General features: G+C 63.8%; 786 protein-coding genes, 10 tRNA genes, 9 rRNA genes, 1 other RNA gene, 6 pseudogenes and 1 riboswitch (2 of these 813 only partly in view). Of the genes and pseudogenes, 347 read left to right on the top strand and 465 right to left on the bottom strand.

Annotated features, from left to right (window positions below; translation table 11 throughout):
- Both ACEN9F_RS26135 and ACEN9F_RS26130 read left to right on the top strand, forming a co-directional pair.
- Positions 1 to 268 carry the final stretch of a CaiB/BaiF CoA transferase family protein gene (locus ACEN9F_RS26135; RefSeq protein WP_413424806.1) on the top strand. 962 nt of this gene lie to the left of the window's left edge, so only the last 268 of its 1230 coding nucleotides appear in the window; the start codon falls outside the window, past its left edge; the stop codon is at positions 266 to 268.
- A complete protein-coding gene (locus tag ACEN9F_RS26130) occupies positions 268 to 708 on the top strand; it encodes a GNAT family N-acetyltransferase (RefSeq protein WP_413424804.1) in 441 nt (146 codons plus the stop codon). Before ACEN9F_RS26135 ends, ACEN9F_RS26130 begins: the two co-directional genes overlap by 1 nt.
- 101 nt (positions 709 to 809) lie before the next feature.
- Here the strand turns inward: ACEN9F_RS26130 and ACEN9F_RS26125 are convergent, their stop codons facing one another.
- Positions 810 to 1697 (bottom strand): LysR family transcriptional regulator, encoded by an 888-nt coding sequence (locus ACEN9F_RS26125; protein ID WP_413424802.1) that lies wholly within the window; start codon positions 1695 to 1697, stop codon positions 810 to 812.
- Positions 1698 to 1813: 116 nt separating this feature from the next.
- Here ACEN9F_RS26125 and ACEN9F_RS26120 point away from each other — a divergent pair, with 116 nt between their 5' ends.
- Positions 1814 to 2875 carry an NAD(P)-dependent alcohol dehydrogenase gene (locus ACEN9F_RS26120; RefSeq protein WP_413424800.1) on the top strand — a complete coding sequence of 354 codons (1062 nt, stop codon included), beginning with the start codon at positions 1814 to 1816 and terminating at the stop codon, positions 2873 to 2875.
- 64 nt (positions 2876 to 2939) lie between these two features.
- On the opposite strand, the gene ACEN9F_RS26115 is transcribed toward ACEN9F_RS26120, so the two are convergent.
- Complete coding sequence (locus tag ACEN9F_RS26115) at positions 2940 to 3266, bottom strand: hypothetical protein (protein ID WP_413424798.1); 327 nt, start codon at positions 3264 to 3266, stop codon at positions 2940 to 2942.
- Between the two features lie 353 nt (positions 3267 to 3619).
- Here ACEN9F_RS26115 and ACEN9F_RS26110 point away from each other — a divergent pair, with 353 nt between their 5' ends.
- Positions 3620 to 6826 (top strand): EAL domain-containing protein, encoded by a 3207-nt coding sequence (locus tag ACEN9F_RS26110; protein WP_413424796.1) that lies wholly within the window; start codon positions 3620 to 3622, stop codon positions 6824 to 6826.
- Between the two features lie 3 nt (positions 6827 to 6829).
- On the opposite strand, the gene ACEN9F_RS26105 is transcribed toward ACEN9F_RS26110, so the two are convergent.
- The gene (locus ACEN9F_RS26105) at positions 6830 to 8053 is read right to left on the bottom strand and encodes an MFS transporter (RefSeq protein WP_413424794.1); all 1224 of its coding nucleotides are present in this window, start codon (positions 8051 to 8053) and stop codon (positions 6830 to 6832) included.
- Positions 8054 to 8158: 105 nt separating this feature from the next.
- Here ACEN9F_RS26105 and ACEN9F_RS26100 point away from each other — a divergent pair, with 105 nt between their 5' ends.
- A complete protein-coding gene (locus ACEN9F_RS26100) occupies positions 8159 to 9052 on the top strand; it encodes a LysR substrate-binding domain-containing protein (protein WP_413424792.1) in 894 nt (297 codons plus the stop codon).
- Here the strand turns inward: ACEN9F_RS26100 and ACEN9F_RS26095 are convergent.
- Genes ACEN9F_RS26095 through ACEN9F_RS26080 form a run of 4 tightly spaced genes read right to left on the bottom strand, consistent with a single transcriptional unit; the run spans position 9049 to position 11539 of the window.
- Complete coding sequence (locus tag ACEN9F_RS26095) at positions 9049 to 9921, bottom strand: hypothetical protein (protein WP_413424790.1); 873 nt, start codon at positions 9919 to 9921, stop codon at positions 9049 to 9051. The genes ACEN9F_RS26100 and ACEN9F_RS26095 overlap by 4 nt on opposite strands.
- Positions 9922 to 9935: 14 nt before the next feature.
- A complete protein-coding gene (locus ACEN9F_RS26090) occupies positions 9936 to 10715 on the bottom strand; it encodes a hypothetical protein (protein WP_413424788.1) in 780 nt (259 codons plus the stop codon).
- Positions 10716 to 10718: 3 nt separating this feature from the next.
- Complete coding sequence (locus ACEN9F_RS26085; protein ID WP_413424786.1) at positions 10719 to 11219, bottom strand: hypothetical protein; 501 nt, start codon at positions 11217 to 11219, stop codon at positions 10719 to 10721.
- Positions 11220 to 11245: 26 nt separating this feature from the next.
- Complete coding sequence (locus ACEN9F_RS26080; protein WP_413424784.1) at positions 11246 to 11539, bottom strand: DnaJ domain-containing protein; 294 nt, start codon at positions 11537 to 11539, stop codon at positions 11246 to 11248.
- 167 nt (positions 11540 to 11706) lie between these two features.
- On the opposite strand from ACEN9F_RS26080, the gene ACEN9F_RS26075 reads away from it, so the two are divergent.
- The 4 genes from ACEN9F_RS26075 to ACEN9F_RS26060 all read left to right on the top strand — a co-directional run bounded on the left by ACEN9F_RS26075 (position 11707) and on the right by ACEN9F_RS26060 (position 16565).
- Positions 11707 to 13473, top strand: a complete 1767-nt coding sequence (locus ACEN9F_RS26075; protein ID WP_413424782.1) for a glutamine--tRNA ligase/YqeY domain fusion protein — start codon at positions 11707 to 11709, stop codon at positions 13471 to 13473.
- 170 nt (positions 13474 to 13643) lie between these two features.
- Positions 13644 to 15485: a CHASE domain-containing protein gene (locus tag ACEN9F_RS26070; RefSeq protein ID WP_413424780.1), complete on the top strand. Its 1842-nt coding sequence runs from the start codon at positions 13644 to 13646 to the stop codon at positions 15483 to 15485.
- A gap of 138 nt (positions 15486 to 15623) precedes the next feature.
- Positions 15624 to 16298 (top strand): glycine-rich domain-containing protein, encoded by a 675-nt coding sequence (locus ACEN9F_RS26065; RefSeq protein ID WP_413424778.1) that lies wholly within the window; start codon positions 15624 to 15626, stop codon positions 16296 to 16298.
- Between the two features lie 66 nt (positions 16299 to 16364).
- A complete protein-coding gene (locus tag ACEN9F_RS26060) occupies positions 16365 to 16565 on the top strand; it encodes a hypothetical protein (RefSeq protein ID WP_413424776.1) in 201 nt (66 codons plus the stop codon).
- 69 nt (positions 16566 to 16634) lie between these two features.
- Here ACEN9F_RS26060 and ACEN9F_RS26055 read toward each other — a convergent pair whose 3' ends face one another.
- The 3 genes from ACEN9F_RS26055 to ACEN9F_RS26045 all read right to left on the bottom strand — a co-directional run bounded on the left by ACEN9F_RS26055 (position 16635) and on the right by ACEN9F_RS26045 (position 18530).
- Positions 16635 to 16874 (bottom strand): hypothetical protein, encoded by a 240-nt coding sequence (locus tag ACEN9F_RS26055; protein ID WP_008445950.1) that lies wholly within the window; start codon positions 16872 to 16874, stop codon positions 16635 to 16637.
- 259 nt (positions 16875 to 17133) lie between these two features.
- Positions 17134 to 17397 carry a hypothetical protein gene (locus ACEN9F_RS26050; protein ID WP_413424773.1) on the bottom strand — a complete coding sequence of 88 codons (264 nt, stop codon included), beginning with the start codon at positions 17395 to 17397 and terminating at the stop codon, positions 17134 to 17136.
- 248 nt (positions 17398 to 17645) lie between these two features.
- Positions 17646 to 18530 carry an SDR family oxidoreductase gene (locus tag ACEN9F_RS26045; RefSeq protein WP_413424771.1) on the bottom strand — a complete coding sequence of 295 codons (885 nt, stop codon included), beginning with the start codon at positions 18528 to 18530 and terminating at the stop codon, positions 17646 to 17648.
- Between the two features lie 12 nt (positions 18531 to 18542).
- Here ACEN9F_RS26045 and ACEN9F_RS26040 point away from each other — a divergent pair, with 12 nt between their 5' ends.
- The 4 genes from ACEN9F_RS26040 (at position 18543) to ACEN9F_RS26025 (ending at position 21949) form a co-directional block, all read left to right on the top strand.
- Positions 18543 to 19568: a CDP-6-deoxy-delta-3,4-glucoseen reductase gene (locus tag ACEN9F_RS26040; protein ID WP_413424769.1), complete on the top strand. Its 1026-nt coding sequence runs from the start codon at positions 18543 to 18545 to the stop codon at positions 19566 to 19568.
- Between the two features lie 62 nt (positions 19569 to 19630).
- On the top strand, positions 19631 to 20878 hold the full coding sequence (locus tag ACEN9F_RS26035) for an MFS transporter (RefSeq protein WP_413424767.1): 1248 nt from the start codon (positions 19631 to 19633) through the stop codon (positions 20876 to 20878).
- Positions 20875 to 21516, top strand: coding sequence for a DUF1345 domain-containing protein (locus ACEN9F_RS26030; RefSeq protein WP_413424765.1), 642 nt, complete (start codon positions 20875 to 20877; stop codon positions 21514 to 21516). The genes ACEN9F_RS26035 and ACEN9F_RS26030 overlap by 4 nt, the downstream gene beginning before the upstream one ends.
- 70 nt (positions 21517 to 21586) lie before the next feature.
- On the top strand, positions 21587 to 21949 hold the full coding sequence (locus tag ACEN9F_RS26025; RefSeq protein ID WP_413424763.1) for an HPF/RaiA family ribosome-associated protein: 363 nt from the start codon (positions 21587 to 21589) through the stop codon (positions 21947 to 21949).
- Between the two features lie 16 nt (positions 21950 to 21965).
- On the opposite strand, the gene ACEN9F_RS26020 is transcribed toward ACEN9F_RS26025, so the two are convergent.
- On the bottom strand, positions 21966 to 22745 hold the full coding sequence (locus tag ACEN9F_RS26020; RefSeq protein WP_413424761.1) for a helical backbone metal receptor: 780 nt from the start codon (positions 22743 to 22745) through the stop codon (positions 21966 to 21968).
- A 164-nt stretch (positions 22746 to 22909) separates the two neighbouring features.
- On the opposite strand from ACEN9F_RS26020, the gene ACEN9F_RS26015 reads away from it, so the two are divergent.
- Positions 22910 to 23896 carry a GGDEF domain-containing protein gene (locus ACEN9F_RS26015; RefSeq protein WP_413424759.1) on the top strand — a complete coding sequence of 329 codons (987 nt, stop codon included), beginning with the start codon at positions 22910 to 22912 and terminating at the stop codon, positions 23894 to 23896.
- Here the strand turns inward: ACEN9F_RS26015 and ACEN9F_RS26010 are convergent.
- Positions 23886 to 24449: a DUF5610 domain-containing protein gene (locus ACEN9F_RS26010; protein ID WP_413424758.1), complete on the bottom strand. Its 564-nt coding sequence runs from the start codon at positions 24447 to 24449 to the stop codon at positions 23886 to 23888. The genes ACEN9F_RS26015 and ACEN9F_RS26010 overlap by 11 nt on opposite strands.
- Positions 24450 to 24525: 76 nt before the next feature.
- Between ACEN9F_RS26010 and sbcB the strand changes: the two genes are divergently transcribed.
- Positions 24526 to 25968 carry an exodeoxyribonuclease I gene (gene sbcB, locus ACEN9F_RS26005; protein ID WP_413424756.1) on the top strand — a complete coding sequence of 481 codons (1443 nt, stop codon included), beginning with the start codon at positions 24526 to 24528 and terminating at the stop codon, positions 25966 to 25968.
- Positions 25969 to 25977: 9 nt separating this feature from the next.
- Here the strand turns inward: sbcB and pyrF are convergent, their stop codons facing one another.
- On the bottom strand, positions 25978 to 26799 hold the full coding sequence (gene pyrF / locus ACEN9F_RS26000; protein WP_413424754.1) for an orotidine-5'-phosphate decarboxylase: 822 nt from the start codon (positions 26797 to 26799) through the stop codon (positions 25978 to 25980).
- A 94-nt stretch (positions 26800 to 26893) separates the two neighbouring features.
- Between pyrF and ACEN9F_RS25995 the strand changes: the two genes are divergently transcribed.
- The 3 genes from ACEN9F_RS25995 to ACEN9F_RS25985 all read left to right on the top strand — a co-directional run bounded on the left by ACEN9F_RS25995 (position 26894) and on the right by ACEN9F_RS25985 (position 29180).
- Positions 26894 to 27655, top strand: a complete 762-nt coding sequence (locus ACEN9F_RS25995) for an SDR family NAD(P)-dependent oxidoreductase (protein WP_413424752.1) — start codon at positions 26894 to 26896, stop codon at positions 27653 to 27655.
- Positions 27656 to 27970: 315 nt separating this feature from the next.
- Positions 27971 to 28363 carry a VanZ family protein gene (locus ACEN9F_RS25990; RefSeq protein ID WP_413424750.1) on the top strand — a complete coding sequence of 131 codons (393 nt, stop codon included), beginning with the start codon at positions 27971 to 27973 and terminating at the stop codon, positions 28361 to 28363.
- Positions 28364 to 28727: 364 nt separating this feature from the next.
- Positions 28728 to 29180 carry a hypothetical protein gene (locus ACEN9F_RS25985; protein WP_413424748.1) on the top strand — a complete coding sequence of 151 codons (453 nt, stop codon included), beginning with the start codon at positions 28728 to 28730 and terminating at the stop codon, positions 29178 to 29180.
- Positions 29181 to 29185: 5 nt separating this feature from the next.
- Here the strand turns inward: ACEN9F_RS25985 and ACEN9F_RS25980 are convergent, their stop codons facing one another.
- Positions 29186 to 30097, bottom strand: coding sequence for a TraB/GumN family protein (locus ACEN9F_RS25980; protein ID WP_413424746.1), 912 nt, complete (start codon positions 30095 to 30097; stop codon positions 29186 to 29188).
- A 226-nt stretch (positions 30098 to 30323) separates the two neighbouring features.
- Positions 30324 to 31091 (bottom strand): substrate-binding periplasmic protein, encoded by a 768-nt coding sequence (locus ACEN9F_RS25975; protein WP_413424744.1) that lies wholly within the window; start codon positions 31089 to 31091, stop codon positions 30324 to 30326.
- A gap of 72 nt (positions 31092 to 31163) precedes the next feature.
- Between ACEN9F_RS25975 and ACEN9F_RS25970 the strand changes: the two genes are divergently transcribed.
- A complete protein-coding gene (locus ACEN9F_RS25970) occupies positions 31164 to 32171 on the top strand; it encodes an LLM class flavin-dependent oxidoreductase (protein ID WP_413424742.1) in 1008 nt (335 codons plus the stop codon).
- Positions 32172 to 32284: 113 nt separating this feature from the next.
- Positions 32285 to 33433: an MFS transporter gene (locus ACEN9F_RS25965; protein ID WP_413427182.1), complete on the top strand. Its 1149-nt coding sequence runs from the start codon at positions 32285 to 32287 to the stop codon at positions 33431 to 33433.
- Positions 33434 to 33502: 69 nt separating this feature from the next.
- Here the strand turns inward: ACEN9F_RS25965 and ACEN9F_RS25960 are convergent, their stop codons facing one another.
- Genes ACEN9F_RS25960 through ACEN9F_RS25945 form a run of 4 tightly spaced genes read right to left on the bottom strand, consistent with a single transcriptional unit; the run spans position 33503 to position 36166 of the window.
- Positions 33503 to 33967, bottom strand: coding sequence for a hypothetical protein (locus tag ACEN9F_RS25960; protein WP_413424740.1), 465 nt, complete (start codon positions 33965 to 33967; stop codon positions 33503 to 33505).
- On the bottom strand, positions 33967 to 34812 hold the full coding sequence (locus ACEN9F_RS25955; protein ID WP_413424738.1) for a hypothetical protein: 846 nt from the start codon (positions 34810 to 34812) through the stop codon (positions 33967 to 33969). The genes ACEN9F_RS25960 and ACEN9F_RS25955 overlap by 1 nt, the downstream gene beginning before the upstream one ends.
- Positions 34812 to 35606 carry a hypothetical protein gene (locus ACEN9F_RS25950; RefSeq protein WP_413424736.1) on the bottom strand — a complete coding sequence of 265 codons (795 nt, stop codon included), beginning with the start codon at positions 35604 to 35606 and terminating at the stop codon, positions 34812 to 34814. The genes ACEN9F_RS25955 and ACEN9F_RS25950 overlap by 1 nt, the downstream gene beginning before the upstream one ends.
- A 47-nt stretch (positions 35607 to 35653) precedes the next feature.
- Complete coding sequence (locus ACEN9F_RS25945) at positions 35654 to 36166, bottom strand: DUF6160 family protein (protein WP_413424734.1); 513 nt, start codon at positions 36164 to 36166, stop codon at positions 35654 to 35656.
- Between the two features lie 520 nt (positions 36167 to 36686).
- On the opposite strand from ACEN9F_RS25945, the gene ACEN9F_RS25940 reads away from it, so the two are divergent.
- Genes ACEN9F_RS25940 through ACEN9F_RS25915 form a run of 6 tightly spaced genes read left to right on the top strand, consistent with a single transcriptional unit; the run spans position 36687 to position 42376 of the window.
- Entirely contained in the window at positions 36687 to 37454 is a 768-nt protein-coding gene (locus ACEN9F_RS25940) for a C39 family peptidase (RefSeq protein WP_413424732.1), read from the top strand.
- A gap of 37 nt (positions 37455 to 37491) precedes the next feature.
- Complete coding sequence (locus ACEN9F_RS25935) at positions 37492 to 38502, top strand: transporter (protein ID WP_413424730.1); 1011 nt, start codon at positions 37492 to 37494, stop codon at positions 38500 to 38502.
- A gap of 1 nt (position 38503) precedes the next feature.
- Positions 38504 to 40117 carry an OmpP1/FadL family transporter gene (locus ACEN9F_RS25930; protein ID WP_413424728.1) on the top strand — a complete coding sequence of 538 codons (1614 nt, stop codon included), beginning with the start codon at positions 38504 to 38506 and terminating at the stop codon, positions 40115 to 40117.
- Positions 40118 to 40136: 19 nt separating this feature from the next.
- A complete protein-coding gene (locus ACEN9F_RS25925) occupies positions 40137 to 40685 on the top strand; it encodes a DUF2059 domain-containing protein (protein WP_413424726.1) in 549 nt (182 codons plus the stop codon).
- The gene (locus ACEN9F_RS25920) at positions 40682 to 41686 is read left to right on the top strand and encodes an AraC family transcriptional regulator (protein ID WP_413424724.1); all 1005 of its coding nucleotides are present in this window, start codon (positions 40682 to 40684) and stop codon (positions 41684 to 41686) included. Before ACEN9F_RS25925 ends, ACEN9F_RS25920 begins: the two co-directional genes overlap by 4 nt.
- A 15-nt stretch (positions 41687 to 41701) precedes the next feature.
- Positions 41702 to 42376, top strand: coding sequence for a hypothetical protein (locus tag ACEN9F_RS25915; protein ID WP_413424722.1), 675 nt, complete (start codon positions 41702 to 41704; stop codon positions 42374 to 42376).
- A gap of 10 nt (positions 42377 to 42386) precedes the next feature.
- Here ACEN9F_RS25915 and ACEN9F_RS25910 read toward each other — a convergent pair whose 3' ends face one another.
- Together ACEN9F_RS25910 and ACEN9F_RS25905 are read right to left on the bottom strand one after the other, a co-directional pair.
- Positions 42387 to 43358 carry a hypothetical protein gene (locus ACEN9F_RS25910; protein ID WP_413424720.1) on the bottom strand — a complete coding sequence of 324 codons (972 nt, stop codon included), beginning with the start codon at positions 43356 to 43358 and terminating at the stop codon, positions 42387 to 42389.
- Between the two features lie 150 nt (positions 43359 to 43508).
- Positions 43509 to 45149 (bottom strand): M28 family peptidase, encoded by a 1641-nt coding sequence (locus ACEN9F_RS25905; RefSeq protein WP_413424718.1) that lies wholly within the window; start codon positions 45147 to 45149, stop codon positions 43509 to 43511.
- 132 nt (positions 45150 to 45281) lie between these two features.
- On the opposite strand from ACEN9F_RS25905, the gene gluQRS reads away from it, so the two are divergent.
- Entirely contained in the window at positions 45282 to 46181 is a 900-nt protein-coding gene (gene gluQRS / locus ACEN9F_RS25900; protein ID WP_413424716.1) for a tRNA glutamyl-Q(34) synthetase GluQRS, read from the top strand.
- A 42-nt stretch (positions 46182 to 46223) separates the two neighbouring features.
- Positions 46224 to 47723: a CHAD domain-containing protein gene (locus ACEN9F_RS25895; protein WP_413424714.1), complete on the top strand. Its 1500-nt coding sequence runs from the start codon at positions 46224 to 46226 to the stop codon at positions 47721 to 47723.
- A 16-nt stretch (positions 47724 to 47739) separates the two neighbouring features.
- Here ACEN9F_RS25895 and ACEN9F_RS25890 read toward each other — a convergent pair whose 3' ends face one another.
- The 3 genes from ACEN9F_RS25890 to ACEN9F_RS25880 form a co-directional block, all read right to left on the bottom strand.
- Positions 47740 to 48138, bottom strand: a complete 399-nt coding sequence (locus tag ACEN9F_RS25890) for a hypothetical protein (protein ID WP_413424712.1) — start codon at positions 48136 to 48138, stop codon at positions 47740 to 47742.
- A 44-nt stretch (positions 48139 to 48182) separates the two neighbouring features.
- Complete coding sequence (locus ACEN9F_RS25885; RefSeq protein ID WP_413424710.1) at positions 48183 to 48782, bottom strand: LysE family translocator; 600 nt, start codon at positions 48780 to 48782, stop codon at positions 48183 to 48185.
- Between the two features lie 116 nt (positions 48783 to 48898).
- On the bottom strand, positions 48899 to 49852 hold the full coding sequence (locus ACEN9F_RS25880) for a LysR family transcriptional regulator (RefSeq protein ID WP_413424708.1): 954 nt from the start codon (positions 49850 to 49852) through the stop codon (positions 48899 to 48901).
- A 99-nt stretch (positions 49853 to 49951) separates the two neighbouring features.
- Between ACEN9F_RS25880 and ACEN9F_RS25875 the strand changes: the two genes are divergently transcribed.
- The 5 genes from ACEN9F_RS25875 to ACEN9F_RS25855 are packed head-to-tail and all read left to right on the top strand — an operon-like array spanning position 49952 to position 55071.
- Positions 49952 to 50653 (top strand): HAD family hydrolase, encoded by a 702-nt coding sequence (locus ACEN9F_RS25875; RefSeq protein ID WP_413424707.1) that lies wholly within the window; start codon positions 49952 to 49954, stop codon positions 50651 to 50653.
- A 47-nt stretch (positions 50654 to 50700) separates the two neighbouring features.
- Positions 50701 to 51972 (top strand): NAD(P)/FAD-dependent oxidoreductase, encoded by a 1272-nt coding sequence (locus ACEN9F_RS25870; protein WP_413424705.1) that lies wholly within the window; start codon positions 50701 to 50703, stop codon positions 51970 to 51972.
- A gap of 19 nt (positions 51973 to 51991) precedes the next feature.
- Complete coding sequence (locus ACEN9F_RS25865) at positions 51992 to 53524, top strand: hypothetical protein (protein WP_413424703.1); 1533 nt, start codon at positions 51992 to 51994, stop codon at positions 53522 to 53524.
- 6 nt (positions 53525 to 53530) lie between these two features.
- Positions 53531 to 54073: a DinB family protein gene (locus tag ACEN9F_RS25860; protein ID WP_413424701.1), complete on the top strand. Its 543-nt coding sequence runs from the start codon at positions 53531 to 53533 to the stop codon at positions 54071 to 54073.
- Positions 54070 to 55071, top strand: coding sequence for a 2-hydroxyacid dehydrogenase (locus ACEN9F_RS25855; protein WP_413424699.1), 1002 nt, complete (start codon positions 54070 to 54072; stop codon positions 55069 to 55071). The genes ACEN9F_RS25860 and ACEN9F_RS25855 overlap by 4 nt, the downstream gene beginning before the upstream one ends.
- On the opposite strand, the gene ACEN9F_RS25850 is transcribed toward ACEN9F_RS25855, so the two are convergent.
- Together ACEN9F_RS25850 and ACEN9F_RS25845 are read right to left on the bottom strand one after the other, a co-directional pair.
- Complete coding sequence (locus ACEN9F_RS25850) at positions 55061 to 57019, bottom strand: ATP-binding protein (RefSeq protein ID WP_413424697.1); 1959 nt, start codon at positions 57017 to 57019, stop codon at positions 55061 to 55063. The two genes, ACEN9F_RS25855 and ACEN9F_RS25850, sit on opposite strands and share 11 nt — an antisense overlap.
- Positions 57016 to 57582 carry a YfiR family protein gene (locus ACEN9F_RS25845; RefSeq protein WP_413424695.1) on the bottom strand — a complete coding sequence of 189 codons (567 nt, stop codon included), beginning with the start codon at positions 57580 to 57582 and terminating at the stop codon, positions 57016 to 57018. The genes ACEN9F_RS25850 and ACEN9F_RS25845 overlap by 4 nt, the downstream gene beginning before the upstream one ends.
- A 217-nt stretch (positions 57583 to 57799) precedes the next feature.
- On the opposite strand from ACEN9F_RS25845, the gene ACEN9F_RS25840 reads away from it, so the two are divergent.
- From ACEN9F_RS25840 to ACEN9F_RS25820, 5 genes are all read left to right on the top strand, one after another.
- Positions 57800 to 59950, top strand: a complete 2151-nt coding sequence (locus ACEN9F_RS25840; protein WP_413424693.1) for a TonB-dependent receptor plug domain-containing protein — start codon at positions 57800 to 57802, stop codon at positions 59948 to 59950.
- Positions 59934 to 61235, top strand: coding sequence for an ABC transporter substrate-binding protein (locus ACEN9F_RS25835; RefSeq protein WP_413424691.1), 1302 nt, complete (start codon positions 59934 to 59936; stop codon positions 61233 to 61235). Before ACEN9F_RS25840 ends, ACEN9F_RS25835 begins: the two co-directional genes overlap by 17 nt.
- A gap of 180 nt (positions 61236 to 61415) precedes the next feature.
- Positions 61416 to 62222, top strand: a complete 807-nt coding sequence (locus ACEN9F_RS25830; protein WP_413424689.1) for a hypothetical protein — start codon at positions 61416 to 61418, stop codon at positions 62220 to 62222.
- Positions 62223 to 62257: 35 nt separating this feature from the next.
- The gene (locus tag ACEN9F_RS25825; RefSeq protein WP_413424687.1) at positions 62258 to 63196 is read left to right on the top strand and encodes a hypothetical protein; all 939 of its coding nucleotides are present in this window, start codon (positions 62258 to 62260) and stop codon (positions 63194 to 63196) included.
- 164 nt (positions 63197 to 63360) lie between these two features.
- Positions 63361 to 64749 carry a DUF3422 family protein gene (locus ACEN9F_RS25820; protein ID WP_413424685.1) on the top strand — a complete coding sequence of 463 codons (1389 nt, stop codon included), beginning with the start codon at positions 63361 to 63363 and terminating at the stop codon, positions 64747 to 64749.
- On the opposite strand, the gene ACEN9F_RS25815 is transcribed toward ACEN9F_RS25820, so the two are convergent.
- Positions 64734 to 65576 carry an alpha/beta hydrolase gene (locus tag ACEN9F_RS25815; RefSeq protein WP_413424683.1) on the bottom strand — a complete coding sequence of 281 codons (843 nt, stop codon included), beginning with the start codon at positions 65574 to 65576 and terminating at the stop codon, positions 64734 to 64736. The genes ACEN9F_RS25820 and ACEN9F_RS25815 overlap by 16 nt on opposite strands.
- 162 nt (positions 65577 to 65738) lie before the next feature.
- Here ACEN9F_RS25815 and ACEN9F_RS25810 point away from each other — a divergent pair, with 162 nt between their 5' ends.
- Genes ACEN9F_RS25810 through ACEN9F_RS25800 form a run of 3 tightly spaced genes read left to right on the top strand, consistent with a single transcriptional unit; the run spans position 65739 to position 68705 of the window.
- On the top strand, positions 65739 to 66512 hold the full coding sequence (locus ACEN9F_RS25810) for an alpha/beta fold hydrolase (protein ID WP_413424681.1): 774 nt from the start codon (positions 65739 to 65741) through the stop codon (positions 66510 to 66512).
- A gap of 31 nt (positions 66513 to 66543) precedes the next feature.
- Entirely contained in the window at positions 66544 to 67560 is a 1017-nt protein-coding gene (locus ACEN9F_RS25805; RefSeq protein WP_413424679.1) for an acetamidase/formamidase family protein, read from the top strand.
- Positions 67557 to 68705: a M23 family metallopeptidase gene (locus tag ACEN9F_RS25800; protein WP_413424677.1), complete on the top strand. Its 1149-nt coding sequence runs from the start codon at positions 67557 to 67559 to the stop codon at positions 68703 to 68705. Before ACEN9F_RS25805 ends, ACEN9F_RS25800 begins: the two co-directional genes overlap by 4 nt.
- Here ACEN9F_RS25800 and ACEN9F_RS25795 read toward each other — a convergent pair.
- Positions 68692 to 69084 carry a MerR family transcriptional regulator gene (locus ACEN9F_RS25795; protein WP_413424675.1) on the bottom strand — a complete coding sequence of 131 codons (393 nt, stop codon included), beginning with the start codon at positions 69082 to 69084 and terminating at the stop codon, positions 68692 to 68694. The genes ACEN9F_RS25800 and ACEN9F_RS25795 overlap by 14 nt on opposite strands.
- Positions 69085 to 69151: 67 nt before the next feature.
- Between ACEN9F_RS25795 and ACEN9F_RS25790 the strand changes: the two genes are divergently transcribed.
- Entirely contained in the window at positions 69152 to 70387 is a 1236-nt protein-coding gene (locus ACEN9F_RS25790; protein ID WP_413424673.1) for an NADH:flavin oxidoreductase/NADH oxidase family protein, read from the top strand.
- Between the two features lie 8 nt (positions 70388 to 70395).
- Here the strand turns inward: ACEN9F_RS25790 and ACEN9F_RS25785 are convergent, their stop codons facing one another.
- The 15 genes and pseudogenes from ACEN9F_RS25785 to ACEN9F_RS25715 form a co-directional block, all read right to left on the bottom strand.
- Positions 70396 to 73164, bottom strand: coding sequence for a glycoside hydrolase family 2 TIM barrel-domain containing protein (locus tag ACEN9F_RS25785; RefSeq protein WP_413424671.1), 2769 nt, complete (start codon positions 73162 to 73164; stop codon positions 70396 to 70398).
- Entirely contained in the window at positions 73164 to 75494 is a 2331-nt protein-coding gene (locus ACEN9F_RS25780; RefSeq protein ID WP_413424669.1) for a glycosyl hydrolase family 95 catalytic domain-containing protein, read from the bottom strand. The genes ACEN9F_RS25785 and ACEN9F_RS25780 overlap by 1 nt, the downstream gene beginning before the upstream one ends.
- On the bottom strand, positions 75491 to 77050 hold the full coding sequence (locus tag ACEN9F_RS25775; RefSeq protein ID WP_413424667.1) for a GH39 family glycosyl hydrolase: 1560 nt from the start codon (positions 77048 to 77050) through the stop codon (positions 75491 to 75493). The genes ACEN9F_RS25780 and ACEN9F_RS25775 overlap by 4 nt, the downstream gene beginning before the upstream one ends.
- 2 nt (positions 77051 to 77052) lie before the next feature.
- Positions 77053 to 79932 (bottom strand): TIM-barrel domain-containing protein, encoded by a 2880-nt coding sequence (locus tag ACEN9F_RS25770; RefSeq protein ID WP_413424665.1) that lies wholly within the window; start codon positions 79930 to 79932, stop codon positions 77053 to 77055.
- A 22-nt stretch (positions 79933 to 79954) separates the two neighbouring features.
- Entirely contained in the window at positions 79955 to 81556 is a 1602-nt protein-coding gene (locus ACEN9F_RS25765; protein WP_413424663.1) for a DUF5597 domain-containing protein, read from the bottom strand.
- Between the two features lie 62 nt (positions 81557 to 81618).
- Positions 81619 to 84618: a TonB-dependent receptor gene (locus tag ACEN9F_RS25760; protein WP_413424661.1), complete on the bottom strand. Its 3000-nt coding sequence runs from the start codon at positions 84616 to 84618 to the stop codon at positions 81619 to 81621.
- A 355-nt stretch (positions 84619 to 84973) separates the two neighbouring features.
- Positions 84974 to 86116 (bottom strand): sugar ABC transporter permease, encoded by a 1143-nt coding sequence (locus tag ACEN9F_RS25755; RefSeq protein ID WP_413424659.1) that lies wholly within the window; start codon positions 86114 to 86116, stop codon positions 84974 to 84976.
- A complete protein-coding gene (xylG, locus tag ACEN9F_RS25750) occupies positions 86103 to 87632 on the bottom strand; it encodes a D-xylose ABC transporter ATP-binding protein (protein WP_413424657.1) in 1530 nt (509 codons plus the stop codon). Before xylG ends, ACEN9F_RS25755 begins: the two co-directional genes overlap by 14 nt.
- A 56-nt stretch (positions 87633 to 87688) precedes the next feature.
- Entirely contained in the window at positions 87689 to 88693 is a 1005-nt protein-coding gene (gene xylF, locus ACEN9F_RS25745) for a D-xylose ABC transporter substrate-binding protein (protein WP_413424655.1), read from the bottom strand.
- A 51-nt stretch (positions 88694 to 88744) separates the two neighbouring features.
- Positions 88745 to 90517, bottom strand: coding sequence for an IlvD/Edd family dehydratase (locus tag ACEN9F_RS25740; RefSeq protein ID WP_413424653.1), 1773 nt, complete (start codon positions 90515 to 90517; stop codon positions 88745 to 88747).
- A pseudogene (locus ACEN9F_RS25735) lies at positions 90514 to 91224 on the bottom strand (SDR family NAD(P)-dependent oxidoreductase); the annotation flags it as partial. The pseudogene ACEN9F_RS25735 and the gene ACEN9F_RS25740, both read right to left, overlap by 4 nt.
- 108 nt (positions 91225 to 91332) lie before the next feature.
- Positions 91333 to 92496 (bottom strand): annotated as a pseudogene (locus tag ACEN9F_RS25730) (fumarylacetoacetate hydrolase family protein); the annotation flags it as partial.
- 101 nt (positions 92497 to 92597) lie between these two features.
- Positions 92598 to 93827, bottom strand: coding sequence for a XylR family transcriptional regulator (locus ACEN9F_RS25725; protein WP_413427180.1), 1230 nt, complete (start codon positions 93825 to 93827; stop codon positions 92598 to 92600).
- A gap of 174 nt (positions 93828 to 94001) precedes the next feature.
- On the bottom strand, positions 94002 to 95885 hold the full coding sequence (locus ACEN9F_RS25720) for an exo-alpha-sialidase (RefSeq protein ID WP_413424652.1): 1884 nt from the start codon (positions 95883 to 95885) through the stop codon (positions 94002 to 94004).
- Positions 95885 to 97336 carry a GDSL-type esterase/lipase family protein gene (locus ACEN9F_RS25715; RefSeq protein WP_413424650.1) on the bottom strand — a complete coding sequence of 484 codons (1452 nt, stop codon included), beginning with the start codon at positions 97334 to 97336 and terminating at the stop codon, positions 95885 to 95887. Before ACEN9F_RS25715 ends, ACEN9F_RS25720 begins: the two co-directional genes overlap by 1 nt.
- Positions 97337 to 97573: 237 nt before the next feature.
- On the opposite strand from ACEN9F_RS25715, the gene ACEN9F_RS25710 reads away from it, so the two are divergent.
- From ACEN9F_RS25710 to ACEN9F_RS25695, 4 genes are read left to right on the top strand one after another with little or no spacing between them, the layout of a single operon-like run.
- Positions 97574 to 98608, top strand: coding sequence for a polysaccharide deacetylase family protein (locus ACEN9F_RS25710; protein WP_413424648.1), 1035 nt, complete (start codon positions 97574 to 97576; stop codon positions 98606 to 98608).
- Positions 98605 to 99165 carry a hypothetical protein gene (locus ACEN9F_RS25705; protein WP_413424646.1) on the top strand — a complete coding sequence of 187 codons (561 nt, stop codon included), beginning with the start codon at positions 98605 to 98607 and terminating at the stop codon, positions 99163 to 99165. Before ACEN9F_RS25710 ends, ACEN9F_RS25705 begins: the two co-directional genes overlap by 4 nt.
- Entirely contained in the window at positions 99162 to 100280 is a 1119-nt protein-coding gene (locus ACEN9F_RS25700) for an acyltransferase family protein (RefSeq protein WP_413424644.1), read from the top strand. The genes ACEN9F_RS25705 and ACEN9F_RS25700 overlap by 4 nt, the downstream gene beginning before the upstream one ends.
- Position 100281: 1 nt before the next feature.
- Positions 100282 to 101487: a hypothetical protein gene (locus ACEN9F_RS25695; RefSeq protein ID WP_413424642.1), complete on the top strand. Its 1206-nt coding sequence runs from the start codon at positions 100282 to 100284 to the stop codon at positions 101485 to 101487.
- On the opposite strand, the gene ACEN9F_RS25690 is transcribed toward ACEN9F_RS25695, so the two are convergent.
- Positions 101418 to 103262 (bottom strand): putative bifunctional diguanylate cyclase/phosphodiesterase, encoded by a 1845-nt coding sequence (locus ACEN9F_RS25690; protein WP_413424640.1) that lies wholly within the window; start codon positions 103260 to 103262, stop codon positions 101418 to 101420. The two genes, ACEN9F_RS25695 and ACEN9F_RS25690, sit on opposite strands and share 70 nt — an antisense overlap.
- 255 nt (positions 103263 to 103517) lie before the next feature.
- On the opposite strand from ACEN9F_RS25690, the gene ACEN9F_RS25685 reads away from it, so the two are divergent.
- The 5 genes from ACEN9F_RS25685 (at position 103518) to ACEN9F_RS25665 (ending at position 105785) form a co-directional block, all read left to right on the top strand.
- Positions 103518 to 103676: an mRNA interferase gene (locus tag ACEN9F_RS25685; protein ID WP_413424638.1), complete on the top strand. Its 159-nt coding sequence runs from the start codon at positions 103518 to 103520 to the stop codon at positions 103674 to 103676.
- Positions 103677 to 103707: 31 nt separating this feature from the next.
- Positions 103708 to 104124, top strand: a complete 417-nt coding sequence (locus ACEN9F_RS25680; RefSeq protein ID WP_413427178.1) for a type II toxin-antitoxin system HicB family antitoxin — start codon at positions 103708 to 103710, stop codon at positions 104122 to 104124.
- Between the two features lie 154 nt (positions 104125 to 104278).
- Entirely contained in the window at positions 104279 to 104734 is a 456-nt protein-coding gene (locus tag ACEN9F_RS25675; RefSeq protein ID WP_413424636.1) for a carboxymuconolactone decarboxylase family protein, read from the top strand.
- A gap of 162 nt (positions 104735 to 104896) precedes the next feature.
- A complete protein-coding gene (locus ACEN9F_RS25670) occupies positions 104897 to 105409 on the top strand; it encodes a PEP-CTERM sorting domain-containing protein (RefSeq protein ID WP_413424634.1) in 513 nt (170 codons plus the stop codon).
- 91 nt (positions 105410 to 105500) lie between these two features.
- Positions 105501 to 105785 (top strand): hypothetical protein, encoded by a 285-nt coding sequence (locus tag ACEN9F_RS25665; RefSeq protein ID WP_413424632.1) that lies wholly within the window; start codon positions 105501 to 105503, stop codon positions 105783 to 105785.
- A 57-nt stretch (positions 105786 to 105842) separates the two neighbouring features.
- Here ACEN9F_RS25665 and ACEN9F_RS25660 read toward each other — a convergent pair whose 3' ends face one another.
- Positions 105843 to 106244: a hypothetical protein gene (locus ACEN9F_RS25660; protein ID WP_413424630.1), complete on the bottom strand. Its 402-nt coding sequence runs from the start codon at positions 106242 to 106244 to the stop codon at positions 105843 to 105845.
- 156 nt (positions 106245 to 106400) lie between these two features.
- Here ACEN9F_RS25660 and udk point away from each other — a divergent pair, with 156 nt between their 5' ends.
- The gene (gene udk / locus ACEN9F_RS25655; RefSeq protein ID WP_413424628.1) at positions 106401 to 107042 is read left to right on the top strand and encodes a uridine kinase; all 642 of its coding nucleotides are present in this window, start codon (positions 106401 to 106403) and stop codon (positions 107040 to 107042) included.
- Positions 107043 to 107389: 347 nt separating this feature from the next.
- Here the strand turns inward: udk and ACEN9F_RS25650 are convergent.
- Positions 107390 to 107480 (bottom strand) — tRNA-Ser (locus ACEN9F_RS25650).
- Between the two features lie 212 nt (positions 107481 to 107692).
- On the opposite strand from ACEN9F_RS25650, the gene ACEN9F_RS25645 reads away from it, so the two are divergent.
- Entirely contained in the window at positions 107693 to 108037 is a 345-nt protein-coding gene (locus tag ACEN9F_RS25645) for a YciI family protein (RefSeq protein ID WP_413424626.1), read from the top strand.
- 88 nt (positions 108038 to 108125) lie between these two features.
- Here ACEN9F_RS25645 and acs read toward each other — a convergent pair whose 3' ends face one another.
- Positions 108126 to 110114: an acetate--CoA ligase gene (gene acs / locus ACEN9F_RS25640; RefSeq protein ID WP_413424624.1), complete on the bottom strand. Its 1989-nt coding sequence runs from the start codon at positions 110112 to 110114 to the stop codon at positions 108126 to 108128.
- 222 nt (positions 110115 to 110336) lie between these two features.
- On the opposite strand from acs, the gene ACEN9F_RS25635 reads away from it, so the two are divergent.
- The 4 genes from ACEN9F_RS25635 (at position 110337) to ACEN9F_RS25620 (ending at position 113492) form a co-directional block, all read left to right on the top strand.
- Positions 110337 to 110927 (top strand): TIGR00645 family protein, encoded by a 591-nt coding sequence (locus ACEN9F_RS25635; RefSeq protein ID WP_413424622.1) that lies wholly within the window; start codon positions 110337 to 110339, stop codon positions 110925 to 110927.
- A 16-nt stretch (positions 110928 to 110943) separates the two neighbouring features.
- Positions 110944 to 112473 carry a fumarate hydratase gene (locus tag ACEN9F_RS25630; RefSeq protein ID WP_413424620.1) on the top strand — a complete coding sequence of 510 codons (1530 nt, stop codon included), beginning with the start codon at positions 110944 to 110946 and terminating at the stop codon, positions 112471 to 112473.
- Entirely contained in the window at positions 112473 to 113312 is an 840-nt protein-coding gene (gene murI / locus ACEN9F_RS25625) for a glutamate racemase (RefSeq protein WP_413424618.1), read from the top strand. The genes ACEN9F_RS25630 and murI overlap by 1 nt, the downstream gene beginning before the upstream one ends.
- Positions 113313 to 113416: 104 nt before the next feature.
- Positions 113417 to 113492 (top strand) — tRNA-His (locus ACEN9F_RS25620).
- Positions 113493 to 113563: 71 nt separating this feature from the next.
- On the opposite strand, the gene ACEN9F_RS25615 is transcribed toward ACEN9F_RS25620, so the two are convergent.
- From ACEN9F_RS25615 to ACEN9F_RS25605, 3 genes are all read right to left on the bottom strand, one after another.
- Entirely contained in the window at positions 113564 to 114292 is a 729-nt protein-coding gene (locus ACEN9F_RS25615) for an HAD family hydrolase (RefSeq protein ID WP_413424616.1), read from the bottom strand.
- Positions 114293 to 114368: 76 nt separating this feature from the next.
- Positions 114369 to 115094 (bottom strand): NAD(P)H-dependent oxidoreductase, encoded by a 726-nt coding sequence (locus ACEN9F_RS25610; protein WP_413424614.1) that lies wholly within the window; start codon positions 115092 to 115094, stop codon positions 114369 to 114371.
- A gap of 143 nt (positions 115095 to 115237) precedes the next feature.
- Positions 115238 to 115951, bottom strand: a complete 714-nt coding sequence (locus tag ACEN9F_RS25605) for a helix-turn-helix transcriptional regulator (protein ID WP_413424612.1) — start codon at positions 115949 to 115951, stop codon at positions 115238 to 115240.
- 407 nt (positions 115952 to 116358) lie between these two features.
- On the opposite strand from ACEN9F_RS25605, the gene ACEN9F_RS25600 reads away from it, so the two are divergent.
- The 12 genes from ACEN9F_RS25600 to ACEN9F_RS25545 all read left to right on the top strand — a co-directional run bounded on the left by ACEN9F_RS25600 (position 116359) and on the right by ACEN9F_RS25545 (position 126972).
- Positions 116359 to 116595, top strand: coding sequence for a hypothetical protein (locus ACEN9F_RS25600; RefSeq protein WP_413424610.1), 237 nt, complete (start codon positions 116359 to 116361; stop codon positions 116593 to 116595).
- Positions 116585 to 117286: an SDR family NAD(P)-dependent oxidoreductase gene (locus ACEN9F_RS25595; protein WP_413424608.1), complete on the top strand. Its 702-nt coding sequence runs from the start codon at positions 116585 to 116587 to the stop codon at positions 117284 to 117286. Before ACEN9F_RS25600 ends, ACEN9F_RS25595 begins: the two co-directional genes overlap by 11 nt.
- The gene (locus ACEN9F_RS25590) at positions 117283 to 118629 is read left to right on the top strand and encodes a class I adenylate-forming enzyme family protein (RefSeq protein ID WP_413424606.1); all 1347 of its coding nucleotides are present in this window, start codon (positions 117283 to 117285) and stop codon (positions 118627 to 118629) included. Before ACEN9F_RS25595 ends, ACEN9F_RS25590 begins: the two co-directional genes overlap by 4 nt.
- A 9-nt stretch (positions 118630 to 118638) precedes the next feature.
- Positions 118639 to 118887, top strand: a complete 249-nt coding sequence (locus ACEN9F_RS25585) for an acyl carrier protein (protein WP_413424604.1) — start codon at positions 118639 to 118641, stop codon at positions 118885 to 118887.
- Positions 118884 to 119909: a 3-oxoacyl-ACP synthase III family protein gene (locus ACEN9F_RS25580; protein ID WP_413424602.1), complete on the top strand. Its 1026-nt coding sequence runs from the start codon at positions 118884 to 118886 to the stop codon at positions 119907 to 119909. The genes ACEN9F_RS25585 and ACEN9F_RS25580 overlap by 4 nt, the downstream gene beginning before the upstream one ends.
- Before the next feature lie 30 nt (positions 119910 to 119939).
- Positions 119940 to 121922, top strand: coding sequence for an acyltransferase family protein (locus tag ACEN9F_RS25575; protein ID WP_413424600.1), 1983 nt, complete (start codon positions 119940 to 119942; stop codon positions 121920 to 121922).
- A 12-nt stretch (positions 121923 to 121934) separates the two neighbouring features.
- On the top strand, positions 121935 to 123470 hold the full coding sequence (locus tag ACEN9F_RS25570) for an FAD-dependent monooxygenase (protein WP_413424598.1): 1536 nt from the start codon (positions 121935 to 121937) through the stop codon (positions 123468 to 123470).
- 27 nt (positions 123471 to 123497) lie between these two features.
- On the top strand, positions 123498 to 124550 hold the full coding sequence (locus ACEN9F_RS25565) for an AfsA-related hotdog domain-containing protein (RefSeq protein ID WP_413424596.1): 1053 nt from the start codon (positions 123498 to 123500) through the stop codon (positions 124548 to 124550).
- Positions 124537 to 124824: a YciI family protein gene (locus tag ACEN9F_RS25560; RefSeq protein WP_413424594.1), complete on the top strand. Its 288-nt coding sequence runs from the start codon at positions 124537 to 124539 to the stop codon at positions 124822 to 124824. The genes ACEN9F_RS25565 and ACEN9F_RS25560 overlap by 14 nt, the downstream gene beginning before the upstream one ends.
- A 20-nt stretch (positions 124825 to 124844) precedes the next feature.
- A complete protein-coding gene (gene dapB, locus ACEN9F_RS25555; protein ID WP_413424592.1) occupies positions 124845 to 125681 on the top strand; it encodes a 4-hydroxy-tetrahydrodipicolinate reductase in 837 nt (278 codons plus the stop codon).
- A 100-nt stretch (positions 125682 to 125781) separates the two neighbouring features.
- Positions 125782 to 126411: an acyl-homoserine-lactone synthase gene (locus ACEN9F_RS25550; RefSeq protein WP_413424590.1), complete on the top strand. Its 630-nt coding sequence runs from the start codon at positions 125782 to 125784 to the stop codon at positions 126409 to 126411.
- Positions 126412 to 126522: 111 nt separating this feature from the next.
- Positions 126523 to 126972: a hypothetical protein gene (locus ACEN9F_RS25545; protein WP_413424588.1), complete on the top strand. Its 450-nt coding sequence runs from the start codon at positions 126523 to 126525 to the stop codon at positions 126970 to 126972.
- A 321-nt stretch (positions 126973 to 127293) separates the two neighbouring features.
- On the opposite strand, the gene ACEN9F_RS25540 is transcribed toward ACEN9F_RS25545, so the two are convergent.
- The 8 genes from ACEN9F_RS25540 to ACEN9F_RS25505 all read right to left on the bottom strand — a co-directional run bounded on the left by ACEN9F_RS25540 (position 127294) and on the right by ACEN9F_RS25505 (position 133290).
- Positions 127294 to 127671 (bottom strand): hypothetical protein, encoded by a 378-nt coding sequence (locus ACEN9F_RS25540; protein WP_413424587.1) that lies wholly within the window; start codon positions 127669 to 127671, stop codon positions 127294 to 127296.
- A 145-nt stretch (positions 127672 to 127816) separates the two neighbouring features.
- A complete protein-coding gene (locus ACEN9F_RS25535) occupies positions 127817 to 128164 on the bottom strand; it encodes an energy transducer TonB (RefSeq protein ID WP_413424585.1) in 348 nt (115 codons plus the stop codon).
- A 74-nt stretch (positions 128165 to 128238) separates the two neighbouring features.
- Positions 128239 to 128568, bottom strand: coding sequence for an energy transducer TonB (locus tag ACEN9F_RS25530; RefSeq protein WP_413424583.1), 330 nt, complete (start codon positions 128566 to 128568; stop codon positions 128239 to 128241).
- Between the two features lie 102 nt (positions 128569 to 128670).
- Entirely contained in the window at positions 128671 to 130413 is a 1743-nt protein-coding gene (locus ACEN9F_RS25525; RefSeq protein ID WP_413424581.1) for a methyl-accepting chemotaxis protein, read from the bottom strand.
- A 333-nt stretch (positions 130414 to 130746) separates the two neighbouring features.
- Positions 130747 to 131772: a tRNA dihydrouridine(20/20a) synthase DusA gene (gene dusA, locus ACEN9F_RS25520; RefSeq protein WP_413424580.1), complete on the bottom strand. Its 1026-nt coding sequence runs from the start codon at positions 131770 to 131772 to the stop codon at positions 130747 to 130749.
- A 55-nt stretch (positions 131773 to 131827) separates the two neighbouring features.
- On the bottom strand, positions 131828 to 132382 hold the full coding sequence (locus ACEN9F_RS25515) for a hypothetical protein (protein ID WP_413424578.1): 555 nt from the start codon (positions 132380 to 132382) through the stop codon (positions 131828 to 131830).
- Positions 132383 to 132670 (bottom strand): hypothetical protein, encoded by a 288-nt coding sequence (locus ACEN9F_RS25510; RefSeq protein WP_413424576.1) that lies wholly within the window; start codon positions 132668 to 132670, stop codon positions 132383 to 132385. It lies immediately after the preceding gene.
- A gap of 23 nt (positions 132671 to 132693) precedes the next feature.
- On the bottom strand, positions 132694 to 133290 hold the full coding sequence (locus ACEN9F_RS25505; protein WP_413424574.1) for a helix-turn-helix domain-containing protein: 597 nt from the start codon (positions 133288 to 133290) through the stop codon (positions 132694 to 132696).
- Positions 133291 to 133334: 44 nt separating this feature from the next.
- Between ACEN9F_RS25505 and ACEN9F_RS25500 the strand changes: the two genes are divergently transcribed.
- Positions 133335 to 133787, top strand: coding sequence for a GNAT family N-acetyltransferase (locus ACEN9F_RS25500; protein ID WP_413424572.1), 453 nt, complete (start codon positions 133335 to 133337; stop codon positions 133785 to 133787).
- Here the strand turns inward: ACEN9F_RS25500 and ACEN9F_RS25495 are convergent, their stop codons facing one another.
- From ACEN9F_RS25495 to ACEN9F_RS25425, 15 genes are all read right to left on the bottom strand, one after another.
- Positions 133788 to 136028, bottom strand: coding sequence for a DUF3141 domain-containing protein (locus ACEN9F_RS25495; RefSeq protein ID WP_413424570.1), 2241 nt, complete (start codon positions 136026 to 136028; stop codon positions 133788 to 133790).
- A gap of 127 nt (positions 136029 to 136155) precedes the next feature.
- Positions 136156 to 137988, bottom strand: coding sequence for a translational GTPase TypA (typA, locus tag ACEN9F_RS25490; protein WP_413424568.1), 1833 nt, complete (start codon positions 137986 to 137988; stop codon positions 136156 to 136158).
- A gap of 218 nt (positions 137989 to 138206) precedes the next feature.
- Positions 138207 to 139130: a tRNA pseudouridine(55) synthase TruB gene (gene truB, locus ACEN9F_RS25485; protein WP_413424566.1), complete on the bottom strand. Its 924-nt coding sequence runs from the start codon at positions 139128 to 139130 to the stop codon at positions 138207 to 138209.
- A gap of 18 nt (positions 139131 to 139148) precedes the next feature.
- Complete coding sequence (gene rbfA / locus ACEN9F_RS25480; RefSeq protein ID WP_413424564.1) at positions 139149 to 139565, bottom strand: 30S ribosome-binding factor RbfA; 417 nt, start codon at positions 139563 to 139565, stop codon at positions 139149 to 139151.
- A gap of 87 nt (positions 139566 to 139652) precedes the next feature.
- Positions 139653 to 142520: a translation initiation factor IF-2 gene (gene infB / locus ACEN9F_RS25475; RefSeq protein ID WP_413424562.1), complete on the bottom strand. Its 2868-nt coding sequence runs from the start codon at positions 142518 to 142520 to the stop codon at positions 139653 to 139655.
- 46 nt (positions 142521 to 142566) lie between these two features.
- Positions 142567 to 144132, bottom strand: a complete 1566-nt coding sequence (gene nusA / locus ACEN9F_RS25470) for a transcription termination factor NusA (RefSeq protein ID WP_413424560.1) — start codon at positions 144130 to 144132, stop codon at positions 142567 to 142569.
- Positions 144129 to 144617 carry a ribosome maturation factor RimP gene (gene rimP / locus ACEN9F_RS25465; RefSeq protein ID WP_413424558.1) on the bottom strand — a complete coding sequence of 163 codons (489 nt, stop codon included), beginning with the start codon at positions 144615 to 144617 and terminating at the stop codon, positions 144129 to 144131. Before rimP ends, nusA begins: the two co-directional genes overlap by 4 nt.
- Before the next feature lie 246 nt (positions 144618 to 144863).
- Positions 144864 to 147104 (bottom strand): pseudouridine synthase, encoded by a 2241-nt coding sequence (locus tag ACEN9F_RS25460; protein ID WP_413424556.1) that lies wholly within the window; start codon positions 147102 to 147104, stop codon positions 144864 to 144866.
- Positions 147091 to 147882, bottom strand: a complete 792-nt coding sequence (gene scpB / locus ACEN9F_RS25455; RefSeq protein WP_413424555.1) for an SMC-Scp complex subunit ScpB — start codon at positions 147880 to 147882, stop codon at positions 147091 to 147093. Before scpB ends, ACEN9F_RS25460 begins: the two co-directional genes overlap by 14 nt.
- Before the next feature lie 278 nt (positions 147883 to 148160).
- A complete protein-coding gene (locus tag ACEN9F_RS25450; protein WP_413424553.1) occupies positions 148161 to 149186 on the bottom strand; it encodes a glucokinase in 1026 nt (341 codons plus the stop codon).
- A gap of 208 nt (positions 149187 to 149394) precedes the next feature.
- Complete coding sequence (locus ACEN9F_RS25445) at positions 149395 to 150351, bottom strand: VTT domain-containing protein (RefSeq protein WP_413424551.1); 957 nt, start codon at positions 150349 to 150351, stop codon at positions 149395 to 149397.
- Positions 150352 to 150376: 25 nt separating this feature from the next.
- Positions 150377 to 152104: an ABC transporter ATP-binding protein gene (locus ACEN9F_RS25440; RefSeq protein WP_413427176.1), complete on the bottom strand. Its 1728-nt coding sequence runs from the start codon at positions 152102 to 152104 to the stop codon at positions 150377 to 150379.
- Positions 152104 to 153174: an ABC transporter permease gene (locus ACEN9F_RS25435; protein WP_413424549.1), complete on the bottom strand. Its 1071-nt coding sequence runs from the start codon at positions 153172 to 153174 to the stop codon at positions 152104 to 152106. The genes ACEN9F_RS25440 and ACEN9F_RS25435 overlap by 1 nt, the downstream gene beginning before the upstream one ends.
- On the bottom strand, positions 153171 to 154109 hold the full coding sequence (locus tag ACEN9F_RS25430; protein WP_413424547.1) for an ABC transporter permease: 939 nt from the start codon (positions 154107 to 154109) through the stop codon (positions 153171 to 153173). Before ACEN9F_RS25430 ends, ACEN9F_RS25435 begins: the two co-directional genes overlap by 4 nt.
- Positions 154110 to 155909: an ABC transporter substrate-binding protein gene (locus tag ACEN9F_RS25425; protein WP_413424545.1), complete on the bottom strand. Its 1800-nt coding sequence runs from the start codon at positions 155907 to 155909 to the stop codon at positions 154110 to 154112.
- A gap of 440 nt (positions 155910 to 156349) precedes the next feature.
- Here ACEN9F_RS25425 and ACEN9F_RS25420 point away from each other — a divergent pair, with 440 nt between their 5' ends.
- From ACEN9F_RS25420 to ACEN9F_RS25405, 4 genes are all read left to right on the top strand, one after another.
- A complete protein-coding gene (locus ACEN9F_RS25420; protein WP_413424543.1) occupies positions 156350 to 159145 on the top strand; it encodes a TonB-dependent receptor in 2796 nt (931 codons plus the stop codon).
- Positions 159146 to 159347: 202 nt separating this feature from the next.
- A complete protein-coding gene (locus ACEN9F_RS25415; RefSeq protein ID WP_413424542.1) occupies positions 159348 to 162146 on the top strand; it encodes a TonB-dependent receptor in 2799 nt (932 codons plus the stop codon).
- A gap of 485 nt (positions 162147 to 162631) precedes the next feature.
- On the top strand, positions 162632 to 165472 hold the full coding sequence (locus ACEN9F_RS25410) for a TonB-dependent receptor domain-containing protein (protein ID WP_413424540.1): 2841 nt from the start codon (positions 162632 to 162634) through the stop codon (positions 165470 to 165472).
- A gap of 243 nt (positions 165473 to 165715) precedes the next feature.
- A complete protein-coding gene (locus ACEN9F_RS25405; RefSeq protein WP_413424538.1) occupies positions 165716 to 168382 on the top strand; it encodes a TonB-dependent receptor in 2667 nt (888 codons plus the stop codon).
- A gap of 60 nt (positions 168383 to 168442) precedes the next feature.
- Here ACEN9F_RS25405 and ACEN9F_RS25400 read toward each other — a convergent pair whose 3' ends face one another.
- Together ACEN9F_RS25400 and aroG are read right to left on the bottom strand one after the other, a co-directional pair.
- A complete protein-coding gene (locus ACEN9F_RS25400; RefSeq protein WP_413424536.1) occupies positions 168443 to 171349 on the bottom strand; it encodes a TonB-dependent receptor plug domain-containing protein in 2907 nt (968 codons plus the stop codon).
- A 271-nt stretch (positions 171350 to 171620) separates the two neighbouring features.
- A complete protein-coding gene (gene aroG, locus ACEN9F_RS25395; RefSeq protein ID WP_413424534.1) occupies positions 171621 to 172700 on the bottom strand; it encodes a 3-deoxy-7-phosphoheptulonate synthase AroG in 1080 nt (359 codons plus the stop codon).
- A 552-nt stretch (positions 172701 to 173252) separates the two neighbouring features.
- Between aroG and ACEN9F_RS25390 the strand changes: the two genes are divergently transcribed.
- Positions 173253 to 175898 carry a TonB-dependent receptor gene (locus tag ACEN9F_RS25390; RefSeq protein ID WP_413424532.1) on the top strand — a complete coding sequence of 882 codons (2646 nt, stop codon included), beginning with the start codon at positions 173253 to 173255 and terminating at the stop codon, positions 175896 to 175898.
- A gap of 97 nt (positions 175899 to 175995) precedes the next feature.
- On the opposite strand, the gene tldD is transcribed toward ACEN9F_RS25390, so the two are convergent.
- The 3 genes from tldD to ACEN9F_RS25375 are packed head-to-tail and all read right to left on the bottom strand — an operon-like array spanning position 175996 to position 182481.
- Positions 175996 to 177456 (bottom strand): metalloprotease TldD, encoded by a 1461-nt coding sequence (gene tldD / locus ACEN9F_RS25385; protein WP_413424530.1) that lies wholly within the window; start codon positions 177454 to 177456, stop codon positions 175996 to 175998.
- Positions 177457 to 177480: 24 nt separating this feature from the next.
- Positions 177481 to 178281: a carbon-nitrogen hydrolase family protein gene (locus tag ACEN9F_RS25380; protein WP_413424528.1), complete on the bottom strand. Its 801-nt coding sequence runs from the start codon at positions 178279 to 178281 to the stop codon at positions 177481 to 177483.
- A gap of 15 nt (positions 178282 to 178296) precedes the next feature.
- Positions 178297 to 182481 carry a YhdP family protein gene (locus ACEN9F_RS25375; RefSeq protein ID WP_413424526.1) on the bottom strand — a complete coding sequence of 1395 codons (4185 nt, stop codon included), beginning with the start codon at positions 182479 to 182481 and terminating at the stop codon, positions 178297 to 178299.
- A gap of 172 nt (positions 182482 to 182653) precedes the next feature.
- Here ACEN9F_RS25375 and glnE point away from each other — a divergent pair, with 172 nt between their 5' ends.
- The 4 genes from glnE to ACEN9F_RS25355 all read left to right on the top strand — a co-directional run bounded on the left by glnE (position 182654) and on the right by ACEN9F_RS25355 (position 192163).
- Complete coding sequence (gene glnE, locus ACEN9F_RS25370) at positions 182654 to 185413, top strand: bifunctional [glutamate--ammonia ligase]-adenylyl-L-tyrosine phosphorylase/[glutamate--ammonia-ligase] adenylyltransferase (protein ID WP_413424524.1); 2760 nt, start codon at positions 182654 to 182656, stop codon at positions 185411 to 185413.
- Positions 185414 to 185534: 121 nt separating this feature from the next.
- A complete protein-coding gene (locus ACEN9F_RS25365) occupies positions 185535 to 185996 on the top strand; it encodes a cache domain-containing protein (protein WP_413424522.1) in 462 nt (153 codons plus the stop codon).
- A 189-nt stretch (positions 185997 to 186185) separates the two neighbouring features.
- On the top strand, positions 186186 to 189104 hold the full coding sequence (locus ACEN9F_RS25360) for a TonB-dependent receptor domain-containing protein (RefSeq protein WP_413424520.1): 2919 nt from the start codon (positions 186186 to 186188) through the stop codon (positions 189102 to 189104).
- A 167-nt stretch (positions 189105 to 189271) separates the two neighbouring features.
- A complete protein-coding gene (locus tag ACEN9F_RS25355) occupies positions 189272 to 192163 on the top strand; it encodes a TonB-dependent receptor plug domain-containing protein (protein ID WP_413424518.1) in 2892 nt (963 codons plus the stop codon).
- Between the two features lie 99 nt (positions 192164 to 192262).
- Here the strand turns inward: ACEN9F_RS25355 and gap are convergent, their stop codons facing one another.
- Together gap and tkt are read right to left on the bottom strand one after the other, a co-directional pair.
- Positions 192263 to 193273, bottom strand: coding sequence for a type I glyceraldehyde-3-phosphate dehydrogenase (gene gap, locus ACEN9F_RS25350; RefSeq protein WP_020705225.1), 1011 nt, complete (start codon positions 193271 to 193273; stop codon positions 192263 to 192265).
- Between the two features lie 48 nt (positions 193274 to 193321).
- Positions 193322 to 195316: a transketolase gene (tkt, locus tag ACEN9F_RS25345; RefSeq protein ID WP_413424516.1), complete on the bottom strand. Its 1995-nt coding sequence runs from the start codon at positions 195314 to 195316 to the stop codon at positions 193322 to 193324.
- Positions 195317 to 195447: 131 nt separating this feature from the next.
- On the opposite strand from tkt, the gene ACEN9F_RS25340 reads away from it, so the two are divergent.
- From ACEN9F_RS25340 to ACEN9F_RS25330, 3 genes are all read left to right on the top strand, one after another.
- A complete protein-coding gene (locus tag ACEN9F_RS25340; RefSeq protein ID WP_413424514.1) occupies positions 195448 to 196173 on the top strand; it encodes a 16S rRNA (uracil(1498)-N(3))-methyltransferase in 726 nt (241 codons plus the stop codon).
- A gap of 161 nt (positions 196174 to 196334) precedes the next feature.
- Complete coding sequence (locus tag ACEN9F_RS25335; RefSeq protein ID WP_413424512.1) at positions 196335 to 197630, top strand: aspartyl/asparaginyl beta-hydroxylase domain-containing protein; 1296 nt, start codon at positions 196335 to 196337, stop codon at positions 197628 to 197630.
- A gap of 3 nt (positions 197631 to 197633) precedes the next feature.
- Entirely contained in the window at positions 197634 to 198755 is a 1122-nt protein-coding gene (locus ACEN9F_RS25330) for an aspartyl/asparaginyl beta-hydroxylase domain-containing protein (RefSeq protein WP_413424510.1), read from the top strand.
- Between the two features lie 83 nt (positions 198756 to 198838).
- Here the strand turns inward: ACEN9F_RS25330 and ACEN9F_RS25325 are convergent, their stop codons facing one another.
- Together ACEN9F_RS25325 and ACEN9F_RS25320 are read right to left on the bottom strand one after the other, a co-directional pair.
- Complete coding sequence (locus tag ACEN9F_RS25325) at positions 198839 to 201757, bottom strand: TonB-dependent receptor domain-containing protein (protein ID WP_413424508.1); 2919 nt, start codon at positions 201755 to 201757, stop codon at positions 198839 to 198841.
- 465 nt (positions 201758 to 202222) lie between these two features.
- The gene (locus ACEN9F_RS25320) at positions 202223 to 202384 is read right to left on the bottom strand and encodes a hypothetical protein (RefSeq protein WP_413424506.1); all 162 of its coding nucleotides are present in this window, start codon (positions 202382 to 202384) and stop codon (positions 202223 to 202225) included.
- A 675-nt stretch (positions 202385 to 203059) separates the two neighbouring features.
- On the opposite strand from ACEN9F_RS25320, the gene ACEN9F_RS25315 reads away from it, so the two are divergent.
- Positions 203060 to 204706 carry an NAD(P)/FAD-dependent oxidoreductase gene (locus ACEN9F_RS25315; protein WP_413424504.1) on the top strand — a complete coding sequence of 549 codons (1647 nt, stop codon included), beginning with the start codon at positions 203060 to 203062 and terminating at the stop codon, positions 204704 to 204706.
- Positions 204707 to 205069: 363 nt separating this feature from the next.
- The gene (locus tag ACEN9F_RS25310) at positions 205070 to 207775 is read left to right on the top strand and encodes a TonB-dependent receptor (protein ID WP_413424502.1); all 2706 of its coding nucleotides are present in this window, start codon (positions 205070 to 205072) and stop codon (positions 207773 to 207775) included.
- A 47-nt stretch (positions 207776 to 207822) separates the two neighbouring features.
- Here the strand turns inward: ACEN9F_RS25310 and corA are convergent, their stop codons facing one another.
- Together corA and ACEN9F_RS25300 are read right to left on the bottom strand one after the other, a co-directional pair.
- Positions 207823 to 208791, bottom strand: coding sequence for a magnesium/cobalt transporter CorA (corA, locus tag ACEN9F_RS25305; protein WP_413424500.1), 969 nt, complete (start codon positions 208789 to 208791; stop codon positions 207823 to 207825).
- Between the two features lie 70 nt (positions 208792 to 208861).
- The gene (locus ACEN9F_RS25300) at positions 208862 to 209647 is read right to left on the bottom strand and encodes an SDR family NAD(P)-dependent oxidoreductase (RefSeq protein ID WP_413424498.1); all 786 of its coding nucleotides are present in this window, start codon (positions 209645 to 209647) and stop codon (positions 208862 to 208864) included.
- A 90-nt stretch (positions 209648 to 209737) separates the two neighbouring features.
- Here ACEN9F_RS25300 and ACEN9F_RS25295 point away from each other — a divergent pair, with 90 nt between their 5' ends.
- Positions 209738 to 210682, top strand: a complete 945-nt coding sequence (locus tag ACEN9F_RS25295) for a GlxA family transcriptional regulator (RefSeq protein WP_413424496.1) — start codon at positions 209738 to 209740, stop codon at positions 210680 to 210682.
- On the opposite strand, the gene ntrC is transcribed toward ACEN9F_RS25295, so the two are convergent.
- The 4 genes from ntrC to glnA form a co-directional block, all read right to left on the bottom strand.
- Positions 210679 to 212184 carry a nitrogen regulation protein NR(I) gene (gene ntrC / locus ACEN9F_RS25290; protein ID WP_413424494.1) on the bottom strand — a complete coding sequence of 502 codons (1506 nt, stop codon included), beginning with the start codon at positions 212182 to 212184 and terminating at the stop codon, positions 210679 to 210681. The two genes, ACEN9F_RS25295 and ntrC, sit on opposite strands and share 4 nt — an antisense overlap.
- A 69-nt stretch (positions 212185 to 212253) precedes the next feature.
- Positions 212254 to 213366 carry a nitrogen regulation protein NR(II) gene (gene glnL, locus ACEN9F_RS25285; RefSeq protein WP_413424492.1) on the bottom strand — a complete coding sequence of 371 codons (1113 nt, stop codon included), beginning with the start codon at positions 213364 to 213366 and terminating at the stop codon, positions 212254 to 212256.
- 10 nt (positions 213367 to 213376) lie between these two features.
- Positions 213377 to 213865, bottom strand: coding sequence for a DUF4124 domain-containing protein (locus tag ACEN9F_RS25280; protein ID WP_413424491.1), 489 nt, complete (start codon positions 213863 to 213865; stop codon positions 213377 to 213379).
- A gap of 125 nt (positions 213866 to 213990) precedes the next feature.
- Entirely contained in the window at positions 213991 to 215406 is a 1416-nt protein-coding gene (gene glnA / locus ACEN9F_RS25275) for a type I glutamate--ammonia ligase (RefSeq protein ID WP_008445691.1), read from the bottom strand.
- A gap of 313 nt (positions 215407 to 215719) precedes the next feature.
- Between glnA and ACEN9F_RS25270 the strand changes: the two genes are divergently transcribed.
- Positions 215720 to 216178, top strand: a complete 459-nt coding sequence (locus tag ACEN9F_RS25270; protein WP_413424489.1) for a rhodanese-like domain-containing protein — start codon at positions 215720 to 215722, stop codon at positions 216176 to 216178.
- A 4-nt stretch (positions 216179 to 216182) separates the two neighbouring features.
- On the opposite strand, the gene ACEN9F_RS25265 is transcribed toward ACEN9F_RS25270, so the two are convergent.
- The 7 genes from ACEN9F_RS25265 to ACEN9F_RS25235 all read right to left on the bottom strand — a co-directional run bounded on the left by ACEN9F_RS25265 (position 216183) and on the right by ACEN9F_RS25235 (position 225782).
- A complete protein-coding gene (locus ACEN9F_RS25265; protein WP_413424487.1) occupies positions 216183 to 217547 on the bottom strand; it encodes a TAXI family TRAP transporter solute-binding subunit in 1365 nt (454 codons plus the stop codon).
- A gap of 109 nt (positions 217548 to 217656) precedes the next feature.
- Positions 217657 to 220779, bottom strand: a complete 3123-nt coding sequence (locus ACEN9F_RS25260) for a transglycosylase domain-containing protein (protein ID WP_413427174.1) — start codon at positions 220777 to 220779, stop codon at positions 217657 to 217659.
- Positions 220780 to 221161: 382 nt separating this feature from the next.
- On the bottom strand, positions 221162 to 221950 hold the full coding sequence (locus tag ACEN9F_RS25255; RefSeq protein ID WP_413424485.1) for a competence/damage-inducible protein A: 789 nt from the start codon (positions 221948 to 221950) through the stop codon (positions 221162 to 221164).
- Positions 221951 to 221966: 16 nt separating this feature from the next.
- Positions 221967 to 222797, bottom strand: a complete 831-nt coding sequence (locus ACEN9F_RS25250; RefSeq protein ID WP_413424483.1) for an EI24 domain-containing protein — start codon at positions 222795 to 222797, stop codon at positions 221967 to 221969.
- The gene (locus ACEN9F_RS25245; RefSeq protein ID WP_413424482.1) at positions 222797 to 223792 is read right to left on the bottom strand and encodes a sterol desaturase family protein; all 996 of its coding nucleotides are present in this window, start codon (positions 223790 to 223792) and stop codon (positions 222797 to 222799) included. Before ACEN9F_RS25245 ends, ACEN9F_RS25250 begins: the two co-directional genes overlap by 1 nt.
- Positions 223789 to 224814, bottom strand: a complete 1026-nt coding sequence (locus tag ACEN9F_RS25240) for a polysaccharide deacetylase family protein (protein WP_413424480.1) — start codon at positions 224812 to 224814, stop codon at positions 223789 to 223791. Before ACEN9F_RS25240 ends, ACEN9F_RS25245 begins: the two co-directional genes overlap by 4 nt.
- The gene (locus tag ACEN9F_RS25235; RefSeq protein ID WP_413424478.1) at positions 224814 to 225782 is read right to left on the bottom strand and encodes a cytochrome D1 domain-containing protein; all 969 of its coding nucleotides are present in this window, start codon (positions 225780 to 225782) and stop codon (positions 224814 to 224816) included. Before ACEN9F_RS25235 ends, ACEN9F_RS25240 begins: the two co-directional genes overlap by 1 nt.
- Positions 225783 to 225921: 139 nt before the next feature.
- On the opposite strand from ACEN9F_RS25235, the gene ACEN9F_RS25230 reads away from it, so the two are divergent.
- The gene (locus ACEN9F_RS25230; protein WP_413424476.1) at positions 225922 to 226278 is read left to right on the top strand and encodes an FKBP-type peptidyl-prolyl cis-trans isomerase; all 357 of its coding nucleotides are present in this window, start codon (positions 225922 to 225924) and stop codon (positions 226276 to 226278) included.
- A 6-nt stretch (positions 226279 to 226284) separates the two neighbouring features.
- Here the strand turns inward: ACEN9F_RS25230 and ACEN9F_RS25225 are convergent, their stop codons facing one another.
- A complete protein-coding gene (locus ACEN9F_RS25225) occupies positions 226285 to 227052 on the bottom strand; it encodes a hypothetical protein (RefSeq protein WP_413424474.1) in 768 nt (255 codons plus the stop codon).
- Between the two features lie 203 nt (positions 227053 to 227255).
- On the opposite strand from ACEN9F_RS25225, the gene ACEN9F_RS25220 reads away from it, so the two are divergent.
- Positions 227256 to 227543, top strand: a complete 288-nt coding sequence (locus tag ACEN9F_RS25220; RefSeq protein ID WP_166105444.1) for an HU family DNA-binding protein — start codon at positions 227256 to 227258, stop codon at positions 227541 to 227543.
- Positions 227544 to 227709: 166 nt separating this feature from the next.
- On the top strand, positions 227710 to 227961 hold the full coding sequence (locus ACEN9F_RS25215; RefSeq protein WP_413424472.1) for an acyl-CoA-binding protein: 252 nt from the start codon (positions 227710 to 227712) through the stop codon (positions 227959 to 227961).
- 18 nt (positions 227962 to 227979) lie between these two features.
- On the opposite strand, the gene ACEN9F_RS25210 is transcribed toward ACEN9F_RS25215, so the two are convergent.
- From ACEN9F_RS25210 to ACEN9F_RS25200, 3 genes are all read right to left on the bottom strand, one after another.
- Positions 227980 to 228759, bottom strand: coding sequence for a lectin-like domain-containing protein (locus tag ACEN9F_RS25210; protein WP_413424470.1), 780 nt, complete (start codon positions 228757 to 228759; stop codon positions 227980 to 227982).
- Between the two features lie 116 nt (positions 228760 to 228875).
- On the bottom strand, positions 228876 to 229154 hold the full coding sequence (locus ACEN9F_RS25205) for a polyhydroxyalkanoic acid system family protein (RefSeq protein ID WP_413424469.1): 279 nt from the start codon (positions 229152 to 229154) through the stop codon (positions 228876 to 228878).
- Positions 229155 to 229203: 49 nt separating this feature from the next.
- On the bottom strand, positions 229204 to 230394 hold the full coding sequence (locus tag ACEN9F_RS25200) for a citrate transporter (protein WP_413424467.1): 1191 nt from the start codon (positions 230392 to 230394) through the stop codon (positions 229204 to 229206).
- Between the two features lie 216 nt (positions 230395 to 230610).
- On the opposite strand from ACEN9F_RS25200, the gene fdxA reads away from it, so the two are divergent.
- The 11 genes and pseudogenes from fdxA (at position 230611) to ampC (ending at position 240730) form a co-directional block, all read left to right on the top strand.
- The gene (fdxA, locus tag ACEN9F_RS25195) at positions 230611 to 230934 is read left to right on the top strand and encodes a ferredoxin FdxA (protein WP_413424466.1); all 324 of its coding nucleotides are present in this window, start codon (positions 230611 to 230613) and stop codon (positions 230932 to 230934) included.
- Positions 230935 to 231050: 116 nt separating this feature from the next.
- Positions 231051 to 232118, top strand: a complete 1068-nt coding sequence (locus tag ACEN9F_RS25190) for an NAD(P)/FAD-dependent oxidoreductase (RefSeq protein ID WP_413424464.1) — start codon at positions 231051 to 231053, stop codon at positions 232116 to 232118.
- 240 nt (positions 232119 to 232358) lie between these two features.
- Positions 232359 to 233594, top strand: coding sequence for a polyhydroxyalkanoate depolymerase (locus ACEN9F_RS25185; RefSeq protein ID WP_413424462.1), 1236 nt, complete (start codon positions 232359 to 232361; stop codon positions 233592 to 233594).
- A gap of 83 nt (positions 233595 to 233677) precedes the next feature.
- Complete coding sequence (locus ACEN9F_RS25180) at positions 233678 to 234106, top strand: MarR family winged helix-turn-helix transcriptional regulator (RefSeq protein WP_413424461.1); 429 nt, start codon at positions 233678 to 233680, stop codon at positions 234104 to 234106.
- A complete protein-coding gene (locus ACEN9F_RS25175; protein ID WP_413424459.1) occupies positions 234093 to 235862 on the top strand; it encodes a chloride channel protein in 1770 nt (589 codons plus the stop codon). The genes ACEN9F_RS25180 and ACEN9F_RS25175 overlap by 14 nt, the downstream gene beginning before the upstream one ends.
- 34 nt (positions 235863 to 235896) lie before the next feature.
- Positions 235897 to 236643, top strand: coding sequence for an electron transport complex subunit RsxB (gene rsxB, locus ACEN9F_RS25170; protein ID WP_413424457.1), 747 nt, complete (start codon positions 235897 to 235899; stop codon positions 236641 to 236643).
- The gene (nth, locus tag ACEN9F_RS25165; protein ID WP_413424455.1) at positions 236640 to 237287 is read left to right on the top strand and encodes an endonuclease III; all 648 of its coding nucleotides are present in this window, start codon (positions 236640 to 236642) and stop codon (positions 237285 to 237287) included. Before rsxB ends, nth begins: the two co-directional genes overlap by 4 nt.
- A gap of 89 nt (positions 237288 to 237376) precedes the next feature.
- Entirely contained in the window at positions 237377 to 237760 is a 384-nt protein-coding gene (locus ACEN9F_RS25160) for a BlaI/MecI/CopY family transcriptional regulator (protein ID WP_413424453.1), read from the top strand.
- A pseudogene (locus tag ACEN9F_RS25155) lies at positions 237757 to 238662 on the top strand (M56 family metallopeptidase); the annotation flags it as partial. The gene ACEN9F_RS25160 and the pseudogene ACEN9F_RS25155, both read left to right, overlap by 4 nt.
- Before the next feature lie 111 nt (positions 238663 to 238773).
- Entirely contained in the window at positions 238774 to 239538 is a 765-nt protein-coding gene (gene blaOXA / locus ACEN9F_RS25150) for a class D beta-lactamase (protein ID WP_413427172.1), read from the top strand.
- A 58-nt stretch (positions 239539 to 239596) separates the two neighbouring features.
- Complete coding sequence (gene ampC, locus ACEN9F_RS25145) at positions 239597 to 240730, top strand: class C beta-lactamase (RefSeq protein ID WP_413424451.1); 1134 nt, start codon at positions 239597 to 239599, stop codon at positions 240728 to 240730.
- Positions 240731 to 240757: 27 nt separating this feature from the next.
- Here ampC and proB read toward each other — a convergent pair whose 3' ends face one another.
- The 4 genes from proB to rplU all read right to left on the bottom strand — a co-directional run bounded on the left by proB (position 240758) and on the right by rplU (position 243886).
- Positions 240758 to 241876 carry a glutamate 5-kinase gene (gene proB / locus ACEN9F_RS25140; protein WP_413424449.1) on the bottom strand — a complete coding sequence of 373 codons (1119 nt, stop codon included), beginning with the start codon at positions 241874 to 241876 and terminating at the stop codon, positions 240758 to 240760.
- 177 nt (positions 241877 to 242053) lie between these two features.
- Entirely contained in the window at positions 242054 to 243163 is a 1110-nt protein-coding gene (gene obgE, locus ACEN9F_RS25135; RefSeq protein ID WP_413424447.1) for a GTPase ObgE, read from the bottom strand.
- A 114-nt stretch (positions 243164 to 243277) separates the two neighbouring features.
- On the bottom strand, positions 243278 to 243535 hold the full coding sequence (gene rpmA, locus ACEN9F_RS25130) for a 50S ribosomal protein L27 (protein ID WP_008445659.1): 258 nt from the start codon (positions 243533 to 243535) through the stop codon (positions 243278 to 243280).
- Positions 243536 to 243574: 39 nt separating this feature from the next.
- Positions 243575 to 243886, bottom strand: coding sequence for a 50S ribosomal protein L21 (gene rplU / locus ACEN9F_RS25125; RefSeq protein ID WP_008445658.1), 312 nt, complete (start codon positions 243884 to 243886; stop codon positions 243575 to 243577).
- Positions 243887 to 244159: 273 nt separating this feature from the next.
- On the opposite strand from rplU, the gene ispB reads away from it, so the two are divergent.
- Complete coding sequence (gene ispB / locus ACEN9F_RS25120) at positions 244160 to 245149, top strand: octaprenyl diphosphate synthase (RefSeq protein WP_413424445.1); 990 nt, start codon at positions 244160 to 244162, stop codon at positions 245147 to 245149.
- Positions 245150 to 245276: 127 nt separating this feature from the next.
- Positions 245277 to 246203, top strand: coding sequence for a TIGR03571 family LLM class oxidoreductase (locus ACEN9F_RS25115; RefSeq protein ID WP_413427170.1), 927 nt, complete (start codon positions 245277 to 245279; stop codon positions 246201 to 246203).
- 85 nt (positions 246204 to 246288) lie between these two features.
- Here ACEN9F_RS25115 and ACEN9F_RS25110 read toward each other — a convergent pair whose 3' ends face one another.
- Genes ACEN9F_RS25110 through ACEN9F_RS25100 form a run of 3 tightly spaced genes read right to left on the bottom strand, consistent with a single transcriptional unit; the run spans position 246289 to position 249714 of the window.
- The gene (locus ACEN9F_RS25110; RefSeq protein ID WP_413424443.1) at positions 246289 to 246987 is read right to left on the bottom strand and encodes a DUF6445 family protein; all 699 of its coding nucleotides are present in this window, start codon (positions 246985 to 246987) and stop codon (positions 246289 to 246291) included.
- Positions 246988 to 247335, bottom strand: a complete 348-nt coding sequence (gene arsC, locus ACEN9F_RS25105; RefSeq protein ID WP_413424441.1) for an arsenate reductase (glutaredoxin) — start codon at positions 247333 to 247335, stop codon at positions 246988 to 246990. It lies immediately after the preceding gene.
- 39 nt (positions 247336 to 247374) lie between these two features.
- A complete protein-coding gene (locus ACEN9F_RS25100) occupies positions 247375 to 249714 on the bottom strand; it encodes a TonB-dependent receptor (RefSeq protein WP_413424439.1) in 2340 nt (779 codons plus the stop codon).
- 240 nt (positions 249715 to 249954) lie between these two features.
- Between ACEN9F_RS25100 and ACEN9F_RS25095 the strand changes: the two genes are divergently transcribed.
- Entirely contained in the window at positions 249955 to 251148 is a 1194-nt protein-coding gene (locus tag ACEN9F_RS25095; protein WP_413424437.1) for a benzoate/H(+) symporter BenE family transporter, read from the top strand.
- 21 nt (positions 251149 to 251169) lie between these two features.
- Positions 251170 to 252504 (top strand): MFS transporter, encoded by a 1335-nt coding sequence (locus tag ACEN9F_RS25090; RefSeq protein WP_413424435.1) that lies wholly within the window; start codon positions 251170 to 251172, stop codon positions 252502 to 252504.
- Here ACEN9F_RS25090 and ACEN9F_RS25085 read toward each other — a convergent pair.
- Positions 252501 to 253244: a Fic family protein gene (locus tag ACEN9F_RS25085; RefSeq protein ID WP_413424433.1), complete on the bottom strand. Its 744-nt coding sequence runs from the start codon at positions 253242 to 253244 to the stop codon at positions 252501 to 252503. The two genes, ACEN9F_RS25090 and ACEN9F_RS25085, sit on opposite strands and share 4 nt — an antisense overlap.
- A 95-nt stretch (positions 253245 to 253339) precedes the next feature.
- Here ACEN9F_RS25085 and ACEN9F_RS25080 point away from each other — a divergent pair, with 95 nt between their 5' ends.
- The 4 genes from ACEN9F_RS25080 (at position 253340) to ACEN9F_RS25065 (ending at position 257510) form a co-directional block, all read left to right on the top strand.
- A complete protein-coding gene (locus ACEN9F_RS25080) occupies positions 253340 to 255622 on the top strand; it encodes a heme-degrading domain-containing protein (RefSeq protein ID WP_413424431.1) in 2283 nt (760 codons plus the stop codon).
- A 19-nt stretch (positions 255623 to 255641) separates the two neighbouring features.
- Positions 255642 to 256640, top strand: coding sequence for a Gfo/Idh/MocA family protein (locus tag ACEN9F_RS25075; protein WP_413424429.1), 999 nt, complete (start codon positions 255642 to 255644; stop codon positions 256638 to 256640).
- A gap of 61 nt (positions 256641 to 256701) precedes the next feature.
- A tRNA-Pro gene (locus tag ACEN9F_RS25070) sits at positions 256702 to 256778 on the top strand.
- A gap of 243 nt (positions 256779 to 257021) precedes the next feature.
- The gene (locus ACEN9F_RS25065; RefSeq protein ID WP_413424427.1) at positions 257022 to 257510 is read left to right on the top strand and encodes a VOC family protein; all 489 of its coding nucleotides are present in this window, start codon (positions 257022 to 257024) and stop codon (positions 257508 to 257510) included.
- Between the two features lie 50 nt (positions 257511 to 257560).
- Here ACEN9F_RS25065 and ACEN9F_RS25060 read toward each other — a convergent pair whose 3' ends face one another.
- From ACEN9F_RS25060 to ACEN9F_RS25050, 3 genes are all read right to left on the bottom strand, one after another.
- Positions 257561 to 259411: a DUF4157 domain-containing protein gene (locus ACEN9F_RS25060; RefSeq protein ID WP_413424425.1), complete on the bottom strand. Its 1851-nt coding sequence runs from the start codon at positions 259409 to 259411 to the stop codon at positions 257561 to 257563.
- Between the two features lie 168 nt (positions 259412 to 259579).
- Positions 259580 to 266062 carry a HAMP domain-containing protein gene (locus ACEN9F_RS25055; RefSeq protein WP_413427168.1) on the bottom strand — a complete coding sequence of 2161 codons (6483 nt, stop codon included), beginning with the start codon at positions 266060 to 266062 and terminating at the stop codon, positions 259580 to 259582.
- A gap of 101 nt (positions 266063 to 266163) precedes the next feature.
- On the bottom strand, positions 266164 to 268398 hold the full coding sequence (locus tag ACEN9F_RS25050) for an EAL domain-containing protein (protein ID WP_413424423.1): 2235 nt from the start codon (positions 268396 to 268398) through the stop codon (positions 266164 to 266166).
- Between the two features lie 359 nt (positions 268399 to 268757).
- Here ACEN9F_RS25050 and ACEN9F_RS25045 point away from each other — a divergent pair, with 359 nt between their 5' ends.
- Both ACEN9F_RS25045 and ACEN9F_RS25040 read left to right on the top strand, forming a co-directional pair.
- Positions 268758 to 269708 (top strand): 5'/3'-nucleotidase SurE, encoded by a 951-nt coding sequence (locus tag ACEN9F_RS25045; protein ID WP_413424421.1) that lies wholly within the window; start codon positions 268758 to 268760, stop codon positions 269706 to 269708.
- 8 nt (positions 269709 to 269716) lie between these two features.
- The gene (locus ACEN9F_RS25040; protein WP_413424419.1) at positions 269717 to 270364 is read left to right on the top strand and encodes a hypothetical protein; all 648 of its coding nucleotides are present in this window, start codon (positions 269717 to 269719) and stop codon (positions 270362 to 270364) included.
- Here ACEN9F_RS25040 and ACEN9F_RS25035 read toward each other — a convergent pair.
- Entirely contained in the window at positions 270352 to 271584 is a 1233-nt protein-coding gene (locus tag ACEN9F_RS25035) for a hypothetical protein (protein ID WP_413424417.1), read from the bottom strand. The two genes, ACEN9F_RS25040 and ACEN9F_RS25035, sit on opposite strands and share 13 nt — an antisense overlap.
- Before the next feature lie 191 nt (positions 271585 to 271775).
- Between ACEN9F_RS25035 and ACEN9F_RS25030 the strand changes: the two genes are divergently transcribed.
- Positions 271776 to 271913 carry a hypothetical protein gene (locus tag ACEN9F_RS25030; RefSeq protein ID WP_413424415.1) on the top strand — a complete coding sequence of 46 codons (138 nt, stop codon included), beginning with the start codon at positions 271776 to 271778 and terminating at the stop codon, positions 271911 to 271913.
- A gap of 69 nt (positions 271914 to 271982) precedes the next feature.
- On the opposite strand, the gene ACEN9F_RS25025 is transcribed toward ACEN9F_RS25030, so the two are convergent.
- A complete protein-coding gene (locus tag ACEN9F_RS25025; protein WP_413424413.1) occupies positions 271983 to 272867 on the bottom strand; it encodes a helix-turn-helix domain-containing protein in 885 nt (294 codons plus the stop codon).
- 238 nt (positions 272868 to 273105) lie between these two features.
- On the opposite strand from ACEN9F_RS25025, the gene ACEN9F_RS25020 reads away from it, so the two are divergent.
- The 14 genes from ACEN9F_RS25020 to ACEN9F_RS24955 all read left to right on the top strand — a co-directional run bounded on the left by ACEN9F_RS25020 (position 273106) and on the right by ACEN9F_RS24955 (position 290194).
- A complete protein-coding gene (locus ACEN9F_RS25020; RefSeq protein WP_413424411.1) occupies positions 273106 to 274080 on the top strand; it encodes an ABC transporter substrate-binding protein in 975 nt (324 codons plus the stop codon).
- A gap of 13 nt (positions 274081 to 274093) precedes the next feature.
- Complete coding sequence (locus ACEN9F_RS25015; protein ID WP_413424409.1) at positions 274094 to 275119, top strand: amidohydrolase family protein; 1026 nt, start codon at positions 274094 to 274096, stop codon at positions 275117 to 275119.
- Positions 275120 to 275135: 16 nt separating this feature from the next.
- Positions 275136 to 275984, top strand: a complete 849-nt coding sequence (locus ACEN9F_RS25010) for an amidohydrolase family protein (RefSeq protein WP_413424407.1) — start codon at positions 275136 to 275138, stop codon at positions 275982 to 275984.
- A gap of 27 nt (positions 275985 to 276011) precedes the next feature.
- Complete coding sequence (locus tag ACEN9F_RS25005; RefSeq protein WP_413424405.1) at positions 276012 to 277316, top strand: MFS transporter; 1305 nt, start codon at positions 276012 to 276014, stop codon at positions 277314 to 277316.
- A gap of 31 nt (positions 277317 to 277347) precedes the next feature.
- Positions 277348 to 278334 carry a protocatechuate 3,4-dioxygenase gene (locus ACEN9F_RS25000; protein WP_413424403.1) on the top strand — a complete coding sequence of 329 codons (987 nt, stop codon included), beginning with the start codon at positions 277348 to 277350 and terminating at the stop codon, positions 278332 to 278334.
- Positions 278335 to 278360: 26 nt separating this feature from the next.
- A complete protein-coding gene (locus tag ACEN9F_RS24995) occupies positions 278361 to 279218 on the top strand; it encodes an HpcH/HpaI aldolase family protein (protein WP_413424401.1) in 858 nt (285 codons plus the stop codon).
- A 1-nt stretch (position 279219) separates the two neighbouring features.
- Entirely contained in the window at positions 279220 to 280764 is a 1545-nt protein-coding gene (locus tag ACEN9F_RS24990; protein WP_413424399.1) for an acetolactate synthase large subunit, read from the top strand.
- Positions 280765 to 280785: 21 nt separating this feature from the next.
- Positions 280786 to 281679, top strand: a complete 894-nt coding sequence (locus ACEN9F_RS24985; protein ID WP_413424397.1) for a phosphate ABC transporter substrate-binding protein — start codon at positions 280786 to 280788, stop codon at positions 281677 to 281679.
- A gap of 65 nt (positions 281680 to 281744) precedes the next feature.
- The gene (locus tag ACEN9F_RS24980) at positions 281745 to 282842 is read left to right on the top strand and encodes a porin (protein ID WP_413424395.1); all 1098 of its coding nucleotides are present in this window, start codon (positions 281745 to 281747) and stop codon (positions 282840 to 282842) included.
- A gap of 105 nt (positions 282843 to 282947) precedes the next feature.
- Entirely contained in the window at positions 282948 to 284534 is a 1587-nt protein-coding gene (locus ACEN9F_RS24975; protein ID WP_413424393.1) for a DUF1302 domain-containing protein, read from the top strand.
- A gap of 26 nt (positions 284535 to 284560) precedes the next feature.
- Positions 284561 to 285916 (top strand): DUF1329 domain-containing protein, encoded by a 1356-nt coding sequence (locus tag ACEN9F_RS24970; RefSeq protein WP_413424391.1) that lies wholly within the window; start codon positions 284561 to 284563, stop codon positions 285914 to 285916.
- Positions 285917 to 285918: 2 nt separating this feature from the next.
- Positions 285919 to 287064: a WD40/YVTN/BNR-like repeat-containing protein gene (locus tag ACEN9F_RS24965; RefSeq protein ID WP_413424389.1), complete on the top strand. Its 1146-nt coding sequence runs from the start codon at positions 285919 to 285921 to the stop codon at positions 287062 to 287064.
- Positions 287061 to 289466, top strand: coding sequence for an efflux RND transporter permease subunit (locus tag ACEN9F_RS24960; RefSeq protein WP_413424387.1), 2406 nt, complete (start codon positions 287061 to 287063; stop codon positions 289464 to 289466). The genes ACEN9F_RS24965 and ACEN9F_RS24960 overlap by 4 nt, the downstream gene beginning before the upstream one ends.
- Positions 289467 to 289846: 380 nt before the next feature.
- Entirely contained in the window at positions 289847 to 290194 is a 348-nt protein-coding gene (locus tag ACEN9F_RS24955) for a YggL family protein (RefSeq protein WP_413424385.1), read from the top strand.
- Positions 290195 to 290300: 106 nt separating this feature from the next.
- On the opposite strand, the gene ACEN9F_RS24950 is transcribed toward ACEN9F_RS24955, so the two are convergent.
- Positions 290301 to 291026: a hypothetical protein gene (locus ACEN9F_RS24950; RefSeq protein WP_413424383.1), complete on the bottom strand. Its 726-nt coding sequence runs from the start codon at positions 291024 to 291026 to the stop codon at positions 290301 to 290303.
- Between the two features lie 151 nt (positions 291027 to 291177).
- A complete protein-coding gene (locus ACEN9F_RS24945; protein WP_413424381.1) occupies positions 291178 to 293052 on the bottom strand; it encodes a hypothetical protein in 1875 nt (624 codons plus the stop codon).
- Between the two features lie 214 nt (positions 293053 to 293266).
- Here ACEN9F_RS24945 and ACEN9F_RS24940 point away from each other — a divergent pair, with 214 nt between their 5' ends.
- The 3 genes from ACEN9F_RS24940 to ACEN9F_RS24930 are packed head-to-tail and all read left to right on the top strand — an operon-like array spanning position 293267 to position 297167.
- On the top strand, positions 293267 to 294829 hold the full coding sequence (locus tag ACEN9F_RS24940) for a methyl-accepting chemotaxis protein (RefSeq protein WP_413424379.1): 1563 nt from the start codon (positions 293267 to 293269) through the stop codon (positions 294827 to 294829).
- Positions 294826 to 296058 carry an MFS transporter gene (locus ACEN9F_RS24935; RefSeq protein ID WP_413424377.1) on the top strand — a complete coding sequence of 411 codons (1233 nt, stop codon included), beginning with the start codon at positions 294826 to 294828 and terminating at the stop codon, positions 296056 to 296058. Before ACEN9F_RS24940 ends, ACEN9F_RS24935 begins: the two co-directional genes overlap by 4 nt.
- Complete coding sequence (locus tag ACEN9F_RS24930; protein ID WP_413424375.1) at positions 296055 to 297167, top strand: lactonase family protein; 1113 nt, start codon at positions 296055 to 296057, stop codon at positions 297165 to 297167. Before ACEN9F_RS24935 ends, ACEN9F_RS24930 begins: the two co-directional genes overlap by 4 nt.
- A gap of 36 nt (positions 297168 to 297203) precedes the next feature.
- Here ACEN9F_RS24930 and ACEN9F_RS24925 read toward each other — a convergent pair whose 3' ends face one another.
- Positions 297204 to 298094 carry a LysR family transcriptional regulator gene (locus ACEN9F_RS24925; RefSeq protein ID WP_413424373.1) on the bottom strand — a complete coding sequence of 297 codons (891 nt, stop codon included), beginning with the start codon at positions 298092 to 298094 and terminating at the stop codon, positions 297204 to 297206.
- Positions 298095 to 298198: 104 nt separating this feature from the next.
- Between ACEN9F_RS24925 and ACEN9F_RS24920 the strand changes: the two genes are divergently transcribed.
- Both ACEN9F_RS24920 and ACEN9F_RS24915 read left to right on the top strand, forming a co-directional pair.
- A complete protein-coding gene (locus ACEN9F_RS24920; protein WP_413424371.1) occupies positions 298199 to 299020 on the top strand; it encodes a pirin family protein in 822 nt (273 codons plus the stop codon).
- Between the two features lie 11 nt (positions 299021 to 299031).
- Entirely contained in the window at positions 299032 to 299415 is a 384-nt protein-coding gene (locus ACEN9F_RS24915; RefSeq protein WP_413424369.1) for a DoxX family protein, read from the top strand.
- A 6-nt stretch (positions 299416 to 299421) separates the two neighbouring features.
- On the opposite strand, the gene ACEN9F_RS24910 is transcribed toward ACEN9F_RS24915, so the two are convergent.
- From ACEN9F_RS24910 to ACEN9F_RS24895, 4 genes are all read right to left on the bottom strand, one after another.
- Complete coding sequence (locus ACEN9F_RS24910) at positions 299422 to 300234, bottom strand: isocitrate lyase/PEP mutase family protein (protein ID WP_413424367.1); 813 nt, start codon at positions 300232 to 300234, stop codon at positions 299422 to 299424.
- A complete protein-coding gene (locus ACEN9F_RS24905; protein WP_413424365.1) occupies positions 300231 to 301214 on the bottom strand; it encodes a sensor domain-containing diguanylate cyclase in 984 nt (327 codons plus the stop codon). The genes ACEN9F_RS24910 and ACEN9F_RS24905 overlap by 4 nt, the downstream gene beginning before the upstream one ends.
- Positions 301215 to 301275: 61 nt before the next feature.
- Positions 301276 to 303648 (bottom strand): DNA polymerase II, encoded by a 2373-nt coding sequence (locus ACEN9F_RS24900; RefSeq protein WP_413424363.1) that lies wholly within the window; start codon positions 303646 to 303648, stop codon positions 301276 to 301278.
- A gap of 79 nt (positions 303649 to 303727) precedes the next feature.
- Positions 303728 to 304336, bottom strand: coding sequence for a hypothetical protein (locus tag ACEN9F_RS24895; protein ID WP_413424361.1), 609 nt, complete (start codon positions 304334 to 304336; stop codon positions 303728 to 303730).
- Positions 304337 to 304512: 176 nt separating this feature from the next.
- On the opposite strand from ACEN9F_RS24895, the gene ACEN9F_RS24890 reads away from it, so the two are divergent.
- Both ACEN9F_RS24890 and ACEN9F_RS24885 read left to right on the top strand, forming a co-directional pair.
- Positions 304513 to 305208 carry a response regulator gene (locus ACEN9F_RS24890; protein WP_413424359.1) on the top strand — a complete coding sequence of 232 codons (696 nt, stop codon included), beginning with the start codon at positions 304513 to 304515 and terminating at the stop codon, positions 305206 to 305208.
- A gap of 2 nt (positions 305209 to 305210) precedes the next feature.
- On the top strand, positions 305211 to 307145 hold the full coding sequence (locus tag ACEN9F_RS24885) for an ATP-binding protein (RefSeq protein ID WP_413424357.1): 1935 nt from the start codon (positions 305211 to 305213) through the stop codon (positions 307143 to 307145).
- A 109-nt stretch (positions 307146 to 307254) separates the two neighbouring features.
- Here the strand turns inward: ACEN9F_RS24885 and ACEN9F_RS24880 are convergent, their stop codons facing one another.
- The 4 genes from ACEN9F_RS24880 to ACEN9F_RS24865 all read right to left on the bottom strand — a co-directional run bounded on the left by ACEN9F_RS24880 (position 307255) and on the right by ACEN9F_RS24865 (position 313126).
- The gene (locus ACEN9F_RS24880; protein ID WP_413424355.1) at positions 307255 to 309756 is read right to left on the bottom strand and encodes a TonB-dependent receptor; all 2502 of its coding nucleotides are present in this window, start codon (positions 309754 to 309756) and stop codon (positions 307255 to 307257) included.
- Between the two features lie 327 nt (positions 309757 to 310083).
- Complete coding sequence (locus ACEN9F_RS24875) at positions 310084 to 311148, bottom strand: LacI family DNA-binding transcriptional regulator (RefSeq protein ID WP_413424353.1); 1065 nt, start codon at positions 311146 to 311148, stop codon at positions 310084 to 310086.
- A 34-nt stretch (positions 311149 to 311182) separates the two neighbouring features.
- Positions 311183 to 312397 carry an acyl-CoA dehydrogenase family protein gene (locus ACEN9F_RS24870; protein ID WP_413424351.1) on the bottom strand — a complete coding sequence of 405 codons (1215 nt, stop codon included), beginning with the start codon at positions 312395 to 312397 and terminating at the stop codon, positions 311183 to 311185.
- Positions 312398 to 312421: 24 nt separating this feature from the next.
- Positions 312422 to 313126, bottom strand: a complete 705-nt coding sequence (locus ACEN9F_RS24865) for a histidine phosphatase family protein (protein WP_413424349.1) — start codon at positions 313124 to 313126, stop codon at positions 312422 to 312424.
- A gap of 91 nt (positions 313127 to 313217) precedes the next feature.
- Here ACEN9F_RS24865 and ACEN9F_RS24860 point away from each other — a divergent pair, with 91 nt between their 5' ends.
- Complete coding sequence (locus ACEN9F_RS24860) at positions 313218 to 314126, top strand: LysR family transcriptional regulator (RefSeq protein ID WP_413424347.1); 909 nt, start codon at positions 313218 to 313220, stop codon at positions 314124 to 314126.
- On the opposite strand, the gene ACEN9F_RS24855 is transcribed toward ACEN9F_RS24860, so the two are convergent.
- Together ACEN9F_RS24855 and ACEN9F_RS24850 are read right to left on the bottom strand one after the other, a co-directional pair.
- Positions 314123 to 314314 (bottom strand): hypothetical protein, encoded by a 192-nt coding sequence (locus ACEN9F_RS24855; protein ID WP_413424345.1) that lies wholly within the window; start codon positions 314312 to 314314, stop codon positions 314123 to 314125. The genes ACEN9F_RS24860 and ACEN9F_RS24855 overlap by 4 nt on opposite strands.
- 143 nt (positions 314315 to 314457) lie before the next feature.
- Complete coding sequence (locus ACEN9F_RS24850) at positions 314458 to 315015, bottom strand: TetR/AcrR family transcriptional regulator (RefSeq protein WP_413424343.1); 558 nt, start codon at positions 315013 to 315015, stop codon at positions 314458 to 314460.
- 101 nt (positions 315016 to 315116) lie between these two features.
- Here ACEN9F_RS24850 and ACEN9F_RS24845 point away from each other — a divergent pair, with 101 nt between their 5' ends.
- The 9 genes from ACEN9F_RS24845 to ACEN9F_RS24805 all read left to right on the top strand — a co-directional run bounded on the left by ACEN9F_RS24845 (position 315117) and on the right by ACEN9F_RS24805 (position 323886).
- A complete protein-coding gene (locus ACEN9F_RS24845; protein WP_413424341.1) occupies positions 315117 to 316556 on the top strand; it encodes an amidase in 1440 nt (479 codons plus the stop codon).
- A 134-nt stretch (positions 316557 to 316690) separates the two neighbouring features.
- Complete coding sequence (locus tag ACEN9F_RS24840) at positions 316691 to 317434, top strand: GntR family transcriptional regulator (RefSeq protein ID WP_413424339.1); 744 nt, start codon at positions 316691 to 316693, stop codon at positions 317432 to 317434.
- Between the two features lie 8 nt (positions 317435 to 317442).
- Positions 317443 to 319185: a fumarate reductase/succinate dehydrogenase flavoprotein subunit gene (locus ACEN9F_RS24835; RefSeq protein WP_413424337.1), complete on the top strand. Its 1743-nt coding sequence runs from the start codon at positions 317443 to 317445 to the stop codon at positions 319183 to 319185.
- Between the two features lie 10 nt (positions 319186 to 319195).
- Positions 319196 to 319429, top strand: a complete 234-nt coding sequence (locus ACEN9F_RS24830; RefSeq protein WP_413424335.1) for a ferredoxin family protein — start codon at positions 319196 to 319198, stop codon at positions 319427 to 319429.
- Between the two features lie 47 nt (positions 319430 to 319476).
- Positions 319477 to 320895, top strand: coding sequence for an ABC transporter substrate-binding protein (locus tag ACEN9F_RS24825; protein WP_413424333.1), 1419 nt, complete (start codon positions 319477 to 319479; stop codon positions 320893 to 320895).
- 10 nt (positions 320896 to 320905) lie between these two features.
- Complete coding sequence (locus tag ACEN9F_RS24820; protein ID WP_413424331.1) at positions 320906 to 321706, top strand: ABC transporter permease; 801 nt, start codon at positions 320906 to 320908, stop codon at positions 321704 to 321706.
- Positions 321703 to 322554, top strand: coding sequence for an ABC transporter ATP-binding protein (locus tag ACEN9F_RS24815; protein WP_413424329.1), 852 nt, complete (start codon positions 321703 to 321705; stop codon positions 322552 to 322554). The genes ACEN9F_RS24820 and ACEN9F_RS24815 overlap by 4 nt, the downstream gene beginning before the upstream one ends.
- A 7-nt stretch (positions 322555 to 322561) precedes the next feature.
- Complete coding sequence (locus ACEN9F_RS24810; protein WP_413424327.1) at positions 322562 to 323536, top strand: HEAT repeat domain-containing protein; 975 nt, start codon at positions 322562 to 322564, stop codon at positions 323534 to 323536.
- Positions 323533 to 323886, top strand: coding sequence for a DUF971 domain-containing protein (locus tag ACEN9F_RS24805; protein ID WP_413424325.1), 354 nt, complete (start codon positions 323533 to 323535; stop codon positions 323884 to 323886). Before ACEN9F_RS24810 ends, ACEN9F_RS24805 begins: the two co-directional genes overlap by 4 nt.
- A 42-nt stretch (positions 323887 to 323928) precedes the next feature.
- Here ACEN9F_RS24805 and ACEN9F_RS24800 read toward each other — a convergent pair whose 3' ends face one another.
- Genes ACEN9F_RS24800 through ACEN9F_RS24790 form a run of 3 tightly spaced genes read right to left on the bottom strand, consistent with a single transcriptional unit; the run spans position 323929 to position 327399 of the window.
- The gene (locus ACEN9F_RS24800) at positions 323929 to 324522 is read right to left on the bottom strand and encodes a membrane integrity-associated transporter subunit PqiC (protein WP_413424323.1); all 594 of its coding nucleotides are present in this window, start codon (positions 324520 to 324522) and stop codon (positions 323929 to 323931) included.
- Positions 324519 to 326141, bottom strand: a complete 1623-nt coding sequence (locus tag ACEN9F_RS24795; protein WP_413424321.1) for an intermembrane transport protein PqiB — start codon at positions 326139 to 326141, stop codon at positions 324519 to 324521. Before ACEN9F_RS24795 ends, ACEN9F_RS24800 begins: the two co-directional genes overlap by 4 nt.
- Positions 326134 to 327399 (bottom strand): paraquat-inducible protein A, encoded by a 1266-nt coding sequence (locus ACEN9F_RS24790; RefSeq protein ID WP_413424319.1) that lies wholly within the window; start codon positions 327397 to 327399, stop codon positions 326134 to 326136. Before ACEN9F_RS24790 ends, ACEN9F_RS24795 begins: the two co-directional genes overlap by 8 nt.
- A 127-nt stretch (positions 327400 to 327526) precedes the next feature.
- Between ACEN9F_RS24790 and ACEN9F_RS24785 the strand changes: the two genes are divergently transcribed.
- Positions 327527 to 328228, top strand: coding sequence for a substrate-binding periplasmic protein (locus ACEN9F_RS24785; RefSeq protein ID WP_413424317.1), 702 nt, complete (start codon positions 327527 to 327529; stop codon positions 328226 to 328228).
- On the opposite strand, the gene ACEN9F_RS24780 is transcribed toward ACEN9F_RS24785, so the two are convergent.
- Genes ACEN9F_RS24780 through ACEN9F_RS24770 form a run of 3 tightly spaced genes read right to left on the bottom strand, consistent with a single transcriptional unit; the run spans position 328229 to position 331147 of the window.
- Positions 328229 to 328672, bottom strand: coding sequence for a thioesterase family protein (locus ACEN9F_RS24780; RefSeq protein ID WP_413424315.1), 444 nt, complete (start codon positions 328670 to 328672; stop codon positions 328229 to 328231).
- Between the two features lie 16 nt (positions 328673 to 328688).
- Positions 328689 to 329918: a M20/M25/M40 family metallo-hydrolase gene (locus ACEN9F_RS24775; protein ID WP_413424313.1), complete on the bottom strand. Its 1230-nt coding sequence runs from the start codon at positions 329916 to 329918 to the stop codon at positions 328689 to 328691.
- An 11-nt stretch (positions 329919 to 329929) separates the two neighbouring features.
- On the bottom strand, positions 329930 to 331147 hold the full coding sequence (locus ACEN9F_RS24770; protein ID WP_413424311.1) for a urate hydroxylase PuuD: 1218 nt from the start codon (positions 331145 to 331147) through the stop codon (positions 329930 to 329932).
- 123 nt (positions 331148 to 331270) lie between these two features.
- On the opposite strand from ACEN9F_RS24770, the gene ACEN9F_RS24765 reads away from it, so the two are divergent.
- Positions 331271 to 332209, top strand: a complete 939-nt coding sequence (locus ACEN9F_RS24765; RefSeq protein WP_413424309.1) for a LysR substrate-binding domain-containing protein — start codon at positions 331271 to 331273, stop codon at positions 332207 to 332209.
- Positions 332210 to 332289: 80 nt separating this feature from the next.
- Positions 332290 to 334056 (top strand): allantoate amidohydrolase, encoded by a 1767-nt coding sequence (locus tag ACEN9F_RS24760; RefSeq protein WP_413424307.1) that lies wholly within the window; start codon positions 332290 to 332292, stop codon positions 334054 to 334056.
- On the opposite strand, the gene ACEN9F_RS24755 is transcribed toward ACEN9F_RS24760, so the two are convergent.
- The 10 genes from ACEN9F_RS24755 to ACEN9F_RS24710 all read right to left on the bottom strand — a co-directional run bounded on the left by ACEN9F_RS24755 (position 334057) and on the right by ACEN9F_RS24710 (position 348034).
- Positions 334057 to 335409 carry a tetratricopeptide repeat protein gene (locus ACEN9F_RS24755; RefSeq protein ID WP_413424305.1) on the bottom strand — a complete coding sequence of 451 codons (1353 nt, stop codon included), beginning with the start codon at positions 335407 to 335409 and terminating at the stop codon, positions 334057 to 334059.
- 4 nt (positions 335410 to 335413) lie between these two features.
- Positions 335414 to 337099 (bottom strand): putative bifunctional diguanylate cyclase/phosphodiesterase, encoded by a 1686-nt coding sequence (locus tag ACEN9F_RS24750; RefSeq protein ID WP_413424303.1) that lies wholly within the window; start codon positions 337097 to 337099, stop codon positions 335414 to 335416.
- Positions 337100 to 337165: 66 nt separating this feature from the next.
- Entirely contained in the window at positions 337166 to 338401 is a 1236-nt protein-coding gene (locus tag ACEN9F_RS24745; protein WP_413424301.1) for a Zn-dependent hydrolase, read from the bottom strand.
- A gap of 17 nt (positions 338402 to 338418) precedes the next feature.
- Positions 338419 to 339813, bottom strand: coding sequence for a dihydropyrimidinase (hydA, locus tag ACEN9F_RS24740; protein WP_413424299.1), 1395 nt, complete (start codon positions 339811 to 339813; stop codon positions 338419 to 338421).
- Positions 339814 to 339830: 17 nt separating this feature from the next.
- Positions 339831 to 341315, bottom strand: coding sequence for an NCS1 family nucleobase:cation symporter-1 (locus tag ACEN9F_RS24735; RefSeq protein ID WP_413424297.1), 1485 nt, complete (start codon positions 341313 to 341315; stop codon positions 339831 to 339833).
- A 51-nt stretch (positions 341316 to 341366) separates the two neighbouring features.
- Entirely contained in the window at positions 341367 to 342662 is a 1296-nt protein-coding gene (gene preA / locus ACEN9F_RS24730; RefSeq protein WP_413424295.1) for an NAD-dependent dihydropyrimidine dehydrogenase subunit PreA, read from the bottom strand.
- Positions 342662 to 344035: an NAD(P)-dependent oxidoreductase gene (locus ACEN9F_RS24725; protein WP_413424293.1), complete on the bottom strand. Its 1374-nt coding sequence runs from the start codon at positions 344033 to 344035 to the stop codon at positions 342662 to 342664. The genes preA and ACEN9F_RS24725 overlap by 1 nt, the downstream gene beginning before the upstream one ends.
- Before the next feature lie 27 nt (positions 344036 to 344062).
- A complete protein-coding gene (locus ACEN9F_RS24720) occupies positions 344063 to 345565 on the bottom strand; it encodes a CoA-acylating methylmalonate-semialdehyde dehydrogenase (RefSeq protein WP_413424291.1) in 1503 nt (500 codons plus the stop codon).
- Positions 345566 to 345585: 20 nt separating this feature from the next.
- On the bottom strand, positions 345586 to 346701 hold the full coding sequence (ald, locus tag ACEN9F_RS24715) for an alanine dehydrogenase (protein ID WP_413424289.1): 1116 nt from the start codon (positions 346699 to 346701) through the stop codon (positions 345586 to 345588).
- Between the two features lie 16 nt (positions 346702 to 346717).
- Entirely contained in the window at positions 346718 to 348034 is a 1317-nt protein-coding gene (locus tag ACEN9F_RS24710) for an aspartate aminotransferase family protein (protein WP_413424287.1), read from the bottom strand.
- Between the two features lie 179 nt (positions 348035 to 348213).
- On the opposite strand from ACEN9F_RS24710, the gene ACEN9F_RS24705 reads away from it, so the two are divergent.
- Together ACEN9F_RS24705 and ACEN9F_RS24700 are read left to right on the top strand one after the other, a co-directional pair.
- Positions 348214 to 349689 (top strand): PLP-dependent aminotransferase family protein, encoded by a 1476-nt coding sequence (locus ACEN9F_RS24705; RefSeq protein ID WP_413424285.1) that lies wholly within the window; start codon positions 348214 to 348216, stop codon positions 349687 to 349689.
- Positions 349671 to 350351, top strand: coding sequence for a TetR family transcriptional regulator C-terminal domain-containing protein (locus tag ACEN9F_RS24700; RefSeq protein ID WP_413424283.1), 681 nt, complete (start codon positions 349671 to 349673; stop codon positions 350349 to 350351). Before ACEN9F_RS24705 ends, ACEN9F_RS24700 begins: the two co-directional genes overlap by 19 nt.
- On the opposite strand, the gene ACEN9F_RS24695 is transcribed toward ACEN9F_RS24700, so the two are convergent.
- Entirely contained in the window at positions 350314 to 351252 is a 939-nt protein-coding gene (locus ACEN9F_RS24695) for a choice-of-anchor A family protein (RefSeq protein ID WP_413424281.1), read from the bottom strand. The two genes, ACEN9F_RS24700 and ACEN9F_RS24695, sit on opposite strands and share 38 nt — an antisense overlap.
- 103 nt (positions 351253 to 351355) lie before the next feature.
- Between ACEN9F_RS24695 and ACEN9F_RS24690 the strand changes: the two genes are divergently transcribed.
- From ACEN9F_RS24690 to ACEN9F_RS24670, 5 genes are all read left to right on the top strand, one after another.
- Entirely contained in the window at positions 351356 to 351922 is a 567-nt protein-coding gene (locus ACEN9F_RS24690) for a GNAT family N-acetyltransferase (RefSeq protein WP_413424279.1), read from the top strand.
- A 103-nt stretch (positions 351923 to 352025) separates the two neighbouring features.
- On the top strand, positions 352026 to 352292 hold the full coding sequence (locus tag ACEN9F_RS24685) for a hypothetical protein (RefSeq protein WP_413424277.1): 267 nt from the start codon (positions 352026 to 352028) through the stop codon (positions 352290 to 352292).
- A complete protein-coding gene (locus tag ACEN9F_RS24680; protein WP_413424275.1) occupies positions 352289 to 353218 on the top strand; it encodes a sensor histidine kinase in 930 nt (309 codons plus the stop codon). The genes ACEN9F_RS24685 and ACEN9F_RS24680 overlap by 4 nt, the downstream gene beginning before the upstream one ends.
- Entirely contained in the window at positions 353215 to 354000 is a 786-nt protein-coding gene (locus tag ACEN9F_RS24675; protein ID WP_413424273.1) for a LytR/AlgR family response regulator transcription factor, read from the top strand. Before ACEN9F_RS24680 ends, ACEN9F_RS24675 begins: the two co-directional genes overlap by 4 nt.
- A gap of 106 nt (positions 354001 to 354106) precedes the next feature.
- A complete protein-coding gene (locus ACEN9F_RS24670) occupies positions 354107 to 354532 on the top strand; it encodes a VOC family protein (RefSeq protein WP_413424271.1) in 426 nt (141 codons plus the stop codon).
- Positions 354533 to 354537: 5 nt separating this feature from the next.
- Here the strand turns inward: ACEN9F_RS24670 and ACEN9F_RS24665 are convergent, their stop codons facing one another.
- The 3 genes from ACEN9F_RS24665 to ACEN9F_RS24655 are packed head-to-tail and all read right to left on the bottom strand — an operon-like array spanning position 354538 to position 356472.
- Complete coding sequence (locus tag ACEN9F_RS24665) at positions 354538 to 355281, bottom strand: molybdopterin-dependent oxidoreductase (RefSeq protein WP_413424269.1); 744 nt, start codon at positions 355279 to 355281, stop codon at positions 354538 to 354540.
- Entirely contained in the window at positions 355278 to 355856 is a 579-nt protein-coding gene (locus tag ACEN9F_RS24660; protein WP_413424267.1) for a cytochrome b/b6 domain-containing protein, read from the bottom strand. The genes ACEN9F_RS24665 and ACEN9F_RS24660 overlap by 4 nt, the downstream gene beginning before the upstream one ends.
- Positions 355857 to 355869: 13 nt before the next feature.
- Entirely contained in the window at positions 355870 to 356472 is a 603-nt protein-coding gene (locus ACEN9F_RS24655) for a hypothetical protein (RefSeq protein ID WP_413424265.1), read from the bottom strand.
- A gap of 123 nt (positions 356473 to 356595) precedes the next feature.
- On the opposite strand from ACEN9F_RS24655, the gene ACEN9F_RS24650 reads away from it, so the two are divergent.
- Positions 356596 to 358050, top strand: a complete 1455-nt coding sequence (locus tag ACEN9F_RS24650) for an HD domain-containing phosphohydrolase (protein ID WP_413424263.1) — start codon at positions 356596 to 356598, stop codon at positions 358048 to 358050.
- A gap of 1 nt (position 358051) precedes the next feature.
- On the opposite strand, the gene ACEN9F_RS24645 is transcribed toward ACEN9F_RS24650, so the two are convergent.
- From ACEN9F_RS24645 to ACEN9F_RS24610, 8 genes are all read right to left on the bottom strand, one after another.
- The gene (locus ACEN9F_RS24645) at positions 358052 to 359272 is read right to left on the bottom strand and encodes a nucleoside deaminase (protein WP_413424261.1); all 1221 of its coding nucleotides are present in this window, start codon (positions 359270 to 359272) and stop codon (positions 358052 to 358054) included.
- Positions 359273 to 359277: 5 nt separating this feature from the next.
- A complete protein-coding gene (locus tag ACEN9F_RS24640) occupies positions 359278 to 359715 on the bottom strand; it encodes a cytidine deaminase (protein WP_413427167.1) in 438 nt (145 codons plus the stop codon).
- Positions 359716 to 359736: 21 nt separating this feature from the next.
- On the bottom strand, positions 359737 to 361059 hold the full coding sequence (deoA, locus tag ACEN9F_RS24635) for a thymidine phosphorylase (RefSeq protein ID WP_413424259.1): 1323 nt from the start codon (positions 361057 to 361059) through the stop codon (positions 359737 to 359739).
- 81 nt (positions 361060 to 361140) lie between these two features.
- Positions 361141 to 363525: an aldehyde dehydrogenase family protein gene (locus tag ACEN9F_RS24630; RefSeq protein ID WP_413424257.1), complete on the bottom strand. Its 2385-nt coding sequence runs from the start codon at positions 363523 to 363525 to the stop codon at positions 361141 to 361143.
- 14 nt (positions 363526 to 363539) lie between these two features.
- On the bottom strand, positions 363540 to 364502 hold the full coding sequence (deoC, locus tag ACEN9F_RS24625) for a deoxyribose-phosphate aldolase (protein ID WP_413424255.1): 963 nt from the start codon (positions 364500 to 364502) through the stop codon (positions 363540 to 363542).
- Positions 364499 to 365692 (bottom strand): phosphopentomutase, encoded by a 1194-nt coding sequence (locus ACEN9F_RS24620; RefSeq protein ID WP_413424253.1) that lies wholly within the window; start codon positions 365690 to 365692, stop codon positions 364499 to 364501. Before ACEN9F_RS24620 ends, deoC begins: the two co-directional genes overlap by 4 nt.
- A 91-nt stretch (positions 365693 to 365783) precedes the next feature.
- On the bottom strand, positions 365784 to 366623 hold the full coding sequence (xapA, locus tag ACEN9F_RS24615; protein WP_413424251.1) for a xanthosine phosphorylase: 840 nt from the start codon (positions 366621 to 366623) through the stop codon (positions 365784 to 365786).
- A complete protein-coding gene (locus tag ACEN9F_RS24610; protein ID WP_413424249.1) occupies positions 366616 to 366837 on the bottom strand; it encodes a hypothetical protein in 222 nt (73 codons plus the stop codon). The genes xapA and ACEN9F_RS24610 overlap by 8 nt, the downstream gene beginning before the upstream one ends.
- A gap of 10 nt (positions 366838 to 366847) precedes the next feature.
- On the opposite strand from ACEN9F_RS24610, the gene ACEN9F_RS24605 reads away from it, so the two are divergent.
- From ACEN9F_RS24605 to ACEN9F_RS24595, 3 genes are read left to right on the top strand one after another with little or no spacing between them, the layout of a single operon-like run.
- Positions 366848 to 367990 carry a carbohydrate kinase gene (locus tag ACEN9F_RS24605; RefSeq protein ID WP_413424247.1) on the top strand — a complete coding sequence of 381 codons (1143 nt, stop codon included), beginning with the start codon at positions 366848 to 366850 and terminating at the stop codon, positions 367988 to 367990.
- Positions 367991 to 367995: 5 nt separating this feature from the next.
- Entirely contained in the window at positions 367996 to 368919 is a 924-nt protein-coding gene (locus tag ACEN9F_RS24600; RefSeq protein ID WP_413424245.1) for a pseudouridine-5'-phosphate glycosidase, read from the top strand.
- Positions 368920 to 368937: 18 nt separating this feature from the next.
- Positions 368938 to 369846 carry a LysR family transcriptional regulator gene (locus tag ACEN9F_RS24595; RefSeq protein ID WP_413424243.1) on the top strand — a complete coding sequence of 303 codons (909 nt, stop codon included), beginning with the start codon at positions 368938 to 368940 and terminating at the stop codon, positions 369844 to 369846.
- A gap of 6 nt (positions 369847 to 369852) precedes the next feature.
- Here the strand turns inward: ACEN9F_RS24595 and pcp are convergent, their stop codons facing one another.
- The 4 genes from pcp to ACEN9F_RS24575 form a co-directional block, all read right to left on the bottom strand.
- Positions 369853 to 370503, bottom strand: a complete 651-nt coding sequence (gene pcp, locus ACEN9F_RS24590; RefSeq protein WP_413424241.1) for a pyroglutamyl-peptidase I — start codon at positions 370501 to 370503, stop codon at positions 369853 to 369855.
- A 53-nt stretch (positions 370504 to 370556) separates the two neighbouring features.
- Complete coding sequence (locus ACEN9F_RS24585) at positions 370557 to 371513, bottom strand: DUF979 domain-containing protein (RefSeq protein ID WP_413424239.1); 957 nt, start codon at positions 371511 to 371513, stop codon at positions 370557 to 370559.
- Positions 371510 to 372211 carry a DUF969 domain-containing protein gene (locus ACEN9F_RS24580; RefSeq protein ID WP_413424237.1) on the bottom strand — a complete coding sequence of 234 codons (702 nt, stop codon included), beginning with the start codon at positions 372209 to 372211 and terminating at the stop codon, positions 371510 to 371512. Before ACEN9F_RS24580 ends, ACEN9F_RS24585 begins: the two co-directional genes overlap by 4 nt.
- Before the next feature lie 71 nt (positions 372212 to 372282).
- Positions 372283 to 374634 carry a TonB-dependent receptor gene (locus ACEN9F_RS24575; RefSeq protein WP_413424235.1) on the bottom strand — a complete coding sequence of 784 codons (2352 nt, stop codon included), beginning with the start codon at positions 374632 to 374634 and terminating at the stop codon, positions 372283 to 372285.
- A gap of 466 nt (positions 374635 to 375100) precedes the next feature.
- Between ACEN9F_RS24575 and tal the strand changes: the two genes are divergently transcribed.
- The 5 genes from tal (at position 375101) to ACEN9F_RS24550 (ending at position 380967) form a co-directional block, all read left to right on the top strand.
- Positions 375101 to 376189 (top strand): transaldolase, encoded by a 1089-nt coding sequence (gene tal, locus ACEN9F_RS24570; protein WP_413424233.1) that lies wholly within the window; start codon positions 375101 to 375103, stop codon positions 376187 to 376189.
- A 110-nt stretch (positions 376190 to 376299) separates the two neighbouring features.
- Complete coding sequence (locus ACEN9F_RS24565) at positions 376300 to 377295, top strand: BMP family lipoprotein (protein ID WP_413424231.1); 996 nt, start codon at positions 376300 to 376302, stop codon at positions 377293 to 377295.
- 87 nt (positions 377296 to 377382) lie between these two features.
- The gene (locus ACEN9F_RS24560) at positions 377383 to 378912 is read left to right on the top strand and encodes an ABC transporter ATP-binding protein (RefSeq protein ID WP_413424229.1); all 1530 of its coding nucleotides are present in this window, start codon (positions 377383 to 377385) and stop codon (positions 378910 to 378912) included.
- A complete protein-coding gene (locus ACEN9F_RS24555) occupies positions 378909 to 379988 on the top strand; it encodes an ABC transporter permease (protein WP_413424227.1) in 1080 nt (359 codons plus the stop codon). The genes ACEN9F_RS24560 and ACEN9F_RS24555 overlap by 4 nt, the downstream gene beginning before the upstream one ends.
- A 7-nt stretch (positions 379989 to 379995) precedes the next feature.
- Positions 379996 to 380967 (top strand): ABC transporter permease, encoded by a 972-nt coding sequence (locus ACEN9F_RS24550; protein ID WP_413424225.1) that lies wholly within the window; start codon positions 379996 to 379998, stop codon positions 380965 to 380967.
- A gap of 15 nt (positions 380968 to 380982) precedes the next feature.
- On the opposite strand, the gene ACEN9F_RS24545 is transcribed toward ACEN9F_RS24550, so the two are convergent.
- Both ACEN9F_RS24545 and ACEN9F_RS24540 read right to left on the bottom strand, forming a co-directional pair.
- Positions 380983 to 381342, bottom strand: a complete 360-nt coding sequence (locus tag ACEN9F_RS24545) for a c-type cytochrome (protein ID WP_413424223.1) — start codon at positions 381340 to 381342, stop codon at positions 380983 to 380985.
- Positions 381339 to 381914, bottom strand: a complete 576-nt coding sequence (locus tag ACEN9F_RS24540) for an NUDIX domain-containing protein (RefSeq protein WP_413424221.1) — start codon at positions 381912 to 381914, stop codon at positions 381339 to 381341. Before ACEN9F_RS24540 ends, ACEN9F_RS24545 begins: the two co-directional genes overlap by 4 nt.
- A 73-nt stretch (positions 381915 to 381987) precedes the next feature.
- Between ACEN9F_RS24540 and ACEN9F_RS24535 the strand changes: the two genes are divergently transcribed.
- Both ACEN9F_RS24535 and ACEN9F_RS24530 read left to right on the top strand, forming a co-directional pair.
- Positions 381988 to 382764: a DeoR/GlpR family DNA-binding transcription regulator gene (locus ACEN9F_RS24535; RefSeq protein WP_413424219.1), complete on the top strand. Its 777-nt coding sequence runs from the start codon at positions 381988 to 381990 to the stop codon at positions 382762 to 382764.
- Positions 382765 to 382845: 81 nt separating this feature from the next.
- Positions 382846 to 383718: a substrate-binding periplasmic protein gene (locus ACEN9F_RS24530; protein ID WP_413424218.1), complete on the top strand. Its 873-nt coding sequence runs from the start codon at positions 382846 to 382848 to the stop codon at positions 383716 to 383718.
- An 11-nt stretch (positions 383719 to 383729) separates the two neighbouring features.
- Here the strand turns inward: ACEN9F_RS24530 and ACEN9F_RS24525 are convergent, their stop codons facing one another.
- From ACEN9F_RS24525 to puuE, 10 genes are all read right to left on the bottom strand, one after another.
- Complete coding sequence (locus ACEN9F_RS24525; protein WP_413424216.1) at positions 383730 to 384797, bottom strand: S1/P1 nuclease; 1068 nt, start codon at positions 384795 to 384797, stop codon at positions 383730 to 383732.
- A complete protein-coding gene (locus ACEN9F_RS24520) occupies positions 384794 to 386029 on the bottom strand; it encodes a phospholipase D-like domain-containing protein (protein ID WP_413424214.1) in 1236 nt (411 codons plus the stop codon). The genes ACEN9F_RS24525 and ACEN9F_RS24520 overlap by 4 nt, the downstream gene beginning before the upstream one ends.
- Positions 386030 to 386046: 17 nt before the next feature.
- On the bottom strand, positions 386047 to 387747 hold the full coding sequence (locus ACEN9F_RS24515; protein ID WP_413424212.1) for a bifunctional metallophosphatase/5'-nucleotidase: 1701 nt from the start codon (positions 387745 to 387747) through the stop codon (positions 386047 to 386049).
- 157 nt (positions 387748 to 387904) lie between these two features.
- The gene (locus ACEN9F_RS24510) at positions 387905 to 391342 is read right to left on the bottom strand and encodes a carboxypeptidase regulatory-like domain-containing protein (protein WP_413424210.1); all 3438 of its coding nucleotides are present in this window, start codon (positions 391340 to 391342) and stop codon (positions 387905 to 387907) included.
- Positions 391343 to 391982: 640 nt separating this feature from the next.
- Complete coding sequence (locus ACEN9F_RS24505) at positions 391983 to 393461, bottom strand: adenosine deaminase (RefSeq protein ID WP_413424208.1); 1479 nt, start codon at positions 393459 to 393461, stop codon at positions 391983 to 391985.
- 30 nt (positions 393462 to 393491) lie between these two features.
- Complete coding sequence (gene guaD, locus ACEN9F_RS24500; protein ID WP_413424206.1) at positions 393492 to 394799, bottom strand: guanine deaminase; 1308 nt, start codon at positions 394797 to 394799, stop codon at positions 393492 to 393494.
- 29 nt (positions 394800 to 394828) lie between these two features.
- Positions 394829 to 395875: a xanthine dehydrogenase accessory protein XdhC gene (xdhC, locus tag ACEN9F_RS24495; RefSeq protein WP_413424205.1), complete on the bottom strand. Its 1047-nt coding sequence runs from the start codon at positions 395873 to 395875 to the stop codon at positions 394829 to 394831.
- Positions 395876 to 398209 carry a xanthine dehydrogenase molybdopterin binding subunit gene (xdhB, locus tag ACEN9F_RS24490; RefSeq protein ID WP_413424203.1) on the bottom strand — a complete coding sequence of 778 codons (2334 nt, stop codon included), beginning with the start codon at positions 398207 to 398209 and terminating at the stop codon, positions 395876 to 395878.
- 11 nt (positions 398210 to 398220) lie between these two features.
- Positions 398221 to 399690: a xanthine dehydrogenase small subunit gene (xdhA, locus tag ACEN9F_RS24485; RefSeq protein WP_413427165.1), complete on the bottom strand. Its 1470-nt coding sequence runs from the start codon at positions 399688 to 399690 to the stop codon at positions 398221 to 398223.
- Between the two features lie 7 nt (positions 399691 to 399697).
- A complete protein-coding gene (puuE, locus tag ACEN9F_RS24480; RefSeq protein WP_413424202.1) occupies positions 399698 to 400651 on the bottom strand; it encodes an allantoinase PuuE in 954 nt (317 codons plus the stop codon).
- A gap of 110 nt (positions 400652 to 400761) precedes the next feature.
- Here puuE and uraH point away from each other — a divergent pair, with 110 nt between their 5' ends.
- The 6 genes from uraH (at position 400762) to ACEN9F_RS24450 (ending at position 408890) form a co-directional block, all read left to right on the top strand.
- Positions 400762 to 401112, top strand: coding sequence for a hydroxyisourate hydrolase (uraH, locus tag ACEN9F_RS24475; RefSeq protein ID WP_413424200.1), 351 nt, complete (start codon positions 400762 to 400764; stop codon positions 401110 to 401112).
- Positions 401113 to 401135: 23 nt separating this feature from the next.
- Positions 401136 to 402635 carry a tetratricopeptide repeat protein gene (locus tag ACEN9F_RS24470; RefSeq protein ID WP_413424198.1) on the top strand — a complete coding sequence of 500 codons (1500 nt, stop codon included), beginning with the start codon at positions 401136 to 401138 and terminating at the stop codon, positions 402633 to 402635.
- Between the two features lie 141 nt (positions 402636 to 402776).
- Positions 402777 to 404384, top strand: coding sequence for a methyl-accepting chemotaxis protein (locus tag ACEN9F_RS24465; RefSeq protein ID WP_413424196.1), 1608 nt, complete (start codon positions 402777 to 402779; stop codon positions 404382 to 404384).
- 107 nt (positions 404385 to 404491) lie between these two features.
- On the top strand, positions 404492 to 405781 hold the full coding sequence (locus ACEN9F_RS24460) for an HlyC/CorC family transporter (protein WP_413424194.1): 1290 nt from the start codon (positions 404492 to 404494) through the stop codon (positions 405779 to 405781).
- Positions 405782 to 405916: 135 nt separating this feature from the next.
- Positions 405917 to 407656, top strand: a complete 1740-nt coding sequence (gene pilB, locus ACEN9F_RS24455) for a type IV-A pilus assembly ATPase PilB (RefSeq protein ID WP_413424192.1) — start codon at positions 405917 to 405919, stop codon at positions 407654 to 407656.
- 10 nt (positions 407657 to 407666) lie between these two features.
- Positions 407667 to 408890: a type II secretion system F family protein gene (locus tag ACEN9F_RS24450; protein ID WP_413424191.1), complete on the top strand. Its 1224-nt coding sequence runs from the start codon at positions 407667 to 407669 to the stop codon at positions 408888 to 408890.
- Between the two features lie 18 nt (positions 408891 to 408908).
- On the opposite strand, the gene ACEN9F_RS24445 is transcribed toward ACEN9F_RS24450, so the two are convergent.
- Positions 408909 to 409712, bottom strand: coding sequence for a sensor histidine kinase (locus ACEN9F_RS24445; RefSeq protein WP_413424189.1), 804 nt, complete (start codon positions 409710 to 409712; stop codon positions 408909 to 408911).
- A 160-nt stretch (positions 409713 to 409872) separates the two neighbouring features.
- On the opposite strand from ACEN9F_RS24445, the gene ACEN9F_RS24440 reads away from it, so the two are divergent.
- The 4 genes from ACEN9F_RS24440 to yacG all read left to right on the top strand — a co-directional run bounded on the left by ACEN9F_RS24440 (position 409873) and on the right by yacG (position 412395).
- Positions 409873 to 410742: a prepilin peptidase gene (locus tag ACEN9F_RS24440; RefSeq protein ID WP_413424187.1), complete on the top strand. Its 870-nt coding sequence runs from the start codon at positions 409873 to 409875 to the stop codon at positions 410740 to 410742.
- A 7-nt stretch (positions 410743 to 410749) separates the two neighbouring features.
- Positions 410750 to 411391 carry a dephospho-CoA kinase gene (gene coaE / locus ACEN9F_RS24435; RefSeq protein WP_413424185.1) on the top strand — a complete coding sequence of 214 codons (642 nt, stop codon included), beginning with the start codon at positions 410750 to 410752 and terminating at the stop codon, positions 411389 to 411391.
- A 65-nt stretch (positions 411392 to 411456) separates the two neighbouring features.
- Positions 411457 to 412212, top strand: coding sequence for a cell division protein ZapD (gene zapD, locus ACEN9F_RS24430; protein ID WP_413424183.1), 756 nt, complete (start codon positions 411457 to 411459; stop codon positions 412210 to 412212).
- Positions 412213 to 412221: 9 nt separating this feature from the next.
- Positions 412222 to 412395, top strand: a complete 174-nt coding sequence (yacG, locus tag ACEN9F_RS24425) for a DNA gyrase inhibitor YacG (protein ID WP_413424181.1) — start codon at positions 412222 to 412224, stop codon at positions 412393 to 412395.
- A gap of 10 nt (positions 412396 to 412405) precedes the next feature.
- Here the strand turns inward: yacG and mutT are convergent, their stop codons facing one another.
- From mutT to argJ, 3 genes are read right to left on the bottom strand one after another with little or no spacing between them, the layout of a single operon-like run.
- Complete coding sequence (mutT, locus tag ACEN9F_RS24420; RefSeq protein WP_413424179.1) at positions 412406 to 412813, bottom strand: 8-oxo-dGTP diphosphatase MutT; 408 nt, start codon at positions 412811 to 412813, stop codon at positions 412406 to 412408.
- Positions 412810 to 413682 carry an ATP-binding protein gene (locus ACEN9F_RS24415; protein ID WP_413424177.1) on the bottom strand — a complete coding sequence of 291 codons (873 nt, stop codon included), beginning with the start codon at positions 413680 to 413682 and terminating at the stop codon, positions 412810 to 412812. Before ACEN9F_RS24415 ends, mutT begins: the two co-directional genes overlap by 4 nt.
- A gap of 1 nt (position 413683) precedes the next feature.
- A complete protein-coding gene (gene argJ / locus ACEN9F_RS24410; RefSeq protein WP_413424175.1) occupies positions 413684 to 414922 on the bottom strand; it encodes a bifunctional glutamate N-acetyltransferase/amino-acid acetyltransferase ArgJ in 1239 nt (412 codons plus the stop codon).
- A gap of 345 nt (positions 414923 to 415267) precedes the next feature.
- Between argJ and ACEN9F_RS24405 the strand changes: the two genes are divergently transcribed.
- From ACEN9F_RS24405 to ACEN9F_RS24395, 3 genes are all read left to right on the top strand, one after another.
- Positions 415268 to 416485, top strand: coding sequence for a porin (locus tag ACEN9F_RS24405; protein WP_413424173.1), 1218 nt, complete (start codon positions 415268 to 415270; stop codon positions 416483 to 416485).
- A gap of 13 nt (positions 416486 to 416498) precedes the next feature.
- Positions 416499 to 416918 carry a hypothetical protein gene (locus ACEN9F_RS24400; RefSeq protein WP_413424171.1) on the top strand — a complete coding sequence of 140 codons (420 nt, stop codon included), beginning with the start codon at positions 416499 to 416501 and terminating at the stop codon, positions 416916 to 416918.
- Between the two features lie 82 nt (positions 416919 to 417000).
- Positions 417001 to 418995, top strand: coding sequence for an ATP-binding protein (locus ACEN9F_RS24395; protein ID WP_413424169.1), 1995 nt, complete (start codon positions 417001 to 417003; stop codon positions 418993 to 418995).
- 48 nt (positions 418996 to 419043) lie between these two features.
- Here ACEN9F_RS24395 and secA read toward each other — a convergent pair whose 3' ends face one another.
- On the bottom strand, positions 419044 to 421827 hold the full coding sequence (gene secA / locus ACEN9F_RS24390; protein WP_413424167.1) for a preprotein translocase subunit SecA: 2784 nt from the start codon (positions 421825 to 421827) through the stop codon (positions 419044 to 419046).
- A 223-nt stretch (positions 421828 to 422050) separates the two neighbouring features.
- On the opposite strand from secA, the gene ACEN9F_RS24385 reads away from it, so the two are divergent.
- On the top strand, positions 422051 to 422539 hold the full coding sequence (locus ACEN9F_RS24385; protein WP_413424165.1) for a hypothetical protein: 489 nt from the start codon (positions 422051 to 422053) through the stop codon (positions 422537 to 422539).
- Here the strand turns inward: ACEN9F_RS24385 and lpxC are convergent.
- From lpxC to ACEN9F_RS24370, 3 genes are all read right to left on the bottom strand, one after another.
- Entirely contained in the window at positions 422536 to 423471 is a 936-nt protein-coding gene (lpxC, locus tag ACEN9F_RS24380; protein ID WP_413424163.1) for a UDP-3-O-acyl-N-acetylglucosamine deacetylase, read from the bottom strand. The two genes, ACEN9F_RS24385 and lpxC, sit on opposite strands and share 4 nt — an antisense overlap.
- A 23-nt stretch (positions 423472 to 423494) precedes the next feature.
- A complete protein-coding gene (locus ACEN9F_RS24375) occupies positions 423495 to 424337 on the bottom strand; it encodes a DMT family transporter (protein WP_413427163.1) in 843 nt (280 codons plus the stop codon).
- Between the two features lie 179 nt (positions 424338 to 424516).
- A complete protein-coding gene (locus ACEN9F_RS24370; protein ID WP_413424161.1) occupies positions 424517 to 425290 on the bottom strand; it encodes a helix-turn-helix transcriptional regulator in 774 nt (257 codons plus the stop codon).
- Between the two features lie 91 nt (positions 425291 to 425381).
- Here ACEN9F_RS24370 and ACEN9F_RS24365 point away from each other — a divergent pair, with 91 nt between their 5' ends.
- Positions 425382 to 426158, top strand: coding sequence for a class I SAM-dependent methyltransferase (locus ACEN9F_RS24365; protein ID WP_413424159.1), 777 nt, complete (start codon positions 425382 to 425384; stop codon positions 426156 to 426158).
- A gap of 74 nt (positions 426159 to 426232) precedes the next feature.
- Here the strand turns inward: ACEN9F_RS24365 and ACEN9F_RS24360 are convergent, their stop codons facing one another.
- Positions 426233 to 427231, bottom strand: a complete 999-nt coding sequence (locus tag ACEN9F_RS24360; protein WP_413424157.1) for an acetoacetate decarboxylase (ADC) — start codon at positions 427229 to 427231, stop codon at positions 426233 to 426235.
- Between the two features lie 314 nt (positions 427232 to 427545).
- Here ACEN9F_RS24360 and ACEN9F_RS24355 point away from each other — a divergent pair, with 314 nt between their 5' ends.
- Together ACEN9F_RS24355 and ACEN9F_RS24350 are read left to right on the top strand one after the other, a co-directional pair.
- A complete protein-coding gene (locus ACEN9F_RS24355; protein WP_413424155.1) occupies positions 427546 to 428370 on the top strand; it encodes a type 1 glutamine amidotransferase domain-containing protein in 825 nt (274 codons plus the stop codon).
- Positions 428367 to 428807, top strand: a complete 441-nt coding sequence (locus ACEN9F_RS24350; protein ID WP_413424153.1) for a MerR family transcriptional regulator — start codon at positions 428367 to 428369, stop codon at positions 428805 to 428807. Before ACEN9F_RS24355 ends, ACEN9F_RS24350 begins: the two co-directional genes overlap by 4 nt.
- A gap of 77 nt (positions 428808 to 428884) precedes the next feature.
- Here ACEN9F_RS24350 and ACEN9F_RS24345 read toward each other — a convergent pair whose 3' ends face one another.
- The 18 genes from ACEN9F_RS24345 to rnpB form a co-directional block, all read right to left on the bottom strand.
- Positions 428885 to 429388, bottom strand: a complete 504-nt coding sequence (locus ACEN9F_RS24345) for a peroxiredoxin (RefSeq protein WP_413424152.1) — start codon at positions 429386 to 429388, stop codon at positions 428885 to 428887.
- A gap of 83 nt (positions 429389 to 429471) precedes the next feature.
- Positions 429472 to 430698 carry a cell division protein FtsZ gene (gene ftsZ / locus ACEN9F_RS24340; RefSeq protein WP_413424150.1) on the bottom strand — a complete coding sequence of 409 codons (1227 nt, stop codon included), beginning with the start codon at positions 430696 to 430698 and terminating at the stop codon, positions 429472 to 429474.
- A gap of 111 nt (positions 430699 to 430809) precedes the next feature.
- On the bottom strand, positions 430810 to 432042 hold the full coding sequence (gene ftsA, locus ACEN9F_RS24335; protein ID WP_008445439.1) for a cell division protein FtsA: 1233 nt from the start codon (positions 432040 to 432042) through the stop codon (positions 430810 to 430812).
- 10 nt (positions 432043 to 432052) lie between these two features.
- Positions 432053 to 432862, bottom strand: coding sequence for a cell division protein FtsQ/DivIB (locus ACEN9F_RS24330; protein WP_413424147.1), 810 nt, complete (start codon positions 432860 to 432862; stop codon positions 432053 to 432055).
- 7 nt (positions 432863 to 432869) lie between these two features.
- The gene (locus ACEN9F_RS24325) at positions 432870 to 433829 is read right to left on the bottom strand and encodes a D-alanine--D-alanine ligase (protein ID WP_413424145.1); all 960 of its coding nucleotides are present in this window, start codon (positions 433827 to 433829) and stop codon (positions 432870 to 432872) included.
- A 2-nt stretch (positions 433830 to 433831) separates the two neighbouring features.
- The gene (murC, locus tag ACEN9F_RS24320; RefSeq protein WP_413424143.1) at positions 433832 to 435223 is read right to left on the bottom strand and encodes a UDP-N-acetylmuramate--L-alanine ligase; all 1392 of its coding nucleotides are present in this window, start codon (positions 435221 to 435223) and stop codon (positions 433832 to 433834) included.
- Positions 435220 to 436299 (bottom strand): undecaprenyldiphospho-muramoylpentapeptide beta-N-acetylglucosaminyltransferase, encoded by a 1080-nt coding sequence (gene murG / locus ACEN9F_RS24315; protein WP_413424141.1) that lies wholly within the window; start codon positions 436297 to 436299, stop codon positions 435220 to 435222. Before murG ends, murC begins: the two co-directional genes overlap by 4 nt.
- Complete coding sequence (gene ftsW, locus ACEN9F_RS24310; RefSeq protein WP_413424139.1) at positions 436296 to 437516, bottom strand: putative lipid II flippase FtsW; 1221 nt, start codon at positions 437514 to 437516, stop codon at positions 436296 to 436298. Before ftsW ends, murG begins: the two co-directional genes overlap by 4 nt.
- Positions 437516 to 439048 (bottom strand): UDP-N-acetylmuramoyl-L-alanine--D-glutamate ligase, encoded by a 1533-nt coding sequence (murD, locus tag ACEN9F_RS24305; protein WP_413424137.1) that lies wholly within the window; start codon positions 439046 to 439048, stop codon positions 437516 to 437518. The genes ftsW and murD overlap by 1 nt, the downstream gene beginning before the upstream one ends.
- Positions 439049 to 440218 carry a phospho-N-acetylmuramoyl-pentapeptide-transferase gene (gene mraY / locus ACEN9F_RS24300; protein ID WP_413424135.1) on the bottom strand — a complete coding sequence of 390 codons (1170 nt, stop codon included), beginning with the start codon at positions 440216 to 440218 and terminating at the stop codon, positions 439049 to 439051.
- Positions 440219 to 440220: 2 nt separating this feature from the next.
- A complete protein-coding gene (locus ACEN9F_RS24295) occupies positions 440221 to 441636 on the bottom strand; it encodes a UDP-N-acetylmuramoyl-tripeptide--D-alanyl-D-alanine ligase (RefSeq protein ID WP_413424133.1) in 1416 nt (471 codons plus the stop codon).
- Positions 441636 to 443195, bottom strand: a complete 1560-nt coding sequence (locus tag ACEN9F_RS24290; protein ID WP_413424131.1) for a UDP-N-acetylmuramoyl-L-alanyl-D-glutamate--2,6-diaminopimelate ligase — start codon at positions 443193 to 443195, stop codon at positions 441636 to 441638. The genes ACEN9F_RS24295 and ACEN9F_RS24290 overlap by 1 nt, the downstream gene beginning before the upstream one ends.
- A complete protein-coding gene (locus tag ACEN9F_RS24285; RefSeq protein WP_413424129.1) occupies positions 443192 to 444967 on the bottom strand; it encodes a peptidoglycan D,D-transpeptidase FtsI family protein in 1776 nt (591 codons plus the stop codon). The genes ACEN9F_RS24290 and ACEN9F_RS24285 overlap by 4 nt, the downstream gene beginning before the upstream one ends.
- Positions 444964 to 445239 carry a cell division protein FtsL gene (gene ftsL, locus ACEN9F_RS24280; RefSeq protein WP_413424127.1) on the bottom strand — a complete coding sequence of 92 codons (276 nt, stop codon included), beginning with the start codon at positions 445237 to 445239 and terminating at the stop codon, positions 444964 to 444966. The genes ACEN9F_RS24285 and ftsL overlap by 4 nt, the downstream gene beginning before the upstream one ends.
- Positions 445236 to 446198: a 16S rRNA (cytosine(1402)-N(4))-methyltransferase RsmH gene (rsmH, locus tag ACEN9F_RS24275; protein WP_413424125.1), complete on the bottom strand. Its 963-nt coding sequence runs from the start codon at positions 446196 to 446198 to the stop codon at positions 445236 to 445238. The genes ftsL and rsmH overlap by 4 nt, the downstream gene beginning before the upstream one ends.
- A gap of 9 nt (positions 446199 to 446207) precedes the next feature.
- Positions 446208 to 446636 carry a division/cell wall cluster transcriptional repressor MraZ gene (mraZ, locus tag ACEN9F_RS24270; protein ID WP_413424123.1) on the bottom strand — a complete coding sequence of 143 codons (429 nt, stop codon included), beginning with the start codon at positions 446634 to 446636 and terminating at the stop codon, positions 446208 to 446210.
- Between the two features lie 670 nt (positions 446637 to 447306).
- Positions 447307 to 448791 (bottom strand): glycerol kinase GlpK, encoded by a 1485-nt coding sequence (gene glpK, locus ACEN9F_RS24265; protein WP_413424121.1) that lies wholly within the window; start codon positions 448789 to 448791, stop codon positions 447307 to 447309.
- Positions 448792 to 448856: 65 nt separating this feature from the next.
- Positions 448857 to 449200: RNase P RNA component class A (gene rnpB, locus ACEN9F_RS24260), an RNA gene on the bottom strand.
- A 122-nt stretch (positions 449201 to 449322) separates the two neighbouring features.
- Between rnpB and ACEN9F_RS24255 the strand changes: the two genes are divergently transcribed.
- Positions 449323 to 451026 carry a thiamine pyrophosphate-binding protein gene (locus tag ACEN9F_RS24255; RefSeq protein WP_413424119.1) on the top strand — a complete coding sequence of 568 codons (1704 nt, stop codon included), beginning with the start codon at positions 449323 to 449325 and terminating at the stop codon, positions 451024 to 451026.
- Between the two features lie 18 nt (positions 451027 to 451044).
- Here the strand turns inward: ACEN9F_RS24255 and ACEN9F_RS24250 are convergent, their stop codons facing one another.
- The 10 genes from ACEN9F_RS24250 to ACEN9F_RS24205 form a co-directional block, all read right to left on the bottom strand.
- Positions 451045 to 451578 carry a hypothetical protein gene (locus ACEN9F_RS24250; RefSeq protein WP_413424117.1) on the bottom strand — a complete coding sequence of 178 codons (534 nt, stop codon included), beginning with the start codon at positions 451576 to 451578 and terminating at the stop codon, positions 451045 to 451047.
- A gap of 84 nt (positions 451579 to 451662) precedes the next feature.
- Entirely contained in the window at positions 451663 to 452745 is a 1083-nt protein-coding gene (locus ACEN9F_RS24245; RefSeq protein WP_413424115.1) for a porin, read from the bottom strand.
- A 735-nt stretch (positions 452746 to 453480) separates the two neighbouring features.
- A complete protein-coding gene (locus ACEN9F_RS24240) occupies positions 453481 to 453915 on the bottom strand; it encodes a nuclear transport factor 2 family protein (protein WP_413424113.1) in 435 nt (144 codons plus the stop codon).
- Positions 453912 to 454697, bottom strand: coding sequence for an SDR family NAD(P)-dependent oxidoreductase (locus ACEN9F_RS24235; RefSeq protein ID WP_413424111.1), 786 nt, complete (start codon positions 454695 to 454697; stop codon positions 453912 to 453914). Before ACEN9F_RS24235 ends, ACEN9F_RS24240 begins: the two co-directional genes overlap by 4 nt.
- Positions 454694 to 455251 (bottom strand): DUF3833 domain-containing protein, encoded by a 558-nt coding sequence (locus tag ACEN9F_RS24230; RefSeq protein ID WP_413424109.1) that lies wholly within the window; start codon positions 455249 to 455251, stop codon positions 454694 to 454696. Before ACEN9F_RS24230 ends, ACEN9F_RS24235 begins: the two co-directional genes overlap by 4 nt.
- 12 nt (positions 455252 to 455263) lie before the next feature.
- Positions 455264 to 456517 carry an MFS transporter gene (locus ACEN9F_RS24225; protein ID WP_413424107.1) on the bottom strand — a complete coding sequence of 418 codons (1254 nt, stop codon included), beginning with the start codon at positions 456515 to 456517 and terminating at the stop codon, positions 455264 to 455266.
- Positions 456514 to 457047, bottom strand: a complete 534-nt coding sequence (locus tag ACEN9F_RS24220) for a chalcone isomerase family protein (protein WP_413424105.1) — start codon at positions 457045 to 457047, stop codon at positions 456514 to 456516. The genes ACEN9F_RS24225 and ACEN9F_RS24220 overlap by 4 nt, the downstream gene beginning before the upstream one ends.
- Positions 457048 to 457050: 3 nt before the next feature.
- Complete coding sequence (locus ACEN9F_RS24215) at positions 457051 to 458283, bottom strand: class I SAM-dependent methyltransferase (protein ID WP_413424103.1); 1233 nt, start codon at positions 458281 to 458283, stop codon at positions 457051 to 457053.
- Positions 458280 to 459071: a DUF1365 domain-containing protein gene (locus tag ACEN9F_RS24210; protein WP_413424101.1), complete on the bottom strand. Its 792-nt coding sequence runs from the start codon at positions 459069 to 459071 to the stop codon at positions 458280 to 458282. Before ACEN9F_RS24210 ends, ACEN9F_RS24215 begins: the two co-directional genes overlap by 4 nt.
- Positions 459061 to 460332, bottom strand: coding sequence for an NAD(P)/FAD-dependent oxidoreductase (locus tag ACEN9F_RS24205; protein ID WP_413424099.1), 1272 nt, complete (start codon positions 460330 to 460332; stop codon positions 459061 to 459063). Before ACEN9F_RS24205 ends, ACEN9F_RS24210 begins: the two co-directional genes overlap by 11 nt.
- Positions 460333 to 460605: 273 nt before the next feature.
- Between ACEN9F_RS24205 and ACEN9F_RS24200 the strand changes: the two genes are divergently transcribed.
- The 5 genes from ACEN9F_RS24200 (at position 460606) to rpoH (ending at position 465420) form a co-directional block, all read left to right on the top strand.
- Complete coding sequence (locus tag ACEN9F_RS24200; RefSeq protein WP_413424097.1) at positions 460606 to 461553, top strand: MerR family transcriptional regulator; 948 nt, start codon at positions 460606 to 460608, stop codon at positions 461551 to 461553.
- A 92-nt stretch (positions 461554 to 461645) separates the two neighbouring features.
- Entirely contained in the window at positions 461646 to 462668 is a 1023-nt protein-coding gene (gene ftsY / locus ACEN9F_RS24195; RefSeq protein ID WP_413424095.1) for a signal recognition particle-docking protein FtsY, read from the top strand.
- 7 nt (positions 462669 to 462675) lie between these two features.
- Positions 462676 to 463332, top strand: coding sequence for a cell division ATP-binding protein FtsE (gene ftsE / locus ACEN9F_RS24190; RefSeq protein ID WP_413424093.1), 657 nt, complete (start codon positions 462676 to 462678; stop codon positions 463330 to 463332).
- Positions 463329 to 464249, top strand: a complete 921-nt coding sequence (gene ftsX, locus ACEN9F_RS24185) for a permease-like cell division protein FtsX (protein WP_413424091.1) — start codon at positions 463329 to 463331, stop codon at positions 464247 to 464249. The genes ftsE and ftsX overlap by 4 nt, the downstream gene beginning before the upstream one ends.
- Before the next feature lie 271 nt (positions 464250 to 464520).
- Positions 464521 to 465420 (top strand): RNA polymerase sigma factor RpoH, encoded by a 900-nt coding sequence (rpoH, locus tag ACEN9F_RS24180; RefSeq protein ID WP_413424089.1) that lies wholly within the window; start codon positions 464521 to 464523, stop codon positions 465418 to 465420.
- Positions 465421 to 465501: 81 nt separating this feature from the next.
- Here rpoH and ACEN9F_RS24175 read toward each other — a convergent pair whose 3' ends face one another.
- The gene (locus ACEN9F_RS24175) at positions 465502 to 465765 is read right to left on the bottom strand and encodes a hypothetical protein (RefSeq protein ID WP_413424087.1); all 264 of its coding nucleotides are present in this window, start codon (positions 465763 to 465765) and stop codon (positions 465502 to 465504) included.
- 149 nt (positions 465766 to 465914) lie between these two features.
- Here ACEN9F_RS24175 and ACEN9F_RS24170 point away from each other — a divergent pair, with 149 nt between their 5' ends.
- The 6 genes from ACEN9F_RS24170 to ACEN9F_RS24145 all read left to right on the top strand — a co-directional run bounded on the left by ACEN9F_RS24170 (position 465915) and on the right by ACEN9F_RS24145 (position 473165).
- Complete coding sequence (locus tag ACEN9F_RS24170) at positions 465915 to 466412, top strand: hypothetical protein (RefSeq protein ID WP_413424085.1); 498 nt, start codon at positions 465915 to 465917, stop codon at positions 466410 to 466412.
- Positions 466413 to 466429: 17 nt separating this feature from the next.
- A complete protein-coding gene (gene ggt, locus ACEN9F_RS24165; protein WP_413424083.1) occupies positions 466430 to 468172 on the top strand; it encodes a gamma-glutamyltransferase in 1743 nt (580 codons plus the stop codon).
- A 56-nt stretch (positions 468173 to 468228) separates the two neighbouring features.
- Positions 468229 to 468903 carry a signal peptidase I gene (lepB, locus tag ACEN9F_RS24160; protein ID WP_413424081.1) on the top strand — a complete coding sequence of 225 codons (675 nt, stop codon included), beginning with the start codon at positions 468229 to 468231 and terminating at the stop codon, positions 468901 to 468903.
- Positions 468904 to 468966: 63 nt separating this feature from the next.
- On the top strand, positions 468967 to 469707 hold the full coding sequence (locus ACEN9F_RS24155) for an ABC transporter ATP-binding protein (RefSeq protein ID WP_413424079.1): 741 nt from the start codon (positions 468967 to 468969) through the stop codon (positions 469705 to 469707).
- The gene (locus tag ACEN9F_RS24150; protein ID WP_413424077.1) at positions 469704 to 472064 is read left to right on the top strand and encodes a CPBP family intramembrane glutamic endopeptidase; all 2361 of its coding nucleotides are present in this window, start codon (positions 469704 to 469706) and stop codon (positions 472062 to 472064) included. The genes ACEN9F_RS24155 and ACEN9F_RS24150 overlap by 4 nt, the downstream gene beginning before the upstream one ends.
- A 90-nt stretch (positions 472065 to 472154) precedes the next feature.
- Entirely contained in the window at positions 472155 to 473165 is a 1011-nt protein-coding gene (locus tag ACEN9F_RS24145) for a GlxA family transcriptional regulator (RefSeq protein WP_413424075.1), read from the top strand.
- Here ACEN9F_RS24145 and ACEN9F_RS24140 read toward each other — a convergent pair.
- Both ACEN9F_RS24140 and garD read right to left on the bottom strand, forming a co-directional pair.
- The gene (locus tag ACEN9F_RS24140) at positions 473153 to 473959 is read right to left on the bottom strand and encodes an NAD-dependent epimerase/dehydratase family protein (protein WP_413424073.1); all 807 of its coding nucleotides are present in this window, start codon (positions 473957 to 473959) and stop codon (positions 473153 to 473155) included. The genes ACEN9F_RS24145 and ACEN9F_RS24140 overlap by 13 nt on opposite strands.
- A gap of 20 nt (positions 473960 to 473979) precedes the next feature.
- A complete protein-coding gene (garD, locus tag ACEN9F_RS24135; RefSeq protein ID WP_413424071.1) occupies positions 473980 to 475542 on the bottom strand; it encodes a galactarate dehydratase in 1563 nt (520 codons plus the stop codon).
- Positions 475543 to 475863: 321 nt separating this feature from the next.
- Here garD and ACEN9F_RS24130 point away from each other — a divergent pair, with 321 nt between their 5' ends.
- The 6 genes from ACEN9F_RS24130 to ACEN9F_RS24105 all read left to right on the top strand — a co-directional run bounded on the left by ACEN9F_RS24130 (position 475864) and on the right by ACEN9F_RS24105 (position 486397).
- Positions 475864 to 476568, top strand: a complete 705-nt coding sequence (locus ACEN9F_RS24130; protein ID WP_413424069.1) for a FadR/GntR family transcriptional regulator — start codon at positions 475864 to 475866, stop codon at positions 476566 to 476568.
- A gap of 228 nt (positions 476569 to 476796) precedes the next feature.
- Positions 476797 to 479523 carry a TonB-dependent receptor plug domain-containing protein gene (locus ACEN9F_RS24125; RefSeq protein ID WP_413424067.1) on the top strand — a complete coding sequence of 909 codons (2727 nt, stop codon included), beginning with the start codon at positions 476797 to 476799 and terminating at the stop codon, positions 479521 to 479523.
- Positions 479524 to 479613: 90 nt separating this feature from the next.
- Complete coding sequence (locus tag ACEN9F_RS24120) at positions 479614 to 480414, top strand: rhamnogalacturonan acetylesterase (protein WP_413424066.1); 801 nt, start codon at positions 479614 to 479616, stop codon at positions 480412 to 480414.
- Positions 480411 to 483023: a pectinesterase family protein gene (locus ACEN9F_RS24115; RefSeq protein WP_413424064.1), complete on the top strand. Its 2613-nt coding sequence runs from the start codon at positions 480411 to 480413 to the stop codon at positions 483021 to 483023. Before ACEN9F_RS24120 ends, ACEN9F_RS24115 begins: the two co-directional genes overlap by 4 nt.
- 10 nt (positions 483024 to 483033) lie before the next feature.
- Positions 483034 to 484872, top strand: coding sequence for a glycoside hydrolase family 28 protein (locus tag ACEN9F_RS24110; RefSeq protein WP_413424062.1), 1839 nt, complete (start codon positions 483034 to 483036; stop codon positions 484870 to 484872).
- A 1-nt stretch (position 484873) separates the two neighbouring features.
- On the top strand, positions 484874 to 486397 hold the full coding sequence (locus ACEN9F_RS24105; RefSeq protein ID WP_413424060.1) for a pectinesterase family protein: 1524 nt from the start codon (positions 484874 to 484876) through the stop codon (positions 486395 to 486397).
- On the opposite strand, the gene ACEN9F_RS24100 is transcribed toward ACEN9F_RS24105, so the two are convergent.
- Positions 486363 to 487757 (bottom strand): serine hydrolase domain-containing protein, encoded by a 1395-nt coding sequence (locus tag ACEN9F_RS24100; protein WP_413424058.1) that lies wholly within the window; start codon positions 487755 to 487757, stop codon positions 486363 to 486365. The two genes, ACEN9F_RS24105 and ACEN9F_RS24100, sit on opposite strands and share 35 nt — an antisense overlap.
- Positions 487758 to 487872: 115 nt before the next feature.
- On the opposite strand from ACEN9F_RS24100, the gene ACEN9F_RS24095 reads away from it, so the two are divergent.
- Positions 487873 to 488358, top strand: a complete 486-nt coding sequence (locus ACEN9F_RS24095; protein WP_413424056.1) for a hypothetical protein — start codon at positions 487873 to 487875, stop codon at positions 488356 to 488358.
- 4 nt (positions 488359 to 488362) lie between these two features.
- Here ACEN9F_RS24095 and ACEN9F_RS24090 read toward each other — a convergent pair whose 3' ends face one another.
- The 7 genes from ACEN9F_RS24090 to ACEN9F_RS24060 form a co-directional block, all read right to left on the bottom strand.
- Complete coding sequence (locus ACEN9F_RS24090) at positions 488363 to 489949, bottom strand: glycoside hydrolase 43 family protein (protein WP_413424054.1); 1587 nt, start codon at positions 489947 to 489949, stop codon at positions 488363 to 488365.
- Positions 489950 to 489960: 11 nt separating this feature from the next.
- Positions 489961 to 490839, bottom strand: coding sequence for an SMP-30/gluconolactonase/LRE family protein (locus ACEN9F_RS24085; protein WP_413424052.1), 879 nt, complete (start codon positions 490837 to 490839; stop codon positions 489961 to 489963).
- Entirely contained in the window at positions 490827 to 492401 is a 1575-nt protein-coding gene (locus tag ACEN9F_RS24080; RefSeq protein ID WP_413424050.1) for an aldehyde dehydrogenase (NADP(+)), read from the bottom strand. The genes ACEN9F_RS24085 and ACEN9F_RS24080 overlap by 13 nt, the downstream gene beginning before the upstream one ends.
- A gap of 73 nt (positions 492402 to 492474) precedes the next feature.
- The gene (gene kdgD / locus ACEN9F_RS24075) at positions 492475 to 493386 is read right to left on the bottom strand and encodes a 5-dehydro-4-deoxyglucarate dehydratase (RefSeq protein WP_413424048.1); all 912 of its coding nucleotides are present in this window, start codon (positions 493384 to 493386) and stop codon (positions 492475 to 492477) included.
- Between the two features lie 147 nt (positions 493387 to 493533).
- The gene (locus ACEN9F_RS24070) at positions 493534 to 494304 is read right to left on the bottom strand and encodes a FadR/GntR family transcriptional regulator (protein WP_413424046.1); all 771 of its coding nucleotides are present in this window, start codon (positions 494302 to 494304) and stop codon (positions 493534 to 493536) included.
- A 144-nt stretch (positions 494305 to 494448) separates the two neighbouring features.
- Positions 494449 to 495267: an HDOD domain-containing protein gene (locus ACEN9F_RS24065; protein WP_413424045.1), complete on the bottom strand. Its 819-nt coding sequence runs from the start codon at positions 495265 to 495267 to the stop codon at positions 494449 to 494451.
- Positions 495268 to 495282: 15 nt separating this feature from the next.
- Positions 495283 to 496692: an MFS transporter gene (locus ACEN9F_RS24060; protein ID WP_413424043.1), complete on the bottom strand. Its 1410-nt coding sequence runs from the start codon at positions 496690 to 496692 to the stop codon at positions 495283 to 495285.
- A gap of 236 nt (positions 496693 to 496928) precedes the next feature.
- On the opposite strand from ACEN9F_RS24060, the gene ACEN9F_RS24055 reads away from it, so the two are divergent.
- Positions 496929 to 498248, top strand: coding sequence for a porin (locus ACEN9F_RS24055; RefSeq protein WP_413424041.1), 1320 nt, complete (start codon positions 496929 to 496931; stop codon positions 498246 to 498248).
- 61 nt (positions 498249 to 498309) lie between these two features.
- Here ACEN9F_RS24055 and ACEN9F_RS24050 read toward each other — a convergent pair whose 3' ends face one another.
- From ACEN9F_RS24050 to ACEN9F_RS24035, 4 genes are all read right to left on the bottom strand, one after another.
- On the bottom strand, positions 498310 to 498891 hold the full coding sequence (locus ACEN9F_RS24050; RefSeq protein WP_413424039.1) for a TerD family protein: 582 nt from the start codon (positions 498889 to 498891) through the stop codon (positions 498310 to 498312).
- Between the two features lie 18 nt (positions 498892 to 498909).
- On the bottom strand, positions 498910 to 499608 hold the full coding sequence (locus tag ACEN9F_RS24045; RefSeq protein ID WP_413424037.1) for a TIGR00266 family protein: 699 nt from the start codon (positions 499606 to 499608) through the stop codon (positions 498910 to 498912).
- 23 nt (positions 499609 to 499631) lie between these two features.
- The gene (locus ACEN9F_RS24040) at positions 499632 to 500207 is read right to left on the bottom strand and encodes a TerD family protein (protein WP_413424035.1); all 576 of its coding nucleotides are present in this window, start codon (positions 500205 to 500207) and stop codon (positions 499632 to 499634) included.
- Between the two features lie 92 nt (positions 500208 to 500299).
- A complete protein-coding gene (locus ACEN9F_RS24035) occupies positions 500300 to 501349 on the bottom strand; it encodes a DUF475 domain-containing protein (RefSeq protein WP_413424033.1) in 1050 nt (349 codons plus the stop codon).
- 124 nt (positions 501350 to 501473) lie between these two features.
- Here ACEN9F_RS24035 and nhaR point away from each other — a divergent pair, with 124 nt between their 5' ends.
- The 3 genes from nhaR (at position 501474) to ACEN9F_RS24020 (ending at position 504667) form a co-directional block, all read left to right on the top strand.
- The gene (gene nhaR, locus ACEN9F_RS24030; protein ID WP_413424032.1) at positions 501474 to 502391 is read left to right on the top strand and encodes a transcriptional activator NhaR; all 918 of its coding nucleotides are present in this window, start codon (positions 501474 to 501476) and stop codon (positions 502389 to 502391) included.
- Positions 502392 to 502487: 96 nt separating this feature from the next.
- The gene (locus ACEN9F_RS24025) at positions 502488 to 503825 is read left to right on the top strand and encodes a hemolysin family protein (protein ID WP_413424030.1); all 1338 of its coding nucleotides are present in this window, start codon (positions 502488 to 502490) and stop codon (positions 503823 to 503825) included.
- Between the two features lie 32 nt (positions 503826 to 503857).
- Complete coding sequence (locus ACEN9F_RS24020) at positions 503858 to 504667, top strand: substrate-binding periplasmic protein (protein ID WP_413424028.1); 810 nt, start codon at positions 503858 to 503860, stop codon at positions 504665 to 504667.
- 8 nt (positions 504668 to 504675) lie between these two features.
- Here the strand turns inward: ACEN9F_RS24020 and ACEN9F_RS24015 are convergent, their stop codons facing one another.
- Genes ACEN9F_RS24015 through ACEN9F_RS23990 form a run of 6 tightly spaced genes read right to left on the bottom strand, consistent with a single transcriptional unit; the run spans position 504676 to position 509718 of the window.
- Positions 504676 to 505713 (bottom strand): AI-2E family transporter, encoded by a 1038-nt coding sequence (locus ACEN9F_RS24015; protein WP_413424026.1) that lies wholly within the window; start codon positions 505711 to 505713, stop codon positions 504676 to 504678.
- Between the two features lie 11 nt (positions 505714 to 505724).
- A complete protein-coding gene (locus tag ACEN9F_RS24010) occupies positions 505725 to 506309 on the bottom strand; it encodes an SCO family protein (RefSeq protein WP_413424024.1) in 585 nt (194 codons plus the stop codon).
- Complete coding sequence (cyoE, locus tag ACEN9F_RS24005) at positions 506306 to 507199, bottom strand: heme o synthase (protein WP_413424022.1); 894 nt, start codon at positions 507197 to 507199, stop codon at positions 506306 to 506308. Before cyoE ends, ACEN9F_RS24010 begins: the two co-directional genes overlap by 4 nt.
- Positions 507196 to 508380, bottom strand: coding sequence for a COX15/CtaA family protein (locus ACEN9F_RS24000; RefSeq protein WP_413424020.1), 1185 nt, complete (start codon positions 508378 to 508380; stop codon positions 507196 to 507198). The genes cyoE and ACEN9F_RS24000 overlap by 4 nt, the downstream gene beginning before the upstream one ends.
- Positions 508381 to 508382: 2 nt before the next feature.
- Positions 508383 to 509015 (bottom strand): SCO family protein, encoded by a 633-nt coding sequence (locus tag ACEN9F_RS23995; RefSeq protein ID WP_413424018.1) that lies wholly within the window; start codon positions 509013 to 509015, stop codon positions 508383 to 508385.
- Complete coding sequence (locus ACEN9F_RS23990) at positions 508984 to 509718, bottom strand: SURF1 family protein (protein ID WP_413424016.1); 735 nt, start codon at positions 509716 to 509718, stop codon at positions 508984 to 508986. The genes ACEN9F_RS23995 and ACEN9F_RS23990 overlap by 32 nt, the downstream gene beginning before the upstream one ends.
- A 38-nt stretch (positions 509719 to 509756) precedes the next feature.
- On the opposite strand from ACEN9F_RS23990, the gene ACEN9F_RS23985 reads away from it, so the two are divergent.
- Positions 509757 to 509963: a twin transmembrane helix small protein gene (locus tag ACEN9F_RS23985; RefSeq protein ID WP_413424014.1), complete on the top strand. Its 207-nt coding sequence runs from the start codon at positions 509757 to 509759 to the stop codon at positions 509961 to 509963.
- A gap of 77 nt (positions 509964 to 510040) precedes the next feature.
- Here the strand turns inward: ACEN9F_RS23985 and ACEN9F_RS23980 are convergent, their stop codons facing one another.
- From ACEN9F_RS23980 to ACEN9F_RS23955, 6 genes are all read right to left on the bottom strand, one after another.
- On the bottom strand, positions 510041 to 510901 hold the full coding sequence (locus ACEN9F_RS23980; RefSeq protein WP_413424012.1) for a cytochrome c oxidase subunit 3: 861 nt from the start codon (positions 510899 to 510901) through the stop codon (positions 510041 to 510043).
- Between the two features lie 15 nt (positions 510902 to 510916).
- Complete coding sequence (locus ACEN9F_RS23975) at positions 510917 to 511132, bottom strand: DUF2970 domain-containing protein (RefSeq protein ID WP_413424010.1); 216 nt, start codon at positions 511130 to 511132, stop codon at positions 510917 to 510919.
- Positions 511119 to 511703: a cytochrome c oxidase assembly protein gene (locus ACEN9F_RS23970; protein WP_413424008.1), complete on the bottom strand. Its 585-nt coding sequence runs from the start codon at positions 511701 to 511703 to the stop codon at positions 511119 to 511121. The genes ACEN9F_RS23975 and ACEN9F_RS23970 overlap by 14 nt, the downstream gene beginning before the upstream one ends.
- Positions 511704 to 511814: 111 nt before the next feature.
- Positions 511815 to 513410, bottom strand: a complete 1596-nt coding sequence (ctaD, locus tag ACEN9F_RS23965) for a cytochrome c oxidase subunit I (RefSeq protein ID WP_413424006.1) — start codon at positions 513408 to 513410, stop codon at positions 511815 to 511817.
- Positions 513411 to 513425: 15 nt separating this feature from the next.
- Complete coding sequence (coxB, locus tag ACEN9F_RS23960) at positions 513426 to 514643, bottom strand: cytochrome c oxidase subunit II (protein ID WP_413424005.1); 1218 nt, start codon at positions 514641 to 514643, stop codon at positions 513426 to 513428.
- 401 nt (positions 514644 to 515044) lie between these two features.
- Positions 515045 to 515971, bottom strand: coding sequence for a methyltransferase domain-containing protein (locus ACEN9F_RS23955; RefSeq protein WP_413424003.1), 927 nt, complete (start codon positions 515969 to 515971; stop codon positions 515045 to 515047).
- Between the two features lie 94 nt (positions 515972 to 516065).
- Between ACEN9F_RS23955 and ACEN9F_RS23950 the strand changes: the two genes are divergently transcribed.
- A complete protein-coding gene (locus ACEN9F_RS23950; protein WP_413424002.1) occupies positions 516066 to 516860 on the top strand; it encodes a phosphoribosyltransferase family protein in 795 nt (264 codons plus the stop codon).
- An 18-nt stretch (positions 516861 to 516878) separates the two neighbouring features.
- Positions 516879 to 517349, top strand: a complete 471-nt coding sequence (gene trmL / locus ACEN9F_RS23945; protein WP_413424001.1) for a tRNA (uridine(34)/cytosine(34)/5-carboxymethylaminomethyluridine(34)-2'-O)-methyltransferase TrmL — start codon at positions 516879 to 516881, stop codon at positions 517347 to 517349.
- A gap of 72 nt (positions 517350 to 517421) precedes the next feature.
- Here trmL and ACEN9F_RS23940 read toward each other — a convergent pair.
- The 13 genes and pseudogenes from ACEN9F_RS23940 to ACEN9F_RS23880 all read right to left on the bottom strand — a co-directional run.
- Positions 517422 to 517730 (bottom strand): annotated as a pseudogene (locus ACEN9F_RS23940) (AraC family transcriptional regulator); the annotation flags it as partial.
- Between the two features lie 53 nt (positions 517731 to 517783).
- Positions 517784 to 518686 (bottom strand): hypothetical protein, encoded by a 903-nt coding sequence (locus ACEN9F_RS23935; RefSeq protein WP_413423999.1) that lies wholly within the window; start codon positions 518684 to 518686, stop codon positions 517784 to 517786.
- A gap of 141 nt (positions 518687 to 518827) precedes the next feature.
- On the bottom strand, positions 518828 to 519793 hold the full coding sequence (locus ACEN9F_RS23930; RefSeq protein WP_413423998.1) for a DMT family transporter: 966 nt from the start codon (positions 519791 to 519793) through the stop codon (positions 518828 to 518830).
- Between the two features lie 63 nt (positions 519794 to 519856).
- The gene (locus ACEN9F_RS23925) at positions 519857 to 520615 is read right to left on the bottom strand and encodes a helix-turn-helix domain-containing protein (RefSeq protein WP_413423997.1); all 759 of its coding nucleotides are present in this window, start codon (positions 520613 to 520615) and stop codon (positions 519857 to 519859) included.
- A 19-nt stretch (positions 520616 to 520634) separates the two neighbouring features.
- Complete coding sequence (locus tag ACEN9F_RS23920) at positions 520635 to 520949, bottom strand: cytochrome C oxidase subunit IV family protein (RefSeq protein ID WP_413423995.1); 315 nt, start codon at positions 520947 to 520949, stop codon at positions 520635 to 520637.
- Between the two features lie 9 nt (positions 520950 to 520958).
- On the bottom strand, positions 520959 to 521618 hold the full coding sequence (locus tag ACEN9F_RS23915; protein ID WP_413423993.1) for a heme-copper oxidase subunit III family protein: 660 nt from the start codon (positions 521616 to 521618) through the stop codon (positions 520959 to 520961).
- Between the two features lie 11 nt (positions 521619 to 521629).
- Complete coding sequence (locus tag ACEN9F_RS23910) at positions 521630 to 522172, bottom strand: bb3-type cytochrome oxidase subunit III (protein WP_413423991.1); 543 nt, start codon at positions 522170 to 522172, stop codon at positions 521630 to 521632.
- Positions 522165 to 523895 (bottom strand): cytochrome c oxidase subunit I, encoded by a 1731-nt coding sequence (locus ACEN9F_RS23905; protein WP_413423989.1) that lies wholly within the window; start codon positions 523893 to 523895, stop codon positions 522165 to 522167. Before ACEN9F_RS23905 ends, ACEN9F_RS23910 begins: the two co-directional genes overlap by 8 nt.
- 12 nt (positions 523896 to 523907) lie before the next feature.
- A complete protein-coding gene (locus tag ACEN9F_RS23900; protein WP_413423987.1) occupies positions 523908 to 524993 on the bottom strand; it encodes a c-type cytochrome in 1086 nt (361 codons plus the stop codon).
- A gap of 14 nt (positions 524994 to 525007) precedes the next feature.
- Positions 525008 to 525511, bottom strand: coding sequence for a hypothetical protein (locus ACEN9F_RS23895; protein WP_413423985.1), 504 nt, complete (start codon positions 525509 to 525511; stop codon positions 525008 to 525010).
- Positions 525512 to 525615: 104 nt separating this feature from the next.
- The gene (locus tag ACEN9F_RS23890; protein WP_413423983.1) at positions 525616 to 525900 is read right to left on the bottom strand and encodes a hypothetical protein; all 285 of its coding nucleotides are present in this window, start codon (positions 525898 to 525900) and stop codon (positions 525616 to 525618) included.
- Positions 525897 to 526382, bottom strand: a complete 486-nt coding sequence (gene rfaE2, locus ACEN9F_RS23885) for a D-glycero-beta-D-manno-heptose 1-phosphate adenylyltransferase (protein WP_413423981.1) — start codon at positions 526380 to 526382, stop codon at positions 525897 to 525899. The genes ACEN9F_RS23890 and rfaE2 overlap by 4 nt, the downstream gene beginning before the upstream one ends.
- A gap of 14 nt (positions 526383 to 526396) precedes the next feature.
- Positions 526397 to 527581: a PilT/PilU family type 4a pilus ATPase gene (locus tag ACEN9F_RS23880; protein ID WP_413423979.1), complete on the bottom strand. Its 1185-nt coding sequence runs from the start codon at positions 527579 to 527581 to the stop codon at positions 526397 to 526399.
- A gap of 109 nt (positions 527582 to 527690) precedes the next feature.
- Between ACEN9F_RS23880 and ACEN9F_RS23875 the strand changes: the two genes are divergently transcribed.
- The 3 genes from ACEN9F_RS23875 (at position 527691) to ACEN9F_RS23865 (ending at position 529976) form a co-directional block, all read left to right on the top strand.
- Positions 527691 to 528629, top strand: coding sequence for a hydrogen peroxide-inducible genes activator (locus ACEN9F_RS23875; RefSeq protein ID WP_413423977.1), 939 nt, complete (start codon positions 527691 to 527693; stop codon positions 528627 to 528629).
- A gap of 52 nt (positions 528630 to 528681) precedes the next feature.
- On the top strand, positions 528682 to 529536 hold the full coding sequence (ubiA, locus tag ACEN9F_RS23870) for a 4-hydroxybenzoate octaprenyltransferase (RefSeq protein WP_413423975.1): 855 nt from the start codon (positions 528682 to 528684) through the stop codon (positions 529534 to 529536).
- Positions 529537 to 529622: 86 nt separating this feature from the next.
- A complete protein-coding gene (locus ACEN9F_RS23865; protein WP_413423973.1) occupies positions 529623 to 529976 on the top strand; it encodes a DUF883 family protein in 354 nt (117 codons plus the stop codon).
- Positions 529977 to 529998: 22 nt separating this feature from the next.
- Here the strand turns inward: ACEN9F_RS23865 and ACEN9F_RS23860 are convergent, their stop codons facing one another.
- Positions 529999 to 530544, bottom strand: a complete 546-nt coding sequence (locus tag ACEN9F_RS23860) for a TetR/AcrR family transcriptional regulator (protein WP_413423971.1) — start codon at positions 530542 to 530544, stop codon at positions 529999 to 530001.
- Between the two features lie 124 nt (positions 530545 to 530668).
- On the opposite strand from ACEN9F_RS23860, the gene ACEN9F_RS23855 reads away from it, so the two are divergent.
- A complete protein-coding gene (locus ACEN9F_RS23855; RefSeq protein WP_413423969.1) occupies positions 530669 to 531388 on the top strand; it encodes a hypothetical protein in 720 nt (239 codons plus the stop codon).
- Here the strand turns inward: ACEN9F_RS23855 and ACEN9F_RS23850 are convergent.
- Positions 531361 to 532377 (bottom strand): GlxA family transcriptional regulator, encoded by a 1017-nt coding sequence (locus ACEN9F_RS23850; RefSeq protein ID WP_413423967.1) that lies wholly within the window; start codon positions 532375 to 532377, stop codon positions 531361 to 531363. The genes ACEN9F_RS23855 and ACEN9F_RS23850 overlap by 28 nt on opposite strands.
- A gap of 126 nt (positions 532378 to 532503) precedes the next feature.
- Here ACEN9F_RS23850 and ACEN9F_RS23845 point away from each other — a divergent pair, with 126 nt between their 5' ends.
- Together ACEN9F_RS23845 and ACEN9F_RS23840 are read left to right on the top strand one after the other, a co-directional pair.
- Positions 532504 to 533751: a parallel beta-helix domain-containing protein gene (locus tag ACEN9F_RS23845; protein WP_413423965.1), complete on the top strand. Its 1248-nt coding sequence runs from the start codon at positions 532504 to 532506 to the stop codon at positions 533749 to 533751.
- A 31-nt stretch (positions 533752 to 533782) separates the two neighbouring features.
- Positions 533783 to 534961 carry an SO2930 family diheme c-type cytochrome gene (locus ACEN9F_RS23840; RefSeq protein ID WP_413423963.1) on the top strand — a complete coding sequence of 393 codons (1179 nt, stop codon included), beginning with the start codon at positions 533783 to 533785 and terminating at the stop codon, positions 534959 to 534961.
- Positions 534962 to 534964: 3 nt separating this feature from the next.
- On the opposite strand, the gene proC is transcribed toward ACEN9F_RS23840, so the two are convergent.
- A complete protein-coding gene (proC, locus tag ACEN9F_RS23835; protein WP_413423961.1) occupies positions 534965 to 535789 on the bottom strand; it encodes a pyrroline-5-carboxylate reductase in 825 nt (274 codons plus the stop codon).
- 10 nt (positions 535790 to 535799) lie between these two features.
- Positions 535800 to 536498 (bottom strand): YggS family pyridoxal phosphate-dependent enzyme, encoded by a 699-nt coding sequence (locus tag ACEN9F_RS23830; protein WP_413423959.1) that lies wholly within the window; start codon positions 536496 to 536498, stop codon positions 535800 to 535802.
- 73 nt (positions 536499 to 536571) lie between these two features.
- On the opposite strand from ACEN9F_RS23830, the gene ACEN9F_RS23825 reads away from it, so the two are divergent.
- The 4 genes from ACEN9F_RS23825 (at position 536572) to ACEN9F_RS23810 (ending at position 541936) form a co-directional block, all read left to right on the top strand.
- Positions 536572 to 537615 (top strand): type IV pilus twitching motility protein PilT, encoded by a 1044-nt coding sequence (locus ACEN9F_RS23825; protein ID WP_413423957.1) that lies wholly within the window; start codon positions 536572 to 536574, stop codon positions 537613 to 537615.
- 32 nt (positions 537616 to 537647) lie between these two features.
- Complete coding sequence (locus ACEN9F_RS23820; protein WP_413423955.1) at positions 537648 to 538784, top strand: PilT/PilU family type 4a pilus ATPase; 1137 nt, start codon at positions 537648 to 537650, stop codon at positions 538782 to 538784.
- A complete protein-coding gene (locus ACEN9F_RS23815) occupies positions 538784 to 539272 on the top strand; it encodes a glutathione peroxidase (RefSeq protein ID WP_413423953.1) in 489 nt (162 codons plus the stop codon). Before ACEN9F_RS23820 ends, ACEN9F_RS23815 begins: the two co-directional genes overlap by 1 nt.
- A gap of 159 nt (positions 539273 to 539431) precedes the next feature.
- Positions 539432 to 541936, top strand: a complete 2505-nt coding sequence (locus ACEN9F_RS23810; RefSeq protein ID WP_413423951.1) for a putative bifunctional diguanylate cyclase/phosphodiesterase — start codon at positions 539432 to 539434, stop codon at positions 541934 to 541936.
- On the opposite strand, the gene ACEN9F_RS23805 is transcribed toward ACEN9F_RS23810, so the two are convergent.
- From ACEN9F_RS23805 to ACEN9F_RS23790, 4 genes are all read right to left on the bottom strand, one after another.
- Positions 541937 to 542713 (bottom strand): mechanosensitive ion channel family protein, encoded by a 777-nt coding sequence (locus ACEN9F_RS23805; protein WP_413423949.1) that lies wholly within the window; start codon positions 542711 to 542713, stop codon positions 541937 to 541939.
- A 97-nt stretch (positions 542714 to 542810) separates the two neighbouring features.
- Positions 542811 to 544067: a glycolate oxidase subunit GlcF gene (glcF, locus tag ACEN9F_RS23800; protein ID WP_413423947.1), complete on the bottom strand. Its 1257-nt coding sequence runs from the start codon at positions 544065 to 544067 to the stop codon at positions 542811 to 542813.
- Between the two features lie 19 nt (positions 544068 to 544086).
- Positions 544087 to 545166, bottom strand: coding sequence for a glycolate oxidase subunit GlcE (glcE, locus tag ACEN9F_RS23795; protein ID WP_413423945.1), 1080 nt, complete (start codon positions 545164 to 545166; stop codon positions 544087 to 544089).
- Position 545167: 1 nt separating this feature from the next.
- Positions 545168 to 546667, bottom strand: a complete 1500-nt coding sequence (locus ACEN9F_RS23790; protein WP_413423943.1) for an FAD-linked oxidase C-terminal domain-containing protein — start codon at positions 546665 to 546667, stop codon at positions 545168 to 545170.
- Between the two features lie 128 nt (positions 546668 to 546795).
- Here ACEN9F_RS23790 and ACEN9F_RS23785 point away from each other — a divergent pair, with 128 nt between their 5' ends.
- Together ACEN9F_RS23785 and ACEN9F_RS23780 are read left to right on the top strand one after the other, a co-directional pair.
- The gene (locus ACEN9F_RS23785) at positions 546796 to 547353 is read left to right on the top strand and encodes a suppressor of fused domain protein (RefSeq protein WP_413423941.1); all 558 of its coding nucleotides are present in this window, start codon (positions 546796 to 546798) and stop codon (positions 547351 to 547353) included.
- Positions 547354 to 547370: 17 nt separating this feature from the next.
- On the top strand, positions 547371 to 547925 hold the full coding sequence (locus tag ACEN9F_RS23780) for a cob(I)yrinic acid a,c-diamide adenosyltransferase (RefSeq protein WP_176654740.1): 555 nt from the start codon (positions 547371 to 547373) through the stop codon (positions 547923 to 547925).
- Here the strand turns inward: ACEN9F_RS23780 and ACEN9F_RS23775 are convergent.
- Together ACEN9F_RS23775 and ACEN9F_RS23770 are read right to left on the bottom strand one after the other, a co-directional pair.
- Positions 547922 to 548671 carry a M48 family metalloprotease gene (locus tag ACEN9F_RS23775; protein WP_413423939.1) on the bottom strand — a complete coding sequence of 250 codons (750 nt, stop codon included), beginning with the start codon at positions 548669 to 548671 and terminating at the stop codon, positions 547922 to 547924. The two genes, ACEN9F_RS23780 and ACEN9F_RS23775, sit on opposite strands and share 4 nt — an antisense overlap.
- Before the next feature lie 69 nt (positions 548672 to 548740).
- Positions 548741 to 549652, bottom strand: a complete 912-nt coding sequence (locus tag ACEN9F_RS23770; protein ID WP_413423937.1) for a LysR substrate-binding domain-containing protein — start codon at positions 549650 to 549652, stop codon at positions 548741 to 548743.
- Positions 549653 to 549757: 105 nt separating this feature from the next.
- Between ACEN9F_RS23770 and ACEN9F_RS23765 the strand changes: the two genes are divergently transcribed.
- Positions 549758 to 551020, top strand: a complete 1263-nt coding sequence (locus tag ACEN9F_RS23765) for an SGNH/GDSL hydrolase family protein (protein WP_413423935.1) — start codon at positions 549758 to 549760, stop codon at positions 551018 to 551020.
- Here the strand turns inward: ACEN9F_RS23765 and dxs are convergent.
- From dxs to ACEN9F_RS23750, 3 genes are read right to left on the bottom strand one after another with little or no spacing between them, the layout of a single operon-like run.
- Positions 551007 to 552881 (bottom strand): 1-deoxy-D-xylulose-5-phosphate synthase, encoded by a 1875-nt coding sequence (dxs, locus tag ACEN9F_RS23760; RefSeq protein ID WP_413423933.1) that lies wholly within the window; start codon positions 552879 to 552881, stop codon positions 551007 to 551009. The genes ACEN9F_RS23765 and dxs overlap by 14 nt on opposite strands.
- The gene (locus ACEN9F_RS23755) at positions 552882 to 553772 is read right to left on the bottom strand and encodes a polyprenyl synthetase family protein (RefSeq protein ID WP_413423931.1); all 891 of its coding nucleotides are present in this window, start codon (positions 553770 to 553772) and stop codon (positions 552882 to 552884) included.
- Positions 553769 to 554026 (bottom strand): exodeoxyribonuclease VII small subunit, encoded by a 258-nt coding sequence (locus ACEN9F_RS23750; protein ID WP_413423929.1) that lies wholly within the window; start codon positions 554024 to 554026, stop codon positions 553769 to 553771. Before ACEN9F_RS23750 ends, ACEN9F_RS23755 begins: the two co-directional genes overlap by 4 nt.
- Before the next feature lie 332 nt (positions 554027 to 554358).
- Here ACEN9F_RS23750 and ACEN9F_RS23745 point away from each other — a divergent pair, with 332 nt between their 5' ends.
- Genes ACEN9F_RS23745 through ACEN9F_RS23735 form a run of 3 tightly spaced genes read left to right on the top strand, consistent with a single transcriptional unit; the run spans position 554359 to position 557258 of the window.
- Positions 554359 to 555459, top strand: coding sequence for an aromatic ring-hydroxylating oxygenase subunit alpha (locus tag ACEN9F_RS23745; RefSeq protein ID WP_413423927.1), 1101 nt, complete (start codon positions 554359 to 554361; stop codon positions 555457 to 555459).
- A 15-nt stretch (positions 555460 to 555474) separates the two neighbouring features.
- A complete protein-coding gene (locus ACEN9F_RS23740; protein ID WP_413423925.1) occupies positions 555475 to 556398 on the top strand; it encodes a DMT family transporter in 924 nt (307 codons plus the stop codon).
- An 11-nt stretch (positions 556399 to 556409) separates the two neighbouring features.
- Entirely contained in the window at positions 556410 to 557258 is an 849-nt protein-coding gene (locus ACEN9F_RS23735; protein WP_413423923.1) for a sulfurtransferase, read from the top strand.
- Positions 557259 to 557327: 69 nt separating this feature from the next.
- Here ACEN9F_RS23735 and ACEN9F_RS23730 read toward each other — a convergent pair whose 3' ends face one another.
- From ACEN9F_RS23730 to polA, 3 genes are all read right to left on the bottom strand, one after another.
- Positions 557328 to 558086, bottom strand: a complete 759-nt coding sequence (locus ACEN9F_RS23730) for a ZIP family metal transporter (RefSeq protein ID WP_413427161.1) — start codon at positions 558084 to 558086, stop codon at positions 557328 to 557330.
- Positions 558087 to 558200: 114 nt separating this feature from the next.
- Positions 558201 to 559085, bottom strand: a complete 885-nt coding sequence (locus ACEN9F_RS23725) for a dienelactone hydrolase family protein (RefSeq protein WP_413423921.1) — start codon at positions 559083 to 559085, stop codon at positions 558201 to 558203.
- Between the two features lie 79 nt (positions 559086 to 559164).
- Positions 559165 to 561927 carry a DNA polymerase I gene (gene polA, locus ACEN9F_RS23720; protein WP_413423919.1) on the bottom strand — a complete coding sequence of 921 codons (2763 nt, stop codon included), beginning with the start codon at positions 561925 to 561927 and terminating at the stop codon, positions 559165 to 559167.
- Between the two features lie 232 nt (positions 561928 to 562159).
- Between polA and ACEN9F_RS23715 the strand changes: the two genes are divergently transcribed.
- The 3 genes from ACEN9F_RS23715 to ACEN9F_RS23705 all read left to right on the top strand — a co-directional run bounded on the left by ACEN9F_RS23715 (position 562160) and on the right by ACEN9F_RS23705 (position 564387).
- Positions 562160 to 562564 carry a hypothetical protein gene (locus ACEN9F_RS23715; RefSeq protein WP_413423917.1) on the top strand — a complete coding sequence of 135 codons (405 nt, stop codon included), beginning with the start codon at positions 562160 to 562162 and terminating at the stop codon, positions 562562 to 562564.
- Between the two features lie 81 nt (positions 562565 to 562645).
- Positions 562646 to 563602, top strand: coding sequence for a homoserine kinase (locus tag ACEN9F_RS23710; RefSeq protein WP_413423915.1), 957 nt, complete (start codon positions 562646 to 562648; stop codon positions 563600 to 563602).
- A complete protein-coding gene (locus ACEN9F_RS23705) occupies positions 563602 to 564387 on the top strand; it encodes a BPSS1780 family membrane protein (protein ID WP_413423913.1) in 786 nt (261 codons plus the stop codon). Before ACEN9F_RS23710 ends, ACEN9F_RS23705 begins: the two co-directional genes overlap by 1 nt.
- A 3-nt stretch (positions 564388 to 564390) precedes the next feature.
- On the opposite strand, the gene ACEN9F_RS23700 is transcribed toward ACEN9F_RS23705, so the two are convergent.
- From ACEN9F_RS23700 to thiC, 11 genes are all read right to left on the bottom strand, one after another.
- Positions 564391 to 566691 carry a UvrD-helicase domain-containing protein gene (locus ACEN9F_RS23700; protein WP_413423911.1) on the bottom strand — a complete coding sequence of 767 codons (2301 nt, stop codon included), beginning with the start codon at positions 566689 to 566691 and terminating at the stop codon, positions 564391 to 564393.
- Between the two features lie 123 nt (positions 566692 to 566814).
- The gene (locus tag ACEN9F_RS23695) at positions 566815 to 568974 is read right to left on the bottom strand and encodes a M56 family metallopeptidase (protein ID WP_413423909.1); all 2160 of its coding nucleotides are present in this window, start codon (positions 568972 to 568974) and stop codon (positions 566815 to 566817) included.
- A gap of 138 nt (positions 568975 to 569112) precedes the next feature.
- Positions 569113 to 569295, bottom strand: coding sequence for a hypothetical protein (locus ACEN9F_RS23690; protein WP_413423907.1), 183 nt, complete (start codon positions 569293 to 569295; stop codon positions 569113 to 569115).
- 129 nt (positions 569296 to 569424) lie between these two features.
- Positions 569425 to 570531 carry an S-(hydroxymethyl)glutathione dehydrogenase/class III alcohol dehydrogenase gene (locus ACEN9F_RS23685; protein WP_413423905.1) on the bottom strand — a complete coding sequence of 369 codons (1107 nt, stop codon included), beginning with the start codon at positions 570529 to 570531 and terminating at the stop codon, positions 569425 to 569427.
- A 102-nt stretch (positions 570532 to 570633) separates the two neighbouring features.
- On the bottom strand, positions 570634 to 571089 hold the full coding sequence (locus ACEN9F_RS23680) for a response regulator (protein WP_413423904.1): 456 nt from the start codon (positions 571087 to 571089) through the stop codon (positions 570634 to 570636).
- Between the two features lie 204 nt (positions 571090 to 571293).
- The gene (locus tag ACEN9F_RS23675) at positions 571294 to 571923 is read right to left on the bottom strand and encodes an ANTAR domain-containing response regulator (RefSeq protein ID WP_413423902.1); all 630 of its coding nucleotides are present in this window, start codon (positions 571921 to 571923) and stop codon (positions 571294 to 571296) included.
- Positions 571924 to 571985: 62 nt separating this feature from the next.
- Positions 571986 to 572627: a thiamine phosphate synthase gene (gene thiE, locus ACEN9F_RS23670; protein WP_413423900.1), complete on the bottom strand. Its 642-nt coding sequence runs from the start codon at positions 572625 to 572627 to the stop codon at positions 571986 to 571988.
- 20 nt (positions 572628 to 572647) lie between these two features.
- Positions 572648 to 573451: a bifunctional hydroxymethylpyrimidine kinase/phosphomethylpyrimidine kinase gene (thiD, locus tag ACEN9F_RS23665; protein WP_413423898.1), complete on the bottom strand. Its 804-nt coding sequence runs from the start codon at positions 573449 to 573451 to the stop codon at positions 572648 to 572650.
- Positions 573448 to 574233, bottom strand: coding sequence for a thiazole synthase (locus ACEN9F_RS23660; RefSeq protein ID WP_413423896.1), 786 nt, complete (start codon positions 574231 to 574233; stop codon positions 573448 to 573450). Before ACEN9F_RS23660 ends, thiD begins: the two co-directional genes overlap by 4 nt.
- A 27-nt stretch (positions 574234 to 574260) precedes the next feature.
- Positions 574261 to 574464 carry a sulfur carrier protein ThiS gene (thiS, locus tag ACEN9F_RS23655; protein WP_413423895.1) on the bottom strand — a complete coding sequence of 68 codons (204 nt, stop codon included), beginning with the start codon at positions 574462 to 574464 and terminating at the stop codon, positions 574261 to 574263.
- 7 nt (positions 574465 to 574471) lie between these two features.
- Entirely contained in the window at positions 574472 to 576388 is a 1917-nt protein-coding gene (thiC, locus tag ACEN9F_RS23650) for a phosphomethylpyrimidine synthase ThiC (RefSeq protein WP_413423893.1), read from the bottom strand.
- Between the two features lie 73 nt (positions 576389 to 576461).
- Positions 576462 to 576567: riboswitch (TPP riboswitch) on the bottom strand.
- Between the two features lie 553 nt (positions 576568 to 577120).
- Between thiC and ACEN9F_RS23645 the strand changes: the two genes are divergently transcribed.
- On the top strand, positions 577121 to 577459 hold the full coding sequence (locus ACEN9F_RS23645) for a hypothetical protein (protein ID WP_413423891.1): 339 nt from the start codon (positions 577121 to 577123) through the stop codon (positions 577457 to 577459).
- Between the two features lie 46 nt (positions 577460 to 577505).
- On the opposite strand, the gene ACEN9F_RS23640 is transcribed toward ACEN9F_RS23645, so the two are convergent.
- Together ACEN9F_RS23640 and ACEN9F_RS23635 are read right to left on the bottom strand one after the other, a co-directional pair.
- The gene (locus tag ACEN9F_RS23640) at positions 577506 to 577991 is read right to left on the bottom strand and encodes an N-acetyltransferase family protein (protein WP_413423889.1); all 486 of its coding nucleotides are present in this window, start codon (positions 577989 to 577991) and stop codon (positions 577506 to 577508) included.
- Between the two features lies 1 nt (position 577992).
- Complete coding sequence (locus tag ACEN9F_RS23635; RefSeq protein WP_413423887.1) at positions 577993 to 578808, bottom strand: crotonase/enoyl-CoA hydratase family protein; 816 nt, start codon at positions 578806 to 578808, stop codon at positions 577993 to 577995.
- Positions 578809 to 578927: 119 nt separating this feature from the next.
- Here ACEN9F_RS23635 and ACEN9F_RS23630 point away from each other — a divergent pair, with 119 nt between their 5' ends.
- Positions 578928 to 581723, top strand: coding sequence for a valine--tRNA ligase (locus ACEN9F_RS23630; protein ID WP_413423885.1), 2796 nt, complete (start codon positions 578928 to 578930; stop codon positions 581721 to 581723).
- Between the two features lie 102 nt (positions 581724 to 581825).
- Here the strand turns inward: ACEN9F_RS23630 and ACEN9F_RS23625 are convergent, their stop codons facing one another.
- Both ACEN9F_RS23625 and ACEN9F_RS23620 read right to left on the bottom strand, forming a co-directional pair.
- Positions 581826 to 582791, bottom strand: coding sequence for a threo-3-hydroxy-L-aspartate ammonia-lyase (locus ACEN9F_RS23625; protein WP_413423883.1), 966 nt, complete (start codon positions 582789 to 582791; stop codon positions 581826 to 581828).
- Between the two features lie 18 nt (positions 582792 to 582809).
- Entirely contained in the window at positions 582810 to 583436 is a 627-nt protein-coding gene (locus tag ACEN9F_RS23620) for a transcriptional regulator (protein ID WP_413423881.1), read from the bottom strand.
- Positions 583437 to 583545: 109 nt separating this feature from the next.
- On the opposite strand from ACEN9F_RS23620, the gene ACEN9F_RS23615 reads away from it, so the two are divergent.
- From ACEN9F_RS23615 to ACEN9F_RS23605, 3 genes are all read left to right on the top strand, one after another.
- Positions 583546 to 583986 carry a DUF2147 domain-containing protein gene (locus ACEN9F_RS23615; protein WP_413423879.1) on the top strand — a complete coding sequence of 147 codons (441 nt, stop codon included), beginning with the start codon at positions 583546 to 583548 and terminating at the stop codon, positions 583984 to 583986.
- Between the two features lie 171 nt (positions 583987 to 584157).
- Positions 584158 to 585672 carry an ice-binding family protein gene (locus ACEN9F_RS23610; protein ID WP_413423877.1) on the top strand — a complete coding sequence of 505 codons (1515 nt, stop codon included), beginning with the start codon at positions 584158 to 584160 and terminating at the stop codon, positions 585670 to 585672.
- Between the two features lie 25 nt (positions 585673 to 585697).
- Positions 585698 to 586843, top strand: coding sequence for an OmpA family protein (locus ACEN9F_RS23605; protein ID WP_413423875.1), 1146 nt, complete (start codon positions 585698 to 585700; stop codon positions 586841 to 586843).
- A gap of 4 nt (positions 586844 to 586847) precedes the next feature.
- Here ACEN9F_RS23605 and ACEN9F_RS23600 read toward each other — a convergent pair whose 3' ends face one another.
- Positions 586848 to 587609: a ThuA domain-containing protein gene (locus ACEN9F_RS23600; protein WP_413423874.1), complete on the bottom strand. Its 762-nt coding sequence runs from the start codon at positions 587607 to 587609 to the stop codon at positions 586848 to 586850.
- Positions 587610 to 587679: 70 nt separating this feature from the next.
- On the opposite strand from ACEN9F_RS23600, the gene ACEN9F_RS23595 reads away from it, so the two are divergent.
- Positions 587680 to 588051, top strand: coding sequence for a YbaN family protein (locus ACEN9F_RS23595; protein WP_413423872.1), 372 nt, complete (start codon positions 587680 to 587682; stop codon positions 588049 to 588051).
- On the opposite strand, the gene ACEN9F_RS23590 is transcribed toward ACEN9F_RS23595, so the two are convergent.
- The 13 genes from ACEN9F_RS23590 to tyrS all read right to left on the bottom strand — a co-directional run bounded on the left by ACEN9F_RS23590 (position 588052) and on the right by tyrS (position 598924).
- Positions 588052 to 588819, bottom strand: coding sequence for an SDR family oxidoreductase (locus ACEN9F_RS23590; RefSeq protein ID WP_413423870.1), 768 nt, complete (start codon positions 588817 to 588819; stop codon positions 588052 to 588054).
- 109 nt (positions 588820 to 588928) lie between these two features.
- Positions 588929 to 589867: a LysR family transcriptional regulator gene (locus ACEN9F_RS23585; protein ID WP_413423868.1), complete on the bottom strand. Its 939-nt coding sequence runs from the start codon at positions 589865 to 589867 to the stop codon at positions 588929 to 588931.
- The gene (locus tag ACEN9F_RS23580; protein ID WP_413423866.1) at positions 589860 to 590327 is read right to left on the bottom strand and encodes a YaiI/YqxD family protein; all 468 of its coding nucleotides are present in this window, start codon (positions 590325 to 590327) and stop codon (positions 589860 to 589862) included. Before ACEN9F_RS23580 ends, ACEN9F_RS23585 begins: the two co-directional genes overlap by 8 nt.
- On the bottom strand, positions 590327 to 591385 hold the full coding sequence (gene ruvB / locus ACEN9F_RS23575) for a Holliday junction branch migration DNA helicase RuvB (protein WP_413423864.1): 1059 nt from the start codon (positions 591383 to 591385) through the stop codon (positions 590327 to 590329). Before ruvB ends, ACEN9F_RS23580 begins: the two co-directional genes overlap by 1 nt.
- Positions 591386 to 591395: 10 nt before the next feature.
- Positions 591396 to 591974: a Holliday junction branch migration protein RuvA gene (ruvA, locus tag ACEN9F_RS23570; RefSeq protein WP_413423861.1), complete on the bottom strand. Its 579-nt coding sequence runs from the start codon at positions 591972 to 591974 to the stop codon at positions 591396 to 591398.
- Between the two features lie 40 nt (positions 591975 to 592014).
- Positions 592015 to 592575 carry a crossover junction endodeoxyribonuclease RuvC gene (gene ruvC, locus ACEN9F_RS23565; protein WP_413423859.1) on the bottom strand — a complete coding sequence of 187 codons (561 nt, stop codon included), beginning with the start codon at positions 592573 to 592575 and terminating at the stop codon, positions 592015 to 592017.
- Positions 592576 to 592730: 155 nt separating this feature from the next.
- The gene (gene purH, locus ACEN9F_RS23560) at positions 592731 to 594317 is read right to left on the bottom strand and encodes a bifunctional phosphoribosylaminoimidazolecarboxamide formyltransferase/IMP cyclohydrolase (protein WP_413423857.1); all 1587 of its coding nucleotides are present in this window, start codon (positions 594315 to 594317) and stop codon (positions 592731 to 592733) included.
- 93 nt (positions 594318 to 594410) lie between these two features.
- Complete coding sequence (locus ACEN9F_RS23555) at positions 594411 to 594644, bottom strand: helix-turn-helix domain-containing protein (protein WP_008445162.1); 234 nt, start codon at positions 594642 to 594644, stop codon at positions 594411 to 594413.
- A gap of 99 nt (positions 594645 to 594743) precedes the next feature.
- On the bottom strand, positions 594744 to 595769 hold the full coding sequence (gene dusB / locus ACEN9F_RS23550) for a tRNA dihydrouridine synthase DusB (protein WP_413423853.1): 1026 nt from the start codon (positions 595767 to 595769) through the stop codon (positions 594744 to 594746).
- Between the two features lie 146 nt (positions 595770 to 595915).
- Entirely contained in the window at positions 595916 to 596566 is a 651-nt protein-coding gene (locus ACEN9F_RS23545; protein ID WP_413423851.1) for a histidine phosphatase family protein, read from the bottom strand.
- On the bottom strand, positions 596563 to 597222 hold the full coding sequence (locus ACEN9F_RS23540; RefSeq protein WP_413423849.1) for a YbhB/YbcL family Raf kinase inhibitor-like protein: 660 nt from the start codon (positions 597220 to 597222) through the stop codon (positions 596563 to 596565). Before ACEN9F_RS23540 ends, ACEN9F_RS23545 begins: the two co-directional genes overlap by 4 nt.
- A gap of 5 nt (positions 597223 to 597227) precedes the next feature.
- Complete coding sequence (dtd, locus tag ACEN9F_RS23535; RefSeq protein ID WP_413423847.1) at positions 597228 to 597674, bottom strand: D-aminoacyl-tRNA deacylase; 447 nt, start codon at positions 597672 to 597674, stop codon at positions 597228 to 597230.
- On the bottom strand, positions 597671 to 598924 hold the full coding sequence (gene tyrS, locus ACEN9F_RS23530) for a tyrosine--tRNA ligase (RefSeq protein WP_413423845.1): 1254 nt from the start codon (positions 598922 to 598924) through the stop codon (positions 597671 to 597673). Before tyrS ends, dtd begins: the two co-directional genes overlap by 4 nt.
- A gap of 157 nt (positions 598925 to 599081) precedes the next feature.
- Between tyrS and ACEN9F_RS23525 the strand changes: the two genes are divergently transcribed.
- On the top strand, positions 599082 to 600467 hold the full coding sequence (locus tag ACEN9F_RS23525) for a peptidoglycan DD-metalloendopeptidase family protein (protein WP_413423843.1): 1386 nt from the start codon (positions 599082 to 599084) through the stop codon (positions 600465 to 600467).
- A gap of 134 nt (positions 600468 to 600601) precedes the next feature.
- Positions 600602 to 601699: an anhydro-N-acetylmuramic acid kinase gene (locus ACEN9F_RS23520; RefSeq protein WP_413423841.1), complete on the top strand. Its 1098-nt coding sequence runs from the start codon at positions 600602 to 600604 to the stop codon at positions 601697 to 601699.
- 64 nt (positions 601700 to 601763) lie between these two features.
- Here the strand turns inward: ACEN9F_RS23520 and erpA are convergent, their stop codons facing one another.
- The 6 genes from erpA to ACEN9F_RS23490 all read right to left on the bottom strand — a co-directional run bounded on the left by erpA (position 601764) and on the right by ACEN9F_RS23490 (position 606964).
- Positions 601764 to 602126 carry an iron-sulfur cluster insertion protein ErpA gene (gene erpA, locus ACEN9F_RS23515; protein ID WP_008445143.1) on the bottom strand — a complete coding sequence of 121 codons (363 nt, stop codon included), beginning with the start codon at positions 602124 to 602126 and terminating at the stop codon, positions 601764 to 601766.
- 52 nt (positions 602127 to 602178) lie between these two features.
- The gene (locus tag ACEN9F_RS23510) at positions 602179 to 602550 is read right to left on the bottom strand and encodes a bactofilin family protein (protein WP_413423839.1); all 372 of its coding nucleotides are present in this window, start codon (positions 602548 to 602550) and stop codon (positions 602179 to 602181) included.
- 70 nt (positions 602551 to 602620) lie between these two features.
- Positions 602621 to 603658 (bottom strand): N-acetyl-gamma-glutamyl-phosphate reductase, encoded by a 1038-nt coding sequence (gene argC, locus ACEN9F_RS23505; protein WP_413423837.1) that lies wholly within the window; start codon positions 603656 to 603658, stop codon positions 602621 to 602623.
- A gap of 159 nt (positions 603659 to 603817) precedes the next feature.
- Complete coding sequence (gene rpsI / locus ACEN9F_RS23500; protein WP_008445137.1) at positions 603818 to 604210, bottom strand: 30S ribosomal protein S9; 393 nt, start codon at positions 604208 to 604210, stop codon at positions 603818 to 603820.
- A 9-nt stretch (positions 604211 to 604219) separates the two neighbouring features.
- A complete protein-coding gene (gene rplM, locus ACEN9F_RS23495) occupies positions 604220 to 604648 on the bottom strand; it encodes a 50S ribosomal protein L13 (protein ID WP_056157909.1) in 429 nt (142 codons plus the stop codon).
- A gap of 129 nt (positions 604649 to 604777) precedes the next feature.
- Positions 604778 to 606964 (bottom strand): NHL repeat-containing protein, encoded by a 2187-nt coding sequence (locus tag ACEN9F_RS23490; RefSeq protein ID WP_413423834.1) that lies wholly within the window; start codon positions 606962 to 606964, stop codon positions 604778 to 604780.
- A 143-nt stretch (positions 606965 to 607107) separates the two neighbouring features.
- Between ACEN9F_RS23490 and ACEN9F_RS23485 the strand changes: the two genes are divergently transcribed.
- Positions 607108 to 607533 carry an OsmC family protein gene (locus ACEN9F_RS23485; RefSeq protein WP_413427159.1) on the top strand — a complete coding sequence of 142 codons (426 nt, stop codon included), beginning with the start codon at positions 607108 to 607110 and terminating at the stop codon, positions 607531 to 607533.
- A gap of 62 nt (positions 607534 to 607595) precedes the next feature.
- On the opposite strand, the gene coq7 is transcribed toward ACEN9F_RS23485, so the two are convergent.
- Together coq7 and ACEN9F_RS23475 are read right to left on the bottom strand one after the other, a co-directional pair.
- The gene (gene coq7 / locus ACEN9F_RS23480) at positions 607596 to 608237 is read right to left on the bottom strand and encodes a 2-polyprenyl-3-methyl-6-methoxy-1,4-benzoquinone monooxygenase (protein ID WP_413423832.1); all 642 of its coding nucleotides are present in this window, start codon (positions 608235 to 608237) and stop codon (positions 607596 to 607598) included.
- Between the two features lie 48 nt (positions 608238 to 608285).
- Positions 608286 to 608720 carry a hypothetical protein gene (locus ACEN9F_RS23475; protein ID WP_413423830.1) on the bottom strand — a complete coding sequence of 145 codons (435 nt, stop codon included), beginning with the start codon at positions 608718 to 608720 and terminating at the stop codon, positions 608286 to 608288.
- Positions 608721 to 608841: 121 nt separating this feature from the next.
- Between ACEN9F_RS23475 and ACEN9F_RS23470 the strand changes: the two genes are divergently transcribed.
- The 4 genes from ACEN9F_RS23470 to ACEN9F_RS23455 all read left to right on the top strand — a co-directional run bounded on the left by ACEN9F_RS23470 (position 608842) and on the right by ACEN9F_RS23455 (position 615502).
- Positions 608842 to 609621, top strand: coding sequence for an ATP-binding cassette domain-containing protein (locus ACEN9F_RS23470; protein ID WP_413423828.1), 780 nt, complete (start codon positions 608842 to 608844; stop codon positions 609619 to 609621).
- A gap of 3 nt (positions 609622 to 609624) precedes the next feature.
- Entirely contained in the window at positions 609625 to 610821 is a 1197-nt protein-coding gene (locus ACEN9F_RS23465) for an ABC transporter permease subunit (RefSeq protein ID WP_413423826.1), read from the top strand.
- 195 nt (positions 610822 to 611016) lie between these two features.
- Positions 611017 to 611910 carry an ABC transporter ATP-binding protein gene (locus ACEN9F_RS23460; protein ID WP_413423824.1) on the top strand — a complete coding sequence of 298 codons (894 nt, stop codon included), beginning with the start codon at positions 611017 to 611019 and terminating at the stop codon, positions 611908 to 611910.
- Between the two features lie 10 nt (positions 611911 to 611920).
- Positions 611921 to 615502 carry a M1 family aminopeptidase gene (locus tag ACEN9F_RS23455; protein WP_413423822.1) on the top strand — a complete coding sequence of 1194 codons (3582 nt, stop codon included), beginning with the start codon at positions 611921 to 611923 and terminating at the stop codon, positions 615500 to 615502.
- Between the two features lie 45 nt (positions 615503 to 615547).
- Here ACEN9F_RS23455 and ACEN9F_RS23450 read toward each other — a convergent pair whose 3' ends face one another.
- The 3 genes from ACEN9F_RS23450 to ACEN9F_RS23440 all read right to left on the bottom strand — a co-directional run bounded on the left by ACEN9F_RS23450 (position 615548) and on the right by ACEN9F_RS23440 (position 618706).
- Positions 615548 to 617137, bottom strand: coding sequence for a methyl-accepting chemotaxis protein (locus ACEN9F_RS23450; RefSeq protein WP_413423820.1), 1590 nt, complete (start codon positions 617135 to 617137; stop codon positions 615548 to 615550).
- 139 nt (positions 617138 to 617276) lie between these two features.
- Complete coding sequence (locus ACEN9F_RS23445; protein ID WP_413423818.1) at positions 617277 to 617756, bottom strand: hypothetical protein; 480 nt, start codon at positions 617754 to 617756, stop codon at positions 617277 to 617279.
- Positions 617757 to 617776: 20 nt separating this feature from the next.
- Entirely contained in the window at positions 617777 to 618706 is a 930-nt protein-coding gene (locus tag ACEN9F_RS23440; RefSeq protein WP_413423816.1) for a LysR family transcriptional regulator, read from the bottom strand.
- Positions 618707 to 618780: 74 nt separating this feature from the next.
- Between ACEN9F_RS23440 and ACEN9F_RS23435 the strand changes: the two genes are divergently transcribed.
- The 3 genes from ACEN9F_RS23435 to ACEN9F_RS23425 are packed head-to-tail and all read left to right on the top strand — an operon-like array spanning position 618781 to position 621066.
- Complete coding sequence (locus ACEN9F_RS23435; RefSeq protein WP_413423814.1) at positions 618781 to 619806, top strand: NADP-dependent oxidoreductase; 1026 nt, start codon at positions 618781 to 618783, stop codon at positions 619804 to 619806.
- On the top strand, positions 619803 to 620471 hold the full coding sequence (locus tag ACEN9F_RS23430) for a hypothetical protein (RefSeq protein ID WP_413423812.1): 669 nt from the start codon (positions 619803 to 619805) through the stop codon (positions 620469 to 620471). The genes ACEN9F_RS23435 and ACEN9F_RS23430 overlap by 4 nt, the downstream gene beginning before the upstream one ends.
- Before the next feature lies 1 nt (position 620472).
- On the top strand, positions 620473 to 621066 hold the full coding sequence (locus ACEN9F_RS23425; protein WP_413423811.1) for a hypothetical protein: 594 nt from the start codon (positions 620473 to 620475) through the stop codon (positions 621064 to 621066).
- A 4-nt stretch (positions 621067 to 621070) separates the two neighbouring features.
- On the opposite strand, the gene ACEN9F_RS23420 is transcribed toward ACEN9F_RS23425, so the two are convergent.
- The 5 genes from ACEN9F_RS23420 to ACEN9F_RS23400 form a co-directional block, all read right to left on the bottom strand.
- A complete protein-coding gene (locus ACEN9F_RS23420) occupies positions 621071 to 621577 on the bottom strand; it encodes an O-acetyl-ADP-ribose deacetylase (protein WP_413423809.1) in 507 nt (168 codons plus the stop codon).
- Positions 621578 to 621656: 79 nt separating this feature from the next.
- On the bottom strand, positions 621657 to 624332 hold the full coding sequence (locus ACEN9F_RS23415; protein WP_413423807.1) for a DNA topoisomerase III: 2676 nt from the start codon (positions 624330 to 624332) through the stop codon (positions 621657 to 621659).
- Positions 624333 to 624569: 237 nt separating this feature from the next.
- Positions 624570 to 625034, bottom strand: coding sequence for a DUF494 family protein (locus ACEN9F_RS23410; protein ID WP_413423805.1), 465 nt, complete (start codon positions 625032 to 625034; stop codon positions 624570 to 624572).
- 76 nt (positions 625035 to 625110) lie between these two features.
- Positions 625111 to 626229 (bottom strand): DNA-processing protein DprA, encoded by a 1119-nt coding sequence (dprA, locus tag ACEN9F_RS23405; RefSeq protein WP_413423803.1) that lies wholly within the window; start codon positions 626227 to 626229, stop codon positions 625111 to 625113.
- 8 nt (positions 626230 to 626237) lie between these two features.
- Positions 626238 to 627344, bottom strand: a complete 1107-nt coding sequence (locus tag ACEN9F_RS23400; protein WP_413423801.1) for a LysM peptidoglycan-binding domain-containing protein — start codon at positions 627342 to 627344, stop codon at positions 626238 to 626240.
- A 208-nt stretch (positions 627345 to 627552) separates the two neighbouring features.
- Between ACEN9F_RS23400 and def the strand changes: the two genes are divergently transcribed.
- Positions 627553 to 628095: a peptide deformylase gene (gene def, locus ACEN9F_RS23395; RefSeq protein WP_413423799.1), complete on the top strand. Its 543-nt coding sequence runs from the start codon at positions 627553 to 627555 to the stop codon at positions 628093 to 628095.
- A gap of 150 nt (positions 628096 to 628245) precedes the next feature.
- Positions 628246 to 629202 carry a methionyl-tRNA formyltransferase gene (gene fmt, locus ACEN9F_RS23390; RefSeq protein WP_413423797.1) on the top strand — a complete coding sequence of 319 codons (957 nt, stop codon included), beginning with the start codon at positions 628246 to 628248 and terminating at the stop codon, positions 629200 to 629202.
- On the opposite strand, the gene ACEN9F_RS23385 is transcribed toward fmt, so the two are convergent.
- Entirely contained in the window at positions 629165 to 630118 is a 954-nt protein-coding gene (locus tag ACEN9F_RS23385; protein WP_413423795.1) for a LysR substrate-binding domain-containing protein, read from the bottom strand. The two genes, fmt and ACEN9F_RS23385, sit on opposite strands and share 38 nt — an antisense overlap.
- 106 nt (positions 630119 to 630224) lie before the next feature.
- Here ACEN9F_RS23385 and ACEN9F_RS23380 point away from each other — a divergent pair, with 106 nt between their 5' ends.
- Complete coding sequence (locus ACEN9F_RS23380; protein ID WP_413423793.1) at positions 630225 to 631043, top strand: CmcJ/NvfI family oxidoreductase; 819 nt, start codon at positions 630225 to 630227, stop codon at positions 631041 to 631043.
- Positions 631040 to 631627: a 2-hydroxychromene-2-carboxylate isomerase gene (locus tag ACEN9F_RS23375; RefSeq protein WP_413423791.1), complete on the top strand. Its 588-nt coding sequence runs from the start codon at positions 631040 to 631042 to the stop codon at positions 631625 to 631627. The genes ACEN9F_RS23380 and ACEN9F_RS23375 overlap by 4 nt, the downstream gene beginning before the upstream one ends.
- Here ACEN9F_RS23375 and ACEN9F_RS23370 read toward each other — a convergent pair.
- Positions 631624 to 632517, bottom strand: coding sequence for a DUF2145 domain-containing protein (locus ACEN9F_RS23370; RefSeq protein WP_413423789.1), 894 nt, complete (start codon positions 632515 to 632517; stop codon positions 631624 to 631626). The two genes, ACEN9F_RS23375 and ACEN9F_RS23370, sit on opposite strands and share 4 nt — an antisense overlap.
- Positions 632514 to 632963 carry a hypothetical protein gene (locus ACEN9F_RS23365; RefSeq protein ID WP_413423787.1) on the bottom strand — a complete coding sequence of 150 codons (450 nt, stop codon included), beginning with the start codon at positions 632961 to 632963 and terminating at the stop codon, positions 632514 to 632516. The genes ACEN9F_RS23370 and ACEN9F_RS23365 overlap by 4 nt, the downstream gene beginning before the upstream one ends.
- Positions 632964 to 633105: 142 nt before the next feature.
- Between ACEN9F_RS23365 and ACEN9F_RS23360 the strand changes: the two genes are divergently transcribed.
- Entirely contained in the window at positions 633106 to 635118 is a 2013-nt protein-coding gene (locus ACEN9F_RS23360; RefSeq protein ID WP_413427157.1) for a methyl-accepting chemotaxis protein, read from the top strand.
- Here ACEN9F_RS23360 and ACEN9F_RS23355 read toward each other — a convergent pair.
- A complete protein-coding gene (locus ACEN9F_RS23355; RefSeq protein WP_413423785.1) occupies positions 635106 to 635768 on the bottom strand; it encodes a DUF3313 domain-containing protein in 663 nt (220 codons plus the stop codon). The genes ACEN9F_RS23360 and ACEN9F_RS23355 overlap by 13 nt on opposite strands.
- A 142-nt stretch (positions 635769 to 635910) precedes the next feature.
- On the opposite strand from ACEN9F_RS23355, the gene ACEN9F_RS23350 reads away from it, so the two are divergent.
- From ACEN9F_RS23350 to ACEN9F_RS23340, 3 genes are all read left to right on the top strand, one after another.
- Positions 635911 to 636531, top strand: coding sequence for a TetR/AcrR family transcriptional regulator C-terminal domain-containing protein (locus tag ACEN9F_RS23350; RefSeq protein ID WP_413423783.1), 621 nt, complete (start codon positions 635911 to 635913; stop codon positions 636529 to 636531).
- Positions 636532 to 636790: 259 nt separating this feature from the next.
- Positions 636791 to 640564, top strand: coding sequence for a methionine synthase (gene metH / locus ACEN9F_RS23345; RefSeq protein ID WP_413427155.1), 3774 nt, complete (start codon positions 636791 to 636793; stop codon positions 640562 to 640564).
- Positions 640565 to 640642: 78 nt separating this feature from the next.
- Positions 640643 to 641020 carry an SPW repeat protein gene (locus tag ACEN9F_RS23340; RefSeq protein WP_413423781.1) on the top strand — a complete coding sequence of 126 codons (378 nt, stop codon included), beginning with the start codon at positions 640643 to 640645 and terminating at the stop codon, positions 641018 to 641020.
- A 38-nt stretch (positions 641021 to 641058) separates the two neighbouring features.
- Here the strand turns inward: ACEN9F_RS23340 and ACEN9F_RS23335 are convergent, their stop codons facing one another.
- From ACEN9F_RS23335 to rsmB, 8 genes are all read right to left on the bottom strand, one after another.
- The gene (locus tag ACEN9F_RS23335; RefSeq protein WP_413423779.1) at positions 641059 to 642339 is read right to left on the bottom strand and encodes an EAL and HDOD domain-containing protein; all 1281 of its coding nucleotides are present in this window, start codon (positions 642337 to 642339) and stop codon (positions 641059 to 641061) included.
- An 82-nt stretch (positions 642340 to 642421) separates the two neighbouring features.
- Positions 642422 to 643195, bottom strand: a complete 774-nt coding sequence (locus tag ACEN9F_RS23330; RefSeq protein ID WP_413423777.1) for a class II glutamine amidotransferase — start codon at positions 643193 to 643195, stop codon at positions 642422 to 642424.
- 39 nt (positions 643196 to 643234) lie between these two features.
- Positions 643235 to 643492 (bottom strand): DUF3567 domain-containing protein, encoded by a 258-nt coding sequence (locus tag ACEN9F_RS23325; RefSeq protein WP_166108452.1) that lies wholly within the window; start codon positions 643490 to 643492, stop codon positions 643235 to 643237.
- A gap of 112 nt (positions 643493 to 643604) precedes the next feature.
- Positions 643605 to 644027 carry a GTPase gene (locus ACEN9F_RS23320; protein WP_413423775.1) on the bottom strand — a complete coding sequence of 141 codons (423 nt, stop codon included), beginning with the start codon at positions 644025 to 644027 and terminating at the stop codon, positions 643605 to 643607.
- Positions 644028 to 644031: 4 nt separating this feature from the next.
- Positions 644032 to 644745 (bottom strand): response regulator, encoded by a 714-nt coding sequence (locus tag ACEN9F_RS23315; RefSeq protein ID WP_413423773.1) that lies wholly within the window; start codon positions 644743 to 644745, stop codon positions 644032 to 644034.
- A 52-nt stretch (positions 644746 to 644797) separates the two neighbouring features.
- Positions 644798 to 647104, bottom strand: a complete 2307-nt coding sequence (locus ACEN9F_RS23310) for an ATP-binding protein (protein ID WP_413423771.1) — start codon at positions 647102 to 647104, stop codon at positions 644798 to 644800.
- Positions 647105 to 647740: a DUF4390 domain-containing protein gene (locus tag ACEN9F_RS23305; RefSeq protein WP_413423769.1), complete on the bottom strand. Its 636-nt coding sequence runs from the start codon at positions 647738 to 647740 to the stop codon at positions 647105 to 647107.
- Entirely contained in the window at positions 647733 to 649136 is a 1404-nt protein-coding gene (rsmB, locus tag ACEN9F_RS23300; RefSeq protein ID WP_413423767.1) for a 16S rRNA (cytosine(967)-C(5))-methyltransferase RsmB, read from the bottom strand. The genes ACEN9F_RS23305 and rsmB overlap by 8 nt, the downstream gene beginning before the upstream one ends.
- Positions 649137 to 649356: 220 nt before the next feature.
- Here rsmB and argS point away from each other — a divergent pair, with 220 nt between their 5' ends.
- From argS to ACEN9F_RS23265, 7 genes are read left to right on the top strand one after another with little or no spacing between them, the layout of a single operon-like run.
- The gene (gene argS, locus ACEN9F_RS23295; RefSeq protein ID WP_413423765.1) at positions 649357 to 651066 is read left to right on the top strand and encodes an arginine--tRNA ligase; all 1710 of its coding nucleotides are present in this window, start codon (positions 649357 to 649359) and stop codon (positions 651064 to 651066) included.
- 21 nt (positions 651067 to 651087) lie between these two features.
- Positions 651088 to 651780 carry an SPOR domain-containing protein gene (locus tag ACEN9F_RS23290; RefSeq protein ID WP_413423763.1) on the top strand — a complete coding sequence of 231 codons (693 nt, stop codon included), beginning with the start codon at positions 651088 to 651090 and terminating at the stop codon, positions 651778 to 651780.
- 27 nt (positions 651781 to 651807) lie between these two features.
- Positions 651808 to 652485, top strand: coding sequence for a thiol:disulfide interchange protein DsbA/DsbL (locus ACEN9F_RS23285; protein WP_413423761.1), 678 nt, complete (start codon positions 651808 to 651810; stop codon positions 652483 to 652485).
- 28 nt (positions 652486 to 652513) lie between these two features.
- A complete protein-coding gene (locus tag ACEN9F_RS23280) occupies positions 652514 to 653296 on the top strand; it encodes an SDR family oxidoreductase (protein WP_413423759.1) in 783 nt (260 codons plus the stop codon).
- On the top strand, positions 653293 to 654099 hold the full coding sequence (locus ACEN9F_RS23275; RefSeq protein WP_413423757.1) for a biotin--[acetyl-CoA-carboxylase] ligase: 807 nt from the start codon (positions 653293 to 653295) through the stop codon (positions 654097 to 654099). Before ACEN9F_RS23280 ends, ACEN9F_RS23275 begins: the two co-directional genes overlap by 4 nt.
- On the top strand, positions 654096 to 654860 hold the full coding sequence (locus tag ACEN9F_RS23270; RefSeq protein WP_413423755.1) for a type III pantothenate kinase: 765 nt from the start codon (positions 654096 to 654098) through the stop codon (positions 654858 to 654860). The genes ACEN9F_RS23275 and ACEN9F_RS23270 overlap by 4 nt, the downstream gene beginning before the upstream one ends.
- Positions 654861 to 654872: 12 nt before the next feature.
- On the top strand, positions 654873 to 655562 hold the full coding sequence (locus tag ACEN9F_RS23265) for an SPOR domain-containing protein (RefSeq protein ID WP_413423752.1): 690 nt from the start codon (positions 654873 to 654875) through the stop codon (positions 655560 to 655562).
- A gap of 24 nt (positions 655563 to 655586) precedes the next feature.
- On the opposite strand, the gene ACEN9F_RS23260 is transcribed toward ACEN9F_RS23265, so the two are convergent.
- From ACEN9F_RS23260 to ACEN9F_RS23225, 8 genes are all read right to left on the bottom strand, one after another.
- Positions 655587 to 656711, bottom strand: a complete 1125-nt coding sequence (locus ACEN9F_RS23260; RefSeq protein WP_413423750.1) for a septal ring lytic transglycosylase RlpA family protein — start codon at positions 656709 to 656711, stop codon at positions 655587 to 655589.
- 10 nt (positions 656712 to 656721) lie between these two features.
- Positions 656722 to 658701 (bottom strand): penicillin-binding protein 2, encoded by a 1980-nt coding sequence (gene mrdA / locus ACEN9F_RS23255; RefSeq protein ID WP_413423748.1) that lies wholly within the window; start codon positions 658699 to 658701, stop codon positions 656722 to 656724.
- Positions 658701 to 659825 carry a rod shape-determining protein RodA gene (gene rodA, locus ACEN9F_RS23250; protein ID WP_413423746.1) on the bottom strand — a complete coding sequence of 375 codons (1125 nt, stop codon included), beginning with the start codon at positions 659823 to 659825 and terminating at the stop codon, positions 658701 to 658703. Before rodA (ACEN9F_RS23250) ends, mrdA (ACEN9F_RS23255) begins: the two co-directional genes overlap by 1 nt.
- Entirely contained in the window at positions 659825 to 660937 is a 1113-nt protein-coding gene (gene rodA / locus ACEN9F_RS23245; RefSeq protein ID WP_413423744.1) for a rod shape-determining protein RodA, read from the bottom strand. The genes rodA (ACEN9F_RS23250) and rodA (ACEN9F_RS23245) overlap by 1 nt, the downstream gene beginning before the upstream one ends.
- Before the next feature lie 13 nt (positions 660938 to 660950).
- Positions 660951 to 663008: a penicillin-binding protein 2 gene (gene mrdA / locus ACEN9F_RS23240; protein ID WP_413423742.1), complete on the bottom strand. Its 2058-nt coding sequence runs from the start codon at positions 663006 to 663008 to the stop codon at positions 660951 to 660953.
- A gap of 15 nt (positions 663009 to 663023) precedes the next feature.
- Entirely contained in the window at positions 663024 to 663536 is a 513-nt protein-coding gene (gene mreD, locus ACEN9F_RS23235; RefSeq protein ID WP_413423740.1) for a rod shape-determining protein MreD, read from the bottom strand.
- Positions 663533 to 664663 (bottom strand): rod shape-determining protein MreC, encoded by a 1131-nt coding sequence (mreC, locus tag ACEN9F_RS23230; protein WP_413423738.1) that lies wholly within the window; start codon positions 664661 to 664663, stop codon positions 663533 to 663535. The genes mreD and mreC overlap by 4 nt, the downstream gene beginning before the upstream one ends.
- 92 nt (positions 664664 to 664755) lie before the next feature.
- Entirely contained in the window at positions 664756 to 665799 is a 1044-nt protein-coding gene (locus ACEN9F_RS23225; protein ID WP_008445008.1) for a rod shape-determining protein, read from the bottom strand.
- A 272-nt stretch (positions 665800 to 666071) separates the two neighbouring features.
- On the opposite strand from ACEN9F_RS23225, the gene gatC reads away from it, so the two are divergent.
- The 8 genes from gatC (at position 666072) to ACEN9F_RS23185 (ending at position 673179) form a co-directional block, all read left to right on the top strand.
- A complete protein-coding gene (gene gatC / locus ACEN9F_RS23220) occupies positions 666072 to 666374 on the top strand; it encodes an Asp-tRNA(Asn)/Glu-tRNA(Gln) amidotransferase subunit GatC (RefSeq protein WP_209725246.1) in 303 nt (100 codons plus the stop codon).
- A gap of 107 nt (positions 666375 to 666481) precedes the next feature.
- Complete coding sequence (gene gatA / locus ACEN9F_RS23215) at positions 666482 to 667954, top strand: Asp-tRNA(Asn)/Glu-tRNA(Gln) amidotransferase subunit GatA (protein WP_413423736.1); 1473 nt, start codon at positions 666482 to 666484, stop codon at positions 667952 to 667954.
- 26 nt (positions 667955 to 667980) lie between these two features.
- Entirely contained in the window at positions 667981 to 669441 is a 1461-nt protein-coding gene (gene gatB / locus ACEN9F_RS23210; protein ID WP_413423734.1) for an Asp-tRNA(Asn)/Glu-tRNA(Gln) amidotransferase subunit GatB, read from the top strand.
- A 114-nt stretch (positions 669442 to 669555) separates the two neighbouring features.
- On the top strand, positions 669556 to 670167 hold the full coding sequence (locus tag ACEN9F_RS23205; protein WP_413423732.1) for a hypothetical protein: 612 nt from the start codon (positions 669556 to 669558) through the stop codon (positions 670165 to 670167).
- 162 nt (positions 670168 to 670329) lie between these two features.
- Positions 670330 to 670794: an N-acetyltransferase family protein gene (locus ACEN9F_RS23200; protein WP_413423730.1), complete on the top strand. Its 465-nt coding sequence runs from the start codon at positions 670330 to 670332 to the stop codon at positions 670792 to 670794.
- Positions 670795 to 670917: 123 nt separating this feature from the next.
- Positions 670918 to 671289 (top strand): BlaI/MecI/CopY family transcriptional regulator, encoded by a 372-nt coding sequence (locus tag ACEN9F_RS23195; RefSeq protein ID WP_413423728.1) that lies wholly within the window; start codon positions 670918 to 670920, stop codon positions 671287 to 671289.
- Positions 671286 to 672578 (top strand): M56 family metallopeptidase, encoded by a 1293-nt coding sequence (locus tag ACEN9F_RS23190; protein ID WP_413423726.1) that lies wholly within the window; start codon positions 671286 to 671288, stop codon positions 672576 to 672578. Before ACEN9F_RS23195 ends, ACEN9F_RS23190 begins: the two co-directional genes overlap by 4 nt.
- 97 nt (positions 672579 to 672675) lie before the next feature.
- Positions 672676 to 673179 carry a TlpA disulfide reductase family protein gene (locus ACEN9F_RS23185; RefSeq protein WP_413423724.1) on the top strand — a complete coding sequence of 168 codons (504 nt, stop codon included), beginning with the start codon at positions 672676 to 672678 and terminating at the stop codon, positions 673177 to 673179.
- Between the two features lie 27 nt (positions 673180 to 673206).
- Here the strand turns inward: ACEN9F_RS23185 and ACEN9F_RS23180 are convergent, their stop codons facing one another.
- The 3 genes from ACEN9F_RS23180 to pyrE form a co-directional block, all read right to left on the bottom strand.
- Positions 673207 to 674064, bottom strand: coding sequence for an alpha/beta fold hydrolase (locus tag ACEN9F_RS23180; RefSeq protein WP_413423722.1), 858 nt, complete (start codon positions 674062 to 674064; stop codon positions 673207 to 673209).
- The gene (locus ACEN9F_RS23175; protein WP_413423720.1) at positions 674064 to 674435 is read right to left on the bottom strand and encodes a hypothetical protein; all 372 of its coding nucleotides are present in this window, start codon (positions 674433 to 674435) and stop codon (positions 674064 to 674066) included. The genes ACEN9F_RS23180 and ACEN9F_RS23175 overlap by 1 nt, the downstream gene beginning before the upstream one ends.
- A gap of 84 nt (positions 674436 to 674519) precedes the next feature.
- Positions 674520 to 675185, bottom strand: coding sequence for an orotate phosphoribosyltransferase (gene pyrE / locus ACEN9F_RS23170; RefSeq protein ID WP_413427153.1), 666 nt, complete (start codon positions 675183 to 675185; stop codon positions 674520 to 674522).
- Between the two features lie 96 nt (positions 675186 to 675281).
- Between pyrE and ACEN9F_RS23165 the strand changes: the two genes are divergently transcribed.
- On the top strand, positions 675282 to 676052 hold the full coding sequence (locus tag ACEN9F_RS23165; protein ID WP_413423718.1) for an exodeoxyribonuclease III: 771 nt from the start codon (positions 675282 to 675284) through the stop codon (positions 676050 to 676052).
- Positions 676053 to 676187: 135 nt separating this feature from the next.
- Positions 676188 to 678920 carry a beta strand repeat-containing protein gene (locus ACEN9F_RS23160; protein WP_413423716.1) on the top strand — a complete coding sequence of 911 codons (2733 nt, stop codon included), beginning with the start codon at positions 676188 to 676190 and terminating at the stop codon, positions 678918 to 678920.
- A 6-nt stretch (positions 678921 to 678926) separates the two neighbouring features.
- Here ACEN9F_RS23160 and ACEN9F_RS23155 read toward each other — a convergent pair whose 3' ends face one another.
- The 13 genes from ACEN9F_RS23155 to ACEN9F_RS23095 form a co-directional block, all read right to left on the bottom strand.
- Entirely contained in the window at positions 678927 to 679814 is an 888-nt protein-coding gene (locus ACEN9F_RS23155; RefSeq protein ID WP_413423714.1) for a pseudouridine synthase, read from the bottom strand.
- On the bottom strand, positions 679814 to 680686 hold the full coding sequence (locus ACEN9F_RS23150) for a M48 family metallopeptidase (RefSeq protein WP_413423712.1): 873 nt from the start codon (positions 680684 to 680686) through the stop codon (positions 679814 to 679816). The genes ACEN9F_RS23155 and ACEN9F_RS23150 overlap by 1 nt, the downstream gene beginning before the upstream one ends.
- Positions 680673 to 681932, bottom strand: a complete 1260-nt coding sequence (locus tag ACEN9F_RS23145) for an AmpG family muropeptide MFS transporter (RefSeq protein ID WP_413423710.1) — start codon at positions 681930 to 681932, stop codon at positions 680673 to 680675. Before ACEN9F_RS23145 ends, ACEN9F_RS23150 begins: the two co-directional genes overlap by 14 nt.
- Positions 681932 to 682555 carry a methionine biosynthesis protein MetW gene (gene metW, locus ACEN9F_RS23140; protein ID WP_413423708.1) on the bottom strand — a complete coding sequence of 208 codons (624 nt, stop codon included), beginning with the start codon at positions 682553 to 682555 and terminating at the stop codon, positions 681932 to 681934. Before metW ends, ACEN9F_RS23145 begins: the two co-directional genes overlap by 1 nt.
- Entirely contained in the window at positions 682552 to 683724 is a 1173-nt protein-coding gene (gene metX, locus ACEN9F_RS23135) for a homoserine O-succinyltransferase MetX (RefSeq protein ID WP_413423706.1), read from the bottom strand. The genes metW and metX overlap by 4 nt, the downstream gene beginning before the upstream one ends.
- 80 nt (positions 683725 to 683804) lie before the next feature.
- A complete protein-coding gene (gene ptsP, locus ACEN9F_RS23130) occupies positions 683805 to 685550 on the bottom strand; it encodes a phosphoenolpyruvate--protein phosphotransferase (RefSeq protein ID WP_413423704.1) in 1746 nt (581 codons plus the stop codon).
- 44 nt (positions 685551 to 685594) lie between these two features.
- Positions 685595 to 685864 carry an HPr family phosphocarrier protein gene (locus ACEN9F_RS23125; RefSeq protein ID WP_008444930.1) on the bottom strand — a complete coding sequence of 90 codons (270 nt, stop codon included), beginning with the start codon at positions 685862 to 685864 and terminating at the stop codon, positions 685595 to 685597.
- Positions 685865 to 685946: 82 nt separating this feature from the next.
- Entirely contained in the window at positions 685947 to 686354 is a 408-nt protein-coding gene (locus ACEN9F_RS23120) for a PTS sugar transporter subunit IIA (RefSeq protein WP_413423702.1), read from the bottom strand.
- A 69-nt stretch (positions 686355 to 686423) separates the two neighbouring features.
- Positions 686424 to 687374 carry a glutathione synthase gene (gene gshB, locus ACEN9F_RS23115; RefSeq protein WP_413423700.1) on the bottom strand — a complete coding sequence of 317 codons (951 nt, stop codon included), beginning with the start codon at positions 687372 to 687374 and terminating at the stop codon, positions 686424 to 686426.
- Between the two features lie 97 nt (positions 687375 to 687471).
- Complete coding sequence (gshA, locus tag ACEN9F_RS23110) at positions 687472 to 688773, bottom strand: glutamate--cysteine ligase (protein WP_413423698.1); 1302 nt, start codon at positions 688771 to 688773, stop codon at positions 687472 to 687474.
- Positions 688774 to 688966: 193 nt separating this feature from the next.
- Entirely contained in the window at positions 688967 to 690514 is a 1548-nt protein-coding gene (locus ACEN9F_RS23105) for an ammonium transporter (RefSeq protein WP_413423696.1), read from the bottom strand.
- Positions 690515 to 690525: 11 nt separating this feature from the next.
- Complete coding sequence (locus tag ACEN9F_RS23100) at positions 690526 to 690864, bottom strand: P-II family nitrogen regulator (RefSeq protein ID WP_008444920.1); 339 nt, start codon at positions 690862 to 690864, stop codon at positions 690526 to 690528.
- A gap of 11 nt (positions 690865 to 690875) precedes the next feature.
- A complete protein-coding gene (locus ACEN9F_RS23095; protein ID WP_413427151.1) occupies positions 690876 to 691625 on the bottom strand; it encodes a TorF family putative porin in 750 nt (249 codons plus the stop codon).
- 284 nt (positions 691626 to 691909) lie between these two features.
- Here ACEN9F_RS23095 and ACEN9F_RS23090 point away from each other — a divergent pair, with 284 nt between their 5' ends.
- The 6 genes from ACEN9F_RS23090 to ACEN9F_RS23065 all read left to right on the top strand — a co-directional run bounded on the left by ACEN9F_RS23090 (position 691910) and on the right by ACEN9F_RS23065 (position 697679).
- Positions 691910 to 692158, top strand: a complete 249-nt coding sequence (locus ACEN9F_RS23090) for an accessory factor UbiK family protein (protein ID WP_413423694.1) — start codon at positions 691910 to 691912, stop codon at positions 692156 to 692158.
- A gap of 96 nt (positions 692159 to 692254) precedes the next feature.
- On the top strand, positions 692255 to 693769 hold the full coding sequence (locus ACEN9F_RS23085; RefSeq protein ID WP_413423692.1) for a YifB family Mg chelatase-like AAA ATPase: 1515 nt from the start codon (positions 692255 to 692257) through the stop codon (positions 693767 to 693769).
- A gap of 70 nt (positions 693770 to 693839) precedes the next feature.
- Complete coding sequence (locus ACEN9F_RS23080; RefSeq protein ID WP_413423690.1) at positions 693840 to 694886, top strand: chemotaxis protein CheB; 1047 nt, start codon at positions 693840 to 693842, stop codon at positions 694884 to 694886.
- A 70-nt stretch (positions 694887 to 694956) separates the two neighbouring features.
- Positions 694957 to 696663, top strand: a complete 1707-nt coding sequence (locus ACEN9F_RS23075; protein ID WP_413423688.1) for a M1 family metallopeptidase — start codon at positions 694957 to 694959, stop codon at positions 696661 to 696663.
- Positions 696663 to 697160, top strand: a complete 498-nt coding sequence (locus ACEN9F_RS23070; protein WP_413427149.1) for a hypothetical protein — start codon at positions 696663 to 696665, stop codon at positions 697158 to 697160. The genes ACEN9F_RS23075 and ACEN9F_RS23070 overlap by 1 nt, the downstream gene beginning before the upstream one ends.
- Positions 697161 to 697337: 177 nt before the next feature.
- Entirely contained in the window at positions 697338 to 697679 is a 342-nt protein-coding gene (locus ACEN9F_RS23065) for a DUF1840 domain-containing protein (protein WP_413423686.1), read from the top strand.
- Between the two features lie 9 nt (positions 697680 to 697688).
- On the opposite strand, the gene ACEN9F_RS23060 is transcribed toward ACEN9F_RS23065, so the two are convergent.
- The 6 genes from ACEN9F_RS23060 to ACEN9F_RS23035 all read right to left on the bottom strand — a co-directional run bounded on the left by ACEN9F_RS23060 (position 697689) and on the right by ACEN9F_RS23035 (position 706794).
- On the bottom strand, positions 697689 to 701597 hold the full coding sequence (locus tag ACEN9F_RS23060) for a two-component regulator propeller domain-containing protein (protein ID WP_413423684.1): 3909 nt from the start codon (positions 701595 to 701597) through the stop codon (positions 697689 to 697691).
- A gap of 94 nt (positions 701598 to 701691) precedes the next feature.
- Positions 701692 to 701804, bottom strand: a 5S ribosomal RNA gene (gene rrf / locus ACEN9F_RS23055).
- Between the two features lie 125 nt (positions 701805 to 701929).
- A 23S ribosomal RNA gene (locus ACEN9F_RS23050) occupies positions 701930 to 704802 on the bottom strand.
- A gap of 204 nt (positions 704803 to 705006) precedes the next feature.
- Positions 705007 to 705082, bottom strand: a tRNA-Ala gene (locus tag ACEN9F_RS23045).
- A gap of 25 nt (positions 705083 to 705107) precedes the next feature.
- Positions 705108 to 705184, bottom strand: a tRNA-Ile gene (locus ACEN9F_RS23040).
- Positions 705185 to 705265: 81 nt separating this feature from the next.
- Positions 705266 to 706794, bottom strand: a 16S ribosomal RNA gene (locus ACEN9F_RS23035).
- The 16S, 23S and 5S rRNA genes sit together here with 2 tRNA genes alongside, the layout of an rRNA operon.
- A gap of 589 nt (positions 706795 to 707383) precedes the next feature.
- Here ACEN9F_RS23035 and ACEN9F_RS23030 point away from each other — a divergent pair.
- Positions 707384 to 709282, top strand: coding sequence for a sigma-54-dependent Fis family transcriptional regulator (locus ACEN9F_RS23030; RefSeq protein ID WP_413423682.1), 1899 nt, complete (start codon positions 707384 to 707386; stop codon positions 709280 to 709282).
- 8 nt (positions 709283 to 709290) lie between these two features.
- Here ACEN9F_RS23030 and ACEN9F_RS23025 read toward each other — a convergent pair whose 3' ends face one another.
- From ACEN9F_RS23025 to ACEN9F_RS22995, 7 genes are all read right to left on the bottom strand, one after another.
- Complete coding sequence (locus ACEN9F_RS23025; protein ID WP_413423680.1) at positions 709291 to 710274, bottom strand: FAD:protein FMN transferase; 984 nt, start codon at positions 710272 to 710274, stop codon at positions 709291 to 709293.
- Positions 710271 to 712418, bottom strand: coding sequence for a 4Fe-4S binding protein (locus tag ACEN9F_RS23020; protein WP_413423678.1), 2148 nt, complete (start codon positions 712416 to 712418; stop codon positions 710271 to 710273). Before ACEN9F_RS23020 ends, ACEN9F_RS23025 begins: the two co-directional genes overlap by 4 nt.
- Positions 712418 to 713572: a porin gene (locus ACEN9F_RS23015; RefSeq protein WP_413423676.1), complete on the bottom strand. Its 1155-nt coding sequence runs from the start codon at positions 713570 to 713572 to the stop codon at positions 712418 to 712420. The genes ACEN9F_RS23020 and ACEN9F_RS23015 overlap by 1 nt, the downstream gene beginning before the upstream one ends.
- A gap of 204 nt (positions 713573 to 713776) precedes the next feature.
- Complete coding sequence (locus tag ACEN9F_RS23010) at positions 713777 to 715519, bottom strand: PQQ-dependent methanol/ethanol family dehydrogenase (protein ID WP_413423674.1); 1743 nt, start codon at positions 715517 to 715519, stop codon at positions 713777 to 713779.
- A 43-nt stretch (positions 715520 to 715562) separates the two neighbouring features.
- On the bottom strand, positions 715563 to 715934 hold the full coding sequence (locus ACEN9F_RS23005) for a DUF779 domain-containing protein (RefSeq protein ID WP_413423672.1): 372 nt from the start codon (positions 715932 to 715934) through the stop codon (positions 715563 to 715565).
- Positions 715935 to 715936: 2 nt separating this feature from the next.
- Positions 715937 to 717457 (bottom strand): aldehyde dehydrogenase, encoded by a 1521-nt coding sequence (gene adh, locus ACEN9F_RS23000; RefSeq protein ID WP_413423670.1) that lies wholly within the window; start codon positions 717455 to 717457, stop codon positions 715937 to 715939.
- Positions 717458 to 717668: 211 nt separating this feature from the next.
- Positions 717669 to 718610 (bottom strand): beta-propeller fold lactonase family protein, encoded by a 942-nt coding sequence (locus ACEN9F_RS22995; protein WP_413423668.1) that lies wholly within the window; start codon positions 718608 to 718610, stop codon positions 717669 to 717671.
- Positions 718611 to 718725: 115 nt separating this feature from the next.
- Between ACEN9F_RS22995 and ACEN9F_RS22990 the strand changes: the two genes are divergently transcribed.
- Positions 718726 to 720837 carry a TonB-dependent receptor family protein gene (locus tag ACEN9F_RS22990; RefSeq protein WP_413423666.1) on the top strand — a complete coding sequence of 704 codons (2112 nt, stop codon included), beginning with the start codon at positions 718726 to 718728 and terminating at the stop codon, positions 720835 to 720837.
- 9 nt (positions 720838 to 720846) lie between these two features.
- Here ACEN9F_RS22990 and ACEN9F_RS22985 read toward each other — a convergent pair whose 3' ends face one another.
- From ACEN9F_RS22985 to ACEN9F_RS22960, 6 genes are all read right to left on the bottom strand, one after another.
- Entirely contained in the window at positions 720847 to 723063 is a 2217-nt protein-coding gene (locus tag ACEN9F_RS22985; RefSeq protein WP_413423664.1) for a TonB-dependent receptor, read from the bottom strand.
- On the bottom strand, positions 723060 to 723890 hold the full coding sequence (locus ACEN9F_RS22980; protein WP_413423662.1) for a substrate-binding periplasmic protein: 831 nt from the start codon (positions 723888 to 723890) through the stop codon (positions 723060 to 723062). Before ACEN9F_RS22980 ends, ACEN9F_RS22985 begins: the two co-directional genes overlap by 4 nt.
- A 13-nt stretch (positions 723891 to 723903) precedes the next feature.
- Positions 723904 to 724380: a cytochrome c-550 PedF gene (gene pedF / locus ACEN9F_RS22975; protein ID WP_413423660.1), complete on the bottom strand. Its 477-nt coding sequence runs from the start codon at positions 724378 to 724380 to the stop codon at positions 723904 to 723906.
- A 122-nt stretch (positions 724381 to 724502) separates the two neighbouring features.
- The gene (locus ACEN9F_RS22970) at positions 724503 to 724829 is read right to left on the bottom strand and encodes a hypothetical protein (RefSeq protein ID WP_413423658.1); all 327 of its coding nucleotides are present in this window, start codon (positions 724827 to 724829) and stop codon (positions 724503 to 724505) included.
- A 16-nt stretch (positions 724830 to 724845) separates the two neighbouring features.
- Positions 724846 to 725922 carry a hypothetical protein gene (locus ACEN9F_RS22965; RefSeq protein WP_413423656.1) on the bottom strand — a complete coding sequence of 359 codons (1077 nt, stop codon included), beginning with the start codon at positions 725920 to 725922 and terminating at the stop codon, positions 724846 to 724848.
- Between the two features lie 2 nt (positions 725923 to 725924).
- Positions 725925 to 727103: an SPFH domain-containing protein gene (locus tag ACEN9F_RS22960; protein ID WP_413423654.1), complete on the bottom strand. Its 1179-nt coding sequence runs from the start codon at positions 727101 to 727103 to the stop codon at positions 725925 to 725927.
- 194 nt (positions 727104 to 727297) lie between these two features.
- On the opposite strand from ACEN9F_RS22960, the gene ACEN9F_RS22955 reads away from it, so the two are divergent.
- Both ACEN9F_RS22955 and ACEN9F_RS22950 read left to right on the top strand, forming a co-directional pair.
- On the top strand, positions 727298 to 728002 hold the full coding sequence (locus ACEN9F_RS22955; protein WP_413423652.1) for a response regulator transcription factor: 705 nt from the start codon (positions 727298 to 727300) through the stop codon (positions 728000 to 728002).
- Positions 727999 to 730074, top strand: coding sequence for a sensor histidine kinase (locus tag ACEN9F_RS22950; RefSeq protein WP_413423650.1), 2076 nt, complete (start codon positions 727999 to 728001; stop codon positions 730072 to 730074). Before ACEN9F_RS22955 ends, ACEN9F_RS22950 begins: the two co-directional genes overlap by 4 nt.
- Positions 730075 to 730133: 59 nt before the next feature.
- On the opposite strand, the gene rrf (ACEN9F_RS22945) is transcribed toward ACEN9F_RS22950, so the two are convergent.
- From rrf (ACEN9F_RS22945) to ACEN9F_RS22920, 6 genes are all read right to left on the bottom strand, one after another.
- Positions 730134 to 730246, bottom strand: a 5S ribosomal RNA gene (rrf, locus tag ACEN9F_RS22945).
- Positions 730247 to 730372: 126 nt separating this feature from the next.
- Positions 730373 to 733245 (bottom strand): 23S ribosomal RNA (locus ACEN9F_RS22940).
- A gap of 204 nt (positions 733246 to 733449) precedes the next feature.
- Positions 733450 to 733525: transfer RNA gene (locus ACEN9F_RS22935), tRNA-Ala, on the bottom strand.
- Positions 733526 to 733537: 12 nt separating this feature from the next.
- Positions 733538 to 733614, bottom strand: a tRNA-Ile gene (locus tag ACEN9F_RS22930).
- 82 nt (positions 733615 to 733696) lie between these two features.
- Positions 733697 to 735225, bottom strand: a 16S ribosomal RNA gene (locus tag ACEN9F_RS22925).
- 339 nt (positions 735226 to 735564) lie between these two features.
- Positions 735565 to 736764: a YbfB/YjiJ family MFS transporter gene (locus tag ACEN9F_RS22920; protein WP_413423648.1), complete on the bottom strand. Its 1200-nt coding sequence runs from the start codon at positions 736762 to 736764 to the stop codon at positions 735565 to 735567.
- A gap of 85 nt (positions 736765 to 736849) precedes the next feature.
- On the opposite strand from ACEN9F_RS22920, the gene ACEN9F_RS22915 reads away from it, so the two are divergent.
- Positions 736850 to 737458, top strand: a complete 609-nt coding sequence (locus tag ACEN9F_RS22915) for a TetR/AcrR family transcriptional regulator (protein WP_413423646.1) — start codon at positions 736850 to 736852, stop codon at positions 737456 to 737458.
- Between the two features lie 3 nt (positions 737459 to 737461).
- Here the strand turns inward: ACEN9F_RS22915 and ACEN9F_RS22910 are convergent, their stop codons facing one another.
- A complete protein-coding gene (locus ACEN9F_RS22910; protein ID WP_413423644.1) occupies positions 737462 to 737746 on the bottom strand; it encodes an SDR family NAD(P)-dependent oxidoreductase in 285 nt (94 codons plus the stop codon).
- A 187-nt stretch (positions 737747 to 737933) separates the two neighbouring features.
- Between ACEN9F_RS22910 and ACEN9F_RS22905 the strand changes: the two genes are divergently transcribed.
- Together ACEN9F_RS22905 and ACEN9F_RS22900 are read left to right on the top strand one after the other, a co-directional pair.
- Complete coding sequence (locus ACEN9F_RS22905) at positions 737934 to 738830, top strand: AraC family transcriptional regulator (RefSeq protein WP_413427147.1); 897 nt, start codon at positions 737934 to 737936, stop codon at positions 738828 to 738830.
- An 89-nt stretch (positions 738831 to 738919) separates the two neighbouring features.
- On the top strand, positions 738920 to 739441 hold the full coding sequence (locus ACEN9F_RS22900; RefSeq protein WP_413423642.1) for an outer membrane beta-barrel protein: 522 nt from the start codon (positions 738920 to 738922) through the stop codon (positions 739439 to 739441).
- 1 nt (position 739442) lies between these two features.
- On the opposite strand, the gene ACEN9F_RS22895 is transcribed toward ACEN9F_RS22900, so the two are convergent.
- The 8 genes from ACEN9F_RS22895 to ACEN9F_RS22860 form a co-directional block, all read right to left on the bottom strand.
- Positions 739443 to 740894, bottom strand: a complete 1452-nt coding sequence (locus ACEN9F_RS22895; RefSeq protein WP_413423640.1) for a GTPase domain-containing protein — start codon at positions 740892 to 740894, stop codon at positions 739443 to 739445.
- On the bottom strand, positions 740891 to 742303 hold the full coding sequence (locus ACEN9F_RS22890; RefSeq protein ID WP_413423638.1) for a DUF2868 domain-containing protein: 1413 nt from the start codon (positions 742301 to 742303) through the stop codon (positions 740891 to 740893). Before ACEN9F_RS22890 ends, ACEN9F_RS22895 begins: the two co-directional genes overlap by 4 nt.
- A 95-nt stretch (positions 742304 to 742398) precedes the next feature.
- Positions 742399 to 742511: ribosomal RNA gene (rrf, locus tag ACEN9F_RS22885) — 5S ribosomal RNA — on the bottom strand.
- A gap of 125 nt (positions 742512 to 742636) precedes the next feature.
- Positions 742637 to 745509 (bottom strand): 23S ribosomal RNA (locus tag ACEN9F_RS22880).
- A 204-nt stretch (positions 745510 to 745713) separates the two neighbouring features.
- A tRNA-Ala gene (locus ACEN9F_RS22875) sits at positions 745714 to 745789 on the bottom strand.
- Positions 745790 to 745814: 25 nt separating this feature from the next.
- Positions 745815 to 745891: transfer RNA gene (locus ACEN9F_RS22870), tRNA-Ile, on the bottom strand.
- 82 nt (positions 745892 to 745973) lie between these two features.
- Positions 745974 to 747502 (bottom strand): 16S ribosomal RNA (locus ACEN9F_RS22865).
- A 358-nt stretch (positions 747503 to 747860) separates the two neighbouring features.
- Positions 747861 to 748637 (bottom strand): enoyl-CoA hydratase, encoded by a 777-nt coding sequence (locus tag ACEN9F_RS22860; protein WP_413423636.1) that lies wholly within the window; start codon positions 748635 to 748637, stop codon positions 747861 to 747863.
- Between the two features lie 151 nt (positions 748638 to 748788).
- On the opposite strand from ACEN9F_RS22860, the gene ACEN9F_RS22855 reads away from it, so the two are divergent.
- Positions 748789 to 750027 carry an MFS transporter gene (locus ACEN9F_RS22855; protein ID WP_413423634.1) on the top strand — a complete coding sequence of 413 codons (1239 nt, stop codon included), beginning with the start codon at positions 748789 to 748791 and terminating at the stop codon, positions 750025 to 750027.
- Between the two features lie 63 nt (positions 750028 to 750090).
- Positions 750091 to 750528 (top strand): universal stress protein, encoded by a 438-nt coding sequence (locus ACEN9F_RS22850; protein ID WP_413423632.1) that lies wholly within the window; start codon positions 750091 to 750093, stop codon positions 750526 to 750528.
- A 1-nt stretch (position 750529) separates the two neighbouring features.
- Here ACEN9F_RS22850 and ACEN9F_RS22845 read toward each other — a convergent pair whose 3' ends face one another.
- Both ACEN9F_RS22845 and apaG read right to left on the bottom strand, forming a co-directional pair.
- Positions 750530 to 751744, bottom strand: coding sequence for a murein transglycosylase A (locus tag ACEN9F_RS22845; RefSeq protein WP_413423630.1), 1215 nt, complete (start codon positions 751742 to 751744; stop codon positions 750530 to 750532).
- Between the two features lie 158 nt (positions 751745 to 751902).
- On the bottom strand, positions 751903 to 752277 hold the full coding sequence (gene apaG, locus ACEN9F_RS22840) for a Co2+/Mg2+ efflux protein ApaG (protein WP_413423628.1): 375 nt from the start codon (positions 752275 to 752277) through the stop codon (positions 751903 to 751905).
- 192 nt (positions 752278 to 752469) lie between these two features.
- On the opposite strand from apaG, the gene rpe reads away from it, so the two are divergent.
- The 7 genes from rpe to trpC all read left to right on the top strand — a co-directional run bounded on the left by rpe (position 752470) and on the right by trpC (position 758727).
- Positions 752470 to 753138 carry a ribulose-phosphate 3-epimerase gene (gene rpe, locus ACEN9F_RS22835; RefSeq protein ID WP_413423626.1) on the top strand — a complete coding sequence of 223 codons (669 nt, stop codon included), beginning with the start codon at positions 752470 to 752472 and terminating at the stop codon, positions 753136 to 753138.
- A complete protein-coding gene (locus ACEN9F_RS22830; RefSeq protein WP_413423624.1) occupies positions 753138 to 753824 on the top strand; it encodes a phosphoglycolate phosphatase in 687 nt (228 codons plus the stop codon). The genes rpe and ACEN9F_RS22830 overlap by 1 nt, the downstream gene beginning before the upstream one ends.
- Positions 753825 to 754037: 213 nt before the next feature.
- Entirely contained in the window at positions 754038 to 755534 is a 1497-nt protein-coding gene (trpE, locus tag ACEN9F_RS22825; protein WP_413423622.1) for an anthranilate synthase component I, read from the top strand.
- Position 755535: 1 nt separating this feature from the next.
- Positions 755536 to 756099 (top strand): anthranilate synthase component II, encoded by a 564-nt coding sequence (locus ACEN9F_RS22820; protein WP_090326971.1) that lies wholly within the window; start codon positions 755536 to 755538, stop codon positions 756097 to 756099.
- A gap of 17 nt (positions 756100 to 756116) precedes the next feature.
- A complete protein-coding gene (gene trpD / locus ACEN9F_RS22815; protein ID WP_413423620.1) occupies positions 756117 to 757154 on the top strand; it encodes an anthranilate phosphoribosyltransferase in 1038 nt (345 codons plus the stop codon).
- A 96-nt stretch (positions 757155 to 757250) separates the two neighbouring features.
- Entirely contained in the window at positions 757251 to 757910 is a 660-nt protein-coding gene (locus ACEN9F_RS22810) for a LysE family translocator (protein WP_413423618.1), read from the top strand.
- Positions 757911 to 757926: 16 nt separating this feature from the next.
- On the top strand, positions 757927 to 758727 hold the full coding sequence (gene trpC / locus ACEN9F_RS22805) for an indole-3-glycerol phosphate synthase TrpC (protein ID WP_413423616.1): 801 nt from the start codon (positions 757927 to 757929) through the stop codon (positions 758725 to 758727).
- A gap of 6 nt (positions 758728 to 758733) precedes the next feature.
- On the opposite strand, the gene ACEN9F_RS22800 is transcribed toward trpC, so the two are convergent.
- The 7 genes from ACEN9F_RS22800 to ACEN9F_RS22770 all read right to left on the bottom strand — a co-directional run bounded on the left by ACEN9F_RS22800 (position 758734) and on the right by ACEN9F_RS22770 (position 767255).
- Entirely contained in the window at positions 758734 to 759882 is a 1149-nt protein-coding gene (locus ACEN9F_RS22800) for a GGDEF domain-containing protein (protein ID WP_413423614.1), read from the bottom strand.
- Between the two features lie 240 nt (positions 759883 to 760122).
- Entirely contained in the window at positions 760123 to 761943 is a 1821-nt protein-coding gene (locus ACEN9F_RS22795; RefSeq protein ID WP_413423612.1) for a M61 family metallopeptidase, read from the bottom strand.
- A 13-nt stretch (positions 761944 to 761956) separates the two neighbouring features.
- Positions 761957 to 762535 carry a nucleotidyltransferase family protein gene (locus tag ACEN9F_RS22790; protein ID WP_413423610.1) on the bottom strand — a complete coding sequence of 193 codons (579 nt, stop codon included), beginning with the start codon at positions 762533 to 762535 and terminating at the stop codon, positions 761957 to 761959.
- A gap of 5 nt (positions 762536 to 762540) precedes the next feature.
- Positions 762541 to 764763 carry a molybdopterin cofactor-binding domain-containing protein gene (locus ACEN9F_RS22785; RefSeq protein ID WP_413423608.1) on the bottom strand — a complete coding sequence of 741 codons (2223 nt, stop codon included), beginning with the start codon at positions 764761 to 764763 and terminating at the stop codon, positions 762541 to 762543.
- Positions 764764 to 764773: 10 nt separating this feature from the next.
- Complete coding sequence (locus ACEN9F_RS22780; RefSeq protein WP_413423606.1) at positions 764774 to 765232, bottom strand: (2Fe-2S)-binding protein; 459 nt, start codon at positions 765230 to 765232, stop codon at positions 764774 to 764776.
- A 43-nt stretch (positions 765233 to 765275) separates the two neighbouring features.
- On the bottom strand, positions 765276 to 766004 hold the full coding sequence (locus ACEN9F_RS22775; RefSeq protein WP_413423604.1) for a DsbC family protein: 729 nt from the start codon (positions 766002 to 766004) through the stop codon (positions 765276 to 765278).
- Between the two features lie 30 nt (positions 766005 to 766034).
- On the bottom strand, positions 766035 to 767255 hold the full coding sequence (locus tag ACEN9F_RS22770) for an FAD-dependent monooxygenase (protein WP_413423602.1): 1221 nt from the start codon (positions 767253 to 767255) through the stop codon (positions 766035 to 766037).
- Positions 767256 to 767332: 77 nt separating this feature from the next.
- On the opposite strand from ACEN9F_RS22770, the gene ACEN9F_RS22765 reads away from it, so the two are divergent.
- Positions 767333 to 767408 (top strand) — tRNA-Phe (locus ACEN9F_RS22765).
- 370 nt (positions 767409 to 767778) lie between these two features.
- Here the strand turns inward: ACEN9F_RS22765 and ACEN9F_RS22760 are convergent.
- From ACEN9F_RS22760 to ACEN9F_RS22750, 3 genes are all read right to left on the bottom strand, one after another.
- Entirely contained in the window at positions 767779 to 769632 is a 1854-nt protein-coding gene (locus ACEN9F_RS22760) for an ATP-binding protein (RefSeq protein WP_413423600.1), read from the bottom strand.
- The gene (locus ACEN9F_RS22755; protein WP_413423598.1) at positions 769632 to 770804 is read right to left on the bottom strand and encodes an SIR2 family protein; all 1173 of its coding nucleotides are present in this window, start codon (positions 770802 to 770804) and stop codon (positions 769632 to 769634) included. Before ACEN9F_RS22755 ends, ACEN9F_RS22760 begins: the two co-directional genes overlap by 1 nt.
- A gap of 137 nt (positions 770805 to 770941) precedes the next feature.
- The gene (locus ACEN9F_RS22750) at positions 770942 to 771229 is read right to left on the bottom strand and encodes a hypothetical protein (protein ID WP_413423596.1); all 288 of its coding nucleotides are present in this window, start codon (positions 771227 to 771229) and stop codon (positions 770942 to 770944) included.
- Positions 771230 to 771424: 195 nt separating this feature from the next.
- On the opposite strand from ACEN9F_RS22750, the gene ACEN9F_RS22745 reads away from it, so the two are divergent.
- The 17 genes from ACEN9F_RS22745 to ACEN9F_RS22665 all read left to right on the top strand — a co-directional run bounded on the left by ACEN9F_RS22745 (position 771425) and on the right by ACEN9F_RS22665 (position 791338).
- Positions 771425 to 771613 (top strand): hypothetical protein, encoded by a 189-nt coding sequence (locus ACEN9F_RS22745; RefSeq protein WP_413423594.1) that lies wholly within the window; start codon positions 771425 to 771427, stop codon positions 771611 to 771613.
- A gap of 13 nt (positions 771614 to 771626) precedes the next feature.
- On the top strand, positions 771627 to 773444 hold the full coding sequence (locus ACEN9F_RS22740) for a site-specific DNA-methyltransferase (RefSeq protein ID WP_413423592.1): 1818 nt from the start codon (positions 771627 to 771629) through the stop codon (positions 773442 to 773444).
- Entirely contained in the window at positions 773435 to 776062 is a 2628-nt protein-coding gene (locus ACEN9F_RS22735) for a DEAD/DEAH box helicase (protein WP_413423590.1), read from the top strand. Before ACEN9F_RS22740 ends, ACEN9F_RS22735 begins: the two co-directional genes overlap by 10 nt.
- Before the next feature lie 177 nt (positions 776063 to 776239).
- Positions 776240 to 776797: a hypothetical protein gene (locus ACEN9F_RS22730; RefSeq protein ID WP_413423588.1), complete on the top strand. Its 558-nt coding sequence runs from the start codon at positions 776240 to 776242 to the stop codon at positions 776795 to 776797.
- A 94-nt stretch (positions 776798 to 776891) separates the two neighbouring features.
- Positions 776892 to 777047 (top strand): hypothetical protein, encoded by a 156-nt coding sequence (locus ACEN9F_RS22725; RefSeq protein WP_413423586.1) that lies wholly within the window; start codon positions 776892 to 776894, stop codon positions 777045 to 777047.
- Between the two features lie 24 nt (positions 777048 to 777071).
- The gene (locus ACEN9F_RS22720; protein ID WP_413423584.1) at positions 777072 to 777623 is read left to right on the top strand and encodes a hypothetical protein; all 552 of its coding nucleotides are present in this window, start codon (positions 777072 to 777074) and stop codon (positions 777621 to 777623) included.
- Between the two features lie 6 nt (positions 777624 to 777629).
- A complete protein-coding gene (locus ACEN9F_RS22715; protein ID WP_413423582.1) occupies positions 777630 to 778799 on the top strand; it encodes a hypothetical protein in 1170 nt (389 codons plus the stop codon).
- Between the two features lie 8 nt (positions 778800 to 778807).
- Positions 778808 to 779533 (top strand): hypothetical protein, encoded by a 726-nt coding sequence (locus ACEN9F_RS22710; RefSeq protein ID WP_413423580.1) that lies wholly within the window; start codon positions 778808 to 778810, stop codon positions 779531 to 779533.
- Positions 779534 to 779723: 190 nt separating this feature from the next.
- Positions 779724 to 780026, top strand: a complete 303-nt coding sequence (locus tag ACEN9F_RS22705) for a type I restriction endonuclease subunit M (RefSeq protein WP_413423578.1) — start codon at positions 779724 to 779726, stop codon at positions 780024 to 780026.
- Between the two features lie 702 nt (positions 780027 to 780728).
- Positions 780729 to 781898, top strand: a complete 1170-nt coding sequence (locus ACEN9F_RS22700; protein ID WP_413423576.1) for a tyrosine-type recombinase/integrase — start codon at positions 780729 to 780731, stop codon at positions 781896 to 781898.
- Positions 781899 to 782132: 234 nt separating this feature from the next.
- Entirely contained in the window at positions 782133 to 782810 is a 678-nt protein-coding gene (locus tag ACEN9F_RS22695; RefSeq protein ID WP_413423574.1) for a hypothetical protein, read from the top strand.
- Between the two features lie 28 nt (positions 782811 to 782838).
- On the top strand, positions 782839 to 784311 hold the full coding sequence (locus ACEN9F_RS22690; RefSeq protein ID WP_413423572.1) for a hypothetical protein: 1473 nt from the start codon (positions 782839 to 782841) through the stop codon (positions 784309 to 784311).
- Between the two features lie 79 nt (positions 784312 to 784390).
- Entirely contained in the window at positions 784391 to 785062 is a 672-nt protein-coding gene (locus ACEN9F_RS22685; protein ID WP_413423570.1) for a hypothetical protein, read from the top strand.
- 546 nt (positions 785063 to 785608) lie between these two features.
- Complete coding sequence (istA, locus tag ACEN9F_RS22680; protein WP_413423563.1) at positions 785609 to 787126, top strand: IS21 family transposase; 1518 nt, start codon at positions 785609 to 785611, stop codon at positions 787124 to 787126.
- Entirely contained in the window at positions 787126 to 787902 is a 777-nt protein-coding gene (istB, locus tag ACEN9F_RS22675; RefSeq protein WP_413423565.1) for an IS21-like element helper ATPase IstB, read from the top strand. The genes istA (ACEN9F_RS22680) and istB (ACEN9F_RS22675) overlap by 1 nt, the downstream gene beginning before the upstream one ends.
- Before the next feature lie 1243 nt (positions 787903 to 789145).
- The gene (locus ACEN9F_RS22670; RefSeq protein WP_413423569.1) at positions 789146 to 790423 is read left to right on the top strand and encodes a hypothetical protein; all 1278 of its coding nucleotides are present in this window, start codon (positions 789146 to 789148) and stop codon (positions 790421 to 790423) included.
- Positions 790424 to 790480: 57 nt separating this feature from the next.
- On the top strand, positions 790481 to 791338 hold the full coding sequence (locus tag ACEN9F_RS22665; protein ID WP_413423567.1) for a DNA adenine methylase: 858 nt from the start codon (positions 790481 to 790483) through the stop codon (positions 791336 to 791338).
- A 208-nt stretch (positions 791339 to 791546) separates the two neighbouring features.
- Here the strand turns inward: ACEN9F_RS22665 and istB (ACEN9F_RS22660) are convergent, their stop codons facing one another.
- The 7 genes and pseudogenes from istB (ACEN9F_RS22660) to ACEN9F_RS22630 all read right to left on the bottom strand — a co-directional run bounded on the left by istB (ACEN9F_RS22660) (position 791547) and on the right by ACEN9F_RS22630 (position 797661).
- Positions 791547 to 792323, bottom strand: a complete 777-nt coding sequence (istB, locus tag ACEN9F_RS22660) for an IS21-like element helper ATPase IstB (protein WP_413423565.1) — start codon at positions 792321 to 792323, stop codon at positions 791547 to 791549.
- Positions 792323 to 793840, bottom strand: a complete 1518-nt coding sequence (gene istA / locus ACEN9F_RS22655; protein WP_413423563.1) for an IS21 family transposase — start codon at positions 793838 to 793840, stop codon at positions 792323 to 792325. The genes istB (ACEN9F_RS22660) and istA (ACEN9F_RS22655) overlap by 1 nt, the downstream gene beginning before the upstream one ends.
- 99 nt (positions 793841 to 793939) lie before the next feature.
- On the bottom strand, positions 793940 to 794272 hold the full coding sequence (locus ACEN9F_RS22650; protein WP_413423561.1) for a hypothetical protein: 333 nt from the start codon (positions 794270 to 794272) through the stop codon (positions 793940 to 793942).
- Positions 794273 to 794422: 150 nt separating this feature from the next.
- A pseudogene (locus ACEN9F_RS22645) lies at positions 794423 to 794749 on the bottom strand (helix-turn-helix domain-containing protein); the annotation flags it as partial.
- A gap of 65 nt (positions 794750 to 794814) precedes the next feature.
- Positions 794815 to 796278, bottom strand: coding sequence for a hypothetical protein (locus tag ACEN9F_RS22640; protein WP_413423559.1), 1464 nt, complete (start codon positions 796276 to 796278; stop codon positions 794815 to 794817).
- A 29-nt stretch (positions 796279 to 796307) separates the two neighbouring features.
- Complete coding sequence (locus ACEN9F_RS22635; RefSeq protein ID WP_413423557.1) at positions 796308 to 796973, bottom strand: hypothetical protein; 666 nt, start codon at positions 796971 to 796973, stop codon at positions 796308 to 796310.
- A gap of 16 nt (positions 796974 to 796989) precedes the next feature.
- Complete coding sequence (locus ACEN9F_RS22630; protein ID WP_413423555.1) at positions 796990 to 797661, bottom strand: hypothetical protein; 672 nt, start codon at positions 797659 to 797661, stop codon at positions 796990 to 796992.
- Positions 797662 to 797767: 106 nt separating this feature from the next.
- Here ACEN9F_RS22630 and ACEN9F_RS22625 point away from each other — a divergent pair.
- A pseudogene (locus ACEN9F_RS22625) lies at positions 797768 to 797902 on the top strand (helix-turn-helix domain-containing protein); the annotation flags it as partial.
- A 33-nt stretch (positions 797903 to 797935) separates the two neighbouring features.
- Here the strand turns inward: ACEN9F_RS22625 and ACEN9F_RS22620 are convergent.
- Complete coding sequence (locus ACEN9F_RS22620) at positions 797936 to 799879, bottom strand: hypothetical protein (protein WP_413423553.1); 1944 nt, start codon at positions 799877 to 799879, stop codon at positions 797936 to 797938.
- A 93-nt stretch (positions 799880 to 799972) separates the two neighbouring features.
- Positions 799973 to 800674 carry a DNA-binding protein gene (locus ACEN9F_RS22615; RefSeq protein WP_413423551.1) on the bottom strand — a complete coding sequence of 234 codons (702 nt, stop codon included), beginning with the start codon at positions 800672 to 800674 and terminating at the stop codon, positions 799973 to 799975.
- Between the two features lie 419 nt (positions 800675 to 801093).
- On the opposite strand from ACEN9F_RS22615, the gene rnk reads away from it, so the two are divergent.
- Together rnk and ACEN9F_RS22605 are read left to right on the top strand one after the other, a co-directional pair.
- Positions 801094 to 801498, top strand: coding sequence for a nucleoside diphosphate kinase regulator (rnk, locus tag ACEN9F_RS22610; RefSeq protein ID WP_413423549.1), 405 nt, complete (start codon positions 801094 to 801096; stop codon positions 801496 to 801498).
- 49 nt (positions 801499 to 801547) lie between these two features.
- Positions 801548 to 801862 carry a hypothetical protein gene (locus ACEN9F_RS22605; protein WP_413423547.1) on the top strand — a complete coding sequence of 105 codons (315 nt, stop codon included), beginning with the start codon at positions 801548 to 801550 and terminating at the stop codon, positions 801860 to 801862.
- Positions 801863 to 801875: 13 nt separating this feature from the next.
- On the opposite strand, the gene ACEN9F_RS22600 is transcribed toward ACEN9F_RS22605, so the two are convergent.
- The 4 genes from ACEN9F_RS22600 to ACEN9F_RS22585 form a co-directional block, all read right to left on the bottom strand.
- Positions 801876 to 803522 carry a DUF5597 domain-containing protein gene (locus tag ACEN9F_RS22600; protein ID WP_413423545.1) on the bottom strand — a complete coding sequence of 549 codons (1647 nt, stop codon included), beginning with the start codon at positions 803520 to 803522 and terminating at the stop codon, positions 801876 to 801878.
- A gap of 77 nt (positions 803523 to 803599) precedes the next feature.
- The gene (locus ACEN9F_RS22595; protein WP_413423543.1) at positions 803600 to 806674 is read right to left on the bottom strand and encodes a TonB-dependent receptor; all 3075 of its coding nucleotides are present in this window, start codon (positions 806672 to 806674) and stop codon (positions 803600 to 803602) included.
- 282 nt (positions 806675 to 806956) lie between these two features.
- Positions 806957 to 808498, bottom strand: coding sequence for a S10 family peptidase (locus ACEN9F_RS22590; RefSeq protein ID WP_413423541.1), 1542 nt, complete (start codon positions 808496 to 808498; stop codon positions 806957 to 806959).
- Positions 808499 to 808570: 72 nt separating this feature from the next.
- Entirely contained in the window at positions 808571 to 809866 is a 1296-nt protein-coding gene (locus tag ACEN9F_RS22585) for a BNR repeat-containing protein (protein ID WP_413423539.1), read from the bottom strand.
- A gap of 159 nt (positions 809867 to 810025) precedes the next feature.
- On the opposite strand from ACEN9F_RS22585, the gene ACEN9F_RS22580 reads away from it, so the two are divergent.
- Positions 810026 to 810484 carry a hypothetical protein gene (locus tag ACEN9F_RS22580; RefSeq protein ID WP_413423537.1) on the top strand — a complete coding sequence of 153 codons (459 nt, stop codon included), beginning with the start codon at positions 810026 to 810028 and terminating at the stop codon, positions 810482 to 810484.
- 12 nt (positions 810485 to 810496) lie between these two features.
- Here ACEN9F_RS22580 and ACEN9F_RS22575 read toward each other — a convergent pair whose 3' ends face one another.
- Genes ACEN9F_RS22575 through ACEN9F_RS22565 form a run of 3 tightly spaced genes read right to left on the bottom strand, consistent with a single transcriptional unit; the run spans position 810497 to position 813707 of the window.
- Positions 810497 to 811720 carry an ABC transporter permease gene (locus ACEN9F_RS22575; protein ID WP_413423535.1) on the bottom strand — a complete coding sequence of 408 codons (1224 nt, stop codon included), beginning with the start codon at positions 811718 to 811720 and terminating at the stop codon, positions 810497 to 810499.
- A gap of 5 nt (positions 811721 to 811725) precedes the next feature.
- Positions 811726 to 812481, bottom strand: coding sequence for an ABC transporter ATP-binding protein (locus ACEN9F_RS22570; RefSeq protein ID WP_413423533.1), 756 nt, complete (start codon positions 812479 to 812481; stop codon positions 811726 to 811728).
- Positions 812478 to 813707 (bottom strand): efflux RND transporter periplasmic adaptor subunit, encoded by a 1230-nt coding sequence (locus ACEN9F_RS22565; RefSeq protein WP_413423531.1) that lies wholly within the window; start codon positions 813705 to 813707, stop codon positions 812478 to 812480. The genes ACEN9F_RS22570 and ACEN9F_RS22565 overlap by 4 nt, the downstream gene beginning before the upstream one ends.
- Before the next feature lie 246 nt (positions 813708 to 813953).
- Here ACEN9F_RS22565 and ACEN9F_RS22560 point away from each other — a divergent pair, with 246 nt between their 5' ends.
- From ACEN9F_RS22560 to ACEN9F_RS22545, 4 genes are all read left to right on the top strand, one after another.
- On the top strand, positions 813954 to 814652 hold the full coding sequence (locus tag ACEN9F_RS22560; RefSeq protein ID WP_413423529.1) for a dienelactone hydrolase family protein: 699 nt from the start codon (positions 813954 to 813956) through the stop codon (positions 814650 to 814652).
- Positions 814653 to 814675: 23 nt separating this feature from the next.
- Entirely contained in the window at positions 814676 to 815635 is a 960-nt protein-coding gene (locus tag ACEN9F_RS22555) for an alpha/beta fold hydrolase (RefSeq protein ID WP_413423527.1), read from the top strand.
- 113 nt (positions 815636 to 815748) lie between these two features.
- Positions 815749 to 819174: an MHYT domain-containing protein gene (locus ACEN9F_RS22550; RefSeq protein ID WP_413423525.1), complete on the top strand. Its 3426-nt coding sequence runs from the start codon at positions 815749 to 815751 to the stop codon at positions 819172 to 819174.
- Positions 819171 to 820169 (top strand): two-component system response regulator, encoded by a 999-nt coding sequence (locus tag ACEN9F_RS22545; protein ID WP_413423523.1) that lies wholly within the window; start codon positions 819171 to 819173, stop codon positions 820167 to 820169. The genes ACEN9F_RS22550 and ACEN9F_RS22545 overlap by 4 nt, the downstream gene beginning before the upstream one ends.
- A gap of 6 nt (positions 820170 to 820175) precedes the next feature.
- Here the strand turns inward: ACEN9F_RS22545 and ACEN9F_RS22540 are convergent, their stop codons facing one another.
- The 8 genes from ACEN9F_RS22540 to ACEN9F_RS22505 all read right to left on the bottom strand — a co-directional run bounded on the left by ACEN9F_RS22540 (position 820176) and on the right by ACEN9F_RS22505 (position 830601).
- The gene (locus tag ACEN9F_RS22540) at positions 820176 to 821396 is read right to left on the bottom strand and encodes an aminotransferase class I/II-fold pyridoxal phosphate-dependent enzyme (protein WP_413423521.1); all 1221 of its coding nucleotides are present in this window, start codon (positions 821394 to 821396) and stop codon (positions 820176 to 820178) included.
- 103 nt (positions 821397 to 821499) lie between these two features.
- Entirely contained in the window at positions 821500 to 822864 is a 1365-nt protein-coding gene (locus tag ACEN9F_RS22535) for an ATP-binding protein (RefSeq protein WP_413427145.1), read from the bottom strand.
- Position 822865: 1 nt separating this feature from the next.
- A complete protein-coding gene (locus ACEN9F_RS22530; RefSeq protein WP_413427143.1) occupies positions 822866 to 823585 on the bottom strand; it encodes a winged helix-turn-helix domain-containing protein in 720 nt (239 codons plus the stop codon).
- Between the two features lie 171 nt (positions 823586 to 823756).
- Positions 823757 to 824911 carry a glycosyltransferase family 4 protein gene (locus ACEN9F_RS22525; protein ID WP_413423519.1) on the bottom strand — a complete coding sequence of 385 codons (1155 nt, stop codon included), beginning with the start codon at positions 824909 to 824911 and terminating at the stop codon, positions 823757 to 823759.
- 9 nt (positions 824912 to 824920) lie between these two features.
- Positions 824921 to 826087 (bottom strand): glycosyltransferase family 4 protein, encoded by a 1167-nt coding sequence (locus tag ACEN9F_RS22520; protein WP_413423517.1) that lies wholly within the window; start codon positions 826085 to 826087, stop codon positions 824921 to 824923.
- The gene (locus tag ACEN9F_RS22515) at positions 826084 to 827004 is read right to left on the bottom strand and encodes a GDP-mannose 4,6-dehydratase (protein WP_413423515.1); all 921 of its coding nucleotides are present in this window, start codon (positions 827002 to 827004) and stop codon (positions 826084 to 826086) included. The genes ACEN9F_RS22520 and ACEN9F_RS22515 overlap by 4 nt, the downstream gene beginning before the upstream one ends.
- A 13-nt stretch (positions 827005 to 827017) precedes the next feature.
- Positions 827018 to 828061: a GDP-mannose 4,6-dehydratase gene (gene gmd / locus ACEN9F_RS22510; RefSeq protein WP_413423513.1), complete on the bottom strand. Its 1044-nt coding sequence runs from the start codon at positions 828059 to 828061 to the stop codon at positions 827018 to 827020.
- 221 nt (positions 828062 to 828282) lie between these two features.
- Positions 828283 to 830601: an NADP-dependent malic enzyme gene (locus ACEN9F_RS22505; protein ID WP_413423511.1), complete on the bottom strand. Its 2319-nt coding sequence runs from the start codon at positions 830599 to 830601 to the stop codon at positions 828283 to 828285.
- A 287-nt stretch (positions 830602 to 830888) separates the two neighbouring features.
- Between ACEN9F_RS22505 and thiL the strand changes: the two genes are divergently transcribed.
- On the top strand, positions 830889 to 831863 hold the full coding sequence (gene thiL / locus ACEN9F_RS22500; protein WP_413423509.1) for a thiamine-phosphate kinase: 975 nt from the start codon (positions 830889 to 830891) through the stop codon (positions 831861 to 831863).
- On the opposite strand, the gene ACEN9F_RS22495 is transcribed toward thiL, so the two are convergent.
- Positions 831848 to 834466 (bottom strand): EAL domain-containing protein, encoded by a 2619-nt coding sequence (locus ACEN9F_RS22495; RefSeq protein WP_413423507.1) that lies wholly within the window; start codon positions 834464 to 834466, stop codon positions 831848 to 831850. The two genes, thiL and ACEN9F_RS22495, sit on opposite strands and share 16 nt — an antisense overlap.
- Positions 834467 to 834753: 287 nt before the next feature.
- On the opposite strand from ACEN9F_RS22495, the gene ACEN9F_RS22490 reads away from it, so the two are divergent.
- The 3 genes from ACEN9F_RS22490 (at position 834754) to ACEN9F_RS22480 (ending at position 836655) form a co-directional block, all read left to right on the top strand.
- The gene (locus ACEN9F_RS22490; protein ID WP_413423505.1) at positions 834754 to 835248 is read left to right on the top strand and encodes a CinA family protein; all 495 of its coding nucleotides are present in this window, start codon (positions 834754 to 834756) and stop codon (positions 835246 to 835248) included.
- A 72-nt stretch (positions 835249 to 835320) separates the two neighbouring features.
- On the top strand, positions 835321 to 836061 hold the full coding sequence (locus tag ACEN9F_RS22485) for a hypothetical protein (protein WP_413423503.1): 741 nt from the start codon (positions 835321 to 835323) through the stop codon (positions 836059 to 836061).
- 6 nt (positions 836062 to 836067) lie between these two features.
- Positions 836068 to 836655, top strand: a complete 588-nt coding sequence (locus ACEN9F_RS22480; protein ID WP_413423501.1) for a hypothetical protein — start codon at positions 836068 to 836070, stop codon at positions 836653 to 836655.
- 1 nt (position 836656) lies between these two features.
- Here the strand turns inward: ACEN9F_RS22480 and ACEN9F_RS22475 are convergent, their stop codons facing one another.
- Positions 836657 to 837550: a LysR family transcriptional regulator gene (locus ACEN9F_RS22475; RefSeq protein WP_413423499.1), complete on the bottom strand. Its 894-nt coding sequence runs from the start codon at positions 837548 to 837550 to the stop codon at positions 836657 to 836659.
- Positions 837551 to 837639: 89 nt separating this feature from the next.
- On the opposite strand from ACEN9F_RS22475, the gene ACEN9F_RS22470 reads away from it, so the two are divergent.
- The 3 genes from ACEN9F_RS22470 to ACEN9F_RS22460 are packed head-to-tail and all read left to right on the top strand — an operon-like array spanning position 837640 to position 840000.
- On the top strand, positions 837640 to 838626 hold the full coding sequence (locus tag ACEN9F_RS22470; RefSeq protein ID WP_413423497.1) for a zinc-binding dehydrogenase: 987 nt from the start codon (positions 837640 to 837642) through the stop codon (positions 838624 to 838626).
- Between the two features lie 49 nt (positions 838627 to 838675).
- Positions 838676 to 839002, top strand: coding sequence for an ArsR/SmtB family transcription factor (locus ACEN9F_RS22465; protein ID WP_413423495.1), 327 nt, complete (start codon positions 838676 to 838678; stop codon positions 839000 to 839002).
- Positions 838999 to 840000 (top strand): cation diffusion facilitator family transporter, encoded by a 1002-nt coding sequence (locus ACEN9F_RS22460; protein WP_413423493.1) that lies wholly within the window; start codon positions 838999 to 839001, stop codon positions 839998 to 840000. The genes ACEN9F_RS22465 and ACEN9F_RS22460 overlap by 4 nt, the downstream gene beginning before the upstream one ends.
- Positions 840001 to 840021: 21 nt before the next feature.
- Here ACEN9F_RS22460 and cysK read toward each other — a convergent pair whose 3' ends face one another.
- From cysK to tcdA, 3 genes are all read right to left on the bottom strand, one after another.
- A complete protein-coding gene (gene cysK / locus ACEN9F_RS22455) occupies positions 840022 to 840954 on the bottom strand; it encodes a cysteine synthase A (protein WP_413423491.1) in 933 nt (310 codons plus the stop codon).
- Between the two features lie 43 nt (positions 840955 to 840997).
- Positions 840998 to 841486, bottom strand: a complete 489-nt coding sequence (locus ACEN9F_RS22450) for an FKBP-type peptidyl-prolyl cis-trans isomerase (protein ID WP_413423489.1) — start codon at positions 841484 to 841486, stop codon at positions 840998 to 841000.
- Positions 841487 to 841577: 91 nt separating this feature from the next.
- Complete coding sequence (gene tcdA, locus ACEN9F_RS22445; RefSeq protein ID WP_413423487.1) at positions 841578 to 842420, bottom strand: tRNA cyclic N6-threonylcarbamoyladenosine(37) synthase TcdA; 843 nt, start codon at positions 842418 to 842420, stop codon at positions 841578 to 841580.
- Between the two features lie 73 nt (positions 842421 to 842493).
- On the opposite strand from tcdA, the gene pdxH reads away from it, so the two are divergent.
- Together pdxH and ACEN9F_RS22435 are read left to right on the top strand one after the other, a co-directional pair.
- A complete protein-coding gene (pdxH, locus tag ACEN9F_RS22440) occupies positions 842494 to 843741 on the top strand; it encodes a pyridoxamine 5'-phosphate oxidase (RefSeq protein WP_413423485.1) in 1248 nt (415 codons plus the stop codon).
- A gap of 72 nt (positions 843742 to 843813) precedes the next feature.
- A complete protein-coding gene (locus ACEN9F_RS22435; RefSeq protein WP_413423483.1) occupies positions 843814 to 845157 on the top strand; it encodes a class I SAM-dependent methyltransferase in 1344 nt (447 codons plus the stop codon).
- On the opposite strand, the gene ACEN9F_RS22430 is transcribed toward ACEN9F_RS22435, so the two are convergent.
- From ACEN9F_RS22430 to msrA, 3 genes are read right to left on the bottom strand one after another with little or no spacing between them, the layout of a single operon-like run.
- Complete coding sequence (locus tag ACEN9F_RS22430; protein WP_413423481.1) at positions 845088 to 847319, bottom strand: ATP-binding protein; 2232 nt, start codon at positions 847317 to 847319, stop codon at positions 845088 to 845090. The two genes, ACEN9F_RS22435 and ACEN9F_RS22430, sit on opposite strands and share 70 nt — an antisense overlap.
- A 1-nt stretch (position 847320) precedes the next feature.
- Positions 847321 to 848364: an HD domain-containing phosphohydrolase gene (locus ACEN9F_RS22425; RefSeq protein WP_413423479.1), complete on the bottom strand. Its 1044-nt coding sequence runs from the start codon at positions 848362 to 848364 to the stop codon at positions 847321 to 847323.
- 16 nt (positions 848365 to 848380) lie between these two features.
- Positions 848381 to 848908: a peptide-methionine (S)-S-oxide reductase MsrA gene (msrA, locus tag ACEN9F_RS22420; RefSeq protein ID WP_413423477.1), complete on the bottom strand. Its 528-nt coding sequence runs from the start codon at positions 848906 to 848908 to the stop codon at positions 848381 to 848383.
- Between the two features lie 109 nt (positions 848909 to 849017).
- Between msrA and ACEN9F_RS22415 the strand changes: the two genes are divergently transcribed.
- Positions 849018 to 849521 carry a flavin reductase family protein gene (locus ACEN9F_RS22415; RefSeq protein ID WP_413423475.1) on the top strand — a complete coding sequence of 168 codons (504 nt, stop codon included), beginning with the start codon at positions 849018 to 849020 and terminating at the stop codon, positions 849519 to 849521.
- 88 nt (positions 849522 to 849609) lie between these two features.
- Complete coding sequence (locus ACEN9F_RS22410) at positions 849610 to 850794, top strand: acyl-CoA dehydrogenase (protein ID WP_413423474.1); 1185 nt, start codon at positions 849610 to 849612, stop codon at positions 850792 to 850794.
- 78 nt (positions 850795 to 850872) lie between these two features.
- Here ACEN9F_RS22410 and ACEN9F_RS22405 read toward each other — a convergent pair whose 3' ends face one another.
- The 12 genes from ACEN9F_RS22405 to ACEN9F_RS22350 all read right to left on the bottom strand — a co-directional run bounded on the left by ACEN9F_RS22405 (position 850873) and on the right by ACEN9F_RS22350 (position 863742).
- Positions 850873 to 851553, bottom strand: coding sequence for an OmpW/AlkL family protein (locus ACEN9F_RS22405; RefSeq protein ID WP_413423472.1), 681 nt, complete (start codon positions 851551 to 851553; stop codon positions 850873 to 850875).
- Between the two features lie 75 nt (positions 851554 to 851628).
- Positions 851629 to 853005: an SGNH/GDSL hydrolase family protein gene (locus ACEN9F_RS22400; protein WP_413423470.1), complete on the bottom strand. Its 1377-nt coding sequence runs from the start codon at positions 853003 to 853005 to the stop codon at positions 851629 to 851631.
- 174 nt (positions 853006 to 853179) lie between these two features.
- Positions 853180 to 854718 carry an alpha/beta hydrolase family protein gene (locus ACEN9F_RS22395; RefSeq protein ID WP_413423468.1) on the bottom strand — a complete coding sequence of 513 codons (1539 nt, stop codon included), beginning with the start codon at positions 854716 to 854718 and terminating at the stop codon, positions 853180 to 853182.
- 105 nt (positions 854719 to 854823) lie between these two features.
- Entirely contained in the window at positions 854824 to 855888 is a 1065-nt protein-coding gene (locus ACEN9F_RS22390) for an L-threonylcarbamoyladenylate synthase (protein ID WP_413423466.1), read from the bottom strand.
- Positions 855885 to 857078, bottom strand: coding sequence for a 5-(carboxyamino)imidazole ribonucleotide synthase (locus tag ACEN9F_RS22385; protein ID WP_413423464.1), 1194 nt, complete (start codon positions 857076 to 857078; stop codon positions 855885 to 855887). Before ACEN9F_RS22385 ends, ACEN9F_RS22390 begins: the two co-directional genes overlap by 4 nt.
- Entirely contained in the window at positions 857079 to 857579 is a 501-nt protein-coding gene (purE, locus tag ACEN9F_RS22380) for a 5-(carboxyamino)imidazole ribonucleotide mutase (RefSeq protein ID WP_413423462.1), read from the bottom strand.
- Position 857580: 1 nt separating this feature from the next.
- On the bottom strand, positions 857581 to 858474 hold the full coding sequence (locus ACEN9F_RS22375; RefSeq protein ID WP_413423460.1) for a phosphoribosylaminoimidazolesuccinocarboxamide synthase: 894 nt from the start codon (positions 858472 to 858474) through the stop codon (positions 857581 to 857583).
- Between the two features lie 109 nt (positions 858475 to 858583).
- Positions 858584 to 859648 (bottom strand): class II fructose-bisphosphate aldolase, encoded by a 1065-nt coding sequence (gene fba / locus ACEN9F_RS22370; RefSeq protein ID WP_413423459.1) that lies wholly within the window; start codon positions 859646 to 859648, stop codon positions 858584 to 858586.
- Between the two features lie 80 nt (positions 859649 to 859728).
- A complete protein-coding gene (gene pyk, locus ACEN9F_RS22365) occupies positions 859729 to 861177 on the bottom strand; it encodes a pyruvate kinase (RefSeq protein ID WP_413423457.1) in 1449 nt (482 codons plus the stop codon).
- A 199-nt stretch (positions 861178 to 861376) separates the two neighbouring features.
- Positions 861377 to 862594, bottom strand: coding sequence for a phosphoglycerate kinase (locus ACEN9F_RS22360; protein ID WP_413423455.1), 1218 nt, complete (start codon positions 862592 to 862594; stop codon positions 861377 to 861379).
- Positions 862595 to 862658: 64 nt separating this feature from the next.
- Positions 862659 to 862994 (bottom strand): AzlD domain-containing protein, encoded by a 336-nt coding sequence (locus ACEN9F_RS22355; protein WP_413423453.1) that lies wholly within the window; start codon positions 862992 to 862994, stop codon positions 862659 to 862661.
- A complete protein-coding gene (locus tag ACEN9F_RS22350; protein WP_413423451.1) occupies positions 862987 to 863742 on the bottom strand; it encodes an AzlC family ABC transporter permease in 756 nt (251 codons plus the stop codon). The genes ACEN9F_RS22355 and ACEN9F_RS22350 overlap by 8 nt, the downstream gene beginning before the upstream one ends.
- Before the next feature lie 137 nt (positions 863743 to 863879).
- Between ACEN9F_RS22350 and ACEN9F_RS22345 the strand changes: the two genes are divergently transcribed.
- From ACEN9F_RS22345 to ACEN9F_RS22330, 4 genes are read left to right on the top strand one after another with little or no spacing between them, the layout of a single operon-like run.
- Positions 863880 to 864086 carry a zinc-finger domain-containing protein gene (locus tag ACEN9F_RS22345; RefSeq protein WP_413423449.1) on the top strand — a complete coding sequence of 69 codons (207 nt, stop codon included), beginning with the start codon at positions 863880 to 863882 and terminating at the stop codon, positions 864084 to 864086.
- Between the two features lie 32 nt (positions 864087 to 864118).
- Positions 864119 to 864547, top strand: a complete 429-nt coding sequence (locus ACEN9F_RS22340; protein ID WP_413423447.1) for a YybH family protein — start codon at positions 864119 to 864121, stop codon at positions 864545 to 864547.
- 16 nt (positions 864548 to 864563) lie between these two features.
- Positions 864564 to 865547: a YheT family hydrolase gene (locus tag ACEN9F_RS22335; protein WP_413423445.1), complete on the top strand. Its 984-nt coding sequence runs from the start codon at positions 864564 to 864566 to the stop codon at positions 865545 to 865547.
- Positions 865540 to 866127: a DUF2946 family protein gene (locus tag ACEN9F_RS22330; RefSeq protein ID WP_413423443.1), complete on the top strand. Its 588-nt coding sequence runs from the start codon at positions 865540 to 865542 to the stop codon at positions 866125 to 866127. The genes ACEN9F_RS22335 and ACEN9F_RS22330 overlap by 8 nt, the downstream gene beginning before the upstream one ends.
- On the opposite strand, the gene ACEN9F_RS22325 is transcribed toward ACEN9F_RS22330, so the two are convergent.
- Positions 866099 to 867769 carry a M48 family metalloprotease gene (locus tag ACEN9F_RS22325; protein ID WP_413423441.1) on the bottom strand — a complete coding sequence of 557 codons (1671 nt, stop codon included), beginning with the start codon at positions 867767 to 867769 and terminating at the stop codon, positions 866099 to 866101. The genes ACEN9F_RS22330 and ACEN9F_RS22325 overlap by 29 nt on opposite strands.
- A gap of 129 nt (positions 867770 to 867898) precedes the next feature.
- Here ACEN9F_RS22325 and moaC point away from each other — a divergent pair, with 129 nt between their 5' ends.
- Entirely contained in the window at positions 867899 to 868405 is a 507-nt protein-coding gene (gene moaC, locus ACEN9F_RS22320; RefSeq protein ID WP_413423440.1) for a cyclic pyranopterin monophosphate synthase MoaC, read from the top strand.
- A gap of 668 nt (positions 868406 to 869073) precedes the next feature.
- Positions 869074 to 869784: a flagellar brake protein gene (locus tag ACEN9F_RS22315; RefSeq protein WP_413423438.1), complete on the top strand. Its 711-nt coding sequence runs from the start codon at positions 869074 to 869076 to the stop codon at positions 869782 to 869784.
- A 68-nt stretch (positions 869785 to 869852) separates the two neighbouring features.
- Here the strand turns inward: ACEN9F_RS22315 and ACEN9F_RS22310 are convergent, their stop codons facing one another.
- The 9 genes from ACEN9F_RS22310 to recA all read right to left on the bottom strand — a co-directional run bounded on the left by ACEN9F_RS22310 (position 869853) and on the right by recA (position 878115).
- Positions 869853 to 870326, bottom strand: coding sequence for a pilin (locus ACEN9F_RS22310; RefSeq protein ID WP_413423436.1), 474 nt, complete (start codon positions 870324 to 870326; stop codon positions 869853 to 869855).
- A gap of 242 nt (positions 870327 to 870568) precedes the next feature.
- Positions 870569 to 871042, bottom strand: coding sequence for a pilin (locus tag ACEN9F_RS22305; protein WP_413423434.1), 474 nt, complete (start codon positions 871040 to 871042; stop codon positions 870569 to 870571).
- Positions 871043 to 871209: 167 nt separating this feature from the next.
- Positions 871210 to 871785: an FHA domain-containing protein gene (locus ACEN9F_RS22300; protein WP_413423432.1), complete on the bottom strand. Its 576-nt coding sequence runs from the start codon at positions 871783 to 871785 to the stop codon at positions 871210 to 871212.
- Positions 871786 to 871892: 107 nt separating this feature from the next.
- Positions 871893 to 872774 carry a succinate--CoA ligase subunit alpha gene (gene sucD, locus ACEN9F_RS22295; RefSeq protein WP_116992124.1) on the bottom strand — a complete coding sequence of 294 codons (882 nt, stop codon included), beginning with the start codon at positions 872772 to 872774 and terminating at the stop codon, positions 871893 to 871895.
- Positions 872775 to 872787: 13 nt separating this feature from the next.
- Positions 872788 to 873957 (bottom strand): ADP-forming succinate--CoA ligase subunit beta, encoded by a 1170-nt coding sequence (gene sucC / locus ACEN9F_RS22290; protein ID WP_413423430.1) that lies wholly within the window; start codon positions 873955 to 873957, stop codon positions 872788 to 872790.
- Positions 873958 to 874047: 90 nt separating this feature from the next.
- Complete coding sequence (locus ACEN9F_RS22285) at positions 874048 to 874632, bottom strand: DUF2889 domain-containing protein (protein WP_413423428.1); 585 nt, start codon at positions 874630 to 874632, stop codon at positions 874048 to 874050.
- Between the two features lie 195 nt (positions 874633 to 874827).
- Positions 874828 to 876417: a phosphoethanolamine transferase gene (locus ACEN9F_RS22280; RefSeq protein WP_413423426.1), complete on the bottom strand. Its 1590-nt coding sequence runs from the start codon at positions 876415 to 876417 to the stop codon at positions 874828 to 874830.
- A 1-nt stretch (position 876418) separates the two neighbouring features.
- On the bottom strand, positions 876419 to 876871 hold the full coding sequence (gene recX, locus ACEN9F_RS22275) for a recombination regulator RecX (RefSeq protein WP_413423424.1): 453 nt from the start codon (positions 876869 to 876871) through the stop codon (positions 876419 to 876421).
- Positions 876872 to 877005: 134 nt separating this feature from the next.
- Complete coding sequence (gene recA / locus ACEN9F_RS22270) at positions 877006 to 878115, bottom strand: recombinase RecA (protein ID WP_413423422.1); 1110 nt, start codon at positions 878113 to 878115, stop codon at positions 877006 to 877008.
- A 174-nt stretch (positions 878116 to 878289) separates the two neighbouring features.
- Between recA and ACEN9F_RS22265 the strand changes: the two genes are divergently transcribed.
- From ACEN9F_RS22265 to ACEN9F_RS22230, 8 genes are all read left to right on the top strand, one after another.
- Positions 878290 to 879000: a response regulator gene (locus ACEN9F_RS22265; RefSeq protein WP_413423420.1), complete on the top strand. Its 711-nt coding sequence runs from the start codon at positions 878290 to 878292 to the stop codon at positions 878998 to 879000.
- Entirely contained in the window at positions 878997 to 880568 is a 1572-nt protein-coding gene (locus tag ACEN9F_RS22260; protein WP_413423418.1) for a sensor histidine kinase N-terminal domain-containing protein, read from the top strand. The genes ACEN9F_RS22265 and ACEN9F_RS22260 overlap by 4 nt, the downstream gene beginning before the upstream one ends.
- Positions 880561 to 880830, top strand: a complete 270-nt coding sequence (locus ACEN9F_RS22255) for a DUF4212 domain-containing protein (RefSeq protein ID WP_413423416.1) — start codon at positions 880561 to 880563, stop codon at positions 880828 to 880830. Before ACEN9F_RS22260 ends, ACEN9F_RS22255 begins: the two co-directional genes overlap by 8 nt.
- A 41-nt stretch (positions 880831 to 880871) precedes the next feature.
- Complete coding sequence (locus tag ACEN9F_RS22250; protein WP_413427141.1) at positions 880872 to 882878, top strand: sodium:solute symporter family protein; 2007 nt, start codon at positions 880872 to 880874, stop codon at positions 882876 to 882878.
- Positions 882879 to 882952: 74 nt separating this feature from the next.
- On the top strand, positions 882953 to 884941 hold the full coding sequence (locus ACEN9F_RS22245) for an alpha/beta hydrolase family protein (protein WP_413423414.1): 1989 nt from the start codon (positions 882953 to 882955) through the stop codon (positions 884939 to 884941).
- A gap of 72 nt (positions 884942 to 885013) precedes the next feature.
- On the top strand, positions 885014 to 887023 hold the full coding sequence (locus tag ACEN9F_RS22240) for an alpha/beta hydrolase family protein (protein ID WP_413423412.1): 2010 nt from the start codon (positions 885014 to 885016) through the stop codon (positions 887021 to 887023).
- Positions 887024 to 887085: 62 nt separating this feature from the next.
- The gene (locus ACEN9F_RS22235; RefSeq protein WP_413423410.1) at positions 887086 to 888300 is read left to right on the top strand and encodes a 6-phosphofructokinase; all 1215 of its coding nucleotides are present in this window, start codon (positions 887086 to 887088) and stop codon (positions 888298 to 888300) included.
- Positions 888301 to 888382: 82 nt separating this feature from the next.
- The gene (locus ACEN9F_RS22230; RefSeq protein WP_413423409.1) at positions 888383 to 888640 is read left to right on the top strand and encodes a hypothetical protein; all 258 of its coding nucleotides are present in this window, start codon (positions 888383 to 888385) and stop codon (positions 888638 to 888640) included.
- A 111-nt stretch (positions 888641 to 888751) separates the two neighbouring features.
- Here ACEN9F_RS22230 and ACEN9F_RS22225 read toward each other — a convergent pair whose 3' ends face one another.
- The 5 genes from ACEN9F_RS22225 to purM all read right to left on the bottom strand — a co-directional run bounded on the left by ACEN9F_RS22225 (position 888752) and on the right by purM (position 892909).
- Positions 888752 to 889957 carry an ectonucleotide pyrophosphatase/phosphodiesterase gene (locus tag ACEN9F_RS22225; RefSeq protein WP_413423407.1) on the bottom strand — a complete coding sequence of 402 codons (1206 nt, stop codon included), beginning with the start codon at positions 889955 to 889957 and terminating at the stop codon, positions 888752 to 888754.
- A 77-nt stretch (positions 889958 to 890034) separates the two neighbouring features.
- The gene (locus ACEN9F_RS22220; RefSeq protein WP_413423405.1) at positions 890035 to 890412 is read right to left on the bottom strand and encodes a nuclear transport factor 2 family protein; all 378 of its coding nucleotides are present in this window, start codon (positions 890410 to 890412) and stop codon (positions 890035 to 890037) included.
- A gap of 30 nt (positions 890413 to 890442) precedes the next feature.
- Complete coding sequence (locus ACEN9F_RS22215) at positions 890443 to 890997, bottom strand: flavodoxin family protein (protein ID WP_413423403.1); 555 nt, start codon at positions 890995 to 890997, stop codon at positions 890443 to 890445.
- Positions 890998 to 891046: 49 nt separating this feature from the next.
- Complete coding sequence (locus ACEN9F_RS22210; RefSeq protein ID WP_413423401.1) at positions 891047 to 891697, bottom strand: DsbA family protein; 651 nt, start codon at positions 891695 to 891697, stop codon at positions 891047 to 891049.
- Between the two features lie 168 nt (positions 891698 to 891865).
- Complete coding sequence (purM, locus tag ACEN9F_RS22205) at positions 891866 to 892909, bottom strand: phosphoribosylformylglycinamidine cyclo-ligase (protein ID WP_413423399.1); 1044 nt, start codon at positions 892907 to 892909, stop codon at positions 891866 to 891868.
- A 171-nt stretch (positions 892910 to 893080) separates the two neighbouring features.
- On the opposite strand from purM, the gene ACEN9F_RS22200 reads away from it, so the two are divergent.
- The 6 genes from ACEN9F_RS22200 (at position 893081) to panB (ending at position 898442) form a co-directional block, all read left to right on the top strand.
- Complete coding sequence (locus ACEN9F_RS22200; RefSeq protein ID WP_413423398.1) at positions 893081 to 894163, top strand: AI-2E family transporter; 1083 nt, start codon at positions 893081 to 893083, stop codon at positions 894161 to 894163.
- 48 nt (positions 894164 to 894211) lie between these two features.
- Complete coding sequence (gene hda / locus ACEN9F_RS22195; RefSeq protein WP_413423396.1) at positions 894212 to 894898, top strand: DnaA regulatory inactivator Hda; 687 nt, start codon at positions 894212 to 894214, stop codon at positions 894896 to 894898.
- A complete protein-coding gene (locus ACEN9F_RS22190) occupies positions 894898 to 895569 on the top strand; it encodes an HAD family hydrolase (protein ID WP_413427139.1) in 672 nt (223 codons plus the stop codon). Before hda ends, ACEN9F_RS22190 begins: the two co-directional genes overlap by 1 nt.
- The gene (gene pcnB, locus ACEN9F_RS22185; protein ID WP_413423394.1) at positions 895562 to 896953 is read left to right on the top strand and encodes a polynucleotide adenylyltransferase PcnB; all 1392 of its coding nucleotides are present in this window, start codon (positions 895562 to 895564) and stop codon (positions 896951 to 896953) included. Before ACEN9F_RS22190 ends, pcnB begins: the two co-directional genes overlap by 8 nt.
- Before the next feature lie 26 nt (positions 896954 to 896979).
- The gene (folK, locus tag ACEN9F_RS22180; RefSeq protein ID WP_413423392.1) at positions 896980 to 897495 is read left to right on the top strand and encodes a 2-amino-4-hydroxy-6-hydroxymethyldihydropteridine diphosphokinase; all 516 of its coding nucleotides are present in this window, start codon (positions 896980 to 896982) and stop codon (positions 897493 to 897495) included.
- Between the two features lie 68 nt (positions 897496 to 897563).
- A complete protein-coding gene (gene panB / locus ACEN9F_RS22175) occupies positions 897564 to 898442 on the top strand; it encodes a 3-methyl-2-oxobutanoate hydroxymethyltransferase (protein ID WP_413423390.1) in 879 nt (292 codons plus the stop codon).
- Here the strand turns inward: panB and ACEN9F_RS22170 are convergent.
- The 9 genes from ACEN9F_RS22170 to ACEN9F_RS22130 all read right to left on the bottom strand — a co-directional run bounded on the left by ACEN9F_RS22170 (position 898402) and on the right by ACEN9F_RS22130 (position 909157).
- Positions 898402 to 898932 (bottom strand): PIN domain-containing protein, encoded by a 531-nt coding sequence (locus ACEN9F_RS22170; protein ID WP_413423388.1) that lies wholly within the window; start codon positions 898930 to 898932, stop codon positions 898402 to 898404. The two genes, panB and ACEN9F_RS22170, sit on opposite strands and share 41 nt — an antisense overlap.
- On the bottom strand, positions 898913 to 899980 hold the full coding sequence (locus tag ACEN9F_RS22165) for a helix-turn-helix domain-containing protein (protein WP_413423386.1): 1068 nt from the start codon (positions 899978 to 899980) through the stop codon (positions 898913 to 898915). Before ACEN9F_RS22165 ends, ACEN9F_RS22170 begins: the two co-directional genes overlap by 20 nt.
- Before the next feature lie 81 nt (positions 899981 to 900061).
- Positions 900062 to 901423, bottom strand: a complete 1362-nt coding sequence (locus tag ACEN9F_RS22160; RefSeq protein ID WP_413423384.1) for an aspartate aminotransferase family protein — start codon at positions 901421 to 901423, stop codon at positions 900062 to 900064.
- A gap of 2 nt (positions 901424 to 901425) precedes the next feature.
- Positions 901426 to 902763 carry a glutamine synthetase family protein gene (locus ACEN9F_RS22155; RefSeq protein WP_413423382.1) on the bottom strand — a complete coding sequence of 446 codons (1338 nt, stop codon included), beginning with the start codon at positions 902761 to 902763 and terminating at the stop codon, positions 901426 to 901428.
- Positions 902764 to 902772: 9 nt separating this feature from the next.
- Positions 902773 to 904128 (bottom strand): type III glutamate--ammonia ligase, encoded by a 1356-nt coding sequence (gene glnT, locus ACEN9F_RS22150; RefSeq protein WP_413423380.1) that lies wholly within the window; start codon positions 904126 to 904128, stop codon positions 902773 to 902775.
- Positions 904110 to 905597 carry an aldehyde dehydrogenase gene (locus ACEN9F_RS22145; protein WP_413427137.1) on the bottom strand — a complete coding sequence of 496 codons (1488 nt, stop codon included), beginning with the start codon at positions 905595 to 905597 and terminating at the stop codon, positions 904110 to 904112. The genes glnT and ACEN9F_RS22145 overlap by 19 nt, the downstream gene beginning before the upstream one ends.
- A 10-nt stretch (positions 905598 to 905607) precedes the next feature.
- The gene (locus ACEN9F_RS22140; RefSeq protein ID WP_413423378.1) at positions 905608 to 907002 is read right to left on the bottom strand and encodes an aspartate aminotransferase family protein; all 1395 of its coding nucleotides are present in this window, start codon (positions 907000 to 907002) and stop codon (positions 905608 to 905610) included.
- Positions 907003 to 907013: 11 nt separating this feature from the next.
- Complete coding sequence (locus tag ACEN9F_RS22135; RefSeq protein ID WP_413423376.1) at positions 907014 to 908384, bottom strand: glutamine synthetase family protein; 1371 nt, start codon at positions 908382 to 908384, stop codon at positions 907014 to 907016.
- A gap of 20 nt (positions 908385 to 908404) precedes the next feature.
- Positions 908405 to 909157, bottom strand: coding sequence for a gamma-glutamyl-gamma-aminobutyrate hydrolase family protein (locus ACEN9F_RS22130; protein WP_413423374.1), 753 nt, complete (start codon positions 909155 to 909157; stop codon positions 908405 to 908407).
- 94 nt (positions 909158 to 909251) lie between these two features.
- Between ACEN9F_RS22130 and ACEN9F_RS22125 the strand changes: the two genes are divergently transcribed.
- Together ACEN9F_RS22125 and ACEN9F_RS22120 are read left to right on the top strand one after the other, a co-directional pair.
- Positions 909252 to 910742 (top strand): PLP-dependent aminotransferase family protein, encoded by a 1491-nt coding sequence (locus ACEN9F_RS22125; protein WP_413423372.1) that lies wholly within the window; start codon positions 909252 to 909254, stop codon positions 910740 to 910742.
- Positions 910739 to 911884 carry an MFS transporter gene (locus tag ACEN9F_RS22120; protein ID WP_413423370.1) on the top strand — a complete coding sequence of 382 codons (1146 nt, stop codon included), beginning with the start codon at positions 910739 to 910741 and terminating at the stop codon, positions 911882 to 911884. Before ACEN9F_RS22125 ends, ACEN9F_RS22120 begins: the two co-directional genes overlap by 4 nt.
- Here ACEN9F_RS22120 and ACEN9F_RS22115 read toward each other — a convergent pair.
- From ACEN9F_RS22115 to nirB, 8 genes are all read right to left on the bottom strand, one after another.
- Positions 911881 to 912672, bottom strand: a complete 792-nt coding sequence (locus ACEN9F_RS22115; RefSeq protein ID WP_413427135.1) for an ABC transporter permease — start codon at positions 912670 to 912672, stop codon at positions 911881 to 911883. The two genes, ACEN9F_RS22120 and ACEN9F_RS22115, sit on opposite strands and share 4 nt — an antisense overlap.
- Positions 912673 to 912722: 50 nt before the next feature.
- Positions 912723 to 913634: an ABC transporter permease subunit gene (locus ACEN9F_RS22110; protein ID WP_413423368.1), complete on the bottom strand. Its 912-nt coding sequence runs from the start codon at positions 913632 to 913634 to the stop codon at positions 912723 to 912725.
- Between the two features lie 14 nt (positions 913635 to 913648).
- Positions 913649 to 914776 (bottom strand): ABC transporter ATP-binding protein, encoded by a 1128-nt coding sequence (locus tag ACEN9F_RS22105; protein ID WP_413423367.1) that lies wholly within the window; start codon positions 914774 to 914776, stop codon positions 913649 to 913651.
- Between the two features lie 114 nt (positions 914777 to 914890).
- Positions 914891 to 916261, bottom strand: coding sequence for a glutamine synthetase family protein (locus ACEN9F_RS22100; RefSeq protein WP_413423365.1), 1371 nt, complete (start codon positions 916259 to 916261; stop codon positions 914891 to 914893).
- Positions 916262 to 916312: 51 nt separating this feature from the next.
- Positions 916313 to 919036, bottom strand: a complete 2724-nt coding sequence (locus ACEN9F_RS22095; RefSeq protein ID WP_413423363.1) for a molybdopterin-dependent oxidoreductase — start codon at positions 919034 to 919036, stop codon at positions 916313 to 916315.
- Positions 919037 to 919053: 17 nt separating this feature from the next.
- On the bottom strand, positions 919054 to 920268 hold the full coding sequence (locus tag ACEN9F_RS22090) for an NAD(P)/FAD-dependent oxidoreductase (protein ID WP_413423361.1): 1215 nt from the start codon (positions 920266 to 920268) through the stop codon (positions 919054 to 919056).
- Complete coding sequence (gene nirD / locus ACEN9F_RS22085; RefSeq protein WP_413423360.1) at positions 920265 to 920612, bottom strand: nitrite reductase small subunit NirD; 348 nt, start codon at positions 920610 to 920612, stop codon at positions 920265 to 920267. Before nirD ends, ACEN9F_RS22090 begins: the two co-directional genes overlap by 4 nt.
- Before the next feature lie 10 nt (positions 920613 to 920622).
- Positions 920623 to 922746 carry the 3' portion of a nitrite reductase large subunit NirB gene (gene nirB / locus ACEN9F_RS22080; RefSeq protein WP_413423358.1) on the bottom strand. Its footprint extends 408 nt past the window's final position, so 2124 of the gene's 2532 nt are visible here — the last part of the coding sequence; its start codon lies off the right edge, out of view; its stop codon occupies positions 920623 to 920625.

Here is a 922746-nt window from a genome sequence, read left to right as displayed (position 1 = left end):
GGTCGGCGTGCCCTGCGGTCCGATCAACAACCTCGACGACGTCTACAAGAATCCGCAAGTGCTGGCGCGCGAGCTGGTGATGGAAGTGCCGCATCCGACGGCCGGCAAGGTCAAGCTGGTGCGCAGCCCGATGAAGATGTCAGGCTCGCCGACCGGCAACGCGGTCGCCCCGCCGCTGCTGGGCCAGCACACCACGGAAATCTTGCGCGGCCTGCTGGGCCGCAGCGACGACGAGATCGCCGCCTTGCACGCCAAGGGAGTACTGTAGTGGTCACGCTGGAAGACATCACCGCCAGGAATTTCGAAGCGTTCATGGACATGGAGCTGCCCGAGCACCAGCGCGGCTTCCTGGCCAGCAACGCCTTCTCGATCGCGCAAGCCAAGTTCTACGCCGACTACATCCCGCGCGGCATCTACAGCGACGGCCTGCCGGCCGGCTTCCTGCTGTACGACCGCGCGTCGAACGACAACCCGGGCGAATACGGCATCTACCGTTTCATGGTGGACTACGCGCAGCAAGGCAAAGGCATCGGCCGCCAGGCGATGACGCTGCTGCTGGAAGAGTTGAAGGCCAAGCCCGACGTCCAGCTGATCACGATCTGCTACAAGCCCGACAACGCCTCGGCCCGCCGGTTCTACAAAAGCTTCGGCTTCAAGGAAACCGGCCTGGACGAAATCGGCGAAATGATCGCCGTCATCGAACCCTAAAACCGGTGTCAGTGCCGACATTCGGACAAATCGCAAAAATACGGAACTTCTCAGTTTTAAAAAGTTCCCTAATGTCCGAATGTCGGCACTGACACCGAAGTTTAGGCAGTGCGCGCCATGTCGATGAAGGCGCGCAGGGCGGACGACATTTGCCGCTGGCGCGGATAGTACATCATCAGCCCGTTCGTCGGCGGACACCAGTCTTCCAGCACGCGCACCAGCTTGCCTTCGGCGATCAGCGACACTAGCTTGTGCTCGGGCAGGAAGGTCAGCGCGACGCCGTCGACCGCCGCCCGCGTCGCCAGCTGCGAATCGCCCACCGACAGCCGCCCCGGCACGTCCACCTCCAGCGCCACGCCATCCTTGGCCAACTCCCATTTGTAGACGCTCCCGCTCGGGAAACGATAGCGCACGCAGTTGTGCCGCGCCAGGTCGTCGGGGTGGCGCGGCACGCCATGCCGCTTGAGATACGCCGGCGAGCCCACCACCACAAAGCGCTGCGCCGGCCACACCGGCACCGCGATCATGTCCTCCGGCACATGCTCCGCATAGCGTATGCCGACGTCGAACCCGCGGCCGACGATATCGACCATGCCGTCGTCGCTGACGATATCAAGACTGATGTCGGGATAGGCGTCGAGGTAGCGCTGGATCAACGGCCCGATCACCATCACCGCCGCGTCGCGCGAGCTGTTGATGCGCAACGTGCCGGCCGGCGAGGCGCGGAACAGATTCATCTCCTCCAGCGCCATGCCGACGTCGCCGAGCGCCGGCTGCAACCGTTCCAGCAGATGCTTGCCCGCCTCGGTCAGCGCCACACTGCGCGTGGTGCGGTTGAACAGGCCGACGCCCAGGCGGTCCTCCAGCGTGCGCACCGCATAACTGACGGCGGACGCCGACAACGCCAGCTCGGAAGCGGCCTTGCGGAAACTGCCGTGACGCGCCACGGCGGCGAACACGGCCAGATGGGAGAGATTGTCGAGTTGCATCGATTATGCCAATTTCCTGTTCAATACATGCAGGCATACCCGCTTGTTTCCTACACATCCCGGCAATTATAGTGCAGACAAGGGCGACAATCGTTCGCCACAACAAAGGAGTTTCCATGTTCCATGCACACGGCTATGCCGCGCACGATCCACATTCCCCGCTGGTCCCCTTCACCTTCGAGCGCCGCGCGCCGAACCTCAACGATGTGGTGATCGAGATTCTCTACACCGGCGTCTGCCATTCCGATCTGCACCAGGCCCACAACGACTGGGGCGGCTCGCTGTACCCGATGGTGCCGGGCCACGAAATCATCGGCCGCGTCACGCAGGTCGGCGGCGGCGTGCACAAGTTCAAGGTCGGCGACCTGGCCGGCGTCGGCTGCATGGTCGACTCCTGCCGCCATTGCGAGGCGTGCAAGGAAGACCTGGAGGTCTATTGCGAGGAAGGTGTGACCGTCACCTACAACGGCAAGGAACGCGGCAGCGGGCAACCGACGTTCGGCGGCTACTCCGACCTCATCGTGGTCGACGAGCATTTCGTGGTCAAGGTCTCGCCCAAGCTGGACCTCAAAGCCGTGGCGCCGCTGCTGTGCGCCGGCATCACCACCTACTCGCCGCTGCGCCACTGGAAAGTCGGGCCGGGCCAGAAGGTCGGCGTGATCGGGCTGGGCGGACTGGGTCACATGGGCGTCAAGTTCGCCAAGGCGCTGGGCGCGACCGTGGTGATGATCACCACCTCGCCGGACAAGGGCAAGGATGCGCAACGCCTGGGCGCGGACCAGGTGCTGGTCTCCACCGATCCGGCGGCGATGAAGGCGCACGGCAACAGCTTCGACTTCCTGCTCAACACCATTCCGGTGTCGCACGACATCAATCCGTATCTGGCGCTGCTGCGGCGCGACCGCACGATGGCGATGGTCGGCGTGCTGACGGAGCTGGACCCGCCGCCCAACGGCGTCAGCCTGATCATGGGCCGCAAATCGGTGGCCGGCTCGGCCATCGGCGGCATGAAGGAAACCCAGGAAATGATGGACTTCTGCGCCGAGCACGGCATCGTCAGCGACGTCGAGATGATCGCCATCCAGGACATCAACCGGGCCTATGAGCGACTGGTGAAAAACGACGTCAAATACCGCTTCGTGATCGACATGGCCACGCTGAAAAACGAGGTGTACTAAATTTTTCGGCCGGGCAACAACGCTGTTTTGCATCGAGTCCGGCCGCGATGCCACTCCCTACCGGCTAGCCCACATCCCGCTTCAGCTCCTGGATCTGGCAGTGCATCTGCATGACCGCGTTTTTCAGTTGCGCGGACAGGTGGGGGACGTTCAGGCAGACTTGCCGCGCGCGCTCGGCCAGGCGCTCCATGTCGCTGACCAGCTTGGCGATGCGCGGCGCGTCCTGCGACAGCAAGACCGCCCGCGCCGTGTCGGCATGGCGGTCCAGCCGCTGGATGCTGTCGCGCAGCTCGCCGGGCATGTCGCGCTCGACCGAACAGGCTTGCGCCGCCATGCCGATGGCCTGCTCAAGCAAGTGGCCGCGATGCTGTATATCGTTTATCTGTTGCATGATGAGGTCTCCTCTGTCGTTCCAGGCACAGGCGTGCCAGTGCGGATTCGACAGCGGGAAAGCTCATCAGTTTCAGGCGACCGCCACCCTACTGACGCAGATCAGATCTGCGGCGATTTAACCACGCCGCCACGACAAAACCGACAACCCTCATCGCTCTTGTCCAGGACGCATTTATTCATGAGCTAGCCGTGTGGCCCATCTTTCAAGCGTTCTGTTAGTATGGATCAACACCATCTCCGCACTGGTAAAACAGAGATATGGATAGTCCCCAGCATTCCGCACGCAGGTACGCCACAGGAGCTCAGCCGGATGCTGAGGAGTACGCCACGCAACGAAAAGAGGCTACGGACATGGAAGTCTCCGCCTTCGATCAGATCTTCGCCGGCAGTCCCTATTTCGTCTTTTCCATCGACGAAGCCGGCCGCCTGCTGGCCATGAATCCGCACGCCCAAACCGCGCTCGGCCCGCTGATCGGGCACACGCCGGCGGCCGCGCTGTACGCCACCTGGGCGCTGCCGATGCTGCAAAACGAAGCCCTGCCCATCGCCCGCATGCGCGGCTACTGGCGCGGCGAAGTCGAGCTGATCGGCGCCGACGGCGGCAGCCACCTGGTCACGCAGAACATCGAATGGCGCGCCGCCGACCAGCCGCCGTGCTTCCTGTGCCAATCCTACCGGCTCGACGACTACGACGTGTTTGAATCGCGGCTGCGCTTCAAGCGCCTGTTCGAAGCGCATCCGCAACCGATGTGGGTGTACGATCTGGAAACGTTGCGATTTATCGTGGTCAACGCCGCCGCCATCGCCAGCTACGGCTATACCGAGGCCGAGTTTCTCGACATGACCATCCGCGACATCCGCCCGCCGCAACAGCTCGACCGGCTGGCCGCCAACCTGGCGACGGCGCCGGCGCGCGGCCCGGAGCAAGCCGGCAGCTGGACCCACATCAAGCGCGACGGCAGCCAGATCGAGGTGGAGATCTCCTCGCACTCGGTGACCATCGCCGGCCGGCCGGCGCGGCTAGTGGTGGCGCACGACATCACCGAGCGCCTGGCGCTGGAGGCGGCGCTGCACGCATCGCGCGAGCTCAAGCAACTGGTCATCAACCACATCCCGCACCAGATCTTCTGGAAGGGACTGGACGGCGCCTATATCGGCTGCAACAGCGTGTTTGCGGAATTTGCCGGCCTGGCCGCCAACAGCCAGGTGGTCGGCAAGCACGACGAGGATTTCCCGTGGGCCCACAACGCCGCCGCCATCCACGCGGACGACCGCCGCATCATCGCCAGCGGCCAGCCCCAGCTGAACCTCGAAGACCACATGACCCTGGCCGACGGCTCGCTGCACTGGTACCTGATCAACAAGCTGCCGCTGCACGACCGGCACGGCAGCATCGTCGGCGTGCTGGGCACGATCGAGGACATCACCGAACGCAAGCAGGCCGAACTGACGCTGCAGCTGCGCGGCCGCGCGCTGGAGGCCAGCATCAACGCCATCGTCATCACCGCGCACTCCCCCGATGGCGAGCTGATCGAATATGCCAATCCCGCCTTCGCCCGCCTGTTCGGCCATCCGCCCGCCGCCGTGCAGGGGCGCAGCCTGGAGATGCTGCTGGGCCAGGACCAGCAGGACGAGGACCGGCGCGCGCTGGCGGCCGCGATGCAATCGCAGCAGGAAGTGACGCTGCTGCTGCGCACCGCCCACCGCGACGGCGCCCAACTGTGGACCCAGCTGCACGTGGCGCCGGTGCGCGGCGCCGCCGGCGGCATCGACCACCATGTCTGCGTGCTGACCGACATGACCTCCACCATCGACTACCAGGCCCAGCTGGAGCACCAGGCCAGCCACGACGCGCTGACCGGCCTGCCCAACCGCGCGCTGCTGGGCGACCGCATGACGCAGGCGATCAGCTATGCCCAGCACTACGGCCACGGCCTGTGGCTGGTGTTCATCGACCTCGACAATTTCAAGCTGGTCAACGACAGCCTGGGCCACCAGTCCGGCGACGAGCTGCTGTGCACCGTCGCCAACCGGCTGCGCGCCTGCATCGGCGACAGCGACACCGTGGCGCGGCTGGGCGGCGACGAATTCCTGCTGCTGTTGCCGGACGCCGGCGACCGTCCCATGGCCGGCCTGCTGCAGCGCGTGCAGGACGCGGTGGCGGCGCCGGTGGCGCTGGGCCAGCAGCTGTTCACCGTCACCTGCAGCATCGGCGTCAGCGTCTACCCGGCCGACGGCGCCGAGCCGCAGCAATTGCTCAAGCATGCCGACATCGCCATGTACCGCGCCAAGGAGGCGGGCCGCAACCAGGTGCAGTTCTACGAATCGGCGATGCACGCCCGCATCGCCGAGCGCGCGATGATCGAGGCCGAACTGCGGCACGCGCTGGCGCGCCAGGAACTAAGCCTGGCCTACCAGCCCAAGATCGACCTGCGCAGCGGCGCGGTGGTCGGCATGGAGGCGCTGCTGCGCTGGACCCATCCGGCCATGGGCATGGTGTCGCCGGCGCGCTTCATCGGCGTGGCGGAAGAGACCGGACTGATCGTCGCCATCGGCCGCTGGGTGCTGCGCACCGCCTGCGCGCAAAACGCCGCCTGGCAGGCGGACGGGCTGACGCCGCTGCGGGTGGCGGTCAACCTGTCGGCGCGCCAGTTCCGCGATCCGGCGCTGGCCGGCGAAATCCGCGCCGCCCTGAGCGACAGCGGCCTCGATGCGCAATACCTGGAACTGGAGTTGACCGAGAGCTTGATGATGCACAACGTCAACGACGCCGTGGCCACGGTGGAAAGTCTCAAGCAGCTCGACATCGCGCTCTCGATCGACGATTTCGGCACCGGCTATTCCAGCCTGGCCTATCTGAAGCAATTCCCGGTCGACTACCTGAAGATCGACCAGTCCTTCGTGCGCGAGATGCTGACCGAGCCCAAGGTGGCCGCCATCGTGCGCTCGGTGATCGCGCTCGGCCACAGCCTGGGCTTCAAGATCATCGCCGAGGGCGTGGAGACGGAAGCGCAGCTGGCCTATCTGCGGCGCTACCAGTGCGACGAGATGCAGGGCTATTACTTCAGCCGCCCGCTGGCGCCGGACGCCTTTGCCGGGCTGCTGCGCGAGGAGCGCAGCCTGCCGCCGCCCGCCAGCGCGTCGGAGCCGCAGCGCACCCTGCTGCTGCTGGACGACGAGCCCAGCATCCTGGCGGCGCTGAACCGCCTGTTCCGCGCCGACGGCTACCGCGTGCTGCGCGCCAACACCGCCGCGCAAGCCTTCGACCTGCTGGCCATGCACCAGGTGCACGTGGTCATCAGCGACCAGCGCATGCCGGTCATGAACGGCACCGAGTTCCTCAGCCGCGTCAAGGATCTCTATCCCGGCACCGTCCGCATCATCCTGTCCGGCTATACGGAGCTCGATTCGGTGCTCAACGCCATCAACCGCGGCGAGGTCTACCGCTTCTACACCAAGCCCTGGGACGACCAGACGCTGCGCGACAACATCCGCGAAGCCTTCCAATACCATCAGCTGATCCACGGCCGCGCGCAGGAAGCCGTGCCGCCGGAATAGCCATCAGCGCTCGGCCGGCGCCAGCGGCGCCAGGCCGCGCAGCCGCAGCGCCACCAGCAAGGCCAGCGCCAGCGCCGCGCCCAGCACCATCACCACGCCCGGCCAGGCCGCGCGGCCCCACATGATGCCGGTGGCCGAGCCGACCACGCTCGATCCCAGATAATAGAAGAACAGATACAGCGCCGACGCCAGCGACTTGTTGCTGGTCGCGCGCCGCCCCACCCAGCTGCTGGCCACCGAGTGCGTGGCGAAAAAGCCGTAGGTGAACAGCGCCACGCCGGCGACGATCAGCGGCAGCCAGTTCGACAAGGTCAGCAGCAGGCCGGACAGCATGATGGTCATCACCACCCACAGCACATGGCGGCGGCCGAAGCGGTCCGCCAGCCGCCCCGCCCACACCGAGCTGTAGATCCCCAGCAGGTAGAGGAAGGACACCGCGCCGACCAGGCTCTGGCTCAGGCCGAACGGCGCGCCCAGCAAGCGGTACGCGATGTAGTTGTACAGGCTGACGAACGCGCCCATCAGCAGGAACGCCAGCGCGAACAGCCACGGCAGGCCGGCGTCGGACAGGTGCTGCCTGAAGCCTCCCGGCAGCGCGCGCCAGCCGCCGCTGGCCGGCACGAAATGGCGCGATACCGGCAGGCTGCGCCAGAACTCCCACGCCGCCAGCAGCCCGGCCACGCCGACCGCGCCCAGCGCCAGCCGCCACGAGAAATGGTCGCTCAACACCGAAGTGATCACGCGCCCCGCCATGCCGCCGAAGGCGCTGCCGCTGATGTACAAGCCCATCGACAAGCCCAGCGAAGTCGGTTCGATCTCCTCGCCCAGGTAGGCCATGGCGATGGCCGGCATGCCGCCCAGCGCGACGCCGAGCAAGGCGCGCATGGCCAGCAATTGCGGATAGCTGTGCGCGAACGCGCACAGGATGGTCATCAGCGCCGAGATCGCCATCGCCGCCACCATCAGCGGCTTGCGGCCCAGCCGCTCCGACAGCGCGCTCGACGCCACCAGCGACACCGCCAGCGCGCCGGTCGACACCGACAGCACCATGCTGCTCTGCGCCGCGCTCAGCGCGAATTCGTGCGACAGCAACGGCATCAGCGGCTGCACGCAGTACAACAGGGCGAAAGCGGAAAAGCCGCCAAAGAACAGCGCGCGGTTGCTGCGCTTGAATTCAGGGCTGCCGGCGGCGATGCGGGGCGCCGGCATGGCGGTGGCGAGTGACATGGTGTGCGTCCAGTGAGAGATACGATGACTTCATCATAGGATTGCGCCGAATCACTGTCCAATATATATTTAAGCCGTTAGTCATACTTTAAAAAGATAACTAAAATGGAATTACGCCATCTGCGCTACTTTGTCGCGGTCGCCGAAGAGCTGAGTTTTACCCGCGCCGCCGAGCGCCTGCACATCGGCCAGCCGCCGCTGAGCCACCAGATCCAGATGCTGGAAGCCGAAGTGGGCGCTCAGCTGCTGGAGCGCAGCAAGCGCTGGGTGCGCCTGACGGAAGCGGGCAAACTGTTCCTGGACGACGCCCGCCGCGTGCTGTCGCTGTCCGAGCAGGCGATGCAGACCGCGCGCCGGGCCGAGCGCGGCGAAGCCGGCGAATTGCGCGTCGGCTTCACCTTCTCCACCCCGCTGACGCCGCTGTTCGCGACCGTCATCAACCGCTACCGCCAGCGCTATCCGGGCGTGACCCTGACCTTGCGGGAGATGTCGACCCTGGGCCAGATCGACGCCATCGCCAACCGGGAACTGGACCTGGGGCTGGTGCGGCCGCCGGAGTCGACCTTGCCCGACGCGGTGGAGTTGACGATCTTGCGGCGCGATCCGCTGGTGCTGGTGCTGCCGGTCGACCATCCGCTGGCGGCACAGGAGTCGGTCGCGGTGCGCGACCTGGAAGGCCAGCCGCTGGTGATGTACCCGGAGAGCGCGGGCACCGGCATCCATCCGCAGATTTTCCGGCTGTTCCGCGAGGCCGGCTTCAAGCCGACCATTGCCATGGAGGCCGGCGAGGCCTCCACCATCATCGGCCTGATCGCGGCCGGCTGCGGCATCTCGCTGTTGCCCAGCTCGTTCGACATCATCCGCATGAGCGGCGTCTGCTACCGTCCGCTGGCCGATGCCGAGGCCACCACCGCGCTGTTCCTGGCCAGGCGCAAGGATGGGATTTCACCGCTGGTCGCGGCCTTCGTCGCCGTGGCGACGGAAGCCGCGGCAGCCTAGGAGTAATCCGCGTCCAGCTCGGAGCCGGCGTAGTTCTCCAGTTCCGCGAACAGCGTTTTCATCGCCGTGCGGCCCTTGATGTTCTGGATCACCGTGCAGCTGGCGCGATAGCTGGCGATGCGCTCCAGCAGCACCGGATGGTGCTGCACCGGCACCTTGGCCAGCAGCGCGGCCCAGCCCTCCTCGTAGTCCGGCTTGTTCTTGCGCACCGACTTGACGAAGCGCTCGAACTCCTTTTGCCCGGTGCGCGCGACGATGCGGCCGCCGCCCTCGATGGCGAAGATGATGGCCAGCGCGATCACGCCTTCGGCGTTGAGGTCGGCGTCGCTGACCGGGCCTTCGGTATTGTGGCGGCGCAGCCAGCCGGCCAGCCGCACCACGGCCTGCACTTCCTTGCGCTGCTTGAACTGCACCGCGTAGCGCGCGCTGCCGTCCCAGTTCTGGTTCGGATCGGTCTGGCAGATGTCGATGAACTTGTCGCGCAGCCGGCGCGCCGCGTACACCGGATCGGTATCGTACTCGCCGACCAGCGCATCCTCCGGCAAGGCCGACAGCTCCTTGATCATGCGGAAGCCGATCTGGAACACGTGCTCGGCGCCCTCGTCGATCAGCAAGTCCAGCGCCGCCAGGTCGTCCTGGTTCGGCAGCGCGTGGTCCAGCCCCAGCGACACGCCGCCCACCGTCAGCTGCAGCGCTTTCTGGATGCCCTCGGCGGTGCGGTCGTTGGTGAATTTCTCGGCCACCATGGCCGTGATGCCGGTCAGTTCATCGGCCAGCGCATAGGCGGCGTCATCGTCCGGATGGGCCACCAGTTGCTGGATGGCGCGCGTCAGGCGCGGCAGGTTCTCTACGACTAATGCTGGAAGCATGTATCAGACTTCCATCAAGAGAAGATGCCGCCGCCGACGCTGCGGCGCGTCGCCGACCTGGCGCTGCGGGTCGATGGCACCTGCTTGCGCAGGCGGTACAGCAATTCCTTGGTCGAGCGCTGCAGGAAGGCCGGCTCGTCGTCCGGGTCGTCGCTGAACTCGGCGTCGGCCAGGTCGGCGCTGTGGCGGAATTCCGGGAACAGCTCGAACAGCGCGCGGTCCCAGCCGTCTTCCGACGCCTGCGCCAGCGCGATCGCCAGCGGCACCACGTCGTTGTCGGACGAGGTCTGGCCGGTCAGGTACGGGCCCTTGGAGATGATCTCGCCGGCCACTTCCAGGATTTCCTTCGGCGCCATCGAGAACAGGATGGCGAACGCGGTCGCGCCGTGGTCGGTCGCCGAGGCGGCCGCCAGCAGCTCGTGGCGGCGCTCTTCGTCGTCGGTCGAGAACACCACGCCGTGGATGTGGGCGAACAGCGATTCGGCGATGCGCTCCGGATCGTCCTCGATCAGGTCGTCCGGCCAGGTCGCGGCGAAGAAGGCCAGGCTGTCGGCCCAGGCCTTGGCCGGCACCAGCAGCGTCGCCAGCGACATCTTGCCGCCGTCGAAGCCGGCCAGGTGCAGCGCCGTCACTTGCGGCGGGATGTTGTTCAACACTTCCACCACCGCCAGGTCGCCGTACTGGTCGGCCGCCTCGGCGAAGGCTTGCTCGGCGTGGCCCAGCGAGCCGGCCAGCACCAGTTCGGTCACTTGCTTGCTGAGCGCCGGCAGATTGCTTTTGCTGTCGTCGGACATGGTTTAATCCTCCTTGTCGAACATTTGGGCGAAGTCGTCGGTCGCGTTGTCTTCGTCCTCGATATCGTCGCCGTCGTCGTTGGCCGACAGTTGTTCCAACGATTGATCGTCATCGTCCCACTTGCGCGGATTCTTGTAGAGGAAGGCGGTGATGATCGCCTGGCGCGCCAGGTCCGGCAGGTTTTCTTCCAGCGCGGCGTACATGCGGGCCGCCTCTTCGCCCTTGCACGAGGCCATCGAGAACACCCGTCCGGCGTCGCCGAACTCGTAGTCCTCGGCCTCGGCCAGCAAGCCCTTCGGGTTGCTGAACTCGATGTGGTCGACCAGCGCGAAGGCCAGCATGTTGACATCCTCGATGCCGCCGCCGCTGGCATATTCGGACACCAGCGCGGCTATCATGCGCTGGTAGTTCTTGTGATCCGGCGGATCGCCCAGGATGCCCTCGATCTGGCCTTCAAGCTCACGCGATTGATAGGCGAATTCAGGGTGTACTTTTCTAGACATTGCTTGCTTTCTGTTGGATGGCCGGCTCAGGCCGGTGGCAGCACGGTGCCATGCAGGTTGAACACCGAACGCCACAACTGGTAGGCTTCCGCTTCCGTATCGAGGATGATGCGGTGGTTCACGCTCTGGTTGTATTCCTCGCGCTTGACCGGATCGGACAGGATTTCGTAGGCCTTGGTGATGCTCTTGAAGCGCGCCTCCGCGCCCGGCGCCTGGTTGCGGTCCGGGTGGAAACGCATCGCCAGCGAGCGGTAAACCTTCTTGATTTCGTCGTCGGTGGCGTTAGGCGCGATACCCAGTGTGTTGTAATAATTTTCCATTTGGGAAACTCCGGGCCGTGTTGCCGAAACAATTAAAGATGAATTATACCCGTGTGGCCGCCCCAAATTCCGCAGAGCCCGCCGCAATGCAGCATTTCCCCCTCAGTCCGCAGGAGGGATACGGTAAAATGCCCCTTACTCGAACTTTTGCAAAGCCAACTTTTCAGATGAGCAACGACAAAAACAGCCCAGCGCCCGTCCTGACCTCCAATTTCCTGCGCGCCATCGTCGAATCCGACCTGGCCGCCGGCACCCACGTCCGCGAGGGCATGCCGAGCGTGATCACCCGCTTCCCGCCGGAGCCGAACGGCTACCTGCACGTGGGCCACGCCAAATCGATCTGCCTGAACTTCGGCCTGGCGCGCGACTACCAGGGCCGCTGCAACCTGCGCTTCGACGACACCAACCCGGCCAAGGAAGAGCAGGAATACGTCGACACCATCATCGACAGCGTCAAGTGGCTGGGCTTTCATTACGACTATCCGAAGGCCGGCGGCGGCGTCGAGCATCACCTGCACTACGCCAGCGACTACTTCGACCAGCTGTACGCGATGGCCGAGTACCTGATCGAGCAAGGTTTCGCCTACGTCGACAGCCAGTCGGCCGACGACATGGCGGCCAACCGCGGCAATTTCAACACCCCGGGCAAGAACTCGCCGTTCCGCGACCGTCCGGCCGCCGAATCGCTGCAGCTCTTCCGCGACATGAAGGCCGGCAAATACGCCGACGGCGAGCACATCCTGCGCGCCAGGATCAGCGACGACGCCATGGCCTCGCCGAACATGAATATGCGCGACCCGGCCATCTACCGCATCCGCCACGCCCACCACGTGCGCACCGGCGACGCCTGGTGCATCTACCCGATGTACGACTACACGCACCCGATCTCGGACGCGCTGGAAAACATCACCCACTCGATCTGCACGCTGGAGTTCCAGGACCACCGCCCGTTCTACGACTGGCTGCTGGAAACCCTGTCGGCGGGCGGCTTCTTCAAGCTGCCGGTGCCGCGCCAGTACGAGTTCTCGCGCCTGAACCTGACCTATGTGATCACCAGCAAGCGCAAGCTGCGCCAGCTGGTCGACGAAAAGATCGTCGACGGCTGGGACGATCCGCGCATGCCGACCATCGTCGGCCTGCGCCGCCGCGGCTACACGCCGGAAGCGATCCAGTTGTTCTGCGAGCGCATCGGCGTCACCAAGTCGGACGGCTGGATCGACATGAGCACGCTCGAAGGCTGCCTGCGCGAAGACCTGGATCCGAAGGCGCCGCGCGCCACCGCCGTGCTGCGTCCGCTCAAGCTGATCATCGACAACTACCCTGAAGGCCAGAGCGAGGAATGCACCTCGCCGGTCCATCCGCACCACCCGGAGATGGGCGTGCGCACCTTCCCGATCACGCGCGAGCTGTGGATCGAGGAAGAGGACTTCATGGAAGTGCCGAGCAAGGGCTATTTCCGCTACTACCCGCCGGTCGACGACAAGCCGGGCAGCCGCGTGCGCCTGCGCCACGGCTACGTGACCGAATGCACCGGTGTCGACAAGGATGACAACGGCAAGGTGGTCGCCGTGCACGTCAACTACTTCCCGGACTCCAAGTCGGGCACGCCGGGTTCGGACAACTACAAGGTCAAGGGCAACATCCACTGGGTCTCCGCCGCCACCGCGCTGGAAGCCGAGGTGCGCCTGTACGACCGCCTGTTCACCGACGCCCAGCCCGACGCCGGCGGCAAGGATTTCATCTCGCTGCTGAACCCGAACGCCAAGGAAGTGGTGAGCGCCTACCTCGAGCCGGGCATGAGCGCGGCGCAGCCCGACCAGCGCTTCCAGTTCGAGCGCCACGGCTATTTCGTCGCCGACCGCGTCGACTCCACGCCAGGCAAACCGGTGTTCAACCGCATCGTCACGCTGAAGGACAGCTGGGTCGCCAAGTAGGCGCGGCGCGCCTGGAAAACCGGTGCCGGCCCTTGTGGTAAGCACCGGTTTTTTTTATTATCGAGACGTCCAGGACAGGTAGCAATTTTATAAAATTACTTGACTTGCATGTACAAACTTTCCTATATTCAAAAGTCCTAATCCACAGGAGTTGCTTCAAGCAATTAGCCATGGCGGCATTCCTCATCCAAAAACAGCTGTTCTCCCCGTCCAAGCCGGTGTGGTGGGCGGGGGTGATGTTGTCGCTGGGGATAGGCGCGCTGTTTTACGTCGCCGCCTACCGGACCATCGAGCACGATGCCGGTGAGCGCTTTTTGCAACAAGCCCGCAACGCCCAATACAATATCAATTCGCGCATCAACGCCTATACCGACGTGCTGCGCGGCACCGCCAGCTTCTTTCGCGCCGCCGAGCATGTCGAACGCGCCGCCTTTCACCGCTATGTCGACGGGCTGGACATCCAGCACCAGTTCCCGGCGCTGGACAACATCAACTACGCGCAGTACGTGACCGACGCCGGGCGCGAAGCCTTCGAGCACAAGACGCGCCACAGCGGCGACGGCCAGCCGCAGGGCTATCCGGACTTCGGCATCAGCCCGCCCGAGCGCCGCGATGAATACTGGGTGTTGACGATGATCGAGCCCCTGCCCGAGTTCCGCGAAAAAATCGGCCGCGACATCGGCTACCGCGCGCCGGTGGCGCGCGCGCTGGCGCAGGGGCGCGACACGGGCGAGCTGAGCGCATCGGGCATGCCGATCGACAGCGTGCACCAGCCGCAGGGCGCCGGACTGGCGCTGCGGCTGCCGATCTACCGTTCCGACCTGCCGACCGACAGCGTGGCGCAGCGCCGCGCCGCCTACCTCGGCTCGGTGGGCATCGGCTTCAGCGTACCGCGCCTGACGCAGGCGGCGCTGGAGCAGATGCAGGTGCGCGATGTGCGCCTGGTGCTGTACGACAGCGGCGACAGTACCCTGGGGCTGGCCTCGCAATCCCGCATGCAGTTGTTCGACAGCAAGCCAGGCAGCGCCGTGCTGCGGCCGGCGGAGATGTTCAACATCGTGCTGCCGATCCACTTCAACAGCCGCCGCTGGAGCGCCCATTTCAGCGCGCCCAAGGCAATGTGGTACAGCCGCTTCGACACCTGGCTGCCGTGGCTGGCGCTGCTGTGCGGCTTCGTCGGCTCGCTGCTGTTCTACCTGCTGTTCCACACGCTGTCGTCGTCGCGCATGCGGGCCATCAAGATGGCCAAGGCGATGACCAAGGAATTGCGCGACAGCCAGGCCAAGCTGCAGCAGTCGCACCACAAGCTGCGCCGCCTGGCCGCGCACGCGGACCAGATCAAGGAACAGGAACGCAAGCGCATCGCGCGCGAAATCCACGACGACCTGGGCCAGAATCTGCTGGTACTGCGGATCGAGGCCGACATGCTGGCCACCCGCACCCGCCACCGCCATCCGCGCCTGCACGCGCGCGCGCGCAGCACGCTGAGCCAGATCGACAGCACCATCAAGAGCGTGCGCCACATCATCAACGACCTGCGTCCCAACGTGCTGGACCTGGGCTTGAACGCGGCGGTCGAATGGCAGATCGCCCAGTTCCGCCAGCGCTCCGGCATGGTGTGCGAGTTGATCGAGCACCAGCAGGACATCCGCATCGACGACCATTGCGCCACCGCCTTCTTCCGCGTGCTGCAGGAGTCGCTCAGCAACATCGTGCAGCACGCCCACGCCAGCCTGGTGCGGGTCGAGCTGAGCCAGGCCGGCGGCATGCTCAGCATGACCATCAGCGACAACGGCGTCGGCACCCGCGACAGCAGCCGCAACAAGGTCGGCTCGTTCGGTCTGATCGGCATCGAGGAGCGCATCAGTCTGCTCGGCGGCCATTGCTCGATCACGGGCAGCCCCAACGCCGGCACCACGGTGATGATCTCGGTGCCGGTGGACTACGTGCCGCCCGACCCCAAGGGCGGCAGCCACGATAGCGCCCAGCTGTCGGCAAATGCCACGGCCTGATGTCGGGATTACGGAGGGGCAGGTAGGAATTTCCTTACATTTATTGATCAACATCAAGGAACCTAGCTGTGCCGTGGGCAAAATTGAGAACGTGCCAAGATTTCTCAACCCTGCCTCAATACCGCAAAGGAAATCCCGATGAATGCTCAAGACCTGCACGCCATTGCCGTCCTGGACCTGGAACCGATCAAAGTCAAGCTGATGCACGAGGAATCCGGCGAGGGCTGGACGCTGGAACGCGCCAACGCGGTGGAGTTCGAATACCGCCGCTTCCTGATCCTGATGAAGAAATTTCCCGATGAGCAGACCGCGCCGCTGGTCGACGTCGACACCTTCTGGCACTACCATATCCTGGACACGATGAAGTACGCCGCCGATTGCGAAGCCGTGTTCGGCCATTTCCTGCACCACTTCCCCTACATCGGCCTGCGCGGCGAGGATGACGAAGCGGCCCACGTGCGGGTCGGCATGCGCATGAAGGAACTGTACGAAGACACTTTCGGCGAGGCTTATGTGCGCGCCGCGCCGGCCGCCCATTCCGGCGTCGTGCCCGGAAATTCCTCGGCCCGCTTCGCCCACTCGGGCGTGGCGGCGGCATCGTTCGCCCAGCCGGAGGTGGTGGGCGTCTCGGCGTTTGCGCATTCGGGTGCGATCGGCGCGGCGGCCAGGATCGCCCATTCCGGCGTGGCGGCGGCCTCGTTTGCCCATTCGGGCAAGATCAGCGCCAGCCTCACTCAGGCGAACACGGCCATCGCAGCGGCACAGCAATCGCGTTTTTACAGCCAGCGGCCGCGCCTGACCCAGCCCGCTTGAGCGCGCGCTGGCGACATGCTCAAAAAAGTGGCATACTCGGGAATCTACAGATGATGGGAGTTCATCATGGCCGTCAATACCGTCGCCCCGAGCAATGCCACCATACAAGCAACGCCGCCTCGCCAGCCTGAGCCGGTGAAGGCGGTCGATAAGCCTGCCGAGCAGGTCACGCCGCCGGCGCCGCCCCCGCCGCCGCAAGCGGCGACCGCCCCGAGCGTCAATACCAGCGGCCAGCGCATCGGCACCACGATCAGCACCTCCGCCTGAACCAGGCCCGCTTAAAAAAACGGCGCGTTACCGAAAGGTACGCGCCGTTTTCTATTGGGCTCGCCGATATCAGGCAGCCATCAGTTCGCGCAGTTCGCGAATGCTGAAATCGCTGATCTCATGCATGCGAATCAGGATGGTCGCGCCGATCGGCAGCGTATTGTGGCGGATCTTGCTGATCACCGGCGGAGCAACTTCCAGCGCGCGCGACAGGGCCGCATCGTTTTTCAGTTGCAGTTTCTCGATGATCGCATCCAGCACGCGGTTCGGGTTGTAGGTAGGCGACGCAGTGATTTCTTTGATAGACATAATGTTTAGGTAGGTTCTTGGCCGTCTTTGGCAAAAAAACGACACATGGGTAAGAAAAATTTTTAGCTCAATTACCAGTGAAGCACTACAAAACACAGACATTTATGCCGGTTTTTAGTGCCAAGCCGAGATAATACACGTTTCCGTTAACGAACGGCTAACTCGTCAGACATTTCTGTGAGATTTAGAGAGATTTTACCCCTATTTCTTGTGCTAGGAAGATATTTCTTGTAAAAAAAAGTATAAAAGCTGGTAAAGATCAGTTTGGACGGCTGATGCCGGCGGCAAGGAAACACCATTCAACGGCCAGCAAAGTGGCCAGTTGGGCGATCGTGCCTGGGAAGAACAAGGTGGTGGAAGAGAGATGGTCGATGTTGCCGAAGCCGCCGTCAGGGCTGCAATGCCAGCCCAGCTGGCGGCGGATTTCTTCCGGCATCGGGGGCGGGCAGCGGTCGAAGGCGCGCTGGCGCTGGTGCATATAGGCGCGAACCTGTTCCTTGGTCGGATGCAAAGTGGCTAGCATACGCGCGCTCCTTCGTGAAGAATGGCTAACAATATCGCATCATGCGACGACTTGATTGATATGCATCATGCAAGTCATCTTATAAGTCTGACACAGAAAGCCGACACCAAGCTTACACTGGTTTAAGTTTCGCTACTATTTACATAGCTTTACACGGGTTAGCGCTTGCTTTCTGGCTTGCCCGCGCTAGTAAATGCCGTTTTGGCATCTTTACGCATAATAGGTGCTTAAAGATGTAAGGCGACATTCTAACGCAGCGCGTGTAGCGTATCGGCCACGGTGGCGTAGCGCAGGCGCACGCCCAGCTCGCGCTTGATGCGGCCGTTGCTCAGCCGGCGCGACTCCGACATAAACGATAGCAAGGCCGGCGTCACCACCTGTTGCAATTCCGCACGCGGCAGGCGCGGCGGACGCGGCAACTGGAAAGCATCGGCCACCACGTCGAAATACTGCGCCATCTTCATATCGCTGTCATCCACCGCGTGGTAGATACGGTTAGGCAACGCACGAAACAGCGCGCGGGCGATGATGGCGGCCAGGTCGTCGGCGTGGATGTGGTTGGTGTACACGTCGTCGGCCTCGATCAGCGCCGGCGTGCCCAGCCGCAGCCGCTTGAGCGGCAGCCGGTCGGCGCCGTAAATGCCCGGCACGCGCAGGATGGACAGCGAGGACTGCGCCCGCCGCGCCCAGCGGCGCAACACCCGTTCGGCATCGACCCGGCGCAGCGCGCGCGCGTTGCGCGGCGCCACCGGGCGGCTCTCGTCGAACAGCGCGCCGCCGCAATCGCCGTAGACGCCGGTGGTACTGACATAAACCAGACGGCCGTGCTCAGGTAAAATGGCGGTCAGGTTGCGCGTGCGGCTGTCCAGCACCCCGTCGGCCGGGGGCGGCGCCAGGTGCACCACGGCTTGCGCCAGCCCGCACAGGCGGCGCAAGGTGGCGGGCTGGTCCAGGTCGGCCACCAGCGGCACGGCGCCCAGCGCGCGCAATTCGGCGCAGCGCGACGGCTGGCTGGTGGTGGCGAACACGCGGAAATGCCGGGTCAGCAGCGGCAGCAGCCGCATGCCGACATCGCCGCAGCCGACGATCAGCAGGCGCGGCCGGCGGAATTTTTGTCTATTTAGGTTTCTCATCAGAAGGATTGTATGACGTTTCAAATTACTGTACAGCCTAGCGGCCACCAATTCAGCTGCGAGGAAGACGAAACCGTGCTGTCGGCGGCCATGCGCGCCGGTGTCGGCCTGCCCTACGGCTGCAAGAATGGCGCCTGCAGCTCCTGCCGCGGCAAGGTGGTCTCGGGCTCGGTGACGCACAAGCCGCACCAGGAGCGCGCGCTGAGCAAGGAAGATGAAGCCAAGGGCTACTCGCTGTTCTGCTGCGCCGTCGCCAGGGAAGACCTGGTGATCGAGGCGCGCGAAGTGGCCGGCAGCGACGACTATCCGATCCGCAAAATGCCGTCGCGCGTGGCGACACTGGAAAAGGTCGCGCCGGACGTGGTCGTCATGACCCTGCAACTGCCGGCCAATGAAACGCTGAAATTCCGCGCCGGCCAGTACATCGAATTCATGCTGCGCGACGGCAAGCGCCGCAGCTACAGCCTGGCCTCGCCGCCGGACCAGGACCAGCCGCTGGCGCTGCACATCCGCCACATGCCGGGCGGCCTGTTCACCGACCAGGTGTTCAGCACCCTGAAGGAACGCGACATCCTGCGCTTCGAAGGCCCGATGGGCACCTTCTTCGTGCGCGAGGACAGCGACAAGCCGATGGTGCTGCTGGCTTCCGGCACCGGCTTCGCGCCGATCAAGGCCATCGTCGAGCACCTGCGCGCGCAAAACTCCACCCGCCCGATGACGCTGTACTGGGGCGGCCGCCGTCCGCAGGACTTGTACATGGACGCGCTGTGCCGCCAGTGGGAAGCGATCCTGCCGAACTTCACCTACGTTCCCGTGGTCTCGGCCCCGCTGCCGGAAGACCACTGGAGCGGCCGCACCGGCTTCGTCCACGCCGCCGTCATGGCCGACCTGCCGGACCTGTCCGGCCACCAGGTCTACGCCTGCGGCGCGCCTATCGTGGTGGAATCGGCCAAGCGCGATTTCACCGCCATCTGTAGTTTGCCCGAGGACGAATTCTACGCCGACGCCTTCACCACAGAAGCCGACATCAACAAGTAATTCCATCCACCGGGAGCGGACAGGGATGCGGAGTCCCAGGCCTCCGCTCCCTGAAAGCGCCAATGTCCGACAGTAGCTCCTCCAACGGTTTCAGCGTCCTGCGCCACCGTAACTTCACCCTGTATCTCACCGCCCGCACGCTCGCCACCCTGGCCGTGCAAATGCAAAACGTCGCGATCGGCTGGCAAGTCTATTCGATGACGCACAACCTGTTCGACCTCGGCCTGATCGGCCTGGCGCAGTTCGCGCCCTTCCTGTTGCTGATCCTGATCGCCGGCCACGCCGCCGACCGCTACGACCGCCGCAACCTGATCGCCCTCGCGCTCGGCGCGCAACTGCTGTGCGGCCTGATGCTGCTGGGCTTCACCTACACCGGGCTGAGCGCCGTGTGGCCGGTGTTTGCCGTGCTGGTGCTGTACGGCAGCGCGCGCGCCTTCATGGGGCCGGCCACGCAGGCCATCCTGGTCAACCTGGTGCCGCAGGAAAGCTTCAGCAAGGCCGTCGCGCTCAGTTCGTCCAGCTTCCATGTCGCCGTCATCCTCGGGCCGACGCTGGGCGGCCTGTTCTACCTGGCCGGGCCGAAAACGGTGTATATGATTTCCACCGCGCTGCTGGTCACCGCCGTGGTGCTGATGTGCCCGGTCAAATCGGTCAAGCAGGCCAGCGCCAGCGGCCCCGCCTCCTGGCACACGGTGCTGGAAGGCTTGCGCTTCGTCTGGTCCAAGCCGGTGGTGCTGGGCGCGATCTCGCTCGACCTGTTCGCCGTGCTGTTCGGCGGCGCCACCGCGCTGCTGCCGGCGCTGGCGCACGACGTGCTGCACATCGGCCCGAGCGGCCTCGGCATGCTGCGCACCGCGCCCGGCGCCGGCGCCGCGCTGTGCTCGATCGCGCTGGCTTTCTTCCCGATCACGCGCCGGGTCGGCCTGTGGATGCTGGGCGGCGTCGCCGTGTTCGGCCTCGGCACGCTGGTGCTGGGCGCCACCTCCACCTTCCTGGTCGCGCTGGTGGCCTTGTTCGTGATGGGCGCCGGCGACATGATCAGCGTCTACGTGCGGCACCTGCTGGTGCAGTACGAAACGCCGGACGCAATCCGCGGCCGCGTCAGCGCGGTCAACTCGGTGTTCATCGGCGCCTCCAACGAACTGGGCGAATTTGAATCGGGCATCACCGCCGGCTGGATGGGCCTGACCCGCGCGGTGCTGTTCGGCGGCGCGGCGACCCTGGCTGTAACGGGCGCATGGGCGGTGCTGTTTCCGGTATTGTCGCGCATGGACCGCTTCCCGCACGACCTCATCGAAGATAAAAAATGAAACTGCCCCTGCCCGGCATCATCCACAGCCGCCCCCACCTGAGCGTGGCCGTCGTGCTGGGCGCGCTGGCCGCGCCCTTGCTGCCGGCGGACTGGCCGTGGCTGTCGCGCCTGCTGACCGCGTGGGACGTGGTGGTGTGGAGCTACCTGGCGATGATGACGGTGATGATGCTGCGCGCCGACCACCACGACATCCGCCGCGCCGCCCGCAAGCAGGACGAGAAAGGCCCGGTGATCCTGAGCACGCTGTCGCTGGCGGTGATGGTCAGCCTGGCCGCCATCGTCTCGCAGTTGTCGGGGGGCGGCAAGGCCATGCACTACGGCTTCGTGGCGCTGACCCTGGTCGGCTCGTGGTTCATGGTCGGCATCATGTTCTGCTCGCACTACGCGCACCTGTACTACGAAAACGAGACCGCCGAGCCGCCGCTGGGTTTCCCGGACCGCAGCCTGCAGCCGAACTACTGGGATTTCCTGTACTTCTCGTTCACCATCTGCGTCGCGGTGCAAACCTCGGACGTGGTCGTGCGCAGCCGCAGCCTGCGCAAGGTGGTGCTGGGCCAGTCGGTGCTGTGCTTCTTCTACAACCTGGCCATCCTCGGCCTGTCGATCAATATTGCCGCATCGCTCATCAACGGTTAAGTTCTTAACGAGAACCTAAGGCGAAAAGGAGTAATATTGATCTGCAGTTCAACAAAAGAGGAGCAAGCGTATGCAAATCAATATCAATGCCGACAAAACCATCGATCGCCATGCCAGCCTTGACCAGCATGTGCAATCCGTCGTGAGCAATGCCCTCCACCGCTTCGGCGAACAGATCACCAGCGTAGAAGTCCACCTGAGCGACAACCTGGGCCAGAAATCGGCCGACGGCGACAATCGCTGCCTGATGGAAGCGCGCCTGACCGGCTACAAACCGATCGCCGTCAGCGATCACGCGGCCACGCTGCACCAGGCCATAGGCGGTTCCGCCGATAAACTCAAACGCGCCATCGACAGCGCACTGGGACGCCTGCACGACAGCAAGCGCCACGCCAACGGCGCCGTGCCGGTCGAAGACGACGACGAGGAATAAGCCAGGCTCGCGGGGGCTAGCGCCGCGCCAGCTCCCGCAAGTACCGCAATCCCTGCAGCGACCTGCTGCCATACCACGACATCATCTCCCCATCGACCAGCAGCACCGGCTTGCCGATCTGCTTTTCCAGGGCGTCCGCATGCGCTTCCGTAAACCGGTAAGGCTCGCTCGACAGCAAGACGCCGTCGACGCCGGCGATCAGTCCGGACGACCACTCGAAGCGCGGATAGCGCACCTCGCCCAGCGCCGGCACGCTCCAGCCGATTTCCTCCAGCATGCGGGCGATATAGGTATCGCGCGAAATCGTCATCCACGGATCCTGCCAGATGCAGTACAACATGGTTTGCGGCGGTCCCTTGGGCGCGGCCCGCAGCAGCGCGTACTCGGCCTCGAAGGCGGCGCACCACGCCTCGGCCTGCGGTTCGCGGCAGAACACGCCGCCCATCAGCCGCGCCAGCGCCAGGTTGTCGCGCGGGCGGACCGGGTGCGTGACGACGATGTGGGGAATGAACTCCGCCAGCAGGTCGACGGTCGGCTTTTCGTTCTCGTCGATATTGACCACCAGATGGGTCGGCGCCAGCTTGCGGATTTTCTCGATATTCACATCCTTGGTGCCGCCGACCTTGGGAATCGCCTGCACCACCTCCGCCGGATGGATGCAGAAGCCGGTGCGGCCGGCGATCTGCGCGGCCAGCCCCAGCTCGCACAGCAGCTCGGTGATCGACGGCACCAGCGTCACGATCCTCGCCTGCGGATCGGCGGCGTGCACGGTGCCCAGCGCGTCGGTGTAAGCCATGGTTGTTTCCGTTCGGTTGCGAAGCCGGTATTGAAGCACTGGAAGCGATGCAACGCAACAACTGCCTGTGCGAAATTTACACGCTTGTCCCGGACAAGCCCCAAGGGTTTCGGCTATGATAAAGAAAGAACTATTACTTGCTTTTTGGCATCCGGAAGACCACCTTGAAACAGATCAGCACTTTTGGCTCATCGAGCTACCAGATCAGCGATTTACAGCTGCTGCGCAACTCGGATGACGATGCCGCCATCGCCAGGCTGCTGGCGAACTGCCCCGTCATGCAGCTGGATGCCGATGAAGCGGTGACCGAATCCAGCCGCGCGCGCCTGTACATCGTGCTGCGCGGCGCGCTGTCGGTGGCCGCCGACACCCGCACCGGCATGGCCGACGGCACGGTCAGCAAGATCCTGCCGGGCGAGAGCGTCGGCGAGCAGTCGGTGCTGGACGAGGAAGCTAACCTGTCGAGCATCACCGCGCTGGAGCACAGCGAGCTGCTGGTGATCGAGGCCGACCTGGTGTGGAAACTGATCGACGAGTCGAACGTGCTGGCGCGCAACCTGCTGCGCCTGCTGTCCTTCCGCATCCGCGCCGCCAACGCGCAGCTGCGCCGGCGCCAGAAGCTGGGCGAGTTCTACCGCCAGCTGTCGATGATCGACGGCCTGACCGGCCTGTACAACCGCGCCTGGCTTAACGACCTGATGCCGACCATGGTCAGCACCGCGCACAGCTCGCACGCGCCGCTGGCGTTGATCATGATCGATCTCGACCACTTCAAGAAGTTCAACGATACCCATGGCCACCTGGCCGGCGACCAGGCCCTGCGCGCGGCGGCCCAGGTCTTGAGCGGCGCGCTGCGGCCGACCGATTTCGCGGTGCGCTACGGTGGCGAGGAAATGATGGTGCTGCTGCCGGACACCAGCGAGAAGGTGGCGGTGGCGGTGGCCGAGCGCCTGTGCGAACGCATGCAGCAAGCCACGGTGTTTGCCGACATGCGCCAGCCGCTGCCGCACATCACGGCCTCGTTCGGCGTCGCGACCTTGCAGGCGCAGCAGACCGAACAGGACCTGGTCGCGGCCGCCGACGCCGCGCTGTACCGCGCCAAGGAACAGGGCCGCAACCGCGTGGCCCTGCAGGAAGCGCTCAGCTCGTAGCGGCCGCCGCGGCCTCTTCCGCCGGCTTGGGCTGGTGCGCGGCGATGAAGTCCGCATAACCCTGCTGCACCAGGTCGTAGGTCTTGTCGATATTGCCGGCGATGTCGCCGTTCAGCACTTTCAGGCCGTCGAGCACCTGGCGCGCCTCCTTGAAGCCCTGGTCGACGCCCTTTTTCAGCGTCTCGATGAACTTGTTGAGCACCTCGCCCTCGTCCTCGCCCTGATGCTGCTGTTTGAACGCATCGTAAAATGCGGTCGACAGCGATACAATGCGGCTCGCGGTGCCTTGCGGCGTATTGTCCTGCGACGCGGCGTTCTGGATGGCGTTATCGCCGAAATCATCCTTGAGCGCCTCATTGATGCCGGTCAGCGCGGTTTTCAGCACGACCGACAGCGGTTCGTTGGAAGAATTCAACGATACCGTCAAGGAAGCTTGTACGATAGACACATTGAGCTGCGCCTTGGCCTTGGCGGCGGCCGACATCACGCTATCGTCCTTGGGCTGGACAGGCGCGGCCGTATTGCCCGATGTTGCCGATACTGGAGTCGCCATGATGTTGCTCCTGGTGGATGTATCTAGGAATTATCGGCAGTTTTACGAATAACTGTAGCACCCATGACTGCGCCCTATGACAACACAGACTTTTCTCTGGCACGACTACGAAACCTTTGGCGCCCAGGCGCGCCGCGACCGCCCGGCACAATTTGCCGCGATCCGCACCGACGCCAACCTGAACGAGATCGGCGATCCGATCATGGTTTATTGCAAACCAGCCAACGATTTCCTGCCGGATCCGCAATCCTGCCTGATCACCGGCATCACCCCGCAGCAATGCCTGGAATGGGGCGTGCCGGAGCACAAGTTCGCCAACACCATCGAGCAGGCGTTTTCCAAGCCGGGCACGATCGGCGTCGGCTACAACACCATCCGCTTCGACGACGAGATCACCCGCTTCATGTTCTGGCGTAACCTGATCGATCCGTACGCGCGCGAATGGCAAAACCAGTGCGGCCGCTGGGACCTGCTGGACGTGGTGCGCATGACCTACGCGCTGCGCCCGGAAGGCATCGAATGGCCGCTGCGCGAAGACGGCAAGCCGAGCTTCAAGCTGGAGCACCTGGCCAAGGCCAACGGCCTGCTGCACGAGGCGGCGCACGATGCGCTGTCCGACGTCCGCGCCACCATCGCGCTGGCGCGCCTGATCAAGGAAAAGCAGCCCAAGCTGTTCGACTTCTGCTTCGCGCTGCACAAGAAGGACCGCGTGGCCGACGAGATCGGCATGCACCTGGCGCCGGGCCTGCGCGCGCCGTTCCTGCACGTGTCGGGCATGTTCCCGGCCGAACGCGGCTGCATCGCGCTGGTCTGGCCGCTGGCCACACACCCGACCAACAAGAACGAGGTGATCGTCTGGGATTGCACCTACGATCCGACCGAGCTGTTCACGCTGGACGCCGACACCATCCGCACCCGCATCTTCAGCCGCGCCGACGCGCTGCCGGAAGGCATGACGCGGCTGCCGGTCAAGAGCGTGCACCTGAACAAGTCGCCGATGCTGGTGTCCAACCTGAAGACGCTGTCGCCGGCCATGGCCGCCAGGTGGGGCATCGACCTCGAGCAAGGCAAGGCCTACGCCGCGCTGGCCGCGGCGGGCCGCAACATGGACGTGGTGTGGGAACAGGTGTTCCACCGCCCGGCCGGCGCCGAGCTGGATGTGGACGAGGATTTGTACAACGGTTTCGTCGGCAAGGAAGACCGCCGCCTGCTGGAGTCGCTGCGCAAGGAAACCCCGGCCAGGCTGGCCACGGCCTCGCCGTCGTTCGACGATCCGCGCCTGCTGGAACTGCTGTTCCGCTACCGCGCGCGCAATTTCCCGGAGACCTTATCGGAAGGCGAGATGGAGCATTGGGAGCAGCACCGCGCGGCGCGCTTCTACGAAGGCGCGGGCGGTGCGCGCAGCATCGACCAGTTCTTCGGCGAGATCGACCACCTGCAACAGGATGTCGATGAGCGCGCCGAACACATCCTGGCCGAGCTGTACGAATATGTGGAGCTGATCGCTCCAGCCCACTAAGAGGCTGGCTTAGCCGCGATGCTGATTGATGGCGTCGCGGGTCTCCAGCGCAACGCGGCGCGCGGCGCTGGCGAAGTCTTCGCCGCCCTGCGGCGTCGCGTACAGGATCGCGCGCGACGAGTTGATCATCATGCCGGTGCCGGCAGCCGTCTTGCCCGACTTGACGGTGGCCGCGATGTCGCCGCCCTGCGCGCCGATGCCCGGCACCAGCAGCGGCATGTCGCCGACGATCGCGCGCACCTGCGCCAGCTCTTCCGGGAAGGTCGCACCGACCACCAGCGCGCACTGGCCGTTGGCGTTCCACTTCTCCGCCACCAGGCGCGCCACGTGCTGATACAGCGGCTGGCCGTCGACGTTGAGGAACTGCAGGTCCGAACCGCCGGCGTTGGACGTGCGGCACAGCACGATGATGCCGCGGTCGCTCCACTCCATGTACGGCTCCACCGAATCCGAACCCATGTAGGGGCTGACGGTCACCGCGTCGGCGCCGTAGCGGTCGTAGGCTTCGCGCGCATACTGGCGCGCGGTGGCGCCGATGTCGCCGCGCTTGGCGTCCATGATCACCGGAATGTGCGGATAATGCTCGCGCGCATAGGCGCAGATCTTTTCCAGCTGGTCTTCCGCGCCCAGGGCGGCGAAGTAGGCGATCTGCGGCTTGAACGAGCACGCCAGGTCGGCCGTGGCGTCGATGATCTCGCGGCAGAAGTGGTAGATGCCTTGCGGGTCGTTCTGGAACTGGGCCGGCAGCTTGGCCATGTCCGGGTCCAGGCCCACGCACAGCAGGGAGTCGTTGGCCGTCCATGCGGCAGATAATTTGTTGATGAAAGTCACGACGCACCCTTAAAGATTATTGCAAACCCTCTATTGTAACGCGCCCGCGGCGGGCTGTTAAAATTTGCCCTCTCTCCTCAGAAAGCGTATTCCCATGAAATTATCCCAAAAAGTCGCCATCGTGACCGGCGCCACCCAAGGCATAGGCTTGGCCTGCGCCCAACGCCTGGTCGCCGAAGGCGCCAAGGTCATGCTGGTCGACATCAAGCCGGAAGGCGCCGAAGCGGCCACCGCGCTGGGCGAGCAGGCGCGCTTCTTCGCCGCCGACGTCAGCCAGAAGGCCGACGTCGATGCGCTGGTGGCCGCCACCATGGCCGCCTTCGGCCGCATCGACATCCTGATCAACAACGCCGGCGTCACCCACGCCGCCAACTTCCTCGACGTCACCGAGGACGACTTCGACCGCGTCATGCGCATCAACCTGAAATCGATGTTCCTGTGCGGCCAGGCCGTCGCGCGCGAAATGGTCAAGCAGCGGAGCGGCTGCATCATCAATATGTCGAGCGTCAACGCCGAACTGGCGATCCCGAACCAGGTGCCGTATGTGGTGTCCAAGGGCGCGATCAACCAGCTGACCAAGGTGATGTCGCTCAACCTGGTCGAGCACGGCATCCGCGTCAACGGCATCGGTCCCGGCACGATCCTGACCGAACTGGCCAAGAAAGCCGTGATGTCCAGCCCGGAATCGCGCAACACCATTTTGTCGCGCACGCCGATGGGCCGCTGCGGCGAGCCGGAGGAAGTAGCGTCGATCGCGGCCTTCCTCGCCAGCGACGACGCCAGCTACATGACCGGCCAGACGCTGTATGTGGACGGCGGCCGTTTGGCCCTGAACTACACGGTTCCGGTCAAATAATCCGCCTTTTTGGAGAGTTATGCGCCCGCCTGATGTCTGGTATCTGAAAGAACAATTAGACACATATCTGGCGACGCCGCATAATGCACCTGTCTCCACTATTCTCCTCCAAGAAAATAGTTTTAAGCCCGCTTTAACCAGCGGGCTTTTTTTTTGCCGCTGATTTTTTTGCGCGCTGTCATAGCCGCGTCATATTGATTCCCTATACTGATTACATCTTGAGTACATGCAACCGATAGGCATGACTGAAGAAAGGTGCACCGGGCTCCCGGTGCACCACTCCCTCTTTTCTGCGGTGCATGGTATTGTCTGGTCATGATCAAGCAATTACTCCTCACCTCCTCTCATTCCCGCTTGCGCTACTGGACCGCCATCGTCCTGTACCTGATGATCCTGGTACTCGGTTCGATCCCCGGTGCGCGCCAGGACATCGGCAACGTCGCTTCCGGCCTGATCCTGCACTCGCTGGCCTACGCCGGCCTGACTTTTTTGATTTTCACCGGCGGCAAGGGCAGCGTGCCGCAACGCGCTGGCAAGGCCGTACTCACCATTGCATTGATGGGCGCGCTGGACGAGATGGTGCAAAGCCTGTTCCCCTATCGCCACGGCGCGGTGTCCGACTGGCTGGTCGATTGCAATGCCGCATTGCTGACCGCCGGCTTCATGTGGGCCTTGTGGACCCGCTTCCGCATCCAGCCGTCAAACTGACGCTACTTGCAGGCTCCTCCCGGGCCTCGCCTACCGCCAATGTCACGTCCGAGCGCATCTGCTGCAGTTGCTCGGCTTTGGCCACGCGTACCAGACCATGCAGTGCATGAAAAAACAAATGCCTGCGGCGGGGGTCCGCCCCGTCTCCGCAGGTTGAATTTATTATCTCTTCTATAATTATGTCTGTCTCGCGTGTCAACATATCGGTCTCCTCCAAAGTGATACCCAACAATTATTGCGTGTGAGTAGCATCTTTCAATTGATGTATATCAATTACAGCCGCAAGCCGGGGGAACAAATTGGGATAACGTCTCTCTGAATGAAATGACTAGTCATTTTGATTAAATTGACGGGGAGACAAAACATGAACGCAAATAAACAATGGGCTGCGGCCTTGTGCGTGATCGCCATGGCGGGATGCGCATCGGACCGGATGGACAGCGATACATCCGCCAACGGTTATTCATCCAGCACCACCAGCCCAAGCGGCAGCGGTACGGCGGCCGGCGGCAATCCGGTCACGCCCATGACCAGCAGCATGGCGCCAACCAGCGGCGGCGGCATGAACGCCAGCAGCGCGCAAGCCTCCTACGGCGTGGTGCAGGCGATCGACCAGATGCAGCGCCAGGATGTCGGTGTCGGCGCGGTGGGCGCGGCGGCGGCCGGCGGCAGCACCGGCATGCCGACCGACAAGGTGTACCGCGTCACCGTCCGCATGGACGATGGCAGCAGCCAGATGGTGGTGGTGGAATCGATGCCGAGCTACAAGATCGGCGACCGCGTCCGCTACAGCGACGGCGCGGTGATGGCCTATTAGTAGCGCTAGTAGAGCTGCTCGACCTGGTAGCCGCGCCGCTTCAGCAGCTGCGGCAAGCCATCGTCGCCCACCAGATGCAGCAGGCCGACGCCGACAAAGGCCACCTGGTCCTGCTGCATGATGCGCTCGATGTTGGCGGCCATCTCGGGATTGCGCTTGCCCAGCAGCACACGGTTCATGAAGCCGGCGGAAATGGAATCGCCGGTGGTGGCGGCCTGCCATGCGGCATGGATGCCGGGCTGGTCGGCCGCGCTCCAGGCATCGATCAGCGCCTGCGAGCGTTTCAGCGAATCGCCGTCGGCCAGGTCGGCCAGGTTTTCCAGCAGGTATTGCTCCTGCTGGCGTTCGTCCAGGCTGTCGAACAGGCTGAGCTGGTAATCGGCGCTTTCCAGCTCGCGCACGGTCTTGTCCTGCTTCTGCGCGGCGGCCAGCAGCGCGTATTCCACCGCCTGGCTGCGCTGGAAGCCGTGCAGATCCAGCTCGGTGCCGACCAGCAGGTTGGCGACCAGCCACGGCTTGTAGTGCTGTACCGATTGCAGCGACATGCCGGCCCGCGCCAGCGCCTGCACGGTTTTCTGCAAGGTGGCGGGGCTGAGGTGGTTCTGGATGCTGTCGCCCTCCGGATAGCGGCCGTGGCGCGCCAGCGCCAGCTGGAATGCCGTGTTCTCGCGGATATCCAGCTCGATCACCAGCGCCTTGGAATCGAGCAGCGCCCGCGACACCACCGGATCCAGCGGATAAACGCCATCGCGGCCCACATGGATGGTGCCGAACAGGTAACTGGTCTTGCCCTCGTGCGTCACGCGGTACAACTGGCCGCGATGCTGGATCGTGGTCGCCTCGCTCAGGCCGGCGGCAAACACCGCCTGGCAGCAGCTGATCAACAAGGCAAATAAAATGGCAAGTTTCGATGGCATGCGAAATCCCGGCGACGGTGTCGGATGCCATCGCAATAATATTAATAATGGAATAATGAGAAAGCAGGACAGTACGCCCTACCGTTTCCAATAGTAAATCAGGAAAACGCGGTGGAAAAACTATTTTTAAATACCGATGAGAATGTCGGCAAAATAAACACAGTTAAATAACAGGTCAACAATTAAAATACTGACGAAATACAAATATATTATCGACTTAACACAGTTATTTTATGCGCGCCTGGTAGCTGGAGATAATACGGGACAGTCCGCCATCCTTCGCCACCTCGCCGATCGCCTTGTTGACCTCGGCGACGCCGACCCGCCCCTGCCCGGAAACGGCGCACTGCGCCATATAGGTTTTCACCACCAGCGGCGGGTAGAGCGACAGTTTGTCGCCGACCTTCAGATAATAATCGAGCGTGCTCTGCTGGGTAATTGCATGATGCAAGCGACCGGCCGCCATCTTGCGCAGATTGGCGGACGAGGAGTGGCCGTCGTCACGCACAAAGCCGGCCCCCATCGCGCGCTCCAGTTCCGGATGGTAATACCCCAGCACCGTCGCCACCGGCTGGCCGCTCAGGTCTTTCAGGCTGCGCGGCTGCGCCACCGAGGTATCGGTCACCACCACCTCGGTCATCGGGAAAAAGCCGCGGCTCCACTGGAACTTGCCCGGCAGCCAGGGCGGCAGGTACAGGCAGATCAGATCGGCCTGGCCCTGTTCCAGCGCCAGCGCGATGCGCTTGCGCGGCAAGGGCAGGAACTGTACCTCGCGCCCCAGCTTGCCGGCCAACGCGGCGCCCAGGTCCTTGTGGATGCCGTCGACCAGATGGTCGTCGCGGAAATCCGCCATCGGCATCTCGGTGCCGGTATCGACCAGCACCACCAGCGGCGGCGTCACGGCGGCGGCCGGCCCCAGTGCCAGCGCCAGCGCGGCGGCAGCCAGCCCGCCGCCAGCGCGCTTCGGCCAATCTGTGTATGCTTGTCTACCCATATGGAAAGATTATACCCACACCCTCTCCATGGGCTTCGTTGATTAATATTCTAGCGGCCTGATATACCACCCATGATTCCATTTTCCATACTCGACCTTTCCCCGATCGCCGAAGGCAGCAACCCTTCCGCCTCGTTCCGCAACACGCTCGACCTGGCCCAGCACGGTGAACGCTGGGGCTACCAGCGCTACTGGCTGGCCGAGCACCACGGCATGCCGGGCATCGCCAGCGCGGCCACCGCCGTCGTCATGGCCCACGTGGCCGGCGGCACCTCGACCATCCGCGTCGGCGCCGGCGGCATCATGCTGCCCAACCACGCGCCGCTGGTGATCGCCGAGCAGTTCGGCACGCTGGAAGCGCTGTATCCCGGCCGCATCGACCTGGGCCTGGGCCGCGCGCCCGGCTCCGATCAGACCACCGCGCGCGCGCTGCGCCGCAACCTGGAAAGCGACGCCGACGCCTTCCCGCAGGACGTGCTGGAATTGCAAGACTATATGTCCGACGCGCCACGCCAGCGCGTGCTGGCCGTGCCCGGCAAAGGCGCCAAGGTGCCGCTGTGGATTTTGGGTTCGAGCACCTTCGGCGCGCAACTGGCCGCCCACCTGGGCCTGCCGTTCGCGTTCGCCTCGCACTTCGCGCCGCAGATGATGATGCAGGCGATCTCCCTGTACCGCAGCAACTTCCAGCCGTCGGCGCAGCTGGACAAGCCGCACGTCATGCTGGGCTTCAACGTGTTCGCCGCCGACACCGACGAAGAAGCGCAATTCCGCGCGACGTCGATGCAGCAAGCCTTCGTCAACCTGCGCACCGGCAAGCCGTCGCGCTTGCCGCCGCCGCGGGCCGGCTATCTGCAGGCGCTGCCGCCGCCGGAGCGCGCCATGCTCGACTCCGTGCTCTCCTGCACCGCGATGGGCTCGCCGGAAACGGTCGGCCGCCAGTTGCAGGACTTCATCGCCCGCACCGGCGCCGACGAGTTGATGATCACCTCGCAGATCTTCGAGCACGCGCAGCGCCTGCGCTCCTACGAGATCACGGCCGAAGTGCGGCAATCGCTGACCCGCGCGCAAGCCGGGCTGTAGGCAAAAACCGGCCACGCCCAGCAGCAATTTGCCAGGACCGGTAGAATTGCCGCCTGCAAATTGAAGGAGTTGACGTGAGCCAGTCCCACGCCCAGCAAGATATATCCCCCGGCATGGTTTGGCTGTTCGCTGTCGCGACCGGTCTCATCGTCGCCAACCTGTACTACGCGCAAACATTGATCGGCCCGATCAGCCTGGCCACCGGACTCGATCCCGGCGCGGCCGGCCTGATCGTCACGCTGACGCAGATCGGCTACTGCCTCGGCCTGCTGTTCATCGTGCCGCTGGGCGACCTGCTGGAAAACCGCCGCCTGATCTTCATCGCGCTGCTGACCACCGCCGTTGCCCTGGTGGCCGCGTCCGCCACCAGCAACGCCAGCCTGTTCCTGTTTGCCGCCTTCTGCATCGGCCTCGGTTCGGTCGCGGCGCAGATCGTCGTGCCGTTCGCCGCGCATATGTCCAGGCCAGAGACGCGCGGCAAGACGGTCGGCAAGGTCATGAGCGGCCTGCTGATGGGCATTATGCTGGCGCGTCCCGTGTCCAGCCTGATCGCCGACGCCTTCGGCTGGCATGCGATTTTCATCATCTCGGCGGTCTCGACCACCGCGCTGGCCTTCCTGCTGCGCGCCCGGCTGCCGCAACGCCAGCCCGAAGCGGGCATGCACTATTTCGCGCTGCTGGGTTCGATGTGGCATCTGCTCAAGACCACGCCCGTCCTGCGCCGCCGCGCGGCCTACCAGGCCTGCATGTTCGGCGCCTTCAGCCTGTTCTGGACGTGCGTCTCGCTGGAGCTGACGGGGCCGCACTTCAACCTGAGCCAGTCCGGCGTGGCGATCTTCGCGCTGGTCGGTGTGGCCGGCGCGATCGCCTCGCCGATCGCCGGCCACCGCGCCGACCAGGGCAAGAGCCGCTCGACCACCTTCATCGCGCTGGTCCTCGGCGTGCTGGCGTTTTCCATGCCGCTGCTGGTCCACTCGACACAGCTGGTGAACCTGGGCGTGCTGGTGGCGACCTCGATCGTGCTGGACATGGGCGTCTCCGCCAACCTGGTGACGGGCCAGCGCGCCATCTTCGCGCTGCCGCCGGAAATCCGCAGCCGCTTGAACGGGCTGTACATGGCCTTGTTCTTCATGGGCGGCGCGCTGGGCTCGTCGCTGGGCGGCTGGATGTTTGCGGCGCACGGCTGGACCGGCGTGCTGTGGACCGGCCTGGCCTTCCCGCTGACCGCGCTGTGCGTGTTCGCTACCGAGCCGCGCAAATAGCCGCTCGTTCCCGCCATGGGGCGCACGCCGGGACGCCCGGCACGGATTCCCGCCCGCGCGGGAATGACGTCAGTGGCCCCACAGCCGGACCTGGCCCTGCAGCGACACCGTGCCGTTGATATTGATGCTGCCCAGGTTGCCGGTCACCGGCGCGGCCGGATCCATCTGCACGCTCAGCGACTCGAAGCCGAGATTGGTGTAATGCACATAGCCCGGCAAGCCGATGGCGATATAGTCGCCGCCGCCGTCGCTGCGGTTTTGCACGCCGAGCGTGACGGCAAACATATCCACCGTGCCGCGCACATTCTTGAACACGATGTAGCGGTTCACGCCATCGCCCTTGAAGCCCAGCGACAGACGGCTGTCGCTGACCGCGCCCACCAGCGTCGGATCGTTCAGCACTACGTGGGCGGCAAAGCTGATGCCGTCGCCGCCGCTGACCTGGGACAGCTCGCCGTCGTCGAGCGCGCGCAACGAACCGGCCTGCGCCGTGCCCGCCATCAACGCCAGCAGCAAAAAGAGCGCGCGCGCCATCAGTATTTGAACTTGATATCAAGGTACTGGATCTGGATCGATCCGATGCGCGACGATCCCAGGTCGACCGTCGGCTGGCCGGGACTCACGAACGAAATATTATCGACCACGATGCCGCCCGCCGGCGCCACGCCGTTGCCGTAGCGCGGATCCGGCCAGTCGATGCCGATGTGCAGGCGCGGGCCCAGCTCATCGGTCAGGGCATTGATCACCGCGGGCTGCGACGCCACGTTGGCGATCACCCACGGCGTATTGTTGAAGACGCCGCTGCCGTCGACGCCGCCGATGTGCACGCCGTTCAGCACCATCGCCTCGCTGGCGTCGTCGCGGCCGCGCGGCCGGAACGACAGCTGGCCGATATCCATGCGCAGCGCCGCGCCGAAGGCGATGCCGTCGTTGACCTGCGGCGTGGTGAACTGCAAGCCGCCGCCATACAACACCATGTCCTTGAGCACCACGCTGCCCTGCTCGCGCACCACGCCGTCCGCGCCCACGCCCCAGTCGTAGGCCAGCTGCCAGCGCTGGTCCGCGTTGGTATTCACCGGAAACGCGATGTTGATGACGTCGGCCAGCCCCGGCGCGCCGGGCACGATATCCAGGCGGTAGGGATCGGAAAACGGCAGCGGATTGTCGCTGCGCGAGGCGTGGAACTTTTCCACATACAGGCTGGCGCCGCCCGGCGTGGTGTAGCTGACGCGCGCGTCGCCGCTCATCGCGAAGCCGTTCAGGTCGAAGCTGACGCCGTCGCGCCCGCGCACCGACGACAAGGCGGCATCGCTCAGCGGCTCCATCGCCGCGGCGGAGATGGCCGTCAACATCAGCAGCGCACCGCACGCGCGCCGCATCAGCGCACCTTGGGCAGGTTGGCCGGCACCAGGCCGTTGGTGGTGAGCGCCTGCAGCTTGTCGCGCCAGTTCAGCCAGACCCCGGCCTGCGCCGCATCGGAGGCCGGCAGGCCGGTCGCGGTCGGGAACTGCACGCCGGTCTTCAGCAGCGAGATCCAGAAGTCGCGGCTGGCGCCGGCGGCGTCGCCGGCCGTCACGCCGCCCAGTTGCGACAGCGACAGGCAAGGCGCGGTGCACGCGCCGTCCCAGCGCTTGCCGCCCAGCGTATCGGTGTGCGTATCGAGCACGATCGCGCCGCCGTCGGCGCCGGTGCCGCTCACCTTCAGCGAGCCGGACAGGGTATTGATCTTCAAGCCGACATCGCCGCTGATGGCGTCGAAGCCAAAGCGCATGCCGATCACTTCGCGCGACGCGCCGTCGGCGGCGTTGCGGTACACAAATTCGAAATAGGGATTGCCGATATGGACCAGCCGCTGCGCATCGGTGCCGTCGCTGCGGCCGAACTGCAGCAGGCCGATGTCGAGGTCGGCGCCGCTGCCGTTGCGCGCCGCATAGGTATATTCGCCCAGGCGCATATTGCGCAGGTTGGCGCTCAGCGTGATGTCGGCGTCCAGCGCCACCTTGCTGAAGTCGTAGCCGCCAAGGCTGGTATTGGTCAGCGTCACCAGGCCCTGTCCGCGCGTATTGGACAGTTCCTCTTCGCTCAGGGGCTGCATCTGCGCCGACGCCGATTGCGTGCAGCAGGCCAAAGCCGTGCACAGAACCAGCGCGCGCCAGTGGTTGGGGATTTTCATGATGGCGGAAGCAACAGCCGCCGAAGCGGCTGTTGCAGCTCAGCTGATTAGTGAGCGTAGATCCAGACTTGGGTACCGCGCATATCGATCTGGTTCATGGCGACCGAACCGAACGATGCTGCGTTGTTGCCCATCTTGATCGCGTCGACCGACACGTTCAGGAATTTGCCGGCTGCCACTTGCACATCGGCCGGGATGGCGATCTGCACGACGTCGCCGCCGGTGACCGGGTTGTAGAAGGTGCCTGGGTTGGTCACGCCAGCGGCGCCGGCAGCGGCCAGGAAGGAATTTTTCGACAGGATGTCGATGCTGGCGGCGATCAGGCCGTTGACCTTGATGCCGTTGAACGACACCGAACCGCCACCCAGGCCGTTCGCATCCAGCGCGTCGGTATCGGTGTAGACGAAGGAATCGATCTTGACGTTCAGGTTGGCGACGATGGACACGCCGTCCTGGCCGCTGACGGTGCTCAGTTCAGCGTCCTGGATCGGGGTCATGGCCGATGCCGAGAATGCCAGGGTTGCCAGGGCTGCTGCGATTGCGGTTTTGACGATTTGCATGGTTTTTATCTCCGGGTTTAGGTTTTAAATTTTTGTTTGCTCACAGCCGCCGGCCTGGTCCTAGGCTCCGGGTAGGAGCCGCGGAACGCAGTATCCGCCGCCGTGAAAATCTTAATATTTGACTATTAATTGAGTTCATCATAAGAGTCGGTCCGGCCACCGGTCCATCATTTCGCGCTGACCGCGAAAGCCAACGACTTGGCCTTGAGAGCCATACAGAGTGAGGGCGCAGCGGGGGCGCCGTGGTGCGCTTGTTGTTCGCGTTAGCATAAGTTGCGGGCCAAAATCTAGAGTCACATTTCTAAAAAAGAAGGTGCCGCGCGGCGGCAAACCATGCGTTAATAAATTACAAAAATGCAAAGACGAGTTGTCGCCTTAATAAAGCACGACCGTTCTAATCTAGAATATTGGAGACCAGACATGCAACCGACATCGGGGCGCCCGACGCCCTTGGGCGCAGCCTACGCCCACGCTTTTATTCCCGCATTTTCCCGCGCGCGCCCGCGCGAAAGCTGAGCCCATGCTGATGCTGCTGCTGGGTGTAGTGGCCGCCATCATCGGCGGCGCCGGTGTCATGTCCCGACACGAACCGCAGGACCGGCCCAAGGGCCAGTTCGAGATGCCGCAAGCGCTGCTGGGCGGCGCAGGCTATGTGCAATCGGTCGCGATGGAGCCGTTTTCCGAGCTCAAGTACAAACACATCGTGCGCCAGGCCTTCGACTACAGCTGCGGCTCGGCCGCGCTGGTGACCATCCTCAACTACCACCTCGGCGTCCAGGTCAACGAGCAGCAGGCCATGGAGGGCATGCTGGACAAGGGCGAGAAGGACAAGATCATCGAGCGGCGCGGCTTCTCGCTGCTCGACATGAAGCGCTATGTCGGCTCGCTGGGCCTGTCCGGCGCCGGCTTCAAGGCCGAGATCAAGGACTTGATGACGCTGGACGAACCGGCCATCGTGCCGATCGACTACGCCGGCGCCAAGCACTTCGTGGTGTTGCGCGGCATCCGCGACGGCGTGGTCTACATCGCCGATCCGTCGGCCGGCAACCTGGTGTTCTCGGTCGAGGAATTCGCCCGCTGGTGGGACAAGAACACGCTGTTCATCATCTCCCCGGCCCAGGGCCGGAAGCCGGTCGGCCAGCTGGCGCTGACGGACCAGGAGCTGGGCGTGACCGACATGGACCGCGTCACCGGCAAAGGCTTGCAAGGCCCGATGAGCAACGCCGCCATGCTGCTCAACCGCGCAGTCAACTCGGGCGCCGCCGGCACTTGGATGCACCGCAATTAAATCCCCGCAGCGCCCACACTCTCACAAGGAAGCCGATATGTCGTTTCGCACCATGACTTTTGCCGTAGCCGCTGCGCTGGCCACGTTGCCCGCCGTCGCCCAACAATCCACCGCGCCCGCCAGCGCCGATGCCGCGGCGGCGCGCGACGCGCTGGCCAAGAAGGAAGGCGAAGGCGACCAGAGCGCGCTGCTCAAGCAGACCCTGACCGCCGTCGACAAGCAGTATTCGATGATACGCCGCAACCAGTTCTCGCTGAACTACGACCTGAGCTACAGCTATGTCGGCGAAGAGCGCATCGTCACCGACATCGCCAACGGCAGCGCCACGCTGTTCAACATCCAGAACAACAACTCGCACACGGTGACCAACACCTTCTCCGGCGACTACGGCGTGCTCGACAACCTGACCGGCAACGTCACGCTGCCGCTGATCTCGCGCTACGCCGACACCGGCCAGGCCGACGGCATGTCCAACTCGCTGGGCGACATCGGCGTCGGCGCGCGCTGGCAACCGTTCGAGGCGCGCCGCGACCGCCCCAGCCTGACCGTCGTCAGCAACCTGCGCCTGCCGACCGGCCGCAGCCCGTACAAGATCATCGCCGGCAGCGGCGTCGCCACCGGCAGCGGCGTCAGCGCCTTCACGGCCGGCCTCAACGTCAACAAGATCGTCGATCCGGTGGCGCTGTTCGGCTCGCTCAACTTCACCGTCAGCGCGCCGGCCAAGGACCTGTGGCAAGTCAACGGCACCCGCATCCTGACGCGCGTGCAGCCCGGCTCCTCGGTCGGCTTCGGGCTGGGCTTCGCCTACGCGCTGTCGTACGGCATCTCGACCACGGTCTCCTTCCAGGAAGCGATCTCGGCCGGCTCCAAGCTGCGCTTCGCCGACGGCCTGGAAGCCAAGACCCACATGCAGACCTCCGGCATCCTCAACCTGGGCCTGGGCTACCGCGTCTCGCCCAAGACCACGGTCAACTTGTCGGTGGGCATCGGCTTGACGCCGGATTCGCCCAACCTGGTGGTGGGCCTGAACCTGCCGCTGAGTTTCTGACATGACCGCGCCCGGCACGTACACCCCGCGCGGGATCGCGTTCGCGGCGGCCTTGCTGTGCTCGCACGCGGCGCAGGCCGCGCTGACCGAGAACCTGACCACCAGCGTGGTGGCGATGGCCATGGGTAACGCGGTGACGGCCGATCCGCCGGGCATCTCGTCGATCCACTTCAACCCGGCCGGACTGGCCCGCATGACCGGCGACAGCGAAAGCATCCACAACTTCGTCGCCTCGATCCGCACCTCGGCCAGCTTCACGCCGGGACCGGGCTTCGACGTCGGCGGCTGGCGCGACGATCCGCTGTCCAACACCTCGACCGGCCCGGTGCGCCAGGTGATGTACGTGCCCGGCTACGGCATGCCCGGCTGGCGCCTGCCGGCCGTGGCCGTGCCCGGCATCGGCATGTCGTGGAACAAGCCCGGCTCGCCGTGGACCTTCGCCACCGACGCCTATATGTCGCAGGCGATGAGCCTGGACCGCACCACCGATCCCAACGATCCCGGCCAGTACCAGGGCCGGCAGCTGCAGATCCAGCGCCTGGTGTACGCCTCGCCGGCGCTCGGCTACAAATACTCGGACACGCTGCGCTTCGGCGTCGCCGTGCCGATCGCGCACGCGGCCTTCGTGGTCGACACCAATATGCGCTTCCCGAATGAATTGCTGGGCGTGTTCGGCCAGCTGCAAAAAGGCTGGTGCCCGGAGGACGGCGGCAACATCATCGACGTGTTCGGCTTCGGCGTGTGCGGCGGCGGCAAGGACGGCATGGTCAACCCGTTCAAGAAAGCCGCCAACATGCGGCTGGAACTGACCGCGCCGGTCGACCCGACCATCAACCTCGGCGTGCTGTGGGAACCGCGGCCGTGGTTCGCGCTGGGCGCGGTCTACCAGGGCGGCTCGAAGACGCACTACACCGGCAGCTATGTCTTCAAGACCGAGCCGATGCTGCGCAACTTCGTGCGCGGCATGAACGCCAGCCTGCTGGGACCGATCGCCGGCGCGGTGCTGGGCTTCCCGACCTCGATCCCGGCCGAGCAAAAAGGCAATATGAGCGCGACCATCCCCTTCCCCGCGCACATGCAGGTGGGCATCAAGCTGCGCCCCATCAAGTATGTGCAGCTGAACGTGGACGCCAGCTACGCCCGCTGGAGCGAATGGGATTCGCTGCGCTTCCAGTTCGACCAGAGCATCAAGCTGCTGGAGGTGGCGCGGCTGTACGGCATCCCCGATTCCGGCAAGCTGGTGATCCCGCGCAACTACAAGAACGTGGTCAACTTCGCCTACGGCCTGCAGCTGTATCCGATGGAACGGCTGCAGATCCGGCTCGGCTACGAGCCGCGCAAGACCTCGGTGCCCGAAAACAAGATCGACCTGCTGGCGCCGCTGCCGAACACCAAGCTGCTGAGCGCCGGCATCGGCTTCAAGCTGAACAAGGACACCGACATCAACATCACCGGATCCTATATGTCGGGCCGGTTCATCACGCCGGCCAACACCGACTGCAATATGAACTGCAACACCTTCCTCAACGTGATCTACAACCCCTACGCGGGGCAGGACGTCAAGGGCGACATCCACGTCCGCTATTTTGGCTTTGAAATCAACAAGCGTTTCTGATTTTTTGGAGGAGCAAACCATGAAGACATCCCACATCAAACGCGGCCTGCTGGTGCTGGCCCTGGGCGCGGCCTGCGGCGGCGCCCTCGCCGCCCCGGTAGCGCCGGCCAAGCAGGCGCTGGTCGACCAGGTGCTCAAGCTGTGGAACATCGACAGCATCGGCCAATCGATGCTGCAGGTGCCGGTAGCCGACGCCGTGCAGCAGGCGCGCGCCATGCTGCAGGGCCGCGCCCCGGCCGACAAGCGCGACGCGGCGATGGCCGACATCGTCGGCGAGGCCAAGCAGTTCATGACGGACGCCACGCCGATCACGCGCAGCAGCGCCGACAAGCTGATCCCGGCCACCATCGCCCCGCTGCTGGCCGAGCGCTACAGCGAAGAAGAGCTGCGCCAGCTGATCGCCATCCTCGAATCGCCGGTCAAGAAAAAGTTCGAGGCCATGCTGCCGGAAATGCAAAAGAAGCTGGGCGAAAGCGTGGCCGCCGACACCCGCGCCGTCATCGATCCCAAGCTGCAGGGCCTGAAGGAAAAAATCGGCCTGCGTCTGCGCGCCGCGGTCACGCCATGACCTACTCCTCCGCCCTGCATCTGGTGCGCGGCGTGAAATCGCGCCTGGCGCAATCCGGCGTGGAAGCCGAAGCGCTGTTCGCGCAGGCCGGCCTGGACGAAGGGGACGGCCTGGCGTGCGACGCGCTGACGCTGTCCGACAAACTCAGCCACCTGTGGGAACTGGTGGTGGAGAAATCCGGCGACCCGCTGATCGGGCTGAAGATCTCGGCGCCGCACCGGCTCGGCTGGCTGGGCGTGATGGGCCACATCATGCTGGTCTCGCCGACGGTGCAAAGCTCGATCGAGCGCTACCAGGGCAACACGCGCGTCGGCCTGGTGCTGCCGGGCGCGCGGCGCGACGTGCCGCAGCAGCGCTACGACTTCGTCTGGTGCGTGCTGCTGCGCTCCCTGCGCTGCGCCGCCGGGCGCGACGACATCGCCCCGGTGGTGGTCGAATACACCTTCCCGGAGCCGGCCAACGCCCACGTCTACGCGGAAACCTTCGGCTGCCCGGTGAAGTTCGACATGCCGTACAACGTCATGGAGTTTTCCGACACCGACCTGGTGATGGCCCTGCCGGCCTCGCCGCCGCTGGTCTCGGGCGGCGGCGAGCGCGTGCTGGCCAGCCTGGCGCGCGCCGAACCGCCGACCTTCAGCGCCAAGGTGCAATGCCTGCTGGCCAGCCTGCTGCCGAAAGGGCCGCCGCACCGCGACGACATCGCCGCGCAGATGATGATGAGCGAGCGCACCTTGCAGCGCCGGCTGGCCGAGGAAGGCACCAGCTTCACCAACCTGGTCGACGACACGCGGCGCGAGCTGGCCCGGCAATCGCTCAGCGCCGGCGAGCTGTCGCTGAAGATGCTCAGTTTCCAGCTGGGCTTCTCGGAGCCGAGCGCGTTCTACCGCGCGTGCAAGCGCTGGTTCGGCATGGCGCCGTCGGACATCCAGCACCTGGCGCACCAGCCGGGGCCGGGGCCGGAAGCGCTGCAGGCGCCCACCACGCCGCGCAAATCGGCCTAATCAATGGAGAACCTCATGGGATGGTTATCGAGTCATCAGAACAAATCGATGCTGGGTCAGCTGCTGGTCAGGCAGAAGCTGATTACGGAAGAGCAGCTGGCCAGCGCGATCGAACTGCAGCGCAGGACCGGGCAGCGGCTGGGCGATATCTTCGCCGAGCTCAACCTCATCACGCAGCAGAACATCGAAGACGCGCTGCGCAAGCAGCGGCGCCTGCGGATGGCGGCGGCGATCGCCACCTCGCTGCTGGCGCCGTTGGAAACCTACGCGGCGCAAGCCCTGCCGATGGCGGCGGCCAGCGCCCCGGCGGCGCGCGCGCTGCGGGCATTGAGCGAAGAGGAACTGGGCGACACCTCGGCGCAAGGCCTGAGCGACGACCTGGTCAACGCCGTCAAGCAGGCCAGGGGCAGCGGCGTGGAAGTGGTGGGCGAGATGAGCAAGCTGCTCAATCCGGTGCTGGGCTTCCTGGAAGCCGACACCACGATGAAAAACGTCGTCTACGATCCCAGCAAGGCGGCGGCGACGATCAACAAGGACGGCTCCCTGACCTTGAGCCTACCGTCATCGATAGGCGAAATCGCCTTCAACAACATCCGCATCAAAGGCACGGAAGGCTCCAGCTTCGGCAGCATCTCGATCAAGGGCATCGACCTGACGGGCACCTCGATCACCCTCGGCTTCCATCACTAAGCCGATTTTGTTATTCGAGCTGGATGCTGGTGGGTGCGTCGCGGTCGGTGGTGAGCCAGCCGTCGGCGTAGTTGAGCTCCGTCACCTGTATTGAACTGCGCCTGTTGTCCGGCTGGCCCGGATGGACGAAGTAAAACAGGAAGGCGCGGTCGCCGCTGACGATCACTTCGGGATGATGGCCGCCGTTCTGGTCGTCAACCCCGGTGCCGGGCACGGCCAGCAGACTGTCCGGCTGGCGCATCCAGGTCAGCGCATCGTCGGAACGGAAGGCGCCCAGGCCGGCGTTGCCGAGCAAATCAGTCAGCAACCAGTAGTGCCCCTTCCAACGGAAAGCCAACGGCGCCTCGCCGCGAGCGCGCGGCAGATGGGCCGAGCCCTTGTCGGTCCAATGATAAAGATCCGGGCTATCGGCGTAGAAGATGGTTTTGCCGGCGCGCTCATTGTTGTACCACATGCGCCAAGTGCCGTCCGGCAAGCGCAGCACGGCGGGATCGATGACCTTGTCGCTGGCCAGCGCCAACGTGCTCTCGTACTTCCACGTCTTCAGATCGGCGCTGCTCAGGTGCACGATCGCGCGCGGATGCGCCCAATCGGCAAAGACGCCCGGAACGACGGTCACGTACAGATGAAAGAGGCTGCGATCGGCGATCACGGCAGGCGCCCAGAAGGTCGGCGTGCCGGCGGTATTCGGCACCTCGCGTGGAAATTCAACCACGCCGCGATACGCCCAATGCGCCCCATCGATGGACTCGGCGATGCCGATCGGCGTGCCATGCACCCAGGTCACGCCATCCAGCCCCGCCACATTCGCGCGCCGGTTGGTATAGAACATCAGCCACTTCTTATCCAGGGGGCTGTAGATGATGGAAGGATCCGCCGCGCCATCAAATACCGGATCGCGGTACAGCGGCTTGGGCGCGACGACATCCGCCTGCGCGGACACCGCCAGCAGCAACGAAAAAAGGAAGGAGAGATAGCGCATATCAAAAATATACCCTACCTCATCCCTCCCAAATGTTCATTTACATGACTGTTTAACTCCGGGGTCAGGTCCGGAACCTGGACACGGACTCGACCCTAGAGTTCACCTACAGCAGAGCTCCTGTCCGGTTGCCGGACCTGACCCCGGAGTTTAGTTGCGGGGCTTGGCGAAGGCGTCTCCTTTCTTCCATTCCGGCAGCTTGGCGCCGTTGGCGATCAGGCGGCCCAGGTTGAGCGTGTATTGCGCCGTCTGCACCATGCCCGACAGGTCCCAGCTCGGATCGTATTCGTCGCTGGCCTGGTGGTAGCGCTTGCCGTACGCCTTGGCCTTGGCTTTCGAGCCTTCCGGATCCTTGATGTAGTCGCGGCCCGATTCGATCGAGAACGCCGGCACGCCGTTCTTGGCGAAGTTGAAGTGGTCGCTGCGGAAGTAGCCGCCCGCCAGGTCCGGTTCCGCTTCGGCGATGTGCATGCCCATCGCCTTGGCCGCCGTCGCCGCCAGCTTGCCCAGCTCGGTGCGCTCGCTGCCTTCGGTGCCGATGTCGCGCGTGGCGCCGACGAAGTTCAAGCTGTCCAGGTTGAGGTTGGCGGCGGTTTTCGCCAGCGGCCACAGCGGCGCCGATGCGTACGCCGCGCTGCCCAGCAGGCCCTGCTCTTCCGCCGCGACCCACAGGAACATCTGGCTGCGCTTGGCCGGCGCGCGCCTGGCTTCCTGCGCCATCGCCAGCAACGCCGCCGAGCCGGAGGCGTTGTCCACCGCGCCGTTGAAGATGGTGTCGCCGCTGTCGCCCTGCTTGCCCAGATGGTCCCAGTGCGCGCTGTAGATGACGACTTCGTCCTTCAGCTTGGGATCGGTGCCCGGCACCACGGCGGCGACGTTGAATTGCTCGACCTTGCGCACGGCGGCTTTCATTTCGCCGTTCAGCTTGGCGGCCAGCGCGACCGGCTTGAAGTCCTTGCTTTCGGCGGCGGTGCGCAGCGCGTCCAGGTCCTGGCCGGCGGCCTTGAACAGGGCGCGCGCGGTGTCGTCGGTCATCCAGCCTTGCAGCTCGGTGCCCAGCGTGCCCGGCGAGCCCTGCGGGCTCGCCGCCAGCTGGAAGCGCTCGACGCCCGACCAGCTGTTCTGGATCACGCTCCAGCCGTACGATGCGCTCGGCGTGGTGTGAATCAGCAGCACGCCTGCCGCGCCCTGACGCTTGGCTTCTTCAAATTTGTAGGTCCAGCGGCCGTAGTAGGTCAAGCCCTTGCCGTTGAAGCGGTTCGGCTGCGCGGCGGTCGGTGCCGGGTCGTTGACCATCATGACCAGGATCTTGCCCTTGAGGTCCATGCCCTTGTAATCGTTCCACTGCTCGTCCGGCGCGGTGATGCCGTAGCCGACGAAGACCAGGTCGGCATTGAAGCTGTGCGCGGCGGTCGCATCGCCCGGCGCGAACACCCAGTCCTTACCGAAGCTGATGTCCAGCGCCTGGCCGCCCGCTTCCAGCTTGAGCGTGCTGTCGGCCGGCTGCGTCTTGACGCCGGCGATTTGCACCGACTGGCGGAAACTATTGCCGTTGCCCGGCTTCAGGCCCAGCGCCAGCGCCTGGGTTTCCAGGTAGGCGACGGTGAGGTCGGCGCCGCGCTGGCCGGTGCCGCGGCCTTCCAGCAGATCGCTGGACAGGAAGGCGAGGTGGGCGCGCAACGGGGCTTCCTGCACGGCGGTCTTGCCTGCGTCTGCAGCATGGGCCGGGAATGCCAGCGCCAGGCTTATGGCCAGGGCGGAGGCGACAAAGGATGGGGTCATTTTTTGCATGATTTCCTGAGGGCGTTATGGGTGGTGCGGTCTGCTTGTTTTGCCGCGCGCACATTGTATGCGATTTGCCCCGCCTATCAGCCGCCGCCCATTGCGCAGTGCAGCAAAGGCCGGGCGCGCTAGAATAGCGGCATGACTGAACGCATTCCCTACATCGGCCGCTTCGCGCCCTCGCCTACCGGCCCTTTGCACACCGGCTCGCTGGTGGCGGCGATGGCCAGCTATCTTGACGCCAAGGTACACGACGGCCAGTGGCTGGTGCGCATCGAAGACGTCGACGGCGACCGCAACGTGGCCGGCGCCGACGCGCACATCCTGGCTTCGCTGCAGCGCTGCGGCATGCGCTGGGATGGCGAGGTGACCTGGCAAAGCCGCCGCACCGGCCTCTACGAGCAAGCCTTGCGGCAGCTGGGCGAGCTGGTCTATCCCTGCGGCTGCTCGCGCAAGGAGATCGCCGATTCGCAACTGAGCCTGACCGGCAAGCAGGCGCAGGCGTTGATCTATCCCGGCACCTGCCGCCACGGCCTGGCGCCCGGCAAGAGCGCGCGCGCCCTGCGCTTGAAGGTGCCGCAGTCGCCGCACTGCGTGCTGGCGTTCGACGACCGCTGGGCCGGGCGCGTCAGCCAGGACCTGACCGATGAAGTGGGCGATTTCGTCATCAAGCGCGCCGACGGCTTCTGGGCCTATCAGCTGGCGGTGGTGGTGGATGACGGCGCGCAAGGCATCACCGACATCGTGCGCGGCGCCGACCTGCTCGACTCCACGCCGCGCCAGCTCTACCTGCAGCAAGTACTTGGCCTGCCGCAACCGACCTATCTGCACGTGCCGGTGGTGGTCAACGAGCTGGGCGAAAAACTGTCCAAGCAAACCGGCGCGCAGGCATTCGACAACGGCGCCGCTCCGCAACAGTTGCTGCATGACGCCATGCTGCCCGCCGCCCGTTTCCTCGGCCTCGATGTGCGCGCGGAAACCATCGATGCGTTCTGGCGCGCCGCCACGCCGGCGTGGGCGCAACGGCTGCTGCGGCTTTGATGCCGTGCGCTGCGCACATCGGCTTTTCTCTACACTGATCGCATGGAAGTCGAACTCAAACTCTTGCTCTCGCCGGCGGACAACGACACGCTGCTGCGCCTTCCGCTGATCGCCTCCCGCGCCAGCGCGCCGGTCCGCGCGCAGCAATTGTCGGCCCGCTACTTCGATACGCCGGACCTGCACCTGCTGCGCCACGGCGCGGGCCTGCGCGTGCGCAAGGTCGATGGCGTCTGGATACAGACCATGAAGGCCGGCGGCAGCGTGCAAAGCGGTTTGCACAGCCGCAACGAATGGGAAGGCCCGGTGGACCGTCCCTGGCCGCGCCTGGGACGGCTGCGCAAGCTGATCGACGGCGAGGCCCAGTGGCGGGACATGCTGGATGCGCCGGAGCTGAAGGAGCGGCTGGAACCGTTGTTCGTGGTGGAAGTGGAACGCCACACCTGGGACCTCGAAATCGACGGCGGCAAGATCGAGCTGGTGCTCGATCACGGCCACATCGACCGTCACGGCCACCAGGTGCCGGTCAATGAAATCGAGCTGGAGCTCAAGGATGGCAATCCCGCCAGCCTGTACGCTTTCGCGCTGCTGCTGCACGAGCAGATTCCCCTGCGCCTCAACAACATCAACAAGGCCGAGCGCGGCTACATGCTGGTGCGCCAGACCGGCACCGTGGCATACCGCGCCAAGACGCTGGAACTGCCCGCCGACGCCAGCGTGGGCGACGCCATGCTGGCCGTGCTGGGCAACTGCCTGCAGCAAATCCAGCGCAACGAGGACGCCGTCATCAAGGGCGACGACGCCGAGACGCTGCACCAGATGCGGGTGGGCGTGCGGCGGCTGCGTTCAGCGCTGAAGCTGTTCGAGTCGATCGCGCCCTGCCCGCCCGCGCTGCAGGAAGACATCCGCTGGCTGGGCACGGAACTGGGCGCGGCGCGCGACTGGGATGTGATGCTGACGTCCACGCTGGCCCGCGTGCAGGCCAGCCCCGGCGGCAAGCACGGCTTGCTGGACCTGCAGGCGCTGGCGCTCGAGTCCGCGCGCGCCAAGCGGCGCGAGGCGGCGCAAGCCTTGCTGTCGCCGCGCTACACGCATCTGATGCTGACGCTGGGCTCGTGGATGCTGCAAGCGGCGCCGGGACTCAAGGGCTCGGCCGCCAAGTTCTCGCGCCAGACCATGCAGCATCTGCACAAGTCGCTGCTCAAGCGCGCCAACCGCATGGACGACAACGATCCGGCCGGCGTGCACCGCACCCGCATCGCGGCCAAGCGAGGCCGCTACGCGCTGGAATTTTTCCATTCGTTCTATCGCGCCCAAGGCGCGCGCACTTATCTGAGAACACTGGCCGCCACGCAGGACGAACTGGGGCAGCACAACGACCTGGTGGTGGCCGACCGCTTGCTGCAGGAACTGGTGCAACAGCATCCGCAGGCGGAAGCCGCGATCCAGTTCGCGCGGGGCTATCTGCTTTCGCAGCAGGCAACGCAGCCGGCCGACCTTGCTGCGATCCGCACCGGCCTGCACGCGCTGCGGCTGCCGCACTGAGGCGCGCGCTGATCGATCAGCGCGCGGCCGGCGCTGGCTGGGAGATCACGGCCCAGGTCAGCGTGCCGGGGCATTTGGCTTGCTGCACCGCCTGCAGCGTTTCATCGGCTTCGGTGCTGGCTTGCGCGTAGGCCTTGCGGCCGGCGATCTTGAAATGCAGCGCAGGGTCGGCCGAGCTGGCGGTCTTGGACAGCGTCGGCAGGAAGCCGCGCTCGGCCATGATCTTGCGGCAGGCATCCATGCCGGTCAGCTCGCTCGATTCGATCTCGATGCTGAAGACCCAGCTTTCCACATAACCGCGCGCGGCGCGTGCCGGCTCCGGCAACATCAGGTTCGACGGCAAGGTGGCGGCGCCGGCGGCGGCGGCCAGCAGGGACGCGCTCAGCACCAGCGTGCGCGCAATTCGATGAAGCATGGGCATTGGGGACTTCCTTAAGATCCGGTATAGCCCCTATGGTATCAGTTCATCAGCAACGGATACAGCGTGGCGACCAGCAGCAGCGCCATGACCACGTTGAAGATGCGCACCGAGCGCGGATCCTGCAGCACGCGCCGCATCGCCACGCCGAACAGCGCCCAGGCGCCGACGCAGAAAATGCCGATCACGCCGAACACGCCCGACAGCAGTGCCACGTCCGCCACCTTGAAGCCCTGCGGCAGGTAGGTGGTCAGCGCGCCGAGCGCCATCACCCAGCCCTTGGGATTAATCCATTGGAAGGCAGCCGCGCCGACAAAGCCCATCGGCTTGGACAGGCTGGCCTGCTCCGCGCTCATCGGCGCGGCATGGGCCAGTTTCCAGGCCAGCCACAGCAGGTAGATCGCACCGGCGTACTTGAGGATCACCTGCAGCAAAGGGAACTGTTCGAATACCGCGTGCAAGCCCAGCCCGGTGGTAAAGATCATGAAGGAAAAGCCGCAGCAGATGCCGAACAAGTGCGGCAGCGAGCGCGCGAAGCCGTAATTCAGACCGGAGGCCAGCATCATGGCGTTGTTCGGGCCGGGCGTGATGGAACTGACGGCGGCAAAGGCACACAAAGGGAGCAGCAAATCGAGCGACATGGGTTTATCCGGTGAAGAGCACGAACATCCATTGTAGAAGCAAGTGTACTGAAGTGTACCAGTACACTCATCAAAACACTTTGTACAGGTGTATTGGTCAAACCACCGTTACTGGATCAGGTGCGCTTGCGCTGACGCCCCAGCAGCTTGTAGAAGCTTTCCAGTTCGCGCCGCACCAGGTCCTGGCCGTTCTCGATGACGAAGTCCTGGAACGCCGCCGCCACCTTCGGGATCGGCTGCTCGGACAGGTGCATGATGTGCCAGTCCGCTTCCACCGGGTTTTCCTGCATCGGCAGGATCGCCAGCAGGCCTGCTTCGAATTCCAGCCCGCAGGCGTGCACCGACAAGAATCCCAGTCCCAGTCCGGCCGACACCATGCGCTTGATCGCCTCGTTGCTCGATACCTCGGAGCCGAATTCGGCCGGGTGGCCGGCCTCGCGCAACAGCTTTTCGACCGCCGTGCGCGTGCCCGAGCCGCGCTCGCGCACCAGCAGGTTGGCCGCCATCACGTCGTTGAGCGTGATCTTTTTCTTCTTCATCAGCGGATGCGCGGGACTGGCGACGAACGCCATCGGGTGACGCGCGAATTTGGCGGCGTTGGTGCGCAGCTCGCGCGGCGGCGTGCCCATGATGGCCAGCTCGATCTCGTGCCGCGCCAGCATGTTGACGATCTCCGCGCGATTGCCCACTTGCAATTTCAAGCGCACGTCCGGCCGCTCCATCGTGAACGGCACCAGCAGCGGCGGCAGCAAGTGCTCCGCCGTGGTGACCGCGCCGATGCGTAGCGTGCCGCTGGTGACGCCCTGCAGCGCCGCCAGCTCGTCGCCGGCCTGCTCCCACAGTCGCAAGATGCGCTCGGAGAACTCCACCATCACCTCGCCCGCCGCCGTCAGCTGGATGTTGCGCCCCACCTTGCGTGTCAGCGCGATGCCGGCGATCTCCTCCAGTGTGCGGATTTGCAACGATACGGCGGGCTGCGTGAGGTGCATCGCATCGGCCGCGCGCGACACGCTCTCGTGGCGCGCGACCAATACCAGCGACTGTAGCTGGCGGAAACTGGCGTGATACATAAGGATTCCTTATCGATTATCGAATATCTTTAATTTTTCTTTCGTTCATTCTACCTCTATATTCATAATTATCTGACATCGTTTTAGCGAGAGACCGACATGAGCATCGACGTGATCTTCCTGGGCCTGGACGGCGTACTGTTCGACACCGAGGCGCTGCACCTGGCCGCCTGCAACGCGGCGTTCGCCAACGCCGGCCTGTCGATACGCTGGACCCTGCCGGCGCTGCGCGCCGCCGCCGCCACGCACGGATACGCCCGCGCCATCGGTTCGGCCATCGCTTGCGAGCTGCTGTCGCGCGACAAGCAGCGCGTCGCCGACCTGTTCGCCGACAAGCACCGCCAGTTCCACCAGGCGATCCTGGCCCGGCCGCCGCAGGCGCTGCCCGCCGCGCTGACCCTGATCGACGATGCGCTCAACGCCGGCTGCAAGATCTGCATCCTGACCGACATGCCGGCACCCGCCGCCTCCGCGTTGCTGGAGCGCTGCTTCGGCGCCGATGTCAACAGCCTGTTCGCCGTGGTCACCGGCGGCGCCAGCTTCGACGGTCCGGCCGGTACCGGCCCTTATGCCCGCGCGCTGAACGCCATGGGCGTATCGCCGCACGACGCCATCGCCATCGACACCGCCGTACCGGGCCTGCGCGCCGCCGGGGAAGCCGGCTTGTGGACCGTCTCGGTCGCGCCATACGGCGCCGACGTGGTACGTCCGCGCCAGTTCATCACCTTCGACGCGCTGCGCGATCTGCAAGCCAGCCCGTACACGCCGGATCAGCAAAGCCCCAAGGATCTCGCGGCATAGATCCGGCGGGGGCGGCACCCCGTTTTTTTACTACCTGGAGGCGCATCATGGAAACCATCGTCATCGTAGGAGGCGGTGCGGGAGGACTCGAACTCGCCACCCGTCTTGGAGATACCCTCGGCTACGCCAAGCGCGCCCGCATCGTGTTGGTGGATCGCTGGCCCGGCCACTTCTGGAAGCCGCTGCTGCATACGGTCGCTTCCGGCAAGTGCGATCCGCAAGTGACGCAGCTGTCCTTCAGCGCGCAAGCCGTCGATCACTGCTTTGAATTCGTGCAGGGCGAAGTGCTGTGCGTGGACCGCGTTGAGCAATCCATCTCGCTCGCCCCGCGCAACGGCGGCGACGGTGCCTGCCGCGTCATCGGCTACGACAAGCTGGTACTGGCGCTGGGTTCCGTGACCAACTTCTACGGCGTGCCCGGCGCCGCCGAACATGCGCTAACGCTGGACAGCGTCGCCGACGCCGAGGCCTTCCGCCAGCGCTTCATTGAAACCTGCATCCGCGCCGGCGAGCAGAAGACGCAGGCGCACGTGGTGATCGCCGGCGGCGGCGCCACCGGCGTAGAACTGGCGGCGGAACTGAGCAACAGCGCCCGCGCGCTGGCCGCCTACCGCGTGCACACGCTGGACCCGGAGCGCGATATCCGCATCAGCGTCGTCGAGCGCGGACAATATCTGCTGCCGCAGTTGCATCCGCAACAGTCGCAGCGGGCCGCGCGCCATCTGCGCTCGCTCGGCATCGAGGTGCTGACCGCCACCACCGTCGCCAGCGTCGAACCCGGCGCGGTGATCGATGCAAGCGGCAACGAACACCCGGCCGACCTGACCTTGTGGGCGGCAGGCGTCGAAGCGCCGCAGCTGTGCGCCACGCTGGGCCTGACGATCAACCACCTGAAGCAGATCGTGGTCGATTCCAGCCTGCGCTCGGCCAACGACGGCCGCATCTACGCCTTCGGCGACTGTGCCAGCTATACCTGCCCGGTCAAGGGCGTGGCGCCGCCGCGCGCGCAAGTCGCGCACCAGCAGGCGATGTTCCTGGCCGACCTGCTGGCGCGCAAGGCCGGCACGCCGCCGCCGGACTTCCGCTATCACGACTACGGTTCGCTGGTCTCGCTCGGACCGCAGGCCGCGGTTGGCGTGCTGACCGGCGCCGTCACCGGCAAGAGCATCCGCGTCAGCGGCGGCGCGGCGCGGGTGCTGTACCGGCTGATGTACCAGAAGCACCTGCTGCAGCTGCACGGCATCGCCCGCATGAGCATCCAGACGCTGGCGGACTGGCTGCGCGCGAGGGTGCTGCCGCCGGTGCGCCTGCATCGGTAAACCGCTCTATAATGAGGTGATGACAACCATCACCTCATTGAACAGGACCACCCCGGCCGCCTCTTCCTCTGCGGCGGCCGGGACGTCCACCGCCCTCTCCACGCCCTCCGGCGCGGCGCAGCCTGGCGCATCGACAGTCGTCTCTCTGGGCGCCGGCGGCGGCGCCCAAACCACCGACCGCCCGCTGGTCTGGGAGAACCGCATCCGCAGCACCTCCAGTACGCTGATGGCGCGGAACTACACCAATCAGCCGCTGGCGGGCAGGCTCAAGGGCGTGGGCGCGGAGCTGCTGAAACAAGTGGCCTACGACGGCGAAGATTTTTCGCAATCGGTCGGGCAGGCGCCGGCTGGCGTGCAAGCTGATACCTACGATATGCTGGTAATGCCGACGCAGGTAACGCAGCACGGCATGGGCGATAACCAGGTCAAGCTCAGTATCACGACGCGCAGCGGCGTGAAGGTCGAACTGTCGCTGGATGCCGGCGACGGCGGCATCGCGGTCGAGGCCCACAGCGACGGCAAACTGAATGAATCGGAGCGCAAGGCGCTGGGCAAGCTGGCCGACGCATTCCAGAAATCGATCGACGGCCTGACCGAAGACCCGCCGCGCATCGACTTGGCCGGACTGACGCAATTCGATAGCGCGGCCCTGTCGTCGGTGGACCTGAAGGGCCAGGTCAAGGTGAACGCGAAGGATACGCAGCAACTGGAATTCCACGCCGACAGCAAGCAAAGAACGGTCAGCTTTACCGGCCCCGCCGGCAGCGCGAAGATCGGCGTCGACCTGAGCCAGCCCGCCAGTTGGGGCAGCAAGGACCAGCAGGCCAAGGCGCTGGGCCGCTACCTGCAGCAAGTCGACCAGGCGGGCTTGCGCGGCCAGGGCAACGGCACCATGCTCGGCATGTTCAAGGATGCGTTCACCGATATGAACAGCGATTACGGCGCGCCGGTCGTGGCGCCGCGCGGCATCACGCTGACCGACCAAGACCGCGCGATGACGACCGGGCTGGCCGACTTCACTGCATCGATGTCGCAAACCGAAGTGGCGTCCAATCCGGCGCGCGTCACCGAAAAAGACACTTTCGCCTACGAGCTGTCGCAGAAGACCGCGATCGCCGGCCATACCCAGTTGGACCGCTCGATCTCGCAGCAGCAGCAATCGCACCTGAAGGCGCAATATCATCAGCCGGTCAAGGCGGGGGCGCTGCTGGCACTGGACCTGAGTCCGCAATCGCAGAACTACAAGTACGTCACCATCGACGACCGGGCCAGCAGCAATACCAACATCGCGTATGACGAGGGTGTGCTGGCAAAAGCCTCGCTGGAGATGGAGGCCAACCGTTCCTCGCGCGTGCTGACCTACTCGTTGGGCAAGCTGAAGGACGATCAGACCACGCCGTCCGGCAAGGCGATGTCGAACGATTTGCTCACCACGCTGGAGCCGGAGCGCATCGGCTTGCCGGTCTTGAGCGACGCCGAGCGCGCGCAGACGCTGGCGCGGTTGAACGACCGGATCTTCCTGCAATCGAACCCAGACGCGATAGCGAAATAGACGCGCATGAACACACCTGAATATATCGTCCTGATGGCGGAATATAACGCCGCCATGAACCGCAAGGTGTACGACGCCGCCGCCACGCTGCCGCACGCGGAACTGATCGCCGACCGCAAGGCCTTCTTCGGCTCCATCCTCGGTACGCTGAACCATCTGCTGGCGGGCGACACGATCTGGCTCAAGCGCTTCGCCGCGCATCCCGCCGGTTTCCCCGCGCTGCAGGTGATGCACGACGTACCGCTGCCGGCCGGCGGCTTGACCCACAGCTTCGGCGAAGACCTGGCCGCCCTGCGGCAGCATCGCTTGCACCGCGACGGCGTCATCTCGCAATGGGCGGCGCAGATCCGCGCGGACGACCTGCTGCTGCCGCTGGAGTACCACAGCACCAGGGGCGACGTGTACCGCAAGGACCTGGGCGCGGTGATCACGCACTTCTTCAATCACCAGACCCACCACCGAGGCCAGGTCAGTACCCTGTTGACGCAGGCCGGCGTGGACATCGGCGTCACCGACCTGCTGCTGTGGGTTCCGGACGAAATGGCATGAAGATCGCCGTCTACAGCGCCCAGCCCTACGACCGCCGCTTCCTCGACGAGGCCAGGCTGGCGCAGGCGGGCGCCGTCGACGCCGTGTACTTCTCGGACCGCCTGACGCTGGACACCGCGCCGCTGGCGCAGGGCTGCGAGGCGGTCTGCGTGTTCGTCAACGACCTGCTGGACGCGCCGGTGCTGGACGCGTTGCATGCGCTGGGCGTGCGCGCCGTGCTGCTGCGCTGCGCCGGCTTCAACAACGTCGACCTGGCGGCCGGCGCGCGCCTCGGCATGTTCATGGCGCGCGTGCCCGCCTACGCGCCCGAGGCGGTGGCAGAACACGCGCTGGCGCTGGTCATGACGCTGAACCGCCACACGCACCGCGCCTATGCGCGCGTCCGCGAAGGCAACTTCGCGCTGGACGGCCTGCTTGGCATGACCTTGCACGGCAAGACCGTCGGCGTGGTCGGCGCCGGCAAGATCGGCGCCGCAGCCGCGCGCATCTTCCATGGCCTGGGCTGCAAGGTGCTGGTCAGCGATCCGGCACCGGCGCCGCAGCTGGAAGACTACGCCGAGCGGGCCAGCCTCGATGCGCTGCTGGCCGAATCGGACATCGTCACCCTGCACTGCCCGTTGATGGACGCCACCCGCCACATGATCAACGCCGCCAGCCTGGCGCGCATGAAGCGCGGCGCCATGCTGGTCAACACCTCGCGCGGCGGCTTGATCGACACCGCCGCCGTGATCGAGGCGCTCAAGTCCGGACAACTGGGCGCGCTGGCGATCGACGTCTACGAGCAGGAGAGCGCGCTGTTCTTCCACGACCATTCCAGCGACATCATCGCCGACGACGTGTTCCAGCGCCTGATGACCTTCCCCAACGTACTGGTCACCGGCCACCAGGGCTTCTTCACCATCGAGGCGATGCGCGAGATCGCCGCCGTCACCTTCGACAATCTCGGCTGCTTCATGCGGGGCGCGCCTTGCGCCAATACGCTGCCCGTCAGCTCTTGAGCGGCAGCGTCAGGATGAAGCGCGTGCCGACACCCAGTTCGCTCTCGACTTCTATCTTGCCGCGCAAGACGCCGTAGACGATGTTGTAGACGATGTTGAGTCCCAGCCCCGAACCGCCGCGTCCCAGCTTGGTGGTGAAGAAGGGATCGTAGATGCGTCCCATGTTTTCGGGCGCGATGCCGGCGCCGTTGTCGGCGACGACGATGCTTACCCGCTCGCCGTCGATGGTGCTGGCGCTGATGACGATCTCGCCGTTGCTGCGGCCTTCGAAGGCGTGGGTCAGGCCGTTGTTGATCAGGTTGATCAGCACCTGGCCGAACGGCCCCGGATAGCTGGTCATCATGATCGTCGCGGGTATCTCCTGGCGGACAGCGATGCCGCTCTTTTTAAAGGTCGGCACCAGCACCAGCAGGATTTCATTGGCCAGGTCGGACAGCAGGAATTCGCGGCAATGCGAGGTGGTGCGGTCCACCGCCACCTGCTTGAAGCTGGACACCAGGTCCACCGCGCGGTGCAGGTTGCGCAGCACGATCTCGCCGCCGCTGCTGACGTCGTCGACGAACTGCTGCAGCGTCGAGCGCTTGATGCCTTCGGCGGTCGCGCGGCTAAAGCTGCGGGTCTGGTCGATCAGCGTGCTGACCGCCAGCAGGCTGTTGCCGATCGGCGTGTTGAGTTCGTGCGCCACGCCCGCGACCAGCGCTCCCAGCGCCGCCAGCTTCTCGCTGCGCACCAGCTCATCCTGCGCGTGCTGCAGCGTCTCCAGCGAACCCGCCAGTTCCTTGTTGGCCTCCACCATCTGGCCGGTGCGCAGCTGCACCAGTTCCTCCAGCCGGTCGCGATACTGGATCAGCTCCACCTCGCTCCTCTTGCGGTCCGTGATATCGGTCGAGATGCCGCCCATCGCCCATACCTTCCCGGTCTCGTCGCGCAGGCAGAACTTCTCCGAGATGTAGGTACGCAGCGTGCCGGTCGCATCGGGCACGTCCTCCTCGTAGATGTACGATTGACGCGACGCCAGCGCATTCAGGTCGCCGTCGCGGATCACGCGCACCGTCTGCTCGTCGAAGATATCGGCGTCGGTATGGCCCAGCGGATCGGGCGATCCGGCCGGCAGCACCTTGCGCAGCCGTTCGTTGACCAGCAGGTAGCGCCCTTCCAGGTCCTTGACGTAGATGACGGCCGAGGACTTGTCGGCGATATTGGTCAACAGCGACTGGCTCACCCGCAGTTGCGAGTCGCGCGCGGCGATGGTCGCCAGCATGGTGTTGAGCGCCTCCGACAACCGCCCCACCTCGTCCCGCGAGCCGACCGCCGCGCGCACGTCGTAGCGCTGCTCGCGGGTGACCTTGTCGGCCACGCGCGACAGCGCCAGCAAGGGCCGCGTCACCAGCCGCCGCAGGCCGATCGCCTGCAGCAGGCCGCCGATCGCCAGCGCCAGCATCACCACCGCCAGCACCAGGCCGTACTGGCCGAGGCGCGCCGCCAGCGGCTGCAGGGCGCACTCCACCTGCAGGTAGCCGACCACCTCGTGCTGGAAGCGCACCGGCGCCAGCATCGTCAGCAGGTCACCACGATACAGGTGGCCGGGCGCCGCCATGTCCTCCGGCCACACGCAGTTCACCGTGCCGCTGCGGCCGTAGCTGGCGAAAGGCTGGTGCAGCGTATCGAACAGGCAGGCGCTGCGGATGTCCGGCGTGGCGCGCAGCGCGTCCAGCGTGCGGGTGGCCGCGCGGCGGTCGCCGAAGTTCAGGTCCACGTCCAGGTTCAGCGACACCAGTTCCATGCGGCCGGCCAGGTCCTGCACCAGCCGCGAACGCACCACGCTAAAGTCGTAGGTGGCCAGCACGATCAATGCCGCCAGCAGCGAGGCCAGCGAGGTCGCCAGCGACACCATCAGCAGCTTGCGCTGCAGCGCCATGTCGTTCCAGTATTCGCGCAGCGCGCTCATTTACCCTCCCCGCCGACGACACGCTCGGCCAGCGCCAGCATGCGCGGATGCAGGACGACCCCGGCATGCCGGGCCGCTGTCAGGTTGACTTCAAAGCGGATGCTGCCGTCCACCGGCACCAGGTTGATGATGCCGCCGTCGGCCAGGAAGCCGGCGGAGTCGCCGATGGTGAGGACGGCCTGGTCGCGCAGGCGCGTCAGCCAAGCGTTCTGGCGCGCGCGTTCCGGCACGGCGATATACAGGGCGTGACAGGACTCCATCTCATCGACGCGGCTGACGGTGCGCAGTTCCAGCGGATGGCTGCCGGCGGTGCGGCTTTGCAGCTGGCGTCCGATCTCCGCCGCGCCAGGGCCGGCCAGGCACAGCACCAGCGGCGCGCGCGGATCGGTCAGCGCGGGCCAGCTGGCGTAGCGGGCGAAATTGAGGATGTAGGCGGCTTTGATCTGCTGCTCGGGAATCGCCTCTCCGGCGCCGGAAGGGACGGCCGGGACGACCATCAGCGCCGCGAGCAGGCAGGCCCGCGCGGCGAACTCGATGCGTCTCCAAGCGCCCAGTAGTCTCATCGTGCACGCTTCCCTTTCAACGTTGTAGCCGCATGGACGCACGGCTTGAACGCCCACCGATTCTATCCGAATCGCCCCGCCGGCCGGCTTTTTTCGCTTGCCGGGGACGGGTTGTTCTGTAAACACAACGCAAGCAAATCCGACAAGCTCCGAAGCTTGTGATCGTGTCGGAATTAGGGAATACTTTGTTAAATAGTGCAGCAAAAGGGGCATCCTCTTGATAGACCGCACCGAGCAGCCGGGCGTCGCTACGCCGGCATCGCCCCGCCTTGCGGGACTGCGGCGCAGTCCCGCGCGCGCAGCCGCGTGCATGCTGCTGTCGTTGGCGGCGGCCGCGGCACCCGCCGCACCCGCTACTCCGGCAGGCGCCGGAGACGATGACAACCTGTTCGATCTCAGTCTGGACCAGCTGCGCAACGTCAAGGTGCTGACCGCCACCAAGACCGCCACGCCGCTGCACGCCACACCCGCCGTGGTCACGCTGGTCACCGCCGACGACATCGCCCGCTACGGCTATCAGACGCTGGCCGAGGCGCTGTCCCACGTGGCCGGCTTTATCGAAAGCGACGACCGCCTCAATCACAACTTCGGCGTGCGCGGCATCAACGCCGGCGCGCAGTCGGCCAGCCGCGCCATCAAGATCCTGCTGGACGGCCAGCCCATCGCCTTCCGCAGCACGCAGCAGCAGTTGATCGGGCTGGAGTTCATCCCGATGAACATGGTCGAGCGCATCGAGATCGTGCGCGGGCCGGTATCGGTGCTGTACGGCGCCGATGCGCTGCTGGGCGCCGTCAACGTCATCACGCGGCGCGACGGCACCGAGCAGCGCATCGCGCTGGCGCATGAATGGTCGGGCGGCGGACGCGATGTCAACCTGCTGGCCGCCAGCGGCAGCGTGCAGTTCGGCGCGCCGGCGGCGCCGGCCTGGCTGGCCTGGGGATTGCAGGCGGCCGACGCCGACCGCAGCGGCCTTCCCCTGCCGCGCATCTCGCCCGACTACCGGCGCTACGCGGCGCTGGGCGCGGCACCGACAGACGACGCCGCGCCGCGCAGCGCCTACCTGCGCATGGGCTGGAACGATGCGCGGGATGAATTGCAGGCCAGCGCCTTCTGGCAGAAGCAGGACAGCGACAACGTCTTCGCCAGCCTCAATCCGCTGCTGCGGCCACCCAGCCACGTCGAGCTGCAGCAGGGCTTTGTGCGCCTGAACGCCAGCCGCCGCCTCAACGAAGAACACACGCTGCGCGCCGCCGCCAGCTACGGCCAGGGACAGCCGGGCGACGGCGACCGCGTGCGGACCGGCGCCGCCGACTACTACCTGCTGCGCGACTTCGGCTACAAGGCGCTCGACGGCAGCGTCGAATGGCTATGGCAGCCGAGCGTCGAGAGCAGCCTGCTGCTCGGCGCCGACGCGCTGCGCGACCGCGAAACGCTGGAATCCTTCCAGCGTCACAGCATCGCCGACGGCGGTAATTTCCAACTCAGCCAACCGGGAAGCAAGACCCTGCGCAACACCGGCCTGTATGCGCAGTGGCAGTTCCCGCTGCTGGCGCAATGGCAGGCCATCATCGGCGGCCGCCACGACCGCCATTCCGTCTACGGCAAGCAGGGATCGCTGCGCGCCGGCGTGGTCGGCACGCTGCCCGGCGGCTGGGGCTTGAAGGCGCTCAGCGGCACCGCCTTCCAGGCGCCGTCGGCCGAGCTGCTGTACCGCAGCGCCGTGCAGCCGGGCGACATCAAGGGCAATCCCGACCTGACGCCGCAAAAGACCCGCACCGTCGAACTGCAACTGAGCACGCCGCCGGCGCCGAACTGGAACGCCGCGCTCACCGCCTACCACACCAAGGTGCGCGGCCTGGTCACGCTGGAGCAGGCCTTCTTCAACCTGGTGGCGCGCAACAGCAGCGACAGCACCGTCAACGGCGTGGAGCTGGAACTACGCTACCAGCGCGACTGGTTCAACGCCTACGCCAACCTGAGTCGCGCCAACACCAACCGCGGCGTCAACCGCTACACGCTGGCGCCGCTGGCCCAGCGCAGCGACGGCGAGCTGTTCCCCTCCAACAGCGCCAATGCCGGCGCCAGCGCCAGCCTGCTCGGGCAGAAGCTGCTGCTCACCGCCGATGTGCGCTACGTCGGCGCACGCCCCGCCGCCACCGCCAACGTGCTGCTGGCGAATCAGGCCTATCACCTGTCCAGCTATGTCGACACCACGCTGGGCGCGCGCTGGAGCTTCGGCAACCGCGCCAGCCTGCGCCTGCAGGTGCGCGACGCCGGCGACAGCCGCTATGTCGATCCCGGCGTGGGCGGCATCGATTATCCATCGCTGGGCCGCCGCTACGGAGTGCAATATGAATACCGCTACTAAGCGCGCCGCAGCGATGCTGGCGCTGGCCGCGCTGGTTTCCTCCTGCGGCGGGGGCGGCGGCTCGGGCGATGCCGTCACGCCGCTGCCGGTCAATCCGATCAAGGCCATGATCGATCCGGATGCGATCAACATCGCTTCCGTCGGCTGGCGCACCTCGACGCGCGACGCCTTTCTGCTGGCGGCCAGGCAGGTCAACGATGCCGGCGGCGTGTTGGGCAAGCGCCTCAACGCGATCGCGCTGGTGGCGCGCGACAACGCCGAGGCGCAGGAGATGGGCCAGCAACTGCTTGACGCGGGCGTCATCGCGCTCAACGTCTCCACCTCCACCCGCGTACTCAACCTGCTGCCGCAGGCGATCGCCAAAGGCGTGCCGATACTGACCGAGTCCAGCTCCTCGCCGGCGCTGACCACGGTGGCCGACAACGACCTGGTGTTCCGCATCGGCGTCTCCGATGTCGACGCCACGCCGGTACTGGCCAACGTCGCCTGGGACGCCGGCAAGCGCCGCGCGGTGGTACTGGTCAATGAAGGCGACGCCTTCGGCGCCGGCTTGGCCAGCCTGTTCTCGCCGGCCTTCCAGCGACTGGGCGGACAGGTGGTCGCCACCGTCACCATTCCGTTCGGCTTGAAGAGCGGCTTCGCCAGCTACCTGCAGAAGGTCTACGACGCCAAGCCGGACGTGATCCTGAACGGCATCCTGGCCGCCGACATCTCCGCCAATGTGCTGAACGAGGCGCTACCCTTCCAGAGCGGCGCCATGTGGCTGCTGCCCGGCACCGCGGCCGGCAACCAGACGTTTATCGACAACCTGGCCGATCCGGCCAAATTAATCAACGGCGTGAGCGGATCGGCCGCCACCATCGGCGCCTACGGCAACGGCTCCTACCAGAGCTTCCGCGCCAGCTACCTGGCGCAGTACGGCAGCGAGCCGCAGGATTTCACCGCGCCGACCTACGACATCGTCATGGTGATGGCGCTGGCGATCGAGCGCGCGGGCCAGGTCAACGGCAGCAAGGCGCCCACCGGCATCATGGTGCGCGACAGCCTGCGCTCCGTGATGAACGCGCCGGGCGACCGGGTCAGGCCGGAAGAAATCGGCGCGGCGTTGGCCTTGGTCAAAGCCGGCAAGGACGTCGACTATGCGGGCGCCTATGCCGCCATCGACTGGGATGCGCACGGCGACATCACCGGCATGGTGCCCTTCACCGTGTTCAAGCTCGATACGGCGTCCCGCAGCTGGGATGCCAGCCAACAACTCGTCATTGCCGTTCCCGCATCCCGCTGACGCCCTCCCCGCCTTACCCCTCCCGCTGAATTTCCATTGTAGGGATTGCCTCACCCTAAATTAGGGAAGCCCCTATATAGAAACGTTGCAACATACAATATCTTATTTAGGCAACATTTTATTATTATTCGATATTAGCCGCAATCCAATGCGAATCAAATAATTCAGCATTAATCAATTGTGGACAGTACTTATCGAACAAAACCTAAACCTAATGGGAAATATATGAATATCAACGGTAATAGCAAAGTAAAACTAGCTTGCCTGACGGTGGTAATTGCCAGCTCGCTGATCACTTCCAGCGCACGCGCGGTCACGCCTGACAATGGGTTCGCCCTCAGCGGCATCTGGACCCAGGCCAAGCTGCTGAAAGAATATATCGACTGGCGCGCCGCGCTGGGCTGGGGAACCATCGGCACGACCAACGTGCTGATCGCGAAGATCACCGGCGCCTCCGGCGGCGCCATGACCAAACAGGTGTTCACCGATATCTGCGGCACTTCGGCGGCGGGCCTCATGGCCAACTGGAAGCCCGCTTCGGAGCCGACCGCCGCCTCGCACATCAAGTCGGTGGTCAAATCGGCCAGTGTCGTCGGCGCCGCCTCCGCCTGCGGCTGGGTCTCGCAGTTTGCGTTCAACAAAATCAACGGCGAGATCCCGAAAGCGCAAAACTTCATCAACAACACCGCGACGCAAACGGAAAAGAACGCCATCAGCAACACCGCGTCGGAGACGAATAGCCAGCTGCTGGCCATGGAAGCGGCATTGCGGTCGTTGTCAAACGCCTACAACGACCATGCGAGCAATCAACGGGACTTCGATGCAAATTGCAAAGGCTCCAACAGCGGCTCGCAATTCTGCAACGATGTCCGGACCAACTTGAAAAATTCCACCAAAAATTACGATGACGCCCTGGCATCGTTCAACCGCCACGGCTCCCAGCTGTCGAATGACATGGCCAGTTTGAACCGGGAAATCCGCTCCTGATCCCCAGCGCTGAGCGATAGCCGTCCGGAGTTTCATTGACCAATGAAACTCCGGCTTCAATAACCACGTCCGGCAAAGTTATGAAACCCTTTTTTAAATCACGCAGTTTTCTTGGTTTGATCGTTACGGCATTGGCCGTATCGATCGCCTATGCACTGATGGCGCCGAAAACCGCCGTCCCTGTTTTAAATAATACCGCCGCACCAGCGGATACACCGCCGGCCAATGGCGCCGCCGCGCGGAATTCAAGTCCGGGCATGTTCGCGTGGGGCGGCTTGGATAATCAACGTAAAAGCAGTTATGCGGATATGGATCCAAAAGAATTCGCGATGAAAGAATCCGATTATGGCGGGCATCCAGCCTATAACAAGGCAAAGCATTATCTTTCCTGCGCTGATTATATTAATTCGTCGAAGAATATAGCCCAGGACCTGGCCGAGCATAGCCTGATGGATCCTTCCGGGAAATCGGCGGACTTCGCCATGTGGCAAGTCGCATTGAAAGAGGAGGAATGCAAAAGCGTGACCAAGGACGATCTGGCGAAAATCGACGAATTGATGCATGCGGCAGCCAAGGCGGGCGACGCCAAGGCCCAGAGCTATGAGCTGGGCAAGGATGCCAATCAGCTGATCGAGGCGGCGCGCACCCGGTCGCGCGAGCACCCGGACCTGGACGCGGCCGTCAGCGACGAGGAAAAAAACCTGCTGGGCCGGGCGACCGCCCTGGCGGAAAAAGGCGACCAGGAGGCGATCTTTCTGGCGGCCAGGTTGACCGCCACGAATCGTTTCGGACAACAGGATGTCACGGCGTCGGCGGCATGGGCCCTGGTGGGGATGCAGGAAAAGGGGCAGTTGTTCAACGCCACCAGCCGGGTGTTCGAGGACGAACCCTATTCGGCGCTGACGCCGGAACAAAAGCAGACCGCCGCGCAACAGGCGCAGCAGCTGTTTAGCCACTGCTGCGCCAGGCGCTGACGCCCCTCGCAAACCGGCCCGAAGACGCTTCTATTGAGTAATATCAACGTTCCGCATCTCTGGTATGCGGAACGCGTCGTTGTGGCGGCGGTCTTAGCCCGATATACTGCAATGCGTCAATGCAGTTTCAGCAAGCCCGATTGCAGTTTATTCAGAGGAAGGTCATGTCTCTCGTTTACCGCGCCAATGCCGATTTCGCCAAGTTGAACCATCCGATGCGCGTGCCGCTGTCGGCGGAAATCCACTCGCGGCCCTTCCTCCAGTTGCAGGCGCCGGAAAGCCTGACCCACTTCGCGCTCTACGAGCAGCAGGACCAGCCGTCGCAAAAATACCATCGCGGCAGCCAGCACCAGATCCTGCAGCAGCTGTGCATGCACTATGGTGTGGCCGTGCCGCATCCGCAGGCGCGCTACTTCTTCCATGACTTCGGCCGCTTCCGCCTGAAGTGGGAATGCCACACCGAGTTCGCCACCTACACCTTCGTCGAACGCGGCGAGCCGGGGCTGGACTGCCGCGCCTCGTTCGACCGCATGCCGCTGCAGCACGTGCCGCAGGAATGGCTGGCCGGCCTGCACGGCAAGATCATCGTCGCCTCGCACGTCCTGCTGTGCAAGGGCGAGCCGGGCGACGTCGCCTCGGCCGATGCGATCCGCGATCTGTTCCAGGGCAAGTCGCTGGTCGGCAGCAGCGTCGGCAGCGGCGCCGAGGTGTGGACCGATTTCCTGATCCAGCCCGACGGCTTCAGCCGCTTCGTGGTGCGCGACCTGAGCCTGCGCGAGTTCCAGGCCGGCCGCCTGGTCGGGCGCCTGCTGGAGATCGAAACCTATCGCATGATGGCGCTGCTTGGCCTGCCGCAGGCGGAAGCCACGCAGCCGGCGCTGAACGGCATCGAGAACGAGCTGGCCGAGCTGACCGCGACCCTGGTGCAGGCCGACCAGCCGTCGCAGGAAGCGCGCACCACCGACGCCCGCGAAGAACAGAACCTGCTGCACCGTATCACCAGCCTGGCGGCGCGCCTGGAAAAACTATCGGTCAGCAACAGCTACCGCTTCGCCGCCTCGCAGGCGTATTTCAGCCTGGTGCAGGCGCGCATCCACGAACTGCGCGAAGTGCGCATCGCCGGCATGCCGACGCTGGCCGAGTTCATGAGCCGCCGCCTGGCGCCGGCCATGCACACCTGCACCTCGGTGTCGCAACGGCAGGAGGCGCTGTCCAAGCGTATCGCCCGCAGCAACGACCTGCTGCGCACGCGCGTCGGCATCGAGCAGGAACGGCAGAACCGCAAGATCCTGCAATCGCTGGATGCGCGCGCGGCCCAGCAACTGCGCCTGCAACAAGCGGTGGAGGGTCTGTCGGCGGTGGCGATCTCATACTACACGCTGGGACTGATCGGCTACGCGGGCAAGGCCATGAAGGCCAGCAACCTGCCCATCAATCCGGACATCCTGACCGGCATCGCCGTGCCGCTGGTGATCGGCTGCGTATGGCTAGGCCTGCGCAGGCTGCACCACCAGCTGGCCGGGGCCAAGTCCCAGGCTCAGACGGTCGGCTGACTGAAACGGCTCGCCAGGAAACTGGCGATGCGGTGCTGCGTGGATTCCAGATAAGGGATGTTCATGTGGTCGGAATCGGGAACGATTTCGTCCGCATGCAGCTTGCCGAGCTTCTGCACCAGCAGGTCGGTATGCGAATGCGGCACCACGTCGTCGAAGGCGGCGCGCAGCACGTAGGTCGGCGCCAGCAGCTGGTGCGCGTATTTGACCGATTCGAATTTATGCCGCAGCACATACTCCACCGGGATCGCCTTGAACTTGCGCTTGGCGATGGCCAGGATGGAATCGTAGGGCGTGATCAGCACGATGGAGTTGGCGTCGCGCTCCATCGCCACCTGCACCGCCACGCCGGAGCCGAGGCTGCGGCCGACCACCGCGATGCGCTTGGGGTCGACGTGATGGCGCTCGCTGAGCCAGTCGAACAGCATGCGGCCGTCCTCGACGAAATGCTCCTCGGCCGGATCGCCGTGCGAATCGCCGTAGCCGCGGTAGTTCACCGCCAGCACCGCCATGCCGGGGAACAGCTTGCCGGCGTCGCGCGCGACCCAGGACACTTCCTCGGAACGGCCGCCGAAATACACCACGCCCGGATGCGGCCCCTTCACCGGCGGCGTCATCAGCCAGCCGGACAGGCGCGTGCCATCCTTCGAGCGCACCACGATGGGCCGCGTGCGGTGGCCGGTGCTGTAAGGCTTCAATACCTCGCGCTTGCTGCCGAGAGGGTTGAACAGCAAGCGCTTCTGGTTCGCCGCCACCGCTGCGGTCAGCCCCATCCACAGCACGCTGACGATGCCGGCCAAACCCGCGACTTTTTTGGAATTGTTCATAGCTCCTACTTTACTCTTGTCCCACGTTGGCGCCGTGCGCCCACGCACAAAATACCTTTCAACGTGGTATAGACCCTACATCGGGGCGCGTTGCCTGTTTCTCAAGGCGCGGGGGACAACCCGGTATAATCTGCGCTTCGCTTTTTCAATACCAAGCTGACAATGAAACCTGCCGTCGTCCTGCTGCACAGCTCCATGAGTTCCAAGTCCCAATGGCTGACACTGAAAGAACAACTGGGCGAAGATTTCCGCTTTCTGCCGGTGGACCTGCTGGGCTACGGCGCCTCGCCGTTCCCGGCCGACGCCGATGGCGACTATGTGCACACGCTGGCGCATGAGGTGGACGCCGTGATCGCCGCGCTCGCCTCGCGGCTGGAGCCGGGCGAATCCTTCCACCTGGTCGGCCACTCCTTCGGCGGCGCCTGCGCGCTGCACATGGCGCGCCGCATGCCGCAGCGCGTGCTGTCGCTGACGCTGTTCGAGCCGGTGGCCTTCCACCTGCTGCCGGCGCAGGACGCCGCGCGCATCGAGATCGTCAACGTCGTGGCCGGCATCGCCGCCAGCGCCACCGACCGCGACGCCACCCGCATCTTCATCGACTACTGGAACCGCGCCGGCGCCTTCGACGACGCGCCGCAGGCGGCGCAGGACAAGATGATCGCGATGATCGCCAAGGTGCGGCTGGACTTCCAGGCCCTGCTGGGCGAGCCGGCCACGCTGGCCGACCTGTCCGGACTGACGATGCCGGCGCTGGTGATGGCCGGCCAGCGCAGCCCGGCCTCGACCCGCCTGCTGGCCGAACAGCTGGCCGCCGCGCTGCCCAACGCCACCGCCATGCAAACGCGCGGCGGCCACATGGGACCGATCACCCACGCCGACGCCGTCAACCCGGCCATCGCCGCCTTCCTCAGCGGCGCCGAAGTGACCACCGACTAAACCTCCGACCAACCCAACGAAAGTCCACGCCATGCGCCTGACCGTCCTGCTGCCTTGCCTCCTTCTGTGCCACGCCGCCGCGACGGCGGCGGAATACAACCTGCCGGCGCGGCCGGACACCGTGGCCTGGGGTTACTACTCCGGCCAGTCCAAGCCGGTGCTGACGGTGCACAGCGGCGACACGGTACGCATGCAAAGTCTGTCCACCTGCGGCACGCCGGAACGCATGATCGGCAACGGCGTCAAGCCGGAAGACATCCCGCCCTACACCGCCGCCATCTACAACGAGGTGAAGGACAAGGGGCCGGGCGGGCATATCCTCACCGGCCCGGTCGCCATCGCCGAAGCGGAACCGGGCGACGTGCTGGAAGTGCAGATCCTCAAGGTGGACCTGGACGCCAGCTTCGCCTGCAACGGCTTCTCGCTGGGCAAAGGCTTCCTGCCGATGGAGTATCCGTACAGCCGCAGCAAGATCGTGCCGCTGGACCGCGAAAAAATGATCGGCCACTTCGGTCCCGGCATCGAGATCCCGCTGCGCCCCTTCTTCGGCAGCATGGGCGTGGCCCCGGCCGGCGGCAAGATCGACAGCGCGCCGCCGTTCGCCCACGCCGGCAACATGGACAACAAGGAGCTGGTGGCCGGCACCACGCTGTACATCCCGGTGGCCGTCAAGGGTGCGCTGTTCCAGGCCGGCGACGGCCACGCCGCGCAAGGCAACGGCGAAGTGGACATCACCGCGCTGGAGACTTACCTGAGCGGCAGCTTCCGCTTCATCGTCCACAAGAACCGCCGCCTGCTGTGGCCTCGCGCGGAAACGCCGACCCACATCATCACGATGGGATTCAGCCCGGACCTGAAGACCGCGACCGAACACGCGCTGCGCGACATGCTCGACTACCTCGTCACCGAAAAACACCTGAGCCGCGACGACGCCTACATGCTGGCCAGCGTGGCGGTGGACATGGAGATCACGCAGCTGGTCGACGGCAACGTTGGCGCGCATGCCATGCTGCCGAAGAAGGTCTTTACCGCCACCATGGCCAAATGATGCGCCGCGCCCTGCTGCCGCTGCTGCTGTCCATGGCGGGCGGCGCCATGGCCGCGGCCCTGCCCGCACCGGTCGATGTCCACGCGCTGCAGCAACCGCAGGCCGTGCAAGGCACGGACGGCGTACGCCGGCTGTACTATGAACTGGACATCGGCAACTACTACGCCGACACCGGCACGCTCAGGCTCACCGATATCGCCGTGTATGCGGACGACGGCACTACGCCGCTGGCGAACTTCAGCGGCGCCGGCCTGGCTCCCCTGCTGCAGCCTGGCCGGGAACTGGAGGCCGACGACAGCCTGGCGATCAAGGGCGGCCGGCACGCGCTGGTCCTGATCGCCGCGCCGCTGCCGAAGCAGGCCGGTACGCTGCGCCACAAGCTCACGTTCAAGAATGAAAAGGGCGAGCTCCAGACCGCGGACGACATCCCTGTCGCCATCACCGCTGCGCCGCCGGTGGCGATAGGCGCGCCGCTGCACGGCGGCTTGTGGCTGGCCGATGAGGGCCCCGGTCACGCGCAGTCGCACCACTGGGGCAGCGTGGTCGTTCAAAACGGCCGCGCCACCATTCCGCAGCGCTACGCCATCGACTTCTTTGGACTGGACGCCAACGGCCATGCCGTCAAGGCGCCGATAGAGAAACTGGCGGAGACTTCCGTCGGCGATTGGTTCGGCTGGAATACGGAAGTACTGGCGGTAGCCGACGGCGTCGTGCGCGACCTGCGGGATGGCGTGGCCGACCGCAGGCCCTTGTCGCCGCAGCAGGAACCGGAGGAATTGACCACGCGCTCCCTGTACGGCAATTTCGTCGTGCTGGAAATCGCGCCCCATGTCTACGCCCACTACGCCCATCTGCGGAACGGCAGCATCCAGGTCAAGCCGGGACAGCGCGTCAAGCGCGGCGCGGCGCTGGGCCGCCTTGGACTGACCGGCGGCGCAGGCGCGCCGCATCTGCACTTCCATCTGGCGGATAAAGCCAGCTTCGCCGACTCGCAGGGCCTGCCGTTTGTATTCGACACCTACACGCCGCTGGGCCACACGACCGAAAGCGAAGCGCTGAACCAGGCCAGCACCATCCAGCTGACGCAGAAGGCGGTACCGCTGCGGCGGCGCATGCCGGTGAACGGCGACATCATCGGCTTCTAAGCGCCAGGGGGGAGTTGTCCGGACATTCATTCTTTGCCCAGGACTCCCGCAGCTTCTGTTCCGTTGCCAGCAACGACGCGCGCTGCTCCTGCAGCGTCAGCATCATCTTGTCGATTTCAAGCAGCCGCGCGGCCATGTTCTGCATCAGGCCATCCTTCAGGGCATCGCCTTCGAGCGCCAGCACCGCGCGAATGGCATCCAGCGTAAAGCCCAGGCTCTGGCCTATGTCGATCACATGCAGCTGCTCCAGCGTGCCTTCGCCATACTCGCGGTAGCCGTTGGCGCCACGCCTTGCCTTGGGCAGCAGGCCCACCCGCTCATAGTAGCGGATTGCCGATGTGGCAAGACCCGAGCGCTCCGCCAGTTCCCCTATCTTCATTTTGCTTGACCTTGAAGTTGACTTCAAACTTAGCATACCGTATTTCCTTACCGATGACGGAACCGCCATGATGTTCAGCCCACTCACCCTGCCCAACGGCAGCACCATTCCCAACCGCTTGGCCAAGGCCGCGATGGAGGAGAACATGGCCGATGCCGGCCAACTGCCAGGCCCCGCGCTGCATCGCCTGTATCGGCGCTGGGCGGAAGGCGGCGCGGGCCTGATCATCACCGGCAACGTAATGATCGACGGCCGCGCGGTGACCGGTCCGGGCGGCGTGGTGCTGGAGGCGGGAACGCCTCTGGCGCCGTTCAGGCAATGGGCGCAGGCCGCGCGGCAGCACGGCGCGCAGGTTTGGATGCAGATTAACCACCCGGGCCGCCAGGTCATGGCCAACCTGGGCGGCAACGCATGGGCGCCGTCGGCGGTGGCGCTGGAGATGGGCAAGCACAGCAAACTGTTTGCGCAGCCTGTCGCCATGACGGCCGCGCAGATCGCCGAAGTCGTCACCCGCTTCGCCGCGACGGCGCATGCCGCCGAGCAGGCTGGCTTCAACGGCGTGGAGATTCACGCGGCGCACGGCTACCTGATCTCGCAGTTCCTGTCGCCGCTGACCAACCAGCGCAAGGACGAATGGGGCGGCAGCCTGGCCAACCGTGCCCGCCTGCTGCTGGAGGTTGTGCGGTCGGTGCGCGCGCGCGTGTCGCCGGGATTCAGCGTCGCGGTCAAGCTGAACTCCGCCGACTTCCAGCGCGGCGGCTTTTCGGAGGATGACGCGAAGCAGGTCATGCAGCTGCTGAACGAGCAGGCGGTCGACATGATCGAACTGTCCGGCGGCAGCTACGAAAGCCCGGCCATGCAGGGCCGCACCGCCGACGGCCGCACGCTGGCGCGCGAGGCCTACTTCCTGGAGTTTGCCAAGGAATTGGCCGCCGTCGCGCGCATGCCGGTCATGACCACCGGCGGTATTTCGCGTCCGGCGGTGGCCGAGCAGGTGCTGGCCAGCGGCGTCGCCATGGCCGGCATCGCGACGGCGTTGGCCGAGGTGCCGGACCTGCCGCTGCAGTGGCGCGCGGGGCACGCCCCGGCGGCGTTGCCGCCACCGGTCAACTGGAAGGACAAGACGATGGTGGCGATTGCCAGCATGGCGCTGGTGAAGCGCAGGCTGCGTGCGCTGGGCGACGGCGGATCAACGACACAGCGCTACTCGCCGCTGTTCACGCTGATCATGGACCAGCTGCGATCGGGACGGATGGCCAAGCGCTACCGCGCGTGGCTGCAGCAATACCCGCACCAGGCGTAGCCACACGTCTAGTCGCCGACTACGATGTCGATGGTGTTCTCCAGCCAAATGCCCAGGTTGGGCGTGCGCGCTTGCTGCGCCGACGGCCCCAGTTCCGCAGGCGGATGGAACTTGGTGCCGATCGGGAGGATCGCGTTGAGGAAGGAGATGTCGCCCGGCGGGAAATCGACATGCGTAGCCTTCGGCTCGAAGCCCGCGCCGCTGGCTTCCCTGGGCTTGAACATGCCTAGCGCGATATCGTCCGCATGGTTGATGAAGGTGATCGGCAGGTTCTTCGTCGCCAGCTCGGCCCAGTAGACTTTGTCGTGGAAGCCCTTGAACTCGGGGTAGTTCCAGGACAGCCCGGAGACCGTGTCGTTGTAGTCCTTCTGCCAGACATCGAACTCCACCCCTTGCGTACGGTTCTTCCATACGCGATATGGGCCGCGGCCCAGCCAGCGCATCGACTTCACCTCCGCCTCAGGATAGTCGAAGGTCACGCCCAGCGCATCGACGTACTTGCTGCCCTCCATCTGGTAGGCGTAGTTCACGCTCAGCGTGCCGGCGGCGCTCAGGCGCCATGTCACCTTGCGCAAGTTACCGGTGTACTCGGCGGCGACCACGACGTCGCCATTGTCGCTGCTCGCCTGCATGCTCTTCAACGCAGCTTTACCGGCAACCAGGCGCGGGCCGTTCGTCAGCGGCGCGATGACGCCGCCCTTTTTGAGCTCGTGCAGGTAGCCGGTGGTCTTATCGATAGTGACGGCGAGCGGGCCGGCCCGCAACAGATAGCTGTCCGTCTGCTCGGTCAGCGTGGCGGGCACCGGCACGGCCGAAGCAGCGCGCATGCGCCCGGCGACTTGCTGCGGGCTGGCGATCATCCACGACCAGGTATAAATCTGCCGGCCATCGCGATCCGTCGCGGTCAGATACAGCGCATCCTGCTGCGCCCAATTGCGCGGCAGCGCCATGCTGGCTGTCCCGCGCATGCCGGCGGTGACATCGGGCGATTTCACGCTGCCCTGCGCGACCACCGCATGCCCGGCGGCGCGGCCGAACTTTACCAGTTTCCAGTTCAGCTTCACCTGGTTCAGATTGGTGAAGTCGTAGCGGTTCTCCAGCGTGAGCTTGCCGTCGAAGGTGGGCGGCAGCGACGCCATCTCGGACAACGGCAGGTACACCGGCGACCATATCTTCTTGATCGCAAAGAAGCTGCCCTCCTTCTCGCGATACGGCCCGACGATGCCGTCCGGCGCCAGGTTGCCGGCGACGTCGATCTCGCCATTGCGGTCGTCACGCACGATGCCCTCGTCGGCAAAGGCCCAGATAAAGCCGCCTGCGCTGAGCGGGTTGGCCAGCATGGCGTTCCACCAGTCGTTCAGGCTCGCGCCCGCGCCGCCGTCGTACAAGCCATGAAGGAACTCGGTCGGCATGAATACGTCGCGTCCATTGAACAGCGATGTTGCGCAGCAGTTGAAGGTCGGATAGTGCGCCGTATCGATGCCGCCGAAGTTCTCCCACGGGTGGATCACCGGCCGTTTCTGCGCATCCCACTGCGGATACAGCTTATCCAGATTGCGATTGAAGCCGCCCTCGTTGCCGTTGGCCCAGAAGACGATCGATGGGTGATGCTGGTCGCGCTGTACCAGCTCTTTCACCAGCGGCGTGGAGACATCGGTATCGTAGGACTTCTGCCAGCCGGTCAGCTCGTCGATCACGTACAGGCCAAGTTCATCGGCCACGTCGAGGAAATGCGCATCCGGCGGATAGTGCGACATGCGCACCGCGTTCATGTTCATTTCCTTCATCAGCTTCGCGTCCAGATAGCTCAGCTCTTTGCTGCTGGCGCGGCCGGAAGTCGGCCAGATCGTATGCCGGTTCGAGCCCTTCAGGCGCACCTTGGCGCCGTTGACGTAAACGCCGTCGCGCGGACGCAGCTCGATGGTGCGGAAGCCTATGGTCCTGCTGACTTCATGCACCACCTTCTTGCCGTCGACCAGCTGGAACCGAACCTGATAGCGCTGAGGATTCTCGGCCGACCACGGCACGACGCCATCGATATGGCCGCGCAGATGCACCTTGCCATCCACCACATCCGCGCCCATCTCCTTGCCGAGCACCTTGCCTTGCAGCGTAGTGACGCGCGCCGTGACCTTGCCGGAGGCAGCGCCGGCCAGGAAGACATCCGCATCGAAGTCCCCGGTATGGCGCGCATCCAGGCTCACGCGTTCGATATTGGTGTGCGGCTTGGCCTCCAGCCACACAGGCCGGTAGATGCCGCTGAACAGCCAGTAGTCCGAACTGCGCTCGGCGCGATTGACGGATTCGTTGGCGGAATAGCGGTTGACCGTGACCTCCAGCTGGTTGGCCTCACCGGGCTTGAGCAACCGCGAGATATCGTAGCGGAACTCGTAGAATCCGCCCTGGTGCATCGCGCCCGCCGCCTGCCCGTTCACCTTGACCAGCGTGTCCGTCATCGAAGCGCCGAACACGATGTCGACCTGCTTGCCGCGCCAATCGGCGGGCACGCTGAATCGATAGCGATAGATGCCGGTCTTGTCCGGCGCCGGATCCTTCTGCCAGTCGTTGGAATAGCGGTAGGTACCGAAGCCCTCCATCTCCCAATTGGACGGCACCGGTATCGTCTTCCACGCGCCGCTATTGCGGCCACCATCGACGAAGAACTCCCAGTCGACCCGATGATCCTTGTCGGTGCCGCTCAGGTACCGGACCTGCGTCGGCTCCGCAAAACACTGGCTGCCAAGCGCCAGTAAAAGGACACTCAGCAGCCGGCGCATCAGAGCTTCGCTCCGAGGCGTTTGCTTTCGCCAGCCTTCAGGTTCAGCGGCACGACCTTGTCGCCGTAGCGCACCTTGCCGCCGCCCTCGCCCGCCGTGCGGCGTATCGTGGCGGAGGTCAGCTTGCCCTTGGCCCAGGCCAGGTCGACCTCGTAGCCGCCGCGTGCGCGCAGGCCCTTGACCGAGCCGTCCGGCCACGCCGACGGCAGCGCCGGCAGCAGGTGCAGCTCGCCGGTCTGCGACTGCAGCAGCATCTCGCAGATGGCGGCGACGGCGCCGAAATTACCGTCGATCTGGAACGGCGGATGGGCGTCGAACATATTCGGATACGTGCCGCCGGCGTTGTTGGACTCCGTGCCCTGGCCGCTCTGCTGCGCCGCGCGCGCGCCGGGCTTGGCCAGCTGGCCGCGCAGCATCTTATAGGCGTGATCGCCATCCAGCAGGCGCGCCCAGTAGGCCGTCTTCCAGGCCATCGACCAGCCGGTGCCGGCATCGCCGCGACTATCCAGCGAGACGCGCGCGGCGGCCGCCAGTTCAGGCGTCTTGGTCGGCGAGATCTGGCGGCCGGGGAACAGGCCAAACAGGTGCGACACGTGGCGATGGGTATCGCCCGGCTTGTCGAGCACAGGATCCTTCTTCTCTTGCATCCACTCCAGCAGCTGCCCCCAGCTGCCGACGCGCGGCGCCGCCAGCTTGTCGCGCATGGCGGCGATCTGGTCGCGGTACGTCACGTCGCCCAACGCATCCGCCGCTTCCACGGTGTTGTTGAACAGGTCCCAGATGATCTCCTGGTCGTAGGTCACGCCGTCCTCGATCGGGCCGTGCTCCGGCGACCAGCCCAGCGGCGCCACCAGGCGGCCGTCAGGCAGCTGCTTGAGGTAGTCCTGCCAGAAGGCCACGGCCTCCCGCATCACCGGATAGGCCACGCTGCGCAGGTAGGTCTTGTCCTGCGTGTAGGCATAGTGCTCCCAGAAGTGCTGCGCATACCAGGCGTTGCCGGTCTTGTTCCACACATAGCCCATCGCGCCGAAGGGATTGGACTCGGTGCGCACGGTCCAGCCGCGCACTGGCTTGCCGGCGGCGCTGACGAAGGTTTCCTCGCGCTGCACGGCGGTGCCGCTCAGGTCCGGCGGCGCCATCGCCACCGAGGCCGGATCCGCGATCGCCTTGGCCGCCGTGTCGGCGATCAGCTGGCGGTACACCGGCGCCATGCCCTGCACGAAAGCGAAGAATGGCAATGCGTTCTGCGACAGGTTGGCCGGTTCCGCCGGCCAGTAGTTCATCTGGATGTTGATATTGGTGTGGTAGTCCGAATTCCACGGCGGCGTCAGGCTGTTGTTCCACAGTCCTTGCAGATTGGCCGGCAGCGAGTCGCGCGAACTGGAGATCAACAGGTAGCGGCCGTACTGGAAGAACTGCGCCTCCAGCCCAGGATCGTTGCCCTCCGCCGTATAGGTCTCGATGCGCTTGTCGGTGGCCAGCGCGCGGCGTGCCGCCGAAGCCGTGCCGAAGTCCACGCTCATGCGCTTGAACTGCGCGTGAAAATCCTTTTGATGCTCAGCCAGCAGCGCCGGCCACGGACGCCCGGCGGCGCTCACCTGCGCCGTCACGCGCGGCAGTGGATGCTCGCCCTGGAAACGCTTGGCGGCGTCGATCACGTAGCTGGTGCCGGCGCCGAGTATCAGCGTGACGGCGTCGCTGCCGGTAAAGGTGATCTTGTTGCCGTCGATCGCCAGCGTACCGCCTTCATTGAGCACCTGTACCTGGCTGGCATAGTCCATCGCGTTGCTGGATGCCTGTCCCTTGCCTTTCAGCGAGCCGGTGGCGACGATGCGGTTGCCCAGTGCATTGATCTGCGCGTCGTGCATGTCGGTCAGCTCGATGGAGCCGGTGTACTGGCCCCGCTTGTCGGCCGTCAGCCGCACCGCGATCACCTGCGCCGGATAGCTGGCGAAAGCCTCGCGCTTGAACTTGACGCCGCCATGGGTATAGCTGACGGTGTGCAGGCTCTGGCCGATATCGAGCTGGCGCGCGTATGCCGTCGTGCCCTGCTCGTGGCCCGGCAGGTTGATGTACACGTCGCCAAACGGCTGGTACGCGCCCATCGCCTTGTCGTCGCCGGTCCACAGCGTGATGTCGTTGAACTGGAGGCGCTCTCGCGCCAGTTGGCCGAAGATCATCGCGCCGATGCGGCCATTGCCGATCGGGAGCGCCTCCTTCTCCCAGCCCGCAGGCGTATCGGGCGCGGGCTGGGTGTAACGCAGCGTCAGGTCGGTGGCCGCCGACGCGCCGGCAACCGCCAGCAAGGTAATGCACAGTAGGGTTTTCATTTCGGTGTGATCTTGACCAGCACAACATCATTGGCGCGCATTGCCACCTTCACGCTGGCGATACCGGATTTTCCAACGCGGACAACGCTGCTCTGTGGACGATCCTCGGTCTTCGCGTTCAGCGCCGCAAGCTGCTGCGCGGTCAGCGTTTTCGGCAAGCCCATTTCCAGGTATGCGGTATGCGCATCATTTTCCTTGAAGCCGGTACGGTAGATATTGACCGCGTAAGCGCCAGGCTTGAAGCCTTTCAGGTCCAGGCTGACCGGCTTGGACGCACGGGTCGGCTGCACGGTGGTGTAGTAGCCGCGATTGCTCTTGTCCTGCTTGGGCGTCTGGAAGTCCCAAGCCAGCACCTGCACGCCGCGTCCGTCGCGCGCGACATAGCTTTGCTTGTCGGCGGTTTTCAGTTCCGTATCGCCCAGCTGGTTCAGGTACTTGTAGGCGAACCACGAAGGCTTGCGGACGCCCTGTGGATTCATCAGGCCAAAGCCCCCCTCGAACGGCGCGGTCGGCGGCCCCGGTTCCTCGAACAGGTCGCTGTAGGTCCAATAGCTCATGCCCTGCACCAGGCCTTCGGTGGCTTTGAGCTTGCTCAGGATGTAGGCGGCGCTGATGTAGGAGTCGTGCACCGGATCGCGCGGCGTGTAGCTCGTACTCCACTCGGTGAAGTACATCGGCATCGCGCCATGGCCTGCGGCTGCCATCTGCTGCCGGACATTGCGCACGTCGCCGACAATGGCGTCCGGCGATGGCGACAGCTTGGTATCGTCCTTGCCGTTTTCGTCGAGGAAGCCGCCGTCCACGCCATAGGTATGGGTGGTGACGAAATCGACCACCGCGCCGGAGGCCTTGGTATGCGCCAGGAACTCCGGCACCCAGGCCGCGCCGGCGGTGGACGGACCGCCCACCTTCAACGCTGGATCGATATTCTTGATGGTGCGCGACGACAGGTCGAACAAGTCGAAATAGGCTTTCTGGTCGGCCTTCTCCCAGAAACCATCCAGGTTGGGTTCGTTCCACACTTCAAAGAACCAGGTCCGGACTTCCTCCTTGCCGTAGCGCTGCTGCATGTGACGCACGAAGGCGTCCAGCAGACCGGCCCACTTCTTCGGATCGGGATGGGAGGTATTGCCCTTCCAGTAGAAGATGCTCAGGTCCGAGCTGCGCATCGCCAGCGGCGTGAAGCCCAGCTCCACGAAAGGCTTGATGCCGATCTTCAGCAACTGGTCGTACAGGTAATCGATCTTGGTCCAGTCGTACACCGGCTGTCCGTCGACTTCCTTGTAGGTGCCCAGCACGTCGTGGAAGATGGCATGGAAGCGAATGTAGCGGAAGCCCAGTTCGTCCTTGGCGATCTTGAGCTGGGCCAGGCTGTCGTCGCGTATCAGCGTGCCCGGGTAGTCGGAGCCGACGGACAAATCGGCAAAACGGTCGCGCGGCGCCGAAGCGCCGCCGAGATCGACCGGGATATGGCGCAGGTCGGCGGCGCCAACGGTGGCGGCGGCCACCGTGGTGCCTGCCGCGAGCAGCAGGGAGAGTGCGGTTCGCGGCTTCATGCTCAACGCTTCACGGTGAGGGTTTTACCTTCATAGCTGACGACTTTGTCGGCGGCGTCGAAGTTGTCGGAGCTGGACATGCCGGCCTTGATGAAGCGCAGCTTGAACTCGCGCTTCGCAACCATACCCTTGTACTGACCCACACGCTCGCCGATGGTGACGGTGCCGACCTTGTCGTTGTAGCTCAGCGGGATGCGGCTGAACTCACCGCGCAGATAGCCATTGCTGACGCCATCGTCTTCATACAGGCTGAATTTTCCATCGGCGCCGGTGTAGACGTTCAGCGTGATCGGCGCATCCGGTTTCTCGTCCACGTACTGTGTCACAGGCCCCACAGGCAGGATCGCGCCGGCCTTGACCAGCAACGGCATGCGCGTCTCGGCCGCCTTGATGGATGGCTTGGTGCCGCCCTTATGCAGCTCGCCGGTATAGAAGTCATACCAGTCGGCGCCCTTCGGCATGTAGACGCTGCGTTCGCGCGCACCGTAGACATAGACCGGAGCGACCAGCAGGTCATGGCCAAACAGGTATTGGTCGGCGATGTTCTTGACCGCCTCGTCGTGCGGGAAGTCCATCACCAGGCCGCGCATGATGGTGCCCGATTCGTGGTGGGTGGTGGCGGCGGTCGAATAAATGTACGGCATCAGGCGATAGCGCAGCTTGTCGTACCAGACCATCGACTCGCGCATCGGCGAGCCTTCCGGCGAGATGATGTGGATTTCGCGCTTGACCACTTCACCGTGCGAGCGGAACAACGGCGACAGCGCGCCGAACTGGAACCAGCGCAGATTCAGCTCGCGCCATTCCTTCAAATCCTCGGCCGAACCCTGGTTGGTGGTGGTGGCGCGGTTCTCCTGCGCCGAGCCGACATCGCCGACCTGGAAGCGGTTCTCCTGCGCATAGCCGCCGATATCGTGCGTCCAGTTCGGAATGCCCGACATCGACAGGCTGACGCCGGCCGAGATCTGGTCGTACAGGTTGTTCCAGCGGCTGACCACATCGCCGCTCCACAGCGCGGTGGAATTGCGCTGGATGCCGGCAAAGCCGGAACGCGACAGTATGAACTGGCGCTTCTCCGGCTGGTCCTTCTTCAGGCCCTCGTAGAAGCCGCCGGTATGCACCAGGCTATACGGGTTGAAGGTGACTTCACCGCCGCCGTAGACGGTCGGTCCGATCAGCTTCTTGAAATCGGCCGGGCGCGTGTTCGACAACACGTCAGGCTCGGTGTTATCCATCCACCAGGCGTCGAAGCCCAGGTCCACCAGCTTCGGCTTCATCTGGCGATAGTACATCTCGCGCGCGCCCTTGGTGTACGGGTCATAGTGGCTGTTCTTGTAGCCGGGTCCAACCCAGTCAAGATCGCCGTTCTCGACGTTCTTGGTCCACATATAGCCCTTCGACGCCAGCTCCTTGTAGTTGGCGGTGTTGTCGTAGAACTTGCCCCAGATCGAAATCATGATACGGGCGTTGTTCTTGTGGACCTCGTCCACCATGCCCTTCGGATCAGGGAAGCGCGCCTTGTCGAAGTCGTGCGAACCCCAGCCGTCCTGCGGCCAGTAGAACCAGTCCTGCACGATGTTATCGATCGGCCAGCCCTGCTTGCGGTACTCGCGCAACACGCCGAGCAGCTGTTCCTGCGTTTCATAGCGCTGGCGCGACTGCCAGAAACCGTAGGCCCACTTCGGCATCATCGGCGCCTCGCCGGTCAGGTGGCGATAGCCGGCGATGACCTTGTCGATGCTGGTCTCGCCGTTGATGACGTAGTAGTTGATGCTCTGCGCGACTTCCGACGAGAAGGTCAGCGAGTGGCGTTCAGGCGCCGGCAGCGGGTCGTTGTGCGTCATCGCGATCATGCCGCCCGACGGCTTCCACTCCAGGTGCAGCTTGACCGGCTTGCCGGCCTCGAACTTCTGCTCGAAGTTGTGGTACCAGGGATTCCAGCCCTGGCGCCAGACATCCATCACCTGCTTGCCATCGATATCCAGCTTGGCGTAATCCGACGAATACAGCTGCATCTTGTGCACGCCGGTCTTATCGGAAGTCAGCGTCGCATCCCACACCACCTTGACGTCTTTGGCTTTCTTCGGATCGCCCAGCTCCTTCGGCCAGTTCTCGGCCACGTCCTTCAGGTACTGGTAGGCGATGTCTTTTTCCTGGCGCGTCAGCACCAGCTTGCCGTCAACGTAGTAGCGCGCCGTCAGGCCGCCGGCCTTGCCTTCGTCGTCGACCAGCTTCAGGTCGCGGCTCAGGAAGCCGTAAGGCTTGGCGTCGCCGAAGCGCGAGATCGAATTGTTATCCCACAAAACGCCGTAGTTCTTGTCCGAGACGATGAACGGCACGGCGATCACCATATTGTGCTGCATCAGCAGCACGTCCTCGCCGTTCAGGTTCATCTGGCCGTTCTGGTGCTGGCCCAGGCCGTAGTAGGCGTCCTTGGTGCCGTGGTTGAAGCCCTGCTTCACCGCCAGGAAAGGCTTGCCGTCGACGTCGACCGGCGCGATGGATTCAGAGGCCTGGCTCAGGAAGGCCTTGCCGGCCGCATTGAAGAACTGCACCTGGCCGGTGGCCAGCGAGACCGCCGCCGAAATCTTCTTCGCCTTCAGCGTGACCTTGTCCTTGCCGGACGCGCCGACGCTGAAGTTACCGCTAACAGGAGCGGCCACGGTCATGAGCGAGGGAGTCAGCTCCTTGCCCGCCACGTCGGTCTTCACCACGTGGATGATGTTATCGCCCATGACCTCCAGCCGTACTTCCTTGGCCGCGCCGCTGTCCGGCTTGATCACGACGCCGGTGGCGGTCTTCTCGAACGTGCCGGCCAGCGCCTGGCCGGACATCATCACGGCCAGGCACGAAGCCCCATACGCTATCGCTTTAATCTGCATCTTTGTCTCCAGTTTCTTCTATTTAGTAGGTGCCGACTTTAACCTTCAGCACCACAGGCTGCCCGGTCAGGTTCAAACCGTAGTCGGTCTGGTCGCCGTTCCAGTTGCGCTCCATGACCCATTTGCCGGACTTGTCATAATACCCCTCTTCCACGCGCGCCCACATGGTCGGCTTGCCTTCGGCCTGGTCAATCTTCACGCGCGCATGCTGGCCGACGATGATGAATTCATTGTCGGCGATCTGCGCGATGGAGACGCCGCCGTTAGGCTTCTCGGTTCCCGCCGGCAGGTCCTTCACATCCTTGAAATATTCGCGTTCGCCGAACTGCCACTCGCGGAACGAGATGGTCGCCTTCCAGCCCTTCATGTCCACGGTCTGCGGCGCGCGGTCGTCGCCTTCGGCCACGCCGTAGGTGCGGCCTTCAAACGCCCACTTGGACCACTGGCGCTCCATCGGGCGGAACGCCGCGAAGATTTTTCCGAACGGTTCCACCATGGTCTTGTCGGCGGCCTTGTGCCCCAGCGGGAAATTGCTGTAGTCCGAGTAGTCGATGCCGAACGGCGAGAAGTTGATCGCGCCGCGGCCCAGCACCAGGTAGCTGTAGCGCACATAGTCGGCGGCGTTGCCCATCTCCGGCACGGCCAGCGCGTTGTCCGGACGCTGGAACTTGTCCAGCGTGGCGGCGAACTTCTTCGAGTCATGGCTGTAGATGTCCGGCGCCAGGAAATCGATGGCCGGCGCCGCCGCCCGGTAGATCTCGATCACGTCGAAGGTCGGACCGCCGCTGGCGAAGTTCTTGTTCCACGGCTTGATCGGATTTTCCAGCGAGTCGCGGATCGAATTGTTGACGTACATCGGCAGGTTGTAGACCGCGCGGCCGGCCTTGGCGATCTCGCCGATGTAGCTGGCGATCGAATACGCGTGGAAGTACTCGTCGGCGTAGTCGCCGTAGACCTGCTTCCAGGTGCCGCTGGCGGCCAGCGGCACCGGCGACTTCTTATGCTTCAGCACCGCAGCCGGCACCGGCTGGTTGAACTGGGCTTCGGCCTTGGCGCTGTAGTCGCGCGCGTAGCCGTAGGTGCCTACCTCGTTCTCGACCTGCATCATGATCACGGTGCGGTCCACCGAGTCGATCTTCTTGATGTGCTCCATCAGCGCCACGAAGGCCTTCTTGTCGGCCTTGAGCGTCTCTTCGCCTTGCGGCGACAGGCAGTAGATCGGTTTTCCGTCCTTGTCCAGCATGCGCGGGAAGCGCTGGTTATTCAGCTTGACCCACTCCGGCGCGTAATTCGGGCCGGTGTTTTTCCAGGTGCCGAACCACAGCAGCACCAGGCGCACCTTGTTCTTGCGCGCCTCCGCCACCAGCGTATCGACATAGCTGAAATCGAACTTGCCTTCCACCTGCTCGATCTGTTCCCATGCCACCGGGATTTCGAGCGTGTTGGCGTTCATGTCCTTGATCGCCGGCCAGACCTTCTTCAGGGCCAGCGGGTAGTTACTGGAATTCTGCGCCTGCCCGCCGAACATGACGAAAGGCGCGCCGTCCACCATCAAGGCGAAACGGCCATCCTTTTGCACCAGTTCGGGCAGGGGCGCGGCCGCCGCGCCAGCTGAGGCCAACATAAAACCAAACGAAACAACAAGCTGGCGGGCGGTAGTCTTCATGCGTTCAAGCCTTTCTTAGGTTAGAAGTCGTAGCTCAGTTTAGCGACCACGCGGCGGCCGGTCTTGAACCATGCGCGGCCCATCATACCGATATTCTGCTGCATGAGCTGCTTGTAGGTCGAATCTGTCAGGTTCTGCGCTTCCAGCCCCAGAGACACCTTGTCGCTGAACTTGTAGAACACCGACGCATCCAGCTGGCCGTATGCATCCGCCCAGGTAGGCAGCGCCCACGCGACGTTGGTCTGGCCGTAGGTCGGGCTGGCTGGATTGGAGTCCAGGCCGTCACTGCCCTTGGTGCCGTTGACGTTCACGCCTTGCAGCGATTTCGAACGCCAGTTGTAGGCCAGACGCGACGACCATGGACCTTTATCGTACAGCAGTGCGATGTTATACGACTGGCGCGACAGGTTTTCCAGCGGCAGATCGCCGAAGGTCAAGCCGTTGGTGTCACAGCCGTTCAGGTTCAGGTTCAGATTGGCGGCGTTGTCGCCGCCGGTGCAGTACTTCTGCGACACGCCGTTGTACAAATCGCGCTTGCTGTCGACGAAGGTGAAGTTGGCTTGCACACCAAGGCCCGACAATGCGCCCGGCAGCTTGTCAAAGTACTGCTGGAAGGCCAGCTCGATACCGCGGGCATGCCCCTTGGCGCCGTTGACCGGACCGGTCACGGTGAAGTCATGCATCTTGCCGTCGGTATCGGGCAACTGCTTGGTGTACAGCTGCTTGACGATGATATCTTTGAGGCGCTTGTTGAACAGCGCGGCGGTGAACGAGCCGGTCGGCGCGAAATACCACTCCATCGTTACGTCGATCTGCTTGGAGGTGGTCGGACGCAGGTTGGGATTGCCATCGCCGGAACCGGTCAGGCTCACGCTGTTGACGGTGGTGACACCGGCCGCGTTGGTCGAGGTGTCAGCCGTTTCCGACAACGTGGTGTAACCCTGCAGCTGCGTGAAGTCGGGGCGCGACATCGCCGCGGCGGCGGCGAAGCGGAATTGCAGCGTGTCGCTGGCCTTCAGGCGCAGGTTCAGGCTAGGCAGGAAGTTATGATAGCTGTTCTCATAGTCCTTCGCCTCCGCGAACGGCCGGATGTTTGGAATCGGTACGCCAACCTGGGCGCCGCCGGTCGGTGCGGTCGAGCTGAACACCGTGTAGCCGCGCGCGGTCGAATCGGTCTTCACATAGCGCAGGCCGACGTTACCGTCGACTGGATATTTCAGGTTATCCCAGCCGAAACGCAGTTGGCCGTAGAGCGCCTTGGTCTTTTCAGACTGGTCGTTGGTGCCGGCGTAGTTGTCCGCGCCGAAACTCGCCGGCTGCCAAGCGGCGCAGGTGGCGGTAGGATCTTTTTCCTTGCACAGGATGTCGTGGTAGGTGTGCAACTGGGCGTAGCTGCCTGGGAAGCCTTGTGCCAGCGACACGTTCGGGAAGACCACGGAAGGCACGGATACGCCGCCGTTGAAGAAGTTATTGAACGAATGCAGGCTGGTGTTGCCGCTGAAGCGCGGGTCGCCCAGGTAAGCCAGACCCGAAATCTCACCCTGCCATGGCTGGGTGATGGCCGCCCAGTTGTAGTTCGGGTTGGAGTTCTGGGTCACAGCATCGCGATCGGTCAGGCGGACGCCGAAGCGGACGTCGCGCAGCACCGGATGATCGAAGTCGTACTTGACGTCGGTCTTCCATGCGGTTTCATTGGCTTTGCTCTGGTCCAGGTGTTCCATGGTGAACGCCCAGTAGTAGTTCTTTGGATCGGCCAGATAAGCGCGGTCGGCATCGGTGAACAGGATCTTCGGCACGTTGCCGGTCAGGTCCAGCTTCTCGCTCGGCATCGTGACACCGGTGGCAACGGTGGAGTCCAGGCTGTGCGTGGTGGCCTTGATGTGCTGGACGTCGGTGGTGACGGTCCAGTTGTCATGGCGCCAGCGCAGGTTCCACGACAAATCGGTGGTATCGGACTTGCGGTTCGAGGTCCGGGTGTCGTCGCCGAAGTTGATGCCGCCGTCGGTTGGATCGGTCAGGGTGCCGGTCAGCAGCGCGCCCTTGGAATTGAAGGTGGCATCGGGAGAAACCTTGATGTTGTATGGGCTGGACTGGGCGAAGATCGCCTGCTCGTCCCATTGCATCTCGTACTTCGACTTGAAGTAGGTCAGGGAGCTGGCCCAGTCATCCTTCTTCCATTGCAGCGCACCGTAGGCGCCTTCGCGCTTGCGGTTGAATTCCAGCGTGCGCCATTGCGCGCCCTTTGGCACGTAGACGGTTTTGCCGGAGGCGTCTTTCAGCGGGTAGTAAGGCTCGACCTGGAAGGCGTCGGTGCGGGTGCCGCTTTCCGAGTAGGCCAGATCCAGCAAGGCGCCGACTTCACCGATCGGGGTTTTCCAGCGGTTCGACACCAGGCCCGAAGCCGACGGCGAGGTCTTGCCCTTCTTCAGTTCCGACCAGGTACGGTCGGCCGAGACGGATGCCTTGAAACCCTTGTAGTCGAACGGCATGGCGGTGCGCAGGTTGACCAGGCCGCCGACGGCGCCCTCGATCTGTTCCGCCGATGGGTTCTTGTAGATGTCGACGCCCGCCACCAGTTCCGGCGGCACGTCTTCGAAATTCAGCGAGCGGCCGCCGTTGGCCGAGAAGGAATCGCGGCCGTTCAATTCGGAGCGTACATAGCTCAAGCCGCGGATCGAAACGCTCGAACCTTCAACCGAGAAGTGTTCCGGGTCGCCCTTGGCCATGGTGCGGTCGATGGTCACGCCGACCACGCGTTGCAGCACCTCGGTCACCGAACGGTCTGGCAGCTTGCCCATGTCTTCGGCGACGATGGAGTCGACGATTTCATCGGAATTCTGTTTGATCTTTTGGGCCGACTGCAACGCTGCGCGCTGGCCGGTCACGATAACAGCAACCGGCTCCGTAGCAGGTGCATCGGTCTTAGGCGCTGCGGTTGTCTGGGCCGCGGCCACGCCGCTCAGCATCATCGTCATCTGGGCCAGGCCCAAAGCGATTGCCGTTTTTTTAAACTGTTTCATCTATGCTCTCCAAAGTTATACGAATTTTTCATAGCTCTATGGCTATTTGATATTGGTACTTCTCTTTGTCTGTGGTATTGAGGGAAATGCGGGCTGAGTTATCCCGCAGGCGCTGAATAGCGCGGCAATCTGGTCGTCATTGATGTCGTCTCGCTCGCTCTATAATTTTTATCGCTGCTGCCTGCTGGCCAAGTGCCAGTGCGCGCGATTTTTAACCATTGTGCAAGTTAGACTAGTGGCTAGCAATTGCGAAATTCACCAATCGAGCGAATGATAATCAGCAATCGTAGCGTCGGTAATACAGATGCGCGGCCCGCCGGTGCAGGCCGCGTTTGGAAAACGCTTACCCGCGCAATCAGCGGCGGCCGGAGCGGGTGGCCACGTCGACCCAGACGGCCAGCGTCAGGATGCAGCCCTTGACGATCATCTGCCAGTAGGTGTCCACGTCCAGCATCGACATGCCGTTATCCAGGCTGGCCATCACCAGCGCGCCGATCAGGGCGCCGTACACTGTGCCGGAACCGCCGCGCATCGAGGTGCCGCCGATGAAGCAGGCCGCGATCGCATCCAGCTCGCCGGAAGTGCCGGCCGACGGCGAGCCCGCCGCCAGCCGCGCCGTGTTGATCAGGCCCGCCAGCGCACACATCACGCCCATGATCCCGAAGATCCACAGCTTGACCGCCTGCACGTTGACGCCGGACAGCCGGGTCGCCTCCATATTACTGCCCACCGCGTAGATGCGGCGGCCGAACACGGTCTGCGTGGCGACGTAGCTGAAGACGCCCAGCAGCGCCAGCAACAGCAGCACCGGCAGCGGTATCCCTTCGTAGCTGTTCAAGGTGCGCACAAAGGCAAACAGCACCGCGCCGATGGCGGCCAGGCGCACGCCGTCGCGCCACACCGGAGGCACCGGCAAGCCATGGCGGCCCAGGTTCACGCGCTGGCGCCAGGTCAGCACGGCGGCAAGCGCGAACAGGGCGACGCCCAGCGCCACGCCCAGTTGCGGCGACAGGTAGCCCTGCCCCAGTTGCACCATGCCGTCCGATACCGGTGCCACCGTCACGCCATCCGTCACGCCCAGCACGATGCCGCGGTACGCCAGCATGCCGCCCAGGCCGACAATGAACGAGGGGATGCCCTTGTAGGCCGTCAGGTAGCCGTTGAACAGGCCGAGCACCAGGCCGCAGGCCAGCACCACGGCGATGGTGACCGGCAGCGGCATGTGGTGCGTCACGTCCAGCACCGCCGCGATGCCGCCCAATAGCCCGAGCAGCGAGCCGACCGACAGGTCGATCTCGCCGGCGATGATGACGAAGGCCATGCCGCAGGCCACCACGCCGGTCACCGCCATCTGGCGCATCAGGTTGGACAGGTTGCGCGGCGAGATGAAACCGCCCTCCGTCTTCATCGTGAAGAAGGTCCAGATGATGGCGATGGCGATCAGCAGCGCCAGGATTTTATATTGCGTGAACAGCTGTTTAAGTTTATTGGTGTGCACGATCGAGCGCCGCAGCGAGCAGCGTTTCCTGAGTCAGATCCTGGTTGATAAAATCGCCGCGCAGCTGGCCCTCGCCCATCACCAGCACGCGATCGGACACGCCCAACACCTCGGCCAGTTCCGACGACACCATGATGATGGACATGCCCTGGCTGGCCAGTTCGAGCATCAGCTTGTAGATCTCGAACTTGGCGCCGACGTCAACTCCACGCGTCGGCTCATCGAGGATCAGCACCTTGGGCTGCGTCAGCAGCATCTTGGACAGCACGGCCTTCTGCTGGTTGCCGCCGGAGAGCGCGGTGATCGGCAGGAAGGGGCTGGCTGTTTTCAGGCCCAGTCGCGCGATTTCCCCGCTGACGGTCTTCAGCTCGGACTCGCGGTCGATGCGTGTGAAGCGTGCGTAGCGGCCCAGCACCGACAGCGTGATGTTCTGGCCCACGTCCAGGTCGCGCACGATGCCGTGCTGCTTGCGGTCCTCCGGCACCAGCGCCAGGCCGGCGCGGATGGACTTGAGCGGCGTCGCGGTATCGATCTTCGCGCCGTTCAGCAGCACCTCGCATTCCGACTCGCCCTGGTAGGCGCCGAAAATCGCCGACACCAGCTCGGTGCGGCCCGCGCCCACCAGGCCGGCGATGCCGAGGATCTCGCCCTTGCGCAGCTTGAAGGAGACGTTGTCGACCTTCCTGCGTTCCGGCTTCTCGATGTCGTAGCAGGTCACGTTGCGCGCCTCGAACACGACCTCGCCCTGGCTGCGCTCCATCTTCGGATACAGCTGGTTCATTTCGCGGCCGACCATCTGCGAGATGATCTGCCGCACGTCCATCTGCTGCATCGGCGTGGTGGCGATATGCTTGCCGTCGCGGATGACGACGATGGTGTCGCAGATCGCCTCCACCTCGTCCAGCTTGTGCGAGATGTAGACGCAGGCCACGCCCTTGGCCTTCAGGCCGCGAATAATCTCCAGCAGCACCTGGATTTCCGACGCCGTCAGCGACGACGACGGTTCGTCCAGGATCAGCAGGCGCGCGTTCTTGTTCAGCGCCTTGGCGATCTCGATCAGCTGCTGGTGGCCGCCGCCGTAGTTCGACACCGGCAGCACCACGTTGACGTCGTTGAGCTTCAGTTCCTTCAGCAGCGCCTCGGCGCGCTGGTTCATGGCCGGATAATCCATGCGGCCGCCAGGCAGCGTGATCTCATTGCCGAGGAACAGATTCTCCGTCACCGACAACTCAGGCACCAGCATCAGCTCCTGGTGGATGATGACGATGCCGGCCGCCTCGCTTTCGCGGATCGACTGCGCCTTCAGCGGCCGGCCGTCGAGCAGGATCTCGCCATCCCAGGTGCCGTGCGGGTAGACGGCGGACAGCACTTTCATCAGGGTCGACTTGCCGGCGCCGTTCTCGCCGCACAAACCGATGCACTCGCCGGGCCTGACCTGCAGGTCGATCCCGTCGAGCGCAGGAACACCGTCAAATTTTTTGACGATGCCCTTCATTTCTAGCAAATAGCCGGACATTCAAATTCTCGCAGAGAGGGAGAAAACGGGGCCGCGTGCGGGCCCCGTGGGAGGACTTACTTGCCCGCGAGCTGGGCTTTTGTATAGAAGCCGTCAGTGACCACGATGTCGATATTCGCCTTGGTCAGCGGAATCGGCTTCAGGAACATCGCATCGACTTCCTTGAAGCCGTTGTTGTACTTGGCGTTGAAGGCCGGCTTCTCGTTGCGCACCAGCTGGATCGACAGCTTGGCCGCTTCTGAAGCGATCAGCTTGAGCGGCTTGTAGACGGTCAGCGTCTGCGTGCCGCCGATCACGCGCTTGACGGCAGCCAGATCGGAATCCTGCCCCGACACGGCCACTTTGCCGTCCAGCTTTTGCGAAGCCAGCGCCTGGATCGCACCGCCTGCGGTGGCATCGTTCGACGCGACCACGGCATCGATCTTGTTACCGTTGGCCGTCAGCGCATTCTCGACGATGGACATGGCCTCGGACGGGCTCCAGTCCTTGACCCACTGCTTGCCGACCACCTTGATGTCCCCCTTGTCGATCAGCGGCTGCAGCACCTTCAGTTGGCCGTCGCGCAGCATCTTGGCGTTGCTGTCGGTCGGCGCGCCGCCCAGCAGGTAGAAATTACCCTTCGGCTTCACCGCCAGCACGCCCTGCGCCTGCAGCTGGCCGACCATGTTGTTGTCGAAGGAGATATAGGCGTCGATATCGGCGTTAAGGATCAGGCGGTCGTAGGAAACGACTTTGATCTTCGCCTTCTTCGCCTCGCGCACCGCATTGGTCAGCACCGTCGCGTTGTACGGAACGATGACCAGCACGTCCACGCCGCGCGAGATCAGGTTCTCGATCTGGGCGATCTGGCGCTGCTCGCTGGCGTCGGCCGACTGCACGTAGACCTTGGCGCCCTGCTGCTCCGCCGCCGCGACGAAGTAGTCGCGGTCGCGTACCCAGCGCTCCAGGCGCAGGTCGTCGATGGAAAAGCCGATTTTCGGGTTCTTCGCATCGGCCATGGCGTTGCCGCCGGCGCACGCGAACATGACGGCGATGGCCGCCGCACTTAATAATTTCTTCATTCTTTCCGTCTCCTGTGTTTATGCCGAATACATGCCGAGTTCTATGCCCAACTAGTGATTATGGCGCGCTGGATTATCCGCCACTCCCCGATATGGTACAGCCAGTTCCATGCAAGCGCCCGTTTCCATTTGACCAACCGTGCTGCGATAGATCTCCTGCCACGGCGTTTGGCTTGCCGGCACTGGCGGAATGCCGTCTTTCTTGCGGGCTTCCCACTCTGCAGGATCGACCTGCACATCGCATTGACCCGCGTTCAAATCGACGCGAATGCGGTCGCCGGTGCGCAGCCACGCCAGGCCGCCGCCGACCGCACTCTCCGGCGAGGCGTTCAGGATCGACGGGCTGTCCGAGGTACCGGACTGGCGGCCGTCGCCCAAGGTCGGCAACGCGTTGATGCCGCGCCTGACCAGCGCATCGGGCGGCTGCATGTTGACCACTTCCGCCGAACCGGGCCAGCCCACCGGGCCGGCGCCGCGTATCACCAGCATGCAGTCCTCGTCGATGTTCAGCGACGGATCGTTGATGCGAGCGTGGTAATCGCCGGAGCCGTCGAACACGATGGCGCGCGACTCGAAGATATTCTCGCTGCCCGGCGTACTCAGGTAGCGCGCGCGGAAGGCGTCCGAAATCACACTGGTCTTCATGATGGCGAAGTCGAACAGGTTGCCCTTCAGGACGAAGAAGCCGGCGTCTTTTTTCAGCGGCGCGGCGAACGGGAAGATCACTTCACGGTCGCTGGTCTCGCGGTCGACGAGGTTGTCGCGCATGCTGCGGCCGGTGACGGTGGCCCGGTCCGAGCGCAGCATGCCCTGCTGCTCCAGCTCCCACATGATGGCCGGCACGCCGCCGGCGCGGTGAAAACGCTCGCCGAGGAATTTTCCGGCCGGCTGCATGTTCAGCAGCAACGGCACCTTGTGACCGTGTTCCATCCAGTCGCTGGACTTCAGCTCGACGCCTGCGTGGCGCGCCATCGCCATGATGTGCGGCTGCGCGTTGGTCGAACCGCCGATGGCGGCGTTGACCACGATCGCATCCAGGAAAGCGTCGCGGTTCAGGATCGAGGAAGGCTTGATGTCCAGCCGCGCCATCTCGACGATGCGGCGGCCGGTTTCATAGGCCATCTGGCCGCGCTCGCGATACGGCGCGGGGATCGCCGAACAGCCGGTCAGCGACATGCCCAGCGCTTCGGCCAGCGCGTTCATGGTCGACGCCGTGCCCATGGTGTTGCAGTGCCCCGCCGAAGGCGCCGAGGCGGCGGCGATCTGCAGGAACTTGTCGTTGTCGATCTGGCCGGCGGCCAGCTGGCGGCGGCCCTTCCAGATCGCCGCGCCGGAACCGGCCAGCTCGCCCTCGAACCAGCCGTCCAGCATCGGTCCACCGGACAGCACGATGGCGGGAATGTCGACCGTCGATGCCGCCATGATCTGCGCCGGCGTGGTCTTGTCGCAGCCGGTGGTCAGCACCACGGCGTCGATCGGATAGCCGTGCAGGATCTCGACCAGACCCATATACGCCAGGTTTCGGTCGATGGCGGCGGTCGGGCGGCGGCAGTTTTCAAAGATGGGATGCAGCGGGAATTCCATCGCGATGCCGCCGGCGTCGCGGATGCCGTCGCGCACGCGCTTGGCCAGCTCCAGGTGGATCCGGTTGCACGGACTGATGTCGCTGCCTGATTGCGCGATACCGATGATGGGACGGCCGGAGCGCAGCTCTTCCGGCGTGATCCCGTAGTTCATGAAGCGCTCCAGGTAGAGCGCCGTCATGTCGATATGGTCCGGATTATCGAACCAGTCCTGCGAGCGGTAGCGGCGGGTAGTGGTCATGCGCCGTACCAGCCTGCGTCGACAAAGTATTCGCGGCCGGAGCAGCGCGCCGCGCTATCGGACGCCAGGAACAGCGCCAGCGCCGCCACGTCGTCGATCTGCACGCGCTGCGGCAGGCATTGGCCGGCCAGGATGCGCGCTTCCTCTTCCGGCGTATGCCACAGCGCCTCCTGGCGTGGCGTGCGCACGCCGCCAGGGATGATGCAGTTGACGCGGATATTGTCGCGGCCCAGATCGCGCGCCAGGCCGCGCGTCATGCCTTCGATGGCGGCTTTGGCCGTCATGTACAGCGTCAGGTCCGGCAGCGCCAGGTGCCAGGAAATCGAACCGAAGTTCAGGATCACACCGCCGCCCGCTTGCTGCATGCCAGGCGCCACGGCCTGCGCGCAGAAGTATTGGTGGCGCAGGTTGACCGCCATGCGCTGGTCCCAGTATGCCGGTGTGACGTCGGCCAGCGAGTGGCGGTCGTCATTGGCGGCGTTATTGACCAGCACATCGACCGGGCCGATGGCGGCGAACACCGCGGCCACCGCCTCCAGGTTGGTCAGGTCGCAAGGCACGAACACCGGCGGCGTTGGCAACGTCGACAGCGCCGCTTGCAGCTCGCGCGATTCTTTTTCCGCGATATCGAGGAAGGTCACCAGCGCGCCCTGGCGGGCAAAGGCTTCCACCATGCCGCCGCCGATACCGCTACCGCCGCCGGTAACCACCACGCGCTTGCCGGCCAGGCTGGGATAGATCGCCTGCTCAGGCTTGGTGGCCGCCTTGGCCTTGGCGCTAGCAGCGCTGACAGTGGTGGCGCCCTTGCGTGCGCGTTCCAGCAGCGCGCGCACGCCGAAGGTCCACGGCGTGATCTCATCGCTGCGCTGTACATGGTTGACCAGCGCGCCCAGCGACGGCGTGGAAATCGTCACGCGATCGCCCAGGTGATGGGTAAAGCCTGCGCCCGGCGCATCGCGGTCTTTGATCGGCGAGAACATGGTACCGAGGAAGAGCATGAAGCCGTCCGGGTATTGGTGATGCGGGCCGCAGGTTTGGGCCACCAGGTCCAGCGGATCGCGGCTGATCTCGCGCATGCGGCTGACGCCATCCAGGCGGAAGTCGTCGTCCGCGCCTTCGATCAGCATGCTCAGCTCCGCGTTGCGGATGGTATCGATGGTGAAGTGTTCGTCGAACAAGCGGATGAACGGGCCTATGGCGCACGAACCGTTATTGTCCTTGGCCTTGCCCAGCAGGAGCGCGCTGCGGCCCTCGATGTCGCGCAGGTTGACGTCGTTGCCCAGCGTCGCGCCCAGGACATGAGCCTTGCTGTTGACGGCCAGGACGATCTCCGGCTCCGGGTTGTTCCATTTCGACTCCGGGTGCAGGCCGACATCGGCGCCCATGCCGACCGCCGACATCGGCTGCGACTTGGAGAACACTTCGGCGTAGGGGCCGATGCCCACTTCCATATACTGCGACCAGGCTCCGCGCGCGATGAACTGCTGCTTGAGCTGTTCCGCCTCGGGAGAACCGGGCTTGATGGATGACAGGTCGGCGCCGATATCCTTCAGCAGCGCCGCGCGCAGTTCATCGGCGCGGCTGGCGTCTCCGCCCGCCTGTTCTTCGATCACGCGTTCCAGCAGGCTGACGGCGAAGGTCACGCCGCAAGCCTTGATCGCCTGCAGGTCGCAAGGCGCCAGCAGGCGCGGGGCGGCGCCGCTGTCGTCATTGCGCAGCGCGGCGGCCAGCAGATCCTGCACCGTTCCCAGCGAAACGCCCGGAGCGCTGCGCGCCACGTCCAGCGCGTCGCTGCGTTCCAGTAGATCGGACATCGTCGGTGCATGAGCCGAGATATCGACCACTTCGCCGGCGCGTACCGCCACCACGCAAGGTCCGTTGATGTCGCCGTGGCGCCAAACGCGCCCAATCAGCACAGCGCTTGCCACATCAGCGGGCAGCAGCGAATTGATATTAGTTTTCAAGGTTTCTCTCTCCAGGCATCATGCGAATAGCGTGGAAGATTTTCACCTTATTCAGAAGCAGCCGCAATTATGAAACTCACCAATCGCGGTCATGATTTAAGAGGGTGTCAGTGCCTTTACGCGACGTTGCGCAGGTCGCCCAGTTCCGGCGCCGGCACGGCCGAACCGTCGTCGACGCAGCCTTGCATCGCCCGGTCCTGGTAGGCGCGCGGGGTGCAACCCAGCTCGCGCTTGAACACCGCGTGCATGTATTGCACCGACGTGAAGCCGCAGCTCAGTGCGACGTCGGCGATGCTGCGGTCGCCCCGCGCCAGCAGCGACGTCGCGGCGTCGAGCTTGAAGCGCAGGATCACGTCATGCACGCTGCAATTGAGCTCCTGCCTGAAATACGATTCCAGCGACGAGCGCGAGATGCCGACATACTCCGCCACCTGGTGCGTCTTGATGCCCTGGCAGGCGTACTGGCGGATGAAGTGGCGCGCGCGCATCACGTGCGGATGCTTGGGCGCTTCGTGCCGCGTGGACGCCAGCACGTTGATGCCGACCGGCGGCACCAGCACGCGCGTGCCGCTCATGCGCACGCCATGCATCATCTGGTCCAGCAGGTGGGCGGCCGTGCGGCCCATCTGCTGCGCGCCCTGGATCACGGAGCTCAGAGGAATGCGGGTCAGCATGCGCGCCAGCGGATCGTTGTCGATGCCGATCAATGCGACCTGCTCCGGCACGGCGATGCCGGCCATGATGCAGGCCTGCATCAGCTGGCGCGCGCGGGCGTCGGTCACGGCGATGATGCCGACCGGCTTGGGCAAGCTCTCCAGCCACTTGATCTGCTGCCCGACCGCCTCGTCCCACGACGCCGCGCTGGTGCCCAGGCCGCGGTAGATATGCGGCTCCATCTTGTCCTGGCTTAGCAGCGTGCGGAAGGCTTGCTCGCGCTCCTGCGCCCAACGGTTTTCCTGCGCCTCCGGCAGGCTGAACATCGCGAAGTGGCGCAGGCCGGCCTCGATCAAGTGATCGTGGGCCATCTTGATCAGTTTGAAATTGTCGGTCGCCACGTAGGGCACGTGGTCGGGATAGGCGGCCTGGTTCTCGTACGAGCCGCCCACCGCCACCACCGGCACGCGGCTGCGCGTCAAGGCGGCGGCCACCGCCGGATCGTCGAAGTCGGCGATGATGCCGTCGCCTTGCCAGTGCTCGATGCCGGGCAGGCGCAAGCGGAAGTCTTCTTCCAGGAACAGGTCCCAGGAGGCGCGGGTGCTGCTCAGGTACGCGGCGATGCCGGCGATGACTTCGCGGTCAAAGATCTTGTTTGCATTAAACAGCAGCGCAATCCGGTGTGACTTCATCTGCATTTCGACTACCCCGATCCGAAACAAGCTTGTCTTAACAGGCATAAAGTCGCCCATGTAAGATTGTTACACGGTTTACAGATCGTACAGATATGAAAAATTTCACTTCATCCATAACGAATTTGACTAAATTCTTTAAAGAAATTACGTTTTTTACAGCCAAATCAGTATTCAATTAGCAACTGGCTTGCCATAAACGATGCCCCGGCCAGCCGTACTCATGTAGACCACGCCGAAGGTATTCATGTCGCCGACCACGAATTGAGCATCGCCGGGACCGCCATATTGGTGATTATCATCATTGATGCGCACCCAGCTGGCGCCGGTATCGGTCGAACGGAACACGCCACGCACGCCGCCCACCTGGCCCCAGATATAGACCGCCGGGTAATCGGCGCCCGGTGCGGCCTTGCCGAATCCGACCGCCCCCGCGTAGCTGACGTTTTTCAGGTTGACGAAGCTGTTGCCGGAATTGGTGGATCGGGCCAGGCCGCCGTCGTACAGCGCCACCCAGACATCCCCTTCCCGGCCCGGCGCCGCGCGTACCACGCGCGAACCCTTGGTCGAGGCCAGCACGGCGGTGGTCGGCGCGAAGCTGGCGCCGCCGTCGGTGCTGCGCAGCAGGCCGCTGCCGCGCAGCGCGTAGAACTTGCGCGGATTGACCGGGTCCGCCACCGGGCGTGCGCCGTTCAGGCCCAAGACCGTGGTCCAGCTGTCGCCGTCGTCGAGGCTGTAGTAGCTGTCGATCGATTTCTCGGGGCTGTGCACCAGGACCTTGCCGTCGGCGCTGAGCGCCAGCTGGCCCTTGACGCCTTTGATGCTGCCGGCCTTGCGCCAGCTGAGGCCCATATCGCGCGACACATACATGGCGGTGCCGGCACGCGCCAACACCTGCGGGTTTTGCGCGGCAAAGTCCAGGCCCCAGGTCGTGCCCATGGTCGGCTTGTGGATCGGCGCGTATTGCGTCACATCGGTATGGCGGAAGCCGTCATAGTCGCCGATGGCCGAGATCACCGGGCCGCCGGGAATGCTGACCAGGTTCAGCGGCACCGATTCCTCCAGGCCCCTGTCCTCGAACTTCCAGATCGCCGGAGTGGCGTGGATGTCGCTCGACTTGAAGATGCCGTTGCCGGAGACGACCATCACCGTATCGGTATCGAAGGGATCGAACTCGATACTGGCGGTCCAGTGGATGAAGCTGCCCGCGATCCAGCTGACGCCGTTGGCATCGATCTTCACGCCCTGGTCGACGATGCTCTTCCAGCTCTTGCCGCCATCCAGCGTCTCGAAGAACTTGTCGCCGATGGCGCCGCCCGGATTGGAGTAGTAGTCGATGGTGGAGACGATCATGCGCTTGCCGTTGCGCGGATCGACGGTGATGCCGGCGTAGGCGCGGTTCAACGGCGGGGAGACATCGCTCCACTTGCCGGCGGCGATGTCGTATTGCCAGATGCCGCCCTCCTCCATCATCTCCCCCTTGACGGCATGCGGGCCCGCGCCTTGCGCAAACGCCACCACCAGCTTGCCGTCGGCGATGACGGCGCGGTTCGGCATCAGCTTGGCCGGGCCGCCGGCCAGCGCGGTGAAGCTCTTGCCGCCGTCGGCCGACATATACATATTGGGACCGACCGCGCCGTAGCGCGACACGCCGACAAACATCTTGCCGCCGTCCAGCACCAGGAAGCTGATGCCGTTCTTGTTGGGCGTGGCGGTCACGTCCAGGCCGTCGAGGTGGCGCCAGGTCAGGCCTTCGTCCACGCTCTTGAAGATGCCGTTGGCGCGCGTGCCGACGTAAAGGACCTTGCCATCGGCCGGATCGACCTGCAGCTTCTCGCCGGTGCCGCGCCCCATGCCGTTGCCGTGCACCTTAAACTGGCCGGTGACGTCGATCCTGGTGAAGGTCTTGCCGTAGTCGCTGGACTTGAGGATGGTGCTGGCGCCGCCGTTCATGTAGGCGATGCCGGTGGACATATACACCTTGTTGGGCGCTTTCGGATCGATGGCGATCGATTCCACGCCCAGGATGCCGGTCTCCTTATCGGAGACCCAGTCCATCAGGGGGATCCAGCTTTTTTTTTTGCATCCCAGCGATACGCGCCGCCGACATCGGTGCGCGCGTAGATCAGGTCTTTCTCGGTCTTGCTGGTGATGATGCCCGAGACGAAGCCGCTGCCGCCGATCGCCACGTTGTCCCAGGCATAGGCCAGGGACTCGCCGGCCAGCAGCTTTTGCAGCGCAGGCGCCATCGCCTTGGCCCAGATCTCGTAGCCCTTCTCGTTCGGGTGCAGCAGGTCCGGCATGATGTCCTTGGACAGCGTGCCGTCCGGGTCCAGGAAGGACTGGTTGATATTCAGGAAGAAGATCTTCTTGTTGTCGGCGTAGCCGGAGATGATGCCGTTGACCTTCTCGTTAATCTGGCGCAGCTGGTCGTCCGGCTTCTCGCCGCGCGGGAAGATCGCCAGCAGCAGGATCTTGGTATCCGGCAGGCGCTTCTGCAACTCGTCGATATTGCGCTTGATGCCGATGGCCGTGGTCTTCGGATCTTCCTGGCGGTGACCGGTGTTGTTGGTGCCGAACATCAGCACCGCGACCTTGGGCGCGATGCCGTCCACTTCGCCGTGCAGCAAGCGCCACAAGACGTTCTCGGTGCGGTCGCCGCCGAAGCCCAGCGCCAGGCCGTTCAAAGGCTTGTAGTTGCGCTCCCAGACCGGCGCGCCGCTCTTTTCCCAGCCCTCGGTGATCGAATCGCCGATGAACACCACCTGACTGGTCTTGCCCAGCGCCTTGGCCTCTTCCAGTTTCTTCTCGTGGCGCGGGGTCCACCAGTTGATCGACCAGGATTCGTTGAGCTTGTCCGGTGTGACCGAGACGGTCTTGTAGTCCGGGCAGCTGGCGTTCGGCTTGCCGGTCATCTGATACTTGACGTTGGCGATCGACACCTCGCCGCTGCCGCTGCCGTCCAGCGCGAACGGCAGGGTGACGGCGCTGAAGTCGTCGCCTTCGCGCACGAAGCAGCTCATCGAGAACACCAGGTGCTGCCAGCCCTTGCCCGCGATCGCGCGCGCCGGCACCAGGTAGGGAATCGAGCGCTCGCACTTGTCGCCGCAACCCAGCTTGAAGGTAATGCCGCCGTTGGACAGATCCTTGACGTTGACATCCAGCGCCAGCACGCCCTTGGCGGCATACGGCCGCAGATCGACCGGCTTGCCGCCGTCGAGGCGCAGGCTGGAGTACCAGGCATCCTTGAAGCGCAAGGTCAGCGCATCGTTCTTTTTGGATTTGCTGGTCTTGCTGGCGCCGACCACGCTGGCCGGCACCTTCGGCTGGCGGTCGATCGTGACCGAATCGCCGTCCAGCGTCTTGCTGGTCTCGAAATCGGCCACGGTGACGTGCCAGGAATCCAGCGCATGGCCGGCATAGACGTTCAGGTCCTGCGGCGCCGCCGCGAAGGCGGAGGACGAAACAACGGCCAGGGACGCCGCGAGGCGCCAGCTTGTCATTTTCATAGGGAATGTCTCACGTATTTTGTTATAAACACATTCTGCTGCCTAGCCCGTCGCGCCGCAATTACGAAATTCACCAACCCGGCGAACGATTTCGCCGACCGCCGTGCTGTCAAGAGCGAAGCCGTCCGAGCACGATAGTCTGTGATCCTCGTCAACGTTTGCCGATGTCCATCTCCAGCGCACGAAAATAGTAATACATTATCCGCTGATGACTCACCCTGAAAGCGACCTGCCGCCATGCGTACCCGCGTATGCATCACGATCGATACCGAGTTCAGCATCGCCGGTGCGTTTGCCCGTCCAACCCTGTTCCCGGTGGCCGAACCGATGGTGGCCTGCGATGTGGCCGGCCGTTCGGAAGGCCTGGGATTCCTGCTCTCGACCCTCAAGCGCCACGACATCCCCGCCACCTTCTTTGTCGAAGCGCTGAACCGGCACTATTTCAGGCATGACCCGATGGCTCCCATCGCCAGGCGCATCCACGACGACGGCCATGAGGTCCAGTTACATGTGCATCCGTGCTGGTCGGTCTTCCAGCACCAGGACTGGCGCGACCGCGTGCGGGCGGTTCCCCGGCAGGACGATTTCTTCGGACGGGATGAAGCCAATTCGGTGAACCTGATACGCCAGGGCATGGCTGCGTTCAGCGATTGGGGCCTGCCGCAACCGCAGGTCTTCCGCGCCGGCAATCTGCAGCACGACGATACACTCTACAAGGCACTGGCGCAGTGCGATATTCCGTATAGCTCCAATATCGGCCTCGCGGTGTTCGACAGCGGCGATCCACGTTATGCCCTGTATGCCGGACGGCATGAGCGGCACGGCGTGGTGGAATGTCCGGTGCTGAGCTATAGCGATTGGCGCATCGGCAACCGTCCGCACTTGAAAACCCTCAGCATTGCCGGCACAAGTTTTGCCGAGACAAAAAACATGCTGGACCAGGCCAACCGCGCCGGCATTTCCCTGGTCGTCATCCTGAGCCATCCCTTCGAGTACATCCAAAGCCGCGATGAGAATCTCCGGCATGCACGCCGCCATGGCATCGCCCAGGGACGCCTGAACACCTTGTGCCAATACCTCAACCAGAACCGCGACCGCTTCATCCCGAGCGGCATGGCGGCGGCCGCCAGCGAGGCATCCCGTCCGGGCGAGCCGCACAATCCGCTGCTTGAGGGGCGGCGTTTGGAAAGCCTGGCCCGCCTGGCGGTGCAGGTTTCCTATCAATGGTACGGGCAGGCCGCGCTGGCCGCAACGCGCAGGACGCCGCGATGATCACCTTTGTCCAGCGCCGCTTCGGCAGCGCGCGCGGCCTGGTGCGGCTGGCGCTTGCGCTGCTCGAACTGGCCACAGGCAGGCTGACCCCCTTTCGGCTGCGGCGCCCGCAGGATGTGCGGCGGGTCGTGTTCGTCTGCCTCGGCAATATCTGCCGCAGCGCATTCGCCCAGCAGATCGCCATCGGCTACGGCCTGCCGACAGCGTCGCTCGGTTTGTCGACCACCACCGGCGCGGCGTCGCCGGCGGAGGCGGTCGAAGCCGCACAACGCCTGGGCGTCGCCATACATGGCCACCGCGCCACGGACCTGCGCGATTTTGAAATCCTGCCCGGCGATCTGTTGCTGGCGATGGAGGTGCGCCATGCACGCGCGCTGCGCCGGCGACTGCCGGCCCGCAAGGACGTGCAGATCGTGCTGCTGGGTTCGTGGTGCTCGCCGCCGATGCCGCACCTGCACGATCCGTTCACGCTCAGCGCCGACTACTTCGATACCTGCTTCCGGCGGGTGCGCCAGGCGGTCGGCGGTTTGAACCAGACGCTGCGGAATGCCGCATGAAAAAAGAGTTCTCCATCTATCTCGACCTGTGGCGGTTCGTGGCGGCGCTGCTGGTCGTCGTCTATCACTCGAATGTCCGGCTGATCATCACTGAAAAACTGCCCTTCAGCAGCCACGGGCACGCGGCAGTGATCGTCTTTTTCGTCTTGTCCGGCTACGTGATTTCCTACATGACCGCCACGCGCGAAGCCGCGCCGGTCGATTACTGGGCCAGCCGTTTGTCGCGCTTCTACTCGCTGACCATTCCCGCTGTCCTGCTCTGCCCGCTGCTGGATACATGGGGCGAAGCGCTCGCGCCGCAGTTCTACGTCGAAAAGACCACGCACGACCTGGCCTGGCTGCGCATCCTCACCAGCCTGACCTACCTGAACGAGATATGGACGGTGTCCATCATGTCCTTCTCCAACGTGCCGTACTGGTCGCTGTGCTACGAGATGTGGTACTACGTCCTGTTCGCCATTGCGGTCTTCATGCGCGGCAAGGCCCGTCTGTGGCTGGGCGGTACCGTGGCGGCGATGCTCGGTCCCAAGATACTGCTGCTGGCGCCGATCTGGCTGCTCGGTGTCGCGCTGCACCGGCATCCGGCACTGGCGCGGATCCCGCAATGGCTGGGATGGACGCTGTTCCTGGCGTCATGGCCCATGTACGGCCTGTTCTACTACTGCGGGATGACGGAATACGGCAGTCAGCTGCTGCTGAATTTGATCGGGGAAAAATGGCACCACCAGATGGCGTTCTCCAAGTTCTTCATCACCGACTACCTGCTCGCCCTCATCATCGCCGCCAACTTCGTCGGCTTCCGCACGGTTGCCGACAAGTTCAAGGCGCTGTTGCTGCCGTGCGAAAAAATCGTACGCTGGCTGTCGGGCTACACGTTCTCGCTGTACATCCTGCACCAGCCGCTGCTGCAGTTCTACGCCGCCGTGTTCGACGGCGATCCGCACACCTCGCTGTTCTATTCGGAAGTCATGCTCGCCACCTTGCTGAGCATCGTCGTCATCGGGCATTTCACCGAGCACAAACGGCACCATCTGCGCAGGCTGATACGCCGCATGCTCGTCGCGGTCATGGAAACAAGATGGCGGCGGCAAAGCGCGTCCGCCACGGGAGGTTGACATGGACCAGCGTCTGCTGCCGGTGGTAGTGCTCGGCATCGAGACACCGATAGGCCTGGCGATCGTGCGCGAGCTGGGCACGAGAGGCGTCGCCGTCCACGGCATCGCATGGTCGGCGGGCGCGCTCGGCCTCGCCTCGCGCTACCTGCACCGCGGCTTGATCCGTGCCAAAGGGGAAGAGGCGCTGATCCAGCAACTGATCGAGTTGAGTGCCAATGAACTGGGCGACGCCTGCCTGTTCGCGATCGCCGAAAACGATATCACCCTGCTGAACCGCCATCGCGATCGCCTGGCAGGCTACCGGATGATGTTTGCCGATGAAGCGCGGATGAACCGGGTGATCAACAAGGAGCAAACGTATGCGGCGGCGTCCAAGGCCGGCCTGCGGGTCCCGCAAACCAGGCAGATCGCCTCGATGGTGCAAGCCGAGGCGGCAAGCCGTGAACTGCGCTTCCCGGTGGTGCTGAAATGGGCCAATCCATACGACGTGACGCGGAGCCTGTCCGCTGCCGGCCTGCCGCTGGAAAAAGCCCACTATTGCTACACGCGCGAGGAACTGCTCAACTATCTGCGGCCCTATGAAGCGGTCGGCGTCTACCCGATGGTGCAGGAATACTGCGCCGGCTACGGGCTAGGACAGTTCGTCCTGATGAAAGACCGCCAGGCCCACTACCTGTTCCAGCACCAGCGCGTCCACGAATGGCCGCCGGAGGGCGGGTTCTCCAGCCTGTGCGTATCGGTGGGGCTGGACCAGCACCACAAGCTGATGCAGCAATCGATCGCCCTGCTGCAGGAACTGGACTGGGAGGGCATCGCCATGGTCGAATATCGCCACGATCCGGCGACCGGCGAATCCGCGCTCATGGAAATCAACGGCCGCTTCTGGGGCAGCCTGCCGCTGGCCTGGCACGCCGGCGCGCCCTTTCCGTGGCTGACTTATCAGTTGTTCGGCATGGGCAAGGCCTTGCAGCCGCCGCCCTATCGTGCCGGCATACGCTGCCGCTTCATGGCGCCGGAGACCAAGCGCCTGCTGCGGGTATTGTTCCAGCCACAGCGGATCGCCGACAAGAGCATCCGGTTCAAGCGCCTGCCGACCTTGATGGGATACCTGATCGACTTCATCCGGCCGGGCACACGCTACTTTGTGTTTGCGTGGAGAGATCCTGCGCCCTTTTTCAAAGACATCAGGGGTATGGGCCGGGAATAGAAGAAACCCTGCACCTGATCGCAGCCATTGTCGCGCACCTTGTCCAGCTGGGCTTCATCTTCCACACCTTCAGCCACCACCACGCTGCCCAGGTCGCGCCCCAGCTGACACATCGAACGGAACAGCAACAGGCTGGTTTCATCGGTGGCGATATCCTTGATGAAGGAGCGGTCGATCTTGATCTCGTCGAAGGTGACCAGCCGCAGATAGCTCAGCGACGAGAAGCCGGAGCCGAAATCATCCAGCGAGATGCCGACGCCCAGGTTGCGCAACTCGCCGGTGACGGCGACGATCTGCGCCAGGTCGGCGGCAAACACTTCCTCGGTAATCTCGATCACCAGATGGCGCGGATGGACGCCGGTCTCGGCCAGCGAGGCCTGCACCACGTCCAGGAAATGCGGCGCCAGGAACAGCGGCGGCGAGACGTTGGCGGAGATCTTGGTGTCCGGCCCGAGGATCTCGATCAGCTGGGGAATATCCTGGATGATGGCACGCAGCATCATGGCGCCAAAGCTCATCATCCAGCCTTCCTCGTGCACGATGGGGATGAACTCGGCCGGGCCCGGCGGCGGCATCCCGCCATCCTGGCTCTTCATGCGCGCCAGGCCTTCGGCACCATGGATGCGGCCGTCATGCGGATTCACCTTGGTCTGGTAGACCGGATAAAAGCCATCGCCCTCCATCGCCTGATGCACCTTCTGCTTGAGCAGGTTGTAGCTGCGGATCTGGTTGGCCATGTCCGGCGTAAAGGCCAGCGCCGGACCAGGCGGCCCCTTGCGGGCAATGGTCAGCGCGACATCGACATTCTTGACCAGCTCATGGCAGTCGTTGCCGTTGAGCGGCGCGCGCGCAAAGGCACCGGCAAAACGCACGCTGCGCACCTCGCTGTTGGGCTGGTCGTGCGCCTCGGTTTGCAGCCTGGCGAAGAAATGCTGCACGCGCTCGTCCGATGCATCCGGCATCCAGGCGGCGAATTGCGCGCCGGGCAGGCGCGCGATGAAGCAACCGTCGCACAGGCGCTTCAGCACGGCGCTCAGGTCGCACAGCAGTTTATCGCCGGCGATGTTGCCGTTCAGCGCATTGAACAAGCGGAACTTGGTCACGTCGATCACCAGCAGCACGCCCTGCCCGCCGGCGGCCAGATGCTCGTCGATCTTCAAGGCCAGGCTTTGACGGTTGGCCAGGCCGGTCACGCCATCGGTGTAGGCCACGTTGAACAGCTTGGCGTTGACCACTTCCAGCTCGTTGAGTTTTTTGAACAGCTTGGATTTCAAGTCATGGATCGAGCCGCCCAAGGTGGTGCCGAGCAGCGCCAGCGTCATCGCGGAGATCACCCACAACTCGCCGCTGTTGAGGTTGACCAGTTCCTCCTTGCCGAACGTCAGGATCTCGAGGCTGACCGTGGCGGCGATGGCGAACAGCGACAGCAGGCACAGCGCCGGAAAAATCAGCGACCGTATGCCGGACCAGTTGGTGAAGGATACCGTCATGACAGCCGCCAGCACCATCAGCCCATCGGCCGCGACCGGGCTTTGGACGGTGGCGGTCACGCCGACCACCAGGCCGACCATCACGATAAACGCCAGCCGCACGCGGGCCGGGAATTTTTTGCGCAGCAGATATACGCCCGCCAGCAGGAAGGCCGCGCCAAGGTCGGCATACATCGAGACCGGGTAGATCCGCGCCACCAGCAATATGCAGCCGCAAGCAAACGCCACGATGGCGCCGATGGCCGTGATCCGATTGACTGCTGTGTCGCCCAATCCCTCGTACATCGCTATCCCCAGTCAGCTATGCCGCCGCCTCGTACCTCGCTTTAATGTACTTGTTGTCAAATAGAAAATCCAGCGGAATGTCAGACAGTTATTAAAAATTCCGCACGACGGGCATATTGCCTCAATTGAATGCGCCTGATCAAACAGCGCGTCTGAACCGAGTGTACAACGAGAGAATTCGCTTCATAGCCTTGCGGACTAATCTTTTTTGATTAAACTATCCTCGTTGGAGCTGCCATAAAACAAAGCGAGTTTGTGAAATGGCTAAAGGAACAGGGGGTGGAGTTCAAGCAAGGGAGCAGACACTTAAAGCTCTACTACAAAGGGGAAAGAAGTCATCTTCCAAGACATCCGTCAAAAGAGCTGACAACAGGATTGGTCGAAGATGTAAAAAGACAGCTCAAACTAAAATAGTGCGTCGCACTTTTACGCGATAAGGAAATGCATCATGCGATATCCAGCTTCATTTACGGCAGAAGAAGGAAAAATCGTCGTCCGATTCCGAGATATCCCCGAGGCAATCACTCAAGGCGACGACGAGAAGGATGCATTCGAAATGGCAGAAGATGTTCTTCTTTCCTCTATGGACTTTTACTTCGAAGACGGTCGTCGCGTACCGCCGCCATCTGTGGCCCTGCCAGGCGAACGCTATATCACCCTCCCGCTGAGCGTGGCCTCCAAGGTCCTGCTCTTAAATGAAATGCTCATTCAGAAGGTGGGGCCATCAGAGTTAGCCCGCCGCATGGATTCGCGACCGCAGTACGTCAATCGACTTATCGATCTTCACCACAACACCAAGATAGATACCGTGGCCGAGGCAATGGCGGCGCTTGGCAAAAGACTGGAATTGCGAGCCATCTGAGAACTTGATCTTCAGTACCGTTCCCGGCAGACGCATCTTGAAACTGCTTCAACGGCAAACATGGTCCAGTTCGGGAGTCAACTCATGGCCCTTCTCCAATAGGCCAAGATGCGCGAGGATAGAGTCCTCGAACAACTGCTTAAGGACTTTCATCATGACCAATCGTATCGACTACACCAAGGCATCTCCAGACGGCTACAAGGCTTTCGGCAACGTGTATGGCACGCTGCTGAAAGGCAGCCTGCCGAAGGCACTGATCGACCTGGTGTACCTGCGGGTATCGCAAATCAACGGCTGCGCATATTGCATCGACATGCATTCGCGCGACTTGATCAAGTCCGGCCTGACGGTGGACAAGCTGGTGCTGGTACCGGTCTGGCACGACGCCGGCAACGTCTTCACGCAACGCGAACGCGTCGCGCTGGCTTGGGCGGAAACGGTCACGCGCGTATCGGAAACCGGTGTGCCTGATGCCGACTATGAAGCCGCTGCGGCCGAATTCAACGATACCGAACTGTCCGACCTCACCTACGCCATCGGCTTGATGAACGCCTTCAACCGCTTCGGCGTAAGCTTCCGCGTGCGCCCTGCCGCCGCTGTACAGGCGTAAGCCATGGGACTGCTGCGTATCGGATGACTGCTGCCCGGCATCGTCGGCCTGAATAGGGCAAAGGATGGCCTCCAAAAGCAACATCCAAAAATATAATAAAATATTAGCAATAGTAGTGGTAAGATCAACATTAGTTTCCACACCACTACTAAAGGTAATATTGTGCACAAATACCTAACAGCGCTAGCCACCGCGACGCTGCTTTTTTGCTCGACATCCGCAAACGCGCTGATCTACAAATTCAACTTTCTGGCTTCGGGCTTTAATCAGACGTCGCCCGAGAGTTCGATAAGCGGATCTTTCATAATCCGAGCCGATGGGCCGGGCTTGGCGCCCAAGTCAATCAGCGACGTCGAGCTGACAATTGGCGGCTATAGCTATGCACTATCTGATATCAAGTTCTCCAATTACGGCAGCTGGTTCTCCATCGGTGCCGGTACCGACCCAGATGTCCTTTATAGCAACACGAACGACTTTTCCCTCTATTCCCCGAGCACCGGCTCCTATGGGTTCCTGTATACGACTCAGAGTACCGGTGGCGCTTGGTTCGCGCCATCCGTTTCGGTCACTTATACCCAAATCGTGCCTGAGCCAGAAACCTATGCCATGCTGCTCGCCGGCCTGTGCATGTTGGGGTTCGTCGCGCGCCGGCGCGGCGGTACTCCTCTGATTTGAGCCACATCAAGCTTGTTCGTTCTCAACAATTTTCCGACTTGAAAATATGTACACTCAGAATCAATTCTTCTCACAAATGAAAGGACTGATAATGAATGCTCGACTACCCTCTGAATCGATCTACGAGCCGAACAAGCTTCTTGATTTATTGAAAGATTTCCTAGGCTCGAAGAACGATGCCGCATTGTCGCGAACACTGGAAGTCGCCCCACCAGTTATCAGTAAAATCCGCCACCACCGCTTGCCCATCAGTGCCGCGCTTCTCATTCGCATGCATGACGTCACCACGCTGAGCGTCAGCGACTTGCAGGGAATGATGGGGGATCGCCGTGCCAAGTTCCGTCTGTCGCCTGCGCAAGGTCGTCCGAAAAATTAAGGCTTGGCCGGCTGCTTGTTGCGGCCGGCCTGCACCGCCTCCGGCGTGAGGGCTGCCTTAGTGCTTAGGGGAAGGCTCAGAGATTGTGACTGCACCCAGTAGTGACTCACCAGCGACATATTGCGCGCGAAGTTCTTCGAACGTATAGGACTCTTCGTATTTATAGCGAATGCAAGCGGCATTCAATAGGCGCCAAGCACCGCGCGCCGCATTTGCTTTTGCTCCCATGTTAAAGATGCCAATCCAGGCTAACGAGGCGGTTCCGATAAATGCAACGACTCTAATAGATCCCGCCGGAACCGCTTCTGACCCCGTAAAGGTCGCAACAAAAAGGGAGCAAACAACACTTAACGCTCCCAGCATTGCATACAGCCGCATGAGTCTCGCTGCCATACGGTCCCATTCGTCGAGAGCGGCCTTTATCTCCTCAGGTAATGATCGATTTTGCAACGTGGTCATCTACATAGCTCCTGTGTGCGAGTGGTGCTGGTGATGATAGAGCGAAATTGTCGTATCTGCAATGAAGGCTTCCGCGCGGCCTCCATAGTCGGGTCGCGCAACACCTCAACCAGTCGGTCCCCTGTCGGTTCGATCACGCTTCCGGTATCATTCGGCATGAACAAGATTTCTTTCCAACCTTTTATCATTGGTGTCGCAGGCGGTAGTGGCAGTGGCAAGTCAACGGTGTCCCAGCAAGTGCTGGCTTCGTTTGGCGCTGATATGGTCTCGGTGGTGATGCAGGACGATTACTACTGCGACCAAACCCACCTCACCCCTGAAGTCCGCCGCCAGCAGAATTACGACCATCCGCAGGCTTTCGACTGGCCATTGCTGGTACAGCACGTCCAGGCATTGCGCAACGGCGAGGCGATCGAGATGCCGGAGTACGACTTCACGGCCGACAACCGCTCCAACAGGACCATTCCCGTTAAGCCAGCCCCGGTCATCGTGATCGAAGGCCTGTTTGCCTTGTATGACGCCGACTTGCGCGACATGATGTCGCTGAAGATCTTTGTCGACACCGCCTCCGACATTCGCTTCATCCGCCGCATGCAGAGAGATATTACCGAACGTGGCCGTTCGGTGGAAAGCGTCGTCGGCCAGTATCTGGAAACCGTGCGCCCGATGCATAAGCAATTCATCGAGCCAACCAAGCGCTACGCCGATGTCATTATTCCGCATGGCGCTAATGGCCCGGCAGTCGATATGATTACCACCAAGGTGGCGAGCGTTATCGGCCAGTTGAAGCGGTCCTGATTTATCGGGTCGGGTCCTTGGATGTAATCGGCCCAGTCCTGCATCATCCTGCGGCGCTCGGCAAGAAGCTGCGCGCGATCATAGGCGGTGGCGACTTTGCTTGGGGACAAGGCGAGGGATGAGTGTATGGATGGATGAAATATTGCTTGGATGAATTGTGCGCTGCGCGCGGCGCCTCCGGCGCGCCACCGCGAAGCGGTGGCAGATGGGCGATTCGGAGAGGCTCGCCCCAGTAGGGGCGATGCCTTCGAATCCCCCGCGCAGGGCCCGCAGGGGCCCTGCTTCTCTCCGCCAAGGACACAAAAACAAAAACGCCACCCGAAGGTGGCGTTTTGCTTTTGTGTCCTTGGCGGAGAGAGGGGGATTCGAACCCCCGATAGGCTATGAACCTATACACGCTTTCCAGGCGTGCGACTTCAACCACTCATCCACCTCTCCTGCATTCTTCCCCTCTCGGAGAAGGCGCGAATTATAGCAAAGATTCTGGGGAGTACCAAGTTTATTTACCAGCAACCCAACCACAACCCCATTTACCACCCAGACGCAAAATTCCCCACCCAACTTGTCGAATCCCACCCTCGCCGTTCGTCATAGTATTGAAGGCCGCACAACCGGCCCACCAAAACCCCTTAGCCGAGAAAGGAGAAATCATGACCCAATATTTGGTTGCTATTCACCACCCCAACAACTACGACCCTTCCACCGAGGACGAGGCGATGCACCACGATATCGACGTGCTGAACGAAGAGATGGTGGCCGCTGGCGTCAGGATTTTCGTTGGCGGCCTGCGCCCGCCAAGCAGCGCGAAGTCGCTGCGGGCTCAGCCCAATGGCAAGGTGCTGATCACCGACGGCCCGTACCTGGAGACCAAGGAACTCGTGGGCGGCTTCTGGGTACTGGAAGCGGCTGACCTGGAGGAGGCTCTGGAATGGGGCCGCAAGGCCGTCATCGCCTGCCGGGCGCCGGTGGAAGTGCGCCCATTTTACTCAATGTAGAAGTTGAACGATTCGAAGGCTCGCCCCGGTAGAGGCGATGCCTTCGAATCCCGCGATAGGCTATGAACCTATCACGCGTCTTCGTGGATCAGGACGCTTCCTTCAACTGCTCCAGGATCGCTGGATTTTCCAGCGTGGAGACATCCTGGGTAATCGTCTCGCCCTTGGCCAATACGCGCAGCAAGCGCCGCATGATCTTGCCCGAACGCGTCTTCGGCAGATTGTCGCCAAACCGGATCTCTTTCGGCTTGGCGATCGGACCAATCTCCTTGGCCACCCAGTTACGCAACTCCAGCGCAATCTTCTTGGCATCCTCGCCCGTCGGCCGCGCCTGCTTCAGCACGACAAACGCGCAGATCGATTCACCCGTCGTATCGTCCGGCTTGCCGACCACTGCAGCCTCGGCCACCAGCGGATTGGCGACCAGCGCCGATTCGATCTCCATCGTGCCCATGCGGTGACCCGATACGTTCAGCACGTCATCGATACGCCCCGTGATCGTGAAGTAGCCCGTGTCCTTGTTGCGGATCGCGCCATCGCCGGCCAGATACATCTTCCCGCCCAACTCTTCCGGGAAGTAGCTGGTCTTGAAGCGCTCCGGATTGTTCCAGATGGTGCGGATCATCGATGGCCAAGGACGCTTGACCACCAGTATCCCGCCCTGCCCGTTCGGTACATCGACACCGGCCTCATCGACAATCGCGGTCATGATGCCCGGCAGCGGCAGGGTGCACGAACCCGGCACCATCGGCGTCGCGCCCGGCAGCGGGGTGATCATGTGGCCACCGGTTTCGGTCTGCCAGAAGGTGTCGACGATCGGGCATTTTTCGCCGCCGACCTGCGTGTAGTACCACATCCACGCTTCTGGATTGATCGGTTCGCCCACCGTGCCCAACAGGCGCAAGGACGACAGGTCGTAATTCTTTGGATGCACTTTCGGATCCACATCCGATGCCTTGATCAGCGAACGGATCGCCGTCGGCGCGGTGTAGAAGATGCTGACCTTGTGCTTGGCGATGGTGTCCCAGAAGCGGCCGGCGTTCGGGAACGTCGGCACGCCTTCGAATACCACTTGCGTCGCGCCCACCGCCGTCGGGCCGTAGGCGATGTAGCTGTGGCCCGTCACCCAGCCGATGTCGGCCGTGCACCAGTAGACGTCGGACGGCTTGATGTCGAACGACCATTTCATCGTCAGCGCGGCCCACAGCAGGTAGCCGCCGCTCGAGTGCTGCACACCCTTCGGTGTGCCGGTCGAGCCGGACGTGTAGAGAATGAACAGCGGATGCTCGGCGTCGACCCATTCAGGCTCGCATTCGGCCGATTGGTTCGCGACCAGCTCGTGCAGCCAGATGTCGCGGCCTTCCTTGAAGGCGATGTTGCCGCCGGTGCGTTGGTAGACGATGACGTCCTTGATGGTGTCGCAGCCGCCAAGCGCCAGCGCTTCGTCGACGATGGCTTTCAATGGCAGGTGCTTGCCGCCGCGCAGTTGCTCGTCGGCGGTGATGACGGCGACCGCGCCGGCGTCGATGATGCGCTCCTGCAGCGATTTGGCGGAGAAGCCGCCAAACACCACCGAGTGCGTGGCGCCGATGCGCGCGCAGGCTTGCATCGCGGCGACGCCTTCAACCGACATCGACATGTAGATGATGACGCGGTCGCCTTTCTTGACGCCGCGCGATTTCAAACCGTTGGCGAATTTGCAGACTTTTTCGTGCAATTCCTTGTAGCTGACGTTGACCGACTTGCCGTCGTCCGCTTCGAAGATGATGGCGGTCTTGTCGGCGTTGCCGTTCTGCAGATTGCGGTCCAGGCAGTTGTACGAGACGTTCAGGTGGCCGTCTTCAAACCATTTGTAGAACGGTGCGTTGTCTTCGTTCAGCGTGCGCGTGAACGGTTTTTGCCAGACCAGGTTTTCTTTCGCCAGGCGCGCCCAGAAGCCTTCATAGTCGGCCGCCGCTTCGGCGCACAGCGCGTTGTAGGCGTCCATGCCGGCCACGTTGGCCTGCGCGGTGAATTCGGCCGGGGGCGTGAAGATGCGGGATTCCGATGGACCTTGTTGCGTTGTCGTGCTGCTCATACGTGTCTCCAATGTTGTAATCGTTTGCCACTAACATAAACTTTGTCGCTTACTGAGCCCTTACAGACAGCCAGTCCCCGGCGGAGGATGGTGCTCTATACAATTTTACCAATATTTCATCACGTGTATGCGGTAACCACACGGTCATGCGATTGCTGGGCAGCACGTGTAAAATGTCGGCAGTCTCAATAATACCCGCCTCACTAAAGGAGTCCTGCCGTAATGACCGAGCCAAAAGCCAAACTGCGCCCCCTTCCCGCTTTTATCTTCATGACGCGCTGGCTGCAGTTGCCGCTCTACCTGGGCTTGATCCTGGCGCAGTGCGTCTATGTGTTCCATTTCTGGGTCGAGCTGAAAGACTTGATCGGCGCCGCCCTCGGCAACGAGGCCGCGCTGCAACACATCTTCCAGGCCGTGGCCGTGCCCGGCACGCCGCTGCCGGACAAGCTCAATGAAACCACCATCATGCTGGTGGTGCTGGGCCTGATCGACGTGGTGATGATCTCCAACCTGCTGGTGATGGTGATCATCGGCGGCTACGAGACCTTTATCTCCCGCATGAACCTCGATACCCACCCGGACCAGCCGGAGTGGCTGTCGCACGTGAACGCTTCCGTGCTGAAGACCAAGCTGGCGATGGCGATCATCGGCATTTCATCCATCCATCTGCTGAAGACCTTTATCAACGCCGGTGTCTATACCGAGAAAACGCTGATCGCACAGACCGCAATCCACGTGGTGTTCCTGCTGTCGGCCCTGGCGATTTCCTACACCGACCGCATCACCACGATGACCCACAACGAATCCCATTAACCCCCGCGAGAACATCATGACCATCATAAAGCAAGAAGACCTGATCGAATCCGTTGCCGCCGCGCTCCAATACATCAGCTATTACCATCCTGCCGACTATATCGAGCATCTGGCGCGCGCCTATGACGCAGAGCAGAGCCCGGCCGCGAAAGACGCGATCGCGCAGATCCTGACCAATTCGCGCATGTGCGCGGAAGGCAAGCGTCCGATCTGCCAGGATACCGGTATCGTCAACGTCTTCCTGAAGATCGGCATGGGTGTGCGCTTCGAGGGCTTCTCCGGCACCGTGACCGATGCCGTCAACGAAGGTGTGCGCCGCGCGTATAACTTCGACGACAACAAGCTGCGCGCGTCCATCGTGGCCGATCCGCATTTCGACCGCAAGAACACCAAGGACAATACGCCGGCCGTGGTCCACATGGAACTGGTCGAGGGCAATACCGTCGACGTCAAGGTCGCGGCCAAGGGTGGTGGTTCGGAAAACAAGTCGAAGATGATCATGATGAATCCTTCAGATTCGCTGATCGACTGGGTCATGAAGACCGTGCCGACCATGGGCGCCGGCTGGTGCCCGCCGGGCATGCTGGGTATCGGCATCGGCGGCACCGCCGAGAAGGCGATGCTGATGGCGAAGGAAGTGCTGATGGAAGACATCGATATGTTCGAGCTGAAGCAGCGCGGCCCGCAGAACAAGCTGGAAGAGCTGCGGATCGAACTGTGCGACAAGATCAATTCGCTGGGCATCGGCGCACAAGGCCTGGGCGGCCTGACGACCGTGCTGGACGTGAAGATCATGATGCACCCGACCCACGCGGCCTCGAAGCCGGTGGCGATGATTCCCAACTGCGCAGCAACGCGCCACGGCCACTTCGTGCTGGACGGTTCGGGCCCTGCCTACATGACCCCGCCTCCGCTGTCGACCTGGCCTGATGTCAGCTGGGCGCCGGATACCGAGAAGTCCAAGCGCGTCGACCTGAACACGCTGACCAAGGAAGAAGTCGCTTCGTGGAAGCCGGGCCAGACCCTGCTGCTGAACGGCAAGATGCTGACCGGCCGCGACGCCGCGCACAAGCGCATCCAGGACATGCTGGCCAAGGGCGAAGCGCTGCCGGTCGATTTCAAGAACCGCGTGATCTACTACGTCGGCCCGGTCGATCCGGTGCGCGACGAAGTGGTCGGCCCGGCCGGCCCGACGACCGCGACTCGCATGGACAAGTTCACCGACATGATGCTGGAACAGACCGGCCTGATCGCGATGATCGGCAAGGCCGAGCGCGGCCCGGTGGCGATCGAGTCGATCAAGAAGCACAAGTCGGCTTACCTGATGGCCGTCGGCGGTTCCGCTTACCTGGTGTCGAAGGCCATCAAGGGCGCCAAGGTGCTGGGCTTTGCCGACATGGGCATGGAGGCGATCTATGAGTTCGACGTGGTCGACATGCCTGTGACCGTGGCGGTCGACGCCGCCGGCACCTCGGTGCACAACACCGGCCCGGCGGAATGGAAGGCCCGCATCGAGCAGCTGAACGTGCCTGTCGTGACTGCCTGATGCAAATAGCCCGCTCTCCCGATTCGCCCATCGGCGTCTTTGATTCCGGTGTGGGCGGGCTGTCGGTGCTGCGCCATATCCGCGCGCAGCTGCCGCACGAACACCTGATGTACTTTGCCGATTCCGGCCATGCGCCCTATGGCGACAAGACGGAACAATTCGTCGTCGACCGCGCGCTGGCCGTGACGGACTTTTTATTGGCCCACGGCGCCAAGGCGCTGGTGGTGGCCTGCAATACCGCCACCGTGGCCGCCATCAAGGCGGTGCGGGCGCGCTATCCGGAGTTGCCGGTGGTCGGCGTCGAGCCGGGCCTGAAGCCGGCTGCGGCGGCCACGCGCAACGGCAAGGTCGGCGTGCTGGCGACGGCGCGCACGCTCAAGGGCGAGAAATTCCTGCAGTTGCGCGAGCAGATCAGCGCGGCCAGCAAGGCCGAGTTCCTGCTGCAGCCGGCGGTCGGCCTGGTCGACCAGATCGAGCTGGGCGACTTGGAGGCGCCGGCCATCGCCGCCATGCTGGAGCAATACATCGCGCCGCTGCTGGACCAGGGCGCCGATACGCTGGTGCTGGGCTGCACCCATTACCCCTTCGTCCAGAACGGCATCGAGCGCGTGCTGCGCGAGCACGCACGGCAGGACGTGGTGCTGATCGATACCGGCGACGCCGTGGCGCGCCAGCTGGGCCGTTTGCTGGAGGGCGCCGGCCTGCTGCGTCCAACGTCGCTGGGCGGCGCTGCGGCCGCCACGCTGCGCGGCTATACGACGGCCGAGGTCGGCGCGCTGGCGCCGGCCTTCGCCAATCTGCTGGGCCTGCATCCGGCGGTGGAAAAAGTGAATGTTTAAGCAATTTGGAAGTTTTTCGGCATTTAGATTTGCAGGATTCAAAACAGCCTTGTATAATTCGGCACCTGTTCAGCGATAAGCTGAATATGTGAGGTAAATCAGTGGTGGCTGTAGCTCAGTTGGTAGAGTCCAGGATTGTGATTCCTGTTGTCGTGGGTTCGAGCCCCATCAGCCACCCCACCGAATTCGCAGCAAAATAAAAGGGTTACAAGCGCATGCTTGTAACCCTTTTGTCTTTTGCGGTCCGCGCTTTATGCGGTGGCGAAGTCATGGCGGGGCGCCGCGCGCCTGGCCGGCCACAGCGTTCCGCGCTGCAGCGCCTCGTCTATCTCCAGCAGCATCGGCAAGTCGATCTCTTCCAGCGTATCGACGATGTGCGTTACGCCGGCAGCTTGCATTTGCTCGCGCTGGAACATGGCGCCGGCCACGCCGATGAAGCCGCTGCCCAGCGCCTGCGCCACCTCGCCCACCCTGTTCAGATCGTCGATAAAGAGGATTTCATCGTAGTCGCAGTGGAAGAAACGGCTGGCGATCTCCTTCATGCCCGGACGGAACGGCCCCATGTTGACGTAGGGGAGCTCCGGATCCAGAAAATGCCGCACCGGCTCGCAATGGCGGTCGAACACCACGTCCCTGGCGCTGCCGCCGTAGGTCGTGACTCTTGCGCCGGTGGCGTGCAGCAGGCGCAGGAACGGCTCGGCCCCGGGCTGAAGCCGAACCGGATGCGATCGCGCGTAATCGGCTTGTTCGGCGAGGAAGGCCTCTATCGTCTCTTGCGCGGACCAGGGAAGATTGCATGCCAGCGACATGATATGGCCGCCGGCCACATGCGGCGAGCCGAATACCAGCCGCTCCAGCGCCGACGTGTAGACGCCGCCGTGCTTTTCAACGAATCGCTGGATGGCGCCGCTATATACATCATTGAGCAACACCCCGTTGGTATCGATTGCAATATTCTTAATCTTGCGAAAATTCGCCATGCTGGACGCTTTCTGAAAAAAAAGCCGCGCCTCCCGCTCACTGGCGAAAGGCACGGCCTGATAGGTGGCTGGTGGCTTACTTGACCGCTTCGAGCTCCGGTGCGCGCAGGCGGAACGTTTCCGGATCGTAGTCATGCAGGCTGGCAAAGCTCAATGGCGGCGTCTGCAGCAAGTCCTTCAGGCGCTTCTCGTAGTCGCGCAGATATTGCTCGCGCGCTTCCGGCGTGATGCTGGCCGGCGCCCAGCTGATAAACGGCGGCAGCACGTCAAAACCGGTCAGGCGCAGCACGCCGTGCTGGATCGGGAACAGCAACGTATCGATGTCGCCGTTGATGCCGTCCGGGCCGTACATCGAGGCGCCGCCGCCGGTGGTCAGCGAAATCATCGCCCGCTTGCCGGCAAACTTGCCGTTGTCGTACCAGGCGCCGCCGCCATACACCGCGCCGAGCGCGAAGACGCGGTCCACCCAGCCCTTCATAATGGCCGGCATCGAGAACCAGGATAAAGGGAATTGCAGAATCAGAATATCGCAGGCAAACAGTTTGTCGATCTCCTGCTGAATTTCCGGAACAAAGCCGTTATTTTCGCTGGCAAATGCCTCTTCCGCCTGCTGCTTAAAATAAGCGGCATCGACCGATGCTTTGAAATTCCCGCGGCCGGATTTAGCTTCCCAATCCATCGCATATAAATCCGACACGGTCACCTGATGGCCGCTTTTGGTCAAATAACTCACTGCGGTTTGCGTCAATGCACCATTAAAGCTTTGCGGTTCCGGATGCGCATGCACGATCAATATATTCATAAGATTCTCGATAGGCTATCAAAAAAGGATTAAGGTTCGGCTGCCAGTAAGGAAACAGCGCGGCACAGCGGCACGAGTGAATGTAAATCAGTGCAGGCAAATAGGGCAGCTGTCAAACTTGACAGCTGCCGGCCGGCGCCCCCTCAAAACAGCATGCCCAGCGTCGCCGCCTTCACGGCGGCGTGGATCTTGTTCGAGGCGCCCAGCTTGAACACGATGTTGTTGATATGAAAGCAAATCGTCCGTTCCGAGATCGACAGGATTTGTGCTATCTCATAGGCGGTCTTGCCCTCCGCAGTCCAGCGCAGCACTTCCTTTTCCCTGGCCGTCACGGCCACGCTGGTCTCCGGGCTCAGCTTCGGGGCCAGCAGCTTGGCCATGGCGGCATGCGCATAATGCGTCAGCCACGCCATCTTGGCCCGGTGCTTCGACAGCTCCGCTTCGTTCAGCGGCTCCGCGCTGCGGGACAAGGTCAGCAAGCCGACGCCGCCGCTGGCGTCGCGCGAAGCCTGCGCCCAGCCCACCGACAGGCCGTGCGCGCGCGCCTCTTCCCACATGGCCCGGGCCGGCTCGAACAGCCGGTCCGACCACACCACCGGCAAGGTCGAGCGCATCGCGTGCCGCACGGTCGGATCGACATCGATATACGAACACTCCTGGTAGCGCCGCTGCCATTCGGTGGGATAGTTGCTGTACAGCGCCACACTGGGACGGGAAATCGGCACCGGCATGCGCACCCCGTAGGCGCAGTGTTCAAATCCCATCTCGGCGCCAATCTTGGCAATGCGGACAAAAAGTTCCTGCTCCTCACCCGCGCTCAACAATGCATCTATGGACTCCTCTTGCAAAGTATTCATTTTGGATTTCAATGTGAGTTATTGGAACGGCAATAGTATATGAAAATTAAATTTTATGTATCCCTACTTTGGATAGTTAAAATTCAGCTGAAAGGACTTTTTTTTATAATTAATTCTGCCGCCGACCGGGACAAGGGCGGCAAGTGGCTGCGGCGCAAAGCAACGGCAATCAATATTTCGCGAAAAATATTTTAGTGCCTGTATTCGGCATCCGCATGGCGGCACATCGCCCGCACTGTCAAATTTAACAGCTTCCGGCAATCCATATTTCAACGGTACATTCCATTGCGATAGGCAGCAATTAACCGTAACGTCCCAATCTATTCAAGGATCAGCCCATGTGTGACGCAATCGCTTCCATTATATTCAGGTCCATCGCGGATATTACCCCGCTATTATCCGACCCCGTGAATTGCTCGGCAGGAAACCAGACCGCCCTATTCGGCGAGCATGGCCAGCTCGATTCGATGTCGCTGGTCTCGCTGATTGTCGCGATCGAAGAAAAACTGGAATCGGAAATGGGCGTCGCAGTCACGCTGGCGAGCGACCGCGCCATGTCCTCCCGGCGCAGCCCGTTCGCCACCGTGGCCAGCCTGACCGGCTTTATCCAGGAACTGATGCTGGAAGAACAACATGCCGAATAAACCGGTCACGCTCATCACCGGCACCCGCAAGGGCATCGGCAAATTCCTGGCCGAACACTATGTCGGCCTGGGCCACACCGTGATCGGCTGCAGCAGGACCGAGGTCGACTGGAGCCTGCCCGGCTACCATCACTACCTGGCCGACGTGGCGGACGAGAAGGCGGTCAAGGCGATCTTCACCGCCATCCGCAAGGAGCACGGCCGGCTCGACCACCTGATCAACAACGCCGGCATCGCCAGCATGAACCACGCGATGCTCACGCCGCTGTCGACGGTGCACGAGATCCTCGGCACCAACGTGGTCGGCACCTTCCTGTTCTGCCGCGAGGCGGCCAAGCTGATGTCGGCGCAGAAATACGGCCGCATCATCAATTTCACCACGGTCGCCACGCCGCTGAAGCTGGAGGGCGAAGCCATCTACGCGACCTCGAAGGCCGCCGTCAAGTCCATGACCGAGGTGCTGGCGCGCGAGCTGGCGGCGTTCGACATCACCGTCAACGCGGTCGGTCCGACGCCGATCGAGACCGACCTGATCCGCTCCGTGCCCAGGGACAAGATGCAGCGCCTGCTGGCGCGCCAGGCGATTCCCCGTTTCGGCGAAATGGCCGACGTCGCCAACGTCGTCGACTTCTTCCTGTCGCCGTCGAGCAGCTTCGTCACCGGCCAGAATATCTATCTGGGTGGCGTATGACGCCGATCGACGACCTGCTGTGCCGCTTCGACGACGCCCCCGGGCGCCCCGCCATCGTGTGGCGCGACCAGACCACCACCTACGGCGAGTTGCGGGCCCATGTGGAACAGTCCGGGCGCCAGTTGCAGGCGCTGGGTTGCGCCGGCGCGGTGGTTTGCCTGGCCGCCGATTTTTCGCCGGCCGCGATCGGCCTGCTGATCGCGCTCTGGCGCAGCAACAACACGGTGGCGCTGATGACCAACCGCAACGCCGAGCAAGGCCAGGAACTGGCCGCCCTGACGCAGGCGCAGTGGCTGGTCGAATGCGACGGCGACGGCCCCGCGCGCTGGCAGCGCCGGCCGGCGACGGCCACCCATCCGCTGCTGCGGCAGCTGACGCAGGAGGGCGAGCCGGGCCTGGTGATCTTCTCTTCCGGCACCACCGGCCAGCCCAAGGCCAGCGTGCACCGCGTGCTGCCGCTGCTGCGGCGGCACACCCGGCCCAAGCGCTGCCTGACCAGCATCGCTTTCCTGCTGTTCGACCATATCGGCGGGCTCAACGCGCTGTGCTACGTGCTGTTCAACGGCGGCAAGCTGGTGATTCCGGCGTCGCGCCAGCCGTTCGACGTGGCGCGCGCGATCGCCGCCCACCGGGTGCAGGCACTGACCACCTCGCCCACCTTCATCAATTTTCTGCTGCTCAGCGGCGCCGCGCGGCAGCACGACCTGCGCTCGCTGGAGGTGATCAACTACAGCTCGGAGCCGATGCCCGACAGCGCGCTGCAGGCGCTGCACCGGCTGCTGCCGGACACCCGCCTGTCGCAAAGTTACGGCCTGACGGAAACCGGCGTGATCCCGGCCCGCTCGGAATCGTCGCGCTCGACCCGGTTGGCGCTGGGCGACGCCGGCTGCCAGGTCAGGATCGTCGACGGCATGTTGGAAATCAAGAGCAACACGACCATGCTCGGCTATATCAACGCGGCCAGCCCGTTCACCGACGACGGCTATTTCAAGACCGGCGACATGGCGGTGCGCGACGGCGAGTTCTACCGGATCCTGGGGCGGCGCTCCGACCTGATCAACGTCGGCGGGCAGAAGGTGTTTCCCAGCGAAATAGAGAACGTGCTGCGCACGCTGCCCAACGTGGCCGACGTCGTGGTCGGCCATGAAAAGCACGCCATCGCGGGCAACCTGATCAAGGCCACCTTCACGCTGTCCAGTCCGGAGCCGCTGGACCAGTTCAAGGCCCGGCTCTACCAGCGCTGCGGCGAGTTGCTGGAACCGTTCCAGATTCCGCGCAAGGTGCTGCTGGCCACCGCCCCGCTGCATACCGAGCGCTTCAAAAAAGACCGCAAACTAGCATAGGAGCATCATATGAACCTGGAACCCCTGTCCCGCGAACTGGCGGCGCTGCTGGAGATCGACGTGCAGGCGCTGCAGCCCGAAGTGCTGCTTGACGAGTTCGCCAACTGGGACTCGCTGACCAAGATCTCGCTGCTGGTTGCGATCCGCGACCTGTACGGCGTGACGGTCGACGCCGAAGCGCTGGCGCGGCTGCAGACCGTCGGCGACCTGCAGCGCCTGCTGGAGCGCGAACCGCAGGACGCGGCGGTCGCGCCATGAACGTCGGCATCCCCGGCGTGCGGCTGAGCGCGGTGACCGCCGCGCTGCCGGCCACCGCCATGCCGTTGTCCGCGCTGGCGGACCAGTTCGGCGAGCGCGAGGTGCGGCGCATCATGCACAGCACCGGCGTCGAGACGGTGCGCCTGGCCGGCCGGCTGCGCACCGGCGACCTGTGCGCGGCCGCCGCCGCGCACCTGCTGGCGGCCACCGGCGTCGACCCGGCCGGCATCGACGCCGTGGTGGTGGTCACGCAAACCCCGGACCAGCTGATGCCCGGCGTCGCGGTCGGCCTGCAGCACCGGCTGGGACTGCCCTCGGGCTGCGTCGCCTTCGACATCAACTATGGCTGCTCGGGCTATGTCTACGGCCTGTACCAGGCGGCCATGCTGGTGCGCGCGGGCGGCTGCCGGCGCGTGCTGCTGTGCACTGGCGACGTCACGAGCAAGCTGCTCAATCCGGGCGACCGCCATGTCCGCATGGTGTTCGGCGACGCCGCCAGCGCCTCGCTGATCGAGGCCGGCGACGGCGGGTTCGACTTCGCCATCCGCACCGACGGCGGGGGCGGCCGCCACCTGCACACGCCGCTGGCCTATGCCGACCAGGCGTGCGGCGGCGTCGGCCACCTGCGGATGGATGGCGCGGAAATCATGAACTTCGCGCTCGACGGCGTGCCGCGGCTGATCGCCGAGCTGCTGGCGTTCTGCCGCATCGAACAGCCGGCGGTGTCGCTGATCGCGCTGCACCAGGCCAACAGCTTCATGCTCAACTATCTGCGCAAGCTGATCGGCGCCCCGCGGGACATCGTGCCCATCAACGTCCAACACTATGGCAACACCGGGCCGTCCAGCATCCCGCTGCTGCTGTCGACCATGGACGGCGCTGGCCGCGCCGGCGACAACGCCGTGCTGTGCGGCTTCGGCGTCGGCCTGTCGCTGGCGGCGGCCAGGCTGGACCTGGCCGCCACCCGCTTCCTCCTCCCCGTCGATGTGCCGGAGCGCGCCGCCGCGCCGCAACCGGCCTGACGCACGCCCAACCGGAACAAGGAAAAAACCATGCTTGCAGACGCTCGTCGCGGCGACATCGACGGACTGCGCGGAATCGCGGTCCTGTCGGTGATGCTGTTCCACTTCAACCCGGCCTGGCTGCCTGGCGGCTTCGCCGGCGTCGACGTGTTTTTTGTCATTTCAGCCTACCTGATCACGCGCATCCTCGATGCCGAGATGACGGCCGGGCAGTTCTCCTGGACGCATTTTTACCGGCGCCGCATCAAGCGCATCTTCCCGGCGTTCATCCTGGTGTTCGGCGTCACGGCGCTGCTGGCCAGCCAGCTCAACTCGATGCTGCTCGACAATGGGAAATATGCGCTGGTCTCGCTGTACAACCAGCACACCAGCGACTACTTCACGCAGGACACGCAAAAGAACTTCTTCCTGCATTTCTGGTCGCTGTCGATCGAGGAACAGTTTTACTTCATCTGGCCGCCGCTGCTGGCCTGCGCCTTCGCGCTCAAGCGGCGGCTGCCGCCGGGCCGTCTGGCGCCGCTGCTGCTGCCGGCGCTCACCGTCGCCATCGCCGCGCCGTGCTTCGTCCTCGGCCAGCACTGGGTCGACACCCCGGGCGTCGGCGACGGCGCCTACTTCTTTTCGCTGCCGCGCTTCGGCGAACTGGCGATCGGCGCGCTGGCCGCCGTGCTGCCGCGCCGCCAGCTGCCGCCGCGGCTGGCCAATGCGCTGACCGGCGCCGGCGCGGCCGGCCTCGCCCTGTGCTTCGTCTACCTGCGCGGCGACCGCTATCCGGGCCTGGCGGCGCTGGCGCCCTGCGTCTGCAGCGCCATGCTGCTGTACTGCCACCAAGCCACCTGGGCGGCGCGGGCGCTGGGCCTGCCGTGGCTGAAGGCGACCGGCCTGGTGTCGTATTCGCTCTACCTGTGGCACTGGCCAGTGTTGTCGGCGTCGCGCTTCATCCTCGGCGACAACGACCTGCCGCCGGCATGGATGATGGCCGACCTCGCCGTCATCGTGGCGCTGACGGCGCTGACCTACCGCTACGTCGAACGGCCGCTGCTGCGCACCAGCGCCGGCTTCCGGCCGCTGCTGGCGGGCTATGCCGCGCTGTCGGCCGGCGCCATGGCGTCGGTGCTGATGCTGACCGGGGTGGCCGAGCTGGGCATTCCGCCGGTGCTGGGCGCGCAATACACCAACGCCACCGTCAACGGCCAGAACCAGCACCTGACCGAGGGCTGGGTGGCGCCGTGCTGGGAAACGGTGAGCCGCGGCATGTCGCGCGACGCGGTGGACCGGGCCTGCGCCATCGGCGCGTCGGCCGGCCCGGCGGTGCTGATGGTGGGCGACTCGCACGGCGCCGCGCTCGGCGGCTTCATCGACACGCTGGCCAAGCGGGAAGGCTTTTCGGTGACGTCGTACGAAGTGGGCGCCTGCCAGATCGCCGAATGGGGACTGGCCGCCAGGGCGCCGGGCATCGTGCGCACCGCCGAGCGCGACGAGCAGTGCCGCCGGCTGCTCGACTACATCGAGCGCCACCACGAACGCTACCAGGCCATCTTCGTCGTCAACGCCTTCAACCTGTTCTACGGCGACTACAACCTGTTCTCGAAGACGGCCGAGGCGCCGGCGCGGCTGCGCGACCAGGCGCTGCGCCGCATCGCCGGCGCCACCCCGGTCTACTTCTTCTACGACAGCCCCGTCATCGACCGCTCGATGCAGCACGCGCCGCTGCTGGCGTGGCTGGGCGTGCAGGTCGGCGCCAACGCCGTGGCCCAGGGCAACCGCGGCAATGCGCTGATGGAGCAGATGGTGCGCGGCATGCCCGGCGCCCACTGGATCGACCTGTCGCGCGCTTATCGCGAGCTGACGCGCGAGCGCTTCGTCTACCAGGGCCGGCCAGTGTATGTCGACACCAACCACCTGAACGGCCACGGCGCGCGGGCGCTGGCCGACATCTTCATCCGCCAGGGCGGCTGCGCCCTATGCCAGGGCCAGCCGGCCGGCGCCCACCTGGCGCAGAGCGCCAAATAAGGAGCGACCAGCATGTCCATTTCCGATCCAAGCTGCAACGTCGTGATCGTCGGCGCCGGGCCCGTGGGCCTGCTGCTGGGCTACCTGCTCAGGAAGAACGGCGTCTCGGTGCAGATCCTCGAGAAGCACGGCGCGCGCTCGGCGCAATCGAAGGCGTCGTCGATGAACGCGTACTCGCTGGCGATCCTGCACGCGGCCGGCATCGTGTCGCCGTTCCTGTCGGCCGGCAAGCCGGTGCGCGACCTGCTGCTGTACTGGAAGAACCGCCGCCTGATGCGCGTCAACTACCGCCGCCTGCCGTCCCGGTACAACTACATCCTCGGGCTGTCGCAGCCGGAAACCGAGGCGCTGCTCGAGCAAAGCTTCGTCGCCGCCGGCGGCGTGATCCGGCGCGGCACCGAGCTGCTCGGCTTCGACCAGGACGCGCACGGCGTCACCGTGCACCACGCCGGCGGCGCGCCGCTGGCGTGCGACTATCTGGTCGGCTGCGACGGCGCGCGCAGCACCGTGCGCCAACTGCTCGGGCTGGAATTTTCCGGCGCCGACATGGGCGTCAAGTTCTTCATGTTCGACGGCAAGATCCGCTGGCATGGCGACCTCGGCAAGGTGCACTATTTCGTGCGCGACCACAGCCTGTTCCTGATCATCCCGCAAGCGAACGGCAACCACCGCGTGATCATCAAGTCCGAAGGCGAGCATGTCTGGCCGGCCGGCGCCGGCGACCTGCCGTTCTACCAGCGGATGGTCGAGCTGTACGGCCCCGAGGGCGTGCGGGTCGACGCCGTCTACTGGGAATCGGAATCGCGGTTTTACAACCGCCAGTCCAGCCGCTACCACGCCGGCCGGGTCTACCTGGCCGGCGACGCCTGCCATCTGTTCAGCCCGGTCGGCGGACTCGGCATGAACACCGGCTTCCAGGACGCGCTGAACCTGGCGTGGAAAATGGCGGGCGTGCTCAAGGGCCGCTACCGCGACAACATCCTGCAGTCGTACACCGATGAAAGGCGCGCCATTTCGCAGCAGCTCATCGCCAGCACCGACCTGACCACCAGGCTGATCTTGCGGCTCGAACGCGACGAGCACGGACCGTTGCAGGGCTGGCTGCCGAAGATGGTCAACCGCGGCAAGATCGCCCGCGACTACCCGCTCAACTTCTCCGGACTGGCGCAGCGCTATCAGCCCGGGCCCCTGGTGCCGGGCAAGGGGCCGCTGGTCGGCCGGCTGATCCCCTTCTTCGACATCGACGACGGCGGCCCGCTGCGCTGCAGCTACGACCTGATCGACTGCGCCGGCTACGTGCTGCTGTCGGCGGCGCCGTGGCCGGCCGCGCTGCAGGCGCGCCTGCGGCGCTTCGGCTTTGTCCGCGCGCTCGCGCTGGCGCGCGGCGCGATCGGCGCAGTCGCCGCGCGCCAGCTGTTCGGCGACGGCGGCGACGCCGTGCTGATGCGGCCGGACGGCGTGGTCTGCCTGCAGGGCCCGGCCGCCGCGCCGGCTGCCTTCATCGCCCACCTCGAACAGCTTGCGCTGACCGGCGCCCCCGGCGGCTAAGCGCCGCCTCCACCGATAGGAAGCCCTATGAACCTGATTGAAATCCCTCCCAAGCTGCTGCACAAGGATTCCGCCGACGATGTCCTGATCAGCAACTACCGGCCGGCGCTGCCGCTCCGGCTCGACCCGGACCAGCTCGCCGCCAGCGCCGCCCCCTGGCCGGCGCTGTACGGCGCCGGCGACGGCCGGCAGGGATGCCTGGCCGGCGCCGACGGCGCCCGGGCGCCGGCCGACGACGCCTGGCAAGCGGTGCGCGGCGCGCCCTACCAGTGGGCCGAGCGGGTGCTGCCGGCGGCGCTGGCGCGCGCCGAGGTCGACCGCTTCTGCCAGGCGCTGCGGCCGCGGCGGCGCTCCAGTTCCTACCTGCTGATCAACCGCGCCGATCACTACTTCTTCTACCGCAAGACCCATGAGCACGTGCCCGGCGTCATGCTGATCGAGGCGCAGCGCCAGGCCGTGTACCACCACCTGTACGCGTCCAGCGCCTATGTCAAGGGCGAGATCACGGTCAGCCTGAACCAGCTGGACGCCCGCTTCCACATGCATGCCGAGCTGATGTATCCGATCGAACTGGTGGTCGACGAGCTGGACGTACCGGCCGGCGACCGGCCGCGCAAGCTGCACTACCGCGTGGCCTTCTATCAGCGCGGCGCGCTGCTGGCGGAGATCGACACCAGGGCCACCGTGATCGCCATGCCGCGCTTTGAAAAGCTGCGCGACATCTTCCTGTCGGCCGACGACAGTTATGCGCCGCTGGACGCCGCCCGCCTCGCCTGCGTGCTGACCGACGCCGCCGGCGCGGCGCACCCGGCCACGCTGCGCCGGCTGTCGCGCCAGGGCTGCGTGACCGCGCCGATCGCCGTCGACCCCGCGCAGGTGCGCTCGATCACCGTCACGGGCGCCGGCGGCGCCGGCTTCTCGGCGCAGGTCGCGTGCGGCGGCGCGCACGACGCGGACGCGGCGTGGACATTTCCCGGCCTGGCGCCGGGCAGCCTCGTCGCGATCGGCGATCTGATCAAGCGCGCGTTCGTCGTCGCATCCCCACCACCACCACCCAAGGAGCATCATGTTTCTGATTAATTCCGTCTACGTGAAAGACCAGGCCCTGGCCGAACCGCACCAGCACAGCCACGTGGCCTGGGCCAGCAAATACATCGCGGCCGGGGTGTTCCTGCTGGCCGGCCCGAAGCGCGACCAGTCCGGCGGCCTGATCCTGGCGCGCGGCGTCGACCGCGCCGGCTTGCTCGGCATCCTGGCCGAGGACTCGTATCTGAGCGAGGGCATCGTCGCGTATGATGTGACCGATTTCACCCCCGTGCTGACGCGGCAGGAATTGGCCATGCTGAAGGAATGACCGGGCGATCGAGGAAACAGATGAGCAAACAGACGATGCGGCTGGTGGTCGCCGGCGCCGCGGGCCGCATGGGCCGCATGCTGATCCGGCAGATTGTGGAGACCGACGGCCTCGGCCTGCACGCGGCGCTGGTGCGCCCCGGCTCGCCGTGGCTGGGGCAGGATGCCGGCACGCTGGCGGGCCTGGCGCCGGCCGGGGTGCCGGCCAGCGACGACGTCGCCGCCGCGTTGGCCGGCGCCGACTGCATTCTGGATTTCAGCACGCCGGCGGCGGCGGCGCGACTGGCCGCCGCCCCCGGCCGTTGCAGCGTCGCCCACGTGATCGGCACGACCGGTTTTACGCCGGAGCAGGAGCGGCGCCTGGCGCGGGCCGCGCAAGCCACCGCCCTGGTGGTGTCGGGCAATATGAGCCCGAGTGTCATCCTGCTCGGCTTCCTGGCCGGGCAGGCCGCGCGCGCCTTGCCGGCCGCGGACTGGGACATCGAAATCCTCGAAATGCACCACAAGCACAAGGTCGATGCGCCGTCCGGCACGGCGCTGCTGCTGGGCGAGGCGGCGGCCCGGGGCCGCGGGCAAGACCTGCGGACGCAGGCGGTGCTGGCGCGCGAGGGCCAGACCGGGGCGCGCCGCGCCGGCGCCATCGGCTTCGCCACGCTGCGCGGCGGCTCGGTGGTCGGCGAGCACACGGTGCTGTTCGCCGGCGACGGTGAAACGCTGGCGCTGTCCCATAGCGCGTCGGACCGGCTCGGTTTCGTGCGCGGCGCGCTCCAGGCCGCGCACTGGACCCGCGGCCGCCCTCCCGGCCGCTATTCCATGCTCGACGTGCTGGGGCTGCCGCAGGCGCCCGCCGGCGGCTGACGTCCTCAAGAAATCCTGTTTGTCGCCTGTCAGACTTGACAGTTACTTACGCCCGCAAAGACGGGTGTAATGGCTGCGGTCCATTACTTCGGAGCACGACATGCAGACATTGATTGGGAAATCATCCGAATTCGCCCCCGGTTTGGAGGGCGCGATCGCCGCCTACCGCTATAAGATTTTCATCGAGCGCCTGGGATGGCAGTTGCCGGTGGAGCACGGCATGGAGCGCGACCAGTTCGACCATGCGGAAACGCTGTATGTGGTGGCGCGCGGCCCGCAGGGCGATATATGCGGTTGTGCCCGCTTGCTGCCGACCACCGCGCCCTACCTGCTGAGCGAAGTGTTTGCCCATCTCATGGGCGACCAGGCCGTGCCGCGCACCGCCGACGTCTGGGAGCTGTCGCGCTTTGCCGCCGCCAGCCTGGCGCAGAGCTCATCGGCCGAAGCGGCAGCCAACACCCGCCGCCTGCTGGCCGCCGCCGTCCAGGCCGCATGGATCAACGGCGCCAAGCGCCTGATCACCGTATCGCCGATGGGCATCGAGCGCTTGCTGCAACGCATGGGCGTCAACAGCCGCCGGGCCGGGCCGCCGTCGCTGGCGGACGGCAAGCGCATCTTCGGCTGCTGGATCGAGATCGATGAACAAACGCTGCGCGCGTTGGGCATCGTCGCCCGCAAGCCGGCCCACCCGCGGCCCCGGCCCGAGCCGGCCCGGTGCGTGGCGGCCTAGCCGTTACAATATTTTCTCTGCCGCTGTTGCCCGACAGAACTGGATTAAGGCTACAATGACAATCTCCTTGCATGCTCATGCACACCGCTTCTCCCGAATATTTAGATTGTCATGTCCGAAGAAAAAACCCTCCACGAAGTCAGCACCTACAGCAAAGATACGCCTGTAGGCCGCCCCGATAACGATGGCCGCGCCGCGGTCTTCGTCCCGTCCGAGCTGTTCGACGAAAGCAAGAACGCCGCCATCCGCAAGGGCGCCGGCATCGTCGGCTACGGCAATCCGGACGGTTCGCTGACCGTGTACTTCGAGGCCAACCGCTTCGACGACAGCAGCCTGCACAAGTGGGAAAACAAGGCCCGCAAAGCCTACGACCGCATGGTGGCGGGCGCGCCGACCGTGTCCAAGGCCAAGATCAACGCCAATATGCTGGACCAGGTCGGCATCATCGACGGCGTCGGCATCCACCTGAAAGCGCACGAGCGCGTCCAGCAGTGGCTGGAAGTGTCGAACGCGCTCGATACCGCGCCGGCCGCCGCCGTGACGCTGTGGAAAACCAAGTAAAAGTTGGCAAAAAGATAGAGACGAGCATTTGTCCTACATTTTGTCGGACATTTCGCTGATGCCTGACAGCGGGCGGGTGGATTATTCTGGACGCATACCTAGTCCAACTTAAGATCCACTTAATCAGGAGCCTGTCATGGCACGCTATCTTCATATCGCATTCGGCGCCTTGCTGATCGGTCTGGCCGGCGCATCGGCTTACGAGCTGTGCTCGGAGAATATGCTGAACCAGGCTTCCATCTACGTCTTGCGCTAAGGCGCCACCCCATAAAAAAATCCCGCCGGCCGAAAGGCTGGGCGGGATTTTTTACGTCGCGACCATCAACGGCGGTGGTAGCCGCCGCGGCCACCCCAGCCGCGATAGCCGCGGTTGCTGAACACGAAGTCCAGGCCGATCGACACCGGCGGATAGTAGTAGGACGGCGCCGGCGCGTAATACACGGGCGCCGGGGCGTAATAGACCGGCTGGGCGACATAGGTCGTGGTGTAGGCGGGCTCGGTGGTGTAGACCACGCGCGAACTCTGCGCCGGCAACTCTTCGGTCCACGTGCCGGACTGCGCGCCGCCGCTTGCCGGCCCCACGGTATGCCACTGATAAGGATCCTGGACCCGGGTGGTCGTCGCGTAGTAACCCGGCGGGTAGGCGGCGCAACCTGTCAAAGCCGCTAGCGCGGCGACTGCAGCAATGATAGTTTTCATGGCAAATCTCCTTGTTCCAGATCGTACTATATAAGGAAGTTTGATGGCGCAGGAGCCCCATTACAGCTTGTTACACTCGGTGTAACAGGCGAAAAAAAAGGAACCGCATGCGATTCCTTTTTGCTGTGCCACTTATGCGGAAAACTTAGTCCAGTTTCCAGGCGTAATCGACCTTGGTCCAGGTTTCGGCCGGGGCGCCGTCCTTGGTGCCCGGCTTGAACTTGCAAGCGCTCAGGGCTTTGACCGCGGCCTTGTCCAGATTCTTGAAACCGCTGCTCTTGTCGACCTTGGAGTCGGCCACCGAGCCGTCGGCCTTGACCAGGAAGGACATCGATACCGTGCCCTGCTCCTCGTTCATCAGCGACGCTTTTGGATATTCTGCCTTGCAGGTTTTAGCATCAAAACTGGCCGGCACTTCAGCGGCAAACACTGCCGGTGCGCTCGAGACGAGCACTGCTGCGATCACACTCAACCAACGCTTATTTGTAGACATCTGATTTCCCCAAGTGTTTGAATCCGGCACTCAGGCCAAGCGCACTGCCCGGCCCGCCTTGATGCTGCGTGGTCTTACAGCTTCCAGCTATAGTCGACTTTGGTCCAGGTCTGGGCCACGGAGCCGTCCTTGGTGCCCGGCTTGAACTTGCAGGCGCTCAGGGCTTTGATTGCAGCCTTGTCCAGGTTCTTGAAACCGCTCGATTTGTCGATCTTGGACTCCACGACGTTGCCGTCGGCGGCCACCAGGAAGGACATGGTCACATCGCCCTGCTCTTCATTGATCAGCGATGCTTTAGGGTATTCGGCCTTGCAGTTACGCGAGTCCAGCGAGGCTGGCACTTCACCGGCGAAAGCGGCGGTCGAAGCGGACAGGATGACGGCAGCGAAAACAAACTTATTCATAATGCAATTTCCCAACTAAATTATTATTAAAGACTGGTTTATCGAATCCCACAGCGGGCCTATGTGCCGCGCAAAAGCGCGACGGCAGACTGCGGCAAAGTTTTAGAACTCTTCCCACTCATCGCTGCTGGCGGTGCTGGCTGCCGAGGCGACTTTCTTCGGTTTGGCTGCCGGTGCAGGCGCTGGCGAGGACGCCAGTTTCTTCACTGGAGCGCGGGCAACGATCGGCTTGACCACTGCCTTGGCGATAGGCGGCGGCGCTGCAACGACGCGCTCCTCGCCTTCCACCAGCTTGAAGATGCTGACCACGCGGGACAACTCGGCGGCCTGGTCTTGCAAGCTTTGTGCTGCGGCGGCGGCTTCTTCCACCAGCGCGGCATTCTGTTGGGTCATGCTGTCCATCTCGATGATGGAAACGTTGACCTGTTCGATACCAGCGCTCTGTTCCTGGCTGGCGTTGGCGATTTCACTCATGATGTCGGTCACGCGGCGGACCGAGGCAACCACCTCGTCCATCGTCACGCCGGCCTGGCCGACCAGCTTGGTGCCGGCGCCGACTTTTTCGACCGAGTCATCGATCAGCATCTTGATTTCTTTTGCCGCACCGGCCGAACGCTGGGCCAGGTTGCGCACTTCCGACGCCACCACGGCGAAGCCGCGGCCTTGTTCGCCGGCGCGGGCCGCTTCAACCGCGGCGTTCAGCGCCAGGATGTTGGTCTGGAAGGCGATGCCATCGATCACGCCGATGATGTCGACAATCTTCTTGGCCGAGGCGTCGATCGAGCTCATGGTGTTGACCACTTCCGACACCACTTTGCCGCCCTTGATGGCGACGTCCGATGCGGCCGACGCCAGCTGGTTGGCTTCACGCGCGTTGTCGGCGTTCTGCTTCACGGTCGAGGTCAGCTCTTCCATGGCCGAGGCGGTTTTTTCCAGCGAGCTGGCTTGCATTTCGGTACGCGACGACAGGTCGATATTGCCGGCGGCGATTTCACGCGAGGCGGTGCCGATGGTTTCGGTGCCGGTGCGCACTTGGCCGACGATGTCCACCAGGCTGTCGCGCATTTCGCGCATCTCGGACAGCAGGCTGTCCTTGTCGTTGCTGCTGGTCTCGATCGATACCGACAGGTCGCCGTTGGCGATGCTGCCGGCGATCGACGCGGTGTAGTCAGGCTCGCCGCCCAGCTGCTTCAGCAGGCCGCGGGTGATGACCACGGCGGCAACCACCGAGATACCGACGGCCAGCAGGCCCAAGATGATCATGAAGCTGCGCGCGCTGGAGAAGCCGGCGGCGGCGTCAACCTGCACTTGTGCATTCAGCTTGTCTTCCAGCGTCGCCAGTTGGTCCAGCGCCGCCATCCATTTTTTCTGTGCCGGACGAATTTCCTTGATCAGCACCTTGGTCGCTTCTTCGGCCTTGTTGGCCAGCCACAGTTCCGACGCCTTGGCGATCGCCGGCATGGCGATGGCTTCCTGCTCCTTGATGGTGGCCAGCAGGGCCTTCTCTTCAGGCAGGGCTTCGACCGCGAACTGCGAGCTCAGTTTGTTCTGCGCATCGGCGTACTTGCCGCCCAGTTCCTTGATGCGGTTCATTTCCGGTTCCATGTCGCCGGCATCGGCCATCAGGGTCAGCATGCGCAGCGAAGTGATGCGCTCGCCGACGTTGGCGCGCATGTCGACCACCAGGCGCGACACGACGTTGTTGACGCTGATCACGTGGTCCAGGCGATCCTGGATCTGCGCCATGCGGAAGATGCCGACCGTGGTCACGGCAACCAGGAACAACAGCACCAGTGCGAATCCGAGGCCCAGGCGCGTACCGACTTTCATTTTTGCTAAATTCATTTCGTCTTCTTCTTAAGTGACACTGTTGATAGAAGTTGCCCTGGATGGCCTCGTCTTGTGAACGACACGCTCCACCTGGCCCTTGCTGCTAAGTAATAAGATGTGACAGTAGCAAACAATGACTGCGAATGCAAAATTTGCGGCTCCACCGGCTGCTTGCATGTAGTTTTACCGCAATATACAGACGAAAGAAGGTGGATATGTGTGTATATTCAGGAATTATAGATGTAAATTTTGCTTCAAAGCAAGCAAAACCTGCCTCAAAAATACGCAAACGAACTTTCTGCGTGGAAATACCAACAGTCCCGTCGTTTGTTTGCCAGAAAGGCTAGATCAAGCGGCAATGCGCAGTCGTGCCGCCGCTTCGAGGAGGAGATTGGCGTCGCCGGCGGCGAGCTTTTTGGAGTCGGACAAGACCTGGCGGAAGGCGCGGGCGCCCGGCAAACCGGTCATCAGGCCGAGCATGTGGCGGGTGATGGAGTTCAGCTTCAAACCGAGGGCGCCGTAGCGCGCCAATTCGGCCTGGATATAGGGAATCATGGCTTCCAGCACCTGCTCGCGGGTCTTCGGTGCGCTGCCGTCGCCATAGTAGCGCTGGTCGAAGTTGGCCATCACAAACGGGTTGTGATACGCCTCGCGGCCCAGCATGACGCCGTCCAGATGCTTCAGGTGCTCGTCGATTTCGGCCTCGGTCTTGATGCCGCCGTTGATAATGATTTCGAAGTCAGGGAAGTCTTTCTTCAACTGATAGGCGAAATCGTACTTCAGCGGCGGGATTTCGCGGTTTTCCTTGGGTGACAGGCCCTTAAGGATGGCGTTGCGGGCATGCACGATGAACGTCGTGCAGCCGGCCTCGGCCACGGTACCGACGAAATCGCGGACGAAGTCGTAACTTTCGGTCTTGTCGATGCCGATGCGGTGCTTGACGGTGACGTCGATCTGCACCGCGTCGCGCATGGCCTTGACGCAGTCGGCCACCAGTTGCGGCTCGGCCATCAGGCAGGCGCCGAACGCGCCCTTCTGCACGCGCTCGGACGGGCAGCCGCAGTTCAGGTTGATCTCGTCGTAGCCCCACTTCTCGCCCAGCCTGGCGCTGGTGGCCAGGTCGGCCGGATCGCTGCCGCCCAGTTGCAGGGCGACCGGATGCTCTTCCTCGTTGAAGCGCAGGTGGCGCTCGACGTCGCCATACACCAGCGCGCCGGTGGTGACCATCTCCGTGTACAGCCAGGTGTGCTTGCTGATCTCACGGTGGAACACGCGGCAGTGGCGGTCGGTCCAGTCCATCATCGGCGCGACGGACAGGCGGCGGCCCGGCACTACGGCGGCTTGGTCGGTGGTCGGCAGGTTGATGATGGTCATGGCGGCAACTAAAGGAATCGGATGGGGGCCGTCATTATACAGCGAAACAATCGACTCAATTGGCTGAGGCTGGCGCCCGGCTTGGATCAGCGACCGTTTGTTTCTTAGCATCCGATGGCTCAGACGCCGCAACACCAGACACCTTGCCGATATGCCCGTTCAGTTGATCCAACGCCCGATACCCGGTTACTGCCGCTGCGATAAGAAGAATAGTGACGAAGTTTACGGTGAGGTTGCCCAACGAGTCAGCGACCCAACCTTTCCAGGTACGGCGCTCATCTTGTTTGCCGCGAATGTCCGATAACTGCCGTCCGATGGATGTATTAATGAAAGCGGCTTCAAGCTCGGAATACTTCGTTTCCAACGACGAGGTCAGAAAAGCATTACTCAGTAGTTCCGCCCTTTGCATGTACATTTCGATCATCGCTGGCGCGCTTGCGGCCCGGTAGAACTGCTCCATATCCGCTGCGGTCGGAGGAGCCTGTGTCTCATGCTGAATTTTGGACATCACCTCGAATTCGTGCTGCTTGTAAGCCGTATAAGCAAGCGCCGCCAAGACATCTTCAGGATCTTGAACAAGTATTTCGTACATTGTAGGTTGGCTTGCCATTTAAACCTTCTCGTTGACCATTTTGAAGGCTGCCTTGAACGCACTGCGAAAATCCTCACGACCAAATTCTTTCTGTACGAATTCTTTACTGAACGCTCGCGCCATAGCCTGATGTTCTTCGTTTGAAATCACGACCAAATTTTCTGCAGTATTACCTTCAATTAATTTTTCGCGCGGCAGGACATGCTCAATGTGAGTATGAATGAGGTTTTCCTGCGACTTCAAGAGCGCAGTTGCACGGCGATTGATATTTCTCAAATCTTGAGAGGTGAAATTACCCAGTTTCATCACGTCCTCCTACCAATGCCAACTCAAGAAAAATACGGCTGTGCAGCCAATGTAAACGGCAGTGTAACTAAGGCTACCAGATAACGTGCGTACCGGGTACCAGGATTGGCATAGCTGATCGGCTGGTCCTCGCGGATCGCCAGACAATCGCCGGGCGCCAGCTTCCAGCTGCCCTCGCCCGCCGTGATCTCCATCTCGCCCTCCAGCAGCCAGACTTGCTGGTAGACGTCGGACTCGCGCCGCACCTGGTCGTAGGCGACCCGCTGGCCCGGCGGGAAAATCACTTCCACCAGCTGCATCGGCGAGCGCGCGGCCGGCGACAGTTGCCGCCGCACATAGCCGGAAGCCGGATCGGTCCACACCGGCTGCGAGGCGGCCGGACTGAACGGCGACGGCGGTTCCGGCGCATCCTCGCCCGCTTCGAACAGCGACGCCAGGGTCACGCCCAGGGCGCCGGCCAGCTTGTCGAGCACGGTGGCGGTGGCGCTGCTTTCGCCACGCTCGATCAGGGAAATATTGGAGCGGCTGACGCCGCTGTGCTCGGCCAAGGCGGTCAGCGACAGTCCGCGCGCTTCGCGCAGGGCCAGCACGCGGCTGGCAATGAGTTTGTTAATATCCATAAAATCCATTATACTGGATTTAATCATCCAACAAACTGACCGCCATGCATATCTCCTTTGAATCCCCAGACCAGCCCGAAATCATCGCCCTGATCGCCGACCTCGACGCCTACCAGCTGACCCTGTATCCGCCGGAGTCCGTGTATGCGCTGGATTTGCACACGCTGCTGCAGCCGCACGTCAAATTCGCCGTGGCACGCGACAGCGCGGGCACGGTGGCCGGCTGCGGCGCCGTTGTGCTGACGCCGGAGTATGGCGAGATCAAGCGCATGTATGTGCAGCCGTCCTGCCGCGGCCAAGGCGCCGCCAAGCGCCTGCTGGACAAGCTGGAAGAAGCGGCGCGCGGCGCCGGCGTGGCGCGCATGGTGCTGGAAACCGGCCCGGCCCAGCCGGAAGCGCTGGGCCTGTACGAGCGCCACGGCTTCACCCGCTGCGCGCCCTACGGCGACTACGGCGACGATCCGCTCAGCGTCTTCATGCAGAAGCCGCTGGCCTGATCAGCCTTCCTTTTTCTTCTTGCGCACCACCGCCAGCTTGGGCGCCTGCGGCCCGAACATGGCGGCCACGCGCTCCAGCCGTACCGCGCCGTCGCCGCTCAGCGTGCCGGTGGCGCCAGCCACCTGGCGCACGATGCCCAGCGCCGACGCACGCGCTTCCGGCTCGTCCGGCAGCAGCAGCGGCAGGTCGCGCATCGCCGCCTCCTCGTCCACCTGCAGCATCAGGTACTGCTCGCGCAGCAGGGTCTTGAACAAGGTCACGCTCATCGCCTTGTCGTCCGAGGTGCGCAGCTTGAGCTGGCGTATCGTCGCAAAGGCGCGCTCGTCCGCCGCGCTCATCTCCGGGCTGCGGTAAATGTACAGCAGGCCGCGGATGATGGCCTCGGTCACGCCGCCCTCCGCCGTCTTCAGCGCCAGCGCGGCGCGGTGCGCGGTGCTGGCCGCCTCGCGCGCGATGTCGCGGCCGATGCGGCGCGGACGGCCGCCCTCGGTATTCAAGCCCACCAGCGCCTGCAATACCGGCGAGCCGTAGACGTTGAGGAACAGCTGCTCGGTGGCCTGGTCGCGCGCGTCGCGGTAGCGGTCCAGCGCATCGACGATCTGCTGCGACATCGCTTCCTGCATCTGCATGAAGACATTGTCCTGGGCCACCGGGCGGCGCTCGGCGCGCACCCGCTCCGCCATCTGCGGGATCGTGTTCAGCAGCGGGTTCTTGCTGGAAAACGCCGTGTAGCGCATGCGCAGCGGATGCGACTCGCGCAGCTTCTCGGCGCTGGCCTCGGTCACCATGCTTTTCACGATCGGGCTGGCGAAGGTGCGGTACAGGCCCTGGTTGATTTCCGACAGGCGCGCGACGGTGGCGAAGCGGCGCTCGTCCTCGGCGTCGTTGCCGCCCAGCGCGCGCAGCGATTCCAGGCTGCGGCGCTCGAAGCGCATCACGTAGTCGCCGCCCATCATGTCGCCGGCGGCGATTTCCGCCTGCAGCATTTCCTCGTCCTTGTCGAGGAACACCGCCTCGTACAGGCCGGGCGGCATGATGTCGATCATGTCCATCGCCGCCGTGAATTCCTCGTGCTCCTTGTTGGCCACCGAGGCGGAGACGAAGATGCCCAGGTGGCCTATGCTCTGGTGCATCGAGTAGATGATGGTCTGGCCGCCGGCCACCAGCGCGGCGTCGCTCTCGTACAGGTCCAGCACCCAGCCCAGCGCCTGCTGCGGCGGCGTGATGTCGTCGCCCCACGAGCAGAACACCACGATCGGCGACTTGATGTTGCGCAGGTCGATGCGGTGGCCGTCGCTGTCCAGCAAGGCGGCGTCGCTCAGGCGGTTGCCGACGAACAGCGAGTCGGCGATGTACTGCATCTCGCCGGCGTTCAGCAGCACCGGGTTGCCCCACCATTTTTCAAATTCCAGGAAGCGATGCGCTTCCGTGTCGATCTTCGAATAGACGTTGTAGTTCTTGCTCCACAGCGTGTTGGACGGATTCATTTTTTCAAAATTCTCGACCAGCTGCGCGCCGTCGAAAATGCCGTTGCCGAGATCGCCGGCCAGCGCCGTCATCCATGTTCCGCCGAGCACGCCGCCCAGGTAGCGCATGGGATTCTTGCCGCGCACGCCGGCCCAGTACGACAGCGGCGCGCCGGCCAACACCAGCGGGCCGACCAGGTCTGGGTGCAGCGCGCTGGTCATCATGATTTGCCAGCCGGCCTGGCAGTTGCCGATCAGCGCCGGCTTGCCGTCGGCCAGCGGATGCAGCTCGGCCACCTTGGCGATGAACCTGGCTTCGGCGCGGCACACGTCCTCGATGGTCTGGCCGGGCACCGGATGCGGCAGGAAGCCGACGAAATAACAGGGATGGCCGGCTTTCAGCACCACGCCGATTTCACTGTCCTGCTTCATGCCGCCGATGCCGGGGCCATGGCCGGCGCGCGGATCGAAGACAATGAAGGGGCGCTTGGTCGGATCGGGCGCGATGCCGTCCGGCGGCGCGATGTAGCACAGGCCGTAGTTGACGGGACGCTCCAGGTGGCGGCCGTCCATGACGACGTCGAAGGCGAAGCTCAGCACGTGCGGCGCGGTCTGCTCGGCGCGGTGGTTGCGCTCGTCGCCGCGCTGGCGCAGCACGTCCATGAACAGGATCGAGCGCTGGGCGGCGTCGACCCAGTAGTCGGTGGCTTGCTGGGCCAGGGTGAAGGGATTGCCGGGCCAGTTCAGCCAGGGATTGGTCTTGTCGTCGCTCACCGCTATCCTCCATGCGTTTATGCTGCCATGCACCAAAGTACCCCAGCGGCAAGGAAAAGGCAAACGAAACGTATGAATGTAAAAAAGCCGCCTCGAAAGGCGGCTTCTCTAGTCTCGCGGCAAGCTATTACGCGTCGCGGGAAGCTTTTTTACGCTCGTGCTCTTTCAGGAAGCGCTTGCGCAGGCGGATCGATTTCGGGGTGATTTCCACCAGTTCGTCGTCGTCGATGAATTCAACCGCGTATTCCAGCGACATCTGGATAGGCGGCACCAGGCGCACGGCTTCGTCGGTACCCGACGAACGCACGTTGGTCAGCTGCTTGCCCTTGATCGGGTTGACGACCAGATCGTTGTCGCGCGAGTGGATACCGATGATCATGCCTTCGTACACCGGGTCGTTGTGGACCACGAACATACGGCCGCGATCTTGCAGTTTCCAGATGGCGTAGGCAACGGCGGCGCCGTCGTCCTGCGAGATCAGCACGCCGTTGCGACGGCCGCCCAGTTCGCCTTTGGTGTTGTCGACCGGCGCGTAAGCGTCGAACACGTGGCTCATCAGGCCGGTGCCGCGGGTCAGGGTCATGAACTCGCCCTGGAAGCCGATCAGGCCACGCGCAGGAATACGGTATTCCAGACGCACACGGCCCTTGCCGTCCGATTCCATGTTCTGCAGGTCGCCACGACGACGGCCCAGTTCTTCCATCACGCCGCCCTGGTTGGCTTCTTCGACGTCAACCGACAGTTGTTCGAACGGCTCGTGGCGCACGCCATCGACCATCTTGAACACCACGCGCGGACGCGATACGGCCAGCTCGAAACCTTCGCGACGCATGTTTTCGATCAGGATGGTCAGGTGCAGCTCGCCGCGGCCCGACACTTCGAAGATCGTGTCGTCGTCGGTTTGTGCAACGCGCAGCGCGACGTTGGCTTTCAGTTCCTTGTCCAGGCGGTCGCGCAGCTGGCGCGAGGTCACGAACTTGCCTTCGCGGCCGGCCAGTGGCGAGTTGTTGACCATGAAGTTCATGGTCAGGGTAGGCTCGTCGACGGTCAGCATCGGCAGCGCTTCAGGAGTATCCAGTGCGCACAGCGTCGAACCGATGCCGATTTCATCGATACCGTTGATCAGGCAGATGTCGCCGGCAACAGCTTCGTCCACCAGCACGCGTTCCAGGCCCTTGAAGTTCAGCACCTGATTGATGCGGCCTTTGATCGGGGTGGCGCCTGGGCCATTGATGACCAGAACGTCCTGGCCAACCTTGACGGTGCCGCGGTTGACGCGGCCGATGCCGATCTTGCCGACGTAGGACGAGTAGTCCAGCGACGTGATTTGCATCTGCAGCGGGCCTTCTGGATTGTCGTCGCGCACAGGAACGTGTTCCAGGATGGCGTCGAACAGCGGCTTCATGTCGCCCGAGCGCACCTCTTCGGTCAGGCCGGCGTAGCCGTTCAGGCCCGAAGCGTAAACGATAGGGAAGTCCAGCTGCTCATCGGTCGCGCCCAGTTTGTCGAACAGCTCGAAGGTCTGGTTGATCGCCCAGTCAGGACGCGCGCCCGGACGGTCGACCTTGTTGACCACAACGATAGGCTTCAGGCCCAGCGCCAGTGCCTTGCGGGTCACGAAGCGGGTCTGTGGCATCGGGCCTTCCTGGGCATCGATCAGCAGCAGAACCGAGTCCACCATCGACAGCACGCGCTCGACTTCGCCGCCGAAGTCGGCGTGGCCTGGGGTGTCGACGATGTTGATGTGGGTGCCTTCGTACTCGACAGCGCAGTTCTTCGACAGAATCGTAATGCCGCGCTCTTTTTCGAGGTCGTTCGAGTCCATGACACGGGTATCGACCGCTTGGTTTTCACGGAAGGTGCCGGACTGACGCAGCAGTTGGTCCACGAGGGTAGTTTTACCGTGGTCAACGTGAGCGATGATGGCGATGTTGCGAATAGCGCGTTTTGTAGTAGACATGATGGTTTTATATGCTGAAAAACTGCGGGTACGTACAAACTGTACGGGAAGCCGGCTAGTATAGCATGTTGCGTTGCAACTATCTCGCCGGTTTCCTGAATATTTTCAAAGAGTTGCTTATCCCCCATGGTGTCAGTGCCGACATTCGGACATCGGGGAACTTTTTCAACTCCAACAAGTTCCCAAATGTCCGAATGTCGGCACTGACACCGACCGGGTTATTCGGCGACGAAGGCGATCAGCCGCTCCGGCGCCAGGATGCTGTATTCGCCGAGGATGGCGGTGCCCAGCAGCTTGTCGTCCAGGTAGACGCGCACCCTGCCCTGCTCCGCCGGTACCGAGACCGGCTCCTTGCCCAGCGCCAGGCGCTGGCCGTTGAGGAAGCGCTTGGCCAGCTCGGCGTTCAGTCGCACGGCCGGGAAGCTGGCCAGCAGCGCATCGACCGGAGCGAGCAGGCTCAACGGTTCGGCGTGCGCGCCCAGCGCTTCCAGCGTGATCATGTTTTCCATCGTCAGCGGACCGACCTGGGTGCGGCGCAGCGCGTTCAGGTGGGCGCCGCAGCCGAGCGCTTCGCCGATGTCCTGGCCCAGCACGCGGATGTAGGTGCCCTTGCTGCAGGTGACCGACAGCTTGAGGAACGGCGCCTCGTACGCAACCAGCTCCAGCTTGTGGATGACGACGTTGCGCGCTTCGCGCTCCAGCGTGATGCCGGCGCGGGCGTATTCGTACAGCGGCTTGCCGTCGCGCTTCAGGGCCGAGTACATCGGCGGTACCTGGGCGATCGGGCCGCGGAATTTTTCCAGCACCGCGTGGATCTGCTCCAGCGTGACATTGACCTCGCGCGTCTCCACCACTTCGCCTTCGGTGTCGCCGGTGTCGGTGGTCTGGCCCAGGTGCACGGTGGTGTCGTAGGTCTTGTCGGATTCCAGCAAGTCCTGCGAGAACTTGGTGGCTTCACCAAAGCACAGCGGCAACAAACCGGTGGCGAACGGATCCAGCGTGCCCGTGTGGCCCGCCTTCTTGGCGTTCAGCACGCGCTTGGCCTTGATCAGTGCATCGTTGGACGAGAAGCCGACCGGCTTGTCGAGCAGCAGCACGCCGTCGACCAGGTCGCGGACTTTTTTAGGATGATTTTGCTTCATAGGTGCAGCCGCAACGGCTTATTCTTCAGCCTTGCCTTCTGCGGGCGCGTCGCCTTCGTCGTCCAGCGAACGGGTGCTGTTGGCCTGGTCGATCAGCAGCGACAACTCCATGCCGCGCGCGGTCGAGGTGTCGTGCACGAAGTGCAGCGCCGGCAGCGTGTGGATGTGCAAGCGCTTGCCCAGCTGGCCGCGCATGTAGCCGGCCGCCGCGCTCAAGCCGTCGATGGTGTTCTTGACCTGCTCCTTGCTGTCTTTCAGCATGGTGAAGAAGATCTTGGCGTGGGCGTAGTCCGGCGTGACATGGACTTCGGTGATGGTGATCATGCCGACGCGCGGGTCTTTCAACTCGTAGGCGATGATTTCGGACAGGTCGCGCTGGATCTGGTCGGCGACGCGCTGACCGCGCTGTGGAATGTTTTTGCTATGTTTTGCCATGATACGTACTGCTTTCCCTAAAACGGCAAGTGGACGGGAGCTGATGCCCCCGTCCACTTTACCAGATACTGCTCTGATCGCCTGCGATTACAGCGTACGGGCGATTTCCTGAACTTCGAACACTTCCAGGGAGTCGCCCACCTGGATGTCGTTGTAGTTCTTCAGCGACAGGCCGCACTCCAGGCCGGCGCGTACATCTTTGGCGTCGTCCTTGAAGCGTTTGAGCGAGTCGATCTCGCCGGTCCACACCACGATGTTGTTGCGCAGCAGGCGTACCGAGGACGAACGCTTGACCACGCCATCGGTGACCAGGCAACCGGCGATGGCGCCGACTTTCGAGACCAGGATGACCTGGCGAATCTCGACCTGACCGATGACGGTCTCGCGCTTCTCTGGCGCCAACATGCCCGACAACGCCGATTTGATCTCGTCGATCGCATCGTAAATGATGTTGTAGTAGCGGATGTCCACGCCGTTCGACTCGGCCAGCTTGCGCGCCTGTGCATCGGCACGGGCGTTGAAGCCGATGATGACCGCTTTCGAAGCGACCGCCAGGTTGACGTCCGATTCGGTGATGCCGCCGACCGCCGCGTGCACGATCTGTACGCGCACTTCCGAGGTCGACAGTTTCTGCAGCGACGACACCAGCGCTTCCTGCGAACCCTGCACGTCGGTCTTGATGATCAGCGGCAGGTTTTTGACTTCGCCTTCGGCCATCTGGTCGAACATGTTTTCCAGCTTCGCGGCTTGCTGCTTGGCCAGTTTGACGTCGCGGAACTTACCTTGACGGAACAGACCGATTTCGCGGGCTTTACGCTCGTCCGCCATGACCATGACTTCTTCGCCGGCTTGCGGCACTTCGGTCAGGCCCTGGATTTCGACCGGGATCGATGGACCGGCTTCGTTGATCGGCTTGCCGTTCTCGTCCAGCATCGCGCGCACGCGGCCGAAGGAGGAGCCCGCCAAGATCACGTCGCCGCGCTTCAGCGTACCGGACTGCACCAGGATCGTCGCGACCGGGCCCTTGCCCTTGTCCAGACGGCCCTCGACCACCAGGCCACGGGCCGGCGAATCGATCGGCGCCTTCAGTTCCAGCACCTCGGCCTGCAGCAGCACTTGCTCCAGCAGCGCGTCGATGCCTTCGCCGGTCTTGGCCGATACCGGCACGAATGGCGATTCGCCACCGTATTCTTCCGGCACCACTTGTTCCGCAACCAGTTCCTGCGTCACACGGTCGACGTTGCCGCCCGGTTTGTCGATCTTGTTGATCGCCACCACCAGAGGCACGCCGGCCGCTTTCGCGTGGGCGATCGCTTCCTTCGTTTGCGGCATCACGCCATCGTCCGCCGCCACCACCAGGATGACGATGTCGGTCGCTTTCGCACCGCGGGCACGCATCGCCGTAAAGGCTTCGTGACCCGGCGTATCCAGGAAGGTGATGGTGCCGCGTGGCGTATCCACGTGGTAGGCGCCGATGTGCTGGGTAATGCCGCCGGCTTCGCCCGACGCCACTTTGGCGCGGCGGATGTAATCCAGCAGCGAGGTTTTACCGTGGTCGACGTGACCCATGACGGTCACCACCGGTGCGCGCGCCACGGCTTCGAAGTGAGCGTGCTCACCCTGGTCCGCCAGCAGCGCTTCCGGATCGTCCATCTCGGCGGCGAAGGCCTTGTGGCCCATTTCCTCGACCAGAATCATGGCCGTTTCCTGGTCCAGCACCTGGTTGATGGTGCACATCTGGCCCAGTTTCATCAATTGCTTGATGACTTCGGAAGCCTTGACGGACATCTTGTGCGCCAGCTCGGCCACGGTGATGGTTTCCGGCACGTAGACGTCTTTGACGACGGCTTCGGTCGGCGCCTGGAAATTGGTTTCGCGGTCATCCGAGTGCGAGCCACGACGGCCGCCACCCTTGCCGCCGCTACGCCAGCCGTCACGGCCACCGGTCGAACCGGTGTTGCCGCGGCCTTTGTTGGCTGCGCCAGGTGCGCCGCGTTTCTTGGCGTCGTCCTGCCAGGTCGACGAGACATTGGCCGACTTGATCGATTTCTTGTCCGCGGTGACCGGCTTCTTGTCGCCCGGCTTGTCGCCTGGCTTGGCGACGGCGCCGGTGGCTGGCTTGTGCAGCGTGCCTTCGGCAACCTTGGCCTTGACCGGCGCAGGCGCCGGCTCAGGGGCTTTGATGGCGCGGCGCGGCGCGTTCATCATGGCCTTGATCTGGGCCACTTCGTCGGCGACAGCCTTGCGTGCCAGCTCGGTGGCGGCCGCTTTTTCGGCGGCTTCCTTGGCGGCGACAGCCGCTTTCTTCTTGGCTTCCTCGGCGGCGGCTTTTTTCTTTTCCTCGGCGGCCGAGTCGGCGACCGGGGCGGTGCCGGCAGCGACAGCGGTCGCGGCGGCGGCGGCCTTGACGGCGGCCTTCTTGGCTTCGGCGTCGGCTTCCTTCTTGGCTTCGGCTTCGGCGGCGGCGGTGGCTTTGGCCTGCGCTTCCTTCTCCGATTCCAGCTTGGCCAGGCGTTCCTGCTTCTCGCGCAGTTCCGCTTCCTGACGTGCGATCAGTTCTGCTTGCTTACGGGCTTCCTCTTCGCGGCGAGCGACTTCAGCCGGATCGACCACCGGGGCGGCAGGCGCCGCCGGCGCGGTCGCGACCGGCTCGTCGCGCTGGACGAAGGTACGCACCTTCTTCACAGCGACCTGAATCGTGCGGGCCTTGCCATTGGCGTCGGCCTGCTTGATTTCAGTGGTTTCTTTGCGCGTCAGCGTGATCTTCTTCTTTTCAGTATCAGCCGATGCGCCGTGGGTACGGCGCAGGTGATCCAGCAGCTTATCCTTATCATCTTTCGACAATGGATCTGACGTCGAACTTTTCTCGACGCCGGCAGAACGCAGCTGCGTCAGCAGCAAATCTGCAGGCATCTTCAGTTCGGTGGCAAATTGGGCTACGTTGTTACTCGCCATTCAGTCCTCTTTTCTATGTGTCGCGGAGATGATAAAGATACTCAAATTAAGCCTTTGCGGATTCGGCAAGACTCCATGCCTTGGCTTGCAAGCCTTTGGCACGATCGTCGTACTTTGAGTCAACCAACTTCATCTCTTCGTCGGTCACATCGTCAAATTCACTCTTAATCAGTTCTCGTGCACGGTCGGCGGACAGGGCCAGGATGGCGCCAAATTCGTCGTAGGCCAGTGCAGCAAATGCTTCTACAGTCTTGATACCAGCCAGGCCCAGCTTGCCGGCGGTGACACGGTCCATGCCTTCCAGACCGACCAGCGCCTCATCCATGCCTTCCAGGCCTTCTTCCGAAGCGATCGCTTCGGTGACCAGGGCGTCACGGGCGCGGGTGCGCAGTTCGTTGACGGTATCTTCGTCGAACGATTCGATTTCCAGCATTTCGGAGATCGGCACGTAAGCGATTTCTTCCAGGCTGGCAAAGCCCTCTTCCACCAGGATGTCGGCGACTTCCTGGTCGACGTCCAGTTTTTCCATGAACAGTGCGCGCACCGCCGCGGTTTCCTGGGCTGCCTTGTCGGCCGATTCCTCGGCCGTCATGATGTTGATCTTCCAGCCGGTCAGGTCGGAAGCCAGGCGCACGTTCTGGCCGGAGCGGCCGATGGCGATCGCCAGGTTTTCCTCGTCGACCACGACGTCCATCGCGTGCTTCTCTTCGTCGACCATGATCGACGACACGTTGGCCGGGGCCAGCGCGCCGATGACGAATTGCGCCGGGTCTTCGGACCACAGCACGATGTCGACGCGTTCGCCGCCCAGCTCGCCGGTCACGGCCTGCACGCGCGAACCGCGCATGCCGACGCAGGTGCCGATCGGGTCGATGCGCTTGTCGGCCGTGTAGACGGCGATCTTGGCGCGGACGCCGGCGTCGCGCGCCGCCGATTTGATTTCCAGCATGCCTTGCTCGATTTCCGGCACTTCCAGTTCGAACAGCTTCATGATGAAGTCCGGCGCGGTACGCGACAGGATCACTTGCGGGCCGCGCATATTGCGGTCGATGCGCAGGATGAAGGCGCGGACGCGGTCGCCGATACGCAGGTTCTCTTTCGGGATCATCTGGTCGCGCGGCAGGCGGGCTTCGATCTTGCCGGATTCGACGATCGCATCGCCGCGTTCCATGCGCTTGATGGTGCCGGTCACGAGGGCGTCGCCGCGTTCCAGGAAGTCCACCAGGATCTGTTCACGCTCGGCGTCGCGCACGCGCTGCAGGACCACCTGTTTGGTGTCTTGCGCGAAGCGGCGGCCGAATTCGACGGATTCGATAGGCTCTTCGATGTGGTCGTCCACTTCGATGTCGGCGATCTGCTCTTTGGCTTCGAAGTGCAGGATTTCCTGGTCCGGCAGTTGCAGGCCAGCCTCGTCGGGCACGACGTGCCAGCGGCGGAAGGATTCGAATTCACCCGACTCGCGGTCGATCGAAACGCGAATATCGACTTCACCTTCATAGCGTTTCTTCGTGGCTTGCGCCAACGCGAATTCAAGCGCGCCGAATACGACATCTTTATCGACGTTTTTCTCACGCGCCAGCGCGTCTACCAATAACAAAACTTCGCGACTCATGCTTTGCGTCCCTTAAAAACCACCTGCGGCACCAAGCGTGCCTTATCCATATCGGCGAGCGTAAACTCCAACAGCGCCGGACCATCATTGCTTTCAAATTCCAACGACAAATTCTCGCCCTGGGGTTCCTGCAAAATCCCCTGGAACGATTTCCGGTTGTTCGTACCCGGCATGGCGGTGCGCAGTTTGACGATAGCCTCGCTACCGGCAAAACGCACGAAATCTTCCAGCTTGCGCACGGGGCGATCCAGCCCTGGCGACGAAATCTCGAGACGCTCGTAGTTCACGTTCTCGACCGTCAGCACGTGCGACAACTGGTGGCTGACCGTAGCGCAATCCTCTACGGTGATCGGGCCTTTTTCTTCCGCGTCGGCTGCGCTGAAATCGATAAACACGCGCAGCAGTCCGCGCTCGGCCCGTTCGACATCAACCAGCTCATAGCCCAGACCGGCGACGGTCTTTTCAATTAAATCCGGCAGCTGCAAGAAATTCTCCAATTCAAGGCCTGTTTCTATTCTAGAAAAACAGACCACTCAAAACGGTTCAACAAAAAAAAAATGGGCATCTGCCCATCTTCTTGTAATACCAGCCAGATGAAAGCGTCCTGAAGGGAATACCCTCGGAAGAACTTTTACTAGGCTGGTTATTATAACCTTATATGAACTTCGCTGCAATCGACATACCACGAAAAGCAGCGTAACAACAGTTCAAATGAAGCGACAAGAGGCGATTTAACCCTTGCGGCGGCGCGGCATGCCATGATCGATGGCGCCACCGCGCGGCGGCTGGTTGCGGCGCGGCGCACCGGCGTTGCCGAAACCGAAAGTCGTTTGCAGCGGATCCGGCTGGCGCGGACCGCGGCTCGGGCCCTTGGCCTGCTGGCCCTGGCCACCACCCTGGCCGCCCTGGCCTTGGCCGCCTTGCGGACGACCCTGCCCTTGCGGACGGCCGCCCTGGCCCTGCGGACGCGCCGGGCCTTCGCCCAGCGGACGCCCGCCGGCATAGCCGCCGATACCGGTAGGACGGCCGCCTGGACGGCCGGAACCCTGGGCTGCGCCGCCAGGACGGCCCTTGCCGCCGGCGCCGGCGCCTGGACGACCTTGTCCGCCGCCGTTACCACCCGGACGCCCCTGCCCACCGCCAAAACCACCCTGGCCGCGGCCATTGCCGCGTGGCGACTTGGCGAACGGCATGGCGTTGTCATTGCTGACATCGGCGCGGTTGAAGTTCGGCTCGTCGCTGTCGTCTTCGTCATCGTCGTCGAAATCGCGCTCGTCGCGGCGCTCGTTGCCGCGCTCGGCCTGCTGGCCGCGCTGCGGACGCTTTTCCGGGCCCTTGTTCTGGGCCGGCTTGGCCGCTTGCGGCGCCGGCTTGCCGCCACGCGCAGGCGCAGCGCCATCGGCGCCGCCTTTTTTCTCGACACCGTAGGCGGCCATCAGGTCGCGCACGGTGTTTTCTTCCATCTCTTCCCAGCGGCCGCGCTTCAGGCTGCTCGGCAGGGTCATGGCGCCATAGCGGGTACGGATCAGGCGCGACACGGTCAGGCCGATCGCTTCGAACATGCGGCGCACTTCGCGGTTACGGCCTTCGCCGATGATCACGCGATACCACTTGTTGATGCCTTCGCCGCCGCCGTCGGCGATCTTGGAGAACTGCGCCAGGCCGTCTTCCAGCTCGACGCCGGCCAGCAGCTTCTGGCGCATGCCTTCTTCCAGCACGCCCAGCGTGCGTACCGCGTATTCGCGGTCGATGCTGTAGCGCGGGTGCATCAGGCGGTTGGCCAGGTCACCGGAGGTGGTGAACAGCAGCAGGCCTTCGGTGTTGAAGTCGAGGCGGCCGATGGCCAGCCATTTGCCGGCCTTCATGGTCGGCAGGCGGTCGAACACCGATGGACGGCCATCCGGGTCGTCGTGGCTGACGATCTCGCCGGCCGGCTTGTGGTACACCAGCACGCGCGGCGGCTTCTTGCTCACGCGGCGCTGGATCAGCTTGCCGTTGATGCGGACCGCATCGGTCGGCAGGATGCGCTGGCCGATGTGGGCCGGCTCGCCATTGACCGACACGCGGCCGGCAACGATCAAGTCTTCCATGTCGCGGCGCGAACCGAGACCGGCTTCGGCCAGCACCTTGTGCAGCTTGGGCGCGTCGTCGTCCGAGGTCAGGTCGCGGCGCACGGCTTTCGGCGCGTGACGGCCCTTGCCGCCTTCTTCGCTGTCGAACGCGTCCGAAGTGACGAAGGAGAATGCCGCGTCGGCATCGTTCAGCTTGGCGCCGTTGGCGTTCTGGCCACCCTGGCCGTTGCGCGGCTTGCCGTTCTTGCCCTTGCCGTTCTTACCGTTGCGCTGCTGGCCGTCGGCGCGCGGACCGCGCTCGTGGCGTGGCTTGCCGTCTTTCGGCCAGGCGCCCTCTTCGGCTGGAGCGGCTTCGCCTTCGGCGGCCACCACAGGTTCCGGACGCGGCTTCAATGCTTCGCGCGCGGCGCGGATTTCACGCATCTGGCGTGGACCGCGCGGACCGCGTGGGCCACGCTCGCCGGCTTCGGCCTGAACCGGAGCGGCTGGCGCCGCATCGGCTGCTTGTGCAACGGCCTGCGCGGCTGGCGCGCCGACCGCGTCGGTGGCAGGTGCGGGTGCGGCTTTCCTGGCGCGCGGCGCCTTGACGACGGCGTCGGCCGGCGCGGCCGGGGCGGCATCGGCAGCGGCTTCCACGGTCTTGGCGGCCGGCTTGGCGCGCGTTTTTTTCACCGGGGCAGGAGCATCGCCGGCATCGGCGGCGACGGCGCCCGGCGCTTGCGCCTTGCCGTCGGCTTCAGCCTTGGGCTTGCGCTTGGCCTTGGCGGCAGGCGCATCGCCGGCGGCCGCGGCAACGGCCGCATCGGCTTCGATCTGGGCTTTGGTGCGGCGTTTAGGCTTGGCGGCGACTTCGGCCGGCACTGCGTCGTTGACTGTCTCTGGGGTATTAGGATTGTTCATTGTTCATTTCTTGGTTGTGCTCAGCGTCAACCGTTAAATCTGGCGCAGGGTCGTGAGTAGTAAGTGCTTCTTGGCCGGCTTCCGGGCTAGTCGTGGCTTCTTGTGCTTCGGCCACTGGCAACTCGCTATCCGTACCATCTTGTTGTTGCTCGGCGCTGCTCAGCGCCGCTTTATCAAAGTTTTCCTGCAAGGCCGCTTCCAGCGCTTCCATGTCCGGACCGCCGCCCTGCATATCGCTGATTTGCTGCAACGGCGGCAGCTGGGACAGCGAATTCAAGCCCAAATCATCCAAAAACTGCTTGGTGGTGCCCAGCAAAGCCGGGCGGCCGACGACGTCGCGGTAACCGATGGCGTCTACCCAGCCGCGGTCTTCCAGCATCTTGATCGTCTGCGAATTGACGGCTACGCCGCGTATCTCTTCGATATCGCCCCGCGTCACCGGCTGACGGTAGGCAATGATCGCCAGCGTTTCCAGCGTCGCCCGCGAATACTTGGGGGGCTTCTCCGGGCTCATCCGGTCGAGATACAACTTCATCTCGGGACGGCTCTGGAAGCGCCAGCCGGTCGACAGGCTGATCACCTCCACGCCCTTGCCGCTCCAGTCCAGCCTTAATTCTTCCAGCAGTTCCTTGATCGTATCGGAACCCACTCCGGGGCCGCGCGGCCGGTCTTGATCGTCCAGTTCGACAAACAGCTTTTTCAGGCTGTGTATCGACAAGGGCTCACGAGCGCATAGCAAGGCGGTTTCGAGGACTCTTTTAGCCTCAGCTGTATCCATAGCAATCTTGTGGTTGCATTTTCATGCAAGAAAGAAATCAATCACATTCAGTGAGGCACGGCCGGCACCAATGATGCCGCCTGCTAGAGTACTCGCTGAAGCTGCTTTTCCGAGCCAGGGCGCACCTGGCGGGAGAGAGGGACATGCCGGCAGCAGCCGAAGCCGCTGCTTTCTACGTGAAACGTGGGCAGGAAGCCAGACGTTTCATCCAACCAGCCGAATTGTACCTGATAAAAAGGTAAAACGCGCATTTCGAGGTCATCGAAATGTAACTAGGCTTACGCCGAGGCAAGTCTCTCGGACAAGATTGCCGATACACCAACAAATGCCGGGTATTCGGCGGTGATCACCCAGGTCGGCACGGCGGCCAGGTATTTGTTGAAGCGGCCCTTGGACTCGAAGCGGGCGCGGAAGCCGGAGCGGTCGAAACGCGCGCCCAGTTTCGGCACGATGCCGCCGCCGATATAAATGCCACCCTGCGCGCCCAGCGTGATGGCGATATTCGCGGCGATGGTGCCCAGCATGCAGCAGAACGCCTCGATGGCTTCGTCGCACAGCGTGCATTCGCCGGCCAGCGCGCGGCGCGAGATGTCGGCGGCGCTCAGCTGCTCGGCCGGCATGTCGGTATAGTCGGCCAGTGCGCGGTAAATCAGTTCGATGCCGGCGCCGGACAGCAGGCGCTCGGCGGAGACATGCTCGAATTCTTTCCATGCGAATTGCAGGATCGCGACTTCGGTCGGGGTGGCCGGCGAGAAGGTCACGTGGCCGCCCTCGCTCAGCAGCGCGGTCCAGCCGTCCTTGCCCGGAATCAGGCCGGAGACGCCGAGGCCGGTGCCGGCGCCGATCAGGCCCAGCGGGGTGCCGGGCACGCCGACGCCGCCGCCCACCTGGTGTTTTTGCGTTGCCGACAGCTGCGGCAGCGAGCTGGCCAGCGCGGTGAAGTCGTTGACCACCACCAGGGTGTCGAAGTTGACTTCGCGGCGCAGCGCCTCGATCGAGAATTCCCAGTGGTGGTTGGTCATGCGCACCATGTCGCCGGTGACCGGGTTGGCGATCGCAATCGCGCCATTCCGGATGCCGGTGACGCCGGCCTGGGCAACGGCCGGCGACGCCAGATACGCGACCAAGGCGGCGGCCAGGGTCGGATATGCGGCGCACGCCAGTACTTCGATCGCCTCAATCTGGCCCGGAGCAGTTTCCAGCGCGAAACGCGCGTTGGTACCGCCGATGTCCGCCAGCAGACGCGGGCCACCAGGGAAAACGGTGGTCAGGGAGGGAGGCGTTTGAAGGGACTGAGCTGTCATGATAGATCGAAAATAGTTGAGGCCTAAGCTTAAGGTATTTTCACTATGAGAGGCAAGCGAAGTTTGTAGTTTTAGTACACTTGATTCCGGTTTGCCACACAAAACTACATTGCGGGATATTTTTTACGTAGTATGACTACCGGTCACTTTTATGGAATCGGTTCCACAAAGAACCTCGAAAAACCGCCCTGTGAGGGGCGGTTCGGGCTTACGCGGACGCGGTGCTGTCGTGGGTAACCGCTTCGCGCGCGCCGAAAGCGGCATTCCAGGCGTCGAGTCCGCCGTGCAGCGGCTTGGCGCTCTTATAGCCGTGGCTGATCAACTGCTTGGCCACATGGGCGGCGGTGACGTCGTTGGGGCAGCTGCAATACACGATGATGTGGCGGCCCTTGTCCAGCGCGGCGATGATCTCGGGCACCGTTTCGCCGCCGTTGAACAGCAGCGCGCCCGGAATCGCCGGCTCCAGCATCTGCGCCGTCACGCTGCGCGCGTCGACCAGCACCGGCTCCTTGCCCTGCTCCAGCAACTGTTTCAGGTCGTCGATGGTGATGCGCTCGATTTCCACCGACTGGCGGAAACGCTTGCGCTCCACATATTTAAACGCCACGAACAGCACCAGCAGCACGCCCAGCACGATCAGCGCGGTGGTACCCATGGTGCCGAGGATCTCCAGCACCTGGTCGACGCTGGTGTGGAAGAAGGCGCCGATGGCGATGCCGGTACCGCTCCACAGCAAGCCGCCCAGCACGCTGAAACCGAGGAAGGTCGAGGTGCGCGTGCCCATCGCGCCGGCCAGCGGCGGCGCGATGGTGTTGAAACCAGGAATGAATTTGGCGACGATCAGCGCCTTCGGGCCCCAGCGGTTGAAATTGTCTTCGGTCTGGCTGACGCAATAATCCGGCGACAGCGAGATCTTGCACAGCAGCTTGAGGATGCGCTTGCCGTAGTGGCGCCCGGCGCGGAACCAGAAACCGTCGCTGATCAGGCAGGCGAGCACGCTCACCGCCAGCACGGCCGGCCAGCTGGTGTCGCCGTCGACCGACAAGGCGCCGGCGACGATCAGGATCGGGAAGGCAGGAATGGGCAAGCCGATCTGCTCGACCAGCACGATCGCAAACACGATCAGCACGCCATATTCTTGCAACAGGAGGATTAAGTTCGCCATATAGATATCTTATCTTAAAAACCGCTTAACCGTGCCGCGGTATTGCCGCCAACAGCGCCCGCGTGTAGGCGTGCTGCGGGTTGCGGTACAACTGGTCGGAATCGGCCATTTCCACCACGGCGCCCTGGTGCATCACCATCACCTGGTCGGCGATGTATTTCACCACCGACAAATCGTGCGAGATGAAGATGTATGACAGGCCGAACTCGTCCTGTAAATCCTGCAAAAGGTTGAGTACCTGCGCCTGCACCGACACGTCCAGCGCAGAGACGGACTCGTCGCAGACCAGGATTTCCGGCTTCATCGTCAGGCAGCGGGCGATGGCGATGCGCTGCCGCTGGCCGCCCGAGAATTCATGCGGATAGCGCTGGAAGGCAGATGCGGGCAAGCCGACTTTTTCCAAGAGTAAATATGCGGCGGCGGTGCGCTCGCGGTCGTCGGCGCCGATGCGGTGGATGCGCATCGGCTCCAGCAGGATGTCGCCGACGGTGAAGCGCGGGTTCAGCGAGGCGTAGGGATTCTGGAAGATGATCTGGATGCGGTGCTTGTAGGCCTGGAATTCGCGCGCGCTCATGCCGATCAGGTCGCGCCCCTCGAACATGGCGGTGCCGCCGCTGGCCTGGTGCAGCCGCAGCAGCGTCAGGCCGACCGTGGTCTTGCCGGAGCCGGACTCGCCCACCACGCCCAGCGTCTTGCCACGCGCCAGCGTGAACGAGACATCCTTGACGGCCTTGAACTCGCGCTTGCCGAACCAGCCTTCGCGCACATGGAAGCTCTTGCTCAGCTTGTTCACCACCAGCACCGGCTGGTCGTCGGGGCTGCTGCCGCGCTGACGCTCCAGCGGATGCAAGGGCGTCACGCCCTGCCCTTCGGCGATGTCGCCGCCGGCGTGGCGGTGCGCGTCCGGCGCGGCCATGTAGTCGGCGATCACCGGCAGGCGCCAGGGGCGCGCGTCCAGCGTCGGCCGGCAGTGCAGCAGCGCCTTGGTGTAGCTGTCGGCCGGCTGGCCGAAGACTTGCGCCGCCGTGCCCGCCTCGCGCACTTCGCCGTGGCGCATGACGATCACATGGTCGGCGATCTCGGCCACCAGTCCCAGGTCGTGGGTGATGAACAGCACGGCCATCGCGTGCCGCTTCTGCAGGCGCGCGATCAGTTCCATGATCTGCTTCTGGATCGTCACGTCCAGCGCGGTGGTCGGCTCGTCGGCGATCAGCAGCTTGGGTTCGCAGGCGATCGCCATCGCGATCATCACGCGCTGCTGCTGGCCGCCCGACATCTGGCTCGGGTAGGCGTCGATCTTAGTGGCCGGATCGGGAATGCCGACCTCCTCCAGCAGCTCCAGCGTGCGGCGGCGCGCCTGCGCCGCGCTCATCCTCATATGCAGCCGCAGCACCTCGGCGATCTGCGCGCCCACCGTGAAGACCGGATTGAGCGACGACATCGGCTCCTGGAAAATCATCGCCACGTCCTTGCCGCACATGGCGCGCCGCTCGGCGGCCGACATCGTCAGCAGCTCGCGGCCGTCGAAGCGGATGCTGCTGGCCGGATCGATGACCGTGCTGTCCGGCGGCAGCAGGCCCATCACCGCCAGCGAGCTGACCGACTTGCCGCTGCCCGATTCGCCCACCAGCGCCACCGTGGCGTTGCGCGGCACGCCGAAGGAAATGCCCTTGACGGCTTCGGCCGTGGTCTTGCGGTCGAGCCGGAAGGCGATGCGCAGGTCGCTGACTTCCAGCAGATTATCTTGGGTCATCATTTCACCTTCGGATCGAGTGCGTCGCGCAGCGCGTCGGTGAACAGCGAGAACGCCGTCACCAGCAGCGCCATGGCGATGGCGGCGGCGGTCAGCTGCCACCAGCGGCCGAGTATCAATTCGTTCTGCGCTTCGTTGAGCATGCTGCCCCACGAAACCACGCCGACCGGCACGCCGAAGCCGAGGAAGCTGAGGATCACCTCGGCCTTGATGAAGCCCACCACCAGGATGGACATCTGCACCAGCGCGACGTGGCTGACGTTGGGGAAGATGTGCGAGAACATGCGGCGCCAGTGCGAGGCGCCGATGGCGTCGGCGGCCAGCACGTATTCGCGCGCCTTGTGCTTGATGTATTCGGCGCGGATCAGGCGGTAGGGGCCGGTCCAGCCGGTCAGGCCGAGGATCAGCACGATGGTCAGCACGCCCTTCTGCTGCAGCACGGCGGCCACGGTCAAGATCATCAGCACCGACGGAACCGCCGTGAAGATGCTGTAGAACCAGTTGAAGAAGTCGTCCACCACGCCGCCGCAATAGCCGGACAGCGCGCCGAACAAGGTGCCCAGGCCCACCGCCAGCAAGGCCGCCACCAGTCCGACCACGATGGAGGTTTCGCCGCCCTTGATGGTTTTCTTGATGATGTCGTGGCCCCACTTGTCGGCGCCGAAGGGCAAGGTGGCGCGCCGGCTGGCGCCCGCCGCCGCTGCGCCCGAAGCGCCCAGCTGCGCCAGGTCCTCGGCCAGCGGGTCGGCCACGCCGTACATCTCGGTCGCCGGCGCCCGCAGCGCGCGGATATCGTCGGCCAGCGGATCGAAGGGGTTGTCGGGCAAGGGCTGTGCCTGGGCGGGAACGGCAGGCTGCACGGCGGCGCCCGGCGCAGCGCCGACAAAGCTTGGCGGCGCATAGCTGACGCCGACCTCGCCCTCCCAATCGGCGACGATCAGGCCGGTCGCCGACAGCACCAGCATCAGCAGGAACGCCGCCACCACCGCCAGCGACGCCATCGCCACGCGGTCGGCGCGCAAACGGCGCCAGGCCAGCCACCACAAGCCGACGGAAACAGGCGCCGTCATTTGAGCTGCACCCGTGGATCGACCGCCTGGTACATCAAGTCGGTCAGCAGGTTGAACAGCATGGTCGCCGCCGCCACGTACACGGTAATCGCTTTAATCACTGGAAAATCGCTCCGTTCCACCGCCAGTATCACTTCACGCCCGATGCCCGGAATGCCGAAGAAGCGCTCCAGCAGGAACGCGCCGATCAGCAGCGCCGGCAGGTTGGACATCACATAGGTAATGATGGGGATCGCCGCATTGCGCAGCACGTGCACCCACATCACGCGCCGCTCGCCCAGGCCCTTGGCGCGCGCGGTGCGCACATAGTCCTGCCCGGCCTCGTCCAGCACGAAGCTGCGGAACAACCGCAAGGTCGGCGCGATCGACACCGCCAGCCCGATCACGATCGGCAAGGTCGAGTAGCGCAGCAGGTTTTCCCAAAAACGCTCGCCCCAGCCCTGCACCGGGAACCAGCCCAGCTTGTATGCCAGGCCGTACTGGAACACGATGATGTAGACCAGGATGCTGACCGACATGCCGACCGTGCAGGCGATCATCACCACGCGGTCGGTCAGCGAGCCGCGCACGAAGGCGACGGCCAGCGCCAGCGCGATGCCGATCACCGTCTCCAGCACGGTCAGCGGGATCAGCACCGTCAGCGATGGCCCCAGCCGCGTGGCGATGATGTTGGACACCGGCTCGCCGGTCGCCCAGCTCAGGCCGAAATCGAAGGTGGCGATCTGCTTGATGAAGATCCATAGCTGCACGTAATAAGGCTGGTCCACGCCCAGCTGGTGGCGGATGTTGGCGATGCTCTCGGCATTGGCCATCTTGCCGGCCAGGATGTAGGCGGGATCGCCGCCGACCCAGTTAAACAACACAAACACCAGCAGCACCACGCCCAGCATGGTCGGCAGCATTTGCCACAAGCGGCGCACAATGTATGCAAACATTTATTTCTGATCCTTGCGATCGGTGTCGCGCTCGATGTCGATATATTTCCATTCCTGATGCAGGGTGGGATGCTTTTTATACCCGAGTACGCCCGGTTGCGCCAGCATATTGCGATAGCGCGAGTAGGCCGGCATCGACCCGCCCAGCACCTCGATCCGGCGCGCCATCTTGCGGTACAGCGCGTCGCGCTCCGGACCCGGCGGCATGCGGTGGCTGGCCTCGAACCACTGGTCGAATTGCGGATCCCGGAAGCAGCCGTTGTTGTTCTGGCCGATGTTGCCGCCGTAGAACAGCTGCATGAAGTTGTCGCCGTCCGGATAGTCGGCCAGCCACTGGTAGGTGCGCGCCTGGATCTTGCACAGCGTCTCGGCTTTCTGGATATCGCTGAAGATCATGCGCTGGTTGTCCATGCGGATGCCGAGCCGGTGATAGGTCTTGCGCCACAGCTCGGCCATCAGCACCCCGGCCGCTTCGTTGCGCGAGGTGTAGGTGATCACCAGCGGTTTGCCGTCCGGCAGCCTGCGCCAGCCGTCGGCGCCTTTCTTGTAGCCGTAACGGTCCAGCAGCTTGTTGGCCAGCACCGGATCGTAGCGCAGCAGGGGCTGGTAATTGGGATCATGCCCGACCACGCCCGACGGAATCGGGAAATGCAGGCGCTGCGCTTCGCCGTTCAGCACCAGGCGGATTTCCTCGTCGACGTCGTGCGCCATCGCGATGGCCCGGCGCAGCGCGATCTTCTCCTTGCTGAAGCCGCCCAGCAGCGGATCCTGCATATTCCAGTAGTAATAGCTCAGCTCGGGATCGACGCTGCGCGACAGCTGCACGCCGCGCGCCGCCAGCTCGGGCCGCAGCCTGCCGTCCACCAGCGCCTTGGGCGCCAGCGGCCCGTCCAGCCAGAACACGTCGGCCTCGCCGCTGGTGAAGGACAGCCAGCGCGACTGGTCCTCCAGCTGCACGCTGATCTCGATGCGGCCGATCTGCGGTATCTTCTTGCCCTTCATCTGGCGGACGATGCGCTCGTCGCCTTCGGTGCTGGGCTGGAAATCCCACACTTCGCCGCGGTGGCCGCTATTCTCCTCCAGCACGATGCGGCTGCCGCGTATCCACTGCCCCAGTTTGTAGACGCCGGTGCCGACCGGATGCCCGGCCACCTCGCCCTTGCTGTCACCGTATTTCTCCACCACTTCGCGCGCCACCGCCGCCAGCGGCTCGTAGGCCAGGATCATGCCCAGGTTGAAATCGGTATGCGTCAGGTGGATGCGCAGCGTGTACGGATCGACCTGCTCCAGGCCGGCCACCGGCTGGTCGTAGTCGAAGCGGCCGGTGTTTTTGGCCCGCTCCGCCAGCGCGTCGAGGCCGACGACCTTGCCCTCCAACAGCCAGGTGTTCGGCGACGCCAGTTTGGGGTCGAACAGCCGCTTCCACGAATAGACGTAATCGGCCACGGTCAGCTCGCGCGGCTTGCCGCCGAAGGCTGGATCGGGCGTGAACAGGATGCCCGGCTTCAGGCGGATCAGATAGCGCTTGCCGTCGGCCGACACCTCCGGCAGCGCCGCCGCCGTCCCGGGGGCCAGCTTGACCGGGCGCGCCAGGTAGTCGTAGGTGTACAGCGTTTCGAAGATCGCTTCGGTGATGTGGCCGGTATACAAGTCCCGCCCCAGCGCCGGATCGAAACTGGCCTCGGCGGCCGGCAGGATATAGCGCAACGTTTTGACCGCCTCCGCCGCCGGCGCGATCGCCGTCCAGCCTGCGGCAACCGTCGCGATGGTCACCGCGGCGGCCCATTTAAAGCCCTGCATAACACGTCCTCAAGCCGCAAAAGTGGCTTAACAATACAGCACTTTTTCCACGGCAGGAATGGCAATTCCACCCGCCCCGTTTCGGTGCGCTCGGCCGTGTCCAGCACTTTTTATGCGGCGACGCACAAAACGATTCGTTCATAAATATTACCGAGCGGGGCTGCACACCGCATAGCGTCGATGCCGGCGGCAAACTTAAATTCTGAATAATTCGTGCATTGCAGCATTTGATTGCTTAAAGCAATGTAAATTTTACACAAATCGTTGTTTTTACACGTCACAAATTTCAGTTTTGTTTGACAAGCAACTTCTTTCAATGTTTATATGCGCCCCTTCCGAAAATACTTTATTTGTAGATATTTCGGAAACATATGGACTGGTCCGCGGCGTTCGCTCCGCGGCCAGCCTGAAGTTCTTGTTTTTCTTTGGAGTTTTTGTTCATGATGATGGAAACGGTTTTATCCCGCTCCGTGCGCCTGATGTTCTCGGGCAGCGTAGCAGCAGTCAGCATTCTGGCCATGCCAGCCTTCGCACAAGACGCCGCCGCCCCGGGCGCCGCGATCCAGCGCGTGGAAATCACGGGTTCGAGCATCAAGCGCGCATCCGCCGAGACCGCCTCCCCGGTCCAGATGATCACCCGTGACGAGCTGATGAAGTCCGGCAAGACCACCGTGGCCGAGTTCCTGCAGACCCTGACCGTCGACGGCGCCGGCTCCCTGCCGACCGGTTTCGGCAGCGGTTTCGCCGCCGGTTCGACCGCGATCTCGCTGCGCGGCCTGGGCGCGACCTCCACCCTGGTGCTGCTGAACGGCCGCCGCATGGCGCCGTTCGCGCGCGCCGACGACGGCCAGAAGAGCTTCACCGACCTGTCGACCATCCCGATGCAACTGGTCGAGCGCATCGAAGTGCTGAAGGACGGCGCTTCGTCGACCTACGGCGCCGACGCGATCGCCGGCGTGGTCAACATCATCCTGCGCAAGGACTTCGAAGGCGTCACCATCAAGGCCGACACCGGCACCTCGCGCTACAGCGACATGAACCAGAACAACCTGGCCGTCACCGTCGGCAAGGGCAACCTGGACGAAGACAAGTACAACGTCGTCTTCAACGTCGAGTACAAGCAGTCCGACGCGCTGGCCGCCTCCGACCGCAAGGACCGCGGCTGGATCGGCCACGGCGACATCCGTCCTTGGGGCTACCTGCAGAACACCCAGTACATGGGCGGCTTCATCACCCCTGGCGCCTCCTCGCCAACCCCGACCGGCGCGCTGCGCGATCCGAAGACCGGCAACTACACCTCGCTGGGCGGCTGCGGGCAGTTCTCGCAAACCGTCAAGCAGGACGCCGCCGGCGGCTGCCTGTGGTCGCAAGACCAGTTCCGCGGCATGCAACCGGAAGTGGAATCGCTGAACCTGTACACCCGCGGCACGCTGCAGGTGAACTCCGACCTGCAGGTGTACACCGAACTGGGCTACTCGAAGCGCAACAGCTCGTTCATGCTGGCGCCGGTAACGGCCACGCCCAACGTGACCTTCCCGGCCACCGCGGCCAACCCGCAGGGCATCATCCTGTACAGCAACGACCTGCTGATGGCCGGTTCGCACCCGCAAAACATCTACGGCGTCAACACCCGCCTGCGCTACTCGATGTTCGACCTGGGCCCGAGCAACCACATCGCCAACAACGACTTCAGCCGCATCGTGCTGGGCGCCAAGGGCAGCAACTACGGCTGGGACTGGGATGCGGGCTTCACCCACTCCGAATCCAAGCTGTACCTGGAATGGACCAACCAGCTGAACATGAACGTGCTGAAGTCCGCGCTGGGCGATCCGACCAGCAAGTACTTCCCGTACTACATCGGCGCCGAAGCCTACAAGAACCCGGCTTCGCTGTACGCCGCGCTGCGCGTGAACGCGTCGTCGAACTCGACCACCCAGCTGGACATCGTCGACTTCAAGGCCTCGCGTGAACTGTTCGCCCTGCCAGGCGGCAACATGGGCCTGGCGATCGGCGGCGAACACCGCCGCGAAAAGCTGGACAACCCGTCGCTGACCGGTTCCGAAGACGGCTCGACCAACCTGTCCTACGTGGCCGCCAAGGGCGACACCCGCGTCTCGGCCGTGTACGCCGAAGTGCTGGCGCCGGTGCTGAAGACGGTTGAACTGTCGGGCGCGCTGCGTTACGACCACTACGCCAACTTCAATTCGACCACCCCGAAACTGGGCGCGAAATGGACCCCGATCAAGAGCTTCGCGGTGCGCGGCACGTACACCGAGGGTTTCCGCGCGCCAGGCGTGGCCGAATCGAACCTGAGCAGCCAGTCGACCGGCACCTCGTCGGTGGTGGACCCGGTCCGCTGCCCGAACAACAAGCCGGCGGCCGGCGGCGCCACCTCGCTCGATTGCAACATCCAGATCGGCGCGGTCAAGGTCGGCAATCCCAACCTGTCGCCGGAGAAGTCGAAGGGCTACACCCTGGGCCTGGTATGGGATCCGCTGAACGACACCAACCTGTCGCTGGACGCATGGAAAATCCGCCGCACCAACGAGATCAACCCGCTGTCCTACGTTGAAGCGGCGGCCCTGCCGACCGCCATCCGCGCCGACAACAACCTGGTGGTCGACGGCGTCGTGATTCCCGGCACCGGCACCCTGCTGATCTCCAAGGCGCCTTACCAGAACTCCAGCTACACCGAAGTCAAGGGTGTCGACCTGGACGTCAAGCAGCGCCTGCGCCTGGGCGCCTACGGCAAGGCCACCATCAACCTGGTGTGGTCGCACGTGGCCTCGTGGGTGCGCGCCGACAAGAACCAGGTGTTCCAGTTCGCCGGCACGCACGGCAACTGCGATACCTCGGATTGCGCCGGTACGCCGAAGGACAAGATCAACCTGATCACGTCCTGGGACAAGGGCGACTGGAACCTCTCCGGTACCGTCAACTACCGTTCGGACATGAAGAACATCCGTTACGAAGGCGCGCCATGCGCGGTGCTGTTCGCCAACGGCCAGCCTTCGCCGAACGGCGCTTGCCGCCTGCCATCGTTCACCACGCTGGACATGTCGACCCGCTACACCTGGAGCAAATCGCTGCAGCTGTTCGCCTCGATGAACAACGTGCTGGACCGCATCGCACCGCTGGATGCGCTGACCTACGGCGGCATGAGCTTCAATCCGATGGATGCCAGCGGCGCCACCGGCCGTTATGTCAAAGTTGGCCTGCAGTACAAGTTTGACTAAATATAATTAGTTGGCAAGCAAGAAGGGCAGCGGGAAATCGCTGCCCTTTTTTCATTCTTGGCATAAACCTATTCATTCTTTACATAAAGCCGCATAAAATTTGACAAGAGTGGCCTTAAAGTGGTCTCATGTCGGCCCTTGTGAGAATTGGTGAGAATCCAGCTCATGAGGACATGACCACTAATAGAGAGCACATAGCAACATGATCAAAGAAACAATCCTGTCCCGTTCGCTGCGCGTGATGTTTGCCGGCGGACTGGCCATGACCCTGGGCCATGCCTACGCCCAGGAAGCCACCGAACCCGCGATGCAGCGTGTCGAGATCACCGGCTCCAGCATCAAGCGCATCGCCGCCGAATCCTCGCTGCCGGTGCAATCGTTCAGCCAGAAAGACATCAAGAAGTCCGGCGTCACCACGGTCACCGACTTCATCCAGCAACTGCCTGCGATGCAGGGTTTCTCGGTCGCGGCCGACTCGGTCGGCGGCGGCGGCGGTGGCGTCACCACCGCATCGATCCACGACATCGGCGCCTCCTACACGCTGGTGCTGCTGAACGGCCGCCGCATCGCGCCGTCCAACTCGGGCACCGTGATCGACCTGAACTCGATCCCGCTGTCGGCCATCGAGCGCGTCGAAGTGCTGACCGACGGCGCCTCGGCGCTGTACGGCGCCGACGCCATCGCCGGCGTGGTCAACTTCATCCTGAAGAAAGGCGCAGCCCCGTGGGAAATCAACGCCAAGTACAGCGCGCCTGAGCAACAAGGCGGCCGCTCCAATTCGATCAGCCTGAGCAAGGGCTTCGGCGACCTGGAGGAAGACGGCTACAGCGTGTTCGTCTCGCTCAGCCACGACGAGCAAAAGCAGCTGAAGGCATCGGACCGCGATTTCGCCAAGACCGGCATGATCAACTTCACGGATCCGAAGACCGGCAAGGCGCTGCAGTTCCTCAACGGCTCCTCGCGCGCCATCCCGGCCAACGCGGCCGTCAAGTACAACGACGCCAGCGGCAAGTCGCAGACCGCCAACCTGAACCCGTACGCGCTGATCAACGGCAAGTGCGCGCCGGTCAACGTCGACGCCTTCGGCGACGGCCAGTGCTACTACGATTACACCTCGACCATCGAGATCAATCCGGAATCGAGCCGCGACTCGTTGTTCAGCTCGGGCAGCATCAAGCTGGGCGGCACCGGCTTCAAGGCCTTCTTCGACGCCGCCTACACCGAAGCGAAGATCACCGCCCGCATCGCGCCCTACCCGGCCGACTTCTCGCTGTCGACCGACAGCGCCTTGTACAACAAATACCTGTCGCCCTACCTGACGCCGGAACAGCGCGCCGGCGTGACCTCGGTGGCCGTCAAGTACCGCCTGTATGAAATGGGCGACCGCGGCTACGAATACGGCACCAAGGCCACCCACCTGGTGGCCGGCGTCGACGGCAGCGCCTACGGCTGGGACCTCAACTCGGCCCTGACCTGGTCGCGCAACAAGCAGGAGCAGAAGTACCTGGGCGGCTTCCCGCTGGCCGACAAGTTCGACGCCCTGCTCAACAGCGGCAACTTCGATCCGTTCGCCTACGCCCAGGGCGACATGCCGCAAGCGATGCGCGACGCGCTGAACGCCACCGGCTTCAACGGCCTGTACAACACGCAAACCGTGGTCATGAAGGGCGCCGACGCGCGCGCTTCGCGCCCGGCGTTCGAACTGCCGGGCGGCAGCGCGATGATCGGCGTCGGCGTCGACTACCGCGTCACCAGCTTCAAGACCAACCAGGAAGACGTCGCCAGCAAGGCGCAGATCCTGTTCGACAGCCCGGTGTTCGACAACAGCTACGAGCGCGCCAACGGCGGCGCCTATGCCGAGTTGATGATGCCAATCAGCAAAAAGCTGGAAGTGACCGCTTCCGGCCGCTACGACACCATCGGCGCGGTCAAGGACAAGCTGGCCGGCCACGATGTCGGCGATTCGGCCAGCGCCGGCACCTACAAGGTATCGGCCAAGTACGCGGCGGCCAGGAACCTGATGCTGCGCGCGGCGACCGGTTCCGGCTTCCGCGCGGCCAGCATGACGGAAATCGCCGGCCCGCTGGAAGAGTTCGGCGTCACCGGCGGCACCTACAACTGCCCGCTGACCGCCGCCAACGGCCTGGCCGGCCACCCGCTGGCCAAGTACTGCGAAAGCGGCCGCGGCCAGTTCGAAGTGTTCCAGGGCGGCAACCCGGACCTGAAGCCGGAGAAATCCAGGCAATGGTCGATCGGCGCCGTGTGGGAGCCGACCAGCACCACCAGCGTCGCGCTGGACCTGTGGAACGTCGAGATCCGCGACCAGGTGAACTCGGTGTCGGAAGGCCTGATCTTCCAGAACCCGGCCAAGTACGCCAACCTGTTCACCACCAAGCACATCGCGTCGACCGGCCTGGATGTGCTGGCGATCAAGCTGCTGCCGATTAACATCGGCAAGGTGGAAAACCGCGGCGTCGACTACGACTTCACCCAGAAGATCAAGCTGCTCGACGGCCGCCTGACCAACCGCCTGGCCGGCACCTACCTGCTGCGCTCGCGCTACACCACGCCGGGCACCGATGACCAGTGGGAAACCAGCCTGAACCAATACGGTTCGAACGACAAGGTCAGCTTCCGCAACATCATCAAGGCCAGCACCTCGTGGGACAACGCCCGGTGGACCCACACGCTGACGGCCAACTACCGCAACGGCTACACCGACAAGCATCAGAACGCCGATGACTGCGCGGTGACCACGGCCGATGCGGCGCAGGCATGCTACGACATCACGCTGGAAGTGCCGAGCTACACCACCTTCGACCTGCAGACGGCCTACCGTCCGCTGAAGAACGTGGAGATCACGGCCGGCGCGGTCAACCTGTTCGACCGCAACCCGCCTTTCTCGCTGCGCAACACCGGTTCGCACCAGATCGGCTACAACCCGTCCTACTCCAGCGCCCTGGGCCGCACCTTCTATCTGAGCGGTTCCTACAAGTTCTGATCGACCGGCGATAGCGAATAGCTAAAGCCCCCGAACCCGGATCCGCCAGCAGGCGCATCCGGGTTTTTTACTACCTGAATCTTTATTTCCATAGAGCATTTCACCTGTCGCAAAAATGTAACGCCATGTATCTCTATTAACGCAGGTTCATAAATATTGTCATGCACCACAATGTTGCAAGGCAACGACGCCCCGCCAATACATTCGCTTCTTTTTTGATAGTAAATCAAGGTTTCAACCGATTTCGATGCCGTGCGCACCAAATTAGAGCGTTTTTTCGATCAAATTTGAGGCATTGTTGACTCGGATAAAACAATAACATTTAACTATTTTCAGTGATCTTTGCACATTGACAGTAATTAACGCCGGGTGATCTGATGGGCAGATGAAAAGAACGTTCATGTTTTTTTCAACGGCAGCGGTATCGCCGATAAAAAATAACTAAATCACACCCGTGTTCATCGTTTTAAATTGGGAGCTAAATAATGATGGTTGAAACAGTATTGTCGCGATCGGTACGCCTGATCTGCGCCAGTGGCCTGGCGCTGGGCATGCACGCCGCCGTGGCACAAACCGCGGACGCGCCTATCCAGCGCGTGGAAATTACCGGTTCGAGCATTAAGCGCATTACCGCTGAAGGCGCGTTGCCGGTACAGACCCTGTCCAAGGCACAGATCGAGCAATCCGGCGCCTCCAGCGTGGCCGACCTGATCGCCACGCTGCCGTCGATGCAAGGTTTCACCACCTCGTCGATGTCGGTCAACGGCGGCGGCGGCGGTCTGCAAACCGCCTCGATCCACGCCATCGGCGAAGGCTACACGCTGGTGCTGCTGAACGGCCGCCGCCTGGCGCCAGCCACCTCCGGCTCCACCGTCAACCTGGCCAGCATTCCGCTGGCGGCGGTCGAGCGCGTCGAGATCCTGACCGACGGCGCCAACACCCTGTACGGTTCGGACGCGATCGCCGGCGTGGTCAACTTCATCCTGAAGAAAAACCAGACCGACGCCATCATCGATGCCTCGTACAGCCAGCCAAACAGCAGCGGCGGCCAGACCTCGACCGCCTCGATCTCCAAGGGCTGGGGCGACCTCGACAAGGACGGCTACAACATCTTGCTGTCGGCTTCCCACGATGAAACCAAGGCTTCCTGGGCCAAGGACAGCGATTTCTCCAAGAGCGGCGTGATTCCGTTCTACGATAACGGCAAGGCTTACAGCCTGTACCAGCTGAGCTCGAACTCGATTCCGGGCACCGCCACCGTCAAGTACACCAAGGCCGACGGTTCCGCCTCCAGCGCGGCCTTCAGCCCGAATCTGTTCGCCACCGGCGCCTGCAACGGTGCCAACCTGTTCAAGGTCGGCAACCGCTGCCTGTACGACTATGCGGCAACCGTGCAAAACACCCCGGGCCTGAAGCGCGACAGCGGCTTCGGCTCGTTGAACATCAAGATCAACGACAACACCAACTTCTTTGCCGAAGGTCTGATTTCGTCGTTCAGCAACACCGCGCAATACGCCGCGCCAGCCCAGCCGCTGGGCGTGCCGCTGAGCAGCGCGCTGTACGCCAAGTCGATCGCGCCATACCTGACCCGCCTGGGCATCCCGGCGTCGGCAACGGTCAATAGCGTGACGATGAACCTGCGCCTGGTGGACGCCGGCGGCCGCGCCGACGAATACAAAACCGTCGCCAAGCACCTGGCCTTCGGCGTCGACGGCTCGTTCAAGGGCTTCGACTACCGTGCAGCCTACACCCACTCGGAAAACAAGCAGACCGACACCGCCGCCGGCGGCTACATGAGCCTGGACGCCTTCGACGCGCTGGTCACCGCCGGCAAGTTCGATCCGTTCGCGCCACCGGGCACCTCGCAGGCAGTGCTGGCTCCGGCCGTGCTGCACAACCAGTTCAGCGAAACCAAGTCCAGCATCGACATGATCCAGGCCAGCGCTTCGACCGAGCTGTTCAAGATGCCGGCCGGCGTAGCCCAACTGGCGGTCGGCGCCGACTTCACCAAGCAGAAGTATTCGGAAGCCCCGGATGCCTACTCGCAAGGCCAGAACAAGCAGCAGCCCACCTTCACCGACGCCATCGTCGGTGGTGGCGCCGGCGCCCTGCCGATCGACGCCAGTCGTAAAAACTGGGGTGCGTACGGCGAGTTGCTGCTGCCTGTCCTGAAGAATATGGACCTGACCGCGTCGACCCGCTACGACGATTTCAGCGCCGTCACCAACGACAAGAACTTCGACGCTGACGGCAACCTGATCGGCTCCGGCAAACAGGGCGAGACCGCCAGCAAGGCCACCTACAAACTGGCGCTGCGCTGGAACCCGGTCGAATCGCTGCTGATCCGCGGCTCCTACGGCACCGGCTTCAAGGCGCCGACCATGGTCAACATCGTCAAGCCGCTGGTCAACGGTGGTTCGTCGGCCTTCCACGCTTGCCCGATCACCTCGGCCAGCGATCCACGCTTCAAGCTGTGCAACCCTGGCTCGTCGGAATACGGCCTGCTGTCCGGTGGTAACGCCGCCGTCGGCGCCGGCGCGCTGAAGCCGGAAGAATCGAAACAAGCGACGCTGGGCTTCCGTCTGGAACCCATGCCTAGCCTGTCGATCGGTTTCGACCTGTGGGACGTCAAGCTGACCAACCAGATCCAGACCCTGTCGGAAGACCTGGTGTTCAACAACCCGGCCGTCTACGACAGCCTGCTGCGCGTCTACTACGATCCGATCCAGAAGCAGAACGTACTGGTTGCGGCGCTGACCCCGTTCAACCTGGCCAGCTCGCACTACCAGGGTATCGACTGGGATCACACCTACAAGACCACGACCCCGTTCGGCAAGCTGAACGTGCAGTGGACCGGTACCTACATGACCAAGGCGGAACAGGAAACCCCAGGCACCGGCCTGGAGAAGAACATCGGCCGCTTCAACTCGTACTCGGACGTGACCTTCCGTTGGATTTCGAAGCTGACCGCGTCGCTGCGCACCAATATGTTCATCCACTCGCTGACGGCCAACTACCATTCGGGCTACATCGACCAGGTGTACAACGAAGACGACACCGTCGTGCGTGAAGTGCTGGCCGACGGCACCCTGGGCGACTACGTGCCGTTCTCGCGCAAGGTCAGCTCGTACACCACCTTCGACTGGCAGACCAAGGCGCAGCTGAGCAAGCAGTTCACGCTGACCGCCGGCATCAAGAACCTGGCCGACATCGCCCCGCCGTTCACCATCCGCAACGCCGGTGGTGGTAACCAGGCTGGCTACGATGGCCGCTATACCGACCCGCTGGGCCGCACCTTCTACCTGACCGGCAACTACAAGTTCTAATCAGGTCGATCCCGTGAAAGGGCCCTTCGGGGCCCTTTTTTTCGTCTATACATCTAGACATCTTTAACTTACCGTTGTTTTATATTAACAGCTAAGGTTTCATTATTGACACCGCCTCCTGCATAGTGAAATTATCAAGGCCCTGACCAAACCACTTTAACCAATGGTCACGAGCGCCTGTCGACTTCCTACCGGGAAGTTGGTTAATAACAATATTGATGTTCGTTTTGGGAGTTGAGAGCAATGATGAAAGAAACTATCCTGTCCTGTTCCATGCGCCGGATCTACGCCGGCGGCTTGCTGGGCCTGGGGCTGATCGCGCCGCTGGCGCAGGCACAAACCGAGGCGCCGATGCAGCGCGTCGAAGTGACGGGTTCCTCGATTAAACGCCTGGTGTCGGAAACCGCCAACCCGCTGACCGTGTTCAAGTCCGACGACTTCGTCAAGCAGGGCCTGACCACCGCCCAGGAAGTGCTGGACCGCATCCCGTCGAACAGCTCCAGTTTCAGTTCCGGCAACGTGGTCGGCGGCAACAGCTCCGGCCTGCCGACCGGCGGCCAGGCCAGCGCCGACTTGCGCGGCCTGGGCGGCGACAAGACCCTGGTGCTGCTGAACGGCCGCCGCCTGGCCAACCACCCGTACGACGGCGCCAGCGTCGACCTGAACATGATCCCGGTGGCGGCGCTGGAACGCGTCGAAGTGCTGCGCGACGGCGCCTCGGCGATCTACGGTACCGACGCCATCGGCGGCGTGATCAACTTCATCACCAAGCGCTCGGTGCAGACCACCACCATCACCGCCGAAGCGGTGCTGCCGCGCGCGGTCGGCGCCGACGAAAAGCGCGTCAACCTGTCGACCGGCTTCGGCAACCTGGACGAAGACGGCTACAACGTGTTCGGCGTGTTCGACTACCACAAGCTCGACATCCTGACCTCGCAGCAGCGCGAGTTCTCCAAGACCGGCGTGATTCCGTCGCGCGGCCTGAACCTGACCTCCGGCACCACCTTCCCGGGCAACTACTTCGATCCGACCTCGGGCGCCACCGGCAATCCCGGCTTCGCCACCGGCTGCGACGCGCCGAACTCGGTGCCGCGCGCCAGCAACGGCACCTGCCGCCAGGACTACACGCGCCAGATCGACGACCTGCCCGAGCAAAAGCAGACCGCCTTCTTCAGCAAGGCCACCTTCAAGATCAACAACGACCACCAGGCCTCGATCGAGTACCTGCACGCGGAAAACGACGTGGTGTCGCACACCGCGCCGCCGCCGCAGACCGGCCTGATCCTGCCGAAGTCGAGCAAATACTATCCGGGCAATGCGGGCGGCGTGCCGGCCATGCCTGGCCTGTCGGGCGACCCGCTGTCGGTCAACTGGCGTCCGACCGAAGCGGGCATGCGCACCATCAACTCCAAGGGCTCGGCCGACCGCCTGGCCTTCGCCGTCGAAGGCCTGTTCAAGAACTGGGACTACAAGACCGGCTTCACGCTGTCGGAAAGCCGCTCGGCTGAATACTTCACCGGCGGCTACGTGAACGACGCCAGCTTCGCCGCCGGCGTGGCCAACGGCATCCTGAATCCGTTCGGCCTGCAGGACGCGGCCGGCAAGAGCTACCTGGACAGCACCGCGCTGCGCGGCCAGGTGCAGAAGGGCAAGACCCGCAACACCGGCATCGACGCCAAGGCCAGCCGCGAGCTGATGGACCTGGGCGGCGGCAAGCTGGCGGTGGCGGTGGGCGGCGAACTGCGCCGCGAGGAAGCGGACTTCTACGTCAACCGCGACATCGCCGGCCAAGCCGCCTCGTCCGGCCTGTCCGGTTCGCAATCGACCGACGGCGCCCGCACCATCAAGGCGGTGTTCGGCGAATTGAACATGCCGCTGATCAAGGACCTGGAAGTGCAGCTGGCCGTCCGCTACGATGACTACAGCGACGTCGGCCACACCACCAATCCGAAACTGGGCGTGCGCTACCAGCCGACCAAGCAGGTGCTGCTGCGCGGCTCGGCCTCGACCGGCTTCCGCGCGCCGACGCTGTTCGAGAAAAACGCGCCGCGTTCGAAGAACGATACCAACAACTCGTACAACGATCCGGTGCTGTGCCCGGGCGGCGTGCTGTCGTCGAACCCGATCGCCAACCCGCTGCGCGACTGCGACCTGCAGCAGTTCAAGCTGCAAGGCGGCAATCCCGACCTGAGCCCGGAAAAATCCAAGACCTTCTCGGTCGGCATCGTGCTGGAACCCATCCCGCAAGCGACGCTGGCCCTGGACTACTGGAACATCAAGCTCAAGGACAAGATCAACGCGCTGCCGGAAGAAGCCATCTACGGCGACTACGCCAAGTACCAGGCGCGCTTCCTGCGCAACCCGGACGGCTCGCCGTACGCGATCCTGGACTTGAAGGAAAACCTGGGCAAGGTCAACACCGACGGCGTCGACCTGAGCCTGACGCTGCGTTCGGGCGCCACCGATGCCGGCTCGTTCACGCTGACCCTGGACGGCACCTATGTCCACAAGTATGAGTACCAGGACGAGCGCGACGGTCCGTTCACCCAGAACGTCGGCCGCTACGCCGCCAACAATCCGGTGTTCCGCTGGAAGCACAACCTGGCGCTGAACTGGCGCCTGGGCAACTGGGCGGCGACGCTGGCGCAATCGTTCAAGTCCGGCTACACCGACCAGAACCTGGACATCGAAGACAAGTACCTGAACAAAGTGCCTTCGTATGCGCTGTGGAATATGTCGGGCAGCTACACCGGCATCAAGGGCGTGACCCTGACCGCCGGCGTCAAGAACCTGCTGGACAAGGACCCACCGTTCTCGAACCAGGGCACGCTGTTCCAGAAAGGCTACGATCCACGCTACACGGATCCGGTCGGCCGCTCGCTGTACCTGCGCGGCAGCTACAGCTTCTAAGTTTGACGCACGAAAAAAATCCCGGCTTTGCCGGGATTTTTTTTTGGTACAGAGACAGGATCAGAACTTGTAGTTGCCGGTGATGTAGAACGAACGGCCGGCTGGGTCGGCGTAACGGCCGTCGTAGCCGATCTGGTTGCCGCCACCGGCGTTCTGCAAGGTGAACGGCGGGCTGCGATCCAGCAGGTTCTTGATGCCGGCGGTCAGCGCGAATTTGCCGAAGTCATACTTGCCCTGCCAGTCGACCGTGGTGTACGACGGCGTCCACAGACCGGCGAACGCCACCGTGTCGCCGACGCTGCCGTCCGGATTCACGGCAAACACCGCCGTATCCTCCGGGTAGGACTGGTCGTGGTAGCCGGACTTGTAGTGCGCGGTCAGGGTATTGGTCAGCTTGCCGTTGGTCAGGCTCAGGCTGACGTTGCTCTGCACGCGGAACACCACGCCGTTGTCCTGGCCGAACATGCCCAGATCGGAATACACCGTGCCGCCCGCCTGGGTGGTGTAGTTCTGCTTGAGCATGTAGGTGCCGTTCCAGGCCGCGCGGAGATCGCCGATGGCGGTCTTGTTGCGGTAGCTGAAGTCCCAGTCGATGCCGCGGTAGTTCGCCACGCCGCCGTTGATCGGCGCCAGCAGGTAGGCAATCGTGGTGTAGCCGGCTGGATCGGGATACGGGTTCACGAACAGGTTTTTATACTGCTGCGGATTCTTGAAGCCTTCCTGCTCCGGCACGCCGGCCGACAACACCTGATTGCGGATCTGCACGTTCCACAGGTCCAGGCCCAGCGACAGGCCGCGCAGCGGTTCGATGCGGCCGCCCAGGGTCCATTGCTTGGATTTCTCAGGCTGCAGACCGGCCGAGCCGCTCTGGCCGTTCGGACCGGTCAGCAGGTCGTACTGGGCCTGGCCGACCTGGCAGCCCGGCGAGCCGGGGAACGGGCAGGCATAGCTGCCGGCGGTGCTGCCGTTGAAGGTGTTGGCGCCGGCGATGTCGTTCAGGTTGGGCGCCTTGAAGCCGGTGCCGTAGGCGGCGCGCAGCAGCACGGTGTCGACCGGCGTCCATTTCATGCTCAGCTTGTAGGTGCCGGCGCTGGAGCTGTTGCCGATGTCGCCGCTGGCGAGACGCGGAATCAGACCGCTGGCGTCAGGCACGCTGGCAAAGATGTAATTGCTGTTGACCTTGTCGTAGCTGTCGTAGCGGCCGGACACGGTGGCCTCCAGGGTCTTGGTCACCGGCAGCAACACCTCGGAGAAGATACCCCAGTTGTCGCGCTTGGCGTCGAACGGCACCTGGCCGTAGCTGCCGCCGACCGGGTAGTTGCCCGATGCCGGCTGGGTCGAGAAGCCCGAGCTCGACAGGATCAACGGGCTGTATTCGATCTGGTAGCTGGTCTTGGAATAATCGCCGCCGACCGAAATGATCGATGTACCACCCGGCAGCGAGAACAGATCGTGCTGCGCGCCGGCGTGCACCGTGTTCAACTTGGAGGTGGTGGTCGAGAAGTTGACGCCGTTCAGCAGGGTTGGCCTGAGCAGTTCGGCGCCGACGCCGGTGACCGGGTCGTATTTGCCGGCCGCGACCAGCGCTTCCAGCTTCTCGAAGTCGGCATAGCCGCCGGCCGCGTTGTCCTTGATCTTGCTTTGCGACAGGATCAGGCTGGCGTTATAGGCCCAACCGAAGGCGTTGCCGTCGATGCCGGTGGCGAAGTGGGTGGCATCGGTCTTGTACTCGTCGGCGCGGCCGCCGATCAGCACCGAGCGGTAGCCCAGCGTGGCGTTGCCGGTCGGGTTTTCCAGGCCGTTGGCGTCCAGGTAGGACTGCACGTATTTCGCGTACAGCGCCGGGAAGCGGGTGGTGGCGTTCACGCCCATCGGCTGCGCCGATGGCGCATATTGCGCCGTCATCGAGTAGGTCGACAGGATCAGCTCGGCCCAGGCCGTGGTGTTTTCGTTGACCTTGAACGTGCCCTTCAGCAGGCCGCTGTCATGGCGGCTGCCCGGCACGTCTTCCACCGTGGAGGCGTAGTTGAAGCGGCACTGCGCGCCCAACGGGCCGGCCAGCGCGCTGCCGCAATTGCCGTTGGCGGCCAGGTAAGGATTGATCGCGTAGCCGGTCGGGTCGGCGGCCGAACCTTTCGGACGGGCGTTGAAGGTGATGTTGGCCGGTTCGGTATTGCCGGTGCGCTGGTCGAAGTAGTATTGCTTGCCGCCGCTGTTGAACTTGAAGAACGCGCCCTTGGCCGAGAAGTCGCGCTGCAGCGCGGTGATGCGGCTCAGTTCCTCATGGCTGTACGACGCCAGCAGGTTCCAGCCGTCGCTGTCCAGGTCGCCCCAGCCCTTGGTGATGCCGGCGCTGCTCCATTTGCCGCCGTTCGCCTTCGGCTGGCCGTAGGTGGCGTAGACTTCGCCTTTGGTCGAGTTCTTCTTCAGGATGAAGTTGACCACGCCGGCGATCGCGTCCGAGCCGTACAGCGCGGAGGCGCCGTCGGTCAGGATCTCGACCCGCTCGACCGCTTCCAGCGGGATGCTGGCGATGTTGACGGCATAGCCGCCACCCTGGCCCGAGCCCACCGCGCTGGGCGCCATGCGCTGGCCGTCGACCAGCACCAGCGTGTATTTGGACGGCAGCGAGTGCAGCGCGGCGGTGGTGAGGCCGGCGCCGCCGCCGTTGACCGAGCTCGACGATGGCACAAAGCCCTGCATCGACGCCTGCATCTGTATCAGTTCCGTGGCGGAGGTAGCGCCGCTGGCCTTGATATCGGCAGCGGTCAGCGTCTGCACCGGCAGCGAGCCCTCCTTCTGGATGCGCTTGATCGACGAACCCGTGATCTCGACGCGCTGGATGGGCTGGCTGTCGGCCGCTGCCTCTTGCGCTATTGCCGGCAAGGCCAGCAGGCCCAGGCTGGCGGCAACGCCACCCGAGAACATCAGGCGCAGCGAACGGGACAGCATTTTTTCTTGCATCATGTTTCAACCTCCGTGTTGAATTATTTTTGAATACACCGGCCCAACGTCCATTGCCCGGATGGCAGCGGATCGCTGTTCTTTTGATTAAATTGGTGTTGTCTCTAGGAAGGTGTTCATCGACACCGGCCATGCTGTCTATAAAAGCATGTGCCGGAATTAAGTGTCAATCGAACTCATGGCAATTTTGGCGCACTTACAACAACCTTACTAGCCTGTTACAAAAAAAACGGCCCCAATCCGCCATTGGGGCCGTCGTGCCGGGAATAAACGCTTATTTCGACGCGGCTTCGGCGGCCTGCGTCGCCAGGCGGCGCTGGCGCACGGCGGCGGCCAGGCCTTGCAATACTTGCACGCTGCTATCCCAGTCGATGCAGCCGTCGGTGACGGACTGGCCGTAGGTCAGTTCCTTGCCCGGCACCAGGTCCTGGCGGCCGGCCACCAGGTGCGACTCCACCATCACGCCGACGATGCGGTTGTCGCCGCCGGCCACCTGGCGGCCGATGTCGGCGCACACCGGCACCTGGTTTTCCGGCTTCTTCGAACTGTTGGCGTGCGAGGCGTCGATCATCAGGCGCGCCGCCAGGCCCTGGCCGGCGATCGCCTTGCAGGCCTCTTCCACGCTGGCGGCGTCATAGTTCGGCGCTTTGCCGCCGCGCAAGATGATGTGGCAATCCTCGTTGCCGTTGGTCGACACGATGGCCGAGTGGCCGCCCTTGGTCACCGACAGGAAGTGGTGCGGCTGCGAGGCGGCCTTGATCGCTTCCACCGCGATCTTGACGTTGCCGTCGGTGCCGTTCTTGAAACCGACCGGACAGGACAGGCCGGAAGCCAGCTCGCGGTGCACCTGCGACTCGGTGGTGCGGGCGCCGATCGCGCCCCAGCTGATCAGGTCGGCGATGTACTGCGGACTGATCACGTCGAGGAACTCGGTGCCGGCCGGCAGGCCCAGCTCGTTGATGTCGCGCAGCAGCTCGCGCGCCATGCGCAGGCCGTCGTTGATGCGGAAGCTGTTGTCCATGTACGGGTCGTTGATCATGCCCTTCCAGCCCACCGTGGTGCGCGGCTTTTCGAAGTAGACGCGCATGACGATTTCCAGGTCGCCGGCCAGTTCGCGGCGCAGGTGGATCAGGCGGTTGGCGTATTCCATGGCCGCCTTCGGATCGTGGATCGAGCACGGGCCGATCACCACCATCAGGCGGTCGTCCTGGCCGTGCAGGATGCGGTGCAGCGCCACGCGCGCATTGGCGGCAGTCTGTTCGGCCGCTTCCGTGCAAGCAAACTCGCGGATCAGGTGGGACGGTGGCGTCAATTCCTTCATCTCGCGGATGCGCAAATCATCGGTACGGGGCATGCTGTTCTCCAAAATGATCAAAAAGTAGGGGTAAAAAAAAACCGCCTCGGGGAGGCGGTTTTTTCAGGATTCGCTGGAACTCGTTTTTTGCTTCTACGTGCACCGGCCGCTACTCCACCGCCTTTGGGTTGGAATTGCTAAAGTAAAAATAGCCGGTAAAGAAGAAGTGGGTCATCAACGTGGTTCCGTAAGTGTTGGATTGACTATAACGCCATTGTTCAAGGCTTGGCAAGCCTTTTCTTAGCGGCATGTCCGCCGTCCCTACACAACTTTACACCTGCGCGGATGGCCTTAACATCTTATCCATTGTGACCAATTGTAATCGCCCTTTCCGGGCTGGACGGGGCCCGCGCGCCGCTGCGCACATCCACGCAAAAAACCATCTTAACAGGTGTGATTGTTTGCCACTGTTGGGAAACCGCACTCTTATATTTTGATCATTGTCGATCCCCCATAGCGAATGTTTTGATGGCCCACCTCGGATGTTCCAAGAGTACATGCGAGGACACACGATGAAAACCACCCATCCCAATATAAGCAGGAGTTACAAAAATGATGATTGAAAGAGCGCTCTCCCGGTCCTTGCGCGTGATGTTCGCCGGCGGCCTGGCGGTCGGCATGCATGCCGCCATGGCCCAGTCCGGCGGCGACGACGCCCCGATCCAGCGCGTGGAAGTCACCGGTTCCAGCATCAAGCGGCTGGCCTCGGAAACCGCGCTGCCGATCACCACGATCAAGGCCTCGGACTTTGAAAAGCAGGGCCTGACCACCGCCGCCGAAGTGATGAACACCATCTCGATGAACCAGAGCTCGACCGGCAGCAGCCAGTCGGTCGGTTCCGGCACCGGCGGCATCGCCACCGCCGACCTGCGCGGCCTGGGCAGCAACAAGACCCTGGTCCTGCTCAACGGCCGCCGCATCGCCAGCCACCCGTTCAACGGCTCGTCGGTCGACCTCAACGTCATTCCGCTGTCGGCGCTGGAACGGGTCGAAGTGCTGCGCGACGGCGCCTCGGCCATCTACGGCACCGACGCCATCGGCGGCGTGATCAACTTCATCACCAAGCGCTCGGTGACCGGCGCCACCGTCAGCGTCGAGCGCTTCCAGCCGCAGGCCAGCGGCGCCGGCGCCGAATCGCGGCTCAACCTGTCGGGCGGCCTGGGCGACCTGGACAAGGACGGCTACAACTTCTTCGGCGTGGTCGACCTGCACAAGCAGACCGCGCTGGCCGCCGCCGACCGCGACTTCGCCAGCACCAGCGTGCGTCCGGACAAGGGCATCAACAACAGCAGCGGCACCTCGCAGCCGGGCAACTTCTACTCCGACAACGGCATCACCGGCAACCCCTACTACGCCGGCGGCTGCGTCGGCAAAGGCCTGGTGGCCAACGCCGCCAACGGCACCTGCCGCACCGACACCATCACCTACATCCAGGCGATTCCGAAGACGCAGCAGGAATCCTTCCTGGGCAAGGCCAGCTTCAAGCTGAGCGAGGACAACGTCGCCACCATCGAATACCTGCACAGCCGCAGCACCAACACCAGCAGCATCGCGCCGTCGCCGCTGACCGGCCTGACGATGACCTCGGCCAGTCCCTACTACCCCGGCGGCAGCGCCGGCGTGCCGGCCGTGTCCGGCCTGACCGGCGAAGACCTGACCATCAACTGGCGCACCGTGGCCGCGGGCAACCGCATGGGCTACGACACCTCGATCTCCGACCGCCTGGTGCTGGCCTCGGAAGGCCTGGTGGCCGGCTGGGACTACAACGTCGGCCTGACCTACGGCATCAGCAAGGCCAGCAGCGCCTTCATCGGCGGCTACACCAACGACGCGCTGATGAAGGCCGGCGTGCTGAGCGGCATCCTCAATCCCTTCGGCCAGCAATCGGCCGAGGGCACGGCCTACATCGACGCCGCGCAGCTGCGCGGCGAATACCTGGCCGCCAAGATGACCAGCATCGGCGTGGACGCCAAGGTCAGCCGCGAGATCTGGCAATTGCCGGCGGGCGGCGTCGGCTTCGCGCTCGGCACCGAATTCCGTCACGACAAGGCCAGCTACGACGTCAACACCGCGCTGGCCTCGCAGGCGTCGAGCTCCGGCTACGCCGACGCGCAAGACCAGGCCGGCCAGCGCAACATCGCCGCGCTGTACTCCGAGGTGAGCGTGCCGCTGGCCAAGGACCTGGAACTGTCGGCGGCCGCGCGCTACGATCACTACAACGACGTCGGCGGCAGCTTCAACCCGAAGCTCGGCCTGCGCTGGCAACCGGTCAAGCAACTGATGCTGCGCACCTCGTACAACACCGGCTTCCGCGCGCCGACGCTGTACGACCTGCACGGTCCCGCGACGTCCACCTTCACCAGCAACTCGTATGACGATCCGGTGCTGTGCCCGGGCGGCGTGGCCGTCAGCGGCGCCAATCCCAACGTCGCCTGCAACCAGCAGCAATACATCCGCAGCGGCGGCAATCTCGACCTGAAGCCGGAGAAATCCAAGACCTTCGCGCTCGGCCTGGTGTTCGAGCCGAGCAGCGCGGTCAGCGTCTCGCTGGACTACTTCAACATCAAGATCCGCGACAAGATCGGCACCGTCTCGGAATCGACGATCTTTGAAAACTACGAAAAATACGCCAGCTACTTCGTATACTCGGCCGACGGCAAGACGCTGCAGTACGTCAACGCGGTACTGGACAACCTGGGCGAAGTGAAGACCTCGGGCATCGACGCCAGCCTGCGCTGGAAGCTGCCGCGCACCGCGGCGGGCGACTTCACGTTCCAGTTCGACGGCACCTGGGTGCACAGCTACAAGTACCAGAACGAAACGGGGGGCGAGTTTATTGAAAACGTCGGCGTGTATGGCGACTCGTCGCCGGTATTCCGCTGGAAGCACAACGCCGCGGTCAACTGGAAAAAAGGTGTGTGGAGCGCCAGCTTCGCCAACAAATACCTGAGCGGCTACGTGGACGAAAACGACGTCGCCGATGCGTACTACCACAAGGTGCGGGCGTACTCGACGTACTCGCTGTCGACCAGCTACGCGGGCTTCAAGAACACCGACCTGACGGTCGGCATCAAGAACCTGTTCGACAGCGCGCCGCCGTACACCAACCAGGGCACGACGTTCCAGAGCGGCTACGATCCACGCTACACGGATCCGCTGGGCCGCACCTTCTACGTCAAGGCCAGCTACAAGTTCTAAACCAACTCCGGGGTCAGGTCCAGAACGCGGACACAAACTCTGCTGTAGGTGCTTATAAAGCAGAGCCCGTGTCCGCGTTCTGGACCTGACCCCGGAGTTAGGCGGTGCCGCCGACGGTGACGCCGTCGAGGCGCAGCGTCGGCTGGCCGACGCCGACCGGCACGCTCTGGCCTTCCTTGCCGCAGACGCCGATGCCCGGGTCGAGGCGCATGTCGTTGCCGACCATCGAGACGCGGTTCAATACCTCGGGGCCGTTGCCGATCAGCGTGGCGCCCTTGACCGGATAGGTGACCTTGCCGTCTTCGATCATGTAGGCTTCGCTGGCCGAGAAGACGAACTTGCCGTTGGTGATGTCGACCTGGCCGCCGCCGAAATTGACCGCGTACAAACCATTCTTCACCGACGCCAAGATCTCCGCCGGGTCCTTGTCGCCGCCCAGCATGTAGGTGTTGGTCATGCGCGGCATCGGCAGGTGCGCGAACGATTCGCGCCGCGCGTTGCCCGTCACCGGCATCTTCATCAGGCGCGCGTTCATCGTGTCCTGGATGTAGCCCTTCAGGATGCCGTCTTCGATCAGCGTGGTGCACTGGGTCGGATTGCCTTCGTCGTCGATGTTGAGCGAGCCGCGGCGGTCGGCCAGCGTGCCGTCGTCCACCACCGTCACGCCCTTGGCGGCGACGCGCTCGCCGATGCGGCCCGAGAAGGTCGACGAGCCCTTGCGGTTGAAGTCGCCCTCCAGGCCGTGGCCGATCGCTTCGTGCAGCAGGATGCCCGGCCAGCCCGGTCCCAGCACCACCGTCATCGGCCCCGCCGGCGCCGGACGCGCGTCCAGATTGACCAGCGCCGAGCTGACCGCTTCGCTCGCATACTGCTCCAGCAGCGCGTCGCTGAAGTAGCCATAGTCGTAGCGCCCGCCGCCGCCCGACGAGCCGACTTCGCGGCGGCCGTTCTGCTCGACGATCACCGTCAGCGAGACCCGCACCAGCGGCCGGATGTCGGCCGCCAGCACGCCGTCGCTGCGCACCACCAGCACCACGTCGTATTCGCCGGCCAGGCTGGCCATGACCTGCACCACGCGCGGGTCCTTGGCGCGCGCCATCTTTTCGATGCGCTCCAGCAGCTTGACCTTGGCGGTCGCGTCCAGCGAGGCCAGCGGATCGTTGGGCAGGTACAGCGAGCGGCCGCCGGTGTGCGTCATCGCGCCGGCGACCTTGATCTTGCCGGCGCCGGCGCGCGCGATGGTGCGCGTCGCGGCGGCCGCGTCCAGCAGCGCCGCTTCCGAGATGTCGTCCGAATACGCGAACGCGGTCTTGTCGCCGGAGATGGCGCGCACGCCGACGCCCTGGTCGATCGAGAAGCTGCCGGTCTTGACGATGCCCTCTTCCAGGCTCCAGCCTTCGTTCTTGGTGAACTGGAAGTACAAGTCGGCGTAATCAACCTTGTGCGTGAACATCGTGCCCAGCGTCTTGAGCAGCTTGGCTTCGTCCAGCCCGAACGGCGTCAGCAGGATGTCGCGCGCCACGGCCAGGGTGGACAGGTTGGGTTCAAATGGTTTCATGATGATGTTTTCTATGGGGATGAGTTACATGGTGCGGTGCTTGAGCGCAGGCAGGCTCTGGCGCACGCCGTCCATGAACACCGGATCGATGTCGCCGTGCACCACGCCCTCGCCTTCGGCCAGCACGCTCTTGACCGTGCCCCACGGGTCGATCAGCATGCTGTGGCCCCAGGTGCGGCGGCCGTTCGGATGGATGCCGCCCTGCGCCGCCGCCAGCACGTAGCACTGGTTTTCGATGGCGCGCGCGCGCAGCAGGATTTCCCAGTGCGCCATGCCGGTGGTGTAGGTAAACGCGGCCGGCACCACGATCAGCGCGACCGGGCCCATGGCGCGGAACAGTTCCGGGAAGCGCAGGTCGTAGCAGACCGACATGCCGACCTTGCCGAACGGCGCTTCGATCACGCCGACGTTCTTGCCCGGCACGATGGTCTTCGATTCATTGTAGGACTCGGTGCCCTTGCTGAAGCCGAACAGGTGGATCTTGTCGTAGCGGCCCACGTGCTCGCCCCGGGCGTTGTACACCAGCGTGGTGTTGACGACTTTTTCCGGATCGTCGGAGGCCAGCGGCAGGGTGCCGCCGATCAGCCAGATCTCCAGCTCGCGCGCCAGCGCCGACATGAAGTCCTGGATCGGCCCCTGGCCCAGCGGCTCGGCCACGGCGACCTTGTCGGTGTCGCTGAGGCCCATGATGGCCCAGTATTCCGGCAGCAGCACCAGCTTGGCGCCGGTGCCGGCCGCTTCGGTGACCAGGCGGCGCGCGGTGGCGATGTTGTCCGTCACGGACGGCGAGGAAATCATTTGTACTGCGGCGACTGTGTTGTTCATGGCATTCCCGTTCAATTAATTCATGCCCTTGGGCCCGGCAGGCGGCTCGGCCTTGGCGGCGTCCAGCTTGGCGACCACCGGCGCCTTCCACGGCCCGGTCACCTGCATATGATAGGTCAGTGCCTTCATCACCGGCGCACTGAGGAACAGCTGGGCCAGGAAGCTGCCCAGCCCGATCACCGGGTTGACCGCCAGCGCATACACCAGCGGCGCCGTGCCGAGATTGACCTCCGGTATCACCACCACATGCAGGTTGGTGGTTTCGTTGGCGATGTCGGCGGTGCCGTCCATTAATACGGTCGCGGCCACGCCGTGCATTTTCAAGTTCTCGGTCTTGACGATGCCGCGGTTGATGGCGGCGTTGGCGGTGATGCCGTCGAACGCCAGGCCTTCCGAGAAGACGTCGTGGAAATCCAGCTTGAGCAAGCGCGGCAAGGCTTGCAGGCTGAGCACGCCAAGCAGCTTGGCCGCGCCCGGATCCTGCTTCAGGAACTGGCCTTTTTCCACGTTCATCTTGATGTCGCCCGACAGGCTGGGCAGGTCCAGCGAATACGGCAAGCCCTTCCAGGCGATGTCGCCGTTGAGCGTGCCCTTGCCGCCCTTGACCGTGCCGACGAAGCCGAAGCGCTCCAGCAGCTTGCCGGCGTCGGCGATGTCGAGGTTGAAGTTCAGGCTGGTGTCGTGCGCGCCATCCTTGCTGACCCACTTGCCTGTGCCCTTGAGCTCGCCGTCGGCATTGGCCAGCGACAGCTTGCTGACGCGCCATTCGCGGGCGTTGGCCAGCTGCACATTGTTGGCCTGCAGCTCCAGCCGGCCCAGCGGCTTGTTGAACAGTTCGAAACGGTCGACCACCACGTCCAGCGCCGGGATGGTGGTGGCCGCGCTCTTGCCGTCGAGCAGGTCGACGACGTCGTTCGACGCCGATTCCGGGATCACCAGCGACGACAGGCGCGCCGTCACCTTCCCCAGGCCCTGGCCGGTGGACGGCTCGCTCCACGTCAGGTAGCCGTTGGCCTGGCTGGAGTCGATGCTGGCCTGCCAGACCGACTTCTGGCGGGTGACGCCGACCACCACGTTTTCCAGCTTGCGGTCGCCGATCACCAGTTCGCTGGCGCGCGCGGCCAGGGCGTCCGGCAGCACGTACTGGCCGATGTCCACCGCGTCCGGCGACGCCGGCCCGCTCTCGCCCTTGCCGGCGACGGCGCTGCCGAAGTCCAGCCAGTTGTCGACGTTGAGCGCGCGCAGGCTGATGTTGAAGGCCATGCCGCTGTCCGGTTCCGGCGCCGGCGCGTTGACGCCGATGCCGCCGCGCACCAGCTTCCAGTGCGCCTTGCCGATTTTCTGGCGCTGGTAGCGCGCCGCGATATTGTTGCCGAGGCCGATGCGGATCTCGTCATGCAGCGCGCCGGCGGCGTCGGCGGCCAGGCCGCTGGTCAGCACGAAGCGCACCGGCATCGCATCGGCCGCCGCCTTCTGCACCGGGGCCGGCAGGTCGAGGCCGAGCCCGGCCAGGCTGGAGTCGACCGCCACCACCACCTGGTGGTCGCGCACCGTCACCGTGCCGTTGTAGCGCGTGGCGCCGGAGAAGTGATCGGCCAGGCGCTGCATGGCCGGCATCTGGTAGGTCTTGCGGAAACCGTCGGCGGTGACCATGCCGCCCAGCTTGACGACGATGGCGTTGTCCTTCTGCGTGCCGCCGGTGATCGATACCGGGCCGCCGAGGAAGCTGCCGGACAGCTGGTTCAGGTTGACGCCGCGCTCATTGAATTCGATCTTGCCCTGCGACGATTGCACCACCGGCAAATCGTTCATCAGCGTGATGTCGTTGTTTTGCAGTTGCAGCGTGCCCTGTACCTTGGCGTCGATGATGTGGGACAGCGGCAGCCGCAGGCTGAGCGCCAGCCTGGCGTTGCCGGTGGCCTGGGTTTCGTCGGTGAAGTGCGAGATCCATTCCAGCACCGGGCTGGCCGCCACGTACTTGAGGAATTCCTGCATCGGCGCGGCGGCGTTGCCGTCGATTTCCAGCATCGAGTCGTGGACGGTCAGGTCGGGGATCACCGCCTTGACGCCGGTCAGCGCGGCGCCGCCGGTGGTGGCGGTGTCGCCGCGGATTTCCATGCGGGCGCGCTCGAACACGAAGCTGCCCTTGATGTGCTCGGCCTGCGGCCACAGCGGCAGCGGCTTGCCGTCCTTGCCCAGTTCCTTGCCGTCGAGGTGGTAGTGGCCCGGCGAGTAATTCAACTTGCCTTCGGTCAGCTTGCCGGCCACGCGGAATTCGCCGTGCGCCTTGCCGGCGTCGTGGAAGGGGAAGTGCGCCAGGTCGCCGCGCAGGCGCACCGTGACGTCGCTGGCGACGCCGCCTTCCAGCGCGCCGGTCAGCCAGGCGGTCAGCTCGTGCGGGGTCTGCATCGGCAGGTAGCGGCCGATGCGGTTGACCTGGAAGCCGTTGAGCGTGCCGGTCAGGTCGGCCTTGCCCGGCCCCTTGCCGGCCAGCGGCATGCTGTGCGTGCCTTGCAGCGTGCCGCTCAGGCCCTCCTGCAGGAAGTCCATCGAATCGATCTGCAGCAGCAATTGATTGTTGGCCTCGAACGACCAGCGCGCCTTCAGGTTCAGGCGGTCGAACGGCATGGCCGGTTCGCTGAAGTAGTCCGGCATCTGCAGCACCAGCTGTTCCGAGGCCAGGTTGAAGCTGCCGCCCTTGTCGGTGGCGTCGATCGAGCCGGTCAGGTTGTCGAAGCCGGGTATCGCCGGCAGCGCCACGGTGGCCGGCGTCCTGGCGGTCTTGGGCTGCGCCGGGCGCGCCGGCTGCGGCTTCAGGCCCAGGCCGACCAGGTCGCCCTTGACGCGGTAGGATTGCAAGGCCGGGAAAGCGCCCTGCCATTCGGCGGAGAAATTGCGCAGCAGGCCGCTCGGCGCCATGTCGGCCAGCAGCGCGCGCTGGTGTTCCTTCAGCGGCAGGCGCTCGGCCAGCCCGGCCAGGGTGCGCAGGTCCAGCTGCGGCGCGCGGATCTCGAAGGTCTCGGGCTTGGCGCCGGCGGCGGCGACATAGCGTTCCGACAGCGAGGTCGGCGCCATCGTCAGGCCGTCGCGGGTGGTCAGCGTCAGGTTGCTCAGTTCGATGCTGTGGCCGCGCGCGCCGAAACCGGCCAGCGCGCCTTTCTTCTTCGGCGCCGCCACCGGGCTGACGTCTTCGCGGGCGGCGATGCGGCCGCTCAGCTGCTGCAAGTCCAGCAGCGGCAATTCCTTGCCCAGCACGGCGGAGACGTCGGCCAGGCCGACATCGGCGGTGAACCCGGTCAGGCGCGACTGGTCGAGGCCGACCCAGGCGCGCAGCGAGCCGCTGCCGCTGTTGAGCTCAAACGGATAGTCGACCCAGGGCTTCCATGCGGCCAGGTCGGTGCCGCGGATATCGGCGTAGACCTCGCCCTTCCACATCGACACGTTCGAGATGCGGCTGCCGAAGGCGGGATGGGTGAAGTCGGCGCGCAGGTCGAGCGGCGCGGCCAGCGCGGCAGGCGGCGTCGCCTTGATGGCGAACTGGTGGTGCAGCCACTGGTTGCGCAGCGCGACGTTGACGTTGTCCAGCGCCAGCGGCGCCGCCCCGCGCAGCTTGTCGGTCCATTGCAGCCGGCCTTCGCGGATGACGATCTCGCGCTGCAACAGCAGCCATTCCAGGCCCTTGCCGTCGCTCGGCTTGTTCAGGTCGATATACACGCCGGCCGCGTACAGCCGGCCGTCGGCCTCGCGCAGCACGTCGAGGTCGGGACGGGACAGCTCCAGCGTATGGAAACGGACGTCGGCCGCCACCACGCTCCACCACGACAGCGTGGCCGACACGCTCGGCAGGCTCAGCGCCTGGCGGCCCTGCTTGTCGTGCAGCACGACGTCGCCCAGGAACAGATTGGGACGGAAACCGTTCCAGGAGGCGTAGATGCGGGAAATGGTGACCGGGTTGCCGACCGCGCGGCTGGCGGCGCGCTCGATATCGCCCTTGTAGTGGTCGATGTTCGGCAGCACCGCGTAGCGCAGCGTCAAGAACAGGATGGTGAAGGCGAAATACAACAGCAGCAACAGCTTGACCGTGAAGCCCAGCACATGGTGGGTGGCCAGGTTGCAGATGCGATAGGCGGCACGAAGCCGGTGCCAGCGCGCGGCCAATGGCCCCTCGCCTGTCACGGTCTCCTCATCTTGTTTTTGCATCAATAAGCTAATAAATCAGGCCATGCGTCAAATAAATCGCTAAACTCGGTTTTCAAGCTGTTCTGCCTGCGGAGCAATTCTACCCCATAGGATGGTCCAAACAGCGCCGGAATGGCTCGATTGCGCCGGATTTACAAGCTTTACACGCCGTTACGAGGAAAACATACTACCCATGACCGCACCGTCCGTCCCCCCTTCCGCCTCGCGTTTTTACCAGCGCTGGCTGGCCGCCGCGCCCGACCGCGCCGCCAAGGCCGATGAATTGGCACAATTATCGCTTGCCCAGCTCGACCTGGCCGGCTATCTGGCAAAAGAATCGCGGGCAGTGCCGGATGGCGCTCCGCCGCTGCCGCTGGTGCGCTCCATGCGCCGGCTGCGCAACCTGCTGGTCTGCGGCCTGATACGGCGCGACCTGGCGGGCAAGGCCAACCTGGCCGAAGTGGTGGAAACCATGACCCGCTTCGCCGACTTCGCCATCCAGCGGCATATGGCCGAGCTGCACGCGGAAATGGTGGCGGCCCACGGCACCCCGGTCGGCCGCGATTCCGGCCAGCCGCAGGAGCTGATGGTGCTGGCCATGGGCAAGCAGGGCGGCGGCGAGCTGAACGTCTCGTCCGACATCGACCTGATCTTCGTCTATCCCGAGGATGGCGACACCGCCGCCGGCCCCGGACAGCGCAGCCTGTCCAACCATGAATTCTTCATCCGCCTGGGCAAGAAACTGATCGCCGCGCTGGCCGAGATCACCGAGGACGGCTACACCTTCCGGGTCGACATGGCGCTGCGGCCGAACGGCGGCTCCGGGCCGCTGGCCGCCAGCCTCAGCATGGTGGAGCAATATTTGATCGTCCAGGGACGCGAGTGGGAGCGCTACGCCTGGGTAAAGGCGCGCGCCGTCACCGGGCGCGCCGAGGATATCGCCGCGCTGGATGCGATTGTGCGGCCCTTCGTGTTCCGCCGCTACCTGGACTTTGGCGTGATTGACGCCATCCGCAATATGCATGCGCAAATCCGCGCCGAGGTCAACCGCCAGGAGCGGCTGCACCCGGACCGCAGCAACAACGTCAAGCTGGGGCGCGGCGGGATCCGCGAGATCGAGTTCCTGGCCCAGGTGTTCCAGCTGATCCGCGGCGGCCGCGACGCCGCCCTGCGCGACCGCTCGACCCGCACCACGCTGCGCATTATCGCCGAGAAAAACCTGCTAAGCCACGCCATCGTCTATCAACTGCTGGCTTCCTACACCTTCCTGCGCAACCTCGAGCACCGCCTGCAGTACCTCGACGACGCCCAGACCCACACCCTGCCGGCCAACGACGCCGACCGCCTGACGGTGGCGCGGATGATGGGCCTGGCCGACGTGCCGACGCTGCTGGCCCAGCTGGAAGCGCACCGCCAATTCGTCGCCGGCCAGTTCGATGAAATGTTTTCCGACAAGACCAACGGCGGCGAACACGACATCAATCCGCAATCCAGCAACGAATGCGCCGATCCGGACAACCGCGAAGCCATGGTGGCGCGCTTTGCCGCGCTCGGCTTCGACGACCCGGAAGGCGCGGCCAAGCGCCTGATCGCCACCTGGCAGGCGCCGCGCCTGCAGTCGCTGCCGGAGGCCAGCCGCAACCGCCTGCTGGGACTGGTCAACGCGGCGCTGCCGCTGATCATCCAGGCATCCAACGAATCGAGCGGCGGCAACCAGCAAGCCACGCTGGGCCGGCTGCTGGATTTCCTGGAAGCGATCGCGCGCCGTTCCGCCTACCTGTCGCTGCTGACCGAGTATCCGCACACGCTGGCGCGCGTGATCCGCATGGTGCACGCCAGCGGCTGGGCCGCGCAATTCCTCAGCCAGCACCCGATCCTGCTGGACGAGCTGCTGGACGACCGCGTCCGCAACGCCGTGTTTGACCCGGTGGCGCTGGCCGCCGACCTGGAACGGCAGCTGGGCGCGGCGCCCGGCGACACCGAGCGCCAGATGGACATCCTGCGCGAGATCCACCACGCCCAGCTGTTCCACCTGCTGGCGCAGGACCTGGCCGGCGACCTGACGGTGGAAAAGCTGGCCGACCACCTGTCGGCGCTGGCCGACACCATCGTCGCCGCCGCCATCACGGCGGTGTGGCGGACGGTGGCCACGCGCCACCGCGAGGTGCCGCAATTCGCCGTCATCGCGTACGGCAAGCTGGGCGGCAAGGAGCTGGGCTATGTGTCCGACCTCGACGTGATCTTCCTGTACGACGACGCCGACCAGGAGGCGCCGGCCCAGTACGCCAAGCTGGCGCAGCGCTTCATTACCTGGATGACATCGCACACCTCGGCCGGCATCCTGTTCGACATCGACACCGCGCTGCGCCCGGACGGCGCCAGCGGCATGCTGGTGTCGACCGTGTCGGCGTTCGAGAAATACCAGAGCAACTCGGCCTGGGTGTGGGAACACCAGGCGCTGACCCGCGCCCGCTTCTGCGCCGGCGACGCCGCCATCGGCCAGCGTTTCGAGCAGATCCGCGAGGCGGTGCTGCGCAAGGAACGCCCGGCCGACGGCCCGCTCAAGCAGGAAGTGCTGGCCATGCGCAAGCGCATGTATGACGCCAAGCCCAACCATACCGAGCTGTTCGACCTGAAACAGGATCCGGGCGGCATGATCGACATCGAGTTCATCGTCCAGTTCCTGGTCCTGCAGCACGCGGCGGCCTGGCCCCAGTTGACGGCCAACGCCGGCAATATCGCCCTGCTCAAGCTGTGCGGCGAGCTGGGCCTGATCGACGCCGGACTGGCCGCCCGCGTCGGCGACGCCTACCGCCAGTTGCGCAAACTGCAACACCAGCTGCGCCTGCAAGGCCAGGACCTGGCGCGCGTCGATCCGGCGCTGGTGGCCGCGCATGCGGCGCAAGTGTCGGCCTTATGGACCAGTATCTTCGGCGTTGACGTTGCTTCTTAACAACAGTGTATTTTTTGAATCTCTGTCTTTGGGAACAGCAGGAATCAAGTGCAGTACTATTGTTATCCATAATCAAAAGAGCGCACCGCGCCATCGTTATCCAACTTAACCAGGAGGTGATATGAAAGCATTATTCGGCGCCGCGGCTTTAAGCCTGAGCTTGTTTGCTATGTCGTCAACCGTATGGGCGGCGGATAAGGGCAGCAAGGAAGAAGCTGTCGCGATGGTCAAGAAAGCGGTCGCACTGATTAAATCCGATGGCAAGGAAAAAGCCTTTGCCGCCATTTCCGATCCGGCCAATACGACTTTCCATGATCGCGATTTATATATTTATGTCTACGATTTAAATGGCGTGGCAGTTGCTCATGGTAACAATCCTAAAATGGTGGGCAAGCCCTTAATCGGCCTCAAGGATAATGAAGGCAAGCCCATGATTAAAGAAATGGTGGACGTGGCGAAAACCAAGGGCAGCGGCTGGGTGGATTTTAAATGGCCCAATCCCGTGACCAAGGCGGTCGAATCCAAATCCGGCTATGTCGAAAAGATCGATGATCTGCTGGTGGGCTCGGGCATCTACAAATAAGCCAGGCTCCGCCCTCCAGGCCGGGATGCGTCCCGGCTTTTTTTCGTCCCTGCCCTTGGCGCATGCCAGAAATTAGCATGTAAATGCTAAAAAAAAGCGTGAACCGACGTGGAACTCTCGGGCTACCTCTTCTGTCTATTCACGGTGACAAACCGGTAATCCATGAATAAACATACCAAGGAGTGGATAATGATGAGAGAAACCTCGCTGGCCCGCACGATACGCATGATCTGCATCGGCGGCATGGCCTGCGGCTTACCCGCCGCGATGGCCCAGGAAACTTCTGAACCCGTACAGAAAGTGCTGATAACCGGCTCCCGCATTGCCTCACCGGCGGCGGAATCGCCATCGCCGTTGCAAATATTAAGCGCGGCCGATATTGCCGCGTCGGGTGCTACTAATCTGCAAGATTTACTGCAAAAAAACCCCACCATGGGCACGCCGACTTTAAGCCGGGGCAATTCCAATTTCCTGACCTCGAGCGGCGGGGTTTCCACCGTTAATCTGCGCAATCTCGGCGATTCGCGCACGCTGGTATTGGTCAATGGCCGCCGCTTTGTTTCCGGGGTACCCGGCGATAGCGCGGTCGACCTGAATACCATTCCGACGGATTTTATCGACAGGGTGGAATTATTAACCGGCGGCGCATCGGCCACCTATGGTTCGGATGCCGTGGCGGGGGTGGTAAATATTATCTTGAAGAAAAACTTTAATGGCGTGCTGCTGGATGCGCAAACGGGCAAGAGCAACGAGAACGACGACTTCAAGAAGAAACTGGCGCTCACCTTCGGCGTCACCAGCGGCGACGGCGCCAGCAACATCATGGGCCATTTCGGCTATTCGAAACAGGGAGCGGTCTACTCGCGCGACCGCGCCTTCGCGGCCATCGACCAGACTTCCGCCATCACCCAGGGCCATCCGGAACTGGCTTTCGTGCCGCGCATCCCCAACTTTTCCGGCTATGCGCCGCAGGGCCGCTTCTTCGGCGACAGCGAGGATTTCACCTATGATGCAAATAACAATATTATTCCATGGAACCAGAACGGCGCGCCCGGCACCGGCGCCGGCGCCACCGGCTTCAACCGTTCGGCCTACCGGCTGATCGCCGTGCCGACCGAGCGCTACCTGTTCGCCACCAACGGCAACTGGGCCTTCAGGGACAATCTCAGCGCCTTTTTCGAGGGCACGTATGCCTCGACCAAGGTCGATACCCATATCGAGCCCTTCGCGCTCGGCTCGGATCAGGTCTACGCCAGCGGCCAGGTGCCGGCCGCCTCGCTGGTCAACGGCGTGCTGGTCAGGAATCCGCTGGTGCCCGCCTACCTGTACGACCGCATCAGCGATACCGACGGCGACGGCGTGCCGGACTATTTCTTCACCCGCCGGCTGTCGGAATTCGGTCCCAGGCAGGCCACCGTGGACCGCGACACCTTCCGCCTGGCGACCGGCCTGAAGGGCAACTTCCGGGACTGGAACTATGAAACCTACATCGCCTACGGCAAGACCAAGGAGGCGCAGAATTCCAGCGGCCAGGTCAACGTGATGAGTTTGCGCAACGCGCTGGAAGCCATCCCCGGCGCCGGCGGCACGCCGGTCTGCCGCGACGCCAACGCCGTGGCCGAAGGCTGCGTGCCGATCAGCCTGTTCGGCTACAACAGCATCACGCCGGCCGCGCTCAAGTATGTGACCGCCCCCGGTTCGCTGCAGACCGCCATCACGCAAAAACTGGCGGGCGGCTCGGTCACCGGCGAGGTGCCGGGCCTGGCGGCCGGCCGCATCGGCATCGCCGCCGGCTTCGAGTGGCGCGACGAGGATTCCAGCGCGATTCCCGATCCGCTGACGCAGTCCGGCCTGAACGCCGGCAACGCCCTGCCCCCGACGTTCGGCAACTTCACCGTGCGCGAAGCGTTCGTCGAGGCCCGCGTGCCGCTGCTCAAGGAGCGCCCCTTCGCACGCGAGCTGAGCTTCCTCGGCACCTTCCGCCACGGCGACTATTCGACGGTCGGCAGCACCAACAGCTGGAACGCCGGGCTGGAGTGGGCGATCACCTCCGACTTCAAGCTGCGCGGCACGCGCGCGCAATCGACCCGCGCCCCCAATATCAACGAGCTGTACCAGGCCCCCAGCCAGGACTTCCCCACCGGCCTGGTCGATCCCTGCGAGGGCATCCTGATCAGCGACGCCAGCCCGCTGGGCGTCAACTGCCGCAACGCGCCCGGCGTCGCCGCCAACATGACCGCCAACGGCGGCGTCTTCACGCTGAACCAGGCCGACCAGCAGGGCATCAGCGGCTACAACCGCGGCAATCCCGACCTGAAGGCGGAAAAAGGCCGCTCGACCACGATCGGGCTGGTGGTCACGCCGCGCTCGGTGCCGATGCTGCGCCGCTTCACCTTCACGGCCGATTACTTCAACATCAAGATCGCCGACGCCATCGTGCCCACCGACCGCCAGTACGCGCTGGACCAGTGCTACAACCAGGGCAATCCGGCCTTCTGCGCTTTCATCACGCGGCGGCCGGCGCAGGTGGGCAACCTCAGCGCCGGCTCGATCCAGTACAGCGACGTCGCCGTCGCCAACAGCGGCGGCTTCGGCACCGAGGGCGTGGACCTGACGGCGTCGTGGTCCGGCCAGGCCGGGCCGGGCAACCTCAGCGGCCACCTGGCCTACACCTGGCTGCGCGACCTGTGGCAGAAGGCCACGCCGGAGGCGGAAAAAAATACCGACACCGGGGAAATCACGGCCGGCAACGTCAATGCGCCGCGCAACCGCGCCTCGTTGAGCCTGGCGTACAAATGGCGCGATCTCGGCCTCAACTGGACCGCCACCTACACCGGGCCGGTGGCGCTGGACGACCAGTTCCTGAAGAGCCTGAGCATCGCGCCCGGCACGGTCGGGGTCGGCTCGCGCACCTACAACGACTTCCAGTTGACCTACGACCTGCGCAAGTCGGCGCAGCTCTACCTGGGCATCGACAACGCCTTCAACAGCAAGCCGCCGCCCATCATCAGCGGCCTGCCCGGCAACGTCACCGGCACCGAAACCGACACCTCGACCTACGACGCCATCGGCCGGCGCTACTACCTCGGGCTGCGGCTGACGCTGTAGCGCCGATACAATACGTTACCGATACAGTGTTGTTTTTACATGCTTTCCCCATGTAATTATTGGCAATTTTTCCGATCTGCTAAATATAATCAAAGTGCGTTCACAAGATCTGTAACGCAAATAAATGCCCATGGGTAATTATATAAAAGCACAATCGGGAGCTAGAGTTGAAAAAAATCGCACTGAAACAGGGCGTTATCGCGGTCGCGTTAACGCTCGCATCGTCCCACGTGGTACTGGCGCAAGACACCGACGCGGCGGGTAAGCCGCTGGAAAAAGTCGTCATCACCGGTTCCAACCTGAAACGCATCGACACCGAAACGGCGACCCCGGTCCAGATCCTGCGCCGCGAGGACATCAACCGCCTCGGCGTCAATTCGGTGCGCGACATGATCGACACCCTGACCTCGGCCACCAGCAGCCTGTCCGACATCGGCGGCTCGAACTCCTTCGCCAGCGGCGCCTCGTCGGCCTCGCTGCGCAACCTCGGCAAGCAATCGACGCTGATCCTGCTGAACTCGCGCCGCGTCGCGCCGTATGCGCTGGCCGACTACAACGAAGTGTTCACCAACCTCGACGCGCTGCCGCTGGACGCCATCGACCGCATCGAGGTGCTGCGCAACGGCGGCTCGGCCGTCTACGGCTCGGACGCGGTGGCCGGCGTGATCAACATCATCACCCGCAACGACTTCCAGGGCGTGCAAGTGCGCGCCAACTACCAGCAATCGGTGGCCAACGAACAGTTCAACACCAAGACCGCCAGCATCACCGCCGGCTTCGGCGACTACGGCAAGGATGGCTACAATGTGCTGGCCAACGTCGAGGTGTTCCGGCGCGGCAGCGTGATCTGGCGCGACGTGCTCGACGACATGAATCCGGCCTACGGCAACAAGTTCACGGCGGTGGCGCCGAAGAGCGGCGCCATGTTCGGCAACCGCGGCGCGCCGTCCACCTTCAGCTATCCGGGCAACTTCATCGGCCAGGGCCCGGTCCCGGGCTGCACCACGCTCAACGCCGCCGGCCAGTGCGTGTACGACCGCTTCGCCCGCTTCGAAGCCGTCCCCAAGGCCGACCGCGTCAACGCGCTGGTGTCCGGCAAGCTCAACCTGGGCAACGGCACCGAAGGCTATGCCGAAGCGCTGTACTCCAAGACCAAGACCGACTACATCACCGCCGCCGGCACCTACGGCTCGACCAACCCGGACACCATCTGGGGCAATCCGGGCACCGGCCAGGGCAAGCTGTTCGGCTACCGCTTCCTGTCGCCGGACTCGCCGCTCAACACCACCGGCGAGCCGCTGGAACTGCGCTACCGCTATGCCGACGCGCCGGCCGGCAATCCGAACGACAGCGACCAGTACCGCGTGCTGACCGGCCTGCGCGGCCAGCTGGGCGGCAAGTACGACTGGGATACCGCGATCGGCGTCATGGGCAGCAAGACCAAGTCGCGCAGCTACGGCACGATCAGCGACAGCGGCTTCAAGGCCGTCATCGGCGACTACACCAAGACGCTGGCCGGCAATGCGGATTGCGAAGCGAATTTCCCCGGCTATTGCGAATACACGGCCGCCGATCCGAATTTCTTCAACCACGGCTACAAACTGGGCCAGGTCAACTCGCCTGAGGTCCTCAAGCAGCTGTTCCCGGAACAGGGCTACGACGGCAAGATCACCCAGTACTTCATCGACGGCAAGATCACCGGCGAAGTCGGCGCCATCGGCGTGGCGGTGGGCGGCGAGGTGCGTCACGAGAAATTCAACATCACGCCGACCGCCAACCTGCTGAGCGGCGACATCGTCGGCTACGGCGTGGCCACGGCGGACGCCAGCCGCACCACCGAGGCCATCTTCTCCGAGGTCAACCTGCCCGTGACCAGGCAGCTGGAACTGGTCGGCGCCGCCCGCATCGACAAGATGCCGGGCTTCAAGGCCCACGCCTCGCCCAAGGTCGCGGCCCGCTTCGAAGCCACGCCCGCGCTGCTGTTCCGCGCCACGTACGAAGGCGGCTTCCGCGCGCCCAACCTGACCGAGAGCGCGCAGTCGAGCAAGTTCGCGTTCGACAACGGCGTGACCGATCCGAAGCGCTGCAACCAGGCCCAGGCGCTGGCCGGCGACCTGCGCACGGCGGCCAACGCGCTGCCGTCCAGCGATCCCAACCAGGCGCTGCAACTGGCGCGCGCCGACACCGTCGAGCAGAACGAGTGCTCGGGCGGCGTGGCCAGCATCGTGCGCAACAATCCGAACCTGAAGCCGGAAACCACGCGCAGCGCCACGGTCGGTTTCGTCATCGAGCCGGTCAAGGGCACCAGCCTGTCGCTGGACTACTGGCACATCGAACGCAAGGATGAAATCGGCCTGAAGTCGACCAACGACCTGCTGGCGGCGGAAGCCGACCAGGCGCCGGGCGTGGTCAATCGCCAGCCGCTGTCGCAGGACAAGAGCTTCACCGCGGCCGAACAGGCCAAGTACGGCGTGACCGCCGGGCCGCTGGCCTCGACCTCGGGACGGTTCGAGAACGTCTCGCGCACCAAGACCAGCGGCGTCGACCTGGGCGGCAGCTCGCGCTTCGACACCCGCTATGGCCGCCTGGACCTCGGCGCCAACGCCACCTACCTGCTGGACCTGAAGAACTTCAGCTCGACGCTGAACGACTACGGCGACAACCTGGCCGGCCGCTACGGCTATTCGAAGATGGTGGCCAACATCAGCGCGACGCTGCAGACCGGCAAGATCAGCAACAACCTGCGCCTGGTCTACAACAGCAAAACCTCGCTGAACACCGACTACTTCGACGACAGCTACACCTCGGAAGGCTGCACCGCCAAGAAGTGGAACGCTGACGAGTGCCAGGTCAAGGCCTACAAGCGGCTGGACTACAACCTGGCCTACAGCGGCATCAAGGACCTGACGCTGTCGCTGTACGTGCGCAACCTGACCAACCGCCGTCCGCCGGTGGACCTGCGTGCCTTCAACAGCGACGGTGGCGGCGTGATTCCGCAAAGTACCGAAGACGTCCAGGGCCGCGTGGTGCGCGTGACCGCGGAATACAAGTTCCGTTAATCGCGAACTCAACGCAATAAAAAACCCCTCATGTGGCCTTGTGGCGGCCTTGGCCGTCACATGCGCACATGAGGGGTTTTTTTTGTCCGGCTAAAACGCTTACTTCGCGGTCATCAGTGCAACGGTGGTGTCCAGCATGCGGTTCGAGAAGCCCCACTCATTGTCGTACCACGACGAGACCTTGACCAGGCGGCCCGACACTTTGGTCAGGGTCGAGTCGAAGTTCGACGAGGCAGGATTGTGGTTGAAGTCGATCGACACCAGCGGTTCGGTCTGGTAGGTCAGCACTTCCTTCAGCGCGCCTTCGGCGGCGGCCTTCATCAGCGCGTTGACTTCGTCCACCGTCGTGTCGCGCTTGGCGATGAACGACAGGTCGACCAGCGACACGTTGATGGTCGGCACGCGGATCGCGAAACCGTCCAGCTTGCCGTTCAGCTCAGGCAGCACCAGGCCGACCGCGGCGGCGGCGCCGGTCTTGGTCGGGATCATGCTCATGGTGGCCGAACGGGCGCGGCGCAGGTCTTCGTGCATCACGTCGCTCAGCACCTGGTCGTTGGTGTAGGCGTGAATCGTCGTCATCAGGCCGGTTTCCACGCCGATGGCGTCGTTCAGCGGCTTGACCAGCGGCGCCAGGCAGTTGGTGGTGCACGAGGCGTTCGAGATCACGGTGTCGGTAGCCTTCAGCACGTGCTGGTTGACGCCGTACACGATGGTGGCGTCGACATCCTTGCCGCCCGGTGCGGAGATGATGACTTTCTTGGCGCCGCCCTTCAAGTGAGCCGAAGCCTTCTCTTTGGTGGTGAAGAAACCGGTGCACTCCAGCACCACGTCCACGCCCAGGTCGCCCCATGGGATTTCCGCCGGGTTGCGCTGTGCGAACACGCGAATCACGTCGCCGTTCACGATCATGTTGTCGCCGTCGACCGTCACGGTGCCAGGGAACTTGCCGTGGGCGGTGTCGTAGCGGGTCAGGTGGGCGTTCGACTTGGCATCGCCCAGGTCGTTGATCGCAACGATCTGGATGTCTTGTTTCTTGCCGCCTTCGTAGAAAGCGCGCAGCACATTGCGGCCGATGCGGCCATAACCATTGATTGCAACTTTGATCGTCATACTTTGCTCCTGATTAGAAATATAGGTAATGCAACAAGCAATTATAGATTAAGCAATGACAGATTTGACTTTCGCCACCACGTTTTCCACCGTGAAGCCGAAGTGCTTGAACAGCACGCCTGCCGGAGCCGATTCACCGAAGGTATCGATGCCGACAACAGCGCCTTCCAGACCAACGTATTTGTACCAGAAATCGGTTACGCCGGCTTCGATTGCCACACGTGGCACGCCTTTGGTCAACACGCTGGCCTTGTAAGCGGCGTCTTGACGGTCAAATACATCGGTCGACGGCATCGACACCACGCGCGCGGCGATGCCTTCGGCCGCCAGCGCGGAGGCGGCGGCCTGGGCCAGTTCGATTTCCGAACCGGTGGCGATCAGCGTCACCTTGGCGTCGGCGGCCTCGGCCAGCACGTAGCCGCCGCGCGCGATGTCGGCGATCTGCTGGGCCGAACGATCCTGGTATGGCAGGTTCTGGCGCGAGAAGATCAGCGTCGACGGACCGGCCTTGCGCTTGACCGCTGCGCCCCATGCCACCATCGATTCGGTGGTGTCGCATGGGCGCCAGTTGTCCAGGTTGGGGATCAGGCGCATCGACGAGATGTGCTCGACCGACTGGTGGGTCGGGCCGTCTTCGCCCAGGCCGATCGAATCGTGGGTGAACACGAAGATCGAGCGCAGCTTCATCAGCGCGGCCATGCGCAGCGCGTTGCGGCTGTAGTCGGAGAAGGTCAGGAAGGTCGCGCCGAACGGGATGTAGCCGCCGTGCAGCGTGATGCCGTTCATGATGGCCGACATGCCGAATTCGCGCACGCCGTAGTTGATATGGTTGCCCGGCTTGCCGGAACGCAGCGCGACGCACTCTTTCCAGTTGGTCAGGTTGGAGCCGGTCAGGTCGGCCGAGCCGCCCAGGAATTCCGGCAGCACCGGCGCCAGCGCCTGGATCGCGTTCTGGCTGGCCTTGCGGGTGGCGATGTTTTCTTTCTTCTCGACCGTGGCGGCGATGCCGGCGGCCAGCGTGGCATCGAACGAGGCCGGCAGGTCGCCCGCCATGCGGCGGCTCAGTTCCGCCGCTTGCGCCGGGAACTCCGCGCTATATTCGGCGAACTTCGCGCTCCATGCGGCTTCCCGCGCGGCGCCGGCGGCTTTCGCATCCCACGCGCCATACACGTCGGCAGGGATCTCGAACGGTGCGGCGCTCCAGCCGATGTATTCGCGGACGGCGGCGACTTCCTTGTCGCCCAGCGCGGCGCCGTGCACCTTGTCGCCACCCTGCAGGTTGGGCGAACCCTTGCCGATGACGGTCTTGCAGCAGATCAGGGTCGGCTTGCTGGCGCTCTTGGCAGCGGCGATCGCGGCGGCGACGGCAGCGACGTCGTGGCCGTCGACGGCGCGGATCACGTTCCAGCCGTAGGCTTCGAAGCGGGCCGGGGTGTCGTCGGTGAACCAGCCTTCGACCTTGCCGTCGATGGAGATGCCGTTGTCGTCGTACAGCGCGATCAGCTTGTTCAGGCCCAGGGTGCCGGCCAGCGCGCACACTTCGTGCGAAATGCCTTCCATCAGGCAGCCATCGCCGACGAAAGCGTAGGTGTAGTGGTTGACGATGTCAAAGCCTGGCTGGTTGAATTCGCTCGCCAGCAGGTACTCGGACAGCGCCATGCCGACCGCGTTGGCGATGCCCTGGCCCAGCGGACCGGTGGTGGTTTCCACGCCCGGGGTGACGTCGACTTCCGGGTGGCCCGGGGTCTTCGAGTGCATCTGGCGGAACGACTTGATGTCGTCCATGGTCACGGCATAGCCGCTCAGGTGCAGCAGCGCGTAGTGCAGCATCGAACCGTGGCCGTTGGACAGCAGGAAGCGGTCGCGGTTCACCCATTTCGGATTGGCCGGGTTGTGGCTGTAATGGCCATTCCACAGCGCAACGGCGATCTCGGCCATGCCCATCGGCATGCCTGGGTGGCCGGAATTGGCCTTCTGGACGGCGTCCATTGCCAGCGCGCGGATCGCGTTAGCCATTTGGGTGGTTGGGAGCGTAGAAGTCATCGTAGGTCTATCACGAAAGTATGGAAACTGGGCGCAAGTGGCAAGGGCCGGCGTTTGCTGAGCCCATTATTTTACCAGACCGGGGCATGCACCATTTAAAATTGCATGACTTAACTGACCGGATACCGCGCATGCCCCGCTTCTTTTGCCCCCAGCCCCTGGCCATCGGCCAGATCATCACCCTGCCCGAACCGGTCGCCCACCATATACAAGTGCTGCGCCTGGCGCCGGGCGAGTTGATCACGGTGTTCAACGGCGACGGCGGCGAGTACAGCGCGACGCTGACGCAGATCGAGCGGCGCAGCGTCAGCGCCGAGATCAAGGCGCACCACGCGCGCGAGGTCGAGCTGCCGTTCGCCGTGACGCTGGCGCAAGCCCTGCCCGAGGGCAGCAAGATGGACTGGATCATCGAAAAAGCCATCGAACTGGGCGTGACCGGCTTCCAGCCGCTGGCGGCGCAGCGCTGCGTGGTGCGGCTGTCGGCCGAGCGCGCGGAAAAGAAGATGGGCCACTGGCAGGGCATCATCGAATCGGCCTCCGAGCAGAGCGGCCGCAACCGGCTGGCCCGGCTGGCCCCGCTGCAGGACTATAAGCAGTGGATCACCCAGCAGGACATGCACCGCCGCATCATCCTGACGCCGCGCGCCCAGCAGTCCTTGCCGGACTGGGCGCGCCACCAGGGCCCGCAGGCGGTGACGCTGGTGATCGGCCCCGAGGGCGGCCTGACCGAGGCCGAGGAAAACGAAGCGCTGCGCCATGGTGCGTTGGCGCTCGCAATTGGGCCGCGCATCCTGCGCACCGAGACCGCCGCCCTGGCCGCCGTCGCGGCGCTGAGCGGCCTATGGGGCGGGATGTAATAAAATATGTAACGGTTTGTATCTGCAATGTAACAAAATATTTCTTCGTGTACAACTATTGATGTAGTTTCATGCTTGCATGCATTTTGCTAGGAAGAGGGAACGCTATAATTTTTTTCATAGCCCGCCCTTTCCTAACATCACATCAATAGTAGACATAAATGCAAAATTCTAGCGTGGCGCCATCGGAACTGGCGATTCTGGAGACTGCGGCTGTCCAGGCCGCCCAAGCCGGCAAGGAAGACGACGCGGGCCGCATGTGGGCCCGCATCCTGGAACTCAATCCGCAACATGCGCCGGCGCTCGGCTGGCTGGGCAAGCGCGCCTTCCGCTACGGCGACCACGCCACCGCGCGCCGCGCCTTCGAGCGCCTGGTGCGGGCCGACCGGGACGATCCGCAAAACTGGATCAGCCTGGCGCTGGCCTGCCAGGCGCAGAAAGACGAAGCGGCGGAGGAAACCGCCATCCACAACGCCCTGGTGGCCGACCCGTCCCATATGGTGGCGCTGATCCTGCGCGCCAACCTGCTCGAGCGCCAGGGCAAGACCCACCAATCGGCCTCGGTGTACGGCGCCGTCGCGCAGGTGGCGCCGCCGCTGGCCCAGCTGGAGCCGGGCATGCGCGACGCGGTCGAGCACGCGTTCCAGTATTTCGACAACTATCAGGCCGGCTTCGGCCGCTTCATCGATAACTTCCTCGACCAGCAGTACCAGCAACACCGTGGCGAAGACTTGCGGCGCTTCCGGGAATCGATCGACATCATGGTCGGCCGCAAGCGCCGCTACGATTCGCAGTCGATGCTGTACCACTATCCGGGTTTGTTGCCGCGAGCGTTCTTCCCGCGCGCCGAGTTCCCGTGGCTGGACGCGATCGAGGCCGGCACCGACGCCATCCGCGACGAATTCCTGCACGTGCTGCGCACCGAGGATGGCTTCACGCCCTACCTGACCCATGCGGACGATGTGCCGCACAACCAGTTCGCCGAACTGAACAACTCGCCGCGCTGGAGCGCCTTCCACCTGCACAAGGACGGCAAGCCGGTGCCTGAAAACGCCGCCAGATGCCCGGCGACGATGGCGCTGCTGGGCGGCGCGCCGCAGCCGGACCAGCCCGGCCGCACGCCGACCGCGATGTTCTCGTTGCTCAAGCCGAAGACGCGGATACCGGCCCACGTCGGCGTCAGCAACACGCGCCTGGTGACGCACCTGCCGCTGATCGTGCCGCCGGACTGCGGTTTCCGCGTCGGCAACGAAACGCGCAGCTGGCAGCCGGGCCAAGCCTGGGTATTCGATGATACCATCGAGCATGAAGCGTGGAACGACAGCGACCAGTTGCGCGTGGTGCTCATTTTCGACATCTGGCACCCGCAGCTGACGCTGGCCGAACGCGCCATGATCACGGAAATGACCCGCGCCATCCACGCCTTCAAAAGCGCCGATGGCGGTTTCGACCTTTAGGCAATGACTACACACAATCCGAACGCGGCGGCGGCACGCACCCACTTTGAACAACTGACCCGCGGGGGCCAAGGCGGGCCGCAAGCCTGGTTCGGATTGTCGCAAGCGTGCCAGGCGCTGGGCGACATCAAGGCGGCGCTGGCCGCCATCGAGCACGCGCTGGACGCCCAGCCGGACAATCTTCAACTATTGCTGATCAAGGGTGACTTGCTGGCGGCGGATGGCAACACCGTCGCCGCCGCGGCGTTCTACCGCACCGTGTTGAAAGCGGCGCCGCCGGACGACGAACTGCCGCCCGTGGTGCGCGCGCACCTGGTGCGCGCCCGCGCCACCTGCGAGCAGTACGCGCGCCAGTTCGAAGGCCAGTTGATGCAGCGGCTGAACCAGGCGGGGCTGGACGACGATGCCGGCAGCGCGCGCTTCAATCACTCGCTGGACCTGCTACTGGGCCGCAAGGAAATCTTCCCGCAGCAGCCGCGCCTGTATTATTTTCCCGGCCTGGCGCCAACGCAATTCTTCGACCGCGCAGCCTTTCCCTGGCTGGACGCGGTCGAGGCGGCCACCGACGACATCCGCGCCGAGCTGCTGCAAGTGCTGCAGGACGACGCCGCCTTCGAACCCTACATCAAGCCCGACCCCAAGCTGCCCGCGCTCAACCGCGGCGGCCTGCACAACAACCGCGACTGGAGCGCCTTCTATTTGTGGCGCAACGGCGAAGCGGTGGCGGAGAATGCCGCGCGCTGCCCGAAAACGCTGGCCGCGCTGGCCGGCGTGCCGATGACCGAAGTGCCGGGACGCGCGCCCACCATCCTGTTCTCGATGATGCGGCCGGGCGCGCACATCCCCCCCCACACCGGCATCCTCAACACCCGCCTGATCTGCCACCTGCCGCTGATCGTACCGCCCGGCTGCTCGCTGCGGGTCGGCAACGAGACGCGCAGCTGGCAGGAAGGCAAGGCCTGGGTATTCGACGACAGCATCGAGCACGAAGCCTGGAACACCAGCGACCAGACGCGCGTGATCCTGCTGTTCGAGACGTGGCGGCCGGAGCTCACTGAAAAAGAGCGGACGCTGGTGAGCACGATGCTGGGCGCCATCGACGCCGGCAGCGACTGGGAAACCTGAGCTAACAGCGCTGAACTAAAAAAAACGGGCAAAAAAAAAGCGGCGGGTGGTGAGACCCGCCGCTTTTTACTGCATGACGCCGATTAGAACTTGGCGGTCAGGTTCATGAACAGCTTACGACCCAGCGCGTCGTACATCGACGGGAAGGTGTTGCCGTTACCCTGGCCGGTGCCATATTTCGACGTGATCGGTGGATCGCGGTCGAACATATTGTTCATGCCGGCGGTCAGGCTGATCTTCTTATTGAAGTAATAAGTGCCTGCCAGATCGAAGTAGTTAGCCGACGCGAAGTGGGATTCGGCAGCCATAGGGGTGCCGTTCAGCTGCGGGTTGCTGCTGGTGGTTTCGATGTCCACGCCTTGGAAGTAGCGCCAGGTCAGAGCCAGGTCGACACTCCATGGGGTGTTCCAGTTGCCACGCAGCTTGTGACGCCATTTCGGACGCGGCTGGCCGCACTTGCCGGCGCCGTTGTACAGGCCTGCGCAATTGTACGAGCCTTCGCCCGGTAGTTCTTCCACTTCATACGACTTCAGCTTGGTGCCGTTCATGGTCAGGCCCATGGTGCCCAGGTCGCCCACGCGCTGGCCGTAGCTGAAGCCCAGGTCGATACCCGAGGTCTTGATCGAACCGATGTTGGTGTTGGTGCCAACAATGTTCGCCTGCGGCAGCAGCCACAGCGTACCCTGCGAGTCGCGATGGACCTGCGAGCAGAACTGCGCATCGCCGGAGTCCAGACACTTGGTCAGCGTGGTTTCCGGGCTGACGATACTGATGGTGTCCTGCACCTTGATGTCGAAGTAGTCGACGGTCACGGTCAGGTTTTTGACCGGGGTGATCACCAGACCCAGGGTGTTCGACTTCGAACGCTCTGGCTTCAGCTGCGTGTTACCACCAGCCAGGTAGTTGTACTGGCCAGCCGGGCTGTCCTGAACGTTGCCGTACTGTGCAGCGGTGACGCCGCTGCGTGCGCATTCCGTCGCGCTGCGGGTCGGCTTGGCGCCCGAGCATGGATCTTCATCCATGTCGAACAGGTTGTTACCGCTAGGGGTATACAGTTCGTTGATGTTAGGTGCGCGGACCGCCTTCTGGTGCGAACCACGAACCTTGACCATCGACACCGGCTGCCATTCCAGGCCGATACCGTAGGTGTTGGCGCTCACGCCGGTGTCGATCTTGGTGTGGCGGAACGACAGGTTGGTCGCCAGCGAATCGGCAAACGGCTTGTTTTCCAGCAGAGGCAGACGCATCTCGCCGAACACGTCCTTGACGACGTAACGGCCATGCACAGGGCTCACAGGGCCGCCGGCGCCGTCCAGGTCGAAGTTTTGCGAAGGACCGTCAGGACGCAGTTCCAGGGCTTCGACGCGACGCTCCACGCCGAAGGACACGCCGACGCCTTGCGAGTTGCCAGGGATCTTGATGCCGTATTCGCCCAGGTCGGCCGCGATGTTGGCGCCTTGGATCTGCTGCTCGGTTTGACCGAACTGCTCGCCTGGAATCTGGATGTAGTCCAGCATTTCCTTGGTCACGCCGCCCACTTTCCAGACATTGTAAGGTACGCAAGCCGGGTCGGTGCCATCGACAAACGAGGCGCAGCGCGCGACGCCGCCGACGTTGACCACGTCCATGGCCTTGGCCGCTTTGGTCTTGGAGAAGTAGTTGTCCGAGCTGCCGGCAAAGCGCACTTTGGAAGTCTGCGCGAAGATGTCGTACTGCCATGGACCGACTTCACCTTTAACGCCGAACAGCATGCGGTAGGAAGTGTTGGTGAACACGGAATCGCGGCCGCCGCCTTCGACGTTACGACGCTGGACAATCACCGAGTTGCTGCTGCCTGGCACGGTGACACCCAGTGCCGCCTTCATCTCAGGGGTCAGGAACGGATTGTCTTCCTTCACGGTGTACACCGCGCCGAACATACCGCCAGGCGCGACCTGCGCATCGCTGCGGTCGTCGTGGAAGGAGAAGTCGGCGTACACGCGCATCTTCTCGCTGAGATCGTAATGGACGTTTGCAGCGACGCCATAACGCTCGTCAGGACGGGTCAGGTAGTTGCTTGGGCCGAAGTTGTAGGCGTCGGTCGCGTCCACGTATGCGCGCGGCACACCGGTGGCGGTGGTGGTGTAGATCTTGCGGCCGTTAGGATTGGTCGCGCTGGCGTTGCTGCCGTTGGTGAAACGGCCGGTGGCGTTGGTGCTGGAACCGCCGCAAGCGAAGCCCGCAGCCGAAACACTCAGCGAGCAAGCGGTGAAATCGCGCTCGGCTTGCAGCAGTGCGTCGTCTTTCTTGTAGCTGAAGAACAGGGTGGCGTTACCTTTGTTGTCGGCGAAGTTACTACCGATCAGCAAGGAAGCGTCTTTTGAACGGCCGTCCAGGCCGATATTGCCCGGCACCGCGTATTGTCCCGGGTTGCCAGCTGCGCGCTTGGCCACCAGGCTGCCCACACCGGCGGTATCTTGCTGACGGTGGTTGTAGCCGCTGCCGTTCACTTCGACCTGAACGCCTTCGAAGCGATCGTTCATGATGAAGTTGACCACACCAGCAACCGCGTCCGCGCCGTACACGGCGCCGGCGCCGCCGGACAGTACTTCAATGCGTTTGATCAGAGGAGCAGGAATCTGGTTCAAGTCGGCTGCCGGCGAGCCTGGGGTACCGGCTGGCAGGCGCTTGCCGTTGACCAGCACCAGGGTGCGGTTGGCGCCCAGGCCACGCAGGTCGACCTGCGCAGTGCCGGTCGCGCCGTTGGAGACGGCGCCGGATTGCGATGCGAACACCTGTGGCAGGTTGTTCAGCAGGCTCTCGACATTGCGCAGACCGTCGATCTTGATGTCTTTCGATCCCAGTACGGTGATCGGGCTGGTGCCCTCGGTGTTCAGCGTCGGGATGCGCGAGCCGGTCACCTCAATTTTTTGCATCGGTTCCGGTGCCGCGTCCTGCGCGGACGCCGCTTGCACACCTAACACAAGACCGCCGACAAACATCACGCGGATCGAGCGAGACAATACTGTTTCCTTGATCATTATATTCAATTCCCTTGGATGTGTTTATTAGACGTTTGAACGTCATCTTTTGGATGACGGCTAAAAACGACCCATTCTTTATTTAAACTAAGCCGGTTTATATAAGGTGGATATAACCTTGTCATAACCGGAAACTTGCTCTTTCACTTTCGTGGTAAAGATCGGCGCAAGGATCATCATCGATGAAATTAAAACCCCAACTTTTCCACTATTCATGAAAACATAGCAACTCGACCATTGTCAATCAATGCGGACACCTCGAACGTCCGCGCGGACGTCCGCTTTTTTTGTCGCACCGGTTTGGAGCATGGACGCGGTGCATCCGCTTCGGAAGAAAATAAATGTCAAACAGGCATCATTTCCGACTGTCGCCTGAGTGCAACAAATTTGCGGTCCATGCACCGGAACCGGGAGAAAAATTTACTAAAGGACACTTTTAGTTTCCAATTAAATATCGAAATTTAGGAAAAAAAACAACAAACACTCGCCTAAGCGAATACCCAAGCGGGCGCGTGGCGGCTGACGACCAGCGCCAGCAAAATTTTCAGCCGTCAAGACGTAACCGGCGAAAATCAACGAAAAACAACTGATCGGCAAAACAAAGAGCATCAAAACCTCCGCTCCACGGTGGGGTTTTATCGCAGATGCGCTTCAAAAAAAGTTCCAAATTGCAATTAACTGTTAGTCTTTGCCGTATTAAATACGGCCGCGATCCACTTTGGTGCGAGTCGCCTTTTAACAACAAACTGATCAAACGCAAGCTCGAATGCAATTTCATATTGGCAACATTCGGCGTTCGACGGGAGTACAGATGCGATCTTCGCCCAACCGTAAAAATTGACGATTATTCGCGACGCACCATTTCCGCCCAATCAATCACCAATTAAACAGGGGAATAATCCGTAGTGAATATGCGTTATTAAGATATGAGTAGAACCTGGGGGCGGATCGAATGGCGCCGATCATGTTGTCGCGAACCGCATTCCAATAGAAACTCCCGCCCGTCGCCCCGCGGCCGCATATTCGGCGCGGCCGCCCGCCGTGACCGCCATCAATCCGATGGTTCGCCGCTGAACTTAATATTTCATAAACAGCATTGCGGCATTTTAAATTTTCCCATGCCGTGTTTTACCGCATTTCAAAAGGCGGACACCCCCGACGTCTAGCTGCGTCCCCCTTAATACAGGTAAAATGTCGCCTTCACGAGTCACGCCGGAGCGCAACGCCGCCCGGCGGCGGCGCCGACCATGACGCCTAACCAGCGTCCACTCAGGAACCCTTGCCATGCTGCGACTGAACGAAGTAAAACTCCCGCTCAACCACACCGAGGACGAGCTGCCCGCCGCCATCCTGGCGCGCCTCGACATCCCCGCCGCCGAGCTGATCGGCTTCACCGTCTTCAAGCGCAGCTACGACGCGCGCAAGAAGTCCGCGATCGTGCTGATCTACTCGCTCGACATCGAGGTCAAGGACGAGGCCGCCCTGCTCAAGCGCCTCAAGCACGACCTGCATCTGATGCCGTCGCCCGACACCTCGTACAAATTTGTCGCCGCCGGCGAGCAGCTCGCCGGCCACGACCACAACCCGCGCCCGGTGGTGATCGGCACCGGCCCGTGCGGCCTGTTCGCCGCGCTGATCCTGGCGCAGATGGGCCTGCGTCCCATCATCCTCGAACGCGGCAAGGAAGTGCGCGAGCGCACCGTCGACACCTTCGGCTTCTGGCGCAAGCGCGAGCTGAATCCGGAATCGAACGTGCAGTTCGGCGAAGGCGGCGCCGGCACCTTCTCGGACGGCAAGCTGTACAGTCAGATCAAGGACCCCAAACATTACGGCCGCAAGGTGCTGACCGAGTTCGTCAAGGCCGGCGCGCCGGAGGAAATCATCTACGTCAGCAAGCCGCACATCGGCACCTTCCGCCTGGTCAAGATGGTCGAGCAGATGCGCGCCAACATCGAGGCCATGGGCGGCGAATACCGCTTTGGAAGCAAGGTGGTCGACATCGAGATCGAGCAGCTCCATGGCGGCGAAGGCGGCGGCCAGGTGCGCGGCCTGACGCTGGAAAGCGGCGAGAAAATCGTCACCAACCACGTGGTGCTGGCGATCGGCCACAGCGCGCGCGACACCTTTGAAATGCTGTACCAGCGCGGCGTCTACATCGAAGCCAAGCCATTCTCGATCGGCTTCCGCGTCGAGCACCCGCAATCGCTGATCGACGCCTGCCGCTTCGGCCCCAACGCCGGCCACCCGATCCTCGGCGCGGCCGACTACAAGCTGGTGCACCACGCCTCCAACGGCCGCGCGGTGTACAGCTTCTGCATGTGCCCGGGCGGCACGGTGGTGGCGGCGGCGTCCGAGCCGGGCCGCGTGGTCACCAACGGCATGAGCCAGTATTCGCGCAACGAACGCAACGCCAACAGCGCCATCGTGGTCAGCATCTCGCCGGAAGTCGACTATCCGGGCCACCCGCTGGCCGGCATCGAGTTCCAGCGCCGCCTGGAAGAGAAGGCGTTCGAACTGGGCGGCGGCACCTACAACGCGCCGGGCCAGCTGATGGGCGATTTCGTCGCCGGCCGCGCCTCGACCGAGTTCGGCGGCGTGGTGCCGTCGTACAAGCCGGGCGTGCACCTGACCGACCTGGCGCAAATCCTGCCTGAGTTCGCCGTGACCGCCTTGCGCGAAGCCTTCCCGGCCTTCGACAAGCAAGTCAAGGGCTACTTCAAGCATGACGCCGTGCTGACCGGGCTGGAAACGCGCACCTCGTCGCCGATCCGCATCAAGCGCCGCGACGACACGCTGCAGAGCCTGAACACGCGCGGCCTGTTCCCGGCCGGCGAGGGCGCCGGCTACGCCGGCGGCATCCTGTCGGCCGGCGTCGACGGCATCAAGGTCGCCGAAGCGGTGGCCCTGTCGATGGCCGCCGACAACGCTTAATCACCACCTTCCCCCTCGGCGGCCGGACCCCCGTTCCGGCCGCCGCCCCGCCTGCTGTTTCGCCTCCTCCCATCCGTTTATTACCTCACATTCAGTACCGTGAATATGGTTTCACAAAGCGTCATCGACTAGCACGTTTTGGCTATAAACTTTTCAAATATTTGTATATTTGTGTAAAAAATGCGTATTTTTAAGCAAAAACCGCATGAAGTGTTGTTTATTTCAATCTTGTTACAGACCGATAATTGACCGAAACCGGCCTCGGGTGGTCTGATGACTCCCCTGAATAATTTTATTTGTGGATTATTCATAGCGTAAGTTTTAATAACAAAGTAGCAAGAAACACCCCAAGGAGTTTGATCAATGATGATGGAAACTGTACTCTCGCGTTCGCTGCGCCTGATGTTCGCGGGCAGCGCCGCACTGATGCTGGCACAACCGGCATTCGCCCAAGACGCGCCCATCCAGCGCGTAGAAATTACCGGTTCGGCAATCAAGCGTATCGACGCTGAGACCGCTGTGCCGGTAACCGTAGTCAAGATGGCCGACCTGAAGAAGGAAGGCATCACCACCGTTGAGCAAGTACTGGCCAACCTGAGCGTGTCGCAAGCCAGCCAGGGCACCAGCCAAGTGGTCGGCCTGAGCACCGGCGGCGCCTCGTTCGCCGACCTGCGTGGTATCGGCGCCAACAAAACCCTGATTCTGCTGAACGGCCGTCGCCTGGCGAACAACGCCCTCGACAGCTCGGCGCCCGACCTGAACATGATCCCGTTCGCCGCGCTGGAGCGCGTCGAGGTATTGCGTGACGGCGGATCGTCGCTGTATGGTTCCGACGCGGTTGGCGGCGTGATCAACTTCATCACCAAGAAAGACTTCCAGGGCGGCACCGTCACCCTCGGCGCGGATAATCCGCAGCACGACGGCGGCTTCGCCAACAACGCCAACATCGGCTACGGCTGGGGCGACCTGGACAAGAACGGCTTCAACATCTTCGCGATGGTGGACCACCAGTCGCAGCACCGCATCGGCGGCACGCAGCGCGACTTCAACACCCGTTATCCAGGCGGCCTGTCCGGTTCGACCAGTCCGGCCAACTACTACCAGGAAACCAGCGCCAACCCGGCCGGCCCTGGCTGCACCACCGGCAGCCACCTGATCTCGGCGGGCGACGGTTCCTGCCTGATGACCACCTCCAGCTTCGTCGACTACATTCCGAAGAGCGAGCGCACCACCGGCCTGGTCAAGGGTACCTTCAAGATCAACGAAAACCATGAGCTGGGCATCGAGCTGCTGTCGACCCAGAGCAAGGTGCAAAGCGCGATCGCCCCGGTGCCGTACGGCGGCCTGTACATCAACCGCCTGCGTCCGGACGGCACGCCTAACCCGTACTACCCGGGCCAGGGCTCGGTCCCTGCCGGCGTGGCGCTGGACCCGGCCTACATGGACGCTTCCGGCGCCTCCGTAGACGGCGTCATGCCAGGCTTCGTACATGCCAAGTGGCGCGACCTGCCGAACGGCGCGCGTGCCGACGAGAACATCAACAAGCAGCAGCGCCTGGTTGTTGAGCTGAAAGGCACCGTCGCAGGCTGGGATTACCAGACCGCGCTGACCTACAACGAGAACAAGGTCAAGGAAAACCTGTTCGGCTACAGTGATGGCGGCATCATCACCAAAGGCGTGCTGGATGGCGTGATCAACGTGTTTGGCGACCAGGATGCCGCCGGCACCGCCCTGCTGAACAGCGCTGCGCTGAACGGCAACCTGATGAACGCCAAGGGCACCAGCAAAGGCGCCGACTTCAAGATGAGCCGCGAAGTAGGCGACTGGCTGAACACCGGCCACCAGGCCGCGCTGGCGATCGGCGCGCAGTACGAACATCAGGAATTCCACAGCGCCGCCAACTACGATTACGCGGCAAAAGTGGTTGCTTCCACCGGTACCGATCCAAACACCTTGAACGAAGGCAAGCGTAACGTTTCCGCGTTCTTCTCGGAACTGAACCTGCCGCTGCTGAAGAACCTGGACGTGACCGCCGCTGTCCGCTACGACAAATACAGCGACTTCGGCCATACCACCAATCCGAAGCTGGCCTTCACCTACCGCCCGGTCGACAGCCTGCTGCTGCGCGGTTCGTACTCGAAGGGCTTCCGTGCGCCGTCGCTGTACGAAATCAACATGGCGAACACCTACACCAACTCCGGCAACACCCTGAACGATCCGGTCAACTGCCCGGGCGGTGTACCGCTGCCAGGCAAGTCGGCCGCGGCCAACTGCAAGCAGCAGTTCCAGGTGCTGAACGGCGGTAACCAGAACCTGGCGCCGGAAAAATCGAAGAACGGCACTGTGGGTATCGTTTGGGAACCGATCAACAACCTGTCGCTGACCGCGGACTACTGGTCGATCCGCATGACCCAGCAGATCGGCACGCTGCAAGACTTCGACGTGCTGACCGACCCGACCACCTTCGGTGCCTACTACCATCGTAATCCGTCGGGCGACCTGGCAACCGATGGTTCGCAGTGCCCTAACCCTGTGACCTGCGGCTACATCGATCTGCGTAACCAGAACCTGGGTGACGTGAACACCAACGGCGTCGACCTGTCGGCCACCTACAAGCTGCGCACCAAGGACTACGGTACCTTCACCTTCGCCGACAACGCCACCTGGGTGCACAAGTATGAGTACCAGAACTTCGTCGGCGATGAAATGCACGAGCGTGTCGGTGTATTCTCCGGCGACGGCGCGGTCTTCCGTTGGCAGAACACCCTGAACGTCAACTGGACGCAGGGCAAGTTCGGCGCAGGTCTGACGGCGCACTACAAGTCGGGCTACCAGGATCAGCCGGTCGAGGACCATCCTGACCACCGCGTCGCGTCGTACAGCACGTTCGACGGCTACGGTTCGTGGGAAGCGATCAAGGGCCTGACCCTGACCGCCGGCGTGCGCAACCTGTTCGACAAAGAGCCGGTACTGTCGTACCAGACCAGCACCTTCCAGGCTGGCTACGATCCACGCTACACGGATCCAACCGGCCGCACCATGTACGTGCGCGCCACCTACAACTTCTAATCTGAAGTTGACATGAAAAACCCCGGCTTGCCGGGGTTTTTTTTCGTTCAGAGCCAGCCGGCCTTCTTGAAGCGCCGGTGCAGATACAGGCACACGCAGACCATCACGCCGACCGCCATCGGATAGCCGAACTTCCAGTCCAGCTCCGGCATGTATTTGAAGTTCATGCCCCACAGGCCGGCAAACGCGGTGACGATCGCGAAGATCGCCGCCCACGCCGCCAGCCGCTTGTTCACTTCGCTCTCCTCGATCGCCACCATCGACAGGTTGACCTGGATCGCCGTGGCGATGGTGTCGCGGATGCCGTCCAGCGACGCGCTGATGCGGTGCAGGTGATCGTGCACGTCGCGGAAGTATTCCTGGGTGTCGGCGCACATCGACGGCACGCGGCCGCCGTGCAAGCGCCCCACCGCCTCCATCAGCGGCGCCACCACGTGGCGCACGATGGTCACCTTGCTCTTCAGCTCATACAGGCGCTGGATATTGTCGCGCTGCTTGCCCTGCGTGAAGATCAAGTCCTCGATTTTTTCCAGCTCAGTCTCCAGCATGTCCAGCACCGGGAAATAGCGGTCCACCACCGCATCCATCAGCGCATACAGCACAAAGGCCGGGCCCAGGCGCAGCATGTGCGGCTCCTTCTCCGCGCGGGCGCGCACGCCGAGGAAGCCCTGCTGGCTGTTGCCGTCGCGCGCGGACAATATATAGTCGCGGCCGACAAAGATATCCACCTCGCCCACCGCCACCTCGCCGTCGCGGCACTCGATGGTCTTGACCACCACGAACAGCGAATCGCCATACTCCTCGATCTTCGGGCGCTGATGGCCGCGGCTGGCGTCTTCCACCGCCAGTTCATGCAGGCCGAACTCCTCCTGCATCACCGCCAGCTCGTCGGGCTGGGCGTCGCGCAGCGCAACCCATACGAAGGTGTCCGGCTTGGCGATATAGTCGCTGATTTCCTCGACCGGGATGTCGTCCAGTTTTTGCCCGTCCTGATAGGCCACACAATTAATCAGCATACGCATTCCATAAAAAAAAGCTCCTGGCTTCGTCAGCCAAGAGCTTACCTCAAACCGGCACCGCCGCAGGTTACGCCGCGGTTAAGTAGCGCGCCGCCGGCCTGGTGTGCGACAGGTTCGGGCCCAGCGCCTTGCGCGCCTCGTCCATGCGGGTGAAATCGGCCACCTCCGGCAGCGACGGCAAGGTCACCAGTTCGCGCTGGTCGAAGCCGGCCAGCGCGGCGTCGACCAGGTCTTCCGGCGTCATCACGATGGCCGCCGGCAGATGGTCGATCGGCACGCCGAAGCGGTCCCAGAACGGCGTGCCGATCGCCCCCGGCAACACGGCCTGCACCTGCACGCCCTTGTCGTTGAGCTCATGATGCAGCGATTGCGTCAGCGCCAGCACGAAAGCCTTGCTGCCGCCGTAGGTGCCGTTCAACAATTCCGGCGCCAGCGCGGCGATCGACGAGATATTGATGATCGCGCCGCCGCCGCGCGCCACCAGGCCGGGCGCCACCGCGCGCGTCAGCCGGGTCAGCGCGGTCACGTTCAGGGTGATCAGGTAGTCCAGCTCTTCCGGCGTGGACTCGACCAGCGTCTTGACCGCGCCCAGGCCGGCGTTATTCACCAGCATGCCGATGCTGCTGTCGCTGGCCAGGCGCTGTTCGACGGCGCGCAGGTCGGCGGTCACGCTCAGGTCGGCGCGCAGGGTGTCGACCTTGCGGCCGGTCGACACCTCCAGCCGGGCCGCCAGCGCGGACAGCTTGGCGGCGTCGCGCGCCACCAGGATCAGGTCATAGCCGCGGCGGGCCAGACGGTCTGCGTAGACGGCGCCGATGCCGGTGGATGCGCCAGTAATCAATGCGGTTTTCATGGTGTGGTCCTTTTCAAGTGAGTTGACAGGACAGAGTGTATGGGCGCAGACTAAGGCCCATGTGACGTAGATACCTCGTTTTGGGACATCATGAAAAAAACCATAGGCTTGCTGCTGTTTCCCGGTTTCCAGATCGTCGACATGGTGGCGGTCACCGTGTTCGAGGTCGCCAACCTGATGCCGGGCGGCCCGTTTTACCAAATGACCATGCTGTCGGAGCACGGCGGCGCGGTGATGAGTTCGGCCGGCGTGCCGGTCGGGACCGAGCGCTTCGGCGATCCCGGCTATGACACGGTCATGGTGGCCGGCACGCTGGAACCGGCGGCGGCATCGTCGCCGGCGCTGATCGCCTTCCTGCGGGCGGCCAGCAAGACGTCGCGCCGCACGGCCAGCATTTGCACCGGCGCCTTCGTGCTGGGCGAGGCCGGGTTGCTGGAAGGCCGGCGCGTGACCACGCACTGGGCCGGCGCGCGCGAGCTGCAGCGCCGCTACCCCAAGGCCAAGGTGGAGGAAGACCGCATCTACATCGAGCACGATCACGTCTGGAGTTCGGCCGGCATGACGGCTTGTATCGACTTGTCGCTGGCCTTGGTGGAGCAGGACCTGGGGGTCGAGGTCGCGCGCTCGGTGGCGCGCAAGATGGTGGTGTATCACCGGCGTACCGGCGGTCAGTCGCAGTTCTCGGCGCTGCTGGAGCTGGAGCCGAAGTCGGACCGGATCCAGACCGCGCTGACCTATGCCAAGCGCAATCTGCGCAAGCCCCTGTCGGTGGATGAGCTGGCCGACGCGGCCAACCTGAGCCGGCGCCAGTTCAGCCGCGCGTTCCGGCTGGAGACCGGGCAATCGCCGGCCAAGGCGGTGGAGACGCTAAGGGTGGAAGCCGCGCGCGTGATGATCGAGGATGGCAATCACGCCATCGACGTGGTCGCGCGCGAAAGCGGTTTCGACGATCCCGAACGCATGCGGCGCGCATTCATCCGGGCTTACGGCGTGCCGCCGCAAGCCGTCAAACGCGCCGCGCGCGCCGCGGCCTAATCGTCCTTCGCGCCGTCGATGCCTAGCTCGGCGATCTTGCGGGTGATGGTGTTGCGGCCTATGCCCAGGCGCACCGCCGCGTCGTTCTTGCGGCCGTGCGTGTGCTTGAGCGCGGTCCTGATCAGCGCCGATTCAAACTGCCGTCCCAGCACCGCCATCACTTCCTGCTGGCCGCCGCTCAACATGCTCGCGGCCTGCATCTCCAGCAAGCCCAGCCACGCATCCGGCGAACCGGCCAGGCTGGCGCCTTCCGCCGCCGGCACCGCCGTCACCGTGCCGTGGTGCTGCAGCGCGCCGTAGCTCTCGGCCGGCGCCGCCGACGCCACCGGCGCGCCGGAACCGCCGCCCTGCTCCTGCGTCAGCTCCAGCGGCAGATCCTTCACCTCCACCGTCTGCCCCGGCGCCATCACCGTGATCCAGTTGCACAGGTTTTCCAGCTGGCGCACATTGCCCGGCAAGTCCAGGCTGCTGAGGAACTGCAAGGTCGCGTCGCTCATGCGCTTCGCTTCCACGCCCAGCTGCTTGGCGCTCTGCACCAGGAAGTGACGCACCAAAATAGGGATATCCTCGCGCCGCTCCCTCAAACTGGGCAGGCGCAAGCGGATCACGTTCAGGCGGTGATACAAGTCCTCGCGGAACAAGCCTTCGCGCACGCGCTGCTCCAGGTTCTGGTGCGTCGCCGTTATCACGCGCACATTGGCCTTCAGCGGCTGATGCCCGCCGACCCGATAGAAGTGGCCGTCCGACAGCACGCGCAGCAAGCGCGTCTGCAGATCGAAGGGCATGTCGCCGATTTCATCGAGGAACAGCGTGCCGTTCTCGGCCTGCTCGAAGCGGCCGCGGCGCGTGGTCTGGGCGCCGGTAAAGGCGCCGCGCTCGTGGCCGAACAGTTCGGACTCCAGCAAGTCCTTCGGGATCGCCGCCGTATTGAGCGCGATGAAAGGCTGCGACGCGCGCGGGCTGTGCTTGTGCAGCGCGCGCGCCACCAACTCCTTGCCCGAACCGGATTCGCCGGTGATCAGCACCGTCACATTCGATTGCGACAGGCGGCCGATGGCGCGGAACACTTCCTGCATCGCCGGCGCCTGGCCGAGGATTTCCGGGGTTTCCGACGGTCCCGATTCGACGCTGGTTTCGCGCAGGCTCTCGTCCAGCGCGCGGCGGATCAGCTCGACGGCCTTGTCGATGTCGAACGGCTTGGCCAGGTATTCGAAGGCGCCGCCCTGGAAGGCCGCGACGGCGGAGTCCAGGTCGGAGAAGGCGGTAATGATAATGACCGGCAGGCCGGGGAAGCGCGACTTCACCAGTTGCAGCAGGTCGAGGCCGGAGTCGCCCGGCATGCGGATGTCGGACACCAGCACCTGCGGCGTCTCGAACTCCAGCGCGGCGATGGCGTCGCGCGCATTGGCAAAACTCTTGGTGGCCAGGTTTTCCCGGGCCAACGCTTTTTCCAGTACCCAGCGGATCGATTCGTCGTCGTCTACTATCCAGATTGGCTTCATGTGTTGTGTGTATCCCGCAATATGGATCGTCAATCAAGGGACTCGGTACCCGCCCCTGCTTGCCACGGCTTATGGCAAAGGCAGCAGAATACGGAAATCCGTAAATCCAGGCCGGCTCTCGCACTCGATCACACCCATGTGCTGTTGCACGAAGGTTTGCGCAAGGGTCAACCCCAGGCCGCTGCCGCCTTCCCGTCCCGATACCAGCGGGTAGAAAATACGGTCACGGATCTGGGGCGCGATACCCGGTCCATTGTCAATGATATGCAAGTCTAATGCCAGCCCGTAACGGACCTTGGCCAGGGTGACTTGACGCGCCACGCGCGTCTTGAAAATGATCTGCGCATCGCCCGCTTCGATGCGCGCGGCGAGCGCTTGCGCCGCGTTGTGGGCGATGTTGAGCACAGTCTGGATCAGCTGCTCCTTGTCGCCGCGGAATTCGGGGATCGAGGCGTCGTAGTCGCGCAGTATCGTCAGGCCGGACGGGAACTCCGCCAGCATCAGGCTGCGCACGCGCTCCAGCACTTCGTGGATGTTGACGTCGCCGACGATGTGCGGCCGGCGGTGCGGCGCCAGCAGGCGGTCGACCAGCGTTTGCAGCCGGTCCGCTTCCTTGATGATGACCTGCGTGTATTCGCGCAGCTGGCCGGCATGCAACGCCGGCAGTTCCATCTCCAGCAATTGCGCGGCGCCGCGGATGCCGCCCAGCGGGTTCTTGATCTCGTGCGCCAGGTTGCGGATCAGTTCCTTGTTGACCTGGCTCTGGTCGAGGATGCGTTCCTCGCGGTCCAGCTTGAGGTGCTGCAGGTGCTCGCGCAGCTCGATCAGCACGTGGCCGGCCGGTTCGTCCAGCGCCGACACGATGCTGTGCACGTGCAGCGGATCGCGGCCGGCCCGCTCCAGCGCCAGGTCCTGGCGCAGGTCGGAAAACTTGTGCTCGCGCGCCTGCGCGCAAATATGGTCCAGCTCGTCGGGGTTGAGGAACTGCGCGCTCAGCTTCTGGCGCGAGAGGGCCTTGAGCGAGCTCTCCAGCAGGTTCTCGGCGGCCGCGTTGGCGTAGGCGATCTGGCCCGCGCCGTCCAGCAGCACCACGGCCGAAGCGAGCAGTTCCAGGCCGGCCAGCGATGGCGGACGGTTGATGGCGGCGGCCGCGCGGGCGGCGATGGTGCTGACCAAACTCATAGTAAACCCGTCATTTGATATTCGCGATCTCACGTTTCAAGGCATCGACATTTTTTTCCGAGCGGCTGATGCTGTCGCGCATGGCGGCCACCCGTTCCTGGTACTTGGCGTAGTTGCGCTCATCGCCGCGCCGTTCCGGCTCGCCGCCGTTGAACTCCTTGCGCAGCTCGGCCAGCTTTTGCAGCTCGGTCTTCAGCTCGTCCTCCAGGATGGCGCGCCGGTCGGCGTCGCGCGAGCGCTGCTCGGCGTTGTCGACGCGCGGAAAATCGCCAGGCGTCGCCACGGGCGCCGCGCTGCGCGCCGGTCCGGCCGCACGCCGCGCCGGCGCCGGCACCACGGTGCCCGGCAAATCCATGGACTTGCAAAAACTGCCGCGATAAACGTCGGTGTATTCGACGCTGCCATTGGGCGGCGTACACTTGTAGATCACGCCCTGGCCGTGGGCCGCGCCGGAGGCGAGCAGCGCCAGCAAAACACTTCGCTTCAAACTAGTTGTCATTCGTAATCCGTGGGTGGAACATTCCATCCCGAATATACAACATCCAAAGAAAAACGCGGGGAAAGCTCTGCTCGCCCCGCGTTTTTTGCTTCACCACAAGCACCGGCAGGGCCGGCGCGTTGCAATTACAGCGAGTAGTACATATCGAACTCGGCAGGGTGAGTCGTCATGCGCATGCGCTGGACGTCCTGCATTTTCAGTTCGATGTAGGCGTCGATCATGGAATCGCTGAACACGCCGCCACGGGTCAGGAACTCGCGGTCTTTGTTCAGGTTGTCCAGCGCTTCTTCCAGCGACGAGCACACGGTTGGGATCAGCGCGTCTTCTTCCGGCGGCAGGTGGTACAGATCTTTCGATGCTGCCTCGCCTGGGTGGATCTTGTTGGCGATACCGTCCAGGCCAGCCATCAGCAGTGCTGCGAAGCACAGGTAGACGTTGGCCAGTGGATCCGGGAAGCGGGTTTCGATACGGCGGCCTTTTGGATTGGCCACGTGTGGAATACGGATCGAAGCCGAACGGTTCTTGGCCGAGTACGCCAGTTTCACCGGGGCTTCGAAGCCTGGAACCAGACGCTTGTACGAGTTGGTGCCTGGGTTGGTGATCGCGTTCAGCGCCTTGGCGTGCTTGATGATGCCGCCGATGTAGTACAGCGCGGTGTCCGACAGGCCGGCATAGCCGTCGCCGGCGAACAGGTTGACGCCGTCTTTCCAGATCGACTGGTGCACGTGCATGCCCGAACCGTTGTCGCCAACGATAGGCTTCGGCATGAAGGTCGCGGTTTTGCCATAGCTGTGGGCGACGTTCCAGACCACGTATTTCAGGTTCTGGGTCCAGTCGGCGCGCTCGACCAGGGTCGAGAACTTGGTGCCGATTTCGTTCTGGCCGGCGCCGGCCACTTCGTGGTGGTGCACTTCAACCGGGATGCCCAGCGATTCCAGGATCAGGCACATTTCCGAACGCATGTCCTGGAAGCTGTCCACTGGTGGCACTGGGAAGTAGCCGCCCTTGACGGTTGGACGGTGGCCGGTGTTGCCGCCTTCCAGCTTCTCGCCGGTGGTCCACGATGCTTCTTCGGAATCGATCTTGACGAAGCAGCCCGACATGTCGATCTTCCAGCGCACGCTGTCGAAGATGAAGAATTCCGGCTCAGGGCCGAAGTAGGCGGTGTCGCCCATGCCCGACGATTTCAGGTAGGCTTCAGCGCGCTTGGCGATGGAGCGCGGGTCGCGGTCGTAGCCCTTGCCGTCGGCAGGCTCGATGACGTCGCACTGCATGAACAGCGTGGTCTCTTCCATGAACGGGTCGATGTTCGCGGTATTTGGATCCGGCAGCAGAATCATGTCCGATGCTTCAATACCCTTCCAGCCGGCGATCGAGGAACCGTCGAATGCGTGACCCGATTCGAACTTGTCGATGTCGAAGTGCGACACAGGCACGGTTACGTGCTGTTCTTTACCACGGGTGTCGGCGAAACGGAAATCAACGAATTTGACTTCGTTTTCCTGGACCATTTTCAGAACTTCTGCGGCTGTCATTGCCATGCGTATCTCCTAAAGGAATGTGTGGAACTCGTGAGGCCTTACTAAGCACTATCTATGCCAGCCCGAAACTCATATCTATATGTCGGCAGCGTCTTTGAATTTGCAGCCAAATGAATCTAAAATCAGCGCACCATTCAATTTGCCTGTTTTTGCAGCAGATCAATACCGCACCAACTGTGTGCGTTTTCCGCATTTTGCACCTTATAAGTGCATTATGGGCGTTTTTCAGAAAATGGCACGGTTTTGGTGCACCACAGTCTCCGGCTCGCACAGGAGGCCTATAATAAACTCAAACTTATTTTTGGAACATCCCATGAGCAAAATTGACGACATTCTCGCCCTTGCCCGCAGCCGGAGCAAGGACTGGCCCTATGCCGGCGCAGTAACGCCGCAGGAAGCGTTTGAATTGCTGAGTGCGGACAACGCCGTCAAGCTGGTCGATGTGCGCACCAATGCCGAGCGTGACTGGGTCGGCCGGGTGGCCATACCGGAAGCCCAACATGGTGCGGTTCAGTGGACCATCTATCCGGGCGGCATCGCCAACCATGAATTCATTGAGCAGCTGAACTCGGTCGCGCGCAAGGACCAGGTGATCCTGTTCCTGTGCCGCTCGGGCGTACGCTCGCGCAACGCCGCCAAGCTGGCGACCGAACATGGCTACCAGCACTGCTACGACATCCTGGAAGGCTTCGAGGGCGACAAGGATGAGCACACCCACCGCAAGAACATCAGCGGCTGGTGCAAGGCCGGCTTGCCGTGGACCGGCGCCTGATCGCCTAGACCGGCACCGCGTCCACGGCGGCGGGCGCCGCCTCGCCCATCAGGAACTGGATACGCTTGCGCACGAACTGGATGTGGCTGCGCAAGCCGTATAAGCCGTCGGCGAACGACAGCGGGATCGAGACCTGGTTGACCAGGTCTTCGATCTCGTTCAAGCGCTTGAGCTGCTCCTCGTAGACCGCCATGCGGTTTTCCGCCGCAGCCTCCTCCACCCTCTGCTCCACCGCGCGCAGCTGGCCGTACCAGCGGTACACGCGCGAGCGGATGCGCCACACGTACAGCGGCGGCACCACCTTGGACAGCGGCAGAATCAGCGCGCCCAGCGCCACCACCACCACCCACATGCGGTCGAAGAAATTGGCCAGCCAGAAGGTCATGTAGCGCTGCAGGAACGGCGGGCCGTTCTTGTAGAACTTGGCCGCTTCCTCGTCGACCGGAATCTCCGTGTACTTGGCCGACGGGAACTGGCCCTGCTGCTGGAACCAGCCGGCGCCGCTATGGATGCCGCTGGCCGCCTGCACGAACAAGTCCATCAGCGCCGGATGCAGGTCGTCGCGCGCCACCAGCGTGGCGGTCGGCGCGATCAACTGATAATCCTCGGCCGGGATATCGCGGCCCAGGTCGACGATGCCCTGCGGCAGCACCACGTGGGTCAGGAACGGCAGCTTGCGCGCGTAGGCCTCGGCCTGGCTGAAGTTGAACAGCTTGATGCCCGGCGTTTGCAGCAGCATCTGGATCAGCGGCGCTTCCGGCGCCGAGGTGAACACCAGGCCGTCGATGCGGCCCTCCAGCAGCTCCACCGTGGCGGGCGTGTTGGCCAGCGAGAAGCGCTCGACTTCGCCCTTCTCGACGCCGTTCAGCTCCAGCACCTGGCGGAACAGGCGCGGCGCGCCGGCGCCCTTGGGGCCGTAATTGATTTTCTTGCCGCGCAGCTGGGTCAGCTGGGTGATCGGCGGCTGGCCCTTGGTCTCGCGCAGGAACAGCCACAGCGGCTCGACGAACAGGCTGCCGAGGGAACTGAGGCCCTCGCGTTCGGCGGCTTCCTCATTGGTGGAGCCGCTTTGCACGAAGGCGATGTCGGCCTTGCCGGCCTTCAGCAGGCGCAGGTTGTCGCCGGAACCGGCCGACGGGATCAGCTCGATCTTGACGCCGTGCCTGGCCAGCGCGGCGGCGTACTTCTTGCCGAACTCCTCATAGGCGCTGTTTTCCTGGCCGGTGGCCAGGCGTACGGTGCGCGGCGGCGCCGGATCGACCAGCCAATAGGCCAGCAGGCAGACGCCGGCGATCAGCAGGATGGTCGGGGCGGCGGCGACAAGCAAGTCCCGCACGGAGAACTGCGTGAACTTGAGGATTTTGGACATGTGATGGCGCATAGGTTTCATGGGCTGATACATTGCCAACAAATGACTAACTATGCAAGGGAAACACGTCCGGCCGGCGCCGACGTCCCCGCCAAGGCGGGGGACGGCGTCAACCGGCGCAGGCCTGCAGCGGCGGTTTCACTATCGCGGGGACCTCGCCCCCGGCTTTCACGACGATCGGCGCGGCCGCGGGCCTGGCCACCAGATTCGGCTCGATCAGCGGCATCAGGTTAGGCGCCAGCACCACCAGCAGCTGCACCGGCAGCGCGCTGGTGAAGTCGTAGTTCTTCGATTCCGGCCCGTGCACATAGGCCGTCATCGAACCGAAGAAGCGCTCGCCGATATTGAACACGAAGGTCGCCGACCGGTTCACATAGCGCGACTCGATCAGGCGCCCGCCGCCGCCATACACGTCGAAGCGCTGGTCGCCGGTGCCGGTCTTGCCGCCCACCGGGATCACCGTGCCGTCCGATTTGACGAACGCCATGCGCGCCCGCTTGGCCGTGCCGTCCGACACCACGCCACGGATCGCATCGGCCACCACGCGCGCCACTTCCGGCGACAGCACCTGCTCGTTGGTCGTCGGCGCCGCCTTGGTCACGATGGTTTCATACGGCGTGCCCTTGGCGAAGTGCAGCGAGGCCACGCGCTGGCTGCTCTTGCGCACGCCGCCGTTGACGATAATCCCCATCATCTCGGCCAGCGCGGCCGGACGGTCGGCCGACGCGCCCAAGGTGGTCGCATACGACGGCACCAGCGATTCGAACGGATAGCCCATCTTCTTCCACTGCTTGTGGATTTCCATGAAGCCTTCCATCTCCAGCAGGCCGACGATGCGCTTATCCTGCGCGTGCTTGCGGTGCGTCTTGAACAGCCATTGATACACTTCCTGGCGCTGCAGCTCGCTGGCCGCCGTCATCTGCGTCAGCGTCGCGCCCGGATGCAGGCGCAGGTAGGCCGCCATCCACAATTCCAGCGGATGCACGCTGGCCAGGTAGCCGCGGTCGGCCAGCGACCATTTGTCGATCGCATACTGGTCGTACAGCTTGGCCACGCGCTCCTCCGGCACTTCGTTCTGCGACGGCAGGTTGTCGTGGATGAAGGTGCTGAACTGTTCCAGCGTCGCCAGCGGATACACGGTGCGATGGATCACCGCCAGCCGCACCGGCGTGCTGCGGATATTGGCCAGCAGGATCTTGTCCAGCTCGGACTCCGGCTTGCCCTTGTACTTGGCGTAGAAGCGCGCCAGGAATTCCTTGCCTTCCTTGTCGGCGAAGCGGGCCAGGTAATCGGCGCGGCGCGGATCGTCGGCGTCGGCCAGCAGCGAGGCCGACGAGCCCGGCGACTGGAACATATAGTACTTGGCGACGTCGCGCATCAGGCGCACGAACACCAGGTTGGTCGAGTGGCGCAGCGCCTCGGTCACGGTCAGGATCTTGGAATTGTCTTCCTTCGAGAAGTTGCCGAAGTGGTGCAGGCCGCCGCCGGTGAAGAAGCCCTCGCCCGGATTGCCCGAGTACTTGCGCTCCATCGCCGCGTTCAGCATCGGCGTCAGTTCGCGCCCGCCCTTCTCGACCGGCAGCGCCTTGAAGTATTCCAGCGCCCACGCCGACAGCTTGTCCTGCGGATCGACCACCACCTTGCCCAGGGCCGCCGCGTCCATGCCGGCATACTTCTTGTTCAGCTGGTCGACGATGTCCAGGTAGGTCACCAGCGTGCGCAGCTTGGCGGTCGAACCCAGGTCCAGCTTGGCGCCTTCGTTGATGTCCAGCGGCTGGTCGAAATTATCGGTCTGCAGGCGCAGCAGGTTGTTCTGCTCGCCCTTCTCCAGCAAGGTGAAGCTGTACACCACGTTGGCCGGATCGCCGTTGCCCAGCATGCCCTTGCCGGTCAGGCCGGCGGCCTTGGCCTTCTCCGGATCGCGCAGGTCGCGCAGCACCTGCGTCACCGCCGTCTGCGCCTGCGCGTCCAGCGTGCTGGTCACGCTCAGGTCGAGGCGGTCCAGGTTGTACATGCGGTTGTCGCCCAGCAGGTTGGCCAGGTGGTTGCGGATCGCGTTCGAGGCCTTGCGCGTGACGAAGGTCATGGCCGGCGCCGACTGCAGGCCGTTGCCGGTGGCCGGATGCAGCTTCTGCAGCAAGGCCATGTCGCGCATGGCCGGCGTGATGGCGCCGTCCTGCGCCAGGATGCGCAGGTGGCTGTTGGCCAGGATTTCCAGGTCGGCGGCGCCGTCGCCCAGGTAGTAGCTCGGGCGGCGCTGCGCGATCATCAGGCTCAGCGCTTCCTTGAAGACCAGCGCGGTGTCGGCGTCCGGCTTGTCCAGCGGGCCGGCCAGCAGGCGGTTGACCTCGGCGAACTCGCGGCCGTACCAGACCCACATGCCGTCGCCGATGCCGTTCACTTCGCCGTAGCCGGGCTTGGCCGACAGCGGCACCGTGTTCAGGTAATCGATGACGATCTTGCGGCGCGCCTTGGTGGTGTCCGGTCCGTCCTGGTAGGAGCGCAGGCTGGCCGAGACCATCTGCTGCAGCTTGTCCTTCATCGAACCGGTGCGGCCTTCCGGCGAGTGGCGGTACTTCTCGATCTGCGTGGCCAGCGTGCTGCCGCCGGCCGCGCGATGGCCGCCCGCGACCGAGCTGACGCTCTTCTCGATGACGGCCTTGCCCAGCCGGTCCCACTCGACGGCGGGATTGCGCTTCGGATATTTGTTGTCCAGCAGCTCGCGGTTTTCAATGAACAGCAGGCTGTTGATCAGCGCCATCGGCGCCTGCTCGAACTTGTTGTAGATCCGTTCCGGATAGCTGGCGGCAAACAGTTCCTGCGCGCGGCAATCGTAGATGGTCAGGCCGGTCTTGGTCTTTTCGCGGTAGGTGGCGAAGATGCCCATGTCGGCCAGCTCCGCCATCTTCGGCGAGATGCGGACCTGCGCGCTGACGTGATAATCGCGCGCGCTCAGCTTGCCCACGTAGTCCGGCAGGCTGGCGTAGCCGAGCCGCTCGTCATACGGGCTGTCGTGCGGGAAGCGGATCGATTTGCTCGGCCCCGCTTCCATGCGGTAGGTCATCTTGCCGGCCAGGTCGCTGAAGAAGCGCGCCTGCATGCTGGAGGTGCGGCTTTCCTGGATGCCCCAGTAGACGGCAAACGATACACCGATCAGCAGCACCAGCAAAAAGGCGTTGCGCGAACGCTTGCTCTTCTTTTTCGGCGTGTCTTCGGGCGGAGGCGGATCCATCTGCGCCTGCGCCAGGTGCGCTTCGGTTTGTTCGGGAGTAGGCGGCGGCACCACGCGAAGGTGGCGCTTGCGGCGATAGCCAAGTGCTGCGGCGCCCGCACGCATTTTGCGTACTGCGCGTACAACGAGACGGGGCCGGCGGAAACGACGATTGCTTAACATATGATTCAGACCGGTCAGCTATTCAGTAAAACGTACGAAGAAGGAGTTTCGTCTTCTAAGTATCATTGCACCACAACACAGCGGTTGTAACCGGAGCAGACGCAGAATAATTTTACTGCGCCGATTATTTTTCGCAAAAAAACAACGGCGTTCTACCGTCAGGCGGAACGCCGCTTTTCAACTTCGCCGACCATTCATGCTGGCATGCATTAACAGTTGCTTAAGCTATGTTGTCGAACTCTACATTGAGTTTTTTCAGCTCGGCGCATAGTTGCGCAAACGCTTCGCTGGTTTGCACCGCTTCGCCCTTCACGCCCAGCTCGATATGGCGGCGCGTGTTGGCGTCGCCGACGCTCGGCAGGCTGAACACCTTGACGCGCGGATACTGCGCTTCGATCGCCACCATCAGCGGCGTCAGCGCCGACTCGGCCGCTTCGTACACCAGCACCGACTGTTCCAGGCGCGGCTCGCGGTTGAACAGGTCGGCGTAGTGGTGGTCCAGCACCCACTCGATCATCGGCCAGGCCATCACCGGGAAGCCCGGCACGAAGTAGTGCTTGTGCAGCGCGAAGCCGGCAATGTTGTTGTACGGATTAGGGATCAGCGCCGCGCCTTCGGCGAACTCGGCCATCTTCAGGCGATGCAGGTTTTCCGGCGACGCCAGGTCGGCCGGCTGGCCGGCGTCCACGCCCATTTGCAGGATGCGCTGCTGGATGTTGAGCTTGCCCTGCGGGTGCATCGCCAGCGGCAGGCCCAGCGCGTCGGCGGCAGCCTGGCGCGTGTGGTCGTCCGGCGTGGCGCCGATGCCGCCGCAGCAAAACACGATGTCGTCGGAAGCGAAGCTGCGCTTGAGCGCGGCCGTGATGCGCAGCGGATCGTCAGGCAGGATCTCGGCCCAGGTCAGCTGCAGGCCGCGCGCCGCCAGCATTTGCACGACCTTGGGAAAGTGCTGGTCGACGCGCCTGCCGGACAGGATTTCGTCGCCAATGATGATGAGTCCGATCGCCATGATTGCCTGCTTTCTGTCAGAGGATGATGTCGTCTTGTGGCAGCGGCACCGCCGCGTCGGCGCGCAGGCGCGCCAGCGCATCGAGGCAGTAATAAGCAAACCACAAACCGGTAAAGATAAAGATCAGCACATACAGCCAGATCGAGGCCGCCGCCAGGAAGGGGAAGAACACCACCGCCATCACGCCGCCCAGCCAGATCGCGCCCGGCAAGGCGCCTGCCGCGCCGGAAACCACGCCGATGATCAGCAAACGCCAGCGATGCCCGGCCAGGATCTGGCGCCGCTCGTCGGCGCTGGCGTAGTCGGCCAGCGCGTCGTAGACCATCACGCGGCAGGTCAGCCAGCCCCACAGCAGCGCCTGCACCAGCACCGCCAGCGGCGGGAAGAAGTACAGCGGCAAGGTCAGGATCCAGCAGCCGATGAACACCGCCATGCCGCCCAGCGCCACGCCGGCGCTGCCCAGCACGCTGCCGCCCTTGCGCTGCTCCAGTTGCGGATAGTGGCGCAGGCCGACATGGCGGCCGATCACCGGCATGGCCACCACGCCGATGAAGATCAGCGCGGTCAGTATCATCAGCGGCAGCAGCATCAGCATCGCGATCAGCGGCACCACCACGGTTTTCAGCGTGCCCAGGCCAAGCGAGGTCAGCAAGCTGCTGCTGTAGCTGAAGCCGTCATGCGCGGCGAACTGCGCATGCAGATAGTCGACCAGCGGCTGCAGGCCGAGATACAGCAGCACCGCCCAGACGCCCAGCGCCAGCAGGAAGGGCACTACGCTCATCAGCAACATCTTGCCATGCCATTGCGACAGGAAGGCGCGCCCCCAGGAACGCAGCACGCCGCCCATCAGACCACGTCCTTGCGCGCGTATTCGACCATGCGCTTGAGCGCCAGCCAGTGCTGCGACCAGAAGCCGCGCCCGTATTCGCGGCCGGGCACGACGACGCCGTGCTCGTCGGTCTGCGGCAACTGGTCGCGGATGCCGGTGGCGACAAACTCCGGCGTGAAGTTGGCGGTGCGGAAGATGATGTCCCACACCGGCAGCAGCACGGCGAAATTGCAGCCGCCCAGCGTGCCCTTGCCGTGCGACTCGTGGCCGGTGCCGATCGAATGGTGCATGCGGTGGTAGCGCGGCGACACCAGCAGCCACTCGCCGATGCGGCCGAAGTGGATGCGCACGTTGGCGTGCTGCAGGCTTTGCAGGATGCGCGAGACCGACACCAGCATCACGTACTGCGACGGCTCGACGCCGATGCCCAGCGCGATGACGCCCATGTAGACGTCGCGCAGCAGGTCGTCCAGCAGATGGTTGCGGTTGTCGCTCCACAGATTCATGTTCTGCTGGCTGTGGTGCAGGCCGTGCAGCGCCCACCACCAGTTGAACTGGTGCGAGGCGCGGTGATACCAGTAATCGAAGAAGTCCAGCACCACGAAATACACCAGGAAGCTGCCCAGCGGGCTGATGCCCGGCCACAGCGATTCCAGGTTGAACGGCTGGAAGCTTTCAAAGCGCAGCATGGCCGCCACGCTGTCCATCAGCGGATCGAGCGTGAAGAAGATCAGCACCGAGAACAGGCCGATGCGGTGCAGCACGGTGTAGATGAAGTCGTTCCAGCGCGCGCGCGGGTCGGTGAACTTGTGCACCGGGATCATCGCCTCCAGCGGACGCAGCACCAGGAACAGCAGCGTCAGTTCGAGGCCGCCGATCAGCAGCCACTCGGTGCCCTCGAAGGCTTCCTCGATGAACTCGCCGAAGCCGAGCTGGAACACCAACGGCTGTATCACCGTCTCGAACAACCAGCCTTGGGCCACGCCCAGCCAGTCAGAAAATAGTTGAATCATGGATGCTTGGATGTCGACTTGAAGGTGGAAAGGTAATCAGGATGCTCGCGCAGCGTGGCGAAGCAATAGCCTTTTTGCTCCAGGCCGCTGATCAGCGGCTCCAGGTTGGCCGGCGCCCACGCGTCCTTGCGCGACCAGATGCCCATGTGGGCCAGGAAGATGTCGCCATCCCGCAGGTCGCGCAGCGACTTTTGCAACAATACCGCATTCGGGTAAGCCGCGCTGGAGAGCTCATCGCCGGAGAAGCCGGCCGGCGCCCAGCCGACGTGGCTGTAGCCGCAGGACTCGGCCGCCGCCAGCGCGCGCGGCGAGGTGCGGCCGGCCGGCGCGCGCCAGATCGGATCGAGGTGCCGGCCGGTCAGTTCGACAAAGCGCCGGTCGACGCGCTGGATCTGGTCGCAATACTGCTTGGGCGTCAGGCTCTCGATCTTGCCGGCCCGCGGGCCGAAGCCGGGCTTGACCTTGAGGCTGCCGCCGGCGCCGTCGCCGGACAGCACGATGTGGTCGAAGGTGTGCGAGCCGATCGCATGGCCTTCGGCCACGCGCGCCTTCCAGTAGGCCGACCATGACGGATCCAGCGAATAATCGCCGCGCACGGTTTTCTCATTGGCCAGGAAGAAGGTGGCCTTGATCTGGTGGCGCTTCAGCGTGTCGGCGATCAGTTCGGCCTGGGACTGACTGCCGGTGTCGAAGGTCAGGTAGATGGTGCCCTTGCAGGCGGCCGGGCGCACCGGCGCGCTCAGCGCGGCCTTGAGCACGGCCGGCGGCGCGGCGCCGGCGGCGGAGGCCGCCGAGGCGCTGCGCACCGCGGCCGCCGAACCTGGCGCGGCGGCGGCGCCGGCGGCCTTGGCTTCGGCCGCGCGGCGGGCCGGCCCATTGAGGTTGCGCGCATCGCTGTTGGCGGCGCGCGCGGCGGCGTTCAGTTCGCGCGCGTCGGCGTTGACCGACCTGGCCGGGTCGGCCGCCTGGGCAGCCGGCGAGACCGCCAGCGCCAACAAGGTCAGGGCGGCGGCGGCATGCATCAGCGCTGGGCGGAGTTAAAGAAGAACACGCCGTGCGGCGAGCGGCCCACCGGTATCATCTTGACGATCTTGCGGGTCGGCAGGTCGATCACGGCGACCTTTTTGATCCAGCGCTGCGTGACCCACATGGTCTTGCCGTCGGCGGTGATTTCCATGCAGTCCGGGCCGCCCGGCACGTTGATCATGCCGACGTTTTCCAATGTCTTCTGATCAATGATGTTAATCGAATTGGAAACACGGTTGGAGACGTAGGTGTAGCGGCCGTCGCCGGCCGAACGGAAGTTGTGCGCGCCCTGGCCGGTCTTGATGCGCTTGATGCTCTTCTGGGTCTTCCAGTCGATCACCTCGACGTAGTCCTTGCCCATGATGCCGACCAGCAGGTACTTGTCGTCGGGCGTCATGGCGATGCCGGCCGGCAGCTTACCGACCGACATGGTCCACTTCACCGTCTGCGTGTTCAGGTCGATGCCGCTGACCTGGTCGCTGCCCTGCTGGGTGATGAACACCATGTTGCTGGCGGCGTTGAAGGCCATGTGGCTGGGCAGCTTGGCCAGCGGAATGCGCTTGGCCAGCGTCATGTTGGCGCCGTCGTACTTGTACAGGTCGACGCGGTCCAGCCGCAGCGAGTTCGACACGAACCACTTCTGGTCCGGCGAGAAGCCGATCTGGTACGGGTCGAGGATGTCCTTGACGGTGCGCTGCACCTGGCCGGACTTCGGATCGAGGAAGATCAGCTCATTGCCGACCGAACTGGCGACGATGAGGGATTTGTTATCCGGCGTCGACATCAGGTGGTGCGGCTCCTTGCCGACCGGGAAGGTGGACAGGTCCTTGTAGGTGGCCTGATCCAGCAACTGGACGGTGGCGTCACGCGAGTTGAGCACAACCACAACGTTGGCCTGCACGCTGCCGATGGCAGACATGGCGCAGACGCAGGAAATGACGATACGGCGGAAACTGCAGGGCATGAAAAAATCGCTTGAAAGAGCAAAACGTTTATTTTACGTGCAAACCGGGCGGCAACAAGACAAATGGCCACAATTATTCATGGCCAGGGACGCCCTGCTACAATTCGGGGCTGTGTTTAACGAATAACGAGGGAATAACATGACCACCATTACCACCGAATCCGGCCTGCAGTACATCGAACTGACCGTGGGCGAAGGCGACGAAGCCAAGGCCGGCCAGAACGTCACCGTCCATTACACCGGCTGGCTGCGCAACGACGACGGCACCAAGGGCCCGAAATTCGATTCGAGCAAGGACCGCAACGACCCATTCGAGTTCGCGCTGGGCGCCGGCATGGTCATCCGCGGCTGGGACGAAGGCGTGCAAGGGATGAAGATCGGCGGCACCCGCCAGCTGATCATCCCGGCCGACCTGGGCTACGGCTCGCGCGGCGCCGGCGGCGTGATCCCGCCCAACGCCACGCTGATCTTCGACGTCGAGCTGCTGGGCGTTTAATTTTCTTTAGCGCTGCCAGTTCCTGCGCAGCGCCTCCAGCTCCGCTCGCGTGTCGAGCATGCCGCCGACGATGCGCTGGTCTATCGCTTCCAGCACCGCCGTCGGCATCTCCGTGCCGGCCATCCGGTACGCGCCCATGGCCGGCTGCGGCCGCGCATTCTGCACCAGCGCCGGTATCCGCCACTCCTCGCTGGCGCGGCAGGCGATCCCCACCAGATCCTGGCTCCCGCCCACCAGCGTAAAGCTGCGGCAGTAGCCGCCCTCGTTCGACAGGAAGCTCAGGCCGACGCGCACATTGCCCTCGGACGGCGCCGCGCCGCCCATCTGCTGGCTCAAGGCGGCATCCAGCTTGCCCTGCGCGACCAGCGTGCCGTTGCGGCTGGCGACCTCGGTCGGCGCCGGCGCCGGTTCGCCGAACCAGTCCGGCTGCCAGCGCGCCAGGCCGAATTTACCGGCCGCCAGGCCGAGCACCATCACCAGCGCCAGCGCGCTCCACTCCAGCCAGCCCCAGGGCCGCTTGACGGCCTTGCGCGCGGCCTGCTGCGTTGCAAGACGCTGCGCCCGCACCGCCGCCAGTTGCACCACGTTGGCCTGCCGCGTCCGCGCGCCGGACGGTTCCTGGTCGGCAAACACCTCGTCGCGCGCGGCCCGCAGGCGCGCCACGCGGCGGGCGATGCTGCTGTCGCGGCGCATGGCGGCTTCGATCGCGAGCCGCGTCGCGTCGTCCAACTCGCCGTCGGCATATGCCATCAGTGTCTCGTCTGAGAAGCTCATAGTCCCGTCCTTGTGCGTTCCATCATAAACCTTTTTGGGGTGGCATGCGGGTTCGCCAAAACCGCGCATCGCCTGTAAACACGGGGCTTTTGATGCACTGCAGCGTGGCGCGGCAGCTACTGTAAGGGCTACTTCGTACAGAAACCATTACATTTGACAATATTTATGCTAATCTGCGCGCTCTAATAACCAAGGAGGTAGTAATGAAAAAAGGCGAATTGATTGCAGAATTTGCGAAACGCACTGAAGTGTCCGCTGCTGCCGCCAACGGTGCAGTGAATACTCTGATCGCCATCATCACCGAGCGTCTGAAAAAAGGCGACACGGTAGGCATCACCGGCTTCGGCACCTTCTCCGTAGCTAAACGCGCCGCTCGTAAAGGCCGCAATCCTGCAACCGGCGAAGCGATCAAGATCGCGGCGTCGAAAACCCCGAAATTCTCGGCTGGCGCTACCCTGAAGGCAGCGGTCAACCCGACGAAGAAGAAGTAATCGCAGGTTAGCTGTGCCCGCGAGGGCACCGGACACGGCGGTTCATGACGGGTCGATGACCCGGCATGAACCGCCGTTCTGTTTTTGAGGATGTCCTCTAGCGGCTTTTGCGGCGGCTGCGGTTATGATGGCGCGTACCCACCCATCACACTCCAGGAGATGCAGCATGAGTTTGCAAGAACAATTTGACCAGGCCCAGGCCGACTCGAAGAACCTGTCCGAGCGTCCGGACAACATGACCCTGCTGAAGATCTACGCGCTGTTCAAGCAGGCGTCGGCGGGCGACGCGACGGGCGACCGTCCGGGCATGACCGACTTCGTCGGCCGCGCCAAGTACGATGCCTGGGATGCGCTGAAAGGCAAGACCCAGGACGAAGCGAAACAGCTGTACATCGATCTGATCGAAGAGCTGAAATAAAAAAAAGCGCCCCGCTTTTTACTTGGCCTTGCGGCGGCGGGCCACGAAGCCCAGCAGGCCGAGGCCGCCCAGCATCATCGCGTACGTATCCGCTTCCGGCACCGCCGAGGTGATCGAGAAGCTGGTGATGCGCTGGTCGGCGTCGGTGCCGCCGGTGCCGCCGGTGAAGCCGACGTACATCGTGTTGCCGAACTTGGTGCTGAGGTTGACATTGGCGCTGTCGCTGACGGTGTAGACGTTGCCGGTGCTGCCGTCGACGAACTGGCCGACCATGGTCAGCTCATGCGTGGTGGCGTTGTAGCTGACGGTCTGCGAGCCGCTCACGTTGTTCGACGCGCCCAGGCTCCAGCCGGCCGGGGTCAGGCCCTGCACCACGCCGTTGGTGCTCAGGCCGTAGTCGTTGTTGGTCCAGCTGCGGATCACCGAGCCGACCGCGCTCGATCCCGAACCGCCGATATTCCAGTAGCCGACATCGCCACCGCCGACGCCGGTGACGTTGTTGCCGACGTTCTGGAACGCCAGCGCGATGCCGTCCGCCATCTTGCCGCTGTCGTTACCCTTCAGCGAGAAGCTGAACGAGGTGCTGAACGACGCGGTGGTCGAGATCCCCTGCGCGACCCAGCCGGCGCCGGCCACGCCGGACGCGTTCGAGGTGGCGCTGGTGTGGGTCAGCTGCAGCTCGCCGCCGACGATCTGCGCGCTGCCGGCCAGGTTCAGCGTCGACAGGTCGATGGTCGCGGCGGACGCCGGAGCGGAGATGGCGGCGGCTACGGCGGCGATGGCGAGCAGATTACGCATGGCGGGGTCCTGAAGATTTGTGAAGTTAAATTAGATAAAAAGCATCGGTCCCGGCAATTATACGCAACCGATACTATTTTGCAATTTAATTTTTCATTAAACAACATTAAGTTCTTTTATGCAACAAACACCTTGCGCATTTTCTCGCTCACCTTGGCCTCGATCTGCGACGAGAAGGCGCTGAACAGGAAGCCCAGCGCGATTTGCAGCTGCGCCTGGTTCGGACGCAGGGTCAGCGAACCGTTGACGCCGCTGCGCTCGAAGCGCAGCACGTCGCCGTCCCAGCGGCAGGCCAGTTCGAATTGTTCGGCCAGCTTATCGGCCACTTGTTGTGCGGCCACGCGGGCCTGCTCCGGCGCCAGGTGATGCTCCTGAACGATGTTGATGTCCGCCATGCGGCTTCCTCTACGGTGTAAACAAAGGCGCCATGATGCCAGTTGCGGCTCAGGCGCGCCAGCCCAGCAAGGCCAGCATGACGAAAAAGCCCACCACATAGGCCAGCGCCACGTGCCAGCCGTGGCGCAGCCATTGCGTCACCGAGCGCGACTCCGGATACATACCCGACAGCGCCACCCCGGCCGACGAGCCGAACCAGATCATCGAGCCGCCGAAGCCCACCGCATACGCCAGGTAGCCCCAGTCGAAGCCCCCCTGGCGCAGGGCCAGCGCGGTCAGCGGGATGTTGTCGAACACGGCCGACACAAAGCCCAGGCCCAGCGTCATCGCCCATGAGGCCGGCGGCAGCGCCTCGACCGGCATCAGCGAGGCCGACCACACCAGCGCCAGCAGGAACAGCGCGCCGCGCGCCGCGCCCGGCAACTCGGCCCAGTCGGGGCGGCGCAGCAGGCCGCTCAGCAGCAGGGCCAGCCAGACCGCCGCGCCCAGGAAGGGAAAGACCGCCGCCAGATCCGGACGGTGCAGGTTCAGCAACAGATTGGCGCCGATCGCCGCCAGCAGCACGAAGGCGACGATGCCCAGCCGCGGCCAGTCGATGCGCACGCCCGGCGGCGCGTCCTTGACGATGGGCGAATATGCCTGCTGCTGGCGCGCGGCCGGAATGGCGCAGACGAACAGCGCCACCACCGCCGCCACATAGGCGTGCAGCACCTGGCCCGGCGCGATGCCGTGCAGCCACATCATGGTGGTGGTGGTGTCGCCGACCACGCTGCCGGCGCCGCCGGCATTGGAGGCGGCGACGATGGCGGCCAGGTAGCCGAGGTGCACGCGGCCGCGGAACACGCTGCGCGCCACGGCGCCGCCGATGATGGCGGCGGCGATGTTGTCGAGGAAGCTGGAAATGACGAACACCAGCACCAGCAGCGCCAGCGGCCCCTTCCAGTCGTTGGGCAGGTAGTGCGGCAGGATGGCCGGCACTTCGCTCTTGTCGAAATGCCTGGCCAGCAGCGCAAAACCCAGCAGCAGCGCCAGCAGGTTGGCCAGCCCCACCCATTCATGGGCGGCGTGCGCGGCCAGGCCGCCCAGGCCGGGGCCCTCGCCGAACGACGAAAACAACAATTTATAGACGGTAATCACCAGCGCGCCCACCAGCGCCGTCAGCATGGTGTTGAGATGGCTGAAGGCCACCATGCCGAGCACGGCGGCGAACAGGAAAAACTCGGTAGGGATCGCGCTCATGCCGTCTCCAGTTGATCTTTGGACATGGATTCTAGCGTATCGCCCCCCTGCCGCAGGGCCTGTCGCCCTTCGCCAACGAATTTGCTTATATGTATTGTATATAAGCGCAATTTGTGAGAAATAGCGAATTACCTTAAAATACAGTGCTTTGCTGAGGTTAGCCGGGCCATCCCACCGCCGCCGACGCTGCAGCACACCAACATTGATAGGACTGTTATGACCCACGTTGTCACCGAATCTTGCATCAGCTGCCGTTACACGGACTGCGTCGATGTTTGCCCGGTAGATTGTTTCCGCCAAGGCCCGAACTTCCTCGCCATCGATCCGGACGAGTGCATCGACTGCGCCGTCTGCGTGGCTGAATGCCCGGTCAACGCGATCTACGCCGAGGAAGATGTGCCGGGCGACCAGCAGCAATTCATCAAGATCAATGTCGATCTCGCCCGCAACTGGCCTTCGATCACCAAGACGGTCGCTCCGCTGCCGGAAGCCGACCAGTTCAAGGACGTCAAAGAAAAACTGCACCTGCTGGTACGCTAAGACGCTCCGTCTGGCCAGGCCGCATCGGGCAGCGCCTACCGCGAGCGCCAGGTTTTGATTGGCCGCCGCGCAGCCTTGTGTTGCCTAACCATTATTGAAATAACAGGAATCCATGTATGAATAGCACTGTCACTCATCCAGGCGTCATCGAAGCCGATGCCGTCATCATCGGCGCCGGCCCGGTCGGCCTGTTCCAGGTCTTCGAACTCGGCCTGCTGGAAATCAAAGCCCACGTGATCGATTCGCTGGGCGCCGTGGGCGGACAGTGCGTTGAACTGTATCCGGACAAGCCGATCTACGACATCCCCGCCGTGCCCTCGTGCACCGGCCAGGAACTGACCGACAACCTGCTCAAGCAGATCGAGCCGTTCGAGCCGACCTTCCACCTGGGCCAGGAAGTGACCAAGGTCGCGCGCCGCGACGACGGCCGTTTCGACGTCGAGACCACCGCCGGCACCCAGTTCATCACCAAGACCATCTTCATCGCGGCCGGCGTCGGTTCGTTCCAGGCGCGCACGATCAAGGTCGACGGCATCGAAGTGTTCGAAGGTTCGCAGCTGCACTACAAGGTCAAGGATCCCTCGCAGTTCGAAGGCAAGAACCTGGTCATCTGCGGCGGCGGCGACTCCGCGCTGGACTGGGCGCTGAACTTCGTCGGCAAGGCCGAATCGGTCGTTTTGCTGCACCGCCGCGAAGACTTCCGCGCCGCGCCGGCCTCGGTCGCCAAGATGAAAGCGCTGTGCGACGACTACGAAATGCAGCTGATCATCGGCCAGGCCACCGGCTACGAAGCCGGCGAAGACGGCAAGCTGTCGCAGCTGAAGGTCACCGGCGCCGACGGCGTCACCCGCCGCGTGCCGCTGGACATGCTGCTGGTGTTCTTCGGCCTGTCGCCGAAGCTGGGCCCGATCGCCGAATGGGGCCTGGACATCGAGCGCCGCCAGCTGAAGGTGCAAAACACCGAGAAGTTCGAGACCAACGTCCCGGGCATCTTCGCCGTCGGCGACATCAACACCTATCCGGGCAAGAAAAAGCTGATCCTGTCGGGCTTCCATGAAGCCGCGCTGGCCGCCTTCGGCGCCGCGCCGTACATCTTCCCGGACAAGAAGATCCACATGCAGTACACCACCACTTCGCCCAAGCTGCACAAGGTGCTGGGCGTGGAAACCCCGGTCTTCGACTAAGAGCGCGATTACAACGGCAAGTGCCTGTCCTACACAAAAGCAGCGGAAACGCTGCTTTTTTTATGTTTTCGGCAGTATTATGATGGCGTCAATGGAGAACTGCGGGCGCATTGTGGATACTACGTACGCTTGCCCGGCGGTACTTTGAAATGCTTTACGACACGAACCATTGTTTTATAATTTGGCTTATGATGTAAGGTATTGGTGCATCGCACCAAGCACTCGACCCGGGACTACACTATGCTCTACCAACTGCACGAAATGCAACGCTCGCTCCTGACGCCCCTGATGCAATGGGCGGACGCGTCGTCCAAGCTGTTCACCAACCCGGTATCGCCGCTGGCCCATACGCCGTTCTCGCAACGGATCGCCGCCGGTTACGAGCTGATGTACCGCTTGGGCAAGGACTATGAAAAGCCGGCGTTTGAAATCGACGACACGCTGGTCAACGGCGAGACGGTCGGCATCATCGAGCAGGTGGTGGTCAACAAGCCCTTCTGCCGCCTGATCCACTTCAAGAAGGATCTGGACGACAAGAAAATCAAGGCGCTGAAACAGCCGACCGTGCTGCTGGTCGCACCGTTGTCCGGCCACCACTCGACGCTGCTGCGCGACACCGTGCGCGGGCTGCTGGTCGATCACGACGTCTACGTCACCGACTGGACCGATGCGCGCATGGTGCCGCTGTCGGAAGGCGCGTTCCACCTGGACGACTATATTTTCTACGTGCAGGACTTCATCCGCCTGCTCGGCCCCGAGTTGCACGTGATCTCCGTCTGCCAGCCGACCGTGCCGGTGCTGGCGGCGATCGCGCTGATGGCCTCCGAAAAAGACCCGAAGCTGCCGAAGACCATGACCATGATGGGCGGCCCGATCGATCCGCGCCGCTCGCCGACGCAGGTCAACAACCTGGCCACCGAAAAGAAATTCTCGTGGTTCGAGAACACCGTGATTTATGCGGTGCCGCCCAACTATCCGGGCTTTGGCCGCAAGGTCTATCCGGGCTTCCTGCAGCACGCCGGCTTCATCGCCATGAACCCGGGCCGCCACGCGCAAAGCCACCGCGAGTTCTACATGCACCTGGTCGAAGGCGATGACGAGCCGGCCGACAGCCACCGCAAGTTCTACGACGAATACAACGCCGTGCTGGACATGCCGGCCGAATACTACCTGGACACGATCAAGACCGTGTTCCAGGACTTCGCGCTGCCGAAGGGCGAATGGGTGGTCGGCGGCAAGCTGGTGCGTCCGCAGGACATCACCACGGTCGCGCTGTTCACCGTCGAAGGCGAGCTGGACGACATCTCCGGCGCCGGCCAGACCCAGGCCGCGCACGACCTGTGCAGCGGCATCCCGGCCGACATGCAGCAAGACTTCGTCGCCCCCGGCGCCGGCCACTACGGCATCTTCTCCGGCCGCCGCTGGCGCGAAATGGTGTGCCCGAAAATCACCGACTTCATCAAGAAACACGGCTGATATACGGCGGGGTCAGGTCCGAATGCCGGACCTGACCCCGTTTTTTTTGCGGCAAAATATATCATGTCATGATATATTTCCGCATGAGCTCGAAAACACCTCCTCCGTTAAACAAGTCGGACTTCAGCGCGCTGTCCGAATTCCGCTACCAGATGCGGCGCTTCGAGCGCTTTTCCGAAGATGTCGTGCAGGCGCAAGGCATCACGCCGCTGCAATACCTGCTGCTGCTGCACATCAAGGGCTATCCGGGCCGCGACTGGGCCACCGTCGGCGAGCTGGCCGAGCGGCTGCAGGCCAAGCCGCACGGCGTGGTGGCGCTGGTCACGCGCTGCGAAGCCGGCGGCCTGGTCGAGCGCCGCGTCAGCGGCACCGACCGCCGCCGCGTGGAAATCCATCTGCTGAAGGACGGCGAAGCCATGCTGCGCAAACTGGCCCAGCTGCACCGCACCGAACTGCTGTCGCTCGACGGCGTCTTCACCATCCCCAAACTGAGCTCCCATGACAACCAATAATTACGACGCCCGCCGCGACTTCGACGGCAACGCCAGGCTGGTCCTGATCGCCAGCATCGCCGCCGTGGTCGGCGCACTGAGCACCGTGACCGCCGACCTGCTGCTGCACGCGATCCGCTTCTTCACCAACCTGTTCTTCTTCCAGAAATTCTCCACCGCCTTCACCTCGCCCGCCACCCATGCGCTGGGCGCCTGGGTGATCGTGGTGCCGGTGATCGGCGGCCTGGTCATCGGCCTGATCGCCCGCTACGGCAGCGAGGCGATCCGCGGCCACGGCATCCCCGAAGCCATCGAGGCCATCCTGTTCAAGAAGAGCACCATGTCGCCGAAGGTGGCGCTGCTCAAGCCGCTGGCCTCGGGCATCGCCATCGGCAGCGGCGGCCCGTTCGGCGCCGAGGGACCGATCATCATGACCGGCGGCGCGGTCGGCTCGCTGATCGCCCAGCACTTCCACCTCAGCGCCGGCGAGCGCAAGGCGCTGCTGGTGGCGGGCGCCGTGGCCGGCATGACGGCGGTGTTCGGCACGCCGATCGCCGCGCTGCTGCTGGCGGTCGAATTGCTGCTGTTCGAACTGCGCCCGCGCAGCCTGGCACCGGTGGCCGTGGCCTGCGCGGTGGCCGGCTTCCTGCGCCCGCTGCTGATCGAGAGCGGGCCGCTGTTCCCGCTGCATACCGCGGTGATGCCGCCGTCGGCGCTGGTGTCCTGCCTGATCGGCGGCCTGCTGTGCGGCGCCCTGGCCTGGCTGCTGTCGACCGCGCTGTACCGCGTCGAAGACGGCTTCCACAAGCTGCCCATCCACTGGATGTGGTGGCCGGCCATCGGCGGCCTGGCGGTCGGCATCGGCGGCTATCTGCAGCCGCGCGCGCTGGGCGTGGGCTACGACGTCATCGCCGACCTGCTCAACAACCACCTGGCCGCCAGCGCCATCGCCAGCCTGCTGGTCGTCAAGGCCGTGATCTGGCTGCTGGCCCTGGGTTCCGGCACCTCCGGCGGCGTGCTGGCGCCGCTGCTGATGCTGGGCGCGGGCCTGGGCGCCCTGCTCGGCCCCTACCTGCCTGGCGGCGAGCCCGCCGTGTGGCCGCTGGTGTTCATGGCCGCCACGCTGGGCGGCATGATGCGCGCGCCGGTCATGGCGGTGGTGTTCGCCTTCGAGCTGACGCACGACGTCAACGCCATGCTGCCGGTGCTGGCCACGTCGACGGTGGCCTACGCCTTCACCGTCATCACCATGCACCGCTCCATCCTGACCGAAAAGATCGCCCGCCGCGGCCATCACATCTACCGCGAATACGGCATCGATCCGATGGAGCGCCACAGCGTGGCCGAGGTGATGACCGCCACCACCACCAGCATCGATGCGCAGGCCTTGATCGCCGACGTGCTGGCCAGCCATTTCGGCGCCGCGCAGCGCCACCGCGCCTTCCCTGTGGTGCGCGACGGCGCGCTGGTCGGCATGCTGGACCGCGCCGGCATCGAAGACAGCGCGCGCGCCGCCGGTGCGCTGCGGATCGGCGACCTGTTCGGCGTCAACCTGCCGATCTTCGCGCTGGCCGACGAAACCTGCCGCGCGCTGGCCACGCGGCTGGCGGTGCATGAGCTGGAACGCCTGCCGGTGGTGAGCGACGCGCAATCGCGCCGCCTGATCGGCATCGTCAGCCGCAGCGACTTGATCAAGCCGGCGTTCAGCCTGCACGCGGAAGAGCTGGAGCGGCAAACCGTGCGCCGCGTATGGCCGGCGAAACCGCGCGCCGAATAAGGTTTTTCGGTCCGGCCGGCGCAGATATCGGATAATGGCGCTTTATTCCGCCGCCGCCTCCGCCGTGCCGACCACCAAATCACTCGCCGACCGCATCGAAGACGTACTGCCGCAGACGCAATGCACCAAGTGCGGCTATGACGGCTGCCGTCCGTACGCGGAAGCGATCGCCGCCGGCGCGGCCGGCATCAACCAGTGCCCGCCGGGCGGCGCCGAAGGCATCGCCCGCCTGTCGTCGGTCACCGGCCACAAGGTCATCCCGCTCAATCCCGTCAACGGCCTGGAACGGCCGCGCGCGGTCGCCTACATCGACGAATCGCTGTGCATCGGCTGCACGCTGTGCATCCAGGCCTGCCCGGTCGACGCCATCATCGGCGCCGCAAAGCTGATGCACACCATCGTGCCGGACCTGTGCACCGGCTGCGACCTGTGCGTCCATCCATGCCCGGTCGATTGCATCGTCATGCACCCGGTCACCGAGACCACCGGCTGGGACGCCTGGCGCCAGGCCGACGCCGACGCCGCGCGCGCGCGGCACGACTTCCGCACCTTCCGCCTCAAGCGCGAGCAGGATGAAAACGACGCCCGCCTCGCCGCCAAGGCCGAAGCCAAGATGGCCGCCGTGCAGGCGCTCGATCCCGCCGACGCCGCCGGTGAAGCGGAAAAGGAACGCAAGCGCGCCATCATCGCCGCCGCGATGGAGCGGGCCCGTTTGAAAAAGGAGGAAGCTGCGCAAGCGGCTTCCGAAACCAAGCCAGACGATGGAAATCCGCCTGAATGAATCCAGCCAAACGCTACGAAATGTTTGTGCGCTTCCGCGCCGCCAATCCCAAGCCAGAAACCGAACTTGAATACACCACGCCGTTTGAGCTGCTGATCGCCGTGCTGCTGTCGGCGCAGGCCACCGACGTCGGCGTCAACAAGGCCACGCGCAAGCTGTATCCGGTGGCGAACACGCCGCAGGCCATACTGGACCTGGGCGAAGAGGAACTGAAGACCTACATCCAGACCATCGGCCTGTACAAGACCAAGGCCAAGAACGTCATCTCGACCTGCCGCATGCTGGTCGAGCTGCACGGCGGCGAAGTGCCGCGCGACCGCGAGTCGCTGGAAGCCCTGCCGGGCGTGGGCCGCAAGACCGCCAACGTGGTGATGAACACCGCCTTCGGCGAACCGACGATGGCGGTGGACACGCACATCTTCCGCGTCTCCAACCGCACCGGCCTGGCGCCGGGCAAGAACGTCGAGATCGTCGAGCAGAAGCTGCTCAAGTTCGTGCCGAAGGAATTCCTGCACGACGCCCACCACTGGCTGATCCTGCACGGCCGCTACACCTGCAAGGCGCGCAAGCCCGAATGCTGGAACTGCATGCAGCTCGACCTGTGCGACTACCGCAGCAAAACGCCCGCGCCCGACGGTATCTAAGCCCTCCGATGTAACGCTCCAGACGCCCGCTTGACCATTATGCGACACATGTCGCATAATGGTGGCATAAGTCACATATGGAGCGTCGCATGGCAATTCCCTCAATCTCCGAACTCACCGTGCTGAAAGCGCTGTGGCGCCAGCAACCGCTCAGCGCCCGCGAAATCCATCGGCAAGTCGAAGCGGAGCTGGGCTGGTCGTACTCTTCCACCCGCAAGACGCTGGAACGCATGCTGGACAAAGGCTCGGTGCGGCAATCCACGGTGCATGGTGTACAGGTGTATGAAGCCGCGCTGGAGAAAGTCAGCACCCTGGCCGCGTTCGCGCACGACTTCGGCAAGCGCGTGATGGAAATGGATGCGCCTTTGCCGGTCAATATGTTCACCGGCAGCAAGCTCGTCGACGGCGACGAACTGGCGCAGCTGGAGCAGTTGCTGCACGACTGGCCGGACGACCACGCCGACGAAAAATGAGTCCGGCCGACCTGTTTATTTTCCGGTTTCTGCTGGCCAGTTGCGGCTGCATGGCGGCCGGACTGGGCGTGTGGTCGGTGACCACGCTGTGCCGTCGCTGGCTGCCTGGCGTCGCCTTGCAGCGTTCCGTCTGGCTGCTGGGCCAGGTCACGATCGTCGCGGTCTTCCTGCTGATCCTGCTGCCGCACAGCGAACGGCTGCGCCTCGTACCGCCGATCGACCTCGCCGAAGTGACGGCAACGCGCGCCGCCGCTCCCACGAGCACCGCCGCACCGGAGAGCACGCCCCTCCCCGCCAACGCCGCCAACGCCGACGCGGCGGTCCGAACCTGGCTGCTTGACGGCGCCCGCGCCTGGCTGCTGGTTTACCTGCTCGGCCTCGCCGCTTCGATCGTCAGGCAGTTGCAGGCGCGGCGGACGCTGAACGGTCTGGCCGCCGCCGGAGGCCGCCTGCCGGAACTGGATCGCCACCACGGCTTCACCGGCACACCGGCGCCAACGCCGGAAGTCATCGAAGTGGATGCGCCGATATCGCCCATGCTGTTCGGCCTCTTCAAGCCTCGCTTGCTGTTGCCGCTGCACCTGCGCGGCTTTGAAGCGACCCAGCAGCAAATGATCGTCGCGCATGAACTGACGCATCTGCGGCGGCGCGACCTGTACTGGATCAGCGCCGGCGTCCTCCTGCAAACACTGCTCTGGTTTAATCCCTTCATGCGGCTGCTGCGCATCCGGCTGTCGTGGGCGCAGGAACTGGGCTGCGACCGCGATGTGCTGCGCGGCCGTCCGGCGGCGCAACGCAAGGCATACGCGGCGGCGCTGGTGGCACAGCTGAAATTACCGCCGTCGCCGGCGGCAAGCGCGCTGGCATTCGGCGGCGCCAACGCCAACACGCTGGCCGGCAGGATCGCGCTGATCCGCGATCCCGCTGCGGCACGCCAAGGCCGCTGGACCCGCGTTGCCGTGATCGGGGGATTGGCGTGCATTCTGGCCGCCAGCCTCGCCTTCCAGCCGGCGCTGACGGCGACGCCGCCCGCCACACTGGCGGCCATCGGCTGCACCGAACTGGCCGACGCCGCCAGCGGCACGCGCCTGCTTCGCGAAGGCCAGTGCGACACGCGCATCACGCCGGCATCGACCTTCAATATCGTGGTCAGCCTGATGGGCTACGACAGCGGCATCCTGGCCGACGAACACACGCCGGCGCTGCCGTTCCAGAAGGGCTACACCGACTGGAACGCGGAATGGCGCGCCACCACCGATCCGGCGAGCTGGCTCAAATATTCGGTCGTCTGGTTCGCCCAGCAGATCACGTCCCGGCTTGGCGCGGCGCGTTTCCAGGGCTACGTCGACAGCTTCAACTACGGCAACCGGGATGTGAGCGGCGACGCCGGCAAGGACAACGGTCTTGCGCTGTCATGGATCAGTTCCTCGCTGAAGATATCGCCGGCCGAACAGGTGGACTTCCTGCGCAAGATGGTGAACCGGCAGCTGCCGGTGTCGGAAAAAGCCTACGACATGACCTTCCGCATCATGCCGTCCGAGACGCTGAAAAACGGCTGGGTAGTCCACGGAAAAACCGGCACCGCCGCGCCGGTCCTGGCGAACGGCAGCGACGACCCCGAGCACCAGTACGGCTGGTACGTAGGCTGGGCAAGCAAGGGACAGCGCACGATTGTTTTCGCCCGCATGATGCTGGACCGCAGGCAGGAAGGCTTTGCCGGCGGCCGGGTCAAGGAAGCCTTCCTGCGCGACCTGGCAACACGGCTGGACGCACTCTAGAAACCACAGTAGAAAAGGATAAATCGTTTTGATCATTTCACCAAAACCCCGCACCTGCATGGCTATCGCCATCCTGTCTTCCTGCTTCTTGCCAGCCGCCGGCCTGGCCGCCGACGACAGCGCCAGGATCCGCGCCATCGTCGACCAGGCGATCCGCCCTGTCATGGCCGAAAACGACGTGCCGGGCATGGCGGTCGCCGTGACGGTCAACGGCCAACCGTTCGTCTTCAACTATGGCGTCGCCTCGCGCGAAAACAACACGCCCGTCAGCGACGCCACGCTGTTCGAGCTGGGTTCCATCAGCAAGACCTTTGCCGCCACGCTGGCCTCGTATGCCCAGGTGCTCGGCAAGCTGTCGCTGGATGACCATCCCGGCAAATACATGCCGCAGTTGAAGGGCAGCGCGATCGACAAGGCCACCGTGCTCAATCTCGGCACTTACACCGCGGGCGGACTGCCGCTGCAATTCCCCGACGAAGTCTCGGACGAGCAGATGGCCAGCTATTTCCAGCACTGGAAACCGAAGGCCGCGCCCGGCGTACAACGGACATATTCCAATCCCAGCCTCGGGCTGTTCGGACACCTGACCAGCCTTGCGCTGAAGACTGGTTTTGACGAAGCGACGGAAACGAATATCCTCTCGCCGCTTGGCATGAAGAACACCTACGTCCACGTGCCGCAAAGCGCCATGGTCAATTATGCGTGGGGATACGACAAAGCGAACAAACCGGGCCGGATGAATCCCGGCGTTCTCGCCGACGGAACCTACGGCATCCGCTCGACGGCGGCCGACATGATCCGCTATGTGCAGGCCAACATCGATCCGGGCAAGCTGGAAGCGCCGCTGCGGCGCGCGGTGGAAGGCACCCATGTCGGCTACTTCAAGGTGGGCGGCATGGTGCAGGGACTCGGCTGGGAGCAGTACCCTTACCCGGTCGCCCTGGAACAGCTACAGGCCGGCAACTCCACAACCATGGCATGGGAAGCCAATCCTGCGCGGAAGCTCACGCCGCCGCGCGTGCCGTCGGGCGCGGCCTTGTTCAACAAGACCGGCTCCACCAGCCGCTTCGGCGCCTATGTGGCGTTCGTGCCGGAGAAGAAAATCGGCATCGTCATCCTGGCCAACAAGAACCTCCCGGGCCCGGACCGCATCAAGGCGGCCCATGCGATCCTGGAGCAACTCGCTCCGTAGTAAAAGCGATGCCGGAACTGACCCCGCCTAGACGAGAACCAGGTTGTCGCGATGTACCAGCTCGCGGCCTTCGACGAAGCCGAGGATCGCTTCGATCTCGCTTGAAGGCTTGCGCATGATGCGGCGCGTTTCGGCGCTGGTGTAGTTCGACAGGCCGCGCGCCACCGGCACGCCGTCCTGGCTTACGCAGGTGATCACCGCGCCGCGTCCGAACTCACCCTTCACATCCACCACGCCGATCGGCAGCAGCGACTTGCCCTCGCCGGTCAGCTTCTGCACCGCGCCCGCATCCAGCACCACCTGTCCCGCCGTGTGCAGATGATCGGCCATCCACTGCTTGCGCGCCGTCAGGTGGCCCGTTTGCGCCACCAGCTCGGTACCGATCGCCTCGCCGTTCGCCAGGCGCGCCAGCACGTCGCTGTCACGTCCCCAGGCGATGATGGTATGCGCGCCCGACTTGGCCGCGCGCTTGGCCGCCAGGATCTTGGTCAGCATGCCGCCGCGGCCGATGTTGGTGCCCGCGCCGCCGGCCATCGCCTCCAGCGCGGGATCGCCCGCGCGGCCCTGCTGGATCAGCACCGCCGCCGGATCCTTGCGCGGATCGGCGCTGTACAGGCCATGCTGGTCGGTCAGGATGATCAGCGCGTCGGCTTCGATCAGGTTGGCCACCAGCGCACCCAAAGTGTCGTTGTCCCCGAACTTGATCTCGTCGGTGACCACCGTGTCGTTCTCGTTGATGATCGGGACCACACCCAGGCGCAGCAAGGTGGTCAGCGTCGAGCGCGCGTTCAGATAGCGTTCACGGTCCGCCAGGTCGGCGTGCGTCAGCAGCACCTGCGCGGTGCCCAGCTGGTGGGCGCGGAAGCTGGTCTCGTAGATCTGCGCGAGGCCCATCTGGCCGACCGCCGCGCAAGCCTGCAGTTCATGGATATCGGTGGGACGCTGCTCGAAGCCCAGGCGCAGCATGCCCTCGGCGATGGCGCCGGACGACACCAGTACCACCTGCTTGCCCAAGGCCCGCAGGCCGGCGATCTGCGCGGCCCAGCGCGCGATGGCGGCGTGATCGAGGCCGCGGCCGTCGTTGGTGACCAGCGAGGAGCCGACCTTGATGATGATGCGATTGGCTTTTTGTATGACGGAATTCATGGGTGCGGGCTTTTAATAAGCGTTCTCAAAACAAGCGGATGAAGTTCGATGCTGTGATTTTGGCGGGCGGATCGCCCTGCTTGCCGCTAACAGTCGCCGGCCCTGCGATGGCAGGACGGGCGCCGAGATGGAAAGGCATAATCAGCTGATAACTGATTATGCCGGTGATGCAGAGGATTAGTCGAGGATTTTGAAGCGTGGATCGTCCGGATCGATGGAGGAGATGCCGCGCGCCTCTTCCGTCATCTGGGTTTCTTCCGCGCGCTGCTCGCTGTGGCGCTTCTCTTCCAGGTGTTTCTGGATGGCGTTGACCAGCTCCTGCGTGCCGTCGTGGCTCAGCGCGGAGATCTCGAACACCGGGCCCTTGAAGCCGAACTTCTTGACGAAGTCCTTGACGCGCTTGACGCGCTCCGCTTCCGGCACCATGTCCAATTTGTTCAGCACCAGCCAGCGCGGCTTGTCGACCAGCGACTCGTCGTACTTTTTCAGTTCGTTGACCAGGGCCTTGGCTTCCTTGACCGGATCGACGTTGGTTTCAAACGGCGCCAGGTCGACGATGTGCAGCAGCAGGCCCGTGCGCTGCAGGTGACGCAGGAACTGGTGGCCCAGGCCCGCGCCTTCGGAAGCGCCTTCGATCAAGCCAGGAATGTCGGCGATCACAAAGCTCTTCTCGTGCGACACGCGGACCACGCCCAGGTTGGGGTGCAGCGTCGTGAACGGGTAGTCGGCGATCTTCGGACGCGCGTTCGATACGGCGGAAATAAAGGTCGACTTGCCGGCGTTCGGCATGCCCAGCAGGCCGACATCGGCCAGCACCTTCAGTTCCAGGCGCAGTTCGCGGCGTTCGCCTTCCTTACCTTCGGTCTTTTGACGCGGGGCACGGTTGGTCGAGGTCTTGAAGTGGATATTGCCCCAGCCGCCCTCGCCGCCCTTGGCCAGCAGTTCCATCTGGCCGTGTTCGGTCAGGTCGGCCATGATTTCGCCCGACGCTTCGTCGATGATCAGCGTGCCGACCGGCATGCGCAGGTGGATGTCGTCCGCGCCCTTGCCGTAGCAATCGGCGCCGCGGCCGGACTCGCCGTCTTTACCGCGGTGCATCTTGGAGAAGCGGAAATCGACCAAGGTGTTGATGTTACGGTCCGCTACGGCCCAGATCGAGCCACCCTTGCCGCCGTCGCCGCCGTCAGGGCCGCCGAACGGGCGGAATTTTTCACGGCAAAACGAGGCGCAACCATTGCCGCCGTCACCACCGATAACTTCAATTTTTGCTTCGTCGATAAACTTCATGATGTACCGCCATAAAACTAAAAAGGCTCCACCGTGGGCAGAGCCTTTCGATTGAAGGCTTGCGCCTTACAAGAATCAGCCGGCGCGACGAGCGCGCCAGGCCGTTAGCGTGATTTACGCTGGAACTACGGTGACGAACTGCTTCGAGCCTTCGCCTTTGACAACGAACTTGACCTTGCCGTCCACCAGAGCGAACAGGGTGTGGTCTTTGCCCATGCCAACGCCTTCGCCGGCGCGCACTGGGGTGCCGCGCTGACGAATGATGATGCCACCAGCATTGATCGATTGACCGCCGTAAACCTTAACGCCGAGGCGTTTTGATTCTGAGTCACGACCATTTCGCGTTGTGCCGCCGCCTTTTTTGTGTGCCATTTAAGACTCCTTGGATACTAATTCTCGGGCAAACGGCGATTAGCCGTTGATCGATACGATTTGGATTTCGGTGTAATTTTGGCGATGGCCTTGATGCTTCTGGTAGTGCTTACGACGACGCATCTTGAAAATCTTCACTTTATCGTGACGACCGTGTGCCACAACAGTAACCAGTACCTTTGCACCCTCAACCAGTGGAGCACCAAATTTGATGCTTTCGCCTTCGCCGACGGCGAGGACCTGATCGATGGTGAGTTCGGAACCAATGTCTGCCGGTATCTGTTCTACTTTAAGTTTTTCGCCAGCGACAACTTTGTATTGTTTGCCACCGGTTTTTATGACCGCGTACATGATTTGAAACCTCATCAAATGTTAAGAAAATTCCTTCCGGCGCCAGCAGAACCGCATGCATGGAAACCGGGGAACCGCTGATTATACATGGGATGGGATTTCGCGTCAAAAACTATTCACAAACGGCCGGTGTCGTGGTATGTCGGCAATCTTCGAGCGGGGCCGTGCTTATTTTATTGGCAATTCAGTTGCCGCAAACAGGGGCCGACGCCCCCTATGGGCGGGGGCATGGCGTATAATCTCGGCACCAATAGTCTACCGCACAGGTTCGCCTTGTCTGCCGCTACCCAAAACGCTCCACAAAACAACATCGCCCACACGATCGCCGCCGACATGGACGCGGTCAACACGGTGATCCGCCGGAAACTGCATTCCGAGGTCAGCCTCGTCAATCAGATCGCTGAATACATCATCAGCGCGGGCGGCAAACGCATCCGCCCGGTCCTGGTGCTGCTGGTGGCCAACGCCTATTCCTACAAGGGAACAGCGCACCACGAACTGGCGGCGGTGGTCGAGTTCATCCACACCGCCACCCTGCTGCACGACGACGTGGTCGACGAATCGTCGCTGCGCCGCGGCCGCGCCACGGCCAACGCGCTGTTCGGCAACGCCGCCTCGGTGCTGGTGGGTGACTTCCTGTATTCGCGCGCCTTCCAGATGATGGTCGGCCTGAACAATATGCGCGTCATGCAGATCCTGTCGGACGCCACCAACGTCATCGCCGAAGGCGAAGTGCTGCAGTTGCTGAACATGCACGACCCGGACGTCAGCCAGGAGCGCTATCTGCAAGTGATCCGCTCCAAGACCGCCAAGCTGTTTGAAGCGGCGGCCGAGCTGGGCGCGCTGGTATCCGGCTGCAACGACACGCAAATCGACGCGGCGGGCGAATACGGCCGCTCGCTGGGTACTGCCTTCCAGCTGATCGACGACGTCCTCGACTACGCCGGCGACGCCAGCGAAATCGGCAAGAACGTCGGCGACGACCTGCGCGAAGGCAAGCCTACGCTGCCGCTGATCTACCTGATGGAAAACGGCACGCCGGAGCAGCGCGAGCTGGTCCGCAGCTGCATCGAGCAGGGCGACGAGCAGCACTTCGACACCATCCTGGCGGCGATCACCAGCAGCGGCGCGCTGGAATACACGCGCCAGCAGGCCGTCACTGCCGCCAAGCGCGCCGCCGAAGCGATCGCCGACCTGCCCGACAGCATCTACAAGGAATCGCTGCTGCAGCTGGCCGACTTCTCGGTCAACCGCACGCACTAAACGAAACGGCGCCGATGGCGCCGTTTTTCATTGCTGCGCCCGGATCAACATTGATTTGTGATTGCACGGATTTTTCTTTGCCGCGACACCGCCTAGACTGCGGTCTTCGATGGATAAAGGATGCATGATGCAATCAGCAATGGAACAACTGAAGCGCGGCGGTTTCTCGATCGGCCTGGAACTGCCGCTGGACAACGACTGGTCTCCCGCCGGCGACCGCGCCCGGCGCGAATCGGGCCGCCTGCCGGGCGAGCCGGACATGGCGCACCACGCGCAGCTCTCGACGCTGGCGGACAAGCTGGGCTTCCGCGCGCTGTGGGTGCGCGACGTGCCGCTCTACGATCCCGCTTTCGGCGACGCCGCGCAGGTGTTCGAAGTGTTCACCTACTTAGGCTATCTGGCCGGCGTGACCAAAGACATCCTGCTCGGCACCGCCGCCGTCGTCTTGCCGCTGCGCGAGCCGGTGCTGACGATGAAATCCGCCGCCACGGTGGAACGCCTGAGCGGCGGCCGCCTGCTGCTGGGCACCGCCAGCGGCGACCGGCCTATCGAATATCCGATCTTCGGCCGCGACTTCGAAGAACGCGGCGCGGCCTTCCGCGAGCAGATCGCCATGCTGCGTGCATCGCGCGATCCCGCCTGGCCGGACGGCATCCGGCTGCTGCCACGTCCCGCGCAACCGATACCGCTGCTGGTGGCCGGCCTGGCCCAGCAAACGCCCCAGTGGGTAGGCCACAACATGGACGGCTGGCTAGCCTATCCCGGCACGCCGGAAGATCACGCGCGCCGCTCCTCGCTATGGCGCGAAGTCGCCGGCGCCGACAAACCGTACATCAGCTTCATCCACCTGGATCTCGACGAAGACCCGGACGCTCCGCTGCGCCGCCACCGCTTCGGCGCCACGGCAGGCCGCCACGGCCTCGTCGCGGAACTGCAAGCGATGAAGGACGCCGGCGTCCACCACATCGGCCTGCACTTCCGCCGCAGCCACCGCCCGGTCGCCGCAGCGATGGAAGAAATAGCCGCCCACGTGCTGCCCCTCTTCCATACCTAAAACTCCGGGGTCAGGTCCAGAACCCGGACACGGGCTCAACTGCTATCGGCCGAGCTCGTGTCCGCGTTCTGGACCTGACCCCGGATTATTTGCGGTAGCGGATGAAGGCGTTGATGGTCAGGCGGCCGCGCGCCGGGTCGGCGTCGAGCAGTTCCGGCGCGTCGATCTGGCCGGAGTGGAAGGTGGTGGCGTCGTAGAAGATGGCGCGGTTCCACCCCGCCGGCACCGTGCAGATCTTTTCGAAGTAGCGGCCGTCGCCGTTGTAGTACGCCGGCTCCGCGCCGATCACTTTGCTGAACGCCGTGTTGTCCATCATCCGCGCCTGGTGCAACAGGAAGTCGATCTCCTCCGGATGCCGCAGCGGACGATAGAAACTGGTCCCGCCCAGGCGCGCATCCTCAAACAGATACAGCACCGAGGCGGCCGCACCCTCGCCCGGCGGACAATCGCGAGCATCGCGGTGGCAGATGCGCTGCTGCGGCATCAACTCCTCCGGCCGCAAGGTCACCATCGACATGCGCGTCGACATGCCCAGCGTCTGTTGCGCATGGAACGCGGGCCGCAGATGCCGCATGAAGAATGCATCCAGCTGCGCATCGAAATCCAGCGGCAACGACTGCTCCATGCCCGGATAGCAGTTGACCGGCGCCGTGGCAAACGCGGCACGCCGCGCCACCGCTTCCGCTACCATCTTGTGCGGCTCCAGCAGCAGGTTGTCGACGACAATGCAATAGCGGCCGTCGCCAATCTCGGCCTGCCGTATCAGCGCATCGGGATTGAACATTTAGAGCAGTTCCAGAACCAGTTCGGAAGGGCGGCACAGGCGCACGCCCTTGCCGGTCACCACGAACGGGCGGTTGATCAGTATCGGATGCGCCATCATCGCATCCAGCAGCGCGTCATCCGACAGCGACGCATCGGCCAGCCCCAGTTCCACGTACAGGTCGCCCTTGTCGCGCATGGCCTGGCGCGCGGTCAGGCCGGCCTTGGCGATCATCGCTTTCAGGGCGGCCCGCGTCGGCGGGTTCTTGACGTAGTCGATGATCTCCGGTTCGACGCCGGTGGCGCGGATCGCCTCCAGGGTTTTGCGCGAGGTGCCGCAGGCGTTGTTGTGATAAATCGTGATTGTCATGACGCTGCCTTTGAAGATATCCAAAGGCAGCATTATCACCTAAAACTTCGCCGCCAGACTCACGCCGATGCTGCGCGGCGCCAGACGGTATCCCTGCACGATGGACGCCACCTGCGGATGCTGGATCACCGTGTCCGTGTCGAAGGCGTTCTTCACGAATACGCTGACGTTGTAGCGATCGAACGACATGCCCGCGCTGAAGTCGGTCGTGTGGTACGACGGACGGTCATGGTCGGTCTGCTCCGGATCCAGCGAGCCTTTGCTGGATCCCACCCACTGCATGCCCGCCATGACGAAGGCGCTCTTGTCGCCGAAGGCCGCGAAGTTGTAGACCGCGTTGATCGCCGCATTATATTTCGGCACGCCCTGGATCTGCGCGCCGGCGATCGCGCCAACCACGCCGTTCTCGATGCCGACGTCGTTGGACAGCTCGGCCTTGACGTAGCCGCCCGATGCGCTCAGGGTCAAGCCAGGCAGCGGCTTGGCCTTGATGTCGAACTCGAAGCCCTTGCTGGTGGCGTCGCCCGCGTTGGCGTTGTAGGTGTAGGCACAGGTCGGCAGGTACACGCCCTGCTGGATGTTCTTCCACTTCACGTAGAACACGTCGGCGTTGATCGACAGGCGATTGTTGAGGAAGCGCGACTTGCTGCCCACTTCATAGCTCCACAGGCTGTCCGGTTTGTAGTCCGGCGGGCCGGCCTCCAGGCCGTTGGATTCCAGGTCCTGGCCGCAGGTGGTCGGCGGGACGAAGATGTTGTTGCCGCCGAGGCGGAAGCCCTTGGCCACGCTGGTGTAGACGGTGTTGGTCGGATTGACTTCCCACGTCACCGCGTACTTCGGCGTGAACGCATGCGACGAGGTGGCGGCGTTGCTGTTGTTGCCGGCGCCGGCCAGGTAGTTGCCGTTGCGCTGTTCCAGCGTGGTGTCGGCCTTGAGGTAGCGCGCGCCGACCGTGGCGTGCACCGCCGGCGAGAAGTAGTAATTGACCTCGCCGAAAATCGACGCCTGCTTCTCGCGATAGTGGAAGGCGCCGGCAAACGAGTTATCGCCCGGGAACTGGCCCGGACGTGCGTCCGGCAGCAAGTCCGGATCGGCGATGTCGAAACCGAACTGCTTGAAGGTGTCGGTCACGCCGAAGATGGGATCGTTCTCGATGATGTTGGTGTGCTGGCGCGAGAAGTAGGTGCCGGCCAGCCAGGTCCACGGCGACACCGCCGCATCATACGGGCGCGAGGCCAGGCGGAATTCCTGCGATACCTGGCGCACCTGGTTGTTCAGGTAGACCGCCGACGGCAGGCCGGCGATCGCCTCGATCAGCTCCGGCGGCGCCTTGCCGCCGTCCTCGGTCGAGGTCAGGAAGGTCGACAGCGAATAGCTGTTGTAGGCCGACCCGTTCTGCGTGCGGTCGAACTTGCGCTCGAAGTAGCTGGTGGCCGAAGTCAGGTCGAAGGCGCCCAGGTCCCAGTTGATGGTCACGCTGGGCGACAGCAGCGTGTCCTTGGACGGTTCGCGCACCTGCTTCTGCGCCTGGTAGTTCGGCAGCTCCAGGTTGAAGGCGGCGATGTCCTTGGCGTCGATCTTCTGGTAGTAGACCGACGGCGTGATGGTCAGCGCGCGGGTCGGCTTCCATTTCAGCGCGGCGCGCAGTTCCTGGTCGCTGATCTTGTTGATGTTATTGGCGAGGACGTTGCCGTCGCCGTCCACCTGGTCGATATAGCCGCCGGTGTGCTGCGCCTGCACGCCGATGCGCAGCGCCAGTTCGTTCGGGATCAGCGGCAGGTTGGCGACGACGTTGGCCGAGTAGTTGGCGCTGCCGCCCTTGGTGTTGGACGCTTCGGTGTAGGTGGTGAATTCGCGCTCCTTCAGATCCGGCTCGTTCGGAATGAACTTGATGGTGCCGCCCATCGAGCTGGCGCCGTACAGGGTCGCCTGCGGACCGCGCAGCACTTCCACGCGGTCGATGTCGAAGAACTTCGGTTCGACGTTGCCCATCGTGTAGACGTTGCCGACGGTGACCGGCGTATCGCCCAGGTACACGCCGACCGTGGCCGCGCCGGCGGTCGAGCTGATGCCGCGGATCTCGATGTTCGAGGTGCCCGGACCGGCGCCGCCGTTGCCGCTGGCGGCGGTGAAGGAGATGTTGGGCACGATGCGCGTCAGGTCGGTGATGTCGCGCACGTGCTCGGCCTGCAGCTGGGCGCCGGTGACGGCGCTGATGCTCATCGCCACCTTGGCCGGATCTTCCTTGCGCTTTTGCGCCGTCACCACCACCACTTCGAGTTCGTCGGTCGGCTTGAACTGCTGCGCGCCCGCAGGCATGGCCAACGCCGCCAACGCGGCGGCGACAGAAGTGCACATTATTTTTTGAGTGATTTTCATGCCTGAGCTTCTCCAGTCAGTGAGGGCCGCCGCCCCAAAATGATGCAATTTTATATATTAGACATCTTAATCTTTTTACCAAGCAAGAAACCTGCCAAATTCGCCGGCGTTGGAATCTAGCCACAGAATAAGCACGGCGACTGCATACCTTTGAGGTATCGGACAGCGACTAAATCGGTGTTGGACGCCCAGGCCGATGCTCCCTACCCTGTAAGCCATAAAACAATATTCAGGGAGATGATGGTGGGCAATACATCAAGCATGGGCATGACGCTGCGCAAGGCCGATTGGTCGGCGTCGGCCGTCGCGGCGGGATTCCTGGCCGTGCTGGTGTCGTATGCCGGGCCGCTGGCGATCTTCTACCAGGCCGCGCAGGCCGGGCACATGTCCAACGCGATGTTCGCCTCGTGGGTGTGGGCGATCTCCATCGGCGCCGCCGTCTCCGGCATCTACCTCAGCTGGAAGCTGAAGATCCCCGTCATCACCGCCTGGTCGGCGCCGGGCACCGCGCTGCTGATCACGCTGTTCCCCGCGCTGTCGATCAACGAAGCGGTCGGCGCCTACATCACCGCCGCCCTGATCCTGCTGGCGATCGGCTTGTCCGGCTACTTCGACCGCGTGATGGCGTGGATTCCGAAAGGCATCGCCAGCGGCATGATGGCCGGCATCCTGCTGCCCTTCGGCCTGAACGCCTTCAAGGCCATCGGCTCGCTGCCGCTGCTCAGCTGCGGCATGATCGCCGCCTACCTGATCTTCAAACGCTACGCGCCGCGCTACAGCATCGTCTTGCTGCTGGCCGCCGGCGCCGCGATGGCCTGGCTCGGCGGGCTGACGCATTTCGCCAACGTGCGCCTGGAGCTGGTCACGCCGCGGTTCATCGCGCCGGCCTGGTCGTGGGCCAGCACCTTCAGCCTCGCGCTGCCGCTGGTGCTGACCACGCTGACCGGCCAGTACCTGCCCGGCATGGCGGTGCTGCGCTCGTCCGGCTACGACAACGGTGTCAAGCCCATCCTGGCCAGCAACAGCCTGGTCTCGCTGGCGGTGGCCTGCTTCGGCGGCATCACCATCGCGATCGCCGCCATCACCGCCGCCATGTGCACCGGGCGCGACGCGCACGAGGATCCGTCCAAACGCTACATCGCCGGCATCGCCAACGGCGTGTTCTACCTGATCGCAGGCTTGTGCGGCGGCTCCATCGTCATGCTGTTCGCGGCCATGCCGAAAGAGCTGATCGCCACCTTGGCCGGCCTGGCGCTGCTGGGCGCGATCATGAACAACCTGGGCGGCGTCGCGGCGGCGGACGACCATCGCGAAGCCGCCCTCATCACATTCCTTGCCACCGCTTCCGGCATGACCTTCCTCGGCCTGGGGTCGGCGTTCTGGGGAATCCTCATCGGCATGCTGTCGTATGCCGTTCTACACACAAAAAAATAAACCTAGAAAGAGACACTCATCATGCGACACATCGACGTCCACAAACTAGCCGACGAGGCCAAGTTCAACCGCTTCCACGGCGGCATCCTGCTGTGGTGCGCGCTCATCATCATCTGCGACGGCTACGACCTCGCGGTGGCCGGCATCGCCCTGCCCTCGATCATGAAAGGCATGGGCGTGACCGCGCAGAACGCCGGCTTCATGGTCAGCTCGGCGCTGTTCGGCATGATGTTCGGCGCCATCTTCCTCGGCACCATCGCCGACAAGATCGGCCGCCGCAAGGCCATCGCCATCTGCATCGGCTTGTTCAGCGTGTTCACGGCGGCGGCGGGGTTCACGTCCGACCCGTACACCTTCAGCGCGATGCGCTTCCTGGCCGGCCTCGGCATCGGCGGCGTGATGCCGAACGTGGTGGCGCAGATGACCGAATATTCGCCCAAGAAAATCCGCGCCACCATGGTCACGCTGATGTTCAGCGGCTATGCGGTGGGCGGCATGGTGGCTGCGCTGCTGGGCAAGGGCCTGATCGAGGCGTATGGCTGGTCGTCGGTGTTCCTGGCGGCGGGACTGCCGGTGCTGATGATCCCCTTCGTGCTGAAAAGCCTGCCGGAATCGATGCCCTTCCTGATCCGCGAGAACCGCCTGGATGAACTCAAGGCCATCGTCGCGCGCATGGAGCCGGGCTACCGCGCGGACCGCGACCACCGCTTCGCTCTGCCATCGAAAGACCAGGCCGCCGGCGCGCCGATCGGCAAGCTGTTCCAGGATGGACGCGGCTTCAGCACGGTGATGTTCTGGGTCGCCTTCTTCATGTGCCTGTTCATGGTGTACGCACTGAGCTCGTGGCTGACCAAGCTGATGGCCAGCGCCGGCTACAGCCTCGGCTCCGCGCTGACGTTCGTGCTGGTGCTGAACTTCGGCGCAGTGATCGGCGCGGTCGGCGGCGGCTGGCTCGCGGACCGCTTCCACATCAAGTACGTGCTGATCGGGATGTACGGGCTGGCGGCGGTGTCGATCACGCTGCTGGGCTACAAAGTCTCCACCGAAGTGCTGTTTATTTTGGTGGGCCTGGCCGGCGCCTCGACCATCGGCACGCAGATCGTCACCTATGCGTATGCGGGCCAGTTCTATCCGATGGCGATCCGCTCGACCGGCATCGGCTGGGCATCCGGCGTCGGCCGCAGCGGCGCGATTCTCGCACCGATCGTGATCGGCACGCTGGTCGGCATGGCGCTGCCGCTGGAGCAGAACTTCATGGCCATCGCGATCCCGGCCGTGATTGCGGTGATCGCGGTATCGCTGATACGCCACGGCCGTTCCGCCTCGGCGTTCGAGCTGCGCGCCGCAACCGCCTAGATGGCCAGCACGAACCAGTAGCGCGCAAACGCCTCGCGCATGCAGTCAATGACAAGGTCGACAAAAGGCGCGGTGTCGCCGTCCATCTGGGCGGCGTCAAGCGCCTTGTAGTACGCCAAGCGCCGCTGCACCGGCAACACGATTGCCGGGTAGCCGGCCTTGATTAATTCCAGGTTCAGCAGCAGGCGCGCGGTACGTCCATTGCCGTCGATGAAGGGATGTATCCCGACGAAGTCCAGATGCAACCGCGCCGCCCGCAGGATGGGATGCATCCGCGCCGATTCCGCGTCGTACCAGCGTATCAGGGCAGCCATCCGCTCGGGAACCAGCAGCATATCCGGCGGCACGTGCCGCGCGCCGACGATGGCCACGTTAGTTTTGCGATAGACGCCGGCATTGGCATCGTCGATCTGCTTCAGCACCAGGCGATGCAGATTGCGGATCTGCCATTCGCTCAGCGGCTCTGCCTCATGCACCACATCCTCAACATAATGAATCGCATCGCGGTGGTTGATCGCCTCGAAATGTTCGCGCATCAGCTTGCCGCCGACCGTGATCCCCTCCAGCACCACCTTGGTTTCGAGCAGCGTCAGCGTATTGCCTTCGATCGCGTTGGAATGATAGGTCCAGTTCAGCACCAGCTCTTCGCGCAGATTGCGCACGGCCGCAGGCGGCAGCGGCCGCAAGGCATCCAGCCGCTGTTTCAGCGCATCGACTTCCTGCAATTTCGTGTCGTCCATGAGGCGATATTACACCCCCATTGCGGCAAAACTCGTAGCGATTCATGTATCATGAAAACGCTTTCATCACTAATTACAATTCCAACGGAGACAATGTGAAGATTTCTGCCCAGCAGACGTGTGGCGGCGCCGACGCCAATCCGACGCTCATCATGCCAACCGGTGTTAGCGCTATCAAAAAAGCCCTGCTCCCCCTGCTCCTGGTCGCAGGCGTCGATGCGGGGGCCGCCATCCGCGTCAACCAGCTCGGCTTTCCACCGCAGGCCGACAAGCTGGCCGTGGTGACGGACAGCGCGGCCACCAGCTTCGAGGTCGTGGCCGCAGACAGCGGCAAGACTGTATTCCAAGGCAACCTCGGCGCGCCAGCGCTGTGGAAGCCGTCGGCCGAGACCGTGCGGTTGGCGGACTTCTCGGCGCTGACCGCGCCCGGCGAGTACCGCATCAAAGTGGGCGGCGCGGCGCTGTCGGATCGCTTCGTCATCCGCGCCGACGCCTACCGCGATCTGAACGCGGCCGCGCTCAAGGCCTACTATATGAACCGCGCCGGCATCCCGCTGGAATCCAAATACGCCGGCGTCTACGCGCGGCCGGCCGGGCACATGGACGACAAGGTGCTGGTGCATGCGTCGGCGGCGTCGAAGCAGCGGCCGGAAGGCAGCGTCATCGCCAGCCCCAAAGGCTGGTACGACGCCGGCGACTACAACAAATACGTGGTCAACTCCGGCATCTCGACCTACACGCTGCTGGCGGCGTTCGAGCATTTCCCCGAATACTTCGGCAAGCAAAACCTCAACATCCCCGAATCGGGCAACGGCCTGCCGGACATCCTCAATGAAGCGCTGTGGAACCTCGACTGGATGCTGACGATGCAGGACCCGAACGACGGCGGCGTCTATCACAAGCTCACCAACAAGAGTTTCGACGGCATGGTGATGCCGGACCAGGCGATGACTGCGCCGCGCTACGTGGTGCAGAAAAGCACCGCCGCCGCGCTCGACTTCGCGGCCACCATGGCCACCGCCAGCCGCGTGCTCAAGGCGTACGAGCAGCAACGTCCCGGCCTGTCGGCGCGCATGATGGCGGCGGCCGAAGCGGCATGGAAGTGGGCTGAAGCCAACCCGGACATACGCTTCAAGAATCCATCCGACGTGAGCACCGGCGAATACGGCGACCAGCATCTGGAGGACGAGTTCGCATGGGCAGCGGCGGAGCTGTACATCGGCACCGGCAAGGACAGCTACTACCGTGCCATGAAACCGGAACAGACGGCCGCCACCACGCCCGCATGGAGCGATGTCCGCGGCCTGGCCTGGATGTCGCTGGCGCAGCACCGCGCGCACCTGACGCCGCTGGCCGACCGCAAGCTGATCGCCAGCCGCATCGACGGCCTGGCCGCCAGCCTGGCGGCAGGCTGGAAGCGATCGGCCTATCGCGTGGCGCTGCAGGAGCCGGACTTCGTCTGGGGCAGCAACGCCGTGGTGCTGAACCAATCGATGATGCTGCTGCAGGGCTACCGCCTGAACGGCAAGGCCGACTACCTGAACGCGGCGCAGTCCGGCCTCGACTATGTCCTCGGCCGCAACGCCACCGCCTACTCCTTCGTCACCGGTTTCGGCGCGCGGCCGTCGCTGCATCCGCACCATCGTCCGTCCGAGGCCGACAAGATAGACGCGCCGGTACCCGGCTTCCTGGTCGGCGGCCCGCAGGCCGGCCAGCAAGACCAGAAAGACTGCCCGGCGCCCTACCCGGCCAAGCTGCCCGCCACGTCTTACCTGGACAATGTCTGCAGCTACGCCAGCAACGAAATAGCGATCAACTGGAACGCGCCGCTGGTGTATGTGTCCGCCGCGCTGGAGCAGCTGACACCGAAGAAAACCGCAACCACCGCAGGAGCCGCCATGGAACAGAAAGTCGACCTCGCCACGCTGGCGCGCCAGGAGCAGCTGCTGCAGTTCGACAGCTTCACCAACGACACCGCGCTGGCACTGGGCCTGCAGGTCGTCGAACTGGCGCGCGCCGCAGGCAAGTCGGTGGCCGTCAACATCACGCGCGACGGCACGATGCTGTTCTACCACGGCATGCCGGGTACCAACGCCGACAACGCCAACTGGATACGGCGCAAGAGCAACCTCGTCAACCGCACCGGGCACAGCTCGTTTTACACGCATACCGAAGTCAAGAACAGCGGCGGCGACTTTGAAGCGCTCCCGGGGCTGGACATGCGCGACTACGCCGCACACGGCGGCTCCTTCCCGCTGGTGCTCAAGGGTAGCGGCCGCATCGGCACCCTCACCGTCAGCGGCCTGCCTGGAGAGCAAGACCACGCGATGGCGGTGGCGGCGCTGAAGGCTTACCTGAAGATCGGCGCCGACCTTTGAACCGCAGACAGGAACCGACATGACAGACATCATCCGCTGGGGCATCCTCGGCACGGGCGGCATCGCGCGCGCCTTCGCCAACGCGCTGAAGGATACGCCGGGCGCCGTACTGGCCGCCGTCGGCTCGCGCAGCGTGGAAAACGCCGCCGCCTTCGGCCGCGAATTCGGCGCTGCGCAAACGCCACCGGCCGCCTACGGCTCCTACCAGGCGCTGGCCGACGCGCCCGGCGTCGACATCATCTACATCGGCACGCCGCATCCGATGCACGCCGAGAACGCCATCCTCGCGCTCAACGGCGGCAAGGCCGTGCTGTGCGAAAAGCCCTTCACCATGAACCGGCGCGAAGCGGAACAGGTAATCGCACTGGCGCGTCAGCGCAAACTGTTCCTGATGGAAGCGATGTGGACCCGCTTCATGCCGGTGCTGGCCGAAGTGCGCCGCATCATCGCCTCGGGCGAGATCGGTGTCGTCAATTCGGTGCACGCCGACTTCAGCTTCGTCGCGCCGACGGACCCGGAACACCGCGTCAACAAGCGCGAGCTGGGCGGCGGCGCGCTGCTCGACCTCGGCATCTATCCCTTGTCGATCGCCTGCGCGCTGCTCGGGCCGGCGGAATCGGTGCAGGCACAGGCTATCCTCAGCGACGGCGGCGTCGACCTGACCACCGGCTTCACGATGAAGCACGCCGGCGGCACGATGTCGATCGCCAGCTGCTCGCTGCGCGCGCGCACGCCGTCCGAGTTGACGGTGTCGGGCACGCTGGGCAGCGTGCGCATGGAGGGCATGTTCCACCTGTCGCAGACGGTGACGGTGAAGCTGGCCGGCGGCGTCACGCGCATGGTGGCCACGCCCTACCTCGGCAACGGCTATGTGCACGAAGCGATCGAAGCGGGACGCTGCCTGCGCGAAGGCCTGCTGGAAAGCCCGGGCATGACGCACGCCGAGTCGCTGGCCCTGATGGGATTGCTCGATACGATACGCGGCCAGATCGGTGTGCGCTATCCGGCCGATTTGTAGCTCCAGCACTCATGCGCCGGTTGAAAACCACGCGAAAATCTGATGTAATTAACACCACAGTCGGGGTGTGGCTCAGCCCGGTAGAGCGCTGCGTTCGGGACGCAGAGGCCGGAGGTTCGAATCCTCTCACCCCGACCACAGAACTCCTTCAAAAACAGCGGGTTATGCGACACGCTGTTTTTGTTTGCCGGTCGATCAGCGGCAAATCAGTGGCAACGCCTATTTGACGATCTCTCGATTGGACAAACTGTGCTTGATTGAAGGGACTTTTGGCCGCAAGAGCGCGCGCGCCCCTCGCCAAATTTGCGTGAGAATGTAAATAGCCGCACCGGCCGGCGATCCATTCCCCTACCAGCCGGCAACCGATAGAGGAGAAAAACAATGAACAAGAACACGATCTGCCTGTGGTACGAGCACGACGCGGAAGAGGCCGCGCACTTTTACGCCCGTACCTTTCCCGACAGCACAGTCGGCGCGGTTTTCCGCGCGCCGTCTGATTTCCCAGGTGGCAAGGCGGACAGCGTGCTGACCGTCGATTTCACCGTCTGCGGCGTGCCTTGCATCGGCCTCAACGGCGGCAGCGCCTTCAAGCACAGCGAGGCCTTCTCCTTTCAGATCGCCACCGATGACCAGGCGGAGACCGACCGCTACTGGAACGCGATCATCAACAACGGCGGCGCCGCGAGCGCATGCGGTTGGTGCAAGGACAAATGGGGCCTGTCGTGGCAGATCACGCCGCGCGTCCTGACCGATGCAATGGCCAAGGGCGGCGACGTAGCCCAGCGTGCGTTCAAGGCGATGATGACGATGCAGAAGATCGATGTCGCCCAGATCGAGGCGGCGGTGCGCGGCGAGGCGGGTGCGGCATGAGGTTCAGACCTGATCCATGTTGAAAAAGCAGGTCGGTTTGAAGCGCGGATTCAAAAGAACTTCGCCTTTAACAAGGCGTTTGCAAAGACCATGATTTCGATCGCAAGGTCGTGCCAATGCGATACCGGCACCGCCTTGCTGATCTGGCGCAATTCGATCGGGACCAGAGGAACCTGGAAGTTCCGGTCCTCCGTGTCCAACTCATCGAACTGACCCATGCTTTCCGAATCTTCAATGAAGGATTCCGTCCCCACGTCGTGCCCGATACCCAGCGTGGAAAGCGCATCGTGTCCGGCACGAATACTTTCTACCCATGTTCTGAGCGTCGGCCCCGGAATAACTTTAGAAAATTCCTGCTTTGCGCCTTTGGGGCCGAACATAAGCGCGTCCTCGGTGATTCCAGAGGCGGCGGCCAGGCTTTCCGCATTGAAAAACGGCCTCACTTGCTCCGGTAGTTCAGCGAACAGCGCACTGAAATTTACCCGGCTCATCATGGGTGCAACGATTTTGGTATAGCCGTACCCGCGGCGGCCCGCAACATTGGCGGTGCGTATATAGCTCGCGGCCAGCCCAATGACGCCCTCAAGCTTGCGCCAGGTCGCCTCGTCGTTGATCTGGGGGCGCGCTTTACGGAATTTCTCCACGAGGTTGACGGTGGCGTCATGGGCGGATACCAGCGGCGGCTCATTGCCGTTCTGCGCCGATGCAAGACTGACCTCCATTGGCTTGTCGGAATGAGCGCCGACGGTCGTTTTCTCGGCCGCCACCAAATGCAACGCCGAGATGATCCGGTCCAAAGGGATGCCTATCGTGGTTTGCGGAGAGGCAGTCATTTCCGTCGCTCTGCCAACGGCGAACATTGAACCAAGAGGCGATTCTTCGTTTTGGGGCATCGCGCCAAGGGGCCTTGTTTCGCTGTCTTTCAAATCCTCTTGCGCCTCAGCAACCTCATCTGGATACTTGGAGTTCAGGAGAGAGCTCAGGCGCTCCGATTCGGCCTCCGGAATCTCCCCTTTTACTTGTGCAAGCGTATTCGCCCAATGGACGATTTCCGCAAGGACCTGATGCACATCTTCGTAATCGTTTAGCGGCGCGGTGACGAATTCAAGGTCGCCAGAGTCGCATTCAATGTGCCAGTTTTCGCTTTGCAGAAGCGGAGTTTTGAATGTCGGCAGGCGGCCGTCGCTTTTTCTTAATTTGATATTGGTTTGAAATTCGAACCCGACACGCCTTTGAACAGGCTGCTGCAGTTGGGAGACGCCGGCATTGCCCGCTTGCCGCGCCGATGCCGATAATTCCGCCGCGTCCATCGAGCTGCCCAGATGATGCGCCTTGGCCCCCATGAGGTCGGCTTCGGATTCGAGGCCTGGATCGTCATTGAGCGGCGCACCGGCGCATTGCGCGCTCGCTTGCACGCGCCCTTGCCTTTGCTGGACTACATGCCAGGCCTCATGCGGCAAATGCCGTTCCTGACCTGGCGCCACATGAATGTCGCTGCCTTGCGCATAAGCGTGGGCATTCAACTGGGCTGGCTTTGCAGAGTTGTAATGCACCTTCACATGATCCATGCTCATGCCGGACAAGGATTCGACCCCGGCTTTAAGCCGGTCCGGCAATCCCGTGTTGTTTGTCTTCGGCGCGGCCCCTTCCTTGAATTGCGTCGTCGTCGACACAAACGCCTCCGTTTGAACGGCGGCCGGCGCGCAGGCATTCATATGCATCTGCATGGTTCCCATTCTCTGCGCGTGCGGACTGGCGTCGACCATGGCTTGCAAACGCCGTTGCGCCACCGCTTCCGCGCGGTTGTCCTCAAACGACGCGAGTGGCGCGCCAACCGATAGGACAGCTTGCAGAGCGGCATTGGCCGGTTGCCGTTTTTCCTGTTGCGCGGATGTGGACATATGGGTTTGCATGAATACGAAAGCCTCATGGGTATCCTGATCATCTTAACTTGTTTGTCATCGGAGCAAGCTCACCAATTATCACTATCCGTCACACGAGCGACTTGGACCAGGCCTTCTTGCGGGGACTGGTCAATGGGAACGCATGGATTCGGGGGATGAAACCGCCTATCGCGCGGTGGCGGGCGGCGCGGGCCCTTTGGGGCGGTCGAAGCCGCCCTGGTCGCCATGCGCCCCGAGCCAGTGCGCCAGTTTCCCCAGCAACTGGTCGGTGTCGACCGGCTTGGAGATGTAGTCCGAGGCGCCGGCGGCGATGCACTTGTCGCGGTCCTCGGCCATGGCCTTGGCGGTCAGGGCGATCACGGGCAGCCGGTCCAGGCGCGGCTCGGCGCGCAGCAGGCGCATGGTGTCGTAGCCGTCCAGGTCCGGCATCATGATGTCCATCAGGACGACGTCGATGCCGCTGTCGCCGTCCAGCAGTTGCAGCGCCTCGCGGCCGTTGTCGGCGGCGATGACATGCATGCCGCAATTTTCCAGTAGCCCGGTCAGCGCGAACAGGTTGCGCGCGTCGTCGTCGACGATCAGCACGCGCTTGCCGCGCAGGCCGCCGAAGGCCGCCGGCGCATTGCCGGCGCCCGCCAGGCCCAGCTTGACGCGCGCCAGGAACTGTTCCACCGCGTGGGTCTGCTGGGCGGCGTCGAGGCCGGCCTCGCCGATCACTGCCGCCTGCAGGCGCGCGGCGCGCGCCAGGCTGTCCGCATCGAGCGCGTACTCGCTGTAGAGCACGGCCGGAATCGAGGCCAGCGCCGGATCGTGGCGTATCTCTTCGAGCAACGTCATGCCGTCGATGTCGGGCAGGCCCAGCTCGATCACGATGCCCTGATAAGAACGGCTGTGCAGGGCCGCCAGCGCTTCGTCGGCGTTGCCGACGGTGTCGAGCAGGCGCCCGGCGCCGGCCAGCAGGGCGACGATGGCGGCGCGCTTGGCCGGGTCGCTGCTGATCAGCAGCAGCGCATGGACCGGCAGCGCCATCTGGCTCGTCATGTCGGCGAACACGGCGGCCAGGCTGTCGAGGTCGGCCGGCTTGGTGGTGTAGCTGGCCACGCCATGGCGCGCCTCCGCGAGCGGCCTGTCGCGCACCGAAATCACGTGCACCGGGATGTCGCGCGTCTGGATGTCGGCGCGCAGGTGGTCGGCCACCTCCCAGCCGTCCAGGTCCGGCAGCCCCAGGTCGAGCGTGATGGCGTCCGGCCGGTAGCGCTGCGCCAGCTTGAAGCCATCCTCGCCGCTGGTCGCCAGCAGGGTGTCGAAGCCGCGCTCCTTGGCCAGATCCTGCAGCGTGCGGGCGAACACCGGGTCGTCCTCGATCACCAGCAGCAGCGGGCTGGAGTCGCTGGCCGGCGTGTGGCCGTCCGCCGCCGACACGGCCGGCAACAGCGGCGCCGGCGCCGCGCGCGCCTCGGGTTGCATCTGCTGCGGCAGGTAGAACACGAACGTGCTGCCGCTGCCAGGCTCGCTTTGCACCACCAGCTCGCCCCCCAACAGGCGCGCGATTTCGCGGCTGATCGCCAGCCCCAGGCCGGTGCCGCCATAGCGCCGCGCGGTGCCGGAATCGGCCTGCTGGAATGCTTCGAAGATCAGCTTCTGCTTGCCCGCCGCGACGCCGATCCCGCTGTCGCTGATGGCGAAGGCGATCACCCGCGGCGCTTCGGCCAGCACGGCGTGGTCGGCGCTCCAGCCGCCGTGGGCCAGCTCGGCCCGGAGCACCACGTGGCCCTTGCTGGTGAACTTGATGGCGTTCGACAGCAGGTTGGCCAGCAACTGCTTGAGGCGCTGGCCATCGGTGCGCAGCAGCGGCGGCAGGTTGGACGCCAGTTCGATGGCGAAGCGCAGCGCCTTGGCTTCGGCCAGGTAGCGGAAGGCCTTGTCCAGTTCGGCCGCCAGCTCGGCCAGCGCCACATCCTCGATCTCCAGCGTGGCGCTGCCCGCCTCGATCTTGGACAGGTCGAGAATGTCGTTGATCAGCCGCAGCAGGTCGCGCCCGGAGCCATGCATCACGCGCACCATCTCCAGCTGCCGGTCCGACAGGTTCTGGTCGCGGTTCTGGCGCAACTGCTCGGCCAGCAGCAGCAGGCTGTTGAGCGGGGTGCGCAACTCGTGCGACATATTCGCCAGGAACTCCGACTTGTACTTGGAGGTCAGCGCCAGCTGCTCGGCTTTTTCCTGCAGGTTGTTGCGGGCTTCCTCGATCTGGCGGTTCTGGCGCTCGACCTCGGCGTTCTGCTCGGACAGCTGCAGCGCCTTGCGTTCCAGCTCGGCGTTGGTTTTTTGCAGTTCGGTCTGCTGCAGCTGGAATTCGCCCTCCAGCAGCTGGGCCTGCTGACGCAGCAGCATCTCGGTGCCGGACGCGGTCTCGATCGAATTGAACACGATCCCCAGCCCCTCGGCCAGCTGGTCGAGGAAGTTCAGGTGGATGGCCTGGAATGGCGCGAACGCGCCCAGCTCGATGACGGCCTTGACCTGGTCCTCGAACAGGATGGGCAGCACCACGATATTGCGCGGGCTGGCCTGGCCCAGGCCGGAGACGATCTGCACGTAGTCGGGCGGCACATTGCCGATCAGCAGGCGCTTCTTCTCGAAGGCGGCCTGGCCCACGACGCCCTCGCCGACCGTCCATTCGTTCGACAGGTTCTTGCGCTCCTGGTAGCCGTAGCTGGCCGTCAGCCGCAGCCGCGCGCCGGCGCCGTGGTCGGCGCCCTGCTGCAGCAGGTACAGCACCGCGTGCTGCGAAGCCACCAGCGGCGCCAGTTCCGACAGCAGCATGCGCGACACCGTGACGATATCGCGCTGCCCCTGCAGCATGCGGGTCAGGCGCGCCAGGTTGGTCTTGAGCCAGTCCTGCTCCGTGTTGCGCTCGGTGGTTTCCTTCAGGTTGCGGATCATCTGGTTCAGGTTGTCCTTCAGGTCCGCCACCTCGCCGCGCGCGGCCACTTGGATCGAGCGCATCAGGTCGCCCTTGGTCACCGCCGTGGCCACCTCGCCGATGGCGCGCACCTGGGTCGACAGGTTGGCCGCCAGTTCGTTGACGTTGTCGACCAGGTCCTTCCAGCTGCCCGCCGCGCCCGGCACCACGGCCTGGCCGCCCAGCCGCCCCTCGACCCCGACCTCGCGCGCCACCCTGGTCACCTGGTCGCTGAAGGTGGCCAGCGTATCGACCATGTCGTTGATGGTCTCGGCCAGCGCCGCCACCTCGCCCTTGGCCGGCACCATCATCTTCTGCTTGAGGTTGCCCACCGCGACGCCGGTCACCACCTTGGCCATGCCGCGCACCTGGTCGGTCAGGTTGTCGGCCATCAGGTTGACGCTGTCGGTCAGGTCCTTCCACACGCCGGACACGCCCTTGACCTGGGCCTGGCCGCCCAGCTTGCCCTCGGTGCCCACCTCGCGCGCCACGCGGGTCACCTCGCCGCCGAAGGCGTTGAGCTGGTCGACCATGATGTTGATGGTGTTTTTCAGTTCCAGGATCTCGCCGCGCACATCCACCGTGATCTTGCGCGACAGGTCGCCGTTGGCCACCGCCGTGGTGACGGCGGCGATGTTGCGCACCTGGCCGGTCAGGTTGCTGGCCATCAGGTTGACGTTGTCGGTCAGGTCCTTCCACACGCCGGCCACGGCCGGCACATAGGCCTGGCCGCCCAGCCGCCCCTCGGTGCCGACCTCGCGCGCCACCCGCGTCACCTCGCCGGCGAAACCGCGCAGCTGATCGACCATGGTGTTGATGGTTTCCTTGAGCTGCAGCACCTCGCCGCGCACGTCGACCGTGATGGTCTTGGACAGGTCGCCGTTGGCCACGGCCGTGGTCACGGTGGCGATGTTGCGCACCTGGTCGGTCAGGTTGCTGGCCATCAGGTTGACGTTGTCGGTCAGGCCGCGCCACACGCCGGACACGCCCTTGACCTGGGCCTGGCCGCCGAGCCGCCCCTCGATGCCGACCTCGCGCGCCACCCGCGTCACCTCGCCGGCGAAGGCGTTGAGCTGGTCGACCATGATGTTGATGGTGTCCTTCAGCTGCAGCACCTCGCCGCGCACGTCGACCGTGATCTTCTGCGACAGGTCGCCGTTGGCCACCGCCGTGGTGACGGCGGCGATGTTGCGCACCTGGCCGGTCAGGTTGCTGGCCATCAGGTTGACGCTGTCGGTCAGGTTCTTCCAGGTGCCCGCCGCCCCCGGCACCTGGGCCTGGCCGCCCAGCCGCCCCTCGGTGCCCACCTCCAGCGCCACCCGGGTCACCTCGCCGGCAAAGCTGTTCAACTGGTCGACCATGATGTTGATGGTGTCCTTCAGCTGCAGCACCTCGCCCTGCACGTCCACCGTGATCTTCTGCGACAGGTCGCCGTTGGCCACCGCCGTGGTCACGGTGGCGATGTTGCGCACCTGCGCGGTGAGGTTGTTGGCCATGCGGTTGACGTTGTCGGTCAGGTCCTTCCACACGCCCGACACCCCGACCACCTCGGCCTGCCCGCCCAGCTTGCCCTCGGTGCCCACTTCGCGCGCCACCCGCGTGACCTCGCCGGCAAAGCTGTTCAGCTGGTCGACCATGGTGTTGATGGTGTCCTTCAGCTGCTGGACTTCGCCGCGCACGTCGACCGTGATCTTCTGCGACAGGTCGCCGTTGGCCACCGCCGTGGTGACGGCGGCGATGCTGCGCACCTGGCCGGTCAGGTTGCTGGCCATCAGGTTGACGCTGTCGGTCAGGTGCTTCCACACACCCGACACCCCGGCCACCTCGGCCTGGCCGCCCAGCCGTCCCTCGGTGCCGACCTCGACCGCCACGCGCGTGACCTCGCCGGAAAAGCTCTTCAGCTGGTCCACCATGACGTTGATCACTTCCTTGATCTGCAGGATCTCGCCCTGCGCCTGCACGGTGATCTTCTGTCCCAGGTCGCCGCTGGCGATGGCCAGCGACACCTTCGAGACGTCGCGCAGCTGCACCGTCAGGTTGCCGGCCATGGCGTTGACGCTGTCGGTCAAGTCCTTCCACACGCCGGACACATCCTTGACCTCGGCCTGGCCGCCCAGCTTGCCTTCCGAGCCGACCTCGCGCGCCACCCGGATCACCTCGCCGGCAAAGCTGTTGAGCTGGTCGACCATGATGTTGATGGTGCTTTTCAGCGCCAGCACCTCGCCCTTGACGTCGGCCGTGATCTTGCGCGACAGGTCGCCGCGCGCCACCGCCGTGGTCACCTCGGCGATATTGCGCACCTGGCCGGTCAGGTTGCTGGCCATGGCGTTGACGCTGTCGGTCAAGTCCTTCCACACCCCGGCCACGTCCTTGACCTCGGCCTGGCCGCCCAGCCGGCCCTCGCTGCCGACCTCGCGTGCCACCCGCGTCACTTCGCCGGCGAAACTGTTGAGCTGGTCGACCATGATGTTGATGGTGTCCTTCAGCTGCAGGATCTCGCCCTTGACGCCCACCGTGATCTTGCGCGACAGGTCGCCGCGCGCCACCGCCGTGGTCACCTCGGCGATGTTGCGCACCTGGCCGGTGAGGTTGTTGGCCATCAGGTTGACGCTCTCGGTCAGCTCCTGCCACACGCCGGCCACGCCGCGCACCTCGGCCTGGCCACCCAGCTTGCCCTCGGTGCCGACCTCGCGCGCGACCCGCGTCACCTCGCCGGCAAAGCTGTTGAGCTGGTCGACCATGATGTTGATGGTGTCCTTCAGGCGCAGGATCTCGCCCTTGACGTCCACTGTGATCTTGCGCGACAGGTCGCCGCGCGCCACCGCCGTGGTGACCTCGGCGATGTTGCGCACCTGGCCGGTGAGGTTGTTGGCCATCAGGTTGACGCTCTCGGTCAAGTCCTTCCACACGCCCGACACGCCGCGCACGTCGGCCTGGCCGCCCAGCTTGCCCTCGGTGCCGACCTCGCGCGCCACCCGCGTCACCTCGCCGGCAAAGCTGTTCAACTGGTCGACCATCAGGTTGATGGTGTCCTTCAGGCGCAGGATCTCGCCCTTGACGTCCACCGTGATCTTGCGCGACAGGTCGCCCTGGGCCACCGCCGTGGTGACCTCGGCGATGTTGCGCACCTGCCCGGTCAGGTTGCTGGCCATCAGGTTGACGTTGTCGGTCAGGTCCTTCCATACCCCGGACGCGCCCTTGACCTGGGCCTGGCCACCCAGCTTGCCCTCGGTGCCGACCTCGCGCGCCACCCGGCTGACCTCGCTGGAAAAGCTGTTCAGCTGGTCGAGCATGGTGTTGATGGTGCGCGCATTGCGCAGGAACTCGCCCTTTAGCGGGCGGCCGTCGATATCCAGTTGCATGTTCTCTGTGAGCGCGCCGCGCGCCACCGCGCCGATCACCCGGCTGACCTCGCGCACCGGCTGCACCAGGCTGTCGATCATGGCGTTGACGGCGTCCACTTCGGCGCCCCACGAGCCGCTGGTCTTGTCGAGCTTCATGCGCTGGCCCAGCTTGCCCTCGTTGCCGACGATCACAGCCATGCGCTCGACCGCGGCCGCCAGCTTTTGGTGGCTGCTGGCGATCTCATTGACCACGTCGGCGACCTTGCCGTCGATGCCGTCCCAGTCGAACGGCAGGCGCGCCGAGAAGTCGCCTTCGCACACGGCCTTGAGGGTATGCAGCAGCATGGCCGGACGCTCGCTGTCGCCGCCCTCCCAGGCGCTGCGGTCGAAGGCGCGGCGCAAGCCCGCCCGGCGCTCGGCGCCGCGCTCCGTCTGCGCCGGGACGTTCATGACGCGGCTCCCCGCTGCTCCGCCGGCGCCAGGCTGAACGGTCCGCGCCGCAGCAGCGCCAGCGCGTCCTCGGCCGGCACCGCCGCGCTGAAATAATTGCCCTGCATCTGATCGCAGCCATGGGCACGCAGGAACGCCACCTGGTCCGCCGTCTCCACCCCTTCGGCGATCACGGTCAGGTGCAGCACGTGGCCGAGGGTGATGATGGCCATCACGATCGCGGCGTCGCTGGGGTTGTTGGCGATGTCGCGCACGAACGAGGCGTCGATCTTCAGCTTGTCGATCGGCAGCCGTTTCAGGTAGGACAACGAGGAATAGCCGGTGCCGAAATCGTCGATCGCCACGCTCATGCCGATGCCGTGCAGCCGGTGCAGGATCTCGATGGCCCGGGCCGGATTGCTCATCACGCCCGACTCGGTCAGTTCCAGTTCGAGCAGGCGCGGATCGACGCTGGCCGCCTGCATCGCCGCCGCCAGGCTGGCCACCAGCGTATCGCGGCGAAACTGCAGCGCCGACACGTTGACCGCGATCGGCACCTGGCCATAGCCGTGCGCGGCCAGGCGGTTCAGCTGCGCCGCCGTCTGCTCGATGGCCCAGGCGCCGATGCGCTCGATGCGCCCGGTTTCCTCGGCCACGGGAATGAACTGCGACGGCGGTATCGGTTCGCCTCCGGCCTGGGGCCAGCGCATCAACGCCTCGAAGCCGCAGATGGCGCCGCTGGCGGCGTCGACCTTGGGCTGGTAGTGCAGCAGGAATTCGTCCATCGCCATGGCCCGCTGCAGCGCGCTGCTCAGCATCAGCTTGCGGCTGGCGGCCTCCTGCATCTGGGCGGCGAAAAAGCAATAGCGCGCGCCGCCGTCGTGCTTGGCGTGATACATGGCGATGTCGGCGTCGCGCAGCAGCGTTTCGACGTCCTCGGCATCGTCGGGGAAAATCGCGATGCCGATGCTGGGCGTGACATGCAGCGCGCTGCCTTCGATGTGGCAGGCCGACGAAACGGTCTCGACGATCTTGGCTGCCACCATGCCGGCATACCCCACATCGTGCAGTCCGAGCAGCATGACAACGAACTCGTCGCCGCCCAGCCGCGCCACGGTGTCGCCGTCGCGCACGCAGCGCGACAGGCGCTCGGCGACATCCTGCAGCAGGCGGTCGCCGGCGGCGTGACCCAGCGTGTCGTTGATTTCCTTGAAGTGATCGAGGTCGATGAACAGCAAGGCCACGGTCGCCGGTGGGCCATCGCGGCGGACCGTGGCCTGGCTCAGGCGGTCCAGCAGCAACAGGCGGTTGGGCAAACCGGTCAGGGCGTCGTGCATCGTCTGCTGTAGCACATAGGCTTCCATCTCCTTGCGCTCGGTGATGTCGCGCGACACCAGGACCAGCTGGCCGTCGGCGCCGGCCAGCCTGGCCTCCGACTCGAAATGGCGCGACGACGAGCCGCCCTGCACCCGGTATTGCAGGTGCTGCTGGGGGGCGGCGGCGCCGATGCCGGCCAGCGCGGTGGCGACCCGTTCGCGGTCGTCGGCGTGCACGATGTCGACGTAGCTGTCGGCCGCCTGGAGCGCCAAGGCGAATTCGCGCTGGTAGCCGGCGCTGGCATACAGCCAGCGGCCGCGCGTATCGAGCACGGCCATGAGATCGCCCGCATACTCGCCGACCAGGCGTTGCAAGTCGGCGCGGTACGGCGGCACGCCTTCGGCAAGCTTGCGCACCGCAGCCACGTTGCGCAAACCGCCACTGAGGCTGCACACATTGTGCTCCAGATGCGCCAGCCCGCTCCCGCTGCGCGCCTTCAGGCGCTGCGCCCGCGCGCGATCGACAAACACCCGCACCTTGGTCCTGAGCACTTCGGGGCTCACCGGCATGAACAGATAGTCGACCGCGCCCAACTCGTAGCCGGTGGTGCGGTCAAGATCGGTGGATCGGTGCGAGGTGAGAAAAATAATCGGCGTCTCGTACGAACGGGGCCGCTGGCGGATCAGCTGCGCCGTCTCGAAACCATCCAGGCCGGCCATCTTAACGTCGAGCAGCACCACCACGAAGTCTTGCCGCAGCAGGCAGAGCAGGGCCTGTTCGCCCGAACTGGCCGTGACCACACTGGCCTCCAGATCCGACAGCGCGGCGCGCAGCGCGAACAAGGTGGCGGGATCATCGTTGACCAGCAGAACGCTGACGTCGCCGTGGAGCGCCGGGTCCGCTTCGCCCGCGCACGCTTGGGGTGCGCAGGCCAACGTCCCGATGCTGCAAAGCTGAAGCTTGTTTCCCCGGTCCATATACCACTACCTGTGTCGCTGCCTACGCGCCGCCGTGGACGCCGGCCGGTTCTCCCGAACCACTCATTTTAGACCACGAAAATGCCCTGTCAGGCAGGCTGGGCGCGAAAAAAAAAGGCTCGGCGAACGGCATCGGACACGTTGCTCATCGTCGCACCAGCCCGGACAGGAGTCAGATTTATTTCGTACATTCGTGTTTTATTTAAACAACTAATGCATTATGTAGCATAATTAATCCGTACTATCGTCATATTCCAGTCATAAACGTTCGCTAAGATCATCGCTTCCAAATACTTCCAAGTTCAACAAAGGAATCCATGAACTATCGCTTGATCATGAGCGCCGGACTCGCCTTGTGCGCCAGTCCCGCCTTCGCACTGAATATCGTCCTGGCCAACGACGACGGTCTCACCAGCAACCTGAAGGCCTTGTACGACGAACTGAAGGCCGCCGGCCATTCCGTCATCGTCTCGGTCCCCTGCTCCGGCCAGAGCGGACGCAGCGCCGCCATCGTCATGTACAGCACCACCACCATCATTTCCGACAACGACAAAACGCAGATCGAAGCGGAAGGCGGCTGCCACAATGGCGCCGCCGCGCTGGGCGCGCCGGCGGTCGGTCCTTTCACCAAGAGCGGCTACACCGGAGGCGATTTCAACTACGTGCACGGCACCCCGGTCATGGCCACGATGTACGGCCTGGATGTGCTGGCGCCGGCCCGCTGGGGCAAGGCGCCGGACCTGGTCCTGTCCGGTCCCAACGAGGGCCAGAACGTCGGCAAGCTGGTCATCAACTCGGGCACGATAGGCAACGCCCAGTTCGCCGCCGGACGCGGTCTTCCCGCCATCGCGCTGAGCGCCGGCACCGACACCGTCGACAACGCCGGACTGGCCAATCCCAAATCCAGGATCGTCGCGCAACTGACCACCAAACTGATCGGCGCGCTGCAAGCCAAGGCCGGCACTTCCGCCCTGCTGCCCGCCGGCGTCGCGCTGAACGTCAATTTCCCCGATGCGCCCGCGGCCAGCGCCAGCTGGGCCTTTGCACGCCAGGGAACCTACGACACCTACAACCTGAAGTTCAACAGCGCCGCCCCCTGGGGCTTGACCGGCTCGGCGCCGGGCGCGGCAACCGCCGACCAGGCCGAGGATGAAGCGCTGGTCTACAAGACCAAGGTTGCCGTCACCGCCATGCAGGTTGGCTACGAACAGCGCCCTGCCGGCCAACAATGGCTGCGCCTGCGCCTGCGCGATCTGTTTGCCCAATGAGCCGCGCCATGAACCGCACTTTCCCAACCTGGACCGGCGCCGCCATCCTGCTGCCGCTGCTGCTCACCGCCTGCGGCAACAGCAACGACGATGCGTCCAAAGTCAAAGTCAGCGTCACCGAGCTGGCCGCCGGCGCCTATATCGTCAGCGCCGGCGACGCCGCCAATCCCGACGCCGGCAAATACTATGCGGCGGCGGACGGCAGCCGGCTGCTGGTGCTCAACAATAACGCGCAGCAGGCCAGCGTCATCTACCGTCGCGACGTCAACGGCGGCTGGCAGGCGACGCCCGCCGCCACCGCGAATACGTCGCTGGAGCTGTTGAACAGCATCGCAACGCCATCGAAGATGATTAATGTCACGGACCTCACCAGGAGCTATACCGTGCGCCTGGCGGCCGGTACGGTGGCGGCATTTTCGGTGAGCGCCGGCGGCGACATCGTGGCGGGCGGCACCAGCTGCAAGCTGTCCGGCAAGCTGGCGGCGACCGCTCTGCCGAACTCGCTCAAGCTCTCGCTCGCCACCGCAGGCTGTGGCGACTTGCCGGCGCAGTCGGACGGCTACCTGGTGGTCGATAGCGACTATGCGCCCGCCGCCTTCCGCCTGCTCGCGTACGGCGGCACCGCGCCGGTGGACTTGTGGGCCTACGCCGAATAGGCCAGCCACTTCGCCGCTGCCGAGAAGGCGGCGGCGACGGATTTGTCGGAAGCCTCTCCGGGCGGCTCGGTGTTGGTCAGGCCGGTGAGGCCCATGGAAACAAGCTGCGCACACAGGGCGTCGATGCCGCGCGCATCGGGCATATATTTTTGGAACACCTTGACCAGGTTGTTGCCGCGCCGGCTGCGCATGTTCGCCGTGTAGGACGCCAGCTCCGGCATGCGGGTGGTGGCGATGGCCACCGCAAAATTGGCCCGCGCCAGGTCGAGCTTCTGGCCGTCGCCCTCGGTGCGCAAGCGCTGCAGCTCCTCCAGGTTGGCGGAGTCCACCGCGGACAGTATGTGGGCAATGATGGATTCCAGGCCCGCGACCACCAGGTCATGCTGCGTCGGAAACCGGTAGCTCAGCGTCGTATGCGGGATGCCCATCTCGGCCGCGATGGCGCGATGCGTCAGCCCGCCGACGCCTTGGGCGGCCAGCCGTATGCCGCAGGTACGCGCGGCCAGCGCATGCCATTCGGGCGAGCGGGCGGAGCCGGTTGAAACAGCGCCGCCGGCATACTGCATTTGCTCCAGCAGCAAGCCAAACAGGACGGCGTCCTCGGCGTCCGGCTCCGGCGCCAGGCCGCCGGCGAACAGGCGGCGCAGGCACAGCCGGCGCAGCATGCGGTAGGACGAGACGCCATGCAAGGCCACGCTGTAGGCCAGTTCCGCAATGATGTAGCCGTGCCACCAGCCGCAGTCCAGCAGCGCCGGCGCCAGCTCCGCCTTCAAGGCAAACCCGTGCCAGAACCGGTTCCGCTCCGCCGCCCAGGCGGCAAAGGCGGGCCGCAGCGATGCGTCCCAGCTACAGGCGTGCAACATTTCCAGGTACAGCAGCGACAGCGCGCGGTGGCGCGTGGCGAGATCTTCAAGAATGGCCTCGGCCAGATCGGCGGCAAGCGGCGGCGACGGAGTTCCGAGCGCCGTCAGCATCTTGCGCCAGTCCGCCAGCAGCAGCGCATCCTGCTCGCAGGCGGCGTGGCAGATGGCGGCAATGACATCGGCCCGCGCGCCGTAATGCGTGCTGAGCACGGTGACCGACACGCCCAGCATTTCCGCCAACGGACGCAGCGTCAGGCCGGCCAGCCCCTCGCTGCCGACGATGCGGCAGGCGGCGTCAAGCAACGCATCGGCGTGCGGCGCTTTTCTAGGCCTTCTTGCGGGGACTTGCTCGGTCAATGGAAGCTCGTGGTGTCAGGGGGACCGCGCCGATTGTAGAGCATTTCAATCACATCCGGGCCGGCGGCAAGGCCTCAGGTCCCGCATGATATTCACATTAAAAATGTCTCATATCGAAATATAAAATTATATTTATATCTTGGATGCCTGTAAGCTTCATTCATCGACATTTCATTGCTGGACAAAATATCATGACCCCTTTTGCCGCCATCCCGAACACCCTGATCATCCCGACCGCCACCGCCGGCCGCCGCTCGTGGAAAAAGATCATCCGCAGCATCTTCGAGCAGCTGGGCAAGCAGTACGCGCACAGCCCCTACATGCTGTAAGCAACACCACAGACAAAAAGGCCGGGGCCCGCCAACGCGGGACCCGGCCTTTTTTCATTTGCGCCAGGATCAGGCGCGGTGCGGCTGCTGCCTGGCGTTGATGCGGAACTGGCTCGGCGTCTGCCCCACTTCCTTGCGGAAGAAGCGCGTGAAGTAGGCCGCGTCCGAAAAGCCCAGCCAGTAGGCGATCTGCTCCATCGACATATCGCCGAAGATCAGGTTGCGCTTGGCTTCGGTGATGATGCGCGCATGGATCATCTTGGTCGGGCTTTGTCCCGTGGCGGCGGCGCAGGCGGCGCGCAGCTGCACCAGCGACACCCCCATCATCGACGCATAGTTCTGCAGCTGCAGATTTTCCCGGAAATGCTGGTCGATCAGCTCGCGGAACCGGTCCGCCAGGCGGATCTCGCTGCGGGTCACGCCGTCGTTGGCCGCCTGGTCCAGCGAGGTGCCGCGCACCAGCATCAGCATCAGCGACGTCAGCAGCGCTTCCGTCGCCACCACGTGGCCGACCGCCTTCGCTTCCAGCTCCTGCGCCAGCTTCGTGATCAGGCCGTGAAACTCCTGCACCGTCTCGTCGCCGAGCGGGATCACCCTGGGCAGCGACCACAGCTGGATGAATTCGTGCAGCTTGCTGTTGATCTGCGTGAGATACGACACTTCCATCGTCACCACCCAGCGGTCCGCGTCGAGCTCGTAGTCCAGCCCGTGCACGCATTCGGCCGGCAGCAGCATCGCGCACGGCCCCTGGAACGGCACGCTGTGCCCCTCCAGGTTCATGACGCCACGGCCGCTGCGCACGAAGTTCACCTGGCCATAGCGGGGATGCGCGTGGGGTTCGGTACGCCAGCGGCCGCGCTCGGTCACGTGGCCGATATTGACGAACCAGTGCTCGTCTTTTTCCTCCGCGGGTTCGACATACAAACGGACCTTGGGCACCGTTGTGAGCGTCACTTTATTGCCCGTCTCGCGTTGATACTTTGTCATCGCACTGTGTGTCATGAAGTCTCCTTTGCAGGGCGCACCGCGTTGGTTTTGAGCGCTGGCCCCGCGCCAACTATAGCTTTGATACGCACATTCGTCCACCGCTCGACAAAAGTGCCAGCGAATCTGATTTTTGTGTAGAGACGTGCAAGCGGCCATCTTCTATTCTTCACTCCATAGTATCGAAACATCCCACAGGAGAATGAAGTTGGCCACCAAAGTACACCTCAAAATCGCCATTGCCGAGCATCCGCACACGGCCGCCATCCGTGACGGCTCGATCCCCATCGAAGGCGTCGATGCCGAATTCGTGACCGTAAAACCACAGATCGGCGCCTTCCGCCGCATGGTGCGCGACGTCGAATTCGACGTGTGCGAGCTGGCGCCGACCACCTACATCATCGCCCGCGCCTACGGTGCGCCGTTCGTCGCGCTGCCGATCTTCGTGGTGCGCCGCTTCCACCACGGCGGCCTGCTGGTGCGCCCGGACGCCGGCATCCATTCGCCGAAAGACCTGGAAGGCAAGAAGGTCGGCGTGCGCGCCTACTCGGTCACCACCGGCGTCTGGAACCGCCAGGTGCTGATCGATGAATTCGGCCTCGATGCGTCGAAAGTCACCTGGGTGGTCGACGACGAGGAACACGTCACCCAGCTCAAGCTGCCGGCCAACGTGATCCACGCCGCCGCCGACACCTCGCTGGCCGACATGATGGCCAAGGGCGAGCTGGTGGCCGGCCTGGAAGGCGCGGCGGGCATCGGCCGCACCGGCGCGCCGACCGGCGGTTGGCAGGAAGTCGAAGCCGACTACCCGGACCTGCTGCCGAACGCGGCCCGGATCGAAGCCGAGTACTACGCCCGCACCGGCGTCTATCCGATGCACGGCACCATCGTCGTCAAGGATGCGGTGCTGGCCGAGCATCCATGGATCGCCAAGTCGATCTACGACGCCTTCGACCAGGCCAAGCAGCAATGGCTGGAGCGCCTCGACGCCGGCCTGGCCACCACCGCCGGCGACAAGAAATACCAGGCGCTGCAAAAGATCGTCGGCCACGATCCGCTGCCCTATGGCCTGAAGGAAAACCTGAAGACCATCGAGACGCTGGAAGCGACCGCCTTCAAGCAGGGCCTGACGCCGCGCCGCATGTCCATCGGCGAGCTGTTCGTCGACCCGAACGCACAATAAATACGGAGACCCCATGATTATCGATTGCCACGGCCACTTCACGACCGTCCCCAAGTCCTTCCGCGACTTTCGCGCCAAGCAGGTGGAATTCGCCAACGATACGGCCAACGGCCCGTCGCGCGATGAAGCCTTCGTCTCCGACGACCAGATCCGCGAAGCCGTCGGCGGCGGCCAACTGAAGCTGCAGCAGGAACGCGGCGGCGACCTGACCCTGTTCTCGCCGATCGCCGGCCTGATGAGCCACCACCTGGGCAACGAGCGCACCAGCCTGGAGTGGGCGGAAATCTCGAACGACCTGGTCTACCGCGTCACCGAAATGTACCCGGACAACTTCGCGCCGGTGTGCCAGTTGCCGCAATCGCCGAAGGCGCCGCCGAAGAACAGCGTGCCGGAACTGCGCCGCTGCGTCGAGGAACTGGGTTTCGTCGGCTGCAACCTGAATCCCGATCCGACCGGCGGCTACTGGACCGGCACCCCGGTCACCGACCGCGAGTGGTATCCGCTGTACGAGGCGCTGTGCGACCTGGACGTGCCGGCGATGATCCACGTGGCAGCCTCGTGCAACCCGTGCTTCCACGGCACCGGCGCGCACTACCTGAACGCCGACACCTCGGTCTTCATGCAGATCCTGCAGTCGGACCTGTTCAAGGACTTCCCCAGCCTGCGCCTGATCATCCCGCATGGCGGCGGCGCCGTGCCTTACCACTGGGGACGCTACCGCGGCATGTCGCTGGAGATGCAGAACCGTCCGCTCGAAGGCTTGCTGGACAACATCTTCTTCGACACTTGCGTCTACCACCAACCGGGCGTAGAACTGTTGACCAAGGTCATCCCCGCCGACAACGTGCTGTTCGGCTCGGAAATGATCGGCGCGGTGCGCGGCAAGGACCCGTCGACCGGCCAGTACTTCGACGACACCAAGCGCTACGTCGACGGCATCGCCTCGCTGACCGACGAAGACCGCTACAAGATTTTCGAGGGCAACGCGCGCCGCGTCTTCCCCCGCCTGGACCAGCGCCTGAAGGCGCAAGGCAAATAACCGGACCGAGACGAACATGACCACCATTGTAGATATTCACCCGCACATTATTTCCGACGACGAGCAACGCTACCCGCCGGCGCCGCTGTTCGGCAAGCGCTCGGACTGGTCGCAGGAACGGCCCAGCACCGTCGAGGCGCTGATCGCCGAGATGGACAAGGCCGGCGTCGCCAAGGCCGCCGTGGTGCACTCCTCGACCACCTACGGCTTCGACAACAGCTACGTGGTCGAAGGCTGCAATCGATACGCCGGCCGCCTGGTCGCCGTCGGCTCGGTCGACGTGCTGCGGGAAGACGCGCCGCAACGCATCCGCGAATGGCAGCAGCGCGGCCTGGCCGGCCTGCGCCTGTTCACCGGCGGCAGCACCAAGGAATTCGACCCGAGCGAGCTGGACGATCCACGCTCGTTCCCGGCCTGGGAACTGTGCGCCGAGCTGGGGCTGACCATGTGCATCCAGACCGGCCCCATCGGCCTGCCGCAGGTGACCGCGCTGGCCCGGCGCTTCCCGACCGTGCCCATCATCCTCGACCACCTGGGCCGTCCGGAAGTGGCCGACGGCGCGCCGTACGCCAAGGCGCAAAGCCTGTTCGACCTGGCGCCGCTGAAGAACATCTACCTGAAGCTGACGCCGCGCATCTTCAACGACGTGAGGAAGGAACAGGCCAGCGCCGCGACCTTCTTCCCGAAAGTGGTGCAAGCCTTCGGCGCCGAACGCCTGGCCTGGGGGTCGAACTACCCGACCTCGCCCGGCGCGCTGTCGGAGATCCTCGCCACCGCGCAGGCCGGCCTGGCCAGCCTGAACGACGAGGAGCGCGCGTGGATCTTCTGCAAGACCGCGCAACAACTCTACCCAGGCCTGGCATAACCAACGTCCTACACAAGAAAGAAAATAATGGAGACTAGTAAACCAGCACTGCCAGGGGCCGCAAGCCGCTGGACCATACTCGGGCTGCTTGCGCTCGGCGTGTTGATTTCCTTCATCGACCGCACCAGCATTTCCTCGGCGCTGGCGGACCATAACTTCGTGCGGGAATTCGCCCTGTCGAGCGTCGACCGCGGCTGGGTCAACGCGGCCTTCTTCTGGTCCTACGGCCTGTTCCAGATCCCGATGGGCGTGGTGGCGGACCGCTACGGCGTCAAGTGGCCGTATGCGATCTGCTTCGCGGCCTGGTGCGTCGCCACCGCACTGATGGGCGCGGTGACCGCCCTGACCAGCCTGGTCGTCATGCGCCTGATCATCGGCGCCGCCGAGGCCATCGTGATTCCGGCCAGCTACCGCTGGATCCGCAACAACTTCGACGAAAGCCAGAACGGCCTGGCGGTCGGCATCCTGGCGATGGGCAACAAATTCGGTCCGGCCATCGGCGCGCCGGTCGGCGCCTGGCTGATCGTCAACTACTCGTGGAACGTGATGTTCATCGCCACCGGCGTCGTCGGCCTGCTGTGGCTGGCGCCCTGGCTGGGACTGGTCCGCAACGACTTTCCCACCCGCGAGCAACTGGCGACGGCCAAGCGCAAGGCCTCCTCGGTGACCTTCGCCAACATCCTGTCCAGCCCGGTCGTCTGGGGCGGCATGATCACCAACTTCTGCTACGGCTACTTCACGTTCTATTGCATGAGCTGGATGCCGGCCTACCTGGTCGAGCAGCGCGGCCTGTCGCTGGCCAAGTCCGGCCTGTACACCTTCTTCAGCTTTGCCGGCATCGCCATCGTGGCGGCCATCGCCGGCTGGGCGGCGGACCGGGTGATCGCCCGCGGCAACGACCCCGTGCTGGTGCGCAAGGCCTTCATCATCGCCGGCTTCATCGGCGGTTGCACCGTGCTGCTGGGCGCCTATGCCGACACGCTGGAGATGGCGCTGTTCTGGAACGTGCTGTCGCTGTCGCTGCTGGGACTGGCCACCGCCAACAACCTGGCGCTGTCGCGCCTGACGCTGATCCCGAAACAGGCGATCGGCGCGGTCACCGGCGTGCAGCAGGTCGCCACCAGCCTGGCCGGCGGCGTCGCGGCCAGCCTGTCGGGATGGCTGCTGCATGTCAGCGGCAGCTACGACCTGCCGATGATGGTGATCTTCGTCTTCCTGCTGATCGGCGCGGCGGCCACGGCCATCCTGTTCCGCCCCCAGTGGTCGCCCAAGGTGACCGAGGAAATCGACGCCAGGAACGGCGCAGCGGCGCCGGACGGCGTCAAGGTTTGACCATAACAACTACATACACTAAGGAACGCAGATGGCAAAAATCGTATTCGGGATGGCGGTACCGCACAGCGGCATGCTCGGCCAGAAGCCTGAGGACTGGCTCAAGAATGGCGAACGCGACCGCAACAATCCGGAGCTGTGGTTCCAGAACCGCACCTGGACCTATCCGGAACTGGAAGCGCACCGCGAGGCGGCGTTTGAAAAATACCTGACCATCGAGGAGCGCACCGAGCGCGCCTCCCGCTGCCGCGTGGCGCTGGACAAGATGGCCGAGGCCTACCGCGCGGCCGACATCGATGTCGCGATCATCCTCGGCAAGGACCAGAAGGAAATCTTCACCCAGTTCTCGCCGTCGATCGCCATCTACACCGGCGAGGAAGTGCACAACGGCCCGCCGCAGCGCGATGTCTATGCGCCGGACCACCACGTGACGCACCCGTGCCATCCAAAGCTGGCGAGCTACCTGATCGACGCCTTCCAGAAAGAAGGCTTCGACCTGACCGACCTGTTCGCCTGGCCGGACAACGTCTGGATGAAGCCGCTGCCAGACTATCCGGTGGCGCCGCACGCCTACAGCTTCGTCTACCACCAGATCATGGACGACAACCCGCCGCCGCACGTGCCGGTCATCATGAACTGCTTCTACCCGCCGACGCAGCCGTCGATGGCGCGCTGCATCGAGTTCGGCCGCATCCTGCGCGACGCCATCACGGCCTGGCCGGAAGACGTGCGCGTCGGCATCTTCGCCTCGGGCGGCCTGTCGCACTTCGTCAACGATGAAGAGTTCGACCACAAGATCATGAAGATGCTGGGCGAGTACGACTACGACGGCCTGGCCGCGGTGCCGGACGGCTACTACCAGTCCGGCACCTCCGAGATCAAGCTCTACGTCAGCGTGATGAAAGCCATGCAGGACACCGGCGCCGAGATGACGGTGGTGGACTACGTGCCGTGCTGGCGCACCGCCGCCGGCACCGGCGAAGGCATGGGCTTCATGTACTGGGACAGCAAGCAATAACACCAACTTTACGCAACGAGGACATCATGAGCAACAACCGCCTGAACGGCATCATCCGCGCCTGGGAACAAGGCAAGCCGGCCTTCACCGCCTTCTCCAAGATCGACAAGCAATCGGCCATCGACATGAGCGATGCGCCATACGACGGCATCGTGTTCGAGATGGAGCACAATCCCTACGACGTCTCGGCGCTGGGCGATTCCCTGCAGTACCTGCTCAACCGCAAGCAGATCGCCAGCTCCGGTTCGCTGGCGCCGCAGGTCACGCCGCTGGCCCGCATCCCGGCCAACGGCGTCGAGATGAACCAGTCGTTCGCCAAGCAGGTGCTGGACCGCGGCGTCTACGGCGTGATCACGCCGCACGTCGCCACCGTCGAGCAGGCCTACAACGCCGTGGCCTCGTGCCGCTACGCCCGTCCGAAGAACGCCCCGCTGTACGAGCCCAAGGGCGCGCGCGGCGACGGCCCGATGAACGCCTCCCGCTACTGGGGCCTGACCCAGCAGGAATACTACGCCAAGGCCGACGTCTGGCCGCTGGCGCCGCAGGGCGAGCTCCTGGTCGGCCTGATGATCGAAAGCACCCAGGCCATCGGCAACCTGGACGACATGCTGGCCAACGTGCCCGGCATCGGCTTCGTGCTGATCGGCGAAGGCGACCTGTCGCAGGAACTCGGCCTGGCGCGCCAGTACGATCACCCGGAAGTGCTGGCCGCGATGGGCCAGATCGTCGCCACCTGCCACAAGCACAACGTCAAGGTCGGCAACCCGCACGTCACCGCCGCCAACTACGAGCGCCTGCTCAAGGAAGGCTACAGCTTCCTGATGTCGGCGCCGCAACGCAGCTACGGCGTGATCGGCAAGGCGCGCGACATGGCGGGGTACTAGGATGAACGGCGCCGAAAGCCTGGTCCACACCCTCACCGACCAGGGTGTCGACATCTGCTTCGCCAATCCGGGCACCTCGGAGATGCACTTCCTGAAGGCGCTGGAGAACCCGCGCATGCGCAGCGTGCTGTGCCTGTTCGAGGGCGTCTGCACCGGCGCCGCCGACGGCTACTACCGCATGAAGGACTCGCCGGCCTCGACCTTGCTGCACCTGGGCCCCGGCCTGGCCAACGGCCTGGCCAACATCCACAACGCCAGGCGCGCCTCGTCGGGCATGGTCAACATCGTCGGCGAGCATTCGGCCTCGCACCTCAGGTACGACCCGCCGCTGACTTCCGACATCGAAGGCCTGGCGCGTCCGCTGAGCCATTGGGTGCGCCGCGTCGAATCGTCGCACACGGTGGCGTGGGACGTGGCGGCCGCCGTGGCCAAGGCCAGCGAGCATCCGGGCCAGATCTCGACCCTGATCCTGCCGGGCGACGCCTCGTGGCAGGAAGCCGGCGCGCCGGTGACGCTGCCGCGTGCGGTGTCCGCCGCCAAGGCGCCCGAAGCTTCCAGCGTCGAGCACGTGGCCAAGGTGCTGCGTTCGGGCGAGCCGGCGCTGGTGATCCTGGCCGGCCGCGCGACGCGCGGCGAAGCGCTGCAACTGGCGGGCAAGATCAAGGCCGCCACCGGCTGCCGCATCGCCACCCAGTTCTTCAGCTCGCGCATCGAGCGCGGCGCCGGGCGCGTCACGCTGGAGCGCATTCCGTATGCGGTGCCGCTGGCGCTCGAATACCTGAAAGGCTTCAAGCACATCATCACGGTCGAGACCACCGAGCCGATCGCCTTCTTCAGCTATCCGGACAAGCCGAGCCTGCTGAAGGCGCCGGGCACCAGCGTGCACACGCTGGTCGATATCGGCGAGGACAGCGTGGCCGGCCTGGACATGCTGGTGCGGGCGCTGGGCGCGGGCAACACCGTCCCCGTGCTGCAGCAACGCGCGGAAGCGGCGCCGCCGACCGGCGCCCTGACGCCCGCCACCATCGCCGCCGCGCTGGCCGCCGCGCTGCCGGAAAACTGCATCCTGGTCGACGAGTCGCTGACCACCGGCCGCGAGACCATGGGGCTGACCGTGGGCGCCGCGCGTCACGACCTGATCAACAACATGGGCGGCTCGATCGGCTACGGCACGCCGGTGGCCACCGGCGCCGCGCTGGCCTGTCCCGACCGCCGCGTGTTCTGCATGGTCGGCGACGGCAGCGCGATGTACACCATCCAGTCGCTGTGGACCCAGGCGCGCGAGGGCCTGAACATCACCACCATCATCTTCGCCAACAACAGCTACGCCATCCTCAAGGCCGAATACGCCAACATGGGCGCCGGCGCGCCCGGCCCGCAGGCGCTGGCCATGATCGACATCGACCGTCCCAGCATCGACTGGCTGGCGATGGCCAAGAGCATGGGCGTGCCGTCGGTGTCGGTCGACACCGCCGAAGGCTTCCACAAGGCGATGCTCGACTCGACACGCGAGCAGGGTCCGACGCTGATCGAGGTTCGCCTGTAACTCATCTCAAGGAAAACAATCATGACTAACACCTATAGCGGTGTGCCTACGCTGCGCACCAACCTTTCCGAATACGCCGTCACCAAGGCGCTGCTGGACGGCCGCGTCAAGTCCGGCCTCGTCAACCTGGACTTCTGCGGTCCGACTCCGGCGCACAACGGCTTCAAGACCATGGTGCGCGAAAACGGCTACGACGCCGGCGAACTGGCCATCGTCACCTTCCTGCAGGCCAAGGCCTACGCCAAGCCCTATGTGATGCTGCCGGCGCCGATCTCGGGCCGCTTCCAGCACCACTGCGCCGGCTTCAACAGCGACTTCGGCCACATCAACCCGAAAGACATCGAGGGCAAGCACGTCGGCGTGCGCACCTATACCCAGACCACCGCGCTGTGGATACGCGGCATCCTGCGCCACGAATACGGCGTCGACCTGGACAAGGTGCACTGGATGACCTTGGGCGACGGCCACCTGGCCGAATACAGCGATCCGGACAATTGCACGCGCCTGCCGAAAGGCTCGTCGATCCCGGACATGATGATGAGCGGCGAACTGGCCGCCGCGCTGCTCGGCGAAGACATGCCGAAGGATCCGCGCGTGCGCACGCTGGTGCCGGATGCGCACGCCGCCGCCAAGGACTGGTTCGCGCGCGAGAACGTGGTGCCGATCAACCATATGTTCGTCGTGCATGAAGAGCTGTCGAAGCAGCGTCCCGACATCGTGCGCGAGCTGTACCGCATGATCGCCGAGAGCCGCGAACTGGCCGAAGGCGTGCCGGCCATCTTCCCGCCGCTGGGGCTGGAAGCCAACCGCAAGGGCCTGCAGCTGGCGATCGACTGGGCGCTGGACCAGAAGATCATTCCGCGCCGGCTGGAAGTCGACGAACTGTTCGACGACGTCACGGGCAGCCTGGGGTAATCCCGCGCCTGTCAAGGCTCACCCGCGACCGTCGAAATGAAATAAAAAAAGCAACGGAGACATTCATGCGACACAGTACGACCATCTGCCTTTTCTCGGCAGCGATGGCGGCCGCCCCTGCGTGGGCGGAAAGCAGCGTTACCATGTACGGCCTGCTGGATGACGGCATCGAGTACGTGCGCGGCACGGCCACCGCCGATGGCAAGACCTCCCATGAATTCCGCGAAGGCTATGGCACGGCGCCTTCGCGGCTGGGGTTTCGCGGCAGCGAGGACCTGGGCGGCGGCTTGAGCGCCATCTTCACGCTCGAATCCGGCATTTCCGTCGACACCGGCACCCTGAGCCAGGGCGGCCGGCTGTTCGGCCGCCAGGGCTATGTCGGCATCAGCGGTGACTTCGGCACGCTGACCGTCGGCCGCCAGTACACCATGCGCTACTACGGCATGCTGGATGCCGACATCTTTGCGGCCAGCCAGCAAGGCCTGGGGTCGCTGGACAGCGGGATTCCAAACGCGCGCGCCGACAATGCCATTTCCTATCGCGGCACGGCGGGCGCCTTCACCGGCGGCGTGAACTTCAGCACCGGCCGCGACGCCGTCAGCGCCAATAATCCGACCGCCACCAACTGTGCGGGCGAGACCGCCATCGCCCGCCAGTGCCGCGAGTGGTCGGCGATGGCCAAGTACGACGGCGGCGGCTGGGGCCTGGTCAGCGCGTACGAGCGGCAATACGGCGGCACGGCCGCCACCTATGGCGGCATGACGTCGCCCGACCTGCGCGACAGCCGCTTTACCGTCAACGCCTACATGAAGCTGGCCGACAGTCGCCTCGGCGCTGGCTGGCTCAGGCGCGTCAACGATGCCGGCAGCACGCCCAGGAGCCAGCTGTACTGGGTGGTGGCCGCCGTGCCGGCGACGCCGCTGCTGATGTGCGACGCCATGCTGGCGATGAACAGGTTCGAGGACTCGCCGAACAAGGCGGTGCTGCTCACCATGCGCGCTGTCTATTCGCTGTCCAGGCGCACCGGCGTCTACCTGTCGGCGTCGTTCATCAACAACAGCGGCACGCTGGCCAGTGCGGTCAGCACCAATTCGCCCGGCACAGGCCCGCTTCCGGGCGGCGCGCAACAGTCGCTGATGATGGGCGTCCGGCACGCATTCTGATCCTCCGGCAAAAGTACCAGTGAATCTGCCTTTTGTGCAAAGACGCGCACCCATGCGTCAAATATTCTTATAACGCTTCCCCAAAACTAAAACTACGGAGACACCATGAACAAGCACGCACGGACCATCGCGTCCACCCTTACCGCGATGGTCGGCACGCTGGCGGTTGCCGGCCATGCCGGCGCGGCTGATCTCAATCCCGGCGGCGACTGGCAGATCCGCTGGGACAACACCATCAAGTACAGCGCCGGCTACCGCCTGACCTCGCCCGACGCCGCGCTGACCACCGGCGCGGCCAAGGTCAACAACGACGACGGCGACCGCAACTTCAGCAAGGGCCTGATCTCGAACCGCGCCGACCTGCTGTCCGAGTTCGACGTCCAGAAAGACGGTTTCGGCCTGCGCCTGAGCGCCGCCGCCTGGTACGACTCGGTGTACAACAGCGGCACCTCCAACACCTCGCCAGCGACCAGCAACAACGTCAATGCCGCCTACAACCAGTTCGCCGGAGAGACCAAGGCCATCGCCGGCCGCAAGGCCGAGATGCTGGACTGGTTCTTGTTCGGCAAAAACCAGATCGGCGACGCGACGCTGTCGTACCGCCTCGGCCAGCACTCGCTGATCTGGGGCACCACGCTGTTCTTCGGCATGAACGGCATCGCCAAGGGCATGGCGCCGATCGACCTGTACAAGCTGTCGATCCCCGGTACTCAGGCCAAGGAAACCACCATCCCCGTGCCGCAGCTGTCGAGCACCCTGCAGCTGACCAACGACACCAGCGTCGAAGCCTACGTCCAGTTCAAGTACCGCCCCACCCGCCTGCATCCGGCCGGCAGCTACCTGAGCTCGACCGACATGCTGGGCGACGGCGCCGAAGCGATCTTCGCCGGTCCGCTCAAGCTCAAGTACGCCGGCATGGTCAAGGGCGACCTGCCGAACAACTTCGGCGTCGCGCTCAACACCCGCAGCGAGCTGCTCGATGCCGACATCGGCCTGTACGCGATCCGCTACAACGACACCTCGACCCAGGTGGTCACGCAGGCCGCCAGCCAGCGCTACTTCCTGGCCGTGCCGAACAACGTGCGTGCCGTCGGCGCCAGCGTCTCGCGCCTGATCGGCAGCGCCAACGTCGGCCTGGAAGCGTCGATGCGCTTCGGCCAGCCGCTGATCGCCAGGCAGGGTACGGTGGCGGTCCCGGCAGGCCAGGGCGCCGCCTGGCTCAACGACAACACGCCTTACCCGACCGGCCGCACCGCGCACCTGAACCTGTCGAGCACCATGATCGGCGGCGCCTCGTCGCTGTGGGACGGCACCAGCCTGGTCGGCGAACTGTCGGCCAACCATCTCAACAGCGCTCAACAGAACGCCGCCAAGGTCGACACCACGCTGAACAAGACCAGCTACGGCGGCCGTGTGATCTTCACCCCGACCTGGTACCAGGTGGCATCGGGCCTGGACCTGAGCCTGCCGCTCAACCTCGGCTGGTCGTTCAAGGGCCGCTCGGTAGTCGACACCGCCTTCCCCTTCTCCGGCAGCCCGGACCATGGCGGCGAAGTCATCGTCGGCGTCACCGGCGTCTACCTGACCAAGTGGACCGCCAACCTGTCCGTCATCAACTACCGGGGCAAGGCCACCTCGCAGCCCTTGCTGGACCGCGACTACGCGCGCTTCAGCCTGCAAACCAGCTTCTGACAAGAATACCAAGGAGACACACGACTATGAAATCGCCATCCTTTAACACCACCAGCGTCGCGCTGGCGATCAGCCTGGCAGTTGGCTGCATGGCCAACGCCTCGGCACAGGCCCCGAACCTGAAATCCGGCGCGCTCACGCCCTACGGCGCCGAACGCGCCGCCAACAAGGACGGCAGCATCCCGGCCTGGGACGGCAAGCCGGTGAATACGCCGGCCGGCGCCAACAACAAGCGTCCCGATCCGTTCGCTGCGGAAAAACCGGTGGTGCAGATCACCGCCGCCAACGCCGCCCAGCATGCCGACAAACTGACCGACGGCACCAAGGCGCTGCTGGCCAAGTGGCCGGGCATGCGCATCGACGTCTACCCGACCCACCGCAGCGCGGTATTCCCGCAAGCCGTCTACGACGCCGTCGCGCAGAACGCCACGCGCGCCAAGCTGACCAACAACGGCGTGACGGTGGAAGGCGCCTATGGCGGCATCCCTTTCCCGGTACCGAAGAACGGCCACGAAGCGCTGTGGAACCACATGCTGAGCTATCGCGGCCAGCTGACCAGCTTCACCGCCGACAAGTACGTGATGACCGCCAACGGCGACCGCGTGCTGACCAACCGCCAGCGCACCAGCCTGGCCTATCCCTACTACGACCTGAAGGGCAAGGCGGAAGCCTTCGGCGGCGAATGGGCGCGCGCCCGCCTGGACATCACGGAGCCGCCGGCCAACTCAGGCCAGGCCATGATGACCATCGACTATGTCGACAACTACACCAAGCCGAAGGACGGCTGGCAATATGTGCCGGGCCAGCGCCGCGTGCGCAAATCGCCTTCGCTGGTGTACGACACGCCGGATGCCTCGGCCGCCGGCCTGGCCAACTTCGACGACGTCAACCTGTTCATCGGCGCGCAGGACCGCTATGACGTCAAACTGGTGGGCAAGCGTGAAATGATCATCCCGTACAACAACAACGGCCTGTTCGCCAAGCCGGTCAACGCCGTCATCGGCAAGGGCACGCTGAACCCGGATGTGGTGCGCTGGGAACTGCACCGCGTGTGGGTGCTGGAAGCGACGCTGCGCGACGGCAAGCGCAACGTCGCCGCCAAGCGCCGCCTCTACCTGGATGAAGACACCTGGCAAGCCGTGCTGGCCGACACCTGGGATGCGCAGGGCAAGCTGTGGAAGACCGGCCAGGCCTTCACGCTGCTGGCCGGCGACGAACCGTCCGCCAGCACGCTGAGCTACACGTGGTTCGACCTGCTCTCCGGCGGCTGGGTCTATGCGGCGGCGATCAACGAAACCGGCGGCGTCTCCTACCAGGACTTCGACAGCAAGCAACTGACGCGCTTCACCTCGGGCTCGCTGGCTAGTGGCGGTGTGCGGTAATCATGAAGTCGTCCATTTGCACAACCATGCTGCGGGCGGCCCTGGCCGCCCTGGCAGTTTCCTCGGGCGGCGCCGTCCTCGCCGCCGGCACGCTGCCTTCCGCATTGCAGCGGCCGGCGCTGACGGTGGCGCGTCCCACGGCCGCCAACCTGCTCGCGGTCGCACGCACCGGCGACCGCCTGGTGGCCGCCGGCGAGCGCGGCCTGATCATCTATTCCGACGACTCCGGCCGGCACTGGGCGCAGGCCAAGGTTCCGGTCAGCGTCACGCTGACCGCCCTGCGCTTCGCCAATGAACGCGAAGGCTGGGCGGTCGGCAACATGGGCGCGGTACTGCGCACCATCGACGGCGGCGCCACCTGGTCGCGCGTATTCGACGGCCAGCTCGCCGCCGCGCTGGCCGAGCAAGCCGCGCAGCAAGCCTGGGACGCGGTCAAGCCCGATCCGCAGAATGCCGACCATCCGCTCAACCTGCTGCTGGCGGACGCCCAGCGCCTGGTCGACGAAGGCGCCGACAAGCCCTTTCTCGATATCACACTGCGCGCCGACGGCTCTGTACTGGTGGTGGGCGCCTACGGCCTGGCCTTCTCCAGCGCGGACGGCGGCCGCAACTGGAAGGCGCACATGAAGGACCTGCCCAATCCCAACGGCGCCACCATCTACGGTGTAGTCAGCCGTCAGCGGGAACAATACCTGTTCGGCGAACAAGGCCTGCTGCTGCGCGCGAACGCGGCGGATGCGCCGTTTACAACGCAGCAATCGCCAACCGGCGGCAGCCTGTTCGGCGCGCTGTCGCTCAAGCAAGGCGCGCTGATGGTGTTCGGCCTGCGCGGCAAGGTGTATCGCAGCGCCCAGGCCGGCGCGCCGTGGACGGAAGTGCAAACCCCGGTCGACGCCTCGCTGATCACCGGCCTGCAACTGGCGGACGACACGGTGCTGCTGCTGGGCGCCGCCGGCCAGATCGTCGCCAGCCACGACCAGGGCCAGACCTTTTCCGCCCTTCCCTTGAAAGTCCGCTTCCCCTTCACCGGCGCCACCGTCGCGCCTGATGGAATGCTGGTGATCGTCGGCACGCGCGGCCTGCTGCGCATGGCGCAACCTGCCGCTGCCGCAGCACCGGCATTCATCACGAAAAACGCCAAGCCATGAACACCACGCAACACGACAATACCCCCTTCGATCCGGAATCCGGCAATCGCCTCGAACGCTTCGTGTTCGGCCACCGCGCCTGGCTGCTCGCGCTGTGCCTGCTGGTGACGGTGCTGCTGGGCTGGCAAGCCAGCCGCATCGTACCGAACGCCAGCTTCGACGGCATGCTGCCGATGAACCATCCCTACCTGCAGAACTACCAGGCCGAACGCAAGAAGCTGGTGTCGCAGGCCAACAGCCTGCGCATCGTGGTCGAGCACAAGGGCAGCGGCAGCATCCTCGACGCCGCCCACCTTGAAACGCTGCGCCACTTCAACGATGACGTATTCCTGCTGCCCGGCGTGGTGCGCGGCCAGCTCAAATCGCTGTGGACGCCATCGACGCGCTGGACCGCCGTCACCGAACGCGGCTTCGAAGGCGGCACCGTCATTCCCGACGACTACGACGGCACGCCGGGCGCGCTGCAAAAAGTGCGCCTGAACATCGAACGTTCGGGCGAGGTAGGCCAGCTGGTGGCGCGCGACTTCCAGTCCAGCGCACTGATCGTCCCGCTGGCAGAACGCGACGAAGCCGGGCGCGAGCTGGACTACGCCGCGTTGTCGCAGCAACTGGAAAAACTGCGCGCCAGGTACAACAGCGACCACATCGAAATCCACATCACCGGCTTCGCCAAGGTCGCCGGCGACCTGCTTGAAGGACTGGTGCAAGTACTGGCCTTCTTCGGCCTGGCCGCGCTGATCTGCGCCGCCATCGTGTTCTGGTACACGCGCTGCATCCGCAGCACGCTGCTGGTGATGGCCTGCTCGCTGATCGCCGTGGTATGGCAGCTGGGCATGCTGCCGCTGCTGGGTTACTCGCTGGACCCGTATGCGGTGCTGGTGCCGTTCCTGGTGTTCGCCATCGGCATGAGTCACGGTGCGCAAAAGATGAACGGCATCATGCAGGACATCGGACGCGGCATGTCGCGCCTGGTGGCGGCGCGCTTCACCTTCCGCCGTTTGTTCATGGCCGGCTTCACCGCGCTGGCCTGCGATGCGGTCGGCTTCGCGGTACTGATGATGCTCGACATCCACTCGATCCGCCGCCTGGCCACGACCGCCAGCCTGGGCGTCGCGATCCTGGTGTTCACCAACCTGATCGTGCTGCCCGTTCTTTTAAGCTACACCGGCGTCAGCGAACGCGCCGCCCGCCGCGCCGCCAGGACCGACAGCGACGCAGGCGACCGCCACACCTTCTGGACCTTGCTGTGCAAGTTCACCGAGCGTCGCTGGGCAGTCTGCACCATCGTCGTCGCGGTCGCGCTGGGCGCCTACGGATTACATGCCAGCCGCATGCTGCAAGTAGGCGACCTCGACGCCGGTGCGCCGGAACTGCGTCCGCAATCGCGCTACAACCTCGACAACGCCTACCTGACCCAGCACTACAGCACCAGCAGCGATGTGCTGGTGGTGATGGTGCGCACGCCGCTACAGGGCGCCATGAAGCTGGACGTGCTGGAGCGGGTCGACGACCTCGAATGGCGCCTGCGCCAGGTCGAAGGTGTCGAGACCACGCAATCGCTAGCCTCGCTGGCGCGGCAGGCGGCGGTGGGCATGAACGAAGGCAATCCACGCTGGTACGAACTGCAGCCGAATCAGGCCGCGCTCAACACCGCCAGCTCGCGCGCGCCGCGCAGCCTGGTCGACGCCGACTTCTCGCTGCTGCAGCTGCAGGTCTACCTGACCGACCACAAGGCGGCCACGCTGCGCCGCGTCGGCGCTGAAGTGGAAGCCTTCGCCAAAGAGAACGACACCGCCGACGTCAAGTTCCTGCTGGCGGCCGGCAACGCCGGCTTCGAAGCGGCCACCAACGAAGTCGTCGAGAAGGCCAATCACGAAATGCTGCTGATGGTCTATGCGGCGGTACTGGCGCTGGCCTATGTCACCTTCCGCTCGTGGCGCGCGGTGGCCTGCGCCATCATCCCGCTGGCGCTGACGTCGGTACTGGCCGAAGCCTTGATGGTATGGCTGGACATCGGCCTGAAAGTGGCCACGCTGCCGGTGGTCGCGCTGGGCGTCGGCATCGGCATCGACTACGCGCTGTACGTGCTCAGTATCATGCTGGCGCAGATGCGCCTGGGGTTGCCTCTGGCGAAGGCCTACCACCAGGCGCTATTGTTCACGGGACGGGTGGTGATGCTGACCGGCGTTACGCTAGCGCTGGGCGTGGCCACCTGGGCGTTCTCGCCGATCAAGTTCCAGGCCGACATGGGCATCCTGCTGGCCTTCATGTTCATCGTCAACATGATCGGTGCGCTGGTGCTGCTGCCGGCCTTGGCCAGCTTTCTGCTGAAGCCGACGCCGCTGGCGCAATCCAGCGCTCATGACCACGCGGGCCCGCAGCCAGCCGACCGCGCCGCCTGATCGTCCAGGTGCAAACTAAAGCGGCGCCCCCCTCCAGGGCAGCCGCCATTTTTGTCCTCAAAGGTCACCCGGCTAAAATGAGAAAGAGCGTTCGGAGATTTTCCCAACACATAGAGGGAAAAATTTCCATCGGGAGCAATTGCAACGTCATTGCGAGCGCACTGGCACAGTTGCTCCTTTCCTGATAAAGATACTCAAAATGTGGCTAGCGGGATTCGGTGGGACAATTGTTGCTCCTTGAAGGGAGAGGATATTGAATTCCTGCGAGTACCAATCTTATCGTCTATTCACAATCCTCGACGCGGCGGCAATCGGGAAAAATTCAAGACTCCACGCCGGCATGCGACAATCCGGGTTTGCAACTTACCGGATAGAAAAATATGAGCCGATCCCTACACCGCGCCAACCAGCGCCAACGCAAGAAAATGCACCTGGGCGAATTCCAGGAACTGGGCTTCATGGTCGACGCCAAGCTGGCTGAAGGCCAGGATGAACCGCAGCGCAACGCATTGCTGTACCGCTTCCTGCTGGAAGCCATCGAAGCCAACGGCCTGGCCTTCGGCGGCGGCATGAGCAGCGACTTCAGCGGCTTTGTCGTCTCCGACAAAGCCTACGGCAAAGTCGAAGAGCGCCACCGGGAGCTGGTACGCGCCTGGCTGGAAAGCCAGAGCGATCTCCAGCAAGTCCAGGTCGGCGAACTGCGCGATGCCTGGTACGGTTGGGGTTAATCGTATTTGGTGTCAGTGCCGACATTCGGACACGGGCTGATGCGTACTTCAGCCGAGCCTGTGTCCGAATGTCGGCACTGACACCCATCCCTGTGTCCGAATGTCGTCACCCCTGCCGTTCCCTATTTGCTCTCACGCGAGAGTATATTTCACCGTAGTACTCCTCCACGGGCTTGAAAGCGGAATTCTTTCTCCGAATCGCTTGAGGGTGCCGGGAGCGGAAGCAGAGAATGTCGCCGATGTTGAATTGCCACAACGCCCGCTTGACTATCGCTTCGCTGTTGGTTCGATCGGGGAACGTCGCTTTGATGACGCTGTCGTAGCTCGCGCCACAGGCAAAGATAATGACGTCCGGCTTTAACAGTTCCACCTCAAATCTCAGCATGTCTTGGGAGATCTTCGTCAGTGCCTCTGAAATCCCCTTTGAGTTGCGGGAATATCCCCTGCCGTGCTCCCAATCCATTCTCATGAGATTGGTCCAGGCTACGGCATCCGCTTGCGCGCCCAACAACTCTTGCGCCGTGCGACGCAACATCTGAAAGAATCGGCCTGGCCAGTTCTGGCCGCTCATCTGCTTCTGATAGCGCGTCATCAACGATGACATCGCGTCCTGGCGTTCGTAATAACTTTCCAGTTTCCCCCACCATCCATTGGTCTCTTTGCCAATAAACATGATTCGGATCGGGGCTTTCAAATACGTGTCAGAGATTGAAACCAGCAGCGGCGCCGACAGTTCGCGAAGGTGATTTTCATCGAACAACGGCTTGGCGTTCGCCAACGTAGTCAAATAGAACTCGTTCAACCTCGCTTGCAATAATTCTCGCTCGCTCAAATTTTCTCCACTGTGACGTCAATTGCGTCAGCCGCAGTCAGAATACCACCTCCATCATTGTCGTACTCGGATATGACTTAGCCTTTTACGTTTGTCGAAAAAAACGGCCGCCACCCGAGAGGTGACGGCCGCTTTCAGCAATCGACTCGTACTAGCCCTGCGGAACGAACAGCGGCATCGAATCCTCCCATCGGCTATCCGTGAGGATACGCTTGTCGCTGCCATCCGCGTTCATCACGTAGATCTGGCCGTATTGCTGGAAAGTCTGCTCATACAACGCCGCTTCGTCGCGGAAGCCGTGCTGCGAACCGCTCCACAGGATGCGGCCGTCCGCGCTCCACACCGCATGGCCGTCGCCCGACTCGTGGTTGGTGCAGCGGAACAGGCCTGTACCGTCGGGCTGTATCGTGTAGATGTCATAGTTGCCGTCTTGGCCCCGGCGCGTAAACACGATGCGCTTGCCGTCCGGCGACCAGCCCGGCAGATTGTCCAGCCCTTCCGTCAGCACGCGCGACTTGCGCGTCTCCAGGTTCAGCACGCGCAGCCCCTTCTCCTTGGCGCTCCAGACCCGATACACCAGCTCCTTGCCGTCCGCCGAGTAGCTCGGGAAGCCCGAGTGCAAGGTGCCGTCCGTCAACTGCTCGGCGCCGGTGCCGTCGCGGCGCACGCGCCATAGCGCCGCCGTCATCGTGTTACGCTCGTTGAACCAGTAGCCGAGGCCGAAGGCTATCCACTCGCCGTCCGGCGACCATGTCGGCTGGAACGCGCCGGCCAGGCCCATGCGTACCTTGGCGTCCGCCAGACCGCGCCCTTCCGATTCGAATACCTTGCGCTTGTCCGAACCGTCGGCCCGCATGATCTGGATCGAGCTGTTGCCCAGTTGCTTGTCGGTGTACACAATCCAGCCATCGCGCGACATCATCGGATAGACGTCGACCGAGCGGTAGTCCCACTCCTTATCCCAGCTGAACAGCGGTTTGAGCAGCGGCCGTACCGGCTTGAAGGCAACCTTTTCATAGATGACCGACTTACCGTCCGCCGTCCAGCTCGGCGAGCGGATGAAGGTTTGCTTGACCGGCGCGCGGCCGGAGGTATAGGCCAGTCCCTCGTTCGGGCCATACTTGATCAGGTAGCCGATTTCCGAGTTGCCGAGGTATTGCGGCTGCAGCTTCAGGTCGGTGCCGGACGTATGCTCGACCCGATCGCCGCCGCTGGCGACATCGACCGACACGATCTGCGAGTACGCCTTGCCGACATAGTTCGGGCGCCGCGCGCCCCAGGTCGCCTCGACCGTCATTTCATAGAACACGATGCGCTTGCCGTCCGGCGACCATTGCGGCGAGCCCAGGCAATAGCCAGGCTTGGACGCGACCTTGCGGAAACCCGTGCCGTCGGGACGGATGATGTAGATGCTGAGCTCCTGCGTATGCTCCCAGCCCTGCCCCTGGTCGTGACCGGTCCATTCGGTGTCGCGATCGCTGGAGAACGCGATCCACTTGCCGTCCGGCGACCACGATGGGCGGAAATAGCAATCCGGCTTGCCATCCTTGCCTTTGACCTCGCCGATGCCGGTCAACTGCTTGAGCCGCCCGCTGGAAATATCCTGCACCCAGATATTGGCGCGATAGCCGTTGCGCGTGGAAACGAAGGCCAGCGTGCGGCCGTCCGGCGACAGCGCCGGCGCGTCGTCCATGGAATCGCTGACGACCAGCGGCTCGATGCCGCTGCCGTCGCGGCGTGCGCGGTAAATGTCGGACTGGCCGTCGGCGCGGCGTTCGGACGTGAACAGCAGCCAGTCCCCAGACTGGCTGGCGTTGTATTCGTAGGCGGTGTCGGCCAGCAACTTGCGCTCGTTACCGCCGTCCAGATTGGCGATATACAGCTCGGATACCGATGGCGCGATGCGATTCATCAGCATCACACCCTTCTTCTTAACAACAGCTTGCGCCCGCGCCACTGCGGCAAGCGGCAACTGCGCCGCCACTGCCGCCGAACCCAACAGGCGAAGGATTTTTCTGCGATCCATGAGTGCTCCTGATAATAGTTTTGAATTTCTTCCACAAATCACTGGCTAGTATGGTTGCAACGCAGAAGCGTGTCATTAAACAAAAGCGCCATTCGCTGGTACTTTTTTATGGCGGACGCACCTTAAAAGTGCCGGTGAATCTAGCTTTTGTACAAAGACGCGGGATCGGCCATCCACTATTCTGGATCCTCAAGCCACATACCAAAAAATATAAATGAGACATCTTTCCTCCATGGGCATCGCCACCCGCCTGTACCTTGTTTCCGGTGTCCTATCGCTGGCCTTCGCGAGCGTGGCGGTATTCGCCTATTTCAATCTGAACCACGTCACCCAGCTGGCGCGGCAAACCGAAAGCGTGCGCGTGCCGCAACTGCAGCGCGTGTCGGCCACCGAACTCGAAGTGACCAAGGTCTTGTTGCTGCTGCGGCATTCCATGCTGACGCACGATGAGAAGGAACTGAAGCGCCAGCTGGACGGCATCGTCGAGAAGCGCGAGCAGGTGAGCAAGTCCATGAGCGACTATCAGCGCAGCCTGCTCACCGACGAGGATCGCTCCCGCTACGCCAGGGTGCCACCGCTGCTTGATACCTTCTGGGCGGTGGCTGCGCAAGACATCAAGCTGATCCAGGCGGGCCAGCGCGACGAAGCCTTCAACTTCCTGGTCTATAAAACCGTGCCGGCCCGCACCGAGCTGCTGAAGGCGCTGCGCGACACCGTCAAGTTCCAGGAGGGCGCGCTGCGCAGCGAGCTGACCGAGGTGGTCGGCGAGGCGCAGCGCACGCTGGTGGTGCTGGTCGCCATGGCGGCGGTCGCCATCGCCGGACTGGGCCTGCTGTCGTGGTACATGGCCAGCGTACTTGGCCGCCGGGTGGCGATCTCGCGCGCCGTGGCCGAGCGCGTGCGCGACGGCGACCTCACGGTCGCGGTGCGTGACGATGCACGCGACGAATTTTCGCCGCTGCTGGCGGCGCTGAACGACATGCAGGGCTCGCTGACGCGGGTGGTCGCCAACGTCCGCAGCAATTCGGAGAACGTCGCGACGGCCAGCGCCAGCATCGCGCAAGGCAGCCAGGCGCTGAGCCAGCGCACCGAGCAGCAGGCCAGCGCGTTGCAACAGACCGCCGCCACCATGGAACAACTGGGCACGACCGTGCGCAACAACGCCGGCAACGCGATGCAGGCCAAGCAGCTTGCGCTGGGCGCCTCCTCGGTCGCGGCCAAGGGCGGCGCAGTGGTCGGCCAGGTGGTCGAGACCATGGAGGCGATCAATGCCTCGTCGAAGAAGGTGGTCGACATCATCAGCGTGATCGACGGCATCGCCTTCCAGACCAATATCCTGGCGCTGAACGCCGCCGTCGAGGCGGCACGGGCCGGCGAACAGGGACGCGGCTTCGCGGTGGTGGCCAGCGAAGTGCGCAGCCTGGCCCAGCGTAGCGCGTCCGCGGCCAAGGAGATCAAGACGCTGATCACCGACAGCGTGGCGCAGGCCGCGCAAGGCACAGCGCTGGTGGGCGAGGCCGGCGCCACCATGGAAGACATCGTCGCCGCGATCAAGCGCGTGGTCGACATCGTGACGGAGATCAGCGAGGCCAGCGCGGAGCAGAGTTCCGGCGTCGGCCAGGTCGGCGAGGCGGTCGCGCAGATGGACCGGGCCACGCAGCAGAACGCCGTGCTGGTGGACGAGAGCGCGGCGGCGGCCGAAAGCCTGAAAGGCCAGGCGGCGCAACTGGTGCAGGCGGTGGCGGTGTTCAAGCAGCGCGCCGGAGCGTTGCGTTGAAGCCTGCCCTGCCCGCCGGCCTGTGGCGCTACCTGGTCGCGCGCTTCTTCGGCGTAATCGGCAACAACATGATCGCGGTGGCGCTGGGCTGGCAGATCTACGACCTCACTTCCAGCGCCTGGTACCTGGGCCTGGTGGGACTGGTGCAGTTCCTGCCGGCGCTGGCACTCACCATCCCGGCCGGGCTGCTGGTCGACTCCGTCGATCGCAGCCAGGTGTTTTCGGCCAGCCTGGCGATGCAGTTTTTCGCGTCGGCGATCCTGGCCTGGGGCGGCAGCGCGGACTGGGTGGGGCATCAAGCGATCCTGGCGGTCTGCGTGCTGATCGGGATCGCCCGTTCGCTGCAGATGCCGGCGCAGCAAGCCATCATTCCGGCGCTGGTGCAAGCCGAAGAGTTGCCACGCGCGCTGGCGGCGAATGCGTCGATGAACAAGGTGGCCATGGTCGGCGGGCCGGCGCTGGGCGGACTGCTCTATGCCGGCGGTCCCGGCCTGGTATACGGCGTGTGCGCGGCGATGTTCCTGGTCTCGGCCATCCTGGCGCTGCTGGTGGCGGCGCCGTCGGCGGTGCGGCAGCGTGAAGCCGTTTCGTGGGGTTCGCTGTTTGCCGGCGTCGGCTTCATCCGCCGCAACAATGTCGTGCTGGGCGCCATGTCGCTCGACCTGTTCGCCTCGCTGCTGGGCGGCAGCACGGCGCTGCTGCCGATGTTTGCCAAGGACATCCTGCACACCGGGCCGTGGGGGCTGGGGCTGCTGCGCGCCGCACCGGCTGTGGGTGGCTTGTTCATGACCGGGCTGATGAACCGCTGGCCCATGGACCACAAAATCGGCCAGCGCATGTATTTCGCGGTATTCATGTACGGCCTGGCCACGGTCGGCTTCTCGTTCTGCACCAGCATGGCGTGGGCCATCGTCATGCTGCTGGCGATCGGAGCGGCCGACATCGTCAGCACCGTGCTGCGCCACACCGTGGTGCAGGTCGAAACCGCCGACGCCCTGCGCGGGCGCGTGGGCGCGGTGCACGCCACCAGCATCTCGGCCAGCAACCAGCTTGGCCAGTTTCGCGCCGGCGTGGCGGCGGAGTGGATCGGACCGGCGGGTGCGGTGCTGGTCGGCGGTGTGGCCACGGTGTTGATTACCTTGTCATGGGCGCGGCTGTTTCCCGATTTATTCAACAAGGACCGCCTGTTCCATCCTAAAATCCCTGTCAACCTTGGAGCGAAGCAATGATGCGTTGGAAAGATATTTTTGCGGTTACCGTCATGATGCTGTCGGCGGGTCTGGCGCAGGCGGACCTCGTCTATGTGGGCACGCAGGGCAAGCAGCTCAACGCCATGCGGTTCGACCCGTCCGACGGCAAGCTGGCGATGATTGGTCCGGTGGCGGAAGGATTGCGGCCCACGTGGACCGTAGCGCATCCGCAGCTGCCGGTACTGTATGCGGTCAACGACGAGAACACCAAAGAAGGCAGCGTCACCGCCTTCGCGGTGAACCGCGCGACGGGCATGCTGACCAGAGTGAACGAAGTTTCCACCGGCGGCAACGGCACCACGTACTTATGGTTTGACGCCCCATCGTCGACGCTGTTGGCCGCGAACTTCGCCGGCGGCTCCGCTTCGAGCATCGCGGTCAACCAGGATGGCAGCGTGGGTCTGCTGGTGTCCACCATCAAAGCCACCGGCTCCGGACCGCACCGGCGCCAGGCGAGCCCGCATGCGCACAGCGTCGCCATCGATCCGTCGGGGCGCTATGCCTTGGTTCCCGACTTAGGCGCCGACCGCGTATTCGTCTACGGTTTCGACCGCGCGACGCGGGCCTTGTCGCCGGACGATGCGGCGGCGCCGCGCTCGTTCGTCGCCCCTGCTGGCAGCGGACCGCGCCACCTCGCCTTCGGCACGAACGGTCGCTACGTATATCTGCTGAATGAACTGACGGCGGAAATTCTCACGCTGCGCTGGGATGCACAGCAAGGACGCTTGACGCAGGTGCAAACGCTGCAAACCAGCAGCCCGGAATTTGCCGGCACGAAGAGCGGCGCCGAGATCGCGGCCAGCGGCGACGGCCGGTTTGTCTACGTCGAAAACCGTGGCGAGGGCGCGCTGCTCGTCTACAGCGTGCATGGCGAAACGGGCGAACTGACGCTGGTGCAGCGCACCTCCTCAGGCAGCGAAACGCCATGGAGCTTCGCCATCCATCCTTCCGGAAAATGGCTGCTGGTCGCGCACCAGCGCAGCGGCAAGGTCAACGTCTTCAGCATCGACCCGGCATCCGGCAAGGTGACCGATACCGGGCAGTCGGTCGACACGCCCACCCCAGTCAGCCTCACCTTCGTGAAGTAAAAAACCCACGGGGTTACAGCGGCGAACTCATCAATTTCAAGCCAGCTTGAGCTGGTTGACGAACCACCTGCCTGCGGGGCCGGGCGGATGGTCTTTCATGTGGATCGCGTGCATCGAGAAGCCCGGCCCCAGCGCGGCGTGCGTCTGCAGTTCGATGCGCACCAGCTTGCCGGTGCGCAGGTCGTCTTCGACCATGTGCAGCGGCATGTAGCCCCAGCCCAGGCCGGCGCGCAGGAAGGCGTGCTTGGCGCCGAGGTCGGCCAGCCGCCAAGTCTGCGACGACATGACGCCGAAGTTGCGGCCCGCCGTCAGCGATGAACGGTCGGTCAACACCAACTGCACGTGCTTGCCAGCGTCCTGCTGCGGTATCCGCCCCTTCAGCGCGGCCAGCGCATGGCCCGGTGCGACCACCGCCACCGCCGCCACGCTGAGCAGGAATTCCGAGGCGCAGCCGGCCGGGATCTCGGGCAGCGAGCCGATGATCGCCACCCGGCAGTTACCCTCCACCAGCGGCTGCACCACCGCGCCCAGCGCTTCAACATACAGCCGCAGCGGCGTCGACGGAAAGGCTTGCTGGAACGCTTGCACCGCCGATGTGAGCGTGGCGATCGGGAACATCACATCGACCGCGACCGCCAGCTCCGGCTCCAGCCCCTCGGCCAGCGTGCGCGCCTTGGCCTTGAAGGCGTCCATGCTGCTGGCCGCCGCGCGCGCCTGCTCCAGCAGCGCCCTGCCCGCCTCCGTCAGTTGCGGATAGCGGCCGGTGCGCTCGAACAGCGCAAAGCCGACCTGCTGCTCCAGATTGGCCAGCGTGGTGCTGACCACGGACTGCGCCCGGCGCAGCTTGCGACCGGCGGCGGAAAAGCTGCCCTCGTCGGCGGCGGCGATAAAGGTCCGCAACTGGTCCATCGACATGGCGTCAAGCATATATCTACTCCTTGGATACTATCCATCGAATTATATAGGCTTCTCAGATGAATCTTAAAATTCTAAGATTCATCCCATGCACTGAACCAAACAAGGAGCAAGCGATGAATCAAGAACAGCGACAACTGGCCTTCCGCACCGTCGGCAGCCGGCGCGGCGGCATCACCCGCCTGGTCAGCCCCGGCGATGTCGGCCAACTGATCAAGCCTTTCGTTTTCCTCGACCGTTTCCAGATGGAAGCCGGACGTGGCGGCAAGATGGGCATGCACCCGCATTCGGGCATCGCCACCGTGACCGTCATCATGGACGGCGCCATCCAGTACAGCGAAACCACCGGCAGCGAAGGCGTGCTGAGTACCGGCGGCGTCGAGTGGATGGCGGCGGGTAACGGCGTCTGGCACGACGGCGGTCCGGTCGAGGGCCAGGGCGTGCACGGTTTCCAGCTGTGGCTGGCCTTGCCGGCGGAAGATGAAAACGGTCCTTCGAACAGCCAGTATCTGGCGGCGCAGCAGGTGCCCGCCAGCGGCCCGGTGCGCGTGATCATCGGCGCCTACGGCGATGCGGCCAGCCCGATCCGGCCGCGCGCTTCGATCAACTACCTGCACGTGAAGCTGGGCGATGGCGAACGCTGGACCTACACGCCGCCCGCAGGCCACGACGTCGCATGGGTAGCGGTCGGCAACGGCGCGCTGCACACCGCCGGCGCGGTGATCGGCCGCGAGGTGGCGGTGTTTGAAGAAGGCCAGTCGGCAATTGAGTTCGTTGCGGAAGGCGCGACGGAGTTCGTGCTGGGATCGGCGGTCAAGCATCCCTACGATCTGGTCACAGGCTATTACTCGGTACACACCAGCGAAGCCGCGCTGGCGCAAGGCGAAAACGAAATCCAGCGCATCGGCAAGCAGCTGCGCTCCGCAAACTTAATTTAAAAGGACCTACCATGCACACCACCGCTCTCCCAACCATCGGCCGTATCCTGCTGGCTGCCATCTTTGTCCTCAGCGGCTTCGGCAAGCTGATGGCGCCCGCCGCGACGATAGGCTATATCGAGTCGTCCGGCCTGCCGTTCGCCACATTGGGACTGGCCATCGCCATCGCGGTGGAACTGGGCGGCGGCCTGCTGCTGGCCGCCGGCTACAAGACCCGCATCGTGGCGGCCGTGCTGGCCGCGTTCTCCATCGTCACCGGCCTGGCCTTCCATCATGCGATCGGCGACCAGAACCAGATGATCCATCTGCTGAAGAACTTCGCGATGGCGGGCGGCTTGCTGCAAGTGGTGGCCTTCGGCGCCGGCGCCTACAGCATCGACACCCGCAAGGCCTGATCCGCCTTACCTGGCAGCCTTGGTGAACAAGGCTTGCAGATCGCCGTAAGGCATGGCGTTGGCGATCAGCGGGCCGGCGCTGCCGGTGTCCAGGAAGTCCTTGGCCATGCCGGCGGCGACCGCCCACAATGCCTGCGGGATGCCGGAGCCGGCGCTCAGGCGCGCCACGCCCAGCTGCCGCAATGCGTCCGCGGATGGCACGCCCGGCCAGTCCATCACGTTGACCGGCAGGCCAGCGCCAGCCACCACCGCCTTGATTTCCTCGACCTTGCAGATGCCCGGCACGAACAGGCTGTCGGCACCGGCTTCCTTGTAGAGCGCGGCGCGCTTCAGCACCTCGGCCACGCGCTCGCCTTCCGGCGCCAGGCCGCGCAGGTAGACATCGGTGCGGGTGTTGATGAAGAGCTCCTTGCCCGATTGCGCCGCCAGCTTCTTGATGGCGGCGATCTTGGCGGCCAGCAATTGCGGCGTGCCGCCGCCGTCTTCGATGTTGATGCCGGCCACGCCGGCGTCGATCAGGCGCAGCGCGTTTTGCGCGACCACGCCGGCATCGTCCGAGTAGCCGTTTTCCAGGTCCACCGTCAGCGGCACCGTCAGTACCCTGGCGATATTGGCGGCCACGCCGATGGCGACCTCGGCCGGCATGTTGTCGCCGTCGGCATAACCCATGGCCCAGGCCACGCCCGCGCTGGTGGTGGCGATGGCCGGTGCGCCCAGGCTTTCAAACAGGCGCGCGCTGCCGGCGTCCCAGGCGTTGGGCAAGTGCAGCAGTTTGCTGCCGTCGTGCAGTTTCTTGAATGCGGTGAAGCTGGTATTCATGTCTCGTCCTTTGATGATTGGTTTTTCATGGCTTGCTTGTTCTTGTACATCTCGGCATCGCCTTGCGCCAGCAACTCGGCGATGGCCAGCGGCTGGTCGGCGCTGAGCTCCACCTGCCCGACGCTGAAGCAGATGTCGTAGCCGCGGCGGTCGGCTTCGTTGCGCTCGTTGATCGCGGCGCGCAGGCGCTGCACCACCAGCGCGGTTTCGTCGCGGCTGGAGTTGATCAGCAAGGCGACGAATTCATCGCCCCCCAGGCGCCCCGGCAGATCGCTGCTGCGCACGACCTTGCGCAGCGTTTCGGCAAACACTTTCAACGCGCGGTCGCCCTCGGCATGGCCGTAATTGTCGTTGATGGCCTTGAAGTGGTTCAGGTCGAAGAACAGCAGCGAGGCCGGCTTGTCCAGCCGCGTGCACAGCTGCAACGCTTGCGGCGCCGATGCCTCGAAGCCGCGCCGGTTCAGCAATGTGGTCATCTCGTCGATGGTGGCCATTTGCACCGCCGCCATTTCCTGCTCGACCATCGCGGCCAGGTCGCGCAGCAAGGCCACGTCTTCGGCGCTGAACTGGCGCGGCTCGAAGTCGACCAGGCACAGCGAGCCGAGCCGTGCGCCGCCAGGCACTTCCAGCGGGCAGCCGGCGTAGAAGCGGATGAATGGCGCACCCGTGACATACGGGTTGTCGAAGAAGCGCAGATCGGTGCGGGTCTCGGGTATCAGCAGCACGCCGTCGCTGACGATGGCGTGCGAACAGAACGACAGTTCGCGCGGCACCGGACCGGACGCCTGGCCGGCGCAGGACAGCGCGAATACCGCATCGTCCGCGACCAGCGTCACCTTGGCCACCGGCACGTCGAACAGGCGCTTGGCGAGCCGCGTCAGGCGGTCGAATCGTTCATCGGGCGGTGCTTCGAGCAGGCCCAGAGAGTGCAGGACGTTGATACGCTGGGCTTCGTTGGCTGGCATCTGCGGTGCTAACATCGTCATCCCCTCGTTGCAAGATTTGATTGCTCGGACTTTGATCGTTCATTATGCGCCAGCTTCAGAACAAACTGGCTTGCGACGTCGTCAGGCTGGAAAAACTGTCGTGCATCGGCAGCAGGATGGAGTCGGCGATCGGCTGCAGCTGCTTGGTCAGGTAGTGCTCGTAGTCGATGTGCGAGCGCATCGCTTCCAGCGGCTCCGGGCCGCCGGTGGTCATCACGTAGCTGATCCAGCCGCCGTTCTGGTAGCGCAGCGGGCGGCTGTGCGCCTGGTTGTACTCATCGGCGAGGCGCGCGGCGCGCACCTGCGGCGGCACGTTGACCTTGTATTCGTCCAGCGGCTGGCGCAGGCGCTTGCGGTACACCAGCAGTTCGTCGAAATCGCCGGACATGGTTTTCTGCGCATACTCGCGCACGAATTCCTGGTAGGGCTGGTCCTTGAAGATGCGCTTGAACAAGCCTTGCTGGAATTGCTGCGCCAGCGGCGTCCAGTCGCTGCGCGCCACTTCCAGCCCGCGATAGATCACTTCCTCTTCGCCCTTGCCGTTGATGGTCAGGCCGGCGTATCGCTTCTTGCTGCCCATGTCGGTGCCGCGGATGGTCGGCATGAAGAACTTCTGGTAGTGCGTGTCGAACTCGATTTCAAGATGGCACTCCAGTCCCAGCTTGTCCTTCAGCATGGTACGCCACCATGCGTTGATCTTGTCCGCCAGGCCCTGGCCGATGTCCAGCGCTTCCTGGTTGGCGTATTCCTTTTTCAGCCAGATGAAGATGGAATCGGTGTCGCCGTAGATGACGTCGTAGCCTTCGGCCTCGACCAGCTCGCGGGTCTGCTTCATCATCTGGTGGCCGCGCAGCGTGACCGAGGACACCAGGCGCGGATTGAAGAAGCGGCACTCGGTCGCGCCCAGCACGCCGCAAAAGGAGTTCATCAGCAGCTTCAGGGCCTGCGACAGCGGCTCGTTTTTCGCGCGCTTGGCGGCGTCGCGCTGCTTCCAGATTTCCGTGGTGATCGCCGGCAAGCAGTGCTTTTCGCGTGAGAACACGGTGCCGTTGACGCCCTCCACCACCGTGGCCGGATCGTCGGCATGCTCGCCCTCGATCAGCCCGACCGGGTCGACCAGGAAAGTACGGATGATGGATGGATACAGGCTCTTGTAATCGAGCACCACCACCGAGTCGTACAGGCCCGGCTTGGAATCCATGACGAAGCCGCCCGGCGAGGCGCCGCCGGAGATGTCGCCGACGTTCGGCGCCACATAGCCTTCGCGGTGCATGCGCGGCAGGTAGTGGTGGCCGAAGGCGGCGATCGAACCGCCCAAGTGGTCGGCCTGCAGCCCCGTCACGGTGGCGCGCTCGATCATGAAGGCCAGCAGGTTGGCCTTGTCGAAGATGCGCGTGACCAGCTCGCAGTCCTTGAGGTTGTAGTGCGCCAGCGCCGGCTTGTCTTCGTGGAAGCGGCGCTCGATCTCGGCCATCTTGTCGTAGACGTCGCCGATGTCCTTGCCCTCGCCCAGCATGGACTGGGCGACGTTCTCCAGGCTGAACGATGGAAACATCCACGACGCCGCCTTGAGCGCGTCGATGCCGTCCAATACGATGCGGCCCACCACCGGCGCGAACATATAGCCCTGCTTGCCCGGATGCTCGCGCCATTCGATGGTCTTGCCTTCGCGGCCCAGCGCCAGCGGGATCTTGTGCTTGTCAGCGTTCTTCTGCAGCACGTGCAAGTCGAACTGCACCACGTTCCAGCCGATCAGCACGTCGGGATCGTGGCGCGCGAACCAGGCGTTGAGCCGCTCGATCAGCTGGCGCGGCGTGGCGCAGTATTCAAGGTCGAAGTCGATCGCCTGCGACGACGCGGCCGGCGGTTCGCCCAGCATGTAGACCTGGCGCTGGCCACAGCCTTCCAGCGCGATCGAGTACAGGTCGCCGTAGGCGCTGGTTTCGATATCCAGCGAGACCATCTTCAGGGCCGGCCGGTAATCAGGCGCCGGCTTGAGCTTGCAGTTGTGGATCAGCGCGCCGCTGGCGTGGCCGCCTTCGATCTGCACGCCGGCGGTGATGAAACGCTCCATCAGGTAGCGCTCGGGCGGGCGGATGTCGGCCTCGTACAGCTTGATGCCGCGCTCGCGCAGCGTGCGCTCCAGCGCCGTCAGCTGCTTGTAGCGCGACGCATAGATGCCGATCACCGGTTGCTGCTCGAACGTCTTGAGTTGCAGCTCGCGCAGTTCGAAGCCGCCGGACGCCGGCAATTGGGCCTCGATGGCGGCGCGCAGCGAGGCCTCGGCGAAGGCCACCGACGTCTGCGCGGTCAGGCGCACCTTGCGGGGACCGTCGTCGGTCGCCAGCCAGAATTCGATCTCCGTCCCGCTGGCTGTGTCGCGCCAGTGGCGGGTCAGGATGAAGCCGTTGTGGGAGGTATGCGTCATGCCGGAATTATACTGTATGCGCATACAGCCTGCACAAAATCGGGGTCAGTTTCGGCATCGATGCCGAAACTGACCCCGATTAAATTGCGGGCGGGGCGGCGGCCAGGAAGGAGGCGCGCAGGGCGGCCGGTCCGGGCGGCGCCGGACGGTGCTCGGGCCGGCCCGGCGTATCCGGCCGCTCGACGTCGAAGGCGACGCCGTCCAGGCTGATTTCCACCGTGCCGCCGTCCTCGTCGCGGCCGGCGAACAGCAGCAGCGCGCCCGGTCCGCGCACGGCGCCACGCATGGTCTGCAGGCCGGACCAGCGATAACTCATCAGCTCGCCGGCCAGCCGGGTGGCGGCCTGCACCAGCGGCAGGCGCTGCTCGTGCGACGGGTCGCCGCCGCTGACCCAGTGCAGATGGGTTTCAATCAGGAGCGAGGTGGCGGCGGCAAACACATAGCGGATGCGGGCCGGGCCGGGGCCGGGCGGCAGCGCCGGCACGGCCAGCTCCAGCCGCAGGTCGCCGCTCAGCGTGTCGACCTCCCGCCTGAGCGCGAACAGCTGGTCCGGATGCTCGGCGGCGATGATCTCCATCACCTTCTCGACATCCATGCCCCAGCGCGCGCGGCCGTAGCCTTTGCAGCGGTAAGGATGTTCTTGCACCAGCCACGAGCGCGGCTGACCGGTCAGCGACAATTCAAACATGGGACGCCGCCGCCGGCGCGTTGCCGGCGGCATAAAAGGGTTATCGACTTGCATCAGCGGTAAGGTGAAGAAAAACTAAAACTAGCTTCATTTTATGTTGCAAGGTAACTGCTTGTATGTAGCACGAAAGTGCTACAACGGCCGTTTGCGGTGCTGATCCATCGTACAATCGCCCCATGAAGCACACTGACCAACAAGACTCCCACCCCATCCATGTCGCCATCGTCGAGGACGATCCCGACTTCAGCAACGCGCTCAGCCTGGTGGTGCAGCAGGCGGCCGACATGCGGCTGGCGGGCAAGGCGGGCACCCAGGCCGAGGGCCTGGCCATGTTGTCCGGTCCGCCGGCCGACGTGCTGCTGGTGGACCTGGGCCTGCCGGACGGCTCCGGCATCGAGGTGATCCGCGCCGCCGCCAGCCTGTGGCCCAGCTGCAGCATCATGGTCAGCACCAACTTCGGCGACGAGACCCACGTGATGCGCTCGATCGAAGCAGGCGCGGCCGGCTACCTGCTGAAGGACAGCTCGCCATCCAAGATGGCCGATGAAATCCGCAGCCTGGCCAACGGCGGCAGCCCGATCAGTCCCATCATCGCGCGCCAGGTGCTGGCGCGTTTCCGCAACAAGCCGGTGACGCCGGCCCACGAGGCACCGGCCGCCCCCGGCGAGGATGCGCCTGCCCTGTTGTCGCAGCGCGAAAAAGAAGTGCTGGACTACATCACCAAGGGCTTCACCGTGCACGAGATCGCCGGCCTGATGGAGCTGTCGCACTTCACCGTGCGCACCTTCGTGCGCCGCATCTACAGCAAGCTCAAGGTCACCTCCAAGGCCGAAGCCATCTTCGAGGCGCGCACCCAGGGCCTGCTGTCCTGACCATGATGGAACGCACCCATCGCCTGTTCGCCAACCTGCTGCTGGTATTCTCGATCGCCGTGCTGGCCGCGGCCGCCTCGCTCTACCTGGGCAACGACGGCGGCGACGGCGCCACCGCCAGCCTGCACCTGACGCAGGCCGGCTGGCAGGAAACCGTCGCTCCCGACTACACGGCGCCGCCGCCCACCCTGGACAGCGGCACGCTGCCGCCCGCGTGGAAGCTGGTGTCGCTGCCGTTCAGCCCCTCCATCGCGCTGCTGCGCCAGGCCGAAGCCGGCGCCGGCGCGCAGGCCGCGCACACGGTGCGCGTGACCTGGCTCAAGGTCGCGGTCGACAACCTGCCGGCAGACGCCCGCCCCCTGGCGCTGTACGGCGTCCGCGTCAAGACCGACGGCACCGTCGCGGTCTACATCAACGGCCGCCTGGCCCACCGCGCGCAGCAGCGCGGGCCGCTGTGGAACAGCACCCGCACGCCGCTCTGGTTCACGCTCGACAACAGCCCCGGCAATCCGCCGGTGCGCGAGATCCTGCTGCGGCTGGAGCACAGCGATGCCTCGCAGACGGCGGCCTCGTCACTGCGGCTGGGCCCGGTCGACACGCTGCGCACGCCCTTCCACGTGCGCCAATGGCTGCAGCAGGAACTGCCGGCCATGTTGAGCGCGGCCTTCATGGCGGTCGGCGTGTTTGCGCTGTTCGTCTGGCTGCGCCGCCAGCACGAGACCGCCTACCTGCTGTTCTTCAACCTGGCCGCCACCGCCTTCCTGCGCGGGCTGCACTACTACGTCGACCTGCCGATCGAGAACGACTGGTTTGCCTGGCTGACCGTCAACGCGCTGTTCTGGCTGGTGCTGTCGGTGCACTTCTTCCTGTGCCAGCTGCACCGCCAGCCGCTGCGGTGGCTGACGCGCGCGCTGGTCGGCGTGACGCTGCTGATCGGCGCGCTGACCTTGCCGGTGCTGGCGGTGCTGCCGAACATGCCGACCGTGACGCCGATGATCTATCCGGTGGCCGCTCTGATGAGCTTGCTGGCCTGCGTGGTCGGCGGCGTCTGCGCCTGGCGCCACTCAAGCGAGGGGCGGCTGGTGGTGTACGGGCTGTTCGCCTGCACCGCGCTGGGTATCAGCGACTGGATGTTGCAGAACAATATCAGCAGCGCCGAGGGCTGGTACCTGGGCGCGTACGCGCCGGCGGTCTGCTTCATCACCTTCGGCATCTTGATGTACCGGCGCTACCTGGACGCGATCGCCGAAGTCGAGCGCGTCAACGCCGGCCTGGCCGAGCGGCTGAAGGTGCGCGAGGCCGAGCTGGACGCCAGCCACCGCCGGCTGCGCGAAATCGAGCTGCGCCAGACCATCAGCGACGAACGCCAGCGGCTGATGCAGGACATGCACGACGGCCTCGGTTCCTCGCTGATCAGCGCGATCCGCTCGGTCGAGCGCGGCAACATCAGCGACGCCCGCGTGTCGCAGATCCTCAAGGATTGCCTGGATGATTTGAAGCTGACCATCGACTCGATGGAACCGGTGGAAGCGGACCTGTTGCTGTTGCTGGCGACCCTGCGCTTCCGGCTGGAGCCGCGCCTCGAAGGCACCGGCGTCAGCCTGTTGTGGGAAGTGCGCGAGCTGCCGACGCTGGCCTGGCTCAATCCGTCGAGCGCGCTGCACATCCTGCGCATCGTCCAGGAAAGCATCGCCAACATTTTGCGCCACACGCGCGCCACCGAAATCCGGGTCGGCACCACCGCCGTCGCCGACGGCGTGCAAGTCCACATCGCCGACAACGGCGGCGGCTTCGACGTCGCCGCCGCGCTGGCCCACGGCAGCGGGCGCGGCCTGCAAAACCAGCAGCGCCGCGCCGCCTCGGTGGACGGCAAGGTCGGCTGGCACAGCGACACCGCCGGCACCCGCTTCACCCTCTGGCTGCCGCTGCAGCGATAAAAAAAATCCGGGGTCAGGTCCGGAATCTGGACACGAACTCAACTAATCAAAGCTTGAGCTCGTGTCCCGGTTCCGGACCTGACCCCGGAGTTGGGGTCTTGCTTGCTGCTTAGAACTTCACATCCAGCTTGACGCTGAAGTAGCGGAACACGTCGCGTGGCGGCACCCAGCTGTTGGCGGTGACTTGCGGCGAGGTCGAGGTCGGGCCGGCGCGGAACGAGGACGGGCCGCTGGCATTCGCGTTAGGAATGTAGAAGCGGTCGAACAGGTTGTTCACGCGGAAGCTGATCTTGTACTTGTCCTGCGGATCGCGGACACCAAAGCCGAGGTCGGTGATGCTGTACGGATCGTTGACGGCGCGCGGATCGTTGTTGATGTTGGTGTAGTACTTGCCCTGGTAGCGCACGTTGAGGTTGACGAAACCTTTGAACGGCATTTGCGGAATCAGGAAGTCGTAGTTGGCACCAATGTTCAGCTTGATCTTCGGCGTCCCCGGGAAGACGCCGCCGTCCAGGTTTTGCACACCGGTGGTCGAGCCTGGCGTGATCGGGAAGCAGGCCGAGTTCTGGCCGGCGATCGAGCCGTTGGCGGCGTACTTGCTGCCCGGCGCGGCGACGTTGGTCGGATCGCTGATGCACGGACCGTTGGACCACTTCTCGATGGTCGGCAAGGTGAACCCCAGCGCCGCGTTGACCGTCAGGTCCTTGGCCACCAGCGCGTTGGCGTCGACTTCGAAACCGTGGGTGCGGATGTGCGGGATCGAGTTCAGCTGGCTATAGATGGTCGGATCGTTCGGCAGCACGTAGGTGACGTTCTGCTGGTAGTTGAAGAAGTCCGAGTTGTAGTACGTGGCCGCCAGCGACATGCGGTTGCCGAACAGGTTGGCCTTGGTGCCGATCTCGAAGCTCTGGCTGGTTTCCGGACGCACCGGGAACGCCGCCACCGCCTTCAGGCCCGACGTCACGTCGTAAGCCGCGCCCTTGCGGCCGGTCGACGCCATGGTGTAGACCATCCATTCCGGCGTGAATTGCTTCTGCAGGCTGACCTTGCCGGTGGTGGCGCGATCGGAGTTGCCGGTGATCTGGAACTGGTCCACGCCCACCGGACCCGGCTTGAAGGAAGCTTCATCCAGCTGGTCGGTGAAATAGTTGCGCTTGTAATGGAAGCCCGAGATTTCCTCGTTGGCGCGCAGGCCGGCCACCAGGGTCCAGGTCGGCACAAACTCCCACGACGCCTGGCCGAACACCGCTTTGTTGGTGTTGTAGATGTCGGTGTAGTAGTTGGTCGGGCTGGACGGCGAGTTGGCGTTGCACGCGGTCGGCGCCACGCAGTAGCCGCGGATGAAGTGGCGGTAGATCTCATTGTGCGCCGCCCACAGGCCCGCCACGTACTTGAAGTTGCCGCTGTCCGGCGAGACGTAGCGGATCTCCTGCGTCTTGGAGCGGATGTCGTAGGTGCCGAACTGGTAGTTGCCGATGGTCGGCACGGTCTGGCCGGCGGCGGCGATGGTCGGCACGTCGGTGAAGTCCTGGTCGCGGAAGTCGTTGGCCAGGTATTTGCTCCACGAGGTGATCGACATCAGCGTGGCGTCGTTCGGCAAGGTCCACGAGACTTTCAGGCCGACGCCGCGGTCGCTGGAGATGACGCCGGTCGGGAAGTCGCGGCGCACGTCGCGGTTGCCCGGATCGTTGACGTTGATGCCCGCCAGCAGCGTGCTGGCCGGCAGTTGCGGATTGCCGTTCAGGTAGACGCCGTTCAGGCCGATCGGGGTCGACACCTGGTTGCCGGCGGCGGCCGAGCCGGTACGCAGGAAGAAGCCGTTGACGGCGGTGACGCCGCGGCTGTTTTCCTGGTAGTTGTAGCGCGGCGACAGGTCGATCGACAGATTGTCGGTCGGGTTCCACTGCAGCTTGGCCATGAAGGTCTTGCCGCCCGAACCGTTGACGTCCTTGCCGTCGGTCAGGTTGTGGAAGTTGCCCGGCATGCTGGTCTTGCCGGCGTACAGGCGCATCGCGAACTGGTCGTTGATGCGGCCGCCGGCCGAGGCGTTGACGCGCCATTCGCCGTCGTCGGTCAGGTAGGTGCTGGCGCGGTACACCATCGGGCCGGCCAGCGGCTTGGTGACGATGCTGACCGCGCCGGCCACGGCCGATTTGCCGAACAGCGTGCTCTGCGGGCCTTTCAGCACCTCGATGCGCGACACGTCGGCCAGGTCCTTGAAGGCCTGGAACTGGGTGGCGATCGGTATGTCGTCGATGATGACGGCGACGTCGGACTCGACGCCGATGCCGACCGAGACGGTGCCGATGCCGCGCATGAAGATGGCGTTGTTGGCGGAGGTGGTGCCGGAGTTCAAGGTCAGCGACGGCATCATGGCCACCACGTCTTCGATCTCGCGGATGTTGGTGCGCTGGATTTCCTGTTCGCTCATGACCGAGATGGCCATTGGAACGCTTTCCAATTTTTCGACGCGTTTATTCGCGGTCACCACCACAGTTTCCAGGGTGCCGGGTTTGCTGGTCGATTCTTCCTGCTGCGCGTGGGCGCTCATGGCGAACAAGGCCAGGGCCAGGGCGGACGCCATAGGCGTCATTTTGATGGTTTTAGTCATGGTCGTCTGCTGCTTGTAATTGTTGTTAAACACTATTGTCCCCTAATGAACAGAGATGAAAACGGCGGTGTTGCGTAGAGCCTCCTAAATTGCAATATTTATAAGTTAAAGCATTACCAAAATTACTGAAAACTACATCAATCTGTGAGGTTTAATGCCAAGTTAAACGGTTTCCGGTACCGGTACCAGTTGTATGATGACCGAGGTTAATCCAAGGCATTTTGGATGTCAATAATTTTTGGAAATGACGGCCATATGATTTGTAACTGACATCAGACGCGCAACAGAACTTACTTTAAAAGCAAGTTTAGCGACCAGGGAAGGACCTCAGGCGCTAGCGCGCTCGACGATGGAAAAGCCGATGTCGATGACGCCGTCGCGCACCTCGCGCTCTTCCGAGCGCTCGACGATGAAGCGCGCCGCGGTGGCGCCGATGCGGGCGCCGTCGATGCGCACCGTGGTCAGCGCCGGATGCAGGTCGCGCGAGAAACTGAGGTCGCCCAGCCCGACCACGGCCAGCTGGCCGGGCACGGCGATGCCCTGGGCCTGGGCCTCGGTCAGCACGCCCAGCGCCACCATGTCGGAGCTGCAGAACAGCGCGTCGATGTCGGGATGGCGCGCCAGCAGCTCGCGCAGGCCGGCGCGGCCCATGCCGACATTGGTCGGCGCCGGCACCAGCCAGCCGGGCACCGCGGTCGCGCCGGGCGTCGTCATGCCGAGCGAGACGGCGGTGTCGGAAAAGGCTTTCATGCGGCGCTGCGCGCGCTGGTCGTTGGCGCTCAAGGTGGCGACGCGGCGCTTGCCGCGCGCGTACAGGTAGCGCGCCACGGCCTCCCCGACTTTCTCATGCGAGAAGCCGACCAGCATGTCGATCGGATTGGGCGTCAGGTCCCAGGTCTCCACCACCGGGATGCCGCTGGTCAGCAGGCGCTGGCGGCCCTGCGGCGAGCGCATGATGCCGGTCAGCACCACGCCGTCGGGACGGCGGCCGATGATGGTCTCCAGCAGTTCATCCTCGCGCGAATCCTCGTAGCCGGACTGGCCCAGCATCAGCTGGTAGCCGTAGGCCGCCAGCGAGGACGTCAGCGATTGCACCATCTCCAGGAACACATTGCCGGAAATGGTGGGGATCACCGCCGCCACCAGCCGGCTCTTGCGCGAGGCCAGGCCGCCGGCCAGCATATTGGGCACATAGCCGGTCTGCTCGACGGCGTTCTTCACGCGCTGCAAGATCTGTTCGGACACCGCCTTCGGCGTGTTCAGCGCGCGCGATGCGGTGATCGGCGCCACTCCGGCCAGCGCCGCCACATCGCGCAGCGTGGTGCCGCCGCTTTTACGGCGGCTGCGGCGCGGCGGTGGCGGGATCAGTTTGTTTGCCGGGGTATCGTCCATGTTGCGATTCTAACACCCGGTTTTATGCGGACAACTATTTGTAGCGGGCCAGCTCCATCTTGCCGATCTGGCTGCGGTGCACCTCGTCCGGGCCGTCGGCCAGGCGCAGCGAACGCGCGCTGGCGTAGGCGTGCGCCAGGAAGGGATCGGCCATGCCGCCGCCGCCCTGCACCTGGATCGCCCAGTCGATCACCTGGCAAGCCATGGCCGGCGCGGCCACCTTGATCATGGCGATTTCCTTGGCGGCGACCTTGTTGCCGACGGTGTCCATCATGTACGCGGCGTTCAGCACCAGCAGGCGCGCCTGGTCGATCATGATGCGCGCTTCGGCGATGCGCTCCAGCGTCACGCCCTGCTCCGCCACCGGCTTGCCGAAGGCGACGCGGCCCAGGCTGCGCCTGCACATCTGCTCCAGCGCGCGCTCGGCCAGGCCGATCAAGCGCATGCAGTGGTGGATGCGGCCCGGTCCCAGGCGGCCCTGGGCGATCTCGAAACCGCGGCCCTCGCCCAGCAGCAGATTGGCGGCCGGCACGCGCACGTTGTCGAAGACGATTTCGGCGTGGCCGTGCGGCGCGTCGTCGAAGCCGAACACCGGCAGGTGGCGCAGGATGTTGACGCCCGGCGTGTCGCGCGGCACCAGTATCATCGACTGCTGCTTGTGGCGGCTGGCGTGGTCCGGATCGCTCTTGCCCATGAAGATGAACACCGCGCAGCGCGGATCGTTGGCGCCGGACGACCACCACTTGCGGCCGTTGATCACATAGTGGTCGCCGTCGCGCACGATGGAGCTGGCGATGTTGGTGGCGTCGGACGAGGCGACATCCGGTTCGGTCATGCCGAAGCAGGAGCGGATACGGCCGTCCAGCAGCGGCTCCAGCCAGTCGCGCTGCTGCCCGGGCGTGCCGTAGCGCGCCAGCACTTCCATGTTGCCGGTGTCCGGCGCCGAGCAGTTGAACACTTCCGGCGCCCAGTGCGCGCGGCCCATGATCTCGCACAGCGGCGCGTATTCCAGGTTGGTCAGGCCGGCGCCGTGCGCGGAGTCCGGCAGGAACAGGTTCCACAGGCCGGCGGCGCGCGCCTTCAGCTTCATCTCTTCCATGATGTTGGTCGGCACCCAGGCGTTGCCGGCGGCGCGGTTGGCCTCGATCTCGGCGTGGAAGGCCGCTTCGTTCGGATAGATATGCTGGTCCATGAAGGCGGTCAGGCGGGCCTGCAGTTCTTTTACTTTCGGGCTGTAGTCGAAATCCATGACGGTGTCCTTTTTGACGCGGGTTTAACGATACGTGACGGCGCCGGGTTGGCCCAGCCATTCCAGGTGCGCGTAGTTGTTCAGGTAGCTCAGGGTGAACTGGCCGGGGCGCTGCAGCAGCTTGGTGACGGCGCAATTGGCCAGCGTCCAGTTCATCTCCATGACCTGGTAGTCCTGCAGGCCGAGCAAGTGCTGCATCAGCGTCGAGATCACACCGCCGGAGGTGAACACGATGGTGGCCTGCTTGCTGCTGTCGGTATCGAGCCGTTCCAGCGCGGCGACGCAGCGGCGGCGGAACTCCGGCCAGGTTTCGTTGTACTCGTCGTCATGCCAGCCGCCCATCCAGCGCTGCATGGCGGCGCGGAACAGGTGCTCCAGCGCGCGCGACGGATCCACATGCTGGGCCAGCAGTTGCTTGAACGCGGCCGCGTCGGCGAACTCCGGGCAGTGGCGCAGCAGCACTTCGTGGTGGTCGAATTCGGCGAAGCCCTGGTCGGTGATCCACTCGGCCTCGGCCAGCTGCGGCTTGGGCAGCTCGGCCAGGCAGGTATCGGCGGTCTGGCGATGACGGACCATGCCGCCGGTCACCACGCGCTGGAAAGACTGGCGGCCGTTGGCATACCACTGCCCCAGCAGGCGCGCCTGCTCGAAACCCAGTGCCGACAGCTGGTCGTAATTGGCGGCACCGAACGAGGCTTGGCCGTGGCGCACCAGATAAATTTGTCCCATATCGCTCTCATTCCCTCATAAACAGGCACCAGCTTACCGGCCAGCCTATAATTCATCAAATGAATAGTTTTAATTCACTCGCATAAATCTCATGCATATATCAAAAGTCGACCTGAACCTGTTCATCGTCTTTGAGGCGATCTACGCCGAAGGCAGCATCACGCGCGCCAGCCTGAAGATGAATTTGACGCAGCCGGCCATCAGCCACGCGCTGAACCGGTTGCGGCAATTGTTCGACGACCCGCTGTTCGAGCGCCAGGGGCATGTGATGGTGCCGACGCCGCTGGCCCGTTCCATCATAGACCCGGTGCGGCAATCGCTGCGCGGCTTTGAAGTCACCTTGAACGGCGTCGAGCGTTTTGACGCGGCCAGCAGCGAGCGCAGTTTCTCGCTCGCGCTGCGCGACGTGCTGGAAGCGAGCGTGCTGCCGCCGCTGATGGCGCGCGTGGCGCAGGACGCGCCGCTGGTGGGCCTGAACACCCTGCAGGTCGGGCGGCGCGAGCTGGAAAGCGAACTGGCGGCCGGCACGCTGGACGCGGCCATCGACATCCTGCTGCCGCTGTCGAACGACATCCATCGCGCGCAACTGGCCGCCGACCAGACGGTGGTGCTGGTGCGGCGCGACCATCCGCTGGCGCGGGGCAAGCTGGATCTCGACGCCTACCTGAAGCTGGAGCACATCCAGACCAGCTCGCGCCGGCGCGGGCCGGGGCTGGAGGATTTCGAGTTAAGCCGGATGGGACTGCAACGCCGCATCCGCCTGCGCTGCCAGCACTACTTCGCCGCCTGCCGCGTGGTCAGCCAGACCGACCTGGCGCTGACGATGCCGGAGCGGCTGGCGCGCGTGGTCAACCAGCAGTTCGGCAACCAGATCCTGCCCTTCCCCCTGCAGATGCCGTCGCTCGACATCTACCTCTACTGGCACGCCAACGTCGACAACGACCCGGCCAGCCTCTGGCTGCGCGGGCAGATCAACCAGGCGATGCAAGACGCGGTCTAGCGCTTCAGCGTCTCGATCAGGTTGCCGACGCGCCGCACGTCATCGATCGCGAAAAATCCATACCTGGTGGTTTGGCGGTCGCCATCGCTGTCCTTGCGGGATTCCCCTCTCAGTATCAAATCGCCCGAGCCATCCTGATGCTCGGTGCGTTCGATGTCGACGAGATCGGACGCCAGATAGGACTGCACCGTGATGGTCTTGGCGCCTTCGATGGAGATCGCACGCTCGCTGGCGATCGTAAACTCCGGGGTCAGGTCCAGAATCCGGACACGGCCTCATCCCTATCGCCGTACAGACGTGTTCGTGTCCTGGTTTTGGACCTGACCCCGGATTACAAAACTGCGTCGACCAGCTTGGGCAGATGCTCGCGCAGGCGTGGGACCGAGCGGTTCTGGGCGGCTGTCTGGGCGCCTTCGAGCAATAGCGTCAGGTGGATCGCCGCCAGTTTGGGCTCCGCTGCGCCGGCCTTGGCGCACAAGGCGCCGAGACGGCGTAGCTGGCGCGCCTTGTGCGCTTCGATCAATTTACGCGCCGGATGGCTTTCGTCCGGCAGCTCGGCGATCGTGTTGATGAATGGGCAGCCGCGGTACGAGGCGCGCGTCACATCGTCCGCGATGAATTCGGCAAAGTCCAGTAACTGCCGGCGCGGATCGTCCGGGTAATCGGCCTCCAGCCGGTCCATCACCGCCGCATACTGCGCCACCAGCTGCTGCACCCATTCCGTGATCAGCGCATCCTTCGATTCGAAATGGCGATACAGGCCCATCTTGGTGGTTTGCGCCGCCTTGGCGATCGCCTCCACACCGACGCCGCGTACGCCCTCGGCGTAGAACAGCTGCGCCGCCGCCTCGGACAGCCGTTCGCGTATCGACAGTTTTACTTCACTCATCCCCGCTCCTGAACTTTCTTGACAAAGATACCGATCGGTATCAGTATACCACCGACAAATGATACCGATCGGTATCATCTATTTTTCGAGGAGTCGGGACAATGAAGCTTTCTGAATACACGCGGTACGACGCGCTGGGACTGGCCGCACTGGTGACCAACAAGGATGTGAGCCAGCCCGAGCTGGAAGCCGCAGCCCTGCAGGCCATGGCCAGGGTCAATCCGGGGATCAACGCCGTGGTCCAGCACTGGTCCTGCGAGGCCGCAGCGCTGCCGAGCGACGGCGCGGTCTTCGACGGTGTGCCGTTCCTAATCAAGGATGTCGCCATCACGATGGCCGGGAAGCCTGTGGAACTGGGCAGCCGCCTGGCGCAGGGACATGTCGCCGCGTCGGACTCCAACCTGATGCGCCACTTCAAGCGCGCGGGGCTGGTGACGCTGGGCCGCACCGCCTCGCCGGAGATGGCCTTCAGCACCACGACGGAATCGCTATTCAATGGCCCGACCCGCAATCCCTGGAACCTGCTTCACAGCGCAGGCGGATCCAGTGGCGGCAGCGCGGCGGCGGTGGCCGCCGGCATCGTGCCGATGGCGCACGCCACCGACGCCGCCGGCTCCATCCGCGTACCCGCGGCATCGACCGGATTGTTCGGCCTTAAACCCACGCGCGGGCGCGTCTCCAACGGGCCGGGAATGGATGAAGTATTCAACGGATTCGGCGCGCAGCTGGGCATCAGCCGCACCGTCCGCGACAGCGCCGCGCTGCTGGACGCGATCAACCTGCCGGATGCCGGTGAGCCCTACTTTACGGCGCCGCCTGCGCAAAGCTTCCTGTCCGAAGTCACGCGCGCACCGGGCAAGCTGCGCATTGGCCTCATGCTGCAGGCGTGGAGTGGACAACGACCTTCCGCCGAAGTCGCGGCGGCCACGCTCGCGGCGGCGGACTTGTGCCGCCAACTTGGCCATCACGTGGAAGAGGCAACGATGGACATCGGCGTGTCGTGGGAAGAGTTCGTGCATGCCAACGCGCAGATCTGGTGCGCCAACCTGGTCGGCTGGATCGACGCGTTTGCCGGCGCCACGGGCCGCAGCGCCGGGCTGGCGACGCTGGAACCGTCCACGCTGGCCTGCTATGAATATGGCAAGCGCGCGCTGGCGCCCACCTTCGCCTGCGCGCTGGACGTGCGCAACCGGATCAGCCGTTCGGTGGCCGCTTTCTACGACAAGTACGATGTGCTGATGACGCCAACCCTGCCCGAGACCGCACAGCGCATCGGCGCCTATACCGAAGGCACGGCGCAGATGGACGGCCTGGAATGGACCGCGCGCGTGTTCCGCCACTCGCCCTACACGCCGCTGTTCAACGTCGCCGGCGTGCCGGCGATGTCGGTGCCGCTGGGCTTCGGCGCGCACGACCTGCCGATCGGCGTACAGTTCGCGGCCGCCTTCGGCCGGGATGGATTGCTGCTGCGCCTCGCCGGACAACTGGAACAAGCCGCCCCCTGGCTTGGCCGCATCCCGCCGGTCTGGGCGGGCCGCTGACGTGAAACTGCCTTAATTTTTCGCATAAGCTAGCGCGGTTTCATTCGTTCACAAGCTGGAAGGCCGTCGATAGACTTGGGCTCATTCGATAGTTCATGACCTGTTATGACAGGTTATGCCTGACCTGTGAGCCCATGAAAAACTTCCGTACCGTCGAGCTGTCCCCCGTCCCCCTCTACACCCAGGTGAAGGAGAACCTGCGCGAGCGCATCCTCGACGGCAGCTACCCCGCGCACGCCAAGCTGCCGGCCGAGAGCGAGCTGAGCACCATCTTCGGCGTCAGCCGCATCACCGTCCGCCAGGCCCTGAGCGACCTGCAAAAGGAAGGCGTGATCTTCAAGATTCCCGGCAAGGGCACCTTCGTGGCCAAGCCCAAGGCCTTCCAGCAGCTGACCCAGCTCGAAGGCTTCGGCGAGGCCATGAGCCGCATGGGCTACGAGATCTACAATCAGGTCACCAGCCACAAGATCATCGCCGCGCCGCCCCACGTGGCGCAGCAGCTCAAGCTGCCACCGGGATCCGACGTCACCGAAATCAAGCGCGTGCGCCACCTGAACCGCGAGCCGGTGTCGCTGGAAGTGACCTACCTGCCGCCGGACATCGGCGAGCGCCTGCTGCGCGAAGACCTGGCCAGCCGCGACATCTTCCTGATCCTGGAAAACGACTACGGCATCGCCCTGGGCCGCGCCGACCTGCAGGTCGACGCCATCCTGGCCGACGAGACGCTGGCCCATGCGCTGCGCGTCGAGCAAGGCAGCGCCGTGCTGCGCATTGAGCGCCTGACGCACCGTGCCGACGGCACCCCGCTCGATTTCGAATACCTGTACTTCCGCGGCGACGCCTTCCAGTACCGCCTGCAAATCAACCGCCGTCCATAGGAGACTCCATGCAAACCCATATCCAGACTGTCGATGTGCTGGTGATCGGCGGCGGCACCGCCGGCCCGATGGCGGCCGCCAAGGCCAAGGAAGCCAATCCGCAGCTGCGCGTGCTGCTGCTGGAAAAAGCCCACGTCAAGCGCAGCGGCGCGATCTCGATGGGCATGGACGGCTTGAACAACGCCATCGTGCCAGGCTTCGCCACGCCGGAGCAGTACGTGAAGGAGATCACCACCGCCAACGACGGCATCGTCAACCAGAAGACCGTGATGGCCTACGCCGAGAACAGCTACGCGATGATCGAGGAGCTGGACCGCTGGGGCGTCAAGTTCGAGAAGGACGAAACCGGCGACTACGCGATGCGCAAGGTGCACCACATGGGCACCTATGTGCTGCCCATGCCCGAAGGCCACGACATCAAGAAGGTGCTGTACCGGCGCCTGAAACGCCAGCGCGTCGAGATCACCAATCGCCTGGTGGCCACGCGCCTGCTGCTGGCCGCCGACGGCAGCATCGCCGGCGCCATGGCTTTCGATTGCCGCACCAGCGACTTCCATGTGATCCGCGCCAAGTCCGTGGTGCTGGCCACCGGCGCCGCCGGCCGGCTTGGCCTGCCGGCCTCCGGCTACCTGTTCGGTACCTATGAGAATCCGACCAACGCCGGCGACGGCTACAGCATGGCCTATCACGCGGGGGCCGAGCTGTCCGGCATCGAGTGCTTCCAGATCAATCCACTGATCAAGGACTACAACGGCCCTGCATGCGCCTACGTGACCGGCCCGTTCGGCGGCTTCACCACCAATAACAAGGGCGAGCGCTTCATCGAGTGCGACTACTGGAGCGGCCAGATGATGCAGGAGTTCTACAACGAACTCCAGGGTGGAAATGGTCCCGTGTTCCTCAAGCTGGATCACCTGGCCGAGGAAACCATCAGTGCCATCGAGACCATCCTGCACACCAACGAGCGGCCAAGCCGCGGCCGCTTCCACGAAGGACGCGGCACCGACTACCGCCACCAGATGGTGGAGATGCACATCTCGGAGATCGGCTTGTGCAGCGGCCACTCCGCCTCCGGCGTCTGGGTCGACGAACGCGCCGCGACCACGGTGCCGGGACTGTACGCGGCCGGCGACCTGGCCTGCGTGCCGCACAACTACATGCTGGGCGCTTTCGTCTACGGCAAGCTGGCCGGCGAATCGGCCGCCGAACGCTGCGCCGCCATCGAACTGGCGGAGCTGGATGGGGCCCAGGTCGAGACCGAGCGCGCCCGCGTATGGGGGCCGCTGAACCGGCCGGACGGCCTGCCGCCGTCGCAGGTGGAGTACAAGCTGCGCCGCATGGTCAACGACTACCTGCAGCCGCCCAAGGTGACGCGCAAGATGGAGATCGGCCTGACCCGCTTTGAAGCCATACAAGGCGACCTCGATCGCCTGTCGGCCACCAATCCGCATGAGCTGATGCGGGCGATGGAAGTGCACGCGATCCGCGATTGCGCCGAGATGGCCGCACGCGCCTCGCTGTACCGCACCGAGAGCCGCTGGGGCCTGTATCACAACCGCGTCGACCACCCGCAGCGCAACGACGCCGAGTGGCTCTGCCACGTGCAGGTCAAGAAGATCGACGGCGCCATGCAGTGCTTCAAGCGTCCGCTGGAGCCCTACCTGATCGCCCTCGACGAAGAGGAAAAACAAGCTTACCAGCGCCTGCGCATCGGCAAGGACGCTGCAACACCGGCCGCACTGGCCGCATAAGGAGAACCGCATGCCCATCGCCTTTACCCCGAGCAGCGTGCCGGTGCGCGTCAACGAAGAGCTGTGCATCGCCGACAAGGGCTGTACCGTCTGCGTCGACGTCTGCCCGCTCGACGTGCTGGCCATCGACTTCAGCAAAGGCAAGGCCTTCATGAAGTTCGACGAATGCTGGTACTGCATGCCCTGCGAAAAAGACTGCCCGACCGGCGCGGTGACGGTCGATATCCCCTACCTGCTGCGATGAAGCCGCCGCGCCGAAAACCGATTTGAGCATAACCACTGGAGAACACCATGACCTTGCAACAGAAACTGATTGCCCTGCTGGCCGGCGTGCTGACGCTGGGCGGCGCCAACGCCGAAACGATCCGCGTCGCCATCGGCACGCAGGACACTACCATCAACTGCGCCACCGGCGGCCTGCTGATCCGCGAACTGAAGCTGCTGGAAAAATACCTGCCGCGCGACGGCAAGTACAAGGATGCGCAGTACGACATCCAGTGGAAGAACTTCACCTCCGGCGCGCCGCTGACCAATGAGATGGTGGCGGGTAAACTCGATCTCGGCTCGATGGCCGACTTCCCCGGCTCCTTCAACGGCGCGGCGTTCGAGAAAGCCGGCAAAAAGAGCCTGTTCATCACTGTGCTGTCGGGCAGCGTGCAAGGCAGCGGCAACGGCATCGTCGTGCCGAAGGCGTCGGCGGTGCAGTCGCTGTCCGAGTTGAAGGGCAAGACCATCTCGGTGCCATTCGCCTCCACAGCGCACGGCATGCTGCTGCGCGCCATCAAGGCCCAGGGCTGGGAGCTGGACAAGGACATCACCGTCGTCACGCAAGCGCCGGAGGTGGCCGGCTCCGCCCTGCAGAGCAACAAGATCGAAGCCCACGCGGACTTCGTGCCGTTCGCCGAGCTGTTCCCGCATCGCGGCTTCGCGCGCAAGATCTTCGACGGCTCGGAGGCCAATGCGCCGACCTTGCACGGCAGCCTGGTCGACGCCGACTACGCGAAGAAGTATCCGGAGATCGTCACCGCCTTCCTGCGCGCCGCCATCGAGGCCGACCGCATCATCGCCGCCGAGCCGGAGAAGTACAGTGAACTGATCGCCAAGGTGACCGGCATCGAAGCCGAAGTCGACTACCTGTTCCACGGTCCGCTCGGCCTGCAGACGCGCGACTTCACGTGGAAGCCGGAATACCGCCAGGCCGTCAAGACCTCGATCGACACGCTGCGCCTGATGAAGCGCACCGAAAATGACCTGGACGTGAACAGCTTCATCGACGACAGCTATATCCGCGCCGCCTTCAAGCAGGCCGGCCAGGATTATGACGCCCGCCTGAAGAACTACGCGCGACTGCCGCTGGTGGCCAAGGATGCAGCGACAGGAAAACCGATCACCGACTTCTCGCGCCTGGTGCAGGTGTGGGTGGCCGGCGAGCCGCTGGTGCGTCACTACGGCACGCCGGAAGCCGCATTCGCCGCCGTGCGCAAGCTGGAGAAGGACGGCAAGAAGATCCGCGTGGTGTATGCGCATGACCGCAACAGCGGCTTGAAACTGTTCGCGGTCGACGCCTGGTTCGTCAACGCCAGGAACGACACCAGCGCCTTCCTCTCGAAAGCCTCGGCGGAGGCCTGGGCCAGGCAGCACGGCGGCAAGGTGTCCGACTACGCCGCGCAGCTCGGCGCGGGCGGCAACAGCCAGCTCGCCAGCAAGTAAGGACACATCCATGAACCGGATCCGTATCGACGGCGGCAACGCGCTGCGCTGGGGCCTGCGGGTGGCGTCGCTGGCGGCCTGCCTGCTGGCCTGGCAATGGGCGGCCGGAGGGCGCATCAACCTCGGCCTGGTCACGTTCCAGAACGTGCCGCCGCCGAGCGAGGTGGCGCAGGCCGCGTGGGCGCTGCTGCACTCGCCGCAGCTGCTGGGCCACCTGAAGGCCAGCCTGGGACGGGTGTTCAGCGGCTTCGCCGTGGCGGCGCTGACCGGCATCGTGCTGGGACTGTGCATCGGCCGCTGGCGGCGCTGGGAAGACCTGCTGATGCCGCCGCTGGAGATGCTGCGGCCGATACCGGCCGTGGCCTGGATACCGCTGGCGATATTGATGTTCCCGTCGTCGGAGATGTCGATGATCTTCATCACCTTCACCGGCGCGCTGTTCCCCATCCTGCTCAACACCGTGCATGGGGTCGAGCAGATCGATCCGCGCCTGGTGGCTTCGGCGCGCAGCCTGGGTGGCGGTTCGTGGGCCGTGTTCACCGAAGTGGTGCTGCCGGGCGCCGCGCCCAGCATCGTCACCGGGCTGTCGATCGGCATGGGCACCGCGTGGTTCTGCCTGGTGACGGCGGAAATGATCTCCGGCCAGTTCGGCATCGGCTATTACACCTGGGCGTCGTACACGATACAGAACTACGCCGACATCGTGGTCGGCATGCTGGTGATCGGCGCGCTGGGCATGGGCAGCAGCGTACTGGTGAAACGCACCGGCCAGGCGCTGATGCCGTGGCATCAACAGGAGCAAAAGGCATGAGGGATTTGAACGAGGGATTGGGCCGCATCGCCATCGATCAGCTGTCGCTGCGCGTCGGCCATGGCGCGCAGGCGTTCGAGGCGGTGCAGGAGATCTCGCTGACGGTGGCGCCGGGCGAATTCGTTTGCCTGCTCGGGCCTTCCGGCTGCGGCAAGTCGACGCTGCTGGGTGCATTGGCGGGCCATCTGCGGCCCAGCAAAGGCGCCATCACGGTCGACGGCGTCGCCGTGGATGGACCGCATGCGGAGCGCGGGCTGGTGTTCCAGCACCACACGCTGTTCCCGTGGCGGCGGGTGATCGACAACGTCGCCTTCGGCCTGAAGATGCAGGGCGTGCCGCGCGCGGAACGACATCGGCGCGCGCTGGAGCTGCTGGCGATGGTGGGGCTGGAGGAATTCGCCCAGCACTATCCGGCGCAGCTGTCGGGCGGCATGAAGCAACGGGTGGAAATCGCCCGGGTGCTGATCAACCATCCGCGCGTGATGCTGATGGACGAGCCGTTCGGCGCGCTCGACGCGCAGACGCGGCTGATGATGCAGCAGTTGCTGCTGCAGCTGTGGGCCCGCATCCGCACCACCATCGTATTCATCACGCACGACATCGACGAGGCGCTATTCCTGGCCGACCGCATCCTGGTCATGAGCCCGCGTCCGGGGCGCATCATCGAGGAGATCGCGGTCGACTTCGCGCGCCCCCGGGATTCCACGCTGGTCACCTCCGAGCATTTCACGCGGCTCAAGCGGCGCTGCCTGCAGCTTCTGCATCCGGCCAATGCTGCCGGCCTGCCGCTGGAACGCTTGTCGCCATTGGGCGCGGACGCGCCGCGCAACCTGCACTTTGCCATTTAAGGACAGCATGAGCACTATCTTTGACGAACTGGCGGAGATCCGCCAGCGGCTGCAACACCCCGACGGCGCGGTGCGCCGCATCGTGATCCTGGAGCTGGCCGACTGGGACGGCGACGAGCATGCACCACTGTTTGTGGAAGCACTGCGCGATCCCGACGCCGCCGTGCGCGCCGAAGCCGCGCGCGCGCTGGAAGCGTTCGAAAGTCCGGAAGGCGTGGCCGGCCTGGTCGCGTTGCTCAGCGATGAGCATGAAGATGTCCGCGAAGCGGCCGCGCGCAGCCTGAGCGAATTGAAGCAGCAAGACTCGGCCGCCGTGCTGCTGCCGCACGCCACACATGGTGACGCGTTTGTGCGCATCGCCGTGCTGCGCGCCGTGCGCGAGCTGCGCGCGGCAGACAGTTTCGCTCCTGCGCTGGGCGCCTTGGCGGATGCCGAACCGACGGTACGGCGCGAGGCGGTCGCCGTGCTCGGCTACCTGAAGCATCCGGCCGCACTGCCGGCGCTGACGGACCTGGTCAGCCTCGACGCCGATGCCGAGGTGCGGCGCGCGGCGGTGGGTGCGGTCGGCTACGCGCGCGGCGATGTGGCATTGGCCGCGCTGCTGGACGGTTTGCGCGACAGCGCCTGGCAGGTGCGGGAGGAAGCGGCGACCACGCTGGGCAAGCTGGGGCTATCTCCGCAAGCGCTGGCGCAGGCCGGCGCGGTCCTGATCGCGGCGCTGGAGGACACCTACTGGCAGGTACGCTTGCGCGCGGCGCGCAGCCTGGGACGCCTGCGCGTCTCGGCGGCGTTGACCGCATTGGTGGAAGTTCTGGCGCATCCGATCAGCAATCTGCGCAAGGAAGCCGCATTGGCGCTGGGCGAATTGGGCCAGGCGGCCGCGCTGCCCGCGTTGCAGGTGGTCGCCGAAGACGCCGACCCGGAAGTGCGCAAGGCCGCCCGCCTGGCGCTGACGCAAATCCAGGCCGCGCAGGAGCGATGATGGAAGACGCCATCTATCCACGCACGGTCGTCAACGACAGGCCGGGCCGCATGCTGGACATCGTCTGGGACGACGGTCCGGCGCAGCGGCTGCCGCACGCGCTGCTGCGCGCGCACTGCAAATGCACGGTGTGCCAGTCGCAACGCCTGCTGGCCGAAGCGGCGCAACTAGCGCCGGCCGTTCCGCCGGCGGACATACGCATCGACGATATCCGCCAGGTCGGTATCTATGGCGTTCAACTGGTCTTCAGCGACGGCCACGAACGCGGCATCTATCCCTGGACCTATCTGCGCACACTCGGCCCGCTTCCGGGGTCAGGTCCAGAATGCGGACACGAACTCAGCCAGTAATGGTTGAGCACGTGTCCGCGTTCTGGACCTGACCCCGGATTTCTAACAGCTTGGGGAGGTGCCGGCGGCGAGGCCCCGGACGGCTTTGGAGATGTCGGCGGCGATGCGGGCGACGGCGCGGCGGTGGCCCGCGACCAGCGCGTCGTAGCCGACGCCGACCGTTTCGTTGGCGGCGCTGCGGCAGGTCAGTACCTTGGCGCTGCCGACCAGCCGCACGCTCCATACCGCGTCGATCAACGCATACTGCCCCGGCGCCGATTCGAAGCGCTGCACGTTGGTGCTGATGCGGTAGACCGGCGCGCTGTCCGGGGTCGGCGTGCGGAATACGTCGATCGTTCCCAGCTCGCCGGAGATCGCCAGCGACAGCGCTTGGCCGATCTCCGACGCCGGCGGCGACGACCAGCGCTCCTGCTCCAGCAGGTCGATGCGCCCGGCGCCGGTACTCACCACCAGCTGGTTGCGCGCGACCTGCTGCGGCACCGTCACCGCCGGCAGTTCGATGTAGTAGGCGGCGCGCGCGGCCGGCGCTTCGGCCACGCCCATGCCGTTACTCAGGCTGTAGAAGCGTTCCGGCGGCGCGCTGGCGCAGCCGGCCAGCACCAGCAACGCAGCAGCTGCCATCAATGCTCGCATCATTTCCGTTCTCCTTTTTTATCCTGCTTGCCGCGTATCAGCGACTCAGGATGACGTTCAAGGTAATCCGACAAGGCGTTCAGCGACTGCATGGTCTGTGTCAGCTGCTGCAGGGCTTCGCGCAGGTCGGACTGCACCGGCGAATCCTTTTGCAGCAGCTGGTTGGCCGTGCTGAAGGTCTGGCGCGCCGCGCCCAGCGTGTCCTTCATCTCCGGCACCACCTGCGCGTCGAGCTGCTTGAACAGCACGTTGGCGCTCTTCAGCGTGTCGCGCAGATTGGTGCCGATCTCCTCGAACGGTACTTTGTCCAGCTTGCGCGCGATGTTGGCCAATTGCGTCTGCAGTTCGTCCAGGCTGTTCGGCACCGTCGGCACCTCCATCGGATACTGCGCGACATCGATCTTGGCCTGCGGCGCGTTCGGGAAGAAGTCCAACGCCACGTATAGCTGCCCGGTGAGCAGGTTCCCGGTGCGCAGCTGGCCGCGCAAGCCGCGCGACACCATCCGCTCCAGCACCAGCGGGCCGGCGTTGCGATCCTGGTCGTTGGCGATGGTCTGCTGGAAGCTGCGGCCCAGGCGCGCCGGATACATGTCCACCGTGACCGGCATGCGGAAGCTCTTCTTGACCGGGTCGAACTCCACGCCTACCGAGCGCACCTCGCCCATGACGATGCCGCGGAAGTCCACCGGCGCGCCCGGCGACAGCCCGCGCAGCGACTGGTCGAAGTACAGCACCGTGGTGATCGGCACACCGTCCGGCTCGCGCAGCGCGCTGGCCTGGTCGGCCGCCAGCAGGAAGTCGCTGTTGGCCGGGGCCACGGTGTCTGGCTTCTGTCCGCTCATCGATTCAAACGCGATGCCGCCCACCAGTACCGCCGCCAGCGATTGCGTATTGATCTTGAAGCCGTTGGAATCGATCCGCACATCGACGCCGCTGGCATGCCACCAGCGCGTGTTCTTGCCGACGTATTGGTCGTAGGGCGCGCTGACAAACACGTTCATCTTCACGCCACGTCCCTTTTCGTCCAGGTCGAAGCCGGTCACCTGGCCCACCTGAATGCGGCGATAGAAGATCGGCGAGCCGACGTCGATCGAGCCGAGGCTGTCGCCATGCAGCGTGTACTTGCTGCCCTTCTCGTCGCCGGCCACCTGCGGCGGCTTTTCCAGGCCGGTGAATTCGTGCTTCTCTTCCTCCGATTTTCCGGCGTCGACGCCGATGTAGGCGCCCGACAGCAAAGTGCCCAGTCCCGACACGCCGCTGGCGCCGATGCGTGGACGCACCACCCAGAAACGGGTGTCGGCGGCGGTAAAGCGTGTCGCCTCCTTGCTCATCTCGATCGTCACCAGCACCTTGGCCAGGTCGCGCGACAGCGAGATGGTGCGCACCAGGCCGATGTCGACGTCCTTGTATTTGACCTTGGTCTTGCCCGGCTCCAGCCCGTCCGCGCTGCGGAAGCTGACCGTCACCGTCGGCCCCTGGTCGATCACCGACTTGGCCACCAGCGCCACGCCGATCAGCGCCGCCAGCAACGGTATCAGCCACACCAGCGACGGCAGCCAGGTGCTGGCCTTTTCCACATTCGGCTCCGGCAGCGGCGGTGCGCCGTTCTCGTTTTCAGACATGCTTCTCTCCATTTGAATCGATGGGATCCCAGATCAGGCGCGGATCGAACTGCATGGACGCGATCATCGTCAGCACCACCACCGCACAAAACGCCAGCGCGCCAGGGCCGGCCGTGATCACCGCCAGCGATTGGAAGCGCACCAGCGCCACCGTCAGCGTGATGACGAAAATATCGAGCATCGACCAACGGCCGACGAATTCCACGATCCTGTACAGCGTGGTGCGCTGCATGGGCCGCCAGCGCGAGCGCCGCTGCGCCGTCAGCGCCAGCAGCGACAGGGCGGCCAGCTTCAGCACCGGCACCACGATGCTGGCGATGAAAATGATCGCCGCCAGCGCCGGCGAGCCGCTGGTCCAGAAGTAGACCACGCCGCTGATAATGGTGTCGTCCTCCTTGCCGAACAGCGAGGAGGTGTACATCACCGGCAACAGGTTGGCGGGAACGTACAGGATGGCCGCAGCCAGCAGGAAGGCCCAGGTGCGGCCGATGCTCTCCGGCCGGCGCTTGTGCAGCCTGGCGCCGCAGCGCTGGCAGTACTGGCGAAGCTTGCCCACGTCCCTCGGCACGACCAGGCCGCAGCTGTGGCAGTCGACCAGCGGCTTGCCGGCCAGCGCCGCGTAGCGGAAGGTCTGCTGCGCCGCCCGGCGCGGCCCCGGCAAATGCTCGCCGATATTCCACAGGATCTTGGGATCGAAGGAGACCACGATGGCCAGCATCAAGGTCAGCGCGCCGAAGGCGAACAGGCCCGGTTGCACCAGCACCTGCGCCAGGCTGGTCATCTTGACGATGGTGATCAGGATGCCGATCATCAGCACCTCGGTCATGCCCCAGCGGCGCGCCAGGCCCACCGCGCGCAGCAAATGGTCGAAGCCGCGCGGGCGATACCCGGCCCGCAGCGCCAGCGTCACGTACAGCAGCGAGCCCAGTTCCACCGCCGGCAGCACCATCGTCAACAGGAATACGATGGCCGCCACCACCTGCATCTGCTCACTCCACAGCACGCGGATGGCGCCGAGCAGCGTGGCGCTGGTGCTGTAGCCGCTCACTTCCAGTTCGACGATGGGGAAGAACTGCGCGATCAGAAAGGTGAAGATGGCGCCCAGCGTGATGGCCGCCATGCGGCTGGCGTCCGAGTGGATGCCGCGATAGAGGATGGAGCGGCAGCGTACGCAGCGCGCCTTTTCACGCGGGCGCACCGGGCGGCGCTGGTGCAGCACGCCGCAGTCATGGCAGCTGATCAAATCATATCGATGCACTGTCTGGCCGTTTGGTCAATAATATCCATATCATACGGCAATCATACGGCAAAGCCGGATCGGCTATCATAGGATGGAAATTCGACATCGGAGACTGCCTATGCCCCGCCGCTGGCCCGCGTTATGGATGGCAGCCGCCCTCGCGGCAGGCCGGCCCGCGTGCGCGCAGGGTCCCGACACGCTGGTCTTCGGCACCACCCACGAAGCCGATAGCACGGTGTTCGGTTATGCAACCGACTATCTGCAACGACTGTGCGCCGAGATCAGCCAGCGCTGCCTGCTGCAAAGCCTGCCGGGACGGCGCAGCGAAGCCATGCTGGCAGACGGCAGCCTCGCCGGCGAGATGGGACGGGTCAAGTCGTACGGCACCAAGCATCCGGAGTATCAGCGGCTCGACGAGCCGTTCGTCTACACGCGCACCTTTATCTTTACCAAGGCGCACAAGCCGGATATCAGCAGTTGGCCGGAACTGGCGCGGCAGGCGCGCACCGTCAGCTACAAGCGCGGCATCTACACTTTCCAGATGCAGCTGCAGGCGCTGCAGCCCGGATTGCAGCCGCACGACGTGCAAAGCGTGCCGGCCTGCCTGCAGATGGTGCTGACGGGACGCGACCAGGCCTGCGTGTTCGACGACGGCAGCCTGAGCGCCGAATCGAAGCGCATGCTGGCGCAGGGCCGCACCGGCAAGCCGCTGGAAGACCTGGGCCTGTACATCTACCTGAGCAGGGATCATGCGGCGCTGGCGCCGATGATGGCGGAAGCCGCGCGGCGCCTGAACGCGCAGGGCTTGCGCGCGCAGCTGCGCCGCAAGCACTTCGATGAGCGCTGACTACTTGATGCTGGTGGCCAGCTCCTGGAAGTCCTCGGTCTTGAACAGCGACTGCCAGGTGGCCAGCAGCGCCGGCGGCGGCGCGATCAGCTTGCGCGCGCCCAGGTCCAGCCAGCCGCCGGTGCTGGTGATGCGCGCGGCCAGCTTGCCGTCAGGGCGGATCACGTCGCTGCGCAGCATCCAGCGGCTGCCGTCTGGCGACAGGCCGGCCACGCCCAAGGTCACGGTGATCTCGTCGAGCAGCATCACTTCCTTGAAGTAGGCGATTTCGTCCTTCATCACCACCGGGCCGATACGCAGGCGCATCAGCTCACTCATCGGAAAGCCGTTCTCGGACAGGAACAGCATGCGGACATCGCCCGCCTTATCCATAAAGGCCGTGTTGCGCATATGGCTGTTGAAATCCATATCGCCCCAGCCGGCCATCAGCTTCTTTTCAAACATGACAAACTCCTGATATCTAAGCCAGGAAGTCTAACAGGGTTGCGGCGATAACTTTGGTAGCTTTCCTCAAATCCTCCAGCGCCAGGCGCTCATCGGCTTTCTTGGCGTTGGACTCTGGCACGGTGCGCGGGCCGGCGCCGTACAGCACCGCCGGTATGCCCTGCTCGCCGTACAGGCGGGCGTCCGCATACAGCGGCGTGCCCTGCGCCGGGATGGTCTCGCCGATGTAGTCCTGCGCATTCTTCTGCAGGCTGGACACCAGCTTCCGCGTACCCGGCAGCTCGCGCAGCGCGTGCGACAGAAGCAAGCGCTTGATGTCGAGCGTGATGCCGGGAATGCCCAGCACCGCGTTCTCGATCAGCGCGCGCACCTGCGCCTCCACCGCCACCGGGTCTTCTTCAGGAATCATGCGGCGGTCCATCTTCAGCACCACCTTGCCCGGCACCACGTTGGTGTTGGTGCCGCCGTCGATGCGGCCCACCAGCATGGTCGGCGAGTCGATGCCGGCGATCCCGGACTTGATCTTCTTCAGTTCCGGCAGTTGGTCGTAGATCGCGTTCAGGATGCGCGTGGCCGCCTGCAGCGCATCGTGGCCGGTCTCCGGCATGGCGCCGTGGCCGGACTTGCCGTTGACGGTGATCTCCAGCTGCAGGCAGGCGTTGTGCGCGGTGACGATGTTGTAGCTGAAACCCGCCGCGATGACGTAGTCAGGCTTGGTCAGCTTCTGCTCCAGCAGCCAGCCCGGCCCCAATAGGCCGCCGAACTCCTCGTCGTAGGTGAAGTGCAGTTCCAGCCCGCCCTTGAGCGGCACGCCCAGCGCCTCCAGCGCGCGGGTGGCGAAGATGTAGGTGGCGAAGTCGCACTTGGAGACGGCGGCGGCGCGGCCGTAGATATAGCCGTTGTCGACGACACCGCCGTAGGGCGGATAAGTCCAGTTGTCGCCCGGCGGCACCACGTCGCCGTGCGCGTTCAGCGCCACGGTCGGGCCGCCCGGCTGGTAGGGTCGGCGCACGATCAGGTTGGTGATGGTCTCCATGCCGTAATCCCGCACCTGCTGCGCCGGCACCGCGTGCTTCTCCGCAGTCCAGCCGTAGGCCTTGACCAGCTCGGCCACCAGCTCCGCGTGCGGCGCGTTGTTTCCGGGGGGCGTATCGGTCGGCACGCGCAACACTTGCTGCAGGAAGGCGACTTCCTCGTCGAAGTGCGCATCGATCCACTGTGCCAGTTGTTCTTTTTGAGTGCTCATATCGTGTTCTCTCATTTGGCGCCGGCTTCAAACCAGGCAGCGAGTTGGGCGCGCTCGGCGTCCGTCATATTGGTCAGGTTCGCCAGCGGCATGGCTTTCAGCTGGACCGCCTGCTTGTAGATTTTTTCCGCGTTCTGGTGGATCTGGTCGGCGCTGTCCAGCGCGACGCCGGCGGGCGCGGTCGCAAATCCCGGTTGGGTCGGATGCGCGGAATGGCAGGACACGCAGCGCTGGTCGATCACCGCTTTAACCTTGGCGAATGCCGCCGCCGGATCGGCCGCGGGCGCCACCGCCACGGGTCGCGCCGGCGCGATCGCCACCGCCACGCCGGCCAGCAGCGCCACGCCGATGGCCGGATAGCGCCACTCCACGCGGCCCTTGTGGCGCAGGTTGAAGAAGTGGCGGATGAAGACGCCGGCCGCCATGATAAACGCCAGCACCAGCCACGCGTGATCGTGGCGGTAGGTCATCGCGTAGTGGTTGCTGATCATGATGAACAGCACCGGCAACGTGAAGTAGTTATTGTGCACGCTGCGCTGTTTGGCCTTCTGGCCGTGCACCGGATCGGGCATGCGGCCGGCCGACATGGCCTCCACCATCTTGCGCTGGCCGGGGATAATCAGCATCAGCACATTGCCGACCATGATGGTGCCGATCAGCGCACCGACGTGGATATAGGCCGCGCGACCGCTCAGCACATGCGTCAGGCCATAGGCCGCCGCGACGATCAGCGCGAACACCACGATGCCGAACCACAGGTCATGCTTGCCCAGCGGGGAGCGGCACAGCAGGTCGTACACGGTCCAGCCGACCACCAGCGTGCCGATGCCGATGCCGATCGCCTGCAGGCTGCCGATGTCGGCCACCGATTTATCGATCATCATCGCCTGGGCGTTGAAGTAGTAGGCGATGGTCAGCAGCGCGATGCCGGACAGCCAGGTCGAATAGGCTTCCCATTTAAACCAGTGCAGTTCCTTGGGCAGCTCGGCCGGCGCCACCAGGTATTTTTGCGGGTTGTAGAAGCCACCGCCGTGCACCGCCCACAGTTCGCCCGACACGCCCTTCTTCGCCAGTTCGGAACCTGCGGCCGGCGGCCGGATCGAGTTGTCCAGCCAGACGAAGTAGAAAGACGCGCCTATCCAGGCGATGCCGGTGATGACGTGCAGCCAGCGCACGATCAGGTTCAGCCACTCAAGGCCGTACGGGATCAGATAGGCGAATAATTCCATGGGTACTTTCAGGTAAAAGGTGTGGCTAATTTACAGAAGATAAACGGATTCGGTTCCGGCTACATGAACATTAGAGTATATTAAACATATCCGATCCCGTATAACAAAGACCAAACGCACCTCATGGCCGCCCTGCCGCAACACCTGGACCTGCACCTGATCCGCATTCTCTACCTGCTGCTGGTGGAAAAAAACGTCTCGCGCGTCGCCCTCAAGCTGAATCAGCCGCAGCCCTCGATCTCCGCCTCGCTGCGCAAGCTGCGCGAGCTGACCGGCGATCCGCTGCTGGTGCGCGGCGCGCGCGGCATGGTGCCGACCCAGCACGGCGAAAGCCTGCTGATCCCGGCCAAGCGCATCCTCGACGAGACGGAAAACCTGTTCCTCAAGAAGTCGCCCTTCGTCCCGCAGGAGGAGGCGCGCACCTTCCACATCGCCGCGCCGGACTACCTGGACAGCCAGTTCCTGCCGAATCTCGTCGCGCTGCTGCGGCGCGGCTCGCCCAATAGCCGCATCAAGATACACGGCCTGGGACCGGGCGTGGACTACGTGCGGCTGTTGTCGGACGGCGACATGGACCTGGTCATCGCCAACTGGGACGAGCCGCCCGAGCACCTGCATATGTCCAAGCTGTTCGAGGATCCGATCATCTGCGTGATGCGCGCCGACTGCCCCTACGCGCTGCGCACCGCCAGCGAGGACATGACGCTGAACGACTATCTGACGCTGCCGCACGTGGCGCCGACCCAGATCCTGCCGGGCTACCACGGCGTCATCGACGATTTCCTGGAGCGCCAGGGCCTGCAGCGCAACGTGATGGTGGAATCGGCCTACTTCGGCCTGATCCCGCACATGCTGACGCAGACCGACCTGGTGCTGACCACCGGCCGCCAGTTCGTGCGCTACTACGAGCGGCAGATGCCGCTGAAGACCTATACGGTGCCGGTCAAGTTCCCGGCGATGCGCTTCTACCAACTGTGGCACGAGCGCGTGCACCAGGCGCCGGAACACAAATGGCTGCGCGAGCAGGTGGCCGCCTCCGCCAAGGCGCTGGTGCAGAAGTAAATAGGCACGTAAGTGCGATCATATAAACTCTACCGCATACCGCGTATATCGCGGTGCTTCTAGCGCGTTATGATGGTGCCATGATGACACTTTCCGAACTCAACAGCTGCGACGCCGCCACCTTCACCGACCGCCTGCGCGGCATCTACGAGCACTCGCCGTGGATACCCGGGCGCGCGGCGGCGCAGCGTCCCTTCGTCAACGCCACCGCGCTGAAGCTGGCCTTGCAGTCGGTGGTCGGCGCCGCCTCGCTGGACGAGCAACTGGGCCTGATCCGCGCGCACCCGGAACTGGCGGGCAAGGCCGCCGTGGCCGGCCAGCTCACCGCCGAATCCACCAGCGAGCAAGCCAGGTCCGGCCTGCACCTGTGCAGCGCCGAGGAATTCGCCGTGCTGCACCAGCTGAACGCCGACTACAACGCCAAATTCGGTTTCCCCTTCATCCTCGCGGTCAAAGGCCCGGACGGACAGGGGCTGACGCGCCGCGCCGTCATCGCCACCTTCACACGCCGCCTGAAGAACCGGCGCGCCGATGAAATCGCCGAATGCCTTCGCCAGATCAAGCGCATCGCCGAGATCCGCCTCAACGACCTGCTGGGCGTGACGCTGGACTTCGGCCCGGCCATCATGCAATGGTGCGAGACCATCGGCGCATGGAGCGATGCCGACAACACGGATGCCGTCGACTTCGACCTGACCTGCGCCTACATGACGCCGGCCCACCGCAAGACCGCCGCCCGGCTGGCGGACTGGATGCGCGAGGCCGGCATGGATGCCCACATCGACGCCGTCGGCAACGTGGTCGGCGTCTACCGCTCGGATGCTCCCGGCGCCAAGACCTTGATGACCGGCTCGCACTACGACACCGTGCGCAACGGCGGCAAGTACGACGGCCGCCTCGGCATCCTGCTGCCGGTCGCCATCGTCCGGCACCTGCACCAGCGCGGCGAGAAGCTGCCCTTCCACTTCGAGATCGTCGGCTTCGCGGAAGAAGAAGGGGTGCGCTTCAAGAGCACCTTCCTGGGCAGTAACGCGGTGACCGGACGTTTCGACCTGTCGCTGCTGGACCAGGTCGACGCCGACGGCGTCAGCATGCGCGAAGCCTTGCTGGCCGCCGGCCATGATGTCGGCGGCATCCCCGCCATCGCGCGCGATCCCGCGCAGCTGCTCGGCTTTGTGGAAGTCCATATCGAGCAAGGCCCGGTGCTGCTGGAACGCGACCTGGCGCTGGGCGTGGTCACGGCGATCGCCGGCAGCTCGCGCTACCTGGTAGAGCTGACCGGCCTGGCCAGCCATGCGGGCACCACGCCGATGACGATGCGCAAGGACGCGGCGGCGGCGGCGGCGGAAATCGTGCTGCTGGTCGAGCAGCGCTGCGCGCAGGGTGAGTCGCTGGTCGGCACGGTCGGCCAGTTGCAGGTGCCCGGCGGCTCGGTCAACGTCATACCAGGAGCGTGCAAGCTGTCGCTCGACATCCGCGCCGCCGACGACGCGGTGCGGCTGGCGGCGGTCAAGGATGTATTGGATGGCATCGCCGCGATCTGCGCCCGCCGCCAGGTGGAATTCGCGCTGCAGCGGATCGTCGACGCGCCGGCCGCCCCGTGCGCGCCGCGCCTGATGCGGCAGTTCGGCGAAGCCATCGCGCGCGCCGGCCTGCCCCGCTTCGATCTGCTGTCGGGAGCCGGTCACGATGCGATGGCCATGGCGGCCATCACCGACGTGGCGATGCTGTTCACCCGCTGCGGCAACGGCGGCATCAGCCACAACCCGCTGGAGACCATGACGGCCGACGACGCCGACATCGCCGCCCGCGTGCTGCTCGATTTCCTGCGCAGCTACAGGAACTGATCAGGCCTGCGCAGGCCGCGACAGCGCCGCCGCCACTTCCGCGATCACCGGCGCCCAGCCGCCGCCGGGCGGCTGGCGGAACAGGCGCATGGATGGATACCACGGACTATCGCAGCGCTCCGCCATCCAGCGCCAGTCGCAGCGATAGTCGGGCAACAGCAGCCAGCACGGCTTGCCCAGCGCGCCGGCCAGATGCGCCACCGCCGTGTCGACGCTGATCACCAGGTCCAGATTCGCGATCACCGCCGCCGTATCGGCAAAGTCGCCCAGTTGCGGGCCAATCGCATGCAGCGACATGCCGGCCGGCGGCTGCAATGCCTCCACCTCGCCCGGCCCTTTCTGCAGGCTGATGAAATGTGCCGGCACGGCGGCCAGCGGCGCCAGCGTCATCAGCGACGGCAGCGAGCGGTCGGCATCGTTTTCGAAATTCGGATTGCCCTTCCACGCCAGGCCGACGCGCAAGCCCTGCCCCGGCAGCACGCCGCGCCAATGCCGCACCAACTCCGGCTCAGCCGACAGATAAGGCAGGGCCGCAGGAATACAGGCCATCCCGGTGCCGAACAAACCAGGCAGGCGCATCGGCCGCGTCCAGTAGTCGCAGGCCGGCAGCGCCTCGCCCAGCGCAAACACCTGGTCGACGCCGGGCAGCGTGGCAAACAAACGCTTGAGCGCCGGATGGCACGCCACCGCGATCCGCGCCGCGCCGCGCGCCTTCAGCATTGCGGCATAACGGCAGAAGTGGATCATGTCGCCATGCCCCGCCTCCATTCCGATGATCAGCGACTTGCCATCCAGCGGCTCGCCTTCCCAGAACGGACAATCGAACGATAGCGGAAAATGATCGAACTGCCAGCGCGCATCGAGCATCTCCCAGCCTTCCTCGAAGCGCGCCTGGCGCAGCAGCAGGTAGCTCAGATTGAAGCGCGCCCGCGCATGCTGGGGGTCCAGCGCCAGCGCCTCCCGATAGCAGGCTTCGCCCTCCGCTTCACGGTGCGTGCACACCAGCATCACACCCAACTGGCTCCAGGCCGACGGCGACTCCGGCGCCAGCTCCACCGCCGTGCGCGCGGCGGCTTCGGCGTCGGAAAAGCGCTTCTCCTTCAACAGCAGCACGCCCAGGTTCTGATACAGCTGCGCGTGATCCGGCATCAGCGAGATCGCCTGCAGATAGTGAAACTCCGCCTCGGCCAAAGCGCCCTGCCGCTCCTTCAGGTAACCGAGATTGGCGCGCGCCGGGCCATGCAACGGCTCCAGCGCCAGCGCCCGCAGATAACAGTCCTCGGCGCCGGCTGCGTCGCCGGCGGCCATGCGGTGATTTCCATCGAGGTAGGCTTGCTGGGGATCGGTATGCATCAATTCAATTGCGCGAGAGGAGCGCCGCCAGCTCCGGTTCCGGCAGCGGCTTGCTGAACAGGTAGCCCTGGTAATACTGGCAGCCTTCGGCGGAGACGAAGGACAACTGGTCCGCCGTCTCCACGCCCTCGGCCAGCACCGACATCTTCAGCGCCTTGCCCAGCGCGACGATGATGCGGACGATGGCGGCGCCATGGCCTTCCTTGAAGGCCTCGCGGATGAAGGAGCGGTCTATCTTCAGCTGGTCCAGCGGCAGCCGGTGCAGGTAGGACAGCGAGGAATAGCCGGTGCCGAAATCGTCCAGCGCGAAGCTGATGCCCGCGTCGCGCAGGCGCTGCATCTTCGTCACCGTGCCTTCCACGTCCTTGAGCAGCAGGCTTTCCGTCAACTCCAGGCGCAGCCGGTCGGGCCGCGCGCCCGTCTCCGCCAACACTTCCAGCACCTGCTCGACAAAGTCGGGCCGGTGGAACTGCGAAGGACTGACATTGATCGCCATCTCCAGCCCCGCCGTGCGCGGGTCGCCGCCCCAGCGTGCCTGCAGGCGGCAGGCTTCCTCCATCACCCAGCGTCCGAGATGGAGGATCATGTTGGTATCCTCGGCCACCGGAATGAATTCCACCGGCGGCACCAGCCCGCGCTGCGGATGATTCCAGCGCACCAGCGCCTCGGCGCCGATCACACGGCCGTCCACGCTCAACTGCGGCTGGTAGTGCAGCAGGAACTCGCCGTGGTTCAGCGCGCGCCGCATGTCCGCCTCCAGCTCCGCCCGGGCGGACACGCGCGCCTGCATCGCCGGATCGAAGAAGGACATGCCGTTGCGGCCCGCCGCCTTGGCCTGGTACATCGCCAGGTCGGCACGCTTCAGCACTTCGTCCACGCTGACGGCACCGCGGCCGAAAACGGTGACGCCGATACTCGGCGTGCTGTAATGCTGGATGCCGGCGATCTCGAACGGCGCGTCGAAAGCCTGCAGCAGTTTGGCCGCGCTGTCCTGTGCCGCCCGCGCCGCCGCGGGCTCGCTGGCGCCGAGATCTTCCAGCAGCACGACGAATTCATCGCCGCCGAAACGGGCCACGGTATCGCAGCTGCGCACCGCGTCGTTCAGGCGGTCCGCCACCATTTGCAGCAGCACGTCGCCCTTGTCGTGCCCGCGCGTGTCGTTGATGCTCTTGAAGTTATCCAGGTCGATGAACATCACGGCGCCCGGTCCGGCGCCGCCATGCGCCAGGCCCAGCGCGTCTTCCAGGCGGTTCAATAGCAGTTGGCGGTTCGGCAGGCCGGTCAGCTTGTCGTAGAAAGCCATGCTGTGGATCTCGGCCTCGATGGCGCGGCGCTCGCTGATGTCGCGGAAGTAGATGGTCAGTCCCTCTTCCGACGGATAGGCGCGAATCTCGGTCCACAGGTTCAGGGGCGCGTAGTGCTCCTCGAACGACACCTGGCTGTTGGTGTCGATGGCCTGATGGTAGGCCCGGTAGTACGGACCGTCGACCGCCTCGGGAAAGACGCTCCACACGTTCTTGCCGATCACGTCGCCGCGCTGCACCTGCAGCAGCCGCTCGGCGTTGCCGTTCATGTAGATGATCCCCCAGTCGTGGCCCAGCATCAGGACCGCGTCCGAGATGCTTTCCAGAGTCGCCGTCAGGCAGGCCGCCTGCAGTGCTTCGGTTTGTGGGGGAGTTGTTTCTTGCATATCGATAGCAGGCCGGGCCTGATCCGGGTTAAATCCGGATCAGTATGCTCCCCGGCCGCCCGGCGGTCAAACTATCCGGGCCCGCTCCAGCATGGCATGCAACAGGACATTGCAGCCCGCTTCCAGGTGCTCGGACTTGGCGTCCTCGATTTCATTGTGACTGATGCCATCCTTGCAAGGGACGAAGATCATGCCGGCCGGCGCCAGGCGCGCGGCGTAGATCGCATCGTGGCCGGCGCCGGAGACCACGTCCATGGTCGAATATCCCAGCTTGGCGGTGGCGTTGCGCACCGCGTCCACGCACTCGGGATGGAACGGGCATGGCGGATAATAGGAAACGCGCTCGATCGAGATCTTCAGGCCCGTATCGACCCGGGTCTTCTCGATAAAGGCCAGCATCTCCTCGTGCATGGTGTTGAGCAGTTCATCGTTCACGTTGCGCAGGTCGATGCTGAATTTGACCTCGCCCGGAATCACGTTGCGGCTGTTCGGGAACACCTGCACCATGCCCACCGTACCGCGTCCATAGGGCGGATAGCGGTTGGCGATGGCCACCACTTCCTGCATGATCCTGGTGGAGACCTGCAGCGCATCCTTGCGCAGGCCCATGGGTGTCGGACCGGCGTGGGCCTCCATGCCGCTGACCACGCAGTCGTACCAGGATAGTCCCATCACCGCCGGCACCACGCCGATCACCTTGTCGGCGTCTTCCAGCACCGGGCCCTGCTCGATATGGGTTTCAAAATAGGCGCCGATAGGATGATCGCCCGGCACCTGGTCGCCCTTGTAGCCGATGCGCGCCAGTTCCTCGCCGACGGTCTTGCCCTCGGTGTCCTTGGCGGCGTAGGCCGTCTCCAGGCTGAAGGCGCCGCAGAACACGCCGGAGCCCATCATCACCGGTACGAAGCGCGACCCTTCCTCGTTGGTCCAGAAGGCGACTTCAATCGGCGCCTCGGTCTTGATCTTCAAATCGTTCAGCGTGCGCACCACTTCCAGCCCGGCCAGCACGCCGTAGTTGCCGTCGAATTTGCCGCCGGTCGGCTGGGTATCGATATGGCTGCCGGTCATCACCGGCGGCAGCGCGTTGTTGGTGCCGTCGCGGCGCATGAAGACATTGCCGATCTGGTCGATCGTGATCGACATGCCGGCGTCCCTGGCCCAGCCGACCACCAGGTCGCGTCCCTGTTTGTCCAGGTCAGTCAGCGCCAGGCGCTTGACGCCGCCCTTGGGGGTCGCGCCGATCCGGGCCAGTTCCATCAGCGCCGCCCACAGGCGGTCGCCATCAATGCGCATATCACTCATTTTAAATCTCCAGTCATTTAACGCGCGGCCGTCGGCTTGAACGCCGGACGGTCGATGTGGCGGCCCGCGCCCTCCACCGCCATCAGCACGCCGCGATGGAACACGACATTGCCGGCGGCCAGCGTGGTGCTCGCGATGCCGCGCACGGTCCGGCCTTCGAATACGTTGAAGCCACCCTTGGCAAACTGCGTCAGCGACGAAATGGTGCGCGTGCCTTCCGGGTCCCAGACTACGATGTCGGCATCGGCGCCGACCGCGATCACGCCCTTGCGCGGATACATATTGAAAATCTGCGCGGCATTGGTCGACGTGACCTTGACGAATTCCGACGGCGTCAGCATGCCGCTGTTGACGCCCGCGTCCCACACCACCGACATGCGGTCTTCCACGCCGCCGCAGCCGTTCGGAATCTTGGTGAAGTCGTCCTTGCCGGCCGCCTTCTGCGCGGCGCAGAACGTGCAGTGATCGGTCGCCGTGGTGTGCAGGTTGCCGCCTTGCAGGCCATGCCACAGCGCGGCCTGGTGGTGCTTGCTGCGGAACGGAGGACTCATCACATGGCCCGCCGCGAACTCCAGGTCGTCGCTCTGATAGACGCTGTCGTCGATGACCAGGTGGCCGGCCAGCGCCTCGCCGTACACGCGCTGGCCGTTGGCACGGGCGCGGGTGATGGCGTCCAGCGATTCGGCACAGGAGACGTGGACGATGTATACCGGCGTATTCAGGACATTGGCGATCGCGATGGCGCGGTTGGCCGCCTCCGCCTCGACTGCCGGAGGACGCGACAGCGGATGCGAGCTCGGTCCGGTCAGTCCCTTCTTCAGCAGGTCCTGCTGCAGCTGATAAACCAGCTCGCCGTTTTCCGCGTGCACGGTCGGAATCGCGCCCAGCTCCAGCGAGCGGCGGAAGCTTTTCACCAGCGTTTCATCATCGGCCATGATGGCGTTCTTGTACGCCATGAAGTGCTTGAAGCTGTTGACGCCATGCTCGCGCACCAGGATTTCCATGTCGCGGTGCACGGTCTCGTCCCACCACGTGATCGCCACGTGGAAGGTGTAGTCGCCGGCCGCCTTCTGCGCCCAGCCGCGCCACTGGTGATAGGCCTCGATCAGGTTCTGCTTCGGCGCGGGAATCACGAAGTCCATGATGGTGGTGGTGCCGCCCGCCAGGCCCGCCGCCGTGCCGGTATAGAAATCGTCCTGCGTCACCGTGCCCATGAACGGCAGGTTCATATGGGTGTGGGGATCTATCCCGCCCGGTATCACATACTGGCCGCCGGCGTCGATCACCTTGGCCGACGGCGGCGCCTCCAGGTTCTCGCCGACGGCGACGATCTTGTCGCCGTAGCACAGCACATCGGCGCGAAAGGCACGGTCGGCATTGACGACGGTGCCGCCGCGGATGATAGTTGTCATGGACATCTCCTGAATCTCTAAGGGTGGGCCGGCGCCCGTACCGCGGGCACTGTTTTGCCCTTCATCATAATCCCATACACCAGCGCCGAAATAGCGATTCCGACAAACCATGCGTAGGTATAAATCGTTTTAAATCCGTCCGCCACGTCCGGGAAGGACGCCGGGAAGGCGGCGTTGAGGAAGCCGGGAATATTCGGCAGTACGCCGATCACAAAGGCGATCAGCGCCGCCATGTTCCAGCCGTTGCCATAAGAGTATTGGCCGTCCTCGCGATACAGCTCGCCGACATTCAACTCGGTCTTGCGCACCATGTAGTAGTCGACGATCAGGATGCCGGCGATGGGGCCGAGCAGCGCCGAGTAGCCGATCAGCCAGGTGAAGATATAGCCCTGGGTCGACTCCAGTATTTTCCAAGGCATCATGACGATCGCGATACCGGCGGTGATGTAGCCGCCGGTCTTGTACGAGATTTGTTTGGGCGCCAGCGACGAGAAGTCGTAGGCCGGGCCAACCAGGTTGGCGGCCAGGTTGACGGAGACGGTATCGATCAGCAGGATCAGCAGCGCCACCAGCACGGCCACGCCGGTCATGCGGCTGGACAGGTCGACCGGGTCCCAGATCGCCTTGCCGTACAAGACCACGGTGGCCGAGGTGACGATCACCGCCATCATCGCCAGCAGGCCCATAGGCACCGGCAGGCCGACCGACTGGCCGATCACCTGGTCGCGCTGCGACTTGGCGAAGCGGGTGAAGTCGGGAATGTTCAGCGCCAGCGTGGCCCAGAAGCCGACCATCGCCGTCAGCGAAGGCCAGAACACGGACCAGAACTGGCCGGCCTTCTTGCCGCCTTCGACAAACTGCGACGGCGCCGACAGCAGGTCGCCGAAACCGCCGGCCTTGTTGTGGACCCATCCGAGCAGCACGAAGCAGATCAGGATCTTCAATGGCGCGGTGTAGGTTTCCAGCTTGCGGATCGCATCCATGCCGTGCACGATGTACCAGAACTGGATGGCCCAGAAGGCCAGGAAACACAGCAGCTGAGCGCCGTTGATGCCGAGGCCGGCGATCTTGCCGCCGCCGATCTCGCCGCCCATCATCACGCCCAGCAGCGTGTAGATCATCGAACCGCCGAACCAGGTCTGGATGCCATACCAGCCGCAGGCGACGATGGCGCGCATCAGCGCGGGCAGCCGTGCGCCGGACGTGCCGAAGGAGGAACGCGCCAGCACCGCGTACGGAATGCCGTACTTGGTGCCGGCATGGCCGATCAGCAGCATCGGCAACAGCACGATCGCGTTGGCGAGAAACACCGTCAGCACCGCCTGGTAGCCGGACATGCCGCCCTCGATCAGACTGGCGGACAGCGTGTAGGCCGGTATGCACATCACCATGCCGACCCACAGCGCGGCGAAGTGATACCAGCGCCAGGTGCGTTGCGCCGCCGTGGTCGGGGCCAGGTCTTCGTTCCAGAGTTGCGTGCTGCCAGAGAGTTCTTTGCTCACGGGGCGTTCTCCAAAGGGTTGATGTACCTTCTATCGCTGCAAGTTCCGTACCTATGCCGTCTCCGTCGCCTTCACGTTTTCCGCGCGCGGATTGCGCGGGTCCTGGGTCCAGTTCATGTATGGCTTGCCGGTATCCTGCGGCACCATCGTGATGCAGCCCTGCACCGGACAAGTGATTTCGCACAGATTACACCCAACGCATTCTTCCTTGATGACTTCATACGTGCGCGTGCCAGTCGCCGCATCGATCAGCTGCGCGATCGACTGGTGCGACGTGTCTTCGCATGCGACGTAACAGCGGCCGCATTTGATGCAGTCGTCCTGGTTGATCTGCGCGATCACCTGGTAGTTCATGTTCAGGTATTTCCAGTCGGTCGTATTCGGCACCGCCTTGCCGACGAACTCGCTGACGCTCGTGTAGCCCTTCTCGTCCATCCAGCGCGACAAGCCGTCCTTCATCTCTTCGACGATGCGGAAGCCATGCAGCATGGCGGCGGTGCAAACCTGCACGCAGCCCGAACCCAGCGCCATGAACTCCGCCGCGTCGCGCCAGTTGCCGATGCCGCCGATGCCGGAAATCGGCAAGCCCCTGGTCTGCGGATCGCGGGCGATTTCCGCCACCATGTTCAGCGCGATCGGCTTGACCGCCGAACCGCAGTAGCCGCCGTGCGTGCTGGCGCCGCCGACGATCGGGAACGCCACCATCTGGTCCAGGTCCAGGTGCGTGATCGAGTTGATGGTGTTGATCAGCGAGACCGCGTCCGCGCCGCCCGCCTTGGCCGCGCGCGCCGGCGCGCGCACGTCGGTGATGTTGGGTGTCAGCTTGACGATCACCGGCAGCTTGCTGTGCGTCTTGCACCAGCGGGTCACCATCTCGACGTACTCTGGAACCTGCCCCACCGCCGCGCCCATGCCGCGCTCCGGCATGCCGTGCGGGCAGCCGAAATTCAGCTCGATGCCGTCGGCCCCGGTCGCTTCCACCAGCGGCAGGATGTCTGCCCACAGCTTCTCTTCGCATGGCAGCATCAGCGAGACGATGATCACCCGGTCCGGCCAATCCTTCTTGACCTGCGTGATCTCTTCAAGGTTGATCGCCAGCGAACGGTCGGTGATCAGCTCGATGTTGTTGAAACCGAGGACTTCGCGGTTCTTGCCGTAGTGCGCCGAATAGCGCGACGACACGTTGACGGCGGCGGGATCCTCGCCCAGCGTCTTCCATACGACGCCGCCCCAGCCGGCTTCAAATGCGCGCACCACGTTGTAGGCCTTGTCGGTCGGCGGCGCGGACGCCAGCCAGAACGGGTTGACCGATTTGATGCCGCAGAATTCTATGCTCAGGTCAGCCATTATGCAGCCTCCACTTTCGGTGCGTTGATGTCTTGATGAATGGCGTGCGCCGCCAGTTTGCCGTGCTGTACCGCCTGCACGGTCAGGTCCTGTCCGGGCGCCACACAGTCGCCGCCGGCGTAGATACGCGGCAGGACTGTGCGGAACTGATCGTCGACGTGGATTTTGTCACCGTCGCGTTTCAGCGTTTTCGCCAGTGGATCACTGATGCTCGTTTCGTCCATGCTCTGGCCGATGGCCTTGAAGATCGCGTCGGCCGCGATCTCGAAGGTCTCACCGGTGCCAGCCAGACGGCCGTTGATGATTGCGGTTTTCTCGAAACGCATGCCGCGCACGCGGCCCGCGTCGTCCAGCAGCACTTGCTGCGGCTGGGCCCAGGTACGCATGCGGACCTGGTTTTCTTTCGCAATGTGTTGTTCGTGTTCGGTCGCGCTCATGGCGTCGAAGCCGCGGCGATAGACCAGCGTGACCTCTTCCGCGCCGAGACGCTGGATCTGCACCGCCATGTCGATCGCCGTATTGCCGGCGCCGATGACGATGGCGCGCGACGGCAGCGGCAGCTGGCTCAGGTCATCGGCCTGGCGCAGCGCGGCGATGTAGTCGACGGCCGCCAGCAGGCCGGGGGCGTCCTCGCCGGTCAGGCCCAGCTGCTTGCTGGCGCCCAGGCCGAGGCCAAGGAACACGGCGTCGTACTGCGCGTGCAGGTCCTTCAGTTGCAGGTTGCCGCCCAAGGTCTGGCCGTGCTTGATTTCTATGCCGCCGATTTGCAGCAGGAAGTCCACTTCCTTCTGCGCGAAGTTGTCGGTCAGCTTGTACCTGGCGATGCCGTATTCATTCAGGCCGCCGGATTTTTCTTTCGCTTCGTAGATGACCACGTCGTTGCCCAGCATCGCCAGGCGGTGCGCGCACGACAGGCCCGCGGGGCCGGCGCCGACCACGGCGATCTTCTTGCCGGTCGATGCAGGGCGCTTGAACGGATGCGCTTCGAGCTTCATGTTGTCGATGGCGTAGCGCTGCAGCAGGCCGATCTTGACCGGCTGGCCTTCCGCATCGTGATTGCGCACGCAGGCGTCCTCGCACAGGATCTCGGTCGGACAGACGCGCGAGCAGCTGCCGCCGAGGATGTTCTGCTTCAGGATGCCGACGGCGGCGCCGTTGACGTTGCCGTCGTGGATATTGCGGATGAAGCTCGCAACGTCGATGTCCGATGGGCAGATGCGCGTGCACGGCGCATCGTAGCAATACAGGCAGCGCGAACTTTCAATCGCGGCCTGGCGCGCATTGAGCGCAGGCGCAAGGTCAGTGAAGTGTTTGGCCAATGATTCATTGGCTTCCTTCGGCTGGGGCATGTATTTCAGGGATTCGATCATCATACGTTTTCCTGGCTGAGAATTTGTCGTTTACTTCATCTGAGGGAATGCAAATTCCGCGCCAGCGCTTGCCGTGTTTGGCCAGCGCTGCATGACCGCCTTGTGGCGTGTATAGAAGCGCACGCCTTCCGGACCATACGCGTGATGGTCGCCGAACAGGCTGCGCTTCCAACCGCCGAAACTATTGAAGGCCATCGGCACCGGCAGCGGCACATTCACGCCCACCATGCCGACCTGGATCTGCCGCACGAATTCGCGCGCCACGCCGCCGTCGCGCGTGTAGATCGCCACGCCGTTGCCGTACTCGTTACGGTTGATCAGCTCTACCGCACTCCCCACATCGGGGGAACGCAGCATGCACAGCACCGGACCGAAAATCTCTTCCTTGTAGATCGTCATATCCGGCGTGACGTGATCGAACAAGGTACCGCCGATGAAGAAGCCTTTCTCGCGTCCGGCCACCACATGATTGCGTCCATCGACCACCAGCTTCGCCCCCTGCTCCACGCCTTCGCCAATCAAGCGCTCTATGCGCTGCTTGGCCGCGCTTGAAACGACCGGCCCCATCTCGGCATCCGACGCCATGCCGTCGCGCACTTTCAGTGCGGCGGTGCGCTTTGCCAGTGCATCGACAATCTTGTCGCCCGCGTCGCCGACCGCGACCACGACGGAAATCGCCATGCAGCGTTCGCCGGCCGAACCGTAGGCGGCGCCCATCAGCGCATCGACCGTCATTTCCATGTCGGCGTCCGGCATCACGACCATGTGATTCTTGGCGCCGCCCAAAGCCTGCACGCGCTTGCCGGCAGCGCAGCCGCGCGAGTAAATGTATTCCGCGATCGGCGTCGAGCCGACGAAGCTCACGGCCTGCACCACCGGGTGATCCAGCAGCGCATCGACCGTGACCTTGTCGCCCTGGATGACATTGAACACGCCGTCCGGCAAACCGGCCTCCTTCAGCAGCCGCGCATGCAGCAGCGACGGCGACGGATCGCGCTCGGAAGGCTTGAGGATAAAGGTGTTGCCGCATGCCAGCGCGACCGGGAACATCCACATCGGCACCATCACCGGGAAGTTGAACGGCGTGATGCCGGCCACCACACCCAGCGCCTGGCGCATCGACCAGGCATCGATGCCGCGCGAAATCTGGTCGGTGAATTCACCCTTCAGCAGCTGCGGAATGCCGACCGCGAATTCCACCATCTCGATGCCGCGCGCCACTTCGCCCTGCGCGTCGGCGAAGGTCTTGCCGTGCTCGCGCGTCAGCATCGCCGCGAATTCGTCGGTGTGCTGCTGGCACAGCTGCAGATACTTGAACAGCACGCGCGCGCGCGTCAGCGGCGGCGTCGCCGCCCACGCCGGGAAAGCCGCCTCCGCCGCGCGCACGGCGGCGTCGACTTCCTCGGTGGTGCCGAGCGCCACGCGGGCCACCGGCTCACCCATCGCGGGATTGAAGACATCGGTGTAACGGCCGCTTTGCGTATCGACTTTGACGCCGTTGATGAAATGGGTGATGGTGTCCAGATTGCTCATGATGTTCTCTCAAAGTGCGTTTAGCCCAGCAGGCTGTCCGCGTCCACATAGGTGTAGCCCAGGCCATGCGCCACCGCTTCATAGGTCACGTGGCCAAGACAGACATTCAAACCGTTCTTCAGGTGCGGATTGGCTTTCAGCGCTTTCTGCCAACCCTTGTCGGCCAGCGCTACCGCATGGCCTATCGTTGCGTTGTTCAGTGCGAAGGTCGACGTGCGGGCGACGGCGCCCGGCATGTTGGCCACGCAGTAGTGCACCACGCCGTCGACCACATAGGTCGGCTTCTCGTGCGTGGTGGCGTGCGACGTTTCAAAGCAGCCGCCCTGGTCGATCGCCACGTCCACCACCACCGCGCCCGGCTTCATGCGCGCGATCATGGCCTTCGTGACCAGCTTGGGCGCGGCGGCGCCCGGCACCAGCACGCCGCCGATCACCAGGTCCGCATCCAGCACCGCTTCCTCGATCGAGTGCGCGTTGGAATACATGGTGGCGATGCGGTTGCCGTACACCAGGTCGAGCTGGCGCAGGCGGTCGATGTTCTTGTCCAGGACCGTCACCCGGGCGCCGATGCCGACCGCCATCTGCAAGGCATTGGTGCCGACCACGCCGGCGCCGATGATGGCGATATGCCCGGGCGCCACGCCCGGCACGCCGCCCAGCAGCAGGCCCATGCCGCCCTTGGATTTCTCCAGGTGCGCGGCCCCGGCCTGGATCGACATGCGCCCCGCCACTTCGCTCATCGGCGCCAGCAGCGGCAGGCCGCCGTTGGCGCCGGTGATGGTTTCGTACGCGAGGCAAACCGCGCCGGACTTCACCAGTGCCTTGGTCTGCTCCGGATCCGGCGCCAGGTGCAGATAGGTGTACAGGATCTGCCCCTTGCGCAGCATCGCGCATTCCTGCGGCTGCGGTTCCTTCACTTTCACGATCATCTCGGCGCGCTCGAAAATCTCGGCCGCGTCTTCGATGATGGTGGCGCCGGACGCGACATACATCGCATCGCTCAAGCCGATGGCGGCGCCGGCGTTTTGTTGTACCAGTACTTGATGACCACGCAAAATGAGTTCCTTGACGCTGGCCGGGGTAAGGCCGACGCGGGACTCCTGGTTTTTGATCTCTTTTGGGACGCCTACCAGCATGGTGTTCTCCTCGGTTTTAACTCAGGTTCTTGAGTACAGTCGTCAGCTTTCCAAAAAGTTCATCGATATGTTTCTTCTCCAGCACCAGCGGCGGCGACAAGGCGATGATGTCGCCCGTCGTGCGGATCAGCAGCCCGTCGGCAAAGGCCTGCTTGAAGGCGGCGAAGGCGCGCGCGCCCGGCTTGCCCGCGATCGGCGCCAGCTCGATGCCGGCGATCAGGCCGATGGTGCGGATGTCGATCACGTGCGGCAGTCCCTTCAGCGAGTGCACGGCGTCGGCCCAGTACTCGGCCATGCCGGCCGCGTGTTCGAGGATCTTCTGTTCCTTGAACACTTCCAGCGTCGCCAGCGATGCCGCGCAGGCGACTGGGTGGCCGGAGTAGGTATAGCCGTGGAACAGTTCAATGCCGGCCGGCGCCTCCATGAAGGCGTCGTGGATGTGCTTCTTGCTGAACACCGCGCCCATCGGAATCACGCCGTTGGTCAGGCCTTTGGCGACGGTCATCATGTCCGGCTCGACGTCGAAGTAGTCGGCCGCGAACGGCGTCGTCAGGCGGCCGAAGCCGGTGATGACTTCGTCGAAGATCAGCAGGATGCCGTGCTTGGTGCACAGTTCGCGCAGGCGCTTCAGGTAGCCCTTCGGCGGTATCAGCACGCCGGTCGAACCGGCGACCGGCTCGACAATCACCGCCGCGATGGTCGAGGCGTCGTGCAGCGCGACGATGCGCTCCAGTTCATCGGCCAGCTCGGTGCCGTACTCCGGCTCGCCGCGCGTGTAGGCGTTCTTCTCAAGATTGTGCGTGTGCGGCAGGTGGTCGACGCCGGGCAGCATCACGCCGTAAGGCTTGCGGTTGCCGGCGATGCCGCCGACCGAGATGCCGCCGAAGCCGACGCCGTGGTAGCCGCGCTCGCGGCCGATCAGGCGGGTGCGGCTCGCCTCGCCGCGCGCCTTGTGGTAGGCCAGCGCGATCTTCAGTGCCGTGTCCACCGCCTCGGAGCCGGAGTTGGTGTAGAACACGTGGCCGAACTTGTGGTTGGTGTACTCCATCAGCTGCTCGGCCAGATCGAAGGCGGCCGGGTGGCCCATCTGGAAGGTCGGCGCGAAGTCCAGCTGGCCGACCATCTCGCGCACGGCGGCGACGATCTTCGGCTGCGCGTGGCCGCACGGCACGCACCACAGGCCGGCGGTGCCGTCCAGGATGCTGTTGCCGTCCACGTCCTTGTAGTACATGCCTTCCGCCGACACCAGCAGCCGGGGGTTGGCCTTGTAGTCGCGGTTATTCGTGAATGGCATCCAGAAGGACGCCATCGATTCAGGTCTGGATTCGTTCATGCACATCTCCCTGTCGGATTTTTAACGAACCGGAAAAAAAATTTACCAGTTGGCAAAATGATGATGCAATAATAGACAGCGCAACAACTATGGCACAGATACACAAATATCAAAACTGTCCAACCGTACTGGCAACAAAAACACTACAGTTTTGCTTTGCGCCGCTTATGGAGTCAAGGATGGAACAAGGGAGTCCTGTGATCGATCAAACCGACTGTCCGCCCAGCCTGGAAGGCTGGCCGGTGCTCGCTATCGAGCGCAGCAGGAAGGGCAGCCTGGTCGACCAGATCGTCGCCGCCATCAGCGCCATGGTGGGCCGGCGGGAGTTGCGCATCGGCACTAAAATGCCGTCGGTGCGGCAGTTCGCCAAGTGTAATGGCATCAGCACCTTTACAGTTGTCGAATCCTACGACCGCCTGGTGACCTTGGGATTGCTGTCCTCGCGCCGCGGTTCCGGCTACTTCGTGGCGCGCCAGGACGTGCCGGCCACGCTGCTGCCGATCGCCCTGCAGGCGACGCCGACCGCCATCGACGCCCTCACCCCCGACCTGTATTCCGGCGTCTCCGACGCGCTGCCGGTGGGCGCCGGCTGGCTGCCGCCCGAGTGGTACGGCGAGGACACCATCCTCGACGCCGTGCGCCACGCGATGCGCATCCCGGCCAACCGCCTGCGCGGCTATGGCCACCCGCTCGGCTTCCCGACGCTGCGCCAGCACATGGCGGCGACGCTGACCGACGAACTGTTCCCGGTCGAGCCGGAGCAGATCCTGCTGACCCACGGCGCCACCCACGCCTTCGACCTGATCCTGCGCACGCTGACCAAGCCGGGCGACACCGTGTTCGTCGAGGATCCCGGCTACAGCAACCTGCTGTCGCTGATACGCCACCACGGCTGCATCGCGGTCGGCATCCCGCGCGGCGAGCAAGGCCTGGATGTCGACGTATTGGCGCAACAGGCGGCGCAGCTGCAGCCCAAGCTCATGTTCGTCAACACGGTGCTGCAAAACCCGCTGGGCACCTCGCTCAGCGCGGCGCAGGCGCACCGCCTGCTCGGCCTGGCCGAGCAGTTCGACTTCTGGCTGGTGGAGGACGACATCTACCGCGAACTGGCGCCGCGCGGCGAAGCCTCGCTGGCGGCGATGGACGGCCTGCGGCGCGTGATCCGCGTCGGCAGCTTCTCCAAGACGCTGTCGCCGGTGCTGCGCGTGGGCTCGATCTGCGCCTCGGCCTCGCTGCTGCCGGAACTGCTGCGCGTGAAGATGCTGGCCGGGCTGACCACCTCCGAGATCAACGAGCGCGCCGTCTACCACGCGATCACCGCCCGCCCCTACAGGCGCATGGTGGAGAAGCTGTCGACGCAGCTGGAAGCGGGCCGCGAACGCGCCATCGACAGCCTGCGCAGCGTCGGCATGGAAGCGCTGGCGCGGCCGCGCGGCGGCATGTTCGTCAGCGCCGGCTGGAGCGCGGCGCCGACCGCCGAATGGAACGGCAAGATCATCGCCGACCAGGCGCTCAAGTCCGGCATCCTGCTGTCGCCGTGCGACTTCTTCATGCTGCGCGCGCCGGAATCGATCTGGTTCCGCTTCAACGTGGCCTACACCGACAACCCGCAACTCCTGACCTTCCTGAGACTCATATGCCGACAGCAAAACTGAACGCAGTGCCTGCGACCAAGATCAAACGGCGCGTCCTCAATCGCGACAAGCTGGAGGCGGAAATCGCCGCCGAAGCGGTGCGCGTGTTTGCCGAATGCGGCTACGAAGGCACTTCGATCGCCACCGTGGCGGAGAACGCCGGACTATCGAAGCAGAACCTGATGTACTACTTCCCCACCAAGCAGGCGCTGTACCAGCGCGTGCTGGACGAGGTGCTGGACGAATGGCTGGAGCGGATGGAGAACCTGGCCGCCGAGGAGCAGGACCCGCGCGAAGTGCTGCGCACCTACGTGCAGGCCAAGCTGAAGTTTTCGCGCGAGCAGCCGTGGGCTTCGCGCGTGTATGCGATGGAAGTGATCAGCGGCGCGCAGCTGTACGGCGCGCAGATCCAGAACCGCGTGGTGCCGCTGGTGCGCAAGGATATCGAGGTGTTCGAGAAGTGGATCAGCGAGGGCAAGATCGCGCCGATCAATGCGACGCACCTGCTGTTTGCGATCTGGGCGATGACGCAGTCCTATGCGGACTTTTCGGCCCAGATGGCGCTGGTGCTGAACCGCAAACAGCTGACCAAGAAAGACTTCGACGATGCCGAGAAGGTCATCGTCGATATGGTGCTGGCGGCGATCAGCGTGCAGCAGCCTGCTTGCGGCGACGGGCGATAAAGCCCACCAGGCCCAGGCCGCCGAGCAGCATGGCGTAGGTGTCGGCTTCCGGCACGGCGGTGACCAGGCCCTGCACTTCGGTCGAAACGAAGGCGTTGGTGGCGTTAATCTGCGTCATCGAGTTCCAGGACTTGACGATCACGGTGCCGTCGATCACGCCCTGGCCGCCGTTCACCGCGGCCTTGGGCGCCAGGATGCTGACGTTGGCGCCGGTGTTGATGTTCAGCGCGGTCGCGTCGACGAAGTTGAACAGCGTGTTGTAGTTGTCGAACGCCTGGTAGCCGCCCTGCAGCAGCGCGGTGCCGCCGGTGACGTTGACGATCAGCGTGGCGCCGGCGGCCATGCCGCTGATGTTGTAGTAGGTGCTGCCGGTCAGCCAGGAAGCGTCGACATCGATGACTTCCACCGACTTGTTGCTGCCGGTGATGTAGATGCCGCCCCATTTCTGTTCGGCGGCGCTGGTCTTGGCGATGGCCGCCAGTTCGGTCGAGGTGTTGGTCAGCCCTGCCGCCAGCTTGCTCATGTCGACCGGCGCGGTGCCGCTCTCGACAGTGTAGCCCGGCGATTTGACGCCTGCGCTCAGCGTGGCGCCGCCGGCGGCATAGATGTCGCCGTTGTAGATGTTGCCGCCGTTGTAGCTCACGCTGCCGCCGGCGATCATCGCGTAGTGGCCGTAGGCGTCCTTGTCCTTCAGGTTGGTGGTGTAATGCGAGACATCGACATTGCCGCCCGCCATGATGGCGCCTTCGACGTCGGCGCTCGGCGCGCTGAAGTTGGTGAACGAAAAGACGTTGGCGCCGCCAATGTAGCCATCCAGATTGAGCACGGCAGCCTGCGCGCCGCCCATGGAGGCGATGGCGAAGGCAACGGCGGAAACGGCGGTTTTGAAGGCAGCGCTCATCTTTAATTCCTTAAAAGCAATTTAATTTGCATTATAGTATCATGGAAAATGTGATTTGGATCATCGATACTGTTTTTTCTTACAATAAAACACAAACTTCTTTATGCCTACCTTTTCGCCACTCACGCTACACACTCCGCGCCTGGCGCTGCGTTTCGTCGAATCCGGCGACGCCGCCGCCCTGTTCCGCCTGTTCTCCGATCCGGAAGCGCTGCGCCACTGGAGCAGCACGCCGTGGCTGCACATCGCGCAGGCGGCCGAGAACATCGAACAGACGCTGAAAGCCTACGAGGACGGCAGCGCCCTGCGCCTGGCGCTGGTATTGCCGGACGGCGAACTGATCGGCACGGCCACGCTGTACGCCTTCGACCGCCGCAACCACCGCTGCGATATCGGCTACATGCTGGCGCGGCCGCACTGGGGCCGGCGCTACATGCAGGAAGCGCTGGCGACGCTGATCGGCTACGGCTTCGGCGCGCTGCAACTGCACCGCATCGAAGCCGATATCCATCCCGACAACATTGCCTCCGGCCGCATCCTGGAAGGCTTGCAATTCCGGCGGGAAGGCCATTTGCGCGAGCGCTGGTTCGTCGGCGGCGAGATCTCGGACAGCATCATCTACGGCCTGCTGCGCAGCGACTGGAGCGGCGCCATTCATCCGGCGCAATAACCGGCTATCCCCGCCAAACCGCAGTTGATCGGAATCCCCTGGGTGCGCCATCGGGGCTTTGATAAAGTGATCTCATCGCAACACGTTTTGATGGAGAGATAACATGAGCAAACTGAATACCCAGGCCGTGCTGGACCTGTTCGACGAAATCTTCCGCGCCTTCGCGCAGACGCTGCGCTACGGCGTGCGGCTGGTCGGGCGCATGTCGCCGCCGGCGCTGCTGGGCGCGGCCCTGGTGCTGGCCTTCATCTTCTCCATCCTGCCGCTGGCGCTGGTGCTGTTCGTGGTCTTCATGCTGATCAAACTCGCGGTCGGCGCCTGCGTCATCGGCAAGCGCCGCCGGCGCCTGAACCGGGAGCCTGGTCAATGAAGAAGAACCGGCTGGCCAAGGCCGGCTACGACAACGCCAAGAGCCTGCTCGACATCATCCGCGAGATAGGCGAAACCGCAGTCAGCCTGTGGTGGCGTTTCTTCGACTGGCTGGCCCAGGTCGAATGGCGCAAGCTGATGATGATCTGGCTGCTGTTGCTGATCCTCGGCCTGACGCCGCTGGGCCTGCCGAAGCAGACCGCCGCCTTCATCTTCCTGTCGTTCGGCCTGAAAGTGCTGGCCGGCGGCAAGCGCAAGGCGGAGATCGAGGCGCGCGACGCCACTTCGCACGCCGACGAGGAAGGCCTGGAGCGGCGCCTGGTCGAGGCGCGCATGGCGGCGCTGCAGGCGCAGGTCGAGCCGCACTTTTTATTCAACACGCTGGCCCTGATCGGCCAGCTGATCGAAACCGATCCACCGCAGGCGGCGCGCATCCACCAGAACCTGATCGACTACCTGCGCGCCACGCTGCCGCAGATGCGTGCCAAGGGCAGCGGCACGCTGGGCCGGCAGATCGAGATGTCGCGCGCCTACCTGGCCATCATGCAGGCGCGCATGCGCTCGCGCCTGGCGGTGTCGGTCGACGTGCCGGAGGAAATGCTGAGCGCCACCTTCCCCGTGATGATGCTGCAGATCCTGATCGAGAACGCCATCAAGCACGGACTGGAGCCGAAGATCGAAGGCGGCCGCATCGACATCCGCGCCTCGGTCGACGGCCAGATGCTGCAAGTGGACGTCATCGACGACGGCATCGGCTTTAACATCCATGCAGGCGACGGCGTCGGCCTGGCCAACGTGCGCGAGCGCCTGCGCATCCTGTACGGCAATCGCGCGCAACTGGTGATCGAAGCGCCGCTGACCGGCGGCACGCGTTCCAGCATCCGCATCCCGTACGCGCCGGATATTTTTGCCGGGAGCGCAAAATGAGCATGACCACACAGGGCGGCCAGCGCCGCGCCACCGCGCTGATCGCCGACGACGAGGAACCGATGCGCCAGCAATTGCGCAGCCGCCTGCAGGAAGCCTGGCCGGGACTGGAGATCGTGGCCGAGGCCGCCAATGGCATCGAGGCCGTGGCACTGGCGGGCCAGCATCAGCCGGACATCGTCTTCCTCGACATCCGCATGCCGGGCCTGTCCGGCATCGAAGCGGCGCGCATGTTGTTCAACCGCTGCCACCTGGTGTTCGTCACGGCCTACGACCAGTACGCGATCGAGGCGTTTGAACAGGGCGCGCTGGATTACCTGCTGAAGCCGGCCGGCGGCGAACGCCTGAAGACCACCTGCACGCGCCTGCAGGGCCTGATCGGCCAGCAGCCGTCGAATATCGAGCGCCAGCTGAGCCAGCTGTTGTCGAGCCAGGGCAAGCCGGCCGCCAAGCAGGAATACCTGCGCTGGATACAGGCCGTGGTCGGCAGCAACCTGCGCATGATCAGCACGCGCGAGGTGTTGTTTTTCCGCGCCGATGAAAAGTACACGCGCGTGCAGACCGAACAGTCGGAAGTGCTGATACGCAAGACGCTGAAGGAGCTGGCGGACGAGCTGGACCCGGACGAGTTCTGGCGCATCCACCGCTCCACTTTGGTGCGCGTGGACGCCATCGAAGAAGTCACGCGCGACCTGCGCGGGCGGCAGATGGTCAAGATCCGCAACTTCCCCGAGCAGCTGGAAGTGAGCCGTGGCCACGCGCATTTATTCCAGCAAATGTAACGCCCGACTGATTACGATCAAGATATACTGGACCTCCCCGTCCGTGCGGAACGGATGGGATGTCGAAGCGGTCAAACCTGTTCCACACCCAGACAGGGAGAGAACGATGTCCAGCATACCCAAGCAGACTCTCTGCAATGTCATCCCGTGCATACGCTACCGGGATGCGCCAGCCGCGATCGAATGGCTGTGCGATACCTTCGGCTTTGAAACCCAGCTGGTGGTGCCGAATGAAGACGGCTCCATCGCCCATGCCCAGCTCAGCTTCGGCAACGGCATGATCATGCTGGGCTCGGCGTTCGATACCGAATACGGCAGGCTGCTGAAGCAGCCTTCGGAAATCGGCGATTTCGTCACGCAAAGCTCCTACCTGGTGGTCAACAACGCGGATCTGGTGTACGGGCGCGTGCTGGAGGCCGGCGGCAAGATCCTGCTCGATATCAAGGACGAGGACTACGGCGGGCGCGGCTTCACCTGCCGCGATCCGGAGGGCCACGTCTGGAGCATCGGCACCTACGATCCGCAGACCTGAGCTTCCTACAGGCCGGCAAACCAGTTATAGCCGTGCAAGTCTTCCCAGTAGCCGCTGGTGAAGCTGTTGGAGACGGCGAGGCCGGTCAGGTGTTTCGGATTCTTGAAGCCGAGCTTGGTGGGTATGCGCAAACGCAGCGGGAAGCCGAATTCGTCCGGCAGGCTGTCGGAACCGTTGAAGCTGAACGCCAGCATGGTCTGCGGATGCAGCGCGCTGGCCATGTCGATGCTGGTGTAGTAGCCGTCGGCGCAGGTGAAGGCGACGTATTTCGCGCTGGTGTCGGCGCCGATCAGCTTGAGGAAGTGGTGCAGCGGCACGCCGGTCCACTGGCCGATGGCGCTCCAGCCTTCGATGCAGACCAGGCGCGTGATGTCCGTTCGCGGCGGCAGCGCCTTCAACTCGGCCAGCGTCCACGCTCCGGGCTTGCGCACCAGGCCGTCCACCTTGAAGCGCCAATCCCGTTCGTCGATTTCCGGCACCGACGCTTCGGAATAAAACGCGTTGAAGCGAAACGGCAGCGTCAGCTCGCTGCGCTGGAACACCGGCGCCAGCGTCTGCGGACGGAACAAGGCCGCCTGCGCCGCATCGTTGAAGCGCGACCCACGTTTCAGGGCCGCTTCGACGGTCTCGTTGCTGGTGACGTCGCAGCCCGGCAGCAGCGTCGCGGCGACGCCGCCCAGCGACAGGCGCAGCAGACGGCGGCGGCCTGGATCGACGGGTGCGCTATTGGGCGTCCAGATCTTGTTCATGATGCGCTCCGTTTCAAACCCAGCATCGCCAGCAGCAAGCGCGGCGACGACAACGCCAGGCAGATGTGGCCGCCGGCGAACGTCGCCAGCAAGGCCATGCAGATGAAATGCGCCTGGCGCGCCATCTGGTAGCCGCCGAAAGCCTGCGTCAGCAACTGCAGCTGCACCGGTTTCCAGATCGACAGGCCGGACAGGATGATCAGTACCAGCAGGGCCAGCACGCCGAGATAGGCGATCTTCTGTACGCGGCTGCGACCAGCGCCCGGCGACAGATACATGCGCCGCAGCCGACCGGTCGCCACCAGCAGCGTCAATGCGACGATGCCGTTCGCAGCCAACAGCCACATGCCGGCGAAATGCCACAGCAAGGCGCCGGGCAAGCTGCCGCCCAGCGTCAGGTAGCTAGCAAAGCCATCGATCCAGAACGGGTCGGCGTTATAGATCTGCCAACCGCTGGCCAGCATCACCGCGAAGACGGCGGCATTGGTCCAGTGGCACAGGCGTACCCATAACGGCGGGGCGTCCGTCGTTCCGGGCGCGGCGCCAGGCGATGCCGTGGTCGATGCGGTCGTCATGCGGCAGCCTGCGTCAGATCGGCGGCAGGAAGCCGTCGCGGCCCACCAGCACGGCATTGGCGTTGGTGGAACCATCGGCGGCCTGTGCGCCGATCACCAGCACCTTGGCGCCGACCACGATCAGCTCGCGCTTGCCCGGCACGAACTGGCCATACACGGTGGCGCTGTCCAGCACCACTTGCTGCGTCTTGCCGCCGAAGCGCATTTCCAGCTCGGTCGCGCTGGCCTTCTTGGTGACCTTGGCAACGGTGGCGTTGGTCATCGTGCTACGGTCGCCCTTATCCCAAGGGAAGTGGCCTTCGTTCATGCCGCGCGCCGGCTCCGGGAACACCATCACGCCCAGCGCGCGCACCTTGCCTTCCGGCGCCGGCGCGGCGGCCACGCCCAGATAACTGTTTTCCTGGACCGCCGCGATGCTGCTGCGCGACACGTCCAGCACCTGCGCCTGCTCCGCCAGCTTGACGACGGTCTTGACGCCCTTGCGGTCGGTGACGGTCAGTTCGCTGGCGCTGACGGCGGTGACTTCGCCGCGCAGGTGGACCTGGCGGTCGGCGGCAAAGCCGGCGGTGGCGGTGAAGAAAGCGGCGCCGGCGATCAGTACTTTGAGCATTTTCATGGTGAATCCTTGAATGGAGGTTCCGGGTGGAACAGGAGCCAGCACTATGCGCCGCCGATGCGGCGGCGGCTATCGGTCAAACAACCGATGCCTGCGATACGCCGGTATCGCTATAATCCACCCATGTATCCAGAGACCACCGCATCCATCTCGGACGCCATGCACACGCTGGCCTATATCGGCGACTTGAGCATGGGGCAGCCGACCGACCATTCACTGCGCACGGCATGGCTGGCGGCGCGCATCGCCGAGGCGAGCGGATGCCAGGGCGCCGACGTCGCCGCCGTCCAGCAGGTCGCGCTGTTGCGCTGGTCCGGCTGCACGGCCAACGCCCCGGATTTCAGCGCCCTGGTCGGCGACGATGTGAGCGCGCGCGCGAAGATGCTGTCGCAGAATCCCGACGATCCATCCTTTGCCCGCATCGGCGAATTGATATGGGCCGAGATACAGCCGTTATCGCAGATTCATTGCGAGGTATCGGGCGACATCGCCTGCATGCTGCGGGTGCCGGCCCATGTCGAACACGCCCTGCGCGCCATCTTCGCCACCTATGACGGAGCCGGTCCGAATCATTCGGGGCAAGGCGCCGTGCCGGACAGCGTCTACATGGTGGCCATCGCCAGCGATATCGAGATTCTCAGCCGCGAGCAGGGACTGCCGCGCGCGTTGCAAGCCATCGCGCTCAAGAGCGGCAGGTTCTATCCGCCGGAACTCGCCGCTATCGTACCGCCGCATGCGGCGGAATGGCTGGAGGTCCTGGACCGCGACGAAGCGTGGCGGGCGTCGCTGGCCCTCGGCGCCTTCGCCGGCAGCGACGCGGTGCCGCTGGAGTTGCTGGCCGATGTCATCGACCTGAAGCTGCCCTGGATGACGGGCTATTCGCGCCAGGTCGCGGAAACGGCGCACGGTGCCGCGGTCCTCATGGAACTTGGGGCCGAGGCCCAACTGCGCTGCTATCGCGCGGCGCTGGTGCACGGCATCGGCCGCGCCGCCGTGCCGAACTCGGTATGGAACGCGACTGGCCGGCTGTCCGCCGCCGCGCGCGAGCAATTGCGGCTGGCGCCTTACTGGACCAGCCGCGCCACCGCGCGCATCGGCGCACTGTCCGGCGACGCGGACATCGGCTCCTACGTGGGCGAACGGCTCGATGGCAGCGGCGCCTTCCGCGCCTGCGCCGGCACGGCGATACCGGCCGAAGGAAAAATCGTCGCCGCTGCGGCGGCCTGGGTCGCGTTGCGGTCGATGCGCCCGTGGCGGGCGGCGATGACGGCCGATGAAGCCCGCGCGCTGCTGGAGGCGGAAGCCGCGTCCGGCCGTTTCGACATCGCCGCCGTGCGCGCTGTCAGCGGCAGCGTCAGGCCATCGCCCGCCGATACGCAGGAGAAGATCCTGCTGACCGAGCGCGAGATCGACGTCTTCAGGGGTATCAGCCTCGGGCTGACCAACAAGGAAGTGGCGCGCGCGCTGGCAATCAGTCCCAGCACCGTGCGCACGCACGTGGAAAACGTCTTCCGCAAGCTAGGCTGCACTTCCCGTGCCGCCGCGACGCTCAAGGCGTCGACCTTGCGGCTGCTTTGATTCAGGCCAGCGCGGCGACCAGCGCGGCGTCGGCGACTTGCGTGGGGCGGATGCGGATGATGCTGCGGTACAGCGGCGGCATGGCGGCGCAGATGGCGGCCAGTTCCGCTTCCGGCAGCGCCGGCAGCACGTACTGGAATTGCGTGGGATTCTTCAGCGGCAGCGGGCCTTCCATCGTCGAGCCGTAGGCGCCGAGATTCATGAAGCTGACCGCGCTGTCGTCCGGTCCATGGGCAAAGACAAAGGTGCCGTCCTTCGGATGGCCCAGGTACTGGCGCACGTCATCCTGCTGCGCCGGCGTGGCGCCGCACATCAGTTTGTAGCGCAGTTGCGCATAGGCGCGCGTGGTTTCCATGAAGGCGCTGCGGATGCCCGACTGCGTCATCCGGCCCGGCATGCACAGCAACAGGTTGCCGAAGGAATCCAGCAAGGCCACCGCATCGCCCGCCCCGCCATGTTCGCGGTCGCGCGCCATCGCTTGCAGCAGGAACGGCGCGAGGCCGGCGTCCGGCTGATGCGGCGCGCAGCGCCAGGCCAACGCGTCGGGATACAGCTGCTTGAGCGCGCGCACGATGGCGTGATCCGGCGCCAGCCCGGCGGGATCCTTCAGCAACTCCTGCGGCAGGTCGGTATTGAACAGCTCCATCACTTCGGCCGACGTGGCCTCGAACACCAGCGAGCATAAGGCTTGCGTCGGTTCGGCGATGGTCTTCCCGATGAAGAAGGACTTCGGCGCCGCGCCGCTGCCGGCACGCGAATACAGCGAGGAGCCCAGCACCGCCGGGTAGCTGAAGCTGTCCGCGGCCTGTACGCGCAGCGGCTCCGGTAGCGCGTCGAAGGTCGCGCTCTCGTCGAAATTGATGCCCGCGTTCTTGTCCGGCGCCGCCACCACCACGTTGAAGCCGCCGGCCAGGATCGCACCGCTGCACATGCAGCAGGGGTCGAGCGAGGTGACGATGGTGATGTCTTCCGGCGCGGGCAGTTCGCGGCCCTTGGCGCGTTCGGCGTAGTACCAGTCGATCAACTGGCGTTCGCCGTGCGCGGTCGGATCGAAGATCAGGCCTTCCTTGATGACGTTGTTGTGCAGCGACTGCAGCACGTTGCCGTACTGGTCGAGCATCAGCCCGCCGACACCGAAGGTGCCCTGCGTCTTGGCGGCGATCGCCTCGGCCGCCGCTATCGCTACCGCCGCCTGCACATCAATTGTCTTCTTGAAGGCCAAGGTGCTTACTTCTTCAGGTCCGCGCCGCCGAAGGCGTTCGGCAGTTGCGCCGCTGCGGTGGTCTCGTAGATGTCGCCCTTGAGATTGGTCAGCAACACCGGCAGCTCGTTACCGCCCAATTCCAGGATCACCTGGCGGCAGGCGCCGCAAGGAGCGATAGGGCCATCGGTTTCGCCGATCACGACCAGCTGGTCGAAATCGCCCGGCTTGTAGCCGTGCGCGAAGGCGCTGAAGAAGGCGGTGCGTTCGGCGCAGTTGCACAGGCCGTAGGAAGCGTTTTCCACGTTACAGCCGTGGAAGACCTTGCCGTCGTTGGTCAGCAGCGCGGCGCCGACCTTGAAGTTGGAGTACGGCGTGTACGCCTTCAGGCGCGCGGCGGCGGCTTCGGCGATCAGTTCTTGTTTGTTCATTTCAGTATCCTTCGATCCGTCATTACCGCGCAGGCGGGAATGACGGCGGTAGCGTCAGGGACGGATCGTGCGGTAGATGACAGGGTTCGCGGCTGGTGCGACGCCGGCGATCTGGTAGGCCGCCTGGATTTCGCGGATGGCCTGCTCGGCCGCTTCCTGCGTGCGCGCATGGACCATCGCCAGCGGCTGGCCGGCTTCGATCTTGTCGCCCAGGCCAACCAGGTCGGTCAGGCCGACGGCGAAGTCGATCGGGTCGGCGGCGCGGCGGCGGCCGCCGCCCAGCGACACCACGGCCAGGCCGATGTCGCGGCAGTTGGCGGTGGCGGCGTAACCAGAGCTCAGCGCAGGCGCCGGCACGATGATCGGCGAACGCTCCAGGTACTTGTCCGGATTGTCCATCAGGTCGGCCGGGCCGCCCAGCGCCACGACCATGCGCGAGAAGCGCTCGGCCGCTTCGCCGCTGTCCAGCGATGCCTGCAGCTTGGCGCGCGCCTCGGTTTCGTCGGCCGCCAGTTTGCCCAGCACCAGCATCTCGGCGCACAGCGCCATCGTCACTTCGTGCAGGCGCGCAGGACGCGACTTGCCGGTCAGGTAATCCATCGCGCCGCGTACTTCCAGCGCATTGCCGGCGTAAGGCGCCAGCGATTCGTTCATATCGGTCAGGATGGCCGAGGTCATCATGCCGGCGCCGTTGCCGACCTTGACGATGCTGTCCGCCAGTTCGACCGATTTGTCGTAGGTCGGCATGAAGGCGCCGCTGCCCACTTTAACGTCCATCGCCAGCGCATCCAGGCCGGCCGACAGCTTTTTCGACAGGATGGAGCCGGTGATCATGGCGACCGATTCCACCGTGGCGGTGACATCGCGCACGCCGTAGAAGATCTTGTCCGACGGCGCCAGCGACGCGGTCTGGCCGATGATGGCGACGCCGACTTCCTTGACCACCTTGCGGAACTGCTCGTTGGTCGGCACGGTGGTGTAGCCGGGGATGGAGTCGAACTTGTCCAGCGTGCCGCCGGTGTGGCCCAGGCCGCGGCCGGAGATCATCGGCACGAAGCCGCCGCAGGCCGCGACCATAGGGCCGAGCAGCAGCGAGACCACATCGCCGACACCGCCGGTGGAGTGCTTGTCGACCACCGGGCCTGGCAGGTCCAGCGAGCGCCAGTCCAGCACTTCGCCGGAGTCGCGCATGGCCAGGGTGAAGGCGACGCGTTCGTCCATGGTCATGTCGTTGAAGAAGACGGCCATCGCCAGCGCGGCGATCTGGCCTTCGGTGACGCGGTTGGAGGTGATGCCGCCGACGAAGAACTGGATCTCTTCGGCCGACAGGACGCCGCCGTCACGCTTCTTGCGTATGATCTCTTGAGGTAAAAACATGCGATTCTCCGCTTAAAATTGTTGGGTGTTGAAAGCACAAAGGCGGGTCCGCAGACCCGCCCGTGGTGTAAGAGCTATTCTTTAAACGCCGTAAGGAATCCAGACATTTTTCACTTGCGAGGCGTGCGCCAGTACCGCGCGGCCGCCGCTTTGCGCCGTGCTGTGCCAGTCGCGGCCTTTCGCGCCGCCGACCCAGGTGCGCTTCAGCGATGCGGCCGACAGGCGCTCCACCTCGGCACAACCTTCAGCCGAACCGTCATGACGCCATACCGCATCGATATCAGAGTGCGATGCCAGCGTGCGCGCCAGTTCGTCCGCCGAGCCGGTGACGATGTTGACCACGCCATCCGGCAGGTCCGAGGTATCGAACACCTGATACAGGTCGGTGGCCGACAGCGGATGCGCTTCCGACGGCACCACCACCACGCGGTTGCCCAGCGCGATCGCAGGCGCCACCAGCGAGATGAAGCCCAGCAGCGGCGACTCGTTCGGGCAGACGATGCCGATCACGCCGACCGGCTCATTCAGCGCCACGGTGATGCCGTGCATCGGCGGCTGGTGCGCCAGGCCGTCGTACTTGTCGGCCCAGGCCGCGTAGTAGAACAGGCGCTCGATCGAAGCCTGTACTTCCTTCTCAGCGTTCTTCGAACCGGTCATCGCGGCGATGCGCGCAGCGAATTCCTCGCCGCGCGCGGCCAGGTTTTCAGCGATGTAGTACAGCACTTGGGCGCGGTTGTGCGACGTGGCTTTCGCCCAGCCGCCGGCCTTGTGGGCCGCTTCGACCGCGTTGCGGATGTCCTTGCGGTTGCCTTCGCCGACCTCGCCGATGAAGGAGCCGTCGGCACCATGGATCGCACGGCTGTAGGCGCCGTCGGGGCGTGCCTGCTTGCCGCCGATGTACAGCTTGGCGGTGCGGTCGATGGCGAAGGCGCCGCCGGCGACAGGTGCGGCCGCCTTGGCTTTGGCCTTGGCTTCCACCACCGGCGCCGCAGGACGCGCGTCTTCCGACTTGGCGGTCAGGTATTCGTACATGCCTTCGCGGCCGCCTTCACGGCCGAAGCCGGATTCGCGGTAGCCGCCGAAGCCGCAAGCGGCGTCGAACTGGTTGGCGGTGTTAATCCACACCACACCCGATTTGATCTGCGGCGCGACGTCCAGCGCCAGCGAGATGTTCTCGGTCCACACGCAAGCGGCCAGGCCGTAGACGGTGTTGTTCGCCAGTTGCACGGCTTCCGGCGGAGTGCGGAAGCTCATCGCAACCAGCACCGGGCCGAAGATCTCGGCCTGCGCCACGGCGGCCGAAGTCGATGCGCCGGTGATCAGCGTTGGCCGGAACCACGAGCCGTTGGCCGGGATCTCGCATGCAGGCTGGTACACGGTGCAGCCTTCGGCGCGGGCCGACTCCACCAGGCCGGCGATGCGCTGCTGCTGCACCGGGTCGACCAGGGCGCCGATGTCCATCGACTTGTCCAGCGGCGAACCGAGGGTCAGCTTGTCCATGCGGGCGCGCAGCTTGGCCAGGAACTTGTCCTGCACCGACTCCTGCACCAGCAGGCGCGAACCGGCGCAGCATACCTGTCCCTGGTTGAACCAGATCGAATCGACCAGGCCTTCGACGGCGGCGTCCAGGTCGGCGTCGTCGAAGACGATGAACGGCGACTTGCCGCCCAGTTCCAGCGACAGCTTCTTGCCGCTGCCGGCGGTGGCGATGCGGATCAGGCGGCCTACTTCGGTCGAACCGGTAAAGGCCAGCTTGTCGATGCCCGCGTGGTTGACGATGGCTTCGCCGACGCGGCCATCGCCGGTGACGATGTTCACAACGCCGGCCGGCACGCCGGCCTGCACACAGATCTCGGCGAACAGCATCGCGGTCAGCGAGGTGAACTCGGCCGGTTTGAAGACGATGGTGTTACCGGCCGCCATGGCCGGTGCGATTTTCCACGACAGCATCAACAGCGGGAAATTCCACGGCACGATCTGGCCGACCACGCCGACGGCGCGGTAGTCCGCGAATTCTTCGGCCTGCAGCTGCGCCCAGCCTGCGTGGTAGTAGAAGTGACGCGCCACCAGCGGCAAGTCGATGTCGCGGGTTTCGCGGATGGTCTTGCCGTTGTCCAGCGTCTCCAGCACGGCGAACAGGCGCGCGTGCTTCTGCATCAGACGGGCCAGCGAGTACATGATCTTGGCGCGGCCATGGCCGCCCAGTGCCTGCCAGCCCGGCTGCGCGGCGCGCGCGGCGGCCACGGCGCGGTCGACATCGCTGCCGGTCGCTTGCGTCAGGTCGGCCAGCTTGGCGGCATCGGCCGGATTGGTCGAGGCGAACAACTCGCCCGGCTCGCTCCACTGGTTGTCGATGAACAAACCGAATTTGCGGCCGTGCTGCTCCAGCCACGCTTGCGCTTCTTTCGTGCTCTCCGGTGCTGGGCCGTATTCCATGGTATTCAGGATCTCTTTGATTGATGGCATGACGTATTCCGTTCTTATGGTTGCGCGTGGCGGTGAGCGGCCGAGTAGTTACCGGTCACATAGTGCTCAAGCTGGCGTTCGATGTCGGTCAGCAGGCTGGATGCGCCGATGCGGAACAGGTGCGGCTCCAGCCACTCGTTGCCCAGTTCTTCCTTCATCAGCGTCAGGTACTGCAGCGCGGCCTTGGCCGTGCCGACGCCGCCCGCAGGCTTGTAGCCGATCTTGAAGCCGGTCTGCTCGTGATACTCGCGAATCGCGCGCACCATCGTCAGCGACACCGGGATCGTGGCGTTGACCGGCTCCTTGCCGGTCGAGGTCTTGATGAAGTCAGCGCCGGCCATCATGCACACCCATGACGCCTTGGCGACGTTTTCCAGCGTGACCAGTTCACCGGTCGCCAGGATGGCCTTGACGTGCGCTTCGCCGCAAGCCTTGCGGTAGGCGACCATCTCGTCGTACAGCGCTTGCCAGTTGCCCGTCAGGACGTGCTGGCGGGTGATGACGATATCGATCTCGGTCGCGCCCGCGGCCACCGACAATTCAATCTCGCGCACCTTGGTTTCCATGCTGGTCAGGCCGGCCGGGAAGCCGGTCGACACGGCGGCGATCGGCAAACGGCCTTGCAGCACCTGCACCGCCGGCTTGATCATCTCGTGGTACACGCAGACGGCGCCGGTGGTCAGCGTCACATCCTGCAGGCCCAAGGCCTCGACCAGGTCCGAACGCAGCGGACGCATGGCCTTCATGCACAGGCGCTCGACGCGGCCCGGCGTGTCGTCGCCGGACAGCGTGGTCAGGTCGATCAGGCCGATGGCCTTGACCAGCCAGGCGGCCTGGAATTCCTTCTTGACCGTGCGGCGGTTCGCCAGGCTGGCGGCGCGGCGGTCGGCCGCGCTCTTGTTGATGTGGATGTGGTTGATCCAGCCCAGGTCCAGCGGGACCGCTTCGTTGCGCTTGAAATCGGTGACGATGCTCATAACAGATTGCTTCCGTGGGAAAGTGGTTTGACGCCGAGGTGATGGGCCAGGGTCTGGCCGATGTCGGAAAAGGTTTCGGAGATCGGCAGCTGCTGCGCTTTCACGCCGGGGCCGAAGAAGATCATCGGGATGTGCTCGCGGGTGTGGTCGGAGCCCGGCCAGGTCGGGTCGCAGCCATGGTCGGCGGTGATGACCACCAGGTCGCCCTCTTTCAGCTTGCCGATGAACTCGGGCAGGCGCGCATCCATCTCGTGCAGCGCGTTCGAGTAGCCGGTGACATCGCGGCGATGACCGAAGGCCTGGTCGAAGTCGACGAAGTTGACGAAGGTCAGCGACTTGTCGCCGGCCTGGTCGGCCACCTGCAGCAGCGCGTCGAACAGCGCCATATTGTCCTTGCCTTTGACCAGGCGCGAGACGCCTTGCGTGGCGAAGATGTCGCTGATCTTGCCCAGCGCGATCACTTCGCCGCCGTCGTTCTTGACGTGGTCCAGCAGCGTCGGCGCCGGCGGCGCGACCGCGTAGTCGTGACGGTTGGTGGTGCGGGTGTAGTTGCCGTTGGCGCCGACGAACGGACGCGCGATCACGCGGCCGATGTTGTACGGCTCGACCAGCTTGAAGGCGATCTCGCACACTTCATACAGGCGCTCCAGGCCGAACGATTCCTCGTGCGCGGCGATCTGCAGCACCGAGTCGGCCGAAGTGTAGATAATCAGCTTGCCGGTGGCGACATGCTCGTCGCCGTGCTTGTTGATGATCTCCGTGCCCGATGCGTGGCAGTCGCCTAGGAAGCCCGGCACGCCGGACAGTTCCTGCAGCTTGGCGGTCAGCTCGGCCGGGAACGACGGCACCGTTTTCGGGAAGTAGCCCCAGTCGAATTCCACCGGCACGCCGGCGATTTCCCAGTGGCCGGACTGCGTGTCCTTGCCGGTCGAACGTTCGCGCGCGGCACCGTAGGCGGCGCTGAAACCTTCGCGCTGCTCGAAGCCGGCGGCCCACTGGCCGCTGGCGGTATGGGCGGCAGCGGCCAGGCCCAGTTTTTCCATGGTCGGCAGCGACATCGGCTTGCCGCTCTTGGCGGCCCACTCGGCGATGTGGCCGAAGGTGTTGGCGCCGACGTCGTTGTACTTGGCGGCGTCGGGCGTGGCGCCGAGGCCGAAGGAGTCAAGCAAGAGGATAAATGCGCGTTTCATGTCTATCTCCGAGACTATGCTCCGTCGTTCCCGCCTGCGCGGGAATGACGCGTTAAAAGCAAAGGGGCGGACCAGCCGCCCCTCGGGAATCTTACGCCTGCGGCGTTTTGGCCACGTTGGCCAGGAAGCCCAGGATCACTTCAATCAGCGAGGTCGCTGCGACGGCCGCGTACTTCAGGGTCTGCTCATGCGACAGCGGGAACGGCGACAGGCCTTCGGCCAGGTTGGTGATGGCGGACACGCCGACCACCTTCAGGCCGCAGTGGCGGGCCGACACGACTTCCGGCACCACCGACATGCCGACCACGTCGGCGCCCAGCGTCTTGAAGGCGCGGATTTCGGCAGGGGTCTCGAAGTTCGGACCGGCGTAGGCGATGTACACGCCTTCGTGCAGCGGCACGTTCTTCTCTTTGGCGGAGGCTTGCAGCAGCGCGCGCAGGTCGGCGTCGTAGGCGTTGGCCATGCTGAAGAAGCGCGGACCGAAACGCTCGTCGTTCGGGCCCATCATCGGGGTACCCGGCAGGAAGTTGATATGGTCGGTCAGCGCCACCAGCGAACCGGCGTCGACTTCGGTGCGCAGCGAACCTGCGGCGTTGGTCACGAACAGCATTTCGCAGCCCAGCAGCTTCATGGTGCGCACGGCGCTGGTCATCACGCCCAGGCCGTAGCCTTCGTAGACGTGGCCGCGGCCCTTCATGCACACCACCTGCACGCCCGACAGCGTGCCGACCACCAGTTCGCCGGCATGGCCGTGCACGGTGGAGATCGGGAAGCCCGGCAGTTCGTTGAAGCTGATGGTGACCGCGTCGGTCATCTGTTCCGCCAGCACGCCAAGGCCGGAACCGAGAATCATCGCGACGCGCGGCTTGAAGCCGGCAGGGATACGGGCGCGAATGATGTCAGCTGCCTGGAATGGGGAATTATTAGACATGGATATCCTCTGTTTTTCTGTTGTGGCTGGGGAAGCTGACACTATGCATCATCGTCCATATGTATGGCAAATACCATTTTTCTTCAGCATTTATACAAAAACCGTATAAATCAGGGGTATTATAAATCCAGACAAACTTAGCTGCAGCGCGCTGTTGACTCCGTTGTTGACCACCAAAGAACAAATGTTTATCATGACGAACAATTGTTTTCAAGGGCACTATCGTGACCGACTCGTCTAAAAAGGAACAGCTCTACCAGCTGATCCGCGCCAACCCCTTCATCTCCCAGCAGGACCTGGCGGTGGAACTGCGCCTGTCGCGTTCCGCCGTGGCCGGCCATATCGCCGGCCTGATACGCGAACGCCGCCTGCTGGGCCGCGCCTACGTGCTGCCGGACAAGCGTCCCGTCATGTGCATCGGCGCCGCCAACCTGGACCGCAAGCTGCGCACCATCGCCGCCATGCAGCTGGGCACCTCCAATCCCGCCACCGCCGAGGAAGTCTATGGCGGCGTGGCGCGCAACATCGCCGAGAACCTGGCCCGCCTGAACCTGCCGACCGCGCTGCTGACGGCCGTCGGCGACGACAGCGCCGGCCGCACCCTGCAGGACCACGCCGAAGGCGCCGGCATCGACACGCGCGGCAGCCTCAAGCTGCCGGACACCGCCACCGGCACCTACACCGCCATCCTCGACGCCCACGGCGAAATGGTGGTGGCGCTGGCCGACATGGCGCTGTACGACCGCATCACGCCCGAGTTCCTGGCCAGCCGCCAGCCGCAGCGCTCGGCCGCCGCCATGACCGTGGCCGACCTGAACCTGCCGGCCGACAGCATCGCCGCCCTGCTGGCCGGCGCCCATGCCGACAACGTGCCGCTGATCATCGTCGCCGTCTCGCAGCCGAAGATGGCGCGCCTGCCGGCCGACCTGTCCGGCCTGCGCCTGCTGATCCTGAATCGCGGCGAACTGGAAACCCGCGCCGGCCGCGCATTGCCGACCGAAGCCGACGTGCGCGCCGCCTGCCGCGAGGTGCAGGCCCAGGGCGCGCGGGACGTCATCGTCACCTGCGGCAGCCAGGGCGTGTTCCACACCAGGGACGGCGAGCTGGTATGGCTGGCCGCGCACCAGGTGGAAGTGGTCGACGTCACCGGCGCCGGCGACGCCTTCTCGGCCGCCGTCTGCTGGTCGCTGTACCAGGGCAGCGCCGACCTGACGCTGGCCTGCCGCCGTGGCCTGAAGGTCGCCGCGATGACGCTGGAAACCCCCGACACCGTCTCCCCGATGCTGGCCGCCGACGTGCTCGACGAGATCCACGACTTCGACATGACGCAGCCATTCAACATGCCGCTCTTCCCCATCAAAGGATAACCACCATGCACCAATACCTGCTCTTTTCGCCCGAAGTGGCGGCCGCCCGCAGCGCCGGCAAACCCATCGTCGCGCTGGAGTCGACCATCATCTCGCATGGCATGCCGTATCCGCAAAACGTGCAAATGGCGCGTGAAGTCGAACAGCTGATCCGCGACGGCGGCGCCGTGCCGGCCACCATCGCCATCATCGGCGGCAAGATCTGCATCGGCCTGTCGGAACAGCAGCTGGAACTGCTGGCCACCTCGCCGGACGCCATGAAGGTCAGCCGCCGCGACCTGGCCTATGTGCTCTCGCAAGGCAAACTGGGCGCGACCACCGTGGCCGCCACCATGATCTGCGCCGAGCTGGCCGGCATCCAGGTGTTCGTCACCGGCGGCATCGGCGGCGTGCACCGCGGCGCCGAGACCAGCTTCGACATCTCGGCCGACCTGCAGGAACTGGCGCAGACCTCGGTGGCGGTGGTGTGCGCCGGCGTCAAGTCCATCCTCGACATCGGCCTGACGCTGGAATACCTGGAAACCTTCGGCGTGCCGGTGGTCAGCGTCGGCCAGCGCGGCTTCCCGGCTTTCTTCACCCGCGAGAGCGGCTTCAACGCCGACTTCCAGCTCGACACGCCGGCCGAGCAGGCCGCCTTCATCCAGGCCAAGTGGCAGCTGGGTCTCAAGGGCGGCGTGGTGGTCGGCAATCCGGTGCCGGCCGCCGACGCCATGCCGAAGGCGGAGATCGACGCCATCACCGCCCAGGCGCTGCAGGAAGCCGATGACCAGGGCGTCACCGGCAAGAACGTCACGCCGTTCCTGCTCGGCCGCATCAAGCAGCTGACCGAGGGCCGCAGCCTTGCCACCAACATCGCCCTGGTGAAAAACAACGCGCGCTGCGGGGCCGCGCTGGCCGTCGCCATGCAGCCGCACCCAACCTCGCACTAACCGAACCAAGCCGCCGCCATGTCCATCGACCTGAAACAACTAAAGTACTTCCTCGCCGTCGCAGAAGAAAAGAGTTTCAGCCGTGCCGCCGAGCGGCTGCACATTTCGCAGCCGCCGCTCAGCCAGCAGATCATGAAGCTGGAGGCGGAACTGGGCGTCAAGCTGTTCGCCCGCACCACCCGCACCTTCGAGTTGACGGTGGCCGGCAAGGCGCTGATGAACGAGGCGTCCGAGCTGCTGGCGAAGATGCGCATGACCATCGACACCATCCGCCAGATCGACCGCGGCGAGGTGGGCCGGCTGCGGGTGGGCATCGTCGGCTCGGCGATGTGGGGGCCGATCCCGAGCCTGCTGGAAGAGTTCCAGACCAAGTTCCCGCGCGTGACGTGGACGCTGCACGAGCTGGGACCGACGCTGCAATATGAAGCGCTGCGCGCCAAGCAGGTCGACGTCGGCTTCTGGCGCGAGCCCAGGCTGGACGAGGACGACCTGAGGAACGACAACCTGCGCCAGGAACTGTGCTTCCGCGAAGACGTGTGCGTGGCCATCAACGAGCACCACCCGCTGGCCAAGCAGGAAGCGATCGAACTGATGGACATCGCCGACGAGCCGATGCTGACGCTGGCGCTGGACAAGTCCTCGTTCCCGCGCTACCTGATCCAGTGCTGCGTGAAAGCCGGCTTCCAGCCGACCATCTTCCAGGAAGCGTCGGAGCCGCAGACGCTGCTGGCGATGGTGGGCGCGGGGCTGGGCGTGGCGCTGCTGCCCGAGACCACCAGCCGTATCGGCTGGCCTGGCGTGGTGTTCCTGCCGATCCGCAGCAACCCGCCGTCGGCCAACCTGTACATCACCTACACCACGCTGGACGATGCGCCGGTGGTGCGGGCCTTCCTCAATATATTGAATCCGCCGGCGCGCGGCGACTGACCGCCACTAGTGGGTCAGCCCACCCGCCTCGCGCACATCGACGGTGTGCGCGAGCGTGGTGCGGATCGCGATGCGCAATCCCTCCACCATGTCTTCCAGCTTCATGCTGGCGAAACCCGGGTGCGCGGCCGCTTGCTGCGGCAGGTAGGGGATATGGATAAAGCCGGCGCGCATGGTGGTGCCCCACTCGTGCGCCTGGTGCATCAGCCCATAGAACACGTGGTTGCACACGAAGGTGCCGGCCGTCTGCGACACCGACGCCGGCAGGCCCGCTTCGCGCAGCGCGTGCACGATGGCCTTGATCGGCAGCGTCGAGAAGTATGCGGCCGGGCCGCTGTTGACGATGGGCTGGTCGACGATCTGGCGCATCTGGTTGTCGGCAATCGGCGCGTCGTCGATATTGATGGCGATGCGTTCCACCGACAGGTCCGGACGGCCGCCGGCCTGGCCGACCGCGATGACGATACTCGGCTGCAGCTCCTCCACTGCCTGGTGCATGACCTTGTTCGCGTGCCCGAACACGCACGGCAGCAGCCGCGCATGCACCACGAAGTCGCCTTCGTGCCAGTCTTGCAGGCTACGCACCGCTTCCCATGAGGGATTGATGGTCTCCTGGTTGAAGGGTTCGAAGCCCGTCAACAATATTATCTTTTTCATCTTTACTCCGTGCTTTACTGCGTGGGCATTACTCTACTCCAACTAATTAAATCTCACAGGTTCATCAGAAAATAAAGAAGTGCAATATTAGCAAGCAGCAGCGGCAGCGCGGTCGGTATCTGTATCTTCACCACGGCGTTCTTGTCGGGCAGCTCCAGCAGCGCGGCCGGCACGATGTTGAAGTTGGCCGCCATCGGCGTCATCAGGGTGCCGCAGTAGGCGCTGAACATGCCGATCGCCGCCATCACCGCCGGATTCGCATGGTAGACGCCGACCAGCACCGGGATGCCGACGCCGCCCGCCATCACCGGGAAGGCCGCGAAGCCATTGCCCATGATGACGGTGAACAGCGCCATGCCGATGCAGAACACGGCCACCGCCACCAGGCGGATGTCGAGGTTGATGTAGGAGGTGACCACGTGCGCGACCGCCTTGCCCATGCCGGCCTCGGTGAACAGCAGGCCCAGCACCGCCAGCATGTGCGGCAGCACCACCGCCCAGCCCAGGTGATCGACCAGCCGCCGCGATTCGCGCATCGCCTGCAGCGGCGTCGAGCGGGTCAGCCAGCAGGCGGTGGCGACCGCGAACAGCGAGCCGCAGCCCAGGCTGACCAGCGTGGCGTTCTTCGGATCGAGCAGGAACAGGCCGTCGAACCGCACGTCCTTGAGCAAGGTGGAGCCGATCACCGTCGTAACGGGAATCAGCAGCGCCGGTATCAGCAGCCGGTGGCCGAGCCGCTGCGCGCTGTCGCGCCGCTGCTCCTGCGAGCGGTCGCCGTAGCGGCCCAGCGTGACGCCGCCGAAGCCGGCGATCAATCCCATCACCACCATCAGCAGGCCGGCGGCGACCGGCGGCAGATGCTCGCCGGCCAGGTAGACCACCGCGTACAGCGTCCAGAAAAGCGCGCTGGAATAGCGCCGTGGATTATGCCGGTCGCGCAGCGCCATGACGGCGATCAGCAGCAGCATCGCCCCCAGCACATAATAAAAATAATCGAGCTTGAGTATCATGCCGCGCCCTTCCGCATCGCGCGGGCGATCTGCGCGTCCAGCCGGTGCAGCCGCCACGAGTGGATGATGAAGGCCGTCACCGCCGTCGGTATGCCCCACAGCGCCATGTGCAGCGGATCGACTTCCAGCCCTTCGCCGCGCAGGATGGTCTGCATCAGCAGGATGGCGCCGAAGGCGACGAAGACGTCCTCGCCGAAGAACAGGCCGACGTTGTCGGTGGCGGCCGACATGGCGCGGATGCGGTGCCGCAGCGCCATCGTCAACTCCGGATAGCGGGTTTCCGCCGCGCCCTCGGCCATCGGCGCGATCAGCGGGCGCACCATGTTCGGATGGCCGCCGATGCTGGTCAGGCCGAAGGCGGCGCTGATTTCGCGGATCGCCAGGTAGACGATCAGCAGGCGGCCGGTGGTGGCGGACTTGATGCGCGCGATCGACGCTTGCGCATGCTCCTTCAGGCCGTAGCGCTCCAGCAGGCCGATGGCGGCCAGCGGCAGCAGCAGGATCAACGGCAGGTTGCGGGTCTTGATGAAGGCCGTGCCGAGCGACGCCAGCAACTGCTCGACCGGCATGGCGGCGGCGAAGCCGGTGACCGCGCAGGCGGCGATCACCACCAGCACCGGGTGGGCGCGCAGCGCGAAGCCGGCGATGATGACGGCCACGCCCAGCAGCGGCCAAAGATTGACGACGGTGTGATTCACTAGCTGTCTCCCCCAAAGTAAAAAACCCGCACATCTTGCGATGTGCGGGCGATTCTAAAGCAAAGAGCGGCTTAGAAGTTGACTTTGAAGGTGCCGCCCCAGGTGCGCGGCTCGTTCAGCATGCCGGTCAGGTTATCGAAGTCGATCGCGCCGAGGATGACTTGCTTGTCGGTGATGTTGCGGCCGAACAGCGCGACTTCATACTTGCCGTTGCCCCATTTGTAGCCGGCGCGCACGCCGCCTTCGGTCAGCGGCTTGGCCTTGTACTCAGGCGCTTCGTACAGGAAGAAGTTGTAGCTGCTGCGGTAGGTCCAGTCGGTGTAGGCGTAGAACTCGCCGTTGCCGATGTCGGTGCTGTACTTCAGCGTGAAGTTCAGCTGGTTCTTCGGCGCGCGCGGCAGCGGGTTGCCGTTGATCTTGGACGTGCCTGCGACCGCCGTATTGAAATTCGCCGGCGAGCAGCCGCTGGCGGCATTGTTGGTGTAGTTGCCGCAATACTGCACGAACAGGCGAGGATCCTTGATCTCGGTATCGTTGTAGCTGTAGCCCACGGTGGTGCTGAAACCGTCGCCCAGGTTGGCCTGGAAGTCCAGCTCGATACCCTGGCCGGTCACTTTCTCGGCGTTGATCAGCTGGTTCATGTTGACGGTGCCGTTACCCGCGGTCAGCTGCTTGTCCTTGACGCGGTACTGGAACACGGCGGCGCTCAGGCGCGCGCGCTTGTCGAACAGGTCCTGCTTGACGCCCGCCTCATACGACAGCGCGCGTTCGGCGTTGGCCTGCGACGGCAGGTCGGCCAGGCCGTTCAGGCGGCCCTGCATGGACGGCGCGCGGTAGCCGGTGGCGACGCGGGCGAACAGGTTGGTGTTCTTGTCCAGCTCGTAGGTGCCGCTCAGGTCCCAGCTCAGGTTGTGCGAGGTGCTGTGCAGGTCGTGGCCGATGGTGACCAGCGTGTTGCTGGCGTTGTAGTCGGTGCGCGAAGCGAAGAAGTCCTTCTTGTCGTCGGTGTAGCGCAGGCCGCCGCGCACCTTGAACTTGTCGCTCACGGTGTAGTTCAGCGAGCCGAAGGCAGCCCACGATTTGGCCTTCTGGTACTGGATGGCGTACGGGATGTTCTGCGGATTGCCCGCCGCGAGGGAGTTGAAGCTGATCGAGTCGATCTGGATGTTCTCGTCGAAGAAATACAGGCCGCCGATCCATTGCAGCGGGCCCTTGTAGTTCGACTCGGCGCGGAACTCCTGCGAGAACTGCTTGTGGTTAGGCAGCAGGTCGGCCGTCTCGACCGGGAACGGAATCACGCCGGGACCGCTCGGCAAGGCGCCTTGCACCGGGCCGCAGAACAGCGTGCAGCCGTAGCCGCCGTCAACGTCGGCGCGGCTGTTGAACTTCAGCGTTTCATAGCCGGTGATCGAGTGCAGCGTGATGTCGTTCAGGTTGTACTTCAGGCGGATATTGCCGCCCTTGGTTTCCAGCTTCTGGTAGTTGACGCCGTCGGTCGGGTAGGAGCCATAGTCGAAGCCGTCGACCAGGTCGTTGGTGCCCTTCTTGATGATGTTGGCGCGGAACAGCGTGGCGCTGCCGTGGTAGTCGCGCTCATGGTAGTTGAACAGCGCGCTGAAGTCCTTGCTCGGCTGTACCAGGGCCTGCAGGCGGAAGGCGTTGTCGCCGTAGCCTTCGAAATCCTTGGTGCCGGTGTTCGGCGCCGGGTTGGTGTTGTGCACGCGGTTGTCGCGGTGCTGGCTGGTGCCCGAGAAACGCAGCGCGACGGTGTCGCTGACCGGGAAGTTGAACACGCCTTCGGCGGTCTTGGCCGAGAAGTTGCCGATGCCCAGCTGCAGATAGCCTTCGGTCTTGAAGACCGGCTTGGCCGAGTCGAACTTGATCACGCCGGCCGGGGAGTTACGGCCGAACAGCGTGCCCTGCGGGCCGCGCAGCACTTCGACCTGGTCGACGTCGAACACCGGGAAGCCTTTCAGCATGGCGTTTTCCTGGACGATGTCGTCCATCACCAGGCCCACCGGCTGGGAGGCGTTCAGGTCGAAGTCGGTATTGCCCAGGCCGCGGATATAGAAGCGCGGGAAGGTGCGGCCGTAGTCGGATTCCACGCTGACCGACGGCGAGCGGCCGGACAGGAAGCGGATGTCGGCGGCGCCGGAGGTCAGCACGTCGAGCTTGTCGCCCTTGAGCGTGGCGATCGACATCGGCACGTCCTTGATGTTTTCCGCGCGGCGCTGCGCGGTCACGATCACGGTCTCCAGCTGGCCCTTGGTGGCGGCTGGCGCCGCATCGGCGGCATCTTGTCCCTCAGCGGCTGCCGGCTGGGCGGTCGCCTCAGCTTCGGTGGCCAGGGCCGAGTGCAGCGGGAAGGCGCTGGCGACGGCCAGGGCGATCAGCGATCGCACTGCGAAACTTTTTTTGCTCATGTGTCCTGCTCCCAATTGTGTAGGTGAATTATTTTTGTTGTTAAATGCATATCGAAACTGCATAGCATTGCATAACGATATACAAATTATTAATCATGCTAGCACGGAAAAAAGTCCCTTTTTGCATCGTTCGATTCATATCTTATTTATATAAATAGCTAAATAAAAACGAATTTGTCGTACATATCGGCGCTGATGCATAGTAGTGGGCTGCTTGGGCAGGCCGCTTTTTCAGGGCCGCGGCGCCTGGCTTGCAGGGAAAAAGCCTCCTTGGGGTGGGGCGCCGCCGGGGCTGCCGGTAGCGGGAAATTTTTCCAAACGGACAAAAAAGCAACAACATAAAAATATTTAATTCGGCGTGAACTGTTGCGGCAGTGCGACATGCGTACCGGCCTCAACGAGACAGGAGCGGCGCAAGCGCGCAAGTGTCGCGTTGACGCACCGCAGCAAATTCTTGGAACGGTAGATGAACAATATGCTCGAACACAGCCGCCTGCGGGCGGTCGGCGACCTGGGACAACAAATCTGGCTCGACAACCTGAGCCGCAACCTGCTCGCCTCCGGCCAGCTGGCCGGGCTGATCGCCGCCGACGGCGTCCAGGGCCTGACCTCGAATCCCGCCATCTTCTATCACGCGATCCAGCACGACGCCGGCTACCAGGCCGCCCTGCCGCTGCTGCGCACCGCGCTGGCGACGCCGGAAGCGCGCTTCGAGGCGCTGGTGATCCCGGACGTGCAGCGCGCCTGCGACCTGTTCGCGCCGCTGTACCGCGACAGCGACGGCCGCGCCGGCTTTGTCAGCTTCGAGGTGTCGCCGCGCCTGTCGCACGACACCGCCGGCACCGTCGAGGCCGCCAAGCGCCTGTGGGCCGTGATCGGCCGCCCCAACGCCATGATCAAGATCCCGGCCACGCCGGCCGGCATCGCCGCGCTGGAGGAAGTGGTCTACGCCGGCATCAACACCAACATGACGCTGATCTTCAGCGCCAGCCAGGTCCAGGCGGTGCGCGCGGCGCACCGGCGCGGCCTGGCGCGGCGCCTGCAGGACAAGCTGTCGGTGCAGCGCATCGCCAGCGTGGCCAGCGTCTTCATCAGCCGCATCGACGTCGCGGTGGACGCGCTGCTGGACAACTCGGCCGACGCCACCGCCGTCGCCGTGCGCGGCCAGGCCGCGCTGGCCGCCGCCCGCCTCGCCTACCGCGACTGGCGGAACGACGGCGCCTTCGCCGTGTTTGCCGCCTTCGGCGCGACGCCGCAATGGCTGCTGTGGGCCAGCACCGCGACCAAGACGCCGTCCGAGCGCGACGTGCGCTATGTCGAAGGGCTGATCGGCAAGGACACCATCAACACCGTGCCGGACGCCACGCTGGCCGCCTTCCGCGACCACGGCGTGGCCGAACCGACGCTGGAGGCGGACCTGGAGGCGGCGCGCGCCGTGCTGGCGCAGCTGGCCCACCACGGTATCGATCTGGAAACCGTGGGCCAGCAATTGCTGGCCGCCGGCTTGCTGCAATTTGAGCAAGCTTTTGACAAACTGCTGGCGCTGACGGCGTGAATCCCAGAGGTAAAGCTCTAAAAATCAGGGATCTGCGGCGATAAACCGGCGCCGGATTATATGTTTCGTCCAATAAAAATATACAATATCGATCTTCCAGGAGCCTATTCATGAAACTTTCACAACTTAGTTTGACGGTTGCAGCACTGTTTATCGCTGCCAGCGCGTCCGCGGCTGACCCAAAGCTGGGCATCGTGTATGACGCAGGCGGCAAGTTCGACAAGTCGTTCAACCAGTCCGCCTTTGAAGGCGCATCGCGCTTCAAGAAGGAAACCAACATCAATTTCATCGAGGTGCAAGCCTCCAGCGATACCCAGGCCGAACAGGTGCTGCGCGGCCTGGCCCGCAAGAACCTGGACCTGATCGCCTCGATCGGCTTCGCCCAGCAGGCGGCCGTGCAGAAGGTCGCCAGGGAATTCCCGAAAGTGCGCTTCGTGCTGATCGACGGCGTGGCGCAGGGCGCCAACGTCAACTCGATCACCTTCAAGGAAGAGGAAGGCTCCTACCTGGTCGGCGTCGCCGCGGCGATGGCCTCCAAGTCCAAGAAGCTGGGCTTCATCGGCGGCGTCGACATTCCGCTGATCCGCACCTTCTCCTGCGGCTACGCCCAGGGCGCCAAGGCGGTCAATCCGAAAGTCGAAGTGAGCTCCAACATGGTCGGCACCACCTCCGATTCCTGGAACAACCCGGCCAAGGGCGGTGAGCTGGCGCGTTCGCAGTTCGACCGCGGCGTCGACGTGGTGTTCGCCGTGGCCGGCGGTTCGGGCCTGGGCACGCTGCAGACGGCCAAGGAAAAAGGCAAGCTGGCGATCGGCGTCGACTCCAACCAGAACAGCCTGTACCCGGGCAGCATCCTGACCTCGATGGTCAAGCGCGTCGACAACGCCGTCTACGAGTCGTTCATGGAAATGAAGAACGGCACCTGGAAGGCCGGCGTCCACGCCAAGGGCCTGAAGGAAGGCGGCGTCGATTGGGCGCTGGACGAGAACAACCGCAAGCTGATCACGCCGGAAATCGAGAAGCGCGTACTGGGTGCGCGCAAGGACATCATCGACGGCAAGGTCAAGGTCATCGACATCCGTTCGGGCGCCGCCTGCCCGGCCTGATACCCGTTTGAACATCGAGCGCGCCGCCGGGGATACTTCCCGTGCGGCGCGTTTAGCATTTTACTTAATCGCACCGAAAACGATCCTATGCAGCCAGCAGTAGAATTTCGCGGCATCTCCAAGCATTTCGGAGCTGTAAAAGCGAACACGGACGTCAGCTTCACCATCGCCAAGGGTTCCATCCACGGCCTGGTGGGCGAGAACGGCGCCGGCAAATCGACCCTGATGAGCATCCTGTACGGATACTACCGCGCCGACGGCGGGGAGATCCTGCTCGATGGCCAGGCGCGCCGCATCCACAACAGCCAGGAAGCGATCGCGCTCGGCATCGGCATGGTGCACCAGCACTTCATGCTGGTCGAGAATATGACCGTGCTCGACAACGTCATGCTGGGCAGCGAGGGCGGCTTCAAGCTCAAGGCCAAGCGCGCCGTCGTCGAGGCGCAGCTGCGCGAGATCTGCACCCGCTACCGCCTCGATGTCGATCCGCTGGCCACCATCCACGACCTGTCGGTGGGCGCGCAGCAGCGCGTGGAGATCCTCAAGCAGATCTACCGCAGCGCCAACATCCTGATCCTGGACGAGCCGACCGCCGTGCTGACCGCGCAGGAAACCGCGTCGCTGTTCGAGATCCTGCGCCTGTTCAAGGAACAGGGCAAGACCATCATCCTGATCACCCACAAGCTGCAGGAGATCCTCGACATCACCGACACCGTCACCGTGATGCGCGGCGGCCGCGTGATCGGCGCCGTGCCGACCGCCGGCACCACCAAGGAAGACCTGGCCAACATGATGGTCGGCCGTCCGATCGAGAACAACCTGCCGCGCGCGCCCTACAATCCGGGCGAGCCGGTGCTGCAGGTCGAGAACCTGCAACTGCTGGACGACCAGCAGGTCAAGCTGCTGGCCGATATCGGCTTCACGCTGCGCGCCGGCGAGATCGTCGCGATCGCCGGCGTGTCCGGCAACGGCCAGAGCGAGTTGATGGAGATCCTGTCCGGCATGCGTTTGCCGAGCTCCGGCAAGGTCGACTTCAAGGGCAAGGCGCTGCCTTTCGCCGGCCGCTCCGACGCCGACGGCCTGCCGCGCACCTTCCGCGACCTGGGCATCGCCCACATTCCGGAAGACCGCCTGCGCGACGGCGTGGTGAAGAACTTCTCCGTCATGCACAACACCATCCTCGGCTACCAGGACAAGCTGAAAAACCGCTGGGGCCTGTTCGACTTCAAGGCCATCGCCGCGCGCTGCGCGCAGCTGATGCAGAACTTCGACGTCCGCCCCAACAACAACGACCTGCGTATCGGCCTGCTCTCCGGCGGCAACCAGCAGAAGGTGGTGATCGCGCGCGAAGTGCTGGCGCGGCCGAAGCTGATGCTGGTCGGCCAGCCGACGCGCGGCGTCGACATCGGCACCATCGAAAGCATCCACACGCAGCTGCTCAAGCTGCGCGACGAAGGCGTGGCGATCCTGCTGGTCTCCGTGGAGCTGGAGGAGGTGCGCGCGCTCGCCGACCGTATCCTGGTCATGTGCGGCGGCCGCATCACCGGCGAACTGAAAATTGAAGAATTCGACACCACCCGTATCGGCCTGCTGATGGGGGGCATGCATAAATCATGAATAACCAAGACTTGCCACGCTGGGCAACCGGCTTTGTAATGCCCATCCTGAACCTGCTGTCGGCCCTGCTGGTGGCCGCGCTGGTGATCCACCTGCTGGGCGAGAGCCCGATCGAGTCGATGGGGATCCTGATCAACAGCGCCGTCATCAACCCGGAAGGCCTGAGCTACACGCTGTTCTATGCGTCGACCTTCATCTTCACCGGCCTGGCCGTGTCGATCGCCATGCAGGCCGGCCTGTTCAACATCGGCGCCGAAGGCCAGATGTATTTCGCCGGCCTGGGCCTGACGCTGGCCATGCTGGCCTTCGACAGTTCCGTGCCGATGTGGATGCTGATCCCGGTCGGCATGCTCAGCGCGGCGCTGTTCGGCGCGCTGTGGGCCTTCCTGCCCGGCTATCTGCAGGCCAGGCGCGGCAGCCACGTGGTGGTCACCACCATCATGTTCAACTACATCAGCAGCCAGTTGATGAACACCGTGATCGTCAAGTACCTGGTGCCGGCGGGCGAACAGAATCCGGCCAGCCGCGCCTTCAGCGCCGCCGCCGAGATGCCGCGCCTGAACCAGTGGTTCCCGGTGCTGGGCGAGACGCCGCTGAACATCAGCTTCTTCCTGGCCATCATCGCGCTGGTGATCTACGGCGTGATGGTGTCGCGTTCGTCGTGGGGCTTCAAGCTGCGCGCCACCGGCTTGAACAAGCACGCCGCGCACTACGCCGGCATCCGCATCAGCAAGATGATCATCACCGTCATGCTGATCTCGGGCGCGCTGGCCGGCCTGGGTTCGGTCAACTCCATCATGGGCTCGACCCACTACCTGTCGCTGAACTTCGTCGGCGGCGCCGGTTTCGTCGGCATCGCGATCGCGCTGATGGGCCGCCAGCATCCGGTCGGCATCTTCCTGTCGGCCGTGCTGTTCGGCGCGCTGATCCAGGGCGGCTTCGACCTGTCGCTGGAAAAGCAGAACATCCCGCCCGAGACCTTCATCTTCATCCAGGGCCTGATCATCCTGTTCTGCGGCGCGATGGAAAACTTCTACGCTCCGGCCATCGCCAAACTGCTCAAATTGAAGAAGTGAGAACGAGATGACTTTTGACGACCTCCATATCGGCAGCATCCTGGTGTCGACCGTGCGCAATGCGCCGGTGCTGATTTTCGCCGGCATGGCCGGCTTGTTCGCCGAACGCTCGGGCGTGATCGACATCGGCCTGGAAGGCAAGATCCTGGCGTCCGCCTTCGTCTCGGCCGCCGTCGCCTTCGCCACGCAGAATCCCTGGTACGGCATCCTGGCGGGTATGCTGGTGTCGGTGCTGCTGGCCACGCTGCAGGGTTATGTCGCCATCTCGCAAAAGGGCAACCAGCTGGTGGCCGGCATCGCCATCAACATCGCCATGAGCGGCCTGACCTTCGTGGTGGCGCAGTTCTTCTTCCAGCAGGGCGGCCGCACGCCGGACCTGGGCACGGCGCGCCTGTTCGACGTGGTGCTGCCGGGCAGCGCCGCCGTGGAAGGCATCCCGTTCATCGGCTGGGTGTATGCGCACCTGATCGGCGGCCACTCGGTGCTGGTCTACCTGGCGTTCGCGCTGGTGCCTGCCGTGCACTGGGTGGTGTACCACAGCCGCTTCGGCCTGCGCCTGCGCGCCTGCGGCGAGAACCCGCACGCGGCGGATGCGGCGGGCGTCAACGTCGAGCGCCAGCGCTACATGGCGATGCTGATCGCCGGCGTCCTGTGCTCGTTCTCGGGCGCCTACCTGGCGATCGTGCAGAGCGGCTTCTTCCTGCGCGATATGTCGGCCGGCGCCGGCTACCTGGCGCTGACGGCGATGGTGTTCGGCAACTGGCGTCCGGTGTACACCTTCCTCGGCTGCCTGATGTTCGGCTTCTTCGGCGCGGTGCAGATCCAGATCGAAGGCGTGGACCTGCCGCTGGTCGGCCGCCTGCCAGGCTCGCTGATCCAGATGGTGCCTTATGTGGTCACCGTGATCGTGCTGGCCGGCCTGATGGCCAAGTCGGTGGCGCCGAAAGCGCTCGGCACGCCGTTCGTCAAGTCTCGTTAATCTCGCGCGCGCCGGTCACCTCAGCGTGCGCATATAGGACAGCAGGTCGGCGACCTGCTGTTCATCCTGAATTCCCCAGAAGCGCATGCTCGTCCCCGGCACCACGTCGTGCGGCGCGCGCATGAAGGCGGCCAGCGTTTTCTCGTCCCACACCAGTCCCGACTTCTTCATCGCTTCCGAATATTTGTAGTCGGTGGTGGCTGCCGCCTTGCGGCCGATGATGCCCTGCAGCTGAGGCCCGAACCCGGCCCGCGCATACGGCCCGACCGCATGGCAGGACGCGCAGCGCTTGAACAGGAAGGCGCCGTTCCCGGGATCGCCCGCCGCGCTGGCCTGCGCGGCGGCCAGCAACGCGATCAGCAACAGCCTTCTCATAGCAGATGCAGCGCCGCGTGTTGCAGCAGCATGATGGTCTTGCCGTCGGCGATGCGGCCGTCGGCCATCATTTGCATGGCCTCGTCCATGCGCAGCTCCAGTACTTCGATATCCTCGCCCTCTTCCGCGATGCCGCCGCCCAGGCCGGCCCGCGAGGCCGGATCGTATTCGGCGACGAAGAAGTACAGGCGCTCAGTCACCGAACCGGGACTCATGAAGGCCTCGAACACCTTGCGCACTTCGCTGATGCGATAGCCCGTCTCTTCCTCCACCTCGGCCTTGATGCGCTCTTCCGGGCTGGCCCGGTCCAGCAGGCCGGCCGCAGCCTCGATCAGGAAGCCGTCGTGGCCGTTGCCGTACGTCGGGAAGCGGAATTGCCGCACCAGCACCACCGTGCCCCGCGCGCGGTTGTACAGCAGGATGGTGGCGCCATGGCCACAATCATAGGTCTCGCGCGTCTGGCGCTGCCAGCTGCCGTCGCTGCGGCGATAGTCGAACGTGGTTTTTTGCAGCAGAAACCAGTCGTGCGACAGGGTCTCCACCTTGTGGATGCGGATTCGGTCTTCAGACATAGCTGCCTCCTGATTGCGTATTTTTACGATATCATGCATTATCGTGCAATATCAAGATAATTCGTGCAAACACATGCTGACACGCCAACGCAAGGAACTCCTGCTCTCCCGCCTCCGGCAGGACGGCCAGATCGTCGCCAAATCGCTGAGCGACGAACTCGGCCTGTCCGAGGACACCATCCGCCGCGACCTGCGCGAGCTGGCCGCTGAAGGCCTGCTGCAGCGGGTGCACGGCGGCGCCCTGCCGCTGGCCGCCACGCTGCCGCCGTCGCCGGCGATGGGCAGCTTCGCCGAGCGCCAGCGCATCTCCAGCGACGCCAAGCCCGCCATCGCCCGCGCGGCGGCGGCGATGATCGCGCCCGGCCAGGTCGTCTTCATCGACGGCGGCACCACCGCCGTGCAGCTGGCGCGCGCGCTGCCGCCGGCGCTGCGCTGCACCGTCGTCACGCACAGCCCCTCGGTCGCGGTCGAACTGGCGGAACATCCCCTGATCGACGTGATCCTGATCGGCGGCCGCCTGTTCAAGCACTCCATCGTCGCGATGGGGCCGTCGGCGCTGGAGGCCATCGCGCAGATCCGCACCGATATCTACTTCATGGGCGTGTGCAGCCTGCATCCGGAGACCGGCATCAGCACCGGCGATTTCGACGAGGCGGGCGTCAAGCGCGCCATCAGCAACATGGCGCAGCGCACCGTGGTGCTGGCGTCGCCGGAAAAACTGGACACCGCCTCGCCCTACCAGATCGCGCCGCTGTCGCAGGTCGGCGCCATCATCGTCAACAGCGCGGTGCCGGAGGCGCTGCTCGCCCCTTACAGCAACATGGGCATAAGCATAACAAGGGCGGAATGACCCTTGATGGATGGTGGTCCGGCATGGCAAACTGGCTGGATGATAAAAGCACGGAGACCTGGCAAACGCACGGCATGGCACATGCTGCTGGCGGCAGCACTTTGCCTGGCCGCTGGCGGCGCCCTCGCGGCGACCCGCCTGGTCTACCCGCTCACCAGCCTGGACGACATCGACAGCCGCTATGAATACGACTGGGCCGTGCTGCGCACAGCGATGGAAAAGACCGTACCGCGTTTCGGCCCGTTTGAAGTCAATCAGTCCACGCATGTGATGTCGTCGCAGCGCATCACCCAGGAATTGCTGATGTCCGGCGGGCGCATCAACATCATCGCCCGCGCCACGTCGCCGGAATTGGAAAAGAACTTTGTGCCGGTGCGGCTGCCGATAGACCGGGGCCTGCTGGGCTATCGCATGTTCCTGGTGCGCGAAGCCGACCTGCCGCGCTTTGCCGCTGTGCGCACGCTGGAGGATTTGCGCAAGCTGCGCGTGGGACAAGGCAAGGATTGGATCGACGTGCCGATCCTGCGCGAAGGCGGCTTCACCGTGGTGGAAGGCACCAACTATCGCGGCTTGTTCGCCATGCTCGATGCGGGACGCTTCGATTTCTTCTCGCGCGGAATCGACGAGGCGGAGCGTGAATTCAAGGAGCGGCGGTCCAGCTATCCGGGCATGGCGATCGAGCCGACCTTGCTGCTGCAGTATCCGCTGCCGCTGTATTTTTTCCTGCGGCGCGATGACGAAGGCAGGCTGCTGGCGCAGCGCATCGAGACCGGCATGGAGATCATGATCAAGGATGGCTCGCTAAACGCCTTGTTCCAGAAGTTCAAGGGCGAGAGCATCAAGTCCGGCGCGCTGCACAAGCGCCGCGTGCTCCACCTCGACAACCCGCACCTGACGCCGGAAACGCCGCTGTCGCGCGGCGAACTCTGGTTCAATCCACTGACCGGAAAATAAGCCGGCGTGCGTTATGGCCAGATGGCCTTCAGCACGGCCGCCAGGTGATAGCCGCCCTGGATCAGCTGTGCCTTGGCGGCGGCCGACGACGGCACCGGATAGTTGTCCGGTATCGACAGCGGCCAGACGTTGTAGACCTCCCCGGTCTTGCTGGTCTGCTGCGCTATCGCGCCCGGCGTCACATCCGTATAGGCCAGCTTGGCGACCACCAGTGTCTGGTCGGCCCACTGGTACGGCCATGTCGTCGGATCGCCGCTGTTCGGCGACACCACCGGATTGCCGGCGATGACGTTCTGCGCAAACTGTTCCGGCGTGCGCACACCGATGCGGCGGAACGCGTAATTGACCACCGTGGTATCCCAGTACGAATGGAAGGCGCGTATCGTCTGTGGCGCGCGCGGCGGCGTAGCGGGCGTGCCTGCCGGCTTGTCTTCATCCGCTGCGACGGGAATCAACTGGGAGCTGCTGGCCGTCAGCTTGAGATCGTCCAGCTGCAGGTTATTGCCGCCCTGCGTGGCAAAAGCCTGTTTGTCGTCCAGCTGTTTCTGGCTCGGCACGACGAAGCCGCCTTCCTTGCCGACATAGCCCTCGCCCACGTGCAGCGGTTGCGCGATGTCGCCGGTCAGGTGCGTCAGCATCAGCAATGCCTGGCGCGGCGTGAAGTTGTGCGGGTTGCTGGTCTTGTCGCCCTTCCCTTGCAACACCGCGATGCATTGCTTCAGCGTCTGCACGATGTCGTGGTCGGTGGTGCCGACGCCGTGGTCCTCGTAGTGCGACAGCTGGAACGGCACGTCGGTGTAATGGTACTCACCGTGCTTGGGATTGGCGGTGGTGTAGGCCACCATCTCCTCCGTCTGCGGGCCGCAGTAAGTACCCTTGACGCAGTCCGCCCAGCTGGCGACCTTGGCCAGGCTCTCGCCCTGCAGCAGCAAGGCTTGCACCTGCTTCTCGGCGTTGCTGCCCTTGATCAGCTGGTCGGCGATGGCGCCGACGGCGCGATGGCCGTCATTGCCCCATGCGTGGGCGTTGAAAGAGATGAAGGCGCCGCTCAGCGCGACAACCAGTGCGATTTTTTTCATTCAGGGCTACCTTTCGCCGGCTTGGCGTATTGCTTGTTGATGTCCAGCGCTTGCGCATACGGCGAGCTCCAGGTCTGTTCCTGCAGCACGGCCAGGCGCTGCGCCATTTTCTCGTTGCGCATCACGACTTCCAGGTTGCGCGACAGGTCCATATAGCCGCCGCTCCAGTTGCTGGTGCCGACCCATGCTAGCTGATTGTCGATCACCATGGTCTTGCTGTGGATGACGCGCGCAAACGGAATGAAGCCGGTCGATGCCGCCGGCAGCGTCACCACGCGGATTTCCACGTTCGGCAGGATCGCCAGGCTTTTCAGGTAAGGCAACGCCGGCTGCTCCAGGTTCCAGTTCGATACCATCAGCTTGATCTTGACGCCCCGGTTGGCGGCGGCGCGCACCGCGTTGTCGATCACCGCATAGTACGGCCGCGTGCCTTTCGGGCCGTAGCTCAGCGGCGCGTAATCCAGCAGCTGGATGCGCACTTCGCTCTTGGCCTCGGCCAGCAGCGCCGGCAGGCCGGTCTCGGAATTACCGACGCCGGACGGGTTGTATTGATTCGGACTAGCCAGCAGGAACGCACCCTGGTGGATGTCGCCGGCCTGGTTCCCGACGTTCAGCGCCGGCGCCTTCATGCCTTGCGCCGTGAGCGCCTGCGCGCGCCAGTCCTGGTTGAAGATCGCCAGCACCTGGCCGACCACCTTGGCGTCGGTGATGCGCAAGCCGGTTTCGTGGATGTGCTCAAACGAGCGCCAGTCGAAATTCTGGCTGCCGACATAGGCCGTGGTGCCATCCACCACCAGGTACTTGGCGTGGATGATGCCGTTGCCGGTCAGCTTGTTGAAGTCGAGGATGCGCAGTTCCAGGTTGGGGATGGCCTTCAGCTGATCGATGGTCGACTGCTCCGACAGGCCGACGCCCTTCTGGTCCAGCAGGAAGCGGATCTTGACGCCGCGCTTGCCGGCGGCTGTCAGGTGCTCCACCACTTTTTCAAACGCGCTGCCAGGTTTGTTGACGGCGTAGAACTGGCCGATGACGATTTCGCGCCTGGCGTTGTCGAACAATTCGGTCCAGACCACGGCGGCGCTGCGCAGGTCGTCGCTATGCAGCGGCGTTTCGACCGGCGCGGTCTGCACCAGCTCAAAACCCGGAATGGAAAACTCCGCGCGCGCGGGCGCCGTGGTGGTCATCCCGGCCAGCGCGGCCGACAGTAAAACGGAAATTAAAACACGACGCATGGATACTCCAAAAATTCTTATTGCAGGCGCTTGATGCGGTTCAGCGGCTCCGCCTTGCCGGCCGGCTTGCCGCCTTGCTCGCGCTTGACCAGGAAGTCGGTCAGCGCATCGATATCGCGCACGCCGGTGTCGGCGCGGTTGTTCCCCTTGACGAACATCGGGAAACCGTCGCCGCCTTCGGCCAGGAAGTTATTCGTCACCACGCGATAGGACGTGTCCTTCTCCAGCGCTACGCCGTTGAGTTTCACGCTGCCCGGCACCACGCGGCCGCCTTCCGGCAGCCTTTCGTCCCACTCGTAGGAGAAGCCCTCGGAAACCTGCAGCAGGCCGCGCGAACTATCGCGCCCGCCGTGCCACTGCTGCTCCAGCAGCTCGACGATCTGCGCACCTTTCAGGTTCATCACCACGCCGGTGTTCCCGAACGGCAGGACCATCATCGCCTGTCCGACCGTGACGCGCTTGTCCGCGCCGCTGTCCAGGTCCTGGCGCATGCCGCCGTTGTTCATGAAGGCGATCTGCGCGCCAAAGGAGCGCGCGCCCATCAGCGTCGCATCGGCCACCAGGTCGCCCAGCGCGGATTCGCCGTTGTCGTCTTTTTTGCGCGCCACGCTGGTCACGGCCAGCGCCGCCACCGGACGCGCCAGCGCGGAGGCGCTGCGTTCGCGGACTTTCTTCAGGTAGGCGTCCAATGCCGGATCGGCCGGCCAGCTGCCCGACACCATCACCTCCTGCCTGGCGCTGACGTCGCGCAGCGAGTTGGTGTTGGTGTCGACGCTCAGCTTGATGCGCGACATGACATGGCCGCCCATGTCGGACTGCGTCACCAAGCGGCCGTCGACCTTGCACAGGTAGCCTCTATGCGAATGGCCGCTGATCACCAGGCGGATCGCCGGATCGAGGCGCTTGACCACGTCGACGATGGGACCGGTCAGGTTGGCGCAATCCTGCTGGTCGAATTTATCGGTGGTGCGGCCGCCCTGGTGGATCAGCACCACGAACACGCCCACGCCCTGCTTGCGCAGCTCCGGCAACTGGCGGTTGATGGCGTCCGCTTCGTCGACGAATTCCAGTCCCGCGATGCCGGAGGCCAGCGCCGCCTCGGCGGTGTCGCGCAGCACGGTGCCGATGAAGCCGACCTTGACGCCGTGCGCGGTCTCGATCTTGTAGGCGGGAAGAACCGGCTTGCGGGTCTTCATGTCGATGACGTTGGCGGCCAGGTACTGGAATTTGGCGCCCTCGTAGGTGCCTTCGAACTTGCAGGCCTTGTCCGGACGCGGCGAATCGCAGCCGCCCTTCTGCTGGCGCAGCAACTCCATGCGGCCCTGGTCGAATTCGTGATTGCCGACCGAGCTGGCGCGCAGTCCCAGCAGGTTCATGGTGCCGATGGTCGGCTCGTCGGCCCACATCGCCGACATGGCCGGGCTGGCGCCGATCAAGTCGCCGGCGCCGACCAGCAGCAGTTCGGGATCCTGCTTGCGCCACGCCTGCAAGGCCGCGCCGATGGTGTCGATGCCGCCGGCCTGGATGGTGCGCTCGCCCGGCGTATAGGCGCTGGCCCAGACGTATTTACTGGCTTCGATATTGCCGTGGAAATCGTTCAGGGTGACCAGCTGGACTTCCGTGACGCCGGCCGGCACAGGTGGCGGGCGGTGCGCGGCGCAGCCGGCCAGCAGCGCCGCCAGCAATGTGCCGACAACAGGGCTCAGGTTTTTTTTCATTGCAGATGCACTCGGTGAGAATTGAATATTGTACAGCTCAAACATGCCGCCAACCGCGGCGCGCGGCGGCGAAACGTTACGTTACAAAATCATGGGCGAAAAAAAACGGCTGATGTCGCCACCAGCCGTTTTCCCTATTGACTACTGAATGACAATATTAGAATTCGTACTTCACGGTAGCCTGGATCGCCCACTGGGATTCGCCTTTTACCTGGCGAACGTCCAGCGTTTCAACCGCGTCGCGTACTTTGTAGATGTACTTGCCGCTGGCATCCAGACCGACGTAGTCGACGAAGCTGCGAGCCTGCGCGCCGGCAGCCTGGAAGCCCACTTCGTTGATGCGGCCCCATTTCTTGTTCAGCAGGTTGCCGAAGTTGAACATATCCAGCGTGAACGAAGCCTTGTGGCCCTTGAACAGGCCTGGGATTTCTTGCGACAGACGCAGGTCGAAGGTGTTGGTCCATGGCGAGAAGTCGGTGTTGCGGCCGACGACGCCGCCGGCTGCCTTCTTCAGCACCGGATTGGCGTTGACGATCGACCAGAATTTCTCTTCGTTGACGTGGCTGGTGGCGGTGTCGCCAGCAAACACGACGTCGCCCGAGCCCATCGCTTTTGGAATGTACATCAAGTCGTTGCCCGACAGTGCGTCGCCGTTCAAGTCATTGTTGATGGTCCAGCTGTATGGCTTGCCGGTACGGCCTTCATAGAACATGCCGAAGGTGGTTTTGTACGAACCAAAGAAACGCTTCTGGAAGTTGACCAGCGCGTTGATGCGGTCTTTCACCAGGTAGCTCGAGTTGGCGTTGACTTCTTCGTTCGGGTTGAACACCGAACGGCCCGAGAAGTTCGAGCTGGAGGTCGACGAGGTCAGGCCCGAGACTTCCTTGGCATCGGTGTAAGTGTATGCCAGCGACCATTGGATACCGTTGGTCATTGGACGGCTCAGCGAGACGGTTGCCAGGCTGCTGCCGCCTTTGTCGGTCGCGGTTGCAACCAGCACGTTGTTGTAGGCGGCGTTGCTGCCCGCCTTGTTACGCGCCGGGGTGGCGCCGGTGCTGCTGCAGACCGCGCCGGTGGTCACGAAGGAGCCGGTCGACGACCAGCAAGCCGCGTTGTAGCCGCCGGAGGTGTAGTACAGCTCACGACCGTCGGTGCCGATCTTGGTGGCCGCGCCCAGGTTCAGGTTGCGGTAGTAGATGCCGTCCTTGACCTTGGTGTTCAGGTATTCCAGGCCCAGCACCATGCCGAACCATGGCAGTTCGGTGTCGAAGGCGACGTTGCCTTTCCAGACCGACGGCTGCTTCAGGCCTGGCGCCAGCGCATCGACGTTCACCTGTGCCGCGCTGGTGCCGCCGCTCAGTACAGTCGGCTGCTTGGTGATATCAGGAGTGAAGGTGCCACCCACCGCAGGGCAAGCCCGGGTGGACGAGTTGCAGCTGATGCTGGACGTCGCCACGCCTGGATTCGAGAACGGGTTCGACAGCCATACGGTCGCCGCGGCGCCCTGGAACAGGCCGGCGCCGCCACGGATTTGCATCGGACGTGCCGATTCGAACTTGTAGTTGAAGCCGGCACGCGGCTGCCATACTTTCTGGCCGTCGAAGGTGACCGTGTTGTCGATGCCGAAGCCGCCGGTCTGGCGACCGCCGACCATCGGGCCAACCGCCGCAGCGACTGCGGAGTTGAGCAGTGGGCGATCGCCCATCTGGGTCGCGTCCAGGCGCAGGCCGTAGCTCACAGTCAGGTTAGGGCTGATCGACCAGGTGTCCTGTACGAAAGCGCCCAGGTTTTTCATGCTGAAGGTCGACACGGCGTCATCGATCGAGTAGCCCGGGTTGGCGGTCTGCACGGTGTACGACGATGGACGGCCAATGCGGAAGTTTTCCAGCACGGCGGCCTGCATGTCGGCGTTGCTCAGCTTGCCGCAGTCGGCCAGTGCGGCGCCGCCCAGGAAGGCGTAGTTCCAGCTGTTGACGCACGAGAAGGTGTAGTTGCCCCAGATGTTTTGCAGGAAGGCGTTGTACACATCGTTCTTGCTGTAGTCGCCGCCGAACTTGATTTCATGATCGCCCACCGACCAGTTGGCACCCAGGTAGGCGTCCTTGGTCTTGGTGCCCAGGATGTTGCGCTGGCGGCTGTTGTCGGTACCGAACGACAGCGTACGCGCAGTGGTCGGCACCGCAGCCGGCGTGCCGGTCGCGTTGGCGCCGGTGAACGACAGGTTGATCAGCGGCAGGGTCGAGTTCAGAGCGGGAATCGAATCATAGTCGCGCGACGACAGTTTCAGCTCGGTCGAGAAGTTCGGGCTCCAGTCGGCGGTCCACTGGCCGACCAGGGTCTCGATGGTTTTGCCTTGCGAGAACCATTCGGAGTTGAGCGACAGGCCGGTGGCGCTCATGCCGGTGAATTGCGGCTCGGCTTGCTTGGTCTTGGAGTAGCGAACCATCGCGCGATGGTTGTCGTTGATGTTCCAGTCGAACTTGACCAGATAGTCGTCAACGGTCAGCTGCGAACCAGCGCTCATGCTGGAATCGCCGATGTTGATGCCGTAGGTGTTCTTGGCGATGTCCTGGGCGGCTGTGATGGCCGACTGGTTGATGCCGACGTTCGTGAAGCCGCTGCCGATCGGGCCGAAGGACGGCGCGGCGCGGGTCGACTCCAGTTTTTCGTAAGCGGCAAAGATGAACAGCTTGTCCTGGATCAGCGGGCCGCCAACGGTGGCGCCCTTGGTGGTTTCCTTGAACGGCGCCGGCGCGGTGTAGGTGTTGGTGGCGTTGTTGTAGCGGTCGCCGACCAGGCTGTCGTTACGGAACACGTAGTAGACGCTGCCCTTGACGGTGTTGGTGCCGGACTTGGTCACGGCGTTGATGTTGCCGCCGGTGTAGCCCTTCTGGGTGACGTCGTAGTTAGCGACGTTGACCTGCACCGACTGGATCGCTTCGATCGAGATCGGCTGCTTGGCGGTCGGAGAACCGTTCGACTCCAGGCCGAAGGTGTCGTTCACGGCCACGCCGTCGATGGTCAGCGAGTTGTAACGGGAGTTCTGGCCGGCCACGGACATCTCGCCGCGCTCTTTGTCGGTCTGCGAAACGCGCGGGTCGGAACGGGCGTAGTCTTGCAGGTTCCGGTTGATCGAACCCTGGATCGCCAGTTCGGTCGCGGTGATACTGGTACCTGCGCCCATGTTCGATTTCGAGAAGCGCTCGGAACGGCCGCCCGCGACGCCAGCCACGGTCACGGTCTGCATCTGGGCGCCCAGCGTGGCGTCCACGCTGGCCGTTTCAGCCAGTTGGATGAACACGTTCTCGCGCTTTTCGCTGATACCGTCTTTAGTGATCGTGATCGTGTAAGGACCGCCTGTACGCAGGCCGCGCTGGACATAGCGGCCTTCCGCGTCGGTCACCACATTGCTGACGGTGCCCGATTCAACGTGCACGATGGTAACGGTCGCGCCTGCGGCAGGCTTGCCGTCGCCGACCGAAATGCGGCCACCGATCGCCGAAGTGGTGTTCTGTGCGAAGGCCGGTGCTGCCGCTAGCGCGATAGACAGGCTGAGCGCGATTTGCGTCAGCTTGAGCCGTTTGTGATTGATCATTGTATAACCCCAAAAAAGACTAATAGTTATATGGAACCCTTGCGGATAGCAGGTATTCCCTCTTTACTGTGTTGCAACTGGTTTACCGAACACGACCGGCGTGCCAAGGGCAGCGGGTGAGTGTAGCGGCGTAATATGTCAGGGCCATGACGTCTTTATGACAACTTTGTGACATAAATAAAGGCGCTGGAGGCGCCGCGTCATGCGGTTTTGCTACCTACGTACTGGACTATGAGAAAAGCAATAATCTTGCTTTTTTGGATCATTTCATCCAACTATGCATTAAGGAAAAATGTATGACAAATACGATTTAATTTACGAATTTAGACGTTAAATATATAAATCAGTCGAGATCGGACAGGAGTTTCCAGGTAGCTGCGCCCGTTGAGGGCATTCAGGCGGAATTATAAGTCAGCAACTGTTGGGTGAAATCTTTTCATTGGCCAAATGGCAAAAAGCCGGAGCGCGGAGACACATTAGTGTCGCTTGATGACCACACAGTTAGCAGAAAAAGACTGCCTTCTGGCAAGTGCTGGATTTTATGACAACAGGGCGAATGCTGTTGTGCGGAAGATAAATTTGTAACAAACGGGAGGCTTGTGGGTTACATGCCACAAGCCCCCGATTCGGCGGTTTGGGCTCAGCGTCCCGCCTTGCTTTGCGACGCGGCGATTTCCGCCTCGAATTTGCTGAATTTAACGCCCAATGCCTTCAACAGGCGCTGTTTGTCGGCGTCGGCCAGGAAGGAATAGCGGATGCTGTCATATGACAGTTTCTTGACCTCGGCGTAATCCGGCTGGTAGCGGGCCGCGTACAGCACGTACTCGCCGGACAGATTGTTACGCGAAACGCCGGCGTCGTCGGTCGACAACACATAGGGCACGCCATACTTGCGGAACAATGTGACCGGATGGGCCGCGCCCTTGATGCCGAGGATGAAGTCGTTGCTGCTCAGGTTGACCTCGACCGCGATGTCCTTTTCACGCATTTTTTTCATGATGGCCAGCGGATGGGTCTCATGGGCGATGTCCATGCCATGGCCGATGCGGCTGGCGCCGGCGACCTCGATCGCCTCCTTGATATGGAAGGTCAGGCCCTCCGGCTCCACCATGCCGAGCGACAATTCACCGGCGTGCAGCGCCAGCTTGACGTTTGGATGCTTCGCTTTCAGGAATTTATACATCTGCATGTGCAACGCATAGTCGCGCATGGAAACGTTAACGCTCTCCTGACCGACAATATTGGCGCCGACGATCATCGGGCTGGACGTGGCCAGCTTGAAGCTCGACACGATCTGCGAAAACACTTGCGACGGCGACAGGAAGCGCAGCGCGAACGGCTGGTAGCGCAGCGTAAAATTGGCGTCGTCGATGCCGGCGCCGGCGGTCTTGACGTTTTCCAGGTAGGCGGCGATCCAGCCCTGGAAGGCCGGGTCCTGGTCCAGTTTGGCGCTCAGCGCGGCCAGGTCGGCCTCCGTGACGGCGCCGGCGGCGGCCTTCTTGTCGAAGTCGGCGTCCTGGGCGATCGGCGCGATCTCATAGATCGTTTCGATATAGCTCAGGTTTTCCTGGATCGCGCGCTGCTTCAAGCGCTGCAGGCCGTCGGCGGCATTGGTCGACGCCACCGGGTTGAAGTAGGCGAAGGTGTCGAAGAACTGGCGGTCCGGCGGCGACTGGATGCCGCTATGGTTATAGAAGTCCTTGTCGGACCAGCGTTGCAGCAGGTTGGCCAGCACGGTGTTGTTGTTCATGACGTCCTGCCCGGACAGGCAGACGCGGTCCGCCAGCGGCTTGGCCTGCTCGGCCTTGGCCACCTCCTTGGCGATGTCGATCAGGAAGGTGTTCTTGTTGACGCAATAGCCTTCCTTGTCGACCCACTCCAGGTACTGCTCGGCGTACAGCGCTCCCGAATAATGGTGATGCAGGTCGCCGCCCTTGGGCATCATGGTCATGAACATCGTCAGCTCGGCCAACTTCGGCTCCTTGCCCGAGACCAGCGTGGCGAAATGGCGCTTGGTGATCTCCTCGTTGCTGCTGGCCGCTTGCGCGCCGTGCGGCAAGGCGCAGAACAGGGCCGCGGCGAAGGCTGCGGCCTTCAGGCTGGCGATATTTTTTTGCATGTGTGATCCCAATGTGAATTAAGTCTGTTCCTAGGCCGACGCGCGGACATGCACCTGGCGGCCGGCGGAGTACGTCGCCGCAATCACGCGGTCGTCGCCCAGCAGGGCCAGCGCGAACAGCAGCTCTTCCAGGCTGACACTTCGGCTGGTCCGGCGCGCGAGCAGCGGCGTCGCTTGCGGATCGATGACGATGAAGTCCGCCTCCGCTCCGGCGCTGAAATTGCCGATCGTGCCTTCCAGCTGCATGCTGCGGGCCGCGCCCAGCGTGGCCAGGTAAAACATCCGCAAAGCCGGCAGATAACTGCCTTTCAAGCGCGCTACTTTATAGGCTTCATTCATTGTTTGCAACATCGAGAACGAGGTGCCGCCGCCCACGTCCGTGGCCAGCGACAGCAACACGCCTGCCTGGTCGGCGCGCTCGAAGTCGAACAAGCCGCTGCCGAGGAACAGGTTGGAGGTCGGGCAGATGGCGGCGGCCGACCGGGTTTCGGCCATGCGCTCGCGGTCGCGCTCGTTGAGCCAGATACAGTGGCCGTACATGGCGCGCGGACGCATCATGCCGTAGCTGTCGTAGACGTCGATGTAGCTGCGCGACGTTGGGAACAGCTCGCGCACCCAGGCGCATTCGGCTTCGTTTTCCGATACGTGGGTCTGGATGAAGGTGTCCGGATAGGCGCGCGCCAGTTCGCCGGCCAGCTGCAGCTGTTCCTCGGTGGAGGTCGGGGCGAAACGCGGCGTGATCGCGTACAGCGAGCGGCCCCGCTTGTGCCAGCGCTGGATCAGGGTCTCGGTATCGCGCGCGGAAGACACGGCGGTGTCGCGCAGGAAGTCCGGGCAATTCCGGTCCATCATTACCTTGCCAGCGACCATGCGCAGGCCGCGCTGCTCGCTGGCGGCGAAGAAGGCGTCCACCGATTGCGGATGCACGGTGCAGTAGACCATCGCCGTGGTGGTGCCGCAGCGCAGCAGCTCGTCGAGGAAGAAGTCGGCCACGCCGGCGGCATGCGCGGGATCTTCGAACTGGCGCTCGACCGGGAAGGTGTAGGTCTCCAGCCATGGCAACAACCCTTCCGCCGGCGAGGCGATCATGTCGGTCTGCGGATAGTGGACGTGGGTGTCGATGAAGCCCGGCATCAGCAGCTTGCCGCTGTAGTCGTGCACCGGAGTGCCCGGCGGCAGCGTGGCGTGCAGCGTCGCGTAGTCGCCCACCGCCTGGACTTTGCCGTCGACGACGATCAGCAGGCCGTCTTCATGCCAGTCGTGCGACTGGTCGCTGAAGGCCGGATCGGCGAGAAAGTGCAGCAAGCTGCCACGGTAGGCTTGCAGGTTGTTGTTCATGAGGTGCTTTCCTGGACTTGAATGCGAGTTTAACGCGAAGCGGCGAGGCGCAGCGGCGCCGTGGCATCGAGCGCGGCGATCTGCTGCGCCTCCCATACCATCAGCAGCTGGGCGCATACGGAGGCGGCGATCGCCGCGGGTAGTTTGTTGGTGATGCCGGGCAGGCCGATCGGGCAGACCATCGCATCGATGCGGTCTTGCGGCAGGCCGCGCGCGGCCATGCGGCGCTCGAACTGCACGCGCTTGGTCTTGGAGCCGATCAGGCCGAACCAGCCGACGTCGGCGCGCGCGAGTATCGCTTCGCTCAGGCGCTGGTCCAGCGCGTGGCTGTGGGTCATCACGAGATAGCTGGCGTCCGCCGGCGCGCCGGCCACCAGCGCTTCCGGCATGTCGGTCGCTTCGATGGTGACGTTGGCGGGTATCTCCTGAGGGAACATATCCTCCCGCTCGTCGATCCAGGTGACAGTGCACGGCAGTTCGCCCAGCATGCGGACGATGGCCGCGCCGACATGGCCCGCGCCGAACAGCAGCAGGTGCGCGCGCGGCGCCAGGCACGGGTCGGCCAGCCAGCGGCGGCCCGCAGCGTCGCGCAGCACGTGCGTGCCGCGCTGGCGGTCGATGGCTGGCGCCGCGACGGCGGGAACGGTGGGGACGGCGGGTGCGGCGTCGGCGGAGACAACGCCACCGGCGTCCAGCAGCAGCGATACCGCCGGACCGTCGATAGCGCTCAGGCGCCAGCTGTCTTCGCGACGGCGGGCGTACAGGCTTGCCAGCACGGCGGCGAGTTGCGCGTCAACCAGCTCGAACGCCAGATGCACCACCCCGCCGCAACACTGGCCCAGCGTCGGGCCGAGCGCATAGCGTTCCAGCCGCGCCGTGGCGCAGGCACCGGCGAGCATCTCGCGCGCCAGTTCGACCGCGCACATCTCCAGATGGCCGCCGCCGATGGTGTCGTGCTGCCCGCGCGCCGTCACCAGCATCTTGGCGCCGGGCTCGCGCGGGCCGGAGCCCTCGACGATGGCCACGGTCACCAGCACCGCCGGTTCCGCAATCCGCGCTGTCAGCCACTCGTTCATTCAGGCCGCCATTTCCACTGCGGATATCGCCCGCAGTATCTCTTCGCTGGTCGCCGGCGCGTTGAGCGGTGGATTGACGCGATGCCCGCCCACGGCGGAAACCGCATCGCGGATCGCGAAGAACACCGAGAACGGCAGCAGCAGCGGCGGCTCGCCCACCGCCTTGGAGCGATGGATGCTGTCCTCCACATTGCCGTTGTCGTAGAGCTTCACGCGGAAGTCTTCCGGGCAGTCGGAGACACCGGGGATCTTGTAGGTGGAAGGCGCATGCGTCATCAGCTTGCCCGCCGGGTTCCACCACAGCTGCTCGGTGGTCAACCAGCCCATGCCCTGGATGAAAGCGCCCTCCACTTGCCCGATATCGATGGCGGGATTGAGCGAGCGGCCGGCGTCGTACAAGGCATCCGCGCGCAGCAGCTTCCACTCGCCGGTCAGCGTATCGACCACCACTTCCGACACCGCCGCACCGTAGGCGTAGTACGAGAACGGGTGGCCGTTCATCGTCTTCGGATCCCAATGCAGGCCGGGCGTGGCGTAGAAGCCGTCGGACCACAGTTGCACGCGGGCCAGGTAAGCCTTCTGCACCAGTTCCGGGAACGGCACGGCATGGCCGTTGACATGCACCTTGTTGTCGAAGAAGCGCACCGGCTGGCCGTCATCGTCGCCGTACAGCTTGACCGCGTAGGCAGACAGGCGCTCGCGGATCTGGCGCGCCGCGTCCTGCGCAGCCTTGCCGTTCAAGTCGGCGCCGGTGGATGCCGCCGTGGCCGAGGTATTCGCCACCTTGCCGGTATCGGTCGCCGTGGCGCGCAGGTGTTCCATGTCCAGGCCCAGCTCATGCGCCACCACCTGCATCACCTTGGTGTTGATGCCCTGTCCCATCTCCGTGCCGCCGTGATTGACCAGCACCGAGCCGTCCACATAAACGTGCACCAGCGCGCCAGCCTGATTCAGGTGGGTGACGTTGAACGCGATGCCGAACTTGAGCGGCGTGAACGCCAGGCCCTTCTTCAGGACAGGGCTGGCCTGGTTGAACGCCTCGACGGCGGCGCGGCGCGCGCGGTATTCGCTGGTTCGCTCCAGCTCCACCGTCAGCGCCTCGATCACGTTGTCGACGATCTCCTGGCCGTAAGGCGTTACATTACGCTCGGTCTTGCCGTAGAAATTCAGGCGGCGGATATCCAGCGCGTCGCGGCCCAGGTTACGCGCGATTTCATCGATGATGTATTCGATCGCGATGGCGCCCTGCGGACCGCCGAAACCGCGGAAGGCGGTATTCGACTGCGTATTGGTCTTGCCGCAGCCGGCGCGGATATCCACGTCCGACAAATAGTAGGTATTGTCGAAGTGGCAGACCGCGCGCGTGGCCACCGGGCCGGACAGATCGGCCGAGTAGCCGGCGCGCAAGGTCATGTCGACCTTGGCCGCGAGGATCTTGCCGCCGTCGTCGTAACCGACTTCATATTCATAGAAGAAGCAATGGCGCTTGCCGGTGACCAGCATGTCGTCGTCGCGGTCGGCGCGCAGCTTGACCGGGCGGCGCAACCTGGCCGCCGCGATGCCGGCCGACGCCGCCCACAATGCGGACTGCGATTCCTTGCCGCCGAAGCCACCGCCCATGCGGCGGCACTCGACCTGCACCTTGTGCGAATGAACGCCCAGCGCATGCGCGACCACGTGCTGCATCTCGCTCGGATGCTGGGTCGAGCACTGCACCAGCATGCCGTTGTCTTCCTTCGGGATGGCGTAGGCGATCTGGCCTTCCAGGTAGAACTGCTCCTGGCCGCCGACAAACAGCTGGCCCTTGACCACGTGTGGCGCCATGTCGAAGGCGGTCTGGTAATCGCCACGCTTGAGCTGCATCGGCGGCAGCACATACGAATTGGCCGCCTTGGCTTCCTGCGGCGTGAAGATCGCCGGCAGGTCGTCGTAGACGATCACGGCGCGGCGCGCGGCACGGCGCGCGTTGTCATGGCTGTCAGCGATGACGATGAAGATCGGCTGGCCGACATACAGCACTTCGCCCGTCGACAGGATAGGATCGTCGTGGATGATGGGACCGCAGTCGTTGGTGCCGACGATATCTTCAGCGGTGTAGACCGCCACCACGCCGGGCGCATTGCGCACCGGCGCCAGATCCATCGCGGTGATGCAGGCGTGGGCCTTGGACGACAGGCCCAGCGCGGCGTGCAGCGTGCCTTGCAGCTCGGGGATGTCGTCGGTGTAGGTGGCCTGGCCGAGCACGTGCAGCTCCGCCGACTCATGTGGACGGGCGACGCCGACGGCCTTCCAGGCCTGTTCGGCGACGGAAGCGGGAGCGATTGGTTGATTCATGATGGCTCCTTTCAGGCGCGGCAGGCGAAGGCGTTGACGGCATCGGCCGCAAGCGGCGCTTCGGCGCGCGTTTCAAACCAGAAGCGGCGCAGCAGGTTCTGCGCCGTCTGCATGCGGTAGCTGCTGGACGCGCGCATATCCGACAGCGGCGCGAAATCCTGCGCCAGCATGTCCATCGCGACGCGCAGATTGGCCTCGGTCCAGTGCAAGCCGGTCAAGGCGGTTTCGGCGCGCGGCGCGCGGCGCGGCGTGGCAGCCATGCCGCCGAAGGCGATGCGCGCATCGACGACCTTGTCGCCATCCAGCGTGAACGCGAACGCCGCGCACACCGCCGAGATATCCTGGTCGAAGCGCTTGGCCAGTTTATAGGTGCGGAACTGGACGCCCGCGCGCGGCAGCGGCACACGCACAGCGGCCACGAACTCGCCCGGCTGCATGTCCTTCTTCTGATAATCAAGGTAGAACGCCTCCAGCGGCAGCACGCGCCGGCCGGACGCGCCCTGCAGCACCACTTCGCTGCCGACGGCGATCATCCACGGCATCGAATCGCCGATCGGCGAACCGTTGGCGACATTGCCGCCCAGCGTGCCGGCGTTTCGGATCGGCAGCGATGCGAAACGCTGCCACATCTCGCCCAGCTGCGATGGATAATGCTTGCACAGCGCCTCGTAGGCGTCGTTGAGCGACACGCCGGCGCCGATTTCCAGCATGCCATCCTGCTCGCGCATGGTTTGCAGCGCCGTCACGTGGCCGAGATAGATGATGTCGCCCAGGTCGCGCATCTGCTTGGTGACCCACAGGCCGATGTCGGTGGAGCCGGCCAGCAGGGTCGCCTTCGGATGCGCGGCGCGCAGGGCCACCAGCTCATCCAGGGTGCGCGGCGCATGGAACGATTGCCCTTGCGCCGTGTAGGTCGCGCCTTCGCCGCGCTGCAGGGCTTGCAGCTGCCGCGTCAACGCGGCGCGGTCGAAGCCGACCTTGGGCAGTTCCGTCATGCGGTGCGCGGCATCGATGATCGGACGATAGCCGGTGCAGCGGCACAGGTTACCGGACAGGCAATCGTCGATCTCCTTGCGCTGCGCGGGCTTGCCGTCTTTGTCGAGGTACATGCCCCACAGCGACATGACGAAACCCGGCGTACAGAAGCCGCATTGCGAGCCATGGCATTCCACCATCGCCTGCTGGACAGGATGCAGCGCGCCGCCCGGCTGCTGCAGGTCTTCGACCGTGAACAGCGCCTTGCCATCCAGCGTAGGCGCGAACTGGATGCAGGAATTCACCGCTTTCATTTCCAGCTGGCCTTGCGCATTCAAGCTGCCGACGACGACCGTGCAGGCGCCGCAATCGCCCTCGGCGCAGCCTTCCTTGGTGCCGGTGCAGTGCAGGTCCTCGCGCAGGTGCTGCAGCACGGTGCGGGTCGGTGCGGCGCCGGCGATTTCCTGTACTCCGCCACGGTAGTAAAAACGAATGGGTTCGGACATCATGGCCTCAATCTGCAAACGGATGCGTCTTGCGCCAGTGCTCGGCGATATCGATGCGGCGGGTGATCCAGACGTTGTCGTGCCTTTGCACGTAATCGAGGAAGCGCGCCAGCGCGGCCGCGCGCGCCGGACGGCCGACGATGCGGCAGTGCAGGCCGATCGACAGCATCTTCGGCTGGTCCAGGCCGGCCGGGTCGCCCTCCGCGTACAGCACGTCGAAGGCATCCTTCAGGTAGTCGAAGAACTGCGTGCCGGTATTGAAGCCCTGGGCGGCGGCGAAGCGCATGTCGTTGGTGTCCAGCGTGTACGGCACGATCAGTTGCGGCGCGCTGGCCGCCTTGCCTTCGGCGTCGGTATAGTCGACCTTCTGCCAGAACGGCAGATCGTCGCCGTAGTTGTCGGCGTCGTAGCGGAAGCCGCCGTGCTCCATCACCAGCCGGCGCGTCTGCGGCGAATCGCGGCCGGTGTACCAGCCTTGGGGCGCGCTGCCGGTGAGCTCGCGGATGATGTCCACGGCTTCCTTCATGTGCGCGCGTTCGGTGGCCTCGTCCATGTTTTGATAGGTGATCCAGCGCAGCCCGTGGCAGGCGATCTCGTGGCCCAGTTCCTTGAACGCGGCCAGCGCTTCCGGATTCCGCTTGAGCGCCATCGACACGCCAAACACCGTCAACGGCAGCTTGCGCTCCTCGAACATGCGCAGCAAGCGCCACAGCCCGGCGCGCGAGCCGTACTCGTACAGCGACTCCATGCTCATGTGGCGGCTCGGGAACGAGGCCGCGCCGATGATCTCGGACAGGAAGGTCTCGGAGCCGGCATCGCCGTGCAGCACGTTGTTTTCGGCGCCCTCTTCGTAATTCAAAACGAACTGCAGGGCCACGCGGGCCCTGTTGGGCCATTGGGCGTGGGGCGGCTTCGGGCCGTAGCCGATCAGGTCGCGCGGGTAGTTGTCGTAAGTGGTCATGGGCGCAGGCGGGTGTATGAGGAATATATCTGTAATCATATATGCGTCGAGCGACGCCGGTATATGATTTATGCAATAGATACTTATCACTTACAGATATAGGAGCAATCATGGGCAAGCTGAGTACACACGTTCTCGACATCACCGTAGGCAAGCCGGGCGCCGGGGTCAAAGTGGCCTTGTATGCGGTCGGGCCAGGGGGCCGGGAACTGCTGAAAACCGAGGTCACCAACGCCGACGGCCGCTGCGCGCCGCTGCTGGAGGGCGACACCATGAAAGCCGGCAAATATGAGCTGGTTTTCGGCGCCGGCGACTATTTCGCGGCGCAAGGCGTCGCGCAGCCGGAGCCGCGCTTTATCGACGAGGTCACGCTGGCCTTCGGCATCGCCAGCGCGGAACAGAACTACCACGTGCCGCTGGTCGTCTCGCCGTGGGCCTACTCCACCTATCGCGGGAGCTGACGGCCTGCTAAGATGCCGGCACTATGACCGAATCCCTGGCCGCATCCTTCCTGCAACAAGCCGTCGAACTGCACCAGCAGGGACGGCTGGAACCGGCGCAGGCGCTGTACCGGCAGGTCCTGGAACTCAATCCCCGGCAATTCGACGCCCTGCACCTGCTGGGCGTGATCGCGCGCCAGCAAGGCGACGCGGCAGCCGCCATTTCCCTGATTTCACAAGCCATCGCGGTCGATGACGCGCAGGCCAACGCCCATTGCAACCTGGGCGTGGCGCTGCTGGACGCCGGCCGGCCGGAGCAAGCGCTGGCCAGCCACGAGCGCGCCATCGAACGCCATCCTGCCTACGCGCTGGCCTGGAGCAATCGCGGCAACGCCTTGCGCAGGCTGGGACGGCTGGACGAGGCGCTGCTCAGTTATCAGCGCGCGCTGGAGATCCAGCCGAACTACGCCGAGGCGCACTGCAACCGCGCCATCGTGCTGCAGGACCTGGGACGCTACCTGGACGCGCTGGGCGCGGCCGAGGATGCGCTCAACATCAAGGACCGCTACGCCGACGCCTGGCTTGCGCGCGGCAACGCCCTGCACTGCCTGCGCCTGCTGCCGGAAGCGGTCGAAAGCTTCGACCGCGCCATCCATCTGCGTCCGCAATGGGCGGAGGCGTACAGCGCGCAAGGCTCGGCCTTGCAGCGGCTGGGCGAGTTCGCGGCAGCGCTGGACAGCTATGACCACGCGCTGGCGCTCAAGCCGGACTACGCGCTGGCGCACTACTATCGCGGCAACACGCTGCGCTCGATGGCGCGCAACGACGAAGCCATCGCCGCCTACCGCGCCGCGCTGGCGCATGGCGACAATCCCGAGACCATCGCCTTCGCGCTGGCCTCGCTGGGCGTGGGCGACACGCCGGCCGCGCTGCCGGCGGAATATGTGCGCTCGCTGTTCGACCAATACGCCAATCACTTCGACCAGCATTTGACGGAAGTGCTGGACTACCAGACGCCGGCCTATCTGGACGACCTGCTGCGCCGCGTGGCGCCCGCTTCGGCGCTGGACACGGTGGACCTGGGCTGCGGCACCGGCCTGTGCGCGCCGTACCTGAAAGCCTACTCGCGCCGCCTGGACGGCGTCGACCTGTCGCAGCAGATGCTGGACAAGGCCGCCGGACGCGGTCTGTACGATCACCTGGCGTGCGGCGACCTGGTGGCCTACCTGGACGGCCGGCGCGACGCCTGGGATCTGGCGGTCGCCGCCGACGTCTTCGTCTACATCGGCGACCTGGCGCCGGTATTTGACAGCGTGCACCGCGCGCTGCGTCCGGGCGGCCGCTTCTGCTTCTCGGTCGAAGCCGGCGACGGCGCCGACTACACGCTGCGCCCATCCAACCGCTACGCCCACACAGAGGCCTATCTGGAACGCCTGGCCGCCGCCACCGGCTTCGACATCCTGGCCGCCGAACACCTGCAAGCGCGCCAGGAAAACGGCGCCCCCATCGCCGCCCTGGCCCTGCTGCTGTCCAGGCAAGCATAAGCGCGCAATCCTTCCCTAACATTTTGGAAAGGATTTAATTTCCGCGTGGAAATTGGATAGAATTAAGGCATCCAGCCATGCGCCCCAGCCTCCGCCGCCTGTCAGTAACCGAATAGGTTTTCCGATCCCCAGGAGCGTGCAATGAAAATCGATAACTTCAACATTGGGTCCCGCCTGAGCGTGGCGTTCGGCATCGTGCTGTCGATGCTGGTGCTCATGGCCGCTGTCGGCATCAGCCGCATGGCCGCCATCCAGGACGCCATGGTCGACATCACAAAAGGCAACAACGTGGAGTCCAACCTGGCGTCCGACATGCGCCTTAGCGTGGACGACAGGATGATCGCACTGCGGAATATCGTCCTGCTGGACGACCCGGCACAGATGCAGGCGCAGGTGGACCGGATCCGCGTCCAGGCCCAAAGCTACGCGGACTCCGAAAAAAAGCTGCGCGACACCTTTGCCGCTTTCGGCATCCAGGACGACGAAAGCAAGCTGCTGGCGGAAATCCAGCAGCAAAACGCGCTGGCCCAGCCTTTGATGGACAAGATCCAGGCGCTTGGACTCGCCAACAACAATGCCGACGCGACAAAGCTGCTGATCGGCGACCTGCGCGCGGTCCAGGGCAAATGGCAGGACGGCCTGGCCGCGCTGGTCGCCAGCGAGAAAAGGCAAAACGAAGAAGCAACCAGCGCCGCGGACGCCAGCTATGCGTTCACGCGTGACATGATGATCGGGCTGAGCGTGGCGGCCGTGCTGTTCGGGGGCGCCATCGCCGTGGTCATCACCCGCAGCATCACGCTGCCGATCAAGCGCGCGGTCGCCATCGCCCAGACCGTCGCGGCGGGCGACCTGACCAGCCAGATCGAGGTGCGCGGCAGCGACGAGACCAGCATGCTGCTGGCCGCGCTAAAATCCATGAACGACAACCTGGCGGCGATCGTCGGCCAGGTCCGCGCCGGCACCGATACGATGTCCACGGCCTCGCAGGAAATCGCCGCCGGCAACCTGGACCTGTCTTCGCGGACCGAAGAGCAGGCCGGTTCGCTGGAGGAAACCGCCTCGTCGATGGAAGAGCTGACCAGCACGGTCAAACAGAACGCCGACAACGCCCGGCAAGCCAACAGCCTTGCGGCCTCGGCGTCGGCAGTGGCCGGCAGGGGCGGCGCCGTGATCGCCAGCGTGGTGGACACCATGGACGCGATCAACGCCTCCTCCAAAAAAATCGTCGACATCATCAGCGTCATCGACGGCATCGCCTTCCAGACCAACATCCTGGCGCTGAATGCCGCGGTCGAGGCCGCGCGGGCGGGGGAACAGGGCCGGGGCTTCGCCGTGGTTGCCACCGAAGTGCGCAATCTGGCGCAGCGCAGCGCCGCCGCGGCCAAGGAAATCAAGACCCTGATCAGCGATTCCGTGGCCAAGGTCGAATCGGGAAGCCAGCTGGTCGATCAAGCCGGCCAGACCATGAGCGAGGTGGTCGACAGCGTGCGGCGCGTGAGCGACATCATCGGCGAGATCACCACCGCCAGCCGCGAGCAGAGCATGGGCATCGAGCAGATCAACCAGGCCATCATCCAGATGGACGGCGTCACGCAACAAAACGCCGCGCTGGTTGAGGAATCGGCCGCCGCGGCCGACTCGCTGCAAGGCCAGGCCGCCGCGCTGGCCGAGGTGGTCGCGACATTTGTCCTGATGCAGAACCAGGGAAAAGTCCCGGCGCGGGCGCCGCTTCGTGTGCGGGCAACATAGCCAAACTTGCATGTAGCTCATCCTTGCCTTAGAATTCAAGGCTGTCGCTCTGCGCCGGCGCCCTGATGGCCGACCAGTTTCCCATGCAAGATTCTTTACGGTGACCCTTGGATACCGTGCCGTTTTGGGTGCAATTTCTTGCACTCGCCCTCCTGATACTGTGCTCGGCCTTCTTCGCGATGGCGGAAACCGCCCTGATGGCGGCCAATCGCTATCGCCTGCGTCATCAAGCCAAACGCGGCAGCCGCCGCGCGATCACCACGCTGTGGCTGCTCGACCGCACCGACAAGCTGCTGTCGCTGGTGCTGATCGCCAACACGCTGTTCAACGCCGCCGCCACCGCGCTGGTGACGTCGATCGCCATCCAGTCCTTCGGCCACGACGACAACGTCATCACCCTCTCCACCGGCGGCGTGGCCTTCCTGCTGATCGTGTTCGCGGAAATCTCGCCCAAGGTCATCGGCGCCACCTTCCCGGAAAAGATCGCGCTGCCCACCAGCGTGGTGCTCAAGCCGCTGATGGCGCTGTCCAAGCCGGTGATCTGGTTCGTCAACCTGTTCGTCACGCTGGTGCTCAAGCTGTTCCGCATCAAGGCCGGCGCCCATGTGCAAGACGCCCGCCTGTCGCCGGAAGAGCTGCGCTCGATCGTGCTCGAGGGCGGCAACTTCATCCCGCAAAAGCACAAGAGCATCCTGCTCAACCTGTTCGACCTGGAAACCATCACGGTCGAGGACATCATGACGCCGCGCTCCCAGGTCGAGGCGCTGAACCTGGAGCTGACGGTGGAGGAGCTGACGCGCGAGCTGACCACCTGCTACCACAACAAGCTGCCCGTCTACGAAGGCGAGATCAACCGCATCGTCGGCATCCTGCACGTGCGCAAGGCGATGGCGCTGCTGCACCAGGAGGAGGAGATCACCATCGACCACTTCCGCGCGCTGCTGACCACGCCCTACTTCATTCCGCAGGACACACGCTTGTTCACCCAGCTACAGTATTTCCAGGAAAACAAGGAACGCCTGGGCATCATCGTCGACGAATACGGCGAGGTGCAGGGCCTGGTGACCCTGGACGACATCATCGAGGAAATGATCGGCGAGTTCACCACGTCGACCCCGGCCGCTGCGCGCGCCGACACCTTCGACTGGACCGAGCAGGGCGAATGCCTGCTGGAGGGCGCGACCGCGCTGCGCGACGTCAACAAGCGCCTCGGCCTGAGCTTCCCGCTGGACGGCCCCAAGACCCTGAACGGCATGCTGCTGGAATTGTTGCAAGAAATTCCAGACGCGCCGATCAGCCTCAAGGTCGACCAGTGCATCATCGAGGTGGTGCAGGTCCACGACCAGGCCATCAAAGTCGTTAAATTGATACGCCCGGGCAGCATGCGCAAGCATTAATCCATGTAAATCGTGTGAGCTTACGCAACATTGGGGAGTACAATCGTTTCTTGGTGGCGACAAACGGCTTTACAAAAATGATGCCTGAGAGCATTATTCCGTGATCCGCCCTCCTCCATCCTAAACGACGCTTCTATGGCAGCTGTCCTACCCAACGCCGCGCCCGGCGCCCCGATGCCGGGGCTGGCGCGGGCATTGATGCAAGCCGGGCGCCTCTCCGCGGCCCAGGCCGACACGCTGCAAAAAAAGTCCGTGGCCGACAAGCTGGCCTTCATCGACGTGCTGCTGTCGAGCGGCGTGATCGATTCGAAGGCGCTGGCCGCCTTCTGCGCCGAAACCTTTTCCTATCCGATGATGGACGTGGGCGCGCTGAACATCGACGCGCTGCCGGCCAAGATCATCGACAACAAGCTGATGCAGGCGCAGCGCGTGATCGCGCTGGCCAAGCGCGGCAACAAGATGTCGGTGGCGATTTCCGATCCGACTAATATCCAGGCGCTGGACCAGATCAAGTTCCAGACCGAGTCCACGGTCGAGCCCATCATCGTGCCGCACGACGCGCTGCTGCAACTGCTGGCGCGCATCAACAAGAGCAGCGAGCAAAGCATCAGCGAGCTGGCCGGCGACGAGTCCGACATCCAGTTCGCCGAGGAAGAAGACGCCAGCAGCGCCGCCAGCGCGGCCGCCGCCGATGCCGCCAACGATGTCGAGGATGCGCCGGTGGTGCGCTTCCTGAACAAGATGCTGATGGACGCCGTCAACATGGGCGCGTCCGACTTGCATTTCGAACCATTTGAAAAATTCTACCGCGTGCGCTTCCGCGTCGACGGCGTGCTGATCGAGCATGCCCAGCCGCCGACGTCGATCAAGGAAAAGCTGGTCTCGCGCATCAAGGTGCTGGCCAAGCTGGATATCTCGGAAAAGCGCGTGCCGCAGGACGGCCGCATGCGCCTGATCGTGTCGCCGACCAAGACCATCGACCTGCGCATCTCGACCTTGCCGACGCTGTTCGGCGAAAAGACCGTGATGCGTATCCTGGACGCGACGCAGGCGCAGATGGGCATCGACGCCCTCGGCTACGACCCGGACCAGAAGGAACTGCTGCTCGACGCCATCCAGCGCCCCTACGGCATGGTGCTGGTGACGGGCCCGACCGGCTCGGGCAAGACGGTGTCGCTGTACACCTGCCTGAACGTGATCAACAAGCCCGGCATCAACATCTCCACCGCCGAGGATCCGGCCGAGATCAACCTGCCGGGCGTGAACCAGGTCAACGTCAACGACAAGGCCGGCCTGACCTTCCCGGTGGCGCTCAAGTCCTTCCTGCGCCAGGATCCGGACATCATCATGGTCGGCGAGATCCGCGACCTGGAGACGGCCGACATCGCCATCAAGGCGGCGCAGACCGGCCACATGGTGTTCTCCACGCTGCACACCAACGATGCGCCGTCGACCCTGACGCGCCTGATGAACATGGGCGTGGCGCCGTTCAACATCGCCTCGTCGGTGATCCTGATCACCGCGCAGCGGCTGGCGCGCCGGCTGTGCACCTGCAAGCAGCCGGTCGACATTTCGCACGACTTGCTGCTCAAGGCCGGCTTCAGGCAAGAGGAACTGGACGGCAGCTGGAAGCCCTACGGCCCGGTCGGCTGCGAGCGCTGCAACGGCGGCGGCTACAAGGGCCGCGTCGGCATCTACCAGATCATGCCGATCTCGCCGGCGATCGAGGCCATCATCCTGGCGCACGGCAACTCGATGGAAATCGCCGCCAAGTCCGAAGAGGAAGGCGTGAAATCGCTGCGCCAGTCCGGACTGGTGAAGGTCAAGAACGGCCTGACCAGCCTCGAAGAAGTGCTCGGCTGTACCAACGAATAGGAAATCGATCATGGCGACATCCAGCAACGCGGGCCACCAGGTCAAGGAATCGATCTTTGCGTGGGAAGGCAAGGACAAGACCGGCAAGACGGTGCGCGGCGAACTGCGCGCCGGCGGCGAGGCGGTGGTCAACGTCACCCTGCGCCGCCAGGGCATCATGGTCACCAAGGTCAAGAAAAAGGCTTACCGCTCCGGCAAGAAGGTCACCGACAAGGACATCTCGCTGTTCACCCGCCAGCTGGCCACCATGATGAAGGCCGGCGTGCCGCTGCTGCAATCGTTCGACATCGTCGGCAAGGGCCACGCCAATCCGTCCGTCTCCAAGCTGGTGATGGACCTGCGCGCCGATATCGAGACCGGCACCAGCCTGAACCAGGCGTTCCGCAAGTTTCCGCTGTACTTCGACCCGCTGTTCTGCAACCTGGTCGGCGCCGGCGAACAGGCCGGTATCCTGGAAGACCTGCTGACGCGGCTGGCGATCTACAAGGAAAAGACGCTGGCCATGAAGGCCAAGATCAAGTCGGCGCTGATGTACCCGGTGTCGATCCTGGCCGTGGCCTTCATCGTCACGGCGGTGATCATGATCTGGGTGGTGCCGGCCTTCAAGCAGGTGTTCGCCAGCTTCGGCGCCAACCTGCCGGCGCCGACGCTGTTCGTGATGGCGATGTCGGAATTCTTCGTGGCCTGGTGGTATCTGATCTTCGGCGGGCTGTTCGCGTCGATCTACTTCTTCTTCCGGGCCTGGCAGCGCTCCCTGCAGATGCAGCGCTTCATGGACAAGCTGCTGCTCAAGCTGCCGGTGTTCGGCGACGTCATCCGCAAGGCCACCATCGCCCGCTGGACCCGCACGCTGGCCACCATGTTCGCCGCCGGCGTGCCGCTGGTGGAGTCGCTCGATTCGGTCGGCGGCGCGGCCGGCAACGCGGTGTATCTCGATGCCACGCGCAAGATCCAGAACGAAGTCAGCACCGGCACCAGCCTGACGGTGGCCATGCAGAACGCGGACGTGTTCCCCAACATGGTCACGCAGATGGTCGCCATCGGCGAGGAATCCGGCTCGCTGGACGCCATGCTGGGCAAGGTGGCCGACTTCTACGAGGAGGAAGTGGACGAGGCGGTGGGCGCGCTGGCCAGCTTGATGGAGCCGGCCATCATGGTCATCCTGGGCGTGCTGATCGGCGGCCTGGTGGTCGCCATGTACCTGCCGATCTTCAAACTGGGCGCGGTGGTGTAGGCGGCGCCTTCCCGGCGCCTAGCCCTGGGTTTCGGTGCGCGCCAGCCAGGCCGCCAGGCGCGGCCAGCGGCCGCGCCGCGGGGTCTGGTAACAGATCTCGCCCGGCACTTTCAGGATCACTTCGGTGCCCCGCTCCGGCAGGCTCAGCACCTCGATGCTGCCGCCCATGCGTTCGGCGCGCGCGCGCATGCCGGCCAGGCCCTGGTAGCCGCCCTCGCCCGGCGCCGGGCCGATGCCGCGGCCGTCGTCGCGCACATACAGCGAGAAAAATTCGCAGCCGTAGACCAGCTCCAGCTCGATGTGGCCGGCCTGCGCGTGCTGGAAGGCGTTGTACAGCGCCTCGCGCACGATGCTGTAGATTTCCTCGCCGCGGTCGCCGTTGACCGGCGCCGGCCGCGCCGTGATCACCATGCGGAACGGCGTGTTGAAATTCTCCTGCAGCGACTGGCCGACCGCCGCGAAGGCCTGGCTCAGGTTGTCGCCGTAGACCACCGGCATGCGCAGCGCGAGGATTTGGTGGCGGCCTTCGGCCAGCACCTCGTCGGCCTGGTCGAGGATGGTTTCGATGGCGGCCCGTTCCGGGCTGGCCTGCGGCAGGCGGTGGCTGACGCCCTGGAAGCGCAGGATCATGCCCTGCATGCTTTGCAGCAGCGTGTCGTGCAGGCCGGTCGCCACGCGCTCGCGCTCGGCCAGCTGGCGCAGCCGGAATGCGTAGGCGCGCGTGACGCGGCGCAGGCAGACCAGGAAAATCGCCCCCAGCAGGGCGCATGCGACGAGCACGGCCAGCATCAGGTACAGCGGCGTGGGCGAGTAAGACGACAAGAGCGGACTCCGGACGGAACGGCGATCCGCCCACCTTGCCATCATTTCAAGACGCTTCCCATCTCCCCGACGGGGGAGACGGTACGGAAAAACCGTCCCGCAATGTTGCTGTAATGCTTTAATATGGGCCTCTGTGACCATCTACCCGTGCTGATTCCCTATGCTGCAATCGACCTTGCTGTTTGCCCCCGCCGGCGACCTGCCCATCAGCCTGATCGCCGGCCTGTTCGGCCTGCTGTTCGGCAGCTTCCTCAACGTCGTCATCCACCGCCTGCCGAAAATGATGCAGCGCGAATCGGACAACTACGTGGCCGAGGAAAGCGGCAAGCAGCCGCCCTACACCGACCGCTACAACCTGGTGGTGCCGCGCTCGGCCTGCCCGCACTGCAAGCACCAGATCACCGCGCTGGAGAACATCCCGGTGGTCAGCTACCTGATGCTGCGCGGCCGCTGCAGCAACTGCAAGGCGCCGATCTCGGCGCGCTACCCGGCCGTCGAAGCGCTGGCCGGCGTGCTGTCGGCGCTGGTGGTGTGGAAGCTGGGCAGCGGCTGGGCCGGCCTGTCCGCGCTGTTCTTCCTGTATTCGCTGATCGCCATGACCTTCATCGACTTCGACACCCAGCTGCTGCCGGACGACCTGACCTATCCGCTGCTGTGGGGCGGCCTGCTGATGAACGTCAACGGCACCTTCGTGCCGCTGCAGGACGCGGTGATCGGCGCGGCGATCGGCTACCTGGCGCTGTGGTCGATCTACTGGCTGTTCAAGCTGGCGACAGGCAAGGAGGGGATGGGCTATGGTGACTTCAAGCTGCTGGCCGCGCTGGGCGCGTGGATGGGCTGGACCATGCTGCCGACCATCATCCTGCTGTCGTCGGTGGTCGGCGCGGTGGTCGGCATCGCGCTGATGGTGTTCGCCAAGCATGGCCGCAACACGCCGATTCCGTTCGGCCCCTACCTGGCGGCGGCCGGCCTGATCGCCATGCTGTACGGCACGCCGCTGTCCGCCTTCACGATGAGCCTTGTCCGCTGAGATTCCCATGACGACGCCCCTGCCCTTCTCCATCGGCCTGACCGGCGGCATCGGCAGCGGCAAGAGCACCGTGGCCGACCTGTTTGCCGCGCGCGGCGCCACCATCGTCGACACCGACCTGATCGCCCACAGCCTGACCGCGCCGCACGGCGCGGCCATGCCGGCCATCGTCGCCGCGTTCGGCCCGGCGTTCGCCGACGCCGCCGGCGCGCTGGACCGCGCCCGCATGCGCAGCCTGGTGTTTGCCGACGCCGGCGCCAAGGCCCGCCTCGAAGCCATCCTCCATCCGCGCATCCGCGACGCCGCGCTGGCGGCCGGCGCCGCCGCCAGCGGCTGCTATGTGATCTACGCGGTGCCGCTGCTGATCGAATCCGGTACGTGGCGTGAGCGCGTCACGCGCATCCTTGCGGTAGACTGCCCGGAGGAAGTGCAAATCGCCCGCGTGATGGCGCGTAACAATTTGCCGGAAAGCCAGGTCAAAGCCATCATGGCGGCCCAGGTGAGCCGCCAGGCCCGGCTGGCGGCGGCCGACGACGTGATCGAAAATTCCGCCGGCATCGAGGCATTGGCGCCCCAAATCGACCGATTACACGATTTATATCTGGCTTTTTCGAAAAGAACGGCAACAATACCTTCGCAACGTTTGTAATTTTGCTTGGCTTGCTTCAAAATCACGAGAATTAATCGCAGGTCCACCAATAGAGGGATGTTATTTTGATTGTCTACGAATATCCTTTCAACGAGCGCATACGCACGTTGTTGCGATTAGAGGATCTGTACGAGAAATTCAAGTTCTTTGTGCATCAAGAACACCCTATGCAGCACCACGTCGCGCTGGCGACCATCTTCGACATGCTGGAAGTGGCCGGCCGCGCCGATCTGAAATCCGACCTGCTGCAGGAGCTGGAGCGCCAGCGCCAAAGCCTGCTGGGCTACCGCATGAATCCCAACGTCCAGGCGGAAACGCTGGACGCCATCCTGGCCGAGCTGGACGGCGTCAGCAGCGCGCTGGTCGCGGCCCAGGGCAAGACCGGCCAGAACGTGCGCGACAACGAGTGGCTGATGAGCATCCGCGGCCGCACCATCATCCCGGGCGGCGCCTGCGAGTTCGACCTGCCGTCCTACTATGCCTGGCAAAAGCGTCCGGCCGAGCAGCGCTTCAACGACATCGCCACCTGGTTCGCGCCGCTGGCGCCGCTGTTCGACGCGCTGGGGCTGGTGCTGCGCCTGCTGCGCGATTCCGGCGGCCCGATCAAGATGATCGCCGTGGCCGGCAGCTACCAACAGATGTTGCAGGGCAAGGTGTACCAGATGCTGCGGCTGACCCTGGACGAATCGATGGGGGCGATCCCCGAGATTTCAGCCAACAAATACATGCTGTGGGTGCGCTTCACCACCCAGGGCGGCGACCTGAAACCCAAGCCGCTGGAAGATGATGTACCATTCGAGCTCACGCTCTGTAACTTCTAAGAATTGATTATGGCCACCGTAGTTGACTGCCCTACCTGCTCCGCCAAAGTGGAGTGGAAGGAAGAAAATAAGTACCGCCCGTTCTGCTCGGAACGCTGCAAGAAGATCGACCTTGGCGCCTGGGCCGAGGAAAAGTACGCGATTCCCGCCGCCCCCCCCAAAGATCCCCTCGACGAAGAATAACAAACCGGGGTCAGCTGTAGCGCACCTGCTCCAGCCATTCCAGCAACGGTATCGTGGCCGGCAGCAGCGGTTCGACGCCCACCATGCCCTGCCATGCGAAGGCCTGGCCTTCCAGGCTTTGCGGCTCGCCTTCCCAGTCACGGCTGATGTAGAAATGCAGCCGAACGTGCGCGTGCGGGTAGACGTACTCGACGCCGCACCATTCCTCGGCGCTGTGGATGGTCAGGCCCAGTTCTTCGACAAACTCGCGCTTCAGCGCTTGCAGGATGGTTTCGCCCGGATCGACTTTACCGCCCGGGAATTCCCAGTAGCCGTCGTACGGCTTGCCGGCCGGGCGCTGGCCCAGCAGCACGTCGCCGTTCGGCTTGACCAGGATGCCCACCGCGACATCGACCGGCTTGATCACCGCCGCCGTCACGGCTGCTTCCCGGCGTAATCCTTGGCGAACTGCCAGGCCACGCGGCCCGAGCGCGAACCGCGCTGCAGCGCCCAGCGCAAGGCGTCGCCGCGCGCGGCGTCGATCTGCGCTTCGCTGCAGCCCAGCGACGACAGCCAGTGGCCGACGATGGCCAGGTAGTCGTCCTGCTTGAACGGGTAGAACGTCAGCCACAGGCCGAAGCGCTCGGACAGCGAAATCTTTTCCTCCACCGTCTCTCCCGGATGCAGGTCGCCGTCCTCGTCGTGCTTGTAGCTCATGTTGTCGGACATACGCTCCGGCATCAGGTGGCGGCGGTTGGAGGTGGCGTAGATCAGCACATTGTCCGACTGCGCCGAGATGCTGCCGTCCAGCGCCACCTTCAGCGCCTTGTAGCCGCTCTCGCCCTCTTCGAACGACAGGTCGTCGCAGAACACGATGAAGCGTTCCGGCCGCCCCGCGACCAGGTCGACGATATCGGGCAGCTCGGCCAGGTCGGCCTTGTCCACTTCGATCAGGCGCAGGCCGTCCTTGCCGAACTGGTTCAGGCAAGCCTTGATCAGCGAGGACTTGCCGGTGCCGCGCGCGCCGGTCAGCAGCACGTTGTTGGCCGGCCGGCCCTGCACGAACTGGCGGGTGTTCTGCTCGATCTGCTCTTTCTGCGGGCCGATGTGCTGCAGGTCGTCCGGCGCGATCGGCGCCACATGCGCCACCGCCTGCAGGTAGCTGGCGCCGCCGCCGTTGCGTTTCCTCCAGCGGAAGGCGAAGCCCAGCTTCCAGTCCGGCTCGCGCGGCGCCTGCGGCAGCACCGCCTCCACGCGCGCCAGCAAGGCCTCGGCGCGCACCAGGAATTGTTCGAGAGGCGTCGCCATCTTACGAACGGTAGTCGGCGTTGATGGTCACGTACTCGTGCGACAGGTCGCAGGTATAGACCGTGGCGGCGGCATCGCCGCGCGCCAGCTTGACGCGCACCAGGATCTCGCTCTGCCGCATCACGCGCTGGCCGTCCTCTTCCCTGTAGTCCGGATTGCGGCCGCCGTTCTTGGCGACCCAGACGTCGTCCAGGTACAGGTTCAGCTTGCTGACATCGAGGTCGTCGACGCCGGCGTAGCCGATCGCGGCCAGGATGCGGCCCAGGTTGGGGTCGGAGGCGAAGAAGGCGGTCTTGACCAGCGGCGAGTGGCCGATCGAGTAGGCGATCTTGCGGCATTCCTCGACGCTGGCGCCGTCTTCGACGGTGATGGTGATGAACTTGGTGGCGCCCTCGCCGTCGCGCACGATGGCTTGCGCCAGGAACAGCGACAGCTCGGCGACGGCGGCCGCCAGCTCGGCGTATTCAGGCGAGTCGACCGAGTTCACTTCCAGCGTGCCGGCGCCGGTGGCGATCAGCATGAAGGAATCGTTGGTCGAGGTGTCGCCGTCGATGGTGATGCAGTTGAACGACTGGTCCGCCACCTGCTTGACCAGCACGTCCAGGACCGGCTGCGCGACCTTGGCGTCCAGCGCCAGGTAGCCCAGCATGGTCGCCATGTTCGGCTTGATCATGCCGGCACCCTTGCTGATGCCGCTCATGGTGACGCTGTGGCCGCCGATGGTGACCGTGCGCGAGCCGGCTTTCGGCTGGGTGTCGGTGGTCATGATGGCTTCGGCGGCGTTGTACCAGTTGTCGGCCTTGAGGCCGGCGATCGCCTGCGGCAGGCCGGCGATGACCTTGGCGGCCGGCAGCGGCTCCAGGATCACACCGGTCGAGAACGGCAAGATCTGCGACGGCTCGCAGCCCAGCTGCGCGGCCAGCGCGGCGCAGGTCTGGTTGGCCAGCGACAGGCCCAGCTCGCCGGTGCCGGCGTTGGCGTTGCCGGTGTTGACCAGCAGCGCGGCGATCGGCTTGCCGCTGGCTTTGGCGGCGGCCAGGTGGGCCTTGGCGATCTGCACCGGCGCGGCGCAGAAGCGGTTCAGCGTGAACACGCCGGCCACCGTGGCCGTCGGCGCCACCTTCATGACCAGCACATCCTTGCGGTTCGGCTTCTTGATGCCGGCTTCGGCAAAACCGATGTCGATGCCTGCGACAGGCTTCAGGGCGGAGGCGACGGGCAGAGGGGAATTGACGGCCATAGTAGTGATCTCGTGGGTGGAAAGTGGGAGCCGCTATTGTAATACCTGGCGGCGCGTGGCGCATCGCATCAATCACAGCAGGATGGGTGGACTTTTAGTTTCTTTCAGAAAACATATTCAAACACCAAATTTGTTTAAAAATCACAGGAAGGATGTCCTACAACCCCATGAATTCATGGGGTTTTTTGCGTAAAAGCCACAAACTATTAGTACGATCGTTCAGTTTTAATATTTTGTATTTCATGCCTCCTGGAAATTAGTTTAAGGTTGCTGCACATGCCCCACCCCTGCATTGTCGTAGACAACTCCTCACAACACCGATAACAATCCTAGGACCCACAACACATGAAAAAGCAACTTTTAGTAGCTGCCGTACTTGCCGCCACTGCCGCCATGCAGGCGCAAGCGGGCGTGATGGACGACGGCAACCTGAGCATCAGCGGCTTCGGCACGCTGGGCGTCGCCAAGAGCAATACCGACCAGGCGCAGTTCGCCCGCTACAACCAGGCTGAAGGCGTGGCCGACAAGGCCCGCATCGGCCTCGACAGCAACCTCGGCCTGCAGGCGACCTACAAGATCAACGACTGGCTGTCCGGCACCGCGCAAGTCCTGACCCGCAAGAACACCAGCCCGACCTTCACCACCGACCTGACCTGGGCCTTTCTGAAAGCCCGCATCAACGACGAGACCAGCGTGCGCGTCGGCCGCGTCGTGATGCCGATCTTCCTGATCTCGGACTACCAGAACGTCGGCTACGCCAACACCATGATGCGTCCGCCGGTGGAGATGTACGCCCAGGCGCCGATCGAGAACGTCGACGGCGCCGACATCAACTACCAGCACGCCTTCGGCGACTTCAACTTCACCACCCAGGCCTTCGCCGGCGTCAGCCGCGGCAAGCTGTTCATCCCGACCGGCGGCGGTTCGGTCGCGACCTACCGCGCGCCGGCGGCCGGCATCAGCTTCGGCGGCGAATACGGCCCGTTCACGGTGCGCGTCGGCCATGCCCGCGCCGACCTGAAAAGCGACGACATCACGCCGATCAACAGCCTGACCAGCACGCTGAAAGCCGTCGGCTTCGGGCAGCTGGCCAACGACATCAGCCTGGTCGAAGGCAAGAAGATCGCCTTCACCTCGATCGGCGCCACCATGGACTGGAACAACATCGTGCTGCAGACCGAGTACGCCCAGCGCCGCGCCAAGGAAGCCGTCTACATCCCGGACACCAACGCCTGGTACGCGATGGTCGGCTACCGCATCGGCAAGGTGCTGCCGTACTACTCGCACGCCTCGTACAGCGATGCCGGCCACTCGGTGTCGCTGCCGGCCACCTTCCCGAAAACCGGCGTGCTGGCGGCGACCGTCAACAGCGTGATGACCTCGGCCGAGCAGACCTCGGACCTGGTCGGCGTGCGCTGGGACTTCGCCAAGTCGGTGGCCCTGAAAGTGCAGGTCGACCGCATCAAGCCGGGCGCCAAGTCGGGCGCGCTGCTGTTCGCGCCGGCCGCCGGCGTCAAAAACAATGTCACCGTCGTCGGCGTCGCGCTCGACTTCGTATTCTGATAAGGGAGGCGCTATGAAAAACCTGATGTCCACCCTGGTGCTGGCCGCGCTCGCCGCCGCAACCATGACTGTCACCACCACGGCGTCGGCCGAAACCGTCGTCATCGTCAGCCAGAAGAATCCGGCCACCCGCATGTTCTCGGAACAGGCGTCGCAATTCTTCCTCGGCAAATCCAACCTGTTCACGCCGATCGACCAGGCCGAAGGTTCGCCGATCCGCGCCGACTTCTATCACAAGGTCGCCGACAAGGATCCGGCCCAGGTCAAGGCGCTGTGGTCCAAGCTGGTGTTTACCGGCAAGGCCACGCCGCCGAAGGAATACTCGGGCAACGCCGAGGTCAAGAAAGCAGTTGCTGCCGATCCAAAGGCGATCGGGTATATTGACAAGTCGGCAGTTGACGATACGGTCAAAGTCATTTTGACCCTGCCTTAATCGCCAGGTAGCCCTGACCGCCGACCGCCCTGCCCGGGCGGTCGGCGCATGTGCCCCTGGCATCGCCAAAGGAGTGCACGTCTTGAGTTTGTCGCTACGCGCGAAGTTTTTACTGCTCAGCGCCGTGATCCAGGCGCTGGTGGTCGGCCTGCTGATCTGGAACAGTCTGCGGCTGATGAACCACGCCGTCAGCACCAATGCCGAGCGGGTCGCGCAGGAATACGCGGTCACGCTCAACCTCTCCCTCAGTCCCTACGCGACGCGCGGCCGCCTGCCCGAGCTCAACAGCTATCTGGCCGAGATGCTGGCCGATCCGGACGACAGCTTCCTGCGCTACCTGACCATCCTCGACGAGCACGAGCAGCCGATCATCGCCGTGGGCAAGCGCGACGCGCCGCTGCCGCCCATCCTCAAGCAAGGCGGCGGCACCGGCTTCAAGGGCGTGCGCACCATCATCAGCGGCGCCACGCTGCACGCGCGCTCGCCGCTGCTGTTACAGGACAACCGCATCGGCTCGATCAATTTCGGCCTGACCACCAAGGATTTGAAACAGGCGCGCGACGAGGTGATGCTGCAGGGCGGCGTGATCTCGCTGATCGGCTTTGCGATCGGCCTGCTGATGTTCTACGCCTTCACGCACGGCATCGGCCGGCGCCTGGAGGCGCTGACCGGCCAGTCCGAGCAGATGGCGCTGGGCGACTACAGCAAGGCGCTGCCGGTGCACGGCGACGATGAGATCGCCGTCTTCACGCGCGCGCTCAACACCATGAGCACCACGCTGCGCGAGCGCATCGCCCAACTGGAGCAATCACAGCAGCGGCTGTCGGAATCGGAGGCGCGCTTCAAGACGCTGTTCGACATGGCGCCGCTGCCGCTGACGGTGTCGGACCGCGAAGGCCGCATCATCGCCGCCAACCGCGCCGTCACGCACACCTTCGGCGCGGCCGCCGCCAGCCTGATCGGCAAGCGCAGCGACGAGGTGCCGTTCTGGGCCAGCACGCTGGAGCGCGACCGCATCTGGCGGATGTACCAGGCCGACGGCGCGGTGCACGGCGCCATCGCCGGCGTGCTGCTGCCGGACGGCAGCGTCGGCAGCGTGGCGATCTGGTCGTCCTCGCTGACGCTGGACGGCAACCAGTCCATCATCTGGGCGCTGCTGGACCTGACCGAGGAACTCAACGCCAAGCGCGAGCTGAAGGATTTGAACGTGTCGCTGGAGAGCCGCGTGCGCGAGCGCTCGGCGGCGCTGGAGCGCGCCAACGCCGACCTGAGCGCGGCGCTGGAAACCCTGCAGCGCACCCAGGACGAGCTGCTGGCGGCCGAGAAGATGGCCTCGCTGGGATCGCTGGTGGCGGGCATCGCGCATGAGTTGAATACGCCGATCGGCAACAGCCTGCTGGCGTCGACCTCGCTGCGCGACCGCGTGGCCGAATTCGAACGCCACGTGGCGGCCGGCGCGCTGCGGCGCTCGGAACTGACGGCCCACCTGGAAGAGGTGGGCACGGCCAGCGAACTGATTGCCGGCTCGCTGCACAAGGCGGCCGAGCTGATTTCCTCGTTCAAGCAGATCGCCGTCGACCAGACCAACGACCAGCGCCGCAGCTTCGACCTGCTGTCGGCGGTGCAGGACACTATCGCCACCTATACGCCGCGCCTGCGCCGCGCGCACTGCGAGACGGTGCTGCGGATACCGGCCGGGCTGGTGTTCGATTCGTATCCGGGCGGCTTGTACCAGATCCTGAACAACCTGATCAACAACGCCCTGGCCCACGCCTTCGATCAGCGCAAGGGCGGCGTGATCACGGTGAGCGCCGGGGCGGTGGACGCGGAGACCGTCGAGCTGATGTTCGGCGACGACGGCGCCGGCATGCCGGACGATGTGCTGCGGCGCGTGTTCGATCCCTTCTTCACCACCAAGATGGGCCAGGGCGGCACGGGGCTGGGCATGAACATCGTCTACAACATCGTCACCGGCGTGCTGGGCGGGCGCATCACCATCGACTCCGCGCCCGGCGCGGGCACGTCGGTGCGCATGCTGCTGCCGCGCAGCGCGCCGCAGCGCGAGGGCAAGGCATAAAAAAACCGGAGCAAGCTCCGGTTTTGTTGACTGCCTAAGTTTGACCGCTTACGCCAGACGGCCGTGGCAGGCCTTGTACTTCTTGCCGCTGCCGCAAGGGCATGGGTCGTTGCGGCCGACCTTCAGGCCCATCTCCATCAGCTGCTCGGCGCTCAAGCCTTGCAGCTCCGGCGGCAGGCCGGCGATCTGCGCAGGCGCCAGCAGCTCTTCCGGCGCCGCGTTCGGATTGAAGTCCGCGTGCTGGTAGCTGACGTTTTCCACGTGCGACTGCTGCATCGCCGCTTCGGCCGCGTCGATCTCTTCGCGCGACTGGATGCGCACGGTCATGATCAGCTTGACCACTTCGTTCTTGATCATGTCCAGCATCTGGCCGAACAGCTCGAACGCTTCGCGCTTGTATTCCTGCTTCGGGTTCTTCTGGGCGTAGCCGCGCAGGTGGATGCCCTGGCGCAGGTGGTCCAGCGCCGCCAGGTGCTCGCGCCAGTGGCTGTCGACGCTTTGCAGCATGACGTTGCGCTCGAAGCCGCCGAACGATTCCTTGCCGACGATGTCGATCTTGGCCTGGTACAGCGCATCGGCCGCGCCGATCACGCGCTCCAGGATGTCTTCGTCGGTCAGGTTCTGCTCGGACTCCAGCATCGCGCGCAGCGGCAGGTCGATCTGCCACTCCGCCGCCAGCGCCGCTTCCAGGCCCTTGATGTTCCATTGCTCCTCGACCGATTCTGCCGGCACGTATTCGCGCACCAGGTCGGTGAAGGCGCCGTGGCGCAGCGACTGGATCAGCTCCGAGATGTCGGTCGCTTCCAGCAGCTCGTTACGCTGCTGGTAGATTACTTTGCGCTGGTCGTTGGCGACGTCGTCGTATTCCAGCAGCTGCTTGCGGATGTCGAAGTTGCGTGCCTCGACCTTGCGCTGCGCCGATTCGATCGAGCGCGAAACGATGCCCGCCTCGATCGGTTCGCCTTCCGGCATCTTCAGGCGGTCCATGACGGCGCGCACGCGGTCGCCGGCGAAGATGCGCAGCAGCTGGTCGTCCAGCGACAGGAAGAAGCGCGACATGCCCGGATCGCCCTGGCGCGCGGCACGGCCGCGCAGCTGGTTGTCGACGCGGCGCGATTCGTGGCGTTCGGTGCCGACGATGTGCAGGCCGCCGGCGGCAACCACCTGCTCGTGCAGCGCCTGCCAGCCCTCGCGCAGCGCCTTGCCCTGCGCGGCCTTGTCGGTGTCGCTCAGTTCAGGATTGGCTTCGACGAACTGGATCTGCTTTTCGACGTTGCCGCCCAACACGATGTCGGTACCGCGACCGGCCATGTTGGTGGCGATGGTGATCGCTTTCGGGCTGCCCGCCTGGGCGATGATTTCCGCTTCACGGGCGTGCTGTTTCGCGTTCAGGACGTTGTGCGGCAGGCCGCCCTTGGTCAGGATAGCCGACAGCAGTTCCGAGTTTTCGATCGAGGTGGTACCGACCAGCACCGGTTGGCCGCGGTCGTAGCACTCGCGGATTTCCAGCATCATGGCGTTGTACTTCTCGGCCGAGGTCTTGTAGACCTGGTCCTGGCGGTCCTTGCGCTGCGAAGGACGGTTAGGCGGGATCACCACGGTTTCGAGGCCGTAGATCTCCTGGAATTCGTAGGCTTCGGTGTCGGCGGTGCCGGTCATGCCGGCCAGCTTGCCGTACATGCGGAAGTAGTTCTGGAAGGTGATCGAGGCCAGGGTCTGGTTCTCGTTCTGGATCTTCACGCCCTCTTTCGCTTCGACCGCCTGGTGCAGGCCGTCCGACCAGCGGCGGCCCGTCATCAGGCGGCCGGTGAATTCGTCGACGATCACCACTTCATTGTTCTGCACCACGTAGTGCTGATCCTTGAAGTACAGCGCGTGCGCACGCAGCGCCGCGTACAGGTGGTGCACCAGCGTGATGTTGGCCGAGTCGTACAGCGAGGCGCCTTCCGGCAGCAGACCCATCTTGGTGAGGATCGCTTCGGCTTTTTCGTGGCCGGCTTCGGTCAGCAGCACCTGGTGGGCTTTTTCGTCCTTGGTGTAGTCGCCGGGGACTTCAACCTTGCCCTTGCCGTCCGGGGTTTCCTCGCCGATCTGCTGGGTCAGCAGGCGTGGCAGCTCGTTGATCTTGTAGTACAGGTCGGTATGGTTCTCGGCCTGGCCGGAGATGATCAGCGGGGTGCGGGCTTCATCGATCAGGATCGAGTCGACTTCGTCGACGATGCCGAAGTTCAGCACGCGCTGCACGCGGTCGCGGGCTTCGAACACCATGTTGTCGCGCAGGTAGTCGAAGCCGAATTCGTTGTTGGTGCCGTAGGTGATGTCCGAGGCGTAGGCGGCCTGCTTGGTGGCGTGCTCCATCTGCGACAGGTTGATGCCGGTCGTCAGGCCCAGCCAGCTGTACAGCTTGCCCATGGTCTCGGCGTCGCGCTGCGCCAGGTAGTCATTGACCGTGACGATGTGCACGCCCTTGCCCGACAGCGCATTCAGATAGGCCGGCAGGGTCGCGGTCAGGGTCTTGCCCTCGCCGGTGCCCATTTCGGCGATCTTGCCGTAGTGCAGAACCATGCCGCCGATCAGCTGGACGTCGAAGTGGCGCATCTTGAACACGCGCTTGCTCGCTTCGCGGCAGACGGCGAACGCTTCCGGCAGGAGCGCATCGAGCTCCTCTCCGTTGGCGAGGCGTTCCTTGAAGGCCGGCGTCTTCGCTTGCAGCTCGGCATCCGACAGTTTTTCCATCGCCGGCTCGAGCGCATTGATCTCGCGTACCGTTTTTTGGTATTGCTTGAGCAGCCGCTGGTTGCGGCTACCGAAAATCTGGGTCAGTAATGACATGCTTGAATTCTTGAAAAAACGCCGTTAAAAAAAGCTCTGTAGGTGTGTAACGCCTTACCGCACGGAGTTCGACTATGGCAAAAGACGGTGATTTTATCACGCGCCCGGGTCTACATTGGGTTATTGGCCGGTTTAACAATAGCCCAAGTGTGAACAATGTCACAAAATCAACCCATTTTACCCGGTGGTGCCGTTTTTTTTCTGCTGTGCTATGGTTCGCCACATGCGATTCAATTCCTCCAATTTCTCGATCACCCGCCGCATGGGGGTCGATGCCACCGATTTCCTGCGTCGCGACCACAAGATGGCCGCGCTGCTGCCGGCCATCGAGCGCATGGCGGCCCTGCAAAAGGATTGCGCGGCGGCCTTGCCAGCCATGTTCAAGTATTGCGAGATCCTGGCGTTCGAGGATGGCCAGCTGACCTTGTCGCTGCCGAATGCCTCGCTGGCGGCCAAGCTCAAGCAGCAAGTGCCCAAGCTGCAGGAGACGCTGGCGCGGCGCGGCTGGCAGGTGGCGGCGGTGAAACTGAAGGTGCAGATGACCAAGCCGGCCGAGATCAAGGAGCAGATGCGCGCGCTATCCTTGTCGGAAGCGGCCGTGACGGCCTTCGACGAGCTGGGAGATGCGCTGGAGGCCACGCCGCAGAACGCCACCTTGATCGCGGCGTTGAAGGCGATGGTGGCCCGCCGGCGGCAGGCCACCGAGACTTAAGTTAGTGCCCACTCACGCGCCATCTGGCGCACATAGGACTGCGGGGCGACGTCGTTGCTGTCGAAAGTGACGATTTCATACGCTTCCGGGTGCTTCAGCAACTCCAGCAGCAGCTGGTTGTTCAGCGCGTGGCCGGACTTGTGGGCCTCATAGCTGGCCAGCAGCGGATGGCCGACCAGGTAGAGGTCGCCGATCGCGTCCAGGATCTTGTGACGCACGAACTCGTCTTCATAGCGCAGGCCGTCCGAATTGAGGATGCGGTACTCGTCCATGACGATGGCGTTTTCCAGCGAACCGCCGCGCGCCAGGCCTATGCCGCGCAGCATTTCCACGTCCTGCATGAAGCCGAAGGTGCGGGCGCGCGCGACGTCGTGCACATAGGAGACGTCGCCGAAGTCCACATGCGCGCGCTGCTGCGTGCCGTCCACCGCCGGGTGGTTGAACTCAATGAAAAAGTCCAGCTTGAAGCCGTCGTGCGGCAGCAGGCGGGCCCATTTTTCCTTGTCGCCCGCGCCTTCGCGGATTTCCACCGGTTTCAGCACGCGGATGAATTTCTTCGCGGCAGGCTGCTCCAGCACGCCGGCTTGTTGCAATAAAAATACGAAGGACGAGGCCGAGCCGTCCATGATAGGGATTTCTTCGGCGCTGACTTCGATGTACAGGTTGTCGATGCCGAGGCCGGCGCAGGCCGACATCAGGTGCTCGACGGTGGAGACGCGGGCGCCGTCCTTGACCAGCACCGAGGCCATGCGGGTATCCCCCACCGCCATCGCGCTGGACGGGAATTCCACCATGGGCGACAGGTCGACCCGGCGGAACACGATGCCGGTATCGGGCGCGGCCGGACGCAGGGTCAGTTCGACCTTGGTGCCGGAGTGCAGGCCGACACCCGTGGTGCGGACCAGTTCTTTGATAGTGCGTTGTTTTAACATCTGGCGATTATAGCGAACTGTAGTTAAGGGTGCTCGGCTTCGGCATGCACCGCTTCGCGGCGCACCAGGTAGATGCCGCTGGCGATGATGATGCCGGCGCCGAGCAGCGTGTAGCCGTCCGGCAGCGCTTGCCACAGCAGCCAGTCGATCGCCACGCCCCAGGCCAGCGCCGAATATTCGAACGGCGCCACCACCGAGGCCTTGCCGGAGCTGAACGCGCGGGTGATCGCCAGCTGGCCGAAGAAGCCGCTCAACGCCAGCGCCAGCAGCACCCAGCCGTCCTCGGCGCGCACCGGCACCCAGTGCTGCAACGACATGGCCAGGCCGCCGATGGCCATCAGCAGAAGATACCAGAACATCATCGACTCGTTACTATCGGTGCGCGCCAGCACCCGGCTGGTGACGGCCGCCGCCGCGTAGCAAAAGGCCGAACCGAGGATGGCCAGCCCGCCGATCGACAGGAAGCCCGTGCCCTCGGGGCGCAGCACGATCAGCACGCCGGCCAGCGCGACCGCGATCGCAACCCATTGGCCGAGGCCCACTTTTTCCTTCAGCACGAACACCGACAGCGCGGTGATCAGCGCCGGCGCGATGAAGAAGATCGAATACGCCTCCGCCAGCGACAACGCCTTCAGGCCGAAGGCGAACGAGGTCAGCATCGTAATGCCGAGCAAGCTGCGGAACAGATGCATGGGCCAGCGCACCCGCATGATGCCGCGGAAGGCGCCGCGGTACAGCATGTAGCAGATCAGCAGCGGCAGCGAACTGAGCGCGCGCATGGCGGTGACCTGCGTGGCGGGATAATGGGCGGACAGCACTTTCATGGTGGTGTCCATGAACGAGAACATGGCCACGGCGACCAGCATCGCGTAGATGCTGCGCAGGTTTTCTTGTTTGGAAACGGAGGACAAATAAGCTCCTAGACGACAGGTCCGGGCGGACCACTGGGAACGTCATCATGGCGACGTCCGGAGCCAGGACGGCGCGCCGCGCCATCCCCTCGATTATAGCAAGCTGATAATTTCCTTGCAGCACGGGTAGGCGCTCACGCGGAAAGCAGCATCACCAGTTTCAGGTCGTGGCGCTTGGCCGGGTGCAGCGTGACTTGATTGAAGCTCAGCTCGCCCTGGCGGGGATGCTGGAAGCAGCGCAGGCCGCCTTCGCGGCCGACCACGTCCTGCAGGCTCCACAGCTGGCGAAACTCGTCGCTCTGCGCCGACAAATCGGCGATCAGGCTGGCCAGCGTCTGATCGCCGGCGTGCTTGCCGATATCGGCGCGGAACTCGGCGACCAGCCGCTGCGCGCGGTCCTCCCAGCCGACGATCAAACCGCGCGCCGCCGCCGTGCGGAACATGAAGCGCAACAGGTTGGGCTTGACCTGCGCCTCCCGGTCCACGTCCAGCCAGCCTCCGAACAGCGCCGCCGCCTGCGCATTCCACGCCACCGCATTCCATTGCCGGTCAAGAATGTAGGCGGGCGCGTTGATCGCCGCGACCATCGCATCCAGCGCCTCCTCGGCACTATCGCCCTCGTCATCATGATGCGGATCGAGCCGCTCCGCCAGGCTGAACAAATAGGCGCGCTCGGCCGCGCTCAGCTGCAGCACGTCGGCCAGCCGCGCCAGCATCTTGCCCGACGCCGACACCTCCCTGCCCTGCTCCAGCCACGTCAGCCAGGTCGGGCTGACGTCGCACAACTGCGCCAGCTCCTCGCGCCGCAGGCCGGGCGTGCGGCGCCTTCCGCCGCCGGGCAGGCCGACGCTTGCGGGCTTGATGCGCTCGCGATGGGCGCGGATGAATTCACCGAGTTTGGTTTGCATGGTAGCTCTTATACCAGGATAAGTTCTTGTCTTGTTACAGGATAAAAACCCGCCTATTCTGCCCTGACTCGCCCCTCTTTTGGAGAAAATCATGAAACAGCAAGCCGTCGTCGCCCAGCAGTTCGGCAATACCGCCAGCGCCTACCTCACCAGCAGCGTGCACGCGCAAGGCGCGGACTTGACCGCGCTGCGCGACATCGCCGCCGCGCTGGGCAAGGCGCCGGTGGTGCTGGACCTGGGCTGCGGCGCCGGCCACGCCAGCTTCGCGGTCGCGCCGGTGGCGGCATCGGTCACCGCCTTCGACCTGTCGGCACAGATGCTGGACGTGGTGGCCGGCGCGGCGCGCGAGCGCGGCCTCGACAACATCGCCACGCGGCAAGGCGATGTCAGCCAGCTGCCGTTTGAAGACGCCTCGTTCTGCATGGTCGTCACGCGCTTCTCCGCCCACCACTGGCTCGACGTTCCGGCCGCGCTGCGCGAGGTCAAGCGCGTGCTCAAGCCGCGCGGCCTGTTCGTCATCATCGACATCACCGCGCCGGAAAGCCCGTTGCACGACACCACGCTGCAGGCGGTCGAACTGCTGCGTGACGGCTCGCACGTGCGCGACTACCGGCCGTCGGAATGGCACGCGATGCTGGGGGACGCCGGCTTCAAATGCGAGCGCGCCGGCGACTGGAAACTGGAAATGACATTCGACGAATGGACCGCCCGCATGCGCACGCCGGCCGAGCGCGTGACGGCGATCCGCAGCCTGCTCGCCAGCGCGCCGGAAGAGACCCGCCGCTACTTCGCCGTGCAGGCCGACGACTCGTTCACGATCGACTCGACGCTGTTCAAGGCCAAGCACGACTTCGGGGATATCTACTGAGCTGCAGTAGCCCAAACTCGATCCGACATCGATCGTCAGATGGGTTTGGGTTTTCTTTAGCTGATCCAAAGATTTTACTGTTCCGCAGGAAGATCCTTCAATGCCTTGGGTGCATAGAGTGCACTCTGGAATTCTGGAACATATTCATACTTCATCATCTTTCCCAGCTTTAGCGACTTAATGAATGTCGAAAAACTTCCGTCACTTAGTTTTAAACTAGCCGATTCGGAACGCGTACTGGAAGCATGCGCAAGCTGTCGCGAAACCGCATAGCCATACGTCAGTTGCCCATCCTTGTCGATATTCGTGAAGCTGCTTTTCACCATCTCCGCCTCATGCGACACATCGCTGAGCTTCCTGCCTTCAAAAATGAAATCCTCTTTGCCCGTGTCGCTATCAGTTACAGTGAAGGAAAATGACTTGTCCGTCTCCTTAAGTTCAATTCCCGTTAGCCACTTCGGCAGGTTATATCCTACAACGCCTCTCACCCTGGCCAGTTCGGTGTTCACAGGGAGCTTCAGTACATAGCCCCAGAAATCGCCCGAGGACGATTGGCCCAGCAGAGTCAGAGGACCAAAGCTCGACTTGCCGGGCTTGTTCGTCACGATCGAGAGCGAAATCTCACTGTAGCTATCGTTGTCGCAGTAGTCGTACGCGTAAGCCGTCAATGCGACCACCCCACGTCCCGGCCACACCTGAAGCGGTTGAACTTCCTTCAGGACTTTCTCCGGCATCAGCTCACGCAAGCGATCGAGATTTGCCGTGAACACAGCCGTGATCTTGCGGTTCTTGTAGTAGAAATTTGGTGAATACGATTCAAAACCTATGTCGACCTTTTCCTTCTTGATGCTCTTGAACCAGCTAAGGTCGACGTCTGGCGCTTCCGATACGATCACGGACAACGGCGGGTTTGAACGAAAGCGATCATACAAACCACCCGCAACCACCGGCACATCATGACCGCCAATGTTAATCAGAGCCTGCTTGGGTTCAGTTAAATTCTGAGCCCATGCATCAGCCCCAACGGAACTCAAGATCAATCCCGAGACTGCCGCGGTTTTTTTGATATTCATGCTTTGCACCTTAAAAATGTGATTGAGAAAATTGCTTGCAGCGCGTAGTCGCAGCTATCGTTTCCTTGGGCCGAGGAGTGCGATCTCCCGAGTGACAGTGACTCCACGATATGCTTGAAGCTCACTTGAAGGTCAAGCCCGGCTGCGCACATTTAGAATCGGCACTCGGTATCATGACAACAGCGCGGCATCGCTTTGCTGGCCACCGTCTGCTGCGCGGTTCCGCTTGAATCGCTTGACCTTCAACTTAGCTTTAAGCTTATAGTTGCCTGCACATGAGCTGTACACGCTCAAGTCTTTAAGGGGCAATCACCATGTCGATTTTCAAGAAGCTTCTCTTCGCCGCGATACCAGTACTGTTCATGAAGGTTGTTGCGGCTGCGCCGGGGGCAGGAACTCAAGCCTCGGCAGTCCATGCAAAAAAGGTGTTGATTGTGATGACCAATCACTCGCAATACCCAACCAGAAGCGATCGCACCGGCCTCTGGCTTACTGAACTGACACACGTATACGACGAACTAAAAGAAGCGGGCTACTCAGTCGATTTTGTCAGTCCGAACGGCGGCATGACACCGTTGGATGAGCGCAGCCTTGGCTGGCTCTACGTCGATGACGCGGCAAAAGCGCATCTCAACGATCCTGCATTCATGTCGTCCTTGCAGTCGACGAAAGCTGCGGCGGACACTAGCCCGGCGGGCTATCGGGCCATCTTCTATACCGGCGGCCACGGAACAATGTGGGATTTCCGTGGCAACAAAGACCTGAAGCGAATCGCCGAAGGCATCTATCGCGACGGCGGTATCGTTTCGTCTGTTTGTCATGGTGCCGCGGGCCTGTTGGACCTCCAGGACGACAACGGCAAGCCTTTGATAGAGGGGCATCATGTCACTGGATTCTCGAACTTCGAAGAGACGCTCTCTGGCGTCAAAGATCAAGTCCCTTATGCCCTGCAAAGCGAAATGGAGAGCAAAGGGGGCAAGTATGAAAAATCCCTGATTCCATTTCGGAGTTTTACAATAAAGGACGGCCGTATCATTACCGGTCAAAATCCGGGGTCAAGTAAAGCAGTGGCTCAAGCCTTATTACGCGCGCTCAAGACCGAACATCCAAAACAGGCTGAGGAAGGCGGGTCCCAATGAAAATCGGCGAGTTGGCCCAACGTAGCGGCATACCCGCATCGACAATCCGGTTTTATGAATCCAAGGGGCTGTTGAAGGCTGTCAGCCGCCAGTCCAACGGTTACCGCGACTATCCGCTTGAGGCTGTGGCTCTGCTTGCCATCATCAGCGACGCGCAAAAAACAGGTTTTTCACTTGAGGAAATCAAACAAGTTCTACCAGAAGATATTTCTTCATGGAGACATGATGAGCTGATGGCGGCGCTCAAAAAGAAGATTGCCGACATCGAATCATTGGAGGTGCGCTTGGCTCAAAACAAAGCGCAGCTCCGTTCCCTGATTCAGCTGATCGATTCCAGACCTGATCACATTGATTGCAAGGACAATGCGGTAAGAGTTATGGCGAGCATGGGTATCACGAGCAGTTCGTCGGCTCTAAATCAAAATTCCATCGAGTGATCATGGTTGGCGACAACAGCTTCCAAGCAAAACGGCGCCGTGGCGCCGTTTTTCATTGCATCACACCAGGCTGAAGATTACAGCTGGCCGCGCAGGGTTTCGGCGTCGGAGACTTCGAACTTGCCGCCTTGCTCGATGTTGAGCTGCTGCACCACGCCGTCGACCGCCAGGATCGAGTAGCGCTGCGAGCGCGTGCCCATGCCGAACTTGCTGAAGTCGGCGTCCAGGCCCAGTGCCTTGCTGTACGAAGCATTACCGTCGGCCATCATGCGGACCTTGCCGGTCGCGCCTTGTTCGCGGCCCCATGCGCCCATCACGAAGGCGTCGTTGACCGACACGCACCAGATTTCGTCGACGCCCTTGGACTTCAGCTCGTCAGCCATGCGGATGTAGCCTGGCACGTGCTGCGCCGAGCAAGTCGGGGTGAAGGCGCCCGGCAGGCCGAAGATCGCGATCTTCTTGCCCTTGACCAGGTCTTGCACATTGAAAGTGTTCGGGCCGAGCGAGCAACCTTCGGTTTCGGTTTCGATGAATTCCGACAGGGTGCCTTCCGGCAGGGTATCGCCAATCTTGATGGTCATGTATGACTCCTATTATGAAATGTTGAATGAAAAAAGCCGCGCCTGAGCGCGGCTTTCACCGGCATTGGAACGAGCAGTATGCCTTAATCCGCCTGCTTGCGCAGGAAGGCTGGAATGTCATAGGTTTCCATGCCATTCTTTTCCATCGCGCGCACCTGCTCGGATGCGGACTCGCGGCGCCATACGGCCGGCGCCTTCATGCCGTCGAAGGCCGGCGATGCGCCGCCGCCCATGCCGCCGGTCGCGCCCATCGACATGCCCGCCGCCGCCGCGCTGCCGCCCAGCGCGGCCGATGGGGTCATCGGGCCGTTGTGGGTGCCGGTGCGCAGCATTTGCTGAGGAACCAGCTGCACGTGCTTCTTGGCCTTGCCCAAACCGGTCGCCACCACGGTGACGCGGATATCGTCGCCCATGTTGTCGTCGTAGGCGATACCCTGGGCGATCGACGCGTCCGGCGCCGCAAACGCGCGCACGGCGGCCATGACTTCCTTGATCTCCTTACCTTTCAGGCCGCGCGAAGCGGTGACGTTGACCAGCACGCCGCGCGCGCCCGACAGGTCGACGCCGTCCAGCAGCGGCGAGGCCACGGCCTGCTCGGCGGCGATGCGCGCGCGGTCGATGCCGGACGCGGTCGCGGTGCCCATCATGGCCTTGCCCTGCTCGCCCATGATGGTCTTGACGTCGTTGAAGTCGACGTTGATGTGGCCCGGCACGTTGATGATCTCGGCGATACCGGCGACGGCGTTGTTTAGCACATCGTCGGCGTGCTGCAGCCACTCGATCAGCGATTCGTCTTCGTAGATCTCTTCCAGCTTCTCGTTGAGGATCACGATCAGCGAGTCGACGTTGGCCGACAGCTGCTCCAGGCCTTCGTCGGCGATGTCCATGCACTTCTGGCCTTCGTGCGAGAACGGCTTCGACACCACGGCCACGGTCAGCGCGCCCAGCGACTTGGCGACTTCCGCCACGATCGGTGCGGCGCCGGTGCCGGTGCCGCCGCCCATGCCGGCGGCGATGAACACCATGTGCGCGCCGCGCAGCGCGTCTTCGATGCGCTGGCGCGATTCCTCGGCCAGCTTGCGGCCGACGTCAGGCTTCATGCCCGCACCCAGGCCGGTCTCGCCGATCTGGATCACGTTGCCGGCCTTGGAGGTCGACAGTGCCTGGGCGTCGGTGTTGGCGGCGATGAACTCGACGCCGACCATGCCCTTGTTGATCATGTGTTGAACTGCGTTGCCACCTGCTCCGCCGACTCCGACGACCTTGATGACGGTACCCAAAGCTGCGTTATCGACCATATCAAACTCCATGATGTACTCCCTATCAGAATGCGGTTTTCAAGCGCCAGTCCTCATATTTTTAGAAGAACTGGAGATTGAAAACTGCGGTTTCAATATTAAAAAAAACGTCGCGTGTTTACTTCAAAAATTACCGAGGAACCATTCCTTCATGCGCTGCCATACTGCTTTCACCGATCCATCCTGCCGCGTGACGATATGGCCACGCAGGTACTGCTTTTTCGCTTCCAACAACAGGCCCAGCACCGTCGCGTAGCGCGGGCTGCGCACCACGTCGGCCAGCTGGCCGCGATAGTCCGGCGTGCCCAGGCGCGCCGGCTTGAGGAAAATGTCTTCCGCCATCTCGACCATGCCCGGCATGATCGCCGTGCCGCCGGTCAGCACGATGCCCGACGACAGCACGCCCTCGTAGCCGGACTCGCGCACCACCTGGTGCACCATCGCGAACAGCTCTTCGACGCGCGGTTCGATCACGGCGGCCAGCGCCTGGCGCGACAGGTTGCGCGGACCGCGGTCGCCCAGGCCCGGCACTTCCAGCGTCTCGCCCGGATCGGCCAGCACCTGCTTGGCCACGCCGTAGCGGATCTTGATCTCTTCGGCTTCCGAGGTCGGCGTGCGCAAGGCCATCGCGATGTCGTTGGTGATCTGGTCGCCGGCGATGGGAATCACGGCCGTGTGGCGGATCGCGCCGTCCGAGAACACCGCGACGTCGGTGGTGCCGCCGCCGATGTCGATCAACACCACGCCCAGTTCCTTTTCATCGGGCGTCAGCACCGCGTCGGCCGACGCCATCGGCTGCAGGATCAGGTCGGACACTTCCAGGCCGCAGCGGCGCACGCACTTGACGATGTTCTGCACCGCCGACACCGCGCCGGTCACGATATGCACTTTGACTTCCAGGCGGATGCCGCTCATGCCGATCGGCTCGCGCACATCCTCCTGGCTGTCGACGATGAATTCCTGCGGCACCGTATGCAGCAATTGCTGGTCGGTCGGAATGTTAACCGCCTTCGCCGTTTCGATGACGCGCGCCACGTCGGTCGCCGTCACTTCCTTGTCCTTGATCGCCACCATGCCGCTGGAATTGAAGCTGCGGATATGGCTGCCGGCGATGCCCGCGTAGACATTGCGGATCTTGCAGTCGGCCATCAGCTCCGCCTCTTCCAGCGCGCGCTGGATCGATTCGACGGTCGCTTCGATGTTGACCACCACGCCCTTCTTCAGGCCCTTAGACTCGTGCTGGCCCAGGCCGATCACCTCGTGGCGTCCGTCGCCCATCACCTCGGCCACCACGGCCACCACTTTCGAGGTGCCGATGTCGAGGCCGACGATCAGGTTTTTCGCGTCTTTAGTCATTTCTCTTTGCCTACTGTATTTGCTTGTTCGGTTTAACAGCCGCTGGTTTCTTTATCTTTGGCTTGGCTCCCTCGGCCGGAATCTTCAATCCCGTCGCGCTCAGGGCCAGCCCGTTCTGGTACCGCATATCGATCGTATCGATGTTCTGCAAGTGCTCCACCAGTTGCGGGTAAATCCCGGTCAGGCGGTCCACCCTTTCCTTCAGCGTGGTGCTGGTCTGTTCCCGTCCCAGCGCCACGCTCATGCCATTGTTCAGCTTCACCGTCCACGCATAACGGCCCGACAGCGACAACGATTCCGGCACCAGCTTGAGCGGCGCGAACCACGTGCGCAACTCGTCGTAACGCGACAGCACTTCCTTCTCGCTGCCGTCCGGTCCATCGAACTCCGGCAGCGTGTGATCCTCTTCCGCCTCGGCCAGGTTGGCGGTGAACACATCGCCCTTGGTCGACAGCAGCCGTCCGTCCTCGCCCCACGTTCCCAGCGCCTCATGCTCTTCCAGCGCCACGATCAGCTGGTCCGGCCATTCGCGGCGCACCGTTGCGCGGCGTACCCAGGGCACCGACTCGAACGCCTGGCGCACCGCATCCAGGTTGGTCGTGAAGAAGTTGCCCTTGATGCGGCCCAGCGCGTTGTTACGCAGCGTCAGGTGATTCACATGCCTTAACTCGTCCTGCCCGATACTCTCGATACGAATGGTGCGCAGGTTGAACATCGGACGCTGCGCCACCCACCAGACGCCGGCCGCGATGCACGCCAACAGCGTCAGCACGAAGATGCCGCTGGCGGTTGCATTCAAGGCTTTTACGTCTTGCCACATCTACTGCTCAACCCTTCATCTTCAAACGCGCCGTGCGCAGGATTTCCACGCACAGTTCTTCATAGCTGATGCCCACCGCGCGCGCCGCCATCGGCACCAGCGAGTGGCTGGTCATGCCGGGGGACGTGTTCACCTCCAGCAGGAACGGCTTCTGGTCGCGCTCGCGCAGCAGCACGTCGACCCGGCCCCAGCCCTCGCAGCCCAGCGCGCGGTACGCCGCCAGGGCGATGCGCTGCATCTCTTCGGTCAGCGCGTCCGGCAGCACGGCCGGGCAGTGGTATTTGACGTCGTCGGTGAAGTACTTGTTCTGGTAGTCGTAATTACCCTGCGGCGCGACGATCTCCACGATCGGCAGCGCGCGCGCGGTGGCGCCCGAACCCAGCACGGCGACGGTGAACTCGCGTCCGGTGACGAATTCCTCGGCCAGCACGGCGTCGTCCAGCGCGGCGGCGATGTCGTAGGCGGCCTTGAACTCGTCGGCGGCGTTGACCTTGGTGATGCCGATGGTCGAGCCTTCATGCGGCGGCTTGACGATCAGCGGCAGGCCCAGGCCGGCGGCGACCTGCGCCAGGTCCGACTTCGCGTCCAGCACCGCGTAGTTCGGCGTCGGCAGGCCGGCGGCCAGCCACACGATCTTGGTGGTGATCTTGTCCATGCCGACCGAGCTGGCCATCACGCCGCTGCCGGTGTACGGAATGCCCAGCAGTTCCAGCGCGCCCTGGATGCTGCCGTCTTCGCCGAAGCGGCCGTGCAGCGCGATGAACACGCGGTCGAATTTTTCAGCGGCCAGCTCCGCCAGCGAACGCTGGCCCGGATCGAAGGCGTGGGCATCCACGCCCTGGCTTTGCAGCGCCTGCAGAACGCCGGTGCCGGACATGATCGACACGTCGCGTTCGGCGGAACGGCCGCCGAACAGCACGCCGACCTTGCCGTATGCTTTTGCGTCGTTAGGAGTAAGGGTAGTCACGTTCAGACCTTTGGATAATTAGTCAGTTTTGCAGGGACGCCGCTGATCGAGCCCGCCCCCATCGTCATGACGACGTCGCCGTCGCGCACCACGTTCATGATGGTTTCCGGCATATCGCCGATCGCCTCTACAAAAATCGGTTCCGTCTTGCCGCGCGCGCGCAGCGCATGCGCCAGCGCGCGGCCGTCGGCCGCCACCACCGGCGCTTCGCCGGCGGCGTAGACTTCGGCCAGCACCAGCACGTCCGGCGCGCCCAGCACCTTGACGAAATCCTCGAACAGGTCGCGCGTGCGGCTGTAGCGGTGCGGCTGGAAAGCCAGCAGCAGGCGGCGGCCCGGATAGGCGGCGCGCGCGGCGGCCATGGTCACGTCCATTTCCAGCGGGTGGTGGCCGAAGTCGTCGACCAGCGTGAAAGTGCCGCCGCCGGGGATGGCCACGTCGCCGTATTTGGTGAAGCGGCGGCCCACGCCCGCGAAACCGGCCAGGCCGGCCTGGGTGGCGCTGTCCTCGATGCCGATTTCACGCGCGATGGCGATCGCCGAGCAGGCGTTCTGCACGTTGTGCAGGCCGGGCTGGTTCAGCACCACGTCCAGGTCCGGATAGCCGTCCTGGATCACGGTGAAGTGCATCTCGACGCCGACCGCGCGCGCATTCACGGCGCGCACTTCCGCATCCTCGGCGAAACCGTAGGTGGTCACCGGCTTGGTCACATGCGGAATGATCGAGCGCACATGCGGATCGTCGATGCACAGCATGGCGCGGCCATAGAACGGCAGGCGGTGCGTGAAGTGGACGAAGGCCTGCTTGAGCTTCTCGAAATCGTGTTCGTAGGTTTCCATGTGATCGGCATCGATGTTCGTGATGACTTCGATCATCGGCGTCAGGTTCAGGAACGAGGCGTCCGATTCGTCGGCTTCCGCCACCAGGTAGTCGCCGGTGCCCAGCTTGGCGTTGGCGCCGGCCGAGGTCAAACGGCCGCCAATGACGAAGGTCGGGTCCAGCCCGCCCTGCGCCAGCACCGACGCCACCAGGCTGGTGGTGGTGGTCTTGCCGTGGGTGCCGGCGATGGCGATGCCGCGCTTCAGGCGCATCAACTCGCCCAGCATCACCGCGCGCGGTACGATGGGAATCTTGCGGCTGCGCGCCGCCACCACTTCAGGATTGTCCTGCTGTACAGCGGTCGAGGTCACGACGGCGTCGGCCTTGCCGATGTTTTCCGCCGCGTGGCCCTGGAACACCTGCGCTCCCATGTCGGCCAGGCGCTGGGTGACAGCGTTGCTGCCCAGGTCCGAGCCGGACACGGTATAGCCCAGCGTCAGCAGCACTTCGGCGATGCCGCTCATGCCGCTGCCGCCGATGCCGACGAAGTGTATGTTCTGTACTTTATGTTTCACAGCTTAACCTTTGCGAGTTCTTCCAATGCTTTGGCGATAGCGTCGTTCGCATCGCGCTTGCCGACGCCGCGCGCAGCCGTTGCCATCGTGAGGCAGGCGCCGCGGGTCAGCGTTTCCAACAGCGTCGCCACACTCTGCGCGCTCAATTCCGTTTGCGGCATGTGGATCGCCGCGTTCTGTTTCGCCATCCACTGCGCGTTGTCGCGCTGGTGGCTGGTGGTCGACGCCACGAAGGGCACCAGCACGCTGGCTACGCCGGCGGCGGTCAGTTCCGACACCGTGATCGCGCCGGCGCGGCAGATCACCACGTCGGCCACGCTGTAGGCGGCGGCCATGTCGTCGATGAAGTCCACCACATTCGCTTCCACGCCGGCCTGCGCGTACGCGGCGCGCAAGGCATCGATATTCTTCTTGCCCGACTGGTGCGTCACCAGCGGACGCTGCGCGGCCGGGATCAGCGCCAGCGCCGCGGGTAGGCTGTCGTTCAGCGCCTTGGCGCCGAGGCTGCCGCCCACGACCAGGATGCGCAGCGGACCTTCGCGGCCGGCGAAACGCTGCGCCGGCTCGGCCATGTCCAGGATCTCCTTGCGCACCGGATTGCCGGTCACCACAGCCTTGCTGGCCGCGCCGCCGAAGTCCGCCGGGAAGCCGAAGCACACGCGGTCCGCGAACGGCACCAGCGTCTTGTTCGACAGCAGCAGCGCCGCGTCGGCATTGACCAGCACCAGCGGCACGCCGCGCATGCGCGACATCAGGCCGCCCGGCACCGTCACATAGCCGCCCATGCCCATCACCACGTCCGGCTTGCGGCTGCCGATGTAGCCGAAGCAGGCCGCGAACGCCTTGACCATCTTCAGCGCGCCGCCCAGCGAGTGCTTCAGGCCCTTGCCGCGCATGCCGGTGAAGTCGATGCTGTCCATCGCGATGCCGTGTTTCGGCACCAGCTCCTGCTCCATGCCGGCGGAGGTACCCAGCCAGCTCACCTCCCAGCCGCGCGCGCGCATGGTTTGCGCGATCGCCAGGCCGGGGAAAATATGACCGCCCGTACCGGCCGCCATAATCATCAATCGTTTCATAGTCTGCCACCACGCATCAGGACCCGGTTCTCGTAGTCGATCCGGAGCAGGATCGCGAGTCCGATGCAGTTAATTACAACACCCGTGCCGCCATAGCTCATCAGCGGCAAGGTCAAGCCCTTGGTCGGCAGCAGGCCAAGGTTGACACCCATATTAATAAACGTCTGCACACCGATCCAGATGCCGATGCCCTTGGCCGTCAGGCCGGCAAAGGTCTGGTCGATGGCGATGGCCTGGCGGCCGATATCGAAGGCGCGCTTGATGATCCAGTAGAACAGCGCGATCACCACCAGCACGCCGGCCAGGCCGAGTTCCTCGCCGATCACCGCCAGCAGGAAGTCGGTATGCGCTTCCGGCAGGTAGTGCAGCTTTTCCACGCTGCCGCCCAGCCCGACGCCAAAAATCTCGCCGCGCCCGAAAGCGATCAGCGAGTGCGTCAGCTGGTAAGCCTTGTTCAATGCGTTGTCTTCCTCCCACGGATTCAGGTAGGCGAAGTAGCGCTCGCGGCGGAACTTCGACAGCGCGATGATCGAGCCGAAGATCACCACCAGCACCGCGCCGATGCCGCCGAACCAGATGGCGTTGATCCCGCCCAGGAACAGGATGCCCATCGCGATGCAGACGATCACGCCGAAGGCGCCGAGGTCCGGCTCCAGCAGCAGCAACAGGCCGACGCAGCCGACCGCCGCCGCCATCGGCATGAAGCCCTTGGTCAGCTTGTGCATGTATTCCTGCTTGCGCACCGTGTAGTCGGCGGCGTACAGCACGGCCACCACCTTCATCAGCTCCGACGGCTGCACGTTAAACACTTTCAACGACAGCCAGCGGCGGCCGCCGTTGACCACCACGCCGATGCCGGGTATCAGCACCAGCACCAGCAGCACCAGCGTGCCGATGAACAGGTAGGGCGCCGCCTTCTGCAGATCGGAGATGCGGGTACGGAACACGAACAGGCCGACGACCAGCGACACCGCGATGAACATCGCCTGGCGCTGCAGGAAGTAGGTGTTCTGCCAGCGCACATAGTTGGCGAACTTCGGCGAATCCGGCAGCGAGATCGAGGCCGAATACACCATCACCATCCCGAGCAGCATCAGCAGCAGCGTGACCCACACCAGCGGCTGGTCGTACTCCATCATCTTCGACTGCCGCGCGCGGCTGTCCATCGACGTCGCCGTCGATTTCGAGCCAAAGCGGAACGGCAGCTGGAAGGCCATCAGATCTCCTGTCCCGCGTCGAGCGCGATATCGCGCACGGTGTCGATGAACACCTGGGCGCGATGCGCGTAGTTCTTGAACATGTCCATGCTGGCGCAGGCCGGCGACAGCAGCACGGCGTCGCCGGCTTGCGCCAGTTCGCTCGCGCGCTTGACGGCCAGCGGCAGGTCGGTGCCGCAGTCTTCGAGTTCGACGCCGGACGATTCCAGCGCGGCGCGGATCTGCGGCGCGTCGCGGCCGATCAGCAGCACCGCGCGCACATGGCGCGACACCGGCTCGGCCAGCGGCGTGAAGTCCTGGCCCTTGCCGTCGCCGCCCATGATCACCAGCAGGCGCTGATTGGCGCCGGTGAAGGCTTTGCCCAGGCCGTACAGCGCGGCCACGGTGGCGCCGACGTTGGTGCCCTTGCTGTCGTCGTAGTATTCGACTTCGTTGATCGCGCTGACCAGCTCCACGCGGTGCGGCTGGCCGCGATACTCGCGCAGGCCGTGCAGCAGCGGCGCCAGCGGCAGGTCGATGGCGCGGCACAGGGCCAGCGCGGCCAGCGCGTTGGCGGCGTTGTGCACGCCGCGGATCTGCAGCGCGTCGGCCGGCATCAGGTTCTTGACCATGCACTCGACCGGCGGCGGAGGCGGATCGTTCTTCTTGCGTTTCTTCGGCTCGCCCTCTTCCTCGGCCGGGATGGCGGTGGCCAGCCACAGCACGCCGCGCTCGTTGTTCAGGCCCAGGTCGTCCCGCAGCGTCGGCGCGTCGGTGCCGAAGGTGACGTTATGGCCGGTGGCGCTGGCCATGCGCATCACGGTCGCATCGTCGCGATTCAGCACGCGCACGGTGTCGGCCGCGAAGATGCGGTGCTTGGCGGCGGCGTAGGACGGCATGTCGCCATGCCAGTCCAGGTGATCCTGCGTCACGTTCAGCACCGTGGCCGCGTGCGGCTCCAGCGTGAAGGTGGTTTGCAGCTGGAACGACGACAGCTCCAGCACCCATATGTCGGGCAACGGCGCCGGCTGTTCGTCCGGTCCTGCGGGCGCATCGAGCACCTCGCGCAGCACGTCGAGCGCGGCGGGGCTGATGTTGCCGGCCACGCGCACGGTCTTGCCGGCGCGCTCGCACAACTGGCCGACCAGCGTGGTGACGGTGGTCTTGCCGTTGGTGCCGGTGATGGCGATGATCTTCGGCTCGTAGCCGCGTTCCATCTTCAACGCTTCCAGCGCCTGCGCGAACAGTTCGATCTCGCCCCAGACAGGGATGCCTGTCGCCGCGGCGGCAGGCGCGATCCCGGCCAGCTCGCGGTATGGCGCCAGGCCGGGGCTGACGGTGACGAAGTCCACGCCTTCCAGCAGCGAGGCGCCGAACGGGCCGGCGACGAACTCGGCGTCCGGCAGCGCCTCGCGCAAGGCTGGCAGGCGCTCCGGCGACTCACGGGTATCGGCAACGCGCACGCGCGCGCCGCTGCGGGCGAGCCACAGCGCCATCGCCAGACCGGATTCACCCAGTCCAAGTACCAGTGCGTTTTTACCGTCGTAGATCATTTATCGCAGCTTCAGTGTAGACAGACCAACCAGCACCAGCATCATCGTGATAATCCAGAAGCGCACGACGACCTGGGTCTCTTTCCAGCCTTTTTGTTCAAAGTGGTGATGCAATGGCGCCATCAGGAACACACGCCGCCCGACGCCGTAGCGCTTCTTGGTGATCTTGAACCAGCCCACCTGGATAATCACGGACACGGTTTCAGCGACGAAGATGCCGCCCATGATGAACAGCACGATTTCCTGGCGCACGATCACGGCCAGCGTACCCAGCGCGCCGCCCAGCGCCAACGCGCCGACGTCGCCCATGAACACTTGCGCGGGGTGCGTGTTGAACCACAAGAAGGCCAGGCCCGCGCCGGCCAATGCGCCGCAGAAGATAATCAGCTCGCCCGCGCCCGGAATGTGCGGGATGAACAGGTAGCGCGAATACGTGGCGCTGCCGGTCAGGTAGGCGAACAACCCCAGCGCCGAGCCGACCATGATGGTCGGCATGATCGCCAGGCCATCCAGGCCGTCGGTGAAGTTCACCGCGTTGCTGGTGCCGACGATCACGCAATAGGTCAGCGCGATGAAGCCCCACACGCCCAGCGGATAGCTGATGGTCTTGAAGAACGGTACGATCAGGTCGGCCTTCGGCGGCAGGTCCATCTCGAAGCCCGACTGCACCCATGCGAAGAACAGCTCAAACACTTTGCCAGCGTTGGGCGCGGACACCGAGAACGCCAGGTACAGCGCGGCGGCCAGGCCGACCAGCGACTGCCAGAAGTATTTTTCCGCCGAGCGCATGCCTTCAGGATCCTGGCGCACCACCTTGCGGTAGTCGTCGACCCAGCCGATGGCGCCGAAGCCCAGCGTCACCACCAGCACAGGCCAGATCAGGCGGTTCGACAGATCGCACCACAGCAGCGTCGAGACGCCGATGGAGATCAGCAGCAGCACGCCACCCATGGTTGGCGTACCGTGCTTTTTCAAATGGGTCTGCGGACCGTCGGTGCGCACGGCCTGGCCGTACTTCATGGCGGTCAGCTTGCGGATCACCGCCGGACCGGCGACCAGGCCGATGATCAGCGCGGTGATCGTGGCGAACACCGCGCGGAAAGTGATGAAGCCGAAGACGCGGAGCACCCCGACGTCCTGTTGAAAATACTGTGCGAGCCAGAGCAGCATGATTAGTGACTTTCCTTGTTAGCTTGTTGCGATCCAATCAAATGCTGCACGACCCGTTCCATCTTCATGAAACGGGAGCCCTTGATTAATACGGTTGCATCCGGCGCCACGGCTGCATCGACAGCAGCCAGCAGATCGCCGAATTTTTCAAAATGACGAATGGACGCGCCCTGATTGGCAGTGCCAATCATGTGCGCTGCCAGTTCGCCGGTTACCAGCACCTGTTCGATGCCCTTGGTCTGCGCGTACGCGCCGATCTCTTCGTGGAACTCGCGGCCCTGCGTGCCGACTTCGCCCATGTCGCCCAACACCAGCACGCGCGGCGCGGCCGCCTTGGACAGCACGTCGATGGCGGCGCGCACGGAATCCGGATTGGCGTTGTAGGTGTCGTCGATGACGACGGCGCCGTTGACGGCCGCCTTCTTCTGCAAACGGCCGCTGACCGGCGCGAAGGTGTCGAGTCCCAGCTTGATTTTTTCCAGCGCGATGCCTGCGGCGAACGTGCATGCCACGGCAGCCAGCGCATTGCGTACATTGTGTTCGCCCGCGGCCTGCAGATTAACGAAGAACTGCTGCGGCTCGTTGACCTCGCCTTCGCGGAGTGTGACGAACATCTCGTTGCCGAAGTCGCCGGCGCGGAAAGTGCAGCTCACTTCCGCTTCCTTGGTCAGGCCGAAACGGATCCGGCGGCGGCCGGCGGACAGTTCTTCCCACACCGGGGTGAATTCGTCGCCATGCGGGAACACGGCCACGCCGTCGGCCGGCAACGCGGCCAGCACGGCGCCGTTCTCGCGCGCGACGGCTTCCACCGTGTGCATGAATTCCTGGTGCTCGCGCTGGGCGTTGTTGACCATCGCGATGCCCGCTTCGGCGATGGCGGCCAGGCGGCCGATTTCGCCCGGATGGTTCATGCCCATCTCGATGACGGCCGACTGCTGCTTCGCTTCCATGCGGAACAGCGTCAACGGCACGCCGATTTCGTTATTCAGGTTGCCTCGCGTGGCAAGGCGGCCCTCTTCGCCGTGGGCGGCGGCCAGGATCGCCGCGATCATTTCCTTGACCGTGGTCTTGCCGTTGCTGCCGGTGACGCCGATCACCGGCATCGCGAACTGGCGGCGCCAATGGTTGGCGATCTGGCCCAGCGCGACCAGCGTGTCCGGCACCACGATGGCCGCGACGTTGGTCGATGCGGCCCAGCCTTCCGGCAGCTCTTCCACCACGACGGCGGCGGCGCCCTTCTCCGCGACCTGCGCGAGGAAGTCGTGGGCGTCGAACACCTCGCCGCGCAAGGCGACGAACAGCGAACCCGCAAATACGTTACGGCTGTCGGTCGACACGCCGCTGAATACAACTTCGCCCGCGCCAACCAGTTTGGCGCCTGCGATCGAAGGCAGAATCTGTGCGAGTGCGGCGCGCATCAATTCGTCCTCATCATGGTTAAACGGGCCGACAGCGCCAGTTGCGCGTGATCGGCGTCGGAGAACGGCAGTTTCTTGCCCTTGATTTCCTGGTACGGCTCGTGGCCCTTGCCGGCCAACAGGATCACGTCCGGCTTGCCGGCGTGCTTGATCGCCGACAGGATGGCGGCGGCGCGGTCGTCCAGCGCCTGCACCGTCGATGCCGGGTTGTTGCGGTCCATTCCGGCCAGGATCTGTTCGATGATCGAATGCGGATCTTCGCTGCGCGGATTGTCGCTGGTGACCAGCACATGGTCGGCAGCCTGCGCGATCTTGCCCATCTGCGGACGCTTGCCGGGATCGCGGTCGCCGCCGCAGCCGAACACGCACCACAGCTGGCCGCCACGGTCGGTCGCCACCTGGCGCAACGCGGTCAGGGTTTTTTCCAGCGCGTCCGGCGTGTGCGCGTAATCGATGACGATCATCGGCGCATCCTGGCCGCCGACCTGCTGCATGCGGCCCGGCGCGGGCTGCAGCGCTTCGACCGCCTCGATCGCGGCGCGCAGTCCCAGGCCCTTGGCCAGGATCGCGCCCATCACGCCCAGCGCATTGCTGATATTGAAGTTGCCGACCAGCTGAGTCTTGACCAGCGCCACGCCCAACGCGCACTCCAGATGGAATTCGGTGCCGGTATTGCGGCCGCTGCGGATCTGGCTCGCGCGCAGCATCAGCACGCCGGCCAGGTCCGGCCGCGCGGCCGCGTCATGCAGCGTGTAGCCGATCAGCGGAATGTCGCCCGCCAGCGGTGCGGCCTGCGCCTTCAGATGCGCGATCAGGCGCAGGCCCATCGGATCGTCCAGGTTGATGACCGCCGTTTTCAGGCCGGGCCAGTCGAACAACCTGGTCTTGGCGGCCTCGTAGGCCTCCATCGTGCCGTGGTAGTCCAGGTGGTCGCGCGTCAGGTTGGTGAACAGCGCGACGTCGAAATGCATGCCCGCCACACGGCCCTGCTCCAGGCCGATGGACGATACCTCGATCGCCAGCGAAGCCGCGCCCTGCTCGCGCAGGCCGGCCAGCGTGCGCGCCAGCAGCACCGCGTCCGGCGTGGTGTAGCCGGTGACGTCGTATTCCACTTCGCCGCGCGCGCGGAACACGCCCACGCCCAGCGTGCCCACCACGGCGGCCGGTTCGGCGCCGCGCGACAGGGCCTGGCCCAGCCACACGGCGCTGGAGGTCTTGCCGTTGGTGCCGGTGACGCCGACGGTGAACATCGCCGCATCCGGCTGCTGGTAGAAGGCGTGCGCGATCACGCCGGCGTTCCGTTTCAGGTTGTCGACGGCCAGGTAAGGCACGCTCCAGCTGTCGTTCCAGGTAAAGCCCGCGGGATCGATCACGACCAGCGCGGCGCCCTGCTCGATCGCGCTGTCGATAAAGCTGCGCCCATCGCCGGCGTCGCCGGGATAGGCAAAAAACACATCGCCCAGCTTGATGCGGCGCGAATCCGAAGCCAGCTGCGCGGTCGGCGCCAGCTTGCGGATTGCGGCTGCAATAGCCAATGGGTCGAATTGAGAAGTCGTCACATGTTCCCCTGTGCTGCTGATTCAGGAATGATGATATGGGTCAGGTCCGAATCCGGCGCGATGTTCTTGGCGCGCAGCGCCTGGGCGGCCAGCGCCGAGAACACCGGACCGGCGACGTCGCCGCCGACGTGCACCGGACCGCCCGGCTCGTCGATCATGACCGCGATGATGAAGCGCGGGTCCGACATCGGCGCCATGCCGACGAAGTTACCAATGTATTTGGATTGCGAGTAGCGGCCGTTGACGACCTTCTGCGCGGTACCGGTCTTGCCGCCGACGCGATAGCCCGGCACCTGCGCCTTGACGGCGGAGCCGCCCGGCAGCGTGACCATCTCCAGCATTTCGCGCATCTCGGCCGCGGTCTTGGCGCTGACGACCTGCGTGCCGTGCGGCGCCTCGTGCAGCTTCTGGAACGACAGCGGAATGATGTCGCCGTCGCGGGCAAAGATCATATAGGCGCGCGCCAGCTGGATCAGCGAGACGGCGATACCCTGGCCGAAGCTCATGTTGGCCTGCTCGATCGGGCGCCACGATTTGTATGGACGCACGCGGCCGGCCACCGCGCCGGGGAAGCCCCACTTGGGCTGCTGGCCGAAACCGACCTTGGTGAACATCTCCCACATATCCTCGGCCGGCATGCCCAGCGCGATCTTCGAGGTGCCGATGTTGGACGACTTCTGGATGATGGTCTGCACGTCGATCATGAAGTGCGGATGGGTGTCGTGGATCACGCGGTCGGCGATCACCATCGAGCCGTTGCCGGTATCGAACATGGTGTGCGGGTTGACGCGCTTCTCATCCAGCGCCAGGCCGACGGTGAACGGCTTCAGCGACGAACCCGGCTCGAAGGTGTCGGTCATCACGCGGTTGCGCAGCTGCTCGCCGGTCAGCTTGGAGCGGTCGTTCGGATTGTAGGTGGGCCAGTTGGCCAGCGCCAGCACTTCGCCGGTGTGCACGTCCAGCACCACGGCGGCGCCGGCCTTGGCGTGGAACTTCTCCACCGCGTCCTTGACCTGCGTGAAGGCGATGTACTGGATCTTGCTGTCGATCGACAGCATCAGGTCCTTGCCGTCGTGCGGTTCGCGCACCGACTCGATATCCTCGACGATGTGGCCCAGGCGGTCCTTGATCACGCGGCGGCTGCCCGGCTGGCCGACCAGCGTTTTCTGCTGCGCCAGTTCCATCGACTCCTGGCCCATGTCCTCGACGTTGGTGAAGCCGACCACGTGGGTCGTCACCTCACCCTGCGGGTAGAAGCGCTTGTATTCCTTGCGGGTCTGGATGCCTTCGATACCGAGCTTGGTGATCTGGTCGGAGACGTCCTGCTCGACCTGGCGCTTCAGGTAAACAAAGCCGCGGTCGGAATCGAGTTTTTTCTGCAGGTCGGCGTCGCTCATGCCCAGCAGGCGCGCCAGCTGTTTCAGCTTGGCCGGCGGCGCTTCCTGCACGTCGTCCGGGATCGCCCAGATGGCCTTCACCGGCACCGACGACGCCAGCACCTGGCCGTCGCGATCGGTGATCTTGCCGCGCGTGGCCGGCAGGTCCAGCGTGCGCGCGTAGCGGATTTCGCCCTGCTTCTGCAGGAACTGGGTCGACAGCCCTTGCAGCCACAGGGCGCGGCCGGCCAGGGCGGCGAAGGCGGCGAACAAGACGAACAGCACGACGCGCGAACGCCATACCGGCAGACGCACCGCCAGTACCGGGTTCTTCGAAAACGGCACGCCCTTGGAGGCGGCCACGCGCGAGGTGTTCAGATTGCTGCCGCGGCTCATTTTGCGGCCTCCGGCGTCAGGTACTGCGTGCGCGTCGCGGTCAGCGGCGTCATGTTCAGGTCGCGGCGGGCGATTTCCTCGATGCGCGCGTGCTTGCCCAGCGTGGACTGGTCCAGCTGCAGCTGCGCCCATTCGATATCGAGCTGGCGCGCCTGCGACTGCGTGCGTTCCAGTTCGATGAACAGATGGCGCGCCTGGTATTGCGCGTTAACCAGCGACAGGCCGCAAGCGACCAGCAACGCCGTCAGCACCACGTTGATCTTGCCGCTCACGCGCCCTCCGGTATCGGAAGACGCCGCGCCACCCGCATCACCGCCGAACGGGCGCGCGGGTTGGCGTCGATTTCGGCGTCGGACGGCTTCATCTTGGAGATCAGCTTGATCTCCGGCTGCGGCAGGTCGACCGCGCGGATCGGCAGGCGCCGGTCCGGCTGCTCGACATTGGCCTTGGAGGCGAAGAAGCGCTTGACCATGCGGTCTTCCAGCGAGTGGAAGCTGATGATGGCGATGATGCCGCCGGGCGCGAGGCTGTCGTAGGCCTGGTTCAGGCCGACTTCGAGATCTTCAAGCTCTTTATTGATGAAAATCCGGATAGCCTGAAAAGTGCGGGTTGCCGGATCCTTGCCCTTTTCCCGAGTCTTGACCGCGCCTGCCACGATGCCGGCAAGCTGTCGTGTGGTTGAAATTGGCTCGACTGCCCTGCGAGCAACAATCGCCTTTGCAATCTGAAAAGCAAACCGTTCTTCCCCATATTCTTTGATCACCTTTTCCAGTGTCTGTTCGGTTTCTGTGGCAAGCCACTCCGCCGCCGACATGCCGCGCGTGGTATCCATGCGCATGTCGAGCGGGCCGTCGTTGCGGAAGCTGAAGCCGCGCGCGGCGTCGTCCACCTGCGGCGACGAGATGCCGAGGTCGAGCAGGATGCCGTCCACCTTGGCCGCGCCGCGCTCGGCCAGGGCCGCGCCCATGGTGGCGAAACTGTCGTGCACGATGGTGAAGCGCGGATCGGCGATCTGTCCGGCGGTGGCGATGGCCTGCAGGTCCTTGTCGAAGGCGATCAGGCGCGCCTTGGCGCCCAGCTTCGACAGGATCAGGCGCGAATGGCCGCCGCGGCCGAAGGTGCCGTCGACGAAGACGCCGTTGGCGCGCGCGCCGGCCAGCGCCAGCGCATCGACCGCTTCGTCTAGCAGCACCGTACGATGCTGAAATTCCGGCACCGCTGTTGTTGTCATGGCGGAACCTTAGAAGGAGAAGTTGGCGAGTACATCGGGGGTGCCGGCATCCATCGCCTGCTGCTCTTTTTCCGCCATCTTGGCGGCGTCCCAGATCTCGAAGTGGGAACCCATGCCCATCATCATGACTTCGCGGTCGATGCCGGCGGCGGCGCGCAGCTCGGGCGAGACCAGGATGCGGCCGGCGGTGTCCATTTCGACGTCGGTGGCGTAACCGAGGAAAATGCGTTGCCAGGCGCGGGCCTGCATGGGCCAGCTGGCGATCTGTTGACGGTGTTGCTCCCACACGGGACGGGGGAACAGCATGACGCAGCCGTCGGGATGGCGCGTCAGGGTGAGGCGGCCTTCGCATTGGATCGACAGCGCGTCACGGTGCTTGGCAGGAATAGACATCCTGCCTTTTGCATCGAGATTGATTGCGGACGCGCCTTGAAACACGGGATTACCTTTGACCTCAGTATGGTTAGCGGAGCATGAACAGCGGCTTCCCTGTTTCATCTCCCCCGCCGCTAAGTCGGGTGAAATTTCCCACAAAAAGACACTTTTTCACACAGATGCCCACTTTAGTGGAAGCAAGAATAGTGGTCAAGCGCTTTCAAGCAATCGAAACAGCGATTTTATTAATGAAATTAAGGACTTAGCGCGATTCCTTGAAGCCAGCTAGAAATAAAATAGTTCAATAAATTAAGTACTTATGAAAGACTATGAATGTGCTACCTCATCTGTACCCATGTGTTTAGCCGCACTAAAACGGTGAGAATGTCGTTTAAAAAAAATTGAATTAAATGCATATAGTTGCAGACCGCCAACATTGCAGTAGCAAATCGACAACCGTCGACCAGGTGCCTGCAGGGGCTGGAAATTGGGGTATTTAAGAGAGGATAGTGCCAGTATGTCGCGCCAGGAGCGCAATTACGCGGAATGGGAAACCTTCAGAAAAACCTTGTACAACGATGCTCGCCTTCATCTACCTTCATGCTGCGGCGATTAACTTGTCTATACAAATTTACAGCTTGGCGCCAGCATGCAAGTCGCCATTATACGCCGCCGGCCAGTGTGAACTCCAATCGAATTCAGGCCCGGCCGGCCTGATTCGATGTCTTTTTCATCACACGGCCCATGCTTTCGCGCGCTCGACGGCGCGCGCCCATTGCGCCAGCAAGGCGGCGCGCTGGTCGGCGCCCATGACCGGCTCGAAGCGGCGTTCGCTGGCCCACTGGGCGGCGATTTCCTCCCGGCTGTCCCAGAAGCCGACCGCCAGGCCGGCCAGGTAGGCGGCGCCCAGCGCGGTGGTCTCCGTCACCTGCGGGCGCACCACCGGCACGCCCAGCAGATCGGCCTGGAACTGCATCAGCAAGTCGTTGCGGGCGGCGCCGCCGTCGGCGCGCACCTCGGTCAGCGGCAGCGAGGCATCCTTTTGCATGGCCGCCATCAGCTCGGCGCTCTGGTAGGCGATCGCCTCCAGCGCGGCGCGGGCGATGTGGGCGCGGTTGCTGCCCCGGCTCAGCCCGGTCAGCGAACCGCGCGCATACGGATCCCAGTGCGGCGCGCCCAGGCCGACAAAGGCCGGCACCATGAACACCCCGCCGCTGTCGGGCACGCTGGCGGCCAGCGCCTCGACGTCGCCGGATTTCTCGATGATGCCCAGCCCGTCGCGCAGCCACTGCACCGTGGCGCCGCCCATGAAGACGCTGCCCTCCAGCAGATAATCGGTGGCGCCGTCGATCCGCCAGCCCACCGTGGTCAGCAGCCGGTTGTGCGAGGCCACCGGATGGCGGCCCAGGTGCATCAGCATGAAGCAGCCGGTGCCGTAGGTGTTCTTGACCATGCCCGGCTGGTGGCAAGCCTGGCCGAAGGTCGCGGCCTGCTGGTCGCCGGCGATGCCGGCCACCGGGATCGCCACGCCGAACAGCGACGCCCTGGTATTGCCCACCTCCTCGCTGGACGACACCACCTGCGGCAGCATCTGCTCCGGGATATCGAACAGGTGCAGCAAATCGTGATCCCAGCGCATCAGGTGGATATTGAACAGCATGGTGCGGGCGGCATTGCTGACATCGGTGACGTGCTGCCCGGTCAGCTTGTACACCAGCCAGCTGTCGATGGTGCCGAACGCTAGCGCGCCGTTGCGCGCCCGTTCGCGCGCGCCGGGCACGTGATCGAGCAGCCATTTGAGCTTGGTGGCGGAAAAATAGGCGTCCAGCTCCAGGCCGGTGATGTCGGCGATCTTCCTCGCCTTGCCCTCGGCGCGCAGCGCTTCGCAGGTGCCGGCGGTGCGGCGGTCTTGCCAGACGATGGCCGGGGCGATCGGCTCGCCGGTCTTGCGGTCCCACACCACGGTGGTCTCGCGCTGGTTGGCGATGCCGATGGCGAGGATCTGGCTGCCATCGATGTGATTGTCCAGCAGGACTTTGCGGGCCACGGTGAGCTGGCTGTTCCAGATCTCGCTGGGGTCGTGCTCGACCCAGCCGGGCTGCGGGAAATGCTGGGGGAATTCCATGGCCGCGCTGCCGCGGATGTGGCCCTGGTGGTCGAACAGGATGGCGCGCGAACTGGTGGTGCCTTGATCCAAGGCCAGTATGTATTTTTTCATCGGCAGAGTCCCCGGTCGTCGCAGCGTGCGCTTCGATCCGGCGGCCGCCGCGAAATCATCTTATTAGTTGAAGCAAGCCGATAGGCCGGATTTTGTTACGGCACAGGCGAACCTGCGCTATGACAGCCATTCCTCTAGGCGCTGGATTACTCCAGCGCTCAAGCTTCCTACCCGCACGCTCCGCGAGCAGCATCATCGCGTGCCTATTTGGAATTGCACCAGGTGGAGGTTACCGCGTTTCACCGTAACTTAATACGCTCGTCTCTGTGGCCCTATTCCTCGCCTTATACCTTGGGCTTGCGCTTGCGGCTTTCAGCGGACGGCCGTTAACCGTCACCCCGCTCTATGGAGTCCGGACCTTCCTCCCGCCAGGCATTACGCGCTGGCCAGCGGCTGCCTGGCTTGCTTCAGGCGGTATTGTACCAGACGCGCCACCCCGCTAAATCTGTAATTTGGTGTCGCCATTCGGAAAGCCGCCCCCTCGGCCCGGCCGTAGAATGGCGCATACCGCACACCCTAGAGGCCAGAACCATGACGCAACCATCCCGCTCCGGCGGCCAGATCCTGGTCGACGCCCTGAAGATCCACGGCGTCGACACCGCTTTCGGCGTACCCGGCGAAAGCTACCTGGACGTACTCGACGCGCTGCACGACTCCGATATCCGCTTCATCATCAACCGCCAGGAAGGCGGCGCCGCCTTCATGGCCGACGCCTACGGCAAGATGACCGGCAAGCCGGGCATCTGCTTCGTCACCCGCGGCCCCGGCGCCACCAACGCCTCGATCGGCGTGCACACCGCCTACCAGGACTCGACGCCGATGATCTTGTTCATCGGCCAGGTCGGCAACGACTTCATCGACCGCGAAGCCTTCCAGGAAATCGACTACCGCCGCATGTACGGCCAGATGGCCAAGTGGGTCGCGCAGATCGACCGCGCCGACCGCATCCCGGAATACCTGGCGCGCGCCTTCCAGGTCGCCACCAGCGGCCGTCCCGGCCCGGTGGTGCTGGCGCTGCCGGAGGACATGCTGATCGACCAGGCGGTGGTGGCCGACACCCGCCGCTACCAGCCGGTGCAGGCCTCGCCGTCCGCCGCGCAGATCGAGACCGTGCGCGCCATGCTGGCCGGCGCCAAAAAGCCGCTGGTCCTGCTGGGCGGCGGCGGCTGGAACCAGCAGGCCTGCGCCGACCTGCGGCGCTTCGCCGAGGCCAACCAGCTGCCGGTGGCCTGCGCCTTCCGCTTCCAGGACTTGCTGGACAACGCCCACCCCAACTACATCGGCGATGTCGGCATCGGCATCAATCCGAAACTGGCCGCGCGCGTGCGCGAGGCCGACGTCATCCTCGCCATCGGCCCGCGCCTGGGCGAGATGACCACCGGCGGCTACGCGCTGATCGCCGCGCCGCTGCCGGCCCAGCGCCTGATCCACGTCCACGCGGACGCCGGGGAACTGGGCAGCGTCTACCAGGCCGAAGTGATGATCAACAGCGGCATGCCGCAAGTGGCGGCCATGCTGGCGGCGATGGCGCCGGTCGACAGCGGCGCCTGGCAAGGCACGCCGGCCGAGGCCCGCGCCGAGCTGGCCGCATGGCAGGAGCAACCGGCCATCTTCAAGGACGGCAAGGCGCCGCTGGACTTGTGGCAGGTGGTGCGGCAGATCGACCGCATCGCGCCGCACGACACCATCATCACCAACGGCGCGGGCAATTACGCGACCTGGGCGCACCGCTTCCACCGCTACGGCGGCATGCGCACGCAGCTGGCGCCGACCAGCGGCGCGATGGGCTACAGCGTGCCGGCCGGCGTGGCGGCCAAGCTCATCGACCCGGCGCGCACCGTGATCACCTTCGCCGGCGACGGCGAGTACATGATGAACGGCCAGGAACTGGCCACCGCCGTGCAATACCAGGCGGGCGTGGTCATCATCGTGTTCAACAACGGCATGTTCGGCACCATCCGCATGCACCAGGAACTGCATTACCCGGGCCGCGTGTCGGGCACGCAACTGCACAATCCTGATTTCGCGGCGCTGGCCGCGGCCTATGGCGCGCACGGCGAAGTGGTGACGGCGACGGCGGAATTCGGCCCGGCGCTGGAGCGCGCGCTGGCGCACGCCAACAGCAAGCACCTGCCGGCGCTGATCGAGCTGCGCTACGACGGCGACCTGATCACCCCGGGCGCCACGCTGGAAACCATCCGCAAGAACGCGGAAGCGGCGAAGGCCGCCAGGTAAGCGGCGAAGGCCGCCGGCCTACAAACCGGCGGTCGTGTTCGGCTCGTTGTCGAGCAGCGGCGTCTCTTCTTTTTTCTTTTTCGGCTCGGGGCAGGCGCGGCAGGTGCCGGCCTTGCGGCCGAAGTCCGTCACCAGCGGCAGCCGCATCGGCACCGCCTCGTCGCCGCAATAGCCGCCATCGAGCACCAGCGTCCTGCCGCCGTCGGCCACCTTGCCGCTGATGGTGCGCTCTTCCTCGTCCGGCGGCTGCACCGTGAAATACAGCTGCTGCCCGCGCGGATCGATATTGACGTCGCTGGCCACCACCGGCCAGCTCAGGCCGCCGGCCGTGTATTCGTACAGCACCGTATCGACTTCGGCAAAGCGCTGCAGCGTGATGCGCTGGCCGCCGAATTCGCCGCTGCCGGCATGCACGCACAAATCGGAAAACACCACCATGCCATAGCGCGGCAGGCCCGCAGGCTTGCGGCCGGCCTTCTTGGGCGCGGCCAGCACGGCGCAGGAGGCCAGCAGGAGAGCGCCGGCAAATGCGGCGCGTCGGGTCATCGTCATGGTGTCGGCTTTCAGATCGGCTTGCAGAAAAGAACAACGGCTGCACCAGGCAGCCGTTGTGGATTCTAACGCTGAATGATCAGATTAGAACGAGTGCTTCAGACCCAGGTTGAAGGCTTTGTCGCCCGTACCAGCTTCGGTGTTGTTACCAACGGTGTAGCCGGCACCGTTCTTGTTCTTGATCTTAGCGTAAGCAACATAGGTGCTGGTGCGCTTCGACAGAGCGTAGGAGTAGCCGATAGCCCACTGGTCAGCATCGCGGTTCGCGAATTCTTTGTCATTCTTGCGAATGAACGAAGCCATCACGGTGCCGGCGGTGTCGCCAACTGGTGCGGTCAGGCCGATCAGAGCGTCGGTGCTGTCTTGCGAAGCGATCGGAGCAACGGTGTAGCCGAACGAATTGGCGGTGTTGTTCAGAGGCGCGCTGTTCAGGCCCTTGTCTTTGCTGTAGGCGCCGTAGACTTTAACGATTTTGAAGTCGTAGTTGGCAGCGACCAGACCGTTGTGGCCAACGCCAGCGGTTTTCAGGGTAGCGGTGTCGTTGTTTTTGCTGTTGTAAGCAACTGCAACGTTCAGAGGACCGTTGTTGTAACCCAGCGATGCGCCGATTTGACGAGCAGCCGATGCGTCGCCTGCGGTTTCGCCCAGGCTGTACGAAACAGCGCCGGTGAAGCCTTGCAGGTTAGGGGTTTTGTAGACAACAGCGTTGCTGTTGCGGGTCATGAAGCTGGCCACTGGGAACAGGTTCTTGGCGGTACCAGCGTAGCCCATTGCGAATGGGTCGCCGACGTCGCGCAGGGTTTCGTAGTACGGAGTGTACTGACGGCCCAGGGTCAGGGTACCAGCGGTCTTCGACGACAGGCCAACATAGGCTTCGCGGTTGAACAGGGTGCTGGTGGTGTTGTCCAGGGTGCCGTCGTCGATGCGCGCGCCGGTTTCCAGTTTGAAGATTGCGCTCAGACCGCCACCCAGATCTTCGGTGCCTTTGAAGCCGATGCGGGAAGCCGAAGCCGCGCCGCTGGTCACTTTGGTGGTGGTGCCAGCTGCGCCGCCGCGCTCGCTAACGATGCCGGCGTCCAGGATACCGTAGATCGTCACGTTCGATTGTGCGAACGCTGCGGAGCTCATTGCGCCCAGAACGGCGATAGCGATAAGGGATTTTTTCATTACGTATTTCCTTCAGTTTGTGTTGCTAAAAAGTAAAGCTAGTATGACGGCTAAATTCGGTGCTTATCGACGCCATCACAGGCGCCGTCTGTGCGTGAGGGCAAACTCCCCAGCTGCCACGTTGCGATCCCATCAATGGGACGCGTTCACTTAAGTTGCGGCCGATTTAATCGACGCCGGCTTTATCGCAGCGCTCCTTGAGCGCCGGAGGCGGCACTATACTGATGCTTCGCGTCTCCATCAAGTGTAAAAGCGCTCATGTTGGCCGCTTCGTTCTTGTCAGATTCTTAAAACGCCCGTATTTTACCGCATCGCAATATTTCCTGCCGATCAAGCGAACCAGCCTGATTTTCCGCGCGATGAACACGGTGCAGCAATCCGTTGTGCGGACCGCCCTAGTGACAAATGCAAGATCCTGCAGGTGACACTACATCGTCGTCGGACCAAGTAAAAATAGCCACATTGCTATTTCTAACGCCATTTTATACTGAAGCCCCCACGCGCTCGCCTCTACCGAATGGTAATAAGCTTACAACTCCGAACAATGGGTTGGGCTTTTATCAGGGCAAAATGGCGCCAAAACCAACTTTGCTCATAGTGTTAGCCCTCTATTTGTGTAGTAAGTTTGGCGCGCCGGGCATCATGTTGTCCTGCATCACCAATTTGTAAGAAATTGCTACCTGTGGTGTTTAGGAGACATTTTTTCTGCATAAACATGAATGAAATGCATACGGATCAGCCGTTGGCGGCGCGCTTGAGGGCACGCATCAGGGCCCCGAGCAGCGGAATTTTCTCGTACAGTTCCTCCGCCGCATCCCAGTAGTCGCGATGCAAGACGACCCGGCCGGCGGCGTCGAAGCGGACATGGGTGGCGCCGCGGATCACCTGATGACCCGCCGGCCAGCGCGCGAAACTGAAATGCAGCTCCCAGGTCAGGAAGGCCTGCTCCCCCTGCGCCATGCGTTCGAGTACCATGAAACGCGGTTCGCTCAGCTTTACAAACATATGCTCGAAGATGCGGATGATGGCGGCGTGCCCCTGCACATCGTTGAAGGGATCCTTGAAGCGCGCGTCGGCGGCGTAGACCTGGGCCAGCTGCGGCAGCGTCTGCGGCGTCAGCGCCTCGAAAAACGCCGTCAGGCGCGCCAGCGCGGATGCATACTCGGTCATAAGCGGGTCACCTTGGCGATCAGCCAGAAATACAGGCGGTACGGCAGCAGCCGCGCCAGTCTCAGGCTATTGGTAAATTTTCTTGGAAAGTGTATGTGGAAGCGGCCGCCTTCCATGCCGCGTATCAGCGCCTGCGCGGCCTGCGGCGCCGTCATCAGCTGCGGCATGGGAAAGTCGTTGCCCTTGGTGAGCGGCGTGTCGACAAAGCCGGGATTGATCTGGTACACCGCGATGCCTTTCGGCCGCAGATCGAAATACAGCGACTCGCTCAGGTTGATCAGCGCCGCCTTGGTCGGGCCGTAGACCAGCGCCTTCGGCAGGCCGCCGTAGCCTGCCACCGAGGCGACGATGCCGACGCCGCCGCTGCCCTGCTTGAGCAGCATCGGCAGCACCGTGTCGAGGCAATTGAACACGCCGCGCAGATTCAGGTCGATCAATCGGTTGGCGGCGGCCAGGTCGAAACTGTCGGCCCGCATTTCGCTGTAGCCACCGGCCACCACCAGCACCACATCGATGCGCGGCCAGCGGTCCAGGATCGCGTCGCGCGCGCGGACCACGCTGGCGTGGTCGGTCACGTCCAGCGCCAGCGCCAAAATCTGCGCCTGCGCCTGCGCTTCGCGCCGCGCCAGCCGGTCCAACGCTTCCTGGCGCCGCGCCGATACCGCCACGCGCGCGCCCTTGGCCAGCAACTGCTGCGCGGTCGCGGCGCCGATGCCGGTGGAGGCGCCGATGATCCATACATGCTTTCCGGCCCAGCTGTCGATGCGCGGGTTCAGGCTCATCGCCGCACCTGCTCGTCGCGGCGGGTGAAGGCCACCGTCAGGCTGCCCAGGCCGAAACCGAACTTGCTCATCGAGGCGCGGTTGAGCATGACGCGGTCGTCGATCAGGTAAAGCCAGTCGTCGAAGTCGACGTTATAGACCTTGCCGTCGACCGGCAGCGCCAGCACGTACTGCAGGCGCATGGCGTTGCCGGCGACTTCCACCGTGGCCGTGCCCACCACGTCGGGCGCGGTGCCGGTGTAGCGGCCCGGCGCGGTCTTGCGCAAGGTCCAGACGCGGCGCTGCGTGGTGCCGTCCGAGTAGCGGAACTCCTCGTCCAGCGTGCCGACGCCCCCTTCCCAATGGCAGCGCATCAGCACCGTGAAGCGTTTCTCCACCGTGCCGCTGCGGTCCTGGAACATGCCATGCACGTCCAGCGTGCCGTCGAAGTAGCGCTGGATATCGAGCTTGGGCGACTGGCTCGCGTAGTGCTCCGGCTGCACCGGCGAGGAACAGCCGGACAGCAGCGCCGTGCCGGCGATCAGGCAGGCGGCGAATAAACGGACAGGTTTCATGGGTAACTCCTTTTAGCAATCACGCAGGGGCGCGCGCCACAGCAGCGCGGCGGCCAGCAATTTCAAAAAACAGGGCAGCAAGGCGTAGGCGAACGACAGCGCGCCCATTCCCTGCTGGGTTCCGGGCACATAGCCCAGCCACCCGAGCGCCGGCAGCGCGACGCCGGCGGCCAGCGCCAAGCTCATTTGCACACCCCAGTTCCAGACGCCGAAGTAGGCCGCCTCGCGCCGGCCGCTGTCGCCGGCGCTGGCGATCACCCCGGCCAGCAGCGCGGGCGGCAGCGCCAGGTCGGCGCCCAGCGCGAGGCCGGACAGCATGCAGATGGCGCCGTAGGAGATCGCGTCGCCCGGGTCCAGGCCCCAGGCCCAGATGAAGACGGCGGCGGTCAGCAGCATGCTGCCGGCCCAGGCGCGGGCCTCGCCGACGCGCTGGGCGATGGCGGGCCAGGCGGCCAGCGAGGCGGCGGCGCTGGCGAAATACAGCAGCAGGAACAGGCCGGCGTTGGGACCGAGCTTGAGCCGGTCCTCGGCAAAGAACAGGAATAGCGTGGCCGGGATCGAAGCCGCCACGCCGTTGACCATCAGGACCAGGAACAGCGCGCGGAAGCGGCGCTGCCGGAACGGCGCCAGCAACGAAGCCAGGTCTTCGTGCAACGGCGCGACGGCCTGCGCGGCGGCGGCCGGTGGCGGCGGCGCCCTCAGCAGCAGGCAGGCGGCGGCCACCGACAGCACGGCGGCGAAGGCCAGGCTCAGCGCGTCGTAGCCGAACAGCGCCGGCACCGCGGCCGCCGTCATCACGCCCAGCAGGCCGCAGCCCTCGCGCACCGCCGCCAGCCGCGCGCGTTCGCCGGGGCGCTGGGTCAACGCCGCGCCCCAGCTTTGGTGGGCGATGGACGCCATGCCGAAGCCGACGTACGCCAGCATCAGCGCCGCCAGGAACCATGCCTGCTCCGGCACGCTCGCGGCGGCCGGCGCCGGCGGATGAAACAGCGCGCCATAGCCGGCCAGCAGCAGCGGCAGCGCGATCAGCACGAAGCGCGGATAGGCGCCGCCGGAGCGCGCGATCCACCAGCCCAGCAAGGGGTCGATGAACGCCGCCGCCATGCGCGCCGCCAGCAGCGCCGCACCGATCGCGGCCAACGTCAGGCCGCCGCGCTGCGCGTAGAACTGCGGCACATAGACATAGATGGGCAAGGCCAGCATCGCCAGCGGCATGCCGAACAGACCGTAGTGAAACATCGCGCGCCGGGACAACGGCTGCTTCATGGTTTGGGGCCGGCGTCGCGCAACAGCGCGGCGCGCAGCTTGCCGGCGCTGGTCGCGGGGTCCAGCCAGATGCCGAAGAAAGCCTGCGCGAAAGCCGGATCGGCCACCAGCGCCAGCTCCCTGCCGTCCTGGTAAAAGCGCGCGCCCCGCCCCGGCAGGAACACGCCGGTCAGCCGGCTGCCCTCCTTCACGTCCGGGAAGATGGCCTTCATCTTTTCCAGCCACGCGGCGCGCTGCGCCTCGGTGCCGGCGCCGATCTTCTCCATCTGTTCGGCGCTGGCCTCGGCGATCTTGCGGCCGTCAAGCGAGCGTGCATAGCGCAGGTCCAGCGCGAACGGCGTCGCCGGGGTGTAGCCCTGCGGACCGACCCACAGCTCGGCGGAGTAGATCGTCAGGCCGAACCAGGTAAACACGCCCTGCCCGGCCAGCCGCGCATGGCCCAGCTCGCGCGCCACGTGGGCCGGTTCGGCGCGCAGCGGCGCCCATGCCAGCAGCAGCACGCACAGGCAGCACCGCAGCAGCGCGCGCACGGCCTAATCCTTCACCAGCGTGAACTGCATCACATCGGTATTGCCGGCTCGGAAAGCCGCCTCGCAATAGGCCAGGTAAAACTCCCACGTCAGCATGAAGCGCTGGTCGAAGCCCTGCTCGGCCACCGCCGCGCGCTGCGCCAGGAAGCTGCCGCGCCACCGCAGCAGCGTATCGGCGTAGTCGATCCCGAAGCGGAATTCATCGGCCACGCGCAGGCCGTGCGCGGCCGCCATGGCGCGGAACGCCGACGGCGACGGCAGCATCCCGCCGGGGAAGATGTACTGCTGGATGAAGTCCGTGCCCTTGCGATAGCGCTCGAACAGCCCGTCGTCGATGGTGATGGTCTGGATGCAGGCGCGTCCGCCCGGCTTGAGGTTGCGCGCCACGCAGGCGAAGTAGCTCGGCCAGTAGCGCTCGCCGACCGCCTCGAACATTTCGATCGAGGCGACGGCGTCGAACTGGCCGTCGCAATCGCGATAGTCGCACAGGCGCAGGTCGGCTTGCGCAGCCAGGCCGGCCAGCTCCAGCCGCTGCCGCGCATACGCCAGCTGCCCGGTCGACAGGGTCAGCCCCGTCACGTGCGCCTGCGCTTCCCGCGCCGCCGTCTCGGCGAATCCGCCCCAGCCGCAGCCGATCTCCAGCACCCGCGCGCCGGGCCGCAGATCCAGCTGGCCGGCGATGCGGCGGTACTTGGCCATCTGCGCCGTCGCCAGGTCGCCGCCGTCGCCGGGGCGGAACAGCGCGCTCGAATAGGTCATCGTCGGGTCCAGCCACAGCGCGTAGAAGGCGTTGCCGATGTCGTAGTGGGCGTGGATGTTCTTGCGGCTGCCGGCGCGCGAGTTGCGGTTCATCAGGTGCTTCAGCCGGTACAACAGGCCGCCCCACCAGCTGCCGTAGACCAGCCGCTCGACCTCGTCGCGGTTGCGGATCAGCAGTTCGATCAGGCCGGGCAGGTTGTCGGTGCTCCAGTCCCCGGCGATGAAGGATTCGGCAAAGCCGATATCGCCGGAACGCAGCGCAGCGCCGCACAGCTTCCAGTTCTTCAGCTCCAGCACGATCGGGAAGGAGCCGTCGCCGAACAGCTGGTAGGCGCCGTCCGGGGGGTGCAGCAGCAGCGCGCCGTGCTTCAGGCCTTGCAGCATCTTGATGATCAGGCGCGCCGCCGCCGGCGGCTTGGACGAGGCATGGCCGGCCGGCAGCGGGGACGCCGGCGCGCGCAGGGAGTTTGTATTCATCGTGACACCTTCTGTGGAGGCGGGACAGGTTTGGAAAAGAACGGCACGCGGCGCAGCCATAGCTTGAGCGCCTGCCAGTGGATGCGGGCGACCACGCCGAAGGTCATCAGCGGATAGGCGCAGAAGGCGCGCGCCGCGTTGCCGTCGGTGAGCGGGGCGGCGCGACCGGAAAGGCTGGTCTGCAGCAGCGGCCCGAGCTCGTCGTCGTAGTCGATGCAGGCCAGCGTCTGTTCGCTGCCCGCGTGCGGGCCGGCGCCGCGGCGGCCGGAGAAGAAGCGGAAGCGGTAGCCGCCGCGCACCTCGCAGAACGGCGACACATGGAACACCTTGCGCGCCGCGAGCTCCTCGCCGACGCCGACGGCGGCGCCGGTCTCGAGCAGGTAGCAATGGCGCTCGCCGAAGGTGTTGCGCACGTCGGCGACGATCGCGCGCAGCGCGCCGTCGGCGCGGTGGCAAAACCAGAACGACACCGGATTGAACACATAGCCCAGCACGCGCGGCATGGTCTGCAGCCAGATCTCGCCGCCGGCGTCGTGCACGCCCGCCGCCGCCAGCAGGCTGTCTATCCATTGCAGCAGCGGCCGACCGTCGCCGTGGTCGCAGTCGTGGAACGACAGCAGGTTGCGGCGGTTGCGCGAGAACAGGCGGCAGCCGAAGCCGCGCTCGCCGAGCGCGCGCAGCGGCAGGCGGACGAAGTACATCCCGTAGCGGAAGCCGTGGCGCACCGGCCGCAGGCGCAGATGCCGCACCTGGCCAAAGCACAGCTGCGGCGCGGCGTCAGGCGGCATGGGCCACCTGCCCGCGCGCGGCGATGGCGGCGGCCACCGCCAGGCCCGATTTCAGGCCGTCCTCGTGGAAGCCGTAGCCGGTCCAGGCGCCGGCGAACCACACGCGGTCGCGGCCCTGGATGTCGGGCAGGCGCTGCTGCGCGGCCACCGCCGCCGCGTCGAACACCGGATGCGCATAAGAAAACTCGCGCAGCACGGCGCCGGCCGCCGGCTCCTGGATCGGATTGAGCGACACCATCAGCGGCTGCTCGAACGGCAAGGGCTGCAGCTTGTTCAACAGGTAGTGCACGCACACGCGCCGCGCGCCCTCGCCGTCGCCGCTGCCCTGGTAGTTCCACGCCGACCAGGCCTTGCGCGCGGCCGGCAGGCAGGACGTATCGGTGTGCAGCACCGCGCGGTTGGCCTGGTAGCGCACCGCCGCCAGCACCTCGCGCTCGGCGCCGCCGGCGTCGCCGAGCAGCGCCAGAGACTGGTCGCTGTGACAGGCCAGCACCACTTCGTCGAACAGCGCGCCGCCCTGCGCGGTCGCCACCGTCACGCCCTGCGGGCCGCGCGCGACCGACAGCACCGGCGTGTCCAGATGCCGCTCCGGTATCCCTTCCAGCAGGCGCTCGACGTAGCGGCGCGAACCGCCGCGCACCGTATGCCACCGAGGCCTGTCGTTCACCTGCAGCAAGCCGTGGTTGTGGCAAAACCGCACGAAGCTGGCCAGCGGGAAGGTCAGCATTTGCGCCGACGGGCACGACCAGATGCAGGCCGCCATCGGCAATAAATACCAATCGCGGAACTGGCTGCTGTATCCTTCGGATTGCAGGTAGGAACCCAGGCTGATCCGCGGCGCCGCGCCCCGCGCCAGCGCGGTGGCGGCCTGGTTGAACCGCAGAATATCGCGCAGCATGCGCAGGAACGCCGGCCGCGCCAGATTGCGGCGCTGGCAAAACACCTGGTCCAGGTTGCCGCCGGCCCACTCCAGCATGCGCCCGCCCGCCGGCACCTTGATGGAGAAGCCCATGTCGCTGGGCGCCGTGTCCACGCCCAGCTCATTGAACAGCGCGGTCAGTTGCGGGTACGTACGATGGTTAAACACCAGGAAGCCGGTGTCGACACCATGCGTGACGCCACGAAAAGTTACGTCCACCGTGTTACTGTGGCCGCCGAAGTAATTGCCGCACTCAAACAGGCGCACCGCGTGGCCGGCCTTCACCAGCCGATAGGCGCAGGACAAACCTGAGATTCCGCTACCTACAACAGCTATTTTCATTATTTTTCACCGGGTTGAAATATTTTTGTCCTGGACAAAACAGGGGCGAAGACGATAATCAGTTAAATAGTTCTAGATGTCAACTGTGTGTCGTGGACAAGCTCTTTCTTGCAAGTTATACGCGGCGCAAGCCGATTTGGATGCGATACTTTCGCGCCCGAAACGAATGTAAAATGCAGGTCGCGTTAAGGCCCAACCGCCCGAGACGCACGTGCACCCAAACTCCGTGCCAACCCTCGCGACTGCCCAAAACCGCGGCCGCTTAAATGCCTGATGACAACTAAAGATTCCTCACAACCTGTATCAAGCACGATCAGCGACGTCGAGCGCGATACCGGCGTGGCCAAGGAAACCCTGCGCGTGTGGGAACGGCGTTACGACTTCCCGCAGCCGCTGCGCGACCCGAACGGCGAGCGCGTCTATCCGATCGAACAAGTCCACAAGCTGCGCCTGGTCAAGCGGCTGATCGACCTCGGCTTCCGTCCCGGCAAAGTCATCAAGTACAGCGCCGACGAATTGCAGGCGCTGACCGGCAAGGCCACCGGCAGCGCCAACGGCGCCTCGTCGACGGCGCCGGAACTGCAAACCTACCTGGAATTATGCAAAAGCCATCAAATGGAGGCGCTGCGCCGCAAGCTGTCGCAGGCGCTGCTGATGATGGGCTTGAAGAGCTTTGTGATCGAGCTGGTGGCGCCGCTGACCACGCTGGTCGGCGAAGCCTGGGCCAGCGGCGCGCTGGCCACGTTTGAAGAACACTTATATACAGAGTCGCTGACGGTGGTGATGCGCAGCGCGGTCTTCGCCATGCCGCAAGCCAACGCCAGCAACGCCGGCGCGCCGCGCATCATGCTGACCACCTTGCCGCAGGAACGCCACGGCCTGGGTCTGCTGATGGCCGAAGCCATGTGCGTGGCCGAGGGCGCCCACTGCATCTCGCTGGGCGTGCAGACGCCGCTGCTCGACATCGTCGAGGCGGCGCGCGTGCAGCGGGTCGACATCGTCGCGCTGTCGTTCTCGGTGGCGATGAATCCGCGCCAGGCGCTGGACGGCCTGGCCGAGCTGCATACCCGCCTCAACGGCTGCGCCGAGCTGTGGGCCGGCGGCGGCAACGCCGCGCTCAAGCGCCGCCGCCCGCCCTATGTGCGGGTATTCGCGCTGGCCGACATCAGCGCCGCCATCGCCGAATGGCGCATGCGCCACACCAGCGCCGCCTCCGCCTGAGGGCGGCCGCGCGGCGCTCTGGTAAAATAAGCACATTTCCCCATGTCCGGCGCTGCCGGGCATCAGCTTGAAGCGCCCCCAACCACACATCCATGTTTAGTTTCTTCAAGAAAAAACCTGTCGCCCCCGACGTGCCCGAGGCAATCGCTCCCGCACCCGTCCACGCTCCCGCCCCGTCCGACGCCCCGCCCCTGCTGCCCATCGAAGAACCGGCGCAGAAGCAGTCGTGGATGTCGCGCCTGAAGGCCGGCCTGTCCAAGACCTCCAACAACCTGTCCATCCTGTTTGTCGGCGCCAAGATCGACGACGCACTGTACGAGGAACTGGAGGCGGCGCTGCTGATGTCCGACGCCGGCATCGACGCCACCCAGTACCTGCTCGACGCGCTCAGGCAAAAGGTCAAGGACGACAAGCTGCTCGACGCCGCCGCCGTCAAGGCCGCGCTCAAGGAATTGATGATCGCCCTGCTGACCCCGCTGCAGCGCAACTTCGAGCTGGGCCGCCACCAGCCGACGGTGATGATGATTTCCGGCGTCAACGGCGCCGGCAAGACCACCACCATCGGCAAGCTGGCCAAGCACATGCAGTCGCACGGGCAGTCGGTGCTGCTGGCCGCCGGCGACACCTTCCGCGCCGCCGCCCGCGAGCAGCTGATGGTCTGGGGCCAGCGCAACAACATCACGGTGATTTCGCAAGCGTCGGGCGACCCGGCCGCGGTCTCGTTCGACGCCGTGCAGTCCGGCAAGGCCAAGGGCCTGGACGTGGTCATGATCGACACCGCCGGCCGCCTGCCGACCCAGCTGCACCTGATGGAGGAGCTGAAGAAGGTCCAGCGCGTCATCGGCAAGGGCATGGAGGGCGCGCCGCACGAAACGCTGCTGGTGATCGATGGCAATACCGGGCAAAATGCGCTGGCGCAGGTCAAGGCCTTCGACGACGCCCTCAAGCTGACCGGCCTGGTGATCACCAAGCTGGACGGCACGGCCAAGGGCGGCGTGCTGGCGGCGATCGCCCGCGTGCGCCCGGTGCCGGTGTACTTCATCGGCATCGGTGAAAAAATTGAAGACCTGCAGCCCTTCGTGGCTGCCGAATTTGTCGAAGCTTTGTTGGGATAATGCCTACATGATCGAATTCCGGAACGTCTCGAAACAATACTCCCCCGATGCGATGGCGCTGCGCGACGTCTCGCTCACGGTAGAAAAAGGCGAACTGGTCTTCCTCGCCGGCCCCTCCGGGGCCGGCAAATCCACCCTGCTGAAGATGATCGCGGCCATGGAACGCCCCAGCGCCGGGCACGTCATCGTCAACGGCCAGGACATCGCCAAGATCAAGTCCAGCGCCGTGCCCTTCCTGCGCCGCAACCTGGGGCTGATCTTCCAGCAGCAGCGCCTGCTCACCGACCGCAGCATCCTGGCCAACGTCATGCTGCCGCTGCTGGTGACGGGCGCCTCGCGCCACCAGGCCGAGCAGCGCGCGCGCGCCGCGCTCGACAAGGTCGGCCTGCTGGACCGCGCCGATGCGCAGCCGCTGGCCCTGTCCGGCGGCGAACAGCAGCGCGTGTCGATCGCGCGCGCCATCGTCAACCGCCCGCAAGTGATCCTGGCCGACGAACCGACCGCCAACCTCGACCGCGCCAGCGCCAATAAAGTGCTGGATGCGCTCAAGGCGTTCCACTCGGTCGGCGTCACCTGCGTCATTTCCAGCCACGACGAGCAGATGCTGGATGCGGCCGCGCGCGTCATCCATCTCAATCAAGGCCAGCTGGAGGTGCCGGCATGACTTACTGGTTCCGCCAACACCGCTACGCGCTGGCCGCGGCGCTGGTCCACCTGCGCCGCTCGCCGGGCGGCTTCCTGTTCAATATATTGGTGGTGGCGATCGCGCTGGCCCTGCCGTTCACCGGCGTGACCCTGCTCGACAACGTGCGCCCGATGTCCGAGCAACTGTCGGTCGATCCTGAAATCAGCGTGTTCCTGAAGCAGGACACGCCGCGCGAGCAGGCCGAAGGACTGGCCGTGCTGCTGCGCCAGACGGTCAGGGACAAGCAGGCCAAGATCGTCTTCACGCCGCGCGAAAAAGCGCTGGACAGCCTGAAAACCAAGAGCGGCCTGGCCGACGTGCTGACCACGCTGGGCGAGAACCCGCTGCCGGACAGCTATGTGCTAAAGCTGGACGCCTTCCGCAATGCCCAGGCCGGCGGCGACGTCGACCAGCTGGCCGAGCAGATCCGCGCGCTGCCGGGCGTCGACACCGTGCAGGTCGACTCGGCCTGGGTCAAGCGCCTGGCCGCGCTGCTCAACGTGCTGCGCCTGGCGCTGCTGCTGCTGGCCGCGACCCTGGGCACGGTGGTGATCGCGGTGATCTTCAACACCATCCGCCTGCAGGTGATGACCCAGCGCGAGGAAATCCTGGTCTCCAAGCTGATCGGCGCGACCGACAGCTTCATCCACCGCCCGTTCTACTACACCGGCGCCCTGCTGGGCCTGTGCGCCGGCGGCCTGGCGCTGGCCGCCGTCTCGCTGGCGCTGCGCCCGCTGAACACCGCGATTGCCGAATTCGCAAGATTGTACGCCTCGGAATTCCAGCTGGCGCCGCTGCCGCCGCTGGCGATGGCCGGCCTGCTGGCCCTGTCGGCCGGCCTCGGCCTGATCGGCGCGCTGCTGTCCGTGCAGCGCCACCTCTCCAAGCTCAACTAGCCCGGTCCGGCTGAACCGTCGCCTCGGCCCTTCCGTGCGTCCGCGCACCGAAGGGCCCACCTGCCCTCCCTATGATTAAGTCTGGCCTAAGCTCCATCGCGCATGCTGTTTAAAAGAAGCCATGATGCTTAAAAACCTCATAGTATTTTTACTATCAAGCCGATAAATATTTGGTGATTGGCACTCAACGAAGGAGAGTGCTAATATACGTGAACTGAAGAGCAATGAGTTCTCTGCAGCAACTGTCACACCATCGAGCGAAGGAATGAAAATGAATATGATGTCCGCACCGACCGCGTTGGTACCTGCCAACAATAGTGCTCTGGGACTCGGGTTCACTGGCAACCTGGGGAACCTGGACGCCTACATTTCGGCCGTCAACCGCCTGCCGATGCTGACGCACGACGATGAAATCTCGCTGGCCAAGCGCCTGAAAGAGCAAAACGACCTGGGCGCCGCGCAGGAGCTGGTGCTGTCGCACCTGCGCCTGGTGGTCTCGATCGCCCGCGGCTACCTGGGCTACGGCCTGCCGCACGCCGATCTGATCCAGGAAGGCAATATCGGCCTGATGAAAGCGGTCAAGCGCTTCGATCCGGACCAGGGCGTGCGCCTGGTGTCCTATGCGATGCACTGGATCAAGGCCGAGATGCATGAATACATCCTGAAAAACTGGCGCCTGGTCAAAGTGGCGACGACGAAGGCGCAGCGCAAGCTGTTCTTCAACCTGCGCAGCCACAAGACCGGCCTGGACGCGATGACGCCGGCGCAGATCGACCAGCTGGCCAAGACGCTGGACGTCAAGCGCGAAGAAGTGATCGAAATGGAAACCCGCCTGAGCGGCCGCGACATCGCGCTGGAATCGCCGAACGATGATGAAGATGACAAGTTCGCGCCGATCGCCTACCTGTCGTCCGAGCACAGCGAACCGACCCGCGTGCTGGAAGCCGAACAGGTGACCCGTCTGCAATCGGAAGGCCTGGAGCAGGCGCTGGGCAAGCTGGACGCCCGTTCGCGCCGCATCGTCGAAGCCCGCTGGCTGGCCAACGACGACGGTTCCGGCGCCACGCTGCACACGCTGGCGGACGAATTCGGCGTATCGGCCGAGCGCATCCGCCAGATCGAATCGGCCGCGCTGAAGAAAATGAAAGGCTCGCTGGCGGCGTTCGTCTAAGCCGCCCGGGCAAAAAAAACCCTCCAGCCTGAACGCGATCGCGTCCGGTGCCGGAGGGTTTTTTGTTCTTTTGCTGTGTGATTAAGCCGCCAGGCCCTTGGCCAGCAGCGTTGCCACCAGCTGGTTCATGTCCAGCGCGCGTTCCTTGGCCTGCGCGTGCAGTTGTTGCACCAGGTCGCCGTTCAGCTTGACCGCGAACGGCACCAGTCCCAACTCTTGATCGCGCTTGCGTTGTTCTTTCTTGTCGACGACGTCAGCCGCCTTGCCGAAACCGGCCGCTCCCGGGGCAGCCATCTTGCCCATCAGTTTTTTGGCGTCACTTTTCGCCATGCCGGTTTTTTTCATGATGTGTCCTGGTTGATTCAAAGCAGACATTCTACGCAGCTTGGAGCGGGCGCGCCGACTTAGTTTGACCCAACGCTGCATGCGTGCGGTTCGTGCGCCGCCGGCGTGATCTTTTTGCTAAGCTTGCCTCACACTGACGGAGGTCGATCATGAAAAAAACCATATTGCGGCAGTTGCTGGTCCTGCCCCTGCTCGCCGCCATCATGGCCATGCTGTATGCCTGCGGCGCCGCCTCCGGCGCGGGGCGCCAGGCCGCGCCGGCCGCCCCGGCGCGCTTCGCCACCACCTATGTCTTGCGCCAGGGCGCCAGCGTCGCCATCGCGCCGGCCGCCACTCCCGGCGTGGCCGGCGCCGTCGGCAGCGCGCCCGTGGTGCGGCTGGAGCGCGTCAACGACAGCCGCTGCCGCGTCGGCGCCGTCTGCGTCTGGGCCGGCTACATCAGCTACAGCTTCACGCTGACCCAGCCCGACGGCGGCACCAGCAACTTCGTGCTGTCCGACAGCATGCCCAACGGTACGCCCAGCGTCACCCAGGGCGGCCTGACCTTCACGCTGGCCGGCGTCGAGCCGCAAGCGGTCCCGGCCAAAAATGAACCGGCGCCGGATTATCGGGTAAGCTTAAAGGTGAGCAATATTTCCTCACCTTGACCCGAGCCCGCGACCACATGCCACCGACCATCCGCCCAGTCCGCACCCTCCTCGTTTCCTCCCTCGCCTTCTCCATCGTTTTCCCGCTGTCGCTGCCAGCCTACGCCAAGACGCCGGTCGCCACCGGCACCGGCGGCGCGGTCGCGACCATCAGCGAGCCGGCCTCGAAAGCCGCTCTGGCCATCCTCGACAAGGGCGGCAACGCCATCGACGCGGCCGTCGCGGCGGCGGCCACGCTGGGCGTGACCGATCCGTTCAGCTGCGGCATCGGCGGCGGCGGCTTCATGGTGATCTACCTGGCCAAGGACAAGCGCGTGATCACCATCGATCACCGCGAGACGGCGCCGGCCAGCTTCACGCCGACCGTGTTCCAGGAAAACGGCAAGCCCATGGATTTCGACCAGGTCCTCGCCAGCGGCAGGTCGGTCGGCGTGCCGGGCACGGTGCGCGGCTGGCACGAGGCGTTGGAGCGCTACGGCTCGATGTCGTTCAAGCAGGTGCTGGCGCCGGCGATCACGGTCGCCAGCGAGGGCTTCAAGGTCAACGACAACTTCACGCACCTGGTCGAAGGCAACGTCGGCAAGTTCAGCATGTTCCCCGCCACCGCCGCGCTGTACCTGAGGAACGGCAAGGCGATCCCGGCTGGCAGTACGCTGCGCAATCCCGACCTGGCCAAGTCCTACCGGGCGTTGGCGGCCGGCGGCATCAAGGTATTCTATGAAGGCAGGATGGCGCGCGCCATCGTCGACGCGGTGCAGGCCCACGCCGGCCGGATGACGCTGGCCGACCTGTCCAACTATGAAGCGCGCCTGCGCCAGCCTGTGCGCAGCACCTACCGCGGCTACGATCTTTACGGCATGCCGTTGCCGAGCAGCGGCGGCGTCGCCGTGGCCGAAGCGCTGAATATCCTGGAAGGCTACGACCTCAAGTCCATGCCGCGCGACAAGGCCGAGCACCTGTACCTGGAAGCGAGCCGCCTGGCCTTCGCCGACCGCAACGCCTACCTGGCCGATCCGGAATTCGTCGACGCCCCCGTCGCCGGCCTGCTCAGCAAGGACTACGCCGCGCGCCGCCGCGAGTTGATCAATCCTGCCCAGGCCAGCGTGCAGGCGCCGGCCGGCGATCCGTATCCGTTCCAGAACGACGCCAGCGTGCCGCTGCGGCCCAACGCCAACAAGCTGCTGGCCGAAGGCGCGCACACCACGCACCTGACGGTGTCTGACAAGGACGGCAACATCGTCTCCTACACCTACACCATCGAATCGTGGGGCGGCAGCGGCATCGTGGTGCCGGGCTACGGCTTCCTGCTGAACAACGAGATGACCGATTTCGATTTCTCCGGCCCGCATCCGAACGTGCCGGAGGCGGGCAAGCGGCCGCGCAGCAGCATGTCGCCGACGCTGGCCTTCAAGGACGGCAAGCCGGCGTTCTCGATCGGCAGCCCCGGCGGCGCCACCATCATCACCACCGTGCTGCAGACGATCGTCAACTACGTCGACCTCGGCATGAGCATGCCGGACGCCGTCAACGCCCCGCGCCTGTCGGAGCGCAACGGCATGGCGACCGATGTCGAGCCCGGCTTCCCGGGCAGCGCGCAGGCGAAAGCGCTGGAGAAAACCGGCCAGCACTGGGACCGGACGCCGGAAGAAATCGGCGCCGCCAACGCGCTGGTGTTCAATCCCGACGGCACCGTCACCGCGGTCAGCGAAGGCCGCCGCCACGGCGCCGGCAGCGCGCTGGTGCAAAAGCCGGCGCACTAAGGTCTGATTAAGAATTTGATCACACACTGCCATCTCCAACCACGAGGGAGATCACAATGAAAAACTGGGTGCGCGCCAACAAGGGCTTTCTGATGTTCCTGATGCTGTTCGGCATCTTCCGCACCGCCGTCGCCGACTGGAATCCGATTCCGTCGGCGTCGATGCACCCCAACCTGCTGGAAGGCGACGTGGTGTTCGTCAACCGCCTGGCCTACAACGTCAAGCTGCCGCTGACCGACATCGTGCTCGGCCGGACCGGCGAACCGCAGCGCGGCGACATCGTCACCTTTTCCTCGCCGCTCAACGGCACGCGCCTGATCAAGCGCGTGATCGCGCTGCCGGGCGACCGCGTCGAGATGCGCAACGAGCAGCTCATCATCAACGGCCGGCAGGCAGGCTACGCCGCCATCGGCCACACCACCGAAACCATCAAGGGCGTGGGCGACATCGCCGCCGTGCGCGTCGGCGAATCGCTGGGCGACCGCACCCACGCGATCCAGTTCCTGCCGCAGATACAGGCGCGCCGCAACTTCGATCCGCTCACGGTGCCGCCCGGCCAGTACATGATGCTGGGCGATAACCGCGACAACAGCGAGGATTCGCGCTACATCGGCCTGGTGCCGCGCGCGCTGCTGATCGGCCGCGCCGAGCGCGTGCTGGCCTCGGCCGATATCACCGGCAACTGGGCGCCGCGCACCGAGCGCTTCGGCATGAGCCTCTATCCCCGATAACCCCCGGCGGCGCCGGCGATGCTATGATAGCTAGTAAATTTAATAACATTGCCGGCGCCAACCATGATCACATTCCAGGGTCTGTCCAAAGTCTACGGCGGCTTTAACGCCGTCAAGCCGCTGACGCTGTCGGTGCAGCGCGGCGAAGTGTTCGGCTTCCTCGGCCCCAACGGCGCCGGCAAGACCACCACCATCCGCATGATGATGGGCATCCTGGTGCCCAGCGCCGGCCGCGTGCTGATCGACGGCCTCGATTGCCACGCCGAGCCGGCCGAGGTCAAGCGCCGCGTCGGCTACCTGCCCGACACGCCCATCTTCTACGACTACCTGCGCGGCCGCGAGATCCTGCAATTCGTCGCCGAGATGCACGGCTATCCGCGCGCCGAGGCGACCGAACGCGGCGCCCGCCTGCTGGCCGAGTTCGGCCTGCAGGAAGCCGCCGAGGATTATGCGGTCAACTACTCGCTGGGCATGAAGAAGCGCCTCGGCCTGGCCTGCGCGCTGATCCACGAGCCGGCGGTGCTGATCCTCGACGAACCGATCAACGGCCTCGATCCGCGCGCCTCGCGCGAGGTGCAGGAACGCCTGCTGGCGGCGGCCGCGCGCGGCGTCACCATCTTCGTCTCCACCCATTTGCTGGACATGGCGGAAAAGCTGTGCGACCGCGTCGGCATCATCCACCACGGCCAGCTGGTCGCCACCGGCACGCTGGACCAGCTGCGCGCCGACGCCTCCGCCAGCGGTTCGCTGGAGGACGTGTTCCTCAAGATCACCAGCGAAGCCGACGCCGAGACCGTGCAATGATGCAGCAGCCGACAGCGGCCCGCGCCATCTGGCTGATGACCAGCATGCGCCTGCGGCGCCAGCGCAATATGCTGGCCAACCAGCTGTTCCGCGGCTTCAAGAAAAAGAAGGCCCGCGACGGCATCGCCGGCAAGCGCGGCAGCCTGTGGATACTGACGCTGGTGATGACGCTGTTCATGTCCTTTTCGGTCGCCAGCCTGTCGAACGGCGTGGTGCTCAATATGCAGTGCCAGCTCGATCAGGCCAGCGAATGCCGGTCGCTCGACAAGCAGGGCGAGACGCGCGTCGATCTCGGCACGGCGGCCGACGAACTGGCGACGGCGCCTTTCGCGCCGGCGCTGGTGCGCGGCCTGACGATGGAAGTATCGATCCTGTTCTTCATCGCGGTGCTGCTGCCGCTGGGCAGCAAGGAACTGGCGCAGCCGGACTGGGACCTGGAATGGCTGGTGACGATGCCGGTGCGGCGCACGACGCTGGTATGGGGGCGCGTGCTCGAGCGCAGCGCCAGCAATATCAGCGGCATGTTCGCGCTGGTCCCCGCCTACGGCCTGATCGCCTGGCATTCCGGCTTCGCCTGGAGCGCGCTGCCGATCGCGCTGCTGGCCACGGCCGTGCTGCTGCCGCTGGCCGCGCTGCTGCACACGCTGACCGACACCGGCCTGCGCATGTGGCTGCCGGCCTCGCAGCTGCGCAACCTGCAGGCGGTCACCGGCTTGTTCAACCTGCCGCTGATCTACTTCGTCATGGCGCTCGGCATGCCGCAGGCCAGCAGCTTCGCGATGGAATGGGCGCGCGGCTTTCCGGCCTGGGCCAGCTGGACGCCGCCCGGCCTGGCGCTGCAGGCGATCCAGGCGCAGGGCCTGCAACAGCTGTCGTTGAAGGCCGGCCTGCTGCTGGCACAGACCGCACTGCTGCTGTGGGGCGGCATCGCGCTGCTGCGCTACCAGCTACGCAACGGCGTGGTGGGCTCCAGCGCGCGCGAGAGCGGGCGGCGCAAGCTGCCGGCCGGCGCCGCGGCCGGCGGCGGCCGGCTGTCATCATGGCTGTCGCCCGTCAAGCGCCGCGAGCTGCGGCTGCTGAGCCGCGACCGCAACTTCCTGTTCCAGACGCTGCTGCTACCGGTGATTATCGTCGGCAGCCAGATGGTCTTCAACGGCAAGCTGAATAGCCTGGCGGAGCTGGGCGAGCATCACGCGGTGGCCGCCGCCATCGCCTTCGGCATCGGCGTCTACGTGCTGATGCTGTCGGCCTTCCAGACGCTGAACAACGAAGGCCAGGTCCTGTGGCTGCTGTACACCGTGCCGCGCTCGATCGAAAGCGTGTTGAAGGAAAAGGCGCAGCTGTGGGGCGTGCTGACCATGGTCTATCCGCTGATCGTGATCGGCATCAGCGCCTGGTACACCGTGCACTTCGACTGGAGCATGCTGGTGCTGGTGTCGATCGTCGCCGCCGGCATACCGATCTACTCGATGATCGCGGTCTCGCTCGGGGTATTCGCCTGCGATCCGCTGGCGGTCGAGGCGCGCGGCCGCGTGCGGCCAACCTACATCTATCTCTACATGCTGCTGGCCAGCTTCTACACCTGGTCGATCTACAGCAATGCGTGGCCGCAGAAAGTGGTCGTCATGGTGCTGACCTCGTCGCTGGCGCTAGCGCTGTGGCAGAAGGCGCGCGACGCCCTGCCCTACCTGCTCGACCCCGCGGCCGCGCCGCCACCGCGTGTCTCCACCTCGGACGGCCTGATCGCCGCCACCGCCTTCTTCATCCTGCAGGGGATCGCGATACTGGTGTTCAGCGACGACCCGAAGAAGGTCGACGTGCCGGCGGTGACCGTCGCCTTCGGCGTCGCCGGCCTGCTGGTGTATGGCCTGATGCGGCTGGTCTACTGGCGCGGCAAGACCGCCGGCGTGCCGGCCATCCTGCGCGGCGTCGACATCAAGCTGTCGCTGCGCGCCGCCGCGCCGGCGGCAGCCGTCGCCTGCGCCGCGGGGCTGGCCTACCTGACCGCCATCCAGCACACGACCTTGTGGGCCGAGATCACCAAATCGGCAACGGCGGCGATGGACCAGCGCGGCTGGGTAGTCGTGCTGGCGGTCGTGGCCGCGCCATTGTGCGAAGAGTTTATTTTCCGGGGCTTGATCTACGGCGGGCTGCGGCGCTCGATGTCCGCCGCGCCGGCCATGCTGGCCAGCGCCGCGATCTTCGCGGTGATCCATCCACCGCTATCGATGCTGCCGGTGTTCGTGCTCGGCTTGTGCACCGCATGGACCTATGAACGCAGCAAGACCTTGCTGGCGCCCATGCTGGTCCACGCCATCTACAACGCCTCGGTGATGAGCATACAGTTCTGGAGGTAGGCCAGCGCGGCGCCACGGCGGCGGCACCGCCTACCGCGTCGCGCTGGAGTTCGGGTATCCTTCCTATCGCCCCTGATCGGAAACCAGCCTATGCAAATGACACCAACGCGGCGCGTCGTGCTGCTCGCCTACGACGACATGAACCTGCTGGACCTGTCCGGCCCCTTGCAGGCGCTGGCGACCGCCAGCAAGCGTCACGCCGGCACCGGCCCGCCGCTGTACGACACCATCGTCGCTTCCGCCGACGGCGGCTTGATCACCACCAGCGCCGGCCTGTCCGTCATGACCGTCGCCATCTCCACGCTGGAGAGCTTCGCCATCGACACGCTGATCGCGCCGGGCGGCTGCAAGGGCCAGGAGTATTACGCGCCGCCGGCACTGGTCAACTGGATCGTGCGGCAGGCGCCCAAGGTACGACGCCTGTGTTCCGTCTGCACCGGCGCCTTCCTGCTGGCGGCCGCCGGGCAACTGGAGGGCAAGCGCGCAGCCACCCACTGGGAATGGGTGGAACGCCTGCAGCAAAAGCATCCCGGCATCGATATCGATGCCGATAAAATTTTCATCAAGGATGGTTCGGTATGGACCTCGGCCGGCGTCAGCGCCGGCATCGACCTGACGCTGGCCCTGATCGAGGAGGACTACGGCCACCACGTCGCCATCGAAACGGCGCGCCAGCTGGTGATGTTCATCAAGCGCACCGGCGGCCAGTCGCAGTTCAGCGTGCCGCTGGCGGCGCAAACGCACGAAGGTGGACGCTTCGACGATCTGCACGCATGGGTTGCCGCCCGCCTGCATGAAAACCTGACGGTGGAAAGACTGGCCGAACAAGCCGGCATGACGCCGCGCACCTTCGCCCGCAGCTATGCCGCCCAGTTGGGACGCACGCCGGGCAAGATGGTGGAAGCGATGCGGCTGGAGGCCGCCTGCAGGGCGCTGGAGAAAACCACGCTGCCGCTGAAAACCGTCGCGGCCAGCATGGGATATGTGGAAGAGCAGAATCTGCGGCGCGTGTTCCAGCGCCAGCTGGGCGTCAGTCCCGGCCAGTACCGCAGCCGGTTCTCCAGCCACGGCGCCGGCGCGGAACCGGGTCAGTCCTTGTAGCGCACTTCCGCCAGCGCGAAGCCGCCGCCGTGATAGGTGACGGCGGCGTTGCGGTCGGGGTAAGCACCGGTGTCCGGGAACTTGCCGGCGAATTGCGCCGAGCTGTCCTTCGGATTGAAGCCCAGGTGCGACGCCTTGCGGTTGTCCCACCACTTGGCCTCGTTGTTCGACGCGCCGAACAGGATCGTAAAGCCGACGCGCTGGGCGAACAGCGAGCAGCGCAGCGCCTCGACCAGGTCGTCGTAGCTGAGCCAGGTCACCATCATGCGCGGGTCGACCGGTTCCGGGAACGACGAACCGATGCGCAGGCAAACCGTCTCCAGGCCGGTGCGGTCGTAGTAATAGCTGGCCAGCTGCTCGCCGAAGCATTTGCTGACGCCGTAGAAGCTGTCCGGGCGCGTGCGGGCGTCCGCGTCGATGTAGTCGGTGTTGCGGTAGAAGCCGACGGTATGATTCGAGCTGGCGAAGATCACGCGCTTGACGCCGTGCTTGTGCGCCGCCTCATACAGATTGGCCGTGCCCACGATGTTGGCGGAGACGATGTTCTCGAAGGTGTTCTCGGTCGAGATGCCGCCGAAGTGCAGCACCGCTTCCACGCCTTCCAGCAGCTGCATCACCGCCGCCTTGTCGGACAGGTCGCACTGGACGATCTCCTCGCCCTCGCGCGCCTCGCCCATGTCGGCGATATCGGACAGCACCACCACATCGGCCCACGGCTTGATGCGGTCGCGCAGAATTTTACCCAGGCCGCCGGCGGCGCCGGTCAGCAGCAATCGTTTGAATGGTTTGGTCATGATCGTTGGTCTCTTTGTTATCAGGTCACCGGGGCCGGGTTGAACAGCACCAGTGCGTTATGCAGTTTCCATTTCTCGGCCCAGGTCTTGCGTCCGCTGGCGACGTCCAGCAGCAGCTGGAACATCTCCCAGCCGACATCGGCGATGGTGGCTTCGCCGCTGGCGATACGGCCGGCGTTGATGTCCATCAGGTCGTGCCAGCGGACGGCCAGGTCGTTGCGGGTCGCGACTTTAATCACCGGCACTTCGGCCAGGCCGTATGGCGTGCCGCGGCCGGTGGTGAAGATGTGCAGGTTCATGCCGGCCGCCACCTGCAGCGTGCCGCAAATGAAATCGCTGGCCGGGGTGGCGGCGTAGATCAGGCCCTTCTGCGTCAGCTTGTCGCCCGGCGACAGCACGCCGGAGATCGGGCTGCTGCCCGACTTGACGATCGAGCCCATGGCCTTCTCGACGATGTTCGACAGGCCGCCCTTCTTGTTGCCGGGCGTGGTGTTGGCGCTGCGGTCGACGCCGCCGCGCGTCAGGTAATTGTCGTACCACGCCATCTCGCGGATCATGGCCTCGGCCACTTCCGGCGTCGACGCGCGGGAGGTCAGCTGGTCGATACCGTCGCGCACTTCGGTCACTTCCGAGAACATCACGGTGGCGCCGGCGCGCACCAGCAGGTCGGTGGCATAGCCCACGGCCGGATTGGCGGTCACGCCGGAGAAGGCGTCGCTGCCGCCGCACTGCACGCCGACCACCAGCTCGGAGGCCGGCACGGTTTCGCGGCGGCGCTTGTCCAGTGCGATCAGGTTGGTCTCGGCCTGCTTCATGATCGATTCGATCATCGACATGAAGCCGACGTGCTGCGCGTCCTGCAGGCAGACCAGCGCGGGATCGGCGCCGCCGTTGTTCTGGATCGGGATCGAGCCCTTCGGGAACAGGCGCGTCGGCTGCAGCTTCTCGCAACCGAGGCTGACCGTCATGGCCTGGCCGCCGAAGTTGGGATTGAGGGCGATGTTGCGCACCGTGCGGATCGGGATGTTGGCGCCGGGCGCGTCGATCGCCACGCCGCAGCCATAGGTGTGCTCAAGGCAGACCACGTCGTCGACGTTCGGATACTTGGGCAGCAGTTCCTTCTTGATGCGGTCGACCGCGAACTCCACCACGCCCGACACGCACTGCACGGTGGTGGTGATGGCCAGGATGTTGCGGGTGCCGACGCTGCCGTCCGGATTGCGGAAGCCTTCGAAGGTATAGCCTTCCAGCGGTTCGGACGGCGGCGGCTTGACGGTGGATATCGGCAGGTTGACCAGCTCGCGCGCGGCCGGCATCTCGACATTCTGTTCGTTGACCCAGCTGCCGGCGGCGATGTCGCGCGCGGCAAAGCCGATGGTGACGTTGTAGCGGGTGACCGGGGCGCCCTTGGCCAGGTCGCCCAGCGCCACCTTGTGGCCTTGCGGGACCGCTTCCAATAGCGCCAGGCCGTTTTCGAAGACGGCGCCGGCGGGCAATCCGCCATCGTTGACGACGATCGCGACGTTATCGTTATCGTGCATGAGGATGTAGCGCGGTGTGTTGGCGCTGGTCGGTGTCGTCATCTGAATTCCTTTTCCGGGCAAAGATCCCGGCAAACGTTGTTTTTCGCGTTGTTTTTTTGTACTGCAAAGCGGTCAGGCCACTTTCTTTTGCGGCCGGCCGGTTTCTTTGTGGCCTACACGCCACAGCCTGTATACTTGCTGCTTGCCCGCTGTTTACCAGGAAACAGCCCTGAAAACACGGGCCCCGGAAGGCTGCCAGACGATTTTAGTATGACAGCTAAAGATTAATTTGGCTAGTCCACATTGCTTATTTGGTCTGACCACCTTAGAATGGCCTGACCAGATGGCGATATCAAAGCCACCACAAGAATACGAGACATCATGCTGAAAAAGACTTCCGCCCCTGCTGACGGCAATGCCCACGAACCGCGCTTGTACCGCGTCGTGGCCGACCGCATCCAGGAGCTGATCCGCGACGAGCACATCGCCGCCGGCGAGCGCCTGCCGTCCGAGCGCGACCTGGCGACCAAGCTCAGCGTCAGCCGCGCCTCGCTGCGCGAAGCGCTGATCGCGCTGGAGCTGGGCGGCGTGATCGAAGTGCGCGGCGGTTCCGGCGTGTATGTCAGCGAACTGCCCGAGCCGGCCGCGGCGGACCTGCCGGAAGCCGGACCGGGACCGTTTGAAGTGCTGTCCGCGCGCCGCCTGATCGAATCCGAAATCGCCGCCATCGCCGCCCGCGTCGCCACCGACAGCGCCATCGACGCCATCATGCAGGCGGTGGTCGAGATGGAACAGAATCACGCCAATTATTCAAGCAACGAGCAGGCCGACCGCAACTTCCACCTGGCCATCGCGCGCGCCACCGGCAACAGCGCGCTGGTCGGATCGCTGAACTACCTGTGGGACCAGCGCGGCCGCCTGTGGCACAAACTGAAAGAACACTTCCAGACCGAGGAACTGCGTCAGGAAACGCTGAAGGACCACCGCCGCATCCTGGAGGCGATCGCCGCCCACGATCCGGCCGGCGCGCGCAAAGCCATGCGCGCCCACCTGGAACGCGTGACCCGCACCTTCTCGCGAGGATAAGCAACAAGCAGCACCCATAAAAAAGATAAGCAGTATGAAGTGCCGCAGGACCTGCCTCGAAGCCGGTCCGCGAATAAAGCAATCAAGTTATTGACCGTCTGCGACCTCGGGCTGTGCGTGCACAGGCCCCTCGTCTCAGCGGCACGGAGTACGCGAGGTGCTCCACTCACGTCCAGCGCTGTTCCAGCGCGGCGTATAACTTTATTCAAAAAGACGAAGGAGACAAGCATGATCAAGTCCGAGCATTCGGTCCAAAACCGTTCCGCCCAACCAAAGCTGCTGCTGTCGGCCATCACGCTGGCCGTGATGACGCTGGCCAACCAGGCGGCCGCACAACAGGCCGAGGAAGCCCCGATGACCCGCATCGAGGTGACCGGCTCCAGCATCAAACGCCTGGCCAATGAAGCCTCGCTGCCGGTCAGCACCCTGAAAGCGGAAGACCTGGTCAAGCAAGGCATGACCACGCTGGCCGACGTCATGATGGCGCTGCCGCAATCGGCCTCGCTGGCGCCGTCGAATGCCGGCTCGGGCACCAACATCAATCTGCGCGGCCTGGGCGTGAACCGCACCCTGGTCCTGCTGAACGGCCGCCGCCTGGCGAACGAGGCGATCGCCGACGGCTACGCCAACCTGGACACCATTCCAATGAGCGCCCTGGCGCGCGTCGAGATCCTGCGCGATGGCGCATCCTCGATCTACGGCTCCGACGCCATCGGCGGCGTGGTCAACTTCATCACCAAGACGTCCTTCGAAGGCCTGCAGATGACCGCACAAGCGGTGCAGCCCGAGAAAAAGGGCGGCGGCGACGAACAACGCCTGAGCGCCACCTGGGGCAAGGGCAACCTGGAACGCGACGGCTGGAGCTTCTACGCCACCGTCGATGCGCACCAGCGCACGCGCCTGGCCTCGGCCGACCGCGCCTACCTGAGCTCCGCCGAACTGCTGACCAGCATCGGCCGTCCGCCGACGCTGGGCACCGGCGGCAACGCCACCCCGGCCAACTTCACCACCTCGACCAACAAGACCGCGCAGAACCCGTATGCGGCCAGCGGCTGCCTGGCGCCCTACTCGATCGTCGGCCAGAAGGGCACCTGCGTACTGGACGCGAACGAATACGGCACCGCGCTGTACGCCAACCAGCAGGTCACCTTCTACGCCCGCGGCTCCAAGAAGGTGAACGAAGACCACGTCATCACCGTCGACTACGCGCGTGGCGAGGAATTCATCAAGGGCACCAAGAACCCGACCAACGCGCTGGCTGTCAAAGGCGTCGCCCCTACCCTGCCGTCGACCAGCAAATGGTATCCGGGCGGTAGCGGCGGCGTGCCGGCGGTGGCGGGCCTGAACAACGCACCGCTGATCCTGACCTGGGCGGTGGCCGACCTCGGCCTGGCCACCACCAAGGACGTGCAGCTGAACCAGCGTCTCGCCATCAGCGCCGAAGGCGTGCTGGGAAGCTGGGACTATAAGGCAGGCCTGGTGGCCGGCATCTCCGAGCGCGACAACTACTACGACTCGGGCTACGTCACCGGCCAAGGCCTGCTGGACGGCCTGAAAAACGGCAAGCTGAATCCATTCGGCCTGCAAGACGCCGACGGCAAGGCTTACCTGCAATCGATCGGCGTCGACGGCGCCAAGAACCGCACCTCGAAATCGACCTACACCGGTATCGACGTCACGGCCAGCCGTTCGTTGATGGATCTGGAAGGCGGCGCGCTGGCACTGGCGGTCGGCGCCGACTTCCACCGCGACACCACGGAAGACACCAAGCTGGCGATCAGCGGCGACGTCACCTACGCCAACTCCAGCCCATCGCACGGCGAAGGCGCGCGCAACGTGGCCGCGCTGTTCGCCGAGCTGAACGTGCCAATCACCAAAAAGCTGGAACTGAACCTGGCCGTGCGTGACGACCATTTCAGCGACTTCGGCAACACCATCAATCCGAAGGTCAGCTTCCGCTGGGAGCCGACCAAGCAGCTGATGTTCCGCGGCTCGGCCAACACCGGCTTCCGCGCACCGACGCTGTTCGACCGCTACGGCTACCGCCTGCCGGGCGCCACCACCACCACCGCCGCCAAGTGGGACGATCCGGTACTTTGCCCTGGCGGTACGCCAGGCGTGGCCGGCACCGGCACCGCGCTGCCAGGCTATGTCGCTTCGACCGTCTGCAACACCACGCTGCCGAAGCAGACCGGTTCCAACGCCAGCCTGACCCCGGAAAAGTCGAAGGGCTTCACCTTCGGTACCGTGATCGAGCCGGTCAAGAACGCGATGATCTCGCTGGACTACTGGAACATCCGCATGACCAACATGCTGGCGAACCTGCCGGAGCAGGTCTACTTCCTCGATCCGGTGAAATACGCCTCGTACTTCGTGCGCAACGCCGACGGCACCATCAACTACATCAACAACACCACGATGAACCTGGGTGGCCAGAAAGCGGCCGGCGTCGACGTATCGGGTTCGTATGCCTTCCCGCGCACTTCCTACGGCGACTTCAAGGTATCGATCGACGGCACCTACCTGACCCAGTTCGACAACCAGCTGTATGACGGCAGCCCGTTCGTCTCGAACATCGGCCAGTTCGGCCTGGCCAGCAACGGCACCACCAGCAGCTTCCCGATCATCACCTACCGTTGGAAGCACACGGCGAAGATCAACTGGGCACAGGGCAACTGGAACATGCAGCTGACCCAGAACTACAACTCCAAGTACACCGACCAGAACCTGGTGGCCAAGCAGTACTGGCGCAACATCAACTCGTACAAGGTATGGAACTGGACCACGACGTACAACGGTTTCAAGAACATGCAGATCACCGCTGGCGTGACCAACCTGTTCAACGTCAACCCGCCTGTCACCAACAGCAGCCTGTATAGCTTTGGTTACCTGAGCAGCGCAGCCAGCGCCATCGGCCGCGCCTACAACGTGCGTGCCACCTACACCTTCCAGTGATAGCAAGGGTGCATAAACTGAGTTACTCCGCCTGAGTATCGGCGCCGGACCGCAACGCGGCCGGCGCCTTTTTTATACCGGAACATCAGCATGAAATTTCCCCTCTTCTCCGCAATAACCGCGCTGGCCATGCTGGCCGCCGGCCACGCCGCCGCGGATGCGCCGCCACCCGCCAAGCCGATCCGCATCATCCTGGTCGGCGACTCTACGATGGCCAACACCAGCGGCTACGGCGACGCCTTCTGCGCCCGCGTCAACCGCGCCAACACCTGCATCAACCTGGCCAAGGGCGGCCGCAGCTCCGGCAGCTTCCGCGCCGAAGGCCGCTGGGACGAAGTCGAAGGCCTGCTGCGCGGCGCCGCCGCCTACCGCGCCACCTATGTCCTGATCCAGTTCGGCCACAACGACCAGCCGGGCAAGCCGGGCCGTTCGACCGACCTGAAAACCGAATTCCCCGTCAACATTGCGCGCTACGCGCAGGAAGTGAAAGCGCTCGGCGGCGTGCCGGTGCTGGTCACCCCGCTGACGCGCCGCAGCTTCAAGGACAAGGTCCTGGAGAACAACCTGGGCCCCTGGGCCGACGTGATCCGCGCCACCGCCGCCGCCCAGAAGGCGCCGCTGCTGGACCTGAACGCCGAAAGCTACGCCGCCGTGCAGGCCATGGGCGAAGACGAAGCCGATACGCTGGCGATGGCGCCGCGTCCCGCGAAGGTCGCCGAAACCGCGACCGCCGCAGGCAAGGTGGAAGTCGCCGGCGCCGCCAAATCCGCTTTCGACCGCACGCACGTGGGCGCCAAGGGCGCCGCCTACTTCTCGCGCATGGTGATGGAGGAAGTGAAGCGCGCGATACCGGAAATCGCCGGCCAGTTCAAGCCGGAGAGCGAACAGTGACGATACTTCGTTTCAAGCGCGGCGCGGGCCTGATCCTGCCGCTGCTGCTGTCGGCCGCCGCCGCGCAGGCCCAGGACACGCGCAAAGTCATCGAGCCCGCCACGCCGCCATCCTGCGCCGTGCTGTCCCCCGGCGCCGCCAGTGACGACACGGCCCGCATCCAGGCCACCATCGACAAATGCGCGGCAGGACAGGCGGTGCGCCTGTCGGCCGGCAGCTTCGTCTCCGGTCCGCTGACGCTGCGCAGCGGTGTCGGCCTGCTGATCGATAACGGCACCACGCTGTACGCCAGCACCAATCCAAAACTGTACGACCGTGGCGCCGGCAGCTGCGGCACCATCGACAAGCTTGGGCGCGGCTGCAAGCCCTTTATCACGGCGGACAATACGAAAAGCAGCGGCATCTTCGGTGAAGGCGTCATCGACGGCCAGGGCGGCAACGTCGTGGACGGCATCACGGAATCCTGGTGGCAGCTGGCGCGCCGCGCACAGAAGGAAGACGCCCGCCAGAACGTGCCGCGCCTGATCGAAGTCACCGGCTCGCGGGACTTCACGCTGCACCAGGTCACGTTGCGCAATTCGCCCAACTTCCACGTCACGCTGAACAAGGTGGACGGCTTTACCGCATGGGGCGTGCGCATCGATACGCCAGCCACGGCGCGCAATACCGACGGCATCGATCCCATCTCGTCACGCAACATCACCATCGCCTACAGCCATATCCGCACCGGCGACGACAACGTCGCCATCAAAGCCGGCAACAATGGGCCGACGGAGAACGTCTCCATCCTGCACAACCGCTTCTACAGCGGCCACGGCATGTCCATCGGCAGCGAGACCAACGGCGGCGTGCGCCGCGTGCTGGTCGAAGACCTGAGCATGGACGGCACCACCTCCGGCCTGCGCATCAAGAGCGATGTCTCGCGCGGCGGCGTGGTGGAACAGGTCAGCTATCGCAATGTCTGCCTGCACGACGTCAAGGCGCCCATCGACATCAGCACACGCTACAACGCCAAGGCCGACGGCCAGTTGATACCGGTCTACACCAACATCTCGTTCGACGGCGTGCACAGCGTCACGCCGGGCCGCGTCATCATGCAGGGCTATGACGAACAGCGCCCGCTGCAAGCCACGCTGCGCGACGTCGGCATCGCCGGCAAGGCCGACCGCAAGATCGAATTCGCGCAACTGGCGGGCGATGCGATCGCCGGCGTGGGCAACGAAGCCGCCTGTGCCAACCGCTTCCCGGCCTTCCCCGAGACTGCGGAAATCAGCCGTCCGCAGCTCACACTGGACCAGGCAAGGCAGTTCTCGTATGGCGAAGTCCTGAAGTACGTCGGTGCTGCCGGCAATGAAACCATCGATCCGTGGGATCCGCTGTCGGATCCGCTGGCCAAAGGCGCGGCCTTCAAGCCGGACTACATCGTCGACCAATCGGCCAGGGCCGACGGCGACCGTGTCTTCAACACCATCCAGGAAGCGGTGACCCGCGCCGTGGCCGACAGCGCAGCGGCGCCGGCGAAACGCCTGTACCTGCTGCTGAAACCCGGCGTCTACCGGGAGCTGGTTTACATCCCTGCCGCCGCCGCACCGATCACGATGTACGGCGAAGGCAAGGACGCCAGCGCCACCAGGGTGACCGCCAAACTGGATGCCTCCACCACCGGCGCCGCCTACAGCGCGCTGCATGGCGCGCAATTCGCCAAGGCCGCGCCGGATGCGCAGGCGATGTACGCCACCATCAAGGACCGGGCGCAGATCGGCACCTTCGGCACCGCCACCGTCTGGGTGCGGAACAACGGTTTCCAGGCCCGCAACCTGACTTTTGAGAACGGCTACAACAAAGACATCGGCAATGCCCGCGCCGAAGCGCTCCCGAACGTCAACAACGTCCACCACCAGGCGCTGGCGCTGCAGGTGGACGGCGCCGACAAGGCGCAGTTCGAGAACGTCCGCCTGATCGGCTTCCAGGACACGCTGTACCTCAAGTCGCCGCGGATCGGCAGCACCTCGCGCAGCTTCTTCAACCAATCCTACATCGAGGGCGACGTCGATTTCATCTTCGGCGACAGCACCGCCTACTTCCACCAGACGGAGATCAAATCGCTGGGCGACCGCGGCCTGTCCTACGTCGCGGCACCGGACACCCACCTCAAATCCAGATACGGTTTCGTCTTCGACCAATGCCGTTTCACGCACGACGGCTCGGCCAATGCGCGGGGCGGCACCTTCTCCCTGCTGCGCCAATGGTTCCACAGCTCGCGCTGCACCCCGTACGGCGCGGTCGCCGCCGACGGCTACGCCTGCACCTACGGGCCGGAGAACGGCTACCAGGCGCCGAAGGGCACCGTGGCGCGCGTCTCGCTGGAAGCGGTCGGCAAGATGGTCGTGCTCAATTCGCGCATCGGCGCGCACATCAACAAGAAGAATCCGTGGTCGGACTGGAACAAGAAGGGCGCCCTGTCCTTCCGTCCCGTCCAATACAGCTCCGACGACTACTGGAGCAATCTGGTCAAGGCCGGCATCGATCCCGCCAAGGATCTCGGCTACACAACCCGTTCTTCGCCGTCCGACATTTTCCTCGGCGAGTTCAATAATTCAAATGATTAAGGAGCACAGCATGTCCATCAATTCCCAGCGCCGCAACCTGATGAAGGCTCTCCCGGCGGCCGGCCTGTCGCTCGGCGTTCCCGCCCTCGCCGCCACCGCGCCGGATCCGTGGCTGCAGGCGCAGGCGATCATCGACCATGTCTCCAAACCGCGCAACTTCCGCAAGCAGGATTTCGTCGTCACCGCCTACGGCGCGAAGCCGTGCAAGCTGGCCAAGGCCAAGGCCTGGATCTCGTTTGAGGAACAGGGTGCCATCGATACGCCCATCAAGGGATCGCCGGACTGCTACGCCGCCTTTGCCGCCGCCATCAAGGCATGCCACAAGGCGGGCGGCGGCCGCGTCGTGATCCCCGCCGGCAGCTGGTACTGCGCCGGCCCCATGGTGCTGCTGTCGAACGTGCACGTGCACCTGAACGCCGGAGCCCACATCTACTTCAGCAACAACCCCGCGGACTACGCCAAATACGGCGACATCGACTGCGGCAAGGCGGGCAGGCTGTCGATTTCGCGCTGGCAGAGCAACGACTGCCTGAACTACTCGTCGATGATCTACGCCTATGGCCAGGACAACATCGCCCTCACCGGCGACGACTGGACCAGCATCGTGGACGGCCAGGGCGGCCTGCCGTTCAACGAAGACGGCGACTGCTGGTGGACCTGGAAAGGCAAGCTGAAAACCATCAACTCGATCGGCCAGGGCAGCACGCCCAACTTCAAGACCGGCAAGATGTCCGAGAATACCGAGAACCCGCTCAACGCGATGTCGCTGGCGACCGTGTCGCCGCAACTGAGCGAGGCGGAGCGCGTCCTGATCCAGGGAGAAGGCCAACGCTGGCGCGCGGACGCCCAGTACCTGCCAGCGCTGTCCGAAGCGGGCGTGCCGCTGTCCAAGCGCGTGTTCGGCATCGGCCACTACCTGCGCCCGCCGATGATCCAGATCATCGGCTGCACCAACGTACTGCTGCAGGGCTACCGCGTGCAGGATACGCCGTTCTGGCAGCACCACCCGGTCCACTGCCGCAATATCGTGATCCGCAATGTCTACTGCCACAGCCACGGTCCCAACAGCGACGGCTTCGATCCAGAAGCCTGCGACCACGTGCTGGTCGAAGGCTGCACCTTCGATACCGGCGACGACTGCATCGCCATCAAGGCCGGCAAGGACCTGGACACGCAATACGGCCCGTCGCAGAATATCGTGATCCAGAACTGCATCATGCACAGCGGCCACGGCGGCGTGACCCTGGGCAGCGAGATGGCCGGCGGCATCCAGAATGTGTTCGCGCAGAAGCTGGTGTTTGAAAACGCCAACTGGGCCACTAATCCGCTGAACACGGCGATCCGCATGAAGACCAATATGAACCGTGGCGGCTACCTGCGCAATTTCTATGTGCGCGATTGCACGGTGCCGAACGGGGTGCAGATCTCGCCGTCGTTCTACGCATCGCTGCCCGGCTCGCCGATCCAGTCGAAGACCGTCGCCACGGCGGCCGGCGCCATCGTCACCTTCGATTGCGACTACACGCCGATCAGCGACAACGTCCGCACCCGTCCGCCGGTGGTCAGCAATATCCACATCTCGAACATCAAGGCCGGCAACGTCACCAAGGACGGCAAGACCGCCTCGTGCTTCCAGGCCATCGTGATCCTCGGTCCGGTGGCGTCGGACTACAACGGCCCGCAACCCATGCCGCCGGTGGTTCCCGTCACCGACGTCACCATCACCGATTGCGATTTCGGTATGCCGGTCAACTCGGCGCAGCCCTGGTTCCTCTACAACGTCAAGGGACTGACGCTGAAGAACGTCACCATCGGCGGCAAGGTGCACGACACCGTGCTGGATGCCTGAGATGCGCGCCCTGCTGCTTGCGGCCCTCGCCGCCACAACCATCCCGGCCATCGCGGCCGGCGGCGCAGCCACGCTGCTGCCCGCCAATGGCGCGCAGCGCGTCAATCCGGATACACACCTGGTGCTGCGTTTCGAACAGCCACCGGTGCTCGGCGCGTCCGGCCAGATCCGCATCTACGACGCGGCCACCGACCGCCTGGTCGACACGCTGGACATGAGCATCCCCGCCGGCCCGACCGAGCGCACCAAGCTGCCGGCGCCGCCTTACTTGTCCACGCCCTACGTGTACGCCGGCGGCCCGCGCCCGACCAACGCCGACACCAGGGCCGGCACGCCTTCCGCCGGCGCGGAAATGGGCGACGGCGCCGGAGACGGCAAGTACCAGCTCACCATCATCGGCGGCTTCACGGATGGTTTTCACTTCCATCCGGTGATCGTGCGCGACAAGACCGCGACCATCTACCCACATAACAACCTGCTCGACTACGGCAAGCGCTATTACGTGCAGATCGATCCGGGCGTCATCGCCGGTTTCAAGGGCATCGGCGGCAAGCAGGAATGGCGCTTCAGCACCAAGCCGCAAGCGCCTCGCGCCGGCACGGAACGGGTCGTCGTCAGCGCCGACGGCACGGGCGATTTCAACACCGTGCAGGGCGCGCTCGACTTCGTGCCGGATCATCCGGCCAGGCGCACCACCATCTATGTGCGCAACGGCGACTATGAGGAGATCGTCTACTTCCGCAACAAGTCCAACCTGACGATAACAGGAGAGGAACGCGACAAGGTCCGCATCCACTATGCGAACAACGAGGCATTCAATCCGCATCCGCCCAACATCAGCACCAACGAGCAGCCGGGTACCTTCCCTTCGCGACGCGCCGCCTTCGCCGCCGACAACGTCAAGGGGGTGCACCTGCAGAACCTGACGCTGGAAACCACGCTGCAAGGTCAGGCCGAAGGCCTGCTGATCACCGGCGAGGAAAACATCGTCAGCAAGGTGACGGTGATCGGTTCCGGCGACGCCCTGCAGGTCAACGGCAGCACCTATCTGCCCGATGTGAAAGTCGTCGGCCGCGGCGACACGATACTGGGGCGCGGCCCGGCCTTCTTCGAGCGTTGCGACATCCAGTCGCAAAATGCCTTTATGTGGATACGCAATCCGTCCACCAACCATGGCAACGTATTTGTCGATTGCCGCTTCACGACACTGGGCGGAGGACAGACGGAGCTGGCGCGCCTGCCTGCCAACAAAGGCAAGAACTATCCGTATGCGGAAGCGGTGCTGATCAACGCCACGCTGAGCGGCATCAGTCCTGCCGGCTGGGGCGAGATCGCCGGCGATGCCGCCAATGTACGCTTCCTCGAATACAACAGCCGCAATGCCGATGGCACGCCGGTCGATGTCAGTCAGCGGAATCCGGCATCGCGCCAACTGGACAAGGTGAAGGACGCCGAGACCATCGTCAACTACAGCAAGCCGTCGTTTGTCCTCAACGGCTGGCAGCCTTCGCTGAAGCAGAAATAAGCGCGGGCAACAGAACGGAAGTCATGATCTTGTTGGGCGGCGTGCTGCCGGCGTTGTAGCCGCCGCCCGTAAAGACAGCCACCATGTCGAACTCCGGCACGATGAAGATCTTCTGGCCGCCGTTGCCCTGCGCGGCGCTGACCTGCACCGCGCGTTTGCCGGCCGGCGTGTCGACATCGAAGCGCTGCAGCCACCAGAAATAACCGTAGTTGGTGCCGTCGATCCGGCTTTGCCTGGACAGCGATTCGCGCACCCACGATGACGAAATCACCTGGCGACCACGCCAGCGGCCGCCGTCGGCGTACATCAATCCTATCTTCAGCATGTCGCGCGGCCGCAGGTGTATCTGCGAGTATTCCTTGTTTTCATTGGTCAGCGTGTAGTTCCAGCGCCAGTGCGATGGCTGGATGCCCAGCGGCCCAAACAGATGGTCGCGCGCGAACGCTGGCAACGCCATTCCGGTCCGGTTCTCGGCAATACGTCCGATCACGGCGACGCCGCCGGAGCAGTAGCGCGCCACGGCGCCCGGATCGGCCACCATCGGCAGGTCCATGGTCGCCTTCACCCAATCCGGCGTTTCGTCGATGCGCTGTTCGTTGCCAGGCGAGTTGGCGTCATAGTCGTTGCATGCCAGGCCTGACCGCATGGCCAACAGGTCGCCCAGCGTGATGCGGCTTTTACGCGGGTCCGGGTTGTCGTAGCCGGCATAAGCCAGGTATGGCAGCGCCGCTACGCCGGAGCCGGGCATTGCGCCGCGATCGATGGCGATGCCGGCCAGTGCGCTGACGATGGACTTGGTGGCGGAGCGCATCTGGTGCATGCGGTCGATATCGTAGCCATAGAAGTACTCCTCCATCACCAGCCTGCCGTGCTGGTAGAGCAGCACAGCGTGGACATCGCGCCAGGTTTCATCGAGGATGCCGCGCACGATCGTCTCGCCGGCGGCCACGCCGATATTGGAATCGCGCAGATCGCCGACGGCGATGCCGTCATCACGCGCTTGCGGAACCTGATATCGATAGTCCTTGCCGGCCCGGGGACGAAGCAATTCGAGCGTCTCCTTCTTCACGTCCGCGGAGACGCGGCGGTAGACGGTTTTGTCGTCAACGAAATCGATGACCGCACCGGAGGCGTCGCGATGAAATGGAATGGTCCTGCCACCGGGGTTGGCGAAGTTGTCGCCGTCGAGGCGGCGCAAACGGTACTTGGCTTCATCGATCACCGCAACCAGTTCGGGGCCGGCGACCAGTTCCGCGCTTTGCGCAGGGCCGGCGCGGTAGGTGCCGGTATAGTCGGCCAGCGGCGGCTCGGCCGCCAGCGCGGACAGCGGCAGCAGCGCTGCGAGCAGGAGTATTTTCATGCGCCCAGTCTTCTCGTATCCGTCTCCGGTGTCAACGGAAATCGCGTCGCGCCGGCGCAACCTCAGGGCTGGGGCATTGGCATATACTGGCGCGACTTACTCCAAGAGGCCTGCCATGCGTCCACTGCTCCTGCCATTGCTGCTGTCTTCCACCGTTGTGCAGGCTGCGCCCAGCGAAGCCTTGAAGCCGATGGCCTTCCTGGCGGGGCATTGCTGGAAAGGGGATTTCCCGGGCGGGAAGCAAAGTGACGAGCATTGCTTCCAGTGGGCTTACGAAGGCCATGTACTGCGCGACGTGCATACGGTGCGTACGCCGGGCAAGCCTGACTATGTCGGCGAGACCGTCTACTACTACGATTCGGCGGCGAAGACGGTGGCGTATCTGTACGTGGAAAACGGCGGCGGCTACAGCCGCGGCACGATGACGCCCAGCGCCACCGGCCTGGACTTCCCGGAGACGCAATACGTCGCCGACGGCAAGGCCCTCACCTATCGCGTCCGCTGGACGCCATCCGGCCCCGACGCCTACGAAGCCTTCAGCGAAATGTACCTCAAGGATAAGTGGGTGACCCAGTTCAAGCTCGTACTGAAGAAGCAGTGATTGTTTACTCAGGCGTGACGCGGAAGTAGTCGATGTCGATATAGCCTGCCGCAACGCTGCCGTCCGATACGCTGAACAGGCCCATTTGCGCGCCGACCCAGCGCCCCATTGCGGCGGTGAACGGCGCGCCGATCGGCGTGTAAGCGCGGTCGTCGTGGCTGTACGAGAAGCTCGTCACGCCGCCCGCGCGCACTTGCATGCGCAGCCAGATTTGCGGCGAGGCCAGCTCGGCGCCGCTCTCTTCGCGCTCGCGGCACTTGGCTTCCGTCTTGTAGCAGCTGACCAGCGCCAGCCGGGTCTTGCCGTCCGCGCGGCGCGCGCCCAGCCATGCGTAGTCGAAGCCGTACATGATCATGCCCGCGCTGCCGCCGTCGGCCAGCGCCGACACATCCATCTTCGTCGTCACCGTGAACGATTCCGCCGGCAGCTTTTGCAGCAGCAGCGACGGCGTGTCCCACAAGTTCTGCTGAGCCGCGAAGCGCGCGTCCGGCACGGCGTGCAAGCGCAGATGCCCACCCGACAGCGCATACCACTCCGGCCGCCAGTTGGCGTTCCATTGCCATTGCAGGGCCAGCGCCGCGCCGTCGAACTCATCGCTGGTGGCAGGCGCCGCCGATGCAAACCCCGCCACCGGCTTGCGATAGCGCGCCACCGGCTGCCCCGTGCCGCTGCCCGAGACGTCCTCGCCGATCACCGGCCAGCCATCGCGCCAGCGCATCGGCTGCAGATGCACCACACGTCCGTATGCCCGCTTGTCCTGGAAGTGGAAGAACCAATCCTCGCCTTGCGGCGTCTGTACCCACGCGCCCTGATGGGGACCGTTGACGGCCGAACCGCCCTGCGCCAGCACGATGCGCACCTCATACGGTCCGTCGATGCTGCGCGAACGGAACACCGACTGCCAGCCCTGCTCGACGCCGCCCGCCGGCGCGAACACATAGTAGTAGCCGTCGCGCTTGTAAAACTTCGGACCCTCCAGCGTCGTATAGCCTGGCAGCTTGTTGGCGTCGATGACCACGCGGCCCGCGTCGTCCAACACGCCGCTGGCGTCCGGCTTCATGCGCCGCAAGGTCAGTACGTTGTTGAAGCCCGCGCGGCTCCTGGCCCAGGCGTGCAGCAGATATGCCTGGCCATCGTCGTCCCACAGCGGCGTCGGATCGATCAGGCCTTTCCCCGCCAGCAGCAGGCGCGGCGCGCTCCACGGACCGGTGAAGGTGGTCGCCGTCATCACGTAGATGCCGAAATCGGGGTCGGGATAGAAGATCCAGAATTGACCGTCGTGATAGCGCAGGCATGGCGCCCATACGCCCTTGCCGTGCTGCGGCAGCGCGAACACGTCCAACGGCACCTGCCGCGGCAAGGCGTGGCCGACCAAGGTCCAATTGACCATGTCCGGCGACTCCAGCAGCGGCAGGCCGGGAGCGTTGTTGAAACTGGAGGAAACCAGATAGTACTTGTCGCCGACGCGGATCGCGTCGGGATCGGAATAGTCGGCGTGGAGTATCGGGTTGCGATATTCGCTGTCGACCGGCGCCACGCCGCAAGCGGCCAGCAGGGCCGCAAACAAAAAGGGCAGACACCTGATCAGCATCCGCCCTCTCATTATGCGCCGAACGGCGTTTCCGCCAGGCCCTTGACGCCGGGGCGCAGCATCACGACCGCACCGCCCCACTCAGCGTCTTCCGGCTTGCCGGAGACGATGGAGGTCACCAGCAGCGTATCCAGATCCTTGCCGCCGAAGGCGCACATGGATGGCTTCAGCATCGGGACATCGACACGGCGATCCAGCTTGCCGTCCGGCGTGAAGCGCATGATGCAGCCGCCGTCGTTACCGCAGACCCAGTAGCAGCCTTCACTGTCGACCGCGGCGCCGTCGGGACGGCCCACAGACGCCGTCAGGTCGGCGAACACGCGCTGGCCCGAAGGCACGCCGTCGTCGATGTCGTAGTCGAAGGACCACACCATGCGGCGCGCCGGATGCGAATCCGACAGGTACATGGTACGGCCGTCCGGCGAAAACGCCGTGCCGTTCTGCGTGATCAGGTCCGACACCATCGGCGCCGAAATGCCGCGCGCGGCATCGTAGCGATACAGCTGGCCGACCGGACGCGCGGCGCTCATGTCCATGAACATGGTGCCGCTCCAGAAGCGGCCCTGGCGGTCGCAGCGTCCGTCGTTGAAACGCATGCCTTCGCCCAGGCCGGCGGCCGGCGCCGCCAGCCGGGTCTGGACCGAGGCTTGCGCCGCGCCCAGCTCCAGGCTGAAGATGCCGGTTTCCATGCCCGCGATCAGGCCCCCGCCCTGCCTGGCCGCCACGCAGGCGACCATTTCGGTCTGGTCCCAATAACGGGTGGCGCCGGTCGAACCGTCGAGCCGCCATACACGCTTGGCGGGAATGTCGACCCAGTACCAGGCCGATTCCGCCGCGCTCCACGTCGGGCTTTCGCCCACCGTGCAGCTAACGCCGCTTACGCGTTCCATGCCAGGTCGCCGTTGACGACGCGCGGAATGTTTTGCGGGTTTTCGTCGGTCAGCGATTCAGGCAGCAGGTAGGACGGCACGTCCTGGTAGCACACCGGACGCACGAAGCGGTCGATGGCCGAAGCGCCCACCGAAGTCGAACGGCTGTCCGAGGTCGACGGGAACGGGCCGCCGTGCACCATCGCGTGCGAGACTTCCACGCCGGTGCCGAAGCCGTTGAACAGGATGCGGCCGACCTTGCGTTCCAGCACCGGCAGCAGGCGTGCAGCCAGCGCCTTGTCGTCGGCGGTGGCGTGAACGGCGGCGGTCAGCTGACCCTCCAGGTGTTCGGTCACGGCCAGCAGCTCATCTTCGTTGTCGCACACGACCAGCAGCGAGGTCGGGCCAAAGATTTCGCCTTCCAGCGCAGGGTCGGTCAGGAAGCGCTGCGCATCGACCTGGTAGAGGAAGGCTTGCGCGGCGCATGGCGCGTCGGTGCCCTGGCCGGCGGCGACCTGCTGCACGCCGTTCACGCCCGCCAGCGTCTTGACGCCGTTGACGTAGGCTTTGTGGATGCCGGGGGTCAGCATGGTGGCCGCGCCCTTGGCGCCGATGGTGCCGGCGGCGGCGGCGACGAAGGCTTGCAGCTTGTCGCTCTTCAGGCCGATCAGCAGGCCCGGGTTGGTGCAGAACTGGCCGGCGCCCATGGTCAGCGAATCGGCGAACGCCTGCGGCAGCTTGGCGTTGTCCAGCGCGCCCGGCAGCAGGTACACAGGGTTGATCGAGCTCATTTCGGCGTACACAGGGATAGGCTCCTTGCGTGCGGCGGCGGTTTGCATCAGGGCGACGCCGCCGGCGCGCGAGCCGGTGAAGCCGACAGCCTTGATGACCGGATGCGCGACCAGGTTCTGGCCGATGGTCTGGCCGGAGCCGATCAGCATCGAGAACACGCCTTCAGGCATGTCGCACTCGGCGGCGGCCTTGGCCACGGCCTTGCCGACCAGTTCCGAGGTGCCCAGGTGGGCCGAGTGGGCCTTGACGATGACCGGGCAGCCGGCTGCCAGTGCCGAGGCGGTGTCGCCGCCGGCGACCGAGAACGCCAGCGGGAAGTTCGATGCGCCGAACACGGCGACCGGGCCCAGGCCGATTTTACGCAGACGCAGGTCGCTGCGCGGCGGGGTACGCTCAGGCAGCGCGCTGTCCAGCGTGGCGGACTGCCAGCGGCCGTCGCGCACCACTTTGGCGAACAGGCGCAGCTGGTTGCAGGTCCGGCCGCGCTCGCCTTCCAGGCGGGCTTGCGGCAAGCCGGTTTCCAGCATCGCGCGCTCGATCAGCGCAGGACCCAGGTCCATGATGCGGTCGGCGATGGTCTCCAGGAACTTGGCGCGCGCTTCCAGGCCGGTGGCGCGGTAGACGTCGAAGGCCGCATCGGCCAGTTCGCAGGCGCGCTGCAGGTCGGCGGCGCCGGCCAGGCCGAACGCCGGCTCGATTTCCACGTTACGCGATGGATCGATGGCTTTCATCGTACCCTCTTTACCGATGACCGCGCTGCGGCCGATAATCATTTCGCCTGCTACTTGCATATTGACTCCTTAGATGTGTGAAAAGCGCGGACGAGCCGCGCTTACTTAATGGGGTACCCTATAGCTTAACGGATTACTGCGCACCCTGCTTGCGGATGAGCTTATCCAGCATGTCGCATTCTTCCGCGGTCAGGTCGGTCAGCGGCGCGCGCACCGGACCCGCGTCGTGGCCAACCAGGCGTGCGCCGGCCTTGACGATACTCACTGCATAGCCGGCCTTGCGGTTGCGGATCTCCAGGTACGGCAGGAAGAACTCGTCCAGCATGCGGTTTTGTTCCGCATGGTTGTCCGCCGCCACGGCGTGGTAGAAGTCCATCGCCAGCTTAGGCATGAAGTTGAACACGGCCGACGAGTAGACCGGGGTGCCCAGCGCCTTGTAGGCTGCCGCGTACACTTCCGCGGTCGGCAGGCCGCCCAGGTAGCTGAAGCGGTCGCCCATCTTGCGCCAGATCGAGACCATCAGTTCGATGTCGCCGACGCCGTCCTTGAAGCCGATCAGGTTAGGGCAACGGTCGGCCAGCTTGGCCAGCGAGTCCGGGGTCAGGCGGCAGTTGGCGCGGTTGTAGACCACGACGCCCAGGTTGGTGGCTTTGCAGACTTCCGCAACGTGTTCGACCAGACCGTCCTGCGATGCTTCGGTCAGGTAGTGCGGCAGCAGCAGCAGGCCCTGGGCGCCAACGCGCTCGGCTTCCTTGGCGTAGGCGGCGGCCACGCGGGTCGGACCACCGACGCCGGCCAGGATAGGCACCTGGCCGGCGCAGGTGTCAACGGCGGTCTTGATGATGTCGGTGTATTCGTTCGGGGTCAGCGAGAAGAACTCGCCGGTGCCGCCGGCGGCGAACAGCGCGCTCGCGCCGTATGGCGACAGCCATTCCAGACGCTCGATATAGGTCGACTTGCGGAAATTGCCTTCGGCATCGAAGTCCGTGATCGGGAACGACAGCAGGCCGGAGGAAAGGATTTTTTTGAGGTCATTCGGTTGCATATTGTCTCCAATAATCGATGTCTGATATGTGAATGGGGAAAAATCAAGGGCTTTCTCGCCGCCTGTTGTATGACATCGTACAACCATATCCGTTTGTGAGCAAGCGATTTAGCGAAAACTGCCAAATCGCCCGCGAGTGTTGCTTTTTTATGCCGTTTTGACGTCGTTCGCGGCGGCGATGCCCTCTTGCGCGCGGCGCAGGCGCTCGCGGCTGTTGCTCAGGTGGGTGCGCATGGCGGCGCGCGCCGCTTCCGCATCCTTGCGCAGGATGGCATTGTAGATATCGTCATGCTCGCGGTTGACGCGTTCCTGGTACACGATCGGGTCGTCATGCGCCAGCTGCGCCGAGTTGACGCGCGCGCGCGGGATGATGGTGTTGCCGAGGTCGCTCAGTATGTCGACGAAATAACGGTTGCCGGTGGCTTGCGCGATCAGCAGGTGGAAAGCCACGTCCGACTCGACCTGGCCGGGACGGCTTTGCGAATCCTGGATGCGGCGCAACACCAAGCCCATTTCGCGCACCTGCTCTTCGCTGCGGCGGGTGGCAGCCAGCCAAGCCGCCTCGGTCTCCAGGCTGATGCGCAGCTCCAGGATGGCCAGCACGTCGCCGATGGTGCGGATGGTGTCGGACGAGATGCGCAGGTTGGCCGGCTGCGGCTCCAGCACAAAGGTGCCGATGCCGTGGCGGGTCTGCACCAGTCCCGCCGCCTGCAAATGCGAGATCGCCTCGCGCACCACGGTGCGGCTGACGCCGTGCATTTCCATGATGACGGATTCGGTCGGCAGTTTCTCGCCTGGCTTGAGCGTGCCGCCCTGTATGCTGGTCGTGAAGGCCTCAACCACGCCTTGGGCGAGGTTGCGATGCTTCTTCTTCGGCATTATGGCTGGAGCTGCTGCGGCTTGGACGGTTTGATTCATGGCTTCTTTGCTGTTGTATGACGACTATTAGCATACACGTTTATGACGTGTCGCACGATGCGCATATTGCCAGAGTTTTGAGCAAAATTGTACCTTCGACATCATTTATGCCACAAATTAGTGCATAAAGACTAGACCACGGGCCTACACCAGCAAGGCCGCGCTCATGGAGGCCGCTTCATCGGCCGACTCGAACAGCATCTGCTCCAGCGCCGCGTTGTCGTCGACGAAGCCGGCCAGGCTGGCATTTTCCCGAACAGGCGCCAGGGGCGAGCCGATCGGCGCCAGGTGCTTGGCGATCAGCAGCGTGTCGCGCAGGCCCAACGGCGGCGGCGTCAGCGTGGCGCCGCGCAGCGAGACGATGGCCAGGCCGACCGGCTCGGGGATCGCCATCTTCTTCATCAGCTCGCGCGAGATGATTTCCTGCGCCGCCCCCATCCATTCGGCCGGATCGTCCAGCAGGCCGGGCATCTCGTCGGCGCGCGACAACAGGTAAAAGCCCCCCGCCTCGTGCACGATGCCGGCGAACAGCGCGGTGTCGGCATCGGTGGCGGTCAGCTTGCGGGCGATCACGTGGGCCAGCGCCGCCACATGGGCGGTGTGGCGCCACAGCTGCTCGGCCTGGGCGCGCAGGCGGGCGTCGCGGATGCGGGCGCCGAACTGGCGCACCACCATCGCCGCCGCCATCGTATACAGGTTGCGGTAGCCGACCCGCGCCACCGCCGCGCGCACGCTGGTGACCGGCACGCCGCTGCGGTTGAACACCGCCGCGTTGGCCAGCGCCACGGTGCGCGCCGCCAGCAGCGGCTCGCCCAGCACCTTGCGGATCACGTCGTCGCTGTTGCAATCGGGATCGGCCAACGCCAGCTGCAGCCGCAGCGCCGCGTTGACACTGGTGGGAAAGACCAACTCGCCGCGCGCGGCTTGCGTCACTATCTGCGAGAAGTCTTTGAGTTTTTCCATGGCAACATTATAGCCTTAACCCTTGCTGACTTGCTCGCCGGCGGCCGGATCGAGCCGCAGCGCATCCAGCAGGCCCAGCAGGCTGACCAGCGCCACCAGCAGGAAGGCCAGGCGGTAGTCGATGGCCGGCCAGCCGGCGATGCCGAGTTGCTGCGCGCTCCAATGGCCCAGCCGCACGCCGCTGGCGCCAAGCGCCACGCCCAGCCCCAGTGCGACCTGGAAGGCGGTGCTGAACAAGGTGTTGGCCGCCGCCATGCGCTGCTGCGGCACGTCGGCGAACGCGATCGTATTCAGGGCGCTGAACTGCATCGAGCGCGTCAGGCCGCCGACGAACAGCACGGTGGCGATCAGCCACACCGGCGTGGCCGGCGACAGCAGCGCGCAAGCGGCCAGCGAGGCCACGTTGGCGACGCCGTTCACCAGCAGCACCGGCTTGAAGCCGAAGCGGCGCAGGATGGGCGTGGTGGCCGGCTTCATCATCAGGTTGCCGGCAAACACGGCGATCACCAGCAGGCCGGCATGGAAGGCGTCCAGCCCGAAGCCCAGCTGGAACATCAGCGGCAGCAGGAAGGGCACGGCGCCGATCGCCATGCGGAACAGCGAACCGCCGACGATGGTGATGGAAAAGGTCGGGATCGCAAACGCGCCGAGGTCGATCAGCGGATGCGCGGCGCGCTTCAGGTGCCGGCCCAGCGCCAGCAGCAGCGCCATGCCGGCCGCCAGACAGGCGCCCGCCTCGATCCAGTCCGGCGCCTGGCCGCCGATGACTTCCGCGCCCCAGGTCAGCAGCAGCAGCGCGCTGCCGCTCAGCAGGAAGCCGGGCCAGTCGAACGGCCGCCGCTGCGCCGCGCGCTGGTCCGGTATCAGCCACCACGCCAGCGCCAGCGCGATCACGCCCAGCGGCAAGTTCAGATAGAAGATCCAGCGCCACGACGCATAGCTGGTGATGAAGCCGCCCACCGGCGGGCCCAGCACCGGCGCCACCAGCGCCGGCCAGGTCAGCGTGGCGATGACGGAGATCAGGCGCTCCTTCGGCGTGCTGTTCAACACCACCAGGCGCCCCACCGGCACCATCATCGCGCCGCCCGCGCCTTGCAGCACGCGCAGCCAGACGAATTCGGCCAGGCTGTCGGCCATGCCGCACAACACCGAGGCCAGCGTGAAGATCGCCAGCGCGGCGGCGAACACGCGCCGCGCGCCGCAGCGCTCGGCCACCCAGCCGCTGATCGGGATGAACACGCCCAGGGTCAGCAGGTAGGCGCTGACGCCGATGTTCAGCGCCAGCGGCGCCACGCCGAACGAGGCGGCGATATCCGGCACCGCCGTGGTGATGACGGTGCCGTCCAGGTTCTCCATGAAGAAGGCGCCGGCCACCAGCAGTGCGGTCCACTTGTTATATGCCGTCGGTTGGGGCGTGCTTTTCATAGGCGCCATTCTAGCCGGATTTCCACACGCATACTTCCGATCAGCAAGTCTCCGTGCCCGGCTGAAAACGTTGCAATATAGGTACACCAAGCCAGCTTATCGGCAACAGAACGCTCGCTCGGTATCAAACATTGCCCCACGCGCACTACGCTGCTTTACACTCAAACCACCGAACACAGCTGCAAAGACGGCATCGGAAAGAGCAGTACCACTATAAAAATCAGGAGACACAACAGATGAAGAGAACCGCCGCATCCGCAGCGTGCCTGACCGCGCTCGCCCTCCTCGCAGGCCATGCCTGCGCCCAATCCTCCGTCACCATCTACGGCACGCTCGATGTCGGCCTCGACCGCGTCGATAAAAGCCAGGGCAATGTCCAGGGTACGGTGTTTGGCGTCAGCGGCGCCACACCCGTGCCCAACAGCGTCGCCTCGCCGGCCACCGTGAGCACGCGCCTCAGCCCGTCCCATACGCGGCAGAGCAATATCGGCTTCAAGGGCGTGGAAGACTTGGGCGGCGGTTATCGCGGACTGTTTGTGCTGGAAGGCGGCGTCACGCTGGACAACGGCGGCGTCGCCAACGACGGCCGCCTGTTCGGCCGCCAGGCGTATGTGGGCCTGACCACGCCGATGGGCGAAGTCAAGCTGGGCCGCCAGGCCAGCCCGATGCTGATCGCCTACTACCTGGTGACGCCCGAGGCGCTGGGCAGCACCGACTTCTTCGGCGCCGGCCTGGTGGTCAACACGGTGCAGACCTGGCAGGATAACCAGATCAGCTACGCCGTCAAGAAAGGAGCGTGGACCGGCATCCTGTCCTATGCCACCAACTCGGGCATCGGCACCGGCATCAGCGCCGCGCGCTCGACCGCCACCTCGTCGACGCCGGTGGCCACGGCAGGCACCGGGCAAATCGTCGGCGGCCTGACGGCCGGCGCGGAAACCGCCAGCGGCCGCGGCAAGACCACCGGCGCCATGCTGGCCTACCGCAGCGACAACCTGACCGCGCTGGCGTCCTACCACCGCAACAATTTCGACAACGTCCCGATCGGCGTGGTCTCGGGCACCACGCTGGTGCCGCTGTTCTTCGGCGAGAAATTCACTTCCTACATGGGCGCGGTGAAATACACGATTCCCGGCGTCGGCACCACGCTGGCGGTGGCCGGCCACAACGCCAAGTTCCAGCTGCGCGGAAATACCGATCCCGAGGTGCGCACCTGGACCGCCACCATCAAGCATCCGATCGGCGCCTTCGACCTGAGCGCCATTTTCCTGGACACGCGCTTCACCAACTACACCGAGGGTAAAGACCGCGGCCTGATGCTGGGGCTGGACTACAACCTGTCCAAGCGCACGGCGCTGTACACGCGCTTCGGCGGCATCAAGGACAACCGCGGCAAGGTGGTCGTCTCCAGCGCCACGCCGCTGCCGCTGGCCGGCGGCCCCGGTGCGATCCTGATCCCGCTCGGCACCCAGGAAGTGCCGCTGTTCTCCGGCGCCGGCCAGAACATCGACGCCCGCACCACCATGGTCAGCCTCGGCATCCGCCACGCGTTCTGATAAAAAAAAAAGCGGAGCACCGCCGGTACGGTGCTCCGCTTTCAACTACGCTTAAAAACGATTACAGGTGCTGGGCGATCTGCGGCAACAGGTCGTCGAAGGTACGGCCGTTGCCGTTCTCGCCGATCGCGTGCATCTTCCATTCGCCGTTATGGCGGTACACCTTGGCCATGATCTGCGCCGAGTGCGGGCCTTGTACCGACAGGTTGAAGCGCGCCACCTCTTTGCCGCTGGACGCATCCAGCAGGCGGCAGTAGGCGTTTTCCACCTGCGCGAAGGTCTGGCCGGTGAAGCTGTTCACCGTGAACACCAGGCTCTTGACCTGCGCCGGCACCGCGTTCAAGTCCACGTTGATCTGCTCGTCGTCGCCGTCGCCGGCGCCGGTGCGGTTGTCGCCCGTGTGGACCACGCTGCCGTCCTTGCTCTTCAGCTGGCGGAAGAAGATCACGTCGACCGGCGCGCCGGACTCGTTGAACATCACGCACGAAGCGTCCAGGTCGACCGCCTCGGTCTTGGCGCCGAAGCCCAGGAAACCCTTGGACTTGATCGCGTCCCAACCCAGGCCCATGGTCACGCGGCCCAGTGCGCCGCCGGCTTCCTTCTCCAGAGAGATTTTCTGGCCCTTGCTCAAATTAACTGACATAACAATGCTCCTTGTTGGTTATTGTGCCCCCGGGCGCTGGGCCCAGGCCTTGAATGCCGCGCCGTTGCGCGAGCACACCAGGATTTTTCCGCTGCCGGAAAAGCGCAGCACCATGCCTTCGCCGCTGGTCTGGCTGTTCACCAGATTGCTGAGAAAGCCGCTGCTGCCGCCGGTGGTGACCGAGATTTCATAGCGCAGCGCGCTGTCCCATGCCACCACATGCGAGTTATCGATGATCACGTCGTGTCCCGGCGTCACGTCCAGTTGCGACATCGAACCGAAGCCCGACACCGCCACCTGGCCGGTGCCGCTGGTCTCGGTGATGAAAAAGCCGCCGCTCTGGGCGAACAGCGCATTGCCCAGGCTTTGGGTACGGACCTTCAGCTCCACGCTGGAGGTGGCGGCGACAAAGGCGCCGTCACTCAGCATGTACTGCCGCTGGCCCACTTCCAGGATCTGCATCGCACCGGGCAGGGTCGGCGCCAGCAGGCAATCGCCGCCGCCGCGCACCGCCTCGATGTGCTGCTGGAAGAAGGACTCGCCGTTGGCGAAGCGCCGCATGATCGCCGCGCCGATGCCGCCGGTCACCTTGCCCTTCAAATCGAGCGCCGCTTCCATCATCACCATCGCATCCGACTCGCAGTAGATTTTTTCACCCTGCGCCATCGACACATGCAGGAAGGGATCGACGTCGCCGGTAATCGAAAATTTAGGCATGATATGAGTCCTTTCCTGTTGAATTAAACGCCGACGCCGAACGAAGCGGCGAGTGGACCGAGGCCGCCCTTGAAGCCCTGGCCGACGGCCTTGAACTTCCAGTCGCCGCCGTTGCGGTAGACCTCGCCGAACACCATCGCCGACTCGGTCGAACCGTCTTCCGACAGGTCGTAGCGGGCGATCTCGGCGTTGCCGCCGGCGTTGACGGTGCGGATGAACGCCTTCTGCACCATGCCGAAGTTCTGCTTGCGGGCGTCGCCTTCGTGGATCGTCACGCAGATGGCGATGCGCTCGACATCGGCCGGCACCTTGGTCAGGTCGATGGTGACGGTTTCGTCGTCGCCATCGCCGGCGCCGGTGCGGTTGTCGCCCGAGTGGGTGACCGACTGGTCGGACGATTTCAGGTTGTTGTAGAAGATGAAGTCGGTATCGTTGCGCACTTTGCCGTCCGCTTTCAGCAGGAAGGCCGAGCCGTCCAGGTCGAAAGCGTTGCCGTCGGTGGTGCGCACGTCCCAGCCGAGGCCGACGATGATTTTCGACAGGCCCGGCGCTTCCTTGCTCAGATTAACGTTGCCGCCTTTTTGCAGACTGATTGCCATGATGTGATGCTCCTATAAGAGAACCGGACATTAGGTACTACCGAGCGGCGCGCCGTGTCCGTATAAAACGGCGCGCCGTGTTCTTTGCATTCCTACGCCGCGATCGCCACTGCGGCTTCGTGCTTGCGGCGGTGGCGTATCGACGACCACACCGAGGCGCCGATGAAGGCCACGCCAATCAGGCCGGTGAAGATTTCCGGCACGTGGAACTTCATGCTTGCCAACATGATCGCGGCCAGGATGCCGATCGCATAGTGCGCACCGTGCTCCAGGTAGACGAACTGGTCGAGCGTGCCCTTCTTCACCAGGTAGATCGTCATCGAACGCACGAACATCGCGCCGATCGCCAGGCCCAGCATGATGATCACGACGTCGGTGGTGATCGCAAACGCGCCGATCACGCCGTCGAAGCTGAACGAAGCATCGAGCACCTCCAGGTACAGGAAACCGCCGATACCGCCCTTCTTGACCATGTCGCCGACGCCGCTGCCCTCTTCTTCCTTCTCCAGGAAGTTGCTGATCGAATCGACACCGACATACACCAGGATGCCCCACAGGCCGGAGATCAATACCACCAGTTTCTGCGCCTCGGTCACCAGGCCCATGCAGCCCAGCAGCACGCCGATGGAAATCATCACCGATATCGATGAGACCTTGCCCAGCGAGCCAAGTTTCTTCTCGAAGTTGCCCAGCCAGTGCGTTTCTTTTTCCGCATCCAGCAGGAAGTTCAGGAACACCAGCAGCAGGAACATGCCGCCGAAGGCCGCCACTTCCGCGTGGTGGTTGGTCAGGTGCATCGAATAAGTCTTGGGATCGTTCAACGCCAGCGTCCACACGTCCATGATGCCGATGTCGGCCGCGACCGCCACGATCACCAGCGGGAACAGCAGGCGCATACCGAACACGGCGATGATGATGCCGACGCCGAGGAACAGCTTTTGCCAGTACTCATCCCAGTTCTTCAGCACGGAGGCGTTCACCACCGCGTTATCGAAGGACAGTGACACTTCCATCGCAGCGAGGATCAGCGCGACACCGAAGGCGGACAGGGCGCCGCTCCAACCTGCCAGCTCGTAGCCCCACCAGCCGGCCACCGCAAGGCAGATGATGCTGACGAGGAAGGAAACTCTGAAGTGTTTCATCGTTTGTTCTCTCTTGGTTATGAATCGATGGGATGCAGTGTAGAGAAAAAACGGATTTTAAAAAATAGAAGATAATTGAAGTATTGCATCGTAAAAACCGAAGATAAGGAAACGGAAAAGCGCCATGAAAACCAGTGGATTGAACTTTCGGCACCTGTATTTTTTCTGGATGGTGGCCAGGGAAGGCGGCGTCACGCGCGCCGCCGAGCGGCTCGGGCTGGCGGTGCAAACCATCAGCATGCAACTCGCCTCGCTCGAGCAATCGGTGGGAAAACAGCTGCTCGAACCGCAGGGCCGGCGCCTGGTGCCGACCGAGGCGGGCAAGCTCGCGCTCACCTATTGCGACCAGATCTTCCTGCTCGGCGACCAGCTGCAGGATGCGCTGGACGAAGCCGACACCGGCAAGATGCGGCTCACGGTCGGCATCTCCGACTCGCTGCCCAAGCTGATCGCCTTCCGCCTGCTGCAGGCCACGCAGGAAATGGAAACCCAGGTGCGGCTGGTGTGCATGGAGGACGAATTCGAGAACCTGCTGGCCGAGCTGGCCTTGGGCAAGCTGGACGTGGTGCTGACCGACCGCGCGGTGCACGCCGGCGGCAGCCTCAAGGTATTCAGCCACTTGCTGGGCGAAAGCGACATGAAACTGTTCGGCGTGCCCAAGCTGGCGCGCAAATACCGGCGCAACTTCCCGGCCAGCCTGCACGGCGCGCCGCTGTTGCTACCGACCCGCAACAACGCGCTGCGCGGCCGCATCGACGCCTGGCTGGTGCAGCACGAAGTGCGGCCGGACATCGTCGGCGAATTCGAGGACAACGCCATGCTCAACACCTTCGGCCGCAACGGCCTCGGCCTGTTCTTCGCGCCGTCGGCGCTGGCGCAGGACCTGGAAGACCAGCTCGGCACGGTACTGGTGGGCGACGCGCCGGAACTGCTCGAGCACTTCTACGCCATCTCCAACGCCCGCAAGATCAAGCATCCGGCCATCGAAGCGATCCTGTCGGCGGTACACACCGGCCCGTTCGCAGTCGCCGCCCACGACTAACCCCGGTGTTATTTTGGCAATGCAGGATTTAGGCACTTTTGGCCGCAGTCGTTTAAGATGTCCGTTTTAAACTACCCACAACGCCGCTCGGCCCCTATGCAAAACTTCCTGCTTGTCGTGCTCGCCCTGTTCCTGGTCGCGCTAAACGGTTTCTTCGTGGCGGCCGAATTCGGCATCGTCACACTGCGAAAAACGCGCGTTCGCGCGATCGCCAAGACACAGGGACTACGGGGCCGCATCCTCGGCAAGGTGCACGGCGAGCTGGACGCCTACTTGTCCGCTTGTCAATTGGGCATCACGCTGGCCTCGCTGGGCCTGGGCTGGGTCGGCGAGCCGGCCTTCGCCAGCCTGCTGGAACCGCTGCTGACGGCGATCGGCGTCACCTCGCCCGAGTTGATCCACGGCATCGCCTTCGTGTTCGCCTTCTGCGTGATCTCCTTCCTGCACATCGTGGTCGGCGAACTGGCGCCGAAATCGCTGGCGATCCGCATGCCGGAGGTGGTCGGCCTGTGGAGCGCGCCGCCGCTGTACGCCTTCTACTGGGCGATGTACCCGTTCATCTACGTGCTCAACGCCAGCGCCACCATGGTGCTGAAGCTGGCCGGACTGGCCGGCAAGGGCAGCCACGACAGCCATTATTCGGTGGAAGAATTGAAGTTGATCCTGCGCACCAGCCAGCCCGGCGAAAAATTCAACAAGGACGAGCGCAACATCCTGGCCCATTCGCTCGATTTCAGCGACCTGGCCGTGTCCGACCTGATGCGCCCGATCAACGAGGTGATCAGCCTGCACGCCGGCCGCGCGCTCAACGACAACCTGCAAACCATGCTGCGCAACCGCTTCAGCCGCTATCCCTACTACGACAAGGATGGCGAGACGGTGCTCGGCGTGGTGCACCTGAAGGACCTGTTCTTCGCCCAGCAGTCGGGCAAGCCGGTGACCGACCTGGTGCCCTTCCTGCGCCCGGTGGAAACGATTTCGGCCCGCACCCCGGCGCTGGAGCAGTTCCGCCGCTTCCGCGACGGCGCCCCGCATTTCGCGCTGATCGGCGAAAAGGGCAAGCGCCCGGTCGGCTTCATCACGCTGGACAACCTGCTGGGCGCGATGGTCGGCGAAATCCACGACGAATTCCGCCTCAACGAGAACGATTGGCTCAAGCAGGCCGACGGCACGCTGATCGGCAAGGCCAGCCTGCCGATCTTCTCGCTGGAGCGCACGCTCGGCATCGACATAGAAAATGAGGAACTGGGCCTGGAAGAGGTAGAATCCGTAGGCGGCCTGATCATGCTGAAGCTGGGCGATATCCCGAAACAGGGCCAACGCATCAGTTTCCGCGGATTCGACATCGTCGCCAAGAAAATGAATGGCCCGCGTATCCTGCTGGTCAAGGTCATCCCCAAGGACGACACCGAGGATAACGCCGACCAGGATTGATAGGTACCGGAAAGGTACCAGGGGGTGGAGACATGCTTACCCGGCGTACCTTGCTGCTTCTTTGCGGCGCCCTGCTCTGCCTGTCCGGCGGCGCCGGCGCCGAAACGCACGGCTGCGGCCACCTGCGCAGCGCCTTCTACGAATACGGCGCGCTGTACTACCAGGCCGCCGACGGCAGCTGGACCGGCATCGACAAGGACGTGGTCGACGAGGTGGCGCGCCGCATGGGCTGCACCATCGAACCCAGCACCGACTCGCGGGTGCGCATCTGGGCCGGCCTCAACGGCGGCAACCTCGATATGTCGGTGTCCGCCGTCTCCACGCCGGAGCGCGAGAAATTCGGCCGCGTGGTTCCCTACATCAACGAGCGCAACTACGTATTGATCAGCAAGGAGGTCGGCCCCCACGTCCGCAGCATGGCCGACTTCCTGGCCGATCCCAACATCAAGATCGGCGTCATCAAGTCCTTCAAGCACGGCAAGGCCTACGATGCCTGGCTGGAGCGCCTGCGCGCCAAGGGCCGGGTGTACGAGGCGGCCGACTATGGCGCCTTGCTCAGGCTGTTCAAGGTGGGACGGGTGCACGCGGTCATGGCCATCACTTCCGGCTGGTATCCGCTGCTCAAGCAGGACCACATGGCGGGCACCTACCGCATCATGGATTGGGCGCCGCCCAAGGATGCCGTGGTCGGCGGCCTGATCCTGTCGCGCCAGCGCATCGATGCGGCGATGGCGGCGCGCTTCAGCAAGACCATCCAGGCGATGCGCGAGGACGGCACGCTGAAACGCATCTTCGAGCGCCATCTCGATGCCGAACTGGCGGCCCGGCTGGTCAATTACTAGACGAACTGCTAAGCGGCGTCGCCGGTCCAGTTGCGCAGCAAGCCCAGCGCCACCGCCAGCAGCGTCGGGCCGATGAACAGGCCGACGAAGCCGAAGGCCAGCACGCCGCCCATCACGCCCAGCAGCACCAGGATGAAGGGCAGGCTGCTGCCGCGGCTGATCAGCATGGGCTTGACCACGTTGTCGACGCCGCTGATCACGAAGGCCCCCCACACCAGCATGAAGATGGCCCAGCCGGTGCTGCCCTGGTTGAACAGCCAGATGGTGGCGCCGCCCCAGATCAGCGGCGGGCCGACCGGGATCAGCGAGAACAGGAAGGTCGCCACCGACAGCAGCGCCACGGCCGGCACGCCGGCGATCAGGAAGCCGATCGCCGCCACCACCGCTTGCGCCAGCGCCGTGCCCAGCAGGCCGTACATCACGCCGCGCACGGTGCGGCTGACGGTGTCGGCCACCGATACGCTCTGCTCGCCGATCAGCTTGTCCAGGCCGGTCGCCAGCGCCGCCAGCAACGCCTGGCCGTCGCGGTACAGGAAGAAGCTGACGAACACCGCCAGGCTGACCTGCGCCACGCCGCTGCCCAGCACCATGCCGCTGCCCAGCAGGAAGTGGCGGGCCGGTTCCAGCAAGCCCTTGGCGGCGTTCAGCAATTCCTCGCGGCTGCCCAGCAGGCGGCGCAGATAGGTGTCGACCACCTCGCCCAGCAGCGGGATCTCCTTCAGCCAGGCCGGCGGCTCCAGCGTGCCGCTGCCGATGCTGGCCTTGAGCTGCTCATAGAAATCGGAAGCGTTGTCGGCGATGTTCCAGGTCACCAAGGTCAGCGGCACGATGATCAGCAGCGTCAGGCCGACGCTCATGATGAGCGCGGCCAGCCAGCGGCGCTGCTTCAGGCGCGCCAGCAGGCGCAGGTACAGCGGCCAGCTGGAGATGGTGATGGCGGTGGCGAACAGGATCGCGGCGACGAAGGGCCGCAGCACGATCAGGCAGCCGATCACCAGCAGGATGATGGCCGCGAGGCGGGTGAACGGCTGGAAGCGCTGCTGCATGCGGTCTCCGCTCAGGACAACAGCAGTTTGAGATCATGCACCGCCGGCGCCGGTCCCTGCCCCGGACGGATCAGCAGGCGGATCTTGCCCTGCTTGTCGAACACATAGCTGGCGGCGGTGTGGTCCATCGAATAGCTGCCCGGCTCCTTGCCCGGCACCTTGTTGTACAACACCTTGAATTCCTTGCCCATGGCGGCGGTCTGCCCGGCCGTGCCGCGCAGGCCGAGGAAGCGCGGGTCGAAGGCCGGCACATACTCGGCCAGCAGCTGCTGCGTGTCGCGTTCGGGATCGACGGTGACGAACAACACCTGCACCTGCCCGGCCAGCGGGCCCAGCTCCTTCATCACGGCCGCCATCTCCGCCATCGTGGTCGGGCAGACGTCGGGGCACTGGGTATAGCCGAAGAACATGACGACGACCTTGCCCTTGAAGTCGGCCAGCGTGCGCGGCTTGCCGGTATGGTCGGTCAGCGCGAAGTCCCTGGCGAAGGAGGCCCCGGTCAGGTCGGTATTCTGGAAGGGGACGGAAGACTTCTCGCCGCAAGCGGCCAGCAACAAGGTGACAGCCATCAGAGACAAGGCGAGAAGTTTTTTCATATCTTGAAGTAGTGGTCCACCAGCAGCGCCACGAACAGCAGCGACAAGTAAATGATCGACCAGGTGAACGCCTTGCGGGCCACCTGGTCGGTGTAGTGACGGTAGATCTTCCATGCGTGGTGCAGGAACACGGCGTTCAATATGATGGCACTGGCCAGGTAGATCAGGCCGCTCATCTGCACCACCCACGGCAGCAAGGTGGTCGCGGCCAGCGCGATCGAGTACAGCCAGACGTGGAACTGCGTGAACTGCATGCCGTGCGTGACCGGCAGCATCGGCAGGCCGGACTTGGCGTAGTCGTCGCGGCGGTACAGCGCCAGCGCCCAGAAGTGCGGCGGGGTCCAGACGAAGATGATCATCACCAGCAGCCAGGCTTGCATCGGCACTTCGTTGGCGACGGCGGCCCAGCCCAGCGCCGGCGGCATGGCGCCGGACAGGCCGCCGATGACGATGTTCTGCGGCGTGGCCGGCTTCAAGATCATGGTGTAGATGACGGCGTAGCCGACGAAGGTGACAAAGGTCAGCCACATCGTCAGCGGGTTCACCAGCGCGTACAGGATCCACATGCCGGCGCCGCCGATGATGGCGGCGAACACCACCGTCTGCTTGACGGTGATGTCGCCCAGCGCCATCGGGCGGCGGGCGGTGCGCGCCATGCGGGCGTCGATTTCGCGCTCGGCCAGGCAGTTGACGGCGAACGCGGCGCCGGCCAGCAGCCAGATGCCGGCGGTGGCAGCGATCACGACACGCCAGTCCGGCATGCCTTCGGTGGCGAGGAACATGCCGATCACGGCGCAGAATACGGCCAGCTGCGTGACGCGCGGCTTGGTCAGCGCCCAGTATTGGGAGGCGCGGCTGGCGGATTTGGTTGTAGCGGTTTGAGTGGTCATTGGTGCTTATGGTTGCCGGTTTGCCGGGCAGGCGGGCCGGACGGAAATGCGGCGCTTGAGGCTGCCTTTTTTGCAATATCGTATTGGTGCTTAGCCTTGTAGTTTAACATGGTCAGCAACAGCACCAGCATCGCCGCACCGGCGTTGTGCAGCACGGCGATGGCCAGCGGGAAGCTCAGGTAGATGGTGGCGATGCCGCTGGCGATCTGCACGCCCAGCGTGATGGCGATGTGGCGGGCGGTTTTATGCAGCGCCGCATGGTCCCACGCGCGCCAGGCCGTGTAGCCGGCCACCAGCGCCACCAGCAAGCCGACGTTGCGGTGCACCCAGTGGATCGCCGTCAGCGCCGAGAACGGCAGGTAGTGGCCGGCGGCGGTCTTGCCCAGCTCGCGCCACAGGGTGAAGCCGTGTTCGAAGTCCATCTCCGGCACCAGCTTGCCGCCGCACAGCGGGAAATCGGTGCAGGCCAGCGTCGCGTAGTTGGTGCTGGTCCAGCCGCCCAGCGCCAGTTGCAGCAACAGCAACGCGGCCGAGGCGCCGGCCAGCAGGCGAATGTTGCGCATGGCCGGCGGCGAGGCGCTGACCACGGTGCGCACCGGCGAGGTCAGGTAGTTCTGGCGGCCGCCGTACCAGACCAGCATGGACAGCAGGCCCATGCCCAGCAACAGGTGCATGGTGACGATCACCGGCTGCAGCTTGAGCGTCACGGTCCAGGCGCCGAACGCGCCCTGCAGGCAGACAAAGAAGAACAGCGCGGTCGGCAGCCATGGCGCGTACTCGGCGCGGCTGCCCTTGGACTTGCGCCATTGATACCAGGCCTGCGCCATCATCGCCACGATCAGCACGCCGATCGCCATCGCCAGGTAGCGGTGGATCATCTCGATCCAGGCCTTGACCAGGGTCACCGGGCCGCTCGGCAGCAACGCCTCGGCCGCCTTGATTTCATCGTGCGCCAGGAAAGGGTTGGCCAGGCCGTAGCAGCCCGGCCAGTCCGGGCAACCCAGGCCGGAGTCGGTCAGGCGCGTGAAGGCGCCGAACACGATCAGGTCGAAGGTCAGGAACACGCTGACCCACACCAGCTTGCGGTATTTATTGGCGTCCGACGAGGTCCAGACGATGGCGGCCGGCAGCAGCGCCACCAGCAGCGCCGTGATGGCCATTTGAGCGAGTGTGGCGTGCATGATTAACCTATCGCGGAAGCCTTGAGCAGTTTGGCGATGTCCTTGTTGACCTTCTTGACCTTCTCGATGTCGCTGGAAACCGCGCCCTTGGGGAAGCGCATCATCAAATTGCCCAGCGGGTCGATCAGGTAGACGTGGTCGGAGGCGCGGTCGGCGGCGCCCTGCTCCAGCGGCAGCCACTGCTCGACCACGGCGGCCGGCGCGCGCAGCATGCGGGTGCCGTCGTTGACGCGCATCAGCACGGTATCGAGCGGCCGCTCGTCGGTGATCATCCACACGCGCTCGATGCGCTCCATACCCTTGCCCTGCATGGTGCGCAACTGGCGCATCGCGAACAACTGGTCCTGGCACTCCTGCAGGCAGTCGGACGGTCCGACCTTGAGCATGATCCACTTGCCCTTGTAGTCCTCGAGACTGGCCGGCTTGCCGTCCAGCGTGGTGCTGGCCATGGCCGGAATCGGATGCAGGCGCGGATCGATCAGCGCGCCGTAGTTGGTCACGCCGCCCTTGGGCTTGATGACATAATAGGTAAAGTAAGACGCGACCAGCGGCGCGGCGCATACGGCCAGCACCGCCAACAGTTTCCAACGTCCACGACCCTTGCTATTTACTGGTTTTTCCACGTCTGCATCCATTCACCACAAAGAAGATAACGGCCATCGCCGCCAGTGCGTACCACTGGAAGGCATAGCCCTGATGTTTTTCCACGCCCAGCGCCGGCGCCGGCCAGTCGCGCACGATCCGCGCGTCGTCGCCGGGCGGCAGCGGCGCGGCGCCCTGCTCCACCACGAACGGCTGCATGGTCATGCCGCTATCCTTGGCCACCAGCAGCGGATCGGCGTTGAGCACGATCGCGTTCGGCGCCAGCACCGGTGCCGTGCCCAGCTGCATCACGTGGCCCGGATTCAAGCGCGCCGTGCCCTCCAGCGTCACCTCGCCCTGCGGCGTGGCGTAGGCCGGCAGCTTGTCGCGCGCGGCCGGATCGCGCGGCAGCCAGCCCCGCTCGACCAGCACATGCATGCCCGATCCCGCAATTTTAAACGGCATCAGCAGATAGAAACCGGCGCGGCCCTGGTAGGGGCGGTTTTCCAGGTACAGCGGCCAATCGCGCACGAACGCGCCGCGCATGGCGACGCGGCGGAATTCCACCGCCTCGGCCGCCATCGGCGCGCCGTCCAGCGTCAGCGGCGCGGCGGCGTTGCCCTCGGCCAGCCTGGCCTGCAGCGCCAGCTTTTGCAACGCCCGGCGCTCCTGCCAGTTGCCCAGCGAGATGCCCAGCGCCACCACCAGCACGGTGGCGACGAAGGGAATCAATTTAAAGCGGAAGCTGATACGCATTACAATAGAATCCTATCCATCCACCGCCCGCTCAGATCATGAAAATTGCCGTCGCCATCATCGCCTTCGTCCTGATACTCGGCAGCCTGGGCGCGGCGTTCTTCTTCCTGATGCGCGACAAGGGCAAGAGCAACAACACGGTGAACGCGCTGGCGGTGCGCGTCGGCCTGTCGATCACGCTGTTCCTGCTGATCCTGGCGGCCTACAAGCTGGGCTACATCCACCCCACCGGCATCCGCACATAAGCACATAAAAAAAGCCGCATCCGGGAGCGCCCCGTATGCGGCTTCTTACAGCGGATTATAGCGCCGTTACAGCCGGCTTACAGCCAATAAACGACCACGTACAGACCCAGCCAGACCACGTCGACAAAGTGCCAGTACCAGGCCGCGCCTTCGAACGCGAAGTGGTTTTCCGGCGTGAAGTGGCCCTTCAGAACGCGGTACAGCACCACCGACAACATGATCGCGCCCATCGTCACGTGGAAGCCGTGGAAGCCGGTCAGCATGAAGAAGGTCGAACCGTAGACGCCCGAGGTCAGCTTCAGGTTCAGTTCGGTGTAGGCGTGGTGATATTCGTAAGCCTGGAAGCCCATGAAGATCGCGCCCAGCAGCACGGTGGCGAACAGCCAGATCGCGGTTTGCGCGCGGTGGCCGGCACGCAGCGCGTGGTGCGAGATGGTCAGCGTCAGGCCCGAGGTCAGCAGCAGCGCGGTGTTGATGGTCGGGATAGGGAACGGGCCCATGGTCTTGAACTGCTCGATCACGCCGGCCGGGCCGACATTGCCCCAGTGGGCGGCGAAGTCAGGCCAGATGAACTTGTGGTCCAGGTCGCCCAGCCACGGCATCGTGATGGTGCGCGCATAGAACAGCGCGCCGAAGAAGGCGCCGAAGAACATCACCTCGGAGAAGATGAACCAGCCCATCGACCAGCGATAGGAGTAGTCGATGCGCTGGCTGTACTGGCCGCCCTCGGACTCCTTGATGGCGTCGCCGAACCAGAAGTACAGCACGCTGATGATGCCCAGCAGGCCGACGAAGTTGACGGCCGGGCCCCACGAGGCGTCGTTGACCCACGCCGAGGCGCCGATCATCGTCACCAGCAGGGATATGCCCGCGAGCAGTGGCCATTTGGATGGACCAGGTACAAAGTAGTACGGCGCCGTGGCGTTATGTGAACTCATCTTCATCTCCCTAATTTACTTAGACACGACTAATTTGACGATAGTAATCAGCAGCCCGATAAACACGGCCACGCCCAGCAAGGCGGCGATGACGATATGCAGCGGGTTCAGTTTGACCGAGTCCGTATCGAAATCGCTTTTGCGGCGCAGGCCGAAGAACGACCAGATTACCGCCTTCATCGAATACATGAAAAACGCTTGCTGCTGCGGCTTTTTCTTATCTTGCTCCATTGCCCGCACTTTCGTTTGCGGCGGTCTTGACCAGGCCGCCGCCCACTTCAAAGAACGTATACGACAGCGTGATGGTCTTGACCTCCCTCGGCAGCGCCGGGTCGATGAAGAACACCACCGGCATCTGCCGCGCCTCGTTCGGTTTCAGCGTCTGCTGCCTGAAGCAGAAGCACTCGACCTTCTTAAAGTGCGGCATCGCGCTTTGCGGCGCGTAACTCGGTATGGCTTGCGCGTTCATCTCGCGGTTCTGCGTGTTGACCACTTCATACATCACGGTGTTCAGCTCGCCCGGATGCACGGTCATGGTGTTGACCGTCGGCCGGAAGCGCCACGGTCCCTGCGCATTGCCATCGAACTCGATGACCACGTTGCGGGTCTTGTCGACCTGCGTATTCTTGTCCAGCTCGACCGTGCCGTCCTGCTGCGTCAACACGTTCAGGCCCAGCGCTTCGCAGATCTGGCGGTAGAACGGATTCAACGCATAGGCAAAACCGAACATCAGGATGGCAATGACGATCAGCTTGCCCAGCAGGGTGCGGTTCAGTCCGCGTGTTTCATTTTCTTCGCTCACGTCAGCTCAGCCAGATGCGCTTCACGAACACGGAGGCGAAGAAGAAGACCACCAGCCCGCCCAGCAACAGGGCGGTCTTGAGGTTGTTCGGCTTCTTTTGCTCGGCCATGGTTACTTGAACTGCGGCGGCGTTTCAAAGGTGTGGAACGGCGCCGGCGACGGCACGGTCCACTCCAGGCCTTCCGCGCCATCCCAAGGCTTGGCTTCGGCTTTCTTGCCGCCGCGGATGGTCGGCAGGATCACGAAGAACAGGAAGAACACCTGCGACAGGCCGAAACCGAAGGCGCCGATGGTGGCGATCATGTTGAAGTCCGTGAACTGCGCCGAGTAGTCGGCGTAGCGGCGCGGCATGCCCGCCAGGCCCAGGAAGTGCATCGGGAAGAAGGTGACGTTGAAGGTGATCAGCGACAGCCAGAAGTGGGTCTTGCCCATGAACTCGTTGTACATATGGCCGGTCCATTTCGGCGACCAGTAGTAGAAGCCGGCGAACAGCGCGAACAGCGAACCGGCCACCAGCACGTAGTGGAAGTGCGCCACCACGTAGTAGGTGTCCTGCAGCTGGATGTCGATCGGGGTCACGGCCAGGATCAGGCCGGTGAAGCCGCCGATGGTGAACACGAAGATGAAGCCGACCGCAAACAGCATCGGGGTTTCGAAGGTCATCGAGCCCTTCCACATGGTGGCGATCCAGTTGAACACTTTGACGCCGGTCGGCACCGCGATCAGCATCGTCGCGTACATGAAGAACAGCTGCGAGGTCACCGGCATGCCGGTGGTGAACATGTGGTGGGCCCAGACGATGAACGACAGGATCGCGATCGACGCGGTGGCGTAGACCATCGACGCGTAGCCGAACAGCTGCTTGCGGGCGAAGGCCGGCAGGATCTGCGAGACGATGCCGAAGGCCGGCAGAATCATGATGTAGACCTCGGGGTGGCCGAAGAACCAGAAGATGTGCTGGTACATGACCGGGTCGCCGCCGGCGGCCGCGTTAAAGAAGGTGGTGCCGAAGTGGCGGTCGGTCAGCGTCATGGTGATGGCGCCCGCCAGGACCGGCATCACGGCGATCAGCAGGTAGGCGGTGATCAGCCAGGTCCAGCAGAACATCGGCATTTTCATCAAGGTCATGCCGGGCGCGCGCATGTTGAGGATGGTGACGATGATGTTGATCGAACCCATGATCGACGACGCGCCCATCAGGTGCATGGCGAAAATCGCCATGTCCATGCCTGGGCCCATCTGGGTCGACAGCGGCGCGTACAGCGTCCAGCCGGCGGCGGTCGCGCCGCCGGGCACCAGGAACGAGGTCGCCAGCAGCAGCGCCGCCGGCGGCAGCAGCCAGAACGAGAAGTTGTTCATGCGGGCGAACGCCATGTCGGAGGCGCCGATCTGCAGCGGGATCATCCAGTTGGCGAAGCCGACGAAGGCCGGCATGATGGCGCCGAACACCATCACCAGGCCGTGCATGGTGGTCAGCTGGTTGAAGAACTCCGGCTGGAAGAACTGCAGGCCCGGCTTGAACAGCTCGGTGCGGATCATCAGCGCCAGCACGCCGCCGGACAGCAGCATGACGAAGGAGAACCACAGGTACAGCGTACCGATGTCTTTGTGATTGGTGGCGAACAACCAGCGCGACAATCCGTGCGGATGGTCGTGCGCGTGATCGTGGGCGTGATCGTGTGCGTGATCCAAGGTGCTTGTGCTCATGTGTAACGCTCCTGATTACTTACGTGCAGCCACAACTTCGGCTGGTTGAACGATGTTTTCGGCGGCCTTGTTCGACCAGCTGTTACGGGTATAGGTGATGACGGCGGCGATGTCGGTATCCGACAGCTGCTTCCAGCCCGGCATCTCGGCGGAGTACTTGCCGCTCTTCTTACCGTGCAGCAGGACGTTGATCTGTTCCGCTTTAGGACCGTTGACCACTTCCGAGCCGTCCAGCGCAGCGAACGCGCCCGGCACGCCCTTGCCGTTCGCCTGGTGGCAGACGACGCAGTTGGTGGTGTAGACTTTTTCGCCCTTGGTTTTCAGTTCGTCGATGGTCCAGGTCTTGCTCGGATCGTCCGCCAGCGCGGCCATTTCCTTTTTCTTGCCATCGACCCAGGTCGTGTACTCGGCGTCGGTGACGACGCGCACGACGATCGGCATGAAGGCGTGTTCCTTGCCGCACAGCTCGGAGCAGTAGCCGCGGTAGGTGCCGGTGTGTTCGGCCTTGAACCAGGTGTCGCGCACGAAGCCCGGAATCGCATCCTGCTTGACGCCGAAGGCCGGGATCGACCACGAGTGGATCACGTCGTTGGCGGTGGTGACCATGCGGATCTTTTTATTGACCGGCACGATAACTTCGTTGTCGACTTCCATCAGGTAGTTGTCGCCGCGTTTCTCGGTCGGCTCGAAGCCCGGCGCGCCCACTTGCGAGCGCGGGGTCGACAGGTTGGACAGGAAGGAAATGCCTTCGCCCTCGCCCTTCAGGTAGTCGTAGCCCCACTTCCACTGCATGCCGGTGACCTTGATGGTGATGTCGGCGTTGGAGGTGTCTTTCATGCCGACCACGGTGCGGGTGGCGGGCAGCGCCATGCCGATCACGATCAGGAACGGCACCACGGTCCAGGCGATTTCAACGGCGGTCGACTCGTGGAAGGTGGCCGGCTTGTGGCCCAGCGATTTGCGGTGCTTGAAGATGGAGTAGAACATCACGCCAAACACGCCGATGAAGATGACCAGGCAAACTATCATCATCCAGTTGTGCAGGCTGTAGATTTCGGAGGCGATCTGCGTCGCGGGGGGCTGGAGATTCATTTCACCGGCGACGGGGCCGCCGGTGCCGCCGGTAGCGGCCGTGTAAGTTCCTGCTGCGGTATCAGCTGCCCACGCTGGGATTCCGGCTGCCAGGAAGGCCAGCCCGAGCATCAACGATTGAAGTCGCTTCGCATGTTTCATGTTTTCCCCAACCACCCAAGAAATTAAAAATATATTTTTTTAACGACTCCGGATTTCGGTGAACTGAACCGGCGCCGCTCCTTAAACAACTTCAGGCCCCATGCTTCCCGGTCTTTTCAACGCGGGCCGCTACGGGACCTTGAGAACATCCGCATCGCCCCTACATACTGCTCAGGAACAACGCCAACGCTCTATTCTGCTTAATTCAAATGCTCGTTCGTGCTCGTATCTACCTGCATCTGCCTCCCGTCGCTGGTTTATAGCTGGCGACGTGACATGCTGGCAAAATTAGTCAATGATTATATATAACAACAACGACCCGCATCAAGAAATAATCCATTTCACAACTATAGTGTCGCCCTGAGCGTACTCAGCTTTACCACACACCCGCCGCAAACCCGCTACTGGCGCGGCTTGCGGGGTAAATCGAAACGGATGATCGCTTCGCCTTTTGACGTCACTTTCGGCGCCGGACGGAAGGCGTGGCCGTAAATCACCTCAAACGTCAGACCCAGTTTGCCATCGGCGCGCCTGCCGCGCTCCAGCGCATCCAGCATGCGTTGCCAGGCTTGCTTGCCCATCAGGCCGCGGCGCAGCGTGGACAGCGGGTTGCCGCCCAGCGCGCGCACGTCGGCCAGCAGCGCCTGCGGCGTGTCGTAGGTGACGGTGATGACTTCCATGTCCAGCACCGGCGTCGAGAAGCCCACCTCCACCAGCTGGTCGCCGAAATCGTGCATATCGACGAAAGGCAGCGCGTGCGGGGCCAGGTCGGCCTCGGCAAAGGCGGCGCGCAGCTCGCGGAAGGTGTCCGGGCCGAAGCAGGAGAACATCAGCAGGCTGTTCACGCGCAGCACGCGGCGCCATTCGGCGAACACCCGGTCCGGCTGCGGATGCCAGTGCAGCGCCAGGTTGGACCAGACCAGGTCGACCGAATTGGGCCCCAGCGGCAGCTCGGAGAAGTCGCCGCACAGCAGGTCGACGCCGGTCTTGGCCGGCAACAGCTTGCTCAGCAGCAGGTTCAATGAAGATTGTTTGGCCACCGGCCCCTGCGCCGCGCGCACCATGGCCTCGGCCGCATCCAGGCCCAGGATCTGGGCCGCGGGATATGATTTTTGCAACGGCGCGAGATCGGCGCCGGCGCCGCAGCCGGCGTCCAGCACGCGCAATGGTGCAATTTTGATCAGTTCCAGGCGGTCGAACATGCGCGACGAGATCTCGCGGCGCAGGAAATCGGACGGCTGGATGCGCTCAGGACGCGAAAACAGGCGGCGCACGCGCTCGCGGTCGATCGGCGCGCTCAGTTTCGGGGGATTTGCGGGGACTTGCATGGTACGGTCTGGTGAAATGCGATAATGTCGGCAGTGTACATGGTTGAACGCAAACGCGATGCCTCCGGGCCGCGTTTTCCGCCGGGAGCATGGCATGAATGGCAAGCTGGCCCAGGATGCAAGACGCGGGGCGACGGCCGCCTCCGCGCGCGGCTGGCTGCGGCGCGGCGCCACGGCGATGCTGCGCGGCCTGCTGCCGGCCTCCTGCTCGCTGTGCGGCGAAAGCAGCGATGACATGCTGTGCGCCGGTTGCGCTGCCCAATTTTTCGGCAGCGACGCCGCCATCGCCCGCTGCCGCCGCTGCGCCAATCCGCTGCCGGGTTCCGGCCCTGACTCGAACGTAGGCGCGCTGTGCGGCGCCTGCGGCACGCATCCGCCGGCGTTCGACGTCACGCTGGTGGCGACGGACTACGCGCTCCCGGTCGACCAGCTGGTGCTGCAACTGAAGTTCGGCCACCGCCTCGCACTGGCGACCCTGTTCGCCCGCCTGCTGCGCGACGCGGTGCTGCAGCAACCGGGCTTCGTGCTGCCCGCCCTGCTCTGCCCGGTGCCGCTGGGTCCGCGCCGGCTGGCCGAGCGCGGCTACAACCAGTCGCTGGAAATCGCCAGGCCGCTGGCGCGCAGCCTGGGGGTGGCCTTGCATCCGCAGCTGGCCAGCCGCGTGCGCGAGACCGTCGCGCAAAGCAGCGTCGCGCCGGAGCAGCGCCAGCAAAACATCGCCGGCGCCTTCGCCATACCGGATGCGGCGCTGGTGCGGGGCCGCCACATCGGCATCGTCGACGACGTGATGACCAGCGGCCGCACGCTGAACGAACTGGCGGCCACATTGAAGCGCCATGGCGCCGCGCGCGTGAGCAACCTGGTGTTTGCCCGCACGCCGCCGCATTGAACAACTGAAGGAGATTGCATGTTCCACGTAGTCCTGGTCCACCCGGAAATTCCGCCGAACACCGGCAACGTCATCCGCCTGTGCGCCAACACCGGTGCGCAGCTGCACCTGATCGAACCGCTGGGCTTCCCGCTGGAAGACTCGAAGATGAAGCGCGCCGGCCTCGATTACCACGAGTACGCCAAGATGAAGGTGCACGCCGACTGGCAAGCCTTCCTCGCCGATCTCCAGCCGGACCCGGCGCGCATGTTCGCGATGACCACGCACGGCTCGTCGCCGTTCGCCCAGGCCAGCTTCCAGCCGGGCGACGTGTTCGTCTTCGGCTCCGAGACCAGCGGCCTGCCGCCGGCGCTGCGCGAGAACTTCCCGCCGGCGCAGCGCATCCGCCTGCCGATGCGTCCCGACAACCGCAGCCTGAACCTCTCCAACACCGTCGCCGTGGTGGTCTTCGAGGCCTGGCGCCAAAACGGCTACGCGGGAGGTGCCTAGATACGAGCCGACCGTTGATTCTGGGTAGGACGTATTTACGCGTGCTGTAGATAAGGGGTGATGTTGTTCATCATGCGCGCTCAGACATCCCCCTGCGGTAGCGATATTACCTTGAGCAAAGAAAGGCTGATTGAGAACCTCCACACCCGCTTCTTGCACCCAAGGCTTGGTGACGAGGTCAGTGCAGGCGGGAATAGAGTTCAGCAGGCCAAGCTTTGCTAATATCAACGCCCCTGAGCACTGAGCGCCCAGCAACTGCTTGCGAGGGTCAAACTTTAGCTGCGCCATCAGTGATGCATCCTCCACCAGCTGTCTCGTCAACGAGCCGCTTCCGACGAGCACCGCGTCGGCTTGTGCCGCATCGGAGAGCGAGGCTTGGGACTCGACAAGACGACCGGCATGCGTGCTGGACCGCGACGCGTTCGATGGCCTTGCTAGTTGAAGCGAAGGCGTAGCGGATAGAGCATCGCACAGGGTTTTCCGTCGCAGATGGCTGGCTTGAACTTCGCTTTAACGAACTGTGCAGCTGCAAAGTGTGTCGTATTCACGTCCGGCGATTTAAACACCGTGGCAGTGACAAATTTTCCATCTGCGTCAATCAGCACATCCATTGCGAGGTCCCCAGGTTTCTCTACACCGTTTCCTGCAATGGCAGCGATGATCGCAGCCGGTCCACCCTCAGGATAGGGCGGCTCATCAGTTGGCCCCAGAAAGGGGTAGTACCGCTTAACCTTCAATTGTTCCGCCGGCGTGAGTTGGGAATATGAACTGTTAAACGGAACATTCAAACCCAAAGCAATTGCTTCCGGCAGTCTGGTTCCGGTGCGCGCTTCTCCACCCAGGTTGAATTTAATTTCGGCACGATCGGCAAAGGCAGCCTGCTCTTGCGGAATCCCGTGCTCAAACTGGCGCTGCTGCTTTATTCCATTGGGGTAGGTTACTACGCCCATGCCATGCGGCGCATCGTCGTCCCATGGACCTTCATAACTGCCACCCAATTCGGTTATTTTTCCAATGCCCTGACGTTTGTCGTTATTGAACGCCCCCTCATAGATACTCCCAGCTTTTACGAGCACGCCCTGTCCTTGCCTACGCCCCTGTAGCAAGGGGCCGTCGAAGGCAGAAGTTGCGACTCCACGGTAAAACCACCGTAGCGTGCCGCTTCCCTCCGCGAAGCCATCCTTACATCCCCCAGACCATCGCACATATTCATTTGGCATGGGATTTGGATTGAGGACTCGGCAATCTTCCGGGCCGATATATTTCGGCCCCGAGGCGGCCCAACAAGATGGTGTCAACATCAAACACAAGCAGGCTGCCAGGAATTTGGTTTGCATTGTTACCTATATCCGAATTTATTCTCTTATTGAAAGGCCGCTCCTGGCGGCGCTCGGCCTAAAGGCACAGGATAGCACCTTGCCCAAAAGAAAAATTCACAGATTGTCACACCGCTGTCCGGTGTCATGCCCCGTCAGAAATCACGACGAACGACCCACCGCCGAGTCGACAGGCGCTATCAAAGATAAGCGACTCGGCGACGCATGCAAGCACACCGACCAGATCACTCCTGTGATCAACAGCAGGATCGCGATCCACTCCAACGGGCGCGGCATCTGGTGCTGGTACAGAAAACCGTATAGCAGCCCGAACAGCACCTCGAACAGCAGCAACTGGCCCGACAAAGTGACGGGCACGCGACGTGTGGCGATATTCCATAGCTGGTTGCCGATCACCGATGCCGCCGTGGCGACCATTGCGATCAGGGTCCAGAAGCGCAACCAGTCCCTGCCATGCACTTCGTGGCCGCCGACGCCAAACGTCACCAGTCCCATCACCAGCGCAATCAGGCCGGTGCTGATGCCATACAAGCCGGACCACTCGGCGCTGCTGAAGCGCGCATTGCGCTTGAGGAAGCGCGCATTGTCGACCGCGTACCAGGTCCAGCACAGCAGCGCGCCGAACGCGCACAGCATGCCCAGCGCCGACAGCGCCCAACCGGCCTGCGCCGCCCCCGGCCGAGTGAACACCTCCACGTTGATGCACACCATGCCCGCGATCACCACCAGCAGCGGCCACGCCAGCCTGCGCAAAGGCATCGAGCCATGATCGCGCCGCCCCACCAGCGTGACGGTCAGCGGCAGCAAGCCGATCACCAGCGACGCCGCCGCCACGCCGGCCAATTGCACGCCGAACGACAACAGCAGGTAATAGACGATATTGCCGGCCAGCGCATGGCGCAGCAGCACCATGCAATCGCTGCGGGTCAGGCGCCGCAGCAGCCCCGACAAACGTGGCGCCAGCAGCACCAGCATGATCAGCCCGTAGGCCAGATAGCGCCCCAGCGCCAACTCCAGCGGCGAGAAGGCCGCCAGCCACGTCGGCAGGACAAAGATGGTTCCCCACATCGCTCCGGCCGCCAGGCCGCACAACACGCCATACCACATACGCCCCTCCCGTCATTGAAGAGGTCATTGTCGGCGGGTACGACGGGCAGGGATTGTGCAGGACTAGCGGATTTTTGTCTGATCCTGCCGTTCGCGCTTGCGATAGGCCATCGGCGTGATATCCATCGCGCGGCGCATCGCGTGGGTCAGCGCGCTCTGGTCGGCGTAGCCGGCCAGTGTCGCCAGCTGCGCGATCGGCAGGTTGGTGGCGGCCAGTTGCCCGCACACCCAGCGCAGGCGCATGTCGGTCAGCCAGGTCAGCGGCGTGGTCTGCAGCTCGTCGCGAAACACGCGGTGCAGGCTGCTCACGCTCATGCAGGCAAGCTTGGCCATCGCCTCGACATTCCAGGGCTGGCCGGGATGCGCCTCGATCTCGCCCAGCGCGACCAGCAGCCGCGACGATGGCCGGATCTCCTGCTGCGCCAGCGCGTCGAGCAGCAACGGCGCCCAGTTGGCCAGCGTTGCCTCGTTGGCGCCGGAGTGGGCCCGCATCAATCCGATGTAGTCGATCAGCTTGGCGGCCGGGGCGCTGATCGGCGCATAGGGCCGTTCAGCCAGTCGCGCGGCGGTCGATTCCGGCACGACGGCCAGGTCGAAATCCAGGATCAGCGATTGATTCGGTTCGGCGGAGAATTGCGTGTGCACCAGCCCCGGCTCGATGAAGGCCGCGCGCAATGGATGGGCGATGCCGCCCTTGCCATTGATATCCAAGGTCAGCTTGCCCTTGAGCGGCAGCACCAGCTGGGCGAAATCGTGCACGCCGGCCCACGGCACGGCGCCATAGCTGCGGAGATCGAGTTCGGTGGGTGCAAGGGCTGGCATGATGCCGCCAGTGTAGCACTCAGCGGAAATATTCCATGCGGGTGAAGAAGGTGTAATCCGATTCCAGCCACATCAGCCAGGCCAGCACCAGCAGGCATGCCGGCGGCGCCAGGATCGCGTACATCAGCGCCGCCCGCTCCCAGCGCAGGTGCATGAACACCGCCACGATCAGACCGGCCTTGGCCATCATCAGCAGCAAAATCAGCGTCCAGCGCAGATAGCTCTGGATGTGGAACAAGTCGACCATGTACGACAAGGTGCTGAGCACAAACAGCAGCAGCCACACCTTCAGATACAGGCCGATCGGATGCTGCTGCCCGGATGCATGTTCCATGACGGCCTCCTACCACAGGTAAAACAGCGCAAAGATGAAGACCCACACCAGATCGACAAAGTGCCAGTACAGTCCGGCGATCTCGACGATGTCGTAATTGCCCCTGGACTCGTAGAAGCCGCGCCGCACGCGGGCCGCGACGATGCTCAGGTAAATCACGCCGGCCGTCACATGCAAGCCGTGGAAACCGGTGATCATGAAGAAACAGGCGCCGAACTGGGCCGCGCCGTCCGGATTGCCCCACGGCCGCACGCCCTCCCCGATCAGCTTGCTCCACTCGAAGGCCTGCATGCAGACAAAGCTCGCGCCCAGTGCGGCGGTCAGCAGCATCAGCCGGGCGCACACGGCGCGCTCGCGCCGGTAGGCGTAGTTGACCGCCATCGCCATCGTGCCGCTGCTGGTGATCAGGATGAAGGTCATGATGGCGATCAGTATCAGCGGCAGCTGCGTGCCGCCTATCGTCAACGCGAACACCTCGCTGGGATTGGGCCAGCCCGCCGTGGTGGCGATGCGCACCGACATATAGCCGGTCAGGAAACTGCCAAAGATGAAGGTGTCGCTGAGCAGGAAGATCCACATCATCGCCTTGCCCCACGGCACGCGGAAAGCTTCGCGGTCGCCGGCCCAGTCGGCCACCAAGCCCGACCAGCCGGAGGGTGTCTTCTCCATAGCCGCCTCCGTCAAAAAACGTTACAGACGTCTTGCACGAATGCCGGCGTCACCCAGAACAGCAGGCCGAACATCGCCAGCCACAGGCCCAGCAGGAAATGCCAGTAGCGCGCGCACAGTTGCATGGTGGCCTCGTTGCGGCGCGCTCCGGCCGCCACCGCCAGGCCGCCGGCCACATGCAGCGCGTGCAGGCCGGTGATCAAGTAAAAGAAACTGTTGGCCGGATTGGCGTCGAGCGGGAAGTTGGCCGTCTTCATTGCCTGCCACGCCCACAGCTGCGAGGCCAGGAAGCCCAGCGAGAAAACACAGCCCCAGCCATAAGAACAGCGCCGCCATGCCATGCTGGCCGCCGCCAGCACGGCGCTACTCAGCCACAACTGCCAGGGCACGAACGGCAGCGGACGCCAATCGGGCAGCGCCATGCGCATGATGTAGGCGCAGCTGAACAGAAAGAACAGCATGCCCACCACGCCCATGAAAACCCACAGGCCGGTGAGCCGGTTGGCCTGGCCGGCATCGACCTGGCTCGGCACCAGATAAAGCGAGCTACTCATGACGACCTCCTCGTTTTTGTCCCGTTTCATCCGGCGGCTGGTTCTGCGGCAGGTAATCGCTGTCGCCGTCCTGGACGCCGTACTCGTACGCGCCGCGATAGACGACAGGGGCTTCCTCTCCCCAGTTGCCGTGCCCCGGCGGCGTGTGCGGCGTGAACCATTCCAGGCTGGCCGCGCGCCACGGATTGCCGCCTGCCATCTGGCCGCGGAAGGTGCTCCAGGCCAGGTTGAACAGGAACATCAGTTGCATCGCGCCGACGAACAGCGCCACGATGGTGATGAATTCGTTCAGCGTATGCGCCGACTCGGGTATGAAGGCATAGTTCTCATACGCGTAGTAACGGCGCGGCATGCCCAGCAATCCGAGATAGTGCATGGGGAAGAAAATCAGATAGGCGCCGATGAACGTTACCCAGAAATGCAGCTTGCCCAGCAGCGGGTCGTACATGCGCCCGCTGACCTTGGGGAACCAGTGATAGATGCCGCCGAACACCGCCAGCACCGGCGACACGCCCATCACCATATGAAAATGCGCCACCACGAAATACGTGTTGGACAAGGGAATATCGACGCTGACGTTCCCCAGGAACAGCCCGGTCAACCCGCCGATGACAAAGGTGCTGATGAAGCCGACCGCAAACAGCATCGGCACGGTCAGGTGTATGTCGCCGCGCCACAGCGTCAGCGTCCAGTTGTAGACCTTGAGCGCGGTCGGCACGGCGATGATCAGCGTCGTCGTCGCGAAGAAGAAGCCGAAGTACGGATGCATGCCGCTCACATACATATGGTGCGCCCACACCACAAAACTCAAGCCGCCGATGACGACGATGGCCCACACCATCATCTTGTAGCCGAAGATGCATTTGCGCGCATGCACGCTGATCAGGTCGGAGATGATGCCGAACGCCGGCAGGGCCACGATGTACACCTCGGGGTGGCCGAAGAACCAGAACAGGTGCTGGAACAGCAGCGGGCTGCCGCCCTGGTGCGGCAAGTGCTGTCCCATCGAGACGATGGCCGGCATGAAGAAGCTGGTGCCCAGCGTCTTATCGAACAGCATCATGACGCCGCTGACGAACAGCGCCGGAAACGCAAGCAGCGCCAGGATGGTGGCGACGAAGATGCCCCACACCGTCAGCGGCACGCGCATCAGTGTCATGCCGCGCGTGCGCGCCTGCAGCACGGTGGTCACATAGTTCAGCCCGCCCATCGTGGCGGCGGCGATGAACACCAGCAGCGACACCAGCATGACGATGATGCCCCATTCCACGCCCGGCGTGCCCGGCAGGATCGCCTGCGGTGGATACAGCGTCCAGCCGGCGCCGGTCGGCCCGCCCGGCACGAAGAAGCTGCCGAGCAGTATCAGCACCGCCAGCAGGTAGAACCAGTAGCTCAGCATGTTCAGGAACGGGAACACCATGTCGCGCGCGCCCACCATCAGCGGAATCAGGTAATTGCCGAAGCCTCCGAGGAACAAGGCCGTCAGCAGGTAGACCACCATGATCATGCCGTGCATGGTGATGTACTGGTAGTAGACGCTGGCGTCGATAAAGCTGAACTTGCCCGGGAAGCCCAGCTGCAAGCGCATCAGGTCGGACAACACCAGCCCCACCAGGCCGATGAAGATCGCCGTGATCGAGTACTGGATGGCGATCACCTTGTGGTCCTGGCTCCATACATAGCGGGTCCAGAAACTCTGCCCATGCGCGCTGCCGTAACTCATGCTGTCCTCCGCTCACTGCCTGACGGTCTTGATGTAGTCGACCAGCGCCGCCAGGTCCGCCGGGCTGAGCTGCTGCTCCGGCATGATGGGCGGAAAGCCCTTGACGATATGCGCGTTGGGCTTGCTGATCGATTCCCGCAGATAGGCGTCGTCCACCTTGATGGTCGCGCCGTCGGTCATGGTTTCGCTCTTGCCGTACAACCCCTTCCAGGTCGGACCGGCGCTGGCGCTGCCGTCAACGCTGTGGCAGGCCACGCAGCCGTGCGACTGCGCCAGCAAGCGCCCCTGCTTGCCGGGCTCGGGCGGTGCGGCCAGCGTCGCGGCAAAGGTCGGCTGCGCCGCCAGCCAGCGCGCGTAATCGGCCGGCTCATCCACCACCACATAGCTGCGCATATTGAAATGGCCGATGCCGCACAATTGCGCGCACATCACCTCGTAGCGGCCGGCGGCGTTGGGCGTGAACCAGAATGAAGTCACCATGCCCGGCACCATGTTCATGCGTGTGCGGAACTGCGGCACATAAAAATCGTGCAGCACATCCTGCGCGCGCAACATGACCCGCACCGGCCGGTGCACCGGCACATGGATCTCCTGCCCTTCCACCAGCAGATCGTCCTGTCCGCTGGGATCGTTCGGATTCAGGCCGAAACGGTTGACGTTGCCGATGAAGCGCACATCGGTGCTGCCCAGCTTGCCGTCCTTGCCGGGCAAGCGGTAATGCCACTGCCACTGCTGGCCCAGCACCTCGAACACCATGGCGTCGGCGGGTGGAGTGATCAGCTTGGCGTACACCGACAGCCCCGGCGCCAGCATGGCGATGATGCCGATGCTGGTGGCGATGACCAGCGACCACTCCAGCTTGCTGCTGCCGTGTTCGGCTGCGGCGCGCACGCCCTCCTGGTGGCGGAACGTGACCAGCACATAGGCGATGAACAGATTGATGACGACGAACGCCACGCCGGTGATGACAAAGGTCAGCAGCAAGGCGTCATCCATCTGCTGCCAGTTGGATGCGATGGGCGTGAGCCACCATGGACTCATGTAATGAAATTCCAGGGCGCCAACAACGATCAGTATCAATACGAGTGCTAACACCATGGCTGGTCCGGGAGCTAACGCGGTCGGCTCGGTCTCTCAAGCTTCAGATAAATGAAGGCTGCGGCCATCCCGAAGATGACATGAGCGATGGCCGTCTGCCACCCTCGCAGCGCTACGAACCATGTATAGACACCGGTCATGCCATAAAAGTTCAGCACATACAGCAGCAGGCCGAACAGCGCGCCGGCCGCCAGCGCCATGCCGCTGCTCGAGTCAAGCCGGAACGGCGCCATGACCGCCGCCAGCAGGATGCCGAACACCACGCCCAGCGCGTAGTGCACCAGCAGCGCCGCGACCAGCACGCCCAGGCTGTAGCCGGTGACTTGCGTCACCTCCCAGCCCATGGCCATCGCCGCGATCATGCGCGTCGCCATCCAGGGATCGTTGTTGGTGAAGAAGGCGGCCCACGCCAGTTCCAGCAGCATCAGCACGCCGCCGGCGCCGAAGCCCGCCACCGCGGCGGCGGCCCAGTCCGGCAGGCGCGCCTGCCATTGATGTGATTGCAGATGCAGTTCCATAGTCCTCTCCCGAAGTTGCCTGTGCGGCCTTCAAGTCTAGGAGAATTTTTCGGAACCTGCCAATGAGCACGTACAGAAAACGACTCAGCAGTGGTGCGCGCGGCCTAGCGTTTTCTCAGCAGCTGGCGCAGCCAGACAAACAGCGCGCCGCACGCGCCGGCGCAGATGGTGGCGCCGGCCAGCAGCGCGGCCGGCTGGCGCAGGCCCAGCAGATCGGCGGTGTAGGCCAGCGCCACCGCCAGTATCAGCTGCGCCGGATACAGGTAGCGCAGCTGGCGGAACGCGCCGGCATCGCCGCGCCGCCAACAGCGCAGCGCGACCATGAAGGCCGGTCCCCACAGGACGCCGAGGAATGCCAGCGTCGCCACCAGGATCAGCAGGATCCTCATGCGGGACGCTGCGCGCGCACCTTGGTCAGCAGCTTGGTGGTCGAGCGGTCATGCTCGAAGTCGATGGCGATGGCCTGGCCGCCGTAGGCCAGCACGGCCTTGCCTTCCGGGATCGCATCCATCTGATAGTCGCCGCCCTTGGCGTAGATTTCCGGGCGCGCCTGCCGCACCACTTCCAGCGCCGTGTCCTCGTCGAAGTCCACTACCAGGCTGACCGACTCCAGCGCGGCCAGCACCGCCATGCGGTCGGCGCACTGGTTCAGCGGGCGGTCGTCGCCCTTGCCCAGCCGCTTGACGGACGCATCCGTATTGGCCGCCACCACCAGCGAGGCGCCCAGCGCGCGCGCCTGCGCCAGATACGTCACGTGGCCGCGGTGCAGGATGTCGAACACGCCGTTGGTCAGCACCACCGGCTTGGGCAGCGCGGCCACGCGGGCGGCCAGTTGTTCACGGGTGCAAATCTTGTCTTCAAATTGAGGCATGGCGTCTTTTCAGTTTATTTGGGTTCTTCATCTTCCGGTTCCTCCTCGATCTGCATGCTGAGCGAGTCGGAAGCGGACGCGCCGGTATCGCCGGGCTCGCGGCGGTCGCCGCGCAGCTTGATCTGCAGGCGCAGGCCGTTGGCCGAATCGGCATTGCGGATCGCTTCTTCGTAAGCGATGTAGCCCTTATTATAAAGTTCGTACAGCGCCTGGTCGAAGGTGCACATGCCCAGCTCGCGCGACTTGTGCATGATTTCCTTGATCGCCTGGAAGTTGCCCTTGAAGATCATCTCGGCGATCGTCGGCGTGTTGAGCAGGATTTCGATGGCGGCCTTGCGGCCCTTGCCGTCCTCGGTGCGCACCAGCCGCTGCGAGACGATGGCGCGCAGGTTGGACGACAGGTCCATCAACAGCTGGTTGCGCCGCTCTTCCGGGAAGAAGTTGATGATGCGGTCCATGGTCTGGTTGGAGTTGTTCGCGTGCAGCGTGCCCAGGCACAGGTGGCCGGTCTCGGCGAACGCGATCGCGTGCTCCATGGTCTCGGTATCGCGGATCTCGCCGATCAGGATCACGTCCGGCGCCTGGCGCAGCGTGTTCTTCAGCGCGTTGTGCCACGACAGCGTATCGACGCCCACCTCGCGGTGCGTGATCAGGCAGCCCTTGTTCTTGTGCACGTACTCGACCGGATCCTCGACCGTGATGATGTGGCCGGCCGAATTGGCGTTGCGGTAGTCGATCATCGCCGCCAGCGTGGTCGACTTGCCCGAGCCCGTGCCGCCCACCACCAGCACCAGCCCGCGCTTGGTCATGATGACGTCCTTCAGCACTTCGGGCAGGTCCAGCTTTTCAAAATTCGGTATTTCGGAGGCAATGGTCCGTATCACCATCGCCACATTCTGCTGCTGCACGAAGACGTTGACGCGGAAGCGGCACACCTCCGGCAGGGAGATGGCAAAATTGCATTCCAGCTCGGCCTCGAACTCGCGCTTCTGCTTGTCGTTCATGATCGACAGCGCCAGCGCGCGCGTCACGCTGCCGGTCAGCTTCTGCTGGCTCAGCGGCTTCATCGCGCCCTGCGACTTCATACTGGGTGGGAAATCGGCGGAAATGAACAGATCCGAGCCGCCCGTGTGGTGCATCACCTTCAGCAGCTTGTGCAGATAGGCTTGCGCTTCTTCAGGACCAAATGTGGAGGACATACACGCCTTTCGCTGGTTACGGTGCATTATATCTACAGCATTCCGCTACAATAGCGCATCTTGGCGTTCATTTATTGCATACCAGCATCGCCTGTGTTCAAATACATTCATGACACTGACCGAACTGAAATACATCGTCGCCGTTGCTAGAGCGAAACACTTCGGACATGCGGCCGAGGCCTGTTACGTCGCCCAGCCGACGCTGTCGGTCGCCATCAAGAAACTCGAAGACGAGCTCGGCGTGGTCCTGTTTGAACGGGGCGGCGCGGAAATCTCGGTCACCCCGCTGGGCGCGCAAATCGTCGCCCAGGCCGAGCGCGTGCTGGAACAGACCGCCGCCATCAAGGAACTCGCCAAACAAAACAAGGATCCGCTGGCCGGCCCGTTGCGCCTGGGCGTGATCTACACCATCGGCCCCTACCTGCTGCCGCCGCTGGTCAAGGGCATGATCGCCACCGTGCCGCAGATGCCGCTGATCCTGCAGGAAAACTTCACGGTACGCCTGCTGGAGATGCTGCGCCAGGGCGAGCTCGACGCCGCCATCATGGCGCTGCCGTTGCCGGAACACGGTATGGCCATGCAAGTGTTGTATGACGAACCGTTCGTGGTCGCCATGCCGGCCCAGCACCCGTGGACCAAGCGCCAGAGCATTCCCGCCGACGACCTCAAGACCGAAAACATGCTGTTGCTGGGCAACGGCCATTGCTTCCGCGACCAGGTGCTGGAAGTCTGTCCTGAAATGGCGCGCTTCTCGGCGCCGGGCAACGGCATGCAGCGCACCTTCGAAGGTTCGTCGCTGGAAACCATCCGCCACATGGTCGCCAGCGGCATCGGCCTGACCGTGCTGCCGCGCGCCTCGGTGCCGGACATGGACGCCAAGGAAGGCATGCTGCAGTTCCGCCAGTTCGACGCGCCGGTGCCGTCGCGCCGCGTGGTCATCGTGTGGCGTAAAAGCTTCACCCGCAAGGCCGCCATCGACGCGGTGTGCGAAGTCGTCGCATCCTGCAACCTGCCCGGCATCACCACCCTCTGCGCCACCGACGCATGATCGTCGCAGGATTTGCGATAATCCCCCTCTTTCCCTACACGCGACACTATCCATGAACAAGCTGGAGCTCTATTTTCGCCTGGTCAGGCTGGACAAACCTATCGGCACGCTGCTGCTGCTGTGGCCGACGCTGTATGCGCTGTGGCTGGCCTCCAGCGGCAAGCCGGACTGGACGCTGGTGGGCATCTTCGCGCTCGGCACGCTGCTGATGCGCTCGGCCGGCTGCGCGATGAACGACTACGCCGACCAGGATATCGACAAGTTCGTCAAGCGCACCGCGCAGCGGCCCATCACCAGCGGCCGCGTCAGCGGCAAGGAAGCGCTGGCGATCGCCGCGCTGCTGGCCATCGTCTCGTTCTGCCTGATCCTGCCGCTGAACGCGCTGACCAGGCAGCTGTCGGTCGCGGCCGTCATCATCGCCGGCACCTATCCCTACTTCAAGCGCTTCTTCGCGATTCCGCAAGCTTACCTGGGCATCGCCTTCGGCTTCGGCATCCCGATGGCGTTCGCGGCGGTGCAGGACACGGTGCCGCCGGTGGCCTGGATGCTGTTGATCGGCAACGTCTTCTGGGCCGTGGCCTATGACACCGAATACGCGATGGTCGACCGCGACGACGACCTGAAGATCGGCATCCAGACCTCGGCCATCACCTTCGGCCGCTACGACGTGGCGGCGGTGATGACCTGCTACGCGGTGCACCTGGCGCTGCTGCTGGCCTGCGGCCTGCGGATGGGCATGGGCGCGTGGTTCGTCGGCGGCCTGGCGGTGGCGGCCGGCATCGCCGTCTACCACTACACGCTGATACGCGGACGCGAGCGCGACGCCTGCTTCTACGCCTTCCGCCACAACAACTGGCTGGGCGCGGCGGTATTTGCCGGCGTCGCGCTGGACTACGCGCTGCGCTAACGAACCTTGAGTGCGCGCAAAGCGGGGGCATAATCACTGTCTACACTGACTATCCCCCTACAACCCGCGACTCAGACGAGGTCATCATGGATCAAACCCAACAGAACGGCAAAGCCGACATCACCGGCAGCCAGGCCGCCAGCAGCGCCGCGCGCGACAAGCTGATGGATGAATTAAAGAACGCCATCGGCGAAGCGGAAACCTGGCTCAAGGACGCCGCCTCGCAGGAAAGCATCGTTCCCTCCGAAACCCGGGCCCGCTTCGACGACACGCTGCGCACCGCCAAGAGCGACCTGCGCAAGCTGGAAGACAGCGCCATCGCGCGCGGCCGCAGCGCCGCCAAAAGCGCCGACGCCTACGTCCACGACAACCCATGGAAATCCGTCAGCCTGGGCGCCGCGCTGGGCGTCATCCTCGGCATGCTGATCACCCGAAAATAACTCGCGCCGAAAGCCGCTGAACTCAAGCGGATCCCGCGCCGACCAGGGCGGCCGTACCGCGCTTGAGCCCCTCGGCGACGGCATCGATGCCGCATGCTGGCCGGCCCAGTACCCAGCACTCCAACAGCGCAAGCTGGGTCTCCGCCACCTGTTTCGCAATCACTTCCACCGGCAGCAGCCCCGCACTTACCGGCATGCGCGACAGACGCAGCGCGATCAGGCCCGCCAGCGTTTGTCCCAGCAGGGGTCTGACCGGCCAGCCAAGCAACACCCTGCCGACATGCTGATTCTCACGAAAATGCCGCAACAAGGCGGGAATCCGCTCCGTGCCAGCGCCAGGCTCAACCAGATCGGCCAGCACGCTAAAGGGCTTGCGGATGCTTGCCACAAGAAGGTCGTGCTTGGTCCGATAGTGTTCGTAGAAGGTTGAACGGCCAACGTTTGCTAGATCCGCAACCCGGCCGATTGTCAGCGCCTCATATCCTTGCTCAAGCAACAGCGTGACAAACGCCGCATGCAATGCGGACCGCGTTTTCAGCTGTCGACGATCCAGGTCTTGCTCGTTCATATGATCTCTCTGCCGGACAGTAAGGTGGTTTTGTCCGTTAACGGATGAAGCAGGATAAGCCTCTGCCAAGTGTTGCAGCGCAACTGATATTAATGTGGCTCTGTTAAAAAAGTAAAGGACTCACATGGATCTGCCTGCCAACTCGTCATTCATCTCATGCCGCCGCCGCGCCGCGCTAGCGATCGCAAGCACCACCGCACTTGCGCTAGCGGCCTTGTCGCATCATCCGGTAACCGGCCGCGCAGCGTCGGTCCAGGAAACGCTGGCCCAGATCGTCGCGCTGCAGCGCATGGACGGCATCGTTCATGGCGCGCTCATCGTCATGCTGGCCATGCTGGCTGCGGGCTTCGTCGTGTTCTCCGTGCTGTTGGGAAGCCGTCGCCCCACCGTGTTGCTGGCACTGACCGCGTACGGACTGGGTTGCTGCGCGATGGTGGCGGCCATGTTGCTCGACGGCTTCGTGGTGCCACAACTGGCGCGGCAATTCCTCGCGCCTCCGGCGGCGGACGCCGAGCTAGCGCGCACCGTCCTGCGCGCTGTCGGCATCACCATTCAAGTGCTGACCAAGGCCGGATTCTTGTCGATGTGCGCAGCGTTGACGGCTTGGTCGCATGCCTTGTGGACAGGCGCGAAGGTTTCGCGCCGGCCGCGCTGGTGCGCGGCAATCGGCATCGCCGCCGGATTACTGCCGTCGATATACCTCCTGATTGCCGACGTCCGGTTGACGCCCGCCAGCCTTACCGCGATTTTCGGCGTGCATGCGGTCTGGAACTTTGCGGCAGCCATGGTGCTATATGAGCCGCCCACCGACACGGCTCAGTTCGTGTCCAGTTGCCGGACCTGACCCCGGAGTACGCGCTTGACCGCGGTGGCGGACCGGTAGGCTGTCGGCGTCGTGCCGAGCAGTTGGCCGAAGGCGCGGCGCAGCGTGACTTCGTTGCGGAAGCCCGATTGCTGCGCCACCTCGAGGATCGACATGCCCGGTTGCGCCAGCAGGTCCTTGGCGTACTCGGCGCGGCAGCGCGCGATGTAGCTGTGCGGCGCCATGCCCACCGCCTGCTGGAAACGCCGCGAGAAATTCCGCAGGCTCATCGCCGAGCGGCGCGCCGCCTCCTCCACCGATATCTCTTGCTTGAAGTGGCGCTCGATGAACTCCTGCGCCTGCTTGATGCGCTGGTCGGCGTGCTGCTTGTGCGGCGCGTTCTTCATCGCCATGCGCTCGTAGGTCGGATGCTGGACCGAATTCGTGTAGCGCGAGAACTTGCGCGCCGCGCCGTCGCCGACGAACTGCCCGACCAGGTAGGCGCACGCGTCCATGCAGGGATTGATCGAGGCCGCGCTGATGATGCGGCCGTCGATCACCAGCGGCGTCTCCGGCGTGAAGCGGATCTGCGGATAGTGCCGCGCGAAGACGCGCTGGTCCGATGGATTGCCGGTGACCTCGTGGCCGTCGAGCAGGCCGGTTTCGGCCAGCACCCGCACGCCGCTGGCCATGCACAGCAAGGTGGCGCCGTTGTCGTAGGCGTCGATCAGCCAGCGCCGCAAACGCGGCGGGATCGGCTTGCGCTCTTCGTCGGCAAAGAAGAAAGCCGGCACCACGACGATCTGCGGCAGCGCGGCATCGGCCAGCGTGGCTTCCGGCACCAGCGCCGGGCCGGTGAAGCTGCGCACCGCACCCTTGCCGCGCGCCGTCAGCCGCACCTGGAACAAGGCCGACGCCGACAGGTCGGCATTGCGCGCATGCAGCGTGCCGGCGATGGCGAACGCCTCCTTGACCAGCATCGCCAGCCCGGCCCAGCAGTTGTCATCGATATACACGGCGACTGTCATCATGTGGCCGATACTAACAGTATTATTGGCCGAAATTCGACGTTATAAAACAACAAGCCAAAGATATACTCAATCTTGCCAAGCACTCTACAGAATATAAAAATGAGGGGACAGTACATGTACAAGGCAATGAAAGTAGTTGCAGTTTGCTGCACCATCGGCGTCCTGCTGGGCGCCTGCGGCAAGACCGAGGCGCCCGTCTCGGCGGAAAAAGCCGGCGCCGACGCGGCGTTCCAGAAGAAGCTGCAGGAGCAGCTGCTGGACGCCAAGCCCGGCACCGTGGTCGAGATCCCGGCCGGCACTTACCACCTGACCTCCGGCCTGACCTTGCGCGGCGACGGCGTGACCATCCGCGGCGCCGGCATGGAGCAGACCGTGCTGTCGTTCAAGGGCCAGGTCGCCGGGCCGGAAGGCATGCTGGTCTACGGTAACAACTTCACCATCGAAGGCCTGACCATCGAGGATTCCAAGGGCGACGGCCTGAAGATCAACGACGGCGACAACATCACCATCCGCAAGGTCAAGGTGCAGTGGACCGGCGGTTCCAAGGTCAGCAACGGCGCCTACGGCATCTACCCGGTCAAGACCAAGAACGTGCTGATCGAGGATTGCGTGGCGATCGCCGCCTCCGACGCCGGCATCTACGTCGGCCAGTCCAACGGCGTCGTGGTGCGCCGCTCGCGCGCCGAGGCCAACGTGGCCGGCATCGAGATCGAGAACACCATCAACGCCGACGTCTACGACAACGTCGCCACCAACAATACCGGCGGCATCCTGGTGTTCAACATGCCCAACCTGTCGCAGCCGGGGCACAGCACCCGCGTGTACCAGAACAAGGTCGAGAAGAACAACCTCGGCAATTTCGCCGCCAAGGGCACGGCGGTGGCCAGCGTGCCGGCCGGCTCGGGCATCGTCATCAACTCCAACTCCAAGGTGGAGATCTTCGACAACGACGTCACCGACAACCAGACCGCCAACGTCATCATCTCCAGCTACCACTCGACCGGCTACTTCACGGAAAAAGGCGTGGCCGCCAACTACGATCCGTATCCGAAGGCGATCTACGTCTACGGCAACCGCTTCAAGGGCGGCGGTGATTCGCCCGACGGCCTGGACCTGAAGGCGCTGAAGATCGCCATGTACGGCCTGAGCGGCCACCTGCCGGACGTGCTGTGGGATGGTTACATCGACACCAGGCTGCTGGTCAAGGGCCAGTTGCCGGCCGACCAGCGCATCTGCATCCAGGACGGCGTCGACGTGCTCAACGCCGACGGCCCGAACAAGTACAAGAACCCAAGCAAGGATACCGCGCAGTTCCGCTGCGAGCTGGCCAAGCTGCCGCCCGTGACGATCACCCAGCTCGCCGCGCAATCCTGAACTTGAACTTGTTAATAAGGTCGTCCCGACAATGATGTCTGCATTCGCTTACCGCCCGCTGCGGGCGGCGGCCGTGGTTGCGTGCGTGCTCGCCCTGGCGGCGTGCACGCAGCGCCCGGCCCCAGTTACGTTTATCGCCGAAGGCAATCCCGAAAAACTCAGCGACTGGCATTTGATGGCCGTCTCCGGCGGCCGCCTCAATCTCAACAAGGAGGTCGTGCCCTACGACCTGAACACGCCGCTGTTCACCGACTACGCGCAGAAACTGCGCACCATCTGGATGCCCAAGGGCCAGAGCGCCGTCTACAACGGCGAGACCGCGTTCGATTTCCCGGTCGGCACCATCATCAGCAAGACCTTCTACTTCCCCAAGGCGGCCGGCACCGACCGCGCGGTGCTGGCCACCTACGACAGCAGCAAGAACGGCGGCGACAAGCTCGACCTGGCCACCGTGCGCCTGGTCGAAACCCGCCTGCTGGTGCGCCGCGCCGACGGCTGGATCGCCCTGCCCTATGTGTGGAATGCCGACCAGACCGAGGCTGTGCTGTCGCGCACCGGCGACCAGGTGCCGCTGAAGGTGATCCATGAGGACAAGACCAGCAAGGCGCTGACCTATGTGGTGCCGAACGTGAACCAATGCGCCTCGTGCCACGTGGCCGATGTGAAGTCGCGCAAGTTCGAGCCGATCGGGCCGAAGGCGCGCCATATGAACCGCAGCTATGCCTATGACGGCGTCAGCGTCAACCAGCTCGACTACCTGGCGCGCATCGGCTACCTGAGCGGCGTGCCGGCCAACGCGGCGGCGGCCGCGCCCCGCAACGCCGACTGGCGCGACAAGTCGCAGACGCTGGATGCGCGCGCCCGCGCCTACCTGGACATCAACTGCGCCCACTGCCACAACGACAAGGGCGCGGCCAACACCACCGCGCTGCACCTGAACATCGGCGCGCCGGCCGACCTGCACCTGGGCCTGTGCAAGCCGCCGGTGGCGGCGGGCGCCGGCACCGGCGGGCACGGCTACGGCATCGCGCCGGGCAAGCCGGAGCAGTCGATCATGGTCTACCGTTTGAATTCCGCCGAACCGGGCGTGATGATGCCGGAACTGGGACGCGGATCGGTCCACAAGGAGGGCGTGGCCCTGATCCGCCAATGGATCGCAGCGATGAAGCAAGGCTGCAACAACGCCGACGTTGCGCCGGCCGGCGCCTAGTCCTTAATCGGCGGCGCCCAGCTCGTCGCCCATTTCCTTGCCGCGCTGGGCGGCGGCGTGCACCGCCTTGACGATGGCGGCCTTGACGCCGCTGCCTTCCATGCTGGTCAGCGCGGCGTACGTGGTGCCGCCCTTGGACGTGACGCGCTCGCGCAGCAGCGACACCGGCTCGGTCGAACGGGTCGCCAGTTGCGCCGCGCCGTTGAAGGTCGCCAGCGCCAGCTGCGTGCCCTGCTCCGCGCTCAGGCCCAGCTCGGCGGCGGCCTGCTGCATCGCCTCGATGAAATAGAACACATAGGCCGGGCCGCTGCCCGACAAGCCGGTCACCGCGTCGATCTTCGATTCGTCGTCCAGCCACACGGTGGCGCCGACCGCGCGCAGGATGTCGTCGGCGAAAGTCCGCTGCTGCTCATTGACGCCGGCCATCGCCACCATGCCGGTGATGCCCATGCCGATCAGCGCCGGCGTGTTCGGCATGCAGCGCACGATGGCGCCATAGCCGCCCAGCCAGCGCGACAGGTCCGCGCTGCGGATGCCGGCCGCGATCGAGACGATCAGCGGCTGCTTCAGCTTGTTCACGAAGGGCAGCAATTGCGCCGTCACTTCGCGCATGCTTTGCGGCTTGACCGCCAGCACGATCACCTCGGCGCCGGACACGCCGGCGTCGATCGCGCCGGCCGTGGTCACGCCGTACTGGGTGCGCAGGCGCGCCAGCGCGTCGGCGTTGGGATCGACCACGTGGATGTCGGCCGCCTGCGTCAGCTTGTTGGCCAGTCCCGCGATCAGGGCGGCGGCCATGTTGCCGCCTCCGATAAATGCAATCTTCATGGTGTCTTCTTCAGGAATAGTGTCGTGATCCAAAAATAGCGCTGCCGACGCGCACGATGGTGGCGCCTTCGACGACCGCCGCGCGCAGGTCGGCCGACATGCCCATCGACAGCGTATCGAGCGCCAGGCCGCCGGCGCGCAGTTGCTCGTACAAAGCCCGCAGCCGGGCGAAGGCCGCGCGCTGCTGCTCGAATTCCACGGCCGGCTCGGGGATCGCCATCAGGCCGCGCAAGGTCAGGTTGGGCAGCGCCGCGACCTTGTGGGCCAGTGCCGCCAATTCCTCCGCGGCGACGCCGCTCTTGCTGGCCTCGCCGCTGATATTCACCTGCAGACAAATCTGCAGCGGCGCCATGCCGGCCGGCCGCTGTTCGGACAGCCGCTGCGCGATCTTCTCGCGCTCGACCGTGTGCACCCAGGCGAAGTGCTCGGCGATGGGACGGGTCTTGTTGCTCTGGATGGGGCCGATGAAATGCCAGGCCAGCGCCGGCGCGCCCAGTTCCTGCAGGCTGCGGATCTTGTCCAAGCCCTCCTGCAGATAGTTCTCGCCGAAGGCCCGCTGGCCCGCCTGGACCGCCTCCAGCACCGCCTCCGGCCCGAAGGTCTTGGACACGGCCAGCAACTGCACCGACTGTGGCGGACGGCCCGATTCTTGGGCTGCGGCAACAATTGTCGCGGTGATTGCTTGCAAGTTCTGGGGGATCAGGGACATAATCATCGAGTTAAAAAGCGTTAAAAACAGCGGTAAAGCGCCACCAACCAACGTCTGGGCACAGGGATTATAAATGGACATCTCCGAACTTCTCGCATTCTCCGTCAAGAACAAGGCTTCGGACCTGCACCTGTCGGCCGGACTGCCGCCGATGATACGGGTGCACGGCGACGTGCGCCGCATCAACCTGCCGCCGCTGGAGCACAAGGACGTGCACGGCATGATTTATGACATCATGAACGACGGCCAGCGCAAAGCCTACGAGGAAATGCTGGAGTGCGACTTTTCGTTCGCGATTCCGGGCCTGGCGCGCTTCCGCGTCAACGCCTTCAACCAGGAGCGCGGAGCCTCGGCGGTGCTGCGGACGATTCCCTCCAAGATCCTCAGCCTGGAGGACTTGAACGCGCCCAAGATCTTCGCCGAATTCGCGCTCAAGCCGCGCGGCCTGGTGCTGGTGACGGGGCCGACCGGCTCCGGCAAATCGACCACCCTGGCGGCGATGGTCAACCACCTCAATGAAAACGAATATGGCCACATCCTGACGATCGAAGACCCGATCGAGTTTGTGCACGAATCGAAGAAATGCCTGATCAACCAGCGCGAAGTGGGGCCGCACACGCTGTCGTTCAACAACGCGCTGCGCTCGGCGCTGCGGGAAGATCCGGACTGCATCCTGGTCGGCGAGCTGCGCGACCTGGAAACCATCCGCCTGGCCTTGTCGGCGGCGGAGACGGGCCACCTGGTGTTCGGCACCTTGCACACCTCGTCGGCCGCCAAGACCATCGACCGTATCGTCGACGTCTTCCCGGCCGACGAAAAGGAAATGGTGCGGGCGATGCTGTCCGAATCCTTGCAGGCGGTGATCTCGCAGACGCTGCTGAAGACCAAGGACGGCGCCGGCCGCGTGGCCGCGCACGAGATCATGGTCGCCACGCCGGCGATCCGCAACCTGATCCGCGAAGCCAAGATCGCGCAGATGTACTCGGCGATCCAGACCGGCAGCAATGTCGGCATGCAGACCCTGGACCAGAACCTGACGGACCTGGTGCGCCGCAACGTCATCAGCAGCGCCGCCGCCCGCAACGCCGCCAAGACGCCCGACAACTTCCCCGGCTAAACTGCGGCCACCGCTCTTTGAAAGGACACATCATGGAACGCGACCAGGCATCCAAATTCATGTTCGACCTGCTGCGGCTGATGACCGCGAAAAAAGGGTCGGACTTGTTCATCACCGCCGGCTTCCCGCCGGCGATCAAGATCGACGGCAAGATGACGCCGGTGTCGGCGCAGGTCCTGACGTCCGCCCATACCACCGACCTGGCCCGTTCCATCATGAACGATAAGCAGACCGCCGGCTTCGAGCTGACCAAGGAGGCCAACTTCGCCATCAGTCCCGGCGACCTGGGCCGCTTCCGGGTGTCGGCGTTTGTGCAGATGAGTTCGGTCGGCATGGTGTTGCGGACCATCACCAGCGAGATCCCGAAACTGGAAGACCTCGGCCTGCCCGAGGTGCTCAAGGATGTGGTGATGTCCAAGCGCGGACTGGTGATCATGGTCGGCGCCACCGGCTCCGGCAAGTCGACCACCTTGGCCGCCATGGTCGGCTACCGCAACGAAAACAGCTACGGCCACATCATCACCATCGAGGACCCGGTCGAGTACGTCCACCCGCACAAGAACTGCATCGTCACCCAGCGCGAGGTCGGCGTCGACACCGACGACTGGGAAGTGGCGCTGAAGAACACGCTGCGCCAGGCGCCGGACGTGATCCAGATCGGCGAGATCCGCGACCGCCAGACCATGGACCACGCGATCGCCTTCGCCGAGACCGGCCACCTGTGCCTGGCCACCTTGCACGCCAACAGCGCCAACCAGGCGCTGGACCGCATCATCAACTTCTTCCCCGAGGAGCGCCGCCAGCAGTTGCTGATGGACTTGTCGCTGAACCTGAAGGGCATGGTCTCGCAGCGCCTGATTCCGAAGAAGGAATCCAAGGGCCGCGCGGTGGCGATCGAGATCCTGCTCAATTCGCCGCTGATCTCGGACCTGATCTTCAAGGGCCAGGTGCACGAGATCAAGGAGCTGATGAAGAAATCGCGCGAGCTGGGCATGCAGACTTTCGACCAGTCGCTGTTCGATCTGCACGAAGCGGATATGATTACCTACGAGGACGCGCTGCGCAACGCCGACTCCGTCAACGACCTGCGGCTGGCCATCAAGCTCGAAGGCAAAGCCGCCAAGAACCGGGATCTCTCGGCCGGAACCGAACATTTGGGTATCGTCTAATGGAAAATACTATCTTCGACCTCAGCGCCGACAGCCTGTCGGGCCAGCCCGTCAACCTGAGCCGGTACAAGGGCCAGGTCCTGCTGATCGTCAACACGGCCAGCAAATGCGGCTTCACGCCCCAGTACCAGGGGCTGGAAGCGGTCTACGAGCAGTTCAAGGACAAGGGCGCGGTGGTGCTCGGCTTTCCCTGCAACCAGTTCGGCGGCCAGGAGCCGGGCGAGGCCGGGGAGATCGGCGCCTTCTGCGAAAAGAACTACGGCGTGACCTTCCCATTGTTCGCCAAAGTCGACGTCAACGGCGACAACGCCCATCCGTTGTTTAAAAAACTCAAAAAAGACGCGCCCGGCATCCTCGGGACCGAGGGCATCAAGTGGAACTTCACCAAGTTCCTGATCCGCAAGGACGGCACGGTTTACAACCGCTACGCCCCTGCCACCAAGCCTGAAGAGCTGATCGCCGACATCGAAAAGTTGTTGGCCGAGTAGAAAACTGTACAGGACAGCAGGTAAAGATGTGAAAACGTTTTCCAAAAAACGTGCTTTAGGTTAACTTTTCGGTAATAATGATCTCTGGTCATTTCCAACTCGTATCAGTCGCCTATGCCCTTGTTTGGAAAACTACTGTCGCCCTGGATGCGGATGGGAATGTATTCCCGTTTGTTCCTGCCCATCTTCGTGATCATCGCGGTGGTGGTCGGCGTGCGCTACAGTTTGCTGCTGCAGGCGGAGACCTCCTACGCCCAGGCCCGCTATCAAAAAGATGCCGCCGACCTGGGCATCCACCTGCACAAGTCCCTGCTGCCGGCGCTGGCCGCCCCCGACCGCGCCGCGCTCGACAACACCCTGTCCACCGCCCTGCTGCTCAACGCCGACCTGGCCTCGGCCCGGCTGGACTATGCGGGCGGCCACCTGGAAGCGCTGCGCACCACGCACGTCAAGTCCGACGCACCGGACTGGTTCCTCGATCTCGGCATGATGGCGCCGGTCCACCGCACTATTTACGTCGGCAACGCCAGCCTGGTGCTGGTGTTCGATCCCACGCTGCCGCTGGCCCAGGTGTGGCGCACCGTGCACCAGCAGGCGGTGATCTCGGCGCTCAACATCGCCATCATCTACACGCTGCTGGGCATCATCATCTTCGCCAACAAGCGCATGCTGAACCGCCTGACCGCGGCCACCAACCGCTTCCAGGGCGGCGACCACGGCGTGCGCCTGCCGGTGCGCGGCACGCTGGAGGCGCGCATGCTGGCCACCACCTTCAACAACATGGCGCAGCGCGTGCAGGCGCTGGTGCACAAGCTGCAACAGAGCCAGTCCCAGCTGAGCGCGCAGCTGGAGCGCACGCTGCAGGCGCAGCGGCAGCTGCAGGCCGAGAAGGACCGCATCGAAGTCACGCTGGCCTCGATCGGCGACGCCGTCATCACCACCGACCTGACCGGCAAGATCGACACCATCAACGAAGTCGCCCAGCAGCTGACCGGCTGGGCCGAATCGCGCGCGCGCGGCATGGAGCTGCACCAGGTGTTCGTGCTGGCGAATAACTTCGGCCAGCACTCGCTGCTCAAATCGATGACGGCGATCTATGCCGGCGGCGAAGTGATCAAGGTCGGCAACCAGAGCCTGCGCAACCGCATGGGCGACACCTGCACCGTGGAGTACACCGCCAACGCGATCCGCGCCGCGCACGGCGAGGTGCAAGGCTCGGTGCTGGTGTTCCGCGACGTCACCGAGCGCCGCCAGCTGATGCAGCAGATCTCTTGGCAGAGCAACCACGATATCCTGACCGGCCTGCCCAACCGCGCGGCGCTGGCGACCCGCTTCGAGCAGGAAGTGACGCGCGCGCGCGAGGAAGGCTATCTGCTGGCGGTGTGCCTGTTCGACCTCGATCATTTCCAGCACGTGAACCAGAGCCTGGGCCAGGCCATCGGCGACGAAATCCTCAAGCAGGCCGCCAGCCGCCTGCACGACTTCGCCGGCCAGCGCCACTACGTGGCGCGCCTGGGCGGCGACGAGTTCGTGCTGCTGCTGCCGGAGCTGAACGACCGCGGCGCCATCGAGAGCGCGATGGAACGCCTGATGGCGGCGCTGTCGCGCAACTACATCTGCGAAGGCGACGCGGTCAGCATGTCGGCCAGCGTCGGCATCGCGGTCTACACCGGCAACGACGTCAGCGCCGACAGCCTGCTGCGCCACGCCGACCAGGCGCTGTACCAGGCCAAGATCACGGGCCGCAACCGCTATCACTTCTTCGACGCCGACCTGGATGAACAGGTGCGCACCCACCACAACCGCCGCACCGAAGTGCGGGCCGCGCTGCGCGCCGGCGAGCTGCGGCTGTACTACCAGCCCAAGCTGGATATGCGCAGGGGCCGCATCATCGGCATGGAAGCGCTGCTGCGCTGGCAGCATCCGCAGCGCGGCGTGATCGGGCCGATGGAGTTCCTGCCGATCGTCGAGCACAGCGATGTGATCGTCGATATCGGCGAATGGGTGCTGCGCGAAGCGCTGCGCCAGCTGCAGTCGTGGCGCGCCGTCGATCCGCGCTGGGTCATCAGCGTCAACATCGCGGCGCGCCATTTCCAGCGGCCCGATTTCGTCGAGCGGCTGAAAACCATCCTGTCCGAATTCCCGGACGTGCCGCCGCACATGCTGGAGCTGGAGATCCTGGAATCGTCCGCGCTGAGCGACATCGGCCACGTGCGCAGCATCATGCTCGACTGCCAGGCGCTGGGCATCAGCTTCGCGCTGGACGATTTCGGCACCGGCTACTCGTCGATGTCCTACCTCAAGCGCCTGCCGGCCGACGTGCTGAAGATCGACCAAAGCTTCGTGCGCAACATGCTGGTGGACCGCGACGACCTGCACCTGGTCAGCGCGGTGATCGGCCTGGCCAGGTCCTTCGGCCTGGGCGTCATCGCCGAGGGTGTGGAGACCATCGAGCACGGCGCCATGCTGATGCGGCTGGGTTGCGACCTGGCGCAGGGCTACGGCATCGCGCGGCCGATGCCGGCCGACGACATCCTGTCATGGGTCGCCGGCTTCGACGCCGCGCCGATCTGGCAGGCCGCCGCCAAGCTGCCGCCCATCCTCAGCCTGCACGGCGAGCCGGCCGGCGGCACCTCGCAGATGCCCTTGTTCGTCCAGGGTTAGCTAGCCGATACGCCGTTCCCGCATGCGCCGCTCGCTGAGCGCGTCCGGCGCTTCCATCGTACCGCCCGCCGCCGTCACCGGCCCGCCCCACTTCTGCCGGCGTTTGACGTACCATTCGCGGACGATCTGGGCCGCCGTCTCGCGCGCGCCCAGCCCGAACGCCAGGCCCGCCGCCAGCGCCACCGCGCCGACCAGCGCCACGAACAGCGCATTGAGGAACACGGTCGCGATGCCGAGCTGGCTGATCGCCACGATCACGCCGAAGCCCATCACCAGCCAGGTGGCCACCTTGCCCAGCAGGTCGGCGTTGCGCAAGCCGCTTTCGGCGGCCGTGCCGCGCACCAGCCGGCCCAGCGAGTTGCCGGCCAGGCCAGCGATGACCAGGATCACCACCGCCACCACCACGTTCGGCAGCCACAGCAGCACCTGCCGCAGCACCTCCGACACCGCCGGCAGGCCCAGCGCATCGAACGCGACCACCAGCGCGATCAGCCGCACGAACCATTTGACCACGGCCCCAATCATGCCGACCGAATCCATTTGCATGCCCATGTTCTGGACGAAGCCGGCCAGGCCGGCGCGCTGCGCCAGGTCGTTGAATTTCACTGAACGCAGCAGCACCACGATGGCTTTCGCCAGCACCGCCGCGACCAGCCAGCCGACGATGATGATGACGGCAAATCCGATCAGTTTCGGGATCGCCTGGAACAGCAACGCCATGGCGCCGGCCAGCGATGTCATCAGGGCTGCGCCCCACTCGGTGATTTGGTTTTGCATGATTCCTCCAGTTGGTTAATCGCATGGAGGCAGGCCGCACCGGTGCCTCCCTTGCCTCCTATGTGGTAGGCAACGGGCGGCGGTCAAAGTTCCGTGTTTAGGCAGCGCCTTTGACGGGCGCCAAGTGATCCGGCCGGCCCAGCGCGCGGTCGATCAGTTCTATCCAATGCATCACCGGCGTCTGCGTGCCCGATTGCAGGTGCGCGGTGCAGCCGACGTTGGCCGAGACGATGGTGGTGGCGCCGGTCTCGGCCAGGTTCTCCAGCTTGCGGTCGCGCAGCTGCAGCGACAGCTCCGGCTGCAAGATCGAGTAGGTGCCCGCCGAGCCGCAGCACAGATGGCTGTCCGCGCACAGCACCACGTCGACGCCGACCGCGCGCAGCACGCCCTCCACCTTGCCCCGTATCTGCTGGCCATGCTGCAGCGTGCACGGCGGGTGATAGGCGACGCGCTCCCTGATGCTGGCCTTGCGCGCCAGCGCCGCTTCGAACTCCGGCATGATCTCGCTCAGGTCGCGCGTCAACGCCGCGATGCGCTGCGCCTTGCCGGCATAGGCGCCGTCGTGCGCCAGCAGGTGGCCGTACTCCTTGACGGTGACGCCGCAGCCGGACGCGGTCATGACGATCGCCTCCACCGCCCCGTTTTCCACCTGCGGCCACCAGGCGTCGATATTGCGGCGCATGTCGTCCAGCGCGCCTTCCTGGTCGTTGAGGTGATGGCGCACCGCGCCGCAGCAGCCGGCCTTGGGCGCCACCATCAGCTGCACGCCCAGCGCATCGAGCACGCGCGCGGCGGCGGCGTTGATATTGGGCGCCATGCCCGGCTGCGCGCAGCCTTCCAGCACCAGCATCTTGCGCGCATGCTGGCGCGACGGCCAGGCGCCGGCGCTTTGCAGCGCCGGGATCTTGTCCTGCAATGCCGGCGACAGCAGGGGCCGGAACAGCTGGCCCGCGCGCAGCGCCGGCGTGAACACGGACTTGCGCGGCAACGCCTCCTTCAGCACCAGCCGCTTCAGGCGCTCGGCCAGAGGACGCTGCACGCGCTGCTCCACCACCTTGCGGCCGATGTCGATCAGGCGGCCGTACTTGACGCCGGATGGACAGGTGGTTTCGCAGTTGCGGCAGGTCAGGCAGCGGTCCAGGTGGGTCTGGGTCTTGACGGTGACGGGCGCGCCTTCCAGCACCTGCTTGATCAGGTAGATGCGTCCGCGCGGGCCATCCAGCTCGTCGCCCAATAGCTGGTAAGTGGGACAGGTGGCGGTGCAGAAACCGCAGTGCACGCAGGAGCGCAGGATGGCGTCGGCCTCTTCGCCTTCGCGGGTGTTCTTGATGAAGTCGGCGAGATTGGTTTGCATGGTGTTTTTTAGTCCCTGCTCAGTACATGCGGCCGGGATTGAAGATCCCGGCGGGATCGAAGGAGTCCTTCAGGCGCTGATGGATCTGCATCACGGCCGGCGCCAGCGGATGGAACACGCCCACGCTCTTGTCCGGCCCGCGGAACAAGGTGGCGTGGCCGCCGGCCGCCGACACGCTGCGGCGGATGCTGTCCGCCTGCGCGGCGTCATCCACCTTGAGCCAGCGCTGCGCGCCGCCCCATTCGATCAGCTGCTCGCCGCGCAGGATGATGGCGCTGGCGGCGGACGGCACCGACAGGCGCCACAAGCTGCCGCCGCTGAAATACGGGTGCGTCTGGTCGCGCAGCGAGGTCCAGAAGCCGGAGCCGCCGTCCACGCCTTCCCCCATGGCCTCGCCGCCCAGCTTGCGCCGTGCCGCGACCACGGCCGCCTCCGCGCCCGACAGCCGCAGCGACAGCACGCCCTGATGCCAGCAGCTGGCCGAGATCGGCAACGGCTGGCCCGCCCATTCGTTCAGATGGCGCAGCGCATCGATTTCGCTCATCTCGAACCGCAGGCTGGCTTCGCGCAGCGGCACCGGCAGCACCTTCAGCGACACTTCGAGGATCAGGCCCAGCGTGCCGAGCGAGCCGGCCAGCAGGCGCGACACGTCGTAGCCCGCCACGTTCTTCATCACCTGGCCGCCGAAGCGCAGCGCCTCGCCGCGCCCGTCCATCAGCACCGCGCCCAGCACGAAGTCGCGCACCGCGCCGGCGCTGGCGCGGCGCGGGCCGGACAGCGCACTGGCCACCACGCCGCCTATCGTCGACCCGGGGCCGAAGCGCGGCGGCTCGAACGCCAGCATCTGGTGGTGCCGCGCCAGCAAGGCCTCGATCTCCGCCAGCGGCGTGCCGCAGCGCGCGGTGATCACCAGTTCCGTCGGCTCATACGACACGATGCCGTTGTAAGCCCGCGTATCGAGCACATCGCCCGTCAGCGCCTGGCCGTAGCTATCCTTGGTGCCGCCGCCGCGTAGGCGCAGCGGACTGCCGGCGGCGGTCGCGGCGCGTATGCGCGCGCTGAACTGCGCGGCGATGTCGGTGTGGGTATCGGTCGTCATGTCAAAAGCGTGGCAGGTGGGCAAACGGCAGCGCGCCGCCGCTGACGCGCATCTTGCCGAATTCGGCGCAGCGGTTCAGCGTCGGGATGGCCTTGTCCGGATTGAGCAGGCGGTGCGCGTCGAAGCTGCGCTTGACCGAGAAGAACGCCTCCAGCTCGGCCGGCGCGAACTGCACGCACATCGAGTTGATCTTCTCGATGCCCACGCCATGCTCGCCGGTGATGGTGCCGCCCACCGCCACGCACAGCGCCAGGATCTCCGCGCCGAAGGCTTCGGCGCGCTCGAACTCGTCGGGGATGTTGGCGTTGAACAGGATCAGCGGATGCAGGTTGCCGTCGCCCGCATGGAACACGTTGGCGCAGCGCAGGCCGTACCTGATTTCCATCGCCGCGATGCCGGCCAGGACTTCGCCCAGGCGCTTGCGCGGTATGGTGCCGTCCATGCAGTAGTAGTCGGGCGAGATGCGGCCGGCCGCCGGAAAGGCGTTCTTGCGGCCGGACCAGAACTTCAGGCGCTCGGCCTCCGACTGCGACACCGCGATCGCGCTGGCGCCCGCCGTGTTCAGCACCGCCGACATGCGGGCGATTTCCTCTTCCACTTCCTCGACGGTGCCGTCGGCCTCGCACAGCAGGATGGCGGCGGCGTCGGTATCGTAGCCGGCCTTGACGAAGGGTTCGACCATGCGCGACGAGGTCTGGTCCATCATCTCCAGACCGGCCGGTATGATGCCGGCGGCGATCAGCGCGGCCACCGCGTGACAGCCGGCCGCCACCTGGTCGAACGAGGCCATGATGACGCGCGCCGTGGCCGGCTTGGGCACCAGCTTGACCGTCACCTCGGTGACGATGCCCAGCATGCCCTCCGAGCCGATGAACACCGACAGCAGGTCCAGCCCTGGCGCATCCAGCGCCCCGCTGCCCAGCTCCACCACGTCGCCGTCGATGGTGACCATGCGCACGCGCAGCACGTTGTGCACCGTCAGTCCGTATTTGAGGCAGTGCACTCCGCCGGAATTCTCCGCCACGTTGCCGCCGATGGTGCAGGCGATCTGCGACGACGGATCGGGCGCGTAGTACAGGCCGTGCTGCGCCGCCGCTTCCGAGATGGCCAGGTTGCGCACGCCCGGCTGCACCACCGCCGTACGCGAATACGCGTCCATGCGCACGATGCGGTTGAGGCGCGCGGTCGACAGCACCACGCCGTCGGCGATCGGCATCGCGCCGCCGGACAGGCCGGTGCCGGCGCCGCGCGGCACCACCGGCACCTTCAGCTCGCGGCACACCTGCAATACGGCGACGATCTGCGCCTCGCTGTCCGGCAGCACCACGATCATCGGCAGCTGCCGGTAGGCGGCCAGGCCGTCGCATTCGTAGGGGCGGGTATCCTCCGGCTCGGACAGCACGGCGCGCGCCGGCAGCACATGACGCAGCGCCGCTGAAACCTGCGCGCGGCGGGTGGCGAGATCGGCCAGCATGGCCGCTTCGGGAATGGCAGTGTTCATGGGACCGGTGCCTGAAAACACGAATGAGCCTCGATTGTAAGCACAAACGCCCGGCCAGGCGATATCTTTGACGGGCCCGCAGCGTATAATCTTTCGGTCGCAGCTGTATCACATTTCACTGGAACAGTATGGAATACAATTTTGAACAAGAGTGGCTCCAGGCGCTGGAGCAGCGTTTCGGCAGGCAGGCAACGGAAATCAGCCAGGTCAGGCTGGACGAACGTCCACGCATGATGATCTTCTACTTCGCCGATTTTCCCGCGCCGGGCATACTGACCGCTGTGACCGCAGGCCTGTCCAACGCCAACCACCCGGAATGGGTGAACGGCAAGCCCGAGCTGAGCTTCGCGCTGCAGACCACCGATAAAGGCTGGGGCATGGCCGCCGCCTACCTCGCGCAAGAGTTCTTCAACAAGCACTCGTTCGCCTACCAGACATCCTTCGGCCTGAACATGCCGCTGACCGGCGACAGCACGATGAACGCTTGTTTCGTCTACCGGCCGCAGTTCATGAGCAAGGATCAAGTCAAGTTCGAGCTGCGGGACCGCACCATCTACCTGGCCGGCCTGTTCCCGATGTACGAGGAGGAAATCGCCTTGTGCGAGGCCAAGGGCACCGAAGCCTTCTGGAGCGCGCCGGCCTTCCACCCGTATGACCCGGCGCGCGCCAGCATCGCCGGCAAATAATTCACTCAGGAGCCACCATGGGCAACCGACTCTCTAAAATCGCCACCCGCACCGGCGACGGCGGCACCACCGGCCTCGGTGACGGCAGCCGCACCGACAAGGACAGCGTGCGCATCCACTCGATCGGCGAAGTGGACGAACTGAACTCGCATATCGGCCTGCTGCTGTGCGAAGACATGCCGGCCGACCTGCGCGAGGAACTGGTCACCATCCAGCACGACCTGTTCGACCTCGGCGGCGAGTTGTGCATCCCCGGCTACCAGATGATCACCGAGGCGCACGTCGAGCGCCTGGACACGCTGCTGGCCAAGTACAACGCCACGCTGCCGGCGCTGACGGAATTCATCCTGCCGGCCGGCTCGCGCGCCGCCTCGCAGGCGCACGTGTGCCGCACCGTGTGCCGCCGCGCCGAGCGCGCGATTGTCACGCTGGGCAAGACCGAGACCATCCACGAGCATCCGCGCCAGTATGTGAACCGCTTGTCGGACCTGATGTTTGTGCTGTCGCGCGTATTGAACCGCTACGCCGGCGGCAGCGACGTGCTGTGGCAGCACGAGCGCAAGCGCGGCTAGTCCCCGAACAGCCGCGCCATGCCCTTGGCCATGCTGAGGCGCGAAGCCGTGGCCGGATAGGCGCCCGAGATCAGCGCTCCCTGTTCGCCGGCGGCCAGCTTGCGGTAGAAGCTGACCATGCCGGCGGGCGGCCACCCCGCGCGGTGCGCCAGCACCATGCCCAATTGATCGGCCTCGGATTCCTGCAGGCTCGATAAGGTCGACAGGCGGATTTGCAGCGACAGGTCGCTGTCCAGCCGCTCCATCACCACCTCCAGCGGCACCGCCGGGAAGCGGTTCAGGAACAGCGCTTCCGAGAAGGTCTCGCGATGGTGCTCGGCCACCGCGTGCGCGACTTCGTGCGCCAGCAGCGTCGCCAGTTCGCCGTCGTTCAGCGCCAGCTGGCGCACGAAGGCGCTGCCGACCAGGATCTTCCCGCCCGCCATGCAGATGGCGTCCACCTCGGGATCACTGGTGGTGTGCACTTCCCATTGCCATTGCGCCGCCTCCGGCTTCAGCGCCACGGCGGCGCGTATCAGCCCGTCGCCGATCTCGCGCAGGCGGGCCAGCAGGACGCGGTCTTCATCGAGCTTGCCGGCGGCCGCCAGATCGACGGTGCGGTCGATGTAGCGGTCCTCCATGCGGGCATCCACTTCGTCGGCGCTGAAACGCAGCTCCTGGACGCGCCCCGATTCCGGCACCTGGGCGAGCGCGCCGGCGTGCGTCAGCGATACGGCTATCAAGCCGGCAGCGACCAGTTTCATCATGCCTCCCCGGTGCGATCTGATATAAACGGTTTATATCAATATACGCCAAGCTTCGCGAGAGGCAAGGATTTAGATCAAGGTTGTTGCGTATCCGGGAAGGCGGGCGATTTCCGTTGCCAGATGGTCAAGCAGCAGGCGCGCGCGCAGCGGCTGGTAGCGGCGCGACGGCGACAGCAGGTGCAACGGCTGAGGCTGCCCTTGCCATTCCGGCAGCACGCGCGCCAGCGCCCCACTGTCGAGCAGGTCTTGCACCAGCCACAGCGGACACAGGCCGATGCCGCCGCCGGCCGCCAGGCTTTCGCGGATCGCCAGCGCGTTGTTGACGCGGTAGCGGCCGCGAGTGTGGATGGCCTCCACCCGCTCGCCGCGCTGCAAGGTAAGCAGATCGCCATCGGCCAGCCAGGCGAAGCGGATGTAATCGAAGCGCGCCAGGTCCTGCGGCTGTTGCGGCATGCCGTGCGCGCGCAGGTAGCCGGGCGCCGCCACCAGCTGGCGCGGCGACACGCCGGCCAGCCTTGCCACCGCGTCGGGCGGCAGCTCGTGTCCCTGCCGCACGGCGATGTCGACGCCGTCCTTGACCAGGTCGACCATGCGGTCGTCGAGTATCAGCTCGATATCGACCTGCGGGTATTTTTCCAGGAAAGGCGCCAGCAGCGCGTTCAGCCGAAACTGGCCGAAGGCCGACGGCGCGTTGACCCGCACCAACCCGGCGGGCGTGTCGGTCTGGCCGCGGGCGTCGGCCACGGCCTCCTGGTACTCGGCCAGCACGCCCAGCGCGCGCTGGTAAAAGCGGCTGCCTTGCGGCGTCGGCTGCAGGCTGGTGGTGCTGCGCTCCAGCAGGCGCACGCCCAGTTCGCGCTCCAGCGCCGCCATCAGCTTGCTGACGGTGGGCTGGGTGGTGCCCTCCTCGCGCGCCACGGCCGACAAGCTGCCAAGCTCGACGGCCCGGACGAAACAACGCAGTGAACGGATGGTATCCATGGCAACCTTATTCCATATTTGAATAAAGTATAGTCAATTTTCACGTCTTCTGCTTCGCATTGGAATGGCCTATCGTGGACTCCTGACTTTTCCAAGGAGTGCATCATGAAAAAATTCGTCGCCGCCGCCATGCTGGCAGCCGCATTCACCGCGCCGCTGCATGCGGCCGAAAACTGGGTCGCCAGCTGGTCGGCCAGCCCGCACGCAAGCTGGCGGGCGGAAGACTTTGCGTTGCCGACCGGCGTGCCGGCCGCGCTGGCGCGGCAGACCGTGCGCGAGACGGCGCGCATCAGCGTCGGCGGGCGGCGCGTGCGTGTCGTGCTGTCCAACCGCTACGGCGTGCAACCCTTGGTTATCGGCGAGGCGCATCTGGCGCGCGAGGGTAGCGCAGCGGCAACGCCGGATGGCAGCGTGGCTCCCGGCTCCGATCAGGTGCTGACCTTTGGCGGCAAGCGTGGCGTTGTCGTTCCCGCAGGCGCGCCGGCAATCAGCGATCCGGTTGAGATGCCGGTGGCCGCGCTGGAAAAACTGGCCGTCAGCGTCTACCTGCCGCAGGCGACGCCGCTGACGACCTTCCACTGGGGCGCGCAGCAGACAGGCTTTATCGCGGCCGGCAACGCCGCCGGCGCGGCCACGCTGCGCGGCGCGCAGCCGTTGCGGGGCCGCGCGCTGCTGGCGGGGATCTGGGTCGACGCGGCGTCACCCACCCGCGCGGTGGTCGCATTCGGCGACTCCATCACCGACGGCAACGGCTCCACGCCGGACCGCGACCGCCGCTGGCCCGACTACCTCGCGGCGCGACTCAGCACGCACCGCGCCACAAGCAGCGAAGGCCGCACCGGCGGCGTCGCCGTCGTCAACGCCGGCATCTCCGGCGCGCGCCTGCTGGGCGACCGCATGGGCGTCAACGCCGCCGCGCGCTTCGAGCAGGACGTGCTGGGCCAGCCCGGCGCGCACACGGCGATCGTACTGATGGGGATTAACGATATCGGCTGGCCGCAAACCGCCTTCGCGCCGCAGGAAGCGCCGATGACGGCGGAGCGCATGATCGCCGTCTACCGGCAGTTGATCGCGCAAGCGCATGCGCGCGGCGTGCGCATCATCGGCGCCACGCTGCTGCCGTTTGAAGGCGCGCTGCAAGGCACGCCGTTCGACGGCTACTACACGCCCGCCAAGGACGCGGTGCGCCAGGAGGTCAACCGGTGGATCAGGGAAAGTGGGGAGTTCGACGAGATGGCGGATCTGGACGCGCTGCTGCGCGACCCGGCCCGCCCGTCACGCATGCTGCCGCGCTACGACAGCGGCGACCACCTGCATCCCGGCGACGCCGGCTATGAAGCGATCGCCCGCGGCATCAGCCTTTATTGACGACGACCAGGCGCGGCTCTTCACCGCCGAAGCGCTTCTTGATCGACGCGGTGATGCCGGCACCGTCCAGGCCCACGCTGGCCAGCAGCTTGGCCGGGTCGCCATGGTCGATGAACTTGTCCGGCAGGCCGATCATCAGCAGCGGCTTGACGATGCCTTCGGCGGCCATCGCTTCGGCCACGGCCGCACCGGCGCCGCCCATGACCGCGCCCTCTTCCACCGTCACGAGGCAGTCGTGTTCGGCGGCCAGTTTCCTGACCAGCTCCACGTCCAGCGGCTTCACGAAGCGCATGTTGGCCACGGTCGCATCCAGCGTATCGCCGGCGGCCATCGATGGCGCGACCATCGAGCCGAATGCCAGGATCGCGATCTTCTGGCCCTTGCGCTTGATCTCGCCCTTGCCGATCTCGATGGCGGTCAGCTCCTGCCTGATCGCCGCGCCGATGCCGGCGCCGCGCGGATAGCGGATCGCCGCCGGACCTTTGTACTGGTAGCCGGTGGTCAGCATCTGGCGGCATTCGTTTTCATCCGAGGCGGCCATGACCACCATGTTCGGAATGCAGCGCAGGTAAGCCAGATCGTAGTTGCCGGCGTGGGTGGCGCCGTCGGCGCCGACCAGGCCCGCGCGGTCCAGCGCGAACGTCACGTCCAGGTTTTGCAGCGCGACGTCGTGGATCAGCTGATCGTAGCCGCGTTGCAGGAAGGTCGAGTAGATCGCCACCACAGGCTTGAGGTTCTCGCACGCCAGGCCGGCGCCGAAGGTCACCGCGTGCTGCTCGGCGATGCCGACGTCGAAGTAACGGTCAGGATACTCCTGCTCGAAGCGCACCATGCCCGAACCTTCGCGCATGGCCGGCGTGATGCCGACCAGCTTCTTGTCGGCGGCGGCCATGTCGCACAGCCAGTCGCCGAACACTTCGGTGTAGGTCTTCTTGCCCGGCGCGGCGGCCGGCTTGATGCCTTCGGCCGGATTGAACTTCGGCGTGCCGTGGTACAGGATAGGCTCGGCCTCGGCCAGCTTGTAGCCCTGGCCTTTCTTGGTCACCACGTGCAGGAACTGCGGGCCCTTGAGCTGCTTGATGTTCTGCAGCGTCGGGATCAGCGACTCCAGGTCGTGGCCGTCGATCGGGCCGATGTAGTTGAAGCCGAATTCCTCGAACATCGTGGCCGGAACCACCATGCCCTTCGCATGCTCCTCCAGGCGCTTGGCCAGTTCCAGCACCGGGCCGGGCAGCATCGACTTGCCGACGTTCTTGGCGGCGGCGTAGAACTGCCCCGACATCAGGCGCGCCAGGTAGCGGTTCAGCGCGCCGACCGGCGGCGAGATCGACATATCGTTGTCGTTCAGGATCACCAGCAGGTTCAGGTCTTCCTGGACGCCGGCGTTGTTCAGCGCTTCGAACGCCATGCCGGCGGTCATCGAGCCGTCGCCGATGACGGCGATGGCGTGGCGGTGCTCGCCCTTGATCTTGGCCGCCTGCGCCATGCCCAGCGCCGCCGAGATCGACGTCGACGAGTGCGCGGTGCCGAAGGTGTCGTATTCGCTTTCGTCGCGCTTGGGGAAGCCGGAAATGCCGTCCAGCTGACGCAGCGTGTGCATGCGGTCGCGGCGGCCGGTCAGGATCTTGTGCGAATAGGTCTGGTGGCCGACGTCCCAGACGATGCGGTCGTGCGGCGTGTTGAACACGTAGTGCAGCGCCACCGTCAGCTCGACCGTGCCGAGGTTGGACGACAAATGGCCGCCGGTCTTCGACACGGAGTCGAGCAGGTAGGCGCGCAGTTCATGCGCCAGCGGCGTCAGTTGGGTGCGCGCCAGCTTGCGCACATCGGCCGGGGAATCTATTTTTTCGAGCAAGTTCATTTATGCCTTCCGCTGCACGATCAAATCCGCGAGTTCGCGTAACCGCAGAGCTTTATCTCCAAACGGCGCGAGCGCTGCATGCGCGTCGAGCCGCAATTTTTCCGCCAGCGCGCGCGACGGTTCCAGGCCCAGTATCGAGACATAGGTCGGCTTGTTGTCGGCGGCGTCCTTGCCGGCGGTTTTGCCCAGCGTCGCCGAATCGGCCGTCGCATCCAGCACATCGTCCACCACCTGGAACGCCAGTCCGATGGCGCGCGCATAGACATTCAGCGCGGTCAGCTCATTGTCGTCCAGATCCTTGCCGGCCAGCGCACCCAAGACCACCGAGGCGCGCAGCAGCGCACCGGTCTTCAGCTGATGCATCTGCTCCAGCTGCTCCAGCGTCAGGCTGACGCCGACGCTATCGAGATCGATCGCCTGGCCGCCGCACATGCCGGCCGAGCCGGACGCATGGGCCAGCAGGCGCAGCATCGCCACCTGGCGCGCCGCCGGCACGGTACTGGCCTCGGACAGCACCAGGAAGGCCTGCGATTGCAGCGCGTCGCCGACCAGCAGCGCGGTCGCCTCGTCGTAGGCCACGTGCACCGTCGGCTTGCCGCGGCGCAGTTCGTCGTCGTCCATGCAGGGCATGTCGTCGTGCACCAGCGAGTAGGCGTGGATCATTTCCACCGCCGCCGCCGCGCGGCTCAGCGTGGCCGCATCGGCGCCGAACAGCGCGCCGGCCGCGTACACCAGCAGCGGACGCACGCGCTTGCCGCCGCCCAGCAGCGCATAGCGCATCGCTGCGTGCAGCTTGGCCGGGATCGCCGTCGCCGCGGGCAGGAAACCGGATAAATCGTTTTCCGATCCGGCCTGTACGGTCTTCATCCAGTCGTCGAAGGCGGCGCTCATTGCTGCGCCTCGCCGGTCTCCGCGAACGGCTTGAGCATGTCGCCTTCCAGCACCTTGACCTGGGATTCCACTTTTTCCAGCTGGGCGGCGCAGAACTTCACCAGCTCGGAGCCGCGCGCATAGGCGGCGACCGAAGCTTCCAGCGGCAGTTGTCCCGCCTCCATTTGGGCCACCAGTTGCGCCAGCTCCGCCATCGCTTCTTCAAACGAGACGGGGGCGGCGGCGGTCGCGTCGGCAGTTAATTTCTTAGACATAGTCACTCAGGTTTCAAGGCAAAAACACGTGCCAGCGCAGTGTAGTCCGATATTTTAGAACAAACCACCTTATCCGGTGGAACTATAGCGGCCAATTCAAGCCGGCTGCGGGTGCGGACTATGGATTTTATCGCAATCGTCCCCATTTCCAGTGCAAGCATGCGATTTCTGCAATATTTTGCACGTAAAACGAGCACAGCGGTCTGTCGGCGGAGGGTAAAACCCGGTATAATCTCCGGTTCTGTCCTAAATACCACCTCAACGCATTCGAATGCGGGTCTTTACGGATTCTGTCTCTTCTTGGTTTGATGTCTATATTAAGGGGGGTTTGGATGTCCGATCTGGGTACCCACGCCAAGCTGGCGCGTCCACACGCGCAACTTCCGGTCAACGTCTATTTCGACGAAGCGCTACTGCAGCGCGAAATGCAGCAATTATTCCAGGCAGGCCCGCGTTACGTCGGCCATGAGCTGATGGTGCCGAACGCCGGCGACTTTGCGACCCTCGTTTCCGAAAACGAAGGGCGCATGCTGGTGCGCAACGCCAACGGCCTCGAACTGCTGTCCAATGTTTGCCGTCATCGCCAGGCCCTGATGTTCAACGGCCGCGGCAACGCCAACAACATCGTCTGCCCGCTGCACCGCTGGACCTACGATCTCAAGGGCGAGTTGATCGGCGCGCCGCACTTCCCCGAGACGCCGTGCCTGAACCTGCCGAAGACCCGGCTGCAAAGCTGGAACGGCCTGCTGTTCGAGCAAAACGGCTACGACGTCATGGAATCGTTGAACAAGCTGTCCGTCACGAAGGACCTGGACTTCTCCGGCTATATGTTCGACCACGCCGTGGTGCAGACCTGCAACTACAACTGGAAGACTTTCATCGAAGTCTACCTGGAGGACTACCACGTCGAGCCCTTCCACCCGGGCCTGGGCGGCTTTGTCAGCTGCGACGACCTGCGCTGGGAATTCGGCCGCGATTACAGCGTGCAGACGGTGGGCGTCAACAAGGGCTTGCTCAAGTCGGGCTCCGAGATCTACCGGCGCTGGCAGGAACAGGTGCTCAAGTTCCGCGGCGGCGAGCCGCCGCCGTATGGCGCGATCTGGCTGACGCTGTATCCGAACATCATGGTCGAGTGGTATCCGCATGTGCTGATCGTCTCGACCCTGTGGCCGGACGGTCCGCAGCGCACCAGGAACGTGGTCGAGTTCTACTACCCCGAGGAGATCGTGCTGTTCGAGCGCGAGTTCATCGAGGCGGAGCGCGCGGCCTACATGGAAACCTGCGCCGAGGACGACGAGATCGCCCTGCGCATGGACGCCGGCCGCAAGGTGCTGATGCAGCGCGGCACCAGCGACGCCGGCCCTTACCAATCGCCGATGGAAGACGGCATGCAGCACTTCCATGAATGGTATAGAGCCAATATCGCGATATAACCTTGAAGGTACGGAATGCAATCACTTTGGATGTTGTTCGCCAGTTTCATGTTCGCCATCATGGGGGTGTGCGTGAAGCTGGCCTCGGAAGAGTTTACAACGTCTGAACTGGTCTTCTACCGCGGCGTGGTCGGCATCCTCGTGCTGGGCATCGCGATCCGCGCGCAAGGCGGCAGCTTCCGCACCACCATGCCCTACGCCCACCTGTGGCGCGGCGTGGTCGGCGTGGTGTCGCTGTGGCTGTGGTTCTACTCGATCAGCAAACTGCCGCTGGCCACCGCCATGACGCTCAACTACATGGCGCCGATCTGGATCGCCGTCTGGCTGTTCGCGATGGGCTGGTGGCACGCCAAGAACCAGGTCAAGTGGCCGCTGCTGGCGGCGGTGGCGCTGAGCTTTGTCGGCGTCACCTTGCTGCTGCAACCGGCCTTCCACGCCAACCTGCTGACGCCGGCGCTGATCGCGCTGTCTTCCAGCATGCTGTCGGCCATGGCCTATCTGCAGGTGCGCAAGCTGGGCCTGGCCGGCGAACCGGAAAACCGCGTGGTGTTTTATTTCGCCGTCATGAACCTGGTGGCCGGCATCGCCGGCAACTACGTGTTTGCCGGCAGCGAAGGCGCGGTCTGGCACCCGATCAACACCACGCACGGCGCCCTGCTGCTGCTCGGCATCGGCATCTGCGCCACCAGCGCGCAGATCGCCATGACGCGCGCCTACCGCCTCGGCAACACGCTGGTCGTGGCCAACCTGCAGTACACCGGCATCGTGTTTTCCAGCGTGTGGGGCGTGTTTATCTTCGGCGACGTGTTCAGCTGGCACAGCTGGGCGGGCATCGGCATCATTCTGGCGTCCGGCGTCGCCGCAACGTTCTACAATACGCGCAACACCGAACGCGGTAAGGCCATTGCCAATACCGATCCGATCGCCAGCGAAGTTTAAGGAACCCGACCATGCACACCACCCTGATCGATGCAGCCACCCTGTCCCGCCACCTGGAAGATCCGAACTGGGTCATCCTCGATTGCCGCCATGATTTGATGAACCCGAACGCGGGCAGCGACAGTTTCGCCATCGGCCATATCGCCGGCGCGCAGTTCGCCAATGTCGATACGGACCTGTCGGGCGCGAAGATCGGGCCGGATGGCAAGTTCCAGGGCCGCCACCCGCTGCCGGGACGCGCGGCGCTGATCGAGACCCTGCGCGGCTGGGGCATCGACGATGACACGCAAGTGGTGGCCTACGATGCGCACGGCGGCATGTTCGCGGCGCGCGTGTGGTGGCTGCTGCGCTGGGTCGGTCATCCGGCGGTGGCGGTGCTGGACGGCGGCCTGGTGGCCTGGCAGGCGCAGGGGCTGGCCATGGTGACGCACGCCGAACGCCGCACGCCGGGCGTGATCGTCGAGCATCCGTCGCTGGTGGAGACCGTGTCGGCCGACGATGTGGTGGCCAACCTATCGACGCAGGCGCGCACCGTGGTCGACGCCCGCGCGGCCGACCGCTATCGCGGCGAGAACGAAACCATCGATCCGGTCGGCGGCCACATTCCGGGCGCCAGGAACCGCTTCTTCAAGGACAACCTGACGGCCGAAGGCCGCTTCAAGAGCGCCGAACAGCTGAAGGCGGACTTCGCGCCGCTGTTCGAGAGCGCGCCGCAAGCCATCATGCAATGCGGCTCCGGCGTCACGGCCTGCCACAACCTGCTGGCCCTGGAAATCGCCGGCCTGCCCGGCGCCGCCCTGTATCCCGGCTCGTGGAGCGAATGGGTCGCCGACCCGGCACGCCCTGTGGCGACCAACTAAGACTTGCGCCGCTGGCGCGCCCGGCGCGTAACCGGCACAGATCCGCAGCCGGGTTGAACGTCACAAGGCTCAGTGGCCGTGCGTGAGGAACAGGACGATGGCGACGCCGGCGGCGACCAGCAGCACTTGCGGGATGGTTTCGCGTAGCGTGGCGCGGCGCTGCATTTGCGGCATCAGGTCGCTGACGGCGATGTAGATGAAGCCCGACGAGGCAAACACCAGCACATACGGAATCAGGCTGCTGGCGCGGTCCAGCGTGTAGTAGCCCAGCAGGCCGCCGGCGATCGCCAGCAAACTGCACAGCAGATTGTAGACATAGGCCCGCGTGCGCGAGAAGCCGGCGTTCAGCAGCACGATGAAGTCGCCGATCTCCTGCGGGATCTCGTGCGCGATGATGGCCAGGCCCGTCACCAGGCCCAGCTCCGGGTTGGCCAGGAAGGCGGCCGCGATCAGGATGCCGTCGGTGAAGTTGTGCATGCCGTCGCCGACCAGGATCATCCAGCCGGCCTTGCCCGCCTCGTGCTTGTCGTGGCCGTGATGGTGATGGTGGCCGTCGCCCTCGTGGTGATGCGAATGGCGCAAGATGGCCAATTTTTCAAGCAGGAAGAAGGCCAGCAATCCCGCCAGCAAGGTCGCGAACAGGCTGCGCGCGCTGGCCGTCGATTCGAACGCCTCGGGCAAGGCATGCAGCAGCGACGTCGAGAGCATGATGCCGACCGACAGGCTGACCATGCGCTCCACGACCTTGGACAGCAGCGTAAACGAGAACACCGCGGCAGCCGTGATGCTGACTACGCCGGCAAGTGTGGTCGCCAGTAATATGGAGATGAGTATGGGATCGATGTTATAGCCTCTTGTACCTGGAGCCGTGCCGCTGCGCAGGCCGGGGGCGTTATTTTACCGCCCAGCCTGCATTCTTGCTCATTTTTGGCTAAAACCAGGTCAAGAGACGCCGTTTTGCTTGAACCACGCCAGTAAACGGCCCCAGCCGTCCTTGGCGTCCGCCTCCACGTAGCTGGCGCGGTAGTCGGCGTGGAAGGCGTGGCCGGAGTTCGGATAAATCACGAAAGTCGACTTGTTCGGCCCCTTGGCCAGCGCCGCCTTCATGATGGTGATCGATTCCTGGGTGATGCCGGTATCCTTCAAGCCGTACAGGCCGAGCACCGGCACCGTCAAAGCGCCAGCGATATCGACCGGGTGCCTGGGAAAGTTGGCGTTGGTCTCCCCGATCAGGCGGCCGTACCAAGCCACGCCGGCCTTGATGGACGGATTGTGCGCCGAGTACAGCCAGGTGATGCGGCCGCCCCAGCAGAAGCCGGTGATGGCGATCTTGTCCGGGTTGCCGCCGTTGGCCTTGGCCCAGGCCACCACGGCGTCGAGGTCGGTCATCACCTGCGCATCCGGCGTGTTGGCGATGATGCCCTTCTGCAGCTCGGCGATCGAGGCCACCTTGGTCGGGTCGCCCTGGCGCACGAACAGGTCCGGCGCCAGCGCCAGGTAGCCCAGCTTGGCGAAGCGGCGGGCGACGTCGGCGATGTGCTCGTGCACGCCGAAGATTTCGGAAATCACCAGCACCACCGGCAGGTTGCTCTTGCCTTCCGGCTGCGCGCGGTACACCGGCACGGCCTGGCCGTCGACGGTGACCGTGATGGTGCCGGCGGTCAGGCCGGCGCTGTCGGTCTTGATCACGTTCTGCGCCGCCACCGGCGTCACGGCGGCGGCAAAGCCGGTGCCCAGCGCCACCTTGAGGAAGTCGCGGCGGTCGATACCGTCCGACAGCGACGTTTTAGCCAGCAAACTCTCCGCATCCCGTTTCAAATCATCCATGCGCTTCCTCCGATAGTGGAAAACCGTCATTCCCGCGTGCGCGGGAGCGACGGAGGTTAATGTTTGCGGCAGCACATGCTCAATGCGCCTCGTCCCAGTTTTTGCCGACGCCCACCTCCGCCGTCAGCGGCACCTTCAACTGCGCCACGCCCGCCATCAACTCCGGCAGCTTTTGCTTGACCAGCTCCAGCTCGGCGTCCGGCACCTCCAGCACCAGTTCGTCGTGCACCTGCATGATCATCCTGGTTTGCAGCTGGTCCCTCTCCAGCCAGCCCTGCACCGCCACCATCGCCAGCTTGATCAGGTCGGCCGCCGTGCCCTGCATCGGCGCGTTGATCGCCGCGCGCTCGGCGCCCTGGCGGCGCGGGCCGTTCGGCGAATTGATCTCCGGCAGCCACAGGCGGCGGCCGAACACCGTCTCCACATAGCCGCGCGCCTTGGCCTGCAGGCGGGTGTCGTCCATGTACTGCTTGACGCCCGAGAAGCGCGCGAAGTAGCGGTCGATATAGCTTTGCGCCGCGCCGCGCTCGATGCCCAGGTTGCCGGCCAGGCCGAAGGCGCTCATGCCGTAGATCAGGCCGAAGTTGATCACCTTGGCGTAGCGGCGCTGCTCGCTGCTGACCTCTTCCGGTCCCACGCCGAAGATCTCGGCGGCGGTGGCGCGGTGAATGTCGACGCCTTCGGCAAACGCGCGCAGCATGTTCTCGTCTTCCGAGATGTGGGCCATGATGCGCAGTTCGATCTGCGAATAGTCGGCCGAGACGATGTGGCTGCCCGGCGGCGCGATGAACGCCTCGCGGATGCGGCGGCCCTCCTTGGTGCGGATCGGGATGTTCTGCAGGTTGGGATCGTTGGACGCCAGGCGCCCCGTCACCGCCACCGCCTGCGCATAGTTGGTGTGCACGCGGCCGGTCTGCTGGTTGATCCCCTTCGGCAGCTTGTCGGTGTAGGTCGACTTCAGCTTGGACAGGCTGCGGTATTCCAGCAGCACCTTCGGCAGCGGATAATCCTCGGCCAGCTTTTGCAGCACCTCTTCGTCGGTGGACGGCGCGCCGCTCGGGGTCTTCTTCACCACCGGCAGTTTCAGCTTCTCGAAGAAGATCTCGCCGATCTGCTTCGGCGAGCCGAGGTTGAACGGCTGCTCGGCCAGTTCATGCGCCTTGGCTTCCAGTTCGACGATGCGCGCGCCCAGCTCGGCCGACTGAATCTCCAGCAGATTGGCGTCGATGCGCACGCCGTTGCGCTCGATCTTCTGCAGCACCACGGCGGTCGGCAGTTCGATGTTGCGGTAGATGTAGCTCAGCTTGGCGTCGTTCTCGACCGAGGCTATCATCGCCTGGTGCAGGCGCAGCGTGATGTCGGCGTCTTCCGCCGCGTACTCGGTGGCGCGGCCGATTTCCACCTTGTCGAAGGTGATCATGCTGGCGCCCTTGCCGCAGACGTCGACGAACGGGATGGTCGTGTGGTTCAGGTGGCGCAGCGCCAGGCTGTCCATGTCGTGCGGACGGTGCGATTCAAACACATACGATTCCAGCAGCGTGTCGTGGTGGATGCCCTGCAGGCTGACGCCGTGGTTGGCGAAGATGTGGCTGTCGTACTTGAGGTTCTGGCCGACCTTGAGCTTGGCCGCGTCTTCCAGCCACGGCTTCAGCCTGGCCAGCACGTGCTCGCGCTCCAGCTGCTGCGGCGCGCCCTGGTACGAGTGGGCCACCGGGATGTAGCAGGCCACGCCCGGCTCGACCGACAGCGAGAGGCCGACCATCTGCGCCGTCATCGGCTCCAGCGAGGTCGTTTCGGTATCGACGGCGGTCAGCGAGGCCGCATCGATCAGCGCGAGCCACTTGTCCAGCTGCGCGTCGGTGAGCACGGTTTCATAGTGGGTGCTGAGCTTGGCCGGTTCGCCGAACAGATCGCCGTTGGCGGAGACCGCCCCGCCGGCGGCAGGCTCGGCAACGGCGGCCTTGGCCGCCACCGGCGCCTGCGGCGTGCCCAGCTCGCGCAGCAGCGTCTTGAAGCCGTACTTGCCGAAGAAGGCCAGCAGCGTGTCCTTGTCCTCGCCGCGCGCGACCAGCGATTCGCCGATCGACACCATGTGGCCCGTCAGGTCGCAGTCCAGCTTGACGGTGATCAGCTCGCGGCCTTTCGGCAGCCATTCCAGCGCGCTGCGCAGGTTCTCGCCGACCGCGCCGGTGATCTTGTCCGCGTTGGCGATCACGCCGTCCAGCGAGTCGTACTGGGTCAGCCATTTGAGCGCCGTCTTCGGGCCGCACTTGGACACGCCCGGCACATTGTCGACGGTGTCGCCGATCAGGGTCAGGTAATCGATGATGCGGTTGGGCGGCACGCCGAACTTGGCCAGCACGCCGGCCTCGTCCATTTTTTCGTTGGTCATGGTGTTGATCAGCATGACCTGCGGATTGACCAGCTGCGCCAGGTCCTTGTCGCCGGTCGAGACCACCACGTTCATGCCGGCCTTGGCCGCGTCGAGCGACAGCGTGCCGATGACGTCGTCGGCCTCGACGCCGTCGACCATCAGGATGGGCCAGCCCATCGCCTTGACCGCTTCGTGGATCGGCTCGATCTGCAGGCGCAGGTCGTCCGGCATCGAGGCGCGGGTGGCCTTGTATTCGGGATACATATCATCGCGGAAAGTCTTGCCCTTGGCGTCGAACACGCAGGCGATGTAGGCGGCCGGGTAATCCGCGCGCAGGCGGCGCAACATATTGACCATGCCGTGCATGGCGCCGGTCGGATGGCCGTCCGGGCTGCGCAGGTCGGGCAGTGCGTGGAAGGCGCGGTACAGGTAGCTGGAGCCGTCTACTAACAACAGGGTATTTTGCATAGGAACTAGATAAGGGTGAGGTGCGCCGATAACAATGTCGGCATTGCCACGAATGGCGCATTATCGCAGGTTTTGGCCCCGCGTCCGCCCGCCATGGCCGCATTTCCAGAATGGCAACAATCGATATTCACTGTTGGGAAACGGTCTTTTAAAAACAGCGAAGCGTGTCTGTTTGTTACAATGGATCATACATAAAAATTCTACGGTTACTTACCTGCTAAGGCGATCCATCATGACGCGTATTTCCACTCTCTGGCCAGCCCTCCTCCTGACGCTTTCCGCCCACACCGCGTTTGCGCAGTCGACCCCGAGCCAGGCCCCGCCAAAACTGGAAAAGATAGAAGAAATCGCCGACGATCCGATCACCGTCACGGCCAAGCCTACGCAGGAAAGCAAAATCACGGAAAAACGTGACAACAGCGGCAACGTCACCGAAGCGACCGTCAAAAGCGGTCCAAGCACCTACACCCTGAAGCCCAATCGCCCGGTCGGCACCTCCGTGCCCGGCGACGCCATGAGCGGCAACAACCGCGGCCCGCAATGGACGGTGATGGAATTCGACATCGGCAAGAAAAAGAAAACCACCAAGGAAGAAGACGGTTCGCCGGACAACACCGCGCCGCCCGCCGTTAAATAACAAGCATGCCTGCCCCGTGGCAGGCCCCCACGGCGCGCGCCTGAAGGCGGCGCCGGTTCACCGAACCCATCAAGTTTTCACATGGCAGTGTTTACCCCGGTCACCCTGGACGATGTCACCCAGTGGATCAAGCAATTTCCCCTCGGCCAAGCGCTGGCGCTCAAAGGCATCAGCTCCGGCATCGAGAACAGCAACTTCTTCCTGACGACCGAACGCGGCGAGTTCGTGCTGACGATCTTCGAGAACCTGTCCTTCGAGCAGTTGCCGTTTTATCTCAACCTGATGCGCCATCTCGCCGACCGCGGCGTGCTGGTGCCGGCGCCGGTCGCCAACGACCAGGGCGAACTGATCGTCGCCCTGCACGGCAAGCCGGCCGCCATCGTCAGCAAGCTGAACGGCAGTTCGCAGATGGCGCCGCGGCCGGTGCATTGCGCCGAAGTGGGCGCCATGCTGGCGCGCATGCATCTGGCGGGGCAAGACTACGCGCTGGTGCAGCCCAACCTGCGCGGCCTGGACTGGTGGAACGAAACCACGCCGCAAGTGCTGCCCTTCCTTTCTGACGACAAGGCCCACCTGCTGAAGGCGGAGATGCATTTCCAGGAAGCGTTTGCCGGTTGCGACACCTACAAGCAGCTGCAAGCCGGCCCGGTGCATGCCGACCTGTTCCGCAACAACGTGATGTTCGACGGCGAGCGCCTGACCGGCTTCTTCGATTTTTACTTCGCCGGCTGCGACACTTGGCTGTTCGACGTCGCCGTCACCGTCAACGACTGGTGCATCGACCTCGACACCGGCGTGCTGGACACGGCCCGCGTGCGCGCCATGCTGGATGCCTACCACGCCGTGCGGCCGTTCACGCAAGCCGAGCAGACCGCATGGCAGCCGATGCTGCGCGCCGGCGCGCTGCGCTTCTGGCTGTCGCGCCTGTACGATTTCTATCTGCCGCGCGCAGCCGAGATGCTGACGCCGCACGATCCGACCCACTTCGAGCGCATCCTGCGCGAGCGCATCGCCACGCCGGCGCCGGAGCTGTTCTGATGGATAAGCTTCCCGCACGCGCAGGCTGGCACTGGATCAAGCAGGGCTGGATGCTGTTCCGCAAACAGCCGGGCGCGCTGATGGCGCTGTTCTTCGCCTGCATGTTCGCCTCGATGTTCGTATTGCTGGTGCCGGTGCTGGGCCAGATCCTGTGGTGCGTGCTGATGCCGCTGTTCTCGATCGCCCTGCTGCAAGGTTGCGCGGAAATCGACCAGGGCCGGCGCGCGCTGCCCAACCTGCTGCTGGCCGGTTTTCAAAAACCCATGCGCAAGCAGCTGCTGGGCCTTGGCGCATTGAATTTCCTGCTGATGGCGCTGGCGATGCTGGTGATCTATGCGATGGCGGGCGACGCCCTGGACGTCGTGCGGGAGGCGCAAACGCCGGGCGCGGTCAAGCCGGAGAACGTCGAGGGCCTGCTCGGCGGCGTGCTGACCGGGTCGGCGATCTACACGGCGGGCTGGATGCTGACATCCATGGCGGCGCCGCTGATTTTTTGGCAGAAGATGGCGCTGAACAAAGCGGTGTTCTTCAGCGTCGTCGCCGTGCTGCGCGCGATCAAGGCGTTTGTCAGCGCGCTGCTGATCCAGCACGTGCTGTATTTCATCGGCGTCCAGATCATCGTGCTGATCCTGGGCGTCTCGCAAATCGGCATCGCGGCCATCTTCACGCTGTTCCTGATCACGCTGGTGCTGGTGCATTGCACGCTGTACGCCGCCTACTGCCAGCTCTTCGGCCCGCCGCAGACGGCTGCGCCTGCGGCGGTCGATCTCAACAAGCCGCAATAAGCGCTAGCGGCCCAGCCGCTCGAGCTTGGCGATGCTCAGGTCCAGCACCTTCATGCCGGCGCTGCCGAAATTGATCTGGGCGCGCGCGTTGCTGCCGCTGCCCTCGATATTCACAATCACGCCCTCGCCGAACTTGCCGTGCGCGACCGACTCGCCGATGCGCCAGCCGGCGCCCGGCGCCTTTTGCGCGATCTTCTGCGCGATCGCGTTGTCGGAGCCGACCAGCGGCGCCTGATCCCAGGCCGACTTCTTGTTGCCCGACCAGTGCGACTGCACCTTCGGCGACAGCCACTTCAGCGACTCCTCCGGCAATTCATCGAAGAAGCGCGACTTCATGTTGTAGCGGGTCTGGCCGTGCAGCATGCGGGTCTGCGCGAAGCACATGTACAGGCGCTGGCGCGCGCGCGTGATCGCCACGTACATCAGGCGGCGCTCCTCCTCCACGCCGTCGTGCTCGCGCGAGCTGCTCTCGTGCGGGAACAAGCCCTCTTCCAGGCCGGTGATGAAGACGTTGTTGAACTCCAGCCCCTTGGCCGAGTGCACCGTCATCATCTGCACCGCCTGCTGGCCGGCGGTGGCCTGGTTGTCGCCCGCTTCCAGCGAAGCGTGCGACAGGAAGGCCGACAGCGGCGACATCACGGTGGCCAGCGGCGCATCGGCGTCGATGATCTCGAAGCCGTCCTCGTTGACGACCGGTACGCCGGACTGCGCCTGCGACTGCGGCCCCAGATGCGCGGGCGCGCCCTGGCCGAAGCCTTCTTCCGACACGAACTGGGTGGCCGCGCTGACCATCTGCTCCAGGTTCTCGATGCGGTCGGCGCCTTCTTTCTCGGTTTGGTAGTGGGCCAGCAGGCCGCTGGCCTCCAGCACCACGCGCACCAGCTCCGGCAAGGCCATCTGCTGCGTTTCAAAGCGCGCGCCTTCGACCAGCTTGACGAAGCCGCCCAGCGAGGAACCGGCTTTGCCCGCCACATACGGCACGGAGGCGTACAGCGAAATGCGGTGCTGGTCGGCGGCCGCCTGCAGCGCCTCGATCGAGCGCAGGCCGATGCCGCGCGTCGGGAAATTCACCACGCGCAGGAAGGCCGAATCGTTGTGCGGATTGTCCATCAGCTGCAAATAGGCGATCGCGTGCTTGACCTCGGCGCGCTGGAAGTAGCGCAGGCCGCCGTACACGTGGTACGGAATGCCGGCCGAGAACAGCGCATGCTCGATCACGCGCGACTGCGCGTTGGAACGGTACAGTACCGCGATCTCGCTGCGGGCGGCGCCGTCGGCGATCAGGTTCTTGGTCTCCTCGATGATCCACTGCGCCTCGGCCAGGTCGGAACTGGCCTCGTACACGCGCACCGGTTCGCCGTGACCGGCGTCGGTGCGCAGGTTCTTGCCCAGGCGCTTGCTGTTGTTGGCGATCAGCACGTTGGCGGCGTCCAGGATGTGGCCGTGCGAGCGGTAGTTCTGCTCCAGCTTGATCAGGTTCTTGACATTGAACTCGCGCTCGAAGGCGCTCATGTTGCCGACGTTGGCGCCGCGGAAGGCGTAGATGCTCTGGTCGTCGTCGCCGACCGCGAACAGCACGCCGCCGCCGCGTTCGCCGTGGCCGGCCAGCAGCTTCAGCCACTTGTATTGCAGGTCATTGGTATCCTGGAACTCGTCGACCAGGATGTGCTGGAAGCGCTGCTGGTAATGTTCGCGCAGCGGCTGGTTGCGGCTCAGCAGTTCATAGGTGCGCAGCAGCAGCTCGGCGAAATCCACCACGCCTTCGCGCTGGCATTGATCGTCGTACATCTGGTACAGCTCGCACTTCTTGCGCTCGTCGGCGTTGTAGGGCTCGATCTTGTCGGCGCGCAGGCCCTGGTCCTTGGCGCCGTTGATGAAGTACATCACCTCTTTCGGCGGAAACTTCTCGTCGTCGACGTTGTTCGCCTTCAGCAGCCGCTTGATCGCCGACAGCTGGTCTTGCGAATCGAGGATCTGGAACGTCTGCGGCAGCGCCGCGTCGCGATGGTGGGTGCGCAGCAAGCGGTTGCACAGGCCGTGGAACGTGCCGATCCACATGCCGCGCGTATTGATCGGCAACATCGCCGACAAACGCGTCAGCATTTCCTTCGCCGCCTTGTTGGTAAAGGTCACCGCCAGGATGCCGGACGGCGACACCTGGCCGGTCTGGATCAGCCAGGCGATACGGGTAGTCAGTACGCGGGTTTTGCCGGAGCCGGCGCCTGCGAGAATCAGGGCGCTCTGGGCCGGCAGGGTCACGGCAGCGAGTTGTTCGTCGTTGAGGTTATGAAGAAGATTTTGCATCCCGTGATTATACCGGCAGAACCTCCGGAAACTCCGGGGTCAGGTCCAGAACGAGGACACGGGCTGATCTGTAGCGAGGTAAAAGTTGAGCTCGTGTCCGGGTTCTGGACCTGACCCCGGATTTTAGGCGGACGGGGCTGGTGCCGGGGCGGGGGTGGCTTTGCCGTTCTTGACCGCTTCGCGGATCAGCGCTTTCAGCGTGACTTCGGCTTCGCGGCTGGCTTTGGCTTGCTCGCGGCCCAGTTCTTCCATGCGCTTGCCCAGTTCGGCCATCGGCTTGCCGGCTTCGGCCATTTCGCGGCCCAGCGCGCGCATCGGTTCCTGCGCCTGCTGGATCTTCACGCCTTGCGCGGCGATCTCGCGGCTGAGCTGCGCCATCTGCTTGCTCAGCGGCGCCATTTCCGCTTGCAGCGCTGCCTGCTGCTCGCGGAATTTGCGCATTTTCTCCGGACTCGGGTCGCTTTCGACGTCACGTGCGGCCCGCTCCATCCGGCGGCCTATGGCTTCCTGCTGGCGCCCCAGTTGCTCAACCTGGCGATGCTGACGCTCCATTTCGCGCGTTGGGCCATTTGCGGCGTCGCGGGACTTGGCATCCATCCGCGCGCCGATGGCGTCCATGACCTTGCCGTGGCCATCCATTTTCTTGCCCTGCTCGTCCATCACCTTGCTGATGCGGTTGGACGGCTCCCAGGCTTCGCTGGCCTTGGCCACAATCGCGGGATCCTGGATCACATAGGCCTTGTCGCCTTCGCGGAACCAGATGAAATCGCTCTTGAAGGCCTGGCGCATATCGGCGATGACGCCCAGATCCTTGTGCGTGGCGGAAACGATCATGCGGTCGCTGTCATGCGGAACCAGCGCGTAGGTCAGGCCCGGATCGCGGTCGCTCATGGTCATCTGCTGGTACTGTATGGTACGGGCGCCCGGCTTCAATACCAGTTGGGGCGCAGCAGGCGCCGCTGGAGGAGCCGGCGCCACCAGCGCCGGCAGCGCAGGTACAGCGACCGGTGCGGGCAGCGCGGCGATTGCGGGAACTGCGGCAGGGGCCGGCCGCGCAGCCCGTGCCGGGACAGCGGCGGGGGCGACCGGCGCGGGCGGAGCCTTCGGCGCCGGCCGGGCTGCTGGCGCTGGCGGCGCTGGCGGGGGAGCCGGCGCTACCAGCGCGGGAGGCTCAGGCGGCTCGGCGGCCTCCACCACCGCAGGTGGCGCAGGCGGTTCGGGAACGGCCGGCGGCTGCGGCGCGGCGTGGGCGTAAAACACGGCGCCGGCGGCGCACAGGCCGATCAGCGGCAAGGCCATCTTCCAACTGACCGGTTCAACATCGGGACGCAGCAGGCGTTTGATACGAGACATGAGATTTCCTCCATGAGCCGCGTGGGCTAGTTGTGTGGTGGCGAACTGGAATCGATCCAGTTCCGACAGGGCTTGCGCCAGCTTTTGCGGCTGGCCCAGCGTGGCGACTGCCAGGTCGTCGGCGATTTGTTCCCGCTCGATCCGTATCCTGCGCGACAAGGCCCAAACACTAGGGTGATAGAACAGCACGATCTCGATCGCGCTTTGTATGAGGTTGACCAGGTAGTCCTGGCGCTTGATGTGCGCCAGTTCATGCGCCAGCAACGCTTCCAGCAGATCGGGCGGCATGCCGGTGACCAGCGCGGCCGGCACCAGCACGATGGGCTTCCAGCAGCCGGCGGTGATCGGGCTGTCGAGCCGTTCGGCCACGCCCAGCCGCACATGCGCATCGATGCCGAAGCGGCGCGCCAGCTCGGACAAGCGGCGCTGCCAATAGTGATTGACGGTGTATTCGCCGGGACGGGTGTGCTCGGCCACCCACTTGAGGCCGATCGCCAGCCGCAGCGACATCAGCGCGGCGCCTGCCAGCCACAGGCCGACGATCCAGGGCAGTTGGCGGCGCAGGACGCTCTCCGCGGCGGCGAGGGTGCCGTCGTCGAACAACGCCGGGATGGTCATGATGGCCGCGCCCTGGACGGCGCCGGCGGCGCTCAGCCCGGCGGCGGCGGCGCCCTGCCCGGCAGCCGGGACCGAGGCGGCGAGCGCGGCGCCGGCATCGGCGCCGGCCAGGTGCATCAGGATGCTGGTCAGCGGCAGCGCCGCACACAGCAGCATGCCGCCGCAGGCGACGGCGTAGCGGGTCTGCGGGCGGGCGCCGCGCAGCAGATACATCGCCAGCGTCACGCCCCAGCCTATCAGCAGGCCTTGCCAGATGAAGTGCAGCAGCGCCCAGCCGATGGCGGGCACCAAAGCCGGCAGCATGCTACCCATGAGCGCCTGCCGGCTGTGAATTCGTGTTGATGCGTGGTTGTTTCATGCCGCACTCCCAGTTGATGGATGTAGAATAAATTATCTAGATTGCGATGTCTAGAACTTTTTTTCTACATTCATGCTTCGGCAGCGATCATCTTAATGCGCGCGCTTGGCGCTGATGGTCACGACCGGCATCTTCACGCCGTCGACTACCGCCATCTTGACCGAGCCGGAATCGATGGCCGGGGTGGCGCGCACTTCGGCGCTGGCGTAGCCGGTGGCGCACAGGATGACGGCGCTGGCAACGAAGATGATTTCCATGTTTTTCAGTACGTTCATGATGTTTCTCCTTCAGTGGTGAGCCTTGCTTCGATGACTCCACTGTAGACAAACATGCCGCCGGGTGCCTGCGGATTGCGACGAAATGCAGCTTTGGCGGAGCAAGGCGCACATCGTCGCGACGGAACGTCAGTAGATCACGACCGAGCGGATCGACTCGCCGCTCTTCATCAGGTCGAAGCCCTGGTTGATGTCTTCCAGCTTCAGGCGGTGGGTGATCAGGTCGTCGATATTGAGCTTGCCCTCCATATACCAGTCGACGATCTTCGGCACGTCGGTGCGGCCGCGCGCGCCACCGAAGGCGGAACCCTTCCACACCCGGCCGGTGACCAGCTGGAACGGCCGGGTGGAGATCTCCTGCCCCGCCGCCGCCACGCCGATGATGATCGACTGGCCCCAGCCCTTGTGGCAGCACTCCAGCGACTGGCGCATGGTGGTGGTGTTGCCGATGCACTCGAACGAGTAGTCGGCGCCGCCGTCGGTCAGCTGGATGATGGTGTCGACCACGTTGTCCACTTCGTTCGGATTGATGAAGTGGGTCATGCCGAACTTGCGCGCCATCTCCTGGCGGGCCGGGTTGATGTCGACGCCGATGATCTTGTCGGCGCCCACCATCCTGGCGGCCTGGATCACGTTCAGGCCGATGCCGCCCAGGCCGAACACGACCACGTTGGCGCCCGCTTCCACCTTGGCGGTGAACAGCACCGCGCCGACGCCGGTGGTGACGCCGCAACCGATGTAGCACACCTTGTCGAACGGCGCGTCTTCGCGGATCCTGGCCAGCGCGATTTCCGGCACCACGATGTAGTTCGAGAAGGTCGACGTGCCCATGTAGTGGTAGATCGGCTTGCCGTCGATGGAGAAGCGGCTGGTGGCATCCGGCATCAGGCCGCGGCCCTGGGTCGAGCGGATCGACTGGCACAGGTTGGTCTTTTGCGACAGGCAGAACTTGCACTGGCGGCACTCCGGCGTGTACAGCGGAATGACGTGGTCGTCCTTCTTCAGCGACTTGACGCCGGGGCCGACGTCGACCACCACGCCCGCGCCCTCATGGCCGAGGATGGCCGGGAAGATGCCTTCCGGATCGGCGCCGGACAGGGTGTAGTAATCGGTGTGGCAAATGCCGGTGGCCTTGATCTCGACCAGCACTTCGCCTTCGCGCGGACCGCCCAGCTCGACTTCCTCGATCGTCAGCGGCTTGCCCGCCTGCCATGCAATGGCTGCTTTGGTTTTCATTGTTCGTCCTCTGGCTGCATTGTTCGGGAGTACCGGAACGGCGTGCCGTTCCGGTGGTCCCCCATGATAACAAGCCGGGGACGATCTGTGGTGCCGCCCAGGCTATTGCGGCTCGGCCGGCATGCCCGGCCCGATGGCCAGCAGCTCGGACACCGTGCGCCACAGCTGGCGCGGCGAGGTCCATGGCTTGGGCAGGAAGGCGCTGCCGGCCTGGTGATGCTCGGGATGGCGCGCCGAATACACCAGCACACGGGCGCCGGCGTGCCGCTGGCGCAGGTGCGGCAGCAGGTCGGCGCCGTCGCCGTCGGGCAGGTCCGGGTCCAGCACCACCAGCGCGAACTGCTCGTTCTGCAGCAGCGCCAGCGCCGCGGCCATGGTCGGAACGTGGGTCACCTGGGTTTCGGGCACCAGCAGCGCGGCCAGCACCAGGGCGGCGTCGTGGTCGCTATCGACATGCAGCACCCGCGGCGCGGCCGCGAAAATGGAAAAGCCGATGGCGCCGCCGCCTTCCTGATCGGTGAAAGGACGATAGGTGTCGCTCGCAAAATCGTTGGTCATGATGGTCTCCGCAAACAAAACAAGGTCGGCGGAGTTGGGCCGAAGGAATCGGGGATGGCGCAGGGAACAGGCGGCCAAGGCGGCGGCAAGTGCAGGTTGGAGGCCTTGCCGCACTATCGGGCGGGGGAATAACGTAGATCCGCCGCCGATAGGTAGAAGTGTATAACAAAAATGCCGTTAGACAAGAAAAATTGCTTGCCGCGTTTACTTTTTCAGACGCTGGCTGAAGGCGGCATGCAAACTATTCAATGTTTCCTCGGCCGCCAGCAACTGGTCGGCCACTTCATTGACCTTGCGCCGGTTGGAGCGGGCATGGTCGCGCAGCACCTCGAAGGCGGTGTTGCGGTCGGTCTGGAATTTACACATCAGCAGGCCGACGGCCAGGCTGGTTTCGCGGCCGGCGGCCAGCGCCGCATTCAGGTTCAGCTCGGTACGGCGCAGCTGGCGGATCTCGTCGGCGCGCGCCAGGCCGGCGGCGAACGCGGGCATCAGGTGCTTTTCGTCGACCGGCTTGACCAGGAAGCCGACCGCGCCATAGGAGGCGGCCTGCTTGCCGGCGTCGGCGTCGCCGCGGCCGGACAGGAACATGAACGGCACGGAGCTGGTGGCATGCAGTTGCTTGGCCAGTTCCAGGCCGTTCATGCCGGGCATGTGGATATCCAGCAGGGCCAGGTCGGGTTCGCGCTGGGCGATGAACTGCAGGGCTTGTTCCGCCGATGCGGCTTTGAGCACGTCGTAACCGGCGTGGCCGAGGACTTCACCGAGGAAGTCGAGCAGCAGTTGATCGTCGTCGACGATAAGAATCAGGCGCTTCGGGCTGGAAGATACGCTCATGGGGGCTGCAACCTTTGGCTATTGCTAACGCCCCAATTATAAGACGGAAAAGCATCCGCGCTTCAAGCGTTTTCTTGACCCGTAAAAAGCGCGGCGAACCGGCCGACCGCCGCCGCGACGCTTTCGGCTTGATAGACACTGCTGATGGCCGCCACCATGTCCGCCCCGCGCGCCACCAGCGGCGCGGCGTTTTCCGGCGTCATGCCGCCGATCACCACGTTCGGCACGCGGATCAGCTCGCGTGCCTGGTCGAGGATGTCCAGCTGGGTCGTCACCGCGTATTGCTTGACCCGCGACGGATAGAAACCGCCGAAGGCGACGTAGCTGGCGCCGGCCGCCTGCGCATCGAGCGCGCGCGGCAAGTCGCCGTAGCAGGAGGCGCCGATGATCTTGTCAGGCCCGAGCAGCGCGCGCACCTGCGCCACCTCGGCGTCGGTGCCGCCGAGGTGGACGCCGTCGGCGCCGGTTTGCACGCACAGCTTGACGTAGTCGTTGACGATGAACGGCACGCCGTAGCGCCGGCACAGCGCCAGCAGCGCGCCGGCCTGTTCCTCGCGCAGCGCCGGGCCGGCTTCCTTGTGACGGTATTGCAGCATGGCGATGCCTCCGGGACCGGACGGGGCGGCGGCCAGCGCCTGCTCGCTCAGGTCCAGCAGGCGGGCGGTGTCGTCCCAGTTGGGGGTGACCAGGTAAAGTCCTTGCATGATGCGTTCCTTTAAAAAGGTTAGCGCAGCGGGATGCGTTGTCCCGGTGCGACGGTGTAGGCGTCGCGCAACGCGACGTAGACATAGTGCTGCGCCTGTTCCAGCGCGACAGCGGTCGGCAGGCCCAAGGCCAGCTGGCCGGCGATGGCCGAAGCCAGCGTGCAGCCGCTGCCGTGGAAGGCGCCGTCCAGCCGCGTCCAGTTCCAGCTGCGCTGGCCGGGCTGCCGGGCGTCCGCGCCCGGCCCGAACCAGCGGTTGACGACTGCCTCGCCATCGCCGTGGCCGCCGGTGATCAGCACGTGGCGGCAGCCGCGCGCCAGCAAGGCTTGCGCCTGCGGGGCCGCTTGCGTGGCGTCGCTGAGCGCCTGCGCCTCCGGTCCGTTCGGCGTCAGCACCGTCGTCAACGGCAGCAAGGGCGCCAGGGCCTGCGCCGCGTCGTCGCGCGACAGCAGGTCGCCGTGGCCGCTGGCCAGCACCGGATCCAGCACCACCGGCAGCTCCGGCCGGCGCAGGCGCAGCCGCGCGATCAGCTCGGCGATCGCCAGCGCGTTGGCGGCGCTGCCGGTGATGCCGATCTTGACGGCGCCGATCTCCATCTTCTCGATCAGCGCCTGCGCCTGGCGCAGCAGCATGCCGGGATCGACCGGCTGCACGCCGTAGACGCGGTCGTTGTCCTGCACCGTCAGCGCGGTGGCGACGGTGAGCGCATGCGCGCCCTGCGCCGCCACCGCCTGCGCATCGGCCACGATGCCGGCGCCGCCGGACGGATCGAGCCCGGCGAACACCAGCACGCATGGCCGCCGCACCGGAGCGGCGCCGGTCATGCCAGCCGGCCCGCCATCGGCGACGATGGCGACGCCGCGAACTTGCGGGCGATGCGGCCGGCCAGGTAGGCCTCGCGGCCGGCCTGCACGCCGAGCTTCATGGCGCGCGCCATGCGCACCGGATCCCGCGCGCCGGCGATGGCGGTGTTCATCAGCACGCCGTCGCAGCCCAGTTCCATGGCGATGGCGGCGTCGGACGCGGTGCCCACGCCGGCGTCGACCAGCACCGGCACCTTGGCCTGGTCGATGATCAGCGACAGGTTCCACGGATTGAGGATGCCCATGCCGGAGCCGATCAGCGACGCCAGCGGCATCACGGCGACGCAGCCGATGTCTTCCAGGATCTTGGCCTGGATCGGATCGTCGCTGCAGTAGACCATGACGTCGAAGCCGTCCTTGACCAGCGCCTCGGCGGCGACCAGCGTTTCCGGCATGTGCGGGAACAAGGTCCGCTCGTCGCCCAGCACTTCCAGCTTGACCAGCTTGTGGCCGTTCAAGAGTTCGCGCGCCATCTGCAGCGTGTAGATCGCATCCTTGGCGTTGTAGCAGCCGGCCGTGTTGGGCAGGATGGTGTATTGCGACGGCGGCAGCACGTCCAGCAGGCTGGGCGCCTTCGGATCCTGGCCGATGTTGACGCGGCGGATCGCCACGGTGATGATTTCCGCCCCGGCGGCGTCGGTCGCCTCGCGGGTCTGCTGCAGGTCCTTGTACTTGCCGCTGCCGACCAGCAGCCGCGATGCGTAGGCCTTGCCTGCGATAGTCAAAACGTCTTGATTGCTCATGTTGGCTCCTTGTTGCGTTTTTGCCGATTAACCGCCGCCGATGGCGCGCACGATATCCACTTTGTCCAGCGGCTGCAGCTCGCGCCGCGGCCACTGCTGGCGCGGCACCACCGAGCGGTTGACCGCCAGCGCCAGCGCCTGCCCCGTCAGCGACAGCGCGTCCACCAGTTGATCCAGCGTTTGCCGCGGCGGCACCTGGTGCGGCGCGCCGTTCAATTCAATGCTGATCATGCCGGCCTCACAGCTTGCGATACAGCTCGGCGCCGTTCTTGATGAACTCCACCGCCTTGACCTGCATGCCCTGCTGCAGCGCCGCGCCGTCGGACATGCCGTTGGCCGCCGCATACTCGCGCACCTCCTGGGTGATCTTCATCGAGCAGAAATGCGGTCCGCACATCGAGCAGAAGTGCGCCACCTTGGCCGAATCCTTGGGCAAGGTCTCGTCGTGGAATTCGCGCGCCTTGTCGGGATCGAGGCCGATGTTGAACTGGTCGTCCCAGCGGAACTCGAAGCGCGCCTTGGACAGCGCGTTGTCGCGGATCTGCGCGCCCGGATGGCCCTTGGCCAGGTCGGCCGCGTGGGCGGCGATCTTGTAGGTGATGATGCCGTCCTTGACGTCGTTCTTGTCGGGCAGGCCGAGGTGTTCCTTCGGCGTCACGTAGCACAGCATGGCCGTGCCGTACCAGCCGATCTGCGCGGCGCCGATGCCGGAGGTGATGTGGTCGTAGCCCGGCGCGATATCGGTGGTCAACGGGCCCAGCGTGTAGAACGGCGCCTCGTGGCACTGCTCCAGCTGCAGGTCCATGTTCTCCTTGATCAGCTGCATCGGCACGTGGCCGGGGCCTTCGATCATCACCTGCACGTCGTGCTTCCAGGCGATCTGGGTCAGCTCGCCCAGCGTTTTCAGCTCGCCCAGTTGCGCCTCGTCGTTGGCGTCGTAGATCGAGCCGGGACGCAGGCCGTCGCCCAGCGAGAACGAGACGTCGTAGGCCTTCATGATCTGGCAGATCTCCTCGAAGTGCGTGTACAGGAAGGATTCCTTGTGATGCGCCAGGCACCACTTGGCCATGATGGAACCGCCGCGCGAGACGATGCCGGTGAGGCGCTTGGCCGTCATCGGCACGTAGCGCAGCAGCACGCCGGCGTGGATGGTGAAGTAGTCGACGCCCTGCTCCGCCTGCTCGATCAGCGTGTCGCGGTAGATTTCCCAGGTCAGGTCCTCGGCCTTGCCGTTGACCTTTTCCAGCGCCTGGTAAATCGGCACGGTGCCGATCGGTACCGGGCTGTTGCGGATGATCCACTCGCGGGTTTCGTGGATATGCTTGCCGGTCGACAAGTCCATGACGTTGTCGCCGCCCCAGCGGATGGCCCAGGTCATCTTCTCGACTTCTTCGCCGATCGACGAGGTCACGGCCGAGTTGCCGATGTTGGCGTTGATCTTCACGAGGAAGTTGCGGCCGATGATCATCGGTTCGATTTCCGGGTGGTTGATGTTGGCCGGGATGATGGCGCGGCCGCGGGCGATTTCCTCGCGCACGAATTCCGGCGTGATGGTGGCCGGGATGCTGGCGCCGAACGATTGGCCCGGATGCTGGCGGCCCATCAGGTCGGCCAGGCGCTGGCCCATCGGGCCGGAGTTCTTCAGGTTTTCCAGGTATTCCTGGCGGCGCAGGTTTTCGCGGATCGCCACGAACTCCATCTCGGGCGTGATGATGCCCTGGCGCGCATAGTGCATCTGCGTCACGTTCTTGCCGTCGCGGGCGCGGCGCGGCTTGCGGTGCAGGTTGAAGCGCAGCTCGGCCAGGGCCGGATCGGCCAGGCGCGCCTGGCCGTATTCGGAGGTCGGACCGTCCAGTTCCTCGGTGTCGTCGCGTTCCAGTATCCACGGCAGGCGCGGCGTGGCGGCCAGGCCGGAGCGGATGTCGATCGTCGCGTCCGGGTCGGTGTACGGGCCCGAGGTGTCGTAGACGTAGATCGGCGGATTGGCCTCGAAGCCGAACGATGCGGGCGTATCGGCTTGCGTGATTTCACGCATCGGCACACGGATATCGGGGCGGCTGCCTTCGACGTAGACCTTGCGGGAATTGGGTAAGGGTTGGACCGCTGCCTCATCCACGGTGGCGGTGGCGGACAGGAATTTCGGGTTGGCGTTCATTTTGGCTCCTTTGTTGGCTACAGGAGCCAGCAAAGGAGGTTGGATAACACCGTGCCTGAAGATGGATTGGCGGCGGCGATATCCTAAGCTTCCCTTCGCTGGCATTATCCAGATCAGGTTCGGAGGGTATTTCTCACCCGCGCATCGCATTGCGATTTGCAGGACCCCTAGCGTTTGCCACCTTGCGGCAGCCGGACGATTATAACCTTGCCTCTCATTTTTACCAACTGATTCCGCTCCCCCCTACAAAAAGCATATTCCCAAGTGGAAAACACGTAAGATGGGCCGTATGGAAGAACGCAAGGGAAGACGATATTGTTCACACTAGCATCTGCAGCTATGGAATTGAGGCGAGGACAACTGCAACGTCGGGCTGCAGTCCGTATTGCATTGGTTCTGCTGCCGCACCTGGCGTTGCTGTGGATGGCCACTCGCCCGGTGCCTCGCCTTGTGGCGCCCGACAATCGGGTCTGGGTACAGCTGGCGCATTCCAAGCCGCCGCCGATGTCGCTTCACAAAAATCCTGTGTCTGAACCTGTCCGCGCACCACAACTGGATGCTGCGGGCCGGGTATCACCGCGCGCGACGGAGCCGCCGGTGGCATCGCCTTCTTCGGTCGCGCCAGGCATTCAGGCTCCACAGATGCAGACACCCGAAAGTCCCGAGGAGCGAGCGCTACTTGGGGACGCAGCGATAACGAAAAAGGCGGAAAGCACACCGCCAGCTGACTCAATGCAACAAGCGCTGAAAGCAGTTGGCGCAATTGACCGCCAATTACGCGCCGAGCATCGACAGGAATTTTCCGCCCCTCCCGACACACCTCGTGCGCGTTTGAGCCGCGGGCTGGAGGCGGCGCATGCGGCAGTGAAACCAAAGTGGTTCCAGGCAGCGCGTACCGAGCTGATTAGCGCACCCAATGATCCAAGGCGCATCTACCGGGTCACAACGGCGATGGGCGAGCACTGTTTGTATTTCCCCGACAAGGGCAGCATTTCCGCCAATAGCGACCCCAGGTCGGGCTTGGCTGGCTTCGGCCAACCGACGGTGTCGTCGTGCCCGATACCGTTTTAAAACGTCGATTGCTTCTTTTCGCGACCGATGGATGGAGGTACAGTCGTTAGCGCCCGTTGCGCCATTCCATTTTTTGTACCTGGATTTCGGGGTGGCTGGCGAGCGGCTCCCACTCCGGCAGGAAGACGAAACCCTGCCTCCGATAGAACGCGGCCGCCCTGGCGTTTTCCGGCGCCACGTCCAGCACGATACGCGTGTGCCCCTGTGCGGCGGCGCAGGCCTTGATCGCTTCCACCAGCCGCGCGGCGCCGCCGCTTCCCCGGTACTCCGGTTTGACCCACATGGCGATCAGGTTGTATTCGGCTGTTGCCGCGCTGGTGCCGCCGCCGATCATGCCTACAGCGACGCCATCCACGAACGCCAGCAGGAATTCGATGCGGCCGCCGGCGGCGCGCTCGCGCCATTGCGCGTCGCTTTGGCCGGCGGCGGTGGCATAGCTCACGCCGAAGGCGGTTGGCGCGTCAAGCAGCGCGGCCAAGCGGATCTCCTTGAGGACGGCCCAGTCGTCCGCCGCTGTGGCTCGTATCTCCATCTTAATCCTTGAACTCGGGCGCGGACTTGCTCATGCCGGCCATCATTGCCGCTTGCAAATCGGCGGACAACAACATGGCGGCATTCCACGTCGCGTTGTAATTGAGGCCGTCGGCCACCGTGTGATCGCGCGCGTAGGTGATCATTTCCTTGACGCCGCGGATCGCCAGCGGCGCCTTGGCGGCGATCGTCGCGGCGATCTCGCGCACACCGGCGCGCAAGGCTTCCGGCGACGCGAACACGCGGTTGACCAGGCGCATCTCTTTCGCCTCGGCCGCGTCGACCTTGCGCGCGGTGTAGGCCAGCTCGCGCGCCATGCCCTCGCCGATCAGCTTGGGCAGGCGCTGCAGCGTGCCGACGTCGGCGGTCATGCCGATATCGATTTCCTTGATGGTGAACCAGGCGTCGGCCGAGCAATAACGCATGTCGGCGCAGCAGATCAGGTCGATGCCGCCGCCGACGCAAGCGCCGTGCACGGCGGCCAGCACCGGCTTGCGGCAGCGCTCCAGGCTGGTCAGCGTGTCCTGCAGGTCGAGGATGATGCGGCGCAGGTTTTCGCGCGTGCGGCCGTCGCAATCGTTCTGGATCTGCGCGCCCAGGCCCATCATCATCTGCAGGTCGATGCCGGCGGTGAAGGCCTTGCCCTCCCCTTCCAGGATCGCCACCCGGATCTCCGGCGTCGCATCGATGTACTGGAAAGCGCTGCGGATATCGTTCCACATCGCCAGATTCATGGCGTTCAGCTTGTCCGGGCGGTTCAGGCGCACGGTGGCGATGCGGTCGTCCACGCTGACGGTCACGGTTTCAAAGTCGGGCATTGCTGTCTCCTTGGTGCAAAATTAGTATTTTGACACTGCCGCAATAATACGCAGCAGGGGCTGTGTCATCTATAATGGCTGTTTTCGCAAACGCATTTATAAAATATATCAGCCAAATCATGGAATTAGCCAAGTCTTTCGAGCCTGCCGACATTGAACAATTCTGGCGCACCGAGTGGGAGCAGCGCGGTTACTACGCCGCCACCCTCGACGCCGGCAAGCCTTCTTTCAGCATCCAGCTGCCGCCGCCGAACGTGACCGGCACCCTGCACATGGGCCATGCCTTCAACCAGACCATCATGGACGGCCTGACCCGCTACCACCGTATGCTGGGCCACAACACCGCCTGGATCCCGGGCACCGACCACGCCGGCATCGCGACGCAGATCGTCGTCGAGCGCCAGCTGGACGCGCAGAAAATCTCGCGCCACGACCTGGGCCGCGAAAAGTTCGTGGAAAAAGTCTGGGAGTGGAAAGAGAAATCCGGCTCCACCATCACCGGCCAGATGCGCCGCCTGGGCGCCTCGCCGGACTGGCAGCGCGAATACTTCACGATGGACGAGCCGCGCTCGAAGGTCGTCACCGACGTCTTCGTGCGCCTGCACGAGCAGGGCCTGATCTACCGCGGCAAGCGCCTGGTCAACTGGGATCCGGTGCTGGGCACCGCCGTCTCCGACCTGGAAGTGGTGTCCGAGGAAGAAGACGGCTCGATGTGGTACATCAAGTACCCGCTGGCCGATGGCAGCGGCTCGCTGACCGTGGCCACCACCCGTCCCGAGACGATGCTGGGCGACGTCGCCGTGGCCGTCGATCCGACCGACGAGCGCTACCTGCCGCTGGTCGGCAAGATGCTGAAACTGCCGCTGTCGGAGCGCGAGATCCCGATCATCGCCGACGAATACGTCGACAAGGAATTCGGCACCGGCTGCGTCAAGATCACCCCTGCGCACGACATGAACGACTACGCCGTCGGCCAGCGCCACAAGCTGCCGCTGCTGACGATCATGACCCTGGAAGCCAAGATCAACGACGAAGCGCCGGCAGCCTATCGCGGCATGGACCGCTTCGTGGCCCGCAAGCAGATCGTCGCCGACCTGGACGCGCTCGGCCTGCTGGAGCAAGTCAAGCCGCACAAGCTGATGGTGCCGCGCGGCGACCGCACCGGCGTCGTCATCGAACCGATGCTGACCGACCAGTGGTTCGTCGCCATGAGCAAGCCGGCGCCGGAAGGCACCTTCTTCCCGGGCAAATCGATCGCCGAGACCGCGCTGGACAAAGTCGCCAACGGCGAGATCAAGTTCGTGCCGGAAAACTGGAGCACCACCTACAATCAGTGGCTGAACAACATCCAGGACTGGTGCATCTCGCGCCAGCTGTGGTGGGGCCACCAGATCCCGGCATGGTACGACGACGCCGGCAACATCTTCGTCGCCAAGACCGAAGCCGAGGCGCTGGCCAAGCAGCAAGCCGCCGGCAGCAGCGGACCGCTGCGCCGCGACAACGACGTGCTCGACACCTGGTTCTCGTCCGCGCTGGTGCCGTTCTCGACCCTGGGCTGGCCGGAAGAAACGCCTGACATCAAGGCCTTCCTGCCGTCGTCGGTGCTGGTGACCGGCTTCGACATCATCTTCTTCTGGGTCGCGCGCATGGTCATGATGACCGCGCACTTCACGGGCAAGGTGCCGTTCGAGACCGTCTACGTGCACGGCCTGGTACGCGACTCGCAAGGCCAGAAGATGTCCAAGTCCAAGGGCAACACGCTGGACCCGATCGACCTGATCGACGGCATCGGCATCGATGCGCTGGTGGAGAAACGCACCACCGGCCTGATGAACCCGAAAGCGGCCGAGAAGATCGCCAAGGCCACGCGCAAGGAATTCCCGGAAGGGATCGCCGCCTACGGCACCGACGCCGTGCGCTTCACGATGGCCTCGTACGCCTCGCTGGGCCGCAACATCAACTTCGACCTGGGCCGCGCCGAAGGCTATCGCAACTTCTGCAACAAGCTGTGGAACGCCACGCGCTTCGTGCTGATGAACACCGAAGAGAAAGACTGCTCGGCCAGCGTCGCCGACCTGTCGAACGCCGACAAGTGGATCATCTCGCTGCTGCAGAAGGCCGAACTGGACGTGGCCAAGGGCTTCGAAGACTACCGCTTCGATAACATCGCCTCGACCATCTACAAGTTCGTCTGGGACGAATACTGCGACTGGTATCTGGAAGTGGCCAAGGTGCAGGTACAAAGCGGCACCGAAGGCCAGCAGCGCGCCACCCGTCACACGCTGCTGCGCGTGCTGGAAGTGGTGCTGCGCCTGGCGCATCCGGTCATCCCGTTCGTCACCGAAGCGCTGTGGCAAGCCGTCGCGCCGCTGGCCGGCAAGACCGGCGACTCGATCATGATGCAGCCCTACCCGATCGCCAACACCGCCAACATCGACGAGTCGGCCGAGGCATGGATGCAGAAGCTGAAGGCGCTGACCGACGCCACCCGCAACCTGCGCGGCGAAATGCAGCTGGCGCCGTCGCTGCGCGTGCCGCTGATCGTCGAGCCGGGCAATGCGGCCGACAAGGCGGCGATGGAAGGCTTCGCGCCGTACATCCAGTCGCTGGGCAAGCTGGCCGAAGTGCAGATCCTCGACGCGCTGCCGGAATCGCCGGCCGCCGTGTCGATCGTCGGCACGACCAAGCTGATGTTGAAAGTGGAGATCGACGTCAAGGCCGAGCGCGAGCGTCTGGCCAAGGAGATCGCCCGCATCGAAGGCGAGATCAACAAGGCCAACGGCAAGCTCTCGAACGAAAGCTTCGTCGCCCGCGCGCCGGTCGAAGTGGTAGCGCAAGAGAAAGAACGCGTCGCCAACTTCTCGGCCACGCTGGCCAAGATGCGCGAGCAGTTCGCCAAACTGCCAACCGCGTAAAAGCAACTCCGGGGTCAGGTCCAGTTTCACGTCACGGGCTCTGCCGTAGCGGCCGCTACGGCAGAGCCCGTGACGTGAAACTGGACCTGACCCCGGATTTTTTTATGCCAGCAAAGCGGCGTAGCGTTCGATGTCGACGTTGCCGCCGCTGATGATGACGCCGACACGTTTGCCCTGCAGCTGGTCTTTCATCGCGCGCGCGGCGGCCAGGCCCAGGCAACCGGTCGGCTCGACGACGATCTTCATGCGCGCGGCGAAGAAGCGCATTTCGGCGCGCAGCTGTTCATCGCTGACCGTCACGATGTCGTCGACGTCGCGCTGGATGATCGGGAAGGTCAGCTGGCCCAGGTGCTGCGTCTGCGCGCCGTCGGCGATCGTTTTCGGCGTGTCGATGTGGACGATGCTGCCGCTGCGGAAGGATTGCTGGCCGTCGTTGCCCGCTTCCGGTTCCACGCCGTACAGCCGGGTCTTGGGCGACAGCGCCCGCGTCGCCAGCGCCGAGCCGCTCAGCAGGCCGCCGCCGCCCAGGCAGACAAACAAGTAATCCAGCTCGCCCACTTCCTCGAATAATTCCTTGGCCGCCGTGCCCTGCCCCGCGATGACGTCCGCGTGGTCGTAGGGCGGGATCAGCGTCAGGCCATGCTTCTGCGCCAGGTCGCGGCCGATCTGCTCGCGGTCTTCGGTGTAGCGGTCGTAGGTCACCACCGTGGCGCCATAGCCGCGCGTGGCGGCGATCTTGGAGGCCGGCGCATCCAGCGGCATGACGATCGTCGCCGGGATGCCCAGCAACTGCGCCGACAACGCTATCCCCTGCGCGTGATTGCCCGACGAGAAAGCCACCACGCCGGCGCGGCGCTGCCCGGCGTCGAACCTGGCCAGCGCGTTGTAGCTGCCACGGAATTTGAACGCGCCCATGCGCTGCAGGTTTTCGCACTTGAAGAACACTTCGGCCCCCAGTTCCGCATTGGCGGTGCGCGAGGTCAGCACCGGCGTGCGATGCGCTACGCCGGCGATGCGTTCCGAGGCGGCGACCACATCGGCATAGGTGGGGAGGTTCAATTCGCTCATGATTTTTCCTGTGGTGAGTTAGCGCGCGTCGTTGTAGACGGTCGCGCGGGATACGTTCAGATAGGCGGCCACGATGTCCATCGCGCGCCGCACGTCGCTCAGGCCGGCTTCTTTCAGCTCGCGCATCAGCGCCTTGCGTTCATCGGCCTTCAAGGCGCGCGGCGTCGTGCCCAGCCGCGCGGCAAATTGGTCGATGCGCAGGCGGATGGCGTCGGCGCCGGCCGGTTGCATGGTCTCCTGCACCGCCGCCTCGGTGTCGACGCTGCCGAATTGCGCCAGCATCGTGTTCAGGCTGCGGAACACCGTCAGGTCGACGTTCATGCACAGCGCGGCGATATACCGGCCTTCGCTGTCCTTGATGCCGATCGACGTGCTCTTGGCCAGCCGCCCGTCCGGGAAGGTGTTTGGATAGTTGGCGAGGACCTGGTCAAAATCCGGATCGGCGGCGCGCGCCAGTCCCAGCTCGGTGGCCGGCGCGCCGACCGCGCGGCCGGACAGGTTGTTGTGGATCGCCAGGATGGCGTGCTCAGGCTCGCTGAGGTCGTGCAGCACGACTTCGCAAAACGGCGCCAGCGTCTTGCCGAGGCCGTCGGCAACCTGCTTCATCTGTTCCAATAAGTTCTGCTGTTCGGGCGTTTTTTTCATCTACACATATTATCTTATTTTAGATAATTCGTGCAATTCAGCATAAAATAGTACGACCGGTCATTTATTTGCTACACTCGTCAGACAAAAAATAACCTGGAGACAGCACATGAAATTCCTCGCATTCATCATCACGGCGGCGCTATCCATCGCCCCTGCCTTCGCGGACGACAGCTCGCCGGTCGGCCTGTGGAAAAACATCGACGACGTCAGCGGCAAGCCGAAGGCCTTGATCCGCATCACCGAAACCAACGGCGCGCTGCAAGGCAAGATCGAGCAGCTGTTCCGCGAGCCGGCCGAAGAGCAGAATCCGAAATGCGACAAATGCGAGGGCGCCCGCAAGGACCAGCCGGTCCTCGGCATGGTGATCCTGTCCGGACTGAAGAAGGATGGCAGCGACTATGCCGGCGGCGAGATCCTCGACCCCAACAACGGCAAAGTCTACAAAAGCAAGATGCACCTGACCGACAACGGCAAGAAGCTGAGCGTGCGCGGCTACATCGGCGTGCCGATGCTGGGCCGCTCGCAAGTGTGGGTCCGCCAGGAATAAGCCGCCCACGCAGCGTCTGACGTTTAATTTCCACAAGGTTTCCTAGTATCAATGTGATGTGCGCGCCAGCGCACATACCGGCGCAGGCCGGCATGACATCGTGGCCTATTGGCTTGCGCAAACCGCGCAAGCCGCTAGTAGTTCCACCGGTTTCAGCACAAAGGAAACACCATGAATGTCCTGCAGAGATATACCAAGACGCTGTCTTGTTCCATCGGCTTCCTCGCCGCCACCTTGCTGGCAGGATGCGGCGGCGGCGATCAGGGGCGCGCCCCCATCCTCGGCGTGCCGGCGGCAACGCTGGTTTCGCTGGCCGTCACGCCGGTCGCGCCGAGCATCGGCCTGGGCGCCACCCAGCAGTTCACCGCCAACGCCACCTTTAGCGACGGCTCCACGCAAGCGGTAGTCGCCGCCTGGACGTCGGCCACGCCGGCAGTCGCCACGGTCGCCGCGACGACCGGGCTGGCCACCGGCGCCGGCGTCGGCAGCGCCGTCATCAGCGCCGCCTACAGCGGCAAGACCGCCTCGGCAACGCTGACCGTCACGCCCGCCGTACTGATGTCGATCGCCGTCACGCCGCAAGCGCCGACCGTGCAGATTGCCGCCACGCGCCAGCTGGCCGTCATCGGCACCTACTCGGATGCGAGCACCCATGACCTGACCGCCAGCTCGACCTTCGTCTCGGCCACGCCGGCCAGCGCCACCGTCAACGGCGGCGGCCTGGTCACCGGCGCCGCGCTGGGCACGTCGATCATCACGGTCACCAGCAGCGGCAAGAGCGCCACCACCACCGTCACCGTACCTGCCGCCACGCTGACTGGCATCACCGTCACGCCGGCCGCTTCGACCGTCCTGATCGGCGGCCTGCAGCAGTTCGTCGCGACCGCAAGCTATTCCGACAACACCACCGCGTTCGTCACCGGCACCGCTGTCTGGAGCTCGAACAGCCCATCCATCGGCACCGTGGCCACCACCGGCCTAGCGACCGGTGTCGCTGCCGGCACCACCACCATCACCGCCACGGTCGGCGCACAATCGGGCAGCGCTGCGCTGACCGTCAGCGCCGTGGTGCTGCCACCTCCTGTCGTGCTGGCCGTACCGCTCGGTGGCGCCGCCAACTTCGCTGTCCTGGCCGGCACTTCGGTGACCAACAATGCCGGCGGCACCACGCTGATCACCGGCGATGTCGGTTCGCCGTCGCAGACCGTCGATCCAACCCAGGCCGCAGGCTTCACCAACTACAAATCCGGCGCCATCCTGGCCGGCGCGCTGGCCGACCTGCAGACCGCCATCAGCAACGCCAACGGCCGCAGCTGCGACGTCAGCTTTGCCGGCGGCATCGACCTCGGCGGCCAGACCTTCGCACCGGGCGTGTATTGCTACGCCGGCGCGATCAACATCACCGGGACCGTGACACTGAACGGTCCCGGCGTGTACATCTTCCGCACCGCGCTGACGCTCAACTCGACGGCCAACTCGATCGTCGCCCTGGCCAATGGCGCCACCGCGGCCAATGTGAACTGGGTGCCGGTCGGTCCGACCACGCTGGGCGCCAACAGCGTCTTCAAAGGCACCATCCTCGGCCAGTCGGCCGCGATCACGGTGGGCGACAACACCACGCTGCTCAACGGCCGCGTGCTGACTGCCGCAGCGGTCACGCTGCGCAACAACCAGATCGCCAAATAAACGCTCACCTTTCAAGGACATCATCATGACCATCGCCAAGACAGTAGGAACATTGAGCGCGCTCGCGTGCGCCATGCTCGCCATCCAGGTTGCACAAGCCGAGGAAACTTTCATCAATCCGGAGTGGGCCAACAGCGCCTGGTACATCGGCGCGGGCGTCGGCCGCTCGCGCGGCAACATCGACCAGGAGCGCCTGACCAGCAGCCTGAGCGCCAACGGCGCCGTCGTCACCTCGTTCAGCACGGACGAGCGCGACACCGGCTACAAGCTGTTCGTCGGCAAGCAGCTGAACCGCTACCTGGCGCTGGAACTGGGCTACTTCGACCTGGGTAAATTCAGCTTCAACTCGACCACCTCCGGCAACGGCGTGCTCAACGGCGAAGCGGGCTTCCGCGGCGCCAACCTGGACCTGCTGGCGCAGCTGCCGCTCAGCGAGCGGCTGTCGCTGCTGGGCCGGGTCGGCGCGAACTACGCCAAGGCCAGCACCCATTTCAGCGGCAACCGCCTGATGGCGGTGACCGGTCCGAACAATAGCGAGCGCAAGCTCAACGCCAAGGCCGGCCTGGGCCTGGAATACAAACTGAGCGAAGCCCTGGCGCTGCGCGGCGAAGTGGAGCGTTATCGCGTCAACGACGCCGTCGGCAATCGCGGCGACGTCGATCTGCTGTCGGTCAGCCTGGTCTATAAACTGGGGCGTCCTGCGCACAGCGCGCCGGTGTACGTGCCGCCGCCAGCGGCGGAACCGGCGCCGCCGCCTGTTGCAGCGCCGATGCCGTCGCCACCGCCGCCCAAAGCGCCGGAGCCGACATCGGAAAAAATCTCGTTCGCCGCTGAAACGCTGTTTGATTTCGACAAGTCGGCCGTCAAGCCGGACGGCAAGGCCGCGCTCGACGACCTGCTGCTCAAGCTGCAAGGTATGAACACCGAAGTGATGGTGACGGTCGGCCATACCGACTCGGTCGGCTCGAACGAGTACAACCAGAAACTGTCGCTGCGCCGCGCCGAAGCGGTCAAGGCTTACCTAGTGAGCAAAGGCGTGGACGCCGCGCGCGTCTACACCGAGGGCAAGGGCGAGACCCAAGCGCTGGCCGACAACGGCACGGCCGAAGGCCGCGCCAGGAACCGCCGCGTGACCGTCGAAGTGGTCGGCACCCGCACCGTCACGAAATAAGCGGCTACTGCTGTATGCCTTTACCGGTGGCGGTCCAGTAGATGCCGCCCATCAGGTGGCCCAGGTATTGCGGGTCGCGGTACATCTCGCCGTTGTGTCCCAGCGAGGTGACGAACACGCGGCCCTTCTCGTACACGTGATACCAGGCCACCGGGTGATCCTTGCCCATCCCCTTGGACACCTGCCCCGGCCAGATCTTGGTCGGATCGTAGGTGCTTTCGTCGACATTCAGCACCGGATGGATGCTGATGTTGTACGGATTGTCGAACACATACCACTCGTCGCTCCACACCCAGCGCGCCGGCAAGCCATACGTCGCCGGGAACTTCCTGTCGACCACCTCGGTCACGCCGGTCTGCAGCATCGGATGGTTGCCGACGCGGCGCCCGATCAATTTCTCAAACCACGGCCAGGTATTCGGCGGAATGATCAACGCGCGGTGCACCAGCATGGCGTTGCCGCCGTTCTTCATGTAGTCCTCGAATTTCTTGCGGCGCGGTTCGCTCAGCTCCTCGCCGGGCGTGTTCAGGAACATCACGGCGGCGTATTGGCTCAGGTCGCCGTCGAAGACTTCCGGCTTGTTGGTGTACACCAGCTCGAAGGCATGCAGCTTGGCCAGCGTCTCCAGGCTGTCACGCGCGATCGGGATGTACTCGTAGTGGTATTTCCCGGGCATCGCCAGCACCAGCAGCTTGTACTGGTTATCCGCGTGGCAGTTGACGCCCATGGCCAGCCAGGCCAGCACGATCAGCATGATTTTTTTCATCGTCTCCTCCTTTGAAAGTTAGCGCTAACATTTCAACATAGTCTAACCCAAGGTGATACGATTTGGCTAAATGAAAATAATTCTCAACGTGATCGGTTGCCTGGCGGTGGTGCTGGGCGTACTGGGCATCTTCCTGCCGCTGCTGCCCACCACGCCCTTCCTGCTGTTGGCGTCCGCCTGCTTTGCGCGCGGTTCGACGCGGATGCACAACTGGCTGCAAACCAACCGCGTCTTCGGCAAATACCTGCGCGACTACGAGAACGGCAAAGGCATCCCGTTGCGCGGCAAGATCTGGATCCTGATCTTCATGTGGAGCTCGATGGGCTATTCGATGTGGCGCCTGCACGACAGGCTGGCGCTGCAGCTCATGGTGGCGGCGATCGGCACGGGCGTGACCATCTACCTGACCCGCTTCGTGCCGACCATGCGCATCGAAAAGTAATTACGTGCCCTGCCTGGTCGGCATGACGACGACCTGTTGCAGATTCACGTGCTTCGGCTGTGTCGCCAGGAAGCCCACCACTTCCGCGATATCCTGAGGCTGCAGGAACGCCATGCTCTGCCCAGCGCCGGCCAGCCAATCCTTGGCGCCCTGGAAGGTCCAGTGGCCTTGCAGTTCGGTCTCCGTGATGCCCGGTTCGATCATCGACACGCGGATGTTCTTCGGGCCCAGTTCCACGCGCAGGTGGCGGGTCAGGTGGCTGACGTAAGCCTTGGTGGCGCTGTAGACGGCAAAGTAGGGATAGATGTTCTGGCCGGCGATCGACGAGGTGTTGATCAGGTCGACGGTGGCGCCGGCTTCGGCCGACTTGGCCAGTTGCGGCACGAAGGCCGAGATCACGCGCATCACGCCGGTCACGTTGAGGTCGATCTGGTGCTCCCATTCGCCGACATTGCGTTCCTCGATGGCGCCCGGCAGCATCACGCCGGCGTTGTTGAAGACCAGATTGGCCGGGCCGTAGGCGCTTTCCACCGCGGCCGCGGCGGCGTCCACCGACGCCTGGTCGGTGACGTCGACCGCCAGCGCCATCGCTTCGCCGCCGGCTTCACGGATCTCGGCCACCAGTTGTTCCAGCACGTTCCGGCGGCGCGCCAGCACGGCGACCTTGGCGCCGCGCGCGGCCAGCAGTTTTGCGGTGGAAAGACCGATGCCGCTGGAGGCGCCGGTGATGACGGCGACGCGGCCGGACATCGTGTTCGTATTGCTCATGGTAGTTCTCCTGTAGGAGAGCGCCGGAAGCGCCGGCGACAGGTGAACTATAGGAGAATGAGCACAACCAAAGTAGTCTGAATTACACGTTACAGCGACAACTTTAAGTTTATATTGAATGCTGGCGCAACTCGTCGGCCGACAGGTAGAACTGCGTGCTGCCGAGCAGCCGCTCCACCGCGAAATCGATGAAGCGCCGTACCCTGCCCGGCATGTCGGTGCGCTGCGGGAAGTACAGGTACAAGCCCATGCGTTCGCTGAGTTGATCGACCAGCAGCGGTTTCAGCCGGCCATCGCGAATGGCGGCGGCGGCGTTGATGCTGTCGATCTGGCCGATGCCCATGCCGGCCAGCACCGCATGCATTTCGGTGTCCGGATCATTGCTGAGCAAGACAGCCTGCACGTGATGGAACACGGTGTCGCCATCGACCTCGAACTCCCAGGCCATCGGCCGGCCGCTGCCGGGCTGGCGGTAGGCCGTGCAACGATGCGCCTGCAAATCCCGCAGCGTGCGCGGCACGCCGTGGCGCGCCAGATATTCCGGCGTCGCGCAAACGATCTGCTGTACCGGAAACAGGCGGCGGCTGACGATCTGCGCATCCGGTGCGTTGCCGCCGCGGAAGCCGACATCGATGCGGTCGCCGACCAGGTCGCTGAAGCCGTCTTCCTGGATCAGGTCGATCTGGATCAGCGGATAGGTCAACTGGAACTCCGCCAGCAGCGGCGCCAGCATCTTGCGTCCCATCGAGCCGGAAGCGGCGATGCGCACCAGGCCCTCGTCCTCGCGCGCGGCGTTGCGGGCGCGGGCCAAGGCGCCGACCACGCCGTCCATGCTGGGCTTGATCGATTCCAGCAAGCGTTGGCCTTCCTCGGTCAGCGAGCTGTTGCGCGTGGTGCGGTGGAACAGGCGCACGCCCAGGTGCTGCTCGAACTGGCGGATGGTCTTGCTGACGGCCTGCGGCGTGGTGCCCTGCGCCTCGGCGACCTTGTTGAAGCTGCCCAGTTCGGCGGCCCGGATGAAGGTCGAGATGGCGCGCAGTTCATCCACGGCTGGCGGCCTCGCGCTGGATCTTGCTGATGTGGCGGTCCAGGCTGTTGGCGAAGGCCTGGCGGTCGGACTGGCTGAAGGCGGCCGGGCCGCCGGTATCGACGCCGCTGCCGCGCAGTTCGTCCATGAAGGCGCGCATGGTCAGCATCTGCGCGATGTTGTCGTTGGTGTAGAACTCGCCGCGCGGGTTGAGCGCGTAGCCGCCCTTCTTCAGCACGTCCGACGCCAGCGGGATGTCGCCGGTGACGACCAGGTCGCCCGGCGCCAGCAGGCGCACGATTTCCTGGTCGGCCACGTCGGCGCCGGACGGCACTTGCACCGAACGGACGAAGCGCGACGGCGGCACGCGCAGCAATTGATTGGCCACCAGCGTCACCTGCATCTGCGTGCGGTCGGCCACGCGGTAGAGGATTTCCTTGATGACGGCGGGACAGGCGTCGGCGTCGACCCAGATCTGCATTACAGGTCCGCCCACAGTTCGCCGTTGGGGCTGACGCGCGGCGCCGCAACGCCGAAGTGTTTGTACGCGGCCGGCGTGGCGACGCGGCCGCGCGGCGTGCGCTGCAGGAATCCCTGCTGGATCAGATAGGGTTCCAGCACGTCCTCGATGGTATCGGCCGCCTCGCCGATGGCCGCCGCCAGGTTGCCGATGCCGACCGGGCCGCCGCCGAATTTGAACAGCACCGCTTCGAGCAGCTTGCGGTCCATCACGTCGAAGCCGACGGTGTCGACGTCGAGCATCACCAGCGCGGCGTCCGCCACCGACTTGGTGATGTCGCCGTTGCCTTTGACCTCGGCGTAGTCGCGCACGCGGCGCAACAGGCGGTTGGCGATACGCGGCGTGCCGCGCGCGCGGCGGGCGATTTCCACCGCGCCGTCCGGGGCGATGTTGGCCTTCAGCAGCGCGGCGCTGCGGGTGACGATCTTGGTCAGTTCCTCGGTGTTGTAGAACTCCAGCCGGGCGACGATGCCGAAGCGGTCGCGCAGCGGGTTGGTCAGCATGCCGGCGCGGGTGGTCGCGCCGACCAGCGTGAACGGCTGCAGGTCCAGCTTGACCGAGCGCGCCGCCGGGCCTTCGCCGATCATGATGTCGATCTGGTAGTCTTCCAGCGCCGGGTACAGGATTTCCTCGACCACCGGCGACAGGCGGTGGATCTCGTCGATGAACAGGACGTCGTTGGCTTCCAGGTTGGTCAGGATGGCGGCCAGGTCGCCCGGGCGTTCCAGCACCGGGCCGGAGGTCTGGCGCAGGTTGACGCCCATCTCGCGCGCGATGATGTTGGCCAGCGTGGTCTTGCCCAGGCCGGGCGGTCCGAACAGCAGCGTGTGGTCGAGCGCCTCCTTGCGGTTGCGGGCCGCGGCGATGAAGATTTCCAGCTGGTCGCGGATCTTGGACTGCCCGACATATTCATCAAGATGCTTGGGGCGCAAAGCGCGCTCGATCGCCTCTTCATTCGGCGACGAGGGCGCCGCGTCGATGATGCGCTGTTCGGTGAAGCTGTCGGTCTGGATGCTCATGTTGTATCAATTAACCCTTGGAGAGCGCTTTCAGCGCTTGCTTGATGCCGTCCGAGACGCCGCTGCCGGCGGGAACGGTCTTCAGCGCCAGCAGGGCTTCCTTGTCGGAGTAGCCCAGCGCCAGCAGCGCATTCAGGATATCAGATTGCGAGTCCGGCACGGCATGCGCGCCGCCGGCGCCGATGTCCGCGCCCAGCTTGCCCTTCAGTTCCAGCAGCAGGCGCTCGGCGGTCTTCTTGCCGATGCCCGGCACCTTGATCAGGCGGCCGGATTCCTGCAGCGTCACCGCCTGCGCCAGGTCGGAGATCGACATGCCCGACAGGATGGACAACGCCGTGCGCGCGCCGACGCCGGTGATCTTGATCAACTGGCGGAACACGGCGCGCTCCTCGGCGTTGCCGAAGCCGAACAGCAGGTGCGCGTCCTCGCGGATCGCCTGGTGCGTGAACAGCACCACTTTCTCGCCCACGTGCGGCAGGTTGTAGAAGGTGCTCATCGGCACATCGACTTCGTAGCCGACGCCGCCGCAATCCACCAGCAGTTGCGGTGGATTTTTTTCAAGCAAAATACCGGAGAGACGACCGATCATCGTGTTGTAGCCTTAACTTAAATTTAACTGCGGAAAAAGTTTAACCGACCAGGCGGCCGCGTTTCATGCGCAGGCCGGCCAGCGGGCCGGCGGCGGCCGTCGTCGTACCCTTGCCGGCGCCCGCGATCAAGGTCAGCGTTTCACGGCTGTGGGCGTGGCAGATGGCGACGCCCAGCGCGTCGGCCGCGTCGGTGCCCGGCAGGCCCGGCAGCGACAACAGCCGCGCCACCATGTCCTGCACCTGGGCCTTGACCGCGCGCCCGGTGCCGACCACCGCCTGCTTGACCTGCGTGGGCGAATACTCGGCCACGCTCAACTCGGCCGACACCAGCGCGCAGATCGCCGCGCCACGGGCCTGGCCCAGCAGCAGGGTTGATTGGGGATTGACGTTGACGAACACCTGTTCGATGGCCGCGCATTCGGGCTGGTAGATGCGCGCCACCTCGGCCACGCCGTCCAGGATCACCTTGAGCCGCGCCGGCAGGCTGCCCTCGCCGCTCTTGATGGTGCCCGAGGCGATATAGCGCAGCTTGGCGCCCTGCTTGTGGATCACGCCAAAGCCGGTCGTGCGCAAGCCGGGGTCGATGCCTAGGATTATCATTAATGGATTGTATGCAGTAAAGAAAAAGCCCGCAAGCTTGCGGGCTTCCTAAATGAGGTTGCCGGACGGCGGCCGCGGCGAGGCGCGGCGCCGAAGACAGTGCGCATGCACGGCAAGGCCCCGCAACGAAGCTGCGGCCGTCGTCCGGCGACCGATTAGTGGCGGAAGTGGCGGGTGCCGGTGTAGAGCATCACCACGCCGCGCTCGTCGGCGGCGTCGATCACTTCCTGGTCGCGCATCGAGCCGCCCGGATGGATCACGCAGGTCGCGCCGGCGTCGACCACCACGTCCAGGCCGTCGCGGAACGGGAAGAAGGCATCCGACGCCACCACCGAACCGGTCAGCGACAGGCCGGCGTTCTGCGCCTTGATCGAGGCGATGCGGGCCGAGTCGATACGGCTCATCTGGCCTGCGCCCACGCCCAGCGTCATGTTATTGCCGCAGAAGACGATGGCGTTGGACTTGACGTACTTGGCCACGCGCCAGGCGAACATCAGGTCTTGCAGCTGCTGCGGCGTAGGCTGCAGCTTCGACACCACTTTCAGGTCGCCGATCAGCACGTTCTTGGCATCGGCCGACTGCACCAGCAAACCGCCGCCGACGCGCTTGAAGTCCATGGCGTTGACGCCGTTGCCCAGCGGGATTTCCAGCAGGCGCACGTTCTGCTTGGCCGACAGTATCTGTTTCGCTTCGGCCGAGAACGACGGCGCGATCAGCACTTCGACGAACAGCTTGGCCAGTTCGGTCGCGGCCACGCCGTCGATTTCCACGTTGAAGGCGATGATGCCGCCGAAGGCCGAGGTCGGATCGGTCTGCAGCGCGCGCTTGTAGGCGTCGGCCGCGTTGGCGCCCAGCGCCACGCCGCACGGATTGGCGTGCTTGACGATGACGCAGGCCGCGCTCTGGTCGAAGCCGCCCATGCTCTTCACGCATTCCCATGCGGCATCGGCATCGGCGATGTTGTTGAACGACAGTTCCTTGCCCTGCAGCTGGCGGTAGTTGGCCAGCGCGCCTTCGGTCCTGGCGACGTCGCGGTAGAACGCGGCCGACTGGTGCGGGTTTTCGCCGTAGCGCATGTCCTGCACTTTTTCAAACGCCACGTTCAGGGTTTTCGGATAGGCGTTGCGGCTGGCGTGGGCGCGGCTGGCGTCCAGGCTGGTCAGGTAGTTGGCGATGGCGCCGTCGTACTGCGCGGTGTGCGCGTAGACCTTGGCGGCCAGCGTGAAGCGGGTGTCGTAGCTGACATAGCCGGGAGCGTTGTCGGTGGTCTTCATTTCCGCCAGCACCACGCCGTAGTCCGACGGGTCGCAGATGACGACCACGTCCTTGTGGTTCTTGGCGGCGGAGCGCAGCATGGCCGGGCCGCCGATGTCGATGTTCTCGATCGCGTCGTCCAGCGTGCAGCTGTCCTTGGCGACGGTGGCCTGGAACGGGTACAGGTTGACCACGACCATGTCGATGGTCGGGATGTTGTGCTCTTCCAGCTTGGCCACGTGCTCGGGGAAATCGCGGCGGGCCAGGATGCCGCCGTGGACTTTCGGATGCAGCGTCTTGACGCGGCCATCCAGCATCTCCGGGAAACCGGTGTAGTCGGCAACTTCGGTCACGGCCACGCCGTTATCGGCCAGCAGTTTGGCGGTGCCGCCGGTCGACAGGATGTTGACGCCCATGGCGGACAGCGCGCGGGCGAAGTCCAGCACACCGGTTTTGTCGGATACGGAGATGAGAGCTTGTTTGATCATGGCTATGAGAGGCTAGGTGGTTGAATATTCGGTACTTCGGGGCCGGCCAGCAGCGGCCGTCCCCAGCCACTCATGCCGGATTGACGGGTGCGCTTACAGCAGGCCGTGCTCTTGCAGCTTTTTGCGCAAGGTATTGCGGTTGATGCCCAACATCTGCGCGGCATGCGACTGATTGCCGTCGGCGCGCGTCATGACCACTTCCAGTATCGGTTTTTCAACGGTCAGCACAACCATGTCGTAGATGTTCGATGCCTGCTGCTCGCCCAGGTCGTTGAAGTAATCTTCAAGGCTCTTCTGGACTACTTCCTGGATACTTTCTTTGCTCATTTTTTTGTCGTTCGGCTAATTAATCTGTTGACGCTGGCAAATCGCCCCGGCTCGTGACCTGGGGCGCCTACCCTTCTGATATGACTTTTTTAGTACTTTCTAGGCTGCCTGTGCAGCCAGCATTTCTTCAGCGAGGCGGTATTGTAACCGCTCGCCAAAACTCCACTGGGATTCGAAGAACTGGTCGACCGCCAACAGTTGCTCTTCAGTCGATTCCAACAGGTTCATCTTCTGGCGGAATGCCTCGCCGCCTTCGAGGTCGCGCACATACCAGCCGATGTGCTTGCGGGCCGTGCGCACGCCCAGGAACTCGCCATAGAAAGCGTAGTGGGCGCGCAGGTGTTCATCCATCAAGCCGCGTACTTCGTCTACATACGGCGCCGGCAGATGGGTGCCGGTGCGCAGGTAATGGTCGATCTCGCGGAAGATCCATGGACGGCCTTGCGCGGCGCGGCCGACCATGACGGCGTCGGCGCCGGTGTAGTCCAGCACAAATTTGGCTTTTTCCGGCGACGTGATGTCGCCGTTGGCCACCACCGGAATGCCGACCGAGCGCTTGACCGCCGCGATGGTGTCGTACTCGGCCTCGCCGGTGTAGCCGTCGGCGCGGGTGCGGCCATGCAGGGTCAGCATGGCGATGCCGGCGTCCTCGGCGATGCGCGCGATCGTCAGCGCGTTTTTATGGGAGCGATTCCATCCGGTGCGGAACTTAAGGGTCACGGGCACGTCGACGGCCCCCACCACGGCATCGAGGATTTGCTTGACCAGCACCTCGTCCTGCAGCAGCGCCGAGCCGCACCAGGCGTTGCACACTTTCTTGACCGGGCAGCCCATGTTGATGTCGATGATCTGCGCGCCGCGCTCGACGTTGAACCGGGCGCAATCGGCCAGGTCCCGCGGATCGGCGCCGGCGATCTGCACCGCCTTCGGCTCCATCTCGCCGGTGTGGTCGGTGCGGCGCGAACTCTTTTCCGTCGCCCACAGGCGCGGATTGGAGGCCGCCATCTCGGACACCGCGTAGCCCGCGCCCAGCTCTTTGCAGAGCTGGCGGAATGGCCGATCCGTCACGCCGGCCATGGGGGCGACGAAAACGTTGTTGCGCAGTAAATGAGGGCCGATTTGCACTGGCGATACCTGAATGGGGAGAAGGAACCTTCTATTTTAACCGAAGGGCTGCTCAAATAATAAGCACTATTTTTTATGAATACGGCAAATGTGCAGCCTTGCCGTTATGAGCGAGTGTTTCCGTGCAAAAACTTTAAGCACGTTCGTTAGATGATGTCGTCCATCGCCGCCAGGCTCAGGTGATCGACTTCGCCCCAGCTGTCCAGCGCCAGTTTGCCGTTGCCATAGGTAAAACGATTAATGCTGGCATTCTTGACCTGGAAGTCGCGCGGACTGTCGAGCGACATGCCGACCGCTTCCCGATAGGCGCACTCCAGCACGCCGCCGTGGGCGACGATGGCGATGGTCTGGCCCGGATGGCGTTCGGCCCAGCGCGCGATGGCGGCCACCGAACGCTGGTAGAACTGGCGGAAACTCTCCGCCACCCGCTCGCCGGGCGGCATCACGGCGTCGATATCGCGCGCCTGCCACAAGGCGTAGTCGGCCGGGTATTGCTGCTCGATCTCGGCATACAGCATGCCTTCGAACACGCCGTAGCAACGCTCGCGCAGCTGGGCGTCGGTCTGCAAGCGGGCGCCGTCGCCATGGCCGGCCACCGCCTGCGCGGTCTGCATGGCGCGCCGCAGGTCGCTGGAAACGAAGGCGTCCACCGGTTCCGCCGCCAAGGCTTGCGCCAGTGCGGCGGCCTGGCGTTCGCCCTCTTCATTCAGCGGGATGTCGATGTGGCCCTGCAAGCGGCGCACGGCGTTCCAGGCCGTCTCGCCGTGGCGGATCAGCAAAATAGTGGTGTTCTTCATGCAATCTTGTTTGGTTGTCGGCGGCCCAGGGCCGGATTCAGGGTATAGGTGCCGATCAGTTGGGCTTCATCGACGATATGGCCGTGGATGGCGTTGAGCACGTCGGCGCAGGTGAAGCGCCCTTGCAGCGCCAGGCGCGGCACATCCAGCGCATACAGGCGGAAAACATAGTGGTGCACGCGCTCGTCGTTCCACGGCGGACAGGGGCCATCATACCCGTAATACTCGCCGGCCATCGCCGGGTCGCCGGAAAACCAGCCGTGGTAATCGTTGATGCCCTGGCGCAGCGGCACGCCGTCCAGCGTCGCCTCAGGGCCGGGTTTGCCGTGCGCGGTCACGGCGGCGGACAGCGCGCCCTCGGCGATGGCGTGCATCGCCGGCGGGATGTCGATCAGGCTCCAGTGGAAGAAGTCGCCGCGCGGCAGGCCCTGCGGCAGCGAGCAGCCGATCCGGTTGGCCCGGCTGGCGTCGACGGGGGCGTCGCCGTCCATGCACAGCAGGACCAGCGATTCGGTCCCGGCCGGCACCTCGCGCCAGGACAGCTGTGGATTGCGGTTGCCCGCCAGCCGGATGCCGAGGCCGGCGTCCGGCTCGGCAAAGGCGCACTTGGCGGGGATGACGCCGCCGTCGCGAAAACTGTCGCTCGAAAGTTTCATCGTCTTTATTTAGCGTTGGTTTGCAACCAGAACGTGACCGGGCCGTCGTTGGTCAGGCTGACCTTCATGTCGGCGCCAAAGCGGCCGGTCTGCACCACGGCGTGCTTCAGCCGCGCCTGCTCGACGAAATAATTGAACAGGCGCAAGCCGTCGGCCGGCGCGGCGGCGGGCGTGAACGACGGCCGCGTGCCGGACTTGGTGTCGGCCGCCAGCGTGAATTGCGGCACCAGCAGCAGGCCGCCGGCGGTATCGGTGACGCTGCGGTTCATCTTGCCGGCCTCGTCCGCGAAAACGCGGTAGCCCAGCAGTTTGGCCAGCAGCGCGTCCGCTTCCTTTTGCGTATCGTTGCGCTCGGCGCACACCAGCACCATCAATCCGGCCCCGATGGCGCCTATCGTCGCGCCATCGACCACCACGCTGGCGCTGCTGACGCGTTGCAGCAGCCCGATCATGCCGTCAGCGTGACGCGCGCGAACTTGCGCTTGCCCACTTGCAGCACGAAGCTGCCGGCGTCGATCTTGAGCGCCTTGTCGCTGACGACGGCGCCGTCGATGCGCACGCCGCCCTGGTCGATCATGCGCATCGCCTCCGAAGTGGACGGGCACAGGCCGGCCATCTTCAGCAGTTGCGGGATGCCGACCGGCGCGCCGCCCAGCGCCACTTCCGGCACGTCGTCCGGAATGCCGCCCTTGGAGCGGTTGACGAAGTCGGCCAGCGCATCCTCGGCCGCCTGCCGCGAATGGAAGCGCGCGACGATTTCCTGGGCGATCGCCACCTTGGCGTCGCGCGGGTTCCTGCCGCCGTCGATTTCCGCCTTCAGCGCGGCGACGTCGGCGATCGAGCGGAACGACAGCAGATTGAAGTATTTCCACATCATGTCATCGGAAATGCTCATGATCTTGGCGAACATGGTGTTGCCAGGCTCGGTGATGCCGATATAGTTGTTCTTCGACTTGGACATCTTGTCGACGCCGTCCAGGCCTTCCAGCAGCGGCATGGTCAAAATGCACTGCGGCTCCTGGTCATAATCCTTCTGCAGCTCGCGGCCAACAAGCAAGTTAAATTTCTGGTCTGTTCCACCTAGCTCAAGGTCTGACTTCAAAGCGACCGAATCGTAGCCTTGCATCAACGGATAAAGGAACTCATGGACGGCGATCGGTGTCCCACTCTTGAACCGCTTGCTGAAATCGTCGCGTTCCATCATGCGCGCCACGGTGTAATGCGAGGCCAGCTTGATCAGTCCGCGCGCGCCCAGCGGATCGCACCATTCGGAGTTGTAGCGAATTTCAGTCCTGGCCGGGTCCAGCACCAGCGAGGCCTGCTTGAAATACGTCATGGCGTTTTGCTCGACCTGCTCCTTGGTCAGCGGCGGACGGGTGGCATTGCGGCCGGACGGATCGCCGATCATGGAGGTGAAGTCGCCGATCAGAAAAATCACCTGGTGGCCCAGGTCCTGCAACTGACGCATCTTGTTCAGCACAACGGTGTGGCCAAGGTGCAGGTCGGGTGCGGTAGGATCCAGGCCCAGCTTGATGCGCAGCGGTACGCCGCTCTGTTCCGAGCGCGCCAGCTTCTGGGCGAACTCGCTTTCAATCAGCAACTCGTCGACACCGCGTTTGGTGATGGCGAGGGCCTCCTGGACCTTATCAGTCAATGGCAACGCTTTAGAGGGGGCCGCAGGTGTCGAAGAAGAGATAGTCATAATTTTTAAACGGAATTTCCAGAAAAAGGTAGGCAGCGTCAGGAGTTTGTTATAATCCTCGATCCATCAATCTTGCCGTACGAAAACGAACTTAAACAATAATTATAAGAAATAAAACGTTCCTGAATAGTTCAAGCGGCAAATTTTAACTGATTGCATGAACCAAATACATAAATTCACGAGCTCACGCTTGTTCAGTCTGCTAGGTTCTACGCGCAAGGCGCGCATCATCAGCGCGTCTGCATTGTTTCTTGCAGTATGTGCGTTTGGTGCCGCCGGCGTAGCGCCGCTCGCCCCCGACGCCTCCGATTTGCCGGTCAAATCGGTACAGGAAGCGGTAGTCCAGCCAGACCTCGGCGCGCAGATCAACGCGCTGGAACAGCAATCCTCCAACGAGCACTTCGTTCACGAAGAGAAAATCCGGGCCGGCGACACGCTGGCCACCTTGTTGACGCGCCTGGGCGTGGACGACGACGCGGCCGAGAACTTTATCAAAAAAGACAAGGTCGCGAAAGGCGTGATGCAGCTCAAGACCGGCAAGCGCGTACAGGCGCAGACCGATGAAGAGGGCAATCTGCAGTGGCTGCGCGCCACCGTGGTCGACGGCAAGGACAATCCGGTCACCAATATCAAGGTCACCCGCAAGGGCGCGGGCTTCGTCGCGACCGAAGAAGCGGCCAAGCTGGAACGCCGTGTGGAAATGCACGCGCGCACCATCAACTCGGGCTCGCTGTACGCGGCGACCGACTCCAGCGAGGACGGCGCCAAGCTGCCGGACACCATCGTCAGGCAGATCGTCGAGATGTTCTCGACCAGCATCGACTTCCGCGGCGACCTGAAGCGCGGCGACCATTTCAATGTCGTGTATGAGACGTTCTGGCAGGATGGCGAATTCATCCGCGCGGGCCGTATCCTGGCCGGCGAGTTCACCAATAAAGGCACGACTTATCAGTCGGTGTGGTTTGAAGATCCGCAGAACAAGCAGGGCGGCGGCTACTACAGTTTTGACGGCAAGTCGCTGAAAAAGGCCTTCCTCAAATCGCCGGTGGAATTCTCGCGTATCTCGTCCGGTTTCTCGATGCGCGTGCATCCGATTTCCGGCCAGTGGAAAGCCCACAAGGGCATCGACTTCCCGGCGCCGACCGGCACCCCGATCCGCGCCTCGGGCGACGGCGTGGTGGACTTTGCCGGCAACCAGAACGGCTACGGCAACTTCGTCACGATCAAGCACTGGGCCAACTACACCACCGCTTACGCGCACATGAGCCGCTTTGCGCCTGGCATCAGAAAAGGCAGCAAGGTCAGCCAGGGCGACGTGATCGGCTATGTCGGCACCACCGGCTGGTCGACCGGCGCCCACCTGCACTACGAATTCCGCGTCGGCGGCGAAGCCAGGGACCCGGGCAAGATGAACGTGCAGGCACAGGCGCCGCTGACGGCCGCCGAAATGTCGCGCTTCAAATCCTACGCCTCGGATATGTCGCATCGCTTCGCGCTGCTGCAGCCGGGCGGCTCCGGCGGCACGCGCGTCGCGGCGAAATAATCCGCTGCATCCGCTACAGACAGGTCGCTTCGGCGGCCTGTTTTTTTATGATCATGCGCCGTTGAGGTCGCTTCTTCTGTGCGACAACACACGCAAGCTCAGGCAGAATACGCTTTTCGGTAACGGAGGCGGTCATGGCGTTGTATATCGGTTTAATGTCGGGCACCAGCCTGGACGGCGTGGACGGCGCGCTGGCGGACTTTTCCGGCGACGCCATCACGACACGGGCGGCGGCCTACATCCCCTTCCCTCCCGCGCTGCGTGCCGAACTGATGGCGCTGCAGGCCGCCGGCCCCAATGAAATCGAGCGCGAGGCGCTGGCGGCCAACCAGCTGGCGCAACACTACGCGCAATGCGTGGCGGCGCTGCTGGCCGACGCCCGGCTCCCGCCGCAAGACGTGCGCGCGGTCGCCGTGCACGGCCAGACCATACGCCACCGCCCGGAATTGGGCTTTACGCGCCAGACCAACAACCCCGCCCTGCTGGCCGAGCTGTGCGGCATCGACGTCATCGCCGACTTCCGCAGCCGCGACATCGCCGCCGGCGGCCAGGGCGCGCCGCTGGTGCCGGCCTTCCATCAAGCCTTGTTCGGCAAGGCCGGGCAGGCGCGCGTGGTGGCCAATATCGGCGGCATCTCGAATATCAGCGTGCTCGGCGGCGATGGCCGCGTGACCGGTTTCGACACCGGCCCGGGCAATGTGCTGATGGATGGCTGGATCGCCCGCCACCAAGGCAAGGAATACGATGTGGACGGCGCCTGGGCCGCGGGCGGCAAGGTGATCCCGGAATTGCTGGCGGAGTTGCTGAAGGAACCCTACCTGGCGCTGCCGGCACCGAAAAGCACCGGGCGCGACCTGTTCCACCTGGAATGGCTGGATACGCGGCTGGCAGTGCATGCCGAAGCCGCGCCGGAGCACGTGCAGCGCACGCTGGCGCGCTTCACGGCGGTGACGCTGGCCGACGCCGTCAAGGCCTATGGCGCGGGCGCCGACGCGGTCTACATCTGCGGCGGCGGCGCCTACAACGGCGTGCTGATGGATGAGCTGGGCGCGGCGCTGGGCGCCCAGGTGCTGGTGGCGTCGACGCAGGCGCTGGGCGTGGCGCCGAACCGGGTCGAGGCGCTGGCTTTCGCCTGGCTGGGCTACCGCTTCACCGAGCGGCTGGCGGGCAATCTGCCCAGCGTGACCGGCGCCAGCGGCGACCGCGTCCTGGGCGCGCTCTACCCGCGCTGAAAAAACAAACGGCGGAGCAACCGAAGTTGTCCGCCGCCGCCGCCCGCGAGGCGCGGGGTAAGACTTATACCGAGAACGACGAGCCGCAGCCGCAGGTCGAGGTCGCGGTCGGGTTCTTGATGACGAATTGCGCGCCTTCCAGGTCGTCCTTGTAGTCGATCTCGGCGCCGACCAGGTACTGGTAGCTCATCGAGTCGATCAACAGCTGAACGCCGTTCTTGACCATGGTGGTGTCGTCTTCGTTGACGATTTCGTCGAACGTGAAACCGTACTGGAAGCCGGAACATCCGCCGCCCTGCACGAAAACACGCAGTTTCAGGTCGGGATTACCCTCTTCCTCGATCAGTTGAGCGACCTTTTCGGCCGCGCTATCGGTAAAGATGATAGGCGACGGGATTACATCCAGCGATTCGGCGACAGCATTCATTTCAGACTCCTACGTGAAAACATTTAGGCCCATTATAGACCCTTGGCGTAATTTATGCTCCAGCAACCACCAAATGCGGTCCTGCGTCGGAGCTGTCGTGGTGGGTCAATCGCCCCAGCACCTGTGCGCCGCCGTGCATTTCTAAGACTTTATAGCTGACATCCCCAATGATGCGGGCTTTCGGCTGGATTTCAAGCAAGGCGGCGCAGTGCACGCCGCCCTTGATCTCGCCGTTGACGACCAGGTGGTCGCACCGTACTTCACCCTCTACGCGGGCACTCTCGCCGATCACCAGGTAGCTGGAATGCCCCGCTTCCGCGGTCACATTGCCGGTGACCTGGCCATCAATCCGCAAGCCGCCGCGAAACAACAGGTCGCCGTCGATGCGGGTAGAGGTGCCGATCAGGCTGTCCATATCGGTCATGTGTGGCTTTCTGGTCGCAAAATTGGCTGGGAATCCCTAATTTACTATCCCCATCCCACCACACTTTGATTTACGGCAGCAGCGCGATCTGCATCAAGCCGGTTGTCTCTTCTAGGCCAAACATCAGGTTCATGCACTGCACGGCCTGGCCGGAAGCGCCCTTGACCAGATTGTCCTGCACCACCAGCACGATCACGGTGTTGCCGTTGTCCGGGCGATGCAGCGCCAGGCGCAGCATGTTGGAACCGCGCGTGGAACGGGTTTCCGGGTGCGAGCCGAACGGCATCACGTCGACGAACGGCGCATCCTTGTATTGCTCTTCGAACAAGGCTTGCAGCTGTTCGTTGCTCACGTCCCTGGTCAGGCGGCCGTACAGCGTCGAATGCATGCCGCGGATCATCGGCACCAGGTGCGGCGTGAAGACCAGGCCGACCTTGTCCGAGGTGAACTTCTGCAGCTGGGCCGAGGTTTCCGGCGTGTGACGGTGGCCGGCCACGCCGTAGGCCTTGAAGTTGTCGCTGGACTCGGAGAACAGCGTGCCGATCTCCGCCTTGCGGCCGGCGCCGGACACGCCCGACTTGCAGTCGGCGATCAGCGCGCCGGCGTCGATCAGGCCGGCTTTCAGCAGCGGGTAGTAGCCCAGCTGCATGGTGGTCGGATAGCAGCCCGGATTGGCGACCAGGCGCGCGCCCTTGATGGCGTCGCGGTTCAGTTCAGCCAGGCCGTAGGCCGCTTCTTCCAGCAGGTCCGGGCAGGTGTGGTCGATCTTGTACCATTTTTCAAAGACGGCCTTGTCCTTGATACGGAAATCCGCCGCCAGGTCGATCACCTTGACGCCGGCCTTCAGCAGCGCGGGCGCCTGGGCCATGGCGACGCCGTGCGGGGTGGCGAAGAACACCACGTCGCACTTGCTCAGGTCGGCCTTGTCCGGCGACGAGAACGCGATATTCACGCGGCCGCGCAGCGATGGGAACATATCAGCCACTGGCAAGCCGTCCTCCTTGCGGGAGGTGATTGCCGTCAGTTCCACATCGGGGTGGACTGCCAACAGTCGCAGCAATTCCACTCCGGTGTATCCGGTGCCGCCGACGATGCCAACTTTGATCATGTTCTTTCCTTGAATGAGGTGATGCGTGAGAATGGGTGCCATTTTATCAGGCATGCGCTACAGGCGTATGACCGTAGCCAGATGGCAAAAAAGCCGCCCGACACAAGGCCGGCGGCTTTTTTGAGGGTGCGCCGCAAGCAGCGCACCACAGCGTAAAAATTAACGCTTCGAGAATTGTTTTGCGCGACGTGCTTTGCGCAGACCAACTTTTTTACGTTCAACTTCACGTGCATCGCGGGTAACGAAGCCGGCGCGTGCCAGATCGCCCTTCAGCGCTGCATCGTAGTCGATCAGGGCGCGGGTGATGCCGTGACGCACAGCACCTGCCTGGCCGGACTCGCCGCCGCCGTGAACGTTGACTTTGATGTCAAAACGCTCGACGTTGCCGGTCAGTTCCAGTGGTTGACGAATAACCATCAGGCCGGTTTCGCGGGAGAAGTACTCAGCCGCTGGCTTGCCGTTAACGATGATTTGGCCAGTGCCAACTTTGATAAACACACGAGCTACTGCACTCTTGCGACGGCCGGTGCCGTAATTGTAGTTACCGATCATGTCAGTTCCTTAGATTTCGAGTGCTTTAGGTTGCTGAGCAGCGTGCGGGTGCGAACCTTCAGCGTACACTTTCAGCTTCTTGATCATTGCGTAGCCCAGTGGGCCCTTCGGCAGCATGCCCTTGACGGCTTTTTCCAGAGCACGGCCTGGGAAACGCTGTTGCATTTTCAGGAAGTTGGTCTCATAGATGCCACCTGGGTAGCCCGAGTGACGGTAGTAGGTCTTCTCGGTTGCTTTGGTGCCGGTCACGCGCAGTTTGCCTGCGTTGATGATGACGATGAAATCGCCGGTATCGACGTGAGGAGTAAATTCTGGCTTGTGTTTGCCGCGCAGTCGGAGTGCCACTTCGCTGGCAACACGTCCGAGGACTTTGTCCGTCGCGTCAATCACGAACCAATCGCGCTGGACTTCATGTCCTTTTGCGGAAAAAGTTTTCATGTTGACTTCCTAAATAGTAAAACACGCTCAAATGGTGGTTCCGCCATTGCTTCAGCGGACTCGGCCTTCTTATTTACTTTCCTGAGCGAACGGAAAGCCGACAAGTATAAGCGGGAACCACCGCCGGCGTCAAGCCGCGATTGGCTCGGAAGCCGCCTCCTGTGCGCCATAGCGGAAAACATTGACGACATTGAAAGTCGTGTCCGGCACATACAGGCGTCCGCCGGCGGCGTGGATGAAGTACGGCATCCACACGCCGCCCGCGTCCGGGTACTTCTTGAACACGGAAATGCCGGTCTCGTACGTCAGGCTGCTGTCGCCGATGCGGAACACTTTCAGCGCCCGGTTGACCAAGTCGTTGACGATCAGCCGGTCGCCGTCGATGCAGACGCTGGCCGGCAGCATGAATTTCTCATAGTCAACATCGACATTGTCGCAATAGCCGAGGTAGCCGTAGCTCCACAGGCTATTGCCCTCGCGGTCGAACACGCGCAGGCAGTTGTTGAACTGGTCGCAGACGAACAGGCGGTCCTCGGCGTCGATGGCGATGTCGCAGGGCGTGAAGTCCTCGTCCGACTGCCAGCGGAAGTTCTTGCGGAACAACACGTAGCCGGTCGGCTGGATCTGCCACATCGAAATCCGGTTGTTGAGCGAGTCCGCGATATAGATCTCGCCCCGGCTGTTGACGGCGATGCCCTGCGGCGCCTTCAAGGTGCCCTCGCCGCCGATGCCCTCGCGGCCGAACGGCACGCCGTAGTTGATCAGGTAACCGGCCGGGCTGAACTGGTACATGGCCACCGTGCACAGATTGAAGTTGGTGACGAAGACGATCGGCGTGCCGGGGCAGATCTGGCCCAGCGGCGGCGTGTGCGGATAGTAGACGTCCATCGCCAGGTCGCCGGGCACGAAGAAGCCGCGCATCATGTCCTGCAGCTGGTGGTAGGGGTCGGCATCGGTATTAAAGGTTTTCAGGCACCAGTTGCCGGAATCGATGTTCAGCGACGCCCGCCCCACCCGCGCCAGCGGATCGATGCCGGTGTGGGTGCGGAACTGGTCGTACCAGTATTGATAGACGCGGGTGGTGGCCGTCGCCCACTGGTCCATCCAGCTGCCGACGCCGACATCGCGCGGCGCGGCGCGGCGTTCGGGGTCGATGCCGATCACCGCCGTCATGCAATTGAATTGCGAGGTGCGGCGCAGCCGGTCCTGGTCGTCGCGCCGGTGGCCCACCGATTCGATCAGCAGCGCGTCCTCCTCGCCGCTCACGCGCGGGATGCGCACCTTGATCACGCTGGAGGCGAACGGCTCGCTGATGAAGTACACGTCCGGCTCGTCGGCCGCGCAGATCTGGTAGGGGCCGACGAACACCACATCCTCCAGCGCGCCGTAGACAAAGTCGGACAGCGAATGCACCGGCTCCGGCTTGTGGTTCCACAGCGGCAGCAAGCCGTCGACCACCGTCTGCAGCTTGCCGTCCAGGTCGTAGACGGCGATGGCGTTCTCGATATGGCCGGGCACCATCACGCGGTCGCCGATCACGCACACCGAGCGCATCACGTTGAACTTGCCGATGCCGGTGGGCTTGCCGTGCTGGTGCAACATCACCGTGTCGTGCGGCGACTGCACCACGCCGTCGACGATCGGCCAGTCGGTGCTGATCTTCAGCACTTCATAGTGGCCGGTGTTGGCGAGGTAGAGATTGCCCTGCGTATCGCTGGCGATGCCTTGCGGCCACAGCAACTGATGCTTGACGCCCGGCCCGCCGACGTAGCGGAACTGCGTGACGAACTTGCCGTCCAAGGTGAACTTGACGCAGCGGCTGGCCAGGTCGTCCTCCGTGTGGAAGAACTCGTCGCAGACATAGAGGTAGTCGATGCCGTCGCGCTCGCGCACGATGGTGATGCCGTTCGGATCGGACAGCGCGGCATAGGTGTCGTCGCCTTCGCCGAAAATAAAGTCCAGCCACACCTCGTGCTCGTCGTAGGCGTAGGCCACCACGCGGCCGTGGCCCATGTCGGTGCAATACATGATCTGGTAGGCGGGATGGGGGCACACATGGAAAGGCATCAGCAGGCGCGGCGCGGCCGGGGCCGCCTCGCCCGGACCTTCTATCACGTGCAGCAACTCGGAGAGATCGGCCGAGAACACCAGCATGCGGCTGTTGCCGGTATCGCAGACCCACAGCCGGCCGTAACTATCGGCATGCACGCCGACCGGGGAATTGAGGGTGAAGTCGTCGGCCAGCAGGCCGGTCGGCGTGGTGCCGGGCTCAGTCAGGTCGCCATACGAACAGAGGTATTTGATAGCCTGGTCCATCGGAACTCTCCTTGAGATTGCTCAATAAAGCGCAGGAAATTATCCGATGCTGCGCCGCAATAGACAAGTGAAAAAACCTCATGCAAGCCACTCCCGGCCAGACTCCTTTACAATATGGGCAACGATTTTCAACGGAGAGAATGATGGAGTGCAAAGTCAGCTGGAATGGCCCGTCGGGCATGAGTTTCCTGGCCCAGACCGGTTCCGGTCACCTGGTCAACATGGATGGCGCGCCCGAGGGCGGCGGTCACAACCTGGCGCCGCGCCCGATGGAAATGGTGCTGCTCGGCACCGGCGGCTGCACGGCGTACGACGTGGTGCTGATTTTGAAGAAGGGCCGCGCCGACATTCGCGGCTGCGAGTGCACGCTGAAGGCGGAGCGCGCGGATAGCGATCCGAAAGTCTTCACCAAGATCAACTTCCACTTCATCGTCACCGGCAAGGGATTGAAACCGGAAGCCGTCGAGCGCGCGATCACGCTGTCGCACGACAAATACTGCTCGGCCTCGATCATGCTCGGCAAGACCGCCGAGATCACGCACTCGTTCGAGATCATCGAAGCCGCATAAAGTTCCCGGTGTCAGTGCCGACATTCGGACAATGTCCGAATGTCGGCACTGACACCGGACTTTTAGATGTAATACGCGGTGCTGGTCATGACCTTGCCCATCACCGTCATCACCGCCTGCACCGGCGCCGGCGTTTGCGTGGCGCCCAAGGCTTGCGCGGCGGCGCCGTGCTCGATCTCGTCGATGCGCATCTGGTCGACGATCGCGCGCGACTTGGCGTCCTGCGGCGGCAGCTGGTCCAGATGGCTTGCCAGGTGCGCTTCGACCTGGCGCTCCGTCTCCACCACAAAACCCAGGCTGCGCGCATCGCCCAGCACCGCCGCCACCGTGCCCAGCGCATACGCGCCGGCATAGAACAGCGGGTTCAGCACGCTGGTGTGCGAATTCAATTCGGCCAGCCGCTGCGCGGTCCAGGCCAGGTGGTCTTCCTCTTCCCGGCTGGAATGCTCGAACTGCACGCGGATCGCTTCGGTGCGGGCGAAGCGCGCCTGCGCGTTGTACAAGGCTTGCGCGCACACTTCGCCCACATGGTTGACCCGCATCAGGCCGGCGCTGTGGCGCCGCTCGGCTTCGCTCAGCTCGCCATCGGCCGCATGCAGCGCCGGCGTCGGCCGCGATGCCGAGGCGACGCCTGCAATCACGCGCAGCGCCTTGTCGGCGCCGGCGATGAAACGATCCAGGGGAGTGTGATGATATGCGGCCATGAGCGAGCTCGGATTCGATGGAAAGTCCCATTATAAGGGACGTCCGCCTCAGCTTGCGTCGGCCGCCTCGCGCAACTGGCGCTGGCGCTCGATGTAGTCGGCCACCGGGCCGCGCACGTCGATGCCGGAGATATCCTTGGCCACGCCCAGGTTCAGGCCCAGCAGGAAGGGGATGTTTTCGACCGGCACTTCGGTGCAATGCTCGGCGAAGGCTTTCAGGAAGCGCTTCGATTCCACCACCGGCACCACCTTTTCGCCGCTCATGTATTGCAGGATGCTGGTGATGCTGTGGCCCTTGCCTATGGTCTGGTAGATGAAGCGGTTGAATTCGCGGTCCAGCTGCGTGAAGTCCAGGGTTTCCTTGGTCATCAGGCCGGACAGGTAATACAGCCCCAGCGCCACGCGGAAGAAACCGGTGGATTCGATGCGGTCCACGCCGCAATGGGTGACCGCCAGTATTTTTTCCTTCAATTGCGGATTCATTTTTTCCTTCGCTCCCTTGTGCGACTATAGCAAAGATATCAGCACAGTTTGTATCGCTGGTTGCTTGCGTGCCGGAATTTTTGCATGCTATTCTTGAAACTTTCCCACGAGAGGCGGCGCGATGATCGAAGTAAAGGGCTTGGCCAAACGCTTCCGCCTGCCATCCCGTGGCGGCAAAACCGCGCAGGCGCGCGATCCGCGCGACCACGACGGCTGGTTCCACGCGGTGCGCGATGTCGGCTTCCGCTGCGCGCCCGGCGAAGTGCTGGGCCTGCTCGGTCCCAACGGCGCCGGCAAGACCACCACGCTGCGCCTGCTCTCGACCGCGCTGAAGCCGGACGCCGGCAGCATCCATGCCAACGGCGTCGACCTGCTGGCCGATCCGCTGCTGGCGCGCCAGCAGATCGGCTTCCTGTCCGGCAGCACCGGCCTGTACGGCCGCCTGACCGCGCGCGAAAACATCGAATACTTCGGCCGCCTGCACGGCATGAGCCCGGCTTACCTGAAGCGCCGCTGCGACGAACTGTTCGAGCTGCTGCAAATGCACGAGTTCGGCAACAAGCGGGCCGACCAGCTGTCCACCGGCATGCGGCAGAAATGCTCGATCGCCCGCACCGTGGTGCACGAGCCGCACATCGTCATCCTCGACGAGCCGACCACCGGCCTGGACGTGATGTCGGCCAAGATCCTGCTGGACTTCATCGCCAGCTACAAGGCGCTGCGGGTGCCGCTGATCTTCTCCACCCACCACCTGCACGAGGTGGAAAAGCTGTGCGACCGCGTCTGCATCATCAACCACGGCAAGACCGCCTTCCACGGCACGGTCGACGAGCTGCGCCACTTGGGCGGCAGCGCCGATCTGTACGACGCCTTTGTCGGCGTCGTCAACCAGGGAGGCTGAACCATGTGGACCATCTATCTCAAGGAATTGCTGGAGCTGGCGCGCGACCGCAGGACCTTTTTCTTCACCGTGTTCGTGCCGGTGTTTGCGATGCCGCTGATCTTTGGCGGCTTCGGCTATCTGTCGTCGAGCATGTTCAAGCAGGCCAGCCAGGCCGAGATGGCCTACTCGATTTTCGGCAAGGAACACGCGCCGCAGCTGGCCGCGCGCTTCGCCAGGGAAAAGGGCTTCCATGAAGTCGCGCTGGCCACGCCGGCCGAGATCAAGGCCGCGATCGGCGCCGACCGCATCAAGTTCGCGCTGGTGATCCCCTCCGGCCTGGAGGGCGAACTGGCCGCGCACCGCCAGGGCATCATCCAGCTGCACTACAACAGCGCGGTGACGGTCGACCTGACCCGCAAGCGCGTGATGTCGGTGATCGGCGGCCAGAACCGCGAGCTGCGCGAGCAGGCCTTGTCCGAGCTCAAGCTCAACAGGACCCAGCTGAACTTCGCGCTCGATCCGATCACGCTGGAAGACCATTCCACCGCCGACAAGCGCGAGCAGATGGGCGCCGTGATCGGCGGCATGCTGCCCTACATCCTGCTGATGGTGTGCCTGATGTCGGCGATGTATCCGGCGATCGACACCGGCGCCGGCGAAAAGGAGCGAGGCACGCTGGAAACGCTGCTGCTGGCGCCGGTCTCGCGCACCGCCATCGTGGTGGCCAAGTTCCTGGTGCTGTTCAGCATCGGCCTGACCTCGGCGCTGCTGATGATCTTCAGCATGGGCGGGCTGCTGTTCTTCTTCGGCCCGATGGTGGGCGGCGACATGGTGCAGATGGTGCGCGCCATCGGCCTGCTGGACCTGGCGATGGTGGCGCTGATGCTGGTGCCGACCGCCGCCATCTTCGCCTCGATCCTGCTGTCGATCTCGGTCTACGCCAAAAGCTACAAGGAGGCGGCCGGGCTGATCTCGCCGCTGATCATCGTCACCGTACTGCCGACCCTGGTTGCGCTGCTGCCCGGCGTCGAGCTGAACTGGAAATGGGCGATGGTGCCGCTGACCAACGTCTCGCTGGCGATGAAGGAACTGGTCAAGGGCACGATGGACTACAGCATGTTTTCCGTGATCTTAATGTCAACTACGCTGACGGCCTGCGCGCTGCTGGCCCTGTGCCGCTGGTGGTTCAACCGCGAGCAGGTTTTGTTCAGGAATTGATTAAGTTGTCTATTCAACCACCCACCTTCCGCGACGGTCTGTTCCGCCAATTCTGCACTCTGGCGCGCCGTTTCCGCCGACTATCGCAATGGCGCCCCATCCATAGGGCAAATTCAATACAATGCCATCATGTGAAAAGTGTATGGCCGTGCAGAAATGCCCGCCATGCACAGGCAGAATCCTTCAGGAGTTAGCATGGAATTAAGCATCAGCAACTTGTCTAAAACCTACGGCAATGGCGTCGTGGCGCTGGACAATATCTCGCTCACCATCCCGACCGGGATGTTCGGCTTGCTCGGCCCCAACGGCGCCGGCAAATCGACGCTGATGCGCACATTGGCAACTTTGCAAGAATGCGATTCGGGCTCGGTGTTCTTCGGCGACCTCGACGTGCTGGATGAAAAAGACGAGCTGCGCCGCCTGCTCGGCTATCTGCCGCAGGACTTCGGCGTCTACCCGAAAGTCACCGCCTACGAGCTGCTGGACCATTTCGCCGTCCTCAAGGGCCTGAGCAACCGCAACCGCCGGCGCGAAGTGGTCGACGGCCTGCTGCAGCAAACCAATCTGTTCGACGTGCGCCACCAGCGCCTGGGCGGCTTCTCGGGCGGCATGCGCCAGCGCTTCGGCATCGCCCAGGCGCTGCTCGGCGATCCCAAGCTGATCATCGTCGACGAGCCGACCGCCGGCCTCGACCCGCAAGAACGGGTGCGCTTCCACAACCTGCTGTCCGACATCGGCGAAGACAAGACCGTGATCCTGTCGACCCACATCGTCAGCGACGTCGCCGACCTGTGCGCCAACATGGCGATCATCAACAAGGGCCACCTGCTGCTGTGCGGGCCGACGCAGGAACTGATCCACGACGTCAGCGACAAGATCTGGGCCCGCTTCATCGACAAGCGCGACCTGCAATCGTTCCAGCTGCGCCATCCGGTGATCTCGTCGCGCCTGCTGTCCGGCCGCACCCTGATCCACGTCTACAGCGAGACCGATCCCGGCGACGGTTTCGAGGAAGCCATCGGCGACCTGGAGGATGTCTACTTCGCCACCATCGCCGGCCGCCATCGCGCCGCGGCCACCTGCGATTAAGGGCGGCGCCATGTTAGCCATCGCCCTCTTTGAAGCGCGACAGCGCCTCAAGCTGCTCTCGACCTGGGTTTATTTCGCCGGTTTCCTGGCGTTGTCCATGCTGTGGATGATGGCCGCCGGCGGCTTCTTCAAGGAAGCTTCCGTCACCTTCGGCAGCCAGCTGATCGACTCGCCGCGCTCGCTGATGTTCACCACCAGCTTCCTCGGCTCGCTGGGCGTGATCGTCATGGCCGCCATGATGGGCCGCTCGATCCAGCAAGACTTCGAGTACGACATGCAGCACTTCTTCTTCAGCGCGCCGATCCGGAAACACGAGTACATGTTCGGCCGCTTCCTCGGCGCCTACCTGACCCTGGCCGTGATCTTCACCAGCATCCTGCTGGGCGCGTGGCTGGGCAGTTTCATTCCCGGCGTCGATCCGGAACGGCTGGGCCGCCCGGACGCGCTGGCCTACCTGATGCCCTACCTGACGGTGATCCTGCCCAACATCTTCATCTTCGGCGCCGTCTTCTTCATCCTGGCCGCGCTGACGCGGCGCATGCTGCCGGTCTACATCTCCAGCGTGGTCATGCTGATCGGCTACATCGTCGCCCCCGGACTGGCGCGCGACCTCGACTACAAGACGCTGGCCGCGCTGATAGACCCGTTCGGCACCACCGCCGTCATCCGCCTGACCGAATACTGGCCCATCATCGAGCGCAACACGCGCATGGTTTGGCTGGAAGACGTGTATTTGCTGAACCGCGTGATCTGGGGTTCGTTCGCGCTGGCCGGCCTGCTGCTCGGCTACTGGCGCTTCCACTTCATCGCCACCATCGACAGCGGCGCCGGCAGCACCAGCCGCGGCGAAGGCGAGATCCCGCTGCACCTGTCCGCCACCTCCACCAGCACGCAGGAAACGCCGGACTTCCAGGCCCGCAGCCTGGGCTGGCTGCTGCTGAAGATGAGCTGGCTGAACCTGCGCGAAACCACCAAGAACATCTATTTCCTGGTGATCGTGCTGGCCGGCGTGCTGATGATGCTGGCCAGCGCGCTGGACATGGGCTCGATGTTCGGCACCACCACCTACCCGGTCACCTACCTGGTGCTGGAATCGGTGTCGGAAACCTTCGCGCTGTTCATGATGGTGATCACCACCTTCTACGCCGGCGAGCTGGTGTGGCGCGAGCGCGAGGCGCGCATGTCGCAGATGCTGGACGCGCTGCCGATCCCGAGCTGGCTGCCGCTGCTGGCCAAGCTGTTCGCGCTGATCGGCCTGCAGGCCCTGCTGATGGTGGTCGTGATGTTGTGCGGCATGGCTATCCAGATCGCCAAAGGCTATTTCATCCTCGAACCGGGGCTGTACTTCTACCACCTGTTCCTGCTGCAGCTGCCGGGCTATGCGCTGGTGGCGGTGCTGGCGATCGCGCTGCAAGTACTGATCAACCAGCGCTACATCGCCTACTTCGTGATGATCGTCTATTACATCGTCAGCGTCACGGCCGGCACGGTCGGCCTGGACAATCCGATGCTCATCTACGGCAACATGCCGAGCTTCATCTATTCGGCGATGAACGGCTACGGCCACTTCATCGCCCGCGAGCGCTGGTTCGAAGCCTACTGGGGCGGCGCCGCCCTGCTGCTGGCGGTGGCCTCGCTACTGTTCTGGTCGCGCGGCACCAACGACGGCTGGCGCCAGCGCCTGCAACTGGCGCGCCACGCGCTGACCGTGCCGGTGCTGACCATGGCGGCGGTGGGCCTGCTGATCTTCGGCACCGCCGGCGGCGTGCTGTTCTACAACCTGCACATCGCCAACTGCTACAAATCGGCCTACCGCAAGGACACCGAGAAGGCCGACTACGAGCGCAAGTACAAGAAATACGCCGCCATCCCGCAGCCGCGCATCACCGACGTCAAGCTGGACGTGGCGATCATGCCGGAACAGCGCAGCCTGCTGGTCAAGGGCCGCTACGTGCTGCAGAATAAAACCACGCAGCCGATCAACGACGTGATCGTCTACCAGGACAACACCGTCACGCAGTACCACGTGCGTTTCAGCCAGGAAGTGCGCAACGGCCTGCAGGATGACGAGCTGGGCTTCTACAGCTACAAGCTGGCCAAGCCGCTGGTGCCGGGCGCGCAGCTGGCGATGGACTTCGAAGTGAGCTATGCGCCGCAAGGCATCCTCGGCATGGGCCAGGATACGCCGGTGGTGGCCAACGGCACCTTCTTCAACAACAGCTACATGCCGCACATCGGCTACCAGCAGCAGGTCGAGCTGAACGACGCGCGCGACCGCAAGAAGCACGAACTGCCGCCGCGCGAACGCATGCTGCCGCGCGACGACGCCGGCGGCCTGGCCAACAACTTCGCCGGCAACGACGCCGACTGGATCAGCTTTGACGCCACCGTCAGCACCAGCGCCGACCAGACCGCCATCGCGCCGGGCACGCTGGTCAAGGACTGGGTCAGCAAGGGCCGCCGCTACTTCCACTACAAGATGGAGCAGCCGATACTGAACTTCTACGCCTTCCAGTCGGCGCACTACCTGGTCAAGCGCGACTGGTGGCAAGACGTCGGCATCGAGCTCTACTACCATCCCGGCCACGAGTACAACCTCGACCGCATGGACAAGGGCATCAAGGAATCGCTGGATTACTACACCCGCAACTTCGGCCCGTACCAGCACAAGCTGGTGCGCATCGTCGAATTCCCGCGCTACGCCACGTTCGCGCAATCGTATCCGAACACCATTCCGTATTCCGAATCGCTGGGCTTCATCGCCAAGGTCAACGACAAGAATCCGAAGGACATCGACTACCCGTTCTACATCACCGCGCATGAAGTGGCGCACCAGTGGTGGGGCCACCAGCTGGTCGGCGGCAACACGCGCGGCAGCAGCGTGCTGAGCGAAACGCTGGCCGAGTACTCGGCGCTGATGGTGATGAAGAAGAGTTTCGGCGCCAACAAGATGCGGCGCTTCCTGCACTACGACCTGGACCAGTATCTGATGGGCCGCGCGCTGGAGCGCAAGAAGGAATTGCCGCTGGCCGAGAACGAAAACCAGAACTATATCCAGTACCGCAAGGGCAGCCTGGCCATGTACCAGCTGCAAGACATCCTGGGCGAGGCCAAGGTCAACACCGCGCTGAAGGACATGCTGGCGCAGCATGGCCGCAGCAGCGGGCCGTACCCGAGCGTCAACGTGCTGGTCGATGCGCTGCGCAAGGTCACGCCGGCGGACCAGGCCTACCTGATCGACGACCTGTTCAACCAGATCGTGCTGTATGAAAACCACGCGGTATTGGCGACGGCGCGCAAGCTCAGCGACGGCAAGTATGAAGTCTCGTTCGTCGTCAGCGCGGCCAAGGTGCGCGCCAACGACCAGGGCGAAGAGAAGGATGCCGCGCTCAAGGACTGGATCGACATCGGCGTCGACGACAAGGACGGCAACAGCCTGCTGCGCGAGCGCAAGCTGATCGACCGCAAGGAAAACAACTACACGGTGATCGTCAGCGGCCGTCCGGCCAAGGCCGGCATCGACCCGGACAACAAGCTCATCGACCGCAAGCCCGACGACAACATGATCAACATCGAGCTGCAGGCGCAATAAAAACAACTCCGGGGGCCGCTCCGAAAGGAGCGCCCCCCGGATTTTTTAGACGCCGAGGCGCAGGCGCTGGGCGGCGCCGCGGCGCGCTGCCGGGGCCTCGGCCAGCTTGAATACCGCCACCACTTGGGTCAGCGCATCGGCCTGGTCGTGCAGCGAGGCGGCGGCGGCGGCGGCTTCTTCCACCAGCGCGGCGTTCTGCTGCGTGACCTGGTCCATCTGGCCGATCGCCTGGTTGACCTGCTCGATGCCGGAACTCTGCTCCAGGCTGGCCGAGGTGATTTCGCCCATGATGTCGGTCACGCGCTGGATGCTCTCCACCACTTCGCTCATCGTCACGCCGGCCTGCGTGACCAGCGCGCTGCCCGCGTCGACCTTCTGCAGCGAGTCGTCGATCAGCGTCTTGATTTCCTTGGCGGCCGTCGCGCTGCGCTGCGCCAGGCTGCGCACTTCGGTCGCCACCACCGCGAAGCCGCGGCCCTGCTCGCCCGCCCGCGCAGCTTCCACGGCGGCGTTCAGCGCCAGGATGTTGGTCTGGAAGGCGATGCCGTCGATGACGCTGATGATGTCGACAATCTTGCGCGCCGAGCCGTTGATCGCATCCATCGTGCTCACCACTTCCGATACCACGCCGCCGCCGCGCTGGGCGACTTCCGAGGCGGTGACCGCCAGCTGGTTGGCCTGGCGCGCATTGTCGGCGTTCTGCTTCACGGTCGAGGTCAGCTCTTCCATCGACGATGCGGTTTCTTCCAGGCTGGACGCCTGTTCTTCGGTGCGGCCCGACAGGTCCAGGTTGCCGGCGGCGATCTGGCTCGATGCGCTGGAAATGCTTTCCGTACCGTTGCGCACTTCGGTCACGATGCCGATCAGGCCATCGTTCATCTTTTGCAAGGCTTCCAGCAGGCGGCCGGTCTCGTCCTTTGTGGTCACTTCGATGTGCGAGGTCAAATCCTTGTTGGCCACGGCGACGGCGATGTCCACCGCTTTGCTCAGCGGTATGGTGATGCCGCGCGTCAAACGCCAGGCGCAGACGACGCCCAGCGCCAGCACGACCAGGCCGAAGATGATCATGAAGCGGCGGCTGTTCTCGTACACGTTTTCAATCGACGCCGCGTTGGCGTCGATGCTCTTGCGCTGCAAGTCCAGCAGGCTGCTCAGCGATTGCAGGTAAGCCTTGCCGTCCGGCGTGAAGCGCTTGTTCAGCAATTCTTCCGCCTCTTCCAGCTTGCCTTCTTTTTTCAGCGTCACGATGCCGTCGCGCGAGGCGAGGTAACGTTTGCGGTTTGCCATCATTTCCGTGAACAGCGTCTTTTCCTCGGCGCTGTCCAGCAGCGGTTCGACTTTCTTCTGCAGGCCGTTGACCTCGGCGGTCGATGCGGCGGTCTCCTCGGCAAAGAACGGCCCCAGCGACGGATCCGAGCTCTTCGAGATGGCCGACGTGCGGCGCACGCTGGTGTGGATCAGGCGATACCAGTCGCTGATCATGCGTTCCTTGGCCAGCGGCTGCTGCATCATGTCGCGGGTGGCTTCCGCCACGGTTTGCATGTGGCCGATGCCGATCACGGTCATCAACGTCATCAACGCCAATACCAAGCCAAAGCCCGCGGCAAGGCGCGTGCCGATTTTCATATTATTCATGATAGAGATTGCCGGTGAAGGCAATGTTGGAAAATAAAGAAGGTTATTTCTATTGAAACTGCGAATCGGGCGGGAGATTTGAAGTTGCCCTAAAGAATCAATAGTTTAGCACAGCAACTAGTTTACTGCTGGCGTGTGACTAGGCGGTGACTTGCAACGAGCTGACCAGCCCGGCGTTGAACGAATTGGCGATCACCGTGCCGGCCAGGTTGGGGTTGACCTTGAGCAGTTCCGCCCAGTTGGCCGACGCCTGCTCGGACAAGCCGCTCACCGTGCCGGCGCCGGTATAGACGCCGGAGCCGGAAGCGCTGGTCGCCAGCGTCGAGACGATGCCCTGGTCGAGCGCCTGCTGGGCCGTGCCGGAGGTGTCGACGTTGCTGCCCTCTTCGGGAATGCTGACCGGCTCTGCCACCGTGCCGGCCTGCCGCAGGGTATCGAGCAAGCCGCTCGGCGAGTACACCGCGGCGCCGGTCGATCCGCCCAGCGAGGCCACCACCGCCGACTGCGCCGACAGGCTGACCGCCGCGGACGACAACGCTCCGGCCGCCGTGGGGGACACGGTGGGCACGTACGGCTGGTAAGCCGCGTTGGAGGTGACGGTATTGAGCGTGACGGTCATGATGGCTTCAATATAGATGTTCAGGCCGCCAGATGCAAGCGTGCACTGCGTTCCAGCGTCGCCGCCAGTTCGCGCTGCCAGGCGCTGGCCCGCACGTGATTCCAGACCAAGGTCACCTGCTCGACGCACTCGAAGGCGCAATCCGTGACATGAATGCGGCGCAGTTCGGGATCGGCCAGCGCGAAGTCCGGCAGGTAGGCCAGCGCGGCGCCGGATTTGACCAGCATGAGCAGCAATTGCAGATCGTCGGTCCAGTAGCGGATCTTGCGCGGCAGTTGGTCGTCGCGCCAGCCGTCGGAACGGGGGCCGCGCTGCACGCCGCAGAACATGGAGCGCGACGGGCAGGCGAAGTCGTGGACCAGCACCTCGGCGGTGGACGCCGCCAGCAACGGCGCCGGCGGCAACGACGTCACCAGCGGATGCCGCGCGCCCGCCATCAGATGCAGGGTGACGCTGCCCAGCGGCGTCGCGGTCCACTCCTCGGACCAGTGCTCGCCGCGCCCCTCGATGACGTCGTTGGTGACGATGGCGGCGTTGACATCGCCGCGAGCCAGCGCCGCCAGCGCTTCATCCTCGAACATCGCCTGCATGCGCAGGCTGCCCTCGGGGTAGGCGCTCAAGGCTTGCGACAGCACCTGCCCGTGGCGCCACAACAGGATCGCCGGCCCGCCGACGCGGCTGTCGATGGCGGCGCGCTCGCCCATCAAGTCCACCTTGGCCTGGTCGGCCAGCGCCAGCAGCGTCTGCGCGCGGCCCAGCAGCAACTGGCCGCTGTCGTTCAGCACCAGCTGCTTGTTGCTGCGGTCGAACAGCGGCTTGCCCAGGCTGTCCTCCAGCCGCTTGATCGCCTTGGAGACGGCCGACGGCGTCAAATGCATTTCCAGCGCGGCAGCCCCCAGCGAGGGCCGGTGCGCGGCACTGACGAAGATGCGCAGGTCGCTGAGATTCATGATGTCCTGAAGGGATACAAAAAGTGAATTTAAGTTGCTTTACCGGATATGAAGAACATCTTACCATCGGCAGCATGACTACCCTCACCCAAAAACAATGGATCTACCGCCGCCAACCGGCCGGCCAGATCACCGCCGAGCATTACGAGCTCGTGGAACAACAACTCGACACCACGCTGGGTGACGGCGAAGTGCTGATCGCCGCGCGCTGGTTCAGCGTCGATCCCTACATGCGCATCGGCCAGTCGAGCAAGCCGACCTACGATGCCGAAGCGCATCCGCTGGACACGGTGCAGCAAGGCGCCGTCGTGGCGCAGGTACTGGCCTCGAACGCGGCCGGCTTCGCCATCGGCGACTGGGTGCACAGTTACACCGGCTGGCAAACCCATGCGCGCGTGCACGCGAGCGGCCTCAAACGCATCGACCCGGACCTGGCGCCGGTCACCACGGCATTGGGCGTGCTCGGCATGCCGGGCCGCACCGCGTGGTTCGGCCTGACCGAGTCGGGCAAGCCGCATGCGGGCGAAGTGGTGGTGGTGTCCGGCGCGGCCGGCGCGGTCGGTTCGCTGGTGGTGCAGTTCGCCAAGCGCCACGGCGCGCGCGTGCTGGGCATCGCCGGCGGCCAGGCCAAGTGCGACTGGCTGCGCGATACGCTCGGCGCGGACTGGGCCATCGACTACAAGGCCTTCGGCGATGCCGATACGCTGGGTGCCGAGATCAAGCGCCTGACCGGCGGTGTCGACGTGTATTTCGACAACGTCGGCGGCATGGTCACCGATGCGATCATTCCGATGATCAACCGCCGCGCGCGCATCGTCATCTGCGGCCAGATCAGCCAGTACAGCGGCGGCCTGGAGACGCCCGAACTTGGGCCGCGCCTGCTGCATCACATGCTGTACCAGCGCGCCACGATCCAGGGCATGCTGGCACGCGACTACCTGCACCGCATGGATGAAATGGTCCGCATCGTCGCGCCGTGGGTCAAGGCGGGCGGGATCGTGTTTGAGGAAACGGTGATCGACGGCTTCGGGCAATTGCCGTCGGCGTTGAACTCGCTGTTCACCGGCGAGCATCGCGGCAAGCTGCTGGTGAAGGCATGAGAGCGCTGATTGCCGCGCTGGCCCTGATCGCCACCAGCGCCGGCGCGGCGGACGTGACCTACGGCATGCACGGCATGGCGCTATTCGGCGGCAAGGACGGCTTGTACGCATCGCACCTGCCGATGTTCCATGCGCCGCACGACTATCAGGTGGTGCTGCAGGTGCACGTCGCCGATCCGGCGACCGACGCCGCGCTGCGCAAGCGGCTCGACGGCAAGACCGCGTTGTGGACCATCGCACCGGAAAAGTTCGAGCTGTCGCGGCTGGCGCCGCAATCGGCGTCGCCGCTGCAACAGTTCAAGGCCGATCTGGTCCAGGGTCATTTCGAGCAAGGCGGCAAGACGCAGTATGCGGCCTCCACCATCGTGGTCGACAAGGTACTGATGTTCCATAAGCTGTCGCCCGAGCAGCGCGCCGGCAGCAGCGCCAGCTACGTGCAGATCGGCAACGGCCGGCAGCGCTACCTGGTCAAGCAGATCGACAGCCGGCCGGACTACGACCACATCGTCGCCTACCGCGCCGCGCCCGCTGCGGCGACGGAGGACATCACGATCAGCCTGCAAGGCTTGCGCCAGCCGAGCGCGGCGGCGCTGGCGCAAGCCTTGCAGGTACGGCCGGACGCCATTCGTGGTACGGTCTACTTTTACACCGACGATTTGAAGTGACATGGTTCCAGCAGAATACCAAGGCTTGTGGCGCCGTAGCGGCATCTGGCGCAGCAACGGCACCAGCGACCTGACCACGCAGGTGTGGTGGTTCCAGGCGTCGCGCTACCACATCGACTTGCGCATTCCGGTCGACCACATCGGCATCACCGGCTTTGCCGGCGAGACGGTGGTCGACGGCGCGCGCTGCGAATGGCGGCCCGCCATCGCCTACCCCGCCATCAGCGCCGAGCTCGACGCCGGCTGGATGCGCTTCGACGACGCCGACCACCTCCACGAAACCGGTCTCGACAACAGCTATGAAGAAGACTGGTACCGCGAACCGACCGGCGCCATGCACGGCGTGCGGCTGGAGGAAGTGAATGGCGACGCGGTCGCCTACCTGCTCATCAGCGAACACTGGATGGCGTGGGCTTGCGGGGGTGAATTCACCGTCTATCGCCACGATCAACAATGGATCGCGCTGGCCTCCAACCTCAGCGGAAAGGAAGGCCAGGCGGTGTCGCTGAGCTTGCGCCAAGCCCTGCGATGGCAATCCGGCGAATTGATCGACTTACCGATGGCGCCCGGCACATCGTGGCGCGTAGCGGTTTGAATTCCTAGCGTTCGCCCAGTATGCGCTCGTAGACCAGCAGGTCGGCTGGCGAGAAGCAGCAGAAAGTCACCTCTTCGATGGCGGGCAGATCCGCCAGCCCGGAACGCACGGTGGCTATCGCAACAGCGGCCGCCAGTTCTATCGGATAGCCATAGATGCCGGTGCTGATGCTGGGGAAGGCGATGCTGCGCACGCTGTTGGCCGCGGCCAGCTCCAGCGAGCGCCGATAGCAGGACGCCAGCAATTCCGGCTCGCCGTCATTGCCGCCGCGCCAGACCGGACCCACCGTATGGATGATATGCCGGGCCGGCAGGCGATAGCCCTTGGTGATTTTCGCATCGCCGGTCTTGCAGCCGCCCAGCAGACGGCATTCATGCACCAGGTCAGGCCCGGCCGCACGATGAATCGCGCCATCGACGCCGCCACCGCCGAGCAGCGAGGAGTTCGCGGCATTGACGATGGCATCCATCGCCAGCCTGGTGATGTCGGACTGGATTGCTTTCATAGCCATGAATTTAGCATACCGGGAGCGGCGCGCCACAAAAAAAACAGGACACTCGCGTGTCCCGTTTTGTCTGCATCGTCAAGATTTACTCGACGGTGGCGGCAGCCTTCTTAGGCGCTGCTTTCTTGACGGGCGCTTTTTTCGCTGCGGCTTTTTTCACCGGCGCGGCTTTCGCTGCGGCGGCTTTCTTGACCGGGGCTTTTTTCGCCGGCGCTGCTTCCGCCGCACCGTCGGCCCCCTCGTCCGCAACCGCTGCCGCCTTGCCTTTGGCCGGCGCCTTGGCCTTGCGCTCTTCGAATTCGAAGCTGATCTTGCCGTCCTTGCCCTTGGTCAGGAAGGCCTTGAACGGACGGCGCGTGCGCTGCGAGACAAAGCCCGGCAGCAGATCGGTCTTGCCGTCGTTGAGCAGCTTGGCCATCTGCTCAGGCAGGATCTCCTGCTGCAGGATGATGCGGCCGCTGCGGAAATCGCACGTCTTCGGCTTGGCGACGCTGTTTTCGCAAACATAGGCCAGGCCCATCTCGTACACGCCGCCGGCGCACTTGGGGCAAGGCCCCAGCACGGTCTGGCCGGTGAAGTCGACCGGCTCCGAATCTTCCGAATCGTCGTTCTGGCCGAAGTCGAATTCCAGCTTGAAGTTCTTGATCTCTTCGTCGCGCACGATGCGCAGGATGGCCGCGAACGGACGTCCCTTCTTCGAGCGGAAACCTTGCAGCGGGCCGATGGTGCGGTCCTTCAGCAACTGCTCGACTTCCTCGATCTCGAACTGGCGGCTGCCCGGCGTCTTGCTCATCGAGAAATCGCACTTGGTGCAGGCGAAGCGGCGATAGTTTTCCTTGACCACGCTGCCGCAGTTCGGGCACGGCGTGTGCAGCGTGTGGTACTCGCCCGGGATCGTATCGTTGTCGTATTCCTTGGCGCGCTTGACGATGACCTGCGTCATCTGGGCGATTTCGCGCATGAATTCGTCACGCGAGATCTTGCCCTTTTCCATTTGCGACAGCTTGTATTCCCATTCGCCGGTCAGTTCCGGCGCGGTCAGTTCGTTGACGCCCAGGCCGCGCAGCAGCGTCATCAGCTGGAACGCTTTCGCGGTCGGCATCAGTTCGCGGCCTTCGCGCAGCAGGTAGCGTTCGGTCAGCAGGCCCTCGATGGTGGCGGCGCGCGTCGCCGGCGTGCCCAGGCCCTTGCCGGCCATCGCGTCGCGCAGCTCGTCGTCCTCGACCAGCTTGCCGGCGCCTTCCATGGCCGACAGCAAGGTCGCCTCGGTGTAGCGCGCCGGCGGCTTGGTGACCAGGCCGTTGGCGTTGACCGTGTCGGTCAGCACCTTCTCACCCTTGGCGACCGGCACCAGGTTGCCGTTGGCGTTGCCGTCCTTGTCGTCGTCGGTCGACGCTTCCTTGCCGTAGATCGCCAGCCAGCCCGGATTGGTCATGACCTTGCCTTCAGTCTTGAACTGATGGCCCATCACTTCCGTGTAGCGGGTGGTGACCTGGAATTCCGCAGGCGGGAAGAACACCGCCATGAAGCGGCGCGTCACCAGGTCGTACAGTTTTTGTTCCGGCTCGGACAGGTTCTTCGGCGCGATCGTGGTCGGGATGATCGCGAAGTGATCCGAGATCTTGGTGTTGTCGAAGATGCGCTTGTTCGGCTTGACCCACTTCTTGTCCAGGATCTGCTTGGCGAACTGGTGGTAGTTCGGGTTTTCCTTGACCACTTCCAGCGCCTGCATCACGGTCGGGATGTAGTCTTCCGGTAGGTGGCGCGAATCGGTACGCGGGTAGGTCAGCACCTTGTGCTTTTCGTACAGCGCCTGCGCCAGGCCCAGCGTGTTCTTGGCCGAGAAGCCGAAGCGCGAGTTGGCTTCGCGCTGCAGGCTGGTCAGGTCGAACAGCGCCGGCGCCATCGACGTGGTCGGCTTGGCTTCCTCGGTGACCACGCCCTGCTTGCCGCGGCAAGCCATGGCGATGGTATCGGCGGCGGCCTTGCTCCACAGGCGCTCGGCGCGCTTCTCCGGATCGGTCTCGTCCTTCTTGAACTTGGTGTCCAGCCAGCGGCCTTCGTAGACGCCGGCCGCGCAGACGAACTCGGCGCGCACTTCCCAGAAGTCGCGCGCGACGAATTTCTTGATCTTTTCTTCACGCTCGACCACGATCGACAGGGTCGGCGTCTGCACGCGGCCCACGGTGGTCAGGTAGAAACCGCCCTCTTTCGAGTTGAACGCGGTCATGGCGCGGGTGCCGTTGATGCCGATCAGCCAGTCCGCTTCCGAGCGGCAACGGGCGGCGTCGGCCAGCGGCATCATGTCTTCGTCGCTGCGCAGGTGGGTGAAGCCTTCGCGGATCGCGCCCGGCGTCATCGACTGCAGCCACAAGCGCTTGACCGGTTGCTTGGCCTTGGCGTTCTGGGCGATCAGGCGGAAAATCAGTTCCCCTTCGCGGCCCGCGTCACATGCGTTGATCAGGGTGGTGACGTCTTTACGCTTGATCAGCTTGTTCAGCACCTTGAGGCGCGATTCGGTCTTGGCGATCGGGTTCAGCGCGAAATACGGCGGAATCATCGGCAGGTGCGCGAAGCTCCATTTGCCGCGTTTGACGTCATGTTCTTCCGGTACGGCGATTTCCAGCAGGTGGCCGACGGCGGAGGACAGCACGTACTCGTCGGATTCAAAGTACTCATCGTGCTTGGTGAAGCCGCCAAGCGTCTTCGCGATGTCGTTCGCGACAGAAGGCTTCTCGGCGATGATGAGGGTTTTGGTCATATTTTGTATCTCGTTTTTAACACTTGGGAGGGTGACAGCATGCGCATCATACATGGATCGCCCCGCAGTCTGCACTTTTGCGATGCGGATGACAAGGCTGAGGGTCTTACAGTCTTGTCAAAGCGCCAATGATAAGCGCGTTGCCGGCCAGACTGCAAGCGAACAGAAGCTCCCGGAGCGGGAATGTTGTTTAATTTGTTTCTCGATGGCAACGCAAAGACGCTGCGCCGCACGTTTTCAGTGCAGCAGGCGGGGCGCCTGGTCCTCGTCCGAACCGAACAGGTCGTCGAACATCAGCGCGTCCGGCTCCTTGCCTTGGCTCCAGAGCAACATCAGCACGATGACCTTGAGCTTGCCCAGCGACACCGGCGCCTCGTCCAGCGCCAGCGCGCGTTCAATGACGATTTCGCGTTGCAAAGGCGTCAACACCTTGGCCGATTCCAGGAACTGGATGAAGCCGATCGCCGCGGCGCCGAGCACGTCCTGCTCTTCGTCGACGTAGAAACGGGTGCCGGTCGAGGCCGCCGTCAGCGAATGTTCAACACCGGCCATGGCCGTCAGGTCGGTCAGCCACACCAGGGCCTCGGAGATCTCGACGTCGTCAAAACCGACGGCCGATAGCTTCTTCGCCAATGCAGCCGGTTCCGGACAGGCATCGGGACGGTAATAAGTCTCGTAGAGATAAACAAGGATGTCGAACATGGCTCTACTCTATCAGTTAAAACAGATTGGATACAAGTGCCGCACTCATCGGTAGGCCAGGCGGGCCGGGGGCGGACTACGCGCGCAGGCGCTGAAACATTCCGCCCGGCAAACGCTCCACCAGCCCGGCCAATTCCAGCGCCAGCAACTGCCGCTGCAGTTCGGCGGCGGACTGCCCCAGGCGCACCGCCAGCAGCTCGGCCTGGGCGATATCGTCGCCGATGGCCTCCAGCACCAGGTCGACGAAGCTGTCGTCCAGCGCCGGACGGGCGCCGGCCTCGCCGTCGGCCAGCATCCGCATGTCGCGCAACACGTCGGCGGCGGTCTCCACCAGCCGCGCGCCCTCGCGGATCAGCTGGTGGCAGCCCTTGGACAGCGTCGCGTGGACCGAGCCCGGCATGGCGTACACGTCGCGCCCCTGCGCGGCCGCCAGGCGCGCCGTGATCAGCGAGCCGGACTTGGCCGCCGCCTCCACCACCAGCACGCCGTGCGCCAGTCCGCTGATGACGCGATTGCGGCGCGGAAAGTTGTCCTTCAGCGGCGGCGTGCCCAGCGCGTATTCGCTGACGATGCAGCCCTCCTCGGCGATGCGGCGCGCCAGCATTTCATTGCGCCGGGGATAGATGCGGTCGGCGCCGGTGCCGATCACCGCCACCGTGCCGCCTTCGCCGCTCAGGCCGCCCGCATGGGCCGCCGCGTCGATGCCCAGCGCCAGCCCGGAAATGATGGTCAAGCCCGCCTCGGACAGCACCTGCGCCATGCGCCCGGCGTTCAGCACGCCCTGCGCGCTGGCGTTGCGCGCGCCCACCACGGCCAGCGCGCGCCGCGCCAGCAGCTCGGTGCGGCCCTGCAGGTACAGCAGCAGCGGCGGCGCGGCCAGCTGGCGCAGCAATTCGGGATAGTCGGGATGGTCCAGCGTCAGCAGGTGGTGGCCGGATTGTTGCTGCCAGGCCAGCGTGGCGTCGGCCAGCGCCGCCAGCGACGCGGGTGGCGGACGCAGCAGGGCATCGGCCTGGTCCCGCTTGACCAGCGCCGCCAACTCGCTGTGGGGGGCGTTGAAGATCGCCTCCGGCGTGTGGAAACGCGCCAGCAGCTTGTGCGCCGTCAGCAGGCCGACGCCGTCGGTCAGCTCCAGGCGCAGCCAGCCGGCCAGCATGGCCGCTGTCAGGGAGGGTGGGGGATCCGTGGCTTGCACGGCGCGTTTTACTCCGGCGACTTGGCGACGTCGCCCACTTCCACCGGCGCCGACACCTGCATGATCAAGCCGTAGGAAATATGCTTAAACACGCGGAAGATAAACAAGCTGCCCACTTCCTCGTCCGGCAGCTTGACCTGCTGCTCGCGCATCCCCAGCCAACCCTTGTCGGCGGTGGAATCGCTCACAGTTCTTCCCGCATGGTACAGCTGCAGCACGGAACCGACATCGAGTCCGTCAAGCTTTCCGCGATTAATGCTGACAATCTGGTTCTGCCCGGCGTGCGAAACGCCGCCGTAGATCGCCACCACGCGCGAATCGACCTTGTGCTCGGGCGGGTGCGGCACATAGTTCTGCATCGGCGTCGGCGGCACGGCGCGCAGCTGGTCGCCCTTGCCCATCTCTTCCTTGGCGGTGGCGACGACAAAGGTATGCACGTCGCTGCCGGAGCCGGGCTTGGCCTCGGTCTGCAGTTTCAGCGTGCCCAGGTAGAAGGCTTCGTGGCCGATGACTTTCTTGGTGACAGGGTCTTTCAGCGGCGAACCCGGGCGGAACACCTGGAACGAGGTGTGACCGTTCAGCTCGCCGCGCACATAGGCCTTGTCATCCTTGCCGAGGAACACCCGGCCCTCCTGCGTGGCGATCACGCGCGGCGCGCCCTTCAGTTCGTCGTCCTCGATGATCAGGGGCTGGGTCAGGAACGGTTCGATGACGCCGGCCGGGATCGAGGTGACGGCATCCTTGCCCAGGCCCTCGGTGCGCAGCTGCGGCTGCAGGCGCAGGTTGGACGGGTCGTTGACGCCGCTGTTGGCGTCGATCCGGTTGCCCAGCCGCAAACGGCCGGCGGCGCGGTCGAACCAGATGATCTGGCCCGGATAAATCCAGTGCGGATTGGCGATCTCGTCGCGGTTCATGCCCCAGACGGTAGGCCAGCACCATGGCAGGTCGAGGAATTTACCGGAGATATCCCACAGCGTGTCGCCCTTGACGACCAGGTGCTGGTCTGGCGCATCGGCCCGGAACTCGCACTTCAGAGGGGCCGCCGAAGCTGCTGTCGCGCCCGAAAAAAGCGCCGCTAATACTAAGCGGGTGCCGACTGTGCTAAAATTTTTCATTAGAAGATCCAGTAGATGCGCCTCAGGCACACGACAGCAAGTAGACAGAAGGCTTGCCAAATTGAATCAAATTCTGCCCATAAATCCTTGAACTAGCAAGAGAAACCGCGCTCCGGACAGCTGCGCGGCTGTTGCGTTTTTGATGGCGAAAAGCGCCAAGTTATCAAGGCATTCACTTAGTTATCAACACAGTTACGAAGTACAGCACATGGCTATCTTAAATATTTTGCGTTACCCCGATCCACGCCTGCACAAAGTGGCCAAGCCGGTCGCCGCGTTCGACGAGCGCCTGGAAAAGCTGGTCGCCGACATGGCCGAAACCATGTACGAAGCGCCGGGCATCGGCCTGGCCGCGTCGCAGGTCGACGTGCACGAGCAGGTCGTGGTGATCGACATCACCGAAGAAAAGAACGCGCTGGTCGCGTATATCAACCCGGAAATCCTCTGGGCCAGCGACGACAAGCAGATCTACGACGAAGGCTGCCTGTCGGTGCCGGGCATCTACGACGGCGTCGAGCGCTCGTCCAAGGTCAAGGTGCGCGCCTTCGACGTCAAGGGCCAGCCGTTTGAAGTGGAAGCCGAAGGCTTGCTGGCGGTCTGCATCCAGCACGAAATGGATCACCTGAAGGGCAAGGTCTTCGTCGAATACCTGTCGCCGCTCAAGCGCAACCGCATCAAGACCAAGCTGGTCAAGGAAGAGCGCGGCCTGGAACGCGAAGCCCAGCTGCGCGCGCAACGCCGCAGCTTCTAACCCCCTTTGCGGGGTCAGTGCCGACATTCGGACACGAGCTGTGCCGTAGCAGCTGCTACGGCACAGCTCGTGTCCGAATGTCGGCACTGACCCCGCCCGTAATATCCGCCGGCCAGCGGCGCCGGCCGGCGACCGTCACAAGGAAACAGCATGAAAGTGATCTTCGCCGGCACGCCGGAATTTGCCGCCGTGGCCCTGCAGTCCCTGCATGAGGCCGGCTTCGAAATCCCGTTGGTGCTGACCCAGCCCGACCGTCCCGCCGGTCGCGGCATGCATCTGCAGCCGTCCGCCGTCAAGCAATACGCCGTGACGCACGGCATCGAAGTGCTGCAGCCGCTGTCGCTGCGCACCGACAGCAAGGATCCGCTGCGCGCCGAGCAGGCGCTGGCAGCCCACGCGCGCCTGCTGTCGACGCCTTACGATGTGATGGTGGTCGCCGCCTACGGCCTGATCCTGCCGCGCAGCACGCTCGACATCAAACCCTGCCTCAACATCCACGGCTCGCTGCTGCCGCGCTGGCGCGGCGCCGCGCCGATCCACCGCGCGATCGAAGCGGGCGACGCCGAGACCGGCATCACCATCATGGAAATGGAAGAAGGCCTGGACACCGGCCCGATGCTGCTGATCGAACGCATCGCCATCGGCGAGCACGACACCACCGGCATGGTGCACGACAAGCTGGCCGCGCTGGGCGGCAAGATGATCGTCGAGGCGCTCAACAAGATGCAGCACGGCCAGCTGGAAGCGGTGACGCAGCCGGAAGAAGGCGTCAACTACGCGGCCAAGATCAGCAAGGAAGAGGCGGCGCTGGATTTCAGCCAGTCCGCCGTCGAGATCGGCCGCAAGATCCGCGCCTTCAATCCCTTCCCCGGCGCGCACGGCACGGTCAACGGCGTCAACGTCAAGCTGTGGGGCGCCGAAGTGCTGGAGTCCGACAGCAAGGCGCCGGCCGGCCAGGTGCTGGCGGCCGATGCGCAACACGGCATCGTGGTGGCGTGCGGCAGCGGCGCGCTGCGCCTGACCGAACTGCAAAAGCCGGGCGGCAAGCGCCTGCCCGCAACCGAGTTCATCAAGGGCTTCCCGCTCGACGGCCTGGCTTTCGCCTGATCTTCAGCGGACCGCCGCAGCGCGACGCTTCCTCCCGGATCCAGGCGCCGACCGCCGCCGCATCGTCGCCGGCGCCGTCGCGGCGCTGGATCAGCCAGTAGCCGTAGTCGCTGGCGGCGGGCGGCAACGCGCTGGCCGGCGCCAGCTTGCCCTGTTCCAGCAAGGGCCGCACCAGCTCCAGCCGTCCCAGCGCCACGCCCTGCCCTGCCAGCGCCGCCTGCACCACCTGGTCGTATTGATTAAAGCGCAGCATGCCCTTCGGCTTGACGCGCCCGGCGCCGGCGCCACTCAGCCAGTCCGCCCATTGCAGCCAGGGCCGCGACACATCATCGAACTCCAGCAGCACATGCTGGCGCAACTGCGCCGCATCCTCGATCGCCGCCACCGCCAGCGCCGGATGCGCCACCGGCACCAGCGCCTCGCCGAACAGGCGCAGCGCACCTTCGGGCGCATCCTGCGGCCTGCAATAGCGCAGCGACAAATCCACCTGCTCCCGCTCCAGATCGACAAAACGGTTGCTGGCCGCGAGCCGCACATCGATCTGCGGCGCCGCCTGCTGGAAGGCGTTCAGGCGCGGCAGCAGCCACAGCGCGGTCACGCCGATGCTGGCGCTGATGGTGACCGGCTGCCGCGCGTCGCCGGGACGCAGGCTCGCCACCACGTCGCCCAGCTGTTCCAGCATCGCGTCGGCGCTGCGGAACAGCCGCCGCCCCTCGCCGGTGAACTCGATGGAACGGTGGCCGCGCACCAGCAGGCGGTAGCCGAGCGACGCCTCCAGCGCCTGCACCTGGCGGCTGAGCGCCGACTGCGTCAGGCATATATCCTGCGCCGCCAGTGTGATACTCATGCGCCGGCCGGCTGCGACAAAGCTGCGCAGCAGGTCCAGCGGAGGCAAATCCAGTAGTCGATTGGGCATGTCGCCAATGTAGCACGCATGCGCATATGGAATGCGAAATCGCCGAAGATATCGTTTGAGCGGCGGCGCCGGATGGCATTCAATGAGGCTTTCAAGGAGGAATACCGTGACAGACTCAATCATCGCCGAACTGGAGTTCCTGCGCCCGACGCCTGAGCGTCCTTTCACCTATATGTATCCGCCGCCGGCCGGGCAGCCGTGGCAGAACGCGGCCTACGAGCGCGTGCCGGTGGCGATCCGCGATGCGCGCGGCGCGGCGCTCTCGATCCAGCGCGAGGGCTATGTGCTGCGCCACGCGCCCAGCACGGTAGACGACTTCCTGGACAAGGAACAGGTGATACAGCGGTATTATCCGGAGGTGGCGGAACTGGCGCTGGATATCTCGGGCGCCAGCCGGGCGTTCGTGTTCGACCATCTGCTGCGCAAGCGCCAGCCGGGAACGCCACAGGCCTTCGGCCGGATCGAGGGCCACCGCCCCGGCGCGGCGGGACGCGTGCATTGCGATTTCACTGCGACATCGGCGCGGCGCCGGCTGGCGCTGGAGCTGGGCGGGCGCGCCGCCGGGGTGGCGCGCTACAGCATCGTCAACCTGTGGCGCCCGATCCGCCATCCGGTGCGCGATGCCCCGCTGGCGGTATGCGATGCGCGCAGCGTCGATCCCGCCGACCTGGTGGCGAGCGATATTTTTTATCCCGATCGCCAGGGCGAGATTTACCAGGTCATGCACAGCCCCACGCATCGCTGGTCGTACTTTCCGGCGATGACGCGCGACGAAGTGCTGGTTTTCAAGCAGTTCGACTCGGCGTCGCAGGCCGGCTGCACGCCGCATGCCGCCTTTGAACACCCCGCAGCGCCGGCCGGCACGCCGCCACGGGAAAGCATAGAAATCCGTTGCCTGCTCATCTATGAAGGAGACGAAAAATGACACTTGAATTCTGGTTCGACTTCGCCAGCAACTACAGCTACCTGAGCATCATGCGCATACGCCGGCTGGCGCCCGATGGCGTGCTCTGGCGGCCATTCCTGCTGGGGCCGATCTTCAAGGATGCCGGCTGGGACAACTCGCCCTTTGTGCTGCAAAAGAACAAGGGCGACTATGTGTGGCAGGACATGCCGCGCCAATGCGTCAAGTACGGCCTGCCGTGGCGGCAACCGTCCGCGTTCCCGCGCAATTCGCTGCTGGCCGCGCGCATCGGCGTGCTGTGCGAAGACCAGCCGTGGATGCCGGACTTCTGCGAGCGCGTCATGCTGGCCAACTTTGCCGATGACCGCGACATCGGCAGCGCCGATTGCATGGCGGAGATCCTGACCACGCTGGGCCAGGACGCGCAAGCGATCCTGCGCGCCGCCGCCAGCGACGACAATAAGGCCAGGCTGCGCGCCCGCACCGAACAGGCCAAGGCCTTGCGCATCTTCGGCGCGCCGACCTTCCTGGTGGGCGGCGATATGTTCTGGGGTGACGACCGGCTGGACGATGCGCTGGCGCACGCGCGGCGCGGGCCGGGCTAGTCCAGCGGCACCACGCGGTCGCCCTCGCCGGGCTGGCAGCCTTCGGCGATCGGTTCCCAGCCGCGATGAATCACGATCCGCCGGTCGTCATGGCACAGCTCGACACGCTCGCTGGCAGGGAAACGTTCGCGCACAAAAGTCTCGACGGTGGACGGCAGGCTGATCTCCAGTCTCATCGTCCGGCGGTCATCGTCGGGATGATCGTCCAGGTGCAGCAGCGGCACGAAATACGAGGCCAGCATCAGCAGGCGCGAATTCACGTCCACCGGCTGCGGCGCGTAATGCGCATCGCGCAGCCAGGCTTGTGCGCGTTCGCGCAAGTCCTCGCCATCGGGCAGGTCGCCCCACCCTGCGGCGATCATTTCCATGATCCACTGATTGCAGTTCTGGTAGCGCAGGCCGTAGGCATAGGCATTGGCGCTGTAGTGCGCGGCCAGCAGATGCAGCACGCGCGGATTGTCGAGCAAGGCGGGACGCAGCGTCAGCACCGCCTGCGCCGGCAAGCGCACGATGCTCAGGTAGCCCAGCCTGGGATCGTCGGTGCCCAGCGCGAAACCGGCCAGGCCCTGGTCGTAGATGCGCGGCCGCCGTTCGTCGCAAGCGTAGTACAGCTGGCGCGCCGACCACAGCCCGCTTTCTGAGCGCCATGCCAGCGCGGCGTGCGAATAGCGTATGCCAAAGCGCGACAGGTCCAGCCCGGAGCGGCTGACCAGCGCCACGCCATCCCCGGTGGCGGCCAGTTCCTCGCGCAGCACGGCGGCGAAGCGCAGCAGGCGGTCCTGCTCGGCGGCGGTCAGCGGCTGGTCGCGGTCGCAAAACCGCGAGGCGCCGGACGACGCGCCGGCCGCGCACGCCAGCAGCAACGCGGCCAGCGCGCGGACTATCTTCAAATGCCGACCGGACGCGAAGCCAGTTCGCCGTACCACTCGTCGGCCAGCACCAGGTAGAACGGCTGGCGCGTGTCGCCGCGGCCGAACTCGACGCCGTAGACGCGGTTGTGCGCATACATCACATCGCCGGCGGCGAGGCCCTGCTGGTCGAAGGTCGCTTGCGGCAGGTCCAGCACGATGCGCTGTTGCGGATCGTCGGCCTGCATGGTCACGCGGGTGCGGCCCGCGCGGTCCGGGGTGGCGGCGATCTGGATGATGCGGTACTCGCCATCGGCCACCTTGCGGTCGCCGTGCGAGCTGTTGCTGGAGCCGGACAGCGAATCGGACACGCTGCCGCTCGACGCCGATCCGGCGCTGGAGGCCGACGAGGCGAAGCTTTCGGCATGGGCTTGCAAGGCGAGACCCAGCGCCCCGGCCGCGACGATCAAACGTAACGAGATATTCATCAACACTTCCTCAGCTATGCAAATCGATAAGTATACGATCTTTTTCCGCCACAAAAAGGTGACGACCAGAAAGAATTCTCTCCAACTGTAACGAATCAGGCATATGATAAAGCCACAGATGCTGCTCTTCAGGGAGTTCATGATGCCTGCTTATTCGTTTGTCAGCCAGTTGCGACTGGCGCACAAGTTTCTGATCTTGAGCGGCATCGCCCTGCTCCTGGCCAGCATCCCCACCTATTTCTATGTGCGCGAGGCCGCCAAGGGCCTGGACGCGTATGAAAGCGAACAGGAAGGCCTGCCGCAGGTGGCGGAAGTGATGAAGACCGTCCAGTTCACCCAGCAGCATCGCGGCCTCGCGGCCCTGGTGCTGGGCGGGGTGGCGGGAGTCGACGACAAGCGCCAGGCCAAGCAGGCCGAGGCCGACCAGTCCTATGTCAAGGTCGACGCGCTGGTCAAGGCGATGCACAATCCCGCCGTCGACCAGATCTGGGACAAGGCCAGGCGCGACTGGGAAACCCTGCGCGCCGGCGTCGGCAACAAGAGCCTGACCGTGCCGCAAAGCTTTGCCGCCCACAGCGCGCTGGTGCCGCAACTGCTCAAGCTGAACGATAGGATCGGCGACCACTTCGGTCTCAGCCTCGACCCCGACCGCGACAGCTATCAACTGATCCAGTCGATGTACTACCAGTTGCCCTACCTGACCGAGGAACTGGGCCGGACACGCGCGCTCGGCGCCGGCCTGCTGGCGCGCCACGCCGCCAGCTCGGAAGAGCGCATCGCGCTGTCGTCCACCATCGGCCGCGTCAACGACAGGCTGGATCAAACCCACACCGCGTTCGACAAGGCGGTGCATCACAATCCGGCCATCGCCACCACGCTGGGCCCGATGATGCAGGAAGCCAGTGCGGCGGCCGCCGCGCTCACCCGCCTGGCCGGCGAACAAATCATCCGCAAGGAAACGCCCGACTATCCGGCGCCGGACTACGTGGCGCTGGCCACCCAGACGATCGACCTGCAATTCAAGCTCAACAGCGCCGCCAACGCGGTGCTGCAAACCATGCTGACCGAGAAGATCGCCGCCTTCCACCGCACCCGCTGGGCCATGCTGGGCTGCATGGCGGGACTGATCGCGCTGGCCGGCTGGGTGGCGCGGATGATTTCGCGCTCGGTCACGGTGCCGCTGCAAAACGCCATCAGCGTCGCGCAGAGCGTGGCGCGCGGCGACCTGGTGTCGGACTTCGATGTCGGCGCGCCGGACGAGGTGGGACAGATGCTGCGCGCGCTGCGCGAAATGAACGACAGCCTGCGCACCATCGTCAGCGACGTGCGCACCAGCATCGACAACATCGGCGCCGCCACGCGCGACATCGCCAGCGGCAACGCCGACGTCTCGGCGCGACTGGAATCGCAAGCCTCCAACCTGGAGGAGACCGCTTCGTCCATGGAGCAGCTGACATCCACCGTCAGGCAGAATGCGGAAAACGCCCACCAGGCCAACCTGCTGGTGGGCAGCGCCTCCAGCGTGGCCACCAAGGGTGGCCACGTGGTGGCGCAAGTGGTGCGGACGATGGGAGAGATCAACGCCAGCTCGCACCGCATCGTCGACATCATCTCGGTGATCGACGGCATCGCCTTCCAGACCAATATCCTGGCCCTGAATGCAGCGGTGGAAGCGGCCCGCGCCGGCGAGCAGGGGCGCGGTTTCGCCGTGGTGGCCAGCGAGGTGCGCAACCTGGCCCAGCGCTCGGCCGCCGCCGCCAAGGAAATCAAGGACTTGATCGGCGCCAGCGTGGAAAAAGTGGACGCCGGCAACGTGCTGGCCGAACAGGCCGGCAAGGCGATCGACGAAGTGGTGGCCAGCGTCGAGCGCATCACCGGCATCATGGCCGAGATCGCGACCGCCTCTGCCGAGCAAGGCGCCGGCATCGAGCAGGTCAATCAGGCCGTCACGCAGATGGACGACATGACGCAGCAGAATGCCGCGCTGGTGGAGCAGACCGCGGCCGCGTCGGCCAGCCTGCAGGAGCAGGCCCAGACGCTGATGGCGTCGATGAGCGTGTTCAAGCTGGAGGCCGGCGGCGGCGACAGCAGCCCCCGCCTGTCCGCGCCGGTGCGGCAGGCGCAGCGGCGCGGCACGCGCTTTCAATTGAACTGAGCCAGCAACGCATCCGCCCCATTGCGGATGCCGGCCTTGGACGCATCCATCTTGCCCAGGCTGGCCGGGATATTCATCGGACTCGGATATTGCTTGGTCACATAAGCGCTGACCAGCAGGTTGGTGCTGGCGTCATACAATTCGACCGCGTAGCTGACCGAGCCGGTGAACGCGCCCTCCTTGCCCCGGATGCTCTGCACGATGTTGTACGGGCCGCCCGCCAGGTCGAAGCGCGACGCCGTGCTGAGGAAGCGCGTGCTGGACTTGGCGCCGGTCAGCGTCAGCTTCAGCCGCAGCGTGTTCCAGCCTGCCTCGCGGCTGATGCGGAAGCGGCCCCTCAGGCGCGTCTCGAACTCGCTTTGCATGTAGGCCGCAAGCATGGTCTTCTCTTCGTCCGAGACTTCCTCGAACTGGCCGTCCGGACCGCTATACACGGTCACCGGGTCGATGATGATGCTCGAATAGTCCCGCAAATTGACCTGCGTTGAATAGTTGTACGGCATGCGCCCGCTGCTGTCGCCGACGTTGGGACGCAACTGGGGCGACGATGCCAGCCCGCCGTAGGCGACCGGCTGGGTGCTGGCGCAGCCGGCGATCGCGCCGCATAGCGCGACCAGGATGGGAAACTGCGATTTGAATGAAAAGTGCATGACTGGCCTTATCTGATGAGAGGAAAGTATGCGTTCGAGATTTTCAAAACTGAACACATATGTACAGTATTGAAGAGTTGGCAAACACTGTCAAGCGGATTTCGGCATAAAATGTACGATCGGGTTCAGATATGGAGTGGCAATGAAGGTCAGGACAGAGGCGCGCAGGCGGGCCATCGTTGAGGCGGCGGCAGCGCTGTTTCAGGAAACCGGCTATGAAGGCGCCTCGATGAGCGAGGTGGCGAAGCGCTGGGGCGGATCGAAGGTCACGCTGTACGGCTACTTCCCGTCCAAGGAATTGCTGTTCATGGCGGTGGTGGAGGCGCACGCGACCTCTCACCTGGCGGAGGCGACGCGGGAATTGGTGGCGGCCCCGATGAACCGGGGCGAGCTGGAAACGATGTTGCTGCGTTTCGGCGAACGGATGCTGCATGTGTTGACCAACGACCGTACCGCGCTGTCGGTCTACCGCATGGTGGTGGCCGAATCGGGGCGCTCCGAAGTCGGCGAGCTATTCCGCAACGCCGGGCCGCGCGCGGCGGAGGCAACGCTGGCCGCCGTGCTGGCCGCCGCCATGCAGCGCGGCGAAATCCGCAAGGCCGATCCGGCGGTGACGGCCTCCCAATTCCTGGCGCTGGTGACGGCGGAAGTGAATGCGCGCGTGTTCCAGCGCGATCCGCCGCCGCTGTCGCCGGAGGAGATCCGGCGCATGGTCGGCCGCGCGGCCGAGATGTTCTTCGCCGGAACCACGCCGCGGCCGTAAGCCACATGTGCTGAAACATTGCGGAAAGTGGCAGCGCGCATCGGCTTCGTATCTTAAGCTCGCGTGATGCATGTCCACGAAAATCGGCGGCGGCTTCTTGCTGACAAGTCCGGCGCGCCACAGCAGATTGTTGCTGCGATGCAGCGGTCGGCTGAAGCATATTCGGGGATGCCGTATAATTTTAGACCGCCGACCAGTTTTGCGCGCCGTCCACGATCTCAGAAAGTATCAAATGAACAACAACGTGTCCCTTCCCGTCATGTCCAAGACCGATGCCCAGCTGCGCGAGATCCTTGCGCGCCGCATCATGATACTCGACGGCGCGATGGGCACCATCATCCAGCAGTACAAGCTGGACGAGACCGCGTACCGCGGCGGCCCGAACGGCCGCTTCATCGACTTCGCCGCCCCCGCCGGCTCCGGCGCGCGCGAGCTGTTCGTCAAGGGCAACAACGAGCTGCTGACCCTGACCCAGCCGCAGGTGATCCAGGAGATCCATGAACGCTACCTGGCCGGCGGCGCCGACCTGATCGAGACCAACACCTTCGGCGCCACCACCATCGCCCAGGACGACTATCACATGGCCCACCTGGCCTATGAGATGAACGTGCAAGCGGCCAAGCTGGCGCGCGCCGCGTGCGACAAGTACAGCAGCGCCGACAAGCCGCGCTTCGTCGCCGGCGCGCTGGGCCCGACACCCAAGACCGCCTCGATCTCGCCCGACGTCAACGACCCGGCCGCCCGCAACATCAGCTTCGACCAGCTGGTCGACGCCTACCACCAGCAGACCAAGGGCCTGATCGAAGGCGGCGTCGACGTGCTGCTGGTGGAAACCATCTTCGACACGCTGAACTGCAAGGCCGCGCTGTTCGCCATCGACAAGTTCTACGCCGAGAACCCGGGCCTGCCGCGCCTGCCGCTGATGATTTCCGGCACCGTCACCGACGCCTCGGGCCGCATCCTGTCCGGCCAGACCGTGCCGGCCTTCTGGAACTCGGTGCGCCACGCCAAGCCGCTGACCATCGGCCTGAACTGCGCACTGGGCGCGGCGCTGATGCGCCCGTATGCCGAGGAGCTGTCGCAGATCGCCGACACCTATGTCTGCATCTACCCGAACGCCGGCCTGCCCAACCCGATGAGCGACACCGGCTTCGACGAACTGCCGGCCGACACCTCGGCGCTGCTGCGCGAATTCGCCGACGCCGGCTTCATCAACATCGCCGGCGGCTGCTGCGGCACCACGCCGGACCACATCGAGGCGATCGCCTCGATGCTGGCCACCACCAAGCCGCGCGAGGTGCCGGACGTGCCGGTGGCGCAGCGCCTGTCGGGCCTGGAGCCGTTCACCATCGACAACAGCTCGCTGTTCGTCAACGTCGGCGAGCGCACCAACGTCACCGGCTCGAAGGCGTTCGCGCGCATGATCCTCAACGAGCAGTACGACGAGGCGCTGAGCGTGGCGCGCCAGCAGGTGGAAAACGGCGCCCAGGTGATCGACATCAACATGGACGAGGCGATGCTCGATTCGCAGGCGGCCATGACGCGCTTCCTGAACCTGATCGCCTCCGAACCGGACATCTCGCGCGTGCCGATCATGATCGACTCGTCCAAGTGGTCGGTGATCGAAGCCGGCCTGAAATGCGTGCAGGGCAAGTCCATCGTCAACTCCATCTCGATGAAGGAAGGCGAAGAGGAATTCATCCGCCAGGCCCGGCTGTGCCTGAGCTACGGCGCCGCCGTGATCGTCATGGCCTTCGATGAAAAAGGCCAGGCCGACACCTTCGAGCGCAAGATCGAAATCTGCGAACGCGCCTACAAGCTGCTGACGCAAACCGTCGGCTTCCCGCCGGAAGACATCATCTTCGACCCGAACATCTTCGCCATCGCCACCGGCATCGAAGAGCACAACAACTACGCGGTGGACTTCATCAACGCCACCCGCTGGATCAAGGACAACCTGCCGCACGCCAAGATCTCGGGCGGCGTCTCCAACGTCTCGTTCTCGTTCCGCGGCAACGACCCGGCGCGCGAAGCGATCCACACCGTGTTCCTGTACCACGCGATCAAGGCCGGCATGACCATGGGCATCGTCAACGCCGGCATGGTCGGCGTCTACGACGACCTGCCGGCCGAGCTGCGCGAGCGCGTCGAGGACGTGGTGCTGAACCGCCGCGACGACGCTACCGAGCGCATGATCGACATCGCCGGCACGCTCAAGGCCGGCGCCGGCAAGCAGGACGCGCAAAACCTCGAGTGGCGCAACGGCCCGGTCGAGAAGCGCCTGGCGCACGCGCTGGTGCACGGCATCACCCAGTTCATCACCGACGACACCGAAGAGATGCGCCAGCAGGTGCTGGCCGCCAAGGGCCGTCCGATCCACGTGATCGAAGGCCCGCTGATGGACGGCATGAACATCGTCGGCGACCTGTTCGGCCAGGGCAAGATGTTCCTGCCGCAGGTGGTCAAGTCGGCGCGCGTGATGAAGCAGGCCGTGGCCCATCTGATCCCGTACATCGAGGAAGAAAAGCTGGCCGAGGAAAAGCGCACCGGCATCGTCGCCAAGCCGAAGGGCAAGATCGTCATCGCCACCGTCAAGGGCGACGTCCACGACATCGGCAAGAACATCGTCTCGGTGGTCCTGCAATGCAATAACTTCGAAGTGGTGAACATGGGCGTGATGGTGCCCTGCTCCGAGATCCTGGCGCGCGCCAAGCTGGAGAACGCCGACATCATCGGCCTGTCCGGCCTGATCACGCCGTCGCTGGAGGAAATGGCGCACGTCGCCAAGGAAATGCAGCGCGACGAGCACTTCCGCATGCTGAAGATCCCGCTGCTGATCGGCGGCGCCACCACCAGCCGCGCCCACACCGCCGTCAAGATCGCCCACAACTACGAAGGCCCGGTGGTCTACGTGCCGGACGCGTCGCGCTCGGTGTCGGTGGCGCAATCGCTGCTGACGCCGGAAAGCCGCGAGCAGTACATCGACGAGATCGCGCAGGACTACGTGCGCATCCGCGAGCAGCACGCCAACAAGAAGGCGCTGCCGATGCTGTCGATCAAGGATGCGCGCGCCAACAAGATGCTGGTGCCGTTCGACGGCGCCGGCGCGCCGCTCAAGCCGAAGTTCATCGGCCGCCGCGAATTCAAGAACGTCGACCTGGCGACCATCTCCCGCTATATCGACTGGGGCCCGTTCTTCCAGACCTGGGACCTGGCCGGTCCGTTCCCGGCCATCCTGACCGACGAGGTGGTCGGCGAGGCCGCCACCAAGGTGTTCGAGGAAGGCCAGGCGCTGCTGAAGAAAATCATCGACGGCCGCTGGCTGACCGCCAACGGCGTCATTGCGCTGCTGCCGGCCAACAGCGTCAACGACGACGATATCGAGATCTACACCGACGACACGCGCAGCACGGTCGACTTCACCTACTACGGCCTGCGCCAGCAAGGCGTCAAGCCGGTGGTGGACGGCGTGCAGCGGCCCAACCAGTGCCTGTCGGACTTCATCGCCTCGAAGCAATCCGGCGTCAAGGATTACATCGGCATGTTCGCCGTGACCGCCGGCCTGGGCATCGAGAGGCACGAGAAGCGTTTTGAAGACGCGCACGACGACTACTCGTCGATCATGCTGAAGTCGCTGGCCGACCGCCTGGCCGAAGCGTTTGCCGAATACATGCACGAGCGCGTGCGGACCGACCTGTGGGGCTACGCCAGCGGCGAGTCGCTGAGCAACGGCGACATGATCGCCGAGAAGTATGTCGGCATCCGCCCGGCGCCGGGCTATCCGGCCTGCCCGGAGCACACCGTCAAGCGCGACATGTTCAAGACCCTGCAGGCCGAGGAGATCGGCATGCAGCTGACCGAATCGTTCGCCATGTATCCGGGCGCCGCCGTGTCCGGCTTCTACTTCGCGCACCCGGAGTCGAAATACTTCGTGGTCGGCAAGATCGGCGAAGACCAGCTGCTCGACATGGCCGCGCGCCGCCAGGTCGACAAGGCCGAACTGGAACGCTGGCTGGCGCCGAATTTGTCCTGATCCCGGGTTGAACTTTTAGCCATGTCGCCTGACTAAGTAGGAACGCTGCCAATCGGCGGCATGACTATGGGAGGCTATATGGCAACTAATCCATCCGTCAAGCGCTGGCAGGACCAGCTGATCTTGCTACTGGGCCTGTGGTTCTTTATCACGCCCTGGGTGTTTGCATATCCGATCCCGTCGATACAGGCATGGACCGCGTTCATTTCCGGCGCGGTGATGGTGGTGCTGGCGGCGTTCGACCTGTACAAGACCTATTTCTGGGCCGTGGTGCTCAACCTGCTGGTCGGGATATGGGTGGCGGTCTCGCCGTGGGTGCTGAAGATGGCCGATAACGCCGAGCTGACGTGGAACTCGGTGATCGTCGGCATTGCGGTGGCCGTGCTGGCCCTGTGGGAAATGCGCACCGATCCGGAACTGGTCAAGCACTGGCCGGGAGCCGGTCACGCCACTTGAGCGGCGCGTGGTGCGCTGCGCGCACTCAAGCCATCCAGTTAAATCGCGTAGCGCACCACGTTGTCGCTCCACTCGAACGCGGCCATCTCCAGTTCCACCAGCTCATCGGTGGACATGGCGAGGTCGCGCAACGTCGGCACGATGTGGTCGCCCAGCTCTTCCAGCCGCTCTATGCATTCGGCCAGCTTGAGCAGGTCGCCGAAGAAGCCCGCCCGGTGCTGCAGCGCGTCCGCCACCTCGTCGCTGACCGGGATCTGCGCCAGGATTTCCGACATCGGAATGCCGAACAGCGTATCCATCAGCGACATGATGCCGACCGTGAAGGCGACATCGGCCACATTGCGCTGGCTCGGACGCAGCTTGCCGGCCAGCAGTTCCAGCAGGCGGCCGCGCGTGGTGGCCAGCATCAGCAGCGGCGTCATGCTGTGGCCGCGCTTGCTCGGTTCCGCGTACAGCATGATCTGCAGCCAGCGCTGCAACTGGCGCCGGCCCAGTATCGTCACCGCCTGGCTCAGCGAATCGATGCGCTGGCGCGCGCCCACCGCCGGCGTGTTCACCAGGCGCAGCAGGTTCAGCGCCAGCGACACGTCGCGCTTGATCGCGCGTTCGATTTCCTTGTTGTCGGCGTCGGAGGTCACCAGCGTCATCAGCTCCATCACCGCCAGCTGCGACGGCGACAGCTTCTTGCCGCTCATGATGACCGGCTTGGAGAAGTAATAGCCCTGGAAGTAGTCGAAGCCCAGGTCCAGGCAGTTCTTGAATTCCTCGCGCGTCTCGACCTTTTCCGCCACCAGCTTTTTCTTGTCCAGGCGGAAGCGCGGCGCCAGCTTCATCAGCGTCGACAGCGGGATGGTGCGCACATCCATCTTGACGTACGCGACCAGCGGCAACAGCTCGGCCACGACGGCGCTCTCGCCGCTGACATCGTCCAGCGCGAAGCTGAAGCCGTGGCCCACCAGTTCCTTGATGCGCTCCAGCACCTGCGGCGTGACCTGCATGCTGTTGATCATCTCCAGCACCACTTTCTCGCGCGGCAAGAAGGAGAAGATGTCGCTCATGATGACGTCGGCATCGACGTTGACGAAGCCCAGGGCGTCGCCGATGGTTTTTTCCATGCCCAGCTGCGAGGCGTGGGCGATCACCGCCGCCGTCGCCGACAAGTCGTTGGTGACGTGGGCCGGCCCGACCGGGGCGTTGCGGAACAGCAGCTCGTAACCGAACAGGCCCTGGTTGCGGTCCAGGATGGGCTGGCGGCCCAGGTAGAACTCGCGCACGCGCAAGCTGCGGGGTCCGGTGTCTTGTTGGGAGAGATCGATCATCGCTAGTCCAAATCAGAAGGCAGCTATTTCGCCATACTATTATTCTGACAGCAATGTGATGCGATGTCTCCGGGAATTTATATCAATCTGCCGCTTGAGGAATGCCGTCGATGAACAGCTTCAGCTCGCCGGGCAGGAAGGCGGTCCACTGCTCGTTGGTGGTCAGCGGCTGGGTGACGATGATGGCGACGCGGTCGTTGGGCGTTGTTACCTGCGAGAAATCCACGCTGACATCCTCGTCGGACAACTTGGCGGTGTCGAACGGATATTTGCGCACCAGATAGAACAAATTGGTCGAGCAATGGGCAAACAGCTCGCCGCCGGACGACAGCATCATGTTGAAGGTGCCATGGGTGGCGATTTCATGCACCAGGGAACTGAGCACGGAGCGCAGCTCGGCCAGCGGCGGGCGCCGGTCGCCGAAGCGGGCGCGCAGCTGCTGCAAGATGTAGCAGAACGCCAGTTCGCTGTCGGTGGTGCCGACCGGGCGGTAGGCGCCGTCCAGCACCGGCGCGAATTCCTTCAGGTCGCCATTGTGGGCAAACACCCAATATTGCCCCCACAGCTCGCGCACGAAGGGATGGCAATTCTCCAGCGCCACCTGGCCTTGCGTGGCCTTGCGGATATGGGCGATGACATTGGTGGATTGGATCGGGTAACGCTTGATCAGCTCGGCGATCGGCGAGGCGATCGCGGCCTGGTGATCGACGAAGTGACGCACGCCCGCACCTTCGAAGAAGGCGATGCCCCAGCCGTCATGGTGGGTGTCGGTTTGGCCGCCGCGCATGGCGAAGCCGGTAAAGCTGAACACAATGTCGGTCGGTACATTGCAGTTCATTCCTAGGAGTTGGCACATGGCGTAATTATAACCACGCCATGCGCCGCCTGTGCCCCTTTAATGCAACAGCACCGGATGGCTCATCAGCGCATCGTAGCTGCCCAAAAACTCATCGATTTCCTGCATGGTCGGCTCGCCGGCGATCAGCTCGTTGACATCGCGGCGGAAATGCTGCGCCAGGATGCCGGCGATGAAGATCTCGCGCTTGCCGCCTTTGTCGACGATTTCATAGCCGCCGAAACGCAGCGCATCCAGACTGCGGTCCGCGCCGAATTCGACAACACTGTATTGCTCGCTGTTATAGATGAGGTTCATGTTGCTTCCTTTCACAAGGGGCGAAACACCATCGGTTTCACCTTCAGCACCGAGTTGGGGCTGAAAGCGGACGATTTCAAGCCCTTACGGGCCCGATCAGCGGGCGGAAGAACTAAGCCTCGATATCGGATTGCAAATCCAGCAACTCGCCGTACGGCGCCTCGGACAGCCAGCAACGCAGCAGTTCGAGGTGTTCGGCGGAAGCCAGACTGATGTAGAGCCGCGCCGGGGGACGGCGCAGCACACGGTTCAATGTTACTCGCAAAACGAGATTGCCGCTGCAATGGAGACAGCCTGGGGCAATACGCAACACTTGCGGCACGGGATCGTAGGGGACGGGACCGTCGGCGGGATCGAAGGCCAGCGCCGAACCGCCGTCCGACAAGCCCTCCAGAATGATGACGCTCGGCACTCCCGTTTGCAGGAGGCCGGCAATGGCGGTTTCGCGCGCGCCGGCGCGCGGGCCGGTGACCAGCCAGGTCGGCACCGGCGCCCGCGCCGGCGGCGCGGCGCCGGCGGCCTGGGGGCCGGTCACGGGATCAGACGCCCTTCTTTGCCAGTTTGCCCGGCTCCACGCCCAATTGCTTGAGCTTGCGGTACAGGTGGGTGCGTTCCAGGCCGGTTTTCTCCGCCACGCGCGTCATGCTGCCGCCTTCGCGGCCCAGGTGGTGCTCGAAATACATGCGCTCGAAGGCGTCGCGCGCCTCGCGCAGCGGCAGGTCGAACGACAGGTTGAACATATGGTTGTCGGCGCCGGCGATGGTGGCGCCGCCGCGCACGGCGATCTGCGCCGACGGATTGGGCTGGCTGAAGCCGGCGTTCGGCGCTTCCTCCGGCTGGCTGGCCGCCACCGGACGCGGCGCCAGGGCCGGGGCGCGCACGGTTTCCTGCGCGCGGGTCAGGCCCTGCTGGACCGCCTTCAGCAGCTTTTGCAGCGCGATCGGCTTCTCCAGGAAATTCAGCGCGCCGATGCGGGTGGCCTCGACTGCCGTATCGATAGTCGCATGGCCCGACATCATAATCACCGGCATGGTCAGCAGGCCGTCGCGCTGCCACTCCTTGAGCAAGGTCACGCCGTCGGTATCCGGCATCCAGATATCGAGCAACACCAGGTCGGGCGCGCCGCCGGCGCGCGCTTCACGCGCCTGCTGGGCGTTTTCGGCCAGTTGTATTGCGTGTCCCTCATCGCTCAAGATTTCCGAGAGCAACTCGCGAATGCCCATCTCATCGTCAACTACCAGAATGTTTGCCATCTTCCCTTGCCTTCCTCATTTCGCCGCTTCGTGTCGGCAATGATTTTTGTAGTCATTGAAACGTATTTTGCGACGCCGGTGCTAACTTTAACAGCAAAATCAATACCGACGCGCCACTTCTATCGACATGGTTCTGGATATCGATCCGTCCACCATGTTCATCGATAATTTTTTTCACCATCGCCAGGCCCAGGCCGGTGCCGCGCGCCTTCGACGTGACATACGGTTCGAACGCCCGCGCCAGGATCTTCGGCGCGAATCCGGGGCCGTTGTCGGTGATCGCCAGCCGCACCGCGGTCCGTGTCGTGCCATCCGCGCCCTGATAATGAATGGCTTCGCTGATCACGTCAATGTGCGGCTGCGGTGCGCCCTGCGGCTGCTCGGCCATCGCGTCCTGCGCGTTCTGCAGCAGGTTGTGGATGACCTGGCGCAATTGGGTGGCGTCGCCCATCACCAGCGGCAGTCCGGGCGCCAGTTGCGGGTGAATGATGTCGTTGCCTTCGCCGCTGATGTACAGGTGCAGGATCTCTTCCACCAGCGCGTTCAGGTCCAGCGGTTCCAGCACCGCCGGCGGCGTGCGGGCGTAGTCGCGGAAGTCGTCGACCATGCGCTTCATCGCCGCCACCTGGTTGACGATGGTGGCCGTGCCCTTGTTGAGCAGTTCGGTATCGGCCGGCGCCAGCTTGCCCTCCAGCTTCATCTGCAGGCGCTCGGCCGACAGCTGGATCGGCGTCAGCGGGTTCTTGATCTCGTGCGCCAGGCGGCGCGCCACCTCGCCCCAGGCGATCGAGCGCTGCGCCGAGATGACGTCGGAAATATCGTCGAACACCACCAGGTAGCCGCTGCCGCTCTCGATCGGCAGGCGCGAGCCGCGCGTCAGCAGGGTCAGGTCGTTGTCGTCCAGGCTGGCCGAACGGCGCGGCACCTCGATCTGGCGCTGCCAGTGCAGCCGCTGCAGGTTGCGGCCGGCCGCCGACTGCGCGCTCTGCGCCGCGAACGCCGCCACGATGGCGCCGCCGAATTCCTGCAAGCCGTCGATCTCGTCCAGCTTCTGGCCGATCATGGTGACGCCGGCCTGCTGCAGGATGCGCTCGACCGAGTCGTTGCAGCTGATCAGGTGGAATTCGTGGTCCAGCACCATCACGCCGGCCGACATATTGGCCAGCACCGATTCCAGGTGGGCCTTGGCGTTTTGCAGCGCGGAACGGTTGCGCTCGACGGCGCTGCGGGCGTCCGACAGCTGGCGCGTCATCATGTTGAACGATTGCGTCAGCGTGCCCAGCTCGTCGGAGGTGGCGACGATGGGCCGCGGCGACAGGTCGCCCTCGGCCACCGCGCGCGTGCCCTCGGCCAGCAGCAGCAGCGGCTGGGCCAGGTCGCTGGCGATCAGGAAGGCGCTGGCGATGGCGCCGAACACCGCCAGCAGCAGGGTCAGGGTCAGGGTCACGATGTACATCTTGCGCAGGCCGACGCGTGCCGTGAAGCGCTCCTTGTAGTCGGCGTAGGCGCTGCGGATGGTTTCGCCGTCGGCCGCCAGCTGCGCCGGCGCCAGCTGCAGCAGCTGCAGGTAGCGCGGCGCCAGGTGGGTGCCGTTGGGCTGCACATGGTCGGGGATGGCCATCACCACCCGCAGGCGCAGCGCGTTGGCGTTGACGCTGTCCTGCGGCGCCACCGGGGCGTCGATCAGGTTGCTGCGCAGCTCGCCGCCGCCCTCCGGCGCGCCGTAGGCGTCGTCGCTCTTGGCCTTGGCCATCATCTCGCGGGTCGGCAGCGCGGCGCTGAGGTTGCCGCTGCGGCTGGCGCGGGCGCTGACGATCAGGCCGCCCTCGGCGTCGACGATGATGGCGCTCTGCATCCCGGTCTCGCTCTTGACCAGCGCGGCCAGCGTGGCGCGCTCGGTGCCGTAGGGGCGGTCGGCCAGGTCCTGCACGGTGCGGCCGGCGGTGAGCGTGAGTTCGCTCAGCGAGCGGTCCAGGCCGGCGCGGCTGAGGTTGATGCCGGACTCCAGCGCCTCCTCGACCGGCACGTTGAACCACGATTCAATCGAATGGGAAACGAACTGCACCGAGACCAGGAAGATCACCAGCCCCGGCAGCACGCCGATGGCGGCGAACAGCAACACCAGCCGGGTCATCAGCTTGGAGCCGAACTTGCCGGTCTTGTAGCGGGAATACAGGCGGAACAGGGACACGGCCACCAGCAGCAGCAGCGCGCCGGCCACCGCGGCGTTCAGGCCCAGCAGCCAGGCGTAGTAGCGGTCGAAAAAGCCGGAATTGTCGGAAGCGGAGGCCAGCAGGAACAGCAGGATGCTGACGATGGCGCCGCCAACAACGGAAAAATACCGTAACGCCGTGTTCACTTACTCGGCCCTGTACTGGAAGGATTTCTTGTCCGACGCCAGGCGCCATTCACTGTTGTTCAGGGCATTGACCTTGAGCGGCTTGGGCACGTAGTTCGGGTCCAGCCCCATGCTCAGCTTGACGTTGTAGACTTCGCCGACCTTGAGCGCGCCGCGCGCCGCCACCAGCCAGCGGTTGGGACGCCGTATCAGGAACAGCGCATCCTCCAGCGTCGAAAAACTCTGGTGCACGCTGCCGCTGACGGCGACGTTGTACTGGCGCGTCAGCACGTTGTAGGACAGGCTGATGGTCTGGCGCGCGACGATGGCTTTCTCGTCGAACCAGTACCAGCGCGGGCGGGTGAATTCGATTTCCGTGGCGAAATACAGCGAGCGGCCGTATTGCAGCGTGTCTTCCATCTCGTGGCTGAGCTCGAAGCCGTAGGTGGCCGACAGGCGGTAGCCCTCGTCGGACGCCTCGATCAGCGCGCGGCGGATTTCGACGCCGTCGGCGGCGTGCGCGGCCTGCGGCAGCACGGCTGCGAAGGCCAGTATCAGCAGCAGTTGCCCGATCAGGAGTCGAAAAAATCGTTGTGTCACGTGTGGGCCGGTGCTCAAGGGGTCCGAAGAAGTAAAACAGGCAAAACGGTCACGCATTTTTCTGGAACAACGCGTAGAACAAACCATCGTGATCCTGCCCGGAGCCGCCGGCGGGGAGCAATTGACCGGGCGCATCCAGTCGAACAGCCTGGTTGCGTACTGCAAAAGCGGCCGCCTGCGCCTCGGATTCCTGCGGCCACAAGGAACATGTCACGAATAGCAATTTACCACCCGGGGCCAGCATCTGCCAAAGATTGTCGAGGATTTTGGCCGAAAGTGTTGCAAGTTGGAGCGTGTCGCCCTTGCGGCGCAGCCAGCGGATATCCGGGTGGCGGCGCACGATGCCGGACGCCGTGCACGGCACGTCGGCCAGGATGCGGTCGAACGGTTTGCCGTCCCACCAGCCGGCGCTCTGGGCGTCGGCGGCGCGCAGCGTGGCCTGCAGCTGGAGCCGCTCCAGGTTCTCGCCCACGCGGGCCAGGCGCTTGGCGTCGGCGTCCAGCGCGGTGACGCTGGCGTCGGCCAGTTCCAGGATATGGCAAGTCTTGCCGCCGGGCGCCGCGCAGGCGTCCAGCACGCGCATGCCGTTTTGCACATCGAGCAGCGGCGCGGCCAGCTGGGCGCCGGCGTCCTGCACCGAGACCAGGCCGTCGGCAAAGCCGGGGATCAGCGCCACGCCGACCGGCTTGGCCAGGCGCACCGCGTAGGGGCCGATCCGGGCCGCCGCCATGCCGGCCGCCTCCAGCGCGGCCAGGTACTGCTCCATCGTGGTCTTGCGGGCGTTGATGCGCAAGGTCAGCGGCGGCGCCGTGTTGCCGGTCGCCAGCACGTCCTGCCAGTCCTGCGGCCAGGCGGTCTTGGCGGCGTCGATCCACCATTGCGGGTAGTTCCACTTGGCCACCGGCTGCAGCAGGGCCGCCTCCAGCAGCGCCTTGCGTTCGCGCAGGAAGCGGCGCAGCACGGCGTTGACCATGCCCTTGGCGCGGGCGGTGTCCGGATGGGCGTCGGCCGCCGTCACGGTCTGGTCGACGATGGTGAATTCCTCATACGGCGCGGTCTCGTCCGGCGCCGTCATCAGCGCCATGGCGCAGGACAGCAGGGCCGACACCAGCGGTTCCGGCGCCTTGGGCGCCATCAGCGCCACCAGCGCCTCGCTCTGGCCCAGCTGGCGCATGGCGCGGTAGGCGATGTCCTGCATGGCGCCGCGCGCCTGCGGCGAAGTTTCCTGCCGGCCCCAGACCTGGGCCAGTGCCTGCGGCAGGTTGGTGCCGGTGCGGACCTGGGCCACCGCGTGGGCGGCGCCGATCAGGCTGAACGCCAGGGAATCGGGCTTCAAGCCCGTCTGGAAGCTGGTTTGCAGCGCCGGTTTCAGGTCGCGCGCATGGCTGGCGCGCAGCTTGGGCGCTGCAGCCTTTGCGGGTGACTTCAAAGAGAGCGTCGGACGCTTGTTCATATGCTAATTCCAGAGTGGGGCCTGCTGCCGTGATCGCGCAGTATACAGCAGCGCCTATGACATAGCGATTACGGCATTTGTAACGGTTGTTTACGCCACTCCGCGCCACTGGCCGCGTATCTTTGCAAACCAGTATAATTACCGCTGTTTGGCCGGCCCTGCCGCCGGCCGTTTTCGCTTCCGGATACATTTTTAGCGCGGCCAGTCCGCCACCATGCTCATGCTCGCCCAACAAAAACAAGATATCACCGCCCTGTTCCAGGCCGCCCTCGCACCCATCCTGGCCGGCACCGACGTCGTCGGCAACGTCGTGCTGGAGCGTCCGCGCGACCCGTCGCACGGTGACGTCGCCTGCAACATCGCCATGCAACTGGCCAAGCAGCTGAAAATGAACCCGCGCGAACTGGCCACCAAGGTGGTCGACGCGCTGCTGGCCAACCCGGCCGGCAAGGGCCTGGTGGAATCGGCCGACATCGCCGGCCCCGGCTTCATCAACCTGCGCGTCAGCGCCGCCGCCAAGCAGGCCGTGGTCAAGACCGTGCTGGCGCAGGGCGCCGCCTACGGCGGCGGCGTGGTCGGCAACGGCAAGAGCGTCATCATCGAATTCGTCTCGGCCAACCCGACCGGCCCGCTGCACGTGGGCCACGGCCGCCAGGCCGCGCTGGGCGACGCGCTGTCCTCGCTGTTCAAGTCGCAGGGCTACGACGTCACCCGCGAGTTCTACTACAACGACGCCGGCGTGCAGATCCAGACCCTGGCCAACTCGGTGCAGGCGCGCCTGCGCGGCCACAAGCCGGGCGACGCCGCCTGGCCCGAATCGGCCTACAACGGCGACTACATCGCCGACATCGCCGCCGACTTCACGGCCGGGAAGACCGTGTCGGCCTCGGACGGCTCGCCGGCCACCGCCTCGGGCGACGTCGAGGACATCGAATCGATCCGCCACTTCGCCGTGACCTACCTGCGCAACGAGCAGGACATCGACCTGCAGGCCTTCGGCGTCAAGTTCGACAACTACTACCTCGAATCGTCGCTGTACGCCGACGGCAAGGTCGACGCCGCCGTCGACATGCTCAACAAGTCCGGCAAGACCTACGAGGAAGAAGGCGCGCTGTGGCTGCGCACCGAAGACTACGGCGACGACAAGAACCGCGTGATGCGCAAGAAGGACGGCACCTACACCTACTTCGTGCCGGACGTGGCCTACCACATCGTCAAGTTCCAGCGCGGCTACACCCAGGCGATCAACGTCCAGGGCTCCGACCACCACGGCACCATCGCCCGCGTGCGCGCCGGCCTGCAGGCGGTCGACCTCGGCATCCCGCAAGGCTACCCCGACTACGTGCTGCACAAGATGGTCACCGTGATGAAGGGCGGCGAAGAGGTCAAGATCTCCAAGCGCGCCGGCTCCTACGTCACCGTGCGCGACCTGATCGAATGGTCGGGCGGCGGCGACATCACCAAGGGCCGCGACGCGGTGCGCTTCTTCCTCATCTCGCGCAAGGCCGACACCGAATTCGTGTTCGACGTCGATGTCGCGCTCAAGACCTCGGACGAGAATCCGGTGTATTACGTGCAGTACGCCCACGCGCGCATCTGCCGCATGCTGGAACAGTGGACCGGCGCCGAAGCCGACCTGGCCAACGTCGACCTGTCGCCGCTGACCGCGCCGACCGAGGCGACGCTGCTGGCGACGCTGGCCGCCTACCCGGAAACGCTGGCGCGCGCGCAGGCGGAACTGGGGCCGCACCAGATCGCGTTCTACCTGCGCGACCTGGCCGCCAACCTGCACAGCTTCTACTTCGCCGAGCGCGTGCTGGTCGACGACGAAGCGCTGAAAGCGGCGCGCATCGCGCTGATGGTCGCTACCCGCCAGGTGCTGCGCAACGGCCTGGCGCTGATCGGCGTCTCGGCTCCCAATAAAATGTAATTGCGAAGGACATCCCGCACAATGAATTTCCGCTCCAGCTTTACTCCGCGTTCCAGACAGCAGGGCAACACCTTCGTCGGCATCGTCATCGGCCTGGTCATCGGCCTGGCGATCGCCGTGGTCGTGGCGCTGGTGATCACCAAGGGTTCGACGCCGTTCACCGACAAGGGGCATGCGAACAAGTCGGCGGAAACCACGGCGGGCCAGGCGGCCGATCCGAACAAGCCGATGTACGGCAACAAGGAAGCGGCGCGCGAGGCGGCGAAGGATTTTGCGAAGGAACCGCCCAAGGCGCCGCCCGCGGCCGATCCGCTGCAAGCGGTGGTGGACAAGATCCAGGCCACGCCGGCCACACCGGCGCCCGCGCCGGCGCCGGCGCCGAAGGCGGCTCCCGCCACGCCGGCCGCCGCCAACGTCGCGCCGCAGCCGGTGGCCAAGGCCGCGCCGGCCGCCCCCGCAGCCGACGCCGGCGACGACAAATTCATCTACTACCTGCAGGCCGGCGCCTTCCGTGAAATCGCCGACGCCGAAAGCGCCCGCGCCAAGCTGGCTCTGCTCGGTTTCGAGGCCAACGTCTCCGACCGCGCCACCGACACCGGCGTGCTGCACCGCGTGCGCATCGGCCCGTTCAACCAGGTCGAAGCGATGAACAAGGTACGCAGCAAGCTGTCCGAAAACGGTATCGACGTCGCCGTCGTCCGCAACCAGAAATAACCAAGCAAAAATCATTGAGGAGTAAAGATGCGATTCCTGAAATTCATCCTGACCGCGCTGACCTTGAGCGCAGTCGCCCTGTCGTCCGCCTCCGCATCGCCGGCCGATCCGAAGAACGGCGTTGAATACAAGACCCTGGCCGCGCCGCAGCCGGTCGACACCGGCAAGAAGGTCGAGATCATCGAATTCTTCGACTACGCCTGCCCGCACTGCTCCGCCTTCGATCCGGCGCTGGGCGCATGGGTCAAGAAACAGGGCGACAACATCGTCTTCAAGCGCATGCACATCTCGCGCTCCGGCACCGACCTGCCGCAGCAAAAAATGTTCTTCACGCTGGAAGCGATGGGCGCGCTGACCGAAGCGCTGCACACCAAGGCCTTCGCCGAGATCCACGTCAACCACAACCGCATGAACCGCGATGAGCTGGTGTTCGACTTCATCGCCAAGCAGGGCATCGACCGCCAGAAATTCATCGACACCTACCGCGGCTTCGGCGTGGCCGGCCGCGTGCGCAAGGCCAGCGCGATGATGGACGCCTATAACGTCGACTCCTGGCCGATGCTGGCCGTGGACGGCAAGTACATGACCTCGCCGACCATGGCCGACGCCGAAAAGCAGGCCGCCGCCACCGAAGCGCAGCTGCACGGCGAAGTCACGCAGGTGCTGGACGTGCTGGTCGCGAAAGCGAAAGCGGAAAAGAAATAAGCATGCAAGCCCAAGGCGCCGTCCAGCCATGACGCCTTTGCGCGTCTTCATCACCGGCGCCTCCAGCGGCATCGGCGCCGCGCTGGCCGCGGAGTATGCGGCGCAAGGCGCCACGCTCGGCCTGCTGGCCCGGCGCGGCGACACGCTGGACCGGCTGATCGCCTCCCTGCCCCATCCCGAACGCCACCGCGCCTACGCGGTCGACGTGCGCGACCACGCGGCGATCGCCGCCGCCGCGCAAGCCTTCCTCGCGCACGCGGGCGGCGTCGACGTGGTGATCGCCAACGCCGGCATCTCGGTCGGCACGCTCACCGAGTTCGCCGAAGACATTCCTGTATTTGCGGACGTGATCGCGACCAACGTGGTGGCCACCGCCGCCACCTTCGCGCCCTTCATCGCGGCGATGCGCGCGCAGCGCACGCCCGGGCGGCTGGTCGGCATCGGCAGCGTGGCCGGCATACGCGGCCTGCCCGGCGCGGAAGCCTACAGCGCCTCCAAGGCGGCGGTGATCAGCTACTGCGAATCGCTGCGGCTGGAGCTCAAGCCTTACGGCATCCGCGTCGTCACGCTGTGCCCCGGCTACATCGACACGCCGATGACGCAGGTGAACCCATATCCGATGCCGTTCCTGATGGCGCCCGCAAAATTCGCGGCCAAGGCCGCGCGCGTCGTCGAAGCCGGCGACAGCTACGCCGTCATCCCGTGGCAGATGGGCGTGGTCGCCAAGGTGCTGCGGCTGCTGCCGAACCCCGTCTACGATTTCGCCTTCGGCAAGGCGCCGCACAAACCCCGCAAAAAAGCCGCAGCATGAACACTTTATCCGCACCGGCCATCACCGCCCACTGCGCCACCAGCGCGTCGCACGTCGCCATCGAAGCGGTGGCCGAAACCGGCTCCACCAACGCCGACCTGCTGGCCCGCATCGATACGCTGAACGGTCCGCTGCTGCGGATCGCCGAAAACCAGACCGCCGGCCGTGGACGCGCCGGCCGCGCATGGCTGTCCCGGCCAGGCGCGGCGCTGATGTTCTCGCTGGCATGGCGCTTCAAGGGGCCGCTGCACCGGATGTCCGGCCTGCCGATGGCGGTCGGCGTCGCGCTGGCCGAGACCATCGCCGCGCTCGGCGTGCCGGTGCAGATCAAGTGGCCCAACGACCTGCTGCGCGACGGTAAGAAACTGGCCGGCATCCTGGTCGAAACGCAGACCGCGCGCGACGACACCGACGGCGCGATCTGGGCCGTCATCGGCGTGGGCCTGAACCTGGTCATGCCGGACGAACTGGAAGCGGCGATCGGCCGCGAAGTGGCCGCCGCGCCGTGGCTGGCCAAGATGGACCGCAACCAGCTGATGGCCGCGCTGCTGAGCCGCCTGGCCGCCGTGCTGGCCGAATTCGACGACACCGGCTTCGCGCCGTTCGCCGGCCGCTGGAATGCGCTGCACGCCTGGCAGGGCCGGGACGTGGTCGTCCTCGACCGGGGCAAGATCCTGCAGCAAGGCGTGGCCGCCGGCGTCGACGCCATCGGCCGCCTGATGCTCGACACCGCGCAAGGCCGGGTCGACGTGCTGTCCGGCGACGTCTCGCTGCGCTTATCCTCACCTATCGGAACATCATGATTTTACTGATCGACGCCGGCAATACCCGCGTCAAATGGGCATTGGCCGAACCTGGCGCCGCGCTGGGCGCATGGACCGCGCACGGCGCCGTCGCCCACACCGACCTGCCGCAACTCGAACTGGCCTGGAGTGAAGCGGTGGCCGAGCGCGGCGTCGACCGCATCATGATCGCCAACGTGGCCGGCAATGCGCTGCGCGTGCACCTGGAATACGTGCTGCAGCGGACCTTCCCCGCCATGCTGCCGGAGCAGGCCATCGACTGGTTTGCCTCGCTGCCGGCGCTGGCCGGCCTGACCAACGGCTACCGCAATCCGGCGCAGCTGGGCTGCGACCGTTTCGCCGCCGCCATCGCCGGCCATGCGCTGGCGCCGAACCTGCCGGTGGTGGTCGCCAACTGCGGCACCGCCACCACCATCGACGCCGTCACGGCGGACGGCGTGTTCCTGGGCGGGATGATACTGCCGGGCCTCGGCCTGATGGCTAGCTCGCTGGCGCGCAACACGGCGCAGTTGCCGCAAATTGCGCAAGACGGTAAGCTGCCGGACGGATTCGCCGACAATACCGACGATGCCATCCTGAGCGGCTGCATGACGGCGCAAAGCGGCGCCATCGAGCATGCGTTCGCGCTGCATGGCGCCGCCGAGTGCATCATCTCCGGCGGCGCGGCGCCCTACATTGCGCCGCTGCTGAAAGTGCCGTACCGTATAGTCGAGAATATCGTGTTGATCGGTTTGCATGCTGCCGCCGGCAGCGCAGAATAGGGAAACGCCCTCGTGCTGAAATTTATTTTCTGGTCGCTGTTAGCCGTCAACGCCGCGTTGTTCGCGTACGGGCAGGGCTATCTCGGCCATTTCAGCGGCAACGAGCGCGAGCCGGAGCGCCTGCTCAAGCAGCTCAACGCCGACAAGCTGGTCATCATCCCGGCCGAAAAAGCCAACAACGTCTCCGCGGCGACGGCCGCCGCCGCCGCTGCCAGCGCCGCCAAGGCCGCGCCGGAAGCGCTGGCCTGCCTGGAGATCGGCAGCTTCGTGCTGGCCGATGCGCGCCGCTTCGAAACCCAGCTGGCGCCGCTGAACCTGGGCGACCGCCAGTCGCGCCGCAACCTGCCGGGCACCGAGGTATCGAGTTATATCGTTTATATTCCGCCGCAGGGCAGCAAGGAGGCCGCCGACAAGAAGGCCGGCGAACTGCGCGGCCTGGGCGTGACCAACTACTTCGTCATGTCGGACAGCTCGCCGCTGCGCTGGGGGATTTCGCTGGGCGTGTTCAAGACCGAAGGCGCGGCGCAGAACCAGCTGGCCATGCTGATGAAACAAGGCGTGCGCAGCGCGCGCGTGGCGCCGCGCATGAGCGGCAGCAAACTGCTGGGCTTCCAGTTCCGCGACGTCGATGCGGCGTTGAAGGCCAGGCTGGAACAGATCGGCACCGGCTTCCCCAACGCCGAAACCCACGCCTGCAAGTAACCGCGCCAGCGGGCGCGCCGGCGCCTAGCGCTGGATCACGATCGGTTTAAGCCGCAATGAAGACGGCAGGCCTTGCGTGGCCTGCTGCGCTTCCTGGCGGGTGGCGAACGGCCCGCTGAACAAGCGGAACACCGAGCCGCCCTGCACCACTTCCATGGCGTTCAAGCCGCTGCCGGCCAGCTTGCCGCGCACCGCTTCCGCATTCTCCGCGCGCGAGTAGGCGCCCAGCTGGATATAGTAGCCGCTTGCCATGCCGCCGCTACTCGCGGACAGCGCGTCCGAGTCCACCGGCGCGCGGTCGGACAGCATCAGCGCCTCGACCTGCGGCGTCAGGGTGCCCGGCACCGGCTGTGGCGTCAACACCAGCGGCTGGACCAGCGACGGCGCGGACGGTGGTGTCGGCGCCGTCACCAGGCGCTCCTTCGATTGCGACTGCAAGCGCGGCTTGGTGGTGCCGGACACGCCTTCGCGCGAGGCCTGCATGCGGTCGATCTCGTCGGGCAGGATGCGTTCGATCTTCAACTCATGGCTGCCTTTGCCCAGCAGGCCCAGTTTCAGCGCCGCCGTGTACGAGACGTCGATGGCGCGGTTGGCGTGGAACGGCCCGCGGTCGTTGATCCGCACGATCACCACCGCGCCGCTGACCATATTGGACAGCCGCGCATAGGAAGGAATCGGCAGCGTCGGATGCGCCGCCGTCATCTTGTACATATCGTACAGCTCACCGGACGAGGTGCGCTGGCCGTGGAATTTCTTGCCGTACCAGCTGCCGACGCCGATCTGCGTAAACGGCTTGTTGTCGGTGATCGGCGTGTAGGTTTTGCCGAAGACCACATACGGACGGTTGGAACGCGGCAGCAGCGGATCGTTGCGCACATCGGCGTCGGGCACGTCGGCCAGGTTGGCCGGCGCGGCGTCGCCGGGACCGTCGTCCTGGTAGTAGCCGCCACGGCCGGAGTTCGCCGGCGGCAGCACCGGCAGCGTGGTCGCCGGCTTGCTGGTGGACGGCGCCTTGATGACCGGCGCACCGGTACGCGATGAGCGGGACAACGGCCCGCCCTCGTCGGTCGGCACGGTGCCGCAACCGGCCAGCGCCAGCGCCGCCAGCACGGCGGAGATTTTCAGGATACGGCTTCGGGCTATGCGCATGACGTCATCCTCATGGTTTCTTCTGTGGCGGCGGCCGTTCCAGTTCAATGGCGGCGGCCTGCTCCTCCAGCGTCTGCCCTTCCACCGGCAGCACGGTCTCCGCGTCTTCCTTCTCCACCTTGGTCGTATCCTTTGCCGCCGGGCGCTTGCCCAGCAAATAATAATCCAGCGCCTTGCGGACGATGGGCGCGGCCTGCTCGCCGCCCTTGCCCGCGTTCTCCACCACGATCGCGATCGCGATGCGCGGCTTGTCCACCGGCGCAAACGCCGTGAACAGGGCATTGTCGCGCAGCCGCTCGGCCAGTTTCGCGGCATTGTACTTCTCGCCCTTTTTAATCGTGATCACCTGCGCGGTGCCGGTCTTGCCGCCCACCGTGTAGCCGGCGCCGCCAAAGGCGCGGAAGCCGGTGCCGCCAGCCTCGCTGGTCACGCCGACCATCGCGTTCTTGATGAAATCGATATTCTCCCGCTTGAGCGGAATGCGATAGCTCTCCTTCGATACGGTCAGGCTGCGCGCCCGCGTCGCACCATCCTCAAGAATCTTGACCAGGTGCGGCTTCATCACCACGCCGTCGTTGGCCAGGTTGGCCACCGCATGCGCGATCTGCAGCGGCGTGTAGGCGTTATAGCCCGAACCGTTGCTGACCGAGATGGTATCACCACCGACCCACTTGCCCGTCGCACCCTTGAAACGCTTGCGCTTCCATTCCTGCGACGGCAGCACACCGGCTTTCTCGTTATCCAGGTCGATGCCGGTCTTTTCGCCGAAGCCGAACGGCTGCATGAAGTCGTGGATGGCGTCGATGCCCATGTCGTGGCCCAGCGCGTAGTAATAGGTATTGCACGAGACGATGATGGAGCGGCGCATATCGACGTTGCCATGGCCGCCGGCCAGGTCGTCGTTGAACTTGTGGCCGCCGAGGTAGTAGTAGCCGGGATCGTAGGTGGCCTGGCCCGGGGTACGCTTGCCCAGCTCCAGCGCGGCCAGCGCCATGAAGGGCTTGAAGGTGGAACCCGGCGCGTAGGTGCCCGACAGCGGGCGGTTGACCATCGGCCGGTCCAGCGAGGTATTCAGTTCGTTCCAGCTTTGCGCGTCGATACCGTCGACGAACAGGTTGGGATCGTAGCCCGGCCGCGAGACATAGGCCAGGATGTCGCCGCTCGACGGCTCGATCGCCACCAGCGCGCCGCGCCGTTCGCCGAAGGCCTCCTCCACCACTTTCTGCAGCTCGATGTCGATCGACAGTATCAGGTTGCTGCCCGGCGTGGCCGAAGTGCGCGACAGCGTGCGGATCGCGCGCCCGCCGGCCGATACCTCGACTTCCTCGTAGCCGGTCTTGCCGTGCAGTTGCTGCTCGTAGCTCTTCTCCAGGCCTTCCTTGCCGATATGGTCGGTGCCCTTGTAGTTGGCGGCATCGTCGGTGTCTTCGATGGCCTCGGCCTCGGCGCGGCTGACGCGGCCGATGAAGCCGATCACGTGCGAAGCGGTTTCGCCCAGCGGATACTGGCGGAACAGGCGCGCCTGCACTTCGACGCCGGGGAAGCGGAAGCGCTGCGCTGAAAAGCGCGCCACCTCCTCGTCGGTCAGCCGGGTGCGCAGCGGCACGCTCTCGAAGCCGCGCGATTCCTCCAGCAGCTTCCTGAACCGCTTGCGGTCCTTGACGTCCACCTCCACCAGCGTGGCCAGCTCGTCGATGGTCTGGTCCAGCGTCGCCGTCAGCTTGGACGGCGTGATCTCCAGCGTATAGGCCGAGTAATTACGCGCCAGGACCACGCCGTTGCGGTCCAGGATCAGCCCCCGGTTCGGCACGATGGGAACCAGGGCGATACGGTTCTCCTCCGCCTTCACGGCGAAGTCCTCGTGCTTGATGATCTGCAGCCAGATGAAGCGCGCCAGCAGCAGCGCAAAGCAAATGAAGACCATGCCGCCCAGCGCGGTGACGCGGGTGCGGAACTCGCGCAGTTCCTGCTCGGTGTCCTTGATCTCCATTACGCCAGCGCCCCGGAGCGCACCGCGCGGCTATGGCGCTGGATGCTCATCAGGATGCCGCCGCCCAGGCCCAGCGTCAGCAGCGCGGTGCCGCCGTAGCTCATGAACGGCAGCGGCACGCCGACCACCGGGATGATGCCGCTGACCATGCCCATGTTGACGAAGGCGTAGGTGAAGTAAATCATCGTCACCGCGCCGGCCAGCAGGCGCGAGAACAGCGTCGCCGCATTGACCGCGATATGCAGGCCGCGCCAGATCAGCAGCAGGTATAGCGCCATCAGCACCAGGTTGCCGGTCAGGCCGAACTCCTCGGAGAACACGGCGAAAATAAAATCGGTGGTGCGCTCGGGGATGAACTCCAGGTGGGCCTGCGTGCCGTGGGTCCAGCCCTTGCCGGAAAAGCCGCCGGAACCGATCGCGATCATCGACTGGATGATGTGGAAGCCCTTGCCCAGCGGGTCGTGATAGGGATCGATCAGCGTCATGACGCGCTCGCGCTGGTAGTCGTGCATCACGGCCCACAGCAGCGGCAAAGCCGCGCATCCGGCCGCCGCCAGCGCGGCCAGCACCCGCCACGACAGGCCGCTCAGGAAGATCACATAGCATCCCGCCGCCGTCACCAGCAGCGCCGTGCCCAGGTCGGGCTGGCGCGCGATCAGGCCGGCCGGCACCGCCAGCAGCAGCGCGGCGATCGCATACGCATGCCAGCGCAACTGGCCCTGCTGCCGCTGGAAGAACCAGGCCAGCATCAGCGGCATGGCGATCTTCATCAGTTCCGACGGCTGGATCTGGAAGCCGAGGTTGAGCCAGCGCCGCGAGCCGCCCTTGATGACGCCGAACAGCGCGACGGCGACCAGCAGCGCCACGCCCAGCGCGTAGGCCGGCACGGCGAGCCGCATCATGGCCTGCGGCGGGACGTTCGCCGCGATCCACATCACCATGAAGGCCATGAAGATATTGCGCAGCTGGTCGGCCACCTTGCCCGGAATGGCCATGCCGGCCGAGTACAGCGTGATCAGGCCGACGAACAGCAGCAGCGTGATGATGATGGCCAGCGGCCCGTCGAACACCGCGAGGTACGGCAGCACCCGCTGCCGCCAGGAACGGCCCTGGACGAGCCCCATCAGGTCTGCACCAGCTTGCGGTGGCGCTGTATGCTCATCAGGATGCCGGCGCCCAGGCCCAGCGTCAGCAGCGCTGTGCCGCCGTAGCTCATGAACGGCAGCGGCACGCCGACCACCGGCAGGATGCCGCTGACCATGCCCATGTTGACGAAGGCGTAGGTGAAGTAAATCATCGTCACCGCGCCGGCCAGCAGGCGGGTGAAGAAGTTGGGCGCGCTGCCGGCGATCATCAGGCCGCGGCCGATCAGCAGCAGGTACAGCACCATCAGCAGCAGGTTGCCGGCCAGGCCGAATTCCTCCGAGTAGACGGCAAAGATAAAGTCGGTGGTGCGCTCGGGGATGAACTCAAGGTGGGCCTGCGTGCCGTGGGTCCAGCCCTTGCCGGTGATGCCGCCCGAGCCGACCGCGATAGTCGACTGGATGATGTGGAAGCCCTTGCCCAGCGGGTCGGAGGTCGGATCGATCAGCGTCATGACGCGCTCGCGCTGGTAGTCGTGCAGCACCGACCAGATCACCGGCAGGCTGGCGGCGCCGGCGAGCACCAGTCCGACCAGCGCCTTCCACGACAGGCCGGCCAGGAAGATCACGCAGAAGCCGGCGGCCACCACCAGCAGCGCCGTGCCCAGGTCCGGCTGGCGCACGATCAGGCCGACCGGCACCGCCAGCAGCACCGCCGCGATCGCATACGATTGCCAGCGCAGCTGGCCGGCGCGGTTCTGGAAGAACCAGGCCAGCATCAGCGGCGTGACGATCTTCATGAACTCGGACGGCTGGATATCGATGCCGATGTGCAGCCAGCGCCGCGCGCCCAGCTTGATGGTGCCGAACAGCGCCACCGCGATCAGCAGCAGCACGCCGATCGCATAGGCCGGCACGGCGATCCGCATCATCATCTGCGGCGAGATGTTCGCCACGACCCACATCACGACGAACGACAGCACGATGTTGCGCAGCTGGTCTTCCATCTTGCCGGGAATGCCGATGCTGGCCGAGTACAGCGTGACCAGGCTGACCGACAGCAGCATCAGGATGATGACGGTCAGCGGTCCGTCGAACACGGTGAAATACGGCCGCAGGCGGCGCCACAATGAACGCCTTTCGTTTATGCGCATGATGAGGTGATCCTTATTGTTTCTTCCGCGTCGGCGCAGGCGGCTGCGGCGCGGGCGTCACCACGGCCGGCGCCGGGGCCGGAGCGGGGGCCGGCGGCGCGGGCTCGCGCTTGGCTTCGACGGCGGCGGCGGCGGCTTCGGCCGCGCCGGGCTCCTCGATCGGATCGAAGGCCACCGCATCTTCCTTCGGCACCTTGGTGGTTTCCTTGTCGGCCGGACGCTTGCCCAGCAGGTAGAAATCAAGCGCCTTGCGCGCGATCGGCGCGGCGATTTCCGCGCCCCAGCCGGCATTCTCCACCACCATCGCGACCACGATGCGCGGCTTGTCGGCCGGCGCGAAGGCGGTGTACAGCGCGTTGTCGCGCAGGCGTTCGGCCAGCGCGGCCGAGTTGTATTTCTCATTGGCCTTGATCGCCACCACCTGCGCGGTACCGGTCTTGCCGCCCGAGGTATAGCCGGCGCTGGCGAAGGCGCGGTAGGCGGTGCCGCCAGGCTCGCTGTTCACGCCCACCATCGCGCTCTTGACGAGGTCGATGTTCTCCTGCTTGAGCGCGATGCGGTAGCTTTCCTTCGGCACGGTCAACTTGCGCGCGCGCGTCGAGCCGTCTTCGATGATCTTGACCAGGTGCGGCTTCATCACCACGCCGTCGTTGGCCAGGTTGGCCATCGCGTGGGCGATCTGCAGCGGCGTGTACGAGTTGTACCCGGAGCCGTTGCTGACCGAGATGGTGTCGCCGCCGACCCACTTCTGCGTGGCCGCGCTCTTGAAGCGCTTGCGCTTCCACTCCTTGGACGGCAGCACGCCGGTCTTTTCGTTTTCAAGGTCGATGCCGGTCTTCTCGCCGAAGCCGAACGGCTGCATGAAATCGTGGATGGCGTCGATGCCCATGTCGTTGCCGAGCTGGTAGTAATAGGTATTGCAGGAGACGATGATGGAGCGGCGCAGGTCGACGTTGCCGTGGCCGCCCACTTTATCGTCGCGGAACTTGTGGCCGCCCAGGTAGAAGTAGCCGGGATCGGGATAGGCCTGGGCCGGATTGCGCTTGCCCAGCTCCAGCGCGGCCAGCGCCATGAAGGGCTTGAAGGTGGAACCCGGCGCATAGGTGCCGGACAGCGGACGGTTCACCATCGGCCGGTCCAGCGAGGTATTCAGTTCGTTCCAGCTTTGCGAGTCGATGCCGTCGACGAACAGGTTGGGATCGTAGCCAGGGCGCGAGACATAGGCCAGGATGTCGCCGGTCGACGGCTCGATGGCGACGAAGGCGCCGCGCCATTCGCCGAAGGCTTCCTCGACCACCTTCTGCAATTCGATGTCGATCGACAGGATCAGGTTATTGCCCGGCGTGGCGGCGGTGCGCGACAGCGTGCGGATCGCGCGCCCGCCTGCCGACACTTCCACTTCCTCATAGCCGGTCTGGCCGTGCAGCTGCTTCTCGTAGCTCTTCTCCAGGCCTTCCTTGCCGATATGGTCGGTGCCCTTGTAGTTGGGCGCGTCGTCGGTGGCGTCGATGGCCTTGATCTCGGACTGGTTGATGCGGCCGATGAAGCCGATCACGTGCGAGGCGGTCTCGCCCAGCGGATATTGGCGGAACAGGCGCGCCTGCACTTCGACGCCGGGAAAGCGGAAGCGCTGCGCCGAAAAGCGCGCCACCTCTTCGTCGGTCAGGCGGGTGCGCAGCGGCACGCTCTCGAAGCCCTTGGATTCCTCCAGCAGCTTCTTGAAGCGCTTGCGGTCCTTGAGCTCCACCGACACCAGCTTGGACAGCTCGTCGATGGCCTCGTCCAGCGTGGTGCTCAATTTGGAGGGCGTGATCTCCAGCGTGAAGGCCGAGTAGTTGCGCGCCAGGACCACGCCGTTGCGGTCCAGGATCAGCCCCCGGTTCGGCACGATGGGCACCACCGCGATGCGGTTCTCTTCGGCCTTGACGGCGAAGTCGCTGTGCTTGATGACCTGCAGCCAGATGAAGCGCGCCAGCAGCAGGCCGAAACAGAAGAACACCATCCCGCCCAGCACCGTCAGGCGCAGGCGGAACTGCTGGAGTTCGCGCTGGTTGTCCTTGATCTCAGTCATGCCGGGACCAGGACGTCAGATAGGCCGGGTGTGGTCGCGATCGACCGCGCGCCGCTGCGGCGCCAGCAGCAGCCAGGTCGCCAGCGGCCACAGGGCCACGGCGATGACGCTTTCGATGAAGTAGAACCAGTTCGGGAATTTGCCGGACACGAAGAAGCGCACGATCAGCTGCACCGACTGCGCCATCACCAGCAGCGGGAACACGTGCATGGCCTGGGTCAGCAGCGGGAACCACAGCACCCGGCGGTGCAGCATGATGGCGAAGTAGGACAGCAGCGTGTAGGCCAGCGCGTTCTCGCCCAGCAGCGTGGAGTCGTGCACGTCCATCAGCAGGCCGAGGAAGAAGGCGGTGCCGATGCCGACCTTGCGCGGCTGGTGCACGCCCCAGAACACCAGCACCAGCGCGACGAAGTCCGGCACGCCGACGAAGCTGCCCCAGGGGAGCAGGTTCAGGAGAAAAGCGCAGAACAGGCTGAACGCGATGAACAGCGGGCTGACCGGCAGCAGTATGTAATGTGGACGATTCATCGTGCCGGTTCCTTCGGTTTGACGGCGGCTGGCGCGGCGGCGGCGGCTGGTGCGTTGGCGGCTGGTGCCGCGGTGGCCGGCGCGGCGGCGGGAGCATCCGCCGCCGGCGCAGGTTTCGGCGCCGGCGCAGGCATCACCGGGATCAGGCCCGGCGCGCCGCCCGCTGCCGGCGTGGCCGCGGCGGCGGCAGGCTGGCCATCGACGCCCTCTTTCGGCGCCTCCTTGATCGGCGCCATCTTGTTGTTATGTTTCCGCAGCGCGCGCTGCTCTTCGTCCGGCGGACGCGGAGGCATCTCCGGCGTCGACATCAGGATCAGCAGCTGCGTATTGTTGGAGATGCCGGCCAGCGGCTGGCAGATCACGCCGCCGAAGGAACCGCCGGCGCTGTTTTCCACCTGCGTCACGCGCGCCACCGCCAGGCCGGCCGGGTAGATGCCGTCCAGGCCCGAGGTGACGACGATGTCGCCGACCTGGATATCCGCATTGGGCGCCGTGAAGCGCAGTTCCAGCGCGCCCGACTTGCCGCGCCCATAGGCCACGCTGCGCAAGCCGTTGCGCAGCAGCTGCACCGGGATCGCCTGCTCCTTGTCGCTCAGCAGCGTCACTTCGGAGGTGAACGGGAACACGCGCGTGACCTGGCCGACCACGCCCTGGTTGTCGATGACGGGCAGGCCGAGCACCACCTCGCTGCGGGTGCCGCGGTCGAGGATGATCTTGCGGCTGTTGACGTCGCGCGCGTCGTACAGCACCTCGGCCAGCTGGGACTTGACGGGCAGGCGCTCGCGCGCGTCCATCAGGCGGCGCAGCTGGGCGTTTTCCGCCGTCTGGAGCTGGGCCTGCTGCAAAGCCTGGGCGCCGGCGATCTGCTGGCGTTTGAGCTCGCGCACCTGCTTTTCCAGCGACGACAAGGTGGAGAAATAATCGCCGACGCCATAGATGGCGTCGCGCGGCAGCAAGGCCGCCTTCTGCAACGGCGACAGCACCGTTCCAGCGAAAAAGCGCACCGTCTCCAGCGTGCGCATGTGCGAATCAACCAGCAGCAGTGCAATCGATATGCACGCGAACACCGTCATCTTGACCCGGGCCGAAGCGCCTTGCTTGAAAAGTGGCGGAGGACTGTATTCCATGACTTCCAAATAATCCGGCGCTCGCGCGCCAACGAGACTGTCAACTCACCCTAATGCATCGGGGCCGCTATTGGCGGCCCCGTCTAGTCAGATCATTCGTAGGAGAAGATCGAGCCCAGTTGGTCCATCCGCTCCAGCGCCATGCCCGAGCCGCGTACCACGCAAGTCAGCGGATCTTCCGCCACCAGCACCGGCAGGCCGGTTTCCTCCATCAGCAGGCGGTCCAGGTCGCGCAGCAGCGCGCCGCCGCCGGTCAGCATCATGCCTTTTTCGGCGATGTCGGCGCCCAGTTCAGGCGGCGTCTGTTCCAGCGCGTTCTTGACGGCCGAGACGATGTTGTTGAGCGGGTCGGTCAGCGCTTCCAGGATTTCGTTGGACGAAATCGTGAACGAGCGCGGGATGCCTTCGGACAGGTTGCGGCCCTTGACTTCCATTTCCTTGACTTCGGAGCCGGGGAAGGCCGAACCGATGGCTTTCTTGATCGCTTCCGCGGTCTGTTCGCCGATCAGCATGCCGTAGTTGCGGCGGATGTAGTTGACGATCGCTTCGTCGAACTTGTCGCCGCCGACGCGCACCGAACCTTTGTAGACCATGCCGCCCAGCGAGATGATGCCCACCTCGGTGGTGCCGCCACCGATGTCGACCACCATCGAGCCGGTAGCGTCCGATACCGGCAGGCCGGCGCCGATTGCCGCGGCCATCGGCTCTTCGATCAGGTAGACCTGCGAAGCGCCCGCGCCCAGCGCGGATTCGCGGATCGCGCGGCGCTCGACCTGGGTCGAGCCGCACGGTACGCAAATGATGATGCGCGGCGAAGGACGGAAGAATTTGGAGTCGTGCACCATGCGGATGAACTGCTTGAGCATCTGTTCGGTGACGGTGAAGTCGGCGATCACGCCGTCTTTCATCGGGCGGATCGCCTCGATGTTGCCCGGGACTTTGCCCAGCATCTGTTTTGCTTCTTTACCAACTGCCTGGATCGTCTTCTTGCCGTTCGGTCCGCCCTCTTGGCGGATGGCTACGACCGATGGTTCATCAAGGACGATGCCTTGGCCGCGGACGTAGATCAGAGTGTTGGCCGTGCCCAAGTCGATGGCCAGATCGGTGGAAATATACCTGCGTAAAAAACCAAACATGTGTGTCCTGTGGCGCCACTAATGTGCGCGTAAGCCGTTAAAGGGAATCCGTGTCGGATGCGGCGGCAGCAATGATTCAGCGCCGGCAACGCATCAACCCGCCATTCTACCTTATAATTTGAATGCGATTTGCCGAAAATCCAGCCAAAAGTGTGGCGGCGCAAGCAGCAAATACGCGGCAATCGTCGACTTTTGCCGGTGAGTAGGCAGAACTTCAAGATTTTTATCAATATAACAACCAAACCTTGCGCGGTCCGTCCGCGCCATTCGCCATGTCCCTGACCCTATCCGACGTAACACGCATTGCCAAACTGGCCCAACTTGAGATGAGCGAGCAGCAGTCCGCCACCGCGCTGGAGCAGCTGAACGGCATTTTCGCGCTGGCCGAGCAGATGCAGGCGGTCGACACCGACGGCGTCGCCCCGCTCAGCCACCCGCTGGCGGCGCACATGAATAACATCGCCCTGCGCCTGCGCGAAGACGCGGCCACCGAGGCCAATCGCCGCGAGGACTACCAGGCCGTCGCGCCCAAGACCCAGGACGGCTTGTATCTGGTGCCGAAAGTGATCGAGTAAGACCCGGAACCTCTAGACCGTCATTCCCGCGCAAGCGGGAATCCATACCCAGCATGGGTCCCCGCTTGCGCGGGGACGACGCCGCAACGAATCTGAATTGAAACGCCATGCACACCAAAACCATTAAAGAGCTGTCCGCGCTACTGCAAAGCAAAGCCATCACCGCCACCGAACTGGCGACGCACTTCCTCGACCGTATCGAAAAAAGCGACCTGAACGCCTTCCTGCACGTGGACCGCGCGCTGACCCTGGCGCAGGCCGCCGAGGCCGACGCCCGCATCGCCGCCGGCACCGCCTCCGCGCTGACCGGCGTGCCGATCGCGCACAAGGACATCTTCGTCACCCGCGACTGGCGCTCGACCGCCGGCTCGAAAATGCTGGCCAACTACGTCAGCCCGTTCGACGCCACCGTGGTGCAGAAATTCCGCGACGCCGGCATGGTCACCCTGGGCAAGCTGAATTGCGACGAATTCGCGATGGGCTCGGCCAATGAAAACTCGGCCTTCGGTCCGGTCAAGAATCCGTGGGACAAGAACGCCGTGCCCGGCGGCTCGTCGGGCGGTTCCGCCGCCGCCGTGGCCGCGCGCCTGGCGCCGGCCGTCACCGGCACCGACACCGGCGGCTCGATCCGCCAGCCGGCCGCCTTCTGCGGCATCACCGGCATCAAGCCGACCTACGGCCGCGTCTCGCGCTTCGGCATGATCGCCTTCGCCTCGTCGCTGGACCAGGGCGGCCCGATGGCGCAAACGGCCGAAGACTGCGCGCTGCTGCTGAACGCGATGGCCGGCTTCGACGAGCGCGACTCGACCTCGCTGACGCCGGAACTGGGCGGCGTGGATGAAGACTTCACGCGCGAACTGGGCCAGCCGCTGACCGGCCTGCGCATCGGCGTGCCGAAGGAATACTTCGGCGAAGGCCTGTCGGCCGACGTCGAGCAGGCCGTGCGCGCCGCGCTGGCCAAGTACGTCGAGATGGGCGCTACGCTGGTCGATATCTCGCTGCCGAACACCGCGCTGTCGATCCCGGCCTACTACATGATCGCGCCGGCCGAAGCATCGTCCAACCTGTCGCGCTTCGACGGCGTGCGCTACGGCCACCGCGCCGAAGGCTACAAGGACCTGGCCGACATGTACCGCAAGACCCGCGCCGAAGGCTTCGGCGCCGAGGTCAAGCGCCGCATCATGGTCGGCACCTACGTGCTGTGCCACGGCTACTACGACGCCTACTACCTGAAGGCGCAAAAGATCCGCCGCCTGATCGCGCAGGATTTCGAAAAAGTGCTGAACGGCCCGGATGCCGTCTGCGACGTCATCATGGGACCGGTCGCGCCGACCGTGGCCTGGGACCTGGGCGACAAGTCGGACGACCCGGTCGCCGCCTACCTGGCCGACATCTTCACACTGTCGACCAGCCTGGCCGGCTTGCCCGGCATGTCGATCCCGGTCGGCTTCGGCAACAAGAACCGTCCGGTGGGCCTGCAGATCATCGGCAAGCATTTCGGCGAAGCCAGGCTGCTCAACGTCGCCCACCAGTACCAGCTGGCGACCGACTGGCACACCCGCGCTCCGGCCGGCATCTAACATACAGAACACAGAGCGAGAATCATATGGAATGGGAAGTCGTCATCGGTCTTGAGAACCACGTGCAGCTCACGACCGAATCTAAAATTTTCAGTGGATCGCCGATCAAGTTCGGCGCCGAACCCAACACGCAAGCCAGCCCGGTCGACCTGGCGCTGCCGGGCGTGCTGCCGGTGATGAACAAGCAGGCGGTGGACCGCGCGATCCGCTTCGGCCTGGCCGTGGGCGCCAAGATCGCGCCGGCCTCGATCTTCGCCCGCAAGAACTACTTCTATCCCGACCTGCCGAAGGGCTACCAGATCAGCCAGTTCGAGGACCCGGTGGTCATCGGCGGCTCGCTGACGTTCGGCTTTGAGAAGGATGGCGAATTCGTCACCAAGACCGTCAACCTGACGCGCGCCCACCTGGAGGAAGACGCCGGCAAATCGCTGCACGAAGACTATGCCGGCATGAGCGGCATCGACTTGAACCGCGCCGGCACGCCGCTGCTGGAGATCGTCTCCGAGCCGGAGATCCGCAGCGCCGCCGAGGCGGTGGCCTACGCCAAGGCCCTGCACTCGCTGGTGATGTGGCTGGGCGTCTGCGACGGCAACATGCAGGAAGGCTCGTTCCGCTGCGACGTCAACGTCTCCGTGCGTCCCAAGGGCCAGAAGGAATTCGGCACCCGCTGCGAGATCAAGAACCTGAACTCGTTCCGCTTCATCGAGGAAGCCGTGCACGTCGAAGTGCGCCGCCAGATCGAGCTGATCGAAGATGGCGGCAAGGTGGTGCAAGCGACCCGCCTGTACGATCCGGACCGCAAAGAGACGCGCGAAATGCGCAGCAAGGAAGACGCCCAGGATTACCGCTACTTCCCGGACCCGGACCTGCCGCCGCTGATGATCTCCGACGAGTGGATCGCGAAGGTGAAGGCTTCCATGCCTGAACTGCCGGCCGCCATGCGCGCGCGCTTCGTCAGCGAATACGCGCTGCCGGAATATGACTCGCTGGTGCTGACCGCATCGAAAGCGATGGCGACCTACTTCGTCGCCGTGGTGGAAAAAGCCGGCAAGGAAAACGCCAAGGCCGCCGCCAACTGGCTGATGGGCGACGTCTCGTCGACCCTGAACCGCGAAGGCGTGGACCTCGACGACGCGCCGGTATCGGCGCCGCAGCTGGCCGCCATGCTGAAGCGCATCGCCGACGGCACCATCTCCAACAAGGCCGCGAAGGAAGTCTTCGCCGGCATGTGGGAAGCCAGGTCCAGCGACGAGAACCTGGTCGACGCCATCATCGAAGCCAAGGGCCTGAAGCAGATTTCCGACACCGGCGCGCTGGAAGCGATCGTCAACGACGTCATCGCGGCCAACGAGAAATCGGTCGAGCAGTACCGGGCCGGCAAGGAAGCCGCGCTCAACGCGCTGATCGGCCAGGCGATGAAAGCCTCGCGCGGCAAGGCCAACCCGGCCCAGCTGACCGAACTGCTGAAAGCCAAGCTGGCCGGCTAAGCACCTCGTTCACAATCCCATTGCACCCCGTAAGTTGCAAGGCTTACGGGGTGTTTTTGTCTGAGCGGTTGCTGGCTACTGGTTGTGTTCGATAACCCTCTTCACAATTGAGTCATGTATAACGTCATAGAAATGAAAGATGAGCTGAACGATGCAATGTTGATCGCACGCTCCCGGATCAAGACGCAGTTCGTTACGGCATTTAAGAAGTTTTATCAGAATAACCAAAGCCCAGCAGCCACTGCACTACCTGCGCCAAGGATCGACGTCGTTGCGCTGACGACACTCCAGGACCTCAAGGGTATTTTCCGCGGAGAGGGTTTTTACGTTATTTTTACAGACCGACCGGTAGCAAATAACACTTGCGAACTTTGGGCTGGCGATCTTCAAGCGGTCTACCGGGGCGAATGTTCGACGACCAGGAAGAGAATAACAAGCCATCTGTTCAACGCGAAATACAAGGAAGAATACGCGGTACGCAAGGAGCGATATGAAAGCGCTCAAAAGAATACAGGCCGGGATTTTTATGAGCCATTTTGGGCACATTGCATCAAACTTGATGAAGGTAGTCCAGGAGGCATCAACCTGGAACAGGAACCTTATAACAACTACAAATGGCTGGTCGCTGTCCATCGCATGGAAGACAGCTCACAGCAGGTTAGAGAGCTGGCAGAACTGGCATTCGATGAAGCGTTTGGTCATCCGGCCGCTAGTCGTGACAGGTGATTGCATCATGCCGGCAGGCGCGCGCGGGCCAAAGAACGGCCACTTGCGCGCGCGAACCGGCACCGTGATAAAGCACGTGTTTTGCAGGGGGTGAAAACTGATACCCTGCGTAGTCCACCTTTGATACGAAAACCGCATCCGATGACCGACACAAGAATACGTTTGGCTGTTCCGGGAGATGCCGGCGCCATCGCCGCGATGGCCGTGGCGTTGACCGAGGAAATCTCCGCGCGCCTCGGCGTCCAGGCCTTCAACCTGGACCCGCAGAAAACCGCCAGCCTGTGCTACGCGCTGCTGCGCGAGGAAAAATACATCGCATTGATCGCCATCGCCGAAGGAGAGGCGATCGGCTTCGTCGGCATCTCCGAAGGCCGCGCCCTGTACGCGGAAGGCGCGCTGGCGACGATGCAGGAATTCTTCGTCGCCCCACCCTACCGCGCCAACGGCGTCGGTACGCAGCTGCTGAACGCCACGGCGGAACTGGCGCGCAAGCGGCGCTGGAACCGCCTGGAAGTCTGCACGCCGCCGCTGCCGGAATTCGACCGCAGCCTGGCCTTCTACGAACGTCACGGCTTCGAAATCACCGGCGGCCGCAAACTCAAACGCCTGTTCTCCACAACAGACTAAGCTGAAATAGACATCACTGTCTACTTAGAACAACGCCCTCTTTAGCTGCCGGAAATTAAAGTATACATTTTTGTCTAGACAGACTAATCTACAAATACTTTAGCAAGCTGACAAGAGGGCGCCATGACCATTCCGAAACCGACCGCGGCGGAGCTCGACCTGCTGCAAGCACTGTGGCCGCTCGGCTCGGCCACCGCCAAGCAGGTGCACGAGGCCATGCTGGCCGATAAGCCGGACCTGGCCTACGGCACCGTGCTGCGCCTGATGCAGATCATGCACACCAAGGGCATCCTGATCCGCGACGAGAGCGCCCGCTCGCACGTCTACGCGCCGTCGCAGGCGCAGGACGCGCTGCAAACCAACCTGCTGAAAGACCTGATGCAGAAAGCCTTCGCCGGCTCGGCCAAGGCGCTGGTGCTGGCCGCGCTGCGCTCCGGCATCTCGAAAAAAGAACGCGACGAAATCGAGAAAATCCTCAAGGAAGACAAGCAATGAGCGCCTTCATCTTCGCCCTCGGCCTGACGCTGATGCACTTCCTGTGGCAAGGCCTGCTGCTCGGCTGCGCCACCGCCGTCGCCCTCGCGCTGCTGCGCAACAGCCGCGCCGAATACCGCTACTGGGTTGCCTGCTCCGCGCTGATGGCCTGCCTGTGCTGGCCCGCGCTCGACCTGTACCAGCGCCTGGCCGGCGATGCCGCCGCCGGCGGCGGCGCCAGCGTCTACGTGATGCAACTGGCGGTCCAGACCATCGTCGGCGACGGCACGCCATTCGACCTGCGCGGCTCCTTGCGCGGCATCGTCAGCCTGTGGGCGCTGTGCGCCTGCGTGATGGCGCTGCGCATGATCCTCGGCCTGCTGTGGATAGACCGCGCCAGCAAGCAGTGCGATTGCAACCACCGCCAGAACCAGCTGCGCTGGGAAGCGAAGCTGGCGCATATGGCGCAGCGCTTCGGCGTCGACCGCAAGGTGCGGCTGCGCATCGTCACGACGATCGGCAGCCCGGTGACGGCCGGCTGGTGGCGTCCGATCGTGCTGGTGCCGGCGGCGCTGCTGTCCGGCATGCCGCCCGATCTGCTGGAGGCCTTGCTGGCGCATGAAATGGCGCACATCAAGCGCCACGATTATCTGGTCAACCTGCTGCAAAACGCGATCGAGTCGCTGCTGTTCTACCACCCGGCCGTCTGGTGGATATCGAACCGCATCCGCGCCGAACGCGAATTGATCGCAGACGATTTCGCAGCAAGACAACTGGGCGAACCGCGGCGTCTGGCTCTTGCACTTTCCGAACTGGAGAAACTCCAGTTCTCCCACCACCACCTGGCCCAAGCGGCCAACGGAGGAGATTTGATGGAACGTATCAAGCACTTATTGCGCCCTGCCCCGCAGGCCCTGAACTGGAAGGCCGCGATCCCGATGCTGGGACTTGCAGTGGCCTGCATGTCGATCTACGCCGAAGCCACCGCCGCCGACAAGGCGGCCACCAAGGCCGCCGATCAGCCCGCCGCTTCACTGACAACCGCAGTGGTCGACTTCAACACCTGCGCCAAGCCGCTATGGCCCGAAGGCGCCATCGCCGCCCAGCGCACCGGCACGGTCACGCTGTCGTTCGTGGTCGGCACCGACGGCAAGGCCAAGAAATCCAAGGTGAGGAAATCCAGCGGCCACCAGGACCTGGACGAAGCGGCGCGCACCGGCATCGAGAAGTGCACGTTCAAGCCGGCCACCAAGGCAGGCAAGCCGATCGAGGCGACCACGATGATGCAGTATGTCTGGCTACTGAATTAAGTGTCCCGGTGGCGTGCTGCGTGACAAAGCGCGTGTTTTCGGGGCTTGGCCGGCTGCTATCCTTGGCGGACTTGTACCATGACGAAGGACATCGCGCATGAGCCGTCACCATATTCTCTGCCTGCTGCTTGCGCTGGCCCTGGCGCCGGCGGCCCGCGCCGCCGCGCCGGACATTGGCGACACCCCACCCAGCGTGGTGGGCAAGACACTCTCCGGCGAAGTGGTGGACCTGAACGCCTACAAGGGCAAGGTGGTGGTCCTGTCGTTCTGGGCGACCTGGTGTCCTTACTGCCTGAAGGAGATTCCGGTACTGGAGAAAATTCAGAAGTTGGCGGGGTTCGACAAGGTGCAGGTGATCGCCGTGAACACCGAGGAACGCAAAGTGTTCCGCAGAGCCGAATCGATGCTAAAGATGCTGACGCTGAAGCTGGCTTACGATCCGGACGAGACGACCGCCAAGTCCTACGGCGTCAAGGGCATTCCCCATATGCTCATCATTGGGCGCGACGGCAAGGTCGTGCGCGTCTATAAGGGCTACGACGAATCCTCGCTGGACGGCATCGTGGCGGACCTCAACGACGCCATCCAGGCGGTGGATTAATGCTGGCCACTCCGGCAGCGCGGCGCTTTACGATGCTCTTATACCCGGCATCCAGGCAAGGATGTCGGCAAAGATCCGCTCGCGATTGAGCTCGTTGAAATTCTCGTGGTAGTTTTGCGGATGGCGCTGATAGGTCAGCAGCGATGGCGCGATGGACTGGAGCATCGCTTCCGCCGCATCGGCGTCGGCCAGCTTGTCGTCGCCCGCCACCACGGCGAACACCGGCTGGGTCCACGCCGGCATGCGCGCCGCCAGTCCCTGCTGGGCCGCCGTCAGGGCGTTGCCGAAGCGGACCGTGATCTCGGTGGCGCGGATGCCGTCGCGTTCATCGTCATGATGGCGCGCGGTGATGCCGCTGTCGTGCGTCAGCATATCGGTCAGCGGCGCCAGCGGCACCTTCATGCGCGGCGCCAGCGCGCCCAGCACGCCGGCCAGCGCCAGCAGCACCGGCGATACCTTGATCGCGTTGACGTAGTACGGCGAGGACAGGATGAAGCCCTTGATGTCGGCGTCGCCGGCGAAGTGGCCCAGGCCCAGGTGGGTGGCGATCAGCGCGCCCATCGAATGGCCCATCACATAAATCGGCAAGCCCGGATAGTTGTGCTTGACCCAGGCGAGGAAACGCACGCTGTCGTCGAGGAAGACATGGAAGCCCGGGATGTCGACCCGGCGCGCATCCTGGTGGCCGCACAGGTCGTAGGCCACGGTGGCGATGCCGTGCTGGCGGAAGTACAGCGCCGGCGTGACGTAGTCGCCGCCATGCGCCATGCCGCCGTGGATCGCCAGGATCACCGCGCGCGGCCAGGCCGGCTCCCACACGTGGACGCGGCGCTCGACGCCCGGCCCGCAATGGAAACTGGCGAGCCGGTCTTCGGAGAAACGCATCAGGCGATGATGCTGAGATTAATGCCCATATCCACCAGCATCGACAGGTCGGCCAGCGTGAAGTCCAGGCTAGGGGTTGCTTCGCCGCGCTCGGTGGTGAAGGAGACGCGCAGTTCGGCGGCGACGTCCGAGCGTTCGAAATGGATGCCGCGCGCCTGGCACTCGGCCAGGTAGTGGCGGATCTGCTTGAGCAGCTGGTCCGGATCCTGGTCGGCGCCGATCGAGACATAGAAGCCGGAATCGATGCGCACGCGGCCGTTGGGCTTGACGTCGCCCTTCTGCCAATCGCCGTGCGGCTCGGTCGGCAAGCCGTCGCGGACATCCGCCAGTCCGTCGTCGTCGCCGTGTACTTTGAGTGTTGCGATGTTCATGGAATCTGCCTCTATTTTCCCCGGTCTGAACGCCGTCCCAAAAGGTTACACCATAGAAATTGCAAAGTCTACCAATATGGCCAATTAAGCAATCCCGTAGCGGCTGCGATAAGCCGCCACCGCGTCTTTATGCTGGACCTGCAGCGGATCGGCGCCGGCGCCGTTCAGGTAGCCGAACAAATCGTCCAGGTTGCCGATCGAGATCACCGGGATGCCGTACTTCTGGGTGACTTCCTGCACCGCCGACAGTTCGGACATCTGGCCATCCTTGCCGGCGCGCTCCATGCGGTCCAGCGCGATCAGCACCGCGCACGGCTCGGCGCCGGCGGCGCGTATCATCTCCACCGATTCGCGCACCGAGGTGCCGGCCGAGATCACGTCGTCGATGATGACGACCTTGCCCTGCAGCTTGGCGCCGACGATGGTGCCGCCTTCGCCGTGGTCCTTGGCTTCCTTGCGGTTGAAGGCGAACGAGGTGTTGCGGCCCTTGCCGGCCAGCGCCACCGCGGTGGCCGAGGCCAGGGTGATGCCCTTGTAGGCCGGGCCGAACAGCATGTCGAACTCGACGCCGGAATCGAGCAGCGTCTGCGCGTAGAACTGGGCCAGTTGGGCCAGCGTGGCGCCGTCATGGAACAGGCCGGCGTTGAAGAAGTACGGCGACTGGCGGCCGGCCTTGGTGGTGAACTCGCCGAAGCGCAAGACACCGGTCTCGACCGAAAACGCGATAAATTGCTGGCGTAAATTATTCAGTGAATTCGTCATACTGCCTCATTTCTTTAAAGTGCCCGTATTTTAACGCTACACTAGCGCATTCCAAAATTTCGCAGCGCTTAGCTACCTCACTCTATGCCAAAAATCATCTCCGCCAACCTGAATGGCATCCGCTCCGCCTCCAGCAAGGGCTTTTTCACATGGATGGCCGCGCAGGATGCCGATTTTGTCTGCGTCCAGGAACTGAAGGCGCAAGCGCCGGACATGACGCCGGAATTCCTCAACCCGGGCGGCTACCACGGCCACTTCCACTACGCCGAGAAAAAAGGCTATTCCGGCACCGGCGTCTACAGCAAGATCGAGCCGGACCGCGTGGTGATCGGCTTCGGCGCGCCGGAGTTCGATGCCGAGGGCCGCTATGTGCGCTGCGACTTCGGCAACCTGACGGTGATCTCGGTGTACTGCCCGTCCGGCTCGTCCGGCCCGGAGCGCCAGGAAGCCAAGTTCCGCTTCATGGCGCTGTTCCTGCCGCACCTGCAGCAACTGCACGCCGAAGGCCGCGAAGTGGTCATCTGCGGCGACTGGAACATCGCCCACAAGGAAATCGACCTGAAGAACTGGAAGGGCAACAAGAAGAATTCCGGCTTCCTGCCGGAAGAGCGCGAATGGATGACGCGCATCTTCGACGAAGTCGGTTTTGTCGACGTCCACCGCGGCCTCGATCCGCGCGAAGAACAGTACACCTGGTGGAGCAACCGCGGCCAGGCCTATGCCAAGAACGTCGGCTGGCGCATCGACTACCACGTCGCCACCCCGGGCATCGCCGCCAAGGCCACCACGGTAGCGATCTACAAGGAAGAGAAGTTCTCCGACCACGCTCCGCTGACCATCGAATATCGCGGCTAAGCAGCACGCCGGCAGGCCCGGACCGTTGTTTCAACGCACAAAATCCGGGCCGATTAAATTTCCCAAATGGAAATAATTGTGTTTCATTGTTATCATACGACGTTGTACCTCCGTCACCGATAGCCCGAGACACTTATGACCACGCCGATCCTGCAGTCCATCAACCAGTCCAACAGTAGCACCATCATCCTGCACTTCGATCAGGCCATGGAATCCGGCAACGGCTACATCGTCGTCAGCGACGGCTACAGCCAGTCCTACTTCAGCGGCGGCAGCCTGATCAGCCGCATCGTCGGCGCCACCGACAGCCGCAAGATCGGACTCGGCGAAGGCAACAACATGGGCGACGACGACGGCCAGGTCAGCTATGCCGGCCACGATGTCTTCCTCAACCTGTCGGGCGAGCTCAAGGCCGGACTGACCTACAGCATCACCATGAACAGCAGCGCCTTGTACGGCGACGGCGGCGATAGCTACGGCGGCATCCGCTCTGCCACCCAGTACAATTTCACCACCAACGGCGGCACCAGCGTCAGCGCGCCGAGCGCGGTGGCCGGAGCCGCGATCCACTTCATCGACAACGGCGCCAGCAGCACCGACTACATCACCAGCATCGGCGCGCAAACGGTGACCGGCACCTTCACCGGCACGCTGGGCAGCAACGACTTCGTCCAGGTATCGCTCGACAACGGCGCCAGCTGGCACAAGGCCACCACCAGCGGCAGCACCTGGAGCTACGTCGGCGGCATCGAGACCGCCAACCTGCTCGCCGTCAGCGGCGGCCTGGGCGGCACGATGCTGGCGCGCGTGAGCAACACCAGCGCGCTCAGCACGGCCACGGCCAGCCATAGCTACGTGTACAGCGGCGTCGCCGCCAACACCGCCGCGCTGACCGGCCACGCGCTGACGCTGGCCAGCACCAGCGACACCGGCGCGCTGGACAGCGATGGCATCACCAAGGCGGCCACCGCGGTCGACGTCAACGTGCAGGGCTTGCACGGCTTCCACGTCGGCGACACCGTCCGCATTCTCGACACCAGCAACGGCGGCGCCGTGGTGGGCCAGTACGTCATCCAGCCGAGCGACCTGTACAACGGCACCGGCGACTATATTTCCAAGGGCTTTGAGGATGCGGACTTCCGCGCCAGCCTCAGCGTCACCTTGAACGCGCCTCTGAGCGAGGGCACGCACAGCCTGGTGGCGGTCATGGTGGACACGGCCAGCCTGGTCAGCGCGGCGCCCAGCTCGGCCGGGACCATCATCGTCGACAATGTGGCGCCTATCCTGTCGGGCAGCTCGCCGGTGGAGGAAGGAACTTCGGTCAGCGTCAACCTCGACAAGTTGGAAATCACCTTCAACGAAAACATCGCTATCCTCGACGGCAACATCGTCACCATTACCGATACCAATAATCCGAACAGCTCCCAGGAAGTGACGCTGCACAGCGGCGACGTGGTCGGCAACAAGCTGACCATCAACCTGACCGGCACGCTGAACAGCGGCACCCACTACGAGGTCAAGGGCGCCATCATCAGCGACCTGGCCGGCAATGTCGGCGTTACCGGCGATGATGCGCTGCTGCATTTCAACACCGGCACACCGGTCGTGCAGCCGGCCACGCCGAGCTTCACCTTCAACGACACCGCGCCGGCTTCGGACGCGATTGATTCTCCCCGCCACAGCGACGGCGTCACCGGCGACCCGATGATCCACGTCGAGGGCTTGACCAGCGCCGTATGGTATTACCGCCTCAGCTCGACCGGCAGCTGGATCCAGGGCACCGGCAACTCCTTCCAGCTGACGGTTGCGCCGGGCGACCACGACGGCCTCACCTATGCGGCAAACGAGGTGCAGGTCAAGCAGGTCAACAACGGCATCGACAGCGAAATCTACAGCAACAGCGAGGCGATCACCGTCATCGTTCCCGGCCCGACCGCGTTGCAGGACACCGAACAGACCTCCGGCTTCGACAACGGCGGCAAGGCGATCAACGGCCATATGCATAACAGCACCGACATGCCGAACGAAATCGTCGAAGTCACGCTCGACGGCGGCGCGACCTGGCTCCACGCCACCACCACGGCCGACGGTTCCGGCGCCTTCAACTGGAACCTGGACTTGAACTCCAGCAGCGCGTCGCTGGGCGACGCGGTCGGCGTACGCGTGGTCGACCAGACCGGGACGCCGGGCAATTTCCCGGGCCAGGGCATGCTCACCCACTATTACCTCGCCGACGACGACGCCACCTACACCGACGACTCGAACCTCAGCATCGTCTTCGGCGGCAGCGGCTCGGACACCATCACGCTCGGCAGCAACAGCTATGTGGTTGGCGGCGGCGGCAACGACCACATCGTCACCGGCGCCCTTAGCGAGGTGCACACCGGCAGCGGCAACGATACGATCACCGCCGGCGCCGGCAGTTTCGTCGATGCCGGCGATGGCGACAACACCGTCAACGTCACGGCCGGCGCATCCAGCCTCGTCACTGGGAACGGCGCGGATCTGATCAATCTCGGCACCTTCTACGCCAGCGTCAGCAGCGTGCAGGCCGGCGCCGGCACCGACACGCTGGCATTGAGCTCCGCCACCGCCGTGTCGCTGGCCACCCTGGTCAACGTGGCCGGCATGACCGGCATCGACGTGCTGCAACTGGGCGCCAACACCGTTATCGACCTCGGCGCCAACGGCACCGGTGTCACCGGCCTGAGCGACGCCCACCACCTGGTCATCGACGGCAACAGCAGCAACAGCGTGCTGATGGGCATCAACTGGAGTTACTACGCTGCCAGCGGCGGCTATGTGGAGTATCACTCGCAGGACGGTGCAGTGGTGCTAATCGCCGTGGCGATGGCGCCATCGGCCTAAGCCGGCTTACAGGCTACGGCGGCTGCGGAATTCGCGGCGTTCGCCGCTGAGGGGATCGGTGAAGGCGATGCGGCGCGCCAGCAGCTTCAGGGGCTGCGAGACGTCGTCCTGCTTGCACGGCAGCGCGACCGGATAGAACGCATCGTTGACGATGGGGATGCCCAACGAGGCCAGGTGCAAACGCAGCTGGTGCTTGCGGCCCGTGTGCGGATGCAAACGGTATAGCGTGCAATCGGCGCGGTGCTCGATGACGTCGATCAGCGTTTCGGAATTGGGTTCGCCCGGCTCTTCCTTCATGATGAAGAACTTGTCGCCGTCGACCATGCGGCTGCGGTAGGTGAAGGGGAATTCCCTGCCCTCCAGGCGCGCGGCCAGCGCCTCGTATTCCTTCTCGATCACGCGCTTCTGGAACATCGACTGATAGGCACCGCGGCTGTCCTCGCGGCGCGAGAAGATCACCACGCCGGCGGTCTCCCGGTCCAGCCGGTGGATCGGCGTCAGCGCCGCCTCGCCCAGCGTTTTCTTCAGGCGCACCAGCAGCGTTTCGTGCAGGAAGCGGCCGGTCGGTATCATCGGCAGGAAGTGCGGCTTGTCCACCACCACCAGGTGCTCGTCCATGAACAGGATCTCTTCATGGAACGGGATCGGCGTCTCGGCCTCCAGCTCGCGGTAGTAGAAGATGCGCAGGCCGCGCTTGAAGGCGCTGTGCGGCGCCAGCACATGGCCGTCGCCGTCGACCACCTCGTTGCGCGCCATGCGCTCGCGCCATGACGCTTCCGCCACGTCGGGAAAGCGCGCCACCAGGAAGGTGATCAAGTCCGGCCACTGCCCTTCCGGCAAATACAGATAGCTGGGCGCGACACCGTCGCGCATGGGCAGTGGGGCACGCGACATTATGAGCGCGGCAGGGCCAGCGAGTGATACGCCGGCAGCTTGTTCGGGTCCAGGCCCTTGGCCTTGGCGTACACCGGCAGCACCAGGTGCATATGCTTGTTCATCTCTTCGATGCGTGCGCTGCCGGTCGGGTGGGTCGACAGGAAGGGCAACGGCTGGCTCTTGTTGACCGCGCCCATCTTCTGCCACAACGCGATGCCGGCGCGTGGATCGAAGCCGGCGCGCGCGGCCAGGTCCATGCCGACCAGGTCGGCCTCGGTTTCATCGCCGCGCGAATAGCTCAGCGCCGCGCCCTTGGCCACCACGCCGGCCGCCGCATCGCCGAGGCGTGGATCGACGCCGAAGTAAGCGGCGCCGGCGGCGCCGGCGATGCGCGCCACCAGCGAGGTCGCGTTGTTCTTGCCGGCCTGCTCGCGCGCATGCTCGCGCAGCGCGTGGGCGATCTCGTGGCCCATGACCATCGCCACTTCGTCGTCGGTCAGATTGAGTTTGGTCAGGATGCCGTTGTAGAAGGCGATACGGCCGCCCGGCATGCAGAAGGCGTTGACGGTCGGCGAGTTGAGCAGGTTGACCTCCCACTTCCAGCCGGCAGCGTCCGGATTCCAGCGCGCGGTGTACGGGATCAATCGCTTGGCGATGGCGCGCAGGCGGATCAGTTGCACGTTCTTTTCGGTGGCGACGGCGTCTTTCTTGTGCGCCTCGTTCAGCATCTGGTCGTACTGCAGTTTGGATTGTTGGTCGAACTGGCTCGCGTCGCCGCCCAGGCCGCGCAGGCGCGACATGCTGGTGACGGGAATACCGTCGTTCTGGGCCAAGGCACCGGTGCAGACCAGCAGCGCCAGCAAGGCCGCATTCCATTTAAGCTTTTTCATGTCCACTATTCCAAGGAGCGATTTTCGGCAGCATCATCATCGCAGGAAACGCCAAAATAAAGCACACGATAAAGAACCAGAACCATCCGGTTTCAGCGATCACGAAGCCGACCGACGAGTTGACGAAAATACGCGGCACCGACGACAGCGCGGAAAACAAGGCGTACTGGGTGGCCGTATAACGTAAATCGGAAGACCTCGCCATGAAGGCGACCAAGGCCGCAGCGCCCAGCCCCAGGCTGGCAAAGGCCTCGAAGCCGATGACGGCGGCCAGCAAGGTCGTATTGTGGCCGACCTGCGCCAGCCACGCGAATCCGAGAATCGCAATCGCCTGCAGGAAGCCAAACACCCACAAGCCGCGATTTATTCCCAGCTTCACCATCCAGACGCCGCCGACGATGCCGCCGGCGATACTGGCCCAGAAAGCGGTGGCGTTCGCGGCCCAGCCGATCTCCGTCATGCTGAAGCCCAGGTCCAGATAAAACTTGGTCGCCAGCGCGGTCGCCATGCTATCGCCGATCTTGTACAGCAGAATAAAGGTCAGCAACCATACCGCGCGGCGCCAGCCGTCTCGCTGGAAAAACTCCTTGAACGGCAACACGATCGCCTGCACGATGGTCGCCGGCCGATCGCCGTAGACCGCCGGCTCCTTGATGAGCAGTGCGCAGACCAGGCCCGGCAGCATGAACGCCGCCGTAATCCAGAACACCGGCTGCCAGGGCATGCGGTCGGCCAGGATCAGCGACAGCGCGCCGGGAACCATGCTGGCCACCTTGTAGGCATTGACATACACCGCCACGCCCAAGCCTTGCTCCTCGTCGCTCAGCGTCTCGCGGCGATATGCGTCGATCACCACGTCCTGGCTGGCCGACAAGAACGCCACCAGGCTGGTCGCGGCGACCACTGCGGCGACCTGCAATTTGGGGTTCAGCATGCCCATGCCGCCAATCGCAAAGAACAACGCGACCTGCGTCACGATCATCCAGCCACGGCGCCGGCCAAAGCCGCCGAAGTCGAATCGGTCCATAAACGGAGCCCACAGGAACTTCCAAAAATACGGAAACTGCACCAGGGCGAACAATCCAAGCGCCTTCAGGCTAAGGCCGGAGGTCGCCAGCCAGGCCTGCATCAGGTTCAACAGGATATACAGCGGCAAACCGGAGCTGAATCCGAGTATGACCAAAGCCGCCATGCGGCGGTTCAGATAGGTGTGCCAGTTCGCGATCGGTGCGGTTTTTTCAGTCATCAGTGGGCGACCTTCGCAGCTACCTTCTTACGCAGGCGGAACACCGCCAGGTCGCCGCGCAGGTTGGGCAGGAAGGAGACGCGGCGGCCTTCGGCCAGCGCCACGCATTCGATCACTTCCAGCCCGCACTCTTGCGCCAGGTCGCGGAAGTCGGTGATGGTGGCGCAGCGCACGTTGGGCGTGTCGTACCACTCGTACGGCAGCGATTCCGACACCGGCATGCGCCCCTTCAGCAAGGCCACGCGGTGCGGCCAATAGGCGAAGTTGGGAAAGGACACGATGGCCTCCTTGCCGACGCGGACGATGTCGCGCAGCAGCGCCTCCACATGCTTCATCATCTGCAGCGACGACAGGCACAGCACCGTGTCGAAGGAGTTGTCGCCGAAGATCGACAGGCCGTTTTCCATGTCCTGCTGGATCACCCGCACGCCGCGCCTGGTGCTGTCCAATACCTTGTCGTCGGCGATCTCGATGCCGTAGCCGCTGCACTGCTTGTCGCTCTGCAGATAGTCCATCATCACGCCGTCGCCGCAACCGACGTCCAGCACGTGGGCATTCTTGGGTACCCAGTGGGCGATGAAGGCCAGGTCCGGCCTGGCGGTGCTTAGTTCGTTGAAGTTCATGCCGCGCTTCTTTCTACATCATTGATTTCATTCCACACCTGGCCGTAGTAGGCGCGCACCATGTTCAGGTAGCGCGGGTCTTCCAGCAGGAAGGCGTCGTGGCCGTGCGGCGCGTCGATTTCGGCATAAGTCACCTGGCGGCGGTTGCTCACCAGCGCCTGCACGATTTCCTGGCTGCGCTCCGGCGAGAAGCGCCAGTCGGTGGTGAACGAGGCCAGGAAGAACTTGGCCTTGGTCCCCGCCAGCGTCCTGGCCAGGTCACCGCCATGCGCGCGCGCCGGGTCGAAATAGTCGAGCGCCTTGGTGATCAGCAGATAGGTGTTGGCGTCGAAGTATTCGCTGAACTTGTCGCCCTGGTAGCGCAGGTAGGACTCGATCTCGAAGTCGACGCCGAAGCCGAACTTGTAGTCGCCCGCCTCCGCAGGGTTGTCGCCGATGTCGCGCAGCTTGCGGCCGAATTTTTCGGCCATGTCGTCGTCCGACAGGTAGGTGATGTGGCCGACCATGCGCGCCACGCGCAAGCCGTTCTTCGGCACCACGCCATGTTCGTAGAAGTCGCCGCCGTGGTAGTCCGGATCGGACAGGATGGCCTGGCGCGCGACGTCGTTGAAGGCGATGTTCTGCGCCGACAGCTTGGCGGTCGAGGCGATCACCACGCAATGGCGCAGCCGCTCCGGGTACATGATGGACCAGGCCAGCGCCTGCATGCCGCCCAGCGAACCGCCCATGACAGCGGCGAACTGCTGGATGCCCAGCGCGTCGGCCAGGCGCGCCTGCGCCGCCACCCAGTCCTCCACCGTCACCACCGGGAAGGCCGCGCCGTAAGGCTTGCCGGTGGCCGGGTTGACGTGCATCGGGCCGGTCGAGCCGAAGCACGAGCCGAGGTTGTTGATGCCGATGACGAAGAACTTGTCGGTGTCCAGCGGCTTGCCGGGACCGACCATATTGTCCCACCAGCCCAGGCTTTTCGGCTGGCCTTCATATTCGCCCGCGACGTGGTGCGAGGCGTTCAGCGCGTGGCAGACCAGCACCGCGTTCGACTTGTCGGCATTGAGCGTGCCGTAGGTCTCGTACATCAGCATGTAGTTGTGCAGCGAGGCGCCGCTTTGCAGCAGCAGCGGCTGCGCAAATTGCATGGTTTGCGGAGAAACGTATCCTAAGGATGGCATGTGGTTTAGTTTTATTTTTTGGGTTGGCCCCACGGGCCATCTATCAAGGTGGGACCGCGAGGATGGGTCCCACCAGCTTGCTACATCAACTGCAATTGTTCGACCGCGTCTGCAATTACGTTGGGTTCCATCGAGCGCATGATCTTGCGGGTTTGCGGCATGATGCGCACAAGATCGCTGTTCAGGATTTCCTGCTTGACCGACAGCAGTTGGGCCGGGTGCATCGAGAATTCCCGCAGCCCCATGCCCAGCAGCAGGCGTGTCAGTTTGACATCCCCCGCCATTTCGCCGCACACGGCGACGTCGATCCCGGCTTTATGCCCGGCCGCAATCGTCATCGAGATCAATTGCAGCACAGCCGGATGCAGCGGATTGTAAAGGTGTGCGACCTCATAATCAACCCGGTCGATCGCCAGCGTGTACTGGATCAGATCGTTGGTGCCGATGGACAGGAAGTCCATGCGCTTGACGAACATCGGCAGCGCCAACGCGGCGGCCGGGATTTCGATCATGGCGCCGACATCGACCGTGTCGTCGAACTTGACGCCGGCCTCGCGCAGCTCGGCCTTGGCCTGGGCGATCATCGCCAGCGACTGGTCGATCTCGAACGCATGCGCCAGCATCGGGATCAGGATGCGCACCTTGCCGAACGCCGAGGCGCGCAGGATGGCGCGCAGCTGCGTCAGGAAGATCTGCGGCTCGGCCAGGCAGTAGCGGATCGCCCGCAGGCCCAGCGCCGGGTTCAGCGCCGTGTGCTCGCTCTGGTCGAGCGGCTTGTCGGCGCCGATGTCGAGCGTGCGGATCGTCACCGGACGGCCCTTCATCGCCACCACGGCCTTCTTGTACTGCTCGAACTGCTCGTCCTCGGACGGGATCCTGCTGTTGCGGCCCATGAACAGGAATTCCGAGCGGAACAGGCCGACGCCGTTGGCGCCCGCCTCCATCGCGGCCGGGCAATCGTCCGGCAGCTCGATGTTGGCCAGCAGCGTGATCTCGGTGCCGTCCTTGGTGATGGCCGGGGTCTTTTTCAGCTTCTGCAGCTTCTTGCGCGCGCGGGCGGCGGCGTTTTGCCGTTCGCGGTACTGCTCCAGCACCAGCGCGCTCGGATTGGCGATCACCACGCCGGCGTCGCCGTCGATGATCAGCCAGTCGTCCTGCTCGATCAGGGTCGAGGCGCCGGACATGCCGACCGCCGCCGGGATGTCCAGGCTGCGGGCGACGATCGCCGTGTGCGAGTTCTGGCCGCCGACGTCGGTGACGAAGCCGATGAAGGAGCGGTCGCGGAACTGCAGCATGTCGGCCGGCGAGATGTCGTGCGCGACGATGATCATCTGCGGCTGCGGTTCGTCGTCGCCGCCGCTGCCGGCGGCTGGCAGCTGCTCGGTGCCCAGCAGCACCTTGAGCACCCGCTCGGCCACTTGCTGGATGTCGGCCTTGCGCTCGCGCAGGTAGGGGTCCTCGATTTCGTCGAACTGCGCCGACAGCTCATCGATCTGCGTCAGCAGCGCCCACTCGGCGTTATAGTGGCGGGCGCGGATGATGTCCAGCGGCGCCTCGGAAATCATCGGATCGGACAGGATCAGCGCATGGACGTCGATGAACGCGCCCAGCTCGGTCGGGGCGTCCTTCGGCAGTTCGTTCCACAGGGTTTGCAGTTCCTTGTGCACCTGGGCCAGCGCCTGCTGCAGGCGCGCCACTTCGGCCTCGACCTGCTCTTCGGCCACCAGGTAGTGCTTGACGTCCAGCGCGGCCGGCGCCAGCAGGTGGGCGCGGCCGATGGCGATGCCGCGCGAAACAGGAATGCCATGCAGCGTGAACGAGGCCATGGGAGGGCCTGCGGGAAAGCGGGGGCGGCTGCGTTCCGCTGGCATTACTCGCCTTCGCCGAACTTGTCGTTGACCAGCGCGGTCAAGGCGGCGATGCAGTCGCCCTCATCGGCGCCGTCGGCTTCCAGCGTGACCTTGGCGCCCTTGCCGGCGGCCAGCATCATCACGCCCATGATGGACTTGGCGTTGATGCGGCGCGCGTTGCGGGTCAGCCAGACGTCGCTTTGAAATTTTGCTGCCAGTTGGGTGAATTTGGCGGAGGCACGCGCATGCAAACCAAGCTTGTTGATAATCTCAAGTTCTTGTTGAATCATTTTTCTTTTGTCTCAATCAGAAATGCGCACTGCAAAAAAACCGCCGCCATGCCATGCACGCGGCGGCCACGTAATTCCCGCGTCAGGGCTGGCCGACGCGTATCCGGTTATCGACGCGCACCGCTCCACTTTGCGCGCCGGCCAGGGCCATCTCAACCACCACATCCAGCGTGTCGCGGCGGTAGGTGATCGCCCGCAGCAGCATCGGCAAACTGATGCCCGCGATGACTTCCACCCGGCCGGCGTCCGCCAGACGGTTACAGCAATTGGCGGGGGTGCCGCCCTTGACATCGGTAATGACCAACACGCCGTCGCCGTCGTCGAGGCGTTTGATCGCCTCCGACGCCAGCGTCTGGACTTCGCCGAGGTCCTGGTCGGCGATCACGTCGATCGCCTCCAGCCGCTCGGTGGGACCACGGAACACGTGGGCGCAGGCCGCGATAAAGGCCTGCCCCAGTGGTGCGTGCGTCATAAGCAGTATGCCAACCATATTCTTAAACCGCCAGTGAGCGCGGAGGCTTTTTTCAGCCCGCCGGCGCAATTATTGAAATTTTTCTTGTTACCGGCCCTGCGCCACGGCCGCTTCGACCGCGTCGACGAACATCGCGGCCACCGGGAAGCCGGCCTGCTGGGTGATTTCCTGGAAGCAGGTCGGACTGGTGACGTTTACTTCCGTGAGGAAATCACCAATAACATCTAATCCTACCAGCAACAGGCCGCGGGCGGCCAATATCGGGCCCAGGGTGGTGGCGATTTCGAGGTCGCGCTCGGTTAATGGCTGGGCCACGCCGACGCCGCCGGCCGCCAGGTTGCCGCGCACCTCGCCGTTTTGCGGGATGCGCGCCAGCGAAAACGGCACCGGCTTGCCGCCGATCACCAGGATGCGCTTGTCGCCCTTGACGATCTCCGGGATATAGCGCTGCGCCATAATGGTGCGCCGGCCGTTGTCGGTCAGCGTTTCGATGATGGAACCGAGGTTCATGCCGTCGGCCGTCACGCGGAACACGCCGGCGCCGCCCATGCCGTCCAGCGGCTTGAGGATGACCTCCTTGTGCAGCGCGTGGAAGGCGCGGATGCGCGCCTCGTCGGCGGTCACCAGGGTCGGCGAGGTGAACGCGCTGAACTGGGCGATCGCCAGCTTTTCATTGTGGTCGCGGATCGCCGATGGCTTGTTGAATACCATGGCGCCCTGCTGCTCGGCCAGCTCCAGCAGGTAGGTGCCGTAGACGTACTCCATGTCGAACGGCGGATCCTTGCGCTGGACGATGGCGTCGAACTCGCCGAGGTTGGTTTCCTGCCGCGGGGATGCGCGATACCAGTCGGTGGCGTCGCCGGTGAGGGTGATTTCAGCGGCCTTGGCGTAGACCACGCCGCTGTCCAGCGCCATGTCTTTTTGCTCGAAGGCGTAGACGGTGTGGCCGCGCTTGGCCGCTTCCACCATCATGGCGTAGGTCGAATCCTTGTAGGTCTTGAAGCTGGACAAGGGATCGGCGAGGAAAGCTATTTTCATGGGCGCATCCGTAAGGGGTAATGCCTGATTTTAGCCGAGATTCGCCGCCGGCACCGGCGAGGCGGCCGGGGCCGCCCTGCCGTGCGGACTGGACTGCCTAATAGACTTCCGGATTCGGATCGGTGCGTTCCATTTCCAGCGACGCCGCCAGCAGCGCCAGGCGCGCCACCACGCCGTACACATAGAAGCGGTTCGGCGCCGCCGTGCCCGGCTTGGCCTTCAGGTCCGGCACCGCGTGCTGCTGGGCGAACGCCAGCGGCACATACTGCGAGCCGGGCGCGTTGAGGTTCTGGTCGATGCCCTTTTCCGCATGCACGCGGTAGAAACCGCCGACCACGTAGCGGTCGATCATGTACACCACCGGCTCGGCCACCGCGTCCTTGATGCTCTCGAAGGTCGGCACGCCTTCCTGGATGATGAAGTCGGTCACTTCCTTGCCATCCTTGATGACGATCATCTTGTCGCGCTGGGCCTGGCTCAAGTCCTTGATTTCACTGGAATCCTTGATCGTCAGGATGCTGGTGCCGTAGGTCCCGGCGTCCGGCTTGACGATCACGAACGGCTTCTGGTCCTTCATGCCGTATTCCTTGTACTTCTTCTTGATCTTGGCCAGCAGCGCGTCGACATTGGCGGCCAGGCAGTCGTAGCCCTCGCCGGTGCGGAAGTTGACCGCGTCGCACTTGGCGTGGAACGGGTTCAGCATCCATGGATCGACGCCGATCAGCTTGCCGAACTTCTTGACCACCTCGTCATAGGCGTTCATGTGGTTGCTCTTGCGGCGCAGGGCCCAGCCGGCGTGCAGCGGCGGCAGCAGGCTTTGCTCGTGGATGTTCTGCAAAATGTCGGGAATGCCGGCCGACAGATCGTTGTTCAGCAGGATCGTGCACGGGTCGAAATCCTTCAGGCCCAGGCGGCGGCCGTTGGCCGAGCGCACCAGCGGCTCGACCACCAGCATATTGCCGTCAGGCAGGGCCAGCGGCGTCGGCTGGGTGATCTCCGGCGACAGCGAACCCAGGCGCACGTGCAGCCCGGTCTGGCGGAAGATCTGCATCAGCCGCGCCACGTTCTGCCAATAGGTCGGATGGCGCTGGGTCACTTCCGGGATCAGCAGCAGGTTGCGCGCGTCCGGGCAGTATTTGTCGATGGCGGCCATGGCGGCCTGCACCGACAGCGGCAGCATTTCGGTGGCCAGCAGGTTGAAGCCGCCGGGGAACAGGTTGGTATCGACCGGCGCCAGCTTGTAGCCGGCGTTGCGCATATCGACCGAGCAATAGAACGGCGGCGTGTGTTCCTGCCACTCCAGGCGGAACCAGCGCTCAATGGCGGGCGTCGACGCCAGGATTTTTTCTTCGAGGTCGAGCAGCGGTCCGGTCAGGGCCGTGGCGAGGTGGGGAACCATGATTACTTCCTTAAATGATGCGGGAGGACGACCCTCCAGGCACGCAGAACATCCGATATTACCGTGCAGATAGCCCAAATCGGGGCGAAAACCCTATTTTAAAGGCGGGAAATAAAAAAAGCGCCTCTTTTGGAGGCGCTTTTCGGCGTCCCGCCATGGCAGGACTTTACAACATTATCAATTCAACACAGGTTTAAACGTGATACGCGGACTCGCCATGGGTGGTGATGTCCAGGCCTTCGCGCTCTTCCTCTTCCGGAACGCGCAGGCCGATGACGATGTCCACCAGCTTGTAGGCGATCAGCGACACGATGCCCGACCACAGGATGGTGACGCCGACGCCGGTAGCCTGGACCATGACCTGCGCCGAGATCGAGTAGTCAGCCGATGCCTTGTTGGCAACGTAGTCGAAGATGCCCTGGCCGCCCAGCGACGGTGCAGCGAACACACCGGTCAGGATCGCGCCCAGGATACCGCCGACGCCGTGCACGCCGAACACGTCCAGCGAGTCGTCGGCGCCCAGCAGGCGTTTCAGGCCGTTCACGCCCCACAGGCAGATCACGCCGGCCAGCAGGCCGATGATCAGTGCGCCCATCGGACCGACGAAGCCGCAGGCCGGGGTGATGGCGACCAGACCGGCCACCGCACCCGAAGCGCCACCCAGCATCGATGGCTTGCCTTTGAAGATCCATTCGGCGAACACCCAGGCCACGGTGGCGGCGGCGGTCGCCAGCAGCGTGTTGATGAAGGCCAGGCCGGCGATGTCGCCAGCTTCCAGCGACGAGCCGGCGTTGAAACCGAACCAGCCGACCCACAGCAGCGATGCGCCGATCATGGTCATGGTGACCGAGTGTGGCGCCATCGATTCGCGGCCGTAGCCGACGCGCTTGCCGATCATGAAGGCACCCACCAGGCCGGCAACCGCGGCGTTGATGTGCACCACGGTACCACCGGCGAAGTCCAGCGCGCCTTTTTGGAACAGGAAGCCGGCTTTGGCGGTTTCGGTCGCCAGGGTGGCGGCGTCCTTGATCGCGTCAGGGCCGGTCCAGAACCAGACCATGTGCGCCATCGGCAGGTAGGCGAAGGTGAACCAGATCACGATGAAGGCCAGCACGGCGGTGAACTTGGCGCGCTCGGCGAAGGCGCCGATGATCAGGCCGCAGGTGATCGCGGCGAACGTGCCCTGGAAGGCGACGAACACGAACTCGGGAATCACCACGCCTTTGCTGAAGGTGGCGGCGTAGGCGAAAGTGCCCTTGACCGGATCCCAGATATTGTTCAGGAAGGTGCGGTCATGCAGGTTGCCGAAGAAGGCGTTGCCTTCGGTGAACGCCAGCGAGTAGCCGTAGATGCACCACAGCACGATGATCACTGCAAACACCATGAACACTTGCATCAGGATCGACAGCATGTTCTTGGAACGGACCAGGCCACCGTAGAACAGGGCCAGGCCGGGAATCGTCATCAAGATCACCAGCAGGGTCGAGACCATCATCCAGGCGGTGTCGCCCTTTTGCGGCGTCGGCGCGGCGGCCGGCGCGGCTGGCGCGGCTTCCGCAGCGGCGGGAGCGGCGGCGGCAGGCGCGGCAGCTGGCGCCACTGCAGGTGCCGACGCGGCAGGCGCGACGGCGGCAGCAGCCGGCGCTTCAGCTGCCGGCTTGGCATCCTGGGCGTGGACCGGCGCGGCGAGCGCAAACAGGATGGATACCCCAGCTAGCAAACTTGTTATAGTTTTCTTCATCAATCTTCCCCTTAAAGAGCTTCGTTGCCGGTCTCACCGGTACGAATGCGGATCACTTGTTCCAGGTTGTACACGAAGATCTTGCCGTCACCGATTTTGCCGGTGCGGGCAGCGCCTTCGATCGCTTCGATAGCCTGTTCGACGATGGAATCGTCCACCGCCGCCTCGATCTTGGTCTTCGGCAGGAAGTCCACCACGTACTCCGCACCGCGATACAGCTCGGTGTGGCCTTTTTGACGACCGAAGCCCTTGACCTCGGTCACGGTAATGCCTTGCACGTTGATCGCCGACAAGGCCTCGCGGACCTCGTCTAGCTTGAACGGCTTGATAATGGCGGTAATCATTTTCATACTGGCCTCGCTTAGAAGGTTTTGGAAATGGTCAGGACTGCGCCGGTTTTACCCAGGTTCTTCCCTTTTCCGACGTAGGCTTCCGTATCGGCATAGACCGCCGCCAATGCCACACTAACCACGCCGAAATCTTTGGTGACGCCGACCTTGTAGTCGGTATAGCTGGCCGCGCCGTTGTTCTTCACGTTCTGGTGACCGACGTGCAGGTTCAGGATGTAGCCGTCGTACACTTCGTTATTGAACTGGCCGTCCACATAGCCCGAGTTCTTGCTGTCGGCGAAGCCGAACAGGTTGGTGGTCGATTGCGAGTACTTGACCGAGAACGGACCGGCCGAGATCTGGCCATACAGCTCGAAGGTGTTGGCGCTCGGGTTCAGGCCGTTCTGCGGGTAGTAGTAGTACAGGCCGCCGACGTCATAGGTAATATCCTTGGTGATCTCGCCCTTCTTGCCAGCGTACAGATCCCATTCAACCTGGCCATCGCCGCCGCCGTCCTTGGTCCACTTGATGGTGGAGAGCCAGGTACCGGCGTAGAAGCCGGTCGGATTGTTCACGTAATCCGCGCCGCCCTGCAGGGCCGGCTTCAGACGGGATTGCGATACGCCGCGGTAACGGTAGTCGCTGACAACGGCAGCGTTAAAGCTGACTTGGTTGTCTGGTACCGCCTCAGGAGCGGGTGCCGCTTCCTGTGCCTGCGCCGAGGCGCTCATGGAGGCGAATGCTAAGGTCAACGCTGCGATCAGGGTAAAGTTCTTGGTCATTTTCATAATTGTTTTTCCTAGTGAGTTGAACTTAGTTAGCGGTTGCGGTTTAAAATCCTTGTTAAGCGAAGCAATGAAAAGCATTCATTGGCTTCTTTAGCAGAATGCGTGCCAGCTAATGTTGTCTAGGAGATAGCTGCCGTATCATCGACGACAATGGGTCTGCTCTGGCGAAAGTGAGAATCGGAGCGGGCGCAACGTTGAATTTCAAAGAATTCGCACCACATTAACGCCAGGGTGCACCGAAATAGTGCATCGCCAGTCCAACCAGATCAAGGAATATTATGGATATGAACACTTTTTTTAATGACTTGCAAAACAAGATCAGCCAGGCGATCGAAAACTCACCAGCAAAGGACATTGAGAAGAACGTCAAGTCCATGATGACGCAGGGCTTCTCCAAACTGGACCTGGTCACGCGCGAAGAGTTCGATGTGCAGACGCAAGTGCTGGCCAAGACCCGCGCCAAGCTGGAAGCGCTGGAAACCCGCTTGGCCGAGCTGGAAGCGAAGGCGGACAACAAGTCCGCGTAAGTTCCCGATCGCGTCGGTCCGTTTGGGCTAACGCAAGGCGACGCGGCGGGCTTGGGCTACGCTGGCGGCTGGTTCCCCTCGCCAGTTCGCCATCCCATGAGCCTCGCCGTACTCAAAAGCCGCGCCCTGGCCGGCATGGACGCGCAGGAAGTCAGCGTCGAAGTGCACCTGGCCAACGGCTTGCCCAGCTTTGCCATCGTCGGCCTGGCCGACACCGAGGTCAAGGAAGCCAAGGACCGGGTCCGCGCCGCCATCCAGAACGGCGGCTTCGACTTCCCCGCGCAACGCATCACCGTCAACCTGGCGCCGGCCGACCTGCCCAAGGAATCCGGCCGCTTCGATCTGCCGATCGCGCTCGGCATCCTGGCCGCCTCGCGGCAAATCCCCTCCACCCGCTTGCATCAATACGAGTTCGCCGGCGAACTGTCGCTGTCCGGCGAGCTGCGGCCTATCCGCGGCGCACTGGCGATGTCGCTGGCCACCCGCCGCGACGGCGGCCGGCGCGCCTTCATCCTGCCGCAGGCCAACGCCGACGAGGCGGCGCTGGTCGCCACCGCGTCCATCTATCCGGCCGCATCGCTGCTGCAGGTGTGCGGCCACTTTGCCGCCAAGTCGACGGATGCCATGCTGTCGCGCCACGAATCGGCGCCGCTGCTGGTGCCGCCGGAATATCCCGACTTTGCCGACGTCAAAGGCCAGCGGCTGGTCAAGCGCGCGCTGGAGGTGGCGGCGGCCGGCAACCACAGCATCCTGTTGGTCGGCCCGCCGGGCGCCGGCAAGACCATGCTGGCGGTGCGCTTCGCCGGGCTGTTGCCGGTGATGACGGATGAAGAGGCGCTGGAGGCGGCCGCCGTGCAATCGCTGACCGGCAGTTTTCGCATCGAGCACTGGAAGCGGAGGCCATTTCGCGCGCCGCACCACACGTCGTCCGGCGCGGCATTGGTGGGCGGCGGCAGCGTGCCGCGTCCAGGCGAAATCTCGCTGGCGCATCGCGGCGTCTTGTTCCTCGACGAATTCCCCGAATTCGATCGCAGGGTATTGGACGTGCTGCGCGAACCGATGGAATCGGGCCGCATCACCATCTCGCGCGCGGCGCGGCAAGCCGACTTCCCGGCGCACTTCCAATTGATCGCGGCGATGAACCCTTGCCCTTGCGGCTACGACGGCCACCCCAGCGGCATCTGCCGCTGCTCGCCCGACATCATCAAGCGTTACCAGAGCCGCATCTCCGGCCCGCTGCTCGACCGCATCGACATCCAGATGGAAGTCGGCGCGGTCGATCCGGAAATCCTGGCCGCCGATGCCGACGGCGAATCGTCGCTCGTCATCGCCGCCCGCGTGCAAAGGGCAACGGACCTGCAGCTGCAACGGCAGGGCAAGCGCAATCAGTATCTGTCCACGCGCGAAATCGACCAGCTCTGCAAGCCGGACAAGCCCGGCAAGGCGAAACTCAAGATCAGCATGCAGCGCTTCCAATGGTCGGGCCGCGCCTACCACCGCATCCTGCGCGTGGCGCGCACCATCGCCGACCTCGCCGGCAGCGAGCGCATCCTCGAACCCCACGTCATGGAAGCGATCCAATATCGCCGGGCGTTGCGGGAGCTGAAGTGACGCAGCCAACCGTGCCTGCGGCAAAGCGGAACTGGGATACAGTGGTGTCGTTACCTCAGAGGAAAGTGTCATGGCCAAGTCCCATAGCACGCCATCCAAGCCCGGCGCCGCGAAAGCGCCGATCGTCGTCATCGGCGCTTCCGCCGGCGGCATGGCCGCGCTGCGCGCGCTGCTGGCACAGTTGCAACCTGGCTTCCCGGCGCCGATACTGATCGTCCTGCACATGGCCGCCACGGCGTCGACCGACACCCAGATCAGCCTGCTTGGCCGCGACAGCGCCTTGCCCTGCCATGCCGCCGAGCATGGCAAGAAGCCGCTGCCCGGGCACGTCTACCTGGCCAGGCCGGACCAGCACCTGATGCTGGCTGGGGAGCGGATGCGGCTGACCAAGGGCGCGCGCGAAAACCGGTCCCGTCCCGCCATCGACACGCTGTTCCGCTCGGCGGCGGTGGCCTATGGCAACCGGGTGATCGCGGTGATCCTGACCGGCTATCTGGACGACGGCACGGCCGGCATGGAAGCCGTGCACCGCTGCGGCGGGCTGTGCGTCGTCCAGGATCCGGTCGACGCCGCCTATCCCGACATGCCGCAGAACGTGATCAACAATGCCTGGGTGGACAAATGTGTTGTCCTGGCCGATATGGGTCCGCTGCTGACGCGGCTGGCCGACCGCAAGCGGGGCAAGCGCAAGCCCGTGCCGCGCGACGTGGCGACCGAATCGAAGATTGCCGAGCGCGTGCTCAGCGATCTTGGGTCGGTCGACGCCCTGGGCCAGCAGGTGCCCTTCAACTGCCCGGGGTGCGGCGGCGTGCTGTGGGAGGTCGGCAAGGCGGGCCAGCTGCGCTACCGCTGCCATACCGGCCACGCCTATACGGCGGCGACGCTGCTGGCCGAGCAAACGGCAAAAATGGAAGAGACCATGTGGGTGGCATTGCGCATGTTCGAAGAGAACCGCAACCTTCTGGTCAAAATGGACGCCGAGGGTGCCGGAGCACCGTCCCACAAGGAGCGCATCGCCCAATCCGCCATACACATCGGCCGCATCCGCGCCATGCTGCAAGCCGATACGTCCCATCCGGCGGAGCCCGGCAAAAAGAAACCCGCGCCGCGCAAGTGAGCCGTCAAGTGGCAGTGACGCGGACTCAACTGCTATATTGACGGCAGTTTACGCACATCCTTGGACGCCCATGCCACGCCTGCCCTTTTATCTCGCCGCCAGCGCCCTGCTGGCCGGCTGCGCCACCACCCAAGCGCCGCTGACCGACTTCACCGCCAATTCCGGCAGTCCGCGCGCGCCGGAGCAACTGGCGGTGACGTTTGAAAAAGTCGATCTGGCGCTGCGCGTCGATCCGGCCACGCAAAGCATCAGCGGCGATGCCGCGCTGACCTTCCTGCTGAAGGAAGCGCTGACCCGCATCGCCGTCGAGCTGGACCGCAACCTGCCGATCGACAGCGCCAGCGTGGACGGCGTCGCGCTCGCGCCGTCGGCGATCAGCAATCCCGAAGGCCGCCTCTACCTGACCTTGCCGACGCCGCTGGATGCCGGCGCCCGCACCACCGTGCGCATCCGCTATCACGGCGTGCCGCACGTGGCCAAGCGCGCGCCGTGGGACGGCGCCTTCATGTGGAGCAAAACCGAAGACGGCCAGCCCTGGATTTCCACCACCGTCGAAGGCGAAGGCTGCGATATGTTTTGGCCGTGCATCGACCATCCGATGGGCAAGCCGCAGCTGATCGACCTGCACATCAGCGTGCCGTCGCCGCTGGTCGTGGCCGGCAACGGCGTCGCCCTCGGCATGCAGGAAAAGGATGGCTGGCGCACCTACAACTGGCGCGCCAGGAACCCCAGCACCTACGGCGTCGCGCTCAACATCGGCCCCTACGACATGCTGTCCGGCGACTACGCCAGCAAGTACGGCAACACCATCCCGCTGCGCATGTGGTACCTGAAGGGCCACGACAAGCAAGCCCAGGGCCTGTTCAGCGAGTTCGCGCCCATGCTGGCCTTCTTTGAAAACCGCATCGGCCCCTATCCGTTCGGCGACGAGAAGATGGGCGTGGTCGAGACGCCGCACCTGGGCATGGAACACCAGACCATCAACGCCTACGGCAACGGCTACGCCAAATCGCCCTACGGCTACGATTGGCTGCTGCATCACGAGCTGTCGCACGAGTGGTTCGGCAACCAGATGACCAACGCCGACTGGGACGATATGTGGCTGCATGAAGGCTTTGGCGCTTACATGCAGCCGCTGTATCTGCAGCAGTTGCGCGGCGAGATGGAGTTCCAGGCCGAGCTGTTCGTGCATCGCAAGGGCATCAAGAACAAAGTCGCCATCGTCAGCGGCAAGTCCAGGCGCATCGAAGATGTGTACGACGACGAGCGTGGCGGCCCCGGCAACGATATCTACATCAAAGGCTCGCTGATCCTGCACACGCTGCGCAACCTGATCGGCGACGACGCCTTCTTCCGCGCCACGCGCCGCATGGTGTACGGCACCGATACGCCGGTGCCCGGCAACTTCCAGCCGCGCTGGAGTAGCACCAGGGAATTCATCGCCCTGGCCAACGACGCCAGCGGCCGCGACCTGGGCTGGTTCTTCGACGCTTACCTGTACCACGCCGCGCTGCCGGAACTGGTGGAGGAACGCAGCGGCAAGCAGCTCAAGCTGCGCTGGAAGCTGAACGACGGCGGCGCCTTCCCGATGCCGCTGGAAGTGCGCGTCAACGGCAGCATCGAAAAACTGGCGATGACCGACGGCGGCGGCGAGCTGACGCTGCCGGACCATGCAAGCTATACCATCGATCCGTATTCGCGCATACTGCGTCAGGAAGCCCGCATCGACGAGTGGCAACGCGCGGAAGAAGAACGCAAAAAGAAAGCCCAAAAATGATGAAGCAACTCTCCCTCGCCCTGCTGCTGGCGGCAAGCTTGTCCGCCTGCAGCCCGCAATACGATTGGCGCGACTATCGCAGCAACGACGCGCCGTACGCGGTGCTGTTCCCCGGCAAGCCCGCCACCCAGACCCGCGACATCAAGCTCGACCAGCTGGACGTCAGCATGACGATGACGGCGGCCGAGGTGGACGGCGTGATCTTCGCGGTGGGCAGCGCGCAGGTGCCGGATGCGGCGCAGGCGCCCGCCGCCGTCGAGGCGATGAAAACCGCGCTGGTCAAGAATATCGGCGCCACCGTCACCAGCAGCAAATCCCCCGCCGCCGGCACGCTCGAGGTCGAGGCCAGCGGTAGCCAGAATGGTGAGGCAATGCGCCTGATCGGACGTTTCATTGCCAAAGACAAAAGAATCTACCAGGTCATCGTCATGGGCCGGGCGAAGAATATGGTGCAGGACACCGTCGAAACCTACCTCAGCTCCTTCAAATTGAACTGAATCCGGAGCGCTGGCTTAGAAAATGCTTAATTGGTGTGCGTCAGCGCCCATACAGCTGAGCGAACACCTTGTAAAGTTGCTGACATGACCTAATGTCTATAGTGACGGACGTGCCGTTGCCTACGAGAATCGGCGCACCGTGGATATCGTTCACCAATAAGACTAAGAAAGCGCTTTATGTTAATTTCATTCAAATCCAAATCCAGCCCCGAAGTCCTGATGTACCAGGAGCACGCCCAGCGCATTCTCGACCTGCTGCATAAAAATCCGACACGCGGCGTCATCACCGCGGCCGAAGCGGCGCAAGCCTTGTCCGTGCTGGAACATGAAGTTGCTGAAACCAAGCTGCACCCGGAAAATGACGTCGAACACGACGCCCATGCGCATGAGAAAGAGGAAGGCGAGACGGTGGAACACGCCGTCGCACAACGCGTGCACTTTGCCGCGCGCGCCTACCCCTTGCTGGAAATGCTGCGCGCCGCCAAGCAGGATAATGAAAACATCATCTGGGGCATCTAGGCGCCAGTGCTAATCTCCCGCTAGCGAGGCCTTCAGCGGGAGATCCATCGTAAAGCGGGTACCGACGTCGACCACGCTGTCGACACGGATGCTGCCGTCCAGCAGCGACGTGACGATGTTGTAGGTGATGCTCAGGCCCAGCCCGTTGCCGCCCTGCCCCAGCTTGGTCGTGAAGAAGGGATCGAAGATGCGCGCCTGATGTTCGATGGCGATGCCCTTGCCGTTATCCTGGAACACGATGCGCACCCGGTCCGTTCCCAGCCGCACCGCCCACAGGCGGATCTCGCCGCCGCTGCGGCCTTCAAACGCATGCAATAGCGCATTGTTGATCAGGTTGATGATCACCTGGCCGTAAGGCCCGGGGAAGCTGTCCATCGCAATATCGTCCGGCATGTCCAGCTCGATCTGGTGGCCGGCCTTGCGGATCTGGTTCTTCATCGTCGTGACGATTTCCTGGCTGGCCTGGTGCAGGTTGAAATCGCGCCGCTTGGCGCTGGCCTGGTCCACCGCCACCTGCTTGAAACTGTTCACCAGTTCGGCCGCGTTGCGCAGGCTGCGCATCAGCAAGGTCGACGCTTCGCGCGCGGCATCGATAAAGCTGCTCAGGTCGGAGCGGCGCATCGCGTTCTGGTTGTTGCGCAGCTCGATCTCGCAGGTCTTGTCTTCCAGCGTGCTGGCGATCACCAGGCTGTTGCCGATCGGCGTGTTGAGCTCGTGCGCGACGCCGGCCACCAGCGAGCCCAGCGCCGCCAGCTTCTCGCGCTCCACCAACTGCTGCTGGGTGTCCTGCAGTTGCCGATACGAATCCGCATTGGCAAACGCCACCGCCACATACGAGGCCAGCGTGTTCAGCATGTCGAGGTCGATGCGCTGGTAGGCGTGCGCGCGATAGCTGTGCACGGTGATCACGCCGCGCACCTGGCCGCTGACCGAGATCGGCACATAGATCAGCGAGCGCGGCTCGGTCGGCAGCGAGCCGTCTTCCAGCGTGCCCATGTCGTCGGCGCCGGACACCAGGTCCAGCGTCGCGATATAGTGATGGTATTCCTGCTCCAGGTCGTTAATGAACACTTCCTGCGCATGGGTGATGCACCACACCGCCAGCTGGTTCGGCTCCTGCATGCTGCGCGTGTACGGCGTGTAGCGCTTGCCCTTCTCCATCGCGAACGGATACTCGATCAGCTCCTGCTCCGGCCGGTAGATGCCGATGCCGAACACGCTGGCGTCCATCAGCGCATGCACCTGCTGGTACAGCATCGACATGATGGCTTCGCTGTCGAGGTTGGCGGTGATGCGGCGGCCGATATCGGACAGCAGCGAAATGTTCCGGTGCGCCAGCTCCACGCTTTCCTTCTGGTGCTCGGCTTCCCGCTTCTGCCGCTCGATCGATTCATTCTGCTGCACCAGCTCGCGCGTGCGGCTGCCGACCTCCGCCTCCAGTTCCTGTTTTTGCCGCACCAGCATGCGGATGCGCACGCGGAACAGCAGGTAGCCGCCGCCCAATGCCAGGCTGGCCAGCAGCAGGCGGAACCACCAGGTTTTCCAGAGCGGCGGCGCGATCGTCAATTCCAGCGAGACCGGCTCGGTGCTCCACACGCCGTCCTTGTTGGCGGCCTTGACGCGAAACACATAGCGGCCCGGATCGAGGTTGGTATAGGTGGCAAAGCGCTTGCTCGCGTCCGCGGTGACCCATTGCGGATCGAAGCCTTCGAGCTGGTAGGCGTAGCGGTTGCGCTTGGGATCGGCGTGATGCACACCGGCGAACTCAAACGAAAACACCGCGTCGCGATAGCTCAACGCCAGCGCTTTCGCTTCGTAGATCGGGCCCTTGGGCAGCACGTCGGTGCGCGGCATATCCGTCAGTATCGACTGGTTGAAAATCGAAAAGTCGGTGATCGACACCAGCGGCGGATGCGGATTGTCGTGTATGCGCGCCGGTTGGAACGCGGTCATGCCCTCCAGGCCGCCGAAGTACAGCGTGCCGTCCGCCGCGCGATAACCGGAGCCGATGAAATACGAACCGTCGATCAAGCCATCCTTGGCCGTGTACTCCTTGAACGCGCCGGTCTCCGGATTGAACACCGACAGGCCCGCCGTGCTGCTGATCCACAAGCGGCCCTTGTCGTCGCCGAGGATGGCGCCGATCGGATCGGATGCGCGGCCGCCGCTGAGCGGATAAAAACGGAAATGCAGTTCGCCGCCGGCGTCGCTTTTCGCCATGCACAAGCCGGCCGCCGTGCCTATCCACAGGCGCTCCTGCGCATCTTCATAAAGATAGTGCACGCGCTTGTGGCTCAGGCTGTCGGGATTGCGCGGATCGTGCCGGTAGTGGCGGAACTTGCCGGTGGCCGGATCAAAACGGTCCAGGCCGTTTTCGGTGCCGACCCACAGGATGCCGCGCCGGTCCTGCATCAGCGCATAGATGCGCCCGCTCACGCTGCCGGCATCTGCAGGATCGATCGGATAGCTATGGACCGCCAGCGTCTGCGGATCGATACGGTGCAAGCCCGCGCGCGAGCCCGCCCAGATCACGCCGGCGCGGTCGACCAGTACCCGCTGGATCGATTTGGCAAGCGTATCCTCGCCCAGCGATACCGGAGAGAAGGCGCCGCCGGCGGGATCGCGCCAAACGAGACCGCCAATCCCGCCTACCCACAGCCGGCCCTGCTGGTCGGTATCGACGGACATCAGTTGATCGATGGGCAGGCCGCCTGGCGTATGGCTGTCGCGCCGCCAGGTCTCGACGCCGCCCTGGGCCGTATCTAGCCGCACCAGTCCCTCGGCGGTCCCCAGCCACAGCTTGCCGCCGCCGGCGCTGCCGATGGTGCGCACTTTGCTGCTGAGGATGCCGGGCAGTACACCGGGCGATTCCGTATAGCGCTCGAAGCCGCCACTACCGAGGTCGACGCGGTCGACGCCGGTATACCAATTGCCGACCCACAGCGTGCCGGTGCGGTCCTGGTACAGCGCGCTGACCTGGTTGTCGCTGATGCCGTGGCGGTTCAGGTTGTCGCGCCGGTAGCTGTAAAAGCGGCCGGTGACGGGATCGCGGCGCTTCAGGCCGTCGACAAAGGTACCGGCCCACAAAGTGCCCTCGCTATCGTGCAGCAACTTGGTGACGCGCTGGTTCGGCAAGGCATCGGCGGCGGGCAGCCCGATGCGTTCGGCCGAGGCGCCGTTCAGGCGCCAGGCCTGCAGGCCGTTCAATGTACCGGCCCACAGCACACCATCGGGGCCGATGGAGAGCGACAGGATGTGATTCTCTGGAAGCGCTTCGCGGGTGCCGAAATGGTGGAACTTGCTGGCGCCGGCAGGCAGCAGTTCCAGGCCGCTGGCCGTGCCGATCCAGAGATTGCCTTGCTGGTCGCGCACCAGCGCGTTGACGCGATCGTCGCTGATGCTGTCGTCGTCGCCGTCGGCGTGGCGCAGCGTCCTTGCCCGGCCGCTGGCGATATCGAAATGCAGCAAGCCGTCGCTGGTGGTCAGCCACAATCCGCCGGCACCATCGCCGGCGATGCCGGTGACGGAGAGATTGCCGTCTTTGATCAGTTGATGAACGAAGGATTGAGCCGCGGCGTCATAGCGGTCCAGGCCGCCCTTGCTGCCGATCCAGATCTGGCCGCCGGCGTCTTCAAACAGCGCCTGCACATAGTTGTCGAGCAGGCTGCGCGGGTTGCCGGGATCGTTCTTGAAGCCCGTCATGCGGTAGCCGTCATAACGGTTCAAGCCGGCCTGCGTCCCCATCCACATATAGCCATGCCTGTCCTGCAGCACGCTGGTCACGGATTCCTGGGTCAAGCCCTCGTCGACGCCTAGACGTTCAAACCGCAGGCTCAACGGCGATGCCTGCGCGATAGCGCAGACGGCCCACAACAGCAGGCTGCATAAATGGAAAGGACGTATTGCGTAACCTGACATAGGGTTGCATCTCCGATATCAGCTCATTTTAATGCACAAAAGCAAAAAACCCCCATCTGCGCTCACGGCGGATGGGGGTTTTTCTAAATAACTAGCTTGACGATAACCTACTTTCACACTGGTTGCAGCACTATCATCGGCGCAGAGTTGTTTCACGGTCCTGTTCGGGATGGGAAGGGGTGGGACCAACTTGCTATGGTCATCAAGCTTTGACTTGTAAGAGCGGCGCGTGGCGCCATCTCGGAATCTGGAGAAGCAAGTAAATGGGTAATGAAGTTGTATCAACGAACGTTCCAACATACTTCTCATTCTCTACACCCTGCTAAGGTTATAGGGACAAGCCGTACGGGCAATTAGTATCAGTTAGCTTAATGCATTACTGCACTTCCACACCTGACCTATCAACGTCCTGGTCTCGAACGACCCTTCAAAGAGCTCAAGGCTCTGGGAAATCTCATCTCAAGGCAAGTTTCCCGCTTAGATGCTTTCAGCGGTTATCTCTTCCAGACTTAGCTACCCGGCAATGCCACTGGCGTGACAACCGGTACACCAGAGGTCTGTCCACTCCGGTCCTCTCGTACTAGGAGCAGCCCCCTTCAAATTTCCAACGCCCACGGCAGATAGGGACCAAACTGTCTCACGACGTTTTAAACCCAGCTCACGTACCACTTTAAATGGCGAACAGCCATACCCTTGGGACCGGCTACAGCCCCAGGATGTGATGAGCCGACATCGAGGTGCCAAACTCCCCCGTCGATATGAACTCTTGGGAGGAATCAGCCTGTTATCCCCAGAGTACCTTTTATCCGTTGAGCGATGGCCCTTCCATACAGAACCACCGGATCACTATGTCCTACTTTCGTACCTGCTCGACTTGTCAGTCTCGCAGTTAAGCACGCTTATGCCATTGCACTATTAGCACGATGTCCGACCGTACCTAGCGTACCTTCGAACTCCTCCGTTACACTTTAGGAGGAGACCGCCCCAGTCAAACTGCCTACCATGCACTGTCCCCGACCCGGATAACGGGCCAAGGTTAGAACCTCAAATGAACCAGGGTGGTATTTCAAGGTTGGCTCCACGAGAACTGGCGTCCCCGCTTCAAAGCCTCCCACCTATCCTACACAGATTGATTCAAAGTCCAATGCAAAGCTACAGTAAAGGTTCATGGGGTCTTTCCGTCTAGCCGCGGGTAGATTGCATCATCACAAACACTTCAACTTCGCTGAGTCTCGGGAGGAGACAGTGTGGCCATCGTTACGCCATTCGTGCAGGTCGGAACTTACCCGACAAGGAATTTCGCTACCTTAGGACCGTTATAGTTACGGCCGCCGTTTACTGGGACTTCAATCAAGAGCTTGCACCCCATCATTTAATCTTCCAGCACCGGGCAGGCGTCACACCCTATACGTCCACTTTCGTGTTTGCAGAGTGCTGTGTTTTTATTAAACAGTCGCAGCCACCAGTTTATTGCAACCCGTTCACCCTTCCGGCGCAAGCCAGTCAAGCTACAAGGGCGTACCTTTTCCCGAAGTTACGGTACCAATTTGCCGAGTTCCTTCTCCCGAGTTCTCTCAAGCGCCTTAGAATACTCATCTCGCCCACCTGTGTCGGTTTGCGGTACGGTCTCGTATGACTGAAGCTTAGAGGCTTTTCTTGGAACCACTTCCGATTGCTTCAGCACCTAAGTGCCTCGTCCCAGTCCCTTGAATTCCGCGCCCGGATTTGCCTAAGCGCCTTCTATGAACCAGAAACTGCCTATTCCAACAGGCAGACAACCTTCCGCGATCCGTCCCCCCATCGCATCATACGACGGTGCAGGAATATTAACCTGCTTCCCATCAGCTACGCATCTCTGCCTCGCCTTAGGGGCCGACTCACCCTGCTCCGATGAACGTTGAACAGGAAACCTTGGGCTTACGGCGTGGGGGCTTTTCACCCCCATTATCGCTACTCATGTCAGCATTCGCACTTCTGATACCTCCAGCATCCTTTACAAGACACCTTCGCAGGCTTACAGAACGCTCTCCTACCATATCCTTACGGATATCCGCAGCTTCGGTGACTGGCTTAGCCCCGTTACATCTTCCGCGCAGGACGACTCGATCAGTGAGCTATTACGCTTTCTTTAAATGATGGCTGCTTCTAAGCCAACATCCTGACTGTTTTAGCCTTCCCACTTCGTTTTCCACTTAGCCAATCTTTGGGACCTTAGCTGGCGGTCTGGGTTGTTTCCCTCTTGACGCCGGACGTTAGCACCCGACGTCTGTCTCCCAAGCTCGCACTCATCGGTATTCGGAGTTTGCAATGGTTTGGTAAGTCGCGATGACCCCCTAGCCATAACAGTGCTCTACCCCCGATGGTGATACTTGAGGCACTACCTAAATAGTTTTCGGAGAGAACCAGCTATTTCCAAGTTTGTTTAGCCTTTCACCCCTACCCACAGCTCATCCCCTAATTTTTCAACATTAGTGGGTTCGGACCTCCAGTGCGTGTTACCGCACCTTCATCCTGGCCATGAGTAGATCACTTGGTTTCGGGTCTACACCCAGCGACTATCGCCCTGTTCGGACTCGATTTCTCTACGGCTTCCCTATATGGTTAACCTTGCCACTGAATGTAAGTCGCTGACCCATTATACAAAAGGTACGCAGTCACGGAACAAGTCCGCTCCTACTGTTTGTATGCACACGGTTTCAGGATCTATTTCACTCCCCTCCCGGGGTTCTTTTCGCCTTTCCCTCACGGTACTGGTTCACTATCGGTCGATTACGAGTATTTAGCCTTGGAGGATGGTCCCCCCATATTCAGACAGGATTTCTCGTGTCCCGCCCTACTTGTCGTACGCTTAGTTCCACACATCGCATTTCACATACGGGGCTATCACCCGCTATGGCTCCAATTTCCAGTGGATTCTGTTATGCGTCATGCTAAAACGTACAGGCTCTTCCCATTTCGCTCGCCACTACTTTGGGAATCTCGGTTGATTTATTTTCCTGCAGCTACTTAGATGTTTCAGTTCGCCGCGTTCGCTTTGCATGCCTATGTATTCAGCATGCAATGACCCAAAGGGCCGGGTTTCCCCATTCGGAAATCTGCGGATCAAAGCTTGTTTGCTAGCTCCCCGCAGCTTATCGCAAGCTACTACGTCCTTCATCGCCTGTAATCGCCAAGGCATCCACCATGTGCACTTATTCACTTGTCCCTATAACGTTAGCCCCTGCGACTAAACAAGGAGCGTTTATAGGAATAAGAAGTACTACGTTGTTGCGTTTGTTGATACATACAATCATTACCCATCGCACCACCTGTCGGTGTTGCGATCAATAAAAATTTACTTACTTCTTCCAGATTGTTAAAGAACGAGAACTGCTCTTACCTAAACCTGATCGGCTTACGTAAAAGCATTTGGTGGAGGATGACGGGATCGAACCGACGACCCCCTGCTTGCAAAGCAGGTGCTCTCCCAGCTGAGCTAATCCCCCAATGGGTCTTGCTTACAACCAAGACTGGTAGGGCTGGTTGGACTCGAACCAACGACCCCCGCGTTATCAACACGGTGCTCTAACCAGCTGAGCTACAGCCCCAATATTGCTGTTCTCTATCTATTGACAGTCGATAAGTGTGAACGCTTGATGAGCTGGTCATTGCTGACCGTGCCACTCTAGAAAGGAGGTGATCCAGCCGCACCTTCCGATACGGCTACCTTGTTACGACTTCACCCCAGTCACGAATCCTACCGTGGTAAGCGCCCTCCTTGCGGTTAAGCTACCTACTTCTGGTAAAACCCGCTCCCATGGTGTGACGGGCGGTGTGTACAAGACCCGGGAACGTATTCACCGCGACATGCTGATCCGCGATTACTAGCGATTCCAACTTCATGCAGTCGAGTTGCAGACTACAATCCGGACTACGATACACTTTCTGGGATTAGCTCCCCCTCGCGGGTTGGCGGCCCTCTGTATGTACCATTGTATGACGTGTGAAGCCCTACCCATAAGGGCCATGAGGACTTGACGTCATCCCCACCTTCCTCCGGTTTGTCACCGGCAGTCTCATTAGAGTGCCCTTTCGTAGCAACTAATGACAAGGGTTGCGCTCGTTGCGGGACTTAACCCAACATCTCACGACACGAGCTGACGACAGCCATGCAGCACCTGTGTAATGGTTCCCTTTCGGGCACTCCCCAATCTCTCGGGGATTCCATCCATGTCAAGGGTAGGTAAGGTTTTTCGCGTTGCATCGAATTAATCCACATCATCCACCGCTTGTGCGGGTCCCCGTCAATTCCTTTGAGTTTTAATCTTGCGACCGTACTCCCCAGGCGGTCTACTTCACGCGTTAGCTGCGTTACCAAGTCAATTAAGACCCGACAACTAGTAGACATCGTTTAGGGCGTGGACTACCAGGGTATCTAATCCTGTTTGCTCCCCACGCTTTCGTGCATGAGCGTCAGTTTTGACCCAGGGGGCTGCCTTCGCCATCGGTGTTCCTCCACATATCTACGCATTTCACTGCTACACGTGGAATTCTACCCCCCTCTGCCAAACTCTAGCCTTGCAGTCTCCATCGCCATTCCCAGGTTGAGCCCGGGGATTTCACGACAGACTTACAAAACCGCCTGCGCACGCTTTACGCCCAGTAATTCCGATTAACGCTTGCACCCTACGTATTACCGCGGCTGCTGGCACGTAGTTAGCCGGTGCTTATTCTTCAGGTACCGTCATTAGCAGGGGATATTAGCCCCCACCGTTTCTTCCCTGACAAAAGAGCTTTACAACCCGAAGGCCTTCTTCACTCACGCGGCATTGCTGGATCAGGCTTGCGCCCATTGTCCAAAATTCCCCACTGCTGCCTCCCGTAGGAGTCTGGACCGTGTCTCAGTTCCAGTGTGGCTGGTCGTCCTCTCAGACCAGCTACTGATCGATGCCTTGGTGGGCCTTTACCCCACCAACTAGCTAATCAGATATCGGCCGCTCCAGGAGCACAAGGCCTTGCGGTCCCCTGCTTTCATCCTTAGATCGTATGCGGTATTAGCGTAACTTTCGCTACGTTATCCCCCACTCCAGGGTACGTTCCGATATATTACTCACCCGTTCGCCACTCGCCGCCAGGTTGCCCCGCGCTGCCGTTCGACTTGCATGTGTAAGGCATGCCGCCAGCGTTCAATCTGAGCCAGGATCAAACTCTTCAGTTTAATCTCTGTTTATTTGACACTTTCGTGTCACCGTCTTTCGACGGGTCGCTCACTCAAAATACTGACAGGCCACTATTTTCATAGCGCCTATTTCATTACTTCTTGTGAACATTTGATATTTTAAGTATCGCGGAACCGAAGCTCCGCGTGCACTCTCATCAAACGTCCACACTTATCGACTGTTAATTTTTAAAGAACTATTCAATTCGGTACTGCTTGCTGACAAAGCGTTTTGTCTGTCAGCGAAGAAGAAAGAGTATGAAGCGTTTAGATCGTTTCGTCAACCCCTTCTGCATCTCGTTTCACTCGGCATTTACATGCCTTGCTCTGCGAGGGGGCGAACTATAGCAAAGGCGAGATCAAACTGCCAAGGTTTATTTTTCGCTGGCACCGCGTTTGCTTATAAACCGTATAGCAACGGCTTGGCATCAAGCTTTTGCTCACATTCTGCACAGGTGCTACATTATGGAACACCCTTGCAGGTAAAGCAGAGCCGATAACGGCCGCCGGAGACAAAGAGACCACCATGGAACGCCAGACTGCTCCAAATCTGAACACCCGACCTGCAAGCGAGTCGTGGGCCGACAATATGCCGCTCATCATAGAGACCTCGCATCAGCGATCCCAGCAATACGGGCTGTGTCCCGAAACGCCGCCCGACTACAGTCCGCTGGCGCGTAGCGACCTGTCGCTATTAATAGAACAGAACCGCCTGCTCCATGCGCACGCCATTCCGGCGATGGAGACGCTGTACCAGCAAATCGTCAACACCCACAATATGGTGATCCTGACGGATGCCAACGGCGTGATCGTCCACTCGCTGGGCGACGACGACTTCCTGGAAAAAGCCAGCCGCGTCGCCCTGCAGCCCGGCGTCGCCTGGTCCGAGCAAAGTCGGGGCACCAACGCCATCGGCACCGCCATCGCCGAACGCTCGCCGGCGCTGGTCCACGCAGACCAGCACTATCTGGCGGCCAACCACTTCCTGACCTGCTCCGCCGCGCCCATCGCAGACCACCTGGGCAAAGTGATCGGCGTCCTCGATGTCTCCGGCGACCAGCGCAGCTATCACAAGCACACCATGGCGCTGGTGCGCATGTCCGCGCTGATGATCGAGAACCAGCTGTTCTCCGCCACCTTTGAAGAAGCCATCACCCTGCACTTCCATGCGCGGCCGGAGTTTATCGGCACGCTGATGGAGGGCATCGCCTCCTTCAGTCCCGGCGGGCGCTTCCTGGCGGCCAACCGCAACGGCCTGTTTCAACTGGGCCTGCCGTTTGCCGCGCTGCAATCGCATACCTTCAGCTCCCTGTTCGGCCTGCCGGTATCCGCGCTGTACGACCATTACCGCACAGCGTCGCCCGGCCTGCTCAATCTATGCATGCACAGCGGCGTGCGCGTGTACGGCCGCGCGCAACTACGGCTGTCAAACAGCGTGTTCCAGCAATCGCTGGCGCCGGAACGCCATGCGCCGGTCAACAGCGCCGTCGCCGCCAACCAGGCCGCGGCCAACGCCCGCCGCCTGTCCGGCCTGCGCTACCTGCGCACCGGCGACCCGCAACTGGAACTGGTGATCGAAAAAGTCACCCGCGTGCTGGGGCGCGACATTCCCATCATGATCATGGGCGAAACCGGCACCGGCAAGGAACTGCTGGCGCAGGCGATCCACAACGATTCGCCGCGCGCCATGAGTCCCTTCGTGGCGGTGAACTGCGCTTCGATCCCCGAGACACTGATCGAATCCGAATTGTTCGGCTACGAAGACGGCGCCTTCACCGGTGCGCGCAAGAAGGGCGCGGTCGGCAAGATCCTGCAGGCCAATGGCGGCACGCTGTTCCTTGACGAGATCGGCGACATGCCATTCAGCCTGCAGGCGCGCCTGCTGCGCGTGCTGCAGGAACGCATGGTGACGCCGCTCGGCAGCGACAAGTCGATCCCGGTCAACGTGGAGCTGATCTGCGCCACCAACCACAATCTGCGCGAGCGCATCGCCAAGGGCTTGTTCCGCGAGGATCTCTACTACCGCCTGAATGGGCTGGTGGTCAAGCTGCCGCCGCTGCGCGAGCGCACCGATCTTGAAACCGTGGTCAAGAAGATCCTGGCGACGGAATCGAACAACGGCCGCTATTACGTCTCCGATGAGATACTCTGCCTGTTCCGCCGCCATCGCTGGCCGGGTAACTTCCGTCAGTTGACCAATCTGCTGCGCACCGCGCTGGTCATGGCCGGCGACGAGCACGAGATCGGCCTGCGGCACATGCCTGACGACTTCCTCGACGATATACAAGAGGCGCAGACCCAGGACAACTGCGCCGACGCGGGAGTCAGCACCGCGCGCATGATCGCCAGCGGCGCCAATCTCGAAGAAATGGAGCAGTCGGTCATCCTCAAGTCGCTGGAGGCGCACGGCGGCAACGTCTCGGCGACCGCGCGCGCGCTCGGCGTGTCGCGCAATACGATCTATCGCAAGGTACCCAATCTGAAGTAGTACCGCCGTCATGACGCATCCGCCGGGAAGCCGGCGGAGCGCCAACGCTCCCCCAGCTTGTCGATGGTCAGCAGGTCGACGCCCGTCAGGCCCGCCGCCAGCACGCTCGCCCTGGCGCGCCCCATCACCATGAAGGCTGTCGACAAGCCATCGGCCAGCATGGCGCTGGGCGCCATCACCGTCACGCTGGCCAGTTCCAGCGGCGAATCGCCCGCCGCCGGATCGAAGATGTGGTGATGGACGTAGTCCGGCGTGAACGTGGTTTCGTAGTCGCCGGAGGTGGAGACGCCGCAGCCGTTGACATGCAGCGTCGCCGACAGCGCCTGGGCGTCGCGCGGATCGCGCACGCCGAGCGTCCACGGCCTGTGCGGACGCCTGCGGCCCCGTCCCACGAACTCGCCGGTATCCAGCAGCGCGTGACGTACGCCGTGCGCCTGCACCGCCGCCAAGGCCATGTCGGCCGCGTAGCCTTGCGCCAGGCCGTTGAGGGTGACCGCCATGCCGGGATGGGCGAAGCGCACGCGCCGCTCGTCGAACTCCACCTTGCGCCAGCCTGTCATCGAGCGCGCATGGCGCAGCACCGTCTCCGCCGGCAGCGTGTTGCGCGCGGCGGCTGCGCTATAGGCGCGCCACAAAGGCTGGACCGTGATGTCGAACGCGCCATCGGTCATCCGCGACAGCTCGCGGGCCTGTTCCAGCAACGCCAGCAGTTGCGGGTCAGGCTGGTGCAGCACGCCATCACGGTTCAGGCGATAGACCTGGCTGTCGGGATGGTAAATGCTCATCAGGCGGTCGACCCGCTGCGCCACCGCCAACGCATCGGCGATCGCGCGGCGCGCCACGCCACCGTCGGCGTGGACCACCGCGATGCTGATCGTGGTGCCGAAGGCCATGCCCGCGCCGGTGTGCAGGCGCTCCCCGGCCGGCCAGGCGCAAGCGGCGCTGGCGCCTATGGTTCCCAGGGTAGCGGAAATAAAGGTACGGCGCTTCATGGCAAGACTCCCGATTCTGAATGAATGACGATGGTGCGCGCGCGCTTCAACGCCATCAGGCGCGGCGCGCATTTCCGGTCGCTCTCGTGTATCACCACGCAGTCCATGCACTGGAAGCATTCGGCATACACGACTTCGCCGCCTGGCTGGATGGCCTGGTAGTCGCAGCGATGACGGCAAGTCTGGCAAGGCGTGCCGCATTCGGCGCGGCGCGGAATCCAGTCCAACAACCGGAATCGCCCCAGCAGCGCCAGCGAGGCGCCAAAGGGACACAGATAGCGGCAAAAAAATTTGTAGACCACGCCGCTGGCCAGCAGCAGGCCAAGCGCATAGACGACATAGGGCCAGCTGCGCACGAAGTTCAGCGTAACGGCGGTCTTGAACGGCTCCAGCTCCACCAGCTTGTCCATGATCTCGCTGGAGAAGAAAGCGCTGGCGACAATGCCGGCCAGCGCCACATATTTAATGCGCTTGAGCCGCGCGTCCAGGCGCGGCTTGATGCGCAGCTGCGGCAGATGCAGGCGCTGCGCCAGCTTGCCCGTCAATTCCTGCAGCGCGCCGAAGGGGCATAGCCAGCCACAGAATGTGCCGCGCCCCCACAGCAGCAGCGACACCAGTACAAACACCCACAGGACAACCGTCATTGGATCGAACAGCAGGAACGCCAGGCTGCGCCGCGCCATCAGCGCCTGGATCACGCCGGTGATGTTGACGATGGAGAGCTGCCCCTGCGCGTAATAGCCGATAAATCCGGCCGTGAACACCAGATAGACGCGGCGGAACCAGTCGAAGCGCGCGCCGTCGGCCGTCAAGCGTTTCGGCATCGCCAGCGCGGCGCACAACACCAGCAGGCCGACCACCAGCACGGCCAGGTCCCAGCGCCGGTTGCTCCAGATACCGGGCCAGGATTTACTGTTGCCCTCGGGCGCGATCAGCAGACCGGCCGGAAGCTGATAGCGTACGGTCAGCTCGCGCGTGATGCGCTCCGGGTAGACGATGCCCTTGTTGCGGGTGACCGGCAGTGCCAGTTCGAACGGCGCGCCCGGATCCAGGCCGGCCTGGCTGATCACGCGGAAGACAGTCACATTGTCGGCCGACAGCGGCACGGCCAGCTTCAGGTCCAGATCCAGGTCGCGCATGTCGATGGGCAGCTTGTCCTGCCGCAGCAGGATGCGGTCCGGCACGCTGCCGCGCACGAAATCGTCACCGGTCACGCTGTAGCGGCCGGACGACATAACGATCAATGCGTGGTCGCCCTCCTCCAGGCGCCCCTGCAGCTTGCGCCAGCCAGCCGCCGTCAGCAGGTTGCGGCCTATCGAGGGCACCGAGACACAGGCCACATACAGATCGATAAAGCTGCCGGCCGGATGGGCCAGCGCCTCCGCATCGAGGCCGGCGCCGGCGCTGCCGGCAAATAGCTGTTCGGCTTCGCGATTGCTGACGCGCAAGCGCTGTACCAGCCCATCGCGCAGCATCCGCTCCAGATTCATCGGACGGTAAACATCCTGGCGCACGCGCGCGATCTGGTCGGGATCGCGGCCGCCGGCAAATCCCAACTTCTTGCGCGATACCTTGAGCGCAGCAGCCAGCACGCTCTGGTTAATGATGCGCACCGAGGCAGTGGCCTTGGATACGCCGTCGATATACGCGTGCGCCACATCCGGATGGCGGGCGCCGCGGCCGCCGGTCTCGATGCTGATGTTCTGCTTCAGCGACAGGTCCTTGTACTGCTTGACGAACTGATACAGCGGCGCCTCCCCCAGGCCATCCAGGAACACCGGTTCGTGATGCGACAGTACCTCGACACCGATGAAGCCACCCTTGGGATCGATGGCCACCATCAGGTTGAGCGGGACGCCGGAAAAGCCGGGGATGGGCGCCAGGTCGATCGACTCGAACACATAACCCGCCAGCTCCATCGCCGTGGCGTTCTGCCGGAACAGCGGCCACACCGGCAACTCGGCATCGCGCTCGCCGACGATCAGCGGCGCCGGGAAGCGCCGCGCCATCTCGTCGCGCGTCAGCACGCCCGCCTGCGCCGGCGTGGCGCCGAGCATCAGCGCCAGCACACCGGCCAGCAGGCACAGTATGCTGGCCAGCACGCGCCACCAGGCCGAGCGCCTTGGGTTCGGCGTCCGGCTCATCAGAAGAAGATGATGCCGCCCAGCGAACCGCCGTTCATCTTGCCTTCGCCGCCGGCGAAGCCTTTTGAACGGGTCTGGCCGATTTCGCCGACCAGCGTGATCGCGCTGGTCATCGCGTAGTACAGGCCGCAGGTCAGGTTGGCGTTGGACTTCAGGCCGAAGGTGCCGGCGGTGTTGTCGTCGTTGCGGCTGATGCCGTAGCTCAGGCCGACCTTGACCTTGTCCGTGGCCTTGTAGGTGCCCTGCACAAAGTACGCCTTGGACTTGGTGTCGCCCTGGTCGGCGTCCGACAGGATGCCCAGCCCTTTACCGCCCTGGAAGTTGGCCAGCACGCCGATCGGTCCTGCCTGATACGACGCCCCCACTTCCACGCCCGACATCGTGAAGTCATTCACGCCCGGCGCGGTGGCGCTGAACTTCTGCGACTTGGCGCCCAGCCAGGCCTTGAAGCCTTCCGTTGAGTAGCTGACCTGTGCCTGGAATTGCGGGCTGGTTTTCGACGAGTACACCGGCACGGTCACGATAGGCGTATCGGCCACAGGACTCACCAGCGCTGCATCGAAGCCGATGCCGGACGCCGACTTCGGCGCGCTGTAGGCGATCTGGCCGTAGTAGCCCACATAGCTGTAGCCGGCCCCGATGTGGCCCAGTGTGACGCGGCCGCGTTGCGTGGCCTGCACCGGCGCGCCGGCGCCGATCAGGGTCATGTCGCCGAAAATGGCCGGGGCGCCGAAGATGCCGTTGTCGCGCCCCAGCTTGACGATGCCCATCTGCGCGTTACCGAAGGTGAAATAAGCCTGGCGCACGTCGACGCCGCTGTTGGCGGCGATGGCGCTGTCGGTGGCCGTGGCGTTGTAGATGCCGATCAGCGCCTTGACGTCGTAATCGCCTTGCTTCGATGTCGCCGACGTCACCAGCCCGTTCGGCAGCAAGCCGTTGCCGATGGTGGTGCGGTTGTTCTCGCCGCCGCAGCCCAGGCCCTTGCCGCCCAGCGCCAGCCCGCCGACCGCATCGCCGCTGCATGAGACCTGCGTATAGTAGGCGTTGACGATGCCGCCCAGCGAAACGTTCCAATCGCCGGCCTTGAAATCGGCAGCTTGCGCGCCCTGCGTTCCAGCGACGGCCAGTGCGCCCAGCATGAATACGGTTTTCATTTTTTGATCTCCCTTTATTGTTTATGTACATCGAGCGATGTACATACCTAATGGCAATTTGCGTGCCCATGCATCGCCAGAGGGGAAAGCGCACCTTGTGCGCAAAGGGCTTGTGCCGGATCTGATCAATCGCGGCGTTACACTGTTCAGAATTTGACCGAAAAAAAGGCGGCCGAAGCCGCCCAAAGGTTACAGGAGACAGTTCTATTTGGAAGACAGCTTGAACACCCACACCGAGCCGCCCTGCTCCAGGAAGTTGACCTTCTTCGCCACCTCGCCGCCCCACAGCGGCACCGCGCCGCCCCAGCCCGAGACCACGGCCACATACTGCGTATCGCCGTCCTGCCAGGTGACCGGCGGCGCCACGACGCCGGAGCCGGTCTGGAACTTCCACAGTTCCTTGCCCGATTTTGCGTCCAGCGCTTTCAGGTAACCTTCCGGCGTGCCGTAGAACACCAGGCCACCGGCGGTGGTCATCACGCCGCCCCACAGCGGCGCATTGTTCTTGACCTCCCAGACGATCTTGCCGGACTTCGGATCGATGGCGCGCAGCGCGCCGATGTAGTCGTCGAACAGCGGCCGGATGGTGAAGCCCGCACCCAGGTAGGCACCGCCCTTCTTGTAGCTGATCGGCTCATTCCAGATATCCATGCCCCACTCGTTGGCGGGAACGTAGAACAAGCCGGTCTGCTGGCTGTACGCCATCGGCATCTGGTTCTTCGCGCCCAGGAAGGCCGGCGCCGCAAACACGGTGCTGCCCTTCTTGCCCTCTTCGCCCTTGGTCGGATCGCTCGGGCGATTGGCGGCGATGAAGTTCGGCCGACCGGTCTTGATATCGATGCTCGACGCCCAGGTGATCTTCTTCACGAATGGGAAGGCGTTCTGCAGCTTGCCGTTGTTCGCGTCGATCACGTAGAAGAAGCCGTTGCGGTCGGCCTTGCCGCCATAACGCTTGCCGTCCATGTCGAAGGTGACGAATTCATTGGCGCCATCGAAGTCCCACGAATCGTTGGGCGTGTTCTGGTAGGCCCATTTGATCTGGCCGGTCTTCACATCCAGCGCCACGGTGGACGACGAGTACAGATTGTCGCCGGGCCGCAGGTGGCTGTTCCACGGCGCCGGATTGCCGGTGCCGAAGTAGGCCAGGCCGGTCTTGGCGTCGTAGGTGCCACCCATCCAGGTCGAGGCGCCGCCGGTTTTCCACAAGTCGCCCGGCCAGCTCTTGTTCAGCGTGCCGGAGATGCCGTTGTCGATCTCCTTGCCATCCTTGTCGTAGCGGTGGCCCATATGGCCTTCGACGGTGGGACGGGTCCACAACAGGTCGCCGGTCAGCGGATTGCGTGCCTCCACCCGCCCCACCACGCCGAACTCGCCGCCGGAAACGCCGGTCAGCAGCACGCCGTCGGCGATCAGTGGCGCCGCCGTCATCGAATAGCCGGCCGCATAGTCGTCGACTTTCTCCTTCCAGACGATCTTGCCGGTGTCCTGGTCCAGCGCCACCAGCTGCGCATCGAGCGTGCCGAAGATGACCAGGTTGCCATACAGCGCCGCGCCGCGGTTGACCACGTCGCAGCACGGCATGATGCCGTCCGGCAGGCGGTGCTCATACTTCCACAGCTTGGCGCCGGTTTTCAGGTCGATCGCGAAGATGCGCGAGTACGACGCGGTAACGAACATCTTGCCCTTGTAGATCAGCGGCTGCGACTCCTGGCCGCGCTGCTTCTCGCCGCCGAAGGAGAACGACCACGCCGGCACCAGCTTGCCGACCGTCTTGGTGTTCACCTGCGCCAGCGGCGAGTAGCGCTGGCCTTCCGAGCCGATACCGAACGACAGCACGCTGTCGGTACTGGTGGCTGCATTCTTGAGCATGGCCGTGGTGACATCGGCCGCCTGTGCCAGCGACAGGATCGAGATCCCCGCCAGCGATGCGATGACTTTTTTCTGCACAATCTTCTCCGGTTATTATGGTTTTGGTTTGCTGCGCTCTCTGCTACGCCGGCGGTTGCAAGGCCGCCAGCTCCTCGTCGCTGAACAGGCGCGAACGGGTCAGGAAGCGCCTGCCCGTGCCGTTATCGAGCGAGAACATGCCGCCGTTCCCCTCGACCACGTCGATGATCAGCTGGGTATGCTCCCAGTACTCGAACTGCTCGCGTCCCATGTAGAACGGCGTCCCGTCCAGGTTGCCGAGATAGACGTCGGTGTCGCTGACGTCGAACTCTCCCGACGGGTAGCACATCGGCGTGCTGCCGTCGCAGCAGCCGCCCGATTGAAAGAACATCAGCGGCCCGTGGCGGCGGCGCAGGTCGGCGATCATGTCGAGCGCCGCCGGGGTGGCCGTGACGCGGGCGATGATGTGGTTCATGGTTAGAAGAAGCCCAGCGCGTTCGGGCTATAGCTGACCAGCAGGTTCTTGGTCTGCTGGTAATGGTCCAGCATCATCTTGTGGTTCTCGCGGCCGATGCCCGACTGCTTGTAGCCGCCGAACGCGGCATGCGCCGGATACAGGTGGTAGCAATTGGTCCAAACGCGGCCGGCCTGGATGGCGCGGCCGACGCGGAAGGCGCGCGAGCCGTCGCGCGTCCAAAGGCCGGCGCCCAGGCCATACAGCGTGTCGTTGGCGATGCGCAGCGCATCCGCTTCATCCTTGAAGGTGGTGACCGACACCACCGGTCCGAAGATCTCTTCCTGGAAGATGCGCATCTTGTTGTCGCCCTTGAACACGGTCGGACGCACGTAGTAGCCGTCCTTCATGTCGCCACCCTGCACATTGCGCTCGCCGCCGGCCAGCAGCTCGGCGCCTTCCTGCTTGCCGATGTCGATGTAGGACAGGATTTTCTCCAGCTGCTCCTGCGACGCCTGCGCGCCCAGCATGGTGCCGGCGTCCAGCGGATTGCCCTGCTTGATCGCGGCGACGCGGGCCAGCGCGCGCTCGATGAATTTTTCGTAGATCGATTCCTGGATCAGCACGCGCGACGGGCAGGTGCACACCTCCCCCTGGTTCAGCGCGAACATCGAAAAGCCTTCCAGGCACTTGTCGAAGAAGGCGTCGTCGGCATCCATCACGTCCTCGAAGAAGATGTTCGGCGATTTCCCCCCCAGCTCCAGCGTGACCGGGATCAGGTTCTGCGCCGCGTATTGCATGATCAGGCGGCCGGTGCCCGTCTCGCCGGTGAAGGCGATCTTGGCGATGCGCTTGTTGGACGCCAGCGGCTTGCCCGCCTCCAGGCCGAAGCCGTTGACCACATTCAGCACGCCCGCCGGCAGCAGGTCGCCGATCACCTCCAGCAGCACCATGATGGAGGCGGGGGTCTGCTCGGCCGGTTTCAACACCACGCAGTTGCCGGCGGCCAGCGCCGGCGCCAGCTTCCATACCGCCATCAGGATGGGGAAGTTCCAGGGAATGATCTGGCCGACCACGCCCAGCGGCTCATGGAAGTGGTAGGCGTAGGTTTCGGCGTCGATCTGCGCCACCGAACCCTCCTGCGCGCGGATGCAGCCGGCGAAATAGCGGAAGTGGTCGATCGCCAGCGGAATATCGGCGGCGGTGGTCTCGCGAATCGGCTTGCCGTTGTCGATGGTCTCGGCGGTGGCGATCAGCGCCAGGTTGGCTTCCATGCGGTCGGCGATCTTGTTCAGGATATTGGCGCGCTCGGTCTGCGAGGTCTTGCCCCAGGCCTCCTTGGCGGCGTGGGCGGCGTCCAGCGCCAGCTCGATGTCCTCGGCGGTGGAGCGCGCCACCTCGCAGAATACCTGGCCGGTGATCGGCGTGATGTTGCCGAAGTATTCGCCCTTGACCGGCGCGACGAACTTGCCGCCGATGTAGTTGTCGTAGCGTTGTTTGAAGGGGTTGGCAACGCCCAGTTTGCTGATGTCTGCGAGATTCATGTCGTCCTCTTTCTGCTGTGTTTATGAGGCCGTTCGCGGTAGGGCGAAGCGGCGGTGGGTAGTGCGCCCTCTCCTTTTCGCAAGCACCGTGCCAGCACGCTCATACCTGCGAGGAGGAGAGAAACCGGTGTTGCTGGGTGTCTCCTTGATGTGACACCTGTTCATATTTAGGACAGGTGTCTGCCGATGGAGCAGCGGCCCAGGCGGCAGCTCAGCGGATCACCACACCCCACGGCAGCTCGCCGACCGCAACGTCCGGCTGCCTGGCGGCGGTGGCCGTATCGATGACGGACACGCTGTTCGAGCGGCCGTTGGCCACGTACAGCCTGGCGCCGTCCGGCGTCAGCGCCATATTCCACGGCCGCTTGCCGACGGCGATGGTGGCGACCACCGTATTGGAAGCGGTGTCGATCGCCATCACATTGGCGTCGATGCCATTGGAGACGTAGACCCGGCGGCCATCGGGATGCACGGCGATGCCGTTGGCGTTCCTGCCGGCCGGGATCCGGGCCACCGCCGCCAGCGTCGCCATGTCGACCACATACACGGCGTTGGCCAGCTCGCAGGCCACATAGGCCCTGGCGCCGTCCGGACTGAAGCCCATGCCGCGCGGACGCAGGCCGACCGCGATGGAGCCGCTCTGGCGCCTTGCCGCGACATCGATCACATCGACCTGCTCCGCCTCTTCGGCGCTGACCAGCAGCCAGCGGCCGTCGGGACTGAACACCGCGTGCTCGGGATTCTTGCCCCGCACCGGTATGTCGGCCAGCACCTGGCCCGTGTGCGCATCGACCAGCGTGACGCTGTTGCTCTCCTCGACCGCCACCGCGACATGGCGCCCGTCCGCCGATGCGCTCACGCCCTCGGGCGATTTACCCAGCGCGATGCTGCGCACCACGGCACCGCTGGCGGCGTCGATCACCAGCAGCGCATTGCTGGCGGCGTCGGTCACGAACAGCCGCGCGCCGGCCGGATCGGCGGCAATGCCGCGCGGGCGGCTGCCGGCGGCGATCTGCCGCAGCACGGTATCGGTGGCGGTATCGATCACGCTGACGGTGCCGGATTTTTCGTTCGGCACATAGGCCAGCGGCGCGGCGCAGGCTTGACCGCCCAGCACGAGGACCAGGGATGAGAGGATAAGGAAGCTGTTCATGGAGTCACCTTTCAGGAAGATGCCCCTGCCATTGCAATCGTCGTGCCACATAAAAATCGGATGGCAGGTATATTGCTTACTGGTCCGCTATAACACTGACCAAAACGGAGACAACATGAAACAAGCCCTTTTCCCACTCAATGCCGTGGCGGCGCTGTTCGCCATCAGCGGCGGCGCCATGGCGGCGGATGAAGCCGAAGCTCCGGCCGATGTCGTCGTGATCAGCGCCACGCGCGTCGGCCACACGGTATTCGACATGCCGGCTGCGATCGACGTGCTCGACGCAGCCCGCATCCGCGACGGCCAGGCGCGCGTCAACGCCAGCGAGGCGCTGGCGGCGGTGCCCGGCCTGGTGGCGCAGAACCGCCAGAACTACGCCCAGGATCTGCAGATATCCTCGCGCGGCTTCGGCGCCCGTTCTGCCTTCGGCGTGCGCGGCGTGCGGCTGATCGCCGACGGCATCCCGGCCAGCATGCCGGACGGCCAGGGCCAGGCCGCCACCTTCAATCTGGACATGGCCGAACGCATCGAAGTACTGCGCGGGCCGTTCTCCGCCATCTACGGCAATCACTCCGGCGGCGTGATCCAGATGTTCACGCGCGACGGCGAAGGTGCGCCGTCGATAGAAACCACGCTGACCGCCGGCAGCTACGGCAGCCGCAAGGCCGATCTGAACGCGCAAGGCAAGCAGGCTGGCATCGGCTATGTGCTGGACGCCTCGCGCTTCGAAACCGACGGCTACCGGGCTCACAGCGCAGCCACCCGCGACCAGGCGTTTGCCAAGCTGACGCTGGCGCCTGTGGAAGGCGCCAGCCTGACCATCGTCGCCAACGCGCTGCGCCAGGACGACACCCAGGATGCGCTGGGCGTCACCTGGGCCACCTACCAGCGCGATCCGCGCGCCGGCGAGATCGACGCCACCGATACGCAGAATCCGAAGCGCACGCTGGCCGACCGCTACAACACCCGCAAGAGCATCGACCATCAGCAGATCGGTGCCAGCTGGGAGCAGCTCTTCGGCGAGGACCGCCTGCGCGTGACCGCTTACGGCGGAAACCGCGGCGTGATCCAGTACCAGGCGTTTTCCAAAGCTTTCCAGGCGCCGGCCAGCCACTCGGGCGGCGTGGTCGATTTCGACCGCGATTTCTACGGCGCGGACCTGAACTGGCTGCACGTCAGCCAGCTGGCGGGCGGCAAGCTCAGTACCACCGTCGGCCTGGAGTACGGCCGTTCCAGCGATGCCCGCCAGGGCTATGAAAACTTCATCGGCACGCAGTTCGGCGCCAAGGGCGCGCTGCGGCGCGACGAGGACGACACGGTGACCAACCTGGATCCCTATGTGCAGGCGGAATGGGAGGCCGGCGCATGGATGCTGAGCGCGGGCCTGCGCCACAGCAGCGTGAAGATTTCGGTGGACGACCACTTCCTGAGCAACGGCAATGACAGCGGCAGTCTCGATTACAGCCACACCACGCCGGTACTGGGCCTGCTGTACAAGCTCACGCCGGCGCTGAACGTGTACGCCAGCGCCGCACGCGGCTTCGAGACGCCGACGCTCAATGAGCTGTTCTACTCCGGCACCGGCGGCGGCTTCAACTTCCGCCTGCAGCCGGCGCAGAGCACTCACCTGGAAGCAGGCGTCAAGGCGCGGCTGGGTGAACAGACGCGCATCAACGCGGCGGTATTCCAGGTCCGCACCCGCGACGAACTGGTGGTCGACAGCAGCAGCGGCGGCCGTACCAGCTACCGCAACGCCGGCCGCACACTGCGCCAGGGGATGGAGCTGTCGTTCGATAGCGCCTGGCGCTACGGCTTGAGCACGCGCGTGGCGTTGACCACCCTGCGCGCCGTCTACGACCAGGGCTTCGGCAACGTCATGGAAGGCAGCCGCCTGCCGGGCGTCCCGAATGCCAACGCCTATGGCGAACTGGCCTGGAAGGACGGCGGCGGCTTCGGCGCCGCGCTGGAGGCGGTCGCCAGCAGCAGGATCTACGCCGAAGACGCCAATGCGGAACAGCCGGCGCCCGGCTATGGCGTGCTGAATGCGCGCCTCACCGCCGGCCAGCAATGGCAAGGCTGGCGCTTCAAGCAGTTCGCGCGATTGAATAACCTGCTGGACAAGCAGTATGTCGGCTCGTTGATCGTCGGCGACACCAACAAGCGCTTCTATGAAGCGGCGCCGGGCCGCAACTGGCTGCTGGGCGTCAGCGCCCAGTACCAGTTCTAACGGCGGGTTCTAGAAGCGATACCGTAACCCGGCCGCCACTGAACGTGGTGCGCCGGGTGCGACAAAGCGAGCCTGCTCCGCTTCGCCACCAGGCTGCAGCAGAACACCAATCGGGAACATATCCACCGCGACGGCGCCGAAGCTTTCGTAGCGGCGATTGGCCACGTTGGTCACACGTGCATACCACTCCCATTTCGGCGACGACTGGTAGCTGGCGCGCAGGCCAAGCAGCGCATGGCCGCGTATGCGCCAATCCGCTCCTTGCGGCGCGGCCTGCCCATCCTCATTGCCCTGGGTTGTCATGTCGGACATCGCCACGATGTCCGCACCCAGCGTCAGCGCCGGCGTCATGCGCCAGTCCAGTCCCAGCTTGAGGGTGTTGCGCGGCAGTCCAGCCAGGCGGGTGCCGGGCCTGACATGGACATTGCGCACGCCGGCGAACAGATCGCCTTCGGCATCGTAGGTCGCGTCCAGATAGCTGTAGTTCAGGCGCGCCGACCAGGCGCCGAAACGGCGGCTGGCGCTCAGGTCGACTCCCTGATGGCGCGTGCGGTCGAAGTTGGAGAAGTAGCCCTGCTGCGCCAGCGCGGCGCTACGGAACAGGATGTCGTCGCGATTGACGGTGCGATAGACCGACACCGCCGCCATATCGCCGCGCGCGCCTTGCCAGCGCGTACCCGCTTCGGCGGTGCGCGATACGACCTGCTTCAGGTAAGGGTCCGACTGCAGGCCAACCGGCAAGCGGCAGGGTTGCTCCGGGTCGGCGCAACCGAGTTCGATTACCGTCGGCACGCGATTGCTCTGCGACAGATTGGCAAACAGTGTCCAGCCGCCGCCCACCAGCCGAGCAATGCCGATCGCGGGATTGAGCTTGCGGTAGCTGAAGGTCTCGCGCGGCTGCCGTTCAGCATCGCGCCGCAGCTGGTTGCTGACGCGGGCGTAGTTGTAGCGTGCAGACATGGTCAGCCAGGTGTCGTTCGCCACGGTCCAGGTATCGGCGGCATACAGGCCGGCCGCGCGCGAACCGCCATCGACCGACGATCCGGCTTCGCGCTCCTCGTCCGCATCCATGACGACCGAGCGGTCGGCGGCAAAGCCTGCTTCCTGCTCATACTGCGCGAAGCCCACGCTGCTGCGGTCGAAGGTCAGGCCGGCGGCCAGTTGGTGTGCGCCGGCGCTGCGGCTGAAATGGGTGCTGAAACCCTGGCTGCCCTGCCGGGTTTCAGTCGTGTTATAGGATGCCGGATGCGTGATTTCACCCTCGGCATAGTCATCATTGATGTCGCCGTTGACGGTGCTGCGGCGGCTATTGCGCGCGTACAGCGCGGCCGTCAGTTCGGTATGCTCATCGAAGCGATGCGTCATGCTGAAGACGATCTGGCGCAGGCGGTTGCGCGTTTCGTCGGGCGAGGTATAGACGGCGCGGCGATTTTCCTCATACAAGCCGTCCGGCAGCAGCCCGTTGCCTATCAGCCGGCTGCGTGCGGCCAGCAGCGCGACGCTCCAGTCGTTCTCCCCGGCGCTGCCGGCCAGCCTGGCGTAGACATTACCCAACCGGCCGTCGGATTGGTCGCGCCATCCCCCGTCGTTGAACACCGTGCCGGCGATGAAGGCGTTCCAGTGTTCGCCACTGTCGTAGCCATAGGCCAGGTCGGTCCGGCGCTGGCCGCTGCTGGCCGCCGATACGCCGGCATTCATGCCGGGATGGCTCTTGCCGGATTTACTGGTCAGCACCAGTGCCCCGCCCAGCGTATTGAGTCCATACAGCGGGTTCGATCCCGGCGCCAGCATGACGCTGCCGATCGCCGCCTCGGGCAGCATGTCCCAGTTGACGACATCGCCGAACGGCTCGTTGACGCGCACGCCGTCGAGATACACCGAGATGCCCTGCGATGAACCCAGCACCGGCGACGCGCGAAAGCCGCGATAGGTGATGTCGTTCTGGAACGGGCTGCCGGAGATCTCGTTGACGTTCACGCCGGTGAGATTGCGCGCCATGAACTCGCCGAGATTCTGGCCTGCGGAGACGTCAACCTCGCGCGCACTGGCCGTCTGCACCTGGTACGGCAGCTGGTTGCGGTCCATGCCCAGTCCCGGCAACGGCGCGACGCCGACGATATCCACCGACAGCATGGACGTGGCCGGATAGCTGGGCGCCGCGCCTTCCGCGACGGCTGCGCCAGCCCACGCCAGCAGCATGCCTGCCGCGATAGCGCGGCGCCTCATGGTGTCTGCTCGTGCACACCGTACCTGGCGAAGATGGCTTTCAGCTCGCCGCTGGCCTTCATCTCATTGACGGCGGCCTGCAGCAGCTTCGCCATATCCTGGTCATCCTTGCGCACCGCCATACCGACCGCCCAGCCGGCGCGCGGCAGGCGCTGGAAAGCGACTTCGTTCAACGGGAAAGCGGGATCGTCGCGGAACACCGCATCGATCTCCGAGCGATTGGCCAGCACGGCATCGAGTTGGCCTGCCTTCAGTTGTTCCAGCGCCTCCGCCGCGGTATCGAAGATGCGCACCTTGTCGCGGAAGCGCCCATTGCCCTCGCCCAGCAGCACCATCGCGGCGATCGATACTTTTTCGACGCCGATGGTTTTGCCAGCCAGCGTATCGACGCCATCGTAGGCCGGCATGCTGCGCGCGCTGCGCACCAGCCGCACCGTCTCCACATGGTAAGGCGCGAAGATGGTGACCTTGCCGTTCTCGTTCATCAGTTGCGGCTCGACCGGCACATGCAGCATGACGTCGGCCGGACCGTAGCCGAGATAATGACCTTTCCACACCATGTTGCGCAGGTCGTCGCCCAGGTTTTCACCGGCGGGGAAAGGCAGCAGGCTGAGTTTGAGGCCCAGCCTGGCCGCCAGCGCCTGCGCCACATCCACATCGATGCCCGCGCTGCGATCCGAGAACGGCGCGAACTGATCATACACAGCGACCTTGAGCGAACCGGATAATCGTATCCTTTCCCAGTCGGCATGGGCGGGAGCCGCCGCGCCCATCAGAGCCAGGGCGAACGGAATCAGCGCGGCGGCGCGCAAGCGGACACTCGACATGATGGGCTCCCGGTTATTTGGCGGCGTCGCGGCGGGCTTCCAGGTAGGTCTTGATGGCCCACATGGCTTCCTGGTTGAATACGCCCTCGAACGGCGGCATGTAGACGGCGCCATTGCGCACCTTGCCATGCCGGATCGAGTTCAGGTAGTAGTTGTCGCTCTCCTTGTAGCAGGCCTTCTTCTTGTTCTCGTTCTTGACGTCGGTGCAATCGCGGTCAAGCAGGCGCAGATCCGGCGCGATGCCGCCGGTGACGGCTTCCAGTCCGTGGCAGCGAGCGCAGTTCTGGTTGTAGGCGGACGAACCGATCTTCAACGCCAGCTTGTCGCCGCGATACGGGTTCTGGTCCAGCCATTTGTCGCCGAGCGGCTTCAGGCCGGTGGTGTCCACGCCCTGCGGCACGACATTGCCGTGGGCGTAGGCATACAAGGAAGTCATGGCCGTGGCGGCAATAAAGGTCGCGGCGGCGAGAATGCGGAATGGATGATGCATGATGTCTCCTGGCTGTTTTAAGAAGTGATATACAGCCTTTGAGCAAATGCCATGCCACGCGCTCGCCGCCTTGATGCGCCATGCCGCTGCTCCAATTTGACACAGTTGTCACACCCGGGTGTTCAACGCAGGCTGACGGTCTGGCGCTTCCAGGCCGGATCCTGCCAGCGGTAGAATAAACTCAGTGAGGATGGCTTGTCTGCCGACTTTAACGTCGCCAGCGTATTCATGTCGACCAGCTCGAAGCTGCGCTTGAAGCGGCCGTCGACACGGGCCTCGCGCGCCACCAGCAGGTTCTGCGAGGCGGGCACCCAACCGGCGAATTCCGCATACCCCAGGTCCGGGTCGGCGGCGGCCGGCGGCAGCACATCAACCAGCCAGCCAGCGCCGGTTTTATGGAACAGCCACATCTCGCGCCAGCCGTCCATCGGCTGCACCGCCAGTGTCAACGCCGTCCCCTGGGCGTTAACACGCGCCGAAGCCGGCCACACCACGCCATAGCTGCAGCGGCGCGTCAGCGGATGCTGCTGATCGTGCTTGTCGTCCACCAGCGCCACGCAGGTTTCGCCTGATTGCCCGGCAGTCGCCACGATGCGCATGCCCGGCGTGGAAGCCGCCGCCGGAGGCGCGGCTTCCCACCGCCCAGCGCACACTGCCGACGCGCACGCCGGCTTCGGCAAACGCGCCGGCATCCTCCTCGCTCAGCTCAGCCGGTTCGACCAGGCCCAACTCGTCCAACGCACGCTGCGCCGCCGGCATCGCTGGTTCGCCTTTGCGCGCACGCGCGAAGGCCACCGACGACCACACCGCCGCGCGCCTCATATGCAGGCGGTTTTTCACGTGCGCCGGCAAGTCCTTCAGGTCCACCCGATCCAGCACCTCGGCGCGCCACGCGTCGAGCGCCACCCGCTCGCCAGGACGCAACGCCGGATCGACGCACTCCTGGCGCGTCAGGCCCAGTGCCGCCGCCGCGCGTTGCCGCGAATCCGACGGCATCGCCAGCACGCGACGGAACGCCTCGCCGTCGTAGCACAGCTGCATGCGCCCTTCGCGCTCGAAGCCGCGGATGCCGATGCCGTAGTTGGCCACCGCCTCCAGGTGCGCGGCAATCGTGATATCGCCCTGCTTGCTCTGTTTGGACGAGGCGCGCCGCGCCAGCCGGTCCGCCATGCCGCCCAACGCATCGAACGGTTCCGCAGTGATGGCCGCCGCCGGCGCCGCCTTCAGATACGCCGCCGCATAGCTGATGCCCAGCGATTCGGCGCCCGGCGTATCGCGCAGAAAGCGCACCACCGACAGCAGTTCCGGCGCATCGGCCGGCGACAGCGACACCTTGCGCACCTGTGAGGCGCGGATATAGCCGGCGCGCTCGCGGCGGTGATCATAAACCTGCAGGAAGTCCTGCTTCTCGCCGCGAATCTCCAGGCTGTCGCCCTGCCACAGGACTGCCTGCTGCTGCGCCGACTCCTTGGGTGCGGCACGCAGCGCGGCCTGGTCCTGTGTGACGATCGCCAGCACGGCGACGGCGGCAATGAGCGACATGATTAATGCCCTTCCTTCTGGCCCAGCAACGAGGCGCCGATAAAGCCGCCGGTGGATGGCGGCGCGATAATGACCGATACCTTGTCCGACAGTTTATCGGCCATGGTTTTCTGGATCAGCAGCGGATTGCGGGTAATCAGGTCACCCTCGCGCTCCATCTGCGCCGCCGCCACCTTGCCGATGGTCTCCTGGCGATAGGCCTCTGCATCCGCCAGCTTGCGGCGCGAGTCCGCCTCGCCGCTGGCCTCGATCACGCGCGCCTGCGCGTTGCCCTCCGAAGTTTTGATGCGCGCCGCTTTCTCCGCTTCGGCCTCCAGCTTGCGCTGCTCGATCTGCTTCTGCTTGAACGGCAGCACATGCGCCATCGCCTGTTCCTGCGCCTTGGCGGCGATGATCTGCTCATTGCCCGCCGCCTCGGCGGCCTTCTCGCGACGGATCTTGTCGGCATCGGCTTCCAGCGCGGTCTGCTTTACCTGCTTCTCCTTCAATTCCAGCGTGTAGCGCATCTTCTCCGTTTCCAGTTCTTCCGCCAGCAGCTTCTCCATGCCGGCGCGGTACTCCTCCGGCAGCGTGATCTTGCCGATGGTGATGCCGCGCAGCGTGATGCCGTCCGCTGCCAGCTTGGGCTTCAGTTCCGCCTCGATGGCCTGCTGGATCTCGGCGCGCTTGGATGAAAAGATCTCGCGCACCGTGTAGCGAGTGAAGACCTTGTAGATCACACCCTGCACCGCCGGCTCGACGATGGCGCCATTGATATCCGGCGGCAGCGATTGCGCGATGACGGCGATGCGGCCGGCGTCGAGCGCGTAGCGTACCGACAGGTCCACGCCCAGCGCCAATCCTTCTATCGACTGGAACGGCGCCTTGTCGGCGCGGCCGGGACGATACACCTGGTCCAGCAGCGGCACCTGGCGCAGGGCGTGCACGCCGGGCAGCATGAGCACCGCACCGTCGCGCACGGTGGTGGTGGCGCCGGTCAGCTGGTTGATGCGGATGCCCAGGTTGCCGGGTTCCAGCTTGGCCAGCGGCGGATGGGTCACCAGTCCATAACCCACAGCGCCGGCCGCGCAAACGGCCACCAGCAGCGCGCCGTTGCGGCGGAATCCGCTGGCGGCCGCACCGCCGGCGCCACCCAGGGTATTCCGTACCGACTGCACTATCCGTTTGATCCGCTGGTTCATCGCATTCACCTTTTCATCGTGGTTGAGTTCAGGGCCTATCCCTGAGACGCATGGTGCGCCGGATGATGCGGAAGTATCAACGCTGCCGCCGTCCCGGTATCTTCCGCCGCCGTGAAGAAATCCTCACAGCCGGTTTGTGACTTTTTTCGCAAAAGCGTGGATACTCGTTCCATTCACAGAAAGTGGAGTACAGCATGGCCAAAGTCGCCGTCATCGAGGACGATCTGCCGACCAGCAATCAGCTGCGGGCCTGGATCGAATCGGCGCGACCCGGCATCACGGTCGACCAATGGTTCAGCCGCGACGAGGCGGAAGCGGCGATCGCGCGCGAGCGCTATGATCTGGTGGTGCTCGATATCGAACTGGGGCGCGAACGCCATGCGGGCGTGGCCATCATCAACGCCATCAACAAACGGCATGCGACGCCGGTGCTGGTGGTGTCGGCCATGCCGGCCACCATCTACCGCAGCATCATGAAGGCGCTGGACGCGTGGGACTATCTCCAAAAAGCCACCTTCGAGGAAGCCGATTTCATCGAAACCTTCCTGGAGATCCTGCGTTCGGTGAAGGACAAGCCGGAGCCCGCACCGGCCGCCGCCAGCAATGAACTGAGCATGGACCCGCTGCGCCAACGCACGCCGACCTGGCGCGGCCAGCGCATCAACCTGCCGCTGACGGCGCAGCGCATCCTGGCGGCGCTGGTTGCACGGCGCGGCCAGGTCGTGTCCTACGACGAACTGTTCGAGGTGGTGAAGAGCGGCCGCAATCGCGACAACATCCGCAAGCACGTCAGCACCATCCGCGACGCCTTCCGTGAAATCGATCCGGACTTCGCCTGCATCGAAAACATTCCCATGCGCGGCTTCCGCTGGGCCGACAGCGAAAGCCGCCGACCGTGAACTGGCGCCGGCTCAGCCTCATACCCTATCGCCTGCGGCTGCTGCTGCGCGCGGCCTTCGTGTTCCTGATGGCGGCGACGGTCGGCCTGGCGCTGTCGGTGGTGCAGCAGGAAAAGCAGCTCAGCTACAAGAACTATCAAAGCAGCTTCCAGAAGACCCGCGTGCAGGTGGCGGCGACGCTGCGCCATCCCACCGGCCAGCTGGCGCTGCTCAATCCACAGCCCGCCGGCAAAGGCGGCGCGCTGCATCCGCTGCTGCTGCCGTTTGCCGCGCTGGACTTCGACGACCTGCAGAAAGTGCAGCAGGCGGTGGCGATGTCCGGCTGCCTGGCGCAGTACAACAACAACGGTTCGCTCTGCGTCGGCATCGGCAACAATCCCTGGGCCGGCGGCTTTATCTATGTCGCGGGCACCTTCGACAGCGCGCAGCTGGTGCCGCATGTGCGTGGCGACCAGGTGGTGGATCAGGCACATCGTGTCCGCGTCAAGGTCGCGCTGCGCGGCCAGACTTACGAATGGATCGCGCCGTTCGAGGAAAGCACCGAGCCGCAAACGCCGGGAGGCCGATTCGGCGGCATGCGCGGCCGCCTGACCGGCTTTACGGCAGCGGATGTGGCGCGCGCCAAGGCGCCGGTGGTCAAGGACTTCCGTGGCTGGATCTGGCAAAACCCACGTTGCACCGACCAAGCCGCCGCCGATGACGACAGCACTTGCACGCGCAGCGCCTTCTTCTCGCTGCGACTGCCGGTCGGCGTGCTGCAGGATGCGCTGTTTGAAAAGCGCCGCCCGGTATGGCCGCCTGAAGACCTGGACCGCATCGACGTCGGCATCGCGGTACTGCCGCCGGGTGACGGCGCTCCGCTACTCGACAGCAGCTCCGGCCCGAGCGCGCCGGCGTTCTCGCTGGCTGACCTGAAGCCCATGCTGCTGCCGGGTGAGAGCCTGCAGATCCGCCGCCTGGCGGACAATGCGGCGCCGCTGCCGCTGCTGGTCGGCCCGGTCGATCCGGAGGACCAGTCCTGGCATTTCGTGACGACGCTGATCCGCCACCTGCCGGTCGACGCCTACGACGTGCCGCTTGAGGCGAAGGAGATCATCAACACACCAGCCGGCAGCTATGAAGTGCTGCTCAAGGGCGACGTTCGCAGCGTCAGCAAAAGCCTGAGCGTGGTGGCGAGCCGGCTGGTGTGGTTCGTCGGCGCGATGCTGGCGGCGCTGATGCTGGCGTGGCTGGTGATCGAGATCGGCATCATCCGCCGCATCAAGGTGTTGATCAAGCGCGCCGACGATGTGGGCGAGCGTGTGAAGGCGGCACGCGGTTTTTCGGAAACCGACCTGGCCGACCTGCGCGGCGAAGATGAACTGGGGGTGCTGGCCACCGGCCTGCACGATCTGCTGCGGCGCGTACGCGAGGACGTCGAGCGCGAAAACATCCGCGCCGAGCAGGAGCGCGATATGTGGCATGCGGTCGGTCACGAGATCATGTCGCCGCTGCAGTCGCTGATGGTTTTGCATGGCAGGCCTGACGATCAAAGCCACCGCTACATCAACCGCATGCAGCAGGCGATCCGCGTGCTGTACGGGCGCGCATCGCCGAGCGAGGCGTTCCAGTCATCGGAGCTGCAGGTGACGGAGATCGACCTGACCGCCTTCCTGCAAAACGTTGCGGCCAATGCCTCGCACGTGGGAATAGACGACGTGGTCTTCCATGGCGCGGCCGGGCCGCTGGCCGCGCGCGCGGATGAGTATTCGCTGGAGGATGTGGTGACCCATGTACTGCGCAACGCCGAACGCTATCGCCTGCCGGGTAGTCCGATCAGCATCACGCTCGAAGGCAGCGACACCGGCGCGACGATCGCGATCCGCAACCAGGGACCGCAGGTTGCGCCCGACATGATCGGCAAGATCTTCGAATATGGCGTATCCGACCAGCCGGAATCCGGTGCCGAGGGCAATCGCGGCCAGGGCCTGTTTGTCGCCAAGACTTATATGGCCAAGATGGGCGGCACCATCGTCGCGCAGAACCAGGCCGACGGCGTCAGCTTCATCCTCAGCCTGCAGCGTGGGAGTTAAAGCGATAGACGCAAAAAAGCCCCGACCGGATCACCGGAAGGGGCTTCTTTATATAACTAGCTTGACGATAACCTACTTTCACACTGGTTGCAGCACTATCATCGGCGCAGAGTTGTTTCACGGTCCTGTTCGGGATGGGAAGGGGTGGGACCAACTTGCTATGGTCATCAAGCTTTGACTTGTAAGAGCGGCGCGTGGCGCCATCTCGGAATCTGGGAGAAGCAAGTAAATGGGTAATGAAGTTGTATCAACGAACGTTCCAACATACTTCTCATTCTCTATACCCTGCTAAGGTTATAGGGACAAGCCGTACGGGCAATTAGTATCAGTTAGCTTAATGCATTACTGCACTTCCACACCTGACCTATCAACGTCCTGGTCTCGAACGACCCTTCAAAGAGCTCAAGGCTCTGGGAAATCTCATCTCAAGGCAAGTTTCCCGCTTAGATGCTTTCAGCGGTTATCTCTTCCAGACTTAGCTACCCGGCAATGCCACTGGCGTGACAACCGGTACACCAGAGGTCTGTCCACTCCGGTCCTCTCGTACTAGGAGCAGCCCCCTTCAAATTTCCAACGCCCACGGCAGATAGGGACCAAACTGTCTCACGACGTTTTAAACCCAGCTCACGTACCACTTTAAATGGCGAACAGCCATACCCTTGGGACCGGCTACAGCCCCAGGATGTGATGAGCCGACATCGAGGTGCCAAACTCCCCCGTCGATATGAACTCTTGGGAGGAATCAGCCTGTTATCCCCAGAGTACCTTTTATCCGTTGAGCGATGGCCCTTCCATACAGAACCACCGGATCACTATGTCCTACTTTCGTACCTGCTCGACTTGTCAGTCTCGCAGTTAAGCACGCTTATGCCATTGCACTATTAGCACGATGTCCGACCGTACCTAGCGTACCTTCGAACTCCTCCGTTACACTTTAGGAGGAGACCGCCCCAGTCAAACTGCCTACCATGCACTGTCCCCGACCCGGATAACGGGCCAAGGTTAGAACCTCAAATGAACCAGGGTGGTATTTCAAGGTTGGCTCCACGAGAACTGGCGTCCCCGCTTCAAAGCCTCCCACCTATCCTACACAGATTGATTCAAAGTCCAATGCAAAGCTACAGTAAAGGTTCATGGGGTCTTTCCGTCTAGCCGCGGGTAGATTGCATCATCACAAACACTTCAACTTCGCTGAGTCTCGGGAGGAGACAGTGTGGCCATCGTTACGCCATTCGTGCAGGTCGGAACTTACCCGACAAGGAATTTCGCTACCTTAGGACCGTTATAGTTACGGCCGCCGTTTACTGGGACTTCAATCAAGAGCTTGCACCCCATCATTTAATCTTCCAGCACCGGGCAGGCGTCACACCCTATACGTCCACTTTCGTGTTTGCAGAGTGCTGTGTTTTTATTAAACAGTCGCAGCCACCAGTTTATTGCAACCCGTTCACCCTTCTGGCGCAAGCCAGTCAAGCTACAAGGGCGTACCTTTTCCCGAAGTTACGGTACCAATTTGCCGAGTTCCTTCTCCCGAGTTCTCTCAAGCGCCTTAGAATACTCATCTCGCCCACCTGTGTCGGTTTGCGGTACGGTCTCGTATGACTGAAGCTTAGAGGCTTTTCTTGGAACCACTTCCGATTGCTTCAGCACCTAAGTGCCTCGTCCCAGTCCCTTGAATTCCGCGCCCGGATTTGCCTAAGCGCCTTCTATGAACCAGAAACTGCCTATTCCAACAGGCAGACAACCTTCCGCGATCCGTCCCCCCATCGCATCATACGACGGTGCAGGAATATTAACCTGCTTCCCATCAGCTACGCATCTCTGCCTCGCCTTAGGGGCCGACTCACCCTGCTCCGATGAACGTTGAACAGGAAACCTTGGGCTTACGGCGTGGGGGCTTTTCACCCCCATTATCGCTACTCATGTCAGCATTCGCACTTCTGATACCTCCAGCATCCTTTACAAGACACCTTCGCAGGCTTACAGAACGCTCTCCTACCATATGCTTACGCATATCCGCAGCTTCGGTGACTGGCTTAGCCCCGTTACATCTTCCGCGCAGGACGACTCGATCAGTGAGCTATTACGCTTTCTTTAAATGATGGCTGCTTCTAAGCCAACATCCTGACTGTTTTAGCCTTCCCACTTCGTTTTCCACTTAGCCAATCTTTGGGACCTTAGCTGGCGGTCTGGGTTGTTTCCCTCTTGACGCCGGACGTTAGCACCCGACGTCTGTCTCCCAAGCTCGCACTCATCGGTATTCGGAGTTTGCAATGGTTTGGTAAGTCGCGATGACCCCCTAGCCATAACAGTGCTCTACCCCCGATGGTGATACTTGAGGCACTACCTAAATAGTTTTCGGAGAGAACCAGCTATTTCCAAGTTTGTTTAGCCTTTCACCCCTACCCACAGCTCATCCCCTAATTTTTCAACATTAGTGGGTTCGGACCTCCAGTGCGTGTTACCGCACCTTCATCCTGGCCATGAGTAGATCACTTGGTTTCGGGTCTACACCCAGCGACTATCGCCCTGTTCGGACTCGATTTCTCTACGGCTTCCCTATATGGTTAACCTTGCCACTGAATGTAAGTCGCTGACCCATTATACAAAAGGTACGCAGTCACGGAACAAGTCCGCTCCTACTGTTTGTATGCACACGGTTTCAGGATCTATTTCACTCCCCTCCCGGGGTTCTTTTCGCCTTTCCCTCACGGTACTGGTTCACTATCGGTCGATTACGAGTATTTAGCCTTGGAGGATGGTCCCCCCATATTCAGACAGGATTTCTCGTGTCCCGCCCTACTTGTCGTACGCTTAGTTCCACACATCGCATTTCACATACGGGACTATCACCCGCTATGGTTCCTATTTCCAGAGGATTCTGTTATGCGTCATGCTAAAACGTACAGGCTCTTCCCATTTCGCTCGCCACTACTTTGGGAATCTCGGTTGATTTATTTTCCTGCAGCTACTTAGATGTTTCAGTTCGCCGCGTTCGCTTTGCATGCCTATGTATTCAGCATGCAATGACCTAAAAGGCCGGGTTTCCCCATTCGGAAATCTGCGGATCAAAGCTTGTTTGCTAGCTCCCCGCAGCTTATCGCAAGCTACTACGTCCTTCATCGCCTGTAATCGCCAAGGCATCCACCATGTGCACTTATTCACTTGTCCCTATAACGTTAGCCCCTGCGACTAAACAAGGAGCGTTTATAGGAATAAGAAGTACTACGTTGTTGCGTTTGTTGATACATACAATCATTACCCATCGCACCACCTGTCGGTGTTGCGATCAATAAAAATTTACTTACTTCTTCCAGATTGTTAAAGAACGAGAACTGCTCTTACCTAAACCTGATCGGCTTACGTAAAAGCATTTGGTGGAGGATGACGGGATCGAACCGACGACCCCCTGCTTGCAAAGCAGGTGCTCTCCCAGCTGAGCTAATCCCCCAATGGGTACCACTGGTAGGGCTGGTTGGACTCGAACCAACGACCCCCGCGTTATCAACACGGTGCTCTAACCAGCTGAGCTACAGCCCCAATATTGCTGTTCTCTTCTATATTGACAGTCGATAAGTGTGAACGCTTGATGAGCTGGTCATTGCTGACCGTGCCACTCTAGAAAGGAGGTGATCCAGCCGCACCTTCCGATACGGCTACCTTGTTACGACTTCACCCCAGTCACGAATCCTACCGTGGTAAGCGCCCTCCTTGCGGTTAAGCTACCTACTTCTGGTAAAACCCGCTCCCATGGTGTGACGGGCGGTGTGTACAAGACCCGGGAACGTATTCACCGCGACATGCTGATCCGCGATTACTAGCGATTCCAACTTCATGCAGTCGAGTTGCAGACTACAATCCGGACTACGATACACTTTCTGGGATTAGCTCCCCCTCGCGGGTTGGCGGCCCTCTGTATGTACCATTGTATGACGTGTGAAGCCCTACCCATAAGGGCCATGAGGACTTGACGTCATCCCCACCTTCCTCCGGTTTGTCACCGGCAGTCTCATTAGAGTGCCCTTTCGTAGCAACTAATGACAAGGGTTGCGCTCGTTGCGGGACTTAACCCAACATCTCACGACACGAGCTGACGACAGCCATGCAGCACCTGTGTAATGGTTCCCTTTCGGGCACTCCTCAATCTCTCAAGGATTCCATCCATGTCAAGGGTAGGTAAGGTTTTTCGCGTTGCATCGAATTAATCCACATCATCCACCGCTTGTGCGGGTCCCCGTCAATTCCTTTGAGTTTTAATCTTGCGACCGTACTCCCCAGGCGGTCTACTTCACGCGTTAGCTGCGTTACCAAGTCAATTAAGACCCGACAACTAGTAGACATCGTTTAGGGCGTGGACTACCAGGGTATCTAATCCTGTTTGCTCCCCACGCTTTCGTGCATGAGCGTCAGTTTTGACCCAGGGGGCTGCCTTCGCCATCGGTGTTCCTCCACATATCTACGCATTTCACTGCTACACGTGGAATTCTACCCCCCTCTGCCAAACTCTAGCCTTGCAGTCTCCATCGCCATTCCCAGGTTGAGCCCGGGGATTTCACGACAGACTTACAAAACCGCCTGCGCACGCTTTACGCCCAGTAATTCCGATTAACGCTTGCACCCTACGTATTACCGCGGCTGCTGGCACGTAGTTAGCCGGTGCTTATTCTTCAGGTACCGTCATTAGCAGGGGATATTAGCCCCCACCGTTTCTTCCCTGACAAAAGAGCTTTACAACCCGAAGGCCTTCTTCACTCACGCGGCATTGCTGGATCAGGCTTGCGCCCATTGTCCAAAATTCCCCACTGCTGCCTCCCGTAGGAGTCTGGACCGTGTCTCAGTTCCAGTGTGGCTGGTCGTCCTCTCAGACCAGCTACTGATCGATGCCTTGGTGGGCCTTTACCCCACCAACTAGCTAATCAGATATCGGCCGCTCCAGGAGCACAAGGCCCGAAGGTCCCCTGCTTTCATCCTTAGATCGTATGCGGTATTAGCGTAACTTTCGCTACGTTATCCCCCACTCCAGGGTACGTTCCGATATATTACTCACCCGTTCGCCACTCGCCGCCAGGTTGCCCCGCGCTGCCGTTCGACTTGCATGTGTAAGGCATGCCGCCAGCGTTCAATCTGAGCCAGGATCAAACTCTTCAGTTTAATCTCTGTTTATTTGCCACTTTCATGGCACCGTCTTTCGACGGGTCGCTCACTCAAAATACTGACAGGCCACTACTTGCGTAGCGCCTATTTCATTACTTCTTGTGAACATTTGATATTTTAAGTATCGCGGAACCGAAGCTCCGCGTGCACTCTCATCAAACGTCCACACTTATCGACTGTTAATTTTTAAAGAACTCAATTCGGTGTTGCTTGCTGAAGAAGCGTTGTGTTCATCAGCGAAGAGGCAAGATTATGAGGCGTTTCGCACATCTCGTCAAGCTCTTCTTTTTCCTCGCTCACTTCGCATTTGCATGCTCCGTTTTGCGGGGAGGCGAACTATAGCAAAGCGCTCTTCGGCTTGGCAAGGACTTTCTTCACGCCGTCCGCAAATACTGCAATGAGCAATGCGCCTGCACCTATGCCGATCAGCAAACGATGGTCGCCGCCGCTTTGCGCGAACAGGTAAGAATAGCCATATCCCGCCACCGCCTGGAACAAGGCAAACACCGTGGTGGCCTTGCTCCATACGGCGTTCTGCGCATGCGTATCACCCGGCAGTATCTGATGCACGCGCCCCAGAGTGATCGGCACTATGCCCGGCGGAAAGGTGCCGATGAGCAGCGTGGCCACCATCAACACCAGGTGATTCGTCGAGATGATCATCACGCCGGCCACGGCCACTTGCAGCCATAGCGCCAGATGACTGGTCAGCGCGGGACCGATGCGATCGGACAGCGGACCATAAATCATCGGCCCGGCAATCGCGCCTATGCCATAGACGATCCAGAACAGTGCTGCCGTATGCGTCCCCCACCCCAGGCCGCGCGCCACATAGTCGACCAGGAACACCATCATCGGCACCACGCCAAACGCCATCAGCGCGTATTGCGTGTACAGCAGGTTCAGATCGAAGCGCACGCTCGCGGACGGTGCCGCCTGCCTCCCCGGCGGCACTTGTGCATGCACTGCGTGCGGCCAGCACCCCCAGCTCGCGATACTCAGCACCAGCGACAATGCGCCCAGTCCCATCCACGTCTCGCGCAGGCCGACGCCCAGCAGCAGCGGCACCACCGTGCCCGACGCGGCGATTCCCAATCCCAGTCCGAGGAAAATCGCGCCGCTGGCCAGTCCCTTGCGATGCGCGGGAATGTGCGGCAGCACGGTCGAGGCTGCCAGCACCATGATGATGCCGCCCGCCACGCCGGACAGCAGCCGCCATCCGAAGAACCAGCTCACCGATAGCGGGAAGGCGCAGGCGAAGAACGCCGCCGAGGCCAGCAGCATCATGAAGCGCAGCGTGATGCGCGCACTCAGGCGCCTGGCCATCGGCCGGCCCAGCAAGGCGCCGATCAGATAGCCCACCAGGTTGGCGGCTCCCAGGTAGATCACATCCTTGGCGGCGAACCAGTGCGCCTCGATCAGCGGCGGTATCAACGGCGTATAGGCGAAGCGCGCCAGGCCGATCCCCACCAGGCTGGCGCATAGGCCGGCAAAAATGGCGCGCGCAGTGGCGCCCTTGTCTTCTGCGATATTCATCAGTCATCCCTTAAGCGAGTGCTCATCATGTTTGACAGCATAGTCAAACTTGACACCAGTGTCAAGAATGCTGATAATCACTCCCATGGCAGGCATAAAACAATTCAATGAGGAAGAAGCGCTGGAACGGGCGATGCACGTGTTCTGGCGGCGTGGCTATGCCGCGACCTCGATGCAGGATCTGGCGCAGGCCACCGGCGTGCTGCGCGGCTCGCTGTACAACGCCTATGGCGACAAGCAATCGATATTCCTGCTGGCGTTTGCGCGCTACAAGCGACACTACCTGGCGGCGGTGCGCGAGCAGATGCGGGCGGCCGATCCCGCCGACGCGCTGCGTGACTACTTCCACTATGTGATCGCCTCGATGTCGGAGCCGGTGCCGCAGCTGGACGACACGCCGTCCTCCCCCACGCGCGGCTGCCTGACGACCAAGATCGCCACCGACGAGACCGCGATGAATGAGGCGCTGCGCAATGCGCTGCGCGGCATGCTGGAAGGATTGGCTGAAGTGTTGGAAGAGCGCTTGTCGGCGCCCGATGCGCTGGCGCGCCTGATCTTGTCGCCAAAGGCGGCCGCCCGCCTGGTGGTCACGTTCACGCGAGGCAATGTGGTGATGGAGCGCATTTATCATGCGCCGGAAGAACTGAAGGCGACGGCGGACGACCTGGTAAAAGTCCTGTTCTCCCCGAAGTAAGAATCAGGCGTTGTTGATCACGACGTCCACGCGCTTGTGGACGTCTTCCGCAAACGCCAGGAACTCACGCATCTCCTCCGGCTGCGACACGTCCAGCGCATACCATTCCGCCGAGCCGCCCGCCTTGCGGATTTCCGCCACCAGCGCATGCAGCTTGCTGGAGCGGCGCGCGCCCAGTACCACGTGATGCCCCTCGCCCGCCAGCTGACGGGCAGTGGCAGGACCGCTGCCGCGGCTGGCGCCGGCAATCAGGATCACCTTTCGATTTGTTTGTGCAATAGCTGTCATGATGCGGTCCTTTCAATGGCAATAACACCAGACTGCATCTTACGAATTAATCCGCATGCTGCGAATGCACATGACTATGCACTTATTGCCTAATCCTATAGATCGTCCACACAACGGTAGCGATAGGCGCGCGAATCATGGATCATTCCTATTCATCAAAGCATAGGAAGGAATAAGCGTGGAACGCATGATCGCCCTGCACCACCAGTTGGCGCCAAACGAAGGCTATACGATGACGGCGCTGGACGACGTGCGCCTGACCCGCTCGAACTGCAGCTCGACCAAGACGCCGTCGATGTCCGATCCCTGCATCGCCATCGTGCTGCAAGGCCGCAAGCGCGCCTACTTCGGCAACGACGTGCTGCAGTTCGACGCCGACCACTACCTGGTGGTCGCCGTGCCCATGCCCTTCACCAGCACCACCGACGCGTCGGAAGAAGAACCGTTGCTGGGATTGAGCATCCGCGTCGACCGCACCACATTGGCCGACCTGATGTTCGCCATCGACCAGACCGATAACGAAGTGCCCGCGATGCCGAAGGGCATGATGATCACCCGCATGGACGATCGCCTGCGCGAGACGGTGCTGCGCCTGCTTGAAGCGCTCAGCTCGCCGTTGGAGGCGCGCGTGCTGGGGCCGGGCATCGTGCGCGAAATCTGCTACCGCGCGCTGATGGGCGAGCAAGGCGCGGCGATGCGCGCCGCGCTCACCAGCCAGGGGCAGTTCGGCCGCATCGCCAAGGCGTTGCGCCGCATCCATGCCGACTACGCGGCCGACATCGACGTCGGCATGCTGGCGGCGGAAGCGGCGATGAGCGTGCCGGCCTTCCACGTGCACTTCAAGTCGGTGACGCATTGCTCGCCGATTCAATACCTGAAGTCGGCCCGGCTGCACCAGGCCCGCCTGCTGATGGCGCGCAACGACATGACGGCACAGTCGGCATCGGCCCAGGTCGGGTATGAAAGTCCGTCGCAATTCAGCCGCGAGTTCAAACGCTATTTCGGCCGCAGCCCGGGCGAGGAAGCGACCGCCATGCGGCGCCTGCTGGGCGTGCAAGCTGTAGAAACATCAAAATTGCTTTAAAGATAATTAAGCGTTAGTATGGGCACCGACGGCATTGCAAATTCATCAAGTGCCGTGCACCCAATGACCGATCTATTATCAGGAGCAATATGCGACATACCCTCACCGCACTGGCCTTGCTGGCCGCTTCCGCCGCGTCGTTCGCCGCGCCAGCGTTTGAACCCGGCGTGTATTTGGCGGCCAATGCCGGCCGCGCCAGCGTCTCGTCGAAATACGTCGACAACAGCAACGACATCACGCTCGGCGCCGCCGTCGGCTACCAGTACACAGCCAACCTGGGCTTCGAAGTGTATAACCGGAGCCTGAGTCTCTCCCCCTTCCGCGGCCTGTTCTCGGAAGCGGGCTACTATCCGGACAACCATTTCGGCATCTCGCTGATGGGCACGGCGCCGCTGAACGAGCGCTTCAGCCTGTTCGGCCGCGCCGGCGTCGGCCGCACGGAGATGAAGGGCAACCGCACCACGCTGGCAGACAAGACAGAGACAGATCCCATGGTTGGCGTGGGCGTCGGCTACGCCTTCAACCGCCACTGGTCGCTCAACCTGGAAGGCTCCTACCTGACCAAGAGCGAGGTGCGCCTGATCTCCTTCGGCGCCCGCTTCCAGTTCTGATTTACCGCAGCTGCCGCGCCACGCCCGGATACAGCCGCGCCAGCGTGGCTGATGCAATCTGCTTGATCAGCGCCTGGGCCTTGCCCACCGCATCATCCTCGCGGCGCACATCTTTCCACAGCAAGGCCAGCGCAGCGTCATGCTGCGCGACCACGTGCTCGACTTCGCTTTGCCAGAATGCCGGCGCCTCGCTGTCGATAAAATGTCCCCGGCCACGGCCAAAGTGCGCCACCGCCAGGTAGCGCAGGATCCCGGCCACCACCAGCGAGCGCATGAAGGCGTCGGTGAATTGCATGGTCGCCTGGTTGCGGTCGGTGGTTGAATTAAAACCCCAGGCCGCGCCGGCAAAGGTCAACGCGCCGACCACGCCCCCCAGCAAGGCACCGCCGCCCAGCGTCAAACCGCCGGACAACAGGTCCGCGGACAAGCCCGTGGCCGCACCGGAAATCATCGCGCCCAGCAGTCCCGCCTGCGCCTTGTCGATCGGCGCGCGCAACGCGAAATGATCGCGCACCCGCGCGTTGATTGTCGCGGCATCGGCAGGGTCGAGCTTGTGCAGTATCAGCAGTTCGCGCGTCATCTCGACGGTCGCCTGGTTCAAGCGCGCGACCAGGCTGGCCATGGTCTTGTCCTGGCGCTGCTGTGCTTCGTTCTTGCCGATGCCAACCACTTTCAACGCCGACTTGAGCATGCTGCTGGACTCGGCCTCGACGACTTCGCTGTCGCGCGCGGCCAACTGCAGCTGCCTGGCCAGCAGCTGCATGGCCTGGTCGTAGCGCGCTGCGTTGCTGGCCTCCCACTCGGAGAACAGGCGCGCATAGCCGGGCTGCTGCTGTGCATTGAGCAGCTTGCCGAGCGCTTCATAGAACACGCGCTCGTGTATCCAGCAGCGGGCGAACGCATCCAGCGCAAGCACTTCACGCACCACCGGATACTGGCGCAGATGATCGCGCCAGCGCGCCTGCTCCGCCTGCTCCTCCGCCAACGGGCGTGGCGGCCCGGTCTGGTTAAGCAAGACCACCACCGGCTTGCCCAGCCATTCGAGGATCTTCATTTCGGCCCGCACGTAGCCGGCGTCCTGTGGATCTTCGGATGAGTTGACCAGGTAGAGCACGATATCGGCCGCATCCCTGGCAGAGCGCAAGGCTTGCTGGCTCAGCCAGAACGGCCGGTCGCGATAGCGGTCCAGCACTTCGCGCAGGAACCAGCCGATCGGATTGCCCGATTGTCCGAGCCGCTTCAGCAGGCGCACCGAATCGCCGAAGCCCGGCGTATCCCACAGGCGCAGTTCATCGCCCTGCGGCGTCGCCAGCAAGGTGTGCGATTCCGAGGCGATCGTCACGTGTGCGGCATCGCGTACTTCGCCGACATCGACGCCGATCAGCGTGCGTGCCAGCGTGGTCTTGCCGTTGTTGGTGTGCGAGATCAGTGCCAGTTGTACCGTCGTACTCATGCGGCGTCCGATACAGCAAGGCCGCCATCGAGCGGATGCAACGCCGGCTCGCGCAGATTGACCACCGTGGCCGTGGTCCGGTGATGACTGCAGAACTGCTGCCACAGCGCGGTGCGTTCGGCCAGGCGTTCTTGCCCCATGCGTTCCAGGTAGCCGGATTCATCCAGCAGTACCGCGACGCCACGCGGAGAATTCTTCACCAGGTAATCGAGGAAGGCGCCGTGGTTTTCCTGCTCCGGCGTGGCGGTCAGGTTGAACAGCGCCGCCGTGATGCTCACGTCCGCATCGTCGCGCAGGCCGCCTTGCGGCTCTTCGCCATACGAAGCCGATGGCCGCAGCATTACACGGCCCTGCTCGCCGAACAGGGCGATGGCGATCTGGCCCAGGCCGCGATGACGTTCTTCGTCGACGGTGAAGCTGTAAGGCAGCACGCGCAGCATGCCGCCCTTGGCCATGCCCATGAAGTCGTTCAGCTTGCGGTAATACGGTTGATCGAGATCGAGCGGAAAGCGGCGTGCCAGCAGCATCGCGCGCCATTGCCCCAGCGCCGCCAACAGCAAGCGCGGCACCACCACCAGCAGCAAGATCGTGGCGGCATACAGATGTACCCAGCGCGCGCCGCCTGCCGCCGCCGTGGTTTGCGGAAAGCGCAGCGCTTCAATCTCCGCCAGCGAAAACCCCTGCAAGTGAAACAGCGCGACGGCCGGCGCGAACAGGAAGGACAACAGGCTGTGCACCTGGCCGGCATCGAGGAAGGTGCTTTCCCAGCCTGCCGCGTATTGCGACAGCAGCCCGCGCGCGTACAGCGAGATCAGGGCGCCAATGGCGAACATGGCGGCGCTCAAGTGGATGGTGCGGCTTAGCCTGGCCGAGGTCAGCCTGGCACTCAGCTGCGACCATTCGCGCATGAAGTCCAGCAAAGCGGCCGACAACACTTGCGGCATCTTGCGCGGTACATTCAAGCGGCGCTGCGCGCGTGGGCGCGATGGCACAAACAGCCAGGCCAGCAAACCCAGATAGACCAGCAGGTTCCAGAAGATGATCAACAGCAAAGGCGCCGACAGCAGGTCGACCCGATGCGGATCGGTGATGCGGTCCAGGCCGGCACCAAGCAGCAAGGCGATAACCGGCAAGGCCAGCGAAAAGGCTGTGAGGGGATTGCGCCGCTTGATGAAGTTGGCAAACGCCGGCGTACGTTCAGCCAGGCGTCTGAGGATTTGTTCGGAACGCTGCTGCAGGAAATCGTCGCCGGTGACTTCGGCTTTGCGGTCCGCGGCGCGCCACTGTGCCAGCTCGCGTGCGCTGCGGCTGGCATACATGCGATCGTCGTCGCTGAGGATTTCTTTTTTCTGGTCGGCGGTCTCGATGGCACGGACCAATACGACGTCTCTCGCAGTATGTTCATTCATTTGCAAGAGTATATCCTTGAACGCAAAAAACCCCCACCGGCACTGAGCGCGATCTTGAGCGCGTTCAGGCTGGTGGGGGTTTTTCTATATAACTAGCTTGACGATAACCTACTTTCACACTGGTTGCAGCACTATCATCGGCGCAGAGTTGTTTCACGGTCCTGTTCGGGATGGGAAGGGGTGGGACCAACTTGCTATGGTCATCAAGCTTTGACTTGTAAGAGCGGCGCGTGGCGCCATCTCGGAATCTGGAGAAGCAAGTAAATGGGTAATGAAGTTGTATCAACGAACGTTCCAACGTACTTCTCATTCTCTATACCCTGCTAAGGTTATAGGGACAAGCCGTACGGGCAATTAGTATCAGTTAGCTTAATGCATTACTGCACTTCCACACCTGACCTATCAACGTCCTGGTCTCGAACGACCCTTCAAAGAGCTCAAGGCTCTGGGAAATCTCATCTCAAGGCAAGTTTCCCGCTTAGATGCTTTCAGCGGTTATCTCTTCCAGACTTAGCTACCCGGCAATGCCACTGGCGTGACAACCGGTACACCAGAGGTCTGTCCACTCCGGTCCTCTCGTACTAGGAGCAGCCCCCTTCAAATTTCCAACGCCCACGGCAGATAGGGACCAAACTGTCTCACGACGTTTTAAACCCAGCTCACGTACCACTTTAAATGGCGAACAGCCATACCCTTGGGACCGGCTACAGCCCCAGGATGTGATGAGCCGACATCGAGGTGCCAAACTCCCCCGTCGATATGAACTCTTGGGAGGAATCAGCCTGTTATCCCCAGAGTACCTTTTATCCGTTGAGCGATGGCCCTTCCATACAGAACCACCGGATCACTATGTCCTACTTTCGTACCTGCTCGACTTGTCAGTCTCGCAGTTAAGCACGCTTATGCCATTGCACTATTAGCACGATGTCCGACCGTACCTAGCGTACCTTCGAACTCCTCCGTTACACTTTAGGAGGAGACCGCCCCAGTCAAACTGCCTACCATGCACTGTCCCCGACCCGGATAACGGGCCAAGGTTAGAACCTCAAATGAACCAGGGTGGTATTTCAAGGTTGGCTCCACGAAGACTGGCGTCCCCGCTTCAAAGCCTCCCACCTATCCTACACAGATTGATTCAAAGTCCAATGCAAAGCTACAGTAAAGGTTCATGGGGTCTTTCCGTCTAGCCGCGGGTAGATTGCATCATCACAAACACTTCAACTTCGCTGAGTCTCGGGAGGAGACAGTGTGGCCATCGTTACGCCATTCGTGCAGGTCGGAACTTACCCGACAAGGAATTTCGCTACCTTAGGACCGTTATAGTTACGGCCGCCGTTTACTGGGACTTCAATCAAGAGCTTGCACCCCATCATTTAATCTTCCAGCACCGGGCAGGCGTCACACCCTATACGTCCACTTTCGTGTTTGCAGAGTGCTGTGTTTTTATTAAACAGTCGCAGCCACCAGTTTATTGCAACCCGTTCACCCTTCTGGCGCAAGCCAGTCAAGCTACAAGGGCGTACCTTTTCCCGAAGTTACGGTACCAATTTGCCGAGTTCCTTCTCCCGAGTTCTCTCAAGCGCCTTAGAATACTCATCTCGCCCACCTGTGTCGGTTTGCGGTACGGTCTCGTATGACTGAAGCTTAGAGGCTTTTCTTGGAACCACTTCCGATTGCTTCAGCACCTAAGTGCCTCGTCCCAGTCCCTTGAATCCTGCGCCCGGATTTGCCTAAGCGCCTTCTATGAACCAGAAACTGCCTATTCCAACAGGCAGACAACCTTCCGCGATCCGTCCCCCCATCGCATCATACGACGGTGCAGGAATATTAACCTGCTTCCCATCAGCTACGCATCTCTGCCTCGCCTTAGGGGCCGACTCACCCTGCTCCGATGAACGTTGAACAGGAAACCTTGGGCTTACGGCGTGGGGGCTTTTCACCCCCATTATCGCTACTCATGTCAGCATTCGCACTTCTGATACCTCCAGCATCCTTTACAAGACACCTTCGCAGGCTTACAGAACGCTCTCCTACCATATGCTTACGCATATCCGCAGCTTCGGTGACTGGCTTAGCCCCGTTACATCTTCCGCGCAGGACGACTCGATCAGTGAGCTATTACGCTTTCTTTAAATGATGGCTGCTTCTAAGCCAACATCCTGACTGTTTTAGCCTTCCCACTTCGTTTTCCACTTAGCCAATCTTTGGGACCTTAGCTGGCGGTCTGGGTTGTTTCCCTCTTGACGCCGGACGTTAGCACCCGACGTCTGTCTCCCAAGCTCGCACTCATCGGTATTCGGAGTTTGCAATGGTTTGGTAAGTCGCGATGACCCCCTAGCCATAACAGTGCTCTACCCCCGATGGTGATACTTGAGGCACTACCTAAATAGTTTTCGGAGAGAACCAGCTATTTCCAAGTTTGTTTAGCCTTTCACCCCTACCCACAGCTCATCCCCTAATTTTTCAACATTAGTGGGTTCGGACCTCCAGTGCGTGTTACCGCACCTTCATCCTGGCCATGAGTAGATCACTTGGTTTCGGGTCTACACCCAGCGACTATCGCCCTGTTCGGACTCGATTTCTCTACGGCTTCCCTATATGGTTAACCTTGCCACTGAATGTAAGTCGCTGACCCATTATACAAAAGGTACGCAGTCACGGAACAAGTCCGCTCCTACTGTTTGTATGCACACGGTTTCAGGATCTATTTCACTCCCCTCCCGGGGTTCTTTTCGCCTTTCCCTCACGGTACTGGTTCACTATCGGTCGATTACGAGTATTTAGCCTTGGAGGATGGTCCCCCCATATTCAGACAGGATTTCTCGTGTCCCGCCCTACTTGTCGTACGCTTAGTTCCACACATCGCATTTCACATACGGGGCTATCACCCGCTATGGCTCCAATTTCCAGTGGATTCTGTTATGCGTCATGCTAAAACGTACAGGCTCTTCCCATTTCGCTCGCCACTACTTTGGGAATCTCGGTTGATTTATTTTCCTGCAGCTACTTAGATGTTTCAGTTCGCCGCGTTCGCTTTGCATGCCTATGTATTCAGCATGCAATGACCCAAAGGGCCGGGTTTCCCCATTCGGAAATCTGCGGATCAAAGCTTGTTTGCTAGCTCCCCGCAGCTTATCGCAAGCTACTACGTCCTTCATCGCCTGTAATCGCCAAGGCATCCACCATGTGCACTTATTCACTTGTCCCTATAACGTTAGCCCCTGCGACTAAACAAGGAGCGTTTATAGGAATAAGAAGTACTACGTTGTTGCGTTTGTTGATACATACAATCATTACCCATCGCACCACCTGTCGGTGTTGCGATCAATAAAAATTTACTTACTTCTTCCAGATTGTTAAAGAACGAGAACTGCTCTTACCTAAACCTGATCGGCTTACGTAAAAGCATTTGGTGGAGGATGACGGGATCGAACCGACGACCCCCTGCTTGCAAAGCAGGTGCTCTCCCAGCTGAGCTAATCCCCCAATGGGTCTTGCTTACAACCAAGACTGGTAGGGCTGGTTGGACTCGAACCAACGACCCCCGCGTTATCAACACGGTGCTCTAACCAGCTGAGCTACAGCCCCAATATTGCTGTTCTCTTCTATATTGACAGTCGATAAGTGTGAACGCTTGATGAGTTGGTCATTGCTGACCGTGCCACTCTAGAAAGGAGGTGATCCAGCCGCACCTTCCGATACGGCTACCTTGTTACGACTTCACCCCAGTCACGAATCCTACCGTGGTAAGCGCCCTCCTTGCGGTTAAGCTACCTACTTCTGGTAAAACCCGCTCCCATGGTGTGACGGGCGGTGTGTACAAGACCCGGGAACGTATTCACCGCGACATGCTGATCCGCGATTACTAGCGATTCCAACTTCATGCAGTCGAGTTGCAGACTACAATCCGGACTACGATACACTTTCTGGGATTAGCTCCCCCTCGCGGGTTGGCGGCCCTCTGTATGTACCATTGTATGACGTGTGAAGCCCTACCCATAAGGGCCATGAGGACTTGACGTCATCCCCACCTTCCTCCGGTTTGTCACCGGCAGTCTCATTAGAGTGCCCTTTCGTAGCAACTAATGACAAGGGTTGCGCTCGTTGCGGGACTTAACCCAACATCTCACGACACGAGCTGACGACAGCCATGCAGCACCTGTGTAATGGTTCCCTTTCGGGCACTCCCCAATCTCTCGGGGATTCCATCCATGTCAAGGGTAGGTAAGGTTTTTCGCGTTGCATCGAATTAATCCACATCATCCACCGCTTGTGCGGGTCCCCGTCAATTCCTTTGAGTTTTAATCTTGCGACCGTACTCCCCAGGCGGTCTACTTCACGCGTTAGCTGCGTTACCAAGTCAATTAAGACCCGACAACTAGTAGACATCGTTTAGGGCGTGGACTACCAGGGTATCTAATCCTGTTTGCTCCCCACGCTTTCGTGCATGAGCGTCAGTTTTGACCCAGGGGGCTGCCTTCGCCATCGGTGTTCCTCCACATATCTACGCATTTCACTGCTACACGTGGAATTCTACCCCCCTCTGCCAAACTCTAGCCTTGCAGTCTCCATCGCCATTCCCAGGTTGAGCCCGGGGATTTCACGACAGACTTACAAAACCGCCTGCGCACGCTTTACGCCCAGTAATTCCGATTAACGCTTGCACCCTACGTATTACCGCGGCTGCTGGCACGTAGTTAGCCGGTGCTTATTCTTCAGGTACCGTCATTAGCAGGGGATATTAGCCCCCACCGTTTCTTCCCTGACAAAAGAGCTTTACAACCCGAAGGCCTTCTTCACTCACGCGGCATTGCTGGATCAGGCTTGCGCCCATTGTCCAAAATTCCCCACTGCTGCCTCCCGTAGGAGTCTGGACCGTGTCTCAGTTCCAGTGTGGCTGGTCGTCCTCTCAGACCAGCTACTGATCGATGCCTTGGTGGGCCTTTACCCCACCAACTAGCTAATCAGATATCGGCCGCTCCAGGAGCACAAGGCCCGAAGGTCCCCTGCTTTCATCCTTAGATCGTATGCGGTATTAGCGTAACTTTCGCTACGTTATCCCCCACTCCAGGGTACGTTCCGATATATTACTCACCCGTTCGCCACTCGCCGCCAGGTTGCCCCGCGCTGCCGTTCGACTTGCATGTGTAAGGCATGCCGCCAGCGTTCAATCTGAGCCAGGATCAAACTCTTCAGTTTAATCTCTGTTTATTTGACACTTTCGTGTCACCGTCTTTCGACGGGTCGCTCACTCAAAATACTGACAGGCCACTATTTTCATAGCGCCTATTTCATTACTTCTTGTGAACATTTGATATTTTAAGTATCGCGGAACCGAAGCTCCGCGTGCACTCTCATCAAACGTCCACACTTATCGACTGTTAATTTTTAAAGAACTATTCAATTCGGTACTGCTTGCTTGCGAAGCGTTTTGTTCGCAGCAGAGAAGTGAGATTATGCGGCGTTTCGTGCTTCTCGTCAACCCCTCGTTTTCACTCCGTTTTCCCTCGTTCTACTCTGCATTTGCATGCGTTGTGTCGCGAGGGGCCGAACTATATCAAAGACCTTCGAAGTTAGGCAAGCGCTTTTCGAGGAAAGCATGCATCCCTTCTTTTTGAGCGGGCGTACCGAAGCCGGCATGGAACAAACGGCGCTCGTAATTGACGCCTTCCGTCAACGTGGTTTCAAAGGCGCGGTTGACGGCATCCTTGATCTGCATCGCCACCGAAGGCGACATCGATGCGATCTGCCTGGCCACGGCCAGCACTTCCTCGATCAGCTTATCGGCCGGGACCACGCGCGACACCAGTCCGATGCGCTCGGCTTCGGCAGCATCGATATTGCGGGCGGTCAGCAGCATGTCCATCGCCTTGGCCTTGCCGATCGCGCGCGGCAGGCGCTGCGTGCCGCCCGCGCCCGGCGTCACGCCGACCTTGATTTCCGGCTGGCCGAACTTGGCGCTGTCGGCCGCGATCAGAAAGTCGCACATCATCGCCAGCTCGCAACCGCCGCCCAGCGCGTAGCCTGCCACGGCACCCACCACCGGCTTGCGGATGCGCAGGATGTGTTCCCAGTTACGGGTGATGTAGTTGTCGCGGTAGGTATCTTGATAAGTGTAGTCGGCCATGGCCGCGATATCGGCGCCGGCGGCGAAGGCTTTCTCGCTGCCGGTCAGCACGATGCAGCCGATCGCCGGATCGGCGTCGAACTTATATAAGGCATCGCCCAGCTCGTTCATCATGCGGTCGTTCAGCGCGTTCAGCGCCTTGGGGCGATTCAGGCGGATCAGTGCTACTTTGTCGTGCACTTCGACGATCAGGTCTTCATATTGCATCAGGTTCTCCTCCAAGGTGGGAATATTACTGAAGGATTGTAGCGCCTAACTCCGGCACTGGTATGATTGAAACTTGGCAACCTGCACTAATGAGTCTCCTATTCTTACCCCCTTCCGCCGTTACCTGAATGACAAGCTGTCCGGCGATGACTTGCTGCGCAACGGCGACTTTCGCCGCTACTGGTCCGCCGCCATCCTGAACGGCTTTGGCAGCTATATCAGCGCGCTGGCCCTGCCCTTGTGCGCGGCGCTGCTGTTGAAGGCCACGCCCGCGCAGATGGGCATGCTGGGCGCGGCGGCGGCGATCCCGTTCGCGCTGCTGGCCCTGCCCGCCGGCGTCTTCCTCGACCGTAACCGCAAGCTGCCGGTGCTGCTGGCCAGCAAAGCGATCCAGGCGGTCACGCTGGCCAGCATCCCGGTCGCGTACTGGATGGGCGTGCTGTCCATTCATTGGATGTATGCGGTGTCCTTCATCTGCGGCGGCTGCAATGTGGTCGGCGGCGGCGCCGAGCAAATCTTCCTGACCAACCTGATCGGGCGCGACCGCCTCACCGACGCCCAGTCCAAATTCGGCGCGACCGACTCCGCCTCGCGCCTGATCGCGCCCGGCCTGGCCGGCGTGCTGATTCAATGGCTGACGGCGCCCTATGCGGTCATGGTCAACGCCCTCGGCTTTGTCGCCTCCATTCTCCTGTTGCGCAATGTGAGCGCCACCGATCCCAAGCCGCCGCCATCCAACAAGCACCCGCTGCGCGACATCCATGACGGCTTCCTGTTCATCTGGGGCCAGCCGCTGCTGCGCACGCTGGCCTGGGCGGCGGGCGCCTGGCATATGCTGTTCTATGGCTTTGCCGCGCTACACGTGCTGTTCGCGACGCGCGAACTGGGCATGAGTGCCGGCATGCTGGGCGTGGCGCAGATGGTGGGCGGGCTCGGCGTACTGGCCAGCTCGATGATGCTAAAGCCGCTGAACAGCCGCTATGGCGCCGGCGGCACCATGCTGATCGGCATCGGGCTGTGCGCCTTCGCCTTCGCCGCCACGCCGACCATTCCGGCGAACCTGTTCGGCATGCCGATGGCCAGTGCGATTGCCTGCGCGGCCATGTCCTTCTTCCTCGATTGCGGGGTGATGCTGTTCCTGATGCCCTACACCACCATGCGCCAGAAAGTGACGCCGGACGAATACCTGGGCCGGATGGTGTCGACCATGCGCTTCCTGACGGTGGCGGTGGCGCCGCTGGGCGCGCTGGCGGCCGGCTACATCGGCGAACACTTCAGCATCCGCACCGGCCTGGCCTGCGTGGCGGCCGGCGGCATCATCCTGACCATCATGCTGGCGCTGTCCGCCAACATGCGCGAGGTGCGGCTGCAGGCGCCGGCGGCGTCATAACGTGCGCCGGTAAAGTGGCGAACCCATTAGGCTGACTTCAGTGATCATGCATTGGAGAGCGCTATGTTCAAATCCATATTGCTGCCGACCGATGGGTCGGACCTGTCGGACAAGGCAACCGCCACGGCGGTCCAGTTTGCCAAACTGAATCAGGCCAGGATCGTGGCGTTGACGGTGATACAGCCGTTGCCGTTTTCGTCCATGGGCGATAGCGGCGCGGTAATCGACTCCGGCCAGTTTGCGGAACAGATGCAAAAAGCGGCCCGCAGCCATATCGACAAGGTGGCCGCCGCCGCGAGCGCGGCGGATATTCCATTTGAAGGGGTGATCACGATGTCGCCCAGCCCCCACGAGGAAATCGTCGAGGCGGCCCGGAAGTTCAATTGCGACATCATCATGATGGCGTCGCATGGGCGCCGCGGCCTGAACCGGCTGTTTTTGGGCAGCGAGACGCAGAAGGTCCTCGCGCATACCACGCTGCCCGTGATGGTGCTGCGCTAGCTTAAGGCAGCTGCTTCGGCAGCAGCACCCACACATTGCCGCGCTGCTTCATGCGGCCGGCGTTCTCCGCCGCCTCCGTGCCGAAGCCGAAGAAGTAATCGACCCGAATCGCGCCGCGGATCGCGCCGCCCGTGTCCTGCGCCATCACCAGCCGCTGCAGCGGAATGTCGCTGTTGGCCTGCGTGGTCGACAGGAATACCGGCGCGCCCAGCGGCAACTGCGACGCATCGATCGCGACCGAGCGCTGCGGCGTCAACGGCACGCCCAGCGCGCCCTTCGGGCCGACCTTGGGATCCGGCAGGCGCTCTTCCTTGAAGAAGACGTAGCTCGGGTTGACGTTGAACAGCTCCTGCATGCGCGTCGGATGGCCGGCGATCCAGGCCTTGATGCCCTGCGCCGACGCCTGCTCCAGCGTCAGCTCACCCTTCTCCACCAGGTATTTGCCGATCGATTTGTAAGGATGGCCGTTCTGGTCGGCGTACGCCACGCGCACGGTTTCCTGCGTATCGGTCAGCTGCACGCGGCCCGAACCCTGCACCTGCAGGAAGAAGGACTCCACCGGATCGTCCACCCACAGCAGTTCCTTGCCGGTGAAGTCGGCCTTCTCGATATCGGCGCGGGTCGCGTACGGCACGACCTTCTTGCCGACCACCTTGCCGCGCAGGCGCATGCCTTTCAGCTCGGGATAGACGCTGGCCAGGTCGATGGTGACCATGTCGTCCGGCACCTTGTACAGCGGCGTTTGATACGGACCGCCCTTCTTGCGGGCGCCTCGCAGCAGCGGCTCGTAGTAGCCGGTGACCAGGCCGTCGGTGGCGCCATCGGGCGCGATGACCTGGTTGGGCTCCATGAACGCTTCAAAGAAAGTGCGGATCGCCTTCTCGTCGCCGGCATTGACCGTGCGCGCGATGCCGCACGATTCCTTCCAGATCGCCTGCTTGCCCAGCACCGAGCATGAGGACATGAAGGCCGGCCAGGCCGCGCGCAGGTCATCCTTGTCCCAGCCCGGCAGCGAGGCGAAGCTGGCCGGAACCATCTGCAGCGTGGTCGGCTTGGGCGGCGCCGGCGGTACCGGCGGCGTCGGTGGCGGCGGGGTCACCACCACCGGCGGCGGCACGGCCGGTTTCTCCGGCGGCAGCGGCGTGGTCGTGCAGGCGGCCAGGGAAAGCGCGACGAGGCTCAGCGGAACGAGTAGACTACGGCGTGTAAATGACATAAGAATAAATAAGGAATAGCTCTATGTGGGTATTGATGTTGGAAGCGTGTGTGGCGTTTTTCCTGCTGGTGTTCATCGTCTGGTGGACCATGTACCAGGGCAAAGGCAAGTCCAAGCGACTGCCTCCGCCTGAGCAGAAAGACGATCAGCCGAAGTAATCAGTGCAGCGTGCGCGGCAGCGACAGCACGAATTCCGGGATCTTGGCTTCGAACTGGTGACCGTCCTCGGCCACGCAGAAGTATTCGCCCACCATCGAGCCCTGCTGCGTTTGCAGGGCGGTGCCGCTGGTGTATTCGAAATGCTCGCCCGGCTGCAGCAGCGGCTGATGGCCGACCACGCCCAGTCCGCGCACTTCTTCCACATGGTTGTTGGCGTCGGTGATGACCCAGTGGCGTGAGATCAGCTGCGCAGCCACCGTGCCGGTGTTCTTGATCGTGATCGAGTAGGTGAACACAAAATTGGTGCGCTCCGGGTCCGACTGATCTGGCAGGTACTGGGTTCTGACCGACACATTAAATTCGTAAGTGGCCATCAAAATTCCTCAAGGCTTAATAAAAACATCATCGCGTTTGCAAACTTGGCGATTGTATATCGTCAGACCCCCATTGCACCGCAAATCCGCCCCACATGCAAGGAGTGTGCGGCTGAAAACAGGCCTAAAACAGGCGCATCCACCCCGGGCAGCGTAAAATAGCGCATCTTTTTTTATTGCCAGCCCAAAGCCATGACCACTTTCCGCATCGCTCCCAGCATTTTGTCCGCCGATTTCGCCCGCCTGGGTGAAGAGGTCCGCAACGTCGTCACCGCCGGCGCCGACATCATCCACTTTGATGTGATGGACAACCATTATGTTCCGAACCTGACCATCGGCCCGCTGGTGTGCGAGGCGATCCGCCCGCATGTGCAAGTGCCTATCGATGTGCACCTGATGGTCAAGCCGGTCGACCGCATCATCCCGGACTTCGCCAAGGCGGGCGCCAACATCATCACCTTCCACCCGGAAGCGTCGGACCATATCGACCGCTCGCTGCAGCTGATCCGCGACCATGGTTGCAAGGCCGGCCTGGTGTTCAATCCGGCCACCCCGCTCAGCTACCTGGAACACGTGATGGACAAGATCGACATGATCCTGATCATGTCGGTCAACCCGGGCTTCGGCGGCCAGTCCTTCATTCCGCACGCGCTGAAGAAAATCGCCGAGGCGCGCCGCCTGATCGACGACTCCGGCCGCGACATCCTGCTGGAAGTGGACGGCGGCATCAAGATCGACAACATCGCCGCAGCAGCGGCCGCAGGCGCGGACACTTTCGTGGCCGGCTCCGCCATCTTCGGCAAGCCGAACTACAAGGAAGTCATCGACGCCATGCGCGCCCAGTTGGCGACGGTGAAGTAATGGCGGGCGTGCTGGCAGGCGTGCGCGCCGCGATCATCGACCTCGACGGCACCATGCTGGACACGATCCCCGACTTCCACGTCGCGATCAACGGCATGCGCGCGGAACTCGACCTGCAGCCGATCACGCAGGACCAGATCGCGCTGATGGTCGGCAAAGGCTCCGAAAACCTGATCCGCTCCGTACTGGGGCTGGACTGGGACGCGGCCGGCGTCGAAGCGAAGTTCGAGGCGGCGATGGACGCCTACCAGCGCCACTACCTGAGCATCAACGGCAATTACAGCGCGCTGTACCCGGACGTGGTCGAAGGCCTGGCCGCGATGCAGGCGCAGGGCCTGCGCCTGGCCTGCGTGACCAACAAGCCGATTTCCTTCACCACCCCGCTGCTCAAGCTCAAGGGCCTGGACCGCTTCTTCGAGGTGGTCTACGGCGGCGACTCCCTGCCGCGCAAGAAGCCCGATCCGCTGCCGCTGCGGACGGTGTGCGCCGATTTCGGCCTGGCCCCGGCCCAGGTGGTCGCCATCGGCGATTCATCCAACGACGCGCAGGCCGCGCGGGCGGCCGGTTGCCCGGTGTTGACGGTACCTTACGGTTACAATCACGGACAGGCTATACACGAAACCGATTCCGATGGTATAGTAACCACGCTGCTAGAAGCGGCTAGCCTGATTCGTTCGCATAATTAACCCTTAGCTGAACTAAACCTGACCGAAATGTCTCTCACCAAAAAACACATCGTCAACCAAACAGGCTCGATTGAGGCCTGGCTTTGGCGACGCTGGCAATCCTGGCAAAACTAAGCCGAACTGATTGCTGTCGTCCGTGCGCACGCACCCGACAGGTTTTTTGACAAACCACCGCCACATCCACAATCATATCTGGCGGCATGGAGAGCAGACATGACCGAACTCGAATTCAAATCGTTGGCCACCGACGGCTACAACCGCATCCCACTGATCGCGGAAGCCTTCGCCGACCTCGAAACCCCGCTGACGCTGTACCTCAAGCTGGCCCAGACCCAGAACGGCGGCAAGAACACCTTCCTGCTGGAGTCCGTCGTCGGCGGCGAGCGTTTCGGCCGCTTCTCCTTCATCGGCCTGCCGGCCAACACGGTGCTGCGCAACTTCGGCACCCGCACCGAGATCGTCAAGAACGGCGTGGTGATCGAGACCCACGAAGGCAATCCGCTGGAATTCATCGAGTCCTACCAGGCGCGCTTCAAAGTCGCGCTGCGCCCTGGCATGCCGCGCTTCTGCGGCGGCCTGGCCGGCTACTTCGGCTACGACTCGGTGCGCCACATCGAAAAAACCCTGGCCCACACCCAGCCCAAGGATGACCTGGGCCTGCCCGACATCCAGCTGATGGTGACCGAGGAACTGGCCGTCATCGATAACCTGAGCGGCAAGCTGTATCTGATCGTCTACGCCGACACCACGCAGCCGGAATCGTATTCGAAGGCACGCCAGCGCCTGAAAGACCTGCGCATGATGCTGCGCCGCGGCGTCGACGCGCCGGTGACCAGCGCCTCGGTGCGCACCGAAACCATCCGCGACTTCCCGAAAGAAGAATACCTGAAGGCGGTGGCCAAGGCCCACGAATACGTGATGGCCGGCGACTTGATGCAGGTGCAGATCGGCCAGCGCATCCGCAAGCCCTACGTCGATTCGCCGCTGACGCTGTACCGCGCGCTGCGTTCGCTGAATCCGTCGCCCTATATGTACTTCTACAATTTCGGCGACATGCAGATCGTCGGCGCCTCGCCGGAGATTTTGGTCCGCAACGAGACGCTGCCGGACGGCGAGAAGAAAGTCACGCTGCGCCCTATCGCCGGCACCCGCCCGCGCGGTTCGACGCCGGAGCGCGACGCCGAGCTGGCCAAGGAACTGCTGGCCGATCCGAAAGAGATCGCCGAACATGTGATGCTGATCGACCTGGCGCGCAATGACCTGGGCCGCATCTCCGAGATCGGCAGCGTCAAGGTCACCGACCGCCTGGTCATCGAAAAATACTCGCATGTGCAGCACATCGTCTCCAACGTCGAGGGCAAGCTGAAAGACGGCCTGTCCAACCTGGACGTGCTGCGCGCGACCTTCCCGGCCGGCACGCTGACCGGCGCGCCGAAAGTGCGCGCGATGGAGATCATCGACGAACTGGAAATCTCCAAGCGCGGCATCTACGGCGGCGCCTGCGGCTACCTGTCCTTCGGCGGCGAGATGGACGTGGCGATCGCGATCCGCACCGGCGTGATCAAGGACGGCATGCTGTACGTGCAGGCCGCGGCCGGCATCGTCGCCGATTCGATCGCCGAGATGGAATGGCAGGAAACTGAAAACAAGGCGCGCGCCGTGCTGCGCGCCGCCGAACAAGTGCAAGATGGCCTGGATGGGGAGTTCTGAGATGCTGCTGATGATCGACAATTACGACTCCTTCACCTATAACATCGTGCAGTACTTCGGCGAGCTGGGTGAGGATGTACGCGTGTACCGCAACGATGAAATCACGATTGCGGAAATCGAGGCGCTGAACCCGGACCACATCTGCATCTCGCCGGGACCGAAAGATCCGTCGCAAGCGGGTATTTCGATCGAGGTGCTCAAGCACTTCGCCGGCAAGAAGCCGATCCTGGGCGTCTGCCTCGGCCACCAGGCCATCGGCGAAGCCTTCGGCGGCAAGGTGATCCGCGCCAAGCAGGTCATGCATGGCAAAACTTCTTTAATCGCGCATACGGGCGTGGGCGTCTTCAAGGACCTGCCCTCTCCCTTCACAGTGATCCGTTATCACTCCTTGGCTATCGAGCGCAGCTCGCTGCCATCCTGCCTCGAAGTGACGGCATGGACCGACGACGGTGAAATCATGGGCGTGCGGCACAAGGACTACGACATCGAGGGTGTGCAGTTCCACCCCGAGTCCATCCTGTCCGAGCACGGTCACGCACTGTTGAAGAACTTCCTCGTTCGCTGATTAAAGAAGGAACCGCCATGCCTATCACCCATCAAGAAGCACTGCTGCGCTGCATCGAACACCGCGAGATCTTCCACGACGAGATGCTGCACCTGTTCCGCCAGATCATGTCGGGCGAAATGTCGCCGACCATGATCGCCGCCCTGACCATGGGCCTGCGCGTGAAAAAAGAAACCATCGGCGAGATCGCCGCCGCCGCGCAAGTGATGCGCGAGTTCTCCACCAAGGTGCCGATGGCCGACACCACCGGCCTGCTGGACATCGTCGGCACCGGCGGCGACGGCGCGCACACGTTCAATATCTCGACGGCGTCGATGTTCGTGGCGGCCGCGGCCGGCGCGCGCGTGGCCAAGCACGGCGGCCGCAGCGTGTCGTCGTCGTCCGGCAGCGCCGACGTCATCGAATCGCTGGGCGCCAACATCAACCTGAAGCCCGAGCAGATCGCGCAATCGATCGCGCAGACCGGCATCGGCTTCATGTTCGCGCCGAATCACCACGCGGCGATGAAGCACGCGGCGCCGGTACGCAAGGAACTGGGCGTGCGCACCATCTTCAACATCCTGGGACCGCTGACCAATCCGGCCGGCGCGCCGAATATCCTGATGGGCGTGTTCCACGCCGACCTGGTGGGCATCCAGGTGCGCGTGCTGCAGCGCCTGGGCGCACAGCATGCCATCGTGGTCTATGGCCGCGACAATATGGATGAAGTGTCGCTGGGCGCGGGCACCATGGTCGGCGAGCTGGTTGACGGCGAGATCCGCGAATACGAAATCCATCCGGAAGACTTCGGCCTGCAGATGATCGCCAGCCGCAACCTGAAGGTGGCCGATTCGACCGAATCGAAAGCCAAGATGATGGAAGCGCTGCGCGGCGAGCCCGGCGCGGCTTACGATATCGTTTCGCTCAATGCCGGCACCGCGCTGTATGCGGCCGGCGTGGCCAGCTCGATCGAGGACGGCTTGAAACGCGCGCGCGCGGCCATCCAGTCGGGCGACGCGATGCGCAAGATCGACCAGTTCGTCGAGGTCACGCAAAGCCTCGGCCGCGCCAACTAACCGCCGTCGTCACTCCCGCGAAAGCGGGAGTCCATAGGGCGCATGCCGTGCATGGATTCCCGCTTTCGCCGGAATGACGGCGCAAAGGAAAACGATATGTTTGGGATACACGATCTTACGCTGTTCATCATCTCCGGGCTGCTGCTGAATATCATGCCCGGCCCGGATTCGCTGCTGATCATGACGCGCAGCGCCACCCAGGGCTGGCGCGCCGGCTCGGCCGCCGCGCTGGGCATTGGCGCCGGCACGATGGTGCATATCTTCGCCGCCGCGCTGGGCTTGTCGGCGCTGCTGTCGGCCTCCGCCACCGCCTTCACCGTGGTCAAATGGGTGGGCGCGGCCTACATCGTCTACGTCGGCATCGGCATGCTGCGCAGCCGCCTGAAGACGCTGGCCGACGACGCCACCGCCCAGGCCAACGCGCAGGCCGCGGCGGCGCAAGCGCTGCCTTACCGCCGCATCTTCTTCCAGGGCTTCCTGACCAATGTGCTGAATCCGAAGGTGGCGCTGTTCTTCCTGGCGTTCGTGCCGCAGTTTATCTCGGCCGATTCGACCAGCAAGCCACTGGCCTTCATCATCCTGGGCTGCATCTTCAACTTCAACGGCATGTTGTGGTGTAACGGCCTGGCCGTGTTCACCGCTTTCGCCAGTGCGCGCCTCAAGCTCAAGCCGCTGGTCTCGCTGTGGCTGAACCGCGTCACGGGCGGCCTGTTCCTCGCACTCGGCCTGCGTCTGGCGCTGGCGGAACAACATTAAACTTCAGGTACACATCATGTCCGACATTCTCAATAAAATCCTCGCAGTCAAAGCCGACGAAGTCGCCGCCGCAAAAAAACACCGCAGCTTCGCCAGCCTGCGCGCCGACGTCGAGAGCAATACCGAACTGCGCGCCAGCCTGCGCGGCTTCGAGGCCAGCCTGCGCGGCAAGATCGCCGCCGGTTCGGCCGGCGTCATCACCGAAGTGAAAAAAGCTTCGCCGTCGAAAGGCGTGCTGCGCGCCGACTTCCGTCCCGCCGACATCGCCGCCAGCTATGAGGCCAACGGCGCCGCATGCCTGTCGGTGCTGACCGACGAGCAGTTCTTCCAGGGGTCGGTGGCGTATCTGCAGCAGGCGCGCGCCGCCTGCGCGATTCCGGTGCTGCGCAAGGACTTCATGATCGACATGTACCAGATCTACGAAGCGCGCGCGATGGGTGCCGATGCGATCCTGCTGATCGTCTCGGCGCTGGATCACGGCCTGATGGCGGAAATGGAAGCCTGCGCCCACGAACTGGGCATGGGCGTGCTGGTGGAGACCCACGACGGCGACGAACTGACCGCCGCGCTGCGCCTGAAGACCGACCTGCTCGGCATCAACAACCGCAACCTGCGCACCTTCGAAGTCTCGCTGGAGAACACGCTCGGCCTGCTGGACCGGATTCCGAAGGATAAGCTGGTCATCACCGAATCCGGCATCATGGTGCCGGCCGACGTGCAGCGCATGCGTGACGCGAACGTGCACGCCTTCCTGGTCGGCGAAGCCTTCATGCGCGCGCCCGATCCAGGCGCGGAACTGAGCCGCCTGTTCAACTAACGCGCACTACGCCCGCCGAGCCTTGGTGGGCGGCGCGGCATCCGGCGCGACCTCGATACGGTTGCGGCCTTTTTCCTTGGCGCAATATAACGCCTTGTCGGCCCGCATCAGGATGCCGTCCAAATCCTCATCCGCACTTGTCTGGCAAGCAACACCGATACTGACGGTGTAGGCAGGCACGTCCGGCCGGGGCGTGCGCAGGGCGTTCTGGATACGCTCGGCGATGTGCTGCGCGCGCTCCAGCCCGGTGGCCGGCAACAGCACGATGAACTCCTCGCCGCCGAAGCGGGCCACGTGGTCCGAAACGCGCAAGGCCTTGCCGATCACCGCCGCCACATCGATCAGCACGCGGTCGCCGGTGGCATGGCCATGGCAGTCGTTAATCTTTTTAAAATAATCGAGATCGATGCTGAGCATCGTCATCAAGGTCGATTCGCGCCGCATCAGCGCATGTTCCTTGGCATAGATGTCGGCAAAGCCGCGACGATTTAATACCTGGGTCAGCGGATCCAGCGTCGAGCGGCGTTCCAATATCGTTTGCAAGCGGTGGGTGGCGACCGTCATAAACCCCACGGTCAGCAGTAAAGTCATAAAATGCGCGGCTGCCATATATAAGCTTTGGAATGGTCCGGCACTCAATAAATTAATATGCTGGGCATCGCTATTCAGCGCCAGCACACCGCGCGTCAATACCACAAGCGACTGCAACAGCATCAACGTGCCGAAGAACCTGGCAGTGAAGTGTCGTCCGCCAAAGCGCCACACCAGCGTAAGCTGATAGGCATAAAATATAAACGCAAGGAAAGAGAATGCAGCAATCCGTGCACGAAAATCCGGTTTAATAATCAACCAATATCCGACGCATATCATGGCGGCCAGCCATATCGAATGGAATAACCACCATGCCGGCCGCTGGCCATAAAATTTCTGGGTGCCGATCAGCATAAAACCCAGCGCCCAGATCAAAACCGAATTAACGCATAACAGCGGAAAAGTATCGCCCAATATTCCGCCGCGCAAACTATAAAACAGCACGCCGCTAGCCAGCAATGCCAATCCCGCCGCCCAATGCTTTAGTCCAGTAATTTCCTTCGGAAAGCTCCGATGGGCGGAATAAAGAACAACACTCATCGCGGCCGCCATGGAGGCGGACATCAGGATAATCGTGGTGGGGTCTAGCAGTATCACTGGCGGTTAGTCCATGGAAAGGCATCAGGCTTCGGGCCAATTCTAAACCAGAACCATAGCTCGGCGGAAAATTAAAACGCAGACAACACGGCATCGTGGCGGCACACGCCGGAATTTGGCTTTTACGCGCCAAAATCTGGCATGAAAAGAAGGCGCGCGAAGGCCGCGCCATAGAGGCGCGGTGCTTCAGATCGAATAGTGGGGAAGTTAGCGGGCGGCGCTTGGGCGCAACGGGCCGGAGGATTTCTTGGCGGCGGGGTCGAGCGACAGGGTAATGCCCGGCACCCGGTCGCCCTGCAAGGTCAAACTGAAAGTCATTAATTCATCGCGGCGGAAGGCATATACCTCCACCGTCGAGCCAACGCCATAACGGGATAGCAGTGTTTCCAGATTCGTCGCGGTGACACGCAATCCATCGATCGCCACCAATATATCGCCGGCGGACAATCCGGCTTGATGCGCGGCACCGTTTTCATGCACGGCCGAGAGTTTGCAATCATTGCCATCCCGCCCCAGATTCGCATCCAGCGACGGCTTGACCAATTTACGCTCGTCATTATATTTAACGCCGAACGGCGCCAGCAATTTCGCCAACGGTACGTCTTCCGTGCCGCGTATATATTTATCGAAGAATGGTTTAAAACGTCCGCCGCTGATTTCATCGAATAATGCTTCAACTTCGGCAGCCGTAACGCCGCGAGCACCGCCATTATAAAAATCGCGGCCATAACGCTGCCACAATGCGCGCATGACGTCGTCCAGGGATTTTTTGCCACCCGTCTTGGCGCGAATACTTAAATCCAGCGCCAGACCTATCAGCGAACCCTTGGTGTAATAACTGACAATCGCATTCGGTGCATTCTCATCCTGGCGATAATATTTACCCCAGGCGTCGAAACTGGAATCAGCCACGCTTTGCTTGGTGCGGCCGCTGCCGCGTAATACGCTGCCGACGGTTTTCCCCAGCAGTTTGAAATATGCCGGCTCGGCGATAACGCCGGCGCGCACCAGCATCAGGTCGTCGTAATAACTGGTAAAGCCTTCAAACAGCCACAGCAGCGGCGAATAATTCTCGACTTGCAGGTTATAAGGTGCGAATGCGGCCGGCTTGATACGCTTGACGTTCCAGGTATGGAAATATTCATGGCTGCACAGGCCGAGGTATTGCAGGTAGCCGTCGCTGATTTCACCGCTCTTGGACGCGGTGCTCGGCAAATCGGCGCGGGCGCAGATCAGCGCGGTCGAGGCGCGGTGCTCCAGGCCACCGTAGCCGTCGCCGACCGCCAGGGTCATGAAGACGTAGCGCTCCATCGGCGCCTTGTGCGATTTCGGCTCGAAGAAGGAAATCTGCGTCTCGCAGATCTTTTTCAGGTCGGCGCTCAGGCGCGCCAGGTCCAGGTTCGGCACCTTGCCGCTGATGACGATGTCGTGCGGGATGCCGTGCGCCTTGAAGGTGGCCAGCGCAAAATCGCCCTGCTCCACCGGATGATCGATCAATTCGTCGTAGTTGGATGCGATATAGGTGCCAAAACCATAACGCTTGGCCTTCAGCTCGGGCAGCGAGGTAGCCACGCGCCAGGTTTGCGCGGCTTCGTCGTCCGGCCGCTGCATGTCGACCACGTGCGGCTGGCCCTCCTGTCCCAGCACGCGCAGGAACACGCTGGTGCCGTTGAAGAAGGCGTGGTTCTGGTCCAGGTGCGCGGCTCGCACCGACAAGTCCCAGGCATAGACTTCATAGTGGACGGTCAGCGAGGCGCCGCGATCCTGCAGCGGTGCGGCCTGCCACGAATGCTTGTCCAGCTTTTCCAGCGCCACCGGCTCGCCGTTGGACTCCGCGCGGATGCGCACAATGTTGCGGGAAAATTCACGGATCATATAGCTGCCCGGGATCCAGGCCGGCAGCGCGAAGATCTGGCCGCCCGGCGCCGGCGCCGCCACCGTCAGCGAGACGTGGAACAAATGGGCCGCCAGGTCGTGGCCGACAATGCTGTAGGCGATGGCGGGTTGGTTTTTGTTCGATTTCTTCATCATAGGTCCAGTTTTACAGGTCGCCCGGTGTATCGATGTCGCGTACCACGCCGATATCATCGACGATAACCTCGCTCACCGCATGGCTTTTTAAGATCGCGCGCGCGCCCTGGTCGCCGTCCAGCGCCAGCAGCAGCGGCAAATGAAAACTGCTGAAGGCGACCGGATTGCCGCGCCGTCCCTCATAGACGGGCGCCGCGATGCGTGCGCCGCGTTCTATTGTAGCGATAAGGGCGCGCATGGTGTCCTGCCGCACGTGGGGCATGTCGCCCAGGCCGATCAGCCAACCTTCGGCGCCCTTGGTGTGTTCTATCGCTGTCGTCAGCGAGGCGGCCATGCCCAGGTCGGCGTCGGCGCAGACGCGCACTTCGCAACCTAGCCCGCCGAGCAGGGCGGCCACCTTGTCGTCGCCGGGACGCACGACGGCCAGCACGCGCGGCAGCACGGCCAGCATATTCCTCGCGCTGGCGGCGACGACGACATCGCCGCCGTCATCGTCACCTCGCAGCGTTTGCAGCAGTTTATTTTGTACGCCGGACGGGTCGAATCGCTTCCCCCGTCCGGCTGCCAGCAAGATCCCTACGAGCGCCATCCGTCTCAGGCGGCCGTCAAATCGAACGGCAGCTTGCGCAGGCGCTTGCCGGTCAATTTGAACAAGGCATTCGCAAACGCGGGCGCCAGCGGCGGCAGGCCCGGTTCGCCCATGCCGGTCGGCGGATCGTTCGACGGTACGATGTGCACCGCGATCACCGGCATATCGGTCATGCGCGCCACCGTGTAGTCGCTGAAGTTCTGCTGGTCGACCACGCCGTCCTTCAGCGTGATGGCGGCACCCGGCAAGGTCATGCCCAGGCCCATCAGCGCCGCGCCCTGGATCTGCGCCTCGATGCTCAGGGGATTGACCGCCGTGTTGCAGTGGACGCCGGCCGTGACCTTGTGCAGCTTCGGCGTGCCGTCCTTGACCGACGCCACCACCACGTAGGCGATCACGGTGTTGAACGATTCATGCACCGCCACGCCCCACGCCTGGCCTTTAGGTAAAGCCTTCTTGCCGTAGCCGGACTTGGCGACAGCCAGATCCAGCGCGGCGATGTGGCGCTTGCCCTTCTCGCCCATCAGCTTCTTGCGATAGGCCACCGGATCCATCTTGGCCGCGTGCGCGGCTTCGTCGATCAGGGTTTCCATCACAAACGCGGTGTGCGTCGAACCGACCGAACGCCACCACAGCACCGGCACGTTGGCCTTGACGCTGTGCGCGCTCAGGTTCAGCGGCACTTCATATGGCTCGCCCATGCCCTCGACCATGGTCGCATCGACGCCGTCCTTGACCATCATCGGCTCGAACGGCGTGCCGGTGACGATGGACTGGCCGACGATGACGTGATCCCACGCCACGATGTCGCCCTTGGCATCGACGCCGATATCGGCGCGGTGCACGTGCGACGGACGGTAGTAGCCGCCCTTGATGTCGTCTTCGCGGCTCCAGATCACCTTGATCGGTTCCTTCTTGCCGGCGGCCTTCCATACCTTGGCGATGTTGACCGCCTCCACCAAGTAGTCGGAGGTCGGCACGGCGCGGCGGCCGAAACCGCCGCCGGCCATCATCGTGTTCAGCACCACCTGCTCCGGCTTCAGGCCGGCGGTAGCGGCGATCGCGCCCTGGTCCACGGTCTGGAACTGCGAACCGGCCCACACGGTGCAACCGTCCGCGCGCAGGTCGACCACGCAGTTCAGCGGCTCCATCGGCGCGTGCGCCAGATACGGGAATTCATACACGGCGGAGATCTTCTTCGCCGCGCCGGCCAGCTTGGAGGTGTCGGCTTTGCGCACCGGCAGGCCAGGCTTCGCGGCCAACGCCTTGTACTCGGCCAGCTGCTTGTCGCTGCTGACTTTTTCCACGCCGCTGGTGTCCCAATCGATGACCAGCGCTTCGCGGCCCATCTTGGCCGGCCAGTAGCCGTCGGCCACCACCACCACGCCGCTGCCGCCGCGATCGGTCTTCACTTCCAGGACCTCGATCACGCCCTTGATGGCCTTGGCCTTGCTGGCGTCGAATTTGGCGACCTTGGCGCCGAACACCGGCGGCCGCGCCACCACCGCGACCTTGCTGTCCGGCGCCTTGAAGTCCATGCCGAACTGCTGCTTGCCGGTGGATTTCAATTTCGCGTCCAGGCGCTTGACCGGTTTGCCGATGATCTGGAAGTCCTTCGGGTCTTTCAGCTTGACGGTGGCGGGCACCGGCTGCTTCATGGCCGCGTCGGCCATCGCACCATAGGTGGCCTTCTGGCCGGCGGGTCCGATCAAGGTGCCCTTGGCGGTCTTGATCTGCTCAGGCGCCACCTTCCACTGCTCGGCCGCCGCCGCGATCAGCATCGCGCGCGCCTTGGCGCCGATCTCGCGGTACTGCATGAACGAATGGGCGATGCTGCCCGAACCGCCGGTGATCTGGATGCCGAACGCCGGATCCTTGTATTGATCGCCGGCCGGCGCCAGCGCGCCATGCACTTTCGACCAGTCGGCGTCCAGTTCCTCAGCGATCAGCATCGGCAGCGAGGTTTGCACGCCTTGGCCGAACTCCAGGCGATTGACCTGCACCGTCACGCTGTTGTCCGGCGCGATATGCAGGAAGGCGTTCGGTTCATACACCTTGGCCGGCGGCTGCTGCGCATTGGCGAAGCGGCCCGCGCCCGGCATGAAGAAGCCCAGCACCAGACCGCCGCCGGCCACTGCGCCGGCCTTCATGAAGCCACGGCGCGACACGCCCGAAGCGCTCGCCGAAGCACTGACCATCGTTCCCTGATTAAGCCATTCGATACGCATGGTGCTCTCCTCAGGCGATGGTTTTAGCGGCGTCTTTAATGGCGGCGCGGATGCGTTGGTAGGTGCCACATCGGCAGATGTTCCCGCTCATGGCGTTGTCGATATCGGCATCGGACGGCGTCTTGTTCGTGCGCAGCAGCGCGGTCGCGCTCATGATCTGGCCGCTCTGGCAGTAACCGCATTGCGGCACGTCCAGCTTGACCCAGGCTTCCTGCACGGCCTTGCCGACCTTGTCGTTTTCCATCGCCTCGATGGTGGTGATCTTCTGGCCAACGGCCGCCGAAATCGGCGTGATGCAGGAGCGCGTCGGCTGGCCACCCAGGTGCACGGTGCAGGCGCCGCACAGCGCCGCGCCGCAGCCGAACTTGGTGCCGGTCATGTTCAGGTTATCGCGCAAGGCCCACAAAATCGGCGTCGACGGATCGGCGTCGACCTGCACATCTTTACCGTTGATGTTCAAAGTGATCATTCAATTCTCCTGTTGTCGCTGTGGCGGTTGTTTGCAGCCTGATTTACTGCTTGATCTTGGCGAGTTTGTCTTCCAGCGTCTTGATGTCGACCGCACCCGGCATGCGCGAGCCATCCGCGAAGAAGATCGCCGGCGTGCCGGTCACGGCCAGCTTGCGGCCCAACGCCAGCACCTCGTCGTTCGGGGTAGCGCAGGACGCGGCGGCGACAGGCGCCGCTTTGCCGCCGATCATCCAGTCGTCCCAGGCCTTGTTGCGGTCGGGCGCGCACCAGACGTTCTTCGACTTGACGAACGAGTCGTCCGACAGGATGTTGTACAGGAAGGTGTAGACGGTGATATTGTCGGCTTCCTTCAGCGTGGTCTGGCGGAAGCGCTTGCAATAGCCGCAGTTCGGATCCTCGAACACCGCGATCACGCGCTTGCCGTCGCCCTTGACGGTCTTGATGGCTTTATCCAGCGGCAGGTCGGAGAAGCTGATCTTGCTGATTTCGTCGATGCGCTCGCGGGTCAGGTCGGTGCCGGTGGTCAGGTTGAAGATATGGCCGTTGATCAGGTAGGTCGCCGTCTTGTCGGTGTAGAGGATGTCGCTGCCGATGCGCACTTCATACAGGCCGCTGTAAGGCGTCTCCTTGACCGAATCGACCTTCACGCTGGAACCGAGGCGCGGCTCGATCAGCTTCTTGATCGCCTCCGTGCTCGGTGGCGTCTCGGCGCCCACGCAGGACGCCATCAGCGCCGACAACAACAGCAAAACGGGCATACTCTTTCTCATGACTTCTCCGGTGTGTGCTGGCGACGCTGCTCACTTGCCCATCGCATGCGAGATCAGTCGGCGCTTCAGCACAGGTAATTTATCCAACAAGTTTAATCCGAAATTGCGAACCACGCGCAGGGGCTCGATATCCGCCCCGAACAGGCGCGCCAGGCCGTCGGTGGTCAGCTGCATCAGCAGCACGTCTTCCTTGCGCGCGCGCTCGTAGCGCGCCAGCACACGCGGATCGCCGATGCCGCGCTGCGGCTCGCGCTCGCCCAGGGTCTTGATCAGCTGCGCCACATCGGCGAAGCCCAGGTTCATGCCGTGGCCGGCCAGCGGATGGACCACGTGGGCGGCATCGCCGACCAGCGCCACGCGCGGCGCGCTCATGGCGTGGGGACGCATCAGCACCAGCGGGAAATCGCGCACCAGTTCCGGCTGCAGCGGCGTCAGGACGCCCAGCTTGTCGGCGGCGTAGGCCGACAGGCGCTGCGCGATCTGCGTCGCCGACTCGGCGCGCAGCGTATCGGCCAGCGCTTCCGGCGCTGACCACACCAGCGACACCTGATTACCGGGCAGCGGCAGCAGCGCCACGATGCCCTCTGCGCCGGTGAACCATTGATAAGCGGCGCCGTGATGCGGCTTTTCGCATGCGAAGTTGGAGACCACGGCGCGCTGCGCGTAGCTGCGGTAATCGAGGCCGATGTCGCACTGGCCGCGCACCCAGGACTGGGCACCGTCGGCGCCGACCACCAGTTGCGCCTTGATGCTGCCGCCGTCGTCGAGGTGCACGGTGGCGCTGTCGTCGGCGCGCAGCAGGCCGGTGGCGCGGCCCGAGACCAGCTTCACGTTCTGGGCGAATTTGAGGGCGGCGTCCAGCGCCTGGCCCAGGTTGCGGTCTTCCAGGATCCAGGCCAGCGTGCCGGTGTGGGCGCCGTAGGCGTCGAAAGCCAGGCCGCCGGCATGTTCGCCGTCGCCATGGACCACCATCGCATCGACCGGCGCCACGCGGGCGGCGTCCAGCGCATCCCACACTTTAAGAGAGGACAGCAGGTTGTGGGCGGTGTGATTCAGGGCGTAGACCCGGGCGTCCCAGCCGGGATCGCCGCCGGCGGCGGGCGCCGGATGCGGCGGCGGGCCGAGCAAGGTCACGCTCAGGCCGGCCTGGGCCAGGCCCAGCGCCGCGGTCTTGGCGATGGCGCCATTGCCAACAATACAAATATCGCTCTCGATAACGCGCAGTGCTGCGGGGGAGGATGGCTTATTCATGCGGCCATTATAGCGTTTGTCGGGTTTGGAAATTGCCCCTTGCAATTTCGTTCCCACCTGCTATAATTCTGCTCCTTGGCCTGGTAGCTCAGTTGGTAGAGCAGAGGATTGAAAATCCTTGTGTCGGTGGTTCGATTCCGCCCCGGGCCACCAAGAACATACCTTGCAAAACGCCGATCCATGCAGATCGGCGTTTTTGTTTCCGCGACGGAAAGTCCTCGTGTCCGGTCTATTCCCGGCCTGCTTCCCACCAGCCGTGCAACCGTCCAAATCGTCCAATCGTCCGGCGGACTCAATGCATCGCAGCACCAACTACTTCGAACGACCAAATCGTCCAAATGTCCAGTTTGTTGACTCGCGCCGAAAATTGACCCACTGGGGATGCGGGCTAAATCTGACCACGTCAAGAGCACAATTCGGTCTGTCTCATCGGCAGGAGAACGGTGGGATCAACGTGGCCTTACTAAAGATAAAATCAACACCAGACCCGAAAATGGTTTGCACCCCTCTCGTTTCTCGTTCGTCAGCCCACCATTCGTCCGGTAACTATTTCCAATTCGGCTGGGCTTAAACCGTGACCAGCCCACCCCTCGGCAAATTTAGCGCTTTGTGATCGAGGAAGTTGCTCTGTCGTTAGATTACGAATGCGCACACGCGCCGGAAGTGAAGCGCCTTCTCCGACGAATATTGCTTCTTGCTGCGCGAGGTTCGGTAGCGCTTTTGTCATGCCAGATAAACCGTCAGGGAGAAACCGAGCTACGTGCTGCTGATCCGCCTGATTAGTCAGCCTTAAAATCAGCCACGTGCCGCACTGGGATATAACAGTGCTTTCAACATCAGCTGGTCGCTGACTGACTAGCATTAACCCGAGGCCGTATTTTCGTCCTTCTCGCGCAATTCTTCGGATTGCAAATTGCGCAGTGGCGTACTCAGCCTCTCCTCGGTCTGGCACATATCTATGAGCCTCCTCGCAAACCAAGAGGATGGGATCTTTTTTCCGCTCCTCAGGCGCTTGGTACAATTTGTATTGGAATAGCAACCTTGCGAGCATCCCAGCCAGCGGTCCAGCAACTTCATTTGGAAGTCCAGATATGTCTAGGATTCGGATGTCTTTTGTACTGCCGTCGTCGCCGTGGACTTCCCTAACAAACTGTGCAAGAACATGAGAAAGAGTCGGGGCGTTTGCGTCCCAATTCGACATCAAAAAATTTATCCTTGGATCGCGACGCAGCACCGCAAGCTTGTCCAGAATCGACTTGAAATTTTTGGTGAAATCGCCTTCTGGGATACGTTCTAAGGTGTTGGTTTTGCTTACGCGAGCGCCTTGAAGATAAATGATGTGGTTAACCATCTCGTCCAACGAAAATGGACGGGGCTTGTCTCGGTCAAATTCGATAATTGCTTGCGCTTCTACTCCTGCTCGTGGACGAGGATCATCGGGATTGCCTCCGTCTGTGGGAGCTGCCCCCCCGTATTCGGTCGGCGACGGATCGACCAACTGAGCAGCAACTAACCTGGCATACGTGAGCGCCTTATAAATGACGTTGTTTTGAGTCGTCGCCTCAAACTCAGTTTTCCCAATGGCTAAGGATCTAAACTCATCCGCTGACATCAACCAGTAAGGAAGCTTGATGGGCTCCCCTTGAGCTTGCTCGTGACCGATCGGGTCATAGGCGCGGAACACAACTGCACGGTTACCGAACGCTTGTCCATACTCTCCATGGGGGTCAAGCATAACGACGCGAGGACGGCACAGATCAGTCCCGTTTGGTTTATGCTCAAGTACACTGTGGAGTAGCGCCGCTACTGCGCCTGATTTTCCTGAGCCAGTTGACCCAAGTACTGCGCAATGCATCCCGAACATTTTATCGATATTAGCTCGACACTGAGCAGAGTCAGCCCCTACATATGTCGCAAAAGGTACCAGTGGATCGATCACCGCGTCGTGCAGTTGCCCTTCGGCCGATTTGTACAAATCAACAGCTTCATCCCGGGTTAACAGATATACGCCTTGCCTTGGCAAAGGATATGTCGAAACGCCGCGGGTGAACTTCAATATGCCGGAAACTCCCTGCCATACGCCTTCCGCAAATAGTTCAACCTCCATTACCCTTTGATCTGCTTCTGGAGGGATAATTTGTCCATGCTCTATTAAATCTTCAGAACGCATTCGCAACAACGTCACGAACCCGAAGACGAGGCGTCGGCCAAAATGAACTTTTACAATACTGCCTATCTGCCCTATGGGATATACACGCCCCTCGTGGCTACGAGTAAGTTCGGTTACCTCACCACTGAGCTCAATGCGGATGGTTGTTCCGGCGACCTCTACGATATTTCCAATCTTTAAATCAGCAACGAGATCGAAATTTGCCATCACACAGCTCCTTCCGCGCCATTTTCAAGCACTCGTGTAACGCCTCCGAACGTCCACCAGTCTAGTGACGAACCATCGCTGCGTCCATGCAACGGCCCCACTGCCCCGGCGTACAATCCCCGCTGCGTCATGACATACACCCTTTTTCCCCAAGGCGATTTCCGCCAATTGTCCAACGCCTGTGGGATCACGTCGAACTCTCCACAAAATGCTAGCACAGTCGTTTTGCTTGTTGGCGATGACAGTGCGAATTCAATTTCTTGGTTAATGTGTTCGTCACCAAAGCTATATCCGCATATTGCAAGCACGTTGTCGCCCCCGGTAGATAGAGCGCGCCTAAAGACATCAAACTGAGCCGCAAAAGGATCTCGCTGGGTCGCGACGTATTTGGTCGCTTGAGGATAAATTAGGACACGACCGCCACGGCCTGGATAAAGATCACGGTCGCGAATTCTCCATACTTTTCCGTCGTCGCCTAAATGCCAATCAATAGAACCATGCAGCTTAATTACGTGCGCACGGCAGCCACTAGTCGGCTCATCGTCGCCGTATCGGTGGTTTCGGAAAGCAACTGCGCCACCGGAGAATCCATCCCAATAGGAATAACAGCCAAGTGCAAGGGCGTCTTCGACCAGCGTGTCGTAGTTCGTGGTGAAAAACCGGATAGGTAGCCTTCGGCCCTCTAGCCCTGCTTGGCGTTTGCCGATAATCGCCTTCACAAATGCGGCATGATGAGCAACAGACACCATCGGGCTACTGTGCGATCCGACAGTAGCCGGGTTCCCGTTTTCGCCCGCCCTATAACCCCACCGCACCGTCTCGGAAATGTGAGTTAACACCTCCAGATGTGCCGCTTCTAGTTGAGCTGCTTGATATTCAATCCCTGCTATGCTTACCTGACCAGAGGAACTCCTGTTGCACAGCGTCGTGTAGTCGCCGAGGTGACTCAATAAATGCTCAATATGCGTGCCGGTAGGTAACTCTCCCAACAATGCATCCAACATGGGCTTATGCGGCGACGTCGCGGCCAACTCCATTACGCGGCTAGTCAATGCGTACATTAGCGGTATGCCTGCGTCCCGGCTGACGCCCGCGCCCAGAAGCCACATCTGGTTTGGACGACTTAGAAATTCGTCCAACTGCTGTAAATAGCCATCGTCGACAGTGGTCATAAGCGCTCAATAAAATTGGTGAAATATAAACTGTGCAAGCGCTACTGTGGACCTAATAGTGATCAAAATCAATACTTATTTTCACATGTTTTGAAGAAACGAAAGCCAGACGAAGCCGGCCCAAGTCGTGGTTATCATCAGCTTGGGTCTACTGTTTCTGACCGCGCCAAGCGAAGTACTCGCAACATTGCTTGAGTGAGTTCCGGGCAAACTCCCGATTTCTCACGAAGTCCGGTGAGCCACGAATCGATGACAGCTGCATCGTTCGTGGGCTGATACTCCTGCTCAGAGCGCAGCTGCCCATAGGCGTCGTAAGAACGGGCGATAACATTCTTGCTCACTAGAGAAACACGCTGAATCTCCCATCTCTTTATTCTTTCAGCGCTCCAGCGCCCGCAAAAAATCGTTCCCTCGTCAAAAATCATGAAATTATCCGACTAGCTCATCCATCTGCCGTGGCGCGACCTACTGACTGCGGCGAGAATCTATGAAAGAGGTCCAGCACGCGAACACGACCGTTCGCCGACGTCTAGTTCTTCCTTAAGAAAAGAAAGGAAATGGCACTAGCGAAATTTCGCAAAACGCAGTACATTCGCAGCACAACCACTCCGGACCACATCATGAAGCGTCTGAAAGACGAAACCCTGTCGATCCGCACCTCAGCAGACATAAAGCGGCTGCTGAGAGCCGCCGCTGAACGCGAACATCGTTCGATTGCTTCGATGATGGAAGTGCTAATCCTGGCTTATGCGAAGCAACATGACCTCCAGGCTGATGTGGCCGCTAAAGCCAGCTTGAATGAGAAATAAACTGAGATACTGAATGCCAACACTGAACTGGATCGGCAAAGAAGCCGTTGAGACTCACCACAAGGATGTCCCGTTCCGTCTGCTGGAACCAATTCCCGAACTGTCTTCCGGCGAAATCGATAGCGGGAACATGATCGTCCAAGGGGACAACCTGCTTGCCCTAAAAGCATTGCTGCCACGATATGCCGGGCAGGTTAAATGCATATACATTGACCCACCATACAACACAGGAAATGAGGGCTGGGTCTATGACGACAATGTAAACAGTCCTGAAATTCGGAAATGGCTGGGGGAGGTGGTCGGCAAAGAAGGCGAGACACTAGACCGACATGACCGATGGCTGTGCATGATGTACCCGAGGCTCGTGCTCCTAAGACAATTTCTCTGCGAGGACGGCGCAATATTTGTTTCGCTCGACGATAACGAAGTAGGTCCCCTTCGTTTGCTAATGGACGAAATATTTGGCTCTAGTAACTTCGTTACTACCATCGCTTGGCAAAAAATATTTACTATCAAGAATAGCGCGAAGCATTTTTCCGAAATGCATGACTATGTCGTCGTCTACGCTAGGAAAAAAGAATTGTGGAAACGAAACTTGCTGCCTCGGAGCACCTCAGCTGAAGAGGACTATTCCAATCCAGACAACGACGAGCGGGGGGACTGGACAAGTAACGCACTCCAATCCCGAAACTTCTACAGCAAGGGCACTTACGAAATCAAATGCCCAGGGGGACGTATCGTCGAGGGTCCGCCAAGAGGAACATATTGGCGCATGGAAGAAAGCAAGCTATGGGAGTTAGACCGAGATAACCGCGTCTGGTGGGGCAAGTCAGGCAACAACAGTCCACGTATTAAGAAATTTCTTGATGAGGCGAAGGATGGCGTTGTACCGTCAACATGGTGGGAGCATCGCTTCGCGGGCACAAATTCTGGAGCCAAAACCGAGCTACGAGATATTTTGGGCGAACAAGATCAAGAGCTGTTTAACACACCAAAACCGTGGCAACTCATCCAGCGAATCATTCAGATCGCAACGGACAAAGACTCCATCATTATGGATTCATTTGCCGGATCCGGCTCAACTGGTCATGCGGTCTTGAAACAGAACGCCCGCGACGGCGGGTCACGTCAATTCATCCTAATTGAGATGAATGAAGCGGTGGCTACTGGCGTCACCTCGAAGCGTATCGCAAATGTGGTGAACGGCTATCCTTACGTTGGTGTATCTCGTGAGGAGCTTTATCGAGAAAAACTTTCCTTCTCAAGTCTGAAGAATGCCGATCAGATTTTGGGGCGCGTTTCCGAAATTGAGGAAGCAGAAAAAGATCGGTTCAGTAGGATAAAAAAAGAACTCAAGGATGGCGAACTCGTGGTTACGGGCGAACTAGATGTAAAGGAAGAACTCCCAGGCCTTGGCAGCGGTGCACAGTTTTGCCGGCTCTCAGAACAGGCGCTATTTGATGAATTCGGCTCAATTCGTCTGGATGTCACCTTCGACCAATTGGCTGAGTTTGTGTGGTTCATGGAGACTGGTACCGGCTTGGCAAGTTCCGCGATTCTCGAACGGAAAGAGCGTACGCCATATCTGGGCACGCACAAAGGCCGGGCAATTTTCCTTTTATACAACGGTATCTTAAAGGATAAGTCTGAATTGGGCGGAAACGTCTTGAACGGGCGGACGTTAGAGTATTTGGCTGACATACAAGACGAATTCGATGGACCAAAGGTGATTTATGGTGCACGTACTCGTTTCGATAAATCAAAACTCACAAAACTTGGCATCGTTTTCCATCAGCTCCCCTATGAATTGGCGGTCAAAACATGGTTCTGAACAAAAAAGATTTAAAAGATTACCAAGAAAAGCTACTTGAGGCATTTGCAGGATTCCTAGCCCGTACTCGCGAGCTGAAGAACCCCGCATCCGCATTTGCGGAAAGCACAGCTGCCCACTTTGGGCATGCTTTACAGTATCACCCGTTGCCAGGTCAAGAAGCTGTTCCCTACGTGTGTTTACGGGTACCAACTGGGGGAGGAAAGACCCGCATCGGCGGCCAGGCAATCAAATGTGTCAATGAATCTTTCCTTGCGACCCAGCATTCGCTTGTATTGTGGCTTGTGCCGTCGGATCCAATCCGGGAGCAGACGCTATATGCCCTTAGGACTAAGGGCGAACTGCTTCATGAGGATATGCGCGATCTCTTCGGTGCAGTCCACGTGCTCGACGTTAACGAGGCACTCTTCATGCAACCCGCAACGCTGAATACTGGCAACACAATAATTGTGGCGACGATGCAAAGTTTCAAGCGCGATACTTCCGATGGTCTTCGTGTCAATCGGCAAAATGGCGCACTCATGTCCCATTTCGCCGGTACATCGCCCGAGCAACGAGGTGAGTGCTCTCTGATGGATGTGATTCGATTGCGCCGCCCATTTGTCATAGTGGACGAAGCACACAATCAGGGAACGCCGCTAGCGGTTGATACGTTAGTACGCATGGCACCTTGCTGCATCCTTGAACTCACGGCGACACCAGATCGCGCGAGCCAGCCTTCAAACGTCTTGCGCAGCGTATCTGCCGCCACTCTCCAAGCGGAAGACATGCTAAAGCTCCCGCTAGAACTTGCAATTCATCCGGAATGGCGCACCTCACTCGCTGAAGCGATCGAGCGGGTTCGGCAATTAGAAAACGACGCTGAGGTAGAACGAGAGCAAACTGGGGAGGAAATTAACCCCATAGTGATGCTTATTCAGGCGGAGCGAAAGATTCAGGACAAAGAGACCTTTACTCCAGACCGAGTGAAGCAACATCTGATCGATGATTTCCAGATTGAACCCGGGTCCATTGCTATTGCGACTGGATCGCTCGATGAACTGACTGGAAAAAAACTGAACGATCCTGATTATCCGCAGTTCATAATTACTGTGGATAAGCTACGCGAAGGGTGGGACTGCCCTTCCGCCTATGTGCTCTTTTCGTTCCGCAACACAACATCCGCGACGGCTGTAGAACAGGTGCTTGGCCGAGTGCTGCGTATGCCTCACGCAATACGCAAACAACGGGAAGCCTTGAATCGCAGCTACGCGTATGTCGTTTCAGGGGAGCTGGCGGCAACCGTGCAAAATCTCCGTGATGGTTTAGTTCAAAGCGGCTTTGAACGTCTTGAAACGAAAGATTTAATTCAAACACAAGCAGACAGCGGCGCGACTGATGACCTTTTCTCCCAACAAATCGATCTTACGATTCCACTGCCGGAAGTTGGCGAGACTGTAGCGGTTCCCGATCCGGAGTTCGTTGCAGCGTTGCCAAAAGCTTTACGCGAAAAAGTCGAGATTTCGCCAGAAACAGGGACGCTTACGGTCAAAGGCGGCGCGAGTGCCGCACAGCTGAAACAGATTGCGGAAACGTTCAAACAGGCGGATATCGTAAAGGCGGTTCGTGACCGTCTCGATACCCAAATGGCGATCAACATCGCACCAGCAATGCGCGAGAAAACGCCGGCTGAAAAGGGCGAGTCAGCAAGTGTGCCTTTACTGGGAATTACACAGCATAGTTTTTTCGACATATTCGACGAAACAGCATTGCTGGATGCAGACTGGGAAATCGACGAATTCGATACCAAACTTAGCGAGAGCGACTTTTCCCATGACATGGAAGCGATGCGCAGAGCATCCCTTACGATTTCACAGCTAGAGAAAATTGCTTGTGATGTTTACGACAAATTAGACAGCCAGCTGGCCTTGTTCGGACATGAACAAGGCTGGCAAATAACAGATTTGATTCATTGGCTGGACCGCAACCTGTATTTTCCTTATGCAAATGGGAATCAGAAGGTTGCATGGATAAACATGGCAGTCACTCGTCTCTTGGAGGAGCGAGAATTCACGCTTGACGAATTGGCATACCGAAAATTCCGCTTAAGGGGTGCACTTGAGCGCAAACTAGCTGCCGGTTTGGTTCTCGTAAAACAGCGAGTCTTCGATGGTCTCTTTCAGGAGGAATTTCTATTCGGCGTACGCAATGAACATTCGATCGTGTTAGAGCAAGGTCGATACGGCTACGATACGCCCTACATTGGTTTCATGCCTCTGAAGCGACATTTCTTTCCTGTTATTGGCAACCTAAAGAATAGCGGTGAAGAATTCGAATGTGCCGAATTCATTGCCAATAGACTTGAAGGTGTCGAATGGTGGGTTCGCAATGTCGAGAAGAAGCCCACATCATTCTGGCTTCAGACCGCATCCGATAAGTTTTACCCAGATTTTATTGTGAAAATGAAATCCGGCATCATCCTTGTGGTCGAGTACAAGGGCGGGCATATCGCTGATGGTTCGGATAGCAAAGAGAAAAGGCGCATTGGAGAACTTTGGGCGAAGCGAAGTGAAGGCTCTTGCCGGTTTGCATGGGTCGAGAAGAAAAACTGGCAATCGATGAAGGATGCGTTGCTCTGAACGGCGAATACGGTACTTGCAGTACCGAAGCGGGCTAACTTTCGACCGCTTCGCAATTACAAGCCCGTATCGACAGGAATTTCCTACATATATGATTTTGACGGTTGAACCCAGCCGAAGCCCGAAGCCCCGTAAAGGCCTTCGGGCTTTTTACATTCTGTCGCATAAAAGGAAATCATGAAACGTCTGAAATTTGGCATCAGCACCGCACTCATCCCGATAGCATTGTTGTCTAGCCCAGTCTATGCCGCGCAGGACTGTAATGCCTATATTCCATCAATCAACAAGCAGATGGTGAGCTATCTTGCCGCCAACGGGCCGCGTCCTATGAAGAACGTCAGCCTGGATGAATTCGGGAACGCGGTCGATCCAATGTGGGGCCGTCCGATCGTGAAGCTCGACACCTACGTCTTGCCTGAATCGATCAGCAAGAAGCTCTCGTACCGCTTCACCGAGGCCGCCACCAAAGGCGTGCGCACCGCCAACGGACGAACGGTCTGCACCTTCAACTACGAAGCCAATGACGGTTTCAAGACGGAAAAGGGCTACGCCAACTTCGATGTTGAGCCATCGTCGAAGACAACCGAGGTAATTATGTTCGTCAGCCCCGGAGAGGCAAAAAGTGGTATCAAGTTCACCCCGGAGGGTTTTGCCCAGATGATCATCAATTCGGCCATGCGCAAATCGCTGGCGAGCGACCCTCAATACAAAGGGAAGTTCAATGTGGTCTTCTAACCCAAAGGATAGGGCCAAGGCCCCATCAAGCCCCCCCCCCTAAAAGCCCGAATGGTTTACGCCATTCGGGCTTTTTCTATTTCCGAGGCACCGAATGAAGAAAACGAATCTCCCCCTCTCCATCATCCCCCAGCAAGTCACCATTCGCAAAGCAGTACGCGCAATCGGCTCCAGCGGCCGGGGTAAGCCAACCAAACCCAAGCGCATCACCACACTCGATCTCAATATCTCGCTGAAATATCGGCGCTAATCATCACCTACAGGAAGGAATCCTATGAACGCGAAGGCCACCAATCCGAACAGCGAAAGTGCCGAACAAGTTGCAGGAGCAGCAGAGAGCATCAGTGTGCCGTACTGGTTGCTCAAGGAGGGTCGATGCAAGAAGCTCGGCAAGCATGCTGAAGGCGGCATCAAGTACCAGATTCTCGCCAGCGACGACAGGGCATCTCTGTATATCCGCATCACCGAGAATGAAGGTGGCGGCTACTTCAGCAAGGAGATCGTCCCTTTCGTCCAAATCGTCCAATGCCTCCAGAAGTGCGATGCGGCCACGCCCTTCCCCTCCAAAGCATTGAGGGAGGCGTTCACCGGCCGTAGCAGCAATAACGCTGGCTTCCTTGCCGCCATCTTACGCAAAGAAGTTGTGTTAGATGCCGCTAAGGATGCGGAGTCCCAGCATGTCATCGCCGTGGACCTCGGCGCCTGGATCGGTGCGGCGCTGACGCCCCAGGGGACAAAAATCGAGATCGCACCTTCCTCCACAATTACCTCGGCATCTTCTTCCGGGCCAGCGAAGAAGACGCTTATCTTACCGCAAAAAAAGTAGAGAGAAATGCTCACACCAAACCATACAATTATCGTCAACTGGAAGGAGCATGGCTTTGGCTGCGCAAAGAAATGCTCCTACTGCAATTGGCGTAGTTCCCCATTTCTACCCCACGGCGCTCAAGGGCAGGATGCCGTCGCTAAGTTCATCGGTCAATGCAAGAAGGCCTTCGTTACCATCAGCGGTGGTGCTGACCCGCTGTACAAAATCGATGAGAACCGCGATGCCTTGCTGACGATGATAGACACTATCCAAAGCCACGGCTTCTACACTAGGATCATCACTCGCGAGACTTCACCTATCGCGAGCCTTAAGGGCCGCGTTCAGCAAGTCTCCATCTCCCTCGACCAAGAAGTAATGCACGGAATCGAACGGCACAGGTCTGAATGGAAAGGCTTGGAGGTCGAATACTCGCTCGTACTTCCACCCTTACCTGAGGCGCAGATTTTGCGACTTATGCCGCAGTACTCGCAGCTACAGCGCAAGCTACGCGCGCGACTGCTGTTACGGGAAAATCTGAACAGCATTTATCCGATCAATCACTCTAACCTCAATGCCGGCCATCGCGAGCTGGTCTTTGTCCCCAAGCAGTTGTGCCTGCAAAGCCGCTACTTACTTACGCAAGAATTTTGGGGGCACGAGATCATTCTGGATACCGAACTGATAATGAATCGCCTGATGTCCCATCAGGATATCTACATTTTCGGGGGCGTGGTAAAGCACCTGATGGCTCCGGAAGTCCACACCGAATTTGCGGATATCGACCTCATCGCAACCAGCGGTGAAGTGCTGGAAATGCTAGAGCGCGAATTCGCCTATAGCTTCCGCCGCGCCAATCCTATTGGCACGTTCCCTCACTACTACATCGGCCAATCCCCGCGCGCAGGTAAACCTATTCAGGTCGTACGCGTGAACACGGATGAAGAAGCTCGCCGCTTCGTGTTCAACGGCACATATAGCGTTGATCGCGTGTTGTACAGCAATGGCAACTTCCGGTTCGATCCGAGTATCGGTGAGGATGCGATCCGCAAAGACATCGTCCAGAAAAATGCGTCTAACCCTCCTGGCCCTGTTGACCAAAGCCTATTCAGTATCGGGCGCACTCAGATCGAGGCAAAACATCGCATCAAGCTGATCCGCAAAGGCTACTCCATCCCACCACTTTCCAATTCATGAGGAAATCAATGCAAGCAACCATATACGTCACTTCGGCGGCGTTAGCGACCGCACTCGAAATGGATGATCTTGGACATTACGCACGCGTATCGCTGGCAGATCAAGAGGTCACCAACCCCACCAAACGCGAGGGCTATTATCTCAAGTCCCCATCCAAGATGAAGTTCGATGCGCTCCCGCTCGATGCGCAAATCAAGCTTAGGCTCTCGCCAGAAAACCCTAGCTTATTCGCGCACCACGTCCATGCACCGGACAACCTTCGTGGATGCTTATTCGAAAACGCTCCCGATCTTCCCTCGTACTATGGACCATCGGTGCAATACTGGTCAGGCGAAGCGTTCAACCCGAATAACACTGGCGCTGTTTACTACCAATGCCCAGAGAACGAATACATGGTCAGCATAATACCGGAGGACTGGATGGCTGAAGGCGTAGATCCGATCGTGCCTGATCGACTGCTATCGGAAGGCGTGGTATTTGCGATCACCGGTTTGCGCAGCCTTACGGCGGACCTCGCGCCGGAGCATTTCATTGAAGTGCAGATTCCATTGGATGAAGCCATGCTCGGCGTTGAGGCGGACTTCTTCCGCTCCAGTAGGCACTACAGCCTTGACGGCGCTCAACGCCGCGAACGCATCTTCCTTAAAGTTGATGACGTGCGGCGATCGCCCGATCCCGACAACGCCTACATTGAACTTCGTCAAGAATGGAATGACTACGGATACGTGTACTGACCATACACGAGAGCATTTAACTTGCCGAAGCAATGTTCGTCTATACCGCACTACCGCGCTAATGTGTCGCTGCCCTCCCCGTACTTAGTCCGTCACACCATCGTGGCCATGGGCGCCACATTATGTGTTCAAGTTACGGCCAGAGCCGGCAGCAATACGTAATAAACCACCTCAACTTCAAAGGAACACCATGCAAACCCAAGATGGCGGTATGGCCCGCGCACGCCTGTTCGATACAGGTAAAACTGTAGCTACGCCCGGAGCCTTCGATGCGATGTCGAAGCATGGCGTTTGGCCGTTCGATCTGCTGACCAGACATACGAATGGCGATTGGGGCGACGTGAGCAAAGAAGACCGCGCAGCCAACGAGGAAGCGTTAAAGCAGGGGCATCGCTTACTGTCGGCCTATCAGCTCAACACTGCGCTGCGTGTGTGGGTCATCACCGAGCATGATCGCTCGGTGACCACTATCCTTTTGCCTTGCGAATACTAACGTTAGGCAGCTAGCAAAAAGAACTGACTTCTGAGATCGGAGAGGAAACTTCTTGAGCCCTACCCTGCCTCCGCACTTTCGCGATATCCAGCCAGCGCATTCAATACAGGAAAGGAGGCATTTTGCACGATGGGTCAGGCTCGTTCGCAGCGCGCCCGACCGGGGATAGACCGGGCGGGGGCCAGGTCAGTGGAGAAGACTGCAAGACGGGGACAATGCCGGTTGAAACGTCGAGCAGGATTGAAAAATAGCGGTATCGGTGCCGATTTGTTCCTGGGACTTCGAAGACTAGAGTCGTACCGCAGACTTTCAACGTTGCCGAAAGGCCACAGTCGTTGCAATGAACTATTTACCGTGATAGGATTCGCATCCGTTATTGGTAATGCGGTAACGTCTAACGAATGCAAATTCGTTCCTGTAGCTGGAGAGTAGTGTTATCCAGCATCCCTATCTCAGGCGCAGCTGCGTTTTAGCTGCTCGCAACGAGGCAATTCTGACTTCGGTCAATCGGCTTTGTTGCGCCTGACGATCCTGTAGTGCCGTCCCTTTAGCTTTGCTGTATCCGGCATCCGCACAACGCGCATGCACACGGACTCTTTAACAATTTGCGTTGCTCATACTGCCGAGCCGCGTAGGCGCGGCAGATTGAGCGTAGTAATAACCCCTCGTCATCCGAGAGGGGAAATCCCCAACGATATCGTCATGAAAACCAATCGAAAAATTCGCTTCACCAAGCGGACGCTCGATGCGCTTCCGCCTTGCCCAAAAGATTCCCGTTCGTCCCAAGACGAATACACCGATATCGAGATACCCGGCCTGAAAATCGGCGTCTCGAAATCAAGTGTGATCACGTTCGGATATCGCTTCACCCATCAGGGCATCAAAGACTATATGCGCATTGGCACCTACCCCGGCATCACAATTGCCGAAGCCAAGCAAAGAGCGATTGATGCAAAGGTGCTGCTCGATCGCGGCATTAACCCAAACGATGAAGGCGACCGTGTGCGCGGCATGCCAACGTTCGAGCAGCACGCCAAGGAATACATGGATTTTGCAGAGCAGTACAAGCGCTCTGCTAACTCCGACGAGTCCAAACTAAGGCTCTACCTGATCCCACACTTCGGTTCGCGCCGCTTGTGCGACATCTCGTACCGCGATATCCAAACGTATCACGTCTCGCTGTCTAGCAAGCTCGCCAAGAGTACCGCCAATCGGCACCTGGCACTACTCTCCAAGATGTTCTCGCTCGCCGTTAAGTGGGAGCGGATCGAAAAAAATCCCTGCAAGGGGATAGATAAATTTAAGGAGGACAATCAGAAGAACCGGTTCCTGAGCGAAGACGAGATCGGCCGCCTGTTCAAGGCGCTTGATCGCGACGAGAACCAAGAAGCTGCCACGGCTATCAAGCTCTTGTTGCTAACTGGCCTACGCCGCGAGGAAGTGTTGCAGGCCCGCTGGAAAGACATTTCGCTCGCCGCCGAAACCTGGCATATCCCAAAAGGTAAAACTGGGTCACGGGATATTACAATCAACGAAGAGGCGCTACAGCTACTGTCTAGCATTCCGAAGACGCGCAGCCCGTTTGTCTTTCCCGGCAAGGTCGATCCTAACAAACCGCTGAACAACCCGCGAAAGTGTCTGATGCGTGCCATTCGATCCGCCAAAATCGAATCGTTTAGACTCCATGACCTGCGCCACTCGCACGCGTCGTTACTTGTTAACGCTGGAGAGAGCCTGTACACAGTGCAGAAAATTTTGGGTCATCGTAATCCCAAGACCACGCAACGATACAGCCATCTGTCCGACGCTGCGTTGAAGTCGGCATCAAATAAGGTCAGTGCGGCGATCGGGCGGGCGCTGAACCGCGAGTAACTGCAGCAATAAATCCTACCGACCAAAACGTCCAAATGTCCCGCCGGACAATTTGGACAATTCGGACGCTCACTCACAGCGCCCACCTACAGAGCTAACGTCCAAGTCGAGACGTCGCCATTCCAGCTCAGTGACCTCTGCTTCCCCTTCTCAGGAAGGGCGCATTGCTTCCGTAGCGCCAGCCTTCCCCAAGGCTGGTGCATCCCCTTTGGCATTTTTTTTGGAGATAAATTTATGGTCGCCACTCAAGACATCTATCAGCTGCGTCGCCTTGTCGGCCTATCGATGTTCCCGCAAGGCCGCAATGACCTGCAACACGTAAATCGCGAGGCCGACGTTTGCTACTGGGAGCGCTTCGAGGACTTCAATGCACTCTCGCATAAAGCCCTGCGCAAACATTCGCAGAAAAAAGAAGCATGGTGTCCAGCCTACATGCCCATGGAGCAGCAGCCCGAGTTCTTGTGCGCTGACCTTATGGCCTTTCAGCTCGATGACTATACTCCGGCGGAAGTACATCAGTGCCTGGTTCAAGCGCATCTGTGTGGCTTCGCTTATCCGCTGACGCCAGCATCCGCAGATCACCCTCGCACCATGCTCGTGCTCCTGCTCGATCGTACGGTCGGCATCAAGACTTACCGCCTGCTGTGGCAATTCCTGTCGTCCATGCCTGAGCTCTACGGCAACACAATGATCACTCACGCCGACTGCCGTTCGCGCTTCGATATGCCTTACGCGGTAAGCGGCGAATCGGAAGTGCTCAATCATTGCGGCTACCCGCTGGCCATCGATGCCGTCTTGCGGCTCCCCGAAGTGAACTTCCAGGCCGTTGGTCGTGCCAGTACCGCTCCGGTAGAGAAATTCTGGGGTGATTCCATGGCCTTTGTTCTTCCGGACTTCTTGGAATTGATTTAAGCATCTTCACGACAATTAGGAAGTAGAAATGTCCCGAGATAAGAAGCAAGAAAAACAAGAACTGCTGGATCGCATCTTCCTGGAACTCCGAGAACAGTTGACCATCACCGCTGATCCCGCTGGCGATCCATTCGTTACCGTGAACACGGGCGACGGTTTTGATACCTTTCCCTTGACCTCCGTGAAAGTCGAAAGCCATATCAGGAAAACGATATGGGATACATTGTCCGTGCGTGTCCCCAAGAACTGGCTACCGGATATCCTCGATGAACTCCGCTTCATTGCCGAAACCGAGCCTGCAGCGATTGTCGATGTACATACAAGGATTGCGCCCGCCACAAACAATGGCATCTACATCGACCTGTGCAATGCAGAACGCCAGGTACTGAAGGTTGATGCCAGCGGCTACGATCTTTTTAATTACGAAGACGATCAGCCATTCTTCCGGCGCTCCAAGGGCATGACGCCATTGCCCATGCCCTTGGGGGTAACTCCAGAGTTGGAACTATTGCGCGAGTTCATCAACGTAGAGAATGACGATGCTTGGTACCTCGTCGTGGTCTTCATGCTCTATTGCTACCGTCCGGGCGGGCCATACGCCATCTTGATCGTTTCCGGTATCGCAGGATCGAGTAAGTCCACATTCTGCCGGGTACTGCGTAGCTTGATTGATCCCAGCACGGTTGCGACGCAAGCACCGCCTCGCAACCTCACCGATCTCGTGATCGCGGCAGTCCACGTTCATATGATTGTGCTGGACAACTTGCGTGACATTAGCGCGGAGATGTCGGATGGACTTTGCCGATTCACCCACGGCAGCGGCTTGCGTACGCGCTCGCTCTACAGCAATACCGATGAGACGCTGTTTTACACGGTTAAACCATGCATTCTCAATGGCATTGGCGACATTGCATCCCAGCCTGATCTACTGAGCCGAAGTATCCAGCTGGAACTGCCTGCAATCAAGGTTCGCCGTACGGAGGCTGAGTTCAATCGCAGCTTCGCCGCTGCACAACCAAGCATCTTCGCAGGCTTGATGGATGCTCTGAGCCGGACCCTAGCCGAAGTGGACAACGTTCACGAAGTACCGGACTCGCGCATGGCTGACTTCTCCCAGTGGGGCATTGCGGTCGAAAGAGCGCTGGGCTGGAAGCCTGGCAGCTTCACACTCGCCTACGCGAATAACCAGCGAGATCAGATGAAAAATGTACTCACTGACAATGCGCTGGCCCAAGTGCTGACACGCTATGTTCAGGGATTCGATGGGGGGCAGGCCAGCAAAAAGACGACGCCTACCGACCTCCTCGAACAACTCGAAGACTTAGCTGACGAGGCGCAACGTTGCAGTAAGGGCTGGCCGGATTCTCCACATAGCCTGTCAAAGCGCCTCAAGCGAATTGCGCCTGCCCTGAGTGCCTGTGGCATCGGACTCGCCTTCACGCACTCTGGCAATCGCAGCATCACCGTAAGCAAAATCAAAACCGATCCAGCTCAAGCCTGATAAGGCTACCCGAACCCGCCCAGTATTCGGTTCGGGTATGCCTGTCGAAAATGACCTATCACCTAAACAGAAAGCATTTATGAAAAACGTACTCTCCCACCGTCCTGTGACCATTTCGATCGACGGCGCTTACACCGATATGTTGGCCATGCACGCCCAAACTATCTCGCTGCTGAAGGATGGCACGCAGCAACATGTCCCTGTCCGCGAAGACTTTCAGATTCAGGATGAGTGGGAAGCCATCACCCATCCCGACTACACGTTGTTGGTTTACCCCCAAGATGACATTCAGTTCAAGTCGTGGCTGCTGCCCTTCGATCAGCAGCCGTTTTCTCCGGCCCAACCCAACGTGATCATCTATCTTCACCTGCCCTTTGATCGCGACGCGGAGGTAGAGCTCACTATGAACGACAACGTGTTCTGGGTTACAGACGATCAGGTGATGGCGGCCGCAAGAATCGAGGCCGTTCTGTATGAAGATATTGTCCTGAAAGACCAAGGCATCATCGTGCCCGTCATCGTCGAGTCATTCCTTCACTGCCGTCCATTTAGCTTCGACAGCCTGCGGCAGTATACTAAGGAAATGGAAATCCTCGACGACGACGAGGACATTGGTGAAATCAAAGTGGCGCATGAAGCTCCCACCCAAGCCGTTCGCTGCGCCACTACCATTCCGTTCGAGATTGGCTACGCAGTGTTGAGCTACATCGATGGCCAATACCGCGCGCAGCAAGAGGCGAATCAGGTGTAACAACACCATCTAGGCAAGCTCCAGCAGTCGCTGGGACTTGCCGTCCAATCGGCACACTCGGCCGGTCGATTTGTCGATTCGGTCAATTCGTCTCGGTTCTAGTCTGTGTTACGCCGCACGCGGCTGACGCCTGCCCGTCATCGCATCACTATCCCCAATCCTCGTTTGGTCTTTGCGACTTATCAATACGCCCCCTGCACCATGACATTATCATCAGATCCCACCCGGGTCTTCGTCTTCTTCCAGTATTCCCATGGCCCATTTCGTGTCCAATTTTATTGTTGAGGTTGGTACATGACTGATGCAACTTTAGAGGGTCAAAAATTTGAATTGGACGCAGGCTATTCGTAAGAACTCTCTGCGCAAGGCCACTGGCCTAACCACCTGAAGTTACACCGTTTTCTGAATTTAAACGGGTCAATTTGTATGCAAATTGACCCGTGTTGATTTGCACCGAAAATTGACCCACTTTCCCCAGTAATTTGCAACTGAATCTGACCCACGTGAAGAGCACAATTCGACCTGTCTCATCGGCAGGAGAACGGAGTGATCAACGTGGCGTTACTAGGCATAATTCGACGCTGGCACATTCGTGACCAGATTCCCCTACGGGAGATTGCCAGAAGGCTGGGCATCTCACGTAACACCGTCCGGCGCTACTTGCGTTCGGAGACCACCGAGCCTAGCTATGCGGAACGCCGTATAGCGAGCGGGCTGGATAAATATTCCGTGCAGTTATCAGGATGGCTCAAGGCCGAGACGGGCAAGCCGCGTAAGCAGCGCCGTAGTTTGAAACAGATCCACGCGGACCTGAAGGAGCTGGGATATGAAGGATCCTACGATCGCGTGGCAGCGTTTGCCAGGCAGTGGAAGGCGGGTCAAACTGAGTGGGTCAATTCATCGAGCAAACGAACATACGTCCCGCTAACGTTCGCTCCCGGCGAGGCTTTTCAGTTCGATTGGAGTGAAGATTGGGCTGTCATCGCCGGCGAGCGGACCAAGCTGCAAGTTGCTCATTTTAAACTTAGCCACAGTAGAGCATTCTTCCTGCGAGCCTACCTATTGCAGACGCACGAAATGCTGTTCGACGCACACGAACACGCTTTTCGCGCATTCGGTGGCGTCCCACGGCGCGGCATCTACGACAACATGAAGACCGCTGTGGACAAAGTTAGGACAGGCAAGGACAGAGACGTGAATGCAAGGTTCACCGCAATGGTCAGCCATTACCTCTTCGACGCTGAATTTTGCAACCCTGCATCAGGTTGGGAGAAGGGTCAGATCGAGAAAAACGTTCGCGACAGCCGCCACCGCATTTGGCAAAAGGTGCCTGAACACGACTCACTCGAAACGCTCAACGTGTGGTTAGCAGATGAATGCAAGCGGCTTTGGAAAACCGTACAGCATCCCGAAGCGGATCTCTCGGTCTGGGAGGCCTGGGAACTGGAGCGCTTAAGCCTTATGCCAAATGGAAAGCCCTTTGACGGCTTCGTGGAACACACCAAAAGAGTATCCCCCACTTGCTTAGTGACCTTCGAGCGGAATCGATATAGCGTGCCGGCCGCATTCTCCAATCGACCAGTGAGCCTTCGTGCCTACGCTGCAAAGATAGTCATCGTGGCTGACGGTAAGGTCGTCGCTGAGCACAACCGAGATATCACCAGAGATCATGGTCCTGGCAACACTATCTACAACTGGCGTCATTACTTGGCAGTTGTTCAGCGCAAACCGGGTGCGTTAAGAAATGGCGCGCCGTTTGCGGAGATGCCCGCTGCATTCCGGAAGTTGCAAAGCATCTTGCTCAAGCGCCCGGGAGGCGACCGCGAAATGGTCGATATCTTGGCCTTAGTCCTTCTACACGACGAACAATCTGTGATCACCGCTGTGGAGCTAGCAATCGAGGCAGGCACGCCCTCCAAGCAGATAATTCTCAACACCCTAAGCAGGCTACTAGACAGCAGCCCAGCGCCGCTTATAGAGGCTCCACAGGCCCTTAGCCTAGACATTGAACCACTGGCGGACTTTAGCCGCTATGACCAACTTAGACACCAAAGGAGAAATTGATGCGAAACGACGCAATGATGGAGATGTTCCGTGGCTTAAACTTACGTGGCATGACCCAGGCGATGGAGGAACTGGCACGACAGAATTCCCCAGCATTTCAGGCCGCGTTACCGATCGTGGAGGGCCTTCTCAAGGCCGAAGCTGCTGAGCGGGAAGTTCGATCACTGGCCTACCAAATGAAAGCCGCCCGATTTCCTGCGTATAAGGACATTGGCGGCTTTGACTTTGGCTGTAGTCCAGTAAGCGAGCCGCTTATCCGTCAGCTTCACACCTGCGAATTCTTGGATTCGGGGCATAACGTCGTGCTTGTCGGTGGTCCAGGAACAGGTAAGACACACCTCGCAACAGCAATCGGTACTCAGGCCATAGAGCAACATAGCTGTCGCGTTCGCTTCTTCTCTACTGTCGAACTGGCCAACCTTCTTGAAGCTGAAAAGCAGCAAGGTAGGTCTGGAAACCTAGCGATGAAACTGGTCAACACGGACCTCGTGATTTTGGATGAAGTGGGATATTTGCCCTTTAGCCAAACAGGCGGCGCTCTGCTGTTCCATCTAATCAGTAAGCTCTACGAACGGACCAGCCTGATTATCACCACCAACCTGGGATTTTCTGAGTGGGGATCAGTGTTTGGAGACGCAAAGATGACGACCGCGCTACTGGACAGGCTTACTCACCACTGCCACATTATCGAAACTGGCAATGACAGCTATCGTTTCAAAAATAGTTCCACACAGCCAATAGGCAGAGGAAGGAGGTCCAGACTCAGATCAGAGTAATTTCATTAAAAAGGACGGGTCGGAATTCAATGCAAATTCCGGGTCAATGTTCAGCGCAATTTAACAGCGAAGGAAATGCTCGACTACGACGAGGACATCGGTGAAATCAATGTGCCGCAAGACGCTCCCGCCGAACCCGTCCGCTGCGCTACTGCCTTCCATTCGAGATTGGCTTCGCCATGGTGAGCCACATTGACGACGACTACCACGCGCAGGACGAAGCGACCAGGCGTAACACCATCCATCTAGCCAAGCTCCAGCAGCCGCTGGGACTTGCCGTCCACTAAACACACAGCCCGGTCGATTTGTCGATTGGGTCGGTTCGTTCCAAGCTCTCGCCTACGGTATGCTGAACGCGTCTCACTCCAGCGGATACTGCTCCCCAATAAGTTAGGCCAACAGAAGTATCAGCTACGCAGCGTTCAAGCTAATGCCCCGGTCTTTTCCCGGTCTTTTTGGGAGAAGAGGTTGTATTCACAGGGCGCATCAGAACCGGCGCACGAGGTAAGTCCCTCATACAATTTTTCAGAGATAGAAAAGTTCCCGGTCTGATACCGGTCCCGTGCGAAGAATCTAGCACTTCCAATAGCCTATAGAGGTAAGCATCACAGTACTTGAGTACCGACACATCAGCCCGGCAGGGGGCAAGCCGAATCCAGCGAGTGATCATCCATCCCAAACAGCATCGACCTTCCTTACTGCATAGAAAGTCCTTGATCGCCAGAAATCGCAGCGTTGCCGAAAGCACGACGTTCGTCTTGAAAATCCTTGTGTCGGTGGTTCGATTCCGCCCCGGGCCACCAAGAATAAGCATTAAAATCAAAGAGTTACGCGCATTAGCCCGTAGCTCTTTTTTACGTCCCTAGAAAAGGTAGCCCATAGGTAGGATAGCTCGGCAAGAGTGAGTGCTTTCGAACTGGGCATTGAGTGACACCCCAGTCTTTTTTCCCCGTGAGACTCTCCCTGAAGTGCCCTGGGTCCATAAAAATTCCCACCATTTCTTCCAAAAATTTTAAGGAAATTCAGAGGCTTCAATATGCACCTCTGAACTGATATCTCGACGTCTTTGCAAACTGCATGCTGCCAAAATATACTTTATTTCCAAGTAGACACAAAACAGAGTACATTTAGCAGAACTCATCTGCAATGGATTGATATGACTCAAATAACAGTACCTGTAACTAAACTCGACTTCGATCTTCGAAACCCGCGATACCCAGTACAGAATAGCGACCGAGAGGCTATGGAGAAAATTCTACTCTCCAATATGCCAAAAAGTATTCGCTTGGCCGAGCATATAATCGAATTCGGGCAGAATCCGATCGATCTGATTGCTGTTGTTCAACACGACACTCGCTACGCAGTGCTGGAAGGCAACCGCCGAGCCGCCGTCCTTAAAGTATTAAACAAGCCAATCCTACTTGACTCGATGCCAGACGGACTGGGTGTCGCCACGTTTTGCAAGCGCATGAAAAAGCTTGCCACTCAGACTGCTGGCACTGAAACCAATAAGGTCACTGTCGTACTCTTCGCAACCAGAGAAAAGGCCGACGTTTGGATTAACTTGAAACATACGGGCGAAAATGGCGGGGCGGGCACGGTACCCTGGGATGCCAGTGCGCAAGCTCGATATAGCAATAATGGCGACATAGGCTTGGAATTACTGGATTTTGGCAAGGCCAAAAATTGGTTCTCAGATGCAGAACTAAAAGGGCCGGGGGGCAGCCCCTTCCCCTTATCAACGCTAAATCGCCTACTCGGCGACCCTGACGTTCGCAGCGCACTTGGGCTGACCCTGTCAAATAATGTACTTTTAGCTACCGTACCTGCGGAAGAACTGGCGAAAGGCGTTCGCCAAGTCGTGGTCGACCTAGCCAGCGGTACTTGGAACGTAACAAAGCTGAAACTGAAGGGAGATCGAAAAAAGTACATCGCCCAGTTTCCTGCCTCAGCAAAACCGGACAACACTGCCAACGTGACGGCATGGCAAATCGATGTAGATACCGTCATCCAGCCCCCGCCGGTAATCGCTGCGGCAGACCCCAAGCCCCGCCTGCGGGTAAGCACGCGCAAAGCTCTGATCCCGAGGGAGTTTGTTATACGTACCAATCCCTCATGCCCTCGCTTGGGAAAAATGTATGCTGAGCTTCGTAGGTTAGAGGTCGAAAAACATGAGAACGCAGTAGCAGTATTGTTACGCACATATATAGAACTCAGCTTAGACGACTACATCTCGAGAACCAATTTGACTGTCGCAATGAAGCGCCCTCCTCAGGCCACGCTCGCAGAAAAAGCAAAAGGAGCAGCTGCCGACCTTAAATCCAAAGGAAAACTAGACAAAAATCAAGAGCAGAACGTCCATCGCCTTGTTGGGATCGACTCTGACCCTAAGGCCTATGCTGGCAGTATCACTACACTGCATGCCTTCGTGCATTCGATGCACGCCAATCCCATCGCGTCTGAGTTGAAGACTGCTTGGGACAATATCGCTCCATTCATCAAGCTCGTCGCGGAGGTCTAATAGGGTGGCCAGCATCGCCAAAAAAGAGTAAAGTGTCGCCAAACCTCAGGAGTACAAGTGTCACCATATCATTCTCCGCTACGCTACCCCGGCGGCAAAACCAAACTTACAGAGTATGTAAAGGCATTGCTGCGGCACAATCGCCTCATGGGGGGGCACTACGTCGAACCATACGCGGGCGGAGCATCTATCGCTTTGGATTTGGCCATTCAAGAGTATGTCGAGCGTGTACACATAAACGATCTGGACAGGTCCGTCTGGGCGTTCTGGCATTCTGTGCTTGAGGCACCAGATCAGCTATGCAATATGATAGCGAATGTTGCTGTTAATATGGATACTTGGTACGAACAAAAAGCCGTGCAAAAGAACAAAGCAACAGTAAATACCCTAGAGCTGGGGTTCTCTACTTTCTTTCTTAATCGTACAAATCGTTCTGGGATTCTAAACGCCGGCGTTATTGGCGGCAAACAGCAAACAGGTAACTTTAAGATCGACGCTCGTTTTTCAAAAGATGAATTAATTCGGAGAATCCAGGTAATCGCTGCACATCGAAGTGTGATTAATTTATACAACTTGGATGCAGTAACATTGATCGACTCTGTAGTACCGGCCTTACCAGAAAATACCTTGGTTTATTTAGATCCTCCTTACTATGTTAAAGGAGGCGATTTATATGAACATCATTATCAACATGCGGATCATGTTGATGTTGCAAATGCGACCACCAGAATTCGTCAGCATTGTATGATTTCTTACGATGATGTGCCTCCAATTCGCGAATTGTATGCAAATTACCAATTCGTCAATTATAGTTTAAGCTATTGCGCTCAGAACCGCTACCGGGGAACTGAGGCGATTTTCCTTGGTAACACTCTAGAATGCCCAGGCTTGCGTGCTTCGATGCAAGCGGCATAACTCTATTCAATTGGATCGAATGGTAAATCCAATTGCTTCGAGGTATTAATTAGCCTTACTCGAAAGCGTAATTCTGAATTTTTCCTCTCCAAGTTCAAGTCCAGCAGCATTTCGTGCCCGCTTCCATCATGATTACTCAATGTGTTAAATTGCGCTGAACATTGACCCGGAATTTGCATTGAATTCCGACCCGTCCTTTTTAATGAAATTACTCTGATCTGAGTCTGGACCTCCTTCCTCTGCCTATTGGCTGTGTGGAACTATTTTTGAAACGATAGCTGTCATTGCCAGTTTCGATAATGTGGCAGTGGTGAGTAAGCCTGTCCAGTAGCGCGGTCGTCATCTTTGCGTCTCCAAACACTGATCCCCACTCAGAAAATCCCAGGTTGGTGGTGATAATCAGGCTGGTCCGTTCGTAGAGCTTACTGATTAGATGGAACAGCAGAGCGCCGCCTGTTTGGCTAAAGGGCAAATATCCCACTTCATCCAAAATCACGAGGTCCGTGTTGACCAGTTTCATCGCTAGGTTTCCAGACCTACCTTGCTGCTTTTCAGCTTCAAGAAGGTTGGCCAGTTCGACAGTAGAGAAGAAGCGAACGCGACAGCTATGTTGCTCTATGGCCTGAGTACCGATTGCTGTTGCGAGGTGTGTCTTACCTGTTCCTGGACCACCGACAAGCACGACGTTATGCCCCGAATCCAAGAATTCGCAGGTGTGAAGCTGACGGATAAGCGGCTCGCTTACTGGACTACAGCCAAAGTCAAAGCCGCCAATGTCCTTATACGCAGGAAATCGGGCGGCTTTCATTTGGTAGGCCAGTGATCGAACTTCCCGCTCAGCAGCTTCGGCCTTGAGAAGGCCCTCCACGATCGGTAACGCGGCCTGAAATGCTGGGGAATTCTGTCGTGCCAGTTCCTCCATCGCCTGGGTCATGCCACGTAAGTTTAAGCCACGGAACATCTCCATCATTGCGTCGTTTCGCATCAATTTCTCCTTTGGTGTCTAAGTTGGTCATAGCGGCTAAAGTCCGCCAGTGGTTCAATGTCTAGGCTAAGGGCCTGTGGAGCCTCTATAAGCGGCGCTGGGCTGCTGTCTAGTAGCCTGCTTAGGGTGTTGAGAATTATCTGCTTGGAGGGCGTGCCTGCCTCGATTGCTAGCTCCACAGCGGTGATCACAGATTGTTCGTCGTGTAGAAGGACTAAGGCCAAGATATCGACCATTTCGCGGTCGCCTCCCGGGCGCTTGAGCAAGATGCTTTGCAACTTCCGGAATGCAGCGGGCATCTCCGCAAACGGCGCGCCATTTCTTAACGCACCCGGTTTGCGCTGAACAACTGCCAAGTAATGACGCCAGTTGTAGATAGTGTTGCCAGGACCATGATCTCTGGTGATATCTCGGTTGTGCTCAGCGACGACCTTACCGTCAGCCACGATGACTATCTTTGCAGCGTAGGCACGAAGGCTCACTGGTCGATTGGAGAATGCGGCCGGCACGCTATATCGATTCCGCTCGAAGGTCACTAAGCAAGTGGGGGATACTCTTTTGGTGTGTTCCACGAAGCCGTCAAAGGGCTTTCCATTTGGCATAAGGCTTAAGCGCTCCAGTTCCCAGGCCTCCCAGACCGAGAGATCCGCTTCGGGATGCTGTACGGTTTTCCAAAGCCGCTTGCATTCATCTGCTAACCACACGTTGAGCGTTTCGAGTGAGTCGTGTTCAGGCACCTTTTGCCAAATGCGGTGGCGGCTGTCGCGAACGTTTTTCTCGATCTGACCCTTCTCCCAACCTGATGCAGGGTTGCAAAATTCAGCGTCGAAGAGGTAATGGCTGACCATTGCGGTGAACCTTGCATTCACGTCTCTGTCCTTGCCTGTCCTAACTTTGTCCACAGCGGTCTTCATGTTGTCGTAGATGCCGCGCCGTGGGACGCCACCGAATGCGCGAAAAGCGTGTTCGTGTGCGTCGAACAGCATTTCGTGCGTCTGCAATAGGTAGGCTCGCAGGAAGAATGCTCTACTGTGGCTAAGTTTAAAATGAGCAACTTGCAGCTTGGTCCGCTCGCCGGCGATGACAGCCCAATCTTCACTCCAATCGAACTGAAAAGCCTCGCCGGGAGCGAACGTTAGCGGGACGTATGTTCGTTTGCTCGATGAATTGACCCACTCAGTTTGACCCGCCTTCCACTGCCTGGCAAACGCTGCCACGCGATCGTAGGATCCTTCATATCCCAGCTCCTTCAGGTCCGCGTGGATCTGTTTCAAACTACGGCGCTGCTTACGCGGCTTGCCCGTCTCGGCCTTGAGCCATCCTGATAACTGCACGGAATATTTATCCAGCCCGCTCGCTATACGGCGTTCCGCATAGCTAGGCTCGGTGGTCTCCGAACGCAAGTAGCGCCGGACGGTGTTACGTGAGATGCCCAGCCTTCTGGCAATCTCCCGTAGGGGAATCTGGTCACGAATGTGCCAGCGTCGAATTATGCCTAGTAACGCCACGTTGATCACTCCGTTCTCCTGCCGATGAGACAGGTCGAATTGTGCTCTTCACGTGGGTCAGATTCAGTTGCAAATTACTGGGGAAAGTGGGTCAATTTTCGGTGCAAATCAACACTTCAATGAAAATAATGTTTTTAATGAACCAATATTTTCAGCATGCGCGGGCAACAAAACAGTAAACTGGCGCTCCATTGTTCCCTTATCGTCAAATCGTTTGTCTGAATGTATTTCACTTGCAAGAACTGGCAAATCGGATGGTAACGATAAAGTTCGATTCGAATGTTTAGATTCAGAAGAGAGCATGTCTTTTTCTACCGCTAAAAAGGTAGACGCCAGTTTCGTCTTCGACAGCAACAATCCCTTATCAAATCCTCCTCGAGCCTTATATTTTTTTAGCCTTATAGCTTCAACGTCACCTTGGGTGATGTTTAAGCGCGCCATGATTGCAGTCTGTTAAATTGCGCTGAACATTGACCCGGAATTTGCATTGAATTCCGACCCGTCCTTTTTAATGAAATTACTCTGATCTGAGTCTGGACCTCCTTCCTCTGTTCGTTTGCTCGATGAATTGACCCACTCAGTTTGACCCGCCTTCCACTGCCTGGCAAACGCTGCCACGCGATCGTAGGATCCTTCATATCCCAGCTCCTTCAGGTCCGCGTGGATCTGTTTCAAACTACGGCGCTGCTTACGCGGCTTGCCCGTCTCGGCCTTGAGCCATCCTGATAACTGCACGGAATATTTATCCAGCCCGCTCGCTATACGGCGTTCCGCATAGCTAGGCTCGGTGGTCTCCGAACGCAAGTAGCGCCGGACGGTGTTACGTGAGATGCCCAGCCTTCTGGCAATCTCCCGTAGGGGAATCTGGTCACGAATGTGCCAGCGTCGAATTATGCCTAGTAACGCCACGTTGATCACTCCGTTCTCCTGCCGATGAGACAGGTCGAATTGTGCTCTTCACGTGGGTCAGATTCAGTTGCAAATTACTGGGGAAAGTGGGTCAATTTTCGGTGCAAATCAACAGCTAGATGAACAATCCAAGCCCCATTAATGTCTGGTGCGATAAATCGGCTTTTAAAACGAGTGCGTTCTCGAACACGTAAGCCAGAAGGACGATCAGCATCGGCTTTAATATGGGCATCTCGGGTATCGACATCAAACACGTCATGTGCATACCAGTAGAGCCCTTCAGGAATTCCCCACAAAGACTCAATACGAACGCGCCTTTCGGCGGGGTGCGCTTGACACCATGCTGACGCTACAGCCGGTATAAAATGATGTGCAATTAAACAAAGATTACAGTCTTGCAGCTTACCAGTAGCAATAGCTGTACGAAACCTTCCTAGCAACCATTCCTGAGCCGCCTCGGGAGAACGAAGCTCGTCGCTCCTCGGAAGCATATGGCTCTTTCCGTTCGGGATGGTTCCACCATCGGTGCGAATAACAAGGGGGCGTGAGGTCAGCGCTACCAAATCCTGAATCAAATCGTCGCTGCAAACCCCAGTTTCAAGTATTTTTTTTACTTCGTCGTCATTATCAAGTATATAAAAATTAGGCATTTTATAGCCAGTGCCTTGATACAAATTTGCGTTACCAAGTTTTTTATATTTTTCAAACTCTTCGGCCCCTGCTATGCGAAAAACTCGTAACTTGGCAGGGTGAAATTTCCCGCCAGGAATCTTCACTAAAGACTCAGGCGAGACTCCGGCAATCGTTATATCCGATGGATCGGCCTGAACAATATACACAACGCTACCATCCCAGACCCATTCAAAATGGACCCGGATTTGGCGTTGATAGGCCCACCTTGCCACGTCCTCTAATCGGTTAATATAGTTTGCTCGGTATTGGCAGGAAAGAACGGCAGGCTCGGGCGGTTGAGCGTCGCGCCAAGGACGAATAGCTATACGATGTGATTCAGCTGGGCTGTTTGCCGACAGCTCGACTTCGGCCATCCAGTCTCTTAGCGCCTTGTTTAGCCGTCGTTCGTTTGAAAGATGGCCCTTCGCTTCCGTATGTACCAGCTCCTGAACTAGCCAATGAACCGTCCCGTCACGGTAGACATCATTAGAGGCAGCCAACTGCTTAATCTTTGCAGCAATCTCGTGGGGCGCACAGGGAACAGAGGTTAAAGAACCGCGATCCTCTATAGATTCGTTAACTCCGCTTGAGCGGACAAGCACCCGAGCGTTAAACGATATTTTTGCGAGAGTTAATGCTTCATCTATGGCGTCCTGAGCTGCAGGCATTGAAGCGGATATCACGAAATATGGCTTAGTCCATTCAATAGGAATGCTAACCAATCCAAATGCTTTTAACCCGACATTTTTTTCTGTAACCTGTTCAGGAGGGAAAATTGATACATCGTTCCCAGATACAAGTATTATAGAATTCGCTGGTTTTAATGGCTGCTTAGTTCGCAGCGATGGTTTAGCTCGCGGTATCACCTAAGAGAATTCCTGAGGATATCAGAGCGTTACTTTTCGGATGACGGCTCTGATGAAGAACGTCGACCTGATCCAAAAATAGTATCCGCCACATCTTGCATTTTAGCCAGCGCACCATCGGCGAAATAGCCAGTGATGAACCCCATTGAAAAATAAGAAGAAGCCGAATGAGCATTCGTCGTTAGGCCCACGATACCAGAATCAATCATCGCGCCAACTGCCAAGGCAAGACCACCAGACACGAAGGGAGAAAATATCCTCCAAAGACGCCGATCCATATTCCAAATACCCCGAGCGACAGCTTTGTAGAGGTATTTAATGCCAAATAATATTCCGCCTAATAATCCGCCTAAAAAGAAGAGCGCATACTTATCAAAACTACTCGCCGTACATTTATGGCTGCAAATCAAAGTGGCAAGAGAATGCATTGTCCCATTCCAAACCAAAACTAACGACACAAGCGTTACGAATAGAACCGCACCAACAAACCAGGCGTCAATACGTATTTCAGCGATTGCCTCTTTAGGGTATCGGCTTTCCCAACCACCAATGAGCCGCCCATCCATGTTAAGTCCTGCGACTTCAGCACTAGACGAATGAGGAGTCTCGGGTTCTTTTTCAACCAAATTCAACGCTTCTTGGGATGTCGATGAATCGTTGGCGTCGCCGCCACTGTTCTCTGTTGGAGTTGACATGGCCTGGGGCGCAACGCTAGGCTATGTTAACCATATGAGCAGCTACATCTGCGGCGAGCTGTTGGCTGGAGGTCTCAACAATATCCAACATTGGATATTTCCGATAATCTGAAAACTCAAGCATACCAAGTTGCCGAGCAATAACTTTTCGGAAAAATTGCGATGTAGGCTCTTTCAAAATACACAGGAGCCCCTTCGTCTGAGCGCCGTCAAATTTGTCAGACACGAACAAATATTCGTGCCCAGCAGCGTATTTAGAAACATCTAAGGCCGAACACTCAATCCAAGATTTTACTTCATCAAATTCAATCGCCTTTGCAGCCAAAGAAAATGTAAGTGGAACCAGATGCATGTGAGCATGACCCGTGCCGCAGCCCGTTAACGATTCCGATGCGATAGGGCCATGCTCAAACACAGCTACTTGGCCATATCTTGCACTAAGGTAGGCTTCCGCTTGGGCGGCAAAGTCCCAAAAATTCGCATCCGCATAGGAGCTCTGCATATTGGCGGCATGACTCAGCGGACTCAACAATGTCCACCCCGGCACTATTGCGCCGAACGAAATGAGCGCAGCATACTTGCTGTCTTTCAGCCAAGGGGAGTCAATACCTGGGGGCGCGTCTATCTGACGCCCAAACACAGCGCAAAGACGGCAGTTGTCGGTGGAGATTTCTACTTGGGAAGTCATTCTAGTACCTATTGAGTTGGGCCGAGAGCAATATAGAATCAATTGTACGTGAATTCAGTCTCTCGGCAAGCATTCAGATTGTATCATTTTTGAGCAAATCAAGTCCATTTCCGTGTATGAATTGGCAATTAACTGGCACCTTCGTGACCAGATCCCCCTCCGGGAGATCGCCAGACGACTGGGCATCTCCAGAAACACCGTCAGACGTTATCTCCGCTCGGAGACGGTGGAACCTGTATACCCTGAATTCGGGTGGCGTTTTTGTTTTCGGGGCTCAGTTGAACATGCTGAAAAAGCCGCCGAACATGCCGGACTGCGTCCCGCCGTTGCGGCTGGAGGCCACCTCCACCAATACGCGGTTGAAGGCGCGCTTCATGCCGTCGCCCAAATCCGCCCCCTTCTGGATGAACGCGGTCGGTTCGCCATACAATAACAGGTCGTTAAAACGGCGCCGGTCACGTATGAAGTCGGAATCGAGTTCCAGCTTGCGGCGGGTGGCCGGATCGGCATTCGCCAAAAGAAGCTCAGGGGCGGTGCCGCTGCGATGGATCAGATGCAGCACGCGCAAATAAGATTCCAGCAGCTTCAGCTTGTTGTCCATCGCAACTTCCGTCTGCTTAAGGCGCCAGTCTATCCGTGGATTGGTTTCCGCATCCCACAGTGTCAGGTAAAAACCCGAACGCTTGAGGGCGCTGAAAGTCCATCCGCCTATGCCGCTCGCCCGCTTGACGGTATCGAGCAGACGCGTATTAAAGGCCTTGGCTGGCGAGTCTTCGGTCAACTTCTCCGTCGCGGTATCACGCAGGAGTTTCTGTCTATCCCGCTCCACGCCATACGATGCATCCGCATCGTCCACTCCCACGACGTGCGTCTTCATTGCTTTCATATCCAGATATGCCGGATTGAAGACATCCTTGTCGATATAGGCATATTCCGTCGTTATCTTGCCTGCCGACTCCAAGGTCCGGATATCCTCCACGTGCAAATTCCCGACCTTCCAGGCAATCTCTTCTCCTTTGCGGGCAGTGGCAGCCTGGTGCATCGCCTTGCTCCGCGCCAGGCACACATCCGTGACGCTCCTGGCTTGTTGACCAGCAAGCATGCCATCGTCGAGGACTTTGATGAGGGCGGATAAGGTGCGATGGGAGGCGGCGGTTGCCGCGGCCAGGGACTCGTAGCGCTTTTTCTCAATCACCATTTTTAACAAACCATCCAGCTCCTCAAGTTTGTCCCACGCCGCGATGGCAGGCTGTATGGCGCCAGGGAAAAATTTGAAATGCTCTTTGCCGGCATACAGGTCCTGGCTTTTGAAATGATAGTAAAGCTTCAGGTTTGGCGGCAATCGCCCCTTGTACTTGGCATAAACGTCTCGCACTCCGTAGGCGAGCGCCTCCCCCTGAATCAGGGGCGCCAATACATCGGGTTCAACATCGTCCTCGTCAACCGATTCGGCATCTTCCCGGCTATAACGTTCGTCAGCGATCAAGCCGAGCAAATTAAAGAATACATCCGTATATTGGCCGTCAACATCAAAGTCCCTGGCAAAGTTCCAGGGGCCTGATTCCGACAATTTTTTCAAAATTGGAAGGGGGTAGTTTTGGCTTTTGATGAACTCAATGATCTGCTCATTATCCTCATCGTGCGTAATCATCGGGGCGATTCTTTCGACGATGGTCCCCAACTCAACGTCAAGTTTTGTGTTGCTTTCCAGCGCCTCCGCCAGGGACACGCTCCCGAAGCGCTCCAGGCCGGGCAGGAGTTTGTCGCAGTCCGTCTTGACAAAGGCGATAGCCTGCTCAAGACGCAGGTGGACCGGATCGGAATAATCAGTTGCTTCGGGAGTGGTCTTCAACATGCCTTCCGTGAAATACTTCGCTCCCGCAAGTTCCTCCCTGATTTTCATCGACTCATACATCCGCTCTTTCTCGCCGGGGTAGTCGGTGTGGCTTTCACCGATCATGTTCAGCTTACCCGGCTGCAATTCACTTTCTTCCCTGCGCTGGATTACCGGGGATGTAGCCGATGGCCGGCTCATCATGCCTTGCATTGCCCTGAGCTGCATCGCGCGCGGACTGTTACGCATCGTGTCGCTAACCGCGCTGAGCTGCATGGCCTGGCGATTGCTGCTCTTGATTTCTTGCTGCTGTCGTTGCGCGACGGCCTGTTGCCGGATGGCGCCGCCGGCTCGATTGCCGGGCTGATGAATATGCGTGGACATGGCATCCCCATTCCAAGTTGGAAATAATAATTTCGTAACTATTTTATCCCATCTGGAGCCGGTTCAACCGTGGCGTTTTGCTTCCCGGGCAGCTCAGGCGCCGGAATGCCGGGCTTCCAGCCTGGCCCGCAGCTGCTTGATCTCCGCCGCGAAGTTGTCGCGCGCCGTGACGGCCCCGACCAGTTCCATCTCAGCGGCCAGGCGCGCATCCGACAAGGTCGCAGATGCCGCCACATTGCGTTCGATCTGCGCGCGCAGGTCGGCCAGCTGGCTGTCCTTGCCTTCGATCGCCAGCTGGTCCTTGGCCTTGCCGACCAGCGCATCGGTGGCGATATGGCGCGCGTTGCGCAGCTCGGCCGACAGCTGCTCGATATCTTCGGCGCGCTCGGCGGCCAGCGCCAGCGCCTGGTCGCGGGCGGCGGTGACCGCGGCCAGTTGCGCCTGCAGTTCCTCCCGCTCGGCTTCGAACTGCTCGCCCGATTTGAGCAGCGTTTCCAAATCATCCTCGGACTGCGCCAGCGCCTCGCGCGGCCCGGCGCCGGCCTCCTCCGCCAGTTGCTTTACCCAGTCGCCCAGCGCGGCGACGATCGTCTCCGGGATCGCCATCTTGGGCATGTCGGCCGAGGCCGGCTTGGCGCGGCTGACGCGCCAGGCCGTCAAATGCTTGTGAACGGCGGCGAGCGAAGCACCGTCCAGGAGCCCGGATACGGCGTCGAGGGTCACCGGCTTACCATCACTCTGCAAACTCTCGGCCACCGTGGCGACCTGGTCGGATGTGACTTCTTGACGCGTCATTGCTAGCTCCAGTAGGGATTGATCAGTTGGGACTCACAAGATACAGGATATTATTGCCCGCCAGCAAGGGCATCTCAGGCAATGTGCACACTATTCCTGCGCCCCATGCACAGGACGGTCACAATATTGACGCAGGCATTTGCGGCCCCGGCCGCCGCCGACGGTATATACTCGGCTATTCCAAGCACCATCGACCGACACCGGCCATCAACATGCACTGCTACCTCGCACATCGCATCCGGGATCTCGCCTGCCTCTCCCAGGCTCGGTGAGCGCCGCGACAGGACCATCCGGTCTTTTCCGCCCTCCCGAGCCTCCTCCACGCTGAAACATTCCGTGCATGCCCGCGCGGCCATCCTGGTCCGCGCGCCATGTCACGCCCATGCCCAGGCCGATGGCCGCAGAACAGGAAGAAAACCATGAAACCTCAGATTATCGTGTCATCGCTGGATGCCGACCGGCTCGAAGCATTGCTGGACACCTCGGCGATCAACGCCGCCGCCAAAGTGGCGCTGCTGGAAGAACTCTGCCGCGCGCAAATGGTGGAGCCGCAAGACATGCCACCCGCTGTCGTGACGATGAATTCGCAAGTGCGCTTCACCATTTCACCTCCCGGCGAAGAATTTTGCCTGACGCTGAGCTACCCGAAGGACATGCAAAACGTGACGGATGGGATTTCCATCCTGACACCGATCGGCACCGCGCTGCTGGGGTTGGCTGTCGGCGACGCCATCGCGTGGCCGCGTCCGGATGGACAACTGCTGAACGTGCGCGTACTGGAGGTGCTCTACCAGCCCGAGCAGGCCGGCGAGTACTTCCGCTAAAGCGCGCTTTTATTGAAGATTTCTTCAGGAAGGCGAGCTATAGTGCCGCATGCGCTCACAATCCCCTAAATTCCCCGGCCCCCTGACCGCGCGCGGCGCGGTGCTGGCGGTGCTGCTTTCCGACCAGGACCAGACCGGCGCCCCGCCCCTGCAGGGCCGGACTTCGCTGGCGGCGATCATCAAGACCTTGAAACGCAAGTATCACTGGCCGGTGGAGTCCGACAGCTTTCCGTCCAACGCCGCCGATGGCCGGGCCACCTGGGCCACCGTGTACAGCCTGCCGCCGGCGGTGATCGCCAAGGCCATGGGCAACGGCGGCGCGGAATGGCTGGAACGGCGCGCCGCCGCCAAGACCGCGCCGTAGCGCGCCCGCGCGGTCAGCGATAGCGGTACAGCTTGACCCGCTGTATCGTGAACGCCTCGCCGCGCAAGCCGATGTGGCGGCCCTGGTGGGTTTCATCGCCGTTCATCCAGCGTCCCTCCCGCCAGCGGCCGTTCTGATACGTACCCTCGACGGCCTGCTCGATGCCGACCATGCGGCCATCCCCCTGCGCGTTGCCGAACACCACGGTCAACCCTTTGCCGGCGACCAGGAACTCGTCCTCGCCGGTCTGGATCACCAGGCCGCCGCGGTTCTGCACCTCGGACGGTTCCAGCTTTTCCCACGGCGCGTTGTAGCTCACCTCCAGCGTATAAGCGCCCATGGTCACCGTCCGCGGCGCGGTGTCGACCACGCCGTCGAACGACATCGGCGCCTTGAAGCCACGCACCTTGCCGCTGCCCTGGTACTGGTTGATGACGGGGCTCAGCTGCTTCAGCACGCGGTAAGCCTGCGGCAGCGACGACTTGCCGTCCTTGATGTCGTCGATGGCGAACGGCGAGAAACCGAAGGCGTCGTGCTCGCCGATCGCGTAAAACGCATCGGCGCCGGCGTCGGGCCGCTCCGCCTGGTTGCCCTCAGGGACGAACAGCGGATTGTCGGCGCGCTTGAACTGCTTCGCCCAGTGGATGAAATTCGGGAAATAGGTATCGATGGCCAGCACGTCGATCGACGGCGCGCCCGGCTTCCAGATATCGAACAAATGCGGCAGCGGCCCCGCGCTCGGGTATTCGCCTGGCCGCTTGCCCGGCCGGTTCAGCGCCACGTTGACATACATCGGCAGCGGGTACACCGCCTTGCCGGCGGCCGCCAGCGCTTCGACGAAGGTGGCGTAATGCCAGGCCTGGAACAGCTCTTCCGCCGCCACCGTGTCGCCGAACACCTCGGCCCAGCTGCCGGCGGCGCGGCTGCCGCGCGCTTCCCACTGCGCCTTGACGCCAGGCTGCAGCGTGTCCTTGTGCGCGGCCAGGTAGGCGGTCAGCGCGGCCGGCACCGGCCCGCGCCAGGCGGCATTGGCGGCCGCGCTATAGTCGCGCACTTCGGGCAGCATGCCGATCTCGTTTTCCACCTGGATCATCAGCACGGTGTGCTGGCTGTCGACCTGCTTCAGGTGCGCCAGCATGGCGCGCATGGCTGCCGTGTCGGCCGCCAGCGTGGCGGCGCCAAATGGCGTCAGGATATCCTGCGGCACGCCGGCGCGGGTGCGGGCGCGCGGAAAGCGTTCGCTGTCGCGCTTGACCCAGGCCGGCACATAGGTCGACATCGAATTCTTCCAGGCGCCAAACCACAGCAGCACCAGGCGCGTGTCATGCGCGCGCGCCTGCTTCAGCATGCCGTCCAGCACGCTGAAGTCGAAGCGCCCTTCGGCCGGTTCGATCTGGTCCCACTCGACCGGCGCCAGCACGGTATTCAATTCGGCCGCCTTCAGCGTCGGCCACAGCGTCTCCAGGTAGTCCAGGCTGGAGGCGGACGAATTATGCAGTTCGCCGCCCAGCAGCAGGAACGGTTGATCGTCGACGATCAATTGAGTGGCGCCGCCCTGCTTGCGCAGGTGCGGCGGCGTGGCCGCGTGCGCCGCCGTCCAGTCCAGCAGCGCGAATGCGGCGGCGCAGGCGGCCGCGCGCAGGCGTGTCGATGCATTCATAGTAATCCTGAAACTTATAAAAAAACCGCCCTCTAGGGGCGGTGTAAAAGGCCCCAGAGGGGAGACGGGCCTGACGATTAGAACTTGGCGCGCAGACCGAGCGAGTAGGTGCGGCCTGGCGAGTATTGCGACATGGTCGCGTTGCTGAACTGGAAGTAGCTGCGGCGCGAATCGTTGTTCAGGTTGACGATATCGAAGCTCAGCGTCGGCCAGCCATCCTTGTCAAACACCTGATCCAGCTCGATGCTCGACGAGAAGTCCAGCTGCTTGTAGTTGTCCGAGAACAGCGCGGCGTTGGTGATGCCGTTCTGGTTGGCGGTGGCCACCTGGCTGCCCTTGGAGAAGGTGTGCGCCAGACGCGCCATGTAGCCGTGGTTCTCGTAGTAGATCGAGAAGTTGTTGGTGCGTTTAGGCACGCCCAGCGCGATGAAGCCGCTGGCACCTTCGCCGCTGGCGTTCTGGTTGATGAAGGTGGCCGTCTCGTTGATACCGAAGCCGCGGATCGGCAGGATCTTGTCGAGCGGTTGCACCCAGCCCAGCTCCAGGCCACGGATGCGCAGTTCGCCGGCGGCGTTGCGGGCGCGGGTCAGCACCACGGTGGCCACATCCGGACCGCCGCGCGAATCAATCGCCACCTGCTGCGCAGGGATCAGCGTGTTGTAGTTGATACCGTAGGCGGCCAGCGAGCTGAATGGCGCGGTGATGTTTTCGTTGATGGTGAAGCCATCCACCTTCTTCTGGAACGCGGTCAGGCTGACATAGCCTTCGCGGCCGGTGTACCAGTCGATGCCCAGGTCGATGTTATCCGACAGGTAAGGCTTCAGCGCCGGATTGCCAACCGAGCCGACGTCCGCCGACACGCCGGAGAAATTCACGCCCGGACGCAGCGCGTTCGGATCGGCGCGCGTCAGGCTGCGCGACACTGCGGCACGGGCCACGATGTCGCTGCGCAAATTGACCGCAAGCGTGCCCGATGGCAGCGTGTTGCCGTAGGTGGTGTCCTGATACACCCACTGGTCGATGTTCGGATATTTGCTGCCGTTCAGCGGCAGCGAGGCGTTGCGCGGATCGGTGATCGAGTTCAGCGAACCCACCGACTGGCGCGTGCGGACATAACGCAGGCCGGCGTTGTAGCGCACCGGGAAGCTCGCCACGTCAGCCTTGCCGTTGGCTTCGAAATACAGGCCGGTGGTTTTCTCGCCGATGAAGCCGGAGCTGGCGCCGGTCGACGAGGCGCCGCTGGATGGCGCGCTGTTGTAGTACTGCTGGTAGTTCGAATCCTTGGCGAACTGGTCCCAGTTGAGGACCGGCTTGCCATACGGGCCATTGACGATATAGCTGGCCAGCGCATTTTGCGGAATCAGCGAGCCGCCATACGTCAGCGGCGTGGTGGCGCCGGCGGTATAGCCGGTGCCGTAGCCAGGATACAGGCTGGCGGCGCTGGCGCCCGGCGTCGAGGCGCCGTTGCAGGTCGGCGCGCCGTTCGGTCCCAGCAGGAACACGTTCGGATTGTTGCCGCACACCGCAGCCTGCCACGCCGCCGAGTTGTCGGTGGCGTTGATGCGGCGGGTGATGTCGTCATAGGCGACACCGCCCTTGATGTTGAACTTGTCGTCGCCCCAGGTCAGGTCGCCGTGGAAGCCCTTGGTCTCGGTCTTGCGGAACTCGTTCTGGACGTTGACGCGGCCGCCGCTCCATACATAGTTGGCCGGGTTGTTCAGGTCGACGCTGGAGGCGATCGACGGGATGCCGCCGTTGTTGGCGTAGGTCGTCGTGACGCCGCTGTTGGCTGCGGTGATCGGCAGCACGGTCGGCGCTTCATGGCTGAAGTTACTGCGGGTGTAGTTGACCTGCGCGTCCAGCTTCAAGCTCGGCGTGATCTTCCATTCCATGCCAGGGTTCAGGCCCAGCAGGTTGACCTGGTCGCGGCGGTAGCCATGCTCGAAGAAGAACTGGGTGTTGGCGAAGGTGCCGCCGGTCACCGTGCAGCCGTCGGCGCAATCGCTCTTGTCTACCGTCATGTTCAGCGGGATCATGCCGCCGTTACGCACCGACCAGTCGTAGTCCATGCGCGTCATCTTGTCGTCGCGCTTGCTGTACATGGTGTCGAGGTAGAAATGCAGGTTCTCGGACGGACGGTATTCGGCGCTGAAGATCGCCGAGCCCTTGTCCTTGGTGCCGAAGTAGTCCATGGTGCGGCCCAGGCGCGGCAGGATCGCATTGTCGATCTGCTGGATGGTCAGGCCCGGATTGTGCGCCAGCAGGAAAGCCTGGTCGATCACCGTGCCCGGCACCAGGCCGTTGCCGGCGCCGGCCGGCACCGTCGCTGGAATGGTCCAGTTGCCGCCGCCGGTGTTGTTGCGGCTGGCGGCGGGATTCTGCGCCGCCGACAGGTTGGCGTTGGTCCAGCCCACGGTTTCGAAACCGGTGGTGCGCACCTGCTGGCGCGACAGCGTGAAGCCGCCCAGGATACCCCAGTTGCCGAAGGTCTGGCTGGCCAGGAAGGAGCCGCGGCCGCCGGTCTTGTCGGCGATGGCGGCCTTGGTGCCGGTGACGCTGGCGACCACGTAGCGGCCTTCCTTGTCGAAGGGACGCGCGCTGCGCAGGTTGACCACGCCGGCCGCGCCGCCTTCGATCATCTCGGCGGTCGGGCTCTTGCTGACGGTCAGCTTGGTGAACAGGTCGATCGGCAGCAGGTCGAGGTCGACCTCGCGGTTGGTGTTGGCGCCGTCGATCGGGCCGGAAGAGGCCACGGCGATCGGTGCGCCGTTCAGCAGGATCTTGGTGAAGCTCGAGCCGAGGCCGCGGATCTGGATGGTGGAGCCTTCGCCGGTGATGTCGCGCGAAACGCCGACGCCGGGAATGCGGCTCAGCGATTCGGCGATGTTCTTGTCGGGGAATTTGCCGAAGTCTTCAGCATTGATCGAATCCTGGAAGCCCACGGCTTCCTTCTTGTCCTTGGCCGAGGACAGCAGGCTGTTACGGTAGCCCTTGACCTGGACCGTGACCAGCGCTGCGGCGTCGTCCTGCACGGGCGCTGCGGCCGGGACCGCTTCCTGCGCGTATGATTGCGCTATCATCGCCGCCATCGCGGTCAGGCCGAACACCATCCGACGGCGCGCGCGCCGACCATTCTGTTGATTCACCAGCATTTAAAGTCTCCTTCGGCGCAGTGCCGTGATTATTGTTTTCCATCACCAACCGGTTCGAATAAATGGTTGCGCGACCATTTCAGTGTAAAAGGGATCAAAAGTTATTGTCAACAGAATTTACAGTTAAAATGTTATACGCAATCATTTGATGTCAAAAAGAAATCATCCCACTGGGGTGTACGCCAGACAAACGGGGTTTTCGGGGAGAAATGCAGGTGTAGCGCAATTGCTACGCCCGGTGGCCGGGACGGCCGCCGGGGAGTGAAATACCAGCCGGGGTGCTTAGTACTTGGCCGGGGCGCCGGACGCCGGGGTCGCCGAGCGGATGAAGTCGCGCAGGTCGTCATTGGCGGTGGCCAGGTCCGCCGACCGCAGATACATCATGTGGCCGCTGCGATAGCCTTCAAAGCGCAGGCGGTCCTTCATCTTGCCGCTCGGGTCCAGCTGCCACATGGTGTACTTGGCGTCGAAGTAGGTGCAGGCGCCGTCGTAGTAGCCGGACTGGATCATCACCTTCAGGTAGGGATTGGCCGCCATCGCCAGGCGCAGGTTCTCGCCGGTCTTCTCGTTCTTGAAGTCCCACGGATGCACGTCGCCGAACAGGTTGTACTTGACGTCGGTCTTGTAGCCCAGGTCCTGGCGCAGGTACTGGTTGATGGCCGGCGTGAACGAGTGCAGCCACGAGGTCAGCTCGGCGTTGTAATCGACCTTGTCGCCGGACTCGGTCTTGTCGATGCCGAGATAGCGCGAGTCCAGGCGGCCGACCGTCTTGCCCTGCTTGCGCAGCAGCTCCTTCCAGAACTGCTCCGGCTGCACCGTCAGGTTATTCTGCACGATATAGGCTTCCGACAGGCCCGAGTAGCGCGCCACCCTGGCGGCGATCTGCGCCTTCTTCTGCGCATCGAGGAAGCCGCCCCTGGCCATCGCCGGCAGCAGTTCGTCGACGGTGAAGGCCTCCACTTCCGGCAGCACGTCCTTCAGATCCTTGGCCTGCAGGTCGGCCGGCAGCACCTTCTGGTACCAGGCGGTGGCCGCGTAGTACGGCAGCTTCAGGGCGTCGTCCATCACGCCGTCGCGCTTGAGACCCAGCTCGGTCGGCGACACCAGCACCACGCCGTTCAGGTACATCCACTGCGCATTTTGCAGTTCCAGCGCCAGGCCGGCCACGCGCGAGGTGCCGTAGCTTTCGCCGATCAGGTATTTCGGCGAGGTCCAGCGGCCCTCGCGCGAGACGAAGGTGCTGACCCATTCAGCCAGGTACTGGATGTCGGCGTTGACGCCGAAGAAGCGCGCGCGGTCGGCCTTGCCGTCCAATATGCGTGAAAAGCCGGTATTGACCGGATCGATATAAATAATATCGGCCACGTCCAGGATCGAGTGCGGATTATCCTTCACCCCGTATGGCTGCGTCGGATAGCCTTCCGCGTCCAGGTTCAGCACCTTGGGACCGGTGTAGGCGACGTGCATCCACACCGATGCCGAGCCGGGGCCGCCGTTAAACGACAGCACCAGCGGGCGCTTGCTCTTGTCGCTGACGTCGGTGCGCTGGTAATAGGTGTAGAACAGCGACGCCGCCACCTTGCCATCCTTGTCCCACACCGGCTGGGTGCCGGCCGTCACCTTATACGGCACGAGCTTGCCCTTGATGGTGACCTGGCCGGTCTTGCTGACTTGCGACTCGGCCTTGAGCAAGCGCTCGTGGGCTTGCAGTTCGGCGGCGCGTTCTTTGCTGAGGGCGGGAGCGGCGGACGCCTTGTCGGCGTCCTGGGCGGATGCGGCTACGCTTATGGCCAGCAGCATCAGTATGGCAAGCTTGGATTTCATGGCGACTCTCAAGATTGAAAGAGCCTATGGTAGTCCAAATAAATGCCTGAATACAATGGAATAGATGAAGACTCAGCGCTCCGGCCGCCAATCCAGCACGCGCACCGGCTGCGGCGGCACGGCGGCCTGGCCTTCGCCGTCCACCTGTTGCACGTTCTGCACAAACAGGCTGAGCGTGCCGCTGCGGCGCCACAATTCGGTATCGAAGCTGGGTTCCCAGGCGCCGACCGAGGTATCGGTCAGGTCGCCGACCGTCCACTTGCTGCCGGCGAAGTCGCTGATGTTCACCACCGACACCTTGCTGCCCCGCTCCTCGTCGCGGAACACCATCAGGCCGCCGGGCCCGGTCAGGCTGACCATGATTTGCGGACGGGCGATGGGAATCGCCTTGGTGCCCTGCCCGCTCAGCGAAAACGCGGTCTTGCGGAAATCCAGCGAACGCACCGCCCATGCGCGGCCGGTATGGAACACCACGTGATACTGCGGCACCCGGGTGCCGGCGTCGCGCCAGTAGCTGGCGATGTAGGGATGGCCGTCCTGGTCGGCCGCCATCGAGGTCTGGTTGATCAACTCGCTGTTCTGCGGGATGCGCAGCGCATACTCGGCGCTGGCGGCGCTGATCGGCAGCGCGTACGGCTTGCCGGCCGAGGTTTCCCAGCTCACGCCGCCGTCGCGCGAGCGCGCATACGCCATGTCGTGGTTGCTCGCCACGTCCGGCGATTCGCGCCACACCCACGACAGGTGCAGCGTGCCGCGATGGTCGAGGAACGCCTGCCAGTAGGCGCTGCGCCTGCCTTCTCCGGTGATCAGGTTGGTGTGCAGCCGGGTCCAGCGCTGCTGCTTGACGTCGTAGCGGTTGATGACCAGGTCGCCCCGTCCCGAGCCGCCCAGCCGGTAGAAGAACAGCAGGTTGCCGTCCGGCAGGCGATAGAACTCGGGATACGACACCGAGTCCTCGTCCGCGCCGACCATCGCCAGCTTGGGCCCCAGTTCCAGCGAACCCGGCTCGACGCCGCGCGCATAGCGCAGCGCGTTGTTGTGGTGGTCCCACGACACGTGCAGGTAGCCGGCGCCATCGACCATGATGCTGATCGCGTTGTGGGCGTCGGCGGCATTGCCCTGCCAGGCGCTGCGCCGCAGCGTCCATTCCGAGGTCCCCAGCTTGCGCTTGCCCAGCACCAGGTAGCGCTCGGCGTCGTAGTAGGCCACGTATTGCGCATCGCCGTGCGTGACCAGCGAATTCTTGCGGAACACCACCGCGTTGACGGAATTATTGGCCCAGCCGTCGCCGACGACCGAGATGGCCGGCGCGGCCGCGACATGGAACGATGCGGCAAGCAAGGCCGCCGTGAGCAGGCGTTTTATCATGCGCTCCATGCTACGCAGGCGGCCCGCGCGCAGCCAATAGTTTTTTCGCCGGCTGGCATATGCAAAAAGCATAGCGCGGATCAATACCCGCATGAGTTTCCGCATGGAAAATATGACATAATGACCGCCGTCCCACCAGCGCCCGAAACCATTGTCGCTATGACTACGCAATTCGACCACACCAACTATCTCGACCACCAGGACGACCCGCTGCACTTCTGGGAGCAGCGCATCAAGGCCAGCCGCTGGATGATCGTCAAGACCCTCATGCTGGGCGTGCTGGCGGCCGTCCTCGGCGTGCTGGGCCAGGGCTGGCTGGAGCACGCCGCGCCGCTGCTGCCGATCATCAGCCAGAACTACGGCGTGTGGCAGGCCGGCTACCTGCTGGCGCTGATCGTGATTTTCCTGCTGTGGACGGCGGCCATGCTGCAGAAAATGGGGCTGCTGCAAAACAGCAAGCAGGGCCGCGACATGCAACTGCGCATCGACGAGCAAAACGAGCGCCGCGCCGAGCGCGAGCGCGCCGCCCGCGAACGCCGCGAGCAGGAACGCCAGGAGCGCGAAACCGCGCCATCCTTCTTCAAGTCCAGCGCCAAAAGCAATAAGTTCGACTACTAAGCTGCCGCTGGCCTACTCGTAGCGCAGGCAATCGACCGGCAGCAGCTTCGAGGCCCGCCGCGCCGGGTAGAAGCCGAAGAACACGCCCACCAGGCTGGAGAAGCCGCAGGCGACGATCACCGCCTGCAGGGTGATGAAGACGTCGAACTTGCCGGTCGACGTGATCGCGGCCGCCGCCCCGGTGGCCAGCATGATGCCGAAGATGCCGCCCACCAGGCAGATCACCACCGCCTCCGTCAGGAACTGCAGCAGCACGTCGCGCGGCTTGGCGCCGATCGCCATGCGGATGCCGATCTCGCGGGTGCGCTCGGTGACCGACACCAGCATGATGTTCATGATGCCGATGCCGCCGACGATCAGCGAGATCGCGCCGATCAGTCCCAGCAGCGCGGCCAGGCCGGCGCTGATTTTCTGCGCCGTCTCGGCGAAGGACGCCAGGTTATCGATACGGAAATCGTCCGGCTGCTCGAACTTGATGTGATGGCGGTCGCGCAGCGTTTCGCTGATGTCCTGGATCGCGTCGCCCAGGTTGCCGCCGGATTTACCCTGCGCCACCACGTAATGCACATTGCCGGGGAACGGCATCCGCACCAGGTTGGCGGCGGAGGCGGTGATCGGCACCAGCACGTAGTCGGCCAGGTCGCCGCCGTCGACCTGCTTGCCCTCGCCGTACAGCACGCCCACCACCTGGAACGAGACGTTCTCGATGCGGATGTATTTCCCCAGCGGGTCGATCTTGTAAAAGAACTGGTCGGCGATCTTGCGGCCGATGACCACCATGCGCGCGACCGCACGCACGTCGGCGTCGCTGAAGGCGCTGCCCTTGTCGATCTTCCAGCCGCGGATCTTGAACATGGCCGGCGTCACGCCGTGCACCGTCTTCGACGCGTTCTCGTTGCCGACCGCGAGATTGAAACCGCCCTGCAGCACCGGCGCCGCGCCGGCCAGCGACGGCAGCGCGTTCAATGCGGCGGCGTCGTTCATGGTCAGCGCGGGCGCGGCGCCTGCGCGCAAGCGCTGCTGCTGCGCGCGGTCGCCGCCGGGCGAGACGAACAGCATGTTGGTGCCCAGCTGCTCCAGCTCCTTGGCGATGAAGCGCTTCATGCTGTCGCCCACCGCCAGCAGCAGCACCACCGAGGTGATGCCGATGATGATGCCCAGCATGGTCAGCAGCGTTCGCAGGCGGTTCGCCATCATCGAGCGAAACGCCTCCACGACGATCTGTAAAGGATTCATGTGATCTATACCGTTGTGATTTCGTGGCCCTGCCCCATCAGGCGCAGGCCTTCGGCGGCCGGGCCGTCGTACAGCACGTGGCCGTCCTTGAGCCGCATCAGGCGCTTGCTGTAGGCGGCGATGTCCGGCTCGTGCGTGACCAGCAGGATGGTGATGCCGCGCTCCTGGTTCAACTGCTGGAACGAGCGCATGATCTCCTCGCTGGTCTGCGTATCGAGGTTGCCGGTCGGCTCGTCGGCCAGGATCAGCGGCGGATCGCCGACCAGCGCGCGCGCGATCGCCACCCGCTGCTGCTGGCCGCCGGACAGCTGGCTGGGCGTGCGCTTGCCGTAGTCCTTCAGGCCGACGCGCTCCAGCTCCAGCATCGCCTTGGCATGCGCCTTCGCGCGCGACACGCCGGCATAGATCAGCGGCAGCGCCACGTTCTCCGCCACGCTCATGCGCTTGATCAGGTTAAAGCTCTGGAACACGAAGCCGATGGTGCGGTTGCGGATGGTCGCCAGCTCGGCGCGCGACAAGGTCAGCGTGTCGACGCCGTTGAGGTGGTAGCTGCCGCCGGTGGCCTGGTCCAGGCAGCCGAAGATATTCATCAGCGTCGACTTGCCGGAGCCGGACTGCCCCATCACGGCCAGGAAGTCGCCGCGCGGCACCGCCAGGTCGATGCCGAACAGCACCTGCGTTTCCACGCTGCCGGAGAAGTAGCTCTTGGTGACCTTGCGGATATCGATCAGCGGCTTGGAAGGCGAGTCCGGCGCGGTCACATGCCACCTTCTTTTTCATTGATGGCGCGGGTGATGACCTTGTCGCCCTTTTTCAGGTCGCCGCCCGTGACCTCGGTGTAGCGGAAGTTGGACAGGCCGATCCTGATGTCCATGGCCGCCGGCTGGTTCTTCGCGTCCAGCGTGTAGATCTTGAACGCGCGCGCCAGGTCGGCCTTGGTGCGGAAGGCGGCATCGTCCTCCTGCGGCGGCGCATCGTTTGCCGCGGCGACGGTGGCCGACGCGGAAGCCGATGCGCTGGCTGCGGCCTTGGCCTTCTTCTGCCGTTCGACCTCCTCGTCGCTCAGGCGGAAGCGCAGCGCGGCGGTCGGAATGCGCAGCACCTGCTGGCGATTGCCGACCAGCAGCCGCACCTGCGCCGTCATGCCCGGCTTGAGCAGCTCGTCCTTGTTGTCGACATCCAGCACCACGTTATACGTCACCACGTTCTGCACCACGTTGGCGGCCAGGCGGAACTGGCGCATGCGCGCATCGAATTCCTTGTCCGGATAGGCGTCGACCACGAAGCGCGCCGCCTGCCCTTCCTTCAGCGCGCCCACGTCCGCCTCGGAGACGCTGGTGTCGATCTGCATCTTGGTCAGGTCGCGGGCGATCTGGAACAGCGTCGGCGTGGTGAACGACGCCGCCACCGTCTGCCCCAGGTCCACGGTGCGCTTGATGATCACGCCGTCGATCGGCGAGCGGATCACGCTGTTGTTCAAGTCGGCCTGGGCGCGCGCCAGCTGCGCCTGCGCCAGCTGGATATTCGCCTGCGCCACATCGACCTCGCGCTTGGACTGGTCCAGCGCCAGCGGCGAGATGAAGCTCTGCGTCACCAGCGTCTGGTTGCGCGCGTGCGTGGCCTGCGCCAGCCGCAGCGACGCGCGCGCCGACGCCAGCTGGGCGTCGGCCTGGCGGATCTGCGCGTTGAAGATGGTCGGGTCCAGCGTCAGCAGCACCTGGCCTTTTTTCACGTGGTCGTTGAAGTCCGCCTTCAGCTCGTTGACGGTGCCCGACACCTGCGAGCCGATGTTGATCAGCGCGACCGGGTTGATGGTGCCGGTGGCCGTCACCGTCTGCGTGATATTGCCGGTGTCGGCCGCCGCGACGCGGAAACGTGGCGGCTCCACCACAGGGGTCTTGCTTTTGGAATAGTAGGCAGCGGCGGCGCCGCCGATGACCAGCAGGCCGACGGCCAGCACGATCTTCTTCTTGGTCAGAAAAGCCATCGTTCTCAGTGTGCCTCATAGGGGGATCCGGTGATATGCGGATCAGCCCGGCAAGTATTATGCAGATTTGCACTAAATGCAACTTGCAGGCCGCCTACCTCTTCCGGGGAGGAGCGGAATACCCAGGTGGCGGGATATGCAATTTTGCAAACCGACTTTGCAGGAATGGGCGTTCCCCCGGCGCGCGTTCGCACCTACTATGCATCCATCGCAAGGCCACAACGGTCCTGCCCACCGGAGCACACCATGACAGAAACCCTCACCATCCAGGTCGCCGACGGCAGCTTCAACTGCTACGTCGCGCGTCCCGCAACCGCCGCCGCCAGCGCGCCCGTGATCGTCGTGATGCAGGAGATCTTCGGCGTCAACGCCGGCATCCGCGGCATCGCCGACGACTACGCCGCCAAAGGTTATATCGCCGTCGCCCCGGACCTGTTCTGGCGCGCCGAACCCGGCCTGTCGATGTCGGAAGACCAACCGGGCGACTGGGCGCGCGGCTTCGCGCTGTACAGCGCCTATGACTTCGACGGCGGCGTCGGCGACGTCGCCGCCACCATCGCCGCCGCCCGCACCATGCCGGGCGCCTCGGGCAAGGTCGGCATCACCGGCTACTGTCTGGGCGGCCTGATGACCTTCCTGACGGCGGCCCGCGCCGACGCCGACGCCTTCGTCGCCTACTACGGCGGCAGCACGGAAAAGTACGCGGCCGAAGGCGTCAACATCCAGCGCCCGCTGCTCTACCACCTGGCGGGCGAAGACGAATACATCGGCAAGGACGCGCAAGCCGTGATCCACGCCGCGCTCAAGGACAACCGCCACGTCGAGATGCACACCTACCCGGGCTGCAACCACGCCTTCGCCCGTCCCGGCGGCAACCACTACGACGCGGCCGCCGCCACGCTGGCCAACGGCCGCACCGACGCTTTCTTTAAACAATATCTGTAACCAACCCATACCAGGAGAACCACATGACCGAGCAAATCAACCCATCCCGCCGCTCCGCCATGGTCGGCAGCGCAGTCGCCGCCGCCGCCACCGCGCTGGCCGCCGTCAGCACCGAAGCCGCAGCCGCCACCGCCGGCAAGGCGCAGAAAACCGTCAGCACCATCACCACCCGCGACGGCGTCGAGATCTACTATAAGGATTGGGGTCCGCGCAGCGGCCAGCCGGTGGTGCTGAGTCACGGCTGGCCGCTGAACGCCGACAGCTGGGAATCGGCAGCCTTCCACCTGGCGAACAACGGCTTCCGCGTCGTCACCCACGACCGTCGCGGCCACGGCCGTTCGAGCCAGCCGTGGGACGGCAACGACATGGACCACTACGCCGACGACCTGGCGCAGCTGATCGAAGCGCTGGACCTGAAGAACATCATCCTGGCCGGCTTCTCGACCGGCGGCGGCGAAGTGGCGCGCTATGTGGGCCGCCACGGCACCAAGCGCATCGCCAAGCTGGGCCTGATCTCGGCGGTGCCGCCGCTGATGCTGAAAACCGACACCAACCCGGGTGGCTTGCCGATCGCCGTATTCGACGGCATCCGCGCCGGCTCGGTCGCCAACCGCGCGCAGCTCTACCTGGACATCGCCTCCGGTCCGTTCTACGGCTACAACCGTCCGGGCGCCAAGCCGTCGCAAGGCATCATCGATGCGTGGTACGCGCAAGGCATGCAGGGCGGTCATAAAAACACTTATGACTCGATCAAGGCCTTCTCGGAAACCGACTTCCGCGACGATCTGAAAAAATTCGACAAGCCGACCCTGATCATCCACGGCGACGACGACCAGATCGTGCCGATCGATGCGGCGGGCAAGGCTTCGGCCGCCATCGTCAAGCATGCCAAGCTGATCATCTACCCGGGTGCGCCGCACGGCCTGACCGATACGCACAAGGACAAGTTCAACGCCGACTTCCTGGCATTCGCCAAGTCCTGACCAGCCGTTAATGCAAAAAAGCCGCAGACGCCGGGCGCGATCTTGATCGCGTTCAGGCCGGCGGCTTTTTTTGTGATAAGGTTTCTGCACCGCTACACCAGCAGAATCCCAATATGATGGAACTTTTCTCACCGCCGGACAATCTGGCCCTGATTCACTACGGCAGCTACACGCCGTCGCTGGTACTGCTCTCCATCCTGGTTGCCATATTCTCATCATGGATGGGATTGCAAGTGGTCGGCCAGGCGCAGGCGGCCACCACGCGCGGACTGCGCGCCATCATGCTGGGCAGCGGCAGCCTGTCGCTGGGCTGCGGCGTGTGGGCCATGCACTTCATCGGCATGTTGGCGTTCAACCTGTGCACCGACATCGACTACGACCGCGACATCACGCTGCTGTCGGTGCTGCCCAGCCTGGGCGCCTCCTATGTCGCGCTCGCCATCATCAGCCGCAAGCGCCTGAGCAGCGTCTCGCTGCTGACCGGCGGCGTGCTGGTCGGCGCCGGCATCGGCGCCATGCACTACACCGGCATGGCCGCCATGCGCATGGCGCTGGACCTGCGCTACGACGCGCCGATGTTCGGCCTCTCCATCATCGTCGCGGTGGTGCTGGCCACGCTGGCGATCTGGATCCGCTTCGGCCTGCGCTCGCTGCGCATCCACCTGCCCCAGCGCGTGCGGGGTCTGATCAGCGCCAGCGTCATGGGCTGCGCCATCGCCGGCATGCACTACACCGGCATGGCGGCGGCGCGCTTCGTCGGCGAACTGCCACCCAACGCCGCGCCGGGCCAGAGCAGCACCTTCCTGGCGCTGGCCATCACCCTGATCACGGTCGCCTTCACCATCCTCGTGATGTCGGCCAACGGCCTGCTGCGCTACCGCGAACTGTTCCGCCAGCAGGGCGAGAGCGAGAGCTGGATGCGCGCCCTGCTCACCACCACCGTCGACGGCGTCGTCACGGTCGACCGCGACGGCGTGATCCACGAATTCAACGCCTCGGCCGAGCGCATCTTCGGCTGGACCCGCGGCGAGATCGTCGGCCGCAATATCCGCCTGCTGATGGACGACACCGCGCGTTCCGAACGCGACGGCCTGCTCAACTACCTGCGCACCGAGAACGACGCCATCCCCGGCAAGGGCAGCGAAGTGATCGCCGTGCGCAAGGACGGCAGCACGGTGCCGATCCGGCGCGCGCTGGGCCACGCCAAGCTGGCCGAGCGCGACCTGTTCGTGCTGTTCGTCACCGACATCAGCGAACGGCGCGCCATCATGCAGGCGCTGCGCGACAGCGAGCAGCAATTCCGCTCGCTGATCGGCAACATCCCCGGCATCTCCTTCCGCAGCAGCATGGCCTTCGATGCGCCGCCGGTGTTCGTCAGCGACGGCATCGAGCGCCTGGCCGGCTACCCGGCCAGCGATTTCGTCGGCGCGCGGCGCACCCGCACGCTGGGCGGCTTGATCTGCGAGGAAGACCGCGCCGGCGTCGCGGCCGAAATCGCCCGCAGCGTGGCCGAGCTGTCGGCCTACCAGGTCGAGTACCGCTTGCAGCATGCCGACGGCAGCGTGCGCGCGATGTGGGAGCACGGCGCCGTCACGCAGGACGAAAGCGATCCGGATATCCGCTGGATCGACGGCGTGATCCTCGACATCAGCGAACGCCGCCAGATGGAACAGGAACTGCGCCAGGCCAAGGAGAAGGCGGAGCAGGCGGCGGCGGCGCGCGCCAGCTTCGTCGCCAACATGAGCCACGAAATCCGCACGCCGATGAACGCCATCCTCGGCTTCACCGACGTGCTGCTCGATACCGACCTCGATGCCAGCCAGCGCCGCCACCTCGACACGGTGCGCAAGGAAGGCCGTTCGCTGCTGCGCCTGCTCAACGAGATCCTCGACACCGCCAAGCTGGACAAGGGCGCGGTGGAACTGGAGCCGGACGACTACAGCCTGCTCGGACTGATCGACGAACTGGCCTCCACCTTCGGCAGCAACGCCCGCAGCAAGGGGCTGAGCATCGACATCGTCTACGACCCGGCGCTGCCGGCCTGGCTGCATGGCGACGAGCTGCGCATGCGCCAGATCCTCGGCAACCTGCTGGACAACGCGATCAAGTTCACCGCCGCCGGCAAGGTCGGCCTGCACGCCGGCGTGCGGCAGGGGCAGTTGCACATCGCCGTGCAGGACACCGGCATCGGCATCGCGCCGGAGCGGCTGGACGCGATCTTCGATCCGTTCACCCAGGCCGACGCCTCGATGACGCGGCGCTTCGGCGGCACCGGCCTGGGCACCACCATCAGCCGCCAGTTGGTGGCCCTCATGGGCGGCAAGATCTGGGCCGAGAGCGCGCCCGGCGCAGGCACCACCTTCCATGTGACGCTGCCGCTGGAACCGGCCCGCAACGCCCCGTCGCACAGCGGCGAGCGCAGCGACTATCCGCTGCCGCCGCTGCACATCCTGGCGGCCGACGACGTGCCGCAGAACCTGGAGCTGCTGTCGCTGCTGCTGGCCAAGCGCGGCCACACGCTCGATACCGCGGCGGACGGCGCGCAAGCGGTGCGCATGTCGGCCGGGCAGCGCTACGACGTGGTCCTGATGGACGTGCAGATGCCGCAGATGGACGGCCTGGAAGCGACCCGCGCGATCCGCGCGCGCGAGCAGGCGACGCAGGCGCGGGCCCTGCCCATCGTGGCGATGACCGCCAGCGTGCTGGCGGCGCACCGCGAGGCCAGCGCGGCGGCGGGCATGCAGGGCTTCGCGACCAAGCCGGTGGACTGGCATTCGCTGTCGCACGAGATCGCGCGCGTGCTGTATCTGCCGGTGCTCGAATCGACCTCGCCGGCGGCCGATGCGCCGCCGCGCCAGCGCGTGCTGAACCAGAAGGCCGGCCTGCAGCGATGGTCCGGGCAGGAGGCCGTGTATCAGCAGGCGCTGCACCGCTTCGCCGCCGACTACAGCGGCGCCGCCACCACGCTGGGCAAGCTGCTGGCGTCCAGCAGCGACGCGCGGCTGGACGATGCGCAGGCGTGGTGCCACAAGATACGCGGCGTGGCCGCCAACCTGGGACTGGAGCAGATCACCGTCACGCTGGGACAGATTGAAAAACTATGCGGCTCGCCGCAGCGCGACGGCGCCACGCTGAACGCCGAGCTGACGCAGGCCCAGCGCACGCTGACCGCGCAGCTGGACGCGGCGCTCAGCGCGATTCACGCCGCCGCAGCGCCGGCCGGCCTGGCAGCGGCCGGCGGCGCGGGCGCCGATCCGCGCGCTGGCGGTCCGGCCGGCGACGGCGCGGCGGGCAGCGGCGGCGCGGCCTACGATCCGGCAGCCGCGCGCCAGAAAGCGTCGGCTCTGCTACCATCGCTGCAACGCGGCGCGCTGGACGACGCCAGGCTGGCGGCGCTGGCGTCCAGCCTGGCCGGCGCCCCGGCCGCGCAAACGCAGCAACTGGCCGGACTGCAGAACGCCCTGAACGATTTCGACTTCCCGCTGGCGCAAGGCGCGCTGCAGGAGTTGCTGGCCAGCCTGGCCACGGAGAACCCATGACAACCGCACACCAACCCAACCAGCCGCTGATCCTGGCGGTTGACGACGAAGCCAGCAACCTGCAACTGCTGCGCCATATCCTGCAGGACCAGTACCGCCTGCTGTTCGCCAAGGACGGCCCGCGCGCGCTGGAGCTGGCGCGCCAGGAACAGCCGCAGCTGATCCTGCTCGACGTCATGATGCCCGGCATGACGGGCTACGAAACCTGCGCCAAACTGAAGGCCGACCCGGCCACCGCCGCGATACCCGTGATCTTCGTCACCGCCTTGAGCGAATCGTCCGACGAAGTGGTCGGCTTCGAGGCCGGCGCGGTCGACTACATCACCAAGCCGGTCAGCCCGCCCATCGTGCGGGCGCGCGTGCGCACCCACCTGTCGCTGGTGAACATCGACGAACTGAAACGCACGCGCCTGGAAATCGTCCAGCGCCTCGGCCTCGCCGCCGAATACAAGGACAACGAAACCGGCCTGCACGTGATCCGCATGAGCCACTACTCGCGCATCCTCGGCCTGGCGCTCGGCATGACCGAGAGCGAGGCCGACGACCTGCTGCACGCGGCGCCGATGCACGATGTCGGCAAGATCGGCATCCCGGACAGCATCTTGCGCAAGCCCGGGCCGCTCGACGCGGATGAATGGAAGGTGATGCAGTCGCACGCCACGATCGGCGGCGACATCATCGGCCGGCACGCCAGCGGCATGCTGGCGATGGCGCACGCGCTGGCCGTCACGCACCACGAAAAATGGGACGGCAGCGGCTATCCGAACGGCCTGGCCGGCGAGGAGATTCCGCTGGTCGGCCGCATCGTGGCGATCGCCGACGTGTTCGACGCGCTGACCTCGGCCCGCCCCTACAAGCAGGCGTGGCCGCTGGAGAAGGCGGTCGAGTACCTGGAACAGCAGCGCGGCAAGCATTTCGAGCCGCGCCTGGTCGACCTGTTCCTGAAACAGATGCCCGCGCTGCTTGAAGTCAAGGAGCGCTGGGCAGAGCGTTAGTGGCCGCTACGCCGCCAGCCGGTCGCCGCGTCCGGCCAGCCGCGCCATGACGCTGACCACGTGGTCGATCTGCGCCCTGGTGTGGCCGGCGTTCATCATGAAGCGCAGGCGCGCCTGCCCCACCGGCGCCGCCGGGAACTGGATCGCATCGACGTGGATGCCTTCGCGGCGCAGCGTGATCGCATAGCGCTGGCAGGTCTCGGCATCGCCGATCAGCACCGGCAGGATGGGCGTGGTGGTCGAGATGATGGTGTAGCCCAGCGGTTGCATGCGCTCGATGAAGTAGCGCTGGTTGTCCCACAGGCGCTGGCGGCGCTGCGGTTCCTCTTCCAATAAATCCAAGGCCGCCAGCAGCGCCGCCGCCTGGTCCGGCGGCGGCGGGCAGGTGAAGCCGTAGGCGGAGCTGGTCAGCCGTATCACGTCCGCCACCTCCTTCTCGACGGCGACGAAGCCGCCGATGGAGCCGAGCGCCTTGCTCAGGGTCCCCATCTGCATGATGTTCGGGCTGTAGCAGTCGAAGTGCTCGGAGGTGCCGCCGCCGTTGGCGCCGAGGATGCCGGTGGCGTGGGCGTCGTCGATGTAGAGCAGCGCGTCGAAGCGCTCGGCCAGCGCCGCCAGTTCCGGCAGCGGCGCGATCGTGCCTTCCATGCTGAACACGCCGTCGCTGACGATGATCGGGGTGACGCCGTCGTCGGCGCCGGCCCGCAGCAGCGACTCCAGGTGGTCCATGTCGCAATGCCGGTAGTTGTAGCGCAGCGCGCCGGACATCTGTATGCCCTCGCGGATCGAGATGTGATTGAACTCGTCCGAGTAGTAGGCGTACTTGCGGCGCTTCTTCGCGCGGAAGCCGTGCAGGCGCGCCAGCGTGGCCGCCTTGACGATCGACGACAGCACGCCGATGTTGGCCATGTAGCCGGTGACGAACAGCACCGCGTCGCTCTTGTGCTTGAGGGCGCCGAGGCGGCGTTCCAGCTCGCGGTAAACTTCCAGGTCGCCGCCCAGCAGGCGCGACTCGCAGTTGCCGACGCCGTAGCGGTCCAGTCCCTGCTTGGCCGCCGCCACCAGGCGTGGATGGTTGGCCAGCGCCAGGTAGTTGTTGGTGCTGAAGGAAACCACCGTCTCGCCCCGCGTCACGAAGGAGGGATCGGGCAGCGTGCTGTGCACCGCCGAGTCATGGTGGATGGGATGGTGCTGCAGCCAGTGGGCGATGTCGCTTAAATCGTGCATGATGTGGAGAGCCGGAAGGTATCGGTCCATCATAGGACCGCGTGGCTTTCCACAAGCTTGCGGTCACATTACGGATCGGATAGCCGGAGCTTTCCAGCGCTCGTCAGGCCGGCGCCAGCGGCAGCACGATGCGCGCGATCAGCCCCGGCGCCGCATCCTCCAGCACCAGCGCGCCGCCGTGCGAGGTGGCGGTGGCGCTGACGATGGCCAGCCCCAGGCCGTTGCCCGGCAAGTGGCGGCTCTTGTCCAGGCGGTAGAAGCGCTGCGTCACCTTGTCGCGCTCCCCGTCCGGGATGCCGGGGCCGTTGTCGTGCACGGAGATCGAGGCCTGGCCGCGATGCAGGCCGGCGCGCACGCGGATCGCCGCCCCCGCGCCGGCATATTTGATGGCGTTGTCCAGCAGGCTGGCGACGGCGCTGGCCAGCAGGTTGCGGTCGCCGTCGACCAACAGCGCGTCCGGCGCGTCGACCGCCAGCGCGATGCCGCTGTCCTCGGCGATGGCCTCGTACATCTCGCCGATGTCGGCCACCACGCGGCCCAGGTCCAGCCGCTCGAACAGGCGCGCGCGCACGCCCGATTCCGCCTCGGCGATCTGCAGCAGGCGCTCGAACAGGCGTATCAGGTCGTCGATATCGTCGATGGCGTCGTGCGCGGCGCCGGACAGGCGCGGCACCGTCATCTCGTGGCGCAGCGCGTCGTCCAGCCGGCCGCGGATGCGGCTCAGCGGCGTGCGCAGGTCGTGGGCGATGGCGTTGGACACATGGCGTATGCCTTCCATCAGCAGTTCGATCCGGTCCAGCATGCGGTTGATGTCGCGGTTGAGCAGCGCGAATTCGTCGTTGCCGGTGACCGGGATGCGCGGACTCAGGTCGCCCGCCTCGATCTGCGCCGCCGTGCGGCGGATCTCGCCCAGGCGCCCCTCTATGCTGCGCCGGAACAGCATGGCGCCGCCTATCGTCAGCATCAGCGAGACGCAGGCGCCGGCCAGCAGCGCGCGCCAGATGACGTCGCGCACCGCCTCCTCTTCGCTCAGGTCGCGGCCGACGATCAGTACGCCGCCCGTCGCCAGCGGCCGCAGATACAGGCGCGCCGGCGCGTTGCGGCCGTTGCGCATCACCGTCGATGTCGCCAGCTCGTCGTCGCCGTCGTCGATCGGCGGCCAGGAACCGAGGTTGCCGGCCAGCGGCTTGCCGTATTCGTCGAGCAGCTGGAAGATTTCGCGGTCGCTGTCGACGCCGTCGCCCAGCAGGCGCCCGATCTCCGCCTGCAGCGCGGCGCGGCGGCCGTCGCCCACCTGCTCCAGCAGCCGGTCCGACTGCGCCACGATCTTGCCGTCGATATTCTGGTCGAGCACGCCGATGGTGCCGGTGTAGAACACCGCCGACACCGCCGCGATCGAGGCCATGCCCAGCAGGCCGTAGCCCAGCACCAGCTTGGCGGCGATCGAGGTGCGCAGCAGCGACGGCACCTTAAGCAAGCGGCAGCTCCGACTCGTCGGGCGGCGTCGCGCCCATGCGGTAGCCGACGCCGCGCAGCGTGTGGATCAGCATCACCGGGAAGTCCTTGTCGACCTTGGCGCGCAGGCGGCTGATCTGGACGTCGATCACATTGGTCTGCGGGTCGAAGTGGTAGTCCCACACCGATTCGAGCAGCATGGTGCGGGTCACCACCTGGTTCTCGTTGCGCATCAGGTATTCCAGCAGGCGGTATTCGCGCGGCTGCAGCGTGATGACCTTGCTGCCGCGCGTGACGCGCAGCGTGCGCAGGTCCAGCTTCAGGTCGGCCACCTGCAGCTGCGTGCTGTCGGCGCCGGGCGCGCTGCGGCGCAGCAGCGCCTCCACCCGCGCCTGCAGTTCGGAAAAGGCGAACGGCTTGGACAGATAATCGTCGGCGCCGCCGCGCAGGCCCGTCACGCGGGCGTCGATGGTGGTCAGCGCGCTGACGATGATGACCGGGGTCTGCTTGCCCAGCGCGCGCAGCTTGTCGACGATGGACAGGCCGTCGATGCGGCCCGGCAGCATGCGGTCGAGGATGATGATGTCCCAGTCCTCGCTGGTGGCGTAATCGAGTCCGTCGGGGCCGGTGGCGGCCGCGGTGACCAGGTAGCCCGCTTCGCGCAGGCCCTTGCAGATGTAGTTCGAGGTTTCGGCTTCATCTTCGATGACCAGGCAGCGCACGCGATTCTCCATCATGAGTGTGATGGCCGTATTCTACCTTGAAGGTGAACTCCCGCCCTGACGGCGTCGTTGCGTCACACAGCGGGTGGCGCATCTTGGTGGCGCCATCTTGTTTGACCGTCGGCAAAGCGCGGAGTCCGACGACCATGATAGCGATAACTTGCTAGAAAGATTTGCGCCAGATCAAACAGTCCGCTCACGCGCGCCGGCGCGCTTGCCGGCGTGCCGGGCGGCGAGCTCAAGATAGAGGGCGTGATAGTTGCGCGCCATTTTCTCGGCGGTGAACAGTTCCCAGTAGCGCGCCTCGGCGCGGCGGCCCATCTCGGCGGCGCGTTCCGGCTGCTCCCACAGGGTGCGCATGGCGGCGCCGAAGGCCTCCGCATCGTCCGGCGGCACCACCAGCCCGGTCTCGTTGTCGATGTTGATGTAGGTGGTGCCGGTGCCGATCTCGCTGGAGATCATCGGCTTGCCGTACATCGCCCCTTCCAGCAGCGAGATGCCGAACGCCTCCGAGCGCAGGTGCGACGGGAAGGCCATGGCGTAGCACAGCTCCAGCAGCGCCGCCTTGTCTTCCTCTTCCACCGCGCCCAGGAACATCACGTGCGTCAGGCCCAGGCGCGCGGCGTGCTCCTTGAGTTCCTGCTCGATCGGGCCGGCGCCGACGATCACCACCGGATAGTCGACATTGGCCATGGCGTCGAGCAGGATGTGCAGGCCCTTGTAGTAGCGCAGCACGCCGACGAACAGGAAGAAGCGCTCGCCGCACAGCGCGCGCCATTTGTCCTTGACCGCCTGCGACGGCCTGGCGTAGATCGATTTATCCAGGCCGTAGGTGATGGTGCGGGTCTTGTGCTCGAAGCGCTTGAGCACCGGCGACGAGGCCAGGTAGTTGGGCGAGGTCGCCACCACCGTGTCGACGCTGTCCAGGAAGCGGCGCTTGAGCGGGCTGTAGACGCGCAGCAGATTCTTCTGGCGCACGATGTCCGAATGGTAGGTCACCACGCTCGGCTTGTCGATGCGCGCCAGGAAGTGCGCCATGTCCATGAACGGCCACGGGAAGTGGTAGTGGATCACATCGGCATGGCGCGCCAGCTGCGCCAGCTTGCGGATCGCCGCGAACGAGAAGCCGGTCGAGGCGATCTCGAAGTCCAGCGGCACGCGGTGCACGGTATGGCCTTCGAATTCGATCTCGCGCGGCCCCGTCTTGTCGGGCGTCAGGGTCAGCACTTCGTTGGTGACGCCGAGGCGGCCCGTGCCGACGCACAGCTGGCGTATCACTTGCTCGATACCGCCCCAGGTGTCGGGATAATAGGTCTTGTAGAAATGGAGGACACGCATGGCTAGGCTTCAGTGAGACAGTACTTCATGATACACGGCGACGGTGCGGCGAGCCGCTTCGTCCCATGTCAGTTCAAGCGCGCGGCGGCGGCCGGCGGCGATGCAGCGCGCGCGCACGGCATCGTCGCGCGCCAGCGTGGTCATGGCGGCGGTGATGTCCGCCACCGACAGCGGATCGAATTCCAGCGCCGCGCCCTGCGCCACTTCCGGCAGCGAGGTGGTGTTGGAACAGGCGACCGGCACGCCGCTGGCGAAGGCCTCCACCAGCGGCAGGCCGAAGCCCTCGTGCAGCGACGGGAACACAAACGCGCCGGCGCCGGCGTACAGCTGGCGCAACTGGCCGTCGTCGGTCAGCTGGTCCAGCCAGATGACGTTTTCGCCGTGCTGGCGCGCGGCCTGGATGCGCTGGACCAGCGCTTCGCTGCGCCAGCCCGGCGCGCCGACGATCACCAGCTGGCGCGCCGAGCGCAGCACCGGCGGCAAGGCCAGGTAGGCGTCCAGCAGGCGCTCGACGTTCTTGCGCGGCTGCAGCGTGCCGACAAACAGGAAGTAACCGGCCTGCAGCTGGTACTGCGCCAGCGTGGCGTCGCGCGCCTCGGCCGACGGCGCGTCGAACCAGTGCGCGGCCACGCCGTGGTGCACCACGCTGATCCGGCGCTGGTCGACGCCGAAGCATTCGACCAGCTCGCGGATCGAGTAGTGCGAGCCGGTGATCACATGCTGCGCCTTGCGCGCGGCCTTGGCCTGCAGCCAGTTCTTCAGGCCGCGCAGCTTGGGGCTGGCCCATTCGGGATGCGAGACCGGCAGCGCGTCGTGCAGCGTCGCCACCACCGGGCAGTCCATGCGCACGATGCGGTAGTCGGTGGCGTGGAAGATGTCCAGCGGCGCCGCGCCCTTGCCCAGGGCCGCGCGGGTGCTCAGGTGCACCGACGACGGCAGGACCAGGTCGCCCAGGGTCGCCAGCGGAAACGACAGCGGCAACGCGCGCCCCAGCGTCAGGCGGCGCGCGTCGCCGGGCGGCGCAAAGGAAAACGGCAGCACCTCGACCCCGGCCTGCGGCAGGTGGTCGAGCAAGGCGCGGCTGTAGACGCCGAGGCCGTCGAGGCGGCCGCCGGTCAGCGCCGGTTCGGCCGTCGTGGTCGACAGGCCGGCGCGCAGGACGCGATCCGCGGTCATGCCGGATGCGGCGCCGAATACATCCAGCGCAGCGTATCGGCCAGCGGCACCACGGCCAGCGGGCCGGTGGCGGCCACCAGGCGGCTGTTGTCGCCGACCAGGCGCACCACTTCGTTGGCGCGCACGAAGGCCGGATTGACATGGACCTTGATCTTGTAGCCGGCGATGCCGGCCATCATGTCCAGCGCCTCGCCCAGCGAGTGGGCGTGGCCGGAACAGATGTTGAAGGCCTGGCCGGCCGTGGCCGGCGCCGCGGCCAGCAGCTTGCGGTAGCTGGACGCGACCATCCGCACATCGGAAAAGTCGCGCCACACGTGCAGGTTGCCCAGCTCGATATCGCTGGCCTTGCGGCGGAAATGCGAGACGATTTTCGGCAGCAGGAAATTCTCGTGCTGGCCGACGCCGGTATAGTTGAACGGGCGCACCACGATCAACGGCAGCTGGTCCCGCCACAGGCGCGCCATGTATTCCATGGACAGCTTGCTGACGGCGTAGTCGTTGGCCGGCGCGGCCGGCACCTCTTCGCCGATCACGCCGACGTCGGTGTTGCCGTAGATATTGGCGCTGGACGCCAGCAGCACGGCCGACGGTTTTTTCTGCAGCCCGGCCAGCGCCTCCAGCAGGTTGCGGGTGCCGGCCACGTTGACGCGGTAGATCTGCTCGACGTCGCCGTGGCCGACGAAGGCGATCGCGGCCAGGTGCGCCACCACGTCCGGCTGCACTTCGCGCACCATCGCGGCCAGGCCGGCGCGGTCGTTCAGGTCGACCGCGAACTGGCCCGCGCGCGGCGTGTGCCCCGGCGTGATGGTGCCGAACACCTCGTAGCCGGCGTCGAGCAGCTCTTGCGCGACATAGCGGCCGGTGAAGCCGGACAAGCCGGTAATCAAGGCGCGTTTGCCCGAACCTTCAGCGGCCATGGGGATTCCTTGCTTAGAAAGAGAAACCGGCTTTGTTCCGGCGCAGGTCGGCCTCGACCATCATCTGGCACAGCTGCTCCAGCGTGGTGGACGGTTTCCAGCCCAGTTCCTTGTGCGCTTTCGCCGGGTCGCCGATCAGCAGTTCCACTTCCGCCGGACGGTAGAACTTCGGATTGACGCGCACCAGCACCTTGCCGGTTTTCTGGCAGGTGCCGATCTCGTTCTCGGCCTCGCCGCTCCAGGCGATGCTGACGTCGACGGCCTTGAACGCCATGCTGACGAAGTCGCGCACGGTCTCGGTGCGGTTGGTGGCCAGCACATAGGTGTCCGGCTGGTCGGCCTGCAGGATGCGCCACATGCCTTCGACGTATTCCTTGGCGTAGCCCCAGTCGCGCTTGGCGTCCATATTGCCCAGTTCCAGCACGTCCAGCTGGCCCAGGTGGATCTTGGCCACCGAGTCGGTGATCTTGCGGGTGACGAATTCACGGCCGCGCAGCGGCGATTCGTGATTGAACAGGATGCCGGAGCAGCCGAAGATGCCGTAGGATTCGCGGTAGTTCACGGTCATCCAGTGGGCGTACAGCTTGGCCACGCCGTACGGGCTGCGCGGGTAGAACGGGGTGTCTTCCTTCTGCGGCACGGCTTGCACCTTGCCGAACATTTCCGAGGTCGACGCCTGGTAGAAGCGGATCTTCGGATTGACGATGCGGATCGCCTCCAGCAGGTTGACCGGGCCGACGCCGGTGATTTCCGCGGTGGTGACCGGCTGTTCGAAGGAGACGCCGACAAAGCTTTGCGCCGCCAGGTTGTAGACCTCGTCCGGCTGCGCGTTCTGCAGCAGGCGGATGCTCGAGCCCAGGTCGGTCAGATCGTATTCGACCAGGTTCAGATTCGGGTGCGACTGGATGCCCAGTTCTTCAATGCGCCAGAAATTAACCGAGCTGGTGCGGCGGTAGGTGCCGGTGACTTCATAGCCCTTTTCCAGCAGCAGTTCCGCGAGGTAGGCGCCATCTTGGCCGGTGATGCCCGTAACCAGGGCTTTTTTTGTTTTCTGCATGGTGAATAACAATCCAAATCATGGGTAGTCTGAGTAGCCCGCTATTGTAACAGAGCGATACTTGAGCACTTCTCACCAAATCTCCCGATTACATCACTTACATCTTGTTACAGGAGAATCTTTTGTACAACTAGCTTATTGGCTGAATGTCAATGAAAAAAGGCCGGACCGCCTCCCTGCGGGGGAGCCGGTCCGGCCTCTGGCCGTGGGTTGCGGCTGGCTTACGCCTTGCGCTGGGCCACTGCGTCGACCACGCACAGCGCGGTCATGTTGACGATGCGGCGCACCGTGGCCGACGGCGTCAGGATGTGCACCGCCTTGTCGCAGCCGAGCAGGATGGGGCCGACCGCGATGCCGTTGCCGGCCGCCGTCTTCACCAGGTTGTAGGCGATGTTGGCGGCGTCGATGTTCGGCATCACCAGCAGGTTGGCGTCGCCGGTCAGGGTCGAGCCCGGCATGATGGCGTTGCGCAGCTTGGAGTCCAGCGCGGTGTCGCCGTGCATCTCGCCGTCCACTTCCAGGGTCGGGTCGCGCTGCTTGACCAGTTCCAGCGCGGCGCGCATCTTCTGCGCCGATTCGCTGTTGGACGAGCCGAAGTTCGAGTGCGACAGCAGCGCCGCGCGCGGCGACAGGCCGAAGCGGCGCATTTCTTCCGCCGCCATCACGGTGATGGCCGCCAGTTCGTTGGCGTTCGGGTTTTCGTTGACGTGGGTGTCGACCACCACCAGCTGGCGCTCGGGCAGGATCAGCACGTTCATCGCGGCGTAGACGCAGGCGCCTTCGCGCTTGCCCAGCACCTGGTCGATGTAGTGCAGGTGCAGCTGGGTGGTGCCGAAGGTGCCGCAGATCATGCCGTCGGCGTCGCCCTTCTTGATCATCATGGCGCCGATCAGCGTGTGGCGGCGGCGCATTTCCAGCTTGGCGTACTCCTGCGTCACGCCCTTGCGCGCGGTCATCTCGTAGTAGGCCTGCCAGTAGTCGCGATAGCGCTCGTCGTGGTCCGGGTTGATGACGTCGAAGTCGACGCCGTGCTTCAGGCGCAGGCCGAACTTGGTGATGCGGGTTTCCAGCACGGCCGGACGGCCGACCAGGATAGGGCGCGCCAGCTTCTCGTCGACGATCACCTGCACCGCGCGCAGCACGCGCTCTTCTTCGCCTTCGGCGTAGACGATGCGCTTGAGGTCGGAGGCGGTTTTCTTGGCCACCTGGAACAGCGGCTTCATGAAGGTGCCGCTGCGGTAGACGAACTGCTGCAGGCTGTCGGCGTAGGCTTGCAAATCCTTGATCGGACGGGTGGCGACGCCGGAATCCTCGGCGGCCTTGGCCACGGCCGGCGCGATCTTGATCAGCAGGCGCGGATCGAACGGCATCGGGATCAGGTACTCGGGGCCGAACGACAGGTTGGTGAAGCCGTAGGTGGTGGCGACGATGTCCGACTGCTCGGCGTGGGCCAGCTCGGCGATCGCGTGCACCACGGCGATTTCCATTTCGCGCGTGATGGTGGTGGCGCCGCAGTCGAGCGCGCCGCGGAAGATGTACGGGAAGCACAGCACGTTGTTGACCTGGTTCGGATAGTCCGAACGGCCGGTGCAGATCACGGCGTCGCCGCGCACGGCGCGCACTTCTTCCGGCAGGATTTCCGGATTCGGGTTGGCCAGCGCCAGGATCAGCGGGTTCGGCGCCATGGCCTTGACCATGTCCTGCTTGAGCACGCCGCCGGCGGAGACGCCGAGGAAGATGTCGGCGCCCGGGATCACTTCGGCCAGGGTGCGGGCCGAGGTGTCGCGCGCGAAGCGTTCCTTGTCCGGGTCCATCAGCTCGGTGCGGCCCTTGTAGACCACGCCGGCCAGGTCGGTGACGTAGATGTTTTCCAGCGGGAAGCCGAGGTCGACGATCAGGTCCAGGCAGGCCAGCGCGGCGGCGCCGGCGCCCGACACCACCAGCTTGCAGGTGGCGATGTCCTTGCCGACCAGCTGGATGCCGTTCAGGATGGCGGCGCCGACGATGATCGCGGTGCCGTGCTGGTCGTCATGGAACACCGGGATCTTCATGCGGTCGCGCAGCTGGCGCTCGATGTAGAAGCACTCCGGCGCCTTGATGTCTTCCAGGTTGACGCCGCCGAAGGTCGGTTCCAGCGCGGCGATGATGTCGACCAGCTTGTCCGGATCCTGCTCGTTGATTTCGATGTCGAAGACGTCGATGCCGGCGAACTTCTTGAACAGCACGCCCTTGCCTTCCATCACAGGCTTGGCCGCCAGCGGGCCGATGTTGCCCAGGCCCAGCACGGCGGTGCCGTTGGTGATGACCGCGACCAGGTTGCCGCGCGCCGTATACTTATAGGCGTTGGCCGGATCGATGACGATTTCTTCGCACGGCGCGGCCACGCCCGGGGAGTAGGCCAGGGCCAGGTCGCGCTGGTTGGTCAGTTGCTTGGTCGGCGTGACGCTGATTTTGCCGGGCGTCGGGCACTCGTGGTATTCAAGCGCGGCAAGGCGCAGTTGTTGACGAAGTTCTTCTTTTTTATCAGATGACGAATCCATGCTGTACAGCCTTCCTGTTTGTGCAATCGGAAAGGTTACGATTTTATCAGACCAATTCTTTCAAATAAGTAGGTATTTTCACCAACGAGTATGATGGATATCAGCATTTTTTATGATAGTGGCGATGCCAAACCGAATTTTTGACGTTTTTAGCGGCATTAACCTATCGATAGCCGTCATATAGGCAATTTTGCAGAGCCATTGCCATTCACTATGAGGATGCGGATTGCAATTGCAATTCATAATTTTCATCGACCCGCCGGCGGAATTCATCGCTACAATGCGACATGCTCTCTGAATTCGACCTCATCAAGCAATATTTCCAGCGCCCGCACCGCCCGGCCCGCGCCACGCTGGGCATCGGCGACGATTGCGCCCTGATCACGCCCACGCCCGGCATGCAGACGGCGATCTCGTCCGACATGCTGGTCGAGGGCCGCCACTTCTTCGCCGGCGAGGATCCAGTACGGCTGGGCCACAAGGCGCTGGCGGTCAACCTGTCGGACCTGGCGGCGATGGGCGCGCGGCCCGTCGCTTTTACACTCGCGCTGGCGCTGCCCGCCGCCGACCGCGACTGGCTGGCCGGCTTCTCGCAGGGCTTGTTCGCGCTGGCCGACGCCTTCAACATCGAGCTGATCGGCGGCGACACCACCAAGGGCCCGCTCAACATCTGCATCACCGTGTTCGGCGAGCTGCGCCCGGGCCAGGCCCTGCGCCGCAGCGCCGCCAAGGCGGGCGACGACATCTGGATCTCCGGCACGCTGGGCGACGCCCGCCTGGCGCTGGCCGGCTACCGGCTGGAATTGCAGCGGCCGCTCGACGCGGCCGCCCTGCAGGCGGCCGCCGCGCGCATGCACACGCCGGTGCCGCGGGTGGAACTGGGCGCGCTGCTGGCCGAACAGGGCATCGCCCACGCCGCCATCGATATCTCGGACGGCCTGGTCGGCGACCTCGGCCACATATTAAAACTGTCGGACGTGGGCGCCACGCTGGATGTCGACGCGCTGCCGGCCGGCGCCGTGCTGGCCACGCGCGAGACCGCGCTGCGCCGCGCCTACAGCGCCGCCGGCGGCGACGACTACGAGCTGTGCTTCACCGCCCCGGCCGCCGCGCGCGCGGCCGTCCTGGCGGCGGCGGCCAGCGTCGCCACGCCGGTCACGCGGGTCGGCGTCATCGACGCGCAGGCGGGCCTGCGCCTGGTCGACGCCCGGGGCCTGCCGCTGCAGCTGCAACTCGACAGCTACGATCACTTCACTTCCTGAATCGCCGCCTGCAGCGCGGTCGCATCCTCGTCCGGCTGGCCCGCGCGGCGGCCGCTGCCGTGCATCAGCCAGTAGTGGTGGAAGGCCAGGCGGATGTTGTCGCGCAGCTGGGTGTCGTCCCACGGCTTGGTGTAGAAGCGGTAGATGGCGCCGCGGTTGATCGAATCCAGCACCGCCTCCAGCCCGGTGTAGCCGGACAGGATGATGCGGATGGTTTCCGGGTACATCTCCTTGACCTTGCTGAGGAACTCGGTGCCGCTCATGGCCGGCATGCGCTGGTCGCACACGATCACCTGCACCGCGTGCAGCGCCAGCATCTCGAACGCCTCGGCCGGCGAGGCCGCCGTCAGGATCTGGTAGCCGTCGCGCCGGAACAGCCGGTGCAGCGAGGCCAGCACGTTGACGTCGTCGTCGACGATCAGCAGGGTCTGCGCCGGCTGGCCGCCGTTGCCCGGCGGCGGCGGCAGCGAGCGGCCCGATTCCACCAGCGCGCCCAGGTCGGCCGGCGCCAGCGGCCGGCTGAAGAAATAGCCCTGGATCTCGTCGCAGCGGCTGCGCCGCAGGTATTCCAGCTGGGCCCGCGTCTCCACCCCTTCGGCGATCACCCGCAGCTTGAGGCTGTGCGCCATGCTGATGATGGCTTGCGCGATGGCCGCGTCGTTGGGGTTGGTGGTGATGTCGCGCACGAAGGCGATGTCGATCTTCAGCTTGTCGATCGGGAAGCGCTGCAGGTAGGCCAGCGACGAATAGCCGGTGCCGAAGTCGTCGATCGCCACCTTGATGCCGAGCTGCTTCAGGTTGCTCAGCACGGTGATGGTGCGCTCGGCGTTGGACATCAGCGCGGTTTCCGTCAACTCCAGTTCCAGCAGCTCGGCCGGCACCCGGTGGCGCGCCAGCGCCGAGCGCACCACCTCCTCCAGGTCGCCCTCGACGAACTGGCGGCTGGCGACGTTGACCGCCACCCGCACCGCGCCCACGGCGCCGCGCTGCCAGTCGCCGATCTGGCGGCAGGCGGCGTCGATGATCCAGGCGCCGACCCGCACGATCAGGCCGGTATCCTCCAGCACCGGCACGAACTCGGCCGGATACACCATGCCGAAGCCGGGCCGCTGCCAGCGCAGCAGCGCCTCGACGCCGCTGACGGCGCCGGTATGCAGGTTGACCTTGGGCTGGTAGTGCAGCAGCAGCTCGTCGTTGTCGAGCGCGCGGCGCAGCGCCAGCTCCAGGTCCAGCCGCGCCAGCACCTGCACGTTCATGCCGGCGGTGAAGAAGCGGTAGCCGTCGCGCCCGGCCTGCTTGGCGCGCTCCATCGCCGTGTCGGCGTACTTGAGCAGGGTTTCCGGGTCGGTGGCGTCGTCCGGGTACATGGCGATGCCGATGCTGGCGCTGAGCACGGCCGGATGGCCGTTCAGGTCGAACGGCTGGCGCAGCGCGTCGCGCACCTCGTTGGCGGTGTGGACCGCGTCCTGCTGGTCGCGCGGCATGGTCAGGATCAGCGCGAACTCGTCGCCGCCCATGCGGCCCACGGTGTCGCGGATGCGCACGCACTGCACCAGCCGGTTGCTGAACTGGCGCAGCAGTTCGTCGCCCTGGGCGTGGCCGAGCGAATCGTTGATGTTCTTGAAGCGGTCCAGCGCGATGAACAGCACCACGATGCGCCAGGCCTTATCCTGCGCCAGCGCGATGGCGTCGGCCAGCGTGCGGTAGAACAGCGTGCGGTTGGGCAGGCCGGTCAGGCTGTCGTAGTGGGCCATGTGCTGCAGCAGCTCGTCGGCCTGGCGCCGCTCGCTGATGTCGCGCGCCACGCCCAGCAGGATGGTGGGCTGGTCGGCGCGCTGCAGCAGTTGCCAGTAGATTTCCACCGGCACCGAGATCATGTCGCGCCGCATCAGGTCCAGCTCGGCCAGCTCGGGCGCGCGCGCCGGGCCGATGGCGGCGGCGTAGTCCTCCAGCCGCTCGGCCCGCTCGCGCAGCGCGGCCGGCGTGCCCAGGCCCAGCCGGCTGGCGCTCTGGCCCAGCATTTCGGCGCGCGGATAGCCCAGCATGCGGCAGGCGCCGTCGTTGACGTCGACCAGCTCGGCGCTGGCGGCGTCGAGCAGGAAGATGGCGTCGGCGGTGGCGTCCATCGCGCTGCGGAAGCGCTGCAGCTCGGCGGTCCGCTCGCGCACGGTCTGCTCCAGGCGGGCGTTGTAGTGGCGCTCCTCGCGGTGCAGCAGGCGCACCTCCAGCATGTTGCGGATGCGCGTCAGCACCTCGACCGGATCGAAGGGCTTGCTGACGAAATCGCGCGCGCCGGCCTCGAAGGCGCGCAGCTTGTGGTCGGGCTGGGCGGTGACCACCAGCACCGGCAGCCAGGCGTCGGTCTCCAGCGGCTTGAGCGCCTCCATCACTTCGAAGCCGCTCATGCCGGGCATCTGCAGGTCGAGGATGATCAGGTCGTAGTGGTGGCGGGCGTGCCAGCCGGCGACCACGCGCGGGTCGGTGGTGGAACTGACGGCCTTGTAGCCGGTGGAGTTGAGCAGGAATTCCAGCAACTCCACATTGACCGGCTGATCGTCGACGATCAGGATGCGGGCGTGGTACAGGTCGGTCTGGCTGATCATGGCGCCTCCGTGGGGTCTTATCGGGAACGGCGTCATGGCCGCTCCGGACCGCTTGTCAAGAGCAGCATACTCAGGCTGCCCGATTGGCGGCGCACGGCTGCGGTGTTTGGGCAGCGTGTTGGGGACATCCGCACAATCGAAATGAGTGTACGCAACTTCAAATCGGCGGTCTAATGTTTTTTCAGAAAGTTGCGGTTTTGGCAAATGTACGGCGCGCCACTGGCATCGATTGCGAACCGCATGGTACAGTGGAAGCAAGCCATCAGCCGCTACAGAAGGAGAGCCCCATGAGTTCCAGCAACAGCGACACCATCCTCGACCTCGCCGCGCAAGCCGGCAAAGCCCTGCAAGAGAAGGGCTTGATCCTGGCCACCGCCGAATCGTGCACCGGCGGCGGCGTGGCCCAGGCCATCACGGAAATCGCCGGCTCGACCGCGTGGTTCGACTGCGGCTTCATCACCTATTCCAACGCCTCCAAGACCGAAATGCTGGACGTCTCCGCCGCGCTGATCGCGCAGATGGGCAGCGTCTCCGAGGAAGTGGCGGCGGCCATGGCGACCGGCGCGCTCGGCGCCAGCAACGCCCACCTGGCTGTGTCGACCACCGGCATCGCCGGCCCGACCGGCGCGGTGCCGGGCAAGCCGGTCGGCACCGTGTGCTTCGGCTGGGCCAACGGCGACACCGTGCACACGGAGCGGCTGGTGTTCAGCGGCGACCGCCGCGCGGTGCGCGAGCAAACCGTGATCCATGCGCTGCAGGGGCTGTTAAGGTTCATTAACTAAGGCCGCGTGGCGGTTGCCTTCCCGCCACAAAACAATTACTCTCGACGCATTCGAGCGATTCAGGAGTAATTGATGCAAAACACGGTACATTTTATTCTCCAAGGCAAAGGCGGCATCGGCAAGACGCTGGTCTCCACCATCCTCGCGCAATGGATCGCGGGCAAGGATGTGAGCGAAGAGCACCAGCCGCTGCGCTGCTACGACACCGACCAGGAGAATGCGACCTTCTCGCGCTACAAGGCGATGGACGTCAAGCATGTGCCGGTGATGACGGACAGCCGCACCATCGACCCCAAGCGCTTCGACGCGCTGATGATCGACATCCTCGAGCAGGACGGCAACTGCGTCATCGACAACGGCGCCAACACCTTCTCGCCGCTGATGGGCTACCTGATCGAGAACGACTGCTTCTCGCTGCTGCAGGAATCGGGCCGCAAGGTCTATATACACACTATCGTCGGCGGCGGCGACACGCTGCACGACACCGCGATGGGTTTCGTCTCGACCGCCAAGTCGACCAATGTGCCGCTGGTGCTGTGGGAAAACGAGCACTTCGGCCTGCTGCAATCGGCGTCGGGCAAGCAATTCACCGAATCGCAGACCTATGCCGACAACGCGGCGCGGGTGCGCGGCCGCATCGTGCTCTCGGCGCGCAACGCCGACACCTTCGGCGCCGACATCAAGAAGATGAACACGGCGCGCCTGACCGCCAACGAGGTCAAGGAAAGCGACAAATTCAACGTGATGGAAAAGCAGCGCATCAAGGTCGTGTTCCGCGACCTGTTCGAGCAACTCGACAACGTGCAGTGGTAAGCGGCCATGGATCAGCAGAAGCTGCGCAGCCTGGTCTTTGAAAAAACCGGCGTCAAGATCGACATCGACGATCCGGTGTTCGCGCTGGTCGCGCTGAATGAAGCGGTGCTGGAGGAAGCGGTCGGGCGCCATGTCGCGCTGATCGACGCCGCCTCGCTGGAGCTGGCGCAGCAGGCGCGCCTGGCCGGCGGGCTGGCGCCGCTGCACGAGGGCGGCCGCAAAGCGGCGCCGGTGCTGGACGCCACCAACGAAGCGGTGGCCGCCGCGCCGGCGCAACCGGCCGGCTACGCCCCCGCCCCGGCCGCCCCGGTGCGCGCCATCGCCACGCAGACGCCGGCCGTCACGCCGCGCGAGCTGCGGCTGCTGGCCGCCGCCGCCGGCATCGCCGTCTTGAGCGCGCTGATCGTGCTGGGCGGCCAGGCCGCGTTCAGCAGGCCGCCGCCGGCCCCGGTGATCCAGCAAGCGCGCTCGCTGACGCCGGAACAGACGCTGGCCCTGCAAAACGCCGACAAGCTGAACAAGGCGATCCAGAAACTGGACCCGAAAGTCCGCACCCAGCTCCAGGCCGAGCTGCAAAAAACTGTCGCCCCCTGATCTACGGCAGATTGGCCACCAGGTGCTCCCACAGCCGGTTGGCGACCGGACCGTGGGCGATGTCGCGGCGGCGCGCGATGACCAGTTCCAGCTCGCTTTCGCGGAAATGATCGCCCGCCATCGACAGCAGCCGCCCGCGCGCCAGATCCTCTTCCACCAGATACAGCGGCATATGCCCCCATCCCATGCCCTGTAGGATCACCTCGCGCTTCATGAACTGATCGGCGACGGTGCAGCGGCGGGCGCCGTCCACCACGAAATAGTCGCGCGGGGCGCCGTTGCGCGCGCTGTCGCGTATCACGCATTGCACGTAGGGCCGCATCATGTCCGGCGTGATGCCGGCGTGGACCGGAAAGTCCAGGAAGTCGGGCGCCACCACCGGCACCAGCCGGACACGCTGCCATCGCCTGGCGTCGAAGCGCATCTCCGCCTGATCGAGGTGATGGAAGATCAAGTCCGCCTCGCCGCCCTGCAGGCGTTCCCACGGACCGGACAGGGCCTCGAAATGCAGGTCCAGCCGGGTCGCCGGGCACTGCGCAAAAAAACGCCGCAGCAAATGCAGCGTCGCCGGCAACGGGCACAGGTCGCCGATCACCACCGCCAGCTTGACTTCCTCTCCCATGGCGATCTGCCTGGCCTGCGTTTCCATCCGCCTGGCGCCGTCAAGCATCTGCCTGGCCGGGCCGAGGAAGGCCTCGCCGGCGGCGGATAGCGCGACGCGATAGCCGCCGCGGTCGAACAACGCCAGCCCCAGCTGGCGCTCAAGGCTGGCGACGGCGGCAAACACGCTGGGATGGGAGCGGTGCAGCCTGGTCGCGGCCTTTTGAAAACTGCCCAGTTCGGCGACCGCCAGGAAGCATGCCAATTCATGCAGGGTGAATCCGACAGAGTTCATAAATCCTACAGAGATTGACCAGATTTTCCAATTTTATCCGAATGTGTTTTCCCATACAGTCATGGCTCGACCACTTTCAGGAGAAACTCATGCGTGCCATACAAATCGTCCAGTTCGGCGGTCCCGAGCAATTGCAGCCGGTGGAGCTCGCCACACCGGTGCCGGCCCGCGGCCAGGTGCTGATCCGCGTCGGGGCGTTCGGCCTGAATCGCGCGGAAACCTATATGCGCCAGGGCCTGTGGGGCGAAGTCGCCAGGGTGCCGGGCATCGAATGCGTCGGCATCGTGGCGGCGGCGCCGGGAACCGGGCTGCGCGAAGGCGATACCGTCGCCGCCATCATGGGCGGCATGGGGCGCACCATCAACGGCAGCTATGCGGAATATGTGTGCGTCCCGGCCAGCAATGTGGTGCCGCTGCACTCGTCGCTGCCGTGGGCCGATCTGGCCGCGGTACCGGAATCGTATGCAACCGCCTGGGCCTGTTTGCACGACAACCTGGAACTGCGTCCCGGGCAAACCCTGCTGATACGCGGCGCCAGCTCCGCGCTGGGCCAGGCCGCGACCAATATCGCGGCCCACGCGGGCGCGCAGGTGATCGCCACCACGCGCCGTCCGGCGGCGCTCGATACCCGGTTGAAAGACAACGGCGCCCGGCACGTCATCGGGGAGCAGCCCAGCCTGGCGGCCGCCGTGCGCGCCATCGCGCCCGACGGCGTCGACGCGGTGCTCGATCTGGTGGGCAACACCACGCTGCTCGATTCGCTGGCCCTCGCGGCCCGGCCCGGCCGCGTCTGCCAGGCCGGCTTCCTCGGCGGCCTTGGGCCGTTGGCCGGTTTCCTCCCGCTGCAGCATCTGCCGCCTCGGGTGCAGCTGAGCTTTTTCGGCAGCTTCGCGTTCGGTTCCCCGGGATTCGAGCTGGACCGGGTGCCCTTGCAACAAATCGTCGAGCGGGTGGAACAGGGACACTACCGCGCGAAGCCGGCACGGGTATTTTCCTTCGAGGACATCGTCGGCGCCCACCACTACCTGGAGGCCGGGACGGGAACCGGCAAGGCTGTGGTGACCGTACGACCTTGACTCCGGCATTTTCTGCTAACATGTGAACATCTATTCACTTGTTAGCATTATGAGTTGTCAACACGACTATTCCAATTGCGATCCGCAGATCGCGCAACTGGCCGACCTGTTTCACCTGCTGGGCGATCCCACCCGCCTGCGCATCGTGCTGGCCTGCATGCCGGCGCCGATTGCCGTCAGCGATATCGCGACTACACTGGACCTGAGCAGCTCGCTGGTCAGCCACCACTTGCGCCTGCTGCGCGCGGCGCGCATCGTGAAGTCCGAGCGCCAGGGCAAGCAGGTGTTTTATTCCGCCGCCGATGCCCATATCAGCGGCGTACTGAACGATATGCTCGAACATATCGCCGAACCTTCCAACGGGAACGAAGCATGAGCAAGCACCACGACCACGATCACGACCACCATGACCACGCTCATGGCCACAGCCACGCGCCGGCCAAGGCGCACAGCCATGACCACCACGGTCACGATCATGGCCACCACCACCACGGCGATCCGAACACCATGGGCCGCGCCTTCGCCATCGCGATCGTGCTCAACACCGCCTTCGTCGGCATCGAGTTCTTCTACGGCTTCCTGGCCAATTCCACCGCGCTGATGGCCGACGCCGGCCACAACCTGTCCGACGTGCTGGGCCTGATGCTGGCCTGGGGCGCCGCCATCCTGGCCAAGCGCGCGCCCAACGGCCGCTATACCTACGGCCTGCGCAGCAGCTCGATGCTGGCCGCGCTGTTCAACGCCATGCTGCTGATGGCGGCCTGCGGCGGCATCGCGTGGGAAGCCGTGCAACAGCTGATCCATCCCGATCCGGTGGCCGGCCTGACGGTGTCGGTGGTGGCCGGCTTCGGCATCCTGGTCAACGGCTTCTCGGCCTGGCTGTTCATGTCCGGCAGCAAGGACGACATCAATATCCGCGGCGCCTACCTGCACATGGCGGCCGATGCCGCCATCTCGCTGGGCGTGCTGGTGGCCGGCGTGATCGTGCGCTATTCGGGCTGGAACTGGATCGATCCGATGGTCAGCATGCTGATCGTCGCCTTCATCGTCTACAGCACCTGGTCGCTGCTGACGCAGTCGATGCGCATGGTGCTGGCCGCCGTGCCGGACAATGTCGACCGCGCCGGCATCGAGCAGTTCCTGCGCAGCCGCCCCGGCGTGAGCGAGGTGCACGACCTGCACATCTGGGCCGTGAGCACCACCGAGACCGCGCTGACCGCGCAACTGGTGACGCCGGCCGGCCATCCCGGCGACGATGCGGTGGACGACATCAGCGCGCATCTGCGGGAAGACTACGCCATCCAGCACAGCACGCTGCAAATCCGCCTCGGCGCCACCGCGCAGCAGTGCTGCCTGGTGCAGCCGGCGCACTAGCCGGCGCGCACCAGCCGCCGATCAATCGGCGAGCCCCGCGTACAGCGGCGTGCTCAGGTAGCGTTCGCCGAAAGATGGGATGATCACCACGATGATCTGGTCCGCATTTTCCGGCCGCCGCGCGACCTGCAGCGCAGCCCACAGCGCGGCGCCGGAAGAAATTCCCACCAACAGCCCCTCCTGGCTGGCCGCCAGGCGCGCGGTCTCGAACGCATCGTCGTTCTTGACGCCGATGATTTCGTCGTACACCTTGGTGTTGAGCACGGCCGGCACAAAGCCCGCGCCGATGCCCTGCAGCGGATGCGGCCCCTTGACGCCCCTGGCCAGCACCGGCGAAGCCTCCGGCTCCACCGCGATGCAGCGGAACGCCGGCTTGCGCGCCTTGATCACCTCGCCCACGCCGGTGATCGTGCCGCCGGTGCCGACGCCGGCCACCAGGATGTCGGCGCGGCCGTCGGTGTCGCTCCAGATTTCCTCCGCCGTGGTGCGCCGGTGCACGTCCGGATTGGCGGGGTTGTTGAATTGCTGCGGCATCAGGTAGCGCGGATCGGCCGCCACCAGCTCGTCGGCGCGGCGGATCGCGCCCAGCATGCCTTCGCCGCCAGGCGTCAGGATCAGCTCGGCGCCGTAGGCGCGCAGCAGCATGCGCCGTTCGCGGCTCATGGTGTCCGGCATGACCAAGGTGCAGCGGTAGCCGCGCGCGGCGCACACCATCGCCAGCGCGATGCCGGTGTTGCCGCTGGTCGGTTCGAGGATGATGGTGTCGGGACGGATCTGGCCGGCCGCTTCGGCCGCCTCGATCATCGACAGGCCGATGCGGTCTTTCACGCTGTGGGCCGGATTGCAGTATTCCAGCTTGACCAGCAGCTGGGCGGTGCTGCCCTTGGCCAGCCGGTTCAGCCGCACCAGCGGGGTACGGCCGATCAGTTCAGTGACGTCGTTGGCAATCTTCATCAAAACCTCCGAAGGGGGATGGAGATTGCCAGTCTACGCCCTTTTACTTCACGTCCATCAGCTCCACGTCGAAGATCAGCGCGGAGTTCGGCGGAATGTTGCTGCCCGCCGCGGGACGCGAGCCGTAAGCCAGTTCCGACGGGATGATCAGGGTGCGCTTGCCGCCCACCTTCATGCCCTGGATGCCCTGGTCCCAGCCCTTGATGACGCGGCCGGCGCCCAGCACGAAGTCCAGCGGCTCGCCGCGCGGGATCGACGAATCGAACAGCTTGCCGTGCATGTTCTTGGCCAGCGGGCGGTACAGCCAGCCCGAATAGTGCATGTAGACGGTGGCGCCGGTGGTGGCTTCCTTGCCGGTGCCGATCTTGTTGTCGATGACGGTCAGCTGCTCGGCGGCCGGGCCCGGCGTGGCCGAGCCGACCACGACCGGCGCCGGCGCGGCGGCTTCGGCGGCGGCCGGAGGGGTTTGCGCCTGGGCCGCGGAAGCCGCCAGCGCGCACAGCATTGCTACTAAAACGGAACTACGCATCATGGTTTTATTCTTTCGATGAGGTCTGTGGACAGCACGGCGTCCGTGCAGCGCGCACCATGATAGCAAACCTGCATCGCGAACTGCATAAAAACTACGCCGCCTCCGGGGCCGCCTCCGCCGCTTGCGCGCCGTCGGCCAGCCGGCGCAGCACATGGCCGGCGGCGACCATGCCGAAGGTGGCCGTGACCACCATCGCCGAGCCGAAGCCGGCGCAGTTCAAGCCGGTGACGCCGCCGGCGCGGTCGTCGCCGTCCACCGCGCACACTTCGCCGGTTTCCGGGAACTTCAGCGGTTCCATCGAAAACACCGCGTCGACGTGGAACTTGGTTTTCTCGCCGCGCGGGTAGCCGTACTGGCTGCGCAACACCTTGCGCACTTTCTTCAGCAGCGGCTCCTGCTCGGTCCGGGCCAGGTCGCGCACGGCGATCTGGGTCGGATCGGTCTGGCCGCCGGCGCTGCCGATGATCACCAGCGGGATGCTGTGCTGGCGGCACCAGGCGATCATCGCGGCCTTGGCCTTGACGCTGTCGATGGCGTCGACCACGTAGTCGTATTGGCCGGCGCCGAGCATCTGCTCCAGGTTGTCGGGACTGACGAAATCCTCGATCTGGTGGACCTGGCAGAACGGATTGATCTGGGCGATGCGCTCGGCCAGCGCGCTGATCTTGGCCATGCCGACGGTGCTGCCGAGGGCCTGGATCTGGCGGTTGATATTCGATTCGGCCACGTTGTCGAGGTCGATCAGGGTCAGTTGGCCGATGGCGCTGCGGGCCAGCGCCTCGACGATCCACGAGCCGACGCCGCCGACGCCGACCACGCACACATGGGCGCCGCGGAAACGCGCCAGCGCGCGCTCGCCGTACAGGCGCGCGATGCCGCCGAAGCGGCGTTCGAAGTCGACGTCATCGAAATTTGGGGGAGGGATGCTGTTCATCCCGCCATTTTAACGGACGCGGCGAGAAAAATTATTCTAGAATGCCTTTCTCACCCAGCCAGAGCGCCCATCCATGAGCAACGCACCCAGCAACTCCCTGATCGACACCGCCCCCGACTTCAGCCAGCCGATAGCAGTCTTGAAACATTGCCACGACCGCATCCGCAAGCAGTTGCAGACCATGCAGAAGCTGCTGGCCCACCTGCCCAAGCACGGCGCCGACGCCGAGGCGCAGCAAGCCGCCCAGGCCGTGCTCAAATATTTCAACAACGCCGCCCACCTGCACCACGAGGACGAGGAGCACAACCTGGTGCCGATGCTGCAGGCCACCGCGCGCGACGCCGACGCCGCCCTGCTGGCCGAGCTGGTGCCGGCCATTTTGGCCGGTCACGAGCAAATGGATAGAGACTGGAATATAATTAAATCGCAACTTGATCAAATTGCCAACGGGCAAAGTTCAGCCTTGTCGGCGCAGGATGTCCAGGGGTTCTGCGACACCTATGCGGCCCACATGGCGGTGGAAGAGGCGAACATCGCGCCGATGGCGAAACGCCTGTTCAGCCCCGAGCAGATGGCGCAGCTGGGCAGCGCCATGCAGGTGCGGCGCGGGATCGTCCCCGACCTGCCACAGAGTCAGGTGCCGGAACAAAAACACGCGGCGGTCGCCGCCACCGTGGCCGACGGCGTGGTGCTGGCCGATCTGCGCCTCGATTACGGCCGCGCCAGTTTGACGGAACACGCTGTGCTGGACGATCCGATCGCCCAGTTCGGCAAGTGGTTTGAAGAAGCCATGCATGCGAAGGTCAATGAACCGAACGCGATGAGCGTGGCCACGGTCGACGCGGACGGCAAGCCCAGTTCGCGCATCGTCCTGATCAAGCAATACGACGCGCGCGGTTTCACGTGGTACACCAATTACGAGAGCCAGAAAGGCCGGCAACTGCGCGCCAACCCGCATGCGGCGCTGCTATTCTTTTGGAGCGAGTTGGAACGCCAGGTGCGCATCGAAGGCGAGGTGGTCAAGACCTCGGCTGAAGAGAGCGACACCTATTTTTACAGCCGGCCGGTGAAAAGCCAGATCGCTGCGATCGCTTCGCAGCAAAGCGCGCGGATCGCCAACCGGGAACAGATGGAAGCCAATTACGATGCGGCCGCGGCAGTCGGCGGCGAGCATCCGGTGCGGCCGGAACACTGGGGCGGCTATCGCCTCGATCCGGTGCGCATCGAGTTCTGGCAGGGACGCCGTTCGCGTTTCCATGACCGGATCGTGTACGTCAAACAGGCAGATGGCAGCTGGGTCAAGGAGCGCCTGCAACCGTAAGCAGGCGGCCCCGTTCAGGACACCGGACCATCGCTTGCGGTGGTCTTTTTTATTTCTGAACCGGAGGTTATCTTGTTCGTGCAAAATCGACTCAGCGCCTGGATCGCGGGGATACGCCAGCAAATCGCCCTGCCGTTGCGCATCGAATTATGGAATGGCCAGTACGTCGATTTTTCGGCCGAGACGCCGCGCGTGACGATACGGCTGCCCAATGTGTCGGCGGCGCGCTACCTGCTGACGCCGTCGCTGTCGAATCTCGGCGCGGCCTACGTGGAAGGGGCGATCGAGGTCAAGGGCCATGCGCGCGACATGATCGCCATCGTCACCGCGCTGGCGCGCACCACGCTCAAGGCCGAAGGCAAGTTCGCGCGCATCGCGCGCAGCATCGGCCACAGCAAGCAGAAGGACGCGGAAGCGATCCGCTACCACTACGACGTCTCCAACGAGTTCTATGCGCAGTTCCTCGATCCGAACCTGGTGTATTCGTGCGCCTACTTCGAGGACGGCGACGAGGACCTGGCCACCGCGCAGCTGAAGAAGATCGACCACATCCTGCGCAAGATCGAGCTGCAGCCGCACCAGACGCTGCTCGACATCGGCTGCGGCTGGGGCGCGCTGGTGATCCGCGCGGCGCAGCAGTACCAGGCGCGCTGCGTCGGCGTCACGCTGTCGGAAAACCAGTTCGCGCTGGCCAAGGAGCGCGTGCGGCGCGCGGGGCTGGAGCACCTGGTTGAAATCCGCCTGCAGGATTACCGCGACGTGCGCGGCCAGTTCGACCGCATCACCAGCGTCGGCATGTTCGAGCATGTGGGCGTGCGCCACCTGCCCGAGTATTTTGCGGCCATCAACCGCCTGCTGGCGCCGCAGGGCGTGGTGATGAACCACGGCATCACCTCGACCGATCCGGACAACGGCGAGACGCCCTACGGCGGCGGCGAATTCATCGGCAAATACGTGTTCCCGCACGGCGAGCTGGCCCACATCGGCCATGTGCTGAAGGCGATGCAGCAGGGCGCGCTGGAAGTGTTCGACGTCGAGAACCTGCGCCGCCACTACGCCCGCACCTGCGCCATCTGGACCGACAACTTCGAGGCGCACGCCGAGCGCGTGCGGGCGCTGGCGGGCGACAAGCGCTTCCGCATCTGGCACGTCTACCTGGCCGGCTGCAGCTATGCGTTCGAGCAGGACTGGATCAGCCTGTACCAGATCGTCGGCCGCAAGGCGGCCCAGCGCACGGCGGCGCTGCCGTGGTCGCGCAAGCATATGTATCCGGCGCCGGCCGGGCCGGTGGCGGCCGCCAGCCCGTACGCGCTGACCGAGGACGGCGTGCCGGCGTTCGCGCTGCTTCAGGAGGACGGCGGCGCGGCGCCCATGCCGGCCGCGCCGCCGGCGATCAAGGCCTTCAACGCGTCGTAGACCTGGTCCAGCGCCGGCGCCAGCCGGCCGGCCGCCGCTTGCCACGGCTGGCCCGCATGCAGCGACGCCGACAGCTGCCCGGCCGCCGTCACCGCGCGCGCCGCGCCGAAGTTCACCAGCACGCCCTTCAAGCTGTGCACCGCGCGCAGGCTGCGTTCGCGCTCGTCCGAGGCCAGCGCGTCGCCCAGTTCCCGCCACAGCTGCGGCCCGTCCTGCAGGAACAGCGCGGCCAGCTCCAGCAGCAGGTCGGCGTCGCCGTCCAGCCGCTGCAAGGCGCCGCGCCAGTCCAGCACCTGCTGGCCGCTGTCGGCCCGGTAGCGCGCCAGCATCTCGCGCAGCTGCGCGCTGTCGACCGGCTTGGACAGGTAGTCGTCCATGCCGGCCTCCATGCAGCGCTCGCGGTCGCCGGCCATCGCGCGCGCGGTCATGGCGATGATCGGCACGTGGCCGCCCTGCCCCAGCTCGCGCAAGCGGATCTGGCGCGTGGCCGCCAGGCCGTCCAGCCCCGGCATCTGCACGTCCATCAGGATCACATCGAAGCCGCCGCGCCCGGCGCGTTCCAGCACCGCCAGGCCGCTGTCGACCAGCGTCACCTGGTGGCCCAGCTTTTCCAGCAGGCGCACGGCCAGCCGCTGGTTGACCGGATTGTCCTCGGCCAGCAGCACCCGCATGCCGTTGCGGCGCGGCGGCGCATGCGGCAGCGGCGGCAGGTCGCCCTCGCCGATCAGCATGCCGGGATCGTTGACATTCAGGCTCTCGCCCGGCGCCAGCACCGCCAGCGGCGGCAGCGGCGCGGCCTCCGATACGCCGGTGTGCTGCAGGGGCACGGTGAAGCTGAACACGCTGCCCCGGCCCGGCGCGCTGTCGACCTCGATGCGGCCCTGCATCAGGATCACCAGCCGGCGGCAGATCGCCAGTCCCAGCCCGGTGCCGCCGTATTCGCGCGTGGTCGAGCCGTCGACCTGCGCGAACGCCTCGAAGATCATGTGCTGCTTTTCAACCGGCACGCCGATGCCGGTATCGCGCACCGCGAACCCGATCTCGCTGCGGCCGTCCTGCTCGGCGCCGATGGACAGCGCCACCGTCACGCCGCCCTGCCCGGTGAACTTGATGGCGTTGCCGACCAGGTTGAGCAGCACCTGCCGCAGCCGGCCCGGATCGCCCTTCATGATGCGCGGCAGGTCCGGCGGCAGCTCGGCCTCCAGCGCCAGCCCTTTCTGCCGCGCGCGCAAGCTCATGGCGCGCAGGATGTCGTTGACCAGCTGCTCCAGGTCGAACGGCACTTCCTCGATCTCCAGCTTGCCCGCTTCGATCTTGGAGAAGTCCAGGATGTCGTCGACGATGTGCAGCAGCGCGTTGGCCGAGGCCTGCACCAGCGCCAGGTCGGCGCGCTGCCCGGCGCTGATGTCGGACTCCAGCACCAGCTCCGTCATGCCGAGGATGCCGTTCATCGGCGTGCGGATCTCGTGGCTCATATTGGCCAGGAATTCGCTCTTGGCGCGGCTGGCCGCCTCCGCCGACTCCACCGCGCGCTGCATGGCGCTGCGGGCGGCGCGCTGCTCGCTGATGTCGATGAAGTAGCCCAGCATATAGGACAGCCCGCCGCTGTTGATGACCTTGCGGCTGACCAGCACGTCGACCGGCGGATCGAAGGCCGTCAGGCGCCGCTCGCTGGTGACCATGCGGCCGGTGGTCCAGGCTTGCTCGTCCTCCTCGTGGGTGGCGGCGGCCCAGCGGCGCGAGGCGAAGTCGTCGATGGTGCGGCCGAGGATTTCCGCCCGCGAGCGCTGCGTGAATTCCTCGAAGCGGCTGTTGAAGCGCAGGAAATGGCCGTCGCGGTCCTTGAGGAAGATCGGGATCGGCAACTGGTCGAGGATCTGCTCGGTCAGTTCCTGCTGGTCGCGCGCGCTGCGGTCGGTTTCGGATTCGCCGATCAGGTCGGCGTGCAGATGGCGCTGCAGGCCGGCCAGCCGCGCGGTGCGCTTGTCGCGCCAAGTGCCGACGTTGCCGCGCTGCTGGCGGTTTTCCTCGCGCAGCAGCGCATTGGCCAGGCGCAGCTGGCGGGCGTCGGCGTCCAGCTCGTCCAGGTGCCGGCGCAGCAGCGCCGCGTCCTCCGGCGCCAGGGCGCGCGCGATCAGGGCCGCGAGTTCGTCGGGCTCCATGTCAGGCGCCGTTTTGTTCGTCGCGGAAGCGGGCGCGGATGGCTTCGACGTCGTCCCAGCGGTCCAGCAGCGCCCGCACGCATGCAGGATCGAAGTGGCTGCCGCTGTTGTCCAGCAGGAACTGGCGCGCGGCGTCCATGCTCCAGGCCTGCTTGTACGGGCGCACGCTGGTCAGGGCGTCGAACACGTCGGCCACGGCGACGATGCGGCCGACCAGCGGTATCGCCTCGCCGGCCAGGCCGCGCGGATAGCCGCCGCCGTCGTAGCGCTCGTGGTGGGTCAGCGCGATTTCCGCCGCCAGCTGCAGCATGCGGGCCTGGCAATCCTTGAGGATGCTGTGGCCGATGGCGGCGTGCTGGCGCATCACCACCATTTCTTCCTCGTCGAGGCGGCCGGGCTTGAGCAGGATGTGGTCAGGCGTGCCGACCTTGCCGATGTCGTGCATGGGCGCGGCGTTGAGCACGTCGTCCTGCTGTTCGGCGGACAGGCCCAGCTGCTCCGCGATCAGGCGCGAATAGTGCGCCATGCGCTGGATGTGGGCGCCGGTTTCCGGGTCGCGGTATTCGGACGCGCGGCACAGCAGCACGATGGTTTCCTGCTCGCGCGCGCGCAGCTCGGCGGTGGCCTTGCTGACTTCCTCGGCCAGCCAGCTGGCGCGGTGCTGCAGGCCCAGCGTGGCGCTGCGCAGCGCCAGCATGTTGCGGGTGCGGGCCAGGAATTCGACCTTGTCGATCGGCTTGATGAGGAAGTCGCTGGCGCCGTTTTCCAGCGCCCGGTGGCGCACGTCGACGTCGACGCTGGCGGTCACCATCAGCACCGGCGGGCGTTGCTCGGGCGCCGCGTCGAGACGGGCGATCAGCTCCAGCCCGTTCATATCGGGCATCATGTAATCGACGATCAAGAGATCGTAGGGGTTGGCGTTGCACCACGCCAGCGCCTGGTGGGCGGACTGGAACGTGATGGTAGTGACGCCTTTCAGCTTGTCGACCAGGCGCGACATCAGCACCAGGTTGATATGGGTATCGTCGACCAGCACCACCTTCATGGATGCCCCCGTATTTTTATTTTATGCGATGGGTGTAAGTCTTCTTGAACTTGGCCACTTTGGGCGCGACGACAAAGGCGCAATAACCTTGCAAGGGATGCTGGCGGAAGTAATCCTGGTGATAGTCCTCGGCCCGGTACCAGGGCTGGGCCGGCGCCAGTTCGGTGACGATGGGCGCATCCCAGACGTTGGCCATTTCGGCGATGACCTGGCGCGCCGTGGCTTCCTGCTGCGGCGACTGGTAATAGATCACGGAACGGTACTGGGTGCCGACGTCGTTGCCCTGGCGGTTGAGCGTGGTCGGGTCGTGGATGGTGAAGAAGATTTCCAGCAAGTCGCGGTAGGCGATGACGTCCGGGTCGAATTGCAATTTCACCACTTCGGCGTGGCCGGTCTCGCCGGCGCAGACTTGCTCGTAGGTCGGATCGGGCGCGCCGCCGCCCGTGTAGCCGGACTCGACCGATGTGACGCCCTTGACCTCCAGGTACACGGCCTCCGTGCACCAAAAGCAGCCGCCGCCCAGTATCGCCGTTTCGCTCGCCATGACTCCCCCTGCCTAGAAGAATGCCTACGTCCCCACTGTAACGCAAACAGCGGCAATTCGCTACGGCGCTGCAATCTTTGGCATAATGGCTAAAAGACACAGGCCGACCATGCATACCACTTCCCCACGCGCTGAAGAACGCGCTTTCGACACCGCCCATTTTCGCCAGGCGCTGGGCCAGTTCGCCACCGGCGTCACCGTCATCACCACCCGGCTGGCGGACGGGACGTTCCGCGGCCTGACCGCCAGCTCCTTCAATTCGGTGTCGCTGGACCCGCCGCTGGTGCTGTGGAGCCTGGCCAACGGCGCCAACAGCATGCCCATCTTCAGCGGCAACTCGCACTATGTGATCAACGTGCTCAACGCCCAGCAGGCGCCGCTGGCCAAGCTGTTCTCCACGCGCGGCGTCAATCCCTGGGAGACCGTCGAATACGAGTTGTCGCGCACCGGCCAGCCCATCATCAAGGGCGCCTCGGCCTGGTTTGAATGCCACAACCGCAGCCGCTACCCCGAGGGTGACCACGTGATTTTCGTCGGCGAAGTGGAATTGTGCGCGTTTTCGCCCTGCCCGCCGCTGATTTTCCACGGCGGCCAGTTCGGCAGCCTGGGCTAAAAACGGAAATTGGTGTCGCCATTTGAAAAGCCGGCACCGTGGCGGGGGCATAGAATGCTGGCAGCATTCACCATAATGAGAGACTACTATGAGCCAAGCCCGCGCCCAATTCCACTGGGATGACCCTCTGCTGCTGGACCAGCAACTGACCGACGACGAGCGCATGGTGCGCGACGCCGCTGCCGCCTATTGCCAGGACAAGCTGCAGCCGCGCATCCTCGAAGCGTTCCGCCACGAAAAGATGGACAATTCCATCTTCCGCGAAATGGGCGAGCTGGGCCTGCTGGGCCCGACCATTCCGGAACAGTACGGCGGTCCCGGCCTCAACTATGTTTCCTACGGCCTGATCGCGCGCGAAGTCGAGCGCGTCGACTCCGGCTACCGTTCGATGATGAGCGTGCAATCGTCGCTGGTGATGGTGCCGATCTATGAGTTCGGCACCGAGGAACAGAAACAGAAATACCTGCCCAAGCTGGCCACCGGCGAATGGATAGGCTGCTTCGGCCTGACCGAGCCCAACCACGGCTCCGATCCGGGCTCGATGATCACCCGCGCCAGGAAGGTGCCGGGCGGCTACGCGCTGAGCGGCGCCAAGATGTGGATCACCAACTCGCCGGTCGCCGACGTGTTCGTGGTCTGGGCCAAGGACGACGAGGGCGCGATCCGCGGCTTCGTGCTGGAAAAAGGCATGGCCGGGCTGAGCGCGCCGGCGATCCACGGCAAGTTCGGCCTGCGCGCCTCGGTGACCGGCGAGATCGTCATGGACAACGTGTTCTGCCCGGAAGAGAACGCCTTCCCCGACGTGCGCGGCCTGAAGGGTCCGTTCACCTGCCTGAACTCGGCGCGCTACGGCATCGCCTGGGGCGCGCTGGGCGCGGCCGAAGCCTGCTGGCACACGGCGCGCCAGTACGTCATGGACCGCACGCAGTTCGGCCGTCCGCTGGCCGCCAACCAGCTGGTGCAGAAGAAGCTGGCCGACATGCAGACCGAGATCACGCTGGGCCTGCAGGGCTGCCTGCAGCTGGGCCGCATGAAGGATGCCGGCACGGCGGCGGTGGAAATCACCTCGATGATGAAGCGCAACTCCTGCGGCAAGTCGCTGGACGTGGCGCGCCTGGCGCGCGATATGCTGGGCGGTAACGGCATCTCGGACGAGTTCGGCATCATCCGCCACATGGTGAACCTGGAAGTGGTGAACACCTATGAAGGCACGCACGATATCCATGCGCTGATCCTGGGCCGGGCGCAGACCGGCATACAGGCGTTCCAATAAGACGGACGAAAAAAACCGCCGGCCCCAACGCGCTCGAGTGCGCGTTCGGTGCCGGCGGTTTTTTTTCGTCCCGCAGTCTTACCAGCCTTTGTAAGCGTAGCCGATGCTGAGGTTGACCGCCAGCGGGTCCAGGCGCACTTCCTGGGTCTGGCCGGTCGAGTAATGCGCCGTGGTTTTCAGCTTGGTCTTGATGACCGAGGCGTCCACGAACCATTTCTCATTGATCTTCACCGTGCCGCCGATCTGGAAGCTGGCCGCCCACTTGTTGTCCAGCTTGAAGGTCGCGCCGGGACCGCCGGTGTTCAGCACCGCCGTCAGCTGGCCCGAACCGCGCTCCTTCTGGAACATCGCGTAGGTGACGCCCAGGCCGACATACGGACGGAACATCGCGTTCGCCGGCAGGAAGCGGTACTGGATGAAGGCCGTCGGCGGCAGCACTTCCGCCGTGGCCAGCTTGCCGGTGCCCTCAATCGCGCCCGCGCCTTTCAGGTCGTGCTTGTACGGCAGGCCCAGGTCGAGTTCGGCCGACACATTGTCGGTGACCATGTAGCCAATCGTGAAGCGCGGCTTGGTGTCCGGGTCGACGTCGGTCTTGGTGCCGGGCTGCGCCGGCGCCGACACATCGCCCGATTCCACTTTCGGCGTGATCTTGTTGACGCCCAGCGTGCCCAGCCAGGTGCCGGCGGTTTGTTGTGCCGATGCGGCCGTGGCTACCGTCATTGCGGCGGCCAGCGCCAGCAGTTTTACCGTGTTCTTCATATCGTCTCCTGATTTATTAATGTTGGTCCGGCGGCCGCGCGCCTCCCGGGCGCGCGGCCGCCTGCGACGACTGAATTACAGCCAGCCCTTCATCACCAGCGACTTGGACACGTAGCGCGCCAGCAGCAGGTTGTTGAACGGCGTCGGGTGGACGTCGTCGGCGAAGGAGTAGTGGCTGATGTCGCCCGACTTCAGATTGCTGCCATTGCAGACCAGCGAGCTGCCCAGCGGGTTCTTGGCGGCGCTCAGGTCGCAGGCGGTCTCCGACACGTTGGTCAGGCCATACGGGCCAGGATTGGTGGCCTGGTCGTGGCTGACGGCGAACACGTCGACCAGCACGACTTTGGCTTCACTGCCGACGCCGGCCGACAGCGCGCTGTTGAAGGCGCTGACCATGGCGTTGATCAGGGCCTGGGTCGAGGCCGGCTGGCCGCGGCCCGACGGCGTGGTGGCCACGTCCGGCAAGTTGTTCACGACCACGTAGTTGGCGCCGTTGGCGATGATCTGGGTCTTGACCAGGTTGGCCAGTTCGGTGCCGGCGGTCGCCATCGCGGTGACCAGTTCCGGACCATGGGCGGCGGCGTAGTCGGCGCCAGCCTTGGCGCCGGCGGCGGTGGCGGCGGTGGTGGCGGTGGCGACCATCGGACCGTAGACGGCCGGCGATGCGACCGCCGAGTTACCCGGCTGCACAGCGGCGGCGCCGACCGCGGCCTGGGTGATGGTGGTCTGGGTGCTGCCGGCGCGGGCCGCTTCGGTCTGGGCGGCCAGGCCGATGGCTTGCGCGGCGGTCGCCGGATTGGTGGCGCCGGCGGCCAGCAGGCCCACCAGGTTGGTGACGTAGGCGGTGCCGCCGGCGGCGGTGCCCGCTGCGGTGGCAGCCGCGCTCAGCGAACCCAGCTGGAACAGCGCGTCGTTACCGCCGGCCATGACCAGCACCATTTCGTCGCCCTTGAACTTGCCGCCGACCGCTTTCAGGTGGTTGGCGATCTGGGTCACGACTGGGATCGTCAGCGCGCCCAGCGCGCTGCCGGTCAGCTTGTTGTTCGGGCCGACAGGGTTGGTCACGCGGGAACCACCCTGGGCATAGCCGTAGCAGCCGGCGTGGGCGACTTGCGGCACCGAGAATCCTTTGCTGGCGTCGCCATCGAGGCCGGTGACGGCGGCGCACGGCGCGGCCACGCCCAGCTGGGCGGCCAGCAGCTCGGTCCAGTTGCGGCCGGTCAGCGTTGCGTTGACGGAGGTGTTGTCGCCGTTGATGGTGAACTTGCCGCCCTTCAGTGCGGCGATCGTGCCGACATTGTAAGAGCCGACGTCGGACAGGCTGTCGCCGAACGACACTTGCGCGCTGAATTTGTTCTTGATGGATTGATCACCCGGGGCCGGGTCGGTACCGCCGCAACCCGCGAGGACGGCCAGTGTCATTGCAGCGAGTGCAAGTTTGGTATGACGCATGTTGTCTCCTAGAAATATTTTTTTGTCGTATGATACGAACGGCCGTGCTATTCGCAACCCAACTAATATGCCAGCGTTAGGTAATCTTGTATAGAGGAACACAAGTAAAAAGCAGCGTTTGTGAGGAAAAAGGAACGCTTGCTCGGTGCAAGGCTATCCTGGCCAAAACCGGACTCACCGGCTTGGTGCGGAATCGAAGAAGATACGTGCTTCGCGCAGGCAAAACGGCGCCACCAGGCCGGCGTGATAACTGTCCCTGACCGCCTGGTTGGCCGCCTCCGCGCTGCCGGTCTGCGCCAGCTTGACCTGGCGCAGCAGCGCCTTGGCGGCGGCAAATTCCGCCCGCGTGGCCTGGAAGCCGCCGAGCACCGAATTGTCGTCCACATCCAGCACCGTCAGCAGCGCCGCGCTCATGCCTTGCGCGCGGAAGTAGGCACTGGCGGCGCTGGTATTGGCATACGGCACCAGCGGATCGGCGTTGCCGCCGCACAGCAAGGTCGGCACGGCCGGCGCGTAGGTGCGCAGATCGTTCTTCAACAGCCATTTGCGCAGGGGCTGCGCCGGCGCGCAGTTGAGCGGCGCGGCGGCGCTGGCGTTGCACGGATTGGCCTTGAGGTCGGCCAGGTAGGTATTGCGGTAGCTGGTCTTGATCAGGTGATCGGCACCGAAGAAGCTGCCGTAGCCGGCCGTTTGCGGCAGCGAATCGGTGTCGAACAACACGTCGTTCGGCAGCTTGCCGGCATCGACCAGGTCGCCCAGGCTTTGCGTGCCGGGCAGCAGCGTGTCGATGCCGGTGGCGTATTTCGCCTCGTAGACGTCGCTGGTGCTGCCGTAGATGGCGGCGCCGGCGCGCTGGCCGGCGTTGATCAGCATCGGCATGAAGCCGCTCGATCCCACGGTGGGCGCACCATTGAAAATGGCGTCGCCGAATTGCAACAGCGCATACGGCCCCGACAGCGGCGCCGCCGCCGTCACGGCGAATTCGCTGGCGTACTGGGTTTGCATGGCGCGCTGTGTCGCCATCGCCACATGACCGCCCTGCGAATAGCCGGTCACCATCAAGCGGCTGGAGGCGCCGGCGTTGATGCCGCCGAACACGCCGCGCGCGGCACGCAGCGCATCGATCATGTCGCCGGCCTGCTGCGCGGCGTCCAGGTAGGCGTGGTAGTCCAGCGTGGAACCGGCGTAGCCGGCATAGTTCGGCGCCACCACGATGTAGCCCTGGGCGGCGAACATGGCGGCCACCAGGCGCGGCTCGGTGGACGACAGGTTGGCCATGTCGGTGCTTTTCTGTACCGAGGTGCCGTGCGCGTACAGCAACACCGGACGATTGCCCTGGCAGGCGGCGTTCGTACCGGATGGCACCATGATGGCGGTGCTGGCGCTGGTGTCGGCGGCCAGCGAGTCGATGGTGTGGTACTTGAGGGTGTAGGTGGTGATGGCGCACACGGGCGTGCTGGTGAAGGAACTGCCGAGCACGACCGTGCTGTCGAGCAGCGTCTTCAGCGTGGCGGGGTCGAGCGTGTTGACGGTGACGCCGGCGCTGACCGTGGCCGGCACCAGCGTTGGGCCGCCGATGGCGACGCCGCGCAAGGACGTCGGCGGCTGTACCGGCGTGAGCACCGTGGTGCCGCTGCCCGAGCCGCCGCCACCGCCGCCGCATGAAACCAGCAATACCGTCAAAGAAACCAGAGCCAGCCGAGCACCGCGCATATCGCATTCCTTGCAAGATGGCCGGGCGAGGTTTTCGACCGGCAGCAGCTCATCTTAGCAGGTCAACAATCTGATCTCATTACGACGGCTAGTGAAAATTGTAACTTAGCCTTTCAGTAGCGCGGCGATCACGCCGGCCGAGCCGAACACCGAGCGGCGCAGGCGGTCGTTGACGCCCTGCCAGGACGCATCCTGCGGCGGCGTTTCAACCAGGATCAGGCCGGAGCCGGTCTGGTCCATCGCGCGCAAGGCGGCATAAATGCCGTAGGCGTAGCCGGCCGGATCGGCCGGCAGTCTTTGCTGCGGCGTCAGCAATGCCGGCAGCGCATGGCTGATGACGGCAACTTTCACGCTTTTATTGTGCAAGTCGGCGAGGGCGGCCAGCAGCGCGTCGTGCTCCAGCATGGTGACCGGCGTGCGCGGCGCATAGTGCGACTCCAGCGTGCCGGACGCGCGCGGCGCGGCCTGGTCCGGCGCGGCCGGCAGCAGGCCGATGACGTCGGCGATCTGCTGCGCGCTGATGTGGCCGGGACGCAGCAGCACCGGGCCGTGCGTGGCCAGGCGCGACAGGTCGACGATGGTCGATTCGATGCCGACCTGGCTGGGGCCGCCTTCCAGCACGGTGCTCAGCAAGGAGGCGGTGCAGGCTTCCTCGCTTGACGCCTCGTCGTCGGACAGGCCGAACTCGTCGCGCACATGCTGCGCGGTGGTCGGGCTGACGTTGCCGAACTTGTTGGCCGACGGCGCCGCCACGCCGCCCTTGCCGCCCTTGAAGGCGCTCAGCAGGGCGATCGCGACCGGGTGCGACGGGCAGCGGATGCCGACCGTGTCCTGGCCGCCGGAGACGGCGTCGGGAATGTGGGCGGCGCGCTTCAGGATCAGGGTCAGCGGGCCGGGCCAGAAGGCTTGCGCCAGCTGGCGCGCGGCGGCCGGGATGTCGGTGGTCCAGTAATCGAGGTCGGCGCCGGGCGCCACGTGCACGATCACCGGATGGTCGTTGGGACGGCCCTTGGCTTCGTAGATGCGGGCTACCGCCGCCGGGTTCTCGGCGTCGGCGCCGAGGCCGTACACGGTCTCGGTGGGGAACGCCACCAGGCCGCCCTCCTCCAGGATCGCCGCCGCCGTGGCGATGGCGGCCTGGCCGGCGACTGCCGCGGCCTGCTGTTTCACGATGGGATGCCCAGGATCACGCAGGCGGCGTCCAGCTGCCGCTGCGCTTGCGCCAGGGTCGGCGCGATGAAGGTCAGGTGGCCCATCTTGCGCGCGCGGCGCGGGTCGTCCTTGCCGTACAGGTGCAGGCAGGCGCCCGGCAGCGCCAGCACGTCGTTCCATGCCGGTTCGCGCGTGGCGTCGCTGTCGTCGCTGAACCAGACGTCGCCCAGGATGTTGAGCATGACAGCCGGCGAATGCTGGCGCACGTCGCCCAGCGGCAGGCGCGCCATGGCGCGGACCTGCTGCGCGAACTGGCTGGTGACGCAGGCGTCCATCGTGTAGTGGCCGCTGTTGTGCGGACGCGGCGCCATTTCATTGACCACCAGCGAACCGTCTTCCAGCACGAAGAACTCGATGCACAGCACGCCGACATAACCGAGCTCGGCGACGATAGCCTGCGCCGCCCGCTGCGCCAGCGTGGCGCAGGCGTCGGTCACGTTCGGGCCGGGCACGGTGGTGGTGAACAGGATGCCGTCGCGGTGCACGTTCTCGGCGATCGGGTAGACCACCGATTCGCCGTCGGCGCCGCGCGCGGTCAGCACCGAGACTTCATAGGCCAGCGGCAGCATCTTTTCCAGCAGGCAGGTGACCTGGTCCATGCTGTCGAAGGCGGCGCGCACGTCGTCACGCGAGCGCACGCGCACCTGGCCCTTGCCGTCGTAACCCATGCGTACGGTTTTCAAGATACCCGGCAGCAGATCGTCGCCGATGGCGTCGATATCTTCCAGCGTGGCGATGACCTTGTGCGGCGCCGGCATCACGCCCGACCTGGGCGCGCAATCGACGAAGAAGCGTTTTTCCGCGATGCGGTCCTGCGCCACCGACACGCCATGCGCGTCCGGCGCCACGAAGACCCGCTTGGCCAGGCGCGACAGGCTGTCGGCCGGCACGTTCTCGAATTCGGTGGTGACGGCCAGGCATTGCGCGGCCAGCGCGTCGAGGCCGGCGGCATCGCTGTAGCCGGCGTTGACCAGGCGCTGCGCGACCTGCCCTGCGGGGCAGGCGTCGGCCGGTTCAAGAACCGCTACTTGATAACCCATGCTTTGCGCGGCCTGGGCGAACATGCGGCCGAGCTGGCCGCCGCCCATCACGCCCAGCCAGGCTGGCGGGTTGGCGGTGGGCAGGAGGGGAGACTTCTGATTACTCATTTATTCCAGCGGTAAAGTCATGGCCTTGGCGGCTTCGGTTTGCGTGACGCGGAAGGCTTCCAGCTTGTCGGCCAGCGCGTCGTCGTTGGCGGCGATCATCGCCACCGCGGTCAGCGCGGCGTTGGCGGCGCCGGCTTCGCCGATGGCGAAGGTCGACACCGGCACGCCCTTCGGCATTTGCAGGATGGACAGCATGGAGTCTTCGCCGCGCAGGTATTTGGACGGCACAGGCACGCCCAGCACCGGCACGATGGTCATCGCGGCCACCATGCCCGGCAGGTGGGCGGCGCCGCCGGCGCCGGCGATGATGGCGCGCAGGCCGCGCGCGCGGGCGCTCTTGGCGTAGGCGTACATCTCGTCGGGCATGCGGTGCGCCGAAATCACCTGCGCTTCAAACGGCACGCCGAACTGCTTGAGGATGGCGACCGCGTTTTGCATCACGTCCCAGTCCGAGGACGAGCCCATGATGACGCCGACCAGCGGCTTGCTCTGGTCAGTCATGTCAGGCCTTCAGCTTCTCGCCGGTCAGGCGCTCGATGGCTTCGAAGTACTTGGCCTGGGTTTTGTCGATGACGTCGGCCGGCAGCGCCGGCGCCGGTGCGGTCTTGCCCCAGGTCAGCGTTTCCAGGTAATCGCGCACGAATTGCTTGTCGAACGACGGCGGCGACATGCCCGGCTGGTAGGAATCGGCGGGCCAGAAGCGCGACGAGTCGGCGGTCAGCACTTCGTCCATCAGGTGCATGACGCCGTTGTCGTCCAGGCCGAACTCGAACTTGGTGTCGGCGATGATGATGCCGCGCGTGGCGGCGTAGTCGGCGGCGGCCTTGTACAGCTGGATGCTGACGTCGCGCATCCTGGCGGCCAGCTCGGCGCCGATGCGGGTTTCCATTTCGGCAAAGCTGATGTTTTCATCATGCTCGCCCAGGTCGGCCTTGGCGGCCGGCGTGAACAGCGGCTCCGGCAGTTTCTCGGCCTGTTGCAGGCCGGCCGGCAGCGTGATGCCGCAGATGCTGCCGGTGTCCTGGTAGTCTTTCCAGCCCGAACCGATGATGTAACCGCGCACCACCGCCTCGACCATGATCGGCTTCAGGCGCTTGGCGACCACGGCACGGCCCGTCACCTGCTCCACTTCCTCGGGTGCGACCACGGACTCCGGCGCGACGCCGGTCAGGTGGTTGGGCACGATGTGGCCGAGTTTCTCGAACCAGAAATCGCTCATCTGGTTCAAAACCTTGCCCTTGCCGGGGATAGGCTCGTTCATGACGACGTCGAAGGCCGACAGGCGGTCGGTGGTGACGATCAGGATCTTGTCGTCGCCGACAGCGTAGTTGTCGCGGACTTTGCCGTGGCCGAGCAGTGGCAGGGAGTGGATCGAGGTTTGGTAGAGGCTGTTCATAGCGGGGGATGTGTTGATAAAAGCGAAACCGGCGGGAGGTGGAAGCCTCGCACGCCGGTCGAGAAAATCGGGCTGGAGGAAATTCCTCTTGCCCGTTCCAAACAGAATTTTACTTCACAATCTGGGCCAGCTCACCGGCCTTGTAACGCTCGGCCATTTTTTCCAGTGGAATGACCTTGATTTTCGACGCCTGGCCTTCGCAGCCGAACGCCTGGAAGCGGGCGCGCACGATCAGCTCGGCGGCGGCGCGGGCCGGCTTCAGGAAGTCGCGCGGGTCGAACTTCGACGGGTTCTCGAACAGGAATTTACGGGTCGCGGCCGTCATCGCCAGGCGGATGTCGGTGTCGATGTTGATCTTGCGGACGCCGTGGCGGATGCCTTCCTGGATTTCTTCGACCGGCACGCCGTAGGTTTCCTTCATGTCGCCGCCGAATTCGCGGATGATGGCCAGCAGTTCCTGCGGCACCGACGACGAACCGTGCATCACCAGGTGGGTGTTCGGGATGCGGGTGTGGATTTCCTTGATGCGGTCGATGGCCAGGATGTCGCCGGTCGGCTTGCGGGTGAACTTGTAGGCGCCGTGCGAGGTGCCGATGGCGATCGCCAGCGCGTCGCATTGGGTGCGCTGCACGAAGTCGGCGGCCTGGGCCACGTCGGTCAGCAGCTGTTCGCGGGTCATGGTGCCGTCGGCGCCGTGGCCGTCTTCCTTGTCGCCCTTCATGGTTTCCAGCGAACCGAGCACGCCCAGTTCCGCTTCCACCGTGACGCCGATGGCGTGCGAGAACTTGACCACTTCCTTCGATACTTCGACGTTGTACTCGTACGATGCGACCGACTTGCCGTCCGCTTCCAGCGAACCGTCCATCATCACCGAGGTGAAGCCGGAGCGGATCGCGGCCTGGCAGACCGCCGGCGACTGGCCGTGGTCCTGGTGCATGACGACCGGGATGTGCGGGTAGGCTTCGACCGCGGCGTCGATCAGGTGGCGCAGGAAGGCTTCGCCTGCATACTTGCGGGCGCCGGCCGACGCTTGCATGATGACCGGGCTGTTGAGCGCATCGGCGGCGGCCATGATGGCCTGCACTTGCTCCAGATTGTTGACGTTGAAAGCAGGGATGCCATAGCCGTTTTCGGCGGCATGGTCCAGCAGTTGACGCATGGATACGAGGGACATGGTAATACTCCAAACAATAAAAAAACTTGGTTGCCGGAGCGTTGCCGCGCCCTTCCGGGGCGCGGCGCTATCGGACTTACTTAACTAAATTCTCCAACCTTGACGATCTTCAGCGCATTGGTGCCGCCGACCTGGCCCATCGGCTCGCCCCAGGTCACGACGATCATGTCGCCCTTCTTGACGATGCCGTTCTTGACCAGCAAGTCCTCGGCCTGCTTCAGCACGGCCGCGCTGCCGCCCTGCTGTTGCAGATTGTATGCCTTGACGTTGCGGTACAGCGCCACTTTGCGCAAGGTCGTGGTGCTCGGCGTCAGTGCGTAGATCGGCGTATCAATGTTGTGACGGCTCATCCACAACGCCGTCGAGCCGGACTCGGTCAACGCCACGATCGCCTTGACCGCCAGGTGGTGCGCGGTGAACAGGGCGCCGTACGCGATCGACTGGTCGATACGGGTAAAGGTCGCATTCAGGAAGTCGGCGTCCAGTTTGTTGTACTCGGACTGCTCGGCTTCCACGCAAATGGCGGCCATCATTTCCACGGTCTCGATCGGGTAGCGGCCCGAGGCGGTTTCCGCCGAGGTCATCACCGCGTCGGTGCCGTCCAGCACCGCGTTGGCCACGTCCGAGACTTCGGCGCGGGTCGGCACGGCGTTGAAGATCATCGACTCCATCATCTGGGTCGCGGTGATCGCCAGCTTGTTCGACTCGCGCGCCATCTTGATCATGCGTTTCTGCAGCGCCGGCACGGCCGCGTTGCCCACCTCAACCGCCAGGTCGCCGCGGGCCACCATGATGCCGTCGGAAGCGTCGAGGATCTCCTGCAGCGCAGGGATCGCTTCGGCGCGCTCGATCTTGGCGATCATCAGCGGCTTGTGGCCGAACGGCTCGCCGGCGATGTTGGCCAGCTGGCGCGCCATTTCCATGTCGGTCGCGCTTTTCGGGAACGAGATCGCCAGGTAATCGGCCTGGAAACTCATTGCCGTCTTGATGTCTTCCATGTCCTTGGCGGTCAGCGCCGGCGCGGTCAAGCCGCCGCCCTGGCGATTGATGCCCTTGTTATTGGACAGCTCGCCGCCGATTTTCACGGTGGTGTAAATCTCGTGGCCGATGATCTTGTCGACCACCAGCACGATCAGGCCGTCGTTCAGCAGCAGCTTGTCGTCCGGACGCAGATCCTGCGGCAAGGCCTTGTAGTCCAGGCCGACGCGTTCCTGGTTGCCCAGTTCGCCGTTTTCGCCCCACTTGGCGTCGAGGATGAATTTATCGCCGTTCGCCAGTTCGATCTTACCATTTTCGAACTTGCCGACGCGGATTTTAGGACCCTGCATGTCCGCCATGATCGCCACTTCGCGGCCGCACTCGGCGGCGGCTTCGCGCACCAGGTTGGCGCGGTCGATGTGATCCTGCGCCTTGCCGTGCGAGAAATTCAAGCGCACGACGTCGACGCCGGCACGTATCATTTTGACCAGGACGTTGAAGTCGGTGGAAGCTGGGCCGATCGTTGCGACAATTTTGGTACCACGAGACATGAGGATTCCTTAGCGTTGGGTCATGCGAACAGTTCCCGCGATGGGCGGGAACCAGGAAAAGCTGCGCTGTTTGTTGCGGTAAGGACATGAAATATGTAGCAAAGCTTCATTTTTCACGTCCTTCTCAGGCATTAACTGGATTTTACTGTTAATTTGCTACACCGCACGACCGTGCTATTTACTTATTCTTACTTCGCGCTTAGTTCGCCCCTGCGCGCTGGGTCAGGATCTCGACCGCAGGCAGGGTCTTCCCTTCCAGGAATTCCAGGAAAGCGCCGCCGCCGGTGGAGATATAACCGATCTGTTCGGTGATGTTGTACTTGGCGATCGCGGCCAGGGTGTCGCCACCGCCGGCGATCGAGAACGCCTTGGAGGCGGCGATCGCCAGCGCCAGCGTCTTGGTGCCTTCGCCGAACTGGTCGAACTCGAACACGCCGACCGGGCCGTTCCAGACGATGGTGCCGGCGGCGCCGATCTGCGCGGCCAGCGTGGCGGCGGTCTTGGGACCGATATCCAGGATCATGTCGTCGTCGGCGACGTCGGCCACGTCCTTGACGGTGGCCACGGCGGTTGGCGAGAATTCCTTGGCGCACACGACATCGACCGGGATCGGCACTTGCGCGCCGCGCTTGGCCATGATCTCGATGATGGCCTTGGCTTCGTCGACCAAGTCGTTTTCCACCAGCGACTTGCCGATGTTCAGGCCGACGGCCTTCATGAAGGTGTTGGCGATGCCGCCGCCGACGATCAGGTTATCGACCTTGTCGGCCAGCGCCTTCAGGATCGACAGCTTGGAGGACACTTTCGAGCCGGCGACGATGGCCAGCAGCGGACGGTTCGGGGCGCCCAGCGCCTTGCCCAGCGCGTCCAGCTCGGCTGCCAGCAGCGGGCCGGCCGCGGCGACCGGTGCGAATTTGGCGATGCCGTGCGTCGAAGCTTCGGCGCGGTGCGCGGTGCCGAAAGCGTCGTTGACGTAGATGTCGCACAAAGCGGCCATTTTCTGCGCCAGTTCGTCGCTGTTCTTCTTTTCGCCCTTGTTGACGCGTACGTTTTCCAGCAATACCACCTGGCCGGCCTGCAGGCCTTCGAGGCCGGCGCCGTCGACCCAGTTCTGTTTCAACTCTACAGGCTGGCCCAGCAGCTCGGCCAAACGCTGGGCGACCGGCGCCAGGCTGTCTTCCGGCTTGAACTCGCCTTCGGTCGGACGGCCCAGGTGGGACGTGACCATCACTTTGGCGCCGGCGGCGGCGGCGGCCTTGATCGCCGGCACGGAAGCGCGGATGCGCGTATCTTCGGTGATATTGCCCGCATCATCCTGTGGCACGTTCAGATCGGCGCGGATGAAAACACGCTTGCCTTGCAGCGCGTTCTGGGCGATGAGGTCTTGCAGACGGATGAAGTTCAAAACAGCGGACATGGCTACCCAAGGTCGAGTTGAAGAAAGAGCGCTATTTTACCGCAAGCCCGGCGTGATTTTTCTGTTATTGAACTACAAGTAGCAAGCGTAGTGCCGTGAAGAAAGCCATGCCGAATATGATGGTTTCCAACATATTGCGTCGCAGCAAATAATAGATCGTAGCAACAATCCCAGATACCAGTTTGAGATTGCTCAAATCCAGCAGCGGTTGACCGTTGGCGCCGAGGATCAGGTCCGGCGCCACGATGGCGGCCAGTGCGCAGGCCGGGGCATAGCGCAGCATCTCCTGCACCCGTTTCGGGATGGTGATGTGCTGGCCGACCAGCCAGAACGAACTGCGGGTGCAGGCGGTGGCCAGCGCCAGCACGCCGATGACGACCCAGATTTCCCAATCAGCCATGCTGTTTTCCTTTACTACGCCATTTTTCGCCGCCCTCTTCGACCGCCATCGCGGTCAGCATGCCCACCAGCACCGCCAGCAGCAGGCCCAGCTTGTACGGCAGCCCGGCCGCCAGCACCGACACGGCGCCGGCCACCAGCACGCCGCACAGCGCCGGCCGGCCTATCGTCAGCGGGATCATCACGCAGATGATGGCCAGCGTGCCGGCAAAGCCCAGCCCCCATTCCGGCGGCACGGCGCTGCCGAGGAAGATGCCGGCGATCGAGCCGACCTGCCAGGAAGCCCAGTTCGGGTACAGCAGGCCTTTCAGATAGGACAACTTGCCGACCTGCGGCGCCTCGGAAGGATATTTTTGCAGGAACAGCGCCACCGTCATGTCGCCCGCGACATAGCCCAGCAGCAGGCGCTTGCGCCACGGCAGGTGGGCGAAGTGCGGCGCCAGCAGGGCCGAAAAGATCACGAAACGCAGGTTGACCACCAGCGCGGTGGCGAAAATGACCCAGATCGGCGCGCCCGAGGCGATCAGCGGCAGCGCCGCCAGCTGGGCCGAGCCGGCGAACACCACCAGGGTCATGCCCAGCGCCTGCGGGATCGTCAGCCCGGACTTGACCATCGCGATGCCGACCACCAGGCCCCAGGCGCCGATGCCGAACAGCGACGGCATGCCGGTCTTGACGCCCTCGCGCCAGGACGGTTCGTGGTGTTCCGCCACGTAAGGGGACGGGGCTGCGCGGCTCGATTCGGTCATGTGGAAGGCTGTGGCATTCCTGCCACATAGCAGGTCGCACCGGGATTGTGGAGGCGCTATTTTACCGATGATTTTTGCTCAATGCGCGAATCCGTTAAAATCGTGGTTTTCCCCTAGCCTTTCGGAGCACAAAGAATATGACCAACGCCAACACGTCCGCCGCCGCCAACGCCGTTGAACTCGAAGGCAAGGATTTGCCGGCCCACTGCCCGAACCCGGCCATGCCGCTGTGGTCGTCGCATCCGCGCGTTTTCCTGGAATTCAACCATGACGGCATCGCCAAGTGCCCCTACTGCGGCACCGCCTACCGCCTGAAGCCGGGCACCGTCGTCGGCCACCACTAATCCACCCCGCCAGCAGCGCGTCCGGAGCCAGCATGCCCACCAAACGACTCAAGCAGATGAATGGCAGCGCCGTCGAGACGGAAGCCGCGTTTTACGACGCGCTGAACCGCGCCGACCTGGATGCGCTGATGGCCCTGTGGGCCGATGACGACGAGATCGTCTGCGTGCATCCGGGCGGGCCGCGCCTGATCGGGCACGCGGCGATCCGCGCGTCCTGGCAAGCCATCCTGGAACATGGCGGCCTGCACATCCTGCCGTCGCAGCTGCATGAAACGCATACGCTGATGAGTTCGGTGCACACGGTGGTCGAAGGCACCACCGCCGCCAGCGGCGAACCGGCGCACCTGCTCGCCACCAACGTCTACAGCAAGACGCCGCGCGGCTGGCGCATCGTGCTGCACCATGTGTCGGTCGCGCCAGGCCCGGTGCCGGTCGATACGCGGGCGCAGATACTGCACTAACATCCAAGTCCCCGCCGTGAAGTACTCCGCACCTTTCTGGCTGCCCAGCGGCCATCTCCAGACCATCTACCCGGCCGTCTGCATCGCCAAGCCGGCGGTCCGGTTCCGCCGCGAGCGCTGGAATGCGCCGGACGGCGATTTCGTCGACATCGATTTTGTCGACGGCCAGCCGGGCAAGCCGTTCGTGGTGCTGTTCCACGGCCTCGAAGGCTCGTCCGACAGCCACTACGCGCGCGCCCTGATGGCCAACGTCGCCGCGCGCGGCTGGTCCGGCGCCGTGCCGCACTTCCGCGGCTGCTCCGGCGAAGCCAACCGCGCACCGCGCTTCTACCACTCGGGCGACGCCGCCGAGATCGACTGGATCATCCGCCGCCTGCACGCGCGCCACGACACGGGCAAGTTCTACGCGGCCGGCGTCTCGCTGGGCGGCAACGCGCTGCTGCGCTGGCTGGGCGAATCGCAGCACCAGGCCGACTTTGTCGACGCGGCCTGCGCGGTCTCCGCGCCGCTGGACCTGGCGCAAGGCGGCGTCTCGCTGTCGAGCGGCCTGAACATGATCTACACGCGCATGTTCCTGCAAACGCTCAAGCCCAAGTGCGTGGCCAAGCTCAAGCAATTCCCCGGCCTGTTCGACCTCGACGCGCTGCACGCCGCGCGCGACCTGTACGCCTTCGACAACGTGGTGACCGCGCCGCTGCACGGCTACCGCAACACCGACGACTACTGGGACCGCGCAAGCGCCAAGCACATCCTCAACGACATCACGGTGCCGACCCTGGTGCTGAACGCGAAGAACGATCCCTTCCTGCCGGGCCGCCATCTGCCGCAGCGCGCGGCGTCGCGCGTGGTGCTGGACTATCCCGCCGAAGGCGGCCATGTCGGCTTCGCCGTCGGCGGACTGCCGGGCAAGATCGACTGGCTGCCGCAACGCCTGATCCACTTTATGGAAGGCGCGATGCAAGGCGCAACGAACGACGCGCGACTGGAGCAGCATGGATGACATCGTCAAGCAGGCGCTGAGCAAGTGGCCGAACGTGCCCCACTGCTACGGCTGGCTGGGGCTGGACGCGCGCGGCAACTGGCGCATGCGCGACGAGCGCGCGCAACACCTGAACCTGCCCGGCGATAAACTGCACCACGCGGCGCTGGTGGCCTTCATCGTGCGCAACTACGCGGCCGATGAACGGGGCTGCTGGTATTTCCAGAACGGCCCGCAGCGCGTGTATGTGCAGCTGGAGGCGACGCCGTACATCGTCCGCACCGATCCGGCGGCGGGCTGGCTGCTGCATACCGGCGCCGCGCTTGGCGCCATCGATGACGCGGTGCTGACGGAAACGGGGGCGCTGGTCCTGCGCAGCGGCGCAGTGGTCGCGCAACTGGACGACCGCGACTTCGCGCAGGTGCTGCCGCAGTTGCAGATGGACGGCGCGCCGGCATCGGACGAGGCCTTGCTGGCATGGATGGAGGGCGCGACGCCGGGCGCGCTGACGCTGCAGGGCAACGCCGTGCGGCGCATCGCCGCCGATCGGCTGGCGGCGCGCTTCGGCTACATCAGCGTACCGGCGGCCACGCCGGCGTAAGCTCGGAATTCTGGCGCAGGCGGTCGAACGGATTCTTGCTGGTGGTGGCCGGATCTTCGCCGGAGCGCATCTCCGCCTTGAACGCCGGGCGCGATTCCGCCATATCCTTCTTGCCCTTGTCGCCCATTTCCTCGCGGCGGCGCGCCTGCAGCTCGCGCTCGCGGGCATCGATCACGGCCTGGTCGTAGAACGACGCATCGGGCGCCTTGCGCGCATAGCTCAACTGGTCCAGCGCCGACAGCACGCCGCCCTGCAGCACATACGACTCGGCCAGCGCGATATGCTGCAAGGCCTGCTTGCCCTGCTTGGAATAGGTTTGCGCCAGCAAATCGTAGGCATCCGGATCTTCGCGGTATAGCTGCACCTGCTCGCGCAGATAGACACCCGCCTCTTCCAGCTTGCCGGCCGCGATCAAGGCCTCGCCGTACTGGTGCGCAAGACCGCGCGACAGCGGGAACTTCTGATGCGCGGCCTCGGCTTCGGCCAGCGCCTTGTCGATCATCGCCTTGTCGTCCGGCTGCGCCAGCTTGATCTCGATCGAGGTCGCGATGAAGATCGAATCCGACGCCTTGGGTGGCGCCGCCGCGAAGACGCCGGCCGCCGGCGGCTTGTCGAACGTCGCGCGCGCCTTGTCCAGCCAGACCTGCGCGTTGGCGGTGTCGCCTTGTTTCAGCGACAGGAAAGCCATGCCGTACTGGCCGGCCGTCTTCTGCTGGCGGTTTTCCTGCAGCATCTGCTGCTCGAAGAACTGCCTGGCTTCCACATAGCCCTGCGAGGTCGGATCCTGCAGCACGCGCGCGCGCGAACGGACCAGGTAGAAATCCAGGCTGTCCTGGCGCTGCTTGTACGGCTGCTCGCGGATGCGGGCCTGGATGTCGGCGATGCGCTCGGTGGTCAGCGGGTGGCTTTGCAGATAGGCCGGCACCAGGTCGCTGTAGTTGCGGGTCGCGGTCTGCATGCGCTGGAAGAAGGCCACCATACCCGAGGTGTCGTAGCCGGCCTCGCCCATGATCTGGAAGCCGATGCGGTCGGCCTCGCGCTCGGCGTCGCGGCCGAAATTGAGCTGTCGCTGGATCGCCAGGCCCTGGCCGCCCATGAACACGCCGATGGCCGCATCGCCGCCGGCCTTGGAGGCCAGCGCCGCCAGGATCATCGCCGCCAGCGGGATCAGCGCATCCTGCTTCTGCTGGCCGATCGAGCGCGCGATGTGGCGCTGCGCGACGTGGCCGATCTCGTGGCCCAGCACCGAGGCCAGTTCGGACTCGGACTGCGCCGCCAGCAGCAGCGCCGAGTGCACGGCGATGAAGCCGCCCGGCAGCGCGAACGCGTTCAGTTGCGGATCGCGCACGGCGAAGAAGTAGTAATCGAAATTGGCCTCGCCGCGCGCGCCCGGACGGGCCGCCACCAGCGCGTTGCCGAAGGTGTTCAGGTATTCGAGGATGGGGCCGTCGTCGAGGAAATCGCGGTCGCGGCGGATATCGCGCATGATCTCCTCGCCCAGCTTGCGCTCCATCAGCGGCGACAGGTCCTGGCGTTCGGTATCGCCGAGGGCCGGCAGGTTGGGAATCTTGGCCGGGCCGAGCACGTTCTGCGCCATCGCCATCGGCATGGCGACCAGCAGGGCGGCAGCGATCGCGCGCATGCGCGGCGAGCGGCGACTCGGGGAGACGGCAGGAAAACGTTTTGCATTCACGATGATATGATACCCGCAACCCGGGCGCTGACGCAGAGCGCCTATTATGTCTCATTTTTCGCCCACCTCGCCTCCATCATGACCGCAGACAAAACCGCAGCGCCCGCCGAGCAACTGACCCACTTTGACGCCGGCGGACAGGCGCACATGGTCGATGTCGGCGCCAAGGCCGAAACCCACCGCATCGCGCTGGCCAGCGGCACCATCCGCATGAAACCGGAAACGCTGGCCATCATCACCAGCGGCACGGCCAAGAAAGGCGACGTGCTGGGCATCGCCCGCATCGCCGCCATCATGGCGTCCAAGCGCACCAGCGACCTGGTGCCGCTGTGCCACCCGCTGGCGCTGACGCGCGTGACGGTGGATTTCGAAACCGATGTCGGCAATTCCAGCGTCCACTGCAAGGCGCAGGTCGAGACCTACGGCAAGACCGGAGTGGAAATGGAAGCGCTCACTGCGGTGCAAATCGGCCTGCTGACTGTGTATGACATGTGCAAGGCCGTCGACCGGGGCATGGTCATGGGCGAGATCCGTGTGATGGAGAAGCACGGCGGCAAATCGGGCGACTGGAGCGCGACGAGTTAAGTTGCTGATCCGGCCGGGGAATTCAGGTTGCGCAATGAGGGATGTAAATACAACAAATACTTAGTTTCATATTGCAAGTAACCGTGCTTTTTTTGTTCGCCTGCAATGGTCGAGAATTTCGCCGACAGGCATTGCCATCCATGGTATTGATGTCGATCAAGCTTATTGCGCACTCCTGAGCCTGAATGCTGAGTAACATCAGAGTTTTTTTGGCGAGGTCAATATGTGGTTCGAACTCTATGAAGATAGTTGCCGAAAGACGAAAATGCCCTGGCGCTGGCGGTTGCAAGACACTGACGGAACCGTTGTCGCCATCTCTGCCTTTGGATACCCGAACGAAGATTTATGTAGGCAGGCAATAATTTTACTGAAAGCCATCTCGCCCCAGACTCCGATGAGAAGCCGACAACGACGTCGAGCGCCGGACGTTCATAAATTGCTGAAGTAAAGCCATCGCTTCAGCAATCATCTTTCTTCCCTTTCATTACTCGATCATAGTGTGTTTGCAGGGCCAGAGCGCCGCCCGCGGAGACCTGCGACCAATTAGCAACTCATTGTATTGTCTGATTGTTACCCTTCATTGGCGGGTATATAATTAGTGCTACGGAAACAATTTTTTGGCGCCAGGCCTTGCCGTAGATGCCAGGCGCATACGAGAAAGAATGTGAATGAGTAGCACTCCTCCACCGAGCGAAGCCAAGACTCAGGAATACGAATTCGAGCAGATGAACCTGCAGGTGGGAGGCAGGATACAGTTCATCACGCATCGCACGATCAAGCCTATCCAGCATTTTTCCACGCTGATCGGCTGGGTCAAGGATGAGTACATGATCGTCAAGGTGCCGTTCGAGAACGGCTCGCCGATTGCCCTCAACGATGGCGACAAGCTGACCATCCGCGTGTTTTCCGGCGTGAACGTGTGCTCGTTCTCGTGCGTCGTGCAGCGCGTCTTTCCGCGCCCGCTGTTCTACGTCCACCTGTCGTTCCCGGTGTCCATCCAGGGCACCAGCCTGCGCGCGGCGATGCGGGTCAAGGTCGATATTCCGGCCCAGGTGTCGACGCCGGCCGGCGCGACTTCCGTGTTCCTGGTAAACCTGAGCGTGTCCGGCGCGCTGATCGAGTCGGCCAAGAAGCTGTCGGAAGACGATGCCCAGGTCGGCCTGTCGTTCTACCTGATCGCCCAGCCCGGCAACCGCCAGGTGCGCATCAACCCGAATGCGACTATCCGCAACATCAACATCGTCAAGCCGGCGACCGGCGACAAGCCGGAAGTGTTCACCTATGGCGTGCAATTCATCGACCTCGATCCGGTCCACTACACGATGCTGCAAAACCTGACCTACGAAGCGCTGATCGCCGACCGCCAGAAGATCGTCTGATTCCAGGCGGCTTTGTCGGGACGAAAAAAAACCAGGCCGAAGCCTGGTTTTTTTATGCTGCACCTGAATTAAGGAGCTTTGTTGTTCTTCTCGATTGCGGCTTTGGCGGCGGCGTTGGTCACCGTCGTCGACGTGGCCCAGGTCAATGCGGTGCCGCCAGCTGGCAAATCTGGCGTGAAGGTGATCACCTTGCCATCAACGCCGTCACCCAAACCACTTGGTGCCAAGGTCAACGCGATCACGCCGCTACCGAGAACGGTAACCGATTCAGCTTCCTTGGTTTTGGTGAAGCTGACGGGCACGGCGCCGCCACTGTTGCAAGTCGTCAGGACGCCGCCGGCTTCCTGGGCGCAAACCGCCACGGCGGTTTTCAGCGAGTCCACCGACGACAGTGCATTGGCGACCTTGGCCTTGGCGGTGTAATCGCTGTAAGCAGGAATGGCGACAGCGGCCAGAATACCGATAATGGCGACCACGATCATCAGTTCGATCAGGGTGAAGCCGGCCTGTGCTTGTTTCTTCATCATTTTCATGGATTTCATTTTGCGACTCCTTTGGGGTTAAACACGAATCAGGTAAGACACTAGGTAATGAGCAATTGATGTGCCACCCCCTTTCCGCCTAAAAAATAAGCAAATCAGCGTTAAAACTGCCGTTTTTTGTCGTCCGGCCTGCCATTTTTTGTCAGTGCAACAGCGTAGCTGACAAATATTTGATGTGCGGAGTCTTTGCAGGGACGAAAAAAAACCAGGCCGAAGCCTGGTTTTTTTATGCTGCACCTGAATTAAGGCGCTTTGTTGTTCTTCAGAATTGCGGCCTTGGCGGCAGTGTTGGTCACCGTCGTCGACGTGGCCCAGGTCAATGCGGTGCCGCCAGCTGGCAAATCTGGCGTGAAGGTGATCACCTTGCCATCAACGCCGTCACCCAAACCACTTGGTGCCAAGGTCAGCGCGATCACGCCGCTACCGAGAACGGTAACCGATTCAGCTTCCTTGGTTTTAGTGAAGCTAACAGGAACGGAACCACCACTGTTGCAAGTAGTCAGGACGCCGCCGGCTTCCTGGGCGCAAACCGCCACGGCGGTTTTCAGCGAATCGACCGACGACAGCGCATTGGCGACCTTGGCCTTGGCGGTGTAATCGCTGTACGCTGGAATGGCGACAGCGGCCAGAATACCGATAATGGCGACCACGATCATCAGTTCGATCAGGGTGAAGCCGGCTTGTGCTTGTTTTTTCATCATTTTCATGGATTTCATGTGCGACTCCGAGAGGTTAAACAGAATTGGTTAGGACACTTTCCATTTAGCAATTGTTGTGCCAACCTAATATTGCCTAAATAATCAGCAAAACCTCGCCAAAACTGCCAATTTTTGTCAGTCCCAGCGCCACAATTTGTCAGGATGGCATCGACTGACAAATTTTGTCAGGCGACCCGGAAGGCCATTTGCGTTCCGCTGAGGTCGATGACGTCGCCATGATTGAGCCGCTCGGGCTGCTTCGACAGCGCCACGCCGTTCAGCAGCGGCGGCTGGTCGCCTTCGACGTGGGTGATCGTATACAGTTCGGGATGACGGTGGATGACCACCACCTGCACGCCGGCGCGGCCGAGCGTGGTCTGCGGCTTGGTCAGCGCCACGTGTTTGCCGGCGTTGTTGCCGTTTAATACTTCGATTTCCGCCAGCACCGGCTGGGCGGCGGCCAGCGGACGCACGCCGTCGGCCACGAACTCGACCTGGAACCTGGCCATCTTGACCACGTCCTGGTGCTGCAGGAAGTGCTTGCCGATGCGGTGGCCGTTGACAAAGGTGCCGTTGGTGCTGTGCAGGTCCTCGAGGAAGGAATCGTCGAGGATGGTGACGATGACCGCATGCTCGCCGCTGACGGCCGGATGCGACAGGACGATGTCGTTGCGCGGGTGACGGCCCAGGGTCATCCGCTCCTTGCTCAGTTGCACTTGCTGCTCTATTTGTCCATCCCGCGAGATGATGATCTTCGCCAACGCATTTTCTCCTGTCGACTCCAAAAAAAGCCCCGTGTGGCTTGCGACGATCTTCAGCGTCGCATGCGCACACGGGGCTTTTTATTCCACACTAAGGCAGGCTGTGATTACAGCATGGCTTTCAGCAGACGCGCCATTTCCGACGGGTTTTTGGTCACGGTGATGCCGCAAGCTTCCATGATTTCCAGTTTGGCTTGCGCGGTATCGGCGCCGCCGGAGATCAGCGCGCCGGCGTGACCCATGCGCTTGCCCGGAGGAGCGGTCACACCGGCGATGAAGCCGACCACTGGTTTTTTCATGTTGTCTTTGATCCAGTAAGCCGCGTTGGCTTCGTCCGGACCGCCGATTTCGCCGATCATGATGACCGCGTCGGTGTCAGGATCGTCGTTGAACATCTTCATGACGTCGATGTGCTTCAGACCGTTGATCGGGTCGCCGCCGATGCCGACTGCCGACGATTGGCCCAGGCCCAGCGCGGTCAGCTGACCGACTGCTTCATAGGTCAGGGTGCCCGAACGCGAAACCACGCCGATCCGGCCCTTGCGGTGGATGTGGCCTGGCATGATGCCGATCTTGATTTCGTCAGGGGTGATCAGGCCTGGGCAGTTAGGGCCCAGCAGCAGGGTTTTCGAGCCGGCCTTGGCCATGCGGTCCTTCAGGGCCATCATGTCGCGGACAGGAATGCCTTCGGTGATGCAAATCGCCAGATCCAGTTCGGCTTCGACAGCTTCCCAGATCGCGGCGGCGGCGCCTGCCGGCGGTACGTAGATCACGGAAACGTTGGCGCCGGTTTCTTTCTTGGCTTCTGCAACGTTAGCGAAAATTGGAATGCCTTCGAAATCTTCGCCGGCTTTCTTTGGGTTCACGCCTGCGACGAAGGCATTTTTGCCGTTCGCGTAGTCACGGCAACCGCGGGTGTGGAACTGGCCGGTCTTGCCGGTGATCCCTTGGGTAACGACTTTGGTATCTTTATTGATCAGAATGGACATGTTGATTCCTTAATTAAGCTTGACCGGCAGCGGCTGCTACGACGCTCTTCGCTGCATCTTCCATGGTGTCGGCTGCGATGATAGGCAGACCGGAATCGGCCAGCATCTTTTTGCCCAGGTCTTCGTTGGTGCCCTTCATGCGCACAACCAGCGGCACTTTCAGCGAAACGGCTTTCGACGCGGTGATCACGCCTTCGGCGATGACGTCGCAACGCATGATGCCGCCGAAGATGTTCACCAGGATGGCTTTCAGGCCTGGGTTTTTCAGCATGATCTTGAACGCTTCGGTCACTTTCTCAGCCGTGGCGCCGCCGCCGACGTCCAGGAAGTTGGCAGGCTCGCCGCCGAACAGCTTGATGGTGTCCATGGTGGCCATGGCCAGGCCGGCGCCGTTCACCAGGCAGCCGATGTTGCCGTCCAGCGAGATGTAGGCCAGGTCGAATTTCGACGCTTCGACTTCGGCTGGATCTTCTTCGTCCAGGTCGCGGTAAGCCAGGATGTCCGGTTGACGGAACAGCGAGTTGGCGTCGAAGTTGAACTTGGCGTCCAGTGCGATGACCTTGCCCGAACCGGTCAGGATCAGCGGGTTGATTTCGGCCAGCGACGAGTCGGTTTCCCAGTAGGCTTTGTACAGGCCTTGCAGGTTGACGCGGGCGTCGGCGATCGATTCGGCAGGCACGCCGATTTTAGCGGCGATCGCATCGGCATCGGCGTCGGTCAGGCCGACGGATGGGTCGATGGCGATCGAGTGCAGCAGTTCCGGGTGGGACTCGGCAACTTCTTCGATGTCCATGCCGCCTTCGGAGGAAGCCATCAGCACGACGCGCTGCGATACGCGATCGGTCACCATCGACACGTACAGTTCTTTCTTGATGTCCGCGCCTTCTTCGATCAGCAGGCGGCGTACTTTCTGGCCTTCAGGGCCGGTCTGGTGCGTGACCAGCTGCATGCCCAGGATTTGCTCAGCGTATTCTTTAACTTGTTCCAGCGACTTCGCAACTTTCACGCCGCCGCCTTTACCACGGCCACCGGCGTGGATTTGAGCTTTCACAACCCATACTGGGCCGCCCAAGGTTTCTGCAGCTTTGACTGCTTCTTCAACGGACAGGCACGGGATACCGCGCGGAACCGTCACTCCGTATTTTCGGAGGATTTCTTTGCCTTGATACTCATGGATTTTCATGCTGGCTTCCCTTCTGATGCTGATGTGTAAAAATCGGTTGATACTGCGAAATGTATGAAGCTGAGGTTGATACTCTGTAAGCAGGTATTGCTATGCGCTACCCGGTGCTGCTTTGGCCACCCAGCGCGGGTAAAACTGCGCCACTGCCCCGCCGTCGGTGCGCAGGGCATGGCATTTGTCGAGTTGAAACGGCTTTTGGCGCGGCACGCCTTGGGTCTCGGTAGCCGCATCGTTGGTCGACCAGACATCGTTGGCAAACGCCTGCACCGCCGCCGTGGGCAGGATCTGCGCCAGTTCGGTCAAATGGGTGCAGCCGGACATGCCGGCCAGGCGTTGCTTGAGCTCGTGACGGAAACCCTTCATCAGGTTCAGGCCGACGAGCTGTTGTTTGTAATCGGGGGCAATGGTGTCGCAGTGGCCGGGATAGGGGACGGCATCGGATACGGCTTCGGCATCGACGATGGTCAGTTGCAGATCGACGGTCAGGCGCAGGAACAGGTCATGCAGGGGGGTGCCGGCGGCACGCGGGCCGGAGGCCAGCACGGTGTCGTGTTGCTTGATATCGGTGATATGGGCGTCAAGATCCCACAAGCCGTCATCGCGTGCGTACGCTTGGACGGCAATTGCGCGCGTGTGCCGCAGCGCACGTCGGGAAACTGGAGTTGACAGGGACATAAGACGATACCGCTTACGCGGTTAGTTAGTTAGCAGCCTGGCGCATTTCTCTTATCAAAAACGCACGTTGCCGCAGCTTCTACGGACAACCACCGCACCCGCGGTGCTGCAAAAACCCTAAAAGTGTAGCACACCCCGGCTGGAGTTGCGATGTGCCTGATGCCAACTTGAACCAAATCAATCACTGCGGCGGGGCTATTTCAGGCTGTCGTAGGGTGTATCGGAGTACAGGTCGATGGCCACGTCGCGCTTGCCCTCGATATATTCGGGCGCGGCGAAACTGTTGCGCGCGTCGCGCCCGTCCCAGCTGACGGCGCCGATGTCCAGCAGCGATGGAAATAGGCTGGCATGGCCGATTTTCTTGAGCCGGTTGGCGTGCAAGGCTTGCGCCACCGCCGGATAGGCCGCCCGGTACGGCGGGTTCATCCAGGCCAGCAGCGGCACATGGGTGTCGTAGCGGGTCGGCCCTTTTTGCGCATGCATGAACAAATGGCGCTCGTCGTCGAACAGGTTCTCGCCGTGGTCCGAGGTGAACAGCACGATCGCCGGCCGCTGCTCGCCGCGCAGCACCTCGATCACGCGCGCCAGAAACTTGTCGGTCTCGATCACCGTGTTGTCGTAGGAGTTGATCGCGGCTTGCTTGTCCGCCGGCAGCGGCTGCTTTATGCCGCCGTCGCCCAGCGTCGGCGTGAACACGCGCGACGCGGCGGTGTAGCGCTCTTCATACGGAATATGGCTGCCTATCATGTGCAGCACCACCAGCTGGCGCGGCCCGGCCTGGCGCACAAAGGAGGTAAACATGGGCAGCAGGTTGGCATCCGTGCGCAAATGAAAATCCTGCGCATCGATGGCGTGCTCGGCCACATCGGCCGTGCGGCTGTACGGGAACGCTTCCTGGTTGGACAGCCAGGCGGTGCGGTATCCGGCCTCGGCAAAGGTTTGCAGCACGCTGGCGCGCTGCGCGCCAAGCCGCAGCGAGACGATGCCGGGCACGGCGTGCTCGGTCCAGTTGCCGGTCGAGGCCACATCCGGGAAGCTCAGCAGGTCCGGCCCCAGCGCCGCCAGCCGCGGCGTGGTGTCGCGCGCATAGCCGTTGAGGCCAAGGTGGTCGCTGCGCAAGCTCTCGCCCACCACCAGCACCACCAGCAGCGGCTGGCCGCCGGCGGCGGGACGCCCATGCACGCTGACGAAGCCGCCGGGCTGCGCCGCATGCCGCGCCAGTCGCGCCAGCGACAGCGCCAGTCCGCTGGGGAACGCCAGGTTGGCGGTGGACTGCTCGAACAGCGGCGGCAGGCGCAGGCGCTGCGCCACCGTCTGCCGGCCCACCAGCGCCAGCATGGCGATCAGCAGCAGCAGCGCCAGCAGGCGCTTGCGCGTCTCCGGGGCCAGCCGCCAATCGCGGTTCAGCGACTGCGCCAGCATCAGGTAGGCCAGCAGGGCGGCCGGCACCAGCCAGATGCGCCAGCCGAAGGACGTCACCACCTGCCAGCTCATCGACGGGCTGGTGTGCAGCGCGGCCGACAGCAGCGCATCGCCCGGCACGCTGCCGTAGGCCAGCGTCAGATAGCAGTACAGCGGCACCAGCAGCGCCAGCGGCGACCACAGTAGGAAATACAGGCGGATGCGCGGCACCAGCGTCAGCGGCGCGGCCAGCAGGAACAAGGAAAACGCCAGCAGCGCGAATACTTCGTCGCCGTCCTGCAGATGGTCGGTGCTCAGCACCGCCAGGCTGGGCAGCCAGAGCCAGGTTGCCAGTAGCAGTGCCTTGGGCAGGTCGCGTGTCATCTCAGTCGTCGAAATCGGCGCCTTTCAGCGCCTTTTGCACGGCGCGCTGGGAGAAGCCGCGCTGCATCAGGAAGCGCATCTGCTTGTTGCGTTCCTGCTGGTCGGCCGCCACGGTGCCGAATTTGCGCTGCCAGACTTCGCAGGCGCGGGCGATTTCGCTATCGGCCAGGCCGGCCTTGAGTTCCTGCAGCGCTTCGCCGTTGACGCCGTGGCTTTGCAGCTCGGCGACGATGCGGCTGTTGCCGAAGCGGGCTTCGCGGCGGTGGATCAGCGATTCGGAGAAGCGTTCCTGCGACAGCCAGTTGTTTTTTTCCAGCAGGTCGAGCAGCGCTTCGATGTCGTCGCCCTCTTCCGCGTAGCGCGACAGCTTGCGGCCCAGCTCCAGCCGGCTGTGTTCGCGCATCGACAGAAAGCGCAGCGCGCGCGCCTTCAGGCTCAGTTGAGGTGCTGCCATCAAACCCTCTGCACAATGAGAAAAACCACCGGCTGCAAAAACAGCGCGGTGGTTGCTCCGTCGCCCCCGCGCAGGCGGGAGCCCATAGAACGCTTGCTCAGCATGGATTCCCGCGTTCGCGGGAACGACAGGCTTTACGCGGCGTCGGCCTTGTCGGCTTTATCGGCTTTGTCGACCGCTTTCAGCTTGACGACGGTCTCGCCCTTGTCGGCGGCCAGCGGCGGCAGCGCGCGCACGCCCAGCGATTCGCGCACCTTGTTTTCGATTTCCCACGCCAGCGCCGGACGCTCCTGCAGGAAGATGCGGGCGTTGTCCTTGCCCTGGCCGACGCGCTCACCGTTGTAGCTGTACCACGAACCCGATTTCTCGACGATCTTCGCTTCCACGCCCAGGTCCAGGATCTCGCCTTCGCGCGAGGTGCCGGCGCCGTACAGGATGTCGAAGTGCGCTTCCTTGAACGGCGGCGCGATCTTGTTCTTGACGACCTTGACCTTGGTTTCGTTGCCGATCACCTCGTCGCCCGACTTGATCGAGCCGGTGCGGCGGATGTCCAGGCGCACCGAGGCGTAGAACTTCAGCGCGTTGCCGCCGGTGGTGGTTTCCGGCGAACCGAACATGACGCCGATCTTCATGCGGATCTGGTTGATGAAGATGACCAGGGTGTTGGTGCGGTTGATCGAACCGGTCAGCTTGCGCAGCGCTTGCGACATCAGGCGGGCTTGCAGGCCCGGCAGCGAGTCGCCCATGTCGCCCTCGATCTCGGCGCGCGGCGTCAGCGCGGCGACCGAGTCGATCACCACCATGTCGACCGAGCCCGAACGCACCAGCGCATCGCAGATTTCCAGCGCTTGTTCGCCGGTGTCCGGCTGCGAGATCAGCAGTTCGTGCAGGTTGACGCCCAGTTTTTGGGCATAGCCGACGTCCAGCGCGTGTTCGGCGTCGATAAAGGCGCAGGTGCCGCCCAGTTTTTGCATTTCCGCGATGGTTTGCAGGGTCAGCGTGGTCTTGCCCGACGATTCAGGGCCGTAGATTTCCACCACGCGGCCGCGCGGCAGGCCGCCGACGCCCAGCGCGATGTCCAGGCCGAGCGAGCCGGTCGACACGACCTGTACTTCCTCCATCGGCGTGCTGGCGTCCATGCGCATTACGGAGCCTTTGCCGAATTGTTTTTCGATCTGGGCCAGCGCGGCGGCCAGCGCCTTGGCTTTTTCAGATGCAGGTACAACAGCTTTTTTATCGTCCATAATGTGCTTTCCGCGGATAGAGGTGAGTGCAGTTCGTTCGTACAGGTAGCACTGTATAAAAAAACAGTGCTTAATGCAAGCACGATTTTTGAACAATCTTTGAAATCGCACAAAAACTCGCCACCTTGCGGAAAATGAAACACAATACAATCTTGTGCAGCCGGAGTGTTTGAGATGCGAATTTTACTTGCAGAGGACGATAGCGTGCTGGCCGACGGGCTGACCCGTTCGCTGCGTCAATCCGGCTACGCCATCGATTGCGTGCGCAACGGCCAGGAGGCCGACACCGCGCTGTCGACCCAGGAATTCGACCTGCTGATCCTCGACCTGGGCCTGCCCAAGCTGTCCGGGCTGGAGGTGCTGCGCCGCCTGCGCGCGCGCTCCTCGCTGCTGCCGGTGCTGATCCTGACGGCGGCCGATTCGATCGAGCAGCGCGTCAACGGCCTCGACCTGGGCGCCGACGATTACATGGCCAAGCCGTTCGCGCTGTCCGAACTGGAGGCCCGGGTGCGGGCGCTGACCCGGCGCGGCGCCGGCGGCGGCGCCACCGTCATCAAGCACGGTCCGCTGTCCTACGACCAGGTCGGCCGCAGCGCCTACATCGGCGAGCAGATGCTGGACCTGTCGGCGCGCGAGCTGGGCCTGCTGGAAATCCTGCTGGCGCGCACCGGCCGCCTTGTTTCCAAGGAACAGCTGGTCGACCACCTGTGCGAATGGGGCGAGGAAGTCAGCAACAACGCCATCGAAGTCTATGTGCACCGGCTGCGCAAGAAGATCGAGGTGGGCGGCATCCGCATCGCCACCGTGCGCGGGCTGGGCTATTGCCTGGAGAAATATTCGGAAGCCGCGCGCGCCAACGCCGAAGCCGGGGACGCCAGCAAGTGAACCCGCAGCCCGCGGCCCAGGCCGAGCCGACGCCGGAATCGGCCGATGCCGGCCCGGAGTCCCGGCTCGATTCCCAGCTCGACTACCAGCCGCCGGCGGCCGAAGCCGACGAAGGCATCCAGCACTCGCTGTTCGGCGAGATCCTCGACTGGATGCTGGCGCCGCTGCTGCTGCTGTGGCCGATGAGCATCGCGATCACCTACCTGGTGGCCAAGTCCATCGCCAACCAGCCGTTCGACCACGCGCTGGAGGACAGCGTCACCGTGCTGGCGCAGCAGGTGCGCTCGGTCGACGGCCGCATCATCAAGAGCCTGTCCGGCTCGGCGCGCGACATCCTGCGCGCCGACGACATCGACAACGTCTACTTCCAGATCCAGGGCCCGCGCGGCGAGCACATCGACGGCGACCGCGACATGCCGCTGCCGCTGGAGGAGGAAGACAAGTTCCGCGCCGGCAGCGTGCGCTTCCGCAACGACAGCATGCACGGCACGCCGGTGCGGATCGCCTTTGCCTATGTGCGGCTGGAACGGCATACCGCCGACGAGCCGCAGCTGGCGCTGGTGCAGGTGGCCGAGACGCTGGAAAAGCGCGCCCAGCTGGCCAATGAAATCATCAAGGGCGTGATCCTGCCGCAGTTCATCATCCTGCCCATCGTGCTGGCCCTGGTGTGGTTCGCCCTGGCACGCGGACTGTCGCCGCTGGCCCAGCTGCAGGAGCGCATCCGCGCCCGCGGTTCGGACGACCTCAGCCCGATCGCCTCCAACCAGGTGCCGGAGGAAATCTCGCCGCTGGTGCGTTCGCTCAACGAGATGCTGTCGCGGCTGTCCTTGTCGATCGAGATGCAGAAGCGCTTCATCGCCGACGCCGCGCACCAGATGCGCACGCCGCTGGCGGGCATGCGCATGCAGTCGGAGCTGGCGCTGCGCCAGACCGACAGCGGCGAAATCCACCGCTCGCTGGAACAGCTGGCCAAGAGTTCGGAGGCGGCCACGCGGCTGGTCAACCAGCTGCTGGCCCTGGCGCGCGCCGAGAACCAGCCGCAGGCCGGCACGGCGATGCTGCCGCTGGAACTGGCCGAGCTGGCGCGCGGCGTGGTGCAGGACTGGGTGCAAGCCTCGTTCGCGCACAAGATCGACCTCGGCTTCGAAGCGCCGCCGGATCCGGTGCACATCGTCGGCAATCCGACCATGCTGCGCGAGCTGCTGTCCAACCTGATCGACAACGCGCTGCGCTACACGCCGGCCGGCGGCAGCGTCACGGTGCGGGTGCGCGGCGGCGAGGGCGAGCAAGGCTACCTGGAAGTGGAGGACACCGGCCCCGGCATCGCGCCGCCGGAGCGCGAGCGGGTGTTCGAGCGCTTCTACCGCATCCTCGGCAACAGCGCCGAAGGCAGCGGCCTGGGACTGGCGATCGTGCGCGAGATCGCCCAGCAGCACGGCGCCGAGGTCGACATCTTCAGCAATCCGCGCGCCACGCAGCCCAAGCTGCCGGGCGCGCTGTTCCGCCTGACCTTCCCGTTGCCGCCGGCGCCGCCGGAAGCCGACAGCGAGCCGCCGTACTATGGTTAATCCGCCATTGACCCGCCAGCAGCACTGGCACAGGACGCGCCGCATGACGGCGCTGCTGCTCATGCTGTGGCTGTTGACGACGTTCTGCGCCGCCTTCTTCGCGCGCGAGCTGACCGGCTTGAGCGTGTTCGGCTGGCCGCTGTCGTTCTACCTGGCGGCGCAGGGCGCGTCGCTGGTCTATCTCGCCATCCTGGCCGTCTACGCCTGGCGCATGCGCCGGCTCGACCAGGCCGCCGCCGACCATCCGGAGCCCCGCGCTTGAAATCCTCCCGCACCTTCTTCCAGCGCCTGCGCAGCTACTACATGATGTTCACGGCGGGCTTCGCCTGCTTCCTGATCTCGCTCGCCGCGCTGGAGCAGGAAGGCATGCCGCGCGTGTGGATAGGCTATCTGTTCATGTTCGCCACCATCGTGCTGTACGCCTCGATCGGCGTGCTGAGCCGCACCTCCAACGTGCTCGAATACTATGTGGCCGGGCGGCGCGTGCCGGCCATGTTCAACGGCATGGCCACCGCCGCCGACTGGATCTCCGCCGCCAGCTTCATCAGCCTGGCCGGCGGCCTGTACCTGCACGGCTTCGACGGCCTGGCCTACATCATGGGCTGGACCGGCGGCTACTGCCTGGTGGCGCTGCTGATCGCGCCGTATCTGCGCAAGTTCGCCCAGTACACCATCCCCGACTTCCTGGCCGCCCGCTACGGCGGCGAGGACAACCACGCCGGCGGCCGCGCGGTGCGGGTGCTGGCGGTGCTCGCCACCATCATGGTCTCCTTCATCTACGTGGTGGCGCAGATCTACGCGGTGGGATTGATCGCCTCGCGCTTCACCGGCGTCGATTTCTCGGTCGGCATCTTCCTCGGCCTGGCCAGCATCCTGGTCTGCTCCTTCCTCGGCGGCATGCGCGCCATCACCTGGACCCAGGTGGCGCAGTACATCATCATCCTGGTGGCCTTCCTGATTCCGGCCATCTGGCTGTCGGCCAAGCACAGCGACAACCCGATCCCGCAGGTCGCCTACGGCAAGCTGCTGCCGCAATTGAGCGCGCGCGAAAGCGTGCTGCAGGACGATCCCAAGGAAGCCGAGGTGCGCGCCATCTTCCGCCAGCGCGCCGCCGACTACCAGGCCCGCGTCAACGCCCTGCCGGCCTCGTGGGAGGCGGGCCGCATCGACGTCCAGCGCAAGCTCGACGGCGTCAAGCTGCGCAACGCCTCGCTGCTGGAAATCCGCAGCGCCGAGCGGGCCCTGATCGCCTACCCGAAAACCGCCGACGAAGCGCAGCGCCTGTGGTCCGACGCCGTCGCCCAGAACCTGGTCCGCGCCGAACCGATCACGCCGCACGCCACGCCCTACCCCGGCGATCCCGAGACCTCGGACATCAAGCGCAACAACTTCCTGGCGCTGGTGTTTTGCCTGATGCTGGGCACGGCCGCGCTGCCGCACATATTGATGCGCTCCTACACCACGCCGTCGGTGCACGAGACGCGGGTGTCGGTGTTCTGGACGCTGTTCTTCATCCTGCTGATCTACCTGACCATCCCGGCGCTGGCGGTGCTGGTCAAATACGACATCTACACCTCGCTGGTCGGCATCGACTACGCCCACCTGCCCAACTGGGTGTCGTACTGGACCAACGTCGACAAGCTCAATCCGCTGTTCGGCATCAGCGACATCAACCGCGACGGCGTGGTGCAGCTGGCCGAGATCACCATCGACGCCGACGTGCTGGTGCTGGCGACGCCGGAGATCGCCGGCCTGCCGTATGTGATCTCCGGGCTGGTGGCGGCCGGCGGCCTGGCCGCCGCGCTGTCGACCGCCGACGGCCTGCTGCTGGCGATCTCCAACGCGCTGTCGCACGACGTCTACTACAAGCTGGTCGACCGCAGCGCCTCGACCCAGAAGCGGGTGACGATCTCCAAGCTGCTGCTGCTGGCGGTCGCCTTCATCGCCGCCTACGCCGCCTCGACCAAGCCGGGCGACATCCTGTCGCTGGTGGGCGCGGCCTTCTCGCTGGCCGGCTCGACGCTGTTCCCGGCGCTGGTGCTGGGCGTGTTCTGGAAGCGCGCCAACCACCAGGGCGCGCTCGCCGGCATGGCGGCCGGCTTCGTGGTCTGCGTCTACTACATGCTGCACACCAACCCCGTCCTGGGCGGCGCGGCGGCCGGCCAGTGGTTCCACATCGCCCCCATCTCGGCCGGCATCTTCGGCGTGCCGGCCGGCCTGCTGACCATCGTCGCGGTCAGCCTGCTGACGCCGGCCCCGAACCGCCAGGCGCAGGCGCTGGTCGACTACATCCGCGCGCCGGAACAATAAGATACATTCCCGCCGTGGCGGCGGCCAGGGCTTGATGTTATCTTGATGCAATTATTATTTTCATAATCGAGACCATGCGTTTTGCACCCTTCCTGCTGCTGGCGGCGCTGCACTTGCCGCTGCTGGCGGCCGATGCGCCGGCCAGCGCCGCCCGCCCCGCGATCGGCGATTTTTTCGAGAACCCGGCCTTCAGCGGCGCCAAGCTGTCGCCGAGCGGCAATTACCTGGCCGTGCGCATGGGCGGCAAAGACCAGCGCGACCGGCTGGCCGTCGTCACGCTGAGCAGCGGCAAGGTGCAATCGATCTGCAGCTTCACCGACGCCGACATCGGCAGGTTTGAATGGGTCAACGACGAGCGCTTGGCGCTCAGCGCCACCGACCGCACCGTCGGCCAGGCCGACACGGTCTATGCGTCCGGCCTGTACGCCATCAACCGCGACGGCACCCACTACATCCAGCTGGCCAGCCGCACCGGCAGTACCGGCTCCAGGACCGGCCGCGTGCTGCTGCCGTGGAACACCTATATGCTGGGCCAGCGCAGCGCCCAGGATACGGACTCGATCTACGTGACCCATCCGGTCGGCTCGGCGGGGCAAACCGACTACGTCGAGCTGCAGCTGCTGAACACGGTGACCGGGCGCGTCACGCCGCTCCCGCGTCCGGGCGCCACCAGGAGCTGGCTGCTGGACAATAACGGCGAGCCGCGCCTGGCGATCGTCGTCAAGGACGGCGTCAAGAGCGTCGTCTACCGCGATCCGGCCCGGGACCAGGCCTGGCGCCAGCTGGTCAAGTTCAACGCCTTCATCGGCGGCAAGGGCGCGTTCGCCCCGCTGGCCTTCGGCCCGGACGGCACGCTGTATGTCGTCGCCAACGCCGGCAAGGACAAGGCGGCCGTGTACACCTTTGATTTCGCCGCCAACAAGCTGTCCGACAAGCCGGTGGTGCAACTCGAGGGCTATGACTTCGGCGGCGAGCTGATCATGGGCAAGGACAAGCTGATCGGCATCCGCTACCTGACCGACTCGCGCGGCACCAACTGGCTGGACCAGGACATGCAGGCGATGCAGGCGCATCTCGACGAGATCCTGCCCAACACCGTCAATCTGCTGACCTTGCCCGCCAAGCCGGGCTCGCCGTGGGTGCTGGTGGAGGCGTATTCCGATATCTTCCCGCTGCGCACCATGCTGTACAACAGCGAGACCCGGGAGCTGAACGCGATCGGCGCCAGCCATCCGAAAATCCAGCCGGCCCAGATGGCGCGCGAGCAGCTGGTGCACTACAAGGCGCGCGACGGCCTGGACATTCCCGCCTGGCTGACGCTGCCGCAGGGCGCCGGCAAGAACCTGCCGCTCGTCATGCTGGTGCACGGCGGCCCTTACGTGCGCGGCGGCAGCTGGGGCTGGGATGCCGAAGCGCAGTTCCTGGCATCGCGCGGCTACGCCGTGCTGCAGCCGGAATACCGCGGCAGCGTCGGCTTCGGCTCCCGCCATTTCCACGCCGGCTGGAAGCAATGGGGCTTGAAGATGCAGGACGATATCGCCGACGGCGCGCGCTGGGCCAGCGCCCAGGGCGTCGCCGACCCCAAGCGCATCTGCATCGCCGGCGGCAGCTACGGCGGCTATTCCGCGCTGATGGGCCTGGTCAACGATGCGGACCTGTACAAGTGCGGCATCAGCTGGTCCGGCGTCACCGACATCAACCTGATGTACGACCCCGGCTGGTTCACCGTCTCCGACGCCTCGGAGGAGTGGAAGCAATACGGCATGCCGGTGCTGATCGGCGACCAGGTCAAGGACGCGGAACAGCTGAAGGCCACCTCGCCGCTGCTGCAGGCGGCCCGCATCACGCAGCCGCTGCTGCTGGCCCATGGCGGCGCCGACCTGCGCGTGCCGCTGTCGCACGGCAGCAAGTTCTACAAGGCGGTCAGGCAGACCAACCCCAACGTCGAATGGGTCGAGTACGAGGAGGAAGGCCACGGCTGGGCGCTGCCGAAGAACCGCATCGACTTCTGGGGCCGGGTCGAGAAATTCCTGGACAAGAATATCGGCGCCGCGCCGCGATGATACATATGGCTTGTGGCGGATTTGATAACTTGATGATATCGTGCACGGATTATTTATTTCACAACTGACATCATGCGCTTCAAAGCCATCGTTCTGCTCGCCTGTGCCGCCGTCCTCAGCTGCTCCGCCTTTGCCGCCGAGCCGGCGGCACGCCCGCCGATCGCGGATTTTTTTGAAAATCCCGAGTTCAGCGGCGCCCTGCTCTCGCCCAGCGGCAAGTACCTGGCCGTGCGCGTGGCCGCCAAGGACAAGGACCAGCGCGACCGCCTGGCCGTGGTCACGCTGAGCGACAGCAAGGTGCTGGCGGTGGGCAACTTCAGCGACGCCGACATCGGCCAGTTCGAGTGGGTCAACGACGACCGCCTGGTGTTCACCGCCACCGACCGCAGCGTCGGCCAGGGCGACCTGCGCTACGCGCCCGGCTTGTACGCGATCAACCGCGACGGCAGCAAGTTCCGCCAGCTGGTCAGCCGCAGCGGCAAGCCCTTCATCACCGTCGGCATGGGCGCGCTGGGCAACCGCGAGCTGCTGCCGTGGAATACCTACCTGCTCGGGCAGCGCAACGCCCAGGACAGCGAATACGTGTACGTGGTCTACACCTCGTATTCCGGTCCCGGCCAGGTCGACTATGTCGACCTGCAGCGCCTCAACACGTTGACCGGCCGCATCACCTCCTTCGAGCGGCCCGGCGCCAGCATGCACTGGCTGCTGGACAACAACGGCGAGCCGCGCCTGACCACCACCGTGGACAAGGGCGTCAGCACGATTTACTACCGCGATCCGGCCCAGCAGCAGCACTGGCGCCCGCTGACCAACTACGGCACCTACACCGGCGGCAAGGGCGCCTTCACGCCGATGGCCTTCGGCCCGGACGGCACGCTGTACGTCGTCAGCCACGCCGGCAAGGACAAGTCGGCGCTGTACACCTACGATCTAGCCGCCGGCAAGGTGGCCGACAGCCCGCTGGTGGCGCTGGATGGCTATGACTTCAGCGGCCGCCTGATCATGAGCAAGGACAAGCTGCTGGGCATCCGCCACCTGACCGACGCCCAGGGCACGACCTGGTTCGACAAGGGCATGAAAGCCATGCAGGACAAGATCGACGGCATGCTGCCCAACACCGTCAACCTGCTGACGCCGCCGGTGCGGCCGGAATCGCCGTGGGTGCTGGTGGTGGCGTATTCCGATCTGTTCCCGTCGCGCACCATGCTGTACAACAGCGAGACCGGGAAGCTGACCGTGGTCGGCGGCAGCCACCCGAAAATCCAGGCGCAGCAGATGGCGCAGCAGACGCTGGTGCACTACAAGGCGCGCGACGGCCTCGACATCCCGGCCTGGCTGACCGTGCCGCAGGGCGCCGGCAAGAACCTGCCGCTGGTGGTGCTGGTGCACGGCGGCCCGTATGTGCGCGGCAAAAGCTGGGGCTGGGACGCCGACGTGCAATTCCTGGCCTCGCGCGGCTACGCCGTGCTGGAGCCGGAATACCGCGGCAGCACCGGCTTCGGCGCCAGGCACTTCCGCGCCGGCTGGAAGCAATGGGGCTTGAAGATGCAGGACGATATCGCCGATGGCACGCGCTGGGCCATCGCCCAGGGCTATGCCGATGCCAGGCGGATCTGCATCGCCGGCGCCAGCTACGGCGGCTACGCCACCCTGATGGGCCTGATCAACGACCCCGACCTGTACAAGTGCGGCATCGACTGGGCCGGCGTCACCGACATCAACCTGCTGTACGACGGCCACTGGAACTTCAGCTCCGACCTGCCGGACGGCTGGAAGCAGTACGGCATGCCGTCGCTGGTGGGCGACCAGGTCAAGGACGCCGAACAGCTGAAAGCCACCTCGCCGCTGCTGCAAGCGGCCCGCATCACGCAGCCGCTGCTGCTGGCCTACGGCGGCGCCGACATGCGCGTGCCGCTGCCGCACGGCACCAAGTTCTACAAGGCCGTCAAGCAGACCAACCCCAACGTCGAGTGGATCGAATACGAGGAGGAAGGCCACGGCTGGGCGCTGCCGAAGAACCGCGTCGACTTCTGGGGCCGGGTGGAGCGTTTCCTCGACAAGAATATCGGCGCGCACTGAAACTCGCGCTATAGTCTGGGTTCAGCAAGCCTGCCTGTTTAACGAACCACGGAGGAGCGAGCATGTCGTCGGGAAAAATTCTGGTCGCACAGGGAGGCGGTCCGACCGCCGTCATCAACCAGTCGCTGGCGGGGGTGGTGCTGGAGGCGCGCCGCTTCCGCGACGTCACCCGCGTCTACGGCGCCATGCACGGCGTGCGCGGCATCATCAACGAAGACCTGGTCGACCTGACCCGGGAAACCAGCCACAACCTGGAGCTGGTGGCGGCCACGCCATCCTCCGCGCTGGGCTCGACGCGCGACAAGCCGGACCTGCCGTACTGCGAGGAAATCTTCAAGGTCTTGCGCGCACACGAGATCGAGCAGTTCTACTACATCGGCGGCAACGATTCGTCCGACACGGTGCGCATCGTCAGCGAGCAGGCGCAGGCGGCCGGCTATCCGCTGCGCTGCATCCACATTCCCAAGACCATCGACAACGACCTGGTCGGCAACGACCACACGCCGGGCTTCCCGTCGGCCGCGCGCTTCGTCGCGCAGGCCTTCGCCGGCGCCAACCTCGACAACGCCTCGCTGCCCGGCGTCTACGTGGGCGTGGTGATGGGCCGGCACGCCGGCTTCCTGACCGCCGCCGCCGCGCTGGGCAAGAAATTCGACGACGACGGCCCGCACCTGATCTACCTGCCGGAGCGGGTGTTCTCGCTGGAACAGTTCCTGGCCGACGTCAAGGCGGTGTATGAACGTTACGGCCGCTGCGTGATCGCGGTCTCGGAAGGCATCCACGACGCGTCCGGCGAAGCGATCGCGTCGCTGCTGGCCAAGGAAGTCGAGCGCGACGCGCACGGCAACGTACAGCTGTCCGGCACCGGCGCGCTGGCCGACCTGCTGTGCGACGAGATCAAGGCCAAGCTCGGCATCAAGCGCGTGCGCGGCGATACCTTCGGCTACCTGCAGCGCTCCTTCATCGGCTGCGTGTCGGACGTCGACCAGCGCGAGGCGCGTGAAGTGGGCGAAAAGGCGGTGCAGTACGCCATGTGGGGCGGGCGCGACGGTTCGGTGGCGATCAAGCGCAACGGCCACTACGCGGTCGACTACGAACTGCAGGCGCTGGCCGACGTGGCCGGCAAGACGCGCGTGATGGAGGACCGGTTCATCAGCGCCAGCGGCACCGACGTCACCGACGCCTTCCGCCTGTACCTGCGGCCGCTGCTGGGCTCCGGCATGCCGGACGCGTTCCGGCTGCGGCCGGCGCGGGTGGAAAAGATCCTCAAGCGCTAGCTTTACCGGGCTTTACAGCGCGTTGACGCCGTCTAACAGCTCGCCGGCGGACAATCCAGTCTTCAACTGACACGGAGATTTCATGAAGATCATCAAGCACTGGATGCTGTGGGCGGCGCTGGCCGGCGCCTCGCTGAGCGCATCGGCCCAAAACGACAAGCAGCGTCCGGACGGCCCGCCGCCGGGCCCGCCGCCGGAAGCGGTGGCCGCCTGCAAGGGCAAGGCCGAAGGCGCCAAGGTCCAGTTCACCGGCCGTCGCGGCGAAACCGTCAGCGGCGTCTGCAAGAAAATGGGCGACGTCGTCGCCGCCCTGCCCGAAGGCGGCCCGCCGCCCCGCTGAAGCCGCAACTCCGCAACTCCGGGGTCAGGTCCAGAATCCGGACACGAGCTTAACCGTAACCTCCCGTATGGATGAGACCGTGTCCGGGTTTTGGACCTGACCCCGGATGGTTTAGCGCAACGCCGGCAGCAGCGGCGCGATATCGCCGTCCGAGTGCAGCGGTTCCAGGTTCAGCAAGCGCATCAGCAGCGGATAGACGTCGACATTGTCGAACGCCGGTAACACGACGCCGGCGCGGAAGGCCGGGCCGGCGGCGATGAAGGTGGCGGCCATGTCGGGCGCCGCATTGTCGTAGCCGTGCGCGCCACCCTTGAGGCGCGCTGCGCCCTGGTCGCTGAACACCACCGTCCAGCCGGGATCGGCCAGGCACAGGAAGGCCGGCACCCGCGCATTGCCGCCATACGCGAGCCGCGCGGGAATCGCGGCCTTGCGCCAGCATTGCATGTGTTCCTGCGGTTTCAGCAACGCTGCCGCCAGCAGCGCTTCCTGCCCCGGCTTCGCCTCCATCCCGGTGTAAGAACCACTGGTCACCTGGCGATAACTGCCTTCCGGCGCCAGCTGGTCCATGCGTATCACACGCTCGCTACTGAGCTGCGCCATGCCGTGGTCGGAGACGATCACGATATTGGCGTCGACGTTGCGCCGCTTGAGCCCCTCCAGCAAGCGGCCGACCGCCTGGTCGACGCGGGCGACAGCCTGCGTGGTCTCCGCGGCCGCCGGACCGGCAGTGTGGCCCGCATGGTCGACGTCATCGAAATACAGCGTGAAGAAGCCGAACGCTTCCGCCGCCGGACGGTCCAGCCAGGACAGCAGCGTGTCGACACGCTCGGCGGCGGGCATCTTGCCGTCGAAGCGCGGCGACACGGACGGCCGCACGCCGTGGATCGCCGCTTCCGAGCCGGGCCAGAACATCGTCGCGCTGCGGATGCCGCGCAGTTCCGCCGTCACCCACACCGGCTCGGCCTGGTCCCACCAGCGGCGGTCGGTGACCGCCGCCGCGTTGCCCAGGCTGAAGCGCACGTCCGGGATCGCGGCATCGGTCATCGTGTTGTCGACGATGCCGTGATGGTCGGGCCGCAAGCCGGTGACCAGCGTGTAGTGGTTCGGGAACGTCACCGAAGGAAAGGATGGCCGCATCGCCACCGCGCGCGCGCCATCGGCGGCCAGGCGGTTCAGGTTGGGGGTGACGCCGCGCTCCAGGTAATCCGGACGGAAGCCGTCCAGCGACACCAGGATCAGCGGCGTGCGGACGGGCTCGGCCGCCGCGCAGCCGGCGGCGAACATCAGGAGACAGCTCAGTTTTTTCAGGTAGCTCATGCGGGCCTCGGTTCTTTGCAACCCGGCAGTGTGACGCCCGCATGTGACCCTGGTATGAAAAATCCCGCGCCGCCGGACTATTCCACGCTGCGGTGGACGAAGGTCTTGTTGACGATGAGCCAGCCTTCACCGTTGCGGCGCAGCGTCAGGTACAACATGTAGTTGAAGCCCAACATCGGCGAGCGCAGCTTGGCCATGGCGATGCCATCCTGCAGGTCCAGCGCCAGCACCCGCATGCGGTAGGGCTCGCCCAGCGCCTGCGGACTCTGGCGCGCGCCGACACCGGCGATGTAGTCGGCGATCGGCTTGTGGTACGGCCGTCCGTCTATATCGCCATACACTTGCGCGTGGACGTCGAACAGACCGGCCAGCGCGGCGGTATCGCCGCGGTAGACCGCCTGCAGGTAGGCTTCGGCAACCGTGACGGCGCTGCCCGGAGCTTGATCGCTATGCATGTTCGGCTCCCCTTGGTCACGATGAAGGGTTTAAGCCAGCCGGGCGCCGGCCTGGCGGATGCGCTCGCCGAACAGGCGCGCGGTGGCCAGGTCGCCGGCCGGTATCTCGTCGACCGTGGCGTCGGACGGCGCCGCGGTGGCCAGGCCGGCGAACGACGACAGGTAGTTGATGTCGTCGCGGGTCGCGCTCTTGGCGTTGCTGGGCATCATGCCGGTGCCGGCCCACAGCATGCCGTGCTGCTGCGCCAGCGTGAACAGCGTGTACAGCGTGGTCTGCTTGTCGCCGGCCACCGACGCCGAATTGGTGAAGGCGGCGCCCAGCTTGTCCTTCCAGCCCTGCTTGAACCAGACGGCGGAGCTGGCGTCGGCGAAGCGCTTGAACTGCCAGCTGACGTTGCCCATATAGGTCGGGCTGCCGAAGATGATGGTGCCGGCCGCGGCCAGCTGGTCCCAGCCGCCTTCCGGCAGATTGCCCTCGGCGTCGATGGCCAGCAATTGGCCGCCGCTGCCGGCCGCCACCGCTTCGGCGATCTTGGAGGTATGGCCGTAGCCGCTGTGGTAGACGATGACGATAGTCGAGTTCATGGTGTTCTCCTGAAAGATACTGCGTACGAATTTCTTCAACATGGCGCGCTCACGCCGCTGCGGCGGATTGCTGCAAAGCCGATTGCAATTGGCGGTCGAGCTGATCCACGTGGGCGTAGCCGGGGCTGATTTCGATCACCCGGCCGTCCACTTCCAGCAGCAAGGCCGGGAAGCTGCGGATGCCCATGGCGCGCACTTCGGCGAACTGGGCGGCGGTGGCGGCGATGGTGGCGGCGTGGTCCCACTCGGCGCGGAACGCCGCCGGCGGCAAGTCGATGCCCTGCCGCGCCAGCGCCGCGACGGCGGCCCCGGCCAGCACATCGCCGCTGGTGGTGTCGAGACCGTCGACATAGAAGGCGTGCTGCAGCGCGCGGAACACGGCCAGCTGGTCGGCGGCCGGCGCCAGCCGCTGCGCGGCCACCACGGCGCGGCAGACCGGCTCGGTGTCGTAGACGAAGTTCTGGCGCGCCACGAAGGCTACGCGGTTGAACGGCAGGCCGCTGGCCTCCTCGACCCGCGCCCAGTGCGTCAGGCGGAACTGCTTGCCGCCGTCGTCGAGCAGGTCGGTGGCGCCGGCGCGCACGCCGCCCACCAGGATGTGCAGCGGCAGCTCGGGATGGCGGTCCATCAGGGCGCCCAGCTCCTTGCCGAAGCCATAGCACCACGAGCACATCGGGTCGCCGGCGAAGATCAGTTTCATGTGTTGCTCCTTGTTGTGGTTGGATAGGATGAGTCCACTATACTTATTCCACGAAGAGCAATAAATGAGGCACATGGAAACTCACTTGATACATCATGTAATTCATGCAGGCGAAAAAAAACGGACCACGCCGCGAGGCATGGTCCGTTTTTCTGGATCGGCTGGCGCTTAGACGACGATGGTCTGGTGCTCGTCGCCGACGCGGGCGCGGATCTTGCCGATGGTGTAGACGGTTTCGCCGGCAGCCTGCAGCTGGGCGATCGCGGCGGCGGCGTTTTCCTGCGAGACGATCACGGTCATGCCGATGCCGCAGTTGAACACGCGGTGCATTTCAGCGTCGGCGACGCCGCCGTGCTGTTGCAGCCAGGTGAACAGCGGCGGCAGCGTCCATGCCTTCGAGTCCAGCTCGGCCACCAGGCCGGGCTGCAGCACGCGCGGGATGTTCTCGACCAGGCCGCCGCCGGTGATGTGCACCATGCCTTTGACTTCCATCGCGTCCATCAGCGCCAGCAGCGGCTTGACGTAGATACGGGTCGGCTGCATCAGCACGTCGGCCAGCTTGCGGCCGTGGAAGTCGCCTTCCAGGTCCGGCTTGGCCACTTCGATGATCTTGCGCACCAGCGAGTAACCGTTGGAGTGCACGCCCGACGAGGCCAGGCCCAGGATGACGTCGCCCGGAGCGATCTTGGTGCCGTCGATGATCTTGGATTTTTCCACCGCGCCGACCGCGAAACCGGCCAGGTCGTATTCGCCGGCCGGGTACATCGATGGCATTTCAGCGGTTTCGCCGCCGATCAGCGCGCAACCGGCCTGTTCGCAGCCTTGGGCGATGCCCTTGATGACGTCGGTGGCGATGGCCACGTCCAGCTTGCCGCAGGCGAAGTAGTCGAGGAAGAACAGCGGCTCGGCGCCCTGCACCAGGATGTCGTTGACGCTCATGGCGACCAGGTCGATGCCCACCGTGTCGTGACGGTTCAGCTCGAACGCCAGCTTCAGCTTGGTGCCCACGCCGTCGGTGCCGGACACCAAGACCGGCTCCTTGTACTTTTTGCTGATCTCGAACATCGCGCCGAAACCGCCCAAGCCGCCCATCACGCCTTCGCGCAGGGTGCGCTTGGCAAAGGGCTTGATGGCTTCGACTAAAGCGTCGCCCGCGTCGATATCGACGCCGGCGTCACGGTAGGACAGGGAAACATTAGAAGTTTGGCTCATGGTGTATTTCGCAGCGGAGGCGGTAAAATAGAAGGCGGAGACCGATTTCGTAATGATTTGGCAACAAACACCCACGAAAACGCGCAAAAACAGCGCAAAAACCCGGTCAATCCGCTATTTTATCAAAATGCCCCGTCCAACAGCCGTTTTTAACCATCTAAATCACACTCCATGCCATTTCCCCTCTCGGTAGAGCAAAAGCAAACGGCATTTTGGATAGCGGTTTGGGCAGCATTCCTGTTCCTCCTCATCACCCTCGGTCCGGTCCTGACGCCGTTCCTGGCGGCCGCCATCTTCGCCTATGCGCTCAATCCCGGGGTCGACCGCCTCGACCGGCTGCGCTGGCGCCGCCTCGGCATGCCGCGCGCGCTGTCGGTGGTGATCGTGGTGGTGCTGTTTTTCGCGGCGATCGCCGCGCTGGTGCTGATCGCGGTGCCGGTGCTGCAGAAGGAAATCCCGCTGCTGCAGGCGCAGATCCCGGCCTTCCTGGCCAAGGCCAACGATATGCTGGCGCCCAAGCTGCAGGAGCTGGGCGTCAAGGTGCGGCTCGACAGCGCCGGCATCAAGCAGCTGGCCTCCGAGCAGATGGCCGCTTCCGGCGACGCCATCTGGAGCGCCGTGCTCAATTCGGCCCGCGTCGGCGGCACCGCGGTGCTGGGCTGGATCGCCACGCTGGTGCTGATCCCGGTGGTGCTGTTCTACCTGCTGCTGGACTGGCACCCGATGCTGGCCCGTATCGCCGGCTGCGTGCCGCGCCGCTATATCGGCGCCACCATGGGCATGGCGCGCGAGGTCGATACCCTGCTGGCCCAGTACCTGCGCGGCCAGCTGCTGGTGATGGTGGTGCTGGCGGTGTACTACTCGGTGGCGCTGGCGATCGCCGGCTTCGACGTCGCGCTGCCGGTCGGGATCATCACCGGCCTGCTGGTGTTCATCCCCTACCTGGGCTTCGGCCTCGGGCTGGTGCTGGCGCTGATCTCGGCGGTGCTGCAGTTCACCGACTGGAGCGGCGTGGTCGCGGTGGCCGTCATCTACGGTGCCGGCCAGGTCATCGAGGGATTCTTCCTGACGCCGCGCCTGGTGGGCGAGCGCATCGGCCTCAATCCGCTGGCCGTGATCTTCGCCTTGCTGGCCTTCGGCCAGCTGTTCGGCTTTGTCGGCGTGCTGCTGGCCTTGCCCGCTTCGGCGGTGCTGATGGTGGCATTTAAGCACTTGCGCCGCCACTACCTGAGCAGCAGCTTCTATAATGCGTGACGTGAAACCGAAAAACGTTATGCAAAAGATCACAATCAGGCGAACGCCATGAAACAGCTGGTGCTCGATTTAGGCGCGGACCAGGCGCACAGCCTCGCATCGTTCGAGGTGGGACAGAATGCCGAGGCGGCAGCGCTGATGGCGCAGTTCGCCGATCGTTCGTCGCGCGAGCACTTCGCCTACCTGTGGGGTGCCGGCGGCGTCGGCAAGACCCATCTGCTGAAAGCACTGGCCAGCGCCGGCGGCGAGGCGGAACAGCTGCGCGCGCGCTATATCTCGCCGTTCTCGATCGAGTCGGAGTTCGTGTATTCGCCGGAAGTGGACCTGTACCTGCTCGACGATTGCGAAAAACTGTCGCCGCTGGCGCAGATCGACGCCTTCGCGCTGTTCAACGAAATCCGTGCCAACCACGCCTTCATGGTGTGCAGCGGCGCCGTCGCGCCGGCCGTGCTGCCAGTGCGCGAGGACCTGCGCACGCGCATGGGCTGGGGCCTGATCTACCAGGTCCACGGCCTGAGCGACGATGAAAAGGTGGCCGCGCTGACGGCCGCCGCCACCGCGCGCGGCTTGACGCTGTCGCCCGGCGTGATACCCTACTTGCTGTCCCACTTTCAGCGCGACATGCGGTCGTTGTCGACCATGCTGGACTCGCTGGACCAATATTCCCTTGAAACCCAACGCCCGATCACCCTTCCGCTGTTGCGCGAGTGGTTGCAGGCGGAAGCGAAAGAATGATGAATCTAGCCTTATTTGACCTCGACCACACCCTGCTGCCGATCGACTCCGACTACGAATGGGGTCAGTTTTTGGTGCGCATCGGCGCCGTGGACGCCGTCGCCTTCGCCCGCCGCAACGATGAATTCTTCGCCCAGTACCAGGCCGGCACGCTGGACCCGGTCGAGTACCTGGAGTTCGCGCTCGGCACACTGGCCGGCTTCCCGCGCGAAAAACTGGAACAGATGCAGGCGCAGTACATGGCCGAGGTGATCGCCCCGGCGATCCGCCCGTCCGCGCGCGCGCTGCTGCAAAAGCATCGCGACGCCGGCGACCTGGTGGCCATCGTCACCGCCACCAACCACTTCGTCACCGCGCCGATCGCCAAGGCGCTGGGCGTGCAGCACCTGATCGCCGCCATGCCGGAGATCGACGCCGACGGCAACCTGACCGGCAAGCTGCTTGGCACGCCGACCCAGGGCCCGGGCAAGATCGTCCACACCCAGGCCTGGCTGGCGGCGATGGACAAGAAGCTGGAAGACTTCGACACCGTCCACTTCTACAGCGACTCGCACAACGACCTGCCGCTGATGTCCATCGTCAGCCATCCGGTCGCCACCAATCCGAACGCTCAACTGAAAACGCACGCCGCCGCGCATGGCTGGCCATTAATTGACCTATTCAATGATTAAGAAACTGATCCGCAAAATCCTGGGTACCAAAGACAAGAGCGTGCGCGACACCGGCACGCCGGTGGTGCTCGGCCCGGACGCCCACGGCATCGACCCGCGCCTGCTGTCGAACAACGCGGTGCGCGTCACCAGCACCCTGCAGGAAGCCGGCTTCGAGGCCTTCGTGGTCGGCGGCGCCGTGCGCGACCTGCTGCTGGGGGTGAAGCCGAAAGACTTCGACATCGCCACCAACGCCACGCCCGAGCAGGTGCGCAAGCTGTTCCGCCGCGCCTTCATCATCGGCAAGCGCTTCCAGATCGTGCACGTGATGTTCGGCCAGGATTTGCTGGAGGTGACCACCTTCCGCGGCACCACCTCGGACAACGCGCCCAAGGATGAACATGGCCGCGTCCTGCGCGACAACACCTTCGGCTCGCAGGCGGAGGACGCGGTGCGACGCGACTTCACCATCAACGCCATGTACTACAACCCGGCCAACCAGCAGGTGCTGGACTACCACGGCGGCATCGAGGACATCCGCGCCAAGACGCTGCGCATCATCGGCCAGCCGGAAGCGCGCTACCGCGAGGACCCGGTGCGCATGCTGCGCGTGGTGCGCTTCGCCGCCAAGCTCAAATTCACCATCGAACCGGCGACCGGCGCGCCGATCGCCATCATGGCGCCGCTGATCAACAACGTGCCGGCCGCGCGCGTGTTCGACGAGATGCTGAAGCTCTTGATGAGCGGCCAGGCGCTGGCCTGTTTGCAGCAGCTGCGCAAGGAAGGCCTGCACCACGGCCTGCTGCCACTGCTGGACGTGGTGCTGGAACAGCCGCTGGGCGTCAAGTTCGTGACGCTGGCGCTGGACTCGACCGACGCCCGCATCCACGCCGGCAAGACGGTGTCGCCCGGCTTCCTGTTCGCGTCGCTGCTGTGGCACCAGGTGCTGGAGAAGTGGACCGCCTACCGCGCGTCCGGCGAGCAGACCATCCCGGCGCTGCACCTGGCAGCCGACGACGTGCTCGATTCGCAGACCGAAAAACTGGCCTTGCAGCGCAAGATCGGCTCCGACATGCGCGACATCTGGTCGATGCAGCCGCGCTTCGAGCGCCGCACCGGCAAGTCGCCGTACAAGCTGCTGGAGCACCTGCGCTTCCGCGCCGGCTACGACTTCCTGCTGCTGCGCTGCGCTTCCGGCGAGATCGACGCCGAAATCGGCGAATGGTGGACCGCCTTCTATGAAGGCGACGAAGCCACGCGCGAAGACCTGGTGGCCTCGGCCAATCAGCCGTCCGCGGCCGGCGGCGTCAAGCGCAAGCGCGGCCCGCGCCGCGGCAACCGCAAAGGTTCGGGCGGCGCGGAAGGCGCTACGGGCGGCGACGCCGGTGGCGGCGGCGACGACTGAACTGAGCCCGGCTGAGCGCACACCTCATGAGCATCATCGGCAAAACAGCTGAAGACGGCTTCGCCTTCAGCATCGCCTACATCGGCATCGGCGCCAACCTCGGCGACGCGCGCGCCAATGTGGCCGACGCGCTGGAGCGCCTGCGGCGCCTGCCCGGCTGCACGCTGATGGCCTCCTCCAGCCTGTACCGCACCGCGCCCATCGATTCCAGCGGCGACGACTACATCAACGCCGTGGCCCGCGTCGCCACCACGCTGGATGCCGAGGCGCTGCTGCGGGCGCTGCACGGCATCGAGCAGGCGCACGGCCGCGAACGCCCTTACCGCAACGCCCCGCGCACGCTCGACCTCGACCTGCTGCTGTACGGCGACGCCGTCATCGCCAGCCCGACGCTGACGGTGCCGCACCCGCGCATGACCGAGCGCGCCTTCGTGCTGGTGCCGCTGCTGGAGCTGGCGCCGGCGATCCACATTCCCGGGCGCGGCGCGGCGCAGCAGTACGCGGCCGGCGTCGCAGACCAAGGCATCAGCCCCGTCATTTGACTTTCTGCACGCGATAGCAATCAGGAATACACTATCGCGGTCTGACCTCATCACTAAAAGGACCCACCATGTCTGGTTATTTGCAAGGAAACGAACTGGCCGCGAGCCAAAAGCCCGCCGCCACCACCGCACCTGCACCGGCTAAATCAGCCGCCGCCAAGGCCGTCACCGTCACGACGCTGACCGCGCACCGTGCCGCCGGCGAAAAGATCACCATGCTGACCTGCTACGACGCCAGCTTCGCCGCGCTGATGGACCGCAACGGCGTGGAAATCCTGCTGATCGGCGATTCGCTGGGCATGGTCTGCAACGGCCACCAGTCGACGCTGCCGGTCACGGTCGCAGAAGTCGCCTATCACACCGCCGCGGTCGCGCGCGGCAGCAAGTCGGCGATGATCATGGCTGACCTGCCGTTCGGCGCCTACGGCACACCGGAAACCGCGTACGCCAACGCCGTGCAAGTGATGCAGGCCGGCGCGCACATGATCAAGATCGAAGGCGGCGCCTGGCTGGCCGACACCGTGCGCTTCCTGACCGACCGCGCGATACCGGTCTGCGCCCACCTGGGCCTGACGCCGCAATCTGTGCACCAGCTGGGCGGCTACAAAGTCCAGGGCAAGACCACCGAAAGCGCCGACCTGCTGAAGGCGGATGCGCTGCGCATGCAGGCGGCCGGCGCCTCGATCGTGCTGCTCGAGGCGATTCCGGCGCAGCTGGGCAAGGAAGTCACCGATCTGCTATCGGTACCGACGATCGGCATCGGCGCGGGCCCGGACTGTTCCGGCCAGGTGCTGGTGATGCACGACCTGCTGGGCGTGTTCCCGGGCCGCAAAGCGCGCTTCGTGAAGAACTTCATGGAAGGCCAGACCAGCATCGACGCCGCCATCACCGCCTACGTCGCTGCCGTCAAGGACGGCAGCTTCCCGGCGCTGGAGCACTGCTTCTAAGCCCCGCCGCATCCAGATCGACCAACATCTGCTCGGCCTGATCCCAAGGCAACCTGCGGCCGCTATCGCGCATGCGCTGATACGCGGCCCGCGCTACCTGCGTTGAAACTTTCTGCGCGCGCACCATTTCGGTCACAAGCCAGAGCGTGCCGCACGCGGTTACGCCTTCCGCCTCCGCAGCTGCACGCAAATCCTTATCGCCAGTAAGCAAGGGACACTCTTCGCTTGACGCCAAAACCAATGCGAAGAGGTCATTGCGACTAGGCCGGCGGTGCCTCTGCGACATCGCCATTACCTCGGTTACCAGGTCTTCCTCAAGCGTTATGGATTGCAGCCCCATTTCCAGCAAGTCAGCATGCTCACTTTCCAACTCCTCGGCATACAACACATCTGGGACTGCGAAGCGATACGCCATGCTAAACATCGACGCCAGCAGGCCGCCGACTTCCATATCAATCAGAATATTGGCATCACTGATGAGCAGCAGCATGGCCGCCTTCCAGACACCGCATCTTACGGAAGGCCCCAAGCTGCATGCCCAGTAGTTCAGCCGCTTTGGATTCGCCTATATAATCCTCGGCCAACGCATGAAATACTAATTGCTCAAAAACGTGTGGCTGTTCGACCGGATAAGCAGCGCCGGGCTCCGTAATGTGCCAGCCCTGGGAGCGAAACAGGCGCGCCTGCTGGTCGCGCCATGTGGACGTCACAATCCCTAGATCACGGGCACGATACAGCACGCCACTCATGCTCAATCCAAACTCGTCCTTCAGCAAAGCCAGCTCTTTAAGCTCAATGAAATTGCGGAGCCGCCCAAGCTCCTGCAATGCCGATTGGCGCGGTACCAGAAACGCGCCTGCAAAACGATTGCAGGCCTGTTCTTCGTTGACATCATCCGCCAAGCGTCCGGCCAGCATTAAGTGCCCAAGCTCATGCGCCATCGTGAAGCGCTGCCGGTCTCCCGGCCAATTACTGCCCACCACAATCACCGGCATGCCATTGACCGATGCGGCAAGCCCATCGAACTTGGCATCCGCATTCGCGTCGATCAAAAACACGCGAATACCATGCGTCTCCAACACATCGATCAACTCTCGGATTGGCGCATAACCCAGCGCCCAGGCGTTGCGCACTCGCTCCGCGACGTCTTCAATCTGCGCAAAGTCAGATATCTTCTCTGGCAAACCCGCTACAGGAGCGAATTCCGCCAACGGCGGCGTTGGAAACAATCCCTCAAGCTCCATCCGACGTTCGATATGATCGATCACTTCATGTTCAATAGCCTCGAGGCGCTTCTTCGGGAGCGATCCGCATTTGCGATACTCGATATCATCCAACGCAGCGGTCTCGGGGCGAAAGAAGTATTCAATCCGAACCTGCAGCGCCTGCGCCAGCTTGATCAAAGTAGTGGAATTGGGAACCGCCAGTTCATCCTCATATTTTTTGATGGCTGCATGAGACAAACCGACCTTCTCAGCCAGTTCGCGCAAAGAAAGGCCGGCCGCCTTACGCGCCCGGTAGAGCCGTTGTCCTATCATGATTTGCCCCTTGCACCGTCCGACTGCGGTTTACATTTTTATTTATTTTACACATATTTGTAAACCATCGCTTAATATAGCTCAAATAAGCTGGACGAGGCAGGCGTCAAACGTGGACAGTAAGCGGGCTACGTCGCCGGCAGTGGTGTCTGGACACACCAGCAGCATGTTGTGGAACGGCGTGATCAGCAGGCCGCGGTTGAGCAGGTAGAGGTGGATGATTTGTTCCAGCTCGCTGTCCAGGATCGCTTGCGCTTCGCTGCCGTTGCATGGCGCGGCCGGAGTGAACTGGAATTCGGTGCGGGCGCCGACTTGCGTGACGCACCAAGGCAGCTGGTGGCGCGCGATCACCGCGCGCAAGCCGTGGGCCAATTTTGCCGCCAGCGCGAACATGTTCTGGTAGGCTTGCCCTGTCATCACCTGTTCCAGGTTCGCGCGCATCGCGGCCATCGCGAACATATTGGCGCTGAGCGTGGTGCCGACGCCGGAATGGCCGGGCGGTGCGCTATGCTTCGCATGCTCCACGCGCCGCGCCAGCTCCTCGGTGAATCCATATACCGCGCAAGGAATACCGCCGCCGATCGGCTTGCCGAGCACCAGCGCATCCGGCCGCATACCGTGCGCCTGCGCATAGCCTCCGGGCCCGCTGCTGATGGTGTGCGTTTCGTCGATCACCAATAGCGTGCCATGGCGCTTGATGATCCGCTGCGCCGCCTCCCAGTAGCCGGGCTGCGGCAGCACCATGCCGATATTGGTCATCACTGGTTCGGCCAGCACGCAAGCGATGTCGCCTTGCGCAAGCGCCGCCTCCAGCGCCGGCAGGTCGTTGAACTCCACCACAACGGTATGCGCGGTGAGCTTGTGCACTTGCCCCAGCAGGCTGTCACGCTGCATCGGCACACCGTCGACCAGATCGACAAAGACGTCGTCCACGGTGCCGTGATAGCAGCCGTTGAAGACCAGTACCTTGCTGCGGCCGGTGGCGGCCCGCAACCAGCGCAGCACGAAACGGTTGGCGTCCGACGCCGACAGCGCGAACTGCCAGTACGGCAGACCGAAGCGGCGGGCCAGCTCCGCCGCGACCGGCGCCGCATCTTCGGATGGCAGCATGGCGGTGTAGCCGCGCGTGGACTGGCGGGCGACGGCTTGTGCCACCGGCTGCGGCGCGTGGCCGAACATGGCGCCGGTGTCGCCGAGGCAGAAGTCCACGTAGTCATGGCCGTCCGCATCGCGGAAGCGGGCGCCCGAGGCCTCCCGCACCGTCAGCGGAAACGGCGTCGACCAGTCGTTCATCCAGTGCATCGGCACGCCGAACAGCAGATGCTGCGCGGCCTGCCCCGCCAGCTTTTCCGATGCAGGATTGCGCGCGATATAGCTGGCGCGTTCGGCGGCGGCCAGCGCTTGCGCACGCGGCCAGTTCAATCCATCGCGCGTGCCGGCCATGATTACACCAGCAGCATCAAATGCTCGCGCTCCCACGAGCTGATGACGCGGCTGTACGTGGCGAACTCCAGCTCCTTCACCTCGCAGAAGGCCTGCACGAACAGCTCACCCAGGATATCGCTCAACGGCTTGCATTCGCGCAGGCGCAGGATGGCGTCCTCCAGGTTGCGCGGCAGCTGGTCGTGTACATGCTCCGCGCTGTCCGCCGTTGGCGGCGAAGGCGTCAGTTGCTGCGTCATGCCGAGATAGCCGCAGGCCAGCGTGGCGGCCATCGCCAGGTAGGGATTGACGTCCACGCCGGGTACGCGGTTCTCGACCCGGCGGTTGACCGGCGCGGAATTGGGAATGCGGATGCCGCAGGTGCGGTTGTCGTAGCCCCAATGCACATTGGTCGGCGCCGACATATAGCGCGACAGCCTGCGGTAGGAGTTCACGTGCGGCGCAAACAGCAGCGTGGCCGCCGCCGCGTACCGCTCCAGTCCCGCGATATAGTTGAAGAACAAATCGCTGGCCTCGCCGTCCGCCCGGCTGAAGATGTTCTCGCCGGTGGCCACATCCAGCACGCTTTGGTGGATGTGCATCGCGCTGCCCGGCTCCGTCTCCATCGGCTTGGCCATGAAGGTGGCAAAGATCCCGTGCCGCAGCGCCGTCTCGCGCACCGCGCGCTTGAACAGGAACACGCGGTCGGCCAACTCCAGCGCTTCGCCGTGCGTGAAATTGATCTCCATCTGGCCGGCGCCCGCTTCATGGATCAGCGTTTCCACACCCAGATCATGCTGCTTGCAGAAGGCGGACAGCTCCAGGAAAAAGGGGTCGAAATCGTTGACCGCGTCGATGGAGTACGACTGCCGGCCCGATTCGGTCTTGCCGCTGCGGCCCAGCGGTGGCGTCAACGGCTCGTGCGGATTGCTGCTGCGGGCGACCAGATAGAACTCCATCTCCGGCGCCACCACCGGCTGCCAGCCGCGCTCCGCATACAGTTTAAGCACCTGGCGCAGCACCGCGCGCGGCGACAGGCCGACCGGCGTACCGTCGAAGTTCTGGCAGTCGTGGATCACCAGCGCGACGTTCTCCGCAGCCCATGGCACTTGCCGCAGCGTGGCCAGGTCCGGCACGCAGATCATGTCGGGATCAGTGGCGCCGACGTAGGGCAGATTGTTCGGCTGCTCGCCGTTGACGGTGTTGAGCAGCACGCTCTTGGGCAGGCGCATCTCGCCTTCGCTGAGGAACAGATCCTTGGGCAGGATCTTCCCGCGCGCGATGCCGGTCATGTCGGCGATGACGCACTCCACTTCGTGGATATTGCGATCCCGTAGAAAGTCCTTCATCGCCTGACTCATTGCATGCTCCTAGAAGCGGTCCAGATAGCGCGCGGTTTCCCAGGCGCTGACGTGCTGGCTGTATTCGATCCACTCCGCGCTTTTCAACGCGACGAATTCCTTGACGAAGTCCCCGCCCAGCGCCGCTGCCAGCACGCTGTCGGCCTTTAGCGCGGCAGCGGCCTCGCCGAGGTTTTGCGGCAGGATCTTCAACCCTAGTTCGGTGCGCTGCGCATCGCTCATTTCGTAGACATCGTGGTTGACCGGATCGGCCGCCTCCAGCTTGTTCTCGATGCCGTCGAGGCCAGCGGCGATCACACCCGCCAGCGCAAGGTAGGGATTGGCGGAACTGTCCGGCAGGCGCCACTCGATGCGCTGGTAGACCACGCGCGCCACCACCGTGCGGTTGTTGTCGCCGTAGCCGATGAACGCCGGCGCCCAACTGGTGCCGGACAGCGACCGCCCGCACATCAGGCGCTTGTACGAATTGACGGTAGGCGCGCACAGCGCGGTCAGCGCCGGCGCATGGTGCAGCAGGCCGGCCATGAAGTGATAGGCCAGCGGCGACAGCCCGAGGCCGCGGCCACCCTGCTCCGCGCCGTCGTTCAAGGCGAATACCGGCTCGCCTTGCGCATCCGCCAGAGACAGGTGGAAATGCAGGCCGCTGCCGGGACGATCCGCAAACGGCTTGGGCATCATCGAGAACAGCATGCCCTCCTCTTCGGCGATGTGATGCGCCGCCATCTTGAAGAGCATGAAATTGTCGGCCGCCTTCAGCGCGTCCGCGTACTTGTAGTTGACTTCGAACTGGCCGGTCGCATCCTCGTGATCGATCTGGAATACGCCGAGACCGCACTGGTCCAGCGAGGTAGTCAGCTTGTCGAGGAAGGCGCGGCGGCGCAACAGGCTCTTCGTATCGTATGACGGCTTTTCCAGCGTGTCGGCGGCTTCGGCGTCGTAGCCGCTGGCGCCTTTCTGCAGCAGGAAGAACTCCGGCTCCAGGCCGGCGTTCAGCGCCCAGCCATGTGCCGCGAGACGCGCCACCTGCTTGCGCAGCACCTGGCGCGGACAGACATCGAACGGCTGGCCCGCCACATGACCGTCCAGCGCCACGCGGGCGTAGCCCGGCAGCCACGGCATGGGCTGAAGCGTCGACAGGTCGGCGCGGCCATAGTATTCGGAACGCGGACCGTTGCGCGGCAAGCCCGTGCCCCAGATCGACGGCCCCGAAAAGCCGGCGCCCGGCGATACGATATCGCCGAGGTGCGCCAGCGGTATCAGCTTGCCCTTGGCCGCGCCGTGAATATCCGTGAACTGCGCGAACACGAAGCGCACGCCTTGCCCGGCCAGTTCGCCCTGTAGTTTTTCTAGCCGATTTGTATCCATGTCGTTTTAAGTTCGGTGTATTTGTCGAATGCGTGCAGCGACTTGTCGCGGCCATTGCCGGACTGCTTGTAGCCGCCGAACGGCACGGTGATGTCGTCGCCGTCGTACTGGTTCACGTGCACGGTGCCGGCACGCAGCGCACGCGCGGTCTGGATCGCCTTGCTCATGTCGGCCGTCCACACGGCGGCCTGCAAACCGTAGGTGGTGGCATTGGCCTGCCTGACGGCCTCCTTCAGGTCGGTGAACGTCAGCACCGACAGCACCGGCCCGAAGATCTCTTCACGCGCGATGGTCATGCTGCTGTCGACCTGATCGAACAGCGTCGGCTCGACGTAGTAGCCGCCGGTTTCGCCATCCACCTGCCGACCGCCCCACAACAGCCTGGCGCCATCCGAATGACCGGAGTCGATATAACCCATCACGGTCTTCAGCTGCGTTGAATCGACGATCGCGCCCATCACCGTGCTCTCGTCCAGCGGATCGCCGGGCTGGAACTTCGGCATCATCGCCAGCGCCTTCTCGATGAAGCGGTCCTTGATCGACGCTTCGACGAACAGGCGCGAAGGCGCGTTGCAGCTCTCGCCCTGGTTGAAATAAATCGAGCCGATGGCCGACGCCACCGCGGCATCCAGGTCGGGACAATCGGCGCAGACGATGTTGGCGGACTTGCCACCCAACTCGGTCCACGCCCGCTTCAGGTTGGACTGGCCGGCCATCTGCAGGATCTGCTTGCCGACGCGGGTGGATCCGGTAAAACCGATGCAATCCACATCCATGTGCAGCGCCAGCGCGGCGCCGGCTTCATGGCCGTAACCCGGCAGCACGTTGAGCACGCCGGCCGGGATGCCCGCCTCCAGCGCGATATCGGCCAGCCGCAACGCCGTCAGCGGCGACTTCTCGGACGGCTTGAGCACCACGCTGTTACCGGTGGCCAGCGCCGGCGCGATCTTCCACGCCGCCATGATCATCGGATAATTCCACGGCACGATGGCCGCCACCACGCCGACCGGTTCGCGCGTGATCAACGCCAAGCTGTTCTCGGCGGTCGGCGCGATCTCGTCGTAGATCTTGTCGATCGCCTCGCCGTACCAGCGGATGCAGTTGGCGGTCGCGCCCACGTCCACGCTCTGGCTGTACTTGATCGGCTTGCCCATGTCCAGCGTTTCCAGCAGCGCCAGCTCGGGGCCGTACTTCTGGATCAGGTCCGCGAACTTGATCAGCACGCGCTTGCGCTGCGCCGGCGACTTGCCGGCCCAGCGGCGGTCATCGAACGCCGCGCGCGCCGCAGCCACGGCCGCATCGACATCGGCGCCGTCGCAGCGCGCCACCATGCCCAGCTCGCGTCCGTCTATCGGCGACAGGTTCTCAAACTGCTGCTCGGACTTGGCCCATACGCGCTGGCCGCCGATAAAGGCGCGGCCATCGATCTGCAGGGCCGCCGCCCGTTCATGCCACGATGTTGTCGTCATCATTCTCTCCTCATACCCAGCCGCGCTCTTTGAGGTCGGCGTACGTCAGGTCGAGGCAGTGACGTATCAGCGCCACCATTTCATCGATCTGCGCGGTCGTCATCACCAGCGGCGGGGCGACAATCATGCGGTCGCCGACGGCGCGCATGATCATGCCATTGTTGAACATATAGCCGCGGCAGATCATGCCTACCGCCTGCTCTTCGTCGAAAAGTACATTGTCGTGCACCGTCGCACCTTTGCTGCGCACCAGATTCAGCCCGGCGACAAAGCCGCAGCTGTCGGCATAGCCGACCAACGGGTGGCCGGCCAGCCCGGCAAAGCACTGCTTCAGATAAGGCCCGGTGTCATTGGCGACGCGCTCGACCAGCTTTTCGTCCTCGATGATGCGGATGTTTTCCAGTGCCGCCGCGCAGGCGACCGGGTGCCCGGAATACGTAAAGCCGTGATTGAACTCGCCGCCCTGCTCGATCAGCACCTTGGCCACGCGGTCGCCGACCAGCACGCCGCCCAGCGGCACATAGCCCGACGTCACGCCCTTGGCAAACGTGATCAGATCCGGCTTGATGCCGAACAGCTCGGACGCAAACCACTTGCCCAGCCGGCCGAAGCCGCAGATGACTTCATCGGCGATCAGCAGGATGCCGTACTTGTCGCAGATGCGCTGGATCTCAGGCCAGTAGGTGGCGGGCGGGATAATGACGCCGCCGGCACCCTGAATCGGCTCGCCGATAAACGCCGCGACCTTGTCCGGGCCGACTTCGAGGATTTTTTTCTCCAGCCACGACGCGGCCTCGATGCCGAATTCGTCCTCCGTCATACCGCGCCCGGACTCCAGATAACTCGGCTGGCCGATGTGGACGATGCCGGGAATCGGCAAGCCGCCCTGCGCATGCATGCCATCCATGCCGCCCAGCGACGCACCGGCCACGGTGCTGCCGTGATAGGCGTTGTGGCGGCTGATGATGGTGTGGCGGTCCTTGTAGCCCAGCACATCCCAATAGCGGCGCACCATGCGCAGATTGGTGTCGTTGCCCTCCGAGCCCGATCCGGTGAAGTAAACGTGATTGAACTGCGGCGGCGATACCTGCGCCAGCTTGGCGGCCAGCTGCACCGCCGGCACGTTGGTGGTGTTGAAGAAGCTGTTATAGAACGGCAGCGTCTCCATCTGCTGGTAGACCGCCTTGGAGATGCTGGTGCGGCCATAGCCCACATTGACGCACCACAGGCCGGACATGCCGTCCAGGATCTTCTTGCCCTGCGAGTCCCACAGATAGATGCCCTCGCCGCGCACCATCACGCGCGCGCCCTTGTCGCCCAGCGCCTTGTGGTCGGTGAATGGATGCATGTAGTGAGCCGTATCCAGCTTCTGGATGGCGGCGGTATCGTATTCCGTGTTGGCCATGTTCTCTCCTTTTAGACGTGCAGCAGCAGGTGCTCGCGCTCCCACGGACTGATGACGGTCATGAATTCCTGGTGCTCCAGATCCTTGATCGCGGAGTAGACGTCGATGAAGCGCTCGCCCAGCACGCTGCGCAGCTTGTCCTCGCCGCGCAGCAGTTGCAGCGCTTCCGGCAGGCCTTGCGGCAGTTCGACCTTCAGGTCGTAGGCACTGCCGACGGTCATCGGCGTCGGCTCCAGCTGCTCGGTCATGCCGAGATAGCCGCAGGCCAGCGTCACCGCCAGCGCCAGGTAGGGATTGGCATCCGCGCCGATGATGCGGTTCTCGACGCGACGGTCCTGCACACCCGATTCCGGCACGCGGAAACCAACGGTGCGGTTATCCATGCCCCACTGGATGTTGATCGGCGCCGCCGTGTGGCGCACGATGCGGCGGTACGAATTGACGTAAGGCGCAACGATGGCCATCGCCGACGGCATATAGCGCTGCAGGCCGCCGATGTAATGCTTGAAGATCGGCGCGGCCGAACCGTCTTCCGCGCTGAAGATGTTCTTGCCGGTCTTGACGTCCACCACGCTCTGGTGCACATGCATCGCGGAACCCGGCTCGCCCGCCATCGGCTTGGCCATGAAGGTCGCGTACATATCGTGCTTCAGCGCCGCCTCGCGCAAGGTACGCTTGAAGAAGAACACCTTGTCGGCCAGGCCCAGGGGATCACCGTGCAGGAAGTTGATCTCCATCTGGCCTGCGCCGATTTCGTGAATCAGCGTGTCGACGTCGAGGTTCATCATCTCGCAGTAATCGTAGATGTCCTCGAACAGCGGATCGAATTCATTGACCGCGTCGATGCTGTAGACCTGGCGGCTGGTCTCGGCGCGGCCGCTGCGGCCGATGGGTGGTTTCAACGGCAGGTCCGGATCACTGTTCTTCGCGGTCAGGTAGAACTCCAGTTCCGGCGCCACGACAGGCTTCCAGCCTTTGTCGGCGTACAGCTTGAGCACGCGCCGCAGCACGGAGCGCGGCGCGAAGTCGACCAGGCGGCCGTCGGAGAAATAGCAGTCATGGATGACCTGCGCGGTCGGATCGGTGGCCCACGGCACCATGGTGATGGTGGTCGGATCGGCCTTGAGGACCATGTCGCGATCGGTGGTGGAGATGGCGCGGTCGTAGCCCGCGTCTTCCACCGGGTAGTTGCCGGTCACGGTCATGCCGAGCACCGCTTCCGGGATGCGCATGCCGCGCTCCTGGGTGAATTTACCGCGCGGGAGGATCTTCCCGCGCGCCACGCCGGTCAAGTCGGGTACCAGGCATTCAATTTCCGTGACGTGCTTCTCGTTGAGCCACAGGTCCATATCGGTGTAGGTAAAATTTTCGCGAATTGCCATGTGCTTCTCTCATTTTGTTTTTATCGGATGTGTTGATACTTCGTGCAAGCCTCGCCAAAGGCCGTGAATAATTTGATGGAGTCGGGGTTCTCGGAGAACCGCCACTCCGGGTGCCACTGTACCGCGAGCGTAAATCCGATGGCGTCCGCGACGCGGTAGGCTTCCACCAGGCCGTCGTCGGCGCGCGCTTCCACTGCCAGGCCTGGCGCCAGCCGGTTGATGCCCTGGCCATGCAGCGAATTGACCATGATCTCGGAGATCCCGCCCAGTATTTGCGCCATGCGCCCGCCGGGGTCCAGCAGTACGCGATGCGATGGCGCGTACTGCTGCTCCAGCGTGTGGCTCTTCTGTTCGCGGTGGTCGGCCATGCCGGTCACGTGATGCACCGCTTGGTGCAGCGTACCGCCCAGCGCCACGTTCACTTCCTGGAAGCCGCGGCAGATCGCCAGCAACGGAATGCCGCGCTGGATCGCCGCGCGTATCAACGGCAGCGTGGTGGCATCGCGCGCCGCATCCAGCGGCAGCGATGGATCCAGCAGCGCTTCGCCATACAGGCCGGCGTGCACGTTGGACGGGGAACCGGTCAGCATGACGCCGTCGGCCACCGCCAGCAGCGCGTCGATGTCGGTGGCGGCACCCAGCGCCGGGATGATCAGCGGCGCGCAGTTGGCGCCATCGGCGACGGCGGCCACGTACTTCAGCTGCGCCGTGTGATACGGATGGGCGCCAATCTGGTTGACGCATGCAGGGACCAGGACGATGGGGCGACGCATAGAAGCTTTCATCTATTGGATTTCAGTCAATGATATGCGCATTTTGGTATCATTGCGAGTGCCACTTATTGATAATCGTTAGAACCACTTCCTCATGTCCCCCACTTCCGATCTGCTGGGCCACGTGCTGGCGCAAGCCGATTTCCACCCAAAGCTGTCGCAACAGCGCCGCTTGTACGAGGCGGCCAAGGCCGCAATCCATCAACAGCAGCTCGGCGCCGGCAGCAAACTGCCGTCCAGCCGCGACCTGGCGCGCGACCTCGGCATCTCGCGCAATACCGTGATCGCCGCGTTCGAGCAGCTGGCGGCGGAGGGGTATGTCAGCAGTACGCTGGGCAGCGGCACCTACGTCGCGGATCTGCAGGCGCGCAGCGCCAGCATGCGCGGTGGCGGATCGGCGCCGCGCGCGGGCCGCACCACGCCGCGAACCGTTCCGCTGTCCCGGCGTGGCCAGGAACTGACCAGCTACGCCGCCGGCCCCCGCTTCGAGATCCAGCCGTTTGCCGGCGACGCGGACTTTTCATCGTTCCCGTTCAAGCTGTGGCAGCGGCTGCAGAACCGCGTCTGGCGCGAAGCGCGCGGCGAATTGCTGGACTACGGCCAGTCCGGCGGCTACCTGCCGCTGCGCCAGGCCGTCACCGACTACCTGCGCATGTCGCGCTCCGTCAAGGTCGAGGTGGAACAGGTGATGATTACCGCCGGCACCCAGCAATCGCTGGACCTGTGCGCGCAACTGCTGGCCGACGCCGGCGACACCGCATGGGTCGAGGACCCCTGCTACTGGGGGGCGCGCCGCGCGTTCCAGGCGCGTGAGCTGAAGCTGCATCCGATTACCGTCGACGCCGACGGCATGGCGCTGGAAGCCGCAGACCTGGCCACCAGGCCGCGCCTGATCTACGTGACGCCCTCGCACCAGTATCCGACCGGCGCCGTGATGAGTCTTGCGCGCCGCCGCGCACTGCTCGACGTCGCCGTGCGCAAGAACGCGTGGATACTGGAAGACGACTACGACAGCGAGTTCCGCTACACCGGCCGGCCGCTGGCCGCGCTGCAGGGATTGGACAACGACGACCGCGTGCTCTACATGGGCACCTTCTCCAAGGTGCTCTACCCCGGCATCAAGGTCGGCTACCTGGTGGTGCCGCCGGCGCTGATAGCCGCTTTCAAGAGCGCGCTGTACGACCTGCAGCGGCCCGGCCAGTTGATGGTGCAGGCGGCGCTGGCCGACTTCATCGCGCTGGGCCACTTCACGACCCACATCCGCAAGATACGACAGACCTACGGCGCGCGGCGCGAGCTGTTGCGCCGCACGCTGGAGCAGCGCCTGGCTGGGCAGCCCGTGACCATCTCGCGCGAGGAATCGGGCTTGCACCTGGTACTTGAACTGCCGGACGACGTCGACGACGTGGCGCTGGAAAAGCTGGCGGCCGAATCGGGCATCCAGGTCAAGGCGCTCTCCGCCTATTACCTGGCGCCACCGGTGCGGCGCGGCCTGCTGGTCGGCTACGCCTACTGCACGCCGGAGAAAATCGCGGAATTCGCCCCGCTGCTCGCGGCCGTCATCCTGTCGGGAGTGCGCGCATGAAGACCATGGCGTGGCGCGATTTCATCGCACTGGTGGCCAGCATCGGCGTGGTCGGCCTCGGGCTGGGCGCGACCATCCCGCTGACCGCGCTGACGCTGCACCAGCGCGGCGTCGGCACCGACATCATCGGCATCATCACCGCCGTCAGCGCCTTCGGCATCCTGGCTGCGGCGCCGTTCGTGTCGCGCTGGGTGGCCGGCCACGGCCCGCGCGGCTGCATGATAGGCGCCATCGTCGCCGGTGGATTGTCGACCGCGCTGATGGAGGTCACCGACAGCCTGCTGTTATGGGGCTTGCTGCGCTTCGTGTTCGGCGCCTGCATGGGCGTGCTGTTCACCATCGGCGAAGCCTGGGTCAACCGGCTGGCGCCGGTCAATTCGCGCGGGCGCGTGGTGGCGATGTACACCACCAGCTTCACGCTGTTCCAGCTGATCGGTCCCGCGCTGGTGGCGGGCGTGGCCAATCGGATCGCCCTGCCGTTCGCCGCCTGCGGCGCGCTGTTCCTGCTTGCGCTGCCCGGCATGCTGTTGATCACCGAAACCGGCCATGGCGATGAAGATGAGCCGCATGTGGCCTGGCAGCGCATCCTGCCGCGCATGTGGATGATCGCCATCGGCGCCGCCTTCTTCGCGCTGTTCGACACGCTGGCATTGAGCCTGTTGCCGCTGTATGCGATGCGCCAGGGGATCGTCACCGAACTGGCGCTGCTGTCGGCGACGGTGGTGCTGGTCGGCGACACGGCGCTGCAGTTCGTGTTCGGCTGGCTGGCCGACCATGTGGGCCGGCGCCGCGTGCATGTCGGCTGCGGCATCGCGGTCTGCGTGCTGCTGCCGCTGCTGCCTTTCGCCGCCGGCACGCCATGGCTGTGGTGGGCGCTGCTGCTGATGCTGGGTGCCACGGCGGGCGCGATCTACATGCTGTCGCTGGTGGCCTGCGGTGAGCGCTTCAAAGGCCAGTCGCTGGTCGCGGCCAGCGCCGTGGTCAACGCCAGCTGGGGCATCACCAGCGCCGGCGGCCCTTTGCTGACGGGGGTATTAATGCAAACGGCGGGCATCAATGCGCTGCCCGCCGTCCTGTGGTGCGGCGCGGCGATCTTCATCGCCAGCGCCTGGTGGGAGTACCGGCAGGGCTACGCCGATTAACCCTTGGCCGCCGAGGCGACCTGCTTCTGCCGCAGCCGCTCGCTGCGGGCGATGTACAGGCTGGAGGCGATCACGCCGATGGACACCACCAGGATCGTCAACGCGGCCACCGCGTTGACGCGCGGGTCCAGGCCCAGGCGGGCGCGCGAGAAGATCACGATCGGCATGGTCGACGAGCCGGGACCGGACAGGAAGGCCGACAGCACCACGTCGTCCAGCGACAGTGTAAACGTCAGCAACCAGGCGGATCCCAGCGCCTGCTTGATGTTCGGCAGCGTCACCAGGAAGAACACCTGGTACGGCTTGCAGCCCAGGTCCATCGCCGCTTCCTCCAGCGACTTGTCCATCTCCTGCAGGCGTGACTGCACCACCACCGCCGCATAGGCCATGCCCAGCAGCGTGTGGCCCAGCCAGATCGTCATCAGGCCGCGCTCCGGGAAGCCGAATATCTTCTGCACCGACACCAGCATCAGCAGCAGCGACAGGCCGATGATCACCTCGGGCATCACCAGCGGCGCGCTGACCATGCCGGAGAACAGCGTACGGCCGGCGAAGCGCTGGTAGCGGTGCAGCACGAACGCGGCGAAGGTGCCCAGCGTGACGGAAGCGAACGCCGTCAGCAGCGCGATGCGCAACGACAGGCCGAAGCCGCCGATGATCTCCGAGTCGTTCATCAGTTCCGCATACCACTGCGTGGAAAAGCCGCTCCACACCATGTCCTGGCGCGAGCTGTTAAACGAGAACACCACCAGCACGACGATGGGCAGGTACAGGAACAGATAACCCATCGACAGCCAGCCGCGCCCGAACCAGCGCTGCACGAAGTTAAATTTAGCGCTCACGAACGTGCCTCCTGGTCCGCCTTGTATTTATTGAAGATCGCCATCGGCACCAGGATCAGCATGATCACCACCACCGTCACCGAGGACGCCAGCGGCCAGTCGTTATTGGTGAAGAACTCGTCCCACAGCTGGCGGCCGATCATCAGCGTTTCCGGACCGCCCAGCAGTTCCGGGATCACGTACTCGCCCACCGCCGGGATGAACACCAGCATGGTGCCGGCGATGATGCCCGACTTCGACAGCGGCACCGTGATGCGCCAGAACGCCTGCAGCGGCGTGGCGCCCAGGTCGGCGGCCGCTTCCAGGAAGCGCACGTCCATCTTCACCAGGTTGGCGTACAGCGGCAGGATCATGAACGGCAGGTAGGCGTAGACCATGCCGATGATGAGCGAGAACTGCGTGTTCATCAAATGCAGCGGCTCGCTGATCGCGCCTATGCCGAGCAGGAAGCTGTTGAGGATGCCGTGATTGGCCAGGATGCCCTTCCATGCGTAGATACGCAGCAGGAAGGAGGTCCAGAACGGCATCATCACCAGCATCAGCAGCACCGGGCGCACCGTCGGCCTGGCGCGCGCCATGAAGTAGGCGAACGGATAGCCGATGACCAGGCACAGCGCCGCCGTGATCGCGGCGAACTTGAGCGAGTTCAGATAAGTCAGCGCATACAGTTCATCTTCCGCGATGAACAGGTAGTTGGAGATCTTGACCTTGAGCGTGACGACGCCGTCCACCAGCGTCATCAAGGTGCCGAACGGGTTGCCGCCGTTGTCCGCCTCGGTGAAGCTGATGCGCAAGACGATCAGGAACGGCACCAGGAAGGCAAAGGTCAGCCACAGGAACGGCACGGCGATCACGACGCGGCGGCCGGTGATCCATCGCAGCGACAGCAGGTTCTTGAGAAAGTTCATGGCTGCGCTCCGCCTTAGCTGGTCAGCACGACGACGTCGGCGCCGTCCCACCACGCGAACACGCGCTGCTCGCGCTTGAGCGCGGAATCGTCATGGCGCGCCGCGTTGGTGCGCGTGGCCTTCAGCACCGTGCCGCTGTCCAGCTGCACATGGTAGCTGGTCTCGTTGCCGAAGTAGGCGATGCCGGTGACCACGCCCTGCACGCAGTTGTAGCCATGCTCGCTGGCGTTGGCGCGCTGCTCCTGCGTCGGCGCCTCGGTCTGCAGCGCGATTTTTTCGGGACGCACGGCCACCGATACCGGCATGCCCATGGTGCCGGTGATGCCGTGGGTGACGTAGTGCCTGCCCTCCGGCGTATCGATGATGACGTGGTCCGGCTCATCTTCCGCCACGCTGCCGTTGAACAGGTTGACGCTGCCGATGAAGTCCGCCACGAAACGGCAATTCGGCGTCTCGTAGATTTCGCCCGGCGCGCCGACCTGCAGGATGCGGCCTTCGCTCATCACCGCGATGCGGGTCGCCATGCTCATCGCCTCGTCCTGGTCGTGGGTCACCATCACGCAGGTGACGCCCACTTCCTCGATGATGCCGACCAGCTCCATCTGGGTGCGTTCGCGCAATTTCTTGTCCAGGGCGCCCAGCGGCTCGTCCAGCAACAGCAACTGCGGACGCTTGGCCAAGCTGCGCGCCAGCGCCACGCGCTGCTGCTGGCCGCCGGACAGCTGGTGCGGCTTGCGCTTGCCGTAGGCCTGCAACTGCACCAGCGCCAGCATCTGCTCCACGCGCGCGGCGATTTCGTCCTTCGGCAGGCCGTCGCGGCGCAGGCCGAAGGCGATGTTGTCCCACACCGACAGATGCGGGAACAGCGCGTACGACTGGAACATCATGTTGATCGGGCGCTGGTGCGGCGGCACGCTGACGATATCCTTGCCGCCCAGCGTGATGCTGCCCTGGGTCGGCGTCTCGAAGCCGGCCAGCATGCGCAGCAGCGTCGACTTGCCGCAGCCGGAGCTGCCCAGCAGAGCGAAGATCTCGCCCTTGTTGATCGCGACCGAGACGTCATTGACGGCACGGACGCCGTCGAATTCCTTAATCAGGTTGCGGATCAGGAGGAAGGGTTCAGCAGCTCGCTCTATGGTCATGTTATTGAAATATAAATGATATTAATAATATATCAAAAAGGCAGCCGTCCGCGGGCCGCCCGTTTTTCCGAACCCATGATTATAAATGCAGCGCGGGCGCTGGTGGACGCCGAATCAGACATGCAACAACAGGTGTTCCCGCTCCCACGGGCTGATGACGGTCATGAATTCCTGGTGCTCCAGCTCCTTAATCGCCGTATAGACATCGATGAAGCGCTCGCCCAGCACGTCGCGCAGCCGGTCCTCGCGCCGCAACAGCTCCAGCGCCTGCGGCAGGCCTTGCGGCAGTTCATAAACGTGGTCATAGGCGCTGCCGGTGATCATCGGCGTCGGCTCCAGCTGGTCCACCATGCCGAGATAGCCGCAGGCCAGCGTCACCGCCATCGCCAGGTAGGGGTTGGCGTCGGCGCCGATGATGCGGTTCTCGACCCGGCGCTGCTCGACGCCGGAGATCGGGATGCGGAAGCCCACCGTGCGGTTGTCCATGCCCCACTGGATGTTGATCGGCGCGGCCGTGTGGCGCACGATGCGGCGATACGAGTTCACATAGGGCGCCATGATCGCCATCACCGCCGGCGTGTAGCGCTGCAGGCCGCCGATGTAGTGCTTGAAGATGGCCGACGGCGCGCCGTCCGGGGCGGTGAAAATATTGCGGCCGGTGACGGCGTCGCTCACGCTCTGGTGCACATGCATCGCCGATCCCGGCTCGCCCGCCATCGGCTTGGCCATGAAGGTTGCGTACATATCGTGCTTGAGCGCCGCCTCGCGCAACGTGCGCTTGAAGTAGAACACGTTGTCGGCCAGCGCCAGCGGGTCGCCGTGCTGGAAGTTCAAGCCCATCTGGCCGGCGCCGGTTTCGTGGATCAGCGTGTCGACATCGAGATTCATCAGCGCGCAGTAGTCGTAGATATCCTCGAACAGCGGATCGAACTCGTTGACGGCGTCGATGCTGTAGACCTGGCGGCTGGTCTCGGCGCGGCCGCTGCGGCCCACCGGCGCCTTCAGCGGCAAGTCGGGATCGATGTTCTTTTCCGTCAGGTAGAACTCCAGCTCAGGGCCCACCACCGGCTTCCAGCCGCGGTCCGCGTACAGCTTGAGCACACGCCGCAGCACCGAGCGCGGGGCGAAATCGACCAGCGTGCCGTCGGCGAAGTAGCAATCGTGGATCACCTGCGCGGTCGGGTCGATCGCCCACGGCACGGTGGTGATGCTGCCGGGATCCGCGCGCAGGATCATGTCGCGGTCGGTGTTGGAGATGGCGCGGTCGTAGGCCACGTCCTCGGTCGGGTAGTTGCCGGTGACGGTCATGCCCAGCACCGCCTCGGGGATGCGCATGCCGCGCTCCTGGGTGAATTTGGCGCGCGGCAGGATCTTACCGCGCGCCACGCCCGTCAGATCGGGCACCAGGCATTCAATTTCAGTGACTCGGTTCTCGTTGAGCCACTGGTCCATATCGGCATCGGAGAAGTTTTCACGGATAGACATGTTCGCTCTCTGTGGTCATGATCAAGCGATCGATAGTCTAATTTACCATAATTACAATTTTGCCTCCTCCGCCTCCACCCGGGTCTGCACCAGTATCTTCTTGATCTCGGGTACGCACGAGCCGCAATTGCCGCCGGCTTTCAGGCAGGCCGTCACTTCCGGCACCGTCTTCAAGTCCTTTTCCAGGATGGCGCTGCAGATCGTGTTGCGGCCCACGCCGAAGCAGGAGCACACGGTGGGGCCGGTGTCGGCGCCCTTCTCCACCGGCATGCCGACCAGCAGGCCGACGCGGTCGATTTCGCTCAGCAGCTCCTTGACGAACAGGCTGGCCAGCCATGCGCGCGACGGCATGTCCTGGCGCGGCGACAGGAACACGCATTGCTCGATGCGGTCGTTCACCACGTGCACGGCGCGGTACACGCCGGCGGTGCGGTCCTCGTATTCGAGCCAGTCGGCGTCCATGTCCTGCACGCCCAGCAGTTCGCGCGCCCAGCCGCTGAAGTCCTTGATGGTGTTGCGGCCGGCCAGCTCGTAGCGCGCGAACTCGCGGCCCTGGATCCGGGTCCAGTGCGCCACGCTGTCGAGATCCAGCTCATCGCGGCTGAGGATGAAGCCATGCCAGTTGACGCGGAACTGCTCGATGCGCACCGGCGTATGCTTGAATTCCGGCTCGCCCGAGACCGGATCGACCACCGGGTTGACCAGCGCACCGACGCGCGCATCGGACGAGGTCTGGCCCGACCAATGGATAGGAATGAAGACACTGCCGCGCGGGATGCCGCCGCCGTGCTGCACGCGCGCCACCATCGCGCCCCATGCGGAGCTGATGCGCGCCAGCTCGCCCTCGCGCACGCCGCTCAGCAGCGCGTCCTGCGGATGCATGTCGACGAAGGATTCGGCGATGTGGTCGGCCAGCGTGGCCGATTTTCCGGTGCGCGTCATGGTGTGCCACTGGTCGCGCACGCGGCCGGTGTTGAGCGACAGCGGATAATCCTCGCAGACGGGATTGGCCGGTGCGCGCGGCGCGGTGGTGATGAAACGCGCCTTGCCGTCGGCGTGCGCGAAGCAGTGATCCTTGAACAGGCGCGCTTCCACCTGCAGCTCACCCGAGGCGGCGCGGCGCACCGGCCACTGGGTCGGTTCGAGGTCGTCGTACTCGCGCTGTTTGAGGCCACCCAGGCCGGACATGTCGAACGCGCGCGGCACGTCGCCGACGGCGTTGCGGAAGCCGCTCAGGCGCGCATGCTCGTCGAACACGCCGTGGGCGCCGCAGAAATCGAAGCCGCTGAAACCCATCTTCTGCGCGAACAGCGACAGGATCTTCCAGTCCGGCAGCGCCTCGCCGGGCGCCGGCAGGAAGGCGCGCTGGCGCGAGATGCGGCGCTCGGAGTTGGTGACGGTACCGTCCTTTTCACCCCAGCCCAGCGCCGGCAGCAGCACGTCGGCATAGGCGTTGGTGTCGGTGCTTTGCATGATGTCGCTGGCGACCACCAGCTCGCACTTCTCCAGCGCGCGCCGCGCCTGGTCGGCGTCCGGCAGGCTGACGATAGGATTGGTGGCGATCACCCACACCGCCTTGACCTTGCCGTCCTCGATCGCCCTGAACAGGTCGACCGCCTTCAGGCCGGCCTTGTCGGCCATCGCCGGCGAATCCCAGAAGGTCTGCACCACGTTGCGGTGATCGGCGCGCTCCAGGTCCATGTGCGCGGCCAGCATGTTGGCCAGGCCGCCGACTTCGCGTCCGCCCATGGCGTTCGGCTGGCCGGTGATCGAGAACGGGCCCATGCCCGGCTTGCCGATACGGCCGCCGACCAGGTGGCAGTTGATGATGGCGTTGACCTTGTCGGTGCCGGCCGAGGACTGGTTCACGCCCATCGAGTAGGCGGTGATGGTCTTGCGCGTGGAGGCGAACGATTCGTAGAACTCCATCAGCACCGGCAGCTCGATGCGGCAGATCCTGGCCACGGCGACCGGATCGCTGCAATCGAGGTTGGCCATGTCCAGCGCGGCGTCGAAGCCGTTGGTGTGCTGCGCGATAAAGCCCGGATCGACCGCGCCGATGCGCGACAGATAGCTCAGCAGGCCGTTGAACAGCCAGACGTCGGTGCCGGCCTTGACCGGCAGGTGCAGGTCGGCCAGCTCGCAGGTCGCGGTGCGGCGCGGATCGATCACCACCAGCTTCATCTCCGGGCGCGCTTCCTTGGCCTTGAGGATGCGCTGGAACAGGATCGGATGGCACCATGCCGTGTTCGAGCCGACCAGCACCACCATGTCGGCCAGTTCCAGGTCGTCGTAGCACAGCGGCACCAGGTCTTCGCCGAAGGCGCGCTTGTAGCCGGCAACCGCCGACGACATGCACAACCGCGAGTTGGTGTCGATGTTGGCGCTGCCGATGTAGCCCTTCATCAGCTTGTTGGCGACGTAGTAGTCCTCGGTCAGCAGCTGGCCCGATACGTACAGCGCCACGGCGTCCGGGCCATGCTCGTCGATGATGGCGCGCCAGCTTTGCGCCACCTTGTCCAGCGCATCGTCCCAGGAGACGCGGCGCAGGCCGTCGGCCTCGCGCACCTGCGGATACAGCAGGCGGCCTTCCAGGCCCACCGTCTCGCCCAAGGCGGAACCCTTGACGCACAGGCGTCCCTTGTTGGCCGGATGCAGCTTGTCGCCGGCGATGGCGATCGTGCCGTCGGCCTTGGGCGTGGCCTGCACGCCGCAGCCTACGCCGCAATATGCGCAGGTAGTGCGTACTGCAAGATGGTCAGTGGACAGGTTCAAGATGCTTCTCGCTCAAATCATGCGGCGCGCGCGGACAGCGCTTCGCCAAACAACAGGTTTTGCCGGATCGGCGTAATGTCGGTACGGTTCTGTATCAAACCGAAGTACCACGGGCCATCCTTGACGTCGCCGTACAGCACGGCGCCGGTAACACGATTATCCTTCAATACCAGGCGCTTGTAGACGCCGCGGCGCGCATCGCGCAGCACCAGGTCTTCGCTGCCTTCGCCGCCGATGAAATCGCCGACCGAGTACAGGTCGACGCCGGTGACCTTCAGGCGCGTGGGGGAAGTCTGCTGCACATAGCGGCGCACGCCGGCGCCGGCCAGGTGGGCGCCGCAGACGCGCGCCTGGTCCCAGATCGGCGCCACCAGGCCGAAGGTGGCGCTGCGGTGCTGCACGCACTCGCCCACCGCGTAGACGCGGGGATCGTAGGTTTGCAGCGTGTCGTCGACCACGATGGCGCGTTCGCAATGCAGGCCGGCCGACTTGGCCAGGTCGATATTCGGACGCACGCCGGCGGTCATCACCACCAGGTCGGCCGGAATCACGGTGCCGTCCTTGAAACGCACGGCGGTCACGCGGTCCGGGCCGACGATCTCCTCGGTCTGCGCGCTCATCATGAACTTCAGCCCCTTGGCTTCCAGCGCCTTTTGCAGGAGCAGCGCGGCAGGCTTGTCGAGCTGCTGGTTCATCAGCGCGTCGGTGACGTGCACCACGGTGACCGACATCCCCTGGCGCTGCAGGCCGTTGGCCGCTTCCAGGCCAAGCAGGCCGCCGCCGATGACCACCGCGTGGCGGTGGTTGCGCGCCATCGCCAGCATGGTTTCCACGTCCTGGATGTCGCGGAAGGCCAGCACGCCGCGCAGCTGATGGCCCGGCACCGGAATGATGAAGGGCTTGGAGCCGGTGGCGATCAGCAGGCGGTCGTAGCGCACCTCCAGGCCGGAACGCGCGCGCACGATGCGATTGCGGCGGTCGATATGCTCGACCGGATCGCCCGCATGCAGCGTGATGCCGTGCTGGACGTACCATTCGCGCGTGTTGAGCATGATGTCTTCCATGCTCTTCTCGCCGGCCAGCACAGGCGACAGCAGGATGCGGTTGTAGTTACCGTGCGGCTCGGCGCCGAATACGGTGATGTCATACATATCCGGCGCCAGCTTGTGCAGCTCCTCGACGGTACGCATGCCGGCCATGCCGTTGCCGATCACGACCAGTGCGGGTTTCATAGGCCGACCCAGACTTTGCCCTCGGCGATGCGCGCCGGGTAGGTGCCGACCGAATGCTCCGGCGCTTCCAGGCACTCGCCGGTCTGCAGGTCGAAGTGCTGCTTGTAGATCGGCGAGGCCACCACGATGCGTTCGCCCAGGCTGCCCACCAGGCCGCGCGACAGCACGGCCGCTTCCGAATTCGGATCGTAGTTATCGATGGCGAACACGCGCGCGTTGCCGTCGTCGACGTGGAACACGGCGACCTGCGCGTCATTCAGCAAGGCGCACACGCCGGTGTTGGGCACGATCTCGTCCAGGTTGCAGACGGCGATCCATTTATCGGTTTGAATGTCGCGATGCATAATCTTCTCCTCAAGCTGCCTTGACGGCGATCGGAATCACGCGCTTGCGCTCTTCCACGGTGGCCGGACGAATCTGGCCGCGCTCTTCCATGAACAATACGTTTGCGTCGCCCTTGTCGCTATTGACGAAGGTGCGGAAGCGCTTGCGGGTTTCCGGATTCTCGACCGCTTCCTTCCACTCGCACGCGTAGGTGTTGACCACGTGCTGCATGTCCGCTTCCAGGTCGGCGGCGATACCCAGCTTGTCGTTGACGACGACCTGCTTCAGGTAATCCAGGCCGCCTTCCAGGTTCTCGCGCCAGGTGCTGGTGCGCTGCAGGCGGTCGCCGGTGCGGGTGTAGAACATCAGGAAGCGGTCGATGTACTTGACCAGCGTGGCCTTGTCCAGGTCCGTCGCCAGCAGCTCGGCGTGGCGCGGCTTCATGCCGCCGTTGCCGCAAACGTAGAGGTTCCAGCCCTTCTCGGTGGCGATCACGCCGACGTCCTTGCCCTGCGCTTCGGCGCACTCGCGGGTGCAGCCGGACACGCCGAACTTGATCTTGTGCGGCGTGCGCAGGCCCTTGTAGCGGTTTTCCAGTTCGATGGCCAGGCCGATCGAGTCATCGACGCCGTAGCGGCACCAGGTCGAACCGACGCAGGACTTCACGGTGCGCAGCGACTTGCCGTAGGCGTGGCCGGATTCGAAGCCGGCGGCGATCAGCTCTTCCCAGATCAGCGGCAACTGCTCGACGCGGGCGCCGAACATATCGACGCGGGCGCCGCCCGTGATCTTGGTGTACAGGCCGTACTTCTTGGCGACCGTGCCGACCGCGATCAGGCCATCGGCGGTGACTTCGCCGCCCGGCATGCGCGGCACCACCGAGTAGGTGCCGTCCTTCTGGATATTGCCGAGGAAGTAGTCGTTGGTGTCCTGCAGGCTGGCGTGTTCCTTCTTCAGCACGAAGTCGTTGTACACCGACGCCAGGATGCTGGCGGCCAGCGGCTTGCACACGTCGCAGCCCAGGCCCTTGCCGTGCTTGTGCAGCAGGTCGCCGAAGCTCTTGATCTGGCCGGCCTTGATCACATGGAACAGCTCCTGGCGCGAGTAGGCGAAGTGCTCGCAGACATGGTTGTTGACTTCCATGCCCAGCTTCTTCATCTCGGCCTTCATCACCTGCGTGACCAGCGGCACGCAGCCGCCGCAGGAGGTGCCGGCGCCGGTGCAGCTTTTCAGTTCGCCGATGGTGGTGACGCCGCCGGCCACCGCCTTGCACAGCGCGCCCTTGGAGACGTCGTTGCAGGAGCAGATCTGCGCCGAATCCGGCAGCGCGTCGACGCCCAGCGCCGGCTTGGCCGCGCCGTCGGACTGCGGCAGGATCAGGAACTCCGGCGATTCCGGCAGCTCGATCTTATTCAGCATCATCTGCAGCAGCGTGCCGTATTCGGCCGCATCGCCCACCATCACGCCGCCCAGCAGGTACTTGCCGCAGTCGGAGACCACGATCTTCTTGTAGATCTGCTTGCGCTCATCGATGAACTGGTAGGAATGGCTGCCTTCGGCCTTGCCGTGCGGGTCGCCGATACTGGCCACGTCCACGCCCATCAGTTTCAGCTTGGTGCTCATGTCGGCGCCGGAGAACTCTCCCGCTTCGCCCAGCATGTGCTTGGCCGCGACGCGCGCCATTTCATAGCCCGGCGCCACCAGGCCGAAGATCAAGCCGCCCCACAGCGCGCATTCGCCGATGGCGTAGACGTTCGGGTCGGAGGTGACGCAGTTGTTGTTGATCTCGATGCCGCCGCGCGGGCCGATGGTCAGGCCGGCTTCGCGGGCGATCATGTCGCGCGGGCGGATACCGGCCGAGAACACGATCATGTCCGCGTCCAGGTGGCCGCCGTCGGCGAACTCCATGCGGTGGGTGCCATCGACGCCATCGACGATGGCGGTGGTGTTCTTGCCGGTGTGGACGGTCACGCCCAGGTCTTCGATCTTACGGCGCAGTACGCGCGCGCCGCCGTCGTCGACCTGCACCGCCATCAGGCGCGGCGAGAACTCGACCACGTGGGTTTCCAGGTTCATGTCGCGCAGCGCCTTGGCGCATTCGAGACCCAGCAGGCCGCCGCCGATCACCACGCCGGTCTTCGAGCGGTTGCCGCA

Origin of the sequence: Duganella sp. CT11-25, assembly GCF_047302815.1 — a bacterium.
In the GTDB taxonomy this organism is placed as follows: domain Bacteria; phylum Pseudomonadota; class Gammaproteobacteria; order Burkholderiales; family Burkholderiaceae_D; genus Rugamonas.
This window is presented reverse-complemented; position numbering and strand designations above follow the sequence as displayed.

Bases quoted from the DNA above. Each gene is read 5' to 3' on its own strand.
- ACEN9F_RS23925 (WP_413423997.1), bottom strand. From the start codon at position 520,615: ATGCCAGCCCTTGCACCCACCGAACTCGATCTCCGCAGCTATGGCGCC.
- ACEN9F_RS25185 (WP_413424462.1), top strand. From the start codon at position 232,359: ATGCTCTACCAACTGCACGAAATGCAACGCTCGCTCCTGACGCCCCTG.
- mreC (WP_413423738.1), bottom strand. From the start codon at position 664,663: ATGGAATACAGTCCTCCGCCACTTTTCAAGCAAGGCGCTTCGGCCCGG.
- ACEN9F_RS22810 (WP_413423618.1), top strand. From the start codon at position 757,251: ATGTTTGGGATACACGATCTTACGCTGTTCATCATCTCCGGGCTGCTG.
- ACEN9F_RS24945 (WP_413424381.1), bottom strand. From the start codon at position 293,052: ATGGATCGCAGAAAAATCCTTCGCCTGTTGGGTTCGGCGGCAGTGGCG.
- kdgD (WP_413424048.1), bottom strand. From the start codon at position 493,386: ATGCAACCGAATGACCTCAAAAAAATCCTTTCCTCCGGCCTGCTGTCG.
- ACEN9F_RS25675 (WP_413424636.1), top strand. From the start codon at position 104,279: ATGACCAATCGTATCGACTACACCAAGGCATCTCCAGACGGCTACAAG.
- ACEN9F_RS25055 (WP_413427168.1), bottom strand. From the start codon at position 266,062: ATGCTGCTGCATACCCTCAAGGCCGTGTGCGAAGGCGACTTCTCGGCG.
- tal (WP_413424233.1), top strand. From the start codon at position 375,101: ATGAACAATATGCTCGAACACAGCCGCCTGCGGGCGGTCGGCGACCTG.
- ACEN9F_RS23615 (WP_413423879.1), top strand. From the start codon at position 583,546: ATGAAATTCCTCGCATTCATCATCACGGCGGCGCTATCCATCGCCCCT.
- ACEN9F_RS22285 (WP_413423428.1), bottom strand. From the start codon at position 874,632: ATGTCCCTGTCAACTCCAGTTTCCCGACGTGCGCTGCGGCACACGCGC.
- purE (WP_413423462.1), bottom strand. From the start codon at position 857,579: ATGACTGACCAGAGCAAGCCGCTGGTCGGCGTCATCATGGGCTCGTCC.
- rpe (WP_413423626.1), top strand. From the start codon at position 752,470: ATGACCACTTTCCGCATCGCTCCCAGCATTTTGTCCGCCGATTTCGCC.
- ACEN9F_RS24940 (WP_413424379.1), top strand. From the start codon at position 293,267: ATGAGACATCTTTCCTCCATGGGCATCGCCACCCGCCTGTACCTTGTT.
- ACEN9F_RS22670 (WP_413423569.1), top strand. From the start codon at position 789,146: ATGGAGAAAATTCTACTCTCCAATATGCCAAAAAGTATTCGCTTGGCC.
- ACEN9F_RS22480 (WP_413423501.1), top strand. From the start codon at position 836,068: ATGGATCAGCAGAAGCTGCGCAGCCTGGTCTTTGAAAAAACCGGCGTC.
- ACEN9F_RS24205 (WP_413424099.1), bottom strand. From the start codon at position 460,332: ATGAAAATAGCTGTTGTAGGTAGCGGAATCTCAGGTTTGTCCTGCGCC.
- ACEN9F_RS25870 (WP_413424705.1), top strand. From the start codon at position 50,701: ATGGAAACCATCGTCATCGTAGGAGGCGGTGCGGGAGGACTCGAACTC.
- yacG (WP_413424181.1), top strand. From the start codon at position 412,222: ATGGCCACCGTAGTTGACTGCCCTACCTGCTCCGCCAAAGTGGAGTGG.
- ACEN9F_RS24400 (WP_413424171.1), top strand. From the start codon at position 416,499: ATGAAAAACCTGATGTCCACCCTGGTGCTGGCCGCGCTCGCCGCCGCA.
- ACEN9F_RS22470 (WP_413423497.1), top strand. From the start codon at position 837,640: ATGCGTGCCATACAAATCGTCCAGTTCGGCGGTCCCGAGCAATTGCAG.
- nth (WP_413424455.1), top strand. From the start codon at position 236,640: ATGAATCCAGCCAAACGCTACGAAATGTTTGTGCGCTTCCGCGCCGCC.
- ACEN9F_RS25505 (WP_413424574.1), bottom strand. From the start codon at position 133,290: ATGGATATTAACAAACTCATTGCCAGCCGCGTGCTGGCCCTGCGCGAA.
- ACEN9F_RS25220 (WP_166105444.1), top strand. From the start codon at position 227,256: ATGAAAAAAGGCGAATTGATTGCAGAATTTGCGAAACGCACTGAAGTG.
- rbfA (WP_413424564.1), bottom strand. From the start codon at position 139,565: ATGGCAAAACATAGCAAAAACATTCCACAGCGCGGTCAGCGCGTCGCC.
- ACEN9F_RS23935 (WP_413423999.1), bottom strand. From the start codon at position 518,686: ATGCAAACCAAATTCCTGGCAGCCTGCTTGTGTTTGATGTTGACACCA.
- ACEN9F_RS25435 (WP_413424549.1), bottom strand. From the start codon at position 153,174: ATGACGGCGCCTGTTTCCGTCGGCTTGTGGTGGCTGGCCTGGCGCCGT.
- ACEN9F_RS25000 (WP_413424403.1), top strand. From the start codon at position 277,348: ATGGCAAAAATCGTATTCGGGATGGCGGTACCGCACAGCGGCATGCTC.
- lpxC (WP_413424163.1), bottom strand. From the start codon at position 423,471: ATGTTAAAACAACGCACTATCAAAGAACTGGTCCGCACCACGGGTGTC.
- ACEN9F_RS24555 (WP_413424227.1), top strand. From the start codon at position 378,909: ATGAATAACCAAGACTTGCCACGCTGGGCAACCGGCTTTGTAATGCCC.
- ACEN9F_RS25605 (WP_413424612.1), bottom strand. From the start codon at position 115,951: ATGAATACTTTGCAAGAGGAGTCCATAGATGCATTGTTGAGCGCGGGT.
- folK (WP_413423392.1), top strand. From the start codon at position 896,980: ATGAGCATCATCGGCAAAACAGCTGAAGACGGCTTCGCCTTCAGCATC.
- ACEN9F_RS24920 (WP_413424371.1), top strand. From the start codon at position 298,199: ATGAATCAAGAACAGCGACAACTGGCCTTCCGCACCGTCGGCAGCCGG.
- ACEN9F_RS22430 (WP_413423481.1), bottom strand. From the start codon at position 847,319: ATGGAGCCCGACGAACTCGCGGCCCTGATCGCGCGCGCCCTGGCGCCG.
- ACEN9F_RS23685 (WP_413423905.1), bottom strand. From the start codon at position 570,531: ATGAAAACCAAAGCAGCCATTGCATGGCAGGCGGGCAAGCCGCTGACG.
- ACEN9F_RS26105 (WP_413424794.1), bottom strand. From the start codon at position 8,053: ATGTCACTCGCCACCGCCATGCCGGCGCCCCGCATCGCCGCCGGCAGC.
- ACEN9F_RS25915 (WP_413424722.1), top strand. From the start codon at position 41,702: ATGGGATGGTTATCGAGTCATCAGAACAAATCGATGCTGGGTCAGCTG.
- xylG (WP_413424657.1), bottom strand. From the start codon at position 87,632: ATGTCCGGCTATTTGCTAGAAATGAAGGGCATCGTCAAAAAATTTGAC.
- hydA (WP_413424299.1), bottom strand. From the start codon at position 339,813: ATGACAACTATCATCCGCGGCGGCACCGTCGTCAATGCCGACCGTGCC.
- pdxH (WP_413423485.1), top strand. From the start codon at position 842,494: ATGAGCAACGCACCCAGCAACTCCCTGATCGACACCGCCCCCGACTTC.
- ACEN9F_RS23860 (WP_413423971.1), bottom strand. From the start codon at position 530,544: ATGAACGAGCAAGACCTGGATCGTCGACAGCTGAAAACGCGGTCCGCA.
- thiD (WP_413423898.1), bottom strand. From the start codon at position 573,451: ATGACCGGCGCCGCTCCGGTGCGGCGGCCATGCGTGCTGGTGTTCGCC.
- ACEN9F_RS24145 (WP_413424075.1), top strand. From the start codon at position 472,155: ATGCAAATGACACCAACGCGGCGCGTCGTGCTGCTCGCCTACGACGAC.
- ACEN9F_RS25360 (WP_413424520.1), top strand. From the start codon at position 186,186: ATGATGAGAGAAACCTCGCTGGCCCGCACGATACGCATGATCTGCATC.
- ACEN9F_RS23080 (WP_413423690.1), top strand. From the start codon at position 693,840: ATGGCCAAGTCCCATAGCACGCCATCCAAGCCCGGCGCCGCGAAAGCG.
- ACEN9F_RS22250 (WP_413427141.1), top strand. From the start codon at position 880,872: ATGATGTTCACGGCGGGCTTCGCCTGCTTCCTGATCTCGCTCGCCGCG.
- ACEN9F_RS24680 (WP_413424275.1), top strand. From the start codon at position 352,289: ATGAAGAAGAACCGGCTGGCCAAGGCCGGCTACGACAACGCCAAGAGC.
- lepB (WP_413424081.1), top strand. From the start codon at position 468,229: ATGAAAAACTGGGTGCGCGCCAACAAGGGCTTTCTGATGTTCCTGATG.
- ACEN9F_RS23525 (WP_413423843.1), top strand. From the start codon at position 599,082: ATGAACCAAATACATAAATTCACGAGCTCACGCTTGTTCAGTCTGCTA.
- ACEN9F_RS24980 (WP_413424395.1), top strand. From the start codon at position 281,745: ATGCGACACAGTACGACCATCTGCCTTTTCTCGGCAGCGATGGCGGCC.
- ACEN9F_RS24975 (WP_413424393.1), top strand. From the start codon at position 282,948: ATGAACAAGCACGCACGGACCATCGCGTCCACCCTTACCGCGATGGTC.
- ACEN9F_RS24685 (WP_413424277.1), top strand. From the start codon at position 352,026: ATGAGCAAACTGAATACCCAGGCCGTGCTGGACCTGTTCGACGAAATC.
- ACEN9F_RS23175 (WP_413423720.1), bottom strand. From the start codon at position 674,435: ATGAACATCGCAACACTCAAAGTACACGGCGACGACGACGGACTGGCG.
- glcE (WP_413423945.1), bottom strand. From the start codon at position 545,166: ATGACGACCGATACCCACACCGACATCGCCGCGCAGTTCAGCGCGCGC.
- rplM (WP_056157909.1), bottom strand. From the start codon at position 604,648: ATGAAAACTTTTTCCGCAAAAGGACATGAAGTCCAGCGCGATTGGTTC.
- ACEN9F_RS24545 (WP_413424223.1), bottom strand. From the start codon at position 381,342: ATGAGAAGGCTGTTGCTGATCGCGTTGCTGGCCGCCGCGCAGGCCAGC.
- moaC (WP_413423440.1), top strand. From the start codon at position 867,899: ATGACCGCAGACAAAACCGCAGCGCCCGCCGAGCAACTGACCCACTTT.
- ACEN9F_RS23165 (WP_413423718.1), top strand. From the start codon at position 675,282: ATGCCAAAAATCATCTCCGCCAACCTGAATGGCATCCGCTCCGCCTCC.
- dapB (WP_413424592.1), top strand. From the start codon at position 124,845: ATGAGCAAACAGACGATGCGGCTGGTGGTCGCCGGCGCCGCGGGCCGC.
- ACEN9F_RS23160 (WP_413423716.1), top strand. From the start codon at position 676,188: ATGACCACGCCGATCCTGCAGTCCATCAACCAGTCCAACAGTAGCACC.
- ACEN9F_RS22145 (WP_413427137.1), bottom strand. From the start codon at position 905,597: ATGACGACAACATCGTGGCATGAACGGGCGGCGGCCCTGCAGATCGAT.
- ACEN9F_RS23090 (WP_413423694.1), top strand. From the start codon at position 691,910: ATGGATATGAACACTTTTTTTAATGACTTGCAAAACAAGATCAGCCAG.
- ACEN9F_RS24850 (WP_413424343.1), bottom strand. From the start codon at position 315,015: ATGAGTGAAGTAAAACTGTCGATACGCGAACGGCTGTCCGAGGCGGCG.
- ACEN9F_RS24725 (WP_413424293.1), bottom strand. From the start codon at position 344,035: ATGATGATCGAATCCCTGAAATACATGCCCCAGCCGAAGGAAGCCAAT.
- ACEN9F_RS25925 (WP_413424726.1), top strand. From the start codon at position 40,137: ATGAAGACATCCCACATCAAACGCGGCCTGCTGGTGCTGGCCCTGGGC.
- ACEN9F_RS22155 (WP_413423382.1), bottom strand. From the start codon at position 902,763: ATGAGTCAGGCGATGAAGGACTTTCTACGGGATCGCAATATCCACGAA.
- ACEN9F_RS24240 (WP_413424113.1), bottom strand. From the start codon at position 453,915: ATGACCGAGTATGCATCCGCGCTGGCGCGCCTGACGGCGTTTTTCGAG.
- xdhA (WP_413427165.1), bottom strand. From the start codon at position 399,690: ATGTCCGAACCCATTCGTTTTTACTACCGTGGCGGAGTACAGGAAATC.
- rodA (WP_413423744.1), bottom strand. From the start codon at position 660,937: ATGCGCATAAACGAAAGGCGTTCATTGTGGCGCCGCCTGCGGCCGTAT.
- metW (WP_413423708.1), bottom strand. From the start codon at position 682,555: ATGAACTTCAACGAACTAAGCACCGCCAGGCCGGACCTGGCCTTCATC.
- ACEN9F_RS22860 (WP_413423636.1), bottom strand. From the start codon at position 748,637: ATGCAATATGAAGACCTGATCGTCGAAGTGCACGACAAAGTAGCACTG.
- ACEN9F_RS25515 (WP_413424578.1), bottom strand. From the start codon at position 132,382: ATGGCAAGCCAACCTACAATGTACGAAATACTTGTTCAAGATCCTGAA.
- ACEN9F_RS24250 (WP_413424117.1), bottom strand. From the start codon at position 451,578: ATGACGATGACCCGACGCGCCGCATTTGCCGGCGCTCTCCTGCTGGCC.
- ACEN9F_RS24990 (WP_413424399.1), top strand. From the start codon at position 279,220: ATGAACGGCGCCGAAAGCCTGGTCCACACCCTCACCGACCAGGGTGTC.
- ACEN9F_RS24530 (WP_413424218.1), top strand. From the start codon at position 382,846: ATGCTGCTGGCGGCAGCACTTTGCCTGGCCGCTGGCGGCGCCCTCGCG.
- ACEN9F_RS25845 (WP_413424695.1), bottom strand. From the start codon at position 57,582: ATGAGACTACTGGGCGCTTGGAGACGCATCGAGTTCGCCGCGCGGGCC.
- ACEN9F_RS25510 (WP_413424576.1), bottom strand. From the start codon at position 132,670: ATGAAACTGGGTAATTTCACCTCTCAAGATTTGAGAAATATCAATCGC.
- ACEN9F_RS22135 (WP_413423376.1), bottom strand. From the start codon at position 908,384: ATGGCAATTCGCGAAAATTTTACCTACACCGATATGGACCTGTGGCTC.
- ACEN9F_RS25775 (WP_413424667.1), bottom strand. From the start codon at position 77,050: ATGAAGCCGCGAACCGCACTCTCCCTGCTGCTCGCGGCAGGCACCACG.
- glnA (WP_008445691.1), bottom strand. From the start codon at position 215,406: ATGGCAATGACAGCCGCAGAAGTTCTGAAAATGGTCCAGGAAAACGAA.
- ACEN9F_RS25690 (WP_413424640.1), bottom strand. From the start codon at position 103,262: ATGTACGAGGGATTGGGCGACACAGCAGTCAATCGGATCACGGCCATC.
- guaD (WP_413424206.1), bottom strand. From the start codon at position 394,799: ATGAACAACAACCTGCAAGCCTACCGTGGCAGCTTGCTGCACTTTCTC.
- ACEN9F_RS25205 (WP_413424469.1), bottom strand. From the start codon at position 229,154: ATGGCGGACATCAACATCGTTCAGGAGCATCACCTGGCGCCGGAGCAG.
- ACEN9F_RS24070 (WP_413424046.1), bottom strand. From the start codon at position 494,304: ATGAATCAAACCGTCCAAGCCGCAGCAGCTCCAGCCATAATGCCGAAG.
- ftsX (WP_413424091.1), top strand. From the start codon at position 463,329: ATGACTTACTGGTTCCGCCAACACCGCTACGCGCTGGCCGCGGCGCTG.
- ACEN9F_RS23100 (WP_008444920.1), bottom strand. From the start codon at position 690,864: ATGAAAATGATTACCGCCATTATCAAGCCGTTCAAGCTAGACGAGGTC.
- ACEN9F_RS24970 (WP_413424391.1), top strand. From the start codon at position 284,561: ATGAAATCGCCATCCTTTAACACCACCAGCGTCGCGCTGGCGATCAGC.
- ACEN9F_RS22375 (WP_413423460.1), bottom strand. From the start codon at position 858,474: ATGAACAGCCTCTACCAAACCTCGATCCACTCCCTGCCACTGCTCGGC.
- ACEN9F_RS24810 (WP_413424327.1), top strand. From the start codon at position 322,562: ATGAGCACTATCTTTGACGAACTGGCGGAGATCCGCCAGCGGCTGCAA.
- ACEN9F_RS25015 (WP_413424409.1), top strand. From the start codon at position 274,094: ATGATTATCGATTGCCACGGCCACTTCACGACCGTCCCCAAGTCCTTC.
- ACEN9F_RS22540 (WP_413423521.1), bottom strand. From the start codon at position 821,396: ATGCACGATTTAAGCGACATCGCCCACTGGCTGCAGCACCATCCCATC.
- ACEN9F_RS25535 (WP_413424585.1), bottom strand. From the start codon at position 128,164: ATGTCTACAAATAAGCGTTGGTTGAGTGTGATCGCAGCAGTGCTCGTC.
- ald (WP_413424289.1), bottom strand. From the start codon at position 346,701: ATGCTGGTAGGCGTCCCAAAAGAGATCAAAAACCAGGAGTCCCGCGTC.
- thiL (WP_413423509.1), top strand. From the start codon at position 830,889: ATGCTCTCTGAATTCGACCTCATCAAGCAATATTTCCAGCGCCCGCAC.
- ACEN9F_RS25040 (WP_413424419.1), top strand. From the start codon at position 269,717: ATGAACCGCACTTTCCCAACCTGGACCGGCGCCGCCATCCTGCTGCCG.
- garD (WP_413424071.1), bottom strand. From the start codon at position 475,542: ATGACGACACCGACCAGCGCCAACACACCGCGCTACATCCTCATGCAC.
- ACEN9F_RS25255 (WP_413424485.1), bottom strand. From the start codon at position 221,950: ATGGCGATCGGACTCATCATCATTGGCGACGAAATCCTGTCCGGCAGG.
- ACEN9F_RS26110 (WP_413424796.1), top strand. From the start codon at position 3,620: ATGGAAGTCTCCGCCTTCGATCAGATCTTCGCCGGCAGTCCCTATTTC.
- purH (WP_413423857.1), bottom strand. From the start codon at position 594,317: ATGATCAAACAAGCTCTCATCTCCGTATCCGACAAAACCGGTGTGCTG.
- argJ (WP_413424175.1), bottom strand. From the start codon at position 414,922: ATGGCCGTCAATTCCCCTCTGCCCGTCGCCTCCGCCCTGAAGCCTGTC.
- ACEN9F_RS22820 (WP_090326971.1), top strand. From the start codon at position 755,536: ATGCTGCTGATGATCGACAATTACGACTCCTTCACCTATAACATCGTG.
- ACEN9F_RS23770 (WP_413423937.1), bottom strand. From the start codon at position 549,652: ATGGATACCATCCGTTCACTGCGTTGTTTCGTCCGGGCCGTCGAGCTT.
- xdhC (WP_413424205.1), bottom strand. From the start codon at position 395,875: ATGAACGAGTGGCTGACAGCGCGGATTGCGGAACCGGCGGTGCTGGTG.
- ACEN9F_RS22100 (WP_413423365.1), bottom strand. From the start codon at position 916,261: ATGTCTATCCGTGAAAACTTCTCCGATGCCGATATGGACCAGTGGCTC.
- ftsE (WP_413424093.1), top strand. From the start codon at position 462,676: ATGATCGAATTCCGGAACGTCTCGAAACAATACTCCCCCGATGCGATG.
- ACEN9F_RS23815 (WP_413423953.1), top strand. From the start codon at position 538,784: ATGGAAAATACTATCTTCGACCTCAGCGCCGACAGCCTGTCGGGCCAG.
- ACEN9F_RS23780 (WP_176654740.1), top strand. From the start codon at position 547,371: ATGGGCAACCGACTCTCTAAAATCGCCACCCGCACCGGCGACGGCGGC.
- ACEN9F_RS26040 (WP_413424769.1), top strand. From the start codon at position 18,543: ATGACGTTTCAAATTACTGTACAGCCTAGCGGCCACCAATTCAGCTGC.
- polA (WP_413423919.1), bottom strand. From the start codon at position 561,927: ATGCAAAATACCCTGTTGTTAGTAGACGGCTCCAGCTACCTGTACCGC.
- trpE (WP_413423622.1), top strand. From the start codon at position 754,038: ATGACCGAACTCGAATTCAAATCGTTGGCCACCGACGGCTACAACCGC.
- ACEN9F_RS24130 (WP_413424069.1), top strand. From the start codon at position 475,864: ATGCTGAAAAAGACTTCCGCCCCTGCTGACGGCAATGCCCACGAACCG.
- ACEN9F_RS22980 (WP_413423662.1), bottom strand. From the start codon at position 723,890: ATGTCGAGTGTCCGCTTGCGCGCCGCCGCGCTGATTCCGTTCGCCCTG.
- def (WP_413423799.1), top strand. From the start codon at position 627,553: ATGGCTATCTTAAATATTTTGCGTTACCCCGATCCACGCCTGCACAAA.
- ACEN9F_RS26060 (WP_413424776.1), top strand. From the start codon at position 16,365: ATGGCCGTCAATACCGTCGCCCCGAGCAATGCCACCATACAAGCAACG.
- ACEN9F_RS26125 (WP_413424802.1), bottom strand. From the start codon at position 1,697: ATGCAACTCGACAATCTCTCCCATCTGGCCGTGTTCGCCGCCGTGGCG.
- ACEN9F_RS22700 (WP_413423576.1), top strand. From the start codon at position 780,729: ATGAAAACCAATCGAAAAATTCGCTTCACCAAGCGGACGCTCGATGCG.
- ACEN9F_RS22330 (WP_413423443.1), top strand. From the start codon at position 865,540: ATGGATGACATCGTCAAGCAGGCGCTGAGCAAGTGGCCGAACGTGCCC.
- ACEN9F_RS24355 (WP_413424155.1), top strand. From the start codon at position 427,546: ATGTCGATTTTCAAGAAGCTTCTCTTCGCCGCGATACCAGTACTGTTC.
- ACEN9F_RS22750 (WP_413423596.1), bottom strand. From the start codon at position 771,229: ATGATTTTTGACGAGGGAACGATTTTTTGCGGGCGCTGGAGCGCTGAA.
- ACEN9F_RS23540 (WP_413423849.1), bottom strand. From the start codon at position 597,222: ATGAAACTTTCGAGCGACAGTTTTCGCGACGGCGGCGTCATCCCCGCC.
- dusA (WP_413424580.1), bottom strand. From the start codon at position 131,772: ATGACCATCATCAACCTGCCGACCACCGACCAAGCCGCCGTAGTGCCG.
- ACEN9F_RS25700 (WP_413424644.1), top strand. From the start codon at position 99,162: ATGAAAAAAGAGTTCTCCATCTATCTCGACCTGTGGCGGTTCGTGGCG.
- ACEN9F_RS22190 (WP_413427139.1), top strand. From the start codon at position 894,898: ATGAATCTAGCCTTATTTGACCTCGACCACACCCTGCTGCCGATCGAC.
- ACEN9F_RS26020 (WP_413424761.1), bottom strand. From the start codon at position 22,745: ATGGCTTACACCGACGCGCTGGGCACCGTGCACGCCGCCGATCCGCAG.
- ACEN9F_RS22850 (WP_413423632.1), top strand. From the start codon at position 750,091: ATGTTCAAATCCATATTGCTGCCGACCGATGGGTCGGACCTGTCGGAC.
- ACEN9F_RS23520 (WP_413423841.1), top strand. From the start codon at position 600,602: ATGGCGTTGTATATCGGTTTAATGTCGGGCACCAGCCTGGACGGCGTG.
- ACEN9F_RS24085 (WP_413424052.1), bottom strand. From the start codon at position 490,839: ATGGAACGCGTAAGCGGCGTTAGCTGCACGGTGGGCGAAAGCCCGACG.
- ACEN9F_RS25770 (WP_413424665.1), bottom strand. From the start codon at position 79,932: ATGCAGATTAAAGCGATAGCGTATGGGGCTTCGTGCCTGGCCGTGATG.
- mreD (WP_413423740.1), bottom strand. From the start codon at position 663,536: ATGAATCGTCCACATTACATACTGCTGCCGGTCAGCCCGCTGTTCATC.
- ACEN9F_RS22350 (WP_413423451.1), bottom strand. From the start codon at position 863,742: ATGACCGAATCGAGCCGCGCAGCCCCGTCCCCTTACGTGGCGGAACAC.
- ACEN9F_RS23895 (WP_413423985.1), bottom strand. From the start codon at position 525,511: ATGGAACTGCATCTGCAATCACATCAATGGCAGGCGCGCCTGCCGGAC.
- secA (WP_413424167.1), bottom strand. From the start codon at position 421,827: ATGTCATTACTGACCCAGATTTTCGGTAGCCGCAACCAGCGGCTGCTC.
- ACEN9F_RS23180 (WP_413423722.1), bottom strand. From the start codon at position 674,064: ATGCGTTTCTCCGAAGACCGGCTCGCCAGTTTCCATTGCGGGCCGGGC.
- ACEN9F_RS25115 (WP_413427170.1), top strand. From the start codon at position 245,277: ATGCAATCAGCAATGGAACAACTGAAGCGCGGCGGTTTCTCGATCGGC.
- ACEN9F_RS24890 (WP_413424359.1), top strand. From the start codon at position 304,513: ATGAAGCACACTGACCAACAAGACTCCCACCCCATCCATGTCGCCATC.
- ACEN9F_RS25835 (WP_413424691.1), top strand. From the start codon at position 59,934: ATGAATACCGCTACTAAGCGCGCCGCAGCGATGCTGGCGCTGGCCGCG.
- ACEN9F_RS23825 (WP_413423957.1), top strand. From the start codon at position 536,572: ATGGACATCTCCGAACTTCTCGCATTCTCCGTCAAGAACAAGGCTTCG.
- ACEN9F_RS23410 (WP_413423805.1), bottom strand. From the start codon at position 625,034: ATGTTCGACATCCTTGTTTATCTCTACGAGACTTATTACCGTCCCGAT.
- ACEN9F_RS25570 (WP_413424598.1), top strand. From the start codon at position 121,935: ATGTCCATTTCCGATCCAAGCTGCAACGTCGTGATCGTCGGCGCCGGG.
- ACEN9F_RS25810 (WP_413424681.1), top strand. From the start codon at position 65,739: ATGAAACCTGCCGTCGTCCTGCTGCACAGCTCCATGAGTTCCAAGTCC.
- ACEN9F_RS25890 (WP_413424712.1), bottom strand. From the start codon at position 48,138: ATGCTTCATCGAATTGCGCGCACGCTGGTGCTGAGCGCGTCCCTGCTG.
- ACEN9F_RS26030 (WP_413424765.1), top strand. From the start codon at position 20,875: ATGAAACTGCCCCTGCCCGGCATCATCCACAGCCGCCCCCACCTGAGC.
- ACEN9F_RS22705 (WP_413423578.1), top strand. From the start codon at position 779,724: ATGCAAACCCAAGATGGCGGTATGGCCCGCGCACGCCTGTTCGATACA.
- ACEN9F_RS24565 (WP_413424231.1), top strand. From the start codon at position 376,300: ATGAAACTTTCACAACTTAGTTTGACGGTTGCAGCACTGTTTATCGCT.
- ACEN9F_RS23900 (WP_413423987.1), bottom strand. From the start codon at position 524,993: ATGGTGTTAGCACTCGTATTGATACTGATCGTTGTTGGCGCCCTGGAA.
- ACEN9F_RS24350 (WP_413424153.1), top strand. From the start codon at position 428,367: ATGAAAATCGGCGAGTTGGCCCAACGTAGCGGCATACCCGCATCGACA.
- tyrS (WP_413423845.1), bottom strand. From the start codon at position 598,924: ATGACTATCTCTTCTTCGACACCTGCGGCCCCCTCTAAAGCGTTGCCA.
- ACEN9F_RS25450 (WP_413424553.1), bottom strand. From the start codon at position 149,186: ATGACAGCTCAGTCCCTTCAAACGCCTCCCTCCCTGACCACCGTTTTC.
- ACEN9F_RS25075 (WP_413424429.1), top strand. From the start codon at position 255,642: ATGACAGACATCATCCGCTGGGGCATCCTCGGCACGGGCGGCATCGCG.
- ACEN9F_RS25580 (WP_413424602.1), top strand. From the start codon at position 118,884: ATGAACGTCGGCATCCCCGGCGTGCGGCTGAGCGCGGTGACCGCCGCG.
- ACEN9F_RS24080 (WP_413424050.1), bottom strand. From the start codon at position 492,401: ATGCAAGTAGCAGGCGAAATGATTATCGGCCGCAGCGCGGTCATCGGT.
- ACEN9F_RS22845 (WP_413423630.1), bottom strand. From the start codon at position 751,744: ATGTCATTTACACGCCGTAGTCTACTCGTTCCGCTGAGCCTCGTCGCG.
- rsxB (WP_413424457.1), top strand. From the start codon at position 235,897: ATGGCGCTTTATTCCGCCGCCGCCTCCGCCGTGCCGACCACCAAATCA.
- ACEN9F_RS25660 (WP_413424630.1), bottom strand. From the start codon at position 106,244: ATGACCACGTTGCAAAATCGATCATTACCTGAGGAGATAAAGGCCGCT.
- ACEN9F_RS25790 (WP_413424673.1), top strand. From the start codon at position 69,152: ATGATGTTCAGCCCACTCACCCTGCCCAACGGCAGCACCATTCCCAAC.
- ACEN9F_RS24040 (WP_413424035.1), bottom strand. From the start codon at position 500,207: ATGGCAATCAGTCTGCAAAAAGGCGGCAACGTTAATCTGAGCAAGGAA.
- tkt (WP_413424516.1), bottom strand. From the start codon at position 195,316: ATGACTTCTACGCTCCCAACCACCCAAATGGCTAACGCGATCCGCGCG.
- recA (WP_413423422.1), bottom strand. From the start codon at position 878,115: ATGGACGATAAAAAAGCTGTTGTACCTGCATCTGAAAAAGCCAAGGCG.
- ACEN9F_RS25985 (WP_413424748.1), top strand. From the start codon at position 28,728: ATGAACGCAAATAAACAATGGGCTGCGGCCTTGTGCGTGATCGCCATG.
- ACEN9F_RS23855 (WP_413423969.1), top strand. From the start codon at position 530,669: ATGGATCTGCCTGCCAACTCGTCATTCATCTCATGCCGCCGCCGCGCC.
- ACEN9F_RS23435 (WP_413423814.1), top strand. From the start codon at position 618,781: ATGACTACCCTCACCCAAAAACAATGGATCTACCGCCGCCAACCGGCC.
- ACEN9F_RS22255 (WP_413423416.1), top strand. From the start codon at position 880,561: ATGGTTAATCCGCCATTGACCCGCCAGCAGCACTGGCACAGGACGCGC.
- preA (WP_413424295.1), bottom strand. From the start codon at position 342,662: ATGGCTGACCTGAGCATAGAATTCTGCGGCATCAAATCGGTCAACCCG.
- ACEN9F_RS22280 (WP_413423426.1), bottom strand. From the start codon at position 876,417: ATGACACGCGACCTGCCCAAGGCACTGCTACTGGCAACCTGGCTCTGG.
- ACEN9F_RS26010 (WP_413424758.1), bottom strand. From the start codon at position 24,449: ATGGCGACTCCAGTATCGGCAACATCGGGCAATACGGCCGCGCCTGTC.
- ACEN9F_RS23325 (WP_166108452.1), bottom strand. From the start codon at position 643,492: ATGAACCTCATCTATAACAGCGAGCAATACAGTGTTGTCGAATTCGGC.
- truB (WP_413424566.1), bottom strand. From the start codon at position 139,130: ATGAAGCAAAATCATCCTAAAAAAGTCCGCGACCTGGTCGACGGCGTG.
- ACEN9F_RS24560 (WP_413424229.1), top strand. From the start codon at position 377,383: ATGCAGCCAGCAGTAGAATTTCGCGGCATCTCCAAGCATTTCGGAGCT.
- ACEN9F_RS23350 (WP_413423783.1), top strand. From the start codon at position 635,911: ATGAAGGTCAGGACAGAGGCGCGCAGGCGGGCCATCGTTGAGGCGGCG.
- ACEN9F_RS23195 (WP_413423728.1), top strand. From the start codon at position 670,918: ATGACCATTCCGAAACCGACCGCGGCGGAGCTCGACCTGCTGCAAGCA.
- ACEN9F_RS23630 (WP_413423885.1), top strand. From the start codon at position 578,928: ATGGAATTAGCCAAGTCTTTCGAGCCTGCCGACATTGAACAATTCTGG.
- ACEN9F_RS23985 (WP_413424014.1), top strand. From the start codon at position 509,757: ATGAAAATTGCCGTCGCCATCATCGCCTTCGTCCTGATACTCGGCAGC.
- ACEN9F_RS23205 (WP_413423732.1), top strand. From the start codon at position 669,556: ATGTATAACGTCATAGAAATGAAAGATGAGCTGAACGATGCAATGTTG.
- ACEN9F_RS23695 (WP_413423909.1), bottom strand. From the start codon at position 568,974: ATGGGTAGCATGCTGCCGGCTTTGGTGCCCGCCATCGGCTGGGCGCTG.
- ACEN9F_RS23260 (WP_413423750.1), bottom strand. From the start codon at position 656,711: ATGCGCATAGCCCGAAGCCGTATCCTGAAAATCTCCGCCGTGCTGGCG.
- ACEN9F_RS25875 (WP_413424707.1), top strand. From the start codon at position 49,952: ATGAGCATCGACGTGATCTTCCTGGGCCTGGACGGCGTACTGTTCGAC.
- ACEN9F_RS22985 (WP_413423664.1), bottom strand. From the start codon at position 723,063: ATGAGGCGCCGCGCTATCGCGGCAGGCATGCTGCTGGCGTGGGCTGGC.
- ACEN9F_RS24505 (WP_413424208.1), bottom strand. From the start codon at position 393,461: ATGCAAAAAAATATCGCCAGCCTGAAGGCCGCAGCCTTCGCCGCGGCC.
- ntrC (WP_413424494.1), bottom strand. From the start codon at position 212,184: ATGAAGCCAATCTGGATAGTAGACGACGACGAATCGATCCGCTGGGTA.
- fba (WP_413423459.1), bottom strand. From the start codon at position 859,648: ATGTCCCTCGTATCCATGCGTCAACTGCTGGACCATGCCGCCGAAAAC.
- uraH (WP_413424200.1), top strand. From the start codon at position 400,762: ATGGGCAAGCTGAGTACACACGTTCTCGACATCACCGTAGGCAAGCCG.
- ACEN9F_RS25335 (WP_413424512.1), top strand. From the start codon at position 196,335: ATGCAAAATTCTAGCGTGGCGCCATCGGAACTGGCGATTCTGGAGACT.
- glnL (WP_413424492.1), bottom strand. From the start codon at position 213,366: ATGAGTTTGGTCAGCACCATCGCCGCCCGCGCGGCCGCCGCCATCAAC.
- ACEN9F_RS23120 (WP_413423702.1), bottom strand. From the start codon at position 686,354: ATGGTTGGCATACTGCTTATGACGCACGCACCACTGGGGCAGGCCTTT.
- ACEN9F_RS25975 (WP_413424744.1), bottom strand. From the start codon at position 31,091: ATGGGTAGACAAGCATACACAGATTGGCCGAAGCGCGCTGGCGGCGGG.
- ACEN9F_RS22315 (WP_413423438.1), top strand. From the start codon at position 869,074: ATGAGTAGCACTCCTCCACCGAGCGAAGCCAAGACTCAGGAATACGAA.
- ACEN9F_RS24910 (WP_413424367.1), bottom strand. From the start codon at position 300,234: ATGAATACCAGCTTCACCGCATTCAAGAAACTGCACGACGGCAGCAAA.
- ACEN9F_RS24210 (WP_413424101.1), bottom strand. From the start codon at position 459,071: ATGCCGCCTGACGCCGCGCCGCAGCTGTGCTTTGGCCAGGTGCGGCAT.
- pcp (WP_413424241.1), bottom strand. From the start codon at position 370,503: ATGAAAAAGATAATATTGTTGACGGGCTTCGAACCCTTCAACCAGGAG.
- ruvB (WP_413423864.1), bottom strand. From the start codon at position 591,385: ATGAGCATCCAGACCGACAGCTTCACCGAACAGCGCATCATCGACGCG.
- ACEN9F_RS23990 (WP_413424016.1), bottom strand. From the start codon at position 509,718: ATGCGTATCAGCTTCCGCTTTAAATTGATTCCCTTCGTCGCCACCGTG.
- ACEN9F_RS24535 (WP_413424219.1), top strand. From the start codon at position 381,988: ATGCTGACACGCCAACGCAAGGAACTCCTGCTCTCCCGCCTCCGGCAG.
- msrA (WP_413423477.1), bottom strand. From the start codon at position 848,908: ATGGCGAGCGAAACGGCGATACTGGGCGGCGGCTGCTTTTGGTGCACG.
- ACEN9F_RS22965 (WP_413423656.1), bottom strand. From the start codon at position 725,922: ATGTCGCTCATTGCCGCCGTCGCCGTGCTGGCGATCGTCACACAGGAC.
- ACEN9F_RS23740 (WP_413423925.1), top strand. From the start codon at position 555,475: ATGCAATCACTTTGGATGTTGTTCGCCAGTTTCATGTTCGCCATCATG.
- ACEN9F_RS24405 (WP_413424173.1), top strand. From the start codon at position 415,268: ATGAAAAAGCAACTTTTAGTAGCTGCCGTACTTGCCGCCACTGCCGCC.
- ACEN9F_RS23280 (WP_413423759.1), top strand. From the start codon at position 652,514: ATGACGCCTTTGCGCGTCTTCATCACCGGCGCCTCCAGCGGCATCGGC.
- nhaR (WP_413424032.1), top strand. From the start codon at position 501,474: ATGAAAACCAGTGGATTGAACTTTCGGCACCTGTATTTTTTCTGGATG.
- ACEN9F_RS22355 (WP_413423453.1), bottom strand. From the start codon at position 862,994: ATGGCTGATTGGGAAATCTGGGTCGTCATCGGCGTGCTGGCGCTGGCC.
- ACEN9F_RS25930 (WP_413424728.1), top strand. From the start codon at position 38,504: ATGACCGCGCCCGGCACGTACACCCCGCGCGGGATCGCGTTCGCGGCG.
- ACEN9F_RS23975 (WP_413424010.1), bottom strand. From the start codon at position 511,132: ATGGAGCAAGATAAGAAAAAGCCGCAGCAGCAAGCGTTTTTCATGTAT.
- ACEN9F_RS24865 (WP_413424349.1), bottom strand. From the start codon at position 313,126: ATGGGACAAATTTATCTGGTGCGCCACGGCCAAGCCTCGTTCGGTGCC.
- ACEN9F_RS23915 (WP_413423993.1), bottom strand. From the start codon at position 521,618: ATGGAGAAGACACCCTCCGGCTGGTCGGGCTTGGTGGCCGACTGGGCC.
- ACEN9F_RS22140 (WP_413423378.1), bottom strand. From the start codon at position 907,002: ATGGCCAACACGGAATACGATACCGCCGCCATCCAGAAGCTGGATACG.
- ACEN9F_RS23785 (WP_413423941.1), top strand. From the start codon at position 546,796: ATGGAATACAATTTTGAACAAGAGTGGCTCCAGGCGCTGGAGCAGCGT.
- ACEN9F_RS22160 (WP_413423384.1), bottom strand. From the start codon at position 901,423: ATGGCCGGCACGCGCGATGGATTGAACTGGCCGCGTGCGCAAGCGCTG.
- ACEN9F_RS25995 (WP_413424752.1), top strand. From the start codon at position 26,894: ATGAAATTATCCCAAAAAGTCGCCATCGTGACCGGCGCCACCCAAGGC.
- istB (WP_413423565.1), top strand. From the start codon at position 787,126: ATGCGAAACGACGCAATGATGGAGATGTTCCGTGGCTTAAACTTACGT.
- ACEN9F_RS25440 (WP_413427176.1), bottom strand. From the start codon at position 152,104: ATGACCCAAGATAATCTGCTGGAAGTCAGCGACCTGCGCATCGCCTTC.
- ACEN9F_RS23070 (WP_413427149.1), top strand. From the start codon at position 696,663: ATGAAGCAACTCTCCCTCGCCCTGCTGCTGGCGGCAAGCTTGTCCGCC.
- ACEN9F_RS24960 (WP_413424387.1), top strand. From the start codon at position 287,061: ATGAACACCACGCAACACGACAATACCCCCTTCGATCCGGAATCCGGC.
- ctaD (WP_413424006.1), bottom strand. From the start codon at position 513,410: ATGAGCACAAGCACCTTGGATCACGCACACGATCACGCCCACGATCAC.
- ACEN9F_RS24985 (WP_413424397.1), top strand. From the start codon at position 280,786: ATGACTAACACCTATAGCGGTGTGCCTACGCTGCGCACCAACCTTTCC.
- gatB (WP_413423734.1), top strand. From the start codon at position 667,981: ATGGAATGGGAAGTCGTCATCGGTCTTGAGAACCACGTGCAGCTCACG.
- xdhB (WP_413424203.1), bottom strand. From the start codon at position 398,209: ATGAATCAACCAATCGCTCCCGCTTCCGTCGCCGAACAGGCCTGGAAG.
- ACEN9F_RS23995 (WP_413424018.1), bottom strand. From the start codon at position 509,015: ATGGATGCAGACGTGGAAAAACCAGTAAATAGCAAGGGTCGTGGACGT.
- ACEN9F_RS23445 (WP_413423818.1), bottom strand. From the start codon at position 617,756: ATGACCGTCACGCTCAATACCGTCACCTCCAACGCGGCTTACCAGCCG.
- ACEN9F_RS22170 (WP_413423388.1), bottom strand. From the start codon at position 898,932: ATGCTGCTGCTCATCAGTGATGCCAATATTCTGATTGATATGGAAGTC.
- argS (WP_413423765.1), top strand. From the start codon at position 649,357: ATGCTCGCCCAACAAAAACAAGATATCACCGCCCTGTTCCAGGCCGCC.
- xylF (WP_413424655.1), bottom strand. From the start codon at position 88,693: ATGAAGAAATTATTAAGTGCGGCGGCCATCGCCGTCATGTTCGCGTGC.
- ACEN9F_RS23425 (WP_413423811.1), top strand. From the start codon at position 620,473: ATGGTTCCAGCAGAATACCAAGGCTTGTGGCGCCGTAGCGGCATCTGG.
- ACEN9F_RS24665 (WP_413424269.1), bottom strand. From the start codon at position 355,281: ATGAACAAGATCTGGACGCCCAATAGCGCACCCGTCGATCCAGGCCGC.
- ACEN9F_RS24825 (WP_413424333.1), top strand. From the start codon at position 319,477: ATGACCTTGCAACAGAAACTGATTGCCCTGCTGGCCGGCGTGCTGACG.
- ACEN9F_RS22890 (WP_413423638.1), bottom strand. From the start codon at position 742,303: ATGAATGAACATACTGCGAGAGACGTCGTATTGGTCCGTGCCATCGAG.
- ACEN9F_RS25545 (WP_413424588.1), top strand. From the start codon at position 126,523: ATGTCCGAAGAAAAAACCCTCCACGAAGTCAGCACCTACAGCAAAGAT.
- ACEN9F_RS23030 (WP_413423682.1), top strand. From the start codon at position 707,384: ATGCCGCTCATCATAGAGACCTCGCATCAGCGATCCCAGCAATACGGG.
- ACEN9F_RS22245 (WP_413423414.1), top strand. From the start codon at position 882,953: ATGCGTTTTGCACCCTTCCTGCTGCTGGCGGCGCTGCACTTGCCGCTG.
- ACEN9F_RS25965 (WP_413427182.1), top strand. From the start codon at position 32,285: ATGGTTTGGCTGTTCGCTGTCGCGACCGGTCTCATCGTCGCCAACCTG.
- sucC (WP_413423430.1), bottom strand. From the start codon at position 873,957: ATGAAAATCCATGAGTATCAAGGCAAAGAAATCCTCCGAAAATACGGA.
- ACEN9F_RS26025 (WP_413424763.1), top strand. From the start codon at position 21,587: ATGCAAATCAATATCAATGCCGACAAAACCATCGATCGCCATGCCAGC.
- ggt (WP_413424083.1), top strand. From the start codon at position 466,430: ATGCCACCGACCATCCGCCCAGTCCGCACCCTCCTCGTTTCCTCCCTC.
- ACEN9F_RS25225 (WP_413424474.1), bottom strand. From the start codon at position 227,052: ATGAGCTTCTCAGACGAGACACTGATGGCATATGCCGACGGCGAGTTG.
- ACEN9F_RS24515 (WP_413424212.1), bottom strand. From the start codon at position 387,747: ATGAAAAAAAACCTGAGCCCTGTTGTCGGCACATTGCTGGCGGCGCTG.
- ACEN9F_RS23690 (WP_413423907.1), bottom strand. From the start codon at position 569,295: ATGAACGTACTGAAAAACATGGAAATCATCTTCGTTGCCAGCGCCGTC.
- ACEN9F_RS24225 (WP_413424107.1), bottom strand. From the start codon at position 456,517: ATGAAGCAGCCGTTGTCCCGGCGCGCGATGTTTCACTACGGTCTGTTC.
- ACEN9F_RS25415 (WP_413424542.1), top strand. From the start codon at position 159,348: ATGATCAAAGAAACAATCCTGTCCCGTTCGCTGCGCGTGATGTTTGCC.
- ptsP (WP_413423704.1), bottom strand. From the start codon at position 685,550: ATGGCCTCGTTCACGCTGCATGGCATTCCTGTTTCGCGCGGCATCGCC.
- ACEN9F_RS24710 (WP_413424287.1), bottom strand. From the start codon at position 348,034: ATGAACGAATCCAGACCTGAATCGATGGCGTCCTTCTGGATGCCATTC.
- murD (WP_413424137.1), bottom strand. From the start codon at position 439,048: ATGATCTACGACGGTAAAAACGCACTGGTACTTGGACTGGGTGAATCC.
- ACEN9F_RS25855 (WP_413424699.1), top strand. From the start codon at position 54,070: ATGAAGATCGCCGTCTACAGCGCCCAGCCCTACGACCGCCGCTTCCTC.
- ACEN9F_RS23365 (WP_413423787.1), bottom strand. From the start codon at position 632,963: ATGAATATCTCGTTACGTTTGATCGTCGCGGCCGGGGCGCTGGGTCTC.
- ACEN9F_RS25955 (WP_413424738.1), bottom strand. From the start codon at position 34,812: ATGCGGCGCGCGTGCGGTGCGCTGCTGATGTTGACGGCCATCTCCGCC.
- ACEN9F_RS23305 (WP_413423769.1), bottom strand. From the start codon at position 647,740: ATGCGTGACCGTTTTGCCTGTTTTACTTCTTCGGACCCCTTGAGCACC.
- ACEN9F_RS25765 (WP_413424663.1), bottom strand. From the start codon at position 81,556: ATGTTGGCCTCAGCTGGCGCGGCGGCCGCGCCCCTGCCCGAACTGGTG.
- ACEN9F_RS22830 (WP_413423624.1), top strand. From the start codon at position 753,138: ATGGCGGGCGTGCTGGCAGGCGTGCGCGCCGCGATCATCGACCTCGAC.
- mrdA (WP_413423748.1), bottom strand. From the start codon at position 658,701: ATGGAGATCAAGGACACCGAGCAGGAACTGCGCGAGTTCCGCACCCGC.
- ACEN9F_RS25160 (WP_413424453.1), top strand. From the start codon at position 237,377: ATGGCAATTCCCTCAATCTCCGAACTCACCGTGCTGAAAGCGCTGTGG.
- glnE (WP_413424524.1), top strand. From the start codon at position 182,654: ATGACCGCACCGTCCGTCCCCCCTTCCGCCTCGCGTTTTTACCAGCGC.
- ACEN9F_RS24230 (WP_413424109.1), bottom strand. From the start codon at position 455,251: ATGAAACCTGTCCGTTTATTCGCCGCCTGCCTGATCGCCGGCACGGCG.
- ACEN9F_RS25920 (WP_413424724.1), top strand. From the start codon at position 40,682: ATGACCTACTCCTCCGCCCTGCATCTGGTGCGCGGCGTGAAATCGCGC.
- ACEN9F_RS24375 (WP_413427163.1), bottom strand. From the start codon at position 424,337: ATGCTGGTCGCCGTGGCCATGTTCTCGTTCATGGACACCACCATGAAA.
- ACEN9F_RS23510 (WP_413423839.1), bottom strand. From the start codon at position 602,550: ATGACCGATATGGACAGCCTGATCGGCACCTCTACCCGCATCGACGGC.
- ACEN9F_RS22920 (WP_413423648.1), bottom strand. From the start codon at position 736,764: ATGAATATCGCAGAAGACAAGGGCGCCACTGCGCGCGCCATTTTTGCC.
- ACEN9F_RS23755 (WP_413423931.1), bottom strand. From the start codon at position 553,772: ATGAGCGCCGCCTTCGACGACTGGATGAAGACCGTACAGGCCGGATCG.
- ACEN9F_RS23145 (WP_413423710.1), bottom strand. From the start codon at position 681,932: ATGACTGAAAAAACCGCACCGATCGCGAACTGGCACACCTATCTGAAC.
- ACEN9F_RS24695 (WP_413424281.1), bottom strand. From the start codon at position 351,252: ATGAGCGCTGCCTTCAAAACCGCCGTTTCCGCCGTTGCCTTCGCCATC.
- rsmB (WP_413423767.1), bottom strand. From the start codon at position 649,136: ATGAACAAGCGTCCGACGCTCTCTTTGAAGTCACCCGCAAAGGCTGCA.
- ACEN9F_RS22305 (WP_413423434.1), bottom strand. From the start codon at position 871,042: ATGAAATCCATGAAAATGATGAAAAAACAAGCACAAGCCGGCTTCACC.
- ACEN9F_RS23190 (WP_413423726.1), top strand. From the start codon at position 671,286: ATGAGCGCCTTCATCTTCGCCCTCGGCCTGACGCTGATGCACTTCCTG.
- ACEN9F_RS25405 (WP_413424538.1), top strand. From the start codon at position 165,716: ATGATGAAAGAAACTATCCTGTCCTGTTCCATGCGCCGGATCTACGCC.
- ACEN9F_RS25250 (WP_413424483.1), bottom strand. From the start codon at position 222,797: ATGGGCGGCGTGCTGCGTTCCTGGGGGCGCGCCTTCCTGTCGCAATGG.
- ACEN9F_RS23580 (WP_413423866.1), bottom strand. From the start codon at position 590,327: ATGCAGATCTGGGTCGACGCCGACGCCTGTCCCGCCGTCATCAAGGAA.
- ACEN9F_RS23600 (WP_413423874.1), bottom strand. From the start codon at position 587,609: ATGAAAAAAATCATGCTGATCGTGCTGGCCTGGCTGGCCATGGGCGTC.
- ACEN9F_RS24905 (WP_413424365.1), bottom strand. From the start codon at position 301,214: ATGTTAGCACCGCAGATGCCAGCCAACGAAGCCCAGCGTATCAACGTC.
- ACEN9F_RS24925 (WP_413424373.1), bottom strand. From the start codon at position 298,094: ATGCTTGACGCCATGTCGATGGACCAGTTGCGGACCTTTATCGCCGCC.
- ACEN9F_RS25460 (WP_413424556.1), bottom strand. From the start codon at position 147,104: ATGAACAATCCTAATACCCCAGAGACAGTCAACGACGCAGTGCCGGCC.
- ftsZ (WP_413424150.1), bottom strand. From the start codon at position 430,698: ATGGAGTTTGATATGGTCGATAACGCAGCTTTGGGTACCGTCATCAAG.
- ACEN9F_RS22105 (WP_413423367.1), bottom strand. From the start codon at position 914,776: ATGACCATAGAGCGAGCTGCTGAACCCTTCCTCCTGATCCGCAACCTG.
- ACEN9F_RS22400 (WP_413423470.1), bottom strand. From the start codon at position 853,005: ATGCGTCATACCAAACTTGCACTCGCTGCAATGACACTGGCCGTCCTC.
- ACEN9F_RS25530 (WP_413424583.1), bottom strand. From the start codon at position 128,568: ATGAATAAGTTTGTTTTCGCTGCCGTCATCCTGTCCGCTTCGACCGCC.
- deoC (WP_413424255.1), bottom strand. From the start codon at position 364,502: ATGAGCATCGTCACCGATTTCAAGCGCAACGAAGCGGTCCCGCTGGAC.
- proB (WP_413424449.1), bottom strand. From the start codon at position 241,876: ATGAATTCCGTCATACAAAAAGCCAATCGCATCATCATCAAGGTCGGC.
- gatA (WP_413423736.1), top strand. From the start codon at position 666,482: ATGCACACCAAAACCATTAAAGAGCTGTCCGCGCTACTGCAAAGCAAA.
- tcdA (WP_413423487.1), bottom strand. From the start codon at position 842,420: ATGAACAGCATCCCTCCCCCAAATTTCGATGACGTCGACTTCGAACGC.
- ACEN9F_RS22230 (WP_413423409.1), top strand. From the start codon at position 888,383: ATGAAGATCATCAAGCACTGGATGCTGTGGGCGGCGCTGGCCGGCGCC.
- ACEN9F_RS24600 (WP_413424245.1), top strand. From the start codon at position 367,996: ATGCACCAATACCTGCTCTTTTCGCCCGAAGTGGCGGCCGCCCGCAGC.
- ACEN9F_RS22740 (WP_413423592.1), top strand. From the start codon at position 771,627: ATGCCAACACTGAACTGGATCGGCAAAGAAGCCGTTGAGACTCACCAC.
- ACEN9F_RS25585 (WP_413424604.1), top strand. From the start codon at position 118,639: ATGAACCTGGAACCCCTGTCCCGCGAACTGGCGGCGCTGCTGGAGATC.
- metX (WP_413423706.1), bottom strand. From the start codon at position 683,724: ATGCCATCCTTAGGATACGTTTCTCCGCAAACCATGCAATTTGCGCAG.
- ACEN9F_RS23455 (WP_413423822.1), top strand. From the start codon at position 611,921: ATGTTAGCCATCGCCCTCTTTGAAGCGCGACAGCGCCTCAAGCTGCTC.
- ACEN9F_RS26035 (WP_413424767.1), top strand. From the start codon at position 19,631: ATGTCCGACAGTAGCTCCTCCAACGGTTTCAGCGTCCTGCGCCACCGT.
- ACEN9F_RS22800 (WP_413423614.1), bottom strand. From the start codon at position 759,882: ATGTCCGCCTCCATGGCGGCCGCGATGAGTGTTGTTCTTTATTCCGCC.
- ACEN9F_RS22495 (WP_413423507.1), bottom strand. From the start codon at position 834,466: ATGATCAGCCAGACCGACCTGTACCACGCCCGCATCCTGATCGTCGAC.
- ACEN9F_RS23335 (WP_413423779.1), bottom strand. From the start codon at position 642,339: ATGATCGATCTCTCCCAACAAGACACCGGACCCCGCAGCTTGCGCGTG.
- ACEN9F_RS24525 (WP_413424216.1), bottom strand. From the start codon at position 384,797: ATGAAAAAAATCGCACTGGTTGTCGCGCTGAGCGGCGCCTTCATCTCT.
- ACEN9F_RS26115 (WP_413424798.1), bottom strand. From the start codon at position 3,266: ATGCAACAGATAAACGATATACAGCATCGCGGCCACTTGCTTGAGCAG.
- ACEN9F_RS25905 (WP_413424718.1), bottom strand. From the start codon at position 45,149: ATGCAAAAAATGACCCCATCCTTTGTCGCCTCCGCCCTGGCCATAAGC.
- ACEN9F_RS25785 (WP_413424671.1), bottom strand. From the start codon at position 73,164: ATGCGCCGGCTGCTGAGTGTCCTTTTACTGGCGCTTGGCAGCCAGTGT.
- ACEN9F_RS22530 (WP_413427143.1), bottom strand. From the start codon at position 823,585: ATGGAGAATCGCGTGCGCTGCCTGGTCATCGAAGATGAAGCCGAAACC.
- ACEN9F_RS25295 (WP_413424496.1), top strand. From the start codon at position 209,738: ATGAAAAAAACCATAGGCTTGCTGCTGTTTCCCGGTTTCCAGATCGTC.
- ACEN9F_RS23275 (WP_413423757.1), top strand. From the start codon at position 653,293: ATGAACACTTTATCCGCACCGGCCATCACCGCCCACTGCGCCACCAGC.
- rpsI (WP_008445137.1), bottom strand. From the start codon at position 604,210: ATGATCGGTAACTACAATTACGGCACCGGCCGTCGCAAGAGTGCAGTA.
- ACEN9F_RS25300 (WP_413424498.1), bottom strand. From the start codon at position 209,647: ATGAAAACCGCATTGATTACTGGCGCATCCACCGGCATCGGCGCCGTC.
- ACEN9F_RS22165 (WP_413423386.1), bottom strand. From the start codon at position 899,980: ATGATAGGACAACGGCTCTACCGGGCGCGTAAGGCGGCCGGCCTTTCT.
- panB (WP_413423390.1), top strand. From the start codon at position 897,564: ATGTCTGGTTATTTGCAAGGAAACGAACTGGCCGCGAGCCAAAAGCCC.
- gshB (WP_413423700.1), bottom strand. From the start codon at position 687,374: ATGAAAATAGCTTTCCTCGCCGATCCCTTGTCCAGCTTCAAGACCTAC.
- ACEN9F_RS22550 (WP_413423525.1), top strand. From the start codon at position 815,749: ATGATGGAACTTTTCTCACCGCCGGACAATCTGGCCCTGATTCACTAC.
- ACEN9F_RS24620 (WP_413424253.1), bottom strand. From the start codon at position 365,692: ATGAAACGCGCATTTATCCTCTTGCTTGACTCCTTCGGCCTCGGCGCC.
- ACEN9F_RS24055 (WP_413424041.1), top strand. From the start codon at position 496,929: ATGAAGAGAACCGCCGCATCCGCAGCGTGCCTGACCGCGCTCGCCCTC.
- ACEN9F_RS23545 (WP_413423851.1), bottom strand. From the start codon at position 596,566: ATGAAGAACACCACTATTTTGCTGATCCGCCACGGCGAGACGGCCTGG.
- ACEN9F_RS25245 (WP_413424482.1), bottom strand. From the start codon at position 223,792: ATGATTCAACTATTTTCTGACTGGCTGGGCGTGGCCCAAGGCTGGTTG.
- ACEN9F_RS23640 (WP_413423889.1), bottom strand. From the start codon at position 577,991: ATGGAGATACGAGCCACAGCGGCGGACGACTGGGCCGTCCTCAAGGAG.
- metH (WP_413427155.1), top strand. From the start codon at position 636,791: ATGTCCAAGACCGATGCCCAGCTGCGCGAGATCCTTGCGCGCCGCATC.
- apaG (WP_413423628.1), bottom strand. From the start codon at position 752,277: ATGGCCACTTACGAATTTAATGTGTCGGTCAGAACCCAGTACCTGCCA.
- ACEN9F_RS24870 (WP_413424351.1), bottom strand. From the start codon at position 312,397: ATGGATTTCGACTACAGCCCGAAAGTAAAAGAACTGCAGGCCCGCCTG.
- ACEN9F_RS24540 (WP_413424221.1), bottom strand. From the start codon at position 381,914: ATGTCTGAAGACCGAATCCGCATCCACAAGGTGGAGACCCTGTCGCAC.
- ACEN9F_RS24215 (WP_413424103.1), bottom strand. From the start codon at position 458,283: ATGAATACAAACTCCCTGCGCGCGCCGGCGTCCCCGCTGCCGGCCGGC.
- ACEN9F_RS25525 (WP_413424581.1), bottom strand. From the start codon at position 130,413: ATGAATTTAGCAAAAATGAAAGTCGGTACGCGCCTGGGCCTCGGATTC.
- ACEN9F_RS23705 (WP_413423913.1), top strand. From the start codon at position 563,602: ATGGATAAGCTTCCCGCACGCGCAGGCTGGCACTGGATCAAGCAGGGC.
- ACEN9F_RS24770 (WP_413424311.1), bottom strand. From the start codon at position 331,147: ATGGAATTATTCGCCTATCTGATCCCGTACGGCCTTGAGTGGCTGAAC.
- deoA (WP_413424259.1), bottom strand. From the start codon at position 361,059: ATGTTTTTACCTCAAGAGATCATACGCAAGAAGCGTGACGGCGGCGTC.
- ACEN9F_RS22955 (WP_413423652.1), top strand. From the start codon at position 727,298: ATGGCCAAAGTCGCCGTCATCGAGGACGATCTGCCGACCAGCAATCAG.
- ACEN9F_RS22210 (WP_413423401.1), bottom strand. From the start codon at position 891,697: ATGAAACTGATCTTCGCCGGCGACCCGATGTGCTCGTGGTGCTATGGC.
- ACEN9F_RS22505 (WP_413423511.1), bottom strand. From the start codon at position 830,601: ATGGATTCGTCATCTGATAAAAAAGAAGAACTTCGTCAACAACTGCGC.
- ACEN9F_RS22490 (WP_413423505.1), top strand. From the start codon at position 834,754: ATGAGTTCCAGCAACAGCGACACCATCCTCGACCTCGCCGCGCAAGCC.
- ACEN9F_RS25100 (WP_413424439.1), bottom strand. From the start codon at position 249,714: ATGAAAATCACTCAAAAAATAATGTGCACTTCTGTCGCCGCCGCGTTG.
- ACEN9F_RS23805 (WP_413423949.1), bottom strand. From the start codon at position 542,713: ATGCAAAACCAAATCACCGAGTGGGGCGCAGCCCTGATGACATCGCTG.
- ACEN9F_RS22795 (WP_413423612.1), bottom strand. From the start codon at position 761,943: ATGAAGAAATCGAACAAAAACCAACCCGCCATCGCCTACAGCATTGTC.
- ACEN9F_RS25030 (WP_413424415.1), top strand. From the start codon at position 271,776: ATGACCCCTTTTGCCGCCATCCCGAACACCCTGATCATCCCGACCGCC.
- rnk (WP_413423549.1), top strand. From the start codon at position 801,094: ATGAAACCTCAGATTATCGTGTCATCGCTGGATGCCGACCGGCTCGAA.
- ACEN9F_RS25550 (WP_413424590.1), top strand. From the start codon at position 125,782: ATGCAGACATTGATTGGGAAATCATCCGAATTCGCCCCCGGTTTGGAG.
- ACEN9F_RS24760 (WP_413424307.1), top strand. From the start codon at position 332,290: ATGATGACACTTTCCGAACTCAACAGCTGCGACGCCGCCACCTTCACC.
- rpoH (WP_413424089.1), top strand. From the start codon at position 464,521: ATGAATATGATGTCCGCACCGACCGCGTTGGTACCTGCCAACAATAGT.
- coxB (WP_413424005.1), bottom strand. From the start codon at position 514,643: ATGAAACATGCGAAGCGACTTCAATCGTTGATGCTCGGGCTGGCCTTC.
- ACEN9F_RS26075 (WP_413424782.1), top strand. From the start codon at position 11,707: ATGAGCAACGACAAAAACAGCCCAGCGCCCGTCCTGACCTCCAATTTC.
- ACEN9F_RS23470 (WP_413423828.1), top strand. From the start codon at position 608,842: ATGATCGAAGTAAAGGGCTTGGCCAAACGCTTCCGCCTGCCATCCCGT.
- mrdA (WP_413423742.1), bottom strand. From the start codon at position 663,008: ATGACTGAGATCAAGGACAACCAGCGCGAACTCCAGCAGTTCCGCCTG.
- ACEN9F_RS24370 (WP_413424161.1), bottom strand. From the start codon at position 425,290: ATGCAAACCAAACTCGGTGAATTCATCCGCGCCCATCGCGAGCGCATC.
- ACEN9F_RS22450 (WP_413423489.1), bottom strand. From the start codon at position 841,486: ATGATGCGTAGTTCCGTTTTAGTAGCAATGCTGTGCGCGCTGGCGGCT.
- glnT (WP_413423380.1), bottom strand. From the start codon at position 904,128: ATGGATACAAATCGGCTAGAAAAACTACAGGGCGAACTGGCCGGGCAA.
- mraY (WP_413424135.1), bottom strand. From the start codon at position 440,218: ATGCTGCTCTGGCTCGCACAGTATTTTCAACAGGACGTCGGGGTGCTC.
- ACEN9F_RS22650 (WP_413423561.1), bottom strand. From the start codon at position 794,272: ATGGCGCGCTTAAACATCACCCAAGGTGACGTTGAAGCTATAAGGCTA.
- ACEN9F_RS23385 (WP_413423795.1), bottom strand. From the start codon at position 630,118: ATGCCCAATCGACTACTGGATTTGCCTCCGCTGGACCTGCTGCGCAGC.
- pyk (WP_413423457.1), bottom strand. From the start codon at position 861,177: ATGTCTCGTGGTACCAAAATTGTCGCAACGATCGGCCCAGCTTCCACC.
- ACEN9F_RS25960 (WP_413424740.1), bottom strand. From the start codon at position 33,967: ATGGCGCGCGCGCTCTTTTTGCTGCTGGCGTTGATGGCGGGCACGGCG.
- ACEN9F_RS25665 (WP_413424632.1), top strand. From the start codon at position 105,501: ATGAATGCTCGACTACCCTCTGAATCGATCTACGAGCCGAACAAGCTT.
- ACEN9F_RS25280 (WP_413424491.1), bottom strand. From the start codon at position 213,865: ATGACAACTAGTTTGAAGCGAAGTGTTTTGCTGGCGCTGCTCGCCTCC.
- ACEN9F_RS23880 (WP_413423979.1), bottom strand. From the start codon at position 527,581: ATGTCCTCCACATTTGGTCCTGAAGAAGCGCAAGCCTATCTGCACAAG.
- ACEN9F_RS23485 (WP_413427159.1), top strand. From the start codon at position 607,108: ATGGAGTGCAAAGTCAGCTGGAATGGCCCGTCGGGCATGAGTTTCCTG.
- ACEN9F_RS23065 (WP_413423686.1), top strand. From the start codon at position 697,338: ATGTTAATTTCATTCAAATCCAAATCCAGCCCCGAAGTCCTGATGTAC.
- ACEN9F_RS24995 (WP_413424401.1), top strand. From the start codon at position 278,361: ATGAGCAACAACCGCCTGAACGGCATCATCCGCGCCTGGGAACAAGGC.
- rsmH (WP_413424125.1), bottom strand. From the start codon at position 446,198: ATGACAACAACAGCGGTGCCGGAATTTCAGCATCGTACGGTGCTGCTA.
- ACEN9F_RS23980 (WP_413424012.1), bottom strand. From the start codon at position 510,901: ATGAGTTCACATAACGCCACGGCGCCGTACTACTTTGTACCTGGTCCA.
- ACEN9F_RS26050 (WP_413424773.1), bottom strand. From the start codon at position 17,397: ATGCTAGCCACTTTGCATCCGACCAAGGAACAGGTTCGCGCCTATATG.
- fdxA (WP_413424466.1), top strand. From the start codon at position 230,611: ATGACCCACGTTGTCACCGAATCTTGCATCAGCTGCCGTTACACGGAC.
- ACEN9F_RS24575 (WP_413424235.1), bottom strand. From the start codon at position 374,634: ATGAGCAAAAAAAGTTTCGCAGTGCGATCGCTGATCGCCCTGGCCGTC.
- tldD (WP_413424530.1), bottom strand. From the start codon at position 177,456: ATGAAACCATTTGAACCCAACCTGTCCACCCTGGCCGTGGCGCGCGAC.
- ACEN9F_RS22460 (WP_413423493.1), top strand. From the start codon at position 838,999: ATGAGCAAGCACCACGACCACGATCACGACCACCATGACCACGCTCAT.
- ACEN9F_RS23375 (WP_413423791.1), top strand. From the start codon at position 631,040: ATGACACTTGAATTCTGGTTCGACTTCGCCAGCAACTACAGCTACCTG.
- ACEN9F_RS24765 (WP_413424309.1), top strand. From the start codon at position 331,271: ATGGCCGCCCTGCCGCAACACCTGGACCTGCACCTGATCCGCATTCTC.
- ACEN9F_RS22905 (WP_413427147.1), top strand. From the start codon at position 737,934: ATGATCGCCCTGCACCACCAGTTGGCGCCAAACGAAGGCTATACGATG.
- ACEN9F_RS23590 (WP_413423870.1), bottom strand. From the start codon at position 588,819: ATGAGCAATACGAACACGATGTCCGGCCGCGTCGCCGTCATCACCGGC.
- typA (WP_413424568.1), bottom strand. From the start codon at position 137,988: ATGTCTACTACAAAACGCGCTATTCGCAACATCGCCATCATCGCTCAC.
- ACEN9F_RS26085 (WP_413424786.1), bottom strand. From the start codon at position 11,219: ATGTCTAGAAAAGTACACCCTGAATTCGCCTATCAATCGCGTGAGCTT.
- ACEN9F_RS25820 (WP_413424685.1), top strand. From the start codon at position 63,361: ATGTCTCTCGTTTACCGCGCCAATGCCGATTTCGCCAAGTTGAACCAT.
- ACEN9F_RS25760 (WP_413424661.1), bottom strand. From the start codon at position 84,618: ATGAAACAGTTTAAAAAAACGGCAATCGCTTTGGGCCTGGCCCAGATG.
- proC (WP_413423961.1), bottom strand. From the start codon at position 535,789: ATGAAGATTGCATTTATCGGAGGCGGCAACATGGCCGCCGCCCTGATC.
- ACEN9F_RS22465 (WP_413423495.1), top strand. From the start codon at position 838,676: ATGAGTTGTCAACACGACTATTCCAATTGCGATCCGCAGATCGCGCAA.
- ACEN9F_RS23490 (WP_413423834.1), bottom strand. From the start codon at position 606,964: ATGGACCAGGCTATCAAATACCTCTGTTCGTATGGCGACCTGACTGAG.
- ACEN9F_RS22770 (WP_413423602.1), bottom strand. From the start codon at position 767,255: ATGAATAAGCCATCCTCCCCCGCAGCACTGCGCGTTATCGAGAGCGAT.
- ACEN9F_RS23920 (WP_413423995.1), bottom strand. From the start codon at position 520,949: ATGGAACATGCATCCGGGCAGCAGCATCCGATCGGCCTGTATCTGAAG.
- ACEN9F_RS22780 (WP_413423606.1), bottom strand. From the start codon at position 765,232: ATGATCACTTTGAACATCAACGGTAAAGATGTGCAGGTCGACGCCGAT.
- ACEN9F_RS25095 (WP_413424437.1), top strand. From the start codon at position 249,955: ATGGTGGGCAATACATCAAGCATGGGCATGACGCTGCGCAAGGCCGAT.
- sbcB (WP_413424756.1), top strand. From the start codon at position 24,526: ATGACAACACAGACTTTTCTCTGGCACGACTACGAAACCTTTGGCGCC.
- purM (WP_413423399.1), bottom strand. From the start codon at position 892,909: ATGAGCCAAACTTCTAATGTTTCCCTGTCCTACCGTGACGCCGGCGTC.
- ACEN9F_RS25190 (WP_413424464.1), top strand. From the start codon at position 231,051: ATGAATAGCACTGTCACTCATCCAGGCGTCATCGAAGCCGATGCCGTC.
- ACEN9F_RS22600 (WP_413423545.1), bottom strand. From the start codon at position 803,522: ATGAATGCATCGACACGCCTGCGCGCGGCCGCCTGCGCCGCCGCATTC.
- ACEN9F_RS22900 (WP_413423642.1), top strand. From the start codon at position 738,920: ATGCGACATACCCTCACCGCACTGGCCTTGCTGGCCGCTTCCGCCGCG.
- ACEN9F_RS23845 (WP_413423965.1), top strand. From the start codon at position 532,504: ATGAAAGTAGTTGCAGTTTGCTGCACCATCGGCGTCCTGCTGGGCGCC.
- ACEN9F_RS22560 (WP_413423529.1), top strand. From the start codon at position 813,954: ATGACAGAAACCCTCACCATCCAGGTCGCCGACGGCAGCTTCAACTGC.
- ACEN9F_RS25560 (WP_413424594.1), top strand. From the start codon at position 124,537: ATGTTTCTGATTAATTCCGTCTACGTGAAAGACCAGGCCCTGGCCGAA.
- ACEN9F_RS24175 (WP_413424087.1), bottom strand. From the start codon at position 465,765: ATGAAAAAAACCGGCATGGCGAAAAGTGACGCCAAAAAACTGATGGGC.
- ACEN9F_RS23910 (WP_413423991.1), bottom strand. From the start codon at position 522,172: ATGAGTAGCTCGCTTTATCTGGTGCCGAGCCAGGTCGATGCCGGCCAG.
- ACEN9F_RS25230 (WP_413424476.1), top strand. From the start codon at position 225,922: ATGACCACCATTACCACCGAATCCGGCCTGCAGTACATCGAACTGACC.
- ACEN9F_RS25420 (WP_413424543.1), top strand. From the start codon at position 156,350: ATGATGATGGAAACGGTTTTATCCCGCTCCGTGCGCCTGATGTTCTCG.
- ACEN9F_RS24360 (WP_413424157.1), bottom strand. From the start codon at position 427,231: ATGAATATCAAAAAAACCGCGGCAGTCTCGGGATTGATCTTGAGTTCC.
- ACEN9F_RS24120 (WP_413424066.1), top strand. From the start codon at position 479,614: ATGAAATTTCCCCTCTTCTCCGCAATAACCGCGCTGGCCATGCTGGCC.
- ACEN9F_RS22995 (WP_413423668.1), bottom strand. From the start codon at position 718,610: ATGAACAGCTTCCTTATCCTCTCATCCCTGGTCCTCGTGCTGGGCGGT.
- ACEN9F_RS24170 (WP_413424085.1), top strand. From the start codon at position 465,915: ATGAAAAAAACCATATTGCGGCAGTTGCTGGTCCTGCCCCTGCTCGCC.
- ACEN9F_RS24150 (WP_413424077.1), top strand. From the start codon at position 469,704: ATGATGCAGCAGCCGACAGCGGCCCGCGCCATCTGGCTGATGACCAGC.
- ACEN9F_RS25340 (WP_413424514.1), top strand. From the start codon at position 195,448: ATGCCCCGCTTCTTTTGCCCCCAGCCCCTGGCCATCGGCCAGATCATC.
- ACEN9F_RS23950 (WP_413424002.1), top strand. From the start codon at position 516,066: ATGAATGGCAAGCTGGCCCAGGATGCAAGACGCGGGGCGACGGCCGCC.
- ACEN9F_RS25725 (WP_413427180.1), bottom strand. From the start codon at position 93,827: ATGAAGTCACACCGGATTGCGCTGCTGTTTAATGCAAACAAGATCTTT.
- ACEN9F_RS23150 (WP_413423712.1), bottom strand. From the start codon at position 680,686: ATGAAAAAGCTTAAATGGAATGCGGCCTTGCTGGCGCTGCTGGTCTGC.
- aroG (WP_413424534.1), bottom strand. From the start codon at position 172,700: ATGCCCCGTACCGATGATTTGCGCATCCGCGAGATGAAGGAATTGACG.
- ACEN9F_RS24690 (WP_413424279.1), top strand. From the start codon at position 351,356: ATGCCTACCTTTTCGCCACTCACGCTACACACTCCGCGCCTGGCGCTG.
- ACEN9F_RS24450 (WP_413424191.1), top strand. From the start codon at position 407,667: ATGGCGACATCCAGCAACGCGGGCCACCAGGTCAAGGAATCGATCTTT.
- ACEN9F_RS23085 (WP_413423692.1), top strand. From the start codon at position 692,255: ATGAGCCTCGCCGTACTCAAAAGCCGCGCCCTGGCCGGCATGGACGCG.
- ACEN9F_RS22345 (WP_413423449.1), top strand. From the start codon at position 863,880: ATGACCAACGCCAACACGTCCGCCGCCGCCAACGCCGTTGAACTCGAA.
- ACEN9F_RS22575 (WP_413423535.1), bottom strand. From the start codon at position 811,720: ATGAATCCTTTACAGATCGTCGTGGAGGCGTTTCGCTCGATGATGGCG.
- obgE (WP_413424447.1), bottom strand. From the start codon at position 243,163: ATGAAGTTTATCGACGAAGCAAAAATTGAAGTTATCGGTGGTGACGGC.
- ACEN9F_RS24815 (WP_413424329.1), top strand. From the start codon at position 321,703: ATGAGGGATTTGAACGAGGGATTGGGCCGCATCGCCATCGATCAGCTG.
- pedF (WP_413423660.1), bottom strand. From the start codon at position 724,380: ATGCATCATCCATTCCGCATTCTCGCCGCCGCGACCTTTATTGCCGCC.
- ACEN9F_RS24670 (WP_413424271.1), top strand. From the start codon at position 354,107: ATGTCCAGCATACCCAAGCAGACTCTCTGCAATGTCATCCCGTGCATA.
- ACEN9F_RS24060 (WP_413424043.1), bottom strand. From the start codon at position 496,692: ATGAAAAGCACGCCCCAACCGACGGCATATAACAAGTGGACCGCACTG.
- ACEN9F_RS23715 (WP_413423917.1), top strand. From the start codon at position 562,160: ATGACGCGTATTTCCACTCTCTGGCCAGCCCTCCTCCTGACGCTTTCC.
- ACEN9F_RS23955 (WP_413424003.1), bottom strand. From the start codon at position 515,971: ATGCAAGTCCCCGCAAATCCCCCGAAACTGAGCGCGCCGATCGACCGC.
- ACEN9F_RS23735 (WP_413423923.1), top strand. From the start codon at position 556,410: ATGCACACCACCCTGATCGATGCAGCCACCCTGTCCCGCCACCTGGAA.
- pcnB (WP_413423394.1), top strand. From the start codon at position 895,562: ATGATTAAGAAACTGATCCGCAAAATCCTGGGTACCAAAGACAAGAGC.
- xapA (WP_413424251.1), bottom strand. From the start codon at position 366,623: ATGTCTAATAATTCCCCATTCCAGGCAGCTGACATCATTCGCGCCCGT.
- ACEN9F_RS22265 (WP_413423420.1), top strand. From the start codon at position 878,290: ATGCGAATTTTACTTGCAGAGGACGATAGCGTGCTGGCCGACGGGCTG.
- ACEN9F_RS23635 (WP_413423887.1), bottom strand. From the start codon at position 578,808: ATGCCCGACTTTGAAACCGTGACCGTCAGCGTGGACGACCGCATCGCC.
- ACEN9F_RS22325 (WP_413423441.1), bottom strand. From the start codon at position 867,769: ATGCGCGCGATCGCTGCCGCCCTGCTGGTCGCCATGCCGATGGCGATG.
- ACEN9F_RS22090 (WP_413423361.1), bottom strand. From the start codon at position 920,268: ATGAAACCCGCACTGGTCGTGATCGGCAACGGCATGGCCGGCATGCGT.
- ACEN9F_RS22215 (WP_413423403.1), bottom strand. From the start codon at position 890,997: ATGAACTCGACTATCGTCATCGTCTACCACAGCGGCTACGGCCATACC.
- arsC (WP_413424441.1), bottom strand. From the start codon at position 247,335: ATGACAATCACGATTTATCACAACAACGCCTGCGGCACCTCGCGCAAA.
- ACEN9F_RS22730 (WP_413423588.1), top strand. From the start codon at position 776,240: ATGAAACGTCTGAAATTTGGCATCAGCACCGCACTCATCCCGATAGCA.
- corA (WP_413424500.1), bottom strand. From the start codon at position 208,791: ATGCTGATTAATTGTGTGGCCTATCAGGACGGGCAAAAACTGGACGAC.
- ACEN9F_RS23765 (WP_413423935.1), top strand. From the start codon at position 549,758: ATGAAAAAATTCGTCGCCGCCGCCATGCTGGCAGCCGCATTCACCGCG.
- ACEN9F_RS23605 (WP_413423875.1), top strand. From the start codon at position 585,698: ATGACCATCGCCAAGACAGTAGGAACATTGAGCGCGCTCGCGTGCGCC.
- ACEN9F_RS24655 (WP_413424265.1), bottom strand. From the start codon at position 356,472: ATGAAAATGCTCAAAGTACTGATCGCCGGCGCCGCTTTCTTCACCGCC.
- ACEN9F_RS22695 (WP_413423574.1), top strand. From the start codon at position 782,133: ATGGTCGCCACTCAAGACATCTATCAGCTGCGTCGCCTTGTCGGCCTA.
- ACEN9F_RS23125 (WP_008444930.1), bottom strand. From the start codon at position 685,864: ATGATTCAACAAGAACTTGAGATTATCAACAAGCTTGGTTTGCATGCG.
- glpK (WP_413424121.1), bottom strand. From the start codon at position 448,791: ATGAAAAAATACATACTGGCCTTGGATCAAGGCACCACCAGTTCGCGC.
- gshA (WP_413423698.1), bottom strand. From the start codon at position 688,773: ATGGTTCCCCACCTCGCCACGGCCCTGACCGGACCGCTGCTCGACCTC.
- ACEN9F_RS24630 (WP_413424257.1), bottom strand. From the start codon at position 363,525: ATGCCATCAATCAAAGAGATCCTGAATACCATGGAATACGGCCCAGCA.
- ACEN9F_RS23430 (WP_413423812.1), top strand. From the start codon at position 619,803: ATGAGAGCGCTGATTGCCGCGCTGGCCCTGATCGCCACCAGCGCCGGC.
- ACEN9F_RS22240 (WP_413423412.1), top strand. From the start codon at position 885,014: ATGCGCTTCAAAGCCATCGTTCTGCTCGCCTGTGCCGCCGTCCTCAGC.
- ACEN9F_RS23555 (WP_008445162.1), bottom strand. From the start codon at position 594,644: ATGAGCAAAGAAAGTATCCAGGAAGTAGTCCAGAAGAGCCTTGAAGAT.
- ACEN9F_RS22485 (WP_413423503.1), top strand. From the start codon at position 835,321: ATGCAAAACACGGTACATTTTATTCTCCAAGGCAAAGGCGGCATCGGC.
- ACEN9F_RS22745 (WP_413423594.1), top strand. From the start codon at position 771,425: ATGAAGCGTCTGAAAGACGAAACCCTGTCGATCCGCACCTCAGCAGAC.
- ACEN9F_RS24965 (WP_413424389.1), top strand. From the start codon at position 285,919: ATGAAGTCGTCCATTTGCACAACCATGCTGCGGGCGGCCCTGGCCGCC.
- ACEN9F_RS23710 (WP_413423915.1), top strand. From the start codon at position 562,646: ATGGCAGTGTTTACCCCGGTCACCCTGGACGATGTCACCCAGTGGATC.
- ACEN9F_RS25595 (WP_413424608.1), top strand. From the start codon at position 116,585: ATGCCGAATAAACCGGTCACGCTCATCACCGGCACCCGCAAGGGCATC.
- ACEN9F_RS23865 (WP_413423973.1), top strand. From the start codon at position 529,623: ATGGATCAAACCCAACAGAACGGCAAAGCCGACATCACCGGCAGCCAG.
- ACEN9F_RS25935 (WP_413424730.1), top strand. From the start codon at position 37,492: ATGTCGTTTCGCACCATGACTTTTGCCGTAGCCGCTGCGCTGGCCACG.
- ACEN9F_RS24900 (WP_413424363.1), bottom strand. From the start codon at position 303,648: ATGACGCATACCTCCCACAACGGCTTCATCCTGACCCGCCACTGGCGC.
- ACEN9F_RS26120 (WP_413424800.1), top strand. From the start codon at position 1,814: ATGTTCCATGCACACGGCTATGCCGCGCACGATCCACATTCCCCGCTG.
- ACEN9F_RS23620 (WP_413423881.1), bottom strand. From the start codon at position 583,436: ATGAAAAAAACGCCCGAACAGCAGAACTTATTGGAACAGATGAAGCAG.
- istB (WP_413423565.1), bottom strand. From the start codon at position 792,323: ATGCGAAACGACGCAATGATGGAGATGTTCCGTGGCTTAAACTTACGT.
- ACEN9F_RS23400 (WP_413423801.1), bottom strand. From the start codon at position 627,344: ATGAAAAATTTTAGCACAGTCGGCACCCGCTTAGTATTAGCGGCGCTT.
- ACEN9F_RS23415 (WP_413423807.1), bottom strand. From the start codon at position 624,332: ATGACCAAAACCCTCATCATCGCCGAGAAGCCTTCTGTCGCGAACGAC.
- ftsW (WP_413424139.1), bottom strand. From the start codon at position 437,516: ATGGCCTTCCAGCTGCCGTTCCGCTTTGGCTCGAAATCGACGGCGACG.
- ftsA (WP_008445439.1), bottom strand. From the start codon at position 432,042: ATGACTAAAGACGCGAAAAACCTGATCGTCGGCCTCGACATCGGCACC.
- ACEN9F_RS25045 (WP_413424421.1), top strand. From the start codon at position 268,758: ATGAACTATCGCTTGATCATGAGCGCCGGACTCGCCTTGTGCGCCAGT.
- ACEN9F_RS22605 (WP_413423547.1), top strand. From the start codon at position 801,548: ATGCGCTCACAATCCCCTAAATTCCCCGGCCCCCTGACCGCGCGCGGC.
- udk (WP_413424628.1), top strand. From the start codon at position 106,401: ATGAACAAGATTTCTTTCCAACCTTTTATCATTGGTGTCGCAGGCGGT.
- ACEN9F_RS23015 (WP_413423676.1), bottom strand. From the start codon at position 713,572: ATGAAAACCGTATTCATGCTGGGCGCACTGGCCGTCGCTGGAACGCAG.
- ACEN9F_RS25630 (WP_413424620.1), top strand. From the start codon at position 110,944: ATGACCATCATAAAGCAAGAAGACCTGATCGAATCCGTTGCCGCCGCG.
- ACEN9F_RS23775 (WP_413423939.1), bottom strand. From the start codon at position 548,671: ATGATGAAACTGGTCGCTGCCGGCTTGATAGCCGTATCGCTGACGCAC.
- ACEN9F_RS24595 (WP_413424243.1), top strand. From the start codon at position 368,938: ATGTCCATCGACCTGAAACAACTAAAGTACTTCCTCGCCGTCGCAGAA.
- ACEN9F_RS24800 (WP_413424323.1), bottom strand. From the start codon at position 324,522: ATGATGCGAGCATTGATGGCAGCTGCTGCGTTGCTGGTGCTGGCCGGC.
- adh (WP_413423670.1), bottom strand. From the start codon at position 717,457: ATGAATCTCGCAGACATCAGCAAACTGGGCGTTGCCAACCCCTTCAAA.
- ACEN9F_RS22225 (WP_413423407.1), bottom strand. From the start codon at position 889,957: ATGAGCTACCTGAAAAAACTGAGCTGTCTCCTGATGTTCGCCGCCGGC.
- ACEN9F_RS22615 (WP_413423551.1), bottom strand. From the start codon at position 800,674: ATGACGCGTCAAGAAGTCACATCCGACCAGGTCGCCACGGTGGCCGAG.
- ACEN9F_RS25990 (WP_413424750.1), top strand. From the start codon at position 27,971: ATGATCAAGCAATTACTCCTCACCTCCTCTCATTCCCGCTTGCGCTAC.
- ACEN9F_RS25200 (WP_413424467.1), bottom strand. From the start codon at position 230,394: ATGAGCGCGATCCCTACCGAGTTTTTCCTGTTCGCCGCCGTGCTCGGC.
- ACEN9F_RS24930 (WP_413424375.1), top strand. From the start codon at position 296,055: ATGATGCGTTGGAAAGATATTTTTGCGGTTACCGTCATGATGCTGTCG.
- ACEN9F_RS23290 (WP_413423763.1), top strand. From the start codon at position 651,088: ATGAATTTCCGCTCCAGCTTTACTCCGCGTTCCAGACAGCAGGGCAAC.
- dtd (WP_413423847.1), bottom strand. From the start codon at position 597,674: ATGATCGGGCTGCTGCAACGCGTCAGCAGCGCCAGCGTGGTGGTCGAT.
- ACEN9F_RS22385 (WP_413423464.1), bottom strand. From the start codon at position 857,078: ATGAGTAATCAGAAGTCTCCCCTCCTGCCCACCGCCAACCCGCCAGCC.
- gatC (WP_209725246.1), top strand. From the start codon at position 666,072: ATGTCCCTGACCCTATCCGACGTAACACGCATTGCCAAACTGGCCCAA.
- ACEN9F_RS22415 (WP_413423475.1), top strand. From the start codon at position 849,018: ATGCATACCACTTCCCCACGCGCTGAAGAACGCGCTTTCGACACCGCC.
- ACEN9F_RS24415 (WP_413424177.1), bottom strand. From the start codon at position 413,682: ATGGCGACGCCTCTCGAACAATTCCTGGTGCGCGCCGAGGCCTTGCTG.
- ACEN9F_RS25330 (WP_413424510.1), top strand. From the start codon at position 197,634: ATGACTACACACAATCCGAACGCGGCGGCGGCACGCACCCACTTTGAA.
- ACEN9F_RS23440 (WP_413423816.1), bottom strand. From the start codon at position 618,706: ATGAATCTCAGCGACCTGCGCATCTTCGTCAGTGCCGCGCACCGGCCC.
- ACEN9F_RS24830 (WP_413424335.1), top strand. From the start codon at position 319,196: ATGCCCATCGCCTTTACCCCGAGCAGCGTGCCGGTGCGCGTCAACGAA.
- ACEN9F_RS25210 (WP_413424470.1), bottom strand. From the start codon at position 228,759: ATGCGTAATCTGCTCGCCATCGCCGCCGTAGCCGCCGCCATCTCCGCT.
- ACEN9F_RS25425 (WP_413424545.1), bottom strand. From the start codon at position 155,909: ATGCAGGGCTTTAAATGGGCCGCCGCGGTGACCATCGCGACGGTTGCC.
- ACEN9F_RS25945 (WP_413424734.1), bottom strand. From the start codon at position 36,166: ATGCAAATCGTCAAAACCGCAATCGCAGCAGCCCTGGCAACCCTGGCA.
- ACEN9F_RS25850 (WP_413424697.1), bottom strand. From the start codon at position 57,019: ATGAGCGCGCTGCGCGAATACTGGAACGACATGGCGCTGCAGCGCAAG.
- ACEN9F_RS23890 (WP_413423983.1), bottom strand. From the start codon at position 525,900: ATGAGGATCCTGCTGATCCTGGTGGCGACGCTGGCATTCCTCGGCGTC.
- ACEN9F_RS24720 (WP_413424291.1), bottom strand. From the start codon at position 345,565: ATGAGCAATCTGGACACCATCACCCATTTCATCAACGGCGTCAAAGTC.
- ACEN9F_RS24840 (WP_413424339.1), top strand. From the start codon at position 316,691: ATGAAAAACTTCCGTACCGTCGAGCTGTCCCCCGTCCCCCTCTACACC.
- ACEN9F_RS25410 (WP_413424540.1), top strand. From the start codon at position 162,632: ATGATGGTTGAAACAGTATTGTCGCGATCGGTACGCCTGATCTGCGCC.
- ACEN9F_RS23905 (WP_413423989.1), bottom strand. From the start codon at position 523,895: ATGAGTTACGGCAGCGCGCATGGGCAGAGTTTCTGGACCCGCTATGTA.
- ACEN9F_RS24795 (WP_413424321.1), bottom strand. From the start codon at position 326,141: ATGTCTGAAAACGAGAACGGCGCACCGCCGCTGCCGGAGCCGAATGTG.
- ACEN9F_RS22785 (WP_413423608.1), bottom strand. From the start codon at position 764,763: ATGCGTATCGAATGGCTTAATCAGGGAACGATGGTCAGTGCTTCGGCG.
- ACEN9F_RS22685 (WP_413423570.1), top strand. From the start codon at position 784,391: ATGAAAAACGTACTCTCCCACCGTCCTGTGACCATTTCGATCGACGGC.
- ACEN9F_RS23595 (WP_413423872.1), top strand. From the start codon at position 587,680: ATGAAAATAATTCTCAACGTGATCGGTTGCCTGGCGGTGGTGCTGGGC.
- ACEN9F_RS23875 (WP_413423977.1), top strand. From the start codon at position 527,691: ATGACACTGACCGAACTGAAATACATCGTCGCCGTTGCTAGAGCGAAA.
- ACEN9F_RS22565 (WP_413423531.1), bottom strand. From the start codon at position 813,707: ATGGCTTTTCTGACCAAGAAGAAGATCGTGCTGGCCGTCGGCCTGCTG.
- ACEN9F_RS23105 (WP_413423696.1), bottom strand. From the start codon at position 690,514: ATGAAGAAAACTATAACAAGTTTGCTAGCTGGGGTATCCATCCTGTTT.
- ACEN9F_RS22960 (WP_413423654.1), bottom strand. From the start codon at position 727,103: ATGAACCAGCGGATCAAACGGATAGTGCAGTCGGTACGGAATACCCTG.
- ACEN9F_RS25885 (WP_413424710.1), bottom strand. From the start codon at position 48,782: ATGTCGCTCGATTTGCTGCTCCCTTTGTGTGCCTTTGCCGCCGTCAGT.
- ACEN9F_RS25005 (WP_413424405.1), top strand. From the start codon at position 276,012: ATGGAGACTAGTAAACCAGCACTGCCAGGGGCCGCAAGCCGCTGGACC.
- ACEN9F_RS23820 (WP_413423955.1), top strand. From the start codon at position 537,648: ATGGAACGCGACCAGGCATCCAAATTCATGTTCGACCTGCTGCGGCTG.
- ACEN9F_RS25865 (WP_413424703.1), top strand. From the start codon at position 51,992: ATGACAACCATCACCTCATTGAACAGGACCACCCCGGCCGCCTCTTCC.
- trpD (WP_413423620.1), top strand. From the start codon at position 756,117: ATGCCTATCACCCATCAAGAAGCACTGCTGCGCTGCATCGAACACCGC.
- ACEN9F_RS25235 (WP_413424478.1), bottom strand. From the start codon at position 225,782: ATGCCCTGCAGTTTCCGCCGTATCGTCATTTCCTGCGTCTGCGCCATG.
- ACEN9F_RS22755 (WP_413423598.1), bottom strand. From the start codon at position 770,804: ATGACCACTGTCGACGATGGCTATTTACAGCAGTTGGACGAATTTCTA.
- ACEN9F_RS23155 (WP_413423714.1), bottom strand. From the start codon at position 679,814: ATGTCGCGTGCCCCACTGCCCATGCGCGACGGTGTCGCGCCCAGCTAT.
- ACEN9F_RS23850 (WP_413423967.1), bottom strand. From the start codon at position 532,377: ATGATGACAGTCGCCGTGTATATCGATGACAACTGCTGGGCCGGGCTG.
- ACEN9F_RS26095 (WP_413424790.1), bottom strand. From the start codon at position 9,921: ATGCTTCCAGCATTAGTCGTAGAGAACCTGCCGCGCCTGACGCGCGCC.
- ACEN9F_RS22595 (WP_413423543.1), bottom strand. From the start codon at position 806,674: ATGCTGGTGAATCAACAGAATGGTCGGCGCGCGCGCCGTCGGATGGTG.
- ACEN9F_RS24025 (WP_413424030.1), top strand. From the start codon at position 502,488: ATGCAAAACTTCCTGCTTGTCGTGCTCGCCCTGTTCCTGGTCGCGCTA.
- murG (WP_413424141.1), bottom strand. From the start codon at position 436,299: ATGAAACGATTGATGATTATGGCGGCCGGTACGGGCGGTCATATTTTC.
- ACEN9F_RS22690 (WP_413423572.1), top strand. From the start codon at position 782,839: ATGTCCCGAGATAAGAAGCAAGAAAAACAAGAACTGCTGGATCGCATC.
- ACEN9F_RS25565 (WP_413424596.1), top strand. From the start codon at position 123,498: ATGAACCTGATTGAAATCCCTCCCAAGCTGCTGCACAAGGATTCCGCC.
- ACEN9F_RS25610 (WP_413424614.1), bottom strand. From the start codon at position 115,094: ATGAATATATTGATCGTGCATGCGCATCCGGAACCGCAAAGCTTTAAT.
- ACEN9F_RS22895 (WP_413423640.1), bottom strand. From the start codon at position 740,894: ATGAGTACGACGGTACAACTGGCACTGATCTCGCACACCAACAACGGC.
- ACEN9F_RS23225 (WP_008445008.1), bottom strand. From the start codon at position 665,799: ATGTTTGGTTTTTTACGCAGGTATATTTCCACCGATCTGGCCATCGAC.
- ACEN9F_RS26070 (WP_413424780.1), top strand. From the start codon at position 13,644: ATGGCGGCATTCCTCATCCAAAAACAGCTGTTCTCCCCGTCCAAGCCG.
- ACEN9F_RS22120 (WP_413423370.1), top strand. From the start codon at position 910,739: ATGAAGACCATGGCGTGGCGCGATTTCATCGCACTGGTGGCCAGCATC.
- ACEN9F_RS22410 (WP_413423474.1), top strand. From the start codon at position 849,610: ATGAGCCAAGCCCGCGCCCAATTCCACTGGGATGACCCTCTGCTGCTG.
- ACEN9F_RS25860 (WP_413424701.1), top strand. From the start codon at position 53,531: ATGAACACACCTGAATATATCGTCCTGATGGCGGAATATAACGCCGCC.
- ACEN9F_RS23675 (WP_413423902.1), bottom strand. From the start codon at position 571,923: ATGAGCGTATCTTCCAGCCCGAAGCGCCTGATTCTTATCGTCGACGAC.
- ACEN9F_RS23610 (WP_413423877.1), top strand. From the start codon at position 584,158: ATGAATGTCCTGCAGAGATATACCAAGACGCTGTCTTGTTCCATCGGC.
- ACEN9F_RS22360 (WP_413423455.1), bottom strand. From the start codon at position 862,594: ATGTCCGCTGTTTTGAACTTCATCCGTCTGCAAGACCTCATCGCCCAG.
- ACEN9F_RS25705 (WP_413424646.1), top strand. From the start codon at position 98,605: ATGATCACCTTTGTCCAGCGCCGCTTCGGCAGCGCGCGCGGCCTGGTG.
- ACEN9F_RS23005 (WP_413423672.1), bottom strand. From the start codon at position 715,934: ATGAACCACATCATCGCCCGCGTCACGGCCACCCCGGCGGCGCTCGAC.
- ACEN9F_RS25800 (WP_413424677.1), top strand. From the start codon at position 67,557: ATGATGCGCCGCGCCCTGCTGCCGCTGCTGCTGTCCATGGCGGGCGGC.
- ACEN9F_RS24155 (WP_413424079.1), top strand. From the start codon at position 468,967: ATGATCACATTCCAGGGTCTGTCCAAAGTCTACGGCGGCTTTAACGCC.
- hda (WP_413423396.1), top strand. From the start codon at position 894,212: ATGAAACAGCTGGTGCTCGATTTAGGCGCGGACCAGGCGCACAGCCTC.
- ACEN9F_RS22340 (WP_413423447.1), top strand. From the start codon at position 864,119: ATGCCCACCAAACGACTCAAGCAGATGAATGGCAGCGCCGTCGAGACG.
- ACEN9F_RS25805 (WP_413424679.1), top strand. From the start codon at position 66,544: ATGCGCCTGACCGTCCTGCTGCCTTGCCTCCTTCTGTGCCACGCCGCC.
- ACEN9F_RS22915 (WP_413423646.1), top strand. From the start codon at position 736,850: ATGGCAGGCATAAAACAATTCAATGAGGAAGAAGCGCTGGAACGGGCG.
- ACEN9F_RS22590 (WP_413423541.1), bottom strand. From the start codon at position 808,498: ATGAAATCCAAGCTTGCCATACTGATGCTGCTGGCCATAAGCGTAGCC.
- trpC (WP_413423616.1), top strand. From the start codon at position 757,927: ATGTCCGACATTCTCAATAAAATCCTCGCAGTCAAAGCCGACGAAGTC.
- ACEN9F_RS24100 (WP_413424058.1), bottom strand. From the start codon at position 487,757: ATGAAAATACTCCTGCTCGCAGCGCTGCTGCCGCTGTCCGCGCTGGCG.
- ACEN9F_RS24365 (WP_413424159.1), top strand. From the start codon at position 425,382: ATGAAACAGCAAGCCGTCGTCGCCCAGCAGTTCGGCAATACCGCCAGC.
- ACEN9F_RS22760 (WP_413423600.1), bottom strand. From the start codon at position 769,632: ATGGCAAATTTCGATCTCGTTGCTGATTTAAAGATTGGAAATATCGTA.
- rodA (WP_413423746.1), bottom strand. From the start codon at position 659,825: ATGGGGCTCGTCCAGGGCCGTTCCTGGCGGCAGCGGGTGCTGCCGTAC.
- puuE (WP_413424202.1), bottom strand. From the start codon at position 400,651: ATGACCACTTACGACAACTACCCGCGCGACCTGATCGGCTACGGCCCG.
- gap (WP_020705225.1), bottom strand. From the start codon at position 193,273: ATGACGATCAAAGTTGCAATCAATGGTTATGGCCGCATCGGCCGCAAT.
- ACEN9F_RS25445 (WP_413424551.1), bottom strand. From the start codon at position 150,351: ATGGCGAACTTAATCCTCCTGTTGCAAGAATATGGCGTGCTGATCGTG.
- ACEN9F_RS23625 (WP_413423883.1), bottom strand. From the start codon at position 582,791: ATGAGCGAATTGAACCTCCCCACCTATGCCGATGTGGTCGCCGCCTCG.
- ACEN9F_RS24785 (WP_413424317.1), top strand. From the start codon at position 327,527: ATGGCAGCCGCCCTCGCGGCAGGCCGGCCCGCGTGCGCGCAGGGTCCC.
- ACEN9F_RS25895 (WP_413424714.1), top strand. From the start codon at position 46,224: ATGGAAGTCGAACTCAAACTCTTGCTCTCGCCGGCGGACAACGACACG.
- ACEN9F_RS22620 (WP_413423553.1), bottom strand. From the start codon at position 799,879: ATGTCCACGCATATTCATCAGCCCGGCAATCGAGCCGGCGGCGCCATC.
- ACEN9F_RS23315 (WP_413423773.1), bottom strand. From the start codon at position 644,745: ATGGCAAACATTCTGGTAGTTGACGATGAGATGGGCATTCGCGAGTTG.
- ACEN9F_RS24750 (WP_413424303.1), bottom strand. From the start codon at position 337,099: ATGCAAGAAACAACTCCCCCACAAACCGAAGCACTGCAGGCGGCCTGC.
- ACEN9F_RS25980 (WP_413424746.1), bottom strand. From the start codon at position 30,097: ATGCCATCGAAACTTGCCATTTTATTTGCCTTGTTGATCAGCTGCTGC.
- ACEN9F_RS25940 (WP_413424732.1), top strand. From the start codon at position 36,687: ATGCTGATGCTGCTGCTGGGTGTAGTGGCCGCCATCATCGGCGGCGCC.
- ACEN9F_RS23460 (WP_413423824.1), top strand. From the start codon at position 611,017: ATGGAATTAAGCATCAGCAACTTGTCTAAAACCTACGGCAATGGCGTC.
- cysK (WP_413423491.1), bottom strand. From the start codon at position 840,954: ATGAAGATTGCCAACGACGTCACTGAACTGATCGGCCGTACCCCGCTG.
- ACEN9F_RS24775 (WP_413424313.1), bottom strand. From the start codon at position 329,918: ATGAGCACTCAAAAAGAACAACTGGCACAGTGGATCGATGCGCACTTC.
- ACEN9F_RS23360 (WP_413427157.1), top strand. From the start codon at position 633,106: ATGCCTGCTTATTCGTTTGTCAGCCAGTTGCGACTGGCGCACAAGTTT.
- ACEN9F_RS24245 (WP_413424115.1), bottom strand. From the start codon at position 452,745: ATGAAAAAATCCCTTATCGCTATCGCCGTTCTGGGCGCAATGAGCTCC.
- ampC (WP_413424451.1), top strand. From the start codon at position 239,597: ATGGCTATCGCCATCCTGTCTTCCTGCTTCTTGCCAGCCGCCGGCCTG.
- ACEN9F_RS25500 (WP_413424572.1), top strand. From the start codon at position 133,335: ATGCATATCTCCTTTGAATCCCCAGACCAGCCCGAAATCATCGCCCTG.
- ACEN9F_RS24875 (WP_413424353.1), bottom strand. From the start codon at position 311,148: ATGGACGATACCCCGGCAAACAAACTGATCCCGCCACCGCCGCGCCGC.
- ACEN9F_RS24880 (WP_413424355.1), bottom strand. From the start codon at position 309,756: ATGACTAAAACCATCAAAATGACGCCTATGGCGTCCGCCCTGGCCCTG.
- glcF (WP_413423947.1), bottom strand. From the start codon at position 544,067: ATGCAAACCAATCTCGCCGACTTCATCAAGAACACCCGCGAAGGCGAA.
- ACEN9F_RS22525 (WP_413423519.1), bottom strand. From the start codon at position 824,911: ATGCGTGTCCTCCATTTCTACAAGACCTATTATCCCGACACCTGGGGC.
- ACEN9F_RS23840 (WP_413423963.1), top strand. From the start codon at position 533,783: ATGATGTCTGCATTCGCTTACCGCCCGCTGCGGGCGGCGGCCGTGGTT.
- argC (WP_413423837.1), bottom strand. From the start codon at position 603,658: ATGATCAAAGTTGGCATCGTCGGCGGCACCGGATACACCGGAGTGGAA.
- ACEN9F_RS24235 (WP_413424111.1), bottom strand. From the start codon at position 454,697: ATGAGCCTGAACCCGCGCATCGACAGCTGGGCCGGAAAGCATGTATGG.
- thiS (WP_413423895.1), bottom strand. From the start codon at position 574,464: ATGATCAGCATTGAATTGAACGGCGCGCCGCACCAGGTGCCGCCGCGG.
- ACEN9F_RS24015 (WP_413424026.1), bottom strand. From the start codon at position 505,713: ATGCAGCAGCGCTTCCAGCCGTTCACCCGCCTCGCGGCCATCATCCTG.
- ACEN9F_RS24860 (WP_413424347.1), top strand. From the start codon at position 313,218: ATGCATATATCAAAAGTCGACCTGAACCTGTTCATCGTCTTTGAGGCG.
- ACEN9F_RS22715 (WP_413423582.1), top strand. From the start codon at position 777,630: ATGCTCACACCAAACCATACAATTATCGTCAACTGGAAGGAGCATGGC.
- ACEN9F_RS24660 (WP_413424267.1), bottom strand. From the start codon at position 355,856: ATGACGACCGCATCGACCACGGCATCGCCTGGCGCCGCGCCCGGAACG.
- ACEN9F_RS24700 (WP_413424283.1), top strand. From the start codon at position 349,671: ATGCCGACAGCAAAACTGAACGCAGTGCCTGCGACCAAGATCAAACGG.
- ACEN9F_RS22990 (WP_413423666.1), top strand. From the start codon at position 718,726: ATGAAACAAGCCCTTTTCCCACTCAATGCCGTGGCGGCGCTGTTCGCC.
- ACEN9F_RS24885 (WP_413424357.1), top strand. From the start codon at position 305,211: ATGATGGAACGCACCCATCGCCTGTTCGCCAACCTGCTGCTGGTATTC.
- ACEN9F_RS24745 (WP_413424301.1), bottom strand. From the start codon at position 338,401: ATGAGTGATATGCGCATTGATGGCGACCGCCTGTGGGCGGCGCTGATG.
- ACEN9F_RS25715 (WP_413424650.1), bottom strand. From the start codon at position 97,336: ATGAAAATGACAAGCTGGCGCCTCGCGGCGTCCCTGGCCGTTGTTTCG.
- ACEN9F_RS22115 (WP_413427135.1), bottom strand. From the start codon at position 912,672: ATGGGTTATCTGTTCCTGTACCTGCCCATCGTCGTGCTGGTGGTGTTC.
- ACEN9F_RS25390 (WP_413424532.1), top strand. From the start codon at position 173,253: ATGATGATTGAAAGAGCGCTCTCCCGGTCCTTGCGCGTGATGTTCGCC.
- ACEN9F_RS23660 (WP_413423896.1), bottom strand. From the start codon at position 574,233: ATGAGCAATCAAGACGTTTTGACTATCGCAGGCAAGGCCTACGCATCG.
- ACEN9F_RS24805 (WP_413424325.1), top strand. From the start codon at position 323,533: ATGATGGAAGACGCCATCTATCCACGCACGGTCGTCAACGACAGGCCG.
- ACEN9F_RS24470 (WP_413424198.1), top strand. From the start codon at position 401,136: ATGACCGAATCCCTGGCCGCATCCTTCCTGCAACAAGCCGTCGAACTG.
- ACEN9F_RS24105 (WP_413424060.1), top strand. From the start codon at position 484,874: ATGCGCGCCCTGCTGCTTGCGGCCCTCGCCGCCACAACCATCCCGGCC.
- ACEN9F_RS25575 (WP_413424600.1), top strand. From the start codon at position 119,940: ATGCTTGCAGACGCTCGTCGCGGCGACATCGACGGACTGCGCGGAATC.
- ACEN9F_RS24125 (WP_413424067.1), top strand. From the start codon at position 476,797: ATGATCAAGTCCGAGCATTCGGTCCAAAACCGTTCCGCCCAACCAAAG.
- ACEN9F_RS24050 (WP_413424039.1), bottom strand. From the start codon at position 498,891: ATGTCAGTTAATTTGAGCAAGGGCCAGAAAATCTCTCTGGAGAAGGAA.
- ACEN9F_RS22310 (WP_413423436.1), bottom strand. From the start codon at position 870,326: ATGAAATCCATGAAAATGATGAAGAAACAAGCACAGGCCGGCTTCACC.
- ACEN9F_RS25695 (WP_413424642.1), top strand. From the start codon at position 100,282: ATGGACCAGCGTCTGCTGCCGGTGGTAGTGCTCGGCATCGAGACACCG.
- ACEN9F_RS24020 (WP_413424028.1), top strand. From the start codon at position 503,858: ATGCTTACCCGGCGTACCTTGCTGCTTCTTTGCGGCGCCCTGCTCTGC.
- dxs (WP_413423933.1), bottom strand. From the start codon at position 552,881: ATGAACTTGCTCGAAAAAATAGATTCCCCGGCCGATGTGCGCAAGCTG.
- ACEN9F_RS23355 (WP_413423785.1), bottom strand. From the start codon at position 635,768: ATGCACTTTTCATTCAAATCGCAGTTTCCCATCCTGGTCGCGCTATGC.
- ACEN9F_RS24065 (WP_413424045.1), bottom strand. From the start codon at position 495,267: ATGGAAAAACTCAAAGACTTCTCGCAGATAGTGACGCAAGCCGCGCGC.
- ACEN9F_RS22425 (WP_413423479.1), bottom strand. From the start codon at position 848,364: ATGAAGGTGGTGCTGGTCGACGATACCCATATCAACCTGGTGCTGATG.
- erpA (WP_008445143.1), bottom strand. From the start codon at position 602,126: ATGAATGCTGTCGCCGAATCGCTGGATGTAATCCCGTCGCCTATCATC.
- ACEN9F_RS23745 (WP_413423927.1), top strand. From the start codon at position 554,359: ATGTCCGATCTGGGTACCCACGCCAAGCTGGCGCGTCCACACGCGCAA.
- ACEN9F_RS22545 (WP_413423523.1), top strand. From the start codon at position 819,171: ATGACAACCGCACACCAACCCAACCAGCCGCTGATCCTGGCGGTTGAC.
- ACEN9F_RS24955 (WP_413424385.1), top strand. From the start codon at position 289,847: ATGAGCCGATCCCTACACCGCGCCAACCAGCGCCAACGCAAGAAAATG.
- ACEN9F_RS24895 (WP_413424361.1), bottom strand. From the start codon at position 304,336: ATGTTTGAATTGTCGCTGACCGGTCAGCCGCGCTCGTGGCTGGTGCAA.
- ACEN9F_RS22775 (WP_413423604.1), bottom strand. From the start codon at position 766,004: ATGAGAAAGAGTATGCCCGTTTTGCTGTTGTTGTCGGCGCTGATGGCG.
- ACEN9F_RS24835 (WP_413424337.1), top strand. From the start codon at position 317,443: ATGCAAACCCATATCCAGACTGTCGATGTGCTGGTGATCGGCGGCGGC.
- ACEN9F_RS25780 (WP_413424669.1), bottom strand. From the start codon at position 75,494: ATGAAAACCCTACTGTGCATTACCTTGCTGGCGGTTGCCGGCGCGTCG.
- ACEN9F_RS25970 (WP_413424742.1), top strand. From the start codon at position 31,164: ATGATTCCATTTTCCATACTCGACCTTTCCCCGATCGCCGAAGGCAGC.
- ACEN9F_RS24465 (WP_413424196.1), top strand. From the start codon at position 402,777: ATGAAAATCGATAACTTCAACATTGGGTCCCGCCTGAGCGTGGCGTTC.
- ACEN9F_RS23270 (WP_413423755.1), top strand. From the start codon at position 654,096: ATGATTTTACTGATCGACGCCGGCAATACCCGCGTCAAATGGGCATTG.
- ACEN9F_RS22555 (WP_413423527.1), top strand. From the start codon at position 814,676: ATGACCGAGCAAATCAACCCATCCCGCCGCTCCGCCATGGTCGGCAGC.
- ACEN9F_RS25795 (WP_413424675.1), bottom strand. From the start codon at position 69,084: ATGAAGATAGGGGAACTGGCGGAGCGCTCGGGTCTTGCCACATCGGCA.
- ACEN9F_RS25060 (WP_413424425.1), bottom strand. From the start codon at position 259,411: ATGTCCACATCCGCGCAACAGGAAAAACGGCAACCGGCCAATGCCGCT.
- ACEN9F_RS25635 (WP_413424622.1), top strand. From the start codon at position 110,337: ATGACCGAGCCAAAAGCCAAACTGCGCCCCCTTCCCGCTTTTATCTTC.
- ACEN9F_RS23075 (WP_413423688.1), top strand. From the start codon at position 694,957: ATGCCACGCCTGCCCTTTTATCTCGCCGCCAGCGCCCTGCTGGCCGGC.
- thiE (WP_413423900.1), bottom strand. From the start codon at position 572,627: ATGCAAGGACTTTACCTGGTCACCCCCAACTGGGACGACACCGCCCGC.
- ACEN9F_RS25010 (WP_413424407.1), top strand. From the start codon at position 275,136: ATGACCACCATTGTAGATATTCACCCGCACATTATTTCCGACGACGAG.
- ACEN9F_RS26045 (WP_413424771.1), bottom strand. From the start codon at position 18,530: ATGAGAAACCTAAATAGACAAAAATTCCGCCGGCCGCGCCTGCTGATC.
- ACEN9F_RS25380 (WP_413424528.1), bottom strand. From the start codon at position 178,281: ATGAACAACACAGTCGCCGCAGTACAAATGATTTCCTCGCCGTCCGTG.
- ACEN9F_RS24010 (WP_413424024.1), bottom strand. From the start codon at position 506,309: ATGAAAAAACTTCTCGCCTTGTCTCTGATGGCTGTCACCTTGTTGCTG.
- ACEN9F_RS22405 (WP_413423472.1), bottom strand. From the start codon at position 851,553: ATGAAGAACACGGTAAAACTGCTGGCGCTGGCCGCCGCAATGACGGTA.
- ACEN9F_RS24585 (WP_413424239.1), bottom strand. From the start codon at position 371,513: ATGATACTCAAGCTCGATTATTTTTATTATGTGCTGGGGGCGATGCTG.
- sucD (WP_116992124.1), bottom strand. From the start codon at position 872,774: ATGTCCATTCTGATCAATAAAGATACCAAAGTCGTTACCCAAGGGATC.
- scpB (WP_413424555.1), bottom strand. From the start codon at position 147,882: ATGGATACAGCTGAGGCTAAAAGAGTCCTCGAAACCGCCTTGCTATGC.
- ACEN9F_RS24330 (WP_413424147.1), bottom strand. From the start codon at position 432,862: ATGTGGCAAGACGTAAAAGCCTTGAATGCAACCGCCAGCGGCATCTTC.
- ACEN9F_RS25590 (WP_413424606.1), top strand. From the start codon at position 117,283: ATGACGCCGATCGACGACCTGCTGTGCCGCTTCGACGACGCCCCCGGG.
- ACEN9F_RS22735 (WP_413423590.1), top strand. From the start codon at position 773,435: ATGGTTCTGAACAAAAAAGATTTAAAAGATTACCAAGAAAAGCTACTT.
- ACEN9F_RS25950 (WP_413424736.1), bottom strand. From the start codon at position 35,606: ATGAAAATCCCCAACCACTGGCGCGCGCTGGTTCTGTGCACGGCTTTG.
- ACEN9F_RS25260 (WP_413427174.1), bottom strand. From the start codon at position 220,779: ATGGATCCGCCTCCGCCCGAAGACACGCCGAAAAAGAAGAGCAAGCGT.
- ACEN9F_RS25315 (WP_413424504.1), top strand. From the start codon at position 203,060: ATGCTGCGACTGAACGAAGTAAAACTCCCGCTCAACCACACCGAGGAC.
- fmt (WP_413423797.1), top strand. From the start codon at position 628,246: ATGAAAGTGATCTTCGCCGGCACGCCGGAATTTGCCGCCGTGGCCCTG.
- ACEN9F_RS25720 (WP_413424652.1), bottom strand. From the start codon at position 95,885: ATGGACTGGGTCTCCGATAAGGAGACCGGCATCCTGGGCGTGGAATCG.
- nirD (WP_413423360.1), bottom strand. From the start codon at position 920,612: ATGCATCGCGACATTCAAACCGATAAATGGATCGCCGTCTGCAACCTG.
- ACEN9F_RS22910 (WP_413423644.1), bottom strand. From the start codon at position 737,746: ATGACAGCTATTGCACAAACAAATCGAAAGGTGATCCTGATTGCCGGC.
- trmL (WP_413424001.1), top strand. From the start codon at position 516,879: ATGTTCCACGTAGTCCTGGTCCACCCGGAAATTCCGCCGAACACCGGC.
- ACEN9F_RS23450 (WP_413423820.1), bottom strand. From the start codon at position 617,137: ATGAATAATATGAAAATCGGCACGCGCCTTGCCGCGGGCTTTGGCTTG.
- thiC (WP_413423893.1), bottom strand. From the start codon at position 576,388: ATGAACGCCAACCCGAAATTCCTGTCCGCCACCGCCACCGTGGATGAG.
- ACEN9F_RS22130 (WP_413423374.1), bottom strand. From the start codon at position 909,157: ATGCGTCGCCCCATCGTCCTGGTCCCTGCATGCGTCAACCAGATTGGC.
- ACEN9F_RS25430 (WP_413424547.1), bottom strand. From the start codon at position 154,109: ATGTTTGCATACATTGTGCGCCGCTTGTGGCAAATGCTGCCGACCATG.
- ACEN9F_RS24200 (WP_413424097.1), top strand. From the start codon at position 460,606: ATGACAACTAAAGATTCCTCACAACCTGTATCAAGCACGATCAGCGAC.
- coaE (WP_413424185.1), top strand. From the start codon at position 410,750: ATGACGACGCCCCTGCCCTTCTCCATCGGCCTGACCGGCGGCATCGGC.
- ACEN9F_RS26080 (WP_413424784.1), bottom strand. From the start codon at position 11,539: ATGGAAAATTATTACAACACACTGGGTATCGCGCCTAACGCCACCGAC.
- ACEN9F_RS24045 (WP_413424037.1), bottom strand. From the start codon at position 499,608: ATGCCTAAATTTTCGATTACCGGCGACGTCGATCCCTTCCTGCATGTG.
- ACEN9F_RS24705 (WP_413424285.1), top strand. From the start codon at position 348,214: ATGGAACAAGGGAGTCCTGTGATCGATCAAACCGACTGTCCGCCCAGC.
- ACEN9F_RS24780 (WP_413424315.1), bottom strand. From the start codon at position 328,672: ATGTTTGAAAAGAAGCTGATGGCCGGCTGGGGCGATATGGATTTCAAC.
- ACEN9F_RS24140 (WP_413424073.1), bottom strand. From the start codon at position 473,959: ATGACCAAACCATTCAAACGATTGCTGCTGACCGGCGCCGCCGGCGGC.
- ACEN9F_RS24285 (WP_413424129.1), bottom strand. From the start codon at position 444,967: ATGAGCCGCGGCAGCAATCTGAACACCTCGCGCGTGGCCGCCTCCAAG.
- ubiA (WP_413423975.1), top strand. From the start codon at position 528,682: ATGAACAAGCTGGAGCTCTATTTTCGCCTGGTCAGGCTGGACAAACCT.
- ACEN9F_RS25710 (WP_413424648.1), top strand. From the start codon at position 97,574: ATGCGTACCCGCGTATGCATCACGATCGATACCGAGTTCAGCATCGCC.
- ACEN9F_RS23930 (WP_413423998.1), bottom strand. From the start codon at position 519,793: ATGTGGTATGGCGTGTTGTGCGGCCTGGCGGCCGGAGCGATGTGGGGA.
- ACEN9F_RS25110 (WP_413424443.1), bottom strand. From the start codon at position 246,987: ATGTTCAATCCCGATGCGCTGATACGGCAGGCCGAGATTGGCGACGGC.
- rplU (WP_008445658.1), bottom strand. From the start codon at position 243,886: ATGTACGCGGTCATAAAAACCGGTGGCAAACAATACAAAGTTGTCGCT.
- acs (WP_413424624.1), bottom strand. From the start codon at position 110,114: ATGAGCAGCACGACAACGCAACAAGGTCCATCGGAATCCCGCATCTTC.
- ACEN9F_RS25090 (WP_413424435.1), top strand. From the start codon at position 251,170: ATGCGACACATCGACGTCCACAAACTAGCCGACGAGGCCAAGTTCAAC.
- ACEN9F_RS23645 (WP_413423891.1), top strand. From the start codon at position 577,121: ATGCAACAAGCGCTGAAAGCAGTTGGCGCAATTGACCGCCAATTACGC.
- ACEN9F_RS24675 (WP_413424273.1), top strand. From the start codon at position 353,215: ATGAGCATGACCACACAGGGCGGCCAGCGCCGCGCCACCGCGCTGATC.
- ACEN9F_RS23830 (WP_413423959.1), bottom strand. From the start codon at position 536,498: ATGTCCCTGATCCCCCAGAACTTGCAAGCAATCACCGCGACAATTGTT.
- ACEN9F_RS26065 (WP_413424778.1), top strand. From the start codon at position 15,624: ATGAATGCTCAAGACCTGCACGCCATTGCCGTCCTGGACCTGGAACCG.
- ACEN9F_RS25175 (WP_413424459.1), top strand. From the start codon at position 234,093: ATGACAACCAATAATTACGACGCCCGCCGCGACTTCGACGGCAACGCC.
- ACEN9F_RS24110 (WP_413424062.1), top strand. From the start codon at position 483,034: ATGTCCATCAATTCCCAGCGCCGCAACCTGATGAAGGCTCTCCCGGCG.
- ACEN9F_RS24095 (WP_413424056.1), top strand. From the start codon at position 487,873: ATGCGTCCACTGCTCCTGCCATTGCTGCTGTCTTCCACCGTTGTGCAG.
- ACEN9F_RS23185 (WP_413423724.1), top strand. From the start codon at position 672,676: ATGAGCCGTCACCATATTCTCTGCCTGCTGCTTGCGCTGGCCCTGGCG.
- gluQRS (WP_413424716.1), top strand. From the start codon at position 45,282: ATGACTGAACGCATTCCCTACATCGGCCGCTTCGCGCCCTCGCCTACC.
- ACEN9F_RS26100 (WP_413424792.1), top strand. From the start codon at position 8,159: ATGGAATTACGCCATCTGCGCTACTTTGTCGCGGTCGCCGAAGAGCTG.
- ACEN9F_RS24295 (WP_413424133.1), bottom strand. From the start codon at position 441,636: ATGCGCGCCGCACTCGCACAGATTCTGCCTTCGATCGCAGGCGCCAAA.
- ACEN9F_RS25400 (WP_413424536.1), bottom strand. From the start codon at position 171,349: ATGATGCAAGAAAAAATGCTGTCCCGTTCGCTGCGCCTGATGTTCTCG.
- ACEN9F_RS23060 (WP_413423684.1), bottom strand. From the start codon at position 701,597: ATGTCAGGTTACGCAATACGTCCTTTCCATTTATGCAGCCTGCTGTTG.
- ACEN9F_RS22515 (WP_413423515.1), bottom strand. From the start codon at position 827,004: ATGGCCGCTGAAGGTTCGGGCAAACGCGCCTTGATTACCGGCTTGTCC.
- gmd (WP_413423513.1), bottom strand. From the start codon at position 828,061: ATGCAGAAAACAAAAAAAGCCCTGGTTACGGGCATCACCGGCCAAGAT.
- ACEN9F_RS24385 (WP_413424165.1), top strand. From the start codon at position 422,051: ATGCGATTCAATTCCTCCAATTTCTCGATCACCCGCCGCATGGGGGTC.
- ACEN9F_RS24550 (WP_413424225.1), top strand. From the start codon at position 379,996: ATGACTTTTGACGACCTCCATATCGGCAGCATCCTGGTGTCGACCGTG.
- ACEN9F_RS25740 (WP_413424653.1), bottom strand. From the start codon at position 90,517: ATGACCACTACCCGCCGCTACCGCTCGCAGGACTGGTTCGATAATCCG.
- ACEN9F_RS25540 (WP_413424587.1), bottom strand. From the start codon at position 127,671: ATGAAAACTATCATTGCTGCAGTCGCCGCGCTAGCGGCTTTGACAGGT.
- ACEN9F_RS25375 (WP_413424526.1), bottom strand. From the start codon at position 182,481: ATGCAAAAACAAGATGAGGAGACCGTGACAGGCGAGGGGCCATTGGCC.
- nusA (WP_413424560.1), bottom strand. From the start codon at position 144,132: ATGAGTCGCGAAGTTTTGTTATTGGTAGACGCGCTGGCGCGTGAGAAA.
- ACEN9F_RS22235 (WP_413423410.1), top strand. From the start codon at position 887,086: ATGTCGTCGGGAAAAATTCTGGTCGCACAGGGAGGCGGTCCGACCGCC.
- ACEN9F_RS22125 (WP_413423372.1), top strand. From the start codon at position 909,252: ATGTCCCCCACTTCCGATCTGCTGGGCCACGTGCTGGCGCAAGCCGAT.
- ACEN9F_RS22395 (WP_413423468.1), bottom strand. From the start codon at position 854,718: ATGCGCGGTGCTCGGCTGGCTCTGGTTTCTTTGACGGTATTGCTGGTT.
- pilB (WP_413424192.1), top strand. From the start codon at position 405,917: ATGGCAGCTGTCCTACCCAACGCCGCGCCCGGCGCCCCGATGCCGGGG.
- rfaE2 (WP_413423981.1), bottom strand. From the start codon at position 526,382: ATGCCTCAATTTGAAGACAAGATTTGCACCCGTGAACAACTGGCCGCC.
- ACEN9F_RS25815 (WP_413424683.1), bottom strand. From the start codon at position 65,576: ATGAACAATTCCAAAAAAGTCGCGGGTTTGGCCGGCATCGTCAGCGTG.
- ACEN9F_RS25240 (WP_413424480.1), bottom strand. From the start codon at position 224,814: ATGCATGCCGCCGCCGCCCTGACCTTGTTGGCGCTGGCGGTCTCGCCG.
- ACEN9F_RS24345 (WP_413424152.1), bottom strand. From the start codon at position 429,388: ATGACCATCAAGATTGGCGATACCCTGCCGGAAGGCACCCTGTCGGAA.
- ACEN9F_RS23340 (WP_413423781.1), top strand. From the start codon at position 640,643: ATGGCAACTAATCCATCCGTCAAGCGCTGGCAGGACCAGCTGATCTTG.
- ACEN9F_RS24650 (WP_413424263.1), top strand. From the start codon at position 356,596: ATGTATCCAGAGACCACCGCATCCATCTCGGACGCCATGCACACGCTG.
- infB (WP_413424562.1), bottom strand. From the start codon at position 142,520: ATGGCGAGTAACAACGTAGCCCAATTTGCCACCGAACTGAAGATGCCT.
- ACEN9F_RS22580 (WP_413423537.1), top strand. From the start codon at position 810,026: ATGACTACGCAATTCGACCACACCAACTATCTCGACCACCAGGACGAC.
- ACEN9F_RS25910 (WP_413424720.1), bottom strand. From the start codon at position 43,358: ATGCGCTATCTCTCCTTCCTTTTTTCGTTGCTGCTGGCGGTGTCCGCG.
- ACEN9F_RS24755 (WP_413424305.1), bottom strand. From the start codon at position 335,409: ATGCATACCGATCCCCAGCAAGCCTACCTCGATGGAAATCACCGCATG.
- ACEN9F_RS23465 (WP_413423826.1), top strand. From the start codon at position 609,625: ATGTGGACCATCTATCTCAAGGAATTGCTGGAGCTGGCGCGCGACCGC.
- ruvA (WP_413423861.1), bottom strand. From the start codon at position 591,974: ATGATCGGTCGTCTCTCCGGTATTTTGCTTGAAAAAAATCCACCGCAA.
- ruvC (WP_413423859.1), bottom strand. From the start codon at position 592,575: ATGATAATCCTAGGCATCGACCCCGGCTTGCGCACGACCGGCTTTGGC.
- ACEN9F_RS22790 (WP_413423610.1), bottom strand. From the start codon at position 762,535: ATGGCGCTCGTAGGGATCTTGCTGGCAGCCGGACGGGGGAAGCGATTC.
- ACEN9F_RS25310 (WP_413424502.1), top strand. From the start codon at position 205,070: ATGATGATGGAAACTGTACTCTCGCGTTCGCTGCGCCTGATGTTCGCG.
- ACEN9F_RS22720 (WP_413423584.1), top strand. From the start codon at position 777,072: ATGAACGCGAAGGCCACCAATCCGAACAGCGAAAGTGCCGAACAAGTT.
- murI (WP_413424618.1), top strand. From the start codon at position 112,473: ATGCAAATAGCCCGCTCTCCCGATTCGCCCATCGGCGTCTTTGATTCC.
- ACEN9F_RS22200 (WP_413423398.1), top strand. From the start codon at position 893,081: ATGCCATTTCCCCTCTCGGTAGAGCAAAAGCAAACGGCATTTTGGATA.
- ACEN9F_RS25880 (WP_413424708.1), bottom strand. From the start codon at position 49,852: ATGTATCACGCCAGTTTCCGCCAGCTACAGTCGCTGGTATTGGTCGCG.
- ACEN9F_RS24035 (WP_413424033.1), bottom strand. From the start codon at position 501,349: ATGAAACACTTCAGAGTTTCCTTCCTCGTCAGCATCATCTGCCTTGCG.
- ACEN9F_RS23420 (WP_413423809.1), bottom strand. From the start codon at position 621,577: ATGGCTATGAAAGCAATCCAGTCCGACATCACCAGGCTGGCGATGGAT.
- rpmA (WP_008445659.1), bottom strand. From the start codon at position 243,535: ATGGCACACAAAAAAGGCGGCGGCACAACGCGAAATGGTCGTGACTCA.
- ACEN9F_RS23020 (WP_413423678.1), bottom strand. From the start codon at position 712,418: ATGAGCCGGACGCCGAACCCAAGGCGCTCGGCCTGGTGGCGCGTGCTG.
- ACEN9F_RS23810 (WP_413423951.1), top strand. From the start codon at position 539,432: ATGTATTCCCGTTTGTTCCTGCCCATCTTCGTGATCATCGCGGTGGTG.
- ACEN9F_RS25320 (WP_413424506.1), bottom strand. From the start codon at position 202,384: ATGCTCTTTGTTTTGCCGATCAGTTGTTTTTCGTTGATTTTCGCCGGT.
- ACEN9F_RS22585 (WP_413423539.1), bottom strand. From the start codon at position 809,866: ATGATAAAACGCCTGCTCACGGCGGCCTTGCTTGCCGCATCGTTCCAT.
- ACEN9F_RS23025 (WP_413423680.1), bottom strand. From the start codon at position 710,274: ATGAAGCGCCGTACCTTTATTTCCGCTACCCTGGGAACCATAGGCGCC.
- ACEN9F_RS24845 (WP_413424341.1), top strand. From the start codon at position 315,117: ATGAAGCTTTCTGAATACACGCGGTACGACGCGCTGGGACTGGCCGCA.
- coq7 (WP_413423832.1), bottom strand. From the start codon at position 608,237: ATGGCCGCATATCATCACACTCCCCTGGATCGTTTCATCGCCGGCGCC.
- ACEN9F_RS23095 (WP_413427151.1), bottom strand. From the start codon at position 691,625: ATGACCAAGAACTTTACCCTGATCGCAGCGTTGACCTTAGCATTCGCC.
- ACEN9F_RS24000 (WP_413424020.1), bottom strand. From the start codon at position 508,380: ATGCACGCCACACTCGCTCAAATGGCCATCACGGCGCTGCTGGTGGCG.
- ACEN9F_RS22725 (WP_413423586.1), top strand. From the start codon at position 776,892: ATGAAGAAAACGAATCTCCCCCTCTCCATCATCCCCCAGCAAGTCACC.
- ACEN9F_RS25365 (WP_413424522.1), top strand. From the start codon at position 185,535: ATGAAAGCATTATTCGGCGCCGCGGCTTTAAGCCTGAGCTTGTTTGCT.
- ACEN9F_RS23725 (WP_413423921.1), bottom strand. From the start codon at position 559,085: ATGGATGATTTGAAACGGGATGCGGAGAGTTTGCTGGCTAAAACGTCG.
- ACEN9F_RS25270 (WP_413424489.1), top strand. From the start codon at position 215,720: ATGAGCAAAATTGACGACATTCTCGCCCTTGCCCGCAGCCGGAGCAAG.
- ACEN9F_RS26090 (WP_413424788.1), bottom strand. From the start codon at position 10,715: ATGTCCGACGACAGCAAAAGCAATCTGCCGGCGCTCAGCAAGCAAGTG.
- ACEN9F_RS22110 (WP_413423368.1), bottom strand. From the start codon at position 913,634: ATGAACTTTCTCAAGAACCTGCTGTCGCTGCGATGGATCACCGGCCGC.
- ACEN9F_RS23475 (WP_413423830.1), bottom strand. From the start codon at position 608,720: ATGAATCCGCAATTGAAGGAAAAAATACTGGCGGTCACCCATTGCGGC.
- ACEN9F_RS23285 (WP_413423761.1), top strand. From the start codon at position 651,808: ATGCGATTCCTGAAATTCATCCTGACCGCGCTGACCTTGAGCGCAGTC.
- ACEN9F_RS22475 (WP_413423499.1), bottom strand. From the start codon at position 837,550: ATGAACTCTGTCGGATTCACCCTGCATGAATTGGCATGCTTCCTGGCG.
- ACEN9F_RS23680 (WP_413423904.1), bottom strand. From the start codon at position 571,089: ATGACCAACGATTTTGCGAGCGACACCTATCGTCCTTTCACCGATCAG.
- ACEN9F_RS25085 (WP_413424433.1), bottom strand. From the start codon at position 253,244: ATGGACGACACGAAATTGCAGGAAGTCGATGCGCTGAAACAGCGGCTG.
- ACEN9F_RS24440 (WP_413424187.1), top strand. From the start codon at position 409,873: ATGCTGCAATCGACCTTGCTGTTTGCCCCCGCCGGCGACCTGCCCATC.
- ACEN9F_RS24255 (WP_413424119.1), top strand. From the start codon at position 449,323: ATGACGCAACCATCCCGCTCCGGCGGCCAGATCCTGGTCGACGCCCTG.
- cyoE (WP_413424022.1), bottom strand. From the start codon at position 507,199: ATGACCACTCAAACCGCTACAACCAAATCCGCCAGCCGCGCCTCCCAA.
- ACEN9F_RS25065 (WP_413424427.1), top strand. From the start codon at position 257,022: ATGAACAAGAACACGATCTGCCTGTGGTACGAGCACGACGCGGAAGAG.
- ACEN9F_RS25615 (WP_413424616.1), bottom strand. From the start codon at position 114,292: ATGGCGAATTTTCGCAAGATTAAGAATATTGCAATCGATACCAACGGG.
- ACEN9F_RS22520 (WP_413423517.1), bottom strand. From the start codon at position 826,087: ATGACCGCGGATCGCGTCCTGCGCGCCGGCCTGTCGACCACGACGGCC.
- ACEN9F_RS22635 (WP_413423557.1), bottom strand. From the start codon at position 796,973: ATGTCAACTCCAACAGAGAACAGTGGCGGCGACGCCAACGATTCATCG.
- ACEN9F_RS22630 (WP_413423555.1), bottom strand. From the start codon at position 797,661: ATGACTTCCCAAGTAGAAATCTCCACCGACAACTGCCGTCTTTGCGCT.
- ACEN9F_RS25645 (WP_413424626.1), top strand. From the start codon at position 107,693: ATGACCCAATATTTGGTTGCTATTCACCACCCCAACAACTACGACCCT.
- ACEN9F_RS23790 (WP_413423943.1), bottom strand. From the start codon at position 546,667: ATGAACACTGCCATTCCCGAAGCGGCCATGCTGGCCGATCTCGCCACC.
- ACEN9F_RS25180 (WP_413424461.1), top strand. From the start codon at position 233,678: ATGAGCTCGAAAACACCTCCTCCGTTAAACAAGTCGGACTTCAGCGCG.
- ACEN9F_RS26055 (WP_008445950.1), bottom strand. From the start codon at position 16,874: ATGTCTATCAAAGAAATCACTGCGTCGCCTACCTACAACCCGAACCGC.
- ftsY (WP_413424095.1), top strand. From the start codon at position 461,646: ATGTTTAGTTTCTTCAAGAAAAAACCTGTCGCCCCCGACGTGCCCGAG.
- ACEN9F_RS23330 (WP_413423777.1), bottom strand. From the start codon at position 643,195: ATGTGCCAACTCCTAGGAATGAACTGCAATGTACCGACCGACATTGTG.
- ACEN9F_RS22710 (WP_413423580.1), top strand. From the start codon at position 778,808: ATGCAAGCAACCATATACGTCACTTCGGCGGCGTTAGCGACCGCACTC.
- recX (WP_413423424.1), bottom strand. From the start codon at position 876,871: ATGGCAGCACCTCAACTGAGCCTGAAGGCGCGCGCGCTGCGCTTTCTG.
- ACEN9F_RS25265 (WP_413424487.1), bottom strand. From the start codon at position 217,547: ATGTCCAAAATCCTCAAGTTCACGCAGTTCTCCGTGCGGGACTTGCTT.
- ACEN9F_RS23750 (WP_413423929.1), bottom strand. From the start codon at position 554,026: ATGTCTAAGAAATTAACTGCCGACGCGACCGCCGCCGCCCCCGTCTCG.
- ACEN9F_RS23700 (WP_413423911.1), bottom strand. From the start codon at position 566,691: ATGCAAAATCTTCTTCATAACCTCAACGACGAACAACTCGCTGCCGTG.
- ACEN9F_RS22220 (WP_413423405.1), bottom strand. From the start codon at position 890,412: ATGCATAGCGATCAAGCTCCGGGCAGCGCCGTCACGGTTGCCGAAGCC.
- ACEN9F_RS24510 (WP_413424210.1), bottom strand. From the start codon at position 391,342: ATGATCAATCACAAACGGCTCAAGCTGACGCAAATCGCGCTCAGCCTG.
- ACEN9F_RS24090 (WP_413424054.1), bottom strand. From the start codon at position 489,949: ATGCTGATCAGGTGTCTGCCCTTTTTGTTTGCGGCCCTGCTGGCCGCT.
- ACEN9F_RS24520 (WP_413424214.1), bottom strand. From the start codon at position 386,029: ATGCGTCGTGTTTTAATTTCCGTTTTACTGTCGGCCGCGCTGGCCGGG.
- ACEN9F_RS25215 (WP_413424472.1), top strand. From the start codon at position 227,710: ATGAGTTTGCAAGAACAATTTGACCAGGCCCAGGCCGACTCGAAGAAC.
- ACEN9F_RS24820 (WP_413424331.1), top strand. From the start codon at position 320,906: ATGAACCGGATCCGTATCGACGGCGGCAACGCGCTGCGCTGGGGCCTG.
- ACEN9F_RS24915 (WP_413424369.1), top strand. From the start codon at position 299,032: ATGCACACCACCGCTCTCCCAACCATCGGCCGTATCCTGCTGGCTGCC.